A 796,537-nucleotide genomic window follows, 5' to 3' on the forward strand; every position below is an offset into this window, starting at 1 on the left:
CGACTGGGCACCGGCCAAAAACTCCCGAATAGGCTTTATCCCGTTCGATAAGGAAATCGCCTCACCTCATACAAACCGTTGGTTATCCCGCGACCTGAATCCGGTCTACCACGTCGTGGACACCGGGGACATACCAGGCGTCGAGGACTGCCATGCGTTTCTCTTCTTCGCTAGGGAGATAGCCTTCCAGCGTCACCGTACCCTGCTCGGCAGTGACATGAAGCTGCGACTGGTGAACTAGAGGGTCCTTTTCCAGCGCCATGAGCACGGCATCAGCCAGTTCGCCGTCGGTCTCCCGCTCGGGCGGCACGACGTGCAGCAAGTTGACCACCAATTCGCAGCCGGCCGCCCACCACGCGAGCACCTCGGCCAAGCGACGGTGGGACAGACTGAGCACGGTGCCCGACAAGGTGACCGCGCCGTCTTTCACCTCGATCTCGATGCGCTGCTCGCCCCAATCGCCTCCGCTGTGATCCGGCCACTCGCTTCGGCCTACGCGAATCGTCTCGAGATGATCGTTCTCACGCACGTAAAGGCCGCATTCCGTGAAAACCGGTTCTTGCTGAAACAAATTGACCACCTCGTCGCGTAAGCTGCCTTGCTTCTCGGACGGGGGAACGGCGACGCGCAGCCTGTCCACAACCGGCAACTTGTCCGCATGGCGATGCGCAACCGTATGGGCGATCCGCTTTGCTACGATATCGCCGACTTTGCCCTCCAAGACGATGGCCCCGTCTTCGATATCGACCCGGATCGGGTAATCGTGCAGATTGATCCGGGTGTCGTGTTCCAGATCGGCCAATATGGCCTTGATTCGATCATCGTACGGATTGGTCGGCATGTCGCCCTCCTCATATGTTGACGCACGGGCGTCGGTCCAGTCAGGCCTACGCGGCTCTTCACCAGTCTAGTGTTTGCCCTCTATGGTGACCGAAACCGCCTCAGAGCCCTCATCGCCGGTTTCTTCGACGAAACGGACGGTATCACCGATGTCCAGTTTGTCGAAATCGCCACGGACCACGCTGCTCCTCTGGAAGTAAATCAGGCGTCCGTCCTGGGTCTCGATCATTCCATAGTCGCCTTCCGGGTTGATTTGAGCGATCGTCCCACGGGGCGTTACCTCATGGTGCTTCACGTCCTGCCGAACGCGCCGTGCGTAGTCCTCCAATTGCCGGCGCGCCGCGTCGAAGGCATCGCGTATCGCCACGTAAGCATCCTCGTGCGCGTGATCCTTTCCGGGATCACGGCTGACCACCAACTCATCGCCCGGAACCGTGATGTCGATTCTGACATGGTAGGTATTTCCCTGCCGGTGATGACGGTGAAGGGCTTCGACCATGACTCGGCAGGAGATGATGTGTTCAAAAAACTGATCCAGTTTCTCGGCACGGTCACGAACGGCTTTCTCCATCGCTTCGGACGGGTCCATGTTCCTAAAAGTAATCTGTAACGGCAGTTGCATGCTTTCGCTCCTCAATCCGATCCATACCCGTAGTTATCCATACATTAAGCGGAAAAGCACGACGTAAGAGCGCGTACTTTTGTTCTTCCGCAAAGCCGTCCGGCAATCCTTCCGGGCGTTCCCGCCGCAGGCCAAGCGCGGCTGCTGTTAGCGCGACCAATACACTCGCAGAAGATACTCCTCGTCCTGATAGGAAAACTCGAGGTCGCCTTTATACGCGTGCTGAACCGCTTGACCTGCCGACCTGGCCAACTGGGGATCGGTGAACGTGATCAGCATGCCGCCGTTCTGCTCCTCCACGGCCATGATGCGCTTCAAAGGGTGTTGCGCCTTTTCTCGCTCTTCAATATTCCGAACCAGATTCAGAATCTCGTCTTTGTGCTCGGCAAAAAACCCGCCTGTCAAGGTAAGAAACCCAGCCGGACATTTGTCGCGCACGCGTTGACAAGCCGGGCACAGCGCTTCGTTCGCTCCGGCGGACGCCGCCGACCACTGCCATCGGCCGCCCTGGTACACCACACGACATTCGGGACACATCGTGGGCTCAGGCAATTTTTCCCGCATCCTATAAGGATCGTGCTCATGTTCGCGGAGTAAACGGTCTTGCCGATCATGATGGATTGGGTTAGAGGGTTGTGTCATGACGAAATCTCCTTTCCAGGGTCGAACCTCGAATCTCGTGTTTCAAACACGAAACCGTGTGAACCGTTTTCGCTCGTTCCCGCAGCGATTTCGGGAGAAAATAGACGCACTCTATTAGACAGCCGAATGCCATTACCGTGAACCTCCGTATCGCCATCGCTCAACTCGATTTTCTCGTCGGCGACCTCAGAGGCAATGCCGATCGCATTCTTCAGGCCGCCCGCGAGGCCCGTGACCGGCTTCGGGCTCATGCCGTCGTTTTTCCGGAACTGTGCTTGGCGGGCTATCCGCCGGAAGACCTCATCCTGCGCTGCGACTTCCTGGCTCAGGCCGAACGTACCCTCGATGACATAGCCAGTCAGGTGCACGGCATCGACGTGATCGTGGGTTTTCCGGAACGCCGCGCCGGCATGCCTTACAACAGCGCTGCGGTACTGCGGGAAGGCAAGATTCACGCGGTCTACCGCAAGCATGCCCTGCCCAACTACGGCGTTTTCGACGAGAAGCGCTATTTTTTGCCCGGATCGGAACCCTGCGTATTCGACTTGTGTGGCGTGCCGGTGGGCATCACCATCTGCGAGGATCTTTGGCTACCCGGTGCCGTGGAGCAAGCCGCGGAAGCGGGGGCTAAGCTGATTCTGAACATCAATGCCTCGCCCTACCACGCCAACAAGCTCAAGGAACGGGAAGCGGTGGCCCGCGAGCGTGTGGTGCTGACTGGCGTGCCTCTGGTTTATGTCAATTTGATAGGCGGCCAGGACGAACTGGTCTTCGACGGCGCATCGTTCGTGATGAACCGGGAAGGTAGCGTGACTTTCCGTGCGCCGGAGTTCGAGGAATCCCTTCTACCCGTCGACTTTGTTTGCGGCGACAGGGTGGAACCGGTCGCAAGCGACCTCGCTGAACCGCTACCGGAAATCGCGAGCGTTTACAAGGCACTGGTTACCGGCATCCGTGATTACGTCAGCAAGAACCGTTTCGAAGGTGCGGTACTAGGTCTGTCTGGCGGCATCGACTCAGCCCTAACCCTGGTACTTGCGACCGATGCGCTGGGAGCCGACCAGGTTGAATGCGTGTTGATGCCTTCCCGCTATACGGCGGCTATAAGCGTCGAGGATGCCCGCCTCGAAGCCGAGACCCTAGGCTGCCGATATCACATCATCCCGATAGAGCCGGCTTTCGACGCCTTTCTCGGCATGCTCGAGGAAAGCTTTGCCGGAATGCCTCCCGACACCACCGAGGAAAATATTCAGGCGCGTTGCCGGGGCATCATTCTCATGGCGTTTTCCAACAAGAAGCGGAAAATCCTTCTAACCACCGGCAACAAGAGCGAAATGAGCGTCGGCTACGCCACGCTGTACGGAGACATGGCGGGCGGATTCGCACCGCTGAAGGATGTTCCGAAGCTCTTAGTCTATCGATTGGCGGAATACCGCAACAGTCTTTCGCCGATCATTCCGCAGCGGGTGATCGAACGTGCACCCTCCGCCGAACTCAGACCGAACCAGAAAGACGAAGATTCGCTGCCACCCTATTCGATCTTGGATCCGATACTTGAAATGTACGTGGAACAGGATAAATCGGTGGAGGACATCGCCGCCGCCGGATTTCCCGAGCACGAAGTTGTACGCGTGACGCGAATGGTGGATTCTAACGAGTACAAACGCCGTCAGGCCCCGCCCGGCGTCAAGATCACGCGCCGCGCTTTCGGCCGGGATCGCCGATATCCCATCACATCCGGGTATCGACGGTAGCACAACGATCCGACGAAGTTAGAATCGAGCCGGTCAGATCGGTTTGGTGGCTTAAGGGCAAAAAAAAGAAGGCAGAACGAAGTGCTTGGGGGATGGGGGGGTGTTCTGCCTTCTGGGGAAGTCTTCAAACGGGAGATCCCAAACCCGTTTGCGTTTACACGCTCTAACTCGATCCTTACGCTCTTGTAAGCCGCCTCTGTAGCACTCGGCTTACATCAAACGTCATAACCAGCCCTCTCCTGTCATCCTGAGCGCTTCGCGCCGCAGTCGCCGTCCTTTTTTCGACGGCGAAAAAACATCCTCTCAAATTACATCCGGGTCCGGGCGGAGTCCCTTCGGCCCACTCGCATCAGCGTTCCGTGACCCACATTCCAGTCGGATTCGATCTGTTCCTACTCCCTAAGGAAGCTTCAAATCATTCCTGGGTTCGACGGATAATCCTGTTCCGTCCCGATAGCCCTATCTCAAGCGATCTCCTGAAATCCCTTCGCGATATCCTACGATCCTAACGGAAACTTCCGTTTCCGACCCAGTACCGTCGCGAACTTAGCAACGACCGCTCCCGAGTGACGATTATTAAACCGTGAGTCACTTTTCGACGAGAATACGGATGAATTCGTACGTCATTTTCCGCATTTGGGGAATCGATGTGCTGGCGAAGCACCCAACCCTCCTCCAGAGCACCCTTGACGGCATTCCAATTTACGCCGCTGCCAGGGCCGGTACGCGCCCGGCAGTAGCAACGGTGCAGTTCAAACGAGCCAGCCACCTCGGGTTACCCCTGAGCGCGTCCGGAGCGGCGGCGGCCGATCATGATAAGACCGAACAAGGCCGATCCTAAGAGCCAAACCGACGCCGGCAACGGAATCGGCGCGACATCGACTCTTAAACCGCCGAAGTCTTTTTCGATCCAGCCAAAACCATTTTCCGGCGCAAGGGCCGCGAGAATATCTTTAACTGTCAGCTCGATTTCGACCTGATTTGCCGCAAGAGCCTGGTTGACGTTCAAATTCCACGGACCTCCGTTGACCCCGTCGTTCGTGCCCTGCGCGAAAAATGTATCGACCCCGATATCGCCTATGGTCTCGTGCGTCTGCGCATCCGCAACTCTCAATGATGAGAAAGCCGATACCCATGATCCATTACCAGTTACTTGATACACGCCGTTTTCACTCCAGCTCACACCGGTGATCCTCTGATTCGGCGCCGCCGTGGCCCTAAGGGTGAAACCAATGATTTCGGTATCGACCTGACCATTCCCGTCGGATAACGCATCGAACGAGAGCGGTCGCGGATTGAAATTAAGGCTGACACCGGTGTCGTCAGAAACGATCTCCGGCTCACCGAGGGCGCCCGGGTCACCGCCGACTAGCGTGAAGTCCACGAGCTCGCTGGACCAGGACGTCTGTGCGTGAACCGGTGTCCATGCCAATCCCAGCGACAGCACGGCAGCTGGCGGAAGGAATGTCTTTAGCGTGAACATAATGTGCCTCCAACACTTTGTTTTCCCTGAACATCACCCGATTTACGAATGACGGCAATAACATTTCCGTTACGCCTTCGTCCGCAAACCGGACGACAGCCATTTTCCCTTGGCAGCTCTGGATATCCCCTGCCCATCCCGGCGGGCACGGATCATCCGCCGTAACCGGGTCAAGAGCGTTGTCACTTACGTTCAGAAGGCTATCGACATGGTCTCGATCCTTCCTCAGCCGAGAGTGCGAAAATCGCATCTGCGGCCATTCGTAACAGAGCAGCTAGGTCGCAGACGCAGCCGGTAAACCCGACTGCGTTCCTATTAACCCGGCCTTTAAATATCCGCCGGGTTAATTCGGGGGCAGGGTTGCCCCAGCGCGGCAACAAGCCGCGTGAGCCCAGGCCGGACGGTACCGGCCTGGGCGGCAGCCCGTGAATACCAGGAGGGTAGTTACGGGCCTGAAATAAAAAAGGGCTCTCTCGCATGAGCGAAGAGGACCCGATTTTTGAGGATAAGGACTCACCGACGGTGAGTTTCCCAGTCGAAAGCCGCAGCCAAAGACGGAAACGATTCGACTGTACGAGAAATTCGTGACGCCCTGCTTCCACTTGCCGGTTTCCGTATCCGGGAAAACCGTGTTTCGGAACAGTCCAATTGACGTTCATGACGGGCCGGTAAGCATCCAAGCAGGCGAATCCTGAAAGTTACATTTAAACGCTTTTACTCCTTCTCCGAAAATACGAGGAAACTCGTAAGTATCTTGTTACCGCTTTGTCACACTCAACCCGGCCTTTAATATCGGCCGGGTTAATCCCGGGCAGGGTTGCTCCAATGCAGCAACAAACCGCATGAGCCCAAGCCGGGCGCATACTGGCCTGGGCGGCAGCCCGTGAATACCAGACGGGCATTTACGGGCCTGATTAATACCATCAAAATCATGGCGGCCTGCCCGGCTTAGCCGGACCTCAGCGTCGCCAACAACGCGCTCAGGATTTCCGGATCCACCGGCTTTACCAAATGATGGTCGAATCCGGCGGCTTTCGACCGTGCCCGGTCGTCTGCCTGGCCATAACCAGTAACGGCGATCATAAGGGCCTTTTGCAGTCCCGGTAAGTTGCGCATCTGTTTCGCGACTTCGTAACCATCCATACCTGGCAATCCGATATCGAGTAAGACGACTTCCGGCTGGAACTCTTGGGCGACCGCCAGGGCACCCGGACCGTCGAAGGCAGTGCGCACCTCGTGTCCGTCGAGACTGAGCAGCAACGCCATGCTTTCCGCGGAATCGACGTTGTCGTCGACGACTAGAACCCGAACGCCGGTGAAACCCGATTCCAGTTCGCCGCCGCCCGAACCCGAACCTTCCTGAGCCGGGGCAGCCGCCACCCGCGGCAAATGAACGATGAACTCGGCACCACGGCCCGACCCCGCACTGTGCGCCTCGACCCGACCTCCGTGCATTTCGATCAGCCGCCGTACCAACGCGAGCCCGAGTCCTAGCCCACCCTGGGATCGATCGAGCGAGCGGCGGCCTTGAGTAAACAGCTCGAAAATATTTGGCAAAAGTTCGGCCGGAATACCCATGCCGTTATCGCGCACCCTCACCTGCACTTCGTTCGGAGACGCTTCCACGGTCAGATCGATGCAGCCGCCGGCATCGGTGTACTTAGCCGCATTGTTCAAGAGATTGGCAATCACCTGGACAAGTCGCGTCAGATCACCTTCAACCCGCACCGGTTCCTGGGGCAAACGGACCGTCAGCTTGTGCCTGCGGGACTTGATCAACGGCAAACTGGTTTCTACTGCCCGTTCAACCGCAGCCGACATCTCGATCAGCGTTTTTTTCAAGACAATCGTGCCGCGGGTAATGCGGGAGATATCCAGCAGGTCATCGAGCAGGCGACTCATCTGAGCCACCTGGCGGCTGATCACATCGCGCGTCCATTTCAGATCCGGATCGCTCACCCCCGGTTGTCTAAGAACCTGCACGGCGTTCCGTATAGGCGCCAGCGGGTTACGAAGCTCGTGGGCGAGCATGGCGACGAATTCATCCTTCAGACGATCCGCCTCGCGCAGCGCCTGTTCGGCCTTACGGTGATCGGTCACGTCGATCGCCATGGAAGCGAGGAACGGCCTTCGGTCGGGCAAGCGCATGGGAGCCGACGCGTAAAACAACCAGTATCGCGGCTCGCCGCTCTTGGTCCATACCGTAACCTCCTCCGGCCCGGATATCGAACCTTCGGTAAACCGTCGCTGCGCTTCCGCGAGCACCTCGTCTACCTGGTCCTCGGCGATCCGGCGTCCCTTCAAATACCACGCGCGGGCATCCGGAATATCGTCGTGAGTCCACCCCGTCAATTCGGTCACCGCGCAACTGATCTCGAGAATCTGGCCATCCATCGCATGGACGAAAATCGGGATGGGCGCCTGTTGCACCACGCGCCGGAAACGTTCCTCGCTCTCGCGGAGAGCGTCCTCGGCCTGCATACGTTCGGAAATATCCCGGCAAACGGTGGACAGGTATTCCACCGACCCGTCCGCTCCCCGATGTGCCAGAATCATCTGCGAAACCGGAATTTCCGATCCGTCCCGAGCGAGTAAAGCGGCCTCGCCGGTCCACGCACCGTCGCGCAGCGCCGCAGGAATGCCTTCTTCCAGGATTCGCTGCTTCATCCGCGGCGACAGGTGATCGCCGATAGCCGTCGAGACCAGTCCGCTCTGGCCCTCGAACCCGAGCATCCGCTGTCCCGCGCGATTCACGTAGATCAGCTTGCCGTCCGGTTCGGCTAGCCCGACGAAATCCTGCGACGCCTCGATCATGCGAACCAAACGGCTTTCCGCGGCCTCGAGCTGTTTGCGCCGGGTAATGTCACGGACGATACCGAGTATCGCCGGGCGGCGGTTGAAATGAATAGGGCGCGCGCTGAACTCGACGCAAATTCGATGACCCTCCCGATGCTGGAAAACGGCCTCCTTCCGCCAGGGCGAATCAAAGCCCCGGTCGCTAGCGTTGTGCCCGAAGCGTTCGTTCCAGGATTCAAGGTCCTCAGGCGCCATCACCGATTGCAGCGGCAATCCGATACACTCCTCGTCCGAATAACCCAATAAGGCAGACAATGCGGGATTCGCGAAAACGAAACGGCTGTCGTGAGCCACGAATACGCCGTCATCCAACGAATCGAGCAGCGTTTTGTATTTCGCCTCGCTTTCCGACAAGGCCTGAGCCGCCTCCCGGCGCACCCGGGCAAGCTCAAGCTGGGTCGAAACACGCGCGAGCAATTGACGCGCGGAGATGGGCTTGATCAGATAATCGTCCACGCCGGCTTTGAATTCTTCGCTGCAGCTCTTTTCCTCGGAGCGAGGCGCTGTCAGAATCACCGGGATGTGGTTTTTCTTGGCGTTGCCTTTCAAGGCGCGCAAGAGCATGGGGCCGTCGCGCCGCACAGTCCTCAAATCTGCCAGTACGAGGTCGGGGGAGTCGTTCAGGAGGATATCGAGCGCCGCAGCGCCTTCAGTCGCGATCACGACCTCATACCGCTGGCTCAATAGCCGCCTGAAATAGCCGTGCATCTCAAGGCTACTCTCGACCACCAGCAGGCGGGCACGTCGTCTTAGCCTCCTATCGTTGTGGACGGCGGCGAAGGTCGGGGCGTAATCCCTATCTCGCCGATGGAACCCGGACCTAGAAATGACAGCAGCAACGCCAGTGTTTAACAACCGGCCCGCGATGTGAGACGAATCGCGTGCGAGCGAAGGTGAACCGGTCTTGGAAAGCGCTCCGATGCGCTCGATATATGCGGTATCGTTACCCACAGCCGACCGTCCCGCTGCGATTTGGTCATCCTTACCCATGCTGATCATCCTGTCATGTTTCGTGATTCCGGCAAGCCATGCTCGAAATAGGGATCCTTTCCGAAACCGTTTCCATTCCGGGCAGGCGCATTCCGGTGAATTGGTTGTTTTTACCGCGTTGGTCTTATCGAATCAAGCTTTCCGAGGTCAGACCCGTTCGGGCAGATTTTTCTCCGCGGCACGGCAGCCTTCACCGATCTAGCCGAACAGCCCAAAGTATAGACTGAGAAAACGGCCGAACGTCGGCACAGAGAATGTCGACAAACCCGTATTCGCCGGCACGCGATAGGCCGAGAGTAGAGCCCATATCGGTGAGGCTTTGCCGGCCCCCGGCGACTGTGCTCCGGGCACCGACCAAAACAGCAAATCTTTTAACCTTAAAAACCGCGATTGAATTTCCGAAATGACCGCAACGCCCCATCGGCCGCCGCATTCCCTAACCCCCCCTCTCCCGGAGGGCGAGAGGCTAAACTCCCTTCTCCCTCTGGGACAAGGGGCTGGGGATGAGGACCTAGCGCTTTGGAGGGTGTATCCAATGCTGGATTAGGTTAACCGCGCTCGACGACATCTTCCTTCAACACATCGAATTTGTTGAAAGCAATATTCACGCTGAATACCAGGTTTAGAATGCTTGCAAGCGCGGTACTTGCGAAAATGCACAACATGATCGCGATCTGGTATTTCACGGCTAGCCAGGGCTCACTGCCGCCCAGGATCTGGCCAGTCATCATGCCGGGCAGCGACACCAGCCCCATGGTCGCCATGCCGGCCAAAGTCGGGTTGATCGCCGCTTTGACGGCTTCGCGAAAATAGGGAAGTACCGCCTCCCAACGGGTAGCGCCAAGCAGCAGGTAGGTCAGATACTCGTTTTCGTTCTTCCGGAGCGCGCTATAGAAGCGCTCGAGTACGATCACGTTGCCCTGTAGACAATTGCCGAGGATCATACCGGCCAGGGGAACCAGGTAACGGGCATCGTAATAGAGGGGCGGCCGAATCACCAACAGCAGCAGATAGGCGGTGGAAAACAGGACGCTCCCGGCCACCGCCGCGAACGTGGCGGCGAAAAAATAGCGCCGTTTCAATCCGGCCCGGGTGAGGATCGCCCAATCGGCTACTACCAGCATTACCAGAATCCATAGCCCGTTCAACCAGGGATTGTTGAGCGTGAACAAGGTCTTGAGGTACACGCCCACCAAGGCCAGTTGGAGGCTCATGCGCAGAATGCTGACGGCGATCGCCCGGCTCAGGCGAAGTCCGATCAGGCCGAGCAGCAGCCCGGGTAGCAGCACGATGCCGTAAAGCACCGCCATCCGCGGCAGTGCGATATCAAGTGTTTCCATTGTGATGAATTCGGGCCAAGCGTCCACCTTCCAATTCCAAAACCAAATCGCAGCGCGCCACCCAATCCGGGTCGTGGGCTACGGAGAGCACGGTGAACGAGGGATCGGCGAACACGTTCAGCACCGCCTGTTTGCTCTCGTCGTCCAAAGCACTGGTCACCTCGTCCAGGAGATAAAGGCTCTTCCCCAACAGCAAGGCGCGGGCGATGGCGATGCGTTGTTTTTCGCCGCCGGAAACAAGCCGGCACTCACGAGCGAGAATATCCGGCGAGAGATGAAGACGCGCCAGGACCTCGTTCAACCGGCGATCGGACGGCTCATTCCCCCGGTGTGTCTTGAATCGAAAGGGCAACATCAGGGCTTCGCGTACCGTTTCCGCGCCGAGGACCGGTTCCTGGCCGATGTAGGCGGCGCGCCGCCGAACCGACTTTACGGTCGACGAATCGAGCGGTTCGTGTTCGAAAAAAATTCTGCCGGAAGTCACGCGATAAAGCCCCAGCAAGGTCTTCAACACCGTACTCTTGCCGGAGCCCGATTTACCGCGGAAAACGGCTTTTTCGCCGACATTCACCGCAAAGCTGATGCCGGCCAGGATCGATTTGCCGTGAACCGATACAGAGACCCGGTCGAAGCGGATCAGCGCCGAATTCGCCACCCGGCCATCGAACTCCGACGGCCGACTAACGACCGGAGGCATCGCCCACGAACGGATTGGTGCGGCGTTCGTCGCCGAACGTGGACCAAGGACCGTGCCCCGGAATGAACACGACATCGTCGCCCAGTGGGAAAAGCCGCTCGCGAATAGACTTCACCAGGGTACCGTAATCGCCTCTGGGAAAATCGGTCCGGCCGATAGAACCTTTGAACAAGACGTCCCCGACGATGGCAAGCCGCTCGCCGGCATGGAAAAACGCCACATGACCGGGCGTATGGCCGGGGCAGTGTATGACTTCAAGGGTTTGATGCCCGAACTGCACCGTATCGCCGTCCTCGAGCCAACGATCCGGAGTGAAGGTATCCGCCGGCGGAAAACCGAACATCTCACACTGCTTAGGCAACAGCTCGATCCAGAAGCGGTCCTCCTTCTGCGGACCTTCGATCGGAATCCCGAGCCGTCTGGCCAATTCTGCGGTACCACCGACATGATCCACATGAGCGTGAGTAAGCAAAATCTTGACCAGTGTCACACCGGCGTCTTCAGCACGTTCGAGGATTCGGTCCAGATCGCCACCGGGATCGACCACCGCGCCTTCCATGGTGTCCTCGCACCAGAGCAGCGAACAATTTTGTTGAAATGCCGTAACCGGGATGACCGTCGTTTTCATGTCAGACTCGAAAAGCCGGATTCAATCCAAAAAAGGAGATGATACCGGAAGAAAGCCGCCGCATGCGGCCTATCGCTTGACAAAAACGTCACATAGCTGGCGGCAAGCTGGTCAAGCAATCATCGCTGCCATGATACGCGAGTTCGCCTACGCCACCTTCGTCGTCCCAAATCCAGAAAAACCTCAATCCGACGCCCCGAGGCATGACTCAGACAGCAGCGCTTACCTCGCACTATCGTAGGTAGTCGATTCTTCGATAACGATGGACGGGACATGTCAGCCGAATTCCCCAACCCACAGGCGTCGTATCACCATTGGGCAGCAGGAGACCGGCCATACGGGCAGCCTTCCGCCAGTGTTACAAGGGGCCTTCTGAAATACTTCCGCCGTCGCTCGTTCGGCGAGCCTCTTATTGTGCTGGACAAGTCTCCTTTTCAAGATAGCTTCCTTCCATTCTGCCGGATATCGCATCTTGTTTTCCCTCAGCCCCCTTAAAACGCTATTGAAGTCCCACATTGCCACGGATGACAACTCTCCTGACAGATGGGAGCGCGCCGCTAGCGGCGACGAACGACAACGGCGAGGTCGTGCGGCGGGCCGACTACGAGCCGTTCGGTCGGGTGCAGCCGATCACCCGAGTCTCACCTTGAATCTGTGCCTGCCGAGGCAGTATTTCGATGCCGAAACCGGTCTATGTAAAGAAGCGCCGTTTTGGTTATTTCAAGACGCGCTATCGGGAGGTTTCGACGAACGCCGTCCAGGTCTTCACGCTGATTGGGCGGACCAATCCGTATTTGAAGAGGCACGCGTTGATGAGTTAACGGCCGATGTCCGCCCGCTGATCGCCCAACCGTGCGAATCCGGCTGGTAAGGACCGGAGAAGACCGTGGAAAACTCGGAGGAATGGCACGCTTGCCTGTCTTTTCAGGCAAGCCCGGTTCTACTGGACCAATGGGGGTTTATTCAGAGGTTCCTTAGGAATCAAGTTTTTACCCAACCACTCACTTAACCCGAAGGTAACCAAGATGAACCAGTCCTCACTCCGTTCAGCGCATCGGGCGTCCGTCCGGGCTTTTGCCTCTGTATTGGCGGTCTGTCTCCTGGCCTTGAGCGCCTGCAAGGCGACGCAGAAGACGGCTGTCAAGGAGACGAGCGTCGAATGCAGCTTCCTGGGCAGTGTGTGTAATCGGCTCACGTCCGGTGGAAAGAAACAAGCCGGGCTGCGCTACATCAATCCCGCCGCAAAATGGACCCAGTACAGCAAGATCATGGTCTCTTCGGTCACCTTCTGGGGTGGGGACACGACCCGTATGTCCGGTTCCGATGAGCAGATGCTCGTAAATTATTTCCACCAGCAACTCGTGGCGGAACTGGGCAAAAAGTTCGAACTCGTCGACAAACCGGGGCCTGGTGTTCTGAAGCTCGATGTGGCGTTGATGGACGCTGAGGCCGCCACGCCCGGCCTTCGGAGCGTCTCAATGCTCGTCCCGCAGGCCCATATGCTGAGCAATCTGAAGTACCTCGCGACCGGTACCTTCCCCTTCGCCGGTGCCGCCCAGGGCGCGGCCAAGCTGACAGACTCCCAGACGGGACTGGTGTTAGGGGCATGGGTCGACCGGCAGATCGGCGCTGGGTCGGTCCGGACAGCATTCCAGTGGCAATGGGGCGACGCCGAGAATGCGATTGCGGAATGGTCGAGAATGGCCGCGGAGAAGCTGTTTTCCTGGACTACGGGTGCGGCCACGCCGTGATTCCGATTTCCGCCGGCACCCAATCCAGGAGGCGCCGGCCTGCCTAATTCACCTGAAATTCAGTTTAAACGATGCGGTTCACGGCGTTCACCGCATCCAACGCGCGCTGATCGCCAAAGAAACTGTAAAGCGGCAAAAAGCAGTAATGGCCATAGGCGTCATGACAGCCTCCCCTGAATCCCATGGACAGAATCGTCGCCGGCATCGACATGAGGATCAACCGAGATCTGGCGGCGGCTCGAACGAGGCGACGTACTCTGGGAAGGCATCTTGGATGGCCCCGGCTGTCACCGGATCATGAGAATAGCCTTGATCACTTGCACCTTAGGTTCCCACCCCCTGGGTCGCCCATGAAGAGGTATAGAACTCGGTCGTCACCACGCGCGCCTGCATTGTAGTCGCTTAGCGCGGTTTCCAGAATCCCGTTGAGTCCGGCGGAAACCAGCCGCGCATTGCCGGGCAGCCACATATCACTGTCGCTGCAGATCCCGTCGCGATCCAGGTCATCGCAAGGAATCTGAAGCAATATGGGATTGGTGCAATAGCGCTCGGCATCCGAATTGGTGCATTCGGGCGCATGGCGCTTGAATTCATCGAGAACCACCATGTCGCCGGTCGCCAGAGCGTTGACGAAACGGTGGCTGTTGCAACTGGGGTCCGAAAAGCTGCAATGCGCTTTGCGGACGTTGATCTGTACACCGTCTTCTAAATACGGTCCACGCCAGCCGCGTCCCGTTGCCGGGTCGAAAGTCCGGAGTGGTGCTGGCAATGACGACGGGTCGAACAAATCGTGAATCGAATGCGGGATTTCGCCGATATCGGCTCGGTAGCCAGGACCGGCTTCTCCGCCCAGAATCGCCGCGCGAATGGCTTTTAGGCGCACGTCCGTAGCGGCACATTCGGCTGCGAAGTCGTCGCCGCGCACAAAAGACACCACCACGCCGATCACGGCGAGCACGAGTACGAACACGGCCGCGCGCTCGGCCCGCGTCATCTGGCGGCGCATGCTCCCCAAACGCCGCAGCGGTTGATTCGAGACAATCATCTATCGTTTCTCGATCCTTGGAACAGCACCAACGAGCCGGGTTTTTCACGAAGCATGCCAACACGCTTCCAGGCTTGGCGCGCGGCAGTCCGTTTGGCAGGCATATCGAACGCGTTCGTGCGGCTCGGCCGAAACCACCGGGCTCTTGCGGGAAAAAACATAATACGTCGAGGCGAATAACGCACGCCGGGAAGAGGCGCACTTCGCAACCGAAGCACTTGGTTTCTCGGCCAAGCGCATCCAGTGTAAGAATGGTTCAAAACTAAAAAAAGATCGAGGCCACTCTTCCGATCGGGAGTGAGCTTGTCGGTGTACCGTTTCGTCGGCCGCTTCGGAACACTCGGAAACCGTCTACCGAGCCTCCTGCCACGCGTTGAACAACGCTGTACCCTTCCTCGACACCACCATAATTCGCCTGCGACTGCGGATTTTGCCCTATTCGCAACTTTTTGCACACGCCGCACTCGGCGTCTGCCGCATCATTGCAGGCCAGAAAAAACGGATAGCCACCCTACCGCTCTCGCCCCTGCTCCGAGACTTTGATCTCGGGATGCAGCAGATCAATAAAGGGGGCCGGGTAAACGCCAAGCCCAACGATCAGGAGAAGCAATACCGCCAACAGCAGATGCATTCCGACCGGCCTGGGTTCTGGGCTTGCCGGTGCCAACTCCGGTACCTGGGTCATTTGAAAGACGATGCGGAGGTAGTAATAAAGCCCGAGCCCGCTGCCGACGATCAGAGCGCCGAGGAGCATCCAAAGCGAGCCTTGGCTTCCGGCGGTGAACAAATAGAACTTGCCGATGAAACCGGCGGTCAGCGGTATTCCGGCCAGGGACAGGAGCGCCACGCTGAACACCGTCGCTAGCCAAGGTCGGCTCCAGAACAGACCGGTGTAATCCTCGAGGTCTTCGGCTTCGCGATCGGCCGGACTCATGACCGCCACCACGCCGAACGCCGCTAGCGTCATAGCGAAATACGCGGCGAGGTAAATCAGCAACGCTTCGGCAGCCAATTCGCCGCCGACGATGTTGGACGCGATCACCGCGACCAGTAGATAACCCATGTGAGCAATGGAGGAATAAGCAAGAATGCGCTTCACGTTGTTCTGCCGCAAGGCCAGAAAATTACCGACCAGCATGGAGACGACCGCGATCAAGGCTAAAAGGACGTCTAGCACCGGGACGCGGAGCATTCCACTCTCCAATCCGTAGCGCAGCAGCAAAATAAACACCGACCCCTTGGAAACCGTCGCGAGCAGGGCCGTGATAGGCACGGGCGCCCCTTGATAAACGTCGGCGGTCCAAAGATGAAAAGGCACCAGCGACAATTTGAAACCCACGGCCACCAGGATCAGCATGGTTCCGATCGTAGACGGGAAGGTCCCGGTCTTTCCTCCCAAGACCGCAAACTCCATGGTGCCCGTCTCGGCATATACCAGGGCCATGCCGAACAGCAGGAATGCCGAGGCGACGCCGGACAACACCAGGTATTTGACGCCCGCCTCTAGGGATTGGCTTTGGCGCGAGGGATAGGCGATGAGGACGAACAGAGATACGCTGAGGATCTCCAACCCCAGAAAAAACGACGCGAAGTGACGGGCAATCGCCAAAACGCTCGCACCCAGCAGCGCGGTCAATATCAGCAGATAGATTTCTTCCGGGTGTCCCTCGCGGACGCGAAAATACTCCCAGCACAGCGCTGCTGTGACCAAACCCGCCGCACAAGCCAGGACGATAAAAGCGAGGCTATAGCGATCCACCAGCACGAGGGGCGTAATCACTCTAGGGATCAGGTCCGATGCCGGCGCAACCGTGATCAGTGCGATCAGGATACCGGCGACGGTTAGAACGAAGGCGAGACGATGATTGCGACGCACGGCTATGGCAAGCATCACGGCCACAGCCGCCGCTGCCAGCACGATCACAGGCAGAAGCGCGATGAGGTCGGTTGCGGTGATCATTGCAGTTGCCCCCGGTCCGCCAGTTGTTCATCCGACGGCTTCGAATACGTTTGCACGATGCCCTCTTGCCGGCCTTTCAAACTGTTCTTTACCCAAGCGTCGGAGACATTCAACATCGACTGCGGGTACACCCCCATCCAGACCGTCGCCACGATCAACAAGCCCATTGCAGCGAGTTCCCGCGCACCGAAGTCCCGCATTTGATGAACCTCCCGCGCCCCGCCGTGAAAAACCCGTTGAATCAGAATCAGCGAATAAACCGGCGCGATAATTAAGCCCAAGGCCGCGGCCGCCGTCATTGAAGCGTCTACCCGATAAGCGCCCAGCAGCACCAAAAACTCGCCGATGAAATTGCCGAGCCCCGGCATGCCGAGCGCGGCCACGGAAAAGAACAAACCGATGGCCGCCATGCGCGGCACGTCGGTCCATAGCCCGCCCATGCGGCTCATGTCGCGGGTATGGATCCTCTCCTGCACCGAACCGGCCAGCATGAACAGGGCGGCGGACGAAATCCCGTGGGCGAGCAAGGTGATCACCACACCCTGAAGCGCCGCCGCGTTCCAGGCATACAGGCCGACCAGCACGAATCCCATATGGCTGATGCTACTGTAGGCGACCAACCGCTTCATGTCCGACTGCGCGAAAGCCAGCATGCCACCGTAAAGAATACCGGCGACGCCCAGACCCATCGCCAGGGGGGAAAAATCGGCAACCACCTCGGGGAAAAATGGAATGACGAAGCGCAACAGCCCATAGGCGCCGGTCTTCAGCATCACCCCCGCCAGTATGACACTGCCGCCGGTCGGCGCCTGGGTATGCGCGTCCGGCAGCCAAGTATGGAAAGGCACGCCCGGCAGCTTTACGGTAAAGGCGATAAAGAAACCCAACATCAGCCAGAAGGCGGTGTTGACCTCCAGGTTGGTCTGCAGCAGCTCGAAATAATCGAAGGTATAAACCCCGCTGCTGCGGTAGTGGATGATCGCCAGCACTACTAGGGCCAACAGCATCAAGAGTCCCGACACCTGGGTGAACAAAAAGAACTTGATCGCTGCGTAGGCCCGGTTCTCGTGTCCCCACAAAGCGATTAGGAAATACATGGGCACGATCATGATTTCCCAGAACACGAAGAACAGGAAAAGGTCCAGCGCGAGGAAAACGCCCAGCACGCCGGCTAGCGTCCACAGCAGATTGAAATGGAAGAATCCGATTCGCTGCTTGATCTCGGTCCAGGACGCCGCCACCGCTATCAAGCCGAGAAATATCGTCAGGGCGATCAGCAATAGGCTGACCCCGTCCATTCCTAGATGAAAGCTGATGCCAAACCTCGGTATCCAGCGCCAGCGAACATCGTCCAGCCAAACGCCGACATCGGGAAAGCCACGGGCGAAATAGGGAACGAGCAACACGCCGTCCAGTGCCAGCGTAACCACGGAAACCCAGCGTGGCGCGTTCGCACCGTAGCGCTCCGCCAGCCAAGCGACCAGGCCGCCGACCACCAAAATCAGAATCAGTCCTGCAAGCATCACGACAGAATCCCCAGCGCGATGGCCAGCACGGTTCCCCCCGTGAAGGCGGCGACATACCAGCGCAATTGCCCGGTTTGGGTAGCGGCGAACGCCCGGTGCGCGTACTGGCTGGCAACCGCCACGCCCCTATACACATCGTCCACGATGTCGCCGCGATTGAGGGCAGCTAGCCAGCGGAACGGGTTGACCAGCAGTTTTCCGTACAGCCAATCGAAGCCCCAACCGCTGAACCAGAAGCGATGTAACCTCTCGCCCCAGCGCGATGCCGTCAGGGCCTCGACGGGATAGGTTCGGGTCAGATAAAGGAGAACCGCGACGCCAACACCGATGAACGGTGCCGCGTCGGTGACGATCGCCGCAAGGACTCCAAGTTCGCCCGGCTGTTCTCTGGGGAACACCGAGCCCAGAGGCATGGAAACGAATCCTCCGAACAGGGCGAGTGCGCCGAGCAGGATGAGCGGGATACTCATGGCGAATCCCAGGTGTTCCGAGGCATGCTCGTTTTCCGGACCGAAAAAGGCGATGAACAGCAACCTGAAGCTGTAGATACCGGTCAACAGCGCCCCGAGCGTTCCGGCGGCCCAGAACCACACGCCGTTTTCCGCCTGGTAGGCAGATGCGAGAATTTCGTGCTTGCTGAAATAGCCCGAGGTGAAAGGCAGAGCGGTGAGCGCGGCGCTGCCGATAACGAAACTCCAGAATGCGATCGGCAACCGTTTTCTGAGCCCGCCCATGCGGAAGATATCGTGTTCGTGATGATAACAGTGGATAACTGCCCCAGCGGCGAGGAACAGAAGTGCCTTGAAATAAGCATGGGTGGTCAGATGAAAGATGGCCGAGGAAAACGCGGCTACGCCCAGCGCCAGGAACATGTATCCAATCTGGCTGATGGTGGAGTACGCCAGAATCCGCTTGATATCGCGCTGAGTCAGCGCGGTGAAGCCTGCTATCAGCAACGTAATGGCGCCGACTACGGCGACCAGTTGCAGCACCGCGGGCGCCAGCTCGAACAGGGTGTGGGTGCGGGCGATCAAATAAACCCCAGCGGTCACCATGGTCGCGGCGTGGATCAAAGCGCTGATCGGCGTAGGGCCGGCCATAGCGTCGGGTAACCAGGTCTGAAGCGGCAATTGGGCCGACTTGCCGACCGCGCCGCCCAAGAGCAGCAGGGCGGCGAGTGCGGCCAAACCGGAGCCAACGGGCCAGGCCGCGACCGCTCTCTGCATGAGGGATTGAATCTCTAGGGTGCCGAGCTGTGCGAAAAGCAAAAACAGGCCTATCGCCATCGCGGTATCACCCACCCGCGTCATCACGAAGGCCTTTCGGGCCGCCGCGCCGTTCTCCGGATTGTCGTACCAGAAACCGATCAAAAGATAACTACACAAACCCACGCCTTCCCAGCCTAGGTACAAAAGCACCAGATTGTCCGCCAAAACTAGGATCAGCATGGCGAAAACGAACAGGTTCATGTAGGCGAAAAAGCGGGCGTAACCTGCATCGTCAGCCATGAACCCGATCGAGTACACATGGATGAGAAAACCGACGCCCGTCACCACGAACATCATGTTCAAGGACAAGGCATCGAGATAAAGCGAGAAACCGGACGCGAAATCGGCCACCCGCATCCAGGTCCACAGGGTCTGACGATAGGGTTCGAACGAACCGCCCAGGAACTCGATCCCGATTAGTGCGGCGAGCAGCGCCGATACCCCAACAGATCCGGCGCCGATCCAGGGCACCCAACGTCTCGGCATATTTCCCTGGCTCGCCACGAGAATCAGAAAACCGATCAACGGGAAAAGCGGAACAAGAGCCAAGTAATTCAACACCCGTTTTTCTCCTTATTGATTCGTTAAAGGGGCGTCCTTCCGTCGCTTTTGCGGAGGAATATCCTCCATCCCACAGGTATCCGCACTTTCGACCCCGGAAACAGGGTTTCCGAGTCGTCGCTTAAATCCCGTTTACCGCGCTGAACATCTGGGCTTTCGCCGAGCTTAATCCGAACGGGCACTAAGGCTCGATGCTGTCCATCGATCCGCCGTTCGGTCGCACCGGGACGGTACTCAACCCTTCATCCGACTCAAAACGTCCACGTCCAACGTGTGGAATCGACGATGAATCTGCGTCACCAAGCCCATGGCGACGCCCACTTCCGCCGCTGCCATCGCAAGCACCAGCAGAAACATGATTTGCCCGTCCGCCTGATTCCAGCGCGAGCCGGCGATGATGAAAGCAAGTCCCGCCGAATTCAGCATGATTTCCAGGGAAATCAGTAAGAAGATCAGGTTGCGCCGCACCAAAACACCGGCGAGCCCCAGCGCGAACAGGACAGCCACCAACAGCAGCCCGTGCGCTAGCGGAATGGTTTCCGTCATGTTTTCTCCTCCCGCCGAGTCAAGTGATAGGCTCCCACCAATCCGACCAAGAGCAGCATGGACGCCAATTCCACCGCGAGCACATAAGGCCCGAGCAGATGGATGCCAACTTCCTTGGACGCAACGATATGACCTAGCGCGGCCGGCTTTTCCTGCATCAGGACGAAGACGAGCTCGGTCAGCAGCACCGCCGCCATCGCAGAAGGCCAGCGCCACGCGGCCGGCGACAGCCATTTCCTTTCCTGCTCCAGGGTTCGCAGCCCCAGATTCAGCATCATTACTACGAACAGGAACAGCATCATGATCGCCCCGACATGCACGATGATCTGAAGCATTGCCGCATAGAACGCGCCCATGAGATAGAACACGATGCTCAAGGCGAGAAAGGACAGAATCACGTACAACAAGGCGTGCACCGCGTTGAGCGAGACGATCACCATGATCGTGGCGACCACGCTTACCAAGGCGGCGGAATAGAACAAAACGTAGGACAACATAGCGTTCTCCTAAGGCAACAAGCTCCTGACATCCACCGGCGGCGCCTCGTTCTCGGCCTCGCCCTTATCCTTTCCGGCCACGCTTTTTCCGGCCACCCGGTAGAAGTTGTAATCGTGATATTTGCCGGTCCCGTCGATCAAAAGATGCTCCTTTTCGTAAACCATATTGCGGCGGTCGTACTCACTCATCTCCATGTCCGGCGTCAATTGGATGGCGTAGGTTGGACAGGCCTCCTCACAAAACCCGCAGTAGATGCAGCGGGAAAAATTGATGCGGAAGAACTCCGGATACCAACGCCCGTGTTCGTCCTGGGCTTTCTGGAGGGCGATGCAATCCACCGGGCACGCCACCGCGCAGAGGTTGCAAGCGACGCAGCGCTCTTCCCCGTCGGGATCGCGGGTCAGCACGATTCTGCCGCGATAGCGCGGGTACAAAGGCGGCTTTTCCTCCGGATACTCTCGGGTGGCAGCCTTGGTGAAGGTGTGCCGGAACACGGTCCACAGGGTTTGCAACTGAGTGAGGAAATCTTTCACCATGTCGGCTCACCCACGGCTACCCGGAGTACACTCGTTTCTCGAACGACTTATCGCCATAGGACGACTGCTCCCGTGACGAGAAGATTCAGGAAAGACAGCGGCAGCATCACCAGCCAGCCGAACGACATGAGCTGGTCATAACGCGGCCTTGGCAGAGCGCCACGTACCAGTATGAACAGCACTATGAAGATGGCGGTCTTGATGACGAACCAGGCGAAAGGCGGCAAAACCGGCCCATGCCAACCGCCGAAAAACAGCGTGACGATCAATGCCGCCCCGAGGGTGACGCCGACATACTCACCGACGAAGAACATGCCGAACTTCATGCCGGAATACTCGGTGTGATAACCCGCCACCAGCTCGTTTTCCGATTCGGGCAGGTCGAATGGGGTACGGTGGGTTTCCGCAAGAATCCCGATAAAGAACAAGATGAATCCCAGGAATTGCGGCACGACGAACCACCCGTCCCGTTGAGCTTCCACGATGGCCCGCAAATTGAAGGTTCCGGCCAGCATGACGACCCCCAACACCGCCATCGCTAAAAAAACCTCGTAGCTCATGGCTTGAGCCGTAGCCCTCAGGGCACCGATCAGCGAGTATTTGCTGTTGGACGCATAGCCGGCCAGCATCAGGCTGTACACCGACAATGCCATGACCGCCAACACGTAGAGCAAATCGAAGTCAAAGTCGATGATCCCAATATCCGGCGTGATCGGAATCACCGCGAATGCGGCCAGCATGCTTGCCATGATCACGACCGGAGCGAGCACGAAGACCGGTTTGTCGGCGAAAGGCGGAATCCAGTCTTCCTTGCTCAGTATCTTGATCATATCGGCCACGACCTGGAACAACCCCAGCGGGCCGACTCGATTGGGACCCAAGCGATCCTGCCAGATCGCGAGCAGCCGGCGTTCGACCCAGATCAAGAGCGCGGCGACAGCAATCAACACTGAAAGAATGCCGAGAATATCGAGCGGCGACCCTAGCGTCATGGTTCCCCTCTTCCCGTTTCGATGGCGATCCATGCCGGAAAATCGGTGCGGAACAGGCCGGGAAGACCGGCCGAAAGGCCGACGGCGCCCCTCGGCAAGGAGAGTTCCAGCCTCAGCGGCAGGCGTATGAGTTTTTCGTTCAGCCGCACCGCAAGGGTTTGAGTGACACCCAATTCTTCTGCATCCCTAGGATGCAGCGCGGCATAGGCTTCCGATACCCGTTCGGCTAACGGCGGCGACAAGACGCTCAGTTCCTCGCTGCCGAAAATCCGGTACAGCGGGATGACTCGCCAGCGGGTTTCGTCGCGCGCACGGGAAGGCACTTCGTCGAACCAGCGGGGCTCCGGCATTTCCGGTGATTCCAATAGCCTTACGCCCGGATCGCCTCCCCGCAAGGCGCCGCCCACTTCATCCTGAAACTTGTTGACGGCTTGTTGATTCGAATTCCAACGCGGCGCCCAAACGAAAGGCAACAGCGCCGGAGGCACCTCCACGCTCGCTCCTTCCATGGAAAACGCCAGAGCTGAATCGGGATCGTCGGGCGGCTTGGGTTCGTGAATATCCCGATGCGCGTTCATCGCCGTACGCCCGCTGTAGCGGTGCGGCTGACGCGGAATTTTCTCGCCTTCGATCCTGAAGCTAGCCGGTGGCGCGGCATGCCGAATCGGGCCGAATTCGGGGAAAGCCGCGGCGCAGGCGGCGGTCAAAGCATCGATGTTCGCCCAGCGTTTCGCCCCGGCATCGGCCAGCCAACGCCAACTGTCGCGGATTTTGCCGCTGCCCGGCATAACCGAATAAAACCGTTGCGCCCGTCCCTCGAAGCTGACCAGCGTGCCTTCGGTTTCGGCGAACGTGCTTCCCGGCAGAAGAAGTTGGGCCTTGGCCGCGGTGCCATGGCGGATATGGTCGACCACCACCACATGTCGCGTGCTGTTGAAAAAACTGTCCACGGCTCCGCCATCCGCACGGCGGTAAAGATCGTTCTCCAGGATGATCGCCGTGTTCACGTCCCGGGTCTTCGCCGCGGCGAATGCATCGACAACGCTGCGTCCGTCCATCATCGCGAGGCCCAGCGTATTACACTCCGGCGCGACATAACACAAGTCGATCGCCCCGCCTTCCCGGCGGTTGCTCAGCGCAAGGGCGATATTGGCGGCCGCCCGGATTGTCGCGAGACTTCCGCAAGCGATACCCGAAACGATCAAGGGACGGGCCGCGGCGGCAAGGCTGTCGCCGATGCGTTCCGCGAGACGCTCGTCCTCCGGCGTAAGATCGCTCACCGCCGGCGCGTTGGGATCGATCCGGCGAGCGATCGCAAAGCCCAGCCGCGCGATCGCTTCCGGCGTTCCCCGATAGATAGCCTCCGCGATGTCGTCTAGCCGGGTGGCGCAGGACGCGGCAACAAACAGCGGACTCTTCTCGTCTTGAGCCGCCTCTCTCACGGCGGCATCCTGCCAGCGCGGTATTTTCAATTGATCGGCACGTTCGAAAGCGCGGTTCCGCACCGATTGGCGCAGCGCGAGTGCCAGACGCGGCGCGGTGTTCGCCACGTCCTCGCCGAGCACCAGAACAGCGTCCGCCTGCTCCACCTCGCTCAGCGACGGAACGTGGACAGGCCAATGTCTCAGCACATCCAGTACAGCCGCCGCCAGAGACGTCTCTCCCTGGCTCAACCCAGCGTAAAAATTTTCGGCACCGACCAATTCCCGCAGGGCGAAATTGGCTTCCAGCGAGGCGCGCGGAGAACCGATTCCGATCGTATGGCCACCCAACCAACCCTGAAGATGGGCCAGCGCGGTCTCCCCGGAAACCGGTTCCCCATGAAGCAAAGGTTCGCGGATACGGCGCTCGCTGTTGACGAATCCGTAGCCGAAACGCCCTCGATCGCAGAGAAAATAGCCGTTCACTTCGCCGTTGTAGCGATTGACGATGCGTCTGAGCGTTCCATAGCGCTCGCCGGGGCTGGTATTGCAGCCTACGCCGCAGTGCACGCAAACCGAGGGTGCCTGCTGCAAATCCCACTTGCGAACGTAATGCGCACTGAACGTGCGGTCGGTGAACACCCCTGTGGGACAGACTTCGACCAGATTGCCGCTAAACTCGCTTTCCAGAATCCCGTCCTCGAAGCGCCCGAAATAGACGTTGTTGCGAGACGCGAACACGTCGAGATCCCGGCCTCCAGCATAGTCCCGATAAAACCGCACGCAACGGTAACAGGCAATGCAACGGTTCATCTCGTGATTAATGAAGGGACCCAGATACTGGTTTCGGTGCGTGCGCTTCAAGCCGCGATAACGGCGAAAGGTATGTCCGGTCATGACCGTCATGTCCTGGAGATGGCATTCCCCGCCCTCCTCGCACACCGGACAGTCGTGCGGATGATTGGTCATCAGGAACTCGATGACACCGGCGCGGAATTCCCGCGCCTCGGGCGCTTCGAGGGACACGCGAAGGCCGTCAGTCACCGGGGTCATGCAGGCCATGACCAGTCGGCCCCGGGTGTCACTCTCGTCCTTGTACTGGACTACCGCGCATTGCCGGCAAGCACCCACCGACCCGAGAGCCGGGTGCCAGCAGAAATAAGGCAGGTCCAGTCCCAGCGACAAGCAAACCTTGAGCAGGTTGTCGCCCGCTTCGACTTCGTGGGTTTGGCCGTCTATCGTGATGTGAGCCATGGCTTCGACCTTCTTTAGGCCACCCTCGCGCTCGACGCCGGTTTCAAGTAGCGTTCGAAATCGGCCCGGAAATGTTTCAACGCGCTCTGTAAAGGCTCGGCCGCGCCGGGCGCGAGTGCACAAAAGGTATTTCCCGGCCCCATCAGGCGCGCGAGCTGTTCGAGCAAGTCCAGGTCCTCAGGTCGACCGCGTCCGGCTACGAGGCTTTCGAGGAGCTCGACAACCCAGGGCAGCCCGTCGCGGCAGGGGGTGCACCAACCGCAGGATTCCTGCGCGAAAAACCGTTCCAGATTGAGCACCATCTGCACCGGACAGGTCCGATCGTCCAGCACGATCATGGTGCCCGTGCCGAGACGGCTTCCGGCTTTCATCATCGCCCCGAAATCCATGGGCACATCCAGGTGCTCGGGCAGCAAGAAATCCGTGGATGCGCCGCCAGGCAGGAATCCTCGCAGCGTATACCCATCCTGCATGCCACCCGCACACTCCTCGATCAGCACCCGAACCGGCGTCCCCATGGGCAATTCCCATAATCCCGGCTTCTTGACCCGGCCGCTCACACCGAACAGCTTGGTACCGGCATCCTCGCCACGGCCTAAACCGCGGTACCAGTCCACACCGTTACGGATGATATGTGGCACGTTGCACAGGGTTTCGACGTTGTTCACCACCGTCGGGCAACCCCATAGCCCGCTCGTTTGAGGATACGGGGGCTTGGCGCGCGGGATTGCGCGCTTGCCTTCGAGCGAATTGAGAAGCGCGGTTTCTTCGCCGCAGATGTAACGTCCTGCGCTGGTATGAAGGTGAATCTCCAGATCGAAACCCGAACCCAGGATGTTCTTGCCGAGATAACCGGCACTACGAGCTTCCGCCAAGGCTTGCTCCAGCCGGCGTGCGGAAAGATGGTATTCGCCCCGGAGAAAGATATAGGCAGTATCGGACTGCACGGCATAAGCGGCGATGGCTATGCCCTCGATGAGCTGGTGCGGATCGGCTTCCATCAGGAGGCGATCCTTGAAGGTGCCCGGCTCCATTTCGTCGGCGTTCACCACCACGTATTTCTGCCCCGCCGATTCGCCCTGCGGCACCAGACTCCATTTGACGCCGGTCGGAAACCCGGCGCCGCCGCGCCCGCGCAGTCCGGAATTCTTGACCGCTTCGATGACGTCCGCGGGTGCCATCTCTTTCAGAGCCTTGGTCAAGCCCTCGTACCCGCCGGTGTGACGGTAATCATCCAGCGTCACCGCCGAGAGATCGGGCTTGATGTTCTGCGTCAGCGGTTTGTCCATGCTTCGCCGTGCCTTTTTAAGAGTTCGTCGATTTTCGACTCGTCCATGTTTTCCCACAGTTCTTCGCCGACCATCAGCACCGGCGCGCGGTCGCAGGCGCCGAGACATACGATGGGGAGCAGCGTGTACCGTCCGTCCGCCGTGGTTTCGCCCAAACCGATACCCAGCCTCTCGGACAGACGCTCGCGGATTCGGTCAGCCCCCAGGATCCAGCAGCTCACGCTGTCGCAGCACAGAACGACGTTTTTGCCTACCGGTTTTCGGAAAATCAGGTTATAAAATGTCGCCACGCTGTCCAACTCGTCGGGCGACATCTCCAAGAGCCCGGCAACGCTTTTCAAAGCGTCGTCCGGCACCCAGCCGCGATGTTTTTGTACGATCTTGAGCGCCTCGATGGAAGCGGCGGATTTATCCGGATAATGCTCCGCGGCCGCGAGGATCTCGGCAGTTTCATGTTCGCTCAAGATGCCGGTTTCATTCATGAGAGACCCCGAAAAATCATTGTCCTGATCTGGCAAAACACCCTATCCCCCTCACCTATCCACGTCCGACATCACAAAATCGATGCTCCCGAGGATCGCGATGAGGTCGGCGATCATGAGCCCGCGAGCCATCAAGGGAATCATCTGAAGGTGTGGAAACGAAGCGGTACGGATGCGGGTACGGTAGGACATCGTGCTGCCATCGCTGATCAGGTAGTAACGATAAAGTCCCTTGGTTCCCTCCACGCAGGCCGACCCTTCGCCGGCCGGGATGACCGGCCCCCAGCTGACGTTCAGAAAGTGCTGGATCAGCGTTTCGATGTCGTGCATGGTCCGCGGTTTCGGGGGAGGCGTCGTCAACGGATGAAACGCCTTGTAAGGACCCGACGGCATGTTGTTCAGACATTGCTCGATGATCCTGAGACTCTGCCGCATTTCTTCGACGCGCACCAAGCACCGGTCGTAACAGTCCCCGTTTTTCCCGGTCGGGATCTCGAACTCGAAATTCTCGTAGCCGGAATAGGGGCGCGCCTTGCGGTAGTCCCAGGCGAACCCCGTGGCCCTCAACCCAGGCCCGGTCGCCCCCCACTCGATCGCCTCTTTCGTGTTGTAGACGCCTATACCCTGGGCACGCCGCTTGAGGATGCTGTTCGCCAGCACCATCTTGTCGTAATGCGCCAGCCGCTTCGGAAAATAATCGAGGAATTCCCGTACCAGCTTGTCCCAGCCCTCGGGCAAATCCATGGCGGTACCGCCGATGCGAAAAAAGCTGGAGTGCATGCGCCCGCCGGTAATCGCCTCGATGATCTCGAACACCCTCTCGCGGTCGACAAACATGTAAAAGACCGGCGACAGTTGTCCGACATCCTGCGCGAAAGTCCCGTAAAACAAGAGGTGGTTGTTGATCCGGTAAAACTCCGAGATCATCACCCGAATCACCTGCGCCCTGGGCGGCACCTCGATGCCGGCCATCTGTTCCAGCGCCATGACGTAAGGCAGGTTGTTCAGCGAGCCGCCGAGATAATCCACCCGATCGGTATAGGGAATGTAGGTGTGCCAGGACTGGCGTTCCCCCATCTTTTCCGCGGCGCGGTGGTGGTAGCCGATATCCGGCACGGCATCGACAATTTCCTCGCCGTCGAGTTGTAGAGCGATGCGGAACACTCCGTGCACGCTGGGATGATTGGGGCCGAGATTGAGAAACAGAAAATCGGCGTCTTCCTTCTCCCGCTTCATACCCCATTCTTCCGGTACGAAGCGCAGGGCTTCCTGTTCCGCCTCCTGCTTTTCCTCGGGCAGCGTGAACCGCCCCATCTCGGTCGCCCGCGCCGGATGGTCCTTGCGCAGCGGATGTCCTTTCCAAGTAGGCGGCATCAGGATGCGGCGGAGATTCGGATGGCCTTCGAAGCGAATCCCGAACATGTCGAAGACTTCGCGCTCGTACCAGTTGGCATTAGGCCAGAGCGCAACAATGCTCGGCACGCTCAGAGCGTCCTCGGGCAAGGCAACCTTGATCCGGATGTCTTCGTTGCGATCGAAAGACAGAAGATGGTAGACCAGCGTGAAATCGCTGCGCGGGAGCCCCTCACTGTGTCGGCGCAGACGTTCGTCCACCGCGGTGAGATCGAACAACATCGCATACGGCCGTTCGATCTCGCGCTTCAGATAGGCCAGGCAGTCGACGAACCGGTCCTTGGCTACCCACAGGGTCGGGATCCCGTCACAGGTGGATTGGACCGTAAACGCATCGTCGCCGAAATGACGCCGGAGTTCGGCGACAACGGCACCGGCTTTCGGCTCCTCCCTCGTCATTGCAGTGTCTGCGGTCGCGGTCGAAGCCATTATCGAATCCTCAAATCCGGTCCGGGCTGCGCAGCTCGGTGACCCTCATGCGCTCCGGAGTCTTGAGGTCTCGCAGACTCCTGATCGGGCCTTTGCGAACACCGTCCTCGCCGATCGTCCAGCCGAGGGGCCGCTTCTCCTTTCCGATCGATTCCTGCAGCAGGATCAGACCTTCGAGCAAGGCATCCGGACGCGGCGGGCAGCCAGGAACGTAGACATCGACTGGTAAAAACTTGTCCACCCCCTGGACCACGCTGTAAACATCGTACATCCCGCCCGAATTCGCGCACGATCCCATCGAAATCACCCAGCGCGGCTCTAGCAACTGCTCGTAAAGGCGCTTGATGACCGGCGCCATTTTCATGAAGACCGTTCCGGAGATTACGATCAAATCCGCTTGCCTCGGGCTCGCTCTGATCACCTCAGAGCCGAATCGGGCAATGTCGTAACGGCTGGTGAAAGCGGTGGCCATTTCGACATAGCAACATGAAAGCCCGAAGTTGAAAGGCCACACGGAATTGGAGCGGCCCCAGGCGATCAGGTCCTCTAGCTTCGCCAAGAGCAGGTTGCGGCGCATGGCTTCCTCACTGACGCGTTCGCCTGGACGCGGGGCAGGATCGGAGTCGGCTCGGGTAAGAGTCCACTGCATCGGTGTGTCCTCAAATCTTGAGTCGGGCGTCCTGCAATTTCTGCCGTTCGGTGCGCCAGTCCAGAGCGCCGATCCGCCAAAGATAAACCAAGGCTGCCAGCAGGATGCCAATAAACACCAACATCTCGATGTATCCGAGCCATCCGGCTTCGCGGAAGGCCACAGCCCAAGCGAGGATGAAAACGGCTTCGAGATCGAAAATGACGAAGAAGATTGCGACCGGATAAAACCGTACGGTGAGCCGTACGTGAATATCGCCGACCGGAACGATACCAGACTCAAAAGGCTCGCCGGTCGCACGTCCTGGGCGTGGCCGCGCGAGAAAACGCGGAATCGCCAACATGATTGCGATCACGGCAAAGATGGCCACGATATAAGCGATGAACGGCCAAAGATTCGATGCCTGCACCAGATCGGCACTCATGCCACTCCTCCGGGTGTGCTGCAGCAAACTGCAAAGGCGATCAACTTGTCCGCAGATTAATCGGACCGCCTATAACCGGCCTATAAGTAGAAATACATAGTTCAAATAAACCACTCGGGACGAGGGCGAAAACGAGGAATGCCGCGCAGTGGCCGCGTTGCAAGCATGTCCGCGATTTTAGGATAATAACCGCTCATTTTTCCCTGCCGATCCGTCCCCCGCATGAAAAAACGTCTGGAGAATCTGCTGCAGAGCGCCGTTTCCGTATTGAAAGCGAACGGCGACTTAGCCCCCGATTTCAATCCGACCATTCTCGTAGAGCGCGCACGCGACGCTCAGCACGGCGATTTCGCCACCAACCTGGCCATGGTCCTGGCGAAGGCCGCTCGATGCAATCCTCGGCAATTGGCGGAAAAAATCGTGGCCGCGCTGCCCCATGACCCCGTTGTCGCCAAGGTCGAGATCGCGGGTCCCGGATTCATCAATTTCTTCATCGACCTGAAAGCCCGGTACCGAATCATCGCCGACATCCACGAAGCAGGGCACGAATTCGGCAAGAGCACTGTCGGAGCGGGCCGCAAAGTGCAGGTAGAATTCGTTTCGGCCAACCCAACCGGCCCCTTGCACGTGGGACATGGTCGCGGGGCAGCCTATGGCGCCTCGGTGGCCAACCTTTTGGCCGCTGCCGGATTCGAAGTACACCGCGAGTACTACGTTAACGATGCCGGCCGACAGATGGACATCTTGGCCGCCAGCGTCTGGCTACGTTACCTGGAAGAGTGCGGGGAGGTGCTGAGCTTTCCCAGCAACGGCTACCGCGGTGAATACGTACGGACGATCGCCTGGGATCTGCACAAGAATGTCGGGGACAAATTCCGGCGCCCCGCCGCAGAGGTCATGGCGGATCTTCCGCCGGACGAACCCGAAGGCGGTGATAAGGAAGCTCATATCGATGCGCTGATCGCGAGGGCAAAATCGCTGCTGGGCCCTGCAAACTATCGGACCGTATTCGATGCCGGCCTCGACAGCATTCTTGACGATATTCGCCAGGATCTCGAGGAGTTCGGCGTTCATTATGACCGGTGGTTTTCGGAACGGAGCCTCGCCGAGACTGGCGCCATCGAACGGGCGTTAATAAAACTCCAAGAAGCGGGCTATCTCTACGAACACGATGGTGCGACCTGGTTCGCCTCGAGCCGGCTGGGTGACGAGAAGGACCGGGTCGTCGTCCGGGAAAACGGTCAAACGACTTATTTCGCGTCCGATATCGCTTACCACCTTGATAAATTGGAGCGCGGTTTCGATCAAATCATTAACGTTTGGGGTGCCGATCATCACGGCTATATTCCCCGTGTCAAAGCCGCCATAAAGGCCTTGGGAGGAGACCCGGAACGGCTTCACGTCCTACTGGTTCAGTTCGCCGTTTTGTATCGCGGGGAAGAAAAAGTCCAGATGTCCACGCGCTCCGGAGAATTCGTAACGCTCCGGCAGCTTCGCAACGAGGTGGGCAAGGACGCAGCCCGGTTCTTTTACGTCATGCGGAAATCCGACCAACACATGGATTTCGACCTAAAGCTGGCTACGTCTAGGACCAACGAAAATCCGGTCTATTACGTCCAGTATGCACATGCTCGGATTTGCAGTGTGTTCCGGCAATTGGACGAAAAAGGCTGGACGCGCGATCTCGTCGGCGGCATGAATCATCTGGATTTATTGACCGAAACGCATGAGTTGGCGCTTATCAACACCCTGTCCCGTTATCCGGAGGTCGTGGAACAATCAGCGCTGCAGTATGAGCCGCACCACTTGGTGCATTATTTGCGCGAATTGGCGTACGAATTCCACACCTATTACAACGCCCATCAGTTTCTGGTGGAAGATGCCGCGCTACGGAACGCCCGTCTCAACCTGATCGCCGCGGTGAGACAGGTGGTCCACAACGGTTTGAGCCTGCTGGACGTATCCGCGCCCGAATCGATGTAACAAAGACATGTCGAGGGACTACAAGCACCGGATTCCGGGATACCGAAAACGCAGGCTCCAAATTCCGAGAGTCTGGGTTATCACGGCGGCCGGCATTGCCGGTGCAGTCGGTCTCGCCGTGCATTTTTTCTCCGGCACCGACAGCGAGGAAAACCCGAAAGCACCTGAAACCGTATCAATACCGGTGCCGTCGACTGAGACCACAGCCGCCAGCTCGGACACCGGAAAAAAGAACCCACAGGAGAACAAGAAAAAGCCGGGAACCGAGGGCAATAAGCCGAGCGACCAAAGTCCCGAACAAAAGACGGAGACCATTAAGCCGCGGGAACCTCGATTCACCTTCTATAAGATCCTTCCCGAAAAGGAAGTCATCATCCCCGAAAGCGAGATCAAGATCATCAAGCGGGAAGAAAGCCGGAGCAGCAAACCTCCTGCAGGGCTTTATCTGGTTCAAGCCGGTTCTTTCGACAATCTCCGGAATGCCGAACAGCTCAAAGCCGACTTGGCCAAAATCAAAATCAAAGCCAAGATCGAAAAGATCGAAATCGAAAATTCTACCTGGTACCGCGTCAAGCTGGGGCCTTATGCGACTTTGGCCGATGCCGACAAAATCAGGGCCTATCTGCGCACCAAAGGTATCGACAGCATCGTGCAAAAAGCGGCGAAATAACGCTGTGCATAAAGCCTGTCTGCGGCTCTCACAATGACTTAAAGAACGACTTCGAAACCCTCGAACTGCGGCGGCCCAAGGTATAAGCCTTTACTTCCACCCGCACTGGCGTGTGCCTTACGAAACGCCTCCGAATGTGTCCACGCTTCAAACGCATCTTTCGAATCCCAAGTCGAGTGGGAAGCGAACAGCGTGTATTCCCCGTTGCTCGGCCCCTGGAGCAGATGAAATTCACGAAATCCGGGTACTTCGTGCAAATGCGTTTCGCGATCCCGCCATATCGCAACGAATTCGGCTTCCTTCCCTGAAGCAATCTTGAATCGATTCATCGCAATAAACATCTTCGTCCTATGCCTCCAAGGTCGTTTAGTCCATCTCCAAGAATTTAAGCCACCAGCCGATAGCATGGCTCGTAACGCACGCCCGGAAGCTTCATACGACCTTGCGCGACGAAGGTCGACAGCAGCTCGTCCAGAGGCTTCAGAACCGACGCGTCGCCTCGCAGCTCGAAAGGCCCGTATTCCTCAATGGCTCGAATGCCGTCCGTTTTCACGTTTCCGGCGACAATGCCTGAAAATGCCCGGCGTAAGTTGGCCGCCAGGTGATGAGGCTCCTGCTCGCGGTGCAACTCCAGGGCCGCCATATTCTCGTGCGTGGGCACAAACGGTAGCTGAAATGACTGCTCGATCTTGAGCAACCAATTGAAATAATACGCGTCGCCGTTTTGCTTCCGGAATTCCCGCACCAGGCTAATCCCCTCTTTCATTTCCCGGGCAACCCCCGCGGGATCGTCGATGATCACCCGATAGTACCGACGTACTTCTCGGCCGATCGTGGAAACTAGAAAACGGTCGATGAGTTCGAAATAGCCGGCACATTCGGCAGGTCCCGTCAAAATCACCGGAAAGGGTAAGTCCCTGTTGTCCGGATGAAGCAAAATACCTAACAAGTGAAGAATCTCCTCGGCCGTACCGACGCCGCCCGGAAAAATAATCACGCCGTGCCCGAGCCTGACGAATGCCTCGAGCCGCTTTTCGATGTCCGGCATGATGACCAACTCGTTGACAATGGGATTGGGCGGCTCCGCGGCGATGATTCCCGGCTCCGAGATACCCACGTAACGGGCATTGTGGATGCGTTGCTTGGCATGCCCGATGGTTGCGCCTTTCATGGGGCCCTTCATGGCCCCGGGACCGCACCCGGTGCAGACGTTGAGCCCCCGCAACCCCAACTCATGGCCGACTTCTTTAGTGTAATCGTATTCCTCCCGGCTGATCGAATGTCCTCCCCAACAAACGACCAGGTTCGGAGCGGTGTTCGTGATCAGGCTGCCCGCATTGCGCAGAATGTGGAATACCGCGCTGGTGATGTCTTCCGATTTCGTTAGGTCGAACGCGGAATTCGAGACGATCTCGGACCCGGTGAAGACAATATCGCGGAGTACCGAGAACAGGTGCTCGCGTATGCCCTTGATCATTTCGCCGTCGACGAAGGCAGAGGCCGGCGCGTTCAGTACTTCCAGCTTGATGCCGCGCTGCTGTTGCAATACGCGAATATCGAAATCCTTATGCTGTTCGAGCACCAGCTTGCAGTCGTCGACTGCGCTCCCGCAATTCAAAACCGCCAGCGAGCACCGGCGGAAAAGCTCATGAAGGCCGCCTTGGCTGGTATCGAGCAGCTTTGCCACTTCCAATTTGGACAAGACTTCCAGAGTGCCTTCTGGCCTCACCTGAGCGTTGACGGTCTGCATCGGAACTCCTTTCTCAAAACGTCCGGTGGTAACGGACGAAAATTCTGCCAAGTCTGTTCAACTCAAAGATAAGCGCACAGCCTGTGGATAAGTTTGTGGAATACAAGCTTGAAAGTTTGTTGAGAACCCGCTGTTTTGTGCGCTTTTTTCGATTCGAAGATTCTCCGTCATTCACAAACACACATCTAATCATTCACTTACATAATCTTTGACAAGAAACCGCCAGTAAAAGGCGGACATGACCAGGCACAACCCATGATGTGCATAATTCTTGCGCTATCGCAAAGTCCCGCCATCTGGACCCCGGCATATCTCCTCCCAAGCGGGATGCTCACGGATCAGCCTCAGGGCGTCATGCAGCAGGGTCTTGCCGGGTTCCCGGCGGTGCCAGGTCGAGGCGCCGGATGGGTGAGGCAAAGGTATCACGTCAGCTTCCAAGCCGTCTCGACAAAATCTGTGCCGAAGCCCGATCACCTGGTCTAATCTGTCCACGGCCAAAATTTGGCGAATCGCGAGCTTACCCACGGGTATGACCAACTTGGGCCTTATGAGACGAAGTTCGGCGTTCAGCCACTCGGCGCAACGACCGATTTCCTCGAGGGTCGGAACCCGGTCACCGCCCTTCGGGTTCTTACCGGGAAAGCAACGGCATACGGCTGCCATGTAGACCCGCTGGCGAAACACGTGTTCCGACACGCCTATATCCGCGAACCATTTGAAGAGCGTTTTTCCGGCGGTCCACGCGAACGGTCTACCCAGTTGCCCTTCCTTGGAGCCTGGCGCCTGGCCAATCAAGACTACCGGCGACAACACAGCGCGCCCCGTGACCACAGGACCGATCATCTCAGGGCAACGCGCGCAATTCTTCAACTCCTCCTGATGGAGGATCAATGAGCGCAAACGCTCGTCCATGAATGCTTGTTGCTCAGGACGGTTGAGGCGAGTCGCTGTCTTTTTTCCAGCTCCACGCCAAGGTATGCAAACGCGTCAGCGTCTCCGGATCGGAAATCAAGGCGCGTTTTTCGGCGGCGGAAAGCGTTTCCGGTCCGTCCTCGACCAACTGATAAACCCACGCGCGCAACTGATGACGCTGGCGTTTCTTAATCGGACGGTCGGGCAGAAGCGCGAGGTGCAGGGAATAGGTCCCCGGATCCGCGACGTTCAACTCGCCCTTGACTTGTGCATCGGATTGCTCGGCTTTAGCCAGGTTTTCATGGAGCAACTCGACCACCCGGGGCGCCCGGTATTCCTCCGGGGTCAGGAAAAATCCGAGCTTGCGGGCAAGCAACCCCACCTTCGTACTGCTAGAAAGAATGGAAATGGGTATCGACAAAACCAAACCGGCTAAAACCGGTACCAGCCACAGGAAAAAGTCCGGCACATATTCATAGCTCAACCATCCCGCGCCCAGCCCGGTCAAAGTCTGACCGCCATGGGCCAAGGTCGCTTCCTTGAGACTCAAGCGGTGATCGCCGCGATTCTGAGGCGGCCAGCCGACGCTGCGGCGCAACAGAATGGCGACGACGAACTTGCTCTGATACAGCATGAGGATCGGCGCCGTAAGCATGGAGAAAACGCTTTCGAGAAAGACGCTGAGAGCGGCGCGTATTACGCCTCCATAACTCTTGAGCATTCTTGGCCGCGTCAGGAGCAGAAGGAAACTCCAAAGCTTCGGCAGAAACAACATGGCCAGGGTCACCAGCAGCACGGTCGTCATCTCGACAGCGTAAGACTCGGGCCATACCGGAAAGATATTGTCGCCGAAAAAATAAACCGGCATGGTTTGGCTCTGCACGTAGGCCTCGAAGCCAGTCAATACCAGAAACAGGAACCATAGCGGCGAGGACAAATAGGACATGATGCCCATCAGGAAATACAACCGGCTGAGGCCGGAAAACCCGCGGGCGAACACCATGCGCAAATGCTGCAGATTACCCTGGCACCAGCGCCGGTCGCGCTTCGCATAGTCGATCAGTGTAGGCGGTAACTCCTCGTAACTGCCCTTGAGATCGCTCGCCAACCACACCTCCCAACCGGCTTCGCGCAGCAAAGTTGCCTCGACGAAATCATGGCTCAAGATCTCGCCGCCGAACGGCTCCCGCCCCGGCAGTTTCGGCAAACCGCAGTGTTGGACGAACGGCTCTATGCGAATAATGGCGTTATGGCCCCAGTAATTGCTTTCGGAAAGCTGCCAAAAGTTGATGCCGGCAATAAAGACGTTGCTATACAGACTGCTGGCGAACTGCAGGATACGGGCGAACAGCGATTTGTGGTTCACCGGCAGCGGCGGCGACTGGATCAGGGCGACCCGTGGGTGAGCCTCCATCAGATCGACCATTCTCGTCAGGGTCTCGCCGGCCATGAGGCTGTCGGCGTCGAGCACGATCATATAACGGTAACGGCCGCCCCAGCGCCTGCAAAAATCCTCGATGTTACCGCTCTTGCGAGCGATGTTCTTCTCGCGGTTGCGATAAAAGATCTTGCCATGCGCGTTGAAATCGCGGCACATGCGATACCAGTTCACCTCTTCCTGCATCCAGATGTCGGGATCGCGCGTATCGCTGAGAATAAACAGTTCGAACGCGTCGGCGCGACCGGTTTCGCGGAGCGACTGGTAAATCGCCCGAAGACCTGCGAATACCCGGACGGGATCTTCGTTATAAATCGGCATCACTAGCGCCGTGAGTGCCGGCTCCTGGTCGGGCGTGGGAGGCAGGCTCGGGGGCAACCTTGAGATAGAACGCTTATCACCGCCCCGAAGCAAACACCAGAATCCAAGCGTGGCGGTCCAAAACGAGGTACTGATCCACAGAATCAGCAATGTATAAAGTACGAGCAGAACGATTTCCTGCGGCGTTATTCCGTTCTGCAGGAAAGCGCTCGTGATCATGGCAAGCGCTGCGAATGCCGTCACGGTGACCAGAGTAAAGAAGATTGTTCGCCTTAGAGTGCGGACATAGCGCGGCAAAGCGCTGGCATGGGAAGACATACTGTGAATAAAGGTTAACTGCTTTGATGAGTCGATTTGAACAACCAGAATCGCAGCGGTTGCTCGGCCATGGAAACAGGGGCCTCGGGGGGCGTGGGGCGCGGCAGAATATCTTTCAACATCTCTCCTGTCTCGGCCGGCGGCTCCGAATTTTCGAATAGAGCGTCGGCAACTGACGGGCAGCCAGTCAGCAGCAAGGCGGCCCGTGCCGCCGCTACCGGATGAGGATCCTTGGACGGCGATAACCGCATGGCCCGCGCCAAGGCGTGGTCGAAGCGCCGCTGAGCCTCTTCTATCGCACGCTTGAGTAATTCCTCTACAGCTCCGCGACCAACCCGACGCCGAGCTCGGTTCAGGCAATCTTCCGCCAGTCCTTCAACGAGATCCTGCCGAGACAAGCCGAGGCTCTGCAAATAGGCGATGACTCGTTCCTTGATTCCAGGCGGCCAGGACTGGGGAAAAGGTTCCACAACACCTGACGTTACCACCTTGTTTAAGGTCCGTACTTGATTCATCGACGGTTCCACTGATAAACCCATGTTTCGGTAAGTGCATCCTTGCCGGATTTCAACATTGCACGCAACTCGACCGGGTCTTTATCCTTTTCGGGCTCTAGATCAAAACTCAAACGCCATCGATCATTTTCACTGTTTTTCTGAACTACGATATTGGTAATCTTACCGGCGGAGGCGCTTACCTCGGCCTCTACCGCAGCCTTGTCGCTGAGCAACTTGAGCGTCGGGCTGGCAAACTCGACGACGAATTTACGATTCGGACTATCGGGAGCCGACGCGCCCACGCGAGTGGCAACGACCTTACCGCCCCCGGGCGCGGTAAACTCGTCCAATAGAAAATGCAGACGATAGCTGTAGGTGTATTCCTTGCCTTCGCCGGTCGCCTTGTCAGGCACCCAAAAAGCTACGATGTTATCGTATTTCTCTGCGTCGCTCGGAATTTCGATCAGGTAAACCGCGCCCGGTCCCCAATCGCCCAGAATCTCGACCCAGGCGCTAGGTCGACGGTTATAGCCGGCTTCCAAATCCTGGTAATGGTCGAAATTGCGATCCCGCTGCATCAAGCCGAATCCCACGGGCTTCTCATCCCGGAAGACGCTGATGCGAAGCTGGCGCGGATTGTTCAACGGGCGCCAGACCCATTCGCCGGTGCTTCTTCCAATCAATAGCCCGTCGGAATCGTGCACCTCGGGACGAAAGTCATCCAGAAAACGATCGGTATTCTCACCATGATAAAACATGCTGGTCAGAGGCGCGATGCCGACGCGTTCGATGCCTTGGCGAAAGTAAAGATGACTCGTCACGTCCATCGTCAAGTCGAGTCCCGGGCGAATGATGAAGCGATACGCCCCGGTTACTCTCTCGCTATCCAGTAAAGCATATACTGTGAGCGCGCTAGCGTCCTTCGCCGGCTTTTCGATCCAGAACTCCTTAAAAATCGGAAACTCCTCTGCTTTCGGCAAGCCCGTATCAACAGCCAACCCGCGCGCGGACAGACCATATAACTGTCCCAACCCGACCGCCCGAAAATAACTCGCACCCAGGAAAACAGCGATCTCATCGAAGATATCATCCTTCCGCAAGGGATGATGGAAGCGAATACCGGCGAATCCAAGGTCTGCCGGAAGGGGGTTCGGAAATTGGTTCTTCCCGAAATCGAACAGTTCCGGCGAATACGCGAGCCGCGTCGAGCTCCCGCGATCCACAATATTGATGACAACGCGATCCTTGAAAATGAAACCGCGATGAAATGCCTGAATTTGAAACGGCAAATTCTCGTCACGCCAAAGAGCTTTTTCTGGTTTATACCGAATATCGCGGTACTGATCGTAGTCCAGCCTGGTCAAAAACTCGGGCATACCGGACTCATCCCGGGCATAAGGCTTAGCGGCTAATTCTTTTGCCTTCTGCTCCACATCTGAAAAGTCGAAGGGCTTGGCTGGCCCTTTATCGGCCGGAGGCGTAACTGGTGGGCTCGGTGCTGGAACTGCGGCTGGCTGAGGTGGCGGAGGTGCCGACTTCTTCGATTCGGCGAGAGCGGTACTGAAAAGCAAAGGACACAAAAAGACGACGATCCAGCTTGGAAAGCTCACAGTGTGTTTTTCCTCGGAAACTCGATAACCAAATACGTTCTACGGCCCAGGGCTAACCCCCAGTTCTTATCCCTTCCGATGGCCAGCGGTGTCTCCGGGGAGCGGCGGAACCGCCCTTCCAATCGCAAACGGTCGCTCCGGGAGCACCGAAGCGCCCCTTCCAATCGCCAACGGTCGCTTCGGAACGACATGTTCTGCCGTGGATAACAATGCAATCGCGAACGGTCGTTTCTTCTTCGAGCCTAACCCGGTAAGTCCTCACCACCCCCTCCGACTCCAGCCGAGTGGTCCTCCTTGCCTACTCCACTCGTGTCCGAAAATACCAATCAATCGTCCAGATTCGGATGCAAGTTTTTTCTCACCCGGCGAACTCCGGGCAAATTTGCTGTAAATAGCAAACCCCACAATATAGTCAAGGAATTACACGGTGACAAACGCTCCAACGCGCAGGAATCATTTGCTAATTGAGCGCTACGGGTGCAGCTCGCGGAACAGGTGTGTCAAAAGAGTGAGCTGTTTCAAATACGGCGCGGCCTGAATTTCATGGCCACGCTAAAGCACGAGAATGCAGCAAAAAGTACACCATTTGGACATAGTATACCCCGGTGATGCATAAGGAAAAATCTTCCCGTCGAGAAACTATTCTCGGCTTTAGGTCGAGGACGTATCATGTTCCGACCTCGTGCCGGAAAGCTCGATTCCTGAAAAGACGGCGCGTCCCAATAGAATCAGGCGCGGAGTCGCTGCGATGAAAAAGCTGATCGTCATTCGTCACGCCAAATCCGACCGGGATTCGCCATCGCTGGCCGACATCGATCGCCCTCTGAATGACCGCGGGAGATACGATGCATCACTCATTGGGAGTATATTGAAACTTCGCGAAATGGAACCGGATTCAATCATATCAAGTCCGGCGAAACGCGCTCTCGAAACCGCCGAACGAGTAGCGGAGGCCGTCGGTTACGATAAGGCCGGAATCGTCGTTCGCGACTGCATTTATAATCAAGAGGTGCCGGCTTTGGTCGAATTGATTCGATCGATCGAGAATATCCACGACACCGCCTGCCTGATCGGCCACAATCCCTCTCTAAGCGAACTGGTCGCTCGACTGACCGGCGAGAACATTGGTTCGCTTCCCACCTGTGGAATTGCGGCAATCGAATTCACGGTTGAGGATTGGGTCTACATTCTGGCCGGGAGCGGACGACTGTTGTTTTTCGACTTTCCCAAACGGCATCGTTAGACCTGGAAACGGCGGTTATCGAAAAGGCGGGGATCGGATGATCACCCCCGCCTGATTGTCCAAGCCCGAGTCCGCCATTCGCACGGGCCACGATTATTGTTACTGCACCTTTATTGGCGGCAGCTCAAGCTGAAAGAAGCCTGCAATGGAATCAAGAACAGCGGCCGTCGCTTCGATCCTATCAACTACAATGCCTTGCAGAAAACCAACCACGGTGCCAACGTAACCGCCCTCAACGTCGGCGAGTTGTTCTTCACTCATCGGAGTCAAGTTGGACACCTGGCCCAAGGCCCGGAAGTCGCTGTCCGCATCCGCCCAGGCTGAGCCCGCAACCATAACTGAAGACAATACCGCGGCTAATGCATACGATTTCATAAGTCGATCTCCTTGTCTTAAATTACACGCTTTCCTTAAGAGCGCGCCGGGTCCTTAAAGCCCTGCGACGCGAGAACATAGCCGCCAAGTCCCTTTGGCTCGGGTCGCGTCCTTACGACCAAACATCGAATTGCAGGCATCATGCCACCCCCCTACATAGCGTGCACCTGTGGAGATCTATCCACTTGTTTCCCCGTGGACTTTATATTCTTCGAGCAAGGACTTCCGACCACGGCTTAGCTTTTTTGCGGGTTTGAAGCACCTCGATCGCCAGCCTCGGCGCGCAAGAATTTAACTTTTTGAAAAACCAGATCAAATCTTTTTATGGATCGTCGCTCGGTACTGTTTTCTTGATTTTAAAAGTGAGTCATTCTGGTGAAACAGTCACGCCGAGACTTCGTAATCAGGGAGCCGTATCAGCAGACGCCAATAGCTTGGCTCGAACTCGCTCAGGGCAACGAATATCCCTGAAACAGCGCACTCTATCGATGCAATCACGGTTTTTAATCGCCGTGACGTTGCTCAAACCGGCTACAGCCTCGCTCAGGAACAACCGTGAAGCCTAGATACCAGACAAAATTTAAATTCCTGTAACAGCAATTCGCGATGCAACCGTGATGTCGTCGCAATCGATTGATCTAGCAAAATTTTTAAGAAGGCCGCTGGTTAAAATTTTTGAAAAAACCAAACTATGGAGCTTTCAATAGTTAACAAATATTTTTCGAAATGGATCGCCGTTAACGAACCGTGCAACGCAATAACGCACGGTAGCATCAACTCGCTACGGATAGGTAACGAGGTTTCTTCTAGGGTGGGGCGTTCTGGGATGAACCGGAAAATTTTTTATTTTTAAGCTTTATATAAGCACTTTGAATCTACGCGTGGATATAGTCATCTAGCGCGATCCTATGAGGCATCGAATGAAAGTTTATCGAAGGGAAAACAGCAATCGATTAGTCATTAACGCTACGTGAAATCGCGAAAAACCGGCAAGAACACGGTCTCGCCTCTTGGATCTTCGGATACCTTTCGTCGAAAAGCAGGCAAGCGGGCAAGCGGCCTAGCTGTCGCGTCTCGTGTGATTATTTACCGAGAAGGAGTTATGCTTGGTTCGAAGCCCGGAGCCTTCTCCAGGAGATATTCGGTTCGTCCAAGTGAGGTTTCTCTCCATGCAGATTCGTCTTCATAAGAACGCCCGTACCACCCCGGCCGTTCGGCAGGCCATTCAAGCGTCCACGTTGAGCGAGCGCGCCTTGGCCCAAAAGCATGGCATTAGCCGAACGACCGTCCGCAAGTGGAAACACCGCTCCTCGGTCGAAGATGCCTCACACCGGCCCCACACCCTCAGAACCACGCTCACGCCCGCCCAGGAAGCCATCGTGGTCTACCTCCGCCAAGCTCTGCTCCTCCCCTTGGATGATCTCCTGGCCGTGACCCGGGAATTTCTCAATCCCGCCGTGTCCCGTTCCGGGCTAGACCGCTGCCTGCGCCGCCACGGGGTGGCGTCCCTCAAGACCCTGCTTCCGCCTACAGAGAAGGCGAAGGTCAAACCCTTCAAGGCCTATGAGCCCGGCTTCCTTCACCTGGATGTTAAGTACTTGCCCGCCATCGACGGCGAACCCCGCCGATACCTGTTCGTCGCCATCGACCGCGCCACCCGCTGGGTCTATGTCGCCCTCAAGCCCAACCGCACCGCCTTAAGCGCAAAGGACTTCCTCAAAGCGGTGATTCAGGCCGCGCCTTTCCGCATCCAGAAATGCCTGACCGACAACGGCTCGGAGTTTACCGACCGTTTCCTGACCCGAACTCGGCAGCCCTCGGGGACGCATGAGTTTGACCGCCTCTGTACTGAACAAGGCATCGAACATCGCCTGATTCCGCCGGGCCGGCCCCAAACGAATGGCCTGGTGGAACGCTTCAATGGCCGCATCGAGGAGGTGTTGCAAACCCATCACTTCGACTCAACCGCCGATCTGGAAACGACCTTGCACCGCTATGTCGAGCTGTACAATCATCACATTCCCCAAAAGGCCTTAGGCCATCTCACCCCGATCCAGGCTCTCAAAAACTGGCAACTGTCCCATCCTCATCTTTTTCGAAAGAAGGTTTACGATCTTGCGGGACTTGACAACTAGCCACTCCCCCGCTTGGATGATGTGGCCCGTGCGATTCGCACACGGGCCCTTCGCTATTACGGTTAATTCATGCTCTGTGTGGTGACTTGCGCAATGGTCTGAGTTGCGATACCCAGAACACTCAGGTTGATGCCAACCGAAACGGGTACGGCCAGGTTGAGACAAACATTCGCAAGATTGATCAGGCCACCGTTGCAAGCTCCGCCTTCCACGGCCGCAAGCTGTTCCTCACTCATCGGAGTCAAGTTGGACACCTGGCCCAAGGCCCGGAAGTCGTTGTCCGCGAAGGCAGAACCGGTAACCATCATCGAAGACAATACCGCGGCCAATGCATACGCTTTCATAAGTCGAACTCCTTGTCTTGCATTCAACGCTTTCCTTACGCTCGCGCCGGGTCCTTGAAGTCCTGCGACGCGAGAACATAGCCGCCAAGTCCCTTTGGCTTAGGTCGCATCCTTACGACCGATAGTCAAATTGCAGACATCATGCCATCCTCGAAAATTCGCTTGGACACCGCTCTATCCAACTGTTTTTGAGCTGATTTTTCTCAGTGACTAACGGTCGTAGATTTTCCGCGACGTTCGAAGTCACCGAAATTACCTGTTTCTCCCTCGGAAAATGTACGTTTTTGAAAAGCGCAGCCAAGAAACGCTTTCGGCATTCACTGCTCAAGTTTATGTCCGTATTTTGGAACCAAGGTGAAACATGCCTGGTTGATTTCCTTTGATTCGAACGCTTACGTCTAATCGTCCCGCAGAGGAAATTGCACCCCCGTTACATGCTGATGACATCGCGCCTCGATATCGGCCGATGCAAATGCCATCGGTATACCGAAACGAATACTGAACTGTCTCGCGAGTGATTTTTTCGCCGGCCCGTTATCCGTCTTTGTCGTTCTCTCACCGTAGCCGTACGATGGCAAGATGCCAGTAGACTTTTTAATTTTTTGTTATCGTCAGCAGGCACCCGTAGGGAAAGATAATGGAAGCAATTGATTAAACGAGATCTTTTGCGCGTGGAGTCGATTTAATTTTTTGAAAAACCGCCGCCCTAGAAGCGGTCTCGCACAAAACGGAAATGCTTATCGCGGATAATCCGCGAGTTATGCTCGAAAGTTGTGGATGAGGGATTGAGGTAGGCGGCGTATTCTGGAGGGTCTTCAAGGTCATCCCTTCCTACAAGAGGAGCGAATACGCCATGAGTGAAGATAAGATCATTGCGCTGAAGAATCCAGGGGCACCAGCTCCCGTGGCGGATGCGTTAACGGAGTTGTTACGGGAAGGCGCCCAGCGGATGCTGGCGGCGGCGATCGAAGCGGAGGTGGCCGCCTTTCTGGAGCGATTCAAGGACGAGAAAACGGCGGATGGGCGCCAAGCGGGTGGTGCGGAACGGTCATCTACCGACGCGGTCCATCCAGACCGGTGTGGGTCCTATCGAGGTCAAGGTGCCGCGGGTGCGAGATCGGTCGAAGGCGATCCGGTTGACCTCGGCGATTTTGCCGCCGTACCTTCGGCGCCCCCAGAGCCTTGAGGCGTTATTGCCGTGGTTGTACTTGAAAGGGATCTCGACCGGGGATGTTCAGGAGGCGCTGACGGTGCTGTTAGGGCGGGAGGCGCCGGGGCTGTCGGCGAGTACGATCAGCCGCTTGAAAGAGGTCTGGAAGGACGAGCATCAGCGTTGGTCGCGGCGGGATTTGTCGAACCGGCGTTATGTGTATCTCTGGGTAGATGGCATTCATTTCGGGGTACGGCTGGAGGATGCGGCGCAGTGCATTCTGGTGGTGATAGGGGCTACGGCGGACGGCAAGAAGGAGTTGCTGGCGTTGGCTGATGGCTATCGGGAGAGCGAACCGTCCTGGCGCGAGGTGCTGTTGGATCTCAAAGCCCGGGGTCTCACCCTTGATCCGCACCTGGCCATCGGCGACGGCGCCTTAGGCTTCTGGAAAGCCTTACCGCAGGTGTACGGGACCACCCGTGGCCAACGCTGTTGGGTCCATAAGACGGCGAATGTGCTCAATAAGCTGCCCAAGAGCCAACAGCCCAAAGCCAAAGCGGCGCTGCACGAGATCTGGATGGCCGCCACCCGGCAGGAAGCGGAGAACGCGTTCGATCATTTCGTCGAGGTGTATCGGCCCAAGTAGCCCAAGGCGGTGGCCTGCCTGGAAAAGGATCGGGAGACGCTGTTGGCGTTCTACGATTTTCCGGCGGAGCATTGGATTCACCTGAGGACCACTAATCCAATTGAATCCACCTTTGCCACGGTGAGGCTCAGAACCGCTAAAACGCGAGGCTGCGTGTCACGGGGAAGTATTCTCGCGATGGTGTTCATGCTGGTGAAAAGCGCCGAGCGACACTGGCGGAGATTGAATGGAGTTCCGCGGCTGGCTCAGGTCATTGAGGGAGTCGTGTTCAAGGACGGCGTTCAGGAAGACGCCGAGAAAGTCGCCGCCTGATCAACTCCCCATACACAAAATTTGACCATTACTCTAATCCGCAAAACAAGAGGAGAGACCGCCGTAGGAAGAGTGGTTCACTGACCGCTGCCCCATGATCCGGCCAAATACATAGAAGCTCGGCATTCGCAAAACAGACGCCTAACACTACCGCAACCTCAAGCGCGGAATTCATCTGAATGGCGGATAAAGACTCGGGAGCGTCCTAACCGTCAGATCTGTTGTGGGGCGAGACAGGAGATCGGCCCGTTCGGCAAAATCCAGCAATCGCGGCTCGGGATAATCGGTCGGTCTTCCCAATGCTAAGGGATAGGACACTATACTTTCTTCTCCCGCCCGTCCAAGAACGAAGATCACGCCGCCGTATTCGTCCTTGAAATGGGACAAACTCATGCGCAGGTTGCCGCGCCCCGGATCTGCGAGATAAACGCGGTCCCCCGCAATCCCTCGCAGTATCGCGAAATGGTGATAGCCGAACGGATGCACGTAAACAAGGACGGGCGCGACGAGTTGCCTGAGCTGCTCGACCTTCAGTTCGAAACCAGCGGCGCGGTACCCTTTTTCTTCGGCAACCTTTTTGAGATCAAGCAGCGAAAAGCCGATGCGCTTCTTACGTGCCCACTGCTCTTTCGTCAGGTTGGCCAATATCGCGTTAAGACGAGTCAAAATCTCTTGCTCGGAGGTATCCTCGCCGTAGTAATACCGCAGCAGCGTCGCCAACGCGGCAGCCCCGCACGAGTAATCGAGCTGCTGTTTGACGACATATTGGTCTCGGAGCTCCTTTAATGTATGCCGCCTTGGTGCCGGCTCCTTTCCCGGATCGGCAAAGGCCGCTCGATCCGTAACGACACACAATGCCAAAATCGCCATGGCCAGTCGGCTTACCTTTGCCATATCGTCCCGCTCACATCCTATACCGAAAGTGGGTCCTTTATACCACACTCCACGATACGCAAATAAGCGGTGACAGGCGTGGTTTCGCGTGCTAACCCGCAGCTTGCGCGATGGGATAAGCGATGGATTTCTGCGATAGACCTGATCCGCTTCCGTTTTTTCTCGCTTGCGCCTCGCGGACAAGCTCAACTCGCTTTAGTTGATCCGAACCTCCTGCTGGCGTTCGAAGCGACTTATTTAACCCGACCTATTTAAGATGGGCCGGGTTAATCCGGGGCAGGGATGCTCCGGCACGGCGGCAAGCCGCGTGAGTCCAGGCCGGGCGTGTACCGGCCTGGGCAGTGGCCGGTAAATACCCTCCTGGTATTTACGGGCCTGATTAATAATTTTTGGAAACCGCTTGTTCTCTAATAAAAAAGCGGGAGAACGGATCATCCGATCCCCCGCTTCACCCATCAGCCCGAATGCGTCGTCTGTACGGGCCTCGGCTTTGTCGCTAATTGATGTATTGCTCCGTAACCTGGGCGATAGTCTGGGATGCGACACCCAAAACACTCAGGTTGATTCCGACCACCACGGGTAGGGCCAGATTAAGACAAACGTTCGCAAGATTGATCAAACCACCGCCACAAGCGCCACCACCGCTCCAGCCGCCTTCGACGGTCGCAAGCTGTTCTTCACTCATCGGAGTCAAATTGGACACCTGGCCCAAGGCCCGGAAGTCGTTGTCCGCGAAGGCAGAACCGGTAACCATCATCGAAGACAATACCGCGGCCAATGCATACGATTTCATAAGTCGAACTCCTTGTCTTGCATTCAACGCTTTCCTTACGCTCGCGCCGGGCCCTTGAAACCCTGCGACGCGAAAACATAGCCGCCAAGTCCCTTTGGCTTAGGTCGCATCCTTACGACTAATAGTCACAATACAGGATTCGTGCCATCCCTGGAACTTCGCTTCGGTGCGCCCTTTTCTATTGTTTTTTCAAGACAATTTTTTCCGAGCGTGAGGGGTAACAATAATCGAGCGAACTACTCGCCCTTTGGCCACCGCCTTCGAGGGTGGGAAATGTAAGATTTTGGAAAACGGTGGAGGAAAATCGTTGCGGTACTCGGCATGCGATAGCGGTTTCGGTAACGTACAAACCAACCGAAACAGACTTGCTCCAACCCCACGATTGGCGGCATCACTAAAACGTTTCGATCGATTGTGTTACAAACCTGCCCTCATCGGCTTACTCTGCCCGATCAGCCGTATCGAGGATCAGCCATGGGTATATCCAAACCGAAATCGCCCCTCCCCGCGTCGCGTCTCGCCGACCGATTTCGCATCGCCATCACTGCACCATCGGAAACAACTGACGTGTCGCCGAATTCCGACACCGGCTGATTTTTAAGATTTTGTAAGCGCCGTACGTTGGACGATCCTTAAACAACTTTAAGGTCTTGATTTCAAAAATAATCCAAGCCCTCGATCGATTTTCGTTTTTGAACAGGCGAAATCCGGCAATGACTATGAAAAGCGAAAAAATGAACGCGTTTCATCTCTGATCGGCGGCCCATCGTCAATACGGGTGAATGACCGCCGATCCCCCGTCTCATCCAACTCGTTTCGGAAAAGAGAGGACTGTCCGCGCTCCCTGTCTATCACTCATCGATCGCCTTGATTCTCGGCACGTGCCGTCCACCTTCGAACTCGGTGGACAGAAAAACCTCGACGATCTTCTTGGCCATGTCGAGGCTAATGATTCTTTGTCCCATGGCGATACAGTTGGCGTCATTGTGCGACCGCGTGAGAAAGGCAGTTTCCTCGTTGAAGCAATAGCCACAGCGACAACCTTTGACGCGGTTAGCCACGATGGCTTCTCCATTGCCGCTGCCGCCCAACACGATCCCGCGCTCGACTTCGCCGTTAGCGACAGCCACGGCGCAGGGGCGGATCCACTTGGGATAATCGGTTCGTTCGTCACTGAAACAACCGTAGTCTACGACCTCGTGGCCCAGCGAACTCAGCCATGCACGCAGTGCTTCTTTATACTCGAAACCAGCGTGGTCAGAGGCGATACCGATCTTCATGATGACTCCTCAGTGGTAACAGCGGGCAGCGGCCCGCTCGGGTTTACAGGAAAGAGCGCGGGAAAGCCTAACGCTTTTGGCGACGATACGAAAAGAATGCTCGTTCAATCGCGGTCGTTAGCGGCTTTCAACACTTCCAGCATTTCGCGATGGATCAAGCCGTTGCTGGAAACGATGCGGCCGGTATTTAAGATGTCATCGCCGCCGTCGAAATCGGTGACCGTACCACCGGCTTCACGTACTAGCACGATGCCCGCCGCGATGTCATGCGGCTTGACCTTCATTTCCCAGTGGCCGTCCATCTGCCCGGCTGCCGTGTAGCACAGATTGAGCGCCGCCGAGCCGATGCGCCGCGTCGCCTGTGCGGTACGTTGGAAGGCGAGAAAATTTTTCATGTTGCTGTCGCTGGTGTGGGTGTCGTAGGAAAAACCGGTGATCACCAACGCGCGATTCAGCACCGGTGTTGCCGACACGTGAATCGGCGAACCGTTGCGCGTAGCCCCCAGCCCCCGCGCGGCGGCGAACATTTCATCGGTAATCGGGTTGTAGATGACGCCAAGCGAGGGAACGCCGTCGATCAGCAAGCCCAGCGACACGCAGAACATGGGAAAGCCGTGCGAGAAGTTTACGGTGCCGTCGAGCGGATCGATATGCCACAGGAACTCGCGGGCGGTCGACTGGACTTCCCCAGCTCTGTACGCCCCGCCCTCTTCGCCTACGATCTGGTGAGACGGAAAGCGCCGGCGCAATTCGCCGACGATGAATTCCTCGCTGCGAAGGTCGTATTCGGTCACCGGATCGATATCCGTGGTCTTGAACTGTAGCGACGCGGCGCGCTGGTTTTCGAATCCCTCGCGAAGAATGGCACCCGCACCGCGCGCGATCTCGACGGCGGCATCCAGGATGTCGGTCAGTTTGGGATCAGTCTGTTGCATAGTTGCTTGCCGTTGACGAAAACGAGCGGGCCATTCTACCTCAGACGGAAAAAGAGCCGCAGCCCGAAGGTTTCCGCGGCTCATGGTAATCAAGAGGCTATTCTTACAGGTGCGAAAGGATCGCCTCGGCGCTCGAAACCTCAAACTTGCCCGGCTCCTCGACAGCGAGATGGGTTACGACGCCGTTGTCCACCACCATCGCAAAACGCTGGCAGCGCACGCCCATGCCCTTGGCGGTAAGATCGAGCTCAAGGCCGAGCTTACGGGTATATTCGGCGCTGCCGTCGGCTAACATGCGCACCTTGCCGCCGGCATTCCTCTCCCTGCCCCAGGATGCCATCACGAACGCGTCGTTGACGGCCACGCACCAGATTTCGTCGACATTCTTGGCTTTCAGCTTGTCGAAATTGGCGATATAACCCGGCAAATGTTGCGCGGAACAGGTCGGCGTGAACGCCCCTGGAACGCCGAAAATCACGATTTTCTTTCCCTTTACGAGCTCGCTGACGGACAATGCCTGAGGCTTCAACGGACAGCTGGTCGCTGAGTCGAATTCCGTCGATTCGTAAAGCGTACCCTCGGGAAGGCGGTCTCCAACTTTGATCGTCATGGCATCACCTCGGATGGTTATGGGAAGATGGTGAAAAACCAATGTCCAGGCCGGGAAAGACCACGCCGCGCCGGTTCGGTCATCGCATCGCGCGAGAGACCATCACCGCATCCTGAGACATTACTTTCGAAACAGCCGTTGACCGCTTCGACGCGGTAGAAACACCGCGAGGACTCCGATCGTCATCCCTCCAGCCGCTCGAGCACGTCCAACCGCCGTTTCAAGGATTATGATATGTACACTATTTCCTAGCTTATAAAAATAAGGGGAGAACCGATGAACGACCGAAAACTCCGTTGGGGCATACTCGGCGCGGCGCGCGTCAACGAACGACTGATGCCGGCCATCGTCGAAGCGTCGAACGCCGAACTGGTCGCCATCGCCAGCCGCCGCCCGGGAGCCGCCGCGGAGACACTGGCGAAATATGCGCCGCAACAGCAAGGCGTCCGGACTTATGACAATCTCGAAGCGCTGCTCGACGACACGGAGGTCGAGGCCGTTTACCTGCCGCTCGCCAATCGCGAACACGCCGAATGGACGCTGCGCGCCATCCGCCGCGGCAAGCATGTATTGTGCGAGAAACCGATGGCGTTGACCGTCGCCGACATCGAGGCCATCGAGGCAGCAGCGCGTGAACATAAGGTAACCGTGATGGAAGGGTTCATGTACCGTTTCCACCCGCAGCATGCGCGGGTGTGGGAATTGATTCGCTCCCGCCTTATCGGCGAGATTCGTTCCGTCCGCGCCACTTACTCTTTCATGATGCGTCCTGCGCGGCTCTACCGTTTAGCGGAAAGCGTCGAGCGTGGCGGCGGCGCGATGTGGGACATCGGCTGCTATGCCATTCATTCGGCCCGAATGTTTTTTGACGAGCCGGCCGTTGCCGTGACGGCGATCGCGAAATATGTCGATAGCGGCGCGGATATCACGACCAGCGGCGTGATCGATTTCGGAGACGGCAAACATGCCCATTTCGATATCAGCTTCGAAAGGGCGCGGCGCTCGGAATACGAAATCATAGGCACCAAAGGCGGCCTGAAATGCCATATCGTGTGGCAGCTTCCGGGCGATATCCCCGTGCTTTCATGGTGGACTGAGGATGGGCGTCAATGTGAAGAACGTCTGCCCGCGGCCAACCATTTCAGGCTGGAAGTCGAACATTTCAGCGAATCCGTGTTGACCGGAAAGGCGCCACTGCTTTCGCTGGATGATGCAAAAGCCAACTGCAGCATCATCGTCGCCGCACTACAGTCCGCGGCTCAGGGGCGAACGGAAAAGCTGGCGCCATGACGCGTCAGCGCTCCGGTGCTGTGTCCGATCGTTCCAACGGCTCTCAAACCACTGTAGGCGAAAAGGTTTCGGCCACGTGCGAACTGGCGACGTACGTAGCGATCTCCCGCCAGTGAAACGTATAAAGGGAAGCGTCGGCCTGCAGCGAAATGCCTCGAGGGCGGTTGAAAAAGCGCTATAGCTATACTTTGTTATAGAACCTATCCCAGCAGGCCTTTCGCCTTGAGCTTGCCGAAGGATTTCTTGAGTCTGCTGGGATAGGTTCTTAACGTAATCCCGGCGTCCGGATTATTTTTGGAGAAAACACCGTGGACAACCGTATGGATTCTCCTGGAATAACGACCCTGAGAAAGATCAAAGTAGCGGCCGGCGATTTGAAGATCGGAATGTACGTATGCGAGTTGGATCGCCCCTGGCTCGATTCGCCATTCCTGTTTCAGGGATTCGTGCTCGCCACGCAAGCGGACATCGACGCCGTTCGAAAAGTATGCAAATACGTCTACATCGACGCCTATCGAACACAATTCCCGGAAACCACCCCCCGCCGCCGGCCGATTAAATCGTCGCGTCTATCGTGGACCGCCGCCCCGCCGGAAAAGCGGGTATCCGTCGAACGTGAAATCGACCGCGCTCAAAATACCCACACGCAGACGAGCAAACTAGTCAAGACATTCATGGACGACATCCGCTTCGGTCGAGGCGTCGATATTCAGCTCGCGAGAGACGCTGTCTGCGAATGCGTGGACAGCGTATATCGAAATCCCGACGCCATGCTGCTCCTGACTCAGCTCAAGGATCGCGATGAGTACACCGCTCAGCATTCTATGAACGTCTGTATCTTCTCGATCGTACTTGGGCGTTATTTGGGCATGTCCATTCCAGAGCTTCGAAACCTCGGTTTGTCCGGACTCATGCACGACATGGGCAAGATGAGAGTGCCTCTGGAAATCCTCAATAAGCCGGGCCGTCTCACCGATGAAGAAATGACTGTGGTGAAAGCTCACACCGTGCACGGCCGGGACATACTCATGTCCACCCGCGGCGTCTACCCAGGCGCCATCGATGTCGCATACGAACATCACGAAAACCTCGACGGCACCGGTTATCCCAACGGCCTCACCGATGCCCAAATCATGCCGTACACCCGTATCGTCGCCGTCGCCGATACCTACGACGCCGTAACCAGCGACCGTGTGTACCAGTCAGGCCGTACCCACATGGACGCGATCGCAATTCTCAACAACGAGAGCGGAAAACGTCTCGATGGGAACTTGGTAACCAAGTTTGTCGAATGTCTAGGCACCTACCCTGCAGGCAGCCTCGTCGAAATGAGTAACGGGGAAGTCGCTCTGGTCATCGAGGTCAACCCGCGGCAAAAGCTCCGGCCGAAAGTGATCATGCTCCTCGACGCGGACAAAAATCCACAACCCCACCGTATCGTGGACCTTGCGAAACTCGACCTCGATCCTTGCGGACAGCCCTATCGCATCAAGGCCATGCTGAAAAACGGGAGCTATAACATAGATATCAAGCGGTACTACGAACAAGGGCTGATTCAAAGAACCGTCAGGTAGAACCAAGCCCTACGATCCTGGATGCATCCGACCGCAGCAGCGCGATCGCGAAAGAGCCCGCTAAGCCGTTTCGCTGGATGCCGCTCGGCTGGCCTTAAGAAAAAGGTGGTTAGGGTTGACGCAATACTGAACGTTGCATTTGTGACAAACACACTGCCCGGACGGGATATGCCCGTAATGGATCTCCCAGAAGAATCGATCCGGGTGCAGGCTTTCCCACTCCACATCAATACGCTCGCCGTCCGCCGGCACCGATCCTATCCATATCCAACATCCGGATTCGGTCACGGGAACGACCCATTCCATGAGCCTCTCAATCGAAATTCGATTGTCCATAATCGCACTCCGTTTCTGAACATTTTCACAATCACAAATTCAACGCGCATTTGTCAACAGAAAATTGTTCTTTTTCTTTTTTGAGAATTTGGATATGATTAGTTCACGGATTGGATTGTGAAACAATCAGGCTTTTAGTTGATAGTTTTTACACAAATCGTAGCATTCGAATCCGTTGCGATTTTTGGTATCGTTTTTCGCGTGCGCAAGCTTTAGATTGAATACGGACAAGCAATCGTAAGCTTCGAACTCTGATTTGTTGCAACTAAGGAAAGAATCCATCACATCGGAGGTGAACGGATGGAAACGCTTATTGCTATCACGCCGGCGCACTGCCTTGATCCGCAGATCGCCATTGCGGCCTTAAGAGCCCAAGGCATCGGGATCTTGGACTTAGGTTACCGGGATACGCCGGATACACTGCCGTCGGTAATGGACACGCTGGCATCCGCGGCCAGCGAATCGCAACGGTGGGGAATTCGCTGGGACGTGCTGGGATCGCCGACGCGAGACCTCACCCGACTTTCCGAACGCCTCCCCTATCAAGTCCCCATTCTCGTACTCGCTGGCCTGAACCCAGCTGAATTGACCGCTCTCCGGAAGCGGACTAAAGCTATCGCCCGCCGGGTTTTTATCGAAGTCTACGATCTTCCGTCGGCCCAAGCTGCTATTGCCGCCGGCTGTGACGGTCTGATTGTCAAAGGCCACGAGGCCGGCGGATCGGTCAGCCGCCATTCGAGCTTCATTCTGCTTCAGGAACTCAAGGGGCGACTGAGCATACCTTATTGGATCCAAGGCGGCATCGGGCTGCGCAGCGCCGCTGCGGCGGCGCTGGCAGGCGCAAGCGGTGTCGTATTGTGCGAACAGCTGTGGCTGACCGACGAAAGTCCGTTCGTGCGATCGAACCAGCACACCATGTGGAGCCAGCTGGATGGCAGCGAGACCGTTCTGCTCGACGACGAAGAAACACCGTTCCGGCTGTTTGCCCGATCCGGGCGCGACAAGCTCCAAGAACTGGAGCAGCGGATTGCGCGGGGTGAATCCTGGCGCGATCTCCTGGTACAACACTTGCGAGAAACCGATGACGCGTTGCTGCCACTGGGTCAGGATATCGCCTTTGCGGCTCCCTTGGCTAAGCGCTATGGTACCGTCGGCCGCATTCTTACTGCGATCAAAGAAAGCATCGATTCGCTGATCGAGCAAGCTCGCTCCCAAAAGACCCTGGCTGCCGATTCGCCCCTCGCACGTAAGCACCGCACCCGGTTTCCTATCGTCCAGGGACCTATGACGCGCGTCAGCGACACCGCGCCGTTCGCGAAGGCGGTGGCGGAAGCGGGAGGGCTTCCGTTCCTCGCCCTGTCGGTCATGCGCAAGCCCCAGGTACAAACGCTCCTGAGCAGCACTCGCGCCCTCATGGGCGATAAACCCTGGGGCATAGGTCTGCTCGGCTTCATGCCGCTGGAACTGCGTCAGGAACAGCTCGACGTGATCCGCGAAATCAAGCCTCCTTTCGCCATCATCGCCGGCGGAAGGCCGAGTCAAGCGCGCGAACTGGAGGCGCTCTCGATCACTACCTACTTGCATGTGCCTTCGCCGGGCCTGCTCGGCAGTTTCCTCAAGGAGGGCGCCCGCAAGTTCATTTTCGAGGGCAACGAATGCGGTGGACACACCGGCCCCCGCACCAGTTTCATCCTCTGGGAATCGGCCATCGAAGTTCTGACCACGGCTGAATTGAACGATCCCGAATCGGTTCAGGTGCTGTTCGCCGGAGGAATCCACGACGAGCTCTCGGCCGCAATGCTTTCGGTTCTGGCGGCTCCTCTCGTCGCTCGGGGCATGAGCGTCGGCGTACTCATGGGCACGGCCTACCTGTTCACCGAAGAAATCGTCCGTACCGGCGCGGTCGTGAACGAGTTTCAGGCCCAGGCGATCGCCTGTAAGGAAACTACCTTGCTGCAGTCCGGTGTCGGCGTCTATACCCGCTGCGCCAAGACCGAATTCTGCGACGAGTTCAACAGAACGCGGCGCGAGCTGAAGATGGCCCTGGAATCGGAAGAGCGCACGCTGAAGGTTCTGGAACTGCTCAACATCGGTCGTCTGCGTATCGCCTCCAAGGGCATCGCTCACAACAATCAGCCCGGGGCGGCGGGGGTCGGTGAGCGCTACGTCAAGGTGAATGTCCAGACACAGCGGCGCGAAGGCTTGTACATGCTCGGCGAAGTCGCGAGGCTCCGGAACAAAACGCTGACGATCGCCGAACTTCATGCCTCGATCGCGACGGGCAGTCAGGAACTGCTCGCGAGCACTATCAAGCGGACGGAAAAGAAACATTGGATGCGGCCGCAGCGGGACGACATCGCCATCGTGGGCATGGCTTGCCTGATGCCCGGCGCCAGCGATATGCGCCAGTACTGGCAAAACATCCTGAGGCGCGTAGACGCTATTCGCGAGGTCAGCGACGACCGTTGGCGCCCGGCCGATTTCTTCGATCCCAAGCGGGGCACGCCCGACAAGGTCTACTCGAAATGGGGCGGTTTCCTTGATGATATCCAGTTCGATCCCACGGTTTTCGGTATCCCCCCGGCTGCCCTGCGTTCCATCGAACCGATGCAGCTTCTCGCCCTGGACGTCGCTAAGCGCGCTCTCGAGGACGCCGGGCTCGACCGCCGCCCCTTCCCCAGAGAGCGGACGTCGGCCATCTTCGCGGCGGGAGGAATGAACGACCTCGGTACGATTTATATCTTCCGAACCTTGCTGGCCCATTACCTGCCCAAGGTTCCAGGGCTGCCCGAGGCCACACGGAAACACATCATAGAGACGCTTTACAAGCACGAGCTGCCTGCCTGGACTGAGGACTCGTTCCCGGGCTTTCTCGGTAATGTGGTGGCAGGACGCGTGGCAAATCGCCTGGATCTCGGCGGAACCAATTTCGCGGTCGACGCCGCTTGCGCCTCGTCGCTCGCGGCACTGGACGTAGCGATCAAGCAGCTTCGATGCGGAGACGCGGATGTGGCGCTGGTCGGCTCCATCGACGGTACCAACAATGCCGTGTCCTTTATGGCGTTCGCCCAAACCCATGCGCTTTCGCCGCGCGGAAAATGTAGACCTTTCGACGACAGCGCCGACGGCATCGCCATCGGCGAGGGCGTTGCCGCCGTGGTACTCAAGCGCCTGAGCGATGCCGAACGCGACGGCGATCGCATCTACGCCGTCATCAAGGGTATAGGCGCATCGAGCGACGGGCGCAACCGTAGTCTGACCGCGCCGCACCCGCAGGGCCAGGTGCGCGCACTGCGCCGCGCCTATGAAGACGCCGGTGTAAATCCATCGACAATCGGCCTGATCGAAGCTCATGGCACAGGTACGGCGGTCGGCGACAAATCGGAAATTGAATCTATCAATACCGCTTTCGGCGACTGCAATCCGGCACCCCGGTCCTGCGCCATTGGTTCGGTGAAATCGATGATCGGCCATACCAAGGTCAGCGCCGGCTTGGCCGGTCTGATCAAGGCGTCCCTTGCCCTCAAACACCGCGTTTTGCCGCCCACTCTGGGTGTCGAAAAACCGAACTCGCGTGTAGATTTCACGAACAGTCCCTTTTATATCAATACCGAAACCCGACCTTGGCTGGCTCCCTCCAACGGCCATCCGCGGCGTTGCGGGGTGAGCGCCTTTGGTTTCGGCGGTACCAACTTCCATGTCGTGCTGGAAGAATACGGCGGCGACTACCGGGATACGGATACTATTGATCTCAATCCCCGTGACGCCGAACCTTTCATCTTCTTTGGACCGAACCATGCTCAGATCGTTCAAAAAATGGAACGTCTGAAACAGGGGCTGGAATATCCAGAATATCTCGATCTGGGTCAATTAGCGTATTCACTGCATAGAGAGCAAGCCAAGAACGGAGCGGATGCCGGCAGCCGGACCTGTCGGCTGGCCATAGTCGCCACTTCGACTGCGGATCTCAAGCAGAAGCTCGATTTGGCCCTGCGCGAACTGCGCAACGGCAACAGGACGGAGCTCAAGCACCCCCAGGGCATTTACTATCGCGAGTCCGACACCACGGGCCGCTTGTGCTTCCTGTTTCCGGGCCAGGGATCGCAGAAAATCAACATGCTGCGTGATTTGGTCGTAACCCTGCCCGAACTGCACGGTTTCTTCGAGCGGGCCGATACCCTCCTCGCCGAACGCCTGCCCGAACCGCTGTCCCGATTCATTTATCCACTGCCGGTGTTCAGCGACGAGGAGCGGGAACGGCAGCAAAATGCCTTGAACGCGACGCAGATTGCGCAGCCGGCGCTCGGCGCGGTCGAACTGGCAGCGTTCGAATTGCTCAAGCGCTACGGCATCCGTCCCGACGTCACGGCCGGTCACAGCTACGGCGAATACGTCGCACTCTACGCCGCAGGTGCGCTGAGCGGCGACGACCTGATCCGCCTTTCCGAAATCCGCGGGCGCATCGCAGCCGAAGCTGGGCAAGGCTCGCAAGGCGCGATGGCGGCCGTGGACGCCGATGGCACTCGAATCGGAAAGTTGATCGCTGAACACAACCTCGCGGTCAGCATCGCCAATCTAAATGCTCCGGATCAGACCATCATCGCCGGCACGGCGGAAGCCATAGACGCCGCGGCGGCGACGTTGACCAAGGCTTCTCTGCGAGTAACCAAACTGCCGGTAAAAGGCGCTTTCCATTGTTCTGCCATGGCGGAGGCAAGCGGAGCGCTTGCTGCCGAATTGGCGAAAGTCGAGCTCCGGCCTCCCGAGTTCCCGGTCTTCAGCAATACCACGGCTGACCGCTACCCTCAGGAACCTGAGGAAATCCGGGCATTGCTCGCCCGCCATCTGACTGAACCGGTGCGCTTCGTGGATGAAGTGAACCGGCTCTACGAAGCGGGGGTGCGGATTTTCGTGGAGGTCGGTCCTGGCCTCGTGCTAAGCGGCCTGGTCGACCGTATCTTGGCCGATCGGCCGCACGCCGCCCTCGGTATCGATGCGCCGGGCCGCCCCGGCTGGTTGCAACTCTCGCATCTTCTGAGCCAGCTGTTCGCGCTAGGCATACCGGTACGCTTCGAGACCTGGTTCAAGCGTCGGGGATTGAAGGAGCTTTCGTTGGCCGAGCTGTTTGCTCAAGCACGGGCGAAAGCCAATCCCGGCCCCTTGGTCTGGCGCATCAATGGCGGCCGAGCGGTACCCTGGCGTGAAACCGCGGATACGTCCAGGAATGTCGTGCCCCTGCCGACAGGATCGAAAGCTCCGGCACAGGCTGCTCAGGCTTCGAGCACGCGCCCATCCTTGGCTTCAGTCCAAGATTTTCCAACCACTACAAGGAGGTATTCCATGGCAATACATGAAGCTTCGAACACAACCAGTCCGGCGATGAGACCGCCGCCGGACGGGACGCCGCCAATGTCGGACCCCCGCTTCTCGTTGATTCAGAACTGTGTCGCTCAACTCATCGATCTGCAACGCGAGCAGCAAAGAACCTTGTGTTCCTTCCTGGATTTTCTACACGCGAATCTGGCGGGTGTACCTGTGTCCGCACAAAATTGGACGGCAGCGTCGGCCGCAACCTCCGCGAGACAGGAAACGCAGCCGATTGCGGCAGCGGCCGTCTCTGGCGGTGCGGTTTTGAATAGCGTGCCGCCGGCGCCCACTTTGCCGCTCCAACTTCGTACGGGAAATCCCGGCGAAACCGGGGAAAAGCCGTTTTCCGTCGTTCCGACGTCTCCCGCCCGCAGCGGCGGGCCGGCTCCGTCCAAGGCCGACGGCAGCGGCGATGCAGCGCCGCTTACGGCCGTGAAGACAGCCTCTGCCGGCGGTAACGGCCTGGCTCCAACGGAACAGTTCAAGGCCGATCTGCTCCGTTCGGTATCAGAGCGCACCGGTTATCCGGAAGACATGCTCGATCTCGATGCTCACATGGAAGCTGATCTCGGCATCGATTCCATCAAGCGGATCGAGGTTTTCAGCGCCCTCAAGGATCATCACAATCTGTTGGAAGGGCGGGACGAGGAAACGGTGCTAGAGGAGCTGTCTGGTCTCAAGACCTTGAACGAGATCATCGCCTGGTACGACCGGTTGCGGGAGTCGAAACCACAGGAAGGAGGCGTAGACTTCTCAAAAAAATCGCAGACTCCACCATCGAACTCGCCGGTTGAGGTGGTGGAGTCTAACGCGTACGCAGAACAACCGGACCCCGTGGAATGCTATGTCCTTAAACCCGTTCCCGCCCTGCTTCAAGGAGTCCCGCGCTCGGGCCCTGCGCCTTCGTCGACGATGCTCTTGCTGGGGCGGGTTTCCGAGTTCAGCGAAACCCTCCGTCAGGAGTTGAACACCGCCGGCTACGTGACACGGCAGCTGGTTCCCGCTCGGGAAACCCGTACCGTGGACGGCGATCGCCTGGAGGTCGACCTGTCCTCGCCCAAAGGCTTGGAAGGCATACGTGAGTTCCTTAGAGCCGGCGGCAAACCGCTGGGCGGACTGATCAGTCTTTTGAGCGTGGATGTGCCCGAAAGCGCCGAGGAGGATCGATCTACAGACGCTCGGGCATTGTTCCTGACACTGAAAGCACTGGAACCAGACTTCAAGGAAACCGCTCGGTCCGGCGGCGGTTGGCTGATCAATCTAACCGCCCTGGACGGACAGTTCGGCCTGAAACGCTCGCAGCTATTTGCAGCGGAGCGGACCGGAACGCTCGGGGTGGCCAAGTGTGCGGCCCGCGAATGGCCACATCTCAAGGTGAAGTGTATCGATCTCGATCCGACTCTCGGGCCTTCTGATTGGAGCGATAGGATCCTGACCGAATTGCGCCACGACGATCACACCTTGGAAATAGGCTACTCCAGGGAAGGACGCTGGCGGCTCGACCTCGTACCGCGCCGCAACCACGGCACGATACGGCCGGACCTTGAGCTGGACGTGGGCGCCGTTCTTTTGGTCACGGGCGGGGCTTACGGCATCACCGCGGACATCGTACGCGGCTTGGCGCAAAACCGAAGCCTGAAGCTGGTGCTGGTAGGGCGGAGTCCGCTGCCGGAACCGGAATCGCCGGCTACCCGTGATCTCGCCGATCCGAATACGCTTCGGCAATTCCTCATCGGCGAAATGAAGCGCAAGAGCGGCAAGGTTAAACCCAGCACAGTCGAAGCGGAACTGCGGCGCATTCTCAAAGAACGGCAGATCCGTGCCAATCTAGCCGCGCTTAAGGATGCCGGCGCGGAAGTCGACTACCACGCCTTGGACGTGCGCGATGCCGTCGCCTTCGGGCGATTGATCGACGATATCTACCAGCGCTTCGGACGAATCGACGGCGTGCTCCACGGTGCGGGCATCATCGACGACAAACTGATTCGCGACAAGACGCCTGAATCCTTCGACGCGGTCTACGACACCAAAGTCGTCTCGGCCCTAACCTTGGCCCGCAAGCTGGACCCCGCGAAGCTGAAATTCCTGGTGTTCTTTTCCTCGATCGCCGGCCGCTTCGGCAACATAGGCCAATGCGATTACAGCGCCGCCAACGAGGTCTTGAACAAGCTGGCCGACCGGCTCGGCGCGGAATGGCCGAACGTCCACACCGTTTCCATCAACTGGGGTCCTTGGGATTCCGGCATGGTGAACGACGAGCTGCGCAAGCTGTACGCGTCCCGAAACATACGCCCCATCCCTGTGGAAACCGGGGTACGGCACTGCCTGGACGTGTTGGCACGCTGCGACCGGCGGGAGCCGGAGCTGGTGATCACCGCGAGCCTCGAAGCTATCGCCGGGCTCGGGCGTACGAAACCACGCGAAGGAAACGCGCGGCCCGAGACCACCCCGACCGCATTGACGCCAGCTGTAGCCTAATGATCGAGCAAGCATTCGACCGCACTGACAGGTGAACTCGAAAAGGAGTTAACGGAGCACATGGATATGGCAACAAACGTACACAATGCGGTGTTGGCGGATTTCACCCCGGTGCGGGTGTCGAAACCGGTCCCACAGCGTATCACCCTCGAACTTTCGGCATTTGGTTTCGCCAAGGCCCATTGCTTGAACAACGGCATCAAGGATAAGGAAGGCTTTCGCCGGGTTTATAGGGAAGTGAAAGAGAAGTTTGACAAATACGCACTCTCGCCTTCTCATATCAAGCGCCGGCAGCTGGTGTTTTTTCCCCGCCTCACCGATATCCGCTTCGCGGACGGCGAGTTCGTGCTGGCCGCCCCCGAGTTCGAGCACCTGCAAATATTCAAGGACAAGAACGACCCCAAGGGAATCGATCTCAAAGCCCGACACGAGAGCTACGGCAAGGTGGTTGCCGGATGCCTGAACCAAATGTACGACGACAGGTCCGAGGCGCCGGATGACGTCATTCACGTGACCTGTTCCGGTTATCTGGCCCCTAGCCCCGTCGAGCGCATGGTAGCGAATAAGGAATGGTTCAACACCACGGTCACCCACAGCTATCACATGGGCTGCTACGGTGCCTTTCCCGCCATCAAGATGGCACATGGCTTCCTGTCGTCCTCCCGATTTTCGGTGACGCCTCCGAAGACGAGGGTGGACATCATCCACACCGAGTTGCTGTCCATGCACAACAACATCGAGGATTTCCGTGCCGAGAACATCATCACCATGACCTTGTTCGCGGACGGATTCATCCGCTACTCGATGTATCCGGAAGAAGTAGCGCGGGAGAAGAGACTTCCGGGGTTCAAGATCCTAGCGTTCAACGAGCATCTCTTGCCCGACTCCGCCGAAGACATGACCTGGGTGCCGGGTTCCCACCAATTCCATATGACCCTGTCGGTCATGGTGCCCGTGGTCCTCAAGAAACATGTTCGCTCCTTCGTCGAGTCCTTGTTGCGTCGGCTGGACATCGATTTCGAAACGGAAAAGGACAAGCTGACCTTTGCCATCCATCCGGGCGGACCGAAGATCGTTGAACACATCCAGGACGAGTTGCGTTTGCGGGAAGACCAGGTGGCGATCAGCAAGGAGGTATTCCGCGAAAACGGCAATATGTCCTCGGCAACGGTGCCCCATATTCTGAAAGCGATCCTGGACGAACAGACTATTCCCCGCGGTAGGCGCGTCGTTGCCCTGGGCTTCGGGCCGGGGCTCACGATCACCGGCCTGGTTTTGGAGAAGATCTGATCATGAAGGAACTATCGAGCCACGCAATGGAAAGCGATCTTCTGCCTTTAATCGGGCGGGTCTACGAAATGGAATCGTTGAGAGCGCTCGAAACCCCGGAATACTCCGCAGCCGACTCGGCGGCGGCAACTTCCTCGGGAAGCACCTTCGACCAGGCGCCGGCAGACCCGGTTTGGACCGCACAGACGGCGGAACAAGAGGATGAGCCTGTGTTGCCTTTCATCGGACGCATTCTCGAGCATGTGCCCGGCCAGGCTATCGTCGTGGAACGCGAATTGAACCTGGACGAAGACCTGCACCTCGCCGATCATGCTTTCGTCCATGCGCCCGGGGTGAAGCCGTTGTACGCTTGCCTGCCGGTCGTTCCCATGACGCTGAGCCTCGAAATCTTGGCAGAAACCGCCGCCTGCCTCGCACCCGGCTACGGGCTGATCGGCTTTGAGGACGTCAAAGCCACGCGCTGGATCGAACTGGCCGATACCGACCGCCTCAGGCTTCGGATCACGGGCCGGCTCGATCAGTGGGATGCCGAGCGGAACACCGCCCATATCGCCGTCGCCATCCATGTCGAGAACCAAGCTACTCCGGCGATCCAGGCGCGGGTCCTGTTTTCGACCCGGTATCGCCTCGACCTCGAGGTCAATTTCACCGAACTGGCTAACCCCTATCGCTATCCTCGGAGCGCCGAAGAAATTTATCGTGAGCGCCACCTGTTCCACGGCCCGATCTATCAATGCCTAGCTGGGGAGATCGTTCTGGGCGACCGCGGCGCGGTCGGCGAATTGGTGGTGCAGACGCCCGAGATCATGTTCCGGACCATACGAAAGCCCCAGTTTCTGACCGAACCCGCACTGCTGGATGCGGTCGGACAGCTGATCGGGATCTGGGCCATGGAAAGAGAACGCTATGTGTTTCCCGTAAGCATCAAGAAGCTGGAGCTGTACAGGCCTACTCCGGCGCCCGGAACACGGTGCCCTACACGGATCGAGATCACCCGCGACGAAGGCAAGCTTCTTTTCGTCGATGTTGAGATTCAGGACGGTGCCGGCACCGTTTGGATGCGGATCAAGGACTGGACCGACTGGAAGTTCCGCTGGGAGAAGCGACTCCTGAACTTCCGCCGATTGCCGACCCGCCATTTGCTAAGCCATACGTTGGACTTGCCGGGACTAACGCCCACCGCGAGCTGCCGGATGATCTCGAGTGACGACATCGCTGGTTTCGACAGCTCGCTACTGGCACGGTTTTGCCTGCATTTGGACGAAATGGAGACTTTTTCCGATATGCGGTCCCACACACCCGGCCAACAGCATTGGCTGCTGGGCCGTATCGCGGCCAAGGACGCCGCGCGCGAATGGCTGGCCCGGCAGGCAGGAACGGAGGAGATGCTGCACCCGGCCGCGTTGATCATTCGCAACGGCGAACAGGGTCAACCCGAGCTTGCACCCACCCCCGAGCTGCAGCAAGTACCGCGACTCAGCATCAGCCATAGCGAGCATCGGGCGATAGCCGTCGCTCATGCGGGCCCCGTGGGCGTGGACATCGAACCGATCCGCCCACGCCCATCGAGCTTCGTGGAAACCATGGCCAGCGAGACCGAACGCTCGCTGCTCCGTGATTTAAAGGGCGACGCAGACGAATGGATCACGCGCTTGTGGTGCGCCAAGGAGGTCGCCGCCAAGCTGTTAGGGCTAGGCATGAACGGCTCGCCCAAAGTCTACGAGGCACAAGTGATGCGCGAGGACGGCCTGGTTCATATCGTCCATAGGGACAGCGGGCGGGCCATCGTGGTGCGTACGGTGCGTCGCGAAGAATTCGTGATCGCTTATGCCGGCCCCACCGTCACGGAGACGGAGGCGGGACTGGCCTAAACGCCATCAACACACGAAAGGATCGACTCATGAGCAGGAATGGTGCGCCGCTGCTGGTAGAGCTGCGCCAGGTCGGAAAGATCTATTACCTCGGCGAGAGCCGTATCACGGCGCTCAAGGGAGTGAATCTGTCCATCCATAGGGGCGAGTTCGTGGCCGTTTGGGGTCCTTCGGGCTCCGGCAAATCCACCTTGTGCAATCTCATTGGACTGCTTGACACCTGCTCCTCGGGCACGGTGCGTTTCGAGGGGCAGGACGTGGGCGCGCTGTCGGACGACCAGCGCAGTGAACTCAGAAACCGCGCCATCGGCTTCGTTTTCCAGAGCTTCAACCTGATTCCGGTACTCTCGGCCCTGGAGAACGTCATGCTGCCGCTGCAGATTGCCGGCGTTTCCACGGCACGAGCAAAGCGGGCGGCACGGAAACGTCTGGCCGAAGTAGGGCTGGACGACCACGAAGCGCACCGCCCCGCAAAACTTTCCGGCGGACAGCAGCAGCGCGTCGCGATCGCGCGGGCCCTGGTCACCGATCCGGCGCTGGTGATCGCGGACGAACCCACGGCCAATCTGGATTCCGAAAATGCCTTGAGAATCACCGAACTCATGCGGAGACTCAACAGCGACAACGGCACCACCTTCGTTTTTTCCACGCACGATCAGCGTCTATTGGAACGCGTGGAACGCCAGATATTGATGCGGGACGGCGAGATCATCGACGATCGTTCGCCAGACCGGCTGGAACTACGACTGGACCGATCGGTGCGCCTATGATCAGCTGGCTTAAACTCGCTCTACGAAATCTCTTCCGCAACCGGCGCCGTTCCCTGTTCACGATTCTAGCCATCGGCCTCGGCTTTGCGGCGGTCAACACGCTGGGCGGTTTTACCGCCTATATCTTCACCAGCCTCAAAGATTCCTACATCTACGCACAGGGCAACGGCCACCTCAGCATTTTCAAAGCCGGTTTTTTGCAGGAAGGTAAGCTCGATCCGACCCGCTATTTGATCGACGAAGATGAGCTGGCGCTCATTCACGATGTGCTCGCCCGGCATCCGGAAATTCTGGTGACGGCGCCCCAACTCCATATCTCGGGCCTACTTAGCAACGGAAAAGTTTCGACGATATTCCTCGCCGCCGGACGCGTGCCTTCGGCTGTGAGCAAAATCAACAGTCACGCCCGCGGGCTGGTGGGAAGAATCCAGCTGTTCGATGGCAAGCCGTTGGAAGACGACATCATACACGGCGTGGGATTGAGCCGAGGACTCGCGGAACAGCTCAAGCTGGACCTAGGCTCCGATGCCGTAGCCATGGCGCCCACTGTGTCGGGACAGGTCAACGCGCTCGATGCCCAGGTGTTTCAGCTCTTCGATTCTCCGGTAGAAGCGCTGGAGGACAAGCTTATGTCGGTTTCGCTCAAGTTTGCCCAGAGCCTCTACGACACCAGTAGCGTAGACCGCGTCACCGTGCTTCTGGAGAGTGACGAATTGACCGAGACGACGCGCACCCAGCTGGCCGAAGAATTGGCGGCACAGGGTTTGAACCTGGAGGTCAAGACCTGGAACGAGCTTTCTACCTTCTATACCAAGGTGAAGCAGATGTTCGACGTGATCTTCCTGTTCACCTTCCTCATCGTATTCACGATCGTCGTCATGAGCGTGATCAACACGGTCAGCATGGCCATCATGGAAAGAACCCGCGAAATCGGCACACTGCGGGCGCTAGGTGTCAAGCGCCGCGGCATCGTCGGATTATTCGCGGCCGAAAGCATGCTGCTCGGAACTCTGGGATCGCTGTTGGGCATGGTCCTCACCGTGATCACCTGGTTGGGCGTTGCGCTCCTGAAGCCAACGTGGATACCGCCTCAGATCACCCGACGGGTACCCCTGGAGGTCTACCTGGTTCCGGATTACATGCTCTATAGCGTGTTACTGCTGATCGTTCTATCGCTGGCCGCAGCCAGTCTGCCGGCGCGCGCGGCGGCGCGCATGCAGATCGTCGGCGCCTTGGGACATACCTGAACCAAACAAGGAGGACACGATGATAACGACGCTCTTGTTCGGAAGCCTGTTTGCCTTGGCCGGCCTTTTGTTCGCGCCGGATTCATCGGCGGCACCCGACATCAAGACGATACTGAGAACCGCCGATCAATCGCGAGGAAACCTTCAGGGCATTTCCTGGGAAGTCGTGGTGGAGTCCATAGAGAACGGGCGCAAGGACTCGTTGAACTACGACATCAAGGCGCGCGGCTTCGATATTTCCGGCATCAGCCTCGCGCCGCCGAAGTACAAGGGCAACAAGCTCTTGATGTCGAACAACAACATGTGGTTCTACAAACCGGGACTCAGCAAGGCGGTTCCTATCTCGCAGCGTCAGAAGCTCATGGGCAACGCGGCCTACGGCGATATCGCTTCGACCAATTACGCCGAAGACTACGACGCCGTGCAGTTGCCGGACGACAAGGTCGGCGACGAGGACTGCTATGTCTTCGACCTCACCAGCAAGAACGACAAGACCACCTACGACAGGATCAAATACTGGATTTCGAAGAAACGCCTGGTAGGCGTGAAAGCCGAGTATTTCACGGTATCGGGAAAGAAATTCAAAATGGCCGAAATGGAATACGCCAATAAAGTGCTCATCGATGGAAAGGAGCGTCCGTTCATCTCGAAAATCACGCTGTACGACGAACTGATGAGCAAGGACGTGACCTATCTCAACCTCACCAAGCCACGATTCGAACCGCTTCCGGATTATGTCTTCAACCTCAATCTCTTTATGAAATGAAAAAAAACGGCGGACTCGCTTGGGGCCTGTGGATCTTTTTGATGTACATCCTATCGGGGCCGGTAGCGGCCGACACCGAACCCGCGCTCGTATCGACCGGACCGGTGAACATTTTCGAGGAGCTCGAGCGCGGCTTCTATTCGCGCATCAATGTGTTGGTCTTCGGAATTTTCCAGGAACCGGAAATGAATTCGCGCCTGAATCCTAATAATTTCCTGGAGATTTCCACCTACCAGGCATCGATCAACCCGCGCGTGGATCTTAACCTGGATTTTCGACGTCTGGAGCTGGGCATCAAGCAACGCTTCATCTACCTCTGGCAACGCTGGGACGAAGGGTTTCCGGAGGGCGAGGAAGACAGTCTGGCACAGTTCTACACGAACGAGTGGTTCGCGCGGTACCGGGTGACGGATGAATTATTCGTCTCCTACGGCCGTGAGAATCTGCAATGGGGACCGTCGGTGCTGTTGTCTTCGTCCAATCCGTTCAACAAGGAAAACGGACGGAACAACCCGAGGGTCGAAGTTCCCGGACTCGGATATGCTCGGGCGGTGTGGATACCGAACTCTACCTGGGCGGTTTCGTTCATCGCCAACACGGATGAAGGCCGGTTAGGACGGCAGCAAGGCTTCGGCCTCAGCCAGTCCGGATTCGCGGGCGGCTCGACCCAGGCAGACGATTTTCAGCCCGGCTACGCCTTGAAGATCGACTGGACTGGGGAAGGAAAGTATTTTTCCGTCATCCCTTCGTACCGCGAGCACACCGGCTACCGAGTCGGCTTTTTCGGCGGCTGGAACGTAACCGACGCGTTGCTGGTTTACGGAGAGGGTTCCCACGGCGATTACGGCGACTTCGAACTGCTCGGGGGTGCCTCGTACACCTTCGAGGCTGGACCGACCATCAACCTGGAATATTTCCATAACGAAAACGGTTGCATCGACGACCGCATCGACCTGTGTTTCCGCCGGGGCAAAATCGACCCAACCGATCCCATGTTCCGCCAGGACTACATGATGTTCCAGTATTCGGATACGGAAGTGTGGAACGATTTCAACATCAACCTCCGGGTCATCCACAACTTGAACGATCAATCCAGCCGCCTTATCGGCATCTTCGAATACGAAGCCACCGACCATACCCTTCTGTACGTGATCGCCAACGGTTTTACCGGCTCCCGCGACAGCGAATTCGGGAGCCTTTTGAATTATTCGTTCTTCGTGGGTGCCGCATACACGTTCTAGCCATGAAACAAGCTCAGCGCGATCGCCCGAATGCCATGAAACAGCAGCGAACTCGACCACACTTCGTTATTACTTTCAGGAGGCGCTTCCCATGAGTGCGAACCCCACTTTCGCCTTCGTCACAATCGGCAGCGGCTCCTATGTGGGGTCCACCGTGCGCGACATCATCCTCGCCAACGCGCTCCATCGACGCGGTTTCAAAGTCGTGGTCTATTGGATGATGGAATGCAAACCGGAACTCGTGGCAGACGGCATCCGGCAAAGGATGCTCTGTTATGGCCCTCGCTACCATTTCCGGCAGCCATCCGAAATTCTGGACAAGATCGTCGGGCCGCTCCTGTTCCTTTTTCCCGCGCGAGAGAGAGTTCGCATCGCTCAGGGTATGCCGGGCTATGTCGACCGGCTCTTGGGAAATCTCACGAGCTGCCTGCACCGAACACCGGATCCAGACCCTTTGCTCGTGAAACGGCTGATCAAGTTTATGGCGCTGGACGGCGTCAGCCATCTCATGATGAGCTTCGCCGCGATTTCTCCTATCGCGCTGGCGGCCAAGAAAAATAGCGATCACCCTTTCGATTACCTGGTGACTTTTCAAGGCGACGAGCATTTTGCCAGCTACGCGCGCAAGGCAGGGCTGCTGCCCGAATTCCGCCAGCGACTGAAAGACGTCGTTCAAGGCTCTCCCTGGCCCGCTGTGGTCATTAGTCACGATTATCTCGACCGCATCGTCGAGGAAATGGGCCTCGACCGCGAACGTTTGCGGGTCATTTATAACGGTATCGAACTTGCGCGCGACAACGAAAAGCCGCCATTTGCCGTACTCAACACCGTGTTCCCGGATCTGAAGGAAGACACACCGATCGTCTCGTATGTCGGGCGCCAGGAGAGCGAGAAAGGCATTGATTTATTGCTTTACGCGGCCAAGCTTCTCGAAGTCCGTCGGATCCCCATGCAACTGGTGGTTTGCGGGTCTACGGCCAAGGGGCAATCCTACCGGAACGCGATCGTCGATATCGCCGATCATTTACGTTTGGCCGTTCACCATGCCGGGCAGATTTCATCCGAGATTCGCGATGCGCTTTACGCGCATAGCCGATGTGTTGTGTATCCGTCCATCTGCCGCGAGCCTTTTGGCCTGGTCGCCGTCGAGGCCATGAACCGCGGAACGCCCGTGATCGTTCCCGACTACGGCGGCATCACGGAAGTCGTTCGCCATAGCGATAAAGCTGGCGGACTGACCTTTAAGGCCTGGGACAGCGCGGACTTGGCCCTGAAGCTTGAGCAATTGCTTACGGACGGCATGATGCATCGGAAGCTGAGCAGCCAAGCCCGCGACATCGCTGCGAAGTTTAACGTTGAATACATGACCGACGCCGTACTGGAGCATATCGGTATCGGCTCAGTAAGACGGGATCCGGACGATATCTGCACGGAACAGCCGAGAAACCCTGCTTTACGGGAATCGCATCGCGCCCGCGCTTGAGCTTCCATTTTTTCGTCTAGAATGCGTCACGAATCGGTTGGAAAACACATGACAGGGAGGAGAAAAGAGGCATAAATCGCATACAGGTACGCTTAGGAAGGCTCGGATGAACTCTCCCGATGGCTGCCGGCAACTAACGAAACCGCTTTAAACGGAAAGGTTACAGTTCAAGCCTGTTCCAGAGCAGGAGGGCTCGCCCAAAGCTGTCTTAGAACATCTCTTCAGTTGGCCAGGGAGTTGGCCTATAGCTTACATGGAGGTTGGTAATGAAAAATTCGCTTTGCAGGTTTGTGATCCTATCGAGTGTGATAGGAAGCCTGCTCGGATTGTTTTGCGGCGGAGCGTTCGCCAATGACAGTCTAATCTACGGCCAAGAAGTCGACCTGGCGGAATGCTCCGGCTGGCTGGTCGACAATAGCACGTGGCCCGCCATAGAAAGAAATGCTGTGTACTGGTTCGTACACGCGATTCCGGTGTATCCGCCGGGCGGGCACTTCCGGTTCCGGGCCGAGTTCCCCCAATCACGCTACATGTCCTGGCAAAACCACGATGCCGTGGGATTTTCGACGGCTCTCCTGGCCGACACCGACATCGAGCCCGAACGGGGCGACAATCCCTTTCGGCCCAATACGCCCTACTCTCCCGGTAGCACCTACTCCGTCGATTTGCTCGATGCCCCTCCTCAGGCAAGACCGCTGCCGGAATCCCGGCCGAAAAACATCCTGTATGGTGGCTATCGTTATGACGGCAGCGCGACCGAATACAACAGCGTCGTTTACCGTGTTTTTTTACCGGATCCGGGCAAGGGCGCGCTCGGCGGCGTACCACGACCCAATTGGTATTTCGTCGTGGACGATCCCGAACAGACCAGCCTGGAAGCCATCCATGAAATGTGCAAGAAAATACGAGAACTCCAGGAAACACACAAACAGTTCCTGATCACGTCAATTCAATCGGTTCAATCGTTTGCCGATGAACAAGGCATGTCGCTTTCAAGCACCAAAAAGCAAGCGCGTGACCAGCGGGTGATCAATGGCCCGTCTGCGGATGGCGCGTTTCCGTCTCCGTCCACATCCGATTTCGAGGAAATTGCCCACTATCGCGCGGTGCCTCCGAATCCGAACGGCGAAGGCATCTATTTCAACGCCCAGACCGGGTACCTTCAGGTATACCTGGGTCCGTCGCGCAAGGAGATCACGATCGTGCGCTTCAAAGCGCCCACCTTCCCCGATACCCAAGGCATTCAAGGCGTTTCGGAAGAGATCTCCGGCAATGAACAACTGCGCTATTGGTCTTTGTGCGCGCAAGACGCCACCGCGGCCCTCGCAACCACCGGCTGCCTTTACGACGCCCAAGTCGTGCCGGACGGCGATGACTACGTGACGGTCGCTTTCTCCGATCCCGAGAGCCGTCCGAGCAACGCGATCAACTGGTTGCCTGCCAGTGGCGACATTCCGGGGCTGATTCTGCGCCACATGCAGCCAAACCCGATCTTTACCGAGGCGCTGCTTTACTATGACGGCGACAGAACCGATGCGGCCGCCATTAGCGCGCACATGGGCGAGTATTTTCCGCGCGTCACGATATGCACCAAGGCTGAATTCGAGCGCGATCGCTGCGGGCTGACCGCACCGACGAATTGATGTACCGACACCGGCGCCGCCGCATGTCGTCATGGAGGAGACGCCTCGCTGCCACTCATTTCAAACTCATGAGGAGGAAGAACTCAAATGGACCTGTCCACAAGCACCGCGGATAGCGCGACACAACAACGGAAAAAATCGTACGCCAAGATCTGGCTTGGAAGTCATCTTTTCGCCTGGCTGAAAATGTTGGCCCACAATCGCTTCGACGTCGGGGTGCGGCGCCTGCCCCGCATAGCGGGCATGACACTCGTCATCTTGCTGGGCAGCCTGAGCCACGGTCTGCAGAGCTTGATATGGAGCCGCCGGATCCGCGAAACGGAAATCAAGCAAGCGCCCTTGTTCATCATCGGGCATTGGCGTTCCGGCACCACATGGCTGCACGAACTGCTCGCCCTGGACGAGCGTTTCACCTATCCGACCACCTACGTATGTTTTAACCCGAACCGTTTTCTGTTGACGGAACGGTTCGACATGTACTGGCTCGGTTTTCTGTTCAAGGCACTTTTGCCAGAGAAACGGCCATTCGACAACATGGCCATGGGCTGGGACCGCCCTCAGGAGGACGAGTTTGCGCTATGTAACCTCGGATTGCCTTCCCCGTACCAGAAGATCGCCTTCCCCAATCGCAATCCCTACCCTGAATACTTCGACCTCGAACAGCTCCCGCCGCAGGAACGGCAACGCTGGAAAGACGGTTTCTTGATGTTTCTCAAGAAACTCACCGTACGCGATCCCAAGCGCATTCTTCTAAAATCACCTACCCACACCTATCGAATCAAGCTGCTGCTCGAACTGTTTCCGGACGCCCAGTTCGTCCATATCGTGCGCGACCCTTACACCTTGTTTCTTTCCACCGTGCATTTGTGGAAATCCTTGTACGAGGCGCAGGGACTGCAAGAACCGAATTTCGAGGGCCTGGAAGACTATGTGTTCGAGAATTTCCTGCACATGTTCGAAAAGCTCGAGGAAGCACGGCCACTGCTCGCCCCTTCCCGTTTCCATGAGCTGCACTACGAGGCGCTGGTACAAGATCCAATCGGGCAGCTTCGTATCCTGTACGAGAAGCTGGAGCTCGGCGACTTCGAGCGAATGCTTCCCAAATTACAGCAATACCTGAAAGAGACGAACGATTATCGTACCAATCGCTACCAGCTAACCCCGGAATTGAAAGAGACGATTACCAGGCGCTGGGGAAAGATCATCGAACGTTATGGGTATGCCGATACCGCGTACTCGCCGATTCCCAAAAACGATGCCGCTTAAACCAAAACAGTGGCATTCACTTCAAGGAGAAACAGAGCATGAACGCTTATTCGCAACGATCTAATCTCGACGAAATCATCGATGACACCAACCTCAGCGGTGACGAACTGATCAAGACCCTGGACGACCTTGTCAAAATCAACCGGTGGCTCGGAGGCACGAAAACGGTCATCTCGGCTATTGAATCAGTCCTCGCCGAGCACGACTTGAGCCGACCGCTCGAAATCGTCGATCTCGGCTGCAGCAGCGGCGACCTTCCCAGAGCCATCGTTCGATGGTGCCGGAAAAATAATGTCCTGGTTTCTGTAACGGCGGTCGACCTAAATAAGTCTGTTATTCATTATGCAAGCGCGAGATCGGAGGATTTTCCCGAGATACGCTTCGAAGTAATGGATGTTTTTTCGGACGCTTTTAAAAGAAGGCAATTCGACGTCGCTGTGATGAGCTTGTTTCTGCATCACTTCGATAACTCGAAAGCGAAAGAGCTGCTGCGGAATTCTTACAATCAATGCCGGCTGGCGGTAATCGTCAACGATCTGCACAGAAGCCCGATCGCTTACCATCTTTTCAAAATATTCACTTTCCTCACGCGCGCGAGCAAAATTACCCGTCACGATGGCTTAGTTTCTATTTTACGGGGATTCAGAAAGAAGGAATTAGAAACCTTGACCGATGAATTGTCCGCCGTAAAACGAAGCATCCAATGGAAGTGGGCGTTTCGTTGGCAACTAACTTTAATCAAGAAAACCAATTATCTCGCAAGGTGAAAAGGAAACGATCGCAACCAGAGCGTTTTCATCGCTGATGTAGGCTCGAAAAGGAACTTGCCTTTGGCAGCGAGTTAAGTTTGAAACAGGTTTCGCCCGCAACGAGTGGCTTTTGCAAACCCCAAGGATGGGGTTTGCCCTTCGGACCAGCCCCCGCTGTCCAAATTAACAACGTGCTTTCCTGAACGCTGCTCTTCGGGCGAACCTTGTTCATCTTATTCCGCTCCCGGCGAGCTGATCTTGGCTGGCCCAAAGACAAATCTGTCGGAGCCCCATTTGGACACGCGGAGCGCGCTCAAGCATTGCCTCCCGTGAATGAATATCCAGTCTCGTCCAATTAAGTAATTTAGTTGTCAAGTCCCGCAAGATCGTAAACCTTCTTTCGAAAAAGATGAGGATGGGACAGTTGCCAGTTTTTGAGAGCCTGGATCGGGGTGAGATGGCCTAAGGCCTTTTGGGGAATGTGATGATTGTACAGCTCGACATAGCGGTGCAGGGTGGTGTCCAGATCGGCGGTTGAATCGAAGTGATGGGTTTGCAACACCTCCTCGATGCGGCCATTGAAGCGTTCCACCAGGCCATTCGTTTGGGGCCGGCCCGGCGGAATCAGGCGATGTTCGATGCCTTGTTCAGTACAGAGGCGGTCAAACTCATGCGTCCCCGAGGGCTGCCGAGTTCGGGTCAGGAAACGGTCGGTAAACTCCGAGCCGTTGTCGGTCAGGCATTTCTGGATGCGGAAAGGCGCGGCCTGAATCACCGCTTTGAGGAAGTCCTTTGCGCTTAAGGCGGAGCGGTTGGGCTTGAGGGCGACATAGACCCAGCGGGTGGCGCGGTCGATGGCGACGAACAGGTATCGGCGGGGTTCGCCGTCGATGGCGGGCAAGTACTTAACATCCAGGTGAAGGAAGCCGGGCTCATAGGCCTTGAAGGGTTTGACCTTCGCCTTCTCTGTAGGCGGAAGCAGGGTCTTGAGGGACGCCACCCCGTGGCGGCGCAGGCAGCGGTCTAGCCCGGAACGGGACACGGCGGGATTGAGAAATTCCCGGGTCACGGCCAGGAGATCATCCAAGGGGAGGAGCAGAGCTTGGCGGAGGTAGACCACGATGGCTTCCTGGGCGGGCGTGAGCGTGGTTCTGAGGGTGTGGGGCCGGTGTGAGGCATCTTCGACCGAGGAGCGGTGTTTCCACTTGCGGACGGTCGTTCGGCTAATGCCATGCTTTTGGGCCAAGGCGCGCTCGCTCAACGTGGACGCTTGAATGGCCTGCCGAACCGCCGGGGTGGTACGGGCGTTCTTATGAAGACGAATCTGCATGGAGAGAAACCTCACTTGGACGAACCGAATATCTCCTGGAGAAGGCTCCGGGCTTCGAACAGAGCATAACTCCTTCTGGGTAAATAATCATACGAGACGCGACATTTAGTGGCGTTGCGATACTTTATTGGTATCAAAAAATTTTACAACTCCTCGACGGGATTCCTGCGGAAATTCTATCGATATTTATAAGTTAGAATATACACCTGGTTTAAATATATTACAGTTTTGAGTTGCAAATATATTCCGACTATTATATTCCATACGGGTTAATGTGAGCTCTCACAAATTTCCTCCAAAAAACCAATGTCGAAAAATTTTACATTCGCTTTTTACCACAAAACAAATTATTGATTCTAAAGCTATTATCTATTTGTCATGAGATTCGCCTAAGAGTATGTTTGGTGCTGTACGGAAAGCCATCGATAACTCGACACAACTTAGGCAAAATATGGATGTTATTATTGGTCGAGCAACAACATAGCGGTTATACGAGCTCCGTCCGGGCTGAAGCCGCAAGATGCAGATAGGACAAATGCACTTAGCAAGAAAAGGAGTATTGATATGATCAATTGCAAGTGGCGAGCGGTTTTTCCCTTATCTCTTTTGATTCTTCATTCAGCCGTAACGGTATCTCATGCGGAAACCGAGGTTCTGGCGAATGCCGTCCCGGACGAGTGCTGGAGTACCTGCGGCGGCCCCTATGTCGCCGCGGAAAATGGGGCATGCCCGATCGGAACAATCCCCAAACGCAACCAGGCCTACGTTTGGGGGTTGGCTAAATGGAAAGACAAGGTTTGGATCGGGACGGGCGCCAATATTGCTGGCATCGGGCAAACCGCAGCCGGCGGATTACAGGACTGCGTGATTACTCGTGACGCCAACGGCAACCCCATCAACGTTCTCGAAGGTGGAATGAGCCAATACCCCGGTGTTCCCGCGCTTCTACGGCCATTTTTGGGGGACTGGAGGCCGCCGCAGGTATGGATTTACGACACTGTGACGCGCCAAAAGATCAATGTGACACCGAACGATCCTCTCATCAACGAAACGCTTGGCTTGCGTTCGGCCGGCGTGTCCAACGGCTTGGTGATACTCGCGGGTCCGGGACGGCTCGGCGTAACCGTCAATATGTTCGCCTTCGATGCCGATGCGAATCCACCCAAATACCTCGGATCGAGATCTTTCATACGATACAGCAACATCCGCAAATTCGTGTCGGTGCAGAACGTCGTTTACACCGGCGTCCAGACCATCATGGGCAGCGGCGAGGTGCTTCGCTGGACGGGAACCAAGAGCAATCCTTTTAGCTTCACTACAGTGGGCCTCGTGGACAACGACGCGGTCAATCTTACCGAGCACGAGGGGCGCCTGTTCGTGAGCACCTGGCGGCCGTCGACGTTGTCGAGCTCCGTCGGCATACTCGGAACCGACCGGCCACCAGCCGGAATTTGGATGAGCCCGCCCATCCCTGACGGAGGCTTGAGGATTCTCCATGCCGGTCTTTGGACGAAAGTGTGGGAGGTCACTGACTATGAACCCGACGAGGTCATCGCCTCGACCCAAGGCGTCGGCGACTTGGCTTCCTTCGCCGGTTACCTCTACTGGGGGCACATGAATCCGCCCTGGTCGGTCTACAGCGCCTTCGTGGACGCTTACGGGGAGCCCAGCAACGTTCGGGAGACCCAAAACAATCTTTGGCGAGCCATTCCGATTTTCCGCGGTCGCGATTTCGCAAGGAATCCCAAGATCGAATTACTGTACGGGGACGAAACATTGCCGCGCTACAACGGCGCCACCCAAACCTGGGAGATCGTTTCCAACAAGCTGGACGCGACCCCGCGCTACGGCAGTGCCGGCTTCGACGTGCCCACCAATGTCTACACCTGGACTATGGCGGTTTTCGACGGAAAGCTCTTTGTGGGGACGTTGGACGCGGGATTTGGCGGCATGCCCACCGCGCATCCCGGCGCCGACCTGTGGTTTTTCAAGGATGGAAATTCCAAAGCGGAAGCGTGGACTAAAACCGGCTTCAGGCATCCCGACACCGTCGTGGGTGTAAGGACGATGGTTCCGTCGAACGACACGCTGTTCGTGGGAACGTCCAGCATGGCGAATCTCTCGCCGGACGGTGGCTGGAAGCTCATCGGCATAAAACCGTAAGCTCGGCAGCCGATGCTCTCGCCCAGGAGTGCCGCGCGCCGGCACTCCTTTACCAGATTAGGAAGTCGTCAGACAGGTTGTGGGCTTTTCGGCGCTTGTTCAGCGAGCCCGTTCGCTGCCACGCCCGCCAAACCGCCTGCGGCACGACAGAAAGCGTGACCGAGCGGTTTTCCGGCGCGAAGTTAAAGCCGACTTCGAACCCCTGAAAATCCCGAATCATGTCCTTCATGATGGGCTTGCGTATGGAGGCGCGTATGGGCGGCGCGATCATGAATCGCGCTTCGCTCAATTCCTGAGCGGAAAGCGCCACGCTGGTCTTTCCGTTCCATATGGGCTGACAATCGATCAATTCGCCCGCTCGATTAAAAACGTAAAGATCGAGATCAATCAGCAGTCCCCCGAGCCCTTCGTACGACACGGAAAACGAGAAATCCTCGATCGGATCTTCCTGCCACAAATTCGCTGACATGAATCACCTATAACGCATGAATCAATTTTCTAGGCGCACCGAGAGAGAGCGATTCCTGCTAGGGCCTCTCGCGATACGAGTGCGGAAATTTCCACACCACTCGTCACTAGAGTACGTAAGCAACATGAGAACCTCGCCTGAGAAAAGATTAAGGAAACATGAGAGTACGGTTGTTGACGACCGGCAGTTTGACCGCGAGCGAAGACATTTGTTCCAATCCAAACCGGACGCATTGAGCGGACAGGGCTCGCGAGGTCACGAGTACAGGAACAGTCGGAACCCGTGCGGAATCAAACCGGAAACCGGTTCCAACTCCCGCTTGGAACCCAATCCCTCAAGATTCCGGCTTCCTATTCTGTAAAAAGCCAGAGTTCTCTGGGCTGGCTGTTCTCAATCAGGGGCTTGGGAACGAGAGGAAGCAGACATTGGAATTTCCCGTTTCATGGAGGCCACCATGGCAAACCAAAACCCTTCCGGTGCAATTGACGGACACTCGGACTGGCCGGAACTGCCTTTACAAGCATGGCAAGAAACGTACGCCACCTTGCACATGTGGACACAAATCGTCGGCAAAATCCGATTGGTCTTGACGCCCTGGACCAACCATTCCTGGCATGTCGTGCTCTATCTGACAGCCGCCGGCTTGACGACCTCACCGATTCCCTATCGAAGCCGAACATTCCAGATCGATTTCGATTTCATCGAGCATCAACTGGTCATCCGGACCAACGATGGAACAATGCAAGCAATCCCGCTCCGGCCCTGTCCCGTAGCTGATTTCTACCAGGATATTTTTGCCGCGCTCCGAACGCTGAATATCGAAGTTGCCATACGGAAAAAACCCAACGAAGTGGCTCGTCCCATCCCCTTCGACCGGGACTTCGAACATGCCGCCTATGATCCCGAGTACGCCCATCGCTGCTGGCGGGTGCTAACTCAAGCAGATCGTGTATTCAAGACATTCCGCGCACGGTATATCGGCAAGTGCAGTCCTGTCCATTTCTTCTGGGGCGCTTTCGACCTGGCCGTCACGCGCTTTTCCGGTCGGCCGGCACCCGAACACCCCGGCGGCGTGCCCAATCTTCCCGACTGGGTCGTGCGCGAAGCCTACTCCCATGAGGTGTGCAGTTGCGGCTTCTGGCCCGGCAACGACGCCGTCCCGTTTCCGGCCTTTTACGCCTACGCTTACCCGGAACCGAAAGGGTTTCCCGAGGCGCGAGTACAACCCGATTATGCGTTCTACAGCCGCGAGCTGAAGGAGTTCATACTGCCGTATTCCGAGGTGCGGAAAGCCGATTCGCCCGACCGGGAACTGCTTGCGTTCCTGCAAAGCACCTACGAAGCGGCCGCCGATCTCGGACATTGGGATCGGGCATCGTTGGAACGAAACATGCCAGGTCCGGAGCCAACCTTTCCCGTGAGCTAGAAGTTGCCCGACCGAAAATCGTACATCGCTTGTTCGACCTCCTCGCGCGTGTTCATCACAAAGGGGCCCCATTGCACAATGGGCTCGTTCAAGGGACGGCCGGCGATGAGCAACAGTCGCGCCCCGCCTGCGGCGTGCAGCCGCACGCCGCGGGCATCCGGGCTGTTGGTCAGGACCGCAAGTTGGCGTGCACGAACCGACTCGCGGCGCGTACCCACTTCGACTCGGCCTTCGTAAGTATAGAGAAAGGCGTTATGCCCGGAAGGGATCGGTACCTCGCAGGCGCTCCCGGCCGGCATGTTGAGATCGAGAAAAAGCGGTTCGTTCCCCTCTCGCCTGATCGCACCCTCCATGCCCGCTGCCGATCCGGCAATGATTCGAATACTTACACCCTGGCTCGTGGTGACGTGAGGGATGGCTTCCGCCGGGATGTCCCGATAGCCGGGCTGGGTCATCTTTTCGCGCGCAGGCAAGTTGATCCAGAGCTGGAACCCATGCATCAAACCTTCTTCCTGCTCGGGCAACTCGGAATGAATGATGCCTCGACCCGCGGTCATCCATTGAACACCGCCGGCTGCGAGCAGCCCTTCGTGGCCGGCATTGTCGCGATGACGCATGCGTCCTGCCAGCATGTAGGTAACCGTCTCGAATCCTCTATGGGGATGATCAGGAAAACCGGCAAGATAATCGTCCGGATTGTCGGAACGGAACTCATCGAGCAAAAGAAAAGGATCCAGCCGGCGCTGCAAATCGGGCGTCAGCACGCGCAAAAGCTTTACCCCTGCTCCGTCTGAAACCCACGCGCCGGAAACCACTCGCTCGACCTCGCGGGTAACAAAATCCGGGGAAGTGCTCATAGGCGTTCTCCATTATTCGTATCGAATCAAGGCACCCCGTCGGATCACCTCGCTGCCGCTCGGGCAGCGAGCGGAATGCCTGCTTCTTCTTGGACTGAACAGTCCTCGCGATTCTCCATATCGCTGAACGCCGTTCGCCTCGAACCAACCTGCCGCATAGGTTCCACCGACTCTCCCCGAACTCTCGCATGGTAACGCAACGGCAAAACAATCGAGTATCGTGGTCCGATTTTCGGATCGGGCCTACGCTCGAACCGGGCATAGCACAGTTCGAGACGGCTATCGTGCCCGCGCCGTTACCTGTGGGTGGCGGACTGTCCGCTAGACCGAGTTGTGAACACCCGACATAGGCTTGAACTGACGGGGTGAAAGTCCTCTATTGGAGTACCTGTAATGTTCTCTAGGACAAACATAATGACTGGCCGACGGCGAGGGCAAGAGCCGGCGAGGCCTTATCTGAAGGAAACCCGAGCGCAAAGGTACGAACCGATGAACAGACCAAATCGTCGGGCGATTTTGAACAGTCGGAGGGCGAACCGCAGAAGGGAAGCGAGCAAACCACACGGAAGGCTCAGTCTCCGGCTGAATTAGCGCAAGATAATGAAATCCCGCAGAGATTCAGGAGATAGGACAAATGCGGCAGTTAGCCGTCATTGTGCGAACCAGAAGTGGACAAGCGCAAGCGACAAGGCGAACAGATAACCAAAGGCGAATCGATCGATGCGCAGAACCGGTTCCCCTCGACGAGCACGCCACGCCCCCATTGCACACATGAGCAGCCCGACTGCAGCGGGGGTAAGAACTAGATTCGCGAGTCGCAGTGCCTTAACAGCAACCAAATGTGTTGGGAAGACCAGCAAACTTAGGCCCCCCATAGCAGCACCGAAGATCGTGTAGCCTAGTCCTGCAAGCCAAGGATTGGGTTGCCGACGAAACGGCTCCGCAAGAGAGTGGAGCCCGAGTTCAACCAGCGCCTCCAGAACCGTCTGCAATACGAACTCACCGATGACTTCAAACAGAAACTCGAACATTGCGTGGTATCGATGGGGTGGGGGCTAACGTTTGTTCAGCGGCACGCGTTTGCGCGTCCGCTGCAAACAGTTCGGCTGCTTGCGAGACAGTTATCGGCATGTGTTGGCGCCCGCCGAGATGGGATCGAAGCCTTCCGGCCAGGTGGTCTTGTTGTCGTAGCAAGCGCCAGTAAGCGTGATGTGATTCAAGCGCACGCCAGTGAAATCCACCGCGTACAGACGCGCCCCCGACAGGTTCGTACCTTCGAACGACACAATTTCCAGCCGCGCGTTCGGGAAAATGGCCTCGGCGTAGCAGAAAACCGTTCGATTAAGCCAATCGGTCAGCTCTGCCATCGGTCATTCGCTTCCGGACCAACGCAGAGGTAAGGAATGCTGCCGACGGACGGGTGAAGGAACCACCGAACGCAATCGATCACCATCCTTCAGTACGGCCTCAGGGCGACGCGTCCCTTTGAACGATGTATTAGAGGTTTGGCACATACTCAACCCAGATGCGATCGCTTGGGTGATGTTCCCGGATCGTATCCAACGCGACTTCCAGACCTAAGCGATCACCGGGCAGGTGAATTTAGTTACGTCGATGCCCTGCGAGCGCAAGTCCGAAAGTTGGGTATCGGATAAAACGCCAGCCGTAACCCAAAGGGGCGAAGGAATCCCACCTCGGTCCCTGACAAGCTCGTCAAATCCCGCTCGACTTAAGACGAAAAAGACCATTTGGCTTCAAACTTTGTTTTAGGCGCCTAAGCTCAGGCATTTAACACCGGTCACAGAGGTGCAAAACTCGCGGTTACATCCTACGCTTTTGTATTTCAAAAACTCATTTCACGTTGGCGTACTTCATGACTGAAGCAAATACACCGCCCACCGCCGGTAGCCTGAAACTGTTGAATTAGGTGCACGCCTGTAACAGGGCGAAATAAAAAAATATTAGTAGAGAAACACAATCTGTTTAATGAATCAGGCGCTTTATCTATTAGCGGCAAACGCCAACCCCTCCACATATGCATCATCGAGGCGGAGGCGTTTCTTACCCATTTGGCGGTGGAAGACAATATTTCCGCGCCGACGCAAAACCAAACTTTGGCGGCGCTCTCATTCCTCTATCTCGACTCCATTCCAGGTCGGGCAACGCCACGGTCCGGGTGCTGCTGGCCGTCCTGGGCGACGTTCACCGTTTCGAACACTCACGCAGCGTCGCCGCTTTCATCGCGCGGGCGGCGCACTGTGCCTGATCGGAGGAGCATGGCGAAGCCCGGAACCTGGTTCACGGGCGAGACCCTCGTGTTCCTTCGCAACCTCGCCGAGAACAACAACCGCGACTGGTTTGCCGCAAATCGCCACCGCGACGAAGTCTACGTCCGCCAGTCGGCACTCCGGTTCAACATGGATTTCGTGCCGCGGCCGCACAGAATCAGCCGCCATTTCATCGAGGATCCCCGGCCCGTGGGCGGATCACTGTCCCGAATTCATCGCGACACCCGCTTCAGCCACGACAAGTGGCCGTTCAAGGCGCACGCCGGCAACCGCGTCCCACACGAGCGCAACTGCGACGTGTATGTTCCCGTGTTCTACATCCACGTCGAGCCGGGCGGCACCTTCGTCGGCGTCGGCATGTGGCTCCCGGACGCGCCCATGCTGAAGACGATCCGCGATGCGATCGTCGAGAATCCGACCGCATGGCGGAGTGCCCGTGACGACCGGGCGTTCACGGCGAAATTCGAGCTTGGCAGTGCGATGCTCGCCCGCTCCCTGCGTGGTTGCGACCCGGTACATCCGCGCATCGACGCCTTCCAGCGGGAGAACTTCGCCGCCTGGCACGGCTTCGATGGCAACACACTCACCAGAGACAGGCGGCTCGACGCCTTCACGGACGCGCGCTGACACCCGCCCGTTCGTGCGCTTCCTTTACTCCACCGCAGAACTCCCTTGGTAACGCCCATGAACACCATCGCCGCCACGCTCTACGACGTCGTAGCCTATCCGGGTTACCCCGGCCCGTCTCACATCCCTGGCGACTCGCCGCGATCGGCATCATGCACGGCATGCACCCCGCCGACGTGCGAACCGCACGCGTGCTCGAGTTGGGCTGCGGTGACGGCGCCAACCTCATCCCCATGGCGTACGGGCTGCCCGACACGACATTCACCGGCATCGACCTCTCGCCCTGTGCCATCGCGCGCGGGCGCGAAGCTGTCGAGGCGCTCGGCTTGAAGAACATCGAGCTCACGGTCACTGACCTGATGGACTACCGACCCCAGGGCAGCTTCGACTACATCATCGCGCACGGCCTCTATTCATGGGTACCCGAATCTGTACGTGAGCGTTTGCTCCAGCTCTGCGACGAGCTCCTCTCGCCGCACGGCATCGCCTTCATCAGCTACCTCGCACTGCCCGGTACGCGCTATCGTGAACCGCTTCGCGAACTGCTTCTCGAGCGCACGGCACACATCGAAGAACCCTCCACAAAGATAGCCGCGGCGCGCGACATCATGCGCATCTTCTGCGACTGCCCCAATGGCATCGATCCCTACCAGGAGCTGATGCGCACGATCGCGCGCGACTTCGCCGACCTCAGCGACGCCGCCGTCTTTCACGACTGGCTCGCCGACATCAACGCGCCGTTCAGCATCACCCAGTTCGTCGCGAACGCCCGCCGCCACAACCTCCGGTTCTTGGGCGAAGCCGAGTACTACATGATGCGGTACGAGCACGATCCCATGCTCGGTGCCGCGCGTGATGAGCTGCGTGCCCTCGAGGAGCGGGACCCGGTCCTCAAGGAGCAGTACCTCGACTTTCTCCGCGCCCGCCGGTTCCGTCAAACACTGCTCTGCCGAGACTCGGTGCAGCTCCGACCCCCGACTCCGTCAGACCTTTTCGAGCTTGCCTTCACTTCCCGGCTCGAACCCGTCGGCAACATCGACGTCGAATCACGCGAGATCGCGACGTTTCGATCACCGGTCGGCAACACTGTCCGCGTCGACCATCCCGGCGCGAAGGCCGCGCTACTCGCACTCCACGAGGCGCGACCCGCTCCGATGCCGTTTCGCTCCTTGCTACCGGATGGTACGAGCGACGCCGACGCGGAAGCCGTCGCTCGCCTCTTTCTGGTCTGCCTCGGCACCGCGTACATGGAGCCGTACTCCATCGCGCCTCCCATCGCGGTTCGCCCCGGAACCAGGCCGCGCGCCAACGCCGTTGCCCGGTACCAGATCACCCGTGGCAACATCGTTGCTTCGCTCCTCCACGCGAACGTTAAGATCGATGACCCGCTCGGCACTGCCCTCCTCCAGCTACTCGACGGCACGCGTGACCGTTCGGCGCTCGCCGAGGCACTGCTGGTCCGTATCCAGGCGGGCGAGCTGCCGGCGCCTTTCGACCTGAGTGCCGAGGACGCCACCGCCACCTTCCTCGCCGGCCTCGATCACAGTCTCGAAGGCCTTGGCAGGTCGGGTCTTCTAGAGGCCTGAGGGCGGCGATGCGCGATGCGTGCTATAAGGTCGCCTAGCGGGCGGTTTGCTGAAGTTAGGACGCCCGCTTAAACCGATTAGGAGCCGCTTTTGCGCCACGCATATGGGTCCAGAAGGTCGGCAACAACGACCGAAACTTCTCAAAGCAGTGCAGCCAGTTCTTCGTACGTAAGGGATGCCTCCCAGGTGACGAGGCTAGCATTCGTCAGCCACATGGGAACCGTATCGTCGTCGTGATGCTCCTCGCGACCGATATACTGCTCCCAATGCTTGATGGTATTCACGTGTGCGAGACTTCCATCGCCCTTTTCAAACACAAAGCCTGCCTGTGCTCTATTAAATTACGTTGAACGCAAACTGACGTTGCTTGCCGACGAGCTGCGCGCGAACAACATCGTTCAGGAAGTGGCTTACTATCCAGTGTTCGGCGCGTTCTCCCTCAATGACGGTCTCCGGAATGACCGCTTTAGCGAATTGCACAATTCCCGGCACTAGGTACCTATTGAGGATTTCGGGATTCCAAGAGGGTGCCTCCAGATTTCCTCTATTGCACGCAATACATTAAGGAAGCTCTCAATAAGTCCTTCGACAGGCTCAGGACAGTTCTGCCGAAGGACTTATCGACAAGCATGCAGAGCAAACGACCTATCGGAGAAAGGTTCCTAATCGAAACTCCGAAAAAGAATTTCGTTACAAACCCATGACAGGCCTGTTACGGTGGATTTCCGTCCTCAGCGCCGCTCCAACTGGCTAACGTCGCGCACGGCGCCGCGTGAGGCGGAGGTGGTCATCGCGGCATAGGCCTTCAGCGCCGCACTGACCGGACGATTACGATTCACCGGCTTCCAGGCCGCGGCGCCTTTGGCTTCCATCGCGGCACGCCGCCGCGCCAACTCCTCGTCCGAGACGGCAACCCGGATGGTACGGTTGGGAATATCAATCTCGATGATGTCCCCGGCTTCTACCAGCCCGATGGCTCCACCCTCGGCTGCCTCTGGCGAGACATGCCCGATCGAGAGCCCGGAAGTACCGCCGGAGAACCGTCCGTCGGTCAGCAGGGCACAGGCTTTGCCGAGCCCCATGGACTTGAGATAGGAGGTGGGATAGAGCATCTCTTGCATCCCCGGCCCGCCACGCGGCCCTTCGTAGCGGACAATCACCACATCACCGGCCTTCACCTGGCCGCCAAGGATCTTCTCTACCGCCTCCTCCTGCGACTCGCAGATGACCGCGGGGCCGGAAAATTTCAGAATGGACGGGTCTACACCAGCGGTCTTCACCACACAGCCCTCCTCCGCGATATTGCCGTAGAGCACGGCCAACCCACCGTCTTTGGAATAGGCGTGTTCGATGTCGCGGATGCAGCCGTTCTGGCGGTCTAGGTCCAGCTCGGCATAACGCTTGTCCTGGCTGAATGCCACCGTGGTCGGCACGCCGCCCGGGGCCGCTCGGTAGAAGCGATGAATCGTTTCGTCCTCGCTGCGGCGAACATCCCAGCGCTCCAATGCCTCCCCTAGGGTCCGGGCGTGTACGGTCGGAACGTCGCGGTGAATCAATCCGCCGCGATCCAGCTCGCCCAGAATAGCCATCACGCCCCCGGCTCGATGCACATCCTCCATGTGATACAGCTGGGTCGAAGGCGCCACCTTGCTCAGGTGGGGCACCCGACGCGACAGCCGATCGATATCGGCCATGGTGAAATCCACGCCGGCCTCTTGGGCTGCCGCCAACAGATGGAGGATGGTATTGGTGGAACCGCCCATGGCGATGTCCAAGCTCATGGCGTTTTCGAAGGCCTTCACGTTCGCGATCGAGCGGGGCAATACCGAGACATCGTCCCGCTCATAGTAGCGCTTGGCCAATTCGACGATGCGCCGTCCCGCTTCTTCGAACAGCCCTTTGCGGTCTGCATGGGTCGCCACCAGGGAGCCATTGCCCGGTAGCGACAACCCCAGTGCTTCAGTCAGACAATTCATAGAATTGGCGGTGAACATCCCGGAACAGGAGCCGCAGGTGGGACATGCCGAGCGCTCCATGAGCGCCACATCCGCGTCCGATTCATTGGGATTGGCGGCCGCGATCATAGCGTCAATGAGGTCCAAGTGCACCTTCTTGTCATGGATTACCGCCTTGCCCGCCTCCATCGGCCCGCCCGAAACGAAGATGGTGGGGATGTTGAGCCGCAGTGAGGCATTGAGCATTCCGGGTGTGATCTTGTCGCAGTTGGAGATACACACCAGGGCATCGGCGCAATGAGCGTTGACCATGTATTCCACCGCGTCGGCGATGATCTCCCGCGACGGCAGCGAGTAAAGCATCCCGCCATGTCCCATGGCGATACCGTCATCGATCGCGATGGTGTCGAACTCCTTTGCCACGCCGCCGGCCGCTTCCACGGCACGCGCCACAAGCTGACCGAGGTCTTTCAGGTGGACATGACCTGGAACGAACTGCGTGAAGGAGTTGGCGATGGCGATAATCGGCTTGTTGAAGTCATCGTCCTTCATGCCGGTCGCGCGCCAAAGCGCACGGGCGCCTGCCATATTACGGCCATGGGTGGAGGTGCGGGAACGATATTCGGGCATGGTCTTCCTCGAAATTTGGCAAATGCGGTGAATTATACGCCCAACGGCACGACAACAAGGCGATATTGAGAGCTGAGTTTCGAGAAGAGAGACGAATACGCTGTCCGGTCGCTCCAGTGGGCCACAGTGCCGTTATTGGAAGCTCTGAACAAATGGCCTCCGTTCATGGTTCCACAGTCCCACCGTGAACGAAGCTGCTACCTTACGGTTTGTCTTGAATTCGTCGACAGCCTTAAATCAGTTGTAGGGTGCGGTGAGCGAAGCGAACCGCACCGATTGAGCCGCGTCTGACGCCTGTTTCGCTCACCCTATCCTACGGCTTGCCGGTGGAGGACCAGGTAGGTTCGCCTATGCCGTGCCAATCGAGCCGCAACTGATGCCTGTCCTGAGCGGAGTCGAAGGACCTGTCCTGAGCGGAGTCGAAGGACCTGTCCTGACCAAAGTCGATCTGTGTCTTTATTCGCTCACCCGATATCGATCCCGGATTTGCCCGGGGCGAAGATGCCGTTGGGATCGAGGGCACGCTTGAGTATGCGATTGATGTTGCGCTGCACTGGACCATAAGTCTCCGCGACCCGGTCCATAAAGGCGTTGTTCACCCGGTACACGCCATAGCCATGCTTCTCGAACTCGTCAATGAGCTTGCCGAAGCAAGCGTAGGCTCGTTTCATCTCCTCCTCGTCAGTGCGGTCGTACAGCACGTCGATAATGTGGTGCATGGCGCGCTGGGTAACGATGAATTCTCCAACATAGTCGAGGCCATGCTCGTTGAGAATCCGGGTTGCCAGCTCGACCTGCTTGAGGGTCTCGGAGCCCCTGGCCTGGCTCACCGGCGCAAACCACATCGAACCGCCGCCACCACGCCAGTTGTACAGACCGAACTCGGTCATCGTCATGTTGCCGCGCATGAGGTCGGCGCGGTATTTGAACGCTGGATCGTCGCCGGCCTGTTCCTCGGTGACGATCTCGCCCTTGCCGGATCGCTTGACCAGATCGGTTACGATCTTCCAGTTGACGTCGACCTGCTCCCGAGTGCCGTACAGCGCGCCGTAGGCAGTCCAGGCGCCGATATTATGCTCGTCGCGGATGCGCTGGATGATGGCCTTCGGTGTGGGCCCCTTCTCCATCGTGTAGTCGGAGCGACGCACGGTAGCGCTGGCCTCATAAAGAGTGCCGACGAATACCACCCCGTTGGGAATGATGCCGCTAATACTCAGCGGGCGGAAAAGCTCCACCAAGTCCACGATATCCTTGTCGTTTCGGTACTTGATCGCGAAGGGCTTATAGACCTCCGGCTCGGGCATTAGCCATAGGCCCATCTTGGTCACGATCCCGAAATTGGACTGGGTGAAAAGGCCGTCCAGATATGGGCCGTAACCCCACTTGAACACCTGCCAGGTGTTGGAACCCTTCACGCCGCCCATACCGGTGCGCAACACCTCGCCGTTGGCCAGCACCACCTCCATGCCGCACTGGAACATGAAGTGCTCGGCATAGGGCGTGTAGCCGACGCCGCGGTCCAGGGTATTGCCGACCGGACCGACGATAGCCGACGGCGCCGGTGGATCGACCCACAGCTTGTAACCCTTTTCCCGGATGTACTCGACCAGTTGCAGATAGGTCACGCCCGGCTCGACCAGGGCGGTGCAGAGCTCCGGATCGACCTCGATGATCTTGTTCATTTTCTTGAGGTCGAGGATCACCTGGCCACGGTGGTGCGGCGCCGCACTGCCGTAACCGAAATTGTTGCCGGTGGATATGGTCCAGATCGGGATCTTGTGCTCGTTGCAGATCTTCACCACCCCCTGGATTTGCTCCACGGTGGTGGCGGTGAGCGCGGCCGAGGGGGCGAACTCCTCTTCCGGCTTGGGCATCATGATCTTCATGTAAGGCGCGAGTTGCTCTTCTTGCAGCAGGACGTTCTGCTCGCCGAGCAGTTTCTTGAACTTCTTGACTGCGGCGAGAAAATCGTCCTTGCCGACGCCGCGAGGCAGAACCGAATAGGTGGGCTCGGCCATTTTGTCGTTCTCCTTTAGGTTTCGAGCAAGAAAGATACGAAATGGCCCATCAACGGGGCCGCGGGTCTGAACCGTGGCACCGCGGCACCCGGCGCGGTCAGCGCGAAGCCTAGAGCTGCGGTCCAGTCGCCTTCGTGTTTCCCTTCGCGTAAATCCGCCGCGAGCTGCAACGGCGTATCGCCACCCAAGCGCTGCCCGGTGAGATTGAAGTTTCCACCGCAAGCATCGAGCTGCTCGCCGAACCGTATCGCACAACTATCCGCCAGCGCACCGCCGAGGACGCGGTGTCGCGACCGCCCGGCATCCACCGCGTGCTGTCCTAGCCACTGGAGCTTCGCACCGGACGTGCGAACCGAGTCGATGATAAGCGCGCCGCAGGCGTCATCGACCATACCGATCACCCGGGCGGCCCGTCCGGATTCAATCACGTTCTTGAGATGCCGTAGAAAATCCAGGACTAGATCGGCCCGCAGCAGGGATACGGCCGGGTTTGCGGCGTGAACGCCATGAATGAAACCCGAGCGCTCGGCCGTTCCGGTCACCAGCACCGTAATCGGGCGCGTGGATTGCTCTTCGGCAGCGGTCATTGCCCATAGCGGGCGGTGCCGGGATGCGCCGGCAAGGCCGGCGAAACCCATGCTCTTGAGAAATTGGCGACGATCGACGTCCATGGCTGGCTCCTCAGGGCTTTACGGTCGGGGCCGGCGATTTCGATATGTACTCGCCCAACGCCTGCAGAGCTTTGTCATCGATGAACGAGGACCGGAACGCCGGCATCGCTCTCAGTCCTTGCCGAACGACTAGACTGATGTATTCCGGCGGCAACTGCCGCCCTTTGATCACCGGGCCGACTCCGGCATCATGGCAGTAAGCGCAGATCTTAGCGTAGACTTCGGCACCGTCTTTCCAGTTTCCGCCTTCGCCCGCGAACACCGGGGCCGACAGCAAGGCCAGAGGCAGCCCGACGGCCACGGCGATCCCTTTCACCGCAGAACTCGTCATGGATGAGAACACCACGTGCTCCGATTTTTTCCTTAAGGTGGAGAAAACGCCTGCGTTAGGTCATTTCGCGTACCCGGATGCAGGCTGCGTATGGTCAGCCGCATGCTGACGCGAAAATCGTAACACACTCATCGATCTGCACCATCGTGCCTTCGTACAGCGCTGAGCTTGTCTGACGATTTGCTGGAGATATCTCCCGGCGACTGTTTCGGCACGATCTTCCATAATTCGCCGTTGCCTTTGTCGGTGACGACGTATAACTCTCCCCCCGCACCCTGCCGTACATCGCGCACACGCTGGCGCCGATCGGCCAGGAGATGCTCTTCGCCCGCAACACGATCGTTGACGAGGACGAGACGTACCAGCCGCCTCTCCTTGAGGCTGCCGACAAAGAGACTGCCGCGCCATGCCGGGAAGGCATCGCCCGTGTAAAACTGCGCGCCCGAGGGGGCGATCACCGGGTCCCAGTAATAGACCGGCTGCTCGAAGCCGGGACGAGCCGTCACCGCACCCGCAATCGGCTCGCCTGAATATTCCTCGCCGTAGGCGACCAGCGGCCAGCCGTAGTTCTTGCCCTTGACGATCAGGTTCAGCTCGTCGCCGCCCCTCGTGCCGTGCTCCACCACCCAAAGCCGCCCCTCAGGATCGAAGGCGGCGGCCTGGATATTGCGGTGACCGAGCGTCCAAATCTCGGGTAGAGCATTGGGCTGGCCGACAAAGGGATTGTCTTTGGGTACCGAACCGTCCGGATGGATCCTGAGCACTTTGCCGAGATGGTTGTCGAGGCGCTGCGCATGTACGCGCATGGGCGTATCCGAACGCTCGCCCGTGGTGACGTACAGCATGCCGTCCGGACCGAAGGCAAGCCGCGAGCCATAGTGCTTGGTGCCGTCATAGGTCGGTATCGTCCGAAGGATCACTCGAACCTGCTCCAGGCTACGCCGGTCGGGCGACAGCACGCCCCGGGCGACAGTGGTGCCGTTGCCGCCCCGCCGAGGCTCGGCATAGCTCCAGTAGATTGTCCGGTCGGCCGCGAAGTTCGGGCTCAGTGCAACATCGAGCAAACCGCCCTGGCCGCGGGCGTCGACCGCCGGCACCCCGACTATCGGCGGACCCAAATCCCCTTTGGCCGAGACGATTCGCATACGGCCGGGTTTTTCGGTGACGAGCACATCGCCGCCTGGAAGCGGTTCCACCGCCCACGGCTGCTCAAGCCCAGTTGCCAATACAACAACATCAAAGGCGATATTGGATTGGACGACGCACGCACGGGTCTGCCCGGGAAATGCCGGGTGCTGGTCCTGCGCGTTCGGAGCGCGTGTTTCGAGCGGGGGACAGGCGTCCGTCCCACCCGATGTCTGTCCCCCGGCGCTACCCGCACAGGCCATCAGGGCGAGCATCGCGATAAAGGCTGCACGGCAAGTCTGCATAGGGAGCCCTCCTTGGCAACCAATTTCATTTTTTGAGACCAGCGCGAAAGCCGGAAGTGCGCCGCTCGCGAACGACGGTCGGGTGGCCACCTGAAGACCTACCCCGTGCTTCGGCTTGTTCCCGAGCGTTTTCCAGCATCCATCAACGACGTAAATGGCTTAAACATTGGGGAAAGGCAACCGGCCTGATACGACGAGATGACGGTCGCTGACGATCTCGACGGTAAAATCGGTGAGGCCGGCATTGTCCAATTGCGCTCGGATTTCGTCCGGCCGATAGGCGGCACGCAGGGAAGCCGAAAAATCCCGTTTCAGCACCTCGGGGGCGTCAGCGGCATAGTGTCGAACCAGCCCATTAAGCTGATCTTCACTCTGGGGCCGCAACAGATCCATGATGAACACCGGCGCGCCGAGCTTTCCGAAACGTTGCACGGATGTCCACAACACCATGGGATCGGCCAGATGGTGAAGCAGTGAATTCGAAATCACCGCATCGTAAGACCTCAGAGGCAGACTTGCGTCCGGTAGGTAGCCCCTGATCAGCCGGATACGGTGCTCCAATCCGGCCGAACGAAGAGCTTTACGGCCGAACCCGAGCATGGCTTCCGCCCCATCCACGCCGTCGATCCGGCAATTCGGAAAAGCACGCGCAAAACGAATAGTCACATCGGCCGAACCGCAGCCCAGGTCCAGAACTGTGCCCGTAAGAGAATCCGGAAACGCGGCTTGAAACAGAGAAACGAAATGGTCGTGAGGCTCGGAAAAATCTGCCTCCGCATAAGCTTTGGCCTGATCTTCCTCGTCCATCAGTTCCGGTTCGGGCACACGCTGCATGCTGACCTCCGCTGACCCTATGGGCTATCGGACACTATATTAACCCGTGCTCCGCGAAGGAATACGCTTCCCCATCGCCGACGATGAAATGATCGAGCACGCGAATGTCGACGAGTGATAAGGCTTGCTTGAGCCTGCGTGTGATGTGCTTGTCGGCCTCGCTGGGCTCGGCGATACCCGATGGATGGTTGTGAGCGAAGATGACTGCAGCTGCATTGAAGTGCAAGGCCTTTTTGACCACTTCCCGGGGATAGACGCTCGCCCCGTCGATGGTACCGCGGAACAGTTCTTCGAATTCGATGACCCTGTGCTGGTTGTCGAGAAAGAGAGCCGCGAACACCTCGTGGGGATAGCCGCGCAACTGGGCGGCGAGATAGCGCCGGGTCAGATCGGGACTGGTTAGCGCATTGCCGCGGCGGAGCGTCTCCTTGAGATGTCTTCGGGCCATTTCGAGTACGGCCTGAAGCAAGGCATATTTGGCGGTTCCGAGACCAGGGCTGCGGTTGAAGCGCTCGAAGTCGCTTTCCAATAGCGCCCGCAGCGAGCCGAACTCGTTCAGCAGTTCGCGAGCGAGATCGACGGCGGTCTTGCCTTTGACTCCCGTACGCAAAAAGATCGCCAAGAGCTCCGCGTCAGACAACGCCTGCGGCCCTTTTTGAAGCAGCTTTTCCCGTGGTCTTTCTTCGTCCGGCCAATCCGTGATGGGCATCGCTCCCCCCGTCCGAATAATGTGTTTCAAACCGAATCGCAGCAAAGCATAGAAGGCGTCAAGCAAACTTGCCATAATGCTGCGCCTTGATCTTTTATCCAAACCCGCAGCATTGACCCATCTCACCGACAAACAGATTCTTTTGGGCGTCACGGGCGGTATCGCCGCCTACAAAGCCGCCGAATTGACTCGATTGTTGCGAAACGCCGGCGCCTCGGTACGGGTTGCCATGACCCGCGCGGCGACGGCTTTCGTCTCCCCGCTGACCTTTCAGGCGCTTTCGGGCAATCCGGTGCACACCGATTTGCTCGATATGGAAGAGGAATCGGCCATGGGGCACATCAGTCTTGCCCGCTGGGCCGATCTGGTTCTGATCGCGCCGGCCACGGCCGACTTCATCGCCAAACTTCGGATAGGACTGGGCGACGAGCTGTTGTCGACAGTGTGCCTCGCGACCCGTGCCCCCATCGCCGTCGCTCCGGCCATGAACCAAGCCATGTGGGACAATCCGGCGACGCAAGAGAACGTACGCTGCCTGTCGGAGCGAGGCGTTCGAATCTTGGGGCCCACGGAAGGCGATCAGGCCTGCGGCGAAGTCGGCCCAGGCCGGCTGTTGGAACCGCAGCAGATTGTCGAGGAACTGAAAAGCTTCTTCGGAGGCGGTATTCTGGCCGGAGTATCGGTCCTAATCAGCGCCGGACCGACCCGCGAGCCCATCGATCCCGTGCGTTACATCAGCAACCGAAGCTCGGGCAAGATGGGCTATGCCATCGCGGAGGCCGCCGCCCGAGCAGGCGCGAAGGTCAGCCTGGTGACCGGCCCGACGGCCTTGAAAACGCCGCCGGTTAACGAGGTTACCTGGGTAGAGAGCTCCGAGGAGATGTACCGCTGCGTGATGAGCAAGGTCCCGTTCGCCGACATTTATATCGGCGCCGCGGCGGTGGCGGACTATGCTCCCGAAACGATCGCCGACCGGAAAATCAAAAAGAACCAATCGGAAATGGTGCTAAGACTGCGCAAGACCCAGGACATATTGAGCGCCGTCAGCGCTTCGCCGAAGCGCCCGTTCACCGTAGGGTTTGCCGCCGAGACCGACAACCTCGAAGACTACGCTCGAGAAAAGCTGGCCACCAAAGCGTTGGACATGGTGGCCGCTAACTGGGTCGGACGGGATAAGGGCGGGTTCGAAAACGACGATAACGCGCTTTTCGTCTGCTGGAACGGCGGCGACACCTATCTGCCTTTGGCTTCCAAGAAAACCATCGCCGAACAACTGATACGACTCATTGCCGAACGCTACCATGCGCAAAATTCAGCTAAAGATTCTCGATAAGCGCCTCGGGAACGAGATTCCCCTGCCGCAGTACGCCACCTCCGGCGCGGCCGGGCTGGATCTTCGAGCTTGTCTTGACGAACCGCTACGGCTCGAACCGGGCGAATCCAAACTGATTCCGACGGGGCTGGCTATCCATATCGAGGACCCGAATCTCGCCGCCGTACTGCTGCCGCGCTCAGGACTCGGACACAAACACGGCATCGTACTCGGCAATCTGGTTGGCCTGATCGATTCCGATTATCAGGGCCAGGTTTTCGTCTCCTGCTGGAACCGTGGAACCGAACCTTTCGAAATCCAGGTCGGTGACCGCATCGCTCAAATGGTGTTCGTGCCGGTCGTGCAGGTGGAATTCGAACAGGTCGATGAGTTCGAAGCCAGCCGAAGGGGCGCGGGAGGCTTCGGACACACCGGACAACGATAGAGTTGCCCGTCGGACGGAAGCAGTCTCAGCCACCCTATTTCCCTGGAGTCATCCGTGAAAAAGCAAGAATCCATCGAAACAAGCTCTGCTAACCACATCGCCCACGTCCTGATCGAAGCACTGCCTTACATCAAGCGCTTCAAGGGCAAGACCGTTGTCGTCAAGTACGGCGGCAACGCCATGACCGAAGACCGGCTCAAGAACAGCTTCGCCCGTGACATCGTGTTGCTGAAGCTGGTCGGCATCAACCCCGTTGTCGTCCATGGCGGCGGGCCCCAAATCGGCAATCTTTTGCAGCGTTTGGGCAAGTCCAGCGAATTCGTTCAGGGTATGCGAGTAACCGACGCCGAAACCATGGACGTGGTCGAAATGGTGCTCGGCGGCCTGGTCAACAAAGAAATCGTCAACCTGATCAACCGGCACGGCGGCTCGGCAGTGGGCTTGAGCGGTAAGGACGGCGACCTGGTACGCGCCCGCAAGATCGTGGTCAAGCAGCGTTCCCCCGAAACCGAGGAACCCGAGATCATCGACCTGGGCCATGTCGGCGAGGTCGAGAGCATAGACCCGTCCGTGGTGGACATGCTGGTGCAGGGGGATTTCATTCCGGTCATCGCGCCGATCGGCGTCGGAGCAGACGGATTTTCCTACAACATCAACGCCGATCTGGTGGCCGGCAAAATGGCGGAAGTTCTGAAAGCGGAAAAGCTAATCCTCCTGACCAACACCGCCGGTATTCTGGACAAGGGCGGAAGTTTACTGACCGGTCTGTCCTTGGCCGAAGTGGAAGACCTGATCGCGGATGGCACTATCACCGGGGGCATGATCCCGAAGGTGCGCTGCGCCATGGATGCACTCAAAGGTGGCGTCGCCAGCGTTCACATCATCGACGGACGGATCGACCATGCCGTCCTCCTGGAACTCTTTACCGATCAGGGAATCGGCACGCTCCTGGCGAGGCGTTAAAGCATTTTCATACCTACCGTACAGGCACTCGCGAGCGGCCGGGAATCTCCTCTCCAATAATCGAATCGCGAACGCTAATGGTAAATCCGGCATTAGACGCAACCCGAAAAGGGCGAGGTCCTCATCCCCAGCACTCCTCCCAGACGGAGAAGGGAGTTTAGCCTCTCTCAGAGAGGGATTGGGGTGAGCGAATTCGGAGGCTAATGGGGCATTGCGGTATTTCGGAGATTCAACTGCGGTTTTTCGGGTCACCCAGGATCGGACAAGCCGGCTTCCACGTAAGGTTTGAAGCCGGCGCGGATCTTCCGGACCTCGGAACTCGCGCAAAGCGCTTCACCGACTGTCGACGGCCAACATCGAATGTCGAGGAAAAGAATATTTTCGGTTTTGCGGTTAATGCGGGTAACGGTGACCATGAACTCTCGCTCGTCCTGAGGAGTCACCGTTTGCAGGATTCTATCGTTGTCGATGGCTAGCGGTGCGGCGGAATGCTCGAGAACATAATCGCGCGCTAGACGCCAGGCCTTGTCGCACATCTCCGCCCCAGAACAGTCGACCGCGCTGACAATCACCTCCCCAGTATCGGACTTGTCCGCAAAGTTCGGTGGCTCGAGCCACGCTTGATGCCCGGCCAAGCCGATCTTCGAATCGCTAATTGATCTGAAGCGAGCTTTCGTTTTTGCAAAGTTGTCGGCGATCGAGGCTTTTTCCTCTTCGATGCGTCTTATTTTTTCATCCTGTTGAACGATCTGTCTTCGCGCCGATTCGATCGCGTCGCGTAGGACCTTCGGAATTGCCTGCCCTTTTTTCTCCAGATCAGCAGCCCGTTTTTCGTGCCCTTCTAATAAGTCCTGTTGACGCTGTCTGTTGGCCTCGGTGACTTTGATCAGGGACTCCAGCATGTTCACTTTTCCCTGCAAGGCCAGGTCAATCTCTTCCTCACTGCGGTAAGTCTTGAGCAGCGCCATATCCCGGTCCCGCTGTTCAGCCAAGATCCGCTCCTGGTCGCGGCGCAGTTGTTTCAGGCGGTTTTCGCTTTCGATTTGCTCGGGCGACTTCGCGCCTTCGATCACTTCCACCTCACGCCCTTCGGAATCGAGCTTGGAGCGACGACGCTTGGCCTCCTCGGGCGGAACCCGATCGGAGTAATGCACCATTCCCTTCTCGTCGACCCAGCGGTAAGTCGCGGCTTCGCTGCCCATTCCGTAAGCGGCGGCCAACGCGATCCAGGCAAGACGGAAGACCTTAGAGCAAATCATAAGACGCCGAATCGGGACTGGTACTCGCGAATGGCTCGAAGCTCCGAGCCGCGATTCGTCTTCTCCAGAAATTCGAGGATATCGTGTAATGTGACGATGGAATAAATAGGCAGTTGAAATTGACGCGAGATTTCCTGCACGGCGGAAAGTTCGCCTTGTCCTTTTTCCTGACGATCAAGGGTGATCAGAACCCCGCTCGGAACGGCTCCTGCGGCCCGGATGATATCGACCGATTCCCTCACCGAGGTACCGGCCGTAATCACATCATCGACGATCAATACCGAACCTTTGAGCGGCGCTCCGACGAGCACGCCACCCTCGCCATGGTCTTTGGCTTCTTTGCGATTGAAAGCGAACGGGACTTCGTTGCCGGTTTCGAGCGCCAGCGCCATCGCCGTTGCGCAAACCAGGGGAATGCCTTTGTAAGCCGGACCGTACAAGACATCGGCCTTGATGCCGTGATGCAACATCGTCCTGGCGTAGAACCCGCCGAGCCTGGCCAAACGAGCGCCCGTGTCGAACAGACCAGTGTTGAAGAAATATGGACTGCGCCGACCGGACTTCAGGATAAAGTCCCCGAAGCGCAAAACCCCGCATTGAAGCGCGTACTCGATAAATTCCGCTTGGAATGGCTGCATGTCGGCCTGGATCCCTCTAATGTCGTTCTTCAAAAACCACCGGCGGGCGAAAGCGAACCTGATGTCGCATGCTTTTCGCCTGCATCGAAAAAAGCGTCAACTGTGTTTACTCAATGTAGCACATTGGCGGGAAGTAACTTGGTACGGTTCCAGCAAAAACCGATCTCCGCTGGTCGTTTGGTTCGACTCCTTCAACGAATTCAGCATGGGCCCGTCGAAGGGTCTTGTGGTCGACCGAAATGGGGGTTACGGGACGGCTACCCGGCGGAGCAGTTCCTGGATGACGCGATCGGACGACACGCCTTCCGCTTCGGCCTCGTAGCTCAGGATCAAGCGGTGGCGCAAGACATCCGGAGCGATGGACTGGATGTCCTCGGGCGTCACGTAATCGCGTCCATGCAGCCAGGCACGAGCCCGAGCGCAGCGGTCTAGGGCGATAGTGGCACGAGGACTCGCGCCATATTGCAGCCAGCGCCCCAGCTCTTTGCCGTAGGCACCGGGATTGCGGGTACTCAGCACCAGCTGCAGCAGGTACTCCTCGAGATTATCCGCCATATAAAGATCGAGCACTTCCTGCCGTGCTTTAAATAGGGTCTCTTGGCTGACGGATTCAAATGCCTTTTCAACGCTGACACGCCCGCGCCGAGCTTCTTCGCGCACCAGCCGCAGAATCGCACGCTCGTACTGCGCGTCCGGATAACCGATTCGGATATACAGCATGAAGCGGTCCAACTGCGCCTCGGGCAGCGGATAGGTTCCTTCCTGTTCGACGGGATTTTGCGTCGCCATCACCATGAACAGATCCGGCAGCTTGTAGGTCACGCGGCCGACGGTAATCTGGCGTTCCGCCATAGCCTCGAGCAGGGAAGACTGCACCTTGGCCGGTGAACGGTTGATCTCGTCCGCCAGCACGAGATTATGGAACAAAGGTCCCGGTTGAAAATGAAAGGAGCCGTCCTGGGGGCGATAGATCTCGGTGCCGGTAAGATCGGCCGGCAGTAAGTCCGGGGTAAATTGAATGCGATGAAAATCGCCCTCGATAGCCCGGCTCAGCACGTTGATCGCCCGGGTCTTGGCGAGACCAGGCGCACCTTCCACAAGCATGTGCCCATCCGCGAGCAGCGCGATTAGCATACGCTCGATCAGAGTATCCTGTCCGATCACTTGGGCCGCCACAAACTGGAAGAGCCGTTGCACATCCTGTTGAGCGGGCGATAAAGTCCTTTCGGAAGCCTCGTTCTCTTGCAACATGAGTAAGGTACATCCCTCGTGGGTGAGTCGAATTCGCAGGCGCTTCAAAACGAAGGATTATAATTGAAGTTACCCTCGCGCTGGGCGCAGCTTGCTTCGATTCCGGCCGTTCCGCAAATGAATAACACACCGACCGCTCCGATTTTCATCCCGCAAGGCCGACGCGCACTCGTGCTAGTCTGCACCTTGCTCGCTTCGTGCACGACCTACGATGACCGCGTTCCGCCGGTACCGCTGCCGTCGTCGAACCGTGATCATGCGGATGTGAACGGCGCGCGCGTAGCGGCGGAGGCTTATGCCGATCCCGATCAGGCCGAACAAGCGTTCGGATTCGACATCCGCGACGCCGGACTGCTGCCGGTGCGTCTCCTCATCGACAATCAAAGCACAAGCGTTGTCAGGGTCAACCCGCAGCAAACGTTTCTGATCGATCGGGAAGGCCGGGCATGGCCCCTCTTGACCGGCGAACAGGCGTATAACCGCGTGGCCAGCGCGGTCCATGTCGGTACCTTGGTCGGCAATACAAGCCGGGGCGCTGTGTGGGGCGCGAGCGTCGGTGGTTTGACCTCGTTCGCGATCGGCCTGGTCCTGGGTGGCAGTGTCGGCAGCGGACTCAGCAACAACTTGGCCGAACATGCCGCCTTCGGAGCGGGAATCGGGACATTGGTAGGCGGCGGACAGGACACTTCCGGTTTGGAAAACCAGATACGCCGAGACCTGATCGCCAAATCACTGCGCAATCAGCGATTGCAGCCGGGCGAACTGGCTTACGGCTATTTGTTCTTTCCCGGTAAAAACGAGGCGCAAAGCGCCAGAGCCTTACGTATTGGGCTGGAATTCGATGGTTACCCGGAGGTTGTCAACTTGCCGTTGAAACCGCCACGCTAGTTCCCGACCTGCCCCAGTTATTAATCATGCCCGTAAATACCCTCCTGGTATTTAGGGACCGCCGCCCGGGCCGGCCACGCCCGGCCCGGGCGCACGCGGCTTGTTGCCGCGCCGGGGCATCCCCGCCCCGGATTTAACCCGGCCGATATTTGTAGGCCGGGTTAATTACGGCCTATGGCACGGTAACCGATGTCGGTGCGGTAATACATGTTTTTCCAGCGGATTTTTCTCGCTTGTTCGTACGCTTTCCGCTGAGCATCCCGGACGGTATTGCCCAAGGCGCACACGCAGAGTACGCGTCCGCCGGCCGTGACGATCTTGCCGTCCGAGCGCGCTGTACCCGCATGAAAAACTTTGGTATCGGGCTCCTCCCTTTCCGGTAATCCCTCGATTTCGTCGCCCTTGCCGTAATCGAACGGATATCCCCCTGCCGCTAACACCACACCGAGCGCGGCTCGCTCATCCCATTCGGCACCGATCGGGCTCAAGCGTCCTTCCAATGCGCCGAGACACAGATCCACCAGATCGCTCTTGAGCCGCATCATGATCGGCTGGGTCTCGGGATCGCCGAAGCGGCAGTTGTATTCCAACACCTTAGGCGTGCCTTCAGGCGTGATCATCAATCCGGCATAAAGAAAACCGGTATAAGGAATGCCGTCCGCAGCCATCCCCCGCAGCGTGGGCTCAATCACGTCCTTCATGATGCGCTCATGGATCTCCGGCGTCACCACCGGGGCCGGCGAATACGCGCCCATGCCGCCGGTATTGGGGCCACAATCCCCATCGTCGCGCGCCTTGTGATCCTGCGACGTCGCCATGGGAAGAACGTCCAGAGCGCTAGCCATGACGATAAAGCTCGCTTCCTCGCCCCTCAGGAATTCCTCGATCACGACTCTGTGACCGGCCGAACCGAATGCATTGCCCGAAAGCATATCGGTCACGGCCGCTATCGCCTCGTGTTCGGATTGCGCGATGACCACGCCCTTACCGGCGGCCAAGCCGTCCGCCTTGATCACGATGGGCGTACCTTTTTTCTGGATATAGGCAACCGCCTCGTCCAGCGCCGTAAACGTCCGGTATTCCGCGGTCGGAATACCGTGACGCGCTAGAAAATCCTTGCAAAACGCCTTGGACCCCTCGAGCCGCGCGGCAAGCCGGGTAGGCCCGAAACACTTGAGTCCCTCCGCGCTGAAGGCGTCGACAATGCCGGCAACCAAAGGAGCCTCGGGTCCTACGATGGTGAGATCAATGGCCTGCTCCTTAGCGAAGGCCAATAAGGCCGGAATATCCTCGGCCGCAATCGGACGATTTTCCACTTTCGGCTCGGAAGCCGTTCCGGCGTTACCCGGCGCTACGAAAATCTTGTCTACCTTGGGAGACTGCGCCGCTTTCCACGCCAAAGCATGCTCCCGGCCGCCGCTTCCGACAATCAGTACTTTCATGTTCTTATCGCATTCAATTCAAAGGATGGACTAAAGACTCGTAAAAACCCGCAATACCATTGAGAACGAATTGCGCCGCGAGCGCCGCCAACACGATGCCCAGCACCCGGGTCACGATGTGTACCTTGCTTTCGCCCAGGTACCCGGTAACGATTTCACTAACGTACAACAGCAACCACGTGATCAGATAAATCACGGCAATCACGCCGGCCAGCATGGCCAAACGGCGCGGGTCGCCACCGGCTCTATTCGCGAGCAGCAGAACCGCGGTAATGGTGCCGGGGCCAGACAGCAAAGGAATCGCGAGCGGGAAAATCGCGATATCTTCACCGGCAGCACGCTTTTCCTCGACTTTCGGCGCCTGAAGTCCGGCGCGCCGGCCGAACAGCATGGGTATCGCCGTCAGGAACAGTAGAATACCGCCGCTGATCGCGAAGGCGTGCACGGTCACACCGAGATACGCGAGCACATGGTGGCCGGCCAACAAGAAAAACACGGTTACGCCGAAAGCGATGAGCACCGCGCGGGTCAGAGTTCCGCGCCGCTCTCGCTTCCCCAACCCCTGAGTCAAGGCAATGAAAATCGGCGCCGCACCCGGCGGATCGACGACCACGGCCAGCGTCAGAAATGCCGTCAGCGCAAACTGAAACAGGTTTTGGTCCATTACCCGTTCGGCCGGGCTTGAATGGACGTCAGAAATTTGATCCCGCCGCTTCCGCAGATCACATAACGGATTTTCAGGCGATTTCCCGGCGTGAACAGCTTCGGCAATTGGGATCTTTTGTCTTCCGGAACGCTGTCCACATCCAAATAATACTTACCGGTCACACCTTTCTCGTCAGTCAAGAAAACGCCTTCTTCGTAGGCCTCGAAGATATCCTTTCCGCCTATTTCCTTGACGATCACCTCGTGGGCGTTCGTTTCGACTTCGCAGCCTAACCCGCCCTGCCCTGCAACCGTGATTTCAACCACAGCCGGAGTTTCCACCTGCGGCTCCGGAACAGGCACTCGGCCGGGTTCCTGTCGAGCCGGAGGAACCGGCGGAATCGCATCCTCGCTAGGGGGTTTTCTGCCGATCACGAACAGAACGGCCACAATGAGAACGACCAGTACGACGGCAATCACCACCGCCCACCGGGACAATTTAATCTTCGGCACTCGTTGCTTATCCGGCTCCATATCTCATCCCTTCTATCCGTCAAATGCACTCTCGAACCCAGAAGACGCCGGCTAAACCCATGGGGAACTACACATCAGAAATTGCCGACATCCAAGCGAACAGGCTTGTTTGGGGGGAAATCGACACGCACAAATTCGAAGGTCATATACCTGCATCGATCAGCATCGCCTCGAATCTCGCCGGCGAAAACCCGGTCATCCGTTCTTTGCCGATCAGGATGACAGGCACGGCTCTGCCGCCGAGCCGATCGAACTTCTCCCTGGCAAACCGGGATTTTTCGATATCGAGCTCCTCGAAAGCGATGCCGTGACTCGCCATATACGCCTTGGCCTTCCGGCATACACCGCACCATTCGGTGGTGAAGATCGTTACTTTCTGCGATGCAGCCGAGTCTCCGACCGGCGAAACTTCGGCTGGGCCAGCGTAAGAGTCGATCTCGACGGTTTCGATCTTCGTGCTGTTCCCGTTGTTTGCACGGCTGTCGGTATACATCACCTTGCCATCGGGACCGATGAGCTTGTAAACCTCCGCATTGCCTACCGGAACAAAACCAAGGACAAAAAACATAAACGCAAAGAACAAGCTTTCTCTCACACTCTCTTCCCGGTAAACAGCGGGTTATTGGCATTGCCTATAGCCGCAAACCCTTTCGCTCGACGCCAAAACGGTTGAAGGGACAGCGCTCCGGGACCGCCTAACTGATGGCGACCTGTCTCTCGCCTCTCACCCCTGTTGAAAGGCGTGGAGCCGCACTTCATCCGCGCACGCCTAGTCCGCCACCGTCACTACGACTGTGGTGAGCAGATTCAGCGGATACTGCTGAAGGCGGAACCTAATGGCTACCTCTACTCAGTGACTTCGACGCTCAGCTTAACGGACCTTACCCATAATCGCTACATACAAAGCAAATGATCCACTCGCTGCGGTTTGAGTGGGCAAAGCGCGAGGCAGACTTGCCGCTTGGCGCAACAAAGCAGCGAGTGCAACCCCATAGCCCAACACGAACTCGCCCTTGATCCGCATAGCTTGGAAAAGCCATGCCATAACCCCGATAACTGAGCGGCGAAACCGGACGTGAAGTAGGCTCCAAAGCCGGCGTCCAGCACAGAGCTAATGGATCGGGTGGGATGCCTCGCTGATGCCAGTGTGGCGTCTTGCTCATCGGCTATCGGTTTGTTCGAACCCCTGCCAACGGCGAGCTTTTCGATCAGGGCTCGCTGGAACGGATTTATGAGGCAACCCTGTTCCATTCGATGCGCCGCCTGCGCCAGTGGGTATCGATGGCTTGGGTGAAGTCCACGCGGATCAGCTTAGCGCGGGCTTCGCACCATTCCGACGATTCGCGGCGGATCACCACGCCTTCCAAGGGACCTTTGCGATAGCGGCTAGTGGTCGAATTGACAAGCGCCTCGAGCGCCTTCAGGGTGGTTTTACCGTGGAATAGCTGCGGTACGACCATCAGACCTGCCTGCATGGCCAAGGCATTGCGACGCGCAGTATTCCAAAATTTACCGACCTTCCGGTCATACACATCGAATACCACGAACCAATCCGGCAAAGCGGTGTAATCCAGCGAGTGTCGGGCGGCGCACCATTCGCCGAATACGATCAAATCCCGGTTTAACACGGAACGCAGCGCCTCGCCATGTTGCATCAACCAGGCCGGTAGGCGAGCGAACTGACCGGCGTGAGGTTCGGCCAAATATTGCCCGCGGTTCTGAGCCCGTAAGCTACCATCTTCAGCAAACGAAAGGCCGAGATTGGCCCCATCGAGCTTTTCTTCCACGACCACTTCATCGGACAGTAGCGCCTCGACCTCGGAGGGGGACAGCACCTTATCGTCGCGCGGAGTACCTTGGCCTAACCAGGCGATATGAGGAGTATGGGGAAAGCGGAAAAAGTCAGTCATGAATTAAGCTTCCGGCAGCTCAGGGTCTGGTTTATGTGGGAATTTTTTGCGGTAAAACTTGCATGTGTCGTCCGGGCAAAGAAATTCGACGCGCACACCCTTTTCCTTCAAAGCTGGCCACCAATCCACCCATTTGCAATCCGCTGCCTGCCAGACTGGCGGTTTATCGGGATGGGCATTTGCCACGGCTGCGAACTTGCGGTCCGGAGCATCGAAGCGGGCTTGCAAGGCCGGATCGGGAAACTCGACAAATTCATCTGCCGCCATTTCTGTCAGACTGACCAGCTCGACGCGTGCCGCGTTCCCTAAGTTTCGTAATAACCACTTCAGGAACACATCACCTGGCCCTTTGGGCTGATTGGGGCGCGTTTTGTTCTGGTACTCGTGCAAGATGCGATAACCGTCATCCACTACCGTTATGCCATTCTTCTGAATGGCGGATAGGCGATTTACACATTCCGTCACGCACTCCGGGGACACGTCGTTGTGCTTTCCGTTTGCGACGAGGAGCACATTCGTATCGATAACCGCCTTCATCATGCGCCGCTGTTCTTGCTAAGCTCGCGCTTGCGCTGCATCGCCGCCAGTGTTCGAGCGGAAATATCGGCCATCTCATCTCCAAAGAAATTTTCCGGCCAATTTTCGATTTCACCATATTCATTGAGTTGTAGCGGTTCCAGTACCGTTGCAGCATCGACTCGGCGGCAAAAATAGACCGCCACGTTATCTGGCGATATAGCGCCTTCCGCCACTCGGCGCTGTAAGCGATTGAGGAAGTGCTCGGAGTGGCTCTCGATAATCAGCTGGGCTTGGCGTTCCTTGCCATTCTCACGGGCTTGGACAGCAGAAATGAATACGTCGGCCAGTTCGGCCTGTAGCTGCGGATGGAGATGGATTTCCGGCTGTTCCATCCAGACCGTGGAATGGGGAGGACAATAGAAAGCCTGTACCAGCGCCGGTAATACCTGTGAGACGCCGAAACCGACATCGGTGATTTTAACTTCGGTCGCTCCGGCATCGGTCTTGACCAACACCTCGAATTCCTTGCGTCCTTCAGCGACCGCCCTAACGGCGAAGCTATCGACAATGCCTAAGTCTTTCAGCCACTGCGCTACAAACTCATCGAATCGATATTGGCGCTTTTTCGGGCCGCGATTGAGCATCCGTCCTTGCGCACTGGCCGCCAGAATCGCGGCAACGGCGAACTCACCTTTCTGCCCTACGCTTTCCGGGGTTTCCCCCGACCAAGAGTAAATCCGCTTTGGGTATTCGCGGAGCGGACCGAGGTAATACACGGTGCTCAGCGCCGCCTCGGTTTGCCACGCGAAGTCGGATAAAAATTCCGCATTCTGAAAGCGTGCGCGACTGTAATCGGAGATTCGATAAAACTTATCCGGTTCATCCAACGGCCAGGCGCGCCCGGCGTTCCGCACAAATTTGTATTGGGGAGATTCGATCTGCCATTTCCCTTTTTCGTCGCACAAATACTCTACCGTCAGCACTTCCTGCTGCTCTTGCAGCAGCTCATAGGTCAGTTGCTGAACACGTGGTTGTTCGCGCTGATCTGCCCGCATGTCGACTTTGAGGCGTAATTCATTGCCCGAGAATTTCTCGGAGCTCACGGAATCTTTTACATCCAGCTTGCCGGGCAACTTCCAGCCCAACTCGAAACGCAACGGTTGACCCAGATCGTGCTTATAGAGGCATTCAGCAAAGGTACCCAAGTCGATCAACGAGTTTTCATCACCCAAATGAAGCGGGCGTTTCCGATCCGCCGACAACACGGTTTGTTTCAGCGCCAGCAGCAAATGCCCCAGGCTGCTTTTACCCGCACTGTTGGCGCCGAAAATCACCGTCAGGGGGGCCAGGCGAATCGACCCCGTCTCCTTCCAGGCTTTGAAATTGTTGATACGAAGCCTAGTCAGCATCAGTGTAAGTCTCCGTTATGTAATCGGTCTCGCCCCACTAGTGTCAGGCCTACGAAACAGGCGGGAAGATGGTCCCGCCTGTTTCGTAGGCCCGGCAGTCCTTGATCAGTCTTCTTTAAAGCCATTCTTCGACGAAGAAGCGTGACAAAGCAACTTCCTACATGGTCGTAGCCGGAACATCTTCGAAACAACATCTGTCTCAAGTTAAAACTCCGTCAAGGAAGAACCCCGTGTTCACCGGCGGACCGCTCCCAGCGTTCGGGCGCCTTGAATCCCTTCTGCTCCGGCGGAAAAACAAGGCAAGGAGGCTTAACGTGAACCGTTTCGTTTTATCGATACTGCTTTCTTCGATTCTCGCTGCAGCCATTGCTCACGGAGATGGCGAAAACCCTTTACCCCTTCGCTTCGGCGCCGTTTTCGGCAGTTCTGGGGAAATACCCGTTCAGACGGATGCCTCGATGTGGGGTCAGGCGGGTTTCGCATTTGATCGGGAAGAAGCGGCGATGGTGTTCGTCTTGACGCTTACGAACGGCGCAAATGTCACCGGCGTGCAGCTGCATTGCGGCACACTGGACACGTTTGGCCCGGCAATCGTCCCTCTTTTGAACTTCCTCGAAGGCAGTTGGAACGGCACACTTCAAGTGCAGGCGACGGTCACCGAAACCAGCATCCTGCGGGGGGTGGATTGTTTTTCCACGATTGGACGAAACATCGTCACGCTTCCGGATCTGGCAGCGTCCATGAGAGACGGTAACATCTTCGTGAATGTCACTTCAGCCGCTTTTCCCGACGGTGAAATTCGGGGACAGGTGCAAATTACGTCAACCGATTTGACTTTCCTGGCACCGCCCGGAACGATCGATTCCGCGGCTAGAGTACCGCTACAGATCGGCGGAGAGTCCGGCGCCTTCGTCAGAATTGTGACCGAATCTCCCGCGACCGTGATCTCGCAGCCTTCGGCTTTCAATCCGCCGCTCCGAGAATTTCCTTCCTCGAGTTTCAATCCACCCTTGAGAGATAGGACGAGCTTTCCATCTCCGGGCTTCAATCCGCCTTAGAACACCAATGCTCGATCGTCCATGCTATCACCATACAATGGGTTCTAGAGGCGTTCTTGCGCTCAGCTACGTGAGGCGAATACGACGACCGGCGTTTGCGTCTGCGCGAGCACGAAACTTACCGGGTATTGACGATTCGGCTCCGCGAGGGCGGCGGTGAACACTTCCGCCTTTTTGGCGCCTCCGAACTGCAGATAGACTCGCCGCGCATGCAAAATCCACGGCAGGGTCATGCTCATACGCTCGGTCGGCGCCACCGCACCCACTTGAGCGAGACAGGGGGGCGTATCGGCGATCGAAGCCCCGAGCGCCAAACCAGCGTCCAGGTTCGGGCTCGCCGGGAACAGCGAGGCCGTGTGGCCGTCGTCTCCCATGCCGAGAATCAGCGCCGCGAACGGCAAGGGTAGGCTTTTGAAGGTGGCCGCCAATTTCGTTTCTGCGTCTTGCGCAGTGGCGTCGCCGGTATAGAGCGGCACGAAGCGAGCCGCTGCGGCGCGGCCTTGTAGCAGATGCGCTTTGACCAGGGCAGCGTTGCTGGCTGAATCAGTCTCTGGTACCCAGCGCTCGTCCACTAGCGTGACGACGACGCGAGCCCAGTCCAAGTCTTCTTCGCGGAGAGCCTCGAACACCGGCACCGGCGACCGACCCCCCGATACCGCCAAAGCGGCCTCGGCCCCGGACTGTAGAGCCGCGCGCAAGTCGGCAGCCACTGCTGAGGCAAGAGCCGGTGCGAGACTCGCGTTATCGTCGAACCATCGAATGTCTACCATCGTTTGTTTCAATCCTCGTCGTGCCAGCCGAAACCGTCACGGGAAAGCAGCTCGGAAGAGGCTGCCGGCCCCCAGGTTCCCGCCGCATAAGGTTTCGGGCCGCTTGGGTCGGCGGCCCAGGTGTTCAGAATCGGCTCGACCCAACGCCAGGCCAGTTCCAACTCGTCCTGACGCACGAACAACGCCTGGTTACCGCGGATGGTGTCGAGCAACAAACGTTCGTAAGCCTCGGCCCGGCGGCGGCCTTTAAATTTTCCGGCAAAGTCGAGATCAAGCGAGACCGGCTGAAGTTCCATCGAATCACCCGGTGCCTTGGCATTGAGATACAGACGAATATATTCGTCCGGTTGCAGACGAATGACCAGCTTGGATGGCGCGCGCGAACCGCTGCTCGGTAAGGGGAAGATATGGTGCGGGACATCGTGGAAATGGACCACGATTTCGGCGAGGCGGGTCGGTAGGCGTTTGCCCGTGAACAGATAAAACGGTACCCCGGCCCAACGCCAGTTGGCGATCTCCGCTTTGATCGCCACAAAGGTCTCCGTCGTGCTATCGGGCGGGATATTGCCCTCCTCCAAATATCCTTTCACTTGACGGCCGCCCACGACGCCCGCCCGGTATTGGCCGCGCACGGTCTTGGTCAAGACGTCTTCCGGCGTGAACGGTACCAGACACTCGAGCACCTTGAGCTTTTCGTTGCGGATCGCGTCCGAATCGAGACTAGCCGGCGGCTCCATCGCTACAAAACACAGCAATTGCAGCAAGTGATTTTGGACCATGTCGCGCAAGGCGCCGGTTTTGTCGTAGAACCCGCCGCGGCTGCCGATGCCTACGTCTTCAGCGATCGTGATCTGAACATTGCTGATCCACATGCGCCGCCATAACGGTTCGAACAGCGAGTTGCCGAAACGCAACGCCATCAGGTTCTGCACCGACTCTTTACCGAGATAATGATCGATCCGGTAGACCTGTTTTTCGTGGAAAAAGCGGTCCACATCCGCCGTGATCGCGTTACTCGACGCCAGGTCGTGTCCCAGCGGCTTCTCCAGAACCACACGGCTTCTCGGACCGTTCAGTCCTTGCCGCGTCAGATTGCTGCAAATCGTCGCGAACAGGAAAGGCGCGGTAGATAGATAAAAAACAGTCACTTCAGCGGGAGTCCGCTTCAGCGCGGCCTTCAGCGGTACGTATTGCTCCGGCTGGGTGGCATCCAGCTTCATGTAGGTCAGGCGCGAAAGAAACGTCCCCCATGCGGTATCGTCCCAATCCCCCTCGGGCACGAACTGCCTAACCCTGTCGTCCACCATGGCGAGAAATGCATCTTGCGTCAGGTCCAAGAGATCGAGACAGAAGATGTGGCCCGATTCCACCAGGCGGCCGGTTCTATGGCACTGGTACATCGCCGGCAACAACTTGCGCGTGACGAGATCACCGGCGCCGCCGAAAAAAACCAGGTTGAACGATTTGGGAAATGGGAGCTGACTCACCGATGAATCCTCTTGATAAAGATCGTGCCGATTCTGGCTCGGCCGAGCTCGTAATTTATGGAACCCGTACTCGGAAAACTCGGATGAAAAAACCTTGCAATACTACTCGCCGCCCGTTTGACTGTCCAGCAGGCCTCAGGGCCGGAGACCGTATTTTCTTGACACGGTTTTGCGGCTTGGATTAAATGTGGCCCCCATGCCCTTTTGCGGGGCACGGCCTTGCCCATCACCGAGGCAACCCAACAGGACCGCTGCTTCAGCCGAATCATATGTCTCTACACCCCACGTTGCTCACCGTTACCGAGCGCATCCGCGCTCGCAGCCAAACCAAGCGTCAGGCCTATCTCGAGCGCATGCGACGCGCCCGCCAAGAGGGCGCAGAGCGCACCCGAATCGGATGCACCAATGTGGCGCATGCCTACGCGGCAATGCCGGCGCATGACAAACTGGTCTTGAAGGCCGCCTCGGCTCCGAATATCGGCATCGTGTCGGCGTACAACGACATGCTGTCCGCACATCACCCGTACGAGCAATACCCCGCCATCATCAAGTCCGAAGCTCGCGCCTCGGGAGCGACCGCACAAGTCGCGGGCGGCGTCCCGGCCATGTGCGATGGGGTAACGCAGGGTCAAAGCGGAATGGAACTCTCTCTGTTCTCGCGCGACGTGATCGCGATGGCCACCGCGATTGCCCTTTCACATCGCGTGTTCGACGCCAACCTGTTCCTGGGCATCTGCGACAAGATCGTTCCGGGGCTTTTGATGGGCGCGCTGCGTTTCGGGCATCTGCCCGCCATTTTCGTGCCCGCCGGCCCCATGGCGTCCGGGATACCGAACGCTGAGAAAGCCAAAGTGAGGCAGTTGTTCGCCGAAGGCAAAGTGGGCCGCGAAGCCCTGCTCGAATCCGAAATGGCGTCGTATCACAGTGCCGGAACTTGCACCTTCTACGGCACCGCCAACAGCAACCAGATGCTGATGGAAATCATGGGCCTGCAACTGCCCGGATCCTCTTTCGTGAGCCCCGGCACCGAACTTCGCGAAGCCTTGACCCGCGCTGCCACTCGTCAGGCGATTCGCCTCGCCGAGGACAAATCCTCTCCTAGACTCTGCGACATCGTAGACGAACGCACCATCGTCAACGGCATTGTCGGTTTGCTCGCGACGGGCGGTTCGACCAACCACACGATTCACCTGATCGCGATCGCACGGGCTGCGGGAATTGAAATTAACTGGGACGACTTCAACGATCTGTCGGCGGTCGTTCCCCTGTTGGCCCGCGTGTACCCCAACGGCAAAGCGGACGTCAATCATTTCCACGCCGCGGGGGGCATGGGTTTCCTGATTCGCGAACTGCTGGATGCGGGGCTTCTGCATGAGGATGTCAAAACGATCCTAGGAGAGGGACTGCGCCGCTGGACGGAAGAACCTTGGCTGGACAACGGCCAACTGGCATTTCGCCCGGCCAGCGAAAAGAGCCTGGACACCACGGTACTGGCGCCGGTGAGCGAACCCTTCAGCCCGGACGGCGGGCTACGCCTGGTCACCGGAAATCTGGGCCGGGGCGTCATCAAGGTTTCTGCGGTCGCACCGGAAAACCGGGTGGTACGCGCCCCCGCCATCGTATTCGACGACCAGGAAGACTTGATCGCGGCTTTCAAACGGGGAGAACTGGAGCGGGATTTCGTTGCCGTCGTCCGCTTCCAAGGCCCCCGCGCGAACGGCATGCCGGAGCTCCATCAGCTCACCCCTTCGCTCGCGGTCCTGCAGGAACGCGGCTTCAAGGTCGCCCTCGTCACGGACGGGCGTATGTCCGGCGCGTCAGGCAAAGTCCCGGCCGCGATTCACGTGTCGCCCGAGTGTGTAATGGGAGGGCCGCTTGCCAAAGTACGTGACGGTGACATGCTGCTGCTCGATGCCGTCGAAGGCCGCCTTCAAGCCGAAGTCCCGGCCGCCGAATGGGACAGCCGCGAAGTCGCGACCGCCGACCTTTCCCGCAACCAGTTCGGCTGCGGAAGGGAGCTGTTTACCGGACTGCGGCAACTCGCCGACACGGCGGAACGGGGCGGAATAACCTTCCAGTTCGATGATTAAGAGCCCCGGAACCAGCCTTCGTTTTTGAAACCGATCTTGAGAGCCTTGTTATGAACCTTGACCAGATTATTGCCGCCACCAGCGTCATGCCCGTGATGGTAGTTGAACGAGTGGAAGATGCGGTACCTTTGGCCCGTGCCCTGGTAGACGGCGGCATTCGCGTATTGGAGATCACTTTGCGCACCGCCGCCGGATTGGATGCCGTGCGGGCGATCAAGCAGGAAATTCCGGACGCCATCGTCGGCGTCGGCACCATCGCAACACCGGCCCAACTCGATGCGGCGATTTCCGCGGGTGCGCAGTTCGGCGTTTCTCCGGGCACGACGCCCTCCCTACTCAAGGCCATCGTCGACAGCAAACTGCCGTTTTTTCCCGGCGTCGCTACCATGTCGGAAGTGATGCAGGTACTGGAAGCGGGGCTTGATGTCATGAAGTTCTTCCCGGCCGTGGCGGCTGGCGGAGTCAAGATGCTCGATTCTTTCAGAGGTCCGTTCCCGAATGTCCGATTCTGTCCGACCGGCGGGATCAATGCGCAAAACGCGCCGGATTTCTTCAAACTCCCCAATGTCGTCGCCGTGGGCGGCTCCTGGCTTACCCCCAAGGATTTGATCGCTAGCGGTAACTGGACCGAAATCACCCGACTGGCCCGCGAAGCGGCGGCACTCAAACCGTAATTCCGTCGTCGCCGCAATTCCTCGCCCATCCGGGTTCCACCGGCTGTTTTTTGCTTCTGCGGTTCGCAAGCAGAATGCGTTGACCAGATAGAGCCCTGGAGTTTCCGAAAACAGAGACACGTGTTGCCTAAAAGCGGGAGAATGGAATCAACCGCTCTCCCGCAGTGCTTACGAGGGCCGAGCGCATGATTCGCATCGGCGCCTTCAATCAGAGCTAATTTATGCTCTGCGTCACAGCCTGGCTAACCGGCTGCGTAACAGGCCCGAAAAGGCCGAAGAGGCTTCCGTTGAAGCCGACGACCGAGGGTGTGGCTAAGTTAACGCAAATGTTCACGGTATTTAGAACGCCGAAGCAGGCGCCACCCTCGACGGCCGCGAGTTGCTGCTCGCTCATGGGGGTCACGTTAGACACCTTCCCCAAGGCCCGAAAGTCGTTGTCCGCGAAAGCAGAACCCGCAACCATCATCGAAGACAACACCGCAGCCAATGCATACGATTTCATAAACGAACTCCTTGTCTTACCAATTCGACGCTTTCCTTGCGGCTGCGCCCTGATTTTCGAAACCATGGCACAAGATCACTTTGTTTAATAGTCGAATGCCATTCAGCGAAAAGCGGGGGAGCGATACCCCGTTCCCCCGCCCGGTTGCCTGGCCCGAGTGATTCTTACACCCAGGCGATCGACGTGTGGTTAATTCAGGCTCTGCGTAGTGACTTGTGCAATGGTCTGGCTGGTTGCGCCAAGAAGACCAAGAAGGCTTACATTGAACCCAACGACCGTAGGTACGGCCAGGTTCGCACATAAATTCGCGGCACTTAGAATACCGTTACAGGCCCCGCCCTCGACGGCTGCGAGTTGCTGCTCGCTCATAGGGGTCACGTTAGACACCTTCCCCAAGGCCCGAAAGTCGTTGTCCGCGAAAGCAGAACCCGCAACCATCATCGAAGACAACACCGCAGCCAATGCATACGATTTCATAAACGAACTCCTTGTCTTGCATATCCAACTAGTTTCCTTACGGTCGCACTTTGTCCTTGCGCGTGTGCGACGCAAGATCACAGATGCCAAACTCCTTTTGGCCCGGGTCGTGTCCTTACGACCAACCATCACGTTGCAGTTCCTATGCCACCGTTGATCTTTCGTGCCGTCTCTGATCTATCCAATTGTTTCGCCGTTAATTTTTGTTTCCTTATACAAGGCAGTCGGACTTGCCGCCAAATTTTCAGCTCCCGCGCGGCTATTGCCTCCTCCAAAAATGTACGTACTTGAAAAAAGTGAACCGAAATATTTTCCGGCCATCTGATCAATACCTTTCGCGCACGACGGAAAACCGGTAGCCCGAGTGAAACATGATTGCTTCAAACGCGTTAATCTTGGGCATTATTTTGAACGATTCTGCACAGGCTGTTACCGTTGTGTCATAACCCAGTGACCCGGCTTGGACGTGGGCGTCGATCATCGTGCCGCTGGTATATCGAAAAAGGTATCGAACCGTCTCAGATCGGTAACCTTATGGACAGAATTCACGGTAATTGTTACCGCTCCATTCCAGCCATACCCGGTGCGACGGACACGATCCAACTTTTAACTTTTTGTTATTGTCTTTGATTGGGTAGACGAAGAGTCACTATACGTTATTGAAAAAAAGACGCTTTTTCTAGGTCGGATTGGTTTAATTTTTTGAAACAGAGGCATTCGGCGGACCTGCGTCGACCCAACCTAGGGCCATGGGCGAGATTAATCTAGCGCGGCGGCAAACCGCGTGAACCAAGGGCCGAGGCCCATCTCAGTAGGCCTTTCGGCCTGAGCGATGCCGAAGGGTTTTGTGGCGTACCGGAATTGGCTTTCAGCGTGCACTGACCTTGGCGGCGACACGAAAATCCACGAAGGACTTCCAGGGTCTTTCGGATTATCGGAAGCCGGCACTAACGTGATCCTGCGTCGATCTGAATAGGGCTTAGAATCGCCGCAAAGGCGTCTTGAAACATTTCGCGCTGCTCGCACAGGCCCGGATGACCCGTCGTTTTCAGGCGTATCTGCGATGGAAGACACATGGCAAGCGACGCTCTTTCCGTTCTGCGAAGTAAAAAAACCGCCAGAAAGGCGGTTTTGCGATATTTCCCTAAGATCTGAGGACACCTTGCCGACACCGGCTGCGTCAAGCCGGAACTTGGCAAGTAACGGGGTTATTTCTGAATCTTTATGTCGTGCTTTTTCATCAACCGATAAAGCGTGACATGCGATACACCAACGATTTGGGCCGCTGCCACCACGCTGTCCCCGGCTTGTGCCAAGGCCTGGTTGATCAACTCCTTTTCCGCCTGATCCTTGGCCGCTTTCAGGCTCAAGGTAAAAGGCTGCGGCGAATATTCCTCCAGGCCCAGGTCCGCTGGCGTGATATAAGCGTCTTCGCACATGACGAGCGCGCGCTCGACCCGGTTTTTAAGCTCGCGAACATTTCCCGGCCACGTGTAGTGGCGCATGGCCTTCAAGGCGCGGCGGCTGAACTGCCTGGCTTTGCAAGCGTTTTCCTTCTTAAAGTTATTGAGAAAGTATTCCGCCAGCAATTCGATGTCGTATCCCCGCTCCCGCAAAGGCGGCATGACCACTCTCAGGACATTGAGCCGATAATAAAGGTCCTCTCGGAAATGACCCTTACGCACAGCGTCTTCAAGATCGACATGTGTCGCCGAAATGATTCGGACATCGACTGCAATTTCTTCGTGGCCGCCGACTCGATATATGGTTTTCTGCTGAAGAAAGCGAAGTAGATTGGCTTGCAAATCAAGAGGCAACTCACCCACCTCGTCCAAGAAAAGGGTGCCTCCTCCCGCTTTTTCAATCAGCCCCAATTTTCGCTGATGTGCGCCGGTGAAAGCGCCTTTCTCGTAGCCGAATAACTCCGACTGAATCAAATTCGACGGCAAGGCGGCACAGTTGACGGCAATAAACGGCCCATTGGAACGCGGCGAGTGGTTATGTATGGCTAAAGCGGCAAGTTCCTTGCCCGTCCCGCTCTCCCCGGTGATCAAGACAGGCAAGTCGTAGCATACGACCTTTTCGATGCTATGAAGCACCCGTCTCATGGCAGGACTTGATCCGATCAACTCGCTCTTGCTCACCCATTCGCTTGCCCGAGGAAATATCCGTTTCTTTACTCCCGCCATTCCTGCGGCATGGCCGAGCACGACTTTCAATCGGTCAACATCGAACGGCAAGGTGTGATAATCGTAAAAATACTCCGCAATAAGCCTGCAGACAGCCTCGTTTTCCATGGACGATGAAGAAACCAAGGCCACCCATTGCATGGAGGCCCCTTCGGGATGATAAAAAATATCGCCGATAACGCGCTGGAGAAAAACTTCGTTGAATGGCTCGAATTGAATAAGCCCGACGTGAAAATCGCCAGTGCTTAATAGATTACGAGCTTTGGCCGGATCACAGGTGACATAAATGCCGCCTCCGATCGCATTTTTGATGGGTAAAACGACATCGTCCGCCTCCGGTTTTGGGGCGAGATAAAGTACATTAATACTTTCCATGTAACCTTCCTAACCTTGCGATCCATGCAAGTTTTGGCTAGTCAAAGGTCAAACTGATATTCGGGTATTCGTCGACCACCCGAAAATTAACGCGCAACCTGTATCATGCCTTTTCCGATACCTCCATACCTCATTAATTCCATGCTGCCAATTCAATATCTCCTCGATAAATCAGATATCCCGCTCATTTGAAAAACGGCAATGGATACTGCTGATCGAACCGGTAAGGAACGTTGACACCCGCAAAAAGATCCGTTGCCTCCTCGCTCAAGCCGAAGTTTACGAACGGTTCAACGAATAACCCTTTGGAGACCTGGACGGTAACGGCCAAGTTGAGGGAATGAATATCCCTACCGGAACCCTCGATCTTTCGACCATCCAGCTTGCTTCGTCTGATTGCCGCGCCATTTAAGGCTGCGGAGAAACTTACCCGATCATTCAATGAGAAACCCATACCGAGCGAATATGGAATTTGATCGCCCGGGTCTATATTGTTCCGCTCGAGGACGGCGTTATAACCTAAGGAACCGAAGAGAACGACCGGATCTATTGTCTTGACCAGAGACACGGAACCGCCGATATTCCAAAAACCAGTACCTAAACTCGGATCTAGGCCAAAAGCCACTAAATTGGAAGGCCCTAAAATAGGTGTGAGTCCCCGCCCTTCGCGCCCGGAATCCGATTTAACATTCAGGCTCAAGGTCGTCTCCGGCACCAGGCCCTCTTCATGCAAAGCGCCCCATCGTAGACTGCCGCTGACGTCTCCCAGGCCGGAACCATCCTGTCGAGCAAAACCAATATCTTCAGCTAGCGACGAACGCGTATCGAGTTCCAGTTCTTGGAAAGTAAACGGAACCGATATATCCAGCTCGAGATCGTCGATCAAGCCGTAGCGAAACAAAACACCGGCGCCTGCCGTCTTGGCTCTCAATTTGTAGGGCGATATTTCCGCTGTATCCTGAGCGTAACTCGCGCTGAACTCGATCTGCAAATCCCCTTTCTTGAACAAAACTTTCTGCGACCTTAGGAATTGGTCGAGTTCTATCTTGGCTTCCTCGGCTTCTTTTTCGCGGTCGCCTTCCTGCAACCCCATCTCCGGCGATACCTTTTTAGGCGCCGAGGAAGCCGAGGCCGTTTCCGCCCGGGCTGCCGTGGCCTTGTCGTCTTGCTTCGGCTCGGCTACTTTCGCAACCGCTTCCGCTTCCTGCTTTTTGTCCGCTTCCGGCTGGGCCACCGCCTGCCGTACCCAGGACTCGTGTTCCATAAGCATGCGAACCTGGGATTTCAAGGCCTCAACCTCCTGTTTCAGCTTTTCGTATTCGCTCCGCGGAACCATGTCCTCGGCCGCTTGTTTCGATCGGGCATAAGAAATATTGGTATTCACGACCGCAGTAAAAAGCACCCCACAAATGACTCCTATTATGTGTGTTCTTTTCATTATGCTTTCCTTGCTTTTCATTATGCTTTCCTTGGTTCCCGCCGCTCAGCGCCTTAGCAGGAAAAATTGATGGTACAACACTGGGTGGAACTGCTCGAAACATCACACTCGACACGCCGAAAGAAAGGCCCATGGGCCGCTTATCGAAAAAACATGCGTCACGGTTCCGCCATCTCCGGCGAAACGTTTCTAGAGCGCTCGAATTGGTAACGAGTGTTTTCGAAATGCGCACATCGACGCTCGTCCATGGCCGAACAATGCCAGGAAAGAGAATGGGAGAATGAAGCAGGCGCTGGCGACGGACTATACTGCGTGCAAGGCGCTGCGGCTCTGGAAACCCGATCCGTTCAATTAAATGCTTAAAACGCACGATATGTCCTCCTTGAACTCCATGCCGCCGTGGCGTCGCACGGCGCCTATCTACAAAGAGTGTGTGGTTCGGGCAGCCTAGAAAAAGCTTGTAAGCCGTACCTAAGGCTACCCATGAACCCACGATTAGTCAATGTTTGTTCACTTGAAAACGGGTCATCAATGCCGGTATGTCTCAACAGGGATTTATCGTGTAATAAAAACGATAGAAACTTTTTCCCGAGATTGATTCGATATAATCGCTCGCGCTTCGTGACGCGCCCGCGATAGAGAATACCCCCTGGGCTTGATTACCGGAGCTATTTGACCATTGTTCAAAATCTTTATATCGACCTTCGCCGTTATTCTGGCTTGGTCGGCCGTTCAGCCGCACGATACTGTTGTCTGGTTCCTGGATGCGATTCCCGCTCTCGCGGCTTTCGCCGCCGTGCTCGCGACACATCGGCAATTTCCCCTAACCCCTTTGGCATACGGCTTGATTCTGGCGTTGTGTGCGCTGATTCTCGTTGGCGCGCATTACTCTTTCGAGAAAGTTCCGTTTTTCGAATGGATTAAACCGCTATTCGGGTTACAGCGGAACAACTTCGATAAGCTGGCTCATTTTTTTCAAGGGTTTACGCCTGCAATCCTTTTCCGGGAAATTTTGATTCGCTTCGAAGTCTTTCGGGACCGGCGCTGGCTGGTCGTGATCGTGCCCGCCTTGTGCCTCGCGCTAAGCGCGGCGTATGAGCTCGTCGAATGGACCGTCGCGGTCGTTCTCAAAGATCACGCCGAGTCCTTTCTGGCCACGCAGGGCGATCCTTGGGATGCGCAATCGGACATGGCTTTCGCACTAACCGGCGCAGTCATGTCACTTGCGCTCTTGAGCAGGCAGCATGATGAACAGATCGAACGGCTCGGCGAACAAGGTCGCCTGGACCTCTCGCGGCTGCTGCGGCGTCGTGCCGGCGGATGACCAATGGTCGATCGTCATTCTGGTTCTGGACAAAGCGGACATGATCCAGGGCGCGCCGCTTTCGCTGGAGCCGTTAAGACGCCAAGGACCCGACATCATCTCCGACAGCGGAAGTTCGGACCGACGGTCCGAACTGGTCCGCGAAGCGGCCTCGTGGATCTACGAGCACCCGAGGGACGCGCCGTACAGATGGATACCGCTACAAAGGTAGCGACCGGCGACTATCGGGTGTTTCTCCACGAAAGGTTAGACGGCAGTGGATCGACGACGAGTTGTTTCAAGATATGCCCTGAAGCGGAGAGCGGGTGCTAAAGAAGACTCGCCGGAGGCTTGGATCGGCTTCGTAGGCGGCGGTGCGAACTTCCCGTATTGTGGGACATCAAGCGCCCCGAAGATTTGCGACCTCTCGAGCCCTTCGACTTGAATGAATGCTCATGCAAGGAACCGGTGTCAATGATGCGTGTTGCTTCGAGTAATCGATAAGGTAATGCAGCGAGCGGCGAACTCGCCGACGGCGGACCGCGCGGTCTCGCGGGCGAATCGCGGAAAAACTTTTGCGTCCACGCGTTCATCCGGCTAGACTTTTCCGCCCGCAACAGACTCACCATCATGCAGATCGGCCCGTATCGACTGGCTAACCGTTTGATCCTGGCCCCCATGGCCGGCGTCACCGACCGCCCCTTTCGGATGCTATGCCGGCGATACGGTGCGGCGCTCGCCGTATCGGAAATGGTATCCTCCAACCCGGCCTTGCGCCACGATAAGAAAACCCTGCGCCGGAGCGATCATGCCGGAGAGCCCGAGCCACGGGCGGTACAGATCCTCGGCAATGAACCGCACGCGATGGCCGAAGCGGCACGCATGAATGTCGATCGCGGCGCACAGATCATCGACATTAACATGGGTTGTCCGGCCAAGAAAGTCTGCCAAAAAGCCGCCGGGTCAGCCCTCCTCCGAGACGAGCGTCTGGTCGCACGAATCTTGGAAGCCGTCGTCGGCGCGGTAAGCGTGCCGGTTACACTGAAAATACGCACCGGCTGGGACCCTGCCCATCGTAATGCGGTCACTATCGCGAAAATTGCGGAAAACTCGGGTATCCAATCTATCGCCGTCCATGGACGTACCCGCGCGTGCGGCTTTTCCGGACAGGCCGAATACCTTACAATTCGGCAAATCAAGCAGACTGTCGGCATCCCCGTGGTCGCCAACGGCGATATCGATTCGCCTGAAAAAGCCGCCGCCGTTCTTGAGTTCACCGGTGCCGATGCTGTCATGATCGGCCGGGCCGCCCTCGGAAATCCTTGGCTGTTCCGCCGCATTGACCGGTTTCTCTGCGGAAACGCCGAACCCGTAACGCCCGACACAGAGGAAATTCGGAACGTTGTCTTGGATCACCTGAAAGGACTCTACACGTTCTACGGTGAGTATCTCGGAGTGCGGATCGCACGCAAGCATGTTGGTTGGTACCTGAACCATCTTCCCCACCCACCGGATTTCGGTCCGCTGTTCAACTCTCAGGACGGTGCCAATCAGCAGCTGGAATTGATTGATCGATTGTTCAACGCATAACGTCGGAAATTGGCTGCATGAAAGCACAAGCAAGGAATATCGAGGCAATGCCCGATGCCGTCGAATCCAAGACCGATGCCGCTCTACTATTGAGCGAGCACGTACGCATGAGTCTCAGGCGCTACTTTGCGCAACTTGATGGACATGAGGCAACCGACCTCTACTCCATGGTTATCAGCGAAGTGGAAAAACCCTTGATCGAAACCGTTTTAGAACAATGCGGTCATAACCAGAGCAAGGCAGCACAGGTACTTGGCGTAAGCCGCAGTACTTTGCGCAAGAAGATGCGCCAGTACGGTATCGAATAGTTTCCCTCACATTCTCCACGGCAAGCGGCCCACACTTCACTTATGAACACAAAAGTATCCCGAGCGCTCGTCAGCGTGTCCGACAAAACTGGAATTGTGGAATTCTGCCGCGGATTGGCCGATCTTGGCATCGAGATCCTTTCGTCCGGCGGTACCGCGTCGCTTTTGCGCGAAAACAGCATCGCAGCCGTGGAAGTATCCGATTACACCGGCTTTCCCGAAATGATGGGCGGCCGGATCAAGACCCTGCATCCGAAAATTCATGGCGGCATTCTAGGGCGCCGGGGGATCGACGAAGAGGTGATGGCTCGCCACGGCATTTCCGGCATCGATTTAGTGGTCGTGAACCTCTATCCCTTCGAACAGACGGTCGCTAAACCGGACTGCGAGCTTGCCGAGGCGATCGAAAACATCGATATCGGCGGGCCTGCCCTGATTCGCGCGGCCGCCAAGAACCACAAATCGGTCGGCGTCGTCGTCGATCCAAACGATTATCCTCAAGTTCTGGCGGAACTTCGGGCGCAAGCCGGCAGTCTCTCCGACGACATGCGATTCAAACTGGCGATTAAAAGCTTTCGGCATACCTCTGCCTACGACAGCGCCATTGCGGCGTATCTCGCTAAAGTCGAAGGCTCCGAACTATTCCCTGACCCTCTCGTGATGCGCTTTCGGAAAGCCCAAGCGATGCGCTACGGGGAGAATCCGCACCAGAAAGCCGCATTCTACGTCGACCCCGGTGCTGCCAGCGGCACTATCGCCAAAGCTAAACAGCTCCAGGGCAAGGAATTGTCCTATAACAATATTGCCGACGCGGATGCAGCGCTCGAATGCGTGAAAACGTTCGACGATGCGCCCGCCTGCGTCATCGTCAAACACGCCAATCCCTGTGGCGTCGCGCAAGGCAAGACGGTGCTTGAGGCTTATGACCGCGCTTACGCCACCGACCCGACATCGGCGTTCGGCGGCATCATCGCCTTCAACCGGGCGCTCGATGCGGAGACCGCTCGCGCCATCATTGAAAGGCAGTTCGTGGAAGTGATTATCGCTCCCGAGGTAAGCGAGGGTGCGCGTCAAGTATTGAGCGGAAAAGCGAACGTTCGGGTATTGGAATCCGGCCCCTGGTCTAACGCTCCCGCGCCGGAATGGGATTTCAAGCGCGTAGCGGGCGGCCTTCTGGTACAGGATCGGGACCTGGGCGTGGTCGGTCCGAATGACTTGAGGATCGTCACCCGACGCGCGCCCACCGAGGACGAACTGGCTGATCTTCTATTCGCCTGGAAAGTGGTCAAGTATGTCAAATCCAACGCCATCGTTTATTGCAAGAACCGCCAAACCATCGGTATAGGCGCAGGACAAATGAGCCGAGTTTATTCGGCGCGGATCGCGGCGATCAAAGCCGCGGACGAAGGACTCGCCGTCCAGGGCTCGGTTATGGCCTCGGACGCTTTCTTCCCGTTCCGCGACGGGGTGGATTCAGCCGCTGCGGCCGGAATCACCGCCGTGATCCAGCCAGGCGGCTCGGTGCGCGATCCGGAAGTGATCGCGGCCGCCGACGAGCACGGCATGGCCATGGTCTTTACTGCGATGCGGCATTTTCGCCACTGACACGCGCTAAAGCGTTTCGCAAATTCCTTGAATCGATCCGAACGGTTTTCCGACACCGACCTCTGCGTCAAGTGCGGACTATGCCTGCCTCACTGCCCAACCTACAGCAAGACTCTGGACGAAAACGAATCCCCACGCGGACGTATCGCCTTGATCCAGGGCTGGGCACAGGGTTCGCTCGCAGCAACGCCGGAGCTGATTAGACATATCGATAATTGTCTCTTGTGCCGATCCTGCGAGGCGGTCTGCCCGGCTTATGTTCCCTATAGCCGCCTGGTCGATCGTTTTCGGTGTGGAACCGGCGCTGCAGGCAAAACCCCATTTCAGCGTTTCAAGGCCGCCGGTATCAGGATTGCGCTGACCGATCAGCGCGCGTCCCGCTGGACGGAACGATTGCTCGGAAAACCGGGCAGATCAGGCTTGAACCTGCTCAAGAACATCGGTTTTCTGAATATGCTGGGATTGTCGGAGCTCGAAGCGGGCCTTCCGAAAACACGCGAACCGGCGCACTGGAACGATTTCTATCCCGTTCACGGCCACGCGGAACGCGGCAGAGTCGCCTTGTTTCTCGGTTGTACGGCCAAGCTTTTCGACACTGAAACTGTGGCCTCAACCTTGCTTGTGCTAAATCGACTGGGCATAAGCGTTAAGCTGCCGCGCATGCAATCGTGTTGCGGGGCGCTGCATCTCCATGCTGGCGATGAAGCCGGCGCTCGCAAGCTCATGGAACGAAATCTGGCAGCTTTTGACCAATCCGACGTCGACGCGATCATTACCATCGCCAGTGGCTGCGGCGCCATGCTGCATGATTATCCGCAATTCGACACCACGCCCTCCTCGTCAGCTTTTGCTAAGCGTGTCAAGGACATCGGCCAATTTCTGGCGGAGCTGGTCTGGCCCAACGACATCGAGCTTAACCCATTGGCGGCTAAGGTTTGCATACACACACCCTGCACGCTGAAGAACGTGTTGCGGGCGGAACGTTACGGTGCCGATCTACTCCGCCGCGTACCCTTGCTCGATGTTACCCCCCTCCCTGGCACCCTGCGATGCTGCGGCGCAGCGGGCAGCTATATGCTGGAGCACCCGAATATGGCGAAAAACTTACGGGATGACGTGCTGAAATCGGTGACAGCGATCAACCCCGATGTCCTGGCGACATCGAATCCAGGCTGTGCCATCCATTTACGGGCGGGGCTGGCGCAAGAAGGCCTGGGCCGGATCGAGGTGTTACACCCGGTCACCCTGCTCGCACGACAACTCATCCAATAAAAAAGCCGGTTCGACTTAGAACCGGCTTTTTGTTTTCAAGGCGCTGACACGGCGTGCCCAAACCGTGTTCGGTCATCGCCGCAACTTGTAGTTCCGGCCGTAGAAGATCTCCGCCATTTCCTGCTTGAGCTGCTTCTGAATGGCGATACGCTCCTCATCGGTTAGCGCGTCTTTGTCTGTTTCGAATAGATAATTATCGAGATGGAAGTCTTTCAGGATCATCTTCGTGTGGAAGATTTTCTCCTGATAGACATTCACATCGATCATCTGATATCGCTCCGCCATCGCATCCGAAATGTAGTTCTGGATGGACGTGATCTCATGATCGTTATAGTGCTTTTGGCCGCTGATATCCCGGGTAAAGCCGCGCACGCGGTAATCCATGATCACGATGTCGGATTCGAAGCTGTGGATCAGGTAGTTGAGCGCCTTTAGCGGCGAAATGCGGCCGCAGGTCGATACATCGATATCCGCCCGAAAGGTGCTGATGCCCCCGTAGGGGTGGCTCTCCGGATAGGTATGCACCGTGATATGACTCTTGTTTAGGTGCGCCACGACCGATTCCGGAGCGGGACCCGGCGCCTCTATATTGTTAATGGAGTCAGGCACATGCCCTTCGGAAATGAGCATTGTGACGCTGGCGCCCTGAGGCTCATAATCCTGACGCGCGATGTTCAAAATTTCGGCACCGATGATCGCAGTCACATCGGTCAATATCTGCGTCAAGCGTTTGGCGTTGTACATCTCGTCAATGTACTCGATGTAACGACGCTGCTGTTGCCCGGATTTGGCATAGCAAATGTCGTAAATATTGAAGCTCAACGATTTGGTGAGGTTATTGAAACCGTGTAACTGCAATTTTTCCATCGATCTATTAATTACCCCCGTAGTCGGTTGTAACTACCACTTGCGTACGCGCATTCGCGACTAAAGCGCTGAGCTCGTACGAAGAGTTCATGAGACCGAGAAACCTGTCTACCCGTTCACTCGACTTCGACGATTTCGTAGTCATGCGTAATTTGGGCGGTTTTTCCGAGCATTATTGATGCGGAACAATATTTCTCCGCGGAGAGACGAATGGCTCGATTGACGACCGCATCGTCTAGCCCTTTCCCTTTGACAACGAAATGCGCATGAATCCGAGTGAAGACTTTAGGATCGGATTCCGCCCGTTCCGCTTCGAGCTGCACCTCACAATCTCGCACATCGTGCCTCCCTTTACGAAGAATGTGTACCACGTCGAATGCCGCGCAGCCACCCATTCCTAGCAACAACATTTCCATCGGCCGCACACCGAGATTCCGGCCACCAGATTCCGGCGGCCCATCCATGACAACCGTATGACCGCTGCCGGACTCCGCCATAAACAGCGCATTTTCTACCCATTTGACGCGTGCCTTCATCGAAGACCCCCCGAGTGAAAATAGCCGCTTACTTTATCATAATTCCCTGCCGCGCCAAGCAAAATTAATCGCTGCTAAACTTGAAAGATCGTTTTCACTGGACTCGAAACGCTCATGCACTCTCTCTCAAAATCGGACGACGTCATCGCAAATCTTCTGTCTTATTGTCACCGCCGCCGTTATCCTAACAAAACGCCCATTATTCGCCCCGGGGACGCTGGAGACACGCTTTATTACATCATCGAAGGGGCGGTTACAGTCAGCATGCCACACCGGCCAAGCGGTGACGATATCGTTCTCGCTTACCTGAATAAGGGAGAGTTTATCGGCGAAATCGGCGTATTCATGGGGTCCATGCAGCGGGATGTGACGGTCACCACCCGGGAGCCGAGCCAACTGGCCGAGATCAGCTATGTTCGATTCGCTCAATTGCTCAAGGGCGAGCTCGCCGAGCACGCCGTTGAGATCTTAAGCCTGCTTGGACGTCAGCTGTCCCGGCGCCTCCTTAACACTAGCCGAAAAGTCGGCAATCTCGCGTTTCTCGATGTCTCGGGACGCATCGCCCATACTCTAATAGAACTGTGCAAGCAGCCCGGAGCGCTAACACATCCCGACGGCATGCAGATCCGTATCACTCGGCAGGAGCTGGGCCGCATCGTAGGCTGTTCCCGGGAGGTGGCCGGGAGGGTTCTCAAAAATCTCGAGGAACAAGGACTTCTCTCAGCCAAAGGCAAAACGATCGTCGTCTACGGCACCCGTTAGACTGCGTCCGCGTTCCAAGCCTTCTTCAGGACGCTCGGGTCAAGCTCTGCGACAGACCTGTCGAAGGGCTCTCAGGACACGCTGGTCGAACGCTCACCTGAACTCAGCCGAAGAGCATGACCGGAATCCGTTCCTTCAGAGCTCCGTTGTAGCAGCAACTCGATGCCGGCTTACGCCATCAATCGGCCAGCTCGTCCAACGCCGCCGACCGCGTGAGCAGCTCGGACGCCTTCCACAACCCGATACGCCGCTTGCCTCGGTAAGGTTGGATGAAATCAGCAGTTTCCTCAAAGCCTTTCTTGCTGCCGCGATAAACGATGACGACATAACCTTCAGGGTGTGCGACCAACCATTCGGATAAGTCTTGACCCGTGTGCAGCACCTCTAAAGGTGCCGTCAGCCTTCCGATGAATTGGAAGTCCCCGCTGTATTTCTCCCAATGCGCAATCGGTATTCCACGCGCCTGTAATTGCGCGATACGGACCGCCACAGAACGTAGGTCGTGGTGAGGCCGTCCCGCCTCGACATAAACGAGATGCGCAACCAGAATCACCCCGATCATCGCTCCCACGACGCCCCGCACCATCGTTGCCGAATCCCGTGGCCGCCATAGCAGCAAAAAAGCTCCCAAACCGACGATGAGCACGATCGCGACGAGAGGAAAGGCTTCCGCGACGACAACGACAGTGCTATCGGACTTCGGAAACCCAAGCGCTTGCGCGATAAACGGAAGCCAAGCCATAACCAGCCCCAGACCGAGCACGATGGCACCGAACGCGATCTGGCCAAAGCGCCCGATCCGCAGCGATGGGTCAGCGAAAACACGAGCAAAAATCAGTGCCCAGATGGGCAGGGAAGGAAGCAGATAATGAATCTGTTTTGCACTAATGGCCGACAACAGGAGCAACACCGCAACCACATGAAGCACGCAAAAGCGTAAACTCGAATCGGCTTTCGGCTTTACCAGGTTGCGCCAGATACCGGGCCAAAGAATCCAGGGGAAGAGAACCATGGGCAGGGTATGCGCGTACCACCACCAGGATCTCTTATGAGCGAAGGAGTTGGCGATACGCCCGACTGATTGGCTCCAGAAGATGGCCTGCGCGTATGCCTCCCCGCCAGCCATTCCGGCCGGAATCGCCCATGCAAGGCCGATCGACGTACCTAACAGGGTAGCTGCCAGGATACCGGCGTACCATCCAATCCAGCCCGAACCGGGAACGCGCGTCGACCACCAAGGCGCCAACAGACCCGCCGGCAATATCAGCAGAAGGATAATGGGTCCTTTGGATAACACCCCTCCGCCAATGCCGACGGCCATCATCAACCAGCCCATACCGAACGCGCCCTGGGCGGCTCGTAAAATCCCCAACACCCCCAATTGGGCAAAAAACGCCACTAGCATGTCGTAGAGGGTCAGAGTCGTCCACAAGGACCAGACTGCGAGACCCAGCAAGATCAACGGCGCGAGGCGCGATACCGTGTCCGCTTCAGGCCACAACCGGCGCGCCAGACGCTCGGTCAGGAACAGGTTGCCCAAACCGAACAAAGGCCCGACAAATCGAGGCGTCCAATCGTTGACGCCAAAAACGAACCAGCTCAAATGGATGACCCATTGCAATAGCGGCGGCTTGTGGCTATAGGGCTTGCCGTTTAGGTAAGGCACGAGGAAATCGCCTCGCTGCCACATTTCCCAGGCCACCGATACGGCGCGGGTTTCATCGACGGGTATGAGAGGCCTCAACACGAGGCCGGAGAACACAAGGACACACCAGAGCAGAACATAATCTCTGGCAATCGCCCGGTATGGCATAAATATCGTTGTTATAAGTTTTCGTTATGAAAGACCGGCGCCCCCAATGCACCGGTACTATGGGCCACTACGTCTGACCGCTCACCAAGCGGCCACTGACGGTTCAATTCGAAAACGACGGGCAAAGCGACTTACGCCGCTTCACCCCGGAGAACCGCGCGGTTTAGCCGCTAAGCCGCTTCCACGATGCCGTTATGCCTAAGCAGAGCATCGATCGTGGGCTCACGTCCGCGGAAAGCGATGAAAAGCTCCATGGCCTTACGGCTGCCGCCCCGCGCGAGGATGTTTTCCAGGAAGGATCGACCCACCTCGGGCGCGAAAATGCCTTTTTCCTCCAACAGTGAGAAAGCGTCGCTGGACAACACTTCCGCCCATTTGTAGCTGTAATAGCCAGCCGCGTAGCCCCCGCCGAAGATGTGCGAGAAGCTGTGCGGGAATCGGTTGAACGGCGGCGGGATAAAAACCGCCACCTGCTTCCTGACCTCGTCGAGAATCGGATAAATCCATCCGCCCCGGCTCGGATCATACTCCAGGTGAATACGGAAATCGAACAGACTGAATTCGAGCTGGCGGACCATCTGCATGCCGGACTGGAAATTACGGGCCGCGATCATCTTGTCCAGAAGATCCTTGGGCAAAGGTTCACCGGTCCGGTAATGGCCCGATATCAGCTCCAGCGCTTCGGGTTCCCAGCAGAAATTTTCCATGAACTGGCTCGGCAACTCCACGGCATCCCATTCAACGCCGTGGATGCCGGAAACACCGAGATAATCGACCTTGGTCAGCATATGGTGCAATCCATGGCCGAACTCATGGAATAGGGTCAACACCTCGTCATGCCGCAGCAAGGACGGCTCGCCGTTGGTCGGGGGCGCGAAATTGCAGGTTAGATAGGCGACCGGATGTTGAATCCTCTGGCCGATTCTGCGCCGGGTGACGCATTCGTCCATCCACGCTCCGCCACGTTTCTTGGGCCGGGCATAAAGATCGAGATAAAAACCGCCCAAGAATTCACCCGACTGGTCATGAATCTCATAAAACTTGACATCCGGATGCCAGACGTCCACGCCGGATCTTTCCCGGATCTTGATCCCGTACAAACGCTCAACCACACTGAACATCCCGGGCACCACCCGAGTGACCGGGAAGTACGTCCGAATCTCTTCTTCCGACAGGGCAAATTTGTATTGCTTGAGCTTTTCAGAGTAATACGCCAGATCCCAAGCTTCCAGCGAGGCTATCCCGTGCTCCTGTTCGGCAAACGCTTTCAGTTCTTCGAGGTCACGTTTCGCTCGCGGCAGGCTGCGGCTTGCCAGGTCGTTCAGAAAATGCATCACTTCCTCGGTCGAACGCGCCATCTTCGTCGCAAGCGACAACTCCGCATAGTTCGAATATCCGAGAAGCAACGCCTGCTCGTGCCGCAAGGCGAGGATTCTCTCCATAATCTCGGAATTGTCCCAACGGCCGGCGTTCGGACCTTGATCGGAAGCTCGGGTGCTGTAAGCCGTGTAGAATTCGCGGCGCAGCTCGCGATCATCCGCGTAAGTCATCACGGCGATGTAGGACGGGAATTCCAGATTGAATACCCATCCGCTCTTGCCTTGCGCCGCGGCCGTTTGGCGCGCCATGGCAAGCGCCGACTCAGGCAGTCCGGTCAACAGACTTTCATCCTCGATGTGCTTGCTCCAGGCATTCGTCGCGTCGAGCACGTTATCCTGAAATTGGCTCGTGAGTTTGGAAAGCTCCTGCGCAATCGCCTTGAAACGGGCTTTCTTCTCCGGACTCAGTTCGACGCCGGACAGACGGAAATCTCTAAGCGCATTCTCGAGGATCTTCCTCTGCGCGTCGTCCAGTTTGGCCGCGTCGGTGCTTTCGGCAAGACTGCGGTAAGCCGCGTACAACTCTTCGTTTTGCCCGATTTCCGTGGCGTAGTCGCTCAACAGCGGAAGACAGGTATTGTAAGCCTCTCGCATCTCCTCGCTGTTTACCACGGCATTCATATGGCTTACCGGCGACCAAGCCTTGTTGAGCCGGTCTTCCAGATCTTCCAGCGGCTCCACGAGGTTTTCCCAGGTATAGGTTTTTCCCGGCTCGAGCAAGCTCGCGATAGCTTCGCGATTTTCGTCCAGCAGGCGTGTTATGGCCGGCACGACATGCTCGGCTTTGATTCGGGAAAACGGCGGTAGACCGTCCATATCGAATAATGGGTTGCTCATCGTTTCAATCTGACTTGACTAAATATGAGACGGAATGGAGCCAATTCAGGTTTCGAGAAACTGCGTCGCTTTCCGGATTCTATCCTCGGCATCGTGCAGAACCTTAAGGCTATAGGTAGGCGACAACCGGCCGTCCTTTAGCTTGGCACAAGCCGGAATTGAGTTGATCGCCGGCAACTCCGCCATACGACGCGTTCCGATATAACTATGCAGCTTGGACAAGATCACGATATCACTCATCGCGAGCGCGTTTCCGCTGTCGTGATACCAGTCCTCGGCCAGCATGGGAATTTCGATCAAGTTGGCAGGAAAATCCCACTTTTTCAGCAAAAAAGTACCGATTGGTCCTCTGATGTAAGGTATGGTCGCTTCGACTTCCTCCGGAGTCCAGTATTCTCGAGGAAACACTTCCGCAAAATAAAGAAACGGAATGACCCCAATATCTGCAACCAATCCAGCGAGCAGAGCTTCCTCGCGGCTGACTCCCTCGTTCTCATCGGCCAATATATAACAGAGACTCGATAATTTGACGCTTGCCCTCCACTGTTGCTGAAAGAGCTGGTTGAGGTACGGATCTTTAGAACGAAAAATTTCTTTCAGGCAAAAGCTGGTCACCAGATTTCGGGTCGCCGTTAGTCCCAGACGCAAAACCGCATCATGGCAATTGCTAATCGGGCGAACGGGTAGATAGAGCGGACTGTTGGCGATATGAATGAGCTTTGCGGCAATGGCCGGATCGAGTTGAACGATCCTGGCGGCTTCATCGATACCGATATCGTGCAGCATGGCCTTCCTCAATCTCATAGCCACGTCCGGCAACGAAGGAATTCGCAATTCTTCGTCCTTATAAGATTGGATGAAAGCCTGAAACAAGCGGCTTTCCCGAACGCCCGCCGGAATCTGCTCGTCGCTTGGGTCGATCAGCGCCTGTTGCGACCTCGGCCCCGCAACACCACGGCTCATGATCGTGCTGGCGACACGCAAAATCTGAATGTCGGTCTGCGCGCGTGCCGTGGCGCTGTACTGCTTACCGCAGCACAAGGGAAATCTCGCTTTGGCGGTATCTGCAGTGACTTCGTACGTCTCCCCCCCACCGAGTTCCATTAAAACCGTTCCTTCCAGGAGGTAATGAATTGACTCGATCGGCTCCCCGGCCTTGAACAAAACCGCGCCACGCTCGTAAATCTCAGACTTCCGGCCCAGAACGAACGCGTTCAACTCCTCGTCGCTAAGCGTACGTATCGGGAATAATTGCTTCAGGATGTCCAAGGTAATAGGCATCCCCTCCCGTGCGGAAGGTACCGTTTCCGTTGTCCCCGGATCCGTTTCCGTCTCTGTCCCGGCGGCTTGGGTCTCGACGCGCGCGCCTTGATCCCGTAAACCGAAAATACGCGTTAGGAAACTCATTTATCAAATCTAACACAAGGTCGATGTCGAAAGGACATACCCTGCATCACTGACCAAATACTCTCAGGGTCTCGGCAATCTGCTCCTTGGCGTCGTACAGCACCTTGAGCGACTGCTCCGGAGTCAGTGTAGCGTCTTTGAGTTTGGCGTAAGCGGGTAATTCGGTGATGGGCGGCAAATCAGCCATTCTGGGCGTTCCGAGATAGCTGTGCCATGTCGCCAATTGGACGATATCGGCCAAATCAAGCCGGTCCGTGCCGGAGGAATAGTTCCACTGCTCGGCAATTAGCGGAAGATCGAGATACTCGTCGGAAAACTCCCATTTGGCGAGCAAATATTGCCCGACCGGACCTTGGATGATGGGCAATGCCACCTCGAGTTCCTCCGAATTTTGATGCTCGGACCGAAATTTTTCGGCGAAAGAAAGAAAAGGAACGGCGCCGATACGAACGATCAATCCTCCCAACAGCGCTTTGTCCGGATCGACCTGTCCGGTTTTCGCCGCCAGCACGGATGAAATCACCGACATGTGAAGGCTGGTCTTCCACACCTCCGTCATGAGCTTCCTGATCGGCGGGCTGCCCGCATTGAAAATCCCCTTCATGCTCATGCTGAAAATGAGGTTACGGGTCGCTACCAGGCCCAATCGGGCGATAGCGCTTTGGCAAGTCTTGGCCGGCTCGGCAGTGAGAAAAAGCGGAGAGTTCGCTACTTGTATCAGCTTGGTCGCGAGCGCAGGGTCCGTCTGCACGATTTTTGTCGCTTTGACGAAGTCGATCTCCTCGCGCATGGCCTGCCTCAGCTTGAAGGCCACCGACGGGAAAGCCGGCAAGTCGAGCTTACCTTTATGGAACGTTCGGCAAAAAACATAGAACAAGCTGCTTCCCCGCAGCTCCGGAGGCAGCGGACACCGCGTCAGATCCGGCGGGCTAATCGTCCGGACCTGTGGCCTCTCGGCATACTGCCGTAAGATCGAGGTAGGCACGCGCAATACCCAAACGTCCGTCCAGGCATGTGCCGTGACCGACGCCCTTCCGTCCCGATTCAACGGAAAACGGGCAGCATCGCTGTCCGAGTCCACCTTTCTTTTGGTGCCACGCTCCGGGCCGATCATCAGCGTGCCTTTTAGTAAAAAAATATCGGTATCGGTCTCCTCGCCCCCGCGGAAGACGGCCGAGCCCGCCGGATAGAACTCCATCAGACGCTCGGAAGCGAAAGCGATCAGTTCTTCTTCGCTGAGCGCCGCCAGCGGTGCCAAACGCCTTAGAATCTCGGGAGGAACTGGCTCAGTTCTGATCGACACAGGTGGGGGGGCGTCCGATCCCGCCAGGACCAGGTCGGAAAGGATTTGAATGTCGGGATAAGCAGCGCTCCTTTTGGCCGCAACCAACCTGAAGCTGAGCCAGCCTGCTGCACCGAGACTGAGGATACCGATTGCCAATACGAGGGTATTCATTTATAGCCGCTCACTCCAAGGCGGAACATCCGTTTTGCTCTATATGTGACGCGCTTCACATACAACTCTACGAGCGCATGCTTGGCCGCTTCTAAAATACTAGCCTAACCGCCGTTTATTAACCCGGCCTATAAAATATAGGCGGGTTAATCCGGGGCAGGGATGCCCCGGCGCGGCGACAAGCCCCGTGAGCATAAACCGGGCGTGTACCGGCTTGGGCGACAGCCCGTAAACACCAGGGAGGGTATTTGCGGGGCTGATTATTAACTTCGATCCAAGTCGAAAATCGCGCGTCCCTGCCTGACAAAACGCGGCGGCGTAATCAGTACCTCTTTTAAGCGGCCACGAATATCCACCCAGGCGCGGTCATAAGCCCCGGGAGGAACACGGGCAAAGGCGATCGATCGGTTGAGCGTAGGCGAGAAAATCCCGCTCGTGACGACACCCTCGCTTCCCCCCGGAACGACGACCTTCTGCCCATGCCGCAACACGCCCTTATCCGTCAACACGAGCCCGACAAACCGGCGCAGTTGCCCGGTTTTCCGCTGCTCCTCCAAAGCCGTACGACCGATGAAGCTACGCTCGGCCGGTTCCCAGGCGACCGTCCAGGCCAACCCCGCTTCTAGCGGAGTCACGGTCTCGTCCATATCCAGTCCATAAAGACGCATGCCGGCTTCGAGCCGCAAAGTGTCGCGGGCGCCCAGTCCGCAAGGTCTAAAGCCTTCCGCGATTAGCCCTGTCCACAAGGCGGGCGCGTCGGTTTGAGGCAGAATGATTTCCAAACCATCCTCGCCCGTGTAGCCGCTGCAGGACAGAAACCAATCGCCTGCCTCGGCAAACTCGAACGGCGCCAGGGAAGCAGCGGCGGCGTGCAATTCCGCCGGCAGACAAGCATCGGCTTTGCGTCTCGCTTCCGGCCCCTGCGCTGCGATGATCGCGAGATCCTGTCTAGGCAGGATGTTCACGGAGAATCCCAGGGCATGCCGCTCAATCCAGGCAATGACCTTCTCGCGGGTAGCGGCATTGCCCACGATCCGATACCGATCCTCCGCGCGGCGGAAAACGGTCAAATCGTCTAGGATGCCGCCGCTTTCGTCGAGCATGCAGCTGTACAGCGCCTTGCCGGAACCGCTCAATCGAGCGACGTCGTTCGCCAGCAGTTCGCGCAGAAACCGACAGCAGTCCTTACCTTCGAGATCGATAATAGTCATGTGCGACACGTCGAAAATCCCGGCGTCGCGCCGCACGGCATGGTGCTCTTCTAGTTGCGATCCAAAATGAAGCGGTAGCTCCCAGCCGGCGAACTCCACCATGCGTCCGCCGTTTTGTTTGTGGATGTCGTTCAAGATTGTTTTGCGCGCCATGGATTCGGACCTGACATCTTTGAATGGATGCTTGTTTAGACTCATCACTCGCGGATACCACTCGAAGGAAAACATGAGCGCCCGCGATCGCCGGGTCCCACACGGACTTCGGCTTCTCGGAGCCACCTTTCATCCCCTGAGCGAACGCCTCGCCGGGCAAATCCAAAAACCAAGAAACAAAGAGGCCGGCAAAAGCCGGCCTCGAATCATACTGTTGCGATGCTTACAGCAACGGAATGATCAAAAGCGCCACGATATTGATGATCTTGATCATGGGGTTGACGGCCGGACCTGCCGTGTCCTTGTACGGATCACCGACAGTATCGCCGGTCACGGCTGCTTTATGGGCTTCCGAACCCTTGCCCCCGTGATGTCCATCCTCAATATATTTTTTCGCATTGTCCCAGGCACCGCCCCCGGTGGTCATCGAAATGGCCACGAACAAGCCGGTAATGATCGACCCGATGAGCACGCCGCCCAGCGCCTCCTTTCCAAGGAGCAGTCCGACCAGAAGAGGTATCGCAACGGGCAACAGAGAGGGCACGATCATCTCCTTGATTGCCGCTCTGGTCAGCATATCCACAGCCTTCGAATAATCCGGCTTCGCGGTATAGTCCATGATACCGGGAATTTCCCGGAACTGACGCCGCACTTCGTTGACGATGCCGCCTGCGGCACGTCCTACGGCCTCCATCGCCAGTGCGCCGAACAGATAAGGCACCAAACCGCCGATGAAGAGCCCGATGACCACCATGTGGTTGGACAGCTCGAAGACGGTATCGCCGCCCAGGTTATGGGTATAGTCGGCGAACAGCACGAGCGCGGCGAGCCCGGCCGAGCCGATAGCATAACCCTTGGTGACCGCTTTGGTGGTATTGCCGACGGCATCGAGCGGATCGGTGATATTGCGGATTTCCGCGGGCAATTCGGCCATCTCGGCGATGCCTCCGGCGTTGTCCGTGATGGGACCGTAGGCGTCCAGGGCCACGATCATCCCGGTCATGGACAGCATCGCCGTAGCCGCCACCGCGATGCCGAACAAACCGGCCAGTTCGTAGGCTCCCCAGATGCTCGCGCATACGGCAACGACGGGTGCCGCGGTGGACTTCATGGAGATGCCCAACCCCGCGATGATGTTGGTAGCATGCCCGGTGGTGGATGCCGATGCGATGTGCTGCACCGGTTTGAATTCCGTCGCCGTGTAGTACTCGGTGATAGCGACCATGGCCCCGGTCAGGATCAGGCCGATGAGCGCGGAAAAATAAATGTCGTTTGCCGAAATCGTTTCGCCCCCAAGCGACACTTCGCCGCCGAACAGCGCGAGCGTCACCGGATAGAACGCTAGAGCGGCCAGGCTCCCGGAAATGATGACGCCCTTGTAAAGCCCGCTCATGATCTTGCGTCCTTCGCCGACCTCCACGAAACCCGTGCCGATGATGGACGCTATGATCGAGATTCCGCCGAGCACCAGCGGATAAGCGATAGCGTTTTCCGATCCCGAGGTGAGCAGGCCGCCCAGCAGCATGGTGGCGATGATGGTCACCGCGTAGGTTTCGAACAAGTCGGCAGCCATGCCGGCGCAATCGCCCACATTGTCACCCACGTTGTCAGCGATGACGGCCGGATTGCGCGGATCGTCCTCGGGAATTCCGGCCTCAACCTTGCCCACCAAATCCGCACCGACGTCGGCACCCTTAGTGAAGATGCCGCCCCCCAAACGAGCGAAAATGGAAATCAGCGATCCCCCGAAAGCGAGCCCCACCAACGCGTGTAGAGGATCTTCAACACCCGACGCCTTAAGAACCACGTAATAACCGGCAACGCCCAGCAGCCCCAGTCCGACCACCAATAGCCCGGTGATCGCGCCGCCCCGGAAGGCGACGGTGAAAGCGGCATTCATGCCTTGGTAAGCCGCTTGCGCGGTACGCGAGTTGGACCGCACCGAGATGTTCATGCCTACATAACCGGCAACGCCGGACAGCACGGCACCGACCGCGAAGCCTAGCGCGACCGCCCACCCCAAAGTGACGCCGATCACCAGGAAGAGAGCGCCACCGACCAGACCGATCGTCTTGTACTGGCGGTTCAGATAAGCTTTGGCGCCTTGCTGAATGGCCGAGGCAATGTCGACCATGCGCTCATTGCCCGGCGATTGGGCGTTGATCCAGGAAATGGAAAGGATCCCGTAGATCAGGGCGGCGACCGCAGCCGTGAAGGCAAAAGCCACCCCCCAGCCGATGGTGTAACCGATATACAGCAACTCGATGAGTGCCAACCCGGCGATAAGCTTACAACGGCGGTCAGTCAGTACCTGCCGGACGCCCTCTTGAGCTCGGGCGACGAGTAAATAGGCCATGTTCTCCTCCTCTTTTTTTACGAATTCTTATTTTTACACCACATGAGGCATGTGATTGGAAATCACACTGCGAATTGGCTGGTTAGTTTTTTGGGAACCGCCGCGTTTTTCAGTACGACGTAATCTGGCAATCCGTTCCGGTACGGCGGATAGTCTTCACCTTCGATCAAAGGAAGCAAATAGGCGCGGCAGGCATCGGTAATGCCAAAACCGTCCTCGGAAATAAACTCACGCGGCATTTTCTTTTCCACGTTGGCCACATCCGCCAAGTCGGCGTGGCCGATCTCCCACCGATAGGGCGAATTGGAGGTACGGACGATCGTGGGCATGACCGCATTCTTACCTTCCAGAGCCAACTCGACGGCGGCTTTGCCCACAGCGTAGGCCTGCTCGACATCGGTTTTCGAAGCGATATGACGGGCGGAGCGCTGCAGATAATCGGCCACCGCCCAGTGGCACCGAAATCCCAAACCATTCTTGACCAGCGAAGCGATCAGCGGAGCGACACCGCCCAACTGGGTATGACCGAACACGTCCTTGATGCCGGCGTCGGCCAAGAATTTACCGTCGGGGCCTTTCACGCCCTCGGAGACCACGATCGAGCAATAGCCGTAACGCTTGACCTTATCCTCGACCGCCGCCAGGAACTTCGCTTGATCGAACGGAACTTCCGGAAACAGGATGACGAGAGGAATATCGCGCGTCTCGTCGGCCGCCAGCCCGCCGGCCGCCGCGATCCAACCAGCATGGCGTCCCATGACTTCGATAACGAAAATCTTGGTGGATGTAGCCGCCATTGAGGCTACGTCGAAACTGCCCTCGAGGGTGGAGATGGCGATATATTTGGCCACGGAGCCGAACCCCGGACAGTTGTCGGTGATAGGCAGATCGTTATCCACCGTCTTGGGGATGTGGATAGCGCACAAGGGGTAGCCCATTTTTTCCGAAAGCTGCGACACTTTGAGGCAGGTATCGGCCGAGTCGCCGCCGCCGTTGTAGAAAAAATAGCCGATGTCGTGAGCCTTGAAGACTTCGATCAGCCGCTCGTATTGCGCCCTGCCCTCCTCGAGTCCCTTCAGCTTGTAGCGGCAGGAACCGAAAGCCCCGCCCGGCGTATACCGCAGACCTGCGATAGCCTGATCGGATTCCTGCGTCGTGTCGATGAGGTCTTCGGTTAACGCGCCGACGATGCCGTTACGCCCCGCATAAACACTGCCGATGCGATCGCTGTACTGGCGCGCAGTCTCAATCACACCGCAGGCAGATGCGTTAATGACAGCGGTCACGCCGCCAGATTGGGCGTAAAATGCATTCCGAATGGCCATAGCCGTCCTTTTATCCTCCGGAGTCCGAAAGAGCCTACATTAGAACAATTAATCCGACAGTACAAGGCACTTAGAAGGTCAATCAGGCCGTAATCCTACGTACGGACATTTACTGATTTTTGTCGAAAAACGAGAAACTTAGTCCGTCTTGGCAGAAGACGACCCGTCGGCAAAAAGCTGCCGAGCCACGGCGTCCCTACCCGCCGCCGATAGGCTCGGTTTGAAGAAAACGGAAAATGGCTGGATTGTCGCAGCCCGCGGCATTGAAACGCAGCCAGGGCGAGGCTTCCTGATAGGGGCTGAACAAGGCACCCGGCGCCAGCATGATGCCCTGCTTGGCAGCCGCCGCCGCGAGCGCGGTAGCGTTCTCGGATGGATCTCGGCGCGCCCAGATGAAAAGGCCGTCTTCCTCTTCGCGATAGAGCTCGAGCCCGCTGTTTTCCAAGTTCTTTACGGCTTCCCCGCGCGCCTTGCGCAGCCGCGAACGCAGCTTTTCCAGATGCTTCCGGTAATAGCCGTCGGTGAGAAGCTCGTAAACCAGCCTCTCGTCGATTTCCGAGGTTGTTAGGCTGGTCAGGAGCTTGAGATCCGTCAGGCTCTCGGCGATTTCGTATTTGCAGGCCAGGAAACCGACTCTGAGACTCGCGGAAACGGTTTTGGAGAAACTGCTCACGAACACTACCCGTTCCAATTGGTCCAGGGTCGCGAGGCGGGTCAACTGCCCGCTCAGTAAATCGCCGTAGACATCGTCCTCCACGACCATCAGATCGTAGCGTTCGGCCAGTTGCAACACTCTGTGGGCAACCGGCTGAGCAATGCTGACGCCGGTCGGATTGTGCAGCACGGTATTGGTAAAAAAGACCTTGGGCTTATGCTCCTGGATTAGGCGTTCCATCGCGCCGGTATCCGGGCCTCGGGTCGTCCAAGGCACGCCGACCAGGCGTGCTCCCGAAAGCTTCAGATAGCCGAACAGGGTGTAATAGCCCGGATCGTCCACCAGCACGGCATCGCCCGGTTTGACGAACAACCGGCTGATCAGGTCCAGGGCATGGGTGGCGCCACGGGTGGTGACGATCTGCCGCGAAGAACAGCCGATACCCTGGTCTTCGAGCCGCCGTGCCAACAGAACCCGCAACGGTTCGTAGCCGGCCGGCAAGCCGTAACCGGTCAAATGGGGACCGCTTTTGCGGGCGAGCGTACGCAGACTGCGCTGTATCCCCGCGCCGTCCATCCACTCGCCGGGCAGCCAGCCGGCGCCCGGCATGGCGAAATGGGATTGTTCCTGCAAAGCGTTGCGGAGCAGCCAAAGCACATCCATCGCTCTTTCGAGCCGGCAGGACTGATTCGCGGCGTTCCCGTATTCCGGGCGCTGGGCGACGTAGAAACCCGAGCCCTGTCGCGATTTCAGATAGCCCATCGCCACCAGCCGATCGAACGCCTGCACCACGGTAAATTTGCTGACGCGGTGCTCTTTCGCGAAATGCCGGAGCGAAGGCAGACGCGTGCCCGGCCGCAAGAGCCGCTCATCGACGCGTTGTTTGATACCGGCCACGATTTGTTCGATCAAAGGGCGGCTGTCGTGGGGATCGAGATCGAGAAAGTTCATGATTGTCCTGGCTCCGCGACCGGTACAGGTTGGCCGGATCGATCGTCAACTGTATCTGTATTGTCCGCAACCGGTTGGTTATTGTACGGCCACCATTGCACAAAGACGATCTTCGAAACGCTCGTGTGGATGATCCGGCGACGGTGACCGGAAAACCAAGCGGCCGAATTGGTAAAACAAACCCAAACCAGGCACGATCATGAAGCTTTACGACATGGAATTATCGGGAAATGCTTACAAAATCAGACTGTTTTGCTCGTTGCTCGGGCTGCATTGCGAGTCAGTCCCCGTCGATCTGACAAAGCAGGAACACAAACACGCGGATTTCCTAGCCTTGAATCCACGCGGACAGGTTCCCGTGCTAGACGATGGCGGCACCATCGTGTGGGACTCCATGGCGATCCTGGTGTACCTGGCCAGAAAATACGCCGACCATCGCTGGCTCCCAACCGAAGCGGAAGCGATGGCGAGGGTCATGCAATGGCTGGCGTTATCGGAAAACGAGATCCTGTATGGTCTCGCTCGGGCGCGGGCCGTGAAGAGATTCAAGCGTCCCTGGGATCTGGCTCAATGCCAGGAACTGGGGAGATCCGCTTTGAGCGTCATGGAAAATCATCTCCAACATGAACAATGGCTGGCCGCAGACTGGCCAACCATCGCCGATATCGCCTGTTATCCGTATGTCGCACTGGCTCCGGAAGGCGGCATAGCGTTAGACGACTATCCCCACGTCAGGCAATGGCTCGCACGTATCCGGTCCTTGCCAGGTTACGTCGGCATGCCGGGACTCTGATCGTCCCTTCCGAATTTGGATGAACATGAGGCGGTGACCGCTAACTCGAAGGACGATTGGTTGAGGCGTTACGCCGGAAAAGAGTTCTCGGCCGATGAAGCCAACGTGCTTTCGGCCGGCAGAACGCCGCGAGGAGATGGACAATTCCAACGACAGAGGGTGAGCCGAAGGGCTGCGTCGGCACGGGTTGCCTTCTGAGCTTAGCAATTTTGAGACTTACCGCTAAACCGCGATAAAAACACTCTACACAGAAAAGAATCCATGCGTATTCCCATCTTTCAGATCGATGCCTTCACCGACCGTCTGTTTCGGGGAAACCCGGCGGCGGTATGTATACTCGACCGCTGGCTTGATGATCCGGTTCTACTAGCCATCGCCGCCGAGAACAATCTGTCCGAAACGGCTTTCCTGGTCGGCGGAAACGGGCGTTATACCTTGCGCTGGTTCACGCCCGAGGTCGAAGTGAATCTCTGCGGCCATGCCACCCTGGCTTCGGCTTATGTGGTGTTCCGGGAGCTGGAGCCGAGCTTGCAGGAAGTTCTTTTCGACAGCCGCAGCGGCGAACTCCGGGTAAGCCGCAAGGATGAACTCCTGACCCTGGACTTTCCAGCGAGCCATGGACAGACCTGCGACTGTCCCGATCTCCTTGCTCAAGGGCTGGGCCGGAAACCCTTGGAGGTCCTGCGCAATGCCAATTACCTTTGCGTTTTCGCCGACGAAGAAGACATCCGCTCCCTGACGCCGGATTTTCCGGTCTTGGCGAGGCTCGATGCTCAGTGCGTGATCGTCACGGCACCGGGCCGAACCGTCGATTTCGTTTCGCGCATGTTCGCTCCGAAAATCGGCATCCCGGAAGATCCGGTGACCGGCTCGGCGCACTGCCTGCTCGCGACCTACTGGGCCGCACGCACCGGCAAGACGCGCTTCACCGCGAGGCAGCTGTCGCACCGGGGCGGCGAACTCGAGTGCGAATTGCGGGACGAGCGCGTTTTCATCTCCGGCCGGGCGGTGAAATATCTGCAAGGCGAAATTCTGATTCCATCATCGACCGAGGAACCGACTATCCCATGACGCTTCGATTGTCCCGCCGCGCCGCGCGGCTCACCAGTTCCCTGATCCGCGACATCCTGCAGGTTACCCAGCGGCCGGGCGTGATTTCCTTCGCGGGTGGCTTGCCTGCCACCGAAGTCATGCCGCCCTTGAACTTCGAAGGGCTGGCCGACGACTACCGCCAGTACGGCCCCAGCGAAGGCGAGCCGGCCTTGCGCGGCCTGATCGCGCAAAAGCTGTCCGGGTTGGGTATGAGCTGCGGCGTGGACCAGATATTGGTGACCTCCGGTTCACAACAGGGCGTCGATCTAGTCGGCAAACTGTTCGTCGACGAAGATGCCAAGGTCCTGCTGGAAGCGCCTACCTATCTCGCCACGATTCAGGCTCTCGGAGTGTACGGCGCGGTATTCAAAGGGCTAAGGCTGGCCGCCGACGGCATCGACCCGGACGAACTGCGTCGAGCCATAGCCTATCGCCGGCCTGCGTTCGTCTATCTCATCCCGACGTTCCAGAACCCTTCCGGGTTTTGCTACACCGACGAAATCCGGCGCGCGGTCGCCAAAGTTCTGGACGAAACCGACATCCCCCTGATCGAAGACGACCCCTACCGGGATCTGGTCTACAGCCCGGTCGACCGAACCCCGATCTGCGCTTATCTGGAACGGGCGCCATGGGTTTATCTCGGAAGCTTTTCCAAGCTCACGGCGCCGGGTTTACGAGTGGGCTATCTCGCTTCATCGCGCGAACTCTTCCCGAGCCTGGTTCGGCTGAAACAAGCCAGCGACCTACACACCAACCGCATCGGCCAGGCCTGGCTCGCCCGGTTTCTGGGTTCCACCGAGTTCGACGAGCACCTGGCGCGAATGAACCGGATTTATGCGGAACGCCGCGATGCCATGCAAGCCGCCCTAATGCGTCATTTCGAGGCACTCGCCGAATGGCGGGCACCGGCCGGCGGTCTTTTCTTCTGGCTGCGACTGACCTGCGAGTGCGATACCCTGGCGCTGCTGCGCCAAGCGCTCGAGCGCAATGTAGCGTTCATGCCGGGCGAACCGTTCTTTCCCACCCCGGCCCACCGCTACCCTTCTCTGCGCTTGAACTTCAGCCATGCGGCTCCGGAAAACATCGAGCGTGGCATCGCCTTGCTTGCGGAGATTCTGAACGGGTCTGCCGAATGAAAACGAAAATCTGGCTTGCCTTACTGGCCGTTTATATCGTCTGGGGCTCGACCTACCTGGTGATTCGTTTCGCGATAGAAACCCTGCCGCCGTTTCTCTCGGGCGGGCTTCGCTTTCTGGTTTCGGGCACGATCCTTCTGATCTGGCGACGCGCGGCGGGCGACGCTCCGCCAACCCTTCGCCAATGGCGATCGGCAGCCATCGTCGGCACCTTCCTCCTTCTCGGCGGCAACGGACTGGTCTCCTGGGCGGAACGAACCGCCCCTTCCGGCATCGCCGCGCTCATCATCGGCGCGGTACCGATGTTCATGGTGATAGCCGATGCGCTTCGGCCTAACGGCGTCAGACCGACCGCTCGCGTCATCGCCGGTCTTGCCATCGGTTTCACGGGGATTTATCTGCTGGTCGGACCTTCGGAATTTTCCGATGGCCTGCATTTGGACATGGTCGGCGTGACCGCGCTTCTGATCGCCGGCTTTCTTTGGGCGATCGGCTCGATCTGCGGCAAGACGCTCGACCTGCCGAAATCCGCCTTGATGACCACGGGCGCGGAAATGCTAACCGGCGGCTTCGCCCTAATGGTCGCCAGCGCGGCCGCCGGAGAATGGAATGGATTCAGCTTCGTTCAGGTTTCCACCCACTCGTGGCTGGCCTTGGCCTATCTCATCGCTTTCGGCTCGATGATCGGTTTCGTCGCCTACGCCTGGCTTTTGCAGAACGCGCCCATTCCCCTGGTCGCGACTTATGCCTATGTCAATCCTTTGGTGGCGGTGTTCCTCGGCAATTGGTTCGCGCAAGAACCTTTGACCCCGCGCATCCTGTCGGCATCGGCGATCATCATTGGATCGGTGGTGTTCATCAACAGCGCGAACCGGTCGAAACGGCTCAAGAAAGCGATGGTAGCGGTAAACGAATAGCCCTTACCCGTATCCCGCCGTCCCGCATCTGGACGGCGAACACTTCGGAATAGAGCGATCTACTCATGCATGAGCACAGCTATTACGAACCCCTGGCCGAATACAACGCCTGGATGAACGAAAAGCTCTACCGGGTTTGCGCCGAGATTCCCGACGAATTACGGAAAAAGGATCTTGGCGCGTTTTTCAGGTCCATACACGGCACTCTCAATCATCTGCTCTTGGCCGACACCATCTGGATGGCCCGTTTTACAGGGCAGCCCCTGACTCGGCCTGCTTTGAATCAAGAGCTTTATTCCGGTTTCGACGACTTGAGGCGGGAACGCGAAGCCATGGACCGCCGCATGCTAGCCTGGACCCGGACACTCTCCCCAGAACGCCTCACCCAGCCTTTCAGCTACACCAGCGTTTCCGATGGCAAAACTCGGACCCGGCCGTTCTGGCTGCTGGTTACACATCTCTTCAACCATCAGACTCACCACCGCGGCCAATTGACCACCCTGTTGAGCCAGCTCGGCTACGATTACGGCGTTACCGACCTCCCCTGGCTACCGAGCCTTTGCGAACTCGATTCCGCCAAGACGGAATGAAGCACCGGAACTCCGGCTAGCGACGGTCCCTTCACGATGCGGCAACGTTTTCCGCAGCTTCGCCGGCCGGAACACCGAGCTTGTCATGGAAAATCGCGTAACACACCGGCGTCAGCACCAGACTCGCCGCCATGCCGAACAGCAAACCGGCCGACAGGGATAGGGTCATCGGGATCAGAAATTGCGCTTGCTCGCTGGTTTCCATCAGAGTCGGTAGAAAACCGGCGAAGTTGGTCAGAAAAGCGAGCAGGATGGGCCGAAAGCGAGCGGTACAGGCTTCCAGGATCAGGCTCGAGACTTGACTGGCGGTCGAACTCATCGGCGCGTCCTCGTCCGGCGAAACCATAGCGCCCACCGTATCACCGAGCTCCCTGCCCTTTTCCTCCTGCCCTTCAGTCCCCCTCTCCTTGACGTAATCGAGCAGCACCAGGCTATCGTTCACCACCACGCCGCTCGCGGCGATCATGCCGACCAGGGATTCCATGGACAAAGGCAGTCCCGCCAGCCAATGCGCCAGAACCGCGCCGCACCAGGCGACGGGCGCCGCCAAGAGAAAAATCAGAGGGGTGACATAGGAGCGGAACGGCACCGCGATCAGGGCATAAATCACCGCCAGTGCAATCATGGTGTTGACAATCAGTCTTTGAACGGTCGCTTCCTGCTCCTGACGTTCCTGACCGACGCTTACGTCCAGTTCGGGAAACTGCCGTTTCAGGCTGGGGATGACCGTTTTTTCGATTTCGGCGTAAACCGCATTGAGGTCGGCCACCTGGGAATCGACCCGCGCCTGGACTTTCAAAACCCGCCGCCGATCCTGGCGGATCAGCTTGGCGTAACCTGGAACCAAGTCGACCTCGGCCAGGGTTCCCAAAGGCGCATGGGCGCCGGAAGGCAAGCGGACGGGGAGATTTCGCAGACTGTCCAGGGACTGCCGCTCGTTCAAAGGCAGACGAACCATGACCTTGACTTCCTTGCCTCCGCGCTGGAAGCGATACACCTCGTCCCCGTAATAGCCCTGTCGCGTCTGCTCGGCGAGGTCTTGCAAGCTCAACCCCAGACGTTCCGCTTCCGGCTTGAGACGCAGCCTGACCTCGGGTTTGCCGGTTTCGGCCGAATCGACGACATCGTACACGCCGGGATAACCGGAAATCATGCGCTTGAACTGTTCGGCGGCCGCTGCCAGCTGGGCCGGGTCGGGGGCGCCCAGATCGAATTCCAGGTCATAGGGAACGTCACCCTCCTTGAAGATGAAATCGATCTTGGCTCGGCCGATATCACCGATACGCCGACGCCATTCCCGCACGAAATCCTCCACCGCGATGCGTTCGCGGCCGAGCGGCGACAACTCCGTCCAGAATCCGGCGTCATGCTCCCAAACCAGGGTTTCCAGGCCGACGATGACCGAGGCAGGTTCCTGGCCGGATCGTGCCGCCGTTTTCTGCCTTTCAGCCTGGTCCAGTTCATCCCGCAATTGCAGCAGGGCATCCTCCACCTTTTTCGCGATCCGTCGGGTTTCGCTATAGGGCGCATCCTCCGGCAGTTTCAGATAGACCCAAAAACTGTCCTTGGTGACGTCGGGCTGTAGGGATAATCGAAGGTGTCCACCGGCTACTAGGGCGATGCTAAGCAAAAGCAGCACGACAAAAACGGCGACGGTCAAGAAACGCCAGCCTAATGCCTTTTCCAGGAAGGGACCGTAGATTCGCTGGACGAACCGGTCGAGACCGCGGTTGAGCGAGTCCCGAATTCGGGCGAGAACCGAGGGTGAGGCATCTAGCTTCGCGGGATGAGCCAGGTGCGCCGGCAATATGAGCAAGGCTTCGACCAGCGAGAACACCAGGGTCAGGATCATCACCAGGCAGATCGGACGCATCATCTGCCCCGCCCATCCAGGTAGGAAAAGGCCGGGGAGGAAAGCCGCCATCGCGATCAGCACCGCGAGGATCACCGGCTGGGCGACGCTGCGCGCGCCGCGGATGGCACAGGCGAGACTGGAAGCGAAGCTCGTCCTGGCTGGTTTTCCTTCCGCATCGAGGATCGAGCTCTCGGTCTGCTCCTTATGCACCGCATCCCCGATAATGATGGCATCGTCCACCAGGATGCCCATGGCCAACAGGAATCCGAACAGAGACAGCATGTTGAGGGAAACGTCGACGACAGGCATCAGCCAGAAGGTGCCGAAAATCGACGTGACGATGCCGACTCCGGCCCACAACGCCACCCGCAAGCGTAAGAACAGGGTCAGTACCGCACACACGAGCAGGAAACCGCTCAGCCCGTCCTCGATGAGCGTTTGGATGCGCTGGTCATAGGCCTCGGAGTCATCCCACCAGGTATAAAGCGACAGCCCTTCCGGCAGCTTCGATTTCATCTCCTGCACGTACGCTTTTACCCGGCGCGCGACGGCAACGGTGTCCTGGTCGGCATGGATTTCCCAACCTTGCGCCGTTTCGCCATTGTGATGCCACTCCGAGAGGCGCTCTTCGAGACCGTCTTTGATGATGGCGACATCACGGAGCAGGAGCCGGCTGCCGTCGGGATTGGTGCGCAACACGAGGTTGCCGATGGTTTCGCCGTTCCGCGCTTGTCCATTCACGCGCAGCAACAGCTCCCCGGCCTGGCTTTTCACCAAGCCGCCCGCCAAGTCTACGGAAGCGTGCTGGATCGCCTCCGCGACCTCGTGCAGCGACATGCGATACCGGCGCAAGCGTTCCGAGGACACCTCGACGGTGATTTCGTAAGCCTGCTCGTAATAATTGATCGCCCGCGTCACCCCCGGTATTAGAGCCAGTTCGGCCTGAATGCGGTCCCCCAGCTGTTTGATGGTGAGCGGATCGGTCGGCCCGTGCAGCGCCACCCAGATGACGCCATCGTCGTCCTCCCGGTGCGCCGGCTCTATCTCGATCTTTTCCAGCGTTTTCGGCAATCGCTGAATCGCCTGAACGCGCCCACGCACGGCGTTCATCATCTGATCTTTGTCGTAACCCGGCAGGATGACGACGTTGACCGTACAGCGTCCCTCGGTAATCTCCGACTTCAACCGCTTGATGCCCGGCAGATCGTGAATAGCCTCCTCGATACGGATACACACCGATTCCTCGATCTCCAGTGGTCCGGCACCGGGATAGATCGCCTTGATTTCGATTTGGTGAGGCGAAAAGCGGGGAAACACTTCCTTGTCCATAACCGCCAGACTCGCGAAGCCGCCGAACCAGATCAGCAACATCAGGAGGTTGGCCGCAACCGGGTTGGAGGCGAACCAGGCGATAGGGCCCGAAGCTTGGGACTGAAGGCTAGCGGCCGGCGGGGGATCAATTCGCTGCGCTGACATCGCTTTCCTCCGGCTTCGCGTCTCCGGCTTCGAGCCTGACGTGCATACCCTCCACCGGCACCGAAACGCCGTCTATGACCACAGCCTCGCCCGCCGCCAAACCTTCCGCCACCAACACCCGGTCGGCCTCCGTGCGCAGCACCTTCAGACGGCGGATGTGAAGACGATGCTCGCTATCCACGACCAGTGCTTCCTGGGCCGCATTGACCGCTGCCAGCGGCAGCACGAACACGCCCGAGCGCTCCCGCCCTTCGATCTCGGCCTGGACGAACAGGCCGGACAGGAGCAGCTGGGCATGCCGGGGACCGTACGGATCCGGCACTTCGGCCACCAAGTGCAACAAGCCGGTCGTGTCATCGATCTGGGCTTCGCTGCGCACGATGCGCCCCTCCCAGTGCTGTTCGATGCCGCCTACGGTGGCCATCATCCTTACCTTGGAGCCGGATTGGTCCGCTCCCTTACGCCGCCCGAGGTTTACGTCGAGATCGGCCAATTGCTCGGTCGAGACCGGCAGGCGCACTTCCGCCACGTCCGTGGCCTGGAGGCGGGCCAGTTTCTCGCCGGGCTGCACGTATTGGCCGAGACCGACATACCGGGCCAAGACCCGGCCGGCAAACGGCGCGTGCAATTCGCACCGGCTCCGGTCCAGACGGGCCTTGATCAGTTCCGCTTCGGCCGCTTTCAGCTTGGCGCGGGCTTCCGCCAGTTGCGGCTCGTGCCGGGCCAGGGGCGTCGGCTCGCCTTCACCCAAAGCCTCCCATTCGCTTCTAGCCTGTTCGGCTTCGGCTTCCTCCTGGGCAAGCCGGCGCCTTGCTTCCGCTAGTTTGGCTTCGGCTGCGACGACGGCCTGGTCGTAGTCGCGGGGATCGAGCGCGACCAACTCCTCGCCAGCCTCGAAGAACCCGCCGGCTACGAAATCGGGATTCAAGCGGATCACCTTGCCCGCCACTTCCGCTACCCAGTCGATCTCGGTGCGGGGCGTGACGACACCTTGGGAACGCACGTTAAAGCGGACCGTCTGCGGCTCGGCACGAACGACCGAGACCAGCGGCGGTTCCGGTTTGGCGGGCTGGGCTTCCAGCGCCGGTCGGTTCACTACGATGGCATAGGCGCCGACGGCGCCGATCAGCAACACAACAATGGGGAGGAGGATTTTCAGCATGGTTTCGCGCGGTTCAAGCTTCGCCTCCCAGCGCCAGATAGAGACCGATCCGGTTGTTGAGCAGCTGCCGTTTGATCGCGAGATGAGCGCTTTGCGCGTTCAGGGTGCTACGGTAGCTATCGAGCAAGGTCAGGATCTCGATAAAGCCATGGCGGTAGGAATAGATCGCCAGCTTCTGGCTCGCTTCGGTCTGCTCGACGGCTTCCCTGAGCGCTTGTTCCTGCTCTCTCAGCCATTCTTCCGCAGCGAGCGACTGTTCCACTTCGCGGAAAGCATTAAGCGCCGTGTTCTTGTACCGATTGAGCGCTTCCTCGGTCAGGGCCCGGTTCAACCGAATCTCCCCCCTGATCCGCCCGCCGGTGAAGAGTGGCTGGAGGAAACCCATCGCGACGTTCCAGATCGCCGCGCGGGGGTCGACCAGTTCGGTCAGGGCGGGGCTACGGGTGCCGCCAGAGGCGGTGAGCGCAATACGCGGCAGCAGGGCCTTCTCGGCGCTCTCCAGCCGAAAATCGGCGGCGCGCAGCCGCTCGAACGCGGCGATCACATCGGGACGCCGTCCGAGGAGTTCCGAAGGCACGCCGGCCGACAGCGGAGCGGGCGGATCGGGCAAGGACGCCGTCATTGTCAGATCGGCCGCCGGATAACGTCCCAACAAGACTTCCAAGAGCCGGGTCACCGCCTGAACCCGGTTGCGCGCCTCAGCCAATTGAGCTTCGGCATTGGCGAGATCGGTGAGCGCAAGGCGCAGGTCGAGGCCGCGGGTAAGGCCGCGGGTGAATCGTCCGCGCACCAGTTCGACGATGGTGCGGCGATCCCGTATCGATTGTTCGGCGACTTCCGCCTGGAGCTTGGCCTCGGCCAGTTCGAAATAGACCTGTGCCGTTCGTGCTGCGAGGGAGAGGCGCGCAGCGTGAAAGTCGGCTTCGGTCGCCACGGCTTCGCTCACGGACGCTTGTTGAAACGCGCGTATCCGCCCCCACACGTCCAATTCCCAGTCCAGCGAGAACAAGGCTTCGAAGGCACCGAACTCGGTCGAGCCGAAGCCGGCACTGCGCACCTGGGCGCGTTCATAGCCGGGAGCAAAATAGAGCTGCGGCCAGCGGCCGGCACCGTCGATACGGGCCTGTTGCCGCGCGGCTTCCACACGGGCCGCCGCGGCCTTCAGGTCATAATTACTCGCCAAAGCCTCGGAAACCAGGGCGCTCAGCGTTGCATCGGCGAAGGTTTCGACCCAATGCTCGGAAACCGCTTCTTGCGGACTCGTCGTAGCGGTCCAGGCCGAAGGGATCGGGGCGCCTACATCGTTCACATCCCGCTCGGGTATCGTTCCACACCCGCCCAGCAGAGCGAGAACCAGGCCGCAGAACGTGATCGATAGCCGGGACGGGCCGATGCCATCCATCGTGACACTCATCGGCGGATCGGGTCGGTGACAGTAGTCGGCAGTCTGTTGGATTTCGCACGTGGCCGGCTTATTCGGATGGCGCCCGCGAAGTCTTCGCTTCGTCGGATATGGCTTGTCCGATAAACTGACACGCAAGTTCGATTGTGGCGAGCGCCATCCGGCTCTTCCGAAAGGTCATGGCACAGGTGATTTAACAATCGGGATCCGGGCCGCAAACGGCGCGTCACCAGAACTGCCGGCGTTCCCGAAAACGCGACGGAATCGCGTGTGTGGCGCATAAGCTTCGTTCCCCCCTTCTCCGCCTCGTCATGGAATCGACGTTTAGTAGTGATTAAGACGAACGAGCCGGCCAAAACCCGCACTGCCGGCGAAAAAATTCTTGAATGAACGCAGGCCGGTAGCATGTCATGGATAGCCTCGTCTTACGAAGCCAAGAGGAGCGAACCCTATGCAACACCGAGCCCTCCATTGGTGGAGGGCAGGTTTATCGGTTCCCCAAATGAATGGGACGGATGTTCAGAAGTCAGGTGGCGAGAATTCGATCGGCTATGGAACAAACCACTCGCACGAGCGCACGGGGATTCGTCCTGATTCCCCGTGCTTCTCTTTGCCGACTTGATCGTTTCCCGGTCAAGCCGCGGCGCTTTCCTGCTTCAACGAAGCCAGATCGATAACGAAGCGGTACTTTACGTCGCTCTTGAGCATCCGCTCATAGGCGTCATTGATCTTTTGGATGGGAATGAGTTCGATGTCAGAGACGATGTCGTGATCGGCACAGAAGTCGAGCATTTCTTGCGTCTCTCTAATGCCGCCGATGAGCGAGCCGGCTATCTTCCGGCGCCTGAAGATCAGGTTGGCGACTCCGGGCGACGGGTGCGGCATCTCCGGAACCCCGATCAGGCACAGCGTACCGTCGCGTTTGAGCAGCTCGATATAGGCGTCGAGGTTATGCGATGCGGCCACGGTATCGAGGATGAAATCGAAGCTGTTGGCGTGTTTTTTCATCTCATCGGGATTCTTCGAAATCACCACCTCATCGGCGCCCAGCCGCTTGGCATCCTCGGCCTTGCTCGGAGAAGTCGTGAACAACACCACATGCGCCCCAAAAGCATGCGCGAATTTCACCCCCATGTGGCCCAAGCCTCCGAGTCCAACGATGCCCACTTTTTGGCCTGGGCCCACCTGCCAATGGCGCAGCGGCGAATAGGTGGTGATGCCCGCGCACAAGAGCGGCGCTGCGGCGGCGAGATCGAGCTTTTGGGGCAACCGCAGTACGAAATGCTCATCGACCACGATCACATTGGAGTACCCGCCGTAAGTCATCTTTCCCGTGTGCTTGTCGGGGCTGTTATACGTAAACGTGAGCTCGTTCTGGCAATACTGCTCCAGGTTCTCGCGACAATCCGGACAAGTGCGGCAGGAATCGACCATGCACCCCACGGCGGCCAAGTCGCCCGCCTTGAAGGCTTGCACCTCGTCGCCGACCGCCGTCACCCGCCCGACAATCTCGTGCCCCGGCACCACCGGGTAGACGGTGTTCTGCCATTCGCTGCGGACCGTGTGGAGATCGGAATGGCAGACCCCGCAGTAGAGGATTTCAATCTGTACGTCGTGTGGACCCGGTTCGCGCCGCTCGAAGTGGAACGGACCCAAGGGCGTGGTCGGGCTATGGGCGGCATATCCGATAGCTTTGATCATGGGCAGCTCCTTATTGCGTTTCTTACACGGACCATGTTTCAGACGATCTGTTCAATTTACTTCCTAGCGTCCCATATCAACAAAGATACATGCAATAGGCAGACATCGACGGCTACCTTCCGATAGGGTCCGGAGCAACGTTGGCCGGAAAGCCATACCGGCGTGGGTGAGGATTGCCTTCGCCCCGCACACCCGCCAAATCGTGGCCTACGCATTGGGCGACCGCACGGAAGCGACGGCCCGCCAGCTGTGGGATCGAGTTCCGGCCGGCTGTCGTGAGGCCGAGGTCTACACCGATGGCTGGGAACCGTATGCCGCTGTGATTCCCGTGAATCAACGTCAGCCTCGCCGGAAATCGGCGGGTCGAACGGTTCACGTCGAACGCTGGAACAATACCTTGCTTCAGCGTTTGGCGCGCTATACCCGAAAAACCCTGGGCTTCTCCCAATCGATCCAGATGCATGAAGCCTCCATAAGGCTCTTTCTTCACCGCTACGATCTCCATTACATCCTTCTGTCGTTAATCACGACCGGATTTGTAACAAGCCTCTGGTTCGTGACTTCATTGAGCTCTTCTTGCCTATAATCCCTTATCGGGAGTTCTAACGCCCCGCTCTCTCGGTGCGTCCGTCTGTGAGTTGCGTTCACAACCCCTTATTGGGATTGGTAACTCGGTCGCGACGTGCCAGTGCCCCGAAAGCTGCGGAACTCATAACCCCTTATTGGGATTGGTAACTCCGGTAAGCCGCAGCATTGTTCAATCTTTCGCGACACTCATAACCCCTTATTGGGATTGGTAACCCCCGATTTCTCAACAAACACCTACCTTCTCAATGGTAGCAGAATAAGGAAAACGCGCTGCAGGCCAAGCATCTCTACGTCATTCATCCGTATTATTTACTTCACATCGGAACTTCACATCGGATCGAAGTCGATAGCGGAAAATCGGAGGCTATAGAACGGTGAAATCTCTTCTATGGTCATTGAGGCTAATTCGCTTCACTTTGCATTTTCCAGATTCAGTTTTTGACTAGGTCAAGTCATGCTCGAAAGTTGTGGATGACCGATTGAGGTAGACAGCGCGCCCTTGTTAGTCCTCAAAGTCATCAATTCCTACAAGAGGACGGAACGCGCTATGAGTGAAATAAGATCGTTCCGCTGAAGAATCCAGGGGCACCGACGTCGGTGACAGATGCCTTGACGAAATCTGATTGGAGGATACGGCGCAGAGCCGTTTTTCTGTAGCGAATCTCAAGATCCGGCAACCGCTTGGAGTTTTTTATCGATTTGGCGAGCTAGGCTTTCGACGCCTTTGACGGTGATATTCCGCTGTTGCCCCTTGACCTCGACGATGAAGTCGCCAAGGACGTGACCGGTCTTCGCATCGACCAAATGCGCCATCAGATAAACGAACAAGAAGCTTGGCTTATGCAGCCGCCCGACGATGACGAAGTCGCTGCCGCTAGCTTTCCCGAGCATCGCTGCCTCGTCCGAATGATCCCAGAGATATCCGAATCCCTTATTGGCCTCTGCTTGAGCCGCCGGATCGATCGAGACGATCGGGTAATCCTTGGCGCTTAGACTTTCCTCCAGTAGCCTTTTCAAAGAGGCTGTTCTTTCGACTTCTTCGGCGACGCCTGGATTCGATGTGACGTCGTTAAGTTCGAAATCCAGAACTGTGATACTGCCTTTCGCATACACGCTAAAGGAAACAAGGATCGTGAGCGCAACAATAGAAACAAGTTTGCTGAAAAAAGACATTTGACTCTCCGATTCTCGTATCGGGTCCGGCGTCTTAGACGCCGACCGATCGCTTCTTAGACTCGTAGTCCGTAGGAAATGCAGTGGAATACGGGAACCCCACGCCGCGATCATCCCGGATTTCGTAGCACTTCATCCGGGCTACGTCTTCGAACCTGTCGAAGGGTTTTGGGACCTCTTCCGCGCTAGACTCTATTCGCGCGAATACGAAAAACTCTTTACACAGTTTCCGAAAACCGGTGGCTGCTGTACTTACGGCAGCATCGACTCACTTCCACAGTTCCACCTTGGGCATGCCGAACGGCGAACCGACAACCTAGAAGGCCCATCCGTCCAAAAATGTCATTCAGGATCGAATTCCAAATCGCTTTCAATAAGGCATTAATTTTTGTAGTCAGTTATAAGAGAGTTCTGACGGGAGTTGGAGGGGGACCCTCAAGTCCGGTACAAAGATTTTGTTTCATCAACCGGAAGACGTAGGAGGTATCCCCCATGGGTAAGCGAAGCTATCGTAGCACGGCGTTTGACGAGATGGACTGGTCGGCGGTTTTGAGCCGGATCGAAGGTGAGCGAGTGGTGTTGGCGGTGGATGTGGCGAAGGAGGCGTTCATGGCGCAACTGCTGACGGAAGAGCGCGAGGTGTTGGCGACGGTGAGGTGGCGCCATCCGCAGCAGACGCGGGCGCTGGTGGAGACGCTGAAGGGATGGCTTGGGCATTGTCGGGTGGAGGTCGTGATGGAGCCGACCGGGACCTACGGAGATGCCTTGCGCGGCCTGCTGGTCGCGCAGGGTTGGCCGGTGTACCGGGTGAGCCCGAAGCGAGTGCATGATGCGGCGGAGCTGTATGATGGGGTGCCGAGCTTGCACGATGCGAAGGCGGCAAATGTGATCGGGCGGCTGCATCTGGAGGGGGTCAGCGAGGTGTGGGAGGAGGTTTCGGAAGAGCGCCGGGAGATGAAGGCGTTACAGGGGCTGTTGCGGCTGTACCGAGGACGATACCGGCGGGGTTTGAACCGGCTGGAAGCGCAGTTGGCGCGGCATTGGCCGGAGGTGTTGGGGATGTTGGCGCTGGACTCGGTCACGCTGCTGCAGCTGTTGGCCACGTATGGGGAGCCTGGGCGGATTGCGGCCGATCCGGAGGGGGCGACGCTCTTGATGGGGCGAGTGGGCGGTCGAGGTCTGTGCGCGGACAAACGTGAGGCGGTGCTGGCGAGTGCGGTGCAGAGTGTGGGGGTGCCCTGTCTTGAGGCGGAACGGGAACTGATTCAGCGGCTGGCGGCGGATGTGCTGGCGACCCGCGAGGAGTTACGGAAGCTGGAACGGCGCGTGAAGGCTAAGGTTGAGCGGACGCCGGTTCTGCGGCGCATGGCGGCGGTGGTGGGGTCGACGACCAGTGCCGTGCTGCTGGCGACGCAAGGGTCGCCACTGGACTATCCGGAGCCCCGCAGTTACCAGAAGAGCCTCGGGCTCAACTTGAAGGAACGCTCCAGTGGTCAACACAAGGGCCAGCTGAAGATCACCAAGCGGGGGCCGTCGCTGGCGCGGCAGTACCTTTATTTTGCTGCACTTCGGTTGATGGACCGCGACCCGATGGTGCGCCACTGGTGTGAGCGGAAAGCCGGGCGTGACGGCGGGCGTAAGGGCAAGGCGGTAACGGCGGTCATGCGGAAATTGGCCAAGGCCTTGTGGTATGTGGCCCGCGGCGAGCGGTTTGAGACCCGTAAGCTGTTCACGGTCGAGACCTGGCCGATGGCCGCTTGAGGCGGGGGTAGGACCGATGCCCCGATGGGAGGACTGGGAGGAGCGAGCATGACCTAAGTTGTTCTGCGTTGATGGGCAAGGGTTAGGTGTCTTCCTGGGGGTGACCTTCCACCCACCCTGAGACCGGCCAGAGGTTCCAACGTAGTCCCGAGGCACCCCCCAGGATGACCCAGGGTTGCGATATCCCATGAAACTGATTTGATGCCGGTAGCCGGACATCCGATGTGAGAGGTTTGATGGACGCCCTGGCGTGGCATCCGGGAGACCCCGACCGGGCCCCTGTTAACCGATAACCGACAGCACGATGTCATTCTGCGCCTTTCAGGTTTTTGAAGGCGCCCCGGTTTCGTGCTGGCAAAGAGGATGCTCTAAAACCAGAAATTGGGGACTTGACTGGGCTATGAGAGGGTGGGTTAGGCAGGGATGCCGTAACCCACCGAGCGACCTCAAACCTGTCCTGAGCCCTTCGACTGAGCTCAGGACGGGTCTGTCGAAAGGCTAACCCATCCTACATTTGATGTTCACTCGAATGCCGAATGGAATAAGTCCCGAACTTGCTAAAATTCGGCGTTTAACATTTAAGAACGCTTCATGCGCCCGGAAACAGGAATTCGAAAATCTAGCATCCGACGTCGCAATCGTGCCGTCGCCGGAAGCGAAACGCGGCGTCCTTTACAGTTTTCCCACCTCTGGCAAGCTATCGGTTGGTTGATGGTCGCCGTCGTGGTATGGCTGAGCCTGACCCCGGAACCTCCTCATCCACCCACGCCCTGGCTCGCCTGGGACAAAGCGCAACACGCATTGGCTTACGGCTTGCTCATGTACTGGTTTCGGCAGGCCTTTCAACCACATTGGCGCTGGCCGCTGTTTCTCCTCCTGTTGGGCGTGACGCTTGAATACCTGCAGGGGCTCGGCGGCGTCCGCACATCCGACACAAACGACATGATCGCCAACGCCATTGGCGTAGTCCTCGGCCTGGCGCTCAGCTACACGCCGCTCGGACGGCTACTATCGAGAGTCGACGCGATCGTCGGAGCGAAGCGCCCTCGGTAAACGCATAAGCTCACCTGACCGCAAACCGGGATAAGCCCTTCGACTTCGCTCAGGACAGGCTCAGCGTTCCCGGCAAACGCCGGTCGACTCAAAGCGATTGCCCGTCGCACACAAATCCCGAGGCCGGAGGAATGGTCCGCGCGTGAATTGGCAGTCCTTGCTGACTCGCCCGGCGGACGGCGGAACATGGTTCGGGCAGGTTGCCGGAGCGTTTATTTGACGAACCGGGCTTGTTGCGGACCAACGCGCGCAAATCGACCGTAGGAACGTGCTGCTCGAAACGCTACGCTTAGCCCTCAACACCCGACCGAACGACAGCCTACTTCCGCCCCCCGTCGCCGGTGCGAGTGTCTGCCGGTGGTGCATCCATGCTTTTTTCGATTGCCCTAATGGCTTCCAGTTTCTCGCGGAGAATCTGCGCCTCATCCGTTACGGAATTCTCCTTCCCGCCTGGCTTAGGTTCCGAAACGCGGCCCTCGGTGGGCTTGCGATCCGGCTTTCTTTCCGCTGCCGCCGATTTTCTCGGCTGGCTTCCGGTATGTCTCAGCATTTCCATGTGAATCGCAATCAGATTCTGCACGCGGCCGTCCGGCATCCGCTCGGGCGCGATGCCGCCCACCGAAGCCAGAATTTTGGTGGCATCTCCGCAAGCTTCGGAAAGCGTTCGCGCAATCAGAAGATGGAGGCGCACGCCGACATTGGGATTTCTCTGGTAAGCCTTGAGCAGACGCCGGCATTCCTCGGCGCGCCGCGCCCTGCTCTTGTTGGCGAAGGCCGCGCCGAAGCCTAGCAATTCGTCGATGTCCGATCGCGAATAAGCATCGTCGGAAGGCGAGTAGTACGAAGCTCGATACCAATCGCCGGGGTAATCGGCACAGCCGGTCAGGAGCGCGAGCCCCACCAAAACACTACCGCTAACCAGCCTTTTCATTCAGGCAGCCTCGACCAGTGGAAATTGGACCCGAATGCGAGCGCCATGTTTGTCCTGCCGAGGCTCGAGAACTTCGATTTTTCCGCGCTGATTGGCGACACACTCGCTGGCGATAGCCAACCCCATTCCCGTGCCTTCGGTACCCAGGGCAAATGCAGCCTTGCCCCGGTAAAACGGTTCGAATACATGTTTGCTTTCCTCTTCGTCGATGCCGGGTCCGTCGTCTTCGACCTCCAGCTCCATGTTATCGCCCACGGAGCGGAGCATGATTCGAATCTCGCCGCCTTCGGGCGAATAGCTCACGGCATTGGAAATCAGGTGATCGAGCACGGTTCGTAACTGATCCCGATCACCCGCTACGGTGACCGGCTGGATGAGCTCCTTGACCACCAGAAACTTCGCCTGCAGGCGCGGCCGGTGATCCTCGATGACGGACGTTAACAGCTCCCGCATATCAACGCGCTCAGCGATGGTCTTGCCGGGCTCCTCGTGTAGCCGATTGTAGCGGGTCAGCTCGGCAAGCAGTTCTTGCAGCCTTTGGATGTTCGTCGTCAACGTCCGGCCGATTTCACGCTGCTCGGGACCGGCTTCGTGCCTCATCGTTTCGAGCTGTTCCGCGCTTTCGACGATCCGGGCCAGCGGCGTCTTAATCTCGGTCGATACATTGTCCATCAAGTGCCGCTTCGACTCTTCAAGTGAGCGCAGGCGCGTCCGCAGCAGTTCCAGTTGATCGCCCAGATAGCGCAGGTCCTGTGGCCCCGCCACGCTGATTGGCTGCCCGAAATCGCGGGCCGTCAGCCTTCGGATCGATTCGTCCAATTGCCGGACCGAGCGGGTGAGCAAGGTCAGGAGAAACAGAACCACGGCAATCGAGATGGGCAGCAGAAATCCCGCCTTGATCATGAGGTCGTGCTGAACCGATTGGGATTGCTGATGGAGTTCCTTTGCCTCGCGGTCGACCTGATCGGAGATCTCGACCCATAAGGCGTTCGCGGCCGTATGCAAGCCTTGAAAAATCTGTTCGTCGGGCAGTTTGAGGTGCGCGTCCGCCTCGGCGCTGATGATTTGCTCGTAAACCGCACGCTCCTGCTCCGACAGCTCGTTGATGGACCGCGCGACCTTTTCGTCCACGCCCATTTTCAGCAGTTCGCCCAAGGTCTCTCTCAAGGCATTGCGAACACTCTCGTAGGATTGACGCTCGTAGGGCTGGCGTAGGGACGGATGCGACAGGATAACGAACAACTTGGCTTTCCGCTCGATATCGGAAACCATCTGCAGCGCGGACCTGGCGGTTTTCACTTGCTCGACGATTTGATAAAAGGTCCTTTGCTCCAACCTAGCAATGTCGCGCATCGCAAAAGCCGCGTACATCACGGTAAACAGTAGGGGAACCAAGACGACCACGAACCCGATAGGGATCAGGTATTTCAGCGAGAATAACTTTTCGACTCTCATCCGCTTCAAATCAACCATCGCCGCAGCGTCGGATGCGTGAAACCAACCCGACGGCGCCGTAACACTTTAGTGACGATGCCCTACATGATAGGGATTTATCTCCCGCTCGTGTTATCTGGCGTGCTCAAATCCCGTACGCGCTCGTCGAACGATTTTCAATGCGGCAGCTCCCGCGAGGTAGATCACATGACATCGTATTGCTCCACAGCTTGGGTCCTGATCCTGGCGGTGACCTGGATGGCTCTGGCCGAAGGTGCCGAGCTTTCGGGACTGCCGGCTCAAGGCCGCACTGAACAGCCCGCAATTCTGCTCGAGCTCGGGAGCCAGCCGGCGTCGGCTGCGGCTCGGGACCAAGCGACGCGGGTTTACCGGGGAGACATCAGCACACACCAGGGCGATGCTTCGATTCAGATCGACGGGGACGAGGTCGGCTCGCTGCATCCGGGGTTCGGTACGTGGCAGGTCGCTTTCCGGTTCGAGCTGGAGCCTCGGCCGGACGATAAGCCGTATACCTTCTGGGCGCGCTGGCGGCAAGGCGGCGATCCCGCGGTCTGCACGCAGACTTTCGAGATTTGGGCGGGACCCGACGCGTCGAAGCTCGAACAGCGCGGGGTCGCGACGCTCACGCCCAAGGGTTGGGACTATGCCTGGGTCGGCGCCGACAAACCGCTGACGCTCAAATCCGACGATGTCGTGGTCGAAGTCCGCAACAGCGGGGCCGGCCACGACGCCAAGGTCTTCGATGCCTTTCTGCTGGCGCCTCCGCATGCGCCGACGCCGCTCCCGGAACAAGGCACCGACGAACTCCCCGCCGTACTTCTGGAACTGGGCACCGCGCCCGCTTGGATATCGGCCGGCACGACGCCCGCGCTCCGGGTTCATGCCGGGAATGCCACCGGCCACGAGGGCGCGGATTCGCTCGTGACCGACAAAGACGAAGTCCAGGTTCTTCACCAAGGCTTCGGAGCCTGGGGTGCGAGTTTCCGGTTCGACCTCGACCCCGCCGTTCCGCCCGGTCTCTATCGTTTCTTTGCAAGGTACAAGAGCGGCGGGGAAGTTTCGCAGGTCGCCCAAACCTTCACGGTGAAAGCCGGCACCGATCCGAACGCGCTGGCCGCGCGCGGCGAATTCGTCGTGACCAATACCTCGCCCTGGGAATACCAGTGGGTCCAGGGTGAATCCACCGTGGCGATCTTGCCGGGCGACAAGGTGCTACAGATCGACAACGCAGGCAAGGCCGACGGCGCGAAGGTGTTCGACGCCTTTCTCCTCAAGCGGGAAACGCCGCTCGGCGACTGGATGAGCTCATCGGCGGCGGAGGCCAGAAACCGCTTTCTGGCTCGGACGGAGAGTGTGTCCGATCCTAGCGGACAGCTCTACGTGCTGGACGGCAAGGGCGATAAGGGCGAAATTCTGTTCCGCGGATTGGCCGCCGAGGCCGCACGCCGGCGGATTCAGAAGCTGCGGGTGAACTATTTGATAGGTCCCGAAGCCGAGGCCCTGGCGAAGCGACTGAATCTCCCTACCCTGCCCGCCGCGGTCTTGACCGACAACAACTACACCGTGCTCGGTGCTCTGGTCTCGCCGAAAAACGAAGCGGCCGTCGCGAAATTTCTCGCCGATCCGGGGCGCGCCGGGACGATGCTCCCCATCCCGGCCGTGACATCCGAGACGGCGACTCCGCTGCGTAACGGCGTGCCCGAGGCCTGGCTGGTCGGCGGATTGCAGGATGGCCTCGCGGGCGTTTCGATTTACGGCCTCGATAGCGAAACCGTGCTGCGCCCGAATCCCGGCCAGCCCTATCTCAGCACCGCCATGATGGGCGGCAAGATCAAGACCTGGCAAAAAGCCCCGGCCGCCGCTAACGGCGTCACCGTCATCGAAGCCGCCACCGATCACTCTTACGGCTGGTCGCGCGGGACCGGCTACGCCCAGCTCTATCTTCATGTCGACCGGCCCACAAACGCACTGCTGAAGCTGCGCCAGTCCGGGATCCGAACCGCCGGCTGGCTGGATGGAAAACCCCTCGCCTTCGCCGACGATCCGAACCCGCCGGCCGATTTCCCGGTTCCGGGCGAGCCGGCCCAAAACGCGCTTCAAGGTCTCACTACGGAAGGTCTCGTGGTCACTGCCCTGCCGGAACACACCGAATCACCGAAGATGGCGAGCCTGACGCTCGAACCCGGCTGGCATAGCCTGCTGGTCAAGCTGGTGATGCAGCACGACAAAGGCGAAAGCTTTTTCTTCGCTGCCCGTTTTACCGATGCGAACGGCAAGCCGATCGATTCGATCAAGACCCAAGTCGCCGATCCCACGGCCGACCTCGCACTCAATGCGATAGCCGCAAAACTCAGGCCGCTCGTCTATGTCGACGCACCGGCCAATCTGCCCCGTCCGGGCGAACCGCTCAAACTACGGGCCGATATCCGCTGGCACCCGATTCTGGAAGAAACCGAATTGCCCGCCCCTCTACCCCGCTTCCGCGCCAAGCTACGACTGCGCGTGACGAATTACCGGGGACAGGAGGTCGCCGTAAAAGAAGTTGCAGGTCTCTTCCCCGGCGAGGTTACGCTCGATTTCGGAAAAACGCCGGAAGCGGGTTATTACGGCGTCTACCCGTCCCTGCACACCCCCGAAGGCAAGCTCATCATGGCCTATCCCGCCGACGGCTTCACCGTGGTTCGCGGAAACGCCGCCCAAAAGGAACGGCTGGACCGGAAGAAACTCTGGAACAACAACTATTACGCCTTCTACGACGGCGACAAAGGCTTCCGGCAGAAGGACGGCTATTTCGCCTGGCTGGAGCGCATGGGCATTTACAGAAGCTACGGCTCCTATCCCGGATTCCCGCCGGAACATCGAGTCAAATGGGAACGCGCGAAAGCGCGCGGTCTCGTCTTTTTTGCGGATACTTCGGGCGACAGCCACTGGCTCAACGACAACCCGGAAGAGGGCCGCGCTTTCATCAAAAAAGCCTCGGCCTACACCCGGTTCTTCAAGGCCACCAACGAAATCGACATCCGCCGCGAAGGAGAATGGCAAAAACTGCGCGACCCCGCCCATTGGGTCGAGCGGGCTCGTTGGGAATACGAAGCGGTGCACCGGGCACGGAAGGACGGCCATTACGTAGGCGGCAGCTTGGTACGTCCCGGCGATACCACGGATGGCGGCAACTACGCCGGCGGCTTGAGTTCGGGGCAGTGGTTCGCCGAAGTACTCAAGCTCGGTCTTGACCAGTATCAGGACGCTTGGGACGTGCACGCCTATCCCCAACACCCGCCTCGCTTCGGAGCCCCCATCGGCAACGGCCCCACCGAGGACGAGCGCGGCGTGCTCTCGGCTTACGAAAGTCTCGGTCGGAAAAACACCCTGCCTTTCTGGCTGGGCGAAGCCGGCGCCAAAACCGCCCATGGCTTCACTGGCCGGCGCTGGCAGGCGGAACAGGCCGCGAAAATGATCGCTTGGGTCAACAGCCGCAGCGATTACCTAGGACTGGCCTTTTGCCTCGGCCACGAATACGACTGGGGTTTCGGCCGGGTCTGGGACTACTCCATGGGCCACAAACCCGCCGAAGCCGCCCTCTACACCGCCGGCACCCTGATCGACGGCCTACCCTACAAAGCCGTGGACACCCAGGATCCCAACATCCAGGCCGCTTATTTCGGCGACACCTTCATGATCTGGCGAACGGACGAGCAAGTTAGCGACTGGCCGCTGAAACTCGACCCGGCTAAAGCTTGGCTTGTGGTGGATGTGGTGGGACACGCGGAGAACCTTGAGGTCGATAAGGACGGCAAGGCGAGTGTCAGGGTATCGGCGAGTCCGGTGTATGTGTTGACCAAGGGGGATTATGAAAGGCTGACGCGGGGGTGGTAGGGTCGGTGATTGATGGGTTTCGCTTCGCTCTACCCATCCTACACGATCTCGCCGGATATCCCGGCGTGTCAATTTGCCGTGCGGGTTACCCCAATTCCAAACTTGCCACAACAATGAGGAACTACCGTAAAAAATAAATCTCGTAGGATGCGGTGACAAAGGAACCACATCGTTCGCGACCGGTGACTATCCTGAATCTGGTCGAAGCCCACGTAGGATGGGTAGAGCAAAGCGAAACCCATCGATTCTAAAACCTATTCGAAATCCAAATCGTTCATTTCCGGACCCGCCCAATCCTTCGAATAAATACCCAATCGCACATATCGATGGAACGACGAATACGGCCAGTTTGAAACCGCCTTTACATATCTGTGTTTTACCGGATTAAAGTGTATGTAATCGACATGGTGCTCGAAATCTTCTTCGTTGCGGATAACGTGTTCCCAAAATCGGCGTTGCCATATTCCGCGTTCCCCCTTACGGGAACGACTTTTGGAGATGCGTTCTCCCTTTTCAATTTCTCTGGAAAAGGCTGATTTAATTTGCCGCCAGCGTAGGCTGAAATCCTGTTCGCTCTTTGGCAGGGTCCAGATCGTATGGAGGTGGTCCGGCAAAATAACTACCGCGTCGATCGTGAATGGATGCGCTTCTTTGACCATACGAAAAGCTTCGCGTAAGGCACCGATATGATCCGTCAGCAACTTGCGATGCCGTTCTGCCAGGTTGACCGTAAAGAAATACGTACCTCCGTCAACACGGAAACGGCGATAGGCGGTCATGGCTTATCGGAGCCTTTAGAATCGTCCGTGGTATGGCCCAACTCTGAACTGATGGGTTTCGCTTCGCTCTACCCATCCTACGCGGACTCAAAGCAGTCGTGTGAATTTACGGCTAGAACTGTCAGAAAATTTTACACTGCCGTCGCCCTTCCTTTTTTCACCGGAAACTTTCGCCGATAAACCAATACCTTGCCGTCACTGGCTTTTCTTTTGCATGACAATGACGGTGTTGGCTATGTCGTCCTGATTGATTCTGCTGCGCAATTCGACTCGAGATCTCGACATCAAGAAGAAAATCGATGAAAGTGAAATCCACACGCCATTCTTTGCTCGTCCGCTGCTTTATGCTGACGGGCAACACCCAGGTCGTGGCATTAACGGCGAATTCACCATCGCTCGCGATCGATACCTTCACTATGCCAGTTCAAAGGCAGTTCGTGCTTCACCGGATCTTACGATGATCGATTTGACCGCTTGATTACTGTGCTACGCCATTGACGATCTACCTTTCGTGAGTTCGGCTCAGTGCCGCCCCGGCCTGAGGAACAACCGTGAGCGAATGCGTCGAAACCCAGGGTGTGAGCCACAACGCCGTACGAACGCGCTTGACCGCATTTCACTGCACGTCCATCATTCGAGCACCGCTTGCAGTGTCGCCCGGCGGAGCAGCTGATCCATCACTCGTTTAGAAATCCAACTATTTCATATGAAGTCTGAAACGGTTGCGCCAGGTTCGGTGGCGTAGCCGAGCTTGGGGAGTACAAAAAAATGTTTATTCTATTGACGCTGCTCATCATCATCGCACTGGCGCGTTGGCGCGCGAAGCGGAACAACGGCATTGTGCCCAACTTCACGACTTTTGCCTTCGATTATGTCAAGTCCAACTGGCTCTGGCTAATCCCGAGTCTAATCGCCATGCTGATCAATCCACTCCTCGGGCTGGTGGTATTGGGCGTGGCTTTCGGCGTGAAAACGTTCATCGTCTCGTGGGCGCAAAAGCGTCGGCGCCTTGCGTGGATGAAGGCGGAACCCCAGAAAGTCATGTATGAATGGTTCGAAGAACTGGGCAAGACGCCCGAACAGGCGATTTCCAATATCAACCGCATCTTCGACGAGCGAAAGCGCACGCTCAGCCACGCCCTTTTCCACAACTTCCAGGATACTTCCCATGACGACAAGGTCATTAGCGCCAGGCTGTTTTTCCGCATCAGCCGCAATCTCGCCACCATGGAGCCGCGAGAGAGGGAGTTTCTGCGGGTGGTGGAACTGCTGAACGTGCTCGACGAGGCGGATGCCGAAAAGGGCTGGTACAGCTGGGCGCGCTTCGGCCTGATCTGGGGCAACGGCAAGGCCACGGTGGACGATTACAGCTACAGGATGTGGGACACAGAAAAGGGTGTGCGCGACGGTCCCAGCGCCATTCGCTGGTTCATGGAAATGTCGGACGCCTCGGTGGACAGCGTGATCAACGCCGTGCTGCAACGCCTGGAAAAGAAGGCCGCTGAGGCGAGCGCCAAACCCGAACTAGCCCGGTTGATCAAAGACGTGAACAAGCGCGTGCGCGGCGGCACCCAGTGGCTGGCCGCCGAAGACGTGGACGGTTCGGCCTTCGCTCGCAAGAGCGATTTCGCGCTGCGCCTGGGACTGCTGGACGATACCGATGTGCCGCTGGAATACTCCGGCGAGGGTTGCATGGTCACCATTGCCCCGCCGCGCTCCGGCAAGACCCAGTGCCACGTGTTTCCCAACCTGCTGGCGTGGCGCGGACCGGCGCTGGTACTGGACGTGAAGGGCGAGATTTACGCGGGCACCAGCAAGTGGCGGGCGGAGAACGTCGGGCCGGTGTTCCGCTTCAGTCCGCTGGATCCGTCCAGCAGCCATAGCTATAACCCGCTGAGCTTCGTGCGCCAGGAAACCGACTACATCTGGGAAGACTCCCGCCTGCTGGCGGATATGATGATCGTGCCCTCCGGCGCGTCCGACCCGTTCTGGGAGAACAAGGCCAGGGACGTGCTGACCGCCGCCATCGCCTACCTGTGCTACTCCAACCCGCCGGACCGGCGGCCCATGGACCGCATCATCGATATCATCCACGGCGGTCAGGCCTGGGAGGAAATGGTGTCCGGCTTGCAGATGGCGATGGACGTGCGCAGCATGGTGCAGCAGGGCACCTCGCTGGCCGGCATGAACGAAAAAACCCGGGACAGCGTGCTGCAGACCGCGCAATCCAGCCTCAGCGCCTGGAGCGGCGAGCGCATACGGCGGGTAACCGACAAGTCCGACTGGAGTCCGCTGGACCTGCGCGACGACCGGCGGCCTCCCACCGTCTACATCTGTCTTAAACCTAGCGAGGTCGAAAGCTATACCTCGCTGCTGCGGGTGTTCATTGCCCAGCACATCCGCATGCTCACCAACGAACTGCCGCCGCGCGGCAGCGCGCCCATTCTGTTCTTGCTGGACGAACTGCCGCGCCTGCGCTACATGCCGCCGATCGAAGAAGCTATCGAAATCGGCGGCCAATACGGCCTGCGCCTGTGGATGTTCGCCCAGAGCCTGGGACAGCTGGAAGCCGCCTACCCCAACGCCAACGGCATGGTGGCCAGTTGCGCGGTGCGCGCGTTCATGAATCCCAGTGGCGCCGACGGCACCGCCGACCGGCTTTCCGAAGAACTCGGCTACCGCGAGAGCGTCATGGACGGCAGCCGCCAGAAACTGGTGGAAGCCACCGAGTTGAGCGGACCGGAGTTCCAGCACTACCAGGTGGTCATGGCTCACGGCAGCAAGCCGGCCAAGGTGAAGAAGGCTTTCGCGTGGCAGGATGCCGAACTGAGCGCGCGCATGGGCAGCCTGTAGCGGCCGTGATGCACGTCTTGACGGGACATTGAACGGGTTCGAAAAAAAGGGGGAGTGGCATGTCCGTATTGAGCGATGAGATCCTTCGGCTGGAACAGCAGCGGCAGGAATTCCTCGATCGTGCCGCGGCAGCGAGAAGCGAAGCTCAGCGGACACTCGAACAAGGCGACCGCGTGCTGACGGATCAAGCGAAGCGGGAATTGCAGGAACGGTCCGAACGCCTGGCAGAGTTTTACGAAGGATGCGCGGAGCGTGTCGATGAGCAGGTGAAGGCCGTGAAATCCCTGGAACAGGCCTTGCAACGGGAGGAAGGCCCTCTGCAAACCGGGTTTTCCGACCCGGAAGCGTTGAAACGGGAGTTCGAGCAGCTGAAAGAGAGCGCCGAAAAAGCGGCCGATTGGGCCGAGACACAGCGGCAGGCAATTCTCCAAGAGGGCATGAGCCTAGCTCAGGATGTGAGAATGAGCCAGTGGTCCGCGTTGGAACAGACGCACAAGGAAGTCCACACGCCTGACTCCTCCTCTTTTTTTATGAAAGCGCCCGAGTCGCTCGACCCGGTGACCGCTTCGGCGATCGGCGGGGCGGTACTGATTGAGCAGGGCAAGGAGGCGATAAGCACGGCTAGAGAGTCGCTAGCGGCAGCGCTGGATCAACTCGCCCATGAGGCGACGGAACGCCTTGGTAGAGTGGCCGACCTGCTAGAACTCACGAAAACTACGCACGAGCTCTCGGAGCAGCACCTGAATCGCCTCCTCGAGGAATCCGCAAAGCAGCCGGAAACTTTGGAAAACAAGGTACTAGAGCTGTCCGCCGAGCATGATAAGGAGCGCTTCGAACTGGCTAACCAGTCGAAAGAACTGCAAAAGGAGGAGCAGACGCTCCAACGGCAGTTAGAACTCGCAGAACAGGGGCGCGATAACTTCATTAAACGTCAGGAGCAGATGAACGTTGAACCCGAAAAATACCAGGAGCAGCTGGCGAAACTGGACGAGCGCGTGGAAGAGGCAAGACAACGACTGCAGGAATTCCAGGAAATGTCGGCCAAGGCGCAGGAGGAGTACGCAAGACAACAGGAGGAGATGCGCCAACGGCATCAACGCGAGCTCGAAGAACTGCAGCGCTAATCTGAGCAATGTCCGTCTTAAGAGATTTTCAAAAGCCAAGAACGTAGAAATTTCACCGCTTACAAAAGCTGCAGGCTAGAGTAAAAAGTTCGCGATCGACGGACAAACAAAGCATGGATACCGGCGCCTTTCGTACACCCCGAACGATCATCAGACCTTTTTCCATTGAAGACGCACAGAAGGCCTTCGCATGGTTCGGCAATCCGGAGGTCATGAAATTCACGCCTTCCGGTCTGCAAGAAACCCCTTGTAGGATGGGTAGAGCGAAGCGAAACCCATCACTCCCCAAAAACCTGTTCGAAATCCAAATCGTTCATTTCCGGACCCGCCCAATCCTTGGAGTAAATACCCAATCGCAGATATCGATGGAACGACGATAATCGGTCATGGTTTAATCGGAGCCTTTAGAATCGTCCATGGAATAGCCTACTCTGGATTGATGGGTTTCGCTTCGCTCTACCCATCCTACGCGGACTCATCGAAAGACTCAGCGGAAGGACTTACAGGGATGGCCCAAAAGGCGCCCCTGAAATCTGCGCCTTTTGGATTTCGCATAGATCCCAGATTCGCGACGCCGACACCGCTAGCATGAGCCCCTGCAAGCGCCGCGATCCGTCGTTGAAATATCAGTGAAGATCGGTCGTCAGCGACGGGGCTCCGAAGGCTTCGAGGCTTGCATTGGAGCGGGCGAAGTATTCGTGCCAGAAGGTTTCCAGCGCCTGCATGGTCTTGCCGGAACGGTAGCCGTGTTTTACCTCGTGGGGCACCAAGCCGGCGCCGAGGACGAATACCCTCGCCCCTCGCAAGTCGGCGAACAAGGCCTGTTTTTCAACCTTGCCCAATTCGTCCTCGGGTTTGATATCGCGGATACGATTATTGCTGTAGAAACTACCGAAATCGCTGTTCTCCAACATATCGGATACCAACAGCAGAACGCGCTCGCCGGCCTCGTGACCGCCGGCGTCGTTACCGATCTGCTTGAGCGCCGAGAAAATCTCGCTTCGGGCGATGTCGGTACTGGCGCTGCCGAAACTCTTCAGCATTTGCTGGCCGAAAGTCTTGCGGAAAAAGCCCTGTTGCTGCGTCAGGCAAGTATCCAGTTGCTTGAGTAGGTTCATGGCTATGCTGTCGCGCGTCTTGCCGGTCAGCGGCCTCTCCAGTTGGCCGGCGAAAGGCATGCTGAAATAGCGGCCGGCCAGATAGGCGGAGAACTGGTACAAGCGGACGGAATCTCCCGGCTGCACGAAGCGCAATACGTGCTGGTAGGCGGATTCCTGCAACTCTTTGGGCAGTTGCAGGGTTTCGTCGATGACCACGATCAGCTCGCGCCCGGTGCCGGCGGGGCGCGCCTCGCTCATCTTCGCCGCATCGTAGCAACTCGGGATGTCGTTGCGCTCGCCCGCTGCAAGCGCCGCTTCCGCGGCCAGACACGCGCAGAGCAACAGTCCGCCGGTCAGAATCCCCCGTCTCATGCCACACCTCCCGCATGGCCGCCGCGCGCACGCGCGATCGCCGCCTGCACTTTCTGCTTGCGTTGCAACAGGGCGGCGTCTATACCGAGTTCCTTGGCGATCTCAAGCAGTTCCTGCTCCGAATAGAGAGTCAGGTCGCCTAGTCCTGCGATCAGGCTCTCGGTTTCGGAGGCGGGTGCAGGATCCGGCATGGGTGCGGCTTCGGCATGCGCGGCCGGCGCCGTCGCAGGTGCCTGGGGCGCGGGATGCGGCGTCGCGGCTACAGCTCTGGCCGCGTGCTCCCGCTCCAATTCCAGGCGCTGCTTCTCGTCGCCTAGACGGTCGCGATACTTGTTCAGGCGCCGCATGCGCACATAGTGATCGAAAGTGCCGCGCATGAATCCCGACCCGTCGCTGCCCGCCAGCACATGGCGTTGTTCGATGCGCTGATGCAGTGCGTCCAGTGCCGCCTGGGCATCCGCGGCGATGCGTTCGCGTTTCTGCTCGTAGTATGCGGCGAATTCCTCGGCGCTGTTGAACCGGCCGATGAATTTCGCGGCATCCTTGGATTGCTTGCCGGCGAAGGAGCGGAAGAAACCGACCATCACGCCCACGATCTGGATACCGACGAAGATCACCGACAGGATGGCGAAGGTGGTCTTGTAGGCCTGGATACGCGCGGAGAGGATCTCGCTGTTGGCGCGCTCGTCCGCGGCCTGTCCGTCGTTCTGCGCCTCCTGCGGAAGATCGAATAGAGACATGGTGCCGCCGCTGTCGAGACCGCCCTGCTGCGTGAACGGACTGTTGTTGACCTGCCCGGTCTCAAGCTCGTTGATGGTGAGCGAACGAATCCAGTAGGCGCCCACGGCAAATATCGTTATCAGAGTCACCGCCACGACCGTCAACACCCAGCCGCCTCTGACGCTGGCGTTGTGCGGCACGCGGTTGACGATCTGGATGTACTCCGGCTCGTCGTTGTCCTCGTAGGTACGGTCCAGATCGATGCGGCCGCTAGGCTTGAGCGCCTTGGCGCTGTGATCTCGGCGGGCGTTCTCGTACCACGTGCGCGCCTTCTTCAGCAGGGCGTTGCGATGGATCTCCCAGCCCATCATATGGGTGACGGTCACCAGAATCACCGCGATCATGATGGCCAGTCCCCATGCGGCAAAAATCGCCTGGTTGCTGGACACCCGATTGTCCATGAACGGCACCAGCACCAGCGAGAAGATGTAGGCTTCCAACAGTACCAGAATGATGGTGCCTATCCACATCGGCAGACTCTTGGGCCGGCGTCCGCGTTCGTCAGCCTTGTTCAGGTAGTCCGCGCATTTGTCGAAGAAGGCGGCATCTTTGGTGAAGCTGATATAGTGGGCGTAAAAGCGCGCGCAAAGCGCTTCCTCGCTCTTGTACCAGACGACGCCGTCGGTCTCGCGGCTCCTGATGTGAGGCTTGCGCGATTCGCTGGCGATGGTGCCGGCCAGCGGAAACCACACCCCCAAGCGCATGAAGAAATAGCGGACCTGGTCCCACCAGAACACGACGGCCAGCGTTAAGGCCATCGTCGCCAGTATGTACCAGTACGTACGTGCCAACATCAACCCTTCAGTCAGAGAATCCATAATGCCTTGCCCTAGTACGTAAACGGATCAATAGCCGCGCGGAATGTAATCGGCCGCGTAAACCGTGCGTGAGCTGCGCGGATAATACAGTTTGCCGCCCGAGGCGTTGCCCGAACTCTTGGACATCGCCACATCGATGCAGGACAACGGCGCGCCCTCTTCCTGCACGAATACCCGATAGAGAATGCTGTCCTCTCCTTCGTAAGCGTTGGCCAGTGCCGCGAGTTTAGCCGCGTGGCGGTTGCCGCGTTCGAAATCTTTCACGACCAGCACGGCGGGTGGCTTCACGACTTGTGCGCCCTCGCGCAGCACCGCGACCGGCGAGAGCGTCACCTGGTGTCCGTTCACCAGCCCGGACCAGGGGCGGCCATTCATGTTGGTCAAGTAGGCGTTGGTGGCATACTGCCTGAGCTCTGCGCCGCTCGCGAGATTTTTCACGGCACCCGCCACGCGTGGCTGGTCTTCGTTGCAGCTGCGCACGGGTAGCTCCGAGGCATGGGCGCTGCTGATCAGCGACAGCCCAGACCGTTTCGGCTTGATGCCGCCGGCCAGCGTCCAGGCGACATCGGCAGCCGGCACGCCGCCGAAATCGACGGGCGCCGAGGGTTTGGCGGTAGCGGTTCGCGGCTGCGCGGTCGCGGGCGCCTTCTTCTTGGCGGCGGGCCTTTTCGCCGTTTTCGCTTTTGGTGCGGGCGCCGCGTCGGTCGCCTCGGTGCGGGTGCCGTGCGCCAGGTAGCGGGGATTGGCCTGCTCCTGGGCGACCCGCAGTTTCAGTATCTCGGTGGAAGCGACCTCGACGATTTCCACGCGGCGATTGGCAGCGCGCCCTGATACCGTTCCGTTATCCGCGATCGGACGGGAAGCGCCCGCGCCCTGGTAATAAATATTCGACGGATTGACGCCCGCCCGAGCCAACACCGCGCCAACGGTGCGAGCCCGCTGTTCGGAAAGACGCTGGTTGGATTCGGCGGTGCCGGTAGCGTCAGTGTGCCCGACTACGAGTAGCGCCCGCGATGAGCCGCCCTCGCTGAGTTGCTGGCGGAACACCTGAGCGAGCTTTTCCACCTGCCGTCGGCCGTCAGGCGTCAACTGATCGCTGCCGACGGGGAACATGCCCTGATCCTGTACCTGGGCCACGATACCCACATCCTCAGCTGGTCCGACAGGTTTACCGGGTTGTACCGGGGCTTGTCTCCGCAGCGTTTCGACCTGCATGCGCAAATTCTCTTCCCGCGCTACCCGTTCCAGCTCCTGAAGCCGGTTTTGCCAGGCGTAACCCGCGGCACAGCCCACTGCAGCGCCTGAAGCGGCACCTATGGCAATGTCCTTCGCTTTGCCGCTGATAACTGCGCCGAGAGCCGCTCCCGCCATTGCTCCCCCCACGCAGCCGATCGCCGTGCCGTAGTCGCGGCCCAACTGATTCAAGGACGCACAGCCCGCCAGCGACACGGCCGTCGCCAATGCCGTCAGACGGAATAATCGTGATCTTGTTTGCATGATATCCCCCATATCGTTTCCCTTATGCGCAACGACCGGGCCAGGCCACAGCAGAATCCCCTACTGAGTCCGTGAAGCTTGCGTTGATCCTGTTGCCCTATGTCCCCAGCTATCTTGCGAACTCCTCCCGCACCTCGGACAAGACTCTTGGATCGACGCTCAACAGTTCCTGCCCAAGTTTTCGCGTCCCTAGTTCCGCGTGTTTTTTAGCCGCCGTCGAAGTGTCTGGTCCTTGTGTTGTAGCGCCTCCGAATGGTCGGCGAGTAACACGAGTGCCCGATGCTATTCGCAGGACAGCGCTATTACCCTGCTTTCTAGGGGTTCCGGCTGCTTTGAGACCTCCTCAAAGGAGCGTCCACGTGCCGCTCCGAAAGCTCGCCCAAACCGTCCCGGTGGCAGATAGTTCGTGGATTTGATGGGCAAACCCATCCAGCGTCGCCGCCAGCGAGTCGCTTGATCATCACGGCCTCGCCCTCCTGCAACAGCACCGGCCCGTCAATCGACACGGCGATTACCGCATCGAACGGCTCGGGCTGTTTGCGTCTTTCCTGATACAGCGCTACGTCCTGCTCGGGACCGTCTTACGGAGATCTTGAAGGCACCTGCGCCGCCTTGATACAGGCTTCCAGGACCGCCATCTCAGCGTGCAAAACATCAACCGAGAGAGACATCCGCCGCGTCGCTGGACCGCCCCGCCGATTTGCCGTCGAGAACAGCCAGAGCCTGACAGTAGCTGCGATCAATCTTGTGAATGGTGGCGAGTCACTGTTTCAGGAGACCGGTCTACGCCTGCATTTCCTTGACGGATTCGAGTGCCACCGCTTCGTAGGGACGTTTCTTTCCTCCGTGGCGACCGCCGATCCCGGATCTCTCTTGCCTAAGCGCCGGTCTGCCATGCCTGTTACAGCACCTCCTCGGGCGAAGCGGTACGGGCGTCGCGAAAAGGAACGACGAGCGTAGAGGCTGTGGCAAAAAGGCAAAAAATACCTGTGCGACGGGAAGAAAAAGCTTTCCGGCTCCTAGCGGACATGTGTAGCCCCCAATTGATACACCGCCGAAGCCGATGTAATCATTTCCGATTCAGCTGAAATTTTTCGTCTTCGGATTAGCGATGAATCAGAAAACCCACCGAACGAAAATATCGACGGGGTTGCCATAATGTCTACGGGGTGAAATGCTGTCAAGCGCAGCCCAAAAGGGCCTCGTACATTTTGCCCGCCGAATGAGACCGCTGGCCGACGCTCCAGAGGACGAGGAAACCTTCGATCACCCATGGATGATGAGCAGGAGGACAAATCAAGGTCGCAACACGAGAGGCCGAGCACTAATCGCGCGTGTATTTCAAAAGCGTGAAATCCGGAACGCCTGTAGCCTCGGAATCCCCGCATTTCACCGCGTTGCATGCGGTCCACTCGCTGGCCTCAAGGAGTTGCAACACGCCTGCAACAATTCCGCTCGCCGCGTGATCTAAAGGTGACAAACCGGACGCAGATGCTTCGGTCATTTGTGCTCGGAAATGGACGTTTGTCCCGCCGACTAAGGCGTTCAAAGGAGGGATTACCATGCAAATGCAAGTGCCGAAAATCGATCGGGTATTGGTGGGCGAAGCCTTGGTAGGAGAAGGCAAGGAAGTGGCCCATATCGATCTGATCATGGGACCTAGAGGCAGTAATGCGGAGACCGCCTTCTGCATCGCGTTGACGAATCAAAAGCGGGGCGACAATGCGCTGCTGGCGCTCGTGGCGCCCAATCTCATGGCCAAACCGCACACGGTGCTGTTCAACAAAGTCGAAATCAAAAACGAGAAACAAGCGACCCAAATGTTCGGGCCGGCGCAGCGAGGCATCGCCAAAGCCGTGGTGGACAGCGTCAGGGATGGGATCATTCCGACGGATGAAGCCGAAAATACCTTCATCTGCGTCGGCGTCTTCATCCATTGGGAAGCCGACAACGACACTAAAATCCAGGACTGGAACTACGAGGCGACTAAGCTGGCCATCAAGCGCGCCATCGAAGGCAAACCCACGGTGAACGAAGTCCTGGCGCAGGAGGAAATGTCGCACCATCCGTTGGCGGCTCACGATTGAACGTAAAGGTAGGTCTTCCTACACTTTGTCATCTCGAGCCCCTCGTCCCCCGCACCCGAACAGAGGGGCTCGGAGTTCTCGCGACAGACTACGGAACGCTGAGCGATCCACCCCATCGAGGTCCGTGTTCTTTACCGGCGGCCTTCGAAACCGGTTTGCCGTGGTCTTCCAACCATAGGCGGCCGGCCTCTTCCAACAGCGGATTGCCGGCTTTGACGAAGTCCCTGGCCATCGCGACATGCCCCGCGAAACTCAAGGCTTCGATGAGCACGTCCTCGCTTCCCGGTTCTCCTTTTTCGATACGTTCACCATAAGTCTCGGCCACTGGGGCCGCACTCCGGGCTCTTGCCGCAACGATGTCAGCCGCGCGGGAATCCTTGGCTTTTCGCAGCGCCATGCCGGCCCCGTGGCGGATTCGCCAGTCGGTGTGGTCCAGGGCGGCGATCAACGATCCAATCGCGGCGGGCCCCATGGTAAGCAGCGTTTCCCGAACTACCCTTCGGAATTCGGCATCACCGTCCCCGAGCCGCTGGATTAGCGATTCGACGGCGCGGGGGCCGATGCTCGCCAAAGCTTCCGTGGCCCCGGTCCGGATCCCCGGATCGTCGTTCCGCAATGCATCTACAAGGGCATCCGCCGCAGGCGGGCCGATCGCTGCCAGCGCTTCCACCAGCTTCGCCCGAAACCCCACCTCGCTGTCCTTGAGTGCGGCGATCAGGGGTCCGACCGCTCTAGCATCTTTCAAGCGCCCGAGAGCGATCGCCGCATCCCACTGGACCGAGGGTTCGTCGTCTTTCAAAGCTTCGGCCAAAGGCTCAACCGCACGAGGGTCGCCAAGGTTCCCGAGCGATTCCGCGGCTTCCCGGCGAACCACGGCGTCGCTGTCAAACAAAGCGCCGACCAGCGGCGCCACCGAAGATGGCGCTTTGATTTCTCCCAGCGCCTTGACCGCGCCCCAGCGCACCGAAGGCTCGCTGTCCCTAAGCGCATCGACGAGGGGTGGGATTGCCACCTTGCCCAGGCTTCCCAGCGCTACAGCTGCCGCCCATTGCACTGCCGCATCGCCGCCCCTCAGACTCCCGAGCAGCGGCTCGACCGCCCTGGGATCCTTGATTTCGCCCAGTGCCTCGGCGGCTTTCCGCCGGACGTCCGGGTCCTCGTCGCGCAAGGCTGCGACGACGGAGTCGAAAGCCCTGGGATCGCGAGTTTCGCCCAGCCTCTCTACGGCCTCGCGACGAACCACCGAGTTGCCCTCCTTGACAGCGTCGATCAAAGCACCCACCGGCGGGCCATCTTCAGCTGCCGCTCCGGCGGAAAAGAGCCATCCGAAGAGTAATGTGAGCCGGAGTTTTCCTTGCGCCTGGATCATGCCGGACACCTCGGCAGGACAAAGTCCTCAGAGCACAGCCCGACGCCAGTAGGCTTGATGCAGACTGAGGCGCCTGTTGAGAAACAGAGGCAGCTTTCGGTGCAGGGAGCTTCCCATCTTGAAGCCCAACCACTTGAGCCCGGTGCGAAGTACGGCCGACGGCATCAGCCACGGTGCGTTTTTCGCGAGATAGCGGAGTTCCGAGATAACAAAACGTCGACCTTCGCCGGCCGCACTTCCGAAGGTTTGCTGCAGCCACGGCGTCCGAGCGTGAAACACGCCGATATCGAAGTAGCGCTTGAATTCGTCCGTGTAAGCATAATCGTGCGAATGGTAGACCCGAGCATCGGCGCAATAGGCAATTTTCCAGCCCAAGAGCAGCATTTTGCCGGCGACGAAGGTGTCTTCGTTCATGACAGTGTCGGTGGGAAAGCCACCCACCTCGAGCAAGGCATTGCGCCGATAGGCGGCGAACGAGTTGGAAATGAAGGCCGTCTTGATGCCCAGCCGGCTGCGATCGTCCAGCGTTCGTACCTGGCTCTCGGGCGGATAGTTGAAAAGTCGCGCATGAGCGCCGATGGGTCTAGCGTCTCGATGCGGGAGCTGGCGGCCATAGGCGGCACCGACCCGTTCGTCCGCGAACGCGTCCAGAAGACGCTCGATCGCCTCGGGATCGGCCAACAAGGCATCCTGAGTCAGGAACACGATGATCTCGGCTTCGGGCATAAGGCCGATCCCGAACTGCCGGGTTCCGCCGTGGTTGAAATCGGCCTTCGCGATGAGCCGCACTTCGAAACCGTAGGAACGCGCCAAGGCCACGGTGTCGTCGCTGGACGACGAATCGATGACCAGGAGGCGGTCAGGCTTTCGGGTCTGCCGATCGAAAGCGGCGAGCCACGATCGCCAGAGGCTTCCCCCGTTCAGGGTAGGAACAATGAGACCGATATGAGCCATGGAGACTTCCGATTGATAAAATTGCTGAATAGGTTTTCTGTGGGAAAAGGTCTGATACGCAGAGCCTGTCCTGAGCCGGTCGAAGGACCTGTTCTGAGCCCTGAGTTAGGCCTTAATTGTCAAGTCCCGCAAGATCGTAAACCTTCTTTCGAAAAAGATGAGGATGGGACAGTTGCCAGTTTTTGAGAGCCTGGATCGGGGTGAGATGGCCTAAGGCCTTTTGGGGAATGTGATGATTGTACAGCTCGACATAGCGGTGCAGGGTGGTGTCCAGATCGGCGGTTGAATCGAAGTGATGGGTTTGCAACACCTCCTCGATGCGGCCATTGAAGCGTTCCACCAGGCCATTCGTTTGGGGCCGGCCCGGCGGAATCAGGCGATGTTCGATGCCTTGTTCAGTACAGAGGCGGTCAAACTCATGCGTCCCCGAGGGCTGCCGAGTTCGGGTCAGGAAACGGTCGGTAAACTCCGAGCCGTTGTCGGTCAGGCATTTCTGGATGCGGAAAGGCGCGGCCTGAATCACCGCTTTGAGGAAGTCCTTTGCGCTTAAGGCGGTGCGGTTGGGCTTGAGGGCGACATAGACCCAGCGGGTGGCGCGGTCGATGGCGACGAACAGGTATCGGCGGGGTTCGCCGTCGATGGCGGGCAAGTACTTAACATCCAGGTGAAGGAAGCCGGGCTCATAGGCCTTGAAGGGTTTGACCTTCGCCTTCTCTGTAGGCGGAAGCAGGGTCTTGAGGGACGCCACCCCGTGGCGGCGCAGGCAGCGGTCTAGCCCGGAACGGGACACGGCGGGATTGAGAAATTCCCGGGTCACGGCCAGGAGATCATCCAAGGGGAGGAGCAGAGCTTGGCGGAGGTAGACCACGATGGCTTCCTGGGCGGGCGTGAGCGTGGTTCTGAGGGTGTGGGGCCGGTGTGAGGCATCTTCGACCGAGGAGCGGTGTTTCCACTTGCGGACGGTCGTTCGGCTAATGCCATGCTTTTGGGCCAAGGCGCGCTCGCTCAACGTGGACGCTTGAATGGCCTGCCGAACGGCCGGGGTGGTACGGGCGTTCTTATGAAGACGAATCTGCATGGAGAGAAACCTCACTTGGACGAACCGAATATCTCCTGGAGAAGGCTCCGGGCTTCGAACAGAGCATAACTCCTTCTCGGTAAATAATCACACGAGACGCGACACTTAATCCGACCTACATACGGCGATTTCCTGAGATGCGGCGACCGTGTCGGAGCCCGTCAACATTGTCCAAACCTGATCGCCCAGTTTGACCGGATCGAGATGCGTCTCGACGTATCGCCGGGCGTTGCCCGACATCCTTTGCCAATCGGTCCTATCCAACGACTGCACGCGGTGCAGGACATCACATACCGACTCTTCGCTGCGGTCGAAAACGAAACCTGAGGCTATAGCCTCGACATGGTCCCAGGCCAAACCTCTGGCGACCAGAACCGGGCGCCCTGCGGCCATGGCTTCTGCTACCACGTTGCCGAAGTTCTCGCGCATGCCGCCCGCTTCCTCCAGCCCGGATGGAAGCACCAGATAATGACTCTCGGCCAACAGCGCGGCGACTTCGTCCCGCCCCAGATACCCCCGGTAGCTGATGGCCCCGCCGGCTTGTTCGACCAACGCCTGAAACTCCCGGAAATACGCCCCGTCGACGCTACGCCCCGCGACGACCAAACGGTCGCGCTCCCGCCGAGTCCTAAGCCAGGCACGGATGAAGGCGTTGATGCCCTTCTCTTGCTGGATGTGACCGAGAAAACAGATCTGTAAGCCATCCCACTTGGGAAAATCCGCGACGGTCACGGCACGGCTGTCGATGCCGTTCGGAACCAGCAGGATACGGACGTTCTCGCCGAGCACGTTTCTTACCCCTTCTGCCTCGGTGTCGCTGGTGCAGTGCACGGCGATTGCGCGCCGCAGGGTGGGAAACGTGAGCCATTTATAGAACAGCCATTTATGTGGTTTCTGGCGCCGGATCAGGGCGACATGCTCGGGCATCAGACCACCGTGCACTGCTACCATGAAGCGCCGCCCGAGCAGCACGCAGAAAACCGCCGCGAGCGTCGAGGGCCAAGTAGCAATGCCGTGGATATAGACGACCGGAGACCTCAGACACAATCGAAACAGCTTAGGGATCGCCCCCAGCCCGAATCCCCACCGCCTGAATCCGTATGAACGGTACAGACTGACCTCGACGCCCTCGCCCAGCTGCACGTCTTCGGGCTTCAGCCGACGGTTGATGGACTCGCTCGAGGCTACCAGCGCGATCTTGTGTCCCGAGTCTGCCCATGCCTTGGTCAAAACCCCGGCCGTTACCGAAACCCCGCCATAGCCCTGAGCAGGGGGTATATGGGTCGAAACGACACCAACGTCTACCGAAGTCCCCATCCGTCATCTCCCGTATGCACAAAAGCCGCGCCAGATGCCGACCAGGTTGTTATACGAATAAATCAACCGTTTCCGATTGCCCAACATTAGGGCTACGGCCATTTTCAGCAAAGGCGCAACCACCATTTTTCTCACGATGAAATACAGCATCGATAAATCGTATTCGTTCGTGAATTTCCGGATATAGGCGCCGACGCCGGCGGAATATAAAAGCATTCGATCGGTCCCGACATGATAATTGTCTTTGTCGGCGTGATAGATCTTTATCCTGGGATCATAAAACGCCTTATTGCCTGCACGGAGTAAGCGGTACAAGAGCTCGAAGCCTTCCGCACCAGGATATTTCGAGCCTATGCCGAAATCGTGATCCAGATAAAACTCGCTCCGATCCACCCTGTTCAAATGAAAGAAATGGGTAAATTCGACACCCATCATGTAATACTGCGAAAACCGCCTGGGATATTTCGAATTCACACCTATGCTGAAATGGGTCTTCGAAAAATCGTAAGAACCGGCCGATAAAATGGCGATATCGGGCTTGCTCCTGAATTCCTCGACCACTTTTTCTAACACGTCGTTCTCATAAACGCAGTCGTCATCCGGAAAGGCGATAATTTCTCCTTGGGCGAACCGAATTCCGTAATCTCTGGCCCTAGAATTCCCTTTGAAATCCACTTTAAGGTGTTTTACCGGAAAATTCATTCTGCACGACCTTAGAACGGAATCTATCTTTCCATCCTTGTTCTGGTCGATGATGATCAGCTCGAAATCTCTATAGGTCTGGTTCTGTAGAGAATTCAAGAAATACATTAACTCGATATCCCTTCCCAGGGTCGCTAGGACAAGCGAACATTTCATAGCCGATACCCCCTTTTCAAGGATTGCCTTCGAGCAAGGTTTCACGTCCTTGAAGCGAGCCAACCTCCGATTCGCACCCCGCTTTCGCCTGCAGGTATATCGTGGCTTCGTACCAAGTAAACATCAGCGCGAATTCAAAGCCAGCGAAGCCATCCAGAAACCCGCGCCGCACCACGAAGTGATAGAGAAATCGGGCAAATATCCGGAACGCCGAGCGTCCCAGCCAAACACTCAAGCGGCCGCGGGTCGTCATGACGGCGCCCTTGGTAGGCCGCGGTCGCACCTCCAGCGCCGCTTTTCCAATGTGCTTATGCATCCATTCGATGATTTCGCCGTTATAGAAATAATGTTCGTATGGAATGGGCGAATACGAGATTCGGCAGGTATCAATCACGGCTTCGCCGTGGCCGGTATGATTAGTGACGAATTTCGTGGTATCCCTGCGCACCAGTCTCGGGTGGTAAATCGGGTAGCCCGGCGCGTAATTCAGGCGTTTTCCGCGCAGATAGAGAATCGACGGAACCATCACCACATCGACTGAGTCCGAGCTTGCGATATACGATTCGAACCAGTTATAGAATTTCGCGGGATAAATTTCGTCCGCGTCGATAAACAAAACCCAGCGCGTCTTGATATTGCAATGCCGAAGCGCGAAATTGCGTTGCTCAGAAAAACCCGGCCAAGGGTTTTCGAAAACCGTGCATCCGCGCTGCTTCGCGATCTGGACTGTCCGATCGATACTTCCAGAGTCTACGACGACGACAGGGTATCGATTAGGTATTGCGTCTAAGCAACGAGGAAGATTATCTTCCTCGTTCTTGGTCAAAATAACCACGGTCAGCCTACAATCGCTCATATCATGTCTCCCGTCGAACCGGTTATGCTTTGACGGCGTACACGTTGATATACGTGCCCATCCCCAGAGAATCGACAATACGGGAGAACGGTCCTTGCAGGTTTATCACTAAAAATTCCAGGAGATCCGACAAAAGCTTGCCGCCATTTATCCGCTTGGCCAGCGCATTCGGTTGAATCCGGGTAATGTACTCCGTCTTCATTACCTTAAATCCGCTCTTTTCAAGCAGTATTCGCAGGCCTTTTTCGGTGAAGTAATTGACGTGTTCCGGCACCCATAAGCAGGCGTTATCCCGAGTACCGAGCAATTTCACCGCAAACGATTCGAAGTTGGGCACGGCGCAAGCCAAAACCCCACCCTGCGCCAACAGCCCGAATACCTTTTTTACCGCCCGCTCAGGTTCCAACAGGTGCTCCAGAACCTGCGACATGACGACCACGCCAAATGGTTCCGAATCCTGGAACGAATCGAACATGACAGGTATCGGGTCGTCTCCGTTGATTTCTTTGAAAACCGCATTCTCGTATTTGCCGGGGTTGATGCTGACGGTCCGATACCCGGCTTTCCTCAACGCTTGTGTGTAGAACCCGAAACCTGAACCGATATCCAGCGCCCTCTTGTTTCCGGAACTGTTGTATCGATCAGCGTCGCGGGCCATACGTGCAGCGTCTACCGTCATATTCGGGAACTTCGTTTCACGCGCGAGCACATCGGCAGCCGTGACTGGCTCGGTGAGCGCCTGTCCTGAGAGCTGGTAGATCGCCTTCAGCCAGTCCGGGTGTGGCGGCCGGTTCAGAAAGCCCGTGCCGCAGTCAGAGCAGCGCCAGATATGGAAAGCCTCGACGCTGCTGTTCGACGTGTATTGGTACCGTTTCCTGCGCCAGAAGCGGAGATTCCCGCCTCTGCAAGCTACGCATTCGTTCAGAAACTCCCCGTAGACGGCAGAACCCGTCGACGCCGGCATCGTATCGTCGTCGTCCCAGGCGATATCGGAGAAAAAGTACAGTGGCACAGGCATTTACCTGACTCCTTTTGAAATAGGTTGGAACCATTCTCGGATGGCGATCATCGTCTCGTTCTACAGCTTGTGGCACGTAGGAAGGGCAAAAGCCGGTTGGTTGCGCCCTTCATCTCCAGGTACCTGAGCCTTCCCCTCACTCTAGCCCTCCCCCAGAGGCAGAGCGGATTTCCTGACTACCCACGTCTCCTCCTTCCGAACCGCACCGATCTTCCGCCACGGCCTCGCCAATAACGCCATGACCAGCGCTTCGACTCCGAAATAGACCGGCGCCGCCACGGCCGCACCGGTCAGACCGTATGCCCGGATCATCAAGGGTGTGGCGACGGCGGCGGTTATCGCCCCGAGCAGGCGCCCGACCAGAAGGGGGCGGGTCCGCTTCACCGCCAACAGCGGCTGCCCTGCCACCATGCCCAAGGCCTGCAGCGCGCAGCCGGCCCCGATGATGGGCATGAGGACGGCTGCCGATTGATAGGTTTCCGCCAATAACAAGGCGGCGACCCAGTCTTTCAGCACAAACAAGGCCGCAACACCCCCTATCCCCATGGCGGCCACACAGCCCAGCCAAATCCAATAGATCTTGAACGCCTGTTCTTTTTCGCCGGCCGAAACGTGTTGGAAATAAACCGGCTGGAAGGTGCGCAACAGCACAATGGCGCTACGGTTGAACGCTTCATTAGTCAAGGTGTAAGCGGCGGCGTAAACGCCCACATCCGCCGCGCTCATGAGGTAGCCGACGATATACCGGGCGCCCAGCCCGCTGAACCAGGACAGCAGCTCCATCGGAATCAACGGCAGCGCATAAACCCTGAGATCCCGTTCAAGCTGCTTAAGGGTTACTGCGCGAGGCCGTACCTTTCTGCTCCGCTCCCGGTCATGCACAAACGACCAGACCGTATTCGCGGCAACGCTAGCCAAGACATATCCCAGCAACACCCAGGCGGCGTCCGGCCCCCACAGCCACACCAGCAGAATGGCGAACAGTGGCCGCAAAATGCTGTCGCTGGCCTGCCACAGACTGGCATCGCGCTGCCGACGCTCGCCGATCAGCAACTGAAACCCCATTTCCCGGCGGACGGTGACAAAAAAAAGTAGGGCAGCAATCGCGAACAACCATGGGTCAAACCCGGTCATTCGACTGTACGCCGCCCCTCCAAACGCCAGGAACGACATGGCAACGAAACTTGAACGCGCCGTCAGGCGGCGCACGCCCCGATACAAGGCGGTCCGCTCTCCGGCGTTCAAGCACTCCGGCAGCAGACGCATGCCCGCACAAACGAACGGATAGGCGAAGATGCCAACGCCGAGCGCCACGATACCGGTCAACAAGGCGACCTGCCCGTAAACCGCCGGCGAAACCATTTCGGTAATGATCCGAGTACCCAGCAACAGCACGAGGCCGGACCCTACCTGGCCGAACAATGCCCAGGAGGCGTCTCCGAAGATGCGCCGCCCACCCGCGGCGTTAACGGATCGGTTCGCCATAGCCACGGTGGTAGTTCGTAGCCGTCACCCGCGATGGCTGCAGACTCGCCTCACGCGCGGTACCCAATACCGCGCCCCACAGGAACATCAACATCGCATTCTGCGGAAAATACTCCCAAAGATTGAACGGCAGCCCCGCTACGAAAATGAATGTCATCACCATGCCTTTTCGAGGATGGACGGACATCCGGGCGGACATCCAAAGGAAAACGAGATACGCGAGCAGGCCGATCAGGCCGTAGCCGTTAAGGAGAAACAGATACAGGCTGTCGGAATCGAACTGGCCGGGAAAATGCTCGGCACCGAACAGGACGTTGATCGTGTTGGAGCCGAGCCCGAGCCCCCAACCGAAGAGAAGATCCGGCAGGTCATTGATGTTATTGCTCAGCATCCGTTGCCAGAGCGCGATGCGGCCATCCTGCGTGGGATCGGCATCCTCCCGGCCGCTCAGGAGCGGACTCGATGCCAGTATCAGCGCGCCGACCGCGAGTGCCGGGGCGGGCAGGATCAATGTCCAGCGGTCGCGGGGACGCACCGCCGAATAGAACTGGAAGAAAAGAACCAGGAAAGAGCTGAGCAAGGCCGTTCGGGACCCGCTCAACAAGGCCAGAAAAGTGGTGACGTACATCCATTTCCGAATCTTCGGCGCCTTGGCCAGCGCGAAAAAAAGCGTGCAGGTCGACATTGCCGCTCCGAACAGATTCGGGCTGACAAAAGTGCCGAAGGGACGTCCGCCGCCCAGAAGCGATACGCCGACCAAGGGCGGCGACCACAGCGCCTGGATGATGGCCAATACGCCTTGCAGGACGATGTAATAACGGAGGTAGGAGGTAAATTTCAGAATGACCGTCTCGGCCGCGCCCAGCCGCGCCGTCATGTAGCCGATCAGAGCCAGCGGCAGGTATTCGAACACGCGAAGCCCGGCCAGCGGCACCACCAACGGTAAATCCAAGAACAGCGCATAGGCGACTTCGAACAGCGCGTAACTTGCGACCACCGCAAGGAAGGCAAACATCGAACCGGTCGCCGCGCCTCTCCAGAACCGCCGTTCCAGCGCCGCGTAAGCGATTACCACCACCAGCATCACTTCACGCAAGATGCGCAGACCGAAATCCTGTTCCCCGTAAACCTCCTTGACCCCGTTCCACGCCGACTCGACCTGAGGCAACGACGCGACCGCCGACACGCTCACCAGGGCGAAAAGAAGCACGGGCAGATCTTTTTCGAGGCGGATTTTCATCGTTCCAAAACGTCTTTTTGTTTTTGGCAGTCGCTGTGCCGGTCCAAAAAAGCCGAAATCCCGTTAAACCGCCTTCGGATACGCATACCCGTAATACGAGTAATACGACGAACCTTCCTTCATATCGTTGATGATGAAGCCGTTCGGCTTGATGCCCACGTGCTGGAAGCGGCGGAAGCTCACCTCCAGCTCCTGCGCGGTGTAACGTCCTTCCTTGACAACCAGGAAGGTAGCATCGGCGTGTTTACCGATGATGGCGGGGTCGGTCGTACCCAAGACCGGCGGGGAGTCGATGACGATGTGGTTATAGAAAGCTTTCAGGTCTTCCAGGATCGAGTCCAGGCCGCCGAGCACCAGGAGTTCGGCGGGATTGGAGACGTTCCGCCCTTTCGAGATGAAATCCACACCCACCTCCGGAAGGCTGGTGATCACCTCGGCCAGCGAAGCCGTTCCCTCGAGGAGATCCGAAAGCCCCCGTTCCTTCTGTACCGAAAAAACCTCATGCAACCGGCCATTGCGTAAGTCGGCGTCTATGATCAGCACCCGTTTCCTGATGCTGGCGAGGAGAGCTGCCAGGTTCGAACTGACAAAGGACTTTCCCATGCCCGGTGCCGGGCTGCTGATCATGATGACCTTGCTTTCGCCGCTGGCGAGGGTGGCTTCGAGAGTCGTCCGCAGGGCACGCAGCGATTCGACCGACATGTCGTGAGGTGCCTGGCTGGCCAATACGGCCGGCCGGTCCGAATCGACGCGTTTGGCGAGACGCCTCTGGGTCTTGCTGTGGGGAATAGCGGCGTAAAGCGGAATCCCGACCCGGTATTCCAGCAACGCCGGGTAATTGTCGTGGCGCTGCAGGGAGTTACGCAGGAACACGAGCGCGGAACCCGCGGTCAGGCCCAATACGGTCGCGATCGCCAACAATAGAGCGGGTTTCGGCCAGTAGGGTTTTTCCGGTATCACGGCATAGTCGACGATGCGGGAATTGCCGATCGATCCCGCGGCGGCCACGCGCTGCTCCTGCGCGCTGTTCAGCAGCGAGGTATAGAGCTCGGTGTTGACTTGCACATCGCGGGACAAGCTCACCATGTTTTGCTGCGTACGCGGCAGTTCCTTGATCCGCTTGTTGAGATCCGCGAGCTTGCGTTCGACCCGGGCGATCTGGGCCTTGGTGGCGATCATGTCCGGATGCGCATCCGTGAGCCGCTGATTTTGTTCCTCGTATTTCTGTCTGAGCTGGATGCCGAGGGTTTCCATTTCCGCCGCTTGCTTCAGGAGTACCTCAGCCTCGGCCGAAATGTCGACCGCGCCGTGTTGCTGCCGATACGCGCTCAAGGCCTGCTCCGCCCGTTCCAGGCGCTCTTTCACGATAGGCAGCTGGCTTTCGAGAAACGCCAGTTTCTGTGCGGCTTCCGCCGATTCCCAGTTCACCGTCGCGTTTACATAGGTGGTGGCGATGTCGTTCACCGATTTGGCGAGCTTCACGGGGTCGCGGCCCTTGAGTTCGACATTCAGGATGTCCGTGTCCTTGGAGGCTTCCTTGACGGTGAACGCCTTCTTGAGTTTTTCGATAGCTGTCAACCGGCTTTCCCGGCGCAGATCGAAATGCGTGCCGGGATGGGCCTTGAGCTCGGAAACCTTGATGACGATGGGTTTCTCTTCACCCACGTCGATCTCGACGCTGTCGCCCACCTGCCCTTCGCCCAGCCGTTCGCCCTTGGGACCGAGCAGTTGGAATCGCGCACCTTCAAGAGCAACCAGGGTGAAATCTTTCCCGAGGTAACGATCGGGCACGGTGAAATCGCCAATCTCGATCTTCTCACCGCCGAAGGCCCAACGGCTGAACCCCCACCAGGCACCAGCCACGCCGTCGCGCGGGTCGTGCCAGCGCGCGAGGGCTTCGCCGATCAGGGGAAAATACCGGGGCGAAACTTCCACCGCCAGATTCAATCCGTCGACGACTTTGCCGAGTACCGAACGGGATCTAAGAATCTCGACCTCCCGCTGCGCTCTCGGATTTTCGGCCTCCGCAGGGTATTTACTGGCCTCGCTGCGGAGCGGCGCGGTAAGCAGCGCCTTGTTCTTATCGATGCGCAGCAAGGCGTCCGCCTTGTAGGTGCGGGGAGCGAAGATCAGATAGACCACCGTCACCGTTAGCACCGCTGTCAGCGTCAACAGGATCGTCTTCTTGCCTTCGAGCAGCAGGTCGACGTAGTCCCTAATGCTGACGCCCGGCTCCTCGATCCTGGACGACCAGTTCGGCGACGGGGGAAGGATGATCTCGTTTTGTCCGTACGTGTTCATGGCTTAATTCACGTATCGATTCGGTTAAAAGGGTCGGAAATCGGTTCTTACTTTCGTGCCGTTTTGCTGGAAGCGTCTATCACTCCCCCGACCGGCCCAGGACAGCTCATAGGATGTGCTGCATGAACCACATCGTTCGCGATCGACGCCCTTCCTGAGCTTCGTCGAAGGGCCTGTCCTGAGCTTCATCGAAGGACGGTTTCTTCGTCACCGCTTCCGACGTGCTTATTCCGGCCTACCCAAAAACCGTCAGAACCCCCCATAGAACGCGCCTCGCGTCATGACCTGGCTGAACGACGACGGCAGGAGCTGGTTCAGTACCCTCGACCACTGGGTAACGCCTGCCGTGCCGACGAAAACAATGTCGTGCGGCTGCAAGGAAAACTGTTCCGCCAGAATCATGGCGTCGGGCGATTTCCCGTTGAGCTGGAAAATTTCCGGCTTGGCCTGTCCGGCGCGAATGACGTAGATTTCCTCCGCGTTCGACGTGTTGAAGTCGATTCCGTTGGATTCCGACAAGGCCTGAGCGAGCGTCATCCTGCCCTTGTGGATTTGCAGCGCCTGCTGCCGGCCCACTTCGCCGGTGACGAAGACCTTGGCGTGATAGCGATCGGGCACATGCAGCACGTCGCCGGCCTTAAGTTGCAGGTTTTGGCCGTTATCGCCCTGTTCATAGAGCGCTTGGAGATTGATCGGATAGAGTTTGTCCCCGCGCGCCAGCGTCACATGGCTCAGATCAGCCTCTGCCGTCACGCCGCCCGCACGGCTGATGGCTTCCGCGACATTGAGCGGCGAATCCACGATCGACTGGACACCGGGATACTTAACTTCGCCCACCACGGTGACTTTGTGGGCCTGAAACGCGAGCACGCGTACGTCCAGCTTGACCTTCTTGAAGTATTTGGAAAGTGCCTCGGTCAGCATGTCCCTGATCTCCGCAACGGTCTTGCCCGCCACGTGAACGGTGCCCACGTAGGGATAGAAGATCGTCCCATCATCGAGAACGACCTTGCCCGCCAGTTCGGGCGGAATATCCTCACCGCCCGGATCGTTCAGCTCGGGATGGTCCCAAACCGTGATCAGCAGCCGATCATGCGGCCCGACCCGGTAAGGCTCCGGTTCCGAGTTCGGCAGCGTGAGCGTGCGGGCGTCCTGCAGCCTGGCGTTTTCCCGCTCGATGATCAAATCGGCGGTGATCGGAACGATCTTCACTTTCTCCTTGACTAGCTTGCCGTCCTTCATTACCGGCACAACCGCATCCGAGACATCGCTGCCCCGTTTCATATCCATGCCCGGCGTCAGCGCGCAGCCGGAAAGAAAAACAACCAGCCACAACACCAAGACCGCGGCCATGGCATCCGATTTTCCAAGCAACGAACCCACGGTTGACGATGCGCTCATCTCCTATCCCCTCCCCGCGGACCTATTAATAGGCGTTCTTGTTGACGAAGCCGGACACGATGGTTCGTAAGGCGATTTCCAGGTCGAACCACACCGACCAGTTTTGGATGTAATAAAGATCGTGCTCGATGCGCTTGACGAGATCGGTGTCACCACGCCAGCCGTTCACCTGAGCCCAACCGGTGATGCCGGCCTTCACCATGTGCTTCTTCATGTAGTTCGGCACCTGATCCTTGAACACTTCCACAAAATCCGGACGTTCAGGGCGAGGACCCACCAGCGACATTTCGCCTTTGAGCACGTTGATAAGCTGTGGAAGTTCGTCCAAGCTGGTCCTGCGCAGGAACGCCCCGAACGGCGTTGCCCGATTCTCCCCGGGCTTGGCCCAGACCGGACCGGTCTTCGCCTCCGCATCCACCGGCATGGACCGGAACTTCAGCATGATGAACTTGCGATTGTTCCAACCTACCCGCTCCTGCCGGTAGAACACCGGGCCCGGCGAGCTGAGCTTCACCCCGATGGCGATCAGCAGCATCAGCGGGCTTGCCAGGATCAAAAGGATCAGCGCGAGCAAACGGTCTTCGATTTCCTTGATGTAGCGATTGATGCCGTGCAGAGGCGAGACTGAAATATCGAGGGTCGGTATGCCGGCGACTTCGTTCAGATTGAGGAACTTGCTCATCTTGAAGGCGAAGCAGTCGATCACCAGCCGAATGCTGACCGGCAAATGGCGCAACTCGTGAAGAACCTGCTCCGCGCGCGCCTCGCCCTTGAACGGAAACGCTACCCAGACTTCATCGATAGCCTCCCGGGTCACCAAGGAGGCCAGATCCTTCAGCCCGCCCAGCCGCGGCAGCGACACTGCTCCGACCAATCCCCTGGGTTCCGAACGATCGTCGACATAGCCAACCACCTGCAGACCGGCCCAGGGGGATTCGTTCAATTGGCGGCTCGCGGCAATCGCCATCTCGTTCAGCCCGACCATCACAATCCGGCCCTGCTGCCAGCCACGCGCCCGCAAGATTCGAAGTACGCGCGAAAGCACGGCGCGCGCGAGGACCACGAAGGCAAAACCCAGCACGCCCCAGGTTGCAATCCAGCGATAGCTGGAACCGAGCCAGACATGGAGACGGACTAAGGCAACAATGCAAACAACCGAAATCAGGGTGAATATCCAGGCGCGCAGAATACGGGCGATTTCCCCGCGCATCGCATCGTTCCGCCAGGGACGATAAATCTGCCCGATTTCGAAGAAAAAGATGGCTCCCAGAATGCCTATCGCGATCACGACCCTGTGGTCCGGGTCGATGACCGGTGTTCGATGCCAGAAATAAAAGGCGACCCAAGCCGCGGCTAGCAACATCGCAATGTCGAGAAACCGCAACAGCACGATCACCGTGTGGCCATACTGTTTGTAAAGTCCCCTAAATACGAGTCCAAAACCGAGTGGCATGTTCGTGAACCTCTTCTATTTCTCGCAACGTCGAGAAGACTGCTGTGCATCGGAACGGAAGCAGCCTTTCTGGCATTAGCCTACGAAGGCAAGATGAGTGAACAGCCGAGGGGAAAATTAAAACGAGATGAAGATTGAATTATTTTTGGAGGAGGATTTTTGCGCGGCGGTGACCAGAAGATGCCGGAAGTGCTTCGCTTATTCCAGCCTACAAGCTCAATTCATACGCCGGAACGTAGGCCGGGATAAGCGAAGCGTTCCCGGCGCGAAACTTGCGGCGTGACACTTAGAGCCTATCCTGAGATTCTATGTTTGATGTCAAGTCGAAGGGCCTGCCCTGAGCGAGTCGAAGGGCTCAGAGCGAGCGGCCGATCGGGATTGGCTCTTAAGCTATTCGAACTCCATCCCGCGAATGTTCTCGGGCTCGCTCCCACCCCAAGCCGCATCGTACCACCCTGTCCTTACGAATCGTCTGAACGAACTGAATTTCCATTCGAGCGACGCCGATGCAAGCCCGTGCTTGACCGGATTGTAATGGATGTAATCAAGATGCCGCCCGAAATCCTCGTCATCCCGTATGCTGCAATGTTCCCAATAGCGGGGTTGCCATAGGTTTTTCGAACCATCCTTGTTCAGCCGAGCCGGTACATGCCGTGAAAAATCGGTTTTGATCATTTGCCAGCGTGTGGAAAAGTCGGTATCCGCAACTGGCAATTGCCAAAGGCAATGCAGATGATCCGGCAAAACCACGGCGGCAATCATTTCGAAAGGGCGGCGAGGGTTTACATAGCGGAATGCCGAGCGCAGCTTTTCGATGTTTTGGTCATCGGCGAATAACGGTTGCCGTCCATGAGTTACGACGGTAAAAAAGTAGGTCCCGCCGGGGAGATAGAGCCGCCGATAATCGCTCATGGTTCGGATGATGTTACAAGCTGGTTTGCCGGAAACGCTTCGCTTATTCCGGCCTACCTACTACGAATCAGGAAGAAATTGACGACATCGTAGGCCGGGATAAGCCTGTCCTGAGCCCCGTCGAAGGGGCGTTAGCCGTTCCCGGCGCAATATCTAAAACGAAATTCTGACGCCGGCTTCGACAATATGGCTGGAAACGGTCCGCTGGCCGAGGCGGGTTTCATAGCGGAGAAAGGCGGCGTTGCCGCCGGGCAAGGTGGCGGCCAGCGATCCGCCCAGGTTGAAATAATCGCGGTCCGGGACCGAGTTGGAGATGGTGAAGCCGCCGGTGCCAGGGGCCGCATCCACGAAGCGTCCTCTGATATCGCGCGAGCCGTTCTGGTACTGGTGCTCCCACTCGAAGCGAATGGACGGCGTCAGTACGCCCCAGGGCAGACTGAAACTCCGGCCGATTTGGGCGCCCAGGTCCGTGGTCAGGGAGTGATCGTCCTGGCTGCTGAAGGCCAAGCCTAGGCCGCCGCCTCCTCTTTCCTGATAGGCGTCGATCTGGAGCTTGGCGTATTCCATACGGAGGTACGGATTCAGGCTCCATTCGCTGATCGCGAAATCCTTTCCGACACTGACGGCGAAGCCGTACTGATTGCCTTCCGGATTGCTGCGCGCCCGCGACGAGAACCCGCTATAGCGGATATTGCGCTTCATGTCGTAGTCGTGGCGGGTGAAATTCCCTATCCAATCCACGTAAAAGTCTTGGGGCAGGTAATAGCTGCCGTAGAAGGAGCCGTGGTACGAATCGGTGTCCATAGCGCCGGAGTCCTGGCTGAACACGGACGAAGTACCGTCGTAGCCGAACGCAAGCCCCAGGACTAACTGATCGGTCAGCCGGTAATCGGCGCCCACAGTCACGCCTCCCGACGTGAACCGGTAGCCCCGCTCTTCGCGAGTACCGTCCCTGTCCCCCCCGTTGAACCGGCCCTGCACGAAAAACCCGAGGGGGCCGTCCCGCAGCGGGTCGTCGGGGCTGTCGCCGGCCGCGCCGCCCGATTCCTTCCCGAGCGCACGCGCGAGCTGGGCGTAAGAAATGTTTCGGCCGTCTATATTCATGGCCAGGTCGAGACCGCCACCACCGTGCCGCAGCTGGGTCAGCCGCTGCCGCAGGTTGGCCATGCGCCCGGTGCCGATACGCAAAGGCGTACTGGTTTGGGAAGCGACCTGCTCGGGGGTGATCTGGCTCAAGGCGGCGATCTTCTCGGCATCGCTCAGTTCGGAACCCAAGAGGTCCGAACAGCGCTGCGCCAGTTCGCCGGTAGCGCCGTCACAGGCCCCTATCAGGGCGCTGGCCACGGAGCGCTCGTTTTCGGTGAGTCCGGGAAGTTCGCCGAGCGGCGTGGGCGTGGGAGGCTGGGTGGTTGACACAGGCGTGATGGTGATTGTGACGGTACTAGTCGGAAAAACATCCGAGGGACACGGCGACTCCGAAAAACTCTCGTCACAAGTCAAGTTGAGCGTGAATGTCCTGGGCGCAGTCAAATCCGGATTGTTGACGATGGGAATCGAGATAACCTCGGTTTGCGTCAATGGTCCCTCCACACGGTCGAAGAGCCCCCCCCCACTCACGCCGATATAGTCCACCGAAGCGGTCGCGGTACCGTCGTTGGTCTCCCAAGTGACAAAAAGTTCACCGGACTGTTGTTCGTTCACTCCTCGCGAATAGGTGAGCGTAATTTCCACCGACCCGGCATCCGCAGCCACCGAAGGCGCCGTTGGACTAACCGTGACGGTGTCGGCCAGTGCCTGGTGCCCGCTCAACGCCAACATTAAAAAAGCGAGCCACCATGGCGAAGGCATGACGTAGAAAAGAAGAAATTCCCCGAAATGCGATATCCCCCTCCTCTGGGAGCCCCCATCCCGATTTCCGACTTCAGACAGGCTCCGCCTAAACTTGTTCATGAGGTGCACCTGGTGTTGAGTTCGGAGCAATCGATTTGCCCACTTACATTTTTAGTTTGCCGACCCTGGACGCACTGCTCGGCCGTGCAGATCATACCCCAACGGATCGCCGTAAGTGTATTAAAGACGAAATCAGCGGCTTCGACAAAGATTTCCGTCGGCGCCCCCGTTGCCTATTAGTAGGAAGCTTTGATTTAAGTCCTTCGACAGGTCTATCCTGAACCAAGTCGAAGGGCATGAACGGAATCCTTGTTCAGAGCTTCCTAATGCCGCGTGCACAGACCGCGACTACCCCGGTTTTCGAAAACCGTGCCGGGACCTAAGCCTCATCCTGAGCAATCCTGTCTGTTTCGCACGACGCGTCCAACTTGTAACCGTAACCGCGAACGGTCTTGAGGAGCTTGTGTTCGTAGCCTTCGTCGATCTTGCGCCGCAGCTGGCGGACATAAACGTCAACCACATTGGTCATGGGATCGGCGCTGTAACCCCAGACCTGCTCCAGGATTCGGGTCCGGCTCAAGACCTTGCCGGGAGACCGCATGAAGCTCTCCAGCAGCGCGAACTCTTTGGGCGTAAGCTCGATCACCCGGCTGCCACGCCGGACTTCGTGCGTGTCCAAGTTCAGCACCAGATCGGCGACACGGAGTTCCCTGGATTCCATCTTGAGTCCTCCGCCGCGCCGGCGCATCAGCGCTTCAATGCGTGCGAGCAGTTCCTCGAACGAAAAGGGCTTTGTCATATAGTCGTCGGCCCCGGCGCGAAGACCGGTCACCTTGTCCTGCACCGTGTCCATGGCCGTCAGCATGAGTATGGGGGTGTCGATCTCGTCGGCGCGCAGCCGCTCGCACACCTCTAGACCGGTCAAATCAGGTAGTTTTCGATCCAGGATAATCAGTCGGTAATCCCCCACCGTAGCGAGCGCGGTCGCTTCCCGTCCGGTCCGGGCGACATCCACCTTATACCCCTCCGCCTTCAGTCCGCGCCTGACGAATTCGACAATACGCTCGTCGTCTTCTACCAACAGAATGTCCAAGCTTTTGTTACCTCGCCTAAAAAAGGGCCTTCGACGTCAGGCAGCCGATTCTCGAGCGTAATCCTGGCAAACGTCTACGTCGGCGCCCACGTCCGTATCGCTCTCGTTCAGTGTGAGTTGTGGCAATGTTACTGCAAAGGTCGTTCCATGCCCTTCACTGCTATGTGCCGAAATCCGTCCGCCATGCGCAGTCACGATAGCTTTTGCTACCGGAAGACCGAGGCCGGTGCCGTCGTCGCTGGAACGGCGGGCATTCGTACTGCGGTAATAGCGATCGAAGATCAACTCCAGATCGTGCGCGGGAATGCCGATACCGCGATCGTTGACGCGCAAGACCGCTTCCGCGCCGTCGGCTTCCAGATCGATCCTGATCCGGCTGCCCGCATCCGAATATCGGACGGCATTGTCCCCCAGGATGAAAACGACTTGACGGAGCCGCTGTTTGTCGCCCCGGACCCATACCGGCGTATCTGCGACATTCAGCGTCACTTCGATCGATTTGTCCTGCGCCAGCACGCGGATGTCCTCGGCCGCGTTGACCACCAGTTCGACGAAATCGAGCATTTCCCACTCGAACTGCAGGTGAGCGGTTTCGGCCCGTGCCAGGAACAGCAGATCGTTGACCAGCTTGCCCAATTGCAGCGACAGATCGAGGATGCGCTGCAAGGATTCCTTGTACTCCTCGGCCTCCTTGTTCCGCCCTCGCAGCGTCACTTCCGCCTCGCCGCGGATCACGGTGATCGGCGTGCGCAGTTCGTGGCTGATGTCGGCGAAAAACTGCCTGCGCGCATGATCCAGCCGTTGCAGCTCGCCGTTGAGGCGGTTTAGCTCCAAGGTCCGTTCGGCGACCTTATGCTCCAACGCGGCATGCGCCTCGCCGAGTTTGCGCCGCTGGATTTCCAGCTCCTGCGCCATTTGATTGAAGTGCTTGGCGAGATACCCGAATTCGTCCCGGCTGTCGATGGCGATACGGTAGAGTAGATTGCCCGCCGCGATTTCGTCAGTACCCCGCATCAGGGCCTCGATCGGACGACGGATGCTTCTGAACAGCATGGCGCCCGCGGCCAGGCTGAAAACCACCGAAATCAGCGCCGTGCTCACGGATATCCACCTGGAAAGGCCGACCAGTCCCATTAGCCGCTCTCTTGCCACCAAAGCGCGTTCACGCTCGCGGCTGATCGCGCTATCGATGAGCGGATCGAAGGTGCGGTCGATGTCTTCCTCCAGAACTTCCGATAGCAGCAACAAGGCCGCTTCACGACGGCCTTCGTGGCGCAAACGGTCGACCTCGTCGAACCGATGCATCCCGGCCTCGAGCGATGCACTCAAACGGGCAATGCTGTCCAATTCGCTCTGACGGTTCTGCCAGGCTTCGATATCGTTGGCGGAATCCAAACCCGTCGCGGCCGCTTTCCGCAAGCGTTCGATCGCATCGTGCAGGCGCTGGCGCGACATTTCCACGTCCGCCACCGTGCCTTGCTGGTCGACCAGGAGCAGATCCATACGTTGCTTGAAGTAACGATAGGCTTCCCGGTAGAGCTGCTGATAACGATCGAACGCCTCATAAGCCGCCTGGCTACGGGACGAATACAGGGCGATTTTGTGAGACCCCCAATACAGCGTCAAGCCGAGCACGAAGACAAAACACAGAGAGATGGCGACAACCAGTGCCAATCTTACACGCAACATGAACTATCCCATCTTAAGGACGAAGCAGGGGTGGCCTTACGTGACGCCATGACCGAACCCGAACGCCGTTTCGCTTGTTTTCGTCAAACGATCAGGGGCAAAAGTCATCCTGTTCGTCAGGCATGGTAATACGAAAAACTCCGGATACCGAATCAGGGCACATTTGCCGGAAAAGGATTGGCGATCGCCCCGCAGTGCGGTCAGGCACAATTGTTCTGACCGAAGGCACAAGTCATGCAGGGAAAACCCAAGCCAGTCCTGGTTGGCGTTGGGGCACGAGAAGGATAATCGCAGGGTTCGTGGGACGTTAAGAAATCTCTGACCAAGTGCATGCCTTTCGACAAGTCTGTCCTGAGTCTGTCGAAGGACTTATTGAGCTTCCTTAATGTGAGCGCTTGGCAGGCGGCAACCGCGAGAAAACCGAAGCGTTTGACTTAAAGCGGCTTTTGCCACCGGCCGTCTTTCGCAAAGCATCGCCGTCAAGACATTCAGCTCGAGCCGCTTCTTATCCGATTACGGCGCGGAAGCGCTTTCTCTCACCCCTGGCTCAAAGCCCGCGGCGCGAAACCCACTTCAAACTCACTGGTTGCTAAAAGCAGCTTCCTTTTCGAGCGTACATCAGCGATGAAAACGCTCTAAGAACCAAGCAGTGCCCGAGGATAGGCTGGAGGGCTACCGTCGTGAACCGCTTCGCAGCGCCTCAAGCCCGCACTGGCAACCACACCGTGAACTCGCTTCCCTTTCCCGGCCCTTCGCTGTAGGCTTCGATTCGCCCTTGGTGCAGCTCGACCAGCTTTTTGACAATGGCCAAGCCGAGCCCTAATCCGCCCTGGGCACGATCGAGGGTTTTCTCGGATTGCGTGAAGATATCGAAAATACGGGACAACAGCGCTTCCGGGATGCCCTCCCCGTTATCCTTTACCCGAATCACGGCTTCCTCGCGCTCCCGCGTTACCGTTAGCCATATAGTCCCGCCCGGGTGCGTGTATTTAGCGGCGTTGTTGAGCAGGTTGGAAATCATCTGCGCCAGACGCTCGGCGTCGCCCATGAGCGTAATGGACGCGGTCGGAACCGAAACGATCAATTCGTGCTGGCGGGACTGGACCAAGGGCCGGCAGCTCTCCAGTGCCTGATCGACGACTGTCGCGAGTTCGATCGGCTCCTTGCGGATCGTAATCTTGCCTTGTTCGATCCGCGAGATATCGAGCAGGTCCTCGACCAGGCGCGCCAGATGGGTGGTCTGACGATCGATGACCTGCTGGACCGTCTGAAGCTTCGGGTCGGAAACATTCATTTTTTTCATGATTTGCGCGGCGTTCCTGATCGGTGCCAGAGGATTCCGAAGTTCGTGGCCAAGCATGGCGAGGAATTCGTTCTTGCGCCGATCGGCCGCCTTCAGAGCGTTCTCGATCCGCTGCCGCTCCGCGAGAGCTGCCTCCAGCTCGCGCACCCGCTCCGCCAGTTCCCGCTTTTGGCGGTAGAGTTGCATGAAGACGGCGACCTTGCTGGACAGGATGTGTGGGTTCAAAGGCTTGAACAGGAAATCCACGGCCCCCGACTCGTAGCCTCTGAATACGCGGGCGTGGTCGTGAATTCCGGCGGTGACGAAAATGATGGGAATCTCCCGGGTGCGCTCGGTCCCGCGCATCAGCTCGGCCAGTTCGAATCCGTCCATTCCCGGCATTTGCACGTCGACGAGCGCCAGCGCCACCTCGTGTACCAGTAGACGGTCCAATGCCTCTTCGCCGGAACGCGCGCATAACAGATCGGCCTCATGTCCGTTCAGAAGGCCCGCCAGCGCCACGAGATTCTCCTCGCGATCGTCCACCAGCAAAATCTTTGGTTTAGGATTCATGGTTCTTCTCACGCTCGGTCGCTGCCCGCAAGCCGGAGCAGGTGCTCGCGAATCTCCTTCGCCGACAACACGCAGGCGTGCTCGCACAGGGCGATGGCCGCGTTTGGCATCGCAGACATCGCGGCATCCTCCGGCGCTTGGACAATGGCGGTCCCGCCGGCATCCTCGATGGCTTTGAGACCGCGCGCGCCGTCGGCGCTCGCGCCGGACAGCAGAACCCCTACCAGCCGCGCGCCGAAAACGTCGGCTGCGGATTCGAAGAGAACGTCGATAGAGGGTAAGCTGAAATTCACCGGCTCGTCCACCGAAAGGGCGAATGTCCGCCCTTGGTCGATGAGCAGGTGGTAGTCCGCCGGAGCGACGTAAATCATCGAAGATGAGACCGGTTCCTTATCCTGAGGTTCCCGTACCGGCCGGCCGGCCTTGGCTGAGAGAACCTCGGCCAGCACGCTGGGCTTGCGTCGCGGCAAGTGCAGAACGATGACCATGGGTACGGTAAACTCGTCGGGCAGGTCGGCAAGCAGCGTGGAGAGCGCATTGAGGGCACCGGCGGAACCGCCCACCACGATCGCCTCTGGTCGGACCGGGGTCGGACATGGTTCCATATCGAGCCTCACACCTTTTGATAAATCCTTTCCTCGCGCGCGAATTCGCTGAACTCCCTGGCGTGATCCGAGAATCGGAGCGTCTCCTTGGCCCCCAGGGCCAAGAATCCCTTCCGGCAAAGGGAATCCCGAAACAGCCCGATCGCCCGGTTCTGCAGCGCGCGATCGAAATAGATGAGAACGTTGCGGCAGGTGACGAGTTGGACCTCGGCGAAAACATGGTCGGTCGCGAGGCTGTGGTCGGAAAACACGGTGTTCCCGCGCAGGGCTTTGTCGAACACGGCCGAGCCGTAGGCCGCAGTGTAATAATCGGAGAGTGACGCACGTCCGCCCGCCGCCTGGTAGGCTTTGCTGAACCCGACGACCCGATCCAGGTCGTAGATGCCCGCCTTGGCCTTTCGCAGAGCTTCGGGATTGATATCCGTCGCGTAAATCAGGGTGCGATCGAGCAGCCCTTCCTCTTGCAAAAGAATGGCGAGGGAATAAACCTCCTCTCCGGTGCTGCAACCCGCGACCCAAATCTTGAGAGACGGATACGTTTGGAGAAACGGGGCCACTTTTTCGCGCAGAGCCCGATAGAAAGCGGGGTCGCGGAACATCTCGCTCACCATAATGGTGAGAAACGACAGGAGTTCAGGGAAAACGCCGGGCTCATGCAGGATTCGCTCCTGCAGCCCCGACAGCGTCCGGCAGCCGAACCGGCGCATGGCCTGGGAAAGCCGGCGCTTCAGCGATGCCGGCGCGTAATGACGGAAGTCGTAGTGGAACTTGAGATAGATGGCCTCGAGGAGCAGCTTGAGCTCCGTATCGAAAGTGTCTTCGTGCACGGCGTCCTCTATTTGGGCATCCAAACCTTGATGAGCGAAACCAGCCTGTCGATATCGATGGGCTTCGCGATGTAGTCGTTGGCGCCCGCCTGAATGCAGATCGCGCGGTCGTCGGGCATCGCTTTGGCGGTGATGGCGATGATCGGCAGTTCCTTCCATTCCGGATGCTTCCGGATCTCCCGCGTCGCGGTGAGACCGTCCATCTCGGGCATCATGATGTCCATGAGAACCAAGTCCACTTGAGCGCCGGGCTCCTGCTTGCTGCGTTCGAGAACCTCCAGCGCTTCCTTGCCGTTGCGGGCGACGCGCACCTTGGCGCCTTTCGGTTCGAGCACGCTGGAGATGGCGAAGATGTTGCGCACGTCGTCCTCGACGACCAGGATGGTGCGGCCTTCGAGCGCCCCCTCCCGGCTGCGCAGCTCGCGCAGGATATCCTGATGTTCGCGGGGAAGCCGGGCCTCGACCTGGTGGAGAAAAAGCGTCACCTCGTCCAGCAGGCGCTCCGGCGAGCGGGCGCCCTTGACGATGATGGTGCTGGCATAACGGCGCAGCCGCCGCTCCTCCTCGCGTGTCAACGTGCGCCCCGTGTAGACGATTACCGGCGGGAACGAGAAGGCTTCGCCCGAAGCCATTTTGTCGAGCAGGTCGTAACCCGAGATATCCGGCAGGCTGAGGTCGAGAACCACGCAGTCGAAGGTGGCTTCCTTCAGTTGCTTCAGCGCTTCGCTACCGGCCCCGACCGAAACGACCTCGACGCCCTCGGTGCGGAGCAACCGCTCGATGCTCTCGCGCTGGGCGGCGACGTCCTCGACCACCAGGACACGACGGACGTTCTGTTCCAGCTTCTGCTCCAGCTTGCGGAAAGCGCTCACCAGTTGCTCGCGCATGACCGGCTTGAGTGCGTATCCGACCGCGCCCATTTCAAGGGCTTGCTGCGTATAATCCGAAATCGAGATGACATGCACCGGAATGTGGCGGGTGGCGGCGTGGCCCTTGAGATGCTCGAGCACGCAGAGCCCGGAATGGTCCGGCAGATGGATGTCGAGGATGATCGCGCTGGGCAGGAACTGCTCCGCGAGCGCCAAGCCCGCGCCCGCCGTCGTCGCGACCAGGCAGCGGAAGCGCATTTCGCGGGCGAGGTCGCGCAAGATACCCGCAAATGCCTGGTCGTCCTCGATGACGAGAATGCTTCGGTCCCCCGGCGCCAGGCTTTCCCGATCGTCCTGCACCGCCCCGCCCGCCGATTCCCGCGCGGGTTTTTCCGGACCCGGCGCCGGTTTCTCCGCGGCCGAGCGAGCACCGGGCAGGAAAACCACCTCCGCTTCCCGAGGCGGTTCCTCGCCGGCCGGCCGCGCGAATTCGACCGGGAGAACCAGGGTGAAAGTGCTTCCTTTGCGGGGAGCGCTCTCCACCAGGATTTCGCCGCCCAGTCTATGGGCGAGCTCCTTTGAAATCGTGAGGCCAAGCCCGGTGCCGCCGTGTTTCCTCTGGGTACTCCCGTCGGCTTGGCGGAAGGCCTCGAAGATGGCGTCCTGGTGCTCGGGGGGAATACCGATGCCGGTATCGCGGACGGCAAAGCTGATCCGGTCCGCTCCGGCCTGTACCACGCGCAGGCTGACCTCGCCCCGCTCGGTGAACTTGCAGGCGTTCGAGAGAAGATTTCTAAGAATCTGCTGCAGCCGCAGCGGATCGCTGGTGATCGTTCCCGTCGTTCCCGGCTCGATGCGCGCCTTGAATGCGAGGTTCTTCTGCGAGGCTATCGGTTGAAAGCTTCGCCGGAGCGTTTCCACCAAAGGGCCGAGTTCGACCGGCTCCGGCCGCATCTCCAGGCGGCCCGCCTCGATCCGGGAAAGATCGAGGATATCGTTGATCAGCTCGAGCAAATCGTTGCCCGACGAGTAGATGATCGAGGCGTACTTGGCCTGCTCCGGCGTCAGATTGCCGTCCTTGTTGTCGGCGAGAAGCTTGGCGAGTATGAGCGCGCTGTTGAGCGGCGTTCGCAACTCATGGCTCATGTTCGCCAGGAATTCCGACTTGTACCGATTGGCCCGAACCAGTTCCTCCGAACGCCTCATCAGCTCCTCCTGAGCCCGCGACAGCTCGTCGCGCTGTTCCTCCAGCCGGACGTTGATCTCCGTCAACTCCTCGTTCTGCGCCTCGAGTCGCACCTCGGACTCGGACAGCGCCTTGCCCTGGCGCTTGAGCTCCTCGTTGGCCGCCCGTAACTCTTCCTTCTGTCGCTGCAACTCGTCGGCCTGCCGCTGCGTTTTTCGGAGGAGATCCTCGAGGCGGGTGCGGTACAGCGACGAGCGGATCGCGCTGGCCACCGGTTCGGCCATGGTGCTCAGGAGATCCGTGTCCGCGACCCCCACCGGAGAGAGAAATCCGAGCTCGATCACCGCCTTGACCTTGCCGTCGATGACCGCCGGCATCACCACGAGGTGCCTGGGAGCGGCTTCACCGAGCGCCAACGACATCCGGAGATACCCGTCAGGCAAGTTATCGAAGCGCAAGACCCGCCGTTCCTTGACCGCCTGGCCGACGAGTCCCTCGCCCGGCGCGATACGGTCCGGGCAAGCCGAATCTGGCCCGACCGCGTACGACGCCATGCGCACCAGTTCGCCGCCGTCGCGCTCGGCCGCATAGAGCACGCCCACGGGCACATCGAGATATTCGCAGAAAAAGCGCAGGATCTTGTCGCAAAGCACTTCGAAGGACTGCTCACCTTGCATACGCAGGCTCAAATCTCGTTGCCCGGAGCGGATCCAGTCGTCTTCCTTGAGCTGGAGTTTCACCCCGACGCTCTGCCGAGCGACCACCGTCACCGCCCAGATCGACAGCACGCCCAGGACCTTGTTCAATCCCGAAATGGTCAGCAAAGGCTCGTTGGACGGTTCCGCAAGAAGCCGGCCGACCAGCATCAGAATCGTCGCCGCGAGGGCAACCAGGATCGGTATCCGCTGGCGCCAGACAAAGAGCGTCAGGGCCACCGGGATGAAATAGAGAGCCCAGACCGCGACACCTTGGGGCGTCAGAATGTCACCCACGAAAGCGATCGCCAGGCTGATCACGATGGCGGTATTGACCAGCAGGCTCTGCTGTTTCTCGAAGCGTGTCATCCCGCTGCCCTCAACCCGAATTCCGCCCACCGTCGGAAGCGTCCGACAACGCGAAGTCGCGGAAACTTCCGCCCTAAGGCTTTCGACACACGGCACGCCGCGTCCCGTCGACGGCGAACGATGGAAGCTTGGAGCGACACGATGTTTTTCCGGAGAAAAATGAAAGATTCAACCGGCGCGGCGCCTTTCTTGCCAAAAGGGTGCGCTCCAGCTAAGACGCCGTCACGCGAAGAAAAGTCCGTCGCGGGCTAAAAAGCTGAAATGCATAGCCGGTACAAGCGCGGTGGAAGACGAAAGGCACGATTCCTTGCATCGTCCCGCATTTCGCCCCGCTCTCTACAAATCACGGCAAAGTCTCCGAATGAGCGTTTCCTTCCGAGACTTGGCGGTACGGCGGACGCCGTTTCGAATCGAATCTTTCGGCATCCACCGCTTTCCGGTTCGAGGTTCCGCCCCCCGGCATCCGGACCGCCCAAAGCAGCCGAAATCCCAGCAATACGATGAGGATCGCGGCAAAGACGCCGGGTCTGGAGATATCTTTCTTGACCAGCCACCAGAAATGTAGGACCCCTGCCACGGCGATCGGATAGACCAGGCGGTGCAGCGCCCGCCATCGTTTACCGCCGAGACGGCGGATCATCCCATCAGTCGAGGTGAGTGCGAGGGGAAACAACAGCAAGTAAGCGGCAAATCCCACTGTGATATAGGGGCGCTTGGCAATGTCCTTGATGATGGCGGGCCAGTCGAAGAACTGGTCCAGGACCAGATAGCTGAGAAAATGAAGGCATCCGTAGAAGAAGGCGAAAAGCCCGAGCATCCGCCTGAACCGTCCCGGCCAAGGCCAGCCGGAAAGCCGCCGGAGCGGCGTCACGGCCAGGGTCACAAGCAGCAGCGTCAGTGTCCAATAACCCGTGGTCCGGGTGATTTTCTCGATCGGATTCGCCCCCAGTTCACCCAGCACGCCAAGGCCGATCAGCTTTAACAGGGGGATCAATGCCAGCAAAAAGATCCCTCGTTTTAGGACGGCCATCGTCTTGGGATGGGGATTTCGAATATTCATTTCATGACGCATGACGTTTAAACGAAGCGGTCGGGAATCCCTTCCCGACGCCTTTGCCGGCAAAGGGTTGCCGACCTACTTGACCCGGCACGAGCCGCCCTAGAAATACTTGCGCAAATCCATCCCCGCATAAAGCTGTGCCACCTGATCACCATAACCGTTGAAAGGCAACGTCGGGCGCTTGAAGAACTCACCGATGCGGCGTTCCTTGGCCTGGCTCCAACGGGGATGGTCAACCTCCGGATTCACGTTGGCGTAAAAGCCGTATTCCTTGGGACCCGCTTTCATCCAGGTGGAAACCGGCTGCTTCTCCACGAAACGGATGCGCACGATAGACTTGGCACTCTTGAAGCCATACTTCCAAGGCACGACCACCCGGATTGGCGCACCGTTCTGGTTGGGCAGGACTTCGCCGTAAAGCCCTACCCCGAGGAGAGTCAAAGGGTGCACGGCCTCGTCCATGCGTAAGCCTTCGACGTACGGCCAGTCCAGCACCGCCGAGCGCTGGCCCGGCATCTGCTCGGGGTCCAACAAGGTCGTGAACTCCACAAACTTGGCATTGCCCGTCGGTTCCACGCGCTTGATCAGCTCCGCCAAAGGAAAGCCGACCCAGGGCACCACCATGGACCAGCCCTCCACGCAGCGCAGGCGATAGATGCGCTCTTCCAGCGGCGCCAGTTTCAATAGTTCGTCGATATCGTAGATCTTGGGCTTGCGGACTTCGCCTTCCACCGCCACCGTCCAGGGCCGGGTTTTCAGGCTCCCGGCCAGCTTGGCGGGCGTTTCCTTGTCGGTGCCGAACTCATAGAAATTGTTGTAGTGGGTGATGTCCTCGTAAGGCGTGACCTTGTCCGGCAACACATCATCGCTCTTCCGGACCATGGGTAGCTTCTCACCGGCTTCGAGCCCCCGCGGCAAGAGAGCCAGAGCCGAGGTCCCGGCCGCGAGTTGCAGGAACCGCCTCCGGCCGTAAAACAGCTCGCGCGGGGTGATTTCCGAGGGGCGGATATCGGAGGGCTTCTTAATTGTCAAGTTCCGCAAGATTGTGAACCCTCTTGCGAAAGAGATGGGGATGGGACGTTTGCCAGTTTTTGAGCGCCTGAATCGGGGTGAGATGGCCTAAGGCCCGTTGAGGAATGTGATGATTGTACAGGTCGACATAGCGGTGCAAGGTCGTTTCCAGATCGGCGGTTGAATCGAAGTGATGGGTTTGCAACACCTCCTCGATGCGGCCATTGAAGCGTTCCACCAGACCGTTGGTCTGGGGCCGACGAGGCGGAATCAGGCGATGTTCGATGCCTTGTTCAGTACAGAGGCGGTCAAACTCATGCGTCCCGGAGGGCTGGCGAGTTCGGGTCAAGAAACGGTCGGTGAACTCCGAGCCGTTGTCGGTCAGACATTTCTGGATGCGGAAAGGCGCGGCTTGAATCACCGCTTTGAGGAAGGCCTTTGCGCTTAAGGCGGTGCGGTTGGGCTTGAGGGCGACATACACCCAGCGGGTGGCGCGGTCGATCGCGACGAACAGGTATCGGCGAGGTTCGCCGTCAATAGCCGGCAAGTACTTGACATCCACGTGAAGGAAGCCGGGCTCGTAGACCTTGAAAGGCTTGAACGTGGTCTTCTCCGCAGGGGGGAGCAGGGCCTTGAGGGAGGCCACCCCGTGGCGGCGCAGGCAGCGGTCCAGTCCGGAACGGGACACGTCGGGATTGAGAAACTCTCGGGTTACGGCCAGGAGATCATCCAAGGGGAGGAGCAGGGATTGACGGAGATAGACCACGATGGCTTCCTGGGCGGGCGTGAGCGTGGTCCTGAGGGTGTGGGGCCGGTGTGAGGCATCTTCGACCGAGGAGCGGCGTTTCCACTTGCGGACGGTCGTCCGGCTGACGCCGTACTTTTGGGCCAAGGCGCGCTCGCTCAACGTGGACGCTTGAATGGCCTGCCGAACCGCCGGGGTGGTACGGGCATTTTTATGAAGACGAATCTGCATGGAGAGGAACCTCACTTGGACGGACCGAATATCTCCTGGAGAAGGCTCCGGGCTTCAAACAGAGCATAACTCTTTCTCGGTAAATAATCACACGAGACGCGACACTTAATCAGCATGTCGCTTACCTCTTGAACGGACGGGCGTGAGAAAGCGTGGCCAGACGTTATTTTAAGTCTCGGACACGCTCGATGGGCGCGTACATTCGACTCGCGCGTAGCCGTTCTTGATCCTTCTTTCGCGCGATTCTCACATCGCCGGGATTTAGCCATTCGCCCCCCTTCCAGCACCGCGCCCCGGTACCGAGAGCAATAATCGGCATGGTGTGGCGCCAGAGAGCGAAGGCCGAAGGACGTTAGCACCGCTGCTTGCCGTTCGGAAGCGAGCGGGCTTTTACAGCGTTTTCATCTTCATTGAAAGGTAACCGAGGGAAAGGAAAGTGAGTGAAGGCAGGTTAGCCCTTCGACACGCTCAGGACAGGCTCGTCGAAGGACTCAGGATAGGCCCGCTAGGCCGTAATCCGCCCTACCTCGCTCATGTCACTCCACAAAGCCGTCATTCCGGCAGGGATCGCCGGAATCCAGAACCAGGGACGGTAAAACGCCTCCTCGAGGTCGTATAGGCCCCGGTTATCTCTGCTCGAACGGTGCCTGTCCTGAGCGAAGTCGAAGGGTCTGTCCTGAGCGAGGTCGAAGGGCGGTTCGCTTCGCTCACCACACCCTACTTCCACTACGGCTAAATGATTTCCGCAACGTAGGCTTACCGTATAAACAAAATGAAAATGCTCTAAGGCAGGCGCGCCACCAAGGACTTGATTGGGGGCAGAGCAAAGCGTCGTCGCGCAAGCTTGCGCCAAGACTGGTCCATCTACCGTTACAGCCTTGAATCGCACGAGCAGGGCGCAGCGAAACGGACCGAGATGAAACCGCTACGAAGCCTGTCTCACGCTGTTGCGGCCGCCTTGCTTGGCCTGGAATAAAGCTTGATCAGCCCGCTTGATCAGGGTTTTGCAGTCGGTCGTGGCATCCGTGGAACTCGCCACGCCGATGCTCGTGGTCAGCGGAAAGGACAAGGCGAGCTTCGTGGGTTGATGCCGCTCGATGGCGGCGCGTATCCGCTCGCCCAGATGAAGCGCGGCGGCGCTGTCGGTGTTGGGGGCGATGACCAAGAACTCCTCGCCGCCCATCCGGCAGACGACGTCGCTGGCACGCACGGCATCACGCATGACCTTGGCCGCATGGGCGAGGACTTGATCGCCGACATCGTGGCCGAAGGTATCGTTGATCGACTTGAACCGGTCCAAATCCAGGATGATGACGCTCAACGGACGGTTGACCCGGAGCGCGGTCGACCATTCCTGCTCCAGTCGGTCCAAGGCGTAGCGCCGGTTCGGCAGCCCGGTGAGCAGATCGGTATTCGCCATGAGTTCGAGGCGGCGGTTGGCGACCGCCAATTCCGCCGAAAAACGCTCGATTTCCTGACGCTCCTGAGCCAAATCCTGCTGCAGCGCGATGATCCGTTGACCGGCCCGAATGCGGGCATTGAGCACTCTGAGGCTCGGCGGTTTGACGACATAGTCGTCGATGCCGGCATCGAAAGCCTTCACCAGCGCATCCTCGTCTTCGGTCGCGGTCAGCATGATGAGATACAGCGTCTTGCCGAACGCCGAGGCGCGCAGCGCCTTGCACAAGGCCAGGCCGTCCATGGGCTTCATGTGCCAATCGGTGATGACGAGTTGCGGTTTGTGTTCCAGCACGTGCTTCAGCGCGGACTCGCCGTCCCGGCAGGTGGCGATGCGATGCCCCAAAGCGCCCAACTGCTTGGAAAGTCGAGCGAGCGTCATCGGGTCGTCGTCGACCAGCAGCACGTCGAGCCCCAAGAGCGGCCGTTCTTCCACCTCAGATGGTTTTGGCGGGGATTGCCGGAGATCGGTCGCGACGCCGATCAGATTCCCCCACTCGCGCCATTGCGCTTCCGTGGACTCCAGGATTTCGGTCAGAGTCCTTTCGTCGAAGTCGTGATTCGCGGCCTGGGTCTGCAATCTCGGCAAGAGAACCTCCCGACCGGCTTGCTCCGCCAGGCAGTAATGAGCGATCTCGCGCGCGAAATTCAGTTGGCCGGCCAGAGTGCCGGCGCGCGAACCGTCCGTTGGAGCCGAGTCGAAACTCAGCCTCAATGCTTGCAGGAAGTTCTCAGGGAATCCCCAATCGGCCAGCAACATGATGCTCAGGCTGCGATGGTCGATGGCGAAACGTTCCCGTTCCAGATTGAGCAGGCGTTCGCCCTGTGCACGTTCCAAACAATCGCTGTAGTCTTCCGGCCAGGCCGTCGCCAGCACGAGGCGTCCGATCTCGGCGAGCAGCCCCATGGTAAAGGCCTCTTCCGGCGCCACGGTCCGCTTGCGGGCAGTCACTTCCTGAAGAGCGACGGCTTGTGCCAGGGACATCGCCCAGTACCCCGCGTAATCGAAGGCCTTACAGCGCCCTTGGCTATAACCCGCTACTAGCGACAGGCTCAAAGCGAACTGGCGAACCACGTTCATGCCCAGAATCAATACCGCGTCCATCACGGCGACAATGGGCCTGCGCGCACCGATGGCCGGCGAGTTGGCGAGGCGCAAAATCCTTCCGGTCAGCGCGGGATCCGATTGAATCAGTTCCGCCATAGATTGAGCCGTCGCATCCTCGCGTTGAACCAGCTTCATGATGGCCAAGGCGGTTCCTGACGGAGTCGGCAACCGTTCACTGGCCTTGAGCTCGTGAAAATTGAATGTATTCATGATATTTCCGCGCTCCTCGCTCGGCTCAAGTCCTCGATCAGGCGAGCGGCGGCCTCCGCCAAAGTGCCTACCAAGCGCGCGTAATCGGTTGATTTCGCCATCCGGGCGATGTGTTCCAGTTTCAACGCTGCGCCTCTAAGATCCTCCGCGTGGAAGTGTCCAGCCATGCCTTTAACGGCATGGGCGATCTCGGCGAGAGCCGCGAGATCCGAGCGCTCCTGAGCGTCATGAAGAGCCGTCAATTGCTCAGGGACTTCGGCGACAAACGCATCGATCAACTCATTGAGAAGTTCTTCATCCCCGTCCAAGTCACGCAGAACGGCCTCCCGATCCCAAACGGGCGCTCTAGTCGCGGTCGGTCCAACGTCTACCCTTTCCGATAGCAGGTCATCAAACGCTTCTTGATCCGGTACAGGCGTGTCGCCGAGCCAGCGCGCCAAGGTCGCTGCAAGTTCTTTCTGCGAGACGGGTTTGCTCAAATAAGCGTCCATGCCGGCAGCCAAACACTTTTCCCGCTCCCCGGCCGTAGCGTGCGCAGTGAGCGCCACCACCGGCGTGCGCCGAGATCCCTCGGCGAGTTCGCGGGCACGGAGTATGCGGGTAGCCTCGTATCCGTCCAGGACCGGCATTTGGCAGTCCATCAACACCAAATCGAACGGCGCTTCGGTGAGCCGGTCCAAGGCTGCCTGGCCGTTATCGGCTAACACCGGTGTGAGTCCGAACTTGGCCAGCATGGCAAGTACCACTTTCTGGTTGACTTTGTTGTCCTCCACGACCAGCACCCGGTAATTGCCGTAATCGGGCAGCGCCGGACGAGACTTGAAGGGCGAGCGATCCTGTGCGAGGCTTCGGGTCTCGAACAGGTCCAAAATGGCATCGAACAATTGGGATTGGCGCACGGGTTTCAGCAGGCTCCGAGCAATTCCGAAAGCCCTGCGTTCGGCCTCCTCGGCCAATCCTCCCGAGGACAGCAGTAGGCGCGGAGTCTGTTTCAAAGCGGGATCGGTGTTCATGGCGCGCGCCAGAGCGATGCCGTCCATTTCCGGCATTTGCAAATCCAGTAACACCAAATCGTAAGGCGTGCCCCGGCTTTGGGCCGCTTCGAGCTCGGCCAAGGCCGCCGAGCCGTGGTCGGCTTCATGGGCAATGAGTCCCCAATGTGTCAGATAATGCTTGAGGATGAGCCGGTTCGTGGCGTTATCGTCCACGATCAAAACGCGGCGCCCGGACAAATCGAGTGTGGGAGTTGGCCCTGTGACCGCGGCGACCGACTCGAGAGGCAGCGTGAACCAAAAGCGGCTTCCGCAGTCCGGTGCGCTCTCCACCCCGATGGCGCCACCCAGCCGTTCCACCAACTGCTTGCAGATGGACAGCCCGAGCCCGGTGCCGCCGAAACGCCGTGCCATCGAGCTGTCCGCCTGGGAGAAGGGCTGGAACAAATGCGCTTGCGCTTCTGGGGCGATGCCGATGCCGGTATCCCGGATGTCGAAACGTAACGCCGACGCCCCGGAGGACGATTCGTCGCGCTTGACTTCGATCGAGACCTCCCCCTGCTCGGTGAACTTGACCGCATTACCGATGAGATTGGTCAGCACCTGACGGATGCGGGTCGGATCACCCCGCCACAAATGCGGCAAGTCCGCCGGGAAGAAGCAATTCAATTCCAGCCCCTTATCGTGTGCACGCGCGGCGAACAGAGCGCAAACATCCTCGACCAGGGACGCCAGGTTGAATTCGACTTGCTCGAGTTCGAGCTTGCCCGCCTCCAGCTTGGAGTAATCCAGAATCTCGTTGAGAATCTCGAGCAGGTTTTCCGCCGAGTTTGCCGCGGTCAGCACCAGATCCCATTGCTCGCTGGACAGATCCGTGTCCTTGAGCAACTCCAGCATGCCCAACACACCGTTCATAGGCGTCCGGATTTCATGGCTCATGTTGGCGAGGAACGCGCTCTTGGCCTGCGCCGCCCGAAGGGCTTCGTCGCGGGCGGCCCTCAACGAGGCTTTTGTCTGTTCCTCCAGGACTGCGAGCGCGAGCATTTCGCCCACCTGGCGGAGCATGACGAGACGGGCCTCCGTCCGCACCGGGTGCGGGTCGGTGTAGAGCACCAATACGCCCAGGTTTTCACCGCCGGATGCAATGGGTACGATGTAGTGCCCGTGCGGCTGCATGCCTTCGTAGCGACGCTCGTGGCGAGGATCGCAGAAGCAGTCGTCGGAAACCAGCAATTCGCCCGAGACTGTGGCGCGTCCGCACAAACATGAACCCAACGGAACACACCTCTCACTGCACATGAATCCCTCGCTGAAAGGCCCGCGCCGCACGAACATCTCTAGGTGATCCCCTTCTGTCGAGCGCAAAAACACTCCACCCTTGCGCTGGACATCGAACGCTCGAAGCTCGAACAAGATATCGAGAACACGGGTAAACCGGTCCTCCAATGATCCCTTCCGCTGCAAAACTTCCGCGATCCGAAGGCGCGCCGTTGCGTCTTCCTTCTCCAGCAGCAAGGCGCTTTCCCTGGCTACTCGCTCGGTCACGTCGCGCTGGATTTGGACGAAACCAAGATGAGCCCCGTCTGATCCGCGGATAGGCGTGATGCTCATCTCGGCCCAGTAATCCAGAGAGCTGGATGGATTCGCCTGGCCCTCGACACAGCCGGGCGACGCCGCCCGGCGCCGGTTCAGAAGCCGGCCTGACCAGAATTCGCCGCGTCGCAAGGCCGCCCGCATATCGGCGAGCGTAGCCTGGTCGGCATCAGGGCTGTCTAGCACGTCTGGCGTGCGACCCCAAAGTTCTTGTTCCGTGCAGCCGACAAAGCGGGTCAACGCGGGATTGGCGTAGTCGATGCGACCGGCGGAATCGGTGATGATGATCATTTCCTCACACGCGTCCATAGCCCGTTTGAGGCGGATCAGCTGCGCCTCGCTTTCTTTGAGCGCCGTGACGTACCGGCGAAGCTCCGCATGCTCTTTCATGTCATCCTCGATGCGCCTTTTCTCCTTGCGGAAGTGCATGGCCAGAGGCCGAAGCATGAACCACCAGAGCATGGGAATGCACATCAGAACGAGCAGGAAGACATTCAGCGCACTCTGTTCGAGTACGCTCAAACGGATACCGGTCCGCTGCAGAGCAGCCGCCAAAAGCAGGATGAAACATTCGGACAGGCCGATCGCCAAGGCGCCGAAGGCGAGGGATCTCCGAAACCTTGGATCGATCGGTTGCGAGATTTCCTGCGGTATTGACATTCAGCTAGCGCTTTAGAATTGATCACAGTACAAAGTCTAGATGATGGACTGCACCCATCGATCAAGCTCGCCGAATCCGCATCCAGAGATCATGAAACACGAAGCCCTCGCCGCACCCACGAGTTTATCGGCGCCCCCGTCGCCGGCATCCAAATCGACCATGGCCGCTCCGGCGCTCGTCAAGCTGTCGCCTCTCGGAAAACAGTTTGCCGCCTACCTGAGCCGGCTGGACCATACCCCGGAAGAGGCGGTCCGCTGGGCTGCGCAACTCGCCTATCAGGCGGTAGCAGACGGTCAGGTCTGTCTCCGTCTCGACGATTACGCGGGTTCCGAAGCGGTCGTCGAGGACGGCGCCACCGTCGTTCTGCCCACCCTGGACGAGTGGTTGGCTGCGCTCCGAAAATCGAGATTGATCGGATCACCTGGCAGCTTCGCGCCGCTCGTGCTCGACGCCAACAACCGTCTTTACCTGACGCGTTATTGGCGTTATGAGAAGACTGTGGCCGATAGCCTCAAGGCACTCGCGGAAAGTCCCTGTCCGGAAATCGATGAAGGCAAGCTTCGGACCGAGCTGGACCTCCTTTTCGCCCATAACACCGAAGTGCCTGACCGGCAAAAGTTGGCGGCGGCGGTGGCCGTACTCAGGCGATTCTGTGTCATTTCCGGCGGTCCCGGAACCGGGAAGACCTCGACCGTGGTTCGCATACTCGCCGCTCTCCAATCCCAGGCCGGAGATAAGCCCTTGCGCATAGCGTTGAGTGCGCCCACCGGCAAGGCTGCAGCACGGCTGCAGGAAGCCATTCGCGAACAGAAGGCGAGGCTGCCGATATCGCAAGCCGTGCGCGACACACTTCCCGAAACCGCTTCTACCCTACACCGCCTGCTCGGCGCGAGACCCGATTCCGTTTATTTTCGCCACAACCGGAAGAATCCGCTGCCGTTCGACGTGCTAGTGGTCGATGAGGCCTCGATGATCGACCTGGCGCTGATGGCCAAGCTGGTCGACGCCCTGCCGAAAAACGCCCGGCTGATCATGCTGGGTGACAAGGATCAGTTGGCGTCGGTAGAGCCCGGCGCAGTATTCGGCGACCTTTGTCGGTCCTTCGGGTACAGCCCGGCGTTTCGCGAACGGCTCTATGCAGCCTCGGGGGTCGAGACTCCGTCAGGCGATCTGTTCACACCGGCCCTCTCCGACTGCATCGCTCTGCTCACTCACAGCCATCGCTTTGGTTCGGAAAGCGGCATCGGCCAATTGGCGCGGCTGATTAACGCCGGGCGCGCGAAAGACGCGGTGGATTTACTCTCGAGTGGCCGCCATCCCGAAATTCACTGGGAACCGGCGCGGCGGCACAGCCCGGCGGATTTGGTCGCTAGAATGGAAAACGGCTATCGGGCGTTCTTCGCGGCCGTGGACTCGGGCGCCGAAGTGGAGGCAGTCCTCCGGGCCTTCGGCCGTTTTCGGGTGCTCACCGCGCACCGAGAAGGCGACAGCGGGGCTGATGGGATTAACCGGCTGTTCGAAGAACGGCTTCACGAGGTACGGCGGTTGCGCCGTGGCACGCGGTGGTATCCGGGGCGTCCGGTTATCGTCACACGTAACGATTACGACCTCCGGATCTTCAACGGCGATATCGGCATTACGCTGGAGACGGCAGCCGGACTCAGGGTTTTTTTCGAGGACGCCGACGGCCATATCCGGTGCTTCGCACCAGCTCGGCTGCCCGAACACGAAAGTGTATACGCCATGACCGTACACAAGAGCCAAGGGTCTGAGTTCGACGAGGTCTTGCTGGCGCTGCCGGACGTCGAAAGCCCGGTGCTGGACCGCCCGCTGATCTACACCGCCATCACCCGAGCACGGCACCGAGTGGAAATTCTAGGCTCCCGGAAGATTCTGGAAGAAGCCATCAAGCGTGTTCCGGATCGATCGTCCGGGCTTCGGGAGCGGCTCTGGAGGCATATCTAATCGATTGTGGAGTTTGCAGCGATGAACGCGGGTATATGAAGGAGCACGCCGAACACTGCAGACGCCAACCGGGACCGCGTGCCCGTTTTTTTGGCAATATCAGAGCAAACTTCCGGATTGAGCAGAACATTCAGGGCGACTACAATCCCGACCTTTGCTGCAAGGCAAAGACCAGCTATGCACGACGAATTCCAGCAGCGCGCCCGCGAATTGATCGAAGCCGGTCGCTACATTCACGCCCGGGGCTGGGTGCCCGCGACCAGCGGAAACTTCTCGGCCCGCCTCAGCGACGGACGCATCGCTATCACGGTATCGGGACGCCACAAAGGCGAGCTGACGCCCGAAGACATCATGCTGATCGATGCCGAAGGCCGTTCCCTGGACGGAAAAAAGCCGTCAGCCGAGACTTTGCTGCACACATCGATCTATCGCCGCTATCCGGATGTCGGTGCCGTGCTGCACCCGCATTCCCCCGGCGCCACGGTGATTTCTCGATTCTTCCGCGACGAACTGGTACTCCAGGACTATGAACTGCTGAAAGCCTTACCGGGAATCGATACCCACGAAACGCGCATTGTCATTCCGATCTTCCCTAACGATCAGAACATCCCCCGGCTGGCGCTCAAAGTGGACGAGTACCTCGAACTCCACCGCGACATCTACGGCTATATCATCGCGGGTCACGGATTTTATACCTGGGGCGCCTCGGTAAAGGACGCCCTGCGCCATGTCGAAGCGCTGGAATTTTTGTTTGATATCGAGTGCCGCTTACACGGAGTAGGAACACCATGAGCTTGCTGACCATTCACCCCGAAAATCGTCCGGACGACGCCGAAGTGATCCGCGAACCCGAGGCCATCGCCCAGAAGCTTTGGGAAATCGGCGTGTTGTTCGAACGCTGGACCGCCGACCGAGAGCTGTCTCCCGACGCCGATCAGGAATCCATCATCGCAGCCTACCGCGAATCCATCGACCGATTGATCGACCGTTACGAGTTTCGTTCTGTCGACGTCGTCAGCATTCGGCCGGACCATCCCCAAAAAGCGGAGTTGCGCGCCATGTTTCTAAACGAGCATATGCACGACGATTTCGAGGTCCGCTTTTTCGTCGACGGAAGAGGACTTTTTTATCTGCATCCCAACGACAAGGTTTATGTGCTGCTCTGCGAGCAGGGTGACCTCATCAGCGTCCCGGCGAACCTCAAACATTGGTTCGATATGGGAGAAAATCCCCATTTTACGGCAATCCGCTTATTCACAACGCCCGACGGCTGGAAAGCGCGATTTACCGATAGCGGGATCGCCAGCACCTTCCCAAGCTTCGAACAATTCTTGACCCGATACGTATGATCCGCGCCATTCTGACTGACATCGAGGGAACTACATCGTCGATATCCTTTGTCAAAGACGTATTGTTCCCTTATTCCCGGGCGCGTATGATGGATTTCGTCACCCGTCATGCGGACGATCCCGAGGTAGCAACGTTGCTTGAAGAGGTCCGCTCACTCTGCGGAAAAAAGGAGCTGAGCGCGGCGCAAGTGGCTGAGCAACTCATACACTGGATCGATGAGGATAGAAAGTCGGCTCCCCTCAAGGCATTACAGGGGATGATCTGGGAAGAGGGATACCGCAACGGAGATTTTTGCGGTCACATCTACGAGGACGCCGTGCGCAAGCTAAGGGAATGGAAAGCACAGGGCATCGATCTCTACGTATTTTCTTCAGGATCCGTCCACGCTCAAAAACTCCTATTCGGACACACCGAATACGGCGATTTGACACCATTGTTTTCCGGGTATTTCGACACCCGCACCGGTCCCAAACAGGAAGCCGAGTCCTACCGGGAAATCGCTCGACGCATAGGCTTGCCACCGGCCTCCATTCTGTTCCTTTCGGATACCCCCGGCGAATTAGACGCTGCAAAATCCGTCGGCTTTTTGACGTGTCAACTGGAACGCGAAGGCACCGATTCGGGTCCCGCTACCCATAATCGAGCGGCGGATTTCGATGGCATCAATATTTCTCAATGAGAAAAGAAGCATCTACGAATCGTACCAGCACTATACGAACAGAGCCGGTAATCATTGAACCATAGACACTTAAGTTCGGAATATATATTGGCACGAAAACTGCTTACAGCTGGGAGGTGACTTTAGGGCTTGATTCCGTAAGACACGAAACGTAAAGTTCGCGTTTTTCGGTGAGCGGGTTGCTGCTCACCCGGGCATCGACAAATTCCCCGGCTCCGTACGCTTGTGGCGGAGAAGGGACTACGGAGAATTCGTCGATGCCTATGCGAAGACCTTGTTTAAAAAAGGGACCTGAGCATATGAGCACAGATACGATTTCTCATCCTGGGTATCAAATGCCCACGGCCAACCTGTCCCGGCGAGCTTTTTTGACTCGCGCCGGAATGGCGGCGGTGGGGACTTTACTTCTTCCCTCGGCTGATGCGTTTGCCAAGGTTTTCAGCAAAGAACGCAAATTGTCATTTTACAATTTGAATACTGGCGAAGAACTAACGCTCGTTTGTAGCCCGCAACAGTACTACGACCGCCGGACTTTGCGCCGGTTCAATCGTTTTTTGAGGGACCACCGGACCAACAGCGTCTACCCGATGGACCCCGCTTTGATCGATCTGCTCTATGCCGTCTTCGTTTTCACCGGCAGTCGCGGTACGTTCCATGTCCTCTCCGGCTACCGTTCGCCGGAAACGAACCGGATGCTACGCAAGATCAGTCACGGCGTAGCGGAGCATAGCCTGCACATGGAAGGTAAGGCGATCGACCTTCGCATGAGCGATATCAGCACGCGCACCGTTCAAAAGGCGGCACTCGCACTACAACAGGGCGGTGTCGGCTATTACCGGCGTTCTGATTTCGTTCATCTCGACACCGGCAGAGTCCGTTCCTGGTAGGGCCGTGTAGAACTCCAGAGGGGAGTTCTGCGCCCTACCTCTTCTGCTTAATGATTACGCCGTCTCTCGGGTCTGGGCTACGGGGCGAGAGTACTGGGAACCGATCTGCAGAGCCGAACACAGGCGCGGCGCATGCCGCGCCCGAACTCGACAAAGATGTGTCCGGGGTAGGACCCGGCCGACCTCCGTCCGACCGTTTTCCGCGGATATCGCCTTGCGCAAACATGCCGTCGCTACAGCATCCCCCTCGCCCGCGCGGCGTGTTATGAGGGATATGGGAACCCCTTGGCCAATAGATCGCTCAGGATCAGGTCATGGCCGTAGATATCGTCGTAGAAGCTCACAGACCCCTCCTCGTCGGCAAATACCGTCGAATAGAAGATGTAAACAGGCACGGGGTGCTTCAAGGTAACGGTTTTCGGCTTACTGCCATTCATAGCCGACTCGATTCGTTCGCGCGTCCACTCGCCCTGGTCCGCCAGGACGAATTCCGCAAGACCCACCGGGTCTTCCACCCGAATGCAGCCATGGCTGAAGTCGCGTCTGGCCTTCTTGAACAATCCCTTCGATGGCGTACTGTGCAAGTAGATGTTGTTATGGTTTGGAAATGCAAACTTGACCAAACCCAAAGCGTTCTTGGGCCCCGGCTTCTGCCTTAACTTAAGCGCGCCGGTCGAGAGCATCTCGATATTCCTGAAAGTCGGCTCATAGACGGGCGCATTGGGCGAAAAATTAGGGACGAGTTCAAGATTGTGCTGAGCCAAATATCCCGGGTTGCGGAGAATCTGCGGCAGCATCTCCTTGACTGTGATCTTGTACGGCAGATTCCAGTACGGGCGAAAGATGATATACGTCATGTTGGAGTGAAAAACCGGCGTATGGCGTCCGTCGACGGACTCACCGACGATGACGTTCATCTTGAGATCGGATTTTCCTAAAGCGGAGCCATTCCGGAAGCCGAACAACTGGAATGAGGGGATATTGACCACGAGATAGCTGCCGGAAATTCGTTCCGGCAACCAACGGAGACGCTCCAGGCCAAGTTGAATCTGGCGCAGTCGGTCGGTCAAAGGAAAGTTGAGCTGATTCAGAGTACTTTTTCCGATAACGCCGTCCGGTGTCAACCCGTGGCGTTGCTGGAACCGCTTGACCGCTTGCACCAATTCGCTGCCGTACACCTGGGAGTTCGCGGAAGCAGGTTTGATCTCTTCCAGGTCTCCGAGAACGTGCAACAGCTGCCTGAGTGCCGGTACATCCTTGTGTCGATCACCCGGCTTAAACTTTGCCGGAAAGGAGAACTGGACTTGGGGGGTTTCCTTGACCAAGCGCTGATACCGTGATAGCGCTTCCTTGAGCCGCTCGTAAATGGGAAAAGTGGGCTCCAAGGTCTCGATGATCGCCGTGGGCTGGGGACTCTGTGCAATCTTCTGAATCAGATTGGGTAGGTCTACCCGCTTAGGCTCGATGTTGAGCCCGTAATTAATGTTGTTCGGGTTGATGCGCCCGATATAAAGGTTCGACACATACCGCATCGCCGCGAGACTCAGGGCGACATCGGCGGAGGCAATCTCCCGAGGATTTGCGCCTCTCTCACCAAACTCGCTCAGCCACTGGCCCAAAAGTTCGGCATCGTAGTCCTCAGCGTTCAAGCCTTTGCTGTCTGCGCCGGCCAGATTCTGCACCAACTCCTTAGCCTGCGGCGTCGGCCTTCCCTCGTTGAACCACAAAGGTAGAAGGCCGTTTTGGCCATACAACTGCTCCAATTGCACCTGGTAATCCGAAAACTTGCCCCAGCGCAGTTTTGGGTGCGTTCCTTCCTTAAGCAGGCTTCGGATGTGAGTCGTAGGGGTATCCGGAATGAACTCCGGTTCTGCAGCAGGAACGACGGTCGCGGTACTGAGACCGACAACCAGAATAGTCAGGGTAAACTGAAACAAAACCCCTATGGGCGAACAAGCTTTGATCATCACGTATTTTCCTTGCTGGCAATGAGCGCGCCATTAGACGGTGCAATTGCGTGCGGGTTCGCAACAGTATAACGCCGAAAGGGTCCACCTTGACTCGTATGCGCAACGCGTTCGCAGCGCGCTCGTCTTAAAGACGCGGAACACCACCCGAAACAACAAAAGCTTAGTACTTTACTTGGGATTTATACAGGACTAAAATGGTCCTTAATTGAAAAAGGCAGTCCCCATGCTTCGTATCAGCAAGTTGACCGATTACGCCATCATCATTCTCGGACATATGGCCAGAGAACCTGAGCGCACTTATGCTGCCACCGATTTGGCCGATTCGACCGGTATCACGATCCCTACGGTGAGTAAGATTCTGAAGGCGCTCACGAGAGCCGACATCCTGAAATCGACGCGCGGCGCCAAAGGCGGCTATCAATTGACCCGATCGCCTGCTAAAACCAGCGTGGCGACCATCATTTATGCCCTTGAAGGGCCGATCGCTCTCACCGAATGCGGACTCGAACATGATCAGTGCCAGCAGTCCTCGTCGTGCCAGATTCGGGGCAACTGGGGCGTCATCAACCGGGCGATCCGTGCCGCTCTGGAATCCGTCAGCCTGGCCGATATGGTCATGCCCTTAACGAAAGCGCCCGAGGAAATCCGCATTCCGGTCAGCGCCCTTCACTATCAGCCGAGATAAAGAGGCGGAGTAAACCTCATGTCTGCAACAGTAAAAACCCTGGATCAATTCATCAAGAAAGGTTATGCGCCCGGTTTCGTCACCGATCTGGAAGCGGACACCCTGCCGCCCGGCCTCAACGAAGACGTGATTCGCGCCATCTCGGCCAAGAAAAACGAGCCTGAGTTCATGCTTGAATGGCGGTTGAAAGCTTTTCGCCTCTGGCTCGAGATGGAAGAACCGAAGTGGGCTTTCGTCCACTACGGCCCCATCGATTATCAGGCCATCAGCTACTACTCGGCACCGAAAACCCGGGAGCAACCGAAAAGCCTCGACGAAGTCGACCCGAAGCTCTTGGAAACCTATAACAAGCTCGGCATCCCACTTTACGAGCAGGAAAGGCTGGCCGGCGTCGCAGTTGACGCCGTGTTCGACAGCGTATCGGTGGCGACTACCTTCAAGGAAAAGCTGGCGGCGGCTGGGGTGATTTTCTGCTCCATGTCGGAAGCGATCCAGAATCATCCCGACCTGGTGCGTGAGTACCTGGGCAGTGTCGTACCGCCCAGTGACAACTTTTTCGCGGCACTTAACTCTGCGGTATTCTCCGACGGCTCCTTCGTCTACATCCCGAAGGGCGTGCGCTGCCCGATGGAGCTGTCGACCTATTTCCGCATCAATGCCGCCAAGACGGGCCAGTTCGAGCGCACCCTCATCATTGCGGAAGAAAGTTCTTACGTCAGCTATCTCGAAGGCTGCACCGCCCCGATGCGGGATGAAAACCAGCTCCACGCCGCAGTAGTGGAATTGGTAGCCCTAGACAACGCCGAGATCAAATACTCGACCGTGCAAAACTGGTATCCGGGCGACGAGGAAGGCCGGGGTGGCATCTACAACTTCGTCACCAAGCGGGGCGATTGCCGAGGCCGCAAATCCAAGATTTCCTGGACTCAAGTCGAAACCGGATCGGCCATCACCTGGAAATACCCGAGCTGCATCCTGCGCGGAGATGAGTCGGTAGGCGAATTCTACTCGGTAGCGGTCACCAACCACTGCCAGCAGGCCGACACCGGCACCAAGATGATTCATCTCGGCAAGAACACCAAAAGCACCATCATCTCCAAGGGAATTTCCGCCGGCCGCGCACAGAACAGCTATCGCGGCCTGGTGAAAATCCTGAAATCGGCAGAGAACGCGCGCAATTACACCCAGTGCGACTCGCTGCTGATCGGCGATCGCTGCGGCGCGCATACTTTCCCCTATATTGAAGTTAAGCAGCCCACGGCGCAGGTGGAACACGAAGCTACCACGTCCAAGATCAGCGAAGACCAGTTGTTCTTCTGCATGCAACGCGGCCTGTCCGCCGAGGATGCCGTCTCGATGATCGTAAACGGCTTCTGCAAGCAGGTGTTCAAGGAACTGCCCATGGAGTTCGCCGTCGAAGCCCAAGCGCTCTTGGGAATCAGTTTGGAAGGTAGCGTAGGCTAGTATCCCGGTCGGCCCATTCAACAGATATATCTAGGTAAATCACTCATGCTCAAGATCGAGAATCTCCACGTCCGGGTCGACGACAAGCCCATCCTCAAGGGCATCAACCTGGACATCAAACCCGGCGAGGTCCACGCCATCATGGGACCCAACGGTTCCGGCAAGAGCACCTTGTCGCACGTGCTGGCCGGCCGCGCGGGCTATGAAGTCACGGCCGGAACCGTAACCTACCTCGGCCGGAATCTTCTAGAGATGAAACCCGAAGAGCGTGCCCGGGAAGGCGTTTTTCTCGCCTTTCAATACCCGGTGGAAATCGCCGGCGTCAGCAATATTTATCTCTTGAAAGCCGCCCTGAACGCCATCCGCAAACATAAGGGCCTGAGCGAAGTCGACGCGATGGATTTCCTGAAATTGGTCAAGGAGAAGATCAAGGCCGTGAACCTGGATGAACAATTCCTGTACCGCGGCGTGAACGAAGGCTTTTCGGGCGGCGAAAAAAAGCGCAACGAAATCCTCCAGATGGCGGTGCTCGAACCGAGCCTATGCATCCTCGACGAAACCGATTCGGGACTCGACATCGACGCGCTCAGATTGGTCGCGGAAGGCGTGAACTCCCTACGCTCGCCGGACCGGTCCTTCATCCTGGTCACCCATTACCAGCGCCTGCTCAACTACATCAAGCCGGACTATGTTCATGTGCTCGCCCACGGCCGAATCGCCAAATCGGGTGACGCCGACCTGGCGCTGGAACTGGAAAAGAAAGGCTACGGCTGGGTCGATCAACTGATCTCCGCGGGTGCCTGATATGAGCGCGGCTCAACACTACGTCGAACACTATCGGGCATTGGCCCTGCCCGGCGAGCCTCTACCGTGGCTGCGCCGGTTGCGGGAAGAGGCTCAAAGCCGCTTCTCCGCCGGCGGCTTTCCTTCGCCGCGCGAGGAAGAATGGAAATACACTAATGTCGCGGCGCTGGAAAAGAAGCTGTTCGTGCCCACAATGGGCACACCTGCGGTTGCGGCGGACACGAGCGATCTAGAGCGGCTTCGTCTGGACGATGCCTGGTCGCTGGTCTTCGTCGACGGCATGTATTCTGCGGAACATTCCATGACCGACGGACTTCCCGAAGGCGTTATCGCGACGTCTCTGGCCAGTGCGCTGGAACGGTATCCCGAGCGGATCGAGGACTTGTTCAACCAAGCGGTTCCGCAAGACGCTCACGGCTTCATCGCCTTCACCACGGCGTATTTCAGAGACGGTGCCTTCGTGCTTGTGCCGGCCGGCACGATTCTGGACAAACCCTTGCAGCTGATTCATTTTTCGACGCGCCCGGACGGACTGGCCGTGACCCGCAATCTCATTGCGCTGGAACAGAATGCCGAAGCCAGCCTCGTCGAAACCTATGCGGGTGCCGGAGACTTGAGTTATCTCTCCGCCTCGGTCACCGAGGTTTCAGTGGGCGAAAATGCGGGACTCGAGCATTACAAGCTCCAGAGCGAAACCGTCAAGGGCTATCACTTCGGCGGGATTTACGCGCTAGAGGCACGCTCGGCACGATTCCGTCAGCATCATCTCGCTTTCGGCGGCCTCGTGGCTCGTACCGAGATTCACGCTCAATTGGACCATGAGGCGGCGTGTGAATTGGACGGATTGTTTCTCGCGACCGGACGGCGGCATCTGGATACCCACACTCTCATCCGTCATAAGGCACCCTGCGGCACCAGCCGTGAAACCTACCGAGGCATCGCCGCGAATCGTGCGCGGGGCGTCTTTTCCGGACGCATCGTCGTTCACCCAGAAGCCCAGAAAACCGACGCCGAAATGAGCAACCGCAACCTGCTCTTGTCGGAAGACGCCGAAATCGACAGCAAGCCGCAGCTCGAAATTCACGCCGACGACGTAAAATGCTCCCATGGTGTAACCGTCGGGCAACTCGATCCGGAGGCCGTTTTTTATCTCGAATCACGCGGCGTGGATGAAGCAACGGCGCGCAACATGCTCATATTCGCCTTTGCCAACGAGATGGTCGAAAAAATCGGACTCAACAGCCTCAGGAGAATAGTTCACGACGAACTGTTGTCTTTCCTGCCGCAATCCAATGTCCGAAAAGATTGGTTATGAACAAGGTTTACGCTTCCCAGGCCGCCATGCCACAGAATCCAGCTCATTCCGCCCCGGGTACGGCAAGCTTGAAAGCCCCATCGAACGTGGCGGGCTATGACGTTGCGCGCATTCGTGAAGACTTTCCGATTCTGCACCAAGAGGTACACGGCAAGCCGCTGGTCTATCTCGACAACGGCGCAACCACGCACAAACCCAAGGCGGTGATCGACTGCATCCGCCGGGTTTACGAGAACGACTACTCCAATGTTCACCGTGGCGTGCATACCTTAAGCCAGCGCTCGACCGATCTTTTCGAAGCCGCGCGCGAAAAGATGCAAAAATTCCTGAACGCGAGGCACAGCCATGAAATCGTGTTCGTGCGCGGCACGACCGAAGCGATCAATCTAGTGGCACAAAGTTTCGGCCGCAGCGTTTTGAAAGAGGGCGACGAAATCCTCATCACCGCCATGGAGCATCACTCCAACATCGTGCCCTGGCAGATGGTGTGCGAGCAAACCGGTGCCAAGCTGAAAGTCGCTCCGATCGACCGAAACGGCGACCTGCAGCTGGATGAGTTCGAGCGACTCCTGTCGCCACGCACCCGGCTGGTGTCGGTGGTCCATATGTCCAACGCACTGGGAACGATCAACCCGGTCAAAGCGATTATCGAGCTCGCCCATAGCCGGGAGATTCCGGTGCTTCTAGACGGTGCTCAGGCGGCACCACACATGACCGTGGACGTTCAGGATCTGGACTGTGATTTTTACGCCCTGTCCGGACACAAGCTGTACGGCCCGACCGGCATCGGCGTGCTCTACGGCAAGGAAAAATGGCTCGAAGCCATGCCGCCCTACCAAGGCGGCGGCGACATGATCCGCCGGGTCACATTTGACAAGACCGAGTACAACACCCTGCCCTTCAAGTTCGAAGCTGGCACGCCGAACATTGTCGACGCGATTGCCTTGGGGGCGGCAGTGGATTATCTCCAAACCATCGGCATGGATGCGATCGCGGCGTACGAGAACCAGTTGTTGCAGTATGCTACGGAACGGGCTTTCGAAATTCCCCAACTGACCATCGTCGGCACGGCGGAACGGAAAGGTGCGATCCTGTCTTTCACGCTGGAGCGTATACATCCCCACGACATCGGCACGATTCTGGACCACCTCGGCATCGCGATCCGCGCCGGGCATCATTGCGCCATGCCGGTCATGGACTTCTTCGGCGTGCCCGCGACCGCTCGCGCTTCTTTCGGTCTCTACAATACATTCGAGGAAATCGATATCCTGATGGACGGCATTCGCAAAGTCATCGAGGTGTTCGGCTGATGCTGGAGCAGATCCGGGATCTTTATCAGGAAGTTGTGTTCGATCACAACCGCAACCCGCGCAATTTCCGGGTCATGGAAGACGCCAATCGGAAAATCGAAGGGTTCAACCCGTTGTGCGGCGACAAAATCACGCTCTACGTCAAAGTGAACGACGGCGTGATCGAGGATGTGAGTTTCCAAGGTTCCGGCTGCGCTATTTCGACGGCTTCCGCCTCGCTCATGACCGAGCTCGTCAAGGGTCAGAGCGAAGAAGAAGCCCAGCATTTGTTCGACATTTTTCACCGCATCACTACGGGCAAAGACGACGCCGTGAATCTCGAAGAGCTCGGCAAGCTCGCTGTCCTGGCCGGTGTCCGCGCCTACCCGGCTCGGGTGAAATGCGCCACCTTGGCTTGGCATTCGCTGCAAGCGGCGCTCAAGAATGAAAAGGACACCGTCAGCACCGAATAGAGCCGGATAGAAAGCAAGCGTTTCATGTCCGATTGGATCGACGTTACCCCTGAAGGCAGCCTGCAAAACGGCGAGCATGTGGTCGTGGATGTCGACGGAACGCAGGTCGCCGTGTTCATGATCGATGGTGAGTACTACGCCATCGAAGACGTCTGCACCCACGACGGCGCCGAGATCGCCAGCGGTCGGCTGGAAGGCTGCGAGATCGTTTGCCCCCGCCACGGTGCCCGCTTCTGCCTGAAAACCGGCAAAGTCCTAAAACCCCCGGCCTATGAGGATCTCCCGTGCTTTCCCGTCCGGGTCGAGCGTGGCATGATCCAAGTTCGAGACGAGCGCTGGGACTGACCCAGGGTCGAGCCCGGTCTCAAGGCTCGTTTTTTCTTGAGACTCATCTGTAGTACCATTCCAGTTTTTTGACTGGATATCAAAGCTTGTTCAACTATGCGCGAACTCAATCCTCTCTATAACCAAATCAAAGATTTGAAGAGCCGCCAGGCAGCTCTTAGGGGGTATCTTTGACTTCGATACCAAACGCGAGCGGCTGGACGAAGTCTTAAAAGAACTCGAAGACCCGAAAATCTGGGATAACCCCGAAAAAGCCCAAAGCCTGGGACGCGAACGCACACAGCTCGAATCGGTCGTTAACACACTGGTTCGAATTGAACAGGGTGTAAACGACGCCGAGGAACTTCTCGCTCTGGCGGTGGACGAGGACGACGAAGCGACCGTGGATACTGTGGCCGCCGATCTCGAACGCCTAGAGAAACAAGTCGCCGAACTCGAGTTCCGCCGTATGTTCTCAGGCGAGATGGACCCGAACAATGCCTTTCTCGATATCCAGGCGGGGTCCGGCGGCACCGAAGCGCAAGATTGGGCTGAAATGCTGGAACGCATGTATCTCCGCTGGGGCGAGCGGCGCGGTTTCAAGACCGAACTGATCGAAGAGTCGCCGGGCGAGGTAGCCGGTATCAAGAGCGCCACGATCCGTTTCGAAGGCGAATATGCCTACGGTTGGCTCCGGACTGAAACCGGCGTACACCGCCTGGTTAGAAAATCACCGTTTGACTCCGGCAATCGCCGGCATACCTCGTTTGCTTCGGTTTTTGTCTCGCCCGAAGTGGACGACTCGATCGATATCGAGATCAATCCCGCCGATCTCCGCATCGACGTGTACCGGGCCAGTGGCGCCGGCGGGCAGCACGTCAACAGAACCGAATCTGCGGTGCGCATCACACATATCCCAAGCGGCATCGTGGTTCAGTGTCAGACCGAGCGGTCCCAGCACGCCAACCGTGACCGATGCATGAAACAGCTTCGGGCCAAGCTCTACGAAATGGAAATGCAGAAACGCAACGCGGAAAAGCAAAAGCTGGAAGAGTCCAAGTCCGACATCGGCTGGGGTAGCCAGATCCGCTCGTACGTGCTGGACCAATCCAGGATCAAGGATTTACGTACCGGTGTCGAAAGCGGCAACCCGCAAGCCGTATTGGACGGCGATCTGGACATGTTCATCGAAGCCAGCTTGAAAAGCGGCCTGTAAGGCTTGATGTCGGTCGCCATGGCTGTGGCTCGTCCCCTCGCGCGGGTTTGTTTTACTCCGTCAGGGCGGGGCCTCCCTCGAAACGAGAACTCGCAACAAGAAAACGTATGAACGATCAATTGGACGAAAACAAGCTCATCGCTCAAAGGCGGGAAAAATTGGCGGACCTGCGCCAGAAAGGTATCGCCTTCCCCAACGACTTCCGCCGCAACACCCTGGCGCAGGCGCTTCACGACCAGTACGGAGACGAGGACGGCGCCACCCTGGAAACTCGGAACATCCAGGTCAAGGCTGCCGGGCGCATCATGAGCAAGAGGCTGATGGGCAAGGCGAGCTTCGCCCATATTCAGGACATGTCTGGGCGTATCCAAGTTTTCCTCCAGAAAGACGCCCTACCGGAAGGCCAGTACGAAGCTTTCAAGCACTGGGATATCGGCGACATCATCGGCGTCAAAGGTACGGTTTTTCGTACCAAGACCGGCGAGTTGTCCATTCGGGCAACCGAAATCCGCCTGCTCACCAAGAGCTTACGCCCTTTGCCGGAGAAGTTCCACGGACTGACGGACGAAGAGCTCCGACATCGGCAGCGTTACGTCGATCTCATCGTGAACGAGGAATCCAGGCGAATCTTCCGAATGCGCAGCACCATCATTCAGTTCATTCGCCAGTTCTTGCTCGAGCGGGACTTCCTTGAAGTGGAAACCCCGATGATGCAGGTGATTCCCGGCGGTGCTCGCGCCCGGCCCTTCATCACCCATCACAATGCCCTCGATATGGACTTGTATCTCCGTATCGCTCCGGAACTCTACCTAAAACGGTTGGTGGTCGGCGGTTTCGAAAAGGTTTTCGAGATCAACCGCAGCTTCCGCAACGAGGGGCTCTCTACCCAGCACAATCCCGAGTTCACGATGCTGGAGTTTTATCAAGCCTATGCGGATTATCACGACCTGATGGACTTGACCGAGGAAATGCTGCGCGGCCTCGCGATGCAATTATTCGGCAGCGCCACGGTAAGCTATGGCGGGCATAGCTATGATTTGTCGAAACCCTTCGAACGGTTGACCGTGTTCGAATCGATCCTCCGCTATAACCCCGAGCTGACAGCCGCGAACCTTACCGATCGCGAACGGGCCGCCCAAGTCGCGGAGAGACTAGGCTGTCTCGTCACGCCGTCGGACGGCTTAGGCAAATTGCAAACCGAGATCTTCGAGAAAACCGTAGAAGATCGGTTGATGGGACCGATCTTCATTACCGAGTATCCGACCGAGACCTCACCGCTCGCCCGCCGAAATGATCGAAATCCGTTTGTGACCGACCGCTTCGAGCTATTCATCGGCGGGCGGGAGCTCGCCAACGGTTTCTCAGAGCTGAACGATCCGGAAGACCAGGCCGAACGGTTCAGAAAGCAAGTAGCGGACAAGGACGCCGGGGACGAAGAGGCCATGCATTACGATGCGGACTATATCCGCGCATTGGAGTATGGGCTGCCACCGACTGCGGGCGAAGGCATCGGCATAGACCGGTTGGTGATGTTCTTCACTGACTCGTCGTCGATCCGTGATGTTATTCTCTTCCCGCATATGCGAAGAGAAAACTGAAACTCATACCCTGGTCTTCACGCCGGCAGGGCGGAGTCCTTATCCCCGCCCTCACCCGCTGAACCTTGTAACCCCTTACTTCTTTCCCTTATTCGCCGCTTGGATCAGGTTCCCGTCCTGATCGACCAGCGGCACACGATACTCGCGCAGCAAAGCAGCGATCTTCTCGGCATTCTGGCTGATCAAGGCGTTCAACTCCTCTTTCCGTTCCTTGTCGGGAAAACGAACCGCCATTGAGATGGGAAAGTCGAACTTGATGGATTCCTCCGACTTCATAGGTAACATCTCGAAAGCACCCGGCTTTGCGTGCGTCACCAGATAGCCGGCGATCGGTCCCCAAACGATCACCATATCGATGTTTCCGGCTGCGAATTCCTTTTCCAGCAACTGCGCAGTGTTCACTGTGGCGTCCCCTGTCATGCTTGGATAAGGAACGCCCTGCTGAGCGAGCTGATGTTTGAGCAGCCAAGTGGTTCCCGGCGCTCCATCAAACATGGCGATGCGCAGCTTGCCTTTTCGCTCCTCCGGAAGATGCGCGAGATCATCGGGCGACTTGATGTCGTCCCAGCCGCTTTTCTTCCGATACACCAAGGCATAAGTCGAGCGGTAATAAGGCTTGGTGGTCGCAGCAAGCTCATATCCTGTAGGAACGCCCATCACCACGTCGCACTTATAGTCCTTAGAGTTCGGCAATTGCGCCTTCAAGGTATTGCGGATAAAGCCGATCCTTTGCGGAAACCAGCTGTATTCGACTTTCTTGCCTAGTTGTTTGGCGAACAGTTCGGCGATTTTGTTCTCGAATCCGCTTCCATTCTTGTCCGAAAAAGGCGGGTTGTTCGGATCCGCGCAAACCTTGAATGCGTTATTGTCCGCATGAGCGATGGAAACAGACATCAACACCGAAACCAAAAGCGCCATTCGCCAACTGAAACAGCATTTGACGGCCATCAAGAACTCCTCTAGTACAAAACGAATCGCCTCTTAGAGACGTGCTAAACGCAAAAATTCGGCGTTCGTTCGACAAAAAGAACGCCCCGGCTGACGGACTCAGCCGAGGCGTACTTTACCAAGTAACGAATCGCTTTAGATTTACTTGTCGGGTAGAGCGAATACGGTGAGTACGCCACCCAACTTGGTATAGTTGCTGAGGCTGCGGTATGCGCCTACGGCACCCAAGCCTTCACTTTCGCCCTCAAGACCGGCAGCCATACCGATACCCGCCCAGCCGCCGAGGCCAGACAAGACGCCGACATACTGCTTGCCCTTATACATCCAAGTATTGACGTTACCGATGATACCCGACGGGGTCTTGAACCTGTAAAGTTCCTCGCCCGTCTTCGCATCAACCGCTTTCAGGTAGCCTTCCAAGGTTCCGTAGAACACGACGTCACCCGCGGTCGCTAGCGCACCGCTCCACACCGAGAACGGCTCATCCTTAGACCAGACGATCGTGCCGGTTGTCGGATCCCAAGCGGTGAACACACCCAGGTTGTGCGAACCATTCTTTTGGCCGGTCTTGGCATCGACGCCAGCCGGGAACATGGTCAGCGTCGCACCGACATACGGTTGACCCGCGGTGTACTCGACTTCGAAGGGTTCGTAGTTCATGCACACGTGGTTGCCCGGAATATAGACCAGTTTGGTCCTGGGCGAATATGCCACCGGTTGTTGGTCCTTGCTGCCGAGCGCGGCCGGGCAGATTCCAGTGGTGTTATGATCGACACCGCCTTTGTGGGTACTGTATTGGTCGACGACCTGTGGACGGCCGGTTTTCATGTCGACATGCGTAGCCCAGTTGACGGCTTTGTCGAACTTCTCGGCAACCAGCAACTCGCCTGTCTCACGGTCCAGGGTGTAGCCGAAACCGTTACGATCGAAGTGAACGATAAGCTTCTCGTGCACCTTACCGTTCTTGTCGGTCATTTTTAGATCGATCAACGGCGCTTCGTTGATGCCGTCATAGTCCCACTCGTCGTGCGGGGTCATCTGATAAACCCACTTGGCCACGCCGGTATCCGCGTCGCGGGCCCATAGGGTCATGGACCATTTGTTGTCGCCGGGACGCTGAACCGGGTTCCAGGTGCCGGGGTTACCGGAACCGTAATAAATCAGGTTGAGTTCCGGATCGTAGCTATACCAACCCCAGGTCGTACCGCCACCGAGCTTCCACTGATCGCCTTCCCAGGTTTTCAAGCTGGAATCCTTGCCGACCGGCTGCATCTTACCGTCGGTCCAGGTCATGGTCTTTTCGGGATCGACCTTGATATCGGAATCCGGACCCATGCTATAGGCTTTCCAAGCCAGGGTGCCGTCTTTGATGTTGTAAGCAGCGATGAAACCGCGAACACCGAATTCACCGCCGGCAATACCCGTGATAACCTTGTCTTTGACCACGAGCGGAGCGTTGGTGCTGGTCATGCCGAGCTTCGGCTCGCCGTTCTTGACTTTCCAGACGACTTTGCCGGTTTTCGCGTCCAAAGCCACCAAAGTGGCATCGCCCTGCGCCAGGAAGATCTTGCCGTCGCCGTATGCGAGACCGCGGTTCACCACGTCGCAGCACATAACCGAAATAACCTGGTTGGGGTCGACGTCCTTATCAGGAGAGTAAGAGTACTCCCAGATGACGGACTGAGTGGCCTGATCCAGCGCGTAAACCTTGTGCGGGTAGGGCGTCTGGATGTACAGCACGTCGTTCACGACCAGCGGACCGCCTTCATGGCCGCGGAGCATACCGGTGGAAAAAGTCCAGACAGGCTGAAGATTCTTTACGTTCTTGTTATTAATCTGGTCCAGCTCGCTATAGCGCGTGCCGGCATAATTCCCACCCCAGGTTACGAAGTTCTTGGGGTCCTTCGAGAGCGCCTCGACTTCGGCATTGGCTTGGGAAATCCCCGGGGCTGCTAGCAACGAAGCTACCGACGTTGCAATCAGCCAACTTTTCACGGGTTTTTTCATCTCTTTTCCTCCTCGTATTCTGTATACACAGAGTACGCTTTGTTAACGATTAAGTGACCCTAAATACGATAGGACGGATTTTATGTTGCGTAAGGAAACATTCCCTAAGGGAATCATGAAAATTCCCCGACAAGCCCGTCTGCGTGCGTAAGTTGAAGTATTTCAGGCAAAAAGTCAATAACGCAGAAACTACTGAGAGGCGCGGCTGAGCTCGGTTGGACAGGTTTTTGCACGGCTCGAAAGGAAAAGCCTTAACGACCAAATTCGCCGCCAAGACTGCTTTATTTAAATCAATCAATTAAGAAACTTTCCATCAAGTTGTTCCGATTTTCCGAAAAACAACAGCTGGATCCTACTCGAGCGTGGCGGACGTGTCGGCTGTCCGGAGCTCCGTCGAAGGAGCGGCGGCGCCGCAGCGTCGTCTTCCGAAAGGGTGTCCGCTTGACGTGCCAGACTTGAATTCCCGTGTTTTGCCATGCGGGTCCAAGACTTTGTTGGTAACCCAATCTAGCCGAAGCTTCCTGAGGGCTTCCGAAAAATACCGGGCGCTTTAGCCATCCGGCTGGAAGCGTAAGCCTTCAAACATCCTTTAGCAAAGCCGATGTTAAGACCGAACCTTAGCCTCGACCGCCTTGTTTTCGACTGCCTGTCGCAGTGTTTCATGTACTCTGATTGTTCGGATTCTGACGACCGCAGCGAGCGGTACGTAAAAAGACCGACGCACGGCACTCGTCAATCTCGCAGTCGCGGGTGTCGTCGGCGCAAAGATCGCTGCAAGCTCGTCTCGGCATCTGTTTCACATCCCTTCAAACTACGCGCCACGAGAAACGACAGCCTCGTATCGCCGCGCATCGAACCGGTCGACAGCCTCCAATGGCAGTTGAACATCATTGCGCCCGAGGCGAAAATGCGGTCGCGACCCAGCTGACTAGAGCTCTGTCCGCTGGTCGCCAACGAACGAGATATAGCACCATAATGAAAGTTCTTGCCATCGCTCTACCCCTGGCGCTCATCACATTCAATGCCGAAGCTCGGGACGACGACCCGAAAATCTCGCTGCAGCAGGTCGCACCGGGTATTTATGTCCACCAAGGCGTCCACGAACTGCCGGACCGGCACAACCATGGCGAAATCGCCAATATCGGCTTCATCGCCGGCCAGCGCTGCGTGGCGGTGATCGATACGGGGGGCAGTCCGGAACAAGGCCGTGCGCTCAAAAAAGCCATAGAGTCCATCACCACGACCCCTATCTGCTATGTCATCAACACCCATGTCCATCCGGACCACATCTACGGCAACATCGCCTTCAAACAACCCGGCGTCAGCTTCGTCGGCCATCATAAACTGGCCGAAGCCATGGCTATGCGCGCGCCCTTCTACCGGGAAAAGGCCGAACGAGACCTCGGGTTCAACTTGGAAACCGAGCATTTCGTGCCACCCGATCAGCTGGTTCGGGATACGCTCGTGATCGACCTCGGTGCGAGAACGCTGGTTTTGAAGGCCCACAAGACCGCCCACACGGATAGCGATCTCAGCGTTTACGACGCCACGACCAAGACGCTTTGGCTCGCCGATCTCCTATTCATGGGACATTTACCCGTGATCGACGGAAGCCTCAACGGTTGGCTCGAGACTATCGATCAACTCAAGACCATAGATGCGAAACTTGCGATACCCGGACACGGCCCCGTCTCGGCCGAATGGCCCAAAGCCCTGGAGCCCGAGGAGCGCTATCTCAAGACTTTGCAGTCCGAAATCAGAGCGTTTATCAAAAGTGGCAGAACCATGGAGGATGCCATCACGAACGTCGGACTGTCCGCCCGCGATGACTGGCAACTGTTCGACGAATTTCACAAGAAGAATATTTCCACCGCGTTCGCCGAACTGGAATGGGAAGATGATTGAACCTCTGAACTCTTGAGCGGAGAGTAGTTAAATGAAACGATCGAAAACGTACAGCAATGGCCTCTGGATAGTCTTGGCCTATTTAATGGCAGTAGCCGGCTCCGCGTTCGCCGCGGGCGAAGAAGAGACGGCCTGGAACGGCGGATTGAGGCAAAAATTTTTCGGCGACCGCCCGATCGAGGAAGGCAATCAAATCGTCGAACTGACCGCACCCTACCGCGCAGAAGATCCCGCCCTCGTGCCGATTCAGATCAACAGCAAGATTCCCCAGACCAAGGATCGGTTCATCAAAACCGTAACCTTGATCATCGACAACAACCCGGTTCCATTCGCCGGCACTTTTCATTTCACACCGGAAAGCGGAAAAGCCGACCTGGCCATGCGGGTACGCGTCAATGCCTACACCCATATTCGTGCTATAGCCGAAACCAACGACGGCAAGCTCCACATGAACAAAGCCTTCGTCAAGGCAAGCGGCGGCTGTTCGGCGCCCATAGGCACGGACCTCGAAGCGGCGATGGCGCGCATGGGCAAGATGAAGTTCAAGCTGGACAATGAAAAAGCGACCCTGCAACAGCCGAATTTGGTTCAGCTGCTCATCAGTCATCCGAACATCACCGGTCTACAGATGGATCAACTGACCCGGATGATCAAGCCGGCTCACTTCGTCGAGGAAGTGAACGTCAGCTTCAACGACAAACCGGTTCTAACCGCGCAGACGGACATCGCTATCAGCGCAGATCCGAACTTCCGTTTCTATTTCGTGCCGGAAACGGCGGGCGAATTGAAGGCCGAAGTCCGAGACAATAAAGGTAATCGGTTCTCGGCTAGTCAGACAGTAACACCCTGACAGTCGCGTAGATAAACGAAAACGGAAAACGGCCGGTTCTCTCGGCCGTTTTCGATTTCGGACTAGCGATTACGCTCCGCCAGCAACACGCTCATGCTGCGCTCCACCAGCCGAATCGACGCGTTCCCTCCGAACGGAATACCCTCTCCCGGCTGACAAACATCGAAAGGCGGCGCTGCACTGGTATCGATCACCCGCAGCCAGACCGAGTCATGCGACAGATCCGGCAGCACGAAATTCGTCGGATGGGGTAGCGGATTGAAGAGCAAACAAAGGTCCTGGTCCCCATCATGCTCCCCATAAATCCTGCATCCCACCGCGCTCTCGGTATGCCAATCCGGTGTCTGTCCGGACGGATTGAACCAACTCACGTCCTCGGGCCTATAGAACCTCTCCGACGATAGAGTCGGGTGACGAGCCCGAAAGGCGATCATATTCCTCACGAACTCGAAAAATTCCTGGTTTTCGTCCAACAAAGCCCAGTTGTACCAGGAAATCTCGTTGTCCTGGCAATAGGCATTGTTATTGCCCATCTGGGTACGGCAGAATTCGTCGCCGCCCAAGATCATGGGCACCCCTCGGGAAATCAGCAGCGTAGCAATGAAATTTTTCATCTGCCTGAGCCGAATTCGCCGAATGGCCGGGTCATCCGTCGGACCTTCGACCCCGTAATTGGCGCTGTAATTATCGTTCGAGCCGTCCCGATTATCTTCGCCGTTAGCCAGATTGTGCTTGTGTTCGTAGCTGACCAGATCGTTCAGCGTAAACCCATCATGACAAGTCACGAAGTTGATACTGTTGACCGTCGCCTTCCCGCTGTGCTCGTAAAGATCGGCACTGCCGCAAATCCGGCTGGCGAAAGCTCCGGCCATGCCCTGGTCGCCCCGCCAGTAACGCCGCACATCGTCACGATATAGGCCGTTCCACTCCGACCAACGCTCTCCCGGAAAACGTCCGACCAAATAGGCGCCGCCCGCATCCCAAGCCTCGGCAATCAGTTTTACGTCACGCAAAATCGGGTCTTCGGCGATCTGCTCCAGAAGCGGCGCATTGGAGACCAAATGGCCGTTGCGGTCGCGTCCCAAAATGGAAGCGAGATCGAAGCGGAAACCGTCCACATGCATCTCAACTACCCAATACCTGAGGCAATCGAGAATGTAACTGCGCACCACCGGATGATTGCAGTTCATCGTATTACCGCAGCCGGAAAAGTTCTTGTAACGGCTTTTGTCGTCTTCCAGCAGGTAGTAGATGCTGTTGTCTAAACCGCGGAAGTTAAGTGTGGGCCCAGTCTCGTCGCCTTCCGCTGTATGGTTGAATACGACGTCGAGCAGCACCTCGATACCGGCTTTGTGCAGGGCTTTGACCATGGTCTTGAACTCGTCGACCTGGCAACCGGGATAAAGACGGCTGCTATAGCCCTGGAAAGGCGCAAAAAAAGCGATGGTGTTATATCCCCAGTAATTGCGGAGCCTTTCTCCGGTGAGGGGATTGACCGCAGTGACTTCGTTAGGATTGAACTCCTGCAAAGGCATCAGCTCAATGGCCGTGATGCCTAGCCGCTTGAAATACGGGATTTTTTCGATGACACCAAGATAGCTCCCGGGCGATCGGACACCGGACGACGGATGCACGGTCAGACCACGGACATGCGTTTCATAAATCACCAGGCTGGACCATGGGTGATGAAGCGGTCTATCGTCCTCCCAGTCAAAACTGTTGCCGGTCACAAGACACTTGGCGACCGCGGTAGCTTCGCGCCCCGAATCCGTCAAAGCCGATGCTTCGCCTTGGGACGATAACCCGGCAAAACTCCACTCGGGCGGGGTCGCGATCGCGGTGGCGTAAGGGTCTAATAGTATTTTCGTCGGATCGAAGCGATGCCCTTGCTCCGGCGCGTAAGGACCGTCGACGCGAAAAGCGTAGACCAGATTCCTGCCCGCTCCCAGCACGCATATGTGCCACATATCGCCGGTCTTGTGGTGCTGCGGATCAAGTTCGATGACCTGAAACGGCTTGGTAGCATGCACATCCTCGAACAACAGCAGCCATACTCGGACGGCGTGCCGACTAAACAGCGAGAAATTCACCCCGCTCTTATGCAAATGGACTCCATGCGGAATTGGAGAACCAGCCGAATAGGAGTAACGGGGTTTCATAGAGGAATCAATTGGGGGTGCGTGATAGACGGACTTCATAAAACCAGGATCGGCAACGGAGCGGCGTACGCGTAGGATTGCCAACGGCTGCGTCAGTACGCCGATAGGGGCGACTCCCTCTGTTCTCGCGGGTCTATGAATTCAGCCACGAACAATCCGCTTTATATGGATGAGTTTGATCTTACCACTCAGTTCGAGGAACGAAAAACCCACGCGCTTCCACTACTTCGATCCTTCGACATCTTTTATTATTAATGTTATGTATCGCCACCTAAGGGCTCGGCCCGATTAAACCCGGGCGCCCTAACAAGCCAGCAGCATTCCGAGCTGACCATCGACGACTCCGCCCGCCTGATCTGATCGGCGCCAAATTTCGACATCGACCTCGTATACACATCTACACATCTCGGTTGACATTGCTTGTAAGCCGAGCGTACAGTATTGATCCGATACGATAGGTCGCGGCTAGGCATTCTTTAGCCTTGGCCGCGTGCCGAAACGTATCGGTGCTACTCGGGAATTAGAGTTTCGAAAAGCTTCTCGCAATCTAAACGCAGAAGCCGCACATCAAAAAATTCTTCCCAACGGACGGAATTTTTTCGTGCAACGTAACTCTAACCTGGGGTCAGGTACGTCAACTACGTACTCTGACTTAAGCTGTAATTAATAACCCAAACATTGGAGGTAAAACATGGCTGCTACAACAGCTGGTGGTATTGAAGCAAGAGAAGAACCCTTATTGAATGTAAAGTGGCTGACCTTTGCATTCCTGCTGTACCTGGTCTTCTATCTGTGGGTACGGTGGTATGAAGGGGTTTATGGCTGGTCTGCCGGTCTGGACTCGTTCGCACCGGAATTCGAGACGTACTGGATGAACTTCCTGTACACGGAGATCGTGTTGGAAGTCATCACCGCCTCGATTCTGTGGGGTTGGATGTGGAAAACCCGTGACCGCAACATGGCGGCGCTGACTCCGCGAGAAGAACTGCGTCGGAACATGACGCACCTGATTTGGCTGTTTGCGTATGCATGGGCCATTTACTGGGGTGCGAGCTACTTCACCGAGCAGGACGGCACCTGGCACCAGACGATCGTGCGCGACACCGACTTCACGCCGTCGCACATCATTGAGTTCTACCTGAGCTACCCGATCTACATCATCACGGGTGGTGCTGCGTTCCTGTATGCCCACACCCGCCTGCCGTACTTCCAGACGACCACCAAAGGTCTGTCTCTGGCGTACCTGATCTTGTGGACGGGTCCGTTCATGATTCTGCCGAACGTCGGCCTGAACGAGTGGGGTCACACCTTCTGGTTTATGGAAGAGTTGTTCGTAGCGCCCTTGCACTACGGCTTCGTGATCTTCGGCTGGTTGGCTTTGGCGATCATGGGCGTGCTGCTGCAGGTCTTTGCTAGCGTCTCGAACCTGATCGGCAAAGATCTCTGCCCCGATCTGTAATCGCGAAACCTGACAGCGTCTTAGCTTAAGTTCTAAGCACTGTTGCGGTTACGGCCACTGTCTGGAGCGACTGCTCCGGGCAGTGGCTTTTTAGTGCGCCGAAATCTTTATTGATTACATACATGCGACAATTTATTTGCTTATATTAAATTCACTTGCTAGGATTTTACTGAGCACGCATTCAGTAGGCGTTTTGTATACGTTTGCTTTTCTACGCCCTACCGATTGATGCCGCACAGTACTATTCCCACGCTTGCTGGATGCCATCCATGAACAAACTACAGACAACACTCAAACATCTTTTTCGCGTCGTCATCGGTGGATGGTGGGGTGCTTTTGCGTGGTGTCTGTCTGGAGCGAGTACCCTCGCCGTTATTCTCTGGGGATTGAAAACAGTCGCGCTTCCTTTGTTGATGCTGAAAACGGCATCCTGGGGCATTTGGGGGCTCGGGGTTCTACGTGAATCACGGGCGCGTACTATTTGAGACTCTAGTACGCCGTCCTCCGTCAAAAGTCGCGTAAAACTTTACGTAGCCTGATTCGAACCCCGGCCGTCGAGATCTGCCGGTTTGCTTTTTGCGCCGCTGGGTCCGAATGGCGACCTACCTGACTGGAACCGCACTCTCGCAGCCCCACGCCAAGAAGTCACGAGCCAAAGTCCTCGGCACAAATTCGGACCTTACCCAGTCAACTGTCGTCCTTCGGCATCTGGTGAATTTCTTGGCAAAATTCAGTAAGCCGCAGCTCTGCTGCGGAGAAGGTTTCTCCGTCACCAACACACTTCCCCGTACCGACTCTCCACCCGATTAGGTACCCCACGGGCTAAGTCCTTCCGCACCCAGCCACCGGCGGTCTGCCCCCCTCCCGAGCCAAGGGCTCAAAAGCCGCGAACACGCTCTCACGCCCGGTCCGGACATGAACGCTGGCGTAATACTCCATCCGACCGAGCGTCCCCAGCGGGACCCAAAATCCGGCAATCCGTCAGGGACGGTCTCGCCGAACCAAACCACCGGCTACTCGGCCCGGTACGGCTGCAAATAAACCTCAAGGCTACCTTCACAACCACCACCAACTTGGGCGCAGCTTTCCGAAGAAAATCACCCCTATCTTTGGACGACATCGTTGCGCTCTCGTGTAGCGCGTCGAGGTTCGCCGCCCCCTTACAATGCGCTCCGAGTGCAACTTGACCTGGGTGAGGTGGCGACCGGACATAAAGGGCACGGCTGTTTTCGCGCCTCGACATACCAGCAGCGAGCGGGTACAGCATGGGAGGACGCACACTGCCGGTTGTTCCATCTAATTTCCGCGCTGAAGCGAATCACGCTGCATAACATAACAACGTGCAGAGGCCAGACTTCATCAATTAGGCGAGATCGCCGGACTTGTTTCCAGCGGACAGCAAGTTCTTCGACGAAACCGCCCTTGGCCGTTCTAAGGCGCCAAGCATCTCGCCACGCCCTCACCCACATCTGCCTTCAGAGACCGCCTATCAGGCCATAGACCGACGGGCAGTCGTTCTGCCTTGCGCTCGCCAAAATCCGACAGGCACATGCCTGAAACCCCTCGCGTCGGCTCATCATGGTCGTTCGCCAACCGAATGCCCGAAAGAATGTACCTGAGACGAATCTCTCGCCGTTTGGCAGTAATCGGAATATCCATAGCCAGTGTTGCAGCGCCTTCGCCACCCTGCCGGATGTTGAGTTACGGTAGCACGGAAGACCCCGGTTGGATTCTGGTGCGGTCGTGCTCGTGGTGAGCGACGCCTTTGTGGACCGCCCAAGCTTCGGCGTGAAGATTGATACGGGCCAGCTGCAGAAACCCCCGGGATTTTAGGTTGACACCTCGCCAAATCTGTCCCTCGGCGACACAGAGCGCTTCCGTGTTGATCACACCCGCAATGTCTCCACCTCGCATCGTGGTTAAACCTTCGGCCTGATCCGATGGCCCTTTAAACCTGCTATCCGCCTAGTCGGTGAAATCGCGGACACAAGGCTTGACATTGCCGATAGACCAGGCCTAAAGTATCAACTCGATGTCGTATCGAGTCGCTACGATATCGACACGATACCAACGTCTTAATGACGCGTATCGATGCTGGCTCGGGATTTAGGGTTCTGAAAGGCTTCTCCGTAGGTTCGACGCGGAAGCTGCACCTTCGAGATTCCCGCCAAAAAGCGGAATTCTTCAGTGCCAGTTAACTCTAACCCGAAGTTCGAAACGGTATGTGCGCAAGTACGTGCCGTTGAGTCTATTGGCTATCAACAATATCCATTGGAGGTCAAACTATGGCTGCTACAACAGCGACTGGTGTAGAAGCAAAAGAACAACCCTTGCTAAATGCCAAGTGGATGACTTTTGCATTCCTGTTCTACTTGCTGTTCTATTCCTGGGTACGGTGGTACGAAGGGAAGTTCGGCTGGTCTGCCGGTCTGGACTCGTTCGCACCGGAATTCGAGACGTACTGGATGAACTTCCTGTACATCGAAATCGTGGTGGAAGTGATCGTCGCCTCGCTGCTCTGGGGTTGGATGTGGAAGAGCCGTGACCGCAACATGGCTGCCATGACCCCGCGGGAAGAACTGCGTCGGAACATGACGCACCTGATTTGGCTGTCGGCATACGCTTGGGCCATTTACTGGGGTGCGAGCTTCTTCACCGAGCAGGACGGCACCTGGCACCAGACGATCGTGCGCGACACCGACTTCACGCCGTCGCACATCATTGAGTTCTACCTGAGCTACCCGGTCTACATCATCACGGGTGGTGCTGCGTTCCTGTATGCCCACACCCGCCTGCCGTACTTCCAGACGACCACCAAAGGTCTGTCTCTGGCGTACCTGATCTTGTGGACGGGTCCGTTCATGATTCTGCCGAACGTCGGCCTGAACGAGTGGGGTCACACCTTCTGGTTTATGGAAGAGCTGTTCGTAGCGCCCTTGCACTACGGCTTCGTGGTCTTCGGCTGGCTGGCTTTGGCGATCATGGGCGTGTTGCTGCAGGTGATGGCAAGCGTCTCGAACCTGATCGGCAAAGAGCTCACCCAGGGGATGTAACCCGTAAGACGCTAATAATGGCCTAGCCTTTTTAGGCACTGTTAGCGAAAAACAGCCACTGTCTGGAGCGACTGCTCCGGGCAGTGGCTTTTTAGTGCGCTAAAAAATCTGCACGAATTTACGTTCGTTCGACAAAGGTGTTGAGCTTTTTCCAAGATGCATTTCGCGGTCCGAGCGGTCTGTTTCTGTTTTTTGCGGGAGTTGGTCGAACACCAATACTCTTCTCTTTATGTCTCGAGTACGGAAATACGGAAAACAGTCGCTGTCGCTCTTACCGAAGCTGAAGTCCTCACCATGGCTCGCTTTTCATGCATCGAGAGCCTTTCATTTTTGAGAAAAAGTTTCTTCGCCCGGTTTCTTGGCACCTTAAGCGGTGTCTTTCACGCTAAAATCCCCCTTTTATATTCTCAGACATCGCACTGAGAGCCGCATATCGGCCCTTTTCGGTTTAAATCCTTCCATTCCTTTTCCTCTTTGGTCCGCCATGAAAAACACCCCCGATCTTTTCTCCTACCGAAAATACTGGGCCAAACGTTTTGGCACGGCATCGCAGCTGCCCATGAGCCGCGAGGAAATGGACGCCTTGGGTTGGGACTCTTGCGACATCGTCATCGTGACGGGCGATGCTTATGTGGACCACCCAAGCTTCGGCATGGCCATCATCGGCCGGTTGTTGGAGGCACAAGGGTTTCGAGTCGGCATCATCGCCCAACCCGACTGGACATCCGCCGACGATTTCCGAAAGCTCGGCAAGCCAAACCTGTTTTTCGGCATTACCGGCGGAAACATGGATTCCATGGTCAACCGCTATACCTCGGACCGCCGGATCCGTTCGAATGACGCCTATACGCCCGACGGCGCCCCCAACCGACGTCCCGACCGCTGCGTCACGGTTTATTCGCACCGGTGCCGCGAAGCCTTCAAGGATGTCCCTATTGTCTTGGGGGGCATAGAGGCAAGCCTTCGCCGCATTGCCCATTACGATTACTGGTCCGATACCGTGCGCCGCTCCGTCTTGCTCGATTCCAAAGCGGATCTCCTCGTTTACGGGAACGGCGAACGTCAAGTGGTAGAGATTGCTCATAGACTCGCAGCCGGAGAGTCCATCGACCAGTTAACCGATATTCGCGGAACCGCGTTCATCCGTAAACAGACACCTCCGGACTGGACGGAAATCGACTCTACGTCTGTGGATACGCCGGGCACGGCGGTTCCGAAACCGAACCCTTACGACGACGAACCGCAAGGATGCGCCAAGGACTCGTCCGGCGATCGGCCGGAAGCCGTTGTCCGCCTCATCAAACGCCGAACTCCGTCGGACCGAACCGTCATCCGACTGCCGGCGTACGAGGCGGTCAAATCCGATCCCGTTCTCTACGCCCACGCGTCACGTGTCCTGCACCAGGAGACCAATCCCGGTAACGCTCGGGCGCTCGTTCAACGACACGGGGACCGCGACGTATGGGTCAACCCGCCGCCCATTCCGCTCAGCACTAAGGAAATGGATGCCGTTTATGGCCTTCCCTACTCTCGTCTCCCTCACAAGTCATATGGAACCAGCAAGATTCCCGCGTTCGAGATGATTCAGCACTCGGTCACGATCATGCGAGGCTGCTTCGGCGGCTGCACCTTCTGTTCGATTACCGAACACGAGGGGCGCATCATCCAAAGCCGTTCGGAAGATTCCATCATCCGCGAAATCGAAACCATTCGCGACACATCACCCGCCTTCACCGGCGTGATCTCCGATCTCGGCGGACCGACGGCGAACATGTACCGACTCGCTTGCAAGGACAAAGCGATTGAAGCCGCTTGCCGCAGGCCATCCTGCGTTTACCCGGGCATCTGCAAAAACCTGAACACCGATCACAGTCCTCTGATCCGACTTTATCGTCGTGCCCGAGCGCTGCCCGGCATCAAGAAGGTCCTCATCGCCTCGGGATTGCGGTACGACCTCGCCGTGACTTCGCCGGAATATGTGAAAGAACTCGTCACGCACCATGTCGGCGGTTATTTGAAAATCGCCCCGGAGCACACCGAACCCGGCCCTTTGTCCAAGATGCTGAAACCGGGTATCGGCACCTACGACCAGTTCAAAAGGCTGTTCGATAAATATTCGAAGGAAGCCGGCAAGGAGCAGTACCTGATCCCGTACTTCATCGCCGCCCATCCAGGCACGACCGACGAAGACATGTTGAATCTCGCGCTGTGGCTCAAGCGCAACGGTTTTCGGGCCGATCAGGTTCAGGCTTTTCTCCCCTCGCCCATGGCCACTGCAACCGCCATGTATCATTCCGGAAAGAACCCGCTGCACCGCATCACACGCACCAGCGAGACGGTGTTTGTTCCCAAGAGTCTTAAACAAAGGCGCCTACACAAGGCATTCCTTCGATATCACGACCCCAACAACTGGCCCCTACTCCGGGAAGCCCTGAAACGCATGGGTCGCGCCGATCTGATTGGCAACGGCAAGCATCATTTAGTACCAACATGGCAACCCGAAGGAACCGAAATTCATCATGAAGGCAAACGTATTGCCCGCAAGGTGCTGCATTTCCGTACCCAGCACACAGGGTTACCGGTGATCGAAACCAAATCGCCTCGCAAATCAAGACGGATGGGCAAACCCTAAAACGTTACCGGACCTTTGCATTCTGGAAAAACCACCCGCGTTTTTCTTAAGATGCATACCACTGATCCGTTCGAGAACGCTTATAAAAAAGAACAATTAACCCTGGAGAGAAAGATGCCGGAGCTGAACTTACTCGCCGCCACGCGAACCGTCGAAAAATCGATGCCGTTCGTACTTTATAGGCTGCTGATCTGCTTGGCGGTGGCGTTTGCCTATGTCTTTTTGACCGCGGCCGGTGCCGGAACGGCTATCGGCGTCAGTTCCTTGAGCCAAAATCCAACCGCATTCGCTCCGGCAGGCGCCGTCGCCGGTTTCCTGGCGTGTGCGTACCTGATGTACAAGCTCCGAGCGACTTTCCTCTATAACATTAAAGCGGGCAATCTGGCTTTATTGGCCGAACAATCCAGAGGACAAACCATTCCGGAAGGCAAACCTCAGATCGACTATGCGAAACGGCTTGTCGCCCAACGCTTTCCCAGCGTGTCCGGACTGATGGAACTCGATCTCTCGATTAAGGAAACCCTGCGAAAACTCCCAGCGGCCCGTTTAGCGCCCAGTTTAAGCAACCTAAACCCGAGACTCTCGGAAACGTTGTCCTCAATCATAGGGTGGGTTTTCTCCGCCAATCATCAAGTGATACTGGCCTGGATCTTCTTCACGGACACGAGCGATGCCTGGCGTGCGGCGCGCACTGCCTTGGCGGTGCACGTTCAGCACTTTTCGATGCTGCTCAAAACCCGTCTTTATCTAAGTCTTTTCGAGTTGGTAGGCTTTGCCGTTTCTTTCGCCGTACTCTTGATCCCGATCCGGAATATCGCCGACGCTCTACCGATGTCCATCGGTCTATGGCAATACGTGTTCACCGCCGCATTCGCCTGGACTCTGAAAGCCGCATTCTTCGAACCCATAGCACAAGCGGCCATGGCGCAAACTGTCTTTACTCTGATCGAGCGCGGCATCGATCCGGACTCCGAAAGGGAACTCGATCGTAGCGCCCCGGTATTTTCCCAACGCTCAAGCTAAAACTGTTCTCGGCACCCCAAAAGGCTCACGGAGAGCCCCACTCAGCGAGGACCCGAACGCCATCTACAATCCGAAACCCGATATTGCAGCAAACAGGTTTATAAAATAGAATCTGTGAATTTTTATTTGGCGGGAGCAAACCATGCGTGTCGTTCAAGAAGCGCTTACATTCGACGATGTTCTCCTCATTCCTGCTCACTCGACCGTACTGCCGCGCGACGTCAGCCTAAAAACCCAGCTTACCCGCAACATCAGCCTCAACATTCCTTTGTTATCGGCGGCCATGGATACGGTCACCGAATCACGCCTCGCCATCACCATGGCCCAAGAGGGCGGAATCGGCATCATCCACAAGAACATGACCATCGAACGTCAGGCGTACGAGGTTCAAAGCGTCAAGAAGTATGAGAGCGGCGTCATCAAAGAGCCCATTACCGTGTCTCCGGACACGACGATTCGAGAAGTCATCGAGCTGACCCGCTCCAAGAAAATTTCTGGCGTACCCGTCGTAGACGGACAAGAGCTCGTCGGTATCGTCACCAGCCGAGACCTTCGCTTCGAAACCCGCTACGACGAGCCGGTAACCAAAGCCATGACCCCAAAGGAAAAGCTGGTCACCGTGCAGGAAGGCGCCAGCAAGGAGGAGGCCATCCACCTCCTGCACAAGCATCGAATCGAAAAAGTGCTGGTCGTTAACAACGAGTTTCAGCTGCGAGGACTCATCACCGTTAAGGACATCCAGAAGGCCAAGGATTACCCGCAGGCATGCAAAGACGAGCAAGAACGCCTCCGTGTCGGTGCCGCCGTCGGCACCGGTCCCGGCACTGAAGATCGGGTCGCCGCGCTGGTAGAAGCCGGCGTCGATGTGATCGTGGTCGACACCGCTCACGGCCACTCTCAGGGCGTGTTGGACCGCGTACGCTGGGTCAAGAAGAACTTCAAACAGGTCCAAGTCATCGGCGGAAACATTGCTACCGCCGAAGCGGCGCGCGATTTGGTCGAGGCCGGCGCAGACGCGGTGAAAGTCGGCATCGGACCGGGCTCCATCTGCACCACCCGCATCGTGGCCGGCGTCGGCATCCCGCAAATCACTGCCGTCGCCAACGTCGCCGAGGCGCTCAAAGGGAGCGGAATCCCCGTTATTGCCGACGGCGGCATTCGCTATTCCGGCGACATCGCGAAGGCATTGGCCGCCGGTGCCTATTCGGTCATGATCGGCGGACTGTTCGCCGGAACCGAGGAAGCGCCCGGCGAAGTCGAGCTGTATCAGGGGCGGTCATACAAATCCTATCGCGGCATGGGCTCCTTGGGCGCTATGGCTCAGCAGCAGGGCTCCAGCGATCGATACTTCCAGGAAAGCACCGATGCTGAAAAGCTCGTCCCCGAAGGCATCGAAGGCCGCGTTCCCTACAAGGGCAGCCTGGTCGCCATCATTCATCAGCTACTCGGCGGTGTTCGGTCGGCCATGGGCTACACCGGCTGCGAGACCATCGAAGCGATGCGCAACAAGGCACGCTTCGTTCGAGTCACCTCTGCCGGAATACGCGAGAGCCATGTACACGATGTGACCATCACCAAAGAGGCTCCCAACTATTGGCTCGACTAGAAAGGCGACCCGCGTGCCCCAAGCGTTGAATATCCATTCCCAAAAGATCCTGATCCTCGACTTCGGATCGCAGTACACACAATTGATTGCACGCCGCGTCAGAGAAATCGGCGTGTACTGCGAGATCCATCCGTACGATTGTGACGAGCGATTCATTCGCGAGTACCAGCCACGGGGCATCATTCTCTCCGGAGGCCCGGAAACCGTCACGCAGGCGGACACGCCCCGAGCCCCCGCCTGTGTATTCGATCTGAATGTGCCGGTACTCGGCATCTGTTACGGCATGCAAACCATGGCCGAGCAACTGGGTGGCCAGGTGGAGTCTTGTTCCCACCGCGAGTTCGGCTATGCACAGGTTCGGGCTCGCGGCCACTCCCGGCTGTTGTCCGACATCGAAGACCATACGACGCCCGAGGGCTACGGCTTGCTCGACGTTTGGATGAGCCACGGCGACCGGGTCACGACTTTGCCGCCCGGCTTCAAACTGATCGCGTCGACCGAAAGCGCCCCTATCGCCGGCATGGCGGATGACGCACGCGGCTATTACGGCCTTCAGTTCCACCCGGAAGTCACCCATACCCGGCAAGGCAAGCGTATTCTCGAGCGGTTCTTGAAGGATATCTGCGGTTGCGAAGCCCTTTGGACGTCGCGCAACATCATCGAAGACAGCCTGCAGTCCATTCGAACCCAAGTAGGAAACGATCGAGTCATTCTCGGCCTTTCCGGTGGCGTGGATTCCTCGGTAGTCGCGGCCCTATTGCACAAAGCCATCGGCGATCGCCTGACCTGCGTCTTCGTGGATACCGGACTTCTACGGCTCAACGAAGCCGACCAGGTCATGAACATCTTCGCGCAGCACATGGGCGTGCAGGTTATTCGAGTCAACGCCGAGAACAGATTCCTGCAGGCGCTCGAAGGCGTCGATGATCCGGAGCAAAAGCGAAAGATCATCGGACGACTCTTCGTCGAAATCTTTGATGAAGAGGCGGGCAAAATCGGCGACGCCCGTTGGCTCGCGCAAGGCACGATTTATCCGGACGTCATCGAATCCGCCGGCTCCAAAACCGGCAAAGCCCACGTCATCAAATCCCATCACAACGTCGGCGGCCTGCCGGAAAACATGAACCTCAAACTGATCGAACCGCTGCGAGAATTGTTCAAGGACGAGGTCCGGCAGATCGGACTGGAACTCGGCCTGCCTTACGAGATGGTTTACCGTCATCCGTTTCCAGGGCCAGGCCTAGGCGTGCGCATTCTCGGCGAAGTCAAAAAGGAATACGCCGATTTGCTGCGCCGCGCCGACGCCATTTTCATCGACGAGCTCCGCCGGCACGACTTGTACGACAAAGTCAGCCAAGCGTTTGCGGTATTCCTTCCGGTCAAATCGGTCGGCGTCATGGGCGACGGCCGCCGCTACGATTACGTCATCGCACTGCGCGCCGTCGAAACCGTCGACTTCATGACCGCCCGCTGGGCCCATCTCCCCTACGACTTCCTCGATCTCGTCTCACGCCGGATCATCAACGAAGTGCCCGGCATTTCGCGAGTGACTTACGACATCTCGGGCAAACCGCCGGCGACGATCGAGTGGGAATGATTCCACGTCCGGCAGCCGCCGGCAGGATCAGGCACCAGACACACCTAAGCCCGCGTCACAGCGGGCTTTTTTGTGTTTTCAACCTGGCACGGACTGGCAGCCTAGGGTATGGCCAAGCACGAATTTTTCATGGCATAGTCGTTGGCACGAAACCGGCCCTGTGCCATGCCTCGCCGCCGATGCCATGCGCCTCGTTCCCAGGTGGTCATGGTATCAGAATCGTGTAAGTGATTGCTGTAAAACGAATTTTTGCCGTTCCGCGCGGGGTTTTCCGGGCATGGTATTGATGGCCGGTGAAGCGTGTGCGTCACGATGGCTGTGCCATGGGTACGTCCCCGCAAGCTGTTGACTTGTAAGGGGTTCTCTTTGGTTCAAGCAGGGCGCACGACGCATGGTGTTGCAAGGGAGCGTGTGTGCCATGTTGACCGATACCAAGCTGCGGAACCTCAAGCCGACGGGCAAGCTGTACAAGGTGGCGGACAGGGACGGCCTGTATGTGGCCGTCACCCCCTCAGGGACCATTTCGTTCCGCTACAACTACGCCCTCAACGGGCGCCAGGAGACCATCACCTTCGGCCGGTACGGGCCGGGCGGGATCACGCTGGCCGAGGCCCGGGAACGCCTGGCCGAAGCCAAGAAGATGATCGCGGCGGGGAAGTCTCCGGCCCGAGAGAAAGCCAGGGAGAAGGCCCGGGTGCGCGACGCCGAGACGTTTGGTGCCTGGGCGGAAAAGTGGCTTCGCAGCTACCAGATGGCCGACTCCACCCGCGACATGCGGCGCTCGGTCTATGAGCGGGACCTGAAGGCCAAGTTCGGCAACCTCAAGCTGACCGAGATCACCCACGAAGACCTGCGCGCCCTGACCGACGCCATCGTCGAGCGGGGCGCGCCGGCCACCGCCGTCCATGCGCGCGAGATCGTGTATCAGGTCTACCGGTGGGCCATCGAGCGTGGGCAGAAGGTCGAGAATCCCGCCGAGCTGGTCCGCCCGGCCAGCATCGCGAAGTTCGCGCCGCGTGACCGCGCCCTGACGCCGGAAGAGATCGGCCTCATGTACCAGTACCTGGAGCGCGTCGGCACCTCCCCGTCGATCCGCGCCGCCGTGAAGCTGCTCCTGCTGACGATGGTGCGCAAGAGCGAGCTGACCAACGCCAGGTGGAGCGAGATCAACTTCAGCGAGGCCCTGTGGACCATCCCGAAGGAAAGGATGAAGCGGCGCAACCCGCACCTGGTGTTCCTGTCGCGGCAGGCGATGGACCTGCTGGTCGCGCTGAAAACCTTTGCCGGTGGTTCGGAATACGTCCTGCCGTCACGCTATGACCCCAGTGCGCCCATGAGCAGCGCCACGCTCAACCAGGTGATGAAGCTGACCTATCAACTGGCGCAGAAGGACGGCAAGCCGCTAGGCAAGTTCGGGCCGCACGACCTGCGCCGCACGGCCAGCACCCTGCTGCACGAAGCCGGGTACAACAGCGACTGGATCGAAAAGTGCCTCGCCCACGAACAGCGCGGCGTCAGGGCCATCTACAACAAGGCCGAATACCGGGAACAGCGGCGGCAGATGTTGCAGGACTGGGCGGACATGATCGACCAGTGGACGAAGGCACCAAAGCCGTAACCGTGGCGGCGCTCAACGCGGCGCTGCGGGTTTTCTTGCCACGCCTGACAGCAGGAACTCGGTGCTGTATTCGGGAAGGCTGGGAAGCTGCCAGAACACGCTGGGGATACTGGCGCTGGCCTTGGAGACGGCTTGCCGCTGAACGCCAAGGACGCTGGCGGCATCGGATTGGCTCATGCCATACCGCAGCAGCATGACGATTTGCTTCTTGCGGTCGGTCAGCCGGGCGTCTGTCATCCGCCTGGCGTGATCGCGCAGTTCGGACGTATCGCCATACCGGAGGCGGTGCTTGAGCACGTAGTGGTGAAGGTAGCAGTCGACCAGCCAGTCTCCCGATCCGGCAGCGGGGGCGCGCCAGTTGCCTGCCTGCCGTGAGAGCCGTTCCAGCTCGTTGTCAAACTGTGCAGCTGACCGCCGGGCTTTCTGGTACTCGGGGTTCAATTTGTCATCGGTCAGCGCGGGGCGGTGTGTGGAGCAGTACTGGCTGCTGTATCGCAGGCTCTTGTGGGCGTCCCCGGCGACGCGGCCTGCGGCGTAGGCAGCCATTTCGGTCGGTGAGCCGCAATAGCGGCAGAACTCCTGGATTCGCTTCTTGTTGACGCGCTTGCCTTCCACATGGGCAGTGAGGGGAGGCTTGCGCGCACATCCACGCGTCAGTTCCAGAAGAGTCTCCATGGTCGCGACAAACCGCCTTGCCTGCGCCGTCTCGGTGTTGTGGACCTTGATGAAGCGGCGAAGAAGCTGGTGCTGAAGACGTGCAGCACCGTTAAACCCAACCAGTCGGCAAATGTCGCTGAACGACAGGCCCGCACCTGCCCCCGGCAGGAAGTGCAACAGCTTGGGCGGCAACGTTGCCGCGAAAGCCTCTATCGCCGGATCGATGACCTGCTCGATGAGGCGGTCCATCCGCTTCTTCCGGGACAACGTCGAGTAGGGGCGCCACTCCTCCTCAAGCCCGCGGATGGCCGCTGCAATGCCCGGATCGCACCCGTCCCAGACGGGGATGGCGGGGAAATGAGTCATGTCAACCACTTCGAAAAGTCATAGTGTTTTTCAATTTTGTATTGTCATGCACCATCACGCAACGCTTCGCATTGACTTGGAGGTTGCTGCATGGAGCCAAGGCAGAAAGTGTTGATCAACCGGAAGAAGCTCCACTCGATGATCCCGCTCAGCGAGCGGACCATCTTCAACATGGAGCAGCGGGGGGAGTTCCCCAGGCGCATCGCGTTGACCCGACGCAACGTTGCGTGGGATCTGGCGGAGGTCGAAGCCTGGATCGAGGCGAGGAAAGCGTCCTGCCAGCAGGCGGACCGTCCTGGAGGCGGGCAGTGACGATCACGATCGACGTGCAGGCCGCGTTCGAAAACGATCCGCCTGCGCTCGACTTCGTCTGGCCCGGCTTTCTCGCCGGTACGGTCGGAGCGCTGGTGGCTCCCGGTGGCGCGGGCAAGAGCTTCTGGGCGCTGGAGGCGGCAATGGCTGTTGCAGGCGGGGATGCTCCCGGCAGTGATCTGCTCGGGCTTGGGCCGTCACGCGCCGGGCAGGTGGTCTACTTTGCCGGCGAGGATCCGGCCCCGATCCTTGATTGCCGCATCCATGCCATTGGCAGACATCTGAGCGACACAGCGCGCTCGACCATTGCGGGCCGGATGACCGTCGAGCCGGTCGCAGGCAGCTCCATGAATGTCACGGACAGGCACACGCTGCACCAGTTGGTAGAGAAGTGCTCGGGGGCGCGCCTCGTTGTGCTGGATACGTTGAGCCGCATGCATCGTCTTGACGAAAACAGCAACGGGGACATGGCGGTGGTGGTGGCCTGTCTGGAGCGCCTTGCACTGGAAACGGGAGCGTCCGTCTTGTTCCTGCACCACGTCAGCAAGGGCAGCGCACGAGAGGGGGCCACCGATCACCAGGGAGCCGCGCGGGGTGCGTCGGCGCTTGTCGCCAATGCCCGGTGGTGCGGGTTCATTGCACCCATGACTTCGGAGGAGGCCGCACGCCTTGGGGAAGAACCCAAGGGTGTGCCACCTATCGGCGAGACGCGCCGCAGGCATTTCGTCCGCTTTGGGGTCTCCAAGCAGAACTACGGAAGCGCGCCGCCGGACCGCTGGTATTCGCGAGACGGCCAGGGCGTGCTCCTGCCGGCAGCGTTGTCGGCTTCGGAGCCGACTGGCCGCAGAAAGGGGGCGCATCGTGCAAAAGCCTGAGCTGACGCACGCGCGCCATGACCCGATCCATTGCCTGGCACCGGGCTTGTTCCGCAGTCTCCAGAAGGGCGAGCGCAAGCGTGCCAAGCTGGATGTCGTCTATGACTTCGGCGACGGCAGGCGGGTGGAGTTCAGCGGTCCCGAACCGCTGGGAGCGGACGACCTGCGCGTTCTGCAAGGACTGGTGGCCATGGCGGGGCCGGCTGGGCTGGTGCTTTCACCCGAGCCGAAAACGGAGGCGGGCCGGCAGCTCCGGCTGTTCCTTGAGCCCAAATGGGATGCGATCCGGCAGGATGCGATGGTTGTCAGGGGGAGCTACCGGGCGCTGGTCCGTGAAGTCGGCTACGCCAATGTGGATAACGCCAAGCCGATCCGTGACTGCATCGAGCGTCTCTGGAAGGTCTCGGTCATCGTGCAGGATGGAAAGCGGCGCCAAGGCTTCAGGCTTCTTTCGGAGTACGCCAGCGACGAGCACGACGGAAAGCTCTACGTGGCGCTTAACCCCCTTCTGGCCCGTGCCGTGATGGGCGGTCAGCACGTGCGGATCAGCATGGGCGAGGTGCGGGCTCTGCGAACCGATGCTGCGCGCCTCATCCACCAGCGCCTGTGCGCCTGGATCGACCCCGGGAAATGGGGCCGGGTGGAGACGGACACACTGTGTGGCTACGTCTGGCCGACGGAGGCGGGCAGCACGGCTGCGGTCAAGAAGCGCCGCCACACAGCGCGGCTGGCTCTCTCCGAGCTGGCAGGCCTAGGGTGGAGGCTACGAGAGTACGCGAAGGACAAGTGGGCGATCGGGCGGCCCGGCTTAAGGGCGTCACCGCCAGACCCCCCTTCTTAACGGTAACCAACCCCCATTTTTTCGGTAACCAACCCCCACCCTAACGGTAACCGGGCGTGTTGGAAAACTCATTACAGGACAAAGACTTATGTCGATTGTTCCGGTTCCATCCAGGATCATCCATAAGGATGATCCACTAAGCGCGGCCTTCGTCCGCTGCGCGGCCGAGGCCTTGCCCTCCTTCAGGACACCAAAAGAGACAAGGGCCGGGAAGGGCACGTGAAATCTGTTAGCACCTCCACCGAGGGGCGGCGCAACACCCGTGTCGCCGCTGACTGTCCGGCCCCTGGGCGGCGTGGCAGATGCATGTTTTGTCTGTGAATCGAGGGGCCGCTGGAATCTGCCGAACGGCCCCTTTCCTTTTGGTGCCCATCGCGACCGCGCGCAGGCCATGTTGCGCGAATATGTGCGATTCCATGCGACGAAGCGCGAACGTACGCGACGAAACGCGATGATGTGCGAAGACGTGCGAAGACGTGCGATTGATCGTCGATTCGCGCGTCGATCGCGAAAGATCGCATAAGTTCGCAGTGAGTTTTGACGGCAAGATATGTGTTGTGGGCCTACGCGCAAGTGCGAAGTCCTCCAACACTCCCCCTTACTCGCCATTGGCTCGACGGCATCTTGCTCTGCGAGGCTTACGGTCGCTGCTGCGACAGATGCCCTTACTCGCACCAGAGGGAGGAACCTGCGATGCTCGGCGATAGCGCGAACGACCTGTTTGAGCTGCCCCGGCGCAGCCTGCCGCCGATCAAGATCTGGGTCACACTCGAGGAACGGGCCGAGATCGAGATCCGAGCGGCACAGACCGGGCTTTCGGTTTCGGCCTACATGCGGGCGGCAGGGCTGAACCACCCGGTCCGCTCTGTCCTTGACCTGAAGGCGGTGGCTGACCTGGTAAGAGTCAACGACGACCTGGGGCGGGTTGCCGGACTACTGAAGCTTTGGCTCGCCGAGAAGCGAGGGCAGGGGGCTAGCCCTGTGGACGTGGAGGCGTTGATGGAGGATCTATGGGCGCTCCAGACCGAGATGCGTCAAATCATGTGGCGAGCGGTTCGAGGGAGGTAGAAGGGATACTGAGAGTCAATCTCGGAAAGTATAGAAACGGGGCTGTTTCGTCATGGCGGTCCTGACGATCAGAAGCGTGCCTGAAGAAGGGCACCGGGCCCTAAGGGTGCGGGTGGCGCAGCATGGCCGCATTACGGAGGTGAAGGTGCGCGAGACCCTGGCGGCGGCGGTCAAGTCGGAGAACCGGGTGCGAGTGGGTGACGCCCTGGCAGCCATCGGCCGGAAGATTGGCCTCAAGGACGAAGACTTCGCCATCCTGGAAAGCGTCCGTGACAGGACACCCGCCGAGCCGCCTAGGTTCGTATGATTGTCCTCACCACCAGCGTGTCCGAGGCGATGAAGCCGGCTCCGTATGCGAACGTCATGGCTAGGTTGAACGATCAGGTCCAGGAAACTCTGTTGTATATCACCACCATCACGTTGGCCGGGCTGCTGTTCGGCATCCAGGCACTGCCGCAGGGCAAGCGCAGGGGACCAGCTGGACAGCGTTCTCAATGACCTGCTGGTCCTGTTTCAGGATCGCGTGCTGCCCCTTCGACACAGAGGTAGTGCGGCACTACGCGGGGCTGGCCGTGGCGGCCAGGAATGGGGGCGTGGCTTTCTGACGCAGGACAGCTACATCGCCGCCATTGCCGCATCGCGGTGCTTTGTCGTGGTGTCGCGTAATACTGCGGCTTTTGAGGCGCAGGGGTAGCAGTTATTGATCCATGGCCTGGTGCCTAGACGCATTGGGGCGGCGCTGCGTTAAGCGGCGCCGCGCCCCTATCCACTGCACTTACGGCGAAGCTAGAACAGAGGTGATCAAGTTTTCGCCAATGGGCTCGCTGAAGGTCGCTGTCTTTGCGTGGTGGAGGATCACGTCGTGGAGTTTTGAGGGCTCCGCCTTGACCACATCCCAACACCATGTTCCGAAACCGCCACGTGCGTTCACTGCGCGTACCCAGGCATCCAGAGCCATTCGCTTCGCGCGGTTCTGGTCCGAATCCTCGCCCTTGATTTCCAGCACCAGCTGCTTGCCGTTGGCAAGCCGGATCAGATAATCGGGCAGGTATTTGCGCTTGCTGCCGCGCCACAGGTAGTAGATCTGGAAGCCAAGATGGTCATTCTTGGCGTAGGCAGCCACCTCATTAAGATTTTCCAGGTGTGTGGCGGTGTAGTGCTCCCATGCGCTGTCGGCAACGGCATGGCTGATCTGGGACTTAACCGTCTCCAGACATGGTTTGGTGGTGTACCAGGTGCGCATGAACCGCGTCGATCCGATGGGAAATTCCTGGTCGAACACCGGTTCCAGCCGGTTGCTGTTCTGCTGCTGGATCTGATTGACGACATGGCTCACGATTGTGTCGATCGACAGCGCGATCAGGATCCGCTTGCGCAACGGATCCTGATGGAACAGCGACGGGATCTCCAGCCGGTCGGAGTTGAAGAACTGCTCGACCAGCCGCACCAGCTGCTGGATCAGCAACTCGCGGCTCCCGGTGAAGCTGTGCTGCAGGGCCTCCATCGCCTTGTGGGCAGCCCGGAACAGCAGCCGCTGCAGGCGGAACTCCTCGGGTATCGCTTCCAGGTCGATGGACACCGCCTTGGACATGTCCGCTGCGCCTCCCAGCGCCGGGGCCAGATCTGCCGTGACCACGACCTGTGCCGGGTCGATCTTGAGCGGCGGTATCGTTGACCAATCCACTGTCAGCTCGGGCCGCACGATCACATCCACTCGCAGCACGTTCGGCCACGTGATTTCCAGGCTGGATCGTTCCGCCAGCGATTCGATCTGGGTGCTCGGCTTGGGCGGTGGTGGGGGATCACCTCCTTCTCCAACGTCTTGGAAGATGGACAGCGGCACACCGAAAACGTTGACGTATTCCGATTTAAACAGTTGGCGGGTCTGCCCGTCGGGGCAGACCACAGCTTCTGTGTCGTAGGACACGCGGCGCAGGCCACGTCCGATCACCTGTTCGCAAAGCAGCTGGCTGGTAAAGGCACGCAGGCCCATGATGTGGGTCACGTTCTTGGCGTCCCAACCCTCGGAGAGCATGGCGACGGAGATCACGTTCTGCAGGTCCTGACCTGGCGTCCCCCGCTTACCCACGTTGTCCACGATGGCGCGCAGCAGTTCCTCCTTCTTCATCGCGCGCAGTGGCTGCTTGCGCGACTCGGGGATACCCGCTGCTTCAACGATGTTCTTCAGGACTTCCTCGTAGGCCTTGTCCGCCGTCGCGCTTTCGCCGATCTCGGCCTTCTCCAGGACCTTGGAATCCACGCGCAGGGTCCGCTCCGGTGCCTTGAGTTCTGGCCAGTAGGCATCGCCGTTGCGGAAGTAGTACTCGATACGTGCTGCCGTCTCTGTGCGATTGCACACGGTCAGCATGACGGGTGGGGAAGTGTGACCTGCTTCTTGCCACGCCTTCAGTGTCTCACGCCAGTCGGCACCTAACAGGGTATACGCCTCCTGTACCAGCTGGGGTAGCGGTTCGTGGGGTTCTGCGCCACGGCGGTTCAGATCCTGACCGACCTCCGGTTCCCGGTAGAGGTGGTACAGCTTCGACTTGTAGGTCTGGGCATTGGGAAGCGCGTTATCGCGGATCACCACGCGTGGCGTCTTCACCAGACCGGATTCGATGGCGTCATTCAGCCCGAAGTCCGAAATCACCCATGGGAACAGCGCCGTTTCGGTGCTTGTCTTGCCCGTGGGGGCAAAGGGCGTGGCTGTCAGGTCGAAGCAGTGGCTGATGCGCCGCATCTTGTGGATGCGGTCCAGTCCTTCGATCCAGCGGGTGGCTTCCTCGAGGTCGATTCCAAGCTCCTCGGCTTCCTTTCTGCTGACCTTGACCTCGGCGGGCTTACGGTAAGCGTGGTGCGCCTCGTCGTTGATGACCACGATGTCCTTGTGGCCGGCGAGCTTGCCGAGCACCCGGCGCACGTAGGCCTCGTCGCTCTCGGGCCCTTTCTTGACCACGGAGCGGTCCTGGTCCCTGAGCGGCATCAGGCTGTGCCAGTTCTCGATCAGCAGCTCCATCTGGTTGAGCTTCTGCCGCATGGCCTCGTTGGGGCACAGCAGGAAGGCGTCGTAGTAGTTCTCGGGATGTCCGGTGTGCAGCACCTGCAGGCGCTCCTTCACCGTCAGGCCCGGAGCCACGATGAAGATGGCACGAGAGAAATCCTTGTTGCGCCTGGGGTAGGTCAGGGCGTTCAGCACCTGCCAGGTGATGATCATCGCCATCACCGTGGTCTTGCCGCTGCCAGTGGCCATCTTGTTGCACAGCCGCTCGAACGGCCCGCCGTCGCCCGGAACGAAGATGCCCTGCTTGAACTCGGTCGGCGCCTCCACGTGCCAGATGAGCGTCTCGATGGCCTCCAGCTGGCAGAAATAGAACGGGTAGGGGCGGTTGGCTTCGGGGTCGCGCCAGTGCTCAAGCAGCGCGCGGGTGACCGCCGTTACACCGGGGTAGCCGGCATCGCGCCATTCGTCCACCCGTTCGCGGATGCGGTTCACCAGCTCAAGCTCAACGCTGCGCACCGTGTTGTTGCGTGTGTCGAAAATCTCGTAGCCAGCCGGGCGGCGGCCCTCCACCAGTTCCAGACGCTGGTCACTGACGCGCCGCCAGTGGTGCGTGGGCCGCTCGAACGGCGAATTGATGATCAAGGACTTGGGTTGAGTCATGTCCGTGTCCTCAATCCAGGTTGATCACTTTGAGCGATTCGATGCCGCGGTCATCCACGATCTTCACTGCGATCTTGCGGTGCTCACCCGCCTCGAACGGCAGGCTGACCGTGCCGTGGAACGACTGCAGGCGCGATTCGTCCAGCTCGGCGCGGATGTTCTTCTTCAGTTTCTCCCAGCCTTCGCCCTTGCCGGCCATGGGGAAGAAGACCTGGCGCGGGAACAGGGAGCGCTCGTCGTAGTCGGTGTCCAGCAGCCACATGGCGATCTTGCTCTTGCCGCCAGAGACGAGTTCGCCCTTCACGGTGTCGAAGTAGTCGAAGCCGTGCACCTCCACCTCGTACTGGCCATCCTTGCGCTTGCGCACCTCGACGTCCGGCTGGCCCATCAGCCAGAAGCTCTGGTTGCTGGCGCGGGCCTTCTTCAGGTCCTCGGTCAAGAGGTCGGTGTTCATCTGCGCCTTGAGCAGGGTCACGCCCGGCCAGCGCGTCTCGTCGATGTCCTTGGCCGCCTCCGGGTCGAAGGTGAAGGCACAGAATACGATGAAGGCCGGCTGCGGGCGCAGCTTCTCGGCCTCGGTCAGTGCCTGGGCCACTTGCCGCTGCTCCAGCGCGGCGTGTTCCGGACCGAAGCTCACGACCACGCGCTCGCCAGTGTCGAGATGGCCGACGGCATGCAGGTGACGGATGCTGTGGGCGGAGGGCAGCGGCTCCAGATCAGCAAACTTGAGCACCTGGCCGCCGCGCCCACGGATACCGGTCTTGAGCAGCTCGTCGCGCCACTGGTGCTGGCGGCCGGATTCGCCGGTGCGGGCGATGCTGGCATCGGCCTCGTCCGGGCCGGCGGCCTCGTCCAGTGATTTCACGGTGGGGAAGGGCACCGCCTCCACCGTGAACGGGCCGGTGATGCGCAGCTTGTTCTTCGCCACCTGCGGCTGGTCGTAGAGGATCTCCTGGTCGGCATGGGCGGCGATGGAATCGTCCATCCGCTTCTGCATGGCCTGCCGGGCGGCATGGAAGGCCTCGAACGGCTTGCGGGCAGCGTTCGGCCAGTCCTCCGGGAAGTCGAACGGCACTTCCCATTCCAGCAGGACGCCGGCCATCACTTCTTCGCCGGACGGGAGCTTCTCCTTCTGCGACGCAGGGAACGAGAAATCGACCTTCTTCCCCTTGCGGCCACCCTCGGTCACGGTAAACGGCTTCGGCGGCGACGCTCGCAGCGTGGCGTTGAGCTCGGCCAGGGCCTTCTCGATCGCCGGATGCATGCGCTCGTAGATCTCGTCGATCTCCGGGTTGTTGGCGATCGACTTGAGCGTCACATGCGGCACGGTCTTGTAGATGAAACCGCCCTTCAGGCCCTCGTGCGGGTACTTGAGCTCGTAGTAGTCGTAGTTCGCCGTCATCAGGCGCTGCTTGGCCAGCGTGATCGCGACACGCGAGGTGTCGCAGGTGATCCAGCGGCGGCCCCATTTCTCGGCGACATAGGCGGTGGTGCCCGAGCCGCAGGTGGGATCAAGTACAAGATCACCGGGATCGGTAGTCATGAGAAGACATCGCTCAATAACCAATGAATTTGTCTCAACAATATAGACCTGCTGGTCACCGAAGCCGCTCCGCACGGTGTCATCCCAGACTGTGCCATAGGAGGAAAGCGGAAAGTCATCAAAAAACCAAACGAAACGGGCCGTACTTCCGGACGGAACCATTCGGTTTGACTTGGTTAATCGGTCTAATCCAGTAGTGGTGGTTGACCAGTGCTTCTTCGAACCGGGCTTTGCAATCAATCCAAACAGATGAATTGGATCTGTATTTCCCGACGTGCCAGCTCCCTCTGCCGCTTTTGCAACAAAGAACCGTAGCCCATCAATATATGGGAAGTCTTTCTTCTCGTCCCTTCGTGCTGGCCGCCTTGCATAGTTTTGATCCTGAATCCAAAGACTCTGTCCAACGAATGACCCGCTTGTTTCTTTGGAGGTAAACAGTTTTTTTGTTTTTATGCTTGGCAAATGCTTGCCGTACCAAATGATAAAGTCGTAGTTTGCGGCGGGAATATCACTGGGTTGAGCGCCAGTTTTTCTAAACGCTAAAATGCGGACAAAGTTTTGGCTGCCAAATACGTCATCCAGTAGATTTCGAACGAGATGGAGATTCTCGTCCGAAATCTGAACAAAAAGACTTCCCGACTCGTGCAGCAACTCCCGCGCTAGCAATAGGCGATCTCGTAGATATGTCAGGTATGAATGAATGCCCAGCTCCCAGGTATCCCGGAACGCCTTGATCATTTCCGGTTCCTGGGTCAGGTCCTCGTCCCTGCGGTCCTTGACGTCACGCTTGTTGACGAAGGGCTGGAAGTTGGAGCCGTATTTGATGCCGTAGGGCGGGTCGATGTAGATCATCTGTACCTTGCCGGCCATGCTTTCCTTCTGCAGCAGGCTGTTCATGACCAGCAGGGAGTCGCCGGCGATCAGGCGGTTGGCCCAGCCTTTCTCGTGGCGGTAGAAGTCGATCGCGTCGCGCAGCGGCAGGTTCTCGAACGGCGCATCGAACAGGCCGGGCTGGAGGGCCTTCTCCATGCCCCTGCTCCTGCCTTCGCCCTTCATGGCCTTGCGCACGGCCGACAGGATGCTGGCCGGGTCGATGCGCTCGTGCACGTGCAGGCTGACGGTGTCCACCTCGAAGCTCGTGCGCTCGGCCTTGCCGGCCCAGTTGAGGTAGGGGCTCTGCAGCCGCTTCAGCTCCTCCAGCGCGGCCTTCATCTGCTCCGTGTCGCCCGAAGCCAGCGCGTCGTCGATCAGCTTCTCGATACGGCTGCGCTGCGGGTCGAACTGCAGCGCAGGGTCCAGGTGCGGGTCGTAGGCCCAGCGGGTCTTGCCGGCATCCGGGTCGGTCTTCGGGTTCACCATGCCGACTTCCGGATTGTTTACCCGCTTGTCGGTGTGGCGGTAGGAGAGGATCTGGGCCTCATCGCCCCCTGTCTTCTGGCGTGAAGCCGCTTGCGTGTTGCGGGACTTCGTTTGCTTGCTGGGCTGATCGCTTGCATCCTGGGCAGATGGTTCCTCGGCGGCCAAGGTGAATGATGCGTGCTCCATGCCGCCGGCCGGATCTTTCAACGCCTGCGAAGGGAGTCGCACGGATCCACCTCGCCCCTGGCCCTTGACCAAGAGTCCTTGGGCAACGAGCGCGCTGTGCGCTTGCCAGTAGTCCTCTTCGCTGAGCGACATACCATCCGCCGCAAGCCGTGCTTCGAGCTCGCGTCGAAGTGTGGTGTTTCCGATAGGAGAGCTGTCTGATGGCACTAGGGCTAGTATCAGCTCCTTGATCTTGCGAAGCTTGTCAGCAGGATTCTGGTTTTGTTCATAAGGTGCAGACAAGTTATTCCTCCAGATATTTGGGCAGCCACTACGCAGCTGACATCCTGTTCTGTTCCAAGTATCGCCCTAGACATCATGGGGGCGTTTGCTTGAAGCACCGCCTGACTGTTCGGTGATCGTTTGCTCATTGATCCACTGGTCGATCTCTTGTCGGCGAAAGCGCCAAGAGCCGCCTACCTTGAACGCAGGTAGTTCGTGGGCTGCCACCAAGCGGTAGACCGTTCGCTTCCCGACCTTCAGGTAGGCGGCTACCTCCTCAAGGGTGAAGATCTCTTCTGACCCGCCGGCCATGGTCGTCTCCAAATTCGCAAAGCATGGCATGATTTGACAAAGAATGGGGCAGATGGCTAACGTAGTCAACATTTGGCAATGTCATGGTGTGTTCTCCCTAGCTAGCGCCCTCGTAATAAGGAGCGATCCGATGAATCAGCTCGTAAATCCTTTCCAGCAGGCCGATGCGCTTGACGAAGTGCTGTTAGATGTTGCCGCGTTGATCGAGCTGAGCCCTCGGGACCGGCGTATTGCAGAAAACCGGTACCGCCGTAAGCTTCCCCGATCCGCAGACACCCCATAAGTAGAACTTTCTGGCATGTTTTCCCCAGCCAGGAGGTTCCATGAAGAAGTCCCGTTTCACCGAGACCCAGATCGTCTCGATCCTCAAGCAGGCCGACGCCGGCGTGCCGGTCAAGGACATCTGCCGGCAGGCCGGCATCAGCGTTCCGACCTACTACGAGTGGAAGTCGAAGTACGGCGGCCTGGAGGCCTCCGAGCTGCGGCGTGTCAAGGACCTGGAAGCGGAGAACGCCAGGCTCAAGCGGATGTACGCCGAGCTGGCGCTCGATAACGCCGCGATGAAGGATCTGATCGCAAAAAAACTGTAGGGCCGGAGCAGAAGCGCGAGGCCGTGCGGTACCTGGTCGAGGTGCACACGCGGCCCCTGAGCCGGTCCTGTGATTGCGTTGGGTTGTCGCGGGCAGCGTGGTACCAGCCGCCGGTGCACTGGACGGTACGGGATGCCGAGATCATCGCGGCCCTGGCCGAGGTGGTCGAGAATCGCCCGAGCCGCGGCTTCTGGAAGTGTTGCAAGGTCCTGCGCCGTGCGCGTCCGGACTGGAACCACAAGCGAATCTACCGAGTGTACAAGGCGATGAAGCTCAATCTGCGCCGCAAGGCCAAGCAGCGGCTGCCCAAGCGCGAACGCGTACCGCTCTACGTTCCCCTGCTGCCCGATGCCGTCTGGTCAGCGGATTTCATGGCCGACGCGCTGGCGTGTGGCCGCCGCTTCCGGACCTTCAACGTGGTCGACGACTTCAACCGCGAGGCGCTGCACATCGAGGTCGACACCTCGATCTCGTCCACGCGCCTGGTCCGCATCTTCGAGCAGCTCAAGCGCGACCACGGCCTGCCGCAGGTCCTGCGTACCGACAACGGCCCGGAGTTCCTGGGCGAGGCCTTCGTGCAGTGGGCCAAGCTCAACGGCATGGCCATCCGGTACATCCAGCCCGGCAAGCCCAACCAGAACGCCTACATCGAACGCTTCAATCGGACCTTCCGCGAGGAGGTCCTGGACCAGCACGGTAGTGTCCGTCAAGTTGCGCACATTCGATGAACAACTCTCCGCTGGAACCGCCTGCTCCTGAGGCCTGAGCCGTAGGCGAAGGCCTCAGGAGCAGGCGACGCGGCTCACGCGGCCGCTTCCGGTTCGATCTCGGCCGACGCCCCCAGCCGACCCATGTCCAAGTACCGCCGCAGGCCCCAGCGTGTGCCGGCAATGTGCCGCAGCCGCGCCGCCACCAACATCAACGCCGAGGTGCCGTCGGGGAACGCCCCCACCACCCGCGTCCGCCGCCGGATCTCCCGGTTCAGCCGCTCCAAGGGGTTGTTGGTCCGCAGGCACCGCCAGTGCTCACGCGGGAACGCCATGTGGCTCAGCGTCTGCTCTATCCCCTCCCGCACGACCTGCGCCGCCTTGGGCAGCTTCATCGCCTCCAGCTTCGCCACCACCGCCTCAGCCTTCTGCCGGGCACTCTCCCGGTCCTCCTGGGCGTGGATGGCCTTCAGCATCGCCGCCACGGCTCTGGCCCTGCCCTTGGGCGTCACGCTCAGCACGTTGCGGTAAAAGTGCGCCACGCACCGCTGCCACGCCGCCTCGGGGTAGAACTCGCCCAATGCCTCCACCAGCCCCAGGCACTTGTCACTGATGAACAGCCGCACGCCTTTGAGCCCCCGCTCTTTCAGGTGCCGCAGGAACGTCCGCCAGCTCTCGGCATCCTCCCTGGCCCCCTCGGCCACGCCCAGGATCTCCCGGAAACCCTCCTGATTCACCCCGATCGCCACCAGCACCGCCACGTTCTTGACCTCTCCGCCCCAGGAACGCTTCAGCCAGATCCCGTCCAGGTACACGTAGGCATGCTCGCCTTCGATCGGCCGGTTCCGCCACGCCTCGATCTGGCCGTAGATCTTCTGGTTCAGCTCGCTGACCGTGGAGGGGCTCACCCGCGTGCCCCACAGGGCCTCGGTGATGTCCTCCACCCGCCGCACGCTCACCCCGGCCAGGTACATCTCGATCAGCGCCTCCTCGACGCTGCTCTCCCGCCGCCGGTAGCGTTCGATGATCGCCGTCTCCAAGGGCAGCTTCCGCAGGCGCGGCACCTTCAAGGTCACTTCCCCGGCCTTGGTCTGCAGCTTCCGCTCATAGCTGCCAGCCCGCGTGTCCTGCCGCTCGGGGCTCCGCTCGTAGCGCCCGGCCTGGCACACCCGCTCGGCCTCGGCGTCCAGCAGGGCATTGAGCGTCTGCTCCACGCTGGCCCGCACCACCTGGTCCAGGTGCCCACGCACCTTCTCGACGTCCACCGAGAACGCCGCCGTCAAGGCCTCGCCCATTCCTTCCTGCGCCGCTTCTGTTACGCTGTCCATGCAGCTCTCCTGTCTGGTAAGGGTTGTCTACACACCAACACCTTCCAGCGGACGAGCTGCCTTTTCAAGTGTGCGCACAATTCAGGACGTTACCACCAGCACCTGTTCACCCGCCTCGACGACGTGCGCGAGGCCGCGTACTGGTGGATGCTCGAGTACAACGAGGAGCGTCCCCACGATTCGCTCGGCGATCTGACCCCGGCCGAGTACCGCCAACGCGTCGCCGGAAGTTCTACTTTTGAAATGCCTGCTTGACGGGGAAGCTTACGATGTCATCAACGGTTCGGGCCACCACATATCGAGCCGGTGTCTCTCGAACCTCCAATGCCTTGAAGTGCGCCTTCCCGCATTCGATCTTCGCGCTCTCCTTGTCGCCCAGATCGTCCGTGAACAGGCTGCTCTTGGTCTCGACCACGAGGTAGAGCCGCTCGGCGCCATCCTTCTCCACCAGCACTGCCCAGTCCGGGTTGTACGACCCGAGCGGCGTCGGTACCTTGAACCAGCCGGGAAGCTTGGCGTAGACCTTGACCGCCTCGTTTTTCTCGAGGCCGTCCGCAAATGCGGCTTCCGTGCCGGAGTCGTAAACAACACTCTCGAATACGGACTTCCTGGTCTCGGTGAGCATGTTCCTGATGTAGCCGGTCAGCTCTTCCTGTTCGAACAGCTCCTGCGCGTAGTAGTACTCATCGCCGAGCCGTTGGTACTTGATCCCGTCCACGATCGCCAGCCGCTTGCATCGATTGATCGCCTCGGCGGCCAGCTCGATGAAGGCCTGCGGGTTCCGCTTGAAGTCATCCAATCTCCCGCTGCCGGTGAGGACACGGCAGATGGTGCGACGCGTGAGCTGCGTGCGGTCCTGGAGCTGGGTGAGCAAGTCGGGAAGCTCGATGTCTGTTTCGTCCAGGACCACCGTTTGTGCGCCGCCACGCTCGGTCGCTTCCACGCCGCCCTTGCCGATGGCGATATCTGCCTTTCGCCACTGCAACCGCGTTTTCGGAAGCGGCGGCGCGTCGCGCAGCGCCTTGATGCACGCCTCGACCAGCTTCTCGTTGTCGAATTCGACCCGGTAGGTGGTCTTGTCCTTGATCCGGTCCCACAGCGCCTTGAACTCCGGACTGTGGAGGATGGCCTGGCGCGGCCGCACCGGCCGGCGTTCGTCGGCGTTTTTGATCTCGAAGCGACCGGCGACCTTCGCGATGATGTCGGCGATCTGGGCATGGTGCGGACGGAACTCATCCGGCAGCTCGATATGGCCGTTGGCCAGCGCCTGTTTCAGGGACTCCTGAACCTTGCCGCGGGCGTCGATATACCCGGCCGACCTGAGATGCTCCCAGAGCGCCTTCGATTTCTCGAGCCCCAGTGGCGTCATCTCGCCGCTCTCAGAGGTAACCTTCACGGCCACGAAGTGGTGCGCTTCCAGGATGCCGAACCGGATGCCGGTCTCGGCCTCGATCTCCTTCTGCAGGTTCTCGGCGAATTGTTCGTAGCTTTCGGTCGCGATCACGGTCAACGTGTTGACATCGAACCCGCGAACGCGCTGGCCATCCTGGTTCACGCAAAGCCGCAGCCCCCGGCCGATGGTCTGCCGCCGCTCGCGCTCCGTCCTGATGTCGCGCAGCGTGCAGATCTGGAACACGTTCGGGTTGTCCCAGCCCTCGCGCAGCGCCGAGTGGGAGAAGATGAACTTGAGCGGGGTGTCGAAGGAGAGGAGTCTTTCCTTGTCCTTCATGATCAGGTTGTACGCCTGCTCCGCCGCCTCGCGACCGGCTTGATTGCTCTCGGTCGTATCCACCGCGCGCTTGGACTTCTTGTCGATGGAAAAGTACCCCTCGTGAACCTCCTCGGCGGCGTGGCTCAGGTCTACTTCCTGGAATAGCGTCCGGTAGTCGGGATGGTTCGCGAGGCGCTTGTACTCCTCCTCGAAGAGGCGCGCGTATACGCCTTTGACCGGATTGCCGTCGTCGTCGTACTGCCTGTACTTCGCGACTTCGTCGATGAAGAACAGGGACAGCACCTTGATCCCGAGCGGGCGCAGGCGCTTCTCCTTGTCCAGATGTTCCTTGATGGTGCGGCGGATCATTTCGCGCTGAACGGCCAGCGGATCAACGTCACCCCATGCCTGGCCCGGGCGCAGGTACTGCTCCCCGCCGGGCACCCGAAGCTCGAGGAACTCATTTCCTTTGGCAACGCAGATCTCGCCGATGCGACAGTCGCGGTAGATGGGACGGCGGGTCGTCTGCTCCAGGTCGTCGCCGTCGTACACGGTGACCTCGCGGCGCTGCACGCCGGTGGCTGTCTCCACATCCAGCTCCACCTTGGCGCTGATGCTGCCGCGTTTATTGCTGACCGACAGCAGGCGCACGTACGGCTTGTTGTGGGCGTCTTCCACCGTTGCCGACGCGACCTCGATCTGCTTGACCAGCCGACGCTCGTAGGCGTCCACCGCGTCGAGGCGGTAGACCATGTGGTGCTTGTCCACGTGCGTGGCCGAGTAGCGCAGGGTGCAGAGGGGGTTCATGGCATCCAGTGCCTGCTTGCCCGCGCCCGAGAGCCCGCCGTCCACGCTTTGCGGCTCGTCCACGATCACGATCGGGCGCGTGGCCTTGATCAGGTCGATGGGCTTTTCACCGCCGGTCTTCTCGCTGTCCTTATAGAGGTTGTTGACGTCCTTCTTGTTAATGGCGCCGACCGTCACCACCATGATCTGGATCTGTGCGCTGGTGGCGAAGTTGCGCACCTGACCGAGCTTGGCGGAGTCGTAGAGGAAGTAGTCGAAGGGCACGCCCGCGTAGAGGCTCCTGAAGTGATCCTCCATGATCTGGAGCGACTTGTAGACGCCTTCCTTGATGGCGATGGACGGCACCACGATCACGAACTTGGTGAACCCGTAGCGCTTGTTCAGCTCGAAGATGGTGCGCAGGTAGACGTAGGTCTTGCCGGTGCCGGTCTCCATCTCCACGGTGAAGTCGCCTGAGGCGAGCGATTCGGACGGAGCGATGCCGTTGCGAAGCTGGACGGCCTGGAGGTTGGCCAGCAGTTCCTCGTCGAGCAGCGTCAGGCGGTTGCCGATGCCCAGATCGTTTTGCGCGAAGCCAAGGCGCATCTGCGTGTCTGCAGGGTCGCGCGTAACCGTGAATTCGGTGCGGCAGATTTCCTGCCCTCGAAACAGGTCGCAGACCGCCTCGATGGCCTGGAGCTGGTAGTCGAGATCGGGTTCGAAGTGCAGTTTCATGGGCGCGCGTACTCACAGACTCCGAACGTTGGTGATACCGTGCTGCTCGAGGATCGCGGCCATGTTGGTCTTGGCCACGTCGTCGGCGAAGGCGCTGTCGCGGAAGACGCAAGTCGTGTCGCCGGCGGGCGCGAGCGCCTTGTGCCAGTCCACGATGCCCTGCGCCAGCGCTTCCACTTCGGCCCGCTCGATCTTTGGCGCGAGGCATGCCATCAGCACGCCCCCGCCGACGGAGTGTACCTCCTTGCCGGCGAACGTGCGTGTCTCGATGGGGACGCAGAGGTCGAGGCCGAGCTTGAGGAGCAGCTCGTACAGCACATCGGTCTCGGTGCGATCGGGCTTGATGTGCTCCATGGAGTCGAGGAGCGTCTGTTCAAGGTTGTCGCGGTCGGGCTCCCACGCGCGGATGTTACTGGAATCGAGCTTGAAGACACGGAAGCCGAGGTCGCCCGTGTACGTCGGGTTCTCGTCCTTGATCTTCTTCGCAGCGCGGCGGAGGCGTTCCTTGGTCAGCTCGGCGATGTTGCGTGGCTTGCCCAGGCCGTCGCAAAACTCCGCCGCCACCCTTTGATCTTTGTTCTCAGGGTCGAGCGGCTCAGGCAACTGGACCAGCACGTAGCGCCGCGTCCCGCCATCCGCAAGGTTCTGGGTCATTACAGCGTGGCCAGTAGTCCCGGCGCCCGCAAAGAAATCCAAGACGATGTCTGACGACCGGGATGCGATCGCCACGATGCGTTCGATCAGATAAGGGGACTTCGGAAAATCAAGGACCGGACTTCCCAACAGCTCCTTCAAGGATTTGCGCCCGTAGTCATTGTTGAACTCCTTATCTAGCCACAGCGACTTGGCGAGTGTGGACGCCTTCTCACCGTCCTCGTTCATCAGGTAGTCTTTCCGGAACACTCTCCACGTACCGTCGCCCATCCGGTCAGCGATCAGCAGCTCGTTGTCAGCAACGACCTTGTCTCGACCCCAAGTCCAACATGTTTCGATGCCATCCGGTGTGACGGGCAGCACCTTCTCTGTGAACTCATGGTCCTGCACGAGAGAGACTCGGCCGGTGTCCGGATTGACGTACAGAGGGAAGAACAGATTTGGGCGGGTACGTGGATTGAACGCCTGATTCCGGTTGCGCAGACCGAGTGCGCGATACTTTCCCCTCTCGTCCTCCCTGTCGTACTCCTCCGTCATGGCCTCACCCTTAATCATGCCGACGATGCTTCCATCGACCTCCGGATCCTTAACGAAGACCGCGAGGTAGTCATGTGTCTTGGCGATATACTTGTCGAGGTGGCGTCCACGCGGATTGACGAGCACGGGCAGGAACCCGACGAATGCCTCGTCGCCAAAGATCTCACAGCCGATCTTTTTCAGGTTGTCGGCCTCCGTGTCGTCGATACTGATGAATACCGCTCCATCATCGCGAAGGAGGCTCCTCGCCACCTTGAGCCGCGGGTACATCATGTTCAGCCAGGCCGTGTGGAAGCGCCCGCTGGCCTCGGTGTTGGTGCTGATCTTCCGTCCGCCCTCAACCTGCCCTGTCAGCTCGAGGTAGTTCTTGATGCTGTCCTGGTAGTCATCGGGATAGACGAAGTCCTTCCCCGTGTTGTAGGGCGGGTCGATGTAGATGAGCTTCACCTTGCCCGCGTAGCTCTTCTGCAGAAGCTTCAGCACCTCCAGGTTGTCGCCCTCGATCATCAGGTTCTGGGTGGTGTCCCAGTCCACGCTGTCCTCCGGGCAGGGACGCAGCGTACCGGTCGAGGGCGTGAGCGCGAGTTGACGTGCGCGCCGCTTTCCGTGCCAGTTGAGACCGTACTTCTCGTCGGCGTCGGTGACGGTGGCGTCACCCACCAGCGCCTTGAGCACGTCCACGTTCACCGCGGCGCCATTCGGCCCCTCGGTCACGAGCTCCGGGAAGAGCGCCTTCAGCCGCCGAATGTTCTCGGCGACGCCATCAAGCGAGCGGGTTTCGGGATCGTTCAGGGTCAATTTCTTCATCGTCATCTCGGTCTTCATAAACGGGCAAGCGCCGCAGCACGGGCCGCCTCGGCGCGCTTGAGTTCCTGGTTGAGCGCGACCTGCCGCGCCATCTGCTTTTCCTTCTTCGCCGCCGCGCGCAGGCGCGCGATCTCGACGTCCAGCCGCGCGCACTCGACGAGGGCATCCCGGCGGGCGGCGCGCCGGTCGGCGTCGGGCAGGATACTGAAAACGCCCGACACCCTGGCGGCTTGCAGGGTCAGCAGGGTATCGAGCCAGCCCTGGTAGAGAGCGTGCAGCGATGCCTGTGGTTGGCGGCCCAGCGCCAGCGCCGCCGCGAACGCGCCTGCATAGGGCTCGCACCCGTGAGGCGCCGCCACCGTGACGGGTTCGCCGTCGAGGACGGTCTTCTGGGCCTCCGCCTGCGACCAACGCTTGTGTGCGACGGACAGCGCAACCGACTCGCGCTGTTCGGTCACGGCGAGCACCGGATAGGGGATCGCCCGGTGCAGAAGCTCCACCAGCCGCTGCGTCTTGGCCTTCTCTCGCAGCGCGACGTGCACGACAGCGATTTCCAGGTACTCACGCGCATCATCGCGAAAGGCGGCAACGCCAATGGTGGTCGGCTTCAGCGCGGCCACCCACTGGATGTGCTCGATGCCCTCGTTGACCTGGCGGCGGTCGGCCGCTGTCGGCGCGCCATGCTCCACCAGCAGCGTCTTGGGCACACGACGATCCACGCGTGCGGCGGCGGGGAGGTCGAGCGCGGCGATGACATCCTCAGCGGTCATTCCGTCTCCTGATCCGGCAGGATGACCAGCCAGGCCACCACCTCGAAGTCGTCGATGCCGGCAAACTCACCCGTCAGGGCGTGGGTGCCTCCTGGCGTGAACAGACTGGCCACGGCGCGCTCCTCGCTCTTGCCAACCACGGAGGAGACGGCTGCCGCCAGCAGCTTCTGCGGGTGGCGCATGTCCTGGCCGTTCTTCGTCGCCTTGTCGAAGCGGGCGCAGGCGCCGGCGTCGGGCAGGTCCCGCCCGACGCAGAGACGCTTCAACCGGTCGAGAATATGCTTGGCCTGCGGGTATGCCAGCAGTACCGCTCCATCATCCGCGACATGCACCAGATAATGCGGCGCGAGGGGATAGCCTTCCTCCGGCAAGCGAGCGGCGGCCGCTCCCTCCGCACGCAGGCAGAACACGATGCCGGGCGGGATCTCCGCCTCGCTCGTCGTCGTGACGGCGAATGCCCCGAGCGGCACCGATTCCAGAACCCCCGGATGCACCTTGCGATACTCCGCAAGGTCGATCCGGAAATCGGTCAATGTCAGGTCGGCAATAGAGACGCCGGTCGACAGGTCCTCGAGATCGATCACCGCGTCCTGGAGCTTGAGCAGCTGCTTGCGCCGGTACTCCAGGTCGTTCATCGGGTTGCCGGACTGCTGCTCGATCAGGTTCTCCTCGCCCGTGGCCGAGATGTCGAGCAGCACCATGCGTCCGCTGACCCGCTGTTCGAGGTTGATGTACTCCTCCAGCTCCATGTTGGGCCAGAAGTTCACGAGCTGGATGCGCTCGTTGGGTGATCCGATGCGGTCGATGCGCCCGAAGCGCTGGATGATTCGGACGGGATTCCAGTGGATGTCGTAGTTTATAAGCCAATCGCAGTCCTGGAGGTTCTGCCCTTCGGAGATGCAGTCCGTGGCGATGAGCAGGTCGATGTCACCCTCGCTCGCCAACTCCTCGGGGCGTTCTTTGGAACGCGGCGAGAAAGCGGTGAGGATGGAGCCGAGGTCGCGGCGCAGCTTCGGGAGGGTGGTTTTGTTGCTGCCCGTGCCGGTGACCAGCGCACTCTCCACCCCCAGCGTTTCCCTTGCCCAAGGTGCGAGCTGGTCGAACAGGTAGGTCGCGGTGTCGGCGAAGGCGGTGAAGATGATGACTTTGCGGTTGCCTTGGTTGATGGGTTGGCGGTGCTTGTTCGTGATGACTTCGCGCAGGGCGGCCAGCTTGGCATCCCGTTCTGGGCTGATCTCGCGGGCAGCGGCGAGGAGTGTCGCAAGCCGGTTGCGGTCCTCGATCAGGTCCTGTTTCCAGCGCACTATATCCACATCCGACAGCAGCACCTTGACCTTGCGCCCGACCAGCAGGCTCTCGAAGGCCGGGTCCTCGATGTCGACATCCTCGATGTCGATCTCTTCCAGCTCCTCGACCTGGGCCTCGATGTGGCGCAGGGTGTCTTCGACATCCCGTAGTTGGCGTTCGACGGTCAGGGCAAAAGACACAACGGAGCTCTCCATCCGCTTGAGGATGTTCACGCGGAGGAGGTGAATGAGGCTTTCCTCGCGGTCCACCTGGCGGAAGAAGCCCGTGCCGCCCTTAACCTCGGTGCTGTATTTCCTGTCGTAGGCGTCCTGTTTGTGGGGCAGCACGTACCGCAACGGTGCGTAGGCAGCGAGGTTCAGGCGACGGATTTCGAGGTTGATGTCGCGAATCGGAGGAAACGTGCCACGAAGATCGACGTCGGCCTTGATGTTGATAGGCTTGAGACGTTCGGGGAACCGGCCGGTCTCCGTGACGCCATAGTACTTCGCAATGTGTTTTCGGGACCGGGCGATGGTCAGCAGGTCGAGCAAAGTGAAGTAGTCGAACCCCAGCATCTCCACCAGTTTCGCCGGCGTGCGCTCGGCCTCAGGCAGTTCGAGCCAGCGGTTGAACTGCTTCTGCGCCAGGCGCGTGGTGCTGTCGATGCTGCCGATGCCGTGTTCCAGCAGCGCCGTATCGTCGCCCTCCGTCGCGAACACGATCTGGTTGCGCAGGTCGGCCATGCGGTTGTTAACGGGCGTGGCCGAAAGCATCAGCACGCGCGTCTTCACGCCCTCGCGGATGATCTTGCGCATCAGGCGGTCGTAGCGGGTCTCACCGCCGGCCTGTGGGGTCTTCTTGTTGCGGAAGTTGTGCGACTCGTCGATGACGACGAGGTCGTAGTTGCCCCAGTTGACGTGCGCGAGGTCGATGTCTCCAGACATCCCGCGATCACGCGAGAGGTCGGTGTGGTTCAGGACATCGTAGTTGAAGCGGTCGGAAGCGAGGACGTTGCGCCGGTCATTGGACTTGTACAGCGTCCAGTTGTCCCGCAGCCGCTTGGGGCAGAGCACGAGCACCCGGTCGTTGCGCAACTCGTAGTACTTAATGATCGCGAGGGCCTCGAAGGTCTTCCCCAAGCCGACACTATCCGCGATGATGCAGCCGCCGAAGCGGTTCAACTTGTCGATCGCGCCGACCACGCCATCGCGCTGGAACTTGTAGAGCTTCTTCCAGACGACGGTATTCCGTATGCCTGTTGCCGACTTGATGACCTGCTCTTCGTCGAGTGCGTCGCCGCGACTGGAGAAGAGATGGTGCAACACCAGTGCGTAGATCAGGTGCGGGTCCCGATGGCTGGCGAGCGCCGTAATGTGACGCAGCAGTTCGTCCTTCGCCGCGCGCGTGTCGGGAAGAATCGCCCATTGGCTCTCGAACCATTGGGCGAGCATCCCAGCTTCGTCGGCTGATTCCGATGCCTGGATCAGGTTCAGCGGGTTCCCGGGAACCAGGCCAAGTCCTTCAGACGTGAGCCCAACGGCTCCGAGCAGGGCTTGCACGGGGGCTCCGGATCGGTCGCGCAACACGAGCGTTCCCTGGGGGACGCTGCCTCCGGCCAAACGCACGGTCACGTTGTCATTGAGCCACCGGAGTAGACGGGCCGCAAGCCATCGCGTCTGCAGCTGATTGCGGGCGGTACGCTCATTGGCCGTGCCAATAAGAGCGTGGCCGTCGAGGCCCGCCGGCAACACCAACCGACAGGCGGGGCCACGATTCAGACTGTCGATCAGCTCGCCGAAACCGAATATGGAGAGAGCCGGAGACACCGCGTCGATGGACATGCCATCGCCAAGGTGTGGCCGGACGATGTCGACAACGCGGTCGCTTCCAGTGTTGCGGACAAGTCTCATCGGGTTGCGTTCCGGATGTTGCCTTCGCCGGACTGACCGGCGGAGTCCGTCGAGCCGTGCAGCGTGTCGGTCATGTACCAGTGCGCGGCTTCATAGCCGACGGTGGCGGCTGAGCTTTGGTTGCTGTTCTTTTTCGGTTGGCCCATTTGAGTTTCTTGTCGTGCTGTACGTGCAGGCGAATGTCTTTGGAAATCGTGAAGCCGCAAGTGCCTGTTCTCCTCAGGATGGCGAAGGAGGGGAGTGCCCGGACATACTGATCCCCTCCTGATTTAGCAGAGCAATCTGCTGGTCCGAAGGCTTCCTGGCAGCGGGGTCGGTATCCAGACCGAGACGTTTAAGCGTGTAGTAAAGCAGCGCCTTGCGGACGGTGATGCTGGCCTTGCCGTCGCGCATGCCATAGTCGAGCGCCACCACCTTCTTCTGCGCGTCGGACAGGCCCGGGTGCGGACCGATCTTCAGCGTGACGTGCGTGTGCCAGTCGGCATCCTGGCTGTCGTCGATATCGCTGGGGCGGCTGTCCCGGGTGCCGAGGATGCGCGCCAGCAGGAAGTCCTTGAAACAGCCGTCGGTGAAGCAGTACGCCCGGGCATGCCAGCGGAAACCGTCGAACGCGATGGCATGCGGCGCGATCCAGCGCCAGCGTGGGGCAGGGTTGGAAAGGGACTGGTACTCGACTTCCAGCGCCTGCCTGGTACGGATCGCTTCGATGACCCGGCGCAGCGTGTGGGCATCGATGCCACGGACAGGGCTGGGGACCGTATCGAAGGCCGGCATCTGGCCGATCCAAGTTTCCTCCTGCGTGACGATGCCGTCGGAGATCGACCGCAATTGGGACAGGTAGCTGGCCGGGCCCGGTTTCAGAAACAGGGGCTCGAAGCAGTCGCCCCGGACGTAGGTGCGGGCGCTCTTGTCGTAGACCATGTTGCCCGGCGCCATGCCGAGGTAGCGGTTCAGGTCGGTGGATGCCTGGTTGATCGAGATCCCGAAGGCGGCCATCAGGTCGCCGCGGTTGACATGGCCTTCCCAGAACAGCCGGAACTCAATGAATTCGAGCCGGCGCTCAATGCCCCACCGAACGCTGCCTTGCGTTGTCCCCACCCTTGCACCCCAGTATCATGACCCACATCGGAATTGTATTCGACCAGTTTCTGGTTGGTTTGTGAAGAGAGGATGGGTGCGGCGGGGGCCATCGCCGCGAGGGGGGCGTGGCGCAGTCAGCGAATCATGGTATTTTTCATGGTATTTGGTGCTTGATGGCGTTCTAATACATTGATTTATATGGTATCCAAGTTCTTATTGATGTTCGAGTGGTCTCAGGGGCTAGCACCGAGCATGCCGCTTCGCGCCCCACGTTGCCCGAGCCAATGAGCGCCGTGTTCGTCGTAATCAGGACGCGAATCTCGGTGCCCTGACTCAGGCTCGGGCGGCGTCTTCAAGGAAGAATGCGTTGAAAGCGCTCACGAACTTACCCAGTATTCCACGGGTCTGCGCAAAAACTCGTCCACGGGAATGCCGCCCTCGCCCACGATCAGAGGACGTACCTCGCCGAACGCCTCGGCGAAGGCCTGCAGGCCGCTGCGGGCATCGCGCGGCTTCCCGGTCTTGACCTCGATGGCGGTCACCTGTTGTCCGCGGCGGACCACAAAATCCACTTCATGATTGCGCTCCCGCCAGTAGAAAAGCTCACAGGCACCAACGGACGCCCCGTTAGCGAGATGCGCGCCTACTGCCGATTCTGCCAGCCTGCCCCAGTACTCGCGATCGGTCCGCGCCTCTTCGAAGGTTCGGCCGCTCAAGGCCGAGAACAGCGCGGTATTGAGCACCTGCAGCTTCGGGCTCGACCCACGGCTGCGCACCACTTCGCCCGCGAACTTGGGCAAGCCGACCAACATCCCCGCACCGGCCAGCAAGTCGAGATAATGCGCCAGCGTGGTAGTGTTCCCCGCGTCCTGGAGCTGCCCGAGCATCTTGTTGTAGGACAGAATCTGCCCCGAGTAGCGGCAGCCGAGCTCGAACAGACGTCGCAGCAGTGCCGGCTTGTCTACGCGCGCAAGTAGCAGCACGTCACGGGAAATGGTGGTCTCGATCAGCGAATCAAGGATGTAAGCGCGCCACCGCTCCGGCTCGTCGATGAGAGGCGCCGCACCGGGATAGGCCCCGTAGAAAATGTACTCGTCCACTGACCAGCCGAAAGCCGCCTCCATCTCCGCGAAGGACCAATGAGGCAACCGAATCACTTCGAAGCGACCCGCAAGGCTCTCAGTAAGCCCCCGCTGAATCAGCAGAGGTGCCGAACCGAGCAAAACAACCCGCAGGTTCACACGTTTGCGCGTATCCTCATCCCAAAGCCGCTTCACTGTCTCCGACCAGCCGGGGATCTTCTGCACCTCGTCGAGCACGAGGACGGCACCCTCACCACCAGCCATCAGCCGAGCCGCCTCCCACTGAGCGGCGATCCACTCCGCTCCCTTCAGCGTTGGCTCGTCGGCGCTGGCGAAGTGAGCCAGGATGCCGGCCTCCTCAATCACCTGCTGCACGAGAGTGGTCTTGCCTACCTGCCGCGGACCAGCGACGACCTGAATGAAGCGCCGTGGCTCGGCCAGCCTTTGCCGCAGGACCTGGGCCTGGGGACGCTGATACGGGGTTAACGATTTACTCAACATACTGAGTAAAAATACTCAGTACTTTGAGCAAATGTCAAAGCATTATTGGTCACAACCTGCGGCATTGGGAAGCACGGCCGCAGCGAGCACTGCAGCCGGAAAGCCGGGTTGAGCCGGACAAGCGCCTGGCACAGCCGGTTTTCGAGAACTACGTCAATTAACGTCCCGACAATTCTGAGTACTGCGCTCAGCGGCCGATTCGCCTGCTGTGTTCTCGGACGGTGCTTCACCGTGTAGCACAACACCTAGAGACAGCCAAAGGTGGCGATTTCGACGACGGATTCTATGAAGAGTGCGGTCATGGTTGGTCAACCCTCGGCCAATCGTCAGGCACCAGCTTCATGCCGCCGCGCCAACGCTCTACGATGGCCTCGCGATACCACTGCTCATTGAGATCAGCATGCTCCACGATGATTACTTGTAGAGACGGTTCGACCTGTTCGACTGCTTGGAAAATCAAACTGAACATTTGAACGACACGTTGACGATCGTCATCTGGTACTTGATCCATTGAGCCGTCAGCGATGTCTTTATCAGCTGGGAAGTACACCTGTGAAGGTTGGTCAAAGAAGATAAAGCGAGGTACAGGTCGTGAACGCTGCACAAACCATTGATGCAATGCTAGGTGTGCAATAAGGTGAAAACCGACCGCGGAACCCCATTCAGTTTCCGCCAGTGTCGCTCAGCGCTTTTCACCAGCATGAACACCATCGCGAGAATACTTCTCCGTGACACGCAGCCTCGCGTTTTAGCGGTTCTGAGCCTCACCGTGGCAAAGGTGGATTCGATCGGATTGGTGGTCCTTAGGTGAATCCAATGCTCCGCCGGAAAAGCGTAGAACGCCAACAGCGCGTCCCGATCCTTTTCCAAGCACGCCACCGCCTTGAGATACTTGGGCCGATACACCTCGACGAAATGATCGAACGCGTTCTCCGCTTCCTGCCGGGTGGCGGCCATCCAGATCTCGTGCAGCGCCGCTTTGGCTTTGGGCTGTTGGCTCTTGGGCAGCTTATTGAGCACATTCGCCGTCTTATGGACCCAACAGCGTTGGCCACGGGTGGTCCCGTACACCTGCGGTAAGGCTTTCCAGAAGCCTAAGGCGCCATCGCCGATGGCTAGGTGCGGATCAAGGGTGAGACCCCGGGCTTTGAGATCCAACAGCACCTCGCGCCAGGACGGTTCGCTCTCCCGATAGCCATCAGCCAACGCCAGCAACTCCTTCTTGCCGTCCGCCGTAGCACCAATCACCACCAGAATGCACTGCGCCGCATCCTCCAGCCGTACCCCGAAATGAATGCCATCTACCCAGAGATACACATAACGCCGGTTCGACAAATCCCGCCGCGACCAACGCTGATGCTCGTCCTTCCACGCCTCTTTTCAAGCGGCTGATCGTACTCGCCGACAATCCGGGCGCCTCCCGCCCTAACAGCACCGTCAGCGCCTCCTGAACATCCCCGGTCGAGATCCCTTTCAAGTACAACCACGGCAATAACTCCTCAAGGCTCTGGGCGCCGGAGGTAGAACACTTTCCTTCGCTCGAGAAGGCCACTGCAGATTTCAGCTTTTGAGTTTCTCTGTGCTCGGGGATCTCTCCCAACCACCGCACGCAAGGTTCCTTCATTATTGGAGTAGGGCTTGACCTCGTGCGTCATACCTGACGCATCCTCGTTTTAGTCGGTGTGGAAAAGGTCGATATAGCTCTGGTAGGCGAAACGGCGGTTACGTTTTTGGCCGGTGATCTCGTGGAGGATACCGTGCTCCTGGAAGCGGGCCACCAGCTCGTTGGCGGCCGGACTGGTCACACCGATCAAGTCGCGCACCCTGGCGACGGTGATGATAGGCGACCGGTATAGGTATTCCAGAACCCGATGGCCGTTGGCCGCGCTGCGCCCTAGTTCGGCGGTGATCAAATCGCGATGCTGCTCACGCAAGGAAAGGATGCGCCGAGCCGTTTCCGTAGCCTGTTGGCTAACCTCGTAAACACCTCTCAGGAAAAAGTGGAGCCATCGCTCCCAGGCGCCCTCGTCGCGGACTGCCTGTAGATGGTCGTAGTATGCCTGGCGGCGGCGTTTGAAGTAGTGGGATAGGTACAAAACGGGCCTGGTCAATGCTTTTTGCTCGCACAGGAGTAAGGTGATAAGTAGGCGCCCCACGCGGCCATTGCCATCGAGAAAGGGGTGAATGGTCTCGAACTGGGCGTGTGCCAGCCCGATGCGGATCAACAACGGCAAGTCGGACTCGCTGTGGAGAAACTTTTCTAGATCGGCCATCGCTTGAGGCACCACGTCGGGCGGCGGGGGAACGAAAGTGGCCTCATTGATGGTACAACCCCTGGGGCCAATCCAGTTCTGGGTACGGCGCAACTCACCGGGGGTAAGATTGCCACCCCGCACGTTGTGGAGCAGCCGCTTATGGATCTCACGAATGAGACGAGTGGAGACGGGCAACTCACGGAGCCGGTCCAGTCCATAGTTCATGGCAGCAACGTAGTTGAGAACCTCATCCACATCAGCCGGCAAGCCGGGAGTGAGTATTTTCGCCTCGGCAGCCAGTACATCCTGCAACGAACTTTGCGTACCTTCGATCTGACTGGAAAGCACCGCTTCCTTGCGAACGTACATGGCGACGAACAGATCTGGGTGGGGCAGTGTATGAATCGACCCGTCGAGTCGGCCGAGGGCGCGGTCGGCCTGGGAAAGAGCAGCCATGAGCGGGGCATTAATGCGGATGGGCGGAACAGGAGGCAAAGGTGCAGGGATGAACGCCCGGTAGCCGCTTAACTGGCGCATGTACAGGCCCGCCCTTGCTGCCCCGGAATCGGCTTTCATATCCTTGTCCATTAGTTGCCTTCGCTTTCTTAAGCGATTTCTCCCCAAACCATAGTAAAGCAACGCTTTATTATAGAGAAGTCAATCGCTCCATCGTAAACCTAACTTTCATTAGCCATTTGGGCTTACTCGGCCAATGATCTCCTCTAGCAACCTTTCAGCCTGGGCCTGAACCATCCAGCAGGTGGCTTTAAGAGCGTTTCCACTTTGTTTATACGGCATAATTGGCACTGCGGAAATCATTTACCCGTAGTGGAAAACCTTAGGTAGTGGAAAACCTTAGAATGATCGAGAAGGCTCAAGCGATCATGCGGTGTCTGAATGTCGAGAGTCGAACCTTCAGTGGCATGTCCCCCGAAAGCTGTAATGTAAGGCCGATCAGTCCGCATGTCCCTCAATTTCGTGGCTGCAAGGATTGACAGAAACCATTGTCGGGCAGGAGTTTCAACAGCGGCCCGCATTCGTGAAACTGCCCACTGAATCTTTATGCCCGCATCAACGGATGCTTCCAGAAATCGAAAAAGGTACTTCGTCCTTACCCGGGGGAACAACAACAATGCTGCAACTGCTTGTCGTTCTATTGTTCATGCTCATTCTTCCAGTCATCTCCATCGTATGGGACACGGTTTTCGGTACCGCCGAGCTCATGGCCTCGATCGGGAAATGGTTCGTCCATTGGGGCGTCGGATGGAGACTGGTCGCGGCTGGAGCTCACCAGTTGTTCAAGCCGTCTTTTACGGCGAAAGACATTTTTGAGATTGACGATCCGAGAGCCAGCAAACTTGTTTTGGAAATCGGATTCGGAAATCTCGCCATCGGTACTACGGCAATTGCGAGCTTATACTTCCCTGCATGGATCGACGGCTTGGCGTTGGCGGGTGCAATCTTCTACGCCCTTGCAGGCATACAGCATGTCAGGAACCGCGCTTCAACCCGGCCCGAAATCGTTGCGATGGTTTCCGACCTTGGCATAGCCGCTATCTTGATAGTCTATCTTTGCTGGCGCGCCGCCTAGCACGAATACAGGGCAGCGGAGGTAACCAACCCCGAGTTCTGTCGTTTTCTAGGAGCTGAGCAAGGCTCGGTCGTGCAAGGCAGGAGATCGAGCTCGCTCGTCGACGCTGGCGAGGGTCAAATATCCTACCCGCAATCGCTGCCCTCGGTCTCCCAGCGCACGGGGGACAGCGGGGGGGCACACTCGCGGCCATGTCGGCGGCACACGTGGCTGCGTAGAGTTGCGATAGGATACATGTGTCAACGCCGACTGAAAAGTGACCCCTTTTGAGGGTTTATCGCCGAAGTAAAATTGACCCCTTGAGGCCCAAAAGTTATTCGACGGCCGCTGTCTGCGGCGGGGTTGTTCCTGCCTTGCGCTTGTCCTTCAATCGGTAACTGTCGCCGGTGATTTGCACGATGTGGGCGTGATGCAGGAGCCGATCCAGCATCGCGGCCGTCAGGGTCTGATCATCGGCAAAGGTGCCCGCCCACTGGGTGAACGGCAGGTTGCTGGTGAGAATCAGGCTGCCGCGCTCGTAGCGCTTGGCGACGACGTTGAAGAAGAGATTCGCTTCGTCACGTCCGAGCGGCAGATAGCCGATCTCATCGATGACCAACAGCCTGGGCGCCATCACGACCCGGTTGAAGTACTCCTTGAGACGCTCCTGGCGGTGTGCGGCGGTGAGTTGCAACATCAGATCGGCGGCGGTGACGAAGCGTGTCTTGAGGCCGGCCATCACCGCGCGGTAGGCCAAGGCGATCGCCAGATGGGTTTTACCAACCCCGCTGGGGCCGAGCAGGACGATGTTCTCGGTGCGCTCGATAAAGCTCAAACCCGCCAGTTCCTGGAGCTGGGCCCGGGGCGCTCCCAAGGAGAAAGCAAAGTCGTACTGCTCCAAAGTCTTCACGACCGGCAAGGTGGCCATCTTGAGCAAGGTCTGCCGGGTGCGTTCGGCGCGGGCCTTGGCCTCGGCGATGAGCAGTTTCTCGAGGAAGTCGGCAAAGCTCTCCTCGCGATCGGCGGCCTGCTGGGCCAGGTGGGGCCAGTCCGACCCGATCCGCTCGAGCTTCAGGCTTTGGCTGAGTTCGGTAATCCGGGCGTGCTGCAGATTCATGCCGTCACCTCCAGCAACTGGTCGTACACCGACAGGGGATGTTGCAGGCTGTCATGGGGCAAGACGCGGCCAACGTGCCGCTGGGGTGCCGGCAAGCCTTGGGGTGCCTGAACCGGCAACGGCCGCAGGGCGAGGCGCTCTTCGGCCAATCGCACCGCGGGCTGTACGCCGGTGGTGCCGTGCACCCGTTGATGCGCCACCTGATCGAGCCAGGGGCCGATCTGGGCATTGGCGGTCTCGACATCGAGTGTCAAGCCGGCGCTCTTGAGCGTGGCCGCCAGTGGCGTGATGAAGCTGGCTTTCAGGTATCCGTTGAAGCGCTCCACCTTGCCCTTGGTTTGGGCCCGGTACGGCCGGCAGACCTTGGGCCGGAAGCCATACGCCCCGGCCAGCGCGTACAGGGCCGGGTGCCAGCGGTGCCGGCCTTCACCGTAGGCGTCCCGTTCGGTGATGATGGCGCCGGCATTGTCGAACAGCACCTCTTCGGGCACCCCGCCGAAGTAGTGGAGGGCCTCGCGCAGCCCCGTCAACCAGGCCGCGCTGTCCTCGCGGTCGGAAAAGCGCACGAACGTGGCGCGACTGAACCCCAGCGTGGCCACGAAGGCTTTGAGCGGATCGCGCCCCCGCCGGATCGTCGTGAAATCGGCCTGCATCTGGCGGCCCGGTGGGGTTTCAAAGCGGACCACCGGTTCTTCCGGTCGCCGTTTGAAGGGGGCGAGATACGCCTTGAGCTGGCTGATGCCGCCTGCATAGCCCCGTTCACGAAGCTCTCGCAGCAGCACCGTGGCCGGAATCCAATGCGGACGTGCCGCCTCGATGCGTTGCTGCAGATAGGCTTTGAAGGGATCCAACTTGCAGGGGCGGGGCGCCCGCAGCCGGTACCGGGGCAACGCGCTTTCGCTGCGCAGGTACTTGCGTACCGTGTTGCGCGAGACGCCCAGCTCCCGCGCGATGGCTTTGATGCCATGGCCCTGTCGGGCCAATACTTTGATCTCCACTGACTGCTCCTGAGTCAACATTTCCGCGGCTCAAAAAAGCCGCCATTTTCCCCCAAGGGGTCAAATTTACTTCGGTGTCAGGGGTCATTTTTACATCGGCGGTGACATACATGGACATTCTGAAACGATTTTGCCTGCTCGCATCGCTCTGTCTTTGCGCCGCTGTTGCGCTGGGCGATGCGTCGGATTTGAGCAAGTTTTTTAAAAATACCCCTGGAGCGTTTGTTCTTTACGATCTGAAGAACGACCGTTACCTACGCTACAACCCCGTGCGCTGCAAACAGCGTTTTACTCCGCATTCAACGTTCAAAATTCCAAATTCGCTGATCGGGCTGGAAACGGGCGTGATCCCTAATGCCGATTTCGTCATCCCGTGGGATCGCCAGCAATATCCGCCGGAGGAAGCCATGAGTGAAGAATGGAACCGCGATCACGATTTGCGCTCGGCCATCAAATACTCCGTCGTCTGGTACTACAGAGAATTGGCCAAGCGGGTTGGCGAGGCGCGAATGAAGAAGATGGTTCAGGCATTGCGCTACGGCAACCAGGACATCTCCGGAGGCATCGATCGTTTCTGGCTCAACAGCAGTTTGGCGATTTCGGCGAACGAACAGGTGGCGTTTCTCAAACGGTTTTATGCTGAAAAGCTGCCGGTTTCACAGCGTTCGGTGAAGATCGTCAAGGACATTCTGGTTCTCGAAAAAACGCCGGAATATACATTGAGCGGCAAAACGGGCGGTGGGCCACGCGGCGATGGTAAGTATCTGGGCTGGTTCGTGGGCTATTTGGAAACCAGGGGGAACGTGTATTTCTTCGCTACGAACGTGGACGGCGATAATTTCGCAGCGATCCGGGAACCTCGCGTTACGATCACACGGCAAATCCTGACGAACCTGGGCTATCTGCCACATTGAAAGACTACAAGAGTCGGGAAGCAGACCAGGGGCGGAAGACCGCAACCACGCACTGCGTTAAATTTAGTGCGATGACTGTCCCTGCGCCGAGCTTTCTGACTTAGTCGATGCAGGCAAGACTTCTCTACCGTCCGTAGTAACCTATACGAGACCTTCGAGGCGGTTTAGCAACATGAAAGGGCAAGAAGTGCCCCCGCGTTACATCCATTTAAGGAAGCTCTGATTTAATCTCCAGTGGGAGAAGCGACCTGTGCAACTGATTGATCTAAAAAGCCCTCACCCAACCCTCTCCCAAAGGGAGAGGGCTTATTCAGAGCTTCCTTAATAGAGTGAAAATATCGCCTGGCCATGATACCGAGTGATGAAGATTGGATGCGCCATGCCCTATTACTTGCCGAAAAGGCCAGCAGCATGGGCGAAGTGCCTGTGGGCGCGGTATTGGTAAAGGACGATGTCCTGATCGCTGAAGGCTGGAATTGTCCCATAGGCACCAACGATCCTACCGCCCATGCGGAAATCGTGGCGCTCAGGGCCGCAGGCGCGCGGCTAGGCAATTATCGGCTGGTCGATACCGTTCTTTACGTGACCCTGGAACCCTGCGTGATGTGCATGGGCGCGATCGTTCACGCGCGCGTAAAGCGGCTCGTGTTCGGCGCCCCGGATCCCAAACGGGGCGCCGTTTGCAGCGCGTTGCAACTCGCCAATACCGAGTTTCTCAACCATAAGGTCGAATACCGTGGCGGCGTCCTGGAGGAGGACTGCGGCCTCCTCCTCAGGCAGTTCTTCCAGGAAAGACGCTAAGCTCCTGCCTCGCTGGATTTTTCCGGTACCATGGCCATCGTGCCGACCTTGCTCTCTTCGGTAAGCCAAACCAGAAGATCGTAGTACCGCCGTATGCTGTTGACGTAATGAACCGCCACAGCGCCGCGGGCTTTGCCGTACTTGGTCTTCCGATACCAGCGAGGCTTACTGAGCAAGGGCAGCACTTTCTTGATCTCGATCCACTTATCGGGATCGCCACCGCGTTTTACAACCAGATTCCTGGCGTCCTCGATATGGCCGTACCCAAGGTTGTAGGCGGCCAAGGCGTACCAGGTGCGATCCGGATCCTCGACCTGCGGCGGAATATTCGCCAAGGTCTGCCGAAAATAAGATGCGCCACCCCAAATGCTTTGAGCGGGATTGAATCGGTCTTTTACCTTCAATTCCTTGGCGGTGACTCCGGTCAACATCATCAGACCACGCACCCCTTCAGCCGAAACAGCCGTGCTACGCCATTTGGACTCCTGATAGGCAATAGCCGCCAGAAGTCGCCAGTCGAGGTCATAGCGCTTGGCCGCCTGCACGAACAGGCGCTTGTACTTAGGCAGACGAGTCACATAATCGCGACGCAACGAACTGTCCAAAGCCGCATCGAATGCTTCCGCATGGCCGTAATAGCGATCAACTAATTGGTCGAGCGTCTTGTTCTCCTTCACCTCCTCAAAGAAGCGGACAGTCTCGTCGTACAGGCTGCCATCCTCCGACATGGGCAAAGCCCAGGCGAGTTCCCGGGGTTTGCCGATATCGAAGGCAACACGCAGGTTTGGATAAAAGCGACGCATGATCAGCGCCTGATCCGAATTGGCAACCGTGTAATCGACCAGTCCTTTGCTGACGAGAAACAGGAGTTCGTGAACGTCTTGATCAAAATTGACGCGCCAATTGAGCTGACGATATTTCCGTTTTTGGGCCTTCAGGGTGCTCAAATGGCCGCTCCCCGCTGAAACTTCCAGTACCCCGTCGGCCAAATCGGCAATGCTTTTCGGACGCGGACGACTATCGCTGTATAAGACTTGTTCAGAAAGAGTCCGATAAGGTGGTGCAAAGCGCAGTTTCGTTTTTCTCGTTTCGTCGACCAACAACCCGGCTGCCGCGATATCCGCCTTTCCCTCGGTGAGCGTTTGTATTGCCTGTTTGACCGAATCCGCCACGATAAATTTGACTTTGACGTCGAGCCGCTTGGCAAAAAGCTCGGCCAAATCATGCTCTAAACCTACCGCGCCGTTGATGCTTTCGTAATAAGTGGAAGGTCCATAACGGGTGACGACCCGCAGTTCACCGGATTGCTTGATCCGTTTCAACTGGGTGAGCGGTTGGGATGTTTCTTGGGTACATCCCGAAAAAGAAGCTGCGATGAAAAGGTAAGCGAGGAAATTGAGAAGTCTGGATTCCTTAAACAGTGATTTTTCTTGTTGCCCCCTTATAAATTTTCTTTTTTCGTCTACAGTTATCGCGTGATCTAAACTTCGGCCCAAGGTGTCTTTCAGGTTTAGACCGAAGGGCATGACTTTGCACAAATTCATCGCCCCCCACCATTTAGTTCTCAACGAGAGTGTCGTATCATATCAGCCTTTTCCGGGGAGAGGTACCGAAGCGGTCATAACGGCGCCGACTCGAAATCGGATGGGGGCAGAAATGTCCCACGAGGGTTCGAATCCCTCCCTCTCCGCCAAATCAAAGATTTACAATTCTATCGCCAGGCCAGTCAACCTCCTTCCTTTGCCGTAGTATAAGACTTCAATCACCGTGCGGCGCTTTTGAAACAATCGGGACAACCACTTCCGCCCGGTTCAGGCGCACGCAACGAGGCCCCAAGCGGATCATTCTGGGGAATCGACACCTTAAATAGCCTTAATCGCTTGCGAAACCTCTTTCCCGGACTTTTCGGGACAACCCGTACGGCGTAACGCCCATCGGGCATTGCCGGAGCCATTCGGATGCCATGCCTTCATGTATCGGACAGCCAACGGCTGGAATTCATGCCCCCATGGAAGGTGTCCGAAACACGCGTTACGCTGTAATCCATTGCTGACACCAAAATAAGCCTCTGCTTACAGGCGGCTAACCTGCGCTTCATAGACAATATGTCGCCCAGGGGTAACGGATTCGTTCTCTCCGATTATCTGATCGGTTCGGAATGGCCCTGCTATCGAACATTCTTCTTAATCCCTCGGGAGAGACATTCAAAAATGAGCGTTGATGGCATTGAAGCCCCAATACTTGGTCCATTAAGTGATGGGAATTTCAGCGCCTAGGCTTTAGCGTTCAGATCCTACCCGCGATGGACGACCACTACCGGCGCCCTACGGCCACAAGCTACGAAGGAGCACTGCTTGCTCATATCGGTCTGCGTATTAGCCAGGAGGTTCGATGACTAACGAACAGTTCGAAGCTCTGGTCGGCAGACTCGAGCATCAAGCGCAGAGCAAGCCGGGTCGTTATCGCCTCAAAGTGTTCCTGCTGGCGATGCTTGGCAACGCCTATGTCGGTGCGATGCTGTTGTTGATGATTGCGCTGATGGCGGTGCTGATTGCATCGATCATGGTGCTCAAGGCTCTTGCCGTAAAGCTGATCATCCTCGTCGGACTCTTCCTCTGGATGATCGTCAAGGCGCTATGGGTGAAGATGGACCCACCGGAAGGCGCCGAAATCAAACCTCGGGAGGCGCCTGAGCTGTTCGCCATGATCGAAGGGTTGCGCCGCCAGTTGAGCGCGCCACGCTTTCACCATGTTCTGATCACCGACGATTTCAACGCCGGCGTGGTGCAATCGCCGCGCCTCGGCATCTTTGGCTGGCCTCGAAACTACCTGCTCATCGGCTTGCCCCTCATAAAAACCTTGAACAAGGAGCAGTTCAAGGCCGTGCTCGCGCATGAATTCGGTCATCTCGCCAAGGGGCACGGGCGCATGTCGAATTGGATCTACCGTCAGCGCGCGCGTTGGGAGAGCCTTCTGGCCGTTCTGGACGCTACCCAGAGCAAGGGCAGTTTTCTCTTCAAGCCCTTTCTGGCCTGGTTCGCGCCCTACTTTAATGCCTATTCTTTCCCTATGGCCCGGGCAAACGAATACGAGGCCGATGCCACGTCCGCCCGGCTGACTTCGCCGCAGGCAGTGGCCGAGGCCCTCACCAGCGTCAACGTCGTCGGCAGCTATTTGGCCGAGCGATACTGGCCACAGATCTATAAACAAGCCGACGAACAGCCGCAACCCGGCTTTGCGCCCTATTTCGGCCTAGGCCAGCGGGTTGCTACGGAACTGGACGCGGTATCGGTCCAAGCGTGGCTGGATCGGGCGATGGCCCGACCAACGGACTTGGCGGATACCCACCCCGCACTGAGTGATCGTCTCAAGGCGATCGGCGTGCCCCCGCGCCTGGTCCTTCCGGCCATGGGCCAGGCGGCCGACCGACTCCTCGGTGACGCGCTGCAAGCGATTACCGAGAGCTTCGACCGACGTTGGACGAGCGACATCTTGCCTTCCTGGGAGGAGCGCTACCGGAAGGTTCAGGACGACCGCCGACAACTGGCCGAATTAAACGCGCGAGTCGAGGCAGGGTCCGAACTGACCGTGCAGGAGGCATACGATCGCGCAAGACTGACCGAAACCATCGGCAATGATGTCGATGCTGCCTTGGCCCAGTTCCGAGCTCTGTATGAACGCGCCCCTGACCATGCACTGGCCTGCTTTGGGTTAGGCGTTTGCTTGCTGAGTCGTGATGATGCCAGTGGCTGTGCGTTGATCGAACACGCCATGGGTCTCGATGAGAACTTGATCGTGAACGGCTGCGAGCAGCTGCGTGACTACTACTGGCGTAACGGTAGCAAGGAAGAGGCTCATGCCTGGCTCCAGCGTATGGTCGAACGTTCGCAGTTACTGGAGGCCGCCATTGAGGAGCGAAACAAACTATGGTTGGGCGATCGATTCGAGCATCATGGGCTTTCAGAGGACGTCGTTAATGAACTGCGCGCTGCCTTAATGGCTATACCGGGCTTGCGCAAGGCTTACCTAGTAAGAAAGCGCGTCAAACATCTCGCACATCTGCCTTGCTATGTGTTGGGTTATCGCGTCACCGGTTTTTTTCAGCTGCACAGCAAGCGGCGTGCGATGGAAGTCTTGCGCCAGATTCAGGAATCAGTGCCTTTCCCGGGCGAGACGTTGATCATGAATGTGGAAGGTGCGAATTGTCGGTTTGGCAGGAAGTTTCGGCGGATACGTGGAGCAAGGATTCTGTGATTCCATTCCCGCACAAGCGCTCAGGCCAGCGGTTATTCCATTTTTCAATCCATGGTGCATTAACAATCCAAGATAAGGCGGTGATGGAGTGCCCGCGAGAGGGAGTTGATGAAATATCCGGGCTAGGGCATCCATGCTATCGAAGACCAGGAAGTAAAACGCCTTCTCGCGAAGTTCATCCCATAGGTGCTCAACCGGGTCGAGTTCAGGCGCATAGGGCGGCAGCGACAACAGGCGCAGATTGTTTTGCAATCTGAGCGATTCGCTGTGATGCTAACCGGCATCGTCGATCAACATGACGATGCGATCGTGGGAATGGCGGGCAGGCATCTCATCCAAGAACAACGGCATGCACGCCCTGTTGACACGCGGCAAGATCAACGTGTCCAGGACACCGTCCAGCACCGACACGGCGCCATAGGCATAAGTGTCTTCTTGTGTCATGATCGCCTGGCAAACCGGCCGGAGGGGCTTGGAACACCAGCAGCGGAGGACATCGGCGATCCGGCTAAGCCGCGCCTCGTTCTGGAACATTAGCCGAATCGGACCTTCCCCCTGCCACTGCCGGTCGAATTCGGCGGGAACTTCGGGGAATTTTTTTCCAGCCCTTCTGCGTATTCGGATCGCTTTTCGGGGGCCGCTGATCCGGCGCCAGTTTGCGCCAACCATGACAACGGTGCGAGGAACGCGGCTTGCTCCTCACGCGAGAGGTTCGCGCGCCGTCGTCCGCCGTGCCCAGGTCCGTCTTCGTCCAACCGGCCACATTACGGATAAAGCGGGTCCGCAACTGGCAAGCCCTGCCTTCTGAAACGCCCAACAGCTGCGCCGTCTGCTCCATGGCGATATCCAACTCCAAAGGCAGTCACCCGCCTGCGCTTGCCACAACTGATTAACCATCTTCACCTTCGCCAAGCAGGCTAGCTACCCGTGGGCACACTCAATCTTCCAGTGACAGTGAAATAGTACCTTGCGGGAGCGCCAAAAGTGTGACATGAAGAGCCGGGCACGGCGGGTTCGCGAAATGATAATGGAACAAATGATCGCGAAGGCGCTTCAAGCCGAACGCCCTATTCGGTGAATGGATTGTACAAATGCGCTAAAGCAAGCTGATTCGGCCCAGAACAACAACAGGACTCATGCCTCTTGCTCCTTTTTCCCAAGGATGAAAGAGCTCAGAACTTTTTTCGCAAATCCCGAATTTCAAAACTGGAGGGGGTGCCATCATGCTCAAATCGGTCGATATTCTGATCGGGCTTTCCGTCGTCATGCTGATTGTCAGCATGGCAGTGACTTTGCTGACCCAGGCCATGCTGGCTTTACGCCAAAGCCGCGGAAAGCACTTACTGGCCGGCCTTGTGGACTTGCTCGAGCAACTCGACCCCGGCATGAAGCGGCGCTACGCGGAGGAAATCGCGAAGATGATTCTCCGCAATCCAATTCTCAACGGCGGTAAGATCTTCGGTTCGATCCGCTTAGGCGAGGTCATCCACCGCGAGGAGCTCACCAAGATGTTGCTGGATCTCGCCGGGCGCGATCCAAAGGACGAGACGTTGACGGAGCTCCAACAGATGGCGATCAAGACGTTAAAGGACGTGATGGCGAATAACGGTATTACGAATCCGGACGAAACGCTTAAAAAAGTCCATATGGCTGCGCTGACTCTGGAAAAATCAAATCCCGAACTCGCCCATGACGTTCGCCAGAATATCGCCCTGTTACAAGAAGCCGCCAGTCAATTTTTGGCGAAAATCAACTTGCAGTTTGATTCGGTCATCGATCGGGTCAGAGAACGTTTCACCTTCAGCGCCCGTGGTTGGACTTTCATCAGTGCGACCATCGTAGCGGTCGTGTTGCAGCTGGATACCGTGACGCTGATTAACCGGTTCGCCATGGACGACGCCATGAGAGCTGCATTTGTTGAGGAGGCGATGAAGGTTCATCAGGTGCAGGCCGTCGTAGCCAGCGTGGGGGACCACACCGCTGCGCTCACACCTACAGCAGTCGAAACCCAAAGGCATTATTTGACCTTTCTGGCCAAACAGGGCGTGATACTGCCTCCTGCGTCCATCAAACTCTGGTATGACAACTGGCAAAATGTGAACCCCCCGGGTCTGATCGTCTCCATTCTGCTGCTAAGCCTCGGCGCGCCCTTCTGGTACAGCGTGCTCAATAGACTGTTGCATCTGAGATCGGTCCTCGCCCAAAAGGACGACGTACAGCGCGTCACTCGAAATACCACGCAGCCGTCTGGAGACATCTCTGATCGCGGAACCGGCACAGCCGGTAACAACAGCCACTCCAATGTCCCGTAAGGCGGGGATCTATTGACCCGGCCGAAAAATATAGGCCGGGTTAATCCAGAGCAGGAAAGCCCCGGCCCGGCGACAAGCCGCGTGAGCTCAGGCCGGCCGGGAGCGTAACCGGCTGGGTGGCGGCCCGAAGCACCGGGAGGGTTCTGGCCTGATTAATAAGGAACATCCGTCGAAGTAACGTCGCCGGTGCAAAGTTTCAATCTTTTTTGTGGGGATACCATGATGACCGGTTTTGGAATCGGCTGCTAAGAGGGATCGAGGATGGGCAAGTCGTCCCGGTTGTTGGCCCGCAACTGTTGACTTAAGGTGAACCCGAATCGCCCGCAATCCTGCAGCGCGGGAGATTTCTCGTTCATGCCTTTGGACGACTCGCCGCTGCCATGCACTTGCCGGAAGGCTCACTGCAAAGCCTTTGACTGGCACTCCGGTGTAAGTGCCGTGTCATCGGCGACGTCGCAGCCGTGGCTTTTTCATACGCCTCAGCTCGGCGGGCGAGGTCCTGCCTTTTGACGATACCTTGTCGTAAACCTCGTCGAAGGCCAGCTTGCAATAAGGCAGCTGCTCCCGAAGCCTGTCGTAATCTTTGTGATCGAACATGGCTCTAAAGCTCTCCCGGCTCAGAGTCGTTTTGGCATACAGCGCCTGGTAACCCTTATGATCCAAGACGAACTTTTCGAGCGAGGGCAAGGCGGAGGCGTAGTCGAAATTTTCTTTTTTCGGCGTGCCGTACACGCCGACGTCGACGTAAAGCTCGTCCGTGGAACCGTGCTCGCCTCGGAAGGGATGTATGAATCCAAGCCCACGCTCGTTCTCGTGGACCGCCATGGGACAAAGCCATAAAGGGTAAAGCTCGAAATGTTCGTCGAGGTAGCGTATGGATTTCGCCAAATATCGCATCGGCATGAGGATATCCTGCACGACGTGATGCCTTTCCCTAAGCCTTCGGGTGGTCTCCGTTTCCGTGTATTTCAAGAGCTCGATGCGCGGTGGCAGCGCCCATCCCAGAAGCCATCTGAACAACGGATGATTGCCGAAAGGGATGATGTCCTCCATCGTCCAGAAGTAGCTTCGCGTATGGCGGTGGAAATAATCCCTGAGCGGTACGTATTCGTACCCTTCCTTCCTTTCTGCGAGGTAGGTTCGAGCGTGCTGGTAGAACCAGGGTTTATACCATCGTCCAATAGGATTCAGCGGCCCGTCGGCTTCCACCGCGTCGGTCATGGTGCCGCATAGGACCACCGCCGTATCGCTGCTGTAGACCAAGCCTTCGACGAAGTCGTTCTTGCCCGTATCTCGGCTTTCGGCTTCAAAAACATCGACCATCTCGTCGAGTGAGTAGACCGGACGATAGTGAAGTCGGACATATTTTCTGGCGGGGATGATTCTCAGCTGGGCGGCGACCAGAAAGCCCAATGTGCCGTGACTCCAGGGAATCAGGTAATAAAGGTCCGGGTTCTCCGACGCACTGCACCGAAGCAGCTTGCCTTCGGCCGTCACGATGTCGAAGGATTCGCAGATGTGCTGGATCAATCCATATTTGTGGCTGCTGGTTTCCACGCCGAAACCCATGATCAATCCGCCCACTGTCAAGTCGTCCAATTCGGGGACGACGGGTATGGTCCATCCGCGAGGTACCAGGTGTCGCGAAATCCGACCCATCGTCGCCAGAGGCTCCACCTTGAGTAAGCGCCGTTCTTCGTCGATCTCGAGGATGTCGTAAAGACCGATATCGATCTTCCGATGGGAAAGTTTGTACGTAGGCACCAGCTCGCTCATCGATTTCCAGCCGGAACGCGCCGTGCACAATTTTTCCCGGCAACTGTTCCGCTTCCATGCTTCGATTTGCTCGATCACCCGCTGTACTTTTTGATCGTATTTCAAGGGTGCGATCTTCAGGCTGAAGACGATTCGGTCGCGCAGCGAAACGTAAATCTTGTACAAAACCGAAACGGGCAAGAGCACGAGTGTCGCGAACAGTCCCCGGTAGCGGGTGAGTACCTGTTCGGTAACACTGGGCATACGGCGGCCTGACGTTTTCACGGGATCCCTTCTGGTCGCGTCCTTGCTCATGGCTCGCCGCGAATCAGGGTTTCGACTCGTTCACGATGCTTATCGCCCGATTGGGGCAATACTTTTCCGCCGCTCTCGCTTTCTCGATCAGCGTTGCCGCGGGTCGCTCGTCGAGCACCTCGAGACGGCCTTTTTCGTCGACCCGAAAAAGTTCCGGAGCTTCGCCCATACAATGGGCATGTCCCTTACACAATTCCCGGTCGACAATGATTCGAAACCGCTCGGCAAACGAGTCTTTCCGTATACTCGCAGACCTTTTCCCGGCCTTTTTTAGGCGTGAATCCTGCCGCCTCCGATAACGGACAAGACAAGGCGAAGCGGGCTCGACCACCATTTTCCGGTAATCGTCCCGGTAGCTGCCCGGGGCGCCCACCAGTTCGAACTCGTAACGCCTCAGCAGTACGCAGAAGATGGCCTTGATCTGAAACAGGGCGAAGGCGTTGCCCGAACATTTGTGGCGTCCGCCCCCGAACGCCTGCCAGCCGAAAAGATCCCTATCTTCGGCGCGTCCTGGGGAATAGCGGTCCGGATCAAACCGGTCCGGCTCAGGGAACAGCTCAGGGATTCTATGGGTTACGGACGGCGAGGCGCATACGAACTTGCCTGCTCTGATGACAAAGTCCTTGACGCGAAAATCTCGCATCGCCTTGCGCATCAGAATGATTAACGGCGGATGCAGGCGCAGGACTTCTTTGATGACGTTCTCCAGCCTGGGAAGCTGCCTCAAAGATTCGAAATCGACCGCACCGTCCGAACCGAACCGTTCTTCGATTTCGGAGACGACAGCCCGCATGTGTTCGGGATGACGCAGCAATTCGATCAACACCCAGGCCGTCGTACCGGAACTGGTGTGATGGCCCGCGAAAACGGCGGCGATCAGCATGCCGGTGATCTCGTGGACACTTAGCTTGCTCCCATCCTCGTAGCGCGCGTCGATCAGCATCTGGAAGACATTGGTCCGGTTCGCCGACTGCTGCGCGCGCTTTTCCATGATTCGAGACACCAATGCTTGGAGTCTCCCCCGCGCTTTGTCGCGGCGCCGGAACACCGGCAGCGGAAGATCGGGAAATACGTAGGCGATGGGCTGAATGGCCTGTTCCAGATCGTGATAGATTTCGACAAATTCGCGGTTGAGTTCGTACCTGAATTCGGCGCCGAGGAGACAATGGCTCGACGTGTAGATCGTCAGTTCTTTGGTGAAATCGAGCAGGTCGATTTCGCCGGAATCGCCCCAACGATCGAGCATGGCTTCGACCTCATCGACGATGATGTCGGAATAGGTTCGCATGGGCTTGCCCCTAAGCGCCGGCATCAGCATCGACAGCTGCTCGTTTTTTCGCACAATGGGAGCGTCGAAGACTACCCCCTTGCCGAAAATCGGCGTCATGATCTTGTAGGCGGGGCCCTGATCGAGCACCTCGTCGGGTGCACGGTAGAACGCCTCGCTGGCTTCCGTACCGGTGAGCAGCACCATGCTTTGGTGGAACAGCTTGAACTCGGCCACGTTCCCCAATTGCTCGCGAAGCCGCATCATGAACGCATGCGGATTCTTACGGAACTCGAAAAGATGTCCGACGAGTGGGAGCGCCCCGGAGAGGCTCGGAGGTTCCTTGAGTAATCGTTCGCCCATTGCCGACTCCTGGTCCTTGGCGTTATCGTCCGCTGACTGAAAAGCATTATTATGATGCTCATGAAACCATTTTTTTCGTGAGCCTCAAACCGTCTTCTTTCAAGGATTGACTCAAAAGGAATTGGAATGCCTGCTTATCCGCGTGAAGAACTGGAAGAAATGGTCGAACGCTGGCTTGCCGCCAATCGTCGGGCCGAGCGTGACGGCAATTGGACCGAGCATCTCGGACGGATGTATACCGAGGATGCGGAATACGGCTGGAATATGGGACCTAACCACGAGTTTCTCGCCAAAGGCCGAAAACAGATCGAGGACTGGGCGCTTGGTGCGCACATGGAGGGATTCGAGAAATGGCGTTACCCTTACGACAAGATCCTGATCGACGAAAAACAGGGCGAAGTCATCGGCTTCTGGCGGCAGATCGCGCCGGTGAAACGGAACGACGGCAGCGACTACCAAGTCGCCGGCATCGGCGGTTCCTGGTTCCGTTACGGCGGAGACTATAAATGGTGCTGGCAGCGCGATTTCTTCGACCTCGGCAACGTCAAGGCAATGTTCATGGAACTGGCGGCCGACGGCAAACTGGCCCCTTCGGTAAAACAGAGGCTGCGCAAATTAGCGAGAGGCGAACCGCTCCCTGGCGTTGTTCCGATTCGTCCGGATCTAAACGTCGGCAAACGACTGAAAGGCATCATGGCTATGGCTCGCACAGTACTGCTTGGAATTTAGCAGCCTTCTCGTTAGAGGCCGCTGGACGCGAGAACGATCATCCCGCACAATCAATGCGTTGTAGGGTTTTTTCCATGTGCTGTCGATAAGCGCCCGAAGGATACAAGGTGGTCTTCGTGCTTTGCCAGTCAGCAATTTACCTTGGGCAATGTTCGTGAAACGTCAATGGAATGAAGCTATCGACGGACAAGCCGGAACCGAGACGCCGGCTCTGTCTCATGGCGCCGTTTTCGAAGCCAATCGCCGCGCACTGCGGCACTTGCTCGATCTACAGGGACCCAACGGCGACTGGGAAGGGGAAATGGTCTGGTGCACCATGATTCTCGCCCAAGCCGTTATCGTGCGTACCATCGTAGGCCGTCCGTATGGCGATGCGGAAAAGGCGCGCATTATCCTTTATTTCGAAAAAAGCCAGCGGGACGACGGTTCTTGGGGTATGCACCCGGAATCACAGGGCTACGTCTTTTTCACCACGCTTGGTTATGTCGCCCTGAGGCTTATCGGCGTTCCCGCCACATCACCTATGCTCGTGATGGCGCGCCGGTGGCTGCATTCGCAACCCTATGGCGTCAAAGGCATCCCGACTTGGGGCAAGTTTTGGCTGGCCATGCTGGACCTCTACGCCTACGAAGGGCTCAACGGCATTCCACCGGAACTTTTCCTGCTGCCGGAATGGGTGCCGATACACCCGCGGCGTTACTACTGCCATACCCGTCAAATTTATTTGGGATTGGCCTTTCTTTACGGCATGCGCTTTCGGGCAAGCCTTCCGGATAAGCTCCGAGATCAATTGCGCCAAGAACTTTATCGGGAACCCTACGAAACCATCGATTTTCCCGCCCTGCGCAACACCCTGGCAGCGACCGACGTGTATGTTCCCATAAGCCCAGTATTGCGCAAGATTTACAGACTCTTGGCCGCTTACGAGCGCCGCCACAGCGCAACGCTGCGGCAAAAAGCGATCGACCTGTGCTTCGAGCGGATACTTTACGAGCAGCGGGTAACCCGCTATCAGGGAATTTCCCCGGTCAGCGGACTCCTGAATTGTCTCGCCATTTTCGCCCGCGATCCGACCCACCCCGACCTTGGCCCCAGTATCGAAGGTGTCGAGGCGTGGCGTTGGGAGGACGAGGAAAACGGCATCCGCTATGCGGGAGCGCGCTCCAACACTTGGGACACGGCTTTCGCGATTCAGGCCCTGGTCGACGCGCCGGCGAATGTCGAAGGAACGGCGGAAGCACTCGAGCGAGCGCATGAATTCCTCAAGAATGCTCAGACGACTGAAGAGCTTCCGGATTACGAAGCGGCCTGGAGGGACCCGGCGCTCGGCGGCTGGTGCTTTTCCGACGGCCTACATCGTTGGCCGGTGAGCGACTGTACCGCCGAAGCCTTGATCGCCCTGCTAGCGCTTTACGAACATCCCCTGTACACGGTAGCGTCGCCGATCGAGCCGGAACGCCTGCGCCAAGCCGTGACTTTTATACTGTCGCGACAGAATGCGGACGGCGGGTTCGGCACCTACGAACGCCGCCGCGGCGGCAAACTGCTCGAAACGATCAATCCGTCCGAAATGTTCGGCCAGTGCATGACCGAACTCTCTTACATCGAGTGTACTGGTTCGGCGCTGGCCGCTCTCGGACATTACCGGAAGCATTATCCCGACTTTTCGGGCGGAGCGATCGAACGGGCGATACGCAACGCCGTCGCCTTCCTCCGCCGACGCCAGCTCGCCGATGGATCCTATCCGGGATTTTGGGGAATCAATTACACCTATGCCATCTATATGGCAAGCAAGGGACTGCGGGCGGCCGGGATGCCTGCCTCTGACCCGACGCTCCAGGCGGCGGCCCGCTGGCTGGTTCGAAAACAGCGACCCGACGGGGGCTGGGGCGAGCATTATTCCGGCTGTCTCAAGGGCCGCTACGTCGCTCACGTGCGAAGCCAAGTCGTCATGACCAGTTGGGCTTTGCTCGCGCTGCTCGAAATCCTTCCGCCCGACCACGAGTCGGTCAGACGCGGATTCGAATGGCTGATCCGCCAGCAACGGCATGACGGCGGTTGGCCCAGACAAGCGGTCAATGGTGTCTTCTTCGGCTCGGCGATGTTGGATTATCGCCTTTATCACGTCTGTTTCCCGACCCGAGCGTTATCCCGTTATGCACGGTTGCTGGCTCTCCACGGCCCAACCTAGGTCAAGATGGGTGTTTTGGGCTCGGCGCCGATTTTTCGGCAAAGCGCCCGGGTGCGGATTGGAAGTCCGCTGAAAATCGCTTTGCCGCGATGACCGGCACGGCTCTGACATTGCGCCGCCGACGGCCATCGATCGGTTCTGCGACGTTCAATCGCCGAGGTGCAGTCCGCTTTGGCTGCTCTCGCCCACTATCGAGATGGAACTATGCAAGGAAGCTCTATTCATCAGGAAGATGTCGACGTTCTCATCGCCGGCGGCGGAGTCGCCGGTACAGCCGCGGCCGCGGCACTCTCGCAGCTCGGGCTGCGCATCTTGATTATTGAACCCGATCCGGCCCAGGGTAGACGCCTCGCCGGGGAGCTCATCCATCCGCCCGGCATCGAAGATCTATGTCGGCTCGGATTGCTGGACGACCGAGCCATGCCTGGTTCGCCGGTAAAAGGTTTTGCGATCTTCCCCGCCGATAGAAGTTCGGTGATCCTATGCTACGGAGAAAGGCCGGGAATTCGCAGTTTAGGTCGGGCGATCGAGCACCGAATCCTAAAACATCATCTGCTCGAAACGGTGCAGCGGTTTCCCGGCGTGACCGCCCATATCGGCGCGAGGATCGCGCGAATCGAAGGGAATCGCGAAGGGCCCTTCACGGCCGTTGTGCACTGTAACGGCGCCGAAATTCGAATTCGCCCGGGGCTCATGCTAGGCGCCGATGGACCGATGTCGCGGGTGCGCAAGATGATCGGGATTTCCCACGAGACTCGACGTTATTCCGGAATGGTGGGCGTCGAAGTGGAAGACACCCATCTGCCCAATAACGGCTATGGCCATATTTTCTTGACTTCGGCCGGTGTCGCCTACGCCTACGCCATCGGGAACGGCCGGGCGAGGATCATGTTCGAGGTGCTGAAGGGCGCTGACTCGAAGGAATCGATCAAGACTCATCTCGAACTCTTCCCGACCGCCTTAAGACACGATATCGAACGCGTCCTGGCTAAGAGCAAACCTTTGGCGGCAGCGAATTTCTGCATTGTCCCGAACACCAGCATACAAGGCAACGCGGCGTTGGTCGGGGATGCGAGAGGCTGCTGTCATCCGTTAACCGCGTCCGGAATAACCGCCGCGGTCAAGGATGCGCTGATCTTGCGCGACGCGCTCGCCGAAACCGACTTCAACATAGCCGCCGCCCTTCGCCGCTATGCTCGCCGCTGCGGGCGTCTCGAGCTGACCCGCCGCACCCTAGCGGAAGAACTGCGCGAGGCATTTCTAGCCCAGACGCCGGAGGCATTACTACTCCGAGAATGCATCTTCTCCTACTGGCGCACCAGCGCCAAGGCACGCGTGCGCTCCATGGCCCTGCTTTCCACGGTGGATACCAGCATCTTCTCTCTGGCCACCCAGTACGGCACGGTCGCATTGCAAGCTTTCAGCCTTTTGCCGCTTTGGTTTTTGGAAAGATCCGTCGCCGATTGGCACCGGGGGGTGATCAAGCTGATCCACAAGAGCCTTGCCTTTCAATATGCCGCAATCCGCCAGTGGCTGCACTGATCCAGCGATCAGAACCGTTTGAACGAACCGCTGAGTCACCTTCCGGCAAAGCCTAGCCAGTCCGTGCCCCGGGGGAACGACTTTTCCGCCCGGATCGTTGTCGAAGTGTGGAGAAGCGTGGTTTCGTCGACCGATAGGGGAACATCGTCTGGTTCTTGCGAGAACCGGCCCCGCTACGCCGATACCCACGTATCCTGGTCCCCAACTTCGAGGGAAACGATGATTCTGGTAGGCACTGCATCTTGGGCTGATAAGAACCTGATCGACTCCGGCTTGTTCTATCCGGCCCACATCAAGACGCCATCGGATCGGCTGGCTTACTACGCCAGTCAATTCCCTTTGGTGGAGGTCGACAGCAGTTATTACGCTCTACCCTCGGAACGGAATGCCGCGTTATGGGCCGAACGAACTCCGGCGGATTTCCGCTTCGATATCAAGAGCTTTCGGCTGTTCACGCAACACCAAACACCGCCCAAAGTGCTCCCGGTAGATATTCGCGTCGCTTTGGGAGCGGTCGAAAAACAGCATATTTATTATCACGACCTGCCGGAAGAACTTCGCGACGAACTCTGGCAGCGGTTCCGCTCAGCGCTTCGGCCGCTGAAAGACGCCGGCAAGCTCGGCGTCGTGCTGTTTCAGTTCCCGCCGTGGTTCGTTTTTCGCCAGAGCAACCTCGAACATATCGCCGCTTGCGCCCGGATGATGGAAGGGTTTCGTGTCGCCGTGGAATTCCGTCATCGATCTTGGTTTGATGACCAACATCGGGAGAACGCGCTCGAATTCGAACGGCGTCTCGGACTGACCCATGTGGTCGTAGACGAACCGCAGGGATTCGCGAGCAGCATTCCGTCCGTCTGGGAAGTCACTACCCCCGAAATCGCCGTGGTTCGCTTACACGGCCGAAAGCGGGAGACCTGGAGTCAGAAAGGACTCGAATCGTCCGCCGAGCGCTTCAATTACCTCTATTCGACCGACGAGTTGCGCAAGTTGGTAGGCGCGGTCAAAACGCTCGCGTCGAAGGCGCGGGAAGTCCACGTGGTGTTCAACAATAACTTCGGAAATTTCGCGCAACGCAATGCCCGCGACTTGGCGCAGCTTCTGCTCGAGTCCTGAATACCGCGTATCGGTCGCCCTGGGGACAATCGCTTCTTTTCGGACGGAAAACAATCCGAGTCAGACCACCACCGCCACCTCGATGTCGCCTTCCTTGCGCTCAACGTTGATGCCAACGTCGTGTGCATGGCGCGTCAAAGCCAGATCGATTACGCCGGCGTCGAAACGCAGGTTGCTGATTCTAAGCCAACTGAGATAACTCGGAAGCTGAGGATGATAAAACCTGATCTGCGGCTTTTCCGGCGCAAAGCTCAACCCGAGACAGCTTTGCAAAAGCTGGAATACCGCCCCGCTAGCCCATGCCTGCGGCGAGCACGCCACCGGATACAGCGTGGGACCCTGCCCCGGAAGCCGCGTAAATCCACAGAATAATTCTGGCAAGCGGTGCAGATCGAGAAATACCGCGGCCTCGAACAATCCAGTCAATATCTTCATGGCCTTGTCTTTGAAACCATAGCGCGCCAAACCCATGGCCGCTATGGCGCTATCGTGTGGCCAGACCGAACCGTTATGGTACGACATCGGATTGTAGCGGCTCTGCCCCTCTGCGACCGTACGAATCCCCCAGCCACTGAAGGAATCCGTTGCCAGCAGCGTCTCCGCGGTCCGGAGGGCGTAATCGGGATACGCGATACCGGTAAACAAAGCATGGCCTGCATTGGAGGCACGTACGCTGCAGCGGCGTTTTTCGCCGTCCAGGGCAAGTGCGAATGTGTTCAGTTCATCGAGCCAGAACGCCTCGTTGAACCGCCTTTTCAGTATCGCCGCCTCCTGGCGCAAGCGCTGCGCCCATTTCCCCCGGCCCAACACTTCGGCAAGCTCGGCCGCTAATAACTTGGCCTCGTAAACATAGCCTTGAACCTCGCACAGCGCGACAGGCGCTGGCGCCAGGCTTCCATCGGCGTGAAACACCGAGTCGTTGGAATCCTTCCAGCCCTGTTGTATCAAGCCATTCGCACTGTGCCGGGCGTATTCAACGAAGCCGTCGCCGTCCCAATCGCCGTGTTGGTCGATCCAGTTCAGAGCCCTTTCGATATGAGGCCAGACCGACTCGATGAAATCTCGGTCTCCGGTACGGCGAAAATAGTAACCGGCGAGAACGATGAAGAGCGGTGTAGCGTCCACCGTACCGTAGTAGCGCTTAAAGGGAATTTCTCCTAATGCCGCCATTTCGCCGGACCTTGCTTCATGCAAAATCTTGCCGGGCTCAGCATCGCGTTCGGGTTCCAAAGACTCGGCTTGGGTCGCCGCCAGATAGGTGATGACACCCTTGGCGAGCTCCGGGCGAATCCAGAGCGTCTGCAGCGCTGTGATGATGCCGTCCCGACCGAAAGGCGTACTAAACCAAGGAACGCCGGCATAGGGATACGGCCCGTGGTCCGTTTGCGTGACCAACATATCAAGATCGGCGGCAGACCGGCCAAGCCAATCGTTGAATTGCTCGTTTGAAGTCACAATGTGGCCGACGCTCGACCGGGCAGCGGCGATGCTGGCTCCTATACGATCAATAGCTTGGTAATAGTCGCATGTCGGGACCTCGGCACCGTCGGTCAAGCAGCTGATCGTGACGTGCAAATGACTCTCGCCGTGTACGCCCAGTCGAAGCGTCGTGCTGCAACACGAATCATTGATCTGATCAGGATGCCAATGGAATCGAATGTGCGTTCGCCGCAGCTCGCCGTCCAAACCACGGTAACCCAGCACCACGGTATCTTCCGTGATCTCCGGTGCCAGCATGGTACCCCGAGCCGGTCTGTGCACGCCTCGGACTTCGAAAATGTCCCGGTAATCGCTGGCGAACCGGAACTCCACCTTCAAATCAACCGTTTGATCGCTGTAATTAACCAAACGTAAATGCTCGTGCCGGGCTGGGCTTGCCAAGACCACCGATCGGAACACATGCACACTGCCCCTCGGAATGACCAGAACGTCATCTTTAAAAAGATCGGGCATGGTCATGTCGACCGCCAGCAAGCTGTTGTCCTTCTTGATGGTGGAATTGAGAATCAACGGACGCTGTCCGTTGATTCTCAACTCAAAGTGGGACAAATAACTCGTCCCCCCGTGATAGAGTCCCTGTTCGCTCGAAGTTACCTGATGGATGTCGCCGTGCCGATCAAAGATCCCGAAGGTATCTTCTGCCTTCAGGACCCGCGCCGGTTCATCGCTCCGAAGCGTCGTGGCGGCAACATACCACTGGTTCTCGTTGGAAGCAGCGTCTTCCACGGCTCCCCCCATTGCAATAATTGGAAAGAACTAGATTAGTTTGCCCACCATAGGAAGGCGTTCGACGGTCTCCATACCGAGAACTTTAAGCGTCGGTGACACTCTTTGCTTACGTTTCTCACTGAGCTGCCTATAAATTTGAACATAGTCATTCGCCATGCGGCGGGCGGAAAAGCGACTTTCGAACTCCTTACGACAGGTTATCCGACTGATTTCGCCTATCCGCTCGACGGCCGCAACCGCTTGCTTAATGTCCTCGACGATGAACCCCGTCGCTCCGTGCCGCATGACTTCCGGCACCGAACCGTTCCGGAAGGCGATCACTGGCGTACCGCAAGCCATCGCTTCAATCATAACGAGGCCGAATGGTTCAGGCCAGTCTATAGGAAAAAGCAAGGCATAGGCATTCCCGAGCAGTTCGTTTTTCTCTCGTTCATTGACTTCACCGATATATTCCACCAAAGGATGTTTAAGAAGATGCTTGATCTTTTGATCGAAATATTCGCGGTCGGCCTTGTCGACTTTGGCTGCAATCTTAAGCGGCATACCAGCACGAATCGCGATTTCGATCGCTCGATCGACCCGCTTTTCAGGGGAAATACGCCCCAGAAACGCCAGATAAGTACCCGGTTCCGCACGAAAAGTGTAAAGATCCTCCGGCAAACCGTGATAAACGGTCGCCACCCAATTTCCCAAGCTGACCGGTCTACGTTGGTAATCCGAAATAGAAACCAACGGCGTATCCGGAAAAGCTTCTATGAGAGGGACTAATTCCCTGATATCTAAGCGTCCATGCAAAGTGGTAACGTGCGGGGTCGAACATTCACGAAAGACCGGAAAGTGGAGACAACCGGTATGAAAGTGAATGATATCGAACTCACCGGCCATTCTGCGCACCCTATCCATCATCAGGAGGTGGGGCAGTAACGGATCTACGACATCGTTGTCGAGACGCAGCGCTTTCGGGACAATCGGCTCGAGAACGGCACTCGTCTCCGAATCAGCACTGGCGAAGAGCATCACATCATGTCCAGCGCCAACGAGCTCTTCGGTAAGGTAATGTACAATGCGCTCCGTGCCACCATAGAGTTTGGGCGGCACGCTTTCGTACAACGGCGCTACCTGCGCGATTTTCATACGCCTCCTTTAGCGACTTTCAGGTCGGCCGGCGGCAAGACTGCCGTTACGACCGCCGTTTGCGCTATTCACTTTTGATCGAAACGAAAAGTCAAAGGTTCACCCTACGGACTAGCAAAGAGGTCCGGCATTTCGACCGCACGCCCTAGCCCCGCGAAGAGGGCGGTTCACGCAATCCGTTCGATCAGTTCCCTAGCAACCTTCCTTTCGGCCGGTTTCGAGATTCCTTTCTCTCCGACCGAGATTGTCAACTCTGACACTTCAGCTACAGTTGAAGTGTCATCGAGTGACTTCGCCGACTTGTTGTTCGCCGGGAAAACGACACCTATGTTCCATTTCACAAAACTCGCTAGTCTGTTCGTTTCCGTACTCGCGGTCATGCCGACCTCGGTGTCCGCAGATGTATATAAGTGCTTGGATAAAAAAAACAAGGTCTTCTATCAAGACCGGCCTTGCCAAGACTTGACCTCGGCTCAACTTCCCCCTGGGTTGTCTCGATCGGTACAAAGCTCTGACGCGGCCCATTTCCTTTGGAAAGCGAATTCCGCACAGGGCACGGTCTATGTAATGGGAGCCCTTCCTTATGGCGAGAAAGACATGTATCCCCTGCCGGACGTTATAACGGAAGCGCTGTCGGAGTCCGATGTACTCGTCGTCGGAGTGAACATCGCTGCACTTCCGGAGGCTGAGCTACTTAGTGTCGCGGCAAACCAGGGCGTCTACGTGGACAACTCCGATCTGAGCAAGCACGTCACGGCCCCCACTTGGGAAAGAGTGCTCAAGGTCTCTAAGATGCTGGGCCTCTCGGAGGAAACCCTTCGCACACAAAAGCCGTGGTTGGCGTCGCTGAGCTTGATGCATCAGGCCGCCAAGCAAGCGGGTTACACGCCGGAGTTCAGTGGCGACAAGATGGTGATCAAAGACGCGGAGATGCGAAAGCCCATCATCCAATTGGACGCGGTCGAGGAACAAGCAAAGCTTATGGATGGCTTGTCCGAGATCGAGCAGGAGCAGATGTTGGTGCAGACTCTAAATGAGATCGAACGAGGAGACGGGTATTTCAAATCGTTGGCCGAAGCATGGGCGAAAGGTGATACCTCGGCCGTCGAGTCAATCATGCGTCGCCGCTCCGATAGCCTTCCAGCGTCAGCCAAGCTGGCCAAAGTCTTAAGGTTTGATCGGATCGCGGCGATCGCTGAAAAAATCGCGGAACTGGCTGCGGACGGTCGGACTTATTTCGTGGTACTGGAAGCCGGCTACCTGGTCGGCGAACACGGCTTCCTCGACCAATTACAAGTGAAAGGATTCAAACTTTCGCAGCTCTAAGCCGGAAAAATCGAATCAGTCTTCAGTCTCCGGCTTGACGTAAACATCGGCCGACTCCCGCAACTGCGCGATGAAGGAAGAAAATTCACGTTGCGCGGTATTCTTAACCAGGAACTGTCGGGCCGCGTCCGTTTCCTTGGGATCGCCCTGCGCGGCACCATCCTTGACGGCGGTAAGTTTGAAAACGGCATAGTCTCCGTTTTCGAGCTCCGCGGTCGAGATGACGGGCCGTTCCGTCGAGGGCCTTTCAGCCTTGAACGCGGCATTGGCTAGAGCCGGCGAAACGTTCGTAGCGTCGCGGCGCAGATTGGGTTCCTTGAAAACCTGCATACCGTGTTTCTTGGCCAACTCTGGAAGCCGAACACCTCGCTGCGCTTCACGCAAGAGTTCTTCCGCTTGCTTGCGAGTCGCCTGCCGCGCATCCTCGGCGCGCAATTTGGCAATGATTTCGTCCTTTACGTCTGCGAGAGGCTTGTCGGCAGCGGGCTCGTGTCCTTTCACCCGCAAAACAACCGCCACATCGCTCCCCAATTCGAGCGGATCGCTGTTCCGGCCGTTTAAAACATCCTCGCTGAACGCAGCTTCTCTGATTTTCGGCTCGGCGGCGATACCTTCTCCCTCTTCGCGCGTAAAGTAGTCGGTGCTCTCGATTTTCAGATTGAGCGCTTTTGCCGCTGGTTCCAGACTGTCGGGATGCTCAAAGCTGAGCTCGGTCAACGTTTGCCCCTGTTCATAAAACTTGTTCTCTGCGGCATTGCGCTGGAAGGTTTTCAGCAACTCATCTTTCACTTCATCGAATGCCTTGACCTTGGCCGGAGATACTTCGGTCACTTTGATCAAGTGATAACCGAAAGATGTTCTTACGGGCTCGGAAAGCTCCCCCTGTTTCAGGGCGAATGCCGCTTCGGCGAAATTCTGCTCCATGGCGCCCTTGGAAACGAAGCCCAGATCGCCGCCGTTCTGTGCGGATACCGGGTCATCCGACGTTTCCTTCGCGACTTTCGCGAAGTCTTCCCCCTTTGCGAGGCGGTCTCGGATCTGATTTATCTTGGTCATAGCCGCTTGCTCGGCCGTCTTATCACCTTCCGAGTCGACCGTTACAAGGATATGGCTAACTTTGCGTCGTTCTTCGGTCGTGAAGCTGGCCTTCTGTTCTTCGTACAGATTGCGTAGATCATCCTCGGTAACCTGAATTTCCTTCGCGATATCCTCGAGACGAACCGCGATATACTCGATGGAAACGCGCTCGGGGATCTGATACGCAGACAGATTTTTCCGGTAATACTCCTCGATTTCGGCATCGGAAATGACACGTGTCGATACACTTAAAGGCACTTTGAGATATTCGACTTCGCGCTCCTGATTCTTGAGTCGAAAGAGCGTTTCCAACTGGTTCGATGTCACGAAGGCGCTATCCAGCAATCCTCGCTGGTACTGCTCCATCAACAACGCTCGTCTCACCCGTGCGATGAACTGGGCAGAACTGAGACCTTGGGACGACAGCATGATGTTGTATTTTTCCTTGTCAAACCTGCCGTCGGTTTGAAAATAAGGAAGTGTCTGGATGAAATCGCGAACCGCGTTATCGCTGACCGCGAGGCTCTTGGCTTCCGCATTCTGCGCAATGATTTCGTCTCGAATCAGCTTTTCCAGGGCATCCTGCTTCAGCTGCTTCTCGTCGACGTCGGCCAAGCCCACCAGATTTGCCAAACTCTGCTGATAAACTTGGTTCACCTCACGCTCGAAGATATCCCTGTCACCGACGACGGCCAGTGGCCGCTCTTTGCCGGAGTCCAGATAATTCTGAATTCCCCATAGAGCGAACGGCACGCCGATAAGAATCAACATGACCCAGGCAAAGATGCCTTGAGCACGATCACGAATCGCTTGAAGCATATGCAGGACCTGATGCAGCTTTGAAAGCTTTCATTAACGACAAGACGGGACAGCCGTCCACTCTAACAAAAAAGCCCGCAGCCTTACGGCCGCGGGCTTTGTAATATTTGGCGGAGCGGACGGGGCTCGAACCCGCGACCCCCGGCGTGACAGGCCGGTATTCTAACCAACTGAACTACCGCTCCAATTGATGGTGGGTGCTGTAGGGATCGAACCTACGACCCTCGCCTTGTAAGGGCGATGCTCTCCCAGCTGAGCTAAGCACCCGAAAGAGCTATTTAGTTTACAGCATCTTTCAGTGCTTTACCAGCTTTGAACGAGGGAATTCTTGCCGCTTTAATGGTAATCGGTTTTTTCGTCTGCGGATTACGGCCTTGACGCTCGGCACGTTCTTTAACCCCAAAGGAACCAAACCCCACGAGCGAAACTGTTTCTCCGTTCTTTAAAGCCGTTGTGATAGCGTCAATCATACCGTCGAGTGCGCGCCCGGCATCAGCCTTTGTCAAGTCGGCTGACTTAGCAATCGCCTCTATGAGTTCCGCTTTATTCATTCTTTCCCCCTTTGCTCGAAAATGGTGAATCTAAGTTCTTGACATTGCCGCACGACTTCGTCAATCCCAACATGCTGCCGGCTACGCCTGAACTCGCCGGCCGAACTGTAGCAGTAGACAAAAAGCACTGTCAAGCCGCGCGGCGCCTGGGGTTCAGGAGATTTTGGCGATCCCCAACGTCTCCAAACACGCGAGGCGCGCGCCCAGGCCTCAGCTTAATGAGCAACAATCATGCCAGCCGTACCTGTCGATTTGGTTACGCTCTCGGACTCGGACGTAACCGGTGGTTTCACCGGCTCCGGCATATGCTTCAGAGCAGTCTCGAGAACTTGATCAATATAACGAACCGGCACGATCTTGAGATCCTGTTTAATGTTTTTCGGAATCTCAGCCAAATCCTTTTCGTTTTCCTGAGGAATCAATACGGTCGAAATACCACCTCGATGTGCTGCTAGCAGCTTCTCCTTCAATCCTCCAATAGGCAACACCTCTCCGCGAAGCGTGATCTCGCCGGTCATCGCCACGTCCGATCGCACCGGGATCCGCGTCAGCGCGGAAACCAAAGCCGTACACATACCAATGCCGGCGCTCGGACCGTCTTTGGGCGTCGCTCCTTCTGGCACATGAATATGTACGTCGTGGTTCTGATAGAACGCCGGATCGATACCCAGCTTCTCTGCACGGCTACGCGCCACTGTTACGGCTGTTTGGATAGACTCCTGCATCACTTCACCGAGCTTGCCGGTATAGGTTTGCTTGCCAGTTCCCGGCATAACCACGGACTCGATGGTAAGGAGCTCGCCTCCCACCTCGGTCCAGGCCAAGCCCGTAACTTGTCCGATCTGATCGTTCTCTTCGGCCCGCCCGTAGCGATAGCGCCGGACGCCTAAGAAATCGTCCACGTTGCGATGAGTCACATTCACTCTCTTCGTGCTCGGTTTGAGCACTAGACTCTTTACAACCTTGCGGCAAATCTTGGCGATTTCGCGTTCCAGACCACGAACCCCAGCTTCCCGCGTATAAAACCGGATAATGTCCCTTACCGCCGATTCGGTGATATGAATTTCGCTGTCCTTAAGGCCATTGCTCTTGACTTGCTTGGGGATCAGATAACGCATGGCGATATTGACTTTTTCGTCCTCCGTGTACCCCGCTATTCGAATGACCTCCATGCGATCCAGGAGTGGTGCTGGGATGTTCAAAGTGTTCGCCGTAGCAATGAACATCACCTCGGATAAATCGAAATCGACCTCCAAGTAATGGTCGTTAAAGGCATGGTTCTGCTCCGGATCCAAGACTTCCAATAGTGCGGCCGCGGGGTCGCCGCGGAAATCCATCGCCATCTTGTCGATCTCGTCCAGCATGAAGATCGGGTTGCGGCTCTTTACCTTGGCGAGATTCTGCAAGATCTTACCGGGCATCGAGCCTATGTAGGTTCTGCGGTGACCGCGAATTTCCGCCTCATCGCGAACGCCGCCCAAAGCCATGCGAACATACTTCCGGTTGGTCGCCCGCGCAATCGATTGACCGAGCGAGGTCTTACCCACACCCGGCGGTCCGACCAGACACAAGATAGGCCCTTTCGGCTTCTTGACGCGCTGCTGGACGGCCAGATACTCAAGGATGCGCTCTTTGACCTTTTCCAAGCCATAGTGATCGGCCTCCAGGATTTCCTCGGCACGCCGTAAATCGTGACTGATCTTGGTGCGCTTCTTCCATGGCATGTTCACCATCCAGTCGACGTAGTTCCTGACGACCGTAGCCTCGGCGGACATCGGCGACATCAGCTTGAGTTTGTTCAACTCCGTTTCAGCTTTGGTGCGCGCTGCCTCGGGCATCCCGGCCTTCGCGATCTTGCGCGATAGTTCCTCGAATTCGTTCGGCGCATCCTCCATTTCTCCCAGTTCCTTCTGGATGGCCTTCATTTGCTCGTTCAAATAATATTCGCGCTGATTTTTCTCCATCTGCTGCTTGACCCGGCCGCGGATACGCTTCTCCATCTCCAGCATATCCACCTCTCCCTCCATGAGGGTCATCAAGCGCTCCAACCTAGCCGTCACATCGCTCATCTCCAAAATCGACTGTTTGTCTTCGATTTTGATAGTCATATGCGCGGCGATGGTGTCCGCCAGCCGGCTCGGATCATCGATGCCGGCAAGAGAATTCAGCACTTCAGGCGGTATCCGTTTATTGAGCTTGACGTAATGGTCGAACGTATTGATCGCGGTACGCATTAATACGTCGACTTCCTGATCACTGACATTGATTTCGTCCAACTGCGGCGAGACAACCGCTACATAGTGCTTCTCGGCGAGCTGATATTTCTCCACCTTGCAGCGCTCGCTGCCCTCCACCAGCACTTTCACTGTACCGTCGGGAAGCTTCAACAGCTGCAAGATGTTGGATAAAGTGCCGACCCGGTACAAATCGTCGAAGCTGGGGTCATCCATTTCGGCTTCTTTCTGAGCCACCAGCAAGATCTGTTTGTTATCCCGCATGGCGGAGTCCAGGGCCAGGATAGATTTCTCCCTGCCGACGAACAGGGGTATAACCATATGGGGATAAACTACGACATCGCGCAAAGGAAGCACCGGCACTATCTTTTCCGGTTTTGTGCGATTTTCAAGTGAAGAATTTTCCATTAGTCACCCATGGATAGAATTGAATAGGGGTTGTTACTGAGTATATAGGTAAGCCTCGGGCAAAAAACAAGACTAGCCCCGACAAGTTGGGAAACGTTCAACTCGAACGAACAAGCTTTAGACGATGAGACCGGGCAGAATCGCGCATTCCTATTCACGGTCCGTACGAAAAAATACTTAGCTTAGATAGAAATATACGTTCGAGATTCCCAGTTCTCGAATCTTTCGAGCACGGTGCGCGGAAAAATTCATGAAAACGGCGGAACCAAGCCGGCGATTGCTCCAGTCAAGAATCGACAAATGCAATCGGACGCGTCGGCGGCTGGCGAGATAGCTCAAAATAACGGGTTGCGGCTCTGTCTGAACAAGCAGAACATCCACGCTGACTGCGGTTCCATGCTAACCGCAAGCCAAACGCCGAAGCTCGGATGTCAGAACCTTGGATCTACTTATGATGCCCCCGAGCATGGGCATCGACACCGCTCGAAAGCGTGCTCAGTCTACCGAGGCGCAGTGCTTTTCTTCGGATTGATAAATTAGATACGGCTCCGCTTCACCGCGAATAACCTTTTCGTCGATCACAACCTTCGACACATGTTCGGCGGAAGGTAATTCGTACATCGTGTCCAACAGAACGTGCTCGAGAATCGTCCTTAGCCCTCGTGCCCCGGTTTTTCTCTCCATCGCTTTTCGCGCAATCACCCGCAGTGCATCCTCGCGAATCTCCAGATCGCATCCTTCCATCTCGAACAGCTTCTTGTACTGTTTGACCAGAGCGTTCTTCGGTTCTGTCAGAATTTGAATCAGCGCCTGCTCATCCAACTCGTCCAAGGTCGCGACGACTGGCAAGCGACCAACAAATTCCGGAATCAGGCCGTATTTGATGAGGTCTTCCGCCTCGACGTCAGCCAGCACCTCGCCGACATTTCGACGTTCGTCCTTGGTTTTGACCTCCGCGGAAAAACCGATACCCCCTTTTTCCGAGCGAGCGCGAATGATCTTTTCCAATCCGGCAAACGCGCCACCACAAATGAAAAGAATATTCGCCGTATTGACCTGCAGGAATTCTTGCTGGGGATGCTTCCGTCCACCTTGTGGCGGCACCGAGGCGATAGTCCCTTCGATCAGCTTCAAGAGCGCCTGCTGTACACCTTCGCCCGAAACATCACGGGTGATGGATGGATTGTCCGATTTACGAGAAATCTTATCGATCTCGTCAATATAGACGATACCGGACTCAGCCTTCTCCACGTCGTAATCGCATTTCTGCAAGATTTTCTGGATGATGTTTTCGACATCTTCCCCGACGTACCCGGCTTCGGTGAGCGTGGTCGCGTCAGCAATCGTGAACGGCACGTCCAACAGTCGAGCGAGCGTCTCGGCAAGCAAGGTTTTTCCCGATCCGGTCGGCCCGATCAAGAGAATATTACTCTTGGCCAGCTCGACATCGTTCTTCTTCAGATGATTTTGTACACGAAGCCGCTTATAGTGGTTGTAGACTGCGACCGACAAAATCTTCTTGGCCTTCTCCTGGCCGATGACGTACTCATCGAGTACGGCTTTGATCTCTTTCGGTTTTGGCAGCTTGTCCACGCTGGCGGCGACATTTTCTTGCAGCTCTTCGCGAATAATGTCGTTGCACAACTCGACACATTCGTCACAGACGAATACAGCCGGTCCGGCAATGAGTTTTCTGACCTCATGCTGACTTTTTCCGCAAAACGAGCAGTAAAGAAGTTTCCCGCCCCCGTCTTTGCCGTGCTTATCGTCACTCATCGCAAACCTCTTATTCGTCAGATGACCGTTGTAGCGAGCTACGCGAACCAGCCGCTACCAGCACATGTCCGCTAGCCCTTCTAATGCGGATTCCGGTTGATTCAAGCACTGGAAACCGTTTCCCGGCTAGCAAGCACTTTGTCGATTAGACCATATCTCGCTGCCTCTTCTCCACTCATGAAATTGTCACGGTCGGTATCGATCTGAATCCGTTCCAAGGGCTGCCCGGTATGCTTCGCCAAAATCCGATTCAATCGGTCTCGGGTCGCGAGTATCTCCCGGGCATGAATGTCGATATCGCTGGCCTGTCCTTGGAAACCACCCAAAGGCTGATGGATCATGACTCTGGAATGAGGCAAACAATACCTTTTCCCCGGCGCGCCGCCAGCGAGCAACAACGCGCCCATGCTGGCCGCCTGCCCGATGCACATAGTGCTGACATCCGGCTTGATGAATTGCATGGTATCGTAAATTGCCAGCCCCGACGTGACTATGCCACCGGGAGAGTTGATATACAGATAGATGTCTTTATCCGGATTTTCCGATTCCAAAAAGAGCAGCTGGGCGATAACCAGATTGGCCATGTAGTCTTCGATCTGACCAACCACAAAAACGATGCGTTCCTTGAGCAAACGGGAATAGATGTCGAACGCCCGTTCGCCCCGCGCAGACTGTTCGATAACGATAGGCACCAGGCCGGTAGCCTGCGTATTGACCGATTTCAAAAAATCGCCGGTAAACATCTTGATATCTCTTGGACTGAATTTACGCCGCTTTCAGGGAACTACCGGTAGCCTGCTGCATCAACTCCTGAAACGCAAGGTTTTCCTCGCTGACCTTCGCTTTGTCCAACACCAAATCTACCACCTGGTCTTCCATCACTACATTTTCAATTTCACGAAGCCGTTTCGGTTCGGCGTAATACCACCGCACCACCTCTTCCGGTCGTTCGTAACTCGCGGCTAGTTCCTCGACCAACGAACGTACCCGTTTTTGGTCGATTGTCAAATTATTAGTCTCGATAATCTTTCCAAGGATCAACGCCAAAGCGACTCTTCTCCGCGCCAGCGGCTCAAGCTGCTCCTTCAATTTAGCCTCGTCGAACTCTTGCTTGCTATTTTGGGCCGCTTGCCGGTAGGGGGCCAGCAATTCCCTCAACTCGTCTTGAACCAGAGCGTTGGGTAACGCGATCGTGTTCTTGGCGAACAGGGCGTCCATGACCGAGGCTTTCGTTCTCGTCTGCAAGGCTCGCTTCATCTCACGCTCCATATTGGCGCGAATGTCCTTGCGAAAGGCTTCCACACCGCCTTCCTCGATGCCGTAGGATTTCGCCAATTCCTCGTTAACCTCAGGCAAGTGACCTTCTTCGACTTTCAAGACTTCCACAGCGAACTGCACTGCGTTGCCGGCCAGCTTTTGATTTGGGTAGTCCGCTGGAAACGATAGTTCGAATTCAAGCTTCGATCCTGCCGCAGCACCCGCCAGCTTGTCTTCGAATCCAGGAATCATTTGGTTGGAGCCTATCACAACGGATACATTTTCCACCTTTCCGTCGGTGAACGATTCCTCGCCGATCTTGCCTTCGAAGGAGATGGTGACACGGTCACCGGTCGCTGCCTCGCGGTCGACATCCTTCCAAACCTTCCGCTGCTCTCTCAGGCGCTCGATCATGGCGTCGACGTCAGCCTCGGTCACTTCGGAAACGAATTGCTTGACCTCGAGGGTTTCCAACGGCATCAGCACGAACTCCGGCATCACTTCGAAGCTCGCTTCGTATTCCAGCCCCTTGCCCTCTTCCACCTGCCGCGCGGTAATCTCCGGCACACCGGCCGGTCTGAGTTTCTCTTCCCGAACGGCCTGGTAGAAGCTCGATTGGATCAGATCCGAAAGAACTTCTTCCCGCACTTGTTGTCCGTAACGCTTCTTCAGCAAGCTTTGAGGCACTTTGCCGGGACGAAAGCCATCGATCCTGATCCGGTTTGCCAACGACTTCAAGCGCGAAGCTATCTTTGCCTGGACCTCTTCCTCCGGTACCTGTACGGTCATTTTCCGGCTCAATTCAGATGTCGTTTCGACAGAAACCTGCATGTCGCTGTTACCTCAAGATATGGAAAAAGTATCGGAGGGACTGGCTCGAAAGCACAATCGCCTAAACTGCTGGCTGACGCGCCGAGGCCTGATATCCGTGATCGGAACTTTCAGAAGCCTGGCTTCTTGGATTATTGAACATTTGGTGCGAATGGAGAGACTCGAACTCTCAAGGGTTGCCCCACTGGAACCTAAATCCAGCGCGTCTACCAATTTCGCCACATTCGCACATGAACGCTACCTGGATTATACTCCGTTCGTCGCAGATTTACCGGCCGGTCCCGGCCTCCCTTCAAGATACGATCCAAAAACCGACGATTCGGTCGGCAATAATTTTTCCTATTATAAGACGCGCGATTTTTTTTTCATCTGTTCGTTCTTTGGACAGTTCAAAGGATCACTTTTCGCCCTTTCGGCTCAGCTCTTGTTGTGGGTGCACGCGCCTAAGGCGGTGAATCGAGAATGAATCGAAAACTGGACCAAGAAGGCGTCATCAAGTATCGCCTCGACTACACGCCGGCTCCTCCTGTAACTCCCGGAAGCGTCGCCGAACTCACTGCTTGGCGGGCTGTGCTCTTTCGCCTCGGACTCACCGGACAGGACCCACGACGGTACGACGGCTTAGCCTATGGCAATGTCAGTATTCGCCTGGGATCGACGGCCTTCCTGATCAGCGGAACCCAGACCGGCGGTTTGCCGCAGCTTTCGGCCGAGCATTACACCTTGGTCACCAACTTCGACCTGGAGCAAAATCTCATTGCCGCTGAAGGACCGATAGCCCCCTCTTCCGAAGCTTTGACCCATGCCGCCGTATACCGAAGCGGACCTGAGATTGGTTGTGTGCTGCATGTCCATTCGTCCGAATTATGGGAAAAAGCGGAAGCTCTGGGCATCCCCGTCACCGATCGCCAGGTCGCTTACGGCACACCGGAAATGGCGCTCGAAGTCGGCTACCTGGTTCGAACCTCGGATAGCCCGGTCATCGCCATGGGCGGCCACGAAGACGGAATGCTCGCGTTCGGCAGCACCGTTGAGGCAGCCGCGCTCAACCTGATCCGTAGCCTTGCAAAGGCCTTAGCCTAAAGTCACGACGACCTCGTGATGCCGATTGTCCGACAATAACGGAATCCGTGCCACGCCCTGCTCGACCGACAAGGCTTGTCTGTCCAGCTCCGCACTAAGTACAGCCCCTCGCGTTCCATTGGGGTTCTTGACACGGATCGTATACTGCGTCGCGTTGACCGGGTGCCGATAGTGAATCGCGAACTCCGGCCATTCCGCCGGTATGCTGGGCTTAAGTTCGAGGAAAGCGCCATCCTTCAGTCGGAATCCCAGTAGCGATTCCAAGGCAACCCGGTACATCCAACCCGCTGAGCCCGTGTACCAGGTCCACCCGCCGCGGCCCACATGCGGGGATTCTCCGTAAACATCGGCAGCGATGACATAGGGCTCGACTCGGTAGACGTCGGTTAGTTCCCTTGTCCGCGCGTGGCTCACGGGACTGAGCATTTCTAGGAGACGTGCTGCGCGGTCGTTCCGCCCCATTTCTGCCATGGCGCGCACGACCCAGCACGCGGCGTGGGTGTACTGTCCGCCGTTTTCGCGCACGCCTGCCACGTAGCCCTTGATATAGCCCGGATCATGCGGCGTGTCGACAAAGGGCGGCGTCAACAGACGAATTAGGCCGTCGCTCTCCGAAATCAGGTGTTCCTCAACGGCATCCAGAGCTCGATTGGCCCTATCCGGCGGCGCCGCTCCGGAAATCACCGCCCAAGCTTGAGCCAGCGCATCGATCCGGCACTCGTCACCATGCTTGCTGCCCAGCGGCGTACCATCGTCGTAGTACGCACGCCGGTACCAGTCGCCGTCCCAACCGGCCTCGTTGAGCGCCTGATAAAGATGTTCCCGGTAAGCCCGGTAGGTCTCGATGCGCACCGAGTCGCCGCGTTTTTCACAAATCGGCAAAAACTCGTCGAGCACATGGTAAAGGAAGAATCCCATCCATACGCTCTCGCCGCGCCCTTCGCGGCCCACCCGGTTCATGCCGTCGTTCCAGTCGCCCGTGCCCATCAAGGGCAAGCCATGCGCGCCCCGGGTCAAAGAGCGGTCCAGCGCCCGACAGCAATGCTCGTAGATGTCCGCAGCTTGACCCGAGTCGTCAGGCTTCAGATAAGCCTCGTCCTCTCCTTCCGCCAAAAGCCTCGCTGTGAGAAACGGCACGGATTCGTCCAGCAGGCTCCAATCGCCTGTGGACCGGACGTAAAACGCTGTCACATAAGGCAACCACACCAAGTCGTCGGAAAACCGGGTGCGCAGCCCTCGCTCCAAAGGTTCGGGATGCCACCAGTGAAGCACATCGCCTTCGACGAACTGATGGGCAGCGTGGAGCAGAATCTGGGCTCGGGTGAGGTCCGGGCGTAGATAGATTAGTGCCGAGACGTCTTGTAGCTGATCGCGATACCCGAAAGCGCCCCCGGATTGGTAGAACGCGGAACGCCCCCAAACCCGACAGCTCAAGTTTTGATACGCCAGCCAGCCGTTGACCATGAGATCGATGGCCGGAGACGGCGTTTCGATCTGGAGGCGAGTGACGAGATCGCGCCAGAACGCTTGAATTTCGGCGAGAGCGTTGTCGATAGCGCCGGCTTGCCGATAGCGTTCGATAAGCGAACGGGAATCATCCTCGGCAAGCATCTCGCCCAACAGGAACGCACATTCGAAGGCTTTCCCGGGCTCCAGCTCGATTTGAAGCTGGACAGCCGCGCAGGGATCGAAATTCGGGCCGTGTCGTCCGTCGAGCGGCACCTGCGCCGCCAATGCTCGGGGGGACTCCGGATGACCATTGCGTCCGATAAAGCTTTCCCGATCGGCGGTGAAATTAATCGCGTTCGGCCGTCCTACCACTGCCGCGAAAGCAACGCCATCGGAAAACTCACCAGCCAGGGGATTCACGAAGAATAGTACGCCTATGTCCGGATCGTACCGACTGATCACGAACCGGCCGCTTTCGGCGGGCGTTCCACCCAGAACCAAACGCTGCCAGGAAAACAGCGACAAACGCCGGCGGCTAGCCCCGTCATTCCTTATACGCCATTGACAAATCTTGACCGGATCGTGGCGAGGCACGAACAGCACGAGCTCCTGATCCAAGTCGTCGTAAGCGCTACTGAAGCGGCTGTATCCGAATCCATGGCGCACCTCGTAAGCAGTGGGTGCCGGACAAGGCCCCGGTAAGGGTGACCAGAATGCACCGGTGTCCTCGTCCCGAAGGTACAGCGCTTCACCGCAGGCGTCGGTGACCGGATCGTTGGACCACGGTGTCAGTCGATGCTCGCGGCTGTTCCGGTGCCAGGTATAACCCGCTCCCCGCTCGCTGACCAGAAAACCGAAATTCTCGTTAGCGACCACATTGATCCAAGGAAGCGGCGGCCCCTGCACCACGCCGTCGCTACAATCCAAACGAACGACATACTCGCTGCCGTCAGCGGCAAAACCGCCGTAGCCGTTGTAAAACCGGAGTTCTTCGCGCTCACCGGATTTCTTCGGCTGCGGCGGCAAAACGACCCGTTGCGCTCTCGCGCTCGGAACCGCAAGCTCGGATCGAAACGGCGGTACCCCTTCATCAAGGACAATACGCGCAGCAGCGTACAGCAGATCGAGATCGCTCGGCGATATATCTTTTTCCGTGCGAATGAAAACATGTTGCTCGAGTTCGCCGAGATCACCCCAATCGAGGCCGGTTTCCAAACTCAGTATCACCAACGCAAAACGCAGCCCCTTCGCCAGCCAATAGCGTTGTGCCTTGATGATCTCGGCAACGCGCGAATCGTCACGGCCGCGAGCCCGAAGAAGAACGATAGGCCGATAAAACGGCAAGCCGTAGCGGTCCAGGTTGGAGAGAGGTCCAACAGCGCCGAGTAACATTGAATCCGGAGCGCGAAGCTTCGGATCGCCATACAGCACCGCGCCGGCGAGGGATTGAAACATCTCCGCTTCGGTTTCATTTATGGCGAACTGGCGCAGGAGTTCTTGTTCAAATGCCGCGGCGTGGGCATAAATCGCGCTCACTGCATCCCCGCTTGAGCAACGCTCGATGAGCTCCAAGACCCGATTCCTGTCCTCGGCTACTCCCAACAGAAAAACCACCGTTTGCTGCGTCCCCGGACCAAGCTCCAAGCGGCGGCGCAAGGCGAACACCGGATCGAGCACGTTGCCGACGCCGCCCGACAGCGGCCGTTCGTCTCGGAGCGCCTGAGGTTCTGCCGGAGTCCGATTCCGGCCGAGGAAACATATCCGGTCGGTCTCGTATGTCAGTTCCCCGGACCCAAGCGCCGCAGCGGCCAGCCAAGGATAGTCCTCATGAGCGCTGCGCGGCCTGCGCCGGGCCAATAACACCTCCCGTTCCGCCACGAACTCGGTTTGCACGAACAGTTTCGAGAACGCGGGGTGGGCCGCGTCTGCGGCCGGATGATTGAGAACCACTTCGAGATAGCTCGTGATCTCGATCCGTCTGTGCTGCCCGGACCAATTCTTCAGCGTGACCCGGCGCAGCTCCAGATCATCTTCCGGGCTAACGCAGACCTCCAGAACGGCCTCGATATCCGAGTTTTCACAGCGGAGTATGAACCGGCCGGGCTCATAACCGACGGTTCGCGAATCGGCCGCTCTCCCCGTGGGCTGCAAACCCAGCGACCACCACTCCCCACTGTCCAGGTCCCGGAGATAAAAGAACCATCCCTCGCCGTCTTCGACACGGTCTCCGCTCCAACGGGACAAGGACTGATCGCCACGCATCGAAAAGCCGGCACCGGCGGTGGTTAGCAGGGTCGTATAACGCCCGTTCGACAATAGGCGCGCCGATGGAACCGGTTGGTCCTGACGATCGGGACCGGTCGGGTTAGGATCGAAGCTCATGCGGACTCCTGGGTAAGAAATCGGATTCAATTGGCGTGCAGCCTAACCGCGGGATCATAGTTCACCGTAACTTCGGCGGGAAATTCACCGATGATAACTTGATCGGCGTTAAACGTATCGACCGGTTTTCGGTTGACGGTGACCGACCGGATAGGCCGGTCGGCGGGCGCTTTCAGCACGATTTTGCCGGGCGGCAGAGCGAGATCGCCGGACAACCAGAGCCGCAACGTATCGGGCTCTTCCCGACGCAACACATAGCTTAAGGTCCCGTACCATGTAGGCAAACGCTTCACGCCCACATCACGACCTCCTTCCAGCCAGGCTTGCGGAATCCCTGCTGCCAGAACCAGGGCCTGGTCGCTTTCTCGCTCATAAGCATATAGAGCCCGCATGGCCCGCACGAATTCCGCGCCGATCCAGGCATGGGGCATGTCGCCTATGAACTTGGGATGCTTAGGATCGCGCCAGACGACTTCCGCCCACTGGTTCCAGCCCGAAGGACGTTGATCTTTGAGCAGAAAATCCAACAGCTCCAGCGCCTGCTCGCGCCGTCCCATGCGAACCAGCGCTTCGACCGTACGTACTTCGTAAGGCGTATACGCGGTCCACTCCACCTTGTTATCGCGCCGCCTCTCGAAATAGTCGTAATAATCGTCGAAGGTCTTGTTCAGGGCAGCCGCGGGAAGATTGCTCTCCTCGCCACCGACCGCTACCGCCATGGCGGTAGCGGTGGCATCGAAATCGCCCAACTCGGCGGAGCCCGGCAAAAAGGCGATCTTGTGCTTGGCCATGGTGCGCTCGATGGACCGGTAAAGATCGCCCCGGAAATCGTCTCGCAGGTCATGGAAATGTGCGGCACTGGCCTCGTCCATGACCAGTGCCGCGAGATCGACGGCATCCTTGAGGCCGCGTAAGGTCCAAAAACCGTCCCAGTAGGAATGCACGGGACGGGCGCTATAACCCTCGTGGCTGATGGATTCCGGCATCATGCCGAAGAACATCGATTTTTCTGGGGTCTTGTATTCTTCGCCCTTGCGCTGGTTGCTCAGCTGCTCGATATAACGCACCGATTTCACGATCGTCGGCCACATCGCGTAGACGAAACCGATATCGCGCGTGTAACGGTAGTATTCGGCAACCGCGTAAATGAACTCGCCGTGGCTATCGTTTTCGGGCACGCTATCGGCTCCCCGATGATCGACACAGCAGGGAATCTTGCCGCTCGGAAACTGAAATCCAGCATACCACTCGATGAAGCGGCGCACTTCCTCGGTATACCCCATGCCGAGCAAGGCCGCTGACATCAGGACTGCGTCGCGGATCCAGGAGCGGGCGTAAGAACGCGAGCCGGGGTAAAGTGCCGCTCCGTCCCGGTTGATGAAGATATAGGCCAGATTGCTCCTGACCGTATCCCTAAGCTTTCGCGCCTTGGGCGGCACGATCAGGTCGGCGCGCACGAGCTTGGCTTCCCAGAAGTCGACAGCTTCGCGAAACCGGGCCCGGCCGAAAGCGCTGCCGTTCCCATCCATGACGTTCGCAGCCTCCGGGAAACGCTCCGCATTCTCGTACGGAATCGCGAGAAAAATCTCGCGCGAGGCACCGGGCGGCAAATCCAGTTCATATTCGAGCGCGGCGGAGGCGTAACCGAGCGGGTCGCGGGCTTCGGTTCGCTGCGGCACCTTGCCTTCCATCAGGAAATCGGTAATCGAGCCCTCATCGAAACTCGTCGCGCCGAAGTGGTCCGGCGTCGTCAAAGGTACGACCGAACGATTCCCATCGATCCGGACGATACCCCCGTCCAACACGATCTCGTGGATAGGCGCCACACCGCCCACCATGTTCAGCGACTGCCAGGGCGGATTGACCTGAAACGGGCGAATCGCCAACAGGAGTTTGAACTGCTCACGCTTACGGCCATTGTTCTCCACCCGATAGCGTGCGTACAGGGCCTGCCCCGGCTCGGTCGCGGCGAAAGCCGTCACTTTCATTTCGATCGACTCCGAACACCAGGTCACCGAGGGCACGGGGAGATAGCCACGCTCGAGTTCGTGCACCGGATTCACATCGTTCCAGGTCACAAGCTTGCCTTTCCTGTACAAGAAAGGCTCGATGGAAAAGGCGTTCTTGTCCACCTCTAAGGCGCCTTCCTCGTTCAGCAATCCCTCTTTGTCGCTGCCATCGACGCCGACGACCGTAAAATAACTTTGTTCGCCGTAGAAGTATTTCGGGTACGTACCGCGCGGCGCCTCACGGGCGATGGTTTCGAAAAACGCGTTCGGCGAAGCGGAAAAATCGAACGGTTTCACCGTCAGCGAACTGATGCCGTATCCCCGCCCGCGGCTGCTTTTCTTCAACTCTAAGCGCAGATAGCGGGACTCGGCATCGGGCATGTAAATGTAATCGCGGCGCCCATTACCCTGGCCGACCGAGTATACCGGCTGCCACGCCTTGCCATTTTCCGAAATCTGCACCTCGTAAGCCGTTGCGTAATCATCGCGGTCCCATTCAATGACCAAACCGCCGTACTCCCGGCGTTTCAAAAAATCGATCTGCAGCCATTGGCTCTCGGCCAGCGCACCACTTCGCCACGAGGTTTCGGCGTTTCCGTCCAGCACCGCTTGCGGACCGTGGCCCTCGGCGGATGTCGAAGCCGTCACTTTGGGCGTGAGATTGTAGGCGATGATCGGCTCGCGCCTTTCCAAGCGGAAATCGTCGATCCAAATCGACCCCTTGCCGCCCGTGCTCGCCGTGATCGAAAACTCGACGAATCCGACCTGCTTGAGCGGTGCGTTAGACGGCCCCCACGCATAATCGAACATGCGTTTCTTGATGCGGTGCTGTTGCCAATCTTCCGGCAGCTTGACATCAAAGCGCCGGCGCCACCAGACATTGTCCCCGGAGGGATCGATGATTTTGAATTCGACTTTATTCGCCGGCGCTTCCGCGCGCGTATAAAACGTGAACGCGTAGTTTTCGGGCAGCGGGATGGAGAATTTCTTGCGCACAGTGACGTAACCCGTACCGCCCCGGAAATCGAAATCGAGCCGCATGCCCATACCGGTTCGACCGGTATCCTGCGTCAACTCCGCGTGCGCACCTTCCGCGGCTACCGTCATCCAACCGCTCAGGGTTTCGAAGTCATCCAGCACCACAGCCGGGGAACTCGCCGCCCATCCCGGTCCGAACCCCAGCAGGCAGGTCAAGCCCCACAAGAGCTCGATCAGCTTAAATCGATGCATGTCCAACCGGAGCAGAGCTTGTGGCATTCCGGGCAAGAGGGTAAGCGCGATGTGCTTGGACAAGCAAGCATGGAGGTCCTAGGTATCCTAATGGGCTTGAGGCGTATCATCTCCCCACGAATAAAAAAATCAGGTTTAATCGCCGCGATTTGCCCCAAGCTCCTTCATACATAACTTCGATGCAGTTCATCCACCACTGGCTACCCTCGCCTTTTCTTCGCTACTCCGCGGCTTTTCAAGTCATCGGCGGTTCTGCCGCACTTCTTGCGCCCGAAGGGTCGACCCTGCTCATCGGCGCCCTCGCTGCGAATCATGCGATCGTTTTCGGCGCGAGCGTCTGGCCCACCAGTCCGCTGCTCGGACCGAATCTCACCCGCCTTTCGACCGAACGGGCGGAACGCAACGAAATCGCGTTGACTTTCGATGATGGTCCCGACATCGAAACCACGCCCAGAGTGCTCGATCTCTTAGACCGTCACCGAGCCAAAGCCAGCTTTTTCTGTATCGCTGCCAGAGCCGAAAAACATCCGGAACTCATCCGCGAAATCGTGTCTCGAGGGCATCGCATAGAGAATCACACCTATCGCCACGCCCATACCTTCGCCTTGAGCAGTTTCGGCCAATTCAAAGCGGAAATCGCACGAGCGCAAGTGGTTCTGACTGCGCTCGCCGGCGTTCCACCCCGTTTTTTCAGGGCTCCCGTCGGCATGCGCAACCCATGGCTGCAGCCGGTGCTGTGCGACTTAGGTCTGACCCTGGTCTCATGGACGCGGCGGGGCTACGATGCCGTGTCCGGCGACCCGCGAAAAATCGTGGGGCGCTTGTCCAGAAATCTCCGCCGCGGAGACATTCTGTTGCTCCACGACGGATCTTCGGCACGCGACCGGAACGGTCGTCCCGTCGTACTGGAAGCGTTGCCGAGATTGCTGGACGAAATCGCCCGGATGAATTTCACCCCGGTATCCCTGTAAGCAATCGGGGCTCGTGAACAGGCCGTCACGGTCACGGCGGTTCCGAAGCGAAGCAAATGCGCGGTAAACGATTGTTGCTCCAAAGGCGGTTCCTTTGCACAATCGGTGCTGCAAGAGGGGGGATAGAAGAACACCGTCGGAATGGCGATTCGTGCCCAAGCATCCTCTTGAAATTTTCTGTCAACCAACAATAAGGCAAGAAAAATGAAACTCAAATCCGCACTCGTCGCGCTCTTCGTTGCTGCTTTCGTTCTTCTGGCCGGCTGTCGAACCGCTCCGGTGTACAACGTCTACGATGCGCCGGTTATGGTGACGGGCAACAAGCCCTATACGGCCGAAGACGTCGAGAAAGCCATCATTCGCGCCGGCGCTGGACTCGGCTGGCAGGTCAGAAAAGTGAAGCCGGGGCAACTCATCGGAACCCTCTACATCCGCTCCCACATGGCCGAAGTGGACATTACCTACAGTAAGGACAAATACAACATCCGTTACAGGAACAGCACCAACCTGAACTACGACGGCACGAAGATTCACAGCAACTACAACGGCTGGATTCAGAACTTCGACAACGCCATCAAGCGTGAGCTGTTAAGCATTTAGAAACGGACCGTGACCGTCGATTTCGGCTTGCTCGCCGAACGTACCGCCCGCCGCTACCGAGCGGCGGGCCGCTTCACCGAAGGATTCGTGCGAGGCAAGCTGCGGCACGATCCTGTCTATTCCTTCCTGGTGTCCAATCCTGACTGGCTTCCCCGTACCGGGTCTCTGGTTGATCTCGGCTGCGGAAGAGGCATTCTTCTGAGCTTGTTAACGGAAGCTCGAAAACTAGACATGATTCCACTTAGCGACACGCGGTACTCGGGTATCGATCTGCGTGAAAACGATGCCGCTGCCGCTCATCTGGCGCTCGGGGACGAAGCCGAAATCACCGTCGCTGATGTGCGTACCGCCGCCTTGCCCGCCTGCGACGCAATTGTCCTGCTCGACGTTCTACTCTATCTCTCAGCAGAGGAGCAGGAAGCGCTACTCAAGCGGATCGCGCAGGTTCTACCCGAAAACGGCGTACTAGTCATGCGGGAAGCAGATGCCGGTTCGGGTCTCCGCTTTCGCGCCACGCGCACGGCAGAACGGCTGTGCGCTCTGGCTCGGGGCGATTTTCGGCAGCGTTATCACTATCGCCGTGAGAAGGAATGGCGACGCCTGCTCGAAATGCTGGGATTTTCCGTGAAAACCGTGCCGATGAGCGAGGGCACACCGTTCGCCAACGTGCTTTTCGTTGCACGTCTCGGAAACACCCGACGCGGTTAGCGCGTGCGACGCCGACATGATCCGACTACGGAGAGGACGCACTCCTTAAGGAAATTCTTGAAGAAACCTCTCGAGTGTGCGGCGGACGGATCGGCTCGCCTGAGCACGGCCGAAGGACCTGTCTTGAGCGCTGCCGAAGGAGCGCGACGCCGCCGCGGGAAAGTATCCCGCAAGAAGGGAGCAACGCCGCCAGGTGACCCTCCCGCCGTGCAATCGGATATGTAGCGGCTTCATCCAAACGGTGCAATCGGCGGAAGGGACGACGGTCGGAATTCTCGCGGCGGTTCTACCGCATCTAAGCGGTCAACCGTCGTTTCTTAGGAATCATAGTCTGCATGCCTTTTCCGGCATACAACCCGCCCATCACAATATTGGAGCCCTTGATCCCCGGCGTTCGTCGAGAACCTCGAACTCGCTGTTCTTGATGAGCACAATCCTCTTTGTCGGCGCGCGACCGATAAACTCGGTTTGCAGCGTATAAGTTCCGGGCTTTGAATGCTTCGGAACTTCAATGATGGCATTGACGCCCCATCGGCCCGGTCTGAGATTGAAGGATTGCCGTCCGCTGTGAACGAGCTTGCCTTTGAGATAGATTTTCCGGAAAAGCGTACCAGTGATGGAATGATCGGGATTAGCGGGACAGAGCACATAAACGAAATGATGGACAAACTGTGATCCGGCAGCCATTCGCTGCGGGGTCAACTGTTGATCCTCGAGGTAAGCCACAGGGAGATACTTACTTCCGCCGCAATCGTATTCGGTCCACACGTCCGCGGCCGCAGTGATCAGATATTCACCGACTTTGTCGGCGTTAGATGCTTTCGTCTCAGGCTGGGCCGCCGGAACGACCTCCCTGGGCGGAGAAGACTCACAAGCCGCCAACACCAAACAACACAATGCAAAGATCAATCTCTGCAAGGCCATCAAAACGACATCTCCTGTTCGTATTGATTCTCCAGTGATCGTAAACTGCTCAGCTCACTCCGAAATAATCTTCCATCCCCCATCCACGCCCTTGTTGGACGAGCGACCGCGATCACCTCTTTTTCGCTTCACCGTTCTTGCCTTGGACGCCTTGGGCCGTTCCAAACGACTTATGGTCTTGTTGTCCGAGAGTGAATTCGACGCGGCGCTGTGATTGGGTTGGTTGACCGCCGGCGCAGCGTTCTCGGAAGACGCCTGACCGGACGCCTCGACAGGCGGTGGGACACGAACCCCAGGCCGCTCTCGAGGTTGAGGAAACGGGTGTTCCGATTCGACTGGACGGGATTGTGCGGTTTCCACGGAAACCGGAGGGGCTGACACGGGAGCTTCATGACGTGAAAAGGCCACCAGAAAAATCACGACGAAAAACGATACCGCCGTCAGCGCAACGCCTTTGGTCCGAGAGCGAACGTACGTGGCAGCCTTCGAAATTGCGCCGGCGGGGTTATTGAAGATCCGAAACGACGAGCGCGTCGTGTAAAGCCTCGTCTTTTCATCATCGTGGACTGACTCGTCATCCCGCGACGTCCACTCAGGCGAATGCCCAGTCCCCAAAACCACCTGGGCTCTCTCGTTGATCACGGGTTCAGCTACTGCACCATTCAACAAGTCTTCCAATTCGCTACGAAGCTCGCCCGCACTCTGGTATCGATCCTGCGGAGATTTTGCAAGCGCTCGCAAAACCACGGCTTCCAAACGCTTTGGGATCGGCGACACGAATTTGCTGGGGAGATCGGGAGCATCTTCCACCATGGCCCGGATCAAGTCATAGTTGGTACTTCTTTTGAAAGGCGCACGGCCGGTCAGCATCTCGTAAAGCACCACCCCCATCGCATAGATGTCAGCCCGAAAGTCAATCTCGTGGCCCAGAATCTGCTCGGGAGACATATACCGAAGAGTGCCCACGACAATGCCGGCTTGGGTTAGGCCGTTGTTTTCCAACATGCGGGCAACGCCGAAATCCATCAACTTGACGATCCCGGTCTGCGTCAAGATCAGGTTTGACGGTTTGATGTCGCGGTGGATGACCTTGAGAATATGGGCATGTTCCAGTCCTCGCAGCGCCTGGCAGATCAAGGGAACCGCGGTTTGCCACGGAATCGGACCACACCGCTTGATCAGATGGTCCAGAGTCTCGCCGCGTACGAATTCAAGTACCATGAAGTACCTGTTCCCGTCGCGGAACATGTGGTGAAGCGTAACGATATGAGGATGATTGAGACGGGCAAGAGTGATAGCTTCCTTCTGGAAGCGCTTGACGAGATCCGGCCGGTGCGTCAACTCCGGGCGGAGCAGCTTCAGGGCGACCTCCCGTTCCAGCATGACATCCATGCCCCTGAAAACCGTACCCATTCCGCCTTCGCCGACCAGTTCGAGGAGCTTGTAGCCCCCGACGACAGAACCTACATCCATATCGTCCCCCCTGTGCGGAGTTGGCAATACCCCACGCACTCCCAACATCATTGTAAGAAGGCCTCGGCTGAGCGCGATTCGAAACCCAGCATTTCGGCCGTGTCCAACCAAGCACAAGGCTTGGATAGAGAGCCACGGCGCCGGCATCTTGACCGATACCCATCTCCCTAAGGCGCCCTTTGTTTACTTACATTATCCGCGTTTCCTATGGTTGGCAACGGCTTTCTCAATACGATGTTGTCAACAAATAGATTTGTCCGGTTTTGTAGCAAATCCATTGTCCGCTTTTTTTGGGTGTGCGGAGACGCCGCTTCCGGTGCTGCCTTCTACGGCATCCCTGGCCGACCGTCGCGAAGCGGAGTTACGCGGCGGTCTCGTAGTCCTGCTCAGTCAACTGACCTTGGGCGTTGTAATCAGCCGAGCGGCGCGGGCCATGAAACACGGCCAAGCCCCATCGACATAGCGATGGACGCGCACCTTAGCCTTGACGTAGTGACAGCGGTGCCGATCAGCCGGAATCTGCAAGACCAAGCCTTCGAAACGCACGCAGTTGTCCCTACCGACCGTGCGCTCGTACTGCTCGCACAACAGCTCATCCAAGTTCCCGCCCAAGAAGGGCACGGGGGCCGAACCCTCGTTCCGGGGAGCTGATGAGCAAACTCCCGGTTGAAGGCTGATCGATAGACCTCCTCCAGATAGCGATTGGTCACCGCCATGTCCGTGAGGCCGATCGGCACCAATTCCTTCGATAGGCGCGCCTGGTGTATGGCAAAAGCCCGTTCGGAACGGCCCCGTGCCTCTGGCGAATAAGCCGGGATCATCTCAATCCCCAAGCGTTTCATGGCTTCACCGAACTGGGTCAGATGTACCCTGTCTACTTTTCCGCCTGCTTCGGGCGTAGTCCAGTAGTGGCTGCCGCGATCCGTACAGAGGGCACAGGACAGCCCCCGCGCGGTGATGACCTCCCGGACTCCGCGCAGGCTGCTCAAGGTACCTTCCTCCGCGATGAAAAACATCGAGTAAGGCTCGTCGGTGGCATCGTCCATCGTCACGATCAAATCCCACCGTTGACCCGGTACCCATTCATGGGTCGAGCCGTCCTGATGCAACAGCATGCCGGGCAAAGGACCGCGCTCCCGCCGCTTGCGGTGCGCACCCCGCTTTTTTGGCCTTAGGAACGACTTAGGACTCCTGTAACCGGTTCTTCACCCAAGTATAACTCCGCGTCCCACCATCCCACCGATACCAGGCATAAAAATGCTTGACGCTCCACCCCTCATGCCGATGCCGATAGTGCTCCACCAGCCTCATGACCTCATCCGCCGGTGCGAAACTTGGTTCAGGCGTTTATCGATCAGACCTTGCAGACTAGCCTCTTCGTACCCCGCCGAAACGCCCGTTCACAGACGCCCAACAACCGGGCAGCCTCTTCCTAGGCCAAGCGCCGGGCTTGCCAACCGTCATACGCTTCCAAAAACCTCATTCTCACTGTCTCCGGCAGCCATTCCGTCCGGTTCGCTCCTCCCTCCTCGGGTTCTCATGAAACCGGACAGATGACGTGCTACAACTGCGGACAGTTTATTTGCTCTCAACACGGCTTTCTCAATACAAAGGGACCTCGCAAAACCGCCTTCCTGGCGGTTTTTCTCATCACCAAGCCCAGGCGCAGTTTAGGCTTGGCTTACATTTTCAACCGCTTACACGGCTGAAACGACAGGGCATCCCCGCCCCCTCAACCCTGTCCGCTCGACCTGCGTTGGACTTCACAATTCAGTACACACTTTCTACCTTCAATCCCAGGGTGTGAGCCCTCGACGCCCCCGAGTACAGCGGCCTATCGGGAACAACTGTCGCCAGATTCGGTAACAGACAGGATCTACCCCCCGTTTGCCCAGACGGCCGAGTTCTACGACACGATGAACGTCGCCACCCGGTTTGTGCGCCGAGAGAGGCCGTCGTTCCTAGGCGTCATTTTCATGAACAAGGCCGCTCCGCCGGTCGGGCTGCCCTGCCAACAACCGTGGGCCCCTGCGATTACTCGTTCCGGCGGAGGCCGCGGAATTCAGCTCTCGCACGCCGAGTGATCAGCTCAGGCGCCCGGAGATGGCACGACCATTGCGTGTAAGAGTATGGAGCCAGGCCGAGAGGCCTGAATCATTCACCCGGACAGGCTAAAGGAGGTCCTTATGCAAGTACGATTGCGATTCGTCATCTTGACTTTACCTTTGATGCTGATGGGATGTGAGCAATCCGATCAACAACCCAGCACGCCACCGAAAGAGCCTAACATTCCGATGTCAGCTCCGGCTCCGGCTCCCGCTCCCAACCCAACAGTACCGGAGCCCGCACCCTCCGATCCGTCCCCGCCGCCGGACAGCGAGACGTCCCCTTAAGGAAGCGCTGAACAAGCGGGTTCCGTTTACGCCCTTCGACTGGGCTCAGAAGAGCGTTCGACGAGCCTGTCCTGAGCGAAGCCGAAGGGCCTGTACTGCTCCTGAGCGAAACAAGGGAAAGCCCCTGATGAGGGCCGCCGTCTTGGGCACCGTCCTCAGTTTTGAGCTGTTTCGGAGTGCCTCCATTCTGCGGCGATCGGCGGACTTTATGGGCTGACCGGATTTTCAGTTGGACGGCACGGCATCAACTCGCCGGCACTTCGCCTCACCGAAGCCATCCCGCACCGTCGGTGTCCCATGGATTCAGCTTCATCCGTAACTGACCTGATCGCTCCTCAAGATGGGAGCGCTTGCCCTGACCGGGCGTTCAGAAAGCACCGTATACGTCAGAGCTTTTCTTGGACCGCAGATTTCTTATCCGGCACTTATGTCTAACATCGGCGTTAGCGCAACGGCTCGAAGCAGCGTCGAGACACTTCGATTCCGCCGTCGCCCGATAGGTGCAGGTTAATTTCCTTCACAAGATGCCCTCAGAACGATAACTACAGAACGACCGATCATAATGAACATTAGCCGCCGCAACTTTCTCCGGCTGACCCTCGCTTTAAACGCGTTATCATTCCTTCGCACCGGCACCAGTTTCGCCGCCCGCAAGACCACTTTGAAACTGGGCGCGCCGGTCCCGTTCTCGTTCGAAATCTTGAAGGCGCTCGCACGCGAACGGGCGTCCCATGACTACGTCGCACCGCCGCAGCCCGATCCCGAGATCGTCAAGCAAATCGACTACGACGCGCACGGCAAACTGCAATACCGCAAGGACGCCGCCCTTTGGGCAGATGGCGGCAGCAGCTACCCGGTCACATTCCAGCATGTCGGGATGTTTTTCCCCAAGACCGTGAGCATGAATGTTGTCGAAAAAGGCATGGCGCGTGAGATCCAGTACGATCCCAACCTCTTCACCATCGGACCGGACCACATAGCCAGCGCCCTTCCGGCGAATCCCTCGGCCTTCGCCGGGTTCTGGGTGCATGAAAACCGCTTCAAGAAACCGGACTGGAAGACGCGCGAGCCCTGCGTTACCTTTCTCGGCGCCTCGTATTTCCGCGCGATCGGAGAGCTCGGCCAAGTCGGCCTTTCCGCGCGCGGCATCGCGCTGAATCCGGGTATGTCCAATCCGGAAGAATTTCCGGACTTCGTCTCGTTCTGGTTCGAAGGTGCGCGCAAAGCTGACGATCCCTTGATCGTCTACGCCTTGCTGGACGGCCCCAGCCTGAGCGGCGCCTACCGTTTCTCCATCAAGAGGACCAAAGGCGTCATTATGGACATCGAGGCGGAGCTGTTCCTACGCAAGGATATCGATCGCTTAGGCCTGGCGCCGCTAACGTCCATGTACTGGTTTTCCGAAACCGTCAAGCCCGCCGCAGTCGACTGGCGCCCCGAAGTTCACGACTCCGACGGCCTTGCCTTATGGACCGGTACCGGCGAGCACATCTGGCGGCCACTCAACAATCCTTCCCGCATCACGGTATCCAGTTTTGTCGACAAATCGCCCAAAGGTTTCGGACTGCTGCAACGCGACCGGGTGTTCGATCATTACCAGGACGGTGTACGTTACCACCTCCGCCCCTCGGCCTGGATCGAACCCCTCGGCGACTGGGGCGAAGGCACGGTACAACTCACGGAAATTCCCACGGACGACGAGATACACGACAACATCGTCGCAATGTGGGTACCTCGCGAACCGGCCACGGCGGGCAAGTCCTATCATCTCCGCTACCGACTCCACTGGCTGGCGGATGAACCCTACCCGACCTCGCTCGCCCGCTGCGTCGCCACCCGCCTCGGCAACGGCGGCCAACCCGGCAAACCGCGTCCCAAGGGCGTGCGCAAATTCACGGTCGAATTCATGGGCAAACCGCTGGCAAAACTGCCTTTCGGCACCAAACCGGAGCCCGTCGTCACCGTGTCGCGCGGGGAACTCTCAAGGATCGAAATCGAAGCCGTACCGGACGGCGTGGCCGGCCACTGGCGTACTCATTTCGACCTGGCCGTGGCGGGAACCGACCCCGTCGAGATGCGCTGCTATCTGCGTGTCAAGGACAAGGCAATGTCGGAAACCTGGCTCTATCAGTATCATCCGGCCTGAATCGAGAACCGGGCGCAAGCCGCTTACCGACGGCGTTCTTCAGGATCGAGGAATTACGGGAAGAAATCGGCGATTAAGTTACGGCAGTCTTCGAGGCTATGGCCAACGAATCTGGACCGGTGCGGAACGAGTTCTGCGGCGGCCGTTGGAACCCTCCTGAGCCGCACTCACCAGCAGGTAGTACCCCGAGATCAAAGTATTGCCGCCATCAGCGAAGTGCGCGGAACAATTCACGAATGAAATGGCGGGCCGTATTCGCGCAGTCTTCACAACTCGATGTGACGTAGACGACTACGATAACCACTACCACGGTGAAGGTGGCGAATACCCAAATGCGCGACATTACGATATCGATTGCTGAATAGTCTTGAGTTCAGAGTTTTGAAGCCAAAGGGTCATTGCTCAACCGTTTACATTACGCGATGACCAACAGTTCCATGGAACAAGGTTGCTTCGCTTCGATCTTGAACCGCCATTGGAACAGGTGGCCGACCAACCCATGGCGGCTATTGAAGCGCTGCGTATTGACGCCATTCAGCTGACGCATTCCTCCCGACGGATTGGCATCCGGCGTTTCTAGCGATGATTTGTTTTCTCGCAATATGCGTGGCAACGCTGGTTGAAGCGAGTGCAGACTTCACCCAGTAGAGTCGCCCAATCTCTTCGGTCCTGGTCGTCACAAAACATAGCTTACCGGCGATTGTCGCGCGATATGACGTGATAAAGCCCGCTTGCCATTTCGATTGCGGAGTGGTCTCGCTAGGCGGGGCTGTGTAGGACAGGAGCGCTGGATTGTAAGGCCTGACCCTTGTGTTTCGCGCACTTAGCTAAAGAAACTATCTCTACCCTCGTATCGCTCATGTCAGTCAGCCTCGAACTCAGTTCGGATGTTCATCATATTCCGAAACCTCCCATCCGATGGATGCACAGGCGAAATAAAGATGTGAACGTCGGATGTCTTCAATGCCCTCCGGGACATCCGTATAAGGGTCGAAATCGACAATCAACGATTGGCCAAACTGCACGATTCTGATACCGTCACTCAGCACTTGAATTTGTGAGTTCGCTTCTTCATTGATACAAAATTCCGAAACGTCTTTAAAACACATTCGAACATTGACCCACTCGGAGTCTCCAGTCTGTGACTGGTCGCGCGTGCCAACGACTATGCTGGCGCATCTAGATTGCCTGGATGAGCCCATCTCCACGTCGATCTTCCATACTAAGGCGTCATAGAATTGATAAAAGCGTTCCAGGAAAAGGACTGCGTCAAGGGACGTCCAAATTGTATTCATGATCTATGTACCTATTGGTCGAGCTGGATTAACTCCGCTCGGTAGCTGCTGCCACTCAGGGGGTATGTTCGCAGGCGGAATGTGCGGTTTTCCCTTTCCATGTCCGGAGGAAGGATCGCCTGGTACCGGGAATACGTGACCATGTCCTGAGGGAGCACCCGGGCCGTGGTTCTTAAAATCCACATGCGCGACAACATTCCCGTTTGCGTCGTAAATTGCATTCTGAACAGCGTTTCCTGTTTTTGGGTCCATGTGAGTATAAATCGAATTCGGCGGTTGGCCTGATAATGGAGGCTTAGCGTGTCCAGACAGATGAGGCGAACCGTTGGTAATGGCCGCAGGCGCACGTGCAAACCTGCCCCTGGCATCTCTCCAGCGTCCTGCGGCGTCTCGCGTCACTGCCGGGCCGCAGGCCAATCCTAGGGGATCGGACCAGGAATTCGCGTTAGGAGCAAACTCGAAGATATTCGGCCCCGCATAGAGACGAAGCGGATCCGATGAAATGAACTGTCCTATCGTCGGCGCGAAATACCGGTGTCGACTATAGTGAAACCCCGTCTCCCCATCCTCATACTGCCCCTGCAACCGAATCGGGTTATCGACATAGCCGACGTACAATCGCGCGATTTGCCCCCACGCTGTATAACTCGCCGCCCACAGGACTTCGCCCTTCGAGTCGGTCAGCCGGATCGGGCAGCCGTTGGGGTCGTTGTGGTAGTGCAGGAGGGTGTTCGGTCCGCTTCGGCCGCCGAGCAGCGCCAGGGGCTCGAAGGTCTCCGGGTAGTAGACCCATTCCCGGGCCATCCCTTTCGCCGGGACAACCGGATCGGTTGGGTCCTCGATCCAATCGCCAACCAGGGCGTCGCCGTCCCAGGCGAAGGCCGTGATCTGGTCGCCGCTACGCTTTTCGATTCGCCGCCCCAGGGGGTCGTAGCGATAGCGCGTGGAGACGCCTTCGAGCCGGCTTTCGATCAGCCGCTGGTTCGCATCCCACCGAAGGTGTAGGGCGCCGCGCCGGTCGTGGCGATCAATCAGATTGCCAGCGCGGTCGAAGCGATAAAAGACGTCTTCGTATTCGCCTTCCCGGGACCATTCGCCTTGGGCGTCCGGCGTCCCCGCTTGCGCGGCTTCGTGCTCGACGATCCGCGTCTTGAGCCGGTTCCCCGCGGGGTCGTTGAGGTAGTGCTTGACCTGCCCGTGCGGGTCGTATGGTATCAAGCGTCATGTTTGCACTGGCGGCGACAAATTGGCGTCAAGTTCGCCGTAGTACAGTAACTTGTATATGCCGTCCTCGTTCATCTGATAGATGCGTTCCTCCAGCGCTGCGATGAACCAGCGGTAGCTTGCATCAAAGATATAGAAGTCGCAGCCGACACCCCAGTGCAGACTACAAAGGAAATCGGCAATCTCCTTAGTTCTGCACATATGTATATCTCGTTGGTACTTTTTTGCAGGCTTTCGCAACGGCCGTCCCACAAGGCAGAGAACATGTTTGTACCGTTGGAATGCCTCTGTTTTGAGATATACGCAATCAACCAGTTCTGCATTCTCGAATTTCTCCCCCCATAGTGGAGGTGAAAGCCGAGGTAGGACTTCAGGAGCAAATTGCTGAACGAAGCAACGCTGGAGGCGGTCGGCTAAGTCACTGTTTAGCCGACGACCTGGAATTCGCAAGTCTTCCATCATGGTTCGAATACGTTTTGCCGACCTCGTCATAGGTATTGCGGAGGGTGAACGTTTCGCCTTGCTTTTCTTCGATCAGGCGGCCGTCGAGATCGAACCGGCGTTCGATACGGATGTGCGAATTGGCACAGCCAATCAGGTGGCCGTTGGCATCGTAAGCGAAGCTTTCGATCCAAGGCTTATCGCCGCCGTCCGGGTCCGGCAGCACCTTTTCGACAATGCGGCCGAGCGGGTCGGCTGCCGCGCTTGTTGGGCGCGATCAAGGTCACGCGGCTGAGTGAACGGTGAGGTGGCGTTCGTTGAACAGATCGGAGCAGTCGAAGCGGTCGTCGCATAAAGCCGGTTAGTACCTCACGTTCGCCAGATTGGCATCCGGCGTTTCCACCCATGATTCGTTATCTCACAATATGCGTGGCAACACCGGTCGAAGCGAGCGCAGACTTCACCCAGTAGAGTCGCCCCATCTCTTCGGTCCTGGTCGTCACAAAACATAGCTTACCGGCGATTCTCGCGCGATATGACGTGATAAAGCCCGCTTGCCATTTCGATGCGGAGTGGTCGTGCTATGCGTGGCCGTGTAGAACGAGAATGCTGGATTGCAAGATCTGACTCTTAAATCAGCGTGAATCAGCGTGTGCGATGGTAAAACGTAATTGTGTAATCTATGCCATCTGCCTCGGCACTGGTCTCCACACAGAAATCGTGATCTGGATATGCCTGTTTCAACCGACAACGCCAACAACTTGAAATTACGGTTGCCAAGTACTCGAGATTCTCTGCTCCAAGCATTTTGAAAGAATAGGCTAGGTCGCAAAGGTGAACATGATTTATTGCCCGTTCGATTTCCGTCAAATTTCCACCTAGGCTCGAACTCCAACTGTCGAAAACTGCTGGGGAAAAAGCGTCTGCAATAAATACCCCACCACGGAAGGTCACCAATTCTGGCCATATTAGCTGACTGAATCCAATGGCTAGGCTTGCGTCCAGGTTGTGATACACATATCCCGTTATGTCCAGATCCGGATTTGCTTTTTTCCAGATCTGGAAGTCTTCTAGTTCATCAAGATTAGGCTTGGTCATAAGATATCCTGTGGACCAGCTGGTCTTACCTTACGGTTTGGCCTAGGAAACACCTGTCCCGTTCTAGGATTAACATTGTGGACAAACTCAACAACGTGTGGAGTTGGTACACCACCATGAGCTGCACCGATGATGTCTACTCGCTTAAGCGGCAATCCTGCAACATCATAAACCTGAAAGTGTGTAATCGCCCCGGTAACCGGATCTGCTCGATAGAGTACCCTTTGGCCTGGAGTTACTGAGTCAGGAAAATGTCCGCGCACCCGTGTTGCCGCCACAAATCGGCCAGTTGCCTGGTCTCGGAAACGACCAACCCGTCTATCCAGGCACACTAAGCCAACGGGGTCGATCCATCCGATTGTGCTTGGAGCAAAACGGTATGTATTTGGGCCTGCTATAAGGCGCAATATATCCTGAGAAGCAAATTGCCCTGAATGGGACTCGTAATAACGATGCCTGTTGTAATGAAATCCCGTCTCCCCATCCTCATACTGCCCCTGCAACCGAATCGGGTTGTCGACATCGCCGACGTGCATCCGCGCGATTTGCCCCCACGCCGTATAACTCGCCGCCCATAGGACTTCGCCCTTCGAGTCGGTCAGCCGGATCGGACAGCCGTTGGGGTCGTTGTGATAGTGCAGGAGGGTATTCGGTCCGCTTCGGCCGCCAAGAAGTGCTAAGGGCTCGAAGGTCTCCGGGTAATACACCCATTCCCGGGCTATCCCTTTCGCCGAAACAACGGGGTCGGTCGGATCCTCGATCCAATCGCCGACTAGAGCGTCGCCGTCCCAGACGAAGGTCGTCACTTTATCGCCGGTGCGCTTCTCGATTCGCCGGCCTAGGGGGTCGTAGCAATAGCGGGTGGAGACGCCTTCGAGCCGGCTTTCGATCAGCCGCTGGTTCGCATCCCACCGAAGGTGTAGGGCGCCGCGCCGGTCGTGGCGCTCGATCAGGTTGCCGGCACGGTCGAAGCGATAAAAGGCACCTTCATACTCGCCTTCCCGGGACCATTCGCCTTGGGCCTTTGCTGCTCCCACTTGTACGGCTTCGTGCTCGACGATCCGCGTCTTGAGCCGGTCCCCCGCGGGGTCGTTGAGGTAGCGCTTGACCTGGCCGTGCGGGTCGAGGTGCTGGGTGATGCGGCCTACGGGATCGTAGACGTAGCGGTCGATCCCGTACTGGGCATCGCGTCGTTCGGTCAGGTTGCCGGCGGCATCGTAGTCGTAGGCAAGGTCGACGACGGTTTCCGCGTCGGTGCGGATGCGCTGGCGGGTCAGATAGCCATCGGCGCTGTAGTCGACCTCGCGGCGTAGATGAGGACTCAGTCGCTCACGGACGATCTGCCCGGCCGCATCGCGTTCGATCTGGATGGGGGTGTGGTCGTCGATGGCGATTTCGATCGCCTGGTCGAGGGCATCGTAGGCGTAACGGACGGCATGGGCGATCGCCGTGTCGCCCCGCTTGAACTCGGTGTGGCGGGCGATCCGGTTGCCGACCTCGTCATAGGCATTGCGAAGGGTGAACGTTTCGCCTTGCTTTTCCTCGATCAGGCGGCCGTCGGGATCGAACCGGCGTTCGATACGGATGTGCGGATTGGCGCAGCCGATCAGGTTGCCATTGGCATCGTAGGCGAAGCGTTCGATCCAGGGTTTATCGCCGCCGTCCGGGTCCGGGAGCGCCTTTTCGACAATGCGGCCGAGCGGGTCGGTGCGATAGTGAATCGCGCGGCCGAGCGGGTCGACGCTGCGCCGAAGATGCCCCGCCAGCGTGTAGTCGTAACGCCGCGACTGGCCCCAATAGTCCACTTCCTCGATGATGCGCCCGAGGGCGTCGCGCTCGAGCCGGTAGGTCTCGCCACGCTGGTTAGTGACGCCGATCAGCCGTTCTTCGGTATCGTAGTGGTACTGAACGGTATGGCCGTCGGGCTGGATACGCTTGGCGATCTCGCCCTGGCCGAAGTACTCGAGCCGGGTTTCCGCGCCGTTTTCGTCCACATAGCGGGTCAGATTGTCCTCGGCATCGTAGCCGCAGTGCACCGTCGCACCGGACGGCAGACGGACCGCCGTGAGCCGCCCCTTAGCGTCATAGCGATAGAGCGTCTTGCGCCCGAGCGGGTCGAGCTCGCCGATGAGGTTACCCAAGGGATCGTAAGCGAAACGCGTGACATGGCCCAGAGCATCCTTGATCCCAATAAGATTCCCAAATGCGTCGAAGCGAAGCTCGGTACGCGCACCGCGCGGGTTGGTGTAGGCAACGAGTTGCCCGTGGGCGTCGTACTCGTAGCGCGAGACATGGCCGAGCGGCGTTTTCTGCTCAATCAATAGGCCGCGCCGGTCCCAGGCTTGCTGCCAAACGCCGCCATTGGGGTCGGTGATGCGAACGGTCTTGTCGTTCTCGTCAAACTCGGTGGTGATCGCATGGCCGTCGGGGCGCGTGAGTTTGAGGAGGTTGCCGCGCTCGTCGTAAGTGTATTCGGTGCGGTGGCCATCCGGGTCCACCACCGCCGTGGTGCGGCCGGCGTCGTCATATTCGTAGATGGTCATGCCGCCCAAAGGGTCGGTCTCGTTGATCGGTAAACCGCGCTCGTCCAGCTTGATCAACGTGACTTGCCCCAGCGAATCGGTGATGCGGCGTTCGTTAAGGAGGTCCGAGTAGTCGAAGCGGTAATCGTATAACCCGCCGTCGCCCCAGGCATGGATGACCCGCCAACTCCCGTCCGGAGCCTGCTCATAGGCGTAATGGAAAGACAGACCGTTGCGGTCGGTGTGACGAACCATGCGATGGGCGTCGTAGGCGAAGCGATAGGGCTCGCCCAGCGGGTCGATGACGGCGACCAGGTCTCCCGCCTCGTCGTATTGGTAGCGGACATAAGTGTGTTCGGTCCTGCTCGCGGGATCGTGGAGTGTCACCGCCGTCAGGCGGTCGTTTTCGAGGGTGAGCGTGAGACGCCGGCCCGCCGATTCGTTGATAGCAACAATCCGGCCGCCGCGGTACTCGAAGTCGAGGGCGTTTCCGCAGCGGTCCGAGAGGCGTCCGATCGGCCAGCACAGCCGCCCCCTAGGATCACGGCGGGCCAGCGATTTGGGGAAATGATAGATGCGGTCGTCCTTGGTGGTGACCCGATATTCGTCGCCGGTATCGATCAGCCGCGCGCCGTCCATCAGCTCGAGCTCGGCGCCCTGCTCGCCCACCGCGGCCGGCAGCCGCTCGAAAGCGATCGGCCCGACTTCGGGTCCGTGCATCAGCACGCTGCCGTCCGTGCTGTCGTATTCGAGCCGAATATCGGCTGGGGTCTGCCAACCGATGCCGCACAGTCCGACAAAGTCGCCGGACGAGCCGTAGCTTCGCACCCAGCGCAGGGGAATGCGGCCCGGCAATTCGAAGTCCTGTTGCTCGACGGAAACTTCGCCGTTCAGGATGTTGACCGGCTCGGCGCGCAAGACCGTGCATTTGAGAAAGCCGGGCTTCATGTTCTTGAACAGCTTTTGCCGGAACCGCTTGAACACCCCGGACTTGGCCAGCTTGCCCAGGGCCGCGAAACCAGCCTTGAACGCGAGCCCCATCATCGAGATGGTCGGGGGGCCGCCGACGAACACGGTGGTCGGGATCGCCAGGTTGAAGGTCGTGGGCAACACCATGATCCTCGGGCCGCCCTTTTTCCGCAGCCGGAACGGGCTGACCATGCCGGCGACCTGGCAGCCCAAGACCGGCAGGGAAATGTAAGAGAACGGATCACCGTCGGCGATCACTGTCGAGCTGCCCATGAACAGCTCGTCGTCGGTGTCCGGAAATTTCGGCGCAAACGGAAACCCCGGCGGAATGTGCACGACCATGCCGGCGGTGCCGGCGGTGGCGCGCTTCATGCCGCACACGGTCACGGTCGCGCCGATGATGGGGATGTAGTCGAAAGGGTCGAAGACGACGGAGATATGGGGGGTCGGCAGCGGAGTCGGTACCGGCGTCGTGCAGAGGTGGATATCCACCCCGAGCTGGGGATCGCCGTGCTTGGCTGCCGGCATCATGCGGCTTTAACCTGCTGTTCTGCCGCGGGCGCCATCAACCCGAGTTCGCTGAACAAAGGCCAGTCGTTTCCCAACAGCTCACGGCTGCGGGCGAACAGCGACCGGAATGTCTCGTCGGCTCCGGCGACGAGGCGATCGAGGCGGGCTTCCGACTCGGCCTTGATATCGTCGATTGCGGTGAGGTAAGCCTGTTCGATGGCGCTCTCGGCTTCCGCTGTCGTCGTCTCTCCAACGGTTTGCGCTCGCTCTTCCAAAGCTTTGCGCGCCAAGCTCGAGCGCACTTGCAACTCCGCTTTTACCCGTTCCATGTGCCCCACCCGCTCTGGATCGAGCGCCCTCAGCAGGTCGATCCCCGTCAGCGGCAAGGTGGTCATACCACGCACCTCGGGTTTGAGCTGTTCTCCCAGCGCGTAAGCGCAACGTCCTCGTTCCAGGGCCCCGTCGATGTCACCGGTGCGAGCCCGGCAATAGGCCCCCATGCGGAACGCTTCGATGCCGAGGATTACGTTACGGTCTCGTTGCGCGAGGACGGCTGCCTGGTCATAGCAATGCCCCGCCGTTTCGGCATCGCCTTTTGCCAAATGCGCGCCCGCTTCGCCGAACCAGGTCTGCAGGACTAGTTTGTTGCCGGCGGGATGATTCTGCTCCGCGACTCTCTGCGCGACTTGCCGAGCGCCACAGTAAACTTGCGCCGCCTCGTCGTGTCGGTTCTCCTTCAGCAAGGCACCGGCCACCAGCATGCGCACGACCACTTCCTGATCGAGCCATTGCTGCCGGCGCACGTAGGCCAGCGCATCCTTGGCCTTGGCTTTCACCTGATCGGCCGTGCCCTTTTCAGTCAGAGCCATCAGCCCGATCAGCTGATTCCGAAACACGCCGGCCGGCCCCTGGATCGATTCCTGAGCGAACGTCTCCTGCGCGACCGTAAGCCCGTCCACTTGTGGCCGGCTCAGCACGATACGCGGATGGTCGGCGTCGAGCAAGCGCTGAAATCGGGGGTGTTCCAGGGATTCGATCAACAATATGCGCATGCGCTCTGGCAAATCGAGTGCGAGGGCGCGCAGCACCCAGTCGGCAAAGGCCGTTTCGTCGCTTATCGCGATAGGCATTAGTACACTGACCAGATGGCCTATCGAACGATGGTATTTCGATCCGAACGACCGCAAGGCAGCTACGAAAGCCGCCGTCGTGCCGGGCGACGCCGCTGGATCGAAATTCCAATCAACCGGCAATCCCTCCGCCATCAACCCCTCGCGGCTGGCGTCGTATTGAGCCCGCAAAGCTTCCTTCAGGGCTCTAGAATATTGCAAGGAGTGTTCGTAAGGCGTCTTGAACAGAATGAACAGGTCGCCGGATGTGTAATCCGACTCGGATTTTTGAGCTTCAACGAACGCTTCCATCAGGCGGAAGGCGTTTTCCGGCACTTGCCAGATCAACAGGCGCGCCGTCTTGTTCTCGCGGAACCTGACCCACTCACCACATAAATAGGCGAGACGACGTTCGACCGAATTCAGGGCCATAGCGCTTGCCCTAGCCGTTGAGGGAAATTTTCGGCGCGGTGATGGAAACGCCGGTCGGATCGATCTTGATGGTCGAGGCCCCCATGCTAATGGTGATCGCCTGCGGCGTTATCTCTATCATCGAACCCGCCACGGCGAAGCGCAGCGACGTATCGGACGTGTAGGTGCCGGCGCCGACTGCATGCAGATCGGTAGTCGACGTCGAACTCTGGTCGATGGGGCCGGTTACGGTGATCGTTCGGCCATCGGTGATATCCTCGGTCAGTCCGCCTTTTACCGTAAGCAGATGCCCCGCATCGACGGTTTCGGACAACTGTCCCTTGATGTGCATAGTACGGTTGGCGTCCACGGTCAGGGTATCGTCCACCGTTACCGTCGTCGTACGGTTGTTCTTGACGGCAGTGATTTGATCGTGCTCCACCGTAGTATTCATGTCGTATTGAGCATGAATCGTCACCTGTTCCTTTCCCGCCGTATCGTCCATGGAAATCTCGTTGTAGCCTTGCCCCTTGTGGGTATTGGATTTGATACCACTGATCACAGCCGCTCCAGGCAACGGATAAGGCGGCATGGCCTCGCCGTTGTAGACTCGGCCGGTGATGATGGGCCGGTCAGGGTCGCCTTCCAGAAAGTCGACGATCACTTCCTGGCCGATGCGCGGGATTGAGACCGCACCCCAGCCCTTGCCCGCCCAGGGGTGAGAAACACGAACCCAACAGGAACTGTTCTCGTCCCGCTTGCCCTCCCGGTCCCAATGGAATTGAACCTTGACCCGGCCATGCTCGTCCGTCCAGATTTCTTCTCCCGCTTTACCGGTCACGATCGCGGTCTGTGGGCCCTGAACGATTGGCTTTGGCGTGACGCGCGGGGAACGGTAAGGGTGTTCGCTGGCGATGGCGGTGAAGGTGCAACGATAGATGTCACCCGTCGATCCGCCCGCGACGGTGAAGTAATCATCCGACTGAAGCTGATAGGACGCTGAGGTCACCAAATACTCGCGCTCTTGATCCCGGCGCGGATGCTCGATGAGCGTGAATAATGCGCCCGTGGTAAGACCCCGGGCATTGGCCTTACCCTCTACCTGTTCGAACTGAGCCTGCAACTCTTCGATGCGGCGGCGGACATAATTCTCGCCACGCCCGGCCTCCTTATATTTGCCGGGGTAATCGTAACACTCGTATTCGGCGTGAGCGTGGTTGCGCGCAACCGCGGCTTTCACTTTAAGATCGGCGTTCGGATTCTCAAAGTCAAAGTCGGTGAGCACGTAGTTCACTGGCTGCACTTCCTGTGCGAACGACCACTCGTAGATGTGATCGCGCTTGCGTCGCTCGATATTGCCCGGCTCGATGAATGGGATTTCCTCGTATCCCCTGGTCGCCTTGTGTGCGGTGACGGAGTCCCCGAGAACCAAGGTATGTTTGCCTTCCTGGTGCTCGAAGAAGTAGTAGATCCCTTCCTCCTCCATGAGCCGGCTGACGAAGTTGAAGTCCGACTCGCGATACTGCACGCAATACTCTCGAGTGGGATAAGCGTCGCTCAGTCGCTCCTCGAAATCCCAAAAGCCTTTGTCGCGAAAGACTTGCTTGATGATCTCAGGAACGGTCTTCTCCTGAAAAATCCGGCAGTTGGTCGTGCGGGTCAGAAACCATAGCCAGGGCCTGACGCTAGCGCGGTAATAGGCATACTCGCCCAGGGAACCGTAGTGACCGAAACGGCTGACGAAGCCGTTGAAGTAACGCTGACTGTCGTCCGGCAGACGTAGCTTGACGGTAAGGCTTTGACCGAGGATTCCGTCCGGTGCGAGCGCGGAATTGGTACTCAAGAGATCAAGTTCGTACTCGAACAGCCCGCCGAGCCGCTCCCGGCCGGCCATGCGATGGAACAGCAGGACGTCCTTTCCCAAAGGGCTCACGACTTCGATCGGACGCGATTTTTGGGTCACGACTACCATCGGCCCGCTTCCTCCAGCCCATCCGGCTGTGCCCGCCGCTCCGAGACTTTACGAAGAGTCCACTCTGAAGGTTGATTCAAGGTCTCGTAGAACGCTTGTCTCGCCACTGTGACTGTCCTTAATGTATGTCCCAAAGAGATCTGACCTACATGGAGCGCCTCGCCCCCACGTTGGGCCTTGATACCTTTGTGAGCACATACTGTCAAGAGTGTGGTGCGGGTTCAGCAACGAAGCACTATTACTCTCTAATCTGCTCTTTGAGCCGCCGAAATTCGTATGAATCCTGGACGCCAGGTCCAGCCAAGCGAAAATGTCTCAATCGATTTTGGAGGGCAAGCACGCGCTCGTTCTCCGGCTGCGCCAAACCGGAACCGGCATGCGCCGGTAGACGCTCGGCGACGCCAAGCATGGCGTGCGGATCGAATCCGGCATCCCGCAGAATATCGACCGCATACTGGTCGGCCTCCAATTCTTTTCTAAGGTCGATGACCTGTACCAGTGTTCCTACCCGGTCTCGACGAACGGTCGAGGGATCATCGCTCCCGTAGCGAGGCGGATCCAGCTCGCAAAAATGGCCGGCGAGCTGATGGCCGATTTCATGCGCCAGAATCGCGGCCAGGTCGGATTCGTTTCGGGCAAAGCTGAGCGCACCATCGGCGATGTAAACGAAACCGGAGCCGATGGAAAAGGCATACGGCGAACGGTCACGCAGTACGATAAACCGCCAAGAAATGGAACGCCCGGTCAGCGAAGTGCGTCCCAGGCGCTCGCCCAGGGACTGAATGTAGCGGGAAAGTTCGTCGTTGCTCGGGCGTTGCGGCCATTCACGATCGATCTGCCGAGCCGTTTCCCGGGACCGAGATTGCTCGCTTAAACACGGCCCATAGGCTTGTGCCGCGCAGGCACAGGCGAACAGCACGGCAACGACAGCCGTGCATTGCCATCGCTTACTCATACACGCCCGAAGCGCCGGTCAGCTCGGAGTGATGATGAAAACGGATTCGTCGGTGTCGTAGCTGGTGCCGGTTTGCACCTTGTGCTCCACCACGTAGGTGCCCGGGTGGGCATTGCTCGGAATGGCGATGCTGGCGGCCGCTTCCCAGCCCCCGCCACTTCGCTGGACATGTTGCGGGGGAATTTCCGAAAGCACCTTGCCGTCTTTCTTGAGTACCCAGCTTTCGCTGACCTCCGCCTGCGTCATACCCTGGGGCAGCATGAGCGAGTAATCGGTAACCACACGAACCTGCTCGCCCGCTCTGATCTGAGAGGGTGAACTGGAGCCCTTCCGCACCTTGACCAGGGGACTCGCGACCCTTTCGGAGATCCCATAAATCTGGCGCTCGTCAGCCTCCGTACGCACCTGGGTCGAATTGTATTCCACGAGCTTCGCGGTCGCCCACCCCAAAGCCGCTCCCGCGGCAGCTCCCACCAAGGCGCCTTTCCAATTGCCCCCGATCGCTGCACCGCTGGCCGCTCCAACCACAGCGCCCGCAAGCGATCCGAGGAGCTGGCCGTTTGCCCCCTGGTTGGCACAGCCCGCCGCGAGAGCGGCGCAGAGCGTGATACTCAGTGTTTTCGATCTTGTATTCATGTTCATTTCCTTGATTTATGCGTCAGTAATCATAGCCCGAATACCCCCAAGGGATTTGAATTACCGCCATCAACACGGCGGCCAACACCCATCGATCGAACGCGTCAGTCACTCCCCCTTTGGACTTTCGTCGGCCTTCGATTGGGTCGAGGCAAATGCCCTATCGGAGTACCCCATGGCGGACAGACCTGGCTGAGGGCCGATCCCGTCAGGTCCCGAAAACCCTTCGACCGGGCTTAGAGCGAACGGTGTATCGAACTAGGCTCTAAGGCGTCGTCTGGCGGGCCCCTTCGTATCTCATGGCACCGCTCCAATCGGGCTCTGACGCCGGAGCCTTGGGTTTCTCGGCGGGTCGTCGGGATGCCTCCTGGGGCGGCTTGATGCTAGCCGATTTCGCTTTCGGTTTCACGGGGGGCTTGGGTCGCTCACGCGGAGGCGGCAAGGTCTCGCGACCTGAGCGCTCTTTCGAAGTTGGGACGACCTCTTCGCTTGTGTGATTGATTTCTCGCTTTGGTGCGACAGTGTCCGGTGTTATACCGGGCGGTAGCGTCGGCGTTTCGTCCGACCGTGCGGGTTCCTGAGTTCCGGTGGTCGGCGGTGTCGTGATCGGTGGAGTCTGTTCCTCCGGCGTCGGCGGGAGCGTTGCTGGCGTTTCGTCCGGGGGTTCGGCGTCCGGGGACGTCGAGACAGGAGGTGTGACCGGCAAAGCTTGTGTTTCCGGGATAGGCTGCGTTATCGCGGGCGCTTGATCCGTCGGCACCTCTGCCGTGGCCGGCGCCTCGGGTTCAGCCGCCTGAGATTTCAACTCCGGCCTGGGAGCCGGTTCCTGAAGCCAAAGAAAAATCGCACCGCCGCCCAGTACCGCTATCACGAGCAGAATTGCGGCAAGTGCCACCAGGTTCCGTTTCAGAAAATTCTGCTGACTGGCACCGGATGAGGCGGTGCGCCTCGGAACGGTCCTTTCCAGCTCTTCGAATACTTGGGCGAATTCGCTGACAGACTGCTGGCGGCGCTCCGGGTTGAGTTCTAATGCGCGGAGGACGGCTTTATCCAGAGCCGGCGGCACCTCTGGCAGAAACTTCGACAAAGGTTCGAGTTTTTTGCCTGCCAACTGTGCATTGATGGCCGGCGGATGAACGCCGGTGAGCAGGAAATAAATCGTGGCGCCTAGCGAGTAAATATCTGAGCGTTGGTTGGTCCCGGCGCCCGTGATTTGCTCCGGCGCGCTGAAACCGAAGGATACCGCTCGCCCCAATGTACGTGTCGCTTCATCGGGGTTATCGAACTTGGCGATGCCGAAGTCGATCAGCATGACGTGGTCCTGATCGTCCAGCAGAATGTTGTCCGGTTTCAGATCGCGATGAATGATCGGCGGGTTTTGCGCGTGGAGAAAGCTCAATACCTTGCACAGCTGATGCGCCAACGGAATCAGCGTCGGCAAGGGGATGCGCCCACCCAAGCGCTTGCGCTCCGAACCCAACGTGCGCGTGCCGCCGAACTCGAGCACCAGGTAAACCATGCCGTTTACTACCGCGCGATCGATGATATCCGGGATGGAAGGATGATGAAGCCGACTAAGCAGCGCGGCTTCCGCCTCGTCGAACAAAGGCTCCGGAATTTCTTTGAGCGCCCGCCGTTTGCCATTGAGCAGCAAATCCTGCACCAGGTAGGTCGTACCGAAGCCGCCCCTGCCCAGAACCGAAGCGATCCGATAGCGATCCTGAATGACTTCGCCTTCCCGCCTCACCCAGCCCAAAATACCGCGGACGCTACCGCTGACGGTGATGTCCAGATAAGCCATTTCGAAGTTACAGGCCGGGCAACGACATCCGGCGCGAACCAGCTCGTCTAACGGGGCCGGGTGACCGCATTTCGGACAGCGGCGCACCGCCACCGTCTTATCGTCTTCGCTGTGTTCGCTAGCTGGGGAACTCATACGAAACCTGTGGACTTGATCATTTGGATCCGGGTTTTGAAAAAGCCCGAGGTATCGGGGCTGGTCGAATCTACCGTAGTTATCTTTCACGCTTCGGACGCTGGAACCGCCGATGCGCCCCAACCGGTTCGCTGCACCATGTTCTTAATCCGCGCAGATCGAGCGCGCACGAATACACGCCGATAGAGGTTGTCGGTTCCGCACGGACCGGTCCTTCTGATAGAAGGAAATTCAACATCCTGCCATCAAGGAAGATTCACCAAGGACGGCGGCTCCCAGGCGTGATCGCGGTGCTCGGCCACGACCGTAGTGTAGATTCCGCCACGGACGTTGAAACGGGCGGTCACCCGCATGAAGTTAGGCGCGCAGGCTCTGACCAGGTCGTCGAGAATGCGGTTGGTCACCGCTTCATGGAAGGCGCCCTCCTCGCGGAAAGACCAGATGTATAGCTTGAGTGATTTGAGCTCCACGCAGGATTGCTTCGGCACGTACTCGATCAGAATGGTGGCGAAATCCGGCTGTCCGGTCTTGGGGCACAGGCAGGTGAATTCCGGTATCTCGATGCGGATCGTGTAATCGCGGCCGGGATGCGGATTATCGAAGGTTTCGAGGTCTTTGCTAGGTGCGGATGGCATGGGAACGGTCAAGAGTTTCGGGGATGAACCTTGCTGCGGAACGGCGGAACGTCAATACCTTACGAAATCCCGCCGATGGACTTAGTCGTTTATAATAGCGCCCGGTTCCATTACAGACCAGATCAACGGACTTGCCCGCCATCGCACCCATCGCGTTTTTTCCGATGCCGTCCCGAACAGCGAAACTCGTCTGAACCCTCTAATGCGGCTGGAGAAGATCAAACTCGCGGGCTTCAAGTCCTTCGTCGATCCCACATCGATTCCGCTCCCCGGCAATCTCGTGGGCATCGTCGGGCCGAACGGCTGCGGCAAATCCAACATCATCGACGCCGTACGCTGGGTGATGGGCGAATCCTCGGCCAAGCATCTTCGCGGCGATACGATGGCCGACGTCATCTTCAACGGCTCCAGCACGCGCAAGCCGGTGGGGCTCGCCTCGGTGGAACTGATCTTCGACAACAGCGAAGGCAAGGCGCCCGGCGAGTTCGCCAAATACCGCGAAATCTCCATTAAGCGCCAGGTCACACGGGATGGACAGTCGACTTACCTTTTGAACGGCACCCGCTGCCGCCGCAAGGACATCACCGACCTTTTCCTCGGCACCGGCCTCGGCTCGCGCAGCTACGCCATCATCGAGCAAGGCACCATCTCCCGGCTGGTCGAAGCTAAACCAGACGAACTGCGCGAGATCATCGAAGAAGCCGCGGGCATCTCGAAGTACAAGGAACGACGCCACGAGACCGAACTCCGCATGCGCCATACCCAGGAAAATCTCGATCGGCTGCAGGATTTGCGCGACGAGGTAGCGAAACAATTGGAGAATCTCCGGCGTCAGGCAAAAAAAGCGGAAAAATATTCGGCTCTCAAGCAGGAGGAACGGCGTTACAAGGAGCAACTGCTGGCGATCCGCTGGCGCAATTACGACGAGCGCCTGAATGAATATCGGAAGTCCCTGGCCGCCGCCGAACAATTGTTCAAACAGTTGGTCAGCGAGGGCAATAGCCTGAGCGAGTCCCTGGACCAGCACCGGGAGCGGCATGAAGCGCTGCAACATCAGATTGCCGAGCATCAAGGGCGCTATTACGAGCTGGGCGCTGAAATCAGCCGTCTCGACCAGACGATCAAGCACGCCCAAAAGACGCGCGAGACGCTGCGTCTGGAACAAACCCGGCTCCATAACGAGAAAGAGCAAGCCCTTCATGACCTGGAAAACGATAGACATCAGCTCGAGGCCATACGTGAAGAGCTCGCGGCAGTCGAACTCGAACTCGAACAAGCCTTGTCCGCCGAAACCGAAGCGATCCAATACCGGGATGACGCAGACAGGGCGCTTAAGAACCTGCGTCAGGCGTTCGAATCCTTAAGCGGCGAGATCAATCGCTACAAAAGCCAAGCCGAGATCCAGAAAACGCGACTTAAGCAACTGGAGCAACAAGAGCGCCAACTCCAGTCCCGACGGGAGCGGCTGGAGCGCGAGCGCGATGAACTCGAAGACACGCTGCAAGCCGAGGGGCTCGAAGGGCTGCAGCAGGCTCTCGCGGAACTCGAAGCCGAACGCGCGGCGCTGCACGAGCAGCTCCAAATCCTGACCGATCGAATCCGTCACGAACGCCAAAGGGCCAAGTCCTGCCACGACGAACTGAACGCCAACCGCGCGGAGTTGCACGCCCTCCAGGGCAAGATCAGTTCGCTCGAAACGCTGCAGCAGCACGCGATGGGCAAGGACCGCGCCGCACTTAAGTCCTGGTTGGCAGAACGCGGCCTTGACGGGGCTGGGCGCCTGGCCGAATACCTGGAGGTTCGCCCCGGCTGGGAAACGGCGGTGGAAAGCGTCCTCGGCAGTTATCTCGAAGCCCTTTGCGTCGAGAGTTCGGCAGATTATTGGCCACATTTGAGCGGCCTGCCCGGCGAATCGCTAAGCTTTTTCGAAACCCGCTCCCCTAATGCGAGCAAAACACCGGCCGAGCAGAAACTTATCGGCCAGGTGCAATCGCCTTGGGAGCTCGCTCCGCTGCTCGGTACCGTGTACTGCGCCCAAGATCTGGCGTCCGCCAAAACGCTGAGCGAAAAGCTAGCGGATCACGAATCGGTCGTGACACCGGACGGAATCCGCATAGGCCGAGGCTGGCTGGCGATCCAAAAACCCGAAGACGGCAAGGCCGGAATGATCAAGCGGGAGCGCGAGTTGCGGGAACTCAAAGCGCGACGCGATAGCCTGCTGGAAAAAAACCGGTTGCTGGAACAAGACCTCGCTCAGGCCGATCAAGCCGTAAAAGACGCCGAACACGAGTACGAGCGAATGCAAACCGAGGAGCGTTCCTTGAGCGTCGAACAAGCTCGTCTCAAGGCCGACTTGAGCGCCGCCACGGCGCGCTGCGAACAGGCCACAAAGCGTCTCCGGCAGCTCGAATACGAGTTGGACGATCTGGAAGAGCATCAGTCCCAGACCGTCGAAGAAACCGCCGAAGCTAAGACCGCCTTGCTGGAGGCCGAAGAGCGGCTTGCCGATTTGGAACCGAAAGTGGCCGACTACGCCGCCCGAAGGGACGAGCTGGAAACCAATCTCAGTAAGGCCGATGCCGCTCTGAAATTGGCGCGCGAGTGTGTACACCAACTCAAAACTCGGCTCGAAACCCTGAAATCCGCCGAAGGCCTGACCCGAAAACATCTGGAGCGGGCGCAGCAGCAGTACGAGCAGTCCCTGGGAAGGCTCGAAACCGTCAGCGCGCAGATGAGCGAGGCCGAGATGCCGGTCGAAGACGAACAAGCCCGATTGGAAGAACTACAGGAACAGCGCGTCGAGGTGGAGCGGACGCTGTCGGATTTGCGCAAGCGCGCCGGCGAATTGGAGACCGAGATGCGCCGCATCGACGAATCCCGCATCCACAACCAAAGGGCCTTGGACGATCTCAAACAGCGCCTCGATCAGACCAAGCTCGCGCTTCAGGCCAACGAGGTGCGTCGGCAGACCGTGCAGGAACAATTCGACGAACTGGGCGCGGAGCCGGAGGCGGTTTTGGCCGGATTGCCCGAAGACGCAGACGAAAAGATCTGGCAGAAACGTGTCACCGAGCTCGGAGAAGAAATCGTCAGGCTGGGCGCCGTCAATCTGACCGCAATGGAAGAATACCAAGCCCAGGCGGAACGCATGAAGTTTCTCGATCAACAGCACCAAGATCTGACCGACTCGCTGGCTACCTTGAGAGAAGCCATCGAAAAGATCGACAGGGAATGCCGGGCTCGTTTCAAGGATACCTTCGACCGGATTAACGCGGGCCTACAGCGAATGTTTCCCAAACTGTTCGGCGGAGGCCAGGCATCCCTGGACCTCACCGAGCGTGATCTGCTGGAAACCGGCGTCAGCATCATGGCGCGGCCTCCCGGCAAGCGCAACACCTCGATCCACCTCCTTTCGGGAGGCGAAAAGGCGCTCACGGCGGTCGCCCTGGTGTTCGCCATCTTCGAACTGAACCCAGCGCCGTTTTGCCTGCTCGACGAAGTGGATGCTCCGCTGGACGACGCCAATGTCGGTCGGTTTAGTCAATTGGTCAAAGAAATGTCCGAAAAGGTACAATTCCTTTTCATTTCGCATAACAAAGCGACGATGGAAATCGCCCAGCATTTGGCCGGTGTCACCATGAAAGAACCCGGCGTGTCCCGCATCGTCGCTGTCGACATCGATGCGGCGGTTGAAATGTCGGCGGGATCAGCGGCCTAATTGTTCCTGTGCCGCAGGGGCCGATTTTCCGTACAAAAAGTGGCGCTCGGCCGCCTCCTTGTTTCCGGGCGGGTCAAGGGCATTCGAGGAAAGGGGATGGATAGAGATACCGTACGTTTGATCCTGCTGGTCATCGGCATCATCGTCATCGCCAGCATTTATATCTGGGGACGATACAAGCAAAAGATCCTGGACTTTCTGCAAAGGCGGGTCGCGTTCGACGAACTCGACTTCGACCCTTCGATCGATGAGGAACTGCCCGATTACAACGACGACGAAGCCGAAAGCGTTCGTGTTCTAAATCGAAACGAGCGACGGTTTACCGACGACCCCGATCTGGCGGAAGACAGAATCGACCAAGCGCATGACGCCTCGAAAAAACCGAATGGGACCACCACCTTGGGGGCGCCGTTCATCATTCAGCTCAGCGTGGTCGCGAAAGGCGAGTTCCTATTCGCGGGCGACGAACTCAAGAACGCTCTGATGGACCTCGATCTGGTCCATGGAGAAATGGGCATCTTTCACCGTTACGATTCCGAACTGCGGAAACCGCTGTTCAGCGTCGCCAGCCTGGTCAAGCCCGGCACCTTTCCCATCGACGACATGGCGTCGTACCAATACCCCGGCGTTGTCCTTTTCTTCCAGCCCGCCACCGTGGACGATCCCCTGCGCGTGTTCGACGATCTAGTCGACACTTGCCATGAACTCGCGATACGCCTGGACGGCATCGAGTGGGACGAAACCCGGCGACCGTTGACCGAGGAAAAAATCGCTCAGATGCGCCGTGGCCTGATAGAGGCTTACGAATGACCGCGAACGCGCCGGAGGAGATCAAACGCCGCGCAGAGGAATTGCGCAAGGAAATCGAATTCCACAACCTGCGCTACTACCAACTCGACTCACCGCTGATCTCCGACGCCGAATACGATCGCTTGATGCAGGAGCTCTTGGCGATCGAACGGCAATATCCGGAACTTGTAACTCCCGATTCTCCTACCCAGCGAGTCGGCGCTCCGCCGGTCGCAGCTTTCGCCACGGTGCGCCACGAGATTCCCATGCTGTCGCTGGAGAACGCTTTCAGCGACGAAGATGTCGAGGATTTCCACCGGCGCGTGAGCCAGCGGCTCGGACGCAACGACATCGGCTATTTGGTGGAACCCAAGCTCGACGGTCTCGCGGTCAGTCTCATCTACGACAAGGGCCTTCTGGTTTGCGGGGCCACCCGCGGCGACGGGCACACCGGCGAGGACATCACCCATAACGTCCGCACGATACGCGACATCCCGCTTCGACTTAAGGGCAGCGGCTGGCCGGAACGCTTCGAAGTGCGGGGTGAAGTCTTCATGCCGAAAAAGGCTTTTCTCGCCTTAAATGAGCGGGCACGTCAGAACGGCGATAAAGTTTTCGCCAACCTGCGAAATGCCGCGGCCGGAAGCCTCCGCCAACTCGACCCGAAAATCACCGCCTCACGCCGCCTCTGTTTCTATTCTTACGGCTACGGCATCTATCCGGACGAACAACTGCCGGAGACCCAAAGCGCCTTGATGGACCGTTTCAAGTCCTGGGGTATTCCCGTCAATCCCGAGCGGCGCGTGGTCCAGAGCATAGCAGGATGTCTCGCCTACTATCGCGACCTTTTAGCGAGGCGGCATGATCTTCCCTATGACATCGACGGCGTGGTCTACAAAGTGGACCGCCTCGCCGACCGACGTCTCATGGGCTTCGTCGCCCGCGCGCCGCGCTGGGCCATCGCCCACAAATTTCCCGCGGAAGAGGCAACGACCAAGGTCATCGCCATCGAGGTCCAGGTAGGACGAACCGGCGCACTGACGCCCGTAGCGCGACTTGAGCCCGTGTTCGTCAGCGGCGTCACCGTAACCAACGCAACACTTCACAACGCGGATGAAGTGCGTCGCCGGGATATTCGGGTAGGCGACACCGTCATCGTCCGGCGTGCCGGCGACGTGATCCCGGAAGTGGTCAAAAGCCTGCCCGAACTTCGCCCGGCCGATGCTCAGATTTTCCAAATGCCGAGTCACTGTCCGGTGTGCGGCTCCGAGGTCGAACTGGCGCCGGGAGAAGCCATTGCTCGCTGCAGCGGCGGCCTATACTGCCCCGCGCAGCACAAGGAATCGATCAAACATTTCGCCTCGCGCCGGGCGATGGACATCGATGGGTTGGGCGACAAACTGGTGGATCAGATTCTCGAAAACAAGCTGATCGAAACCGTCGCAGACCTTTATCGTCTGACCGTGGAACAACTTGCGGCGCTGGATCGCATGGGACGGAAATCGGCGGAAAACCTGGTCAATGCGCTGGAAAAAAGCAAGAAAACCACCCTACCCCGCTTCCTTTACGCGCTGGGCATTCGGGAAGTGGGCGAGGTCACCGCGCAAACCCTGGCCGATCACTTCCGAACCCTCGACGCCATCATGGCCGCGAACGAGGAAGAACTGCAGCAAGTGCCCGATATCGGCCCATCCGTGGCCCATCACATCTACACCTTTTTCCGGCAACCGCATAACATCGAGGTCATCCGAGCGCTGCTCGACGCTGGCGTGCATTGGGAAGAAGTGGCGAAGACAACAGCCGACCGACCGCTCCAAGGCCAGACCTTCGTTCTTACCGGCACGCTTTCCACCATGACCCGCGACGAAGCGAAAGCCCGACTTCAAGCCCTCGGCGGCAAAGTCACCGGCAGCGTGTCCAAGAACACCCGCTATGTCATCGCCGGCGCCGATCCCGGCTCCAAGTTAGACAAGGCTCGGGAGCTCGGCGTCGAAGTGTTGGATGAGGAGGCGTTTTTACGCCTGATCGGTGATCAGAACTGAAAGAAGATCACCAGAGCTACGGCGGCCAGCATGCCGGCATAGACGGCGGGTTTGTGTCGGAACCATCTCCGGCTTGGATAAAGGTTCAAACCGTCCACATACAATGCAATCCAGTCACGAAGTAACGCTCGCACCTTGCGGAAAACGAACCAACCGAGTATCAGGAAAATAAAAAGTCCGGTCCACGCCGTTAGGATCTGTGCGGCGCGTTGGGAGACGTGAAATATCGCTTCGATCAGGTGCTCGAGTCCAAGCTCCAACACCTCGATGAGGTAATGCAGTAACGTTCCTATCCAACCCAGAACGACATCGCCGAAAAACAGCATGACGACGATGCCGATGAGCAGCGCGACCATCCGTTCGTCCAACTTGGCCTTTATCCAAAATAGCCAATCGTTGAGTTTATCTGAAACGCGACGCATTTTTCCTGAACAGCGGCACTTTCGAGTAAGGCAGTTCGCGAATCGATTTAGGGTAGAAAGCAAAAAAAAGGTCGGCTGAGGAGGTACCGGCCGACCTTAAAAGTCTTCCTTCGCTAGTTCGTTGAGGTGCTGAACCAGCGTCTGCCTTGAGGGGGACTCTGCGGCAGTGGTTTTATAATATGGTATCGACTCGATATCTTCAAGCATTTTTTTAAAATTTGATCTCGGGATCTGGATTGGGCGTTCGCGAGACTCATCGAACACGAAAACGCAGGTCCGAGCTGCGAAGAATTCGACTCGCGGAATACTGTCTCATAAACGTTTCGTGGCGTCTCGCGACGCGTGCACGTCAGCCTTGAATGCTGATCCGAAGCCCGAAGGAGCGATTTGGCAGTACTCGCCTTTTTGCTAAGCGTGACTTTATGCCGCGTGTGTTCTGGGTCTCGTCTTCGGTTTGGCGCTCATGCTCGATGCACCCGCTTCGCGGGAACCGGTCATCATTTCGGCTCTCAGCATCATCATGGTGGGGTTCGCGGCTCCGCAAGGGAATATGCGGATCGATTGGGTTGAGAGAGGGCAGGCGATTAATCAGTTGGCAGGGCGTCGCGGCAATCAAAATCGTAAATCCTCGCGAGGCGATTTCGACCCACTACAACGGTTACCCGGTTTTCAAATTACCGCTCGAAGACTTCAAAGAGCTCCGTCGTCGTTGCGGGTCTCAACAACCGACTGAGATAGCTTGAGATCATTGAGCCACGCTGGGCCCTACCGCTTCGCGGTTCCGAAAAGCCGACTCTCGGCCGGTCTCACCTTTAAAGTTCCAACACCAACAGACGCTGAGCTTGCGTCAAACGGCCATCGCCCGACTTATGCTTATGTCAGCGTCCCCTGACCCACGACAGCTTCGGGCGGATGAGAAGGCCGTTCACCGTATTTCTTGGCCGCCTGTTTGCAGAAAGCCTCGACGAATGACTCGGTTACTTCCTTGAAAAAGCCGCCGAAGGCCATGCCCAACAAAGCATTCGCGAATTCAAAATCAAGCCGGAAGGTCGCTTCACAGCCGCCCGTCGCGATCGGTTCGAAACGCCACTGTCCGCGCAAATGCTTGAACGGGCCTTCAACGAGATTCATGCGGATTTGTTTGCTCTCGACCATCGAGTTTTCCGTGGTGAAGGAAAACTTGATCTTGCCTTTGGACAGCGTGATGGTGGCTTTGAGGGAGTCGGACGTTTTGGAATGCAGTTTTACATGGGTACACAGAGGAAGATAGCTCGGATAGGACTGAACGTCGTTCACCAAATCATACATTTCCTTGGGCGTATAGTTGACGCAAACACTCGTGCAAATGACCGCCATAACTAAACCTTGAATAATACGTGATCTTCTCTAGCTGCGCCGGCCCGAGCGACGGCGCCCATTTTCGGCTGTATGCGAGCAGTTCGGAGGTTCTTTCGAAACAAACCATCTTTTTCTCGCTTTTTCTCGCGCATTTTTGCGGAGGGATTAGCCCAATGATTTCGTCAGTTTTGACATGTTTTCCAGTCTTTCGCTCAGGCGTTTTATTTCTTCCTCGGCACGCACCTGGCTGGTTACATCGTACTGAATGCCGAGGAAATAAATCACCTTTCCGTTCCGATCGAAAAGCGGTGTAAGTGCGAGGTGATTATAAAAGAGCTCGCCGTTCTTTCGATAATTGCGAAGTGTCATCTCGATCGGCTGAAAATTCGCGAGCGCATTGCGGATATGGCTACGCGCCTCCTGATCTCTATCGTTTCCCTGTAAAAACCGACAGTTTCGCCCTAGCACTTCCCCCAAGCTGTAACCCGTAATCTCCTCAAAGGCCTTATTGGCATAAACGATTGGCATATCGTCCAAATCTGGATCGGCCAGTGTCACGCCGTTGACGCACGAATCGAGAATCTTGGCCAGCACCTGCGGGATAAGTCCCGGATCTTTTTCAACAATGAAGGCCATGGCCGGTTCCTCCTAGCTCATCACTTCAATCTTTGGTTTTCGGCCTATCGTTGACCGAAATACCTCGCCAAACTCCTTTTCTCATCATTTCTCATCATGACTCGCCCTCAATCAGGCTCTTCAGATTCTTCACCGTCCGCTCGGCACCATCCTGGATCGCGGCCCGTATCAATTTCTCGAACGGCCGCATGAACAGTTCGAGTTCGAACAGCTCGAAAGTGAATGCCAACTGCGTGACCGGGGTCGGCGTGCTTTTTTGCTCGAAGTCGAAGGCACAGCGATAGGGGCTGGACACCCCGCTGAAGCCAAGTCGCTTATTGGGTTGATAATCGGTCACTCTGAACGTCGACTCCGTCCGGTGTCCGTGGTCGACCCGAACCTGATGCGCCAAAGTGCCGAGACGCACAGGCCCATCCGACAGAGGCTTCAATTCGACAACTTCGGGGGACCATTTGGGGTAATTGACGAAAAATTCATCGCCGACAAAACGAAAGACTTCGTTTATGGGTTTGTTGATGACCGTGGTCGCCTTGGCTTTTACGGGCTGACTTGAGCCAAACATCATTTTGCCTCCTGATTTCCTGGCGTCGTCATCGGATGCACCGATTTCCCATAAATCCAGTCGAGCTTCGTGTTCGAAAGCCTTGCCGCAGGTCTAGCCACGCCTTATTCCCGCCCGTCACAAGATATAGGTATCGATGCCTGCGAGTAATAGATCGTATTGCGCCTCCACAAGTTCTTTCACAACCGCCGCGGGAAAACCCGCTACGACGTTGCGCTCCGACACCAGCCATCCCACGGAATCTTGCGGTCCCAGGCTGATCAGATAGCCGAGGTCGCGATGCAGATACGGCTCCAACAACTTGACGAGTCCCGAGTGCCTGAGAATGTTCCGAGCCGCCAGCTTGCCCTTGCGCACGGCAGACTGAGCGGTCATGGCGTTCGAGCCCAACGAGCGGTAATACGAGCAGTCGCCGGCGGTGAAAATCCGATCCAAAACCTCTCCGTCCGCCACGACCTGACCGAAAAAATTGGCGTGCAGACGAAGTCCCACGCTCTTGCCGATGAAAAGTAGCGTGAGGTGGGAATCGAGTTCGGACAAGTCGCCCGTTTCGGCCGATTCGAGTACTACATGATCGGCCTCCTGGCCCCGAAAGAAATGACCGGGCACGTACTCGATTCCGAGATCCGCCATTCGAGCCTCCGCATACCGCCCCAATTTCGGATCAAACTGCGTCAGCACTCCCTGCTCGGAGCTCACTAGGCGCAGGCGACAAGGAATTCGGCGCTCCCGCGCGAAATGGGCGATCTCGAACAGATACTGGATCCCGGTCGCACCGCCCCCGACTGCGGTAATCCACGGCATGGAAGAATTAGCTGCCGCCAAGTGCTCTTCTAGGATTTCGGGCGCCGGCCTTTCGATGAAATCATCGAGATCGATCACCTGTCTCGATTTTTCGAGCTTCTTGAAACCGGCACCGGTGGCGACCAGGAGATAATCGAACCCTACCACCTCCTGGCCCACCGGTATGACTCGATCGTATTGCCACTTTTTCAACGTCGAATCGTCGAATGTCAGATCCGCCATCACGTGGCGAAAATTGAAGCGCTTTTCTAGAGCCGAGAACGGCACCTTGAAATCCGTTAAAGGACGACGAAAACTTTCGTGAAGATGTGTAATCTTAAGGTGATAAGGCTGGCGATCGACCAACACGATCTCGGCGTCGGGGCGGTATTCACGGATCGTAATCAGTGCCGAAAGACCCGAATAACCACCGCCGATGATGACAAGCTTGAGTGCTGCCTTGCTGGGAAAATACAATGGCAAAAACATGTCCATTCGACTTTTGTTGTTTCTTCTTGTATGAATTCCCCGTAGTCAAGGGTTCGATTTCCGAAAGCACGAGGACCCGATCACCCTGCCGCGGACATTCCCGCTCTTCATAAGACTTACCGATCCGGCAAAGATTCCCCCTTGCTTGGTTACGCAGCGCTCACGCGGTTTACGCCGCACCGGTGACGACTCGCAGCTCCAACGGAAAAAAGGCTCGGCTAGGACTTTGTGTCAACCGGAATTTACAAACAGGACAACGAGGAATTTATCCATGACCGACCAAGATACCCTCTATCGCCCAGGCGATAAATCGAAGCGGATTCTCGTGGTCGATGACAACACGGATGCCGTGGAAAGCTTGGCTTTATTGCTCGAACTCGAAGGCCATGACGTCCGGACCGCGCTCAACGGGCCGGCGGCTCTCGATTTGGCATCGGATTTTCAGCCCGACGCAATTCTTTTGGACATCGGTCTCCCCGGCATGGACGGCTACGAAGTGGCGCGCAGACTGCGCGGACGTCCGGAAACCAGCGGAGCGCTGATCATCGCGATCACCGGCTACGGGCAACAAGAAGACCACGCCCTCACCAAGGCAGCTGGGTTCGATCATCATCTGGTGAAGCCGGTCGACCCCGAAGAACTGGGCGCTCTACTCGCATAGCCCTATGGCGACGGACTGGGTGATTTCACACACTGCTGTGTGTCATTTGACTCACTTTTTGAAGATGCCGCCGGAGCGAACGTCGTGTTGTCGCCCACATCCCCATGGATTCGGCACACTTGGCTCGATTTCTGCGTGAGATTATTTGACCAGCGGTGTGAAATAGCCGCCATGCGTGAAATCGCGCAGTTTTTAACTGAAGTATCGCTTCGCTTTCCGACGGATTGAGCGCAAACCGGCTATTCGACGTAAGGGTAATGTTCAGTCCATTCGAGCGACAAACGAGTCGAATGAGACCTGCGTCCCTCGTACGCAACCGAACCGCCACGCTGTGTTTCGGGGTTTTGTCCATAGCTGTTCTGTCCGGCTGTGCGTCGCTGGACTCGGGAACAAAATCGTTGCCGAAGAGCTTCGAACGTTATACCCGCATGGACATAAAGCTCCCCGTTTCCGCGGCTTTTGGCCCGGATCGACGACTGTGGCGCGTCGTGTCAACGAATGAGCAGGTCTATGTCGACTTTTCCAGCGATTACGGTAAAACCTTCAGTCCGCCGGTCGCCGTCAACCGTGAGCGCATGCCGATCAAGGCGCAGAGCGAATACCGTCCGCAAATCGCCGTCACCGCTTCCGGCCGAATTTATGTCGCCTATCCGGCCGTCGGTCCGCAACCCTGGACAACTTATCTCAGTGTCTCCGAGGATCAGGGCCAGCATTTCGGAACACCCGAGCCTTTGAGCGATCAGGCACAAACCGGCAACTCGTTTCAGACCCTACTGGCAATTGACCCCGAGGATAACCTGCACGCGTTCTGGCACGATGAGCGCGAGGGTGCCGACGAAGCGCGGGGCAATGATATTTTCCACACCGTTCTGGATGCCCAGGGAAAAACGGTTCAATCGAATCGAAAAATCGTGAACGATGTTTGCAGTTGCTGCCGCCTCGCCGTCGATTTCGATACCAATGGGAAACCAGTCCTGATCACCCGCTTCATCTATTCCGACAATGTCCGCGATCACGGTCTTGCAAAACCCGAGGCCGGCCGCGCGGAATGGTCGACGACGCGGGCCACAAACGACGGCTGGAAAATCGAAGCGTGCCCGGTCCACGGGCCCGCAATTTCCATCGCCCCTAACGGACGCTATCACATCGCCTGGTTTACCCAGGGAACGAAACGTCAGGGCTTGTTTTACGCTTTTTCCGACGACCGGGGCCAAAACTTCTCGGAACCCATGGCCTTAGGCCGGCCTGACCGACTACCGGGACACCCCGACGTATTGGCCGTCGGCGATCGCGTGGTCCTCGCCTGGAACGAGTTCGACGGACAAACGAATCGGGCGATGATCAAACAGTCTAAGGACGGCGGACAGACCTGGTCCGAGGCCGTGGTAGCGGCGGACTCGAGTTCCGAAGTCGATTTTCCATTCCTCTTGACTGACGGGTTAGCGGTGTTTCTGTCGTGGAATAGCCAAGACAAGGGTTACCGCTTGATTCGCATCGATTGACAAGAACCATTCCTTTTTCCTTTTAGACTTCTCAATGCATACCGTTATGAAAAAATTATTCGCGGCGCTTTGCCTCTTCTTTATGCTTCTCTCGGCTCCACTGTTTGCGGAAAATCAGACGCAGCTGTACAAGGCCGGCAGCCTCGCCGAGATCTTGAAAGCCCGACAAGGAAAACCCTTCATTCTCATGTTCTGGTCCCTGGATTGCGCTAGCTGCATGAAGGATTTGGACGCCTTGGCGGCTTCGGTTAAGAAGTATCCCAAGCTCGATCTGGTGATGGTTTCCACCGATGATGCCGAATTCGCCGGCGAAGTGAGCGAGATGCTGGCGAAACACAAGCTTGGCCAGGTCGAATCCTGGATTTTCAGCGACTCCAACGCCCAGCGGTTACGCTACGAAGTAGACCCGTCCTGGTACGGCGAACTGCCCCGCAGCTACTTCTACGATGCGAGTCACAACCGATTGCCGGTCAGCGGTGCAATCACGACCGAACATATCGACGCCTGGGTCGCCGCTGTCAACCCGTAAACGTCGTTCTGAGAGCGGAATTTTCCAACGGTTTCGGACCACTTTTCACCGCTCACCGAGGACCTCGGACAGCCTCTGTGAACGAACCGAATCGAGTGTTCCATCGTCGGGGTCGATCGATTCACACTCGATTCGGTCTTAGGAAACATCGTCCTATTCGCCGTACGATTCATCTGGTTTTCACCAAACGGGGCGAGCCTCGGTATCGAGGCGGCAATCGATAGCGCCCGACACTGTCCGTTTACCCCAAAAAGCCGCCGTTCCCATTCGACTCGTCGGTACTCGAGCTACTGTACGGTCCAGCTTGAAAATCGCGTTGGCAAGCCTTACTTCCTAAATCAGTAGAAACATTTAACCGACAAAGGCACCACTCAATGCGAATGGACAAACTCACAGGCAAATTCCAGGCAGCCTTGGCCGACGCTCAAAGCCTGGCGTTGGGGCGCGATCATCAGTTCATCGAGCCGATTCACGTCATGGCTGCGCTGCTCGACCACGAAGGCGGCACTGTGCGCTCCTTGCTTTCGCAATGCGGCGTCAACGTGAATCAGTTCCGAGCTTCCTTGGACGAGGCGCTGAATCGCATGCCCCGCGTGGAAGGCATCGGAGGAGACGTTCAGATCTCTAACGAACTCGGCCGGCTGTTGAATCTGACCGACAAGCTGGCGCAAAAACGTGGCGACGCTTACATCACCAGTGAAATCTTTGTGCTCGCGGCCTTAGAAGACCGCGGCCAACTCAGCGATATGCTCCGGAGAGCGGGCCTCGATCGCAACAAGCTGGAAAACGCTATCGAGAAAATCCGGGGCGGCCAGAAAGCGGATGATCCCAATGTGGAAGAACAACGGCAGGCGCTGCAGAGATTTACCATCGATTTAACCGAGCGAGCCGAACAGGGTAAGCTCGATCCGGTTATCGGGCGCGACGACGAAATTCGCCGCACCATCCAGGTGCTGCAGCGGCGTACCAAAAACAACCCAGTCCTCATCGGCGAGCCCGGTGTCGGCAAGACCGCCATTGTCGAGGGACTGGCTCAACGCATCGTCAACGGCGAAGTGCCGGAAGGCGTCAAAGGCAAGCGCTTGCTGGCTCTGGATATGGCAGCCCTGATCGCGGGCACCAAATTCCGGGGCGAGTTCGAGGAACGCATGAAAGCGCTTCTGAACGAAATCGCGAAGCAGGAGGGCAAGATCATCCTCTTCATCGATGAGTTGCATACGCTCGTCGGTGCGGGGCGGGCCGAAGGCGCCATCGACGCCGGCAATATGCTCAAGCCTGCCTTGGCACGCGGCGAACTGCACTGCATCGGCGCCACCACCCTAGACGAATACCGTCAATACATCGAAAAGGACGCCGCTCTGGAACGGCGCTTCCAAAAAGTGCTGGTGGACCAACCCAGTGTAGAGGACACCATCGCCATCCTACGAGGACTTAAGGAAAAATACGAGGTACACCACGGCGTTACCATCACCGACCCCGCGCTCGTGGCGGCGGCGACCCTGTCGCATCGCTATATCACCGATCGCAATCTACCGGACAAGGCCATCGACCTGGTAGACGAGGCAGCCAGCCGCATCCGCATGGAAATCGATTCCAAACCGGAAGAAATGGATCGCCTTGACCGCCGCCTGATTCAGCTCAAGATCGAACGCGAGGCTTTGAAGAAGGAATCTGACGAAGCATCTCGGCGGCGCCTGGAAACTCTGGAAAGCCATATCGCCGAGCTGGAAAAGGAATACGCCGAATTGGAAGAGATCTGGAAGGCGGAAAAAGCCGCCTTGCAGGGTACCACGGCCATTAAGGAACAGTTGGAACGTGCCCGTCTTGAACTTGAAGCCGCACGGCGTGCCGGCGACCTGACCCGTATGTCGGAACTGCAATACGGGGTAATCCCGAAATTGCAGAAGGAACTGGACCTTGCGACTCAGGCCGAGATGCATGAAACCAAGCTGCTGCGCAACAAGGTCACGGACGAGGAAATCGCCGAAGTGGTCTCAAAGTGGACCGGCATCCCGGTTTCGAAAATGCTTGAAGGCGAACGGGAAAAGCTGCTCCACATGGAGGAAAACCTAGCGCGTCGGGTCGTGGGCCAACAGGAAGCGATCAAAGCGGTGTCGGACGCTATCCGCCGTTCCCGCGCGGGTCTTGCCGATCCTCGCCGCCCCAACGGTTCGTTCCTGTTCTTGGGGCCTACCGGCGTGGGCAAGACCGAGCTGTGCAAAGCCTTGGCCGAGTTCTTGTTCGACACCGAGGAAGCGATGGTGCGTATCGACATGTCGGAATTCATGGAGAAGCACTCGGTTGCCCGCCTGATCGGGACTCCGCCAGGTTATGTCGGTTACGAGGAAGGCGGTTACCTGACCGAGGCGGTCCGCCGCAAACCTTACTCGGTGATCCTGTTGGACGAGATTGAAAAAGCCCATCCCGAAGTGTTCAACATCCTGTTACAGGTGTTGGACGACGGTAGGCTCACCGACGGCCACGGGCGCACGGTGGACTTCCGTAACACTGTCATCGTGATGACTTCGAACCTAGGTTCCGACCGTATTCAGGAGCTGGCTGGAGAGGAGAACTATCAACGGATGAAGGCGGCGGTCATGGATGTGGTGACCCATTATTTCCGACCCGAGTTCATCAATCGTATCGATGAGGTGGTCGTTTTCCATCCTCTGGTCAAGGAACAGATACGGGCAATCAGCCGGATTCAGATCGGCTATCTGCAAAACCGCCTGGCCGACCGCGACATCTCGCTCCAAGTCAGCGAAGCGGCTCTGGACAGGCTTGGAGAGGTCGGGTTCGATCCGGTTTACGGCGCGCGGCCGTTGAAGCGCGCCATTCAGCATCAGATCGAGAATCCCCTGGCACAGGATATCCTGGCCGGCAAAATCGCTCCGGGGGATACCGTCAGCGCGGATGTAGAGGACGGAAAGATCGTCTTCCGCAAGGCGGCCTAAAGCTCGAAAACCTCCGATTTCGGCACAGGGAGGGCCGTCGGAGGCTCATCAAAGCATCTCTAGAGAGCATTCTCTTCCGCGTAGTTCTTGCGCCGTGGCATAGAGCCTGAGATTATATGACTAGGACCGGTGGTTTTCAGGCCGCGGTGTCTTTTCGTACCTGGTGCCACCGTATTTGCTGCAACCCCAAGACATACCGGTGACAGGCTTCCGATCTATGGATTCCGAGAATCCACAATGCCCGGCAGTTCTAAAGACATGTGAACCAGGAAGGACGACATATGGATATGCGTAAGGTACTGTGCTTCAACTTATCGGCCGCTCGCAACGAATCCCTCGACGCTCTGCGGTCCCTGGAATGGACCCTTTTTTCCACAGGAGATCTAAACGAAGCAAAAGATCTCATGGATCATCACCGTTTTAAGGTCGGGATGGTTTTCTTCGGCGCCGATCTGCCAAACGACTTGTCCTCAGTCAAAGATCTCGTCACAGCACGTCGTTCCATGGAGTGGATTGGCTTGTTAGCTGCGGGAACCGCAAACAGACCGGACCTCTGCGCGTTGATTTCAAGCTACTTTTATGATTATCACACATTGCCCGTGGACACTGGCCGCCTGCAACTCACTCTCGGCCATGCCTTGGGCATGGCCGACATGCTGGAACGCGCCGCCGCTTCTTCTCCAACCTATAACTATCGGGAAGAATTGATCGGCTGTAGTCCGGCAAGCCTGAGACTGCTCCGTGCCATCAAGAAGGCGGCAGCCGTCAGTGTTCCGGTATTGATCGTAGGAGAAAGCGGTTCCGGAAAAGAAACGACCGCTCTCGCTGTACATCGGGCCTCTGCCCGGTGCGATAAACCTTTCGTCAAGATAAGCTGCGACGGATTGCCGCCCGAGGTCATTCGATCGGAGCTTTTCGAGCCCGGCAAGGGGGGTATTGAGGCCGCGACCGGGGGTACGCTGTTTTTGGATGACGTCAGCCATCTGACCGAGGACCTGCAATCCGATCTGCTCAACTTTCTGCGGAACGGCACCCTACCATTGGCCAATGGCACCAGGAAAACGCCGGTCGACGTCCGAATCATCGCCGCGACCCAGGACAACTTGGACCATCTCGTAGCAGACGGGCGCCTCCGTGACGATCTTTATCACCGGCTCAAGACACTCGTCATCAACGTTCCACCGCTTCGCGAGCGCCAGGACGACATCGAGCTTCTCGCCAAGCACTATCTTCGCTTGTTTTCCAATGAAGGCGGCAACGCCATCCAAAACTTCGACCCCGAGGCTCTGAAAGCGATGCGTTGTCATAACTGGCCCGGCAATATTCGAGAGCTGATCAACCGGATCAAACGGGCTAAAGTCATGTGTGAAGGCTCTTCAATAAGCCCGAAGGACTTAGGTCTTAATGATTTCCATCAAAGCTTTAGCCGAATCTTCGATCATCCCATGACTTTGGAAGAGGCCAAAGACCAAACCGAGAAAGAGATCATTCAGGCAACGCTCCAAGCCACGGAAAACAATATCTCTCGAGCGGCGCGGCAACTGGCAGTGTCCCGCATGACGCTCTACCGTTTGATGTACAAACATCAGATCAGAAGCCATTGGGTCGGGGAAAATTTGGGCATCGCTGCGCAGGAGTGAGTTTTTCGCGCTCCGCTTCAGAGCCTATCGACGAACACGTCCGGTCGGGCTGATTTCAAGTCCAAGGCTGTCCAATACAAAACGGCGCCCCGTAAAGGGGCGTCGCGGTGACCTAAAACCCGAGCGCGAGCGGAGTCCGCGGTTGCACTTGTGGGCTTTACGCGTACCCAGGCCGCGCGAGCCCGCTATTCTCCGACCGGCGACACACTGAACTCCAGCAGGTCGGATTCTTCTCTGAGCCTATGCGCAAGCCGGCTGAAGTGGGTTTTATTGTAGGTGTGGATGACCATGGTGTACTCGAAGGCTTGGCCGCTATCCACGAGACGGTAGCTCATACCAGCCACGCGCGCATTGTGTTCGCCGATCAAGGCGTAAACCGATGATTCGTCAGGCACCGCACCCCTCGCGTATCGCAATTTCACTTGAGCGTATTGCTGGCTTGGCAGCCAGTACTCAATCAATCGGAACAGCGCCAAGGTACCCACGACAGCCCCTGTCACCAGGATTGCCGGATAGTAGAACCCGATGCCGTACAGGATGCCAAGGGCGGCAGTCATCCAGATGGACGCTGCCGTGGTCAGACCCCGGATGGTGAGTTTTTCCTTGAAAATGACCCCCGCCCCGAGGAAACCGATGCCCGTCATGATGCCTTGGGCCATGCGCGTCGGATCGGCTCGGATCGATTCGGACGAAACATCCTTCAACCAAAGCCCCTGATAGGCGGTTAACAACATTAGAAGCGCCGACGCCAGACAGACGAGCGCATGGGTGCGAAATCCGGCCGGACGACCGTGAAAGCTGCGTTCGAGCCCGATCAGGCTTCCGGCCGCCCACGCACTTCCTAAACGGACTGCTATTTCAAGGTATTCTTCGCTTACGCCCAGGTCTGTCATTCCGGAGTCAGGGTCAAATGATGTTTGGCCGCGCCGGGCAGGAACGGCAGAGCGTCGCCTTTGACCCAGGCTGTCTGCTGATCGCGGTAATGCACGGAAAATGGATGTCCTGATTGCCCGCCCGGCATGTGGAGAATACCATCCTCGGCATGGTTCGGCGATACCACCATACGCTCGCTGGCACCGTGACCATCGAACAACACCCGTACGCAGAAGCTTTGACAGCCGCTTGCGGGTACCTCGGGCATGTCCAGAATCCAGCCGGCGAGCGCAAACGAGCGGCTGAACGGATGACTCAAATGGATCCGGTTGATCTGGCCCCAGGTCAGATGATCCAGCTCTATGCCGTGCCGCTGCTTGAGGGCTTCGGCGCTACGACGGAGCGTTTCAAGTAGAAAACCGCGCCAATCGGTATACCGCCGATCCGGTAGCGTTTGCGGAGATTGTTCCTCGAGCAGCGTGCGAAGCGGCGTTTCCTGCTCGCGCCAGTTATAGGTGAACCCCGGATCGGCGGCCGCGCACCGGCTCAGCAGAGGGGCGAAGACGGCTTTTGCGAGACTTCGACGCCATTCGACAAGTAGTGCGATACCGATGCTATCGGCATCGAAGCGGCCATTCCAGCGTTCGATCGCGCGCTTCGCCTCGGCTAAACCTGCATTTTCCGCTTCGCCGCTCAGCACCGACAAAGCCAAACGACGGTAGAACTCAAAAAACTCGCTAACCGTATCGAGTTGTAAAGCGAGCATGTCCTCTTCCGAGATCCGGCTCATTTCCTTAAGCCTCTCGGCGATGCGGTAAGCCCGATAACTGTAGGAAAAATTGTGGCCAATCACATACGGGTATTCCTTGCCCAAGGTACGATTGTTGGCGGTCACGAGAAACCCTTCGTCAGGATCGATCACCCGCGGCAGCTCGTCGGGCGGAATGAAGCCATCCCAACGCGTACGTCCGTCTGCCCAGGAAACGCTGACGCTCCCGTCGAAACCCAGTCGCTTTGGAAAAAACCCCATGTACGTCCATGCGACATGGCCCGCATCGTCGGCCAAAACGACATTCTGGGGCGGTGCGCCGGCGCGGTTCATCACAGCCATGGCCTCGTTCAGCGTCTTGGCACGATCCATATCCAGCAAGCCCAAATTCATGGCCTGGGGGTCTAGCGCGGTCCAGCGTATCGCCACGGGCTGACCGAGTAGCGGCTCGGGCGCGATCGGTCCCCAAATCGTACTCTTGAGCTCGATGGTTTCGGGTTCGCCGTTCTTCACGCCGATAGTCTCGGTCCGGGTCTCGAACGGCTGCCAGCCGTCGGGCGTCCGGTATCGGCCGGGATCCGCGGGATCGAGTTCTATACGGACCAAATCCAGCAAATCGGCGTCCACGTTGGTGAATCCCCAGGCCACACGACGGTTGCTGCCGACGACGACCAGCGGCACCCCCGGCAGGGTAACGCCAGATAAATCCGTATCGCCGTAGAGCAAGCGGGCGCGATACCAAATGTTCGGTACCGAAAGTTCCAGGTGCATATCGTTTGCGACTATGGCGCGTCCGTCGCTAGTCTTAGTTCCGCCTACCGCCCAGTTGTTCGAGCCGATGCTAGGCGCTTCGGGCTCGACTGCACTGCCGAAAATTCGGCTTCCGGCTTCTTCGATCAATCCCGCGATCGATTTTACCGGTATCTCTCGCGCCGGCCGGTGCGAATCCGCGCCGCCCAAAAGCACCGTTGCGTACGGATCGGTATCGGGCGTTAGAAAAGCCGTCACCTCCGGCGGAAGATAATGCTCCATCAGCGTGAGAGTTCGCTCATCGCGATCATTTCCGTTCAGGATCTGAAACATGTTCAGCGCAACCAACATGCTGTCCTCCGGCCGCCAGGTATCGGGTTGATATCCCAGAACGCGGAATTCGAAAGGCAAGGCCTGAGCCCGCATGATGAATGCGTTCACGCCCTCCGCATAGGCCTGCAAAACGCTGCGTTGATCCGCCGGCAGCTGGCTCACGGCGTCCTCGGCCACACGCTCAAACCCATAAGTCCTCTGCCGTCTGTCCAGGTTTACAGCCTCTTTTCCGAAAATTTCGGCCAATCGTCCCGCCGTTTTGCGGCGCATCAAATCCATTTGAAAAAGCCGATCGCGCGCGTGAAGATAGCCCAGTACGCGAAACGCATCCTCGCGCGTTGCGGCGTGTACCGAGGGAATTCCTAATTCATCGGCTTCCACCTCGGCTTTGGAGGAAAGGCCGGGCAGCCCGGCCTCCCCGTTCATGACCGGGAGCGACTGGGCTATTCGGTCGATCTGATAGGCGACGGGCGCGATCACGAATAGGAGCGCAAAACCGAGCAGATATAAGAACCGTCTAGTGTTCATGAACAGTCATCGTTGCCTTTGTTCGGGAGAGCTGGTGCAAAGCGAAGGGGTCTGAATTCGGGTATACTGCCCCGATTTTCGAAGAGTGAGCAATACCATGAGACCGAGCGGACGCCAGCCGGATGAACTGCGAAAGATTGTATTGACTTGTAATTACACCAAACACGCGGAAGGCTCGGTGCTTGTCGAATTCGGCGACACCCGCGTGATCTGCACGGCCAGCGTCGAAGAAAAAGTACCGCCTTTCCTTAAAGGTAAGGGCAGTGGCTGGATCACGGCGGAATACGGCATGTTGCCACGCTCGACCCACGAGCGGATGGGACGGGAAGCCGCAAGAGGCAAGCAGGGTGGTCGCACCATGGAAATCCAGCGGCTGATCGGGCGTTCGTTGCGGGCGGCTCTGAATTTGGAGGCACTGGGGGAGCGGACCGTCACTATCGACTGCGATGTGATCCAGGCCGATGGCGGAACCCGGACAGCTTCGATCACCGGCGGATATGTCGCGCTTTCTCTGGCCATACGCAACCTGATGCAGCAAAAAAAGCTTCGAATCGACCCTATCCATGGGCAGATCGCGTCGGTATCGGTCGGTATCTACAAGGGTGTGCCCGTGCTGGATCTGGATTATTACGAGGACTGCGAGGCCGAAACCGACATGAACGTGGTCATGAACGAGGCCGGCGCCTACGTGGAGATCCAAGGCACTGCGGAAGGTCACGCGTTTCGTCGAGAGGAACTCGACGCCATGCTCGATCTGGCCGGGAAAGGGATCAAAGAGTTACTCGCGCATCAGCGGGCTGCGCTCGAAAACTGTAAAACCGACTGAAGCCGGCTTGCTTTGCCTCAAACTTTCCTTGAAGCAACTTGAGGAATTTCTGATCAAATCCTTCGACAAGCCTGTCCTGAGCCTTTCGACAAACTCGTGACAGGCATGTCGAAGGGCTCAGGATAAACGTTAAGGCATGGATTCCGTTCATGGTATGGGTGGAAAGGCATGAACGGAATCACTCGTTCAAAACTTCCTCAAAGCGGACGCCCGGCAGCCATGGCATCCGGCACTTCCACCAGCTTGCCGGTCTTTACGTCGTAGATGAACCCGTAGATTGGAATGTTCTTGGGCACCAGCACGTGGTTACGGATCCGCGTCACGTCCTCCACGACGCTTTGTTCCTGATTCTTGATGGTCAGCCAGTTGATGTATTTGCCTTCGGTCGATCCCGGCCCCTTGCCGACGTCGTGCCAGCCGCTGGCATCGATGGTGGCGGTTTCCAAGCTGCTGCTCAGCAGGTCTCCCATGATCTCGTTGGTGAACAGTTCCATGCCGCAATCGGTGTGATGAATCACGAACCACTCGCGGGTGCCGAGCAGCTTGTATGAGATCACCAGGGAACGGATCGCGTCGTCGCTGGCGCGCCCGCCGGCATTACGGATCACGTGGGCATCCCCTTCAGAAAGTCCCGCGTATTTAGCCGGATCCAGACGGGCGTCCATACAGGTCAGAATTGCGAAATGCCGCGCAGGCGGCAAAGGCAGATGACCTTTATTGAAACTCCCTGCATACGCTTGATTGGCGCTGAGGACTTCGTTCAAGATTTGACTCATAGCTTTTTCTCCTCTGAGATTGTTATTGTTTGTATTGCCGCCTGCTCGACGAACAGTCGGCACACCGCCCGAAACGCCCTATCCAGGAACGCGATTCGGTTCGCCATCGTGAGACACGCCGACAATGAGAAAAATCCTGCTGGCCAGCAATAATCCCGGAAAGGTTCGGGAAATCCAAACCCTATTAAAAGACGATGACATAACGATCGTACCCCAATCCGCTTTCCAAATCCCGAACATTGAAGAGATCGGATTGACTTTCATCGAGAATGCGATTCTGAAAGCCCGGCACGCCAGCCAGCTGTCCGGTCTTCCCGCTATAGCGGACGACTCCGGTCTGGAAGTCGACGCCTTGGACGGTGCGCCCGGCGTTATCTCGGCCCGTTACGCAGGCCCCGGCGCGAGCGACACGGACAATAATGCCAAACTGCTTCGGGAATTGGAAAAGATTCCTAATGCCGAGCGGACGGCCAGATTCCGTTGTGTCATGGTCTTTCTACGCCATGCCAGGGACCCTAGCCCCTTAATCGGACAAGGCGTGTGGGAAGGAATCATTCTGAACGAGCCGCGCGGCAGCGGAGGCTTCGGTTACGATCCCCTTTTTTTCGTACCGGAAAAAAACTGCACCTCGGCCGAACTAACGCCTGACGAAAAAAACCGTCTGAGCCACCGCAGTAAAGCCTTGCGCGAACTCGTCGCACAACTGTGTGCTTTGCGAAATGAGGGCTAAGCCGATATCCCTAGAGAACGTAGGCCGGACACTTCGACGATGCGGCTCCAAGGGAATGGTCTTTATGAAATTCTTCGCTATAAGCGTGTGCCGAAAAAATCAGCAATACCCCAGCACCGATCATGGCGATTTGCTGCAAGGCGGCGCTGGCGTTAGTGCGCTCGTGCAAACTGGGAATGAGGTCCGCGACCGCCACATAGACGAAGCTCGACGCTGCCAAGGCGAGGAAATAAGGTAGGGCTTCACGCAGATTTTCAAGGCTGTAATAAGCCAGAACGCCGCCCAACAGGGTCGCCAGACTGGAAAGCAGATTGTAAAGCAAGGCCGTCGGACGGCTATAACCGCTTTTCAGGAGAATCGCGAAATCGCCCACCTCCTGTGGAATTTCGTGGGCGAAAACGGCCAGGCTGGTGACTATACCTAAGTGCACATCGGTGAGAAAAGCCGAGGCGATCAGCACGCCGTCCACGAAGTTGTGAATTCCGTCGCCCAATACGATGAGCGTACCGGCAGGCTGATGAAAGTGCTCGTCGGTATGAGTCTCGCAGTCGCCGGCGTGGCAATGCCGCCAAAGCAGCAGCTTTTCCAACAAAAACAAGGCCAAGATCCCCAGTAGAACGGCCGCGAAAACCGTCTCCGACCGCTCCGCACCGACCGCTTCGACGGCGTGGGGCAAGAGATCCAGAAACGCCACGGCCAATAGAGCTCCGAGAGCGAAACTGATGCCGTGCGGCAATATCCGGGAACGATGATGGTCGGGAATCAGCAGAAACAGCGAGGCTGCGATGACACTCAAGATGCCGCCGATCAGTGTAAAAGCAATGATCCAAAAAAGAAGATTCATGTTTTATTTGTATTTTTCGCGCCAGATCAACGTAGCCATACGGCCTGTGATACGGTCGCGGCGATAGGAGAAAAAATCCGCGGCATTGCTGAAGGTACAAAAACCGCCGCCGAAAACGGCCGAAACGCCGGCATCGTTCAGCGCAATGCGAGCGAGGTGATAAAGATCCGCCAACCATTTCATGTTTTCCGTTTCTCGGAACGCGGCAGCGAATCCCGACTTCTTCCGGACGAAAGTATCTCGAACCTCTTCACCGACCTCGAAGGCATCCGGACCAATGGCTGGTCCCAGCCACGCCAGCAAATCGGCGCCCTTGAACGATTCCACAGCCGCCTCGATAACGCCGGCAGCGAGCCCTTTCCACCCGGCGTGCACCGCCGCCACACGATCGCCCTCCTTCGAACACAACAGGACAGGTAGGCAATCCGCCGTCATCACCGCGCAAACGACACCGGGGCGACACGTAAAGGCTGCATCCGCGTTCCGTTCCGAAGATAAGTCCGCTTGGATGACCTTGTTTCCGTGCACTTGATTCAACCAGACCGGTTCCGCGGGTAGGTTCAAGGCCGCCCGAAGAAGACGCCGGTTTTCTTTAACCCGGCGGGGATCGTCCCCAACGTGAGCGCCCAGGTTGAGGCTGCGGTAAAGACCGGTGCTGACCCCGCCGCGGCGCAGGGTGCTTGCCGCCCGAACACCCGGCGGCGCAGGCCAATCCGGTTCGATCCAGAATCGGTTCATGCCTGTTCTCTCAGCACTGCAAGCAAATCGGCGAAATCCGCCGGAAGCGGCGACCGCCATTCCATATATTCACCGGTTGCCGGGTGAATGATCCCGAGCTTTTCGGCATGCAGGGCTTGTCTCTTGAAACTCCGGATCGCGCTGATCTGCTCTGCGCTTGCGCCGGCCGGTATCTTGAGCCGGCCACCGTAAATCGGATCACCGACTAGCGGATAGTGGATATGAGCCATATGAACGCGGATCTGGTGGGTCCGCCCGGTTTCAAGCTTTATCCGCAGCAAGGTATGGTGAGGGAAGCGCTCGGCGACGCGGTAATGGGTAATGGCAGGTTTACCTTCTTCGCGGACGGCAAACCGCTTCCGATCGGTGCGATGCCGACCGATCGGCTCGTCCACCGTTCCGCCGGCCGTCAGAGCACCCTGCACCAAAGCCAGATATTCCCGGTGCACGGTCCGGGCCTGAAGCTGCTCCACCAGCGACTTATGGGCGGTCAAGGTTTTGGCAGCCATCAGTAACCCGCTGGTGTCCTTGTCCAGCCGATGGACGATGCCGCAACGCGGGATCCCGGCCAAAACCGGCGCGTGATGCAGCAACGCATTCTGCAGGGTTCCGTCGCGGTGGCCGGCCGCCGGGTGCACAACCAGCCCTGCAGGTTTATCGATAATCAGGATCGTTTCATCCTCAAAAAGAATCGAGAGCGGAATATCCTGAGCTTCGACCGTTGCGGTCTCTTCCAGCGTGGCGCGCAGAACCACGTGCTCCCCGCCCAGAAGCCGGTGTTTTGGAGGCAGAACAGCACCATCGATACGAACCGACCCGCTCTTAATCCAGCTTTGCAAGCGACTCCTGGAAAAATCCGGAAACAGCTCGCTCAGAGCTTGATCGAGGCGACGGCCGGCCAGGGAGGGTGGAATTTCGGCGGTAAAAATGCGGGTGGAATTCACTTCTATGGGATCGAAAATTCAAGGTATACTGCCCCCGTTCAGATTGCCATTCCGATCATGTCGTCTTCTTTTGATTTTTTTCGGCTCGCGCGCCCTATTCTTTGGCCATTGGCCTTTGCTGCGCTGCTGTTCGGCTGTTCCACTACGCGCGAAGAAAAGGACGAATATGCCGACTGGACTGCAGAGCAGTTCTATACCGAAGCCAAAAAAGCGCTGACGGAAAAGCGGTACGAGAAGGCGGTGAAATTATACGAGAAACTGGAAGCTCGTTATCCGTTCGGTAAATACGCGACTCAGGCACAACTCGACATCGCTTACGCTTACTACAAAAACGACGAGCCCGATTCTGCCCTCGCCGCTGCCGACCGATTCATTAAGCTCAACCCGACTCATCCCAACGTCGATTACGCTTATTATCTCAAGGGCTTGGTGAATTATAACCGAGGCATCAGCTTTGTTGACCGTTTCCTTCCGACCGATTCGTCTCAGCGCGATCCCGGATCAGCGCGCGACGCCTATAAGGAATTCGAAGAGCTGATCGCCAAGTTCCCCAAAAGCCGCTACGTGGACGACGCCAGGCAACGCATGGTGTCACTAAGAAACAATCTGGCCATGTACGAGGTTCATGTCGCCGACTTTTACATGCGGCGAGGGGCTTATCTTGCAGCCGCTAGGCGCTGCGCCGAAATCATCCGCAACTATCAGCGCACGCCGGCCGTGCCCGTGGCGCTACAGATCATGGAAAAAGCCTATCGTAAGTTGGATATGAAGGAGTTGGCCGACGATGCAGCGCGCGTCTACGCATTCAATTATGCCCAGGGCGTGCCCGGCCAGGCGAAAGATCTGGTCTACCAGCCGTCTGTGATGGAGCGCTTGTGGAACTTCATCGGTTTGGAAAAGTAGGACGCAACCTCACTCGGCAGATAGGATGACTTCACAAGGATGAACACTCCTCCCTCCAATATCGAAAACCACGGTATTCAGGTGTTGTGCGTCGGACACGCATCCTATGACCTGGTATTTTCCGTGCCTCACCACCCCGAAGCGGATGAAAAAATCTTCGCCGACTCTTTGATTTCGTGCGGCGGCGGCCCTGCCGCAAACGCCGCGGTAACCGTTGCCCGTCTCGGCTACAAGGCGGCTTTTGCAGGTTATTTGGGAAATGATACTTACGGGCAAATCCATTTCGAGGAATTACAACGGGAGAATGTATCTACGGATCTCGTCGCGCGCGGCACGATGCCTACGCCTTTGTCGGTGATCTTGATAAAGCCAGACGGTAAGCGGGCTCTGGTCAATTACAAGGGCGCTACGGAGCCTCTGCCGGCGAATAGCATCGATTTCTCGAATGTGTCGCCGAAAGTCATCCTGTTTGACGGACACGAACCCCTCCTTTCCGAGCCTTTATGCGCCTGGGCAAAGTCCAAAGCCATTCCCACAGTTCTCGATGCCGGCTCTCTGCACAAGGGAACCGATGCTCTGATGTTCTCGGTGGACTTTCTGGTGTGTTCGGAGAAGTTCGCGCGACAGTGGCTGAATGCCGATGATTCGGAACGAGCGTTGAATCTTTTGGCCGAACGCTCGCCCGCCGTTGTCGTTACGCTAGGCGAACGCGGGCTGATTTGGAGAAAAGGCGCCGAGTCTGGGCGTGTACCGGCTTTTCCAGTTAAGGCCGTTGACACCACCGGAGCCGGCGATGCCTTTCATGGTGCGTTCGCAGCTGCGCTCGCAAGCGGTCAAGACTGGCTGGATATTTTGCGATACGCCAGCGCCGTTGGCGCTCTTTGCTGTACCAAGGCCGGCGCGCGACCGGGCATTCCCTTTCGGGAAACGGTCGAACTATTTTTGAAAAATCAGAGACAATCAGCGAGTTATTGACATCGGACGACTTCCCTTTGAAGCTTATGGACTCTCGGGATATGTTTTGCCTTCCCTCCATTACCGGGTATGGATGGGTTTAGAGGCGGCCAAATTGGCTCCGTAGATGGAGTCGATCATCAGTTCTTGATCTTCGTGCCATTCGTTAAGCAGCTGATGTATTTACTAAGGGAATGGCACGCACGAAGTCATGAACAGGTGTTTTCGATGAATATCTACGTCGGCAATTTGTCCTATCAAGTCACCAGCGAGGAATTGCGTCAGGCTTTCGAGCGCTTTGGCCAGGTTACCAGCGCGAACGTCGTGATGGATAAACTTACAGGTCGCTCCAAGGGCTTCGGGTTTGTAGAGATGTCGGATAAGGCTAGCGCTGAAGAGGCTATCAAGCAGCTAGATGGTGCCGATCTCAAGGGACGTACTATCCGGGTAAACGAGGCGCGCCCTCGCTCGGAAAGCCAATCGAGTTTTCCGCCGCGGCGTGCCCGCCACGTTTGACGGCTAAGAACACGCCGTCTCGACGTTCCAAGGCTTGGAACCCGAGACGGCGTTTTGGCCCCGTTATCCGCCGACTGCCCTAATGTGACGTAGCCGGGATCAGATCGCCAGCCAAATTCGCTTTTGAGCGCCAACCTCCCGTGTACCGCAAAGAGCTTCGAGATATTGTTCTCGCGCGTGTAACTTCGGCTTGCGGACCTCACCAGGGCCTTTCAGGTTAGGCGCTCCACAAGCGCGGGATCGACTTTGCAGCCGCCCAAGTCGGGGTAATCGCGCAGGTTCTGTAAATAGTCGCGATAAGTAGGATGTTGAAAAGCGATACGCTTGATCTTGCCACCCTCGAACTCGAACTCCAGGGCACCTCCCTTGACCAAAGGACTCCCGCTTTTTGTCGTAAATAGCATGATGGCCGAGTTCTTAAGCACTCTCCCCTGCTCGAATGCCGGCCGAGCGCAGCTCAAGGCTTCGATCTGGAGCATCGCAAAAACTTGAGCCAATTGCGCGGCGGTTGCCACGATTCCCGTTCCCGGCACGACGGGAACATCCAACACTTGTTCCAGTCCGAAATTTGCGAGATGGTTTTGCAGCAATACGGTTCCCGTCCCCTTTTCGTTAGTCGTAATCAAGGGGAATAACTGGCGCTCGGTAACCGTCGGGTCGGAGTTTGTCATCGCTGCGACGAGCTGACGCTCCACGGAACGAACCGCGGAAAAATAGCGCTCTTTCTCTTGGGTCTGTTCCAGGATTCCCCGCCAATCCTCCTCGGAATTGACCGGCAATCCCATTTTTTTCATCGTCTCGTAATCCTCTGAGACTAAGCATCCGCCGAAGCTCTTGGTCCGATATTGTTGCAACCGGCTGTAGGGAATATTCTCACTCAGGACTTGCTGTCCCGGCAGGTTATAGTTCTTCCAATCGGCGCTTTTTTCGAGGAAGTAATAAAGCACGGCATTGCGGTCAAACTTGTTGAAGCCAAGATCCTTCATGACGACCTTGAGCTTACGGCAATTGCTCTCGACGTCTTTGTAATCGGTCCAATTCGGCTGAAGGTTCGGGCGCTCGGGATGTTCTGCCTCGGTGATATAACTCAACAAGGTCCCGTCAGCAGGTGCTCCCTGCATTTTCGAGCGCCAAAGCTCGTCAAGAGAAAGGTCTCTCGCATCCGGTAATCCCTCGGAGTTGATCTTCAAAAGGAGAGAAGGGCGCAAGATTCCACGGACACTGACTTCTCCCAGAATCTTGGTGTCGGGTCCCAGAAAACTGACCAACCGCTCTGAGACCTCGCGGATAGCGAACCGGGTTTCACTGACGACGCCACCTTGGTTGTTCAAGTTAACAACTGAGGGAAGCGAATGCGTCTCGCGTCGACTTTGATTCTCGGACGAACCCTGCTGCGGCTGTTGCGAAGACCAAGTCTCCTTGGCCAGCATCCAGCCCGACGCGATCTGCCCCATGAGGGCGACGCCGGTCCCTACCCCGGTGAGCGCCAACATGCCGCTCGCAGCACCGACATCGCTGGCCAACTTCGCGAAATCCATATCGCTGTTTAAGCTGTTGACGAAGCTGAAATCGATTTGGGTGCCCTCGGCCATATCGAGCCTCATCCAGGGCGTCAGATAAACTTTTTTCGCGTTGAAAGTAAAACTGCATTCATCCGCCGTCGTTTGATAAACGAGCGCCGGTACTTCCCGGTAAAGCTTGAGCGCATCATTTCTGATCTGGAATAAGAGCGCGGCGGATGTTTCGCCCTTCTTGTAATTCACTCCAAGGTCCCTGCATCGCATTCTGCGGTTCGCATCGCGCGAGAATTCGAACTCGGAAATCAGCTGAATGTAGAAATCATCGCCCTGCACCATCGCCGTGCCGGGCAAAGCATGAAGCTTTACCGACTCCGTCTCAGGATAATCGATCGAAATTTCCCGTGTTCCGGCACAGCCGGACAAGGCGAGCAAGGCCGCTACGGCAACACCGTTCAAACTAAAATGGCAGGGCACGAGCCATGGTAAAGCGATTAGCCTTCGTATGGCGACGAAGCGCGGTAAAACCTTCGATTTCGGCATGGTATGTCTTGACGCGGATTAACGGACTCGGCCGGATCTTGCAGCCGAAAAGGATAGCGTTGCTGCACTATCGCCGATTGATGGGGCTCAGAAACATGCTTCGGTTCGGAACGAACTGCGCTTCAACGCGGGACTATACCGTGTAGTCGCCGACATATCCAGCCGGTAACGCTAGGTTGCGCAACGAAGCGCTAAGGGGTTATGGTGCCCGCCATCCTTTCTTTTCTGCTGAAAAATAGCATCCCTGAGCTATGACGGCACCAACCCGCCCATCTCGATGATGCGGTAACGGCTCGTTCAATTCGCCGTCAAAACGTTTGACGGTATGTCCTTCGCCGTGAACCGTCATCGCGCCTCCGATCTCAATGCCTCGCGGAGCTCCTTTTCAGCCGAAACGGCCGGTGATGTAATCCTCGGTCAATTGATGACGGGGATTCGTAAATATCTGCGCCGTTTCGCCCACTTCGATCAGCCGACCGAGGTGAAAATAAGCCGTTCGCTGCGAAACACGAGCAGCCTGTTGCATGGAATGCGTTACGATCGCGATGGTGTAGTGGGAGCGTAACTCGTCGATCAGCTGCTCGATTTTGGCCGTGGCGATCGGGTCCAGCGCCGAGCATGGTTCATCCATGAGGATCACCTCCGGGTTGACCGCGATTGCCCTTGCAATGCAAAGTCTTTGCTGTTGTCCGCCCGACAAGCTGGTCCCCGGCTGGTGCAGATAGTCCTTGACCTCGTCCCAAAGCCCCGCGCGCCTGAGCGAGGTCTCCACCACTTCTTCGAGCTCCGCCTTGGAGGAAACCAATCCATGGATACGTGGCCCATAAGCCACATTCTCGAAGATCGACTTCGGAAACGGATTAGGCTTCTGAAATACCATGCCGACCTGGGCGCGTAATGGCACGACATCGAGTGAACCGTCATAAATGTCCTGACCGTCCAGCAAGATTTTGCCCGTGACCCGGCATCCCGGGATGGTGTCGTTCATCCGGTTGAGACATCGGATGAAGGTCGACTTGCCGCAACCGGAAGGCCCGATGAGCGCGATCACCTCATTTCGACCGATGTCGAGACTAACGTCCTGAATCGCATGTTTGTCGCCGTAATAGACATTCACATTGCGGCACACGATGCGCGGATTCGGTGACGTAATTTCGCCGACCGTTTGCGAATATTCCCGGTTAAAGGATGCCTCAGACATCCTCTCACGGGCCTTCGTTCTTGGCGGCTCTCTCTGCTGGGATACAGATGCCTTAAATTCCATAAATGAATTCATACCTCGAACCACTACTTTCCGACCGTTTGATGAAAACGCATTACCAGCGCCGCTCAAAACGTTTGCGGATATAAACCGCCAAGCCGTTCATAAGAATCAAAAATACCAGTAGAACGATAATGGCCGCAGACGTACGCTCGACGAACGCGCGCTCCGGACTATCCGCCCAAAGGTAGATTTGCACCGGCAGTACCGTCGCAGGCTCCAAAACACTGCGCGGGATATCGACGATGAACGCCACCATGCCGATCATGAGAAGAGGCGCACTTTCACCCAGCGCACGGGCCATGCCGATGATCGCCCCGGTCATCATCCCAGGGATAGCGAGGGGCAGAACATGATGGAACACCGTCTGCATCGGCGATGCGCCCACGCCAAGAGCGGCCTCCCGCACCGACGGCGGAACCGCTTTCAAGGCGGATCGTCCGGCGATGATGATAACGGGCAGCGTCATCAGGCTCAGCACTAAGCCGCCGACCAACGGGGAAGAACGCGGTAATCCGAAGAAATTGATGAATACCGCAAGCCCGAGCAACCCGAATACGATTGACGGGACCGCCGCGAGATTGTTGATGTTGACTTCGATGAGGTCGATCCAACGATTACGCGGAGCGAATTCCTCCAAGTAAATTGCGGCGGCCATGCCGATGGGCAAGGAAAGACTCAGGGTCACCAATAGCGTAAACAAAGACCCCGTCACGGCGCCCCAAATCCCTGCCAGCTCCGGCTCGCGCGAGTCGCCCGAGGTAAAAAAGGCCGCATTGAATGACTTCTTGATTCGGCCTTCACCTGCAAGTTTGTCGATCCAGGCGACTTGATAATCTTTAATGCGCCGTTCGCCCTCTGCCCCCGTTCGCTGCAGCTGCCCTTTCACGAGCATATCGACGTCGTCGTCAGCGGGAACCCATACCCGAGCACTCTTCCCAATAAGTTCCGGGTTTGCCAGAACCTGGTCGCGAAGATCATAAGAAGCTGCCGAACTCAAAAGACGATAAAGCGCTCTTTTCTCTTGGCGTGCCGTTACGTCCGGAAACATCGAACTCAGAGTATTTTTCAGGAGTCGGTCATAGTCCCCTTCCATCAGAGTCGCAGGATCTCGCCGCCCTTCGGGATCTATGAGTTCCGGATCGAAATAGACATCCAGCCCTATGAATGTTTGCTGGAAAGCTGTATACCCCCGGGCGATAATGCTCCCGAATAAAAGGGCCACGAAGCATAAACCGAGAACGATAGAGGCAAGGCCGTAAAGTCGGAAGCGTTTCTCGGCCTGCCGCCGTCTTGTCAGGCTGGCATGGACGATATCGATCGTCCGGCGGGAAGACTGACCTGACACTTCACCGATCTCATTCATATTGTTCTCGATATTTGCGCACGACGTGCAGAGCGATGACGTTCAATGCCAAGGTGACCAAAAACAGCATCAGCCCAAGCGCGAAAGCCGCTAGGGTCTTCGGGCTATCGAACTCCTGATCACCCACCAGCAAGGTTACGATCTGCGTCGTTACCGTGGTGACGGCCGCTAGTGGATTGATCGTAAGATTGGCAGTCAAACCCGCCGCCATGACCACGATCATGGTCTCGCCGATGGCGCGGGAAACCGCGAGGAGAACACCGCCCACGATGCCCGGTAGGGCAGCCGGTATGATCACCTGCCTGATCGTCTCGGATTGAGTAGCGCCTAGCGCGTACGCGCCGTCGCGAAGCGATTGAGGCACCGCGTTGATGAAGTCGTCCGAAAGCGACGACACGAACGGAATAATCATGATGCCCATGACCAAGCCCGCAGCCAGCGCGCTTTCCGAGGACACGTCGAGGCCGAACCGCACCCCCAGATCGCGAACGAACGGAGCGACTACCAATGCCGCAAAAAAGCCGTACACCACGGTGGGAATGCCGGCAAGAATTTCAAGAAGCGGCTTGGCCGTGGCCCGGAACCTGGGCCCCGCGTACTCTGACAGATAGATGGCGGATAGCAGCCCGATCGGAACCGCCACCACCATGGCGATCGTGGAAATCAGCAACGTGCCCAGGAACAGGGGTACGGCCCCGAAAGCGCCGGAAGAACCCACTTGATCTTCCCGGATCGCCATCTGCGGGCTCCAGTTCAAGCCGAACAGGAATTCGGTTATGGGCACGTCTTTGAAAAAGCGGATCGATTCGAAAAGAACCGACAGAACGATGCCGATCGTTGTAAAAATCGCGAGAGTCGAGCAGCCGATCAGAAAAATCGTCACCGATTTTTCTACCTGGTTTCGGGCCCGAAACTCCTTGCTGATCCGTTGGCGCGCGTAGGTGGCGCCGGTAATGGCGATGGAAATCGCCAACAGGCTCAGCAAATGGTTGCTCGTTTCCTTGAGGCTAAGATAGTGCTTTGCCGCCTCCACGATCACGGGATCGGGTTCTCCCGCAACAGCACCGCTCGCGACGTTTCGAATGTCATTGACCAGCAATCCGAGTCTATCCGCCGTAACCGAGGTCAAGTCTTGCGGGAGCGAGGAAAGTACCAGCCGAATCACGATCGAATTCTCGAAGGTGATCCACAGGAACAAGACAAGCAGTGCCGGAAGTCCGCACCAAAGCGCGGCGAAATAGCCGTAATAACTCGGCAACGAGTGAAGATTCCTGACCGTTCCGCCAGCGATTTGCAAAGAACGCTGGCGACCCAGGTGATAGGCGGCCGCGCTCAGCAACACCAACAGGAACAGAAGGGTGGATTTCTGCATGCTAAGGCAAGCCCTCGAAAAACAAGCGACCGGGATTGTAACCCGGTCGGCGAGATATCGCGCTCTCGAATGATTCTGGTCACATCGAGTAGTTCTTCAAATTCTTCGCATTCTGCGCGACTTCCTTACGCTCGTCACCGGGCAAGGGAATCAAACCCTTATCCGTCAGATAGCCTTCATCCCCCATGGCCTTGTCGCTCGTGAACTCCGAAATGTAAGCTTCGATCCCCGGAATCACGCCGACGTGCGCCTTTTTAACATAAAAGAACAGCGGCCGGGAAACCGGATATTGCTGAGCCGAGATCGTATCGTAATCCGGAACGACACCATCCACGGGAACGGCTGAGATCTTATCGCCGTTCTGATCCAGGAAGCTGAACCCGAGGATGCCCAAGGCTTTTGGATTGGCACTCAGCTTTTGAACGATCAAATTATCGTTTTCGCCCGCCTCGATGTACGCTCCGTCCTCACGGACCGTGTGGCAAATGCCCTTGTATTGCGCTTCGTCTTTTTCCTTCCAGGCCTTGATCCATTTGAAAGTCTGACAGCCGCCTTCCAATGCCAGTTCGGCAAAGGCGTCACGCGTACCGGAAGTCGGCGGCGGTCCCAAGACTTCGATCATCGCATTCGGCAACGCCGGATTAATTTGGTTCCAAGTCTTGTACGGATTATCTACCAGCTTGTCGCATTCCTGACAGGACGGATCGGGCACTTTCTTGGCGAGCGCCAGGAACACTTCGCGCCGGGTCAGCTCCATCGGCTCCGCAGACTTGGCGTGAGCCAGCACGATTCCGTCATAGCCGATTTTCACTTCCGTAATCTCTTTCACGCCGGCTTTCTGGCAAGCGGTCAACTCGGACTTTTTCATCGGTCGCGACGCATTGGCAATATCGGGATATTGAACGCCTACGCCGCTGCAAAAAAGCTTGATGCCGCCGCCGGTTCCGGTCGACTCGATTTTCGGCGTCTTGAATTTGCCGCCCTTGCCGAATTGCTCCGCTACTACCGTCGCAAACGGATAAACGGTCGAAGAACCCACAATGCTGATGTAATCGCGGGCTGCTTCGGCGTAAGCCTGACCGCCCAGTAGTATCATCGAAATTGCCGCTCCGAACCCCAAGAATTTATTTTTCACTGGCTCCCCCTATTGTGAATTGAACAAGAAACACGGCTCGATTCCGGAAATCACTTCAAAACAGAGTAGTTTTAACAAAGAATTGTTACCGTAATATTTCACTTCGCAACGGGGATCAGACGCCATCTCCAGATTGAATCTCACCAATGCATGACTGTGTGCTCCGAACAACTTGAGCAGGAACACTATGGATTTGAAGCAGCCAGATGCCGCGCCAACTTAACCCGGTCCTCTATGGAAACCGGTATTTCGGCCATACGTTCAACCTGACGCAACCGGGGAAGAATGCCGACCTTGTTAGCAAGTTGGATGCTCAAACCCGGTCTAGCATTGATTTCCAGCACCAATGGACCGAAATCTTTATCCAAAACGATATCGACTCCGATAAACCCGAGTCCGACCAAGTCGTGACAGCGCGCTGTCAGCCCAAGAATTTCGCTCCAGTACGGAATTTCCAGCCCGGCGAGCTTCCCGCCCGTATCCGGATGCTGGTCGATGGGCGTGTCGCGCCAGACACCGGAAAACGTTCGACCGTTCGCCAAGTCTATCCCGACCCCGATGGCCCCCTGGTGAAGATTCGCCTTGCCGTCGGACAAGCGAGTCGGCAGACGCATCATAGCCAGGATCGGTACTCCTCGGAACACGATCGTTCGAATGTCCGGAACTCCCTGATAGCTGATCGTTTCGAACATCGGATCAAATTTGACCCGATACTCGATCAGCGCCGAATCGGGCAAGCCGCCCAGACTGTACATGCCGCTCAAGATGTTGGAAATGTGGTGCCCGACCTCATCGGTGCTGACCAGAATACCGTTGGCCTTTCGATGCCGGCCGTTTTGGCGGCCGACGACGATCAGGATTCCCTCGCCTCCGCTGCCATGCGCCGGTTTTATGACGAAATCCTCGTACGGGCCGAGAATTTCCGGCAATTTCTCGATCTGGTGCTCAATTTCGACGATTCCGTACAAATTCGGAACGGCGATACCGGCGCTCAGGGCGAGCGCCTTGGTCTTGGATTTGTCGTCGACTAAGGGGAAATTTCGACGAGGATTGTAGGGAAGTATGAAATCGGCATTGCGCTCGTTCATTCCCATAATCCCGAGGCTGCGCAGGCGCTCCCAGGGTAATCGAATTTTCCAGAATCCCATATGCTTACCGTCTCAAAGCCGCCCTGAAACGCCATAATTCGGTCAGGCGATATCCGGTATAGCGCCCTAGCATCAAGGTCATAGCCAACACCACCAGGAGCATTTCCGGGAAGACGAAGACCAGATGTCCGAGCGTCTCGCTGCTCATGATGAGATAGGCGAGCGAGGCGACGAGAAGACTTCCGAATCCCTGCTTCAAGGCCTCGGCCGGCCCCGCCTCTTCCCAAACCAGAGACATCCTTTCTATCGTCATGGCCAAGATCACCATCGGGAACAGGGCGATCGAAAGACCGCGATCTATGCCTAATTTATGACTGAACAAACTGATCGCCGCCATCAGCAAAATGACGATGATCAGCACCGAGGCCAAGCGCGGAACCAAGAGTAGCTTCAGGTATTCGAGATAAAATCGAATGAGAAGTCCGGACGCCACGAGCACGCAGAAAAGCGTTACACCCCAGAGCAGTTCGGTCTCCCGGAAAGCGAGGGCGATCAGAACAGGCATGAAGGTTCCGAATGTCTTGATCCCGATGACATTGCGCAGGAACACGATGAAAAACGCGCCTACCGGCACCAAAAGCAAGACGCGGTAGACGTTCTGCGTTTGCACCGGAAGGCTGAACAGCGAAAACTCCATGATGCGCGAGCCCATCTGCCGTGCCCGCTGCTCGGCTACCAGCGTCATATCCTGAGTGTGCTTTCGCACAGAGTATTCGACTTTGGCATGTTTGCCCCCCGAAACTTCGAGCACCGGAGAATCTCCCATGTGCCACACGATGGCTTCTTTGGGAAATCCGGCCTCCCCCGTTTCCGGGCCGAACGGTAGCCAACCGGCACCGTCGAAAACCTCCAGCCAAGGCGTCAAGGCGCCGTGGCTGATACCGTCCCTGAGAATTAGAACATGCGTCATGCGCGCAGGGATATTCGCCGCGGCCAGCAAGTTCACGATGCGGCGAACCCAGTCTTCGGAAACCTGAATGTTTTGCCTCAGCAAAACGACGTTGGGGTCGGGCGTTGGTGCATTGAGACGCAGCAACAGCTCGCGGGCGAAAGTAACGGCATCGGCCGACTTGCTGCGCACCTCGTCGAGCACGGCCTGCGCCGCGGAACGCATCAACTCCGGAAATTCGGGTACCTGCACCTCGGGCGCCGAAGTGATGGTCGGCGGCGCTGCCGCCATCGGGTCACGCGCCAAATTGATGCGGTAGTAAAGCACTTGATAGCCCTTAACCCGGCGTACCGCCCATTCGGCGAAACGCTGCGTCCCGTCATCTTCGGTCGTAAGACCATAGTTGCTGGACACGAAGTTTTCGTCGACGACCGTGTAGCCGACGGGAGAGCGAGGAATGGAGAAATGCACCTTCACCGGCGTATCCCTCTTCGCCTTGAATTCGATGCGCGCCTCTACGGTCCACACTTCCGCCTGCTCTGTAGGCAGCAAAGGCAAACCGAGTCGGGTTACCTTGTACCAACACAGCGAAACGCCGATGGTCACTAGGACCAACGCCAGCATCTTAACGTGCAGGTTCCGCAAGGATTAGTCCTACGTTCAGGGCGACGGTCGAACAGTATAGTTATTGTTTTTTCTCTCTGTCGGAAACGCCGGATACACAGGGGTCGCTATCCGCTTTATACAAAAAGGTATCTGCCGCGTCGACCAGAGCCACGTCTTTGAGGAAACTCCGACCAAGAAGCACCGGATAATTGAAATTGCTCCGGTCCACCAGAGTGAACTCTGTTTCATAATCTCTGCCGTTCTTGCACAACTGCAAACTCACGACATCGCGCTTCGTCGCGCGCGACTTGCGCTCCTTGATGTACACTGTGCGGATTAAAGGACGTTCAACGATGATGGATTTTTCATCATCGCTTCCGGTCAGCGTGAAGCGCACCCACTCCTGCCCATTTTTTGTAAAGTGTTTGATATCGTCGGCATGAAGGGATGATGTTTTAGCCCCGGTATCCAGTTTCGCCGTCATGCGAACGTTCCAAGGCTTGAGAAACACGGACTCCAGCCATCCCATGATGGCTCTTTCCCGCACGGCGGGTTGTGCCTCTGCGCCGGAAACAGCAGCAGAAAGCGCCAGCAAGAGGACCAAGGTGCCGAATCGCATCGTGAGGCTCTCAATCTTCGGAAATCATCTGAACGAATGGGAATCGACGAGCGGCGGAACTCGATCAACGACACAGGACTGGTGGCGTCTAATTCTCGCCTACCGTGTAACCGTGGCCCACCGGGAATACTCGTCACCTTTACTACGCGGGGAGGACTTGCCGAAGCGTGCATCTTCGGCAAGTGAAAGAAAAGAAAACGATTGCAAACGATCCAAGACCGGCGATTGAGCCGGACTAGTCTTCGACGATGGTCAAGCCTTTTTTCTGACTTGCATAATAGGCAGCGATGTCTCTCATGTCTTCCTCCGACAGTCCCTCTGCGATTCCATTCATGATCGGATTTTTTCGGGCGCCGGACTTATAATCCTGCAAGGCTTTAATAAGATAGCTCTCGTATTGTCCAGCGAGACGCGGGAAATTCGGATCCGTCGTATTGCCATCTTCTCCGTGGCACGCCCCGCAGCTTTCGGATTTGCCCTGACCGACCGAGGGATTTCCAGTCACAGGCAAAGCGGCGTTCATGGAGCGGAATCTTGACACATAAGCGGCGATGTCTTCGATATCCTGATCGGTCATGTTGGCAGCATTTCCGAGCATGCTGCCATGAGTGCGCTGTCCAGAGCGGTAAGCTTTCAACGCTGAGACGACATAATCGGCGTGCTGCCCACCAATGCGCGGCACGTGATAGCTGGGGTAGACGTTCGTGTAACCGGCTACGCCGTGACATCCCTCACAGGTGTAAAATTTCGTCCTTCCGGCTTCCGGGTCTCCCGCCGCATTGACGCTCGGAACGATCAACGCGCCAAGCAAACCGGCAACCATCAGGCCAGACAAACTTATAGTTTTCATTAATTTTGCTCCACGAATCTATGGACTTATCAAACTAGCGAAAAGGTGCCGCGATGGATTGCCCCCACCTAGACAGCAAAAACCCGGATTGAACCGGGCGCCATAAGTTGGAGGATTCCAAGAACCTCGAAAATTAAGCGGATTATATTACCCATTAATCACTATTTGACAATTGTTGGATACAAAAAGCGGCGAGTCGACACGACCGGCTCGCCGCTTCGAAGCATGTCTTATTACATGCTTAGCGCCTGCTTCAAGGCCTCTTCCACATCGCCAGCGTTGATAGCGCTTGTTGCCTCGACTTCCTCACCCTCGGCCAGTTTGGCTCGGCGTTTGCGGTCCAGATGATAGGCCAAGCCGGTTCCGGCGGGAATCAAGCGGCCAACGATGACGTTTTCCTTCAACCCAAGCAGCTTGTCGCTCATCCCGCGGATGGCTGCTTCCGTCAGAACACGGGTGGTTTCCTGGAAGGATGCAGCGGAAATGAACGACTCGGTGGACAGCGAGGCTTTCGTAATACCCAAGAGCACCGGCTCATAGCACGCCGGAATCTTACCTTCGGCCTCGATCCTGTCGTTCTCTTCCAGAACCCGTGCCCGGTCGACCTGCTCACCCTTCAGGAATGCGGTATCGCCGGGATCGGTTATTTCGACCTTACGCAACATCTGGCGAATGATGACCTCGATGTGCTTATCGTTGATCTTAACGCCCTGCAAGCGGTAAACGTCCTGAATTTCCTTCACCAAATACGACGCCAGCTCGGCGACTCCGCGTAGCCGCAGGATATCATGCGGTGTGAGATCGCCTTCGGCAATCGTTTCCCCCTGTTCCACATGCTCGCCCTCGAACACCGTGATGTGACGCCATTTCGGGATGAGCACCTCATGCTGATTGCCGTGAGCATCGGTGATGATGATACGGCGCTTGCCTTTGGTCTCTTTGCCGAAACTGACGGTACCGGTCGCCTCCGCCAAGATTGCGGGATCCTTTGTCTTGCGCGCCTCGAACAAGTCTGCGACCCGAGGCAGACCACCAGTAATGTCGCGGGTCTTGCTCGACTCCTGAGGAATCCTCGCCAGGACATCGCCCACTTGTACCAAATCGCCATCGCGAATACCGATAATGGCTCCGGCCGGCAGGAAGTATTGAGCCGCGATATCGGTCGCTGGAATCCGAATATCGTTCCCCTGCTCGTCGACCAGCTTGACCATCGGCCGCAAATCCTTGCCCGCACTGCCCCTCTGTTTGGGATCGATGACCACCATGGAGCTCAAACCGGTCACTTCGTCCGATTGCTCGCGAACCGTGACACCTTCGATGAAATCCACCAGCTTGGCATATCCTTTGACTTCGGTCACAACCGGGTGGGTATGGGGATCCCAATTCACCACGACCTGACCTGCTTTGACCTGGCTGCCCTCCCGCACCGATAGAACGGCGCCGTACGGAATCTTGTAGCGTTCACGCTCACGTCCGTGCTCGTCGATCACGCTCACTTCACCGGAACGCGAGACAGCGACCAAATTGCCGTCTTTGTTGACGACTGTCTTCAGATTGGTCAACTTGATCGTCCCCGAGGACTTGACCTCCACGTTGCTGATGGCTGCGGACCGTGATGCCGCACCACCGATATGGAAGGTACGCATGGTCAGCTGGGTGCCGGGTTCGCCGATCGACTGGGCTGCGATGACCCCGATGGCCTCCCCGATATTGACCTTATGCCCGCGTCCCAGATCGCGCCCGTAGCAGGTCGCACAAACGCCGTAACGAGTCTGGCAGCAGATGACCGAACGTACGCGGACGTTATCGACGCTATGGGCCTCTAGGATACTTACCGCGTGTTCGTCGAGAATCGTGCCGGCGGTCAAAAGCAATTCCTGAGTCGACGGATCTCTGACATCTTCAGCCAATGCGCGCCCGAGCACCCGCTCCGCCAGCGGCTCGACCACATCGCCGCCTTCGATCAGAGGCGACATAAGCAAACCGTCAGTGGTACCGCAATCCTCTTCGGTGACGACCAAATCCTGGGCGACATCGACAAGCCGGCGCGTGAGATAACCCGAGTTTGCAGTCTTGAGTGCGGTATCGGCGAGACCCTTGCGAGCGCCGTGTGTCGAGATAAAGTATTGAAGAACGTCCAATCCTTCCCGGAAGTTGGCGGTAATGGGCGTCTCGATGATCGACCCGTCCGGTTTCGCCATAAGGCCGCGCATACCGGACAACTGGCGGATCTGTGCCGCTGAACCGCGCGCGCCGGAGTCGGCCATCATGAAGATCGAGTTGAACGACTTCTGTTCTGCGATTCGCCCGTCCGGTAACTCAACTTTTTCCGTACCCAATCCTTCCATCATCACCTTGGCGACCTGGTCGTTCGCATGAGACCAGATATCAACCACTTTGTTGTAGCGTTCCCCGTCAGTCACCAGGCCAGAAGCGTACTGGTTCTGGATTTCCTTCACCTCCTGTTCCGCGGCCGCGATGATTTCTTCCTTCCGGGTCGGGATGGCCATATCGTCGACACCGAAAGAGATACCGGCGCGTGTCGCGTGAGAAAAGCCGAGGTACATCAGCTGATCGGCAAATACGACCGTAGCTTTGATACCCAAAGTGCGATAGCAGTGATTGATCAGCTTGGAAATCGCCTTTTTGGTCATATCCTGATTGACCATGTCGAACGGAATTCCCTCCGGTACGATGGTCCAAATCAGGGCGCGTCCTACGACGGTGTCGACCCGTTTACGGACAGTCTTTTTCTCGCCGTTTTCCCCAAAAGTGGTCTCCTCTATACGGACGTTCACCCGAGCGTGGATGTCGACAGCCTTGGTTTGGAATGCGCGCTGAACCTCAGCCACATCAGCAAAAACCATGCCGGTTCCCTTGGCATTGAGCCGCTCGCGGCTCATGTAATAGAGCCCCAACACCACATCTTGGGTCGGATTGATGATGGGCTCGCCGTTGGCCGGCGATAGTATGTTGTTCGTCGCCATCATCAAGGTGCGGGCTTCCAGTTGCGCTTCCAAAGAAAGCGGAACATGGACCGCCATCTGATCGCCGTCGAAGTCGGCGTTGAAGGCCGTACAAACCAGCGGATGCAACTGGATCGCCTTGCCTTCGATCAGTATCGGTTCGAACGCTTGAATACCGAGCCTGTGCAAGGTAGGCGCACGGTTCAGCAAAACCGGGTGTTCGCGGATCACCTCGTCGAGGATATCCCAGACCTCCGGGCTTTCCTTTTCTACCATCTTCTTGGCGGCCTTGATTGTGGTCGCAAGCCCGCGGAACTGAAGTTTGCTGAAGATGAACGGCTTGAACAATTCAAGCGCCATTTTCTTCGGCAAGCCGCACTGGTGCAGCTTCAGGGTAGGACCAACCACGATGACCGAACGGCCGGAATAGTCCACGCGTTTTCCCAGCAGGTTTTGGCGGAAACGCCCCTGTTTTCCCTTGATCATGTCGGCCAGCGATTTCAGCGGACGCTTGTTCGAGCCGGTTATGGCGCGCCCGCGGCGGCCGTTGTCGAGCAGGGCGTCGACCGCTTCCTGAAGCATGCGTTTCTCATTGCGCACGATAATATCCGGCGCATTGAGATCGAGCAGCCGTTTCAGGCGATTGTTGCGGTTGATCACTCGACGGTACAGGTCGTTCAAATCCGAGGTGGCGAAACGGCCACCGTCGAGGGGAACGAGCGGACGCAACTCCGGCGGCAACACTGGCAACACCGTCAGAATCATCCACTCTGGCCGGTTGTTGGATGAGATCAAGGACTCGATCGCCTTTAGACGCTTGGTGTGCTTCTTGATTTTCGTTTCCGAGTTGGTCGAATCGATCTCTTCGCGAAGCTTGGCAACCTCCTTGTGGAGGTCCATAGTCTTCAGCATCTCGTAGATCGCCTCGGCTCCCATCTTCGCGACGAACTCATCGCCGTGCTGCTGCACAGCCTGCTGATACTCCTCTTCGGTCAACAGCTGACCGCGCGTGAGAGGGGTCATACCAGGATCGATAACCACGTAGGACTCGAAGTAGAGCACGCGCTCGATCTCACGCAGGGTCATGTCGAGCAGCAACGCGATGCGGGAAGGCAGCGATTTCAGAAACCAAATATGTGCGACCGGGCTGGCCAGTTCGATATGGCCCATGCGCTCACGGCGAACTTTAGACAACGTGACTTCAACGCCGCACTTTTCGCATATGACCCCACGATGTTTCAGGCGTTTGTACTTCCCGCAAAGACATTCATAATCACTGACCGGACCGAATATCTTTGCGCAGAACAAACCATCTCGCTCGGGCTTGAAGGTACGATAGTTGATCGTTTCGGGCTTTTTCACTTCCCCGTAAGACCAGGACCGAATCATATCGGGCGAAGCAAGACTGATGCGGATGCTATCGAACTCTTCCGCCTGGTTTTGACGCTTTAAGAAGTTGATGAGATCTTTCACAGAGGTTCTCCTAAAGTCGGTTCTGCCAATCTGGACCGTCTGAAGGTCCGGATTCAGCCGCTAGCCTATTAGTCCTGTTCCAACTCGATGTTGATACCCAGGGAACGAATCTCTTTGATCAAGACGTTGAACGACTCGGGCATGGCCGCCTCCATGCGATGGTCACCATCGACAATGTTCTTATAGATCTTGGTGCGCCCGGTGACGTCGTCCGACTTGACCGTGAGCATCTCCTGGAGGGTATAAGCCGCGCCGTACGCTTCTAGCGCCCAGACTTCCATTTCTCCGAAGCGCTGGCCGCCAAACTGGGCCTTGCCGCCCAAAGGTTGCTGGGTAACCAGGCTATACGGGCCGGTGGAACGGGCGTGCATTTTGTCGTCGACCAAGTGGTTGAGCTTAAGCATGTACATATAGCCGACCGTGACGGGCCTATCGAAGACTTCGCCGGTACGTCCGTCGATCAACCAGGTCTGACCGCTTTCGGGGAGATCCGCGAGGCGCAGCATAGTCTTGATATCTTCCTCGCTGGCGCCATCGAAAACTGGTGTGGCCATGGGCACCCCTTCGCGGAGATTGGCTGCGAGTTCGAGAATCTCGCTGTCGGACAGCTCATCCAGGTCTTCTTTCTTACCGCTACAGTTATAAATCTCCTTCAAGAACTGACGGATTTCCTCGATCTTGGCCTTCGCATCCAGCATTTTGCCGATCTTCAGTCCCAAACCTTTGGCCGCCCAGCCTAGATGGGTCTCCAACACCTGGCCGACATTCATCCGGGAAGGCACGCCAAGCGGATTGAGCACGATGTCCACCGGGGTTCCATCCGCGAGATAAGGCATATCCTCAACCGGCACGATTTGGGATATGACGCCCTTGTTACCGTGACGCCCCGCCATCTTGTCGCCCGGCTGGATTCGACGCTTGACGGCCAGGTAGACCTTGACCATCTTCAAAACACCGGGCGGCAAATCGTCGCCCATCGCGATCTTCTTCTTTTTCTCTTCCAGCCGCTTGTTCATCTCTTCGCGCTGCTGAGCAATCTGCTCGGCGATGGCTTCGAGTTGAACGTTCAAGTCTTCATCTTGTAAGCGAATCTCAAGCCATTGGGACTGTTTCAATCCATCCAGGTACTCTCGGGTAATCACGTCTCCGGAGCGCAGTCTGTTCGGGCCCGATTCAGCCGTTTTTCCCAGCAGCATCTGCTCCACACGCTGGTAAAAGTCCTTCTCGATGATCCGCAACTGGTCGTTCAGATCCTTCTTGACCCGCTCGATCTCCGCCTGCTCGATCTGCTTCGCCCTGTCGTCCTTTTTAACGCCGTCGCGGGTAAACACTTGAACGTCAATGACGGTGCCATCCATACCGGACGGTACACGCAAGGACGTGTCTTTTACGTCCGACGCTTTTTCTCCGAAAATAGCCCGAAGCAGTTTTTCCTCGGGGGTCAGCTGGGTCTCGCCTTTGGGTGTGACCTTGCCCACCAGGATATCGCCTGCCTTTACCTCGGCGCCGATATAGACGATCCCGGATTCGTCCAGCTTGGCCAGCGCGGCTTCGCCTACGTTGGGTATGTCAGCGGTAATTTCTTCAGGCCCGAGTTTGGTATCGCGAGCAACGCAGGTTTTTTCCTCGATGTGGATGGTCGTGAAACGATCGTCCTGTACCACCCGTTCCGAAATCAGAATAGAGTCCTCGAAGTTGTATCCGTTCCAGGGCATGAACGCGACAAGAAGGTTTTGACCCAAGGCTAGCTCGCCCATGTCAGTAGACGGTCCATCGGCGAGGATGTCGCCTTTCGCGACTCTGTCACCCAGCTTCACCAGCGGCTTTTGGTTGATGCACGTGTTCTGGTTCGAGCGCGTATATTTGGTCAGATTGTAGATATCCACACCCGGCACGCCCGCTTCGGTCTCGTCGTCGTTCACGCGCACGACGATGCGGCTGGCATCGACGAATTCGACTGTCCCACCACGCTTAGCAATGACCGTCACCCCCGAATCCCGAGCGACGATGCGCTCCATGCCTGTACCGACCAAGGGTTTCTCGGTCCGCAGTGTCGGTACGGCCTGGCGCTGCATGTTGGATCCCATCAATGCCCGGTTGGCGTCGTCGTGCTCCAGGAATGGAATCAACGATGCCGCGACCGACACGATCTGGCGTGACGACACGTCCATGTAATTGATTTGATCGGCCGACGCGAGGGTGAATTCATCTTTATGCCGGCAAGAAACCAAATCATCGACCAAGCGGCCGTTTTCATCGACTTTTGCGCTCGCCTGAGCGATGAAATATTTGCCCTCTTCGATGGCGGACAGATACTCGATCTCGTCGGTGACGACACCGTTGACTACCTTACGGTATGGAGTCTCGAGAAATCCGTATTCATTGGTGCGAGCGTAAACCGCCAATGAATTGATGAGGCCGATATTCGGTCCTTCCGGCGTTTCAATGGGGCAGACACGTCCATAGTGGGTTGTGTGAACGTCGCGCACCTCGAAACCCGCGCGCTCCCGAGCGAGGCCACCCGGCCCCAGGGCCGAAACCCTGCGCTTGTGGGTCACTTCGGACAATGGGTTGTTCTGATCCATGAACTGCGACAACTGGCTCGAACCGAAGAACTCTTTGATAGATGCTGCAACAGGTTTCGCATTGATGATTTCCTGCGGCATCAGGTTCTCGGCGTCGGCCATAGACAGGCGCTCCTTGACCGCGCGCTCGACACGGACAAGCCCCAGCCGGAATTGATTTTCGACCATTTCCCCGACGGAGCGGACACGGCGGTTGCCCAAATGGTCGATATCGTCGACCGTCCCAATGCCGTTTCGAATATTGATGAGTTCCTTAAGGACATCAATGATGTCTTCTTTGGTCAGCACGCCCGGTCCCGTGATCTCCGAGCGCCCGAGCCGGCGATTGAACTTCATCCTGCCAACCGGCGACAGGTCGTATCGATCGGGCGAGAAGAAAAGGTTATCGAACAGCGTCTGAGCAGCCTCTTTAGCGGGCGGCTCGCCGGGCCGCATCATGCGATAGATTTCCACCAACGCATCGAGCTGGGTCTCGGTTGTATCGATCCGCATGGCATTCGAAATATATGGCCCGCGGTCTAGATCGTTGATGTACAACGTATCGATGGCCTCGATACCGGCTGCAATGATACGGTTCAGAAGATCCTCCGTGATCTCGTCGTTCACCTTGGCCACCAACTCTCCTGTACTCGGAGCGATCACATTATGCGCGAGAATCTTGCCATAGAGGTAATCCCTCGGCACAGCCAGTTGCTTGAGCCCAGCTTTATCCATCTGTCGAATGTGTCGAGCCGTGATTCTGTGCCCTTTCTCGACAATCGTCTGCCCATCAACTTTGATATCGAAGCTGGCGATATCGCCGCGCAGACGCTCGGGAATCAGGTCAAGCAAAATCCCATGTTCGGTGAACGAAAAACGATTGGTTTCGAAAAACAGCTTGATGATCTCTTCGTTGTCGTAGCCGAGAGCCCGCAAGAGAACAGTAGCCGGCAACTTTCTCCGACGGTCTATTCGTACGTAAACGCAGTCTTTGTGATCGAACTCGAAGTCGAGCCAGGACCCCCGATAAGGGATGATCCGGGCGTTAAACAACAGCTTTCCGGACGAGTGGGTTTTACCGCGGTCGTGATCGAAAAACACACCCGGCGAACGATGCAATTGCGAGACAATAACACGTTCCGTTCCGTTAATGATGAAAGTACCCGTCTCAGTCATGAGCGGAATTTCGCCCATGTAAATTTCCTGCTCTTTGATATCCTTCACGACCTTTGCGCTCGCCGGCGCGTCGCGGTCGTAGATCACCAATCGCACTAACACCCGCAAGGGTGCCGCGTAATTGGCACCGCGCTGCTGACATTCTTTGACATCGAACGTGGGCTCGCCCAGAGAGTAACTTACGTATTCTAAAACGGCATGCCCAGTATGGCTCTCGATCGGAAATACCGACTTTAACGCGGCATGCAACCCCTCGTCGACGCGTTTACTGGGAGGAACATCGGCCTGGAGAAATCTCTTGTATGAATCGACCTGTGTTGCTAAAAGATAGGGAACTTCAAGTACTTCACGACGCTTGCCAAAACTGTTACGAATGCGTTTTTTCTCGGTGAAAGAGTAGGCCATAGTGGTTCCTTACCTTAAGTATTCAAACGAAATAACCACAATCTCTAAGAGGGATTAGAAGACTCGGATGACCACTTGCAGATTAAAATTAGACATAGGACGGTAGAAGTAATTCGGCCAGCGACTTGGTTGCACTGTAAGCCTCAACTGCTCGCCGCCCGGGGGCGAGCTACACTTTTACAATAGATCGTTGCAAGCGCCAAAAGGCCGGCAGCCAAAAGCTGCCAGCCTCAAAGGGATCGACTTGGTTCAGGCCACGCAACAATTATTTAATTTCAACTGCTGCGCCGGCTTCGACCAACTGTTTCTTGATATCTTCGGCTTCTTGCTTACTGACTCCCTCCTTGACGGTCGATGGAACACCTTCCACAAGGTCTTTGGCTTCTTTCAAGCCCAAACCGGTGATAGCACGGATCACTTTGATCACGTTCACCTTGTTATCGCCGAAGCTCGTCATAACGACGTCGAATTCGGTCTTTTCTTCGGCCGCCGGTGCCGCCGCTGCTGCTGCCGGTGCAGCCACGGCTACCGCAGCCGCCGCCGACACGCCGAATTTTTCTTCCATGGCGGAAATCAGATCCACCACCTCCATCACCGTCATATTGGCAATGGTTTCCAAAATATCTTCTTTAGATACAGCCATCGAAATACTCCAAAAGTAAAGCTTGTTGCTTATGCTGCCTGCTTTTGATCGCGTATTGCCGCCACCGTCCGTACCAGCTTTGCGTGAGGCTCCGCTAGAGTTCTCACGAACTTCTCGATCGGCGCTTTCATCACGCCCATCAACATAGCCAAAGCTTGTTCTTTCGTCGGGAGCTTGGCTAACCGATCGATCTCCGATGCGCCGTAAAGTTTTCCCCCTACAGCAACCAGCTTTACAACAAGCTTCTCGTGCTGCTTCGAGAAATCCTGAACAACGCGCGCAGCCGACCCTGGATCTTCCATGGAAAAAGCCAGGATCAACGGGCCGACCAGACCATCCTTCATGCAAGCAAACTCGGTGCCTTCAATGGCCCTACGGGCCAGGGTATTCTTGATCACCCTTAGATAAACACCGGATTCACGCGCAACTTTGCGAAGGTCAGTCAATTCAGAAACGGTTAACCCACGATACTCTGCAGCCACTGCAGAGTGAGCTCGAGCGGCAACAGCAGCGACTTCTGCGACGACGGCTTTCTTGTCATCGAGTCTTAGCGCCACTTAAATACCTCCGGTAGAAGTCTGAACAGTTGGGAACCATTCAGAGCCAACAAAACATCCTGTTTCAGGACGTCCCAAAAAACGGCTCCTTTCACCGATAACGGCTTCAGTACACCGTCTGCGCGGGCTTTGTCGATTAAGCGCACAAGGCGCACCCGCGGTCTTTGACGGTTACCGGCAGTACCGGCAACCCAAAGTCTGTTTCAACTATGCCGCCAGAGTCCCGTGATCAATCTGCAACCCGGGCCCCATGGTGGAAGATACTGTGATTTTCTTCAAATAAACGCCCTTTGACGTAGAAGGCTTAGCCTTCTTAATGTCGGATATCAGAGCCTCGAGATTCTCTTTCAAGGCCACGACATCAAAGTTCACTTTACCGATCGAACAGTGAATAATGCCGCGTTTATCGGTTCGATAACGGACTTGTCCTCCCTTCGCGTTTCTTACCGCCGCTGCGACATCTGGAGTCACCGTACCCACTTTCGGGTTCGGCATGAGTCCACGTGGCCCGAGAATCTGACCCAACTGCCCCACGACCCGCATTGCGTCTGGCGCTGCTATCACAACGTCAAAATTGAGCTCTCCTGCCTTTACTTGAGCAGCCAGATCGTCCATACCGACGATATCCGCCCCGGCTTCTCTCGCCGCATCAGCATTCGCACCTTGCGCGAACACCGCTACCCGAACTGTTTTTCCGGTACCATGAGGCAACACGGTAGCACCGCGAACGGCTTGGTCGGACTTCCTCGGATCAACTCCTAGATTTACGCTAACATCGACCGACTCGACGAACTTTACCGTCGAAAGCTCTTTCAAAACGGCAAAAGCCTCCTCGGCAGTATAGAGCTTTCCCGCTTGGAGTCTCTCTTTGATCGCCCTCGCACGCTTGCTCAACTTTGCCATTAGACCCCCTCCACGTTAAGCCCCATGCTACGCGCGCTGCCGGCGATCGTACGAATCGCCGCTTCCATATCCGCCGCGGTCAAATCCGGCCTCTTCATAGCAGCGATTTGGGCCAGCTGCTCACGCGTCACCGTTCCAACTTTATTGGTATTCGGGTTGCTGCTACCTTTCTCCAAACCAAGCGCCTTTTTCAACAAGACCGAGGCCGGCGGCGTTTTCGTGACGAACGTAAAACTACGGTCGCTATATACCGTGATGATGACCGGTATGGGCAATCCTTTTTCCATGCCCTGTGTATGGGCATTGAATGCTTTGCAAAACTCCATGATATTTACGCCCCTTTGACCGAGCGCAGGCCCTACAGGAGGACTGGGATTCGCTTCGCCAGCCTTCACCTGAAGCTTGATATAAGCGGTTATTTTCTTTGCCATGAATTACTCCTGGTGGGTGATTACGCCTTTAGGCTCCCCTACCCGCGGACCACGCGGTGTGGAAACTATGAAAAGCGGCTAAGCCTTTTCGACCTGACCGAAATCGAGCTCTACTGGTGTCGACCGACCGAAAATTAAAACGGATACCCGAAGCTTATTTTTCTCATAATTGACCTCTTCCACCACGCCATTAAAGTCCTTAAAAGGACCTTCAATGACTCGCACGACCTCTCCTACCTCAAAGAGCACCTTTGGCTTCGGTTTCGTCGCACCCTCTTCGACCCGACTCAATATCGCTTCGGCCTCCTGATCCGATATCGGCGCTGGTCGATCCGAGGTCCCACCGATAAAACCCAGCACGCGCGGAACCTCTTTAACGAGATGCCAGGTTTCGTCGTTCAGCTCCATCTGAACAAGAACGTATCCCGGAAAGAACTTGCGCTCGCTCTTCCTCTGTTGCCCCATACGCATCTCAACAACCTCTTCCGTGGGAACAAGTATCTTGCCGAAATAACGCTCAAGGCCCGACCGCTTAATTCTCTCCTCTAGAGAACGCTTTACCTGGTTCTCGAAATTGGAATACGCATGCACCACGTACCAGCGCAATGCCATGCTACGCTCCCTGACCAGTCAGCTGACTGATCACCCAGAACAGGAACATGTCGAACAGCCACAGCATTAGACCAACCAAGAAAACCAGAGCCACAACGATCAATGTTGCCTGAACGGTCTCTTGACGGGTCGGCCACACCACTTTTCTGACCTCAACCCTAGCTTCTTTCAAAAAACCCCAAAAGCTTTTCCCGAGTGGTGTGGTTAAAATCATTGCGATCGAGGCAATCGACAAACCGACGACACCCAACACCCGATACAACAAAGACTGCTGGGAGAAGTAGTAAAAACCGACTACTCCGGCGATCAACAAGCCGATTGCGAGCACGAGCTTCGCCGTATCGATAAACGAGGAACCTGACTCTGCTCGAGCAGCCATGAACATTCCAACCAGAAAAAAGAAGTTATCTTGTAACAAAGATGGCAGGCCAGGAGGGACTCGAACCCCCAACCTGCGGTTTTGGAGACCGCTGCTCTACCAATTGAGCTACTGACCTATATACTCTGCCGATTTGATGAGCGCCCCGCATTGCTAGATGCGGGGACACACTTTACTCCAAAATCTTGGATACGACGCCGGCTCCGACGGTCCGACCGCCTTCACGAACCGCAAAGCGCAAACCTTCCTCCATCGCGATCGGCGCAATCAATTTCACCGTGATCTTCACATTGTCACCGGGCATCACCATCTCCACGCCTTCCGGTAACTCCACCGCTCCCGTCACATCCGTCGTCCGGAAATAAAACTGCGGCCGATAACCGTTGAAAAATGGCGTATGACGTCCACCCTCCTCCTTCGACAATACGTAAATCTCCGCCTCAAAATGCGTGTGCGGCGTAATCGTGTTCGGCGCCGCCAAAACCTGACCACGCTCCACTTCTTCCCGCTTGGTGCCACGCAACAGCACCCCAACATTGTCTCCCGCTACCCCTTCATCCAGAAGCTTGCGGAACATCTCAACACCCGTACACGTAGTCTTCGTCGTCTCCCGAAGCCCCACAATCGAGATCTCATCACCTACCTTGATCTTGCCGCGTTCAATCCGACCCGTCACCACCGTACCACGACCCGAGATCGAAAATACGTCTTCAATCGGCATCAGGAACGGCTTGTCAACGTCGCGCTTCGGCTCCGGTATGTACGCATCCAGCGCTTCCACCAGCTTCACAATCGCCGGCACCCCAATCTCACTCCGATCCCCTTCCAACGCCTTCAATGCCGAGCCTCGTACAATCGGTGTGTCGTCCCCCGGAAAATCGTACTTCGACAACAGCTCGCGCACCTCCATCTCAACCAATTCCAACAGCTCCGGGTCGTCCACCATGTCCACCTTGTTCAGAAAGACCACGATGTACGGCACACCCACCTGACGCGCCAACAGTATGTGCTCCCGCGTCTGCGGCATCGGACCGTCCGCTGCCGATACCACCAAAATCGCTCCATCCATCTGCGCCGCACCCGTGATCATGTTCTTCACATAGTCCGCATGCCCAGGGCAATCAACATGGGCATAGTGCCGGTTCGGCGACTCATACTCCACATGCGCCGTCGCAATCGTGATACCGCGCGCACGCTCTTCCGGCGCCGCATCAATTTGATCATAGGCCTTGAACTCTCCACCAAAGCGCTCCGCTCCCACCTTCGTCAAGGCCGCCGTCAGCGTCGTCTTCCCATGGTCCACATGACCAATCGTCCCCACATTCACATGCGGCTTCGTGCGCGTAAATTTCTCTTTGGACATCCGCCGATACCCCTTAATCTGATTGCCGATATATCTATACTGGAGCCCATAACCGGACTTGAACCGGTGACCTCTTCCTTACCAAGGAAGTGCTCTACCGACTGAGCTATATGGGCAAGAAATCCGCCGCCTATTTTGCTGGAGCGGGTGATGGGAATCGAACCCACGCCATCAGCTTGGAAGGCTGAGGTTCTACCACTGAACTACACCCGCACAAAACCTAATTTGGTGGAGGGGGAAGGATTCGAACCTTCGAAGGCATAGCCGTCAGATTTACAGTCTGATCCCTTTGACCGCTCGGGAACCCCTCCAAGGGTTAAGGAGTGCATTATTCGGCATTAGATCGCCGGTGTCAATATTCGGCACACATCATCTCTGTGAATCGGTATGGAGACGGGTGGTCACGGCAGACAACTCACCCCGCAAAATGGCAGGAAACAATTCTGTTACCCTGGAAATCGCGCGACAGATCAACTCCCGCTCGTTGGCGCCGGGGTTACCGAGCACGTACGGCACGACCTCATCGCGATTACCTGGGTGACCGATCCCTATGCGTATGCGCCAAAATCCAGCTGTCCCCAACTGGTCGATCAGGTCCCTTAGACCGTTATGCCCCCCATGGCCGCCGCCACACTTCAGCCGGACCACACCGGGCGCAAAGTCCAGTTCGTCATGAGCCACCAGCATCTCCTCGGCAGTGATTTTGTAATACCGGACCAGTGCCGCAACCGATTGACCACTCCGATTCATGAATGTCATCGGCTTTAACAACAGAACACTGCCGCCTCCGAACTCCAAAGCCGCAACTAAACCTTGGAAACGCCGGTCCTCCCTGAAAACAGCACCATATGTCTCCGCAATCTCGTCGACAAACCAAAACCCGGCATTGTGCCGGGTTTTTTCGTATTGAGCGGTCGGATTTCCCAACCCGACAACCAATTTAAACCGGGTACCCAACAGCCTCTCCCGGCCAACTCAACCACCGCCGAAAAACTATTCAGCCGTACTTTCGGACTCTTCGCCAACCTTGCCAGATTGAATCGTCGCCACTGGCAGGTCGTGTTCAGGCCCCTGCGCAAGAGCGAGAATTTCAACCCCTTCGGCCACTTGCAGATCCGAGAGATGGACCGACTGACCGATATCAACCTGGGCGAGATCAACTTCAATGTATTCGGGCAAACGATCCGGGGTGCAAGCCACCTCCACATCAACCAGGTTGTGGGTAACCACGCCACCCTTCTTTACACCAACCGAGGAATCCTGGTTGATAAAGCGCAAAGGCACGTGGACGCGGATTTTCTCTTTCCCGCTCACCCGCTGAAAATCTAAGTGCATAACAATAGGCTTGCTCGGATGTCTCTGCAAACCTTTCAAAATGGCTTTTTCTTCCCGACCATCGACCTTAATGGTTAAAACATGGGAATAAATCGCCTCATTTTCCAAGCCCTTCACAACTTTGTTGTGATCTAGAACCAGCCCAATCGGCTCAGCACCACCGCCATACATTACAGCCGGAACCTTGCCCGCCCGACGCAACCGCCGCGCTTCGCGCTTACCGACGCCCGCTCTCGATTCCGCCTCAAATATAAAACTGCCTACCATCTCTTTCTCCAAAATACTCTTAGCAGTGAACAAAAAAGCGCGTCAATCTACATAAAGGGAACTCACCGATTCGCCGACTGCAATACGACGTATTGTCTCCGCCAGCATCTCGGCAACGCTCAGCTGCCGGATTTTCTGGCACTGCTGGGCATCACGGCGTAACGGAATCGTATCCGTTACAACCAATTCATCTAGAACCGATTCTTCAATATTCTGTATTGCACGCCCGGACAGCACTGGATGAGTACAATACGCAACCACCCGCTGAGCACCATGCTCCTTCAACGCTGCCGCGGCTTGACACAGCGTTCCGGCCGTGTCCACCAGATCATCGATCATGATGCAGGTACGCCCCTCGACATCGCCGATGATGTTCATGACCTTGGCTTCGTTTGGCCTCGGTCGGCGCTTGTCGATGATCGCCAAATCAGCATCGTCGAGACGCTTCGCCAATGCCCGAGCTCTCACCACCCCGCCAACATCGGGGGAAACAACAATCGGATTCTGATATTTCTGCCGCCAAACGTCCCCCAACAAAATCGGTGACGCGTAGACATTGTCCACAGGGACATCGAAAAAGCCCTGGATCTGATCCGCGTGCAGGTCCACAGTCAATACTCGATCCGCCCCTGCCGCACAAATCATCTTGGCGACCAGCTTTGCCGTAATAGGCACTCTAGCCGACCTTGTCCGACGATCTTGTCGGGCGTACCCATAGTAAGGGATCACCGCCGTGATCACGGATGCCGACGACCGACGAAATGCGTCGATCATGACAAGCAGTTCCATGATATTTTCATTGATTGGGGCGCAAGTGGACTGAATCACAAAAACTTCGCGCCCACGGACATTTTCCTCAATCTCAACCGCAATTTCGCCGTCCATGAATCTCCCTACGGTCGCCATCCCCAAGCGCATATTCAGCTTACGCACGATACCTTCGGCTAAGGCAGGATTGGCATTCCCGGAAAACACCATGAACGAGGCGTCTGTCATTCAAGACACTCCAAGGTCGAGACGTCGAATCGGATTCACTATGGCTGGGGCGCCAGGATTCGAACCTGGGAATGCCGGGATCAAAACCCGGTGCCTTACCGCTTGGCTACGCCCCAATGAACGTCGTTGACGGCCCTTTCAGGCCAGTTTCAGCGCCTGATGAAGCGCAGACCGATTCCGTCCCCGCGCAACAAACACGGACCAGTTGCTCTCCAACGCCACCGCCGCCGCCCGGGCCCCAGCTTCATCAGGAAACGCGGCAAACACGCAGGCTCCGGTGCCCGTAAGTTTGGCGCGCGCAAACTGCCCCAGACTGCACAACGCAGCTCTAACTTCCGGGTACAATTCCGAAACTACAGGCAAACAATGGTTTTCCTGCTGTCCCGCAAGAAAGTCAGTTATTTTGATCGGTTTATTGTTACGTGTCAAACCAGGAGCCGAAAAAATTTGCGCCGTAGCCACATGACAAGCCGGCACCACGACGACGTACCAAGGCTCGGGCGGGTCGAACGGGGCCAATACTTCTCCAACTCCTTCGGCCCACGCAGAACGCCCATTTACGAAAACGGGAACATCAGCGCCCAACTGCAACCCCAAACCCATCAGGTCTCGCAAAGGCAAATGCGTCTTCCATAAGGCGTTCAAGCCCAGCAGCACCGTTGCGGCATCCGAACTCCCCCCTCCTAATCCCCCTCCCATAGGTAGATTTTTTTCGATCTCGATATCAACCCCGTATCGAACACCTGTAAACCGGCGCAAAAGATGCGCGGTCTTTACCGTGAGATCCTGATCTTCTGGCACCCCGGGAAGCGGCGTCAACAGCCGAATCAGACCGTCCGTCCGGCGATGTAGCGTAATCCAGTCGTAACGATCAATGAACTGGAACACGGTTTGAAGCAAGTGGTAACCGTCGTCACGACGCCCCACTATCCTAAGCATTAGATTAAGCTTGGCCGGCGCAGGTAGACGAAGCACTTCCGCATCCGCCATTTGTCACCCCTTAATGCGCCAGCTATCCGCTACCAATTTCAGCTTCACGTCCTTGCCTTGAATCGCCATCTTCTGCGGCATGATTCGATCCTCCACAGTCATAAAATTTTGGAACTGAAGGGTCCAACCTGCCTGCCGAAATCCCAACAAGGAACCCGACTCGTTATAGATCGGCGTATAGGTATGATTCGGATCGGGCAATCCGACAATCCAGTATCGCAGGCTCGACAGAGGCACGATAAAACCGAGCCGCTCCTTTAGCATGGCATCGGGATCACGGGACAATTCCGTAACGCCGCCACCTTCGTTAATGTAGATCAAGTCTTTCTGTAAGATGATGGAGACCATACCCTGGCTAAAAGGTCCCGAAACCCGCAAACGATCTTGATCCGCGTCGTGCTCCCAAAACAGATTGGCCTGCCAGGCGTCGTTCGCGGTCTGCACACCAATTCGCCCTTCTAAGAGCCAGGCTTTCAAGTCGTAATTCTTGGCTTTCGGATCGAACGCGGGACGCGGCGGTTCTTTCTCGAAAACGGCACACCCAGCTAACGCGATGACCGCCAAAAAAACAAGAACCCTAAACAAACCTGGCCTTCTTTATGTATGAAATGTACACAGTCTGCTATTCGAACGCTTCCCGATATTTCGCCCTGATTTTCTTCATGTCCTCATGCTCTGGATCTTTCTTGAGCGCCTCTTTCCACACCTTCTTCGCTTCCTGATACCGCCCGGACTCCCACAACACCTCCCCCAGATGCGCCCCGATCTCGGGATCTTCGACCGACTCATAGGCGCGCCGCAGATAATCCAGTGCTACTTCATAGTTTCCCAACCGGTATTGCAACCAACCGTAACTATCCAGGATCGCGGGATCATCGGGCTTGAGCTCGATCGCGCGCTCGAGATATCGCTTGGCTTCCTCCAAACGGTCACCACGATCAGCCAAGGTATAGCCTAAGGCATTAAGCGCGTTGGGATCGTCCGGATTCTTTTCCAAAACGGCGCGTAAATCTGCTTCCAGACTATCGAGGCGGTCCAGTTGCTCAGCGACCAGAGCACGGGAGTACAGCAACTCCATCTGTCCCGGCATCTCTTCCAGACCCTCCGATAGCAAATCGAACGCTGCTTCATAGTCCTTGGTTTTCGACAGCAACTCGGCTTCCAGCAGGTAAAGCCGCAACGCCTCGTTTGGAAATTGCTTGCGCACCTGGGTCAAACGCTGCCGCGCTTCCGTCACACGGCCGAGATTGATCAACGCGGTAATTGCGTTGACCTTGGCATCAAACGCCAAAGGTCCCGATCTGACCCTATCAAACCACTCCAGGGCATGGTGGAGACGGTTCTGCCGCGCCTCAATCAACCCCAAATAGAAATACGCCTGCGCTCGCCACTTCGCTACATCCGTCAAATTGAGAAACTCTTTTTTCGCCTTCTCGACCTGCCCAGTCTCCAACAAGAGCGTAGCAAGACCGAAACGGGCATCATTATTGCTTGGATCCTTCTCTAAAATCCGAACCAGCTCTCTTTCTGCCCCCCGAAAATCCCCCGCTTTCGCCAAAAACTGGGAATAGATCAGACGCAAGCGAACATTGTTGGGATCGCTCCCCAGTGCTTTCTGAACCGCCGCCCTGGCGGCGTCGGAATCGCCCATCTGAGACATGACTTGCGCTTGTAGTAGCCGCGCTCTATTCCAATCGGGTTGCAAAGCCAGGGCTTTTTCCGCTTCTTGCAGCGCAAGCTGATACTCGCCTCTGTTACTGGCCAAAAGCGCATAAGCGAAATGCAGTTCGGCAACCTTCGGAAATTCCGTAACCAACCGCTGCATCACTGCCGCCCCTTCTTCCTTCGGGATCTCCGAATCCAACCACTTGACTAATTCGATCAGGGTATTCTCCAGGTCCGCGTCGGGAAGACGCAGCAGGGCTCTCAATTGGTCAAGCGCCTCCTCCGTTTTCCCCGCCTTGAGCAGCAGCAGGGCTGCTATACGACGTGCCGAAATATTTCCCGGATCGCGTTCGCTCCACAATGTAGCCGCTTCCAGGGCTTTTTCGGTATTCTTGAGGTAAAGTCCGATTTGAGTCGCGCGCTCAGCGACCTGAGGGTCCTGGGTGCGTCTAGCGGCTTCTAAATAATTGTTCAGAGCAATTTCGTACTGTCCACGTTGGCCCGCCAACTCTGCCGCGAGTAGCAAATAGATAATTTCCGAATGCTGGTTTAGCCCCTGGACATCTGCTTGACGGATCCCTTCCAATGATTCCTCAGGATAAGACTGCGATGAATTAAGGCCCGCGCATCCCGACAGATAGATAGCGCCGACACACGTCAAACAGACCAATCGTTTCGACACTGGCAAAATTCCTAAGCCGAAGTTGATAAAAAAACTTTGAATGACAATGACAACGCTTTTCTCCCTCCCTCCAAAGAAGGACCATAAACATGTCCGAGCTTTAGATAAAGCGGGGTAAACTGAGTTTATGAGCCGGCGAGATTGTACGCTGTCCGTGACATGCAACAATAGACCCGAACCTCCGGTATTTGGCCGCATTTGAGGTTTTTCCTTAGAATTATATTTGGAAAGTCTCAGAAATTTGAGCTCATGAGCATTTTAACCTTAGGGTTGAATCACAACAGCGCGCCGCTTTTGATCAGAGAACGTCTGGTTTTTCCCGCGGAACGCATCAAATCTGCATTAAGAAATCTCATTCAGCTGCCCCCGATCGGGGAGGCTGCAATCCTTTCCACGTGCAACCGTACCGAACTCTACTGCGACATCGAAACTGACGCTCAAGACATTCTGATCGATTGGATTGCTGAAGAGCAGCGTCTTCAAAGAGAAGACTTTCAACCTTATCTCTACTTCCATACCGACGCCGAGACGATCCGGCATATGTTTCGTGTCGCCTGCGGGCTCGACTCATTGATATTGGGGGAGCCGCAGATTCTGGGACAGATGAAATCGGCCTATCAAGCAGCAGCCGAAGCCGGTACACTCGGAAAAACGCTGAGCAAATTGTTCCAGCACACCTTCACTGCCGCGAAAAAGGTCCGAACCGATACCGCAATAGGCTCCAGTCCCGTTTCTGTCGCTTTCGCTGCCGTGCGCCTGGCGCAGCGCATCTTTAGCGATCTCTCCGAACAGACCGCCATATTGATCGGTGCCGGAGAGACGATCGAACTCACCGCTCGCCATTTAGCCGAAAGCAAGATCGGCCGCATGCTTATCGCCAACCGCACATACGACAAGGCGCACACCCTGGCGGCGCAGTTTAACGGATTTGCCATTTCTTTGGCCGAACTGCCGAAACATTTGGCCAAGGCCGATATCGTCGTCTCATCGACCGCCAGCCAATTACCGATCCTGGGTAAAGGCTGCGTCGAAAGCGCTCTTAAAGCGCGCAGGCATAAGCCGATTTTCATGGTGGATTTGGCCGTACCCCGCGACATCGAACCAGAAGTCGCCCAGTTGAGAGACGTTTATCTTTACACGGTCGACGATTTGCGGCACACGGTCGAAGAAAACATGAAATCGCGCCTGGAGGCTGCCAAGAAGGCCGAAGAGATCATCGATAGAGAAGTGGAACATTTTTTGGGCTGGCTTCGTGCTCAGGGCGCAACATCCACCATTCGCGACTTCCGCGAACGTGCCCATGAAATCCGTGCCGAAGCCTTGCAACGCGCCAAACAAGCTTTACGGTGCGGCAAATCGCCCGAGGAAGCGTTGGATCTTCTGGCGAATCTGCTCACCAATAAATTGATTCACATTCCTAGCGTCCAGATCAAACAGGCGGGCATCCATGAGCGCCACGATCTGATCGCTGCTGCCCGCGAACTTTTTCAACTCAAAGACAGTTCCTCTTAATACGTGAAACCAACCATCCGCCAGAAACTCGATCATCTTGCCCAACGATTCGAAGAGATTACCGCACTTCTAGCCGAACCGTCGATTCAGAACGACCAGGACCGCTTCCGCGCCTTGAGTCGCGAGTATGCTCAGCTCAGTCCGATCGTCGGCTGTTTCAGCAAGTATCTCGGTACGCTCGATGACCTCGCTTACGCCCGGGGCCTACTTGAGGACAAAGATCCACAGGTGCGCAGCTTGGCCAAGGAGGAACTGGCCGAAGCCGAGAGCAGAAAGGAGGACTTGGAACGGGAGCTGCAGATCCTCTTGCTGCCGAGGGATCCGAACGACGAACGCAACATCTTTCTGGAAATCCGCGCCGGCACCGGCGGTGCCGAGGCCGCGCTGTTTGCGGGCGACTTATACCGCATGTACAGTCGCTACGCCGAGCGGAAAGGATGGAAGGCCGAGGTAATCAGCGAAAGCGAGGGTGAGCACGGCGGCTATAAAGAAATCATCGTCCGCATCAGTGGCCAGAATGTTTATTCGCGCCTTAAATTCGAGGCCGGTACCCATCGCGTTCAGCGCGTACCCGAAACCGAAGCGCAGGGACGCATACACACGTCCGCTTGCACGGTCGCGGTACTACCCGAGGCTGATGAAATCGATGTCGATATCAACCCGGCCGATCTTCGCATCGATACGTATCGTGCATCGGGCGCCGGAGGCCAGCACGTCAACAGAACCGATTCGGCGGTACGCATTACCCATATCCCGACCGGAATCGTTGTGGAATGTCAGGACGAACGCTCTCAGCACAAGAACCGTGCCCGAGCCATGTCCCTGCTCAAATCGCGCATCCTTTCTGCCGAGCAGGAAAAACAAGCCGCCGAAATTGCGGCTTCGCGCAAACTGCAAGTCGGCAGCGGCGACCGTTCGGAGCGCATCCGCACCTACAACTTTCCCCAGGGACGGCTCACCGACCATCGCATCAACCTGACCCTTTATCGGCTGGATACCATCATGGAGGGCGATCTCGACCCGGTGATCGACCCGCTAATCCATGAGCATCAGGCCGAGTTGCTGGCGCAGCTAGGCCAAGACTAACGCGATGCTCATGTTCACTGGATTGTCGATAGCAAACGGCATAACCGTGGCAACCGCCATATCGACCGCCACGGAGCGACTCAGGCGATCGAGCGAAACGGCCCGGCTCGACGCAGAACTTCTCTTGGCTCGCGTCTTAAATCGGGACCGCTCGTACCTTCGCGCCTGGCCGCAAAAAAAGCTTTCGCTTGACGAGCAAAAGCGTTTTCATGCCCTGGTCGAGCAACGGCACAATGGAATTCCAATCGCTTATTTGTTCGGGGAAAAAGAGTTTTGGTCTCGCACGTTCGAGGTTAGCCCCGACGTGCTCATCCCGCGCCCCGAAACCGAATTATTAGTCGAATTGGCGCTAGCCACCCTACCGATGTCGGGCACGGCCGACGTTTTGGACTTGGGGACTGGCAGCGGCGCAATCGCCGTGAGCATCGCCGCGGAACGTCCACTCGCCCGCGTCACCGCGACCGACCTTAGCTCGGGCGCTTTGAACATCGCACGGAAAAATGCGGTACGGCACGGCGTACGCAATATTCGCTTTCGCCTCGGCGATTGGTTCGATGCGATAGCATGCGACGAACGGTTCGATTTGATCATCAGCAATCCCCCCTATGTCGCAGACGACGATCCGCATCTGAACCGAGGCGACGTACGCTTGGAACCGCGTTTGGCTCTAAAAGGTGGACGGGACGGATTGGACATGTTCCGAATCATCGCCCGGGAAGCCCGTTATTACTTAAAGCCGCATGGACGACTCATGCTGGAACACGGCTTCGATCAGGCGGAAGCCTTGACCAACCTCCTGAGCGAACTCGATTACGCCGACATTAGCCGCCATGCCGACCTTCAGGGCCATTTCCGCGTCACAACCGCGCGGTGGGAACCAAGCAGCCGATCCTTTTCAGAACAAACGCATGCACAATAAAGAAGTTCGTATCCCTCGCCGTTTGGTCAATCAGCTTTTGCACTATGCCCAAACATCGCCGGATATGGAGGTCTGCGGACTGATCGGAGCGAAAAACGGCACTCCAAACCACTGTTATTTGGTCAAGAATGCGTCGGCTACGCCCGACTGCAGGTTTCAGATGGACCCCCATGAACAGATCAAAGCCATGCGCCAGATGCGGGAACGAGGCGAGGAATTGTTTGCCGTCTTTCATTCGCATCCGGCCGCTCCAGCAGAACCTTCGGCCGCCGATCTAGAACAAGCGGCCTACCCCGATGCGCTGTATCTCATCATCTCTTTGAACACCAAGGGCGTGCTTGAAATGCGGGGATTCCGGATCAATCAAGCGCGCGAAGTCGAGGAAGTCGCGTTGCTGCTTTAGTGCAAAGATTGCGGTCCACTAGCGGGGAAGCCCCAAAGCCTCTTGCGACTTAGGGAAATCGGATCCCACGCTCATGACGAAACTCGTCACCTCGGAAATATCCAGGTCGGACTTGACCACATTGGACTCATGTACGATGACCGTAAACCCGTTGGTAGGGTTGGGCGAAGTGGGGACGTACAAGACATAACGGTCGCCTTCGCGATTCGTAACATAAGCCGGCAGCCACATTCCTTTCCTTGGATATTCCACATAAACGACTTCGCGCTTTTGTTCGTCTGGCTTGCTACGAAACATATCGACGATCTTTTTGGTGACTCTATAGACCGTGCTCAAGAAAGGAACCCGCTCGATCGCCAGATCGACCAGAGAGAGAATCAATGAATGGCGCCGTTTATTGACGGTATGACCAATATACGTCAACAGACCGAAAACGCTGGCGAACGCGAGAAAGGTTACACCGTAATTGCCAACCGCCTCTTGTACGCCGAATACCGTGCTCAAAACCAAATTTGCAAGAAATATGACGATCTGTGCCACCACTATGATCGGCAGCACTGCCAAAGTACCGATCAGGAAATCGTTCAAAACGATCTTGATAATCCGTTTGGCCTTTGAGAAATTGCCGGACGCCATGGCTTGCTCCCTGCTTGTCTGACTTGCCCCGTGTTAGACAACATTTACCTCCACAATGATCACGGGCACCGTTGCAGACGCAGGGACAGACTTGCCGTCAACTCGAACCGGTTTTTGCCTCTGCGTCGAACCATCTGCGCCGAATAACCCATTTCGCGGTTTCCAGAGCCGGCAGAATTGTGGCCGAGGCACCGAGTATCACTACCCATTCCTCGCCGGATAATGCGGTCGTACCGAATGCGTATTGAAGGAAGGGGACATTAATGATGGCTATAAGCAGCACGATCTCCCAGACTATCGCGAGATTCAGCCATTTATTGGCGAACGGGCGACGAAACACGGAAAAACGGTCGGAACGAAAGTTATAAGCTTTGAAAAACTCGATCGAGACTAGCGTAGCGAAAGTCAGTGTCATCGCATTGGTCAGTTCGTAGCCTCGATCCAACGCCCAGAGAAAAACGCTGAGATTGACCAGGGTCGACCAGATGCCGCCGACAAGCATTAGTAAGACGACCGGTGCAGTGAAAATTCCTTGTTTCGGATCGCGCGGTTTTTGCTGCATCAAAGTCGCGTCCATCGGATCGACTGCAAGCGCCAATGCGGGAAGTCCATCGGTGGCCAGATTGACGTAAAGAATTTGTACCGCACTCAATGGCAGCGGTAGTCCAGTCAGCGTGGCGCCGGCCATCAGACCAATCTCGCCGATGTTCGAAGACAATAGATACATCAGATATTTCTTGATGTTGGCGAAGATCCCCCTGCCTTCTTCCACAGCGGCAACAATGGAGGCGAAATTGTCGTCGGTGAGCATCATCGCCGCAGCTTCTTTTGACACATCGGTGCCGGTGATGCCCATGGCCACGCCGATATCGGCCTGTTTTAAGGCCGGTGCATCATTCACGCCGTCGCCGGTCATGGCCACAATCTGGCCTTGCTCTTGTAGGGCTTGGACGATTCGAATCTTGTGTTCGGGAGCCACACGGGCAAAGATCTCAATATCTTTGGCGGCCTGCGCGAACTCTTCATCGTTCATCGCGTCCAGTTCCACACCTGTGACCACCCGCCCGCGCTTCAGGATGCCGAGCTCGCGGCCTACAGCGCGAGCGGTGGCCGGGTGATCCCCCGTAATCATGACGACCTTGATGCCCGCTTTTTCGCAGGTCGCGATGGCTGACTTCGATTCGGGACGTGGCGGATCGATCATTCCGACCAATCCCAGAAAACACATACCACTCTCAGCCGTCTCCAAAGACGCATCCTCTTTTTGCGCCACGGCTAGAACCCGAAGTGCCTCACCCGCCAAGCGCTCCGCCACGCCTTGAATTACCGCGCGCGCCGCATCGTCCAGTGGAATGATGCCCTCAGTGCTCGCCCAGCGGTCGCAGGCGTCGAGCATCACCTCTACGGCCCCCTTGGCATAGGCTATGCGCGTGCCGTCGGCTTTCTCATGAAGCGTGGTCATCCGTTTGGATTCGGATGTAAATGGAATTTCACCGACACGGGGAAACTGGCTATTCAGCTCGAACGCCTTCAACCCGGCTTTTTCCCCGGCAACCACCAGCGCGCCCTCGGTCGGATCGCCCTGAATCTGCCAACGGCCTTCTTCAGTACGCACCAAGACTGCATCGCTCGCCAGCACGGCCGCCTGGAGCAGATTTTTCACGGCCAGGGGAGGCGCGACTTCTTGAGAGTTATGAAGAAACCGGCCAACCGGTTCATAGCCGGCTCCCGTAAGGCTGAACAACTCTCCGCCCGCCCAGATCTTACGGACAGTCATCTCGTCCCGGGTCAAGGTTCCGGTCTTGTCGGAACAAATGACGGACGTGCTGCCCAAGGTTTCGACGGCCGGCAGGCGGCGTATGAGCGCGTTACGCTTGACCATCCTGCGGGCACCGATCGCTAGAGAAATCGTCACCACGGCCGGTAGCGCCTCCGGTACCACGGCAACAGCCAATGCGATGCCGAAGATCAGCATCTGCTCGAAGGGTTCGCCGCGCATGATGCCGAGAGAAACGATGACCGCGACGATGAGAACGGCGGCGACCGCCAGAACGTTCCCGACCTTGTCGAGGCTCTTCTGCAACGGCGTCTCCCGCTGTTCTGCACCGCGCAGGAGGCTCACGATGCGACCAAACTCTGTTTTCATTCCGGTGGCGACAACCACACCCTGGCCGCGTCCGTAAGTTACCGCCGTGCCGGCATACCCCATGTTTAGGCGATCACCGATGGGTAACTCGGGATCATCGAGGGGTGCCGAGTGTTTTTCCACCGCTGTCGATTCGCCCGTCAGAGGCGCTTCATCAACTTGGAGGTTCACGCACTCGGTCAAGCGCAGGTCAGCCGGGATACGGTTGCCGGTTTGCAATCGGACGATATCGCCTGGAACCAGATAGCGGGCGAGTACTTCGACGAATTTGCCGCCGCGCAGAACGCTTGCCGTCGGCGCCGCCATTTGTTGCAAAGCTTCCATCGCCCGCTCGGCACGGTACTCCTGAATAAACCCCAGCAATACGGCAAACAGAACGATGACGGCAATGACGATGGATTCGACGGCATGCCCCAAATACGCCGAGAAGCCGATCGCAATCAGCAGAATAATGACCAGAACACTCTTGAACTGCGCGAGAAAAAGTCCGAGTATCGAAACGCTCCGGCCTTGTTCGATTTCATTGAAGCCGTGCTCGGCAAGGCGGTGACTCGCCTCTTCTTCGGTCAATCCGCCGGGACCCGATCGAACTGCTTCATAAACTTGCTCGACCGTCTTGACATGCCAAGCTGGCACCTTGCCTGGTTCCTTCGCGACGACTGCACCCGCATCGGGACGATCCAAACAATTCCTCACGAAACGCCAGTGGAAGCCGATGCCTGCCAATACCGCGAGATGAAACAATTCGTGCGGCCCCAGCACCCCGCCTATGATTACCGGCCATCGCAGGAAATCGATCAGCGCACCCGAGGTGTAAGCCAATGCGCTGAAGAGCATCGGCATAAAGAACCTAAAACCGAATCGACGCCATACAGCGATTCCGGATACCAGCCCCAGCCAGCCAAGCCCGAGATACAGCGTCAAACCGAGCGATTCCGGGATGTCGTCGAAGAAAATGACCTTGAGCGTCAGCCCGGTTATGGCCAGCACCCAGACCAATAGCAAGATTCCCCACCGCAAAAAACCGGAGAACAGGATGCAATGTACCGGCGTGAAGCTTCCCGCGATCAACAAAAAGATCGCTGCATGGTCCAGCCGCTGCAACACCGCACGCCCCGCCCCTCCGACGGACAGGAGATGAAACACCCCGCTCATCGAGAGGAGAAAGAGACAGGTAAAGACGAACACTCCGATGGCGATCACGTGGCAGAGATTGCCCCGAGCTCTCCGAATCAAAAAAAAGCCTAGGACGGCAAACACGCCCGCAGCCAATAAATGCGTCAGAGAACTCATGGGATCGGCAAAACCTGGAATCGAATAAGTCTCCATGCTGGGATCGGGGTGTCAGAACGGCTGTTGGTAGAAGACGGTTTTCGTCGTCGACGAAAACCGTCCCATTAGAAAGACCTGAATCTCAAATCGAGCAACCGGCCCCATCGTTGCCGAGAACCTCCCTTTGCGTCCAAAGATCCTCAGACGCCGGTAGAAATGGGGCCGGGACGGCTTACCGAGGACCGTTGGGTCAAACAGAACTATTGCAATTTCTTCTTGAGCAACTCGTTCAATTGCTGCGGATTGGCCTTGCCTTGAGTTGCCTTCATCACCTGGCCGACGAAAAATCCGAACAGTTTGTCCTTGCCTGCCCGGTATTGCGCCACTTGTTGCGGATTGGCGGCAATGATTTCGTCGATGATTTTCTCGATCGCACCAGTATCGGTGATTTGTTTCAGCCCCTGTTTTTCTATGATTTCGTCAGCGGTCTCCCCGGACGCCCACATCGCCTCGAAAACTTGCTTAGCCAGTTTTCCGGAGATGGTTTCGTCGACAATGCGCCTGATAAGACCGGCCAGCCGTGAAGGCTCGACGGGGCACTGATCGATCTCCAAACCGGCTTTATTGAGCGCGCCGGAAAGATCACCCATGACCCAGTTGGCGCACAGCTTGGGATCACTGTTGCCAGACTCCGCGACCACCGTCTCGTAATAATCGGCGAGCTCTCGCGTCGCCGTCAGCACGGTTGCGTCATAGTCGTTCAAACCGTATTGCGATTTGAATCGGTCACGTTTTTCATCCGGCAATTCGGGCAGATTCTTGCGCACCTCCTCGATGAAATCGCTCGAGATTTCCAAAGGCAGAAGGTCAGGGTCGGGGAAATAGCGGTAGTCGTTCGCCTCCTCCTTGCTGCGCATGGAGCGGGTTTCGTCCTTGGCGGCATCGTACAAACGGGTTTCCTGTACCACCTGTCCACCGCTTTCCAGAATTTCGATCTGCCGCTCGATCTCATAGTTGATCGCACGCTCCACAAAACGGAACGAGTTCAAGTTCTTAATTTCGGCACGGGTACCGAACTCCTTCTGGCCCTTGCGGCGAACCGACACATTGGCGTCGCAACGGAACGATCCTTCTTGCATGTTGCCGTCGCAGATTTCCAGATATCGGACCAAGGCGTGCAGCTTCTTCATATAGGCCACCGCTTCCTTGGCTGAACGAAGGTCCGGTTCAGACACGATTTCGAGAAGCGGCGTACCCGCCCGGTTCAAGTCGATTCCGGTAAATCCGTGGAAATCCTCGTGTAAGGACTTGCCGGCATCTTCCTCGAGGTGAGCGCGAGTGATTCCGACTGTTTTCTCGATCCCATCCACCGAAATAGTCAGATGCCCCGCACTCACAACGGGGAGATCGTATTGACTGATTTGGTACCCTTTCGGCAGATCCGGATAAAAATAGTTTTTGCGCGCGAATACCGAAAACGGTGCCACCCGAGCACCGATGGCGAGGCCGAACTTGACCGCCATACGTACCGCCTCGCGGTTCAAAACCGGCAACACACCCGGCAGTCCCAAATCGACTGCACAGGCTTGGGTGTTGGGCTCCGCGCCGTAAGCGGTGGCCGCACCCGAAAAAATCTTGGATTTAGTCGCGAGTTGGGCGTGAATTTCCAACCCGATAACCGGTTCCCATTCCATAATCGATTGATACCTTTGCTGTAGTTCTGGGAGGCTATCGTATCAAGCGAAAGCCGCCGGACTCCGTCGGTGCCAGTCGGTCGCCTGCTGATACCGATGTGCGACATTGAGTAAGCGCGCCTCGGAAAAATAATCGCCGATGATCTGCATGCCGACCGGCAGTCCCTTGGAAAATCCGACTGGGACCGACATGCCGGGAAGGCCAGCCAGATTGACCGCGATCGTATAGATATCCGACAGGTACATGGCTATAGGGTCGGCGCTCTTCTCCCCGAACCGAAACGCGACAGAGGGCGAGGTGGGCCCGATGATCACGTCGACTTCGCGGAATGCCCGCTTGAAATCTTCGCTGATCAAGCGTCGGACCTTTTGAGCCTTGAGGTAATAGGCATCGTAGTAACCCGCCGACAGCACATAAGTACCGATGAGAATCCGCCGCTTCACCTCCGCGCCGAAGCCTTCGCCGCGGGAACGCGTATACAAATCGTGCAGATCCTTCGGCTCCTTGCAGCGATAGCCGAAACGAACGCCGTCGTAACGAGCCAGATTGGACGAACACTCGGCAGGCGCCACCACGTAATAAGCTGGCACCGACAGCTTCATGTTGGGCAACGAAATTTCTTTTACGTTGGCTCCCAATCTCCGATACTCGGCAACAGCATCGTCAATCAGGCGCGCGATATCCGAATCCAACCCCTCATCGAAAAACTCTTTGGGTAGGCCGATCCTAAGCCCTTCCAGGCTGTCGTTGAGAGAGGCGGAATAATCCGGTACTGGTCTGTCCACGCTGGTCGAATCCTTGTCATCGAACCCGGCCATGACTTGGAGCATAAGCGCGCAGTCTTCCGCCGTTCGGGCCATGGGCCCCCCCTGGTCCAGGCTGGATGCAAATGCGATCATCCCCCAGCGGGAAACCAAACCGTAGGTCGGCTTCAGACCGGTGATGCCGCAAAAGGAAGCCGGCTGTCGAATCGATCCGCCGGTATCGGTTCCAGTAGCACCGGGCACCAGTCGTGCAGCGACCGACGCCGCCGAGCCACCGGACGATCCACCCGGAACCGTCTCGGTATCCCACGGATTCTTCACAGGACCGTAATAGCTCGTTTCGTTGGAAGAACCCATGGCAAACTCATCCATGTTGAGCTTGCCGAGCATGACCGCTCCCGCCTGATTGAATCGCTCTACGACCGTCGCATCGTATGGAGCGATGAAATTGTCGAGCATCTTCGAACCGCAGCTCGTCTTCACACCTTTGGTGCAAAAAATATCTTTCTGGGCGATGGGAACGCCGGTCAAAGCGCCAGCAGCGCCTCGTGCAATCGCGGCATCGGCGGCCCGGGCCTGCTCAAGCGCCTGCTCTTCGGTAACGGTAATAAAGCAGTTGAGTTGCGGATTGTGCTGCCGGATACGCGCCAGCAAAGCCTGCGTCAGCTCTAGGCTGCTGAATTCTTTATTCTTGAGGCCGGCGGCAAGTTCGGCGATGGTTTTATCGTGCATGAAGATGGTTCCGAAATCGAAAATACGTGTGGAATGGGCGAAGCTCTCCGGCCACACCCGTTATCGCCGTCATTCGATAACCTTGGGAACAAGATAAAGCCCTGCTTCCACCAAGGGTGCGCAGCTCTGGAACAACTCCCGTTGGTCGGTTTCGGTAACGACATCCGGCCGTAAGCGCTGAGCCTGATCGAGAGGGTGGGCCATCGGAGCGACCTCGGAAGTGTCCACGGCATTCATTTCCTCGACGAAATCCAATATACCGGTCAGATCTCGAGCATAAGCGGCCGCTTTGTCCGCGTCGATGGCAAGCCGGGCGAGCCAGGCAATTTCATAAACTTGGTCAATACTTAAGGACATATTTGCATCCAATGTTTCTTTCAATCATATAATACCCGATATCCGGCTTTTGTCGCCCCGGCCCACCCGTTGTAAAATTACGGCATTTATAAGGACTATATGCCTATGTTCTTCAGACACCTCCGAGGATTCTTCTCGAACGACTTGTCCATTGACCTTGGCACCGCAAACACCTTGATCTACATTCGTGGCCAAGGCATTGTGGTAAACGAGCCATCGGTGGTGGCTATCCGCGAGGATCGCGCCCGAGGCCAAAAATCGATCGCGGCGGTTGGCTCGGCCGCAAAATCGATGTTGGGACGAACACCCGGCAACATCACCGCTATCCGCCCTCTCAAAGACGGTGTGATCGCCGATTTCACCGTCACGGAAAAGATGCTTCAGTACTTCATCCATAAAGTACACAAAAACAAGCTTTTCCGACCGAGCCCTCGAGTGCTGATCTGCGTGCCGTGCGGCTCCACCCAGGTCGAACGGCGTGCCATAAAGGAATCCGCGGCGGGAGCGGGTGCGAGGGAAGTTTATCTCATCGAAGAACCCATGGCGGCGGCCATCGGCGCCGGTCTACCCGTACACGAGGCGCGCGGTTCGATGGTCCTGGACATCGGCGGCGGTACGTCCGAGGTTGCGGTCATTTCGCTGAACGGCATCGTCTACTCCGCTTCTGTACGCATTGGAGGCGACCGCATGGACGAAGCCATCATGAATTATGTGCGCCGCAATTACGGTACCTTGATCGGAGAATCCACGGCCGAACGAATCAAGTATGAAATTGGTACCGCCTATCCGGGCAGCGAAATCAAAGAAATCGAAGTCAAAGGCCGCAATCTGGCTGAGGGTGTACCACGCAGTTTCGTCTTGAATAGCAACGAAATCCTCGAGGCACTTCAGGAACCTTTACAGGGGATCATAGGCGCGGTAAAGGTGGCGTTGGAACAGACTCCACCGGAACTGGGCGCGGACGTCGCGGATAGAGGCATCGTTTTGACCGGCGGAGGCGCCTTGCTTAAGGATATGGACCGCCTGATCGCCGAAGAAACCGGACTCCCCGTCTTTATAGCCGAAGATCCCATGACATGTGTCGCTCGAGGAGGTGGGCGAGTACTGGAACTGCTGGACGAAATCGGCGCGGCAGCGTTCTCACTTGAGTGAAGCCGGCGGACGCCGGCTTGCGTCGCTTTAAGAGGATTGGGATATCAAACGGCTGTTCTCGCGAGGCTATTCACTCAATATCCGTCTGCTGCTATGTTCGGCGGCCGCTTTGGTGTTGCTCGCAGCAGAACAACACGGCATCCTTCCGGGCGCTCGAACGCCTTTCGCGTCAGCGACCTATCCCTTGCAGCAAGTCGTCAGCTCGCCGGTGCGCTTCGGACAGCGCGTCATAGAATCCATATCCACGTATGCGAACCTCGTAGCGGAAAACCAAAAGCTGAAGGAGGAGCAACTTGTCCTCAAGACCAAACTGCTGAAGTTCGCGGCATTGGAACAAGAGAACATCCGGCTGCGGGGACTTTTGGATACCTCCTTCAAGGTCGGCGAACAGGTATCGATCGCCGAACTCCTATCCGTCAATTTGGTTCCGTACGAACATATCGTCGTGGTGAACAAAGGTGCCCGATTCGGGGTTCATGTCGGCCAACCCGTGTTCGATGCGAACGGGGTTGTGGGACAGGTCCTGCGGGTCACGCCATTCAGCGCAGAAGTGATGCTGATTACCGACCCGAACCATGCCATTCCGGTGCAAGTCAACCGGAATGGTCTACGTACCCTGGCGCTTGGCACCGGGCAGATCGATCGCCTGGCATTACCTTATCTTTCTAGCAATGCCGATATCCAGGTCGGTGATCTCCTGGTAACTTCTGGCCTCGGTGGGGTTTTTCCTCATGGCTACCCGGTAGCCACCGTGACAGAAGTTGCGCCACAGAAGACAGCATTCGCAAAAATCTCCGCTGCGCCCGTTGCTCAGCTCGACCGAAACCGTGAACTCTTGTTGGTATGGAGCGATTCACGACCCGTCCCACGCATCTCGGTCGATCAAGAACAACGCCCAAACGCTTTGCCCACGAATGGCAGCCGTTAAATCGTCGTCCGCCGGACTGATAGTGGTACCGCTAAGTCTGGTGGTTGCCATGGCTTTGCGGATTCTCCCCTTGCCGCGCGAGTTGTTCGTATTCAACCCCGATTGGACCGCCTTGTTTCTGATTTATTGGACGATCGCGATACCTGACCGTGTAGGGGTGGGAACCGCCTGGCTCACCGGGCTTTTCGTCGACACCTTGACCGGGCGCATGCTAGGCCAACACGCGCTGGCTTATTCCCTCATCGCCTATATTAGCCTGCGACTTTATCGTCGATTGCGTCTTTACCCGCTCCCCCAGCAATCGCTCTGGATACTTCTCCTTTTGTTGATTAGCCAGTCTCTGGTCCTCTGGACACAAAACATCAAGAACATGAATGTTTTGAATTGGGTGTATTGGCTGCCGTCTTTTACAGGCGCGCTCGCGTGGCCAGCCGTCTTAACGATTCTACGGCGGGTCAGACGCCGCTTCAGCATTTTTTAATCATCCGGCCATGTGGTAAGGGGTCGCCATGAGCCGTCCTTTCGACCTCAACGAGAAGTTTTACGAGAACCGGCTGTTTCTCAACCGCATTGCCGCCAGCGTACTGTTCATACTACTGGCCACAACAGGGCTCGTCATCCGCCTGATCTATTTGCAGGTTATGGGACACGAGCACTACTCCACTTTGTCGCGAGACAACCAGGTCAAGATCTCTCCTTTGGCGCCTTCCCGCGGGCTGATTTTCGACCGAAACGGCGAAGTTCTAGCCGACAATACGGCGACTTATAGCCTGGAAATCATTCCCGAACGGGTTCCGGATCTGGAAGCAACCTTATCGGAGCTCCAAAAGCTGCTGAATCTAAGCGACGATGAACTCAACCGTTTCAGACTTCAAAAAAGCCAGAGAAAAAGCTTCGAGAGCGTACCTCTACGCCTGGAGTTGACAGAAGAAGAAATCGCCCGTTTCGCCGTCAAGATGCCTTATTTTCCGGGAGTTGAAATTCGGACCCGGTTCATGCGGAGCTATCCTTACGGCCACTTGACGTCCCACGTCGTGGGTTATGTCGCGCGCATTAACGAATCCGAACTCCGATCCTTGGATCCGGCCCAATATCGGGGAACCTACCACATCGGAAAAAGCGGCGTCGAAAAAGCTTACGAATCCGTCTTGCATGGGAAAACCGGTTACGAGGAGTATGAAACCAACGTCCAAGGGCGCCCCATTCAGATACTAAACACCACCGATCCCGTGGCGGGAGCCGATCTTTACCTTTCCTTGGACATTCGGCTGCAAAAAACCGCCTTCGATGCCTTGGGCGAGTTCAACGGAGCCGTAGCGGCGATCGACCCCGCCACCGGCAAAGTATTGGTCTTGGTCAGCAAGCCAGGCTTCGATCCCAACCCCTTCATCCACGGCATCAGCAAAAAAGATTATGACGCCCTTCAAAACGCTCCGGACCGGCCACTGTACGACCGCGCGCTCCGCGGCGTCTATCCGCCTGGCTCCACGGTCAAACCCTTCGTGAGCCTGGCCGGCTTGAAAATTCTCAATATCAGCCCAGCAAGACGAGTTCTTTGCCCGGGCTATTACCGCCTACCCAATGCGGAGCACAAATACCGGGACTGGCGCAAGCAAGGCCATGGCTCTGTAGATCTCAAATTGGCCATCACTCAATCCTGTGACGTGTACTTCTACGACCTCGCCCACCATATCGGTATAGATCCGCTCCACGATTTCATGCAACTCTTCGGCTTTGGGGAACGGACTGGTATCGATCTGGTCGGGGAAAAACCTGGGTTGTTTCCTTCAAAGGAATGGAAGAAAAAGAAACGCAAGCAGGTATGGTATCCTGGTGAAACCATCATCGCAGGCATTGGACAAGGCTATGTCCAAGTTACGCCTATTCAGCTGGCCAGGGCGACGGCGATACTCGCCAATCGTGGACGGAACGTAGAACCAAGAGTCGTGGACACCATAAAAGCCCCGTACGAGATCGAAAGCCTCTATCCCAAAAGCAGCGACGAGATCGTCGCCGACCTCAAACCGGAGCATTGGCGCACGGTAATTGATGCCATGGTCGATGTCGTCCACAGTGCACGCGGCACCGCCAAAGTAATAGCCCCGGGACTTTCCTATACCGTCGCCGGCAAGACTGGTACCGCACAAGTCTTCACCGTGCGGCAGGACCAGGACTACAAGAAGATGAAGATCGCCAAGACCTTGCGTGATCATGCGTGGTTCATAGCCTTCGCACCGGTGGAAGCACCACGCATCGCGGTCGCCGTGCTTGCGGAAAACGGTGGACACGGAGGGTCAGTCGCGGCTCCTATCGCCCGTGCCGTAATGGACCAGTACCTGCTCGAAAATCCATGAACATCGATCCCGTTCTGGCGCAACTCCGAATTACGCCGCCGCAGCGCGTTTCCTTGATACAAAAGCTGCATATCGACCTGCCGCTATTAGCCGGGCTGGGCGGCTTATGCACCTTGGCCTTCATCATTCTTTACAGCGCCGGCGGCCAAGATGTGAACGTGCTTGTGCGCCAGTCGATACGTCTGGGGTTAGCGATGACCATCATGATCGCCATCGCGCAGATTCATCCCCGCCACCTCAAGTTTTACAGTCCGGCTCTCTATCTTCTTGGGGTCTTGCTTTTGGTGGCTGTTCTGGTGGTCGGCAAAATAAGCATGGGAGCCCAGCGGTGGCTGGATATCGGCATTATCCGTTTCCAACCCTCCGAGCTGACCAAGCTCTCCACGCCCATGATGATCGCCTGGTATTTATCCGGGCATGCGCCTCCCCTACGCCTGAAGCCGTTGGTTCTCGCTGGCGTGCTGATTCTGATTCCCACCGCGCTAATCGCCAAACAACCCGATCTCGGCACGGCCGTGCTGGTCGCCAGCGCCGGCTCTGCGGTCGTGTTTCTGGCCGGAATTCCATGGCGCTATATGCTGGCCTTGGCGGTTGTGGGCGGAAGCCTTCTGCCTGTGGCCTGGCATTTCATGCACGGTTATCAGCGGGATCGGCTTCTGACATTCCTGAACCCGGAAGCGGACCCTTTGGGACGCGGCTACCACATCATTCAATCCAAGATCGCGATCGGCTCGGGCGGTATTTACGGCAAAGGATGGCTGCACGGGACTCAAGCGCACCTGGAATTTCTGCCGGAGCGCTCGACCGACTTCATCTTCGCGGTCCTTGCCGAGGAGTTCGGTCTGATCGGCTGTCTGGGTCTGTTGGCACTTTATCTCTTCGTCCTTGGGCGTTGTTTTTATATCGTCGTCCAGGCGCAGGATAACTACAGCCGACTCCTTGCGGGAGCACTGACGGTAACCTTCTTCGTCTATGTCTTCGTCAACGTCGGCATGGTAATCGGCATTCTCCCCGTAGTAGGCGTCCCCCTCCCTCTGGTCAGCTACGGCGGTACTTCCATGGTGACCCTGCTGGCAGGCTTCGGTATGCTGATGGCCGTCCAGACCCATCGTAAACTTCTGCCGAACGGATAATTATGCGCCTCATAAACCTCATTCTGCTCATTGTTTCCCTCTACGGTTTTTCCTCGCCCGGGACGGCTTCAGAAAGCCTAGCCCAACGACCGGGCGTCCGCACCTTCATCCGGGACATGAGCCACAAGCATCATTTCAACACCTCTGAACTCACAAAGTTATTCCAGGACGTCACTATCCAGGACAAGATTCTCGAAGCCATAGCAAAGCCCTACGAAGCCAAACCCTGGTATGCCTACCGCAAACTGTTCCTTACCGAAACACGCATTCAGAATGGGGTCGATTTCTGGAACCGGAATGCCGGCGCGCTCGCCACGGCTACCCGGAAATACGGCGTTCCCCCCGAGGTGATCGTCGCCATTATCGGAATCGAAACCAATTACGGCCAATCACCTGGAAAATATCGGGTGATCGACGCACTTTCCACTTTGGCTTTCGCCTATCCGAAGCGAGCCGCTTTTTTCCGGCGAGAATTGGAAGAGTTCTTACTTTTGTGTCGGGAAGAAGGCATCAATCCTGCGAACCCCACGGGCTCCTACGCCGGCGCCATGGGCTTGCCGCAGTTCATGCCGAGCAGCTATCGAAAATACGCGGCCGACGGCGACGGCGACCATCGCCGCGATATTTGGAACAATCCGGCCGACGCCATTGCCAGCGTCGCCCGTTATTTCGCCGTTCATGGATGGCGGGCGGGTGAACCGGTGGCTTTCGCCGCCACGGTGAACGGTACCGCACACGACGGGCTCACCAGCAGCGTGAAGCCTACCCGTACAGTGCGGGAATGGCTTTCCCTCGGCGTGGATACGAGGGGATCCATACCCAGCAACGCCAAGGCTGCATTGGTGAGGCTTGACGAAGAAACCGGACCTGCCTATTGGCTGGGACTACAAAATTTCTACGTCATCACCCGCTACAACCACAGCCCCCTGTACGCAATGGCGGCCTACGAGTTAAGCCGCGAGCTGGTTTCTCGCCATAAGGCCGGCAGCTCGTCCTGAACTCTGAACGCCACTGACGCTTATTGAATAGTCAGGTCCATAAATACCTCCCTGGTATTTACGGCCTGCCGCCCAGGCCGGGCGTTACCGGCCTGGGCTCACGCGGCTTGGCGCCGCGCCAGATTAACTCAGCCTATGTCTATAGGCCCGGTTAATAGCCGCAGCCTCGGCACGCCATGTACACGTGCTACAATGCGGCGCCGATTTCTAACCTGACCGAAAGCAGACAGCCGTGAAAACGAAATTACCCAGCTTGCTTCTACTTTTCGCCTTGCTTGGATTTTGCCGTTTCAGCCTCGCCGATCAGGTTTTGATCCCGGCCCCCCCAGAAATCGGAGCGAAGGCCTACATCCTCGCGGATTTCAACAGCGGCCGCGTGCTTGCCGAGAGCAATGCGGACGAACGGCTGGAACCAGCCAGCCTCACTAAGATCATGACCGCCTACGTGGTTTTCCGGGAGTTGGCCGCGGGCCACTTAAAACTGGACGATCAGGTCAGAATAAGTGAAAAAGCCTGGCGCACCGAGGGTTCGCGCATGTTTGCCCAGGTGGGCACCCAGGTCTCGGTAGAGGCACTGCTCAAGGGCATGATCGTTCAATCCGGAAACGATGCCAGCGTCGCCTTGGCCGAGCATATCGCCGGCGACGAGGCTGTGTTCGCCCAGATGATGAACCAACAGGCCGAACGGCTCGGCATGAAAAACACTCATTACAAGAACAGCATGGGTTTGCCCGATCCCGAACATTACACGACCGCCCGCGATCTGGTTACCCTTACCCGCGCCATGATTGAGGAATTCCCCGAGTACTACAAATGGCACGCCATCAAGGAGTTCGAATTCAACGGCATCAAGCAGCATAACCGTAACCGCTTGTTGTGGCGCGACCCGACCGTGGACGGCGTAAAGACCGGGCATACTCAGAATGCTGGCTACTGTCTAGTAGCATCGTCGCTACGAGACGGCATGAGGCTGATCTCAGTCGTGATGGGAGCCAAGAGCGACAACGACCGAGCAAACGCCAACCAGGCGCTATTGAATTACGGTTACCGTTTCTTCGAGACCCGGCCAATTTACAAGGCCAACGAAAAGCTATCGGAGACACGTGTGTGGAAGGGCGAAGACACCGAAGTGGCGCTGGGTCTCAAGCGCGACTTCTATGTCACCTTCCCGCGCGGGCAATACGACAATCTCAAGGCCGGCATGGAAATCGACGGCACGGTCATCGCGCCTGTTAAGCAAGGCGACAGGCTTGGCACGGTAAAAGTGACGTTCAATGATCAAATTGTCGGCCAGCAGGACCTGATTGCGTTGAAAGCGGTGAACCGAGGCGGATTTTTCCGTCGAACCTTCGACCAAGTTCGCTTGTTTTTCAAATAATCTTAAGGAAACGGCCCAAAATGGCGCAAAATGACAACCTCGTCTATTTGAACGGGGAGTATTTACCGTTAACCGAAGCCAAGGTCTCTGTTTTGGATCGCGGCTTCTTGTTCGGCGACGGTGTTTACGAGGTCATTCCCGTTTACGGCGGGCGTCCGTTTCGGCTGGACGAACACCTGCGCCGGCTCGATAACAGCCTGCGCGGCATCCGGATGACCAATCCCCTTTCCGACGATCGCTGGGCGGAAATTTTCGGCCGGCTTATCACCGGTACACATGATCAATACCTCTATCTGCAGGTCACACGCGGTGCCGCCCCAAAACGGGACCATGCCATTCCAGACGAGGTCAATCCGACCGTGTTCGTCATGTGCTCCCCCATTGCGCCTATTCCCATTCACGGGGTCCGCGCCATCACCCTGGACGACATCCGCTGGCAATGGTGCCACATCAAAGCGATCACGCTGCTCGCTAACGTGTTGTTAAGGCAAGAAGCCGTCGACCGCGGTGCGGCGGAAGCCATTTTGGTCCGTGACGGCTGGGTCACCGAGGGCGCCGCCAGCAATGTTTTTGCCGTCATTGACGGTGTCTTGATAACTCCCCCCAAGGGCAACGACTTGTTGCCGGGAATCACCCGCGATCTGGTGTTGGAACTGGCATTGGAAAACGATGTATCTGCAGCCGAACGCCATATCCGTATCGACGAATTGAAAGGTGCGGCAGAAATTTGGCTAACCAGTTCGACCCGGGAAATTCTCCCTGTCATCGAACTCGACGGCATACCGGTCGGCAACGGTAGACCCGGCCCCCTTTGGTCGCAAATGCAGGCTGTTTATCAGGCCTACAAACAGAGGTTGCGTACAGCATGAACACCGAAATACGCGCCACGCTGCTTCAGTTTCCCTGCGAGTTCCCGATCAAAGCGTTTGGCCACAACAGGCCGAATTTCGACGGATTGATCGTGGAAATCGTGCGGCGCCATGTTCCGAACTTAAGCGAAGGCGCTGTAACAGCCCGCCCCAGTCATGGCGGAAAGTACACGGCGGTTACCGTCACGATCCGGGCCGAAAGTCAGGCGCAGCTGGACGCCATTTACCAGGACCTCACCCGCTGCAACGAGGTCCTCATGGCATTATGAGAACATCCGAATAACAACCGTCCCCAGCCGACATTTTGAGGAGTCTGCCTATGAAGTAAGCGATCCGTTCGCCGCCCCAAAATCTCGTACCATCCTTCCCTACTCGCTGAGCAGCACCGATCGAGCGTTTCATGGCCGAACCGAACACTCCCCCTCCCGAAGAAACACTCAAGCATCATGTGGAAGAGGTCATCACGCTCCTAAACAAACAGAAGCTCGAGGAGACCATCGTCCATCAGCGCGCGATGCCGCGCCAAGATTTGGTGGAAACCCTGCTGCACAAGCGCCATCAGGCCGCACTCAAGCAAAAGCTCGACAAACTGCACGCAGCCGATATCGCCTATATTCTGGAGGTGCTCCCTCTGGAGCAGCGCCTTCTGGTCTGGAACCTGGTCAAGTCCGAACTCGATGGACTGATCCTCCTCGACGTGTCCGACGCAGTGCGCGAAACACTCATTTCCGACATGGACACGGAGGAACTGCTATCGGCCACGGAGCAGCTCGAAACGGACGAAATCGCCGACCTCGCACCGGATTTGCCGGAAGAAGTTTTGCAGGAACTTCTGGAACATCTGAACGACCAGAACCGGGAACGCTTGCAATCGGTACTGTCGCACAGAGAGGATACCGTGGCGGCCCTCATGGACTTCGGCATGGTCACGATAAGGGAAGACATCAGCTTGGGCGTGGTATTGCGCTATCTGAGGCGTCGTGGCGATTTGCCCGAACATACCGACAAGCTGTTCGTGGTCGACAAGCGCAACGCCCTAAAGGGTGTACTGCCTCTGAAACGCCTGCTGACCAACCCTCCCGAAAAACTGGTTTCGGAAATCATGAGCAAGGACGTCGTGTTTTTCCATCTCGACGACGACGCTGACGAGGCTGCTCGCGCGTTCGAACGCTACAACCTCTTATCGGCGCCGGTTGTCGATCGCGAGGGCAAGCTGCAAGGGCGCATCGGCATCGACGCCATCGTCGATTACATTCGTGAAAAATCCGATGAAGAAATGCTGTCGCAGGCCGGCCTGCTCGAAGAAGAGGACATTTCCTCCAGCGTTTGGAAGAGCGCGCAGAACCGTTGGTTTTGGCTGGCGATTAATCTCGTCACGGCCTTCATCAGTACCCGGGTCATCGGACTTTTCGAGGACACCATCGTCAAAGTCGTTGCCCTAGCCTCGCTCATGCCGATCGTCGCCGGCATCGGGGGCAACACCGGTAATCAGACCAGCATGATGATCGTCCGCTCCATCGCTCTCGGCGTGATCAACCCGTCAAATGTGAAACGGCTGATTTACAAGGAACTGGCTATCGGACTCCTCAACGGAGCCGTGTGGGGCTCGGTACTCGGCCTCATCGCCTACTTGCTTTACCGGGACATCGAACTCGGCATGGTCATGATGGGCGCGACCCTACTGAACCTACTGGTAGCGGCCATCATGGGAATCGCCATACCCTTGGTGCGTCATCGGCTAGGTCTTGATCCCGCGGTCGGCACCAGTGTGCTACTGACCGCCATGACGGACGGCGTAGGCTTTTTCATCTTTCTCGGCCTCGCGACCTTGGTTCTGCTCTAACGCCCGCCCATGAGCGATCCCTCCGGAGTCTTGCACTTGCGTAACTTGGGACTCAGAGAGTACGGCCCCACGTGGCGCGCCATGCAGGCGTTCACTGAACAGCGGGATGAAGCGACCCCGGACGAATTGTGGCTATTGCAACATCATCCGGTTTATACCCTGGGACTCAATGGCGATATTCGACATATGATTCGTACAACCGACATCCCCGTGGTGAAGACCGACCGAGGCGGTCAAATTACCTATCATGGTCCCGGTCAGCTGATCGCTTATGTGCTGGTCGATCTTCGCCGGAAAAACCTTGGCGTGAGAGGCTTGGTTAGTGCGCTGGAAAACGCGGTGATCGGGCTGCTCGAGCAATACGGTATCGTCGCGAAGGCGCGGCGGGACGCACCAGGCGTCTATGTGGACGACCGTAAGATCGCTTCGCTCGGGCTTCGCGTGCGGAAAGGCTGCAGCTATCATGGTCTAAGCCTTAACGTAAGTTCGGACCTGTCACCGTTCTACGCCATCAATCCTTGCGGTTACCCGGGTCTCGAAGTTACCAGCCTGACCGCGCTTGGCGTGGCCGTTCAGCCCCATGAGGTGGCCGCGCCATTGACCGTGGAAATCATGCAAACTTTGAACTATGAACGAGTGATCCCTGCCCGTGGCTGACAAAAATTCCTACCAGGCCCCTTCTAGGCTGAGCCCCGAGACCCATCAACGCAGATCCGACAAGCTGAAGCGTATCCCGATCAAAGTGGTTCCCTCTGAATCCCTTTTGCGCAAACCTGCTTGGATACGCGTCAAGGCCGCAAACGGCGAGAGCGTGAGCCGAATCAAGCAAATCTTACGCGAACAAAATCTCCACACCGTCTGCGAGGAAGCGGCTTGTCCGAATCTTCCCGAGTGCTTTGGCCACGGCACGGCTACGTTCATGATCCTGGGCGATATCTGCACCCGCCGTTGCCCATTCTGCGATGTGGCGCACGGCCGCCCTTCGGCGCCAGCCCCCAATGAGCCAGAACATCTCGCCGAGGTCGTCCGGCAGCTGAAGCTCCGCTACGTCGTCATCACGTCTGTGGACCGGGATGACCTCCGTGATGGCGGCGCCGGCCATTTCGCCGCCTGCATCCAGGCGGTCCGCGATCGGAACCCGGGCATCAAGGTCGAAATCCTGGTGCCGGATTTCCGCGGCCGCATCGATACCGCGCTCGAACGATTGGCAGCGGCACCGCCCGATGTCTTCAACCATAATCTCGAAACCGTGCCACGTCTCTACCGGCAAGTACGGCCAGGCGCGGACTACCGCGTGTCTCTGGATTTACTGGCCCGGTTCAAGCGGCTTCATCCTGAAGTCCCGACTAAGTCCGGATTGATGCTAGGTCTCGGCGAAACGCTCGAGGAGGTGAAAGCGGTGATGGAGGATTTGCGCGAACACGGCTGCGACATGCTGACCATAGGCCAATACTTGCAGCCAAGCCGGGATCATCTGCCCGTCGTCCGCTACGTGACGCCGGAAGAATTCGAACACCTCGCCGAAGTCGGTCGAAGCCTGGGCTTCACCGCAGTCGCTAGCGCACCGCTAGTACGCTCGTCCTATCACGCCGACTTGCAGGCGTCTTCGCTGCTGGACAACCGTTGAGGCCTAGCCTTCTCCCGGCCGCAGCGTTGGATATCGAGCATCTCAAATATCTGCTCCCGGAGACCCCGGCCTTCGTTTACGACGAAGCCCGGATCATTCACACGCTCGACCGACTGGATCGCGTGCGGAAAGCTTCCGGCTTGCGGGTCCTGTACTCGGTCAAGGCATTCCCTTTTGCCGGCGCATTGCGCCTGATCCGGTCCCGAGTCGATGGTTTTTCGGTCAGCTCGCTGTTCGAAGCCAGGCTTGCTTCCGAAATGGTCGAAACGATCGACCGTCCGCACGCGAAACGTTCGTTGCACATCACGACACCGGGACTTAGAAGCAGCGAAATCGACGAGATTGCAACTCTCTGCGATTTCATCAGCTTCAATTCCCTGGAGCAGTTCGAACGACTTGCGCCGCGTGTGGCCGGGCAGGCAAGCATTGGGCTGCGTATCAATCCCAAGCTTTCCTTCCTCCGCGACAGCCGTTACGACCCTTGCAGGCCGCATTCTAAGTTGGGCATTCCTGTCGAAGAATTGACCCGTACCCTAGACCGAAGCCCGACCTTAACGAGCCGTATCGCCGGCCTTCATTTCCACACGGCATTCGAGTCGTCTTCCTTGGCTCCGTTGAAAGCGACGATCGCCCGAATCGAAAATCTGCTAGGCAGGTTTACGAACGGACTCGAATGGATCAACTTGGGCGGAGGCTATCTCTTCGACAATCCCAATGATCTGGACGAGCTGTCGGAGCTGGTTACGGCTTTGATTCAGCGGTACGACAGCAACATTTATATCGAACCCGGTAAAGCCATCGTCGGACGCGCGGGCTATCTCGTAGCAAGCGTCGTCGACCGGTTCGAACGCGATGGAAAAGCCATCGCCGTCCTCGATACCGGCGTCAACCATCTGCCGGAAGTCTTCGAATACCAGAAGGTCCCGCCGCTGGCCGAACATCGGCCCGATGGGAGCTTCGAATATTCGCTCGTCGGCAGTACCTGCCTGGCGGGGGATGTCTTCGGCGATTATCGGTTTCATGCGCCCTTGAACCTGGGCGACCGAGTCTCCTTTCCTAACGTCGGGGCGTACAGTCTGATCAAGGCCAACCGCTTCAACGGATACGATTTGCCCGCAATCTTCGCAGCCGACCGCCAAGGCCAATTGAAGGCGATGAAACATTTCGGCTATGACGATTACCGAAAGCAATGGCTACCCGACGAGGGCTCGCTTGCCACTGCCCCTGACCGCGATTAAATTTAAGCGTGCAAGAGCATCGACAAACCGAGCAAAGCCCCGGAAGCTTTAATGATGGAATCGGTTATTTTCCCGTTATTCCGCATACCCGTCACTCCGCGACTGCTTGCACTCGCCGTTATCGCGGTCTTACTCGCCGGATGCGCCGGCACGCGGGAAATCAAACCCAAACCGCTCGTCCGTCACCCCGATTTCAGCGCGGTCGCGCGTTACGCCCTCAGCCTACAAGGATACCCCTACCGCTACGGAGCGGAATCGCCGCAGGAAGGATTCGATTGCAGCGGCCTCGTCCAATACGTCTTTGGACAATACGGCGTTCGCCTCCCGCGGACCGCTTATCAAATCGCACACGCGGCCGAGCCGGTCGACAGCCGGAACCGACGGCCCGGCGACTTAGTCTTCTTCAATACCACCGGACAGCCGTTTTCCCATGTCGGGATTTATGTCGGCAACAATGCCTTCGTACATGCCAGTAGCGTGAAAGGGAAAGTGATTGTCTCCAGCCTAGGGCGGCCTTATTGGTGGGAACGCTTTTTAGGCGTGCGGAGGCTCAAGCTTCCGGATAACCTGTCAGTCGCGGCTCGCGCCGAGCGACACGAACTTAATAGCCACAGGTAGGAACAATATGAAAGCGATCTTGATGACGCAAACGGGACTGCCGGACTTGCTCGAACTGCGCGATATCGACGAACCGACTATTACCGAGCCCAGCCAAATCAAAGTTCGGCTCAGAGCAGCTGGCGTCAATCCGGTGGACACCAAAATACGACGCAACGGCCCCTTCTATTCCAACGCACTGCCGGCGGTACTCGGCTGCGACGGCGCCGGAGAAGTGGTCGAAGTTGGTGGCGCCGTAAGCCGGTTCAACATCGGCGACTCGGTATGGTTTTGCAATGGTGGACTGGGCGGCGACCAAGGCAATTATGCCGAATACACCGTACTGGACGAACGTTGGGCCGCTCCCATGCCGCGCTCCCTCGATTTCGAACACGCCGCCGCAGCACCGTTAGTCCTCATCACCGCCTGGGGTGCTCTTTACGACCGCGGAAGGTTGCAGGCCGGCCAAACCGTTCTCGTTCATGCCGCAGCGGGCGGCGTCGGTCATGTGGCGGTTCAGCTGGCAAGGCTTCGCGATGCGCGGGTGCTCGCTACCGTCAGTTCGCCGGAGAAAGCAGAGCTCGCCAGAAACTGGGGAGCCGACGTGACGATCGACTATCGGCAGGAAGATTTCGTGCAACGGGTAAACGAGCTAACCAACGGCGAAGGCGCAGATTTGGTGATCGATACGGTTGGTCCCGAGGTCTTCAAACGCAGCATCGAATGTACTGCCCATTTTGGCGACCTGGTCACCTTGCTGGACCCGGGCGAGATATCCCTACAAGAAGCGCGGATGCGCAATCTCCGCATCGGCTTCGAACTGATGCTGACCCCAATGCTGCGTAACCTTCACAACGCCCGCGATCACCACGTGGAGATTCTGGAACAATGCGGCGAATGGATCGATCAAGGTGTCCTGGATATCCATGTCAGCCAGGTTCTGCCGCTGGAAAAAGCTGCTGCCGCTCATGCCTTGATCGAAACGGGGCATACGACGGGGAAAATCGTGTTGAGGATCCCGTAATTTTTGATCGCAGCCGTTCCTTCAGCCGCATTCCTTCATTCGATATGGCCCAACACACCTAAGACTGGGCTATGAGAATGAGGAGGATTGCAAACCACGCCCATCGAATCGTTACCCGTGTTGGCTCCGCACCGCAAACTGACGGTGGAGCAATACCACCGTATGGGCGAAACCGGCATTCTCCACGAAGATGTTCGGGTCGAGCTGATCGAGGGCGAATTGATCGAAATGGCACCTATAAGGAGTTTTTAGGCCGGACTGGCAAGCAGGCTAGCCGATCGGCTGATACGGCAAACCACAGACCGGGCCATTGCCTAGGTGCAAAATCCCATTCACCTATCGCGCTATTCGGAGCTGCAATCCGATTTTGCGTTGCTTCGGTATAGGCCCGATGATTACACGCGATCCCTGCCTACCGCTGCAGACGCGCTTTTGTTGGTTGAGATATCACCGACACCACCACGCGCTATGATCGCGAAATCAAGACACCGCTCTACGCCCAACACCGGATCGCGGAATACTGGCTGATCTCGGTTTCCGATCGGGGCGTCGAAGTCCACTTGGACCCCGATCCGTACCTAAGCCGTTATGGCAAAGTCCGAATGGTATCGGAAGGACGGGTGACGCCCCACTGTTTTCCCGATGTAGCCGTGGATATTCAGGAACTTTTGAGTTGACTCAGTCCAGCTTTCTGACCCCGCTCTCGCTGCCGACGAGAACGACGTCCGCACCGCGTAGAGCGAAAATGCCGACCGTCACGACACCGGGGATATTGTTGATTTCTCGCTCCATCTCCACCGGATTCAAAATGTTCAGATTGTGCACATCAAGAATCTGGTTGCCGTTGTCGGTAACATAATTCTCCCGCCACTGCGGCTGACCGCCCAGCTTCACAAGTTCGCGCGCCACATAGCTCCTCGCCATCGGGATGACTTCCACAGGCAGCGGAAATTTACCCAGAACATCCACACACTTGCTCTCGTCTACAATGCAGACGAACTTACTGCTAGCCGCTGCGATGATTTTTTCACGCGTCAGCGCTCCGCCGCCGCCCTTGATCATCTGTTTATGACGATTGACTTCGTCGGCTCCGTCCACGTAAACCTGTAGCGATCCCACAGCATTCAGATCCAGCACCGGAATGCCGATTTTTTTGAGCTTGGCCGTACTCGCTTCGGAGCTCGATACGGCACCCTCGATATCATTCTTGAAATCAGCCAGTAAGTCGATGAAATGATTAACCGTCGACCCGGTACCGATGCCTAGCACAGAAACGCCCTTGATATATTCGAGAGCGGATTCCGCTACTTTCTTTTTAAGCTCGTCTTGCGTCATTTTCATCGCTCCATCATGTGGTTAGTCGAAAATTGCGGGATAATAGCGCGATCATGCCGGCACTGTCATGCTTCGTAGTGTCTCCGGCCGTATTTGCCACCCGTACTCTAATAGATAAAAATGATTCATAAATATATCGAGCGTATCCTGCGCGCCCGAGTTTACGATGTTGCCTCGGAAACGCCCCTGGACCTCGCTCCGGGGCTGACACGCCGTTTCGATAACCGGGTTTATATTAAGCGTGAAGACCTTCAGCCGGTCTTTTCCTTCAAGCTTCGAGGGGCCTACAACAAAATCGTTTCTTTGGACGATGCGGCAAAACGGGCCGGCGTGATCGCCGCCTCAGCCGGCAACCATGCCCAAGGCGTCGCGCTCTCGGCCCAACGACTGGGTATCCGCGCAGTTATTGTGATGCCCTGCACCACCCCCGCTATCAAAGTGAAAGCGGTACAAAATTTCGGGGCGGAAACCGTGCTGTTCGGCGATTCCTACGACGAAGCGTACGAGCACGCTTTGAGCCTCTCCCAAGAGCAAAAGCTCAGCTTTGTACATCCATACGATGATGCCGAAGTCATCGCCGGTCAAGGCACTATCGGCATGGAAATCCTGAGGCAGCACACCGGCGACATCCACGCCATCTTCATTCCGGTCGGAGGCGGCGGCTTGATTGCAGGCATCGCGGCTTATGTAAAATTCGTTCGGCCGGAAATCAAGATCATCGGTGTCGAACCGAACGATTCGGACTGTCTGAATCGGGCGCTTAAGGCCAAGCGACGCGTCATCTTGAAACAGGTCGGACTGTTCGCCGATGGCGTTGCGGTCCGCCAAATCGGCAAGGAACCCTTCCACATCGCACACCAGTATGTGGACGACGTCGTTACCGTCGATACGGACGAGATCTGCGCCGCCATCAAAGACATTTTCGACGATACTCGGTCGGTTGCCGAACCCGCAGGAGCACTTGGCGTAGCGGGCTTAAAAAAGTACGTGACCATGACCGGACTTCGCGATCAATGTTTGATTGCCATCGAAAGCGGCGCCAACATCAACTTCGATCGACTGCGCCATGTGGCGGAGCGAGCTCAGGTCGGCGAACGTCATGAAATGCTGCTGGCCGTCACGATTCCGGAAAAGCCGGGCAGTTTTCTCGATTTCTGCCGCGCCTTGGGCCGCCGTAGCATTACCGAGTTCAACTACCGCTATTTCGACGACCGCGCCGCACATATTTTCGCGGGTATCGAAATCGCCGACGGCAGTAGCGACAGTGAGGAATTGCTGGCACAGCTGCGCGAGAAGGGCTACACGGTCACCAATATGACCGGCAACGAACTGGCGGTGGAACATATCCGGTATATGGTCGGAGGCCACGCACCGCGCCTGCTGGATGAAGTGGTATACAGCTTCGAGTTTCCCGAGCGTCCCGGTGCTCTGTTGAAATTCTTGTCCTTCATGGGCGGGCGTTGGAACATCAGCCTGTTCCATTATCGGAACCACGGCGCTGCGTTCGGGCGGGTGCTGATGGGCATTCAGGTACCGAAAGCAGAAAGGCGGGCGTTCAGAGAGTTTCTCGACGCTATCGGCTTCGCCTATCGAGAGGAAACGGACAACCCGGCGTATCGACTGTTCGCTGGCGGAAACGCGCGTTCGTGACGCTGCGGTAATATGTCTGCAGGCTGTTCGGTGCGGTCTAAGACCTGTTCTGTCCTTCAGTGAACCGGCAGAACTCGCACCAAGCCGCCTTTGGGTCTCCTCGAAGATTCAGGGAATCTAGCCGCCTGAACTCGGTCGAGTTTATCGAATCGAGCCAAGAGGACCTATTCCAGCGACAAAATAAACTCCCACTGCGCAGCCGTGACCGGCATCACGGACAGTCGATTGCCGCGCCGGACGAGCGCAAGCCCATTGAGCTCCGGGCGGCCTTTCAGTTCGTTTAACGTGATCGTCCGCTTAAGCTTGCGGACGAACTGTACATCGACCATGAACCAGCGGGGATCATCCGGCTTGCTGCTGGGGTCGTAGTGTTTGTTATTGATATCAAAAGCCGTGAAATCGGGATAGGCTTCGCGAGCAATTCGCATGATGCCGACTATGCCCGGCGTGTCGCAATTGGAATGGTAAAAAAACGCCAGATCGCCGACTTTCATTTCGTCGCGCATCATGTTCCGTGCCTGATAATTACGCACACCATCCCAGTGCTCGGTCTGATGAGGCCGCTTCTCCAAATCGTCGATGCTGAACTCCGATGGCTCGGATTTCATCAACCAGTAACGCATCTATTCTCCCCCGCTACAAGTGAACTCTTGGTAATGCGATTAGCTACAGCATGCCAGCCGCATTGAAGTATCCCAAAGTAGATGGAAATATGTGTTCCGCAGTCATGATCAGGCATTGGTCGAATTTTCGTCCACTTGGCTTTCGAAAGTCGAGATGCGACGACTCGACGTTTGGGCAAAGTGGTGAATAATGACCTTAGTTTGATGCAAAAGAGCGGAGATCGCCCGTGTCTGCCGTAATTCAGGAATCAAATCTATACGAGCGCTTGCTGGCGCTGCCGGAAAACCTGGTCGGGGAAATCATTGATGGCGAGCTGTACACCCAACCCCGTCCGGCCGGACCTCATGCTTCAGTTGTCTCTGTACTTGGGATGGATATCGGATCAGCCTATCATCGCGGCCGGGGAGGTCCAGGCGGTTGGTGGATCATCGACGAGCCGGAAATCCATTTCGTTCGCGATATCGAAGTCCTGGCCCCCGATATTGCCGGCTGGCGCCGCGAGAGGATGCCGGCCTTACCGAAAGACCATCGCTTTGAAGTGGTTCCGGACTGGGTATGTGAAGTCCTTTCACCGACAACACAGAAAAAGGACAGGGTGACGAAAACGAAAGCTTACGGTCGCTACGGCGTTGCGTTCTTATGGCTGGTCGACCCCTTGGCGCGGATTCTGGAAACCTATGCCTTGGCTGACGGGCAGTGGACCATAACAGGCTTGTATCAAGACGAGGACGAAGTATCCGCCGCACCTTTCGAATCCATCACGATCCCCCTCAATGATCTGTGGGCCGGTTCGTGAGCTTGCTTTCCGCCGTCAGCACCTTGTCTGCCAGCTTCCGCTTTACTTGACAGAAGAGTTCTACTGAACCAGTAGGAAACCACTTCGGCGACCAAGCCGTTCCATGGCACATCCCAAGGCTATGCGGATATAGAGCCGCACTTCTGACACTCGAAACCCAAACCCATCAGAATCGGTGAACGCGACCCGCTAGCATGCCTAATATGGGCAATCGTACGGCCATAATCGCCACCCATGCCGATTAGATGCCCGAGAAATCGAAGGGCACCAGGGACCAACATCGGAGGCTCGCCGATCGTATCTTCCTCGACAGCCGCCTTAGGAACACGGAATTAATTCGGCGGCAGCAGCGTTTCCGGCACATAACAGATGAAACCGCGATATGCCGACCTAGCGCGACAATCGCCCACGTTATGAAACGTATCGCGATACGGCGTCTTTTTGCGAACTAGGCCAAAAGGCCATGTTTTGCCCAAAAGGTTCAAGCCGAATATCTACCAAGAAGACTTGCTCAAACCGGCCAGGTTAACGCGCGAGCCTATATTCGGGATTAGGAGGGTGATTCGAGAAGAGAAGGAGGTGAAGTATTCCCCGCCTGCGCCGTAAACCGCTTTCGCCCTTGAACCGGTAGGTTCAGGTGGGAGCGCAAAAACGCCGAATTAGGCTTTCCGCTCATAGCGGACCTGCGCACATCGTGCGTTCGATAGCTCCCCGGGTTTTGGATTAGGCTCAAGAAGTAACCCAGCTGCTTTCGCACGCCGCAGGGAATACATGAGATAAATTTTACTAGGTCGATAAATTGTTGCAATACGTATCAGCAGCGGAACAGAGTCAATCGGTGTCCAGGGCTGCGTCCAGTCTATCGTGCAGCGAAGAAAAACGATCTTGTAACTCTTGCGACAACAATTTGTTCTGTTGTTGAGCCTGCAACAGCTCATGTGCGATGTTCAAGGCCGCCATGACGGCGATCCGTTCGGTACCGATGACTCTGCCCGCACTACGTATTTGACGCATTTTATCGTCCAGATAACGGGCTGCGATCAAGAGTTCGTGCTGCTGGTCCTCAGGGCAGGAAATGGGATACTCCTTGCCCAGGATCTGAACTTTAATTGGCGGATTCATTTCGCTCATCATTCGTATCCTAGAGATGTCAGGCGGGATATCATTGCTTCGACGCGTCTCTTCGCCATCTCGCTTTTTTCGGACAGTTGAACCCGCTCTCGCATCCATTCATCTAGCGTGGACTTCAGCACCTGATTTTCGTCGCGCAGTTGCTCATACGCAGCAACCAGTGACTCGATTCTATTTTCTAATCGCATTAGTTCGGCATCCAAATCAAACGGATCGATTATCATGAGTTTGGCGCCTTGGGGTGAGGGGGTCAAATATCGATGTTGGCTTTCGATCCGGCTGTGCAAGATGTTAGCATAAAGAATTCAAGCAGGGTCGACAAGGCTGGAATGAATAAAGACTTATCGTATCAGAGAGTCCAGGACATCGTCCTGAACAACGACTCCGCGGCCAGCGCAGCAGAGGTGCACGGCGTACTGTCCGGACTTTTGTGCCTAAACAGTCGGACCGAGTGTAATCAGTGGCTGGAGGTGGTTTTCGGCGAAAACACCGCCGACCTCGATCCGGCGGAACATGCCCTGCTCTCCGCCCTGTGCGAGACGACTCGGCGGCAATTGGACGATTTCGACTTTTCGTTCGAGTTGCTGCTGCCGGACGATACCTTCTCCCTGGAGGAACGGGCCAATGCCTTGAGCGAGTGGTGCCAAGGTTTTCTTTACGGTCTCGGTTATCGCTCGGACAGTGCTGAGTGGCCGGGAGAAAGCAGCGAAGTTCTCCATGACCTTCTAGAAATCTCGCGCCTGAACCCTGATTCCGGCGGAGAATCGGATGAAGTGGCCTATGCGGAGATTACGGAGTATGTTCGCGTCGGCGTACAGTTGATCTGGACCGAGTTGCAGCAGCAACAGCATTCCGCACGACTCCATTGACGAATTTCCCATGCTTCCGCCGAGCGAATTCAAGCAACGGCGCAAACGGTTAGCGCGCCTCATAAAGAAGAAAAGCGTTGCATTGATTGCCAGTGCGCCAGCGAGTGTGCGCAATCGCGACGTGGAGTTTCCCTATCGCCAAGACAGTGATTTTTATTATCTGACCGGATTCGACGAACCCGATGCAGTGGCGGTAATTGCACCCGGGCGGAAACAAGGGGAATACGTTCTGTTTTGCCGCGAGTTCGATCCGGAAAAGGCGATATGGACCGGAAAGCATGCCGGGCTTGAGGGCGCGCGCAATGTTTTCGGAGCGGACGAGGCTTTCCCTATCGACGAACTGGACAAGGTTTTGCCCGAACTTCTGGAAAATCGCGAGCGGGTTTATTTTCCGGTCGGGTACGACCCGAAGCTCGATCGTCAAGTTTTCGCCGCGGTAAACAAAGTACGCGCCAAAGTCCGCACCGGGGTCCGCGCACCGTTCGAGTTCGTGTCGATTGAGCGTGTACTTCATGAACAACGGCTGATCAAAACGCCTCATGAAGTCCAGTTGATGCAGAAAGCCGCCGAGGTTTCCGTACTCGCCCATAAACGCGCGATGCGAGCCTGTAAACCCGGAAAGTACGAATACGAGATCGAAGCGGAATTGCTCCACGAATTCACCCGCCACGGCATGCGAGCCCCGGCCTACCCTTGTATCGTTGCGGGCGGGCAAAACGCTTGCGTGCTCCACTACACCGAAAACAAAGACGTTTTGAGGGATGGCGACCTTTTATTAATCGATGCCGGAGCGGAACATGAAAATTACGCTTCCGACATCACCCGAACTTTTCCTATAAACGGAAAGTTCACGGAAAGCCAGCGCAGCCTTTACGAATTAGTCTTGGAGGCGCAGTTAGAAGCCATAGCGACGATACGCCCTGGCAATCGCTGGAACGATCCGCACGACGCCGCCGTTCACACCTTGACCAAGGGCTTGGTCAAACTCGGGTTGCTGGAAGGTCGGGTTTCGAAGCTGGTCAAGGACGAAGCCTACAAGAAGTTCTACATGCACCGGACCGGCCATTGGCTGGGCATGGACGTGCACGATGTCGGTGAATACCGTGTCGACGGCGAATGGCGCGTATTGGAGCCGGGCATGGTGCTAACAGTGGAACCCGGCCTTTATGTCGCGCCGGATTGCCACGACGTCGATCCGAAATGGCGCGGCATCGGCATCCGGATCGAAGACGATGTCTTGGTCACCAAAGACGGTTGCGAGATTCTCACCGCAGGGCTGCCCAAAACGGTCGAGGAAATCGAAGCATTCATGGCGGACTCGAAATGAACAGCGATTTCGATCTGTTAATCGTGGGCGGCGGGCTGGTCGGAGGCAGTCTCGCCTTGGCTATGCGGGACATTCCGCTCCGTGTGGGCATTGTCGAAGCGTTGACGGAAGCGGAAAGACAGGCATCGACTGCCGGTGATCGAGCCCTCGCCTTAGCCCGTGGCACCGTCCAGATTCTCGATCGCCTCGGCATTTGGCAAGACGTTTCGGCCAAAGCCATGCCCATCCGCCATATTCACGTGTCCGACCGCGGCCGTTTCGGAAAGACCCGGCTGCACGCCGACGAAAAAGGGGTCGATGCGCTAGGCCATGTTGTCGTCGCGCGAACGCTTGAGGATCGTATCAGTCAGGAACTGCACAAACTCGACGCGGAGCTGATATGCCCTGCCCGCGTCATCGGCCTCAAAGCCGGTCAGAACGGCGTGTGCGTTACCCTCAAAAAAGGCGAGGAGTGCCTCAATTTCACAGCCACCCTGGTGGTTGCCGCCGACGGCGGCAACTCCACGGTGAGGAAGCTGTTAGGCATACAACAATCCGTTCGGGACTATGGACAAACGGCGATCGTGACCGAGGTCAGCACACAGGCAGACGTTAATTTCACGGCCTACGAGCGCTTCACGACTGCGGGGCCCTTGGCTCTGCTGCCCCTGGAACGCAGAAAATGCTCGGTCGTATGGACGATGAAAGACCAAGACGCGGAAGAAGTCTTGAGCGAATCCGACGCGAACTTTACCGCCAGCTTGCAATCCGCTTTCGGTCATTGGCTAGGCAAAATTCGGTTGGCCGCGAGACGGCAGGGTTTTCCGCTCAAGCTGGTCCAGGCAGAAAAGATGGCAGACGACCGTGTCCTCCTGATCGGCAACGCGATGCATCAGCTTCATCCAGTCGCCGGCCAAGGTTTCAATCTGGGGCTGCGCGATGCGGCATTTCTAGCCGAACGTCTCTCTACCAAGCTGGCCTTCCGTGAAGATATCGGCGAAAAAGCGTTTCTCGATCGCTACGTCCGAGCCCGCCAGCGAGATCTGGCCAATACGATTCATTTCACCGATGGCTTGATACGAGTGTTCTGCACCGATTTCCCGCCGCTCGCCCTGGCGCGCAATGCCGCCATGATCGCTTTGGATTGCTTCCCGCCGGCCAAGCGACTGTTGGCCCGTCACGCAATGGGGTATGGCTTCAGGCTTTAAGCGCCTTGATCGCGCGATTCGAATTTCGGAAAAGGGCTATCCAAAAGCCACTGCTTCTTCTCGACGTCGAAATGCCATTTTTGCTCGTCGGTCAGACTTTTTTCCACCAGCCTATCGTTATCGATGTAGCGAATCTCGACGGTTTGCAGCACGGTGTTCCCTTCGTCCTGCACTGAGCGGAATACAGATTCGTAACCCGTAACCTTTATGGTTCTCAGCGCCTTGAAATCAGGCGCCGGTTTCAGTTTGTCGGCCTGAAAACTCCAGGCCTTTTGAAAAGCCCCCCAGCGAATCGCCGAGCCATAGCTGTTCAGCGCCTCTTCCATCTTCATCACCCTCATATCGTGGGCGCACGCTGAAATCGTCAAACTCAAAACCGCCCCTAGTGTTATAAACCCCTGATTTCGCGCCATGAAAGCACCCCAAATGAATAAACCCATATTAAAGTGTGCGGCAGGGTTTGACTTAGGCGTGACACTGCTGCGCTTTTGACATTAAGCATACGGCGAAATTATATAATGTTCGCCCTCAACACCTTAGGAGATCGACCATGAAAGTGCTAGCCGGTATTTTTCTGGCATTACTCGCCGTCATTTACTTTCTGCCCGCATTCATGTCGCGGTCCGACGAGATCAACGGGACCTCGCGGGAAGCAGTTTACAAATCGGCCATTAAAGTCAAACGCTACCTCAACACGGACGAACGCGTTTTGTTCGATACCGCCTTGGGAATTTTAGACAAAATCAAGACAGAAGAAGGGCCGGATGCCTTCGTCGAAACCGTGGACGGAAAGAACCCGGAAGAAATCGTCGAAACGGCGAAGCACGAAGTCAATCTCAAGATCGCGGCTGGCCACCCGGATTTCAAGCAATATAGTTCGTGGGACGACATGATCCAGAAGCTGACCAGCGGTAACGGGAGAAAACCGTCTGTGCGCTCCTATACCTCACCCGACTATTCTCCGCGTAATTCGGAACGGCCCGATCGTCCTCAATAATCGGCCAAAGAAAAGACATCCTCCTACGGTCTCGCTAGACACGGCTAGTCAATCGGTTGTCTTCTCTTCAACCCATCGGAGCGCCGCTCGGTAAACCGCTTCCCGACGCGCTCCGGTAATTTTTGCAGTCAATGACGCCGCGGTTTTTACCGAACAATCCTCAAGCAAAATCCGCAATACTCGCTCCTCGTCGGCCGTAAGCCCATCCGTTCTGTCGACAACCGGCGCACCTTCAAGAACCAGAACGAATTCCCCTTTTCTCATATTTGGATCGCCTTCAAAAAGCGAAAGCGCCTCGCCGACCGACGTATCGATGATGGTTTCGAATACTTTGGTTAGTTCTCGGGCGATGACTAGGCGCCGGTCAGCCGGAAAAACCGACGCGATATCCGCTAGGCATTCGCCTACGCGATGGCTGGATTCATAGAAGATGAGCGTTCTCGACTCTTTCCGTAGCGCCTCCAGGGCGGCCTTGCGCGCGGACGATTTTCGCGGCAGAAATCCGTCGAACACGAAATGGTCGGCGGGAAGGCCGGATGCTGAAAGCGCCGCCACCAGGGCACACGGACCGGGAACCGGAACAACGCGGATGCCCGCGGATCGAGCCCTTCGTACTAGGGGAAATCCGGGATCGCTAATCAGCGGCGTTCCGGCGTCCGAGATAAGCGCGATGGATTCACCTTTTTGCAAGCGTTCGATCAACCGCGCCGACGCGACATCCTCGTTATGCTCATGAAGCGGCGTAGTCGGCGTGGAAATCCCGTAATGATCTAATAGCGGCCGGCTGTGTCGGGTGTCTTCACAGGCGATGAGGTCGACTTGCTTCAGAACGTCGACGGCCCGAAACGTAATATCCCTTAGATTGCCGATCGGCGTTGCTACTAGGTATAGTACGCCAGATTCTGTTTGCCTCACTACTAATGCCTCGCATTCCTGAACGGAATCCCGCGTATGCCTCTATTAATCCGCCTTTGCCTCGTTCTTCTCGTGCTGCTGGCGGCCGCCTGCGCCCGCGACGCCACCAGGCGCGGCGCCGTGGACGCGCGAGCCGCGCAAGCTGAAAGTCTGCTTCAGAGCGGCGACTATACCGGAGCGGTGAGATTATTTCAGCAGCTTGCAGAAACTTCGAGGGACTCCGATTACTACCGACTGCGGGCCGCCGATGCGGCGCTCCGGGCTGGCGACGGCAGACTGGCGGAACAGCTAGCCGATACCATTAATCCCCGCCGCTTGGACCCCGTGGACGGGTACGATTACACCCTTCTGCAAAGCAGGCTCGATCTCAATGTTGGCCGGGCGCGAGAGGCGTTGACCAAGCTCGACAGCCTCCCCCCGGATAGACTGGAATCGTCGCAGATGGTGAATTATCACGCACTGCGAGCCTCCGCTTATAACCAACTGGGCAATATGCTCGAAAGCGCTCGGGAGCGGGTCAAGCTGGGCGAGCTACTTACCCACCCCGACGCCGTCCAGAAGAATAATGAGGCCATTTACGACGCCCTGGCCCGAATTCCCGAAAAAGCACTGACCGCCATGCAGCCTCCCCCGCCCGATATCCTGGGCGGCTGGATGAATCTGACCCAGATCGTCAAGACTACGCCTCCGGCGCAATTGAATACTGAATTGGCCAAATGGCGGGCCCGCTTTCCCGGACATCCGGCGGACGGAGCCTTCCTCCAAGGGCTTTTAGGATCAACCCAAGGGCATCGTCCAGACCAAGCTCAGGCGGGAACCTCGCCATCTGCAGCCGCGCCGAGTTCCACCGGCTTCATCGGTGTGATGCTGCCTTTGTCCGGCCCCTATGGCCCTGCCGGCCAGGCCCTACGCACCGGCATGCTTGCGGCCTATTATGCCAATGTCGATCCGGCAAAACTGCCTTTGCGATTCGTTGATACCCGATCGGGCGACATCCTCCAGCTCTATCGGAAATTAACCGACGAAGGTGCAAGAGCGGTTCTAGGCCCTTTGATCAAGGACAACGTGGCTGCCTTGGCCAAGGCGGGAGACTTGCCTGTTCCGGTTTTAGCTCTCAATCAAATACCCGAGATCGGCAACGACCGCCTCTATCAGTTCGGCCTCACACCTGAACACGAGGTCGAGCAGGCTGCCGGAAGCGCCTGGTTCGACGGTCGTCAGAACGCGCTGGTACTGGCACCGGCGACTCAATTCGGCCAACGCATGATCAAGCACTTCGTGGCCTATTGGCGTGAGCTCGGGGGAAGCGTTCGAACCATCAAGACCTACCCCTATCACAGCGAGGATTTCACCGCCTCAGTCAGGGAATTGATTGCCGCGGCTCCCGCCACCCATACCCAGCTTTCGGTACCCGCATTCCCGCCGTTCGAGCAATCGGGCGGCGATTTCATCTTCCTCATCAGCGACGCCCGGGATGCCCGTCTGATTCTGCCTCAGCTCGCCTTTCACCAAGGCGAACATCTTCCGGTCTACTCGACCTCGCACGTTTATGGCGGCAAGGCCGATTCGGAAGCCGATCGAGATTTGAGTGGGCTTATTTTCTGCGATATCCCATGGTTGCTTGATCCGGCTGAAAGCGGCCCGCTGTCCTACCAGGCGCTGGGCAAGCAGATTCAGCAAACCCCGCCCGACTACGTAAGGCTTATTGCGCTCGGGATCGATGCTTATCGTTTGCTGCCGGAACTCGAACGATTCACGGCCGAGCCCCATTATCGATACACCGGGGCGACCGGAACGCTCTCGCTGAGTGCGGACAACCGCATTCAACGCCAACTTCACTGCGCGCAGTTTGAAGACGGCATTCCACGACCCCGGGGAATCGCACCCTTACTGAGACCGGGCAACGGCTCGAGCAACCTTCCCTGGAGGCACTCGGAATGAAGGCTCTCGGCCAGGACAAGGGACGTATCGCCGAGGACGAAGCGCTGAATTTCTTGCAAATGCAGGGCCTCAGGCTAATCGAGCGCAATTATCGCTGCCGATACGGCGAAATCGATCTCATTATGGAAGACGGGCGCGCCATCGTCTTCGTGGAGGTCCGATATCGGAGGAGTAGTCAGTTCGGCGGCGCACTGGAAAGCGTGGATAGGCGCAAGCAGGCGAAACTCTTGGCAAGTGCCGTCCATTTCTTACGCGAAAAACGGATGGACCGTCCGGCGCGTTTCGATGTGGCTGCACTGGCCCCCGCCAACGGTGGGCTTACTGTAAAATGGGTGAAGGACGCTTTTCAGGCGGCTTGAGCGGTCGTGACACACGCATTGTTGGCAGGATGCTCAGAACGACGACGATCGGCAGAAGATATTAGCCGACATGAGCCGTTTTCGCTGTGAACGATGCGGTTCATGTCATACCATCCTGCCCGGCCTTTTCGGGTGGCCTTAACGTGCAAACCGCCTATCCAGCCGGTTTGCCATTTTGTTCAGAACATCCTGCGGCGCCGCCCCCAAGAGTAATGATGCTTTGAGGTTTTCGCGACGCAACGTTGACTATTAGGCATGAACTTACAAGAACGAGTGTTTCGTCAGTTCGAGACCAGTGTCGAAGCTAGCCGCGATGCGCTGGCCAGGCTTGGAGAAATCATTGAGATTGCCGGAGTCAGGCTCGCTCAGTGCTTACTCAACGACGGGAAGATTCTTTGTTGCGGCAACGGCGGATCTGCAGCGCAAGCCCAGCATTTTTCTTCCGAAATGCTGAACCGCTATGAGCGGGAACGCCCCGGCTTGCCCGCCGTCGCACTCACCTGCGACACCTCGACCTTGACCTCGATCGCCAACGATTATCGGTTCGACGATGTTTTCGCCAAGCAAATCAGGGCCTTGGGTCATAGCAACGATGTTCTCGTCGTCTATACCACCAGCGGCAACTCCGCGAGCATTTTGAGCGCAGTCACGGCCGCCCATGACCGGGATATGTCGGTGCTGGCACTCACCGGTCGGGACGGCGGGGCACTTGCTCCCCTGCTACTCGACACCGATATCGAAATACGCGTGCCTTCGGAGACCACTGCCCGGATACAGGAAGTTCATTTGCTGATCACGCACTGCTTATGCGATTTGATCGACCATCAATTGTTCGGGGACTGATTCATTGGCATTATCCAGCGCGTTTTTACGCCGACTGGCGGAAATCTTCCCACCCGGCTCGCTCTACACCGATCCCGCCGATTGCTGGGCCTATGGCTACGACAACAGCCGCCGCCAGGCCCTGCCGGAAGCGGTAGTTTTCCCCACCACTCACGCCCAAACCGTCGAGCTGACCCGCCTATGCAACGAACATCGGGTGTCTTTGACCGCGCGCGGGCGCGGCACCGGCACGACCGGCGCAACCGTGCCTTTGCGGGGCGGCGTAGTGGCATCATTCGAACGCATGAACAGGGTCGTGGAATTCTCGCCGGGCAACCGCTACATTGTGGTAGAGCCTGGGCTGACCAACCAGGCGTTACAGGACTTTCTTAAGCCGCACGGCTTTTTCTGGCCGCCTGATCCGACCAGCGCCTCCTTCTGCAGCATAGGCGGCAATCTGGCCTACAACTCCGCCGGGCCGCGCGCGGTTAAATACGGCACGCCTCGCGAAAACACGCTTGCATTGCGGGCGGTGACCGGTCAGGGAACCGAGATCCGCACCGGAGTGTTCACGACCAAGGGCGTGGTCGGGTATGACCTCACCCGGCTGCTGTTGGGTTCGGAGGGAACGCTCGCCCTGATTACCGAGGCGGTGCTCAAGCTAACCCCCTTGCCCGAAGCTAAACGGACCATGCGAGCCGTCTATGCCGATCTCGACCACGCGACGGAAGCCATCACCCGAATCATGGCTCAACCCGCAGTCCCTTGTGCTCTCGAATTCATCGACGGCAACGCGATCGAATTGATCCGCCGGTATTCTCGCGCCGAGCTGCCAGAGCGTGCCGGCGCTTTGCTGATGATCGAAGTAGACGGCTTTGCCGAGGGCTTGGCGGTTCAGACCGAGAGCGTACGGCGCGCTGCTGGAAACGAAGGGCTCTTGGAATTCCGGGTCGCGGAAACCGCCGATGAAATCGAAGCCCTTTGGCAGACGCGTAAAGCCTTGTCGCCGGCACTACGCAAAGTCGCCCCGAAGAAGATCAACGAGGACGTGGTGGTACCGGTCACCGAGTTGCCTAAGCTGATCGCCGGGCTGAACGAGCTGTCCCGTCGCTTCGATCTTCCGATCGTCAACTTCGGCCATGCAGGAAACGGAAATATTCACGTCAATCTACTGTTCGATCCCGACAAGCCCGGCGAAACCGAGAAAGCCCACCAGTGCCTGGACGAGATGTTCTCGCTGGTGTTGCGGCTGCACGGGACACTGTCCGGCGAACACGGCGTCGGTCTTGAGAAACGGGATTTCGTAGATCGGGAAATCGACAGCGGCGCACTCGACTTGATGCGCGCCATCAAGCACCAATTCGATCCGAACAACATTCTGAACCCGGACAAAACGCTGCCTTTGCACCACCGTTGAACCAACGCGAGACTAGTTCGCTCCGCGCCTGTCCAAAGCGCTCAGGACGTTGCTTCGACAGGACTCAACCCGAACGGAATCCACGGAGTAGCCAAGAGCCGGGGCAGTCGCCTGAAAGGCTCAGCCGGCAACCACGATCCGCATCGACAAATCAATCGCTCGGACGTTCTTGGTCAGCGCACCGACCGAAATGTAGTCCACACCGGTTTCGGCGATCGACCGAATGGTATCCAAGGTCACGTTGCCTGAAACCTCGAGCTTGGCACGACCCGCGGCCACGGCTACCGCCTCGCGCATCATCGCCAAGCTGAAATTGTCCAGAAGAATCCGCTCGGCGCCTGCCGCTAGGGCTTGCTTCAGTTCATCGAGATTTTCCACTTCAACCTCGATCGGCACGTTCACGCCCAGGGCTCTTGCCGCCTGCACGGCTTTTTCGATGGACCCGCAAGCCAGGATATGGTTTTCCTTGATCAAAATGCCGTCATAAAGCCCCATCCGATGGTTATGACACCCGCCGCAGCGAACAGCATATTTCTGCGCCTTCCTGAGGCCGGGCAGGGTCTTGCGGGTATCCAGCACCTTCGCCTGGGTACCTTCTACAGCCTCGGCGTAACGGCGCGCCAAGGTCGCGGTGCCCGACAATGTCTGCAGAAGATTGAGCGCCGTGCGCTCGCCGGTGAGCAGCGCCCGAGCTGGACCTCGCATTGTGCACAGCACGGTGTCCGCCTCAACGCGCATACCCTCCGCCACTCGCCACTCGATCTGAACGGACGCATCGAGCCGAGAGAATACCGCGGCAAACCAAGCCTGCCCGCACAGCACAGCGGGTTCCCGGGTGATTACCGTGGCCGTCGCATCTACGTTCTCCGGCACGATCGACGCAGTCAAGTCGCCCGGACCGACGTCCTCGTCCAGAAAACGATCGATTTCACTTAAGTTTATGGGGTGCATTGTCTTCTCCCCATCCCACCGTTACCGCCCCGACCCCTTTCGCTCGAAAACAGCATGTAAACGCTCACCACGCCGCCAATCGACGCTTAAATCCCAACAAACCGACGCGAGATGCCGAACGAACGTCGGGCCGCGCTCCTCCAGAACAAGTTGAGATGAAAGATCATCCACAAAATCGGAACGGTCGGCTCCTGACTTCAGCACGAAGATATCAGCGCTCTCCCTCTTCTTCGACAAGTGGTTACGAGCGTCCGCGCCCATTGCCCACGTGACCGCGCCGAGGTTTCTTCGCCAAGGCCAGGCAAACCGTCGGAGAAACAAACTTACCGGTCCGCCTGCTGCACAGCCCGTGAGATTCGAGCTGCGGCGACCGTCTCGGTCGGTGCCGACATGACTTTGAGCTGCTTCGCGTCGGCCGCATAGAGCTTGCGCTCCCCGGCCGGCATCGGAACCAATCCGAGTTGTGCTAGATAGCCTTTCTCGCCCCAGGCTTTGTCGCTGGTCAATTCGTCGAGATACTCCCGCAGCCCTTTCACCTTACCGACGTGATCCGCTTTGAAATAAACGAACAAAGGCCTCGCAATCGGATACCGGTTTGCCGCAATACTCTCGACACTTGGAGCGACCCCGTCGATAGAAACGGCGCTCAACCGAGCAGTATTGTTCACGTACTGCTTGTACGGCACGAAGCCCACCGATCCGACACTCTTCGCCAACAGTCCGACAACGGCATCTCCGCTTTCCTCGATGTAAGCACCATCTTTCCGGAGTGTGAAACAGGCTTCCCTATATTTACCTCTCTGCGTTTCCCTCCAAGCGGCGATGAAGGGAAAACTCTCGCACCCCGCCTTCAAAATCGTTTCTTCGAACAGCTCACGCACACCGGATCCGAACGGCGGAGCAATCACCTCGATTTTCGTGTCGGGCAGCGACGGATTGATATCTTTCCAGGTCTTAAATGGATTCGGTACTAAAGTGTCACAGTCCCCGCACTTCGGGTCAGGCACATTACCGCTAAGAGCCAGATATAACTCCTTACGGGTAAGTTCCAGAGTCGGTCCTTTCTTGGCATGGGCGAGGACCAGCCCACTGTAGCCGATCTTCAGTTCGACGATTCGCTTAATGCCGGAAGCGTTGCAAGCCTCGAATTCCGCTTGCTTCATCGGTCGGGCGGCATTGACGAGATCGGGCGATTCGGCGGTGTCGGGCTGGCAAAACAGCTGGATTCCGCCACCGGTGCTGGTCGATTCGACCCACGGTCGCTTGATTTTTCCGGATTTGCTGATGCGATCAGCCACCGCATCCGCAAACGGCCTTATCGTATTGGAACCGCTGATATGCACGAAACCACGCATTTCGGCGGCGGATGCCGTCTGCATCATTATTAGAGGTGCTGCGACGAACGCAGCCAAAGAAGTGGTAAGCCTATTCACGATCTACCTGTGGATCAGTTGCACGAGGAAAGAGCCGGCCAAACGGCCGCTCCCGCGACATTCTAGTCCTAAAACGAAACGAGCAGAAAAAACCCGCTCCTTGGAGCGGGTTTTCTATCGAGGGCGGTTGCCATTAGGCAACCGCAGCGCTGGGTTTATTCACCCATGAAGACCAGCTCCACGCGGCGGTTCCGCTCGCGGCCGGCTTCCGTGCTGTTGTCGGCGATCGGATAGTCTTCGCCATAACCTTTCGCATAGAGCCTGTTCCTCAAGCCCGCCGCCTTCAGGTAATCGACCACAGCCTGGGCACGGCGCTGCGAAAGCTTCAGATTGTATCTAGAGCTTCCTTCGCTGCTGGCATGTCCCTGAACTTCGATGTCCCGCGTTTCGTTGGCAGCGACGAGCTGCTCCACGACACCGTCCAGGATGCTCTTCGCCTCTTCGGTGAGTTGGGCTGAGTCGTACTTGAAATTGACGCCTCTGAGCTCGATCCGGATCGGACACCCTTGGTCGTCGACCTGAGCTCCGGCCATAGTGCCGGGGCATCGGTCTTCGCAATCATTTACGCCGTCGCCGTCGGAGTCACGGGTAGAGCAATCATCGGCAGGCGCTGGAGTCGGCTCCGGTGTCGCTTCCGCCAGGGCTTTCGGCTTTTCGCCGAAGGGAACGACAAAACCGAGGTTGACAACCATGTCGTGCAAATCCCTTTCGTTCCGGTACACGCCGCCATTTCCTTCGTGAACGTAGCGATAACGAACATCGCCGCGAAGAAGAAAGTTGTCGTGCAACTCGTAGGTCGCACCGATGCCGGCCTCGCCAATGAACGATGCTCCACTTCTGCCGCCCGCGCTAGTGTTCATGCCGCCGGCACCGATAACTGCATACGGGGAGAAAACATCACGCATGAAGTAGTATTGTAGATCCGCCGTACCACCAGTGAGATCACCGTTATAGCCTTTACCGTTCAGGTGCTGCCAAAAACCCCTGATTTCGGCATTGAAATGCTCGTTGATGATCTTACCGATGCCTGCGCCAGCGCCCCAATCATCCTTTGCGTTGCGCTCGCCGCCAGGATTGAAATAGGTACCGAACGGCGCGATATACCACCGATCGTCCAAAAACTGCTCCTCGGCCTGCACCGGCATGGCCATGACGCCCGCGAGACCGAAGGCAACTAGAATCCTTTTGGACATGTTCGTCCCCCTGTAGCTGAAATACCAACAAGATTTGAAAACTTGCAACAGACACAATCTTAGTCGCGGGCTCACATCAACGCAACCAAATTTATCGAACAATGCATAATTCAGCCATCCGGTCGACCTTCAAGGCCGATCCGCAAAGAGAGCCTTCTGTTCCTTTTCCGCAACATCGTGGCTGAGCGGGATAAAACCGCTGCGCCTGACGATTTTCTGCCCTTCGGCTGACAGCGCAAAACGGACGAACTCGGCCACAGTCCCGGTCAGCGACTCGTCCGGCCGCTTATCGACGTACAGGTGAAGCAGCCGCGTCAACGGATAGGTCCCGTTAACAGTATTGCGCTCTGTCGCTGTGACGAAAGGCATGTTTGCCTCCGCCGCCAAGGGAACCCTCTTCACTGACTCGGCCCCGCCCCCGCGTGCGTAACCAATGGCATTCAAGGATCCACTCACCGCGCGAGCAACCGCGGCGGAATTGGGGCGCAGCTGCGCCAATTCGCTCAGCTCGCCGCCGCACAGGACATGTTCTCGAAAATAGTCGTGCATATCGTCGGCGGATCCGATCGCGAAAACCTGCACCGGCCGCGCCGCCCACTCCTCGCCTAAACCCAGCGAGCCCCAAACTGCCGCATGCCGGTCACCGCGGCACCTTGGCGAGCGGGAGAAAACCGAGTCGACTTGAGCCAGCGTCATACCGCGTATCGGGTTTTCCGGATGCACGAGAACGGCAATGGTATCCAGCGCAATACGGACAGGAGTCGGCCTGTAACCGTATTTTCGGGCGAAGCCGTCGATGGCTTGTCGGTTCAGGCGGTAGCCGACGTAGACGGTACCGTTATACGCCCCGTTGAGGACGCTCGGCGAAGCGAGCAAGCGGGTCGGGAGCAGCCGTATCTTGGCCCCGGCGTGACGCTGCTGAAAGGCAAAGAGCCATTGCTGGACCAAACCGCCGAGATCGCTCGCCCCGAATACGTCGCCGGCGGCATCCAAGCGGTCCGCATCCGCCGCTGCGGCCGGTCCAAGCGCCTTATTGACGCTCCCGACCAAAAGCAAGACCGCTAGGAAAAACCGAATTCCGTGCCTGACCTGACCCGAAAACCAACCGCGCGGCGGCTTGCATGCGTTCCGACGAATTCCGCCCAGAAAGCATCTTTTCATGCTCGCGCTACACCCTTTGCGCGCGTCTAGACTCGGCGCGGGAGTCAGCCCGTACGACGCGTTCTTCAGGAAAACAACAACTGAAGCAGCTGCCCTTCCCGATAGTGCTGGCAATCTTGAGTTCGGCGCCATGCCGAGACAGCGCATGCTTAACGATGGCCAATCCGAGCCCGGAACCGCTATTACTCTTGCATCCATCCACCGCGACTCGGTAAAACCGCTCGGTAAGGCGCGGCAAATGATGCTGAGCGATACCCGGCCCGGTATCCTCAACATCCAGTCTCGCGCCCTCACCCTCGTCACGCCAGCGCACGGTCACCCGACCCGTGGCCGGCGTATATTTCACCGCATTGACAATCAGGTTCGAAAACGCGCTGCGTAATTCTTGTTCGGCACCCTGCAAATGGGCATCGGTTTCGAGGATCAGTTCGATAGTCGGATGCTCGTCCGCCAAAAGCTCGATCTCGTCGCAGATGCTTTTCAGCATAGCTGGCACGTCGAGCTTCTTCTGAACCACTTGGTGCGCCGGCGACTCCAGTCGCGTCAACGAAAGAAGTCCATCGACCAGACTTTCCATTCGGGCCGTCTGCTCCCGCATGCGCTGGAAGATTTTCAGATTTGACTCTGGCAGCGATTCGTCTGCAGGACCTAGCGTTTCGAGATAACCTCTCAACACCGTCAGTGGCGTACGCAACTCGTGGGACACATTCGCCACGAAATCGCTTCGAACGCGCTCCATGAAACGCAATTGCGTCACGTCCTGCGCGACCAGGAGGCGCAGGTCCTCCCCGTAGGGCACGATGCGAATGTCCAGCTGGATATTTTCGGTTACCGGAGACGGGATGCTAACCGTGGCACGATGATCAGGGTTCTTGAGGTGAAGTCTGAGACTCGGGTGGCGCAGCAGATTACCGATCGGTTGACCAATATCTCCCCGGCGCAAGCCCAGAAGACGCTCGGCCGCCTCGTTGAACCAATCGATTTCGTCGCGCGGCCCAAGCACCACGGTGGCATCCGGCAAAGCCGCCGTGGCGGTACGGAACCGCTCGAGCATGCGGACGAGCTGCTTCTTGCGGCGCTTGCTGCGCCGTCGCAACCGATAGATGAGATAATAGATTTCTTCCCAAATCCCGTTACCCACCGGCGGTTGACCGGCTTTGCCGCTACGCAGCCAAACCAGCAGTCGATTGGCGTAAAAAAGGTGCCGTGCCAAATAAGCCAGCAGACTGAACCAGAGCGCGACAGCGAAACTGTTGAGGACCTTTCCGAGAAACGCGCCTACCAACAGCGCCAAGAAAAGATAGGAGAATTCCGAACGCCAAGGGCTAGCCATGAATCAGGTTTGTTCAGAAAAGCGGTACCCGAACCCGCGTACCGTCTGGATGAACTCCTCACGATTATGTTCAGCCAGAACTTTACGCAGGCGCCGGATATGAACATCCACCGTGCGCTCCTCGATGAACGAGCTTCGCCCCCAGACTTGGTCGAGCAGCTGGCTGCGGCTGTAGACCTTGCCAGGGTGGGTGAGAAAAAACTCCAATAATCGGTACTCGGTTGGACTCAGGACGACGTGCTTGTCGGAGATGCTAACCCGATGCTCATCGACATCCAATACAATCCCGCCGATCTCGATTCTTCCGCTCTTGCCGTACTTGTTGCTGCGCCTAAGCACGGCCTTAATCCGAGCGATGAGTTCGCGGGGTGAGAACGGCTTGGTGACATAATCGTCAGCCCCTACTTCCAAGCCTTTTATTTTATCCTCCTCCTCGCCACGAGCGGTGATCATGATGATGGGCACGTCGCCGTACTGCCTGTCTTTCTTGAGACGCCGAGCCCATTCGACTCCGCTCAAACCGGGCAGCATCCAGTCCAATAAGATCAGATCGGGCTGCGATTCGCTCAAGGCCGCTTGCGCCTGGTGAGCATCCGCAACGGCTCTGACGACGAAATTGGCCTGCTCCAGCACCAAGCCGAGCATTTCACGAATCGCGTCTTCATCTTCGACAACAAGTACATTGACCGCAGACATTCTCGAGAGCCACTCTTCCGGATGATCGCTCAATGTACGTCATCGATATGACCTTTTCGTGACAGCCTTCCCGGCGTGACGACGGACGAATCCCGCGTAGACCTCCGACGAGAACGCCCGCATTGCGCGAACCCCGTTCAACGAAAACGAAAAGGCAGTTCGCCTTTGTTCGAAAAATACTTTCGGTACTCCTGTGTCTCCGAACGGTTCCACAATTGGCTGAGGCTGAGCAGCGCCAAAACGACGAAGCTGATCAACACCCAGGCGGGCATGCTAAGTCCGAGCAGGGTCCAATCAACCTTGGCGCAGTCCCCGGTCCCGCTCAGCATCGCCTTGAGAGTTTCGGTCAAGGGAAAATACTGGAACATGTACTCAAGTCCCGGACCGCAGGCCGGCACTTCCTCCGGAGGCAGATGTTGCAACCAGACATGACGGGCCGAGACCGATCCGCCCAGCACCGCCATGATGAACCCCAGAATCGCGTAAACCTTGACGCCCGTCCTTTTCGGGTTGTGCAGCACCGCCACCAGCATCACCAAGGCCACAGCGAAAACCATGATGCGCTGGGACACACAAAGCGGGCACGGGTCCAGTCCACCGACAAATTGAAAATAAAGAGCCGCCGCGAGCAGCCCGACACAAAACAGGAACCCTGCGAGAAAATAAAATCTGGGCTTAAAAACCATATGAATTGCCTAAATTAGAAAACGTTCGACGGCGAACGACAACATAGATTTCCCTGTCCATGAATCAGGCAAATTAATCCTCGACCCGAAAACCAACCTTCAGTACCACTTGGAAATGGGCAATTTTGCCATCGGCGATTTGACCCCGCGTTTCGATCACTTGGAACCAGTCCAAGTTCTTGACCGTTTTCGACGCTTTTTCTATCGCATTCCGAATGGCCTCGTCCGTTCCGTGCGGCGAGGTGCCGACGATCTCGATCAATTTGTAGACACGGTCCGTCATAATGCTCACTCCTATTAAAGACATCGTAATGCGAAACGGCCTATCTCCGGGCTCGGCCTGCTGCACGAAAGCGAGAAAGGGTTCCGTCCACAGCGACTAGCTCGCGCCTTGAATCATAATGCTGAATTGTCCGGCTCTTGTCGACTTTTCCCGTCACCGTGCCACATGTGGCGTATTCCGTTCCAATTGCGCCGATAAAGTATTCCAAGATTCCCGCCGTCTACCGTACGGGAACCTTCGATTCTATGGCTGTTCGGCGCCGGATCGGTGGTCTGGATGGCATCGGCCCAGCGCCGACCCGAGAAAAGAACGCCCTGAAACGATTTACTAGCCGCCGCCCGAGACGAAAACCTATGCCCGCCCGCATTTAGCTGCGCTCGGCGGCTCCCGCCTTCTGCTCGCTCGCCGATCTCATTTCGCTAACGCTTCTCTGCAACTCCCTTCGGGGAGAGGTGTCTCATTAATCAGGCGAGCCAAGCTTGGATCAGCTTTCGAGGAGGATGCCATGAAAAGGAACTCAGCACTGTATGGAGCGGCGTTGGGTGCCGCAGTGATGTATTTGCTCGATCCCGATCGAGGACGGTATCGCCGGGCGGTGCTCCGCGACAAAACGATAAGCACCTTGAATCGATTGGACGACGCCCTTCAGGTAGCCTTGCGTGATCTTCGGAACCGCGCGGTCGGAGTGGTCGCGGAACTCAACTCATGGCTGACGGACGAACCGGTCTCTGATGACTTGCTGGTCGAGCGCGTACGCTCCAACCTGGGACGGGTCGTTTCCCATCCGAAAGCCATCGATGTGAATGTGCAGGACGGCATTGTCACACTCTCCGGTCCGATTCTGGCTCACGAGCGCAAGCCGCTCTACCGGTGCGTAGCGTCGGTGCGCGGCGTCAAGGGGGTCGAAGACAGGCTCGAGCCGCATGAGACCGCTGAGCAGATTCCCGAGCTTCAGGGCGGGGTTCCGCGCCGCCGGATACGCCCGGACATCCTGCAGGAAAACTGGGCGCCGGCCACGCGATTGATCGTCGGCGCAACCGGAACCACCCTGGCGATCAATGCCTTGCGACATACGAGTCCACTCACCGCCGTTCTGGGCCTGGCGGGTTCCGGCATGCTCCTCCGGGCCGTGACCAACAAACCGCTCATGGGTAGAACCAGCAACACCGCCGGTCATGGTCATCGTCCTGAAGCCATCCAGCCGCCGCGCCCCGCGGCCGAGACCGAAACCACGCAACCGCCGCCAACCGAAAGGCAAGAAGCGATCCACTAGCTAAAGAGGCACGCCGGATGAAAGTCCTCATACTCAGTTCCGATTATTTCGAGGATGTCGAACTTCTGGTGCCCTATTACCGGCTGAAAGAAGAACGCATTCCAGTCGAGATCGCTTCCAACAAATCCGGAAAGCTCATCGGGAAGCACGGTTACGAGGTAACAGTAGACAGAGGGCTGCAGGAAATCGCCCCGGAAGACTACGACGCCCTTCTGCTCCCGGGCGGCAAGGCTCCGGCCGCGCTACGGGAGGAACCGTCTACCGTGGCTATCGTCAGGGCTTTCATGCAGAACAACCGGCCGGTGGCGGCTATCTGCCACGGGCCGCAGATCCTGATTTCCGCTGGGGTGCTGCAGGATAGGCGCGCCACCTGTTATCGCTCGGTCGCAGACGAACTGAAGCTGGCCGGAGGCCATTACGAAGACCGGGAAGTGGTGACGGACGGCAATCTGGTCACGTCGCGACAACCCGCGGATCTCCCTGCGTTCATGCGGGAGTTCATGAAGCTCCTGAAAAGCGGAGCTTCTAGTTGAAATGAAATCATCGAAAACCGCCATGAGTACAGAACAAGACCGCCTGATCGAACTCCAAACGCAAATGCAGGAATGGCAAGCCGAACTCGACCGGCTGGAAGCGTGGCCCGCGACCCGCATCGAACAAAAGGAGCGGATCGAGGCGCTGCGGGAAAAACTCCACGCTGCCGCGGAACAACTTAGCGCTTGGCTTGATGGAGAGCGCCCGGAAATATCGTAAGAAAGCTCTGAATACGCATTTGCCCTCCGCCAACGGATTGAGAAAGAGCGGTTGATCTACTCGGCGGTACTGTCTCTTTTCCGACGGAGATCTGAATCAGAGCCTTGCTAAGGCGGGAACACATGCCGGGAATCGGGAAAGAAATCCCGTGTTTTCAAGCGTTGGACGTTCTATGGACACACTGTTCGAAAACCGCACCGACGCTGGGCGCCGACTGGCTGAGGCCCTACGCGCTTACGCCGGGCGCTGCGACGTGATCGTACTCGCCCTCCCGCGCGGCGGGGTGCCGGTCGCGTACGAGGTCGCCCGGGCGCTCAATGCGCCCTTGGATCTTTTGATCGTGCGCAAGCTGGGAACGCCCGGCAATCCGGAACTGGCCATGGGCGCTATCGCCAGCGGAGACGCCTCGGTGCTGAACCGCGACGTGATCTCGCTCTACCGAATCAGCGGCGAAATCATCGAGCAGGTCACCGCTAACGAGCGTCAGGAACTGGAACGCCGCGAACGGCTTTACCGCGGCGATCGCCCGTATCCCGAACTCGAGAACCGCTGCATCATCGTCGTGGACGACGGCATCGCCACGGGAGCGACCATCCGAGCCGGCCTCGCCGCCCTACGCCGGAAAAACCCGGCCTGCATCGTGGTCGCCGTCCCGGTCGCGCCTACGGACACGTTGGAACGCCTGCGCGCCGAAGTGGACGACGTCGTCTGCCTGACGACCCCGACGCCATTCTTTGCCGTCGGCCAAGCCTACCGGGATTTTTCCCAAACGACCGACGACGAAGTTCGGGAGATTCTGGCTCGATCCTGGGGAGAACCCCTGTCGTAACGAGACCTTTTGTCAGGAAGAGCAAATGATGGAAGATGCCACCCCTTCGGATTCGATTGAATTCCCCGCAGGACGTGAGGGCGTGACCCTGTCCGGCTCGCTGTTCATTCCGGACCAGTCGGTCGGACTCGTCATCTTCGCCCACGGCAGCGGGAGCAGCCGATTCAGCCCTCGCAACCGGGCGGTCGCCGATTTTCTCAATCGCGCCAATCTGGCCACTCTGTTGTTCGATCTCCTCACCGCCGAAGAACATGACGTTGATCAATATACCCGTCAGTTCCGGTTCGATATCCGACTTTTGACCGAACGGCTGGTGGGCGCTATCGACTGGGCCACCCAATACGAGTTGACATCCGGGTTATCCATCGGATTGTTCGGTGCCAGCACCGGCGCAGCGGCGGCGCTTCGGGCCGCGGCCGAACGCCCCGAAAAGGTCGCGGCCGTGGTTTCTCGCGGCGGACGACCTGATTTGGCGGAAGAGCAATTGCCCGAAGTGCGGGCGCCGACCCTCCTGATCGTCGGCGGCCACGACGACATGGTCATCGAACTCAATCGCCAGGCGGCTCTGCGTTTGTACGCCGTGCACAAGCTGGAGATCGTTCCAGGAGCAACCCATTTGTTCGAGGAACCCGGCAAGCTGGAAAAAGTGCAGGAACTCGCCCGCGATTGGTTCTTGAAATACCTGCGCCGATGAACCGCAGTCCCCTTCGCTTGTTCGCCTTAAGCGAAAGCCGAGAGTTCGGTGAAAACATTGCCCGGGCCTTAGGCGTGAGCTTGGCCGAAGTCGAGGAAAAGGACTTCGAGGACGGCGAACACAAGACCTATCCAGCGGAAAGCGTTCGGGGCTGCGACGTGTTCGTGGTGCAATCGATCTACGATGAGCCCGGCAAGTCCGTCAACGACAAACTCTGCCGCCTGTGGTTCCTGATCGGCGCGCTGAACGATGCCTCCGCCGCTTGCGTGACCGCGGTCGTGCCGTACCTCGCGTATGCACGCGCGGACCGGAAAACCCGGCCGCGCGAACCGGTCACGCTACGCTACGTCGCGCAATTGTTCGAGGCTGTGGGCACGGATCGGGTCATCACGCTCGACGTACACGATTTGGCAGGCTTTCAGAACGCTTTTCGCTGCCGAACGGACCACCTTGAGGCCGGGAAACTCCTGGTCGAGCATTTCAGTACCCGGATCGAGGGAGACGTGGCCGTGGTCTCGCCGGACGTGGGCGGACTGAAGCGGGCGGAACGTTTCCGCCGCACGCTCGCCCGGCGGCTAGGCGCCACCGTAGGCAGCGCCCTCATGGAGAAATACCGCAGCGACGAAGCGGTAAGCGGCGCGGCTGTGGTCGGGGACGTGCGCGGCAAGACCGTCATCATCGTCGACGATCTGATCAGCACAGGCAGCACCGTAGCCCGCGCTGCCCATGCCTGCCGGGAACAGGGGGCAACAGCCGTGCACGTCGCCGTGACCCACGGACTGTTCGTGAGCGAGGCCGCGAAGGTCATCTCTAATCCGGCCTTGGACAGCCTCGTAGTGACCGACAGCGTTCCAGCGTTCCGGCTTCCTCCTGAAACGGTCCGTGCCAAGCTTACGGTCATCCCGATCGCCCCGCTGTTCGCGGAGGCCATCCGCCAGATCCACATCGGCGGTTCCATCAGCGGGCTGATCGAAGACTAGAGCGCCAGCCGACAAAAGCTTTGTCTCGACGCACCGTATCGTCCCGGTGTAGACCGGAATAGCCTGCCTTACCCACGTGAAAGGACTGGCCCGAGCATGATCGAGAAGCGCCTGCGTGTCCGGCTTCGGACCAGTTGGACAGGTCCCAAAGCGGTCTATTGGCCGCCGTCCTACGGCTGTGTTGGCGCATCCGCTCGCCGCCTTCCCGTTCCACATCTACCCCGCTTTTCTGGTTCACGGCCGCGCAGGCACACCGCTCCGGTCCTCATCGGGGATTTCGCTTGCTTGGTGGCTTCACTCGTTATATCTAGCTGCGAACCGTCTACGGATTCCGTGGTCTCAGTGGAGGAAATTTTGTCGTCCGATTTCTTGTAGCAACTGGAGTGTCGTGCATCATGGCCAACATTCTCATCACGGGCAGCAATCGCGGACTGGGGCTGGAATGGGTCCGCCAATACGCCGAGGCCGGATGGCGGGTGTTCGCCACCTGCCGATATCCCGAGGAGGCGGTCGAATTGGCGCAACTGGCCGACCGCTATCGGTCGGTGCGCCTGTATCGACTGGACGTGACCAACGTCGGGCAAATCGTTGCCTTGGCCGAGGAACTCAAAGAAACGCCCATTGATATCCTGATCAACAACGCCGGCGTCTATCCCGAGAAGTTTCTGCCGCTGAACGCACCTCTCAATTACGAGGACTGGGCCTATACCTTTCAGGTCAACACCATGGCCCCGCTGCGCCTGACCAAGACATTTGTCGAATCTCTGGCATGCAGCGAGAAGCGCCTAGTGGTGGCGATCAGCAGTCATATGGGCTCCATTTCTGAGATCACGAGCCCCGGCAGTTACTTCTACCGGTCCAGCAAGGCTGCTTTGAATGCCGTGATGAAAGGACTCTCGCTGGAACTCAAGCCGCTCGGCATCGGAGTGCTTTTGCTGCACCCTGGTTGGGTACGCACGCGTATGGGTGGCATCGACGCGCCTCTGTCGGCGGAAGAAAGCGTGCGCGTCATGCGCGAGCGCATCGCCGCGTTCACGTTGGCCGATACCGGCCGTTTCTTTCGGTACGATGGTAGTGAGATTCGTTGGTGACCAAACATCGTCTGCCCGACGTCCGACTCTGACCTTTTTGCGAAATCTCAATCAGGCCCGTAAATAACCTCCTGGTATTTACGGGCTGCCGCGCAGGCCGGTACACGCTCGGCCTGGGCTCACGCGGCTTGTTGCCGCGATGCGTCGGCTCGGTACGGCGCGCGACTCGGAAATGGCCCGAATCAAACGATTCCGAATTTGCAGTTAGAGTCTTGCGCCGACGCTGCGGCGCCGGCGGTGTTCGGCCGAAGCAATCGCTGGTGCCCGGATTCTTCGAGCAGCCGCCCGATGTCCTTATCTAAATTGTTTACTAAAAGGAATTAATCTACTCATTCCAAAGATATTTATGACAATTTATTAAACTTTCTGATTTATTTCATAAGAAATCCTTATTATTAAAAATGAACGATCGCGACAATACTGATACTAACCGTATGTACGCAAACAATGGGAGGTCGTCATGACGAGCGTTGAAATCTTCTTGGCATTGGTCTTTTTCGGCACAACCGGCGGAGCCATCGGGTTCTGCCTGAAGAACTACGAACGAATCAACAAGAACGACGGGCAATGAACGCTTGCCAACTATACGCTCGACGCGCTTGAAAAGCCGGAGTTGAAGAACCCCGGCTTTTTTTATGCATAATAGAAACACGTCGTTCCGGACGACGGGCGTGGCCGGGCGAAATATCGCCGCACCGATCCGAGAAAGACCGATCACCCTGTTTCACCGGTTCGGCGATTTAGAGCTTATCCCAGCGAGCTCGAGTACCCTTTCGACAAGACTGTCTTGAACAAAGTCGAAAAGCTCGGGGAAAACGCCCGCTCGGAACGGCTCTGAGCGATGCTGAGCAGGCTCGCGCGTTTGCGGAACAGCGCGACAGACTGTCCGAGAGTGCGGCGTCCCCGGATTCCACCCGTCGACTGCCGAGCCTCGTGCGGCATTCTTCAAGCGTTTTCGTGTCTGAGGATTAAGCACGCCCAAAACACATCTATCTTTAATTTTGGCTCGAGAGGCACGCAATGCCTGAAACGATCGCCATCGTTCACAACAGGGTTCCGGCCCGAATCCGCATCCGGGTGCCATTGATCAAGAACAAGCGGACTCTGGCCGAGGTGCTCAAGCAAAGCCTTCTCAAGGATGATCGGGCAAAGGGAATCTATCACGCCGAACCGAACATCACCACGGGAACCTTTCTGATCAAATACCATCCCGCCCTGCATACCGAGGCCGAAGTTCTCGAGCGGGTACAGGCAATTGCGCGAGGCATCGCCGCAGGAACCGTCGAGTTCACGGTCAAGCACAAAAATCCCAAACTTAGCAAGATGCAACCACAGGCTTTTTTCAATCGGGAGCTACTCGTGAGTATTGGCGGGAACGTCATTGCCGGATTCATATTGGCGGCGTTGATCCGCCGCGGATAGAACGCGCAGCTGCAAAAATCCACTCATGCTGGCATCGCCGGTCGGGATAGCGGACGATAATCCGATTGCTCGGGCCGTGAACGCTTCGCCTCTACGGACCGAGCCAAAGGAGGAATTCACTTCGATATGAATGATTCAAGTGAACGGACCAGCGCGTTCATGACCGACAGCATACGCATACCCATAGATTCCGAAGCGCAAATCCTGACTGCCCGGCGCGAGGCGCGATCTTTGGCCGCTCGGCTGGGCTTCTGGTCGGTCGAGCAAAGCTTTATCGCCATGGCCATCTCGGAAGTGGCGCTCAATATCCTTCAATACGCTGGAAAAGGAGAAATCGTTCTGGACGTTATCGAAAAGAACGATGCGAAAGGCATTCTGGTTCTCGCTCGTGACGAAGGACCGGGCATCTCTGATATCGAGTTGGCCATGCAGGAGGGTTATTCGACGGGCGGCGGAGCCGGGCTGGGCCTCGCGGGCGCCAAGCGCCTGATGGACGAGTTCGAGATCGTGTCCGAGGTCGGCAAGGGCACGACCGTCAGAATGGTCAAATGGGTGCGATGAATCCCGGCCAGCCTCCTGCCCGACCATCCGCGGGGCCGATTGAATTGGGTGCCGGTTCGCGAGTCCAATAAGCCAGACGATCGTTTCGTCCCGTCACGATGCGGCGTGTTGGTAACCAAACGCCGCGCGGCAGCGTCTCGGAGTCAAACTATGAATGACATAACGGTCAACAGCGAGCTTGCAGCACAGTACGCTGCGGCATTGCGGGATTATTTGGCCGGCGTAGAGGGGAACCCTCTGCTGCGGGCCTACCGGCTGGGACGCAAGGCCATCGCGGAAAACCTCAGTCTTTCCGCTCTGGCTGAAATTCACGAGCAAGTGCTCACGGACTTTTCCGCTGATGCCGCGTCGCTGGGGGAAGGCGTGGATCTCGAGTTGCAGGCGGAGGAGTTTTTTCGGGAGGCGCTGGCGCCTTTCGAGAGAGCGCCACTCGGCAATGACGAGACTATCGCGCGACTCAGATTGCTCAACGAGAGTTTGGCACGGACCAATCGGCGCCTGATCGAAATCTGCCGCGAAAAGGATCAGGCCATCGCCGCCTTGAGACAAAGCGAGGAAACGCTGCGGGGAAGTCATTTAGACCTTGAAAAGCGGTTGAAAACACAAACTTCCGCCCTGGAAGCGACCGGGGCAACCCTGCGCGCCGAAATCGCCGAACGCAAGCTCACCGAAATCGCCTTGCGGGAAAGCGAAGCCCGCTTCCGGACGATCTTCGAAAAGGCCGGTATAGGCATCGCGCTCCTGGACAGGGAGGGGCGTATCCGGGAGTGCAATTTCGCCCTCCAGGAAATGCTGGGTTTTAGCGCCAAGGAACTGCACGGTAAGGTGATCTTCGACTTAAGCTTCCCGGAGGATTACCAGATCAGCGTTGAGCGGTTCAAGGGGCTGATCGAAGGGCAGTACAAACATTACAGCCTGGACAAACGCTTCATCCGCAAAAACGGGACAACGGTCTGGGTCCGCAAGATCGTTTCCGGGATCTACGGTTTCAGAGGCGAACTCCAGTTCGCCGTTGACATGATCGAGGACATCACCGAAAGCAAAGTCGCGGAAGAGTCTTTGCGAGAAAGCGAAGCCAGGTTCCGCCAGATCGCTGATATGACCCGCGAATGGATCTGGGAACAGGACGCCAACGGCTGCTATACCTACTCCAGCGAAGCGGTGAAAGACATACTCGGCTACGATGTCGAGGAAATCATCGGAAAGCCCTATTACGATCTCTTTTTCCCGGAAGACAGGGAACGCTGCGCGGCACTGGCGCCGAGACTGATCGCTCGCGAACAGCCTTTTTTTCGCCTGGTCAACCGCTATCGGAGCAAGGACGGCCGCGAAGTGTTCACCGAGTCCACCGGCATCCCGCTCTCCGATCGCCGGGGTAGCTTACTCAAGTGGCGTGGGGTGGATCACGACATCACCGAACGCAAACGCTTCGAAGATGCCCTGAGACTTCGGGATAGGGCGATCGAAGCATCCAGCGTGGGCATCATCATCACCGATCCTCATCAGCCAGGAAACCCCATCATCTATGCCAATCCCGCTTTCATCCAAATGACAGGCCGCAGCCGCGACGAAGTGATCGGCTGGAATCCTCGCTTTCTGCAAGGACCGGACACCGATCCGAAAGCGGTGGAGGAAATTCGGAAGGCGATTCGGGAAGAGCGCGATTGCCACTTGACGCTGAAGAATTACCGTAAGGACGGCACACCGTTTTGGAACGAGCTCATCATCTCTCCGGTGAGAGACGAACATGGGCGGGTAACGCATTTCATCGGCACCCAAACCGACGTCACTGCATTGCGGCGCATCGAGGAAGAACGCCACGAAATGGAGATCGCGATGCAGCTCCAGCTGTCCCTCTTGCCGGAGGCTCCGCTGCACCTACCCGGCGCTTTGATCGCGGGATATTGTCTGCCCGCCGCCCATGTCGGCGGTGATTATTTTGACTACTTCAATACCGAGGAAGGTGTCGACGTGGTGATCGCCGATGTGTCGGGACACTCGGTGGGCGCCGCGCTGATCATGGCCGAGACCCGAAGCATCCTAAAGCTGGGAACCCACTGGATGACCAAAGGCCAAGCACGGTTACGTCACGGCGCCAGAAAAACGCTGGCGGCTTTGAACGACCTTCTGTTCGAGGATTTGAACCGCGCCAACTTCTTCATCTCCATGTTTTATCTGAGCTATGATGCCAGTACCCGCCGTATCCGATACGCGAACGCGGGGCACAATCGGCCGCTGCTGGTGCGCAAAGGCACCCGGAATTGCATGGAATTGGACGCCGACGGGCTCATCCTGGGCGTTCAAAAGGGCGTGGATTTTGAAGAAAAAACGCTCGCCCTGAACGAGGGCGATACCGTGCTTCTCTATACCGACGGGGTTACCGAAGCCAGGAACGATCAAGGAGAATTTTTCGGCGAAGCCCGCCTCTGCGACCTGGTAGTCGAACACGCTCAAGCGTCCCCTCAAGAGCTCATCCAGATCATCGTCGACGAACTCGGAAACTTTTGCCGCGGTCGCCCCTTCGACGACGACATCTCCCTTGTGGTGCTGAAAGTGCTTCATTGACCCGGCCTATCAATATCGGCCGGCTTAATCCGGGCATGGGACGCCTCGACGCGGTAACAAGCCGCATGAGCCCAGGCTGGACGTGTGCCGGCCTGGGCGGCAGCCCGTAAATTCCAGGAGGGTATTTACGGGCCTGATTAATCAAGTTCGGGAGTGTTTTTCAAACGCCGGGGTCCAAGTTAAGAACTTTCGAACCGCCGAACGGTGGGCTCGTGACGACATCGAAACAAACCGAAACCTTGGCCACCCCGAACGAACCACCTTTGTTCAGTTGGAGTCGACTGGCCATCGTGTTGGCAGGCTATACGAGCGTATACCTAGCGGCTCGCTGGTACGAAGGCGCTTACGCGTGGTCGACTGGGCTGGACGCTTTCTCTCCGGAGTTTGAGACCTATTGGATGAATCTCTTCTACGTGGAAATCGTGGTGGAAACGCTCGTGGCCGCAGGTCTGTGGGGATGGCTGTGGCGTAGTCGCGATCGAAATCTGGAGCGATACTGGGCCCATTTCATCAAGACCGAAACGGCATTGTCCAGGGCGAAAGATAACACCCTACCGGAAATGCCCTGGAAGACCCGCGATCGCGGCCTAGTGTCCTTGTCCCCGCGCGAGGAACTGCGCCGCAACCTGACGCACCTCATCTGGCTGGCCGCCTACGGATGGGCATTCTATTGGGGAACAAGCTTCTTCACCGAACAAGATGCGACCTGGCACCAGACGGTGGTGCGCGATACCGACTTCACACCGAATCACATCATCGTGTTCTATATGAGCTATCCCGTGTACATCATCACGGGCTGGGGGGCTTTTTTATACGCCAAGACGCGCCTGCCTTATTTCGCCAAAGGGTTGTCCGTACCCTACCTCTTTTCCGTGGTCGGCCCGTTCACGCTGCTGCCCAACGTCGGTTACAACGAATGGGGCCACACCTTCTGGTTCATGGAGGAGATTTTCGTTGCGCCGCTGCATTACGGCTTCGTCATTTTCGCCTGGTTCGCGCTGTCGATCTGCGGTGTCCTACTACAGGTATTTGACAGCTTCTTGTATTTGATCGAGAAGGATCTGTCGTCTGAAATGGACTCCCAAGAACCGGGCTACGAAAGCCATGATCGCACGACGATCTGAAAATGAGTTGTGCCGGGGACGAAGATCGCAACTCATAAAGCATCTCGGTCGCTCCGCCTTAGAGCCGACTCAAACCTTCGAGCCGGCTAAGCTCAATCGACGATCACCAACCCTTCAGGGGCGAAGAGGAACCGCTTCGGTCGCGCGTCCTTGTCGTCGACGGGCGCAACGACCCGCCTGTATTCAGCTCATATCTCGCTTCATCGAGGCTCTTCCGGAATTGCGGCGGGAAGACATCGGCGTCTAAAACGCCGACAGCCGGCGCATTCTCCAGGGTAGCACCTTGACGACCTGTGCATACCGGCGGGTTACGATTTCGACGACCCCGCCGCGCACGGCGACCAGATAACGATGCAGCCTCAACGCTTCCGTCCTCATGCTGAGCGGCAGGGCCGCCGTTTCGGCGGCGCAGCTGTCCAACCACTCGATTCCGGCACCCAGTAGGTTGGCATTGTCGTGCAGGCGATGAATCCCCTCGAGGTCCAGCAAGAAACCCGGACCGCAGCGGGCATAGGGCGGACTCTCGTCGTACGCCATCTTGAACCCGAAACAGCCGGGCGGCGCGACGAAGGCACTGCGCGCCGCGACCAGTCTGTCGTCAACCCGGAGGGTGAGTAGCGAAAGCCGATTGCGCCGATACGCTTCTTTGAGAACGGACTTGGCGATCGCCGCGCCCTCTGGCGTAGACGCCATAGAGGTGCCGAGCTTGCCTTTCCATTGGCTGGATTCCAGGGCGATGAATTCGTCGATCAACCGGTCGATATCCTCGCATTCGTCGACATCGGCGACCCGCACCGGTCCCAGCTCCTCGAGCAGGCGGCGCAGGCGCCTCAGATGCCGGCGGCGCTTGCCCGACAGCACGCGCGCCAAATACGTTTCGGCATCCGATTGTCGGCGGTAGAGGTGAGATTCGTGGATTTCAAGCGCATGGCACAACCGCGGGTCCCCCGCGAACCAACGCTCGACCGCGTCGACGATCATGCTGCCGTCGGGAAGGTCGTCGAGGATAAGAATTTTCGGGGCATACCGCCGACTCACCAGCCAGTTGCCCAGCACCGCGAGCGTGTTGCCGACCGCTCCAGCGCGGAGCAGCGGCGTGCGACGCAGCGTCCAAGAAAACGTATCCCGCCACGGGCACAGGCAACTCAGCGGACACAGGGGATGAAGGCGTTTCTGCTCGAACGGGAAAAAACCGATCAGAGTATCGGGCGTCCCCGAGCCGTCGTCATCGGTCCCGTGGACCAATAGGAAACACAATCGCCGATTCTTTTGCGAGACGTTGAGCAAGGGCAAAAAATACCAGGGCTCGTAGAACGGGTTGGGATGAGCGGTTTTCTCCGCCAGTTCCTCGATGGCTTCGCGGTAATGTTCGATATCCTCGATGGTGTCGAGAACGGTGACCGAACCGCGGCACATATCGCCGAGCGATGATGGGTCGAAGCGGGCGACGCTGGGACCGGCTTGGGCCGGCCCCGTCTTCATCTCAGCCAATCGCTGCCTCGATGCCGGCTCCCGATCGTTTCCTCGCGGGGCATGATCGCCCACGAAAGCCCCGCTTTCAGGCTGCCTTTTCATAAGTCGAGGGAGATCGCAGGGTGCTCAATGGCGCGAGAGTCGCGAACGCGCGATGAGAAACACAGAATCGTGCCGCCTTCCCCACCGCGTAAGGGCCATTCTCCTATCGTCGCTGGACGGGCCCGCTTTATCGGATGGAGAGATCGGTCTCGCTTGCGGTCGGGCGCACCCGACCCGGCAACGGAAATGGATGATGACTCGTTCATGGAATCCCTTCCCAAACAACGTGAAGAAGAGCAGTCTACAAACCTGCTGTCCCTGGTTTCCAATCATGGTATCCAGGTCAATTGCCGTCAAGAGACGATCCGCAAAGATCATCGAGGTACCAAACCATGCGCGATACCCTTCGATTCCCATTCATCTGGACTACCCTCCTTGCGAAGCGCCTGACCATACCGGCGTTTCTGCTGGTCTTGGCGAGCTGTGCGTCACCGAACGGACTGTGGTCTTCCGGCCGCTGGGTGGACCTCACCCATTCGTTCTCTGATAAGACGGTGTACTGGCCGACGTCGCTACCCTTCCATCTGGAACCCGTGTTCGTCGGCACGACCGAGAAAGGCTTTCATTACGAAGCCTATCAGTTCCAGGCGGCGGAGCACGGCGGAACGCATCTGGACGCCCCGAGCCATTTTTTCGAACGCGGCCTCCCGGTTGACTGGGTTCCGCTCGAGCGGCTAACCGGTCCCGCCGTGCTCGTCGATGTCTCGTCCAAGGCCACCACAAATCCCGATTACCAAGTGAGCCGCGACGATTTCGCCGCCTGGGAAAAAGACCACGGACGGATACCCGAACAGGCGATCGTGTTGTTGCGTACGGGATACGATCGGTTTTGGCCGGACCCCCTTCGGTATCTGGGTACGGCCGAGCGAGGCGAGGCGGCGGTAGCGAAACTCCGTTTCCCGGGTCTCGCTCCCGACGCCGCGCGCTGGCTGGCGGAACAGCGCCGCGTCAAAGCGGTCGGATTGGATACCGCAAGCATCGATTACGGTCGGTCGACGCATTTTGAGACCCACCGGATACTCGCGGAGAAAGGCATTCCAATCTTCGAAAACCTTGCCCGGCTGGGCGAATTGCCGGCGACCGGAGCCGCGGTGGTAGCCTTGCCGATGAAGATCGAAGGTGGCAGCGGCGCGCCGCTCCGGATCATCGCATGGATACCCAAACAAGGAGACGAACGATGATGCTTGAACCCGTCCGTTCACCGGCAGCGTTCCTGAATCTGATGCTCGGTCCTCGTCCGGAGGCGACGTTCCTCCGGGATTATGCGTCCTGGTGGGAAACGGAAGGCCGGCCGATCTCGGATGCGGTCGACAGAGCAGGAACCCCGTGGCTGCGCATGTTCGATGAATTCGGCAACCGTATCGACGAGATGCTCTATCCGCCCGACTATCGGCGGATGCTCGAACATGGCTACCGGGCGGGTGCGGTTTGGCAGGCTTTCGAAGAACGATCGATGCTGCCGGCTTATGAACTGGGCTATATCACGGCTTTCCACGATCCGGGCCTGTATTGCCCTTATACGGTTTCGCTCTCGACAGCGGCAGTGCTCGAAAAATACGGTGATTCGACCTTGAGAGAACGCTTCTTGCCGCTGCTCCTGCGCCAGGATGATGCCGTCTGGCAGGGAGCGACCTGGATGACGGAGATTGGGGGCGGCTCGGATTTAGGTGCGGCGGTCGCGACCATCGCGAAACCCGCCGGAGACCGATGGCGGCTGACCGGCGACAAATATTTCGCGAGCAATGTCGGAGCCGAGCTCGCGGTCGTGGCGGCGCGGCCCGAGGGGGCACCATCCGGCGTTCGAGGGCTGGCGCTGTTCCTGCTGCCCCGCCGCCGCGAGGACGGGAGTCTCAATTATTTCATCCGGCGGCTCAAGGACAAGATCGGCACGCGTTCGGTTCCGACCGGCGAAGTGGAGCTGAGGGACAGCGAGGGTTTTCTGCTCGGCAAGGCTGAATGGGGCATTTACCTGATCCTGGAAGCGCTCAATATCTCCCGAGTGGCGAACGCCATTGCCGGCGCAGCCTTGGTCCAGCGTGCGCTGTGCGATGCCCTGCGCTATGCGGAAAACCGGCGCGCGTTCGGCAAGCCCGTCGTCGAACATCCGCTGCTGCGTCGGCAATTCGAACGGTGCTGGACGGACCTACAAGCGGCCTTCGCCCTCGCCTGGGAGTCAGTGGAACGCTTGAACGAGGTCTGGCGGGAAACGCCGCCTTATTCCGAACGCTACCATCTGTTTCGCCTCATGGCGCATCTCGCCAAATACTGGACGGCCGAATTGGCAGTCCAAACCGCCCGCTGGGCAATGGAGGTTCACGGCGGAATCGGCACCTTGGCCGAACAGCGGGTGGAACGCTGGCTTCGGGAAGCAATGATCCTGCTGATCTGGGAAGGCACCTCGCACCGCCAGATTCTGGACGGCATCGAGGTGATGGAACGTAAAGCCGCTCATCGACTGCTTTTCGACCGGCTCTCGCCGCTAACCGAGCCCAAGGAGCGGAAAGCGATGCTCGCCCGCGTCGAAGCGCTGCTGGCGCGGCCGCAAGCCGAGCGGGAAGCTTTGGCGGAAGAGCTGTTTTGCGATCTGGCCATGTTCACCGCCAAAGCGTTGTCGCGGAAACATTCGAACCAAACGCCCGACAGCCGTTAAGTGCTCGCGTCCGTCCTTTCGATCCCGGCAGGATTGCGTCAAATCACGCGATCGCCCCAAAACAGGCATTCACTATGCGCGATATGCCATACCGTCTTGAGTGATTTCGCCCAGATTAGCCGGTTTCTCCTTGCGCGTAAGCCAGCCCACACGGGGCTTTCGGGCATTGGCATTGAATGTGCCTCAGCGACCGTTGCCGGTACGACATCCACCGGTAGGGTGCGGCGCGCGAAGGCCGGCAGCTCTCTGCCGACGCCTTCTTACGGCCACCCCCGTTCTCAATGATCGATTCAAGAGAGATCTCGAAATGAGGAACGAAAATAGAAATCCTAAAGTCATCGTTTTCGCAGGCGCCGTCGCGCTCGTCACCACGCTCCCGCAAACCGGCAGCGCGCACGAATCCCGTTACCTGTGCGGCAACGCGGATGGCGTGGACATCACCGACTGCAACGGGGTTCCGAGCACTTTCAAGATCACCACGGGCTTCGTCAACGAGCCAGCCTGGACGGGTGAAGTCAACGGCATCAATCTGACCCTCTCGTTCCACCCCGATGCGGCTCACGATACGGCCAAAACGGAACCCGTCAATACCGGTGCCGGCGACGAGGTCAAGCTCACTACGGCGAAGGTGCAGTACTACGATGAGAAGAACGGCAAGCTGGTCCTGAAAAGACAGAAAAGCATCTATCCAACGGCACAAAACGAACCCGATGCGGCCGGCAACGTGAAACAGAAACACGGGACGCCCAATGTTTACAACATTTATTTCCGGCCCAACAAAGCGGGAATCTACGGGTTCCACATCGCCGGAACCCTTAAACACAAGACCAGCGTGGACGCCGATGGCAATCCCACAACGGAACATATCGTGACGCAGCAGTTCGACCAGACCTTCATCTGCGGACCTTTGGGCACCAAGGATACGCAGAACACACCGCCGTCGAAGTTCAATTGCGTACAGGATGCGCTCGTCTTTCCAACCGGCGCTAATCATTGAGGAGTGCTGGCAAAAAAGCCGTATTCCAGATTGCGTTCGATGAGACATTCGTGTGGGGCGGTCCCAGGACTCCTCTTGGTAGATCCTTCGACTGAGCTTGGGTAGGCCCTTCGGCTGACTCAGGACAAGCTTGGCGTACCCACCCATTCGGGGTTGTCCGAAGGGTTATGGCGCGCCGAACTCGCTAAGCTACAAAAAGGTCGTGAGGGCGCATCTATCCCACCGACACAATCAACATTCGCTCGAATACCGAAATAAATGAGCCGGGAAATGGCGGCAGCCGTTCCCGGCACTCGACCGGCCCCACTACCGCTTTTGCCCAGGATCCGCTTCGAAAAACGAGATACCCTGGGCCAGCGGCAAGCCCTCACCCCAATTGATGGTGTTGGTCTGGCGCCGCATATACATCTTCCAAGCATCGGAGCCCGCTTCGCGGCCGCCTCCGGTATCTTTTTCGCCGCCGAATGCTCCACCGATTTCCGCGCCCGAAGTGCCCGCGTTGATATTGGCGATGCCGCAGTCGCTGCCCGAAGCCGACAGGAATCGCTCGGCCGCTCGGAGATTCAGGGTGAACAGTGCGGAGGACAAACCGTGCGCCGCGTCGTTCTGCATGGCGATGGCCTCCTCTAAATGGCGGTAGCTCATCACGTACAAGATAGGCGCGAAGGTTTCCCGCTGGACAACATCCCAGTGGTTTTCCGCCCGGATCAGCGTGGGTTCCACGAAGCAGCCGGGCCGCTCAAGCACCCGTCCGCCGTAAAGGACTTCACCGCCTTGACGGCGGGCTTCTTCCACGGCCTGGCGATACGCCTCGACCGCCGTCTGGTCGATGAGGGGGCCCATGAGGGTCGAAGGGTCCAGGGGATCACCGACCCGCACCTGAGCGTAAGCTTTGACGAGACGGTCGATCAGTTCGTCATAGATGCTCTCGTGGACGATCAGCCGCCGAATGCTAGTGCAACGCTGGCCGGCCGTGCCCACGGCGCCAAACAGAATGGCCCGGACCGCGAGATCGAGGTCGGCGGTCTCGTCGACGATGACGGCATTGTTGCCGGACAATTCTAGGAGACTCCGCCCTAGCCGTTCCGCGACTTTCACCGCGACCTGGCGGCCCACGGCCGTGGAACCGGTGAAGGAGATCAGCGGTAGCCGCCTATCGCAGACGAAGTGGTCCAGCAGCTCCGGATTTTCCGGCAAGAAGCAGGAGAAAATACCCGGATACCCCATCTCCGCCGTGACTCGATCGCATAGGCGCTGAACCGCCACGGTGCAAAGAGGGGTCTTCGGGGAAGGCTTCCACACCACGGTATCGCCGCACACCGCCGCGATAAAGGCGTTCCAAGACCACACCGCCACCGGGAAATTGAAACCGGTGATGACGCCCACCGGCCCGAGCGGATGCCATTGCTCGTACAGGCGGTGCCCGGGGCGCTCGGAAGGCATGGTGATGCCGTATAGCATGCGCGACAGCCCGACGGCATAATCAGCCATGTCGATCATCTCCTGCACCTCGCCGTCCGCTTCCGCCTTGATCTTGCCCGCTTCCAGGGCAATCAGGCTGCCCAATGCGTCCTTGTGTTCGCGCAGCACATCGCCGATTCGACGCACCAGTTCGCCGCGCTTGGGCGCCGGAACCAGGCGCCATTCCTCGAAAGCTCTCTTGGCTTCTTCCATCACGGTTTCATACTGGGCTTCCGAACACAGCGTGACCTCGGCGATAACCTCGCCCGTGGCCGGGTTGTACGATTTCAGACGCGGAGCATTCGGAGCTTCCAGCCAGCCTTCATAGGCGGCGTAGCTACCGATATTGACGTCCTGAAGGTGCAAAATCTCGAACAGTCGATTCCGGGAAACGATTTCGTAGGTGTGCATAGGCAACTCCCTGTCGAGGCGCAGCGCCTCGTTCCGGTTGGATTCGGGGCGGGAGGAAGAGGTTCGGGCGAACGGATGCGTTCCTCAACCTTCCGAGACTTCGGCTGTCTAAAGGTGTATTCTGACCCAAATTCGGCATCCATCCCAATCCCTTTCCGCATGGAATCGAGCCCAAGCTGCGGTGGCGGTTGCCGAATGCTTGGCTGACGCTGTCCAGCCGCTAGTCATATCTCCTACAAAGGCTGAGAGGTCCTGCAATGTCCAATCTACACGATGACCTTGCCCACGACCTAGTCCGCGAAGTACTTGCGGGTCCCACCACCCTCCGCGCCGACCCGGATCATCCCGGCAAGCTTCTGGTGCCGCGCCCCGACGGCCGGATGGCCGGCATCGACTTGACGCCTTTCGAGGCAGAGCCGCAGCCGATGACCGCTGGCCATTATTTTCACGGGATCAAGACCGTCGACGGCTTGCTGACAGCCTATCGCGACGCTCGGCGGTCGAAGCCATTCGAAGAAGACTTATCAGGCGCGATGGAGCATGTGGATCCCTACGCCCACGAGTTTCTGGATGGCCTGCTGGCCCGTGCCCGCAGTTTTCTTAGCGATGCCGACGCGAAGCTGATCGGCGATTGGGTCGGCCAGTTCGACGTCTACGTAGCAGTCAAGGCGGTCGAATCGCTGCTTTACAGCCAGGCCGACCTGACCTTACTGAAAATCGCACCGCGCTTTGGCTGGACGGTCCATTTCGATCATCTCGCGATCCGCTGCGGCTCAGCCGCACGTGGCGACGCCGAACGGGTCGTGGAGAACCTGCGCCGCCATCACGGCTATGTACCCTCACAGGTCGAAGGCGAGGACTTCTACCAGTTCGAGGATGGTTGGAACGCCTACGTGCTTTACAAGATCCTGGAAAACGGGCAAGTGCTGCGGCTGTTCATCGATCAGTCGGATGCCGATAATCCCACCCAGATCATCCAGCACTGGAACCACGTTTACGGCTATACCGCCCACCATCTTGCGATCCGGGCGACGCGGTTCGAAGAAGGACGGCGGGTCGCGGTCGGCCTGTCCAAGCTCATGCATACCTTGGAAGCAGAAGGCGTCGCCATCATGACCCCGACGGGCGATTACACCGATCGCTTGCTGTTGCAGGTGTTTACTCGGCCGGAACGGAACCGCGAGATTCCACAACGGATTCGGGAGGCATTGAAGTCCTACGGCGCGGATTTGGAAACCGTGATCGAGAACGCGAAGCTCCTGGAACTGGTGTCGCGCCGCGAAATGAGCCCGGCGCTGGCCGAGCGGTTTTTCGCTCTGTACGATATTCCGTACGAGCCTGACAATCCGCTCCATTCCGCCCCGATCTACAACTATTTCCTGCCGGAACAGGCGGCCCACGTCATTCGCACCTCGGTGCAGGGCGAAGGCGTAGCTGCGGCCAACCGATAGAAAGGCCGGGCGACTTCGCGCCCGGCCATGAGGGACTGACACCCTGGCCGTGCCTTGCGATCGATGCGGCTTGCGAAAGCCACCGCATCCTTCGGATTGAAAAGGAACAGGACCGTGAGCTGGTTCCCGTGCGAGTGGGCAGGCAGCGGTTGCACCCGACCGCTGAAACCGGTAGAAGAACGATTGGCGGAAAGCGATGAGGCGTTACTACGCCATCGAGGCGGTTGAACTCCGTTGCTGGGTTTAAGGACGCGCTGTTCCTGAAACCGAAGGACGGCCGTCGATATCCTAAGTGACGGACAAAGGGAAGGTATGGCATTCCACGGAGAAAAACGTATGCGACACGTGTTCGTGCTCGGCGCCGGCACTATCGGCTCCTTGATCGCCGGTCTCCTTTCCCGCTCCGGCGACTATGCCGTCTATCTGGCCGATCACGACGAAAACGCCCTGAAGCGGGCTACCGAAGATGTCGACAGGCAAAACCTGACCACCTTCACCTTGGAGGCGATCCAAGGAAGCGGGTTACGCCATGCCTTGTCGGATTACCCATGCGAGGCAGTCATCTCCGCTTTGCCGTATTACTGCAATCCGCTCGTGGCCGAATACGCCCGTGAAACGGGTCTCCATTATTTCGATCTTACCGAAGACGTCGCCGTCACCCGCTACATCCAGGACCTCAGCCAGGGCGCGGAAACCGCTTTTGTCCCGCAATGCGGCCTCGCACCCGGCTTCGTCAACATCGTGGCGAACGACCTGATGGGACACTTCAAGGAACTCGACACCGTAAAGCTACGGGTCGGTGCGCTGCCGGTGCACCCCAGCAACGCTCTTAAATACTCGCTGACCTGGTCCACCGACGGCTTGATCAACGAATACAGCAATTTCTGCTATGGCCTCGAAGACGGGCGCGAAGTCGTCCTGATGCCGCTGGAAGGTTACGAAACCATCGAAATCGACGGGCTACTCTACGAGGCTTTCAACACCTCGGGCGGCCTCGGCACCTTAGCCGATACCTACAAAGGCCGGGTCAAGACGCTGAACTACAAGACCCTGCGCTATCCCGGCCACTGCGAGAAAATTCATTTCCTGATGCGCGACCTCAAGTTGAACCAAGACCGGGAAACCCTCAAGCGCATCCTCGAAAACGCGATCCCCAAGACCGCGCAGGACGTAGTGCTGATCTACGTCTCGGTCAGCGGCAAGCAACGCGGTGAGTTGTACGAAGAGAACTACGTGAAAAAAATTTATCCTCAGACGATCCATGGAAAGCTGTGGTCGGCCATACAGGTGACCACCGCATCCGCCGTCTGCGCGATCGTCGATCTGGTCTTGAGCCAACCTGAACACTACCGAGGCTTCGTGAAGCAGGAGAGCTTTCGGCTGGAAGACTTTTTGGAGAACCGGTTCGGGAAGTATTACCGGTAAGCGGGATTTTCACTCTCGAGCTACCCCGGCCAGCGATGCTCAAATCAACGTCGGCAAACGCACCACGAATTCGCTGCCTTTGCCGGGGCCCTGACTGCTCACTTCCACTCGCCCCCCGTGCATGCCTACGATGTTTCGCACAATGGTCAAGCCTAATCCAAGGCCGCCCTTGGCGCGGTCCAGGGTGCTTTCGGCTTGAATGAAAAGGTCGAACAAATGAGGCAGCAAATCTTGTGCGATTCCCTCGCCGCTATCCCTCACGGAAATGACCGCTTCTCCATTTTCACGGGTTGCGCGCAACCAGATCCGACCGCCTTCCGGCGTGTACTTGGCGGCATTGTCGAGCAGGTTTGCAATGACCTGCGTCAGACGTACGTTGTCCCCGTTTACCCTCACCGGTTCAGGCGGTACGGAAACTGTGAGCGTATGACGGCGAAGTTCGATGAAGGGTCGACTTTCTTCAACGGCGTGCTCGATCAGGGTGGCGACATCCACGTCTGTTTTTTGCAGCGTCAGCTTTCCCTGCACGATGCGCGATACATCCAACAAATCATCGACCAGCCGCGTCAGGTGATTCACCTGTCGTGCAATGACTTCTCTCGCCCAGTGCAGCTTGGGGTCTGAGCCATCGAGTCGCTGCATGATGGTGACGGCGTTGCGGATGGGCGCCAAAGGATTGCGGAGTTCGTGGGCGAGCATGGCGAGGAATTCGTCCTTGCGCCGGTCGGCCTCTCGTAGCGCCGCCTCCGCCTGTTTACGCTCGGTAATGTCCTGGACGATACCGACCCCGAATAGTGGCTGCCCCTGCTCGTCGCGAACGATATAACCATTGAGCTCGATCCACACGATATGCCCGTTCTTGTGGATGTAGCGTTTTTCTACCCTGTAGGGGAATTCCACGTGAGCTTGGCGCCGAAGGGCTTCAACATCGGCGACGACATCATCGGGATGCGTGATGTCTTGGAAACGCTTGGTGAGCAGTTCTTCGCGCGTATACCCCGTAATTTCACAAAAGCGGTCGTTGACACGAAGGTAATGGCCTTCCAGATCGATTTCACAGATACCGACGGGGGCCTGGTCTTGAACGATGCGAAGTCGCTCGGCTTGCATCCGCATGGTTTGTTCGGCTTCACGGACCGAACGGAGGATATCTGGGATGGTATCGGCCATGACCTATGTTCCTCGACTTTCTCGCATGCCGATGTTTCGGCTTTGAACAACCGAAAGTCTAATCGTTAAAGAGCGACTTGGTGTGCCCCTTCTAAATAGCTGTCTGTAAAGACTTCCTTCGGCCCCTGAAAATTGACTGTTGGACACTGTTACAGGCCAGTTGTGTTCCTCCCGTCTGCGCCCCGCTAGGTGCTTTTCTACACAGCCCGCATTCCCATAGTGCCTTGGAACCGAAAACCGGACAGTGCTCTTAGAACCGTTCCCGGAACATCTGCAACCCTATCGCCATGCCTATAACTTCGACAGGATGATAAGCCCGCACTCCCAGTCCGTCGGCGATCTGGCGGCGGCAGCTGGTACCAGGCGCTACGATGAGAGTATCGGTTCCAGCCTCGCGGATGGCGGGAAACAGCACCAGTTCGGCGATGTCCAGCGAGACGGCATAGTGCTCCTTCTCGTAGCCGAAAACGCCGGCCATGCCGCAGCACCCGGAGGGAATGGGCTGAACGTCTACGCCCGGAATCAGGGATAGCGCCTTCAAGAGCGGCTGCATGCCGACTAGCGATTTTTGGTGGCAATGGCCGTGCACCAGCAGCGTCTTGCCCTTGAGTGCATCGCCGAACGGATTTTCGTCTAACCGCCCGATCTCCCGTTCGACGAATTCCTCGAAAGTCAGGGTGCGATCCGCCACCACGCGAGCCTTTTTCCTAAGCTCCTCGCCCTGCAGCAAATCCGCCGCTTCGTCGCGGAAGGTCAGGATTTCCGAAGGTTCCAGGCCGATGATCCAGCGGCCCGTCACCGCCCACGGATATAGCCGCTCGACGGTCCGGCTCAGCCGTTTCCGGGCGCCGCGCAAGAGGCCCTGGCTGATCTGTATTCGCCCGGATTCGAGACAGGGCGTTGCCGCCATGCGAATCCCGAGCCGTTCCAGGACTTCATATGCCGCGATGGCCAATCGGGGTTCGTAGTATTCGGTGAAGGGATCGTTGAACAGCAAGACGTCTCCGCGCCGACTGGCTGGTTCGGCGCTATGCCGCCGTTTCAGCCATCGGCTGAAAGGCTCGTCGGCAAGCGGCGGCATGGGACGCTCCGGATAAAAACCCAGCCGCGATTTAACCCAGATCTGCGCCAGCAGGCGATTGGACAACGCGGGCGCGAAGCCCGCGATACGGCTGAGCCGGCCGAAGTTCCCTACGATCCACGCCCGCCACGGCACGCCGGATCGGTCGTAATGCTGCTGCAGGAATTCCGCCTTCATGCGGGCCATGTCCACGTTGGCCGGGCATTCCGATTTGCAGCCCTTGCAGGCCAGGCAAAGATCGAGGACTTCCCTAAGCAACTCGCGATTCGTCGCCGTCCAGGGTTCGGGGCTGTCCAGGACCTGCCGGAAGACATTGGCGCGGCCGCGGGTGCCGTGTTTTTCTTCCCGTGTCGCCATATAGGACGGGCACATCGTGCCGCGCCCGGCGCTCTTCAAGCAGGCCCCGGCGCCATTGCATTTGGAAGCGGCGATTTTTAAGCCGGCTTCGCGGCTCCAATCGAAATAGGCGGCAACCGGTTTCCCGTTCTCCTGGGCCCGGAGATCCGAAAGCAGCGGCGGAGGGTCGAAGATCTTGTGCGGGTTCAAAAGATCGTGAGGATCGAAGGCGTCCTTAATCCGGCGCAAGAGTCCGTAAAGCTCTTCGCCCAGCATAGCGGGCAGATAAGGCGATCTCAGACGGCCATCGCCATGCTTGGCGCTGATCGTCCCGCCGAAATGGATCACCTCGTCGAACACCTCTTCGAGGATGCGCTGGTAAAGACGCTTTCCGTCCCGGCTACTCAGATCGAGCAAGGGGCGTAAGTGCAGTAGGCCTCGCCCGGCCGGGCCGAAAACGACGCAATCGACGCCGTGGCGAGCCATGATCGCGAGCACGGCCTCGGCATAAGCAGGCAGATCCTTCACCGCAACCGCGGTATCCTCGATGCCGGTAACGGCCTTGACCGGACCCGGCAGCCCCATGAGCAAACCCAATCCCGCCGCGCGCAGGGCCAGAGCCCGTTCCCGAAGCGGCGAATCGAGCACCTTGCGGGCATAGCCCAGGTTCCGCGAATGCAATTCGGCCATCAGGCCTTCGATCGCGGCGTTGACCTCATCGCCGGTTTCATCGACAAAATCGATCAGCAGCACGGCGGCGGGATCGCCCTCGATCCAGAACCGATTCCGCTGCTGCTCCAGATTGGTCTTGGTGAGTGCCAGGATATGCTGGTCCACCAATTCCAATGCCGCTGGCTGATAGCCCAGCGCCACGGCGACTGCCGAAAGCGCTTGCAAAAGGCTGTCGAATTGGACGCAGACCAAACGGCGTCGGACAGGCAGCGGCACGAGCCCGACTTCGATTTCAGTGACGAGAGCCAAGGTCCCCTCGCTGCCACACAGCAATCGGGCCAGATTGAAAGGCGGTCCCCGCGACTCCCAGGGCTGCCCGAGCGCCAACACGTCCAGGGAATAGCCCGCATTGCGCGGAATGCCGTCGGGGCGGGGAAAGCGGTCGAGAATCAGCGTCCGATGGCGATCGATCGTCTCGAACACGGCGCGGTAAATCCGCCCTTCCAGATTGGCTAGCGCCAATTTGTCCCGAAGCTGGCTGTCGTTCAGAGGTCCGAACCGGACTACGGAAGCGTCGATCAGTACCGCCTCGACGGACAGCAGGTGATCCCGTGTCGTGCCGTAGCGCAGAGCATGGCTGCCCCAGGCGTTGTTGCCGAACATGCCGCCAATGGTGCAACGGTTGGCCGTGGAGGGATCGGGAGCGAACATCAGCCCGAGCGGGCTCAGCGCATCGTTGAGATCGTCGCGGATCACGCCCGGCTGGATCCGTGCCCGCCGTCGCTCGGGGTCGATCGAAACGATGCTATTCATGTGGCGGGTGACATCGATCACCAGGCCGTCGCCGACGCATTGCCCTGCCAGACTGGTTCCCGCCGCACGGGGAATCAGCGGCAGTCGTTCCTGGGCAGCGAATCTCATCAGCGTCACGCAATCGTCCCGGTACTTGGGCCGCGCCACAGCCAGAGGCATCTTCTGGTGGGGCGAAGCGTCCGTGGCGTAAAGCAGGCGCGAGAGCCGGTCGGTCAAAAGCTCCCCTGCGAGCGACCGGCTCAGCGTCAGGAGTGTTGAAGGCGGTTCGGATGTCATGGCGGATGAACTCGTTGACTGGTTAGACCAGGAATAGGCCTGTAGGTTAGGGGGGTCCAAGAAGCTACTGCTCGGTCGGTTACGGAAGCCGGGATTTCGTAGGGTGGGTTAGGTGCGCATGAGGAGCGCCTTTCCGTTTTCCGCTGGCTTGGATGCGCACCGTAACCCACCGGAAAGAATGCCGCCCTGATGGGTTATGACGCGCACGACGGCTGCGGGAAACTTGTAGGTCTTTGGGTATGCGCGCCTAATCCGCCCTACCACGGAAAAGCAAAACCTCACCGAATACGCCTGTAGCGCACGTTAATCATTCGTTGTAAGGTTTGCGAAAAACCGATGGGAGCGTTCTCGATGGGATTACTGGAAGGTAAAAGGGCGCTGGTGTGCGGCAGCAGTCAAGGGATAGGCCGGGCCATCGCCCTGCATTTCGCGGAACAGGGCGCCGAGGTCATTCTCCTCGCCCGCAACGAGGCGGCCTTGAAGCACGTCTGCGGCGAGCTCGAAACCGAGCACGGGCAGAAGCATTGCTATCTGGTAGCCGATTTCAGTCAGCCCGATCGCCTGAGGCAGATCCTGGAAGAGCGGCTGCCGGAACTCCTTCCCATACACATCCTGGTCAACAACACCGGCGGACCGCCCGGCGGGCTTCTGTACGAGGCTCGGATCGAGGAATTCACGGAAGCCTTCAACCGCCATCTCGTCTGCAGCCATATCCTGGTCCAAGCCCTGCTCCCCGGCATGGAAAGTTTGAACTATGGCCGGATCATCAACATCGTTTCGACCTCGGTCAAACAGCCGATTCCGGGGCTCGGCGTCTCGAACACGGTGCGCGGCGCCATGGCCAACTGGGCCAAGACCTTGGCGGGAGAGCTCGCGCCTTTTGGCATCACCGTGAACAACATCCTTCCGGGAGCGACCGAGACGGCGAGGCTGCGGGCCATCATGGAAGCCAAGGCCCGGAGCTCGAACAAATCCATCGATGACGTGGTCGAACAGACTAAACGCTCGATTCCGCTGGGCCGTTTCGCAAAGCCCGAAGAAATCGCCTACGCGGCGGGCTTTCTCGCGTCCGATCTGGCTTCCTATATCACCGGGATCAACCTGCCCGTCGACGGGGGACGTACGATGAGCTTGTAGGTATGCAACGAATCGCGAACTACATCGGCGGCGAACTCGTTCCGCCCGTTTCCGGCCGCTACCTGGAAAACATCGAACCGGCTACCGGCCGGTCGTTTTCGGAAGTGCCGGACTCCGATTCCGCCGATGTCGATCGCGCCGTAGCGGCCGCGAAGAAAGCGTTTCCCGGCTGGTCGGAGGCCCCGCTGGAAGATCGGTCGAAACGGCTGCGCCGAATCGCGGATCTCATCGAAGCCAAGGCCGACGCGCTTGCCCGCGCCGAATCGGTCGATGCTGGAAAGCCTCTGAGCGCGGCGCGCCAAGTCGATATCCCGAGAGCCGCGGCCAACTTCCAGTTTTTCAGCTCCGCCATTCAGCATTTCTTTTCCGAATCCCATGCCATGGGCAGCCAGGCGCTGAATTACACGCTCCGCGTGCCGCTCGGCGTGGTCGGCTGCATCTCGCCCTGGAACCTTCCGCTTTATCTTTTTACCTGGAAAGTCGCGCCCGCGCTGGCGGCAGGAAACACCGTCGTCGCCAAGCCCTCGGAGCTGACGCCGATGACGGCTTTTTACCTCTCGGAAATCTGCCGGGAAGCGGGGCTTCCGCCGGGGGTTTTGAACATCGTCCACGGCACCGGCGCCAAGGTCGGGCAAAGCCTGGTCGAGCATCCGAACGTCGAAGCCATCTCCTTCACCGGCGGCACCCAGACCGGAGCCCGGATCGCCCAAACCGCGGCGCCTAAGTTCAAAAAGCTTTCCCTGGAACTGGGCGGCAAGAATCCGAACATCATCTTCGCCGACTGCGATTTCGAACGAGCAGTGAGCACCACGGTGCGCTCGTCCTTTTTCAATCAGGGCGAGATTTGTCTGTCGGGATCGCGAATTTTCGTCGAACGGCCGATCTACGAAACGTTCAGAGACGAGCTTCTACAACGAACCCGGGCGCTGCGCGTGGCCGATCCCCTGAGCGGAGACTGCGATGTCGGCGCGCTCATTTCCGAAAATCACCTCCACAAGGTGCTGTCCTACATCGACCTCGCGCAGACCGAGGGCGGGCAGATTCTGACCGGCGGCAAGCAGGTGCGTCTCGAAGGCCGTTGCGAAAACGGTTTTTTCGTCGAACCGACGATCATTGAAGGGCTTACTCCGGACTGCCGGGTCAATCAGGAGGAAATCTTCGGCCCCGTAGTCACCCTGATGCCTTCCGATCACGAAGACGAAGTGATCGAGTACGCCAACGGTACGATGTACGGGCTTTCTGCCACGATCTGGAGCGAAAACCTCACGCGCTGCCATCGCCTCGCGAACCGGATTCATTGCGGGGTGATCTGGATCAATTGCTGGCTGCTCCGCGACCTCCGAACGCCGTTCGGCGGCATGAAGCAATCGGGCGTGGGGCGGGAAGGCGGCTTCGAGGCGCTCAAGTTCTTCACCGAAGCCAAGAATGTGTGCGTTTACTTTGAGTAAGGAAGGCAACCCCCTATTCGAATCGCCCTCACCCCAACCCTCTCCCAGAGGGAGAGGGAGCTCTTTGCTATTTGATTTCCGAGGATAGCGCGCATGGCAGGTGAGCGTATCGACTCTGAAAAAGCACCGGAACCCGTAGGGCTCTATCCCCATGCGAGACGAGTGGGGAATCTCTTGTTCCTGTCCGGCATCGGGCCGAGAAAACGCGGCAGCAAAGCGATTCCGGGCGTCGAGCTGGACCAGGACGGGAACATCGTGGCCTACGATATCGAAGCGCAGTGCCGCTCGGTGTTTGAAAACGTCCGCCTGATCCTCGAGGAAGCGGGCTCCCATTGGGACAATCTGGTAGACGTCACCGTTTTTCTGACGAATATGGAAAAGGATTTTCCGGCTTACAACCGGCTCTACGCGGAATACTTCAGGACCAATCAGCCCTGCCGGACCACCGTCGAAGTGTCGCGGCTGCCGACCCCCATCGCGATCGAGCTGAAATGCATCGCGACCATCGAATGAAAGCGGAGAACCGCCGTGAGAGAACTCAAGCCTTTCAACTTCCGCGAGTGGATAGACCAACACCGCCATCTGCTCAAGCCCCCGGTTTGCAACAAACAGGTGTTCGAGGACGCGGAATTCATCGTCATGGTGGTGGGCGGCCCCAACCGCCGCAAGGATTATCACTACGACGAAGGCGAGGAGTTCTTCTACCAGATCGAGGGCGACATGGTTCTCAAGATTATGGAGGACGGGAAACCCAAGGACATCCACATCCGGGAAGGCGACATCTTCCTGCTACCGCCGCGCGTCCCCCATTCCCCCCAGCGCTTCGCCGACACGGTGGGACTGGTCATCGAGCGGAAGCGAAGACCATCGGAAAAGGACGGTCTCCTCTGGTACTGCGACAACTGTTCGACCTTGCTCTACGAGGAATATTTCCATCTCGAAAACATCGAGAAAGATTTGCCCCCGGTTTTCGAGCGGTTCTATTCGAGCGAGCAAAACCGGACGTGCAAGAAGTGCGGGATGGTGATGGAGGTGCCTTGAATACACACTCATTTAATCCGTAGGCTGCGCACGTTACGTCCGCCCCTCAGTTCCCTCTCCTTTCGGGAGAGGGTTAGGGTGAGGGGATCAAAACTAGGTTTTCTTCCGATGAAACAACTGGCGAGATCGCTACGAAAACAACAGACCAACGCGGAAAAATTATTGTGGAGCCGGTTGAGAAACCGCCAGCTACAAGGTTGCAAATTCCGCCGGCAACAACCCATTGGCCCCTACATCGCAGACTTCCTCAGCCTAGAACCGAAGCTGATCATCGAACTCGATGGTGGGCAGCATGCCGAACAACAGGAACAGGATAATCAGCGAACCCGATACTTACACGCTTTGGGTTATCGGGTGTTGCGATTTTGGAACCACGAAGTACTAAACGATCTTGATGCGGTGTTGGAGGCAATTCGGATTGCCATAGTTGTTCGATCCCCTCACCCCAACCCTCTCCCGGAGGGAGAGGGAGCAAAGGCGGTTTGAACAAAGCTCGTCAGTGAGCGAGTGGAAAGTAGACATGCTCAAAATCGACATCCATACCCACATCCTCCCGAAGAACTGGCCCGATCTTCGCGAGCGGTATGGCTACGGCGGATTCATTCAGCTCGATCATTACCGCCCGGGCTGTGCCCGCATGCTGAGGGACGGCGAATGTTTCCGGGAAATCCGGAGCAACTGCTGGGATGCCGGGACCCGGCTCAAGGACTGCGATGAATTCGGCGTGCAGGTTCAAGTGCTTTCTACCGTGCCGGTCATGTTTTCCTATTGGGCGAAACCGGAGCATACCCTTGACCTTTCGAAACTGCTGAACGACCACATCGCCGGCGTCGTCGCCGAGTTTCCCAAACGCTTCGTAGGGCTGGGCACCCTGCCCATGCAGGCGCCTGACCTCGCCGTCCGGGAGCTGGAGCGTTGCGTCCGGGAGCTTAAATTGGCCGGAGTCGAAATCGGCACGCACGTCAACGGCTTCAACCTGAACGAGACGCTCTTCTTCCCTGTCTACGAGGCAGCGGAAGACTTGGGAGCGGCCATATTCGTCCATCCTTGGGACGTTCTCGCTAACGAGCGGATGAAGAAATACTGGCTGAGCTGGCTGGTCGGCATGCCTGCGGAAACCGCCCTGGCTATCTGCTCGATGATCTTCGGCGGCGTCTTCGAGAAGTTTCCGCGGCTTCGGGTGGCGTTCGCCCATGGCGGCGGGGCGTTTCCAGGCATTTACGGCCGTATTCAGCACGGTTTCGAGGTGCGTCCTGATCTTTGCGCCGTGGACAATCCAGTTGGGCCGAGCGAATACCTGGGGCGCTTCTATGTGGACTCGTGCGTCAACGACCCCCGCCTCTTGCAGTGTCTGATCGGTCTCCTAGGCGAGAACGCAATCGCCCTCGGTTCCGACTATCCGTTTCCGCTGGGAGAGCTTCAGCCCGGCAAGATGATCGCCGAGATGGCGCTGCCGCAATCGACCAAGGCGCGGCTGTTTCACGGCACCGCCCTGGAATGGCTCGGCATGACAGCGGAATCCTTCACATGACCGCCGTCGATTTCCATATTGGGCCACGGGTCTACCGAATCGATTCGTCGAACTACTTCGACCTGTCCATACCCGTCGCTTTCGACGGCGCAGGACTCAGCGCCTTCGGCCTACCGCCCGCCGGCGTGAGCACGGTGGAGAACGCCTGGTTCGTTGGAGACACCCGGCGCGGTGGCAGTTGCAACGTGAAGGAATACCAATTCATTCCCCACTGCCACGGCACCCATACGGAATGCGTGGGCCATATCGTCGATCAGGAAGTGTTGGTTACCGAAATTCTGAAGGATGCCTGGATTCCGGCCACCCTGATTTCCGTGAAAGTCGAAAACGGCGCGGACTGCCCGGAAACCTACATCCCACACAAGGCCGACGACGATAGGCTCATTACCCGGCGAACGCTCATCGAAAAGCTAACGAGTCTGGACGACGAAGACTTTCACCAAGCCCTCATCATCCGCACGCTCCCCAATTCACCGTCCAAACGAACATGGCGCTATGTCACAGCGCCTTATTTTTCCAATGAGGCCGTGGCGGAAATCGTCCGCCGCGGCGTGGAACATCTCTTGGTGGATATTCCGTCGGTCGATCGCATGGAAGACGAGGGACGGCTGTCGAATCATCGCCTTTTCTGGGAGCTGCCGCCAGACGCCCACGATTTGAATCTCTGCAAAGCGCCTTTTCGAACGATTACCGAGTTCATCTTCGCGGCCGACAACATTCCGGACGGTTATTGCCTGCTCGAGCTTCAAGTCGCGCCTTTTCTTGGCGACGCAGTGCCCAGCCGGCCCCTGGTCTACCCCGTGGAGGTTCCATGAGGTTCGAAGCCCACCGATCACTCGCCGAAGCGATGGACCGCGCCGACGCGCTCGGTTCCTATCGGGATTGCTTCTATATTCCGAAACGGCAAGACGGCTCGGAAGAGATCTATTTCTGCGGAAATTCCTTGGGCCTTCAGCCGAAATCGGCGCGGAACTACGTGGACGAGGTACTGGTGGCCTGGAAGCGCATGGGTGTGCGGGGCCACTTCGAAGGAGACCGTCCCTGGCTGCCTTACCATGAATTCGCGACCGAGAAGCTGGCCCGGCTGGTGGGCGCCCTGCCGGTCGAAGTGGCGGCGATGAATTCGCTGACGGTCAACTTGCATCTTCTGATGGTGAGCTTTTACCGTCCGACGCCGGAGCGCCACAAAATCCTCATCGAGGAGCACGCTTTTCCCTCGGACCGCTACGCCGTGGCATCCCAGATCGCTTTTCACGGCTTCGATCCGGACGAATCGCTGATCGAGGCCAAGGCACGTCCGGGCGAAGCGACTCTTCGCACGGAGGACGTACTGGAGCTCATCGAACGGGAAGGCGACGACATCGCGCTGATCCTGTGGCCGGGAGTACAGTTCTACACGGGGCAAGCCTTCGCTATGGCCGAAATTGCCGAGATCGGGCACCGGAAAGGCTGCGTGGTCGGTTTTGATCTGGCCCATGCTGTGGGCAATCTGGTCTTGAAATTGCACGACTGGAACGCGGATTTCGCCGTCTGGTGTTCCTACAAATATCTGAACGCGGGACCCGGTGCGGTTGCCGGTTGCTTCGTGCACGAGCGTCATGCCGAGCGCTTTGATCTTCCCCGTTTTGCCGGCTGGTGGGGGCACAACAAGTCGACCCGTTTCGTCATGCCGGCGAGATTTAGCCCTTTGCCCGGCGCCGAGGGCTGGCAGTTGAGCAACCCGCCCATCCTTTCCCTGGCACCTTTGCTCACTTCATTGGAGCTGTTCGATCAGGTGGGAATGGATGCACTGCGAGCGAAGTCGGAAAGCTTAACCGGTTATCTGGAGACTTTGTTAAAAGAGTGCTGTGAAGACCGGATCACCATTCTCACCCCGTCCGAACCCAGCGCCAGGGGCTGTCAGCTTTCGATCAGGCTGAAAGGGAATGGCGGAAAGATGCCCTCTCTAGGCCCTCACCCCCTGCCCCTCTCCCAGGGGGAGAGGGGGGGTCATGTCCCTCTCCCCCTGGGAGAGGGATTTAGGGTGAGGGACGACAAACGCGGCAAGAAGGTCTACGACGCTTTAATCGCCTCCGGAATTACTTGCGATTGGCGCGAACCCGACGTGATCCGCGTGGCGCCGGTTCCGTTTTACAACCGCTATACCGAGGTCTTCGATTTCGTGGAGCGGCTTAAGGGAGTGATCGACAATGAAAGATAAGGAAATCACCCTCGTCGGCGGCGGACTCGCCGGGTGTCTGCTCGCCGTTTTCCTGGCCCGGCGCGGGTTTCCCGTTCGGGTTTTCGAGCGCCTGCCGGACATGCGCAAACACCCGATCCCGGCGGGCCGCTCGATCAATCTGTCCTTGTCCGCTCGCGGCATTCATGCCCTAAAGGAAGCCGGTCTGTATGGCGAAGTCGAAAGGCATCTGGTCGCCATGCCGGGCCGTATGATTCACGACCGAGAGGGCAATCTGCTCTATCAGCCTTATGGCCGCGACGAATCCGCCGTCCATTATTCGGTGGAAAGAGCCGTGCTCAACAAGATCCTGCTTGATGGGGCCGAGGCCGCCGGAGCGCAGTTATTTTTCGGCGAAAAATGCGAGGGGCTGGATTTCAGCGACCGTTTCCTGCAACTCTATCGGGAAGCGGACGGCTACCGGCGCACCCTCCCCTTCGAAACCGTGATCGGCACCGACGGCGCGGGCTCGGCGGTGCGCCGGGCGATGATCGTTCAGAAAGGCATCGACTGCCGCGACGAGCATCTGCCGCACGGCTACAAGGAACTGGTCATTCCGCCGAAGCCCGACGGTGGGTTCGCGTTGGAGAAGAATGCCCTGCATATCTGGCCGCGCGGCGGGTTCATGCTGATCGCCCTGCCCAACCGAGACGGCAGTTTTACCGCTACCTTGTTCCTGCCGCATTCGGGTCCCGAGAGTTTCCGGACGCTAATGGACGAACAGGCCATCCTGCGCTTTTTCGCGACCGAATTTCCCGACGTGCTTCCCCTGATGGCCGACCCGGTTCATGATTTCCTGAACCGTCCCACCGGGACACTGGGCACGATCCGCTGCTTTCCCTGGCATGTCGCCGACAAGGCGCTGATCCTGGGCGATGCCGCCCATGCGGTGGTGCCTTTTCATGGGCAAGGCATGAACTGCGCTTTCGAGGACTGCGTCGTCCTCGACCGGCTGCTCGACGAACACGAGGACTTCGAAAGCCTTTATCGCGACTTCGAGGCCCGCAGGAAGCCGAACGCAGAGGCCATTGCCGACATGGCATTGGAAAACTACGTGGAGATGCGTGATGCCGTCCGCGACCCCAAGTTTCACTTGCGCAAGCACATCGAGTGGCTGCTTGAGGAGCGTCATCCCGGCCGGTTTATCCCGCGCTACGCCATGGTCATGTTTCACCGCATTCCCTATGCCGTCGCCCAGAAGCGGGGCGACATCCAGGCCGAGATCATTGACCGGTTGTCGGAATCCATAAACCGCGTGGACGATGTGGACCTCGATCTGGCCGACCGGCTCGTCGCGGAAAGCTTGGAACCCTTGGCTTCACAGGCCGCGTACGATCTCCGATAGCGCTCAGGCTCATGAAACAGTGACAGGTCTTATGGAGAAGGTGCTTTCGGTTCCTTTTCTCTCAGGAAGAACGTTGGGGTGAGGGGGACGAAATGAAGGAACTTCCTTTTCTATCCCCTCACCCCAACCTTCTCCCGGAGGGAGAAAGGGCGGAATGCATAAGTCCTGAGTGAAACATTCTTGATCGGTTGCCGTTTCCGGGTTGATGCGCCACTCTCTTGTCCGACTGAACAGGCCCGATCGCGTCCGGGTTTTGTTTCGGCTGAGTCCGGCCGCCGGAGCGAGCCGCATGCAGTTGGAGACCCGTCGGGGGGAATAGAACAATACGGCAATCGGGCTCGCCGATTTCGTCACTAGAGCGTTTTCATTTTGTTTATACAGTAGATCTACGTTGCGGAAATCATTTAGCTGTAGTGGAAGTAGGGTGTGGTGAGCGAAGCGAACCGTTCGCGGATGGCTTCCAGTATGGAGTCCAGTTAGTCCTGCCTGACTTCCTTTCCCCTCGGTTGCCTTTCAATGAAGATGAAAACGCTTTAAGGTCTGAATGGGGGTTACAACGATGGCGCTACAAGAATACGAAAAACGGCTCTTAGAGTTTCTGGTCGCGGAGTTCGAGGCGTGTCACATCGACTCTGACGATCCGATCGCCAAGACCGGCAAGGAAATCGTTCAGCTTTACAAGGATCAACCGGATAGTCTCAGCCGAAGCCACATCTTCAAGCTGGACATGATCATGCTCCATCTGCAGCCGACGGAGCGGTTGCTGCAGCGGGCCGACACCCTACGACTCAAATATATGGAATTTGCCGGAGCGAAGATGGCTGCCGTCTATCGTCCGCCGCAACTGCCGCCGCTCGATCAATTCAACGACGCCGCCAGGCGCCTGTTGCTGGCCGACTTGCAGAACATGCTCCAGTTCATTCACTGGAGCTACTTCTTCACCCCTATCCGCGAAGGCATATGGAACAGCATCGTGCGTTGGGCGGCCGGCGCCATGGCCTTTTACACCTCCATCTGGCTCGCGGGCTGCTGGTTCTTTCTCCAAATCGGAAGGAATTTCTATGCCACGCTGCTCACGGTCGTTTATGCCGGCGTCATGGGAGGATTCATCAGCTCCCAGCGGAGGATGCAGATGATCCCGATCGAGGGCGATCCCCTCGCCAGCATTTACGCGCTCGAAAACGGACGGAATTTTTACTGGCTGGCCCCGCTCATGGGAGCAGTTTTCGCCGTCGTTCTGATGCTCATGTTCCAGAGCGGGGTCATTGAAAGCTCCGTCTTTCCCAAGTTTGGGACACCGGAAATCTCAGACAGCCAGGTCGCAGCCGCCGAGTCGATAGGACCAATCCCGGCCGCCTCGAAAACGCAGAAATTCGTCTTGCCAGTCAATTCCACGGACGACGCACTCCTGTTTCTCTGGTGCTTCCTCGCCGGGTTCGCCGAGCGCTTCGTGCCCGATGCCTTGGAACGGCTTATCAGCCGCACGGACGCTTTTTCCAAAGCCCCGCCTCCGCCACCGGCCGCGCGGACCGAAGGAGTCGCACCGCCGTCCAAGGGTGTGGGCGAGCTTGCGGCACCGTCCGACGACGCCAAGCAACCCACGCCGGCGGATTCGCAATCGGAACCAAAGGATCGATCGATGATTCAAAGTTGAGAGACTTCGGGCCGATTTTGTCTTCGCTGGAAAATCCGCAGGGAGGCGAGTATGCGATTCGGTAGCAAGGCGATTTCACATGGAGCCGCCCCCGTATGGCTAGGCGGCCTGGTTCTTCCCCTGGCGATGGCCTCGGGCCCGGTCGGCGGCAAGCCGTATGATGCCGCGGCCGAGGCGCAAACGCCGAGAGCCGCTCCCTCGTCCCGGCCGGAGTCGCAGAAATCGGAGCATGACCGTTCCGATGTTTTCCGTGCCTCCGAATCCCCGCCTTCCTCGAACGCTCTCGAGAGCCAGCCCGACCAGGGCAAGGCACTGGGCTTCGATTTCTACCGCGACCCCCTCAATGCCAAGAAGCCCATGCAGACGTTCGAAGAAATCATGAAGGAGGACAAGGCGGCCAAGCCCAAGATCATGGAGGATCAGCGAAAACTCTTGGAAAGCCGCTACGATTTGACCCCGCGATTCCATCCCGAGGCGAAAATGTCGCGGGGCAAACCGATTCCGGTGGGTCCAACCGCGCGCTTGCGCGACGGCGTTACCTGGGACTCGCTGGCCGCGATGACGCCCGAGGAGATTCGCGAAAAAGGACTTTTCCCCTACCCGGCGCTGCCGCATCCGAAGCAAGCCACCGGCGGCCAGGTCTTCCCGAAGATGCAGATCGAGATGTTCCCGCGGCTGGAGCGCTTCGACGTGGAATTCGATTTGCCCGAAGCCTTCCTGCCCGAGTTTCCGCCCGCCATGTTTCTGCAGAATCGGCCCGAACTGGGCGACGTATCGCGCGGCGAGGTGGTCTCGATCAACAATTATTACCGGCTGTTCAAGGACATCCTGACCCCGGTCCAGCTCGATGGGCTGCGCTTGCTGCTGACGCCGTTTCCGCAGGAGGAATTCAATCCCACCGACGATCGGAAAAGCGAACAGCCGAGCCTCGGCGTCACCTGCCTCGACTGCCACGTCAACGGCCATACCACCGGACAATTCCACCTAAATCCGGACAACCGGCCGCAGGAACGGCGTCTCCGTCTCGACACGGTCAGCCTGCGCGGCGTGTTCAATCAGCAGCTGCACGGCTCTAAGCGGAGTCTCCGCTCGGTCGAGGATTTTACCGAATTCGAATTCCGCACCGCCTATTTCAACGGCGATCCGATCCACGCCATGAAAAAAGGTTTTACTCAATTCGATCGCGTCCAGGTTTCGCACATGGCGCAGATGCAGAACATGTTCGACTTCCCGCCGGCGCCCAAACTCGACGTCGCCACCGCCCGGCTCGATCCGACGAAAGCCACCGATGCCGAGCGCCGCGGCGAGCAAGTGTTCTTCGGCAAGGGCAGATGCGCCGAATGCCATAGACCGCCCGTCTATCTCGACGACCGCATGCACGATCTCCGGCTCGAACGTTTCGTCAACGAGCCGCCCACCGGACCGATAAAGACGTTCACCCTGCGCGGCATCAAGGACAGCCCGCCCTACATGCACGACGGACGCTGCCTGACCCTGGAGGATACGGTGGAATTTTTTAACCTGGTGCTGGGGCTCAAATTGAACGCGCAGGAAAAGTCGGATTTGGCGGCGTTCATGCGAGCGTTGTAAGCGCCCACTTCCCGCTTCTTGGCGAGTTCCCAATTCCCGATCGGGAAAGCCGCGCGGGAAGCTCCGGATTCTCGCAGCACGTAGGATGCGGTGACCGAAGGGAACCGCATCGTTCGCGGGCGCCACCGGTGCGGTTCGTTCCTCACCGCACCCTACGCAATCGCATACGGTCTGGCCGGGAGCGCCGGAACCACCCTTCCAATCGCAAACGGTGTCTCCGGGAGCGCCGAAGCCACCCTTCCAATCGCAAATGGCGTCTCCGGGAGCGCCGTCCTACGATCGTACCGCTGTAGGCACGTAGGATGCGGTGAAAACCGAACCGCACGATCTTACTTGGGAACGAGCGCGAACCCGAACATGAGGATCGGCGGCCAAGATCGCCGGCCTGGGCTAAACTAAGCGTCAAATCTTTTTCAGACCCGAATGTGAAGGAATATCAATTCATCGAAACGCGGCGAGCGGATTGGGAGGCCTGGGATCGGTGGCTGAAGGGCGGGACTGGCGATAAAGGGGAGCCGAACGGGGCTTCCGGCACCGAGGCGGCCGCAGCGTCGATTACCGCGGAAACCTTGCCGCGACAGTTTCGGAGCTTGTGCCGGGATTTGTCTCTGGCGCGGGACCGCCGCTATTCGGAACCCCTGCTGGACGCTTTACGCGACCGGGTTCTCGCAGCCCATCAGCGCATTTACGGCGCACGCAGGGCTGCGGGCAGGCGGTGGCTTCGTTACGTGCTGCACGATCTGCCGGTTCTGGTGCGGAGCGAAGCCAAGCTGGTCTGGGCTTCGGCAGCGCTGTTTTTCCTGCCTTTATTCCTCACCCTCGGAGTACTTCAGTTTTATCCGGATGGCGTGTATTTTCTGCTGTCGCCGGAAACGGTGGGCTCCATGGAAGAGATGTACGCCCCCACGGCGGAACACCTGGGACGCCCGCGGCATGCGTCCGACGACGTGATGATGCTGGGGTTCTACATCGCCAATAACGTGCGCATCGATTTCCAATGCTTTGCCGGCGGCATCGCCTTCGGCCTCGGGAGCGTTTTTTTCCTGATTTATAACGGGCTGGTAATCGGCGCCGTGGCGGGGCACCTGACGCAGATCGGCTATATCGAGACGTTCTGGGGGTTCGTCGCCGGACACAGTGCGCCGGAACTGATCGGCGCCGTACTTTCCGGAGCGGCCGGCCTGAGAATCGGATTGGCCCTGATCGCGCCGGGAAGACTGCGCCGTGCCGATGCGGTCAAGAAGGCCGCGCAACGCGCGGTGCATCTCCTTTACGGCGCGGCTGGGCTCACCTTTTCCGCTGCTTTCGTGGAAGCATTCTGGTCGCCGATCCGAACGGTCCCGGTGGCGCTCAAATATGGCGTCGGCCTCGCCTTCTGGCTTGCCCTGCTGGTCTATTTCACCCTGGTCGGACGCCGCCGTGCAGCTTGAACGTCTTCAGCTGGATCTGCGTCGGCGTACGCCTTGGGAGGCTTTGGATCTCGGGTTGGTCGCACTGAGACATTGGCGGGGGCCGGTTTATCGCGCCTGGTTCGCCACCATGGTGCCTTTCGCCCTGATCGTGTTTCTGCTGCTCTATCGATGGCCCGCCGTCGCCGCGCTGGTCGTGTGGTGGTTCAAGCCTCTGTTCGACCGGATTCTGCTGAAAGTGTACGCGGAAGCCTCGTTCGACCGGCCGCCCAACGTGCGCGAGGTTTGGCGGGCGTTGCCTGGGCTCGTCCGGAGTTCCGGTTTGCTCATGGGGCTGACCCTTGGGCGTTTCAGCCTGGCCCGTTCGTTTTATCTGCCAGTGGTACAACTCGAAGGGCAACGCGGACGTGCGGCCGCCGCTAGGCGTCGGGTGCTCGGGGGTAAAACCCGCGGCTGCGCGGTGTGGCTTACGTATGTCTGCGCCCATTTTTCGGCGTTTCTGCAGTTTTCGCTGATCCTCCTGATCGAGCTATTTCGGCCACGCGAAGTTTCGTCGGCTTTCGAATGGCTGGCTTTCTTTCGTAGCGACTTCGAAACCTGGCGCATCGTGCTGACCGATCTCGCTTATCTCGTGGGGGAAAGCCTGGTCGAGCCGTTCTATGTCGCCGCCGGTTTCACGCTGTATCTCAACCGCCGCAACGAACTCGAAGGCTGGGATATCGAACTGGGCTTCCGACGCCTGACCCAGCGCATCCAGGCTCAATCCGACCGAACTAGCGAGATGCCCCGCAAGGCGGCCTTTCTGATGGTCTGTTTTTTCTTTGCCGGCTTGTTGTGGCTTCAGGCTCCCCGCGAAGCCATCGCGGAACCACAGCCGGCGAGCGTCGGCGAAACCGGCGAGGCGGCGCAGGCGATCCGAGAGATCTTGGCGGATCCGGTATTCGGACGGAAGATCGAGGAATGGGGGTGGCGCTACCGCGACACGGACAGCGACTCGCCATCGGACGATTCCATCAACTTCGAGTGGCTCAAGACCTTGGCGGAGTGGATAGCCAAGGGTTTTCGAAGCTTCAGCTTCATCACGTTCGCCGTTTTGCTTGCGAGCTTGATCGTCTTGCTTTATCGCCATCGCGAAACGTGGTTGACACGCAACGCCGCCGCCCGCGAAGTACCGGAAATCCTGTTTGGTCTGGACGTGCGTCCGGACTCGCTGCCGCTCGACCTTGTAGCCGAGGCGAAACGGCACCTCGCGGCTGGGGAACGCGCTGCCGCGCTTTCGCTGCTTTACCGCGGCGCTCTTGTCGCCCTGATTCATCGCGCTCATGTCGATTTCCGGCCGGGCGATACCGAGGGCAATTGCCTTAGCCGGGTGCGGGGACGCATTGACCAGGCGGGCGAACGCTATTTCGCCGAGCTGCTGCAGGCCTGGACGCTTACCGCTTACGCCCAGGCCGCGCTACCCGTGGAGGAACTGGCCGATCTCTGCGACCGCTGGCCGGCGCATTTCGCGAACTGAGGCATGACTCGCAAGTTAATCTGGTCGTTGATAGGGGTAGTGGCGCTGATCGTCTTGGTCGGCACCTGGTTTATCTCGCATTTCGAGTACGTACCGGTCACGACCTGGCAAGAGCCGGGCAAGGAGGCACTGCGCGATCCCTATTTAGCTCTCGGCCGCCTCACGGAACGGCTCGGTCGCCCCTTGGTGCGGATCAGCAATGCCCTGGCGTTGGATCAGTTGACGCCTGGCGGCGTGCTGCTGCTGGATCGCAATCGCCGGATCCATGTCAATGCGCGCCGCGCCGAGGCCTTGTTCGAATGGGTGCGCCACGGCGGCTATTTGATCGTCGCGGCGGAATCTCGCTCGGTCGACGACCCCATTCTGGAACGTCTGGGAATCCAATGGTATCAACCTCCGAAACCGGAGCCCAAGCACGGCGCTGATGCCCGGGACCGGCGGCAGGGTTTGCGATCGGACGCCGGGTCACCGAAGCAGGAGCCGGGACAGAACACCGATGCCGGGAAAAACGGCGGGAAGGGGGGAAATGAACAAGAACCGCAGACACTCGAGCTTTCGGATTCGCGCTCGGGCACCGAGCCGGATGTAATCGAGGTACGCCTCCCGACTCTCGACAAGCCGCTGCGCCTTAAGCGGATTTCCCGCTGGAGCAACGCATCGCTGGTGCCGACCGACCCGGTGCCGGTCTGGAAAGCAGGCGTCGCCGAAACACGCAGCACCGTGCTGCACTACGATTATGGCGAGGGCCGGATTACCGTGTTCGACGATTTCGACTTCCTGTCGAACAGACAAATCGGCGAGCACGACCATGCGGAACTGATCTGGGCGCTGATAAAGCATTATCAGCCCCAGGGCGAAGTACGCCTGGCCACCCGGCTGGCCGTTCCCAGTCTTTGGGAATGGCTGGCCGAATCCGCGTCGACGGCGCTGATCAGCGGCGCGCTGCTGATCGCGGCCTGGCTTTTGGCCATCGTGCCGCGGTTCGGCGGAACGCTGCCGTCGCCTGATCCGGAGAGACGCAGCCTGGCCGAGCACCTGTCCGCCGTCGGCCGAGCCGTCTGGCGTCTCGGCAACGAGGGGCAGGTCCACTGGGAAACGGTGGTGCGACAAGACCTGCGGACGCAGATTCTTCAGCGACACCCGCACATCGCACGGATTCCCGCCTCCGAACAGGCGCGGATTCTCGCCGAGATGAGCGGGCTTCCCGAAACCCGTGTGGCAACGGTCCTGGGCCCACCGGACAAACCTTCGCCGCGACATTTCGTCGACTGCGTGCGCACGGTGCAAGAACTGGAACAACGAATGTGAGGATTTATGGCGGTAACCCGTTTACTCGATGAACAAGTGGACAAGGCGGGCGCGGTGCTCCGGGCGATTCGCACTGAGCTCGGCAAGGTCCTGATCGGCCAGAGAGGGATGATCGACGAGGTGTTGATCGGCTTGCTGTGCGGTGCGCACGTGCTGCTCGAGGGCGTGCCGGGCCTGGGCAAGACTCTGCTGGTGAAGGCGTTGGCCAAAACCTTTTCCGGCCAGTTCGCGCGAATTCAGTTCACGCCCGATCTCATGCCCTCCGACGTGGTCGGCCACACCTTCTTCGACATGGGCAGCAGCCAGTTCGTCACCCGTCAGGGACCGGTCTTCACCCACCTCCTTTTAGCCGACGAGATCAACCGCGCTCCGGCGAAGACCCAGGCGGCGCTGCTTGAAGTGATGCAGGAAGGCCAGGTGACCTTGGAAGGCCGTTCGATCGCCGTTCCTCAGCCGTTCATGGTGCTGGCCACCCAGAATCCGATCGAACAGGAAGGCACTTATCCGCTGCCCGAAGCACAATTGGACCGGTTTCTGCTCAAGATACGCATCGATTATCCCGATCTGGACGAAGAACTGGCTCTCACCCGTCGGGTGCTCGAACGCCGGTCCGGAAGCGATTTGGCCGTGGACGAAGTGGCGCCCCTGATCGGACCGGAGCAGGTCATGGCGTTGCAGCGGTTGGCTGCCCACGTGGTGGTGGACGACCGCGTGCTCCACTACGCGGTCTCAATCAGCCGAGCCACCCGCGAACATCCGCGCCTGTCTATAGGGGCGGGTCCACGCGGCAGCATCGCCTTGGTGCGCGCCGCCCGCGCCCGCGCGTTGCTGTCGGGGCGAAGTTACGCTTCGCCGGACGATGTCAAATCCGTGGCTCTGCCAGCATTGCGCCATCGCGTGGCGACCTCGCCCGAAGCCGACATCGAGGGAGCGAGCGCCGACGCGCTGCTCCGCGTGCTGCTCGATCAGGTGCCTTCGCCGCGACTCTGACCGGGTTTCGTACGTGCTCCTGCCCAACCGCTCTCTGCTCATAACGCTCCTCGGCTGGTTCGGTCTCGCCGTGGTCGCGACCGTGTGGCCGTCGTGGCTCGGCGTCTGGCAATTCAGTGGGGCCGCGCTGCTGAGCGCGGCGCTGGCGGATGCGTGGCTGGCCCTCAGCCGCCGCAACCCGGTTCGCGTCGAACGGGAAATCAAGACAGCCTGGCCCGTGGGGGTCACGCAAACCGTCCAACTCCGGCTGACCAGTTCCGAGCGAGACGCCGCCGGCTGGCTGTTCGACCGCCATCCAGAAGCGTTTTCCGCCGAAGGCTTACCTTTGTTTTTCAAACTGCCGCGCGGCCATTGGGTGAAACTCGGCTACAGCGCGCAGCCGCTCGAGCGCGGGCCGCATGCCTTCGGCCCTATAGAGCTACGCCTTCTTTCGCCGCTGCGGCTATGGCTGACCCAATACCGGGTCGGCGACGGCGGCACGGTGCACGTTTACCCCGATTTCGCAAAAATCACCCGATACGCGCTGTTCGCTACCGATAACCGCTTGTCCCAGATCGGCGTTCTACGCCGTCAGCGGCGCGGCGAGGGACTGGACTTCCACCAGCTGCGGGAATACTGCCGCGACGATGACCTGAGGCAAATCGACTGGAAAGCCACCGCCCGCGTGCGCAAGCCCCTTGCCCGCGAATACCAGGACGAGCGCGACCAGAACATCATGTTCCTGCTGGATTGCGGCCAGCGCATGCGCGCCAAGGACGATGCCCTCTCGCATTTCGACCATACGCTGAACGCGATGCTGTTGCTGTCTTACGTGGCTTTGCGCCAGGGCGACGGCGTCGGATTCTCGACCTTCGCCCGGGCCGAGCCTCGCTACGTAGCTCCACGCAAGTCGCTAGCCACCGTAGAACGCCTGCTCAATGCCGTGTACGACCTTCAGCCCTCGCTGCAGACGCCCGATTATCTGAACGCCAGCCAGGCCCTGTGCGAGCGTCTCAGCAAGCGTTCACTGATCGTGCTCCTCACCAATCTGCGCGACGAGGACGAAGCCACGTTGCCACCGGCGCTCGCGACCTTGCGGCGGCGGCATCTCGTGCTCCTCGCGAATCTGAGGGAAACAACCTTGGACGCGGTGCTCCGCGAGCCGGTGATTGATTTGGACGGTGCCTTGACTTATGCGGCGGCGGTGGATTACCGCCGCGGGCGGCGGCGGCAGTTGGCGGCCTTGCGCGCCCAAGGCGTCGTGGTACTGGATGTCGCTCCGGCGGAACTGCCGGTAGCGCTCGTCAACCGCTACTGGGACATGAAACGTAGCGGCGTTTTTTAAACAACCAAAATAGAGAGGTTCCTTATGGGCAATAATCCGTTCGCGAAAGATGCCCCCCATAATCCATTTCAGGCTCCGCGTTCGCGGGTAGCCGATCCCACTCCCTCACATTCAGGCGTGCTGCTCAAAACTCCGAAATCCAACGCTGCCGGGCACGGCTGGTCATGGTTAAGCGAAGGTTGGGGATTGTTCAAGGAGGCGCCGGGGACCTGGATCGGAATCATTGTCGTCATGTTCGTCCTCGCACTTATCATCAACCTGATTCCGCTCGTAAACCTGCTGTCCACCCCGCTGTTCACCGTGGTGACCGGCGGTCTGATGCTCGGATGCCGTTCCCTCGAACAAGGTCAGGAACTCACCTTCGGCCATTTGTTCGAAGGATTCAAGAACCATGCGGGCAAGTTGCTGGCGGTGGGCTTTTTGTATCTGCTCGCGAGCGTCGTGATCGGAATCGCGGTGTTCGTCGTAGTACTGGGAGGTTCGGGCGCGCTGGACTTGTTCACCGGAAGCCCGCCAGAAACCTTGAATCCCCTAGGCCTGATATTGGCCACTCTAGTCATGTTGGCCCTACTCATTCCGGCGATGATGGCGATATGGTTCGCGTCCCCTCTGATTGTGTTTCACGACCTGGGAGCGCTACAGGCGATGGGTCTCAGTTTTAGGGGATGTCTACGCAATCTAATGCCGTTCCTGATCTACGGCATCGCCGGCTTGGTTCTAACTATCCTGGCGATACTTCCCGTTGGCCTGGGTTGGTTGATCCTGGCACCCGTGCTCATCGGCTCCATATACAAGGGTTATCAAGACATTTTCGTTGCTTGACCCGGTATGTCCGCCATCGCCCCGCTCGACACCGTCCGTTCCGTCGCTACCCCCGAGGGCTGCGAACTGCGGCTGCGTGTCGCCGGGCCGGTGGTGCGGGCGCGCGCTTTCCTGATCGACGCCGTGATACGGTTTCTGATTTTCGTGGCTGCCGTCGTTGTCTTGCAGTATTTCGGCAACTTGGGCCAAGGTCTGGTCCTCCTAACTTATTTCGTTCTCGGCTGGCTTTACAACATCGCATTCGAGGCCCTGAATCACGGCGCAACGCCGGGGAAGCGCCTATGCCAACTGACCGTGTTGCACGATGACGGAACACCGGTCAGCTGGGATGCCGCCTTCATCCGAAACACGCTGCGCTTCGTCGACGCGATGCCGATCGGCTATGCGTTCGGGCTCATCGCCATGGGCTTCAACGCCGCCAGCAAGAGACTGGGCGACCTTTCGGCCGGCACCGTGGTGGTCTATCGGACGGATGCCGCGCCATCCGCCATCGTCGACGACTATGCCGAGGCGGAGCCCCCGCCTTTTTCCCCGACCCCGTCCGAACGACACGCACTCATCGAGTACCGGCGGCGTTCCGCCACACTGACTCCCGAGCGTGCCGAAGAACTAGCGGAACTGGCTTTACCCCTGACTGAGGGCCTTTCTCCCGAACAAGGGCGGTTGAAGCTGTTTCGCATCGCCAACTACTTGATGGGTCGTACGGTTTCGGTAAACCCTGGGGCGGACCAGGAGTCTACCCGGGCAGACCGTTCGCCCTGAGCTTCATCGAGAGGCCTGTCCTGAGCTCGGTCGAAAAGGCGCGATGCTGCCGCGTGAAAGTCTCCGGCGAGTCAGGAACAAGGCTGCCAGTCGGCCCGATCGCTGTGCAATCGGGTTCACCCGAAAGGTGAAATCGGCGGAAGGGACGACGCTCGGAATTCTCACGGCGTTCCTACTGCATCGAGGCAGCCAATGGCTGATTCTAAGATCCTAAATCCAGCGCATTCAACAAATCGTTGGCTTTAGCGTCCCGCTCACCCAGCGGTTTCAAACCGAAGCGGGTTTCGATGAATTTCAGGATGGAGGTGGTGTCGTAAACGGTATGATCGACATACCCACGCTTGGCGAACGGGGAGATGATGATCGCCGGCACGCGGCTACCCGGTCCCCAGCGGTCGCCAGGCGGCGGCGGGACGTGATCCCAGAATCCGCCGTATTCGTCGTAGGTGACGATGATCACGGTATTCCGCCACAGCCGGCTTCGTTCGAGCTTGCGGATCACCTCGACGGCTCGGGTTTCTCCCGCAATGAGGTCGGCGTAACCCGGATGTTCGCTATCGGCGCCGATGGGTTTATAGAAGGAAACCGCCGGCAATTTACCTTTTTCGATAGCCTTCAAGAAATCCGCTTCATCCTTGAGATGCTTCGCTCTTTCGCGAGTCCCTTCGGCATAACGGGCAAAATAGGCGAACGGCTGGTGATGGTACTGAAAAGTTTCGTCGGCGTGCCCCGCAATCGCGTCGTTCCAGCCGCCGGAATACCAGGCCCATGAAATATTTTCCCCCGACAGACGGTCGCCGATGGTCGGAAAGGTCTGCGGAGGCAGAAGCCGGCGCGGATCGGTAATCTTGGGGTCGTGGGGCACTTGCATCGTCTGGATGGTGTTGACCGCGTAGCCGTCGGGCGTATACACGCCATCCTTGATTAGCTCGCCTTTTTCGTTCAGGACCGCGGTCAATTCAGGGGGCGGATTGTCGTGGTGCGGCGTGCAGGCGCAGATCAGCCAGAAGTGATTCAGCAGCGATCCGCCGAATGCCGCCTGAAAGAAACGATCCGCCACGGTGTATTTTTTTGCGTATTCCCACAGCGGAAGCTTGCGCCCGTCGTAATAGCCCATGGTCAGACCGCCGGCATTCGATTCCGCTACGAAACGGTCCATGCGCCCACCATTGATCTGGGCCTGATGCTGGTAAAACCGGTGCACCGGATCGCCGATTTTCCGGTCGATCGGAACGTATTGGCTGATCTCGAACGGCCGGTTCGGAAGATCGGACGGAAAGCGCTCGTCGGGGACCGGGGGCTTTTTTACGGTGTTCATGATCCTGGGCAAGACGGTGTAGACCCGACCTTCGCGATCCGTCTGCCGCATCGTCTCCTCTGGCGCGTTCGCCAATCCGTCGGCTCCTGGGAATAGCCCGTAGAGATTGTCGAAGCTGTGGTTTTCCAGGTAAATCACGACGATATGGCGAATCCGCTCCAGCCCGGAATCCCGGCCGGATCGCGCCGAGACCACCAGAGGCGTGGACAGGATCATAACGATTAGGAGGATTGTCAGAGAGGACGTTTTTTTCATCACAGATCTTGTGAAAAACTTTAAAGACGCCGGCGCCATTCGAGTCGCAGTCGGCCATTGTAAGCGAACCAACGTTACCGTCGCGTGACAGCCTGACCATGAATTATTGCGTTCGAGTGCCGCCGTGAGCCAACAGCAATGATCACCGTAACCGACGAAGAACCCGTCCGTCCCGTCATCCTCATCGGGGCAAGCAATCTCGCCCGAGCCTTCCCCTTGATCGTCAACGGCCTGAGCGCGGGACTTCGAGAACCTCTGACGGTGCTGGCGACTTTCGGGCATGGCCGATCCTACGGGCTCCGGAGCCGTATGTTGGGACGAGCACTTCCCGGCATCGTTCAGTGCGGACTATGGCAGGCTCTCTCACAACAGAGTCCGAGCTATCTTGCACCGCTCGCGGCCGTAACCGATATCGGCAACGATCTGGTTTACGGCGTTACCGATCCGAAACTGCTCGCCTGGGTCGACACCTGCCTCGACCGGCTGGCCGAGCAAGGCAGCGAAATCGTTCTGATGTCGCTGCCGATGGCGAGCATCGAGCGGCTGCCGCGCTGGAAATTCGAATTGTTGCGCAGGGCTTTCTTTCCGGCGCACCGGATCGCGTGGCCGGTGCTGTACGAGCGGGCGCAGCGCGTCCACGAGGAATTGCGACGGCTCGCGACGGCATACCGCATCCCCTTGATCGAACCTGTGGCCGCTTGGTACGGCTTCGACCCGATTCATATACTGCGCCGCCGACAGCCGGAGGTTTGGCGGAAACTTTTCTCACAGTGGCAGGACTGGGACCGATCCGCCTCCATGGCCTATCCGCCCTTGAGCGAATCGCTGCGCCTGCGGGCGCTTCGTCCCGCAGAACGCGATCTGTTCGGACGCCGGCAAATCACCCCGCAACCGGTTTTGAAGCGGGATCGGCTCACTCTTTCCCTGTATTGAGCGCAAAAAAATGGGCTCTCTCGAGCCCGCTCAGGATAAGTCGGGTTGGATTAAACCTCACTCTTGACCAATCTGGTAAATCTCTTCTTCGTCGTCTTCGACGATTTTGCCGGTCGCAGCATCCACTTCCAGCTTGACTTCCCTGCCATCCGCGAGCTTGATATCGAATTCATAGGACGCATCGCCGTTGGACTCGATCTCGTATTCGGTCTCGACGATCTCGCCGGGATGCTTTTCGAGAGCGATCTTCTTGGCTTCCTCTTCGCTGATTTTCGCCTTGGCTTTGAACAGCGGATCGTTGGGGCTGTCGACCTCCTGCTCCTCCTCGGTGATGGCTCCCGTGTTGGCATCACATTCGTATTCCCAGCTCTTGCCGTCTGTGCCGGCAATCTCGAATTCGTAGATGGGCGTACCCCGCTCTGTCTTGAATTCGAGCTTGACGATCTTACCGTCTTTCTTGGCCAGTGCCGCTTCCATACATTTTTCCATGCTGACCTTGGTCGGCGGCATCTTCAATTTTTCAGCGAATACCGCGGTAGCTCCTAAGGATAAAAACAGTGCGGTGACTGTCGTTATTGTGATGGGCGTCTTCATCGTGTTGCCTCCGGTGGCTTTGGCGGGAAACAAGGCAATCCTTTTGAGAGTTTGATCCGGAGATCCGCATTTGTTCTCCAAATGGGATTCCAGATCTGCGTATAAGAGCCTTCTTTTTAATAATAACAAGCTGCCAACGAGCCGAATAGGAAATTTTCCTAGTCCATTCCCAAAGCCAGGTCGTGCATACTTCTAACCGACTCCACATAGGGACACGACGGATCGGTACGGCCATGGTGGCTTTGTGTGTTATCTCCGACCTGATCTCGATCCTGCTGGAGAATGTGGCTGTCGTGTTGCTGATGGGGCCGATCGCTCTGGCAACCGCCCGCAAGTGCGAGATCAGCCGGACTCCGCTGCTCACCGGCATTGCGGTCCGATTAAACCTTCAAACCAACGGAATTCCTTCTATCGGTCTGCTTTTCTCGATCGTCTCGCCACTGGCTTCAACGCTGTTCGCCTCGTCTTGAGCATCCATCCTTCAGCGCTCTTCCAGCCGGAATTTCATTGTTAGCGTGGCTCGCTGCGAAACGGCGCGGCCCTCTTTGAAGGCCGGCTGAAAGCGCCAGCGCCGGATTGCCTTAAGCGCAGCATCGTCGAACACCCGCTCCGGGCTGGCCGCCACGACTCTCGCCGCGCTGACCGTACCGGAAGGGCTGACCTCGACCTCGAGCCGCACCCAACCCTCGATTCTTTGCGCCCGCGCTCGCGGCGGATACTGCGGCAACACCCGCGAAATCACGACCAGACCGCCACCGCCCGTGCCGCCTTCGCCATTCGTACCGTTACCCCCTCCTCCGGGCTTCTTTTCCGGATTCCATTGCCCGGGGGGTGCCGTAAGGCGCGAGTCGGAGCCCGGCACAGGAGTGAGAGGCGCACCCGTACCCTGTTCCGGAATGTCCAGCCGAGGAGCCGGTGCGCCTGGCGCTGGAGCGGGCTCTTTCCGGGACTTGGAGGCGCCGTCGCGGCCAGCTCCGCGCGCCGGCTTCTTCGCGGAAGGCTTGGCGCCTCCGGATGATGACGGCCCAGGTTTCGTCGGCCGAGGCTCGGGTGCCAGTTCGTTCATCGGGGCAGGCGTGGATGGCGGAGCCGGTTTCGGTTCCTCGGTCTTGGGAATGATTCGGATGAAATCGACCGGTTGCGGATTGGGAGCCGATCTCAGCTCGGTCTCACGGTGGCTGATCAACGCGCCTATCAAAAATAGCAAGGCCAAATTGACGACCACAGCCGCGGCGAGAGCCCCGACAAGGACCCAGCCCGGTCGGCCGGGAAAAACGGCAAGGGATGTTTTCATGGGACATCCGGAGCCGAACTGGCCGCCACCGAGATGTTGACGAAACCGGCGAGGCGCAACTGATCCATCACTTTGACCAACAATCCCGTGCTGGTTTGGGCATCAGCCAGGATGATGGCGGCCTGGGCCGGATTGGCAAGGCCCAGTTGTTCGAGTCGGGCGCGCAGCAGGCGTATGTCGACGGATGCGTCGTTGAGCCAGATTTGTTCGTCAGCGGTGATGGTGATAATCACCGCCGCGTCCGTCTGGGGAACGGCCGTCGCGGCCTTGGGGCGCTGCACCGTCACCGTCGACTCGCGGATGAAGGACGTCGTCACCAGGAAAAAGATCAACAGGATGAACACCATGTCGATGAGCGGCGTCAGGTTGATCGCGTCGGAGCTGTCTTCGCCGTCGTCGAGGCGGCGCGTGAACAGGCCGCGTTTTCTCATGGCCGCAATAAACGCTCGGCATAGCGGCGCTCGAAGGTCCTGGCGCGCCGGTCGAGATTGTAAAAGACCCCGACACCGAAAAGTCCCATGACCAGACCGGCCAAGGTCGTGATCAGCGCCTGCGACACGCCGCGCGCGACGATGCGCGTTTCCGCGCTGCCGAATAGGCGGATCAAGTCGAAGGTTTCGATGATGCCGGTCACCGTGCCCAGAAGGCCCAACATCGGCAGGATGCCGGAGAGAGTCTTGATCAGCCGTAGATGACGTCGCAAGGCGATTTTCATCTCGGCCATCTCGATCGTAGCAGCCGGTGAATGCGGGGGCGGAGCGGGACGTTCAAGGAATCCGGGCAGACTACGAAGAAAAAACCAGTAGCGTTCCAAAACCAGGGTCCACAGCAGCAGGGAGACGGCCAACAAAGGCCACATCACCGGCCCGCCCAAATCCATCAAGTCCTCGATGTGCTGCTCGGACTCGTGCAAGAAACTCGAAAACGTGTCGAGAAGCCGTCCGCTCATGTTGTCTCCTCGCCGTGACCCAATTAGACCGAGCTCTGCGACCGGTTATCCTCGTCCGGAGGCGGGTCCAGTCGTTCGAGGCGAGCCGCGAGGGCAGCCGAGGCATGTGCCTCCAGCAAGGCTGACAGCGTCTGGCTTTTTCCGGTCAGTAGGCTGTGCAATAGCAGAATGGGGATGGCGGTAACCAACCCTTCCACGGTGGTAACCAAAGCTTCCGAAATCCCGCCCGACATCAGTTTCGGATCGCCGGAGCCGTGCAAGGCGATGGCCTGGAAAGTTTTGATCATGCCGGTTACCGTGCCAAGCAAGCCCAACATCGGCGCGATGGCGGCCGCCAGCTTCAGGAAAGGCAGGAGTCGCTCCAGTCGCGCCTGCTCGCCGCTCAACGCCTCTTCCACGGTCAGATACAAAACCTCGTCCTGGTTCGTCGTCGTCTGCTCGAGCCGTGCGAGCACCCGGCCCAAAGGGTTGTCGAGCCGAGGGCGCGGGGACCTGAGCTGGTTGCGGATGCGCTGCCCGATACGGGTCAGCTCGACAAAGCGGTAGCCGGCCAACGCGTAGGCAAAGGCTGCGAGCCCCAGGATCAGATAGCCGACGATGCCCCCCTGGGCGATACGTTCGCGCAGATTCGGAATCTGCACGATTAACTGTAGAGTTTGTCCCGACGAGGGGTCGATTGCGACCGGGGCCAGCGACTGCGCATCCGAACTCGCATACTCCCGAGCCATCTCCAGTAGATTCGGAGCCGGCTGTCGGGGCAGTTCGAGCAAACGGTCGACTTCGGGTGAGTAAACGAGATAACGTCCTTCGGAAAGAAAGGTGAATCCGCCGAGCCGAAGCACTTCTTTCTCGGACGCCTGCCCATTCGGCGCATAAACTTGTGCTTTAAAACTCGATACCGTGCCCAGGGCCTCCAGCTGGTTCTGCAGACTGGCGAACAACTGCGTCAGTTCGTCGGCGGTCGGGATGTGGTGGCTGTCGGCGAGCCGGGTGATTAGTTCCCGCTGGCTCGCGGCCTCACCCGCCAAAACCAGCTGCTGATAATAGGGTTTGAGATTCGCGGCACTCTCGCGGATGCTCAAGAACAGCTCCTCTTTAGCCGCGAGTTCCGTCGCCAAGCGGGCTTCCGCTGTCGACGGCGAGGCCGGCCCTTCGGATTGCGCCTGAGGTGCAGCCAGGACAGGCAGAAAAGCCGCGAACATCGCCCAAACGGACACGATCCGGAGGAAGCAGAGAAAGCGTAGGCGCTTCACGGCGACTTGGGCCCCGGTAGCGGCAGAACCATCAGTTGCGGCGGTTCAAGCTTGCGCGCCGCGCGCAGCCCGCGGACGATCGCCTCATTCTCCTCGCCGGACAACCGCTGCCAGCGCCGCTGATCGTTGCGCCAGATCCCCGATTCGTGGCCGTCCAGGGTCTGATAATAGAGCGCCAGGCGGCCGACGCTGAGGAAATCCACCAGACGTTCGTCGTTGCCGATCCGAAGCACAGCCCGGTAAGCCTCAACGCTCCTGGCGTAATCGAGCTCGACCCGGTAGGCTTCCAACACGCGCCGATATTTTTCCGCCATATCCGCGGCAGGATCGCCGACCAGCTTTTCCAGTCGCTCGATTCGGCCGCGGCGCTCGTCGAGCAGAAAAGGGGGGCCATTGTCGATGCCTCGCTTCAGCGCGGAAACGGCATCGGACAGGATATCGTTCAATCGCTGGTCGAGCTCGGAAAGCTTCTGAAGCTTCGTTTCCGCAGTGTCCGGCTCGGACGGCCCCGGCCCGTCAGCGGGTCGAGGCGGCTGAGCCGGCGTGAGGGACGAAGCGAAGGCCAGCAGGCAAGCGGTTATCGCGGGCAGTACGTGGCGACGAAGGATCACCTTGGACGAACCGATTCCAGGTATTAGTCGTCGCAGAATATCACAGGCGTTTCAAAGCCCAACAACGGGAAAATTTCCCAAGCAGAGGATGTTCTCAAGCTGTTTGACCAACCATGAAACGTCCGATGCAAACCTTGCATGGTCTATATGAATTCGAAGATTCTCGATACCGCAGGCACCGTTCACTCGCGGACGGAAACCGCTTCCCGGCGCCGCACCGACAGAAGCAAGAGCGCTCCCGGCAAAGCCGTCAACAAATGCAAGGCGCCGAAGATCAGAGACACGGCAAGGCTTTGCTCTGGCGTCAGCCCGGCGGGAGCGAGCAGAAACACAGCGGCCGCCTCCCGTTTGCCCCAGTCAGAAACCAGCGCCGGCAGCGAGCTGACACCCAGCAACAACAGCGGCCCGAGCATAAACACGGTCAGCGCATTGCCGGAAAGGCCCAGCCCGGCAGCTGCCAGGGCAAAGTTCGCCGCCAGCAGAAGCTGGATCAGCAGGGATAATCCATAATGCCCGGGCGATCGCAACGGATTGCAGAGGGCGAGTACAATCCTGGTATGGGATTGCGCCATCGGCCAAAAACGCCGAAAGACGACGACGGCCACGCTTGCCAACGACAGCAGCATCAGCGCGAACAAGACGATTTGAAGCGCGGGAAATTCGCTGTACAGTCTCAAGTAAACCGGCGTCAGTCCGAGCGCAATGAGCAGCAGGACGATTTTTCCGGAGAAACGGTCCACGGCCTGGCCGACGATGAGCTGCCAGTTTTCCGCGCTGCCCCGCATCAGCTGAAACCGCGCCAACTCGCCGACCACCAGCGGCGGACCACACTCGCTGACGCTCTGGCTAACCCAAAGGACGCGGATAAAGTCTTTGAACGGCGCCTGAACCCCCAAAGCTCGGCAAATCCGCCACCAGCGCAAAGCGAATGTGGCGATCGAGAGCAGGAACACTCCGACAATCGCTGCGCCCATGGTCGGGTCGAAGCGGCTGAGGTGAGCCATCAGCGCGGAGCGGTCGATCTTAGCGAAAATGAAGGCGAACACCGTCAGCATCAGGACGAAACGCACGCTCCGCCGGTTGAGCCACGTCCCCGATTTCAGGAGAACTTGTTTCACTACCTCAATGCCTTATCTGATATGGAAACCGTCGTCGGCTCGGGCGCCGTGAAATCGAACCCCGCGCGTAGTTTTAGAGCATGTTTCATCGGGTTTTTCGCGATCGTTCTCGCCTTGGGAGTGGCCGGCTGCTCCGGCAATTCGCCCGAAGCGATGTTCGAAAATTATCTCAAGCGCCTATCGAACGTAACCGAGGTTGAGCTCGACGAAGCGGCGGAAAAACCTGTCGTACCGCCTTATCCGAGAGCACGGGACATCGTGCTCCCGGTCGATGATATCCGAATTGGCGTCATCACTTATCTCGAGATGACCCGCTGCGGGCTGATCGCTGAAATCAGCTCGCGCAATAGCTCTCTCGGGCGAGTGCAGCGGGAAAGCGGTCGTTTCCTCTACGAGCTGAATACGTTCAGAAAACTTTCCGAGTGCGACGCGCGAACGCGAGGCCAAGACGAAGATCCGGAATTCGCCGACAAACTAAAATCGCTCCTACAAGCGAAAGCCGACAATTTACCTAAGGTATTCTGGAATGCTACCTTCGCGGCCAAGGAGTTCCGGGTTTTCATGGATACGGCTACAGACCCGCTTCAACGCAGCGAGGCGGTTTCCGTGGCCCGTTTCGAAAGGCCGATTCGGTATTTGGCCTCGCTGGGCGCGAGGCTCGAGGAAGCGCCTTCGATTCCCCCGGAAGAATTCGAACAGCACTATTTCGAACTCCAAATCGACAAAACCGGCGGCAAGATCGTGCGCGCCCTGAGCCTGAGCGGGTTTTATCTGGACCGGGCCGGGGAGCTTTTGGAACAAGCCGCCTCAACCGGACGAATGTGTCCGATGGGCAAGAAAACCCGACGGGCCGAATATCTTTTCAACGTCTTCGTCAAGTTTTACGCGGGCGAAGTGCAGCCCTACATCAGCCAGCTGCACCAAGCCGCTTCCCCTTTGGTCGAAAGCGTGAAATTGCTGAAGGAAGGCCAAAGGGTCGAGCTTCCCCCCGCCTTCGAAAGCTATTACGCCGCGACGCTCGATCCGGCAGCCGAGCAAGGCCTCTGGCATCGCTTCAACGCCGCACTGCAACGCCACACCCGGGCATGGCAGAGTGTGCTGAAACCCTGCGGAATGATGCCTGGCGGTCCCGTTACGCCGAGTATGTCTCAATGAGCCGTTCCTCGCGAGCCGGATCGACCGGCATAGGCGCTTACAAACGCGAGTCGCCCCTTGTCCCGCTCTGGCCGCGGAGCGGCCGTTCGATGCGGCCGGACCAAGCTGAACGATTGCTCCCGTGCTGAATGACATGTCGCAAAAGACGGATAAAATTGTCGTAGCCGAAGGATGACGCGGAACGCCCACCCGCCGCTCGGCACAACGAAATTCTGCTTTCATTTGGACATAACCAGGAAAATCCATGAGCACTCTGACACTCGATATCGCCAATGCCATCATCGACGGTGCCTTTAGAAAAGCCCGTGACTTGGGATTGGCGCCGTTGGCTGTGGCGGTCTTGGACGACGGCGGTCACTTGAAGGCCCTGCAGCGGCAGGACGGTGCCTCTTTCATGCGCGGGTCTATCGCTCTGGCCAAAGCCTGGGGAGCCATTGGAATGGGGGTATCCTCGCGGGAGTTGGGTAAAATGGCGAGAGAACGGCCCCATTTCATGACCGCCCTGACTGAAATAGCGGATGGTCGTCTCATGCCGGTTCCGGGCGGGGTTCTGATACGCTCGGCGGATAACCGAATCATGGGGGCGGTCGGCATCAGTGGCGATCTGTCCGATCTCGACGAAAGCTGCGCAGTTGCGGGAATCGACGCTGTCGGCCTAATCCCGGATTATGGGAAGAAATAGCAATATACTGGCGTTTCCATTCCGTTCAAAAGTCGATCGGCAGAGCCGTTTGAGCCTACTCGACGCCAACCGACCCCGTTGGCACGCCGATATTTTCCGGCGAGTGCAACCAATCTCGGCGCACGAGCCTCGTTTGGTATCGACTCCGGAATTTTGCTGTTTATACTGTTTGCCTTTTTATCGCTACCCCCGCAGAAATCTCTAGTGAAGAACCTGGTCAAGACTCGAATTCCCACCGGCTACGGCGAATTCACACTTTATCTTTATAGCGAGCACGGCAAGGACCACCTCGCTTTGGTGAAATCGAACGTAAACGGTGAGCGCGGCGTGCCCGTCCGGGTCCACTCGGAATGTCTGACCGGCGACGTCTTCGGCTCTCGACGCTGCGACTGTGGGGATCAGCTCAAGCACACGCTTCAGTACCTCGGGCGCTCACGCTGCGGCATTCTGCTTTATCTGCGCCAAGAAGGACGCGGCATAGGCCTCCGCAAGAAATTGGAAGCCTACAACCTGCAAGACCGCGGCCTCGACACCGTGGAGGCCAACATCAGCCTGGGTCACCAGCCAGATGAGCGGAACTACGGCGTCGCCGCCCTGATGCTCAAGGACCTGGGCGTTCGTTCGATCCGGCTCATCACCAACAACCCCCGCAAGGTCGACGAACTCACCGAATACGGCATCGAGGTCGAGGCGCGCATACCCATAGAAGTCGGCCATCACGACGACAACGCCGGATATTTGCGCTCCAAGGCCGAGAAGCTGGCTCATTTGCTGACGTTCCGGGAAAGAACGCCGTTCCATCGCGAACTAGCCTTCATCGAACCTTTGATCGACCAACTCTCGCTGGCCCAAGCATCGGGCGAAGGTGGCCCCTTCGTCACCCTGACTTACGCCCAGAGCATAGACGGTAGCATCGCCGTCGACAGTCAGGCTCCCTACGCCCTGAGCTCTAGGCAATCGCTGACACTCACGCATTTCCTGAGGGCGCACCACGACGCACTACTGGTCGGCGTTAATACGATCCTCAGCGACGATCCCCAGCTCAACGTCCGGTACTACGAGGGCGAGGACCCGCAGCCGGTCATTCTCGACAGCACTCTGCGGACACCCCCGTACTGCCGCGTACTGAGGCAGTCGAAAAAACCGCCCGTCATCGTAACGACTGGTGGGTCGGACCCGGCGAGGCGTGAGGCGCTGGCCGCGGCCGGCGCGAAAATTCTCGAGGTGGGGGCAAGCGAGGACGGTTGCGTCGACTTGAACGAGACGCTGCCGAAACTAAGCGAACTCGGCATTCGGACCCTCATGGTCGAGGGCGGATCAAAGATCATCAGCACCTTTCTCAAACATCATTTAGTGAATTACTGCGTGATTACGATAACTCCAAAAATCATAGGCGGACTTAAAGCCATAGACGATCTCTGCCGCTCTGGCGAACGAGCGCCCTTGCAAATCACGGACTGCCAGTACCATATCCTGGGTTCCGACATCATCGCCTTCGGTCCTGTCGGTTATCTCTGATGCGAGTAAAAGCCATTTATCATGTAGCCCCGAGAACGGTAGCGGAGCAGGAAGTCGATTTGCCCGCGCCGCGAAACGGAGAATTACTGATCAAAGCCCTGTGCTCTGCCATCAGTCCGGGCACCGAGTCGCTCATTTTCCGGGGCGAGGTACCCTCGGATCAGCCGCAGGACATATCCATCGGCAGCCTTCAGGGCAGTTTCAGCTACCCATTCCGTTACGGTTACGCCTTGGTCGGGGAGGTCGCCGCCGTCGGATCGGATGAAGACCGAGAGTGGCTGGGCCGGCGGGTTTTCGCCTATCACCCCCATCAAAACTACGCCGTAGTCGATAAAAAGGATTGTCTGATCGTGCCGGAGGACATTCCGGCGGAAAGAGCCCTGTTTCTCGCCAACATGGAATCCGCGCTGAATCTGGTTTTCGATACGGCACCCCTGCCGGGCGAGCGAATCATGGTTTTTGGACAGGGTATCGTCGGGCTGCTCGTTACGGCCATTCTCGCCCGGTTTCCGCTCGAGGAACTGATTACGGCCGATCCCGTAGCCATGCGCCGGCAGAAGTCGGTCGAACTCGGCGCTGCCTTATCCATCAATCCAGAGGTCAAACGCGAGTTCGCCGCTCTCAAGGACTGCCTGTTCTACGAAGGATTGGACGGGCTGGATGCCGCCATCGAAGTTTCGGGAAATCTTGCCGCCCTGAACCAAGCGATCGAACTGACCGGCTTCGCCGGCCGCGTTATCATTGGCTCCTGGTATGGGCAGAGCGAGGTGCCGCTCGACCTCGGCAGCCATTTTCACCGGCAGCGGATCCGATTGATTTCCAGCCAGGTCAGCACGATTGATCCACGTCTGTCCGGGCGGTGGACCAAGAAACGCCGGCTCGACCTCGCCTGGCAGTGGCTGACTGAAATCCGCGCGGAAAGGCTGATCACCCATCATTTTTCACCCAGCGCCTGCCAGGACGCCTTCGAGCTGATCGATAGCAAACGGGCGGGCGTGTTGCAGCCTGTCTTCGAATACACCTGACGACCCGAGGAACAGCGATGTACCAGCTCGCCATCACCCGCGATTTCATCGCCCGCCATTTTTTGATCGGGGGAGACTGGGGCGACGAAAACCACGAGCACAGCCATCACTACAAGGCGGAAATACTGATCGAGGGCGATCAGCTCGACCAGCACGGCTATCTGATCGACATCGTGGATCTCGAGCAAGCCGTCATGGCCCTGATCGGAGAGTTCAAGGACCGCGTGCTTAACGACCTGGAGCCTTTTCGGGGCATCAACCCCAGCCTCGAACGCTTCGCCCGCGTTTTCTGGGAACGGCTCAGGGACCGAGTAGACCTGCGCGGCGTCAAGATGACCGTCAAGCTCTGGGAAAACGAGCGGGATTGGGCGGCTTTCGGCGGACCGCTTTAACGCCCGCGGTGGACATTCCCTTTCACGACTATCTCGAAGCCAAATTCGCGCTCGATGAGCGCAGTCTGAACCATGAGGTTCGGAGCGAGTTCGCTCGCTGGGTATTTGAACAGCCGCGCTTGACCTGCCTCGATCTCGGCACCGGCACCGGCGCTTCCCTACAGCGCCTCTTGAGTCTACCAACGAACGCTCATTTGCACATCACCGCTGTGGATCGGGACCAAGCGTTGTTGGACATTGCCCGAGCTGGAATAACAAACCTATTACGGCAAAAAGGCCTAGGCGTCGCCGAAAAGGCAGACGGCGTCTGTGCCCGGCAAGGGCAACGCGAGATTGTCGTGGAATTCGTCTGCAGCGACCTACGGCATTACCAACCGAATAGAGCTCCCGGCTTCTATGATGCCGTCATTGCCCACGCCGTGATGGATCTCCTGCCGCTACGAACTATGGCCGAGCGGATAGCGCGTTGGCTGCGTGCAAAGGGAGTCTTCTACAGTACCATCAATTACGACGGCGAGACCGCGCTTTTCCCAGTCTATGCCGACGAAGTCTTGGAAAACCGCATCCTCGACGTGTACGACACCTCCATGGAACAACGCCGGATATGGGACGAAAACAGTGGCGGCGCCCTTGCAGGAAGACGGCTGCACAGTGTGCTCTGCGAAACCGGTTTCGAAGTGATCGCCTACGGCACCTCCGACTGGAACATCATCCCGTCACGCCGCGCTTATCGCGACCACGATGCCACTTGCCTCGCCGCTTTGCTGAACATGATCCGGAACGAAGCCGAAAGGTCCGGACAATTCTCGGGCGATTCGCTCGACCGGTGGTACCGGGAACGATCCGAGCGATTGGCCGCGGGAGAACTCGGCTTGATCGTCCATCAGATCGACCTCTTCGCGCAGAAGATTTGATCCACACGAACGGAAAGCTTCGACGGACCGTCACGTTCTATCGCCTGGCCTGCGTCATGGGAGCGGCCAAGACCATCGCCCAATAAGGCGAACCGCCGCCTCCAGTGCTCGCACAGGCGACTCCGACATCCTCGAAATCGGGCTCCATAATGGCGGAACAGTGTGACGGGCTATCCAGCCAGCTGCGCATGGCTTCACTGACCGTAAGCTGTCCCTGGGCGATGTTCTCCCCGTAAACCTCCCAGTCATAGCCGGTCCGGACGATTCGGTCTCCTGCCCTCCGGCCGTCTAGCCCCCGGTGGGAGAGGTAGTCTCTGCGGCTCATCTCTTCGGCATGTATTTTGGCCGCTAGGAACAGCTTTTGATTCCATCGCAGTGGTTTGGCCGGTCCGAATAGTATCCGGCCGCAGTATCTCGCCTGTGCACGTATGGCTCGCAGCTGGTCGAGGATTTCGCGCCTGATGCTGTCGGTGGACGGGCATCGGACGCTTGTAGCCTCGCGGGCGTGGGCGGGCAAAACCAGCCCCGCGCTTAGAACCAGACTGAGAACAAGTCTTGTCATATCAGCGATTGGGGCAATGTCATCATTTCAAGGCAAGAAACCGCATTTCCGGTGTCTGCCTATCGCGTTTCAACCCATGAGACAGGCCGTCCCGGTGGACCTTCAATACCCGCTGGTGTTTTTTTCCAGCCAGCGTTCGCCCAACGCCAAGGTTTCTTTCTTCCAAAAAGGCGCGCGGCTTTTCAGCTCTTCCATAATGTAGCGGCAGGCATCGAAGGCCGCACCGCGATGCGAGGACCACACCGCGACCAGCACGATGGGCTGATCGGGGAAAATTTCACCGACTCGATGAATGACGAGCGCATCCAAGAAACGCCAGCGGGTCTTAGCTTCCTCGACGATACGCTTAAGCTGGCGCTCGGTCATGCCGGGATAATGATCGAGAAACATGCACCGGACCGTCTCGTTCTCGTTGAAGTCGCGCATGGTGCCAACGAACGAGCAGGTGGCGCCGTATTTTCCGGCGTGACCCAGCGTTTCTGTTTGATAGCGTTGTAATTCCGCGTAAGGGTCGAATCCGGTCAGGCGAAGCTCGATCAGCACGTCCAGCCCCCGGTGACCGGCGGGAAAAACGCTACCTCGTCACCATCCTTGACCGGCGCGTCCGGCTCGGCATAGTCCATATTCACCGCGCAGAGAATGCGATCAGGCAGGTACTGCCCCTCACTCACCGCTTTCCACACATCGCTGACCGTGTCGATGCCTTCGGCGGCGAGAATGTCGTCCACTCGGCCCATTCTTTCCCGAAGGCTTCCGAAATAACGCACTCTAATCGACATGAGAGTCAATCTCTTTCACCATCACTATCCAAGGTTGCCGCCCCCTTCTTGGAATATCCTGAACTGCACGCAATCCATGGGGCGTTCACCCTTACTTCGATCAAAAGCGGAACTTTTTTATCCTGCGAAGCGATCCACCTGCGTGAACACTCCGGCGGGTTCTCTCAAACCTTCCCGCGCGCGTGGATAATCTTGCCGGTGGCCAAGCCAGGCCGCAAACGCGGCGCCGGAGGAAAAGTATTGGAAAGCGCCATCGACCACACCTTGTGCGAGAAGTTCAACATAGGAGGCAGTACCCGAAGGTATCGCCGCGGACTTTACCAAGAGCAGATTCGCCGCACCCAGACGTTCCGCCAGCCAAGCGGCAAGACTGTCCGAGGTAACATCCCACGATGCCGGAATGCTTGGATCGTCGATCAAGGATAGGTCAGGTAGCCATACCATCGATCGGCCGGATCCCGCCGAAGCCCGGAGCTCCCAAATGTCGCGCGCGGTGCCGAGTTTTGGGCACAATCCGCTCAACATCAAACCGTATTGTCCCATCGCCAGGAGCGCCATGGCGTGAGCCGTCTCGTCGCCGAACGACCAGCTTCGCTGCGCCGAGCGAACCTGATCGGCAAAAGGTCCTCCGCCAGGCACGATGACGACGTTCGAATCAGCCAGGGCATCCAGCCAGAACGGGAGCGTATCCGAGCCGGCCAGACTGCCCCCCAATTTAACGACCCACGTGATCGACACCGATTTTTTGAACCCGGAACTGCTCTAGCAAATGCAGGAGGGCCGAGGCCTTGTCGTAGCATTCCTGGTACTCCTGGTCGAGGATAGAGTCGGCCACAATGCCGCCGCCAGCCCAGAAGCGGATCGTGCCCTCCGAGTGCACCAAGGTACGGATGGCGATATTGCTGTCCATGTTGCCGTCGAAACCGATATAGCCGATCGACCCGCAGTAGACGCCTCGGCGATGAGGTTCGAGCTCTTCGATGATTTCCATGGAGCGAATCTTCGGCGCTCCGGTGATGGACCCGCCGGGAAAACAGCCGCGCAAGAGATCTACGGCGCTATGCCCTTCGGCTAATCGACCGCGGACGGTGCTTACCAAATGGTGGACGGTGGCGTAGCTTTCGATCTCGAACAGACCAGGCACGTGAACCGAACCTGGTTCGCAGTTCTTGCCGATATCGTTGCGCAGCAGGTCCACGATCATCAGGTTTTCGGCCCGGTCCTTAATGCTATCGCGAAGTTCCTGCGCCTTGGCGGCGTCTATCGTAGGATCCTGCGAGCGAGGACGGGTACCCTTGATTGGCTTGGTTTCCACGATACCGTTCGTCACTTTGAGAAAACGTTCCGGCGAGGAACTCAGTACCTGAACCTGCGGGAAGTTGAGATAGGCACTGAACGGAGCGGGATTGTACGACCGCAAAAGCTGGTAAGCCGCCCAGGGATTGCCTGTGCAAAAGGCCGAAAAGCGCTGGGCCAGATTGACCTGATAACAATCGCCCTCACGAATGTAATGCTGGACGCGCCTGAAAGCCTTTGCATAATAGGACTGGCTCATATTCGACACGACGTCGCTGAGCAGGTAGAAATCGGCCTGCTGCCAACCGATGGTCTGGATTTGGCTGAAGGCCCGAACCAGATGGGGCCAACGCACCGCGATAGAGGGATCGCGTCCTTGCGCAACTAGCCAGGTGCGACGCGCCCAGTGATCCACGACCACCGCCCAGTCGTAGATGCCGACAACCATTTCCGGGATGTTCTCCGCATCCAGAGCTTTTTCGGGCAGTCTTTCTAGCCTCCGTGCCAAGTCGTAGCCGAAGTATCCGATGGCGCCACCGCAAAACGGCAGATCCGGTAGTTGTGGAATGTTTTCGCCGAGGAACTGCATCACCAAGGAAAACGGGTCTTCCGGCGACAGGGTAATCGAGCCGTGCGATCGAATCTCGGTAAGCGGCCCGTGCGTGACAAGGGTGGCGAACGGATCGGCCGCAATGATGTCGTAGCGGCCTTGCCGACTATGCGGAAATCCGCTGTCGAGGAAAACCGCCCAGCGCCGTTCCGCCCACGGTAGAAACAAGGCGGCGCTGTCCTCGAAATAGGGCAGCTCTTCGACTCTCATGACGCCCCCACCTCCCTCATCGCCAAGCAAGCTACGGCTGCGGCGGGTGCGCAGTCCGAAGCCTGAAAATCGTTATGCGACGTCAACATTGAAAACAGTTCGCTGAAGTCTTTATAAGGAAACCCCGAACGCGCCGCCAATTCTCGCACCAGAAACCGCCCTACGCCAGCACCGATCAAAGGCGCGTCGTCGCCTATTAGACCGCGCGAGAGCTGACGATCCAGCGCCGAGCGAAGCTTCATGAGTTGTCGCTCGCGGAAGAACCGGGCCGCCTGCCGCCATTGCTTCATCGGCGCTGACTCCAGGTCCCGCCCAAACAGGCGAGCGAGACGCCGTGCGCTTCCCGTAAAGGTTTTTTCGCCACCGTCCGCCGCCGGCATCTGGTCGGCATGCTCGGGCAATTCGCCGCACAAACGGTAAACGTCGGCAGCGGTCGCGAAGTGCTCGGCCATCAGACCGATCCACTCGCCTTCGAAAGGGGCCCGATCGGCGATTGCCATTACCGGGGTTCGGACCACCCCTGAATAAATCAGCTCATCGTAGCGCATACGTTCGAAATCGGCATAGCCTCGGGTTTCGACCCGATGGTCGTGAATCAGCGCGATATCCGTCGTCGTGCTCCCGACATCGATGAACACGGCTTCGCGCAGATTGTCCGCCACCCACAGCGCGCTCGCCAGCCAATTCGCCGAGGCGATCTTGAGAATGCTCTCCGGAGTAATGGCCTCGGCATCGAGAAATCCGTCATATCCCGCGAAAAAACGAACGATGTGCTGCGGACAGCGCTGAGTCATCGCTTGGACCAAGGCGAGCACGCCTTGCTCCCGATTCTCGAAACAATCCGCGAGTTCGCCGGTCATGGTCACCGCATGGCGGCAGCCGGATCGTGGCGAAACAGTGTCCAGAATCCGACTCATCGCAGCGTGCAAGCGATCTATCCCCTGCCATAAGGGACAGGGCTCTTGGATGATCGCGACGATCTCGCCCGCACCGTTCAAGGCGGCTGCCTTGAGATGGGCGCCCCCGACGTCCCAACCGATTACGTCAACCGTCATCCCACCGCTCCAAACCGATCTCGACGGCCATTTCCGCTATAGGATGGACCTCCGGTAAGCGTCCGCTCCGCCACAAATCCAAAACCAGCGCGGCCGGATTGAAGCCTAAGAACTGCCGCAGCCCGGCGTAGGACGTGGTCAATCGAGGATTGACCTCGAGCACCTTGAGCTCCTGTTCGCACCGCAGCACGTCGACCCCGACATAACCCCAGAGTTCGGGCAAGGCCTCCGCAAGCTTATTGGCCAAGTCCTCATACGCGCTAAGACTGGTCCGGATGGCGCCGACCTCGCAACCGCGCAGGCTGAACCCGCCCCGCGATCTGTCGATCCGCTGCCGGTTGCAGCTCAGAAGCCGCGCCTTTCCGTGACAAAAGAGTGCGGACAGGCTCAAGGGCTCGCCTTCAACCAAAGGCTGTACGACATAGCCGGTGGGATCGCCGATCGCGGTCACCCAGGCTTGCCACTCGCTCTTGGTTTCGAGGATACGGGAACCTTCGCAGCCGACGCCGTCGTCCGGCTTCACCACCAAAGGAAACTCCAAAGGCGTCGATGTGTTCAGCGCAAATGTCGGAATTGCTGGGACACCCTTTTTTTCCAAGCGCTTTACGGTTTCGAACTTGCTCGCGGCAAGGCTTACGCCATCCCCTGAACTGGCCAACAGCGTCTTGCCAGCCGATTCGACCCGACGGCAAATCCGCTCCAGAATACCGCCGGTTTCAGGCGCGATAGGCCAGACGGCATCGCAGTATTCGATTTGATCATCAAGACAACGCTCGAGATCGTCTTTCCGATCCAAAAAAATCCAGTCAGTTCCGGAAAACGCTCGGTCGGAAATGGGGAAACGTACATCCCTGAACGCGATCGTCCGGATCTCCGGCAAATCGGATAAGTCCCGCAGGAGGGCCGTAAGCATCAACTCCCCTTCCTGCGCCAACGAACGCGGAATCGCTTCGCCGAGCATTCCGCCGCCGGTAATATATTCGAAAACCAGTATCCTCATTCACTCAGCCGATGGAAATCATTCCCGTCATTGACATCATGGGCGGCCTCGTGGTCCACGCGAAGGAAGGACGGCGCGAACAGTATCGCCCGCTGCAAAGCGCATTGTGTTCGACCGCCGAACCGGAGGCCGTCATACGCGGTCTGCTCGCTGTTCATCCGTTCAAAAGGATTTATGTGGCCGATCTCGATGCGCTGATGGGCAAAGCCCCCCAAACCAATCTGGCAATTGACCTTACGCGCAGATTTCCGGATATCGAATTCTGGATGGATCGAGGACTTCCGAGCGACGGGGATATACCTTTTTTTCAAACCGGGTCGAATGTTCGCGCCGTTATCGGTAGCGAATCGCTTTCCGAAAAATCTTTGGCGCTTCTAACCCGCTTGGAGCGGGACTTCATTCTATCGCTGGACTTTCTCGGCGATCGACTCCTGGGCGCGGCATCATTGCTGGACAGTCCAGAGCTTTGGCCGGAGCGCGTGATCTTGATGAGTCTAGCCCACGTGGGCAGTACGGCGGGTCCCGACTTCCACCGTTTGGCATCGTTTAACCTGAAGCACCCCGACAGGCGCTTCATTGTAGCCGGAGGCGTGCGGAATGGACATGATCTGAGGCGGCTCAAAACGATGGGAGCGGCCGGGGTTCTGGTTGCCAGCGCGCTGCATTCTGGCGCTGTCAACCCACGGCTGATCGAGGATTTGGGGAAAACGGTGATTTGAGGAGACTGCGCGATTCTGGACGAAAAAACGTTGCCCCGCTGCGGGGCAACGTTTTTCGACAAACGCGATTATTTGTGCGCGGCGAAGGGATGCTCGACCTGTCCCTTCTGGGCCACAACTTCGGCAGCCTTGGGCTCGCCGGCAACGGCGCGCTTAATAGCCAGCTTAGTGGCTTCGTAGTTGTAGTCCTGGATTTTCGCGTCGTCTTCCGCTAGCCAATGGATAAATACGCCAACACAGATAAAGATGTCGTCAGCTTCGTCGGCAGGAATGGTGCCGTCCTCAACGCAATCAGCCACAGCCATCGCGACACCGCGTTGCGCCGGCCCAAACATCTGGGTGGCCTGCTTGCCGTTCTTGATCGTCACCTTATTGAACATGACGGTATTCGGCTTGACCATCAGGTTCGGCGCTACCACCGCAAGCAAGCTGCTGAATCCGTCCTTGTTATTGGTGACGCAGTTAGCGAAAGCCGTCTCTGCAGCGCTGCCGCGAGGCCCCATAATCAGATCGATGTGAGCGACTTCATTGCCGCCGCCGCACAAAGCCTCACCCACCAACATTTTATTGATTTTCCCCATTGCTAACTCCTCTTTGGTAAAAGAAAAAACGTTCGAAGTAACGACACTGCCTTATCCTCCTCCCTCAAGCGAAACAAAATTCCCTATTTGTGCCGACGTGCCTTTACGCTTCCCGGAAACGGCCCGTCTTTAGCTGGCACTGACTCAGCAGCGTTTCCAGCCGCACGGCCAGTAAACACGCCACTGTAAGATCGGCCGTCGTACCCGGATTGATTCCGCAGGACTTGAACTCTGCATCCACTTCGCGCAGGAGCGGCATAACCTGTTCTGGTCTATCGGAAACGGATAACGCCTGATCGATCTGTGTCATTCGGCTGGCAATCATCCTTGTATATCGAGCACCGAATTTGCGCTCGACGTGGCTGTCGGGAATACGCTTGAGCAAGCCTGCGAACACCGCCACTGCCGACCATTCTTTATCGCCCCACTGGGACAAATTCCTATGATAACTTGGAATGGCAAATTCAAAAATATCTACAAAAGAATTAGTGTATTGATAAGCAATTCGATCACGATGTTCCGAGATGCGCATGGCTTCGAGCAAAGTGACCTGCGGCGTGTCGCGAACGTCCTGCTCCGGAGCTTCGCCAAGGCCGCCCGGCTGCGCCAGCCGTATGGCCTTGTAAGCCCAGTCCGCATCGACCTGTGTCGTAGCAAGCAAAACTCTCCGCAGCGCAGCCCTGAGCGTCTCGTCTTCGTGAATCGTCTGGGCCGCCTGCAGTAGCGGTGCGGCCAACAGAATGATGCCGAGATTAGTATTGCAGGGGACAACCGCGCGGGTGGCCCGAGTCGCGTGGTAGATCCTCTCACCCAAGGAAAGAGCGGGGTCGCAAAGGAAAGGCCCGCTGGCCGCGGCGCTGCGGCGGAAGTCTTCCACGGTCATATCGTGGGCTTCCGAATAAACGCTGACATTACCGGGTTTAAAAGCGCGAAGTTCCGTTTCGCAGGCGTCGAGATAAGCGGACAATAAGGCGTCCCGTTGAACAGGCATCGGCACCGTCGTCACCGAACCCGGATTTCCTCACGGGATTCGGGCTGGCAAAGCGACAGAAAATCTTCGACCAGTAGATCGGCGATCGAGACCTTGCTGACGCTTTGAAGCCCCTTCCATGCCGGAATGCTGTTGACTTCGAGCACGCTGTAACGACCGTGATGATCGCGTATGATGTCGACCCCGGCGTAGTCCATGTCCAAGACCTTGACCGCATCCTCCGCCAGCCGGCATAGCAGCAAATCGTCGAGGCGCACCGGCTCGCAGCGAGCGCCTTGGGCGACGTTGTTCAACCAGCTGACGCCGCAGCGCCGCATGGCGGCTACGGTCTTTCCTCTAATGACGAATACGCGGAAGTCGTGGGACTGTTCGCCGCAGCCGACGAAACGCTGCAGGTAGAAGACACCATTGGTGTCGCTCAAGCGGGCCAGGTCATCCGGCTTCTCATACCGCTGCAAACCTTGTCCCTGGGAACCGAACAGCGGTTTGGACACGAGTTGATGGCCCGCTCGCAACTCCCGCTCGGCCAATTCGAGCGCCTCATCACGGCTGCCCAGCACCCAGGTGGGCGGCGTCAGAATGCCGGCTCGCTGCAGCAGGAAGCTGGTCATGGCCTTGTCGACGGTACGCTCGATTGCCCGACCATCGTTATATACCGTAATCCCGAGCAGTTTCAGGGCGTGCAGCACGTCCAAGTAAAACACCACCTGATCCAGCGAGCCACCGGGCACGCCGCGCACGAAAACGCCATCGGGGAGTCTATCTTCGAATCCCGGCAGAATCACCGGTAATCCGCCGGACTCGAGATTCAGCCGGCAGGCGGTCAAAGAGACGTAACGATAGCCATAACCGTGCGCAGCCAAAGCCTCGCGCAGCCGCGCACCGTGCCAGCCCGGATCTTCGGTAATAATCGCAATAGTGCCCAAATTATTCTCCGAAGGACCGCTCCAGTAGCGCTTCGTCGAGCTTGCCCGCGTGGAAACTGCGGCCGGACTCGACGGCCGTGACAATGACGCTAGCCGGGCTGAACAGCATCGGATCGATTTTGAAGAAATCGTATTTGTAATCCTTGAACACCTCGGCAAACGGCCTGCCGTAATCCCGCGAAACCGAACTCGGCAATTCGTTGGCCAATGTCTCTGCCGCCTCGTCGCTGCCTTTCACGAACAAATGGACGGTGCCGCCGAACAGAATAGCGTCGTTGGTCCGCCCCATGGCCTTTACGAAATTGGGGTGAGGCGGTGGTACCGGGGCAGTTCCGGTGCCATCGATGATGTTGCCCAGCGGGAAATGGAGCGAATGGGCCTTGTGCAAGGCGACTTCCAGTACGCGGCCTACGACCTGCATGCCGCCGGCGAGGCTGGATGTCGGGGTTAGGATGACGTGCACTCCGCTCGCATCCACTTTGCATGCCTTGGCGATCTTCTCGATCACTTCGACCGGCGGCACCTTGTCCACCTCCATGACGATAGCCGTCTCGTTGCTATGGTCTCGATAGCCCAATTCCTTATAAAGCTCTTCCACGGGCTCCTCGTTGCCGTCCTTGACCTTCGTCGCCAGCGCACGCGCCGGCCCCGAACCGAGCGCATAAAAGGCGTTCTTGCCCTCTCCATGAGACAGGCTCCAGCCGGCATACTGGCTGCCCAGGCAGGCAATTACGGGATTGGTGGAATGAACGTTGACGGTGAGCGGCCAGCGACTGAAGGTTGCCGAGTGGGTCAGCGTAACCGTTCCGAGTCCGCCCATGCAGACTTCCGCGATCAAGCGCCCCGCCTCCAGACCGCCCACAGCATCAATGCCGGCGTCGATGATTGTGCAGCCGTTTCCCAGCTTGTCGACTTTAAGCCGCAGCCTGTCGGCATTGGCGATCATATATTTGACGATGGGAAGCGCGTGCGCATTAACGCTGACAGTATGTTGCATGGTTACCCTCTTGCCCGGTTCATTGACAAAAATGTGATTGTACTCGGCTAGCTTCGAGCTGCGTACAATCGCTCGAACAACTCGCTCTCCAGCCGTTCGATCAGGCATTCTACCTGTCGTTGGTCCGTCCCCTCGGCGCAAACGGTGCATACCGGCTGACCAACACCGATTCGCGTACCGGTCACCGGCGTATCCGTGCACCACTCGGGCCATCTCGTTTCCTCCGATACCTCGAGATCGAACGGCGCAAAAAAAACCTTGAAAGCCCGAACGGTACCACTTGCGGCCATTTCATCCGGCATTTCGCCGCGGCACGCTCGAATATGCGCGGCTAGTAGTCCGTGTGGAAAATCGTCGTCGTACAGGGCCATGGTGGCGCTTGGCCTTGGATTCACTTCCAGCACCCGACAGGTTTCACCATCGAGCATGAAATCTAGGCTGTTCAATCCTCTGAGCGAAACCGCTCGAGCCAGGCGCGCGACATACGTCTGCACCTGCCGACGCTGTTCCGGCGTGAGGTCCGCTCGATTGACAGCACCGGCAAACAAGAACGGCTGCCCGACAAGATGACCAGCTGTGCGCAGCGTATTGAAACCGATGATGCGCGCGTCTTCGCCATTCGCGAGAAACAAGGCGGACAGCGCCTTACCGGGAAGCCGGCGCTGGTAATAGGCACTCGAATCGGGTTCCACTCGAGAGCAGGGACGCACGCCCTTGCCGCCTTCGCTGCGGGCGGATTTGAGCAGCCAATTCTCCGGATCGGGCGGCAGTTTACGGCTCGATTCCGGATAAGGAATACCGAGCCGCCGCAGTGTCTCGAAAAACGCATCGGGCGTTTTCAATAAACGGAGAATTTCCGGAGGATTGCCGTATAGGGTCCGCCCTCGCGCGAGTTCTTCGAGAGCGGCGGAATCGGCGTCTAAGCCACTGCCGTAGACCAAAGCATACCCATACCCCGCAGGCGCCAGCCGCGCGGCGGCCCGCAAAAGGCTTTCCCGCTCGAAACCGATGTCGGCGGCGTTGACCGCCTCGCAGTATGCCGAACAAGCGCGCGTCTCCCGATCGGCGAAAAGATCGATCGAGACCGGCCGAATTCCGGCGCGCGCCCCCGATTGCGCCAGCATTCTCGCCGAGCTGCCGACCAATAGCAGGCGGTGCGGCAAATCGTCCAGGACTTCCAAGGATCGATCAGCGGTTTCACGGCCCGGGGCCCGGAGCGCCGGCGTCACACACGAAAGGACTTTTCCCGTGACGCATCCACACGCTCAAAGACGACAGCAGCGCCCTGATTGCGCGGCGTCGCCAGCAGGAACTGGATGCCGGCCTGTCCGGCAAACTCCCGCCGCGCTGCACGGACCAGCGCTCCCCCTTGCGTCGCGTTTTCGACCAGGCAAAAACCGGTCGGACCCCAGGAGCTTTGACCGATGCCGACGGCGCCTTGCGATTCCAGGAAAGATAGCGCGTCGGCGACATCGGCACTGGTGAAACGTCCGCCCTGAGCCGGCGCGAAATAATCGCCTATCGAACGCTGTAACTCCGCGATGACATCCCCGAAACCACGGATGTCGCGCTCGACCAATGCGGGTAAGCCTTTCATGAGCAGCAAATGGCAGAGATGCGCGGCCTCCTCCGCGGGAAAAGCCGGCAACGCCCGGAAAGCCTCGATCTCGTCCTCGCCATGAAGCCCGGAATCCCGCTCGTCCAGAACCAGAATGAGACGCCAATCGGCGGGAAACTCGAGGCGGGTGATCACCGGCGGGATGAGCGTGTTTTCGCCGCGCCCCCCGTCGACTACCAAGCCGCCCTGTTCGAATACGGCAATACCGATACCGGAGCGTGCCCCGCGCTCGACGATCGGCGCGAGATCTCGTACCGCTAAATCGAGGTCGAACAGTCGCGACAAGGCCATGCCTACGGCCAATTCGAGCTGGGTGCCGGAGCCGAGTCCGATATGCCCCGGTATCGCTTCCTCGACATGAACGTCCACCGCGAACTCCCTCCCCAACGCGGAGACGAACTTGTTTACGGCGGCGACGGCCCGATCCGCGCTGGGTCCATGTGCCGTCAGCCGATCCGAAGGCGTCAACGACACTCTGGTCGCAATTTCGTTGATGGCGAGTCCTATACTGCCGAAACGCCGCCCCAAGGATCCGCTGAGATCAAGGAAGCCCATGTGCAGACGCGCCGGCGCGACGACGCGCACGCGAAGCTCACGGTGGGATAAAGAATTGATCGGCATTGGCTAGAACGACTTCCGGAGAACTACGGTCGATTCTGCTCGAGACGTAAGCATGAAGAGACATGCTATTGCATGGTCTTCGCTTTGTCGACCGTGGAAAAACTCGAATTTTCCAGGCTACACAGTTCATCTCAAGTTGAAAATTCCGGCCGAAGACCCTATGCTTGACCGCTCCCGACACCTCCTTGTTCTTGAGCCTTTTCGCCATCCAATCCAGTATCCAGTTAGGGAAGGGCATGACCGAAAATACCCAAACCCGCGTGTTCGAAAACGTTCCCAGCCCGTTTTGCGGCATTGCCTCGGACGATTTGAAAATCGAAGTCGAAGGCCACCGGGTTAAAATCATCGAGAATGGTGACGCCGTAACGACTGCCGGTTTCGAACGGCCGATCACCGATACCGCTCCGCGCATCGCCGGAAACACGGCTACCTTGGATCAGGCGGTCGCGCGTGCTGCGGAGATTCTGAAAAGCGCTCGCCTTCCGGTGTTCAGCGGCTTCGGCACCGACGTCAACGAAACCCGCGCGGCGTTGTCTCTGATCGATCGTTGCCGCGGCATTTTCGATCAAATGCGGTCCGAAGGCGGTTTGCGCAATCTTTTGGTCTTGGCCGACTCCGGCTGGATGGCGACCACCCTAGGCGAACTCAAGAATCGGGTGGAGGTTCTGGTTTCCTTCGGTACCGATATCGAACTCGATTTTCCGCGTTTCTTCGAGCGTTTCATCTGGAACAAAGAGACCCTATTCGAGGGAGACACCAGCAAGCGGGAAATCATCTTTATCGGCCGCGCCCCGAGCGGACAGGCGGCTGACGCGCCCGACGGCCGCGCCCCGAAAGTCATCCCTTGCGCTCAAGAAGCCTTGCCGGACGTCGCCGCAGCGCTTTCGGCTCTTGCAAAAGGCGCGAAACTACAGGCGGAACAGGTCGCCGGCATTCCTATCTCAGAGCTGCAAGCGGTCGTGGACCGGCTGCGCCAAGCCCGTTACAGCGTCGTGACCTGGGCTGCGGGGCAACTCGCCTTTCCTCACGCCGAACTGACCGTCCAGCAGCTGTGCCAAATGGTGTCAACGCTAAATAAAGACACCCGCGCCGCGGTACTGCCGCTAGGCGGACAGGATGGCGACCGCACGGCGAGCCAAGTATGCGCCTGGATCAGCGGTTATCCCACTCGCGTCAGCTACGCCCGCGGCTACCCCGAATACGATCCTTACCACAACAGCACGGCACGACTCCTCGCTAGTGGCGAAGCAGACGTCTTGTTCTGGATTTCCAGCCTAAGCACGACACCGCCCCCAGCGAGCAGTGTGCCTACGGTCGTCATCGGCCGCTCGGGCATGCGCTTCGAATCCGAGCCCGAGGTCTTCATTCCGGTGGGCGTCCCCGGTATCGACTTCCCCGGACATATGTACCGTTGCGACAATGTCGTCGCCCTGCCGCTGTATCAAATCCGCGAGTCCGGCCTCGCCAAAGCCGCTGACGTACTGCGTTCCATTGAGCGAATGCTCGGCGAGAACGACTGACACCACAAGCCGACAACCCACGGCCTCCCCGAACGCTCCGCGAGGACTCGGGGAGCTCGACTCCACCACTTCCCAGTAGGCCCGAAAAACCTTTCGAAGGGCCTGTCTTGAGCTCGGTCGAAAGGACTGTCCTAAACAAAGTCGAAAGTCTCACGACGAACAGAGGCGATCAAGGAACCAGTTTCATGTGATACCCAATCGACCTTTCCGAGTTTGCGAAGACTTCTCGACAGAGGGTGACGCAGCGGGTCTTGCCTCAGCAGGATTGCCCAACCTCTTCGTACGCGCGAGGAGGCGTTCACCACTAAGTTGAAAAGTCAAACCCGGTTGCTTATTCTTACAAAATTTGCCACGTCGATAGCAGAGTCTTTGCATCAGGGCACACCCTGCGGCTAATAAGGGCGTAGGCAACTCGGCGTAATTTGGGCAGAATACATAGCCGATAACTTTTTTACGACTCGATACTGGTTTTGCGCCCAGGGACGGCGGCTGATTGGAACTCTTTACACCACTCCGATGCTAGTACCGCCTTCCGATCCGGCTAATCGTCCTTCAGTGTTTCGCCCCCAGTCCGCTACAGCAAGACCGCTCCGCTGAAACGATTTCCAAAGGAGATTTTCATGTTGATAAAACTTACGGGCGGCACCGTCTACGATCCCATGCACAACATCAACGGCGAAGTGCGGGATATCTATATCCGCGACGGGCGCATCATCGCCCAAGCCGACGTTTCCGACGCGATGCCCGATCAGGAATACGATTGCCGCGGCAAAGTGATCATGGCCGGTGCCATCGACATGCATACCCATATCGGCGGCGGCAAGGTGACCATCGCCCGCAACCTCCTGCCGGAGGACCACCGTGCCGATCCCTCGCCACGTTCGGCTTTGACACGCGCGGGCTGCGGCCATGCGGCACCTTCCACGCTGACCACCGGCTATCGTTACGCGGAAATGGGTTACACCGCCGGCTTCGAGCCCGCCGTGCTCCCCATCAATGCTCGCCAAGCACACATGGAAATGGCCGACGTGCCGCTCATGGACGTAGGCGGCTATGCCATGCTCGGCAGCGATGATTTCTTTCTGCGTCTGCTCGCATCCGGCGCCGACCAGAAAATCATCAACGATTACGTAGCCTGGACCCTGCATTCCAGCCAATGTATCGGCATAAAAGTGGTCAACCCGGGCGGCATCAGCGCGTTCAAGTTCAACCAGCGCAAACTGGACCTGGACGATCAGCACAGCTATTACGGCGTTACGCCCAGGCAGGTTCTTCAGACACTCGCCAGAGCGGTGCACGAATTAGGCGTACCCCATCCGCTGCACGTACACGGTTGCAACCTGGGAGTCCCGGGAAACCTGGAAACGACGCTGAACACGATCGCCGGCATCGAAGGCTTGCCGATGCATTTGACCCATATTCAGTTTCACAGCTACGGCACCGAGGGTGACCGCAAGTTTTCCTCGGGCGCGGCGCAGATCGCCGAAGCTATCAACAAGAACCGCAACATCACGGCGGATGTAGGGCAAATTCTGTTCGGACAAACCGTTACCGCATCGGGCGACTCCATGCGCCAGTTCGCCAACTCCAACCACGCCCATCCGAACAAATGGGTGTGCATGGACATCGAATGCGATGCCGGCTGCGGCGTCGTGCCGTTCAAGTATAAGGACCAGAATTTCGTAAATGCCCTGCAATGGTGCATAGGTTTGGAAATCTTCCTGCTGGTGGAGGACCCTTGGCGAATTTTCCTAACCACCGACCACCCCAACGGCGCACCGTTCACCACTTATCCGCATTTGATCCGGCTCCTGATGGACAAAAGCTTCCGCAACGACATGCTGTCGACCATCAATCCCGATGCCGCCTCAATGAGCACGCTCGGCTCCATCGACCGGGAGTACAGTTTGTACGAAATCGCCATCATGACCCGCGCCGGCGCCGCCAAGCTTCTCGGCCTGAGCGACCGCGGCCACTTGGGGGCCGGGGCCGCCGCGGATATCACCGTGTATACGGAACAGGAAAACAAGGAAGCCATGTTCGCCAAACCGGACTATGTATTCAAAGACGGCGAATTGGTCGTGCGCAACGGCGAAGTCGTCAAAATTGTCTGGGGCAACGTGCACACGGTGAAACCCGAATTCGACCGTGCCGGCATCGAAGGGCGGCTGCGGGACTATTTCGAGCGCTATCACACCATGAAAATGGACAATTTCATTATTCGCGACTGGGAAATCGAGCACGACGGGCGCAACAAGATTCTGGTCCACCCCTGCGTAGGACACGCCTAGCGAAAAGCGGCGAAAGACGCCCTCTCCACTGAAACGCAACGGTACCCCGATAACATAGAACAAACGAGCCGCGAGGAATTGAATGAACATCAACGGCGTTCAGATCGATGCGACTTTCGCCGAAGCCTTTCCAATGAGGGCCACGCGGGTCATCATCACCGCCCAAAACATGAAATGGGCCTACCATGCGGCCCAGGCCATGACCGGCTTCGCCACATCGGTTATCGCCTGCGGCTGCGAAGCAGGCATAGAGCGTGAGCTCGATCCGAGCGAAACCCCGGATGGTCGCCCGGGTATTTCCGCATTGATTTTCGCCATGGGCGCCAAGACCTTAGCCAAGCAGGTGGAAACCCGGGCCGGCCAGTGCGTGCTGACCTCCCCCACATCGGCATTGTTCGCCGGCCTCCATGAGGGCGAAAAAATGCCTTTGGGCAAGAATCTCCGTTTTTTCGGAGACGGGTTCCAAATTTCCAAGCGCATCAATGGCAAACGGTACTGGCGCATCCCGGTCATGGACGGCGAGTTCCTCTGCGAAGACACGACCTACAGTGTTAAGGCCGTAGGGGGCGGCAATTTTCTCATCCTGGCGGAGAGCCAGCCGCAGGCTTTAGCCGCGTGCGAAGCGGCCATCGAAGCCATGAAAAAAGTCCCGAACGTCATCATGCCGTTCCCAGGCGGGGTCGTGCGCTCAGGCTCGAAGGTCGGCTCCAAGTACAAAGCCTTGTCAGCATCGACCAACGATGCGTTTTGTCCAACGCTCAAGGGCCAGACTAAGACGGATTTGAGTCCGGAGATCGAATCGGTAATGGAAATCGTCATCGATGGACTGACAGACGAAGACATCAAAAAAGCCATGCGGGTCGGTATCGAGGCTGCCTGCAGCTTGGGTGCCCAAAACGGCATACGCCGCATCAGTGCGGGCAATTACGGCGGTAAATTGGGTCCTTTCCTATTCCATCTTCAGGAGATCATGGCATGACGGCGCTTACCTTCACCCAGAAGGCCGAACTCAAACAACGGGTCGACGTATCCCCGCTGACGCCCGACCGGCTCGCCGACAAGTCTGCAAGCGAAATCGGGGCCGAGTTGCTGCAATACGGTAACCGGCAGGTGCGCGTCGACGAGTTGTTTTCCATCGAAGGTCAAGACGCCGATTGCCTAGTCTTTCGCGGCAGCAGCAAGCTCGATTATGTCGGCAGAGGCATGAGCCGGGGCGAAATTCGCGTGGAAGGCGATGCCGGCAGTTACCTAGGCATGCAGCTCAAGGGCGGACGTATCGTGGTCGACGGTAACGTCGACGCCTATGCCGCCTGCGAGATGAAAAACGGCGAAATCCTGATCCGCGGTAATGCCGGGGATTTTCTCGGCGCCAGCCTTCCCGGCAACAAAAAGGGCATGGCGGGCGGCATCGTCATCGTCAAAGGAAACGCCGGCAACCGCGTGGGCGACCATCTGCGCCGCGGCGCCATTCTGATCGAGGGCGACGCAGGAAGCTATCTTGGCTCCCGTATGACCGCCGGGACCATCGCGGTTCTCGGTAAAGTCGGCGATCACCTGGGCTATGCCATGAATCGCGGCACCGTGTTGCTCGCTCAAGAACCCGCCTTCCTTTCCCCCACCTTCAACGATTGCGGTACCCATACGCTCGGCTTCATACCGCTGCTTCTCAAAGGTTACCAGGGGCTCGAAACCCGTTTTTCCGAGATGTCCGACACGCTCAAGCGGGTGCGGCGTTACGCCGGCGATATGTGTGCGCTCGGCAAGGGCGAGATTCTGATAGCCGTGCGCTGAGCGACGTCTAGGAGTCGACGCGCTGGTCGAATTCGGCGGCGTCTCGCATCGGGGCGTCAAAAAACGCCGTAAGTTGACGGACTCGGGCGTGCACGGTTATCATTCCGTGTTTATCGAAGAATTTTCTGCGTTTGGAGCCAACAAAAATGTACGCGGTTATACAGACAGGCGGCAAACAATATCGGGTGAAACAGGGCGACGTCGTCAAGGTCGAGACGCTCAAAGCGGAAGCCGGTCAACAAATCGAATTCGACAAAGTGTTGATGGTTCAGACGGATTCCGGCTTGAAAGTAGGCAAACCCTTTGTCGAAGGAGGCAAAGTAACCGCAACCGTCAAGGCTCACGGTCGACATCCGAAAATTAAGATCATCAAGTTTCGCCGACGCAAGCATTACATGAAGCGGGCCGGCCACCGGCAGAATTACACAGAAATCCAGATCACCGACATCACGGCCTAATCGAATAGTGAGGAATCACAATGGCGCATAAAAAAGCAGGCGGCAGTTCACGCAACGGCCGCGACTCAGAATCCAAACGACTTGGCGTGAAACGCTTCGGCGGCCAATTCGTGCATGCGGGCAGCATTATCGTGCGGCAGCGGGGCACCAAGTTTCACCCCGGCGACAATGTAGGCTGCGGAAGAGACTACACGCTTTTCGCTTTGACTGACGGGCATGTCCAATTCAAAGTGAAAGGCCCGTTCAAACGGAAATACGTCAGCATCGTTCCAAGCGAAGCTTAAGGAACAAAGCGGCTTACTGGCCATCCTCTTGAGTAGGAAGAAGCCTCGTCCATGACGGGGCTTTTTTGTCATTGCCATGAAGTTTGTTGACGAAGCGGAAATTCGGGTGGAAGCAGGTGACGGCGGCAACGGCTGCGTCAGCTTTCGACGCGAAAAATATGTTCCTTTCGGTGGCCCCGACGGGGGCGATGGGGGCGACGGCGGCAACGTTTATCTTGTAGCCTGCAACAACCTCAATACCCTGGTCGATTTCCGCTTTCATTCCCGTTTCCGGGCCGAACGTGGCCAGAACGGCTCAGGCGGCAACTGTACCGGCCATTCCGGCGCCGACTGCATCATCCAGGTTCCTACCGGTACGGAAGTATTCGACGCCGAAACCGGCGAAAAGCTGGGCGATCTGGTCAATGAAGGTCAACGGCTATTGGTGGCCAAGGGGGGCTATCACGGCCTCGGCAACGCCCGCTTCAAAAGCAGCGTCAACCGTGCGCCACGCAAAGCCACCAACGGAACGCCAGGCGAAAAGCGCACCCTGCGCCTCGAGCTCAAACTGATCGCCGATGTCGGGCTGCTCGGCATGCCCAATGCCGGAAAATCTAGCCTGATCCGCAGCGTGTCCGCCGCTCGTCCCAAGGTCGCGGATTATCCTTTCACGACGCTTTATCCGAACCTTGGCGTGGTGCGCGTCGACGAACAGCGTAGTTTCGTCATGGCCGACATTCCCGGGCTTATCGAGGGCGCATCGCAGGGCGCGGGACTCGGGGTTCAGTTCCTGAAACACCTTTCCCGCACCAAGCTGCTGCTCCACGTGGTGGATGTCGAACCTTACGAAACCCTGGAAGACCCGGTTACGGCAGCCCAAAAAGTCATTGCCGAACTGGAACAATGGGATCGGGGACTGGATCGAAAGCCGCGTTGGCTGGTGCTAAACAAAATCGATCGGCTCGACGAGGACGCTGTGGAACAACGTTGCCGTGAAATCCTCGACGGCCTCCATTGGACCGGCCCCGCATTCAGGGTTTCCGCCGTTCGCGGCGACGGTTTGAAACAACTCATCTACAGCGTGATGGAATTCCTCGAACAAGAACAAGCAAAAGATGCAAGACAGGACTGAGTTCGCCCGCGCCCGCCGCGTCATTGTTAAGATCGGCAGCGCTTTGCTAACCTCAAGCGGGCGTGGGCTGGACCTACCCGCCATCAGCGACTGGGTACGCCAAATCGCAGGCTTGCGCCATACGCAAAAAATGGAAATCGTGCTCGTGTCTTCGGGGTCGGTCGCCGAAGGAATGTGCCGGCTGGGTTGGAAAACACGTCCGCGCTCCCTGCACCAGTTGCAAGCGGCCGCTGCCGTCGGACAGATGGGCCTGATTCGGACGTACGAATCTCTTTTTCAACACCACAATCTCCGAACCGCGCAGATTCTGCTGACCCACGACGACCTATCAGATCGTCAACGCTATCTCAACGCTCGAAGCACCATGCTCACATTGCTCGAGCTGGGCGTCGTGCCGGTCATCAACGAAAACGATACCGTGGCGAACGAGGAAATCCGCTTCGGAGACAACGATACACTTGCGGCCTTGGTGGCCAATCTTCTAGAAGCGGACCTCTTGGTCATTTTGACCGACCAAAAAGGACTGTACGAACGCGACCCCACGCTGGATCCAACTGCGAAGCTTGTTCATCAGGCCAGCATCAACGATTCGCGCCTCGGTGAAATGGTGGGCGAAAGCCGCAGCGGACTGGGACGGGGCGGCATGATTACCAAACTCCGTGCCGCTCGACTAGCGTCCCGATCCGGCACGGCAACGGTCATCGCTAGCGGGCGGGAGCATGATGTCATGCCAAGGATCATTGCTGGCGAAAACTTAGGCACCTTCCTGGTGCCGGACGTGTCTCCGATGCTGGCGCGCAAACGCTGGCTGGCCGGGCAGCTGAAGCTCAAAGGTACACTATACCTGGACGAGGGCGCCGCGCGTGTTTTGAAGGAAGACGGCAAAAGCCTATTGCCTATCGGCGTGACCGCCGTAGAGGGAGACTTTCGCCGAGGCGAGCTGGTAGCTTGCGTGGATGCGGAAGGACGCGAGATAGCCCGGGGACTCGTGAATTACAGCGCCGATGAAACCCGCATCATCATGCGCCGGCCGAGTTCACAGATCGAAAGCTTGCTCGGCTATGTCGATGAACCAGAGCTGATCCACCGGGATAATCTGGTCTTGGCTTGAGAGGCAGGCTAAGCCCGCCTCGCCTTTCCGCCGGGTGTCAGGCGGACGCTTTCAGAGCCAGCGCTTTGACGCGAGCGTTGAGGCGGCTCTTGCTACGAGCAGCCTTATTCTTATGGATCAAGCCCTTGTTGACTGACGAATCGATAATGGGAACCGCAGCGCGATAGGCGGCCTGAGCTTTCTCCAGGTCACCGGATTCCACCGCCAAAATGACCTTCTTAATGAAAGTCCGCAACCGGCTGCGCAGAGCCGCGTTGTGGGCGCGACGTTTTTCCGATTGTCTGGCGCGTTTTTTTGCAGAAGCAATGTTAGCCAAGGTGAGAACCTCTAATCCAATTCATTGGCAGCGAATTCGCTATTTTGTTCTCAAGTCACCCCAGAGTCAATAGATCAAGTCCCACAAACTTGCCCGGCCGAATAGATGGAGCGCCCGAGACTCATATGCGGAGCCTTGTCAGCGGCGCTTTTTCGGCAGTGCCTTGATCGACTAAATTCCTTATACTACGGCCCTTTCTCCAACTCTAACGACAGCACTGGTTTTAGGCTCTGAGCAAGCATCTACTGAAATCCACGGCGGCCGTCGGCGGATTGACCTTCGTCTCCCGCCTCTTGGGCTTCGTTCGGGATGTCATCATTGCCCGTTATTTCGGTGCCGACCCCGGCACCGACGCGTTCTTCGTCGCTTTCAGGATTCCCAACTTCTTGCGCCGCCTGTTTACGGAAGGCGCCTTCTCGCAGGCCTTCGTGCCGATCCTGTCGGATTACAAGGAGCGCCACGACCAGACCCAGCTCAGGCCGTTCTTGGACCGCACCGCCGGCAGCCTGTCGCTAGCCTTGTTGCTGGTGACGTTCGTCGGAGTCCTCGCAGCACCGTTCTTTATCCTGCTGTTCGCGCCCGGTTTTTATCGAGACGCGAAGCAATTCGAGCTCAGCGTGACGATGCTGCGCATCACCTTTCCGTATCTATTTTTCATCTCCCTCACGGCATTCGCCGGGGCGATTCTGAACACCTGGGGACGTTTCGCAATACCAGCTGTCACGCCGGTCTTCCTGAATCTTTTGATGATCCCCGCGACGATCTGGCTCGCCCCCTACTTACCCGAACCCATCACCGCCTTAGCCTGGGGCGTGCTGGTCGCCGGCTTCGTGCAACTCGGCTTTCAAGTGCCGGCGCTCGTTCGGGCAGGTCTGCTGCCAAGACCCCGCTTCGGGTTTCACGATTCCGGGGTTCGCCGCATGATCGCACTGATAGGACCTGCGATTTTCGGGGTTTCTGTAACTCAGGTGAACCTTCTGGTCGATACACTGATCGCATCCTTTTTAGCTTCCGGCAGCGTATCCTGGCTTTACTATTCTGATCGCCTGGTGGAATTTCCGTTAGGCATTTTCGGCGTCGCTATCGGCACTGTGATGCTGCCCCATTTGTCGAAAAATCATGCGAGCCGCGACCGGGACGGATTCTCCCGTTCGCTGGATTGGGCCCTACGCTGGGTCGTTCTCATTGGCTTGCCTGCAACCTTGGGACTCGCTCTGCTCGCAGGACCGATGATTTCCACTCTTTTCCAGTACGATCGGTTTTCATCCTATGACGCCGAAATGGCCAGTCGGAGCCTGATGACTTATTCCATAGGATTGATCGGTTTCATCGCGATCAAGGTGCTCGTCCCGGGTTTTAGCTCGAGGCAGGATCTCCGTACCCCGGTCCGATACGGCTTTTACGCGGTTCTGGCGAACCTCGCGCTGAATCTCGCTCTGATCTTTCAACTCGCACCCATAGGCTGGGGCCATGCGGGACTCGCCCTAGCGACGGCGCTTGCGGCTATCTTCAACGCCGGGCTGCTCTTGGCAAAGCTTCTCAAGGAACGAATTTACAGACCGGAACCCGGCTGGACGATCTTTCTCCTGCGCGTGGTATTTGCCAGCGCAATGATGGTCCCTATCCTGGTCTACGCGTCCAATGCCTATCCGTGGCAGACCTGGTCGATGATCGAGCGGGTCTCTCATCTCGCGTTATGGATTTTGCTGGGTTTCGCGATCTACGTGTCGTGTCTCACTCTGACCGGCCTCCGTCCCCGGCACATGCTCGTTCCTGAAAGCACCTGAGGACCGTCGCATGCGCCTGAGCCGAGGACTCGCCGAACTCAAGCTTCCCGAAAAGGGATGCGTTGCCACGATTGGTAACTTCGACGGCGTCCATATCGGCCACCGCCAGGTGATCGAGCGGTTAGCAGAAGCGGGTCGCAGGCTGGAATTACCGGTCGTGGTCGTTCTGTTCGAGCCTCAACCGCGCGAATATTTTTTCCCGGACGAAGCACCGGCCCGCCTGACCCGCCTTCGCGAGAAATTGGCCCGCTTGGCCGAATTGCCCGTCGATCATGTTTTGCTGCTGCGATTCAACTGGCATCTGGCCATGTTGCCGGCGCAAGACTTCATCCGAACCATCCTGCTCGAAGGATTGCGCATCAAATATTTGGTAGTGGGAGACGATTTCCGGTTCGGCAGAAACCGAGTCGGCAATTTCGCCATGCTGCGCGAAGCCGGAAGAGCATTCGGTTTCGACGTGGTCGACACCCCGTCGGTCCTGGTGAACGGACGGCGCGTCAGCAGCACCTGGGTCCGCAACGCTCTCGAAGCTGGCGACTTGGCCAGTGCGGCTCAGCTCCTGGGGCGCCCGTACTCCGTTTGCGGACGTGTCGTGCACGGTGCCAAACGCGGCCGAATGCTGGGCTTTCCTACCGCCAACGTCGCAATGAGACGGAAAAACACTCCTGTCCAAGGGGTGTTTGCCGTTACAATGTCCGGAATCGGCGAACGTCCGCTACCGGGAGTTGCGAACGTAGGCATACGCCCTACCATCGGGGGCGGACGCACGGTACTCCTGGAAACCTATTTGCTGGACTTCTCCGGAGATCTCTACGGAAAACAGGTGGAAATCGTTTTTCACCGCAAACTCCGGAACGAAAAGCGCTTCGACAGCTTAGGCGAACTACGGGCCCAGATCGAACGGGACGTCGCAACTGCACGAAGCTATTTCGCCACCTCCAATCCAATACCATCCTCTGCATCATGAGCACGGATTATAAATCGACACTCAATTTACCCAGGACCGACTTTCCGATGAAGGCCAATCTGCCGCAGCGCGAGCCCGAGCAGCTCGAGCGCTGGCGCAGCTTGGATCTTTACCGGAAGATCCGCGAGACGTTCCGTGGACGCCCCAAATTCGTTCTTCACGATGGTCCGCCCTATGCCAACGGCGAAATCCACATCGGCCATGCCGTAAACAAGATCTTGAAAGACATTATCGTCAAGAGCAAGGGACTCAGCGGTTTCGACGCGCCCTATGTGCCAGGTTGGGACTGCCATGGCCTGCCCATCGAACTGATGGTGGAGAAAAAGATTGGCAAAGCCGGCGTTAAGGTCGACGCGTCTGAGTTCCGCAAAGCCTGCCGTTCCTATGCGACCGAGCAAGTGGACGTCCAGCGGCGCGAGTTCATCCGGCTCGGCATTTTAGGTGATTGGGACAATCCGTACCTGACCATGGATTTCCGTTACGAGGCGGATATTTTGCGCGCTTTGGGGCGCATTTCTGCACGCGGCCATCTGGTGAAAGGGGCAAAGCCCGTGCATTGGTGCACCGATTGCGGCTCCGCGCTGGCCGAAGCCGAGGTCGAATACGAAAACAAGCGTTCGATCGCTATCGACGTGCGGTTCAGAGTACTCGACGAAGCTGCGCTGATCCAGCGTTGTCATTCGGTGCCCGGCCACCCTGGCGAAGGCCCGCTCTCGATCGTCATCTGGACGACCACTCCTTGGACCCTGCCTGCCAACCAGGGCGTGGCGCTCAATCCGGATCTCGATTACGCCGTCGTTCAATGCCGGGAGCCGACGGAACGGCTGGTCGTGGCTGAGGCCCTGATGAAGGATGTGATGATACGTTACGGCATCGACGATTACCACGTCGTGGCGTATGGCAAGGGCTCGGATCTCGAAGGCTTGCTGCTTCAACATCCTTTTTACGAGCGGGAAGTACCGATCGTTCTCGGCGAGCATGTGACGCTCGAGGCCGGTACCGGTGCGGTGCATACGGCACCCGGACATGGCCAGGAAGACTACGTCGTCGGTCAGCGCTACGGCTTGCCGGTCGACAATCCGGTGGCTGACGACGGCAAGTTTCTGCCGAGCACGCCGCTGTTTGCAGGCGAGCACGTGATGAACGCCAACGACCATGTGGTCGAGGTGTTGAAGGAACGCGGCGCGCTGCTGCACGAGGAGCGCATCGAACACAGCTACCCGCACTGCTGGCGGCACAAGACGCCGGTCATCTTCCGAGCGACACCGCAATGGTTCATCGCCATGGACAAGAACGATCTTCGCCGCCAGGCCCTGGAAGAAATCAAGAAAGTGCAATGGATACCGGACTGGGGCCAGGCGCGCATCGAAGGCATGGTCGCCAACCGGCCTGACTGGTGCGTCTCCCGCCAGCGCAACTGGGGCGTGCCGATCGCCTTGTTCGTCCATCGCGAGACCGGCGCGCTACACCCGCGTAGCGAAGAGCTGATCGAAGCGGTCGCCCAAAGAGTCGAGGAAAAGGGGATTGACGCCTGGTTCGAACTCGATCCCGTCGAATTGCTCGGCGAAGAGGCGGCTCAGTACCAGAAGATCAACGACACACTGGACGTCTGGTTCGATTCCGGAGTCAGCCACTTCTGCGTGCTGGATCGGCGGGAAGACCTGTATTCTCCAGCCGACCTCTACCTCGAAGGATCAGACCAGCATCGCGGCTGGTTCCAATCATCTTTGCTCGCCTCGATCGCGATCCGGGACACCGCGCCGTATCGGCAGGTCTTGACCCATGGCTTCACCGTGGACGCGGAAGGCAAAAAAATGTCGAAATCCAGGGGCAATGTCGTAGCCCCGCAGAAAGTGATGCAGAACCTCGGAGCCGACATCCTGAGGCTCTGGGTCGCGGCCACCGACTACCGTGCCGAGATGAGTGTCTCCGACGAAATCCTAAAGCGCACGGCGGACGTTTACCGGCGCTTGCGCAATACCGCCCGCTACCTGCTCGCCAACATGAACGGCTTCGATCCGGAGCGCCATTTGGTTGAGCCCGAAAAGATGCTGGCACTCGATCGCTGGGCAGTCGACCGGGCGTTTCGTCTCCAGCAGGAAATCGTCAAAGCTTACGAAACGTATCAGTTCAACCTGATCTACCAAAAAGTCCACAATTTCTGCTCCATCGACCTAGGCAGCTTCTACCTCGACGTGCTCAAGGACCGCCAGTACACCTGCCGTGAGGACAGCCTCCCGCGACGTTCGGCACAAACCGCCATGTACCACATCGCCGAGGCCTTGACCCGCTGGCTGGCCCCGATCTTGAGTTTCACGGCCGATGAAATCTGGCGTTATTTGCCCGGCAAACGGAGCGAATCGGTCTTTCTGGAGACCTGGTACGAGGGGCTGTTCCCATTGGACGAATCCTCGCTGTTCGACCGCGAGTTCTGGGATTTCGTGCTCAAAATCCGCGAGGCGGTGAGCAAAGAACTGGAGGTGCTGCGCGTACGCGGCGAGATCGGGGCGTCGCTGGATGCCGAAGTCGAACTTTACTGCAGCCAGCCGATTCTCGAACGGCTTGCACCTATCGAAGGCGAGCTCCGCTTCGTGTTCATCACGTCGTACGCGAGCCTTCGGCCCGAAGGAACCGGCGACACGCTTCCGACAGGGATCGAGGGACTGGAGCTCAAAGTTCGGGCTTCCGATAAACCCAAATGTGTACGTTGTTGGCATCACCGCGAGGATGTCGGCCAGCATGCCGACCACCCCGAGCTTTGCGGACGTTGCGTCGAAAACGTCGTGGGTCCGGGCGAAACCCGTCTTTACGCCTGACGCTTATGCTGCATTGGCTTTGGCTCTCCGTGCTGGTCGTCGTCTTGGACCAACTCACCAAGCTGATGGTCGACCGATCAATGGAACTCTATGAATCGGTCGGCTTGCTGCCTTTTTTTCAGCTCACTTACCTACGCAACCAAGGCGCAGCGTTTAGCTTTCTGAGCGAGGCCGGGGGCTGGCAGCGCTGGTTCTTCATCGGCCTGGCGGCGATTGCCAGCGTCGCGATCTGTTACTGGCTAAGCCGACTCGGCAAAAATCAACGCTGGGAAGCCGCCGCCTGGGCGCTGGTACTCGGCGGTGCGCTAGGCAACCTCATTGACCGGGTCGCTTACGGATACGTTATCGACTTTATCGACGTATTTTACGGAGAGTGGCACTGGCCTGCTTTCAACGTCGCCGATTCGGCGATCACCATAGGCGTCGTGATGCTGTTGATCGACTCGCTGAGACCGCGGCAATCGACGGCCGATCTGGCGTAAGTTAGAAAGCGATCTGCCGGAAACACTCCGCCACGACAGTTGGGCCTTAGGCGCGAATAGCGTCGCACTCGGTCCGACGAAATCCTCTCGCGGACAGCAACCGGTAAAGCCTTCCCCAATCGAAGCTCGGACCCGGATCGGTCTTGCGTCCCGGAGCGATATCGCTATGACCGACTATCCGGTTCGGGGATAGGCTCGGATAAGCCTCGAACAGCGCGGCGAGCACATCGGCCAGGCCATCGTACTGTGCGTCGGCATAGGGAACGTCGTCGGCTCCTTCCAACTCGATACCGATCGAAAAATCATTGCAGCGCTCCCGCCCCCGATAGCTGGACGGCCCGGCGTGCCAAGCCCGCCGGTGAAACGGAACATATTGAACGAGTTCGCCGTCGCGCCGTACGAGCGCATGGGCCGATACCCGTATGCCGCATATCCGCTGGAAATACGGATGGGCGGTAGGCTCCAAAGTACTCGTGAACAGTCGGTCTATCCAGTCGCCGCCGAACTGGCCCGGAGGCAGACTGATACCGTGAATCACCACCAACGAAATATCCCCTGCATCAGGCCTGTCGTCGCAGTTGCAGCTCTCGACACGCCTCGCATCCGTCAGCCAATGGTCGATGACTTTCATGTATCTAACCGAATTCAAAATTACCGGAGTTCCATGTTATTTGCGCAAGATCTCGACAATCATTATTCCCATATTTTCGGTTTTGTGAATCCGGTCACGATACCGGAAACGCTTACCCTTTAAATTAATGACAACATTCTGATACCGAGTATTACGGTTATCATTGAGTCGAATTAATAGCACTGCTGTGCACAAGTCCTAAAGTCCATATTCGATGTTGAAGGATCGACGCCAAATTCGCCTGAAGAAGGCTCCGAAAAACCGCCTTTCCCCTGGTTTTTCTTTTTACCGAGCTCAACACCGTCTTTTTCTACTTGGCTCACATGTTCAATCATTTCTCCGATTGAACACGAAAGAACATTCCTCTTCCATACGCGTACCTCGATCATTTTCGAGGTTTTCTGAAACGGATTTAAAGAATCGAGAATACCTAAATATGTCCCTTCTCAACACGATTGCGAGCAGGAATCAGAGCCCTTCTCCTTCGAAACCGAGAATAAGAACAATCCAATCGGATAAGAGCTGTTCAACCGAAAACGACTCGATCGAAAAACAAGAATCGTCTCGACCACGAACGAAAAAATACGGTTTCTCACGGCAGCTTCCATGAGGCGAAAACGCGTCCTCATTATTCTGTAATTCTCCAGAGAGCAATCCAGGTGCGCTGTATATTTTACGGTTCCCGAATACCGGTGCACTTAGATAGTTCAAATCTTACGCAATTTTTAGACGCCAATCACAACTGCCTTAGTTATTTGTCACGTCCCGTATGATTATTTACCGAGAAGGAGTTATGCTCTGTTCGAAGCCCGGAGCCTTCTCCAGGAGATATTCGGTTCGTCCAAGTGAGGTTTCTCTCCATGCAGATTCGTCTTCATAAGAACGCCCGTACCACCCCGGCCGTTCGGCAGGCCATTCAAGCGTCCACGTTGAGCGAGCGCGCCTTGGCCCAAAAGCATGGCATTAGCCGAACGACCGTCCGCAAGTGGAAACACCGCTCCTCGGTCGAAGATGCCTCACACCGGCCCCACACCCTCAGAACCACGCTCACGCCCGCCCAGGAAGCCATCGTGGTCTACCTCCGCCAAGCTCTGCTCCTCCCCTTGGATGATCTCCTGGCCGTGACCCGGGAATTTCTCAATCCCGCCGTGTCCCGTTCCGGGCTAGACCGCTGCCTGCGCCGCCACGGGGTGGCGTCCCTCAAGACCCTGCTTCCGCCTACAGAGAAGGCGAAGGTCAAACCCTTCAAGGCCTATGAGCCCGGCTTCCTTCACCTGGATGTTAAGTACTTGCCCGCCATCGACGGCGAACCCCGCCGATACCTGTTCGTCGCCATCGACCGCGCCACCCGCTGGGTCTATGTCGCCCTCAAGCCCAACCGCACCGCCTTAAGCGCAAAGGACTTCCTCAAAGCGGTGATTCAGGCCGCGCCTTTCCGCATCCAGAAATGCCTGACCGACAACGGCTCGGAGTTTACCGACCGTTTCCTGACCCGAACTCGGCAGCCCTCGGGGACGCATGAGTTTGACCGCCTCTGTACTGAACAAGGCATCGAACATCGCCTGATTCCGCCGGGCCGGCCCCAAACGAATGGCCTGGTGGAACGCTTCAATGGCCGCATCGAGGAGGTGTTGCAAACCCATCACTTCGATTCAACCGCCGATCTGGACACCACCCTGCACCGCTATGTCGAGCTGTACAATCATCACATTCCCCAAAAGGCCTTAGGCCATCTCACCCCGATCCAGGCTCTCAAAAACTGGCAACTGTCCCATCCTCATCTTTTTCGAAAGAAGGTTTACGATCTTGCGGGACTTGACAGTTATTCGATAGCGATCAAGGGAGGATTTACGCGATGAACAATCTACGATTATGGAAAGGGCTCGCATTCGCACTGGCGGGAATCGCTTTCGAGCCCATGGCGGCAAGCGAAGACTCGGCGGAACCAGCGCTGCCCGGCAACGACCAGATCAGAGCCGCTTTCGCCGAGCTGAAGGCAGGCGAAGGCGGCTACACACCGGCGCGCCCTGCCCGCGAGTATTGGGACGCGGCTCGCCGCCGTGTGACGGGGGACCCGCGCTGGGCAACCTGGTTGCAGCAACGGACCGACTGGCTCAACACCTGGATGGCCCAGCCTCGTGAAAGTGCTGACTGGATCGCCGGCTGGGTTCACGACTATGTCGATCCGAACACGGGCGTTCTCCTCAATTGGACTCCCGACCAGCCGATCCCGCCTGACGAACCGGGCTCTGAAAAGCTACGCGCGGCCTGGATCGCCCATAACCGGATCTACAACATCGATCGCGTGCTCGACGCCGCCCGGCTGTTCCGCCTGACCGGCGATAACCGCTACTTCGATTGGGCTGCTTCGCAGCTCGATTTCTACGCCGATGCCTACCACGGCTTCCCTTTGCAAACTTGGAACGGCCGCGCCCAATTGATGAATCAGAGCCTGGACGAAGCCACCCGAGCCCTGGTGTTGATCGAAACCGTCCGGCTGCTGAAACCCCATGTTCCGGCGGCTCGCGTCAACCATTGGCGCGACGGATTGTTCCTGCCCCTCGCCGCCAACCTGATGGCCTCCTCGCGCGAGGTTCACAACATCGCCGTCTGGCATGCCGCGGCCGTAACCTTGATCGGACTCGAGTTCGACCAAACCGAGCTGATCGCTTTCGGCAAGCACTCACCTTTCGGTCTTCGCTCGCTCCTCGAGACCGGCGTGTCACCCGATTGGTTCTGGTACGAGCACTCCCTGTCTTATCAGGATTACGTGGTCCAAGCCATGGTAGAACTGCTGGTCGGCGCCTCGTTGCGCGGCCGCCTGGCCGACTTCGCCCGAGAACTCTGGATCACGCAAAATCTGATGATCGCCCCCATGACGGTGCGCTTTGCCGACGAAGACGCCCCCACCCTCAACGATTCGCCGCCCAACCGCAAGGCGCCGAATCGCCGGCTGTGGGCGGCCTCCCGCCGGGTGTTGCCGACCTGGATCGGGCTCAAAGAGGCCGAGAACCAACTGAGCTGGGATAACCTGCTCGATCCGCCCAAGGCCGTCGACTCGGTGCCTCCTTTACCCGAGGCGGTATCGGGCCCTGTACCGGGCCTCGACGCGGTTCAAGTCGTGAAGAATGGCTGGCACGCCCTGCTGCGCTATGGCCAGAAAGCCCGCTTTCATGCCCAGCAGGAAGCTCTCACCTATGAACTCCAATACGGCGATACCTGGATTCTCAGAGACGCCGGCACGGTCGGCTACGGCTCGCCGCTGCACAAAGACTATTTCAGCCGGGCGCCGGCGCACAACGTGCCGCTGGTCAACGGCGATGGGCAAACCCCATGGCCATCCGAGGGACAGCTCGACGAGATCGCTCCGGACGGCTCGTCCGCGACGGTGTCCCATCCGAGCTATCGTCCCGGGGTGACGGCAACGCGGCGTCTCGCTGTCGAAGGCGGCGAGTTTATCGACGAGGTCGGGGTGACCACCGGATCGGACACGCCGCAGGCGATCGGCGTGGTCCTGAACACGCCCTGTGCGGTGACCGCCGACAGTCCGTCTATCGTTGAAGGAGCGTCATTGCCTACCGCAACGGCTTTCCACTACTGGAAGGACTGGACCGCCTATGCGGCGCCGGGCACTTGGAGCGGCACGCTCGACTGCGGTGGCCGCCAGTTTGCCCTCGACGTATCCGGACCTGCCATGCAGCGGGTGTATGTGGGAACCGTTCCCGATTCCGCTCAACCCTATACCCGCCGGGGGATCTATGTCGAAGGCATAGCGTCGGTGGCACAGTTCTATTTGGCTTTCCGCCCGCTGTGATCAAAGCGAGCTGCGAATTCGTGCGGACCGGCATTGGCGCGGCTGCCGTGTGACAGCGCCGCGCCGGTCTCTCGAGCCTCACAAAGAGAACAGGATCTTATCCGATTCGGCTCAGATCGTGCCGTCGCTCCTCCGAAGCGGGTAGCAGCGCGTGTCCATGCAATTTCGCCGAGATACTAGCAAGAGCAGCCCCTAAAGCTTCGACGGCGGCGCGCTGTTTCGGGTTGGCCAAAGTACCGTCCGGCTGAAACGCTTCGTGAGCCCTGGCCACTGCCAACTGATCGGGCAGGACGATGACACCCATATTTCCCAAAATCGCCCGCAAGTGGACCAGACCGCGGAGACCGCCGAAACCTCCCGGCGAAGCCGACAACAACGCGGCGGCCTTGTTCCGGAACGGCGCCAGGCCATCCTCGCCGTCCACCGGACGGGAAACCCAGTCGATGGTATTCTTAAGGAGCGGCGTAATCGAGCTATTGTATTCAGGAGAAGCGATCAGAAGTCCATCGTGCGCCATCATCAATTCCCTGAATTTTCGAGCATTGGCGGGAATGCCGTCGCGCTCCTCCAAATCGCCGTCATAAATCGGCATCGGATAGTCGCGCAAATCCGCCACGGTCACCTCGGCGCCGACCCGCTGAGCGCCCGCCGCTGCGATCCGGACCAGCATTTTGTTGTATGAGCGCTCCCGCGCACTGCCGGCGAAAGCAAGAATTTTCGGTCTGGTGTCCATGGCTATCTCCTCTAAACTTGGCTGGATACTATGCCCGCCTGTCGTTTTAAAGCTCTAATTGTACCGGCTGGTGACGCTCGTCCCATGCTTTGGGATCGAACACTTGCCCGCCTTTGACGACGCGGAAGACGCGGCGCAAGTGCGTAATGTCGGCCAGCGGATCGGCGTCGAGCAACACAAAATCAGCGAGCTTACCTTTCTCTAAGGTCCCGAGTTCGGCACTTCGACCCATCACGCGAGCCCCGCCCCGTGTCGCGGCGGTCAAAATCTCTTGGGGCGACAGCCCTGCCTCGGCCATAAGCTCGAACTCCCGATGCAATGCCGGTCCGTGCAGAGTACCGATATTGCCGGCATCGGTCCCGGCAGCGATCGTGACGCCGCTTTGTTGTAAACGCTTCAAGTTCCAGAACACGGTTTCCCGCCCGAACCAGTGAAAGGCCCAAAGCCTTTTCCGGGCAGGCAGTCGAGCCAGGTCGCGAAAGGATGCAATCGCTTCGGGATCGCCGAGGCGGCGTTCGATATTGCTCAAGCGGACCTTCTGCCCCAAAACTTCCTGATAGCCTTCGTTGACCACCAACGTGGTCACGTACACCACGTTGCGATCTTTTAGGAGCTTGATAAAGGCGTCGTCTACCCGGCGGTCTTCGACGCTATGCGCGAGAATGTCCGCACCCGCCTGCACCGCCAGGCGGGCGGTCTCCAGTTCGGTTGCGTGCACGATCACTCGCCTGCCGGCGGCATGGCTGGCTTCGACCGCGGCCTGCACGACGGCGGTCTGCAACGCGAGGCTTCGACCGGGCAATGGAATGAACCAGATTTTGATGAGATCCGGCTTTCTCGCCAAGATTTCGCGAACCACGGCGCGGCTTTCCTCCGCAGAATTGACCTTGATCAGGGCCGGATCGTCGACTTTGAGCTCCTGCGGGAAATACGTCGCGATCAAAGGCCCGGTTACCGCGACGCGCGGCGCCCATTCGGTCTGCCTTGCGAGGTCACGCACGTCGAAGGTCCAGAACGGACCGCCGACATCGACCACTGAGGTCACACCGCTCGCGAGATACCGCGCCAGGGTCGCCGGAATCCGTTCCTTGATACTCGCGATTTCATCCGCATAGGGACGAACATCCCGCAGGTCGATCACGTCCGGGCGGGTATAGAGCCCACCCGACTGAAAGAAGTGTATGTGCGCGTCGATCAAGCCGGGAACGATCCATTTGCCGCTCGCGTCGACCACGCGGGCATCGGAAGGAATCGGTATCTCGTCCCGGCTCCCCACCTCCACGATCCGCTCGTCCTGTACGAGAATCACCGCATCGGCGCGCGGTGCGCCGCCCGTTCCGTCGATCAAGGTACCACCGACAAAAGCCTTCATATCCGCTACCACCCATTTAGTGCACGCGAAGAGTGACAAAAAGATTGCCAATAGTCCGCGTGCACACACCAATCCTTGTCGTTTCATCATCCAATTTATGTACCGATAAATCATCTCTTTCGACTGCGCCTCGAGGCATTCATTGCAGCGATCGATAGACCGGCACAAATAAGCAGCAAATGGCAGGGCAAAAAGCGGGACGAAGATGGTTTCCCGTCGAAGGGGGAAGAGCGCGCTTGGGTTCCTTTTCGGGCGACACCATCCGACGACTTACGATCACGGACCCAGATCTGAGATTCCCTCTGCTGGGGCCAGTCTGATTGATGAAACAAGCCTCTCATGAGCCCGATTCCGGGCTATGTCGAAAGAACGTTGTGTTCACATCGACAGGGATGAGATCGTAGAAAAAGTGTTACGGTTTAAGGATCGACGTCGGCGGTTCTGGCTGGCGCAATCGTGCCCCTGGGCTTCATGAGGCAAGCTGGCGCAGTACATTCTCGATACCGCTTCAGACGTAAACCCGACTGGGCTTCCGCGCTTCCCAAAAGGTTCCGCTTATAAACCCGGTCGGTTCACTAGTACTGCATCAATCGTCGATTGCCGAGTCCAAGGAATGACGGTCCGGCGTTTCTGGCCGGATCCTTGGTTAGGAGACGAAGATGGCGAAAAAATATCGGGTGACGCTGACCTGTGAGGAGCGGCGCGAACTGGAAGGGTTGGTCAACAAGGGTAAGAGCGAAGCGCGAAAACTGGCCCATGCCCGGATTTTGTTACAGGCCGATGAAGCCGAGGGCGGACCTTGCCGCACCGATGACGAAATTGCTCGGGCGTTAAACGTCCACGTTCGTACGGTGGAACGGGTGCGGCAGCGGTTCGTGGAACAAGGTCTGCCGGCGGCCTTGGTGCCCAGGCCGAGCGAACGCGTGTATCCCCGGCGGCTGGATGGTGCCCAGGAAGCCCGGCTGATCGCGCTGGCTTGTTCGCCGCCGCCGGAGGGCAAGTCGCGCTGGACCTTGCGGCTCTTGGCTGAGCGTCTGGTCGAGCTGGAAATGGCTGAGACCGTCTCGTACGAAACGGTCCGGCGCGTGCTGAAAAAAACGAACTCAAACCGCACCTCTGCAAGCGGTGGGTCATTCCGCCGAAAGCCTCGGCCGAGTTTGTTGCGGCCATGGAGGATGTCCTAGAAGTTTATCAGCGGCCGTACCGGAGCGAACGGCCGGTCGTCTGTTTGGACGAGACCTTTATCCAGCTGATCGGCGAGGTCCGAGAACCGCTGCCGAGGGAGCCGGGGCGGGTGGCACGTTATGACAGCGTCTATGTGCGGAACGGGGTGGCGAGTGTGTTCTTGGCCTTCGAGCCGCTGGCCGGGTGGCGTGACGTTCAGGTCACCGATGGCCGGACCCGTCAGGACTTTGCCCAGGTTGTGCGAACCCTGCTGGAGGGGCGCTATCGGGAGGCAGATAAAATCGTGTTGGTGATGGATCAGCTAAACACCCATTCGACGGCGAGCCTCTATGAAGCTTTTGCGCCGGAGGAGGCTCGACGGCTCGCCGAGCGGCTGGAGATTCACCACACGCCGAAGCACGGGAGCTGGCTGGACATGGTGGAAATTGAACTCAGCGCTTTGGCCCGCGATCTGCCGGAGCGGATCGGCGAACGGGCCGACCGGGTCCGGCATGTCGCCGCCTGGGCGCAGCGCCGTAACCAAACCCAAGTGAAAGCCAACTGGCAATTCACCACGGCCGACGCGCGGATCAAACTCCGTAGGCTTTACCCCACGTTTGACGGGTGACGGAGCACTAGTAACCTTGCCCAAAGTACGGACCGACTAGCGCGTATTCGATCAGGCGCACTCCACTCGGATTCAGAGGAGACTCACCATGACGGAACCCGCTCTCATACGCGGACTCTGGTGCGCGACGCTGACACCACTCGGGCGCGACGGAAATGTCGACCACGCGAGACTCGCGTCGCACGTGCAGCGGCTACTGGCCAAGGGCGTCGACGGCGTCGTGCCGTTCGGTACAACCGGCGAAGGTCCTTCTTTCTCCGTCGCCGAGCGCTGCGAGGCTTTGGATGCGTTGTTGACCGCCGACGTCAGTCCGAACCGCCTGCTTGCCGCTACCGGTGCCGCCGCGTTCGCCGACACCCTCGCGCTGACGCGGCATGCGCTGGAATCCGGCTGTCCGCGCTGCTTAATCCTGCCACCGTTCTTCTGGAAACCTTTAACCGATGAGGCCTTGTTCCGCTACTACGCCAGCCTGATCGATGCCGTCGGCGACGCGCGCCTGCGCGTCTATCTGTACCATATCCCGCAGCTATCGGCCGCGCCGATCCGTCCCGAAGTCGTTGTTCGTCTCTCGACCAACTATCCTGGCATCATCGCCGGCGTGAAGGACAGCAGCGGCGATTTCGAACATACCGCCCAGCTGCTGGAGCGTGCACCCGAGCTTTCGATACTGGTTGGCCACGAGCCTCATCTGGTCAGGCTGATGCGCGCGGGCGGTGCAGGGACGATTTGCGGCATCGCGAACCTTTTTCCAGAGCTGATCGCTGCTCTGCTCAAACCGGACACGACTGCTGACGACGAATCCCGCGTCCGCACTTTCCTGGACATCGTCTTGCGTTATCCCTTCGTCCCTGCGTTCAAGGCGATCCGTGCTGCGCAGACCAGAGATTCCGCCTGGCTTGTACCCCGGCCGCCATTATTGCCTCTTACCGACGACGAGAGGGCGACCCTAATTTCCGCACTTCGAAGCGCCGGCTTCGACATCACGCCGGAAGCGGAACGATGGTGACGCTCACGGCATCTGCATCGGCCGATTCTCGAACTTCCACTTATTCCGACTTACGGAAAACGCCGCAGGCCAATAGCCCGTTGCCGACGAATGGTTTTGGCCTGGCTACGAGACACCGGCAAACGCACCCGCGCTTCCAGGCCGCCTTGTGGACGGTTGTGGAGGCTCAACGTTCCGCCCTGGGCAGCCAGCAGATTCGCGGCGATCGAAAGGCCCAAACCGGTGCCACCGGTTTCCCGCGAGCGTGAGGTCTCCAAGCGAAAAAACGGTTGCATGACTTTTTCCAAATACTCTTCCGGAATACCGGGGCCCGAATCCGTTATCCTGATCAGCCAGTTGCCGCCGGAGCGCTTGAGACTGATATCCGCTTTTCCGCCGTATTTCACCGCGTTGTCAATCAGGTTGGCAAAGCTGCGCCTTAGGGCCTCCGGCCGCCCTAACGTCAATGCGCCATCCGGTCCGTCAAAGCGGACCTCGCCGCCGGCGTCGACCGTATCGTCACAGAGGCTTTGCAACAGGGCGCTGAGATCTACGATTTGCGGCGGCGGTCCCGAGTCGAGGCTCCGTGCGAGATCCAATCCTTCATCGACCAACGCCTGCATAGCGGCGACATCCTCCACCAGCCGGGCCCTCAGCGGCTCATCCCGGCATTGCTCCAGCCGGAGTCGCAAGCGGGTCAGCGGCGTCTTCAGGTCATGGGTAATGGCGGCAAGAATGCGGGTCCTCTCCTCGATATGGGAACGCAAGCGCTCCCGCATTCGGTTGAAGGTCCGGGCGGCTTGCCTGACTTCGATAGGTCCCGATTCGTCTACCGCGGGATGATCCGGATCTAGGCCGAACGATTCGGCGGCTTGAACGAGTCGTCGTAAGGGTTGCAGAACCAGGCGGACGGCGAACCAGGCCAAGATCGCCAAGAGCCCCGCTAAAATCGAAAGGTTGACGATGAATCCCACGGCTCCCGGCTGTCGCGGAGGAGGCATTTCGCGGCGTGCTTCGATCACTACGCGTTGTCCGTCCGCAAACCGTACCCGCGCCCCTAGCGTGCGGGATGGCGGACAGTCGGCCTCACCACCATCAGGGCAGTCGGAGTCCACGGTTCGCCAAGCCGTTTCCACCAAAACCGTCGGTCCTGCCGCTTCGCTCAAGGCGGCAGTGAACGATGGTTGGCTTTGAACGGGTTCCGCCGCTTCGCCCGCGGCCCGAATACTCCATTGGCCGGATGGCAGGGCATGAACGGCGGCAAGGCGCTGCTCGGGCGGCAAAACGGACAGCAGATGCAGAATATCGGCGATTCGATCGGCCGCGCCTTGTTCTCGAAAACTGTGCACGATGTGACTGCGCTCCCGCAATGCCAGTCCCAGGGTCACGAATACCGCTAACAACACCCCGGCGAGCAACAAAAGGAATAGCCGGACAGTAAGCGAACGGGGCGGAAAGGCAAAACTCATGGTTCCCGCTCCACCGCGGCGGCCAGCACATATCCCTCGTTGCGAAGGGTCTTGATCAGACGCGGGGCCCGTGCGTTGTCACCCAGCTTTTGGCGCAGACGGCTGACCCGAAGGTCGATGGAACGATCGAAGGGATCGGCCTCTCGTCCCCGGAGCAGATCCATGAGCTGATCGCGGGTGAGCACCCGGTTGGGATGAGTGAGAAATACCTCCAGCAACCGGTATTCCGCTCCCGACAGCGCCACCACTACACCCTCGGGCGAGGTGAGTTGCCGCGTCTGCCCGTCCAGGGTCCAGCCGGCGAAGCGCCAGCGCTGCACCTCCTCGGAAACACCCCGGCTCGGCAGCGACCGAGCGCGGCGCAGAATATTACGAATGCGCGCCAGGAGTTCGCGCGGTTCGAACGGCTTGGCGAGATAGTCGTCGGCGCCCATTTCCAGCCCCAGCACCCGGTCGATCGGTTCTCCGCGAGCCGTGAGCATGAGCACCGGAAGATCGGAGCGGGCGCGTAAGTCGCGGCATAGGCTCAAGCCATCCTGACCCGGCAACATCAGGTCGAGAACGATCAGGTCGATGCCGCTAGTCTCCAGAATCTCGCGCATCTGCCGGCCGTCGGCGGCCAAGCTGACACGGTAACCGTGCTGCTTCAGATAATCGCCGACCAACATACGGATTTCGCGGTCATCGTCGACAATGAGAATATGTTCGGAGTTGTTCATGGTGGCTTTTTTACCGTGCTTGCCGACGGACGTCATGGGCTTTTGTATCGTTTTGTATCAACCGCGGCGGACGACAAGAAACGATACAAAATCGCGGCCATTCGGACACATGCCCGATACATGAGCGCTGTGAAATAGACCCCGAAGACGACGGGATGGTCCCGACGGTCTAAACAAAATCGGCTTCAGCCGAGATTTCACGAACAGGAGGAATCCACATGAAATCTTACCCCAAAGCACTCTTGATCGGTCTTGCCCTGCTGACCCCGGTTGCCGCAATCGCCGAATCCGCAGAAATCAAGGGCGAATCCGGCGCATACAGCCAAGGCCCCGCCGGTTCGCGGGCGGAACGCCGGCAACGCTTCATGGAAGAGCGCTTGGCAGAACTACGCAACGAATTGAAGCTTACCCAGGCTCAAGAAGCGGATTGGAACACCTGGACGGCCAAAATCAAGGAAATCAAGGAGAAGAAGAAACAATCCCGTCCCGACCGGGAAGCCTTAAAGAATCTGCCGGCCCCGGAGCGTCTCGAAAAGATGATCGAACTTCACAAGGCAAGAACGGCCTATTTGGAAGAAGCCCTGGCCGCTACCAAGACCTTCTATGCGACGCTGACCCCGGAACAGCGAAAAGTCTTCGACGAGAAGACGCCGTTCGGCAAGCACGGTCATAAAAAATGGAAACACGGCGGTCCGCGCCACCCCGGTTCTAAATAATGGGACGGTCCGTAATCCGGGACATCTAAACCCTAGAAAGCGGGTTAGCCGGGCTACCGGCTAACCCGCCGCAGGCTGATACGCTTTCAGAGATCGCAAGCCGCTGCCAACGGTGCCTTGCAAATACGACGACGGCAATAGTCACCCCGAGTGTTTCAAATAACTCCTCGGTGAGAAGAACGAACTGCCCAAGAGTTGTGGTAAACCATTCATCTCCCATTTGTGCAAAGCCGTTCGCCTCAACCGTTTCCAAGCCTACTGCACCGGTGACGAACACGACTCCGGCGAGGACAAGCTGCCATAGAGCTCGAATATCGACCGCCCGGCACGCAATGACAAAAAGCCAGGCGCTCATAAATACCAACAAAAGCAGAAAAACAAGCGGCCAATAATAAGTTTTAACCGATCCGACACTCACAGTGCCCTCTCCGCTCCCCACCAATCCGCTGCCTTTCAACAGAGAGCCCGCCGCCTCATGGAGAGAGAACAGTTCATCGAACCCGAGGTAGGTAAACACCAGAGTAGACGCAAACCAAAAAACTTTACGGTCGAGCCGATAGCACTGAAAGGCAAGCCACGCTGCAAACCAAAGCTGGAACGTTGCGAAAAATGCCGGAATCCGGAATTCAGCACCCATCCAGAATGCGGCCCGTAGCGCTCCGAGCTCGTCCATTCCTTTATCGCGTGTAAGCCAAAAACAGAGCGCAAGAAATACCTCTATTGCTATCAATACCGCACCCAGAGTGCCTGCCCGCTGTGATGGATTCGCTTGCTGCCACCATGTGAAAAAGCTGGGCGCGAAGCGGTCTGCAACAAGCGCTGTTCCTGCAAGCCCCCAAACGAGCGCCTCGAGTAACCAGAGGTGGAAACGGTGCGGCCATGCTGCCCAAGCTACGGATACCGCCGACTCTCCTTTAGCCAAAATGGCCGGAAGCAATAGCACGTGCAGAACTGTACCGGCTCCTATCAACAACACCGATATCCATCGAAACGGGTGGTATGAAAGGTCAATACTATTAGTATTCATTTTTTGATCCCTAGAAACGGTTTCAGCCATGTAACCAGTGTGTCTTATATATCGTGCAGTAGAGTTCCAACAAAAATTGGACGATTCACACAGTCTTGTCATCTTGATCTTGTATAGTCAAAAAGGATTTTTTCTCGCTAGGCGAAACCTACGACATGTTTCGAATTTGCCCTCGGGAGGCCGCTACTCTTCACCGGAGCCCATGCTCATCGATCTACCGGGACAACTAGACCGAGGGAATAGGATGACAGCGTAACCACGACCATACTTACGAAAGAAAGTAAGCGTTCAGCGGTGCGAAGGCCAATGAAGCAGCGTCAGTGAAAGCTCACCCCTGGCACCACGGACCGAAACCAATGCGCTCTAAGGTTTTTACAAACATGTTGACAGCGAAGGTTTTAATCGACCACACGAGCCGTTTGGTTTAGGATCGGCCGAGATGATGCCGATCTCCTGAAGGTCAGCCGGCCTGGAACCTGCTAAGGACCGGACCTAACCGGAGCGAGGACTTTTGCTTACCGGCCAATTTACCGGCATTGACGCGGAATTAAGTTTCGGTTTCGAAATGGCGACTTGAAACGTGTGTTGCACGCGAGGCGAGCGACTAGTACTCCTCACCCTTCAAGCGTGGGTTAAAGCTTACGGAGTTTGATGCGCGTGTCAGCAGTGGTGAACTGCCAGTTGGCTTTCACTTGGGTTTGGTTACGGCGCTGCACCCAGGCGGCGACATGCCGGACCCGGTCGGCCCGCTCGCCAATCCGCTCCGGCAGATGGCGGGCCAAAACGCTGAGTTCAATTTCCGCCGTGTCCAGCCAGCTCCCGTGCTTCGGCGTGTGGTGAATCTCCAGCCGTTCGGCAAGACGTGGGGCTCCTGGAACCCACCAAGCTTGCGGGGCCGCGGCCCGGTGGCCTTGTGGCGGTACAAGGCCGCCTCCAAGCCGGACTCACGAACTCTTGCCGTGCCCGGTGCACTGTCGACAGACTCGTGTCCAAAGCCGGTACGATCGCCCCATCCCTCCAGTCCGGCCCCGCCTCGCTTTTATCCGCTTTCAAGAGAATGTGGGCTGGGGTGGCCGTGGTCGCCGCATGGCGGCCTTTGGACCACAATTCTTCCAAGCGTTGGTGTTCGGCTTCGGTTAGGCGGACCACATAACGGGGCATGGCGTGATCTCCAGTGCACGGGCAAAGCCATGACCACGTACGAACTCCGTTCGGTTGTCAACTTGAAGCGGTTGGGGCACTAGTAGGAGGAACGTGGAACTGAAACGCAAAGTACAGGACTACCTGCGTCGCTTCAGAAACGACCGAGCGTATCCGGCATTTTTTCAAGCCGCCGAGCGTAACCTATGCGGTTACGACAGCATAACTCTGGTTTTAAAGCCGGAACAATAAAACAACCGATTGCAAGCGAAAGGGATTCGACTCGAGTCCCGCTGCAATTGGAGCAAACGAAAAATAAAGCTTGACCTCCCTCTTCCCCCGGAAGATTGATATCCCAGAAGACCCACACCCTCCGAGGCGGTCGAGGCTGAGCGGCTCACCGACGCGGCGGAACAGCGTTCGCCCGGGGATGTGCTGCGGCAACAGGAGGCGAATGCGATGGGCGTTTTTAACACGCCGACAGAGACGAACTGCGCCCTCGAAGCTGAGAACCGTGCATGGGTGCCTTCGGCTTTAACGACAAAAGAAAGCTGAGCAGAGAACCCCGCGGATGAGCTGATACGATGACAAACCTTTGGGCCGGATCAACTGGCCGTTGCTTATACTGCACCGGGGACAAACATGGCGTCCCCAAGGGGGTTCGAACCCCTGTTGCCGCCGTGAGAGGGCGGAGTCCTAGGCCGCTAGACGATGGGGACGTGGGAGAAGAACTAATACATTACCGCGAGACGGCCGATTGATCAAATCAAATTTCTCCGCGGTTCGCGCCGTTCTGCCAAGCTGATGTTGGCCCAATTTACCCCGAATATGAGGCAAGGTTCACAATGAAACTATTATTATAATCGCCCGGGAACCGAAAGTTCCCGGGAAAATTCCGCCCTTTGATCAGCGGCTCTCGACGATCTCGCGAATGATCGCGTCAGCCATATGTTTTGTGCCATAGGACGAGTTTCTGTTAAGGTCGGGCGTCACGACCTTTCCGTCGCGGATGACCTTACGAACCGCCTGCTCGATCGTCCGGGCGGCATCGAACTCTCCGATATGTTCGAGCATCATGGCGCCCGCCAAGATCATGGCGGTCGGATTGGCGATGCCTTTATCGGCGATGTCCGGCGCGCTGCCGTGCACGGCCTCGAACAAGGCGGCATCGGTGCCGATATTCGCGCCAGCGGTCAGCCCCAGTCCGCCGATGAGCCCTGCCGCCAGATCCGACAGGATGTCCCCGAACAGGTTGGTGGTCACGATCACGTCAAACGTTTCGGGCTTCGTGACCAGCTGCATCGAGCATGCGTCGACGATCTTGTCTTCGAATTCGATCTCCGGATAAGCCTTGGCAATTTCCCGTCCGACTTCCAGAAACAAGCCGGAAGTGCACTTGAGGATATTGGCCTTGTGTACCAGCGTTACCTTCTTACGCTGTGCCTTGCGGGCATATTGGAAAGCATATTCGATGATCCGTTCGGAACCTTTCTTGGTGACAATCGCAATGCTTTCCGCTGCCAATTTTTCCGCATCCACCTTGATGAAATGCTCAATGCCCGAGTAGAGCCCTTCCGTATTCTCGCGGACCGTCACAAGGTTTACGTTCCGGAACGGTGTATCGACTCCGTCGAAGGAAATGGCAGGACGGACATTCGCGTACAAGTTGAACGTCTGACGCAGGGTAACGTTAACGCTTCGGTACCCCCCGCCAACCGGTGTTGTGAGTGGACCTTTGAAACAAATGCGATTGTTGCGGATCGATTCGATGGTTGCGTCGGGCAAAGGATCGGCATATTTCTCGACGGCCGCCATGCCGGCTAACTGCCGATCCCAGTGAATTTTTACGCCCGTCGCTTCGATCACGTTGACCGCGGCATCGACGATGGATGGTCCGATACCGTCACCAGGAATGAGGGTGATCTGATGCATGCAGAAAATTCCTTATTAGTGAGTCATGAAATTATCGCTTGCGCGGATTATCCAACAGTAAACGGCAAAGTTTAAGCACCAGAATCGGCCTTTCGGGCACCGATCGCTTCTGATAAATTGACTGAGGTATTAATTTATTTCTTTTGAGATAGCCGGTATGGACGTAACAGAACGCATCAAGCAACAACTCGCCGAGAACCCTGTGATCCTTTACATGAAGGGCTCTCCTGATTTTCCTCAATGCGGCTTTTCCGGACGGGCAGTGCAAATTTTGGAGCGTTGCGGCGTCGAGTATGCTTACGTCAACATCTTCGAGGATCCCGAACTGCGGGAAGGCTTGAAGGTATTCTCTAATTGGCCGACGTTTCCGCAGCTTTACATTAACGGCGAATTGATCGGCGGAAGCGACATCATGTTGGAACTCTTCGAAAGCGGCGAGCTGCAAAAGCGTCTTCGCGAAGCGGTTCCTACCTCGGTACAGTCATCGGAATAGGCCGTTCGCGTTGCTCTTTTCAATCGCCACCAGGTCTTTCCAGCGATTTACGATCGCGCAAAACAGACGTGCGGTCTGTTGCGCGTCATAAACCGCGGAATGGGCTTCCTCGTTGTTCCATTCGAATCCGGCCGCTTGCACGGCCTTTGCGAGCACGGTCTGGCCGTAAACCAGGCCGCTTAACGTAGCGGTGTCGAACGTGCTGAACGGATGAAAGGGGTTCCGCTTGACCCCGCACCGCGCCACCGCTGCATTCAAGAAACTAATGTCGAACGCGGGATTGTGCCCGACCAGGATCGCTCGCGTGCACGCCATGCGTTTGACAGCCGCACGAACGGGCTGAAAAATCTTCGCCAGCGCTTCCTTTTCATCCACTGCGAATCGAAACGGATGGTAGGGATCGATCCTGTTGAAACTCAGGGCAGCAGGATCCATGCGTGCGCCCGGGAACGGCTTGACGTGGGTGGAATGGATCTCGGAAATCTGTAGGTCGCCGTCGCTGTTCATCTCGGGAATGACCACGGCGATTTCCAGCAATGCGTGCTCGGAAGGACTTAAACCCGAGGTTTCGATGTCGACGATGACCGGCAAATAGCCGCGAAAGCGACGCGCCAGGCTGGGAGGATCGTGATCAGGCATGGTCTGGTTGCATTTTTTTCTCGACTAGACTCGGTAAGCTCATTATATTTTCCCGTTGCCCTGAGTTTAAGTTTACGTAAACTCGAAGCTTTGCCCCGGATGTGCTAATTTTTAAAAAAGCCTGATCGATGTCGGGAAAGGAATAAAAAACAAATGAAAACAAATCGCCAGTCACGCCCTTCTTTGCTGATGCTCGGACTCATACTGGTTATTGTGGGTCTATCCGGCTGTGCGACCACCACCAAGCATGATCCCCGCGACCCGTGGGAAGGGTGGAACCGCGGCGTTCAGAAGTTTAACGACACGCTGGACGATTATGTCATGAAGCCCATAAGCCAGGGCTATCAGTGGATTACGCCGTCGTTTGTCGATCGGGGCATCACCAACTTCTTCAGCAATGTGGACGATATCGGCGTAATTGCCAACGATCTCTTGCAGTTCAAGCTTCTTCAGACCGGGCAGGACACGGGCCGTTTCCTCGTCAATACAATTCTGGGCTTAGGCGGATTCATAGACGTCGCGTCCAAACTCGACTTGCCGAAACACAACGAAGACACCGATCAGACGCTCGGCGCCTGGGGCATTCCTTCGGGTCCATATTTGGTACTGCCGTTCATAGGACCGAGCACACCCCGCGGACTTATTGGTCTCGCTGGAGATACCGCTGCAAATCCTATCAACTGGATCAGCCCGGCCGCCATCCCCTATGGAGTAGGCACATTGAAAACGGTCGACATGCGCGCCGATCTACTGAGCGCCACCAAAATCGTCGACGAAGCATCGGTCGATCGCTACGAATTTATTCGCAACGCTTACTTTCAGCAGCGCAATTACCTGATCCACGACGGCAATCCGCCTCTGGACGATACGCTGGAAGAGGAAATGGATCTGGAACTCGAAGGCTTGTCTTCGGCGAACGGGATTGCGGAAAACACGGAACAACAAGCCAATCCGCAGCCGTAAGCCCGCCATCCGAACTGAGCAAAGCATAAACCGGCGCAGGAACATTCCTCGCCGGTTTTTTCTTTCCCGGCGAATCTACCCCGACGTCATCGAACTTATCCGCCCAGACGCCACCCTTCGCCCTAAACCGCCGCGACGATAAGCGGCACGAACATTTCCTCCGGGCTCATACCGCCGTGAACGCCGATCTGCCTATATTGGCGTTCGCCCGGAAGCCAATCCTTGATAACGTAATTTTCCTTCATGATCAACGTATAATCGCCTATGCGTTCCGCCAATCGCGGGTGAGGCTCGCCCGGGCCGAACCAGCCGGAAGCGAGCAAATCCCAGCTTCTGTGCATTTCGAGAAAAGACGTCAAGTTGTCCTGCACATACCGTTCGAAACGCTGGGTTTCGCCAGGTTTCACATAGCAGTACGCAACGCGTCTTTCGCCGCATAAAGGCAGTATCAGACATTCGTTCAACTCAGGATGATCCTCCAACTCGACGGTCCGCGTCGCATCGCTATCGATTTGACCATGGTCCGCAGCGATAATCAGCAGAGTATCGGTTCCGGCAATATTCCCGAGAAAAGCCTCAAAGGCGCCGTCGAGCTCGGCCAGATGCTGTTCGATTTCCGCACTTGCCGATCCGCTTTCGTGACCGATATGGTCGAGCTCCGGCCAGTAGCCATAAATGAATTTACGATGTGGATTCTTCCGAAGCGTTCCAGCGATCACGCCGAGAAACTCTTCCAGCGTGTCGAAATCTCGCAACTCCGCTCGGCCCTGGTGCGCTAAATTGAAATCCGAGTGCGCAATGCGGCTCGGGGAGACAATATAGCTGGGCAAGGGGATACGGTCGAAGATCGGCACATGGCCGAAGAATGTTTTGACGTCGATACTACATTTCCCGAGCGGTAGGCCTCCTAAACGGGGTACGCCAGGCAAGACCGAAAGCACGGCACCGAGCTCTTTGAAATACATATGCCACCCGGTCAAGCCGTGCTGCTGCGGTGCCAATCCCGTCAGGAAGCTCGTGACGGCCGAGGCGGTCGTGGACGGAAAAACGGTCGTCAACCGTCCGCGCAGGTGCTGCCGAAAAAAACGGCCGTGATCTTGCCGCATCAGGAATTCGTAACCAAGGCCGTCGAGCACGATCAGAACCACGTTGCGGTGATCGCTCAGCTCCGCCGAAGGCAGGTCGTTACACGGCGCATAGCCGGTCGGCTCGCCATCCAGTCCGGTAATGATCGAACTCAGCAGGTTTACGATGCCGGCGCCTTCATAGTCCGGTAATTGCATGCCAGCCTCATTTCTCTAAGCCAAATGTCACCCATCAGCAATCACCATCAACTGCCGTTCAAGCGCTGATTAATGCCACTGCAATCAACGCCAGCACGATTCCAACGCCTTGCCGGAGCGTAACTGACTCGTTCAGAAAACAGCACGCCAGGACAATAGCGAGGATCGGATATAAAGCCGTACCGGTAGAGACCAGCGTCACCGGACCTTTGGTCACGGCATGAAGAAAGGCAAATGCACCCATGGCGCCAAGAACGCCGGTACTCAACGCCAGCAGAATGCCGCGTGGTTCTGCCGCCGGTTTGAAAGCGACAAGGGCGAGGACAACCAACCCCACAACGAGGCTGCCCACGGCCTCATAAATGATGGCGCTCTTCGGGTCGATATAGCGTGTGGTGAGTTTGGGCAGGAATGCCCAAAGTCCCCAGCACACAAACGCCACCGCCGCGTATAAGACCCAGTGACTCACCGAAGCTCCGGCAAAGTATCGATTGCGTGAATATCCTCTGGATCGAGACGGATGTTCATGGCGCGCATGCTGTCCGCAATGCTTGTCGGCTTGCTCGCTCCGGGGATGGGGATGATGTGCTCGCCCTTCGCCAGTAGCCAAGCCAGTGCGATACAGTAACGGGACGCGCCATACTTTTCGGCCAGTCGCCCCATCAACTCGCTGTGACCGAGACGCACATGACCGTAATGCCCGCCCACCGGGCTGTGGGGAATATAGGTAATGCCCTTGAGGCGACAAAAATCGATGATGCCGTTAGCGAAATCCTGCTTTTCGAATGGGTTGCAACGGTTCTGGACGGAAACGATGGGGGTATGATCGAGGGCCGCCTGAATGATATCCACGTGGACGACGTTGGAAAGCCCGATATGGCGAATTTTGCCTTCGTCTCGAAGCTTTATCAGCTCTTCCAACGAAGGCAACAGGCCGAAATTGGGATCGACCGCGTGAAGCTGATACAACTCGATGCAATCCGTCTTCAGGTCCCGAAGGCTCTGTTCGCACGACCGCCGCAAGAACTTCGGATCACCGTCGACGACCCATTCTCCGCCTGGACGCTTGAGGCCACCCTTAGTTGCAATGACCACCTGGTCCCTTTTGCCCAACTGGTCTAGGACCTTGACGATGAGTCGTTCATTGTGTCCTATATCGGAATCGTCCAGGCAATAGACGTTGGCGGTATCGATGAAATTACCGCCTGCGGCAAGAAAGGCTTCGATGACCTGAAACGCCTGCTCCTCTGAAGGCCGGCCTTGGATGGACAAAGGCATAGCCCCCAAGCCGATTGCCGTAACCCGAATGCCCGTTCCGTTGATCTCTCGCTGGCTCATGAAGCTCCCCTCCTGGCTGCGCGCGCAGCAAACTACCAAATCGTTCGAAGGATCATAGCATCGTTGGCGCATCCCATGCTCGCTCGATCGAACGGCAAACATGTTGTGATCGGCAAATATCATTTAGACGGTTGGAAAATTCGCTTTTCACGGCTTGCGTTTACGCAATTTTTGCGGGAGTGATAGAATGCGCCCATCGCAAACGCCGCCGTTGTGCCCCGCCCAATCAGGATGCCCTTTAAGTCCAACGAACACTCGACCCGGTCCGTTTCGCTCGAAATCAAATTGGGCTCCATCACGCTGCCTATTCTGAAACTCTTGAACGGCGAAACCGGGTTCATCGCAAGACAGCTCCAAAACAAGATCCGGCAAGCGCCGGAATTCTTCCGTAATGCTCCGGTGGTCATCGACCTTAGCGAACTCCCGGACAACGAGAGCGTCGACTTTTTCGATCTGATCGACATCCTGCACGATCATCATTTAACTCCGGTAGGTATCCGCGGCGGAAGTCCGACGCTGCAGGCCGCCGCACAGGACGCCAAGTTGGCCGTACTCCCGGAACACAAGCACGAAAATCCTGCCCTAACAGCCACCCGCGCAGGTTCCGCTCCGAACCCACCACCGAGGGCAGCCACGACCAAGCTGCCTAGCGGCAGCAAGCTAATCGAGCAGCCGGTCCGTTCGGGCCAGCGAATTTATGCTTCTGGCGCCGACCTCATCATTCTGTCACAGGTTAGTCCCGGAGCGGAGGTTATGGCAGACGGACACATCCATATTTACGGTCCGCTCCGCGGCCGCGCTTTGGCCGGGGTGCAGGGGAATCTGGAAGCGCGGATTTTCTGCTCCGACCTGCAAGCGGAACTGATCGCCATCGGCGGACATTACAAAGTCAGCGAAAACTTGGACGAATCGGTACGCGGCAAGCCGGTGCAAGTTTATCTACGCGACAATTCGTTGATTATCGAAAACCTATAAAGCTTTTTGAATCTGGAGAGCACGAGTGGCGAGAATTATCGTTGTGACTTCCGGAAAGGGGGGTGTTGGCAAAACGACCACCAGCGCCGCCGTTTCCATGGGATTGGCGTTAAAAGGCCACCGCACTGCCGTCATCGATTTCGACATCGGATTGCGAAATCTCGATCTCATCATGGGCTGCGAGAGACGGGTCGTCTACGACTTCGTGAACGTCATCAATCAGGAAGCCACGTTGAATCAGGCCCTCATTCGGGACAAACGCTGCGAGAATCTCTACATCCTGCCCGCTTCGCAAACCCGCGATAAGGAAGCGCTTACGAAGGAAGGCGTAGAGCGAGTCCTGAACGAGCTGTCCGAAACCTTCGAGTACATCGTCTGCGATTCTCCGGCCGGCATCGAGCGTGGCGCGAATCTCGCGATGTATTTTGCCGACGACGCCATCGTCGTCACCAACCCGGAAGTTTCATCGGTCCGCGATTCGGATCGCATGCTGGGCATACTCGCCAGCAAGTCCCGCCGAGCTGAGCTAGGGCTCGAGCCGATCAAGGAATATCTCTTGTTGACGCGTTACTCTCCACAGCGGGTCAAGCTGGGCGAGATGCTGAGCGTGGACGATGTGCAGGAAATCCTCGCCTTGCACCTACTGGGCGTGATACCGGAGTCGAAAGCCGTGCTCAACGCGTCCAACGCGGGAACGCCGGTCATTCTCGATGAAAAGAGCGACGCCGGCCAAGCCTATTCCGATGTCGTGCGCCGGTATTTGGGAGAAAATGTCCCGCACCGCTTCCTCGAAGAGGAAAAGAGGGGCCTGTTTGGTCGGCTGTTCAGGGGTTAACTATGGGACTCTTGGATTATTTTCGAAGTTCGCGACCGTCCAGTGCGGCTATCGCCAAAGAGCGCCTACAGATCCTGGTGGCGCACGAACGTTCGCAGCGATCTCAACCCGAATATCTCACTGCGATGAAAAAGGATTTGCTCGAGGTGATCCGAAAATACGTAAACGTCGATCAAAACGCGATCACTGTTTCCATGGAGAAGGACGAAAATCGCGAGATCCTGGAGCTCAACATCGTTCTGCCCGAAGACAGCGAGCACAAGCGACATCCTCGGCGCTGAGCGGACTATCGCCGACCAGCGCCGGCAACCGAGACCGAACACCTTTCGACACCTAGCCGAAAACGATCTTCGGCGGACACTTGTCGCCCGCCGAGGTGGTTCATCGTGTACCATAGCATAAGACGACGGTACGCCTGAGCGAGGAGCATCGCTTCGGCGAGAATCTTTGGCCCGGGAAGGACCTTTCTGAAAACATCCCCGCTCGACTGCACTTGTAGAACCCGGACGCGGCGTTCAATGCGGATCCCGAGCGGTTTCCTCGTTTGCGGACCATTCGACGATGATACTTGAAACTCTGAGCGCCATGCGTGATCTGGGACGGTTACACGATATCGCGTCCATCCTGATCCGCTATGGTTTCGGCGACCTGGTCAGGCGTCTAGGACTTGAACGGCTGCTGGAGAAAGCCGGACGGGCGCTCAACTGGACCCGTCTCGAAGAACTGCTGCACCTCGATCCTCCGCAACGCGTGCGCAGAGCCCTGGAGGAGATGGGACCAACCTTCATCAAGTTCGGACAGATTCTTGCCACCCGCGTGGACTTGTTTCCTCCGGATTGGATCGCCGAATTCGAGAAGCTGCATGATCGCGTGCCGCCGCTTCCCTTCGAGCGGCTAAGGTCGCAGATCGAGGAAGACTTGAACGGTCCGGTCGACGAAGTCTTTGTCGAGTTCGATGAGACACCCTTAGCCGCCGCGTCCATCGCCCAGGTCCACCGCGCCCGTCTCCCGGACGGCCAACAGGTGATCGTCAAGATTCGACGCCCTGGCATCCGTCCGACCATTGAGGCCGACCTGCGCCTGCTCGAGCGGCTCGTTGCCATCGTCGAGCGTGAATTCCCCGATGTCCGTCGATTCCATCCGCAGGAAGTGCTGCGGCAATTTAAGATCTCCCTGCGCAACGAACTGGACCTCCTCACCGAGGCACGGAACACGGCGCGAGCCGCTGACAATTTCGCAGACGAACCCGCGATCGTCATACCCAAAGTTTATTGGGAATACTGCGGCGAGCGGATCAATGTCCAAGAGTATATTGAAGGGATACCGGGGCGGGATTTCAATGCGCTCGACGCCGCTGGGTTGGACCGCAAGGTTCTGGCTCAACGCGGCGCGGACGCCGTATTGAAAATGGTCCTGATCGACGGTTTTTTCCATGCCGATCCTCATCCCGGCAACTTCATTTATCTTTCCGAGAACCGCCTCGCTTTCATTGATTTCGGGATGGTCGGATTGCTCTCAGAATCGCGCCGGGACCAGGTGGTCGATATGCTCAACGCCATCGTGGTCCGGGATGCGGCCACGGTAGTGGATGTACTACTGGACTGGGCGGGCGACGCAGCGCCCAGCACCGAGCGCCTGACCGCCGAGGTAGGCATGTTCATCGATAAATATCACGGTGTCGCGCTCAAGCAGCTTCGTCTCGGCGACATGCTCACCGAAATGACCAGCCTGATGCGGGATCACCAGCTTACCTTGCCCCCCGATCTGACCATGTTGTTCAAGGCGCTGATCACGCTCGAAGGCACCGGTCGTCAGCTCGACCCCGATTTCGATATCGTCGCTCAGGCCTCTCCGCTGTTACAACAGGCCAGCGTGCTCCGCTTCCATCCGGACACGCTGCTTCGCAAAGGCCAACGCAATCTAATCAGTCTGATGGCGGTCCTGAGCGCCTTACCGCAGGATATCCGCAGGTTGATGAGGCTTCTTCGAAGCGGTGCCTTCAACATTCACGTGGACCTCAGCCAACTAGACCGCTTCGGGATGCTCATGGACCGGGCAGCGAGTCGGCTAACCGTCGGCATGGTGACTGCTTCGCTCATCATAGGCTCGTCTATCGTCATGACGGTCGAAGGCGGCCCCACCTTATTCGGCCTCCCGGCCTTCGGCGTTTTGGGGTTCACCGCCGCGGGTATCGGTGGATTATGGGTGCTGATTTCGATCTGGAAGACTTCGCGTAAAGGAGAGCCCTAAGTTCGATCAGCTCTTCGAGCCGTTTTTTCTTGCACTATCGGAGGCCGCCTGCAGCAGAATCGCCGCCGCGATCCGCTCGATTCCTTGCAGGCGGCTCTCCATTCGACGCTTCTTAATGACTCATACGATGCTATGTACCCGAATCCGTTGACGCCGCCGACACATTCTCGATAACGGTGCGGTCGTCGACTTTGAGAAGCGTAATCCCCTGATCCATGACGTAGCGGCATTCGACACGCTTTGCCGAGCCGATGTTGTTCCAAATCAGCGTGACATATTTGACGTGATCACTGTCGGATTCAGAAGGGCTATAAGGGCGGCTGCCAACTTCATTCTTCACCGCCTCGGTACATTTGTCTAAGGCCAAAGTATTCAGCAGGTTCGAGGTTTGCAGGAAAGCGCCCTGCATTTTTTCTTGCGGCGTTTCGCGGGTGGTGCCGACAATGATAAAACCGGCGATCATGACGATGGCGAACCCGATTGCGGCTTTGACGACGTTCGACTCCATAATTTCCTCTCTTTTTTTGTGGTTAGGAACGCAGGCGACTATAGCAAAAAATACGTTACATGACGTCATCGGCCGCTAACTCAACCGCCGCCTCGATCAATTTTTTTCGCGTAATGTGCGTCACTGCGATGAAGCATCGGCGAAGGTACCGCCTGCAACCGCGTTTTGCGGCCGCAGGCGAGCGCCACTATGACGTGAGAGATTCCGTATTCGGCAACCGTTACGCCCTACGATAAATCTCCGCCCCACCTTTCACGAATTCTTCCGCCTTTTTCTCCATTCCCACTGCCAAAGCCTCGCTTTCATCGAGCCCATGCGCATGGGCGTATTCGCGCACATCCTGGGTGATTTTCATCGAGCAGAAATGCGGGCCGCACATGGAGCAGAAATGGGCAAGCTTCGCGCCTTCCTGCGGCAGGGTTTCGTCATGGAATTCCTGGGCTTTTTCCGGATCCAGGCTGAGGTTGAACTGATCCTGCCAGCGGAATTCGAAACGCGCTTTCGACAAGGCGTTGTCGCGCACCTGCGCGCCCGGATGGCCTTTCGCCAAGTCGGCCGCGTGGGCCGCGATCTTGTAGGCGATGATGCCGTCGCGGACATCCTGCTTGTTGGGCAGGCCCAGATGTTCCTTGGGCGTGACGTAGCACAGCATGGCGGTTCCGAACCAGCCAATCATAGCAGCGCCGATGGCCGAGGTGATATGGTCGTAACCCGGTGCGATGTCGGTAGTGAGCGGCCCCAGGGTGTAGAAGGGCGCTTCCCGGCATAGCTCCAGCTGTTTCTCCACGTTCTCCTTGATCAGGTGCATGGGCACGTGGCCGGGGCCTTCGATCATCACCTGAACGTCATGTTTCCAGGCGATTTCGGTCAGTTCGCCCAAGGTCTTGAGTTCGGCGAACTGGGCTTCGTCGTTGGCGTCGGCGATAGAGCCGGGCCTGAGGCCGTCGCCCAGGCTGAAGCTTACGTCGTAAGCCTTCATGATCTCGCAGATTTCCTCGAAATGGGTGTAGAGGAAATTTTCCTTGTGATGAGCCAGGCACCACTTGGCCATGATGGAACCGCCACGCGACACGATACCGGTTACGCGTTTTGCGGTCAGGGGGATGAAAGCCAGCCTTACGCCCGCATGAATGGTGAAATAATCCACGCCCTGCTCGGCCTGCTCGATCAGGGTATCGCGGAAAATCTCCCAGGTCAGTTCCTCGGCTTTCCCGCCCACCTTTTCCAGCGCCTGGTAAATCGGCACGGTGCCGACCGGCACCGGCGAGTTGCGGATGATCCACTCGCGGGTTTCGTGGATGTTCTTGCCGGTGGACAAGTCCATGACCGTATCCCCACCCCAGCGGATCGCCCAGAGCATCTTCTCCACTTCATCCTCGATGGAGGAAGTGACGGCCGAGTTGCCCAGGTTGCAGTTGATCTTCACCAGGAAATTGCGGCCGATGATCATCGGCTCCGATTCGGGATGATTGATATTGGCCGGGATGATGGCGCGTCCACGGGCGACTTCGTCGCGCACGAATTCCGGGGTGATGACCTTGGGGATGGACGCGCCGAAGGATTCGCCCGGATGCTGGAGCTTGTACATCTCGCTGATGGCTTCGAGGCGCTGGTTTTCGCGGATGGCGATGAATTCCATCTCCGGCGTAACGATGCCTTTCCTGGCATAATGCATCTGGGTGACGTTGGCCCCCGGCTTGGCCCTACGCGGCCGGCGGATATGCTCGAACCGGAGGTGGGCGAGAGAAGGATCCTCCTGGCGCCTGCGGCCATACTCGGAGCTCGGTCCGGGCAGTTCCTCGGTATCGCCGCGCTCCCGGATCCAGGCTTCGCGCACGGCCGGAAGACCTTGACGCAGATCGATACTAACGTGCGGATCGGTATAAGGCCCCGAGGTGTCATAAACATAAATCGGCGGATTCTTTTCGGCGCCGAAGCTGGCCGGCGTATCGGACTGAACGATCTTGCGCATGGGCACGCGGATGTCGGGGCGGCTGCCCTGGACATAAACCTTTTCCGACGCAGCGAAAGGCTGTATGGACGTTCGTTTGGCGGTTACGGCTTCATGCAGGAATTTATCGGGAAATGCGCTCATCGCTTTCTCCTGGATGAAAAAACGGAAAAAGGGGCGCAGGCAAGACGGGTCCATCGCCGGGCTCTGGACAGGCTTTCCTACGCCGGTGTTAACCGGATCAGGTTCGAAGGGTGTTTCTCAGCCCTGCAGAATGCATCTGACGAGCCGTATTGGGTACGTCAACCGTGCCGGGAACGGCAGCAGGGCACCCCCAGCCTTACGGACATGGGGCTAAGCTAAAGCAGAAAAGGGGATTTGGCAAGGCGGGGAAGTTCCAGATTGTACGGCGATCGTAACACGTGGTGATCACCGGCCGCAGCCTAGATTCATCCGGGGAAAAAATTGACGTACACAGATCGCCGAGGAGGCATCGATGGAAACGGTGATCGAACGTGTCATACGCACCTTTAACGGATACGGCTATGCTGTCGCAGGCGTCGTCATCGGCTTTTTCGACGACCCCGAGCAGGCGCAGGCATACGCCATTCAGATCATCAATCTGACCCATTACCAAGTCGCTGTTTTCGGGAGTCAGTTGACGCTCGTGCTCTGAGATGCTTGAGACCCGGAACGCGCCCTCCGGCCCTACCAGCTGTGGATGGCCGTGCGCACGGATCTCGGACGGGAAAGCACCAATCCACGCGACATGAACCAGAACCGCCAGACCGGTTCCGGAATTTCCGGCAGAATCTGGTATCGAAGCATTGGGTCGAGGCGCACTCGCGGCTCGAATGCATCGTAGGCGAGCAGATCTTCGATCGTGACTTGACGGGCGTGGAACCGGTTTGTAGAGATCGGAGCGATTAGCAGACGCCCATAGCGGAGGTCGGTAGCGGTCAACACCAACGAGAGCTTGCCGTCGACGGTATCGTTACCGTCGAGCAGGCGTCCGTTCGCATCGAACCAATAGCCGCTGGTCTCGAAAGCGATATCGGCGGCACCCTCGAAACGCAAGTGAAACGTATAAACCGCCAGCTCTGACCCATTCTCGTTTTTGAGATTTGTCTTCATCGGTTCCCCCCAAGACTTCGTTTCACAACAAACTAAGACGAGACCGATGATAATTCCGTGACATATTTCCCAAATTCACTCCGTATAATGTAGCGGGCTCCTTGGAAAAAAGACGAGCGGGCGGAACTCCCGGCCGTCGTAGCCCGTTTTCGAGAGCTCCCGGGTGACAAGCTTCGGGGCAGCGGATTTTTGGGATCGGGACGTTCTCCAGCTCGAGAAATTTGATTGTCGTGACTTCAGCGAATTTCCGTTCAGCCCCTCAGAGTGCCTATAATTGCGCTCGATTCGCCTCATGAGCATGCAACGCTGGCGGCGGGTGCTTGGGTGCCTTAAATGCGGTCGTATGCCGCTCGTGATCGCGCTCAGCGGGTTGCTGCTCAACCTTCTGCCCGCTCTGACACCGGTCCAGGAAAGATTCGATCTCGGCCTGCTCTATCGCCTCAGGGGCCCAGACAAACCTCCCGAGGATATCGTGATCGTCGGCATCGATCACGAATCCGCGCTGCGTCTGCAGACACCGAACGATCCCCAGTCGTGGCCTCGCCGGCTCAACGCGGAGGTCATACGCAATATTCAGGCATCGAACGCCGAACTTCTCGCGTTCAATGTTTTCTTTTTCAGTCCCTCTCCCGATCCCGACGACGACCGAATCATGGCCGAGGCCATGCGCCAGATGGGACGTGTCGTGCTTACCGATTACGTCAAGCCCCGCCAGGTTTCCCCGGGCGTTTACTTGGAATCGGTGGTGCACTCCACGGATCAACTCGCCGATGCGGCTCTGGCCACCGCGCCGTTCTTGTTGCCGAAGGGAGATAACGGGATAAACCGGTTTCTGACCTTCTTCGGCGGAGATAGCCAAGCAACTTTGCCCACGCGACTGCTCTTGGCCTATGTTCTGCGTACGGCCCACGACGATCTGATCGGCACTTTCGAGAAGGTTGCACCCGATATCGCTGGCTTCTTAAAGATTCAGCCGACCCAGCGCGAGCAATTCGACGCCGTGCAAAGAGAGCTCAGTGCGCTGCTCCAGTCACGACCGGATCTGCTCCCGGCACTCATCGAAAACCTTAAACAGAGCTCGATGCCGGCGAAAACGCGCCGGATGCTGGGCGGCTTGTTTCGCGCTCATGAAAATGGACGCTGGCGGTATTTCAATTTTTACGGCCCTGCCCGCACCTTTCCGACGATTCCTTATTACCGGCTTGCCGGGCCACCATCCGAGGACATCACGAGAGAACTCGAACGGAAAATCGTTTTAGTCGGCTATCTCGAAGATTTTCAGCCGGAAAATACCGAAGGACTGTTCGATTCCCCGTATTCCACCGTCAGTTCCGTGGAATTGGCAGCGACAGCCTTGGCCAACCTACTCGAAGACAAGACGGTGCTGCCGGCGTTCACACCGCTGAGAGAGTTTTTCTGGCTGTTCCTTTGGGGTCTTATACTCGGCTTTTGCGCTCAATTACTCCCCCTTCCACAAGCCCTGGTCACGATCTCGGCGCTAAGCGGCGGATATTTGTTGGCAGCATGGACACTGTTCCAGGCCGGCGGCCTGTGGCTGCCGCTCTTCATACCGCTGATTTGGCTGGCGCCGACCGCCGCCGTGGGCAGCGTAATAGTCAGCCATCTGCGGCGGGTCCGGCGCGAAGAAAAAATTCAGTCGGTGATCGAGCGCTTTATCCCCGTGGACGTGTTTAGCCACTTGACCCGTGACGAAGACATGAAGGCATTGCCGTCCTACGGACGCCTCACCCACGGGATCTGCCTCGCCACCGACGCCGGGCGCTACTCGTCTCTGGCCGAAACCATGGAGCCTATGGCGCTCGCCGACCTGATGAACGAATACTACCGGGTCATCTTCCAGCCCGTGTCTCACCATGGCGGATGGATCTCCGACGTGATCGGCGACGCCATGCTGGCAATTTGGATCGCCGAGGAAAGCGATCTCAAAACGAGACGCAGCGTGCTCCAGGCTGCTTTGGAAATCCAACAGGCAGTCCGAAGATTCGAACAGAATCGCCGCATCGATTTTCCAGTGCGGATCGGCATTCATTGCGGCGAACTCCGGATCGGTTACGTCGGCACCGACAGCCGCGGCGAAATCCGGGCGGTGGGCGACACAGTCAACATCGCCGCGCGCCTGGAGGCATTGAACAAGCTGCTCGGCACCGAAATCCTGGTGTCGGAAGCAGTATTGGCGGATATCGCCGAGCCGCGAGCGAGACGTCTAGGTCGGTTTCTCCTGGCCGGAAAAACAAAGCCGGTATCGGTCGCCCAATTACTGTCCTGCCCGGAGGTGGAAATATCCCGTTACCAAGAGTGCGAGGCCCGTTTTCAGATTGCCTTGAAGCATTTCGAAGCGGAGCGGTGGCCCGAAGCCTATGCCGCTTTCAGCCAGCTTGTCTTAGAATTGCCCGACGATGGGCCGGCACGGTTTTTTCTCAAGACCTGCGAAGCGCGTCTACGAGGAGTGCTTCCGCCGGGCCCCGAGGCGCTGGGCATTCGCGTCGAAAAATCCGACCCTGCGCATCCGTTGACCAAGTGATTCGGCACAGCAAGCAGGCTTCTACATAGGGCGGCTCCGGCACGCTTAGCGGATCACGGACTTTCGCAATATTCTCGAGGGGGAGTTAGCGGGCGGCAATAGACACGGTACGCCGTGGCTAATCTGTAGCATTTGATGACTTCGACGGGACGAGTAAGGGAATTTTCACGGTTTAGCTCGTCGGTCATTGTCGAAGAATGAGATCGGCGCGAAAATTGCGTCGCCTGCGCAAAGGCACCTAACCATTGTGCGTCGACTTTCCTTTATCGTCCTACCAGATTTTCCTTGGGGGTTTTTCCTTTCGGGCGGCGGTTGGCTAGGCTCGGGAAAGAAACAAGAGCGTAACTACACTAACAATAACTCAAAAACATTTAGCGCAGCTCGATGCAAAAATCAGCCAGATTGTTCCTGACCGTCGCTGTCGCGCTCGTCGCAAGCCGCAACGGCATCGCCGCCACCTGCGAACAATGGGCCGCTAGGCTGGTTTCGGCGCAGGGCCAGGTCGAAATTCAGCCGTCGGGAAAGCCATCATGGACACCGGTGGAAGCCGAACAGGTCTTTTGCCCCGGCGACAAAATCCGAACCATGATTCGCAGCCGCGCATCGCTGCTGCTGCCGAATCAAACTTATATTTCGCTAGATCAGGACACCACCGTGGTGTTCTCCAAGGTGAAGGCGGAAGAGCCGTCTTGGCTCGAACTGCTCACCGGCGCCTTATACGCCCGCAGCCGAACGCCTAAGCCCCTCGATATCCGGACCCCTTTCATCAATGCCGCCATCAAGGGCACTGAGTTCCTCATCAAGGCCGGGCCGCAAGGCGCTCAAGTCACGGTATTCGAAGGCGAAGTCGAAACCTCGAACGCCGCCGGGCGGATCGTGCTCAAAGACGGCCAAACTGCCGTTGCCGCTCGCGACGAAGCGCCGCACTTGGCACTGGAAATGCGTCCGGAAGACAGCGTCCAATGGGCGCTTTATTTTCCACCGCTGGTGGATTACACCGCCTTGCAGGCGCGAACCCGCGATCCAGACATCGCCGAAGGCATTCGCCGTTACGCCGACGGCGATGTCGCCGGAGCCCTGGCCGTGTTGGACAAGGTCCCGGAAGCAAGCCGCGATGCCGATTTCGCCGCGCTATATGCTGGCCTGCTGTTGAGCGTGGGACGGGTGGACGAAGCGGAACCGCTGCTGGCCATGTATATGGGCGAGAAAACGCCCGCACCCATCGATGCCTTGCGCTCGGTCATCGCCCTGGCCCGCAACCAGAAATCCGAAGCGCTTCGCCTCGCGAACGCGGCGGTTCAAACCGATCCCGCTTCGGCTTCGGGCTGGATGGCGCAATCCTACGCGCGCCAAGCCGACTTCGATCTCGAAGGTGCGCTCGAAAGCATCGACCACGCGGCTCGCCTCGACAGCAACGACGCGCTGGTCCAGGCGCGCCGCGCCGAGCTGCTGGCCGGCCTCGGCCGCTGGTCCGAGGCGCGCAAGGCCGCCGAAAACGCGGTTCGGATCAACCCGCGCCATCCCCGCGCCCATGTCGTCTTGGGCTTCGTCGAACTCATGGACGGGGACACGTCCGAAGCGCTGGCGAGCTTCCGCAAAGGAACCGAGCTGGATTCGGCCGATCCCCTGGCCCGCTTCGGCACGGGGATGGCCCTGGTCCGGCGGGGCGAGCTGAAGGAGGGCACGGCCGCTATCGAAACTGCCGCCAGCCTGGACCCCAGCGACGCCCTGATCCGCAGCTATCTCGGCAAGGCCTATTACGAACAAAAACGCAATGCAGTCGCCGAAAAACAGTTCGATCTCGCCAAAAGCTTCGATCCCAAGGACCCTACGCCTTGGTTTTACGAGGCCATTAAAAAGCAGACCGAAAACCGGCCGGTGGAAGCGTTCAAGGAGCTGCAGCGGGCGATCGAGCTGAACGACAACCGCGCGGTCTACCGCTCCAAGCTTGCCCTGGACGACGATCTCGCCGCACGCAGCGCCGCTCTGGGTCGCATCTATACCGACCTCGGCTTCGGCCAGCGCGCCGTGGTCGAAGGCTGGCGCTCGCTCAGCGTCGAGCCGGGCAATTATTCGGCACACCGGCTGCTGGCCGACACCTACTCCTCGCTGCCGCGGCACGAGATCGCCCGCGCCAGCGAAGTGCTGCAATCCCAGTTGCTGCAACCGATCAACACCACCCCGATACAACCCCATTTGGCGGAGGCCCGGCTGCTGATCCCGGACGGCGCAGGACCTTCGCGGCTTTCGTTCAACGAGTTCAATCCCATGTTCACCCGTGACCGCTTCAGCTTCCAGGCCTCCGGCATTGCGGGCAGCAACGATACCTTCGGGGAAGAGCTCGTGCATTCTGGGCTTTGGGACAAATTCTCCTACAGCCTAGGCCAGTTTCATTACGAAACCAATGGCTTCCGCAAGAACAACGACTTGCGCCAGGACATTTACAACGTCTTCGCCCAAGGCATGGTCAGCCCTGACTTAAGCATTCAGGCCGAATACCGCCACCGGCATCTGGAGCATGGCGATTTACTTTTCAATGGTGACCTGCTGAAAGCTTTCGACGACAGCTTCAGGCGCGAAGTAACCACCGATAGCGTACGCGCCGGCCTCCGTTATTCGCCCACTGTGAATTCCGACCTGATACTTTCGGCCATGTATCTGGATACGGTGCGGAACCTACAACAACGACCCGTCTTGTCGCCCTTCATACCCCCGGTGGATTACTCGGATATCATGGACCAGCGAGGTTTCATCGGCGAAGCCCAATTTATTTACCGGCGCGACCGCTTTGATTTAATCCTCGGCGCCGGCCGTCGCGACATCTCCGCCGATTTCTCGGCCGATTTTGGCTTTTCTCGGCCACGGATCGCTTATGACATCCGGCATACCAACGCATATCTCTATTCCCATATTCGTTTTCCGGGCACCATGACCTGGACGCTAGGGGTCAGCTACGATTCGTCCCACAATCAATGGTACGTCGATTACAACCAGCTCAGCCCGAAGCTGGGTTTGATCTGGGAGTTCACGCCGGATACGATCCTGCGCGTTGCGGCATTTCGCACGTTCGATCGAGGCATCGAGGAGGACGCGACTATCGAGCCAACCCAGGTCGCCGGATTCAACCAGTTCTTCGACGGTTATGCTGCCACGGATGCCCGGCGTTACGGCGTGGGGCTGGACCACAAATTTTCGTCCAATCTCATGGTTGGCTTGGAGGCTTCGTTGCGGGACGTCATGACTCCGGTCGTTTCCGAGGCGAAGCTGGATGCCGAAAGCGAAATCTCTAAACAGGAGGAAATGCTATATCGCGCCTACGGTTACTGGGCGATCAACGACTCCTTCGCAGCCAGCCTCGAATATCAGTTTGACATTTTTTCTATAGACAAGTTGACGATCTATCAGAATCATCTCGCCCCCCTAAGTCTTAGCTATTTTCATCCCTCGGGCCTGTCGAGTACAGTTACAGTCACCTATGTCAATCAGCAAGCCTATGAGGGCAAAGATGAATCCAAAAAGGGTCACGACGACAACCAATTTGCGTTGCTCGATTTTTCCCTGAAATATCGTTTACCCTATCGCTACGGTACGGCAGGATTTGTCGTCAAGAACCTGCTGAATCAACGATTCGATTTCTGGGGGCAGAACGCCCGCGGTCTTCGAACGGGGCGTCTGGAGGAAACGCCTTTGTTTATTCCGGAAAGGACTATGTTTTTTCAACTAACGTTGGCATTCTGAGGATATAGTAGCAATCTCCCGGAATGCACGCCCAATAGGGAGGGATGTATGAACGATAAGGCAACGCAACAATCAAAAACCAATGCTGTTTGGGAATTAGCTAAGCGGCATAAGGGAAAGGTGGCAGCGACCGCTGTGCTTACTACTGCGGCGCTAGCGTATGCGAACGTGGATTGTGGGGTTGGTTGCCCCCCCCACACAGCAAGGATTCCCGGAACACCGTTCTGCTTCATCCCGTGTTGAATTGATGCGAAGGGTGCGCCACGCGCACCCTTCGCCTTGCCGCCGAATCCGCCCGCCGCTCCCCGAACCGCAAACTGCCTATCCCGGGGTTTCCCACCCGCTTCCCAAAATCCCCCAATTTTGTAGGTCGGGAATCCTTTCCCGACGTCACCGCCCGAACAACCGCTTCGTCGGCAAAAGCTCAATGTTCTATATTTCAACTACCACCGATTGATTTGATCTCATGCCTCGCTTTCGACGGTATTATCTTGCCGGTCACCCCGTCTTCGTTACTTTGGTCACCCATGGCAGGAATCCATGGCTCGCCGACGAAGCTTCCGTGCGGGTTTTGCTCGCCTCCATGAGGTCGGTCAACGCCATTTACCGCTATAGCCACTTGGCGCATGTCGTATTGCCGGACCACTTCCATTGGCTGTTCAAACCGGATGACGTGGCCCATCTTTCAAAGATCATAGCCGCCGAAAAACGGGACGTGACCTGGCGTTTCAAAACCCTCGCCTCTTTGCCGGGCCCTTGGTGGCAGAACCGATTCTATGATCACATCGTTCGTGATCAGGACGATTTCGCCCGGCATTTGGATTACATCCATTTCAATCCGGTCAAGCATGGGATTGCCCGGAATCCAGGGGCATACTCGTACTCCAGCTTCCATGAATGGCGTAGACGCGGCGCCTAACCCCGAAGGTTGGGGAGCGAGCGAGCCGCCGTCGATCCAGGGAATGGATTTGGATTAATCGGCAAGCTGCCGACCGACCACAATCTTTGCCGTTTGTAGGTCGGGAATCCTTTCCCGACACCACGGCCCGGCCAACCGCATTCGTCGGCAAGGGATTGTCGACCTACGACCGAGCGACCTTGTACATCGGCTGGCGGGTTCCCTGCGCGTCGGCACGAACTAAACCGCGACGGCGAAACTACTCCGCTCGCTTTCCAAATTCGCCGCATCGAAAAAGTAAATATTTCACAGCATTCCGTGGTCCGGGCGCGTAAGTTAACAGAGCGTCACACGAGGCCACAAAGGGATGCCCGGCTTTCCGAAACGGATGCGTACGGGTTCCGTCCGGCGTCTTCCGGCGCGTTCTGAAAACACCCGATGCCATCGGCACAGACAATTCAAGAAGTTTATGACGTATATGATTCAAAGGTACACGACCGGGCACTGCACGAAGTTTCTATGTATCGGCGTGTTGGTACTGATCACGAACTTCGCCTTCATATCGAGCCTCGTCCTTCTCGTTTTTCTCCCTGACGACGGTTTCCAGTCCTTGGTTCGGGTGAAGGAATCCCCGGCCATCGGAGTCATCGTCAATGCCACCGGTGTCGATAACCCGGTGAAAGCCAAGCTTCCTGAATCGTCGGAATAGAGGAATGAATGCTTTCGTCTGGGCCAAGAAAGCGCTGACGTCCGAGAGCACTTCCTTTCAAACGGTAGCAAACGCCTCCACGGCGATCCTTCGGGACCGATAGTCAGCGCCGGTCCCATTTTTTTGAGGCGTGCGGATCGAATATGAACTAAGATTACGGGCTTGCGCCCGTCGCGTTGTAACTCGAAGACGACGGGGAAATCGTTCGTGTTGTTTCCTGTGGTTTTTAACGCGACTGTGTCGAACGAAACGCTTCTGGGACTGAAAAATGTCCCGTATTTTTCCGAAGTCGCCGATTCCGTTCTCGCGGAACTGGCAGCACAAGCCACCATCAAGACGTATCCGAAGAATTCGACCATTATTCGCGAGGGCGAAGAAGGCGGCGCGTTGTTCATCATCCTTTCGGGTAAGGTGCAGGCTTATCTGAGCAGCGCGAGCGGGCGCATGGTGATTCTTTCGACTCAAAGCGCCGGTTCGTTTTTCGGCGAACTGTCCTTGCTTGACGGCGAACCCCGGTCGGCTTCGATAACGGCCCTGGAACCCACGATATGCAGCCTGATTCCGCGACCAGCGCTGAAGGCTTGGCTGAGAAACCACCCGGACGCCGCGTTCAGCGTCATCCGAAGCCTGACGCGGCGGATCCGCAGCCTGACCGAGAACGTCCGCGGGCTCGCGCTGTCGGATGTGTACGGACGATTGGTGAAAACCCTCTACGACATGGCGGTCGAGAACGAAAACGGATGGATCATCCCGGAAAAACCGACCCATCAGGATCTGGCCAATATCATCGGCTGTTCGCGGGAGATGGTCAGCCGAATCATGAAAGACCTGGAACGGGGCGGCTATCTTTCCGTCGAACGCAAATCCATCCTGATCCGCAGGAAGCTGCCGCCGTCCTGGTGACGGCACCGCCGGCTTTTTGCCGCAAACGCGGAAAATTGAGGCGCTGGTTCGGGCCGCGACCAGACGGACCGCTTTAGGTCTGACGCAATCCATCGATGAAACGGTGGCCGTCCGGGCGAAGCGTGCTCGGTAAGGTTTCTCCCCTCAAAAATACCGCGCATTGATCAGGAAATGCGCGAAGATGCTGCCGGCGTATCCAAGCGCGATCACCGGCATCCATTTGAGATGGGCGCCGAAGGTGTAAACGCCTTTCGCCTGTCCCAGCAGCCCCACGCCCGCCGCTGAACCGATGGCGAGCAAACTGCCGCCGACGCCGGCGGTCAGGGTCACCAACAGCCACTGCCCTTGGGAAATGTCCGGCGCCATGGTCAACACGGCGTACATGATCGTGCCGTTGTCGATGAATGCCGAAACGACTCCCACCAGCACATTGGCGATAGTGGGGTCCAGATCCGTGTAAAGAAACTGCGAGGCGTAATCCAAATAACCGATGAAGCTCAACCCGCCGACGCTGACCATGACGCCGTAGAAAAACAGCATCGTGTCCCACTCCAGCCGCGAGACGTTGTGAAACACGTCGAATGCATGACTCTCATCGAGGTTATAAGGCATTTCCATCTCGTCGGTATCCTGAAGTGCTCCCCGCTTGCCGTTGTACGCCCCAGTTTTTCGAAGGTATTGGATTTTCTGTGGTCTGTGATTTCCTCGACCATAGCAAGCACATAAGCCAGAAAGAAAATCACGTGGAGAGCTAGTCGACCATATGATGGGTCAAGTCCCGCCGAACGGCCACGGTGCCCCTCTCCTCGGCGGATGCCGCGGCGGGTAGGAGCAACGATAAAGGGATAATTGCGGGCCTTATCAAATTCATTTTGATTCTTGCGCGGGCAAATTCATTCCGGCGTTCAACTGCCCGCGCATGAAACCTGTGGTCGGACTCGTCGGCCACAAATGGTAGCATTCTCTAGAGAAAAATAGGTAAGAATTATGTGGCACCGCGGCTCTGCTCAGCCACGGCGTGGTTTTTGTGCGTCCAAAATAACGTTAAGGTTCTTGAATGACTCCCAAGCTCAAAGTTTTGCTAGCGTTTTTCTTGGCGGTTTCGCCGCTCACCGTGCTGGCCGCCCCGGAGAAAGCCCAGGCTTTGGATCTATCCAGACATCTCATCGGCTATCTCTCGATCGCGGCGTTCGTAACGGCTTACATCTTCGTCGTCCTAGAGGAAATCACCGAACTCAAGAAATCCAAGCCCATGATGCTCGCGGCAGCGATCATCTGGGCCGCCATCGCCGTCGTCTACAACCAGCAGGGCCAACCGGAGCTTGCAGCGGACGCTGTGCAGAAATTGGTAGAGGATTATGGCGAACTGCTCCTGTTCCTGATCGTATCCATCACTTACGTTAACGCGCTCGAAGAGCGGCAGGTGTTCGAGGCGGTTAGGGCCTGGCTCGTCAGAAAAGGTTTGGGTTACCGCTCGTTATTTTGGATCACCGGTATTCTGGCATTCCTCATCTCGTCCATCTCCAACAATATGACGACGGCGATGCTGATGACCGCCGTCGTCATGGCCGTGGGCAAGGATAACCCGCGTTTCGTCGCGCTATCCTGCATCAACACCGTGGTCGCCGTGAACGCCGGCGGCGCGTTCTGCCCGTTCGGCGACATCACGACGCTGATGGTTTGGCAGCAGCATAAAGTCACCTTCCGGGGTTTCTTCGCCCTGTTCATTCCGGCGGTTGTCAATTTTTTAGTGCCCGCGGCGATCATGCATTTCGCGATACCGAAGGCACGTCCGGCGGCTATCAAGGATTTCACCCGAATGAAACGCGGCGCGAACCGGATCATGGCCTTGTTCTTGCTGACCATCGCGACCGCCGTAGTATTCTCGAACATCCTGCATTTGCCCGCCGCTATCGGAATGATGGCCGGTCTCACGTATATCCAGTTCTTCGGCTATTACCTGCGCAAAACCCATCGCGAAGAGCCCGAAGTGCCGACCGAGCTCATGGAGAGAGCTGAGGACGAGAAAAAGGTGCGGCCGGGCGAAGAGCGGTTCGATATCTTCCAGAAACTCGCCCAACTGGAATGGGATACGCTGCTGTTTTTCTATGGGGTAGTGCTGTGCGTAGGCGGGCTTGATTTCTTGGGCTATTTGGGCCATGCCTCGAACTTCCTCTATGGGGAGCTCGGGCCCACGACCGCGAACATTCTGGTAGGCATCGCTTCGGCCTTCGTGGATAACATTCCGGTCATGTTCGCGATTCTATCCATGAACCCGGACATCTCCACGGGACAATGGCTGTTGGTAACCCTGACCGCTGGGGTCGGCGGCAGCCTGCTCTCGGTCGGCTCGGCAGCGGGCGTTGCGCTCATGGGCCAGACGCGCGGCATCTACACGTTTATGAGTCACCTGAAGTGGATGCCGGCGATTGCGCTCGGCTATGCAGCCAGCATCGCCGTCCATTTCTGGCTCAACGCCGAGCTGTTCTAAACCCGCAGGCCGGCGATCCCTTTGGCCGAAGACCGTTGGCGGAGCGGCGGGCGGGGAACGGTCTGCCGACCCGCCGGACCGGCATCGTTCGGCGATCCCTTGCCGACGGAAAATGGCTTAAAACGACGTTTCGAACGGCTTGCGGCCTTTTTTCATCAGAACCCCGTACCGGAACAAGGCAGCGCAGATGGCTCCGACCAAGATTGACGAGACGTCCATGCCGATGCCCAGCCAAAAGCCATGCGTGTGGAACGATTGGCCCAAGATCGAGCGCAGCACTACCTGCATCCAAAACAGGAAACCGCCGTAATAAACGATGACCCCCGCGATAGACCAGGCCACGGCGGGCAGACCCAAGCGTTGAGCGGTCTGAAAAAACCAGACCGCGATCGCCAAGATGACAATTACCGATAATGCCGCAGTCATAGTTGCCTCCTGTTCGAATTTTTCGGCACTCTATCAAACCGGAAAGCGGGCGTGAAGAAAAGGAAAGCGGCGGCTCAAAAAGCTCGTGTCGAAATCCTGAACAATTGTCCGCAGCCCGTATCGTTCGCGGCTTTCGAAGGATTATGCTCGGCTTTTTCAGAACTTTATCCACAGATTATGTGGAAAAATGCGTCACCGGGTAACCGATCGTGCTTGAAGGGGGCTTTTCCAAATGATCAAGTTGTCACAAGGATCCATGATCGCGCTGTTGGCCAACCTGCCGGAGGATTTGCCCGAGGAAAAATTCGAGGTTCTGCTGGAAACGCCGAGCTTCCGGCTGGAGCGGATTCTCTCTAAAGGGCACGCTACACCGGAAGGACAATGGTACGATCAGGACTGGAACGAATGGGTGCTGCTGCTTCAAGGGCAGGCAAAACTCTCGATTGAGGGAATGGCCGACGAGACGATCCTGCACCCAGGTGACGCTCTTTTGCTTCCGGCGCATTGCCGCCATCGCGTAAACTGGACTCCGCCGAATACGGTAACCGTATGGCTGGCTTTGCATTATGGCGTAAGCGATACCCTTGAACCGACTTTACAAGTTTTAGAAACCTAATTCGGTAGACCATCGAGATCTTTCGGGAGGCCAAGACTCAGACCGTACCGACTCGAAAGGCTCAGGACCAAAAGGCTATTGAGATAAGCTCTTGATCGAAACAGGAGGAGACCTATGACCGATATCCGTGTCGAAAAACAAGTCGGTGAAGACCGGCTCCAATCCTTGGGCGTCAGGCAATGGCCGATATGGAGCAAGGAACCGTCCGAATTTCCGTGGACTTACGACGCAACCGAAACCTGTTACCTATTGGAAGGCCGTGTGATCGTGACGCCCGAAGGCGGCGATCCGGTGGAATTCGGCAAGGGCGATCTGGTGACCTTTCGGTCCGGCCTGAAATGCACCTGGAAAGTCCTCGAAACCGTGCGCAAGCACTATACCTTTTCATGAAACCAGCTCGGGAACCGATCCCGTTCGGAAAGGTCTGAACGGCGAATCGGTATCCCGCCAAAACAGCTAAACGAGAGAAAAACCATGAGCACGAGAAAGAAACGACCTCAGCCTCCTCTGACCAATCCTGTCGCCAAGTACGCCGGTAAGTTCAACCGTGCCGCCACGTTCCGCGACGGCCGCACCTACACGCGTAAGGTCAAACACAAAGGCCGAGAGCCTTTTCCAATCCGGGTCGCCTGATCGGAAAAGGCTCTTGGTCTTACCTGCCTTGGCAGTACGGTGTCAGGACGACAACGCTTTGCCGACAAGGACTCTCACGCAAACGGCCTTATGTACGGTAAGGATTCCCGACCGACAGCGGCTAGGGACAGAAACGTTTCGTCTCATTCAGTCGCTTTCAGTAACTCGGCAAAACCGTCTAGGCTCGAAAAGCTGAGTACCGCGAGTTCCGCCAGCTTTCGGCGCGTTTCTTCCCGCCCTTGAACCAGAACCGGGACCGTTCCCGCCGCACGGGCCGCTTCGAGGCCGGTTTCCGAATCCTCCAACACCAGGCATAGGCCTGGCGGCACGTTCAGGCGTCTTGCCGCCTCGAGAAACAGGTCGGGCGCCGGCTTTCCGCGTTCGACCTGATCCCGCGTTACGACGACCGGAAAGGCTTCTTTCATCCCCGATCGCCGCAGGCATTCCGCGGCATAAGGCCCGTCGCTGTTGGTCGCCAGCGCGTAAGGAATCGCGCGCTCTCGCAGAATGGCGAGTAACGCCTCCAAGCCGGGCATCGGTCTTAGGCCGTGCTCGTCCAAATGGCGTCTCCAGTGGCGTTCGGCGGATTCATGGAACGACTTGCGGTCAAACGCGTCGCCGAGGACATGCCTCAATGACCGCTCGACATCATCGGCATGACGGCCGAACAATCCGCGACAAAACGCCTCGCTCAGATCGAAACCCAGATCGGCCGCCGCCGAACGCCAGGCATAGCAATAAGTCGATTCCGTATCCAAAGCCAGACCATCCATGTCGAAGACGATCGCCCGAAAATCGGGAAGTGCCGAACGCGCATGGGTGGGAATCATCGAGCCTTTTTGAGCATGACCAGGTTACGGAACAGAACTGCGCCCAAAGCGCCGAGTAGCGCGCCCGAAACCTCCATCAAGACGCCGGCGGTTGCCGTGTAATACCGGTACGATCCTCCCATCAAAGGCTTGAGAATGCCATACATCCAAATCGCCTTGATCCCGTAGTAAACAATCAAAGCGCCGACAATCCATTGAACCACATTGAGGTTGAGTCGAATCGCGGTGCGGTAAAACCACACGCAAATCAGAACCGCAACAACGCCGCCGATCATAAGTTTTCTCCACTGTCGATGTTGAAACTTGCCGGGGCCGCACTGTAACAAACGTAAAGGAGTTTGCCCACACGCCTTCGGGCTAACCTACGACTTTGATGTATTCCCCCTGGGCTTCTCGGCTGGAGCCCGCAATGACGCGCCGTGTTCCCGTTTCCGATTCCTCCAACAAGCCGGCAATTTCGATGGTTTCGCCGGTCTGGGCCTGACCGGCATACGTGTGAGTGAAGCTGATGGCTTCCGTGATCTCGGGGTGAGACAGGCGGTATACCGCCGGATAATCGAATGCGTAGGTTGCGTCCGCGACCTGCGCCCGAATCCGTATCGGCCCCAGCTTGCGGACAGCGCCCGGTTCTTTCGACAAGGGCTCGTCCACCAAAGTGATATCGAATTTTGTTCCATCGATCAGCGCTTTGTTCAACTTCCGGCGCTCGTGCCAGACATACTCCTCGAAGCTCAGCGCGCACCCGCGCCGGTCGTAGGCATCGCGCCAGGCCGCGTCGTCCAGGTCTCGCAGTTCTCCGGTCTCGAGTAATCGTCCGACAATCTCCCGGGCCTGAAAGAATGCTTCGCGCCCGTAGATGACGAAATCGAGATCGGATTTCGGCGTTTGCGCGCCGATCAGCAGCGATCCGGTCAGACCGAGCCGGCTCAAGTCCAATCCTCGCGAGCCGAGTTTTTGCATCAAGCGCACCGCTTTCCGCTCGATTTCGTCATGTGGCCCCGAGCTCAGCAAGTCCTGCACACGCTGCTGAGGCCGATAATGGCGGCTAATGCTTTTCTGCGACACAGCATGAAGTCGTGCATCCAGTCTTTTCGAAGAAAATAGATACTGGGGCGCGTGCGCTTCAAGGTAAGCATTCGCTTCGCGGGTTCCCATTTTGGTGAACTGCCCGTCGATCTTCACATAACGTAGAAAGCACAGCACACGATCCTCTTCGAGCTGGCTGTCCACGACAGCGAAAATCAATCTATCCGGGGTTTCGATGAAATCGCGGGGTTGGTACATCGCGGCCGGTCCGGCGTTCATTGGAAACCGCTTCACTCAAACGGCACTTCGACCTTCCATGAATTGCTGCCGACATGACTTCACGGCTTCGATCCGTAGCCGGCGAAGCTCGCGGCCCAGAGTCTCGCCCTTGAATCCTTGCTCCAACAAGGGTTGGACCGGAACCGCCGAGGCCGCGTCCCCTGCCTGCCGCAACCATTCCGCTTGGGGATAGGGCCGATTCTCGAACCCGGGGCGGCCTTTGGCATCGGCCTCGCACGCGAGCAGAAACGGATCCAGAGCTTGACCCGTTCGAAACACGTCGAGCCGGTAAAATAAATCCACCACGGTTGCAGGGCGCAACTCGAGCGCCCGATGACAATGACCGTGATAACGCATCACTTTCTCTGCGAGCTTGCGATAGGCATTGGGCACTTTCAGCCGCTCACACAGACTCTCCAGCGCCGCGAGCCCCGCCTTTTCGTGGCCGAAGTGCCTGGGCCACAAGTCCTGGGGCGTCAGCCCCTTGCCCAGGTCGTGAGTCAAGGCGGCGAAGCGCACGACCGGATCGGGGCTCAGCCGAACGGCCTGGTCCAGGACCAGCAAGGTATGGATGCCGGTATCGACCTCAGGATGATGCTCGGGAGGCTGGGGAACACCGAACAGCCGGTCGATCTCCGGGAACAGCCGGGCTAATGCCCCGCACTCGCGCAGGACTTCGAAAAACGCCCGAGGCGTCGGTTCGCACAAAGCGCGAGCTAATTCCGCCCAAACCCGCTCCGGCACAAGCGCGTCCACTTCACCGGCGGCAACCATGCCCCGCATGAGCTCCAGGGTTTCCGCCGCCACTCGAAAGCCGAGGTGGGCGTACCGGGCCGCGAAGCGAGCAACGCGGAGGATACGTACGGGATCTTCGCTAAATGCCGGCGAAACATGGCGCAGAATTCGCTGCTCGAGGTCGCGCGCGCCGCCATATGGATCCACGAGTCGACCTTCTTCGTCCATGGCCATGGCGTTGATGGTGAGGTCTCGGCGGAGCAAATCCTGCTCCAGCGTCACATCCGGCGCGGCATGTACGACGAACCCCCGGTAACCCGGTGCGGTTTTCCGTTCCGTGCGGGCGAGTGCATATTCCTCGTGGGTTTCGGGGTGTAGAAACACGGGAAAATCCTTGCCGACCGGCTTGAAGCCCCGAGCGATCATGCTTTCGGGTGTTTCGCCGACGACCACCCAGTCGCGCTCTTCCACCGGTCTCCCGAGGAGCATATCCCTCACGGCACCTCCGACAAGATAAGTTTTCATGGGCTTCAAACGTGGATCCCGGTTCCTGTTAACATACGCCGCCTATTTTAAACGCGGATGTACGCTACATGGGGGAAGAGCTCGGACTGTATCTCGCTTTCGGCAGCCTGGCCGGCGTTTTATCCGGCTTGTTCGGTATCGGCGGCGGTGTCGTGATCGTGCCGTTTCTGGTCTGGTTTTTCTCGATGCGGGGATTTCCGCAGGACTCCGTCATGATCATGGCTGTGGCGACCTCGCTCGCGACCATTGTCGTCACGTCCATTTCTGCCGTCTTCGCGCACCACCGCCTCGGCGCCGTACGCTGGAGTGTCGTCTTCCGGCTGGCGCCCGGCACACTGATCGGCTCCGTCCTCGGATCGGTTATCGCCGATCGCTTGCCCGCGCATTGGTTCAAACTGATTTTCGCGCTCTTCCTACTTTACGTCGCCGCTCGGCTCATGATCGGTGCAAAGACCAGAGATGGCCGAACCCGGACGCCGAGCGGATGGGTCTGTTCCTCGGCAGGTATCGGCATAGGCGCGGTATCCGCGATCCTAGGAATAGGCGGCGGTACGCTGAGCGTTCCTTTTCTCGTCAAGTGTCGCTTCCCTATCCAAAACGCTGTGGCCATCTCCAGCGCCTGCGGTTTCCCGATCGCGCTCGCCGGCTCCGTAACCTACATTGTCCTGGGCTGGGAAAAGTCGGTATTGCCGGCTTGGAGTCTCGGCTACGTGTACCTCCCGGCTTTCGCTGGCATCGTGGCGACCAGTATTCCGTTCGCGCCCATCGGCGCTAAACTCGCACACTGGCTGCCGACGCGGAAACTCAGACGGACGTTCGCGATCGTTGTACTGATTGTGGGCATGAAATTGCTTTGGCAAGCCATTCAGCCCTGGGTCGGAAATCAGCTGTAGGTACGGATATGCGTCGGCGTTCCCGGCATCTCGCGGCGCTCGCCGCGAACGGCTTCATCCGGTTGACAGGGCTCAGTACAGGCCATGCCGGTCTATAAGTAAGGAAGAGGAAAAGCCATGACCGCAAAACCACGCATCGAAATCGAATATTGCACGCAATGCCGTTGGCTGCTGCGCGCGGCCTGGCTGGCGCAAGAACTTCTCACCACCTTCGAGACCGAAATCGGTGAAGTGGCACTAATTCCCGGTACCGGCGGAGTGTTCGAAGTTCGTCACGGGAATACGGTGCTCTGGTCGCGGAAGGCAGAGGGACGCTTCCCCGAGGCGAAGGAACTCAAGCAGCGAGTAAGGGATGAAATCGTGCCGGGAAAAAGTCTCGGCCACTCGGACCGTTGACGACGGAGTTGTCGGTCAACGCTGCCAACATTCGTCTGCCGTTTTCGTCGAGCCTGCCGGCTTATCCTTAACGTTCTTTACACCCAGGTGATTCAGGGTAAAAGTGCCACAAGCGTCCCGGCTCATGCTTCCGGTAGGCACCGCTTCCAGGATGAAGCTGTTGCGCGTCGGCTGCCCGTCCGCGAATTGGATCGTATACCGGGCAGCGCCGGTTGAATCCCTGACTGCCGTCACCGGCAGGTCTATGTTGACACCGCCCGCGCAGTTGCCGTCGGTCCGGTGATAGCAGTTGTTCGCTGTATAGTTCCGCTCCAAAAATTGGGCGTTCTCCAGCAACGCGCTTTTCGCTTCGCTGCGGTGGCTTTTCTGTATCTGTTCGCGGTAACTCGGGTAGGCGATTGCCGACACGATGCCGACCACGGCAACCGCGATCATCAGTTCGATCAACGTGAACCCCTTGGTTTCAGTACGGATTATCGGTGTGATCATCGGACTCTCTTATTCTTGGAAAAGCTGTTTCCATGCGCCACGCGGTTTGCCGACGCCGCCCTTCTCCGGTGTGATGAGCAAGCCCTCGGGAGCGCCGCTGAGATTGGTGCCCGTCTGAACCTTGTACTCCTTCTCGCCGGCCGAAACGACCGCTGAAGCTTTGGTGATGCCCACCGTGCTCTTGAGACCAGAGATGGGCCCGCTGCTGCTGCCGACTTCCAGGTAGTCTCCCGTATTGAAAAGACCGTCCTTGTTGACATCGAATACGGAATAGCCGAGGCGAGCGCCGGTTTGAGCATCGAGCTCCATCAGCCAACTGGTACCGCCCCCACTGCACGGATCGTCGAATGGCACAAGCGTGCTGAAAATGACCCGCCCGAAGCGGAGCAAGGGCGCGCTGACCACCCGCTCCCCCTGGTTGCTGCCACCGGGCGGTACCAGGTCTAGATACCATCCACGCTTGGCGTCATTCCCGGTCCAAATAACGGGGTTGTCGCTCACCATCCGAACTTCCCGGCCGAACGCCGTTGTCTCCACGGTGATCGTCTGAAGCTGGAGCACGTCATCGCGGTTCGCATAGGTAATCCTTGTGCCATCATCCCATATGCCGTAGAACGTTTGCAGGGAAGTATCCGTAGCGTCGGTGGTCTTGAAATAACGACCGGTGCCGAAAAATATCATTACGCCTTGACCGACGACCGGCGGTTCGCCAATCTCCAAGGGTGCGGTGATGGGCTGGCGCTTGCCGGAACCGTCCCTGGCGACGAACAATGGGGCCGGATTCGAACCGGATGAATAAGCTGAGCGCCAGCTATTGCCTTGGCGGATGAACCGCCAGAGATTGCCCTGGAGATCGCCGACATAGATTCCATCGCCCAGCACGGTTCCCGCGTCGCTGTCATCCCCCAAAATGCGCCCAGAAACATCGTAGAGTGCCGGCGGGCTGACGATGCCGTTCGGGTTGGCGGCATCGCCAGCCTCCGTGTCGATCGGAAAACCCGAAATCAGCGCTCCGGTTTTCAGATCCACGGCGAACAGCTTCGCTTTGCAATTGCGGTTGGCATTGGCGATAACGTTGTTGAGCAAATCTTCACAGTTCTTACTGCGATAGCCATTGCCAAAAATGACCGCCCAATCACCGCCCGCAAGCTTGACAACCTGGGGCGAACCTGCCAGATAGCCCAGATCGTCGTCACTGAATTCCCACAGGGGCTTGCCGAAATCGGCGCTGGCCGGATCGGTGATGTCGAGGGCGTAGATGGTTTTGCCGCCTGCTCCCAGGGAGCCCACGAGCACCGTGCGCCAACTGCAGGAGGCGCTTCCCGACGACGGACCGATGCAGGCATCCCAGGCGGCCGGACTGCCGTCCACGAAATAGCGGTGAGTGTAGCCGGGATCCGTTAGCTTGCTCAGGTTCTCGTAAACCCCAGCCGGGACGTAGGCGAATTGTTCCTCGCCCGTGTCGGCGTCGAAGGCATGCAGCATGCCGTCGTTGGCGCCTACATAGAGCATCTTTTTGCGGCTTTGCTTGTCCGCGAGAAATTCCACGTACACATCGCCGCCGCCGTCGCTTTCCGGCAATGCGATGTAGCCGAAGTTCTCCGCCCCGACGAATACAGGATCCGAATTGATGATGTCGCCAAGGAGCTTGCTACGGTCACGAAAGGACCCGCCGTTTTTCTGTTCCTTGGCGGAGTCGCCTCGCAGCCAGTTCAACCGGTCTTCTCCCTTTCCGTCCACCGTACCCAAGGCATTCTTGTTGAGCGCGTTCTGCTGGGCGAGAGACAGGTTGTCCCATTCGAAGCTCACGCCTGCCGAGGGATCGTTGGTGCGGCTCGACGTCCACACCTGGCGCGCGTCTGGCGTGACGGAGGCCAGGGTGGCGTCCGTATCCCATACTACGGCCCCGACGCTGCCGTCTGAGTTCATTTGGAAGGCGAGAACCTGCCCGCTCCATTCCGCGCTATTGAAGCGCGCCTGATAAACCATGGTATCGGTGTTGAGGCGGGTCGAGTTGGCGGCAACCGCAGCGGCGGAGGCGGTGGTTTTCTGAGTGATATCTGCCAAAACGTCGCTCATCGCATCGGCAAAGCTCTCCGGGTCGGCCGCGCTGAAAAAGCCACCCCGGCTGTTGATGGCAGCATGAAGCAGGTCGTCGAGCCTGGCCGGACATGTCGAACCGCTGCAGTTTTGTTCACTCGGATTGGTATTTGGCCAACTAATGGAGGCGCCGCTGGTAATCGCATTCCAGGCTGCATCCGGATCGACCGAACCGGTGACGCCTAAGCCGACACCGTACGTCACCACGTGCTGCCAGAACGCCGGGTCGATCGTCGTGGTAGGCACCTTGTTGGGCAAATCGGGACGAAGATCGTTCTTCCAGTAATACATGGCGACATCGGCCAGTGTATTGCTGTAATTGTCTGCGAAAGGCGACACTGCATTGTATGTGAAGGATTGGCCTTCCGGCCCGGTAATCGTGGGCCCCTCGGTACCGTCGTTATTGTTACGGGCGGCACTAGTGCTAGCCTCATAGCTGCTTGTCCCCGACCAGTAACCGTCAGTCATGAGGATGTGGTAGTTCTGCCGGCATTCAAGCTGCGTGCCGCCATTGCTCCCCGGCGTTTCGCCCCAGGGTCCTTTGTCGTCGGTCCGCCTGAAATATTGGCCCACGTCGTCCAGGGCCTTGCGCAAAGGCGTACCAGCCGCCGGAATCGTATGGCCGTAAAGCTTGCTGAAGAAATTCGAGCGCGCAGTGCCTTCGAACTTCCTAACACCTGAAATGACGGTCGCGGTATTGACGCCATCTACCGAGCTCGAGCCTTGGTTGATAGCGCCAAAACCAACGCGCATTGACGCTCCTTGCTTGGCAAAGGCCCGCCCAATTCCGGCGCGCGCCGTCAGAATGCGCGAGCGGTAATAGGTATACCAGTTGGCGAAGTTTTGGATTTCCTGAGCGTAAGTACATACCCCGCCGGTGCAGTCGGTGCGTGATTGCCGTCCATGTCCGCTGTAAGCCGTGGTGGACGGTTTTATTTCCACCTTTTGGTAATTGGACCAGCTCCAAATACTGCCGCCGGTATGCCAGTAATAGGTGGCGGGCCAAAAACTCTTGTTGGTGCTGCTCGAGGAACAGCTGCCGTTCGATGTGCAGGTACGCCAGCTGTTGGAGTTGTATCTGGTGTTGGTGGTCGTCAGATCCCGGCAATAGGCGGCACCGCTACCCGGCCGCTCGGGGTTGTGCAGGGCGCAACTTGGGTCCGCAGGGGGATAAAGCGTACCGTCCGCCTTCACCCACGGCGTGTAGGTGATCGAGGGATTGTAATAAATGGTGTTGACCTGGGGCGAACGGGTCAGGGCAGTGTAGGCCACATTGCTATCCACCGTGGCGACCTGGTTTTCATAGTCGGAACTGCCGTAGACGCCGTTGGCTCTCGGGAAGACATAAGGCGTGCGACTCGAGCCGGATGAAAAGACGTAGTCATCCGGCATAATCTCGAATTGCATCGAGCCCGAGTCATCCAGGGTAAACATCACGTTGGGCTCGACCGGAGAGCTCAGGAACAGCGGGGACGGAGCAATATCGGCTGCGCCGCTTGCCGCCGCCGGCAAACCGACTGCCAGGATCGAACAAAGCCAAAACCGGCGGGTCACGTGCATGACAGTTTCCTCAACGGTTGTAATAACTCTGCAGCAGAACCACCGCATCGGTCGTGCCGCCTACACCGCGGGCAGTGATGCGGAAACGGCCGACGTCTGGAATTGGCCCGAACTTGACGCTTCCGCCGGGCGTTCTAGGGAGCGGGACATTGGTGCAGTTGCCCGAATTCGTGCACCTGGTATAGGACGATAGGTCCTCGATGATGTAACGGGGCGGCTCGGCCAGACCGGCCAGCGCTTGGTCGAGGGCCAGGGAGCCGGCCTCCGTCCAGATGTCGGTTTGCTGCCAGCGCTCGGTGGCGGGGGAAAGTGTAGGCTGATAAAGCCCGGCGGGGTTGAGGGCAAGGTTCGTCTCGCTCGTATCGGCTACGAAAGGTCCGATCGCGAATCCCTGTAAATAGGCTTCACCCGCCCTGAGCGCCGCTTCCGCCGCCTGGAAAGCCAGATTCTCATTGCGCAGATTGCCCGCCATTTTCTCTTCCAGCGTGGTGGTCTGCATGGCAGCCACGCCCATCAGCGTCAACATCAGTAGGATGATCAGCGAGGTCACCAGGGCGGCCCCTTTTTGCCTGTTGCCGTGCCCGACACCGGACCGGGCGGGTGTTCGGGAGACCGACGATGCATCCAGAGTGGTTAAAGTCCTCTGCCGGGTTGTAATCGGAAATCGGTTTTCCATAGCTCAATTCACCCGATTGCGCAGGGTAAAAGTGGTTTCGAAAGCTTGATAGAGTCTCCGGTCGGCGGCGGCGACCGATGCACCGTTGAAAAAGTAGGTCTGGGGCGTGTTCACCACGCCGTCCTCGACCGAGCGCAGCAGCAGGGCTACATTGACCGCGACCACCGAACCCCAACGCCCGTTGGCCTCGACCCAGGCAGCGGTTTCGTAACGGTCGGCGGCAAAGTCGCCGTTCTCATCCACGCCATATAGGACTTGCATGTCCTGAACGCCCTCGACCATCTCCTGGGCCGCGCTAGCGCCCTCCCTACGGTACAGCGCAGGCTGGCCGGCGGGGTTGTTGCGTATGTAATAAATCTTGGTCGAAATGCGCAGGAGTTCGCCGCCTTCATAGCTTTTTCCCAGCTGCTTGGTCGCGTTTCCAGGAATCCGAGTGCCGCCGGTGTTATGAACGATGTTGTCGAAAACGCCCGATTCATTTTTGTTCGTGACCTGAAATACAGCGGCCGCGAGGCAATCGGTCACGAGCACGATATCGCCTTCTTCGACACCGCTTCCCCTCGTCACTTTGATATCCGCCGAACCCGGCAAAGTTGGGTCGTCCTCATTACCTGGATGCTGCAACACCCGTGCTCCATTGCCGAAGGTGCCGCGTACCACCACGATGTCCCGTCCGCCGAGGGGGTTGGTAATGGCGTCGTCAGGTGGCAGGTTCCACGTGGATGTGGAAGACGCTTCGTAGCCGTAAATGGCTTGATCGAAATTCCACAAAAATCCGTTGGGATCGTTCAGCGTATTCGTCACGGTCACGTTTTCGCCGACGCAGCCGCGATACCCGGCCATCCGCAGATCGCGACCGAGGATCTGGAAGGCATAGCGGGCGTTCTCCTGAATGCGGGCCATGGCGTCGCTGGTCCGATAGCTCTGGCGGGTGCCGAGATAAACCGTCAGAGCGCCCCCCGTGAGCGCCAGGCTCAGAGTCAGGGCGACCATAATTTCCACCAGAGAGATCCCGCCCTGCTGCGTCGGGCCGAATATCGAAACCTCACGGTTCAAAGATTTCATAGCTGGCTCTGGACTTGGAATTGTTGGGGGGCTTCAGTTCCGCGGCTGTCATCCCATTGCACGATGACGGTGACCAGGTTGTTCACCACGGTGACCCCGCCGTCGCCCTCGGGCAAGCGGTTGGCGAGTTCCGCGAGCCAACGGTTTAAATCCTGCGCGGCGCGGCTGTTCCCAATCGGCGCACCGTCTTCCAGATTGAGGTTGTATGCACCGTTGCGCGCGTCCTGCCGATTCGCTCTGAGCACATCTAGGATGTCGTAGGCCAGCATCGTGGCTTGGGAGCGGTGAAACGCGCTGTGATCGGCCCGAAGCCCCGCGACTTGTAGACCCGCCAGGCCGAGTAGCCCGATCGCCAACACCAGGATGGCGACAAGGACTTCCAACAGGGTAAAGCCGCTACACCGCCGGTTGGATAATGAAACGTTCAGCATTCCTTCACCTCCGCTGCCACGCGCACTCGGCCGGTGGGACCGATCACGATCGCCCGTCCTTCGCCCGAGCTGCACAGCGTGAAGGTGCCGTCGGCCAGACCTTTAGCGCCGCCGGCTTTGATACCCTCGCTCACACCGCTTGCGAGGTAGGAGATACCCTCTGCGAAGTTGTCGCCGCCCCGCAGGGTCGATCCGGTTAACGCGCCAAATACCCGTATCCGCTCATCCGGCTCATCGATCACACCCTTGCTGTTGCCGGCCAGGTGGGTATTGTCCACAAACACGATGAAACCCTGCTGCCAGTCCGCGGTTGCCGAACAAGACGGTTCTGCCGCATTGGGATCGCCCGTCTTGCATACGGTCACTCGCGCACCTCGTTTGATCGCCTCACTACGGGCGAGATTGAGGGCGCTCACCAGTTGGTTGGCCTGGGTGGCGAGGCGATTGTTGCGAACCATTTCCTGAAAGCTCGGCACCCCCACTGTCACCACTATGGCGGCGACCGCCAGCGTAACCATCAGCTCGATCAGGGTGAAACCAATTTCGTGATCTGTTTTCATGCCGATAGGTATAGCAGTACTTTCTCACTGCATCGGCAGAAATCGATAAGCGGTAGGATTCGTCCGACGAACGGTTGTGGTCAGGTTCGAAAAGCGACAAAAGAGGCAGGAGAGGGTGATCCTTGGCCCTCCGATTGTCCAGGCTATTCCGTTCCCCAATCAGCGATGGCGCTTTCTCACGCGGCCGAAAAAACCCACGGAACCTGGTTCTTGAGGCTTAACCGGCCGCGCCAAAACGCAACCAGCTATGGTGAGCCGCCTTAGCTGCCGGCAAGATGGACGGAGCCCGCTTTCATCAGGAACCCGCTTGGGTAAACCGCTTGACTCAAGCAAGGACGGCGGTTTAGGAACACAATTCCGATTGCAGCGGGAAAATTGGAGAAATCGACCGCCGCTATTTGACGTGGTCCGGTTTTCCTAATGATTTGAAAGGAAATAGCCGGCGGATGGTTCGCGACAGCCAATTACCCCTGCCGAGGCGTTGTTCGCGCGAGCGTTCGAATTCGGCGTTGAAGAAGGCTTTGGTGAGTTGTCCCGGTGTAGGTGTGTAACCGTGGCGCGCCAACCAGGCGTCCCGGGCTTCCGCCAAGAGACGATAAAAGGCGATATCATAGGCCGTATTGGCGTCGTAGCTGAGCGGCTCGTCATCGAAGTGGATGCTCAACTCATCCAGCCGGCGGCGGAACCAAGCTGTCAGTTCACTCAGAACGTATTCGTCGGATACCGGCATTTCGTTGAACTCGTGTTGTCGGTCAGTGTAATCACTAAGATTGCCTTTTCACCGGCGAAGTTCAGCCGATATCCCGCACGACTGGGTGCCCGGGTCGGCCCGCGAAGCCCGGATCTCGGGGCGAGCGTGAATGATTGTGAACTGGACCGTATAAGCCAAGCGACTGGCGACCGCGTCCACCGTCGCGTCGGGCTCAGGTTTTCGCCGACAATTTCCCGGTCTGCTTGGACGAGTTGGCTCGATCGATTATGAACACAGATGAAATATTCCGACGATTGCGTATCGGTTTGTCGCTGGTGGTTGGATACATTACAGGTCAATATCTGGCGACAATCGCGCAGCATCATGCTTCGGAGTTCTTTATCGGGGGTTTTGGGGCAGGATTCGTTCTGACACAGTTTCTTTGCTGGGGCGTCCAGTCTCATTGGAGAAGCAAGCGTTCGGAGTGATTGCATCGCGCCCAGAATCGCTCTACAGTAGAACTCAAGCCACGGATCCAGGACCCTTCGATATTAAAGAAAGGAGATATGCCATGTTTCTCAAACTGAAAAAGAACGGACATTTGGTCGAGGTTCTCAGTCTTAACGATCTGGTCAACCCGATCCATAAGACCGTGGTTGGCCGCTTGCACTGGGGAGAGGAAATGCAAGACCCGGAAAAATTCCCGAAAACCGACTTAGTGTTCCCGTCCGGCGAGGAGCTTCCTGTGTGCTGGACCGACGTTCACTATCGGGATAAAGAACTCCCCGCGAGCAAGCCCTAAGAACAACGACGCTTTTGCGTTTTTTATCCCGAGGCGAGGCGGTGTGCGTATCGCGTCGTCTCGGGAAGGCGGAAACGGGTGGTGCAACGCATCACCCAATCGACAGCCGTCGGCAGGGCAATTCGATGGCCGCATGATATGTAAATCGGTTTGACACCCTGCCGAGTCCTCAATACGGCGCCGATAGTTTCTCCTTTGTCCATCAGGGGAACCCAAGCGCCGCGTTTGTCGGGAACGTCGCCGTGCGTACCCGTGAGCCGCGTCTTGCCGACCCCGATTGTGGGAATATCGATCAGCAGACCGAGGTGACAGGCTATCCCCAAGCGGCGCGGATGCGCGTAGCCCTGGCCATCGACCAGAATTAAATCCGGTCGATCGCGCAAGGTTCGCAAGGCATCCAGGATTGCCGGAACTTCCCGGAAGGATAGCAGGCCGGGAACGTAAGGAAATGAGGTCGGCCTCCTCGCGACGGAGCTATCGATGGGATTCAGTTCGGGGAAACTCAAGGTAACTACCGCGGCCCGCGTGACGGTGCGTGAGTCTTCAAAACCGACATCCACTCCGGTCACGCGTCCGATCGTTTCGGGAAGATCGTCCCGCAAGCTGATCAGGCCCCGGAGACGGTTCTGGATTGCAACGGCTTCTCGCGGTGTGACATCCCAGGGATGCTCGTGTCGCAGTTCTAATTTCAACGTCGACTTTGATGGATTCAATTCGTCGGCAATGGCTCGCCAACCTACGATTGACAACCATTTGACAAGCTTCGTTTGGCTTCATCCCATAAGGCATCCAATTCGGCCAGCGTAGACTCGTCCAGGGTCTTTCCCTGAGCCGCCAATTGCTTTTCGATGTAGCGAAAGCGGGTGACAAACTTTCGGTTGCCGTTCCGAAGCGCAGATTCGGCATCGACTTCGAGGTGGCGAGCGAGGTTGACGACGACGAATAGCAAATCGCCGATTTCTTCCTGGATACGGCTTTGGTCGCTCGTTGCTCGAGCAGCCTCGAGTTCGTCCAGTTCCTCCCTGACCTTGTCGAATACCGGCCCGATTTCCGGCCAATCGAACCCAAAACGCGCAGCCCGCTTCTGCAGTTTTTGTGCGGCTACGAGTGCCGGCAAATTCGGTGCGATACCGCTCAAAGTGCTTTCCTCCTGCTCCGTTTTGCCTTTCTCCCGGCGCTCGGCGGCTTTGGACGATTCCCAGTACGCATGTCTCTCCGTGTCGGTCTCGAACACGGTATCGCCGAACACATGGGGATGGCGACGGATCAGCTTGTCAGCGATGGCACCGGCGACGTCCTCGAATGTGAACAAGCCGCGTTCCTCTGCGATGCGCGCGTGGAAAACGACTTGCAGAAGCAAATCGCCCAATTCTTCCCGCAAATCCGCGGCATCACCGCGCTCTGCCGCATCGGCCACTTCGTACGCCTCTTCCAGGGTGTACGGAACGAGACTTGCGAAGTCCTGCCGCAAGTCCCAAGGACAGCCCGTCTCGGGATGGCGCAAACGCGCCATGATGTCCAACAGCCGCTGGATATTCGTCATATCCGGTCAGGGAATTCCAGGCCGAAGCTTTCCCGATAGCGTTCTTTGAACGCATGCAGGGTAAAGCTGTGATTTTGCGTGCCGTAGGTTTCGACCTTGATCGCTCCCATCAACGAAGCGATACGACCGATCGTAGGCCAATCGAATTCTTCCAAGAGGCCGTAAATCAACCCCGCTCGGTAAGCGTCGCCGCAGCCGGTCGGGTCTAGTACCGCAGTCGGCTTTGCCGGCGGTATCTCATGCCGGACGCCGTTGGCGTAGATCACCGATCCTTGCGCGCCTTTGGTGACAATCAGCGCTTCCACGCGCTGTGCCAGTTCTTCGGGCGTGAGACCGGTGCGCTCCTGCATGAGCTGGGCTTCGTAATCGTTCAAGGTCACCCAGGTCGCCAGTTCGATGAAATTCAGGAGTTCCTGCCCGTCGAACATCGGCATGCCCTGGCCGGGGTCGAAGATGAACGGGATGCCGGCCTCGGCGAACTGGGCGGCATGCTGAACCATGCCGTCTTTGCCGTCCGGTGCCACGACGCCGATGCGGATGCCACGGTCCGTAGGTACCCGGTTCAGATGGGAAAACGACATCGCGCCCGGATGGAAGGCCGTGATCTGGTTATCGTCCATGTCCGTCGTGATATAGGCTTGCGCCGTATAACTGTCCTCCAGAACCTTGATGAAGTCCTGCTTGATGCCGCAATACCCAAGCCATTGCGCATATGGCGCGAAATCCTTGCCTACCGTGGCCATGGGCAGGGGATCGACGCCCAGAAGCTTGAGGTTATACGCGATATTGCCAGCGCAGCCGCCGTATTCCCGGCGGAGTTCCGGAACCAGGAAGGAAACGTTCAGAATATGGACCTGCTCCGGAAGGATGTGATTCTTGAATCGATCACGAAACACCATAATGGTGTCGTAGGCCACGGATCCGCAAATTAACGCCGTCATTCTTATTACCTTTATCGAATCAGTACCAGTAACCAAACCACGCCGGCGAGAACCAGCGAAAAGAACACAGCCGCCGATCCAAAATCCTTGGCACGGCCGGACAATTCGTGCCGCTCGAAGCCGATACGATCTACGGTTGCTTCGACGGCGCTGTTCAACAATTCGACGATCAGGACGTTCAGAAGCACGCCGATCAAAAGCGCGCGTTCCATGCCGTTCTGGCCGATCCACAGCCCTAACGGAATACCAGCGAGGACCAGCAGGCACTCTTGGCGGAACGCTTCTTCGTTGAGCCAGGCCGCACGAATGCCGGCGATCGAGTTGGTGAAAGCCGCATAAAAACGAGCAAAGCCCGTGAGAGTCTGTCCAGCCATAGGCGTGTTATTCGGGTGTATAGGCGAGATCGGGACGCCTTGCCGCCCCGACTTCATCCAGCCGCCGTACCGGCAGCGAATGGGGCGCATTTTTAAGTCGATCCGTGTCGGTCTCCGCTTCTTTCAAAATCGCGGCCATCACCTCAGCGAACCTGTCCAAAGTGTCCTTGCTTTCCGTCTCGGTCGGCTCGATAAGAAGACACTCGGGAATCAGGAGTGGGAAATAGACCGTCGGTGCGTGGACGCCGTAATCCAACAGGCGCTTGGCAAAGTCCAGCGCCGTAACGTGGCGTTCTTTGGCCAGCCGTTTCAGCGTGATGATGAACTCGTGTGCGGCGAGGCGCTGCGGAAAAGCGGGTTCGAACCCCGCTTCGACCAGTTTCTTGAGCAAATAATTAGCGTTCAGGGTCGAGAATTCCGCCACCCGCTCGAGACCTTCGCGCCCAAGCATTCGGATGTAGACATAGGCCCGCAGGAGCACGCCGACATTACCCGCGAACGTGACCAGATGGCCGATGCTGTGCGGCCGAACGGCTTCGGTCAGCATGCGGTAACGCGACCCGTCTTTCGCGACGATGGGCAGAGGCAGGAAAGGCAACAGTTTGTCGTTGACGCCTACCGGCCCTGCGCCTGGACCGCCACCACCGTGGGGCGTCGAAAACGTCTTGTGGAGATTGAGATGGATCACGTCGAAGCCCATATCGCCCGGACGTACTTTGCCGGCGATAGCGTTCAGATTGGCACCATCGTAATAGAGCAGTCCGCCGGCTTTGTGAACGATGTCGGCGATGGCCTGAACATGCTGTTCGAATACCCCCAGAGTCGAAGGATTGGTCAGCATGATGCCGGCGGTTTGCGGACCTACGGCCTGCTCGAGGGCCGCTAGATCTACATTCCCGTCGGGGCCGGTAGCGACCTCGCGCACCTGAAAACCGCCCATGGATGCCGAAGCGGGATTGGTGCCGTGCGCGGCGTCGGGCACCAGTATCTCGGTGCGTGCCGAATCGCCCCGCAGCGCATGGTATGCGCGGATCATGAGGACCCCCGCCAATTCGCCCTGCGCTCCTGCCGCGCAAGCTAGGGAAACTCCCGCCATGCCGGTGATTTCGCGAAGCATCTCCTGGAGCTCGTACAAACAGGCTAGGGTTCCCTGTCCGGCTCTTTCCAAGGCGAGCGGATGGGTATTCAGAAATTCGGGCAGAGTCGCCAGTTCATGACACACCTTGGGGTTGTATTTCATGGTGCAGGAGCCCAAGGGATAAAACTGCGTGTCGATCGAGTAATTCTGCTGGGACAGGCGGGTGTAGTGACGCACGACGTCCAATTCCGACACTTCCGGCAAGGCTGGACGTCTCTTGCGCAGCAAATGATCCGGAATGACCGGAGATTCCCCGGCTTCCCGGGGTAATTGCGCATGGGCGGCACGCCCCGTACGCGAACGATCGAAAATCAGCATTCTGTCGGCTCCGACGTCTTCAGTCATGACTCAAGCAGCGATGCCACTCGGCGTACGTACAGTTCGATGTCCTCCTGAGTACGCGTTTCCGTGGCACAAACCAGAATGGCCTCGCCGAGTTCCGGATAATCCCTAGCGAGTTCGTATCCCCCTAAAATCCCCTGTTCCGCCAAGCCGTCCATGATCTCCCGTGCGGGCTTACGTGTGCGGTAAACCGCCTCATGGAAGAAAGGCCCGGAGAAAACCCGTTCAACACCGTCGATGGCCGCCAATCCGTTCATCAGGCTCAAGGTGTTGCGATGGCATTTCAGCGCCACCCGCCTCAAGCCCTCCGGTCCAAGGAGCGCCATGTAAATCGTCGCCGCCGTCACCATTAAGCCCTGATTGGTGCAAATATTCGAAGTCGCCCGGCCGCGTCGGATATGTTGCTCCCGCGCCTGAAGCGTCAGCGTGAAACCGGGCTTGCCGTCCGCGTCGACGGTGCGGCCTACCAAACGTCCCGGCAGCTGATGCAAGTGCGCTTTTCGGCAGCACATGAATCCGAAATACGGTCCGCCCCCGGACAACGGAATACCCAAAGGCTGGCCTTCTCCACAGGCGATATCGGCCCCAGTTTTTCCCCATTCTCCCGGTGGTTTGAGCAGCGCGAGCGCGATGGGGTTGACCAGCGCGATGGCAATTGCGCCGTTGGCGGCGGCCCAATCGGTCAATTCGTCGACGGCCTCGAGCACGCCGAAGAAATTCACTTGCGGAATCACCAGGGCAGTGATGTCGGCACCCGAATGGACTTCAAGCGAAGCCAAATCAATACGCCCGGTTTCGGTGTCGTAGGGCAACTCGATCAGCTCCAGTGCCTGGCTGCCGACGATGGTACGGACCACCCGACGGTAAAACGGATGGACGGTCTTAGGCATCAGAATACGCCGCGAGCGCGATTTCCGGTTCGTCCGCACCGCCATCAGCACGGCCTCGGCCAGACTGGTCGCGCCGTCGTAGAGCGAGGCGTTCGATACGTCCATGGCGGTGAGGCCGGCCATCATGCTCTGGTATTCGTAGAGAACCTGCAGCGTGCCTTGGCTCGCTTCCGCCTGGTAGGGCGTATAAGCGCTGTAAAACTCGCCCCGACTGGTTATGGCCCAAACCGCGGCAGGTATGTAGTGCTCGTAAGCGCCGGCGCCTGTAAAGCATAGTAGCGGACGATTCTCCTGGATCCGAGCGCGCATCAGACGCGCAATCTCCATTTCCTTCAGAGCAGGCGGGAGATCGAGTTCTCCGCAACGCAATTCCGCCGGTATCTCGTCGAAAAGTGCCTCTATAGACGGTACACCGAGCGTTGCGAGCATCTCGCGAACGTCGTCTTCGGTATGAGGAATGAACGGCATGAGCTAATGGATGGTTTCTTTCGACTGTTTCTAAATCGTTCGGTCGCTGAACGAACGCGCTAGGGGCTCGACACGAGGTATCTGTGATCGCCTATCCCTGCGCATACAGACACATTCTCTTCCGGACGGATTCCGCTCCTTTAACGCACAGTATCGGTCAAGAAAGCGCACCGCGCGTGAATAGCCGGTCTAGGCCAATTTAACGGCGTAGCCGACAGGAAGAGAACTCGCGGATCGATCAATCGGATTCGGCCTCGGCTTGATAAGCAGAGGCATCCAAGAGACTATTCAGTTCGGAAAGATCGTCCGCCTTGACGCGGAACATCCAAGCGGCATAGGAATCCTGGTTGATCGCTTCCGGAGCGTCGGAAAGCGACTCGTTGACCTCGACGATCTCGCCGGATACCGGGCTATAGATATCCGAAGCCGCTTTCACCGATTCGACCACGGCGCACGCTTCGCCCGCCTTGACCCGGCGGCCGATTTCCGGCAGCTCCACGTAAACCACGTCACCCAATTGCTCCTGGGCATAATCAGAAATGCCGACGCGTACATGGCCGTTTTCCTCCGGTTTCACCCATTCATGGGTTTTCGCATACTTCAAATCGTCCAGCACTCTGCTCATTGGCCTCCCCTGTTCCTGCTAACCAAGTATTCTGGTCAAGTTACGGGAAAACCGCCCGGCGGTAAAGGGTATTGCCCGGAAAATTCGGTAAAGAGAGAAGCTTACGACTAACGCCGGTGACGAAATCCCGGCCGAGGGTGACGAAAGGGCACACCAGAACCGTAAGGCCGCCTTTCCCAGTGACGAAAACGATCGTGGAAGCGATAAGGCGTTCTTTCGCGGTAGTGGAAAGGCTTATCGAAGTGATAGGGCCTTCTGTCCCAAGTGTGCGGGCGACGAAACCGGTCGAAGCGATAAAAGTGCCGGTTGTAGTAGCCATAGGGTCGCCAATATGTATAAGGGTAGGCGCCGAGTCCATAGTAGCTATAAGGATAATAGCCGTATCGGTAGTAAGGACCCGGATATCCCGCGCTTACACCCACACGGTAATAAGCGCCCGTACCGCAACCGCCGAGGAGCGCGCTTATGAACACGAATAGCAGGACACGAAAAAGCCGGCGGGGTTCCGTGAGGTGGAAGTACATAAAAAGCTCGTCTTATGAGCGGTCAGTGTCATACAACCAGTTCCAATTAGACTCCGCCGACCCCGAAAAATCATAGGCGTAAGCACATCTACTTCTCGTAGCGAGAAGACTAACTCCAAAAATGTTTGGCACTATTTATGCTTGTAAAAACGATGTCAGGTACGACAAAAAACAGCATGCGCAAGAAAGCGTCGTTATCGCCGACTCGAGAAGCCGGTATCATAGTTGTTCGTTCTGACTTTCGGGCCACAAAGGCTCAATAAGCTGCCCGAATTTCGTCAAATGTCTCATTTTCCTCCAGTTAAAGAGCTAGCCAATGACTCATCAATCTACTTCAACGGGCAAAGCCCTTATGGCTTTGTACTGGATTTTTCTCGGATCCTATGCGTTCGTTACCCGCGCCGAAGCGCTGCTCCCACCCCAACAGGTCATTCAGGAAACAGCCGACGAGGTGAAGCAAGCGCTAAGGGAATATAACTATAAGCTCGACATTTCCAAGGCGACGCGTATCGTCAAGGAAATTCTGGAACCCCGTGTGGATGTCGATCGCGCGGCGATGCTGATTCTGGGCAAACACTGGCGCACAGCCACACCAGAACAGCGCGAGCGCTTCAAGGACGAGTTCCGCACCTTGCTCATCCGTACTTACGCCGCAGCGTCCACCGAGTATAAAGACTGGACCATTCGCTATTTGCCGCTACAGGCACCAGCCACCGAAAAGAAAGTCGTCGTCAAAACCGAGATTCTCCAGCCCGGTGCGAAACCAATCGCGGTGGACTACCGCATGATCGAAACGAATGGTACTTGGAAGGTCTATGACGTGCTGATCGAAGGCGTCAGCCTGGTGCAGAACTATCGCACCACGTTCAGTGAAGAAATCGCCCGGACCGGCTCTTTAGACGCCGTCATCGATGAGCTCGCCAGACGCAACGCAGAGGGAGCCAAAGCCTCGAACAACGGTACAGCACTCTCCCCGGCTACCTAAAGCCGGTCGCCTCCAACGATAAGATTTTCCCGATCCAATCATGGCCACGGTAGAGGGCGGTCCTGCTTGACCGGCATCCGACCGTCCGCCGTGTCGTTATTAAGAAACAGCGTCCCTGGTGACCTCGTGTTTTACCGATCGGGCTTCCGCTCCGAACGGAGCGACACCCCCTGTTCGCCTGACGTTCGGTGATCTTGCCGCGCTCCCCGAAGAGTCTTCCGGCCGGATTAGGCTTCCCGTTCATCCATGTCTCTCGGTGACAACACTCCCCCGAACAGACGATCATCATTCACACCGGAATTGGCATGCCCGTGTGCTCCCGAAGCAAGCTATTGGGTCATTTCTGACAGAATCGCGATTTCATTTTGCCCATCATTGTTGCCATCCGGCGTCGGCCGACTCGTCCGCCTGTCGACGAGAAACGACAGGCCAAAGTCTTTTTCAGAAGATTGTCTCTTGTGACGAGGTTTATCTCTGCCTCCGTGGCCCCACTCAAGTGGCGGAAGTAGAAGCGCCCAGCAACCGCGAGACAATCGCCGATCGCGGAGGCCCGATGGGAGTTTCCGCGAAAGCACTCGATCCGGACAAGGCCGTGTTCGCCGTGAGTGAATGAAAAACCCGGGAGCCATACCGGAGGTCGAGCGATTCACCTTCGGGTTCATCCCTAGAAATATTATCGAGTCGATCATATTATCGCCATTAGGGTGCACGACATGTGAACGGCACCCGTGTGCAATCGTTAATTAGGAGATCTCTCAATGAAAAAAACAAAATTGATGACTCTTCTTTGCACCTTGGCGCCGAGCATCTTGGCGTCCTCACCCAGTTGGGCAGAAACACCCGATTATTTAAAGTTGAAGGAAGTGGAAGTCGAATGGAAGAGCGGCGGGAAAGGGAAAGTCCTCGATGTGGAAATCGAAACATCCGGTGCGGTGCCGATGGACGGCAAGGCCGGCGCCTTTGGCTATGGCGCTCTGACCGATGGCACCAACAATGTCCTGGTTCTGGTTACCCATTTACCGATTCAGGACAGCACGCATGTCGATCCCAAGAGCGGTTTTCATCCTCACGTCCTGGACCTGAAGCAGCCGACTTCCGCCTGCCCAGGGGCCACGCTCGAGGTGGATCTGGAAAGCTCCGGGAACAACACGGCTTTCGACGCCAATTACAAGTGGTCGATTAATGGAACCAAGATTAAGATAGAGAACGTTCCAGTGGCCGACCTTGGCGACGCAGGCGTGGAGAACGTGGTGAGCTTCACGATCAAACCCGTGTTGGATGCGAAGAACAATCCGACCAATCTCTGCGTAACCGTCGCGGAACAGATATAGGACCTAGCGACTCAGGGATAAAGCACGGCCGGCGGCGCCAATACTCCGCCGGCCGCATGTTAGGGAATGTGCGGATCGAGAAGATAGGCGAGAACACGAGATCACCCAGCTGCCCAGGTCGCTTTTCTGAATCGCAGCAAGAGCTTTTAAGAGCTAGGGACACCATCTGAACAGTCAGACAAACCGAGGCTGAATTTCACCCTGAACAATCCGGTTGGAGGCTGCATTCGGACAGAATACGGCTATCCTTGAACTATCGATCGACGGTCGCCCGACGGCGGCATTTTGTATTTCGAAGAAAACATCGCCGTGAGTAACGTGCAGCCTTTGTCAGGTCGTTTTCCCTGGCCTCCTTCCGTTTCTCCCCTGAGAATCGCTCTCCTTGTCTTATTCCTGATTCTGGTCTGGACTTCGTACTACACGGTCCCTGCGGAGTCCGAAGGCATTGTGCTCCGTTTCGGCAAATACATTCGTAAAGTTCCACCCGGCTTGCATTTCAAACTTCCCTTCGGCATCGACACCGTTTTCCAAGTCCCCACCCAACGCCAACTCAAGCTGGAATTCGGCGTGACGACGCCCGACTACACGCATCCCGATCAGACAGGAAACGAGCCGGAAAAGGAAAAATCCATGGTGACCGGAGACTTGAACGCAGCGCTCGTCGAGTGGGTCGTGCAATACCGTATCACCGAACCTGAGACGTATCTCTTCGCTGTTCGCAACCCGGGACAAACGCTCCGGGATCTTTCCGAATCGGTTATGCGCGAGGTCGTAGGCGATCGGACAGTCGACGAAATCATCACTATCGGTCGCCAAGAAATCGAGGACTCGGTCCTCGCTCGACTGCAGGACTTAGCGGGCCGCTATCGTCTCGGCGTCACCGTCAATCAGGTCCAACTGAAGAACGTCAACCCGCCGGAGCCGGTACAGCCCTCGTTCAACGAAGTGAATCGCGCCCAACAGGATCGTGAAAACGCCATCAATCTAGCTATCGGCGAGTACAACAAAGCCGTGCCCCGCGCCCGCGGCGAGGCCGACCAGAAGATCCGGGAGGCCGAAGGCTACCGTTTCAAGCGCATCAACGAAGCGGAGGGCGATGCTGCCGCGTTCAGTGCCGTGCTCGAACAGTACATCAAAGCACCGGAGATCACCCGCACGCGGCTTTACCTCGAAACACTGGGCGATGTTCTTCCCGCGGCGAAACAGTCGATTGTCGTAGACGAATCGGTGCAACAGATTCTGCCCATGCTTCCCCTGCCCGCATCTCTGCCGGAGAAAAAGCCATGAGTTTGCGAACGACGCTCGCGATTCTTTTCGCGCTCCTGGCTGCCGCCTTGGTCGTGCTATCAGCGTTCACGGTCAACGAAACCGAACAAGCGATCGTCACCCAGTTCGGCAGACCGGTCCGCGATCCCATCACCGAACCGGGTCTACACTTCAAGATCCCTTTCATTCAGCAGGTCACGTTCATCGACAAGCGCTATTTGGCCTGGGACGGGCCGATGGTGGAAATGTCGACCAAGGACAAAACCTATATTCAAGTGGATACCTTCGCTCGCTGGCGCATCACCGATGCCATGCGCTATTACCTTCGACTTCGCGACGAACGGAGTGCCCAATCGCGACTGGAAGATATCCTAGGCAGCGAGACGCGCACGGCCATAGCCCGGCACGAATTGGTCGAAGTGATACGCACCGACAAAACGCGTCAGCCGGCGCAAGACGAGACCGTGGGCGGGCTTGGCACCTTGCGTCCGATCCGGTACGGACGGCAGGAAATCGAAAAAAGCATTTTCGAGGCGGCAGCCCCGAAACTGGCCGAGTTCGGTATCGAACTCCTGGACATTCGGCTCAAGCGGATCAATTACAACCCGGGCGTGCTCGAGCGCATCCACCAGCGCATGATCAGCGAGCGTTTACAAATTGCACAGCGGTTTCGTTCCGAGGGCGAGGGTGAAGCCGCCCGCATTTCCGGCAAGAAAGATCGCGACATCAACGAGATTGAGTCCGCGGCCTACAAGCGGGTGCAAGAAATCCGCGGCGAGGCGGATGCAAGAGCGACCGAGATCTATGCTAAAGCGTACACGCAACGGCCGGAGGCAGCCGATTTTTACCGTTTCTTGAAAAGTCTCGAAACCTATCGCAAGGTCATTACCGGTGACTCCACGGTGGTTCTTTCGACCAACAGCGATTTGTTTGCCTTGCTCAAGCGCATCGAGCACGAGAAGCGCCGCGAGCGTTAGAACGTTTTCATTGGTAATGTACGCTGGAAAAAGGAAGCTGCCTTTGGCAGCACGTGAATTGAAATCGGATCTCACCCGGATGGCGCGCTAACCCCGCGCGTCCAGGTAATATTGGTCGGCAAGGGCCGGAATTTCACATCGGCTTCGGCGTCGAAATGGATGTGTTCTTCCTATCATTGAAGCTAAATCGCTTGGTGTGTCGTTTACCGGTCGTATTTCTTGCGATTACGATCGTCCTCGGGTTCGGGGGCTGCGCCACCAATCCCATTACCGGCCGCAGCCAAGTCATGCTGGTCAACGATAACGAAGCCGCACGAACTTCTGCGCAAGCCTATTACCAGTTGTTGGCAGAAGCCGCTAAGCAGCACGTACTGGATGAAGATCCCGCCACGGTCAATCGGGTTCGATCCATCGCCCAGCCTTTGATCGCACAGGCGACGGCGCTACGACCCGAAACCCGACTCTGGCAATGGGAGGTGCACGTTCTGAAAAGCGATCAAGTCAATGCCTGGTGCATGGCCAGCGGCAAGATCGCCGTGTATACCGGTTTAATCGAAAAAATCCGGCCGTCAGACGACGAACTGGCGCAGGTCCTGGGGCATGAAATCGCGCATGCGCTGCTCTCCCATCAGGCGGAAAAGATGTCGCGCGTTCAGCTCCAAAAACTCGGGCTGACCCTGGGCGTCCTCGCCGGTGCCGCCGCCGGCTACAACTTGAGCAGCGCGGCGGGCTTGGCCGATACCGTGGCCACCATCGGTTTGCAACTGCCCAACAGCCGACAGGCCGAGAGCGAGGCTGACGCGGTCGGCATCGAACTCGCCGCCAAAGCCGGATATAACCCCCACGCTGCTGTCTCACTCTGGGAAAAAATGATCGCGGTCGGAGGCGGCGGGGGCCCGGATTGGCTGAGCACCCATCCCAATCCCGAACAGCGCCTACAAAGCATGCGGGCAAAGGCTCAGCAGTTGATGCCAGTTTATGAGGCCCATCGCCGCGTGCACTGAAGTGGATGAACCGCCTTGCGGAGTTTCCACACCCAAAGCTCGGAACAAAACGGTTAGCTACGCGGCAGCCGCGGTTCATCTCACCATCCTTTGGGCAGCCCTTGGAATAGGAGGGATTTACAGTAATGGATGAAAAGGGACCTAGCCGTGAAGACGGAACGGTTTCCGACTGGTAACATCGGCAACCCGATCAACCAGCTTTCGAGATGAATGACCGAGTTCCTCCGCCGTCCCACCCATCGCTATCACGACCCGCTCGCGCTGGTGTGGATCGCTTGCGCCGAACGCGTCGGCTTTCGCATCGAACGCACCCCGCATGCCTATGCCTCGACCGACGGTCGCGGCACCATCTACATCGGCACCGACGATCTCCTCGATCCTGACGATTCGCTCGCCCAGATGATCTTGCACGAACTCTGTCATGCCCTAGTCGAAGGCGAGGAAGGCGAGCGACAGGTCGACTGGGGTTTGGGTCACGGTTTCGGGAAGGATCCGTGGCGCGAGCATGCGTGTTTGCGGCTGCAAGCCTATCTGGCCGATGGCGTCGGCCTGCGGGATTTTTTTGCGCCGACCACCGATTTCCGAGTAACGTTTTGGAACAGTCTGCCGGCCGATCCGTTCGCCGCCCCTCCCGAAAACGGCGGCCGTCGCGAGCGAAGCTGCGTAGCTGCGCGCGTGGCTGCCTGGCGCGCTTCGCAGAGTCGGTGGGCCCCGCATCTGCAAGAAGCGCTCGCCGTCAGTGCCGCTATTGCCGCGCTCGTTCCGCGCGTAAAGCACGCCCGGGATTCCGGCCCGGCCACTGGTGCCGATAACGGCCGAATCGGGCACGACCTCATGCCGTCGCTGTGGGAAACGGTCGCCGAACCACCCGCCAGGCATCCGGCAGGTCATGCACCCGTCGCAACTTACCATCAGGGTCGCGGCTGCGTCGACTGCGCCTGGTCGTTCATCCAGCGCCGGCGGCTGCGCTGCCGACACGCGCCGAATATCCCGCTGCCCGATGATGCACCGGCATGCGCCCGCTTCGAGCCGGCCGAAGAACTCGATTGTCAGAGCTGCGGCGCGTGCTGCCGAGAAGCCTACGATGCCGTGGAGCTAACCGGGTGCGAACGGGTGATCGAGCGTCACCCGGACCTCGTCGTACTGAACGGGACGCGCGCCAAGCTGCGGCGGGACGGCTCTCGCTGTATCGCTCTGTCAGGTGGGCGGACCCCCAGCGAGGCTTACGCCTGCACCATCTACAAGGATCGTCCAAAAACTTGCCGGGAGTTCACCCGCGGCAGCGCCAACTGCCTTGACGCCCGCCGCCGGGTGGGTCTCTCGCTATAACAGAGACTTGGCAATCCTTTCTATCTAAGATCGAGGAGTTTCCGGCTACACCCGCCTATTCCTTAGCGAGCGCACCGCGATATCGTATGGACGAAACCAGTGCCAAGACGATGAAAGTGACGCCGATCAGCCCGGTGACGATTTCGGAAACGTGAAAACAGATGCTGCCGAGCATGATCCCGGCCAATGCGCCGATCGCCCAGTGGGCGCCATGCTCCAGGAACACGTACTCGTCGAGCGTTCCCTTGTTGACGAGAAACACCGTCAGCGAACGCACGAACATGGCGCCGATGGCCAGGCCCAACATGATGATGACCACATCGCGGGTAATCGCGAAAGCGCCGATAACGCCGTCGAAGGAAAAGGAAGCGTCCAGGACCTCAAGGTACAGAAATCCTGCGATGCCGGCGCGCTTTGCGGTGTTGACGATGGCTTCGCCTTCCTCTTCGCTCTCGAAAAAGCTGTCCAGGCTGCTGACCGCAACATAGAGAATCACGCCGGCAACACCGGCGCTCAACACGGTCAAGCGCACGCCGTCATCGATCGGCAGATAGTTCTGCAACAAGAATAGGACGATCAAGGCACACATGACTTCCACCGAGTCGAGCTTGCCGAAGGAGGCCAGCTTTTCCTCGATGACAGCGATCCAATGTACGTCCTTGGCTTCGTCCATCATGTAGGAGAAAAACACCAGCAGCAGAAACATTCCGCCGAAAGCGGCTATGCCGGCGTGACTGTCTTGTAGGTGCTTGGCGTATTCCTCCGGATGGTTCAGCGCCATGAGCGCGACGTCTTCCATTCCCTGGCCGCTCGCCACGGAAACGATCACGATCGGAAAAAGCAGGCGCATGCCGAATACCGCAATCAGGATGCCGACCGTTAGAAAAATCTGCTGCCATTTGGCATCCATGTCTTTCAGCACGGAAGCGTTGACCACCGCATTGTCGAACGACAGGCTGACTTCCATGACGCCTAGTATCAAGGCCAGCAAAACCGCCGATAAGCCGTCTGTCCACGGATCGGCACTCGGATGGCGCATGCCCCAGAAAAAGGCACCGAGCAGGCAGATGAACGTAACCAGAAACGAGTAACGAAAATCTTTCATAGGGGATTTCTATTTTGTGGAGCTAGTTGAAAAATTTTAGGAAAAAACCTCGGACCGCTCGACGACATGGCGCGCCCATGAACTGTGCGTCGCGACCTCGCACATTGATCCACCGAAGGTGAACACTGCGCGTTCGCTCTGCAAGATGCGGCGAGCCGCTTCCAAATCGCTCGGAGAGACCCGATAGCCGGCTTCAATCAAAGGAATCTGACTGGGATGAATGGCGGTTTTCCCGCACAGACCGTGGGCGATGTCCTCTTTCACCTCGGCCTGGAGAATTTCCGGCCGGTCGATGTGCTCGAATACCGGGGCCGTGAGCTCGAAACCATAAGGTTTGAACACGGTGACGATCTGGGCGATGGTGTGTCCAATCGGTGTCCGGTAGATCGTCATGTCGCGAGGGCGCCGTATGCCCAAAATCGATAACAAGTCGTTGCCTCCTATGCGCAAGGCCAAAATGCGCTTGTCGAAACCTTGCTCCATCAGATGATCCCGAAAAGCGGCCATTTGCCGCGGGTCGAAGGCGTCTTTGGTTTCGAGGGTCGGCATGGTCCAATAAGGTGTGCCCTGTACAAGGCTCATATAGCTGTCCACCGTACACCGATCCACCTTGGGAAACACGAAACCGTCCAGTTTCTCCACACCGGACATGGACAAGACGCGTTCGAGGATATCCGGATTGCGGACCCTCACGAAACGCAACAAGCGACTGGTGGTGGACATTTGATCGAGGCAGTCGCTCAGATTTCGAAGCGCGTGTTCGAGTGCCGCAGGGGCGATCGAGTCTTCCGTACAGAATATAACTGATCGCAGTTCCGGCCATTTCTGGCCATTGGCGATGTCCAGCAACGCGCGATGGTTTGCCGGCACGTATAAGGAAGCCCCCAGTCGATGTGCACTAAGCATCGGTTATACCTTTTATGAGAGAAACGGCCCGGTAGGGCAGGGTCAATTCCGTTGTCCAAACGACCCCTTTTTCGCGGGCCAGCTGGAGAAGATGGGCCACTGCCGGATCTTTTTCGTCGCGAACGATAACCCGCTCGGGAACGCGTCGCAACAAAACGCGGGTGGCTTCGCCAATGCCGGGCTTGATCAAGTTTTCATCGGCGATGCCAAAACGGGCTCTTAGGTCTTCGAGCAGTCGCTGCGAACGGCAGCGCGCTGAAATAGGGTCGACCGGCTTCGGGGAAGGCGTGTGTCCTTCCTCAATCCGTTCGGAAACGGCCTTTACGATTTCATCGATAAACCATGTCGAAAGATCGTGCGCCTCGAATTCCCGGTAATAGACGCAACCGTGGAAATCGTTGGGACCGATTTGCTCGTTCAGAATGGAACGGCTGATCAGACCCGAAACCGTGGAATTCAGAATGCTCGACGGTATCAGATAGTCGTCGTCGGACGGAGCGATGCCCACGCCGGCGAGATCGGTCAACACGAAGAGGGTGTAATCGAGTCGCGTACCGTGGCGCACGTTGAACTCGTGCGCATATTTGCGGAGTTCACGGGCTATAACGCCTTTGCCGCTCCAGCCGTCGACGAAGACAATGCCGCTCTCGAAGCGTGCTTCGTGATCGAGTATGAAGCGAAGGGCATTGGTATCAATGCCCCGGTCGCGGATGATGGAAATGGAATAATGCTCGGCGTCCCGCGAGAAAAATCGCTGCAAGATGTGCTTCAGCGCCACCCCGATCGGCGTTCCGGCCCGCGCCAGCGAAACCAGGGTGATTTCATCGTTCCGACGCGCTGCGATAATGGCCGCCAAATTGAGCAAATCGAGCGCCATTCGCCGCCTGTTGAGTGCAAATGCTTTTCGGAAAATTTCCATATAGCGCGGCGACGGTAGATTCTCGGGGCTTAGCATTTCGCTATAGTGGCGGCGCCCGCTTTGGATCAGCCGTTCCTTCTCGGCAATACCGATCGGTTCGACACTGATCGGTTTCAGCAGAATCTTCACGTCTTCAGGACGGTAACTGCCGGAGAAAAATGCCGATGGTTCCGTCTCCGCGGCCGCTCGATTCATATTGCTCTGCGACATGGCTTTGAAATGCCCGTGCCGTCAAGTCACGGACTTGCCGAACGTCCGCTCGAACAACTGCGAGGTCCGGGGTGTCAGAAGATAGTCGCATTCGGCCATGAACGCGCCATCGATCTCGCTGTCGCCGAGACCGAAAGTCAGGATGTTGCCGTGCTCGCGGCGCAGGTGCCCGATCAAATGGCGCACGGCGCGCTCCTTGCCGAGCGTCCGCGGCAACACGGCCAAATTGTTGCCGTTACGGTGCAGGCGGTAGGCTCCGTCCCGTGCCTCGACCCAGGGTTCCAGAACTTCCCGTTGCAAAAAATCCAGATCCGGTTCACGGCCGTTCTGGTATTTCGCCACCAGATAGAACGTAAGGCCGAAATCCTCGATCAGACGGACACGTACAGAAAGGCCGCGGGTCGCAGCGAAATCGCAGGCCATTTCCAGTGCCTGCTTGAGCCCGCTCACGGCGGTGCAGGTCGCCGCACGCATGGATTCCAGCCAATCCTCGTCCGGATGACCGGACGCGTCGATAATAACGCCGCCGTAGTCGAGAATACTCCAGCTCCGAAACCGTAGATCGACCCGTCGATAGGCTTCCCAATCCCTCGCCGTCGTAGGGATGACAGTCATGTTCGTTTCCAGGAGGCGCCAAAGCGCTCGCTGCTTGGCCGTCATGAACGAATGGGCGCTGCCGTCGCGCAAAAAAGCGGCGGGATACAGCTCGCCTTCGGCCGGGCACTTGGCCCGGCTTTGGAACAGGGTGTCGTCCAGGTCGAGGAAAACGAACGCTTGCACGATCAGGTCAGTTCGAATTCCGCCGGATTTAGACCGAGCTCCATGGCGATCTTGCGTGCGACGCGTTTTTCATTGTCGTCGAAATTGCCGTCCGCGCCTCCGATGCTGATGATAAGGCGCATGATCAGGCGAGCCGCGGCGTCGTTGTTTTTCATCTTGCGCAAGGCTTCATAAGCTTTGGCTTCGCCTAAGTCCTTGTCGAACTCGATCTGACTCACCGCATTCTGAAAGGCATCGATCAGTTCTTTGGCGGAAAAGACGGACAGAGGTTCGTAATTTTCGATGAAACGCATCATTTTCTGTTTTTCTTCCGAAGAAATGATGCCGTCCGCCATCGAAACCAGCACCGAGCCGCTGACCGCCGCGTTCAGAAAGTCGCGATTCTTGAACTTCAGCGCCTCGGTCTTCAGTTCACTGGCCTTCTGCTTCAGGGCGTTAAAGAAGTCTTGGAAGCTCATTTGTCTTTTCCTCAGGTCATGAAAAACTCGCGAGTGATCGCGATGTCCGGGTTCACGCCACGATCCCTTTGCGCCGTGCCTGTTCCAGCCACAAGGGAAATTCATTTAAAAGACGGTCGTAAAGCTCGCTTTCGGAAATATCGTGCAAGTCATCCAAGGCGAAGAAATTGCAATTGTCGACAAAGCGCCGCGACAGAGTGTCCAGTTTTTCGAGAATTCCGTAGTTGCGACCGCCGATGCCGACGAACTGCCAAAAGATCGGCAGCTTGGACGCCTCTCTGATCAAGGCCTCGATTTCCCGATTCTTGTGGACACCACCGTCGCTGATGAAAATGACGTAGGCCGGAATCCGAGTGTCGCGGTATTTCCGGATTACGTCGTTGATCGCGACGGGTTCGTCATTGACGCCGCCTATGGGCGAAGAGGAAAAATATTTCCCGGCCCAAGGCGCTTCTCGTGCTATGTAGCCGTTGACGTTGCTCAAGGTAGCCGCCGGCAGCTCCATGCAACGGTCGGCGAAAATCCAGCAATCGAGCTCGCCGTCGTCGTCGAAGTGCACCGCCAGGGGTAGGATGCGGTCGACCAGTTCCTGAACGCGGCCTTTCCTGTACTGGGCCGTCATCGAACCGGATGCATCCAGCACTAAGCCCACGCGCGCCATAACGTGGGTCAAGCGTTTCTTTTCCAAAGAGATGCTGGCCTTTTTTGCCAGGCTCAGCAGCTGGGGCGCATGCAGCTCGACTTTTTTCTCCAGCGACAGCTTTGCAGGTGCTTCATCTCCGGCGGCGACCTCACCGCCGAAATGCCGGACCAAAGCGGCGAGACCACCGTTGAAACCCTGTCCCAAGGCACATAGCCGCCAGATGCCGTCCTTGCGGTAGATTTCGAGCAGCATCAAAGCCCGCTCCTCGGCAAAATCCGCTCCGGTGAACGAAAACCGCGCGGCTTCCCGGCTCCCATCCAGCAAACGCACATAGCCGCTCTGGATCGCCGACATGGTTCCGGCACCGTCGATAGCCGCCGTGATCGTCAACCGCTCGATCGTGGCCGGAAGCCGGCCGAGGTCTATGCTGAAACCCGTCGTATCGCCGGGAGGCGTCACCGAGCCGACTCCGCCGCAGGGCGTCATCGGCTGGTTGAAGAAGGTCATGTAACGTTCGTCGGAGAGCTTGCCCTGGCTGTCTAGCCCGAAGCAGGCGAAGTCGATGACCAAGCCTGGAGCGTTCACCGTAACCCCGACCATGAACGTCTGGCCGTTTGGAATCAAGTCGGCGATTTTCGCCCGTTGTCCGCGCGATAAGTTCATGGTTCGTTCTCGCTCCAGAAAACCGCGTGGGCGCTTTAACCGACGTTGACGCCGTGTTGCAGAGCCAAGGCTCTAAGTCCTCCGGAATAGCCCTGACCGACGGCTCGGAATTTCCAATCGCCGCTGTGACGATAGAGTTCCCCGAAGATCATGGCGGTTTCGGTCGAATAGTCTTCCGACAGGTCGTAGCGAACGATCTCCTGGTTATTGTCGCGATTAACGATGCGCACGAAAGCATTGCGGACCTGTCCGAAATTTTGTTTGCGCGCCTCGGCGTCGTGGATGGTCACGACGACGACCAGCCGCTGCACCTCGGGCGGAACCTTGGAAAGAGTCACCAAGATGGATTCATCATCACCTTCGCCCTCGCCGGTCAGATTATCGCCGGTGTGTTCGACCGAGCCTTCGGGTGACTTCTTCTGATTGTAAAAAATGAAATAGGCGTCGCTCGGCACTTTTCCATCTTCCTTGACCATAAACAGGCTGGCGTCGAGATCGAACGGTTGTCCGTCGGTCGCGCGCGCGTCCCAGCCGAGTCCCACCAGAACATTTTCGAGATTCGGCGCTTCCTTGCTCAAATTGACGTTACCGCCTTTTTGAAGATTGATAGCCATAGGTTTTCTCCTCGATGTTGTGAGCAAAACGAACACTCTCCTAAGAATAGGAGAGTCCCGCCGGCTCCGTATACCGGTAAGGTACACAAGCCGGCCCGAGTTGCCGGAGCAGGTCGGTCAGACCGTCCGGCGGCGTTTCATGGCAAACGATGATACGTGCGTAATCACTGGGATCGACGTTGTACAGGTAATTGGGGATACCTTCGCCATAGTTGTCGGCGAAAACGAGGCGTCGGCCGATGCCCGCACCCGGCAAAATCGGCGAACGAGTGGTAGCCTGCACCGCCACGTCGAACCCCATAGCCTCGAGTTCCAGGCCGGTCCGAAACGCGACATGCATGAACTCTCCGGTACCGAGAACCAAAACGCGAGCCGGGGGTTCGAGTCCCGCCACTAGCCCGCGGATGTCATCGACCGGAACGTGAAGCTGCCTATCGATGCCGAAACGACCCAAGCGGTCCGCCACGAATCCCGGTTCGCAGACGTTGGCGCCAAACGCCGGGGCGGTGTTCTCCGCGTAAGCCTCATCCGCGGACTGGAAGGAAAAGGCGCCATGCAAGGCAGCCACGCATTGGACCGGTAGACCGAGGCGCGCGGAAAATCGTTCCGCGCACCGTTCGCCGCTGAAATTGGTGATGGCGACGAAGTGGACTCGCGCAAGCCCCGGATTGTGGGCGCGATAGGTGTCGACAAGGTTACAGAGCGTGGAACCGGTACTGATTTCATCATCCACGATAACCAGTTCGTGCGCGTTTCGGAACACATTCCGCTGATCTGCATCCAGCGGCTCGTATAGATATTGATCGGGAGCATGGCAATGGCTTTCTTCGAACTGGAAGAACCTTCGTCCCGGAATTCGATAGCGAGTGGAATGCAGAAATAGGGCATTCGCGCCGGCGTGCTGGTCCAGGACGGCTTCGAAGATCCCTTGGCCCAAGCCCGTCGCGGTCTCCGCCATGGCAACGAAAAGCCAGGGACCGGGCCCCAGATCGAGCTTCGACGCCAGATATGCATGCACGCGGCGCATGGTCGTCGGCACTGCCGGCCAATGCTTGCCCAAAACCTTGCTCAAGAACAAAAACCCGCGCTTTCGATTGTTGCGCGCGGCGAAATCGCAGAGTTCTTCCAGCGGGAATGCAGCTTCTCGCACTTCTACCGTCAGCACGCCGGTTTCGAGCTCGGCCCGTCGCAGGTTTCTCATGCTGACACCTATGCCAAGAAGCGCGGGCTGTTGCCGCTTTCCGCCCCGGATTACAAGTGTGGACGAATTTGCGGCAGTAACTGCTCAAAGGTCCGGCCTTGGCCGGTTTCGCCGATCGCGTGCATTTTCCATTCGTCGTTGTGTCGGTAGACCTTCGCCATGATCATGGCGGTGTGATTGCCCTGACAGCTCAGGTCATAGCGCGCGAGCTCTTTGTCGTCCGCGGCGTTTACGATGCGACAAAACGCGTTTTCTACACGGGAGAAATCCTGGCCGGTGTAATTGTTCACGGTGAACACCAAGCTTTTCACTGTGGCCGGAACCTTGGGCAAATCGACGATGATTTGCTCGTCGTCGCCCTCACCCTCGCCGGTCAGATTGTCGCCTGTGTGCTGTATGCTGCCGTCCCGGCTACGCAACTGCCGGAACCAGACCGCGTCCACCAGATTGCCCTGCTCGTCGAATAAAAGACAGGAAGCGTCGAGATCGATGTTTCCGCCTCCGCCTCCCCCGAACAAGCTGCCCAAGAATCCCGAAGTCTTTGCTTTGGCGGCATCCCAGCCCAACCCCATGACGATCCGGGTTAAGCTGCCATTGGCTTCCTTATCCAACGAGATTCTCTGCCCTTTTTGCAAATTGACGCCCATCTTAGATACCTCGTTGTTAGAGTTGTCTTGGTTAAGCGGAACCTGCGCGTCGTGCTTGGCTGACGAACAGCTCGCGATTTCGCGAACATACCACGACCGAGCCCCGCCCGCGAAACTTGAGGACCAGGCCTTCGCCTGAGGTCACCGAATTCACCAAAGAGCCGAAAAGGCCACCTCCGGAGCGTGCGACACCCACTTCGTACTGTAGGGTAGAAGACCAGGCAACGGCATGATTGTTGTCGATGACGACGTCCTTTCCCGGCTCCACATCCAGCCGGAAAATCGACCCGAAACCCGAAACAGCGAGCTTGCCCTGGCCTCTGGCTTCCATCACCACGAACCCCCCGGTGCCACCGAACAGTGCGCCTCCGAGGTTGTTCAACCGCGAACGGATGTCCACAGAAGACTCCGCCGCCACGAAGGCACCGTCGGCAAGCGTGTAGGCCTCACCCGGCGAAACCTCCAGAACTTCTATCCCACCCGGCAGAGCGGGGGACAGAAGACAATCGCCGTCACCGTCCACCGCCTCGATCTCCTGCTGGAAGATCGATTCGTCATTCGCGAAACGACGTAAGAGAGCCTGTCCCAGACCACCTCGCATTTGCCCCTTGATCCTCAGCGTATCCTCCATCATGACCATCGCATCGGACTCGCAAAAGATCTTTTCGCCCTTTCTAAGGCTCACGTGTAGAAAGGGATCGACATCCCCGGTTACGGTGAACTGCGGCATGTTTACTGGTAGTCGTTTCCGAAACGCCTGCTATTCCGGTCAACTTAGAGTGCCGGTTAGCCGACGTTCACTCCAAAGTCGGTTGCCAACGCTTTCAGCCCGCCGGCAAAACCCTGGCCCACGGCTTTGAATTTCCATTCCGAGCCATACCGGTAGATTTCGCCGAAGATCATGGCAGTCTCTGTGGAATAGTCTTCGGAAAGGTCGAAACGGGCAATTTCCGTATTGGTGTCCTTATTGACCACGCGCATATAAGCGTTACGCACCATGCCGAAATTCTGCTTCCGGCTTTCGGCTTCGTGTATGGTCACAGTAACCACGATGCGCTGAATGTTGGCGTCAACTTTCGACAGATTGACGGAAATTTCTTCGTCGTCGCCTTCACCGGCTCCGGTAGTGTTGTCCCCCGAATGGACCACCGCGCCGTCCGGCGATGTTTTTTGGTTGTAGAAAACAAAATGGGCATCGGAAAGGACCTTTCCCGACTCGCCCACCAAGAAAACGCTAGCATCGAGATCAAATGCTGCCCCGTCGGTGGAACGGGCATCCCAACCCAATCCGACTGAAGCATTGACGAGACCCGGGTCTGTCTTCGTCAAACTGACGTTGCCGCCCTTCTGCAAGTTGATAGCCATTCTCTACTCCCCAAGTGCAAGACCCTTAAAAAGATTACGCCGACTAACGTCGGCGAGTCAGTTTGTTGTAATTGGCATTTTGACACCACTCTCCAATACGAGAGTGTCCTGCATAGACGGTATTATCGTACCGATACTATTTTTGGCAAAAAAACCCTTCCGCGCAAAGATAGTAGCCCACAAATCCCTTTTAGGCGAACAGTCCCGACCTGCATATAAAAATCAGGTACTTGGCACGCAGGTTGGACTCGTGAGTGGAGGGTTTTACTCCACCGTAACCGATTTGGCTAAGTTACGAGGTTGATCCACATCGGTGCCTTTGATCAAGGCGACATGGTAGGCGAGCATCTGCAAGGGTACTGTATAGACGATAGGCGCGACGACTTCGTCAGTCTCGGCAACGCGCAACAGATTGACGCCTGGTGCGCTATCCATAGGCACGCGCACGTCGGCGAAGACATAGAGCTCGCCGCCACGGGCTTGCACTTCCTGAAGATTGGATTTGAGTTTTTCCAAAAGCTCGTTGTTCGGAGCAACTGCCACCACCGGCATTTCGGCATCGATGAGCGCGAGCGGTCCGTGTTTGAGTTCCCCGGACGGATACGCTTCGGCATGGATATACGAGATTTCCTTCAGTTTCAGCGCACCCTCCATTGCAACCGGATAGTGGGCGCCACGGCCCAAATAGAGCGCATGCCGCTTTTCTCCGAAGCGCTCCGCCCATTGCTGGATTTCGTCTTCGAGAAGCAGGACGCGCTCGATCTGCGCCGGCAAATTTTCAAGTTCCTTGACGATCCGCGCTTCCTGCTCCGGCGGGAGCCCGTTCCGCTTGCCTAAAGCCACAACTAGGAGGAGCAGGGCTGTCAACTGCGTGGTGAAGGCTTTGGTCGACGCGACGCCGACCTCTGGGCCGGCTCGGGTCATCAGGGTCGATTCAGATTCCCGGACAATCGAGCTTTCCGGCACGTTGCAGATCGCGAGGGTATGGGCGTACCCCAACTTCTTGGCTTCCTTCAACGCCGCCAAGGTATCGGCGGTCTCGCCGGATTGTGAAATGCTGACGAATAGGGCTCCCGGCGGAACCACATGCTTGCGGTAACGGAATTCGCTGGCCACTTCCACGCTACAGGGAAGCCCTGCGATCGACTCTATCCAGTAGCGCGCAACCATACCGGCGTGATAACTGGTACCGCAGGCCACAATCTGCACCGATTTGATGTGGTCGAACGCCTTTTCGGCATACGGCCCGAACGCCGCGTCGAGTACTCTTCCGGCCCGAATCCGGCCATCCAGTGTTTTTTCGATGGCCACCGGCTGCTCGTGAATTTCCTTCTGCATATAGTGGCGATATTCGCCGCGTTCCACCGCGTCCGCCGCCAATTTGGTTTCATGGACGGGCCTTTCCACCGGATTGCCGTATCTGTCGTAGATATCGACCGTTTCCGTGGACAAATCGGCGATGTCGCCGTCTTCGAGGAAAATAAAGCGCTGGGTTTCACCGACGAGCGCGAACACATCGGACGCGATGAAGTTCTCACTTTCGCCGAGACCGATCACCAAGGGGCTCCCGTGACGCGCGGCGACCAGCCGTTTCGGTTCGTTGATGCTGACCACCCCGATGGCATAAGCACCCTCCAGCCGTTTGCAGGTTTCTTTGACGGCCTCAAGAAGGCTCAGTCCTTTTTCCAAAAACTCGTGAATCTGGTGAACGATGACCTCCGTATCCGTATCCGAATCGAAATCGTATCCCTTTTCCTGCAGTTCCCGCCTGAGCTCTTCGTGATTTTCAATGATGCCGTTGTGAACCACGGCCACGGATTCCCGGCAGATATGAGGGTGGGCGTTACGCTCGGAGGGGATGCCATGGGTGGCCCAGCGGGTGTGGGCGATACCGACCTTGCCTTCGACCAGCGAGGTTTCCAGGGCATTTTCCAGCTCTTTGATCTTCCCTTTTCTGCGTACCCGCTGGAGCTGGGCGGAATCGTCCAATACCGCCAGTCCCGCCGAATCATAGCCGCGATACTCCAGGCGGCGGAGTCCTTCCAACAGAACAGGGGTAACGACTCTGTGCGCAACGGCACCAACAATACCACACATAATCTCAACTCCTTTTTTTAGTGGGTCGTTGCCAACCCTCGACGGTTACTTGCTTCGCTCGGCTAAGAGTCAGCGCATTTTCGGGTGCGTCCCGGGTAATCGTTGCCCCGGCACCTATGGTGGCGTTCCTGCCTATCCGCACCGGAGCGACCAATTGGGTGTCGGAACCGATGAACGCACCGTCCTCTATGATCGTTTGATGCTTATTCGCACCGTCGTAATTACAGGTGATCGTACCGGCACCGACGTTGACATCACGGCCGATGATGGTGTCGCCGATATAGCTGAGATGGTTAACTTTGGAACCATCGGCAATCACCGACTTCTTGACTTCCACGAAATTGCCGACATGGACGTGGCTTTCAATCCGTGTTTCCGGACGGATGCGTGCGAACGGGCCGATACGGGAACTCTCACCGATGACGGCGCCTTCGATGACACAATTCGGAAGGATCTCGACGCCGTTGCCGATCTCGCTGTTCTTGATTACGCAATTGGCACCGATACGCACGTTATCGCCGATTTTCACCCGACCTTCCAGAACGACGTTGATGTCGATCTCCACGTCTCGTCCGACCGATTCGATTTGTCCCCTTAGATCAAAGCGCGAAGGGTCGCGCAGGGTAACACCGTTCCGCATGAGGTCTTGGGCGAGTTTTCGCTGAAACACACGTTCCAGGTAAGCCAGTTGCTCACGATCGTTGACTCCTAACACCTCATCCGGATCGCGTGGTTGAACGGTTTCCACCCGAACGCCGTCGACGACAGCCATGGCGATCACATCGGTGAGGTAGTATTCGCGCTGGGCGTTGTTATTTTCCAACCGCCCGAGCCAGGTCTTGAGGTGTTTGCCTTTTATGGCGAGTATGCCAGTATTGACTTCGCGGATCTTGCGCTCGTCCTCGGTCGCATCTTTTTCCTCCACGATCTTGATTACGCGACCGCTGCCGTCTCTAACGACACGGCCATAGCCGTACGGATCGGGCAGATTGACGGTTAGTAGGCCAAGCTGGTCCGCCTGCGCAAGCGGAATCAGCTTCTCGACCGTGACCTGGCCGAGCAACGGCACATCGCCATAAAGAATCAACACGGTGCGGGCTTCATCGATGTCGTCGGCAACCTGCATGACCGCGTGGCCGGTGCCGAGCTGTTCCCTCTGCTCGACCCAGACGACATTGAGATGCTCAAGCGTTCGAAGAACCTTCTCGCCCCCGTGGCCGTAGATCACGCTGATCTTGTCGGGGCGCAGCCTGGAAGCTAAAGCGTACACGTGTTCGAGCAGGGGCCGGTCGCCGAGCTTGTGTAGAATCTTGGGAAGTGACGAACGCATACGCGTTCCCTGGCCGGCAGCCAGAATGACGATTTCCAAAGACATCTCCCGTTTTTCCTTGTTGAAGAAGCGGAAAATAGAGACTCTAGTAGTCCTTCCGGTGAACCGGCTGGACGCTTGTATTTAATATTAACGTGAAAAAATGAAAAACCCAGCAAAATAGCGGAGCAGCGCGCTCCGCACTTTGCTGGGTGAAAAAATCCCGAAACTTAAGCCCGGCCTTTCCGATACTTCTCTAAGGTTCGGAGCTGCATGACGGCCTCGGCAAGCTGTGCCTGTGCCAAGGCGTAATCGATCTTGCCGGACTTGTCCGCCAGCATCTCTTCCGCGCGCCGCTTGGCTTCTAGCGCTGCCGCTTCGTCGATATCCTTGGCGCGAACGGCGGTATCGGCCAGTATGGTCACGACGTGCGGTTGGACTTCCAGCATGCCTCCCGAAATAAAGAACAGCTGGACATCCTGATCGTTGACCTTTACCCGTACTTCACCGGGCTTCAACCGGGTCAAGAAGGGCGCGTGCCGTGCGGCAATACCGACTTCGCCAAGCTCCGCCGGAGCCACCACCAATTCCGCGAGCCCGGAATAAATTTCCGCCTCCGCGCTCACGATGTCTACATGGATGGTCATCGCCATATCGCTTTTCTCTTCGAATTAGGCGGCGATCCGCTTGGCCTTTTCCAAAGCTTCCTCGATGGTGCCAACCATGTAGAACGCCTGTTCTGGAACTTCGTCGTATTCCCCTTCGACGATGCCTTTGAATCCCGCGATCGTGTCTTTCAGGGGTACGTACTTGCCCGGAGAGCCGGTGAAAACTTCCGCGACGAAGAACGGCTGCGACAAGAATCGCTGTACTTTGCGAGCACGGGAAACGATCAGCTTGTCTTCTTCCGAAAGCTCATCCATGCCGAGAATTGCGATGATGTCGCGGAGTTCTTTATACCGCTGCAACGTGCTCTGAACTTTGCGGGCTACCTGATAGTGCTCATGGCCAACGATCAAGGGATCCAACTGGCGGCTGGTCGAATCCAGCGGATCGACAGCTGGATAGATGCCAAGCTCGGCGATCTGACGCGAGAGAACCACGGTCGCGTCCAAGTGTGCGAAGGTCGTCGCGGGAGACGGGTCGGTCAAGTCGTCGGCAGGCACGTACACGGCTTGAATCGACGTAATGGATCCGATCTTCGTCGATGTGATCCGCTCCTGCAGCACACCCATTTCCTCCGCCAGGTTGGGCTGATAGCCCACCGCCGACGGCATACGGCCGAGCAGCGCCGATACCTCAGTGCCGGCGAGCGTGTAACGGTAGATATTGTCGATGAAAAGCAGCACGTCACGGCCTTCGTCGCGGAAATACTCCGCCATAGTTAGGCCGGTAAGCGCCACGCGTAGACGGTTACCCGGCGGTTCGTTCATCTGGCCGTAAACAAGCGACACCTTGTCGAGAACGTTGCTTTCCCGCATTTCATGATAAAAGTCGTTCCCTTCGCGGGTCCGCTCACCGACTCCGGCGAACACGGAATAGCCGCTATGCTCCACCGCTATGTTGCGGATCAGCTCCATCATGTTCACCGTCTTACCCACACCGGCGCCACCGAACAGGCCCACCTTACCGCCCTTGGCGAAGGGGCAGATCAGGTCGATTACCTTGATACCGGTTTCCAAAAGCTCGTTGGCGGCCGCCTGGTCTTGGAAGCTTGGAGCTTTACGATGGATCGGCCAGCGCTCTTTTTCACCGATGGCGCCTTTCTCGTCGATCGGTTCGCCCAGGACGTTCATGATCCGGCCCAAGGTTTCCTTCCCGACAGGAACCGAGATCGGGGCTCCGGTGTTCGTCACCGCCAAACCCCGCTTCAAGCCATCGGTACTGCCCATGGCGATGGTCCTGACAACACCGTCGCCGAGTTGCTGCTGAACCTCAAGCACCAAGTTTTTCTCGTCGACTGTCAGTGCATCGTATACTTTGGGAAGGGCTTCCCGCGGGAACTCCACGTCAACCACGGCGCCGATGATCTGTACGATTTTGCCCGAACTCATGACTGTCCTCGTAAAACTTCTTGCGTTTATCTGTTAGGGATTCGCTTACACAGCAGCCGCGCCGCCGACGATTTCCGCGATTTCCTGGGTGATGGCCGCCTGCCTCGCCTTGTTGTAGATCAGCTGCAACTCTTTGATGAGTTTTCCGGCATTGTCGGACGCGCTTTTCATCGCGACCATTCGCGCCGCCTGCTCGCACGCATTGTTCTCGACTAAGCCTTGGAAGACGATCGATTCCACATAGCGAATCAACAACTGATCAAGCACTTCTTTGGCATCGGGCTCGTAGATGTAATCCCAGTGTTTTCTTTCCGCTTCGCTGATTTCCTCCGGCCGAATGGGAAGCAGCTGGATGAACCGCGGCTTTTGCGTCATCGTGTTGACGAATTCGTTATAAAACACGTACAGCTCATCGATCGTCCCATTCGAATATTCGTCGATCATCGTCTTGATGACGCCGATGATGTCATGCAAGTGGGGGCGGTCGCCGAGTCTCGTGACCTGAGCGATCACATTGGCACCGATCGAGCTGAAAAATACGCTACCCTTTTGCCCGATGGTGCTGAGTACGACCGGCTTTCCTTCCGCATCCCACCCGCGCATCTGCCGCAAGGCCAATCGGAACAAATTGGCATTCAGGCCGCCACAGAGCCCTCTATCCGACGAAATCAGTATCGCTCCAATTCGATTTACCGGGCGTTGGACCGTGAACGGGTGCTTGTATTCCGGGTTCGCCTCCGCCAAATGCTTGATGATTTGGGCGATTTTCCGGGAATAAGGACGTGTTGCCTGCATCCTATCCTGCGTCTTCCTCATCTTGCTCGCTGCCACCATTTCCATGGCCCGCGTGATCTTCTGAGTATTCTTGATACTCGTGATCTTCAGACGGATTTCTTTTCCGACGGCCATCAATCGTTCCCTACCACGTGTGGGTTTCTTTGTACTTCGTCACCGCAGCATGCAGCGCCGCCTGAATTTCGTCGTTGTAATCCCCGGTTGCGTTGATCTTTTCCATAAGATCCGCGTGTTCCGACTTCATGTAATTTTGCAGACCGTCTTCGAAGTCCTTTACTTTGTTGACCGGAACGTCGTCCAAGAAGCCTTCGTTGGCTGCGAACAGGGATACCGCGGTCTGCGCGACGCTAAACGGCGAATATTGGCTTTGTTTCATGATTTCGGTCACGCGCTGACCACGCTCGATCTGTTTACGCGTAGCCTCATCCAAATCCGAAGCAAACTGCGCGAAAGCGGCCAACTCACGGAACTGGGCCAAATCGAGACGGACACCGCCGCCCAACTTCTTGATGATTTTCGTCTGCGCTGCACCACCGACACGCGATACCGAAAGACCCGCATTTACAGCCGGACGAACACCCGCGTTGAACAAATTAGTCTCGAGATAAATCTGACCGTCCGTGATCGAGATCACATTGGTGGGAACGAACGCCGATACGTCGCCCGCCTGGGTTTCGATGATAGGCAAGGCGGTCAGCGAACCTGTCTTTCCTTTCACCTTCCCACCGGTCAGCTTCTCGACTTCGGCCGCGTTGATTCGGGCGGCGCGTTCCAACAAGCGCGAGTGCAGATAAAAAATGTCACCTGGATAGGCTTCGCGGCCCGGCGGGCGGCGCAGCAACAACGAAATTTGCCGGTATGCCCAAGCCTGCTTGGTCAAATCGTCGTAGATGATCAGCGCGTCTTCGCCCCGATCCCGGAAATACTCGCCCATGGCACATCCGGCGTACGGCGCGATGAATTGCAGCGCCGCGGACTCCGAGGCCGAAGCGGCAACCACGATGGTGTGGGCCATCGCACCGTGCTCTTCGAGTTTGCGCACTACGTTGGCGATCGAAGACTGCTTTTGGCCGATGGCGACATAGATACATTTAACGCCGGTGCCTTTTTGATTGATGATGGTGTCGATCGCGATGGCGGTTTTCCCGGTCTGACGGTCGCCGATGATCAATTCGCGCTGGCCGCGGCCGATCGGAATCATGGAATCGATGGCCTTGAGTCCGGTTTGGAGCGGTTGGCTGACCGACTGTCTGGCGATCACGCCCGGTGCGATCTTTTCGATAGGGGAACGTTCTTGAGCCTCGATGGGACCTTTGCCATCGATCGGCCGACCCAAAGCGTCGACGACGCGCCCTAGCAATGCCTCGCCCACCGGAACATCCAGAATCCGCCCCGTACATTTCGCAGTATCGCCTTCGGCCAAATGCTCGTAGGAACCCAGTACTACCGCACCGACCGAATCGCGCTCCAGGTTCAGGGCCACCCCGAAGGTATTGTCTTTGAATTCGATCATTTCGCCCTGCATCACTTCGGTCAGACCGTGGATGCGGACGATACCGTCGGTCACGCTGACGATCGTACCCTCGGTCCGGGCTTCGGCACCGATATCGAACTGCTCGATTCGCTTCTTGATAAGCTCACTGATTTCGGATGGATTCAGCTGCATGATTCTTCTCGCTTTAAGTCCAGAGTCTCTTTGCTAATCGTTCAACCTGGCCGCGGATGGATGCGTCGATCACGCGGTCACCCGCCTTGATGTAGACACCGCCGATCAAAGATGGATCGACCGCGACGCGCAAACGGGCCTTCCTCTGTAGGACTCGTTCCAGTACCGAGGATAACCGGGCCTGCTCGGCTTCTTTCAAGGGAAAGGCCGTACTGACGTCGACGTCGATGTAGCCCTCGTCGTCAGCCTTGTACTGATTGAAAAGTTCGGCGATGTACTTGATCAGGCCAAGCCGGCGATTGTGAATCAGCAGCCGAACGAAATTTTGCGCTTCGGTATCCAGGTGATCTTTGCAGAGATCGAGAAAAGCTTCCGTAAACTGCTCGCGGTTCGCTTTAGGATTGGCCGCGGCTTTGGCTAGCTGCTCGTTTTCCATGAGCATAGTGACGAAAGCGAGCGCGTCGCTCCATTTTTCAGCCGTTCCCGTTTCTTTGGCCCTCTTGTAAACCGCAACGGCATAAGGCCTCGCCAACGTCGCTAACTCGCCCATTATGCCTGACCCAACTGCTTATCGAGGTTGTCGATGATTTCCCGATGCTTTTTCTGATCCACTTCCTTCTGCAAAATTTGCTCGGCTGCGGCTACGGCCAGGGTTGCGACTTGTTGGCGCAATCCTTCTTTCGCCTGTTGCAACTCGCGCTCAATCTCGGCTTTAGCGGCGGCGATGATTCGCTCGCCTTCTTCCTTGGCCGTTTGCTTGGATTCCTCGACGACTTCGTTGGCGCGCTTTTGCGCGAGGTTCACGATCTCCGCCGCCTGATCCTTAGCTTCCCGCAACAAAGCGGTTGCGCGTTTTTCGGCCAACTCCATTTCATGCTTGCCTTTCTCAGCCGAAGCGAGACCGTCGGCAATCTTTTTCTTGCGCTCTTCCAGGGCTTGCATCAAAGGCGGCCACACGTACTTCATGGTGAACCACACCAGAAGCGCAAATGTGATCATCTGGCCGATCAGAGTGGCGTTAATACTCACAGCGCTTTCCCCTTTGGTTATTTGCCGTTAAAGCGTCGCAACCGCGGCTTGCTCAGCCTTTGAGCGCGGATAGGAACGGATTGGCGAAAGTGAAGAATAGGGCGAGACCCACACCGATCATGGTTACGGCGTCGAGCAGACCGGCCACGATGAACATCTTGACCTGCAGCATCGGGACCATTTCCGGCTGACGCGCTGCGCCTTCCAGGAATTTACCGCCCAACAAACCGAAACCGATAGCGGTTCCCATGGCGCCCAGGCCCAGGATGATGCCCACGGCGATTGCGGTCATGCCAGATACAGATGCGATTTCCATTGTTCCTCCGAATTTTCGAACGTTAGAGTTGAGGGTTGATTGATAGCCTTAATGCTCTTCGTGGGCCAGACTCAGGTATACGATGGTCAAAACCATGAAGATGAAAGCTTGCAGAGTAATGATCAGAATATGAAAAACCGCCCACGGGAAACTCAACACGGGCTGTACGTACCAAGGCAGCAACGCGATCAGAATGAAAATCAGCTCGCCGGCATACATGTTTCCGAAAAGTCGGAGGCCGAGCGATACTGGCTTTGCGAACTCCTCGACGAGTTTCAGGACCACGTTGAACGGAATCATCCAAACGCTATGAAAAGGTGTCAGTATGATTTCCTTTCCGAAGCCGATCGGCCCCTTCACCTTGACGCTATAAAACAGAATCAGGAAGAAGACCGAAATCGACATTGCGAAGGTAGCGTTGAGATCCGTGCTGGGAACGACTCGGAGATAATCGAGACCGATAGCTTGGGCGATGTACGGCAGTAAGTCGACCGGAATGAGATCCATCGCATTCATCAGAAATACCCAGACGAAAATGCTCAAGGCAAGGGGCGCGATCAAGGCGCTGCGCCCATGAAAACTGTCCTTGACCTGGCTATCCACGAACTCGACGACCATCTCGACGAAATTCTGTAACGGGCCCGGCACGTCGGATGTCGCTTTTTCAGCCGCCTTGCGGAACAGGAGGGCGAATACACCGCCGAGAAAAACGGAAAAGAACAGGGTATCCAAATGCAGCGTCCAGAATCCTTCGCCGGTCGATAAGGGGGTCAGGTGGTGGATAATGTATCCCGTTGCCCCGCCGGAGCCGTGTTCTTCTGTAGCCATAATTCCTCTCGTTACCGTTCGCTTTCGCGCATCAAAAGCGCACACCAAAACACCATCAATACCGATATAAAACCGGCAAACAATGGCAGGAACAAAATGTTAGGCAGTTGGAAAATTAAAATAAATAAACCGGCGGTTATAATTATTTTTATGACTTCGCCGATATAAAAAGATCGTACGATTTCTTTTGCCGTTCTCGTTCTATCGGAAAACCCGAATTTTGTCGCAAAATAAAGGTTCGGCAAAAAAGCCGTCAATCCGCCGAGCAACGCCGATCGGGCAGCGAGCAAACCGAAGAAAGCCCATGTAAAGGCGCCGACCACCGCAATCGCAAGAAGCTGCATCAACAGAACCCGCTTGACGGCGAAAAACAACTTTTTCGCACCCACCGAGGGCCCTCAAATAAAAACCCTCACAGAAAAGCTGTCGAATGATAACAATCGAAACGTTGAAGATCAACGCTGCATGTTTATTTCAAACGGTCGAGCACGCCCTCGAGTTGATCCAAGCTATCGTAGTGGATGACCAGTTGGCCTGAGCCTTTCTTGCCGTGCTTGATCGACACGGGAGCTCCGATTCGTGTGGCTATACGCTCTTCGAGCCGGCGAATGTCGGGATCCTTGACCTCCGGTTTCTTGGCCTTTTGTCCATCCCGCAATCTTTGGATAAGCAATTCGGTCGCGCGAACGCTCAACTTCGCTCCGGCGACTTTACGTGCGACTTCGGCTTGAAGCTGAAATTCCAATCCGAGTATCGCGCGGGCATGCCCCATTTCAATGGCGCCGGTGAGCAGCAAATGCTTGGCCTCGGGATGAAGGTCGTTCAAGCGGAGTAAGTTGGTGACGGTTGCCCTGGATTTGCCGACTGCGTCCGCGACTTGCTGGTGGGTCATTTCGAATTCTTCGAGCAGTCGTTTGAGGGCTTCCGCCTCTTCTAGGGGATTCAGGTCCTCCCGCTGAATATTTTCAATGAGGGCGATGGCCAGGGCAGCCTGATCGGTAACCTCGCGCACGACAACCGGTAAATCGTGCAACCCCGCCAATTGAGCGGCACGCCAGCGTCGCTCGCCAGCGATGATTTCATACTGGCTGTCGCCCAGGGATCTGACCACCACCGGTTGAACCACGCCCTGGGCACTGATCGAGTCCGCCAACTCTTGAAGCCGCGCCGGATCGATGTCTTTGCGCGGCTGAAAGCGATTCGGCCTGAGTTGATCGATGGGGAGCATTCTGAGCCTTTCCGTCTCCTTTTCCAGCTTGGCCCCGCTCAACAGGACATCGAGGCCGCGGCCGAGTCCTCGTCTTTTTGCCGTCATGATTCGAATTTATTGGAGGATTGAAGGGATTTTCGGCGATTTTTGATTGCGCCGGACGATTTCTCCGGCCAAGGCTAGATAGGCTATCGCTCCCCGTGAGGACTTGTCGTACTTCATAACGGGCAAACCGTGGCTCGGAGCTTCGGCTAGCCGGATATTGCGGGGGATGATAGTACGGAAGACGTTATCGCTGAAATGCGCGATCAATTGCGCGGACACATCGTTGGCCAATCGGCTGCGGGGATCGTACATGGTTCGAAGCAGCCCCTCGATGCGGAGGTCGGGATTGACCGAGTCGCGGATATTTCCAAGTGTGTCCATGAGATCCGAAAGTCCTTCCAAGGCGTAATACTCGCACTGCATCGGGATCAACACGCTGTCGGCGGCGACCAGGGCGTTGAGCGTCAGTACGTTAAGCGACGGGGGGCAGTCGATGAGGATGAACTGGTATTCCCCGCGACAGCTCTTGAGCGCCTCGGCAAGCGCGCGTTCTTTGTTCGGCTGCTTCATCAGCTCCACCTGCGCGGCGGTAAGATCGGCATTCCCCGGGAGCAAATCGATTCCAAGCTCGGTCAGCGACGTGATCGCTTCACGCACTGTTGCCTGTCGGATGAGGACGTCGTACGACGAGACCTTGAGACCTTTCTTGTCCACGCCCAATCCCATCGTCGTATTGCCTTGCGGATCCAGATCTACTAGTAAAACGCGATGCTTGATCGCCGCCAAAGATGCAGCCAGGTTGATGCTGGTGGTCGTTTTTCCCACCCCCCCTTTTTGGTTGGCTACCGCGATAATCTTGCCCATGGTTTCCTCAACCGATAGCTATTTCGACCAAATGACGTTCAACGTCCAGGCCCGGAATCGTCAACTTGTGCGTCCTAACCGTGCAGTGCTTTACAGACTGGACTTCCTTTTCCGGCAACTGGCCTTTCTGCGCCAATATCACACCCCGAGGAATCAACAATCTTCTCGTTTTGGCCAATATGTCGGCAAGGCTCGCATAAGCCCTAGTGACTACCGTATCGAAGGCGCGTTCCGGACGGTAATCTTCCACCCGCGTGGTGATCACCTCCACGTTGGGCAAGCCCAATTCGATCACCGCCTGCTGTACGAACCGGGTTTTCTTCGCATTGCTGTCCAAAAGAACGAAATGTCGACTTCCGCTCATGATGGCCAAGGGAATCCCCGGCAGACCGGCACCGGTTCCGACGTCGATAATCCGCTCACCCCGGAGATACGGCCAAACCGTAAGGGAGTCAAGTAGATGCAAGTCCACTCCGGTCCGAAGGTCGCGGATAGCCGTCAAGTTGTACACCCGATTCCATTTGTCAATTAGGCGCAAAAAGGCCAAAAGTTTTCGTTGCTGCTCCTGCGTGGACGGTATGTCTAACGCGCTGATTCCTTCGGAAAGCCGTATGCCAAGGTCATCCACTTCGTTCAGGCGCTTTTCTTCTTGAGGTGGACCAACAACAACGAAATCGCGGCCGGCGTAACGCCCGGAATTCGGGCCGCCTGTCCGATAGTCTCCGGACGTTGCAGCTTAAGCTTTTCCCGGACCTCGTTGGACAGCCCAACCACGTTCTGATAATCGAGATCCTCCGGCAAACGCCAATGATCGTAACGGCGCGAGCGTTCGATCTCCGCCTGCTGGCGATCGATGTAGCCTTGGTACTTCGCTTGAATTTCGACTTGGTCGAGCACTTGCTCGTTTTCTTCCTCGGCCAAGCGGGCGAATAGCGCCTTGAGATGCTCGATGCGAATCTCCGGGCGCCGCAGCAGCTCGAGTAAGGTGGAGTCGTGCGCCAATGGCGCGCTCAGGAATGGGCTTATGGCTTCCGCTTCCGCCGTATTCGGTCTGACATAATGCTTCGCCAGACCCGTCTGAATCTCGGCAATCGCCTGCTGCTTCGTTTCGAATGCACGCCAGCGCTCATCGTCTACCAATCCCAGTTCACGGCCTTTGGCGGTCAGACGCAGATCGGCGTTGTCCTCTCGGAGCAGCAAACGGTACTCCGCTCGGCTGGTGAACATGCGATAGGGTTCGCTGGTGCCGCGGGTGATGAGATCGTCGATTAACACCCCGATATAAGCCTCGTCGCGGGTGGGCGACCAAGGTTCCAATTCCTTCGCCTTGCGCGCGGCGTTGAGCCCGGCGATCAAGCCTTGCGCGGCGGCTTCCTCGTACCCCGTCGTGCCGTTGATCTGTCCGGCGAAGAACAAATTCTCGATGTACTTGGTTTCGAGCGAGGACTTCAAATCGCGCGGATCGAAGAAATCGTATTCGATGGCATAGCCCGGACGCGTGATATGGGCGTTTTCGAAACCGCGAATAGACCTCACCAGCTCGTACTGCACGTCAAACGGCAAACTGGTCGATATACCGTTCGGATAAATTTCGTGGGTGTCGAGTCCTTCCGGTTCGACGAAAATCTGGTGCGAATCCCTTTCCGCAAACCGCACAATCTTGTCCTCGATGGACGGACAATAGCGCGGTCCGACACCTTCAATGACGCCGGCGTACATCGGCGAGCGGTCGAGGCTGGAACGGATGATATCGTGCGTCCTTTCGTTGGTACGAGTAATGAAGCAGGACACTTGGCGGGGGTGCTCCTCGCGCCTGCCGAGAAACGAAAACACCGGCACGGGCTCGTCGCCGCGCTGCTCCTGCATAACTGTGTAATCAATGCTTCGCCCGTCGATGCGCGGCGGCGTACCGGTCTTCAGCCGACCGACCCGAAATGGCAGGTCCCGCAAACGCGCCGCCAAAGCGTTCGAGGGCGGATCGCCCGCCCGGCCGCCTTCATAGTTTTCAAGACCGATGTGAATCCGGCCGCCAAGAAAGGTGCCAACCGTGAGAACCACGGCGCGCGCCTTGAACTTAAGCCCGATCTGCGTGACGACGCCAGCTGCGCGGTGGTTTTCCACGATCAAGTCAGAGACCGTTTGCTGAAACAAGGTCAGGTTGGGCTGGGTTTCCAGCGCTCGCCGCACGGCCTGTTTGTAAAGCACGCGGTCCGCTTGGGCGCGAGTTGCCCGCACCGCCGGACCTTTGCTGGCATTCAGCACACGGAACTGGATCCCGGCGCGATCCGCCGCACGGGCCATCAGGCCGCCGAGAGCATCGATCTCCTTCACCAAATGTCCTTTGCCGATTCCCCCGATAGCGGGATTGCAGCTCATCTGGCCGAGGGTCTCGATGTTCTGGGTGAGCAGCAGCGTCTTGGAGCCGGTTCGGGCGGCCGCCAACGCCGCCTCCGTACCGGCGTGTCCGCCACCGACCACGATGACGTCGAATTCGGTGGAAAAATGCATGAGCGTCGAAAATTCAAGCAGATAGACTGGTCCTGCACTTCCCTAAAGTGCGCGCATAGCTTACTACATCGGATGCCAAAATTGGCATTCCGTTTAAGCCGAAACACTTCCTATCTTGTCTTGTCTCGACGCAAGACTAAGCAACCCTTACAAAGCGCCAGCAATGAACGCATTCAGGATGAGACGTTATCGATTTGAATCAAGCGACGCTCCACCGTCTCTGAACAAACCCGTATCCGGGCGGCAGGACACATTGCCGTTCGTTACCCAGAAAAACATGTTCAGCACCGTTGGAAGAGATACCAACGCCCGGCTCCCTCCAAGCATAGATCCCGGAAACGCTTGGCAGAACAGCCGGACCTTATGGCCCGGCGCCGCTGACGGACGAACCGCCTCTATTGCTGAGCAATTCACTCAGTGAGACGTGGCTCTTGAGTAGATCGGCCAAGGTATACCGATCGAGAACATCCTGAAACGCCGAAGCCGCTTCGAAGAGCGCTTTTTTCAGTTGGCATGCGGGCATGATTCGGCATGGGCTTTTCCGAAATTCAAAACATTCCGCGATGAAGAAGCACGGCTCCATGCGGCGCAAGACTTTACCGAGATTGATCCTTTCCGGAGTTTGCCCCAGCGTTATTCGCCGCGCTTGCCACGGAAACTTTCGATATAGCCCGCAGTAGCGAGTTGCTGAACCACCTTTGCCAGATGGTGGTAGGATCAGTACCCGTAGTGCATAATCGGCATACAGCGTCAATTACATGGTATTCGTCGTTCTCTCCCGAAAACCGTCCACTCCTTAATCCTGGCATCCCGACGCAATGGCTGTATGATGAATGTCCGCCGCTGATGCTCGGACTGGTGTTGACCACTGATTGGAACACTGCCGGGTTCTCTGGTCCTTCCACTGTCAGGAACGCCGCCGCTCCTTTATGCAGCCGCGCGAGGCTGTGGTCGACCAGAATGTAAGTGCCGGGTACGTCCAGCTTGACCTCGAAGATAGCGGCAGCGCCCGCCGGAACCAGATGGGATTGCACGTTGCTAAGCGGTTCCGATGCTCCTTCCGGATACACCCGGTCGAAAATCTCGCCGATGAGATGGACGCTGGAAGTCGTATTCGGTCCCCCGACACCGAAAAAGACGCGCACCGTTTCGCCTACGTTGGCCCTCAGTGCATTCTCTTCGCTCAAAGCGCCGACACTGCCGTTGAAAACCACATAATCGGGTTCTTCCTTCAACATCTTGTCAACGACGGCTTCGTGCATTCCGGGCTGGGTCGGATCGCCGCTAAGGTAGAAATCGCCTTGCATGATGTAAAACTCACGGTCCACCTTGGGCCAGCCTTTTGGCGGCTCGACCACCATAAGGCCATACAGGCCGTGACTGATGTGATGGGGGATCATTGGCGTCGCGCAATGGTAAATGTAGACGCCCGGATTCAGGGCCTTGAACCGGAATACGCTGGTGCCGCCCGGCAGGGTTTGAGTGAGCTTGCCACCTCCACCAGGTCCCGTCACGCCGTGCGAGTCGATACTGTGGCTTACAGGGCTATCCAGAGAATTCTTCAGCGTCAGCTCTACGGTATCGCCCTGCCGTACCCGAATCATCGGTCCTGGTACGGTGCCATTGTAGGTCCAGTAGGTGTAGCCAACACCGTCAGCCATCAAGGCGGTGACCACCTTCGTTTCCAATTCGACGGACACTATCGCGGGGTTGTCGCGATTCACAGGCGGAGCGACTTGCGGCTGCGGCAGGCGCATAAGGCCGACGGGCAGTGCCACAGCCTTAGCCCCGCCCGATTGTTGCCCTGACGAGCCGGAAGGAAGCTTTGCGCACGAGGACAAGCCCAGAAGTAACAGACCCGCCAAACAGTAATGCGAGAAAGCCATGTTTCTCTTCATCGAGGTCTCCATCATCGAACATCGTTTAGGGCCGGCCGAAACACGGGAAAGGCCACAAAATCCGGCCGCTTGACGAAATGGAAGGGCCATCGATGGCAGCAATCCCTTGCAGCGCTATTGAGCACGCGCCATAACCCTTGAATTGGGATCGGCACTACCCTCAGCGTAGCTGCTCATCAGGCGCAAGAATCTCACCCCTTGACCAACAGCTTACCCTTCATGCCCGCTTCCTTGTGGCCGGGAAGATCACAAATGAATTCATATTCGCCAGAACGGTCGAAGACGACCGTTTTTCGGGCCACTTCACCCGCCCTTACCTCCAAGCGCACCCCGAACTCGACAAGGGTCAAGCCGTGCTCCGTTGCTGCTCTGGAGTTGTCGATAAGCAAACTCACGGGAACGCCCGCCGGCACCTCGAGCACATTCGGCTCGTACTTAAATTCGGTCGCTACGATACGTAACTCGATCGGCACTGTGGCACTCTTCTTGGATGAAGAAGACGAGGAGGCGCAGGCTGCGCACAACCCCAGCAGTCCCACTGCGGCCACGGTGATGACAGATCGCCAAAAGTTTTTAAATTTGAAACCTTCCATATTTTTTCCTCCGGAGCTTACGCATTAGATCGAGCTCCCTTTCAAAAAATCTCGGTCAGCCTCCAACCGTGCGGCGCGTAAATTTCCCGTCGGCGTTTCACCTCACGATGTACAAACCGTTCTGATCCCTAAGAATCCAGAGGATGCGAGAACACCGGAATTGTCACTGCTAATGGATCGGAGGAATCGGCCTCGTCTTTGGCGGATTCCGTCAACCCATCCCCGGCTGGCCGAAGGTTGGAGCGCAAGTTGGCCACCACTCCATGAGTGCTGAAACTCTTCACCTGCAACATCTGAGCGCGGAGCGGAATCGCCAAGGTTTCCATTCCAAAATCGTGCCTGTTAATCACGGAAAATTTCCTTGCGAATCCGCAGTTGCGCCCAGAATTTTGTCCGTGGGCAAAACCATTTCTCCTACTATCGTTTCGATTCGCAATGAGAGACGAAGATCGCCCGAATGCCGAGGATGCCAAACCGTTGTTTTTTGTTCGCCTGATCATGTGCTGTTCTCCTTAAAAGCACAGGAAGGAGAAAGGTGCCGCGGTCAACTGTCGTTAGTTGTCAAACCTATTTGCGATAGGAATACATCGGCTTGAGGTACCGGTCGCTCTGGCGCTGAGAGTTGGGGCTGACACGGCGGGGGATAGTTGTTGCGGTTTCTATGTGAGGAAGGCATAGATGACCGCCATGTTGTGAGACTAGGCGATCGCTCCGGCTTCGGAATAGGCTTCATCGCACCGAACGACGAAAATTTCCGGGCCGCTTATCCGGGCGCCAACGTGTTGTTGCGCGCAGAACACTTGAGCGGGGCGCTTGAATCTCTGGGACGCGAGGACTGGGTTTATGCCGGGTTCGAAATCAATGAAAAGCCTATATTGGCCTCATTTCGGTATGCGCATCAGCAAGGGGCGCACACGGTGTTGAATCCTTCACCCTGGCGCTTCCCAGACTTGGCTTTGTCGAAGGTCACGGATATCCTCATGGTCAACAGGTCTGAAGCCGCCCTTTTGTTGGGGCTAGATTCCGGCACGGCGCGAAGCCCGCAACTCTGGTCGTCACTTCTATCGGAATGGATTGCGCGATAAGGTTGGACAGGTGAATTGATGGTGGCGACACTTGGCGCAGAAGGCTGCGGTGCCGTGTCGCGGAACGAGCCACCCCTGTGTCAACCCGCTTACCCTATTACGCCGGTCGATGCTTTCAGCGCCGGACTTTTGGCAGCCCTCGCGTTCTGGATGACGCTAACCGATGCACTTCGATGGGCGAACGCCTGCGGTGCCTGGGTAGCGTCGAGAATGGGCGTGTTACGTGCGTTGCCCCGTGCCACCGAGGTGGAGGATTTCATTCAAACCATTCAAATACCAAAGTAGACGGTGTAACGGGGCGAGTTACCTTGGTCGAATCACGGCCTTACAATTGCAGTATTACCCGATAAGCGTAGGCGTCGCCTCTGAATGTCCTCTCTACCTACTCTGCCATGGGCCCATTCGTGGAATCAGTCTTGCGCTTCAAAAGCAGGCAAGACCGAGGCTCGGGAAACCCGAACGCTTCCTCCTCCACATCGCTGCTCATTACCGCTTCTATGGTTTGCTCGACATACGTCAGCAACACGCCGTACTGCTCCTGCAAAAACGCGTAAACCGAGCCGGAGAGATCTCAGTCGGCCCGTTCGGGCGTGAGGGTAAGATCGTACCGGGCACATTCCCGCGACAGAAGGATGTCATCGCCCAGGCGCAAACGCATTAGTTTTAGAAACTCGCCGTCGAGGGACGGCCGAAAATCGAAGACACGATACGATCTTGCACGATAGCCCGTTCCAGTACGCGGGTCGAAGGGCGCATGCCCAATTCACGCATCTCTTCGGTAAGGCCTTTCAGCCGGCCCATCTTGGGACTAATTCCCGGAGGCGGCTTAAGCTTCACCCCGAGACGCCGTGCGTGCTGATGCGGTTCTGTGCGCGTAGTTCGTCGTAGCAGCGCCGCACCGTGGTGCAGCTGATATTGGGCGCTTCCGCCAGAGCACGCTCCGACGGCAAGCGGTACCCATCAGCAATTTCCCCGGACTGAATCATCGCAGAAATACGATTTAGCGGCTGTTTGTAGACCGGCTCGGAGAGCCCGGGGTCCGGCTTTAATCGCTCGATGAGCGTCTCGCTGTCGTTAACGACTGTGTCGAGAGCGGCGCTCCTTGAAACACGTTAAAAACCGTAGGGCATCACTTCTAGCTCATAAAAAGATACCCGATTTGAGGATCAAAACCGATTCCGGCGTTTTCACACTACAAACAAAGACCAGGGTGAGGTCAGCCGCCCCACGCTTTGCGACAAAGCTATACTTCGTTCCGAAGACGATTTCTCAGGTTCCACATGCGCAACGCTCTAAACCGACTCTTCCAGACCGCTAATACCATTATCCTCGGCAAACCGCGCCAAATCCGTCTTGCGGTTTGCTGCCTGCTAGCACGAGGGCATTTGCTGATCGAGGATGTCCCCGGGGTCGGCAAAACGACATTAGCACACACGCTCGCCAATCTGTTGGGCCTCGACTATCAGCGCATCCAATTTACTAGCGATCTGTTGCCGGCCGATATCGTCGGCTCCTCGATTTTCGACGGAAAGAGCCATACGTTTCTTTTTCAACCTGGCCCGATTTTCCATCAGATGATTCTCGCGGACGAAATTAACCGTGCCACGCCGAAGGCGCAGAGCGCCCTGCTCGAGGCAATGGAAGAGCACCAAGTTACGGTCGAGGGCCAAACCCGTTCGCTACCGGAACCGTTTTTCGTCATCGCCACTCAAAACCCCGTGTGCCAAATCGGAACCTTTCCTTTGCCCGAATCCCAGTTAGATCGTTTCCTGATGCGAATAAGCCTGGGTTATCCGGACAGCCGTTCCGAGCGCGCCTTGTTGAAGGGTGTGGAGCGCGCCATTCTGCTTGAACAAATTCCAGTTTGTCTGCCTGCCGACGAGTTGCTTACCTTACAGGGCATGGTCAAAACCGTTCATGTCTCCGACCCCTTGTTGGATTATCTTCAGGCACTGATTCGGTTCAGCCGCGAATCGGGCCATTACGAATACGGCTTGTCACCGCGTGCGGGTCTCGCCCTCCTGAACGCCGCCCGCGCCTGGGCTTTCATCGAAGGCCGCGACGCGGTCCTGCCCGAGGACGTACAGGCGGTTTTGGGTCCGGTTTGCGCGCACCGGCTGCGTCCTATATCAAACGGCGGAGCTGGTCCGGATGCCGTTGTCTCGCCGATGCTGGAACAAGTGCCGGCAGTATGAAGATGGCAACGTTCACGCTCCGTGAACGCTTAAGCCCGCACCGCTTTTTCCGCGGCGAGAAAGCCACGGACGCACCCATCACCTTGCGTCATCGGCGCATTTTCATTGTTCCCAGTCGATCCGGTTTCGGCCTTGCGCTGCTGCTCGTCATCCAATGGCTCGCTGCCATCAATTACGGCAGCAACCTGGCATTCATCCTCACCTTCCTGCTCGCTGCTGCGGCGATTTCGTCGATGCTATATAGCTATCGAAATTTATCCGGACTGATTGTGACCCGAGGCAATGCCAGTCCGGTATTCGCCGGCGATCAGGCACTTTTCGAGCTCCGGTTGAGCAACCCCGATGCTTTGCCGCGCTATGGGGTCGACGTGAGAATCGGAAATGCGACTCCGATACGGTTGGACATACCGCCCAAAAACACCGTTTTGGCGCCTCTTCGTGTCCGAGCTGAAAAGCGCGGGTGGCTCGAACTCGAAACCGTAACCATCAGCACCTTGTTTCCGTTAGGAATCTTCTATGCCTGGTCACCGATCAATCTGAAATACAGGATTTTGGTTTACCCGAGACCCTCTCGGGAGCGGCTGCCCTTCCCGCGCTTCTCCGGCGCACGGGTCGATGCCTCCGCGGGCAGTGCTTCCGACGACTTCCAAGGATTTCGGGCTTATCACGCAGGTGATCCGCTCAAGCGTATTCATTGGAAAAGCCTGGCGAAAGGGCTCGATCCGCTTATCAAGCAATATTCAGGGGGAGAAACCGAGACGCTGCGTTTAAGCTGGTCGGCCACCGAAGGAACGGATACGGAAGCGCGCCTCAGTCGGCTTTGCCGTTGGGTGCTGGATGCGGAACAGGCGCGAATGCGCTACTCGCTCGATCTTCCGGGAATCGCCATACCGGCGGGTCATGGGGCGTCGCACTGCCGAAAATGTCTCGAGGCGCTGGCTCTTTTCGGCTCATGAAGATTAGCACGCCATCGTTCAGGCCGAACCGTACGCAGCAGAACCTGCTCTTGTTCAGCGTATTCTTCGTAGCAGCGCCGCATCTCCTCAATTTGGGCCTGGGAATCGTCCTTTACTTTTCTTTGATGGCGGCTTGGCGATGCGCTTCCCAGTATCGGCCCAGCTTGCAGCCCGGCCGCCTCCTACTCTTTCTGCTGACCGTCGGCGGAGCGGCCTTGGTTTACGTCGATTACCATCGTTTTTACGGACGCGAGGCCGGATCCAGCCTATTTCTCGTCGGCCTCGGACTCAAGTTGCTGGAAATGCGGACCCGACGCGATGTCTACCTAGTGGTCTATCTCGCGTTCTTTGTGGCCTTAACCCAGTACCTGTTTTCCCAGAGCGTCGTCTTGGCGATCTATACCCTGGCTGCCGTCGGTTTGCTCATCTCAGTGCTGATCGGATTAAACGCCGGCTCCGTTCTGTCTCTCAAAGCTCAGTTGAAAATGGCGGCGCTGTTGGTGGCACAAGCGTCGCCGATCATGGTGGTTCTGTTCATATTTTTCCCGCGTATCGCGGGGCCTTTATGGGCTCTTCCGGATGATCCGAACGTGGCGAAAACCGGCCTCAGCGACATCATCGAGCCGGGTAGCGTGAGCCGTCTCGCCTTATCGAGGGAGCCCGCCTTTCGCGTCGATTTCGACGGCCCCATTCCGCCACCCGAGGATCGCTATTGGCGGGGGCCGGTATTCTGGCATACCGACGGAAAACGCTGGACCCTGCTGCCCAAACAGGGGCGAAACGATATTCGACCGCCGCAATTCGTCGGAACGGCTTACCGTTACACGATCACTCTGGAGCCGCATCAAAACCGTTGGGTGTTCGCCTTGGACCTACCCGCAACGTTTCCTCCTAACCTCTCCCTAACGCGCGACTATCTGCTATTAGCACCGCAAACAATCGGCGAGCGCCGGCAATTCACGATCACGTCATATCCGAACTACCGAACCGGCGAACTTAGCCCGGCCGAACGCAAGCTAGGCCTACAATTACCGGATAAGCCGTCGAAACGCATTGTCCGACTAGTCGAGCGCTGGCGCAGGTCCTCGTCTGCTCCGCACGACATCGTGAACAAGGCGCTGCTTCATTTCCGAGAGGAGCCTTTTGTATACACACTCAATCCGCCACCGATTTCGGACAAACCCGTGGATACGTTCCTTTTCGAGACCCGCAGAGGCTTCTGTGAGCATTACGCCACGGCGTTCGTTTACCTCATGCGCGCCGCGGGAATTCCGGCCAGGGTGGTGACCGGGTATCAGGGAGGGCAGTGGAACCCAGTAGGCCATTTCCTGGAGGTGCGGCAAGCCGACGCCCATGCTTGGGCCGAAGCGTGGTTACCTGGGAAAGGCTGGACTCGTATCGATCCGACTGCCGCGGTGGCTCCGTACCGAATCGAGCAGGGTATGGATTTGGACCGACAGTGGGCGGACTCCCAAGGCGGTCTTGATGCCGTCGAACGAGCTATGTCCGATCCTGCTCTGAGGTTCCAAGACTGGTACCTTCGGGTCCGCCTTGTTTGGAGCAGTATCGATCACGCGTGGAACCAATGGGTACTAAGCTACAACCCGGAATATCAAAAGCGGTTCTGGGAAGCACTTGGCATCGTTGACTGGCGAGGGTTGATCACCTGGTTGGCGGCACTCTTGGTTTTTCTCGCCGCATTACTCGGACTTTGGCTCAGGCCTCGCCAAAAACCGGCAACAATCGATCCCGCTCTCAAGGCATACAGTCGTTTTCTCGGGAAATTGGCGAAACGCGGTGTGATCAAGCGGCCGGGTGAAGGACCCCGGGACTTCGCCCTGCGCGCCGCGTCTGAACATTCCGAGGCTGAGGAAGCCATCGCCGCGATTACCGCGCTCTTCCTCAAGATCCGCTACGGACGGCAAGCGGAGTCATCCGACATCGATCGGTTGCGGCGGCGCGTCAAAGCGTTTCGAATTTGAAAACCGCGTCTACTCCGCTTTTTCCACCTTCAGAATTACGCCGTCCGCAGCCACTACCCTAATCTTGCTGCCCGGTTCGCAGTCCTCCCCTTGCACCTTCCAGATGGAATCATCCACACGGATCCGACCCTGACCGTTGACGATTGGGTGCTCGAGCGTAAAAAGCCGTCCTACGTATTGGGCAGCCCGTTGATTCAGCAAAGGTTGGTCAGTCTCGATCGGATGCCTTTTCAGAAATAGCCGGAACACCGCGATACTGACGACCGACAGCACTGAGAACAGTATCAGCTGATACTCCCACGCCAGCGCAGGCACGATCAGCTTGACCACACCGACCACGAAAGCCGATTCGGCCATCCACAAAAAGAATATCCCCGGAGCAAGGAGTTCGACGATGAGAAGGAAGACACCGAGCGCCCACCAGTGCCAAAAAACGACCTCGAATGCCATTTAGCTTGCCTTCTTCGAAAACGCTTCTTTAGTGATTTCGCCGATGCCGCTCAAAGCCCCGATCACGCTGGAGGCCTCCAATGGCATGAGAATAATCTTGTTGTTTTCCGCGGCCGCCAGATTTTGTAGGGCTTCGACGTATTTTTGAGCGACGAAGTAATTGATGGCCTGAACGTCGCCTTTGCCGATGGCTTCAGATACCATCAAAGTGGCTCGTGCCTCCGCCTGGGCAAGGCGCTCGCGGGCTTCCGCCTCCCGGAATGCAGCCTCCTTTCGACCTTCGGCTTCCAGAATGGCGGCTTGTTTTTCGCCGTCGGCGCGCAGTATGGCTGCTTGTTTGAGACCTTCCGCCTCGAGCACGGCCGCGCGCTTGTCTCGTTCCGCTTTCATCTGACGCGCCATGGCGTCTACCAGATCCTGCGGAGGGGTAATGTCTTTGATCTCGATACGCGTTACTTTGACACCCCAGGGCGTGGTCGCATCGTCAACCACCGAGAGCAAGCGAGCGTTAATTTCGTCCCGCTTCGACAACAGTTCGTCGAGATCCATAGACCCCATGACGGTACGGATGTTCGTCATCGTGAGCTGCATGATGGCGAGGTTCAAATCGCTTACTTCGTAGGCTGCTTTAGCTGCATTCACAACCTGGAAGAACACAACGCCATCCACTGTGATCATGGCATTGTCCTTGGTGATGACCTCCTGCGATGGTACGTCCAGGACTTGCTCCATCATATTAATCCGTGCGCCGATTTGATCGACGATCGGTACGATGACATTGAGTCCGGGCTTAAGCGTCGCCGTGTATTTTCCGAATCGCTGCACCGTGTATTCCCAACCTTGGGGAACGAACTTGACACTCAGTACAACCAGAACGATGGACAGCACCAAGAGAAACAATACGAAAACACTAAATGCGCTCATCTCTCCCCCCTTTATCGATTCTTACTGCGTGACGCCTTTGTTAGAGATCGGCTGGCTTCAAACGAAAAAGTCAACCGTGTCTTTTTTTGTGGCTGCCGAAGCTTAGCTATGAACACGGAAAGGACATGCTAGTGTTCACATTGCCAAATTTTAACGATTCAGAAATTTTCCCAATTGATTACAAGCTCCGGCAAAACTTGTCTATTTCTTTGATCTTTCATTTTAAAACAAAGCTTTATACGATACACAAAGCTGTGTCAAAAACAGTGTACGCCTGTGACGGAGTTGTGGATAATTTTGCCCCGGATTTCTTCACGTTCGTTCGGCACATTCTTTCCACAAACTTTAGCAGGAGTTTTCAAAGGAGGGATGAGAGCCGCTGTCCGAAGCTAACAACGGAATAAAGACGGTTTTGTGCCGTTAAGGAAAGTGCTAGAGGGACGTGCGAGATCTCGACAAGCTTGCTGAGATCGTTGATAGGAGCATCGCCTGGGGAGGAAAAAATGTACCAGCTATCAAACAGAGACTCTGCCCACGTGACGGAGAAGTCCAAGTCTTATTGGCACCAAGGAAAATACAAATATCGGAGTTCTTCCCGCACCAAGCTGATTTTTTTCTTGTCCATCGTATCGATCGTCGAAGCGGTGATGCTTCTAATCCTGTTTATCCAGTTGGCACTGACCGAACAGGAAAAGCTGGAATTGACAGTCTTGGAGAAGAAACAGGCCCAGGAACTCAAAGCGCTTAGACCCGAAGTTGAAAGACTACGGGCCGAGATTGCCTCGTTAACGGCTTCGCGCTTGCCGAATTTGGCCAAGCTGGAGTTAGATAAAGTAATCAACCTCGAAATGGACTATGTGAAAAACATTGTTTTCACTGTAGCGGGCAAGGGCTCCGATAAGCATTACGAGTATAAGATCGTCATGGAGAATTCGGGTCTGTCGCTGGTCCACCCGGCGGTTGACATCCTTTTCTTCGACCGGGTCGGCGTTCAGGTGGGCTTGTCGAAGATAGGATTTCATGAGGACGGCACGCCGAATCTGGATATGCTAGAACGGGGCGAGGTCCGCTCTTTTTCCGCAAGCGTCGATTTGGTGGATGACGCCAAACCGGAATATTTCCGGGTTAAAATTCACAAATGAGCGTTGGCCCGTCAGACATATAAGGCGCTGGCGAGCCGCCCGCGGTACTCCCGCGTGAGATCGTGATCGTCGCCAAGGAATGCGAAAACGGCGAGACAAGCTTTCCGTGCACCGTCGTCGTCGTAGTGCCTAGCCTTTCTCACCACGTCGATGAAGCCTGACAGGGCCCGCTCGAAATCGGCACTCTTCAAGTGCTTAATCGCGGAGAGATAGGCTGTCTTGACGGGAGCGTCGGGCAGGGTTTCCGGCTGCTCGGTATACTCGAACAACCGGGAAAAAGTACGAATACTTTCGGCCAGCGGATAAACATCCGAATCGGGGCCAATCCCAGCAACCATCGCCGCGGCTCTCTTATGGTCGGATGAGAGTAGCAGGCGAGCCAGCATGACAGCTGCCGCGGCATTGCCCGGCTCGGCAGCAAGTACCTCTTCCAAAAGCGCGGCAGCTTTATCGGAGTGGCCGGCCAATATCTCGTTCTCCGCCTGCCTGATCTTTGCTCTAAGCGGACTCGGCAGGACGCGGTTCAGCCACTCCTCGATCATGGATTCCGGCAATGCACCAGTAAACTCGTCGATCACTTGGCCATCGACGAAAAGCTTGACATTCGGGATGCTTCGAATCCCATAGCGTGCGGCGATTTCCGGCAATTCCTCCGTGTTAATCTTGACCAGGGTGAAACGCTCCGAATGTTTTCCGGCAAGGCGTTCCAAGATCGGACCTAAAGCACGGCAGGGCGCACACCAAGGGGCCCAGAAATCGACCAGAACCGGGATGGTGTGGCTGCGCTTAAGTACATCACTGTCAAAGTCGATAGTTGAGTCAGACATGAGTACTCCGTCTGGATATCAAGGTTCTGCTTGGCACTATATATACCTATTTTTCGGAAGTTGAACTATTCTTTTGCTCGGTCAGGAGCTAAAGGCTGGTTTCGAGCTGTACTGGCAAAAAACCTCCAAATGCCGTTCAAGGTATCCACTCTTGGTCTATAGGACATGCTGGTCTTTGCCAGGCAGTCCTTGTTTCCCTACACCTATCCAACGCCGGCGAAAAGACTAGTGTTCGCGGTTCAATGATCGGGTAGATCGCACCTCCCGGAATCTCGGATAAAAGACTGGATTATCATGAGAAACGATTTTCTCATCGGACGACAACAAATTTTCGACCGCGATTTGCGCGTTTTTGCTTATGAATTACTGTTCCGCGACATAAACGGCAACACGGTGGAAGCATTCGGGCCGACGGCCGCCAGCAACCAAGTCATTGTAGATAGCCTGCTCGAATATGGTTTGGATCAGATTGTCGGGACGCAACTCGCTTTCATCAATTTGACTCGGGAAAACCTACTCTCCGAGACCGCCTTGCTGCTGCCGAAAGAAAAGACAGTCATCGAGGTGTTGGAAGACGTCCATATCGATGATGCTTTGATTAAGGCCCTGCAAAATTTGGTTACGCAAGGTTACAAGATTGCGCTCGACGATTTCGATTTAGACGAACGTTGGCTCCCTCTGATCGAATTCGCGCATTTCATCAAGCTCGACATTCAAAAAATCACGGTGGACGCTGCCAGATCGATGATACAGCGGCTAAAGAAGCTGCCGATTCGATTTCTGGCAGAAAAGGTGGAAACACAGGAGCAATATCAGGAATATCGCGCACTCGGCTGCGAGTATTTTCAAGGATTTTTTTTCAGCCGGCCCAACATCCTGCGGGGAAGACGGCTGGAAACGAGCCAACATGCGGTCTTGCAGCTTCTGGCCAAGATCAATCAGCCGAATATCTCTATCCCGGAACTGACGCGCACGATTTCCACAGACGTGGGACTCAGCTACAAGCTTCTCCGCTACATCAACTCAGCATTTTATGCGCTACCGAAAAAGATCGACTCTCTGAAATATGCGATTACTTACCTCGGTATCCGCGAAATCCAGCGTTGGGCATCTCTGATCAGCCTGGCGAGCTTTCCCGATCAATCAAGCGAAATCATCAAGATCGCACTGATTCGAGCGAAAATGTGCGAATCGCTCGCGGCTACCCGGAGGTTGCCGAACAGCGACCAGTTCTTCCTTGTTGGTCTCATGTCAACTATCGATCAATTGCTCGAGATCCCTTTGGACGAAGCGGTTTCGAGCCTGCCTTTAGCAGGCGAGGTCAAAGAAGCGCTGGTGTTTCACACAGGGCTCGCGGGAGAGGCCCTCGACTGCGCGATCAACTATGAACGCTGGCAACTGGACGCGGTGCATTTCGAACATCTCGACTTGGGTCAAGTCGGCCGGATTCATCTGGACAGCGTCGGCTGGGCAAACAAGATTTTCGAAGTGCTGGAAAGATAGCTTCCGCGACGGCGTGATTCGCGGCTGGAACAGGTGCTTTCTCTTTACTTTTCCTCACCTGTTTTCAACTCGCAATGCTCCAATTCGGGTAATGGTTCTTCCGAGACGTTGATTCCTTGCTGTTTCAGCGCTCGCTTTAACGCTTCGATTTGCTCGTCCAGCGCCTGTATGTGATCGAGCATATGGTTGATAGCGTGAGCCACCGGATCGGGCATGTCGGGCGTCAAACCGTAGGCGTCGAAACGCAGTTTGCTGGCGATAGCCTGCCGCCGCGCTTCGTGAGCCTGGCGATCGGCGCTCACCACATGGCCTGGAATTCCGACGACCGTAGCGCCGGGCGGGACATTCTTCAGTACGACAGAATTGGAGCCGATACGGGCGCCGTCGGCTACCGTAATGGGACCCAGTATCTTGGCTCCGGCGCCGACCACGACCCCATTTCCCAGCGTCGGATGACGTTTTCCCTTTTTCCAGGATGTTCCCCCTAATGTCACGCCGTGGTACAGCGTGCAATCATCACCGATCACCGCCGTTTCGCCGATGACGACCCCCATGCCGTGGTCGATAAAGAAACGCCTCCCGATTCGTGCGGCAGGATGGATTTCGATGCCCGTCCACCAACGGGCCAGGGTTGAAATAAACCGCGCCGGCCACTTGAACCCCAAGTTCCACAAACGATGGCTAAATCGGTGCGCCAAAATCGCGTGCACACCCGGATAGGTCGTAAAAATTTCGAAATAGGATTGCGCTGCCGGATCGCGCTCGAAAATGCAGCTGAATTCTTCTTTTAATCGTTGCCACATAAACGATCAGGTCTGAGGTCGTATTCGCATTTGAACGGCCGTCAATATGCCGCGTAAAAGATGGATTTCCTTTTTCTCCAGCTTAGAACGGTTAAAGATGCGCCTGAGCCTGCGCATGACCGAAGGCCCCGCTTTCCTCTCGTGGAGAAACCGAAGGTCGTGCAAAGTGCGCTCCAGGTGTCCGTAAAAAGACTCCATTTCTTCGGCTGTCGCCAACGCCGGAGCGGCAAAGTCGGCAGATGCTTGTTCCCGAGCGGCCAAAAACAGCTCGTAGGCTACGATCTGAACGGCAGCCGCGACATTCAGCGAGCTGAACTCGGGATTGCAGGGAATGTGGAGCAAATAATGACATCGTTCCAATTCCTCGTTGGTGAGCCCAGAATGTTCCCGTCCGAACAAAATGGCTGTCTTTGCGTTGCTCGCGCTGACCAGTTGCGCGCATTCCCGCGGATCGAGCTGAGGCCAAGAAATCGTGCGTAGCCGTGCACTGGCTCCGACCACCAAGGCGCAATCGCCTATGGCTTCCTGTAGGTGATGGCAAAGCCGCGCGCCGGCCAGTATGTCATCGGCCCCGGACGCCCGGGCGGTAGCTTCTCCGCTGGGAAAAACTTTGGGCGAGACCAAGGCCAGATCGCGCAGTCCCATGTTTTTCATGGCGCGTGCCGTCGCGCCAATGTTGCCGGGATGCGTGGTTCCGACGAGCACGATCCTGACATGGGACAAGCAGTTCATGCGTCAGCGATGGGAAAACCGAAAAAAGTAAAATATTATCAGAAATTTGATAACCTAAATTGTTTTTCAACCAGCCGATTCCAATATGGATCCCATGCTCACTATCGCGGTTCGCGCGGCTCGGGCGGCGGGCGATATTATTGTCCGTTCGATGGACCGGGTGAACCTACTTACGATCACGCCGAAGGGACGAAACGACTTTGTCAGCGAAGTAGACCGCCAGGCGGAACGTGAAATCATTCACACTCTGCAGAAAGCGTACCCCACCCACGCTTTTCTCGGCGAAGAAAGCGGTCGTCAAGGGGCGGCAAAGACCGATTTCGTCTGGATCATTGACCCCCTGGATGGGACCACTAATTTTCTCCACGGCTTTCCTCAGTTTTGTGTGTCCATTGCTCTGCTCCATCGCGGGCGCATCGAAAAGGGAGTGATCTACGACCCGCTTCGGCAGGAACTGTTCACAGCCGCGCGCGGCGCGGGTGCATCACTCAACAACCGGCGCATCCGGGTGAGCAAGCAGAACGGGTTGAAAGGAGCGCTACTCGGCACCGGTTTCCCGTTCAAAGATCAGCGTCATGTCGATGCCTATCTCGGTATGCTGCGAGATCTCATGAAGGATACAGCGGGCATTCGGCGCGCCGGATCTGCCGCGTTGGACCTGGCTTATGTGGCAGCGGGACGTCTGGACGGGTTTTGGGAAATTGGCCTCAAAAAGTGGGACATGGCCGCGGGTGTCCTGCTGATTCAGGAAGCGGGCGGCATCGTGACCGATTTGGCTGGAACGGGCAAATATTTCGAGTCCGGCAATGTGCTAACGGCCAATCCCAAGCTCCATCAAATCATGCAGGGCGTTATTCAGCCTCATTTGACCGATGCGCTGCGCGCCACAGTCGACCCAACCGACGACCCGTCGGAATGACCCCCGCGGGTGCGTAAATCGCTTATCTAGTTTCTTCTGTTGCCTCGACCTACCTGGGTTGTGAGCACACCCGGGAAGCACTGTCCCGGAGTCGCCCGGCCTGGAAATCCAGGCCGGGCAAATGAATTCTCAATCCGCCGACGGCCTGTTGTCCCCGCGCGCCGTCAGGATTTGCCGTAGCTGATCACCGTTCAGATTCAGATTCACGTTCCGAGGCGGGAATGGGAACGGGATTCCTTCCTTGCGGAAGGTATCGTCGATCTCGAAACAAAGATCGCTGATCACCGCATCGAGTTTTCCAGCATCGTGGACAAATGCGATCAGCTCGAAGTTTCTGACACTTTCCGCAAAGCCTTTGAACAAAACGACGGGCGGAGGCACTCGTCGGATTTCCGGGTGATCCAGCGCGATCTTCGACAGAAGGTCACGCACCCGTTTGGCGTCCGTATCATGAGACAAGCCGAGTGGGAGCGAAATGCGCCCCACCGGTTTGTCGGCATAGGTCCGATTCGTCAGCGCACCCGAAATCAACGTGGAGTTGGGAATGTAAACCGACGCGCGATCGGAGGTCGTAATTTCAGTCGCCCGGACGCTAATCTTTTTGACATGGCCCTGATGATCGCCCACCACGACCCAATCGCCGGCTTTGATTGGGCGTTCGATGAGAAGAATCAGCCCCGACACGAAATTGTTGACGATATTCTGCAAGCCGAAACCGATGCCGACGGATAGGGCACCAGCAATGATGGCTAGATTGGAGAGGTCTATCCCCAAGCTTGAGATCGCCAGCATGGCCGCCACGGCAAATCCCACGTAGCCGGTCCCGGAGCGGATCGAGTGCCGGACGCCGACATCCAGTCGCGTCTTCGGGAAAATGCGCTGATCCAGAGCCTTCTGTAACATGCGAGTGGCCGCGAGTAGCCCAGCGAAGAGCGCCAGCGCCACGAGCAAGTCAGCCACCGACAAGGTGATGCTGCCAATCCGGAAACCGAAGAAGACGTCGTGAAGCCAAGCGGTAAGATCTTTGCCGGCGGCACCCCACAAGATCAACAGCGCAACCAACCCCATGACCATAATCAAGAGGTTCAGGGTCCCTCCAACCCAGAACTTGAGCATCTCCGCACCATCGTCACTCAGAACCAAGCTGCTGCGGAGTTTTGCGCCCAGAGCCGATTCCTTACTCAAGATGTGGTCGACGAGTTCGTAACTGAGCTTCCGGAGGAGAAGCACGGACAAATAAAGTCCAACCGTCAACACCAGCTGAGTAGCCAAATACTCGGACAACACCACATAACCGAGCAATCCCGCTATCGGGATGACGTAAACCAAGGCCTTCAGCACATATCGAAGGCGCTGCCAGCCGGGGCTGAGTGGTTCTCTATCGGGGGAGAACCATATCCCTCGGCGCAGCAGACTGAGCAACAATGCGGCAATCAGCACGCCGAACAGAAATTTTTGCAAAAGGGTCGATTCGACCGAGGCATTAAACTGAGCTCCGACTTGCGCTAAGACCCGGTCTAAAGCAAATACAATGGCCAAACCTTTCACCGTGCGGCTGATCGCCAGAGCCCCGGCGTCATGAACGTGAACCAGCCGCCATACGGGCTCGAACGGAGCCAACGCCGCCCGGGAAAAGCCCGTCACGAAAAAAAGCGCAACCAGCGAGAACAAAGCTGTACGTGCCACCGCGAATGATCGCTCAGTCAACACGCCCGTATAAAGGAGGCTCAGGAACAGCGCCAAAGCGGCGGCCGACGGCAGTAAAGCCCGAATGAACCCCGTGAACAGTGCCGTTCTCAGCCGGTCGCCGTAGGTCGGTTCCGCTTCGATTTCGATATAGCCGAATTTTCGGATCAACTGCCTGCGTAAGGGAAACGCTAGGAGGATCGCCGTGCCTACTCCTAAGGCCAAACGCCAGCCGATAGCCCACGCGTCTTTCGCAAAGGTGTTGCTGGTCCACCACTGCTGAACGTTGTGCGTGATGACGCTAAGTCCCGTATTCACCTCAGACCAGGCTTTACGCCATACTGCTGGTGAAAGCGGCGACACGCCACGCTTCAGGACGTGCTCCGTGAAACGGGCGCGTCGCAAGGACTTCACGTCCCCCGCAATGCGGGCGGCGCGAGCGATAATGAGGTCGGCCTCTTTGATCGCACCTTCCGCGGCAGCCAGCCGTTCGTTGATGGCTTTACGCTTAGCCGCCACCGTCGGTACTTCGGGGGGAGCACCCTCCGTGGGTGGCGGCCCCAACGCAGTAAGCTCGTCTCGAATCACTTGAATTTGGGGACGAGCGGCTTCTTCCGCAGCGCGGGCCTCAAGCTGAATCGTTGTCAGTTGATCGCGCAGAGCCGCAAGCCTTCGGTCGGAAATTTCAGGGTCGGCCAATTCTTTCTCGGCTTCGTCCAGGACTTTTTGCCACTCTTTCAGCAATTCGTTCAGCGGGCGTGCCTGCTCCGACTCGGCCGACCAGCCGAGTCCGAAATACGACCCCAACAAAAGAAGCAGCAGGACCAGCCAAAGGAAGCGCAGTATCGGAGAATATCTAGTCATCTCAAAAGGTGCAGCGATGGTGATTGCAACCTGTCAACAGGTCTCGTCTAAATCCCCAAGCTATCCCAGAGCCGATCGATCTTCAGCCGAACGGCTTCGGTCATCGCGATGGGTCTTCCCCATTCGCGAGATGTTTCACCGGGCCACTTGTTGGTCGCATCGAAACCGACCTTCGAGCCCAGACCGGAAACTGGCGAGGCAAAATCCAGATAATCGATCGGCGTGTTTTCGATCAGCACCATGTCGCGCGCTGGATCCATGCGGGTCGTCATCGCCCAGATCACGTCCCGCCAATTGCGCGCATCGATGTCGTCGTCCACGACAATCACGAACTTGGTGTACATGAACTGACGCAGGAACGACCACACGCCGAACATCACCCGTTTTGCGTGCCCTGGATATTGCTTTTTCATGCTCACGACGGCGAGCCGGTAAGAACAGCCCTCGGGAGGTAGGTAGAAGTCAACGATCTCCGGAAACTGCTTCTGCAGGATGGGCACGAAGACTTCGTTCAGGGCGAGGCCTAGAACAGCCGGTTCATCCGGCGGGCGTCCCGTATATGTACTGTGATAGATGGGGTTTTCCCTCTGGGTGATGCGCTCGATCGTGAAAACGGGAAATTCTTCCACTTCGTTGTAATAGCCGGTGTGATCGCCGAAGGGCCCTTCCGGTGCGGTTTCGCCGGGGTAAATAAAGCCTTCGAGGATGATCTCGGCCGTCGCAGGTACTTGCAGATCGCTCAACAGACATTTCGCCACTTCCGTTTTGGCACCGCGCAAGAGTCCCGCGAAAGCGTATTCGGAGAGTGAATCCGGCACCGGCGTCACGGCTCCAAGAATAGTCGCGGGATCTGCCCCCAATGCGACCGCCACAGGAAACGGCCGGCCAGGATGAACTTCCTGCCAGTCCTTGAAATCCAGCGCACCTCCCCGGTGCGCGAGCCAGCGCATGATGACTTTGTTCTCAGCGATGACCTGTTGCCGGTAAATGCCCAAATTTTGTCTTTCCTTGTGTGGACCTCGGGTGATGACTAGCGCCCAGGTGATCAAAGGCCCCGCGTCTCCTGGCCAGCAAGTTTGGATCGGATAACGGCCTAGATCGACATCCGCACCGGCGTAGACAATTTCCTGGCAGGGTGCACTCTTCACTTCCTTGGTCGGCATGTTCAGCACCTGCTTGAACAGCGGCAGCTTGTCGAACATATCGCGCATGCCTTTCGGAGGCTCCGGTTCCTTGAGAAAAGCCAGGAGCTTTCCGATTTCCCGCAGTGCTTCGACCGACTCCTGCCCCATTCCTAAGGCAACCCGTTTTGGCGTGCCAAACAAATTCGCGAGCACACGGATATCCGATCCTGTCGGCCGCTCGAACAACAGTGCAGGACCGCCCGCCTTGAGTGTTCGATCGCAGATTTCGGTCATCTCCAGATTGGGATCGATTTCGACGGTAATGCGCTTAAGCTCGCCGATCGCTTCCAGATAGAGAATGAATTCGCGGAGATCACGGTATTTCATGGAATCGTGACTCGGGCATTAATGAGACGGGCTATTGTACCCGCAGCGGAGACTTGCTTTTAGGCTGGACATGCCGAAAACCGGCTTTATCTCGTGCGCAAGTCCGCCATCGACATGTGTAGAACCTGCGCAAAATGCTGTGGGCAAGCTGTATTGAAGCCACGGATGGCTCAACCAAGCCTCGTTATCCACAGTTCTTGCCCAGGGGAACGACAATTATTGTCCACAGCAGCGGTTGCCTTAACTCTTTGTTTTGTCGGATAGAAAAACACTTATTTCAACAAATTCACCGGGCTAACTGTGAACACGAAGAGAAATTTTCACCTGTTTGCAATTGGCACAGTGGGCAATGAGATTTCTACTAGCGGTGGCCGCCTTTCCTAGGCCGATTCCGTGCTTCTGAGTCCGAATTACGGGCTGCTCTGGCTATCGAGATCGCCATGACATCGCATCATTCCAGATAGGCGCTTGCAATCGATGTGTGCAGGATTGCACGAGAAAACGAATGTGCAGGAGAAAAAACTTCAGTCTCGTATGTTTGTTGGACTTAGCTCGATTTACAGTCCGATCGTCGTCTTTACTCCGAGGCCTTGGAGTTATTTCAGTGGGCGGTTTGTGCTGAAACGGGTTCGAAGGTTTTTCGTAGTCCTTGGGATAAGCGCTTAGCGAAACATTCCCTCAGACCGGGTTGTCGAAAGAGCGGGGACATAAACATCATGACGAGGTGAGGTATGAACTTCTATAAGATGCTTTGGCTGACGGCAGCCCTTTCGCTGTTCACACCTGGTCCTGTTTCGGCGGAATTCGAGAGAGACGGAACGGCACCGGATCAAACGTCGCGCCCGGGTCTCATTTACGTCGATAAGGCATTCAATAACGCCATTTTTAGTTATTGGGCTTTCGACGGAATTCGCTTCTACGTCAAAGATCCGCAAATCGTCTATGTGAACAAAGCGTACGGGCAGGCCATATACAGCTACCCGGGCGTCGGACCGGATACCGTTACCGCTTTCAATCTGGAATATGTCAGCCCCGCTTTCGGGCAGGCTATTTACAGCTATCCGGGAAACTACAACGTCCCGGGTTCGGCAGACGGGTTAAGGCGACTGATCGACTGAACCCGCTGTTCGAACAAACAGGCGCCGATTTCCACGTTCGATGCATAATCCTACGGTTGATAAGGAAGCTGACCGAGGATCGTATTTTCACGCATAGACCAGAGATTTTTCCGGGCGCGATACTGCAATTCTGCCTATAGGTAGATGGTGTCGGTTCCGGAGGATCCCACTGGTCGGACAGATTGCGACCGAGGAATAGGGACTTATGACACCGGTCGAGAAGTTGCCTCCAAGAAGGACTCGAGGGGAGAGGGATGCTATGAGAGGATCAACGGGCGAAGAACTCCAATATTCGGATTATTTAGGGCTTGATGTGTTTCTCAAAGCCCCGGTTCCAGAAAGCGGGCGAGTGCCTGGGGCAGTTCACGATGAAACCCTGTTTATCATCGCGCATGAGGTGCGTGAGCTGTGGCTCAAGGAAATCCTTCATGAACTGAAGTCGGTGCTCGAGTTGTTTTCGGTGGTGCCCCTGGGGCGGCGAAAGATCGGGTTGATCGCGGCGCGCCTCGGTCGCCTAGTCGCGGTCCAGCGAATCATGAATCGTCAGATGGAGGTCCTGGAAACAATCTCGCCGCTTGACTTTCTCGAATTACGGGATCGTTTTTCCTCGAACACTATGTTCGAGAGCAGTCGGCTACGCGAGATCGAACTTCGTCTGGGACTTGCGGCACGAGGGACCCAGCAATCACTCGATCGGTTTCGGCCTGAAGAACGTGCGGCCCTTCGCAAAGCACAAGGCGAGAAGAGCTTGTTCGAGGCCGTCGATGATTGGCTTACGACCATGCCTTTTCGAAGCATCGACATGAGGGAATTCTGGTCGCGTTACCGCAAGATTGTGCATGATACCCTGGAACGGGATTACCAGTCGGTGCAGAGCGATCCTAGGCTGTCCGGCTGGGATCGAAAAAGGCAGCTCGGCAGACTCGAAAATGCCCACTATCGGTTCGATGCGCTGTTCAAGCCGGAAGAGTACGAATTGTTGCGGGAAGAAGGATTATTTCATTTCCGCCAATCCGCCGTGTTGTCTGCCCTATTTCTTCTACTCTATCGGGAGGAACCGTTTCTGGACGGGCCATTTACTATCCTCAAGCGGTTGATGGATATCGACGATCAGCTGGTCGCTTGGCGCATTGATCGTGCCTTGTTCCAGCAACAGGTGTGGGGAGCTAAACTGGGACCGGGCGGAAGCACGAGCTACGACTACGTTCAGGAAACGATGGAAGAAAAAAGAATCTTCAAGGATTTGTCGGGTCTTGCGACGTTTCTGGTTTCGCGTTCCGATTTACCGGCGCTGCCTCAAGAGATCAGAAGAAGCATTGATGTTCACTTCGGTTCCGATTGATTTCGACGAAGATAGGCACCTGCGGAAAGTTCGATCTCGTGGTGAGCTCTGTCGTTTCGTATCCGGCTAGCTCGGGAATGTGAAGTCTGAAGTAGAAACAATGCTTCAGAGGTCTCAGCGATGGTGGTTTAGATGCTTCTCTGTCAGCACTGCGGAAGTGACCGGATCGTCTGAAACGGTGCCGCACCTGTGATCGGTAATGTCGTCAATGTCCCGCGCCCCGCGGCTCTTCCGAAGCCGAGCGCGAACAGCTTCTGCCTGCCTATCAGGAGCGCAGCAGCTTACGGGGGCTCCAACGGACCTTTGGCGTCGCGCCCGCCACGGTCGCCGAGTGGCTCAAGAAAAGTCCAAAGCCTGCCGCCTCTGAGCACCACAATAGTCGAATCACCTCAGGCCAGCGGGGTTTCACCCGTGCTTGAATGCGATGAGGCCGGGAGCTATGTTGGCTTGAAAGCCACACTGGTGTGGCTGTCGATCGCCTCCGCCTCGCACGCTCGCCGAATCGTGGCCTACGCTTTGGGTGACCGTACGGAGGCCACGGCTCGCCAACTGTGGGATCGAGTTTCGGGCTGCTATGATGAGGCCGAGGCCTGGGACCCCTATAGTGCTGTGACCCGTGAATCAACATCGGCCTTGCCGGAAATCGGCGGGTCGAACGGTTCACGTCGAACGTTGGGACAAGACCTTATGCCACCGCCTGCCGCTATACCCGAACGGTCTCGTACTATCCAAAATAGCTCCGCACGGCGGCTTCGATCAGGTTCCACGGAACGATGAGCGGCTTTTTAGAAATCCGGATTGAGAGCGTATCGCCGTTGATCCGATAGTGTCCCTCGATTCCATTGCCGGCAAATTGTCCTTTTTGTTCGTCGCCGACGAAATGGATACCCTTGTCGCGTGCTGCTTCTTTGGCCTTGGCGACGAGTTCTTCCGCCGGGCGGTTTAGCTTGACCTCCACTACTTTGCTCATGATCGGGGTGCCCAACGTTGAGTAATGACTCAACTATATTAAATGATCTCGTCTGGCGTAGCATGGCATTCTCGGCAAAAAGCCGCATGTCGGGCTCGACCGCGAAACAATCGGATTCCCATAGGCGTAGTTAACCTTTATCATCAATAATAATGTGGCGAATGATGCTGAAGTTTCAGCGGCGCCTTCACCGGGTGGGATGCCAAGCAAGAATTTCTTGAAAAACAACGAGAAGTCTCATCGATAATGCTACCGGATGGGAGGAGAGACAACACAATGCAGCTCGAATACATCCTGAAATCGTACGCACGTTATGCACCAGTATACGACCAGACTTTTGGTTGGATGCTGAGCTTCCGTGGCCGTTCGATGGCGGCCGGCGTTACCAACAAGCGTCCGGGCAAAATACTTGAGGTTGGGGTAGGCACTGGTATTAGCCTTTCTTATTACCGCAAGGAGCATGAAGTTCATGGCATCGATATTTCACCGGACATGCTGGAAAGAGCGCGGCAGCGGGTTGCGAAAGGCAAACTTACCCATGTTTCGAGCCTGCGCATCATGGATGCGCGACAGCTTGAATTTCCCGACAACACTTTCGATGCTGTAGTCGCGGCGTACGTCATGTCGGTAGTTCCGAACCCGGAAAAGGTGATCCGCGAAATCGAACGGGTTTGTAAACCTGGCGGAGATGTGGTTATCGTGAATCATTTCGCGGCAGAAAAGGGTATCAGGCGCGATATCGAAAAATTTCTGGCGCCGCTCTCCAATAAGCTGGGTTGGCGTCCCGACATGCCAGTTCAAGAAATCCTAAGCAACACTTCGTTGCGCGAGGTCAAACGGCACACACTGCCGCCGCTGGGTATGTTCACCATGTTGCATCTTCGTAAGGATCTCGACACGACGTCGCAGGCGGTGTAATAGGGTTCAAGCAGTCACCTCGCTTCGACGAGCGGAGCAAGGCAGAAAAAAAAGGTGACCCGGGGTCACCTTTTTTCATTCATGACTCTTGCTGAGTCTCAAGCTTCCAATAAACAATTTCGCAGCTTTTTCATGGCGGTATTTTCTAACTGGCGAATCCTTTCAGCAGACACTTGGTAGCGCATTGCGAGATCGTGAAGGGTCAGTTTTTCCTCGCTCAGCCAACGACTCCTGACGATATCCCGGCTGCGTTCGTCCAGCTTCTCGATGGCGGCCGCCAATTGCTGCTGCTTGTGCTGACCCCAATCGTTAGCTTCAAGCAAATCCGCCGGATCGGCATTTTCCTGCTGAAGGTAATGAATGGGGGCTGGCGCTTCTCGATCATCGCTCTCGGCATCGCTGGCCTCGAAGGCAACATCCTGGTTGTTTAGACGATTTTCCATTTCATAAACCGTCGCGACATCGACGCCCAGTTCGTCGGCAAGGACATTAGCCTCGTCACGGCTCAACCATCCCAAGCGGTTCTTGAACTTGCGCAAATTGAAGAACAATTTGCGCTGAGCTTTAGTGGTCGCGACTTTAACGATGCGCCAGTTTTGAATAATGAACTCATGAATTTCCGCCTTGATCCAATGGACCGCAAAGGAAACCAGCCGGACGCCGACCGCCGGGTCATAGCGTTTCACGGCTTTCATGAGGCCGATGTTTCCTTCCTGGATCAAATCGGGGAGCGGCAAACCGTAGCCGAGATAACCCCGCGCAATGTGGACAACGAAGCGTAGATTGCCGAGTACTAGCTGTCGTGCCGCCTCGAGATCGTTATGCTCGCGAAAGCGTAAGGCCAATGCACGTTCTTCCTCGGCACTATAGCGCGGCAGCGCGTTTACGGCCGCGACATAGTCTTCGATGGAGCCGAGCGAGAGATTAACCGGAAGCGTTAATGCGTTGCTCATAAGTTTCCTCAATATTGATTTCCGTTGCTTAGCTTAGCACTCAACAATAACGACTGCTAATAGTTAAAGTTAGAAAATTTGCGCAATCAAGTAGGATCGAGCTCCCGTAAATGATAAGTGACGACTATCCATGCCCCGATAACCCCTAGTAAGACCGATACTCCAATTAGGAGTTCGGTCTCCGCAAGCCCGAGAAACGAGAGCGTGAAAGGACTTCCATAGAGTTCGGCCAAACGTCGGGAAGGCCCACGCAAAAACAACAGGAAAAAGCTGACGATAAGCCAGGCGAGCGTTCCGCCCAAAAAGCCATACCAGAAACCGGCATATAGAAAAGGACGGCGGATGAAGCGGTCGGTTGCGCCGATGAGCTTCGCGACGACGATTTCGTCGCGGCGATTTTGCAATTCTAGACGGATCGTATTCCCGACGATGAAGAGTACGCCAAGGCTTAAGAGCACGCTGAACACGATAACGGTGCGCTGGGCTATCGTTAACAGGGAGTGCAGCTTGTGCATCCACTCAGTGTCGAGCTGGACGAAATCGGTTTCCGGCAGTGCTTGAAGCTCGCCCAATAATTTCTCTACCTCTTCGGGACGAGTCAGAGAGTCCTTCGGCTTGATACTGACAACCACCGGAAGTGGGTTGAAATCAAGGGCCTGCAGAGCGTCGCCAAAACCGCTGTAGCTCTTGAGTTCCTGTAAACCCGCTTCTTTGGTGATCAGCTCTGCCGCCTCGATCTGCGGGTGCTTTTTGAGCGCTTCGGCGAGTTTGCTGCCCGTATCGTTGGACAGCTCGGGTTTCAGGAACAACGACACCTGATTAGTGGCCTCTAGGGTTGAACTAGCCTGCCGGACATTCTTGATAAAGACGTGGAAACTTGCCGGTATCGTCAGGGCTATGGCGATCACCAGCACCGTCATGATGCTAGCGACTGGCGTTCGACGAAGACGGACAAAACTCGATTTAAGGGTGTCGACGTGCAAATCGGCGTAAGCGCGCAGCCGTTTTCCTGGGCCGTTGCGGGTACGTCTGAGGCGAACCGCATTCGGTTCTCGCTTTCTGCGAGGCGTCTGCTTGTTTCTTACGATCGGCACGTTTCAGCCGCCTTCGACCAATCGGCCTTGGTGTAATTTAAGATTTCGGCAGGCGAACCTAGAAATCAGATCAAGATTGTGGCTCGCGATCAAGAGCGTTACGCCGACCTGGTTGAATTCTCGGAATAACTCCATGATTTCGGCCGACAGCTCTGGGTCCAAGTTTCCGGTGGGCTCGTCAGCCAGGATCAGGGAGGGTTTGTGTACGATGGCCCGTGCGATCCCAACCCGCTGCTGCTCCCCGCCGGACAGCGCTAAAGGGTATCGCTTTTCTTTGCGGAGCAAGCCGACCTTATCGAGTGCGGCTCTGACGCGCCGGGCTGTTTCCTGCTGGCCGTAGCCGGCTATTTGCAAAGGCAGAGCCACGTTATCAAAAACCGTTCTATCGTGCAGCAAGCGATAATCCTGGAAAATCAGCCCCAATTTTCGGCGTAGATAAGGCACCTGTCGCTTGGGTAAATGATTTATGGGCTTTCCCTCGAAAAGAACTTGTCCGCGGGTAGGTCTTTCGATCAGGGGAATCAGTTTGAGCATGGTGCTCTTGCCGGCTCCGGAGTGACCAGTCAAGAAGGCCATTTCGCCTTGTTCCAGCCGGAAACTGATGTTCGACAGAACCTCTCCACTATCCAAATAACGCTTGCTGACGTTGATGAATTGCAGCATGACAACCGACCAGCTAAGAGAGGACGGTTTCAGGAAAATGAAAGCAAAGGCTTCGTATCAAGCGCATAATGTTTAGCTACGATTGCCGCCCGCTCCGCCGGCGCAGCTAAAGCCGTAGTCGGCTAAAGTATGGGCCGCCCTTCCAAGCTCAGCGACAGACGTTTTGAGAAAGAATGCGTTTTGGCCCGCAGTACTGCACCCCGGGAAAGGTCGAGCATCTGGTTGAAGTCGCAGGCCTCCATATCAGTTTGTCAAGCGCCGCCGATCAAACAGCGGCTCGTGACGCCCCAAAAATTGTTCGAACTGTGGCTGTTCCACACTGAAGCCATGTGGTCATCGGACCTCGACAGACTGATTAAGTGTGTGCAGCCGAAACGCCGTCTCGGCAATCGCCAAGGGTGTACAACCGGTTTAAAACGATCCCGTAGCAGTTTTCGTTCTCGCGCTTATAGATTTTTCTAGTTCGGTCAGCGACGACGGCAAAGCGGTACCTTGTGGATTGTAGCCCAAATTCAGAAATCAGAACGGAATCGAGCCGGCTGGAACGGAAGTTCGGATTCACTTCGCGAGTTCCGTCGGTGAAGTCGGACCTTATTGCCCCAGAAGCGCGGACGGATTTGGTTAGCCGAGTCGCTGTCTTTGGGCCCTTCATCTCCGTACGTTTCAGGCCCGTGCCGACCGGACAGTAGAAGCTTTGCTGATTGCAGCGATAGCCCAGATCGACCTGTAGAGTGTCTAGCCGATTATGGATGACGCGCGGGAAATCGGCGCGCTTCAGCCAAGCCAGAGGATCGTGCATGATTCTAAAGTTCGCGCTGTTATCGACTCTATATGGAGAGTACCGTGTTTGTTCCCGATTTTGCAAAAGCCGCGATTCGGATGATGTCAGACCTTGACGACCGGGTTACGCGAGCAGCCGGCTTCAGCTTAAAATTCGAGGGGCGGCGAAATCAAAAATAAATAATCCCGGAGGTTATGATGCACAAATTGGCAACGGTGGCCGCAGGCGCGGCGATGGTCTTTTGCTCGCTCTCTTACGCCGAAGAAGTCCAAGTGGAAATGAACAAGATCGATGAAACGGGAATCGGAGAGGCGATCGGAGTGATTGTTGCGGTGGATACGCCTGTTGGATTGCAGTTGACTCCGAATCTGAAAGGCTTGCCGCCCGGGCCGCACGGCTTTCATGTTCACGAGTTCCCCGACTGTAATCCCAAGGAAAAAGACGGAAAACCAGTAGCGGGGCTCGCGGCAGGCGGTCACTTCGACCCCGAGAAAACTGGAAAACATGCGGGTCCCGAGGGAGATGGTCACGCAGGAGATCTACCAGTCCTCAAGGTGGCGCCTGATGGCACAGCCAAGGAAGCGGTCACCACCAAGCGATTGCATGTCGCCGATCTCAAAGGACGTTCACTGATGATCCATGCGGAGGACGACAACTACGCTGACAAGCTGGGCGGAGCCCGCATCGCCTGTGGCGTCGTGAAATAACCGTGTTGCCGTCTTGTAAGAACGGGAGCGGTGTTTTATGGCTGGTCCGGCCGGGTTTCGAAAACCACCTGGCCGTCCAGTAGCGTACAAGTTACTCTGCCTTTGACTGTTTCCCCCCAGTAGGGCGTGTTCCGGCCGTTGCTTCGCCACGTGGAATCGTCGACCGTCCAAATGCGTTCAGGGTCGAAGATGCAAATGTCGGCCGGTGAACCAACGCTCAGAGCGCCTGCCCGAAGGCCCATGATAGCTGCGGGACCATGTGTGAGGGCTGCAATGGCTTGACTCAATGAAAGAATTTCTTCGTCGACCAATCGCAGCGTCAAGGGGAGCAGCGTTTCCAACGACGCCATGCCGGGCTCGGTGGACGGAAAAACGTCCAGCTTGGCGTCGGGTTCGTGGGGTTGATGGTCTGAACAGATCGCCGTGACCACGCCCGTCTTGAGAGCTTCACGGAGAGCGTCTCTATCGGCAAGGCTTCGCAGAGGCGGTCTGACGTGGCACATCGCGTTGAATCCGTCGACGTCCATCTCGGTTAGATGGAGCTGATGCGCGGCCACATCGGCACTGACGGGCGCGCCCTTTTCCCGTGCTCTGGCGATCATTCGGACGGCGCGCGCTGAGCTCAGTTGCGCGAAATGGACTCGGGTCTCGGTGTGCTCAATCAGCGCTAGGACCTGAGCGATAGCCACGGTCTCCGCAGCATCCGGAATTCCAGGCAAGCCTAAGCGGGTTGCCGTCGGCCCTTCGTGAACACAGCCTCGGTCAGCCAACCAAGGGTCTTCCGGGCGGATGACGATGAGAAGCTCGTGGCTGGCGGCGTATTCGAGTGCTCGGCGCAACACGAGAGTATTAGCCATCGGCGAGTTGGCATTGCTGAGCGCAACACAGCCGGCGCGCTTCAAAGCACTCATTTCGCTGAGGTCCTTGCCGTTAAGACCGCGGGTTAAGGCGCCTATGGGAAAAACTCTCAACTTACCAATGTGTTGCGCCTTTTCGCGAATCAGGTTGGCCACGGCGGGGGTGTCGATGACTGGATCGGTATCGGGAGGGCAGCAAAGGCTGGTGATCCCGCCCGCGGCGGCAGCTTCGCTTTCGCTGGCGATCCCCGCCTTATGTTCTTGGCCGGGCTCGCGCAGACGGGCACAAAGATCGACGAAGCCGGGACATACGATATACCCCTCCGCGGGAATCGTTCGATCGGCTGTGAACCCGTCTGGTGCAGTCCCGAGTGCCACCACGCGCCCTTCGGCTAGGTAAAGATCCTGCGCTCCCTCGACCCCGTTCGAGGGATCAACCACATATCCGCCTTGGATGACGATGCGGTCGGTCATGCCGCCCTTTCTCCGGAGGGTGTTTCGAGATCGGGACGCATGGCCATGGATAGAATCGCCATGCGAACGGCAATCCCGTGGTCGACTTGCTTAAGAATGACGGAATGGGGTCCGTCGGCTACCTGCGAGTCGATTTCGACACCTCGATTGATGGGGCCGGGATGCATCACAATAACGTCCGGCTTGGCGCGGGCAAGGCGCTTTTCGGTCAGTCCGAAGCAGGCGAAATATTCGTGTTCGCTCGGAATGAAAGCTCCACTCATGCGCTCCCTCTGAAGACGTAGCATGATGATGACGTCCACATCCTCGAGGCCTCGGTCTAGGTCGTAAAACGTTTTGACGCCCAAGGTTTCGACCGCGGTCGGCAGCAGCGTCTTAGGCCCGATCACGCGTATCTCGGCGACGCCGAGTGTGTTCAGGGCATGAATCTCGGACCTGGCGACGCGGGAATGCAGAATGTCACCGACGATGGCGATTTTTAAATGCGAGAAACCGCCCTTTACTTTGCGGATGGTGAATACGTCCAGCATGGCCTGGGTCGGGTGGGCGTGGCGCCCGTCCCCGCCGTTGATGACACTGATATGTGGAGCGACATGGCGTGCTATGAAATGGGCCGCGCCGCTTTCCGCATGCCGAACTACGAACATGTCGACATGCATGGCTTCCAGATTGCGGATGGTGTCCAGCAGAGATTCGCCTTTTGAGGTGGCGGACGTGGCGATGTTGAGATTGAGTACATCGGCCGAAAGCCGTTTTGCAGCCAGCTCGAAGGTCGTACGGGTGCGCGTGCTGTTTTCGAAGAACAGGTTGACTACGGTCTTGCCGCGCAACAAAGGTACCTTCTTCACCGTCTGCTCGGTGACGCTGGCGAAAGACTCCGCCGTATCCATGATCTTGACCAGCAACTCGCGACTCAAGCCCTCGACAGTAAGAAAGTGCTTCAGGCGTCCGTTCGAATCCAATTGAAGAGGGTCGGTCCGGATCGGATTCATGATGGCGAAGAAACTGAGTGGATACGAAGCTTGAGTGGGCTGGGTCCACTGAGCGTAATGCGCTGGTCTGGGGAGAGCGCTATTGTACTCCCCACGCAATCCGGACGAATGGGAATTTGCCTTCCGTCGCGCTCGATCAGGACGCCTAGCAAAACCTGCGCGGGGCGGCCGTAATCGAAGATCTCGTTGAGCGCGGCACGGACGGTGCGGCCGGTATAGAACACATCATCGATCAGCAATATGTTCCGACCCTCGACGCGAAACGGTAGAACGCTCGGCTTGACTTGGGGGTGCATGCCGGTGTGCGAAAAATCATCCCGGTAAAACGAGATATTCAAGAAGCCCAAGGGTTCCTTCAGTCCGAGCCGTGCGTGCAGGCGTTCGGCGATCCATGCTCCACCGGTGTGAATCCCGATCATAGCCGGGTTGGAAAAGCCGCGGCGGACCATTTCCTCGCGCAGAGAGATTTCCAGGCGGTCGAGCAACGGCTCGACCTGCAGATCCATCTGTGAGTCGCTATCGGACATGTTGGGCATCCTTTTCGGCGGTGTGAGCCAGCCAGGTCTGGAGAATCAACTGAGCGGCAATTTCGTCCTTAACATCGGCAAAATGCGTAGACCGTTTCGAACGCCTTCGATAGAAAATCTCGCGGGATTCACGAGTGGATAGAGTTTCGTCCATGGTGTGGACCGGTAGGTGATAGCGGCTTTCCAATTGACGACAGAAGCGCCGAATAGGTTCTACGATCGGGTTTTCTTCACCTTCGGGATTATAGGGCAAACCCACCACGAATGCCGACGGACGCCAGGTCTGAACCAAGCGGGATACCGCATCCCATAAGGCTTTTTTGCTGGTTACGCGTATCGTTTCGAGGGCCGTCGCCGTGCCCGTCACGCGCTGGCCTACGGCTACACCGATATTTTTTTCGCCGAAGTCGAAGCCGAGATACGTGGACTCATTCGTTTTACGACTCGTGGAGTCAAAATCCATGAACTACCCGTGTCCCGCTTGAGAGGTGAGAAGCGAGATATCGATTCCCATCAGCTCGGCGGCGGCTTTCCAGCGCTGTGCAGGTGCGTAGTCGAACATAATGGACTCGTCGGCAGGAGCGCTGAGCCAGGAATTCTCGACAATCTCCCTTTCGAGTTGTCCTTTTTCCCAGCCAGCATAGCCCAGAGCTACTAAGACTCTTCGGGGGCCTTCGCCGACACTCAGCGCTTCCAAGATGTCGCGGGAGGTCGTCAGAGAAATGGAATCCGACACCCTCAGGGTAGAATTCCAGTTACCGCAGGACTCGTGGAGCACGAAGCCGCGCTCGGCCTGCACCGGGCCTCCGAAATAAACCGGCATTTGGCCAATAGTCTCATTGCGTACATCGATGTCCATCTGTTGCATCACCTCACCCAAGGTGAGGTCGGACGGACGGTTGATAATGATACCTAATGCACCTTCAGGACCATGCTGGCAGAGATAAGTGACGGTGCGGGCGAAAAACGGGTCCGTCAAGCCCGGCATGGCGATGAGAAAGCTGTTGGTCAGATTCGCGGTCACGTCAATCATGCTCATAGTATCGAGGTAGACCGGCGAGCCTGCAAGTCAGTTCACGAAGGTATCCATAAGATCGATCATAAATTCCATCTCTTCTTCGTCGACAGGTTCCCAGCGGGAAATCTTGAGCGCTGCGAGAACGCTTCCGCCCTTGTCATTCTCGGACATGGCGAGCAGCGCGTCTAGTAGCCGATCGCGCCGATCCGCAATTCTCGGCCCTATCATCAGCGCGTGGTGTACGACCTGAATCTGACTCCTCACCAGTGCCCGGAGTTGCTTGCGTATGACTGAGGAGAGATCGTCGAAAGCCTCGGCGAGAAAAATACCGGCATCGCAGTTACCGTTGACCAGCTTCTTGGCGACCAAGACGTAGGAGTCGCAGACATCCGTTTCGATGTTCGAAGCGTCGAGATCGGCCGGCTCCAGCATGATCATGCCCATCATGTTCACGTCCGGATCCTCGGTGATCGCGAGCTTAATCGAGCCTGGCAAGTCCTCGACATCACGATAGGGACTTTCAGCGTTCACTGCGATGACGGCTTCGTCCGCCTTGCCTTCAGGCTTGACCAGGGGCTTGAAGCCTTTTTCCCGGACGAGCATGGCGGCGTCGTAAGGATTGGCGTAAATGAGATCTATCTGGTCGGAACGAATCGCGTCCCGCTGACTGTGGAAGTCGTCGAACAACTGCAAATGAAAGGCTTCGTCCAACGCCTTTTGCAGCCAAGTATTAAAAATGAACCAGCCCGACAGGTGCTCCGGGGTGAAGTCTGGGCTCACCGTGAAAACATACGGCATGGCGATAGTCCTCGTGGAATTGGGACGCTCAGAACATCGTGGGATAGAGGCGCACGCATTCGGCGATTTTCTGCCGAGAGGGCTTGCGTCGAACCGAGGTGTAGCCGATGATCCGGGCGTTTCGGATATTGGGGATGACGGTGGCTTTCACCCAATAGTAACCGCCGTCTTTGCGCAGGTTTTTGACGTAGCCCTGCCATTTCTCCCCGCGCTTTACGGTTTCCCAAAGATCTGCGAAAGCCGCAGGCGGCATGTCGGGATGGCGCAGAATGTAATGCGGTGCGCCGATCAATTCCTCCCTGGAATATCCGGACATGTCCACGAAGGACTGGTTAACATGTGTGATGATCCCGGCCGGATCGGTCCGCGAAACGATCAAGCGACCGTCCGGATACGGCGACTCGATATCTGTTACCAACACTTTCCGGCGGGTTCCGTCGAAATAGACGAGGGTATGTTCGCGATAGGGTCCGACGACGTCTTCAGGCTTCATGTCTTGCATGGCGGCCTCCTGGGAAAGCGATAGAAAGTCGAACCGATTATCAGATCAAACCGGCTATGGTTTCGGCCGCCCGCTTGACGTCGAGAAAAATCAAACCTAGTTTGGCATTCGGCTTGGCCATCACGGTCAACACGGCTTCCTTGCCCGCGTATGTCATCAGTACGTATCCCTTGTCGCCTTTGATCAACACTTGTTCAAGCGTACCCCGAGACAACTCCTGGGCGGTGCGATCACCCAGGGACAGCATGGCGGCGCTCATGGCGCCCACCCGGTCCTCGTCCAGGTTCTGGGGCAATACGGCTGCCATCATCAAGCCGTCGGTGGAAATCACGCCGGACGCTTCGATGTCGGCCGAGGTGCCGTTCAATTCACTTAGGATGGATGTCAACATTTCTGCACGCATACTGAACCTCGCTCAGAGTTTCGGATGATTTCAGGAAAAATCCTTTTAAATTCACGGTTTCAGGCGCCGACGCCGGCGTACCGGCGGCTCAGCGCCCAGACCAACGTAACGAAGGCCGGCGTGTTGAACCTCGGCATCCCCGCGGCGACGAGTACGAATCGCTCTTTGCCCAAATAAAGAGGCCAAAATCCCATTTTGCTGTTGCCGGCGGAGTCCACGACCGACCAGGCACTCGAATTGAGTCCCAAGTTGTTGAGCAGAAGACCGGAGCGCCGTTCATGCAGATTGGCCAGATCGGCACTGAGCGCCGAAAGCTCCTCGGCGACCTCATGAGGAAAGCCGTGGGTTGCGAGATAAAACCCTTGGGTGTCGGCCAAGAGCACCTTGGCTTGGCTGCTGAGTTCGCTTAAAAGGCCCGGCAGAATTTCGGAAAGAGGCTGGTTCGGACATCTCAGAGGTTCTTTCAAACCTTGCAGCAGTCTAGCTTCTTGCGCGTGGTGAAGCATAGCGTAAGCCCGTTCGGGATCCTCCATGGCCGACCAATCTTTGAGGCCGGCCAAAGTCAGCGCGGGGCTGGACTCCATTTGCAGCAAGCTTCTAATAAGGCGCCTGGCCGGGCTGTGCGCCCTGGTCGTCACCGCATGGTAGGCGCCGCCCGGGGTGGGATGCAGATAAAGGTGCTCCGCGAGCTTGTAGTCCTTCATTGATCCTCCAAGCCGGGATCGATGGAGTAAAGCAAGGCCTGCACTAGAAGAGAAACGTCTTTCTTGCGACGGGCGTCGACTTCGAAGATCGGCGGGTTGAGACCAGTTCCCACAAATTGTTTGTGATAATCCGATAAAACTGGTGTCGCGCGGATATCCATCTGGGTGACGCCTACTACTAGGCTTGTGTCTTTGATAAAACCGCTGAATTTGTTCAAGAAAAAGCGGAGATCCTGAAACGGGTCTGCACGAGTGTTGTCGAGCAGCAGGACTAAGCCGATTCCGCCAGTGGTGAGGATGTCCCACATGAAATCGAACCGTTCCTGGCCAGGGGTTCCGTACAGATGGATTTTCTCGCCGCCAGGCAGGATCATCACCCCGTAGTCCAGGGCAACGGTAGTCGACCCTTTCCGGTTCTTGGTCATATCGGTGGCCAATTCGTCCGTTTTGATCGGCGGTACGTCACTGATCGAGGTGATGGCGGTCGTTTTCCCGGCGCCGACCGGACCGGTGAAAATGATTTTGTTGTACTGAATCACGATTCGATTCCGCTCCCGTTAAGACATTCTCAAATGTTTCAAAATCTTCCCGAGAAAAGAGATGCGCTCCGGTTCCGGTCTCGGCGGCGGAGCTTCCACGCGGTCGGCTTGCCGCTTAGGCCGCTGTTCAATGAGGCGCAGGGCATGAGCGGCGCTGACGAACGCAAACACGTACTGCTGCCGTATCCCTAGGCTCTGCGCCGCCTCGCAAACTGTATGCGAGCCCTGGCACAACAGTGCGGCGATTCGCATGGTGTGCGGGATCAAGAGGAAGCGAGTCAGATTGGGCCAATGTTTCAGGACGATCTCGCGCTCGAGCGAGATATCCACGGGAATTTTTCCTTTCGAGGTCCAGATCGCCATTTTCCATAGGAATGCATCCAGCGGGATTAAGCGTTCCGGATCGACTGGAGTCTCGCTGGGGTCGATCGGGGTCACCTTCAAATCCTTGACGGTTTGCGCGTGTGCTCTGCCGATGTCCATATGTGCAAGATTGTTGATGCGAAGCCCACAAGCTGCGCGTAGTTGCGCGTCGTCGGCATCGATCCACAAGCGTCGAGTCTGCGGGAACACGACGAGCGGCTTCCACGGCGTCTCCACTCGCAAAGCTTGCTGACGCGACAAGGCGAGCGCGCAGGCGGATTCGAAGCAGCCTTGAAGATACTCCCTTGGGTCGTAGCGCACGGCTGCCACCTGCGTCGGGTTGGCGGGATCGATATCGTCGCGGACCCCCAGATAACTCAGGAAGCTTTGTTCGTCCATTAGGGCCGCCACTTTGGATACGGATCCGTCTGGCTTTTCGACCGCGGCGACGGTTCGAAGCGGGATCGTATCGGGCTCCGATTTAGCCCTCTCGGCTTCCTTCGACCGGCGGCTTTCCAGAATTTCCCGAACGCGCCGGATCGCCTGCAGCATACTTTCGGTTTGAACGGGTTTTTTGACGAAGACCTCCTCCGGCGAGGACGTGCAGTCGTTTAGAGCAAGTAGGATGCGCACCCGATCGGGATGGATCTTTCGTTCCCGTTCGAGCAGTTCGGTAGCTCGCTGCACGTCCATGTCGATTAGGCAGGCGTCCGCAGCTTGTCCGTCGCTGACCAACTCGGCCTGCTTGCGACAAGGGCCTTGCAAGAACATCCTGAACAGTTTCACGGTGCGCTCATCCATCCCTTGAAACGCTAGCCGTAATGGCACCATGGCTAAATCGGTCATGGGGTCTGGTCCTTTCGTAGGTGTCGTTCGCAGTCGTCCCAAATCGGCGGCAGGGAGTCTACGATTTGTTGAAGTTTTTCCCGAGTACGCAAGAAACCGTCGAGATTACCTGTCGCCCGATACAGCAGCAACAGCTCCGTTTGTAAATCGATTCGATGTGGTTCGTTGGCCAGCGCCTCTTCCAATACGGTCTGAGCTTCATCGAGCTGGCTGTACTCGATGTGCTCTCGTGCTTCCACCAGAGGATCCCTGCTTCCGTCAAGGGTATCGACCGACACCCGAACCAAATCGAGCAAGCCGACGATTCCAGGCGTTAGAACCGATCGGGTGACGGGAAGCAATTCGTGCCAGTGGGGTGCAAGTCCGGAGCGGAGCCAATGATCGAGGCGCGCGTAGTAGTCCTTGCGCAAGCGATGACGCACCCCGTTCAGCAATCGTCTGCGCAGGTCGTGCCCTCTTTGGCCTAGCGCGATGAAGAGGTCTACGAGCGCCGCGTAAAGGCCGTCATGGTCGTTTTGACGGTAGTGGTGAAATATCCGCTGGGTATGCCGCAGGAGGTTGTCGGGTTCGGCCGCCACGGAATGGGCGAGGTAATCGGCAATTACGTCGGCCGTGCCGGGGCAAAGTGGGTCCAGCTCCGGGGAATCCTGGATCAGGAATACGGGTTCGGCAAGGTCGAGCAAATCGAGGCCGCGCTCCGTATCGCCGCACAGCGGCAAAGCCGGTCGCTGATCTTGAGTGAGATGATCGGCCATCGTTGCTTGATTCGGAAGAAGCGGCTCAGCAGTCAAATCGAATCGGGTGAACGGAGTACGGGAACGGCTGACACGGGCGCGCCAGCGAGGATTCGTCAGCGAACCCGGGCGTCCGTGGCAGACGCATGATCAAGAATAGTCGGTTTTTCGAGGAAGGCTAGGCAGGCGACTGGCGCTCCTGCGTGTCGTTCGAGTGTCGTCGGGCGTGGTTTGGCCTTGGCGTAGGTAAGCTCTGAGTACGCGGAATTTCGCCCCGCCGCTTCCGCACGCTCAGGACAGATCTTTGGACGGGCTCAACTCGAATGGTTTACCGAGCTGAGGCTGTCTAGTGAAAGCTTTCTCGACAGAAGGGAAAAAACGTCCCGGTTGCACGGCATAGTGCGCATTCGTTGAAACTGCTCACGCTGTTTGCTGGATGCGCTTGTAGTTTTTCACTGCCATGTTGAACCGGGGTGGATCAGGGACCAGTCTCGAGACGGTGATTGTCCTCGAAACGCCATGTGCGCGTGATAACCAAGACATCCGCCTGCTGGCGAAGCTCTTGGGGGAAAGGCGCAAAAGGAGCAGCAAGCTGCACGATGTTCATAGCGGCGTCGTCCAACACTTGATGACCGGACGAATGCCGGATTTGTACGCTGTACACGGTTCCGTCCGGCTTAATGCCAACGCTCAGAAGCAGGCTCCCGGAAAGTTTCCGGCGGCGCGCCTCGTCAGGATAATTGAGATTGCCGATGCGTTCGATTTTTTCCTGCCAGGCTTTCTCGTAGGCGGCCGCCTTGTATTTGTGAGCGTTCACCGAATTGATGTACACCAGTCTCGGACGGCGGGCATATTCCTCCCGCGACTTGTTGAGTTCGGCGCTCAATTCCGCAATCTGCTGGCTGAGCGCTGCGGCGGTGAGTTTAACCGGCTGTGGGTTCGGCTGTACCTCCGTGCCCCGGTCCATGACGATTTTCTTTTCGGACGTTTGCTGTTTCAGCACGCGTTTGAGCTTGGCTTCCTGGACAGGCGCGGGGCTGGGCGAATTCTCGGCTTGCCGGCCCTGGCCCTCCTGGGGCGTGGGATCGCTTCGCGGAATCGCCTTTTCGGTATGGGTCCCGCTCCCGAACTGGTTTTCTGGGGCAAGGAAATCGGCTTTCTCAGGCGCTTTCTGCGAAGGGTTTCGGACCAGCGCGATGGTAAGGGATTTATTGGCTTCGGGTTCCTTGGGTATTTCGAAGCTGACGCCCAGAATCAGAACAGCATGTGCGACGGCAGCAAAAAGCAGGGATAGAAGGAAGCGGTCGGAAAAAACCTTTTCGCTATTCATGAGGCTACCTTACTGAACCCGCACAGTGGACTCGATATGATTCATGAGTAAGGCACTGATATTCAATCCGAACAATGCGTCTAGCTCCTGCACGCAGGTAGGGCTGGTTACATTCACCTCGGTCAAGTAGTCTCCAATAACATCCAGTCCCACGAAAACCAACCCTCTTTCCTTGAGTGTTGGTCCGACCTGGTCAACGATCCAGCGATCCCTTGGCGTCAGTTCGCGGCCTTCTGCGCGCCCTCCGGCGGCAAGGTTTCCGCGGCTTTCACCCAGCGCTGGGATACGCGCTAGCGCATAGGGAACGGCCTCGCCGTTCACCACCAGGATGCGTTTGTCACCGTCGACGATTTCCGGCAGATAGCGCTGAGCCATAACGAAGCGCGCGTTGTGCCGGGTCATGGTTTCCAGGATGACGCTCAGGTTGGGATCGTTCTCCGCTACGCGGAAAATGGAGGCACCGCCCATGCCGTCCAGAGGTTTCAGGATGATTTCGCCCTGTTCGTGCAGGAACTCCCGAATCTTCCGTGCTTCCCGCGCCACAAGGGTCGGCGGACAGCAATGCGGAAACCAGGAGGTGAATAGCTTTTCGTTGGCGTCGCGCAGCGAGCGAGGCTTGTTGACTACGTAAAGTCCCCGATTTTCCGCGCATTCCAATAGATAGGTGGCGTAGATGTATTCCTGGTCGAAAGGGGGGTCTTTGCGCATCAGTACCACGTCCAGCGAGTCCAGCGGAGCTTCGGTCTCGCCAAAGAAGCTGAACCAGGACTGTGGCTGGCGCTGCACGCTCAGTCGTCGCATCCTCGCGTAAGTGCGTCCGTCGCGCAAGTAAAGATCGTTGAGCTCCATGTAGTAAAGCTCGTAACCCCTAGACTGGGCTTCCAACAGCATGGCGAAGCTGGTGTCTTTCTCAATTTTGATGTTCCCGATGGGATCCATAACGATCCCGAGTTTCAGACACATATCGGTATTTCCCTACAGAATAGCGCGGCTTGACTTGAAAACCTCGAATCATATATAAAGCCTAGTTTCCGTTCCAGCTAGGCGAGTTAGAGGTTTATCATGCCGAGAGTATGCCAGGTGACGGGCAAGCGCCGTATTGTAGGCAATAATGTCTCGCACGCTAATAACAAAACGAAGCGCTTGTTCAATCCGAATCTGCACCAACACCGTTTTTGGGTCGAGAGCGAAAACCGTTGGGTGACCCTTCGTGTTTCCAGCCACGGTATGCGCATCATCGACAAGAAAGGTATAGACGCCGTTTTGGCGGAGATCCGTAAGCGTGGTGAAAAAGTCTGATCGAGGTGTGAATCATGCGCGACAAAATCAAATTGGTATCCAGCGCCGGCACCGGCCATTTTTACACGACCACCAAGAACAAGCGGAACATGCCGGAAAAGATGGAGATCAAGAAATTCGATCCCGTCATCCGCAAGCATGTCCTGTACAAGGAAGCGAAAATCAAATAATCCGTGATTTGTCCGGGTCGCGGACCTCAACGATATCCGTGATCCGGCTCATCGCTACCCGCCCCGCCTAGACGGTCAACCCGCCTTTTCGGCTCTACTCAAGATTAGCCTATTTGCTCGGCGACATAATCCAAGAAAGGCTAACGCCTCGTTTTTCGACTCGCTCGAAGCGGTTCGAAAAATCTTGGAAGTGTCGGTCGGCATTTCCAGCCATATACGCGGTCACGGCGAAAAGCTCTCGAGGAGCACAAGGAAACTTCGCTCTGACTAGAGTGGCTCGAAAAAAGCGCTAAGCTCCTCCAGTAACGCCCGCTCCTGCTCAACCCGTTCCGGATAATCGGAGTGCCCGGCTTTGAGAACGAACAAGCGCTTGGGTCCCGGTAGCGCATTATAGATGGCGAATTGGCCGGGTGGCGCAACGAAAGGATCGGACAAGGCCGCCGCAACATGAACGGGAATCCGAATGTGCCGCGCAGCGCAGGCAGCGTCGTAATAGCGTAAGGTTTCCAGCACAGACCCGTGCCGGCGCTCGTAGCGTCGGACGGCTTCCCCACTCCCTAAAGTGGGCAAGGTAAGCCTCAAGGGCTGGTGGCCGAAGGTCGGAACGTTCAGATGGGCGATTTGAATGCGCGGCTCCCAGGGTAGTGCCAAAGCGCCGATGCCGCCGCCGAAACTGATTCCCGAGTAGGCGATATGCCCTTCGACTTGCGGAAAGATGTGCAGCAGCACCGAAACCGCCAGCCATAAATCCTCGACGCAGCTGCCTAGGATGTAATGATCACGCTGGTCAATGCCGTGCAGGACGTGACGAGCAGGGTCGTCCGGCAGGCGCGGATCGCGGCTCGCGGAAAGCCCGCGGAAGCAGGGAAACAAAACCGCCGCCTCCCGGACCGGCAGATCGAAATCAGGACCCTCCCGGCCGCCATAGCCATGCCCTACCACCAGCCCCCGCCGAACCGGTCCACGCTTCGGACGGACCAGCCAGCCGCCGATGACGAAATCGTCCGTCGACCGATGCCGGATAGCGTAAACATCGAAATCCGGATGATCGTCTTTGCTGCGAGATAGCTCTGGGCTCGGGTCAACGCTCAGCGCGCGTCGGTAGCGAGCTTCCCAGAACTCGACGAAATCGCTGGGTTCCTCCGGGCAGCCGACCTGAAGCAACGACTCTAGGGTGTAGCCGTAGGTGGGATCGAACGGGAGTTTGACGGAGATCACCGTAATCTATTTCTGAATGATGCCAATTTGCAGCGGCTTCGGCGTATCAGGGCGTTCACCGCGCCAATCCAGCCGCCACATCGCGGAACGCGGCCAAGGCCGCTTCCAGATGGTCGATGATTTCCTGTTGTAACACATCCGGCGGCGGTAAGTCGTCTAGGTTATCGAGGCTGTCGTCCTTGATCTAGAAAATGTCCAGGTTAGCCTTATCGCGGGCGATCAACTTCTCGTATTCGCGGTTGCCAAACAGCAGGTAGTCGGTCGGGCCAGTATTGGTCAGGCATTGGCGCACCATAACATCCAGCGCTGCGCCGGGGTTAAAGTCTTTAATGGTCTAGTACCGTGTCATCAAAGATCAGACACCCTTCGGCGACCGGCATGAACAGTACTTGGATGTTGTCCCAGATCAACCTCGGGATGATCCGTTCCCCCGCAGGTAGCGGTTAATGGTGTCATGGCTGATGTTCTCAGTATGGTCCGCGAAGTTCGTTAGCGTATAGTTGCTCTGGCTAATCAACAGTGCCATGTTCCGTCTGCAGCCGATCCAGCGCCATTTCAATCCACCCGAAGCCGATTCGTTCCTGTTCGAGGCGGAGGGCTGGACGAATGCGGTTGTGGCGGAGGTCGTCGTAAAGCACTTGCTCCTCGCGGGTGAGTTGGGGGAGATCACGGCGGACCGGCCGGGGTTCGGTTAACCATTGAGACGAGTGGGCCATGAGGGTTTCGCGGTCCATTAGGAAAGATTCTGTATGGGGAAAATAGGTCCGCAATTGGTCCAGGATGGCGAAGCCGTGAGTGTCGATATCGCCCCAGTAGTGGATCGCGCAGCGGTGCAGCCAGGCGGCTTGAGCCAACCTATCGAATCCATAGCCGGCGCCGAATACGACCATGCTGCGAGGCAGGTTCGGGAAGGCGAGAAAGTTGGTTTCGTTTTCGGTGATGAATACCCGGTCGACTTTGGCGTCCAGCAGGGCGAAGGTGTCGTGGTCCAGGGTGATGTCCTGGTCGGCGGTGCCGGGAAGCAGGGCGAGTTCGGGATCGAGGATGCGGAATCGAATTCGGACCGGCTTGTCGCGGAATCCGTAGCGGCGGCAGAACTGGCCGAGGCCGACGGCGTCGGCGTCGAACGCGTCGGGCGGCAGGGTGAGGTCCAGGAGCTCCGACAACACCGAGCGATGGGTTTCGATGAACTTGGTATGGATGCCCGGAATGTCGATTTGTCGGAGATAAACGCCGGGACGCGGATGGGCCTCTATCCAATCGACGATGTCGAGGAGCATCGGCCAGCGGTCGGCCAGTTCCAGGGCTTTGAGGGGATATTTGACCAGCCAGGGGAGCACGGCGGGCCGGCGATTCCGGGTGGTCGCCACCACTTGGGCAAAGCGCTCGGCGTCGCGGCGTTTTCCGATCAGGGCCAGTGCATCGTCCAGCGTGTCGACCCAGATTTCATCGGGAATCTGGTTCGCCCCGAGGACGCGGTGCCGCACTTCGCGCATCACCACCCGGTAGTGCGAACCGCGCCTGAGATCGGCGATCCAGCTTCGGACCTGATCGAAACGGTCGGTGAGTTCGGAGGAAGAAGGTCCCTTGAGCGTGAGTCGGCGCGGGAACACGGTCTCGCCGCCGGCCAGGCTGGCCAGGATCAGTCCTTTGTCCCAAAGTTTTTGTACCTGGGCGCGGAGGTCGGCAGGCGTGGTCCAGGTCATGCTTGACTCGTATTTGGTTGAAGTGCGTCACCCCAGTAGGGATTGCCGGGGTCCAGATTACAGAGACATGGACGCCTTGCCATCCTTGGCTCCTAGATTCCGGCAATCCATGTCGGAATGACGGTGTTGGGGACTTGTGTAGGCACCTGTGTCCGGCGGGGTAGAGTTCCTAAAATTTCTTAGCTGCATGGAACGACGTCATGCCCTGGCCCTCGCCTTTTCCGCGCGATAGTCCTCGATGGTGAGGTTGCGCAGCTTGGAGGCGCGGCCGTCCTCGTTGTGCACGAAGCCGACGCTGGCAACGAAGGGTTCGATGATGTGGATCTTCTGCAACGGCGTGACGATCAGAAGTTGCAGATTGAGCTGCTGAAACAGTTTCAATCCGTATTGGGCCGATTCGTCCGAACCGCGGCCGAAGGCTTCGTCGATGACTACGAAGCGGAAGGAACGGGAGCGCACCGCACCCCATTCTAGGCCGAACTGGTAGGCCAGGCTGGCGGCCAGAATGGTATAGGCGAGTTTTTCCTTCTGCCCGCCGGATTTGCCCCCGGAGTCGGAATAGTGCTCGTATTCGGTTCCATCGGCGCGCCAGCGTTCCGAGGCGGCGAAGGTAAACCAGTTGCGAACGTCGGTGACCCGTGCCGTCCAGCGCCGGTCCATCTCGGCCTGCCCTTCGCGTCCACGGAAACGCTCGATGATCTCCTTCACTTGCAGAAACTTCTCTTCCGAGTACTGTGTATCGTCCGAACCGGTCAACGCGCCTTCGGTGCATTTGCGCAAGGCGGACTGGAAGTCGCGCAGGTCGTTGTCCTGAGACAACTGCGCTTCCAAAACAATGTAGCGACCGGGGTTGTAGTCGATCTGATTGAGCGAGGCGTTGATCTGGGCGATCCGCTCTTTGATGGTCTCCCGCTCGCGGTTCAGCTGCGATTGGAAATTGGCGACCTCACGGATGGTGTTCTCGTTGAGCAGTTCCTTGAAGCGCGCCTCGAAGCGGGGCAAATCGTCGGCCTCCAGTTTCGCCAGCATCTCGCGGTACTCGTGGGCGGCTTCGATGCTGACGTCCACGTCCTGGGTCTCCAGCTTGAAAGCGTCCTTGTATTCGGCCATGGCCTTGATGATCTTGTCGCGGAGACGGCTGAGCTTGCCATCCTCCGCATCGATGCGTCCCTGCAGCCATTTGCGCATGTCCTGCTCACGCGGGTCGCAGTTTTCGACTTCGAGACGATGTTCGCCCAGGGCTTCCGCACGCATCGCATCCAGTAACGGGAAGTTGGCCGTGTGGACGGCATTAGCCGGATCGTCGAGCATGGCTTGGATTTGCGCGCGCAAAGCCTCGGCATCGTTCCTCCTCTGTTCGGCTCGCGCTCGATCGTCCCTGCGTTCGATGAGCCGGCGTTCGGTTTCTTCCAGAGCGAGCACCACGGCGTTCAACCGCTCGCCGAGTTGCTTGAGCACGTCCGAGGCCGCTTCGAGCCGGCGTTTTTCATCTTGCAGCCGGGCTACTTCGCTCGCCAGGGGACGCCAGTCGAGTTCGCGGAAGTCGCGGTAGACCTCGAGTTTGGACAGCGTTGTGAGCCGCGCGCGGATCGCCTTTTGTTCGGCGTCAAGCGCGGCGAGGCGGCTACCCAGTTCGCCCAGCCGGGTTTCGAGCTGCCTTGCCCTGGATTCGAGGGCCGCGATCTTGGCGGCATTGGACCAGCCGAGCACGTAGCGGCTACGGTCGTCCAAGCGATGCCGGTCGTCTTTTTCGTGGCGTTCGCCGGGTGCCTTGATCTGGCCGGCGCGGGTAATGGCCTTGGGCTCGCGACGGAATTGTTCCTGCGTGACGCAGCAGGCGTAGTCGAAACGGTGGGCGAGCTCGCGTTCCAGCCAGTCGTAAAAGACCGAATCGGGTTTGACGGCGAGCTTGTGCACCAGCGAGTCGGAGTGAAGACTGGGTAGCTCGCCGCGCTGGCTCTCCCTCACTCGGAAGTAAACCAGCCGTCCTTTGAGATGGGTGCGGTCCACCCACTCCGCGACCCGAGTGTAATACACGTCCGGTACCAACATGGACAGGCCGAAATTGCGCAGCAGGCGTTCCGCCGCCCCCTCCCATTCGCGCTCCTCTTCGCGCACTTGGATCAGCTCGCCCGCAAAAGGCATCTCGTCCTCGGACAGGTTCAGCGCCTGGCACAGCGCGGCGCGCATGGCAATCTGCTGGGCGTCGATATTACTGCGGCGGGCCTTCAGGCTCTCGATCTCATCCATCAGAGCCTTGTGTTCCTCCCGGCCTTGGGCGAAGGCAAAGTGCACCTCGTTTTGCTCGTTCTGGAGTTCCGCTTCGCGGGCTTCGGTTTGCTCCTTCAAGGCGGCGAATTCGCGTTGCTGGGCGAGAAAGGCGTCGTCGTCTTCGGGCGGAACAAGCCCCAAGGAGCGCACCAACTCGGCGTAATCCTCGGCTTTCTTGCGCCGCCGAGCCTGTTCTTCCTCTTTCTGGCAGATTTCCTCGCGAATGCGCTCGATGCGGTCGCCGCCGTTCTCGGCGATGCTGCGCCGAAGTTCCCTCTCTTCGGCCTGCTGCCCTTGCTTTCGTTCTTCCAGCCGCGCCACCTGCGTATTGAGTCGCACCAGTTCGTTGTCGAGCGCAGCGATGCGTTTTTCCAGCAAACCGAGTTTCAGACGCGCGAAATAAGGCTTCAACGCCTCGCGGCAAGCGCGCAGTTCCTCGCAGCGAGCGGCGATTTCCGTATACCGGTCGCAATCGGCCACCAGCGGCGTGAGCAGTTCCACCTGGCGCTTCGCCTTGAGCACCGCTTCATGGGCGCGGTTGAGGTCGTCGAAGTGAGCGATCAGGGCGGTGATGCGCGGGGCGACATCGAAGGGCTCCAGCATGTGGCTGCGCACGAAATCGGTCAGATTCCCCACCGATTTCATCGAGACGGTTTGGTGAAACAGTTCCAGCGCCTGTTCGTTGTCGATGCCGAAGCGGCGGCGGAACCAGGCGCCATACGGCGGGAAGCTGTCGAAGATTTCGACGCCCGAGTTGCGCAACCGTTTGCGCAAGGCACCTATGTCCGAGCCGAAATGGGCGAAGTCCTGAGCGATGGAGAGCGCGCGTTCGGCGCCGACGAAAAAGCGCGCAGGTTGTCCCTGCGGCTCTTTCATCCAGAAGACCTGGGCCAGGGTCACTGTCTGATCGTAGCCGGCGTTATGAAACACGCCGAGAATGACCGAGTAGCTGTTGTGATCGCGTAGCGCGACTGGCTTGGCGGAGCCGGTCGTGTCGCTGCGCTCGGACTTGTAATAGCCCAGCACGTAGGAGCGCAGCGTGCGCTCCTTGGCGTCGGCCCCGGCCGCCTTGTTGTAGGCGATGCGATGGGCCGGCACCAGCAGCGTGGTCACTGCGTCGACCAGGGTGGATTTGCCGGAACCGATATCACCGGTGAGCAAGGCATTCTTACCGTCGAGATGCAGCGTCCACACCCGGCCATCGAAAGTACCCCAGTTGAATACTTCCAGGCGGTGCAGGCGGTAGCCGGTGAGCGTGTCGTCTCCGGTGAAATCCAGACTCAGCGTTTCCAAAACTGTCAGGCCGTCGCTTCTTTCCGCTTAGGCCGCAGCAATTGTTTTTCCAGATCGATATCCGCTAATCCGATTTCGGCCGGATCGACTCCTAGCAACTCGGCTTGTTCCTTGGCGATGTTCAAGACGTCGTAGTACGCCATGGCCAGGCCTTTGTCGAATTCCCGCTCGCCGCGAGCAGCTTCCGCACCGTGTTCTTTGGCCGCGTTCACGATTTCCTCGAGTATTACTTGCAAGTCGATTCTATTTGCCACGTCTGCGTTCCTCCAAGATTCCGATCATGATGTCCCGCTCCTCTTCCAAGCGGAGAATATCGGCCGGCCACTTTCGCTTCACGAGATAATCGATTTCGATATCGCTCAGTTCGTTGCTGACCGTCAGCGTTGGATCGATGATCCAGGCGCGATGCTCCTCGATGCGTTTATTGTACGTCCGAATCGCGCGCTCTATGAGGTGATCGGGATCGTTTCTGTAGCGTTTCAGCAAACCGGCGTGCTTCTTTCCTGCTTTTGCTTCTTGATAAGCTTTGCTGACCTGGGTGGCGGTGTCCGTAACCGCTTTTCCATCACCAAACGTAGTTTCATTCATCGCCTTGGTAATCCTGCCGGTTTTCGAGCAACAGCGCCTTGTAGGCATCCAGTCGCTGATCGAATTCCGCCAGCCACTGCGCGTCGATGAAGGCTTTGAGGATGCGGCGCACCTCGAACATCGCCTCCTGTCCGGCAGCTGTCTTCAGACGCCGCAGGAAGCCGAGCTCCACAATCTTGTTGAGATGCGCGTCGACCTGGTCGATCAGTCTGGCCTCGTTGCTGCCTTCGGGTAGGAACACGCGGATTAACTCGACCGCCTCGCTACGTGAGATTACCTGGCGGGTGTCGCTGCCGCTGGCGTCGAATTCGGCCAGTTTCTTGCGGAGCAGCGCTAGCAGCAGGCTGACCGGGAAAGAAAGCGGGCGCCGAGCAATCAGACGCGGCGTCTTGGCCTTGGCCTCGTCCTCGTCGTCGGCACGCGAGCGTAGGAAGGCGTAGCCTTCGGCTTCGTCCAGCATCAGCTCCAGCCCGAGCACGGCCACGTAGTCGCGCACGCGGCCTTGGAGATTGAGCAGCGCGTTCCACAGCGCGGGATCGCTTTCCTGGTAAATCACGCCTTTCAGCAGCGGCACCACTACAGCCGAGAGCTCGGGCGCGGCGTTGTTCGACGTTTCGATGTCTTGTTCCGTCATCCTTATCTCACAAAAATCACTCGCGGCAGCCGGGCTTGTTTCATGCTTCCGTCGTCGTACTGCCAGACGATGATCTCGGTTACCTCTTCGTCCACCACGGACTTGAAGGTTTCACTCGCGAGTTGCAAGTAGGCAATCAGTTCAGCTAGGCCCTGCTTCAAGGGGTATTTCTCGCACAGCTCGCGCAAGGTGATTTGCGAGCGTTCCTGCAAGGCATGGCGGATGTGGCGCGACAGGGCCGTTTTGTTGACCACCACCTGGGAGAACAGCGCAGCGGCGTCCACTTCGGCGTCGCCCGTTTCCAGCACTAGATCGGCGATGCGCGGCTTGATTGGGGGAACATAAAGCGGCCTTTCCATGGGCAGCTCGATAGTCGCGGCAGTATCGGCGACAGTCATGATGTCGCCCGCGGGCGGCGAGTCGCGCAGTTCTAGCGCCTTGGCCTCGATGTTGCGGAGGATATCCATGATGCGCCGGTTTTCGAGCCAGGCTTTGTCGTCCAAAAAACGTCGCAACTGCTGCGAAAGCTGGGCGACCGTGCGCTGGGTGTGCTCGCCCGCTTCCAGCCAGTCGTAGTGAATGCGACGGATGCGAGCGTCCGGCCGAAGTTCGGCTACCGGCGGCAGGCTCAGTACCCGGTCCAGCAATTCCGTCAGCTCCTCCTGGCGGCGGCTGGACATGAGGAAGTCCCAGAAGGCTCGGAAGCTTCGGCCCTGATCCGAGCCGGCGATGGCGTCGCGCTCACCCATGATCTCTTCCAGTAGGGCTCCCTTGCCGCCGTCCCACAGCGCGATACGCTCCCGGACCCGACGGTCCAGCGCGCGGAAATTGTGTTCGACTTCGCGGAAATCGGTGAGGAGTTCGCGGGCCAGCGCCATAAACTGCTGAAAGCGGTCCTTCAGCGCCGTGTCGTCCAGCAGCGGGATGTCGCCGGACTGGACGCGCGCAATCTCGGCGTCGATCTCGTCGCGACGCCTCTTAAGTTCCGCGATGCGCGCCTCGGGATTAGTTTCGGAGCCTTCGCTCATCTGCCTGAGCAGTTCGAACAAGGTAAGCAGCCGCGATTCGGTGCCGACGAAGGTTCGTTCAGTCAGCGTGCCCAGCCAGGCGATCGCTTTTTCGGTGGACGGTGTCAGATCGAAATGCGGTTCATCCGAGCCTTGTACGTAAAACTTGCGCAGCCAGGCTTTGTCGTTGCCGGCCCAATCGTTCAGGTATTCGTGCGCAGACTTAGGAAATGCTTCCTCACCCAGCCGCTCGCGCAGTCCGAACAGCTCGTCCTCCAACGCTTCCACTAGATCCGACTGCGCCATCACCCGCACATTGGGTGCGATGAACACCCGATGCAGAAAACTCGCCACTAGCGGCGCATGATCCGAGCGCAGCAAGCGCCAGGCCGGGTGGTTTTGCCGAAGGAGGTCGAGGGTGGCGTAATCGAGGCTCATGTGAATCGCGGAGGCATGCCTGTTCTCGGCGTGTTTGTAAGATCGAAACGCTCAGTGTAGCGGATTCAGAGAGCCAATGATTTTCGCGTCTCGACTCTACCGCGCTCCGGTTACCGTGACGGTTTTTTGCGTCCGGCAGGTGTCGCGGATGTTCTCGCAGCGGGTGAAGGCGTGAGTGTCGCGGTCGAAGCAAATAATCACTTCGTCTAAGGTCTTGGCGCTGCTTCTTTCACCGTTTGTGGCGCAGGACAATACGATTTCGTCCTCGTCGAGCCCAGGATTTTCTTCCATGAACAGTCGCTCGATCTCTTCCGCTTTGGCGGTTTCGGCAAGTCTGGGCAAATTCAGTTTCCGGTAGAGCAATTCCGTCAGCTCGAAATACTCGCTACGGGACAGTGCGGTGCAGGTTCCGTGAGCTTTCCACTCGTGACGGATCAAATAGTCTGATGGCATGAAGGCGTAAATCTTGCGCTTGTCGATCCGGTCAGGGCGTCCACCGTATCGGTACTCCCGCGGAGCGGCGTTTTCGCACTGAGGCCAAAGCCCGTGGACGATGAACCGGCGATTTTCCCGACACTGCGGCTCGTTCCGAAGATCGGGATGGGAACGGCAGAACTCCGGCGACCAGGATAGAGCGAGCGCATAATATTTAAATTTGCCGGCCACATTGTTTTGGCAGGCCTGCTCGTCTTCGGGACGCCAATAATCGGCGTGAACCGATAGAGCGGAAAAGCTCAATACGAACGAGATGATCTTTCTCAAAGTCACTCACCATTCCCCCTTGAGGTGATTGCGCGCGTAGCCGCACTTGGCGACCAGCGCGATGGCAAAAGGAAGCGGAATCGTACCTTAGGTCGTTGCATGAGTCACCGGAGGGCAAACAAGCCGTGGCGACACTCGGCTGCATCATGCTCAGCGGTAGTGTTCGAGGAAGCCGGTAGTCGGGAAAACGTTCTCGGCGTCGAATGTAATGCTTGGGGGAGAGAACCACTGAGAACAGTCGACGTGCATATTTCTGTTCCGTGAACGGCAACGCAGTTCGATTGAGTACACCGCGGGCTTCGGGATCAATTTCGGTGCGTTTCCCGAGGCTCGGCGAACCACAACGGTAGCCGTAGGCGCTGTCTCGAATCCCGCACGGGAAACGGGGTCGGCGATTGCCATCATTGACGCCAGACAAAACGGGCCGCGTAATAGCGGAACTGTGGTCAATCCAATCATTGACTGTGTCAAAAGCACATCGTCGAACAGGCCCGCTCGCCGTTAATAATATTTGAGAATTCAAGTAATTAATCGGATACGTCATATCTATGGCGTCAATATGACATCACGCAGTTGGCCAGTTCCGGTGTGCCGTTTCAAAGCTCGGATTCATTTTCAGCGAGTTACAGGTTGGCACCGATCCTGCCAGTAATTTAGTCGACATGGCCGGCGAGAAGACGGACGGAAATTGGCCATATCCGCAGATAAGCTGCTGTTCGGGTGTAATCCCGAAATCTCGGCGTTCTCGTACCTCATCGCCTCGCGATGATGGTGGTCGAGCATGGTCCAGAGCCCATCGTGGCAACCGTGACTGCCTAATTCTGACGCCGCTTTGGCCGAACTGTATGGAGAAATTCAGCCGCGCCCGTCGTCGGAGCGGGACGGCAAACCGCAAATAGGTCGACGATTGGTCGGCGGAATGAATGCCCTTGTCCGCTGGGTCGGACGGCTGGTGTGGGACGGAATGCGACCGCGTTGTCCCCCGATGCTGTCGTGAACGAACGTGTCGACCGTCGGGCCGTCTCCGCGCAAAAGAGTCCAGAAGATGCACATCGGCAACGTTATTCAAAGGCGTCTCTTAACTCGCTTGAGGAGTGCATGGAAAAAGAAACTATAAAACGAAGTCTGACTGTGCTGGTTCTACTGGTTATCGCTTTGCAAGTCGATACCGTTCTATCGCTCCTGCTGGAAGGCATACATATCTTGGTGGAGGTCGTGGAACTCGCAGCGGAACACTTGTTGGAAGCGCTCTTTGGGCTTACTACACGAGCCTCGCAAGTGGTCACCGCCTGGCTGGGGTTTGCGGTTTTTTTGGCCGCTCTGCCCTTCATCGTTCGAAAAATCAAGGCGTTGCTGAGCCGGCTTAAAGTAGCCGCGGTGGAACAGTGGCGGACACGATCCGCCGTAGCTCGAGAGTGGGCGAGGACAGTTCACGCGAGACGCTGGGTCGTCGCGAGCGTCATCCTAATTGCGACCTACACAATTTTCTTTTAGTGCCGTGCCGCACCGTCCCTTTTTCAGACCCAGACGCCGCGCAAGTTTGTGCAGATTGCTCGGATCCACGTCTAGGCGGCGCGCGGCTTTCGCCCAGTTGCCGCCACACAGGCGAAGGGCATCTCGTATGCAGCGACGCTGACTTTCCTCGACCGCGGCCCGCAGCGTCGAGACCGTTGTCGGTCCGGCTTTGGGAGGCGTTAACCGAGCATTGGGATCGGATACGAATTGATTGAGGTCGAGATCGAGTAAATCGACGGGCAGGGTGACGATATCGTTTCGATCCACGCCGCGACTCATTATCTTCAAGGCGGCGCGGCTGATTGCGTGCTCGAGTTCACGCACATTGCCCGGCCAGTGGTATTGCCTGAGAGCGACCTCGGCTTCTGGAGCCAGCCTCAGGCTGCGTAAGCCCAATCGTGCGCGGTTGCGTTCGAGAAAACGGCCCGCCAAGAGTAATACGTCGTTGTCGCGCTCGCGGAGCGGCGGTATATGCACTGGATACACGGAGAGACGGTGATAAAGGTCCGCTCTGAACGCTCCATCACGTACGTGGTCGCGTAGGTTGCGGTTAGTTGCGGCGATCACCCGGACGTTCACGCGCCGTGGCTGATCCTCGCCGAGGCGCTGAACCTCGCCGTTCTGCAGGGTGCGCAAGAGCTTGGCCTGAACCGCGAGCGGCAATTCGCCAACTTCGTCGAGAAACAGCGTGCCGTTTTCGGCGGCCTCGAAGCGGCCCGGCCGATCGACCGACGCTCCGGAGAACGCTCCCTTGGCATGACCGAAAAGCTCGCTTTCCGCTAGCGACTCGGGCAAGGCCGCACAATTAACGTGGACCAAAGGTCCGGCGCGGCGGCGCGAGAGACGGTGCAGCCTGCGCGCGAACAATTCCTTGCCCACACCGGTTTCGCCCAACAACAGCACCGGAAGTTCGGAGTCGGCCACTACATCCAGTTCCCGCAACAATTGCGTGATGGCCTGGCTCTGGCCCACGATCTCGCCGTCGTCTTCGAACGGAGATGCAGCGAGCGGCCCCTTTTCTTGAGCGAGGCGCAGCGCACGGATTTCGGCTTCCAATCGGGCCACCCGTATGGAGGCCTCAATCAGAGCCTTGTATTGGCGTAGACAATTCTTAGCGGCTTCGTCGAAAACCCCGACCTGCAAGGAATCTAGCGTAATCGCGCCCCATTGCTGGTCTTCCACGTACAGACTGATGCCCATGCAATCGTGCACCGGTAATGGCTCGCCGACATGTGTCTCGATCAGGCCGTCGTAAGGGTCAGGCAGGGTACTGTCGTTATCGAAGGACGTCAGATCGCGGCGGGAAAGAATGGCGGCGAGACGCGGATGCTCACTCATCGCAAAACGCCTGCCCAAGGCATCGCGCACTAGGCCGTCGACAGCGACGGGACGCAAATGGGCCTCTTCCAAACGCAATAAGGCCACAGCGCCGCAACGGAACTGTGCTCTCAAGGCGGTTACCAGTCTTTGTAAGCGCACGGCCTGCGGCAAATCGGTTGCCAGGTCGGCGATCAACATGGTCTCAATCATGGTGCTTTTTACCCGGTATGGTTGTTACAACCCTATCACAATAGGGTAAAAAGTACCTACTATCCTCTAAGTGTCGGAGTTCTTAGCAAACTTACGGTGGCGTGCAACTTGCTTGGGAAATATCGAGAATTTTTGATGGAGCTGACCATGAACACACTCGAGCAATCCCCTGGGGGTCTTGCCGGGGCAACCCGGAGCTCACGACCTTACACACCGGAATCGCGCCGCAGCGTTGGACAAAATTTGCATGGGGTGGTCCTGGCCCCGGCCAAAAGGCAGTGGGCACAAGAAATCAACGAAGAGCTCGAGAAGAGCGCGAGCCAGCCAACTTCGGAAGCCGGCAGGTGGAAGGATGCGCCACCCTCGGAACTCGTCGCGCATATTCTCGAACACTTTCACCAACGACACCGCCAACAATTGCCGGAACTGACCCGCCTGGCGCGGATGGTCGAACGTGTACACGGCGAACATCCCGCATGCCCGCGCGGCCTAGCGGACACTCTCGATAGCCTGCGGCACGAACTTGAAGATCACATGCAAACGGAGGAGCAGGTGCTGTTCCCGCTCATAGCTCGTGGTGAAGGAACCTCGGCGCGCACACTGATTCTGGTCATGCGCATGGAAGATCACCACCACGCCGAAGCCCTCAAGCGCCTCGACAAGTTGACCCGCGGCTTCACGCCGCCGCCTGTGGCCTGTAGTACTTGGCGAGCACTTTATCTCGGGCTTTCGGGGTTATGCGTGGATCTGATGGAGCACGTGTATCTTGAGGACAACGTCCTTTTCCAAATCGCGGCACCAACACGTAAACGGGAGACGTCGCATGGGTAGTTACCGAAAGCTTCCGAGTTACACTGATAGGCTTTCTCGCCGTGCTGGTGCTGCCGTGTTGCGTCCGGAGCAGGTCTAGCGAACGACCGATGAAGACGGGATTCTGGGAATGCAGGTTTGGTGCTGATGGTCGCCACTCGTTTGCTGTTGATTGGTTTGTTCCAGTTCCATGCCAGTGTTAGGTAAGGGCTGTAGTGTGGAGCGTAGCGAAGCCTTTCCTGCAGCAACCCTAGCTCGAAACCTTATGCTGGACGCGCACTTTCGGCGATCTGGTCTTCATCGTCGGCGCACTGTCGATCGCGTGGCGAGTCGCCAACAGCTTCTTGCAGCGATCGAGTCAGCTCTTGGCTACAGGACGAAGAGCCGGTACTCGCAAGGGACCGAAGGTGATACCAAGAGAAACGCGGACAATCGCTAGCAGACCGACACGCGTCGGCGGGTTTGCCGTATGGCTAACAGCCACTGATGTGGATGCGTGAAAATTGGGCGCGACCGATCTCCGTGCACGAGGGGCGGTATCGCGAGAGCGGTCGCTATCGCGGCGGCGGCAGTCAATCCCGGAAATTGACATACTGTAGCGGCAATTCCAGCTTCGCCTCTCGCAGTAAGGCGATGACCTGCTGCAGATCGTCCTTTTTCTTGCCACTCACCCGAACCTGCTCCCCCTGAATCGCGGCTTGCACCTTGAGCTTACTGTCCTTGATCAGCTTTACGATGGTCTTGGCGAGAGCCGAATCGATTCCCTGCCGCAAGGTTACGGTTTGACGGGCCTCTTTGCCAGAAACCTGAGGCGGGTCGATCTTGAGACAGGCGATATCGACCCCTCTCTTGGCCTGCTTGGTCTGCAGAATATCCAGCATTTGCTGCAGCTGGAATTCCGTCTGCGCGTGCAAGGTTACGACGGTCTCGGAAAGATCGTAACGGGCGTTGGAGCCCTTGAAATCGAACCGGGTGCTGACTTCGCGGTTGGCTTGGTCGACCGCATTGCTCGCTTCGTGCAGATTGACTTCCGATACGATGTCGAAAGATGGCATGGCGTATCCTCAATTAGGAATGTGTTCGAAATGTACCGCTAGTGCTTAAAGCTTGCGGGATTTGGCGATGACCTCATAAGCGCTGCGGATTTGCTGGGTTTTCTCGGTGGCTCGTCTGAGCATTTCCTCGGTTGAACCGTTAGCGGCCAATTTGTCGGGATGGTATCGGCTCATGAGCCTCCGGTAGGCGCGTCTGATGTCTTGATCGCTGGCTGAAGGCGTAATGCCGAGAATGGCGTAGGCTTCACTCGGCGAAGGCCGGCGGGCACCACCTGCCGGTTCTCTATGCCGCCAGGACGAGTGGCTTCCGGTGCGGCTGAACGGCGTTGCCGTCTCGAAGCGCGCCTTGATGTCGTGAAACAGGAAGCGAGAGACCTGCAGCCTGTCGCAGATCCGAAGCAGCAACTGTTCCTTGGCGGCATGAAGGCCGCCATCCGCATAGGCCGTTTCCAGCTGAAACTCGATGAACAGACGTATCAGCGAAGACCGCTGATGACATTCAGCCCGAAATTGGTCCAGCGTGTTCTCGAGCGGAAAATCGGGGCGCTTGCCCTGGTTGAACAGACGGATAGCCGTTTTGCGTATCTCTTCGGAAAGTGCCATCCGGTCCATGATGGTCCGAGCGATCTTGATCTCAGCCTCCGATACCCGCCCGTCGGCTTTGGCGACATGCCCCATAACCGAAAACGTGGCGGTGAAGAACGCCATGTGTATCCGGTCATGGGCGCCGGTGCCAAAATCGGTTTGCAAAAGACCAGCATTGGCCATGACTCGGTCGAACTGGTGTCCCAGAGCGGCGCCAAGGACGCCGAATAGCGGTCCCCCCACTAATAGGCCGAACGTTCCGCCGACTACTTTGCCGAGCCAAGTCATGATGCCAATGGTCTATTGTTCTTGCAGTGAAAGCCACAACGTTACATGATTCACAGTTGTTCATAAAGCCTGCAATGGCCGCACAGGCTGCAAGTGCGGCGCGTCCAAATACAAGCCCATCGGGCCTAAGCCCAAGCGCCTTTTTAACGATTACTACCGAAGAGGAATGATGAAAGCCCCGGACATCTTGTACGAAAGCTCGCTGCAAAGCTTGCGGCTTCGCGGTCGCGGTAAGGTCCGTGACATTTATGACATCGACGATAACCACATGTTGATCGTCACGACCGACCGTCTGTCTGCGTTCGATTGCATTCTACCGGACCCCATCCCGGGGAAAGGCCGGGTGCTCACTGCGGTTTCCAATTTTTGGTTCGCTAAGCTCGAATCCATCGTCCCGAATCATTTGTCCGGCCTTGCGCTGGACGACGTCCTCGCCGATCCCGGCGAATGCGCACAGGTGGAAGGACGGGCAATCGTCGTCAAGAAGCTCAAGCCGCTTCCGGTTGAAGCAGTCGTGAGGGGCTATCTGATTGGCTCGGGCTGGAAGGATTATCAAAAGACCGGCGCCGTTTGCGGCATCTCGCTACCGGCAGGGCTGCAGCTTGCGGAGAAATTGCCAGAGGCCATTTTCACGCCCTCGACCAAGGCAGAGTCCGGTCAGCATGATGAGAACATCAGCTTCGAGAGAACCGTCGAGCTGATAGGTAAAGACTTAGCGGACGAGGTGCGCCGCATCAGTCTCAGGCTCTACACGGAAGCGGCGGCCTATGCCCTCGATCGGGGCATCATCATCGCTGATACCAAGTTCGAATTCGGTTTGGACGCCACTGGCCGCCTCTACCTGATCGACGAGGCATTAACGCCTGATTCGTCCCGTTTCTGGCCGGTCGATCAATACCGGGTCGGCATCAGTCCGCCCAGCTTCGACAAACAGTTCGTGCGGGATTATTTGGAGAACTTGGCTTGGAACAAACAGCCTCCCGCCCCCCATCTGCCGCCCGAGGTGATCGCCAAGACCGCGGAGAAATACAGGGAAGCGGAGGAGCGCCTGACCAGATCCTAGCTCATCGTGAAAGCGGGTTGACCCAGATAGTTTTGACCCGATAATACCTGGCTTGCTTTCAAGAAACAGGGTACACGATGAAATATCGATCGAATCAGCGTCTCCGCTGGCTAGTGCCGGCCATGCTGCTTTCCGCTCCGCAACTTGCGTCAGCCGAATCGCTCGAAGATTTCCAAACCTGGGGCAATGTTACCGCCGTCGGCAGCTTCGGGTTTATCGACCCGAAGTTCAAGAGTTTCCGCTTTTGGTTGGAAGGTCAAGGACGCTTTGGGGAGGACACCTCCCGCTTGTCGCAAAGCATGGTGAGGCCCGCGCTGGGGTACGCGATCAACGAGAACGCGAGTGTCTGGCTGGGGTATGCGTGGATTTTCACCGACCGGCCTTTCACCGGGCGTCGCTTCGACGAGAATCGTATCTGGCAGCAATTCCTGTGGACGCAGAAAACAGCCCTCGGTACCTTCACCAGCCGGACGAGGCTGGAACAGCGTTTTGCCGAAACCGGCAGCGATGTGGGCTGGCGCTTTCGCCAGTTCGTGAAGTTGTCGGTCCCACTCGACTTTGCCCCCGACTTCAGCCTTGTGGGATGGGAGGAAATCTTCGTCCGCATCAACAAAGCGGATTGGAGTGGGGATGACGGGTTTGATCAGAACCGGGTCTTCGTAGGTCTGGGATACAACCTCAATAAAGAAATCCGGACCGAAGTCGGTTACATGAATCAATATATTCGGAGGGCCGAAGCACCGGACCGGATCAGCCATATCTTATCGGTGAATCTTTTTTTGAATTATTGAGAGTCGCGGGCGCGAGCTTATCTTAGGAGAAACGGTCGGGAAAGATTGCAGCCGCGCCGTCCATATCGCCGGTTTCCCGGTAAGTCAGCGGCTCAGCATCTGGTTTTAGCAAACTGCCGTCGATGACGCGGCCGAGCACCAGAACGTGATCTCCGGCGGGATGGTCTTCAATCAAGTCGCATTCGAACCAGGCCAGCGCCTCGGTCAAAAGAGGCGTGCCGCGCCGACCTTTGCGCCATTTCACGGATGCTAGTTTGTCCGCGTCGGCGGGTTTGCCGAAATGTCCCGCCAAATCCATCTGTTCCCGACTCAGGACGTTCACGGAAAATGATCCGCCTCGCTTGAGCAGTTCATAGGAGGAATGACGGGGATTGATGCTCAGCGCCAACAGCAAAGGATCGAAGGAAACGGGCATAACCCAGGCCGCCGTGAAGGCGTTGTGGCGGTCGCCCGCAGCGACGCCGACGACATAGACGCCGCAGGTGATTCGTTTGAATAAATCCGCCATGGCTTGACTCATAACCCGGAAATCCTCCTTCGGTGCCGGCAAAATCGGGGGGTTGCGATTCTATAATACGTCTTTCGATCCAGATTCTCCCATCATGAGTAAACTCACGCATTTCAATGAATCGGGCGCCGCCCATATGGTCGATGTGGGTGCTAAGCCTATGACACAGCGGGTGGCGGTCGCCGAGGGTTATATCGAAATGCGTTCCGAAACCCTGGACTTGATCATGCAAGGCGGCCACAAGAAAGGCGATGTCCTTGGAATCGCCCGTATTGCCGGGATCTTGGCCAGCAAGAAGACCTCGGAACTGATCCCGCTCTGCCATCCGATACCGATCACGAACGTCGACCTCGTGCTCGAACCGCAGCGGGAACGCGGGCGTGTGTATTGCCAAGCGACGGTCAAGACGGTCGGACAAACCGGGGTCGAAATGGAAGCGCTCACTGCTGTGCAGGTCGCGCTCCTGACCGTTTACGATATGTGCAAGGCAGTGGATCGCGGGATGACGATTCAGTCGGTCCGCCTGCTTGAGAAAGCGGGCGGGCGTTCCGGACATTGGCAGCGGGAAAAGGATCAGGCGTAAGCGGAAACGGAACGCCTGGAGCAATCAATCGGGCAATCGCTTTTCACCGCGGTTGTCCGTTTTCCTTTCGAGGATTAAAAAACTGTAGCTCAATCCACTGTCGGGATCGTCCTCTACGTCAAGACGTTCGATTTCGGTCCATTCATCCCACTTGATCTGAGGAAAGAAGGTGTCGCCCGTGAACGCTCGGTGAATGAGCGTGAGATAAAGGCGATCGGCCGTCGGCAGTAGCTTCTCATACAAGGACGATCCTCCGATGACCATGACTTCGTCCGCGTTGGCCTCTTCGAGAGCGTCCTCCAAGCTGTGTGCCACGACGCAGCCCGGTGCGGTGTACGTGCGGTCCGTTGTTAGAACGATATTCTTTCGGCCGGGCAACGGCCGACCTATGGATTCATGCGTCCGTCGCCCCATGATCAACGGCTTCCCCATAGTGATGCGTTTAAAGCGCTTGAGATCGGAAGACAAATGCCAAGGCATTCGATTGTCGACCCCGATCACCCGATTCTCGCTCATGGCGACGATAAGCGAAATCTTCATTACGCGATTCTTCATCCCTCGTCGATCGCCGGCATCGGCTCCTGACCTCTCAGCTGTCTGAGCGTCGGATAATCCACGTAGCCTTCGGCACCGCCACCGTAGAAGGTGGATTCGTCGGGAAGGTTCAATTCGGCGTTCTGTCGAAAACGTTCGGGAAGATCAGGATTGGCGATGAACAGACGTCCGAACGCTACCAAATCCGCCCGGCCTTCCTCTATACACGCCGTAGCCTTGCGTTGATCGTATCCACCGCAGACGATGAGCGTACCGCGATATCGGGTGCGAATCAGTTTCATGATCGCGGGTCCTCGTACATCGAAATTCGGGGACGCGGGATCGCGGGCTACCTCGGGCTCCACGACATGAAGATAGGCGAGGTTGAAGGCATTCAACCGTTCCGCCACGTACCCGAAAAGCGCTTCAGGATCGTCATCGCCCATGTCGTTAAAAGTGCCTAGGGGCGATATACGTACCGCAACGCGTTGCGACCCCCAAATTCGGCAAACCGCATCCACGACTTCCATAAGGAGACGCGCACGATTCTCAACGGAACCTCCGTATTGATCGTTGCGGCGGTTGGAACTTGTGTTGAGAAACTGGTCCAAAAGATAGCCGTTAGCGGCGTGAATCTCGACACCGTCAACGCCGGCTTTTAACGCATTGCTTGCACCATGTGCGTATTGCTTCACGATATACGGCATTTCCTCGGTAGCTAGCGCTCGGGGAGTCACGAAAGGGACCCGTTCAGCTTCTCCCCGCTCGTTAACGATGAAAGCCGTACCGGACGGACGAATGGCGGAGGGAGCCACCGGGAGTTGTCCGTCTGGCTGCAAGGCCGGGTGCGAAATTCGACCCACGTGCCAGAGCTGCATAAAGATGAGGCCGCCAGCCGTATGAACGGCGTCAGCAATCGATCTCCAGCCTTTGACTTGGTCGAGGGTATGAATGCCGGGTGTCCATGCATAGCCTTGGCCTTGCTGGGAGACTTGTGTGGCTTCGGAGATAATGAGTCCGGCGGATGCGCGTTGCGCATAATAACGGGCATTGAGTTCGGTAGGAATATTGCCCGGTTGTCCGGCGCGGCAACGCGTCAAAGGCGCCATCACGATGCGGTTTTTCAGCGTATAAGGCCCTAAGGTATAGGGTTGGAAAAGTATGTCGCTCATGGCTCTTCCCTGGTGAGGAACGGGTTAATGAATCAGAAAATCGAGGCTCCAACTAGTAAACAGGGTGTTTGTCTCGGTCGAGTGGTGTCCTGGTTCTATGTTTGTTCTGTTTGACGGCGGTAAAACAGCCAGGTTGTGTTGCTTTTTTTTTGACAGAAGACCTGCAGTAGCATTGATTTGGATTGGACAAAATTGTCTGGATGAAGCTTATGTGTATGGAGCGAGCAAAAGATATAGGGTTCGGCTTTACAGAGATCAGCATCTCCCGCCTGGAGGACATCTCTGCTATATCTACAGCGATGAGCAGGAACATGCCCGCACGATGGCGCAATTCGTCGAGAGCGGTTTGGCGTCTGGCGAAAAGGTTGCCTATTTAGCGGATGTTTTGTCGCGCGAGGAACTCGAACAGTATATCGCAAAATTGGGCGTGAATTTTCCTGCCGATCTCCGACCGGGGCAACTTATCGTACCTCCGGCGGAAGAAACGTACTGCCCGGACGGCACTTTTCAGCCGGAAAGGATGATCGAAACCTGGCACTCGATGTACCGTCAAAGCGTAGACGAAGGATTCCCGGGCATACGGGTTACGGGCGAGACCGGCTGGACTTGCAATGAGCATCCCGGGCTGGATCGGTGGTTCGAATACGAATCCATGCTCAATATCGTCGTAGAGGACGTCCCTTTCAGCAGCATTATTTGCCAGTACGATGCTAACCGGTTAAGCGGCGTGAATTTGTACGAGGTTCTAAGAGTGCATCCCCTGATGATTGTTGGGGGACAAATTCTACACAACCCGTATTACGAAGTACCTGCGCAGTACCTGGCCCGGCGCCGTGCGTCAGCGTAAACCGGACCCGAACGCAGACTTTTCCTCGCGCGATACGGCTCGCTCTTGACGGGCGTTGAGTTGCCCCACGATCCGCCTGACGGTGGAAACTGTGCTATGACAAACTTTAAATTTCGCGCTCCTCAGCCGCAGCCCGAAGTCTTGGGAAAATTGTTGATCGTACAGCAGACGCTTGGTGTTTTGGCGTCCAAGGAGGAACAGGCGGCGTTCCTTTGCCGCGCACTCGGCGATATCCCAGGGGTCGAAGATGTCCATTTCTGTTTTTTCGGATCGTTCGTACCGGAGCCCATCAAGCTAGCCGGGGACGCGGTATGCGGATATTGTACGAACACCTCGCCTTCATTCGAGATAAGGCGCTGCTGCGCAGTGACGAACGGCTGCAAGGAATCTATCGCCTTGCGGGCATCCTCGGGGCTGTACGGATTCTTGATCCTTGGGATCAACAGCCGATCCGCGTTCGCGCCTTACGCGCCGTACGTCGCCAACACAGCCAATTTCCTCGCGACGTTGCTTGAAAAGCGGCAAACCAAGCAACGCTTGCAGCAAGTACTGAGTGATCTGGAAGATCAGGTCGCGGCCCGTACGGCTGATCTGGTCGAGAAAAACGCGCGCCTGGAAGCAGAAATCGCAAGGCGAGAAGCCGCCGAGGCAGCGCTGCACGAGGCATACGAACAGCTCGAACGCAGAGTCGAGGAGCGTACGGCCGCTTTGAAATCGAGCGAGGAACGACTTCAGAGTATCATTACGACCGCTGTAGATGGGATCATCACTACCAATAGCGCCGGCGTCATTGAGCTTTTCAATGGTGCGGCGGAACGCTTGTTCGGCTATAAGGCCAGCGAGGTTATTGGGCAACACGTGCGTATTTTGATGCCGACGATGGAGTGCGGATACGATGCAAATCCCATCGAAGCTTTTGTTGGTGCTGATCAGGGGGATATCGCATGTTTGCGTAGGGATGTCGCGGCGCGGCATAAGAACGGATCGGTTTTTCCGGCGGAGCTGACCGTCAGCGAAATGGAGATCGGAGGGGAGAGAAAGTTTACTGGCATCATACGCGATATCAGTGAACGGAAATGGGCAGAAACGGCTCTTAGGGAAAGTGAGGCACGGTTTCGGGCCATGGCCGAAACCGTACCAGATATTCTGTTCACCAGTGACGCCTACGGCCGCATCGAGTATGTCAGTCCTCGTTTCTACGAGCTCACCGGCTTGACCGAGAATTCCGGGGGCACGGATTGGGTTAGGGCGATACATCCCGATGACTGCGAAAACGTGCGGGTACGGTGGCGGAAATCGGTCAGAACGAAGGAACCGTTTCAAGCGAAGTTTCGTCTTCGTGCGGTGGATGGTGGTTATCAATGGTTCCAGGTTCGGGCCCGCCCTATTTACGACGAGGGGAATTGTGCAAGCAAATGGTTCGGGACCTGTTCGGATATCGACGAACTCGTCCGCATTCAGAGTGCGCTCGAGGAAGGCGACCGCCGAAAGAACGAATTCTTGGCGATGCTTTCCCATGAGTTGCGCAACCCTCTGGCGCCCATATGCAACGCCGTTCAGGTGTTAGGCCTGTTAGATCTTCCGGATCCGCGGCTGCGCTGGGTGAAAGAGATGATCGAGCGCCAGGTCAAGCATTTGGTTCATTTAGTCGACGATCTCTTGGATGTGTCGCGCTTTACCCGCGGAAAGATCACGCTCAAGCAGGAAGCGATAGAACTGTCGGAAGTCATCGAGCGCGCGGTAGAAGCGACTGAGGGCATCATCAAGGCCCAGGAGCATCAGCTTTCGATCTCCTACCCGGACGAGCCGGTATGGCTAAAGGGAGATAGCGTCAGGCTGGTTCAAATATTGACCAATCTCCTGAACAATGCAGCCAAATACACACCGCATGGCGGGCGTATCGATCTTACGGCGGTCGTAGATCACGGCAAAGTCGTAGTCTCGGTTAGCGACACTGGGATCGGTATTCCGCCGGAGCTTTTGCCTCATATTTTTGACCTTTTCACGCAGGCCGATCGCTCCTTGGACCGGTCGCAAGGGGGCCTCGGAATCGGCCTGACCCTGGTGCGAAAACTGGTCGAAATGCACGGCGGGAGTATCGAAGCTTCGAGCAAAGGCCCGGGTCTGGGGAGTGAATTCGTGGTGAGGTTGCCGCGCATGGATATCACGGAATTGAGGACCCAGCGCGGCGGGGCGAAATAGGAAACAATTGGAAGCCGGAAACAGCCGGTTAACCGACAGCCGAGCTCCGTAACAGGGCTCGACTTTTCGAGCGCGATTGAGGATCGGTCGGCTGCGGTCAGACTGCCACGTCGGCTGGTATGTGAGGATGAGGGTCGTAGCCCTCGATCTGAAAATCGTCGATCCGGTAGCTGAACAGATCGGTGGGTTTGCGCTTGATATGTAGCCGCGGGAACGCGCGCGGCTCGCGTTCGATCTGGAGCCGCGCTTGCGGGATGTGATTCAGGTAGAGGTGCACGTCGCAACCGAACCAGACGATTTCTCCGGGTGCGTAACCACATTGGTGGGCGAGAAGGTGGGTCATCAAGGCGAGATTGGCGATGTTCCAACCGAGGCCCAGATAGGCGTCGGCTGAGCGCTGCATTAACGCACCGGACAAGGTGTTCGTCGCTTGGCAGACGAAGAATTGGTAGGTCTTGTGGCAGGGTGGAAGCGCCATATCTTCCAACTGAGCGACGTTCCAACCCTCGAAAAGTAAACGGCGGGAACTGGGGTCGTTTTTTAATCCTTCGATCAGTTGCTGAAGCTGGTCGATTTCTTTGCCGTCGTAAGTCGGCCAGTGACGCCATTGATAGCCATACACGGGTCCGAGGTCGCCCCAACGGGCGGCAAACGCGGCGTCGCTCATGATCCGTCGCTCGAATTCATCTTGACTCACCTGCTCGCCGGTTGCGTCACGGTATTTTTTTAAAGGCCAGTCGGTCCATATCCTTACATTTTGCTCCAATAGCTCGCGGATGTTCCGTCCTCCCGACAACATCCATAAGAGTTCCTTGAAAGCCGTTTTCCAGAAGATCCGCTTGGTGGTGAACAGCGGAAATCCGGCGCTAAGGTCGAACCGCATGGTGTAGCCGAACAACGCGCGGGTGCCTACGCCGGTTCGATCGACTCGCTCATCCCCTTCGGTTATTAGGTTGCGAAGCAAAGTGAGATACTGCTCTTCTGGATGAGGCATGGTGTCGGGTCTCAAGTTATCGAGAGTCGTGCTTTGCGCAGTGACCGTAGAGGGTTTTCAGGAGTTGTCGGTACTCAAAATGGATGTGATCGGGCGACGATAAGCGAGCACCAAAAGGAGAATTCCGACGATGATCATAGGGAAACTCAATATCTGCCCCATGGTGAGCCAGCCGAATGCAAGATAACCGATATGTGCATCGGGCAATCGCACGAACTCGATCAGGAAGCGGAAGATACCATAGAGCAGAAGAAACAGCCCGCTTACGGCCATGGTTGGGGGCGAGCGGCGGCTGAAAAAATGGAGTGCGGCGAAAAGGACGATTCCTTCGAGAAAGGCCTCGTATAGTTGAGTCGGATGGCGTGGCTCGGGGCCGGCATCGGGAAATACCATCGCCCAAGGGACGTTGGTCGGTTTTCCCCAAAGCTCACCGTTGATGAAGTTACCGATTCGACCAGTAAAGAGGCCTATCGGCACATAGCGGGCGACGAAATCGGTAACCGCAAAAAAAGGCGTGTTCTGGCGTCGAGAGAAAATCCACATCGCGACCAGCGCGCCTAGCAATCCGCCGTGAAAAGCCATACCGCCTTCCCAAACTCGGAACAGCATCAAAGGGTCTTGGAGGAAGGCAGGCAAGCTATAGAACAGCATGTATCCGACTCGGCCGCCGACCACGAGGCCGAGCGCGGTATAAAAGACGAGGTCTTCGACCTGGGCGGGACTCCAAGGAAGCCCGGGCTCTTTTGCACGGCGCCGAGCCAGCCACCATGCACCGCCGATGCCGATGACATACATAAGCCCATACCAATGAATCTTCAAGGGACCGATGCTGATAGCCACTGGATCGATTGAAGGATAGGGCAACATTTGGGTGTCTCTCCGTGAATAGGATTCGGATGTGTTCGGGAAAAAAAGTGGTACGAATCGGAAACGCTCGGAAGCTCGGCGAAGAAGTATACCGGGAATGCGGGTCGGGGTGGGTAACCAGGCCAGCTGTTCCACGTGGAACATTTGCGTATGGCTTCAACGGTTCGAGCTTTTCCGAGCGATTGGAAAGGCCCGCTGCGAGAGGGGCCGGTTTCTAGATCGGCCGAGATGGCTAGAGCTCGGAAAGCTTTTTCCAGTCGGATAGGAACATTTTCCGACTTTGGGTTAGCGGTCAAATGTCCAGGTTGGCGACTTCCAAAGCGTTTTTCTCGATGAAATCCCGTCTGGGCTCAACCTGATCGCCCATCAGGGTGGAAAAGACTTCATCGGCGGCTATAGCGTCCTCGATTTTCACCTGTAACAAGCGGCGCGTGTTCGAATCCAAAGTCGTTTCCCATAACTGCTCCGGATTCATCTCGCCGAGCCCTTTATAGCGCTGGATATGCTGTCCCTTCTTCGCCTCCGTCATCATCCATCCGAAAGCCTGTTTGAAGTTCCTTACCCGTTCCTTTTTATCCTCCCATGCTAGGAAGGAGTGCTCGCCGAAAAGACCCTCGACTTTCTGGTTGAAGGAGGCCAGACGTTTATAATCGCCCCCGTTGAAGAATGCAGCGTTGATGTCGAAGGTCTTATGAACTCCGTGCAAGCGCCTACTGACATGGGCCCGAAAGCCGTCGGGCTGGTGAGTAAAATCCAAGTCGATGGCAAAGCTTGCACTGCGGTCAGTGCTGTTTAACCGATCGACCAAAGCCGCGAACCAGGCTTCGGTCGCCTTCGGATCGCTCATCGCGGTAGCATCGAGGACCGGATGTTCGAGGAGCGTGTTTAGCAAAGTCTCGTCGTAGCGATGAGCGAGACGTTGAATCAGGGACTGGATGGTCAAATATTCCCGTGCAAGTTGCTCGAGTCCCTGACCCTGGATCGGGGGCGTGGTTTCGTCGATGTGAAGACGGGTTTTTTCGAGTGCAAGCTGCAATAGATATTCATTGAGTTCGGCGTCATCCTTAACGTAATGTTCCTGCTTGCCTTTCTTGACTTTGTAAAGCGGCGGCTGGGCGATATAGATGTGGCCGCGCTCGATTAGCTCGGGCATCTGCCGATAGAAGAAGGTCAAAAGCAGCGTACGGATGTGCGAACCGTCGATATCGGCATCGGTCATGATGATGATGCGATGGTAGCGTAACTTGTTCGGATCGTATTCTTCCCGGCCAATTCCGCAGCCAAGGGCAGTGATGAGCGTGCCGACTTCTTCGGAGGACAGCATCTTGTCGAACCGGGCCCGCTCGACGTTGAGAATCTTACCTTTGAGGGGAAGTATCGCTTGAGTGCGCCGATCGCGGCCTTGTTTGGCCGACCCGCCGGCGGAATCGCCCTCTACGATGAACAGCTCTGACAAAGTCGGATCGCGTTCCTGGCAATCCGCCAGCTTGCCAGGCAACCCGGCGATGTCCAAGGCGTTCTTCCGTCGGGTCATTTCTCGCGCCTTGCGGGCCGCCTCCCGGGCACGGGCGGCATCGATCATCTTGTTTGCGATGAGACGGGCGATCGAGGGGTTTTCCAGGAGAAACTCTTGAAATTTTTCCCCCATGGCCGACTCCACGACAGGCTTTACCTCAGAGGAGACGAGCTTGTCTTTGGTCTGAGACGAAAACTTCGGGTCGGGAACCTTGACCGAGAGGACCGCGGTTAAGCCTTCACGAGCATCATCGCCCGAGGTTGGGATTTTCTGCTTTTTCAACAAGCCCTGTTCTTCGATGTATTGATTGAGCGTGCGGGTAAGCGCGGCGCGGAAACCGGCCAGATGGGTGCCTCCATCGCGTTGCGGAATATTATTAGTGAAACAGAAGATGTTCTCTTGATACGAATCGTTCCACTGCATGGCGACCTCGACCACCATGCCGTCCTTCTCCGTCTGGAAGTAAAAGACCTTGTCGAACAAGGGAGTCTTGTTCTTGTTCAGATGTTCGACAAAAGCCCGGATGCCTCCCTCGAACTCGAAGACATCAGTTTTCGCAGTACGTTCGTCCTCAAGCGTTATGCGAACACCAGAATTTAGGAACGACAGTTCGCGGAGACGCTTGGCGAGAATGTCGTAATGAAACTCGATATTGCTAAAGATAGCGGGGCTGGGTTTGAAGCGGATGGTCGTCCCGGTTCCGTCCGCGTCGCCGATCTGCGCAAGGGGTGCCAAGGGCTCGCCGTCGCGGTACTCTTGCCGATAACGTTTTCCGCCGCGTTTAATTTCGAGTATCAAATGTTCGGATAGGGCATTCACAACCGAGACGCCAACGCCGTGAAGTCCGCCGGAAACCTTATAGACGTTATCGTCGAATTTGCCCCCCGCGTGTAAAACGGTCATGATGACCTCGGCGGCGGAACGGCCCTCTTCTTCGTGAATATCGACCGGAATTCCGCGGCCGTCATCGGCGACGGTTACTGATTCGTCGCTGTGAATAATGACTCGGATCGTCTTGCAGTGCCCGGCCAGAGCCTCATCGATAGAATTATCGACAACCTCGAAGACCATGTGATGAAGGCCCGAGCCGTCGTCAGTATCACCGATATACATACCCGGGCGCTTACGGACGGCATCGAGCCCCTTCAGGACCTTGATGGCGGTGCTGTCATAATCTTTAGCGAGTTTGGTCATGCTCATTCTTGGTTTACGCTTGCGTTACTTGCCCATGTTCCACGTGGAACACTGCGGCATCATGGTCTACGGCGTCTCTAATGATTCGGTCAGCCGTCGCGGTGATGAAAAATTGAGTGGGATGCTCCCGTAACAAGCCGAGAAGTCTGTTTTTGTTGTGCTCATCCAGCTCTGAAGCAATATCATCAATCAGTACGCATGCGCTCCCACCTACGCTCTCTTCCATGAGCAACGCCTGAGCCAACAAAAGCGAATACACCAAAAGTTTCATTTGGCCGCGGGAGAGGTAAGCTCTCGCCGGACGGCCTTCCAGCGAGATCGAGAAGTCGGCTTTGTGGGGACCCGATTGCGTATATCCGAGGCGAATGTCCGATGCGACATCTTCTTGCAACGCCGCTTCCAGAGTTTTGTTCTTGCTCCATCCGGACTGTAAGTGGAGCTCAAACTCGAAACCCTCGAAAAATTGCGCGGCGCTTCGCAAGAAAAACGGCTTCAGTTTTTCCGCATAACGGTCGCGCGCACTGCTTATTATTGTACCGTATCGCGCCACCTCCCTGTTCCATAACTCGATGTCACCCAGTCGCTTTTCCCGCAATAGGGTGTTACGTTGGCTCAACGCTCTGACATAGCGTCGCCAGCAATCCAAATAGGATTTCTCGAAGTGAAACACCCCCCAATCGAGAAATTGCCGGCGGTATTTCGGGGCGCCTTCCAGTAAAGTGCTGCTTGATGGTTGAATGACGAGAACCGGAAAGGCACCGATGAGTTCGGCACTTGATTGGATCTTCCGTCCCTCGAGATGAATCTCCCGTTCGCCACGCGTGATACGAACGCCTATAGGTATCGCCGACCCGGTTTCGTTCACGACCTTTCCGGTCACCATTAGCCCACTTTGGCCGAAACGGATGACTTGGCTGATTTGGGACGTACGAAACGAGCGCGCTCTCCCCAATAAATAAACCGCCTCGAGCAAGGATGTCTTGCCGCTGGCATTCGGGCCAACGACGAAGTTGAGGTGTGGGGATGGCTCTATCGCGGCGTACTCGATATTGCGGACATCACGGGCCTCGATTTTGACCAGGCTCATACGCGGCATCGGTCACCCATGACACCGTGCATGGATCGGTCCGAAACCGCTCCGCACCATGTTGGCGAAACATGCCTCGCACTCAAAGGCGCATAGGCATGACGATGAATTTGAACTGCCTGTCCTCGCAATCTTCGATTAGGCAGCTGTTGGCGCTCTCGGTGAAGGATAGCTTGACGCTTTCGGAGTCCACATTGTTGACGGCATCCAAGAGATAGGACGCATTGAATCCGACCGAAACTCCCTTGCCGTTCAGTTCGACCGCAATCCATTCTTCGGCCTCTTCGTGCTCAGGATTCTGGGCTTTGAGGCACATCGTTCCTTCTTCGCTGACTTCCATGCTGACACCCCGGTATTTTTCGTTCGACAATACAGAGACGCGCGTCAACGCCCCCTTGAATGCGGTCTTTTCAACGAGGACCACTCGCGTCAAATCACGCGGCATCACACGCTGATAATCCGGAAATCTCCCTTCGATCAACTTAGCGGCAAAGCGAACTGTTCCCAGATCGACGCGCAGACTGTTGGGTGCGATTTGAATCGTGACCGGATTCTCTCCCTCGTCCAACAACCGATTCAATTCCAGTATGCCCTTTCTGGGAACGATGATCTGTCGTCCCTCTTCCGGCCCGTTCTCCAGCGGCTGCTCGAAATACGCCAGACGATGTCCGTCCGACGAAACCGCTCGAAGCATTTGGGCATCCAAATCCAGCAACAATCCGTTCAGATAATAACGAACGTCTTGTTGCGCCATCGCGAAGATGGTCTTTTCGAGTGCACGTTTCAAGCAATCGCGAGGAACAGCAACCTCGACTTCCGGCGTTCCCGCCTCGAACTCCGGATAATTTTCCGCCGGCAGGGTGCTCAAATTGAAACGGCTGGATCCGCACTGGATTACGAATTTTTCTTGCCTGCACTCGAGATTGACCACGCTTTTCTCCGGCAGAAGGCGGAAAATATCCAGGAACTTGCGCGCCGGCACCGTAACCGAGCCCGCCTCGCCACTTTCTACTAGTGCTTTGGTAACCAGCTGGACTTCCAAATCCGTACCCGTCAGCTCCAAAACGCCATCGGAAAGCTTCAGAAGCACGTTGGACAGAATCGGCAGGGTTTGGCGTCGTTCGATGACGCCGACCACCTGCTGCAAGGGGGTCAGCAAATTCTCCCGGCTTATCGTGAACTTCATAATGAGCTCATGTGTTGGATGCTAAACGCGTTAGACCAAAGGTGCCGACACTTCAAGCCACGGCTCCGTCAGGGCTAGTTCGATAGGGTACGCATGAGGTTCGAGTAGTCCTCTGCAAACTTGCTATCGCTTTCTTTCAGTTCCTGGACCTTACGACACGCGTGCAAAACGGTGGTATGGTCCCGCCCGCCGAACTGCTGTCCGATTTCCGGCAAGCTGTGATTGGTCAGCTCTTTGGCCAACGCCATGGCGATTTGCCGAGGACGCGTCACCGACCGGGTCCGTTTGTTCGCAAGGAGGTCCGCCACTCGGATCTTGTAGTATTCCGCAACCGTCTTCTGGATGTTTTCGATATTGATCATGCGATCCTGAAGCGCGATCAAATCCCTAAGCGCCTCTTTGGTAAATTCCAGCGTAATCGGCTTGCCGGTGAAGTGGGCATTGGCGATAACGCGCCGTAACGCCCCTTCCAATTCGCGGATGTTCGAGCGGATCCGCTTGCCGATAAAGAACGCCACTTCCGGCGACAAATCGACACCAGCGTGCTGTGCCTTGCTCATCAGAATTGCCACGCGGGTTTCCAAATCCGGCGGCTCGATCGCCACGGGAAGGCCCCAGCCGAAACGCGACTTCAATCGCTCTTCGAGACCCTTGATTTCCTTGGGATAACGGTCGCAGGTCAAGACTACTTGATGTTTGTTTTCCAGAAGGCTATTGAAGGTATGAAAGAATTCCTCCTGGGATCGCTCCTTGCCGGCGAAAAACTGAATATCGTCGATCAGTAAGGCATCGACCGTCCGATAATACTCCTTGAATGCGCCGATCGCGTTATGCTGCAAGGCCTTGACCATGTCCGAAACAAAGCGTTCGGAATGCAGATAGACGATGTTGGCCGAGGCATTCGCCCGAAGAATTTCGTTCCCGATGGCGTGCATGAGATGCGTTTTGCCGAGACCTACGCCTCCGTAAATGAACAAGGGGTTGTAGGCCCGCCCGACATTTTGCGCCACCTGCATCGATGCGGCTTTCGCCAGTTGGTTGGATTTTCCTTCTACGAAGTTGTCGAAGGTAAAGGCCGTGTTGAGGTTATTTGGAAGCCCTTTCTTGACGCTCGTCGATCGCCTGATCGTCGGCGCGATAGGAGATGCTTCCTGCGGCTTTCGGGTGCCGATTTCCAGAACGACGTGCAGACCGGGCTGCGTCTTCTGATCTGATAAGACTTCTTCGATCTTTCCGATAAAATGCTGTTTTACCCAGTCAAGTACAAACCGGTTAGGAGCCAGCAGTTTCAGTTCCGACCCATTTTCTACTGCCTGTAAGGGCCTGATCCAGGTGTTGAACTGTTGCGGGGGCAGCTCGCCTTCGAGCTTCCTCATGCACTGATTCCACAGCGCGCTCATGGTGCGACTCCCTTATCGTACTCGAGGAATAGAACATAAGGCATAGACGATAGATGCGTGAGCGCTTCAACGGAATTGGTTATCATACCGTAAGACGCGACTTATCCACAGCATTGACACGCTATCCACACTAAATTACGATGCATAGCTTTGTATTTTCTTTGCGGAATTCAACAGGTGCCTTATGAAAAGAACCTATCAGCCCAGCAAGATCAAGCGTGCTCGTACCCACGGCTTTCGCGCGCGTATGAAAACCCGCGGCGGACGTTTGGTTCTGAGTGCGCGCCGTGCAAAAGGTCGCAAACGGCTTACCGTCTGACGTTTGGCGTCGCCTCGCTACGGCTTCCCCCGAACGCGCCGCTTAAGTAGCGCCGCCGATTTTCAGCGCGTTTTCGAGCAGCCCTGCAAGTCTGCAGACCAATACTTAACCGTGCTCGCGCGAACCAACGGTCGTGACTATCCGCGCCTCGGGTTGGCAATCGCCAGACGACAAATCCGTAACGCTGCCGATCGCAACCGTATTAAGCGTATCATCCGCGAAAGTTTCCGTTTACGGCAGCCTCTGCTCGGCGGAATCGATTTTGTGGTCATGGCGCGCAGCGCCGCAAGTCAGGCAGACCATGAAACACTCCGACGCTCTTTGCATAAGCACTGGGAAAACCTGGTGAGGCGATGCAAGCCATCTTGGTCTTCCTCATCAGATTCTATCAGTACCTGATTAGTCCTTGGGTGGGGCAGCATTGCCGTTTCCACCCGACGTGCTCCAGTTACGCCTTGACCGCCATTCAGCGGTTCGGACCTCTTAGGGGATCTTATCTTGCCGTAAGGCGACTGCTGCGATGCCATCCATGGCATGAAGGCGGTTTCGATCCCGTCCCAGACCAATTCGGAAAATAAGAATGGATAATTTAAGGTTCGTTCTCTTCGTCTTATTCGTATTTCTCAGCTTCATGCTATGGCAGCAATGGCAGGTGGATTACGGGCCCAAGCCTGAACCCACGGCGCAGACCGAGCCGACGGTGCCGGCCGCGCCTGGCGACGTACCCGAGGCCACTCGGAGCGTCGACGACATCGCCAAGACCCCTGAATCCACGGTTGCGGCCGTCGAACATCCGCGCGTCACCGTTACGACCGATGTCATACGCGCCGAGATCGACACCAAGGGCGGCGATCTGCGCATACTCGATCTACTCGAATATCCCCAGAGCAAGGACCATCCCGATCAGCCGGTTCGGCTGTTCAATGACCAAGACCAATTTTTCATTGCACAAAGCGGTTTCCTAGGGGAAGAAACCCAGGCCCCGACCCATCACAGTATCTGGCGTGCCGAAGCCGACACGTACACTCTGGCAGAAGGCCAAGACACCCTGCGCGTCCCTTTCACCTGGACCAATGACCAGGGCGTCAGAATTACCAAGACTTTGATCTTCGCCAAAGGCAGCTATCTGATAGAACTTGAGCAACAGGTCGTCAACCAGTCCGGAACCGACTGGAAAGGGCGCCAATATGTTCAATTGCAGCGCAAGAATCCCGAAAACCAAAGCGAAGAATCTTTCGTTCGGACTTATACCGGAGGCGTACTGTACACCCCGGAAGACAAGTACGAAAAGATCACGTTTAAGGACATGGCCGACTCGAACCTGAACCGGAAAGCCAAGGACGGCTGGATTGCCATGATCCAGCACTATTTCCTTGCCGCTTGGATTCCGAGCGCGGGCGAAGAGCACAGCTTCTACACCAAAGCCCTCTCCGACGATCATTTCGTCATCGGGACCTATTCGCCCATGCTTGACGTCAAGCCGGGCGAAGAAAAAGTCTTCAAAGCGCAGCTGTTCGCGGGTCCTAAGCTTCAGCGCGTCCTGGAGAAAACCGCTCCCGGCCTGGAGCTGACGGTGGATTATGGTTCCTTGACCATCATCGCGAAACCCATTTTCTGGCTGCTGGAGCAGTTCCACAAGCTCTTCAATAATTGGGGATGGGCGATCGTTTTCGTCACCATCACGCTAAAGGCCTTGTTCTATAAGTTGTCGCAAGCCAGCTACCGTTCCATGGCCAAAATGCGTAAGCTCCAGCCCAAGCTTCAACAGCTCAAGGAACGCTACGCGGACGATAAGCAGAAATTCAACATGGCGTTGATGGAGCTGTATCGGAAGGAAAAGGTAAATCCGCTGGGAGGCTGTCTGCCCATTCTCGTCCAGATCCCCGTGTTCATCGCCCTGTACTGGGTTCTGATCGAAAGCGTGGAAATGCGTCAGGCACCGTTCATCCTTTGGCTGAACGATCTCTCGGCCAAAGATCCTTACTTCATTCTCCCGCTGATCATGGGCGTCTCTATGTACATCCAGCAGAAGCTCAATCCGCCACCGACCGATCCGGTGCAGGCCAAGGTGATGCAGTTCTTCCCGCTTATTTTCACCGGCTTCTTCGCCTTTTTCCCTTCGGGACTCGTGCTTTACTGGGTGGTCAACAACATTCTGTCCATTCTCCAGCAGTGGCACATCACCCGACAGATCGAACGGAGCGCCCACGCTTAGTACGCTCTACAGCGAGATACGGTCGGCCACCTAGGTCGGCCGCGTGCTTCTTGCCTTATGACGGCACACTACGCCCCTCTTCCCACTTTGAGCCGGAACGACTATTGGTTCCGGTGTCCATACAATGAACATCTCATCCCGAGACACTATAGCCGCCATTGCCACGCCTCCAGGCCGAGGCGGCATCGGCGTGATCCGTCTCTCGGGTGATGAGGTTCGAACCATAATGCGCGAGCTTCTCCGCAAGGAACTCCAGCCGCGCTACGCCCACTATGGTCACTTTTACGACCGGGACGGTTCGGTTCTCGATACCGGTATCGCTTTGTTCTTTTCTTCGCCGCATTCGTTCACCGGTGAAGACGTCCTCGAGTTACACGCGCACGGCAGCCCGGTCCTCCTCGACCTGCTGCTCCGCCGCGTTCTGGATTTGGGCGCTCGATTGGCACGGCCGGGAGAGTTCAGCGAACGAGCCTTCCTCAACGACAAGATCGATCTGGCGCAGGCCGAAGCCATCGCCGATCTGATCGAAAGTACGACCGAGCAGGCCGCCCGATCCGCCCAACGCTCTCTTCAAGGTGAGTTCTCCACCCGCATCCACCAATTGGTCGAAGACTTGATCGAGCTCAGGCAGTACGTGGAAGCATCCATAGACTTCGTGGACGAGGACATCGATTTCCTGTCCGAAGGCCGTATCGCCGAAAAACTCTCGGATTTGCGCGCGACTCTTCGGCATATCCGCCACTCCGCGCGGCAAGGTTGTTTGTTGCGTGAAGGCATGACAGTCGTCATCGTCGGCCGCCCGAACGCGGGAAAATCCAGCCTTCTCAATCGGTTGGCCGAACGCGAAGCCGCCATCGTCACCGAGATCGCCGGTACGACCCGCGATACCTTGCGCGAACATATCCAGATCGACGGCATGCCTCTCCATCTTGTGGACACCGCGGGCCTCCGGGAAAGCGAGGACGTCGTCGAGCGCGAAGGCATCCGCCGCGCGCGGGACGAGATTCATAAGGCCGACCGATTATTGCTTTTGATCGATGACTCCAGCCCGGAAGAGGGTGAAGCCCTGCTTTCCAGCCTTCCCGCGGAGATCCCGGTTACCCGCGTCTACAACAAGATCGATCTCACCGGAAAACCGGCCGGCTTCGTCGAAGACCGCCGCGGTCCCGCGGTATATCTTTCCGCCAAGACCGGCGAGGGGATTGTGCACCTCAAAACACACCTCAAAACTTCGATGGGCTACGACAGCGAGGCGGACGATATCTTTATTGCCCGCCGCCGTCATCTTGATGCGCTCAGCCGAGCCGAGAGCTTCATCGAGAGCGCGGAATCCCAGCTCAAGATCCGCGCCGCCGAACTGGTCGCCGAAGATCTCCGCGAAGCCCAAACCGCCCTGTCGGAAATCACCGGCGAGTTCACCAGTGAAGACCTCTTGAGCCGGATATTCTCGAGCTTTTGTATCGGCAAGTGAGCCCAGGCCATGCTCGAGCGCTGATCTCGTCTCAAGACGGCAATCCCAAAAACCAGCGCACACTGACAGAGACCAAGGGAAGATATGTCTTTATTTGCGTCCACGAGCTCGGCTCTTCGTTATCGCGACTTTTCGTTTTATCTGTGCGCCCGGTTTTTCGGGGCGGTCGCAGTACAAATGCAGAGCGTGGCCGTAGGCTGGCAAGTCTATTCATTGACCGGCGAGGCACTCGACCTCGGACTCATCGGCCTCGCTCAATTCCTGCCCTTCGTACCGCTGGTGTTGATCGCCGGCCAGATGGCGGATCGCTTCGACCGCCGCCGCATCATCACGCTCTGCTACGCCGTAGAAATGCTGTGCGGCCTGTTGTTGATCGGATTCACCATAACAGGGCTAAAGATCGTTTGGCCGGTATTTGCCGTCATGGCGCTTTACGGGTCGGCGCGAGCCTTCATGATGCCGTCCAGCCAAGCGATCGTCATTAATCTGGTGCCTGCCGAAGCTTTCGGCAATGCCGTCGCGCTCAGTTCCTCCAGCTTTCAACTGGCGGTGATCCTAGGTCCCGCGCTCGGCGGCCTACTCTATCTGGCGGGGCCTCTGACCGTTTACACGACAGTATCAGCGCTGCTTGGACTTTCCGCTGTCTTGATGCTTTCGATGCGCGGTTTTCCTCGCCGAACCGAGCGTCGGGAGCCCGTTAGTTGGGACAGCATTTTGGACGGTTTGCGGTTCGTGCGATCACGTCCCACCGTATTCGGCGCCATTTCGCTCGACCTGTTCGCCGTTCTGTTCGGCGGCGCCACGGCTTTGCTGCCTGCTTATGCCAGCGAAATTCTGCACGTCGGTCCGACCGGGCTCGGCCTGCTTCGCACCGCACCGGGAGCCGGCGCCGCCCTGACGGCTTTGCTGCTTGCCTTTACCCCCATCTCCCGGTACGTCGGGCGATGGATGTTCGGCGGGGTTGCTGTGTTTGGAGCTGCCGTCATCGTGCTCGGTCTGTCTACCAGTTTTCCTCTGTCGCTGTTTGCGCTTTTCCTACTGGGTGCCGGAGATATGGTCAGCGTTTACATCCGCCACCTGCTGGTTCAGCTTGAAACCCCCGACGCCATTCGTGGACGGGTGAGCGCCGTCAACTCGGTTTTCATCGGCGCTTCCAACGAACTGGGCGAGTTCGAATCCGGTCTCACCGCCGCATGGTTCGGACTCATCCCCGCGATCATCGTCGGAGGAGCGGTCACACTGGCCGTCGCTATCGTTTGGATGTACGCGTTTCCCGAGTTGCGAACGATGGATCGATTTCCACCTCCTGTTGGCGAAACGCCATCTTTCGAGAAAGGTCATGGCAGCAAGCCACGAAACCGCGCGGGCAAAGGGCGAGGTTCTTGAGTCACAGGGCGGCCGAGAGATGCTTTCCGGAACGCCGCCATAAGGAAGCCTAGATAAAGTCCTCCGACTGGCCTGTCCTAACCCTTCTAGCTGCCTAAGGGTATGGATGGCCAGGGATATCGCTTCGGCAAGCACGTACCGCCCGAAGCGGAGTTCTTCGGGCGTCGCTGGATACCACGGTCGTTTTCGAAGCCTTACACCCAAGCTCCTTAGCTAACCCCCATTGTGACTCGACTCTTATTCCCCCCGATCATGTCGTGACCGTTACGTCGATCCGACCGTTGGGGGCCTATCTGAAGTAATCCCAGGGGTATTCCGGACGCAGAATCGGCCGAAAGCCGGCGGGCATAGGGAAAGGGGCCGTAACGAACTCATAGACTCCAGCCAGCTCGCGCGTCACGGTCATGCCGAGGCCGTAAGCGAGGCCGATCGGAATGCCGATCGGGCCCTGCCGTTGCGTCTCTTTGACGATGTTTCCCGGCAGTTCCAGAATACCGCAGGTCATGCCGGCCAAACCGCGGCCGAATTTCTGCGCAGCGGTCTGCGCCTGGGCTTGGGAAGTGGTTAGCAAAAGGGCTGCCAGGCAGGCACACAGAATAAATGGGCGAGTTTTATACATTTTCTTCTCCTCGGGTTTCTGCGCTCGGGAACAGAATATCCCGGCGCAAGAGATCAGCGGGATTCTCGCCTTTTGCCGCGGCGGGGGCAAGCGAGGGCCGCCATCCGCCGCCTTCTCGTTCTTGGTCAGAGGACGTTCTCGTATCCGATTCTTGCGGAGAAAGAACCACCGAAACGCGAATCCTCCACTGCTCGACGACACTTCCTGACGAATTCATTCAACGCGGCATTCATAAGGAGCCATAGGCAAAGGAGGGGCATTGTGCTAGAGTGCGTAAACCTGACACGTTCCTTCCGCGGCATTTGGTAATTCCTTCCTGGATCCGGCGTCGTTCGCTCCGTCCCCGAAGTCCTCGCCTCATACCTCAAGAAGTAACTCGTAGGTTTGTTCGGGGCCTCTTAAGGCCGTCTTGTTAGTCGATGTTCCGGCGCGGGCCGGAGCTGGAGTTATTTTCGAATGAAAAACATTTACGTAGGTAATTTATCGTTCCAGACCACGGAAGACGAGCTTCGCAGCTTGTTTGCCCAATATGGCGAGGTTCAATCAGCGAATTTGATCACCGATCGGTTTACCGGACAATCCAAGGGCTTCGGCTTCGTCGTGATGGACAGCCGGGGTGCACAGGAAGCCATCGAAAAATTGAATCAAACGCAATTCGGCGGCCGTTCCATTACCGTAAACGAGGCTCGTCCCCGCGAAAACAACCGCGGCGGGTCCACTCAGCGCGGTGGCAAGCGTCGCGATTACTGACCGAGAAACGCCCCAAGGAGCGTTCATGCGCTATTCGCATGAACATGAAAGTGGGATGGGTGATGGGTAGAGTGGGGCAAAAACCCGTCGACGGTGGATTAGTCGCTCGGCACTGCATAACCCACCGATTCGAGCTGTTTGGTGGGGTACGCCGCGCCGAACTTGGTGGAATCTCGCGAAAATGCCTGATTTGCCCTCGGAGACGCATGCCCGATTAAAAGCGAATTGTGGAAGGACCTTGCTGTGCACGCTCCGAGAGTCGTCTCGTGCCGAGCCCTAGGCCGGTTCAGGAACGGTTTCGGGATCAGCAAAAGCAAACCCGCCAACCAGTGGCTTTCGGCCACCGCGCGGGAGATAGCAGTAATCGTCAGTTATACGGGCTTAAAAGCCCGAGGTCGGGCTGAATTCCGCCCTTACCGGCTATTTGCGGATGGCCGGTTTGCGTTCGTAGGATTTAGCGCAGGTGGGAACATCCCTGTTCAGGGTCGACATCCGCTGTCATTGAAATACGAAACTTGGTCCGCTGAAGAATCTCGGATCAGAATGCCCCGCTTCCCTTCGAGACATCCCGAGTCCGTTCGGAAAATCCCTTTCCTATCGCGATATCCCTAAGATCCGTTCGCGTTCCACATCCTACACGGAATTTTCCCTATTCCGTTCGGAACCTCCTGTTCCTTGCGACATCCCTAAGTCCCTTCGCAACATCCTAATCCTTACCGGAACGTCCGCTGTTCCGGACCTGAAACTGGAACCTTGGGGTAGCCGTGCTCCGGTTTCAGGTGGCTTCATTAAAACCGCATATGTGCCGAAGACAAATACGTACCGCTTCGTATGTACGCAAGCTTGACAAGGGGCGATGCCCAAGCGGCCGTTTTATCGGGTCTCTTTGCACTTCGGGAGAGCATCCGAGAGTCCATCTCGGTAGGTCAATAGGCCCGAGCGTGTCGCAGGGTTTTGGGACTTCTGGGATAGGATTTCAAGGAGGTTGTTGCAAAAGTTTAAGCTGGAATGCAAAGGAACCCCACAACCGACTGAAAATGCTGGGTTTTGTCCCCGTCGGAGTCTACATTTTCGACTTTTTGCAACAACCTCATATGTATGAATCGGTCTCAGATCGTCTCTGGTTCTTTTTTCGGTCGTGCCTCGAGAGACCGAAGCTGGTCCTCCAGCCGCTGCATCTCCTTCTGCAGCTTAGGCAGCAAATCCTCCTTAATAGAGTCCTCTGTAGCCGCCCGTGCGCTCTGGAGCTCGTCCAATAGCCGGGCCCACTCTTTCCTCAGCTTGTCCATTTCTTCGGATTCCGGCAACCGCCGCATTTCAGACTCGAAACGTTTCACCTGATCCCGAAAAATTCCCAATCCTTCGGCAAAACCACGGAAAATCTCTCCAAGCGGAAAAAGCGGCATCTGTCTCACAGAGCCCTGGACCGTGTCCCCGTCCGCCAAAGGGGGATCGTCGGCATTCCCCGGCAGGATCTCGACCCGACGCCTGTCCGGATTGTCTGGATCTTCGTCGACGAAGAAACGGGCGCTCTGCGTCACTGTCCCCGTCTGAGAATTATCCAGCTCCAGCATCGCAACGTAACTGTTTTGCCCAGCCGTTTTCACCGCGGTAACCCGGCCTACCGTCCGGCCTTGAATGACGACGGCATCTCCCGGCTGCAATCCTCCCGAGGTGTCGAGTTGCAGCTTCAACTCGAGTTCGTCCTGACTACAACCGACTAGGAGTAGAATCAATGTGATGATGAGCGGAATGTATTTGAGGGGCATGAGCGTGTCTCTCTGGTACTACGAATACCTGGCATGATAAAGCAAAGTGTCGACTTGAGCGGTAAGAATCACGCGTTGAAGAAACCAAGCATTTCGATCCCCAGTCTCAGAATTAGACTTCCCGGTGGTGAAAAACAGATCTGAAAGGAGGACGTTATGGCGATAGATCCGGAGGGAAAACGTTTGCCCATCAAACTGGATACCGCCACCAACGGCGAATATTTGCCCATGCCCTTGCCCTATCCGGTATTGGTCGCAAAACGGCTGGCCCACGATCAAGCTTCGAACGTGTCGCGGCGGCTCGGCATGACCCGCCGGGCGTTTCTCAAGTCGGCATCAGGCGCCGCGATGACGCTGCTCGCGATGAACCGCGCATTCGCGGCGTTCGGCAAAACCGGCGGTCGCTACGAAGTCCCGGACTTGGCAGCCTACGAACCGGAGCTCGCCGAAGCGGCCATAGGCGGAAAGGAGTTTATCTTCGATATTCAGGGACACCACGTTAACCCCAAGAGGCCTTGGCGGCGACCGACCAATCGCTGGACGTACAGCCTCCGCTTCTTTCCCCAGGCCGATTGTGGCGATGGCGCCATCGAGTGCTTTTCGGCGGAGCATTACATCCGCGAAGTATTCCTCGACAGCGACACCACCATGGCGGTGCTCTCCGCCGTTCCGGCCGCCCCGGGCGACGATCCGCTGACCACGGAAGACGCTGCAACGACCCGAGCTATGGTCGATGCGCTGGAGGGCTCGCACCGGCTGCTGATTCACGGCTTGGTTCGTCCCAACCTGCCGGGCGAGATCGACGCGATGTCCATGCAAAAGGAAAAGTACGACGTTGCCGCCTGGAAAACCTACACCCAGTGGGGACCTTCCGGAAAAGGGTATTGGTTGGACGATCCTGATGTCGGAATTCCTTTTATCGAAAAGGCCCGCAGCCTAGGCGTCAAGGTCATTTGCATCCATAAGGGGCTTCCCCTCTTCGGCCTCGACTATGCACATTCGACCTGCCGCGATATCGGCGTGGTGGCCAAGCGGTTTCCGGATGTCGCGTTCATCGTTTACCACTCAGGCTACGAACCCAAACGCAAGGAAGGACCCTACGACCCCAAGAATGCCTCGGGCGGCGTGGATTCTCTCATCAAATCGCTCCAGGACAACGAGATTCCACCTAATGCTAATGTTTACGCCGAACTCGGCAGCACCTGGAAGCTGCTGATGCGCGACCCCGACCAAGCTGCCCATGTGCTCGGCAAGTTGTTCAAATACGTCGGCGAAAACAATGTCCTCTGGGGCACCGATTCAATCTGGTACGGCAGTCCGCAAGACCAAATCCAGGCGTTTCGTGCGTTCCAGATCGCCGAGTCTTTGAGGGAGCGCTATGGATATCCAGAGATCACCGCGGAATTACGCGCCAAGGTGTTCGGCTTGAACGCCGCCAAGCCTTACAGAATATCGACAGATGAGATCAAGAGCCGCACCGCTTCCGACCGGGTCGCGAACATCAAGCGCGTTTACTCCGAAGACCCGGACCCGAGTTTCGCCAGCTACGGACCGAAAACGAGGCGGGAGTTTTTCGATCTGCTAAGGTACAGGGGAGGCCCCGTGTAACCATTTGTTCTGTCAGGAGCTAGAGGCTCAGAAAAAGACCTACAATAGGACCATCAATACGACGATGACCAAAATGACGGCTATGATCCCGCTTGGGTAATAACCCCATCCTCTGCTGTAGGGCCAAGTAGGCAAAAGCCCGAAAATCAGCAGAATCAGAACGACCAGGAGAATCGTTTCCATAAAAGCTCCTTAACTCCTCGGTTGAACATCCCTTTACGTTCTACGGTCAGGACCGGACGTAGGATTCGCTCGCAAGGGTTCGTCCCTGAGCTCACCACGAGATCCTGACTTTTCTCTCGCCCCAGGCTACCGCCTTTCGAACCCTCTTACCCATGTGTATATCGATTCGCCGCTCCCATCTGTGGTGCATTCTGTCCAGCACGACGAATTCTCCCAGGCCGTGCACTTTGACCTTCGTTCCGCAGTTCAGTCCCATCTCGAATAGATCCCGCGAGACGGCAATGGCGTTCTGGATAGACGTGATAGGTACATTGCAGGCGCCGATGTCAGGCGTACTATCGGTTTGCGCAACGACGGAGTTGTAAGCGGTAGCGGTTACGGTCATCGATCTCGCTTCCAAGGGATCGGCCCACCATAACTCCGCTCCAAGTATGAGCGCACCGAAGGATGCCCGTTTCGTATCCATACCCGAGACCTTTCAGCGAATCCTTCCCGCCCTTTTTGCGAGGGCTATAACCAAATAGACAGCGCTTCTTTACTCAGGTTCGTCCTTTCGAAACGGCGCAATCGAAATGATGGTCACGCTCGTCGAAACACCTCGGCTTCCCGCCATTCGCCGGGTTTGATGTCGGCCAGTATCCAGGGCCCGACTGCCCAGCGGACAAGACGCAAAGTGGGAAACCCTACTGCCGCGGTCATGCGCCTAACCTGCCGATTGCGCCCTTCACGCAAAGTCAGCTCTATCCAGGTTGTCGGAATCGCGGCGCGATAGCGGATAGGCGGATTGCGCGGCCAAAGACCTGCAGGCTCCTGGATGATTCTTGCCTTGGCCGGCCGAGTCATGCCGTCCTTCAGCAGCACTCCGCGACGCAAACGTTCCAAGGCCGCTTCGTCCGGAACGCCTTCGACCTGCGCCCAATAAACCTTGGCCATCTTGTGACGCGGATCGGCGATGCGTGCCTGCAAGCGCCCGTCGTCGGTCAGCAGCAATAGCCCTTCGCTGTCCCGATCCAGCCGACCCGCGGGGTATACGTTCTTGAGCGGGATGTAATCGGCGAGCGTCGCGCGCCCGTGAGCGCGGTCGGTGAACTGGGACAGAACGCCATAGGGCTTGTTGAAGAGTATCAGCATATAGGTTCAAAGAGGTTCTTTATCTTCCGATTCAGCAGCCGAATGTTTAAAACGAATTTTCCCTGCAGGCGTCCGCTGCTGTTTCTCTACTTTGGCGCATTTTTCCAGGCACAGAACCGAAATCATTGAAGCGCAACTTATCATGCTAGCTGCAACGTAACTTGCGCGAGTTACAACCGCTTCGCCCATTTGGAACAGCGTCTTGAAATGTTGGAAGCCTGGGCCTCGATTTGGATGGCCTGAAATCAGGCGCGAACATTGTTCCGATCCGCAAAAGAGGCTTGATCCCGAACCGGTGCGGAGGGACGTCAGAAAACTACGGGCGGCATGAGCAGGCCGGAATGGTGTGGCAACAGTAAACCGACCCTAACCATGCCTCACCTATCTGAGAACCTGTCTTCAAACAGCGTAGCGCCGCAGCAAGGACTAAAAAGCATGTGGTCCACAGACGGAAGTTGTCATGTACTGAACCGATCTCATGACTCTGGATCGACCCTTACAAGCCCAAGATCAGTTATGAGATGAGTTTCAACCGCCACTTCTATGTTTGTCTATGTTCGAGCCGCCGCGCCCATTGGCAGGGATCGACGCTGAGTTGAAGAAGTGCACCGACTGCATTATTGGTTCGATTCAGGAATTAGGGGCTCAATTTAAGCTTGATTGCTTATTATTGTAAAATAAGTCAAATATAAAAGACTTATTTCTTAATTTTAAGCATGGAAATCCCTAAATCCGAGCTTTATTCCGTCTTGCAGGAGTTCAATCCATGGTGGTCCGGCCAACCCTTGGCTGACTTGCCGGAATGGGAGCGGTCGGCTGTCAAGCAGGTGTGGAACTGGGCAACCGCCACGGACTCTCGTCGGGCATTACTGCTGTCAGGTGCGCGGCAGGTTGGCAAAACTACGGTCTTTCGCCAGACCATACGAAAGCTGCTGGCCTCGGGGCGGCCTCCCACTCACATTCTTTATGCTACCTTCGATCATCCGCTGCTCAAATTGGCGGGATTGCAACAAACCCTGCAAGCCTGGGAGGAGCTTTTTCCGCCTGTATCGTCGGAACCCACACGTATGCTATTTCTGGACGAAATTCAATATGTCCAGGATTGGCAGACCTGGGTAAAGCACCAGGTCGATTTTCATCCCAGCTCGCGCGTGGCTATGACAGGGTCGGCCGATCCTCTTCGGCAAGGGACCGTGGAGTCCGGCGTCGGGCGATGGGAAACCCTGCCCCTGCCCACGCTTTCTTTCGCCGAATACCTTCGGTTGCGCCGGATCGATATTCCCGAGCTTCCTATGGTGCGTTCTCTGCGCCAATTATTCGAATGGCACGACGCCGAATTTGCGCTGACCGCCGCCGCCGCGCGGCCCCTGATGGCGCATTTTCATGAGTATCTGCTGCGCGGCGGATTCCCCGAGCCGGCCCTGGCCCACGATCTTGCCCGCTGCCAGCGGCTGTTGCGGGAAGACATTGTCGACAAGGTGTTGAAGCGAGACATGACCGCTTTTTACGGGGTACGCCGCATTCTGGAAGTTGAAAAAATCTTCCTCTATCTCTGTTACCACGACGGCGGCATCCTCGATATTCCAACCCTGACTCAGCAGCTGGAGGGCGTCAACCGGCAAACCGCGCTCAATTTTCTCGACCTGTTTGAGTCTACCCATCTAATTTATCGGCTCAAGCCTTACGGTTACGGTAAGGAAGTCCTACGGGGACGGGACAAGATCTATCTTGCCGACGCTGCATTGCCTGGCGCTGTGCTGCTGCTCGGGAGAAAACTGCTGGAACAGCCGGAGCGGCTCGGTGCGGCAGTGGAAACTGCTTTTTTCAAGCACGTTTTTATCCGTTACTACAGCCAGAGCCCCCGATTCGCCTACTGGCAGGATAGGAAGAACCGAGGTCTGGAAGTCGATCTCATCGCCGAGGCAGGCGAGCGCCTCGTGCCTTTCGAGGTAAAGTATGACGACGGCGAAATCACGCCGAAACGGCTCCGGGGTTTGCGGCTATTCATGGAGGAGCGCGGTGTCGGCGAAGGTTATGTCATCACCCAGCGTTGGGATGATTTCAAGGTGCTGGATGTAACCAGCGCGCGGCGTGGTGATACCTCGTCCGCGTCCATTGGCCGCATCATGGCCATACCCGCACCGTTGGCTTGTTATTGGTTGTCGGTATGAATTTTTCGAGATACTCAAGCTATAAGTACAGCGATGTGGAATGGCTGGAGGAAGTGCCAGAACATTTCAGCACGCCTCATTAAGGGGTGTTTGTCGTCACATTATCGAGGTTTCGAAGTCTCTGTGAGCGATATAGTCCGGCCGGTACCTGTAGGTGCGAAACACCGTTTCAGAAAAAGCGTTATCGCTCCCCCATGGGCGGCCGTAGAAAGGCTTAATCCCTTAGGAAACATCTCCACCTCGATATAATGCCGCCCCGGAAGTATTGCCAACTTAGGGGGGAGCATGAAAGTTAAGCTCTGGGCGGCCATCATCCTGCTGTGCCTTTGCACGCCGGTTTGCGCCGAAATCGTTCCCATTACGTTCCTACAACTCAACGACGTTTACGAAATCACGCCCGTAGCCGGTGGTCAACAAGGTGGAATGGCGAGGCTAGCTACCCTGCGCAAGCAACTCCTGAAAGCCAATCCTCACACCTACACGATTCTGGCCGGTGATTGCCTCAGCCCGTCAGCGCTGGGTACGGCTGTAGTGGATGGGGAAAAGTTGGCCGGCCGACACATGATCGCGGTCATGAATACCGTCGGCTTCGATTTCGCGACCTTCGGCAATCACGAGTTCGACGTGACGCGCGAGCAGTTTCTCCAGCGAATCGAGGAATCGAAGTTCACGTGGTTTTCCGGGAATGTCGTGGACGCTGAAGGCCAGCCTTTTTCCCACGTGAAACCCTATGTCGTGTTCACGGTCACGGGTGAGAGCGGCGGTAACGTGCGCATCGGTCTTATCGGCGTCACCCTAGACAGTAACAAGGCGGCCTGGGTGCGTTATCGCGACCCGCTAGCCACCGCCGTGCAGCAGGCGCGGGAACTGCGCGGCCAAGTGGATATCCTCGTCGCCGTGACCCACCAGAGCCTCGAAGCCGACCAAAAGCTAGTGGCTGCAGCGCCGGAAATCGATCTGGTGCTGGGTGGACACGAGCACGACAACGTGCAGCAATGGCGCGGGTTACGGTTCGCACCGATCTTCAAGGCCGATGCCAATGCTCGCTCGGCGTATGTCCTGGACCTGGAATACGACACCGGTCAGCGGCGCCTAGTAAAAATAGAGCCGCATTTTCGTAAGATCACCAGTGCCCTCCCTGAGGACCAGGAGACGGTGAAGGTCGTGCAGGATTGGGTGGAACGCGGCTATGCGGCTTTCCGTGCCGACGGCTTCGAGCCCAACCAAGTCGTCGCAAACACACCGGAAGCTTTGGACGGACTAGAGGGAACGGTGCGCAACGGTCCAAGCAACCTGACCGACCTCATCGCGACGGCCATGTGGGCGGCAGTGCCGGGCGCCGACCTCGCCATATTCAACGGCGGCATGATACGCATCGACGACGTGGTACCGCCGGGGCCCATCACCCAATACGACGTGTTGCGCATGATTCCTTTCGGCGGCCAGATTCTGCGAGTGGATATGCGCGGCGACCTCCTGAACCGGGTGCTGAACCAAGGTCTAGCCAACCGGGGCAAGGGTGGATATCTGCAAACCGCCGGTGTCGTCCGTCACGGTGACGGTTGGACCGTCGGGGAAGCGCCGCTCGATCCCAAGCTCGTTTACAAGGTCGCGATTCTCGATTTCCTGATGCAAGGCAAGGAACAAGGGCTGGAATTTCTGAACGAAAAGACACCGGGTGTGGAAGCAATCGCTCCGGTGACCGACATCCGGTTCGCGGTGATCGAGCACATGCGGACGCAATGGGGCGCACCGAGTAATACCGTAAAGGCCCAATACTGACCCGGTTTGGCATTAGGATCTTTGGAGTCCGTGCTGGTCATGTTGTTCTCTGGTCCATCCGGAGGTTTCCATGACGTGCGCGGCGGAGCTGCTTCGCCGCGGCCCGAGCGAGATGGAGCAATGCCGTCTCAAGACTTGTCGCGCTCACGGCCATGTCGAGCGGCATCGTGGCTGCATTGGTTTCTTTACTTTGATAGAGATAGGGGGATGCCCTTGTGGGTGCTTCCCTCCCATGCCACTCGGCATGCGGATCCGCACTGGGCGGTTGACCTGATGTAGGTTGCCAATGGATCAAATGTGGAGATGCCCAGGTAGTTACTTGTCCAAGTCTCCTGACGATGCTTCCGGCTCATTATCCGAGCACTATGGGCAAGTTACGGCACTGAAAAAAAGACCGGACCGTATGAGATGATGTGAAGTCATATTGAATCGATTGGCTCCATATGCCGCTGCTTCTCAAGATCGTATCCGGAGGGCAAACCGGCGCGGACCGCGCGGCCTTGGATGCGGCCATCGAGCATGGCGCTTCATGCGGTGGTTGGTGTCCGGAAGATCGGCTTGCGGAAGATGGGCGGATCCCGGATCGTTACCCACTTCAGGAACTCCAAGGCGGAAGCTATCGCGAGCGGACATTGCAGAACGTCCTCGACAGCGATGGAACCGTCATTTTTTACTTCGGCCGGCCGAAAGGAGGCACCGAAGCAACGCTTCTCTTTTGTATCGAGAAAAGAAGGCCCTACCAGTTGATCGACGGGAACGAAATTCGAGCCGATCGCGCCGCGGACATCATCCGGAAGTTTGTCGCCGAATTCGACATCGCCGTGCTGAATGTGGCCGGTCCCAGGGCTAGTGAAGAATCACGAGCCTACCCCTATGTTCTGGAAGTGATCGGCGCCGTTGTTTCGTAAGTCCCGATCATGAAGGCTTGGTGCAGATCGTCCGAGTAGGCGAAAAGGAGGGTACCGACAAGATCACGCGGCTCCCCGACACGGTAGAACCGATGTACAACTGACGATCAACGAAAGTTTCGCTCATCGGTTCGCTGAGTGCTTACAGTTTGCCCTGCGCGTGTTCCCGGAAAAACCGGACCATCTCCACCGAGGCGTCGGGTCCCTTTGGCTCGGTATAAGAGCCCTCCAGACTTCCGCCCGACCAGCCGTGGCCTGCCCCATGAACCAGCCACTGCTCCATGACGACCTGACCGCTCGCGTCGTGATAGATGGAGTGGGTGTAGGAATGCCCGTGAGGCACCTGACCCCGGCTCACGGTGACCCGCAATTTTCTTCCCGTACCTGAGTGTAGCGTCGCCCACTGCGCTAACACCTGATCGCCATTGCCGGGGTGAACCGTAGTATCCCGGTCCCCATGAAAGACGATGGTGGGGACAATCCGGCGTGCTTTCAGCGCCGCCGGAAAGCGGCTGTCTCGTTGCAGCAGGGCGGCTGTTTCCCCTTGCTGCATGGCCGCGAACGCGGAGGGAAGATCATGGGCCACGCCGTAAGGGAGTCCGGAATGGACGCCGATGGCGGCGTAGAGCTCCGGGTAGTTCACGCCCATGACCATGGCCATCGCGCCGCCGGCCGAGAGTCCCGCCACGTAGACCCGCCCGGCGTCAAGGCCGTAGGTGTTCACGATATGCCGGGTCATGTCGGCAAGGATGGATGGTTCGCCCTGATCTCGGTGCTGGTCGCTGGCTTTGAACCAGTTCCAGCACCGGGACGGATTAGCTTGGGGCGATTGCTCCGGGTACAGCACGAAAAAGCCTTCTCGTTCCGCCTGGACATTCATGCGGGTGCCCGCGGCGAAATCGTCCGGGTTCTGAGAGCAGCCATGGAGCATGACGATGAGCGGCAGGGCTTGTCCATGGTAGCCGCTGGGAATATAGAGCTTATAGGCGCGGTTTCCGGCCGGGTTGGTGAAGGAACCTGTCATGAACTGCCCTCCTGCCTGAGTGTCCGGGTTAGCCTGGCGCGGTTTGGGTATTATCGATTCGAGTCCGGTTCGAAGCGAACGAAACCGAGCCTCGAAGGCGGGCGACGGTGTGAAGGGGCCCGCCTCGTGCCGGCTCCCATGCGCCGATGCCGCGCTTTTCTGTCGTCTGAGTTGGGGAATGTCGTCGATAACGCGGCACGTGTTGTCAATCGGTTCCTGACCGGAAGCGTCGGAGGTCGTCGAGGACATATCGGGTGCGAAACCGCACCGGAGCGTGTGCCGGATGAGGGCGGCGGCTTCATCGAGCCGGCCCGCGCGGGTGAGCCGGGTGGCTTCGGCCATTACGGCGTGCAGTGCGTCGGTCATAACCTGAGGTCTCCTTTGGCGAATGTAACAGCGGCCATGGTTCGGTACGAGGAGATGTGGGCTGTCAATCGATTTCCACCGGCGGGGCGGGGAAAAAGCCGGGAGAACCAGGTCTAGCGGATGCGGCCAGCCAAAGCCGATTTGACGTCCGCGCTGGCCCGCAAGGCACCCAGTACCGTGATGGACTCGATGGTATCCAGCGCCAGTTCGGGAGAGACATCATCGGCGATGATGACGAGGCCCAGCACCTGAATGTGCAACCTCTGTCTGGCCGTCCGAATCGCTTCCAGATCGCGGCGGGTGTACTCCTGTAGCCCGAGAACCAGGGTCTTGCGGGCCACGGTTTGTTTCACCACCTCCGCGTGGGCGGCAAGCTGGTTACGTATCGCGGTGCGAATGAAGTCGGTGCGGTTGGAATAAAAGCCTTCCTGTACCAGCAAATCGATCTGCCCGAGGTCCACGAACCCTAAGTTGATCGTAATTTTCTCGGTTTCCCCTGCCATGCCCTCTCAATACCATCTTATAACCATCTGTATGGATGGTATGCTACGCCGAAATGTGGAATTGTCAAGGGTGTCCGCGGCCTAAAGGTTTCATGGCCGAGAGTTCCCTCACAAACATTACTCAGCGCGGTAGATTCGGATTAAGCCGATCGCTTGAAAATACCGTTACCAGTTGATTGTTAAGCTTGGTGGTCGCGGCGCGAGCCGCGCCATAGACAGTCTTTTTGACGAGATCCGACTTCACTATTTCGACGGGCCCGTTCCTTCACTCGAAGGTACTTTCTCGGGAACTCCATTCCTGAAACGAGGTATAGGCGATCGCGAGCAAGGTTGGACCCAAAAAAATCCCGAGGAAACCGAAGGCCATTACGCCTCCTAACGTTCCCAAAAACACCAGGATGAAGGGCAGGCGGCTCCCTTTGCCGATGAAATAAGGTTTCAGAAAATTATCAATGAGACCCACTACCAGAAGTCCCCAGACCACGAGAAAGATGGCCCACCCCATTGCGCCTTTTTGAAACAGCCAAATGGCGGCAGGCACCCAGATCAGCGGGGGACCGACGGGAATCAAGGACAGGACGCACGTCAGCGCGCCGAGCAACAAAACACGTGGGACGCCCGCGAGCCACAGCCCGATACCGACCAAAAACCCCTGAATCAGGGCAGTGCCGATAATGCCGTATACAACGCCTTTGATCGTGGCTCCCGCCACCTGAAGCAAGGCCGGCGCCCGTTGGCCGCCGACCCGGGCGAATAAAGGCTCCAGTCTTGCCGACAACGCGGCGCCGTCGCGGTAGAGAAAAAACGCAATGAACACACTGAGGCTTATGTATAGGAGGCTTTCCCCGAGGTTTGCCGCGCTGCGAAGTGCCCAGTTCCGTAAAGGCATGAGGTATTTCATCAGCGCTTCGGTCAACCGGGCACCGCTCCCCGCCATCTCTTGCCAGCGGTCGTGTATGCGCGAACCCACGATCGGCAGTTTCGCCACCCACTCGGGCGGGGACGGCGGTCCCTCGCTGAGGAGTTGCCCTGCCATCTCAACCAGCGCGGTGACGTCTTCGGCCAAACTGGTGCCGAGGAGAGCCAAAGGAACAATCAATATGGCGGCCACTGCCACGACCATCAGTCCACTCGCCAATCCTTTCCGGCCCGCGACGGCCGATTCGATCCTACGATAGGTGGGCCACGTGGAAAAGACCAGGATGACGGACCACAAGATCGCCGACAGAAAAGGGCGCAGCGCGACGAAACAGCCCAGAATCAATACGAGCACTACGGTGATCCCGACCCATCGATCGACACGGTTTTCGCTCAGCACAGCGTTTTCTCAAGTAGGCTGAATTTCTGACACGATGGGATGGCGTTTCAGTGCTGGATGCGCAAGAACAAACCGGCCATCATGACGTAGGTCGATCCTCGAACGATCCTGATCAGCGCCGCCCCGGAAAGCGAGAAGATCGAGTCGATCACGGAACATATTCCTCGCTAGAAATGGGGGAACAAGATTTCTTTAGCTCATCGACTGAGAGCGAGTAGGGCAAAGAAAGTTTTTGCAGCAATGCCCCCTCGCCTCACAGGTCCGCTTGCACTCTGCACGACGCCCTGATTCGACATGCTTCGCGATAGCGTGCTGGAAAGCCGCCGCGTTGTCGACAATATCATTCGAAGTATTTGGTAAGGCAAAACGTCCGAAGGATTTTGTCGTACGTAGTTAAGTGAACGACGCTTGTAGGAACATCAAGCATTTTTGGTGTCTCTATGTGTATGAGGTTGGAGGCACGTCGTTAAAGGAGCAGGGATATGGAACGCGGCCACGGTCAACAGCGACGCCCATCGCCAAGGATCTTATCCACTGCGGAGTTTGTCAGATGTTTATCTCATTTCTTGCGAGATATGGCTGATAAAGGGGTGGCAGGGACGGAGCTATTCAATGCCGTCAGTCATCTGCTGGGTGCGATAGCCGCAGTCATAGGCCTTATCGTCCTGATGGTACTGGCAGTGCACCAAGGCGATGTGTGGAAGATCGTTAGCTTCAGTATTTACGGGCTCACGCTGATGCTGGTTTACACCTGTTCTACGCTCTATCACGGCGTGCAGGGTGAACTGAAAGCGATCTTCGCCAAACTCGATCATCAGTCGATTTATCTTTTTATTGCCGGTACCTATACCCCTTTTGCCCTGGTTACCCTTCGCGGTGTCTGGGGCTGGTCCATATTCACCGCTGTCTGGGGTTTAGCAATCCTGGGCGTTATGCTGGAAACATTGCCCCGGAAGGGGCCGCGAGTGCTGCCAGTGGTGATTTATCTCGTTATGGGGTGGATCATTCTGATCGCCCTCGAACCTTTGTTACAAACCTTGCCTTCGGTGGGCTTCGCCTGGCTTCTTACGGGAGGTTTGTTTTATACCGTAGGCGTCGTCTTTTTCGCGTTGGGTAAAAAATTGAGTTATTGCCATAACATCTGGCACGTATTCGTCCTGGCGGGTAGTGCAAGCCACTATTGTTCGGTGCTCTTCTATGTTGCCTGAGCGGGAGTCCATGAGCCCACAATATGATCCAACCTTGCCGTGCGTTTCTTGCACCTGGCGGAATCTATACTCATCGAGCTTATCAAGCGGACCATGGGCCTCGGTTCGCCTAGGATTGGGCGAAATGGATAGAATGAAAAAACGCAACACCACCAAGCGCTGCTCCTGTGTCCAAACCGAAAACCTCCCGACCTTCCTCGGACCACTTGCCCCTCCAGGCACGCGCGTCTAAACGCTTACAGACAGAGAAACCGATCGCCCACCCGTCTGAGCGAACGGTTCGAATCGCCGGACTGCCCGCCGTGACTGCCTTGTTCCGACGCGATCCAGACCGGGTTTTGCGGTTTTTCTATGAGGAACGCATGGTGCCTTTTGTAGGCGAGTTCTGTGCCTATATGGCGCGGGTCCGCCGTCCCTACCGCATGGTCGAAGACGAAGAGTTGGCGCGCATCGCCGGCTCCATGTTGCATGGCGGCATTGTCGCGGTAGCCGAGCCGCAGCCCATACGGCCTTTCGATCTTGCGGAAGCCCGTCGTTGGGCCCGGAGCGGACAGACGCTGTTCATTCTGGACGGCGTCAGCAATTCCCACAACCTCGGCGCCATTGCCCGCACATTGGCTTTTTTCGGGTTTCGGCATTTGCTGATATCCGACCACCCGGCCCAGACGGGGCTGTCCGACTCGGCTTATCGCGTTGCCGAGGGCGGGCTCGAATATGTGCAAGTCTATAAGGCCACGTCCTTGCCCGACGCGCTGCAACGCCTGAGGCATGATTATCGTGTCGCAGGTACCGCCCTGGGGCGCGGTGTTCCGCTGGAGACGCTCGAGCAAGACCCACGCCCCATTGCCCTGGTTCTCGGCAACGAAGAACAAGGAGCCCCGGCCGCGACGCTTGCGGCTTGCGAAACCATCGTTACTCTGCCTGGCTCGGGCCAGATACAATCTCTCAATGTGTCGGCGACCGCGGCGATCCTGGCATACGCCTTACGGCCTAAAACCAACGAAAACCGGCGTGTACATTTTCCGAATCCCCTGAAAGAGAAGCCAAAACGTGTGGTTGCCAGAAAACGCACCGGATGAGCGAGAGAGGCGGCTCGAGCGTTGGCGGCCTTGCCACGCTTTGATTGTCCAGTAAAGGACTTGCCTCCAGCAGGCTATGCACACCAATCCGTTGTCGGAGCGTTCACTGACAGCGAACCAAGTCCTGCCTCTCTACGCCGGATCGGAACGGTGTGATCGAATCCTCGGCTACGACGGGTTTCCGTTTCCCTTGAGAAATCGCATTTGAGCCGCCGCAATGCGATTCGATAATAAATCTTTACTCCGTGTCGGATCTTTGCTCGGTTTCACAAGGAGAGGACAACGTGAAAAGACTGATCTTTTGCCTACCGTTCATAGTGGGAAACGCATGGGCGGCTGAGGAACTCATGCAGAAAGCGCAGGCGCTCTTCAAGCCTATTCCCACGGAACCTCCCTCCATACGAGGCGCGGTCCTGACGCCAGAAAAGATCGAATTAGGCAAGATGCTCTACTTCGATCCTCGTCTTTCGAGGAGCTGGCTGATCAGTTGCAACAGCTGTCACAATCTGGTGCTGGGCGGCGTCGATCTCGAGGAGACTTCAATCGGACACGGCTGGCAGAAAGGGCCCCGCAACGCTCCCACAGTGCTGAATTCCGTATTCAATGTCGCCCAGTTCTGGGACGGACGGGCAGCTGATCTTCAAACGCAAGCGAAAGGCCCCTTGCAGGCGAGCGTCGAAATGAACAATACCCCCGAGCGGCTCGAAAAAACCCTGAGTACCATTCCAGGTTATGTGGAACGCTTCAAGCAAGCTTTCCCGGACGACCCCAAGCCGGTGAGCTTCGACAATGTGGCGAAAGCGATCGAAGCTTTCGAAGCTACCTTGATTACGCCGAATTCCAAGTTCGACCGCTATCTCAAAGGCGACGACAAAGCGCTCAACGATGCGGAAAAACAAGGCTTGGCACTGTTCATGGACAAGGGCTGCTCGAACTGCCACAACGGCATCAATATCGGCGGCAACGGTTATTTTCCTTTCGGCGTCGTAGAAAAACCTGGCTCGGAAATATTGCCGGAGAAGGACAAAGGGCGCTTTACGGTCACCAACACCGCAAGCGACGAATACGTCTTCAAAGTACCCTCGTTACGGAATATCGCGCTGACGCCTCCTTATTTCCATTCCGGCCAGGTGTGGGATCTCAGGCAAGCGGTTGCCATCATGGGCACGGCGCAACTGGGCGCCAAGCTGACAGATTCGGAGATCGATTCTGTCGTCACCTTCTTGCACACCTTGACCGGCGATCAGCCGAAAGTCGTTTTAACCAGTCTTCCGCCTCACGGCAAAGATACACCCTTGCCTATCGTGGAAGTCACACCGGAAGGCACGGTAAAGCCCGAAGGCACAAGGACACATTAGTACATCGACTTAGTACATCGACGAACGTATGACACAGGCGGGGTCAGTCTGTCCTGACCTGAGCCGAAGAACCGGTTCTGGGCTTCACCAAAAGGGAGAAGCCGTTTGCGGCTGGAAAATGCGGGTCGAGCCAGCCGCAAGCGGATAGGCCTGGTCTAGCAAACGCTGCTACCGCGAAAAGAGGAAAAGGGATCAGCGTTCCAAACCGGCGTAATAACGCGCTAATTGCTTGATCTCGTCGTCGCTGAGCTGCTGGACGATCAGGCGCATGCGCTTGTAAATATCGTTGTGGCGCGCTTCCGATTTATAAGCCAGCATGGTCTGTTCGAGATACGCGGCTTTTTGAGCGGCAAGAACCGGCGTGTCGAGGACTTGGCTTTCTCCTGCCCGGCCGTGACAGACCGAGCAGGGCGGGATGATGCGCGCTCCGTCGCCGCGATCGACGAGCTTTCGGATCCTGTCCGGAACCTCTTCTTCCTTCTTTGCGGGGGGCGGGGGTTGCCGGCTGTACCAGGCCGATACGTCCGCCATGTCTTGATCCGACAGACCGGCGCTTATGCCCACCATGATCTCGTTCGAACGGCTGCCGCTTCGGTAATCGTGAAGCTGCTTATAGAGATAGGTCGCCGTCTGTCCTTGAAGGTATGGGAATTCGCTTTCGGCGTTTTCCGGCGTCGCGGCATGACAGGCATCGCAGCTTTCCGCGATTGCCTTGCCCTTCTCGGGATCGCCGTTCCTGACGAATTTCAGGGTTTCCGGGGTCCACGCCACCTGAGTCGAAGGTTCCGCCAGCACCTGGCCGCCAATCGCCGCGAGTAGGATCCCCGCGAGAACATAGCCCATTTTCATGTCAGTACCCCCATGCTACTGAACCAAAGGTCTTGATCACGAAAAACTGGGCGATCGGGTAACCGAAATTCGCCAGCATCAGCAGCGCGAGAGCGATATTCCACACCTTGAAACCGTTCAACAACGGGTGTACCCGAGTCACCGGTTCCAGTGGTTCCGCGTATTCGATTTCGCCGGTCTGAACTAGGCTGGTGTCCGGTCGTCGATAGGACTTTACGAGGATGTAGATGAACAGCGCAGCAGAAAACGTCAACACCGTTCCCCCGACCACCATGGTCAATATGTAGGGATCCCACGCGAAGGTGAGAGGACTATTGTAGGTCACCGTCGAAATCCGGCGCGGCTGGCCGAGCAAGCCGAGAATGTGCCAGGCGGTCGTCAGAATCACGAATCCCCAAAACCACGACCATAGCTGCACGAGCGGTAGCGTGGACGAACAAAGCGGCTGGCCGGTCAACCGTGGCCAGAGATAGTAAGCCGTGGCCATGTACAGAATGATGGTGGTTCCGCCGAAGATCAGATGGAAATGGCCGGCTACCCAAGCGGTATTGTGGACCATTGCGTTCATCGCATAGCTTGCGTTGACCAGGCCGCCGAAACCGCCCAAGACCAACATGGCTGCCGCGAGTATCCCTGCGAGCACCATGGAGTTCCGCCAGGGCAAGGCGCCGATCCAGCCGAACAGTCCCGTGCTGCCCCTGGAACGTCCCGCGAACTCCAGCGAGGCGGAGATCGTGAAGGCGGTCATCAATGTCGGCACCGCCACCAGGAACGTGAGTGTACCGTGAGACAGCTTGAAACCGGCGCTTTGCTCGGGATCCATATAAAGGTGATGAAAACCGATCGGCAGACTGAGCACCAAGAGCATGACGAAGGCGACACGCCCGAGTTCATCACTGAACAATTTGCCGCCCGCGGCCTTGGGAACGAAACCGTAAAGAGCGATATAAGCCGGAATCAGCCAGAAATAGACGATCGGGTGCAAGGTCCAAGCAAAAAGCGTCCTGGCAAGACCGGGATCGATCGTGTCTTTCAGTCCCAAGGACCAGGGAATGAGCTGGAACACGACTTCCGAAGCGACGCCCGCGCTAGTCCAAAGCCATAGGATGGCGTTGGCCGTAGTGGCAAACATCGGTAGCGGAACGGGTTCGCCCGGATGGGCTTTTTTCCACTGCCCATGCATGAGGATCATGATCACCGCCCAGAACCAGGAGCCCACCACCAATAACGCCGCGCCGATATAAAACAGCGCATGCGCCTGCACCGGCGGATAAAAGGTGTAGAGCACCGAGGCGCGTCCGAGCAGCAAGGGAAGCGCGGCGAGACCGGTTCCGACTGCGCTGGTCCAAAACCCAATCCAAGCCCATCGCGGATTCCAGAGCGGCATCTTCAGGCTAGATACGGCCGTGACATAGCCGAACCCCATGATGAAAAAGGTGGTCAGCACGTAGGCCATCAACACGCCATGCGTACTGACGGATGCGAAGTACACACTGGGCGAATGCAGGGCCGGGATCAAGTCGCTGCGCGCCAGCACTTGGTAAAACCCCATGACCGCAGCCAGACCGAAGGCCCCGAAAGCAACCGCGAAATGGCTCAGCGCGAGCTTTCTGATTTCCACTGTGAGCATACGCTTATCTCCCGATCGATTGCGTATCCGGTGCCGCAGGCCAGTTTTCCTTCGCGACCACGGTCACCTTGCTCCACATGTGATCGTGCCCGAGTCCGCAGTATTCGTTACAGAGCATGGGATATTCACCCGGCTTGGGAAAACTGGTGGTGATCTCGGAGACATAACCCGGCACCACCATCGTGCCCATATTGGTCATCGGGATATGGACGCCGTGCAGAACGTCGGCGCTGGCGATACGGAACGTCACGGGCGTTTCGGCGGGCAACAGGATTTCGCGGGGATAGAACCCGTAGCGGGCTGCGACTAGAGTCACTCGGATCGTGCCGTCCGGCTGGGTCCAAACGCCCAGTTTGTCCTCGGCGAACTCTTCGCTCAAATGGAGACGCGCCGAGTCTATGGTCTCGATGTGACTCGGCGGGTGGATGTTCCGAACGAGGGCGGTATAGAAAATGGCGGCGAGAAATAGCCCGATAACCGCCAGGACCAGATAAATCCATTTTTTTTCGAGCGGGTGGACGTGCATGGCTCACCTCATTGCACGCCGCCGCGTGGCAGAAACACGCCGAAGTAAAGGAACAGCCAGGCCACCGCCATGCCTGCAATGATCAGGCTGAGTAGCGTCCAAGTGCCGATCGGCGTGAATTTCGAGGGATCAAAACGTTCTTCTTCATTCTTGATGTCCATATTTGTCCCCTTGACAAATTAGCCGTGCCTCAACTCTCGTCGAGTGTGCCCCGCCAGCCCTTCAAACGCAAGCGTCATTCCGTTGCAATTCGACCGTAAAGCAACAGACCTTAGCCGAACACGCGACAGCGGCGATGGCCGGGTGTCGCGGGCATACGCTTGGAGGTTGCAAAAAACTTGCCAAGGGAGTGGCGAAGCAATCAGTCTCGTCCTCGAGCGACCGTTATACGGGAATGCATGCCGTCATTTGCCCGGCTCAACCGAGAGGCACTTGCATGTCGGAGAAGCCTCCCTGGCGAACTCGACGACGGAAGGGGAAAAATTGTCCGGGAAATAGAGACTATGAGCCGTTCTCGTGCTTTTTCGGATCGCCGAAGCGGATCGAATCAGCCCAGATCGCCCCAAATCGCCTGAATCGCTGACAGCGCCGCGAGTACGGCGGTTTCCGTCCGGAGAATACGCGGTCCCAGCCTGACCGGGATGAACCCCGTTTCCCGGGCCAGGATCCGCTCTTTCTCGGCGAAGCCGCCCTCGGGCCCGGAAAGAATGCTTATGGTACCTTCTGGCTGCGGCAAGTCCTTCAGGCCGGCCATGGCTTGCGGGTCGAAAAACAGCCGCAGTCCCTCACTTCCGACAACCCAATCCCTGAGTTCGATCGGTTCCGCGATTTCGGGCACCCGATTCCGGCCGCATTGCTCGCAGGCGCTGCGCGCCACTTTTTGCCAGTGCTGGCGCCGGCTTCCACGCCTTGCCTCATCGAGACGAACCACGCAGTGCTCGGTAAACAAGGGTGTAATTCGGCTGACGCCGAGTTCCACCGCTTTTTGGATCGCGAGGTCCATGCGTTCGCCTCGTGAAATGCCGAGGCCGATGTGGATGGTGAGCGGGGATTCGACATCCCGGCTCCGGCCGGTGCCTATTTCAACCTGAACCCCATCGCGCCCTATCGTCAAAACCCGAGCCGAATATTCGCGGCCGTCGCCGTTGAACACGATCAGGTCCGCGCCTTTCTTGAGGCGGAGCACGGTGCGGAGATAATGGGCGCTTTCCTCATCCAGCTGGAGGACGGCGCCTTCTTCGAGCGTTTGCGGAAGATAAAGCCTGGACACACGCATGGCTAGTCTTTGGTGGCGATATCGATGGCTTCGCCCGCGACATCCGCCATGAAGCGGATCTCGCCGGGGGTGATGACATAAGGCGGCATGAAATAAACGACGTTGCCCAAGGGACGCAGCAATACGCCCCGCGACAAGGCGTGACGATAGACGCGAAGCCCGCGCCGCTCCTGCCAGCGATAAGGTTCGCGATCGGCCTTGTTCTTGACCAGCTCGATAGCCAGAATCATTCCCGTTTGGCGGATTTCGGCGACATGCGGATGATCCTCCAACGCCGCTGTCGATTCTGCCATGGCCTGTGCCAGTCGCTTGTTGGCCTCCAACGTGTCTTCTTTCTCGAACAAATCCAGCGTTGCCAGGGCAGCCCGGCATGCGAGAGCATTTCCGGTGTAGCTGTGAGAGTGGAGGAAAGCCTTCAGTTTGGTGTACTCGTCGTAAAACGCCGCATAGACGGCTTCGGTGGTCAGCACGCAGGACAGCGGCAAGTAGCCGCCCGTCAGCCCTTTGGATAGGCACATGAAATCCGGCCGGATATCCGCCTGCTCGCAGGCGAAAAACGTACCGGTACGTCCGAAACCGACGGCGATTTCATCGGCGATCAGATGCACGCCATAGCGGTCGCAAGCTGCCCGTAGGAGCTTAAGATAAACGGGGTCGTACATGCGCATGCCGCCTGCGCACTGAACCAGGGGCTCGACGATGACAGCGCAGGTCTCCCGCGCGTGTGTCTCGAGCACCCGTTCCATCTCGGCGAATTTTCGCCGCGAATGATCCGCCCAGGTTTCTCCCGGCTCCCGATGATAGCAGTCGGGACTCTCGATGGTGATGGGTTTCAGCAAGAGCGGCTCGTAGGTCTTCTTGTAAAGTGCCACGTCCCCTACGGCCAAGGCGCCCAGGGTTTCACCGTGATAGCTGTTGCTCAGGGTAATGAAACGGGTCTTCTCCGGTTTCCCAGCGTTTTGCCAGAAGTGGAAGCTCATTTTGAGCGCGATTTCTACAGCGGACGAACCATTGTCGGCATAGAAACAGCGGGATAATCCGTTCGGAGCGAGGCGAGTCAATCGCTCGGCTAGCCGTACCGCCGGCTCGTGAGTGAATCCGGCTAGAATCACATGTTCCAGTGATTCAAGCTGGTCCTTGAGCGCGGCGTTAATGTAAGGATGGCCGTGTCCGAACAGATTCACCCACCAAGAGCTGATAGCGTCGAGATAACGGTTGCCGTCGAAATCTTCCAGCCACACTCCCTGCCCGCGCTTGATCGGTATCGGCGGCAGGGTTTCATGGTCCTTCATCTGCGTGCAGGGGTGCCAGAGTACGGCGAGGTCGCGTCTGGACCAGTCGTGGTTATTCATGGTCGAATACAGGAATTAACTGAAAATCGCGGTAATCTCATAGGAGAGATATTCGTGAGCCGGCCTCATACTCTGATGACTCGGAGCCCTTACGAACGCTTGCTTGCGCTGCCGGAAAACCTGGTTGGCGAGGTGCTCGACGGCGAGTTATACACTCAGCCTCGCCCCTCGGGGCGTCATGGTTTGGCCGAAACGGCTCTCAGTGCCAAGATCCAGACGCCGTTCGGTTTCGGCGAAGGCGGGCCGGGCGGTTGGTGGATCTTGATGGAACCGGAAGTCCACTTCGTTCGTGACACCGAAGTCGCCGTGCCCGATCTCGCCGGCTGGCGACGGGAACGAATGCCGACGCTGCCCGAAGACCATCGCTTCGAAGTCGTACCGGACTGGGTGTGCGAAATTCTTTCGCCCTCGACCGAGCAGAAAGACCGTGCCCGAAAGCTGCCATTGTACGCCCGTTACGGGGTTTCCCACGTCTGGCTGGTCGACCCACTAGTGCATACCTTGGAAGCCTTCGCGCTGCGTGAAGAAGGCTGGCTACTCATCGCCACGCTCAAGGACGACGACCCGGTCAAGGTTCCACCCTTCGACGCGATCACTTTCTCGCTGGCGGATTTGTGGGCGTGACACTCAGATTGCATAGGAGATATTCGTGAGCCGGCCTCATACTCTGATGATTCAGAGCCCATACGAACGCTTGCTTGCACTGCCGGAAAACCTAGTTGGCGAGGTGCTCGACGGCGAGTTGTATACCCAGCCCCGTCCTGCAGGGCGTCACGCCGCGGCGGAGTCCGGTCTGCAGAGCAAACTCGGTGGGCCGTTCCGCTACGGCGAAGGCGGGCCGGGCGGTTGGTGGATCTTGGTGGAACCGGAAGTCCACTTCGTTCGTGACACCGAAGTCGCCGTGCCCGATCTTGCCGGCTGGCGGCGGGAACGGATGCCGACGCTGCCCGAAGACCATCGCTTCGAAGTCATACCCGACTGGGTGTGCGAGATTCTTTCGCCCTCGACCGAGCAGAAAGACCGTGCCCGAAAGTTGCCATTGTACGCCCGTTACGGGGTTTCCCACGTCTGGCTTGTCGACCCTCTGGTGCATACCCTAGAGGCCTTTGCGCTGCGCGAGGAAGGCTGGCTGCTTATCGCCACGCTCAAGGACGATGATCCGGTCAAGGTTCCGCCTTTCGACGCGATTACTTTCTCGCTGGCGGACTTGTGGGCGTGAGGCTCAGTCCGCCGTAATCCCGAGATTCCGCTAAACCGCCAGCACTGCTTCAGCCCGATTCAGGGTATAGAAATGCAGCCCTGGCGCACCCTGCTCCAATAGGCGTCGACATAAAATAAAGATGGCCTTGTCCGAACGGATCCACCGACCAGGAGCTGATAGCGTCGAGATAGCGGCTGCCTCGGTATCGGCGGCAGGGTTTCATGGTCCTTCATCAGCCTGCTGGGATGCCAAAGCACAGCGAGCTCGCGGGCGGCCCAATGTGAATGGAACATGCTCGGGCAAAAAAGCATCGAGAACGCCAGGCCGTAGCAGGCGGAACTAGGGGCGCGGAATACGGATTTTCTGACCTACGAAAATCTTGTCGGGATGCTTTATGACTTCCCGGTTGGCTTCGAAAATCTTCGGGTAAAGGCTGGCATTCCCATAAAAGCGTTTGGCCAGTGCAGACAGGGTGTCACCCTTCTGGATGACATAATAATCGACTTCGGCTCCGGCACTCGATGGATTGAGTTCTTTCGGCGCCTTGTCGGCGGATTCCTCAACCTGTATCTCACTGATGACTCGCCCCACGCCCTTGACGTTGCCGGCCATCAGGATCGCCTTCTCAACCGCTTCCCAGCTTCGGCTGGTGCCCCGCAGGGTCACGAAACCTTTCTGGTAGACGACTTCCAAATGCTCGATGCCTGGGTTGTCGGCCTCGATGTGCGCCTTGATAGTCTCGGCTGCCTTATCGTCGGTACGGAATAACGCATTGCCGATGTCGCTGACAAAGTCGAATAAGCCCATAATCATGCCCCTCCGGGTTGCCAAAAATGCAGGCTGATGAAGGATGCGGGCTGTCGCTCGCATCCTTATAACGGACTACAGTAACACAAAGCCCGTCCAGCGCCGCAAGCGTTCTTCTCCGCTGCCAGAGAATTCTACGTCCGCTATCCCTTCTGCCGCGGTTATAACATCGAAGGACTGAGGGGGCCGGGTATCAACTTCTATGAAGGTACTAGCTACGGTCCAGTCCTAAATTCCTCCAAATCCCTAACACTGCCTCGGCACGATTCAACGTGTAGAAATGCAGTCCGGGCGCGCCCTGCTCCAACAGACGCCGGCACAGGTCGGTCACCACTTCTAGACCAAATGCGCGAATCGACTTGCGGTCGTCGCCGAATACCTCCAGCCGTTTGCGTATCCAGCGCGGGATATCCGCACCGCAGGCATCGGAAAACCGGGCCAACTGCGTGTAGTTGGATATGGGCATGATGCCTGGCACGATGGGAATGTCGATGCCCATCTTTTCGCAGTCGTCGACAAAGCGGAAATAGGCTTCGGGATTGTAAAAATACTGAGTGATCGCGCTGTTGGCTCCAGCCTCGACCTTGCGCTTAAAGTTACGTAAATCGGCTTCCATGTTGGCTGCCTGGGGGTGCATTTCCGGATAGGCCGCCACTTCAATATGGAAATGGTCGCCGGTTTCCTGCCGGATGAATTCCACCAGCTCGTTGGCATAACGGAATTCTCCCGGCGATAGCATCCCTGAAGGCATGTCCCCACGCAGCGCAACGATATGCCGGATGCCTTGATTTTTATAGGCTTCAAGCACTTCCCGTATGCTGGCCTTGGTGGACGCGATGCAGGAAATATGGGGTGCCGCTTCGATACCGGTATTTCGCTGAATTTCGATCACGGTTTCGAAAGTTTTCTCGCGCGTCGTCCCGCCGGCGCCGAAGGTCACCGAACAGAATTTCGGTTTCAGTGTAGCCAGTTTTGCGAGGTTCGTGCGAAAGGTGTCTTCCGCCTCGTGATTCTTCGGCGGGAAGAATTCGAGGCTGAAGATTTTGGGATATTTTTTTTGGGATTCCATGGGAGTCATCGTATCTCAGATAGAAGAAATCCTGCACAAGGCAGGATTTCTTCGTAGGGTCCGAACACCGAACGCAGGTTAGTTAATACTACCCTACGCGTAGCCTCGCGGAATCAATACCGGTAGTGGTCCGGCTTGTACGGTCCTTCCACCGGTACACCGATGTACGCGGCCTGCTCGGGCGTCAGCTTGGTGAGCTGAGCGCCGATCTTCTTGAGATGCAGCCGCGCCACGTGCTCGTCCAGATGTTTGGGGAGCACGTAGACCTTGTTCTGGTACTTGTCTCCGTGGCAGAACAGCTCGATTTGAGCCAGGGTCTGGTTGGTGAACGAGTTCGACATGACGAAACTCGGATGGCCGGTGGCGCAGCCGAGGTTCACCAGACGCCCTTCGGCCAGCAGGATGATGCGTTTGCCGTCAGGGAAGACGACATGGTCGACCTGTGGCTTGATGTTTTCCCAGGTGTACTGCCTGAGACTCTCGACTTCGATTTCCGAGTCGAAATGGCCGATGTTGCAGACGATGGCGTTGTTCTTCATCTTCGCCATGTGGTCATGGGTGATGACGCGAATATTGCCGGTTGCGGTGACGAAGATGTCCCCCTTGTCGCAGGCCTCGTCCATCGTGACCACGCGGTAGCCTTCCATTGCTGCCTGCAAAGCGCAGATTGGATCGATTTCCGTGACCCAAACGGTCGCGCCAAGTCCCCGGAACGCTTGTGCGCAGCCTTTGCCTACGTCGCCATAGCCGAGCACGACACAGATCTTGCCGGCGATCATCACGTCGGTGGCGCGCTTGATGCCGTCCACCAAGGATTCGCGGCAGCCGTACAGATTGTCGAACTTTGACTTGGTTACCGAGTCGTTGACGTTGATCGCCGGGAACGGCAAACGGCCTTCCTGTTCCATCTGGTACAGACGGTGTACGCCGGTGGTGGTTTCCTCAGTGACTCCCTTAATATTGGCCTGCACTTTGGAATACCAGCCCGGCTGGGACGCCAGGCGCTGCTTGATGGCGGCGAACAGTACATCCTCCTCTCGACAGGTGGGTTTGTCCAGGATCGAAGGGTCCTTTTCAGCGCGCGAACCCAGAGTAATCAGCAGCGTCGCGTCGCCGCCGTCGTCGAGAATCATGTTCGGCGTACCGCCGTCATGCCACTCGAAGATCCGGTGGGTGAATTCCCAGTACTCTTCCAGGGATTCGCCCTTGTAGGCGAAAACTGGAATGCCGGCGGCGGCAATCGCCGCAGCGGCGTGATCCTGAGTGGAAAAAATGTTGCAAGACGCCCAGCGCACTTCCGCGCCCAGAGCTACCAAGGTCTCGATCAATACGGCCGTCTGAATGGTCATGTGCAGACTGCCGGCGATTCGAGCGCCTTTGAGCGGTTGCTGTGCGAGATATTCCTCGCGCACAGCCATCAGGCCCGGCATTTCGGTTTCGGCGATTGCGATTTCCTTGCGGCCCCAGTCGGCCAGGGAAATATCGGCGACGCGGTAGTCGGGGGATCGATTAGTACTCGGGACAGCGTTCATGTTTCATGCTCCTTTCGTTGCAATTCACTTTCCGCCGCGAGTACTTGTCTCGATACACCGCGGCCGGAAAGTGGGTGAATCGAGCGCCGTTATGGTTGAAAACACCTCACCGAGCCTGGCGGGGCATCGATACCCCGTCGCAACGCTCCTCGATGAGACGCATGGGTTAACGCGCGGTTGCGCGTAGAAAACAATCGTGCCTTACGCTCCTGCCTTCAGTGACTCAATTCGGGACGAGGGTCTATCGGAAAGCTCGACTCGGATCGCTCCCCTTCCGGACCGAAAAAACGTACGCTCCCGGTCTCGAGAACGATCCAGACTTCCTTCGCGCCTTGTTCGAGATACAAGCCTACTTTGAAGCGAATTTCCTCCTCGGAATTCGATGGAGAGCGGATCTCCACGCAAATTTCAGGTGCAGAGGAGTAAGGCGTCTCGTAACCATGGCGGGCTAGGAACTCCGGCGAGCACCAAGCTACATCCGCGACCTTTACGCCTTCCGGAGTGTCGATAGAACACTCAGAAATAGCCTCGCCACCCAGTAGGCGCTCCAGCAAGGAAGCGATCCTAACTTGTAAGCGACCATGCCGATTACTGGCAGGACTCATCAGAATATTGCCATAGCGGTCCAGCTCGATCTTATACGGCAGGTCTTGCAAGCTCTTGTCGGCGATAACCTCGGCCCATTTCATCATCCGTCCTCTCGCCCCGCGATCGGGCTACAAGTCCTTACAGCGGAGGCAAACCAGCCGCTTCGCGCAGCGCAGCGGCCTTGTCGGTCTTCTCCCAGGTGAAAGTGTCTTCGGTACGGCCGAAATGACCGTAAGCAGCCGTGGGGCGATAAATCGGCCGCAGAAGATCCAGCATACGGATCAGTCCTTTCGGCCGTAGATCGAAATACTCGCGCACCAGCTGCACCAGACGTTCCTCGGCGATGACGCCCGTGCCGAACGTATTGACGCTGATGGACGTTGGCTCGGCCACACCGATGGCGTAGGACACCTGAATCTCGCAGCGCTCAGCCAAACCGGCGGCCACGATGTTCTTCGCCACGTAGCGGCCCATGTACGCTGCCGAGCGGTCCACCTTAGACGGGTCTTTGCCGCTGAATGCGCCGCCGCCGTGTCGCGCCATGCCGCCGTAGGAATCGACGATGATCTTGCGGCCGGTCAAGCCGCAGTCGCCGACTGGACCGCCGATGACGAACTTGCCGGTGGGGTTGATGAAATATTTCGTGTCTTTGTGCAGCCATTCTTTCGGAAGCACGTGCAGGATGATTTCGTCCATCACCGCCTCGCGCAGGTTTTTCTGATCGATCTCCGGCGAGTGTTGGGTGGACAAAACCACCGCGTCGATGGCGACCGGTTTGTTGTCCTCGTAGCGGAAGGTCACCTGGCTCTTGGCGTCGGGACGTAGCCAGGGCAGAAATTTCTTCTTTCTTACTTCCGCCTGGCGCTGTACCAGTCGGTGAGCGTAAGTAATGGGGGCCGGCATCAATACATCGGTTTCATTGGATGCATAACCGAACATCAGGCCCTGATCGCCGGCGCCCTGTTCGTGTTCCTCGGTTTCGTCGACGCCCATGGCGATGTCGGGCGATTGTTTGCCGATGGCCGTGAGCACGGCGCAACTTTCCCAATCGAATCCGATCGAGGGATCGTCATAGCCGATCTCACGCACGACCTGACGCACCAGCGCCTCGGTATCTACCCAGGCCGATGTGGTCACTTCGCCCGCCAAGACCACCATTCCCGTCTTGACCATGGTCTCCACCGCCACCCTGGCTTTGGGGTCTTGCCTTAACATTTCGTCCAGAACCGCATCGGAAATCTGATCGGCGATCTTGTCGGGATGACCTTCGGAAACAGATTCGGAAGTAAAGATAAAGTTGTTGCTCACAGGTGACCTTCCTTAAAACAGTGATTACGAGCGCGCCCTAAAGGTCCGTCATTATAGGGTAACGGGATAGTCGCACCAAGCGTTTGCGGCAAAAGTCAATGGGGGGTTCAACGACGCCTCAAATCACATGAAGGACGGCGTTTACGCCGAGCAATAAGAAACTGAACGGAATGGACGCCACGAAAAGAAACAAAGAGACGGCGAGCCCGCCGCGGATGCCGATCGGTCGTCCGGTTTGGTTGAAACGGAAGCAGACCCCATAAAGCGCCGCGAGCATCTGCACCGCCACGGCGATCGTGAAAAGCAGGATATAGCGTTCTTCCAAACGAAACGCATGCGCCAGGACATCGCTCGATACTGTGAGCATCAACGGCGCATAAGCTACGGCGGCTGGCAAAGCTAGGCCATAGGTGCGAAGGGGTGTCAATGAGATGCCGAGCATGCGCCGCAGCGCAAACCGCAACGCCGCCGTCCACAACAGAGCGATGACGAGATAAATCAGGATCAACCTCGAGAAATCATCGACCGTATAGGCGGATGGGCGGATCAAAAGATCTACCGAGCGGTACAGCAGAGGGTGAGCTTTGAACAACAAAGGGTTCACGGTTCCGTATCCGACGATTTGAGATTTGATCGTGTCCGAGAAATAGCTTGTTTGATGACTGATTTTGCTTTGTGTGTCGCATCATATTCTGCTTCGGTTTCTTTACGAACCGGCGAATACATGAACATTGCTATAATCCCGCAGTTTTACCTCAGCTAAAGGAGTGTCTGGCCCCATGCCTTTGATGAAAGTCAGTTCCGGTAGGAATGTTCCGAACGACATCAACGTGATCATCGAGATTCCAGCCTATAGCGATCCCGTCAAGTATGAAGTCGACAAGGAAACCGGAGCACTGTTCGTCGATCGTTTCATGGGCACTGCGATGCAGTATCCGTGCAACTACGGTTATATCCCGCACACTTTATCCGAGGACGGCGATCCAGCGGACGTACTGGTGATCGCTCCCTGGAAGCTGTTGAGTGGAGCGGTGGTCCGGTGCAGGCCGATCGGGCTACTCCGAATGACCGATGAAGCGGGCGGCGATTGCAAGATCATCGCCGTGCCTCACGACAAATTGACCCCGCTATACAGCAAGGTCAATTCCTTTCGAGACATTCCGGATAGTCAGCTCGCCCAGATTGCACATTTCTTCGAGCATTACAAGGATCTCGAACCCGGTAAATGGGTCAGGATCGATGGTTGGTGCGATAGTGAGGAAGCGAAGCAGGAAATCACCAACAGCATCGAACGTTACAACTCGGCGAAGCAAAAACCGAATTTCTAATTGGACTTCGGCCGCAGGATCGCCTGCCAACGCTATTCTCCATGCTTAGCTACCGCCACGGTTTTCACGCCGGCAATCATGCCGATGTATTCAAACATCTCGTTTTGACCCTGCTGGTCTGTTCGCTGCTGCGTAAGGAAAAGCCGTTTTTCTATCTGGACACGCATGCCGGGGCCGGGCGCTACGATCTCGGCTCGGCCATGGCACGCAAGAATCGCGAGTATAAAACCGGCATTGGTCTACTATGGGAGGTTGAAGACGCACCCGAGGCCGTTCAGGATTATCTCGAAACCGTGCGTCTTTTGAATCCGGACGGCAAACTGCGTTTTTACCCCGGCTCGCCGCGCGTCGTCCGGCACTATCTTCGCTCGGCGGACCGCATGTTGCTTTGCGAGCTTCATCCCAACGAAGTTAAGGTGCTCAGTGAGGAGTTCGCCGGCGACAAGCAAGTCAAGATCCATCATCTCGACGGCTACCAGGCGCTGAAAGCGCTCCTGCCGCCGCCCGAGCGGCGAGGTCTCGTGCTGATCGACCCCGCTTTTGAACTCCGGGACGAGCGGCGCCGTTTGTTGGATGCCTTGAAAGAAGGCTACAGGCGTTGGGCAACCGGCATCTTCGCGGTCTGGTACCCTATCCAGGACCGGGCCACAGCCGATGATTTTCTGCGCCGGCTACAGCGCACCGGCATCCGCAAGATCTTGCTCGCGGAATTCTCGGTATTCGATTCCGACGAAACCCCCCGTCTCAACGGCAGCGGCATGGTCATCATCAACCCTCCCTGGAAACTGGAAGAGAACCTGCGAACCCTATTGCCTTGGCTGTGGAAAAAGCTGGCGGTGGATGGCCAAGGAAAGTGGCGGGTGGAGTGGTTGGTTGGCGAGTGATTCGTCGCACGGAAACGAACGCCACGCATCTCCGCGCTACGGTCGGCGGCAGCGAGGCGACGCGTGGTGGAATTCGACCCGGCGTGGAAGCTGTTCCCTCTTCGCAGCTGAAACCAGTTCAATGACCCTCCCCGGCTACTTCGCTTTCGTCGGCGACGGGCTCCAGGCTCAGATCCATCGTGTCCAACGGCGACTCGGCGGTTTGGGGGCTCTCGGTTTTTTCGTTGGTCTGATCTTGAAGAAGCACCGTACTCTTCGCGGATGCTTTTTTGGAAGCAAGCGGCTGGTTCAGGCTGATTTTCAATCGGACGTTGTTGGCCGAATCCGCGTTGCGGATGGCTTCTTCAGCGGTGATCCGGCCGGCCTGATAGAGCTTCACCAAATGGCTATCGAAAGTCTGCATTCCTAAGCCTTCGGACTTCTCCATGACTTCCTTGATTGCGTGGACTTCGCCCTTGCGGATTAGATCGCAGACTAGGGGTGTTCCGAGCAGAATCTCGATGGCGGCCGTGCGTTTGCCGTCGACCGTGGGCACCAGGCGTTGGGAGACGAAAGCCCGCAAGTTTAGGGACAAGTCCATTAATAGCTGGTTTCGCCGTTCTTCGGGGAAGAAGTTAATGATTCGGTCGAGCGCCTGATTCGCGTTGTTGGCGTGTAGGGTCGATAGGCACAAGTGGCCTGTCTCTGCGAAATTGATGGCGTATTCCATCGTGTCCTGTGAACGGATCTCGCCGATCAGGATGACATCCGGTGCCTGCCGAAGCGTGTTCTTAAGAGCATCCTCGTAACTCTGGGTATCGACGCCTACCTCCCGCTGATTAACTAGGCATCTTTTGTGCGGGTGAATGAACTCGATCGGGTCTTCGATGGTGATGATATGTCCGGCGGAATGGCTGTTGCGGTAGTCGATCAGCGCCGCCAGTGAGGTGGATTTGCCGGAGCCGGTGGCGCCTACGAACAGAATCAGCCCCCGGTTTTCCATGATGACCTTTTTGAGGACGTCCGGCAGACCCAGATCCTCTACCTTAGGAATGTTGACCTTGATATTCCGCACGACCATTGCATGCATGTTGCGCTGCTTAAAGATGTTCACGCGAAAACGGCCAATTCCTTCCTCGCTGATGGCGAGGTTCATCTCTGGGCGCCGTTCAAAATCCTGGCGCTGGCTCTCGTCCATAATCGAATAGGCGATCTCTTTGATCATCTCGTCCGTTAACGCGACTTTATCGATCGGCATCAGCTTCCCCTGAAACTTGGCGGCGGGCGGGGCGCCAGCGGTGAGATAAAGATCGGAACCATCCTTGTAGACCAGGAGTTTGAGGTAGTTCTTGAATTTCATGGCGATTCTTCCTCGGCTGAGACGATGGACTTTTGGCGGCCGCACGACAGTCGGGCCGCCGATCGTCATCCAAGTATAGATACGGAATTCGGCCAGGCTGTGAGCCGAGCCGCAGAAGTGCAAGCGCCATGCTCGTATTCGATTCGGAACGCTCGCACAGGATTTGACATTCAAATGAGAAGCATTATCATTTACGTTGTGTTCGTCATCGCTGGAGCCGTGCCGTGAATGCCTGTGACCGTCCATTTTTTTCCGACCAGTCCGCAGACCGCGTACGACAGCGCATGTCCGTCGGGAAGCTGGCCGAACGATCAGACAGCGGCAATTCGCGAGCCTAGGGTGCTCGTCATCCGCACCCGTCTTCGAAAGATTTGCTCAGGCGCGTCTTGCCCACGGGTGACGCGAAGCCGATCGGTCGACCGTTAAACACCGAGGAGAATTGCATGACCGACCAGTTCCGCGCCCCCGCCGATTCGGCGCCCTCACCGGATGCGTTGGAAGAGACTTTGCGTTTTCTGTTGATGCGGTATGCGAGAAACCCGTCACCGAGCATCGCAGGGCATATCGCCGCCTGCTTGGATACGCTACTCGCCCATCCCGAGTTCAAAGCCGCTCCGGACGACCGTTGCACTTATCACCGGATGCGTTCCTATTGGCGTTTGGTCGAGCGTTTGGGTTGAAAGACCGGTTTTTCTTTCCGATCGGCAGCCGTAATTCGAATCTTGGGCGGAACCCAAAGGGCGGGTTTTTTCGGCCTACAGCACTTGCATATCGCAGGTAGCGCCGAATTCTTTCGCCTATACAAGCGCGGAAAGCGAATGCCTGAGCCGCTGGGCTGTAAAAGCGGACCGAACACGCTCTAGGGGATTTCCGCCGCGGTTGCCAATAAGCGGGTCAAAACGTCGGGATCAACGGGTTTGATCAAGTGGCAGTCCAGTCCAGCCGACTCCGAGGCGCGGCGGTCGTTTTCCGTGCCGTAGCCGCTGATTGCCACCAGCAGCGCCTTTTCCATGCCCGGCAGTTGCCGCAAGCGTTTGGCGAGTTCGTAGCCGTCCATGCCGGGTAATCCGATATCCAGTAAGGCCACTTCGGGCTTGAAGCTTGCTGCGATACTCAGCGCCATAGGGCCGTCGTAAGCGACCTCGACCGTGTGTCCGGCGGCGCCGACGATGAGCGCGGTGCTCTCGGCGGCATCGTGATTGTCGTCGACGATCAGGACCCGGCGCGGCACTAAGACCAGTTCGGATTGCAAGGCCGTCATGTCCTCCGGGTTATCGGTGGTTCCCTGCCATAACGGCAGATAGACCAGGAATTCACTGCCGAGGCCGAGTCCTTCGCTCCTGGCTTCGACCCGGCCGCGGTGTAGTTCCACCAGCCGGCGCACCAGCGTAAGCCCGATTCCGAGTCCGCCTTCCATCCGATCTAGCCCTCGATCCGCTTGCACGAATAGATCGAAGATGTGCGGCAGAACGTCGGGGGCTATGCCTCGGCCGTCGTCGCGGACGTGCAGTACGGCCTGATTATTTTCGATGTGGAGAGCGACCTCGATGTTACCGGCGGGAGGCGTGTACTTTGCCGCGTTGGCGAGCAGGTTCTCGACGACCTGTTCCATGCGGGTGGGGTCCACTCTGACGAATACCGGACAACCCGGCAGGTCCAGGGCCAGCTTGTGGCGGCGCGAGTCGAGCTGATATCGGACGATTTCCAGAACGTGGACGATCAGCGGCACGAGGTCGATCACTTCTTCGCGCAGCTCGATCTGGCCACGGGTGATGCGCGCCACGTCGAGCAAGTCGTCCACGATGCGGGTGAGCTTGTTGAGCTGCCGATCCATCATGGCGTGGATCTGCTTGATGGGGACTTTGTCCGGATTGGTGGTTTGAATGATATGCAGCCCGTTGCGGACCGGCGCGAGAGGATTACGCAATTCGTGCGCGAGCATGGCCAGGAACTCGTCTTTTTGCCTGTGGGCTTCGCGCAGGGACTCCTCGATTTCCTTGCGCTCGGTGACGTCGCGATTGGTTTCGAGCACGAGCGGCGGTTTGTTGCGCTGGAGGACCACGGTATTGCGGCTGTCGACGATGATGCGTTTTCCGGTGCGGGTGGTATGGATCACTTCGCCGACCCATTGCCGGTCGCGGGCGAGGATGCGCTCGAACTCCTCGGTACTGATGCCGCGCTCGATTTTCAGCAAATCGTGGCTGGTTTGTCCCACCGCCTCGGAGCGCTTATAGCCATAAAGCTCCTCTGCGCCCCGGTTCCAATACTGGATCGTGCCGCCGAGTTCCCACATCAGGATGGCCTCGTGCGCCTGATCGAGGATATCGCTACGCTGTCTCAGGGCTGCCTCGATGCCGCGACGTTCGGTGACGTCCTGAATGGTCAGGAGGATCAGATCGTTCAGATGATCCTCTCCGAGCAGTTTATAGGCGCTCAGGTTCAGGATGCGTTCGCCGACTTCGGGATGGGTCTGGATGACCTCATAGTCTTCCAAGGTTCTTCCGCCTTTCGCCACGATCTGGAGCGACTCCTTGATCTCCCGCCTGTCCCAGAGGCCGCTGCCGGTATCGTAGAGACAAGTGTTCCGGATGGCCTCTGGCGTGGTCCGGAACATTTCGAAATAGGCCCGATTGGCGCGCTTTATCCGGAGATCCCGATCGAGAACCACCAAAGCGTCGCGCATGGTTTCCAGGATCGCCTCGTTGAAGTCCTGCGCGTTCTTCAAGGTCAGATTGACCTGGCTCAGCTCGTGATTGCGCACCCTCAGCTCTTCATTCGCCGTGGCAAGCTCCTCGTTGGCGGACTGCAGTTCCTCCTTGGCGGTTTCGAGCTCTTCATTCGTACTTTGGAATTCCTGGTGGGCCGACAAGAGTTCCTCTTCCAGCGACCTCAGTTTCTCCTGGCAGGCTTTGTGGGCTTCGATGACGGACTGTAAATGGCGCTGCGTGGCGTCAAGTTCTCGCCTCAGCTCCGAAAACTGGAATTGTTCGCCGGTGTACGAGAGCCTGAAAAGGAGGCCGACTGGTCGCGTCAGAACCGATGAAATTCGCTGTAGCCACACGGTCGGGGCATTGACCGGTTTGTTCGACGCGTTTTCGAAGAGAATCAGAAAGAATTGTGCGGCGCCTTCGGCGTCGTTGAGCGGCAATACCTCGAATCGAACATATCGTTCTTTCCCTTCGCTGCTGATGCGGATATTTTCCCGTTTGGCGGGCTGTCCGGTCGAACGCGTCTCGTGCACCGCCTCCGACAGTTCGATGAAGAGATACGTTTGGGTCAGGCTTTTGAGATTCAAGCTCGCCGATCCTTGCTGATGCTCGAGAAAAAAACCGGTATGTCCCCGAAATTGGAGGACGTTCAGATCGGCATCGACCAGCACTCCGGCCGGCGCGTAGCGCGCCAGCAAGATGTTGTCGGCCTGCCGCTGGACCAATCCGTGGTTCTGGAGTGGCGCGGCGTTATCCGTCAGGGTCTTTTCGGGCTGCAGGATCCTTTGTTCTTTCCCGCCGAAGTCCAGCAACATTCGTCCGGGAACGTTCTTCCTCACGTAAATGCTCCAATTTTTATTTAAAGGTTCGAAAAGATGCGAACCTTGTGGACCGATGTTTTCGGAAGGACCTAGCGCGAGAAATTTACCCGGATTGAGCGCGTAATGAAAGGTTGACATGACTTGTCTCTGCAATTCCGGATCCAGGTAAATCAGGAGATTGCAACAGCTGATCAGATCGAGTTTGGAAAATGGAGGGTCTATCGCCACGTTGTGTTCGGCGAAGACGCACGCTTCCCGGATTGCCGGAATGACCTGGTAATGACCGTCGGTTCGAATGAAAAAACGTCTGAGCCGTTTTTCGGAGACATGGAACCTGACGTTTTCGGGATAGCGGCCCGCTCGCGCAATGCTGATGGCCTGCGGATTGATGTCGCTGCCGAAAACCTGGATCGGAATGCGGAGCTTTTGTTCGTCCAGGAATTCGAGAAGCGCCATGGCGATGGAATAAGCCTCTTCGCCGGTCGCGCAGCCGGGCACCCAAACGCGGATCGAATCGGCCGGAGACCGGCCCTGGAGCAGGCGGGGAAAAACTTCTCTCGTCAATCCGCGAAATGTCTCGGGGTCTCGAAAGAACGCGGTGACCCGGACCAAGAAATCCTGGCACAGCGCCTCGGCTTCGGCGGGCTGGGTCTGCAGCAGGGAAAGATAGTCGGAAAGGCTTTGAATTCTGTTGAGCGCCATTCGCCGTATGAGCCGCCGTAATATGGTCTTGCGTTTGTACTGGCTGAAATCGAGCCCGCAAGTGTCGAGGACGACTCGGAATATCTGCTTGAGATCCTGTTCCCGGATCGCTAGGGTTTCCAGGTCGCCGGCAGCGGTCACCACCCGCTGAGCCAGATTTGCGAGCTCCCGTGCGATCTCTTTGGGCGGTAATACATAGTCGACACATCCCATGCTGATGGCGCTGCGCGGCATTCCGTCAAATCTGGCCGAGGATGGGTCCTCCGCGAACGTGAGACCGCCGCAGATCTTGATCGCCTTGAGCCCTTTCGCTCCGTCGGTTCCGGTTCCGGACAGCACGATGCCTATGGCTTTTTTCCCCAACTCGCGAGCCAGAGAACGGAACAGATGATCGGCCGGCAGATGGGCCGGCGAATGCCCCCGGCGGCACTCGAGTCTCAGGCGTCCGACGGACACGCTGATATCCGCATCCGGCGGAATGACATAAATGTGGTCCGCCTCTATCGCCATTCCCTCGCGCGCCTCCGTGATCGGCAGTCTCACATTTCTGGCGAGGATTTCCGTCAGCTTGCTGTCGTGATCCGGCGACAAGTGCTGGGCGATCAGGAAAGCGAAGCCGATGCCGGGTTCGATGTCTTGAAAAAGATCGAGCAGCGAGTTCAGACCTCCGGCCGACGCGCCTATGCCCACCATGGCGGGAATCGCTTTCGACGGTCTCGGGCCGCCGTCGTCCGGTTTTGTCGTGTCGTTCTTTGCGCCCATCCGCCGGGTCGTGTTCTTTGCAATGATGCTTAAAGCTTGTACAGGGGCTCCAAGTTCGCGGCTATGGCCGGTTTGTCCCTGCTGGACAGGATAATCGGGTCAGACCGAAAAGCCGACCAGAGCATCTGCCCTTGCCAACCCGACTCCGGGTGCCGATAAAGTGCCCGGTTGAGCCGCTCGATTTCGCGCCCCAATTCGCCTCTGCAACGGCTCTTCAGCTCGTCCAGGCCGATCGGCCGAGCCGAAGGCCAGCGCAGTCTAGCCCAATCCAGGAGCGCTTGGCGCGCCGCAGCGGGGTCGTTCTTCTGGCAGGCCATGCGCAAGGCATTTACCGCGGAGCGCTCGGATCGAGGATCGTCCGCCGGCCGCAGAACCTCCGGTTTTCGGGGTTTACGGCTGAGCCACCAAGCCGCCGCGGTCCCGAGCCAGCCTAGCCCGAACAGCAAGGCTAGCCAAAACCACGCCCCGCCCCCAGCTCGCGGCGCCTCGATCGGCGTTTGCGCCGCGGCCGACGACGGTTCGGGGCTGGCCGCCGCGACGGCGGAAGGGGCCGTTTCCTCCGTCTGCGCTCCCGGCAGCGCGGTCAAGATGCGCTCGGGAAGCCGGGCGATCTCCATGCGATCGGTTTTTGTGTTCCACCACGGGATTTCGATCGGCGGAAGCCGGTAGGTTCCGGAACGTGCAGGGATAAGCGCGATCTTTTCCTGGCGGACGCTGGCAAGGCCGCTCGCCAGCTTTTGCTCGTTCAGCAGCGGTTGATCGGGATAGCGTTTGATATCCGACGGAGATTGCCCGGCTGCTTTCGGTGCCAGCTCGGGCAAGAGTCCTACCGTCGTGCCGTCGGCTCGCACGGTGATGGTTCGCGTGATCGGTTCGCCGGCGGTGGTTTTGAGATCGTCCTGCGACCAGGAATCCTCGATTTCTAGATGTTCCGCCGGCAGCCAGTGCTCGCCGGAAAAGGCTGTTGGAATCGGCCGGACGTCCAATGTGATTGAATCCGAATGCGCGCGCAGAATCCGAGCAGAATGGTTGAAAAATTGATTGAAAAGGGATTGTCCGGCCGACGTGCGCCGTGCTTCGAGCGTCAAGGGTTCCAAAAGGAGCGTTCCGCTTTTCTGTGGGAAAACTGCGTACTTCCGTTCTATCGCCGTGTACTGGAGGCCGTTGCGATAGGTGGTGTAACGTCGATCGTCGCCGAGCTTTTGGATCAAGGCGTCGTCGCTGGAAGGTTCGCTGAGATTGGCGCCGCCGAAGTGGACGCGACTCAGCACGCGAACGGTATAGATCACCTGGGCCTGAACATAGGGATTCTTCGGCTCGGCCTCGACTTCGAGAAAAAGATCTTCACCGCTGGCGCCTACGCCAGGAGTCGGCGATCCACTGACGTGGATAGTCAGTGGCTTGGACCGGTCGGACCCAAACGCGATGGACGGGACGGTCAGCGTGCCTTCCTGTCGAGCCATGACCGAGACGTGCCATTCCGTCCGCCGGCTGAAGCGGCCGTTGATGAGGGAGATCTGACTGCTTTGCGATTGGCCAAGGATATGAAAGTCCTTTTCCAGCGGCGTAAAGTCTGGATCGGCGTCCGGCGTCTCTTCCGCCGAGAAGATCAACGTAAAAGACTCGTTGATCGGTACCGATTCGCGATCGACGGTCACGCTGATCGCCGCGGCCGAGACCGCGCCCGCATGGAACAGAAAGAGCAGGGGCAACAGCCGGAGGCATCCGATCAGCGTAGACGGGGTCCAAACGTAGCGATAAAGCCGGAAAAAACGAGGATGCAAATAAACGAATGCGCTCATGGTCTCGGTTCCGCGCCTTGAGTCCGTTGCCGTTGAAGGTATTGGTAATAGAACTTGCGTTTCAAGAGTCCGCCCGGGTCGTCGGGAATGCGCCGTAGCCATTGTTCTTCGGCCTGCCGGGTTTCGTCGGTCGTTCGCGTGTCCGCTGCGATTTCCTTCTCTTCGCTGCCTGGGGGCTGACGGTCCTCAGCGTGATCCGGTGCCACCCGGTCAGAATCTTGGCCGGACGCTTTTTCGTCATTCGTTTCGGGTCGGCCATGCGCCTCGCTTTCCGTGCTGGACTCGGTGTCCGAGCGATCGGACGCATCGGCTTCGCTCTCGGAACCGGTGTTCTGCTGCCGGGAGTTGTCATTCCCGCCTGCTTGATCGCGCGATTCGCGCTCGTGGTCCTGGCCATCTTCGCCGTCCGACGAAGCCTGTTGTGATTGCGAGGATTCGGACTGCGATTCGGAGTCCTTGCCGCTTTGTTGCTGTTCTTCCCGCTGCTGTTTCTGTTGCTCTAATGCTTTTTCGATGAGCTCTTTGTTATAGCGGGCGTCGGCGTGCTCGGGATCAAGCTCCAGAGCTTTCTGGTAAGCTTGGATAGCTTCCTGGTAACGTCCCTGCCGGGCCAAGGCGTTGCCACGGTTGTAATGGCCGATTACCGAGTTCGTTCCCTCGAGGATTTTCGCGGCGTCTTCGTAGCGTCCGGCCTTGTAGTGGGCGGCTGCTTTCCATTCGGTGTTTTTGAACGTTTTGGCGGCTTCGTCGTAATTCTCGTTTTTGAAGGCTCGCTGTGCCTGCTGGTCGGGCGTTTGCCACAGGTCCTGCCAGTCCAGCGCTCGGGCATCGTTCGGAAACGGGATCGTAAGCATCAACAGCCAGGCGGCGAGCCATCCGCGTCGGAAGGATAAGGCGGCGAGCGGCAGCAGCGCCAAGAGCAGCCAAACTCCCTGCTCCTTCCATTGATCGACGTTCAGGGTTTTCTCGCCCAGCGTGTCGGCAGTGGCATGTCGTTCGAAAAACCCAAGAAGCGCGTCGAGATCACCGGAGTCGGCGGTAAGCTCGCGGTAGATGCCGCCGCCCGCTTCCGCCAGTCTCCGTAGTCCGCTGGCATCGAGCCGAGGAACGACGATACTTCCGCTTTCATCTTTCAAGAACCCGCCCTTAGGCAAAGGCACTGGCGCACCTTCTTCGGTACCAGCGCCTAGTACGGAAACTCGGTAGCCTTCCGCTTTTGCCTGGCGTGCTTCGTCCTCGGCTGCGGCTACGCCGCCGCCGGCAGAAATCAGCAGGATGTCGCCGTTCCTCAAGCCGGCCTGTTTCAGGAGTCGGACGGCTGATGTCAAGCCCAAGTCGATGCGTTCGCCCTGGATCGGCATCAAGTCGGTGCTAAGGGCGGAAAGTTGTGCGGCTATGGTGGCCGCATCGTCGGTCAGCGGGGTGACGGTGAACGCGTCGCCGGCATAGACGACAAGCGCGGTTTGGCCGTCCTTACGTGCTCTCAGGATGTCGGCGATCTTATAGCGGGCGCGTTCCAAGCGGCTCGGTTTGAGATCGGCGGCATCCATGGCCGATGAAAGATCGAGGACGATGACTACGGCGGCGATATTGCGGAACGCCGGAGCGGGTAGCCTTTCCCAAACCGGTCCCGCTAACGCCAGGATGGCGATGAGGCCGCTCAAAGCGGCGATGAACAATGGCCAGAGGCCGGCGCGGCCGTGCCCGCCGACGACGACATGGGGCAACAGCGCTTCGTCGCAGACATCCTTCCAGTCGCCGACATTCCGGCGCCGCTGGTAGAGCCCCCAAAGCAGAGCCGCGAGCGGAACAACCGCCAGCAGCCACCAGGGGCGTAGGAAGTGAAAATCGGTCATGGGCGATCGTCGTGAGTCATTGGGTTCAGTGGTCGTAGGACGGACAAAGTCCTTAAAGTTTTTTTAATCATCTCTGGCTTCCAATGGGTACGGTCGGCGCCATTCACCCTTTCCTGGGATTCGTCCTATGGCTGCCGGGTTGCTCTGGACTTAAAAACGGCTATCGCGGCTGATCCGTCATTCCCTCAGTTTGACCATGGCCAAAATACTTGCCACCAGCAGTGCGCTGGCCAGGGGCCACGGATAGAGTTCGGTGCGCGGCCGGTAGAATTGCTTGGTCCGCTCCACCGGTTCCAGCTCGTCCAAGAGTTCGTAGATATGTTCCAACTCGTTGGTGTCCCGTGCCCGGAAATAGCGCCCGCCGGTTTTTTCGGCGATCGCATTCATGGTCTCCTCGTCGAGATCCTGGGACGGATTTACGCGCCGCCTGCCGAAAAGATCGTTGACGATCATCTGGTCGGCACCAACGCCTATGGTATAGATCTTGAGCTTCTCGCGCGCGGCAAGCTCGGCCGCCTGCAACGGCGAAACCGCACCTGCCGTGTTGGCGCCGTCGCTAAGCAATATCAGTACCCGCTGACCAACGGGATTGTCTCTGAGACGCTTGGCCGCGAGGCCGATGGCATCGCCGATCGCGGTTTTATCTCCGGCCAGCCCGATGACGGCTTCGTCCAGTAGGATACGGACGGTGGTACGGTCGAAGGTCAACGGCGCTTGCAGATAAGCCTGCTCGCCGAACAGGATCAGACCTATGCGGTCGCCTACGCGCCGCTCGATGAACTGGCCCGCTACCCATTGAGTAGCGGTAAGTCGATCTACGGCTCGGCCATGGAGAAAGAAATCCTCGATTTCCATGCTGCCGGAAAGATCGACGGCCAGCATCAGATCCCGGCCGCTGACCGCCTGTTCGATGGGTTCGCCCAGCCACTGCGGGCGTGCCGCCGCGGCGGTCAGCAACATCCAACCGACGAGGGCGATCCAGAGCGAATGCGGCTTGGCCCGCTTGACGCCTCGACTCGAGGGAAGACGCTCGATCTCGTCGAGAAATGGCGTCCTGAGGGCCGCGGCAGTGGGTTCGTGCGCTGGAGGGAGGAAGCGGCGAACCAGCCAAGGCAAGGGTAAGGCCAGAAAGACCCAGGGCCAGGCGAATTCGATCATGAGGGGCTGCCTGTTTGCCGAGGAGCGGCGCTCTTCTGGGCCGTCACGACGGTTCTGGGCAAGGCTTTCAGCCAATCGCGGCAAAGCGCTATCAATCCATCGAAATCGGCTTCGCCTATCGGCCGGTAAGGCGCGTCCAGCAGCGCTCGGCCGACGCCGCGGGAAAATCGGGGCACTCCGAACGGCCGGTCGAGCCATTCGAGCCATGCCTCCCCGGTAAGCCCCGCCACATCTTCCCGAGGAAAGGTACTGAGGCCGACCCGGCGCAGCAACACCGATAGCCGTCTCAATTTCTCGGTCATCCCTAGAGACGAATCCTTTTCGAGTCTATCCAGTTCACGCAGCGCGAGCTTCGTCACCGTGGCCTGACGCCAGCGGCGAATCAGCCATGTGGCTGTCGCGATCGACAAAATGGCTATGGCCGCCACGATCCACCAGCCGATGGCGGGCGGCCACCAACTGATCGGCTCCGGTAGATGAATATCGCGTAGGGGCAAAGCGTCCATGATCAGGCGCGGAAATAATGGGGTCGGCGGCTACTTTGTTGCAGCACCAGGAAAGGTTCGTCTGTGGTGCGGCAAGGGACGAGGCGTATAGCGTAACGGCGGGCCAGATCGCGCAGGCGTTCCTCGCGTGCCTGAAACGACCGCTCGTGGGCCTCGGCGGTGTGTGCGTCGGCATTCACCACGATATCCCGGCGTCCGTCGCTGAACCGGCGAAGCCCTGTGGGCAGCTGTTGCTCCAAGGGGTCGAAGACGAAGACCAGCACCAGATCGCAATGACGGGACAAACGACCCAAGCTGGCCTCACCTGCGCTCGTCAGATGCCGGAAATCGCTGAACACGAACACCAGGCTTCCGGGCCGGGCATGTCGCGGCAGGCGCGTCAGTGCGTCCTGTAAGGCGGCCTCCGGGGCCCCCGTATTTCGCGGCGCAGCCTGGTCGACCAGCGCTTTGAGCAATCTCAGTACCGCACGGTGACCGTGCTCCGGTTTGAGTTCGACGCTTTCGTCTTCGGAAAAAATCTGACCGCCTACCTTGTCGCCATGGCGGCGGGCACTCCAGGCGATGAGAGCGGCCAGACGGGCGACCATGGCCGACTTGAACATACCCCGGGTGGCGAAGAACATCGCCGACCGATAATCCACAGTCAGGAATACGGGGCGTTCACGCTCCTCACGAAATAGTTTGGTATGCGGTTCGCCGGTGCGGGCTGTGACCCGCCAGTCCAGGTTGCGCACGTCGTCGCCGTGGGTGTAGGGCCGTGTTTCGTCGAATTCCATGCCGCGCCCTTTGAACGCGGAAAGGTACTGCCCGCTCTGCAAGGCGCGTACGGTCGTCCGGGCCAGCGTTAGACTCGCGGCGGGCTCGCTGAGCCGGATCAGATCCTCAAGGGTCGGCCGGACCAAGCTGGCTGAAGACGTTGGCATGGACATCAGGATGGAGGATTTAATTCAGAAACCGCTGCAGCACATTATCCAGGAAATTCCAGCCGGTGTCGGTGCAACGAATGACGCCGCCGCGCCGTTCGAGCCATTCGGCGGCTACGCAGTCGGATAGAGCCGGTTCGAGTGCGGACAAAGCCAACCCCGTCGTCTCGACGAACTCCGACTCGGCGAAGCCTTCCCGTAGACGAAGATGATTCATCAGGAACTCGAATGGCAGGTCTTCCCGCGCGACCGGCGCCTGTCCGCCCTGGCGCTCCGGTTGGCCGGCGAAGGCGAGGTAATGCTGCGGATGTTTGATTTTCCAGGTCCGCGTTATGGTTTGCTGTTCGGTATTGGTAATTTTTCCGTGAGCCCCCGCGCCGATGCCCAAATAATCCCCGAAACGCCAGTAATTGATGTTGTGCCGGCAACGGTACCCGTCCCGGGCATAGGCGGACACTTCGTATTGGCGATAACCGGCATCAGCCAGAAGCGCCTGGCAGCTTTGCTGCATCGCCCAGATGTGATCGTCCTCCGGCAGGCGCGGCGGGTACTTGTGGAACACCGTGTTGGGTTCCAGGGTGAGCTGATAGAAGGAGATATGGGTCGGATTCAGCTGTATCGCGGTGCGTACGTCGGCGAGCGCCTCGTCTATCGTCTGATCCGGCAGACCGAACATCAGATCCAGATTGAAGTTATTGAACCCGGCTTCGCGGGCGACCTCGGCGGCGCGCCTCGCTTCGCGGCTTTGGTGGATGCGTCCCAGTCTCTTTAGGTGCGGATCATGGAAGCTCTGAACGCCGATGGACAGCCGGTTTACGCCCGCTTCGCGGAAACCCTTGAATTTCTCGAGCTCTGCAGTTCCCGGATTAGCTTCCATGGAAATTTCGGCAGTATCCGCCACTTCGAGTCGCGACTGGATGCCTGTTAAGAGATCAGCGATGGCGGCCGGGCTGAACAGGCTGGGCGTGCCGCCGCCGATGAATATCGTCTCGACGGCGCGCCCCGCGACGGAGGGAACCTGTTGTTCGAGATCGATGAGCAGCGCTTCAACGTATTCCCGCTCGGGTAATGCGCCGTTTGCCGCGTGCGAATTGAAGTCGCAGTAGGGACATTTCCTCACGCACCAGGGCACGTGGATGTAAAGGCTGAGCGGAGGCGTCGATAGCATGGTCGGCGTCTATTTTATCCCGGCGTCAGAAGAATTGCCGGATATGAGACCGCGTCGGCGCCCCGGCGTTCCCGCGGCGCCGACCACTCTGAATCAGCCTCGCAGTGCGTAATAGGCGAGCAAACCGTAACAAGTGACGGCGGTTCCGCCGTGCAATAGAATCAAGGCTCTGGGCTGTATCCCCTTAGCGCGCTGGAAAGAGATGTATAGCCCAGCGGCGATGATGATGAGTGCTAGGCCGATGATGACGTAGAGACGGGTATCGCCTTTCAGCGCGACCAGGATCACGAGGATCGAGCCCAACAAGGCTAAGCCGCCGTGTATTAGGGCGTAGAGCCGAGGACTGCCTCGCCCTTTGAAGGCGTCGATTCCCATTCCCGCCCCCATGACTGCCACTAAAGTAAACACTGCAAGGGACAACATCAGCATAATCTTCTCCTTGATAGTCAGACGTTGAACGAAATTCGATTTTAGGTAGGGGAAAGTTGAGGGACAAGTCGCAATGCTCATTGAAACGACTTGTTTCCCGGGCGCTTCTCAATGGGGTTTTCTAGCTGTGGAATCAAGGCTTCCACGATGGCTTCGGGGGACTCGCGAATATCGATGGCGATGGCGTCTAAAGGTTCCTCGAGTGTTTCGAACTGGCTCGGAAGCAGATCAATAGGCATGAAATGCCCTTGCCGGCGGGCGAGCCGGTCGCGAACGAGTTCAAAGCAACCCTTGAGATACACGAAAACCACTTCGCGGCGGCCGCGCGCTAGGCGTTCCCGATAGGCGTGTCTCAGCGCCGAGCAAGCGATGACGGCGGAACGCCCTGCCGCTATCGAGGCTTCTATCAGCTCGGCTAGCCGATCGAGCCAGGGTTCGCGGTCGGCGTCCGTCAACGGCTGGTGCTGCATCATTTTCGTAAGGTTTTGCTCAGGGTGGAAATCATCCCCGTCGAAGAATGGCCAGCTGAGACGTTCGGCAAGCCGGAGGCCGATGGTTGTTTTTCCCGAGCCCGAGACTCCGAGGAGTACGACGATGACAGGACGGTCCGCGTTCATGGTTGACGAACTATGGCTACGTCGGACGGTGAGACGAAGGCGGTACAGAAGAATACCATCACGCCTGCTTCAATCGGTCCAAGTGCTGGAATCCGGAAACGTTTGCAGCATTTTCCTATAACGTTTTTCCACATCGACACAATCGCTGGCGTTCGGTAGATTGGCGAGGAGTTTGACCGAAACTGGGCTCGCTGCCGATGAAGCACGCTTCCGAAGGTCCGCGAACCAAGCGTGCGGTTTCGGGTCCATCGTGTGGGGTTTGATCGCGGGATCCCCTCGCGTAGCGCAAAAAAACGAGTTCTCTGATGGAAATCGCCGGAATCTTCATATTGCTCATCCAGATCGGGTTTGTCGTTCATGCGATCCGCCGCGGCCATTCGCTCTTGTGGGTATTCCTGATCATCTTCCTGCCTTTGCTCGGCTGTATTCTCTATTCGGTGATGGTGCTGCTGTCTGAGGTTATACAGAGCCGCACCGCCCGGCAGGGCTCTAAGGCCATGCTGCGGATGCTCGACCCGCAAAAGGAACTTCGAAAACGCCTCGAAGCCTTGGAGATATCCGACACCATAGAAAACCGTAGCGCGCTGGCGGAGGAATATCTTAAACACGGCATGCTAGACGAGGCCATCACGCTTTACGAGAGTTCCCTCACAGGAATGTACCGCACCGACCCGAGCCTTCGGCTGGGACTCGCCAAGGCATTGGTGGAATCGGGCGACTTCGGACGCGCCCGGGAAAAGCTCGAAACCTTGTTCCGCACCAATCCCGGATTCGAAAGTCAGGACGCCCACCTGCTTTATGCCCGTTCCCTCGAAGCGCTCGGAGAACTGGACCAGACTCTGGATGAATACCGCGCCCTGGCCTGGTATTCTGCAGGCGCCGAGGCCAAATGCCGCCATGCGTTGCTGCTGAAGCGCATGGGAAAAACGGCGGAAGCACGGGCGCTGTTCGAGGACATTCTCAAGGACGCGAAACTGGCGACCAGGCACAGCCGCCGACTGAACAAGGAATGGGTCGATATTGCGAGGCGGGAGTTGTCGTAGGCGAGTCGGTCGTCGAGTGCTATAGGACTTGCTTGCCTTTTTGAAATCGGCACTGGGGCACCGACCGCTTGCGCTGAGGAAGATGCATTAGCGTTGCGCTCAGCCGGGCGTGGTGGTTTATTGTTAGGCTGGGCTGAAGCGGGTTGACCGCGGATATAACGAGTAATTCACAGATCGGCGCAAACCTGCTTCTGCTGGGTACAATAGCCGATTTTCGGCTTGCAAATTACGCGACATGAAAGTCCTGCACTGCACATGGATCCCCGAGTGTACCGGCGAGTTCGTCCAACCGGGCGATATTTGGCTTTGGATCGAGCATGACGGCGAACCCGCCAACATCTCTGGAGCCGCGAACCGTCATCCTCGGCACCTTACCAAAGCTGAGCTGGTCGCTTTTCTCGAGGGAGAACTGGGGCTGGACGTCTCACCTTACGAGCGCCGATTTCACTTCGCGCCGCAGATTGTCCTGTTGCCGACGGTTGACGGTCGGCCGCTACCGAGCCCGGAGTTGGAAAGCGGGGCGGACGAAGACCCCACTGAAGCGGCTCTGACGGGCTGGGAAGTGGATGCCTATCGCTTGGCCCACCCTTTCAAACAACTCGGCGAACTGCGTTTTTTGTCGTCTTATCGGGCCTCGCAGACGAAAGCGGGCATTGATCTTTTGTTCTGGCATTACTTCACGCAGTCGCTGAAATCGGTGATTGTGAAGGATCGCTACATCCCGGCTCTGTTTTATCGATCGATGCCGCCGGACGGCTACGAAATCTATGCGGGCTGGGAAATCGTTTCCGACAGCTACGAACGCTTGATTCAGGAGGCGGTTGCGCGGATGCCGCCAGTCTGCACATCCGCTGGCGGCCGTGTTTATGAGAGTTCGAGTCTGCTCAGGCACTGTGGCGATGTTCTGGTGCATCGCACCGTTGTCCAGGCCGCTTCCGGCACCAAACTCGGGCGGAAGATCGAGGGTACGCTATTGAACGCCTGCCGAAACGGGGCGCCCGCCGGCCATCCGTGGAAGACCGACGAGGGCATCGAGCTTTACCGGCAATGGCTGGGCTGGCGGCGCAATCTGCTCGGACGGCGCGAGGAAGCGGACCTCGAGTTGGTGTTTCGTTTGCAGGAAGCATCCGACGAGAACGGTGCCTGGCGCTTGGAAATTCTGCTGTCGCCGCGCCGTGACCCGGCCCTGCGCTTGCCCCTGGCCGAATATTGGGTGCTGAGCGCCGAAAGGAAGAGGGTTTTCGTCGAGTCGCTTGGCGCGGATTTCGAGAAAAATTTGTTGCTGGGGCTGGGCCAGGCGGCCCGCATCTATCCCAAGCTTTGGGAGGGCCTGGACGAGGAGCGGCCCACCGGGGTCGATTTGACCCTGGAAGAGGCTTTCGCGTTTTTGCAGGAAGATGCTTGGGTTTTGGAAGATGCCGGATTTACCGTCATGGTGCCGACCTGGTGGACGCCGCAAGGCCGTCGGCGTGCCAGAATTCGTCTTTATGCCAGCCGTCGCAGCCCCTCCGACTCCGGTACCCGGCGCGAGTTGGGCGTACACAATCTGATCGCCTACCGTTACGAGCTGGCGTTGGGGACGGACACGATCGACGAGGCGGAATGGGAGCGGCTGGTCGAAAGCAAGACGCCGCTGGTTCGGTTCCGCGGCCAATGGCTCACCCTGGATCGGGAAAAGATGCGCATGATGCTGGAGTTCTGGCGCAAGCACCGGAGCGAGGACGGTGGTATGAGTCTGCCGGAACTGATGCGGAAGACGGCGGAGGATTCGGATCTTTTCGAGATCGATCCGCAAGGGACTTTGCTGGAGATGCTGGAAAAGCTCCGTGACCACAGCCGTTTGCAGCCAGTAGACGATCCACCGGGCCTGGTCGCGCGGCTTCGGGATTATCAGCGGCGCGGGCTCGCCTGGCTCTGTTACCTCGAAAGCCTGGGGCTAAACGGTTGCCTTGCGGACGATATGGGTCTCGGTAAAACCGTGCAGGTCATCGCGCGTTTGGTCCAGGAGCGGGCTGAAGGGGATGGGCATGCGCCCACCTTGCTCGTCGTGCCGACTTCGGTGATCGGCAACTGGAAGAAAGAGCTCGAACGGTTCGCGCCTGGCCTTCGAGCCATGGTTCATCATGGCGGCGGACGTTATCGGGATGTCGCCCGGTTCCGGGAGATTTGTCTGGAGCACGATGCGGTGATCACGTCCTACGCTCTAGTGCGACGGGACGAGAAACTGTTTTCCCAGATTCGGTGGGCGCGAATCGTGCTCGACGAGGCCCAGAATATCAAGAATCCGATGTCAGCCCAGACCAAAGCGGTTTTGAGGCTCAATGCTGACCACCGTCTGGCCTTGACCGGGACGCCGGTCGAAAACCGGCTGCTCGATCTCTGGTCGATCTTCAATTTTCTGAATCCTGGCTACCTGGGCAAGCAGAGCCAGTTCCGCCAGCGTTACGAGCTTCCGATTCAGCGCGACAACGATCCGGTCCAGACCGAAACCCTGAAACAATTGATCGAGCCTTTCGTCCTTCGACGGGTCAAGACCGACCCCAACATCATCAAGGACCTGCCCGACAAGGTCGAAAACAAACAATTCTGCCACCTCTGCAAGGAGCAAGCCGCGCTTTACGAAGCAGTGGTGCGCGATGTGGAGGAGCGCCTATCGACGGCCGAGGGGATCGGGCGTCAAGGTCTGATGCTGTCAGCGCTGATGAGGCTCAAGCAGGTGTGCAATCATCCCGCCCAATTTTTGCGCGACGGCAGTGCGTTCACGCCAGAACGCTCACCGAAACTCGAACGGCTGCACGATATGTTGACCGACGTGATCGCGGAAACCGAAAGCGCTTTGGTGTTCACCCAATTCGCCGAGGTCGGCGATAGCTTATATAGATACCTGCGCAACGCTTTAGGCTGCCCTGTGTTTTATCTGCATGGCGGAACGCCGCCGACCAAGCGCGAGCGGATGATCGCCGAGTTTCAAGACCCGGATACCGAGCCCGGCGTGTTCATCCTGTCTCTGAAGGCGGGCGGGGTGGGCATCACGCTGACCAAGGCCAACCATGTCTTTCATTTCGACCGTTGGTGGAACCCGGCAGTGGAAGACCAGGCTACGGACCGCGCCTTTCGCATCGGCCAGCGTAAGAACGTGTTCGTGCACAAATTCATTACCATCGGGACTTTGGAAGAGCGCATAGACCGCATGATCGAAGACAAGAAGCAGGTGGCTTCGCTGATCGTGGGAAACGACGAATCCTGGCTGACGCGACTGGACAACGAGGCTTTCAAGGCGCTTATCGCCCTGAACCGTCAAGCGGTGATGGAGTAGCTCATGGGCAAGATTGGGAAGACCTGGTGGGGCCAGCGGTTCATCGAAGCGATGGAGACGTTCACCGATCCGAAGCGGCTGATGCGCGGGCGCCAGTATCTCAGCACGCATCGCATTCTCGGGTGGCGCGTCGAGCGCAACAGGGTTCTGGCGCGCGTGCGGGGACGGATGAGCCCCTACCTGGGATTTTACGAGGAGCCCATCTACGAAATACAAATCGAATTCTCGCAGTTGCCGGAGTCGGCCTGGGACAGCGCGATCCAGCTGATCGGCAGCCGCGTGGGATTTCTCGCCCGCTTGTTGCTCAACGAAATGCCCGACGAGATCGAAAAGCCTTTTGAGGCGTTTGATGTCCATCTTCTGCCGAGGAGCCGCAAAGACATCAAGACCGACTGTTCCTGTCCCGATCCCGAGAATCCGTGCAAGCACATTGCAGCGCTGTATTACCTGCTGGCCTCGCGCCTGGATCACGACCCTTTTCTTTTGTTTGAACTGCGGGGGCTCCCCCGCTCCGAACTCGCCCGGCGGCTCCAGCACACACCGCTGGGGGCAGCGCTGGCCACGGCCTTGACGGAAAACGGGGGTGAGTTATGTTCAGCGGAGTCCTACTTCAGCCGTCCCGCTGAACTCGCCGCGCCCGAAACCGTCGTTCCCAGGGATTACTGGCGTGGCGCCAAAAAACTGCCCTCCGGTGTGGAACCCCCGGAACCTGCCCCGGTCTCGGGCATTCTAGTCAAGAAAGGGGGCGATTTTCCGCCGTTTTGGCCCAAAGACGTGTCTTTCGTCGAGGTGATGGATGCGTTTTACGAGCAGGTCAGAAAAAAGGCGAAGGATTGGATGTGATCCAGCGCTACGCGTCTTGAACGAGCGGATTGCTTCCTTGTTTTTTTTAGGTGCTATACGATTATGTGTTCGCGAAGCATTTTGCGTATCGCGAGATCCCCAGCTTGAGCGCCGACGTGGCGCCGGAGTGAACTATGAAGCAGCTTATTCTGGCGATCATCGGTATTTTGCCTCTTGCGACACCCGTAACGGGTGGGGCGAACGAGCGCATTGCCATGCGGCAGAGCGAGGCAGGCACGTTCTACATCCCGGTCCACATCGAAGGCGTAGGCGCCACGGATTTTCTAGTCGACACCGGCTCCAGTCATACCACCATCAACGAGGCGACCTTGGCGGTCCTGAAGGCCAACGGTATGGCTAAATATGCCTACGACATCAAGGGTGTCATGGTGGATGGAGCGGTCAAGGTTGTGCCGGTTTATTCGATTCGCTCCATCGACATCGGTCATCTTTGCGTGCTGAAGGATGTGGAAGCGGCCGTGTTTCCGGGGGAGAGCCGGCAGATTCTCGGTCTGAGCGCCTTGAGCAAGGTCTCCTCCGTGGTATTCACCATGTCTCCGCCGTCCTTGCAACTTCACGACTGTGACGGTGGCAGTACGCGAACGGCGGTTAGCGCACCGTGATGACACTCATCACGCCCGTTACAGCCGCCTAGCGTATAGGGGTAAGTACCAAAGCTTGCTCTACACGCTCATGCTTGGCTTACGCGGCTCGTCGCCGCGCCGGGATGTCCTTTCCTGGATCGAGCCGGCCTGTACGCAGATACAATTGATCCGCCAGCTCACCTGGCGGAACGATCGGCCCATCAAGGCCGAGTTTTCTTTTCTGTCCTGCCGAGTACCTGCAGCTGATTGAGGCTTGCCGGCCATTCCTGGTACCTATTCTTCGACGGTGTTTCGACCGTGGCTTCGAAGCGGGCGAATTCACCGATCTTTGCCAGCCAGCGACCTAGCAGGCGTTGCTGGTGGACGGTTGCCGGAAATCGCTCGGTGTCCTTTCGGTCCATAGCGGAAACATCCGCGGCAAGACCATTTCCCGCCATCAGAGCCAAGGTGGCTGTAAGAACAACTCGCTTGATATCCATACAAGAACCTCCAGTTAATTCAACGCTTAATGACTCAATATCACTGTCGTTACAGTTTCATTCGGACGGCTTTACGATAGAAAGTTTCCAATTAAGATACAAACGATAAATTATCATCTGATTGTTTACCAAAGCTAATCCGAAGGCAGATGAATAATCGTTTACCTCCATTGAATGCGCTTCGCGCTTTCGAAGCCGCTGCTAGGCATCTGAGTTTCAAAAAGGCCGCCGATGAATTGCACGTTACACCCGCCGCGATCAGCCATCAAATCAAAGCCCTTGAAGACCATCTCGGAGTCCGCCTTTTTCATCGCGGCAACCGGACACTCGCTCTGACGCCGGTGGCGCAGGCTTCTTTGGGTAAGCTTCGCGGAGGCTTTGCGCAGCTTGCCGCGGCGGTCGAGGACATGCGCACTTACGACAAGGCGTCGGTCCTCAGCGTGAGTGTCACGCCCTCGTTCGCCAATAAGTGGTTGATGCCGCGGCTGCATCGCTTCATCGCCAAGTACCCGGATATCGAAGTCAGAATCACGGCCAGCACGAAACTGGTCGATGCCCAGACCATGACTCTGCTTCAGGACAGGGAACTCGAAGATGTCGAACTGGGCGCCATCGACGTGACGATCCGCTTCGGCTCAGGGTACTATCCTGGGTTTCAGGTAGAGAAGCTGTCCCCCTCGACTGTCGTTCCGGTTTGCAGTCCCACATTGCTAGAGGGTGATCATCCGCTGCGGGAACCGTCGGATTTGGTCCACCATACTCTGCTGCACGTCGACCCCATCTACCGCTTTGAGTACCAGTCATATTGGGAAATCTGGCTGGAAGCTGTGGGCCTTAAGGGCGAGATCGATCCCGTCCGCGGGTTGCATTTCAATCATGCTTACCTGGCCCTGGAAGCCGCCGTCGACGGGTTAGGAGTCGCCTTGACGCAATCCATACTGGCGGCCTCTGATATCATGGCAGGACGGCTTGTTGCGCCATTTCCGCAAAAGCTGTCCATGGACTTCACCTATTACCTGGTATACACCGCGGAAACGGCTCAGCGGCCGAGCTTGGTCGCCTTTCGCCAATGGCTGTTGGATGAAATCGAGAGCATGGGTTCGTCGGAGTTCGCCGGCGTTTTGCTGTGACCAAATCGATGTTTCCACCCCAGAGACCGTCGGAGTCTGGCCGGCCTTTTCGATTTCCTGAGAACGGACGGTAGCGTTTTGAAGCGAAGGGAGCCCCTTCAAATTTTTTCGATTTTTTCCTGTGCGGTGACAATGGGCGTCAGATGAGGCCCTTGCAACACCTTCCGAAGATCGTCGGGGGCGATAGGCTTTACCAGATGATAATCGAAGCCCGAGGCCATAGAGCGTTGCCGGTCCTCGGTTTGCCCGTAGCCCGTGACGGCGACGAGGACTGCCGGCCGGCGGTCGTCCTCCCGCACGCAACGGGCGACCTCGTAGCCGTCCATATCCGGTAAGCCGATATTGAGCAGTATGACATCGGGGAGATATTCCCGGTACATGTCCAGGGCGGTCTTGCCGTCGTGCGCGATCCTGGTCTCGTGGCCCCACATGCCTAGTAGCCGAGCCACCGAATCCGCCGCATCCCGGTTATCGTCCACAATCAGGACGCGCAGTCCCTCCGCTTCTTGCGCGATGCTAACACCGCGGCAATCGGATATCGGGCTGATCTGCTCCGACAGGCGCGGAAGGTAGATCGTGAACTCGCTGCCTTGACCCGGACCGGCACTATACGCCTCTATCCGACCCCGATGCAGTTCCACCAGGCTGCGAACGAGGGCAAGTCCTATTCCCAGGCCCCCTTGGGAACGACCAATACCGTGCTGGCCTTGGGTGAACGGTTCAAAGATATGGGATAAAGCTTCTTGGGCAATGCCGATGCCATTGTCACGTACCGCTATTTTCACCTCGTCGCCGCTTTCTCGGATGGATACCCGGATTTCCCCGCCGTCCGGCGTGTACTTGACGGCATTGGTCAGCAAATTGTCGATCATTTGGGTTAAGCGTACGTCATCGCCTTCGACATAGAGTGGATGCGCAGGCAGGTCCCGGATCAGCTCGTGGCGGTGTGCCGCAGCGGAACTGCGGTGACTCTCTACCACCTGAGCTGCGACGACAACCACATCGACAGGCCGCATGTCGAGGTTGATTTTTCCCCGCGCAAGCCGCGACACATCCAGAAGATCATCCACCAATCGGACCAAATGCCGGACTTGCCGCTCGATCATATCGATCGGCGCCTGCAGATCGGGGGCATTGCGGGCTTCGTTGCGCAGGATGTGCACGGCATTGCTGATCGGCGCCAGAGGATTCCGGAACTCATGGGCGAGCACTGCCAGGAACTCGTCCTTACGGCGGTTTGCCTCACGCAGTGCGTCCTGCTGGTGCTTATCGTGTTCGATGTCCGTTGCCATGATGATCCATTTGACAATGTCACCGCGGGTCTTGCGGATGGGAACGCCTTGCCAGCGAAACCAACAGTAAAGTCCATCGTGACGCCGCAAACGGTATTCCACGGTAAACGGCTGTCCCCGGGAGGCTGCTTCCGTCCATGCTTTAATCGCCGCAGCCCGATCATCCGGGTGCATGGTCTCGACCCAGCCTCGTCTGAGCGACATAAGTGCCGATATGCCGGTGAACTTTAAGAAATAGTCATTGACGTATTCGCATTTGCCATCGGCTCTCCAGATCGAGAGGATCGCCGGTACCATCTCCGTTAGCAGGGCGTAGCGCGCTTCGCGTTCGTGCCTAATGACCTCGATAAGTCGCTGTTCCGTCAGATCGGTGGTAACGCTGGTGAAACTGCGCAAACGGTGGGCTGTGTCGTGCACCGCTGTTAGCCTGGAGTACGCCCAGAAACGCGTTCCGTCTTTGCGTAAGCGCCAGCTCTCCTCCTCAAACACTCCCCGCGCCGTCGCAATCGCCAAATCCCGTTCCGGCTTGCCCCGTTCGACGTCTTCATGGGGATAAAAACAAGCATGAGACCGGCCGAGGATTTCGTCGGCCCGGTAACCCTGGATTCGCTCAGCGCCGCGATTCCAACTGCGTACCCGTCCCTCAGGATCGAGCATGAAGATCGCCTGGCCATCAATGCCTTCGATTAGCGATTTGCACAGATCCAACCTCCCGACAGAAGTCTTCTTGTTGTTGGCCCAGTTGTACGACATGTATCGACTCACTTTTTCAAAGACGGCGTCGTGGTCTCGTATCCGCAAAAGCGAAACCTGAAACCACTCGGCGCCAACATAGCGATTGTCTCTTTTTGCAGCGTTTACGATGACGCTTGATTAGTCGGGGAGCTCTTCCGACTAGCGAGGTCCCACAAAAACCTGCGGTACGAAGGCCCGATAAGTAACGAATCAAGCCGAGAAGCTCCTATTATAAGAATTAAGAAGAATACGGAGTGGTATTTGCTTCTTCGCTGTCTGCATCGGCCGCACACTCAAAACGGTGTCAACCAGACCGAAGATCCGGGTAGTTTGCATAATAATCCAGAAACATCGGAACGCTGGGCGGCATTTCAGATGGTGCTAATCCAACGATCAGCCAGTGAGTGTCGTTTAATCCGACAGCCGACCGGGGTACCGCTGATTACGCAAGATTCCGGCCAGGCTCTTGGCAGATTGCATGCCTGAGAGCGGTATGCCTTGGACTACGAAGGATGGCGCCTCTTCGAAGCCCAATTCGTGTGCTTCAGCGGTATCCTGTTCGATGGCCTCGCCGAGCTCCGGGGACGAAAGGCACTGCACCAAGGCGTCTGAGTCGATATCCAGCCTGCTCGCCAGCGTGCGGAGAGCGTCATCTGTGTACCAGGCTTCGCCGAAGGCTGGCGGATTCCGGCCCAGAAGCTCGCTGCGCACACGACCGAAGGCGCCTAGCCGGTCGGCGCAGCGGGACAAGCGGGCCGCCTCGTCGGCCACAGGGTCGTACACCGGGATGAAGTCGCGGAAAACGACGCGCACGTTTCGCTGGGCGGCGAGAATCCGGTCGATTTCCCGATGAGCAGCCCGGCAGGGCGTACAGCGGTAATTGGTGTAGGCGATCAAGCGCGGCCCATCCAGCGCGCCCAGAATGGGAGCGTTCAACTCGATCATGGGAAGACGGGGTAGCGAGGGCTCTTCGAGCAGGATCTCGATGCGAGCCGAATCCCGCAGCTTTTTTACCAAAGCCGCACGGCGGGTATAAGCCTTACGGAACGCCAAGTATTGGCGGGCGCGATCCGGGTCCGACACCGGTCGGCCTGCGGCGCGTTCGGATTCGATAGAGGCGTTCAGCTCCTTAGTCCCGACGGTCGTATCCCGCGTCATTTTTGCCAGCAGGTCCTCGATCGGGATACCGAGTCGCCTCGCCTCCTCGCTCAGGAGTCGATTCTCGACGGACGTCTCGAGACACCGCTGCCGCTCGAGATAGATTTCCTTTCTCAGCCGATACAGACGAAGCGCGGTGGCTTGTTCCAGCATTTCCGCCGTGATCGGGGTATCGTCCACCAGCGCCACCGTTCGTATCGGGGACAGCGGCTGTTCGAGTTCCGGCCCGTCCGGAAGCCAGACCTTGATGGCATGGCCCGCCCGGAGCCGGCGGCGCGCTTCGGCTTGCACGGATTCGAGTGCTTTCTGAGTCAGATAGAGCCGGATCGCGGGCCACTCCGCTGCCGGATTGCGCTTGGTCTCGAGCGGTGCGAAAGGCCCCTCGAAGTCTTCCGGCCGGGAGGCGCGAAAGGCGCGGATTGCCTCATCTGTGACCGGCTTGGGCGAAGGGAATTTCGCTTCTGAGGAGGCTTGAAGCTGTCGGTCGATCAGCCGATCGAGCGCACGGGCCGCCTCGTCGGTTAAGGCTTGATGCAATCGAACAATTTTCGCGCGCGAGGGCGTATCGATTTCGGCCAACGGGATCGCCTGGCCGTCTATTTTGGCCGCCACCTCCTCCACGCGCGCGGCCGGGCTCACGGCCAGGAGCATCAGGAGAATGATCCACATCGAACCTTCTTATCGAGCCGATTCGCCGGGTTTTGCCGGGTGGACTTCCTCGACGGGGTCGCCGTCAAGTCCTCTTAGGAAGTCCGAGAAGCCGATGCCGAGTTCTTCGCGGAACAGTCGATCCGATTCCACCAGAACCAGGGTGCGCGCTAGGTGATCGCGCAAGGATTCGGGATCGTGAGGATCGAGAGGTTCCTGGCCTAATCCGACGGACGCATCGCGCAGCCGGCGCAAGGTTCCGAGTAAACGTTCCATACGCTCGGGATCGAGTTTCCGGCCTAGGCGCCGCTCCACCTCGTGCTCCAACGCACGGCTGACCAAGGCGTCCCACTGCTCGTTACGGATGGCATCGGACGTCGAATCGAGGTCTGGGGGCGGCGGGCTTGACGGCGAAGCCACTGAGCCTGGCGGCGCGTAGCTTGATGTAGCCGGTGCCATAACCGGACTCGGCGGGGAAATCGTGGGGTTCTGCGCCGCTTCGGATTGCAACCGAGCGTGCAGCACCGCGAGTTCCTGTTCCGCTTTCCGAGCGCGTGCCTGCCAGTGTTCGATCTTGTCCTCGATCGGAGCCGTCGGCGAGTGGCTGGATAAAAGGACCGTGATCGCGCTGGCCAGGCTTGCACCAAATAAAAACGCGGTGATCCGGTTCACGAGCATCCCTAATCGAGTTCCTGATGATCCCTGAACGGACCGCTATTCCAGGTCTCTCTGGACAGCGCTTTCTGCCCTTCCCAGGAACTGTGGAAACAATCGATGTTCGAGAGTTCGCTCTGCGTCAACGGATAGGTGAAGCTCACATCGGTAAACGAGATAAACTTATCCTGATGCTGTGCGGCTTTGTTTTCGGTGAGTTCCTTCAGGATCTGGTTGTACGCCATGATCCGGGATAGCGCGAAGGCTCGGTCCGAATCGGTCGCATCGGGCGAAAGCAGTGAGCCGCAGCTGCCGGACCGCGCCCAAACGTCCGGACAGTCGACCAGCCCGAGCGACTGTTTGACCCGGCCCTGGTTATAGACCTCGACGATATTGGGGATTGCCACTACCTGGACGGTGGCGCCGGCAGCCAAATTCGCAAGCAGGGTATCGATCCCGTTCTCGAACCGAGTCCTGAACTGCTCGTCGGTCGGAAGATCGGCGATGGAATCCTTGCAGACATCATTCGCACCCAGCAGCACCGTGGCATAGGTGACGTTCTTGCCGGCCGCGCCGGAGGCTTGCGCCGTCAGATCCGCCATCGTCGCGCCGTTTACGGCCGCCGTCTGATTGCTGCGACCGCTAGTCCCGAAATTGGCGTCGATGCGCTGATTGTGCGACCGCACATCCGGCAGTCCGAAGAGATCCTCCCAAAAGCCGTGATAACCGTTGACCCAGCTCAGGTTCAGATTATCCAGGGGTACATTGGCATTGAAGCCCCGCGTCATGGAATCGCCCAGCGAAAAGAGCCGCTTTGGCTCGTTCTGGCCCGGTTCCAGGGCGAGCGCCGAGCCTGCCGCGACCAATGCCGTCAATAAAGTTCCTGACGTGAATCGACTATGAATCCTCATAGCTATCTCCTTCGCGAGAGGATTCCTAGAGGACTCATCAGAAGGCAAGAAAGTTCATGGAACGTACATGCGAGCGCGAAGCCTGACCTCTACGCCATCCCGGCTCGTTTCAAATTCGGTTCATTACAGTTAGTGGCCGGCGCTAAGACTTATCCCATCGGAAGGATCTCTTTTGTCGCGAACGAAGAACACGAACTTTGAAGACGAGGCATTATCAAATGTAATTATGTAATAAAGCCTGTATCGCTATGTAATAGCAAATAGCAGGGAAGAGGCATGGCAGGTAATCGACCGACACGTAATCCGATGTCAAGTCCCGCAAGATCGTAAACCTTCTTTCGAAAAAGATGAGGATGGGACAGTTGCCAGTTTTTGAGAGCCTGGATCGGGGTGAGATGGCCTAAGGCCTTTTGGGGAATGTGATGATTGTACAGCTCGACATAGCGGTGCAGGGTGGTGTCCAGATCGGCGGTTGAATCGAAGTGATGGGTTTGCAACACCTCCTCGATGCGGCCATTGAAGCGTTCCACCAGGCCATTCGTTTGGGGCCGGCCCGGCGGAATCAGGCGATGTTCGATGCCTTGTTCAGTACAGAGGCGGTCAAACTCATGCGTCCCCGAGGGCTGCCGAGTTCGGGTCAGGAAACGGTCGGTAAACTCCGAGCCGTTGTCGGTCAGGCATTTCTGGATGCGGAAAGGCGCGGCCTGAATCACCGCTTTGAGGAAGTCCTTTGCGCTTAAGGCGGTGCGGTTGGGCTTGAGGGCGACATAGACCCAGCGGGTGGCGCGGTCGATGGCGACGAACAGGTATCGGCGGGGTTCGCCGTCGATGGCGGGCAAGTACTTAACATCCAGGTGAAGGAAGCCGGGCTCATAGGCCTTGAAGGGTTTGACCTTCGCCTTCTCTGTAGGCGGAAGCAGGGTCTTGAGGGACGCCACCCCGTGGCGGCGCAGGCAGCGGTCTAGCCCGGAACGGGACACGGCGGGATTGAGAAATTCCCGGGTCACGGCCAGGAGATCATCCAAGGGGAGGAGCAGAGCTTGGCGGAGGTAGACCACGATGGCTTCCTGGGCGGGCGTGAGCGTGGTTCTGAGGGTGTGGGGCCGGTGTGAGGCATCTTCGACCGAGGAGCGGTGTTTCCACTTGCGGACGGTCGTTCGGCTAATGCCATGCTTTTGGGCCAAGGCGCGCTCGCTCAACGTGGACGCTTGAATGGCCTGCCGAACGGCCGGGGTGGTACGGGCGTTCTTATGAAGACGAATCTGCATGGAGAGAAACCTCACTTGGACGAACCGAATATCTCCTGGAGAAGGCTCCGGGCTTCGAACAGAGCATAACTCCTTCTCGGTAAATAATCACACGAGACGCGACACTTATGCCGCCCGATCACGTGCGCGTCACGGCCGACTGGGCACCTGGCCGCGTAGGCATCGCTTCGCGTATCCATGATTTTGCGGTGAACGCGAATGCGTTCGCGGCAAACGTGAATACGACCAACATCAGTGACATTGTACTCGTCTACTTAGGGGCCGCCGATCTCGGCCCGGTGGACAGTCAGCGGATCTACGCCGTCGCACGTGACCGAGGTGGCGGATCGGTCGTGCTTAGCGGCCGACTGACGACCACCGATACGGTCACTCAATATGGCCGCGGTTTTTCCACGTTTGCTACCGGCGTATACGGCACGCCCACCGCACAGCCATCCGGTGGTCTGGGTACCTATCGCAGCGCGCCTTTCACGCCTTCGTCTATCACGGATACGGGCTATGAGCTTGTTATGAACAGTGCGAACCAGGTGGGTCAAGGCGGCGACAGCGGAGGTCCGACTGTGGTCACCGTCAACGGATTCGGAGTCGGCATCGCGGGGGTCCAGTCCACTTGCTCACCGACAGGATACATCCCCAACACGCCTGCCGCCTCGCAAAATTGGTCTTGGGCCACCGGCGCCAGTGCCTGCCAATATGTGTCGACCGAACCCTTCATCAACGAGATCCTGAGCACTACCGAAGCGACCCCGGAGTGCGCGCTCGGCCCCGCCTGTGCCGTTATACCCATCGTTCGCGGTGTCATGCGGACGGCCGACTGATTACCATCCATCCACCTCAACGGAGGACTACATGCGCCCCATTGCCATAACGCTCGCCGCGGCCGCCGCGGCATTGTCCGTGCCAGCCGCCGGTCAGCCGGTTTCTCAGGCCGGATCGATCACCATGATACGTACCGGCTGGAATCTGGATAGTTTCGCCGTCGTCACCGCCGAGCCGATCGTCAACCCCGCTGGCTGCCCCACTCCGGACGGCTACACCTCGGATAAGTCGTTTCCCGGCTATGAGACGTTTTATTCCGCCGCGCTCACGGCGTTCATTGCCCGCCGCCGCGTGATAATGGTCGTGGATGACACCCAATGCATCCACGATCGGCCGAAGATCGTCGGTATCAATGTGACTTCGGAGTAGCACCGTAGACGCTGCGGTCTATAGCGTCGACTGCGCCGCGTGAGGCGTATCGCAAGACACGTCAAACAACGACGGCGCGAGGCGCACGTGGGCATTAGCCCGCGTGGGGAACAAGCTTCGGTGCAGCAAAGCGAGTGCCACTTTGCCGATCTTCCCAGGGGCTATTTTCGTCCGCCGGGTTTTCCGGGTTCGCGCATGTGCAACGAACGGCAAAAGGCACCGCGTTTTAAACAGTCCGTATCAAGAAGAGGTCTAGTCATGGCTAAAGCGTGGATGAAAACATTGGAACGTTGGAACTGACCCGTTCTCGCGGGAACTCTTCCGGATTAAATCGGCCTTGAGCGATATGCCCATTTGATTTGCACGCCGGCAGTCGCATTTTTCCGAATTTCAGCCATTGTTTGGGGAGGCGGTATGCACGACTGGAATGTCGTCGTTTCAGTATTCGAGCACGGGTTCAGGCGTGCCTGTCGTCTGCTCGAGCAGCTCGGCCCTGTCCATAAAACCGATTACTTCAATGTGCTGGTGATGAAGATCGAGGATACCGAAGGATTTCTTCGCACACTCAAGGACTGGTCGATCAGAGATCCCGAAATCTTCACGCAGTGCATTTCCCGAGCGATTCCTCTCACGGCTTTGTTCGTCTTCCAAACACCGCCGGAGTTCGAAGCGAAAGCGCGAGAGGCCGCCGCTCGCTGGCTGCCGGACTTGGCCGGCCTGCGGTTCCATGTGCGCATGCACCGTCGAGGATTCGCCGGGCGTCTGTCCAGTCAGGATGAGGAGCGTTTTCTCGACGAATTCTTGCTGAGCAATCTGGATGAGGCCGGAACGCCAGGCTCGATCGACTTCCAAGATACCGATGCGATACTGGCCCTCGAAACGGTCGGGCAGCGTGCAGGACTTTCCCTGTGGACGCGGGATCAGCTTCGGACTTATCCGTTCCTGGGGCTGGACTGAGCAAAGCTTGCCGGCGGCGTCCGCCGCTTGAAGCGAATTCACCGGATTCTGGTCACAGGCCGATGCGCGATGTGCAATCATTTCGGCGCTCAAGAAATTCTGAGGTTGATTCAGAAAGGCAGAGCCATGAACTCGGCGGAAAAAGAAAGGCAAGGCTTTCAAGCCGGTTATCTCGCTTTGCTTGCGAGCGGCGAACTCGAGCAACGGGTCCGCATCGCCCGCCGGCATCTCCAGTCCTGCGATCTCTGCGCACGCTATTGCCGGGTCGACCGGTTGAAGACGGTCCGGGGCGCGGTGTGCCGTACCGGGGAACGCACCGTGGTCTACAGTTACGGTCCCCATCATGGCGAAGAAGACGTGCTGCGCGGTTGGAACGGGTCGGGAACGATCTTCTTCAGTTGGTGCAACTTGCGCTGCGAGTTCTGCCAGAACTGGGAGATCAGCCAAAGGGGCGAGGGCCGCGAGGTCGAGCTGGAGGAATTGGCGGCGATGATGCTGAACTTGCAGGCCAGAGGATGCCACAACATCAATTTCGTCACCCCCAGCCATGCGGTGGCGCAGATTCTGGCCGCGACATGGATCGCCGCACAACAAGGGCTCACGCTACCCCTGGTTTATAACACCGCCGGCTACGACAGTCCGGAGGCTCTCGCGCTGCTCGACGGCGTCATCGACATCTATATGCCGGACATGAAATATGGCGATTCCGTCATCGCCCACCGCTATTCCCACGTGCGGAACTATTGGGAGGTTAACCAGGCAGCGATCAAGGAGATGCACCGCCAGGTCGGCGACCTGCGGCTGGACGAGAACGGTTTGGCCTATCGAGGGTTGTTGACACGGCATCTGGTTCTTCCGGCCGGCCTGGCCGGGACGGAAACGGTTCTGGAGTTCATCGCCCGCGAGATTTCCACAGAGACTTATGTCAATTTGATGGGACAGTACTATCCCGGCTATCGGGCCAGCGCCCTGCCGGAGTTATCCCGCCGCATTGCCGCGACGGAATACAGAGAAGCGCTGGATATCGCCTGGCGTCTGGGCCTGACGCGGCAGGCCGACCGTCGCTGGTGAACCGTTGGCTCTGAGTGTCATGCTACTGATCCAGCTTTCGCGTACGGAAGCAACATCCGGGGCAATGGCCAGCAGCCATTGCACCCGAATGTCGGCATTTCCTTTACTTGGCTTTACATATACCGGGACAATCTGCGCCGCCCTGGGTGGGATCGCAGTTGTCACTAGGATCATCGACACAGACCTGACCATCGGGGCACTGGGCTCCCGTGATACCGCCACAGGCTACGGGTTCATTTTTCTGACACTCGCCCTTATGGTCGATGGAAACTCCAGCGGCAGCCGCCTCACAGGCATTGCCATAAGTTTTGCCGTCGCAACCGCAGACGGGGTCAAATTCCCTGGTGCAAACGGTTGGTTTGGTTTTGCAGACCCCTTGTGTATCTGGAACTTTGCACTGGCCGATGCCGTAATCACAGTACTGCCCCTCCGGACAAGACAACCCGCGGATAGTACCGCATATCGTTTCGGAAGGTTTGGGCGGAGTCTCACGGTCGCAACCAGCAAGCAAAGTGACCAGAGAAAAATAAACCAGCAGTGTGAAAAGTCTTTTCATACTCTACTCTCCATGATGTTCAACATCGTTCGATGTTGTCGTAAGGCATGTAGATAGCGCGGTTTTGCGGCGCGGGTTCCCGGAATTTCCGTCAAGTCCTCCTTGCACACCCTTGATGAGGGAAAGCCTTAGAACCACCCGAGATCGGAGCATCGTAGATCAGGCAGGAGTCGCATTAACCGGTGCTCCCAACAGGCCTGACCGGCATGGAAGGGATTCTGGCACTCACCGGACGCATGAGACTCAATTCGAGATTTTTCCCTCTTCTTTGGTGGCTAGCTGTCGCGTCTCGTGTGATTATTTACCGAGAAGGAGTTATGCTCTGTTCGAAGCCCGGAGCCTTCTCCAGGAGATATTCGGTTCGTCCAAGTGAGGTTTCTCTCCATGCAGATTCGTCTTCATAAGAACGCCCGTACCACCCCGGCCGTTCGGCAGGCCATTCAAGCGTCCACGTTGAGCGAGCGCGCCTTGGCCCAAAAGCATGGCATTAGCCGAACGACCGTCCGCAAGTGGAAACACCGATCCTCGGTCGAAGATGCCTCACACCGGCCCCACACCCTCAGAACCACGCTCACGCCCGCCCAGGAAGCCATCGTGGTCTACCTCCGCCAAGCTCTGCTCCTCCCCTTGGATGATCTCCTGGCCGTGACCCGGGAATTTCTCAATCCCGCCGTGTCCCGTTCCGGGCTAGACCGCTGCCTGCGCCGCCACGGGGTGGCGTCCCTCAAGACCCTGCTTCCGCCTACAGAGAAGGCGAAGGTCAAACCCTTCAAGGCCTATGAGCCCGGCTTCCTTCACCTGGATGTTAAGTACTTGCCCGCCATCGACGGCGAACCCCGCCGATACCTGTTCGTCGCCATCGACCGCGCCACCCGCTGGGTCTATGTCGCCCTCAAGCCCAACCGCACCGCCTTAAGCGCAAAGGACTTCCTCAAAGCGGTGATTCAGGCCGCGCCTTTCCGCATCCAGAAATGCCTGACCGACAACGGCTCGGAGTTTACCGACCGTTTCCTGACCCGAACTCGGCAGCCCTCGGGGACGCATGAGTTTGACCGCCTCTGTACTGAACAAGGCATCGAACATCGCCTGATTCCGCCGGGCCGGCCCCAAACGAATGGCCTGGTGGAACGCTTCAATGGCCGCATCGAGGAGGTGTTGCAAACCCATCACTTCGATTCAACCGCCGATCTGGACACCACCCTGCACCGCTATGTCGAGCTGTACAATCATCACATTCCCCAAAAGGCCTTACGCCATCTCACCCCGATCCAGGCTCTCAAAAACTGGCAACTGTCCCATCCTCATCTTTTTCGAAAGAAGGTTTACGATCTTGCGGGACTTGACAGCTAGACCGTTACACTGACACTGGCAAGCAGCGGGTCTGCCCGATCCGGATATCGCAATAGCCAAACAGGCGGATATTAGCTATATAGCCAAAGTCTTAGCTGAATGCGGCGCAAATCTCTTCTTCGGATGTTTGGAACACCGCGTCGACTTTCGCTCCAAACCACGGTACCCGCTTTGAGGTCCCAAGAGAGACACGCAGGCTCCGCATTTTCTTTCGATTAGCTGTCGAGAAAATCCGTGACCGCGGTCGGTTTCTACGCCTATACGCCCCATGCATCGGTGTCAGAGTTCTTTTGTATAGCCTGACGCATTTCTAGATTTTTTCCGCCTTCCATCAGGACTATACTGTGTAAGTTTTGACCATCCGTATTAATGCCGAACTGTGACAACGCGTGCTTCCCGTACGATCCTGCTAGTTCTCTTGGCGCTGATGCAAGTCATTGCGCCGTGGGTTCATGCGCATACCGGGACCGAGACGGGCGGCTTCCTGCACGTTCCAGGCCTGGAGTTTCTCTCGAAAGCGACGGAGACATCGGCTCAGGCCGACGCTCCGCCACTCGATCATGATGTGATCATTGGCGTACAAGCCGGATTTTGGGGAGAGACCGCCAAAGCGAAGTTTTCGCCGAAGGCGGACGATAAGTCCTTTCTTCCCTCATTTGCCGGGCTGATTCGACGGCCGCCAATCATCACGTATCGACGTATATGGCTGGATGTGCCTCTACCGTTATCGTGGCTCTACCGCGCTAGCGCTCCGCGTGCCCCGCCCTTCGACACCTGACCAATCAGCCTTCTTGAGGAGTTTTGGCTGCTCGGTTCCCATTTGACCGGGAGTCTGCCCAATGTGGCGGGTGGCCCGTTTACGAAGCTCTGAAAGTAGATTCCGTTCGTGCCTTTCGACAAGCTTGTCCTGAGCGCAGTCGAAGGAGTCACCACTAACGGAATCAATAAGAAACCGTTTGTCCTGCGCTCACCAACGGGCTTCGGGCAGTCCTGTCGAGGGAATTTATCAGAGCTTCCTGTATGAGAATTCAATTCAGTGGGGGGAGTCGGGGCACGCGGCGCTGACCGTTGGGTTCAACCGGCGCCCCTCGCCGCCCCGACTCGTGACTTCGGGAGGAAGATATGAAGCTTTTGGTGTGCGCGGTAGGCGCGGCTTGTTTTTTCGCCATCGCGTCCGCCGCGTCCGAAGAGCGGATCGTCGATCATTACGACGAACTGGTGTTTGATGAATCGTTGACCCTTGGGCAAACCATCGAGGCCGCGCTCGAGAAATACCCGCAAAGCGCTCTCATTGAAGCTTTCGAGAATGAGGCCAAGGCTTTGGAGCGCCGCAGTGCTAGTTGGATCGCCGGATATCCGTCGATCTATCTGCAATGGATTGATGACAAGGCCTTTGCAGATAGGGGCGCGGTGGAAATTCAAACCGGCTATCAGATTCCGGTCTGGATGTGGGGGCAGCGGGCGGCAAGCAAGGCCGTAGCGGAGCGAGCACGGCAGAGCGCGGCTTTATTTGTGCGGGCGATAAAGCACGAGGTTGCGGGCTTGGTGCGCGATGCGCTTTGGAATCTCCGCCTGGCGGAAAACCGTTACGATCTGGCCCGGCGTATCTACGAAGTTTCGAAGCAGTTGACCGCCGTTGTGCAAAGGCGCGTCGAAGTCGGCGACCTCGCTCGGGCAGACCTGCTTCTCGCGGAAAGCGACGAGCTGGAAAAAAAGACTGCGCTGGTTCAGGCTGAAGCCGAAGTGATGCACGCCCGCCAGAACTATACGAATCTGACCCGCCTAGTGCGTGCGCCGAAACATTTCGAAGAGGTACAGAGCCCGCTCAGCACGTTCGACGAGAATCATCCAGCCATAGCGGTCGCCAACGCCTTGATCGAACGTGCCCAAGCGGAAGTCGAGTTTACACGGAGGTCCAAGCAAGGCAACCAGCCTTCGATTCTGGTCGGTACCCAGCACGAGCGGGATACTCGGAGAGAAGGCTATAACAACGAAACCAACTTGGTGCTCCAAATCCCCATCGGGGGAGATGCCTATAACGCGCCGTTCGTCGCCGAAGCCGCCATCGCCTTGACCCAGCGAATGGCGGATCGGGACATCTTGTATCGACAGTTGGAGAAGGCTCTACATGAAGCGATCCACAATCTCCAGGTCGATCGCACCGCCCTGACGATCGCCGAAAGGCGCAGGGAAATCGCGGAATCGCAGCTCAGAATGGGCCGTCTTGCTTTCGAGACCGGAGAAATTTCGCTAATCGACTACCTCAAGATTCAGGCCACTGCCCAGGCAGCGATTCGCGATGCCGAGCAACGGGCGATCCTGTTGCAGCGCGATATCGCGGTTTACAACCAAGTCGTCGGAGTCACGCCATGAGACTCGTCGTTCTATTCTTGATCTGGTGCTTCTGCACGACGGGACTCGCGGCGGAGAACGAGATCCAACTAACGACGGAGCAAGCGAAACGTCTGGGAATCCGCACTGCAAAACCGGAACAGGTCGCCACCCTGCCGTTAGCGCAAGCGCCAGCGCGGGTTGTGCTGCCGCCGCAAAAGGAATTCGTCGTCAGCTCCCCGCAAGCCGGGGTGATCAGCAACGTCGCCGTTCCGCTCGGCGCTCGAGTGAAACAGGGCGAAGTGCTCGCCCGCATCCAGAGTCCGGATTTGCTGGCTCTGCAGAGGGCTTTGCTCGATGCCGTTTCCGAATTCAATCTTGCAGAGGCGCGCCTCAAACGGGACGAGACCCTGCTCAAAGAGGGCATCATCTCGCGCCTGCGCTGGCAGGAGACCAAGAGCGATTACGACAAGGCTCAAGCGGCTCTACAGACGGCGGAGCAGACCTTGTCTGCGTCGGGGTTTGGCCAGAACGAGATTCGCCGGCTTAGAGCCGATCGCCGGCTCAGTAGCGTTATCGAAGTGCGCGCGCCCATCGAGGGGGTTGTGCTCGAGCGCATGGCCGTAGTGGGGCAGAGAGTTGATCGGCTCACGCCGATGTTTCGGGTCGGCAAGCTGGACGAATTGTGGCTGGAAGTCGATATGCCCCAGGAACGGCTGCACGAGGTGAGAATCGGCGACCGTGTCAGCGTCGAAAACGCTCGGGCGAGCGCCCGTATCATCGAGGTTGGTCAGCACGTAGATCCCAGGAGCCAAAGCGCCCTGGTGCGGGCGGTCGTCGACAGCCGAGCGGAAGACCTGCGACCCGGCATGCATATCAACGTGCAATTGATGCACAAAAGCACTGATCTGATCTTCCGCCTGCCCATAGCTGCCTTGGCGAGTCACGAAGGGCGAGACTACGTGTTCGTGCAGATCCCGGGAGGTTTTGTGGCACGCGAGGTCGCGGTAGCCGGCGTAGAACAGTACAGCGTTGTCATTCACGAAGGTCTTGACGTAGGCGAGGAAGTGGCGGTGCAGGGGGTGGCCGCGCTCAAGGCCGCCTGGCTCGGCATGGGAGAAGAAGAGTGATCGCGCGCCTGATCCAGTTCGCTCTAACCCAGCGCTTGTTCGCCTTGCTGAGCGCCCTCCTCCTCTCCGGTGCCGGCTGGCTCGCCGCGACCCATTTGCCGATCGATGCGTTTCCGGACGTTTCGCCGACCCAGGTCAAGATCATCGTCAAAGTACCGGGCATGACCCCGGAGGAAGTGGAAACGCGCGTCACGGCGCCGATCGAACTGGAAATGCTCGGCATTCCCAAGCAGACCATGCTCCGCTCCATAGCCAAGTATGCGCTAACCGACATCACCATCGACTTCGAGGAAGGCACCGACATTTACTGGGCACGGCAGCAGGTGACGGAGCGCTTGAACGAAGTTTGGGGAAACCTCCCGCCCAACGCTGAAGGGGGGATCGCCCCCATGACGACGCCTTTGGGCGAGATGTTCATGTTCACCGTGGAGGGGGAAGGTCTTAGCCTCTCGGAGCGGCGGAGCCTCTTGGATTGGGTGATTCGCCCGGCGCTTCGCACGGTTCCAGGCGTCGCCGACGTGAACGCCTTGGGCGGATTGGTGAGAAGCTTCGAGGTCGTTCCCGATAACATCCGCATGGCGGCACGCGGCGTCACGATTGGCGAGCTGACCGAAGCGCTCAAATCCAATAACCGCAACGACGGCGCCGGACGTCTGACTCAGGGCGAGGAAGCGTTCTTGGTACGCACCGAGGGGCGGATCGTGGATCTTGACGATGTACGCACCATCGTCGTGGCCGAGCGGAACGGCGCCATTATCACCGTGGGCGACGTGGCGGACGTTCGCATCGGCGCCCTGACCCGCTACGGCGCCGTGAGCCAGGATGGGCGCGGCGAGGCAGTCGAGGGGCTGGTGCTGAGCCTCAGGGGGGCGAACGCACGGCAAGTGGTGGAGGACGTCGAGAAGAAGCTCGAGGAAATCCGGCCGGCTTTGCCCAAGGGCGTCGAAGTCAATGTGTTCTACAACCGAGGCGATCTGGTCGGGAAGGCTATCAACACCATCGTTCGGGCCTTGGTGGAAGCGACCGTGTTGGTGTTGATCCTGCTCGTCCTGTTTCTCGGCGACCTGCGAGCCGCTTTGACCGTCGCTTTGATCCTGCCCATGGTGGCTCTGTTCACTTTTCTGCTGATGGACCACTTCGGCGTCACGGCCAATCTGATGAGCCTGGGCGGCCTCGCCATCGCCATCGGCAAGCTGGTCGATCCGGCGGTCGTCGTGGTGGAGAACATCACGACCCATCTGGCCGAGCAGGGAAGGACCAATCGCGTGCCTAGGCTGCATGCGATCTATCGGGCCATGCGCGAAGTGACGGCACCGGTCATCTCCGGAACCCTCATCATCGGCATCGTGTTCGTGCCCTTGTTTACCCTGGAAGGTCTCGAAGGCAAGATGTTCAAGCCTCTAGCCTTCACCAACGTGTTCGCCATGATAGGGTCACTGATCTTCTCCCTGATCGTGATCCCGGTTGTGGCCTCCTTCCTGATGAAGCGGGTCAAACACGAGGAGCCTTGGCTGGCGCGCAAACTTTCGGAGTGGTACCGGCCGGTCTTGGTCTGGTCCCTCGCTCACGGCCGTACGGTTTTGTTCGCCGCTGGACTGCTCCTTTTATCCAGCGTGGCGGTGTATTTCCAGATCGGCAAGACCTTCATGCCTACCATGGACGAGGGCGACATCATCGTACAAGTCGAGAAACTGCCGTCCATCACGCTGGATCAGTCGGTGCGGCTGGATCTACAGATCCAGAAAGCCATTTTGGAGCACGTGCCGGAGGTGACACGGGCCGTCTCCAGAGTGGGCGCCGACGAAATCGGCTTGGACCCTATGGGGCTCAACGAGACCGACAATTTCTTCGTGCTCAAGCCGCAGGACGAGTGGCGCATGAAGCGCAAGGGAGAATTGATCGAGGAAATTCGGAAAGTCTTGGATACCATTCCGGGCATCGCTTACGGTTTCACTCAACCGATCGAGATGAGAGTCACCGAGATGCTGACCGGGGTGCGCGGGGACGTGGCGGTTAAGCTGTACGGCCCGGACCTCGCCGTGCTCAATGCTAAGGCTGAGGAAATCGCCGAAGTGATGCGGAAGATTCCCGGTGCTTCCGATGTCTTCACCATTCGCAACGAGGGCATGCAGTACCTGGTGGTGAAAGTGGACCGACTCGCCGCGGGACGTTTAGGATTGGATGCGGACTCGCTGGCCGATACCTTGCGGGCTCAGATCGAGGGGCTCAAGCTCGGCATCGTCCAGGAGGGTATCCGCCGCACGCCTTTGCTACTGCGAGGTGCCGGAGAGCCGGCCAACTTGTCTACTCTGCAGATCGCCCTACCCGACGGACACCGAGTGCCGTTGTCGGCGGTCGCCAGAATCGAGTCGGTGGAGAGTGTGGTCGCGATCAACCGCGAGCATGGCCAGCGTTATGCATCTGTGCGCAGCAACGTCGAAGGACGCGATTTGGTGGGCTTCGTGGAGGAGGCCAAGCGGGCTGTGGCCGAGCAGGTCGAATTGCCGACCGGGTACTACATCGCATGGGGCGGCCAATTCGAAAATCAGCAGCGGGCAGCCGCGCGTTTGTCCGTGGTCATTCCGGTATCCATCGGGCTGATTTTCCTGCTATTGTTTTCCACCTTCGGCTCGGTGCGCCAAGCGGTTCTGGTTTTGGCCAATGTTCCTCTAGCACTGATCGGTGGCGTTTACGGGATTTGGATTTCGGGAGAATATCTTTCGGTGTCGACCTCGGTAGGATTCATATCTCTGTTGGGTATTGCCGTATTGAACGGCGTGGTGATGGTGAGTTATTTCAATCACCTGCGTTCATTGGGGCTGCCCATGGACGAGGCGGTCGTGGTGGGTGCTATGCGCCGACTGCGTCCGGTGTTGATGACCGCCGGCATCGCGGCTTTCGGACTCATCCCGCTGCTGTTCGCGACCGGCCCGGGTTCGGAAATTCAGCGGCCACTGGCGGTCGTCGGCGTCGGTGGATTGTTTACTTCGACGCTGCTGACCTTGGTGTTGCTGCCTATCCTCTATAGCCGCTACGGTGAGGCCAAAGTTGGGGCCGGTCTTCTGGTCCTTACGGAGAAGATTAAGCTGGAGGAGCCAAAACAATGACATTTTGCCGATTCCACTCGGCATTCGAGTGAACAAAATGCTTGGGGGGATTAGCCTTTAGTCACCGTTCGGGACAGGCTATTTGAGAGGCTCCGCGTAACTGGCCGATCCGCAGTCGCGTGGTGGTTTGATTGATGGTCTGAAGTGCGCGGGCCTCGCAGGGCTATGAAACGGTCGTACGGGCGTACGTTCGTTATCCATCCTAAAAGCATGAATTCTTTTTGACAGCGAGTTGGACTTATCCGCGCGAAGCATGCCATGAGCGAAATCTTTCTCCTCACCCTAATCGCCCCGCCTGCTTACGAGGAACCCTTGGTCGACTGGTTGTTGCAGTACGAGCACTCCTGTGGATTCAGCAGCTTCCCGATCAGCGGTCATTCCAGCAATCCGGAAAGCTTGACCCTAGTCGAACAGGTGACCGGACGCAAACGACAGATTCGCTTCGACGTGCAGCTTGCCGCCGCCGATCTAGGCAGCCTGCTCGATCGATTGAAGACGGATTTTGCGGGCTCGGCGATCCACTACCGCGTCACGCCGATCACCGAGGCCGGATCGCTTTGACGACTGCTAAAGACCCGCTAGAACGTGCGTTCCGCCGATACCGGTGGCGGAATCGGGTGAAAGGTCTTTTGATAAGTTGCAAGGATGCGCCGGACGTACTCGCGGGTTTCCCGATACGGCGGAACGCCCTGATACTGTTCGACGGTACGTTCTCCCGCGTTATAAGCGGCCACCGCCCATTCAACGTTGCCGTTGAAATGACGCAGCAGCCAATGGAGATAGGCAGTTCCGCCTTTGATGTTCTCTACAGGGTTCCAGACATCCCGGATGCCGAAACGTTCTGCCGTTGCCGGAATGAGCTGCATAAGACCCTGCGCGTTCTTGGAGGAGAGCGCCGCCGGGTTGAAACCGGACTCCGCCTGTATGACGGCTAAAACCAGTTTGGGGTCGATCGAATATTGCGCCGCGATTTGGTTGACCCAGCTTTCAACGAGTTTCCGGTTGAGATTCGAGCCGGGCTTAACAGCAGCGATGACCGGTGTAGGTTCTGGGCGGCAGTCGGGGTCATCCACCGGTGTGACGCCACGGTACCGCACCAACATACGCGCCGCATAAACATCGCCGGTTTTGGCGGCACGCAAGAACCACCCCACGGCGACTTCGGCCTTACGGGGGAGTCCTCGGCCATTGAAGTACATCCAGCCGAGGTTGTACGCTGCCTCTGCATCTCCAAGCAAGGCCGCTTTGCAGTAGAGCCGGTATGCTTCGGCGTAGTCCTGTTTGACGCCACGACCGTGCTCGTAGCGCAGAGCAAGGGTGCGCAGTTCGCTTGCCTTGTCGATATCGTCCTGCGCCAGGACAAGCGTTGCGCTAACGCCAAGCAGCCAACCAAGCAGGAAACGAATCGCAGTCAAATCGGGCTCTCCAAGAAAGTCGGCACTGATTAAGCAGCGTGTGTGCCAATCGTCTGGAGTGCCTGTATTATCAGGAAGAGCGGGGTGAACCCTGGGCCGGGTCGTGCGAACTGTAAATTTTTTTGACAGGTGGATGTTGCCGAACGGAGCGACAACCGCTCCGGTTCGTGACGAAACATGCTTCCGCCATTATTAAGTTATTGAAAGTTTAGCGAATGCAGGATGAACGCCGGTTGCCTCGCGATATGCTCGAAGGAGCGTTTCATAGCGGAAAGAACGCGGCGTGTGTAAAGCAGGCTTTACGGCGAGCCGGTCGGATGCAGTTGCCTCCAGCGAAAGCAATCGACGGTATGGTCGTTGACCATGCCTATCGCTTGCATATAGGCATAGCAAATCACGCTGCCGACGAAGCGAAATCCGCGTTTCTCGAGGTCCTTGCTTAGCGCGTCCGATTCCGCGGTTCGGGCTGGCACCTCCGCCATGCTTCGCCAGGTGTTTTGCCTGGGACGGCCGTCGACGAAACGCCAAAGGTAGGCGTCGAAGCTGCCGAATTGCTCCTTTATTTCAAGAAAACGTTTGGCGTTGTTTACGGCGGCGACGATCTTGAGACGGTTGCGAACGATGCCGGGATTGGTCAACAACTCTCCGATCTTGGTTTCGTCGTAACGAGCCACGCGCTCGGGATCGAAGCCGTCGAAGGCCGTTCGGTAGGCGTCTCGTTTACGGAGAATCGTGGTCCAGGAAAGTCCGGCCTGAGCCCCTTCCAGAATCAGGAACTCGAATAATAAACAGTCGTCGTGGACGGGGGTTCCCCACTCCAAGTCGTGGTACGCCTGTTCGAGTGGGCTGCGTTCGGCCCAGGCGCAGCGGGTTAGGGGTTCCATAGCGTCCAAACCGGCGTCAGATCGGCCGGCAATGTGGGCAAGCGGCCCAGTTTGATCCAGGCGGTTTCCGGACTGTGAAAATCAGAGCCGCTGGAAGCGTACAACTGGAAACGCCGCGCGTATTCGGCGCTGGTTTGAGTATCGCCCGGAGTCGCGGCTCCCGAAACGACCTCGATCGCTACGCCTCCGCATTCCTTGAAATCGCCGATCAGCCGTCGCATCCAGCTAGCCGTCAGCTTGTAACGCTGCGGATGGGCCAGCACGGCGACCCCGCCCGCTTTTCGAATCCAATCCACGGCATCCGTCATCTCCGCCCAGCGAGTCGGAACATAGCCCGGTTTGCCGCGAGCCAGAAAACGTTCGAAGGCGTCGCTTACGCTTCCCGCAAGCCCTAGGAGTACCAGGTGTCGAGCGAAATGGGTGCGGGTGATCATGCCGTCGCCGGCCATCTCCCGAGCGGCTTCGAAGGTTCCGGGAACGCCGTAGCGGTCGAGGCGCCGACCGATTTCTTGCGCCCGTTCGACGCGAGTCGCCTGGAGATGGTTAAGTCCCTGCTGTAAAACCTTCGAGTGACGATCGACGTGTAGACCAACGATGTGGATGGTCTTTTCCGCCCAGGTTACCGATATCTCGACGCCGGGGATGAGCTGAATGCCGGCCTCGAGGGCGGCAGCGTCGGCCTCATCCAAGCCCGAGGTAGAGTCATGATCGGTCAGTGCGAGGACCGTTACGCCGGCTGCAGCAGCCTGGCGAACCAACTCTGCCGGCGAGTAGGCGCCGTCCGAGGCGGTGGAATGGGTGTGGAGATCGTACAAAGACGCGTCCGAGGGTATTGAGTCCGGAAAACACGAGATTGTACCTGATTTATCATGAACGGTTTTCAACTTCCCGTTCAGGACCTGACCGACAGATCCCTTGCGCGGCGCACCGCCGGTTTCGGACCGTAGAGCCGTGCGTACAATCCCTTGCCGGAGACCAGGGTTTCATGGTTGCCCTGTTCGCAGATTCGCCCGTCTTCGAAGACGTAAATGCGATTGGCATGTTTGATCGCGCTCAAGCGGTGAGCGACGATGATCGTGGTGCGATTTTCCAGAAATTTGTCCAAGCCTTCGTACAAGCGAGCTTCGGTCTCATTGTCAATGGCGGAGGTTGCTTCGTCGAGAATCACAACCTTGGGATCGGCCAGGATCATGCGAGCGATCGCCAACCGCTGGCGCTGACCGCCGGAAAGCCGCATGCCGAGTCGGCCGACGACGGTATCCAGCCCGTCGCGGCTGTTTTCCACCACGTCCCTGAGCTGGGCGACGTCCAGCGCGCGCCAGAGTTCCTCGTCCGTTGCCGGTCGACCCAAGGTCAGGTTAGCGCGGACAGTGTCGTTGAACAGTACCGGATGCTGCAATACGGTGACCACGTGTTCGCGTACCACGTCCATGCCAATCTTGTCGATCGGCGCGCCGTTGAAATAAACCATGCCGGACGTCGGAGGATAGAGACCGATCAGTACTTGCACCAGGGTCGACTTGCCGCCGCCGCTTGCACCGATCAGGGCGACTTTCTCGCCGGGTCGGATGTCCATCGAGACACCGCGTAGGACTTCATTGCCATTCGGGTAAGCAAAGTGCAAGTTTTCCACGTAGATTCCCACTCTCCGGCTTTTCTCGAACGGGTTAATCAGATGCGGATAATTCGGCTCTTGCTTCAGCTCATTCAGCTGGTTGATTCGCTCCAGTGCCGCTCTCGCGCCGAACCAGGCGTACTGTATTCCCAGAATTTCCTGCACGGGTGTCATCATGAACCATAGGTATCCCGAAACGGCCATCATTTCGCCGACGGTGAGGTCGGAGTAGATCACCATGAAAAAGGCCAGTGCGCGGAAAACGTCGAATCCGAACAGGAACACCAGAAAACTGACCCGGTTGGCGGCGTCGCTTTTCCAGGCATAGGCGGCGGAATTCTCGCGAACCTTTCGCGCCGCTTCCATGAGCCGTCCCATGTAGTGTTTGTCCCGATTGCTGGCCCGGATTTGGTGGATGGCGTCCAGGGTTTCGGTGAGCGCCAGCTGGAATGCCCCTATCGCGGAGTTTTCTTCGCGTTTCAGGTTCTTTACCTGTTTTCCCAGCGTCTTGGTGAAAAAAATCACGACAGGGTTCAGGAACAGGATGAACAGGGCAAGCTGCCAGTGCATCCACAACAGAATCACGGCGGTGCCGGTCAGGGACAGCAGGGCTACCACAAAGCGGGCGATCGTGGTGCCGATGAACGCGTCGAGCGTGTCTAGGTCGGTGACGAGGTGGGTCACGACGGAACCGCTGCCCAGATTTTCGTATTCCGCCATGGAAATACGCTGCAGCTTGCTGATCAGCCGGCAGCGAATGCGATAAATGACGTCTTTCGCGATCAGACTGAACTGCCGGGTCTGCCACACGTTGAAGATTGCCGTGATCAGACGCAAGAGCAAGGTCATCGCGAGGATGGCCAGAATATATAACGGAGGACCATGCCATTCGGCCGGAAAGATTCGGTCCAACGTAGCGATGGCCATGCCGGGCTTGTTCAGCAGAACCTCGTCGACCAAGAGTGGCATGAGCAAGGGGACGGGCACCGCGCTCAATGCTGCGAGTACGGCGACAAAGTGCGCGGCGAACAACTCACGCCTGTGCTCGAGTGCGATGGACCGGATATAAGCCCAGGTGAAGCGCTGGGGATCTTGGGAATTAGAATCGAAATGTCTAAGTGTCATGATCTAAGAGCGGGGTGAATCAACGGTACGCTCTCGGCAGGCAATCCCGGACCGGGTGGAGAAAAACGACCGTAGCTGGCAAGCGCTTTCGATGGCAGGGGGCCGACGACACGCTCCAGCTCGGATAAGCGGATACCTTGTCGGACTAGGTAACTGATATAGGTGTGGCGCAACGCCGCCGCATTGATCGTCTCGGGCTGAGCCAAACCGGAATCGATGGCCGCGCAGGCGATCAGAGATTCCAGGTCTTCCGAGTTGGGCAGGTCTTCGCTATCTGCAAGCCAGCGTTTGAGAAGCCGAGGTATGGGTACGGTCCTTGGATGATTACCCTCGGTATGCAACTTATTGCTTGCGTGATCAAACTGTTCTCTTCGCAGTTCCGCGATTTCTTCAAGGGTCAAGCCGGATAGAAGTAGGGCTATCGCCTGTTTCGCTTTGAGCGTGGCTGCTTCCAGCAACACACGAAGCTCTTGTTCAGTAAGCTCTCGTATTCTCGGGGCTTCCAGCGCGGGAAACTGTTGCGCAGGAATTACCGATGAGGTTGCCGTTCGACGTCGGAGCAGAACGTTCTCCGGCACGTTGTAGATATGGATGTCGGGCAATGATGTCCCTACGGTCGGACTTCCCTTTCGTGTGAGAAATTCGTAGAGCCAGACCGTGATCAGGGCGAGGCCGAGGCTACCGGCTAAAGCGATTCCGCTATCGCGCCAGTAATGCGGCCATACCGGCTTTTTTGGAGGATAACCCGGTTCCAGAATCTGGAGTTGAGGAAGCATTTCACGGGGGTTCGCTTCGACCTGTGCAAGTCGAACTTCAGTGTCTCGGTAGACCTCCTCGAGTTTCTCGAGGTTCGCTCTCCTAGCTTCATACTCGGCAAAACGAGTTGTAAATTCGCTTGCTTCCCGCTCGCGCGCCGCGATTTTACGCCGTATTTCTTCGACGCTCTGGCGTGCGGACGCGTACGCCTGCTGTGCTTCGCTCAAGGCGTTCTGTTTTCCGTATTCAAGTTTTTTTCTGATTTCGTCTTCGATCTGCTGGAGTTGCTCCGGGATAATCCTTAGCTGGGGTTGTAGTGACAGATACTTGGACGTGTAACGGCGTTTCACGTCTTTTAGCTGCTCGCGTAGCTCCTGCGCTCGCCGCTCTAGGTTGGCCAATCCCTGCTCATCGTGGGGCGGCACGACGGGTTCGCCTTTGGCGATGGCCTGCTGGATGGCATCGAGCTGGGCTTTGGTCTTGACCTCTTCCTCCATAGCTCTGTTGAGCGCCGCGTTGAGGCCCGACAACTCGGCCATGGCGCGGTTGTCCGCATCATTTTTCGACACGATGCCATGTTCACGGCGAAAAAGCTCCAGTTCCCGGCGTTTTGCGGCCACCTTTTCGCCAAGTTGCTCAAATTCGATCCGTAGGGCGGTAGCGGTGTTGTCTTTGGTTTCGCGGATTTGCCTTTCGCGGCGAGCTTGATAGGCGTCAATCCATGCATTGATGACCGGTGCCAAAATGTCGGGGTTCGGCCCTCTGGCGCGCAGCGTAACGATATTGGTGTCGGCAATGGTATCGACCGAAAGTAGAGTCAGAAGGTCGTTGACGGTCAAATTTGCTGCTACAGTTGCGCCAGGAGCTGCCCTCAAGTTCGTCAAAGTCGCTTCCAGTAATGGGACGCCAAGGAGGACTTCGCTTTGCACCATGACATGTTGGACGCCAACTTCCGCTTCGGCTTCATCGACCCTGGATGGTGCGACCGTCAGCAACGAAGCCGAGCTTTCGTAAATCGGCTGGCGCAACCACACGTAGGCCATGCTGGTCACGAGGGCCAGTGAAAACGCAACAGCAAATACGCCAAGGCGGCGTTTTGGTTGCAGAGAAGCCGTGCCTGAGTGCGACAAGAAGTCCTGGGGCGCCTCTGGACTGGGCAGAATGTCGATTGACCGCATATCCGGCATAAGTGATTCCCTCCCAGAATTTTTCATAATTAAAGCAGTCCATACCCGTCAAGCGCCGCGATTGCGCTGCAAACACTATTCTAGCCCGCCGAAGTCATGTTGTTGGGCCTACATCCGCAGCTTGGATGCACGGAAAAGTGCAGCCCCATGCACTCCGACGTCGCGTAAGCTGGCTATGAAGTCTACCCTTGCTTAGGCGTTGACAGATGTCAATTTCTTTTTCGGAATATTAAAAGGTGGCTTGATTAAGACAGCGCTTCGCGCTGCTGGAATTCACGTTTTCCTGATACAATTAGCCTTTTATTCACTGGGCCCTAGACGGGAAATAAACTTTCGTGTGTTTTGAGGACACTTCCGGAATATCTCATTGATAAACGGATCTTTGCCCACGATAAAGTTTTGACGAATTGGCTTGGAGTTTTGGTACGGCCTGGTCGCCTCCGGTAACTGGCAGGTGTTGAGGAGGCAGCATAGAACAACATCGATATCGGGCACTCTTATGATTGTTAAGGAATCTAGATTACAACAGAGACAACACAGTTACAGCCGGGAGGAACTCATTCGCTGCGGCAGAGGCGAAATGTTTGGTCCTGGTAATGCGCAGTTGCCGCTTCCCCCGATGTTGATGTTCGATCGTATCACCCGTATCAGTGCCGACGAGGGGCTCTATGACAAGGGCATGATTATTGCTGAGCTGGATATAAAACCAGATCTTTGGTTCTTTTCCTGCCATTTCCAGAATGATCCAGTGATGCCGGGCTGCCTTGGTCTCGATGCCATGTGGCAGATGATTGGATTTTACCTTGGCTGGATGGGCGGGCTGGGCCGCGGACGCGCTTTGGGTGTGGGCGAGGTCAAGTTTCGCGGTCAGGTCCTGCCGCATCATAAGCTTGTGACCTATCGTATTCATCTTAAACGGGTGATGATGCGCAAACTGGTCATGGGGTTTGCCGACGCGGAAATGGAATGTGATGGTAAGGTGATCTACGAGGCCAGCGATCTCAGGGTCGGCCTGTTTACCTCTACAACAGATGCGTTCTGAGTGAGCTGTACATATGAGACGCGTTGTTGTAACCGGCATCGGTATCGTTTCTAGCATAGGTAGCAATCGGCAGGAAGTGACGGAAGCACTGCGGGAGGGACGTTCGGGTATACGCGCCAGTGAGGAATACCGGGAGATGGCGTTTCGCAGCCAAGTCTTCGGGCCGATCGACCTGAATTTGGACGAGCTCATCGATCGTAAGGTACGAAGGTTCATGGGGGACGGCGCTGCCTATAACTACATCGCCATGCAGGAGGCAATCGCCGATTCTGGTCTAGAAGAGTCCGAAATATCGCATCCGCGTACCGGCTTGATCATGGGTTCGGGCGGGCCTTCTACGGCGAATCTCTTGCTCGCGTTCGATAATTATCGTGAAAAGGGTGTCAAGAAGGTCGGGCCTTACATGGTGCCCAGGACCATGTCCAACACCAACTCCGCCTGCCTCGCGACGCCGTTCCGAATCAAAGGGGTCAATTATTCGATCAGTTCGGCGTGCGCGACCAGCGCTCACTGTATAGGCAACGCGGCGGAACTAATCCAATTGGGGAAGCAGGACATCATTTTCGCTGGCGGCGGAGAAGAAGTGCACTGGACGATGACCGTGCTTTTCGACGCCATGGGAGCGCTGTCTTCGCAATATAACGACAGGCCCGAACGCGCGTCGCGCCCCTATGACGCCAATAGAGACGGGTTCGTCATTTCGGGTGGAGGCGGAGTGCTCGTTCTTGAGGAACTAGAGCATGCCAAGGCACGTGGAGCCAAGATTTACGGCGAGCTTGTCGGTTACGGTGCAACCTCCGACGGGTTCGATATGGTTCAACCGTCCGGAGAAGGGGCAGTGCGATGCATGAGACAGGCCATGGAAAGGGTGCCCGGTAAGATTGATTATATCAATGCGCATGGAACCAGCACGCCCATTGGCGACATTAAGGAGTTGGAGGCGGTAAAGGCGGTTTTCGGAGATGAGATTCCGCTCATTAGCTCGACAAAATCGCTGACCGGCCACGCGTTAGGTGCCGCGGGCGTTCACGAAGCGATTTATTCCCTGTTGATGATGAATGGCGGCTTTATTGCCGCTTCGGCCAACATCGAAACTCTGGATCCGGGCGCAGAAGGCGTACCTATTGTACGTGAGCGAATTGACGAGGCGCGTATTGACATCGTTATGTCGAACAGCTTCGGTTTCGGCGGGACGAATGCCAGTTTGATCTTTGCGCGTTATGGTGGATAGAGCCACTAGCGCTCTTACCGAAAAGCAGCGTTACGAGTTCAATAAGCTGCAAAAGCGGCTGCGCCGCCTCGTCGGCGAGGCCATCGCTGATTATCGGATGATCGAGGACGGCGATAAGGTGATGGTGTGCCTGTCGGGCGGAAAGGATTCCTACACGCTTTTAGACATCCTGCTCAATCTTCGGCTGAATGCGCCGGTTCAATTCGACATCATAGCCGTTAACCTGGACCAAAAGCAGCCGGGATTCCCGGAACACGTGCTGCCAGAATATCTTGAGAGCCGTGGTATCCCCTACCACATTATCGAGCAGGATACCTACAGCGTCGTCAAACGAATTATACCGGAGGGCAAGACGACGTGCGGTTTGTGCTCCAGACTGCGTCGCGGACTGCTTTATCGGTTTGCCGCCGAGCATGGCATTACCAAGATCGCGTTGGGACACCACCGGGACGATATTCTTGAAACCTTTTTCCTCAACCTGTTTTACGGTGGCGCTCTAAAGGCTATGCCGCCAAAACTGCTGAGTGATGACCGGCGCCACATCGTCATCCGGCCGCTTGCATACTGTCGGGAGAAGGATATCGAAGAATATGCACGCATCAGGAACTTTCCGATCATTCCTTGCAATCTGTGCGGATCGCAGGAGAATTTACAGCGGAAGGCGATGAAGGAGATGCTGCGGTCATGGGAAAAGCAATACCCAGGGCGTGTAGAGACGATTTTTACGGCGCTGCAGAACGTGGCGCCCTCTCAACTTGCCGATCGCAACTTGTTTGACTTCGTTGGGCTAGATCAGATGCGATGCGCCGCGCCTACCGATGGAGACGGTGCCGCCAGTGTCCGACCGGACGTCTTTCGTCGCTTCTGATCCAAATCCGGGGCGTTGCCGTTTTGGTTATTTTTTAGGGGCCTTACCGGCCCCGAAATGCTGCCGTTGTCATTGGGTTTTAGGTTTTTGTGCCCCTTGCATTTTCGGGAAATCTTCTTTATAAAAGGTTCCGTGCTTAATGCACTATTAATTAAAAAAATCTTAAAGTCTTGAAAATTGAGGAGGATCTTATGAAAAAACTGCTATGTGCTGTTAGCCTGGTCATGGTTGCTCTGGGAGTGATTGCTTGCGGTAACTCTCCCGACGGCGACAGACAGAAACTGTCAACGACCGTGTCTCCTAGCATTTAATTTCCGTTTTTGATTAAGCCAATCTGCCCGTGATACGAAGAGGCAGGGCTTTAAACCGTAGCCTTTAAAGGCACCGATATTGACCTGGATGAACACGCTTCATCCAGGTTTTTTTGTGACGTTCGGCCATTGCAGCGACCTGATTATTGTGCGTTGCATCACGTACTACAAGGACGCGATCGATTTCGTCCAACTGTTTCTGGCGGACGCTCAGCGACTTGACACTGCTAGTTCAGACGGTAAGATAACGGGCGCGATAGCATTCTGCTGCTATTAAGACTTTTCGATAAAACCAAAAAAGGTAGGTTAAGAAATGGGAGCCATACTGGATTTAGTTGAAAAGATGAGAAGCCCGGTGGGTATAGTGGTCACAATCGTTGTTATAGCCGCCGCCGTTTTCTTTGTTCGTTGGGTTTTCAGCGACGACGATAAAAAATAGGCCACGAAATGTGGCAAGCATAGGCGTTACACGAATAAGTTTCGATCTTAGTTAACAATCCTATCTTGCCACTTTCCTGTAGTTTCTCCTTTCAAGTTCTCCTTTCTTTTTCGCCGGGTGACGTAGGCTAGCGATATCTGGTGATGTCCGGTTTTGGCGCTCCGGGGCAATCCAACGCTTTAAGCATTTTCGCCTTTTCGTGGGTCTGATAACTCACACTGTGTGTTTTAGGAAAGTTGGCCTGGGAGCGCCGTCACCGGTTTTCCGCTGGGAGGCTTCTTAATATGTCTCTCAGCTTTGGGGAATGGCTCGCCTCAAGCAGCGGTCCGTGATCGGTGGTCCATTGTCCTTTTGTACAATGATCTGAAATCCCGATCAAACTTCTTCTGAGGCTCTTAGAGGGTGGGCGAAAGATGCGAATCCTCATTACCGGCGGTACGGGGTTTATTGGCAGGAACCTGTGCAAGGAGTTACTTCGCGTCGGCCATCAATTGACGGTTCTGAGCCGAAAGCCCGAAACCGTACCCGAAAAATGCGGTGTGGAGGTATCTGCTCTGGGAAGTTTAGAAGAGTGGACACCCGAATTGCATTTCGATGCTGTCATCAACTTGGCTGGAGAGCCTATTGTCGGTTCTCGATGGTCGGAGCGACGTAAACGGATTCTGTGGGATAGTCGGATTACTCTGACAGAACGCCTTGTCGACGCGATCCGTAAAGCGAAATCCAAACCGAGGGTGCTCATCAGCGGATCGGCGGTTGGCGTTTATGGTAATCAAGGGGATACGATCCTTGATGAGAATTCCGCACCGGTGCCGAATGGCTTTGGTCAAAAGCTATGCCAGGCATGGGAGGACGTCGCTTTGCAGGCCAGGGAATGCGGTGTTCGGGTATGCTTACTTCGAACGGGATTGGTCATTGGCAAGAACGGTGGGTTTCTGCAAAAAATGTTGCTCCCGTTCAAGCTTGGATTGGGTGCCCGGCTAGGAAACGGTAAACAATGGATGTCTTGGGTTCATATAAAAGATCACATTGCGATGACGCAGTATTTACTCGGGTCGCACGCTCTCGACGGACCGTTCAATTTAACGGCGCCCGAGCCAGTGACGAACGAAGAGTTTACGCAAAGTTTGGCGAGGATTTTGAAACGCCCAGCGTTACTTAGCGTGCCCGCTTGGTTTCTCAGGCTAAGCGCCGGAGAAATGGCGGAGCTGATGCTGGGTAGTCAGCGGGCGCTTCCAAAGCGTTTTCAAAACGAGCACTTTAAGTTTTCATACAAGACACTCGGTTCCGCGTTGTGGGATGCGCTTTTCGCATCACGCGATGCCAACATCTCCTGAATGCTCGAACGCCTGTTACCGTCTGGCGAAGCGCGGCACTTCACCAGCCCCTTGTCACCCGGCTTGATTGCGAGCGTTTACGGCTCGACTTGGGCAAAAATTGCCAAGACGCCTCGCTGATAATGTGTATTTCCTGGTTTTGATCAACGTCGGCCGAGAGCGCACCGTTCGTTCGAAAAGCCATAGGCCCATGTCAAGAGAGGGATCAAGCTTAAGTAGCTAGATCCGTGTGTCGTCGGTGGTGAAGGGCCCGTTCGCATTCAACTTGGCTGTGCTTAAGGTGCTGAGCCGGGGATACACGCGTTCACTTGGCTTGAGCACCAGAGTAGCCGCCCGACCGTGTTCCACGAACCGCTACCGTACTCGTTCTTCTACCGTGCGAACGGGTACGCTCAATGCCCTAGTCATATCGCCGTCGCTGCGGCGAGATCCTCTCTCTATTTCAGCGGACTGCGACAGGATGGGGCATGGCCCAATTTTCGCGCTTCGCTCTTGCCCTTGCTGACCAATCCTTACAGTTCGCGCTCCTCAGCAGTCACCTGATATTTTGTGCCATCTTCGCCCCCTTTCCCGAGGATTCCGTCATCAGCGCCGGACCGTCTTTCCTTGGACACAGGGATCTTCGCTGATGGCTTCGACATGTCCAATCCGGTGTCCGCTCCCGAGGCTTGGCCGCCTTCCGACTGTTTAAAAATTGTCAGACTCTATCCCGGAGATTTCGATAGCCACGATGAGTCGATCGTTCTCCTCTTGCATTTCGGCAAGCAGCAAGCTCCATGCGGAGACTCCGTGCGGATATTAATTATTTCACCGAGTGCTGATCGCCGTAACCGGATCCTCTGGGAGAATCAAGAGAGCGTGGGATGACTTTTGCTTCAAAGCGGACCAGCCTTCCGCGAAAGAAGGCAATGCGTGGCGTGAGCCGCGGTGTATATGGTCCGGTCTGCTTATCGCTCTAATATGAAGAGTTCTCGCGAACGGTGTACTCTGGATTACATACGTTAACGGATCCCACAGAATTTTCAGCTCTGCGAGTAAATCCCGGGTCGGACAGGTTCTCCCGAGATATTGAGGGCCGTCCGCAAGCGCTTCACTACAGCGTTGTTGAACAGCCAAGGTGTCGGTTCCAGACGTCCGGATCGGAGATTCCATTGTTGAATATTTCAAATACTTCGGCATTGCTTTTGATTCTTTGCACACGTCAAAGCAGTGAGAACGTTGTCTGATCTTGCTACGCTTCGATGGGCACCCCATTAATGCGAGCTAAGCTTTTGGAGGTGTTCAGTGAGTTCGAAGAAAAACAGAGCCGTCAGCGGTATACGGCGGAATTTAAGGAACACGCGGTCAAGCGAGTGCTGTCCGGGCACGGCGTGACAGCGGTAGCACGGGAGTTGGCGCAGGTGATAGCTGATTCACAACTGGCTGGCCCGCCATCGCCGGTACGCTGAAGCGGATAGGATGCAAGCCGAGCAGGCGGCGGAGATTGCTCGGCTCAAGCGGTTGCTGGAAGGGCATAGTTATGGCCTATGAGGCTCTTGTGTGAGCAGTGTGCACAGCGCAAAAAGCCCCACATCTGGTGAGGCTTCGGAGAATGACGCCGTTTCTCTAGTCAATAGTTCCACTGCAACTGCATGCGCAAGAGGTCCGCGTTGACTTGCTCAAGGTTGCTGACATTAGTTCGATTCATGTTCGAATACGCGAGAACAAATTCCAGTTCGGGAATCGGCTGCCACTCGACGCCGATTTCCACTTCATCCAGATCGACATGCGGCGCGTTAGTAGAGAATTTCTCAGCGCCATCGTAATGCTGCCATTTCGCGTACGGAATCCATGAACCATAGAAATGATCTAGTTTATACATCGCTTGAACGTAGCCGCCGCTGAGAGATGCGGTTTCGAGTCGCTGTCGGGATACGTTCAACTCGGGTGAGCGCCCCCAGTTCCATTCCGCCTGCAAACCGAAAGGCTGCGGATACAGCACGGCATGGATGGCCACGCGCTCGTCTTGGTAGCCGCGGCGTATTCCGCCCTCACTGGGATCAAATGATTTCGCAACTTCGGTGCCGCTTACGGTTGTACCGTTGACGGTCATGTTGCCTGTCCTTGGTACAAAACGTCCGCTATAGGCCGAGGCACCCACCTCGAAGAATTGGCCGTTGGGAAATTGGAAGGGATAGCTGAAGCGGCCGATGAGGTGAAACTGGTCGTTCACCTCGAAGCGATTAGCGCCTTGTCCGTTGTAGACACCGAAGCCAATAACGCCGTAGTCGCCGGAGCCTTTTAGTCCGCTGCTCACGAGATATTTAAACCGGTTTCGAATGTGTGCTGGCTCCCAATAGAGGAAAATACCGATATCGCGTTCGTCACGCACGGCGCTATTCAGAGCGTCGGCACGGTCCAAGGCTAGACGATTCTGGCTTGACTGAAGAATTTCGAAACCATAAGGAACTTTCGATTGCCCTACTCGGGCGCGAAATGTTTTTTCCTTGTCGAAGAAAATATCGGCATAAGCATCCCGAAGTTGTACGAAATGTCCCCCGGTGGCTCCGGTCACTGCGAGGTTGGAAGCGAAGTCGGGTTGCAGATACAGGGACAAATGATCGGAAATGTCGCCTGACAGGACTACCCGTGCTCGACGGATGAGAAGGTTCTGATTGTTCTGAATGGAGCGATCGCCAGGAGATGCGAGATCCTCGCGGTCACCGGATAGAGGTTGGGTATATCGGAGCTGCGTGTAGCCTCTTATGTTGAGTCTGTTGTACCACTTCTTTTCACTGTTGGCGTGGGTCGACTGTGTGGGGGTATCGATTTTCCGCTCAATTGCCGCGATCGAGTCTTTTTTCTTATCCAAACGCGCTTCTAACGCTTCCAACTCTTTTTTCTTTTTATCCAATTGTTGCTCGAGCTCCTGAAATGACTTACTTGTGTCGGAAGCGGTTGCTTCGGATTTGTCAACCTGTCGGAACGAACCGAGTCTCACGCGCCCAGGGCCCGGTTCGGCGTAAATCTGCTTGGTTTTGCTATCCATATAAAGGTCGAGCGCATAGGCGTAATTCGAGTCGAATCCGCCATATAGGACGGAAATCGCACAGGCTAAGTATTTAAATCTCATTGCTCCCCCAACGCAGGATGTTTCTCGAAGCGTTACGCTACGAAAGTCGATGTAAGTTTTTGGCTTTGCTTTTTCGCGTGGTTGGTTACAGCGCAATAACCCGTCGCGCTGGGGTAACAATAAGGGGAGAGTATGACGATTACGTTAACGAAATATTACGGACGGATTACAAGGAAGAATGGTGATTACCGCGCTGGCGCATCGCCTTCAGCCATCGATATCGCGTGATGTGGCACGGCAAGATAGGCGGGGTAGCATTCAGGATCTTGGAAACGAGCGCCGGTAATCGACTGTCTTAAGGATGGAGTTTTTCCGGGGTGCAATTGTTATTGCAGCGCTCC

At 57.7% G+C, this 796,537-nt stretch carries 688 protein-coding genes, 10 tRNA genes, 1 other RNA gene, 5 pseudogenes and 2 riboswitches (1 of these 706 only partly in view); of the genes and pseudogenes, 291 read left to right on the forward strand and 413 right to left on the reverse strand.

What is annotated here, in order from left to right:
* On the forward strand, positions 1-51 hold the end of the coding sequence (thiD, locus tag QEN43_RS09870) for a bifunctional hydroxymethylpyrimidine kinase/phosphomethylpyrimidine kinase (RefSeq protein WP_026611618.1). Its footprint begins 729 nt before the window's first position; 51 of the gene's 780 nt are visible here — the last part of the coding sequence; its start codon lies beyond the left edge, outside the window; its stop codon occupies positions 49-51.
* 31 nt (positions 52-82) lie between these two features.
* Here the strand turns inward: thiD and QEN43_RS09875 are convergent, their stop codons facing one another.
* The 3 genes from QEN43_RS09875 to QEN43_RS09885 form a co-directional block, all read right to left on the reverse strand.
* Positions 83-841: a BON domain-containing protein gene (locus QEN43_RS09875; RefSeq protein WP_036269210.1), complete on the reverse strand. Its 759-nt coding sequence runs from the start codon at positions 839-841 to the stop codon at positions 83-85.
* Between the two features lie 66 nt (positions 842-907).
* A complete protein-coding gene (locus tag QEN43_RS09880; RefSeq protein WP_026611616.1) occupies positions 908-1,462 on the reverse strand; it encodes an HPF/RaiA family ribosome-associated protein in 555 nt (184 codons plus the stop codon).
* 147 nt (positions 1,463-1,609) lie between these two features.
* The gene (locus QEN43_RS09885) at positions 1,610-2,104 is read right to left on the reverse strand and encodes a BCAM0308 family protein (RefSeq protein WP_026611615.1); all 495 of its coding nucleotides are present in this window, start codon (positions 2,102-2,104) and stop codon (positions 1,610-1,612) included.
* Positions 2,105-2,241: 137 nt separating this feature from the next.
* Between QEN43_RS09885 and QEN43_RS09890 the strand changes: the two genes are divergently transcribed.
* Positions 2,242-3,858 (forward strand): NAD+ synthase, encoded by a 1,617-nt coding sequence (locus tag QEN43_RS09890; RefSeq protein ID WP_026611614.1) that lies wholly within the window; start codon positions 2,242-2,244, stop codon positions 3,856-3,858.
* A 775-nt stretch (positions 3,859-4,633) separates the two neighbouring features.
* Here QEN43_RS09890 and QEN43_RS09895 read toward each other — a convergent pair.
* From QEN43_RS09895 to QEN43_RS09915, 5 genes are all read right to left on the reverse strand, one after another.
* On the reverse strand, positions 4,634-5,305 hold the full coding sequence (locus tag QEN43_RS09895) for a VPLPA-CTERM sorting domain-containing protein (RefSeq protein WP_317964051.1): 672 nt from the start codon (positions 5,303-5,305) through the stop codon (positions 4,634-4,636).
* A 984-nt stretch (positions 5,306-6,289) separates the two neighbouring features.
* Complete coding sequence (locus QEN43_RS09900; protein WP_317964052.1) at positions 6,290-9,187, reverse strand: hybrid sensor histidine kinase/response regulator; 2,898 nt, start codon at positions 9,185-9,187, stop codon at positions 6,290-6,292.
* A gap of 548 nt (positions 9,188-9,735) precedes the next feature.
* Positions 9,736-10,527: an ABC transporter permease gene (locus QEN43_RS09905; RefSeq protein ID WP_026611612.1), complete on the reverse strand. Its 792-nt coding sequence runs from the start codon at positions 10,525-10,527 to the stop codon at positions 9,736-9,738.
* On the reverse strand, positions 10,514-11,224 hold the full coding sequence (locus QEN43_RS09910) for an ABC transporter ATP-binding protein (RefSeq protein WP_051331976.1): 711 nt from the start codon (positions 11,222-11,224) through the stop codon (positions 10,514-10,516). The genes QEN43_RS09905 and QEN43_RS09910 overlap by 14 nt, the downstream gene beginning before the upstream one ends.
* Positions 11,208-11,852, reverse strand: a complete 645-nt coding sequence (locus QEN43_RS09915; protein WP_026611610.1) for an MBL fold metallo-hydrolase — start codon at positions 11,850-11,852, stop codon at positions 11,208-11,210. Before QEN43_RS09915 ends, QEN43_RS09910 begins: the two co-directional genes overlap by 17 nt.
* 1,025 nt (positions 11,853-12,877) lie before the next feature.
* On the opposite strand from QEN43_RS09915, the gene QEN43_RS09925 reads away from it, so the two are divergent.
* Positions 12,878-13,603, forward strand: a complete 726-nt coding sequence (locus QEN43_RS09925; RefSeq protein WP_026611608.1) for a DUF3313 domain-containing protein — start codon at positions 12,878-12,880, stop codon at positions 13,601-13,603.
* Positions 13,604-13,667: 64 nt separating this feature from the next.
* Here the strand turns inward: QEN43_RS09925 and QEN43_RS09930 are convergent, their stop codons facing one another.
* From QEN43_RS09930 to ndhC, 15 genes are all read right to left on the reverse strand, one after another.
* Positions 13,668-13,814 carry a hypothetical protein gene (locus tag QEN43_RS09930; protein ID WP_156912878.1) on the reverse strand — a complete coding sequence of 49 codons (147 nt, stop codon included), beginning with the start codon at positions 13,812-13,814 and terminating at the stop codon, positions 13,668-13,670.
* A gap of 102 nt (positions 13,815-13,916) precedes the next feature.
* Positions 13,917-14,648, reverse strand: a complete 732-nt coding sequence (locus QEN43_RS09935) for a hypothetical protein (protein WP_026611607.1) — start codon at positions 14,646-14,648, stop codon at positions 13,917-13,919.
* A 511-nt stretch (positions 14,649-15,159) separates the two neighbouring features.
* A complete protein-coding gene (locus tag QEN43_RS09940) occupies positions 15,160-16,608 on the reverse strand; it encodes an NADH-quinone oxidoreductase subunit N (RefSeq protein WP_235726684.1) in 1,449 nt (482 codons plus the stop codon).
* Entirely contained in the window at positions 16,605-18,131 is a 1,527-nt protein-coding gene (gene nuoM, locus QEN43_RS09945) for an NADH-quinone oxidoreductase subunit M (protein ID WP_235726739.1), read from the reverse strand. Before nuoM ends, QEN43_RS09940 begins: the two co-directional genes overlap by 4 nt.
* Complete coding sequence (gene nuoL / locus QEN43_RS09950) at positions 18,131-19,963, reverse strand: NADH-quinone oxidoreductase subunit L (protein ID WP_317964053.1); 1,833 nt, start codon at positions 19,961-19,963, stop codon at positions 18,131-18,133. Before nuoL ends, nuoM begins: the two co-directional genes overlap by 1 nt.
* Before the next feature lie 234 nt (positions 19,964-20,197).
* Positions 20,198-20,509 (reverse strand): NADH-quinone oxidoreductase subunit NuoK, encoded by a 312-nt coding sequence (gene nuoK / locus QEN43_RS09955; protein ID WP_026611604.1) that lies wholly within the window; start codon positions 20,507-20,509, stop codon positions 20,198-20,200.
* The gene (gene nuoJ, locus QEN43_RS09960) at positions 20,506-21,006 is read right to left on the reverse strand and encodes an NADH-quinone oxidoreductase subunit J (RefSeq protein WP_036269205.1); all 501 of its coding nucleotides are present in this window, start codon (positions 21,004-21,006) and stop codon (positions 20,506-20,508) included. Before nuoJ ends, nuoK begins: the two co-directional genes overlap by 4 nt.
* Positions 21,007-21,015: 9 nt before the next feature.
* Entirely contained in the window at positions 21,016-21,543 is a 528-nt protein-coding gene (gene nuoI, locus QEN43_RS09965; RefSeq protein WP_026611602.1) for an NADH-quinone oxidoreductase subunit NuoI, read from the reverse strand.
* Between the two features lie 47 nt (positions 21,544-21,590).
* Positions 21,591-22,535, reverse strand: a complete 945-nt coding sequence (gene nuoH / locus QEN43_RS09970) for an NADH-quinone oxidoreductase subunit NuoH (RefSeq protein ID WP_026611601.1) — start codon at positions 22,533-22,535, stop codon at positions 21,591-21,593.
* A complete protein-coding gene (gene nuoG / locus QEN43_RS09975) occupies positions 22,532-25,210 on the reverse strand; it encodes an NADH-quinone oxidoreductase subunit NuoG (protein WP_026611600.1) in 2,679 nt (892 codons plus the stop codon). Before nuoG ends, nuoH begins: the two co-directional genes overlap by 4 nt.
* A 14-nt stretch (positions 25,211-25,224) precedes the next feature.
* On the reverse strand, positions 25,225-26,499 hold the full coding sequence (gene nuoF / locus QEN43_RS09980) for an NADH-quinone oxidoreductase subunit NuoF (protein WP_026611599.1): 1,275 nt from the start codon (positions 26,497-26,499) through the stop codon (positions 25,225-25,227).
* Complete coding sequence (gene nuoE / locus QEN43_RS09985; RefSeq protein WP_051331974.1) at positions 26,484-26,981, reverse strand: NADH-quinone oxidoreductase subunit NuoE; 498 nt, start codon at positions 26,979-26,981, stop codon at positions 26,484-26,486. The genes nuoF and nuoE overlap by 16 nt, the downstream gene beginning before the upstream one ends.
* A 51-nt stretch (positions 26,982-27,032) precedes the next feature.
* Positions 27,033-28,823: an NADH-quinone oxidoreductase subunit C/D gene (gene nuoC / locus QEN43_RS09990; RefSeq protein ID WP_084162310.1), complete on the reverse strand. Its 1,791-nt coding sequence runs from the start codon at positions 28,821-28,823 to the stop codon at positions 27,033-27,035.
* A gap of 10 nt (positions 28,824-28,833) precedes the next feature.
* Positions 28,834-29,472, reverse strand: a complete 639-nt coding sequence (locus QEN43_RS09995) for an NADH-quinone oxidoreductase subunit B (RefSeq protein WP_026611596.1) — start codon at positions 29,470-29,472, stop codon at positions 28,834-28,836.
* Between the two features lie 10 nt (positions 29,473-29,482).
* A complete protein-coding gene (gene ndhC / locus QEN43_RS10000; RefSeq protein ID WP_026611595.1) occupies positions 29,483-29,896 on the reverse strand; it encodes an NADH-quinone oxidoreductase subunit A in 414 nt (137 codons plus the stop codon).
* Between the two features lie 222 nt (positions 29,897-30,118).
* On the opposite strand from ndhC, the gene argS reads away from it, so the two are divergent.
* Positions 30,119-31,879 carry an arginine--tRNA ligase gene (gene argS / locus QEN43_RS10005; RefSeq protein WP_026611594.1) on the forward strand — a complete coding sequence of 587 codons (1,761 nt, stop codon included), beginning with the start codon at positions 30,119-30,121 and terminating at the stop codon, positions 31,877-31,879.
* A gap of 7 nt (positions 31,880-31,886) precedes the next feature.
* Entirely contained in the window at positions 31,887-32,549 is a 663-nt protein-coding gene (locus QEN43_RS10010) for an SPOR domain-containing protein (RefSeq protein ID WP_026611593.1), read from the forward strand.
* A gap of 38 nt (positions 32,550-32,587) precedes the next feature.
* On the opposite strand, the gene QEN43_RS21765 is transcribed toward QEN43_RS10010, so the two are convergent.
* From QEN43_RS21765 to QEN43_RS10035, 6 genes are all read right to left on the reverse strand, one after another.
* Positions 32,588-32,956 carry an antibiotic biosynthesis monooxygenase family protein gene (locus QEN43_RS21765; protein WP_396662737.1) on the reverse strand — a complete coding sequence of 123 codons (369 nt, stop codon included), beginning with the start codon at positions 32,954-32,956 and terminating at the stop codon, positions 32,588-32,590.
* Positions 32,935-34,299 (reverse strand): nucleotide 5'-monophosphate nucleosidase PpnN, encoded by a 1,365-nt coding sequence (gene ppnN / locus QEN43_RS10015; RefSeq protein WP_026611591.1) that lies wholly within the window; start codon positions 34,297-34,299, stop codon positions 32,935-32,937. The genes QEN43_RS21765 and ppnN overlap by 22 nt, the downstream gene beginning before the upstream one ends.
* Positions 34,300-34,575: 276 nt before the next feature.
* Positions 34,576-35,211: a uracil-DNA glycosylase family protein gene (locus tag QEN43_RS10020; protein ID WP_026611590.1), complete on the reverse strand. Its 636-nt coding sequence runs from the start codon at positions 35,209-35,211 to the stop codon at positions 34,576-34,578.
* A gap of 13 nt (positions 35,212-35,224) precedes the next feature.
* Positions 35,225-37,288 carry a glucans biosynthesis glucosyltransferase MdoH gene (gene mdoH, locus QEN43_RS10025; protein ID WP_026611589.1) on the reverse strand — a complete coding sequence of 688 codons (2,064 nt, stop codon included), beginning with the start codon at positions 37,286-37,288 and terminating at the stop codon, positions 35,225-35,227.
* A 14-nt stretch (positions 37,289-37,302) separates the two neighbouring features.
* Complete coding sequence (locus QEN43_RS10030; protein WP_051331973.1) at positions 37,303-37,803, reverse strand: hypothetical protein; 501 nt, start codon at positions 37,801-37,803, stop codon at positions 37,303-37,305.
* Entirely contained in the window at positions 37,800-39,395 is a 1,596-nt protein-coding gene (locus tag QEN43_RS10035; RefSeq protein ID WP_235726683.1) for a glucan biosynthesis protein, read from the reverse strand. The genes QEN43_RS10030 and QEN43_RS10035 overlap by 4 nt, the downstream gene beginning before the upstream one ends.
* 748 nt (positions 39,396-40,143) lie before the next feature.
* Here QEN43_RS10035 and QEN43_RS10040 point away from each other — a divergent pair.
* Positions 40,144-40,638: a SixA phosphatase family protein gene (locus tag QEN43_RS10040; protein WP_026611587.1), complete on the forward strand. Its 495-nt coding sequence runs from the start codon at positions 40,144-40,146 to the stop codon at positions 40,636-40,638.
* A gap of 99 nt (positions 40,639-40,737) precedes the next feature.
* On the opposite strand, the gene QEN43_RS10045 is transcribed toward QEN43_RS10040, so the two are convergent.
* The gene (locus QEN43_RS10045) at positions 40,738-41,013 is read right to left on the reverse strand and encodes a hypothetical protein (protein ID WP_026611586.1); all 276 of its coding nucleotides are present in this window, start codon (positions 41,011-41,013) and stop codon (positions 40,738-40,740) included.
* Between the two features lie 1,169 nt (positions 41,014-42,182).
* On the opposite strand from QEN43_RS10045, the gene QEN43_RS10050 reads away from it, so the two are divergent.
* On the forward strand, positions 42,183-43,148 hold the full coding sequence (locus QEN43_RS10050; protein WP_317964054.1) for an IS481 family transposase: 966 nt from the start codon (positions 42,183-42,185) through the stop codon (positions 43,146-43,148).
* A gap of 62 nt (positions 43,149-43,210) precedes the next feature.
* Here QEN43_RS10050 and QEN43_RS10055 read toward each other — a convergent pair whose 3' ends face one another.
* A complete protein-coding gene (locus tag QEN43_RS10055) occupies positions 43,211-43,492 on the reverse strand; it encodes a hypothetical protein (RefSeq protein ID WP_026611585.1) in 282 nt (93 codons plus the stop codon).
* A gap of 853 nt (positions 43,493-44,345) precedes the next feature.
* On the opposite strand from QEN43_RS10055, the pseudogene QEN43_RS10060 reads away from it, so the two are divergent.
* Positions 44,346-45,600 (forward strand): annotated as a pseudogene (locus tag QEN43_RS10060) (IS256 family transposase).
* 171 nt (positions 45,601-45,771) lie between these two features.
* On the opposite strand, the gene QEN43_RS10065 reads toward QEN43_RS10060, so the two are convergent.
* From QEN43_RS10065 to QEN43_RS10085, 5 genes are all read right to left on the reverse strand, one after another.
* A complete protein-coding gene (locus tag QEN43_RS10065; RefSeq protein WP_051331972.1) occupies positions 45,772-46,494 on the reverse strand; it encodes a C39 family peptidase in 723 nt (240 codons plus the stop codon).
* Positions 46,495-46,990: 496 nt separating this feature from the next.
* Entirely contained in the window at positions 46,991-47,287 is a 297-nt protein-coding gene (locus QEN43_RS10070; RefSeq protein ID WP_026611582.1) for a hypothetical protein, read from the reverse strand.
* Positions 47,288-48,138: 851 nt separating this feature from the next.
* Positions 48,139-48,567 carry a ribose 5-phosphate isomerase B gene (rpiB, locus tag QEN43_RS10075; RefSeq protein WP_026611581.1) on the reverse strand — a complete coding sequence of 143 codons (429 nt, stop codon included), beginning with the start codon at positions 48,565-48,567 and terminating at the stop codon, positions 48,139-48,141.
* Positions 48,568-48,671: 104 nt separating this feature from the next.
* A complete protein-coding gene (locus QEN43_RS10080) occupies positions 48,672-49,502 on the reverse strand; it encodes an inositol monophosphatase family protein (RefSeq protein WP_026611580.1) in 831 nt (276 codons plus the stop codon).
* A gap of 103 nt (positions 49,503-49,605) precedes the next feature.
* Positions 49,606-50,112, reverse strand: coding sequence for a peroxiredoxin (locus tag QEN43_RS10085; protein WP_026611579.1), 507 nt, complete (start codon positions 50,110-50,112; stop codon positions 49,606-49,608).
* Between the two features lie 276 nt (positions 50,113-50,388).
* Between QEN43_RS10085 and QEN43_RS10090 the strand changes: the two genes are divergently transcribed.
* Together QEN43_RS10090 and QEN43_RS10095 are read left to right on the forward strand one after the other, a co-directional pair.
* The gene (locus tag QEN43_RS10090) at positions 50,389-51,402 is read left to right on the forward strand and encodes a Gfo/Idh/MocA family protein (RefSeq protein ID WP_026611578.1); all 1,014 of its coding nucleotides are present in this window, start codon (positions 50,389-50,391) and stop codon (positions 51,400-51,402) included.
* 308 nt (positions 51,403-51,710) lie between these two features.
* Positions 51,711-52,976: an HD-GYP domain-containing protein gene (locus QEN43_RS10095; RefSeq protein WP_317964055.1), complete on the forward strand. Its 1,266-nt coding sequence runs from the start codon at positions 51,711-51,713 to the stop codon at positions 52,974-52,976.
* A 60-nt stretch (positions 52,977-53,036) separates the two neighbouring features.
* Here the strand turns inward: QEN43_RS10095 and QEN43_RS10100 are convergent, their stop codons facing one another.
* A complete protein-coding gene (locus tag QEN43_RS10100; RefSeq protein ID WP_317964056.1) occupies positions 53,037-53,312 on the reverse strand; it encodes an HNH endonuclease in 276 nt (91 codons plus the stop codon).
* A 300-nt stretch (positions 53,313-53,612) separates the two neighbouring features.
* On the opposite strand from QEN43_RS10100, the gene QEN43_RS10105 reads away from it, so the two are divergent.
* The 11 genes from QEN43_RS10105 (at position 53,613) to QEN43_RS10155 (ending at position 73,501) form a co-directional block, all read left to right on the forward strand.
* The gene (locus QEN43_RS10105) at positions 53,613-61,157 is read left to right on the forward strand and encodes a type I polyketide synthase (RefSeq protein ID WP_051331970.1); all 7,545 of its coding nucleotides are present in this window, start codon (positions 53,613-53,615) and stop codon (positions 61,155-61,157) included.
* Positions 61,158-61,223: 66 nt separating this feature from the next.
* Positions 61,224-62,447, forward strand: coding sequence for a 3-oxoacyl-[acyl-carrier-protein] synthase III C-terminal domain-containing protein (locus QEN43_RS10110; protein WP_156912877.1), 1,224 nt, complete (start codon positions 61,224-61,226; stop codon positions 62,445-62,447).
* 2 nt (positions 62,448-62,449) lie between these two features.
* A complete protein-coding gene (locus QEN43_RS10115; protein WP_026611575.1) occupies positions 62,450-64,318 on the forward strand; it encodes a polyketide synthase dehydratase domain-containing protein in 1,869 nt (622 codons plus the stop codon).
* 29 nt (positions 64,319-64,347) lie between these two features.
* A complete protein-coding gene (locus tag QEN43_RS10120) occupies positions 64,348-65,088 on the forward strand; it encodes an ABC transporter ATP-binding protein (RefSeq protein ID WP_026611574.1) in 741 nt (246 codons plus the stop codon).
* Positions 65,085-66,335 carry an ABC transporter permease gene (locus QEN43_RS10125; protein WP_317964057.1) on the forward strand — a complete coding sequence of 417 codons (1,251 nt, stop codon included), beginning with the start codon at positions 65,085-65,087 and terminating at the stop codon, positions 66,333-66,335. Before QEN43_RS10120 ends, QEN43_RS10125 begins: the two co-directional genes overlap by 4 nt.
* Before the next feature lie 19 nt (positions 66,336-66,354).
* Complete coding sequence (locus QEN43_RS10130; protein ID WP_036269203.1) at positions 66,355-67,101, forward strand: outer membrane lipoprotein-sorting protein; 747 nt, start codon at positions 66,355-66,357, stop codon at positions 67,099-67,101.
* A 41-nt stretch (positions 67,102-67,142) separates the two neighbouring features.
* On the forward strand, positions 67,143-68,342 hold the full coding sequence (locus QEN43_RS10135; protein WP_156912876.1) for a hypothetical protein: 1,200 nt from the start codon (positions 67,143-67,145) through the stop codon (positions 68,340-68,342).
* A 91-nt stretch (positions 68,343-68,433) separates the two neighbouring features.
* Positions 68,434-69,825 (forward strand): glycosyltransferase, encoded by a 1,392-nt coding sequence (locus tag QEN43_RS10140; protein ID WP_051331969.1) that lies wholly within the window; start codon positions 68,434-68,436, stop codon positions 69,823-69,825.
* 266 nt (positions 69,826-70,091) lie between these two features.
* On the forward strand, positions 70,092-71,468 hold the full coding sequence (locus tag QEN43_RS10145; protein WP_026611570.1) for a hypothetical protein: 1,377 nt from the start codon (positions 70,092-70,094) through the stop codon (positions 71,466-71,468).
* 87 nt (positions 71,469-71,555) lie between these two features.
* The gene (locus QEN43_RS10150) at positions 71,556-72,734 is read left to right on the forward strand and encodes a sulfotransferase family protein (RefSeq protein ID WP_051331968.1); all 1,179 of its coding nucleotides are present in this window, start codon (positions 71,556-71,558) and stop codon (positions 72,732-72,734) included.
* A 38-nt stretch (positions 72,735-72,772) separates the two neighbouring features.
* Positions 72,773-73,501 (forward strand): methyltransferase domain-containing protein, encoded by a 729-nt coding sequence (locus QEN43_RS10155; protein ID WP_026611569.1) that lies wholly within the window; start codon positions 72,773-72,775, stop codon positions 73,499-73,501.
* A 346-nt stretch (positions 73,502-73,847) separates the two neighbouring features.
* On the opposite strand, the gene QEN43_RS10160 is transcribed toward QEN43_RS10155, so the two are convergent.
* Entirely contained in the window at positions 73,848-74,813 is a 966-nt protein-coding gene (locus QEN43_RS10160; RefSeq protein ID WP_317963453.1) for an IS481 family transposase, read from the reverse strand.
* Positions 74,814-75,377: 564 nt separating this feature from the next.
* Between QEN43_RS10160 and QEN43_RS10165 the strand changes: the two genes are divergently transcribed.
* Positions 75,378-76,976, forward strand: coding sequence for a hypothetical protein (locus QEN43_RS10165; RefSeq protein ID WP_026611568.1), 1,599 nt, complete (start codon positions 75,378-75,380; stop codon positions 76,974-76,976).
* A 49-nt stretch (positions 76,977-77,025) separates the two neighbouring features.
* Here QEN43_RS10165 and QEN43_RS10170 read toward each other — a convergent pair whose 3' ends face one another.
* Entirely contained in the window at positions 77,026-77,445 is a 420-nt protein-coding gene (locus tag QEN43_RS10170) for a hypothetical protein (protein ID WP_026611567.1), read from the reverse strand.
* Positions 77,446-77,899: 454 nt separating this feature from the next.
* Here QEN43_RS10170 and QEN43_RS10175 point away from each other — a divergent pair, with 454 nt between their 5' ends.
* On the forward strand, positions 77,900-78,871 hold the full coding sequence (locus tag QEN43_RS10175) for a DUF5996 family protein (RefSeq protein WP_036269864.1): 972 nt from the start codon (positions 77,900-77,902) through the stop codon (positions 78,869-78,871).
* Here QEN43_RS10175 and QEN43_RS10180 read toward each other — a convergent pair.
* The 3 genes from QEN43_RS10180 to QEN43_RS10190 form a co-directional block, all read right to left on the reverse strand.
* On the reverse strand, positions 78,868-79,728 hold the full coding sequence (locus QEN43_RS10180; RefSeq protein WP_026611565.1) for a pirin family protein: 861 nt from the start codon (positions 79,726-79,728) through the stop codon (positions 78,868-78,870). The genes QEN43_RS10175 and QEN43_RS10180 overlap by 4 nt on opposite strands.
* Positions 79,729-80,378: 650 nt before the next feature.
* Positions 80,379-80,759 (reverse strand): hypothetical protein, encoded by a 381-nt coding sequence (locus QEN43_RS10185; protein ID WP_026611564.1) that lies wholly within the window; start codon positions 80,757-80,759, stop codon positions 80,379-80,381.
* A gap of 90 nt (positions 80,760-80,849) precedes the next feature.
* Positions 80,850-81,095, reverse strand: coding sequence for a pentapeptide repeat-containing protein (locus QEN43_RS10190; protein WP_026611563.1), 246 nt, complete (start codon positions 81,093-81,095; stop codon positions 80,850-80,852).
* Positions 81,096-81,770: 675 nt separating this feature from the next.
* Here QEN43_RS10190 and QEN43_RS21770 point away from each other — a divergent pair.
* The 3 genes and pseudogenes from QEN43_RS21770 to QEN43_RS10200 form a co-directional block, all read left to right on the forward strand.
* Positions 81,771-81,854 (forward strand): annotated as a pseudogene (locus QEN43_RS21770) (hypothetical protein); the annotation flags it as partial.
* Between the two features lie 150 nt (positions 81,855-82,004).
* Positions 82,005-82,643 carry a TIGR02453 family protein gene (locus tag QEN43_RS10195; protein WP_051331967.1) on the forward strand — a complete coding sequence of 213 codons (639 nt, stop codon included), beginning with the start codon at positions 82,005-82,007 and terminating at the stop codon, positions 82,641-82,643.
* Between the two features lie 152 nt (positions 82,644-82,795).
* Positions 82,796-84,229, forward strand: coding sequence for a methyltransferase regulatory domain-containing protein (locus QEN43_RS10200; RefSeq protein WP_026611561.1), 1,434 nt, complete (start codon positions 82,796-82,798; stop codon positions 84,227-84,229).
* Between the two features lie 140 nt (positions 84,230-84,369).
* Here the strand turns inward: QEN43_RS10200 and QEN43_RS10205 are convergent, their stop codons facing one another.
* The 8 genes from QEN43_RS10205 to radC form a co-directional block, all read right to left on the reverse strand.
* Complete coding sequence (locus QEN43_RS10205) at positions 84,370-84,513, reverse strand: hypothetical protein (RefSeq protein WP_156912875.1); 144 nt, start codon at positions 84,511-84,513, stop codon at positions 84,370-84,372.
* A gap of 447 nt (positions 84,514-84,960) precedes the next feature.
* Positions 84,961-86,814, reverse strand: coding sequence for a dihydroxy-acid dehydratase (gene ilvD / locus QEN43_RS10210; RefSeq protein ID WP_026611560.1), 1,854 nt, complete (start codon positions 86,812-86,814; stop codon positions 84,961-84,963).
* A gap of 464 nt (positions 86,815-87,278) precedes the next feature.
* On the reverse strand, positions 87,279-88,832 hold the full coding sequence (locus QEN43_RS10215; protein ID WP_026611559.1) for an FAD-binding oxidoreductase: 1,554 nt from the start codon (positions 88,830-88,832) through the stop codon (positions 87,279-87,281).
* Positions 88,833-88,846: 14 nt separating this feature from the next.
* A complete protein-coding gene (locus QEN43_RS10220) occupies positions 88,847-89,503 on the reverse strand; it encodes a hypothetical protein (protein ID WP_026611558.1) in 657 nt (218 codons plus the stop codon).
* 10 nt (positions 89,504-89,513) lie between these two features.
* Positions 89,514-89,834, reverse strand: coding sequence for a c-type cytochrome (locus QEN43_RS10225; protein WP_036269200.1), 321 nt, complete (start codon positions 89,832-89,834; stop codon positions 89,514-89,516).
* 128 nt (positions 89,835-89,962) lie between these two features.
* Positions 89,963-91,060: a PQQ-dependent sugar dehydrogenase gene (locus QEN43_RS10230; RefSeq protein WP_317964058.1), complete on the reverse strand. Its 1,098-nt coding sequence runs from the start codon at positions 91,058-91,060 to the stop codon at positions 89,963-89,965.
* 363 nt (positions 91,061-91,423) lie between these two features.
* Positions 91,424-92,098 carry a class I SAM-dependent methyltransferase gene (locus QEN43_RS10235; RefSeq protein WP_026611556.1) on the reverse strand — a complete coding sequence of 225 codons (675 nt, stop codon included), beginning with the start codon at positions 92,096-92,098 and terminating at the stop codon, positions 91,424-91,426.
* A 34-nt stretch (positions 92,099-92,132) separates the two neighbouring features.
* Positions 92,133-92,807: a RadC family protein gene (gene radC, locus QEN43_RS10240; RefSeq protein ID WP_026611555.1), complete on the reverse strand. Its 675-nt coding sequence runs from the start codon at positions 92,805-92,807 to the stop codon at positions 92,133-92,135.
* A gap of 76 nt (positions 92,808-92,883) precedes the next feature.
* Here radC and coaBC point away from each other — a divergent pair, with 76 nt between their 5' ends.
* The 3 genes from coaBC to argB are packed head-to-tail and all read left to right on the forward strand — an operon-like array spanning position 92,884 to position 95,527.
* Positions 92,884-94,140 carry a bifunctional phosphopantothenoylcysteine decarboxylase/phosphopantothenate--cysteine ligase CoaBC gene (coaBC, locus tag QEN43_RS10245; protein WP_156912874.1) on the forward strand — a complete coding sequence of 419 codons (1,257 nt, stop codon included), beginning with the start codon at positions 92,884-92,886 and terminating at the stop codon, positions 94,138-94,140.
* A complete protein-coding gene (dut, locus tag QEN43_RS10250) occupies positions 94,109-94,564 on the forward strand; it encodes a dUTP diphosphatase (protein ID WP_026611553.1) in 456 nt (151 codons plus the stop codon). The genes coaBC and dut overlap by 32 nt, the downstream gene beginning before the upstream one ends.
* A 54-nt stretch (positions 94,565-94,618) precedes the next feature.
* Positions 94,619-95,527, forward strand: a complete 909-nt coding sequence (gene argB, locus QEN43_RS10255; protein ID WP_026611552.1) for an acetylglutamate kinase — start codon at positions 94,619-94,621, stop codon at positions 95,525-95,527.
* A 248-nt stretch (positions 95,528-95,775) separates the two neighbouring features.
* Here argB and QEN43_RS10260 read toward each other — a convergent pair whose 3' ends face one another.
* The 3 genes from QEN43_RS10260 to QEN43_RS10270 all read right to left on the reverse strand — a co-directional run bounded on the left by QEN43_RS10260 (position 95,776) and on the right by QEN43_RS10270 (position 98,675).
* Positions 95,776-96,786 carry a DUF4124 domain-containing protein gene (locus tag QEN43_RS10260; RefSeq protein WP_051331966.1) on the reverse strand — a complete coding sequence of 337 codons (1,011 nt, stop codon included), beginning with the start codon at positions 96,784-96,786 and terminating at the stop codon, positions 95,776-95,778.
* Positions 96,783-97,424, reverse strand: a complete 642-nt coding sequence (gene pyrE / locus QEN43_RS10265; RefSeq protein ID WP_026611551.1) for an orotate phosphoribosyltransferase — start codon at positions 97,422-97,424, stop codon at positions 96,783-96,785. Before pyrE ends, QEN43_RS10260 begins: the two co-directional genes overlap by 4 nt.
* A 246-nt stretch (positions 97,425-97,670) precedes the next feature.
* Positions 97,671-98,675: an AAA family ATPase gene (locus QEN43_RS10270; RefSeq protein WP_026611550.1), complete on the reverse strand. Its 1,005-nt coding sequence runs from the start codon at positions 98,673-98,675 to the stop codon at positions 97,671-97,673.
* A 117-nt stretch (positions 98,676-98,792) separates the two neighbouring features.
* Between QEN43_RS10270 and QEN43_RS10275 the strand changes: the two genes are divergently transcribed.
* Positions 98,793-99,563, forward strand: coding sequence for a hypothetical protein (locus tag QEN43_RS10275; RefSeq protein WP_051332132.1), 771 nt, complete (start codon positions 98,793-98,795; stop codon positions 99,561-99,563).
* Positions 99,564-99,724: 161 nt separating this feature from the next.
* On the opposite strand, the gene purD is transcribed toward QEN43_RS10275, so the two are convergent.
* From purD to QEN43_RS10310, 7 genes are all read right to left on the reverse strand, one after another.
* Positions 99,725-101,005: a phosphoribosylamine--glycine ligase gene (gene purD, locus QEN43_RS10280; RefSeq protein ID WP_026611548.1), complete on the reverse strand. Its 1,281-nt coding sequence runs from the start codon at positions 101,003-101,005 to the stop codon at positions 99,725-99,727.
* Positions 101,006-101,018: 13 nt separating this feature from the next.
* Positions 101,019-101,669: a MarC family protein gene (locus QEN43_RS10285; protein ID WP_026611547.1), complete on the reverse strand. Its 651-nt coding sequence runs from the start codon at positions 101,667-101,669 to the stop codon at positions 101,019-101,021.
* Positions 101,669-102,163 (reverse strand): hypothetical protein, encoded by a 495-nt coding sequence (locus tag QEN43_RS10290; RefSeq protein WP_156912873.1) that lies wholly within the window; start codon positions 102,161-102,163, stop codon positions 101,669-101,671. Before QEN43_RS10290 ends, QEN43_RS10285 begins: the two co-directional genes overlap by 1 nt.
* Positions 102,164-102,326: 163 nt before the next feature.
* On the reverse strand, positions 102,327-102,779 hold the full coding sequence (locus QEN43_RS10295; protein WP_156912872.1) for a glutaredoxin domain-containing protein: 453 nt from the start codon (positions 102,777-102,779) through the stop codon (positions 102,327-102,329).
* Between the two features lie 634 nt (positions 102,780-103,413).
* Positions 103,414-104,094 (reverse strand): RNA ligase family protein, encoded by a 681-nt coding sequence (locus QEN43_RS10300; protein ID WP_026611545.1) that lies wholly within the window; start codon positions 104,092-104,094, stop codon positions 103,414-103,416.
* A 3-nt stretch (positions 104,095-104,097) separates the two neighbouring features.
* Positions 104,098-104,634 carry a hypothetical protein gene (locus tag QEN43_RS10305; RefSeq protein WP_026611544.1) on the reverse strand — a complete coding sequence of 179 codons (537 nt, stop codon included), beginning with the start codon at positions 104,632-104,634 and terminating at the stop codon, positions 104,098-104,100.
* Complete coding sequence (locus QEN43_RS10310; protein ID WP_026611543.1) at positions 104,631-106,022, reverse strand: DUF3696 domain-containing protein; 1,392 nt, start codon at positions 106,020-106,022, stop codon at positions 104,631-104,633. The genes QEN43_RS10305 and QEN43_RS10310 overlap by 4 nt, the downstream gene beginning before the upstream one ends.
* A gap of 314 nt (positions 106,023-106,336) precedes the next feature.
* Here QEN43_RS10310 and QEN43_RS10315 point away from each other — a divergent pair, with 314 nt between their 5' ends.
* Positions 106,337-107,080 carry a CHRD domain-containing protein gene (locus tag QEN43_RS10315; protein ID WP_317964059.1) on the forward strand — a complete coding sequence of 248 codons (744 nt, stop codon included), beginning with the start codon at positions 106,337-106,339 and terminating at the stop codon, positions 107,078-107,080.
* Positions 107,081-107,142: 62 nt separating this feature from the next.
* Here QEN43_RS10315 and pgl read toward each other — a convergent pair whose 3' ends face one another.
* Positions 107,143-107,850 (reverse strand): 6-phosphogluconolactonase, encoded by a 708-nt coding sequence (pgl, locus tag QEN43_RS10320; protein ID WP_026611541.1) that lies wholly within the window; start codon positions 107,848-107,850, stop codon positions 107,143-107,145.
* An 8-nt stretch (positions 107,851-107,858) separates the two neighbouring features.
* Positions 107,859-109,337 (reverse strand): glucose-6-phosphate dehydrogenase, encoded by a 1,479-nt coding sequence (zwf, locus tag QEN43_RS10325; protein WP_026611540.1) that lies wholly within the window; start codon positions 109,335-109,337, stop codon positions 107,859-107,861.
* Positions 109,338-109,606: 269 nt separating this feature from the next.
* Between zwf and edd the strand changes: the two genes are divergently transcribed.
* Both edd and QEN43_RS10335 read left to right on the forward strand, forming a co-directional pair.
* Positions 109,607-111,427, forward strand: a complete 1,821-nt coding sequence (gene edd, locus QEN43_RS10330) for a phosphogluconate dehydratase (protein ID WP_026611539.1) — start codon at positions 109,607-109,609, stop codon at positions 111,425-111,427.
* A gap of 50 nt (positions 111,428-111,477) precedes the next feature.
* Positions 111,478-112,101 (forward strand): bifunctional 4-hydroxy-2-oxoglutarate aldolase/2-dehydro-3-deoxy-phosphogluconate aldolase, encoded by a 624-nt coding sequence (locus QEN43_RS10335; protein ID WP_026611538.1) that lies wholly within the window; start codon positions 111,478-111,480, stop codon positions 112,099-112,101.
* Between the two features lie 214 nt (positions 112,102-112,315).
* Here the strand turns inward: QEN43_RS10335 and QEN43_RS10340 are convergent, their stop codons facing one another.
* The 4 genes from QEN43_RS10340 to QEN43_RS10355 all read right to left on the reverse strand — a co-directional run bounded on the left by QEN43_RS10340 (position 112,316) and on the right by QEN43_RS10355 (position 117,082).
* The gene (locus QEN43_RS10340) at positions 112,316-112,603 is read right to left on the reverse strand and encodes a hypothetical protein (RefSeq protein WP_317964060.1); all 288 of its coding nucleotides are present in this window, start codon (positions 112,601-112,603) and stop codon (positions 112,316-112,318) included.
* A 189-nt stretch (positions 112,604-112,792) separates the two neighbouring features.
* Complete coding sequence (locus tag QEN43_RS10345; RefSeq protein WP_026611536.1) at positions 112,793-113,080, reverse strand: hypothetical protein; 288 nt, start codon at positions 113,078-113,080, stop codon at positions 112,793-112,795.
* A 1,208-nt stretch (positions 113,081-114,288) separates the two neighbouring features.
* Positions 114,289-115,644, reverse strand: a complete 1,356-nt coding sequence (locus QEN43_RS10350; RefSeq protein WP_026611535.1) for a sigma-54 dependent transcriptional regulator — start codon at positions 115,642-115,644, stop codon at positions 114,289-114,291.
* A gap of 184 nt (positions 115,645-115,828) precedes the next feature.
* Positions 115,829-117,082, reverse strand: a complete 1,254-nt coding sequence (locus QEN43_RS10355) for a transporter (protein ID WP_317964061.1) — start codon at positions 117,080-117,082, stop codon at positions 115,829-115,831.
* Between the two features lie 679 nt (positions 117,083-117,761).
* Between QEN43_RS10355 and QEN43_RS10360 the strand changes: the two genes are divergently transcribed.
* The 5 genes from QEN43_RS10360 (at position 117,762) to QEN43_RS10380 (ending at position 123,160) form a co-directional block, all read left to right on the forward strand.
* A complete protein-coding gene (locus QEN43_RS10360; RefSeq protein WP_051331964.1) occupies positions 117,762-118,406 on the forward strand; it encodes a DUF2238 domain-containing protein in 645 nt (214 codons plus the stop codon).
* A 609-nt stretch (positions 118,407-119,015) separates the two neighbouring features.
* On the forward strand, positions 119,016-119,975 hold the full coding sequence (gene dusB, locus QEN43_RS10365) for a tRNA dihydrouridine synthase DusB (protein WP_036269195.1): 960 nt from the start codon (positions 119,016-119,018) through the stop codon (positions 119,973-119,975).
* A gap of 17 nt (positions 119,976-119,992) precedes the next feature.
* A complete protein-coding gene (gene fis, locus QEN43_RS10370; RefSeq protein WP_026611531.1) occupies positions 119,993-120,283 on the forward strand; it encodes a DNA-binding transcriptional regulator Fis in 291 nt (96 codons plus the stop codon).
* Between the two features lie 42 nt (positions 120,284-120,325).
* Positions 120,326-121,888 carry a bifunctional phosphoribosylaminoimidazolecarboxamide formyltransferase/IMP cyclohydrolase gene (purH, locus tag QEN43_RS10375; protein ID WP_026611530.1) on the forward strand — a complete coding sequence of 521 codons (1,563 nt, stop codon included), beginning with the start codon at positions 120,326-120,328 and terminating at the stop codon, positions 121,886-121,888.
* 27 nt (positions 121,889-121,915) lie between these two features.
* The gene (locus QEN43_RS10380; protein ID WP_026611529.1) at positions 121,916-123,160 is read left to right on the forward strand and encodes a (Fe-S)-binding protein; all 1,245 of its coding nucleotides are present in this window, start codon (positions 121,916-121,918) and stop codon (positions 123,158-123,160) included.
* Between the two features lie 72 nt (positions 123,161-123,232).
* On the opposite strand, the gene speD is transcribed toward QEN43_RS10380, so the two are convergent.
* Positions 123,233-124,027 carry an adenosylmethionine decarboxylase gene (gene speD, locus QEN43_RS10385; protein ID WP_026611528.1) on the reverse strand — a complete coding sequence of 265 codons (795 nt, stop codon included), beginning with the start codon at positions 124,025-124,027 and terminating at the stop codon, positions 123,233-123,235.
* 116 nt (positions 124,028-124,143) lie between these two features.
* Complete coding sequence (locus tag QEN43_RS10390; protein WP_026611527.1) at positions 124,144-124,563, reverse strand: OsmC family protein; 420 nt, start codon at positions 124,561-124,563, stop codon at positions 124,144-124,146.
* Between the two features lie 114 nt (positions 124,564-124,677).
* On the opposite strand from QEN43_RS10390, the gene crp reads away from it, so the two are divergent.
* Complete coding sequence (crp, locus tag QEN43_RS10395; RefSeq protein ID WP_026611526.1) at positions 124,678-125,325, forward strand: cAMP-activated global transcriptional regulator CRP; 648 nt, start codon at positions 124,678-124,680, stop codon at positions 125,323-125,325.
* Positions 125,326-125,503: 178 nt separating this feature from the next.
* Here crp and QEN43_RS10400 read toward each other — a convergent pair whose 3' ends face one another.
* The 8 genes from QEN43_RS10400 to QEN43_RS10435 form a co-directional block, all read right to left on the reverse strand.
* Positions 125,504-127,072, reverse strand: a complete 1,569-nt coding sequence (locus QEN43_RS10400) for an ArnT family glycosyltransferase (RefSeq protein ID WP_317964062.1) — start codon at positions 127,070-127,072, stop codon at positions 125,504-125,506.
* A gap of 236 nt (positions 127,073-127,308) precedes the next feature.
* Positions 127,309-129,354: an oligopeptidase A gene (gene prlC, locus QEN43_RS10405; RefSeq protein ID WP_026611525.1), complete on the reverse strand. Its 2,046-nt coding sequence runs from the start codon at positions 129,352-129,354 to the stop codon at positions 127,309-127,311.
* A 45-nt stretch (positions 129,355-129,399) separates the two neighbouring features.
* Positions 129,400-130,635: an HDOD domain-containing protein gene (locus tag QEN43_RS10410; RefSeq protein ID WP_162144341.1), complete on the reverse strand. Its 1,236-nt coding sequence runs from the start codon at positions 130,633-130,635 to the stop codon at positions 129,400-129,402.
* Positions 130,636-130,807: 172 nt separating this feature from the next.
* Positions 130,808-132,217, reverse strand: a complete 1,410-nt coding sequence (locus QEN43_RS10415; RefSeq protein ID WP_051331962.1) for an HDOD domain-containing protein — start codon at positions 132,215-132,217, stop codon at positions 130,808-130,810.
* Positions 132,218-132,480: 263 nt separating this feature from the next.
* Positions 132,481-133,581 carry a glycine cleavage system aminomethyltransferase GcvT gene (gene gcvT / locus QEN43_RS10420; protein ID WP_317963194.1) on the reverse strand — a complete coding sequence of 367 codons (1,101 nt, stop codon included), beginning with the start codon at positions 133,579-133,581 and terminating at the stop codon, positions 132,481-132,483.
* A 223-nt stretch (positions 133,582-133,804) separates the two neighbouring features.
* Complete coding sequence (locus QEN43_RS10425) at positions 133,805-135,937, reverse strand: sodium-translocating pyrophosphatase (protein ID WP_084162302.1); 2,133 nt, start codon at positions 135,935-135,937, stop codon at positions 133,805-133,807.
* Positions 135,938-135,999: 62 nt separating this feature from the next.
* Entirely contained in the window at positions 136,000-137,262 is a 1,263-nt protein-coding gene (locus tag QEN43_RS10430) for a 6-phosphofructokinase (RefSeq protein ID WP_026611520.1), read from the reverse strand.
* 196 nt (positions 137,263-137,458) lie between these two features.
* Positions 137,459-138,868 carry an aminotransferase-like domain-containing protein gene (locus QEN43_RS10435; protein ID WP_317963195.1) on the reverse strand — a complete coding sequence of 470 codons (1,410 nt, stop codon included), beginning with the start codon at positions 138,866-138,868 and terminating at the stop codon, positions 137,459-137,461.
* A gap of 199 nt (positions 138,869-139,067) precedes the next feature.
* Here QEN43_RS10435 and QEN43_RS10440 point away from each other — a divergent pair, with 199 nt between their 5' ends.
* From QEN43_RS10440 to QEN43_RS10460, 5 genes are all read left to right on the forward strand, one after another.
* On the forward strand, positions 139,068-139,661 hold the full coding sequence (locus QEN43_RS10440) for a glutathione S-transferase family protein (protein ID WP_026611518.1): 594 nt from the start codon (positions 139,068-139,070) through the stop codon (positions 139,659-139,661).
* 261 nt (positions 139,662-139,922) lie between these two features.
* Positions 139,923-140,732 (forward strand): PhzF family phenazine biosynthesis protein, encoded by an 810-nt coding sequence (locus QEN43_RS10445; RefSeq protein WP_026611517.1) that lies wholly within the window; start codon positions 139,923-139,925, stop codon positions 140,730-140,732.
* Positions 140,729-141,889, forward strand: coding sequence for an aminotransferase-like domain-containing protein (locus QEN43_RS10450; RefSeq protein ID WP_026611516.1), 1,161 nt, complete (start codon positions 140,729-140,731; stop codon positions 141,887-141,889). Before QEN43_RS10445 ends, QEN43_RS10450 begins: the two co-directional genes overlap by 4 nt.
* Entirely contained in the window at positions 141,886-142,806 is a 921-nt protein-coding gene (locus tag QEN43_RS10455) for an EamA family transporter (protein ID WP_317963196.1), read from the forward strand. The genes QEN43_RS10450 and QEN43_RS10455 overlap by 4 nt, the downstream gene beginning before the upstream one ends.
* 65 nt (positions 142,807-142,871) lie before the next feature.
* Positions 142,872-143,396, forward strand: a complete 525-nt coding sequence (locus QEN43_RS10460) for a DinB family protein (RefSeq protein ID WP_317963197.1) — start codon at positions 142,872-142,874, stop codon at positions 143,394-143,396.
* 31 nt (positions 143,397-143,427) lie between these two features.
* Here the strand turns inward: QEN43_RS10460 and QEN43_RS10465 are convergent, their stop codons facing one another.
* From QEN43_RS10465 to QEN43_RS10480, 4 genes are all read right to left on the reverse strand, one after another.
* A complete protein-coding gene (locus QEN43_RS10465; protein ID WP_317963198.1) occupies positions 143,428-146,727 on the reverse strand; it encodes an efflux RND transporter permease subunit in 3,300 nt (1,099 codons plus the stop codon).
* Positions 146,708-147,889 (reverse strand): efflux RND transporter periplasmic adaptor subunit, encoded by a 1,182-nt coding sequence (locus QEN43_RS10470; protein WP_317963199.1) that lies wholly within the window; start codon positions 147,887-147,889, stop codon positions 146,708-146,710. Before QEN43_RS10470 ends, QEN43_RS10465 begins: the two co-directional genes overlap by 20 nt.
* Before the next feature lie 13 nt (positions 147,890-147,902).
* Positions 147,903-149,303, reverse strand: a complete 1,401-nt coding sequence (locus QEN43_RS10475) for an efflux transporter outer membrane subunit (RefSeq protein ID WP_317963200.1) — start codon at positions 149,301-149,303, stop codon at positions 147,903-147,905.
* A gap of 621 nt (positions 149,304-149,924) precedes the next feature.
* Positions 149,925-150,992, reverse strand: coding sequence for an NAD(P)-dependent alcohol dehydrogenase (locus tag QEN43_RS10480; protein ID WP_026611503.1), 1,068 nt, complete (start codon positions 150,990-150,992; stop codon positions 149,925-149,927).
* 166 nt (positions 150,993-151,158) lie between these two features.
* Here QEN43_RS10480 and QEN43_RS21925 point away from each other — a divergent pair, with 166 nt between their 5' ends.
* Positions 151,159-151,578 (forward strand): IS1 family transposase, encoded by a 420-nt coding sequence (locus QEN43_RS21925; protein WP_162144339.1) that lies wholly within the window; start codon positions 151,159-151,161, stop codon positions 151,576-151,578.
* A gap of 665 nt (positions 151,579-152,243) precedes the next feature.
* On the opposite strand, the gene QEN43_RS10490 is transcribed toward QEN43_RS21925, so the two are convergent.
* Positions 152,244-152,753, reverse strand: coding sequence for a DUF2380 domain-containing protein (locus QEN43_RS10490; protein ID WP_026611502.1), 510 nt, complete (start codon positions 152,751-152,753; stop codon positions 152,244-152,246).
* Positions 152,754-153,245: 492 nt separating this feature from the next.
* Between QEN43_RS10490 and QEN43_RS10495 the strand changes: the two genes are divergently transcribed.
* Positions 153,246-154,514, forward strand: a complete 1,269-nt coding sequence (locus QEN43_RS10495) for an IS110 family transposase (protein ID WP_317963201.1) — start codon at positions 153,246-153,248, stop codon at positions 154,512-154,514.
* Positions 154,515-155,105: 591 nt separating this feature from the next.
* The gene (locus QEN43_RS10500) at positions 155,106-155,567 is read left to right on the forward strand and encodes a VanZ family protein (RefSeq protein ID WP_317963202.1); all 462 of its coding nucleotides are present in this window, start codon (positions 155,106-155,108) and stop codon (positions 155,565-155,567) included.
* Positions 155,568-155,886: 319 nt separating this feature from the next.
* Here QEN43_RS10500 and QEN43_RS10505 read toward each other — a convergent pair whose 3' ends face one another.
* Together QEN43_RS10505 and QEN43_RS10510 are read right to left on the reverse strand one after the other, a co-directional pair.
* Positions 155,887-156,498, reverse strand: coding sequence for a hypothetical protein (locus tag QEN43_RS10505; protein ID WP_317963203.1), 612 nt, complete (start codon positions 156,496-156,498; stop codon positions 155,887-155,889).
* Positions 156,499-157,953, reverse strand: a complete 1,455-nt coding sequence (locus tag QEN43_RS10510) for a sensor histidine kinase (protein ID WP_317963204.1) — start codon at positions 157,951-157,953, stop codon at positions 156,499-156,501.
* A gap of 186 nt (positions 157,954-158,139) precedes the next feature.
* On the opposite strand from QEN43_RS10510, the gene QEN43_RS10515 reads away from it, so the two are divergent.
* Positions 158,140-161,829: a hypothetical protein gene (locus QEN43_RS10515; RefSeq protein ID WP_317963205.1), complete on the forward strand. Its 3,690-nt coding sequence runs from the start codon at positions 158,140-158,142 to the stop codon at positions 161,827-161,829.
* A 254-nt stretch (positions 161,830-162,083) separates the two neighbouring features.
* On the opposite strand, the gene QEN43_RS10520 is transcribed toward QEN43_RS10515, so the two are convergent.
* Positions 162,084-162,608, reverse strand: a complete 525-nt coding sequence (locus tag QEN43_RS10520; RefSeq protein WP_317963206.1) for an REP-associated tyrosine transposase — start codon at positions 162,606-162,608, stop codon at positions 162,084-162,086.
* 247 nt (positions 162,609-162,855) lie between these two features.
* Here QEN43_RS10520 and QEN43_RS10525 point away from each other — a divergent pair, with 247 nt between their 5' ends.
* The 3 genes from QEN43_RS10525 to QEN43_RS10535 all read left to right on the forward strand — a co-directional run bounded on the left by QEN43_RS10525 (position 162,856) and on the right by QEN43_RS10535 (position 166,585).
* On the forward strand, positions 162,856-163,086 hold the full coding sequence (locus QEN43_RS10525; protein ID WP_317963207.1) for a hypothetical protein: 231 nt from the start codon (positions 162,856-162,858) through the stop codon (positions 163,084-163,086).
* 290 nt (positions 163,087-163,376) lie between these two features.
* Complete coding sequence (locus QEN43_RS10530; RefSeq protein ID WP_317963208.1) at positions 163,377-165,461, forward strand: type IV secretory system conjugative DNA transfer family protein; 2,085 nt, start codon at positions 163,377-163,379, stop codon at positions 165,459-165,461.
* Positions 165,462-165,520: 59 nt separating this feature from the next.
* Positions 165,521-166,585, forward strand: a complete 1,065-nt coding sequence (locus tag QEN43_RS10535) for a coiled-coil domain-containing protein (RefSeq protein WP_317963209.1) — start codon at positions 165,521-165,523, stop codon at positions 166,583-166,585.
* Positions 166,586-167,211: 626 nt separating this feature from the next.
* Here QEN43_RS10535 and QEN43_RS10540 read toward each other — a convergent pair.
* The 4 genes from QEN43_RS10540 to QEN43_RS10555 all read right to left on the reverse strand — a co-directional run bounded on the left by QEN43_RS10540 (position 167,212) and on the right by QEN43_RS10555 (position 172,656).
* Positions 167,212-168,057 (reverse strand): hypothetical protein, encoded by an 846-nt coding sequence (locus tag QEN43_RS10540; protein ID WP_317963210.1) that lies wholly within the window; start codon positions 168,055-168,057, stop codon positions 167,212-167,214.
* Complete coding sequence (locus tag QEN43_RS10545) at positions 168,054-169,655, reverse strand: hypothetical protein (protein ID WP_317963211.1); 1,602 nt, start codon at positions 169,653-169,655, stop codon at positions 168,054-168,056. Before QEN43_RS10545 ends, QEN43_RS10540 begins: the two co-directional genes overlap by 4 nt.
* Positions 169,656-169,682: 27 nt before the next feature.
* A complete protein-coding gene (locus QEN43_RS10550; protein ID WP_317963212.1) occupies positions 169,683-171,152 on the reverse strand; it encodes an OmpA family protein in 1,470 nt (489 codons plus the stop codon).
* A gap of 1,324 nt (positions 171,153-172,476) precedes the next feature.
* Entirely contained in the window at positions 172,477-172,656 is a 180-nt protein-coding gene (locus QEN43_RS10555) for a hypothetical protein (protein WP_026611492.1), read from the reverse strand.
* A 64-nt stretch (positions 172,657-172,720) separates the two neighbouring features.
* On the opposite strand from QEN43_RS10555, the gene fae (QEN43_RS10560) reads away from it, so the two are divergent.
* Positions 172,721-173,239, forward strand: coding sequence for a formaldehyde-activating enzyme (gene fae, locus QEN43_RS10560; RefSeq protein WP_026611491.1), 519 nt, complete (start codon positions 172,721-172,723; stop codon positions 173,237-173,239).
* 88 nt (positions 173,240-173,327) lie between these two features.
* On the opposite strand, the gene QEN43_RS10565 is transcribed toward fae (QEN43_RS10560), so the two are convergent.
* The 25 genes from QEN43_RS10565 to QEN43_RS10685 all read right to left on the reverse strand — a co-directional run bounded on the left by QEN43_RS10565 (position 173,328) and on the right by QEN43_RS10685 (position 209,627).
* Positions 173,328-174,608 (reverse strand): HEAT repeat domain-containing protein, encoded by a 1,281-nt coding sequence (locus QEN43_RS10565; protein WP_317963213.1) that lies wholly within the window; start codon positions 174,606-174,608, stop codon positions 173,328-173,330.
* 27 nt (positions 174,609-174,635) lie between these two features.
* Positions 174,636-175,562 (reverse strand): glycosyltransferase family 2 protein, encoded by a 927-nt coding sequence (locus QEN43_RS10570; RefSeq protein ID WP_026611490.1) that lies wholly within the window; start codon positions 175,560-175,562, stop codon positions 174,636-174,638.
* 112 nt (positions 175,563-175,674) lie between these two features.
* On the reverse strand, positions 175,675-176,640 hold the full coding sequence (locus QEN43_RS10575) for an IS481 family transposase (RefSeq protein ID WP_317963214.1): 966 nt from the start codon (positions 176,638-176,640) through the stop codon (positions 175,675-175,677).
* 105 nt (positions 176,641-176,745) lie between these two features.
* A complete protein-coding gene (locus QEN43_RS10580) occupies positions 176,746-177,957 on the reverse strand; it encodes a glycosyltransferase family 4 protein (protein ID WP_051331946.1) in 1,212 nt (403 codons plus the stop codon).
* A gap of 3 nt (positions 177,958-177,960) precedes the next feature.
* Positions 177,961-178,815, reverse strand: coding sequence for a glycosyltransferase family 2 protein (locus tag QEN43_RS10585; RefSeq protein ID WP_026611487.1), 855 nt, complete (start codon positions 178,813-178,815; stop codon positions 177,961-177,963).
* A 16-nt stretch (positions 178,816-178,831) separates the two neighbouring features.
* Positions 178,832-179,671 carry a glycosyltransferase family 2 protein gene (locus QEN43_RS10590; RefSeq protein WP_051331945.1) on the reverse strand — a complete coding sequence of 280 codons (840 nt, stop codon included), beginning with the start codon at positions 179,669-179,671 and terminating at the stop codon, positions 178,832-178,834.
* Between the two features lie 22 nt (positions 179,672-179,693).
* Positions 179,694-180,689 carry a class I SAM-dependent methyltransferase gene (locus QEN43_RS10595; RefSeq protein WP_317963215.1) on the reverse strand — a complete coding sequence of 332 codons (996 nt, stop codon included), beginning with the start codon at positions 180,687-180,689 and terminating at the stop codon, positions 179,694-179,696.
* A 141-nt stretch (positions 180,690-180,830) separates the two neighbouring features.
* A complete protein-coding gene (locus QEN43_RS10600) occupies positions 180,831-182,174 on the reverse strand; it encodes a lipopolysaccharide biosynthesis protein (RefSeq protein WP_051331944.1) in 1,344 nt (447 codons plus the stop codon).
* Positions 182,155-183,414, reverse strand: coding sequence for an O-antigen ligase family protein (locus QEN43_RS10605; protein ID WP_026611485.1), 1,260 nt, complete (start codon positions 183,412-183,414; stop codon positions 182,155-182,157). Before QEN43_RS10605 ends, QEN43_RS10600 begins: the two co-directional genes overlap by 20 nt.
* Positions 183,415-183,477: 63 nt before the next feature.
* Positions 183,478-185,715, reverse strand: coding sequence for a polysaccharide biosynthesis tyrosine autokinase (locus QEN43_RS10610; RefSeq protein WP_317963216.1), 2,238 nt, complete (start codon positions 185,713-185,715; stop codon positions 183,478-183,480).
* Positions 185,716-185,964: 249 nt separating this feature from the next.
* Positions 185,965-187,116, reverse strand: coding sequence for a polysaccharide biosynthesis/export family protein (locus tag QEN43_RS10615; RefSeq protein ID WP_317963217.1), 1,152 nt, complete (start codon positions 187,114-187,116; stop codon positions 185,965-185,967).
* 25 nt (positions 187,117-187,141) lie between these two features.
* On the reverse strand, positions 187,142-188,569 hold the full coding sequence (locus QEN43_RS10620) for an undecaprenyl-phosphate glucose phosphotransferase (RefSeq protein ID WP_317963218.1): 1,428 nt from the start codon (positions 188,567-188,569) through the stop codon (positions 187,142-187,144).
* A 390-nt stretch (positions 188,570-188,959) separates the two neighbouring features.
* Positions 188,960-189,481, reverse strand: a complete 522-nt coding sequence (locus QEN43_RS10625) for an REP-associated tyrosine transposase (RefSeq protein ID WP_317963219.1) — start codon at positions 189,479-189,481, stop codon at positions 188,960-188,962.
* 153 nt (positions 189,482-189,634) lie between these two features.
* Complete coding sequence (locus QEN43_RS10630; RefSeq protein WP_317963220.1) at positions 189,635-191,431, reverse strand: autotransporter domain-containing protein; 1,797 nt, start codon at positions 191,429-191,431, stop codon at positions 189,635-189,637.
* 319 nt (positions 191,432-191,750) lie between these two features.
* Complete coding sequence (locus tag QEN43_RS10635) at positions 191,751-192,464, reverse strand: response regulator transcription factor (RefSeq protein ID WP_036269180.1); 714 nt, start codon at positions 192,462-192,464, stop codon at positions 191,751-191,753.
* Positions 192,465-192,500: 36 nt separating this feature from the next.
* Positions 192,501-194,153, reverse strand: coding sequence for a sensor histidine kinase (locus QEN43_RS10640; protein ID WP_317963221.1), 1,653 nt, complete (start codon positions 194,151-194,153; stop codon positions 192,501-192,503).
* A 700-nt stretch (positions 194,154-194,853) separates the two neighbouring features.
* Positions 194,854-196,008: an ATP-binding response regulator gene (locus QEN43_RS10645; protein WP_026611480.1), complete on the reverse strand. Its 1,155-nt coding sequence runs from the start codon at positions 196,006-196,008 to the stop codon at positions 194,854-194,856.
* An 8-nt stretch (positions 196,009-196,016) separates the two neighbouring features.
* On the reverse strand, positions 196,017-196,613 hold the full coding sequence (locus tag QEN43_RS10650) for a chemotaxis protein CheB (RefSeq protein WP_317963222.1): 597 nt from the start codon (positions 196,611-196,613) through the stop codon (positions 196,017-196,019).
* Positions 196,614-196,621: 8 nt separating this feature from the next.
* Complete coding sequence (locus QEN43_RS10655) at positions 196,622-197,440, reverse strand: CheR family methyltransferase (RefSeq protein ID WP_317963223.1); 819 nt, start codon at positions 197,438-197,440, stop codon at positions 196,622-196,624.
* 8 nt (positions 197,441-197,448) lie between these two features.
* Positions 197,449-200,559 (reverse strand): response regulator, encoded by a 3,111-nt coding sequence (locus QEN43_RS10660; RefSeq protein ID WP_317963224.1) that lies wholly within the window; start codon positions 200,557-200,559, stop codon positions 197,449-197,451.
* A gap of 343 nt (positions 200,560-200,902) precedes the next feature.
* Positions 200,903-201,619: a protein-methionine-sulfoxide reductase heme-binding subunit MsrQ gene (locus QEN43_RS10665; protein ID WP_084162474.1), complete on the reverse strand. Its 717-nt coding sequence runs from the start codon at positions 201,617-201,619 to the stop codon at positions 200,903-200,905.
* A 99-nt stretch (positions 201,620-201,718) separates the two neighbouring features.
* Positions 201,719-202,651 (reverse strand): protein-methionine-sulfoxide reductase catalytic subunit MsrP, encoded by a 933-nt coding sequence (gene msrP, locus QEN43_RS10670; RefSeq protein ID WP_396661396.1) that lies wholly within the window; start codon positions 202,649-202,651, stop codon positions 201,719-201,721.
* Positions 202,641-203,606: an IS481 family transposase gene (locus QEN43_RS10675; protein ID WP_317963225.1), complete on the reverse strand. Its 966-nt coding sequence runs from the start codon at positions 203,604-203,606 to the stop codon at positions 202,641-202,643. Before QEN43_RS10675 ends, msrP begins: the two co-directional genes overlap by 11 nt.
* Positions 203,607-204,531: 925 nt before the next feature.
* Positions 204,532-206,382 (reverse strand): sensor domain-containing diguanylate cyclase, encoded by a 1,851-nt coding sequence (locus QEN43_RS10680; protein WP_317963226.1) that lies wholly within the window; start codon positions 206,380-206,382, stop codon positions 204,532-204,534.
* The gene (locus tag QEN43_RS10685; protein WP_317963227.1) at positions 206,379-209,627 is read right to left on the reverse strand and encodes a response regulator; all 3,249 of its coding nucleotides are present in this window, start codon (positions 209,625-209,627) and stop codon (positions 206,379-206,381) included. The genes QEN43_RS10680 and QEN43_RS10685 overlap by 4 nt, the downstream gene beginning before the upstream one ends.
* A gap of 91 nt (positions 209,628-209,718) precedes the next feature.
* On the opposite strand from QEN43_RS10685, the gene recD reads away from it, so the two are divergent.
* The 5 genes from recD to QEN43_RS10710 all read left to right on the forward strand — a co-directional run bounded on the left by recD (position 209,719) and on the right by QEN43_RS10710 (position 214,509).
* Entirely contained in the window at positions 209,719-211,593 is a 1,875-nt protein-coding gene (gene recD / locus QEN43_RS10690; protein ID WP_317963228.1) for an exodeoxyribonuclease V subunit alpha, read from the forward strand.
* Positions 211,594-211,770: 177 nt separating this feature from the next.
* Positions 211,771-212,385, forward strand: coding sequence for a methylthioribulose 1-phosphate dehydratase (locus QEN43_RS10695; protein ID WP_026611473.1), 615 nt, complete (start codon positions 211,771-211,773; stop codon positions 212,383-212,385).
* Positions 212,382-212,942, forward strand: coding sequence for a 1,2-dihydroxy-3-keto-5-methylthiopentene dioxygenase (locus QEN43_RS10700; RefSeq protein WP_026611472.1), 561 nt, complete (start codon positions 212,382-212,384; stop codon positions 212,940-212,942). The genes QEN43_RS10695 and QEN43_RS10700 overlap by 4 nt, the downstream gene beginning before the upstream one ends.
* A complete protein-coding gene (mtnC, locus tag QEN43_RS10705) occupies positions 212,939-213,622 on the forward strand; it encodes an acireductone synthase (RefSeq protein WP_317963229.1) in 684 nt (227 codons plus the stop codon). The genes QEN43_RS10700 and mtnC overlap by 4 nt, the downstream gene beginning before the upstream one ends.
* A gap of 299 nt (positions 213,623-213,921) precedes the next feature.
* Positions 213,922-214,509, forward strand: a complete 588-nt coding sequence (locus tag QEN43_RS10710) for a YcbK family protein (protein ID WP_051331940.1) — start codon at positions 213,922-213,924, stop codon at positions 214,507-214,509.
* A 263-nt stretch (positions 214,510-214,772) separates the two neighbouring features.
* Here QEN43_RS10710 and QEN43_RS10715 read toward each other — a convergent pair whose 3' ends face one another.
* Complete coding sequence (locus tag QEN43_RS10715) at positions 214,773-216,476, reverse strand: L,D-transpeptidase family protein (RefSeq protein ID WP_051331939.1); 1,704 nt, start codon at positions 216,474-216,476, stop codon at positions 214,773-214,775.
* A 226-nt stretch (positions 216,477-216,702) separates the two neighbouring features.
* Here QEN43_RS10715 and QEN43_RS10720 point away from each other — a divergent pair, with 226 nt between their 5' ends.
* The 9 genes from QEN43_RS10720 to lysS all read left to right on the forward strand — a co-directional run bounded on the left by QEN43_RS10720 (position 216,703) and on the right by lysS (position 225,647).
* Positions 216,703-217,164, forward strand: a complete 462-nt coding sequence (locus QEN43_RS10720; RefSeq protein ID WP_026611469.1) for an SUF system Fe-S cluster assembly regulator — start codon at positions 216,703-216,705, stop codon at positions 217,162-217,164.
* A gap of 18 nt (positions 217,165-217,182) precedes the next feature.
* Complete coding sequence (sufB, locus tag QEN43_RS10725) at positions 217,183-218,628, forward strand: Fe-S cluster assembly protein SufB (RefSeq protein WP_026611468.1); 1,446 nt, start codon at positions 217,183-217,185, stop codon at positions 218,626-218,628.
* 45 nt (positions 218,629-218,673) lie between these two features.
* A complete protein-coding gene (gene sufC, locus QEN43_RS10730) occupies positions 218,674-219,432 on the forward strand; it encodes a Fe-S cluster assembly ATPase SufC (RefSeq protein ID WP_317963230.1) in 759 nt (252 codons plus the stop codon).
* Between the two features lies 1 nt (position 219,433).
* Positions 219,434-220,747 carry a Fe-S cluster assembly protein SufD gene (sufD, locus tag QEN43_RS10735; protein WP_317963231.1) on the forward strand — a complete coding sequence of 438 codons (1,314 nt, stop codon included), beginning with the start codon at positions 219,434-219,436 and terminating at the stop codon, positions 220,745-220,747.
* Positions 220,748-220,833: 86 nt separating this feature from the next.
* Positions 220,834-222,057 carry a cysteine desulfurase gene (locus QEN43_RS10740; protein ID WP_235726736.1) on the forward strand — a complete coding sequence of 408 codons (1,224 nt, stop codon included), beginning with the start codon at positions 220,834-220,836 and terminating at the stop codon, positions 222,055-222,057.
* Positions 222,057-222,509, forward strand: a complete 453-nt coding sequence (sufU, locus tag QEN43_RS10745) for a Fe-S cluster assembly sulfur transfer protein SufU (protein ID WP_026611464.1) — start codon at positions 222,057-222,059, stop codon at positions 222,507-222,509. Before QEN43_RS10740 ends, sufU begins: the two co-directional genes overlap by 1 nt.
* A 24-nt stretch (positions 222,510-222,533) precedes the next feature.
* Positions 222,534-222,854: a non-heme iron oxygenase ferredoxin subunit gene (locus QEN43_RS10750; RefSeq protein ID WP_026611463.1), complete on the forward strand. Its 321-nt coding sequence runs from the start codon at positions 222,534-222,536 to the stop codon at positions 222,852-222,854.
* Positions 222,855-222,950: 96 nt separating this feature from the next.
* A protein-coding gene (prfB, locus tag QEN43_RS10755; RefSeq protein WP_156912865.1) for a peptide chain release factor 2 occupies positions 222,951-224,049 on the forward strand; the annotation gives its coding sequence in 2 pieces (ribosomal slippage) (positions 222,951-223,025 and positions 223,027-224,049; 1,098 coding nt in all).
* Between the two features lie 107 nt (positions 224,050-224,156).
* Positions 224,157-225,647: a lysine--tRNA ligase gene (gene lysS, locus QEN43_RS10760; RefSeq protein WP_026611461.1), complete on the forward strand. Its 1,491-nt coding sequence runs from the start codon at positions 224,157-224,159 to the stop codon at positions 225,645-225,647.
* 75 nt (positions 225,648-225,722) lie between these two features.
* Here the strand turns inward: lysS and QEN43_RS10765 are convergent, their stop codons facing one another.
* On the reverse strand, positions 225,723-226,595 hold the full coding sequence (locus tag QEN43_RS10765; protein WP_084162281.1) for a substrate-binding domain-containing protein: 873 nt from the start codon (positions 226,593-226,595) through the stop codon (positions 225,723-225,725).
* A 141-nt stretch (positions 226,596-226,736) separates the two neighbouring features.
* On the reverse strand, positions 226,737-228,602 hold the full coding sequence (locus tag QEN43_RS10770) for a methanol/ethanol family PQQ-dependent dehydrogenase (RefSeq protein ID WP_026611459.1): 1,866 nt from the start codon (positions 228,600-228,602) through the stop codon (positions 226,737-226,739).
* A 975-nt stretch (positions 228,603-229,577) separates the two neighbouring features.
* Here QEN43_RS10770 and QEN43_RS10775 point away from each other — a divergent pair.
* Positions 229,578-230,507 carry a quinoprotein relay system zinc metallohydrolase 2 gene (locus QEN43_RS10775; RefSeq protein WP_026611458.1) on the forward strand — a complete coding sequence of 310 codons (930 nt, stop codon included), beginning with the start codon at positions 229,578-229,580 and terminating at the stop codon, positions 230,505-230,507.
* 31 nt (positions 230,508-230,538) lie between these two features.
* Positions 230,539-231,357 carry a quinoprotein dehydrogenase-associated SoxYZ-like carrier gene (locus tag QEN43_RS10780; RefSeq protein ID WP_084162279.1) on the forward strand — a complete coding sequence of 273 codons (819 nt, stop codon included), beginning with the start codon at positions 230,539-230,541 and terminating at the stop codon, positions 231,355-231,357.
* A 62-nt stretch (positions 231,358-231,419) separates the two neighbouring features.
* On the opposite strand, the gene glgX is transcribed toward QEN43_RS10780, so the two are convergent.
* Positions 231,420-233,516 carry a glycogen debranching protein GlgX gene (glgX, locus tag QEN43_RS10785; protein WP_051331938.1) on the reverse strand — a complete coding sequence of 699 codons (2,097 nt, stop codon included), beginning with the start codon at positions 233,514-233,516 and terminating at the stop codon, positions 231,420-231,422.
* Between the two features lie 691 nt (positions 233,517-234,207).
* Here glgX and amoC (QEN43_RS10790) point away from each other — a divergent pair.
* The 8 genes from amoC (QEN43_RS10790) to QEN43_RS10825 all read left to right on the forward strand — a co-directional run bounded on the left by amoC (QEN43_RS10790) (position 234,208) and on the right by QEN43_RS10825 (position 246,504).
* Positions 234,208-234,975 (forward strand): bacterial ammonia monooxygenase, subunit AmoC, encoded by a 768-nt coding sequence (gene amoC / locus QEN43_RS10790; RefSeq protein WP_026611456.1) that lies wholly within the window; start codon positions 234,208-234,210, stop codon positions 234,973-234,975.
* Between the two features lie 269 nt (positions 234,976-235,244).
* The gene (locus tag QEN43_RS10795; protein WP_156912864.1) at positions 235,245-235,460 is read left to right on the forward strand and encodes a hypothetical protein; all 216 of its coding nucleotides are present in this window, start codon (positions 235,245-235,247) and stop codon (positions 235,458-235,460) included.
* A gap of 1,800 nt (positions 235,461-237,260) precedes the next feature.
* The gene (gene amoC, locus QEN43_RS10800; RefSeq protein ID WP_026611454.1) at positions 237,261-238,028 is read left to right on the forward strand and encodes a bacterial ammonia monooxygenase, subunit AmoC; all 768 of its coding nucleotides are present in this window, start codon (positions 237,261-237,263) and stop codon (positions 238,026-238,028) included.
* Positions 238,029-238,512: 484 nt separating this feature from the next.
* Complete coding sequence (locus tag QEN43_RS10805; RefSeq protein WP_317963232.1) at positions 238,513-240,660, forward strand: YgiQ family radical SAM protein; 2,148 nt, start codon at positions 238,513-238,515, stop codon at positions 240,658-240,660.
* A gap of 114 nt (positions 240,661-240,774) precedes the next feature.
* Entirely contained in the window at positions 240,775-241,683 is a 909-nt protein-coding gene (locus QEN43_RS10810; protein WP_156912863.1) for a hypothetical protein, read from the forward strand.
* A gap of 142 nt (positions 241,684-241,825) precedes the next feature.
* Positions 241,826-243,289, forward strand: a complete 1,464-nt coding sequence (guaB, locus tag QEN43_RS10815; protein ID WP_026611452.1) for an IMP dehydrogenase — start codon at positions 241,826-241,828, stop codon at positions 243,287-243,289.
* A 13-nt stretch (positions 243,290-243,302) separates the two neighbouring features.
* Positions 243,303-244,886, forward strand: a complete 1,584-nt coding sequence (gene guaA, locus QEN43_RS10820; protein WP_202901174.1) for a glutamine-hydrolyzing GMP synthase — start codon at positions 243,303-243,305, stop codon at positions 244,884-244,886.
* A gap of 418 nt (positions 244,887-245,304) precedes the next feature.
* On the forward strand, positions 245,305-246,504 hold the full coding sequence (locus QEN43_RS10825; protein WP_026611450.1) for a tyrosine-type recombinase/integrase: 1,200 nt from the start codon (positions 245,305-245,307) through the stop codon (positions 246,502-246,504).
* 12 nt (positions 246,505-246,516) lie between these two features.
* Here QEN43_RS10825 and QEN43_RS10830 read toward each other — a convergent pair whose 3' ends face one another.
* Complete coding sequence (locus QEN43_RS10830) at positions 246,517-247,527, reverse strand: hypothetical protein (protein WP_051331936.1); 1,011 nt, start codon at positions 247,525-247,527, stop codon at positions 246,517-246,519.
* A gap of 90 nt (positions 247,528-247,617) precedes the next feature.
* On the opposite strand from QEN43_RS10830, the gene QEN43_RS10835 reads away from it, so the two are divergent.
* The 6 genes from QEN43_RS10835 (at position 247,618) to QEN43_RS10860 (ending at position 251,121) form a co-directional block, all read left to right on the forward strand.
* Positions 247,618-247,839: a helix-turn-helix transcriptional regulator gene (locus QEN43_RS10835; RefSeq protein WP_059939464.1), complete on the forward strand. Its 222-nt coding sequence runs from the start codon at positions 247,618-247,620 to the stop codon at positions 247,837-247,839.
* On the forward strand, positions 247,836-248,714 hold the full coding sequence (locus QEN43_RS10840) for a helicase RepA family protein (protein WP_449814718.1): 879 nt from the start codon (positions 247,836-247,838) through the stop codon (positions 248,712-248,714). The genes QEN43_RS10835 and QEN43_RS10840 overlap by 4 nt, the downstream gene beginning before the upstream one ends.
* Positions 248,701-249,555, forward strand: coding sequence for a replication protein C, IncQ-type (repC, locus tag QEN43_RS10845; protein WP_317963233.1), 855 nt, complete (start codon positions 248,701-248,703; stop codon positions 249,553-249,555). The genes QEN43_RS10840 and repC overlap by 14 nt, the downstream gene beginning before the upstream one ends.
* 693 nt (positions 249,556-250,248) lie before the next feature.
* Positions 250,249-250,623, forward strand: coding sequence for a plasmid mobilization protein (locus QEN43_RS10850; RefSeq protein ID WP_317963234.1), 375 nt, complete (start codon positions 250,249-250,251; stop codon positions 250,621-250,623).
* A gap of 52 nt (positions 250,624-250,675) precedes the next feature.
* Positions 250,676-250,930, forward strand: a complete 255-nt coding sequence (locus tag QEN43_RS10855) for a FitA-like ribbon-helix-helix domain-containing protein (protein WP_396661409.1) — start codon at positions 250,676-250,678, stop codon at positions 250,928-250,930.
* Positions 250,927-251,121, forward strand: a complete 195-nt coding sequence (locus QEN43_RS10860; protein ID WP_317963236.1) for a PIN domain-containing protein — start codon at positions 250,927-250,929, stop codon at positions 251,119-251,121. Before QEN43_RS10855 ends, QEN43_RS10860 begins: the two co-directional genes overlap by 4 nt.
* A gap of 277 nt (positions 251,122-251,398) precedes the next feature.
* Here QEN43_RS10860 and QEN43_RS10865 read toward each other — a convergent pair whose 3' ends face one another.
* The 3 genes from QEN43_RS10865 to mads1 form a co-directional block, all read right to left on the reverse strand.
* Positions 251,399-254,284 carry a BPTD_3080 family restriction endonuclease gene (locus QEN43_RS10865; protein WP_317963237.1) on the reverse strand — a complete coding sequence of 962 codons (2,886 nt, stop codon included), beginning with the start codon at positions 254,282-254,284 and terminating at the stop codon, positions 251,399-251,401.
* 10 nt (positions 254,285-254,294) lie between these two features.
* The gene (locus QEN43_RS10870) at positions 254,295-257,654 is read right to left on the reverse strand and encodes a site-specific DNA-methyltransferase (RefSeq protein ID WP_317963238.1); all 3,360 of its coding nucleotides are present in this window, start codon (positions 257,652-257,654) and stop codon (positions 254,295-254,297) included.
* Between the two features lie 66 nt (positions 257,655-257,720).
* A complete protein-coding gene (gene mads1, locus QEN43_RS10875; RefSeq protein WP_449814722.1) occupies positions 257,721-258,017 on the reverse strand; it encodes a methylation-associated defense system helix-turn-helix domain-containing protein MAD1 in 297 nt (98 codons plus the stop codon).
* A gap of 58 nt (positions 258,018-258,075) precedes the next feature.
* On the opposite strand from mads1, the gene QEN43_RS10880 reads away from it, so the two are divergent.
* Both QEN43_RS10880 and QEN43_RS10885 read left to right on the forward strand, forming a co-directional pair.
* Positions 258,076-258,228, forward strand: coding sequence for a hypothetical protein (locus QEN43_RS10880; protein WP_317963239.1), 153 nt, complete (start codon positions 258,076-258,078; stop codon positions 258,226-258,228).
* Between the two features lie 40 nt (positions 258,229-258,268).
* Positions 258,269-259,254: pseudogene (locus tag QEN43_RS10885) on the forward strand (IS3 family transposase); the annotation flags it as partial.
* Positions 259,255-259,337: 83 nt separating this feature from the next.
* On the opposite strand, the gene QEN43_RS10890 reads toward QEN43_RS10885, so the two are convergent.
* The gene (locus QEN43_RS10890) at positions 259,338-260,537 is read right to left on the reverse strand and encodes an IS256 family transposase (protein WP_317963240.1); all 1,200 of its coding nucleotides are present in this window, start codon (positions 260,535-260,537) and stop codon (positions 259,338-259,340) included.
* On the opposite strand from QEN43_RS10890, the gene QEN43_RS21780 reads away from it, so the two are divergent.
* Positions 260,481-260,825 carry an integrase core domain-containing protein gene (locus tag QEN43_RS21780; protein ID WP_396661413.1) on the forward strand — a complete coding sequence of 115 codons (345 nt, stop codon included), beginning with the start codon at positions 260,481-260,483 and terminating at the stop codon, positions 260,823-260,825. The genes QEN43_RS10890 and QEN43_RS21780 overlap by 57 nt on opposite strands.
* Here the strand turns inward: QEN43_RS21780 and QEN43_RS10900 are convergent.
* The 10 genes and pseudogenes from QEN43_RS10900 to QEN43_RS10945 form a co-directional block, all read right to left on the reverse strand.
* Positions 260,803-263,802 (reverse strand): type III restriction-modification system endonuclease, encoded by a 3,000-nt coding sequence (locus tag QEN43_RS10900; protein WP_317963241.1) that lies wholly within the window; start codon positions 263,800-263,802, stop codon positions 260,803-260,805. The genes QEN43_RS21780 and QEN43_RS10900 overlap by 23 nt on opposite strands.
* Positions 263,803-263,814: 12 nt before the next feature.
* A complete protein-coding gene (locus QEN43_RS10905; RefSeq protein ID WP_317963242.1) occupies positions 263,815-265,800 on the reverse strand; it encodes a site-specific DNA-methyltransferase in 1,986 nt (661 codons plus the stop codon).
* 14 nt (positions 265,801-265,814) lie between these two features.
* Entirely contained in the window at positions 265,815-266,570 is a 756-nt protein-coding gene (locus QEN43_RS10910) for a DUF4391 domain-containing protein (protein WP_317963243.1), read from the reverse strand.
* Positions 266,567-269,698 carry a helicase-related protein gene (locus QEN43_RS10915; protein WP_317963244.1) on the reverse strand — a complete coding sequence of 1,044 codons (3,132 nt, stop codon included), beginning with the start codon at positions 269,696-269,698 and terminating at the stop codon, positions 266,567-266,569. The genes QEN43_RS10910 and QEN43_RS10915 overlap by 4 nt, the downstream gene beginning before the upstream one ends.
* Positions 269,699-269,763: 65 nt before the next feature.
* Positions 269,764-269,913, reverse strand: a complete 150-nt coding sequence (locus QEN43_RS10920) for a hypothetical protein (protein WP_178137922.1) — start codon at positions 269,911-269,913, stop codon at positions 269,764-269,766.
* A 73-nt stretch (positions 269,914-269,986) separates the two neighbouring features.
* Complete coding sequence (locus QEN43_RS10925) at positions 269,987-270,865, reverse strand: WYL domain-containing protein (RefSeq protein ID WP_317963245.1); 879 nt, start codon at positions 270,863-270,865, stop codon at positions 269,987-269,989.
* Between the two features lie 359 nt (positions 270,866-271,224).
* The gene (locus QEN43_RS10930; protein ID WP_026611442.1) at positions 271,225-272,430 is read right to left on the reverse strand and encodes an ATP-binding protein; all 1,206 of its coding nucleotides are present in this window, start codon (positions 272,428-272,430) and stop codon (positions 271,225-271,227) included.
* A 298-nt stretch (positions 272,431-272,728) separates the two neighbouring features.
* A complete protein-coding gene (locus tag QEN43_RS10935) occupies positions 272,729-273,049 on the reverse strand; it encodes a DUF3732 domain-containing protein (protein WP_051331934.1) in 321 nt (106 codons plus the stop codon).
* 2 nt (positions 273,050-273,051) lie between these two features.
* Positions 273,052-273,940, reverse strand: a pseudogene (locus QEN43_RS10940) (IS256 family transposase); the annotation flags it as partial.
* Positions 273,941-274,103: 163 nt separating this feature from the next.
* Positions 274,104-275,261 (reverse strand): Fic family protein, encoded by a 1,158-nt coding sequence (locus QEN43_RS10945; protein WP_026611441.1) that lies wholly within the window; start codon positions 275,259-275,261, stop codon positions 274,104-274,106.
* Positions 275,262-275,676: 415 nt separating this feature from the next.
* Between QEN43_RS10945 and QEN43_RS10950 the strand changes: the two genes are divergently transcribed.
* The gene (locus QEN43_RS10950; RefSeq protein ID WP_202901173.1) at positions 275,677-276,276 is read left to right on the forward strand and encodes a hypothetical protein; all 600 of its coding nucleotides are present in this window, start codon (positions 275,677-275,679) and stop codon (positions 276,274-276,276) included.
* Positions 276,277-276,589: 313 nt separating this feature from the next.
* Here QEN43_RS10950 and istB read toward each other — a convergent pair whose 3' ends face one another.
* Positions 276,590-277,372, reverse strand: coding sequence for an IS21-like element helper ATPase IstB (gene istB, locus QEN43_RS10955; RefSeq protein WP_026609733.1), 783 nt, complete (start codon positions 277,370-277,372; stop codon positions 276,590-276,592).
* Complete coding sequence (istA, locus tag QEN43_RS10960) at positions 277,369-278,391, reverse strand: IS21 family transposase (RefSeq protein WP_026609734.1); 1,023 nt, start codon at positions 278,389-278,391, stop codon at positions 277,369-277,371. The genes istB and istA overlap by 4 nt, the downstream gene beginning before the upstream one ends.
* An 89-nt stretch (positions 278,392-278,480) precedes the next feature.
* On the opposite strand from istA, the gene blaOXA reads away from it, so the two are divergent.
* Together blaOXA and tadA are read left to right on the forward strand one after the other, a co-directional pair.
* Positions 278,481-279,284 (forward strand): class D beta-lactamase, encoded by an 804-nt coding sequence (gene blaOXA / locus QEN43_RS10965; RefSeq protein ID WP_051331933.1) that lies wholly within the window; start codon positions 278,481-278,483, stop codon positions 279,282-279,284.
* A gap of 348 nt (positions 279,285-279,632) precedes the next feature.
* A complete protein-coding gene (tadA, locus tag QEN43_RS10970) occupies positions 279,633-280,085 on the forward strand; it encodes a tRNA adenosine(34) deaminase TadA (RefSeq protein ID WP_317963246.1) in 453 nt (150 codons plus the stop codon).
* Here tadA and mltF read toward each other — a convergent pair.
* Positions 280,082-281,629: a membrane-bound lytic murein transglycosylase MltF gene (mltF, locus tag QEN43_RS10975; protein WP_084162271.1), complete on the reverse strand. Its 1,548-nt coding sequence runs from the start codon at positions 281,627-281,629 to the stop codon at positions 280,082-280,084. The two genes, tadA and mltF, sit on opposite strands and share 4 nt — an antisense overlap.
* Before the next feature lie 56 nt (positions 281,630-281,685).
* Between mltF and QEN43_RS10980 the strand changes: the two genes are divergently transcribed.
* Together QEN43_RS10980 and QEN43_RS10985 are read left to right on the forward strand one after the other, a co-directional pair.
* Positions 281,686-281,778 (forward strand) — tRNA-Ser (locus QEN43_RS10980).
* A gap of 698 nt (positions 281,779-282,476) precedes the next feature.
* On the forward strand, positions 282,477-284,339 hold the full coding sequence (locus tag QEN43_RS10985; RefSeq protein ID WP_026611436.1) for a M48 family metalloprotease: 1,863 nt from the start codon (positions 282,477-282,479) through the stop codon (positions 284,337-284,339).
* On the opposite strand, the gene QEN43_RS21785 is transcribed toward QEN43_RS10985, so the two are convergent.
* Positions 284,238-284,591, reverse strand: coding sequence for a transposase (locus tag QEN43_RS21785; protein WP_156912861.1), 354 nt, complete (start codon positions 284,589-284,591; stop codon positions 284,238-284,240). The two genes, QEN43_RS10985 and QEN43_RS21785, sit on opposite strands and share 102 nt — an antisense overlap.
* Positions 284,592-284,612: 21 nt before the next feature.
* Positions 284,613-284,783 (reverse strand): hypothetical protein, encoded by a 171-nt coding sequence (locus tag QEN43_RS10990; protein ID WP_202901172.1) that lies wholly within the window; start codon positions 284,781-284,783, stop codon positions 284,613-284,615.
* Between the two features lie 779 nt (positions 284,784-285,562).
* Here QEN43_RS10990 and QEN43_RS10995 point away from each other — a divergent pair.
* Positions 285,563-286,651 (forward strand): kinetochore Spc7 family protein, encoded by a 1,089-nt coding sequence (locus QEN43_RS10995; RefSeq protein ID WP_051331931.1) that lies wholly within the window; start codon positions 285,563-285,565, stop codon positions 286,649-286,651.
* A gap of 441 nt (positions 286,652-287,092) precedes the next feature.
* Here QEN43_RS10995 and QEN43_RS11000 read toward each other — a convergent pair whose 3' ends face one another.
* Both QEN43_RS11000 and QEN43_RS11005 read right to left on the reverse strand, forming a co-directional pair.
* A complete protein-coding gene (locus QEN43_RS11000) occupies positions 287,093-288,691 on the reverse strand; it encodes an FAD-binding oxidoreductase (RefSeq protein ID WP_235726672.1) in 1,599 nt (532 codons plus the stop codon).
* A 43-nt stretch (positions 288,692-288,734) separates the two neighbouring features.
* Positions 288,735-290,351 (reverse strand): cytochrome P450, encoded by a 1,617-nt coding sequence (locus QEN43_RS11005; protein WP_317963247.1) that lies wholly within the window; start codon positions 290,349-290,351, stop codon positions 288,735-288,737.
* A 126-nt stretch (positions 290,352-290,477) separates the two neighbouring features.
* Between QEN43_RS11005 and QEN43_RS11010 the strand changes: the two genes are divergently transcribed.
* The 4 genes from QEN43_RS11010 (at position 290,478) to QEN43_RS11025 (ending at position 295,926) form a co-directional block, all read left to right on the forward strand.
* Positions 290,478-291,080, forward strand: coding sequence for a hypothetical protein (locus tag QEN43_RS11010; RefSeq protein WP_026611434.1), 603 nt, complete (start codon positions 290,478-290,480; stop codon positions 291,078-291,080).
* Positions 291,081-291,234: 154 nt separating this feature from the next.
* Positions 291,235-293,271 (forward strand): 2,3-oxidosqualene cyclase, encoded by a 2,037-nt coding sequence (locus QEN43_RS11015; protein WP_235726671.1) that lies wholly within the window; start codon positions 291,235-291,237, stop codon positions 293,269-293,271.
* A 204-nt stretch (positions 293,272-293,475) separates the two neighbouring features.
* Entirely contained in the window at positions 293,476-294,813 is a 1,338-nt protein-coding gene (locus QEN43_RS11020; RefSeq protein WP_026611433.1) for an FAD-dependent oxidoreductase, read from the forward strand.
* 219 nt (positions 294,814-295,032) lie between these two features.
* Complete coding sequence (locus QEN43_RS11025; protein WP_026611432.1) at positions 295,033-295,926, forward strand: DUF72 domain-containing protein; 894 nt, start codon at positions 295,033-295,035, stop codon at positions 295,924-295,926.
* A gap of 60 nt (positions 295,927-295,986) precedes the next feature.
* On the opposite strand, the gene QEN43_RS11030 is transcribed toward QEN43_RS11025, so the two are convergent.
* The gene (locus tag QEN43_RS11030) at positions 295,987-298,152 is read right to left on the reverse strand and encodes an amylo-alpha-1,6-glucosidase (RefSeq protein WP_026611431.1); all 2,166 of its coding nucleotides are present in this window, start codon (positions 298,150-298,152) and stop codon (positions 295,987-295,989) included.
* Between the two features lie 30 nt (positions 298,153-298,182).
* On the reverse strand, positions 298,183-299,289 hold the full coding sequence (locus QEN43_RS11035; protein ID WP_051331929.1) for a glycosyltransferase family 4 protein: 1,107 nt from the start codon (positions 299,287-299,289) through the stop codon (positions 298,183-298,185).
* A 378-nt stretch (positions 299,290-299,667) separates the two neighbouring features.
* Between QEN43_RS11035 and QEN43_RS11040 the strand changes: the two genes are divergently transcribed.
* On the forward strand, positions 299,668-300,615 hold the full coding sequence (locus QEN43_RS11040) for a TraB/GumN family protein (protein ID WP_317964074.1): 948 nt from the start codon (positions 299,668-299,670) through the stop codon (positions 300,613-300,615).
* A gap of 15 nt (positions 300,616-300,630) precedes the next feature.
* On the opposite strand, the gene QEN43_RS11045 is transcribed toward QEN43_RS11040, so the two are convergent.
* The 9 genes from QEN43_RS11045 to QEN43_RS11085 form a co-directional block, all read right to left on the reverse strand.
* Positions 300,631-302,511, reverse strand: a complete 1,881-nt coding sequence (locus QEN43_RS11045; protein WP_026611428.1) for a SurA N-terminal domain-containing protein — start codon at positions 302,509-302,511, stop codon at positions 300,631-300,633.
* Between the two features lie 108 nt (positions 302,512-302,619).
* Positions 302,620-302,696 (reverse strand) — tRNA-Asp (locus QEN43_RS11050).
* A 6-nt stretch (positions 302,697-302,702) separates the two neighbouring features.
* Positions 302,703-302,778 (reverse strand) — tRNA-Val (locus QEN43_RS11055).
* A gap of 11 nt (positions 302,779-302,789) precedes the next feature.
* On the reverse strand, positions 302,790-303,062 hold the full coding sequence (locus QEN43_RS11060) for an HU family DNA-binding protein (protein WP_026611427.1): 273 nt from the start codon (positions 303,060-303,062) through the stop codon (positions 302,790-302,792).
* Between the two features lie 215 nt (positions 303,063-303,277).
* Entirely contained in the window at positions 303,278-305,704 is a 2,427-nt protein-coding gene (gene lon / locus QEN43_RS11065) for an endopeptidase La (RefSeq protein WP_026611426.1), read from the reverse strand.
* Positions 305,705-306,199: 495 nt separating this feature from the next.
* Complete coding sequence (clpX, locus tag QEN43_RS11070) at positions 306,200-307,480, reverse strand: ATP-dependent Clp protease ATP-binding subunit ClpX (RefSeq protein WP_026611424.1); 1,281 nt, start codon at positions 307,478-307,480, stop codon at positions 306,200-306,202.
* A 101-nt stretch (positions 307,481-307,581) separates the two neighbouring features.
* On the reverse strand, positions 307,582-308,223 hold the full coding sequence (gene clpP, locus QEN43_RS11075) for an ATP-dependent Clp endopeptidase proteolytic subunit ClpP (RefSeq protein WP_036269170.1): 642 nt from the start codon (positions 308,221-308,223) through the stop codon (positions 307,582-307,584).
* A gap of 22 nt (positions 308,224-308,245) precedes the next feature.
* Entirely contained in the window at positions 308,246-309,568 is a 1,323-nt protein-coding gene (gene tig, locus QEN43_RS11080) for a trigger factor (RefSeq protein ID WP_026611422.1), read from the reverse strand.
* A gap of 143 nt (positions 309,569-309,711) precedes the next feature.
* Positions 309,712-309,796 (reverse strand) — tRNA-Leu (locus QEN43_RS11085).
* A 234-nt stretch (positions 309,797-310,030) separates the two neighbouring features.
* Between QEN43_RS11085 and QEN43_RS11090 the strand changes: the two genes are divergently transcribed.
* Complete coding sequence (locus QEN43_RS11090) at positions 310,031-310,651, forward strand: class II aldolase/adducin family protein (RefSeq protein WP_036269167.1); 621 nt, start codon at positions 310,031-310,033, stop codon at positions 310,649-310,651.
* On the opposite strand, the gene QEN43_RS11095 is transcribed toward QEN43_RS11090, so the two are convergent.
* The gene (locus QEN43_RS11095) at positions 310,643-314,482 is read right to left on the reverse strand and encodes a GH36-type glycosyl hydrolase domain-containing protein (RefSeq protein ID WP_051331928.1); all 3,840 of its coding nucleotides are present in this window, start codon (positions 314,480-314,482) and stop codon (positions 310,643-310,645) included. The genes QEN43_RS11090 and QEN43_RS11095 overlap by 9 nt on opposite strands.
* Before the next feature lie 26 nt (positions 314,483-314,508).
* Positions 314,509-317,784 carry a discoidin domain-containing protein gene (locus QEN43_RS11100; protein ID WP_156912860.1) on the reverse strand — a complete coding sequence of 1,092 codons (3,276 nt, stop codon included), beginning with the start codon at positions 317,782-317,784 and terminating at the stop codon, positions 314,509-314,511.
* A gap of 116 nt (positions 317,785-317,900) precedes the next feature.
* Between QEN43_RS11100 and QEN43_RS11105 the strand changes: the two genes are divergently transcribed.
* From QEN43_RS11105 to QEN43_RS11115, 3 genes are all read left to right on the forward strand, one after another.
* Positions 317,901-318,692 (forward strand): polysaccharide deacetylase family protein, encoded by a 792-nt coding sequence (locus QEN43_RS11105; RefSeq protein ID WP_026611419.1) that lies wholly within the window; start codon positions 317,901-317,903, stop codon positions 318,690-318,692.
* Positions 318,693-318,896: 204 nt separating this feature from the next.
* On the forward strand, positions 318,897-319,292 hold the full coding sequence (locus QEN43_RS11110; RefSeq protein ID WP_026611418.1) for a lipoprotein: 396 nt from the start codon (positions 318,897-318,899) through the stop codon (positions 319,290-319,292).
* A 9-nt stretch (positions 319,293-319,301) separates the two neighbouring features.
* The gene (locus QEN43_RS11115) at positions 319,302-320,000 is read left to right on the forward strand and encodes a class I SAM-dependent methyltransferase (protein WP_026611417.1); all 699 of its coding nucleotides are present in this window, start codon (positions 319,302-319,304) and stop codon (positions 319,998-320,000) included.
* A 363-nt stretch (positions 320,001-320,363) separates the two neighbouring features.
* Here QEN43_RS11115 and QEN43_RS11120 read toward each other — a convergent pair whose 3' ends face one another.
* The 3 genes from QEN43_RS11120 to QEN43_RS11130 form a co-directional block, all read right to left on the reverse strand.
* Positions 320,364-320,924, reverse strand: coding sequence for a hypothetical protein (locus tag QEN43_RS11120; RefSeq protein WP_026611416.1), 561 nt, complete (start codon positions 320,922-320,924; stop codon positions 320,364-320,366).
* A 54-nt stretch (positions 320,925-320,978) separates the two neighbouring features.
* A complete protein-coding gene (locus QEN43_RS11125; RefSeq protein WP_051331926.1) occupies positions 320,979-322,397 on the reverse strand; it encodes a serine/threonine protein kinase in 1,419 nt (472 codons plus the stop codon).
* Between the two features lie 413 nt (positions 322,398-322,810).
* Positions 322,811-323,521: a hypothetical protein gene (locus tag QEN43_RS11130; RefSeq protein WP_202901171.1), complete on the reverse strand. Its 711-nt coding sequence runs from the start codon at positions 323,519-323,521 to the stop codon at positions 322,811-322,813.
* A 1,831-nt stretch (positions 323,522-325,352) separates the two neighbouring features.
* On the opposite strand from QEN43_RS11130, the gene QEN43_RS11135 reads away from it, so the two are divergent.
* Positions 325,353-326,936 (forward strand): glucan biosynthesis protein, encoded by a 1,584-nt coding sequence (locus QEN43_RS11135; protein WP_026611415.1) that lies wholly within the window; start codon positions 325,353-325,355, stop codon positions 326,934-326,936.
* Between the two features lie 208 nt (positions 326,937-327,144).
* On the opposite strand, the gene QEN43_RS11140 is transcribed toward QEN43_RS11135, so the two are convergent.
* From QEN43_RS11140 to QEN43_RS11160, 5 genes are all read right to left on the reverse strand, one after another.
* Positions 327,145-327,279 (reverse strand): hypothetical protein, encoded by a 135-nt coding sequence (locus QEN43_RS11140; protein WP_268870503.1) that lies wholly within the window; start codon positions 327,277-327,279, stop codon positions 327,145-327,147.
* 72 nt (positions 327,280-327,351) lie between these two features.
* Entirely contained in the window at positions 327,352-327,483 is a 132-nt protein-coding gene (locus QEN43_RS11145) for a hypothetical protein (RefSeq protein WP_268870502.1), read from the reverse strand.
* A gap of 331 nt (positions 327,484-327,814) precedes the next feature.
* Positions 327,815-328,231 (reverse strand): hypothetical protein, encoded by a 417-nt coding sequence (locus QEN43_RS11150; protein ID WP_156912859.1) that lies wholly within the window; start codon positions 328,229-328,231, stop codon positions 327,815-327,817.
* A 3-nt stretch (positions 328,232-328,234) separates the two neighbouring features.
* Positions 328,235-329,449 (reverse strand): RHS repeat domain-containing protein, encoded by a 1,215-nt coding sequence (locus QEN43_RS11155; protein ID WP_026611413.1) that lies wholly within the window; start codon positions 329,447-329,449, stop codon positions 328,235-328,237.
* Between the two features lie 3 nt (positions 329,450-329,452).
* Positions 329,453-329,656, reverse strand: coding sequence for a hypothetical protein (locus QEN43_RS11160; protein WP_026611412.1), 204 nt, complete (start codon positions 329,654-329,656; stop codon positions 329,453-329,455).
* A 259-nt stretch (positions 329,657-329,915) separates the two neighbouring features.
* On the opposite strand from QEN43_RS11160, the gene QEN43_RS11165 reads away from it, so the two are divergent.
* A complete protein-coding gene (locus QEN43_RS11165; protein WP_036269165.1) occupies positions 329,916-330,191 on the forward strand; it encodes a hypothetical protein in 276 nt (91 codons plus the stop codon).
* A gap of 350 nt (positions 330,192-330,541) precedes the next feature.
* Here the strand turns inward: QEN43_RS11165 and QEN43_RS11170 are convergent, their stop codons facing one another.
* The 8 genes from QEN43_RS11170 to queF all read right to left on the reverse strand — a co-directional run bounded on the left by QEN43_RS11170 (position 330,542) and on the right by queF (position 342,649).
* Positions 330,542-330,994 (reverse strand): hypothetical protein, encoded by a 453-nt coding sequence (locus QEN43_RS11170; RefSeq protein ID WP_026611410.1) that lies wholly within the window; start codon positions 330,992-330,994, stop codon positions 330,542-330,544.
* Entirely contained in the window at positions 330,991-335,016 is a 4,026-nt protein-coding gene (locus tag QEN43_RS11175) for an RHS repeat-associated core domain-containing protein (protein WP_317963248.1), read from the reverse strand. Before QEN43_RS11175 ends, QEN43_RS11170 begins: the two co-directional genes overlap by 4 nt.
* On the reverse strand, positions 335,013-336,536 hold the full coding sequence (locus QEN43_RS11180) for a hypothetical protein (RefSeq protein WP_026611402.1): 1,524 nt from the start codon (positions 336,534-336,536) through the stop codon (positions 335,013-335,015). The genes QEN43_RS11175 and QEN43_RS11180 overlap by 4 nt, the downstream gene beginning before the upstream one ends.
* Before the next feature lie 10 nt (positions 336,537-336,546).
* A complete protein-coding gene (locus tag QEN43_RS11185; RefSeq protein ID WP_317963249.1) occupies positions 336,547-338,487 on the reverse strand; it encodes a type VI secretion system Vgr family protein in 1,941 nt (646 codons plus the stop codon).
* 238 nt (positions 338,488-338,725) lie between these two features.
* Complete coding sequence (locus tag QEN43_RS11190; RefSeq protein WP_317963250.1) at positions 338,726-339,442, reverse strand: M48 family metallopeptidase; 717 nt, start codon at positions 339,440-339,442, stop codon at positions 338,726-338,728.
* Positions 339,443-339,460: 18 nt separating this feature from the next.
* Entirely contained in the window at positions 339,461-340,078 is a 618-nt protein-coding gene (locus QEN43_RS11195; protein WP_156912856.1) for a glycine zipper domain-containing protein, read from the reverse strand.
* 265 nt (positions 340,079-340,343) lie between these two features.
* Positions 340,344-342,014 (reverse strand): serine/threonine-protein kinase, encoded by a 1,671-nt coding sequence (locus tag QEN43_RS11200; protein WP_051331919.1) that lies wholly within the window; start codon positions 342,012-342,014, stop codon positions 340,344-340,346.
* Between the two features lie 245 nt (positions 342,015-342,259).
* Positions 342,260-342,649 (reverse strand): preQ(1) synthase, encoded by a 390-nt coding sequence (gene queF, locus QEN43_RS11205; RefSeq protein ID WP_026611399.1) that lies wholly within the window; start codon positions 342,647-342,649, stop codon positions 342,260-342,262.
* 202 nt (positions 342,650-342,851) lie between these two features.
* Between queF and smc the strand changes: the two genes are divergently transcribed.
* The 3 genes from smc (at position 342,852) to ligA (ending at position 349,198) form a co-directional block, all read left to right on the forward strand.
* The gene (smc, locus tag QEN43_RS11210; protein ID WP_026611398.1) at positions 342,852-346,367 is read left to right on the forward strand and encodes a chromosome segregation protein SMC; all 3,516 of its coding nucleotides are present in this window, start codon (positions 342,852-342,854) and stop codon (positions 346,365-346,367) included.
* Positions 346,368-346,463: 96 nt separating this feature from the next.
* Entirely contained in the window at positions 346,464-347,177 is a 714-nt protein-coding gene (locus tag QEN43_RS11215) for a cell division protein ZipA C-terminal FtsZ-binding domain-containing protein (protein WP_026611397.1), read from the forward strand.
* Positions 347,174-349,198, forward strand: coding sequence for an NAD-dependent DNA ligase LigA (ligA, locus tag QEN43_RS11220; RefSeq protein ID WP_036269164.1), 2,025 nt, complete (start codon positions 347,174-347,176; stop codon positions 349,196-349,198). The genes QEN43_RS11215 and ligA overlap by 4 nt, the downstream gene beginning before the upstream one ends.
* Here ligA and QEN43_RS11225 read toward each other — a convergent pair.
* The 5 genes from QEN43_RS11225 to QEN43_RS11245 form a co-directional block, all read right to left on the reverse strand.
* Entirely contained in the window at positions 349,189-349,620 is a 432-nt protein-coding gene (locus QEN43_RS11225; RefSeq protein WP_026611396.1) for a hypothetical protein, read from the reverse strand. The two genes, ligA and QEN43_RS11225, sit on opposite strands and share 10 nt — an antisense overlap.
* 873 nt (positions 349,621-350,493) lie before the next feature.
* On the reverse strand, positions 350,494-350,976 hold the full coding sequence (locus QEN43_RS11230; protein ID WP_026611395.1) for a type II toxin-antitoxin system RatA family toxin: 483 nt from the start codon (positions 350,974-350,976) through the stop codon (positions 350,494-350,496).
* Positions 350,977-351,123: 147 nt separating this feature from the next.
* Positions 351,124-351,594, reverse strand: coding sequence for a PAS domain-containing protein (locus tag QEN43_RS11235; protein ID WP_026611394.1), 471 nt, complete (start codon positions 351,592-351,594; stop codon positions 351,124-351,126).
* Between the two features lie 94 nt (positions 351,595-351,688).
* Entirely contained in the window at positions 351,689-352,159 is a 471-nt protein-coding gene (locus QEN43_RS11240) for an SRPBCC family protein (protein ID WP_202901170.1), read from the reverse strand.
* Positions 352,160-352,273: 114 nt separating this feature from the next.
* On the reverse strand, positions 352,274-353,428 hold the full coding sequence (locus tag QEN43_RS11245) for an NAD(P)/FAD-dependent oxidoreductase (RefSeq protein ID WP_036269785.1): 1,155 nt from the start codon (positions 353,426-353,428) through the stop codon (positions 352,274-352,276).
* Positions 353,429-353,699: 271 nt separating this feature from the next.
* Here QEN43_RS11245 and QEN43_RS11250 point away from each other — a divergent pair, with 271 nt between their 5' ends.
* From QEN43_RS11250 to QEN43_RS11270, 5 genes are all read left to right on the forward strand, one after another.
* On the forward strand, positions 353,700-354,089 hold the full coding sequence (locus tag QEN43_RS11250) for a response regulator (protein WP_026611391.1): 390 nt from the start codon (positions 353,700-353,702) through the stop codon (positions 354,087-354,089).
* Between the two features lie 290 nt (positions 354,090-354,379).
* Complete coding sequence (locus QEN43_RS11255) at positions 354,380-355,591, forward strand: sialidase family protein (protein ID WP_051331918.1); 1,212 nt, start codon at positions 354,380-354,382, stop codon at positions 355,589-355,591.
* A gap of 46 nt (positions 355,592-355,637) precedes the next feature.
* On the forward strand, positions 355,638-356,120 hold the full coding sequence (locus QEN43_RS11260) for a TlpA family protein disulfide reductase (RefSeq protein ID WP_051331917.1): 483 nt from the start codon (positions 355,638-355,640) through the stop codon (positions 356,118-356,120).
* Positions 356,121-356,494: 374 nt separating this feature from the next.
* On the forward strand, positions 356,495-359,074 hold the full coding sequence (gene clpB / locus QEN43_RS11265; RefSeq protein WP_026611390.1) for an ATP-dependent chaperone ClpB: 2,580 nt from the start codon (positions 356,495-356,497) through the stop codon (positions 359,072-359,074).
* A gap of 281 nt (positions 359,075-359,355) precedes the next feature.
* Positions 359,356-360,714 carry a sigma-54-dependent transcriptional regulator gene (locus QEN43_RS11270; protein ID WP_051331916.1) on the forward strand — a complete coding sequence of 453 codons (1,359 nt, stop codon included), beginning with the start codon at positions 359,356-359,358 and terminating at the stop codon, positions 360,712-360,714.
* 185 nt (positions 360,715-360,899) lie between these two features.
* Here the strand turns inward: QEN43_RS11270 and QEN43_RS11275 are convergent, their stop codons facing one another.
* Together QEN43_RS11275 and QEN43_RS11280 are read right to left on the reverse strand one after the other, a co-directional pair.
* Positions 360,900-361,607, reverse strand: coding sequence for an MgtC/SapB family protein (locus tag QEN43_RS11275; RefSeq protein WP_026611389.1), 708 nt, complete (start codon positions 361,605-361,607; stop codon positions 360,900-360,902).
* Entirely contained in the window at positions 361,604-363,967 is a 2,364-nt protein-coding gene (locus tag QEN43_RS11280) for a penicillin acylase family protein (protein ID WP_026611388.1), read from the reverse strand. The genes QEN43_RS11275 and QEN43_RS11280 overlap by 4 nt, the downstream gene beginning before the upstream one ends.
* 97 nt (positions 363,968-364,064) lie before the next feature.
* Here QEN43_RS11280 and rph point away from each other — a divergent pair, with 97 nt between their 5' ends.
* Positions 364,065-364,793 (forward strand): ribonuclease PH, encoded by a 729-nt coding sequence (gene rph, locus QEN43_RS11285; protein WP_026611387.1) that lies wholly within the window; start codon positions 364,065-364,067, stop codon positions 364,791-364,793.
* Positions 364,794-364,990: 197 nt separating this feature from the next.
* On the opposite strand, the gene QEN43_RS11290 is transcribed toward rph, so the two are convergent.
* Positions 364,991-365,569 (reverse strand): beta-class carbonic anhydrase, encoded by a 579-nt coding sequence (locus QEN43_RS11290; protein WP_026611386.1) that lies wholly within the window; start codon positions 365,567-365,569, stop codon positions 364,991-364,993.
* Between the two features lie 124 nt (positions 365,570-365,693).
* Between QEN43_RS11290 and rdgB the strand changes: the two genes are divergently transcribed.
* Entirely contained in the window at positions 365,694-366,299 is a 606-nt protein-coding gene (gene rdgB / locus QEN43_RS11295; protein WP_026611385.1) for an RdgB/HAM1 family non-canonical purine NTP pyrophosphatase, read from the forward strand.
* A 10-nt stretch (positions 366,300-366,309) separates the two neighbouring features.
* On the opposite strand, the gene QEN43_RS11300 is transcribed toward rdgB, so the two are convergent.
* The 3 genes from QEN43_RS11300 to rluD are packed head-to-tail and all read right to left on the reverse strand — an operon-like array spanning position 366,310 to position 368,825.
* Positions 366,310-367,143: a ZIP family metal transporter gene (locus QEN43_RS11300; RefSeq protein WP_051331915.1), complete on the reverse strand. Its 834-nt coding sequence runs from the start codon at positions 367,141-367,143 to the stop codon at positions 366,310-366,312.
* Between the two features lie 3 nt (positions 367,144-367,146).
* Entirely contained in the window at positions 367,147-367,881 is a 735-nt protein-coding gene (gene pgeF, locus QEN43_RS11305; RefSeq protein WP_026611384.1) for a peptidoglycan editing factor PgeF, read from the reverse strand.
* Positions 367,878-368,825 (reverse strand): 23S rRNA pseudouridine(1911/1915/1917) synthase RluD, encoded by a 948-nt coding sequence (gene rluD, locus QEN43_RS11310; protein WP_036269160.1) that lies wholly within the window; start codon positions 368,823-368,825, stop codon positions 367,878-367,880. The genes pgeF and rluD overlap by 4 nt, the downstream gene beginning before the upstream one ends.
* Positions 368,826-368,882: 57 nt before the next feature.
* Between rluD and QEN43_RS11315 the strand changes: the two genes are divergently transcribed.
* From QEN43_RS11315 to QEN43_RS11325, 3 genes are all read left to right on the forward strand, one after another.
* On the forward strand, positions 368,883-369,728 hold the full coding sequence (locus QEN43_RS11315; protein ID WP_036269158.1) for an outer membrane protein assembly factor BamD: 846 nt from the start codon (positions 368,883-368,885) through the stop codon (positions 369,726-369,728).
* 39 nt (positions 369,729-369,767) lie between these two features.
* Positions 369,768-370,703: a carbohydrate kinase family protein gene (locus tag QEN43_RS11320; RefSeq protein ID WP_051331914.1), complete on the forward strand. Its 936-nt coding sequence runs from the start codon at positions 369,768-369,770 to the stop codon at positions 370,701-370,703.
* A 135-nt stretch (positions 370,704-370,838) separates the two neighbouring features.
* Positions 370,839-371,198, forward strand: coding sequence for an RNA recognition motif domain-containing protein (locus QEN43_RS11325; RefSeq protein ID WP_317964075.1), 360 nt, complete (start codon positions 370,839-370,841; stop codon positions 371,196-371,198).
* 212 nt (positions 371,199-371,410) lie between these two features.
* Here the strand turns inward: QEN43_RS11325 and QEN43_RS11330 are convergent, their stop codons facing one another.
* From QEN43_RS11330 to QEN43_RS11470, 29 genes are all read right to left on the reverse strand, one after another.
* Positions 371,411-373,258 carry a hypothetical protein gene (locus QEN43_RS11330; RefSeq protein WP_051331913.1) on the reverse strand — a complete coding sequence of 616 codons (1,848 nt, stop codon included), beginning with the start codon at positions 373,256-373,258 and terminating at the stop codon, positions 371,411-371,413.
* 385 nt (positions 373,259-373,643) lie between these two features.
* Positions 373,644-374,591 (reverse strand): phosphate ABC transporter ATP-binding protein PstB, encoded by a 948-nt coding sequence (gene pstB / locus QEN43_RS11335; RefSeq protein WP_317963251.1) that lies wholly within the window; start codon positions 374,589-374,591, stop codon positions 373,644-373,646.
* Entirely contained in the window at positions 374,575-375,885 is a 1,311-nt protein-coding gene (gene pstA, locus QEN43_RS11340; RefSeq protein WP_026611377.1) for a phosphate ABC transporter permease PstA, read from the reverse strand. Before pstA ends, pstB begins: the two co-directional genes overlap by 17 nt.
* A complete protein-coding gene (gene pstC / locus QEN43_RS11345; RefSeq protein WP_026611376.1) occupies positions 375,878-377,257 on the reverse strand; it encodes a phosphate ABC transporter permease subunit PstC in 1,380 nt (459 codons plus the stop codon). Before pstC ends, pstA begins: the two co-directional genes overlap by 8 nt.
* A gap of 79 nt (positions 377,258-377,336) precedes the next feature.
* On the reverse strand, positions 377,337-378,392 hold the full coding sequence (locus QEN43_RS11350; RefSeq protein ID WP_317963252.1) for a PstS family phosphate ABC transporter substrate-binding protein: 1,056 nt from the start codon (positions 378,390-378,392) through the stop codon (positions 377,337-377,339).
* 185 nt (positions 378,393-378,577) lie between these two features.
* Entirely contained in the window at positions 378,578-379,540 is a 963-nt protein-coding gene (locus tag QEN43_RS11355; protein WP_036269155.1) for an alpha-L-glutamate ligase-like protein, read from the reverse strand.
* 4 nt (positions 379,541-379,544) lie between these two features.
* Positions 379,545-381,074, reverse strand: coding sequence for an inactive transglutaminase family protein (locus QEN43_RS11360; protein WP_026611373.1), 1,530 nt, complete (start codon positions 381,072-381,074; stop codon positions 379,545-379,547).
* 40 nt (positions 381,075-381,114) lie between these two features.
* Positions 381,115-381,654, reverse strand: a complete 540-nt coding sequence (locus QEN43_RS11365) for an ATP-dependent zinc protease family protein (RefSeq protein WP_051331912.1) — start codon at positions 381,652-381,654, stop codon at positions 381,115-381,117.
* 235 nt (positions 381,655-381,889) lie between these two features.
* Positions 381,890-382,504 carry a c-type cytochrome gene (locus tag QEN43_RS11370; protein WP_026611372.1) on the reverse strand — a complete coding sequence of 205 codons (615 nt, stop codon included), beginning with the start codon at positions 382,502-382,504 and terminating at the stop codon, positions 381,890-381,892.
* A 233-nt stretch (positions 382,505-382,737) separates the two neighbouring features.
* Positions 382,738-386,931, reverse strand: a complete 4,194-nt coding sequence (gene rpoC / locus QEN43_RS11375; RefSeq protein WP_026611371.1) for a DNA-directed RNA polymerase subunit beta' — start codon at positions 386,929-386,931, stop codon at positions 382,738-382,740.
* Positions 386,932-387,011: 80 nt separating this feature from the next.
* A complete protein-coding gene (rpoB, locus tag QEN43_RS11380) occupies positions 387,012-391,088 on the reverse strand; it encodes a DNA-directed RNA polymerase subunit beta (protein ID WP_026611370.1) in 4,077 nt (1,358 codons plus the stop codon).
* Between the two features lie 265 nt (positions 391,089-391,353).
* Positions 391,354-391,731: a 50S ribosomal protein L7/L12 gene (gene rplL, locus QEN43_RS11385; RefSeq protein ID WP_026611369.1), complete on the reverse strand. Its 378-nt coding sequence runs from the start codon at positions 391,729-391,731 to the stop codon at positions 391,354-391,356.
* A 29-nt stretch (positions 391,732-391,760) separates the two neighbouring features.
* The gene (rplJ, locus tag QEN43_RS11390; protein ID WP_317963253.1) at positions 391,761-392,288 is read right to left on the reverse strand and encodes a 50S ribosomal protein L10; all 528 of its coding nucleotides are present in this window, start codon (positions 392,286-392,288) and stop codon (positions 391,761-391,763) included.
* 207 nt (positions 392,289-392,495) lie between these two features.
* Positions 392,496-393,191 (reverse strand): 50S ribosomal protein L1, encoded by a 696-nt coding sequence (gene rplA, locus QEN43_RS11395; RefSeq protein ID WP_026611367.1) that lies wholly within the window; start codon positions 393,189-393,191, stop codon positions 392,496-392,498.
* Positions 393,191-393,622: a 50S ribosomal protein L11 gene (gene rplK / locus QEN43_RS11400; protein WP_026611366.1), complete on the reverse strand. Its 432-nt coding sequence runs from the start codon at positions 393,620-393,622 to the stop codon at positions 393,191-393,193. Before rplK ends, rplA begins: the two co-directional genes overlap by 1 nt.
* 78 nt (positions 393,623-393,700) lie before the next feature.
* Entirely contained in the window at positions 393,701-394,234 is a 534-nt protein-coding gene (gene nusG / locus QEN43_RS11405) for a transcription termination/antitermination protein NusG (protein ID WP_026611365.1), read from the reverse strand.
* A 1-nt stretch (position 394,235) separates the two neighbouring features.
* Positions 394,236-394,613 carry a preprotein translocase subunit SecE gene (gene secE / locus QEN43_RS11410; RefSeq protein WP_026611364.1) on the reverse strand — a complete coding sequence of 126 codons (378 nt, stop codon included), beginning with the start codon at positions 394,611-394,613 and terminating at the stop codon, positions 394,236-394,238.
* Positions 394,614-394,655: 42 nt separating this feature from the next.
* A tRNA-Trp gene (locus QEN43_RS11415) sits at positions 394,656-394,731 on the reverse strand.
* 54 nt (positions 394,732-394,785) lie between these two features.
* Complete coding sequence (tuf, locus tag QEN43_RS11420; RefSeq protein ID WP_026609161.1) at positions 394,786-395,976, reverse strand: elongation factor Tu; 1,191 nt, start codon at positions 395,974-395,976, stop codon at positions 394,786-394,788.
* A 40-nt stretch (positions 395,977-396,016) separates the two neighbouring features.
* Positions 396,017-396,092: transfer RNA gene (locus QEN43_RS11425), tRNA-Thr, on the reverse strand.
* Positions 396,093-396,115: 23 nt separating this feature from the next.
* Positions 396,116-396,189: transfer RNA gene (locus QEN43_RS11430), tRNA-Gly, on the reverse strand.
* 13 nt (positions 396,190-396,202) lie between these two features.
* Positions 396,203-396,287 (reverse strand) — tRNA-Tyr (locus tag QEN43_RS11435).
* A 58-nt stretch (positions 396,288-396,345) separates the two neighbouring features.
* Positions 396,346-396,933: an aminoacyl-tRNA hydrolase gene (gene pth, locus QEN43_RS11440; RefSeq protein ID WP_026611363.1), complete on the reverse strand. Its 588-nt coding sequence runs from the start codon at positions 396,931-396,933 to the stop codon at positions 396,346-396,348.
* A 36-nt stretch (positions 396,934-396,969) separates the two neighbouring features.
* Entirely contained in the window at positions 396,970-397,578 is a 609-nt protein-coding gene (locus tag QEN43_RS11445; RefSeq protein WP_026611362.1) for a 50S ribosomal protein L25/general stress protein Ctc, read from the reverse strand.
* Between the two features lie 42 nt (positions 397,579-397,620).
* Positions 397,621-398,574: a ribose-phosphate diphosphokinase gene (locus QEN43_RS11450; RefSeq protein WP_026611361.1), complete on the reverse strand. Its 954-nt coding sequence runs from the start codon at positions 398,572-398,574 to the stop codon at positions 397,621-397,623.
* A gap of 41 nt (positions 398,575-398,615) precedes the next feature.
* Positions 398,616-398,690: transfer RNA gene (locus QEN43_RS11455), tRNA-Gln, on the reverse strand.
* A 22-nt stretch (positions 398,691-398,712) separates the two neighbouring features.
* Positions 398,713-399,564 carry a 4-(cytidine 5'-diphospho)-2-C-methyl-D-erythritol kinase gene (ispE, locus tag QEN43_RS11460; RefSeq protein WP_026611360.1) on the reverse strand — a complete coding sequence of 284 codons (852 nt, stop codon included), beginning with the start codon at positions 399,562-399,564 and terminating at the stop codon, positions 398,713-398,715.
* 3 nt (positions 399,565-399,567) lie between these two features.
* Positions 399,568-400,149: a lipoprotein insertase outer membrane protein LolB gene (gene lolB, locus QEN43_RS11465; RefSeq protein WP_051331911.1), complete on the reverse strand. Its 582-nt coding sequence runs from the start codon at positions 400,147-400,149 to the stop codon at positions 399,568-399,570.
* Between the two features lie 37 nt (positions 400,150-400,186).
* Positions 400,187-401,815, reverse strand: coding sequence for a tetratricopeptide repeat protein (locus QEN43_RS11470; protein ID WP_235726668.1), 1,629 nt, complete (start codon positions 401,813-401,815; stop codon positions 400,187-400,189).
* Positions 401,816-402,160: 345 nt separating this feature from the next.
* On the opposite strand from QEN43_RS11470, the gene hemA reads away from it, so the two are divergent.
* The 4 genes from hemA to QEN43_RS11490 are packed head-to-tail and all read left to right on the forward strand — an operon-like array spanning position 402,161 to position 405,831.
* Positions 402,161-403,423, forward strand: a complete 1,263-nt coding sequence (gene hemA, locus QEN43_RS11475; RefSeq protein WP_026611357.1) for a glutamyl-tRNA reductase — start codon at positions 402,161-402,163, stop codon at positions 403,421-403,423.
* A 3-nt stretch (positions 403,424-403,426) separates the two neighbouring features.
* Positions 403,427-404,509: a peptide chain release factor 1 gene (gene prfA, locus QEN43_RS11480; protein WP_026611356.1), complete on the forward strand. Its 1,083-nt coding sequence runs from the start codon at positions 403,427-403,429 to the stop codon at positions 404,507-404,509.
* A gap of 10 nt (positions 404,510-404,519) precedes the next feature.
* Positions 404,520-405,428: a peptide chain release factor N(5)-glutamine methyltransferase gene (gene prmC, locus QEN43_RS11485; RefSeq protein ID WP_051332125.1), complete on the forward strand. Its 909-nt coding sequence runs from the start codon at positions 404,520-404,522 to the stop codon at positions 405,426-405,428.
* Positions 405,418-405,831 (forward strand): Mov34/MPN/PAD-1 family protein, encoded by a 414-nt coding sequence (locus QEN43_RS11490; protein WP_026611354.1) that lies wholly within the window; start codon positions 405,418-405,420, stop codon positions 405,829-405,831. Before prmC ends, QEN43_RS11490 begins: the two co-directional genes overlap by 11 nt.
* An 18-nt stretch (positions 405,832-405,849) precedes the next feature.
* On the opposite strand, the gene QEN43_RS11495 is transcribed toward QEN43_RS11490, so the two are convergent.
* The 5 genes from QEN43_RS11495 to gatC form a co-directional block, all read right to left on the reverse strand.
* Positions 405,850-406,467: a DUF502 domain-containing protein gene (locus QEN43_RS11495; RefSeq protein ID WP_202901168.1), complete on the reverse strand. Its 618-nt coding sequence runs from the start codon at positions 406,465-406,467 to the stop codon at positions 405,850-405,852.
* 97 nt (positions 406,468-406,564) lie between these two features.
* Positions 406,565-409,942, reverse strand: a complete 3,378-nt coding sequence (gene trhA / locus QEN43_RS11500; protein ID WP_084162247.1) for a PAQR family membrane homeostasis protein TrhA — start codon at positions 409,940-409,942, stop codon at positions 406,565-406,567.
* Between the two features lie 203 nt (positions 409,943-410,145).
* On the reverse strand, positions 410,146-411,579 hold the full coding sequence (gene gatB, locus QEN43_RS11505; protein WP_026611352.1) for an Asp-tRNA(Asn)/Glu-tRNA(Gln) amidotransferase subunit GatB: 1,434 nt from the start codon (positions 411,577-411,579) through the stop codon (positions 410,146-410,148).
* Positions 411,580-411,621: 42 nt separating this feature from the next.
* A complete protein-coding gene (gene gatA, locus QEN43_RS11510) occupies positions 411,622-413,076 on the reverse strand; it encodes an Asp-tRNA(Asn)/Glu-tRNA(Gln) amidotransferase subunit GatA (RefSeq protein WP_026611351.1) in 1,455 nt (484 codons plus the stop codon).
* A gap of 69 nt (positions 413,077-413,145) precedes the next feature.
* Positions 413,146-413,433 (reverse strand): Asp-tRNA(Asn)/Glu-tRNA(Gln) amidotransferase subunit GatC, encoded by a 288-nt coding sequence (gene gatC / locus QEN43_RS11515; RefSeq protein ID WP_026611350.1) that lies wholly within the window; start codon positions 413,431-413,433, stop codon positions 413,146-413,148.
* Positions 413,434-413,538: 105 nt separating this feature from the next.
* Between gatC and QEN43_RS11520 the strand changes: the two genes are divergently transcribed.
* The 17 genes from QEN43_RS11520 to QEN43_RS21790 all read left to right on the forward strand — a co-directional run bounded on the left by QEN43_RS11520 (position 413,539) and on the right by QEN43_RS21790 (position 429,251).
* Positions 413,539-414,585: a rod shape-determining protein gene (locus tag QEN43_RS11520; protein ID WP_026611349.1), complete on the forward strand. Its 1,047-nt coding sequence runs from the start codon at positions 413,539-413,541 to the stop codon at positions 414,583-414,585.
* 52 nt (positions 414,586-414,637) lie between these two features.
* On the forward strand, positions 414,638-415,513 hold the full coding sequence (mreC, locus tag QEN43_RS11525; protein WP_396662787.1) for a rod shape-determining protein MreC: 876 nt from the start codon (positions 414,638-414,640) through the stop codon (positions 415,511-415,513).
* Positions 415,500-415,994, forward strand: a complete 495-nt coding sequence (mreD, locus tag QEN43_RS11530) for a rod shape-determining protein MreD (protein WP_026611347.1) — start codon at positions 415,500-415,502, stop codon at positions 415,992-415,994. The genes mreC and mreD overlap by 14 nt, the downstream gene beginning before the upstream one ends.
* A 28-nt stretch (positions 415,995-416,022) precedes the next feature.
* Positions 416,023-417,867, forward strand: coding sequence for a penicillin-binding protein 2 (gene mrdA / locus QEN43_RS11535; protein WP_026611346.1), 1,845 nt, complete (start codon positions 416,023-416,025; stop codon positions 417,865-417,867).
* Positions 417,864-419,000 carry a rod shape-determining protein RodA gene (rodA, locus tag QEN43_RS11540; RefSeq protein WP_036269152.1) on the forward strand — a complete coding sequence of 379 codons (1,137 nt, stop codon included), beginning with the start codon at positions 417,864-417,866 and terminating at the stop codon, positions 418,998-419,000. Before mrdA ends, rodA begins: the two co-directional genes overlap by 4 nt.
* Before the next feature lie 2 nt (positions 419,001-419,002).
* Positions 419,003-419,998, forward strand: a complete 996-nt coding sequence (gene mltB / locus QEN43_RS11545) for a lytic murein transglycosylase B (protein WP_026611344.1) — start codon at positions 419,003-419,005, stop codon at positions 419,996-419,998.
* 232 nt (positions 419,999-420,230) lie between these two features.
* The gene (locus QEN43_RS11550; protein WP_026611343.1) at positions 420,231-421,376 is read left to right on the forward strand and encodes a D-alanyl-D-alanine carboxypeptidase family protein; all 1,146 of its coding nucleotides are present in this window, start codon (positions 420,231-420,233) and stop codon (positions 421,374-421,376) included.
* Positions 421,377-421,396: 20 nt separating this feature from the next.
* The gene (locus QEN43_RS11555) at positions 421,397-422,245 is read left to right on the forward strand and encodes a D-amino acid aminotransferase (RefSeq protein ID WP_026611342.1); all 849 of its coding nucleotides are present in this window, start codon (positions 421,397-421,399) and stop codon (positions 422,243-422,245) included.
* Positions 422,242-422,514 carry a YbeD family protein gene (locus QEN43_RS11560; RefSeq protein ID WP_026611341.1) on the forward strand — a complete coding sequence of 91 codons (273 nt, stop codon included), beginning with the start codon at positions 422,242-422,244 and terminating at the stop codon, positions 422,512-422,514. Before QEN43_RS11555 ends, QEN43_RS11560 begins: the two co-directional genes overlap by 4 nt.
* A gap of 131 nt (positions 422,515-422,645) precedes the next feature.
* Positions 422,646-424,088, forward strand: a complete 1,443-nt coding sequence (gene mgtE, locus QEN43_RS11565; protein WP_026611340.1) for a magnesium transporter — start codon at positions 422,646-422,648, stop codon at positions 424,086-424,088.
* Between the two features lie 9 nt (positions 424,089-424,097).
* The gene (gene lipB, locus QEN43_RS11570) at positions 424,098-424,745 is read left to right on the forward strand and encodes a lipoyl(octanoyl) transferase LipB (RefSeq protein ID WP_026611339.1); all 648 of its coding nucleotides are present in this window, start codon (positions 424,098-424,100) and stop codon (positions 424,743-424,745) included.
* Positions 424,732-425,715, forward strand: coding sequence for a lipoyl synthase (gene lipA / locus QEN43_RS11575; protein ID WP_156912855.1), 984 nt, complete (start codon positions 424,732-424,734; stop codon positions 425,713-425,715). The genes lipB and lipA overlap by 14 nt, the downstream gene beginning before the upstream one ends.
* A complete protein-coding gene (locus QEN43_RS11580) occupies positions 425,712-426,953 on the forward strand; it encodes a type III PLP-dependent enzyme domain-containing protein (RefSeq protein ID WP_235726666.1) in 1,242 nt (413 codons plus the stop codon). Before lipA ends, QEN43_RS11580 begins: the two co-directional genes overlap by 4 nt.
* Positions 426,954-427,004: 51 nt before the next feature.
* A complete protein-coding gene (locus tag QEN43_RS11585; protein ID WP_317963254.1) occupies positions 427,005-427,571 on the forward strand; it encodes a C40 family peptidase in 567 nt (188 codons plus the stop codon).
* A 7-nt stretch (positions 427,572-427,578) separates the two neighbouring features.
* Entirely contained in the window at positions 427,579-428,574 is a 996-nt protein-coding gene (locus tag QEN43_RS11590; RefSeq protein WP_026611335.1) for a zinc-dependent alcohol dehydrogenase family protein, read from the forward strand.
* A gap of 87 nt (positions 428,575-428,661) precedes the next feature.
* Positions 428,662-428,826 (forward strand): hypothetical protein, encoded by a 165-nt coding sequence (locus QEN43_RS11595; RefSeq protein ID WP_156912854.1) that lies wholly within the window; start codon positions 428,662-428,664, stop codon positions 428,824-428,826.
* Positions 428,827-429,020: 194 nt separating this feature from the next.
* A complete protein-coding gene (locus QEN43_RS21790) occupies positions 429,021-429,251 on the forward strand; it encodes a Uma2 family endonuclease (protein ID WP_084162243.1) in 231 nt (76 codons plus the stop codon).
* Position 429,252: 1 nt separating this feature from the next.
* On the opposite strand, the gene rpiA is transcribed toward QEN43_RS21790, so the two are convergent.
* On the reverse strand, positions 429,253-429,909 hold the full coding sequence (gene rpiA, locus QEN43_RS11600) for a ribose-5-phosphate isomerase RpiA (protein ID WP_026611334.1): 657 nt from the start codon (positions 429,907-429,909) through the stop codon (positions 429,253-429,255).
* A 120-nt stretch (positions 429,910-430,029) separates the two neighbouring features.
* On the opposite strand from rpiA, the gene ilvA reads away from it, so the two are divergent.
* Complete coding sequence (gene ilvA / locus QEN43_RS11605; RefSeq protein WP_026611333.1) at positions 430,030-431,559, forward strand: threonine ammonia-lyase, biosynthetic; 1,530 nt, start codon at positions 430,030-430,032, stop codon at positions 431,557-431,559.
* Positions 431,560-431,723: 164 nt separating this feature from the next.
* Here ilvA and QEN43_RS11610 read toward each other — a convergent pair whose 3' ends face one another.
* Complete coding sequence (locus QEN43_RS11610) at positions 431,724-432,182, reverse strand: EVE domain-containing protein (protein WP_026611332.1); 459 nt, start codon at positions 432,180-432,182, stop codon at positions 431,724-431,726.
* Positions 432,183-432,409: 227 nt separating this feature from the next.
* Here QEN43_RS11610 and QEN43_RS11615 point away from each other — a divergent pair, with 227 nt between their 5' ends.
* Complete coding sequence (locus QEN43_RS11615; RefSeq protein ID WP_026611331.1) at positions 432,410-432,979, forward strand: Uma2 family endonuclease; 570 nt, start codon at positions 432,410-432,412, stop codon at positions 432,977-432,979.
* Between the two features lie 584 nt (positions 432,980-433,563).
* Here QEN43_RS11615 and ssrS read toward each other — a convergent pair.
* The 3 genes from ssrS to QEN43_RS11630 all read right to left on the reverse strand — a co-directional run bounded on the left by ssrS (position 433,564) and on the right by QEN43_RS11630 (position 434,334).
* Positions 433,564-433,749: non-coding RNA, 6S RNA (gene ssrS / locus QEN43_RS11620), on the reverse strand.
* A 61-nt stretch (positions 433,750-433,810) separates the two neighbouring features.
* Positions 433,811-434,101, reverse strand: a complete 291-nt coding sequence (locus tag QEN43_RS11625; RefSeq protein WP_235726665.1) for a cell division protein ZapA — start codon at positions 434,099-434,101, stop codon at positions 433,811-433,813.
* 8 nt (positions 434,102-434,109) lie between these two features.
* A complete protein-coding gene (locus tag QEN43_RS11630; RefSeq protein ID WP_026611329.1) occupies positions 434,110-434,334 on the reverse strand; it encodes a TIGR02449 family protein in 225 nt (74 codons plus the stop codon).
* Positions 434,335-434,439: 105 nt separating this feature from the next.
* Between QEN43_RS11630 and QEN43_RS11635 the strand changes: the two genes are divergently transcribed.
* Genes QEN43_RS11635 through ubiH form a run of 3 tightly spaced genes read left to right on the forward strand, consistent with a single transcriptional unit; the run spans position 434,440 to position 437,493 of the window.
* A complete protein-coding gene (locus tag QEN43_RS11635) occupies positions 434,440-434,979 on the forward strand; it encodes a UPF0149 family protein (protein ID WP_026611328.1) in 540 nt (179 codons plus the stop codon).
* Between the two features lie 10 nt (positions 434,980-434,989).
* Positions 434,990-436,306, forward strand: coding sequence for a Xaa-Pro aminopeptidase (gene pepP / locus QEN43_RS11640; protein ID WP_026611327.1), 1,317 nt, complete (start codon positions 434,990-434,992; stop codon positions 436,304-436,306).
* Complete coding sequence (gene ubiH, locus QEN43_RS11645) at positions 436,303-437,493, forward strand: 2-octaprenyl-6-methoxyphenyl hydroxylase (protein WP_026611326.1); 1,191 nt, start codon at positions 436,303-436,305, stop codon at positions 437,491-437,493. Before pepP ends, ubiH begins: the two co-directional genes overlap by 4 nt.
* On the opposite strand, the gene QEN43_RS11650 is transcribed toward ubiH, so the two are convergent.
* The gene (locus QEN43_RS11650) at positions 437,490-437,825 is read right to left on the reverse strand and encodes a hypothetical protein (RefSeq protein WP_051331908.1); all 336 of its coding nucleotides are present in this window, start codon (positions 437,823-437,825) and stop codon (positions 437,490-437,492) included. The two genes, ubiH and QEN43_RS11650, sit on opposite strands and share 4 nt — an antisense overlap.
* Before the next feature lie 218 nt (positions 437,826-438,043).
* On the opposite strand from QEN43_RS11650, the gene QEN43_RS11655 reads away from it, so the two are divergent.
* Positions 438,044-438,490 (forward strand): hypothetical protein, encoded by a 447-nt coding sequence (locus tag QEN43_RS11655; RefSeq protein WP_036269147.1) that lies wholly within the window; start codon positions 438,044-438,046, stop codon positions 438,488-438,490.
* A gap of 48 nt (positions 438,491-438,538) precedes the next feature.
* Here the strand turns inward: QEN43_RS11655 and rsmI are convergent, their stop codons facing one another.
* Complete coding sequence (rsmI, locus tag QEN43_RS11660; RefSeq protein ID WP_026611325.1) at positions 438,539-439,405, reverse strand: 16S rRNA (cytidine(1402)-2'-O)-methyltransferase; 867 nt, start codon at positions 439,403-439,405, stop codon at positions 438,539-438,541.
* Positions 439,406-439,441: 36 nt separating this feature from the next.
* Here rsmI and QEN43_RS11665 point away from each other — a divergent pair, with 36 nt between their 5' ends.
* From QEN43_RS11665 to QEN43_RS11680, 4 genes are all read left to right on the forward strand, one after another.
* Positions 439,442-441,346 (forward strand): penicillin-binding protein activator, encoded by a 1,905-nt coding sequence (locus QEN43_RS11665; RefSeq protein WP_051331907.1) that lies wholly within the window; start codon positions 439,442-439,444, stop codon positions 441,344-441,346.
* Positions 441,343-441,705 (forward strand): YraN family protein, encoded by a 363-nt coding sequence (locus tag QEN43_RS11670; protein WP_026611324.1) that lies wholly within the window; start codon positions 441,343-441,345, stop codon positions 441,703-441,705. Before QEN43_RS11665 ends, QEN43_RS11670 begins: the two co-directional genes overlap by 4 nt.
* A gap of 255 nt (positions 441,706-441,960) precedes the next feature.
* Positions 441,961-442,548: a phosphoheptose isomerase gene (locus tag QEN43_RS11675; RefSeq protein ID WP_026611323.1), complete on the forward strand. Its 588-nt coding sequence runs from the start codon at positions 441,961-441,963 to the stop codon at positions 442,546-442,548.
* Positions 442,549-442,552: 4 nt separating this feature from the next.
* Positions 442,553-443,944, forward strand: coding sequence for an FAD-binding oxidoreductase (locus QEN43_RS11680; protein WP_026611322.1), 1,392 nt, complete (start codon positions 442,553-442,555; stop codon positions 443,942-443,944).
* A 120-nt stretch (positions 443,945-444,064) separates the two neighbouring features.
* Here QEN43_RS11680 and nadC read toward each other — a convergent pair whose 3' ends face one another.
* From nadC to QEN43_RS11720, 8 genes are all read right to left on the reverse strand, one after another.
* Positions 444,065-444,895: a carboxylating nicotinate-nucleotide diphosphorylase gene (nadC, locus tag QEN43_RS11685; RefSeq protein ID WP_026611321.1), complete on the reverse strand. Its 831-nt coding sequence runs from the start codon at positions 444,893-444,895 to the stop codon at positions 444,065-444,067.
* Positions 444,896-445,218: 323 nt separating this feature from the next.
* Positions 445,219-446,277 (reverse strand): substrate-binding domain-containing protein, encoded by a 1,059-nt coding sequence (locus QEN43_RS11690; protein WP_051331906.1) that lies wholly within the window; start codon positions 446,275-446,277, stop codon positions 445,219-445,221.
* Between the two features lie 206 nt (positions 446,278-446,483).
* The gene (locus QEN43_RS11695) at positions 446,484-447,521 is read right to left on the reverse strand and encodes an OmpA family protein (RefSeq protein ID WP_317963255.1); all 1,038 of its coding nucleotides are present in this window, start codon (positions 447,519-447,521) and stop codon (positions 446,484-446,486) included.
* Positions 447,522-447,650: 129 nt separating this feature from the next.
* Complete coding sequence (locus QEN43_RS11700) at positions 447,651-448,682, reverse strand: PstS family phosphate ABC transporter substrate-binding protein (RefSeq protein WP_051331905.1); 1,032 nt, start codon at positions 448,680-448,682, stop codon at positions 447,651-447,653.
* Positions 448,683-448,689: 7 nt separating this feature from the next.
* Positions 448,690-450,015: a phosphate regulon sensor histidine kinase PhoR gene (phoR, locus tag QEN43_RS11705; protein WP_036269146.1), complete on the reverse strand. Its 1,326-nt coding sequence runs from the start codon at positions 450,013-450,015 to the stop codon at positions 448,690-448,692.
* Positions 450,016-450,018: 3 nt separating this feature from the next.
* A complete protein-coding gene (gene phoB / locus QEN43_RS11710) occupies positions 450,019-450,711 on the reverse strand; it encodes a phosphate regulon transcriptional regulator PhoB (protein WP_026611318.1) in 693 nt (230 codons plus the stop codon).
* A 137-nt stretch (positions 450,712-450,848) separates the two neighbouring features.
* A complete protein-coding gene (locus QEN43_RS11715; RefSeq protein WP_036269145.1) occupies positions 450,849-451,397 on the reverse strand; it encodes a disulfide bond formation protein B in 549 nt (182 codons plus the stop codon).
* A gap of 73 nt (positions 451,398-451,470) precedes the next feature.
* Positions 451,471-451,680 (reverse strand): dodecin, encoded by a 210-nt coding sequence (locus QEN43_RS11720; protein WP_026611317.1) that lies wholly within the window; start codon positions 451,678-451,680, stop codon positions 451,471-451,473.
* Positions 451,681-452,185: 505 nt separating this feature from the next.
* Between QEN43_RS11720 and QEN43_RS11725 the strand changes: the two genes are divergently transcribed.
* The 11 genes from QEN43_RS11725 to QEN43_RS11775 all read left to right on the forward strand — a co-directional run bounded on the left by QEN43_RS11725 (position 452,186) and on the right by QEN43_RS11775 (position 462,972).
* On the forward strand, positions 452,186-452,953 hold the full coding sequence (locus tag QEN43_RS11725) for a BON domain-containing protein (RefSeq protein WP_051331904.1): 768 nt from the start codon (positions 452,186-452,188) through the stop codon (positions 452,951-452,953).
* Positions 452,954-452,970: 17 nt separating this feature from the next.
* Positions 452,971-453,486 (forward strand): type 1 glutamine amidotransferase domain-containing protein, encoded by a 516-nt coding sequence (locus QEN43_RS11730; protein ID WP_026611316.1) that lies wholly within the window; start codon positions 452,971-452,973, stop codon positions 453,484-453,486.
* 22 nt (positions 453,487-453,508) lie between these two features.
* Entirely contained in the window at positions 453,509-453,706 is a 198-nt protein-coding gene (locus tag QEN43_RS11735; protein WP_026611315.1) for a hypothetical protein, read from the forward strand.
* A 172-nt stretch (positions 453,707-453,878) separates the two neighbouring features.
* Positions 453,879-454,535 carry a phosphoribosyltransferase gene (locus QEN43_RS11740; protein ID WP_026611314.1) on the forward strand — a complete coding sequence of 219 codons (657 nt, stop codon included), beginning with the start codon at positions 453,879-453,881 and terminating at the stop codon, positions 454,533-454,535.
* A gap of 25 nt (positions 454,536-454,560) precedes the next feature.
* Complete coding sequence (locus QEN43_RS11745) at positions 454,561-455,229, forward strand: dienelactone hydrolase family protein (protein WP_235726664.1); 669 nt, start codon at positions 454,561-454,563, stop codon at positions 455,227-455,229.
* Positions 455,226-456,209: a ribose-phosphate diphosphokinase gene (locus QEN43_RS11750; protein WP_026611312.1), complete on the forward strand. Its 984-nt coding sequence runs from the start codon at positions 455,226-455,228 to the stop codon at positions 456,207-456,209. The genes QEN43_RS11745 and QEN43_RS11750 overlap by 4 nt, the downstream gene beginning before the upstream one ends.
* Before the next feature lie 395 nt (positions 456,210-456,604).
* The gene (locus tag QEN43_RS11755; protein ID WP_026611311.1) at positions 456,605-457,300 is read left to right on the forward strand and encodes an SDR family oxidoreductase; all 696 of its coding nucleotides are present in this window, start codon (positions 456,605-456,607) and stop codon (positions 457,298-457,300) included.
* A gap of 1,020 nt (positions 457,301-458,320) precedes the next feature.
* Positions 458,321-458,722, forward strand: a complete 402-nt coding sequence (locus tag QEN43_RS11760; protein WP_317963256.1) for an HMA2 domain-containing protein — start codon at positions 458,321-458,323, stop codon at positions 458,720-458,722.
* A gap of 126 nt (positions 458,723-458,848) precedes the next feature.
* Positions 458,849-459,283, forward strand: a complete 435-nt coding sequence (locus QEN43_RS11765) for an anti-sigma regulatory factor (protein ID WP_235726663.1) — start codon at positions 458,849-458,851, stop codon at positions 459,281-459,283.
* Between the two features lie 150 nt (positions 459,284-459,433).
* A complete protein-coding gene (locus tag QEN43_RS11770; RefSeq protein ID WP_051331903.1) occupies positions 459,434-461,848 on the forward strand; it encodes a PAS domain S-box protein in 2,415 nt (804 codons plus the stop codon).
* Between the two features lie 212 nt (positions 461,849-462,060).
* A complete protein-coding gene (locus tag QEN43_RS11775) occupies positions 462,061-462,972 on the forward strand; it encodes a methane monooxygenase/ammonia monooxygenase subunit C (protein WP_317963257.1) in 912 nt (303 codons plus the stop codon).
* A 243-nt stretch (positions 462,973-463,215) separates the two neighbouring features.
* Here the strand turns inward: QEN43_RS11775 and QEN43_RS11780 are convergent, their stop codons facing one another.
* Positions 463,216-464,454, reverse strand: a complete 1,239-nt coding sequence (locus QEN43_RS11780; protein ID WP_235726734.1) for a GNAT family N-acetyltransferase — start codon at positions 464,452-464,454, stop codon at positions 463,216-463,218.
* A 425-nt stretch (positions 464,455-464,879) separates the two neighbouring features.
* Here QEN43_RS11780 and QEN43_RS11785 point away from each other — a divergent pair, with 425 nt between their 5' ends.
* The 3 genes from QEN43_RS11785 to QEN43_RS11795 all read left to right on the forward strand — a co-directional run bounded on the left by QEN43_RS11785 (position 464,880) and on the right by QEN43_RS11795 (position 468,194).
* The gene (locus tag QEN43_RS11785; RefSeq protein WP_084162241.1) at positions 464,880-465,728 is read left to right on the forward strand and encodes a cyclase family protein; all 849 of its coding nucleotides are present in this window, start codon (positions 464,880-464,882) and stop codon (positions 465,726-465,728) included.
* Complete coding sequence (locus QEN43_RS11790; RefSeq protein ID WP_202901167.1) at positions 465,725-467,197, forward strand: acyl-CoA dehydrogenase family protein; 1,473 nt, start codon at positions 465,725-465,727, stop codon at positions 467,195-467,197. The genes QEN43_RS11785 and QEN43_RS11790 overlap by 4 nt, the downstream gene beginning before the upstream one ends.
* A gap of 307 nt (positions 467,198-467,504) precedes the next feature.
* The gene (locus QEN43_RS11795) at positions 467,505-468,194 is read left to right on the forward strand and encodes a hypothetical protein (protein WP_026611307.1); all 690 of its coding nucleotides are present in this window, start codon (positions 467,505-467,507) and stop codon (positions 468,192-468,194) included.
* Positions 468,195-468,500: 306 nt separating this feature from the next.
* On the opposite strand, the gene amaB is transcribed toward QEN43_RS11795, so the two are convergent.
* Positions 468,501-470,066 carry an L-piperidine-6-carboxylate dehydrogenase gene (gene amaB / locus QEN43_RS11800; protein WP_036269141.1) on the reverse strand — a complete coding sequence of 522 codons (1,566 nt, stop codon included), beginning with the start codon at positions 470,064-470,066 and terminating at the stop codon, positions 468,501-468,503.
* A gap of 257 nt (positions 470,067-470,323) precedes the next feature.
* Here amaB and QEN43_RS11805 point away from each other — a divergent pair, with 257 nt between their 5' ends.
* Both QEN43_RS11805 and QEN43_RS11810 read left to right on the forward strand, forming a co-directional pair.
* Positions 470,324-471,517 (forward strand): hypothetical protein, encoded by a 1,194-nt coding sequence (locus QEN43_RS11805; protein WP_026611305.1) that lies wholly within the window; start codon positions 470,324-470,326, stop codon positions 471,515-471,517.
* Positions 471,518-471,853: 336 nt separating this feature from the next.
* Positions 471,854-472,942 (forward strand): saccharopine dehydrogenase C-terminal domain-containing protein, encoded by a 1,089-nt coding sequence (locus tag QEN43_RS11810; RefSeq protein WP_026611304.1) that lies wholly within the window; start codon positions 471,854-471,856, stop codon positions 472,940-472,942.
* Between the two features lie 39 nt (positions 472,943-472,981).
* Here QEN43_RS11810 and QEN43_RS11815 read toward each other — a convergent pair whose 3' ends face one another.
* Positions 472,982-474,112 (reverse strand): sensor histidine kinase, encoded by a 1,131-nt coding sequence (locus QEN43_RS11815; protein ID WP_051331902.1) that lies wholly within the window; start codon positions 474,110-474,112, stop codon positions 472,982-472,984.
* Positions 474,113-474,362: 250 nt separating this feature from the next.
* A complete protein-coding gene (locus QEN43_RS11820; protein ID WP_317963258.1) occupies positions 474,363-477,290 on the reverse strand; it encodes an FAD-binding and (Fe-S)-binding domain-containing protein in 2,928 nt (975 codons plus the stop codon).
* Between the two features lie 351 nt (positions 477,291-477,641).
* Between QEN43_RS11820 and QEN43_RS11825 the strand changes: the two genes are divergently transcribed.
* The 18 genes from QEN43_RS11825 (at position 477,642) to QEN43_RS11910 (ending at position 497,385) form a co-directional block, all read left to right on the forward strand.
* Positions 477,642-478,427 (forward strand): SDR family oxidoreductase, encoded by a 786-nt coding sequence (locus QEN43_RS11825; protein ID WP_317963259.1) that lies wholly within the window; start codon positions 477,642-477,644, stop codon positions 478,425-478,427.
* Positions 478,428-478,429: 2 nt separating this feature from the next.
* Entirely contained in the window at positions 478,430-479,875 is a 1,446-nt protein-coding gene (locus QEN43_RS11830) for an aldehyde dehydrogenase (RefSeq protein ID WP_317963260.1), read from the forward strand.
* Between the two features lie 93 nt (positions 479,876-479,968).
* The gene (locus QEN43_RS11835) at positions 479,969-480,388 is read left to right on the forward strand and encodes a RidA family protein (protein WP_026611300.1); all 420 of its coding nucleotides are present in this window, start codon (positions 479,969-479,971) and stop codon (positions 480,386-480,388) included.
* Positions 480,389-480,403: 15 nt separating this feature from the next.
* Positions 480,404-480,916, forward strand: a complete 513-nt coding sequence (locus tag QEN43_RS11840) for a 3-hydroxyanthranilate 3,4-dioxygenase (protein ID WP_026611299.1) — start codon at positions 480,404-480,406, stop codon at positions 480,914-480,916.
* A 108-nt stretch (positions 480,917-481,024) separates the two neighbouring features.
* Positions 481,025-481,402 (forward strand): endonuclease domain-containing protein, encoded by a 378-nt coding sequence (locus QEN43_RS11845; protein ID WP_026611298.1) that lies wholly within the window; start codon positions 481,025-481,027, stop codon positions 481,400-481,402.
* A gap of 34 nt (positions 481,403-481,436) precedes the next feature.
* On the forward strand, positions 481,437-482,447 hold the full coding sequence (locus QEN43_RS11850; RefSeq protein WP_036269753.1) for an amidohydrolase family protein: 1,011 nt from the start codon (positions 481,437-481,439) through the stop codon (positions 482,445-482,447).
* Entirely contained in the window at positions 482,444-483,262 is an 819-nt protein-coding gene (locus tag QEN43_RS11855) for a cyclase family protein (protein WP_051331901.1), read from the forward strand. Before QEN43_RS11850 ends, QEN43_RS11855 begins: the two co-directional genes overlap by 4 nt.
* The gene (gene kynU, locus QEN43_RS11860) at positions 483,259-484,647 is read left to right on the forward strand and encodes a kynureninase (RefSeq protein WP_026611296.1); all 1,389 of its coding nucleotides are present in this window, start codon (positions 483,259-483,261) and stop codon (positions 484,645-484,647) included. The genes QEN43_RS11855 and kynU overlap by 4 nt, the downstream gene beginning before the upstream one ends.
* Positions 484,637-486,010 carry an FAD-dependent oxidoreductase gene (locus QEN43_RS11865; RefSeq protein ID WP_026611295.1) on the forward strand — a complete coding sequence of 458 codons (1,374 nt, stop codon included), beginning with the start codon at positions 484,637-484,639 and terminating at the stop codon, positions 486,008-486,010. The genes kynU and QEN43_RS11865 overlap by 11 nt, the downstream gene beginning before the upstream one ends.
* 559 nt (positions 486,011-486,569) lie before the next feature.
* Positions 486,570-487,664 (forward strand): hypothetical protein, encoded by a 1,095-nt coding sequence (locus tag QEN43_RS11870; protein WP_317963261.1) that lies wholly within the window; start codon positions 486,570-486,572, stop codon positions 487,662-487,664.
* A gap of 51 nt (positions 487,665-487,715) precedes the next feature.
* Complete coding sequence (locus QEN43_RS11875) at positions 487,716-489,254, forward strand: cytochrome B6 (RefSeq protein WP_317963262.1); 1,539 nt, start codon at positions 487,716-487,718, stop codon at positions 489,252-489,254.
* A gap of 425 nt (positions 489,255-489,679) precedes the next feature.
* A complete protein-coding gene (locus QEN43_RS11880; RefSeq protein WP_026611292.1) occupies positions 489,680-490,684 on the forward strand; it encodes a stage II sporulation protein M in 1,005 nt (334 codons plus the stop codon).
* Positions 490,674-492,179 carry a DUF4129 domain-containing protein gene (locus tag QEN43_RS11885; RefSeq protein ID WP_026611291.1) on the forward strand — a complete coding sequence of 502 codons (1,506 nt, stop codon included), beginning with the start codon at positions 490,674-490,676 and terminating at the stop codon, positions 492,177-492,179. The genes QEN43_RS11880 and QEN43_RS11885 overlap by 11 nt, the downstream gene beginning before the upstream one ends.
* 3 nt (positions 492,180-492,182) lie before the next feature.
* Entirely contained in the window at positions 492,183-493,487 is a 1,305-nt protein-coding gene (locus QEN43_RS11890) for a DUF4350 domain-containing protein (RefSeq protein ID WP_051331899.1), read from the forward strand.
* A gap of 6 nt (positions 493,488-493,493) precedes the next feature.
* Complete coding sequence (locus QEN43_RS11895) at positions 493,494-494,477, forward strand: AAA family ATPase (protein ID WP_026611289.1); 984 nt, start codon at positions 493,494-493,496, stop codon at positions 494,475-494,477.
* 13 nt (positions 494,478-494,490) lie between these two features.
* A complete protein-coding gene (locus QEN43_RS11900) occupies positions 494,491-495,801 on the forward strand; it encodes a DUF58 domain-containing protein (protein WP_036269140.1) in 1,311 nt (436 codons plus the stop codon).
* Positions 495,802-495,825: 24 nt separating this feature from the next.
* A complete protein-coding gene (locus QEN43_RS11905) occupies positions 495,826-496,623 on the forward strand; it encodes a BPSS1780 family membrane protein (protein ID WP_317963263.1) in 798 nt (265 codons plus the stop codon).
* A gap of 6 nt (positions 496,624-496,629) precedes the next feature.
* Positions 496,630-497,385 (forward strand): RDD family protein, encoded by a 756-nt coding sequence (locus QEN43_RS11910; protein WP_051331898.1) that lies wholly within the window; start codon positions 496,630-496,632, stop codon positions 497,383-497,385.
* Between the two features lie 202 nt (positions 497,386-497,587).
* On the opposite strand, the gene QEN43_RS11915 is transcribed toward QEN43_RS11910, so the two are convergent.
* Entirely contained in the window at positions 497,588-498,958 is a 1,371-nt protein-coding gene (locus QEN43_RS11915; RefSeq protein WP_317963264.1) for an alkaline phosphatase family protein, read from the reverse strand.
* Positions 498,959-499,096: 138 nt separating this feature from the next.
* Between QEN43_RS11915 and QEN43_RS11920 the strand changes: the two genes are divergently transcribed.
* Positions 499,097-499,891, forward strand: a complete 795-nt coding sequence (locus QEN43_RS11920) for a hypothetical protein (RefSeq protein ID WP_317963265.1) — start codon at positions 499,097-499,099, stop codon at positions 499,889-499,891.
* Between the two features lie 57 nt (positions 499,892-499,948).
* On the opposite strand, the gene QEN43_RS11925 is transcribed toward QEN43_RS11920, so the two are convergent.
* A complete protein-coding gene (locus tag QEN43_RS11925) occupies positions 499,949-500,485 on the reverse strand; it encodes a PepSY domain-containing protein (RefSeq protein WP_026611285.1) in 537 nt (178 codons plus the stop codon).
* Between the two features lie 233 nt (positions 500,486-500,718).
* Between QEN43_RS11925 and QEN43_RS11930 the strand changes: the two genes are divergently transcribed.
* A complete protein-coding gene (locus tag QEN43_RS11930) occupies positions 500,719-500,955 on the forward strand; it encodes a hypothetical protein (protein WP_026611284.1) in 237 nt (78 codons plus the stop codon).
* An 11-nt stretch (positions 500,956-500,966) separates the two neighbouring features.
* Here the strand turns inward: QEN43_RS11930 and QEN43_RS11935 are convergent, their stop codons facing one another.
* From QEN43_RS11935 to QEN43_RS11960, 6 genes are all read right to left on the reverse strand, one after another.
* On the reverse strand, positions 500,967-501,779 hold the full coding sequence (locus QEN43_RS11935) for an energy transducer TonB (protein WP_026611283.1): 813 nt from the start codon (positions 501,777-501,779) through the stop codon (positions 500,967-500,969).
* A complete protein-coding gene (locus tag QEN43_RS11940) occupies positions 501,776-502,210 on the reverse strand; it encodes an ExbD/TolR family protein (RefSeq protein WP_051331896.1) in 435 nt (144 codons plus the stop codon). Before QEN43_RS11940 ends, QEN43_RS11935 begins: the two co-directional genes overlap by 4 nt.
* The gene (locus QEN43_RS11945) at positions 502,207-502,728 is read right to left on the reverse strand and encodes a MotA/TolQ/ExbB proton channel family protein (protein ID WP_026611281.1); all 522 of its coding nucleotides are present in this window, start codon (positions 502,726-502,728) and stop codon (positions 502,207-502,209) included. The genes QEN43_RS11940 and QEN43_RS11945 overlap by 4 nt, the downstream gene beginning before the upstream one ends.
* Positions 502,729-502,751: 23 nt before the next feature.
* Positions 502,752-503,981 (reverse strand): MotA/TolQ/ExbB proton channel family protein, encoded by a 1,230-nt coding sequence (locus QEN43_RS11950; RefSeq protein ID WP_317963266.1) that lies wholly within the window; start codon positions 503,979-503,981, stop codon positions 502,752-502,754.
* Positions 503,978-504,592: a DUF3450 domain-containing protein gene (locus QEN43_RS11955; protein ID WP_051331894.1), complete on the reverse strand. Its 615-nt coding sequence runs from the start codon at positions 504,590-504,592 to the stop codon at positions 503,978-503,980. Before QEN43_RS11955 ends, QEN43_RS11950 begins: the two co-directional genes overlap by 4 nt.
* A 182-nt stretch (positions 504,593-504,774) precedes the next feature.
* Positions 504,775-505,710 (reverse strand): lysylphosphatidylglycerol synthase domain-containing protein, encoded by a 936-nt coding sequence (locus QEN43_RS11960; protein ID WP_317963267.1) that lies wholly within the window; start codon positions 505,708-505,710, stop codon positions 504,775-504,777.
* Here QEN43_RS11960 and QEN43_RS11965 point away from each other — a divergent pair.
* From QEN43_RS11965 to QEN43_RS11990, 6 genes are all read left to right on the forward strand, one after another.
* Positions 505,702-506,865 (forward strand): DUF3080 family protein, encoded by a 1,164-nt coding sequence (locus QEN43_RS11965; RefSeq protein WP_156912852.1) that lies wholly within the window; start codon positions 505,702-505,704, stop codon positions 506,863-506,865. The two genes, QEN43_RS11960 and QEN43_RS11965, sit on opposite strands and share 9 nt — an antisense overlap.
* Positions 506,866-507,109: 244 nt before the next feature.
* Positions 507,110-507,547 carry a GlcG/HbpS family heme-binding protein gene (locus tag QEN43_RS11970; protein ID WP_026611278.1) on the forward strand — a complete coding sequence of 146 codons (438 nt, stop codon included), beginning with the start codon at positions 507,110-507,112 and terminating at the stop codon, positions 507,545-507,547.
* Positions 507,548-507,751: 204 nt separating this feature from the next.
* Positions 507,752-509,065, forward strand: a complete 1,314-nt coding sequence (ribA, locus tag QEN43_RS11975; protein ID WP_026611277.1) for a GTP cyclohydrolase II — start codon at positions 507,752-507,754, stop codon at positions 509,063-509,065.
* Positions 509,065-510,090, forward strand: a complete 1,026-nt coding sequence (locus QEN43_RS11980) for a zinc-binding dehydrogenase (protein ID WP_026611276.1) — start codon at positions 509,065-509,067, stop codon at positions 510,088-510,090. The genes ribA and QEN43_RS11980 overlap by 1 nt, the downstream gene beginning before the upstream one ends.
* 17 nt (positions 510,091-510,107) lie before the next feature.
* Positions 510,108-510,482, forward strand: a complete 375-nt coding sequence (locus QEN43_RS11985) for a 6-pyruvoyl trahydropterin synthase family protein (protein ID WP_026611275.1) — start codon at positions 510,108-510,110, stop codon at positions 510,480-510,482.
* 8 nt (positions 510,483-510,490) lie between these two features.
* Entirely contained in the window at positions 510,491-511,396 is a 906-nt protein-coding gene (locus QEN43_RS11990) for a class I SAM-dependent methyltransferase (protein ID WP_036269139.1), read from the forward strand.
* A 37-nt stretch (positions 511,397-511,433) separates the two neighbouring features.
* Here the strand turns inward: QEN43_RS11990 and QEN43_RS11995 are convergent, their stop codons facing one another.
* The 7 genes from QEN43_RS11995 to QEN43_RS12025 form a co-directional block, all read right to left on the reverse strand.
* Positions 511,434-511,958, reverse strand: a complete 525-nt coding sequence (locus tag QEN43_RS11995; RefSeq protein ID WP_317963268.1) for a CAP domain-containing protein — start codon at positions 511,956-511,958, stop codon at positions 511,434-511,436.
* Positions 511,959-512,060: 102 nt separating this feature from the next.
* Complete coding sequence (locus QEN43_RS12000; RefSeq protein ID WP_026611273.1) at positions 512,061-512,501, reverse strand: molybdenum cofactor biosynthesis protein MoaE; 441 nt, start codon at positions 512,499-512,501, stop codon at positions 512,061-512,063.
* Positions 512,495-512,737, reverse strand: a complete 243-nt coding sequence (locus QEN43_RS12005) for a MoaD/ThiS family protein (RefSeq protein WP_026611272.1) — start codon at positions 512,735-512,737, stop codon at positions 512,495-512,497. Before QEN43_RS12005 ends, QEN43_RS12000 begins: the two co-directional genes overlap by 7 nt.
* A gap of 117 nt (positions 512,738-512,854) precedes the next feature.
* Positions 512,855-513,475 (reverse strand): amino acid kinase family protein, encoded by a 621-nt coding sequence (locus tag QEN43_RS12010; protein WP_026611271.1) that lies wholly within the window; start codon positions 513,473-513,475, stop codon positions 512,855-512,857.
* The gene (gene pabB, locus QEN43_RS12015) at positions 513,453-514,853 is read right to left on the reverse strand and encodes an aminodeoxychorismate synthase component I (RefSeq protein WP_026611270.1); all 1,401 of its coding nucleotides are present in this window, start codon (positions 514,851-514,853) and stop codon (positions 513,453-513,455) included. The genes QEN43_RS12010 and pabB overlap by 23 nt, the downstream gene beginning before the upstream one ends.
* On the reverse strand, positions 514,850-515,908 hold the full coding sequence (locus tag QEN43_RS12020) for a hydantoinase/oxoprolinase family protein (protein ID WP_026611269.1): 1,059 nt from the start codon (positions 515,906-515,908) through the stop codon (positions 514,850-514,852). Before QEN43_RS12020 ends, pabB begins: the two co-directional genes overlap by 4 nt.
* Positions 515,898-516,908, reverse strand: coding sequence for an ATP-grasp domain-containing protein (locus QEN43_RS12025; RefSeq protein WP_051331891.1), 1,011 nt, complete (start codon positions 516,906-516,908; stop codon positions 515,898-515,900). Before QEN43_RS12025 ends, QEN43_RS12020 begins: the two co-directional genes overlap by 11 nt.
* 11 nt (positions 516,909-516,919) lie before the next feature.
* On the opposite strand from QEN43_RS12025, the gene QEN43_RS12030 reads away from it, so the two are divergent.
* Entirely contained in the window at positions 516,920-517,627 is a 708-nt protein-coding gene (locus tag QEN43_RS12030; protein WP_026611268.1) for a HisA/HisF-related TIM barrel protein, read from the forward strand.
* Positions 517,628-517,695: 68 nt separating this feature from the next.
* On the opposite strand, the gene fae (QEN43_RS12035) is transcribed toward QEN43_RS12030, so the two are convergent.
* The 6 genes from fae (QEN43_RS12035) to QEN43_RS12060 all read right to left on the reverse strand — a co-directional run bounded on the left by fae (QEN43_RS12035) (position 517,696) and on the right by QEN43_RS12060 (position 523,361).
* Positions 517,696-518,208: a formaldehyde-activating enzyme gene (fae, locus tag QEN43_RS12035; protein WP_026611267.1), complete on the reverse strand. Its 513-nt coding sequence runs from the start codon at positions 518,206-518,208 to the stop codon at positions 517,696-517,698.
* 103 nt (positions 518,209-518,311) lie between these two features.
* Positions 518,312-519,199 (reverse strand): triphosphoribosyl-dephospho-CoA synthase, encoded by an 888-nt coding sequence (locus QEN43_RS12040; RefSeq protein WP_051332118.1) that lies wholly within the window; start codon positions 519,197-519,199, stop codon positions 518,312-518,314.
* Positions 519,200-519,210: 11 nt separating this feature from the next.
* On the reverse strand, positions 519,211-520,125 hold the full coding sequence (locus QEN43_RS12045) for an ATP-grasp domain-containing protein (protein ID WP_026611266.1): 915 nt from the start codon (positions 520,123-520,125) through the stop codon (positions 519,211-519,213).
* A 1-nt stretch (position 520,126) separates the two neighbouring features.
* Positions 520,127-521,122: a methenyltetrahydromethanopterin cyclohydrolase gene (mch, locus tag QEN43_RS12050; protein WP_026611265.1), complete on the reverse strand. Its 996-nt coding sequence runs from the start codon at positions 521,120-521,122 to the stop codon at positions 520,127-520,129.
* 47 nt (positions 521,123-521,169) lie between these two features.
* Positions 521,170-522,351 (reverse strand): ATP-grasp domain-containing protein, encoded by a 1,182-nt coding sequence (locus QEN43_RS12055; protein WP_317963269.1) that lies wholly within the window; start codon positions 522,349-522,351, stop codon positions 521,170-521,172.
* The gene (locus QEN43_RS12060) at positions 522,348-523,361 is read right to left on the reverse strand and encodes a beta-ribofuranosylaminobenzene 5'-phosphate synthase family protein (protein WP_036269138.1); all 1,014 of its coding nucleotides are present in this window, start codon (positions 523,359-523,361) and stop codon (positions 522,348-522,350) included. The genes QEN43_RS12055 and QEN43_RS12060 overlap by 4 nt, the downstream gene beginning before the upstream one ends.
* Before the next feature lie 236 nt (positions 523,362-523,597).
* On the opposite strand from QEN43_RS12060, the gene QEN43_RS12065 reads away from it, so the two are divergent.
* The 8 genes from QEN43_RS12065 to proB all read left to right on the forward strand — a co-directional run bounded on the left by QEN43_RS12065 (position 523,598) and on the right by proB (position 531,927).
* Positions 523,598-524,881, forward strand: coding sequence for a formylmethanofuran dehydrogenase subunit B (locus QEN43_RS12065; RefSeq protein WP_026611264.1), 1,284 nt, complete (start codon positions 523,598-523,600; stop codon positions 524,879-524,881).
* 620 nt (positions 524,882-525,501) lie between these two features.
* Positions 525,502-527,172, forward strand: a complete 1,671-nt coding sequence (locus tag QEN43_RS12070; RefSeq protein WP_026611263.1) for a formylmethanofuran dehydrogenase subunit A — start codon at positions 525,502-525,504, stop codon at positions 527,170-527,172.
* An 82-nt stretch (positions 527,173-527,254) separates the two neighbouring features.
* Positions 527,255-528,151, forward strand: a complete 897-nt coding sequence (gene fhcD / locus QEN43_RS12075; RefSeq protein WP_026611262.1) for a formylmethanofuran--tetrahydromethanopterin N-formyltransferase — start codon at positions 527,255-527,257, stop codon at positions 528,149-528,151.
* Complete coding sequence (locus QEN43_RS12080; RefSeq protein WP_026611261.1) at positions 528,148-528,963, forward strand: formylmethanofuran dehydrogenase subunit C; 816 nt, start codon at positions 528,148-528,150, stop codon at positions 528,961-528,963. The genes fhcD and QEN43_RS12080 overlap by 4 nt, the downstream gene beginning before the upstream one ends.
* A gap of 146 nt (positions 528,964-529,109) precedes the next feature.
* Complete coding sequence (rplU, locus tag QEN43_RS12085) at positions 529,110-529,421, forward strand: 50S ribosomal protein L21 (RefSeq protein WP_026611260.1); 312 nt, start codon at positions 529,110-529,112, stop codon at positions 529,419-529,421.
* A gap of 20 nt (positions 529,422-529,441) precedes the next feature.
* Entirely contained in the window at positions 529,442-529,705 is a 264-nt protein-coding gene (rpmA, locus tag QEN43_RS12090; protein WP_026611259.1) for a 50S ribosomal protein L27, read from the forward strand.
* Between the two features lie 76 nt (positions 529,706-529,781).
* Positions 529,782-530,816 (forward strand): Obg family GTPase CgtA, encoded by a 1,035-nt coding sequence (gene cgtA / locus QEN43_RS12095; protein WP_026611258.1) that lies wholly within the window; start codon positions 529,782-529,784, stop codon positions 530,814-530,816.
* Complete coding sequence (gene proB, locus QEN43_RS12100; RefSeq protein ID WP_026611257.1) at positions 530,800-531,927, forward strand: glutamate 5-kinase; 1,128 nt, start codon at positions 530,800-530,802, stop codon at positions 531,925-531,927. The genes cgtA and proB overlap by 17 nt, the downstream gene beginning before the upstream one ends.
* A 37-nt stretch (positions 531,928-531,964) precedes the next feature.
* Here proB and rpsT read toward each other — a convergent pair whose 3' ends face one another.
* On the reverse strand, positions 531,965-532,243 hold the full coding sequence (rpsT, locus tag QEN43_RS12105; RefSeq protein ID WP_026611256.1) for a 30S ribosomal protein S20: 279 nt from the start codon (positions 532,241-532,243) through the stop codon (positions 531,965-531,967).
* A 245-nt stretch (positions 532,244-532,488) separates the two neighbouring features.
* On the opposite strand from rpsT, the gene murJ reads away from it, so the two are divergent.
* Genes murJ through lspA form a run of 4 tightly spaced genes read left to right on the forward strand, consistent with a single transcriptional unit; the run spans position 532,489 to position 538,295 of the window.
* Positions 532,489-534,030 carry a murein biosynthesis integral membrane protein MurJ gene (gene murJ / locus QEN43_RS12110; protein ID WP_317964076.1) on the forward strand — a complete coding sequence of 514 codons (1,542 nt, stop codon included), beginning with the start codon at positions 532,489-532,491 and terminating at the stop codon, positions 534,028-534,030.
* A gap of 10 nt (positions 534,031-534,040) precedes the next feature.
* A complete protein-coding gene (ribF, locus tag QEN43_RS12115) occupies positions 534,041-534,997 on the forward strand; it encodes a bifunctional riboflavin kinase/FAD synthetase (RefSeq protein WP_026611254.1) in 957 nt (318 codons plus the stop codon).
* A complete protein-coding gene (gene ileS, locus QEN43_RS12120; protein WP_026611253.1) occupies positions 534,994-537,813 on the forward strand; it encodes an isoleucine--tRNA ligase in 2,820 nt (939 codons plus the stop codon). Before ribF ends, ileS begins: the two co-directional genes overlap by 4 nt.
* A 5-nt stretch (positions 537,814-537,818) precedes the next feature.
* Positions 537,819-538,295 (forward strand): signal peptidase II, encoded by a 477-nt coding sequence (gene lspA / locus QEN43_RS12125; protein WP_026611252.1) that lies wholly within the window; start codon positions 537,819-537,821, stop codon positions 538,293-538,295.
* Positions 538,296-538,341: 46 nt separating this feature from the next.
* Here the strand turns inward: lspA and ampD are convergent, their stop codons facing one another.
* Both ampD and QEN43_RS12135 read right to left on the reverse strand, forming a co-directional pair.
* The gene (gene ampD, locus QEN43_RS12130) at positions 538,342-538,926 is read right to left on the reverse strand and encodes a 1,6-anhydro-N-acetylmuramyl-L-alanine amidase AmpD (protein WP_051331889.1); all 585 of its coding nucleotides are present in this window, start codon (positions 538,924-538,926) and stop codon (positions 538,342-538,344) included.
* A gap of 173 nt (positions 538,927-539,099) precedes the next feature.
* Complete coding sequence (locus tag QEN43_RS12135; RefSeq protein ID WP_156912849.1) at positions 539,100-539,249, reverse strand: hypothetical protein; 150 nt, start codon at positions 539,247-539,249, stop codon at positions 539,100-539,102.
* 537 nt (positions 539,250-539,786) lie between these two features.
* Between QEN43_RS12135 and QEN43_RS12140 the strand changes: the two genes are divergently transcribed.
* Complete coding sequence (locus tag QEN43_RS12140) at positions 539,787-540,785, forward strand: IS481 family transposase (RefSeq protein ID WP_317963270.1); 999 nt, start codon at positions 539,787-539,789, stop codon at positions 540,783-540,785.
* Positions 540,782-542,740, forward strand: coding sequence for a heparinase II/III domain-containing protein (locus tag QEN43_RS12145; protein WP_317963271.1), 1,959 nt, complete (start codon positions 540,782-540,784; stop codon positions 542,738-542,740). The genes QEN43_RS12140 and QEN43_RS12145 overlap by 4 nt, the downstream gene beginning before the upstream one ends.
* Before the next feature lie 97 nt (positions 542,741-542,837).
* Here QEN43_RS12145 and QEN43_RS12150 read toward each other — a convergent pair whose 3' ends face one another.
* Positions 542,838-543,473, reverse strand: a complete 636-nt coding sequence (locus QEN43_RS12150) for an NADPH-dependent FMN reductase (RefSeq protein WP_026611250.1) — start codon at positions 543,471-543,473, stop codon at positions 542,838-542,840.
* Positions 543,474-543,519: 46 nt separating this feature from the next.
* Positions 543,520-544,845, reverse strand: coding sequence for an amidohydrolase family protein (locus QEN43_RS12155; protein WP_051331888.1), 1,326 nt, complete (start codon positions 544,843-544,845; stop codon positions 543,520-543,522).
* A gap of 659 nt (positions 544,846-545,504) precedes the next feature.
* Here QEN43_RS12155 and QEN43_RS12160 point away from each other — a divergent pair.
* Positions 545,505-546,637 (forward strand): IS630 family transposase gene (locus tag QEN43_RS12160; protein ID WP_317963272.1). Its coding sequence is split into 2 segments (ribosomal slippage): positions 545,505-545,946 and positions 545,946-546,637, totalling 1,134 coding nucleotides; the frame shifts between segments, so codons are not numbered across the junction.
* An 88-nt stretch (positions 546,638-546,725) separates the two neighbouring features.
* Entirely contained in the window at positions 546,726-547,643 is a 918-nt protein-coding gene (locus tag QEN43_RS12165; protein ID WP_026611248.1) for a dihydrodipicolinate synthase family protein, read from the forward strand.
* A 50-nt stretch (positions 547,644-547,693) separates the two neighbouring features.
* Here QEN43_RS12165 and QEN43_RS12170 read toward each other — a convergent pair whose 3' ends face one another.
* Positions 547,694-549,091 carry a sensor histidine kinase gene (locus QEN43_RS12170; RefSeq protein ID WP_084162225.1) on the reverse strand — a complete coding sequence of 466 codons (1,398 nt, stop codon included), beginning with the start codon at positions 549,089-549,091 and terminating at the stop codon, positions 547,694-547,696.
* Positions 549,088-549,846, reverse strand: a complete 759-nt coding sequence (locus QEN43_RS12175) for a response regulator (protein ID WP_328286495.1) — start codon at positions 549,844-549,846, stop codon at positions 549,088-549,090. Before QEN43_RS12175 ends, QEN43_RS12170 begins: the two co-directional genes overlap by 4 nt.
* A 182-nt stretch (positions 549,847-550,028) precedes the next feature.
* Here QEN43_RS12175 and QEN43_RS12180 point away from each other — a divergent pair, with 182 nt between their 5' ends.
* Entirely contained in the window at positions 550,029-550,526 is a 498-nt protein-coding gene (locus QEN43_RS12180; RefSeq protein ID WP_051331886.1) for a Spy/CpxP family protein refolding chaperone, read from the forward strand.
* 25 nt (positions 550,527-550,551) lie between these two features.
* On the opposite strand, the gene QEN43_RS12185 is transcribed toward QEN43_RS12180, so the two are convergent.
* From QEN43_RS12185 to QEN43_RS12200, 4 genes are all read right to left on the reverse strand, one after another.
* The gene (locus QEN43_RS12185) at positions 550,552-551,583 is read right to left on the reverse strand and encodes a hypothetical protein (RefSeq protein WP_026611246.1); all 1,032 of its coding nucleotides are present in this window, start codon (positions 551,581-551,583) and stop codon (positions 550,552-550,554) included.
* 602 nt (positions 551,584-552,185) lie between these two features.
* The gene (locus QEN43_RS12190) at positions 552,186-552,335 is read right to left on the reverse strand and encodes a hypothetical protein (protein WP_156912847.1); all 150 of its coding nucleotides are present in this window, start codon (positions 552,333-552,335) and stop codon (positions 552,186-552,188) included.
* Positions 552,336-553,336: 1,001 nt separating this feature from the next.
* Positions 553,337-553,412, reverse strand: a tRNA-Glu gene (locus tag QEN43_RS12195).
* 187 nt (positions 553,413-553,599) lie between these two features.
* A complete protein-coding gene (locus tag QEN43_RS12200) occupies positions 553,600-554,625 on the reverse strand; it encodes an isocitrate/isopropylmalate dehydrogenase family protein (protein ID WP_026611245.1) in 1,026 nt (341 codons plus the stop codon).
* Between the two features lie 157 nt (positions 554,626-554,782).
* On the opposite strand from QEN43_RS12200, the gene grxD reads away from it, so the two are divergent.
* A complete protein-coding gene (grxD, locus tag QEN43_RS12205) occupies positions 554,783-555,118 on the forward strand; it encodes a Grx4 family monothiol glutaredoxin (RefSeq protein WP_026611244.1) in 336 nt (111 codons plus the stop codon).
* Here the strand turns inward: grxD and rnt are convergent.
* Entirely contained in the window at positions 555,107-555,757 is a 651-nt protein-coding gene (rnt, locus tag QEN43_RS12210; protein WP_026611243.1) for a ribonuclease T, read from the reverse strand. The genes grxD and rnt overlap by 12 nt on opposite strands.
* Positions 555,758-555,910: 153 nt before the next feature.
* On the opposite strand from rnt, the gene QEN43_RS12215 reads away from it, so the two are divergent.
* A complete protein-coding gene (locus QEN43_RS12215) occupies positions 555,911-556,720 on the forward strand; it encodes an MlaA family lipoprotein (RefSeq protein ID WP_051331885.1) in 810 nt (269 codons plus the stop codon).
* Between the two features lie 122 nt (positions 556,721-556,842).
* Here QEN43_RS12215 and QEN43_RS12220 read toward each other — a convergent pair whose 3' ends face one another.
* The 3 genes from QEN43_RS12220 to QEN43_RS12230 are packed head-to-tail and all read right to left on the reverse strand — an operon-like array spanning position 556,843 to position 559,341.
* Positions 556,843-558,003 carry an alkaline phosphatase family protein gene (locus QEN43_RS12220; protein ID WP_026611242.1) on the reverse strand — a complete coding sequence of 387 codons (1,161 nt, stop codon included), beginning with the start codon at positions 558,001-558,003 and terminating at the stop codon, positions 556,843-556,845.
* A 58-nt stretch (positions 558,004-558,061) separates the two neighbouring features.
* Complete coding sequence (locus QEN43_RS12225; RefSeq protein ID WP_036269134.1) at positions 558,062-558,472, reverse strand: EamA family transporter; 411 nt, start codon at positions 558,470-558,472, stop codon at positions 558,062-558,064.
* Positions 558,469-559,341: an aldo/keto reductase gene (locus QEN43_RS12230; protein WP_026611240.1), complete on the reverse strand. Its 873-nt coding sequence runs from the start codon at positions 559,339-559,341 to the stop codon at positions 558,469-558,471. The genes QEN43_RS12225 and QEN43_RS12230 overlap by 4 nt, the downstream gene beginning before the upstream one ends.
* 285 nt (positions 559,342-559,626) lie before the next feature.
* Here QEN43_RS12230 and minC point away from each other — a divergent pair, with 285 nt between their 5' ends.
* The 4 genes from minC (at position 559,627) to QEN43_RS12250 (ending at position 563,401) form a co-directional block, all read left to right on the forward strand.
* Positions 559,627-560,316, forward strand: coding sequence for a septum site-determining protein MinC (minC, locus tag QEN43_RS12235; RefSeq protein ID WP_235726660.1), 690 nt, complete (start codon positions 559,627-559,629; stop codon positions 560,314-560,316).
* Positions 560,317-560,341: 25 nt separating this feature from the next.
* Positions 560,342-561,151, forward strand: a complete 810-nt coding sequence (gene minD, locus QEN43_RS12240) for a septum site-determining protein MinD (RefSeq protein ID WP_026611238.1) — start codon at positions 560,342-560,344, stop codon at positions 561,149-561,151.
* 2 nt (positions 561,152-561,153) lie between these two features.
* The gene (gene minE, locus QEN43_RS12245; protein ID WP_026611237.1) at positions 561,154-561,432 is read left to right on the forward strand and encodes a cell division topological specificity factor MinE; all 279 of its coding nucleotides are present in this window, start codon (positions 561,154-561,156) and stop codon (positions 561,430-561,432) included.
* A gap of 280 nt (positions 561,433-561,712) precedes the next feature.
* Entirely contained in the window at positions 561,713-563,401 is a 1,689-nt protein-coding gene (locus QEN43_RS12250) for an ABC1 kinase family protein (RefSeq protein WP_026611236.1), read from the forward strand.
* 130 nt (positions 563,402-563,531) lie between these two features.
* On the opposite strand, the gene QEN43_RS12255 is transcribed toward QEN43_RS12250, so the two are convergent.
* The gene (locus QEN43_RS12255; protein WP_051331884.1) at positions 563,532-563,909 is read right to left on the reverse strand and encodes a hypothetical protein; all 378 of its coding nucleotides are present in this window, start codon (positions 563,907-563,909) and stop codon (positions 563,532-563,534) included.
* A gap of 220 nt (positions 563,910-564,129) precedes the next feature.
* Positions 564,130-566,004, reverse strand: a complete 1,875-nt coding sequence (thiC, locus tag QEN43_RS12260) for a phosphomethylpyrimidine synthase ThiC (RefSeq protein ID WP_026611235.1) — start codon at positions 566,002-566,004, stop codon at positions 564,130-564,132.
* 57 nt (positions 566,005-566,061) lie between these two features.
* Positions 566,062-566,206: riboswitch (TPP riboswitch) on the reverse strand.
* Between the two features lie 150 nt (positions 566,207-566,356).
* Between thiC and QEN43_RS12265 the strand changes: the two genes are divergently transcribed.
* Positions 566,357-566,536: a hypothetical protein gene (locus QEN43_RS12265; protein WP_026611234.1), complete on the forward strand. Its 180-nt coding sequence runs from the start codon at positions 566,357-566,359 to the stop codon at positions 566,534-566,536.
* 32 nt (positions 566,537-566,568) lie between these two features.
* Here the strand turns inward: QEN43_RS12265 and QEN43_RS12270 are convergent, their stop codons facing one another.
* Positions 566,569-566,994, reverse strand: a complete 426-nt coding sequence (locus QEN43_RS12270; RefSeq protein ID WP_026611233.1) for a hypothetical protein — start codon at positions 566,992-566,994, stop codon at positions 566,569-566,571.
* A gap of 292 nt (positions 566,995-567,286) precedes the next feature.
* Between QEN43_RS12270 and QEN43_RS12275 the strand changes: the two genes are divergently transcribed.
* The 5 genes from QEN43_RS12275 (at position 567,287) to QEN43_RS12295 (ending at position 575,784) form a co-directional block, all read left to right on the forward strand.
* The gene (locus QEN43_RS12275) at positions 567,287-569,536 is read left to right on the forward strand and encodes a CHASE2 domain-containing protein (RefSeq protein WP_084162223.1); all 2,250 of its coding nucleotides are present in this window, start codon (positions 567,287-567,289) and stop codon (positions 569,534-569,536) included.
* Between the two features lie 384 nt (positions 569,537-569,920).
* Positions 569,921-573,274, forward strand: coding sequence for a TonB-dependent receptor domain-containing protein (locus QEN43_RS12280; RefSeq protein WP_317963273.1), 3,354 nt, complete (start codon positions 569,921-569,923; stop codon positions 573,272-573,274).
* A gap of 466 nt (positions 573,275-573,740) precedes the next feature.
* On the forward strand, positions 573,741-574,193 hold the full coding sequence (locus QEN43_RS12285; protein WP_051331883.1) for an REP-associated tyrosine transposase: 453 nt from the start codon (positions 573,741-573,743) through the stop codon (positions 574,191-574,193).
* Positions 574,194-574,641: 448 nt separating this feature from the next.
* Positions 574,642-574,881, forward strand: a complete 240-nt coding sequence (locus tag QEN43_RS12290) for a hypothetical protein (protein ID WP_162144334.1) — start codon at positions 574,642-574,644, stop codon at positions 574,879-574,881.
* A 207-nt stretch (positions 574,882-575,088) separates the two neighbouring features.
* Positions 575,089-575,784 carry a Crp/Fnr family transcriptional regulator gene (locus tag QEN43_RS12295; RefSeq protein WP_317963274.1) on the forward strand — a complete coding sequence of 232 codons (696 nt, stop codon included), beginning with the start codon at positions 575,089-575,091 and terminating at the stop codon, positions 575,782-575,784.
* 144 nt (positions 575,785-575,928) lie between these two features.
* On the opposite strand, the gene nhaD (QEN43_RS12300) is transcribed toward QEN43_RS12295, so the two are convergent.
* On the reverse strand, positions 575,929-576,552 hold the full coding sequence (gene nhaD / locus QEN43_RS12300) for a sodium:proton antiporter NhaD (RefSeq protein ID WP_396662791.1): 624 nt from the start codon (positions 576,550-576,552) through the stop codon (positions 575,929-575,931).
* A gap of 289 nt (positions 576,553-576,841) precedes the next feature.
* Here nhaD (QEN43_RS12300) and nhaD (QEN43_RS12305) point away from each other — a divergent pair, with 289 nt between their 5' ends.
* A complete protein-coding gene (nhaD, locus tag QEN43_RS12305; RefSeq protein WP_026611226.1) occupies positions 576,842-578,275 on the forward strand; it encodes a sodium:proton antiporter NhaD in 1,434 nt (477 codons plus the stop codon).
* 117 nt (positions 578,276-578,392) lie between these two features.
* Here nhaD (QEN43_RS12305) and QEN43_RS12310 read toward each other — a convergent pair whose 3' ends face one another.
* Complete coding sequence (locus QEN43_RS12310) at positions 578,393-578,701, reverse strand: hypothetical protein (RefSeq protein ID WP_026611225.1); 309 nt, start codon at positions 578,699-578,701, stop codon at positions 578,393-578,395.
* 232 nt (positions 578,702-578,933) lie between these two features.
* Between QEN43_RS12310 and QEN43_RS12315 the strand changes: the two genes are divergently transcribed.
* From QEN43_RS12315 to QEN43_RS12325, 3 genes are all read left to right on the forward strand, one after another.
* Positions 578,934-579,317, forward strand: a complete 384-nt coding sequence (locus QEN43_RS12315) for a cupin domain-containing protein (RefSeq protein WP_051331881.1) — start codon at positions 578,934-578,936, stop codon at positions 579,315-579,317.
* 114 nt (positions 579,318-579,431) lie between these two features.
* The gene (locus tag QEN43_RS12320) at positions 579,432-579,707 is read left to right on the forward strand and encodes a cupin domain-containing protein (protein WP_026611224.1); all 276 of its coding nucleotides are present in this window, start codon (positions 579,432-579,434) and stop codon (positions 579,705-579,707) included.
* 84 nt (positions 579,708-579,791) lie between these two features.
* Positions 579,792-579,950 (forward strand): DUF7230 family protein, encoded by a 159-nt coding sequence (locus tag QEN43_RS12325; protein WP_202901164.1) that lies wholly within the window; start codon positions 579,792-579,794, stop codon positions 579,948-579,950.
* 143 nt (positions 579,951-580,093) lie between these two features.
* On the opposite strand, the gene QEN43_RS12330 is transcribed toward QEN43_RS12325, so the two are convergent.
* From QEN43_RS12330 to QEN43_RS12345, 4 genes are all read right to left on the reverse strand, one after another.
* Complete coding sequence (locus QEN43_RS12330) at positions 580,094-580,780, reverse strand: HAD family hydrolase (RefSeq protein ID WP_051331880.1); 687 nt, start codon at positions 580,778-580,780, stop codon at positions 580,094-580,096.
* The gene (locus QEN43_RS12335) at positions 580,777-581,055 is read right to left on the reverse strand and encodes a hypothetical protein (RefSeq protein ID WP_026611223.1); all 279 of its coding nucleotides are present in this window, start codon (positions 581,053-581,055) and stop codon (positions 580,777-580,779) included. The genes QEN43_RS12330 and QEN43_RS12335 overlap by 4 nt, the downstream gene beginning before the upstream one ends.
* A gap of 82 nt (positions 581,056-581,137) precedes the next feature.
* Positions 581,138-582,085 carry a nucleotidyltransferase domain-containing protein gene (locus tag QEN43_RS12340; protein WP_036269131.1) on the reverse strand — a complete coding sequence of 316 codons (948 nt, stop codon included), beginning with the start codon at positions 582,083-582,085 and terminating at the stop codon, positions 581,138-581,140.
* A 15-nt stretch (positions 582,086-582,100) separates the two neighbouring features.
* Positions 582,101-583,345 (reverse strand): multifunctional CCA addition/repair protein, encoded by a 1,245-nt coding sequence (locus QEN43_RS12345; RefSeq protein ID WP_026611221.1) that lies wholly within the window; start codon positions 583,343-583,345, stop codon positions 582,101-582,103.
* A 68-nt stretch (positions 583,346-583,413) separates the two neighbouring features.
* Here QEN43_RS12345 and QEN43_RS12350 point away from each other — a divergent pair, with 68 nt between their 5' ends.
* Together QEN43_RS12350 and QEN43_RS12355 are read left to right on the forward strand one after the other, a co-directional pair.
* Complete coding sequence (locus QEN43_RS12350) at positions 583,414-584,238, forward strand: sulfite exporter TauE/SafE family protein (protein ID WP_036269130.1); 825 nt, start codon at positions 583,414-583,416, stop codon at positions 584,236-584,238.
* Positions 584,239-584,355: 117 nt separating this feature from the next.
* Positions 584,356-584,634, forward strand: coding sequence for a SelT/SelW/SelH family protein (locus tag QEN43_RS12355; protein WP_026611220.1), 279 nt, complete (start codon positions 584,356-584,358; stop codon positions 584,632-584,634).
* A 15-nt stretch (positions 584,635-584,649) separates the two neighbouring features.
* Here the strand turns inward: QEN43_RS12355 and QEN43_RS12360 are convergent, their stop codons facing one another.
* From QEN43_RS12360 to QEN43_RS12390, 7 genes are all read right to left on the reverse strand, one after another.
* A complete protein-coding gene (locus tag QEN43_RS12360; RefSeq protein WP_026611219.1) occupies positions 584,650-585,123 on the reverse strand; it encodes a type IV pilin protein in 474 nt (157 codons plus the stop codon).
* A 9-nt stretch (positions 585,124-585,132) separates the two neighbouring features.
* A complete protein-coding gene (locus QEN43_RS12365) occupies positions 585,133-588,783 on the reverse strand; it encodes a pilus assembly protein (RefSeq protein WP_026611218.1) in 3,651 nt (1,216 codons plus the stop codon).
* Between the two features lie 10 nt (positions 588,784-588,793).
* The gene (locus QEN43_RS12370) at positions 588,794-589,459 is read right to left on the reverse strand and encodes a pilus assembly PilX family protein (protein ID WP_051331879.1); all 666 of its coding nucleotides are present in this window, start codon (positions 589,457-589,459) and stop codon (positions 588,794-588,796) included.
* Between the two features lie 3 nt (positions 589,460-589,462).
* On the reverse strand, positions 589,463-590,524 hold the full coding sequence (locus QEN43_RS12375) for a PilW family protein (RefSeq protein WP_051331878.1): 1,062 nt from the start codon (positions 590,522-590,524) through the stop codon (positions 589,463-589,465).
* The gene (gene pilV / locus QEN43_RS12380; RefSeq protein WP_051331877.1) at positions 590,521-590,955 is read right to left on the reverse strand and encodes a type IV pilus modification protein PilV; all 435 of its coding nucleotides are present in this window, start codon (positions 590,953-590,955) and stop codon (positions 590,521-590,523) included. The genes QEN43_RS12375 and pilV overlap by 4 nt, the downstream gene beginning before the upstream one ends.
* A complete protein-coding gene (locus tag QEN43_RS12385) occupies positions 590,949-591,515 on the reverse strand; it encodes a GspH/FimT family pseudopilin (protein WP_026611214.1) in 567 nt (188 codons plus the stop codon). Before QEN43_RS12385 ends, pilV begins: the two co-directional genes overlap by 7 nt.
* A gap of 394 nt (positions 591,516-591,909) precedes the next feature.
* Positions 591,910-592,245, reverse strand: a complete 336-nt coding sequence (locus QEN43_RS12390) for a hypothetical protein (protein WP_036269129.1) — start codon at positions 592,243-592,245, stop codon at positions 591,910-591,912.
* A gap of 532 nt (positions 592,246-592,777) precedes the next feature.
* On the opposite strand from QEN43_RS12390, the gene QEN43_RS12395 reads away from it, so the two are divergent.
* Positions 592,778-593,008: a hypothetical protein gene (locus QEN43_RS12395; RefSeq protein ID WP_026611213.1), complete on the forward strand. Its 231-nt coding sequence runs from the start codon at positions 592,778-592,780 to the stop codon at positions 593,006-593,008.
* A gap of 23 nt (positions 593,009-593,031) precedes the next feature.
* Here QEN43_RS12395 and nfi read toward each other — a convergent pair whose 3' ends face one another.
* The 8 genes from nfi to QEN43_RS12435 form a co-directional block, all read right to left on the reverse strand.
* Positions 593,032-593,700 carry a deoxyribonuclease V gene (gene nfi / locus QEN43_RS12400; RefSeq protein ID WP_026611212.1) on the reverse strand — a complete coding sequence of 223 codons (669 nt, stop codon included), beginning with the start codon at positions 593,698-593,700 and terminating at the stop codon, positions 593,032-593,034.
* Positions 593,701-593,744: 44 nt separating this feature from the next.
* Positions 593,745-594,551 carry a nucleoside triphosphate pyrophosphohydrolase gene (gene mazG / locus QEN43_RS12405; RefSeq protein WP_026611211.1) on the reverse strand — a complete coding sequence of 269 codons (807 nt, stop codon included), beginning with the start codon at positions 594,549-594,551 and terminating at the stop codon, positions 593,745-593,747.
* Positions 594,548-595,492, reverse strand: a complete 945-nt coding sequence (locus tag QEN43_RS12410; RefSeq protein ID WP_026611210.1) for a carbohydrate kinase family protein — start codon at positions 595,490-595,492, stop codon at positions 594,548-594,550. Before QEN43_RS12410 ends, mazG begins: the two co-directional genes overlap by 4 nt.
* An 11-nt stretch (positions 595,493-595,503) precedes the next feature.
* On the reverse strand, positions 595,504-595,866 hold the full coding sequence (locus QEN43_RS12415) for a diacylglycerol kinase (RefSeq protein ID WP_026611209.1): 363 nt from the start codon (positions 595,864-595,866) through the stop codon (positions 595,504-595,506).
* Positions 595,867-595,873: 7 nt separating this feature from the next.
* The gene (gcvPB, locus tag QEN43_RS12420; protein ID WP_026611208.1) at positions 595,874-597,322 is read right to left on the reverse strand and encodes an aminomethyl-transferring glycine dehydrogenase subunit GcvPB; all 1,449 of its coding nucleotides are present in this window, start codon (positions 597,320-597,322) and stop codon (positions 595,874-595,876) included.
* A gap of 23 nt (positions 597,323-597,345) precedes the next feature.
* Positions 597,346-598,704: an aminomethyl-transferring glycine dehydrogenase subunit GcvPA gene (gcvPA, locus tag QEN43_RS12425; protein ID WP_026611207.1), complete on the reverse strand. Its 1,359-nt coding sequence runs from the start codon at positions 598,702-598,704 to the stop codon at positions 597,346-597,348.
* 238 nt (positions 598,705-598,942) lie between these two features.
* Positions 598,943-599,329, reverse strand: a complete 387-nt coding sequence (gene gcvH, locus QEN43_RS12430; protein ID WP_026611206.1) for a glycine cleavage system protein GcvH — start codon at positions 599,327-599,329, stop codon at positions 598,943-598,945.
* Between the two features lie 40 nt (positions 599,330-599,369).
* Positions 599,370-599,648, reverse strand: a complete 279-nt coding sequence (locus tag QEN43_RS12435) for a hypothetical protein (RefSeq protein ID WP_026611205.1) — start codon at positions 599,646-599,648, stop codon at positions 599,370-599,372.
* Between the two features lie 521 nt (positions 599,649-600,169).
* Here QEN43_RS12435 and QEN43_RS12440 point away from each other — a divergent pair.
* The 6 genes from QEN43_RS12440 (at position 600,170) to QEN43_RS12465 (ending at position 606,745) form a co-directional block, all read left to right on the forward strand.
* Complete coding sequence (locus QEN43_RS12440; protein ID WP_235726658.1) at positions 600,170-600,838, forward strand: MlaC/ttg2D family ABC transporter substrate-binding protein; 669 nt, start codon at positions 600,170-600,172, stop codon at positions 600,836-600,838.
* A gap of 758 nt (positions 600,839-601,596) precedes the next feature.
* The gene (locus QEN43_RS12445) at positions 601,597-602,169 is read left to right on the forward strand and encodes a hypothetical protein (RefSeq protein WP_026611203.1); all 573 of its coding nucleotides are present in this window, start codon (positions 601,597-601,599) and stop codon (positions 602,167-602,169) included.
* A 309-nt stretch (positions 602,170-602,478) separates the two neighbouring features.
* Positions 602,479-603,456: an FtsH protease activity modulator HflK gene (hflK, locus tag QEN43_RS12450; protein WP_317963275.1), complete on the forward strand. Its 978-nt coding sequence runs from the start codon at positions 602,479-602,481 to the stop codon at positions 603,454-603,456.
* Entirely contained in the window at positions 603,453-604,412 is a 960-nt protein-coding gene (gene hflC, locus QEN43_RS12455) for a protease modulator HflC (RefSeq protein ID WP_026611201.1), read from the forward strand. The genes hflK and hflC overlap by 4 nt, the downstream gene beginning before the upstream one ends.
* 161 nt (positions 604,413-604,573) lie before the next feature.
* Entirely contained in the window at positions 604,574-605,416 is an 843-nt protein-coding gene (locus QEN43_RS12460; RefSeq protein ID WP_202901163.1) for a M48 family metallopeptidase, read from the forward strand.
* A 210-nt stretch (positions 605,417-605,626) separates the two neighbouring features.
* Positions 605,627-606,745, forward strand: coding sequence for a YkgJ family cysteine cluster protein (locus QEN43_RS12465; protein ID WP_317963276.1), 1,119 nt, complete (start codon positions 605,627-605,629; stop codon positions 606,743-606,745).
* 55 nt (positions 606,746-606,800) lie between these two features.
* Here QEN43_RS12465 and QEN43_RS12470 read toward each other — a convergent pair whose 3' ends face one another.
* The 29 genes from QEN43_RS12470 to QEN43_RS12605 form a co-directional block, all read right to left on the reverse strand.
* Positions 606,801-607,850: a DUF475 domain-containing protein gene (locus tag QEN43_RS12470; RefSeq protein ID WP_026611198.1), complete on the reverse strand. Its 1,050-nt coding sequence runs from the start codon at positions 607,848-607,850 to the stop codon at positions 606,801-606,803.
* Positions 607,851-607,886: 36 nt separating this feature from the next.
* A complete protein-coding gene (locus QEN43_RS12475) occupies positions 607,887-608,756 on the reverse strand; it encodes an HpcH/HpaI aldolase/citrate lyase family protein (protein ID WP_026611197.1) in 870 nt (289 codons plus the stop codon).
* Complete coding sequence (locus QEN43_RS12480; protein ID WP_026611196.1) at positions 608,749-609,870, reverse strand: cysteine protease StiP family protein; 1,122 nt, start codon at positions 609,868-609,870, stop codon at positions 608,749-608,751. The genes QEN43_RS12475 and QEN43_RS12480 overlap by 8 nt, the downstream gene beginning before the upstream one ends.
* Before the next feature lie 36 nt (positions 609,871-609,906).
* Positions 609,907-610,665: an HAD family hydrolase gene (locus QEN43_RS12485; protein ID WP_036269127.1), complete on the reverse strand. Its 759-nt coding sequence runs from the start codon at positions 610,663-610,665 to the stop codon at positions 609,907-609,909.
* Between the two features lie 2 nt (positions 610,666-610,667).
* Positions 610,668-611,123, reverse strand: a complete 456-nt coding sequence (locus QEN43_RS12490) for a tellurite resistance TerB family protein (RefSeq protein ID WP_026611194.1) — start codon at positions 611,121-611,123, stop codon at positions 610,668-610,670.
* Between the two features lie 52 nt (positions 611,124-611,175).
* On the reverse strand, positions 611,176-612,429 hold the full coding sequence (locus QEN43_RS12495) for a vWA domain-containing protein (RefSeq protein ID WP_317963277.1): 1,254 nt from the start codon (positions 612,427-612,429) through the stop codon (positions 611,176-611,178).
* A 35-nt stretch (positions 612,430-612,464) separates the two neighbouring features.
* Positions 612,465-613,043 (reverse strand): TerD family protein, encoded by a 579-nt coding sequence (locus QEN43_RS12500; RefSeq protein WP_026611192.1) that lies wholly within the window; start codon positions 613,041-613,043, stop codon positions 612,465-612,467.
* A 40-nt stretch (positions 613,044-613,083) separates the two neighbouring features.
* The gene (locus QEN43_RS12505; RefSeq protein WP_026611191.1) at positions 613,084-614,244 is read right to left on the reverse strand and encodes a phosphoribosyltransferase domain-containing protein; all 1,161 of its coding nucleotides are present in this window, start codon (positions 614,242-614,244) and stop codon (positions 613,084-613,086) included.
* Positions 614,245-614,294: 50 nt separating this feature from the next.
* Positions 614,295-614,891 (reverse strand): TerD family protein, encoded by a 597-nt coding sequence (locus QEN43_RS12510; RefSeq protein ID WP_026611190.1) that lies wholly within the window; start codon positions 614,889-614,891, stop codon positions 614,295-614,297.
* 31 nt (positions 614,892-614,922) lie between these two features.
* A complete protein-coding gene (locus QEN43_RS12515; RefSeq protein ID WP_026611189.1) occupies positions 614,923-615,621 on the reverse strand; it encodes a TIGR00266 family protein in 699 nt (232 codons plus the stop codon).
* A 56-nt stretch (positions 615,622-615,677) separates the two neighbouring features.
* Positions 615,678-616,256 carry a TerD family protein gene (locus QEN43_RS12520; protein WP_026611188.1) on the reverse strand — a complete coding sequence of 193 codons (579 nt, stop codon included), beginning with the start codon at positions 616,254-616,256 and terminating at the stop codon, positions 615,678-615,680.
* 264 nt (positions 616,257-616,520) lie between these two features.
* A complete protein-coding gene (glmS, locus tag QEN43_RS12525; RefSeq protein ID WP_026611187.1) occupies positions 616,521-618,353 on the reverse strand; it encodes a glutamine--fructose-6-phosphate transaminase (isomerizing) in 1,833 nt (610 codons plus the stop codon).
* A 4-nt stretch (positions 618,354-618,357) separates the two neighbouring features.
* Positions 618,358-619,728, reverse strand: coding sequence for a bifunctional UDP-N-acetylglucosamine diphosphorylase/glucosamine-1-phosphate N-acetyltransferase GlmU (gene glmU, locus QEN43_RS12530; protein WP_026611186.1), 1,371 nt, complete (start codon positions 619,726-619,728; stop codon positions 618,358-618,360).
* 164 nt (positions 619,729-619,892) lie between these two features.
* On the reverse strand, positions 619,893-620,315 hold the full coding sequence (locus QEN43_RS12535; RefSeq protein WP_026611185.1) for a F0F1 ATP synthase subunit epsilon: 423 nt from the start codon (positions 620,313-620,315) through the stop codon (positions 619,893-619,895).
* 18 nt (positions 620,316-620,333) lie between these two features.
* Positions 620,334-621,716, reverse strand: a complete 1,383-nt coding sequence (gene atpD, locus QEN43_RS12540) for a F0F1 ATP synthase subunit beta (protein ID WP_317963278.1) — start codon at positions 621,714-621,716, stop codon at positions 620,334-620,336.
* Between the two features lie 45 nt (positions 621,717-621,761).
* A complete protein-coding gene (gene atpG, locus QEN43_RS12545; protein ID WP_026611183.1) occupies positions 621,762-622,625 on the reverse strand; it encodes a F0F1 ATP synthase subunit gamma in 864 nt (287 codons plus the stop codon).
* Positions 622,626-622,635: 10 nt separating this feature from the next.
* Entirely contained in the window at positions 622,636-624,177 is a 1,542-nt protein-coding gene (gene atpA / locus QEN43_RS12550) for a F0F1 ATP synthase subunit alpha (protein ID WP_026611182.1), read from the reverse strand.
* Between the two features lie 13 nt (positions 624,178-624,190).
* The gene (locus QEN43_RS12555) at positions 624,191-624,727 is read right to left on the reverse strand and encodes a F0F1 ATP synthase subunit delta (protein WP_026611181.1); all 537 of its coding nucleotides are present in this window, start codon (positions 624,725-624,727) and stop codon (positions 624,191-624,193) included.
* A complete protein-coding gene (locus tag QEN43_RS12560) occupies positions 624,727-625,206 on the reverse strand; it encodes a F0F1 ATP synthase subunit B (RefSeq protein ID WP_026611180.1) in 480 nt (159 codons plus the stop codon). Before QEN43_RS12560 ends, QEN43_RS12555 begins: the two co-directional genes overlap by 1 nt.
* Before the next feature lie 52 nt (positions 625,207-625,258).
* Positions 625,259-625,522, reverse strand: coding sequence for a F0F1 ATP synthase subunit C (atpE, locus tag QEN43_RS12565; RefSeq protein WP_026611179.1), 264 nt, complete (start codon positions 625,520-625,522; stop codon positions 625,259-625,261).
* 48 nt (positions 625,523-625,570) lie between these two features.
* The gene (gene atpB, locus QEN43_RS12570; RefSeq protein ID WP_026611178.1) at positions 625,571-626,350 is read right to left on the reverse strand and encodes a F0F1 ATP synthase subunit A; all 780 of its coding nucleotides are present in this window, start codon (positions 626,348-626,350) and stop codon (positions 625,571-625,573) included.
* A gap of 11 nt (positions 626,351-626,361) precedes the next feature.
* Positions 626,362-626,739: an ATP synthase subunit I gene (locus QEN43_RS12575; RefSeq protein ID WP_036269123.1), complete on the reverse strand. Its 378-nt coding sequence runs from the start codon at positions 626,737-626,739 to the stop codon at positions 626,362-626,364.
* Positions 626,740-626,819: 80 nt separating this feature from the next.
* Positions 626,820-627,665: a ParB/RepB/Spo0J family partition protein gene (locus QEN43_RS12580; RefSeq protein ID WP_026611176.1), complete on the reverse strand. Its 846-nt coding sequence runs from the start codon at positions 627,663-627,665 to the stop codon at positions 626,820-626,822.
* 9 nt (positions 627,666-627,674) lie between these two features.
* A complete protein-coding gene (locus tag QEN43_RS12585; RefSeq protein WP_026611175.1) occupies positions 627,675-628,469 on the reverse strand; it encodes a ParA family protein in 795 nt (264 codons plus the stop codon).
* Positions 628,470-628,476: 7 nt separating this feature from the next.
* Entirely contained in the window at positions 628,477-629,097 is a 621-nt protein-coding gene (rsmG, locus tag QEN43_RS12590; RefSeq protein ID WP_026611174.1) for a 16S rRNA (guanine(527)-N(7))-methyltransferase RsmG, read from the reverse strand.
* A gap of 5 nt (positions 629,098-629,102) precedes the next feature.
* A complete protein-coding gene (mnmG, locus tag QEN43_RS12595) occupies positions 629,103-630,977 on the reverse strand; it encodes a tRNA uridine-5-carboxymethylaminomethyl(34) synthesis enzyme MnmG (protein WP_026611173.1) in 1,875 nt (624 codons plus the stop codon).
* A gap of 361 nt (positions 630,978-631,338) precedes the next feature.
* Positions 631,339-631,560 carry an Rrf2 family transcriptional regulator gene (locus QEN43_RS21795; RefSeq protein WP_051331876.1) on the reverse strand — a complete coding sequence of 74 codons (222 nt, stop codon included), beginning with the start codon at positions 631,558-631,560 and terminating at the stop codon, positions 631,339-631,341.
* 13 nt (positions 631,561-631,573) lie between these two features.
* Positions 631,574-632,875 carry a copper-containing nitrite reductase gene (gene nirK, locus QEN43_RS12600; protein WP_235726657.1) on the reverse strand — a complete coding sequence of 434 codons (1,302 nt, stop codon included), beginning with the start codon at positions 632,873-632,875 and terminating at the stop codon, positions 631,574-631,576.
* 191 nt (positions 632,876-633,066) lie between these two features.
* On the reverse strand, positions 633,067-633,468 hold the full coding sequence (locus QEN43_RS12605) for a cupredoxin domain-containing protein (protein WP_026611172.1): 402 nt from the start codon (positions 633,466-633,468) through the stop codon (positions 633,067-633,069).
* Positions 633,469-634,160: 692 nt separating this feature from the next.
* On the opposite strand from QEN43_RS12605, the gene QEN43_RS12610 reads away from it, so the two are divergent.
* Positions 634,161-634,553, forward strand: a complete 393-nt coding sequence (locus QEN43_RS12610) for a carbohydrate kinase family protein (protein ID WP_051331875.1) — start codon at positions 634,161-634,163, stop codon at positions 634,551-634,553.
* An 18-nt stretch (positions 634,554-634,571) separates the two neighbouring features.
* A complete protein-coding gene (locus tag QEN43_RS12615) occupies positions 634,572-634,838 on the forward strand; it encodes a PfkB family carbohydrate kinase (RefSeq protein WP_051331874.1) in 267 nt (88 codons plus the stop codon).
* Positions 634,839-634,935: 97 nt separating this feature from the next.
* Here the strand turns inward: QEN43_RS12615 and QEN43_RS12620 are convergent, their stop codons facing one another.
* On the reverse strand, positions 634,936-635,079 hold the full coding sequence (locus tag QEN43_RS12620) for a hypothetical protein (protein ID WP_202901161.1): 144 nt from the start codon (positions 635,077-635,079) through the stop codon (positions 634,936-634,938).
* 307 nt (positions 635,080-635,386) lie between these two features.
* The gene (locus QEN43_RS12625) at positions 635,387-635,539 is read right to left on the reverse strand and encodes a GntR family transcriptional regulator (RefSeq protein ID WP_202901160.1); all 153 of its coding nucleotides are present in this window, start codon (positions 635,537-635,539) and stop codon (positions 635,387-635,389) included.
* A 294-nt stretch (positions 635,540-635,833) separates the two neighbouring features.
* On the opposite strand from QEN43_RS12625, the gene QEN43_RS12630 reads away from it, so the two are divergent.
* From QEN43_RS12630 to QEN43_RS12640, 3 genes are read left to right on the forward strand one after another with little or no spacing between them, the layout of a single operon-like run.
* Positions 635,834-636,748 carry an AAA family ATPase gene (locus QEN43_RS12630; RefSeq protein ID WP_026611170.1) on the forward strand — a complete coding sequence of 305 codons (915 nt, stop codon included), beginning with the start codon at positions 635,834-635,836 and terminating at the stop codon, positions 636,746-636,748.
* Positions 636,745-637,704, forward strand: a complete 960-nt coding sequence (locus QEN43_RS12635) for a DUF58 domain-containing protein (protein WP_026611169.1) — start codon at positions 636,745-636,747, stop codon at positions 637,702-637,704. The genes QEN43_RS12630 and QEN43_RS12635 overlap by 4 nt, the downstream gene beginning before the upstream one ends.
* Complete coding sequence (locus QEN43_RS12640) at positions 637,701-639,686, forward strand: transglutaminase TgpA family protein (protein ID WP_051331873.1); 1,986 nt, start codon at positions 637,701-637,703, stop codon at positions 639,684-639,686. Before QEN43_RS12635 ends, QEN43_RS12640 begins: the two co-directional genes overlap by 4 nt.
* Before the next feature lie 9 nt (positions 639,687-639,695).
* On the opposite strand, the gene QEN43_RS12645 is transcribed toward QEN43_RS12640, so the two are convergent.
* Both QEN43_RS12645 and QEN43_RS12650 read right to left on the reverse strand, forming a co-directional pair.
* Positions 639,696-640,136 (reverse strand): NfeD family protein, encoded by a 441-nt coding sequence (locus QEN43_RS12645; RefSeq protein ID WP_026611167.1) that lies wholly within the window; start codon positions 640,134-640,136, stop codon positions 639,696-639,698.
* Positions 640,137-641,060: an SPFH domain-containing protein gene (locus QEN43_RS12650; RefSeq protein WP_026611166.1), complete on the reverse strand. Its 924-nt coding sequence runs from the start codon at positions 641,058-641,060 to the stop codon at positions 640,137-640,139.
* Positions 641,061-641,563: 503 nt separating this feature from the next.
* Between QEN43_RS12650 and QEN43_RS12655 the strand changes: the two genes are divergently transcribed.
* Positions 641,564-642,202: a hypothetical protein gene (locus tag QEN43_RS12655; RefSeq protein WP_317963279.1), complete on the forward strand. Its 639-nt coding sequence runs from the start codon at positions 641,564-641,566 to the stop codon at positions 642,200-642,202.
* 11 nt (positions 642,203-642,213) lie between these two features.
* On the opposite strand, the gene QEN43_RS12660 is transcribed toward QEN43_RS12655, so the two are convergent.
* Entirely contained in the window at positions 642,214-643,029 is an 816-nt protein-coding gene (locus tag QEN43_RS12660; protein ID WP_026611163.1) for a tetratricopeptide repeat protein, read from the reverse strand.
* A 294-nt stretch (positions 643,030-643,323) separates the two neighbouring features.
* Between QEN43_RS12660 and QEN43_RS12665 the strand changes: the two genes are divergently transcribed.
* A complete protein-coding gene (locus tag QEN43_RS12665) occupies positions 643,324-644,532 on the forward strand; it encodes an EAL and HDOD domain-containing protein (protein ID WP_026611162.1) in 1,209 nt (402 codons plus the stop codon).
* Between the two features lie 44 nt (positions 644,533-644,576).
* Here the strand turns inward: QEN43_RS12665 and cysE are convergent, their stop codons facing one another.
* Positions 644,577-645,335 carry a serine O-acetyltransferase gene (gene cysE, locus QEN43_RS12670; protein WP_026611161.1) on the reverse strand — a complete coding sequence of 253 codons (759 nt, stop codon included), beginning with the start codon at positions 645,333-645,335 and terminating at the stop codon, positions 644,577-644,579.
* A gap of 6 nt (positions 645,336-645,341) precedes the next feature.
* The gene (locus tag QEN43_RS12675; RefSeq protein ID WP_026611160.1) at positions 645,342-646,067 is read right to left on the reverse strand and encodes an RNA methyltransferase; all 726 of its coding nucleotides are present in this window, start codon (positions 646,065-646,067) and stop codon (positions 645,342-645,344) included.
* An 85-nt stretch (positions 646,068-646,152) separates the two neighbouring features.
* Between QEN43_RS12675 and QEN43_RS12680 the strand changes: the two genes are divergently transcribed.
* Complete coding sequence (locus QEN43_RS12680) at positions 646,153-646,986, forward strand: inositol monophosphatase family protein (RefSeq protein ID WP_051331872.1); 834 nt, start codon at positions 646,153-646,155, stop codon at positions 646,984-646,986.
* Between the two features lie 129 nt (positions 646,987-647,115).
* Here QEN43_RS12680 and QEN43_RS12685 read toward each other — a convergent pair whose 3' ends face one another.
* Both QEN43_RS12685 and ubiD read right to left on the reverse strand, forming a co-directional pair.
* Positions 647,116-649,536 (reverse strand): DUF3772 domain-containing protein, encoded by a 2,421-nt coding sequence (locus QEN43_RS12685; protein ID WP_051331871.1) that lies wholly within the window; start codon positions 649,534-649,536, stop codon positions 647,116-647,118.
* 47 nt (positions 649,537-649,583) lie between these two features.
* On the reverse strand, positions 649,584-651,047 hold the full coding sequence (gene ubiD / locus QEN43_RS12690; RefSeq protein WP_026611159.1) for a 4-hydroxy-3-polyprenylbenzoate decarboxylase: 1,464 nt from the start codon (positions 651,045-651,047) through the stop codon (positions 649,584-649,586).
* 731 nt (positions 651,048-651,778) lie between these two features.
* On the opposite strand from ubiD, the gene QEN43_RS12695 reads away from it, so the two are divergent.
* The 3 genes from QEN43_RS12695 (at position 651,779) to QEN43_RS21800 (ending at position 654,284) form a co-directional block, all read left to right on the forward strand.
* On the forward strand, positions 651,779-652,165 hold the full coding sequence (locus QEN43_RS12695; protein WP_156912842.1) for a hypothetical protein: 387 nt from the start codon (positions 651,779-651,781) through the stop codon (positions 652,163-652,165).
* 259 nt (positions 652,166-652,424) lie between these two features.
* The gene (locus tag QEN43_RS12700) at positions 652,425-653,507 is read left to right on the forward strand and encodes a tryptophan 2,3-dioxygenase family protein (protein WP_026611158.1); all 1,083 of its coding nucleotides are present in this window, start codon (positions 652,425-652,427) and stop codon (positions 653,505-653,507) included.
* A gap of 411 nt (positions 653,508-653,918) precedes the next feature.
* On the forward strand, positions 653,919-654,284 hold the full coding sequence (locus tag QEN43_RS21800; protein WP_396661535.1) for an IS1 family transposase: 366 nt from the start codon (positions 653,919-653,921) through the stop codon (positions 654,282-654,284).
* Here the strand turns inward: QEN43_RS21800 and QEN43_RS12705 are convergent.
* A complete protein-coding gene (locus QEN43_RS12705) occupies positions 654,232-654,477 on the reverse strand; it encodes a hypothetical protein (protein WP_156912841.1) in 246 nt (81 codons plus the stop codon). The genes QEN43_RS21800 and QEN43_RS12705 overlap by 53 nt on opposite strands.
* Positions 654,478-654,753: 276 nt before the next feature.
* Here QEN43_RS12705 and QEN43_RS12710 point away from each other — a divergent pair, with 276 nt between their 5' ends.
* Entirely contained in the window at positions 654,754-655,395 is a 642-nt protein-coding gene (locus tag QEN43_RS12710; protein WP_026611157.1) for a class I SAM-dependent methyltransferase, read from the forward strand.
* A gap of 98 nt (positions 655,396-655,493) precedes the next feature.
* Here the strand turns inward: QEN43_RS12710 and rpoH are convergent, their stop codons facing one another.
* The 4 genes from rpoH to QEN43_RS12730 all read right to left on the reverse strand — a co-directional run bounded on the left by rpoH (position 655,494) and on the right by QEN43_RS12730 (position 658,904).
* Positions 655,494-656,348 (reverse strand): RNA polymerase sigma factor RpoH, encoded by an 855-nt coding sequence (gene rpoH, locus QEN43_RS12715; RefSeq protein WP_026611156.1) that lies wholly within the window; start codon positions 656,346-656,348, stop codon positions 655,494-655,496.
* Between the two features lie 86 nt (positions 656,349-656,434).
* The gene (gene ftsX / locus QEN43_RS12720) at positions 656,435-657,442 is read right to left on the reverse strand and encodes a permease-like cell division protein FtsX (RefSeq protein ID WP_026611155.1); all 1,008 of its coding nucleotides are present in this window, start codon (positions 657,440-657,442) and stop codon (positions 656,435-656,437) included.
* A gap of 3 nt (positions 657,443-657,445) precedes the next feature.
* Positions 657,446-658,105 (reverse strand): cell division ATP-binding protein FtsE, encoded by a 660-nt coding sequence (gene ftsE / locus QEN43_RS12725; protein WP_026611154.1) that lies wholly within the window; start codon positions 658,103-658,105, stop codon positions 657,446-657,448.
* A 355-nt stretch (positions 658,106-658,460) separates the two neighbouring features.
* The gene (locus QEN43_RS12730; protein WP_026611153.1) at positions 658,461-658,904 is read right to left on the reverse strand and encodes a hypothetical protein; all 444 of its coding nucleotides are present in this window, start codon (positions 658,902-658,904) and stop codon (positions 658,461-658,463) included.
* Between the two features lie 197 nt (positions 658,905-659,101).
* Between QEN43_RS12730 and sodC the strand changes: the two genes are divergently transcribed.
* Positions 659,102-659,593 carry a superoxide dismutase [Cu-Zn] SodC gene (gene sodC / locus QEN43_RS12735; protein WP_317964077.1) on the forward strand — a complete coding sequence of 164 codons (492 nt, stop codon included), beginning with the start codon at positions 659,102-659,104 and terminating at the stop codon, positions 659,591-659,593.
* 35 nt (positions 659,594-659,628) lie between these two features.
* On the opposite strand, the gene QEN43_RS12740 is transcribed toward sodC, so the two are convergent.
* The 14 genes from QEN43_RS12740 to gshB form a co-directional block, all read right to left on the reverse strand.
* Positions 659,629-660,924, reverse strand: a complete 1,296-nt coding sequence (locus QEN43_RS12740; RefSeq protein ID WP_026611151.1) for a dihydroorotase — start codon at positions 660,922-660,924, stop codon at positions 659,629-659,631.
* Positions 660,921-661,916, reverse strand: a complete 996-nt coding sequence (locus tag QEN43_RS12745; protein ID WP_026611150.1) for an aspartate carbamoyltransferase catalytic subunit — start codon at positions 661,914-661,916, stop codon at positions 660,921-660,923. The genes QEN43_RS12740 and QEN43_RS12745 overlap by 4 nt, the downstream gene beginning before the upstream one ends.
* Entirely contained in the window at positions 661,913-662,443 is a 531-nt protein-coding gene (gene pyrR, locus QEN43_RS12750; protein ID WP_036269703.1) for a bifunctional pyr operon transcriptional regulator/uracil phosphoribosyltransferase PyrR, read from the reverse strand. Before pyrR ends, QEN43_RS12745 begins: the two co-directional genes overlap by 4 nt.
* Complete coding sequence (gene ruvX, locus QEN43_RS12755) at positions 662,433-662,906, reverse strand: Holliday junction resolvase RuvX (protein ID WP_036269121.1); 474 nt, start codon at positions 662,904-662,906, stop codon at positions 662,433-662,435. The genes pyrR and ruvX overlap by 11 nt, the downstream gene beginning before the upstream one ends.
* Positions 662,907-662,909: 3 nt before the next feature.
* Positions 662,910-663,476, reverse strand: coding sequence for a YqgE/AlgH family protein (locus QEN43_RS12760; protein ID WP_036269701.1), 567 nt, complete (start codon positions 663,474-663,476; stop codon positions 662,910-662,912).
* A gap of 36 nt (positions 663,477-663,512) precedes the next feature.
* Entirely contained in the window at positions 663,513-664,259 is a 747-nt protein-coding gene (locus QEN43_RS12765; protein WP_026611147.1) for a phosphate/phosphite/phosphonate ABC transporter substrate-binding protein, read from the reverse strand.
* Between the two features lie 28 nt (positions 664,260-664,287).
* Positions 664,288-664,761 (reverse strand): PAS domain-containing protein, encoded by a 474-nt coding sequence (locus QEN43_RS12770; RefSeq protein WP_026611146.1) that lies wholly within the window; start codon positions 664,759-664,761, stop codon positions 664,288-664,290.
* Between the two features lie 40 nt (positions 664,762-664,801).
* Positions 664,802-665,164 (reverse strand): roadblock/LC7 domain-containing protein, encoded by a 363-nt coding sequence (locus tag QEN43_RS12775; RefSeq protein ID WP_026611145.1) that lies wholly within the window; start codon positions 665,162-665,164, stop codon positions 664,802-664,804.
* A 59-nt stretch (positions 665,165-665,223) separates the two neighbouring features.
* The gene (locus QEN43_RS12780) at positions 665,224-665,868 is read right to left on the reverse strand and encodes a hypothetical protein (protein WP_026611144.1); all 645 of its coding nucleotides are present in this window, start codon (positions 665,866-665,868) and stop codon (positions 665,224-665,226) included.
* The gene (locus tag QEN43_RS12785; protein ID WP_026611143.1) at positions 665,865-666,407 is read right to left on the reverse strand and encodes a GTP-binding protein; all 543 of its coding nucleotides are present in this window, start codon (positions 666,405-666,407) and stop codon (positions 665,865-665,867) included. Before QEN43_RS12785 ends, QEN43_RS12780 begins: the two co-directional genes overlap by 4 nt.
* A gap of 18 nt (positions 666,408-666,425) precedes the next feature.
* Entirely contained in the window at positions 666,426-667,616 is a 1,191-nt protein-coding gene (locus QEN43_RS12790) for a response regulator (RefSeq protein WP_026611142.1), read from the reverse strand.
* On the reverse strand, positions 667,613-668,371 hold the full coding sequence (locus QEN43_RS12795; RefSeq protein WP_026611141.1) for a type IV pilus assembly protein FimV: 759 nt from the start codon (positions 668,369-668,371) through the stop codon (positions 667,613-667,615). The genes QEN43_RS12790 and QEN43_RS12795 overlap by 4 nt, the downstream gene beginning before the upstream one ends.
* A gap of 457 nt (positions 668,372-668,828) precedes the next feature.
* Positions 668,829-669,680: an energy transducer TonB gene (locus QEN43_RS12800; protein ID WP_026611140.1), complete on the reverse strand. Its 852-nt coding sequence runs from the start codon at positions 669,678-669,680 to the stop codon at positions 668,829-668,831.
* A 9-nt stretch (positions 669,681-669,689) separates the two neighbouring features.
* Positions 669,690-670,643, reverse strand: coding sequence for a glutathione synthase (gene gshB, locus QEN43_RS12805; protein WP_026611139.1), 954 nt, complete (start codon positions 670,641-670,643; stop codon positions 669,690-669,692).
* Between the two features lie 99 nt (positions 670,644-670,742).
* Here gshB and rpmB point away from each other — a divergent pair, with 99 nt between their 5' ends.
* Positions 670,743-670,979 (forward strand): 50S ribosomal protein L28, encoded by a 237-nt coding sequence (rpmB, locus tag QEN43_RS12810; protein ID WP_026611138.1) that lies wholly within the window; start codon positions 670,743-670,745, stop codon positions 670,977-670,979.
* Positions 670,980-670,993: 14 nt separating this feature from the next.
* Positions 670,994-671,149: a 50S ribosomal protein L33 gene (rpmG, locus tag QEN43_RS12815; protein ID WP_026611137.1), complete on the forward strand. Its 156-nt coding sequence runs from the start codon at positions 670,994-670,996 to the stop codon at positions 671,147-671,149.
* 267 nt (positions 671,150-671,416) lie between these two features.
* Here rpmG and QEN43_RS12820 read toward each other — a convergent pair whose 3' ends face one another.
* The 8 genes from QEN43_RS12820 to QEN43_RS12855 form a co-directional block, all read right to left on the reverse strand.
* A complete protein-coding gene (locus QEN43_RS12820; RefSeq protein ID WP_235726655.1) occupies positions 671,417-672,367 on the reverse strand; it encodes an acetylxylan esterase in 951 nt (316 codons plus the stop codon).
* A gap of 509 nt (positions 672,368-672,876) precedes the next feature.
* The gene (locus tag QEN43_RS12825) at positions 672,877-674,073 is read right to left on the reverse strand and encodes a DUF3322 domain-containing protein (RefSeq protein ID WP_317963280.1); all 1,197 of its coding nucleotides are present in this window, start codon (positions 674,071-674,073) and stop codon (positions 672,877-672,879) included.
* A 198-nt stretch (positions 674,074-674,271) separates the two neighbouring features.
* Positions 674,272-677,637 (reverse strand): ATP-binding protein, encoded by a 3,366-nt coding sequence (locus tag QEN43_RS12830; RefSeq protein ID WP_317963281.1) that lies wholly within the window; start codon positions 677,635-677,637, stop codon positions 674,272-674,274.
* Positions 677,638-677,642: 5 nt separating this feature from the next.
* Positions 677,643-677,891, reverse strand: a complete 249-nt coding sequence (locus tag QEN43_RS12835) for a hypothetical protein (protein ID WP_026611133.1) — start codon at positions 677,889-677,891, stop codon at positions 677,643-677,645.
* A complete protein-coding gene (locus QEN43_RS12840) occupies positions 677,881-678,225 on the reverse strand; it encodes a hypothetical protein (RefSeq protein WP_026611132.1) in 345 nt (114 codons plus the stop codon). Before QEN43_RS12840 ends, QEN43_RS12835 begins: the two co-directional genes overlap by 11 nt.
* The gene (locus QEN43_RS12845; RefSeq protein WP_036269118.1) at positions 678,218-678,859 is read right to left on the reverse strand and encodes a DUF4194 domain-containing protein; all 642 of its coding nucleotides are present in this window, start codon (positions 678,857-678,859) and stop codon (positions 678,218-678,220) included. Before QEN43_RS12845 ends, QEN43_RS12840 begins: the two co-directional genes overlap by 8 nt.
* Before the next feature lie 2 nt (positions 678,860-678,861).
* A complete protein-coding gene (locus QEN43_RS12850; protein ID WP_026611130.1) occupies positions 678,862-680,304 on the reverse strand; it encodes a DUF3375 domain-containing protein in 1,443 nt (480 codons plus the stop codon).
* A 96-nt stretch (positions 680,305-680,400) separates the two neighbouring features.
* Positions 680,401-681,072 carry a ribonuclease T2 family protein gene (locus QEN43_RS12855; protein ID WP_051331868.1) on the reverse strand — a complete coding sequence of 224 codons (672 nt, stop codon included), beginning with the start codon at positions 681,070-681,072 and terminating at the stop codon, positions 680,401-680,403.
* Positions 681,073-682,164: 1,092 nt separating this feature from the next.
* Here QEN43_RS12855 and QEN43_RS12860 point away from each other — a divergent pair.
* Complete coding sequence (locus tag QEN43_RS12860) at positions 682,165-682,560, forward strand: hypothetical protein (RefSeq protein WP_026611129.1); 396 nt, start codon at positions 682,165-682,167, stop codon at positions 682,558-682,560.
* Here the strand turns inward: QEN43_RS12860 and norR are convergent.
* Positions 682,531-684,099 carry a nitric oxide reductase transcriptional regulator NorR gene (gene norR, locus QEN43_RS12865; RefSeq protein WP_235726653.1) on the reverse strand — a complete coding sequence of 523 codons (1,569 nt, stop codon included), beginning with the start codon at positions 684,097-684,099 and terminating at the stop codon, positions 682,531-682,533. The two genes, QEN43_RS12860 and norR, sit on opposite strands and share 30 nt — an antisense overlap.
* 159 nt (positions 684,100-684,258) lie before the next feature.
* Between norR and QEN43_RS12870 the strand changes: the two genes are divergently transcribed.
* Positions 684,259-684,942: a hemerythrin domain-containing protein gene (locus QEN43_RS12870; protein WP_026611128.1), complete on the forward strand. Its 684-nt coding sequence runs from the start codon at positions 684,259-684,261 to the stop codon at positions 684,940-684,942.
* Between the two features lie 551 nt (positions 684,943-685,493).
* Here QEN43_RS12870 and QEN43_RS12875 read toward each other — a convergent pair.
* Together QEN43_RS12875 and djlA are read right to left on the reverse strand one after the other, a co-directional pair.
* The gene (locus QEN43_RS12875; protein WP_026611127.1) at positions 685,494-685,976 is read right to left on the reverse strand and encodes a YajQ family cyclic di-GMP-binding protein; all 483 of its coding nucleotides are present in this window, start codon (positions 685,974-685,976) and stop codon (positions 685,494-685,496) included.
* A gap of 45 nt (positions 685,977-686,021) precedes the next feature.
* The gene (djlA, locus tag QEN43_RS12880) at positions 686,022-686,849 is read right to left on the reverse strand and encodes a co-chaperone DjlA (RefSeq protein WP_026611126.1); all 828 of its coding nucleotides are present in this window, start codon (positions 686,847-686,849) and stop codon (positions 686,022-686,024) included.
* 169 nt (positions 686,850-687,018) lie between these two features.
* On the opposite strand from djlA, the gene QEN43_RS12885 reads away from it, so the two are divergent.
* Both QEN43_RS12885 and QEN43_RS12890 read left to right on the forward strand, forming a co-directional pair.
* Positions 687,019-687,912, forward strand: coding sequence for a phosphoribosylaminoimidazolesuccinocarboxamide synthase (locus QEN43_RS12885; RefSeq protein ID WP_317964078.1), 894 nt, complete (start codon positions 687,019-687,021; stop codon positions 687,910-687,912).
* Between the two features lie 77 nt (positions 687,913-687,989).
* A complete protein-coding gene (locus QEN43_RS12890; protein ID WP_026611124.1) occupies positions 687,990-688,703 on the forward strand; it encodes a DUF2490 domain-containing protein in 714 nt (237 codons plus the stop codon).
* Positions 688,704-688,725: 22 nt separating this feature from the next.
* Here the strand turns inward: QEN43_RS12890 and QEN43_RS12895 are convergent, their stop codons facing one another.
* Positions 688,726-689,211 carry a flavin reductase family protein gene (locus QEN43_RS12895; RefSeq protein WP_235726652.1) on the reverse strand — a complete coding sequence of 162 codons (486 nt, stop codon included), beginning with the start codon at positions 689,209-689,211 and terminating at the stop codon, positions 688,726-688,728.
* A gap of 94 nt (positions 689,212-689,305) precedes the next feature.
* Here QEN43_RS12895 and moaC point away from each other — a divergent pair, with 94 nt between their 5' ends.
* The gene (gene moaC, locus QEN43_RS12900; RefSeq protein WP_026611122.1) at positions 689,306-689,794 is read left to right on the forward strand and encodes a cyclic pyranopterin monophosphate synthase MoaC; all 489 of its coding nucleotides are present in this window, start codon (positions 689,306-689,308) and stop codon (positions 689,792-689,794) included.
* A gap of 24 nt (positions 689,795-689,818) precedes the next feature.
* Here moaC and QEN43_RS12905 read toward each other — a convergent pair whose 3' ends face one another.
* Complete coding sequence (locus QEN43_RS12905; protein ID WP_026611121.1) at positions 689,819-690,334, reverse strand: dihydrofolate reductase; 516 nt, start codon at positions 690,332-690,334, stop codon at positions 689,819-689,821.
* An 11-nt stretch (positions 690,335-690,345) separates the two neighbouring features.
* Positions 690,346-691,500: an alkene reductase gene (locus QEN43_RS12910; RefSeq protein ID WP_051331867.1), complete on the reverse strand. Its 1,155-nt coding sequence runs from the start codon at positions 691,498-691,500 to the stop codon at positions 690,346-690,348.
* A 97-nt stretch (positions 691,501-691,597) separates the two neighbouring features.
* Between QEN43_RS12910 and QEN43_RS12915 the strand changes: the two genes are divergently transcribed.
* Both QEN43_RS12915 and QEN43_RS12920 read left to right on the forward strand, forming a co-directional pair.
* Positions 691,598-692,347, forward strand: a complete 750-nt coding sequence (locus QEN43_RS12915) for an MEDS domain-containing protein (RefSeq protein WP_084162207.1) — start codon at positions 691,598-691,600, stop codon at positions 692,345-692,347.
* 96 nt (positions 692,348-692,443) lie between these two features.
* Positions 692,444-694,549, forward strand: a complete 2,106-nt coding sequence (locus QEN43_RS12920; protein WP_317963282.1) for a sensor histidine kinase — start codon at positions 692,444-692,446, stop codon at positions 694,547-694,549.
* Between the two features lie 97 nt (positions 694,550-694,646).
* On the opposite strand, the gene thyA is transcribed toward QEN43_RS12920, so the two are convergent.
* The 6 genes from thyA to dnaA form a co-directional block, all read right to left on the reverse strand.
* Positions 694,647-695,543: a thymidylate synthase gene (gene thyA / locus QEN43_RS12925; protein ID WP_026611120.1), complete on the reverse strand. Its 897-nt coding sequence runs from the start codon at positions 695,541-695,543 to the stop codon at positions 694,647-694,649.
* A gap of 57 nt (positions 695,544-695,600) precedes the next feature.
* Positions 695,601-696,410, reverse strand: a complete 810-nt coding sequence (gene lgt, locus QEN43_RS12930) for a prolipoprotein diacylglyceryl transferase (protein ID WP_026611119.1) — start codon at positions 696,408-696,410, stop codon at positions 695,601-695,603.
* Between the two features lie 292 nt (positions 696,411-696,702).
* Positions 696,703-699,126: a DNA topoisomerase (ATP-hydrolyzing) subunit B gene (gyrB, locus tag QEN43_RS12935; protein WP_449814789.1), complete on the reverse strand. Its 2,424-nt coding sequence runs from the start codon at positions 699,124-699,126 to the stop codon at positions 696,703-696,705.
* A gap of 7 nt (positions 699,127-699,133) precedes the next feature.
* Positions 699,134-700,207 (reverse strand): DNA replication/repair protein RecF, encoded by a 1,074-nt coding sequence (recF, locus tag QEN43_RS12940; RefSeq protein ID WP_026611117.1) that lies wholly within the window; start codon positions 700,205-700,207, stop codon positions 699,134-699,136.
* Between the two features lie 82 nt (positions 700,208-700,289).
* The gene (gene dnaN / locus QEN43_RS12945) at positions 700,290-701,393 is read right to left on the reverse strand and encodes a DNA polymerase III subunit beta (RefSeq protein ID WP_026611116.1); all 1,104 of its coding nucleotides are present in this window, start codon (positions 701,391-701,393) and stop codon (positions 700,290-700,292) included.
* A 74-nt stretch (positions 701,394-701,467) separates the two neighbouring features.
* Positions 701,468-702,793, reverse strand: a complete 1,326-nt coding sequence (gene dnaA, locus QEN43_RS12950) for a chromosomal replication initiator protein DnaA (RefSeq protein WP_026611115.1) — start codon at positions 702,791-702,793, stop codon at positions 701,468-701,470.
* Positions 702,794-702,977: 184 nt separating this feature from the next.
* Between dnaA and rpmH the strand changes: the two genes are divergently transcribed.
* From rpmH to QEN43_RS12980, 6 genes are all read left to right on the forward strand, one after another.
* Complete coding sequence (gene rpmH, locus QEN43_RS12955; RefSeq protein WP_026611114.1) at positions 702,978-703,112, forward strand: 50S ribosomal protein L34; 135 nt, start codon at positions 702,978-702,980, stop codon at positions 703,110-703,112.
* A 3-nt stretch (positions 703,113-703,115) separates the two neighbouring features.
* Entirely contained in the window at positions 703,116-703,511 is a 396-nt protein-coding gene (rnpA, locus tag QEN43_RS12960) for a ribonuclease P protein component (protein ID WP_084162205.1), read from the forward strand.
* Positions 703,466-703,690, forward strand: coding sequence for a membrane protein insertion efficiency factor YidD (gene yidD / locus QEN43_RS12965; RefSeq protein ID WP_084162203.1), 225 nt, complete (start codon positions 703,466-703,468; stop codon positions 703,688-703,690). The genes rnpA and yidD overlap by 46 nt, the downstream gene beginning before the upstream one ends.
* 2 nt (positions 703,691-703,692) lie before the next feature.
* Positions 703,693-705,327 carry a membrane protein insertase YidC gene (gene yidC, locus QEN43_RS12970; protein WP_026611113.1) on the forward strand — a complete coding sequence of 545 codons (1,635 nt, stop codon included), beginning with the start codon at positions 703,693-703,695 and terminating at the stop codon, positions 705,325-705,327.
* Positions 705,328-705,451: 124 nt separating this feature from the next.
* The gene (mnmE, locus tag QEN43_RS12975; RefSeq protein ID WP_026611112.1) at positions 705,452-706,798 is read left to right on the forward strand and encodes a tRNA uridine-5-carboxymethylaminomethyl(34) synthesis GTPase MnmE; all 1,347 of its coding nucleotides are present in this window, start codon (positions 705,452-705,454) and stop codon (positions 706,796-706,798) included.
* Between the two features lie 84 nt (positions 706,799-706,882).
* Complete coding sequence (locus tag QEN43_RS12980) at positions 706,883-708,184, forward strand: MFS transporter (RefSeq protein WP_084162201.1); 1,302 nt, start codon at positions 706,883-706,885, stop codon at positions 708,182-708,184.
* Positions 708,185-708,473: 289 nt separating this feature from the next.
* Here the strand turns inward: QEN43_RS12980 and QEN43_RS12985 are convergent, their stop codons facing one another.
* Positions 708,474-708,803 carry an exosortase system-associated protein, TIGR04073 family gene (locus tag QEN43_RS12985; protein ID WP_026611111.1) on the reverse strand — a complete coding sequence of 110 codons (330 nt, stop codon included), beginning with the start codon at positions 708,801-708,803 and terminating at the stop codon, positions 708,474-708,476.
* Positions 708,804-709,259: 456 nt separating this feature from the next.
* On the opposite strand from QEN43_RS12985, the gene QEN43_RS12990 reads away from it, so the two are divergent.
* Entirely contained in the window at positions 709,260-709,553 is a 294-nt protein-coding gene (locus tag QEN43_RS12990; RefSeq protein ID WP_026611110.1) for an RNA recognition motif domain-containing protein, read from the forward strand.
* A gap of 1,109 nt (positions 709,554-710,662) precedes the next feature.
* Here the strand turns inward: QEN43_RS12990 and QEN43_RS12995 are convergent.
* The gene (locus QEN43_RS12995; RefSeq protein WP_317963283.1) at positions 710,663-711,322 is read right to left on the reverse strand and encodes an MlaD family protein; all 660 of its coding nucleotides are present in this window, start codon (positions 711,320-711,322) and stop codon (positions 710,663-710,665) included.
* A gap of 156 nt (positions 711,323-711,478) precedes the next feature.
* On the opposite strand from QEN43_RS12995, the gene QEN43_RS13000 reads away from it, so the two are divergent.
* Positions 711,479-712,930: an amidohydrolase family protein gene (locus tag QEN43_RS13000; RefSeq protein WP_026611108.1), complete on the forward strand. Its 1,452-nt coding sequence runs from the start codon at positions 711,479-711,481 to the stop codon at positions 712,928-712,930.
* Between the two features lie 39 nt (positions 712,931-712,969).
* Here the strand turns inward: QEN43_RS13000 and QEN43_RS13005 are convergent, their stop codons facing one another.
* The 3 genes from QEN43_RS13005 to QEN43_RS13015 form a co-directional block, all read right to left on the reverse strand.
* Positions 712,970-713,113: a DUF3309 family protein gene (locus QEN43_RS13005; RefSeq protein WP_084162199.1), complete on the reverse strand. Its 144-nt coding sequence runs from the start codon at positions 713,111-713,113 to the stop codon at positions 712,970-712,972.
* 91 nt (positions 713,114-713,204) lie between these two features.
* Positions 713,205-713,579 (reverse strand): 3D domain-containing protein, encoded by a 375-nt coding sequence (locus QEN43_RS13010; protein ID WP_026611107.1) that lies wholly within the window; start codon positions 713,577-713,579, stop codon positions 713,205-713,207.
* A gap of 113 nt (positions 713,580-713,692) precedes the next feature.
* Positions 713,693-714,244, reverse strand: a complete 552-nt coding sequence (locus QEN43_RS13015) for an rRNA large subunit pseudouridine synthase E (protein WP_026611106.1) — start codon at positions 714,242-714,244, stop codon at positions 713,693-713,695.
* A 716-nt stretch (positions 714,245-714,960) separates the two neighbouring features.
* On the opposite strand from QEN43_RS13015, the gene QEN43_RS13020 reads away from it, so the two are divergent.
* The 3 genes from QEN43_RS13020 (at position 714,961) to QEN43_RS13030 (ending at position 719,105) form a co-directional block, all read left to right on the forward strand.
* Positions 714,961-716,415, forward strand: coding sequence for an ATP-binding protein (locus tag QEN43_RS13020; protein WP_026611105.1), 1,455 nt, complete (start codon positions 714,961-714,963; stop codon positions 716,413-716,415).
* 285 nt (positions 716,416-716,700) lie between these two features.
* Positions 716,701-718,197, forward strand: coding sequence for a bifunctional metallophosphatase/5'-nucleotidase (locus QEN43_RS13025; RefSeq protein ID WP_026611104.1), 1,497 nt, complete (start codon positions 716,701-716,703; stop codon positions 718,195-718,197).
* A gap of 443 nt (positions 718,198-718,640) precedes the next feature.
* Positions 718,641-719,105, forward strand: coding sequence for a putative molybdenum carrier protein (locus QEN43_RS13030; protein WP_317963284.1), 465 nt, complete (start codon positions 718,641-718,643; stop codon positions 719,103-719,105).
* Positions 719,106-719,247: 142 nt separating this feature from the next.
* Here QEN43_RS13030 and QEN43_RS13035 read toward each other — a convergent pair whose 3' ends face one another.
* From QEN43_RS13035 to QEN43_RS13045, 3 genes are all read right to left on the reverse strand, one after another.
* A complete protein-coding gene (locus QEN43_RS13035) occupies positions 719,248-720,495 on the reverse strand; it encodes an extracellular catalytic domain type 1 short-chain-length polyhydroxyalkanoate depolymerase (protein ID WP_026611102.1) in 1,248 nt (415 codons plus the stop codon).
* A 113-nt stretch (positions 720,496-720,608) separates the two neighbouring features.
* Positions 720,609-720,998: a CopG family transcriptional regulator gene (locus QEN43_RS13040; RefSeq protein WP_026611101.1), complete on the reverse strand. Its 390-nt coding sequence runs from the start codon at positions 720,996-720,998 to the stop codon at positions 720,609-720,611.
* 265 nt (positions 720,999-721,263) lie between these two features.
* The gene (locus tag QEN43_RS13045; RefSeq protein ID WP_317963285.1) at positions 721,264-722,316 is read right to left on the reverse strand and encodes an AI-2E family transporter; all 1,053 of its coding nucleotides are present in this window, start codon (positions 722,314-722,316) and stop codon (positions 721,264-721,266) included.
* Between the two features lie 590 nt (positions 722,317-722,906).
* Between QEN43_RS13045 and trhA (QEN43_RS13050) the strand changes: the two genes are divergently transcribed.
* The 3 genes from trhA (QEN43_RS13050) (at position 722,907) to QEN43_RS13060 (ending at position 725,961) form a co-directional block, all read left to right on the forward strand.
* Entirely contained in the window at positions 722,907-723,524 is a 618-nt protein-coding gene (trhA, locus tag QEN43_RS13050) for a PAQR family membrane homeostasis protein TrhA (protein ID WP_317963286.1), read from the forward strand.
* Positions 723,525-723,691: 167 nt separating this feature from the next.
* Positions 723,692-724,603 carry a TrmH family RNA methyltransferase gene (locus QEN43_RS13055; RefSeq protein WP_156912839.1) on the forward strand — a complete coding sequence of 304 codons (912 nt, stop codon included), beginning with the start codon at positions 723,692-723,694 and terminating at the stop codon, positions 724,601-724,603.
* Positions 724,604-724,887: 284 nt separating this feature from the next.
* Positions 724,888-725,961, forward strand: a complete 1,074-nt coding sequence (locus QEN43_RS13060) for a cytochrome-c peroxidase (RefSeq protein WP_026611099.1) — start codon at positions 724,888-724,890, stop codon at positions 725,959-725,961.
* Between the two features lie 192 nt (positions 725,962-726,153).
* On the opposite strand, the gene QEN43_RS13065 is transcribed toward QEN43_RS13060, so the two are convergent.
* From QEN43_RS13065 to QEN43_RS13090, 6 genes are all read right to left on the reverse strand, one after another.
* Positions 726,154-726,810, reverse strand: a complete 657-nt coding sequence (locus QEN43_RS13065; RefSeq protein WP_235726649.1) for a c-type cytochrome — start codon at positions 726,808-726,810, stop codon at positions 726,154-726,156.
* 1 nt (position 726,811) lies between these two features.
* On the reverse strand, positions 726,812-728,440 hold the full coding sequence (locus tag QEN43_RS13070) for a b(o/a)3-type cytochrome-c oxidase subunit 1 (protein WP_026611097.1): 1,629 nt from the start codon (positions 728,438-728,440) through the stop codon (positions 726,812-726,814).
* A 4-nt stretch (positions 728,441-728,444) separates the two neighbouring features.
* Complete coding sequence (locus QEN43_RS13075) at positions 728,445-728,966, reverse strand: cupredoxin domain-containing protein (RefSeq protein ID WP_036269114.1); 522 nt, start codon at positions 728,964-728,966, stop codon at positions 728,445-728,447.
* Positions 728,967-728,974: 8 nt separating this feature from the next.
* Positions 728,975-729,127: a hypothetical protein gene (locus QEN43_RS13080; protein ID WP_026611096.1), complete on the reverse strand. Its 153-nt coding sequence runs from the start codon at positions 729,125-729,127 to the stop codon at positions 728,975-728,977.
* 386 nt (positions 729,128-729,513) lie between these two features.
* The gene (locus tag QEN43_RS13085) at positions 729,514-730,242 is read right to left on the reverse strand and encodes a 16S rRNA (uracil(1498)-N(3))-methyltransferase (RefSeq protein WP_026611095.1); all 729 of its coding nucleotides are present in this window, start codon (positions 730,240-730,242) and stop codon (positions 729,514-729,516) included.
* 2 nt (positions 730,243-730,244) lie between these two features.
* Positions 730,245-731,594: an adenosylmethionine--8-amino-7-oxononanoate transaminase gene (locus tag QEN43_RS13090; RefSeq protein WP_026611094.1), complete on the reverse strand. Its 1,350-nt coding sequence runs from the start codon at positions 731,592-731,594 to the stop codon at positions 730,245-730,247.
* 54 nt (positions 731,595-731,648) lie between these two features.
* Between QEN43_RS13090 and QEN43_RS13095 the strand changes: the two genes are divergently transcribed.
* On the forward strand, positions 731,649-732,218 hold the full coding sequence (locus QEN43_RS13095) for a Uma2 family endonuclease (RefSeq protein ID WP_026611093.1): 570 nt from the start codon (positions 731,649-731,651) through the stop codon (positions 732,216-732,218).
* 46 nt (positions 732,219-732,264) lie between these two features.
* Positions 732,265-732,813 carry a Uma2 family endonuclease gene (locus QEN43_RS13100; protein ID WP_036269111.1) on the forward strand — a complete coding sequence of 183 codons (549 nt, stop codon included), beginning with the start codon at positions 732,265-732,267 and terminating at the stop codon, positions 732,811-732,813.
* Positions 732,814-732,843: 30 nt separating this feature from the next.
* Here the strand turns inward: QEN43_RS13100 and QEN43_RS13105 are convergent, their stop codons facing one another.
* The 7 genes from QEN43_RS13105 to QEN43_RS13135 all read right to left on the reverse strand — a co-directional run bounded on the left by QEN43_RS13105 (position 732,844) and on the right by QEN43_RS13135 (position 738,703).
* The gene (locus tag QEN43_RS13105; RefSeq protein WP_317964079.1) at positions 732,844-732,984 is read right to left on the reverse strand and encodes a methylenetetrahydrofolate reductase; all 141 of its coding nucleotides are present in this window, start codon (positions 732,982-732,984) and stop codon (positions 732,844-732,846) included.
* Between the two features lie 150 nt (positions 732,985-733,134).
* Positions 733,135-733,602 (reverse strand): peptidoglycan-binding protein LysM, encoded by a 468-nt coding sequence (gene lysM, locus QEN43_RS13110; RefSeq protein ID WP_026611091.1) that lies wholly within the window; start codon positions 733,600-733,602, stop codon positions 733,135-733,137.
* 211 nt (positions 733,603-733,813) lie between these two features.
* Entirely contained in the window at positions 733,814-734,671 is an 858-nt protein-coding gene (gene metF / locus QEN43_RS13115) for a methylenetetrahydrofolate reductase [NAD(P)H] (protein WP_026611090.1), read from the reverse strand.
* Between the two features lie 113 nt (positions 734,672-734,784).
* Positions 734,785-736,203, reverse strand: a complete 1,419-nt coding sequence (gene ahcY, locus QEN43_RS13120; RefSeq protein WP_026611089.1) for an adenosylhomocysteinase — start codon at positions 736,201-736,203, stop codon at positions 734,785-734,787.
* Between the two features lie 74 nt (positions 736,204-736,277).
* Positions 736,278-736,360, reverse strand: a riboswitch (S-adenosyl-L-homocysteine riboswitch).
* Positions 736,361-736,418: 58 nt separating this feature from the next.
* A complete protein-coding gene (locus QEN43_RS13125; RefSeq protein ID WP_235726648.1) occupies positions 736,419-736,895 on the reverse strand; it encodes a Uma2 family endonuclease in 477 nt (158 codons plus the stop codon).
* 34 nt (positions 736,896-736,929) lie between these two features.
* Complete coding sequence (gene metK / locus QEN43_RS13130) at positions 736,930-738,099, reverse strand: methionine adenosyltransferase (RefSeq protein WP_026611087.1); 1,170 nt, start codon at positions 738,097-738,099, stop codon at positions 736,930-736,932.
* Positions 738,100-738,217: 118 nt separating this feature from the next.
* Complete coding sequence (locus QEN43_RS13135; protein ID WP_026611086.1) at positions 738,218-738,703, reverse strand: hypothetical protein; 486 nt, start codon at positions 738,701-738,703, stop codon at positions 738,218-738,220.
* Positions 738,704-738,878: 175 nt separating this feature from the next.
* On the opposite strand from QEN43_RS13135, the gene ppa reads away from it, so the two are divergent.
* Positions 738,879-739,427 (forward strand): inorganic diphosphatase, encoded by a 549-nt coding sequence (ppa, locus tag QEN43_RS13140; RefSeq protein WP_026611085.1) that lies wholly within the window; start codon positions 738,879-738,881, stop codon positions 739,425-739,427.
* Positions 739,428-739,468: 41 nt separating this feature from the next.
* Entirely contained in the window at positions 739,469-740,311 is an 843-nt protein-coding gene (locus tag QEN43_RS13145; protein WP_026611084.1) for a 23S rRNA (adenine(2030)-N(6))-methyltransferase RlmJ, read from the forward strand.
* Between the two features lie 118 nt (positions 740,312-740,429).
* Here QEN43_RS13145 and QEN43_RS13150 read toward each other — a convergent pair whose 3' ends face one another.
* Complete coding sequence (locus tag QEN43_RS13150) at positions 740,430-741,650, reverse strand: PilT/PilU family type 4a pilus ATPase (RefSeq protein ID WP_036269683.1); 1,221 nt, start codon at positions 741,648-741,650, stop codon at positions 740,430-740,432.
* Positions 741,651-742,093: 443 nt separating this feature from the next.
* Here QEN43_RS13150 and QEN43_RS13155 point away from each other — a divergent pair, with 443 nt between their 5' ends.
* A complete protein-coding gene (locus tag QEN43_RS13155) occupies positions 742,094-742,330 on the forward strand; it encodes a hypothetical protein (RefSeq protein WP_036269109.1) in 237 nt (78 codons plus the stop codon).
* Positions 742,331-742,509: 179 nt separating this feature from the next.
* Here the strand turns inward: QEN43_RS13155 and QEN43_RS13160 are convergent, their stop codons facing one another.
* From QEN43_RS13160 to QEN43_RS13200, 9 genes are all read right to left on the reverse strand, one after another.
* Complete coding sequence (locus tag QEN43_RS13160; protein WP_317963287.1) at positions 742,510-746,643, reverse strand: chemotaxis protein CheB; 4,134 nt, start codon at positions 746,641-746,643, stop codon at positions 742,510-742,512.
* 29 nt (positions 746,644-746,672) lie between these two features.
* Positions 746,673-748,445, reverse strand: a complete 1,773-nt coding sequence (locus QEN43_RS13165; protein ID WP_317963288.1) for a BatD family protein — start codon at positions 748,443-748,445, stop codon at positions 746,673-746,675.
* On the reverse strand, positions 748,442-750,301 hold the full coding sequence (locus tag QEN43_RS13170) for a VWA domain-containing protein (protein ID WP_026611081.1): 1,860 nt from the start codon (positions 750,299-750,301) through the stop codon (positions 748,442-748,444). The genes QEN43_RS13165 and QEN43_RS13170 overlap by 4 nt, the downstream gene beginning before the upstream one ends.
* Positions 750,302-750,478: 177 nt before the next feature.
* The gene (locus tag QEN43_RS13175) at positions 750,479-751,459 is read right to left on the reverse strand and encodes a vWA domain-containing protein (RefSeq protein WP_026611080.1); all 981 of its coding nucleotides are present in this window, start codon (positions 751,457-751,459) and stop codon (positions 750,479-750,481) included.
* A complete protein-coding gene (locus QEN43_RS13180) occupies positions 751,456-751,965 on the reverse strand; it encodes a DUF4381 domain-containing protein (protein ID WP_084162195.1) in 510 nt (169 codons plus the stop codon). Before QEN43_RS13180 ends, QEN43_RS13175 begins: the two co-directional genes overlap by 4 nt.
* 2 nt (positions 751,966-751,967) lie before the next feature.
* A complete protein-coding gene (locus QEN43_RS13185) occupies positions 751,968-752,888 on the reverse strand; it encodes a DUF58 domain-containing protein (RefSeq protein WP_036269679.1) in 921 nt (306 codons plus the stop codon).
* A gap of 19 nt (positions 752,889-752,907) precedes the next feature.
* Positions 752,908-754,056, reverse strand: a complete 1,149-nt coding sequence (gene hemW, locus QEN43_RS13190) for a radical SAM family heme chaperone HemW (protein WP_026611079.1) — start codon at positions 754,054-754,056, stop codon at positions 752,908-752,910.
* A gap of 93 nt (positions 754,057-754,149) precedes the next feature.
* Positions 754,150-754,485, reverse strand: a complete 336-nt coding sequence (locus tag QEN43_RS13195) for a hypothetical protein (RefSeq protein ID WP_156912836.1) — start codon at positions 754,483-754,485, stop codon at positions 754,150-754,152.
* A gap of 77 nt (positions 754,486-754,562) precedes the next feature.
* Positions 754,563-755,102, reverse strand: a complete 540-nt coding sequence (locus QEN43_RS13200; protein WP_036269106.1) for a gluconokinase — start codon at positions 755,100-755,102, stop codon at positions 754,563-754,565.
* 305 nt (positions 755,103-755,407) lie between these two features.
* Here QEN43_RS13200 and QEN43_RS13205 point away from each other — a divergent pair, with 305 nt between their 5' ends.
* The 4 genes from QEN43_RS13205 (at position 755,408) to QEN43_RS13220 (ending at position 760,927) form a co-directional block, all read left to right on the forward strand.
* Positions 755,408-756,145: a tetratricopeptide repeat protein gene (locus QEN43_RS13205; RefSeq protein ID WP_317963289.1), complete on the forward strand. Its 738-nt coding sequence runs from the start codon at positions 755,408-755,410 to the stop codon at positions 756,143-756,145.
* Between the two features lie 235 nt (positions 756,146-756,380).
* Positions 756,381-759,461, forward strand: a complete 3,081-nt coding sequence (locus QEN43_RS13210) for a DEAD/DEAH box helicase (protein WP_317963290.1) — start codon at positions 756,381-756,383, stop codon at positions 759,459-759,461.
* A gap of 3 nt (positions 759,462-759,464) precedes the next feature.
* Positions 759,465-760,304 carry an SWIM zinc finger family protein gene (locus tag QEN43_RS13215; RefSeq protein WP_317963291.1) on the forward strand — a complete coding sequence of 280 codons (840 nt, stop codon included), beginning with the start codon at positions 759,465-759,467 and terminating at the stop codon, positions 760,302-760,304.
* Between the two features lie 134 nt (positions 760,305-760,438).
* Positions 760,439-760,927, forward strand: a complete 489-nt coding sequence (locus QEN43_RS13220; RefSeq protein ID WP_317963292.1) for a retropepsin-like aspartic protease family protein — start codon at positions 760,439-760,441, stop codon at positions 760,925-760,927.
* 182 nt (positions 760,928-761,109) lie between these two features.
* On the opposite strand, the gene QEN43_RS13225 is transcribed toward QEN43_RS13220, so the two are convergent.
* The gene (locus QEN43_RS13225) at positions 761,110-761,388 is read right to left on the reverse strand and encodes a hypothetical protein (RefSeq protein ID WP_317963293.1); all 279 of its coding nucleotides are present in this window, start codon (positions 761,386-761,388) and stop codon (positions 761,110-761,112) included.
* Positions 761,389-761,537: 149 nt separating this feature from the next.
* On the opposite strand from QEN43_RS13225, the gene QEN43_RS13230 reads away from it, so the two are divergent.
* Positions 761,538-762,518, forward strand: coding sequence for a transcriptional regulator GcvA (locus tag QEN43_RS13230; protein ID WP_317963294.1), 981 nt, complete (start codon positions 761,538-761,540; stop codon positions 762,516-762,518).
* Between the two features lie 98 nt (positions 762,519-762,616).
* Here the strand turns inward: QEN43_RS13230 and QEN43_RS13235 are convergent, their stop codons facing one another.
* The 5 genes and pseudogenes from QEN43_RS13235 to QEN43_RS13255 all read right to left on the reverse strand — a co-directional run.
* On the reverse strand, positions 762,617-764,563 hold the full coding sequence (locus QEN43_RS13235) for a hybrid sensor histidine kinase/response regulator (protein WP_317963295.1): 1,947 nt from the start codon (positions 764,561-764,563) through the stop codon (positions 762,617-762,619).
* A 393-nt stretch (positions 764,564-764,956) separates the two neighbouring features.
* On the reverse strand, positions 764,957-766,372 hold the full coding sequence (locus QEN43_RS13240) for a DsbA family protein (RefSeq protein ID WP_317963296.1): 1,416 nt from the start codon (positions 766,370-766,372) through the stop codon (positions 764,957-764,959).
* Between the two features lie 9 nt (positions 766,373-766,381).
* On the reverse strand, positions 766,382-767,023 hold the full coding sequence (locus QEN43_RS13245; protein ID WP_156912835.1) for a hypothetical protein: 642 nt from the start codon (positions 767,021-767,023) through the stop codon (positions 766,382-766,384).
* An 8-nt stretch (positions 767,024-767,031) separates the two neighbouring features.
* Positions 767,032-767,916 carry an SGNH/GDSL hydrolase family protein gene (locus QEN43_RS13250; RefSeq protein ID WP_026611069.1) on the reverse strand — a complete coding sequence of 295 codons (885 nt, stop codon included), beginning with the start codon at positions 767,914-767,916 and terminating at the stop codon, positions 767,032-767,034.
* Between the two features lie 308 nt (positions 767,917-768,224).
* A pseudogene (locus tag QEN43_RS13255) lies at positions 768,225-769,184 on the reverse strand (IS481 family transposase); the annotation flags it as partial.
* Between the two features lie 107 nt (positions 769,185-769,291).
* Here QEN43_RS13255 and QEN43_RS13260 point away from each other — a divergent pair.
* The 4 genes from QEN43_RS13260 (at position 769,292) to QEN43_RS13275 (ending at position 772,400) form a co-directional block, all read left to right on the forward strand.
* Entirely contained in the window at positions 769,292-770,002 is a 711-nt protein-coding gene (locus QEN43_RS13260) for a hypothetical protein (protein ID WP_026611068.1), read from the forward strand.
* Positions 770,003-770,033: 31 nt separating this feature from the next.
* Positions 770,034-770,372, forward strand: a complete 339-nt coding sequence (locus QEN43_RS13265) for a hypothetical protein (protein ID WP_317963297.1) — start codon at positions 770,034-770,036, stop codon at positions 770,370-770,372.
* A gap of 414 nt (positions 770,373-770,786) precedes the next feature.
* Entirely contained in the window at positions 770,787-771,329 is a 543-nt protein-coding gene (locus tag QEN43_RS13270) for a hypothetical protein (RefSeq protein WP_026611066.1), read from the forward strand.
* Positions 771,330-771,398: 69 nt separating this feature from the next.
* Positions 771,399-772,400 (forward strand): radical SAM protein, encoded by a 1,002-nt coding sequence (locus tag QEN43_RS13275; protein WP_317963298.1) that lies wholly within the window; start codon positions 771,399-771,401, stop codon positions 772,398-772,400.
* A 103-nt stretch (positions 772,401-772,503) separates the two neighbouring features.
* Here the strand turns inward: QEN43_RS13275 and QEN43_RS13280 are convergent, their stop codons facing one another.
* Complete coding sequence (locus QEN43_RS13280) at positions 772,504-772,956, reverse strand: Kazal-type serine protease inhibitor family protein (RefSeq protein ID WP_084162193.1); 453 nt, start codon at positions 772,954-772,956, stop codon at positions 772,504-772,506.
* 384 nt (positions 772,957-773,340) lie between these two features.
* On the opposite strand from QEN43_RS13280, the gene QEN43_RS13285 reads away from it, so the two are divergent.
* The 5 genes from QEN43_RS13285 to QEN43_RS13305 all read left to right on the forward strand — a co-directional run bounded on the left by QEN43_RS13285 (position 773,341) and on the right by QEN43_RS13305 (position 781,435).
* Positions 773,341-774,306, forward strand: coding sequence for an IS481 family transposase (locus QEN43_RS13285; RefSeq protein WP_317963299.1), 966 nt, complete (start codon positions 773,341-773,343; stop codon positions 774,304-774,306).
* A gap of 1,122 nt (positions 774,307-775,428) precedes the next feature.
* Complete coding sequence (locus QEN43_RS13290; protein ID WP_084162191.1) at positions 775,429-776,679, forward strand: TolC family protein; 1,251 nt, start codon at positions 775,429-775,431, stop codon at positions 776,677-776,679.
* Positions 776,676-777,767 (forward strand): efflux RND transporter periplasmic adaptor subunit, encoded by a 1,092-nt coding sequence (locus QEN43_RS13295; protein WP_026611061.1) that lies wholly within the window; start codon positions 776,676-776,678, stop codon positions 777,765-777,767. Before QEN43_RS13290 ends, QEN43_RS13295 begins: the two co-directional genes overlap by 4 nt.
* Positions 777,767-780,874, forward strand: a complete 3,108-nt coding sequence (locus tag QEN43_RS13300) for an efflux RND transporter permease subunit (RefSeq protein WP_051332111.1) — start codon at positions 777,767-777,769, stop codon at positions 780,872-780,874. The genes QEN43_RS13295 and QEN43_RS13300 overlap by 1 nt, the downstream gene beginning before the upstream one ends.
* Before the next feature lie 258 nt (positions 780,875-781,132).
* Positions 781,133-781,435, forward strand: coding sequence for a DUF3240 family protein (locus tag QEN43_RS13305; protein WP_026611060.1), 303 nt, complete (start codon positions 781,133-781,135; stop codon positions 781,433-781,435).
* Positions 781,436-781,452: 17 nt separating this feature from the next.
* On the opposite strand, the gene QEN43_RS13310 is transcribed toward QEN43_RS13305, so the two are convergent.
* From QEN43_RS13310 to QEN43_RS13330, 5 genes are all read right to left on the reverse strand, one after another.
* Positions 781,453-782,289: a transglycosylase SLT domain-containing protein gene (locus QEN43_RS13310; RefSeq protein ID WP_026611059.1), complete on the reverse strand. Its 837-nt coding sequence runs from the start codon at positions 782,287-782,289 to the stop codon at positions 781,453-781,455.
* Between the two features lie 299 nt (positions 782,290-782,588).
* Entirely contained in the window at positions 782,589-783,173 is a 585-nt protein-coding gene (locus QEN43_RS13315) for a DNA-3-methyladenine glycosylase I (protein ID WP_026611058.1), read from the reverse strand.
* A complete protein-coding gene (locus QEN43_RS13320; protein WP_026611057.1) occupies positions 783,161-783,988 on the reverse strand; it encodes a PHP domain-containing protein in 828 nt (275 codons plus the stop codon). The genes QEN43_RS13315 and QEN43_RS13320 overlap by 13 nt, the downstream gene beginning before the upstream one ends.
* A gap of 77 nt (positions 783,989-784,065) precedes the next feature.
* The gene (locus QEN43_RS13325) at positions 784,066-785,913 is read right to left on the reverse strand and encodes an ABC transporter ATP-binding protein (protein ID WP_051331856.1); all 1,848 of its coding nucleotides are present in this window, start codon (positions 785,911-785,913) and stop codon (positions 784,066-784,068) included.
* Positions 785,910-787,712 (reverse strand): GumC family protein, encoded by a 1,803-nt coding sequence (locus QEN43_RS13330; protein WP_051331855.1) that lies wholly within the window; start codon positions 787,710-787,712, stop codon positions 785,910-785,912. Before QEN43_RS13330 ends, QEN43_RS13325 begins: the two co-directional genes overlap by 4 nt.
* A gap of 643 nt (positions 787,713-788,355) precedes the next feature.
* On the opposite strand from QEN43_RS13330, the gene fabA reads away from it, so the two are divergent.
* From fabA to QEN43_RS13355, 5 genes are all read left to right on the forward strand, one after another.
* Positions 788,356-788,898, forward strand: coding sequence for a 3-hydroxyacyl-[acyl-carrier-protein] dehydratase FabA (fabA, locus tag QEN43_RS13335; RefSeq protein WP_026611056.1), 543 nt, complete (start codon positions 788,356-788,358; stop codon positions 788,896-788,898).
* Between the two features lie 13 nt (positions 788,899-788,911).
* Positions 788,912-790,129: a beta-ketoacyl-ACP synthase I gene (gene fabB, locus QEN43_RS13340; protein ID WP_026611055.1), complete on the forward strand. Its 1,218-nt coding sequence runs from the start codon at positions 788,912-788,914 to the stop codon at positions 790,127-790,129.
* Complete coding sequence (gene ttcA, locus QEN43_RS13345; RefSeq protein ID WP_026611054.1) at positions 790,119-790,997, forward strand: tRNA 2-thiocytidine(32) synthetase TtcA; 879 nt, start codon at positions 790,119-790,121, stop codon at positions 790,995-790,997. Before fabB ends, ttcA begins: the two co-directional genes overlap by 11 nt.
* 1,163 nt (positions 790,998-792,160) lie before the next feature.
* Positions 792,161-793,084, forward strand: a complete 924-nt coding sequence (locus QEN43_RS13350; RefSeq protein WP_317963300.1) for a TIGR01777 family oxidoreductase — start codon at positions 792,161-792,163, stop codon at positions 793,082-793,084.
* Positions 793,085-794,325: 1,241 nt separating this feature from the next.
* On the forward strand, positions 794,326-794,532 hold the full coding sequence (locus tag QEN43_RS13355; protein WP_317963301.1) for a hypothetical protein: 207 nt from the start codon (positions 794,326-794,328) through the stop codon (positions 794,530-794,532).
* Positions 794,533-794,693: 161 nt separating this feature from the next.
* Here the strand turns inward: QEN43_RS13355 and QEN43_RS13360 are convergent, their stop codons facing one another.
* Positions 794,694-796,112, reverse strand: coding sequence for a porin (locus QEN43_RS13360; RefSeq protein ID WP_317963302.1), 1,419 nt, complete (start codon positions 796,110-796,112; stop codon positions 794,694-794,696).
* Positions 796,113-796,537 lie beyond the last annotated feature (425 nt).

Source organism: Methylocaldum szegediense (assembly GCF_949769195.1).
Lineage (GTDB): Bacteria > Pseudomonadota > Gammaproteobacteria > Methylococcales > Methylococcaceae > Methylocaldum > Methylocaldum szegediense.

Excerpts from the sequence above, each read along its gene's own strand:
- QEN43_RS09875 (WP_036269210.1), bottom strand. The coding sequence starts at position 841 with ATGCCGACCAATCCGTACGATGATCGAATCAAGGCCATATTGGCCGAT.
- QEN43_RS09880 (WP_026611616.1), bottom strand. The coding sequence starts at position 1,462 with ATGCAACTGCCGTTACAGATTACTTTTAGGAACATGGACCCGTCCGAA.
- QEN43_RS09885 (WP_026611615.1), bottom strand. The coding sequence starts at position 2,104 with ATGACACAACCCTCTAACCCAATCCATCATGATCGGCAAGACCGTTTA.
- QEN43_RS09900 (WP_317964052.1), bottom strand. The coding sequence starts at position 9,187 with ATGGGTAAGGATGACCAAATCGCAGCGGGACGGTCGGCTGTGGGTAAC.
- QEN43_RS09905 (WP_026611612.1), bottom strand. The coding sequence starts at position 10,527 with ATGGAAACACTTGATATCGCACTGCCGCGGATGGCGGTGCTTTACGGC.
- QEN43_RS09910 (WP_051331976.1), bottom strand. The coding sequence starts at position 11,224 with ATGCCTCCGGTCGTTAGTCGGCCGTCGGAGTTCGATGGCCGGGTGGCG.
- QEN43_RS09915 (WP_026611610.1), bottom strand. The coding sequence starts at position 11,852 with ATGAAAACGACGGTCATCCCGGTTACGGCATTTCAACAAAATTGTTCG.
- QEN43_RS09925 (WP_026611608.1), top strand. The coding sequence starts at position 12,878 with ATGAACCAGTCCTCACTCCGTTCAGCGCATCGGGCGTCCGTCCGGGCT.
- QEN43_RS09930 (WP_156912878.1), bottom strand. The coding sequence starts at position 13,814 with ATGTCGATGCCGGCGACGATTCTGTCCATGGGATTCAGGGGAGGCTGT.
- QEN43_RS09935 (WP_026611607.1), bottom strand. The coding sequence starts at position 14,648 with ATGATTGTCTCGAATCAACCGCTGCGGCGTTTGGGGAGCATGCGCCGC.
- QEN43_RS09940 (WP_235726684.1), bottom strand. The coding sequence starts at position 16,608 with ATGATCACCGCAACCGACCTCATCGCGCTTCTGCCTGTGATCGTGCTG.
- nuoM (WP_235726739.1), bottom strand. The coding sequence starts at position 18,131 with ATGCTTGCAGGACTGATTCTGATTTTGGTGGTCGGCGGCCTGGTCGCT.
- nuoK (WP_026611604.1), bottom strand. The coding sequence starts at position 20,509 with ATGACGGAAACCATTCCGCTAGCGCACGGGCTGCTGTTGGTGGCTGTC.
- nuoJ (WP_036269205.1), bottom strand. The coding sequence starts at position 21,006 with ATGTTGTCCTACGTTTTGTTCTATTCCGCCGCCTTGGTAAGCGTGGTC.
- nuoI (WP_026611602.1), bottom strand. The coding sequence starts at position 21,543 with ATGGTGAAAGATTTCCTCACTCAGTTGCAAACCCTGTGGACCGTGTTC.
- nuoH (WP_026611601.1), bottom strand. The coding sequence starts at position 22,535 with ATGACGCTAGGGTCGCCGCTCGATATTCTCGGCATTCTTTCAGTGTTG.
- nuoG (WP_026611600.1), bottom strand. The coding sequence starts at position 25,210 with ATGGCTCACATCACGATAGACGGCCAAACCCACGAAGTCGAAGCGGGC.
- nuoF (WP_026611599.1), bottom strand. The coding sequence starts at position 26,499 with ATGGACAAACCGCTGACGCAGAACATCAAGCCCGATCTCTCGGCGGTG.
- nuoE (WP_051331974.1), bottom strand. The coding sequence starts at position 26,981 with ATGAATGAAACCGGCATCTTGAGCGAACATGAAACTGCCGAGATCCTC.
- nuoC (WP_084162310.1), bottom strand. The coding sequence starts at position 28,823 with ATGGCTTCGACCGCGACCGCAGACACTGCAATGACGAGGGAGGAGCCG.
- QEN43_RS09995 (WP_026611596.1), bottom strand. The coding sequence starts at position 29,472 with ATGCAGTGGACTCTTACCCGAGCCGACTCCGATCCTGCCCCGCGTCCA.
- ndhC (WP_026611595.1), bottom strand. The coding sequence starts at position 29,896 with ATGAGTGCCGATCTGGTGCAGGCATCGAATCTTTGGCCGTTCATCGCT.
- argS (WP_026611594.1), top strand. The coding sequence starts at position 30,119 with ATGAAAAAACGTCTGGAGAATCTGCTGCAGAGCGCCGTTTCCGTATTG.
- QEN43_RS10010 (WP_026611593.1), top strand. The coding sequence starts at position 31,887 with ATGTCGAGGGACTACAAGCACCGGATTCCGGGATACCGAAAACGCAGG.
- QEN43_RS21765 (WP_396662737.1), bottom strand. The coding sequence starts at position 32,956 with ATGCTATCGGCTGGTGGCTTAAATTCTTGGAGATGGACTAAACGACCT.
- ppnN (WP_026611591.1), bottom strand. The coding sequence starts at position 34,299 with ATGCAGACCGTCAACGCTCAGGTGAGGCCAGAAGGCACTCTGGAAGTC.
- QEN43_RS10020 (WP_026611590.1), bottom strand. The coding sequence starts at position 35,211 with ATGGACGAGCGTTTGCGCTCATTGATCCTCCATCAGGAGGAGTTGAAG.
- mdoH (WP_026611589.1), bottom strand. The coding sequence starts at position 37,288 with ATGTCTTCCCATGCCAGCGCTTTGCCGCGCTATGTCCGCACTCTAAGG.
- QEN43_RS10030 (WP_051331973.1), bottom strand. The coding sequence starts at position 37,803 with ATGAATCAAGTACGGACCTTAAACAAGGTGGTAACGTCAGGTGTTGTG.
- QEN43_RS10040 (WP_026611587.1), top strand. The coding sequence starts at position 40,144 with ATGAAAAAGCTGATCGTCATTCGTCACGCCAAATCCGACCGGGATTCG.
- QEN43_RS10045 (WP_026611586.1), bottom strand. The coding sequence starts at position 41,013 with ATGAAATCGTATGCATTAGCCGCGGTATTGTCTTCAGTTATGGTTGCG.
- QEN43_RS10050 (WP_317964054.1), top strand. The coding sequence starts at position 42,183 with ATGCAGATTCGTCTTCATAAGAACGCCCGTACCACCCCGGCCGTTCGG.
- QEN43_RS10055 (WP_026611585.1), bottom strand. The coding sequence starts at position 43,492 with ATGAAAGCGTATGCATTGGCCGCGGTATTGTCTTCGATGATGGTTACC.
- QEN43_RS10065 (WP_051331972.1), bottom strand. The coding sequence starts at position 46,494 with ATGGCAAAGGTAAGCCGACTGGCCATGGCGATTTTGGCATTGTGTGTC.
- QEN43_RS10070 (WP_026611582.1), bottom strand. The coding sequence starts at position 47,287 with ATGAAATCGTATGCATTGGCCGCGGTATTGTCTTCGATGATGGTTACC.
- rpiB (WP_026611581.1), bottom strand. The coding sequence starts at position 48,567 with ATGAAGATCGGTATCGCCTCTGACCACGCTGGTTTCGAGTATAAAGAA.
- QEN43_RS10080 (WP_026611580.1), bottom strand. The coding sequence starts at position 49,502 with ATGCAACAGACTGATCCCAAACTGACCGACATCCTGGATGCCGCCGTC.
- QEN43_RS10085 (WP_026611579.1), bottom strand. The coding sequence starts at position 50,112 with ATGACGATCAAAGTTGGAGACCGCCTTCCCGAGGGTACGCTTTACGAA.
- QEN43_RS10090 (WP_026611578.1), top strand. The coding sequence starts at position 50,389 with ATGAACGACCGAAAACTCCGTTGGGGCATACTCGGCGCGGCGCGCGTC.
- QEN43_RS10100 (WP_317964056.1), bottom strand. The coding sequence starts at position 53,312 with ATGGACAATCGAATTTCGATTGAGAGGCTCATGGAATGGGTCGTTCCC.
- QEN43_RS10105 (WP_051331970.1), top strand. The coding sequence starts at position 53,613 with ATGGAAACGCTTATTGCTATCACGCCGGCGCACTGCCTTGATCCGCAG.
- QEN43_RS10110 (WP_156912877.1), top strand. The coding sequence starts at position 61,224 with ATGGCAACAAACGTACACAATGCGGTGTTGGCGGATTTCACCCCGGTG.
- QEN43_RS10115 (WP_026611575.1), top strand. The coding sequence starts at position 62,450 with ATGAAGGAACTATCGAGCCACGCAATGGAAAGCGATCTTCTGCCTTTA.
- QEN43_RS10120 (WP_026611574.1), top strand. The coding sequence starts at position 64,348 with ATGAGCAGGAATGGTGCGCCGCTGCTGGTAGAGCTGCGCCAGGTCGGA.
- QEN43_RS10125 (WP_317964057.1), top strand. The coding sequence starts at position 65,085 with ATGATCAGCTGGCTTAAACTCGCTCTACGAAATCTCTTCCGCAACCGG.
- QEN43_RS10130 (WP_036269203.1), top strand. The coding sequence starts at position 66,355 with ATGATAACGACGCTCTTGTTCGGAAGCCTGTTTGCCTTGGCCGGCCTT.
- QEN43_RS10135 (WP_156912876.1), top strand. The coding sequence starts at position 67,143 with ATGTACATCCTATCGGGGCCGGTAGCGGCCGACACCGAACCCGCGCTC.
- QEN43_RS10140 (WP_051331969.1), top strand. The coding sequence starts at position 68,434 with ATGAGTGCGAACCCCACTTTCGCCTTCGTCACAATCGGCAGCGGCTCC.
- QEN43_RS10145 (WP_026611570.1), top strand. The coding sequence starts at position 70,092 with ATGAAAAATTCGCTTTGCAGGTTTGTGATCCTATCGAGTGTGATAGGA.
- QEN43_RS10150 (WP_051331968.1), top strand. The coding sequence starts at position 71,556 with ATGGACCTGTCCACAAGCACCGCGGATAGCGCGACACAACAACGGAAA.
- QEN43_RS10155 (WP_026611569.1), top strand. The coding sequence starts at position 72,773 with ATGAACGCTTATTCGCAACGATCTAATCTCGACGAAATCATCGATGAC.
- QEN43_RS10160 (WP_317963453.1), bottom strand. The coding sequence starts at position 74,813 with ATGCAGATTCGTCTTCATAAGAACGCCCGTACCACCCCGGCGGTTCGG.
- QEN43_RS10165 (WP_026611568.1), top strand. The coding sequence starts at position 75,378 with ATGATCAATTGCAAGTGGCGAGCGGTTTTTCCCTTATCTCTTTTGATT.
- QEN43_RS10170 (WP_026611567.1), bottom strand. The coding sequence starts at position 77,445 with ATGTCAGCGAATTTGTGGCAGGAAGATCCGATCGAGGATTTCTCGTTT.
- QEN43_RS10175 (WP_036269864.1), top strand. The coding sequence starts at position 77,900 with ATGGCAAACCAAAACCCTTCCGGTGCAATTGACGGACACTCGGACTGG.
- QEN43_RS10180 (WP_026611565.1), bottom strand. The coding sequence starts at position 79,728 with ATGAGCACTTCCCCGGATTTTGTTACCCGCGAGGTCGAGCGAGTGGTT.
- QEN43_RS10185 (WP_026611564.1), bottom strand. The coding sequence starts at position 80,759 with ATGTTCGAGTTTCTGTTTGAAGTCATCGGTGAGTTCGTATTGCAGACG.
- QEN43_RS10190 (WP_026611563.1), bottom strand. The coding sequence starts at position 81,095 with ATGGCAGAGCTGACCGATTGGCTTAATCGAACGGTTTTCTGCTACGCC.
- QEN43_RS10195 (WP_051331967.1), top strand. The coding sequence starts at position 82,005 with ATGGCGAAGCCCGGAACCTGGTTCACGGGCGAGACCCTCGTGTTCCTT.
- QEN43_RS10200 (WP_026611561.1), top strand. The coding sequence starts at position 82,796 with ATGCACGGCATGCACCCCGCCGACGTGCGAACCGCACGCGTGCTCGAG.
- ilvD (WP_026611560.1), bottom strand. The coding sequence starts at position 86,814 with ATGCCCGAATATCGTTCCCGCACCTCCACCCATGGCCGTAATATGGCA.
- QEN43_RS10215 (WP_026611559.1), bottom strand. The coding sequence starts at position 88,832 with ATGGCCGAGCCCACCTATTCGGTTCTGCCTCGCGGCGTCGGCAAGGAC.
- QEN43_RS10220 (WP_026611558.1), bottom strand. The coding sequence starts at position 89,503 with ATGGACGTCGATCGTCGCCAATTTCTCAAGAGCATGGGTTTCGCCGGC.
- QEN43_RS10225 (WP_036269200.1), bottom strand. The coding sequence starts at position 89,834 with ATGACGAGTTCTGCGGTGAAAGGGATCGCCGTGGCCGTCGGGCTGCCT.
- QEN43_RS10235 (WP_026611556.1), bottom strand. The coding sequence starts at position 92,098 with ATGCAGCGTGTGCCCGAACCGGAACTGATGGACGAGGAAGATCAGGCC.
- radC (WP_026611555.1), bottom strand. The coding sequence starts at position 92,807 with ATGCCCATCACGGATTGGCCGGACGAAGAAAGACCACGGGAAAAGCTG.
- coaBC (WP_156912874.1), top strand. The coding sequence starts at position 92,884 with ATGCTGCGCCTTGATCTTTTATCCAAACCCGCAGCATTGACCCATCTC.
- dut (WP_026611553.1), top strand. The coding sequence starts at position 94,109 with ATGCGCAAAATTCAGCTAAAGATTCTCGATAAGCGCCTCGGGAACGAG.
- QEN43_RS10260 (WP_051331966.1), bottom strand. The coding sequence starts at position 96,786 with ATGATTTGCTCTAAGGTCTTCCGTCTTGCCTGGATCGCGTTGGCCGCC.
- pyrE (WP_026611551.1), bottom strand. The coding sequence starts at position 97,424 with ATGCAGCCATTCCAAGCGGAATTTATCGAGTACGCGCTTCAATGCGGG.
- QEN43_RS10270 (WP_026611550.1), bottom strand. The coding sequence starts at position 98,675 with ATGTTGCAAGAGAACGAGGCTTCCGAAAGGACTTTATCGCCCGCTCAA.
- QEN43_RS10275 (WP_051332132.1), top strand. The coding sequence starts at position 98,793 with ATGAATAACACACCGACCGCTCCGATTTTCATCCCGCAAGGCCGACGC.
- purD (WP_026611548.1), bottom strand. The coding sequence starts at position 101,005 with ATGAAAGTACTGATTGTCGGAAGCGGCGGCCGGGAGCATGCTTTGGCG.
- QEN43_RS10285 (WP_026611547.1), bottom strand. The coding sequence starts at position 101,669 with ATGGACCAAAACCTGTTTCAGTTTGCGCTGACGGCATTTCTGACGCTG.
- QEN43_RS10300 (WP_026611545.1), bottom strand. The coding sequence starts at position 104,094 with ATGACTGACTTTTTCCGCTTTCCCCATACTCCTCATATCGCCTGGTTA.
- QEN43_RS10305 (WP_026611544.1), bottom strand. The coding sequence starts at position 104,634 with ATGATGAAGGCGGTTATCGATACGAATGTGCTCCTCGTCGCAAACGGA.
- QEN43_RS10310 (WP_026611543.1), bottom strand. The coding sequence starts at position 106,022 with ATGCTGACTAGGCTTCGTATCAACAATTTCAAAGCCTGGAAGGAGACG.
- pgl (WP_026611541.1), bottom strand. The coding sequence starts at position 107,850 with ATGGTAGACATTCGATGGTTCGACGATAACGCGAGTCTCGCACCGGCT.
- edd (WP_026611539.1), top strand. The coding sequence starts at position 109,607 with ATGTCTCTACACCCCACGTTGCTCACCGTTACCGAGCGCATCCGCGCT.
- QEN43_RS10335 (WP_026611538.1), top strand. The coding sequence starts at position 111,478 with ATGAACCTTGACCAGATTATTGCCGCCACCAGCGTCATGCCCGTGATG.
- QEN43_RS10340 (WP_317964060.1), bottom strand. The coding sequence starts at position 112,603 with ATGAAATCGTATGCATTGGCTGCGGTGTTGTCTTCGATGATGGTTGCG.
- QEN43_RS10345 (WP_026611536.1), bottom strand. The coding sequence starts at position 113,080 with ATGAAATCGTATGCATTGGCTGCGGTGTTGTCTTCGATGATGGTTGCG.
- QEN43_RS10350 (WP_026611535.1), bottom strand. The coding sequence starts at position 115,644 with ATGGAAAGTATTAATGTACTTTATCTCGCCCCAAAACCGGAGGCGGAC.
- QEN43_RS10355 (WP_317964061.1), bottom strand. The coding sequence starts at position 117,082 with ATGAAAAGAACACACATAATAGGAGTCATTTGTGGGGTGCTTTTTACT.
- dusB (WP_036269195.1), top strand. The coding sequence starts at position 119,016 with ATGCAGATCGGCCCGTATCGACTGGCTAACCGTTTGATCCTGGCCCCC.
- fis (WP_026611531.1), top strand. The coding sequence starts at position 119,993 with ATGAAAGCACAAGCAAGGAATATCGAGGCAATGCCCGATGCCGTCGAA.
- purH (WP_026611530.1), top strand. The coding sequence starts at position 120,326 with ATGAACACAAAAGTATCCCGAGCGCTCGTCAGCGTGTCCGACAAAACT.
- speD (WP_026611528.1), bottom strand. The coding sequence starts at position 124,027 with ATGGAAAAATTGCAGTTACACGGTTTCAATAACCTCACCAAATCGTTG.
- QEN43_RS10390 (WP_026611527.1), bottom strand. The coding sequence starts at position 124,563 with ATGAAGGCACGCGTCAAATGGGTAGAAAATGCGCTGTTTATGGCGGAG.
- crp (WP_026611526.1), top strand. The coding sequence starts at position 124,678 with ATGCACTCTCTCTCAAAATCGGACGACGTCATCGCAAATCTTCTGTCT.
- prlC (WP_026611525.1), bottom strand. The coding sequence starts at position 129,354 with ATGAGCAACCCATTATTCGATATGGACGGTCTACCGCCGTTTTCCCGA.
- QEN43_RS10410 (WP_162144341.1), bottom strand. The coding sequence starts at position 130,635 with ATGCCTATTACCTTGGACATCCTGAAGCAATTATTCCCGATACGTACG.
- QEN43_RS10415 (WP_051331962.1), bottom strand. The coding sequence starts at position 132,217 with ATGAATACCCTCGTATTGGCAATCGGTATCCTCAGTCTCGGTGCAGCA.
- gcvT (WP_317963194.1), bottom strand. The coding sequence starts at position 133,581 with ATGGCGCGCAAAACAATCTTGAACGACATCCACAAACAAAACGGCGGA.
- QEN43_RS10425 (WP_084162302.1), bottom strand. The coding sequence starts at position 135,937 with ATGGCCTATTTACTCGTCGCCCGAGCTCAAGAGGGCGTCCGGCAGGTA.
- QEN43_RS10430 (WP_026611520.1), bottom strand. The coding sequence starts at position 137,262 with ATGGCCATTCGGAATGCATTTTACGCCCAATCTGGCGGCGTGACCGCT.
- QEN43_RS10435 (WP_317963195.1), bottom strand. The coding sequence starts at position 138,868 with ATGAACTTTCTCGATCTCGATCCCCACGACAGCCGCCCTTTGATCGAA.
- QEN43_RS10440 (WP_026611518.1), top strand. The coding sequence starts at position 139,068 with ATGAAGCTTTACGACATGGAATTATCGGGAAATGCTTACAAAATCAGA.
- QEN43_RS10445 (WP_026611517.1), top strand. The coding sequence starts at position 139,923 with ATGCGTATTCCCATCTTTCAGATCGATGCCTTCACCGACCGTCTGTTT.
- QEN43_RS10450 (WP_026611516.1), top strand. The coding sequence starts at position 140,729 with ATGACGCTTCGATTGTCCCGCCGCGCCGCGCGGCTCACCAGTTCCCTG.
- QEN43_RS10455 (WP_317963196.1), top strand. The coding sequence starts at position 141,886 with ATGAAAACGAAAATCTGGCTTGCCTTACTGGCCGTTTATATCGTCTGG.
- QEN43_RS10460 (WP_317963197.1), top strand. The coding sequence starts at position 142,872 with ATGCATGAGCACAGCTATTACGAACCCCTGGCCGAATACAACGCCTGG.
- QEN43_RS10465 (WP_317963198.1), bottom strand. The coding sequence starts at position 146,727 with ATGTCAGCGCAGCGAATTGATCCCCCGCCGGCCGCTAGCCTTCAGTCC.
- QEN43_RS10470 (WP_317963199.1), bottom strand. The coding sequence starts at position 147,889 with ATGCTGAAAATCCTCCTCCCCATTGTTGTGTTGCTGATCGGCGCCGTC.
- QEN43_RS10475 (WP_317963200.1), bottom strand. The coding sequence starts at position 149,303 with ATGAGTGTCACGATGGATGGCATCGGCCCGTCCCGGCTATCGATCACG.
- QEN43_RS10480 (WP_026611503.1), bottom strand. The coding sequence starts at position 150,992 with ATGATCAAAGCTATCGGATATGCCGCCCATAGCCCGACCACGCCCTTG.
- QEN43_RS10490 (WP_026611502.1), bottom strand. The coding sequence starts at position 152,753 with ATGTCTTTTTTCAGCAAACTTGTTTCTATTGTTGCGCTCACGATCCTT.
- QEN43_RS10495 (WP_317963201.1), top strand. The coding sequence starts at position 153,246 with ATGGGTAAGCGAAGCTATCGTAGCACGGCGTTTGACGAGATGGACTGG.
- QEN43_RS10500 (WP_317963202.1), top strand. The coding sequence starts at position 155,106 with ATGCGCCCGGAAACAGGAATTCGAAAATCTAGCATCCGACGTCGCAAT.
- QEN43_RS10505 (WP_317963203.1), bottom strand. The coding sequence starts at position 156,498 with ATGAAAAGGCTGGTTAGCGGTAGTGTTTTGGTGGGGCTCGCGCTCCTG.
- QEN43_RS10510 (WP_317963204.1), bottom strand. The coding sequence starts at position 157,953 with ATGAGAGTCGAAAAGTTATTCTCGCTGAAATACCTGATCCCTATCGGG.
- QEN43_RS10515 (WP_317963205.1), top strand. The coding sequence starts at position 158,140 with ATGACATCGTATTGCTCCACAGCTTGGGTCCTGATCCTGGCGGTGACC.
- QEN43_RS10520 (WP_317963206.1), bottom strand. The coding sequence starts at position 162,608 with ATGACCGCCTATCGCCGTTTCCGTGTTGACGGAGGTACGTATTTCTTT.
- QEN43_RS10530 (WP_317963208.1), top strand. The coding sequence starts at position 163,377 with ATGTTTATTCTATTGACGCTGCTCATCATCATCGCACTGGCGCGTTGG.
- QEN43_RS10535 (WP_317963209.1), top strand. The coding sequence starts at position 165,521 with ATGTCCGTATTGAGCGATGAGATCCTTCGGCTGGAACAGCAGCGGCAG.
- QEN43_RS10540 (WP_317963210.1), bottom strand. The coding sequence starts at position 168,057 with ATGAGACGGGGGATTCTGACCGGCGGACTGTTGCTCTGCGCGTGTCTG.
- QEN43_RS10545 (WP_317963211.1), bottom strand. The coding sequence starts at position 169,655 with ATGGATTCTCTGACTGAAGGGTTGATGTTGGCACGTACGTACTGGTAC.
- QEN43_RS10550 (WP_317963212.1), bottom strand. The coding sequence starts at position 171,152 with ATGCAAACAAGATCACGATTATTCCGTCTGACGGCATTGGCGACGGCC.
- QEN43_RS10555 (WP_026611492.1), bottom strand. The coding sequence starts at position 172,656 with ATGACCGAAGCATCTGCGTCCGGTTTGTCACCTTTAGATCACGCGGCG.
- fae (WP_026611491.1), top strand. The coding sequence starts at position 172,721 with ATGCAAGTGCCGAAAATCGATCGGGTATTGGTGGGCGAAGCCTTGGTA.
- QEN43_RS10565 (WP_317963213.1), bottom strand. The coding sequence starts at position 174,608 with ATGATCCAGGCGCAAGGAAAACTCCGGCTCACATTACTCTTCGGATGG.
- QEN43_RS10570 (WP_026611490.1), bottom strand. The coding sequence starts at position 175,562 with ATGGCTCATATCGGTCTCATTGTTCCTACCCTGAACGGGGGAAGCCTC.
- QEN43_RS10575 (WP_317963214.1), bottom strand. The coding sequence starts at position 176,640 with ATGCAGATTCGTCTTCATAAGAACGCCCGTACCACCCCGGCCGTTCGG.
- QEN43_RS10580 (WP_051331946.1), bottom strand. The coding sequence starts at position 177,957 with ATGGGGACTTCGGTAGACGTTGGTGTCGTTTCGACCCATATACCCCCT.
- QEN43_RS10585 (WP_026611487.1), bottom strand. The coding sequence starts at position 178,815 with ATGAAATGTTCGCTTGTCCTAGCGACCCTGGGAAGGGATATCGAGTTA.
- QEN43_RS10590 (WP_051331945.1), bottom strand. The coding sequence starts at position 179,671 with ATGAGCGATTGTAGGCTGACCGTGGTTATTTTGACCAAGAACGAGGAA.
- QEN43_RS10595 (WP_317963215.1), bottom strand. The coding sequence starts at position 180,689 with ATGCCTGTGCCACTGTACTTTTTCTCCGATATCGCCTGGGACGACGAC.
- QEN43_RS10600 (WP_051331944.1), bottom strand. The coding sequence starts at position 182,174 with ATGGCGAACCGATCCGTTAACGCCGCGGGTGGGCGGCGCATCTTCGGA.
- QEN43_RS10605 (WP_026611485.1), bottom strand. The coding sequence starts at position 183,414 with ATGAAAATCCGCCTCGAAAAAGATCTGCCCGTGCTTCTTTTCGCCCTG.
- QEN43_RS10610 (WP_317963216.1), bottom strand. The coding sequence starts at position 185,715 with ATGAACACGTACGGACAAAACGAGATCATCCTTCCCCCGTCGCCGAAC.
- QEN43_RS10615 (WP_317963217.1), bottom strand. The coding sequence starts at position 187,116 with ATGAGCGCATCGTCAACCGTGGGTTCGTTGCTTGGAAAATCGGATGCC.
- QEN43_RS10620 (WP_317963218.1), bottom strand. The coding sequence starts at position 188,569 with ATGCCACTCGGTTTTGGACTCGTATTTAGGGGACTTTACAAACAGTAT.
- QEN43_RS10625 (WP_317963219.1), bottom strand. The coding sequence starts at position 189,481 with ATGAGCGATTATCGGCGGCTCTATCTCCCCGGCGGGACCTACTTTTTT.
- QEN43_RS10630 (WP_317963220.1), bottom strand. The coding sequence starts at position 191,431 with ATGAACAAGTTTAGGCGGAGCCTGTCTGAAGTCGGAAATCGGGATGGG.
- QEN43_RS10640 (WP_317963221.1), bottom strand. The coding sequence starts at position 194,153 with ATGTTGCGTGTAAGATTGGCACTGGTTGTCGCCATCTCTCTGTGTTTT.
- QEN43_RS10645 (WP_026611480.1), bottom strand. The coding sequence starts at position 196,008 with ATGAATCCTAAACCAAAGATTTTGCTGGTGGACGATCGCGAGGAGAAT.
- QEN43_RS10650 (WP_317963222.1), bottom strand. The coding sequence starts at position 196,613 with ATGGAACCATGTCCGACCCCGGTCCGACCAGAGGCGATCGTGGTGGGC.
- QEN43_RS10660 (WP_317963224.1), bottom strand. The coding sequence starts at position 200,559 with ATGACACGCTTCGAGAAACAGCAGAGCCTGCTGGTCAATACCGCCATC.
- QEN43_RS10665 (WP_084162474.1), bottom strand. The coding sequence starts at position 201,619 with ATGAATATTCGAAATCCCCATCCCAAGACGATGGCCGTCCTAAAACGA.
- QEN43_RS10675 (WP_317963225.1), bottom strand. The coding sequence starts at position 203,606 with ATGCAGATTCGTCTTCATAAAAATGCCCGTACCACCCCGGCGGTTCGG.
- QEN43_RS10680 (WP_317963226.1), bottom strand. The coding sequence starts at position 206,382 with ATGAATACATTCAATTTTCACGAGCTCAAGGCCAGTGAACGGTTGCCG.
- QEN43_RS10685 (WP_317963227.1), bottom strand. The coding sequence starts at position 209,627 with ATGTCAATACCGCAGGAAATCTCGCAACCGATCGATCCAAGGTTTCGG.
- recD (WP_317963228.1), top strand. The coding sequence starts at position 209,719 with ATGAAACACGAAGCCCTCGCCGCACCCACGAGTTTATCGGCGCCCCCG.
- QEN43_RS10695 (WP_026611473.1), top strand. The coding sequence starts at position 211,771 with ATGCACGACGAATTCCAGCAGCGCGCCCGCGAATTGATCGAAGCCGGT.
- QEN43_RS10700 (WP_026611472.1), top strand. The coding sequence starts at position 212,382 with ATGAGCTTGCTGACCATTCACCCCGAAAATCGTCCGGACGACGCCGAA.
- mtnC (WP_317963229.1), top strand. The coding sequence starts at position 212,939 with ATGATCCGCGCCATTCTGACTGACATCGAGGGAACTACATCGTCGATA.
- QEN43_RS10710 (WP_051331940.1), top strand. The coding sequence starts at position 213,922 with ATGAGCACAGATACGATTTCTCATCCTGGGTATCAAATGCCCACGGCC.
- QEN43_RS10715 (WP_051331939.1), bottom strand. The coding sequence starts at position 216,476 with ATGATCAAAGCTTGTTCGCCCATAGGGGTTTTGTTTCAGTTTACCCTG.
- QEN43_RS10720 (WP_026611469.1), top strand. The coding sequence starts at position 216,703 with ATGCTTCGTATCAGCAAGTTGACCGATTACGCCATCATCATTCTCGGA.
- sufB (WP_026611468.1), top strand. The coding sequence starts at position 217,183 with ATGTCTGCAACAGTAAAAACCCTGGATCAATTCATCAAGAAAGGTTAT.
- sufC (WP_317963230.1), top strand. The coding sequence starts at position 218,674 with ATGCTCAAGATCGAGAATCTCCACGTCCGGGTCGACGACAAGCCCATC.
- sufD (WP_317963231.1), top strand. The coding sequence starts at position 219,434 with ATGAGCGCGGCTCAACACTACGTCGAACACTATCGGGCATTGGCCCTG.
- sufU (WP_026611464.1), top strand. The coding sequence starts at position 222,057 with ATGCTGGAGCAGATCCGGGATCTTTATCAGGAAGTTGTGTTCGATCAC.
- QEN43_RS10750 (WP_026611463.1), top strand. The coding sequence starts at position 222,534 with ATGTCCGATTGGATCGACGTTACCCCTGAAGGCAGCCTGCAAAACGGC.
- lysS (WP_026611461.1), top strand. The coding sequence starts at position 224,157 with ATGAACGATCAATTGGACGAAAACAAGCTCATCGCTCAAAGGCGGGAA.
- QEN43_RS10765 (WP_084162281.1), bottom strand. The coding sequence starts at position 226,595 with ATGGCCGTCAAATGCTGTTTCAGTTGGCGAATGGCGCTTTTGGTTTCG.
- QEN43_RS10770 (WP_026611459.1), bottom strand. The coding sequence starts at position 228,602 with ATGAAAAAACCCGTGAAAAGTTGGCTGATTGCAACGTCGGTAGCTTCG.
- QEN43_RS10775 (WP_026611458.1), top strand. The coding sequence starts at position 229,578 with ATGAAAGTTCTTGCCATCGCTCTACCCCTGGCGCTCATCACATTCAAT.
- QEN43_RS10780 (WP_084162279.1), top strand. The coding sequence starts at position 230,539 with ATGAAACGATCGAAAACGTACAGCAATGGCCTCTGGATAGTCTTGGCC.
- glgX (WP_051331938.1), bottom strand. The coding sequence starts at position 233,516 with ATGAAACCCCGTTACTCCTATTCGGCTGGTTCTCCAATTCCGCATGGA.
- amoC (WP_026611456.1), top strand. The coding sequence starts at position 234,208 with ATGGCTGCTACAACAGCTGGTGGTATTGAAGCAAGAGAAGAACCCTTA.
- QEN43_RS10795 (WP_156912864.1), top strand. The coding sequence starts at position 235,245 with ATGAACAAACTACAGACAACACTCAAACATCTTTTTCGCGTCGTCATC.
- amoC (WP_026611454.1), top strand. The coding sequence starts at position 237,261 with ATGGCTGCTACAACAGCGACTGGTGTAGAAGCAAAAGAACAACCCTTG.
- QEN43_RS10805 (WP_317963232.1), top strand. The coding sequence starts at position 238,513 with ATGAAAAACACCCCCGATCTTTTCTCCTACCGAAAATACTGGGCCAAA.
- QEN43_RS10810 (WP_156912863.1), top strand. The coding sequence starts at position 240,775 with ATGCCGGAGCTGAACTTACTCGCCGCCACGCGAACCGTCGAAAAATCG.
- guaB (WP_026611452.1), top strand. The coding sequence starts at position 241,826 with ATGCGTGTCGTTCAAGAAGCGCTTACATTCGACGATGTTCTCCTCATT.
- QEN43_RS10825 (WP_026611450.1), top strand. The coding sequence starts at position 245,305 with ATGTTGACCGATACCAAGCTGCGGAACCTCAAGCCGACGGGCAAGCTG.
- QEN43_RS10830 (WP_051331936.1), bottom strand. The coding sequence starts at position 247,527 with ATGACTCATTTCCCCGCCATCCCCGTCTGGGACGGGTGCGATCCGGGC.
- QEN43_RS10835 (WP_059939464.1), top strand. The coding sequence starts at position 247,618 with ATGGAGCCAAGGCAGAAAGTGTTGATCAACCGGAAGAAGCTCCACTCG.
- QEN43_RS10850 (WP_317963234.1), top strand. The coding sequence starts at position 250,249 with ATGCTCGGCGATAGCGCGAACGACCTGTTTGAGCTGCCCCGGCGCAGC.
- QEN43_RS10855 (WP_396661409.1), top strand. The coding sequence starts at position 250,676 with ATGGCGGTCCTGACGATCAGAAGCGTGCCTGAAGAAGGGCACCGGGCC.
- QEN43_RS10860 (WP_317963236.1), top strand. The coding sequence starts at position 250,927 with ATGATTGTCCTCACCACCAGCGTGTCCGAGGCGATGAAGCCGGCTCCG.
- QEN43_RS10865 (WP_317963237.1), bottom strand. The coding sequence starts at position 254,284 with ATGACTCAACCCAAGTCCTTGATCATCAATTCGCCGTTCGAGCGGCCC.
- mads1 (WP_449814722.1), bottom strand. The coding sequence starts at position 258,017 with ATGTTGACTACGTTAGCCATCTGCCCCATTCTTTGTCAAATCATGCCA.
- QEN43_RS10880 (WP_317963239.1), top strand. The coding sequence starts at position 258,076 with ATGAATCAGCTCGTAAATCCTTTCCAGCAGGCCGATGCGCTTGACGAA.
- QEN43_RS10890 (WP_317963240.1), bottom strand. The coding sequence starts at position 260,537 with ATGGGCGAGGCCTTGACGGCGGCGTTCTCGGTGGACGTCGAGAAGGTG.
- QEN43_RS10900 (WP_317963241.1), bottom strand. The coding sequence starts at position 263,802 with ATGAAACTGCACTTCGAACCCGATCTCGACTACCAGCTCCAGGCCATC.
- QEN43_RS10905 (WP_317963242.1), bottom strand. The coding sequence starts at position 265,800 with ATGAAGAAATTGACCCTGAACGATCCCGAAACCCGCTCGCTTGATGGC.
- QEN43_RS10910 (WP_317963243.1), bottom strand. The coding sequence starts at position 266,570 with ATGACCGCTGAGGATGTCATCGCCGCGCTCGACCTCCCCGCCGCCGCA.
- QEN43_RS10915 (WP_317963244.1), bottom strand. The coding sequence starts at position 269,698 with ATGTCCATCGACGCGGTGTCTCCGGCTCTCTCCATATTCGGTTTCGGC.
- QEN43_RS10920 (WP_178137922.1), bottom strand. The coding sequence starts at position 269,913 with ATGGGCCAACCGAAAAAGAACAGCAACCAAAGCTCAGCCGCCACCGTC.
- QEN43_RS10930 (WP_026611442.1), bottom strand. The coding sequence starts at position 272,430 with ATGTTGAGTAAATCGTTAACCCCGTATCAGCGTCCCCAGGCCCAGGTC.
- QEN43_RS10945 (WP_026611441.1), bottom strand. The coding sequence starts at position 275,261 with ATGAAAGCCGATTCCGGGGCAGCAAGGGCGGGCCTGTACATGCGCCAG.
- istB (WP_026609733.1), bottom strand. The coding sequence starts at position 277,372 with ATGAATCTGCAGCACGCCCGGATTACCGAACTCAGCCAAAGCCTGAAG.
- istA (WP_026609734.1), bottom strand. The coding sequence starts at position 278,391 with ATGTTGACTCAGGAGCAGTCAGTGGAGATCAAAGTATTGGCCCGACAG.
- blaOXA (WP_051331933.1), top strand. The coding sequence starts at position 278,481 with ATGGACATTCTGAAACGATTTTGCCTGCTCGCATCGCTCTGTCTTTGC.
- tadA (WP_317963246.1), top strand. The coding sequence starts at position 279,633 with ATGATACCGAGTGATGAAGATTGGATGCGCCATGCCCTATTACTTGCC.
- mltF (WP_084162271.1), bottom strand. The coding sequence starts at position 281,629 with ATGAATTTGTGCAAAGTCATGCCCTTCGGTCTAAACCTGAAAGACACC.
- QEN43_RS10985 (WP_026611436.1), top strand. The coding sequence starts at position 282,477 with ATGACTAACGAACAGTTCGAAGCTCTGGTCGGCAGACTCGAGCATCAA.
- QEN43_RS10990 (WP_202901172.1), bottom strand. The coding sequence starts at position 284,783 with ATGACACAAGAAGACACTTATGCCTATGGCGCCGTGTCGGTGCTGGAC.
- QEN43_RS10995 (WP_051331931.1), top strand. The coding sequence starts at position 285,563 with ATGCTCAAATCGGTCGATATTCTGATCGGGCTTTCCGTCGTCATGCTG.
- QEN43_RS11005 (WP_317963247.1), bottom strand. The coding sequence starts at position 290,351 with ATGGGCGAACGATTACTCAAGGAACCTCCGAGCCTCTCCGGGGCGCTC.
- QEN43_RS11010 (WP_026611434.1), top strand. The coding sequence starts at position 290,478 with ATGCCTGCTTATCCGCGTGAAGAACTGGAAGAAATGGTCGAACGCTGG.
- QEN43_RS11020 (WP_026611433.1), top strand. The coding sequence starts at position 293,476 with ATGCAAGGAAGCTCTATTCATCAGGAAGATGTCGACGTTCTCATCGCC.
- QEN43_RS11025 (WP_026611432.1), top strand. The coding sequence starts at position 295,033 with ATGATTCTGGTAGGCACTGCATCTTGGGCTGATAAGAACCTGATCGAC.
- QEN43_RS11035 (WP_051331929.1), bottom strand. The coding sequence starts at position 299,289 with ATGAAAATCGCGCAGGTAGCGCCGTTGTACGAAAGCGTGCCGCCCAAA.
- QEN43_RS11040 (WP_317964074.1), top strand. The coding sequence starts at position 299,668 with ATGCCGACCTCGGTGTCCGCAGATGTATATAAGTGCTTGGATAAAAAA.
- QEN43_RS11045 (WP_026611428.1), bottom strand. The coding sequence starts at position 302,511 with ATGCTTCAAGCGATTCGTGATCGTGCTCAAGGCATCTTTGCCTGGGTC.
- QEN43_RS11060 (WP_026611427.1), bottom strand. The coding sequence starts at position 303,062 with ATGAATAAAGCGGAACTCATAGAGGCGATTGCTAAGTCAGCCGACTTG.
- lon (WP_026611426.1), bottom strand. The coding sequence starts at position 305,704 with ATGGAAAATTCTTCACTTGAAAATCGCACAAAACCGGAAAAGATAGTG.
- clpX (WP_026611424.1), bottom strand. The coding sequence starts at position 307,480 with ATGAGTGACGATAAGCACGGCAAAGACGGGGGCGGGAAACTTCTTTAC.
- clpP (WP_036269170.1), bottom strand. The coding sequence starts at position 308,223 with ATGTTTACCGGCGATTTTTTGAAATCGGTCAATACGCAGGCTACCGGC.
- tig (WP_026611422.1), bottom strand. The coding sequence starts at position 309,568 with ATGCAGGTTTCTGTCGAAACGACATCTGAATTGAGCCGGAAAATGACC.
- QEN43_RS11090 (WP_036269167.1), top strand. The coding sequence starts at position 310,031 with ATGAATCGAAAACTGGACCAAGAAGGCGTCATCAAGTATCGCCTCGAC.
- QEN43_RS11095 (WP_051331928.1), bottom strand. The coding sequence starts at position 314,482 with ATGAGCTTCGATCCTAACCCGACCGGTCCCGATCGTCAGGACCAACCG.
- QEN43_RS11105 (WP_026611419.1), top strand. The coding sequence starts at position 317,901 with ATGCAGTTCATCCACCACTGGCTACCCTCGCCTTTTCTTCGCTACTCC.
- QEN43_RS11110 (WP_026611418.1), top strand. The coding sequence starts at position 318,897 with ATGAAACTCAAATCCGCACTCGTCGCGCTCTTCGTTGCTGCTTTCGTT.
- QEN43_RS11120 (WP_026611416.1), bottom strand. The coding sequence starts at position 320,924 with ATGGCCTTGCAGAGATTGATCTTTGCATTGTGTTGTTTGGTGTTGGCG.
- QEN43_RS11125 (WP_051331926.1), bottom strand. The coding sequence starts at position 322,397 with ATGGATGTAGGTTCTGTCGTCGGGGGCTACAAGCTCCTCGAACTGGTC.
- QEN43_RS11135 (WP_026611415.1), top strand. The coding sequence starts at position 325,353 with ATGAACATTAGCCGCCGCAACTTTCTCCGGCTGACCCTCGCTTTAAAC.
- QEN43_RS11140 (WP_268870503.1), bottom strand. The coding sequence starts at position 327,279 with ATGTCGCGCATTTGGGTATTCGCCACCTTCACCGTGGTAGTGGTTATC.
- QEN43_RS11145 (WP_268870502.1), bottom strand. The coding sequence starts at position 327,483 with ATGCGTCAGCTGAATGGCGTCAATACGCAGCGCTTCAATAGCCGCCAT.
- QEN43_RS11150 (WP_156912859.1), bottom strand. The coding sequence starts at position 328,231 with ATGAATACAATTTGGACGTCCCTTGACGCAGTCCTTTTCCTGGAACGC.
- QEN43_RS11160 (WP_026611412.1), bottom strand. The coding sequence starts at position 329,656 with ATGTGCAGAACTAAGGAGATTGCCGATTTCCTTTGTAGTCTGCACTGG.
- QEN43_RS11165 (WP_036269165.1), top strand. The coding sequence starts at position 329,916 with ATGGTTCGAATACGTTTTGCCGACCTCGTCATAGGTATTGCGGAGGGT.
- QEN43_RS11170 (WP_026611410.1), bottom strand. The coding sequence starts at position 330,994 with ATGACCAAGCCTAATCTTGATGAACTAGAAGACTTCCAGATCTGGAAA.
- QEN43_RS11175 (WP_317963248.1), bottom strand. The coding sequence starts at position 335,016 with ATGATGCCGGCAGCCAAGCACGGCGATCCCCAGCTCGGGGTGGATATC.
- QEN43_RS11180 (WP_026611402.1), bottom strand. The coding sequence starts at position 336,536 with ATGGCCCTGAATTCGGTCGAACGTCGTCTCGCCTATTTATGTGGTGAG.
- QEN43_RS11185 (WP_317963249.1), bottom strand. The coding sequence starts at position 338,487 with ATGGTAGTCGTGACCCAAAAATCGCGTCCGATCGAAGTCGTGAGCCCT.
- QEN43_RS11190 (WP_317963250.1), bottom strand. The coding sequence starts at position 339,442 with ATGAGTAAGCGATGGCAATGCACGGCTGTCGTTGCCGTGCTGTTCGCC.
- QEN43_RS11195 (WP_156912856.1), bottom strand. The coding sequence starts at position 340,078 with ATGAATACAAGATCGAAAACACTGAGTATCACGCTCTGCGCCGCTCTC.
- QEN43_RS11200 (WP_051331919.1), bottom strand. The coding sequence starts at position 342,014 with ATGAGTTCCCCAGCTAGCGAACACAGCGAAGACGATAAGACGGTGGCG.
- queF (WP_026611399.1), bottom strand. The coding sequence starts at position 342,649 with ATGCCATCCGCACCTAGCAAAGACCTCGAAACCTTCGATAATCCGCAT.
- smc (WP_026611398.1), top strand. The coding sequence starts at position 342,852 with ATGCGGCTGGAGAAGATCAAACTCGCGGGCTTCAAGTCCTTCGTCGAT.
- QEN43_RS11215 (WP_026611397.1), top strand. The coding sequence starts at position 346,464 with ATGGATAGAGATACCGTACGTTTGATCCTGCTGGTCATCGGCATCATC.
- ligA (WP_036269164.1), top strand. The coding sequence starts at position 347,174 with ATGACCGCGAACGCGCCGGAGGAGATCAAACGCCGCGCAGAGGAATTG.
- QEN43_RS11225 (WP_026611396.1), bottom strand. The coding sequence starts at position 349,620 with ATGCGTCGCGTTTCAGATAAACTCAACGATTGGCTATTTTGGATAAAG.
- QEN43_RS11230 (WP_026611395.1), bottom strand. The coding sequence starts at position 350,976 with ATGGCGGTCATTTGCACGAGTGTTTGCGTCAACTATACGCCCAAGGAA.
- QEN43_RS11235 (WP_026611394.1), bottom strand. The coding sequence starts at position 351,594 with ATGGCCTTCATTGTTGAAAAAGATCCGGGACTTATCCCGCAGGTGCTG.
- QEN43_RS11240 (WP_202901170.1), bottom strand. The coding sequence starts at position 352,159 with ATGATGTTTGGCTCAAGTCAGCCCGTAAAAGCCAAGGCGACCACGGTC.
- QEN43_RS11245 (WP_036269785.1), bottom strand. The coding sequence starts at position 353,428 with ATGTTTTTGCCATTGTATTTTCCCAGCAAGGCAGCACTCAAGCTTGTC.
- QEN43_RS11250 (WP_026611391.1), top strand. The coding sequence starts at position 353,700 with ATGACCGACCAAGATACCCTCTATCGCCCAGGCGATAAATCGAAGCGG.
- QEN43_RS11255 (WP_051331918.1), top strand. The coding sequence starts at position 354,380 with ATGAGACCTGCGTCCCTCGTACGCAACCGAACCGCCACGCTGTGTTTC.
- QEN43_RS11260 (WP_051331917.1), top strand. The coding sequence starts at position 355,638 with ATGAAAAAATTATTCGCGGCGCTTTGCCTCTTCTTTATGCTTCTCTCG.
- clpB (WP_026611390.1), top strand. The coding sequence starts at position 356,495 with ATGCGAATGGACAAACTCACAGGCAAATTCCAGGCAGCCTTGGCCGAC.
- QEN43_RS11270 (WP_051331916.1), top strand. The coding sequence starts at position 359,356 with ATGGATATGCGTAAGGTACTGTGCTTCAACTTATCGGCCGCTCGCAAC.
- QEN43_RS11275 (WP_026611389.1), bottom strand. The coding sequence starts at position 361,607 with ATGACAGACCTGGGCGTAAGCGAAGAATACCTTGAAATAGCAGTCCGT.
- QEN43_RS11280 (WP_026611388.1), bottom strand. The coding sequence starts at position 363,967 with ATGAACACTAGACGGTTCTTATATCTGCTCGGTTTTGCGCTCCTATTC.
- rph (WP_026611387.1), top strand. The coding sequence starts at position 364,065 with ATGAGACCGAGCGGACGCCAGCCGGATGAACTGCGAAAGATTGTATTG.
- QEN43_RS11290 (WP_026611386.1), bottom strand. The coding sequence starts at position 365,569 with ATGAGTCAAATCTTGAACGAAGTCCTCAGCGCCAATCAAGCGTATGCA.
- rdgB (WP_026611385.1), top strand. The coding sequence starts at position 365,694 with ATGAGAAAAATCCTGCTGGCCAGCAATAATCCCGGAAAGGTTCGGGAA.
- QEN43_RS11300 (WP_051331915.1), bottom strand. The coding sequence starts at position 367,143 with ATGAATCTTCTTTTTTGGATCATTGCTTTTACACTGATCGGCGGCATC.
- pgeF (WP_026611384.1), bottom strand. The coding sequence starts at position 367,881 with ATGAACCGATTCTGGATCGAACCGGATTGGCCTGCGCCGCCGGGTGTT.
- QEN43_RS11315 (WP_036269158.1), top strand. The coding sequence starts at position 368,883 with ATGTCGTCTTCTTTTGATTTTTTTCGGCTCGCGCGCCCTATTCTTTGG.
- QEN43_RS11320 (WP_051331914.1), top strand. The coding sequence starts at position 369,768 with ATGAACACTCCTCCCTCCAATATCGAAAACCACGGTATTCAGGTGTTG.
- QEN43_RS11330 (WP_051331913.1), bottom strand. The coding sequence starts at position 373,258 with ATGCCGAAATCGAAGGTTTTACCGCGCTTCGTCGCCATACGAAGGCTA.
- pstA (WP_026611377.1), bottom strand. The coding sequence starts at position 375,885 with ATGAATGAGATCGGTGAAGTGTCAGGTCAGTCTTCCCGCCGGACGATC.
- pstC (WP_026611376.1), bottom strand. The coding sequence starts at position 377,257 with ATGCAGAAATCCACCCTTCTGTTCCTGTTGGTGTTGCTGAGCGCGGCC.
- QEN43_RS11355 (WP_036269155.1), bottom strand. The coding sequence starts at position 379,540 with ATGGGATTCTGGAAAATTCGATTACCCTGGGAGCGCCTGCGCAGCCTC.
- QEN43_RS11365 (WP_051331912.1), bottom strand. The coding sequence starts at position 381,654 with ATGCGATTCGGCACCTTGGTCCTCTTGCTGGCGCTTTCTGCTGCTGTT.
- QEN43_RS11370 (WP_026611372.1), bottom strand. The coding sequence starts at position 382,504 with ATGAAAACTATAAGTTTGTCTGGCCTGATGGTTGCCGGTTTGCTTGGC.
- rpoB (WP_026611370.1), bottom strand. The coding sequence starts at position 391,088 with ATGGCCTACTCTTTCACCGAGAAAAAACGCATTCGTAACAGTTTTGGC.
- rplL (WP_026611369.1), bottom strand. The coding sequence starts at position 391,731 with ATGGCTGTATCTAAAGAAGATATTTTGGAAACCATTGCCAATATGACG.
- rplA (WP_026611367.1), bottom strand. The coding sequence starts at position 393,191 with ATGGCAAAGTTGAGCAAGCGTGCGAGGGCGATCAAAGAGAGACTCCAA.
- rplK (WP_026611366.1), bottom strand. The coding sequence starts at position 393,622 with ATGGCAAAGAAAATAACCGCTTATATCAAGCTTCAGGTGAAGGCTGGC.
- nusG (WP_026611365.1), bottom strand. The coding sequence starts at position 394,234 with ATGGCATTGCGCTGGTACGTGGTGCATGCGTATTCCAATTTCGAGAAC.
- secE (WP_026611364.1), bottom strand. The coding sequence starts at position 394,613 with ATGGCTGCTCGAGCAGAGTCAGGTTCCTCGTTTATCGATACGGCGAAG.
- tuf (WP_026609161.1), bottom strand. The coding sequence starts at position 395,976 with ATGTCCAAAGAGAAATTTACGCGCACGAAGCCGCATGTGAATGTGGGG.
- QEN43_RS11445 (WP_026611362.1), bottom strand. The coding sequence starts at position 397,578 with ATGGTAGGCAGTTTTATATTTGAGGCGGAATCGAGAGCGGGCGTCGGT.
- QEN43_RS11450 (WP_026611361.1), bottom strand. The coding sequence starts at position 398,574 with ATGACAGACGCCTCGTTCATGGTGTTTTCCGGGAATGCCAATCCTGCC.
- ispE (WP_026611360.1), bottom strand. The coding sequence starts at position 399,564 with ATGGCGGATGCGGAAGTGCTTCGTCTACCTGCGCCGGCCAAGCTTAAT.
- hemA (WP_026611357.1), top strand. The coding sequence starts at position 402,161 with ATGAGCATTTTAACCTTAGGGTTGAATCACAACAGCGCGCCGCTTTTG.
- prmC (WP_051332125.1), top strand. The coding sequence starts at position 404,520 with ATGTTCACTGGATTGTCGATAGCAAACGGCATAACCGTGGCAACCGCC.
- QEN43_RS11490 (WP_026611354.1), top strand. The coding sequence starts at position 405,418 with ATGCACAATAAAGAAGTTCGTATCCCTCGCCGTTTGGTCAATCAGCTT.
- QEN43_RS11495 (WP_202901168.1), bottom strand. The coding sequence starts at position 406,467 with ATGGCGTCCGGCAATTTCTCAAAGGCCAAACGGATTATCAAGATCGTT.
- trhA (WP_084162247.1), bottom strand. The coding sequence starts at position 409,942 with ATGGAGACTTATTCGATTCCAGGTTTTGCCGATCCCATGAGTTCTCTG.
- gatB (WP_026611352.1), bottom strand. The coding sequence starts at position 411,579 with ATGGAATGGGAACCGGTTATCGGGTTGGAAATTCACGCCCAACTCGCG.
- gatA (WP_026611351.1), bottom strand. The coding sequence starts at position 413,076 with ATGCACGATAAAACCATCGCCGAACTTGCCGCCGGCCTCAAGAATAAA.
- gatC (WP_026611350.1), bottom strand. The coding sequence starts at position 413,433 with ATGTCCTTAAGTATTGACCAAGTTTATGAAATTGCCTGGCTCGCCCGG.
- QEN43_RS11520 (WP_026611349.1), top strand. The coding sequence starts at position 413,539 with ATGTTCTTCAGACACCTCCGAGGATTCTTCTCGAACGACTTGTCCATT.
- mreD (WP_026611347.1), top strand. The coding sequence starts at position 415,500 with ATGGCAGCCGTTAAATCGTCGTCCGCCGGACTGATAGTGGTACCGCTA.
- mrdA (WP_026611346.1), top strand. The coding sequence starts at position 416,023 with ATGAGCCGTCCTTTCGACCTCAACGAGAAGTTTTACGAGAACCGGCTG.
- rodA (WP_036269152.1), top strand. The coding sequence starts at position 417,864 with ATGAACATCGATCCCGTTCTGGCGCAACTCCGAATTACGCCGCCGCAG.
- mltB (WP_026611344.1), top strand. The coding sequence starts at position 419,003 with ATGCGCCTCATAAACCTCATTCTGCTCATTGTTTCCCTCTACGGTTTT.
- QEN43_RS11555 (WP_026611342.1), top strand. The coding sequence starts at position 421,397 with ATGGCGCAAAATGACAACCTCGTCTATTTGAACGGGGAGTATTTACCG.
- QEN43_RS11560 (WP_026611341.1), top strand. The coding sequence starts at position 422,242 with ATGAACACCGAAATACGCGCCACGCTGCTTCAGTTTCCCTGCGAGTTC.
- mgtE (WP_026611340.1), top strand. The coding sequence starts at position 422,646 with ATGGCCGAACCGAACACTCCCCCTCCCGAAGAAACACTCAAGCATCAT.
- lipB (WP_026611339.1), top strand. The coding sequence starts at position 424,098 with ATGAGCGATCCCTCCGGAGTCTTGCACTTGCGTAACTTGGGACTCAGA.
- QEN43_RS11585 (WP_317963254.1), top strand. The coding sequence starts at position 427,005 with ATGATGGAATCGGTTATTTTCCCGTTATTCCGCATACCCGTCACTCCG.
- QEN43_RS11590 (WP_026611335.1), top strand. The coding sequence starts at position 427,579 with ATGAAAGCGATCTTGATGACGCAAACGGGACTGCCGGACTTGCTCGAA.
- rpiA (WP_026611334.1), bottom strand. The coding sequence starts at position 429,909 with ATGACGCAAGACGAGCTTAAAAAGAAAGTAGCGGAATCCGCTCTCGAA.
- ilvA (WP_026611333.1), top strand. The coding sequence starts at position 430,030 with ATGATTCATAAATATATCGAGCGTATCCTGCGCGCCCGAGTTTACGAT.
- QEN43_RS11610 (WP_026611332.1), bottom strand. The coding sequence starts at position 432,182 with ATGCGTTACTGGTTGATGAAATCCGAGCCATCGGAGTTCAGCATCGAC.
- QEN43_RS11625 (WP_235726665.1), bottom strand. The coding sequence starts at position 434,101 with ATGAATCCGCCAATTAAAGTTCAGATCCTGGGCAAGGAGTATCCCATT.
- QEN43_RS11630 (WP_026611329.1), bottom strand. The coding sequence starts at position 434,334 with ATGATAATCGATCCGTTTGATTTGGATGCCGAACTAATGCGATTAGAA.
- QEN43_RS11635 (WP_026611328.1), top strand. The coding sequence starts at position 434,440 with ATGAATAAAGACTTATCGTATCAGAGAGTCCAGGACATCGTCCTGAAC.
- pepP (WP_026611327.1), top strand. The coding sequence starts at position 434,990 with ATGCTTCCGCCGAGCGAATTCAAGCAACGGCGCAAACGGTTAGCGCGC.
- ubiH (WP_026611326.1), top strand. The coding sequence starts at position 436,303 with ATGAACAGCGATTTCGATCTGTTAATCGTGGGCGGCGGGCTGGTCGGA.
- QEN43_RS11650 (WP_051331908.1), bottom strand. The coding sequence starts at position 437,825 with ATGAAGATGGAAGAGGCGCTGAACAGCTATGGCTCGGCGATTCGCTGG.
- QEN43_RS11655 (WP_036269147.1), top strand. The coding sequence starts at position 438,044 with ATGAAAGTGCTAGCCGGTATTTTTCTGGCATTACTCGCCGTCATTTAC.
- QEN43_RS11665 (WP_051331907.1), top strand. The coding sequence starts at position 439,442 with ATGCCTCTATTAATCCGCCTTTGCCTCGTTCTTCTCGTGCTGCTGGCG.
- QEN43_RS11670 (WP_026611324.1), top strand. The coding sequence starts at position 441,343 with ATGAAGGCTCTCGGCCAGGACAAGGGACGTATCGCCGAGGACGAAGCG.
- QEN43_RS11675 (WP_026611323.1), top strand. The coding sequence starts at position 441,961 with ATGAACTTACAAGAACGAGTGTTTCGTCAGTTCGAGACCAGTGTCGAA.
- nadC (WP_026611321.1), bottom strand. The coding sequence starts at position 444,895 with ATGCACCCCATAAACTTAAGTGAAATCGATCGTTTTCTGGACGAGGAC.
- QEN43_RS11690 (WP_051331906.1), bottom strand. The coding sequence starts at position 446,277 with ATGATGCAGACGGCATCCGCCGCCGAAATGCGTGGTTTCGTGCATATC.
- QEN43_RS11695 (WP_317963255.1), bottom strand. The coding sequence starts at position 447,521 with ATGTCCAAAAGGATTCTAGTTGCCTTCGGTCTCGCGGGCGTCATGGCC.
- QEN43_RS11700 (WP_051331905.1), bottom strand. The coding sequence starts at position 448,682 with ATGAAAAGATGCTTTCTGGGCGGAATTCGTCGGAACGCATGCAAGCCG.
- phoR (WP_036269146.1), bottom strand. The coding sequence starts at position 450,015 with ATGGCTAGCCCTTGGCGTTCGGAATTCTCCTATCTTTTCTTGGCGCTG.
- phoB (WP_026611318.1), bottom strand. The coding sequence starts at position 450,711 with ATGTCTGCGGTCAATGTACTTGTTGTCGAAGATGAAGACGCGATTCGT.
- QEN43_RS11715 (WP_036269145.1), bottom strand. The coding sequence starts at position 451,397 with ATGGTTTTTAAGCCCAGATTTTATTTTCTCGCAGGGTTCCTGTTTTGT.
- QEN43_RS11720 (WP_026611317.1), bottom strand. The coding sequence starts at position 451,680 with ATGACGGACCGTGTCTACAAATTGATCGAGATCGTCGGCACCTCGCCG.
- QEN43_RS11725 (WP_051331904.1), top strand. The coding sequence starts at position 452,186 with ATGAAAAGGAACTCAGCACTGTATGGAGCGGCGTTGGGTGCCGCAGTG.
- QEN43_RS11730 (WP_026611316.1), top strand. The coding sequence starts at position 452,971 with ATGAAAGTCCTCATACTCAGTTCCGATTATTTCGAGGATGTCGAACTT.
- QEN43_RS11735 (WP_026611315.1), top strand. The coding sequence starts at position 453,509 with ATGAGTACAGAACAAGACCGCCTGATCGAACTCCAAACGCAAATGCAG.
- QEN43_RS11740 (WP_026611314.1), top strand. The coding sequence starts at position 453,879 with ATGGACACACTGTTCGAAAACCGCACCGACGCTGGGCGCCGACTGGCT.
- QEN43_RS11745 (WP_235726664.1), top strand. The coding sequence starts at position 454,561 with ATGATGGAAGATGCCACCCCTTCGGATTCGATTGAATTCCCCGCAGGA.
- QEN43_RS11750 (WP_026611312.1), top strand. The coding sequence starts at position 455,226 with ATGAACCGCAGTCCCCTTCGCTTGTTCGCCTTAAGCGAAAGCCGAGAG.
- QEN43_RS11755 (WP_026611311.1), top strand. The coding sequence starts at position 456,605 with ATGGCCAACATTCTCATCACGGGCAGCAATCGCGGACTGGGGCTGGAA.
- QEN43_RS11760 (WP_317963256.1), top strand. The coding sequence starts at position 458,321 with ATGCCTGAAACGATCGCCATCGTTCACAACAGGGTTCCGGCCCGAATC.
- QEN43_RS11765 (WP_235726663.1), top strand. The coding sequence starts at position 458,849 with ATGAATGATTCAAGTGAACGGACCAGCGCGTTCATGACCGACAGCATA.
- QEN43_RS11770 (WP_051331903.1), top strand. The coding sequence starts at position 459,434 with ATGAATGACATAACGGTCAACAGCGAGCTTGCAGCACAGTACGCTGCG.
- QEN43_RS11780 (WP_235726734.1), bottom strand. The coding sequence starts at position 464,454 with ATGAAGACGGGGCCGGCCCAAGCCGGTCCCAGCGTCGCCCGCTTCGAC.
- QEN43_RS11785 (WP_084162241.1), top strand. The coding sequence starts at position 464,880 with ATGCGCGATACCCTTCGATTCCCATTCATCTGGACTACCCTCCTTGCG.
- QEN43_RS11790 (WP_202901167.1), top strand. The coding sequence starts at position 465,725 with ATGATGCTTGAACCCGTCCGTTCACCGGCAGCGTTCCTGAATCTGATG.
- QEN43_RS11795 (WP_026611307.1), top strand. The coding sequence starts at position 467,505 with ATGAGGAACGAAAATAGAAATCCTAAAGTCATCGTTTTCGCAGGCGCC.
- amaB (WP_036269141.1), bottom strand. The coding sequence starts at position 470,066 with ATGCACACCTACGAAATCGTTTCCCGGAATCGACTGTTCGAGATTTTG.
- QEN43_RS11805 (WP_026611305.1), top strand. The coding sequence starts at position 470,324 with ATGTCCAATCTACACGATGACCTTGCCCACGACCTAGTCCGCGAAGTA.
- QEN43_RS11810 (WP_026611304.1), top strand. The coding sequence starts at position 471,854 with ATGCGACACGTGTTCGTGCTCGGCGCCGGCACTATCGGCTCCTTGATC.
- QEN43_RS11815 (WP_051331902.1), bottom strand. The coding sequence starts at position 474,112 with ATGGCCGATACCATCCCAGATATCCTCCGTTCGGTCCGTGAAGCCGAA.
- QEN43_RS11820 (WP_317963258.1), bottom strand. The coding sequence starts at position 477,290 with ATGACATCCGAACCGCCTTCAACACTCCTGACGCTGAGCCGGTCGCTC.
- QEN43_RS11825 (WP_317963259.1), top strand. The coding sequence starts at position 477,642 with ATGGGATTACTGGAAGGTAAAAGGGCGCTGGTGTGCGGCAGCAGTCAA.
- QEN43_RS11830 (WP_317963260.1), top strand. The coding sequence starts at position 478,430 with ATGCAACGAATCGCGAACTACATCGGCGGCGAACTCGTTCCGCCCGTT.
- QEN43_RS11835 (WP_026611300.1), top strand. The coding sequence starts at position 479,969 with ATGGCAGGTGAGCGTATCGACTCTGAAAAAGCACCGGAACCCGTAGGG.
- QEN43_RS11845 (WP_026611298.1), top strand. The coding sequence starts at position 481,025 with ATGAAACAACTGGCGAGATCGCTACGAAAACAACAGACCAACGCGGAA.
- QEN43_RS11850 (WP_036269753.1), top strand. The coding sequence starts at position 481,437 with ATGCTCAAAATCGACATCCATACCCACATCCTCCCGAAGAACTGGCCC.
- QEN43_RS11855 (WP_051331901.1), top strand. The coding sequence starts at position 482,444 with ATGACCGCCGTCGATTTCCATATTGGGCCACGGGTCTACCGAATCGAT.
- kynU (WP_026611296.1), top strand. The coding sequence starts at position 483,259 with ATGAGGTTCGAAGCCCACCGATCACTCGCCGAAGCGATGGACCGCGCC.
- QEN43_RS11865 (WP_026611295.1), top strand. The coding sequence starts at position 484,637 with ATGAAAGATAAGGAAATCACCCTCGTCGGCGGCGGACTCGCCGGGTGT.
- QEN43_RS11870 (WP_317963261.1), top strand. The coding sequence starts at position 486,570 with ATGGCGCTACAAGAATACGAAAAACGGCTCTTAGAGTTTCTGGTCGCG.
- QEN43_RS11875 (WP_317963262.1), top strand. The coding sequence starts at position 487,716 with ATGCGATTCGGTAGCAAGGCGATTTCACATGGAGCCGCCCCCGTATGG.
- QEN43_RS11890 (WP_051331899.1), top strand. The coding sequence starts at position 492,183 with ATGACTCGCAAGTTAATCTGGTCGTTGATAGGGGTAGTGGCGCTGATC.
- QEN43_RS11895 (WP_026611289.1), top strand. The coding sequence starts at position 493,494 with ATGGCGGTAACCCGTTTACTCGATGAACAAGTGGACAAGGCGGGCGCG.
- QEN43_RS11905 (WP_317963263.1), top strand. The coding sequence starts at position 495,826 with ATGGGCAATAATCCGTTCGCGAAAGATGCCCCCCATAATCCATTTCAG.
- QEN43_RS11910 (WP_051331898.1), top strand. The coding sequence starts at position 496,630 with ATGTCCGCCATCGCCCCGCTCGACACCGTCCGTTCCGTCGCTACCCCC.
- QEN43_RS11915 (WP_317963264.1), bottom strand. The coding sequence starts at position 498,958 with ATGAAAAAAACGTCCTCTCTGACAATCCTCCTAATCGTTATGATCCTG.
- QEN43_RS11920 (WP_317963265.1), top strand. The coding sequence starts at position 499,097 with ATGATCACCGTAACCGACGAAGAACCCGTCCGTCCCGTCATCCTCATC.
- QEN43_RS11925 (WP_026611285.1), bottom strand. The coding sequence starts at position 500,485 with ATGAAGACGCCCATCACAATAACGACAGTCACCGCACTGTTTTTATCC.
- QEN43_RS11930 (WP_026611284.1), top strand. The coding sequence starts at position 500,719 with ATGGTGGCTTTGTGTGTTATCTCCGACCTGATCTCGATCCTGCTGGAG.
- QEN43_RS11935 (WP_026611283.1), bottom strand. The coding sequence starts at position 501,779 with ATGAAAACATCCCTTGCCGTTTTTCCCGGCCGACCGGGCTGGGTCCTT.
- QEN43_RS11940 (WP_051331896.1), bottom strand. The coding sequence starts at position 502,210 with ATGAGAAAACGCGGCCTGTTCACGCGCCGCCTCGACGACGGCGAAGAC.
- QEN43_RS11945 (WP_026611281.1), bottom strand. The coding sequence starts at position 502,728 with ATGAGCGGACGGCTTCTCGACACGTTTTCGAGTTTCTTGCACGAGTCC.
- QEN43_RS11970 (WP_026611278.1), top strand. The coding sequence starts at position 507,110 with ATGAGCACTCTGACACTCGATATCGCCAATGCCATCATCGACGGTGCC.
- QEN43_RS11980 (WP_026611276.1), top strand. The coding sequence starts at position 509,065 with ATGCGAGTAAAAGCCATTTATCATGTAGCCCCGAGAACGGTAGCGGAG.
- QEN43_RS11985 (WP_026611275.1), top strand. The coding sequence starts at position 510,108 with ATGTACCAGCTCGCCATCACCCGCGATTTCATCGCCCGCCATTTTTTG.
- QEN43_RS11995 (WP_317963268.1), bottom strand. The coding sequence starts at position 511,958 with ATGACAAGACTTGTTCTCAGTCTGGTTCTAAGCGCGGGGCTGGTTTTG.
- QEN43_RS12005 (WP_026611272.1), bottom strand. The coding sequence starts at position 512,737 with ATGTCGATTAGAGTGCGTTATTTCGGAAGCCTTCGGGAAAGAATGGGC.
- pabB (WP_026611270.1), bottom strand. The coding sequence starts at position 514,853 with ATGAGAGTCGAAGAGCTGCCCTATTTCGAGGACAGCGCCGCCTTGTTT.
- QEN43_RS12020 (WP_026611269.1), bottom strand. The coding sequence starts at position 515,908 with ATGACGGTTGACGTAATCGGTTGGGACGTCGGGGGCGCCCATCTCAAG.
- QEN43_RS12025 (WP_051331891.1), bottom strand. The coding sequence starts at position 516,908 with ATGAGGATACTGGTTTTCGAATATATTACCGGCGGCGGAATGCTCGGC.
- QEN43_RS12030 (WP_026611268.1), top strand. The coding sequence starts at position 516,920 with ATGGAAATCATTCCCGTCATTGACATCATGGGCGGCCTCGTGGTCCAC.
- fae (WP_026611267.1), bottom strand. The coding sequence starts at position 518,208 with ATGGGGAAAATCAATAAAATGTTGGTGGGTGAGGCTTTGTGCGGCGGC.
- QEN43_RS12040 (WP_051332118.1), bottom strand. The coding sequence starts at position 519,199 with ATGCCTGTTCAACGGGACGCCTTATTGTCCGCTTATCTCGACGCCTGC.
- mch (WP_026611265.1), bottom strand. The coding sequence starts at position 521,122 with ATGCAACATACTGTCAGCGTTAATGCGCACGCGCTTCCCATCGTCAAA.
- QEN43_RS12060 (WP_036269138.1), bottom strand. The coding sequence starts at position 523,361 with ATGCCGATCAATTCTTTATCCCACCGTGAGCTTCGCGTGCGCGTCGTC.
- QEN43_RS12065 (WP_026611264.1), top strand. The coding sequence starts at position 523,598 with ATGACCGAAAATACCCAAACCCGCGTGTTCGAAAACGTTCCCAGCCCG.
- QEN43_RS12070 (WP_026611263.1), top strand. The coding sequence starts at position 525,502 with ATGTTGATAAAACTTACGGGCGGCACCGTCTACGATCCCATGCACAAC.
- fhcD (WP_026611262.1), top strand. The coding sequence starts at position 527,255 with ATGAACATCAACGGCGTTCAGATCGATGCGACTTTCGCCGAAGCCTTT.
- QEN43_RS12080 (WP_026611261.1), top strand. The coding sequence starts at position 528,148 with ATGACGGCGCTTACCTTCACCCAGAAGGCCGAACTCAAACAACGGGTC.
- rplU (WP_026611260.1), top strand. The coding sequence starts at position 529,110 with ATGTACGCGGTTATACAGACAGGCGGCAAACAATATCGGGTGAAACAG.
- rpmA (WP_026611259.1), top strand. The coding sequence starts at position 529,442 with ATGGCGCATAAAAAAGCAGGCGGCAGTTCACGCAACGGCCGCGACTCA.
- cgtA (WP_026611258.1), top strand. The coding sequence starts at position 529,782 with ATGAAGTTTGTTGACGAAGCGGAAATTCGGGTGGAAGCAGGTGACGGC.
- proB (WP_026611257.1), top strand. The coding sequence starts at position 530,800 with ATGCAAGACAGGACTGAGTTCGCCCGCGCCCGCCGCGTCATTGTTAAG.
- ribF (WP_026611254.1), top strand. The coding sequence starts at position 534,041 with ATGCGCCTGAGCCGAGGACTCGCCGAACTCAAGCTTCCCGAAAAGGGA.
- ileS (WP_026611253.1), top strand. The coding sequence starts at position 534,994 with ATGAGCACGGATTATAAATCGACACTCAATTTACCCAGGACCGACTTT.
- lspA (WP_026611252.1), top strand. The coding sequence starts at position 537,819 with ATGCTGCATTGGCTTTGGCTCTCCGTGCTGGTCGTCGTCTTGGACCAA.
- ampD (WP_051331889.1), bottom strand. The coding sequence starts at position 538,926 with ATGAAAGTCATCGACCATTGGCTGACGGATGCGAGGCGTGTCGAGAGC.
- QEN43_RS12140 (WP_317963270.1), top strand. The coding sequence starts at position 539,787 with ATGCAGATTCGTCTTCATAAGAACGCCCGTACCACCCCGGCCGTTCGG.
- QEN43_RS12145 (WP_317963271.1), top strand. The coding sequence starts at position 540,782 with ATGAACAATCTACGATTATGGAAAGGGCTCGCATTCGCACTGGCGGGA.
- QEN43_RS12150 (WP_026611250.1), bottom strand. The coding sequence starts at position 543,473 with ATGGACACCAGACCGAAAATTCTTGCTTTCGCCGGCAGTGCGCGGGAG.
- QEN43_RS12155 (WP_051331888.1), bottom strand. The coding sequence starts at position 544,845 with ATGAAGGCTTTTGTCGGTGGTACCTTGATCGACGGAACGGGCGGCGCA.
- QEN43_RS12165 (WP_026611248.1), top strand. The coding sequence starts at position 546,726 with ATGACGGAACCCGCTCTCATACGCGGACTCTGGTGCGCGACGCTGACA.
- QEN43_RS12170 (WP_084162225.1), bottom strand. The coding sequence starts at position 549,091 with ATGAGTTTTGCCTTTCCGCCCCGTTCGCTTACTGTCCGGCTATTCCTT.
- QEN43_RS12175 (WP_328286495.1), bottom strand. The coding sequence starts at position 549,846 with ATGACGTCCGTCGGCAAGCACGGTAAAAAAGCCACCATGAACAACTCC.
- QEN43_RS12180 (WP_051331886.1), top strand. The coding sequence starts at position 550,029 with ATGAAATCTTACCCCAAAGCACTCTTGATCGGTCTTGCCCTGCTGACC.
- QEN43_RS12185 (WP_026611246.1), bottom strand. The coding sequence starts at position 551,583 with ATGGCTGAAACCGTTTCTAGGGATCAAAAAATGAATACTAATAGTATT.
- QEN43_RS12200 (WP_026611245.1), bottom strand. The coding sequence starts at position 554,625 with ATGCATCAGATCACCCTCATTCCTGGTGACGGTATCGGACCATCCATC.
- grxD (WP_026611244.1), top strand. The coding sequence starts at position 554,783 with ATGGACGTAACAGAACGCATCAAGCAACAACTCGCCGAGAACCCTGTG.
- rnt (WP_026611243.1), bottom strand. The coding sequence starts at position 555,757 with ATGCCTGATCACGATCCTCCCAGCCTGGCGCGTCGCTTTCGCGGCTAT.
- QEN43_RS12215 (WP_051331885.1), top strand. The coding sequence starts at position 555,911 with ATGAAAACAAATCGCCAGTCACGCCCTTCTTTGCTGATGCTCGGACTC.
- QEN43_RS12220 (WP_026611242.1), bottom strand. The coding sequence starts at position 558,003 with ATGCAATTACCGGACTATGAAGGCGCCGGCATCGTAAACCTGCTGAGT.
- QEN43_RS12230 (WP_026611240.1), bottom strand. The coding sequence starts at position 559,341 with ATGAGCCAGCGAGAGATCAACGGAACGGGCATTCGGGTTACGGCAATC.
- minE (WP_026611237.1), top strand. The coding sequence starts at position 561,154 with ATGGGACTCTTGGATTATTTTCGAAGTTCGCGACCGTCCAGTGCGGCT.
- QEN43_RS12250 (WP_026611236.1), top strand. The coding sequence starts at position 561,713 with ATGATACTTGAAACTCTGAGCGCCATGCGTGATCTGGGACGGTTACAC.
- QEN43_RS12255 (WP_051331884.1), bottom strand. The coding sequence starts at position 563,909 with ATGGAGTCGAACGTCGTCAAAGCCGCAATCGGGTTCGCCATCGTCATG.
- thiC (WP_026611235.1), bottom strand. The coding sequence starts at position 566,004 with ATGAGCGCATTTCCCGATAAATTCCTGCATGAAGCCGTAACCGCCAAA.
- QEN43_RS12265 (WP_026611234.1), top strand. The coding sequence starts at position 566,357 with ATGGAAACGGTGATCGAACGTGTCATACGCACCTTTAACGGATACGGC.
- QEN43_RS12270 (WP_026611233.1), bottom strand. The coding sequence starts at position 566,994 with ATGAAGACAAATCTCAAAAACGAGAATGGGTCAGAGCTGGCGGTTTAT.
- QEN43_RS12275 (WP_084162223.1), top strand. The coding sequence starts at position 567,287 with ATGAGCATGCAACGCTGGCGGCGGGTGCTTGGGTGCCTTAAATGCGGT.
- QEN43_RS12280 (WP_317963273.1), top strand. The coding sequence starts at position 569,921 with ATGCAAAAATCAGCCAGATTGTTCCTGACCGTCGCTGTCGCGCTCGTC.
- QEN43_RS12285 (WP_051331883.1), top strand. The coding sequence starts at position 573,741 with ATGCCTCGCTTTCGACGGTATTATCTTGCCGGTCACCCCGTCTTCGTT.
- QEN43_RS12290 (WP_162144334.1), top strand. The coding sequence starts at position 574,642 with ATGACGTATATGATTCAAAGGTACACGACCGGGCACTGCACGAAGTTT.
- nhaD (WP_026611226.1), top strand. The coding sequence starts at position 576,842 with ATGACTCCCAAGCTCAAAGTTTTGCTAGCGTTTTTCTTGGCGGTTTCG.
- QEN43_RS12310 (WP_026611225.1), bottom strand. The coding sequence starts at position 578,701 with ATGACTGCGGCATTATCGGTAATTGTCATCTTGGCGATCGCGGTCTGG.
- QEN43_RS12315 (WP_051331881.1), top strand. The coding sequence starts at position 578,934 with ATGATCAAGTTGTCACAAGGATCCATGATCGCGCTGTTGGCCAACCTG.
- QEN43_RS12320 (WP_026611224.1), top strand. The coding sequence starts at position 579,432 with ATGACCGATATCCGTGTCGAAAAACAAGTCGGTGAAGACCGGCTCCAA.
- QEN43_RS12325 (WP_202901164.1), top strand. The coding sequence starts at position 579,792 with ATGAGCACGAGAAAGAAACGACCTCAGCCTCCTCTGACCAATCCTGTC.
- QEN43_RS12330 (WP_051331880.1), bottom strand. The coding sequence starts at position 580,780 with ATGATTCCCACCCATGCGCGTTCGGCACTTCCCGATTTTCGGGCGATC.
- QEN43_RS12335 (WP_026611223.1), bottom strand. The coding sequence starts at position 581,055 with ATGATCGGCGGCGTTGTTGCGGTTCTGATTTGCGTGTGGTTTTACCGC.
- QEN43_RS12340 (WP_036269131.1), bottom strand. The coding sequence starts at position 582,085 with ATGAACGCCGGACCGGCCGCGATGTACCAACCCCGCGATTTCATCGAA.
- QEN43_RS12345 (WP_026611221.1), bottom strand. The coding sequence starts at position 583,345 with ATGAAAACTTATCTTGTCGGAGGTGCCGTGAGGGATATGCTCCTCGGG.
- QEN43_RS12350 (WP_036269130.1), top strand. The coding sequence starts at position 583,414 with ATGGGGGAAGAGCTCGGACTGTATCTCGCTTTCGGCAGCCTGGCCGGC.
- QEN43_RS12355 (WP_026611220.1), top strand. The coding sequence starts at position 584,356 with ATGACCGCAAAACCACGCATCGAAATCGAATATTGCACGCAATGCCGT.
- QEN43_RS12360 (WP_026611219.1), bottom strand. The coding sequence starts at position 585,123 with ATGATCACACCGATAATCCGTACTGAAACCAAGGGGTTCACGTTGATC.
- QEN43_RS12365 (WP_026611218.1), bottom strand. The coding sequence starts at position 588,783 with ATGCACGTGACCCGCCGGTTTTGGCTTTGTTCGATCCTGGCAGTCGGT.
- QEN43_RS12370 (WP_051331879.1), bottom strand. The coding sequence starts at position 589,459 with ATGGAAAACCGATTTCCGATTACAACCCGGCAGAGGACTTTAACCACT.
- QEN43_RS12375 (WP_051331878.1), bottom strand. The coding sequence starts at position 590,524 with ATGAAATCTTTGAACCGTGAGGTTTCGATATTCGGCCCGACGCAGCAG.
- pilV (WP_051331877.1), bottom strand. The coding sequence starts at position 590,955 with ATGCTGAACGTTTCATTATCCAACCGGCGGTGTAGCGGCTTTACCCTG.
- QEN43_RS12385 (WP_026611214.1), bottom strand. The coding sequence starts at position 591,515 with ATGAAAACAGATCACGAAATTGGTTTCACCCTGATCGAGCTGATGGTT.
- QEN43_RS12390 (WP_036269129.1), bottom strand. The coding sequence starts at position 592,245 with ATGCCGGTATCCGACGAATACGTTCTGAGTGAACTGACAGCTTGGTTC.
- QEN43_RS12395 (WP_026611213.1), top strand. The coding sequence starts at position 592,778 with ATGTTTCTCAAACTGAAAAAGAACGGACATTTGGTCGAGGTTCTCAGT.
- mazG (WP_026611211.1), bottom strand. The coding sequence starts at position 594,551 with ATGACGAATATCCAGCGGCTGTTGGACATCATGGCGCGTTTGCGCCAT.
- QEN43_RS12410 (WP_026611210.1), bottom strand. The coding sequence starts at position 595,492 with ATGACGGCGTTAATTTGCGGATCCGTGGCCTACGACACCATTATGGTG.
- QEN43_RS12415 (WP_026611209.1), bottom strand. The coding sequence starts at position 595,866 with ATGGCTGGACAGACTCTCACGGGCTTTGCTCGTTTTTATGCGGCTTTC.
- gcvPB (WP_026611208.1), bottom strand. The coding sequence starts at position 597,322 with ATGCTGATTTTCGATCGTTCGCGTACGGGGCGTGCCGCCCATGCGCAA.
- gcvPA (WP_026611207.1), bottom strand. The coding sequence starts at position 598,704 with ATGCCGTTCATTCCTCATACCGAAGACGACGTTCGCGAGATGCTCGCA.
- gcvH (WP_026611206.1), bottom strand. The coding sequence starts at position 599,329 with ATGAGCAGAGTGCTGGACGATTTGAAGTATGCGAAAACCCATGAATGG.
- QEN43_RS12435 (WP_026611205.1), bottom strand. The coding sequence starts at position 599,648 with ATGGCTACTACAACCGGCACTTTTATCGCTTCGACCGGTTTCGTCGCC.
- QEN43_RS12440 (WP_235726658.1), top strand. The coding sequence starts at position 600,170 with ATGACTCATCAATCTACTTCAACGGGCAAAGCCCTTATGGCTTTGTAC.
- QEN43_RS12445 (WP_026611203.1), top strand. The coding sequence starts at position 601,597 with ATGAAAAAAACAAAATTGATGACTCTTCTTTGCACCTTGGCGCCGAGC.
- hflC (WP_026611201.1), top strand. The coding sequence starts at position 603,453 with ATGAGTTTGCGAACGACGCTCGCGATTCTTTTCGCGCTCCTGGCTGCC.
- QEN43_RS12465 (WP_317963276.1), top strand. The coding sequence starts at position 605,627 with ATGACCGAGTTCCTCCGCCGTCCCACCCATCGCTATCACGACCCGCTC.
- QEN43_RS12470 (WP_026611198.1), bottom strand. The coding sequence starts at position 607,850 with ATGAAAGATTTTCGTTACTCGTTTCTGGTTACGTTCATCTGCCTGCTC.
- QEN43_RS12475 (WP_026611197.1), bottom strand. The coding sequence starts at position 608,756 with ATGCTTAGTGCACATCGACTGGGGGCTTCCTTATACGTGCCGGCAAAC.
- QEN43_RS12480 (WP_026611196.1), bottom strand. The coding sequence starts at position 609,870 with ATGAATCGAGCGGCCGCGGAGACGGAACCATCGGCATTTTTCTCCGGC.
- QEN43_RS12490 (WP_026611194.1), bottom strand. The coding sequence starts at position 611,123 with ATGAGCTTCCAAGACTTCTTTAACGCCCTGAAGCAGAAGGCCAGTGAA.
- QEN43_RS12495 (WP_317963277.1), bottom strand. The coding sequence starts at position 612,429 with ATGAACTTATCGCGCGGACAACGGGCGAAAATCGCCGACTTGATTCCA.
- QEN43_RS12500 (WP_026611192.1), bottom strand. The coding sequence starts at position 613,043 with ATGGCTATCAATCTTCAAAAAGGCGGTAACGTCAATTTGAGCAAGGAA.
- QEN43_RS12505 (WP_026611191.1), bottom strand. The coding sequence starts at position 614,244 with ATGAGAAACCTGCGACGGGCCGAGCTCGAAACCGGCGTGCTGACGGTA.
- QEN43_RS12510 (WP_026611190.1), bottom strand. The coding sequence starts at position 614,891 with ATGGGCGTCAATTTGCAAAAAGGGCAGAGAATCTCGTTGGATAAGGAA.
- QEN43_RS12515 (WP_026611189.1), bottom strand. The coding sequence starts at position 615,621 with ATGCCGCAGTTCACCGTAACCGGGGATGTCGATCCCTTTCTACACGTG.
- QEN43_RS12520 (WP_026611188.1), bottom strand. The coding sequence starts at position 616,256 with ATGGCTATCAACTTGCAGAAGGGCGGCAACGTCAGTTTGACGAAGACA.
- glmS (WP_026611187.1), bottom strand. The coding sequence starts at position 618,353 with ATGTGTGGTATTGTTGGTGCCGTTGCGCACAGAGTCGTTACCCCTGTT.
- glmU (WP_026611186.1), bottom strand. The coding sequence starts at position 619,728 with ATGTCTTTGGAAATCGTCATTCTGGCTGCCGGCCAGGGAACGCGTATG.
- QEN43_RS12535 (WP_026611185.1), bottom strand. The coding sequence starts at position 620,315 with ATGGCGATGACCATCCATGTAGACATCGTGAGCGCGGAGGCGGAAATT.
- atpD (WP_317963278.1), bottom strand. The coding sequence starts at position 621,716 with ATGAGTTCGGGCAAAATCGTACAGATCATCGGCGCCGTGGTTGACGTG.
- atpG (WP_026611183.1), bottom strand. The coding sequence starts at position 622,625 with ATGGCCGTCGGAAAAGAAATCCGTCTGAAGATCACGAGTATCAAGAAT.
- atpA (WP_026611182.1), bottom strand. The coding sequence starts at position 624,177 with ATGCAGCTGAATCCATCCGAAATCAGTGAGCTTATCAAGAAGCGAATC.
- QEN43_RS12555 (WP_026611181.1), bottom strand. The coding sequence starts at position 624,727 with ATGGGCGAGTTAGCGACGTTGGCGAGGCCTTATGCCGTTGCGGTTTAC.
- atpE (WP_026611179.1), bottom strand. The coding sequence starts at position 625,522 with ATGGAAATCGCATCTGTATCTGGCATGACCGCAATCGCCGTGGGCATC.
- atpB (WP_026611178.1), bottom strand. The coding sequence starts at position 626,350 with ATGGCTACAGAAGAACACGGCTCCGGCGGGGCAACGGGATACATTATC.
- QEN43_RS12580 (WP_026611176.1), bottom strand. The coding sequence starts at position 627,665 with ATGACGGCAAAAAGACGAGGACTCGGCCGCGGCCTCGATGTCCTGTTG.
- QEN43_RS12585 (WP_026611175.1), bottom strand. The coding sequence starts at position 628,469 with ATGGGCAAGATTATCGCGGTAGCCAACCAAAAAGGGGGGGTGGGAAAA.
- mnmG (WP_026611173.1), bottom strand. The coding sequence starts at position 630,977 with ATGCATTTTTCCACCGAATTCGACGTCATCGTGGTCGGTGGCGGACAC.
- QEN43_RS21795 (WP_051331876.1), bottom strand. The coding sequence starts at position 631,560 with ATGGAGCCGTGCTTCTTCATCGCGGAATGTTTTGAATTTCGGAAAAGC.
- nirK (WP_235726657.1), bottom strand. The coding sequence starts at position 632,875 with ATGAAGAGAAACATGGCTTTCTCGCATTACTGTTTGGCGGGTCTGTTA.
- QEN43_RS12605 (WP_026611172.1), bottom strand. The coding sequence starts at position 633,468 with ATGGAAGGTTTCAAATTTAAAAACTTTTGGCGATCTGTCATCACCGTG.
- QEN43_RS12615 (WP_051331874.1), top strand. The coding sequence starts at position 634,572 with ATGGTGGCGACACTTGGCGCAGAAGGCTGCGGTGCCGTGTCGCGGAAC.
- QEN43_RS12625 (WP_202901160.1), bottom strand. The coding sequence starts at position 635,539 with ATGATTCAGTCCGGGGAAATTGCTGATGGGTACCGCTTGCCGTCGGAG.
- QEN43_RS12630 (WP_026611170.1), top strand. The coding sequence starts at position 635,834 with ATGCGCAACGCTCTAAACCGACTCTTCCAGACCGCTAATACCATTATC.
- QEN43_RS12635 (WP_026611169.1), top strand. The coding sequence starts at position 636,745 with ATGAAGATGGCAACGTTCACGCTCCGTGAACGCTTAAGCCCGCACCGC.
- QEN43_RS12640 (WP_051331873.1), top strand. The coding sequence starts at position 637,701 with ATGAAGATTAGCACGCCATCGTTCAGGCCGAACCGTACGCAGCAGAAC.
- QEN43_RS12645 (WP_026611167.1), bottom strand. The coding sequence starts at position 640,136 with ATGGCATTCGAGGTCGTTTTTTGGCACTGGTGGGCGCTCGGTGTCTTC.
- QEN43_RS12650 (WP_026611166.1), bottom strand. The coding sequence starts at position 641,060 with ATGAGCGCATTTAGTGTTTTCGTATTGTTTCTCTTGGTGCTGTCCATC.
- QEN43_RS12655 (WP_317963279.1), top strand. The coding sequence starts at position 641,564 with ATGTACCAGCTATCAAACAGAGACTCTGCCCACGTGACGGAGAAGTCC.
- QEN43_RS12660 (WP_026611163.1), bottom strand. The coding sequence starts at position 643,029 with ATGTCTGACTCAACTATCGACTTTGACAGTGATGTACTTAAGCGCAGC.
- QEN43_RS12665 (WP_026611162.1), top strand. The coding sequence starts at position 643,324 with ATGAGAAACGATTTTCTCATCGGACGACAACAAATTTTCGACCGCGAT.
- cysE (WP_026611161.1), bottom strand. The coding sequence starts at position 645,335 with ATGTGGCAACGATTAAAAGAAGAATTCAGCTGCATTTTCGAGCGCGAT.
- QEN43_RS12675 (WP_026611160.1), bottom strand. The coding sequence starts at position 646,067 with ATGAACTGCTTGTCCCATGTCAGGATCGTGCTCGTCGGAACCACGCAT.
- QEN43_RS12680 (WP_051331872.1), top strand. The coding sequence starts at position 646,153 with ATGGATCCCATGCTCACTATCGCGGTTCGCGCGGCTCGGGCGGCGGGC.
- QEN43_RS12685 (WP_051331871.1), bottom strand. The coding sequence starts at position 649,536 with ATGACTAGATATTCTCCGATACTGCGCTTCCTTTGGCTGGTCCTGCTG.
- ubiD (WP_026611159.1), bottom strand. The coding sequence starts at position 651,047 with ATGAAATACCGTGATCTCCGCGAATTCATTCTCTATCTGGAAGCGATC.
- QEN43_RS12695 (WP_156912842.1), top strand. The coding sequence starts at position 651,779 with ATGAACTTCTATAAGATGCTTTGGCTGACGGCAGCCCTTTCGCTGTTC.
- QEN43_RS12700 (WP_026611158.1), top strand. The coding sequence starts at position 652,425 with ATGAGAGGATCAACGGGCGAAGAACTCCAATATTCGGATTATTTAGGG.
- QEN43_RS12705 (WP_156912841.1), bottom strand. The coding sequence starts at position 654,477 with ATGAGCAAAGTAGTGGAGGTCAAGCTAAACCGCCCGGCGGAAGAACTC.
- QEN43_RS12710 (WP_026611157.1), top strand. The coding sequence starts at position 654,754 with ATGCAGCTCGAATACATCCTGAAATCGTACGCACGTTATGCACCAGTA.
- rpoH (WP_026611156.1), bottom strand. The coding sequence starts at position 656,348 with ATGAGCAACGCATTAACGCTTCCGGTTAATCTCTCGCTCGGCTCCATC.
- ftsE (WP_026611154.1), bottom strand. The coding sequence starts at position 658,105 with ATGCTGCAATTCATCAACGTCAGCAAGCGTTATTTGGATAGTGGAGAG.
- QEN43_RS12730 (WP_026611153.1), bottom strand. The coding sequence starts at position 658,904 with ATGCACGATCCTCTGGCTTGGCTGAAGCGCGCCGATTTCCCGCGCGTC.
- QEN43_RS12740 (WP_026611151.1), bottom strand. The coding sequence starts at position 660,924 with ATGACCGACCGCATCGTCATCCAAGGCGGATATGTGGTTGATCCCTCG.
- QEN43_RS12745 (WP_026611150.1), bottom strand. The coding sequence starts at position 661,916 with ATGAATCCGATCCGGACCGACCCTCTTCAATTGGATTCGAACGGACGC.
- pyrR (WP_036269703.1), bottom strand. The coding sequence starts at position 662,443 with ATGTCCGATAGCGACTCACAGATGGATCTGCAGGTCGAGCCGTTGCTC.
- ruvX (WP_036269121.1), bottom strand. The coding sequence starts at position 662,906 with ATGGATTTTGACTCCACGAGTCGTAAAACGAATGAGTCCACGTATCTC.
- QEN43_RS12760 (WP_036269701.1), bottom strand. The coding sequence starts at position 663,476 with ATGATTGACGTGACCGCGAATCTGACCAACAGCTTTCTCATCGCCATG.
- QEN43_RS12765 (WP_026611147.1), bottom strand. The coding sequence starts at position 664,259 with ATGCCGTATGTTTTCACGGTGAGCCCAGACTTCACCCCGGAGCACCTG.
- QEN43_RS12770 (WP_026611146.1), bottom strand. The coding sequence starts at position 664,761 with ATGCAAGACATGAAGCCTGAAGACGTCGTCGGACCCTATCGCGAACAT.
- QEN43_RS12775 (WP_026611145.1), bottom strand. The coding sequence starts at position 665,164 with ATGCGTGCAGAAATGTTGACATCCATCCTAAGTGAATTGAACGGCACC.
- QEN43_RS12780 (WP_026611144.1), bottom strand. The coding sequence starts at position 665,868 with ATGAAGGACTACAAGCTCGCGGAGCACCTTTATCTGCATCCCACCCCG.
- QEN43_RS12790 (WP_026611142.1), bottom strand. The coding sequence starts at position 667,616 with ATGACCGATTTAGCCATGGTGCCATTACGGCTAGCGTTTCAAGGGATG.
- QEN43_RS12795 (WP_026611141.1), bottom strand. The coding sequence starts at position 668,371 with ATGGCCGATCATCTCACTCAAGATCAGCGACCGGCTTTGCCGCTGTGC.
- QEN43_RS12800 (WP_026611140.1), bottom strand. The coding sequence starts at position 669,680 with ATGAATAGCGAAAAGGTTTTTTCCGACCGCTTCCTTCTATCCCTGCTT.
- gshB (WP_026611139.1), bottom strand. The coding sequence starts at position 670,643 with ATGTGTCTGAAACTCGGGATCGTTATGGATCCCATCGGGAACATCAAA.
- rpmB (WP_026611138.1), top strand. The coding sequence starts at position 670,743 with ATGCCGAGAGTATGCCAGGTGACGGGCAAGCGCCGTATTGTAGGCAAT.
- rpmG (WP_026611137.1), top strand. The coding sequence starts at position 670,994 with ATGCGCGACAAAATCAAATTGGTATCCAGCGCCGGCACCGGCCATTTT.
- QEN43_RS12825 (WP_317963280.1), bottom strand. The coding sequence starts at position 674,073 with ATGACCTGGACCACGCCTGCCGACCTCCGCGCCCAGGTACAAAAACTT.
- QEN43_RS12840 (WP_026611132.1), bottom strand. The coding sequence starts at position 678,225 with ATGAATGAAACTACGTTTGGTGATGGAAAAGCGGTTACGGACACCGCC.
- QEN43_RS12845 (WP_036269118.1), bottom strand. The coding sequence starts at position 678,859 with ATGACGGAACAAGACATCGAAACGTCGAACAACGCCGCGCCCGAGCTC.
- QEN43_RS12850 (WP_026611130.1), bottom strand. The coding sequence starts at position 680,304 with ATGAGCCTCGATTACGCCACCCTCGACCTCCTTCGGCAAAACCACCCG.
- QEN43_RS12860 (WP_026611129.1), top strand. The coding sequence starts at position 682,165 with ATGGAAAAAGAAACTATAAAACGAAGTCTGACTGTGCTGGTTCTACTG.
- norR (WP_235726653.1), bottom strand. The coding sequence starts at position 684,099 with ATGTTGATCGCCGACCTGGCAACCGATTTGCCGCAGGCCGTGCGCTTA.
- QEN43_RS12870 (WP_026611128.1), top strand. The coding sequence starts at position 684,259 with ATGAACACACTCGAGCAATCCCCTGGGGGTCTTGCCGGGGCAACCCGG.
- QEN43_RS12875 (WP_026611127.1), bottom strand. The coding sequence starts at position 685,976 with ATGCCATCTTTCGACATCGTATCGGAAGTCAATCTGCACGAAGCGAGC.
- djlA (WP_026611126.1), bottom strand. The coding sequence starts at position 686,849 with ATGACTTGGCTCGGCAAAGTAGTCGGCGGAACGTTCGGCCTATTAGTG.
- QEN43_RS12885 (WP_317964078.1), top strand. The coding sequence starts at position 687,019 with ATGAAAGCCCCGGACATCTTGTACGAAAGCTCGCTGCAAAGCTTGCGG.
- QEN43_RS12890 (WP_026611124.1), top strand. The coding sequence starts at position 687,990 with ATGAAATATCGATCGAATCAGCGTCTCCGCTGGCTAGTGCCGGCCATG.
- QEN43_RS12895 (WP_235726652.1), bottom strand. The coding sequence starts at position 689,211 with ATGGCGGATTTATTCAAACGAATCACCTGCGGCGTCTATGTCGTCGGC.
- moaC (WP_026611122.1), top strand. The coding sequence starts at position 689,306 with ATGAGTAAACTCACGCATTTCAATGAATCGGGCGCCGCCCATATGGTC.
- QEN43_RS12905 (WP_026611121.1), bottom strand. The coding sequence starts at position 690,334 with ATGAAGATTTCGCTTATCGTCGCCATGAGCGAGAATCGGGTGATCGGG.
- QEN43_RS12910 (WP_051331867.1), bottom strand. The coding sequence starts at position 691,500 with ATGAGCGACATACTTTTCCAACCCTATACCTTAGGGCCTTATACGCTG.
- QEN43_RS12915 (WP_084162207.1), top strand. The coding sequence starts at position 691,598 with ATGTTTGTTCTGTTTGACGGCGGTAAAACAGCCAGGTTGTGTTGCTTT.
- QEN43_RS12920 (WP_317963282.1), top strand. The coding sequence starts at position 692,444 with ATGACAAACTTTAAATTTCGCGCTCCTCAGCCGCAGCCCGAAGTCTTG.
- thyA (WP_026611120.1), bottom strand. The coding sequence starts at position 695,543 with ATGCCTCATCCAGAAGAGCAGTATCTCACTTTGCTTCGCAACCTAATA.
- lgt (WP_026611119.1), bottom strand. The coding sequence starts at position 696,410 with ATGTTGCCCTATCCTTCAATCGATCCAGTGGCTATCAGCATCGGTCCC.
- gyrB (WP_449814789.1), bottom strand. The coding sequence starts at position 699,126 with ATGAGCATGACCAAACTCGCTAAAGATTATGACAGCACCGCCATCAAG.
- recF (WP_026611117.1), bottom strand. The coding sequence starts at position 700,207 with ATGAGCCTGGTCAAAATCGAGGCCCGTGATGTCCGCAATATCGAGTAC.
- dnaN (WP_026611116.1), bottom strand. The coding sequence starts at position 701,393 with ATGAAGTTCACGATAAGCCGGGAGAATTTGCTGACCCCCTTGCAGCAG.
- dnaA (WP_026611115.1), bottom strand. The coding sequence starts at position 702,793 with ATGAGCGCGCTGTGGAATCAGTGCATGAGGAAGCTCGAAGGCGAGCTG.
- rpmH (WP_026611114.1), top strand. The coding sequence starts at position 702,978 with ATGAAAAGAACCTATCAGCCCAGCAAGATCAAGCGTGCTCGTACCCAC.
- yidD (WP_084162203.1), top strand. The coding sequence starts at position 703,466 with ATGCAAGCCATCTTGGTCTTCCTCATCAGATTCTATCAGTACCTGATT.
- yidC (WP_026611113.1), top strand. The coding sequence starts at position 703,693 with ATGGATAATTTAAGGTTCGTTCTCTTCGTCTTATTCGTATTTCTCAGC.
- mnmE (WP_026611112.1), top strand. The coding sequence starts at position 705,452 with ATGAACATCTCATCCCGAGACACTATAGCCGCCATTGCCACGCCTCCA.
- QEN43_RS12980 (WP_084162201.1), top strand. The coding sequence starts at position 706,883 with ATGTCTTTATTTGCGTCCACGAGCTCGGCTCTTCGTTATCGCGACTTT.
- QEN43_RS12985 (WP_026611111.1), bottom strand. The coding sequence starts at position 708,803 with ATGTATAAAACTCGCCCATTTATTCTGTGTGCCTGCCTGGCAGCCCTT.
- QEN43_RS12990 (WP_026611110.1), top strand. The coding sequence starts at position 709,260 with ATGAAAAACATTTACGTAGGTAATTTATCGTTCCAGACCACGGAAGAC.
- QEN43_RS12995 (WP_317963283.1), bottom strand. The coding sequence starts at position 711,322 with ATGCCCCTCAAATACATTCCGCTCATCATCACATTGATTCTACTCCTA.
- QEN43_RS13000 (WP_026611108.1), top strand. The coding sequence starts at position 711,479 with ATGGCGATAGATCCGGAGGGAAAACGTTTGCCCATCAAACTGGATACC.
- QEN43_RS13005 (WP_084162199.1), bottom strand. The coding sequence starts at position 713,113 with ATGGAAACGATTCTCCTGGTCGTTCTGATTCTGCTGATTTTCGGGCTT.
- QEN43_RS13010 (WP_026611107.1), bottom strand. The coding sequence starts at position 713,579 with ATGGATACGAAACGGGCATCCTTCGGTGCGCTCATACTTGGAGCGGAG.
- QEN43_RS13015 (WP_026611106.1), bottom strand. The coding sequence starts at position 714,244 with ATGCTGATACTCTTCAACAAGCCCTATGGCGTTCTGTCCCAGTTCACC.
- QEN43_RS13020 (WP_026611105.1), top strand. The coding sequence starts at position 714,961 with ATGGAAATCCCTAAATCCGAGCTTTATTCCGTCTTGCAGGAGTTCAAT.
- QEN43_RS13025 (WP_026611104.1), top strand. The coding sequence starts at position 716,701 with ATGAAAGTTAAGCTCTGGGCGGCCATCATCCTGCTGTGCCTTTGCACG.
- QEN43_RS13030 (WP_317963284.1), top strand. The coding sequence starts at position 718,641 with ATGCCGCTGCTTCTCAAGATCGTATCCGGAGGGCAAACCGGCGCGGAC.
- QEN43_RS13035 (WP_026611102.1), bottom strand. The coding sequence starts at position 720,495 with ATGACCGACGCACTGCACGCCGTAATGGCCGAAGCCACCCGGCTCACC.
- QEN43_RS13040 (WP_026611101.1), bottom strand. The coding sequence starts at position 720,998 with ATGGCAGGGGAAACCGAGAAAATTACGATCAACTTAGGGTTCGTGGAC.
- QEN43_RS13065 (WP_235726649.1), bottom strand. The coding sequence starts at position 726,810 with ATGAAAATGGGCTATGTTCTCGCGGGGATCCTACTCGCGGCGATTGGC.
- QEN43_RS13070 (WP_026611097.1), bottom strand. The coding sequence starts at position 728,440 with ATGCTCACAGTGGAAATCAGAAAGCTCGCGCTGAGCCATTTCGCGGTT.
- QEN43_RS13075 (WP_036269114.1), bottom strand. The coding sequence starts at position 728,966 with ATGCACGTCCACCCGCTCGAAAAAAAATGGATTTATCTGGTCCTGGCG.
- QEN43_RS13080 (WP_026611096.1), bottom strand. The coding sequence starts at position 729,127 with ATGGACATCAAGAATGAAGAAGAACGTTTTGATCCCTCGAAATTCACG.
- QEN43_RS13085 (WP_026611095.1), bottom strand. The coding sequence starts at position 730,242 with ATGCGTGTGTCCAGGCTTTATCTTCCGCAAACGCTCGAAGAAGGCGCC.
- QEN43_RS13090 (WP_026611094.1), bottom strand. The coding sequence starts at position 731,594 with ATGAATAACCACGACTGGTCCAGACGCGACCTCGCCGTACTCTGGCAC.
- QEN43_RS13100 (WP_036269111.1), top strand. The coding sequence starts at position 732,265 with ATGATTCAGAGCCCATACGAACGCTTGCTTGCACTGCCGGAAAACCTA.
- lysM (WP_026611091.1), bottom strand. The coding sequence starts at position 733,602 with ATGGGCTTATTCGACTTTGTCAGCGACATCGGCAATGCGTTATTCCGT.
- metF (WP_026611090.1), bottom strand. The coding sequence starts at position 734,671 with ATGGAATCCCAAAAAAAATATCCCAAAATCTTCAGCCTCGAATTCTTC.
- ahcY (WP_026611089.1), bottom strand. The coding sequence starts at position 736,203 with ATGAACGCTGTCCCGAGTACTAATCGATCCCCCGACTACCGCGTCGCC.
- QEN43_RS13125 (WP_235726648.1), bottom strand. The coding sequence starts at position 736,895 with ATGATGAAATGGGCCGAGGTTATCGCCGACAAGAGCTTGCAAGACCTG.
- ppa (WP_026611085.1), top strand. The coding sequence starts at position 738,879 with ATGCCTTTGATGAAAGTCAGTTCCGGTAGGAATGTTCCGAACGACATC.
- QEN43_RS13145 (WP_026611084.1), top strand. The coding sequence starts at position 739,469 with ATGCTTAGCTACCGCCACGGTTTTCACGCCGGCAATCATGCCGATGTA.
- QEN43_RS13150 (WP_036269683.1), bottom strand. The coding sequence starts at position 741,650 with ATGAAATTCAAGAACTACCTCAAACTCCTGGTCTACAAGGATGGTTCC.
- QEN43_RS13155 (WP_036269109.1), top strand. The coding sequence starts at position 742,094 with ATGACCGACCAGTTCCGCGCCCCCGCCGATTCGGCGCCCTCACCGGAT.
- QEN43_RS13160 (WP_317963287.1), bottom strand. The coding sequence starts at position 746,643 with ATGGGCGCAAAGAACGACACGACAAAACCGGACGACGGCGGCCCGAGA.
- QEN43_RS13165 (WP_317963288.1), bottom strand. The coding sequence starts at position 748,445 with ATGAGCGCATTCGTTTATTTGCATCCTCGTTTTTTCCGGCTTTATCGC.
- QEN43_RS13170 (WP_026611081.1), bottom strand. The coding sequence starts at position 750,301 with ATGACCGATTTTCACTTCCTACGCCCCTGGTGGCTGCTGGCGGTTGTT.
- QEN43_RS13175 (WP_026611080.1), bottom strand. The coding sequence starts at position 751,459 with ATGATCGAATTCGCCTGGCCCTGGGTCTTTCTGGCCTTACCCTTGCCT.
- QEN43_RS13180 (WP_084162195.1), bottom strand. The coding sequence starts at position 751,965 with ATGGACGCTTTGCCCCTACGCGATATTCATCTACCGGAGCCGATCAGT.
- QEN43_RS13185 (WP_036269679.1), bottom strand. The coding sequence starts at position 752,888 with ATGCCAACGTCTTCAGCCAGCTTGGTCCGGCCGACCCTTGAGGATCTG.
- hemW (WP_026611079.1), bottom strand. The coding sequence starts at position 754,056 with ATGCTATCGACGCCTCCGCTCAGCCTTTACATCCACGTGCCCTGGTGC.
- QEN43_RS13195 (WP_156912836.1), bottom strand. The coding sequence starts at position 754,485 with ATGCTGATGTTGTCCCTTGCAGTGTTTACTTTAGTGGCAGTCATGGGG.
- QEN43_RS13200 (WP_036269106.1), bottom strand. The coding sequence starts at position 755,102 with ATGAACGCGGACCGTCCTGTCATCGTCGTACTCCTCGGAGTCTCGGGC.
- QEN43_RS13205 (WP_317963289.1), top strand. The coding sequence starts at position 755,408 with ATGGAAATCGCCGGAATCTTCATATTGCTCATCCAGATCGGGTTTGTC.
- QEN43_RS13210 (WP_317963290.1), top strand. The coding sequence starts at position 756,381 with ATGAAAGTCCTGCACTGCACATGGATCCCCGAGTGTACCGGCGAGTTC.
- QEN43_RS13215 (WP_317963291.1), top strand. The coding sequence starts at position 759,465 with ATGGGCAAGATTGGGAAGACCTGGTGGGGCCAGCGGTTCATCGAAGCG.
- QEN43_RS13220 (WP_317963292.1), top strand. The coding sequence starts at position 760,439 with ATGAAGCAGCTTATTCTGGCGATCATCGGTATTTTGCCTCTTGCGACA.
- QEN43_RS13225 (WP_317963293.1), bottom strand. The coding sequence starts at position 761,388 with ATGGATATCAAGCGAGTTGTTCTTACAGCCACCTTGGCTCTGATGGCG.
- QEN43_RS13230 (WP_317963294.1), top strand. The coding sequence starts at position 761,538 with ATGAATAATCGTTTACCTCCATTGAATGCGCTTCGCGCTTTCGAAGCC.
- QEN43_RS13235 (WP_317963295.1), bottom strand. The coding sequence starts at position 764,563 with ATGTCGTACAACTGGGCCAACAACAAGAAGACTTCTGTCGGGAGGTTG.
- QEN43_RS13240 (WP_317963296.1), bottom strand. The coding sequence starts at position 766,372 with ATGTGGATCATTCTCCTGATGCTCCTGGCCGTGAGCCCGGCCGCGCGC.
- QEN43_RS13250 (WP_026611069.1), bottom strand. The coding sequence starts at position 767,916 with ATGAGGATTCATAGTCGATTCACGTCAGGAACTTTATTGACGGCATTG.
- QEN43_RS13260 (WP_026611068.1), top strand. The coding sequence starts at position 769,292 with ATGCCGCCCGATCACGTGCGCGTCACGGCCGACTGGGCACCTGGCCGC.
- QEN43_RS13265 (WP_317963297.1), top strand. The coding sequence starts at position 770,034 with ATGCGCCCCATTGCCATAACGCTCGCCGCGGCCGCCGCGGCATTGTCC.
- QEN43_RS13270 (WP_026611066.1), top strand. The coding sequence starts at position 770,787 with ATGCACGACTGGAATGTCGTCGTTTCAGTATTCGAGCACGGGTTCAGG.
- QEN43_RS13275 (WP_317963298.1), top strand. The coding sequence starts at position 771,399 with ATGTGCAATCATTTCGGCGCTCAAGAAATTCTGAGGTTGATTCAGAAA.
- QEN43_RS13280 (WP_084162193.1), bottom strand. The coding sequence starts at position 772,956 with ATGAAAAGACTTTTCACACTGCTGGTTTATTTTTCTCTGGTCACTTTG.
- QEN43_RS13285 (WP_317963299.1), top strand. The coding sequence starts at position 773,341 with ATGCAGATTCGTCTTCATAAGAACGCCCGTACCACCCCGGCCGTTCGG.
- QEN43_RS13290 (WP_084162191.1), top strand. The coding sequence starts at position 775,429 with ATGAAGCTTTTGGTGTGCGCGGTAGGCGCGGCTTGTTTTTTCGCCATC.
- QEN43_RS13295 (WP_026611061.1), top strand. The coding sequence starts at position 776,676 with ATGAGACTCGTCGTTCTATTCTTGATCTGGTGCTTCTGCACGACGGGA.
- QEN43_RS13305 (WP_026611060.1), top strand. The coding sequence starts at position 781,133 with ATGAGCGAAATCTTTCTCCTCACCCTAATCGCCCCGCCTGCTTACGAG.
- QEN43_RS13315 (WP_026611058.1), bottom strand. The coding sequence starts at position 783,173 with ATGGAACCCCTAACCCGCTGCGCCTGGGCCGAACGCAGCCCACTCGAA.
- QEN43_RS13325 (WP_051331856.1), bottom strand. The coding sequence starts at position 785,913 with ATGACACTTAGACATTTCGATTCTAATTCCCAAGATCCCCAGCGCTTC.
- QEN43_RS13330 (WP_051331855.1), bottom strand. The coding sequence starts at position 787,712 with ATGGCCTACGTGTGGTTGCGCCAGCCGATTTACGAAAGCTCGGCTTCG.
- fabA (WP_026611056.1), top strand. The coding sequence starts at position 788,356 with ATGATTGTTAAGGAATCTAGATTACAACAGAGACAACACAGTTACAGC.
- fabB (WP_026611055.1), top strand. The coding sequence starts at position 788,912 with ATGAGACGCGTTGTTGTAACCGGCATCGGTATCGTTTCTAGCATAGGT.
- ttcA (WP_026611054.1), top strand. The coding sequence starts at position 790,119 with ATGGTGGATAGAGCCACTAGCGCTCTTACCGAAAAGCAGCGTTACGAG.
- QEN43_RS13350 (WP_317963300.1), top strand. The coding sequence starts at position 792,161 with ATGCGAATCCTCATTACCGGCGGTACGGGGTTTATTGGCAGGAACCTG.
- QEN43_RS13355 (WP_317963301.1), top strand. The coding sequence starts at position 794,326 with ATGGGCACCCCATTAATGCGAGCTAAGCTTTTGGAGGTGTTCAGTGAG.
- QEN43_RS13360 (WP_317963302.1), bottom strand. The coding sequence starts at position 796,112 with ATGGATAGCAAAACCAAGCAGATTTACGCCGAACCGGGCCCTGGGCGC.